Source organism: Cupriavidus sp. CER-90 (assembly GCF_057652055.1).
In genome coordinates, this window is record NZ_JBYGYM010000002.1 from 3,009,807 (window position 1) to 3,679,226 (window position 669,420).

Annotated in this window: 577 protein-coding genes, 8 tRNA genes and 2 pseudogenes (1 of these 587 cut by a window edge); 296 read left to right on the top strand and 291 right to left on the bottom strand. The window is 66.1% G+C overall.

The window, feature by feature from the left end:
• From ispC to AC24R4_RS24375, 10 genes are all read left to right on the top strand, one after another.
• Positions 1-555, top strand: the end of a protein-coding gene (ispC, locus tag AC24R4_RS24330; RefSeq protein ID WP_400393326.1) for a 1-deoxy-D-xylulose-5-phosphate reductoisomerase. It extends 624 nt beyond the left edge of the window; 555 of the gene's 1,179 nt are visible here — the last part of the coding sequence; its start codon lies off the left edge, out of view; its stop codon occupies positions 553-555.
• Positions 556-604: 49 nt separating this feature from the next.
• Positions 605-2,002: an RIP metalloprotease RseP gene (gene rseP, locus AC24R4_RS24335; RefSeq protein WP_487523725.1), complete on the top strand. Its 1,398-nt coding sequence runs from the start codon at positions 605-607 to the stop codon at positions 2,000-2,002.
• Between the two features lie 138 nt (positions 2,003-2,140).
• Positions 2,141-4,471 (top strand): outer membrane protein assembly factor BamA, encoded by a 2,331-nt coding sequence (gene bamA / locus AC24R4_RS24340; RefSeq protein WP_368086169.1) that lies wholly within the window; start codon positions 2,141-2,143, stop codon positions 4,469-4,471.
• 21 nt (positions 4,472-4,492) lie between these two features.
• On the top strand, positions 4,493-5,023 hold the full coding sequence (locus AC24R4_RS24345) for an OmpH/Skp family outer membrane protein (protein WP_092600018.1): 531 nt from the start codon (positions 4,493-4,495) through the stop codon (positions 5,021-5,023).
• Between the two features lie 49 nt (positions 5,024-5,072).
• Positions 5,073-6,179, top strand: a complete 1,107-nt coding sequence (gene lpxD, locus AC24R4_RS24350) for a UDP-3-O-(3-hydroxymyristoyl)glucosamine N-acyltransferase (protein ID WP_400394187.1) — start codon at positions 5,073-5,075, stop codon at positions 6,177-6,179.
• Positions 6,176-6,628 (top strand): 3-hydroxyacyl-ACP dehydratase FabZ, encoded by a 453-nt coding sequence (gene fabZ / locus AC24R4_RS24355; protein ID WP_061958372.1) that lies wholly within the window; start codon positions 6,176-6,178, stop codon positions 6,626-6,628. Before lpxD ends, fabZ begins: the two co-directional genes overlap by 4 nt.
• A gap of 43 nt (positions 6,629-6,671) precedes the next feature.
• The gene (gene lpxA, locus AC24R4_RS24360) at positions 6,672-7,475 is read left to right on the top strand and encodes an acyl-ACP--UDP-N-acetylglucosamine O-acyltransferase (RefSeq protein ID WP_153947785.1); all 804 of its coding nucleotides are present in this window, start codon (positions 6,672-6,674) and stop codon (positions 7,473-7,475) included.
• Positions 7,476-7,503: 28 nt separating this feature from the next.
• Positions 7,504-8,697: a lipid-A-disaccharide synthase gene (gene lpxB, locus AC24R4_RS24365; RefSeq protein ID WP_400394190.1), complete on the top strand. Its 1,194-nt coding sequence runs from the start codon at positions 7,504-7,506 to the stop codon at positions 8,695-8,697.
• Positions 8,697-9,383 carry a ribonuclease HII gene (gene rnhB / locus AC24R4_RS24370; protein ID WP_487523726.1) on the top strand — a complete coding sequence of 229 codons (687 nt, stop codon included), beginning with the start codon at positions 8,697-8,699 and terminating at the stop codon, positions 9,381-9,383. Before lpxB ends, rnhB begins: the two co-directional genes overlap by 1 nt.
• A gap of 12 nt (positions 9,384-9,395) precedes the next feature.
• A complete protein-coding gene (locus tag AC24R4_RS24375; protein WP_487523727.1) occupies positions 9,396-10,178 on the top strand; it encodes a TrmH family RNA methyltransferase in 783 nt (260 codons plus the stop codon).
• A 10-nt stretch (positions 10,179-10,188) separates the two neighbouring features.
• Here AC24R4_RS24375 and AC24R4_RS24380 read toward each other — a convergent pair whose 3' ends face one another.
• Both AC24R4_RS24380 and ppsR read right to left on the bottom strand, forming a co-directional pair.
• On the bottom strand, positions 10,189-10,755 hold the full coding sequence (locus AC24R4_RS24380) for a hypothetical protein (protein WP_487523728.1): 567 nt from the start codon (positions 10,753-10,755) through the stop codon (positions 10,189-10,191).
• A gap of 86 nt (positions 10,756-10,841) precedes the next feature.
• Positions 10,842-11,774, bottom strand: coding sequence for a posphoenolpyruvate synthetase regulatory kinase/phosphorylase PpsR (gene ppsR / locus AC24R4_RS24385; protein WP_400395658.1), 933 nt, complete (start codon positions 11,772-11,774; stop codon positions 10,842-10,844).
• 258 nt (positions 11,775-12,032) lie between these two features.
• Between ppsR and ppsA the strand changes: the two genes are divergently transcribed.
• From ppsA to AC24R4_RS24400, 3 genes are all read left to right on the top strand, one after another.
• Complete coding sequence (ppsA, locus tag AC24R4_RS24390; RefSeq protein ID WP_400395655.1) at positions 12,033-14,417, top strand: phosphoenolpyruvate synthase; 2,385 nt, start codon at positions 12,033-12,035, stop codon at positions 14,415-14,417.
• Between the two features lie 179 nt (positions 14,418-14,596).
• A complete protein-coding gene (locus AC24R4_RS24395; protein WP_153947778.1) occupies positions 14,597-15,022 on the top strand; it encodes an NfeD family protein in 426 nt (141 codons plus the stop codon).
• 51 nt (positions 15,023-15,073) lie between these two features.
• Positions 15,074-16,012: an SPFH domain-containing protein gene (locus AC24R4_RS24400; RefSeq protein ID WP_153947777.1), complete on the top strand. Its 939-nt coding sequence runs from the start codon at positions 15,074-15,076 to the stop codon at positions 16,010-16,012.
• A 62-nt stretch (positions 16,013-16,074) separates the two neighbouring features.
• Here AC24R4_RS24400 and smpB read toward each other — a convergent pair whose 3' ends face one another.
• The gene (smpB, locus tag AC24R4_RS24405; protein WP_092599990.1) at positions 16,075-16,524 is read right to left on the bottom strand and encodes an SsrA-binding protein SmpB; all 450 of its coding nucleotides are present in this window, start codon (positions 16,522-16,524) and stop codon (positions 16,075-16,077) included.
• Between the two features lie 185 nt (positions 16,525-16,709).
• Here smpB and AC24R4_RS24410 point away from each other — a divergent pair, with 185 nt between their 5' ends.
• Together AC24R4_RS24410 and AC24R4_RS24415 are read left to right on the top strand one after the other, a co-directional pair.
• Complete coding sequence (locus AC24R4_RS24410; protein ID WP_066735285.1) at positions 16,710-17,150, top strand: type II toxin-antitoxin system RatA family toxin; 441 nt, start codon at positions 16,710-16,712, stop codon at positions 17,148-17,150.
• Positions 17,134-17,493: an RnfH family protein gene (locus AC24R4_RS24415; RefSeq protein WP_487523729.1), complete on the top strand. Its 360-nt coding sequence runs from the start codon at positions 17,134-17,136 to the stop codon at positions 17,491-17,493. Before AC24R4_RS24410 ends, AC24R4_RS24415 begins: the two co-directional genes overlap by 17 nt.
• 32 nt (positions 17,494-17,525) lie before the next feature.
• Here AC24R4_RS24415 and AC24R4_RS24420 read toward each other — a convergent pair whose 3' ends face one another.
• Both AC24R4_RS24420 and AC24R4_RS24425 read right to left on the bottom strand, forming a co-directional pair.
• The gene (locus AC24R4_RS24420) at positions 17,526-18,068 is read right to left on the bottom strand and encodes a DUF4124 domain-containing protein (protein ID WP_487523730.1); all 543 of its coding nucleotides are present in this window, start codon (positions 18,066-18,068) and stop codon (positions 17,526-17,528) included.
• Positions 18,069-18,160: 92 nt separating this feature from the next.
• On the bottom strand, positions 18,161-19,123 hold the full coding sequence (locus tag AC24R4_RS24425; RefSeq protein ID WP_400395067.1) for a DMT family transporter: 963 nt from the start codon (positions 19,121-19,123) through the stop codon (positions 18,161-18,163).
• 115 nt (positions 19,124-19,238) lie between these two features.
• On the opposite strand from AC24R4_RS24425, the gene guaB reads away from it, so the two are divergent.
• From guaB to guaA, 3 genes are all read left to right on the top strand, one after another.
• Entirely contained in the window at positions 19,239-20,702 is a 1,464-nt protein-coding gene (guaB, locus tag AC24R4_RS24430; protein WP_400395062.1) for an IMP dehydrogenase, read from the top strand.
• A 94-nt stretch (positions 20,703-20,796) separates the two neighbouring features.
• Positions 20,797-21,462: a hypothetical protein gene (locus AC24R4_RS24435; protein WP_400395063.1), complete on the top strand. Its 666-nt coding sequence runs from the start codon at positions 20,797-20,799 to the stop codon at positions 21,460-21,462.
• Complete coding sequence (gene guaA, locus AC24R4_RS24440; RefSeq protein WP_400395065.1) at positions 21,437-23,056, top strand: glutamine-hydrolyzing GMP synthase; 1,620 nt, start codon at positions 21,437-21,439, stop codon at positions 23,054-23,056. The genes AC24R4_RS24435 and guaA overlap by 26 nt, the downstream gene beginning before the upstream one ends.
• A gap of 125 nt (positions 23,057-23,181) precedes the next feature.
• Here the strand turns inward: guaA and AC24R4_RS24445 are convergent, their stop codons facing one another.
• The 3 genes from AC24R4_RS24445 to AC24R4_RS24455 form a co-directional block, all read right to left on the bottom strand.
• Positions 23,182-24,357 (bottom strand): GGDEF domain-containing protein, encoded by a 1,176-nt coding sequence (locus AC24R4_RS24445; RefSeq protein ID WP_487523731.1) that lies wholly within the window; start codon positions 24,355-24,357, stop codon positions 23,182-23,184.
• Between the two features lie 129 nt (positions 24,358-24,486).
• Positions 24,487-25,719, bottom strand: a complete 1,233-nt coding sequence (locus AC24R4_RS24450; protein ID WP_487523732.1) for an amidohydrolase family protein — start codon at positions 25,717-25,719, stop codon at positions 24,487-24,489.
• A gap of 85 nt (positions 25,720-25,804) precedes the next feature.
• On the bottom strand, positions 25,805-27,328 hold the full coding sequence (locus AC24R4_RS24455; protein WP_487523733.1) for an MFS transporter: 1,524 nt from the start codon (positions 27,326-27,328) through the stop codon (positions 25,805-25,807).
• Between the two features lie 210 nt (positions 27,329-27,538).
• Between AC24R4_RS24455 and AC24R4_RS24460 the strand changes: the two genes are divergently transcribed.
• Positions 27,539-28,582, top strand: coding sequence for an endonuclease/exonuclease/phosphatase family protein (locus tag AC24R4_RS24460; RefSeq protein WP_487523734.1), 1,044 nt, complete (start codon positions 27,539-27,541; stop codon positions 28,580-28,582).
• A 134-nt stretch (positions 28,583-28,716) separates the two neighbouring features.
• Positions 28,717-29,226: a DUF1993 domain-containing protein gene (locus tag AC24R4_RS24465; RefSeq protein ID WP_153947767.1), complete on the top strand. Its 510-nt coding sequence runs from the start codon at positions 28,717-28,719 to the stop codon at positions 29,224-29,226.
• A 105-nt stretch (positions 29,227-29,331) separates the two neighbouring features.
• Here AC24R4_RS24465 and AC24R4_RS24470 read toward each other — a convergent pair whose 3' ends face one another.
• Positions 29,332-30,540 (bottom strand): MFS transporter, encoded by a 1,209-nt coding sequence (locus AC24R4_RS24470; protein ID WP_400394353.1) that lies wholly within the window; start codon positions 30,538-30,540, stop codon positions 29,332-29,334.
• A 256-nt stretch (positions 30,541-30,796) separates the two neighbouring features.
• Here AC24R4_RS24470 and queE point away from each other — a divergent pair, with 256 nt between their 5' ends.
• From queE to creD, 9 genes are all read left to right on the top strand, one after another.
• Positions 30,797-31,432 carry a 7-carboxy-7-deazaguanine synthase gene (queE, locus tag AC24R4_RS24475; RefSeq protein WP_400394355.1) on the top strand — a complete coding sequence of 212 codons (636 nt, stop codon included), beginning with the start codon at positions 30,797-30,799 and terminating at the stop codon, positions 31,430-31,432.
• A gap of 3 nt (positions 31,433-31,435) precedes the next feature.
• Positions 31,436-31,912, top strand: a complete 477-nt coding sequence (locus AC24R4_RS24480; protein WP_092599951.1) for a 6-pyruvoyl trahydropterin synthase family protein — start codon at positions 31,436-31,438, stop codon at positions 31,910-31,912.
• Between the two features lie 7 nt (positions 31,913-31,919).
• Positions 31,920-32,516 carry a tRNA adenosine(34) deaminase TadA gene (gene tadA / locus AC24R4_RS24485; protein WP_400394356.1) on the top strand — a complete coding sequence of 199 codons (597 nt, stop codon included), beginning with the start codon at positions 31,920-31,922 and terminating at the stop codon, positions 32,514-32,516.
• A gap of 45 nt (positions 32,517-32,561) precedes the next feature.
• Positions 32,562-33,482, top strand: a complete 921-nt coding sequence (gene ldcA, locus AC24R4_RS24490) for a muramoyltetrapeptide carboxypeptidase (RefSeq protein WP_400394358.1) — start codon at positions 32,562-32,564, stop codon at positions 33,480-33,482.
• A gap of 199 nt (positions 33,483-33,681) precedes the next feature.
• Complete coding sequence (locus AC24R4_RS24495; protein WP_249641082.1) at positions 33,682-35,304, top strand: ABC-F family ATPase; 1,623 nt, start codon at positions 33,682-33,684, stop codon at positions 35,302-35,304.
• A gap of 206 nt (positions 35,305-35,510) precedes the next feature.
• Positions 35,511-35,939 (top strand): hypothetical protein, encoded by a 429-nt coding sequence (locus tag AC24R4_RS24500; RefSeq protein ID WP_487523735.1) that lies wholly within the window; start codon positions 35,511-35,513, stop codon positions 35,937-35,939.
• A 320-nt stretch (positions 35,940-36,259) separates the two neighbouring features.
• Positions 36,260-37,027 carry a two-component system response regulator CreB gene (gene creB, locus AC24R4_RS24505; RefSeq protein WP_487523736.1) on the top strand — a complete coding sequence of 256 codons (768 nt, stop codon included), beginning with the start codon at positions 36,260-36,262 and terminating at the stop codon, positions 37,025-37,027.
• Between the two features lie 13 nt (positions 37,028-37,040).
• Positions 37,041-38,474 (top strand): two-component system sensor histidine kinase CreC, encoded by a 1,434-nt coding sequence (gene creC, locus AC24R4_RS24510; protein WP_487523737.1) that lies wholly within the window; start codon positions 37,041-37,043, stop codon positions 38,472-38,474.
• Between the two features lie 143 nt (positions 38,475-38,617).
• The gene (creD, locus tag AC24R4_RS24515; protein ID WP_487523738.1) at positions 38,618-39,988 is read left to right on the top strand and encodes a cell envelope integrity protein CreD; all 1,371 of its coding nucleotides are present in this window, start codon (positions 38,618-38,620) and stop codon (positions 39,986-39,988) included.
• An 87-nt stretch (positions 39,989-40,075) separates the two neighbouring features.
• On the opposite strand, the gene AC24R4_RS24520 is transcribed toward creD, so the two are convergent.
• On the bottom strand, positions 40,076-40,783 hold the full coding sequence (locus AC24R4_RS24520) for a hypothetical protein (RefSeq protein ID WP_400394511.1): 708 nt from the start codon (positions 40,781-40,783) through the stop codon (positions 40,076-40,078).
• A gap of 203 nt (positions 40,784-40,986) precedes the next feature.
• Here AC24R4_RS24520 and AC24R4_RS24525 point away from each other — a divergent pair, with 203 nt between their 5' ends.
• The 4 genes from AC24R4_RS24525 (at position 40,987) to AC24R4_RS24540 (ending at position 46,512) form a co-directional block, all read left to right on the top strand.
• Complete coding sequence (locus tag AC24R4_RS24525; protein WP_153947758.1) at positions 40,987-42,417, top strand: aldehyde dehydrogenase family protein; 1,431 nt, start codon at positions 40,987-40,989, stop codon at positions 42,415-42,417.
• A gap of 104 nt (positions 42,418-42,521) precedes the next feature.
• Positions 42,522-44,987, top strand: a complete 2,466-nt coding sequence (locus AC24R4_RS24530; protein WP_400394513.1) for a penicillin acylase family protein — start codon at positions 42,522-42,524, stop codon at positions 44,985-44,987.
• 65 nt (positions 44,988-45,052) lie between these two features.
• Positions 45,053-45,772, top strand: coding sequence for a glutamine amidotransferase (locus tag AC24R4_RS24535; RefSeq protein WP_400394515.1), 720 nt, complete (start codon positions 45,053-45,055; stop codon positions 45,770-45,772).
• Positions 45,769-46,512 (top strand): MOSC domain-containing protein, encoded by a 744-nt coding sequence (locus AC24R4_RS24540; RefSeq protein WP_400394516.1) that lies wholly within the window; start codon positions 45,769-45,771, stop codon positions 46,510-46,512. The genes AC24R4_RS24535 and AC24R4_RS24540 overlap by 4 nt, the downstream gene beginning before the upstream one ends.
• A gap of 49 nt (positions 46,513-46,561) precedes the next feature.
• Here AC24R4_RS24540 and AC24R4_RS24545 read toward each other — a convergent pair whose 3' ends face one another.
• The 3 genes from AC24R4_RS24545 to AC24R4_RS24555 form a co-directional block, all read right to left on the bottom strand.
• Positions 46,562-47,539 (bottom strand): hypothetical protein, encoded by a 978-nt coding sequence (locus tag AC24R4_RS24545; protein WP_487523739.1) that lies wholly within the window; start codon positions 47,537-47,539, stop codon positions 46,562-46,564.
• 36 nt (positions 47,540-47,575) lie between these two features.
• A complete protein-coding gene (locus tag AC24R4_RS24550) occupies positions 47,576-48,940 on the bottom strand; it encodes a hypothetical protein (protein WP_487523740.1) in 1,365 nt (454 codons plus the stop codon).
• A gap of 137 nt (positions 48,941-49,077) precedes the next feature.
• Positions 49,078-49,332 carry a DUF1289 domain-containing protein gene (locus tag AC24R4_RS24555; protein WP_487523741.1) on the bottom strand — a complete coding sequence of 85 codons (255 nt, stop codon included), beginning with the start codon at positions 49,330-49,332 and terminating at the stop codon, positions 49,078-49,080.
• A 174-nt stretch (positions 49,333-49,506) separates the two neighbouring features.
• On the opposite strand from AC24R4_RS24555, the gene AC24R4_RS24560 reads away from it, so the two are divergent.
• The gene (locus tag AC24R4_RS24560; RefSeq protein ID WP_487523742.1) at positions 49,507-49,941 is read left to right on the top strand and encodes a PaaI family thioesterase; all 435 of its coding nucleotides are present in this window, start codon (positions 49,507-49,509) and stop codon (positions 49,939-49,941) included.
• A gap of 54 nt (positions 49,942-49,995) precedes the next feature.
• Here the strand turns inward: AC24R4_RS24560 and AC24R4_RS24565 are convergent, their stop codons facing one another.
• The 5 genes from AC24R4_RS24565 to prpB form a co-directional block, all read right to left on the bottom strand.
• Positions 49,996-51,117 carry an asparaginase gene (locus AC24R4_RS24565; protein ID WP_487523743.1) on the bottom strand — a complete coding sequence of 374 codons (1,122 nt, stop codon included), beginning with the start codon at positions 51,115-51,117 and terminating at the stop codon, positions 49,996-49,998.
• 290 nt (positions 51,118-51,407) lie between these two features.
• Positions 51,408-52,601 carry a 2-methylaconitate cis-trans isomerase PrpF gene (gene prpF, locus AC24R4_RS24570; RefSeq protein ID WP_400394703.1) on the bottom strand — a complete coding sequence of 398 codons (1,194 nt, stop codon included), beginning with the start codon at positions 52,599-52,601 and terminating at the stop codon, positions 51,408-51,410.
• A gap of 20 nt (positions 52,602-52,621) precedes the next feature.
• Positions 52,622-55,219 (bottom strand): Fe/S-dependent 2-methylisocitrate dehydratase AcnD, encoded by a 2,598-nt coding sequence (acnD, locus tag AC24R4_RS24575; RefSeq protein WP_400394706.1) that lies wholly within the window; start codon positions 55,217-55,219, stop codon positions 52,622-52,624.
• Positions 55,220-55,300: 81 nt separating this feature from the next.
• Complete coding sequence (prpC, locus tag AC24R4_RS24580; RefSeq protein ID WP_153947750.1) at positions 55,301-56,458, bottom strand: bifunctional 2-methylcitrate synthase/citrate synthase; 1,158 nt, start codon at positions 56,456-56,458, stop codon at positions 55,301-55,303.
• A gap of 114 nt (positions 56,459-56,572) precedes the next feature.
• The gene (gene prpB / locus AC24R4_RS24585; protein WP_092599894.1) at positions 56,573-57,481 is read right to left on the bottom strand and encodes a methylisocitrate lyase; all 909 of its coding nucleotides are present in this window, start codon (positions 57,479-57,481) and stop codon (positions 56,573-56,575) included.
• A gap of 381 nt (positions 57,482-57,862) precedes the next feature.
• Here prpB and prpR point away from each other — a divergent pair, with 381 nt between their 5' ends.
• Both prpR and AC24R4_RS24595 read left to right on the top strand, forming a co-directional pair.
• Positions 57,863-59,803 (top strand): propionate catabolism operon regulatory protein PrpR, encoded by a 1,941-nt coding sequence (gene prpR / locus AC24R4_RS24590; protein ID WP_487523983.1) that lies wholly within the window; start codon positions 57,863-57,865, stop codon positions 59,801-59,803.
• 235 nt (positions 59,804-60,038) lie between these two features.
• Positions 60,039-61,187: a Fic family protein gene (locus tag AC24R4_RS24595; protein ID WP_487523744.1), complete on the top strand. Its 1,149-nt coding sequence runs from the start codon at positions 60,039-60,041 to the stop codon at positions 61,185-61,187.
• 17 nt (positions 61,188-61,204) lie between these two features.
• Here the strand turns inward: AC24R4_RS24595 and egtB are convergent, their stop codons facing one another.
• Both egtB and AC24R4_RS24605 read right to left on the bottom strand, forming a co-directional pair.
• Positions 61,205-62,503, bottom strand: coding sequence for an ergothioneine biosynthesis protein EgtB (gene egtB / locus AC24R4_RS24600; RefSeq protein ID WP_400397132.1), 1,299 nt, complete (start codon positions 62,501-62,503; stop codon positions 61,205-61,207).
• A 298-nt stretch (positions 62,504-62,801) separates the two neighbouring features.
• Complete coding sequence (locus AC24R4_RS24605; RefSeq protein WP_153947746.1) at positions 62,802-63,422, bottom strand: FMN-dependent NADH-azoreductase; 621 nt, start codon at positions 63,420-63,422, stop codon at positions 62,802-62,804.
• A gap of 114 nt (positions 63,423-63,536) precedes the next feature.
• Between AC24R4_RS24605 and AC24R4_RS24610 the strand changes: the two genes are divergently transcribed.
• From AC24R4_RS24610 to AC24R4_RS24645, 8 genes are all read left to right on the top strand, one after another.
• Positions 63,537-64,538, top strand: a complete 1,002-nt coding sequence (locus AC24R4_RS24610) for a LysR substrate-binding domain-containing protein (RefSeq protein WP_400395907.1) — start codon at positions 63,537-63,539, stop codon at positions 64,536-64,538.
• 112 nt (positions 64,539-64,650) lie between these two features.
• Positions 64,651-65,064: a DoxX family protein gene (locus AC24R4_RS24615; RefSeq protein WP_400395905.1), complete on the top strand. Its 414-nt coding sequence runs from the start codon at positions 64,651-64,653 to the stop codon at positions 65,062-65,064.
• 38 nt (positions 65,065-65,102) lie between these two features.
• Positions 65,103-65,705, top strand: coding sequence for a DUF4136 domain-containing protein (locus AC24R4_RS24620; RefSeq protein ID WP_400395903.1), 603 nt, complete (start codon positions 65,103-65,105; stop codon positions 65,703-65,705).
• Between the two features lie 98 nt (positions 65,706-65,803).
• Positions 65,804-69,100 (top strand): FtsK/SpoIIIE family DNA translocase, encoded by a 3,297-nt coding sequence (locus tag AC24R4_RS24625; protein WP_487523745.1) that lies wholly within the window; start codon positions 65,804-65,806, stop codon positions 69,098-69,100.
• A 28-nt stretch (positions 69,101-69,128) separates the two neighbouring features.
• On the top strand, positions 69,129-69,476 hold the full coding sequence (locus tag AC24R4_RS24630) for a cupin domain-containing protein (RefSeq protein ID WP_153947742.1): 348 nt from the start codon (positions 69,129-69,131) through the stop codon (positions 69,474-69,476).
• Positions 69,477-69,577: 101 nt separating this feature from the next.
• Complete coding sequence (locus AC24R4_RS24635; RefSeq protein WP_487523746.1) at positions 69,578-71,104, top strand: glycine betaine ABC transporter substrate-binding protein; 1,527 nt, start codon at positions 69,578-69,580, stop codon at positions 71,102-71,104.
• A gap of 16 nt (positions 71,105-71,120) precedes the next feature.
• Entirely contained in the window at positions 71,121-72,425 is a 1,305-nt protein-coding gene (locus AC24R4_RS24640; RefSeq protein WP_487523747.1) for a c-type cytochrome, read from the top strand.
• Between the two features lie 4 nt (positions 72,426-72,429).
• Positions 72,430-74,286: an NAD(P)-binding protein gene (locus AC24R4_RS24645; RefSeq protein ID WP_487523748.1), complete on the top strand. Its 1,857-nt coding sequence runs from the start codon at positions 72,430-72,432 to the stop codon at positions 74,284-74,286.
• 111 nt (positions 74,287-74,397) lie between these two features.
• Here AC24R4_RS24645 and AC24R4_RS24650 read toward each other — a convergent pair whose 3' ends face one another.
• Positions 74,398-74,838, bottom strand: a complete 441-nt coding sequence (locus AC24R4_RS24650) for a MarR family winged helix-turn-helix transcriptional regulator (protein ID WP_249641081.1) — start codon at positions 74,836-74,838, stop codon at positions 74,398-74,400.
• A gap of 446 nt (positions 74,839-75,284) precedes the next feature.
• Here AC24R4_RS24650 and AC24R4_RS24655 point away from each other — a divergent pair, with 446 nt between their 5' ends.
• The gene (locus tag AC24R4_RS24655; RefSeq protein WP_487523749.1) at positions 75,285-76,121 is read left to right on the top strand and encodes a hypothetical protein; all 837 of its coding nucleotides are present in this window, start codon (positions 75,285-75,287) and stop codon (positions 76,119-76,121) included.
• A complete protein-coding gene (locus tag AC24R4_RS24660) occupies positions 76,118-77,353 on the top strand; it encodes a BamA/TamA family outer membrane protein (RefSeq protein WP_487523750.1) in 1,236 nt (411 codons plus the stop codon). Before AC24R4_RS24655 ends, AC24R4_RS24660 begins: the two co-directional genes overlap by 4 nt.
• A gap of 44 nt (positions 77,354-77,397) precedes the next feature.
• On the opposite strand, the gene AC24R4_RS24665 is transcribed toward AC24R4_RS24660, so the two are convergent.
• A complete protein-coding gene (locus tag AC24R4_RS24665) occupies positions 77,398-77,940 on the bottom strand; it encodes a carboxymuconolactone decarboxylase family protein (RefSeq protein ID WP_400396447.1) in 543 nt (180 codons plus the stop codon).
• Positions 77,941-78,110: 170 nt separating this feature from the next.
• Between AC24R4_RS24665 and AC24R4_RS24670 the strand changes: the two genes are divergently transcribed.
• The 4 genes from AC24R4_RS24670 (at position 78,111) to AC24R4_RS24685 (ending at position 82,768) form a co-directional block, all read left to right on the top strand.
• On the top strand, positions 78,111-79,109 hold the full coding sequence (locus AC24R4_RS24670) for a cupin domain-containing protein (protein ID WP_487523751.1): 999 nt from the start codon (positions 78,111-78,113) through the stop codon (positions 79,107-79,109).
• Between the two features lie 168 nt (positions 79,110-79,277).
• On the top strand, positions 79,278-80,192 hold the full coding sequence (ku, locus tag AC24R4_RS24675; RefSeq protein ID WP_153947737.1) for a non-homologous end joining protein Ku: 915 nt from the start codon (positions 79,278-79,280) through the stop codon (positions 80,190-80,192).
• A 16-nt stretch (positions 80,193-80,208) separates the two neighbouring features.
• Positions 80,209-81,054 carry a tetratricopeptide repeat protein gene (locus tag AC24R4_RS24680; protein ID WP_487523752.1) on the top strand — a complete coding sequence of 282 codons (846 nt, stop codon included), beginning with the start codon at positions 80,209-80,211 and terminating at the stop codon, positions 81,052-81,054.
• Between the two features lie 112 nt (positions 81,055-81,166).
• Positions 81,167-82,768, top strand: coding sequence for an EAL domain-containing protein (locus tag AC24R4_RS24685; protein ID WP_487523753.1), 1,602 nt, complete (start codon positions 81,167-81,169; stop codon positions 82,766-82,768).
• An 18-nt stretch (positions 82,769-82,786) separates the two neighbouring features.
• Here the strand turns inward: AC24R4_RS24685 and AC24R4_RS24690 are convergent, their stop codons facing one another.
• Complete coding sequence (locus tag AC24R4_RS24690) at positions 82,787-84,085, bottom strand: Nramp family divalent metal transporter (protein ID WP_400397247.1); 1,299 nt, start codon at positions 84,083-84,085, stop codon at positions 82,787-82,789.
• Positions 84,086-84,336: 251 nt separating this feature from the next.
• On the opposite strand from AC24R4_RS24690, the gene AC24R4_RS24695 reads away from it, so the two are divergent.
• On the top strand, positions 84,337-84,687 hold the full coding sequence (locus tag AC24R4_RS24695) for a toxin (protein ID WP_487523754.1): 351 nt from the start codon (positions 84,337-84,339) through the stop codon (positions 84,685-84,687).
• A complete protein-coding gene (locus AC24R4_RS24700) occupies positions 84,677-84,991 on the top strand; it encodes a helix-turn-helix domain-containing protein (RefSeq protein WP_487523755.1) in 315 nt (104 codons plus the stop codon). The genes AC24R4_RS24695 and AC24R4_RS24700 overlap by 11 nt, the downstream gene beginning before the upstream one ends.
• 35 nt (positions 84,992-85,026) lie before the next feature.
• On the opposite strand, the gene AC24R4_RS24705 is transcribed toward AC24R4_RS24700, so the two are convergent.
• The gene (locus tag AC24R4_RS24705) at positions 85,027-85,272 is read right to left on the bottom strand and encodes an FmdB family zinc ribbon protein (protein WP_487523756.1); all 246 of its coding nucleotides are present in this window, start codon (positions 85,270-85,272) and stop codon (positions 85,027-85,029) included.
• Between the two features lie 225 nt (positions 85,273-85,497).
• Between AC24R4_RS24705 and AC24R4_RS24710 the strand changes: the two genes are divergently transcribed.
• Positions 85,498-85,941 (top strand): MarR family winged helix-turn-helix transcriptional regulator, encoded by a 444-nt coding sequence (locus AC24R4_RS24710; RefSeq protein WP_153947730.1) that lies wholly within the window; start codon positions 85,498-85,500, stop codon positions 85,939-85,941.
• A gap of 12 nt (positions 85,942-85,953) precedes the next feature.
• Here the strand turns inward: AC24R4_RS24710 and AC24R4_RS24715 are convergent, their stop codons facing one another.
• Both AC24R4_RS24715 and AC24R4_RS24720 read right to left on the bottom strand, forming a co-directional pair.
• Positions 85,954-87,330, bottom strand: a complete 1,377-nt coding sequence (locus tag AC24R4_RS24715) for a sensor histidine kinase (RefSeq protein ID WP_400395686.1) — start codon at positions 87,328-87,330, stop codon at positions 85,954-85,956.
• A complete protein-coding gene (locus AC24R4_RS24720; RefSeq protein ID WP_153947728.1) occupies positions 87,327-88,028 on the bottom strand; it encodes a response regulator in 702 nt (233 codons plus the stop codon). The genes AC24R4_RS24715 and AC24R4_RS24720 overlap by 4 nt, the downstream gene beginning before the upstream one ends.
• Before the next feature lie 202 nt (positions 88,029-88,230).
• Here AC24R4_RS24720 and AC24R4_RS24725 point away from each other — a divergent pair, with 202 nt between their 5' ends.
• The 6 genes from AC24R4_RS24725 to AC24R4_RS24750 all read left to right on the top strand — a co-directional run bounded on the left by AC24R4_RS24725 (position 88,231) and on the right by AC24R4_RS24750 (position 93,102).
• Positions 88,231-89,295 (top strand): porin, encoded by a 1,065-nt coding sequence (locus AC24R4_RS24725; RefSeq protein ID WP_153947727.1) that lies wholly within the window; start codon positions 88,231-88,233, stop codon positions 89,293-89,295.
• Positions 89,296-89,500: 205 nt separating this feature from the next.
• Complete coding sequence (locus AC24R4_RS24730; protein WP_487523757.1) at positions 89,501-90,547, top strand: porin; 1,047 nt, start codon at positions 89,501-89,503, stop codon at positions 90,545-90,547.
• A gap of 189 nt (positions 90,548-90,736) precedes the next feature.
• On the top strand, positions 90,737-91,027 hold the full coding sequence (locus tag AC24R4_RS24735; RefSeq protein WP_487523758.1) for a hypothetical protein: 291 nt from the start codon (positions 90,737-90,739) through the stop codon (positions 91,025-91,027).
• Entirely contained in the window at positions 91,027-91,398 is a 372-nt protein-coding gene (locus AC24R4_RS24740; RefSeq protein ID WP_487523759.1) for an OsmC family protein, read from the top strand. Before AC24R4_RS24735 ends, AC24R4_RS24740 begins: the two co-directional genes overlap by 1 nt.
• A gap of 39 nt (positions 91,399-91,437) precedes the next feature.
• Positions 91,438-92,628: an NAD(P)/FAD-dependent oxidoreductase gene (locus AC24R4_RS24745; RefSeq protein ID WP_487523760.1), complete on the top strand. Its 1,191-nt coding sequence runs from the start codon at positions 91,438-91,440 to the stop codon at positions 92,626-92,628.
• 45 nt (positions 92,629-92,673) lie between these two features.
• A complete protein-coding gene (locus AC24R4_RS24750; RefSeq protein WP_487523761.1) occupies positions 92,674-93,102 on the top strand; it encodes a DUF1641 domain-containing protein in 429 nt (142 codons plus the stop codon).
• Between the two features lie 76 nt (positions 93,103-93,178).
• Here AC24R4_RS24750 and AC24R4_RS24755 read toward each other — a convergent pair whose 3' ends face one another.
• Both AC24R4_RS24755 and AC24R4_RS24760 read right to left on the bottom strand, forming a co-directional pair.
• The gene (locus AC24R4_RS24755; protein WP_400397340.1) at positions 93,179-94,483 is read right to left on the bottom strand and encodes a PQQ-dependent sugar dehydrogenase; all 1,305 of its coding nucleotides are present in this window, start codon (positions 94,481-94,483) and stop codon (positions 93,179-93,181) included.
• Between the two features lie 175 nt (positions 94,484-94,658).
• The gene (locus tag AC24R4_RS24760) at positions 94,659-95,144 is read right to left on the bottom strand and encodes a GFA family protein (RefSeq protein WP_487523762.1); all 486 of its coding nucleotides are present in this window, start codon (positions 95,142-95,144) and stop codon (positions 94,659-94,661) included.
• A gap of 251 nt (positions 95,145-95,395) precedes the next feature.
• Between AC24R4_RS24760 and AC24R4_RS24765 the strand changes: the two genes are divergently transcribed.
• A complete protein-coding gene (locus tag AC24R4_RS24765) occupies positions 95,396-95,743 on the top strand; it encodes a hypothetical protein (RefSeq protein ID WP_153947721.1) in 348 nt (115 codons plus the stop codon).
• A 98-nt stretch (positions 95,744-95,841) separates the two neighbouring features.
• Here the strand turns inward: AC24R4_RS24765 and AC24R4_RS24770 are convergent, their stop codons facing one another.
• The 5 genes from AC24R4_RS24770 to AC24R4_RS24790 are packed head-to-tail and all read right to left on the bottom strand — an operon-like array spanning position 95,842 to position 100,612.
• Entirely contained in the window at positions 95,842-96,780 is a 939-nt protein-coding gene (locus AC24R4_RS24770) for a LysR family transcriptional regulator (protein ID WP_400394416.1), read from the bottom strand.
• A 5-nt stretch (positions 96,781-96,785) separates the two neighbouring features.
• Positions 96,786-97,688 (bottom strand): 2-hydroxy-3-oxopropionate reductase, encoded by a 903-nt coding sequence (locus tag AC24R4_RS24775; RefSeq protein ID WP_400394414.1) that lies wholly within the window; start codon positions 97,686-97,688, stop codon positions 96,786-96,788.
• A 24-nt stretch (positions 97,689-97,712) separates the two neighbouring features.
• Positions 97,713-98,504 (bottom strand): 2-dehydro-3-deoxyglucarate aldolase, encoded by a 792-nt coding sequence (gene garL / locus AC24R4_RS24780; protein WP_400394413.1) that lies wholly within the window; start codon positions 98,502-98,504, stop codon positions 97,713-97,715.
• Positions 98,505-98,519: 15 nt separating this feature from the next.
• Positions 98,520-99,614 (bottom strand): malate/lactate/ureidoglycolate dehydrogenase, encoded by a 1,095-nt coding sequence (locus AC24R4_RS24785; RefSeq protein ID WP_400394411.1) that lies wholly within the window; start codon positions 99,612-99,614, stop codon positions 98,520-98,522.
• Between the two features lie 2 nt (positions 99,615-99,616).
• Positions 99,617-100,612: a Bug family tripartite tricarboxylate transporter substrate binding protein gene (locus AC24R4_RS24790; RefSeq protein WP_400394410.1), complete on the bottom strand. Its 996-nt coding sequence runs from the start codon at positions 100,610-100,612 to the stop codon at positions 99,617-99,619.
• 275 nt (positions 100,613-100,887) lie between these two features.
• Here AC24R4_RS24790 and AC24R4_RS24795 point away from each other — a divergent pair, with 275 nt between their 5' ends.
• Positions 100,888-102,564 (top strand): thiamine pyrophosphate-binding protein, encoded by a 1,677-nt coding sequence (locus tag AC24R4_RS24795; RefSeq protein ID WP_400394408.1) that lies wholly within the window; start codon positions 100,888-100,890, stop codon positions 102,562-102,564.
• 116 nt (positions 102,565-102,680) lie between these two features.
• On the opposite strand, the gene AC24R4_RS24800 is transcribed toward AC24R4_RS24795, so the two are convergent.
• Positions 102,681-103,007, bottom strand: a complete 327-nt coding sequence (locus tag AC24R4_RS24800) for a CppA family protein (RefSeq protein ID WP_487523763.1) — start codon at positions 103,005-103,007, stop codon at positions 102,681-102,683.
• Positions 103,008-103,192: 185 nt separating this feature from the next.
• On the opposite strand from AC24R4_RS24800, the gene AC24R4_RS24805 reads away from it, so the two are divergent.
• The 3 genes from AC24R4_RS24805 to hglS all read left to right on the top strand — a co-directional run bounded on the left by AC24R4_RS24805 (position 103,193) and on the right by hglS (position 106,539).
• Complete coding sequence (locus AC24R4_RS24805) at positions 103,193-104,083, top strand: RNA polymerase sigma-70 factor (protein ID WP_487523764.1); 891 nt, start codon at positions 103,193-103,195, stop codon at positions 104,081-104,083.
• Positions 104,084-104,129: 46 nt separating this feature from the next.
• Positions 104,130-105,041 carry a LysR substrate-binding domain-containing protein gene (locus tag AC24R4_RS24810; protein WP_487523765.1) on the top strand — a complete coding sequence of 304 codons (912 nt, stop codon included), beginning with the start codon at positions 104,130-104,132 and terminating at the stop codon, positions 105,039-105,041.
• A gap of 133 nt (positions 105,042-105,174) precedes the next feature.
• Positions 105,175-106,539 (top strand): 2-oxoadipate dioxygenase/decarboxylase HglS, encoded by a 1,365-nt coding sequence (gene hglS, locus AC24R4_RS24815; RefSeq protein ID WP_400395839.1) that lies wholly within the window; start codon positions 105,175-105,177, stop codon positions 106,537-106,539.
• A 298-nt stretch (positions 106,540-106,837) separates the two neighbouring features.
• Here the strand turns inward: hglS and AC24R4_RS24820 are convergent, their stop codons facing one another.
• A complete protein-coding gene (locus tag AC24R4_RS24820; RefSeq protein WP_400397301.1) occupies positions 106,838-107,944 on the bottom strand; it encodes a porin in 1,107 nt (368 codons plus the stop codon).
• Positions 107,945-108,188: 244 nt separating this feature from the next.
• Here AC24R4_RS24820 and AC24R4_RS24825 point away from each other — a divergent pair, with 244 nt between their 5' ends.
• Positions 108,189-108,548: a hypothetical protein gene (locus AC24R4_RS24825; protein ID WP_487523766.1), complete on the top strand. Its 360-nt coding sequence runs from the start codon at positions 108,189-108,191 to the stop codon at positions 108,546-108,548.
• Positions 108,549-108,584: 36 nt separating this feature from the next.
• Here the strand turns inward: AC24R4_RS24825 and AC24R4_RS24830 are convergent, their stop codons facing one another.
• From AC24R4_RS24830 to AC24R4_RS24855, 6 genes are all read right to left on the bottom strand, one after another.
• Positions 108,585-110,672, bottom strand: a complete 2,088-nt coding sequence (locus tag AC24R4_RS24830) for an acetate--CoA ligase family protein (protein ID WP_487523767.1) — start codon at positions 110,670-110,672, stop codon at positions 108,585-108,587.
• 30 nt (positions 110,673-110,702) lie between these two features.
• Positions 110,703-111,071: a Zn-ribbon domain-containing OB-fold protein gene (locus tag AC24R4_RS24835; RefSeq protein ID WP_400394446.1), complete on the bottom strand. Its 369-nt coding sequence runs from the start codon at positions 111,069-111,071 to the stop codon at positions 110,703-110,705.
• Positions 111,068-112,237: a thiolase family protein gene (locus AC24R4_RS24840; protein ID WP_400394444.1), complete on the bottom strand. Its 1,170-nt coding sequence runs from the start codon at positions 112,235-112,237 to the stop codon at positions 111,068-111,070. Before AC24R4_RS24840 ends, AC24R4_RS24835 begins: the two co-directional genes overlap by 4 nt.
• On the bottom strand, positions 112,234-113,457 hold the full coding sequence (locus tag AC24R4_RS24845; protein ID WP_400394442.1) for an ABC transporter substrate-binding protein: 1,224 nt from the start codon (positions 113,455-113,457) through the stop codon (positions 112,234-112,236). The genes AC24R4_RS24840 and AC24R4_RS24845 overlap by 4 nt, the downstream gene beginning before the upstream one ends.
• Before the next feature lie 179 nt (positions 113,458-113,636).
• On the bottom strand, positions 113,637-114,695 hold the full coding sequence (locus AC24R4_RS24850) for a cyclase family protein (protein ID WP_400394441.1): 1,059 nt from the start codon (positions 114,693-114,695) through the stop codon (positions 113,637-113,639).
• A gap of 3 nt (positions 114,696-114,698) precedes the next feature.
• Positions 114,699-115,484 carry an IclR family transcriptional regulator gene (locus tag AC24R4_RS24855; protein WP_400394439.1) on the bottom strand — a complete coding sequence of 262 codons (786 nt, stop codon included), beginning with the start codon at positions 115,482-115,484 and terminating at the stop codon, positions 114,699-114,701.
• A 303-nt stretch (positions 115,485-115,787) separates the two neighbouring features.
• Between AC24R4_RS24855 and AC24R4_RS24860 the strand changes: the two genes are divergently transcribed.
• Positions 115,788-116,318 carry a riboflavin biosynthesis protein RibA gene (locus AC24R4_RS24860; RefSeq protein ID WP_487523768.1) on the top strand — a complete coding sequence of 177 codons (531 nt, stop codon included), beginning with the start codon at positions 115,788-115,790 and terminating at the stop codon, positions 116,316-116,318.
• A 47-nt stretch (positions 116,319-116,365) separates the two neighbouring features.
• On the opposite strand, the gene AC24R4_RS24865 is transcribed toward AC24R4_RS24860, so the two are convergent.
• The 7 genes from AC24R4_RS24865 to AC24R4_RS24895 all read right to left on the bottom strand — a co-directional run bounded on the left by AC24R4_RS24865 (position 116,366) and on the right by AC24R4_RS24895 (position 124,685).
• Positions 116,366-117,625: an AI-2E family transporter gene (locus AC24R4_RS24865; protein ID WP_487523769.1), complete on the bottom strand. Its 1,260-nt coding sequence runs from the start codon at positions 117,623-117,625 to the stop codon at positions 116,366-116,368.
• Between the two features lie 232 nt (positions 117,626-117,857).
• Positions 117,858-118,010: a hypothetical protein gene (locus tag AC24R4_RS24870; protein WP_194946509.1), complete on the bottom strand. Its 153-nt coding sequence runs from the start codon at positions 118,008-118,010 to the stop codon at positions 117,858-117,860.
• A 211-nt stretch (positions 118,011-118,221) separates the two neighbouring features.
• Positions 118,222-118,659, bottom strand: a complete 438-nt coding sequence (locus tag AC24R4_RS24875) for a hypothetical protein (protein WP_400397530.1) — start codon at positions 118,657-118,659, stop codon at positions 118,222-118,224.
• 419 nt (positions 118,660-119,078) lie between these two features.
• On the bottom strand, positions 119,079-120,716 hold the full coding sequence (locus AC24R4_RS24880; RefSeq protein WP_400395690.1) for an MBL fold metallo-hydrolase: 1,638 nt from the start codon (positions 120,714-120,716) through the stop codon (positions 119,079-119,081).
• Positions 120,717-120,892: 176 nt separating this feature from the next.
• Positions 120,893-123,262 (bottom strand): DNA polymerase II, encoded by a 2,370-nt coding sequence (locus tag AC24R4_RS24885; protein WP_487523770.1) that lies wholly within the window; start codon positions 123,260-123,262, stop codon positions 120,893-120,895.
• 92 nt (positions 123,263-123,354) lie between these two features.
• Positions 123,355-124,101, bottom strand: a complete 747-nt coding sequence (locus tag AC24R4_RS24890) for an anti-sigma factor (RefSeq protein WP_487523771.1) — start codon at positions 124,099-124,101, stop codon at positions 123,355-123,357.
• Positions 124,098-124,685 carry a sigma-70 family RNA polymerase sigma factor gene (locus tag AC24R4_RS24895; RefSeq protein ID WP_487523772.1) on the bottom strand — a complete coding sequence of 196 codons (588 nt, stop codon included), beginning with the start codon at positions 124,683-124,685 and terminating at the stop codon, positions 124,098-124,100. The genes AC24R4_RS24890 and AC24R4_RS24895 overlap by 4 nt, the downstream gene beginning before the upstream one ends.
• A gap of 134 nt (positions 124,686-124,819) precedes the next feature.
• Between AC24R4_RS24895 and AC24R4_RS24900 the strand changes: the two genes are divergently transcribed.
• Positions 124,820-125,452 (top strand): ferritin-like domain-containing protein, encoded by a 633-nt coding sequence (locus tag AC24R4_RS24900; protein WP_487523773.1) that lies wholly within the window; start codon positions 124,820-124,822, stop codon positions 125,450-125,452.
• Positions 125,453-125,570: 118 nt separating this feature from the next.
• Here AC24R4_RS24900 and AC24R4_RS24905 read toward each other — a convergent pair whose 3' ends face one another.
• The 4 genes from AC24R4_RS24905 to AC24R4_RS24920 all read right to left on the bottom strand — a co-directional run bounded on the left by AC24R4_RS24905 (position 125,571) and on the right by AC24R4_RS24920 (position 132,135).
• On the bottom strand, positions 125,571-127,358 hold the full coding sequence (locus AC24R4_RS24905) for an efflux transporter outer membrane subunit (protein ID WP_487523774.1): 1,788 nt from the start codon (positions 127,356-127,358) through the stop codon (positions 125,571-125,573).
• Positions 127,359-127,380: 22 nt separating this feature from the next.
• On the bottom strand, positions 127,381-129,369 hold the full coding sequence (locus AC24R4_RS24910; RefSeq protein ID WP_487523775.1) for a glycosyltransferase: 1,989 nt from the start codon (positions 129,367-129,369) through the stop codon (positions 127,381-127,383).
• A 2-nt stretch (positions 129,370-129,371) separates the two neighbouring features.
• Positions 129,372-130,721: a hypothetical protein gene (locus AC24R4_RS24915; protein ID WP_487523984.1), complete on the bottom strand. Its 1,350-nt coding sequence runs from the start codon at positions 130,719-130,721 to the stop codon at positions 129,372-129,374.
• Between the two features lie 73 nt (positions 130,722-130,794).
• A complete protein-coding gene (locus AC24R4_RS24920; protein ID WP_487523776.1) occupies positions 130,795-132,135 on the bottom strand; it encodes an HlyD family secretion protein in 1,341 nt (446 codons plus the stop codon).
• Between the two features lie 1,164 nt (positions 132,136-133,299).
• Between AC24R4_RS24920 and AC24R4_RS24925 the strand changes: the two genes are divergently transcribed.
• Both AC24R4_RS24925 and AC24R4_RS24930 read left to right on the top strand, forming a co-directional pair.
• On the top strand, positions 133,300-134,532 hold the full coding sequence (locus tag AC24R4_RS24925; RefSeq protein ID WP_400397283.1) for an MFS transporter: 1,233 nt from the start codon (positions 133,300-133,302) through the stop codon (positions 134,530-134,532).
• A 197-nt stretch (positions 134,533-134,729) separates the two neighbouring features.
• Positions 134,730-135,011 carry a hypothetical protein gene (locus AC24R4_RS24930; RefSeq protein ID WP_487523777.1) on the top strand — a complete coding sequence of 94 codons (282 nt, stop codon included), beginning with the start codon at positions 134,730-134,732 and terminating at the stop codon, positions 135,009-135,011.
• On the opposite strand, the gene AC24R4_RS24935 is transcribed toward AC24R4_RS24930, so the two are convergent.
• From AC24R4_RS24935 to AC24R4_RS24990, 12 genes are all read right to left on the bottom strand, one after another.
• Positions 135,001-135,879 (bottom strand): carbohydrate ABC transporter permease, encoded by an 879-nt coding sequence (locus AC24R4_RS24935; RefSeq protein ID WP_400397043.1) that lies wholly within the window; start codon positions 135,877-135,879, stop codon positions 135,001-135,003. The two genes, AC24R4_RS24930 and AC24R4_RS24935, sit on opposite strands and share 11 nt — an antisense overlap.
• On the bottom strand, positions 135,876-136,775 hold the full coding sequence (locus AC24R4_RS24940) for a carbohydrate ABC transporter permease (protein WP_153947834.1): 900 nt from the start codon (positions 136,773-136,775) through the stop codon (positions 135,876-135,878). The genes AC24R4_RS24935 and AC24R4_RS24940 overlap by 4 nt, the downstream gene beginning before the upstream one ends.
• Before the next feature lie 70 nt (positions 136,776-136,845).
• The gene (locus AC24R4_RS24945) at positions 136,846-138,168 is read right to left on the bottom strand and encodes an ABC transporter substrate-binding protein (protein WP_400395247.1); all 1,323 of its coding nucleotides are present in this window, start codon (positions 138,166-138,168) and stop codon (positions 136,846-136,848) included.
• Between the two features lie 34 nt (positions 138,169-138,202).
• Positions 138,203-139,303 (bottom strand): ABC transporter ATP-binding protein, encoded by a 1,101-nt coding sequence (locus AC24R4_RS24950; protein WP_153947695.1) that lies wholly within the window; start codon positions 139,301-139,303, stop codon positions 138,203-138,205.
• A gap of 64 nt (positions 139,304-139,367) precedes the next feature.
• Complete coding sequence (locus AC24R4_RS24955; protein ID WP_400395249.1) at positions 139,368-141,104, bottom strand: IlvD/Edd family dehydratase; 1,737 nt, start codon at positions 141,102-141,104, stop codon at positions 139,368-139,370.
• 219 nt (positions 141,105-141,323) lie between these two features.
• Entirely contained in the window at positions 141,324-142,631 is a 1,308-nt protein-coding gene (locus tag AC24R4_RS24960) for a DUF445 domain-containing protein (protein ID WP_487523778.1), read from the bottom strand.
• A gap of 7 nt (positions 142,632-142,638) precedes the next feature.
• On the bottom strand, positions 142,639-143,481 hold the full coding sequence (gene phaZ, locus AC24R4_RS24965) for a poly(3-hydroxyalkanoate) depolymerase (protein ID WP_487523779.1): 843 nt from the start codon (positions 143,479-143,481) through the stop codon (positions 142,639-142,641).
• 62 nt (positions 143,482-143,543) lie between these two features.
• Positions 143,544-143,993, bottom strand: a complete 450-nt coding sequence (phaP, locus tag AC24R4_RS24970) for a TIGR01841 family phasin (protein WP_487523780.1) — start codon at positions 143,991-143,993, stop codon at positions 143,544-143,546.
• A gap of 61 nt (positions 143,994-144,054) precedes the next feature.
• Positions 144,055-145,776, bottom strand: coding sequence for an alpha/beta fold hydrolase (locus AC24R4_RS24975; protein ID WP_487523781.1), 1,722 nt, complete (start codon positions 145,774-145,776; stop codon positions 144,055-144,057).
• Positions 145,777-145,793: 17 nt separating this feature from the next.
• Entirely contained in the window at positions 145,794-146,264 is a 471-nt protein-coding gene (locus tag AC24R4_RS24980; protein WP_487523782.1) for a MaoC family dehydratase, read from the bottom strand.
• Positions 146,265-146,577: 313 nt separating this feature from the next.
• Positions 146,578-149,226, bottom strand: a complete 2,649-nt coding sequence (locus AC24R4_RS24985) for a winged helix-turn-helix domain-containing protein (protein ID WP_487523783.1) — start codon at positions 149,224-149,226, stop codon at positions 146,578-146,580.
• 598 nt (positions 149,227-149,824) lie between these two features.
• Positions 149,825-150,814 carry a zinc-dependent alcohol dehydrogenase family protein gene (locus AC24R4_RS24990; RefSeq protein ID WP_487523784.1) on the bottom strand — a complete coding sequence of 330 codons (990 nt, stop codon included), beginning with the start codon at positions 150,812-150,814 and terminating at the stop codon, positions 149,825-149,827.
• Positions 150,815-150,920: 106 nt separating this feature from the next.
• On the opposite strand from AC24R4_RS24990, the gene AC24R4_RS24995 reads away from it, so the two are divergent.
• The 4 genes from AC24R4_RS24995 to AC24R4_RS25010 all read left to right on the top strand — a co-directional run bounded on the left by AC24R4_RS24995 (position 150,921) and on the right by AC24R4_RS25010 (position 155,064).
• Positions 150,921-151,820 carry a LysR family transcriptional regulator gene (locus tag AC24R4_RS24995; RefSeq protein ID WP_487523785.1) on the top strand — a complete coding sequence of 300 codons (900 nt, stop codon included), beginning with the start codon at positions 150,921-150,923 and terminating at the stop codon, positions 151,818-151,820.
• Between the two features lie 210 nt (positions 151,821-152,030).
• Entirely contained in the window at positions 152,031-153,524 is a 1,494-nt protein-coding gene (locus AC24R4_RS25000; protein ID WP_487523786.1) for an alpha/beta hydrolase, read from the top strand.
• Positions 153,525-153,740: 216 nt separating this feature from the next.
• The gene (locus AC24R4_RS25005) at positions 153,741-154,418 is read left to right on the top strand and encodes a VIT1/CCC1 transporter family protein (RefSeq protein WP_487523787.1); all 678 of its coding nucleotides are present in this window, start codon (positions 153,741-153,743) and stop codon (positions 154,416-154,418) included.
• Positions 154,419-154,560: 142 nt separating this feature from the next.
• Positions 154,561-155,064, top strand: coding sequence for a hypothetical protein (locus tag AC24R4_RS25010; protein WP_487523788.1), 504 nt, complete (start codon positions 154,561-154,563; stop codon positions 155,062-155,064).
• A gap of 86 nt (positions 155,065-155,150) precedes the next feature.
• Here the strand turns inward: AC24R4_RS25010 and AC24R4_RS25015 are convergent, their stop codons facing one another.
• The gene (locus AC24R4_RS25015; RefSeq protein ID WP_487523789.1) at positions 155,151-155,633 is read right to left on the bottom strand and encodes an aminoacyl-tRNA deacylase; all 483 of its coding nucleotides are present in this window, start codon (positions 155,631-155,633) and stop codon (positions 155,151-155,153) included.
• Between the two features lie 273 nt (positions 155,634-155,906).
• Here AC24R4_RS25015 and katG point away from each other — a divergent pair, with 273 nt between their 5' ends.
• Complete coding sequence (gene katG / locus AC24R4_RS25020) at positions 155,907-158,162, top strand: catalase/peroxidase HPI (RefSeq protein WP_487523790.1); 2,256 nt, start codon at positions 155,907-155,909, stop codon at positions 158,160-158,162.
• Positions 158,163-158,234: 72 nt separating this feature from the next.
• Here katG and AC24R4_RS25025 read toward each other — a convergent pair whose 3' ends face one another.
• The 4 genes from AC24R4_RS25025 to AC24R4_RS25040 all read right to left on the bottom strand — a co-directional run bounded on the left by AC24R4_RS25025 (position 158,235) and on the right by AC24R4_RS25040 (position 161,629).
• Positions 158,235-158,933, bottom strand: a complete 699-nt coding sequence (locus AC24R4_RS25025) for a TetR/AcrR family transcriptional regulator (protein ID WP_400396196.1) — start codon at positions 158,931-158,933, stop codon at positions 158,235-158,237.
• 61 nt (positions 158,934-158,994) lie between these two features.
• Positions 158,995-159,585, bottom strand: coding sequence for a septation protein IspZ (locus AC24R4_RS25030; protein WP_400396195.1), 591 nt, complete (start codon positions 159,583-159,585; stop codon positions 158,995-158,997).
• Entirely contained in the window at positions 159,582-161,048 is a 1,467-nt protein-coding gene (locus AC24R4_RS25035; protein WP_487523791.1) for a carotenoid oxygenase family protein, read from the bottom strand. Before AC24R4_RS25035 ends, AC24R4_RS25030 begins: the two co-directional genes overlap by 4 nt.
• Positions 161,049-161,194: 146 nt before the next feature.
• Positions 161,195-161,629, bottom strand: a complete 435-nt coding sequence (locus AC24R4_RS25040; protein ID WP_487523792.1) for a universal stress protein — start codon at positions 161,627-161,629, stop codon at positions 161,195-161,197.
• 176 nt (positions 161,630-161,805) lie between these two features.
• Between AC24R4_RS25040 and AC24R4_RS25045 the strand changes: the two genes are divergently transcribed.
• Positions 161,806-162,381 (top strand): N-acetyltransferase family protein, encoded by a 576-nt coding sequence (locus tag AC24R4_RS25045; RefSeq protein WP_487523793.1) that lies wholly within the window; start codon positions 161,806-161,808, stop codon positions 162,379-162,381.
• A gap of 59 nt (positions 162,382-162,440) precedes the next feature.
• On the opposite strand, the gene AC24R4_RS25050 is transcribed toward AC24R4_RS25045, so the two are convergent.
• Positions 162,441-162,875 (bottom strand): nuclear transport factor 2 family protein, encoded by a 435-nt coding sequence (locus tag AC24R4_RS25050; protein ID WP_487523794.1) that lies wholly within the window; start codon positions 162,873-162,875, stop codon positions 162,441-162,443.
• A gap of 317 nt (positions 162,876-163,192) precedes the next feature.
• Positions 163,193-164,419 carry a class C beta-lactamase gene (gene ampC / locus AC24R4_RS25055; RefSeq protein WP_487523795.1) on the bottom strand — a complete coding sequence of 409 codons (1,227 nt, stop codon included), beginning with the start codon at positions 164,417-164,419 and terminating at the stop codon, positions 163,193-163,195.
• Between the two features lie 188 nt (positions 164,420-164,607).
• On the opposite strand from ampC, the gene AC24R4_RS25060 reads away from it, so the two are divergent.
• A complete protein-coding gene (locus AC24R4_RS25060; protein WP_400396724.1) occupies positions 164,608-165,030 on the top strand; it encodes a VOC family protein in 423 nt (140 codons plus the stop codon).
• A gap of 6 nt (positions 165,031-165,036) precedes the next feature.
• Here the strand turns inward: AC24R4_RS25060 and AC24R4_RS25065 are convergent, their stop codons facing one another.
• On the bottom strand, positions 165,037-165,399 hold the full coding sequence (locus tag AC24R4_RS25065; protein ID WP_487523796.1) for a glyoxalase superfamily protein: 363 nt from the start codon (positions 165,397-165,399) through the stop codon (positions 165,037-165,039).
• A 163-nt stretch (positions 165,400-165,562) separates the two neighbouring features.
• Here AC24R4_RS25065 and AC24R4_RS25070 point away from each other — a divergent pair, with 163 nt between their 5' ends.
• The 8 genes from AC24R4_RS25070 (at position 165,563) to AC24R4_RS25105 (ending at position 173,986) form a co-directional block, all read left to right on the top strand.
• On the top strand, positions 165,563-166,726 hold the full coding sequence (locus AC24R4_RS25070; protein WP_487523797.1) for an ATP-binding protein: 1,164 nt from the start codon (positions 165,563-165,565) through the stop codon (positions 166,724-166,726).
• A 144-nt stretch (positions 166,727-166,870) separates the two neighbouring features.
• Positions 166,871-167,329 (top strand): carboxymuconolactone decarboxylase family protein, encoded by a 459-nt coding sequence (locus AC24R4_RS25075; RefSeq protein WP_487523798.1) that lies wholly within the window; start codon positions 166,871-166,873, stop codon positions 167,327-167,329.
• Positions 167,330-167,463: 134 nt separating this feature from the next.
• On the top strand, positions 167,464-168,159 hold the full coding sequence (locus AC24R4_RS25080; RefSeq protein WP_400394309.1) for a FadR/GntR family transcriptional regulator: 696 nt from the start codon (positions 167,464-167,466) through the stop codon (positions 168,157-168,159).
• A gap of 28 nt (positions 168,160-168,187) precedes the next feature.
• A complete protein-coding gene (locus AC24R4_RS25085; RefSeq protein ID WP_400394307.1) occupies positions 168,188-169,600 on the top strand; it encodes an FAD-binding oxidoreductase in 1,413 nt (470 codons plus the stop codon).
• A gap of 97 nt (positions 169,601-169,697) precedes the next feature.
• Positions 169,698-170,906, top strand: a complete 1,209-nt coding sequence (locus tag AC24R4_RS25090; RefSeq protein ID WP_400394306.1) for an efflux RND transporter periplasmic adaptor subunit — start codon at positions 169,698-169,700, stop codon at positions 170,904-170,906.
• A gap of 3 nt (positions 170,907-170,909) precedes the next feature.
• Complete coding sequence (locus tag AC24R4_RS25095; RefSeq protein WP_400394304.1) at positions 170,910-171,638, top strand: ABC transporter ATP-binding protein; 729 nt, start codon at positions 170,910-170,912, stop codon at positions 171,636-171,638.
• A gap of 11 nt (positions 171,639-171,649) precedes the next feature.
• Positions 171,650-172,804, top strand: coding sequence for an ABC transporter permease (locus AC24R4_RS25100; RefSeq protein WP_400394302.1), 1,155 nt, complete (start codon positions 171,650-171,652; stop codon positions 172,802-172,804).
• Between the two features lie 15 nt (positions 172,805-172,819).
• Complete coding sequence (locus AC24R4_RS25105) at positions 172,820-173,986, top strand: ABC transporter permease (protein ID WP_400394300.1); 1,167 nt, start codon at positions 172,820-172,822, stop codon at positions 173,984-173,986.
• Between the two features lie 38 nt (positions 173,987-174,024).
• Here the strand turns inward: AC24R4_RS25105 and AC24R4_RS25110 are convergent, their stop codons facing one another.
• Both AC24R4_RS25110 and AC24R4_RS25115 read right to left on the bottom strand, forming a co-directional pair.
• Positions 174,025-174,969 carry a YihY/virulence factor BrkB family protein gene (locus AC24R4_RS25110; protein ID WP_487523799.1) on the bottom strand — a complete coding sequence of 315 codons (945 nt, stop codon included), beginning with the start codon at positions 174,967-174,969 and terminating at the stop codon, positions 174,025-174,027.
• Between the two features lie 79 nt (positions 174,970-175,048).
• Entirely contained in the window at positions 175,049-175,939 is an 891-nt protein-coding gene (locus AC24R4_RS25115; RefSeq protein WP_400396397.1) for a LysR family transcriptional regulator, read from the bottom strand.
• A 124-nt stretch (positions 175,940-176,063) separates the two neighbouring features.
• Here AC24R4_RS25115 and AC24R4_RS25120 point away from each other — a divergent pair, with 124 nt between their 5' ends.
• Together AC24R4_RS25120 and AC24R4_RS25125 are read left to right on the top strand one after the other, a co-directional pair.
• Positions 176,064-177,974, top strand: coding sequence for an FUSC family protein (locus AC24R4_RS25120; RefSeq protein ID WP_487523800.1), 1,911 nt, complete (start codon positions 176,064-176,066; stop codon positions 177,972-177,974).
• 158 nt (positions 177,975-178,132) lie between these two features.
• Positions 178,133-178,435 (top strand): hypothetical protein, encoded by a 303-nt coding sequence (locus tag AC24R4_RS25125; protein WP_487523801.1) that lies wholly within the window; start codon positions 178,133-178,135, stop codon positions 178,433-178,435.
• Between the two features lie 86 nt (positions 178,436-178,521).
• Here the strand turns inward: AC24R4_RS25125 and AC24R4_RS25130 are convergent, their stop codons facing one another.
• A complete protein-coding gene (locus AC24R4_RS25130; protein ID WP_487523802.1) occupies positions 178,522-179,103 on the bottom strand; it encodes a J domain-containing protein in 582 nt (193 codons plus the stop codon).
• A gap of 410 nt (positions 179,104-179,513) precedes the next feature.
• Here AC24R4_RS25130 and gdhA point away from each other — a divergent pair, with 410 nt between their 5' ends.
• Positions 179,514-180,857, top strand: coding sequence for an NADP-specific glutamate dehydrogenase (gdhA, locus tag AC24R4_RS25135; RefSeq protein ID WP_487523803.1), 1,344 nt, complete (start codon positions 179,514-179,516; stop codon positions 180,855-180,857).
• A 200-nt stretch (positions 180,858-181,057) separates the two neighbouring features.
• Positions 181,058-181,873 carry a hypothetical protein gene (locus tag AC24R4_RS25140; protein WP_487523804.1) on the top strand — a complete coding sequence of 272 codons (816 nt, stop codon included), beginning with the start codon at positions 181,058-181,060 and terminating at the stop codon, positions 181,871-181,873.
• A 68-nt stretch (positions 181,874-181,941) separates the two neighbouring features.
• On the opposite strand, the gene AC24R4_RS25145 is transcribed toward AC24R4_RS25140, so the two are convergent.
• From AC24R4_RS25145 to AC24R4_RS25155, 3 genes are all read right to left on the bottom strand, one after another.
• Positions 181,942-183,957, bottom strand: coding sequence for an alkaline phosphatase D family protein (locus AC24R4_RS25145; protein ID WP_487523805.1), 2,016 nt, complete (start codon positions 183,955-183,957; stop codon positions 181,942-181,944).
• A gap of 241 nt (positions 183,958-184,198) precedes the next feature.
• Positions 184,199-185,827, bottom strand: a complete 1,629-nt coding sequence (locus AC24R4_RS25150; protein WP_487523806.1) for a hypothetical protein — start codon at positions 185,825-185,827, stop codon at positions 184,199-184,201.
• Positions 185,811-186,515, bottom strand: a complete 705-nt coding sequence (locus AC24R4_RS25155) for a glycoside hydrolase family 25 protein (protein WP_487523807.1) — start codon at positions 186,513-186,515, stop codon at positions 185,811-185,813. The genes AC24R4_RS25150 and AC24R4_RS25155 overlap by 17 nt, the downstream gene beginning before the upstream one ends.
• A 503-nt stretch (positions 186,516-187,018) precedes the next feature.
• Here AC24R4_RS25155 and hpnI point away from each other — a divergent pair.
• The 4 genes from hpnI to AC24R4_RS25175 are packed head-to-tail and all read left to right on the top strand — an operon-like array spanning position 187,019 to position 191,451.
• Positions 187,019-188,224 carry a bacteriohopanetetrol glucosamine biosynthesis glycosyltransferase HpnI gene (hpnI, locus tag AC24R4_RS25160; RefSeq protein ID WP_487523808.1) on the top strand — a complete coding sequence of 402 codons (1,206 nt, stop codon included), beginning with the start codon at positions 187,019-187,021 and terminating at the stop codon, positions 188,222-188,224.
• A complete protein-coding gene (hpnJ, locus tag AC24R4_RS25165) occupies positions 188,221-189,642 on the top strand; it encodes a hopanoid biosynthesis associated radical SAM protein HpnJ (protein ID WP_487523809.1) in 1,422 nt (473 codons plus the stop codon). Before hpnI ends, hpnJ begins: the two co-directional genes overlap by 4 nt.
• Positions 189,643-189,646: 4 nt before the next feature.
• A complete protein-coding gene (gene hpnK, locus AC24R4_RS25170) occupies positions 189,647-190,468 on the top strand; it encodes a hopanoid biosynthesis-associated protein HpnK (protein WP_487523810.1) in 822 nt (273 codons plus the stop codon).
• Positions 190,465-191,451 carry a lysylphosphatidylglycerol synthase domain-containing protein gene (locus AC24R4_RS25175; RefSeq protein ID WP_487523811.1) on the top strand — a complete coding sequence of 329 codons (987 nt, stop codon included), beginning with the start codon at positions 190,465-190,467 and terminating at the stop codon, positions 191,449-191,451. Before hpnK ends, AC24R4_RS25175 begins: the two co-directional genes overlap by 4 nt.
• A 64-nt stretch (positions 191,452-191,515) precedes the next feature.
• Here AC24R4_RS25175 and AC24R4_RS25180 read toward each other — a convergent pair whose 3' ends face one another.
• Positions 191,516-192,490, bottom strand: coding sequence for an SRPBCC domain-containing protein (locus AC24R4_RS25180; RefSeq protein ID WP_487523812.1), 975 nt, complete (start codon positions 192,488-192,490; stop codon positions 191,516-191,518).
• The gene (locus AC24R4_RS25185; protein WP_092595571.1) at positions 192,456-192,830 is read right to left on the bottom strand and encodes an ArsR/SmtB family transcription factor; all 375 of its coding nucleotides are present in this window, start codon (positions 192,828-192,830) and stop codon (positions 192,456-192,458) included. The genes AC24R4_RS25180 and AC24R4_RS25185 overlap by 35 nt, the downstream gene beginning before the upstream one ends.
• 232 nt (positions 192,831-193,062) lie before the next feature.
• Here AC24R4_RS25185 and AC24R4_RS25190 point away from each other — a divergent pair, with 232 nt between their 5' ends.
• Genes AC24R4_RS25190 through AC24R4_RS25220 form a run of 7 tightly spaced genes read left to right on the top strand, consistent with a single transcriptional unit; the run spans position 193,063 to position 200,432 of the window.
• The gene (locus tag AC24R4_RS25190) at positions 193,063-193,743 is read left to right on the top strand and encodes a CDP-alcohol phosphatidyltransferase family protein (protein ID WP_400393375.1); all 681 of its coding nucleotides are present in this window, start codon (positions 193,063-193,065) and stop codon (positions 193,741-193,743) included.
• Between the two features lie 8 nt (positions 193,744-193,751).
• Positions 193,752-194,573, top strand: coding sequence for a HalD/BesD family halogenase (locus AC24R4_RS25195; protein ID WP_400393377.1), 822 nt, complete (start codon positions 193,752-193,754; stop codon positions 194,571-194,573).
• Between the two features lie 8 nt (positions 194,574-194,581).
• Positions 194,582-195,652 (top strand): lysylphosphatidylglycerol synthase domain-containing protein, encoded by a 1,071-nt coding sequence (locus AC24R4_RS25200; protein WP_400393379.1) that lies wholly within the window; start codon positions 194,582-194,584, stop codon positions 195,650-195,652.
• A gap of 34 nt (positions 195,653-195,686) precedes the next feature.
• Positions 195,687-196,442, top strand: coding sequence for a phosphocholine cytidylyltransferase family protein (locus AC24R4_RS25205; RefSeq protein ID WP_153950137.1), 756 nt, complete (start codon positions 195,687-195,689; stop codon positions 196,440-196,442).
• Entirely contained in the window at positions 196,439-198,145 is a 1,707-nt protein-coding gene (aepX, locus tag AC24R4_RS25210; RefSeq protein WP_400393381.1) for a phosphoenolpyruvate mutase, read from the top strand. Before AC24R4_RS25205 ends, aepX begins: the two co-directional genes overlap by 4 nt.
• A complete protein-coding gene (gene aepY, locus AC24R4_RS25215; RefSeq protein ID WP_400393383.1) occupies positions 198,142-199,329 on the top strand; it encodes a phosphonopyruvate decarboxylase in 1,188 nt (395 codons plus the stop codon). Before aepX ends, aepY begins: the two co-directional genes overlap by 4 nt.
• 35 nt (positions 199,330-199,364) lie before the next feature.
• Positions 199,365-200,432, top strand: coding sequence for a 2-aminoethylphosphonate aminotransferase (locus tag AC24R4_RS25220; RefSeq protein WP_400393384.1), 1,068 nt, complete (start codon positions 199,365-199,367; stop codon positions 200,430-200,432).
• Positions 200,433-200,547: 115 nt separating this feature from the next.
• Here the strand turns inward: AC24R4_RS25220 and AC24R4_RS25225 are convergent, their stop codons facing one another.
• The gene (locus AC24R4_RS25225; RefSeq protein WP_400393386.1) at positions 200,548-202,131 is read right to left on the bottom strand and encodes a phospholipase D family protein; all 1,584 of its coding nucleotides are present in this window, start codon (positions 202,129-202,131) and stop codon (positions 200,548-200,550) included.
• A 129-nt stretch (positions 202,132-202,260) separates the two neighbouring features.
• On the opposite strand from AC24R4_RS25225, the gene AC24R4_RS25230 reads away from it, so the two are divergent.
• A complete protein-coding gene (locus AC24R4_RS25230) occupies positions 202,261-203,349 on the top strand; it encodes an alkene reductase (RefSeq protein WP_487523813.1) in 1,089 nt (362 codons plus the stop codon).
• A 79-nt stretch (positions 203,350-203,428) separates the two neighbouring features.
• Here the strand turns inward: AC24R4_RS25230 and AC24R4_RS25235 are convergent, their stop codons facing one another.
• Positions 203,429-204,580 carry a Rieske 2Fe-2S domain-containing protein gene (locus tag AC24R4_RS25235; protein ID WP_400397432.1) on the bottom strand — a complete coding sequence of 384 codons (1,152 nt, stop codon included), beginning with the start codon at positions 204,578-204,580 and terminating at the stop codon, positions 203,429-203,431.
• Between the two features lie 323 nt (positions 204,581-204,903).
• Here AC24R4_RS25235 and AC24R4_RS25240 point away from each other — a divergent pair, with 323 nt between their 5' ends.
• A complete protein-coding gene (locus tag AC24R4_RS25240; RefSeq protein WP_400396822.1) occupies positions 204,904-206,808 on the top strand; it encodes a PAS domain-containing hybrid sensor histidine kinase/response regulator in 1,905 nt (634 codons plus the stop codon).
• Positions 206,809-207,011: 203 nt separating this feature from the next.
• Here the strand turns inward: AC24R4_RS25240 and pdeM are convergent, their stop codons facing one another.
• Genes pdeM through AC24R4_RS25265 form a run of 5 tightly spaced genes read right to left on the bottom strand, consistent with a single transcriptional unit; the run spans position 207,012 to position 213,470 of the window.
• Entirely contained in the window at positions 207,012-207,704 is a 693-nt protein-coding gene (gene pdeM / locus AC24R4_RS25245; RefSeq protein ID WP_400394611.1) for a ligase-associated DNA damage response endonuclease PdeM, read from the bottom strand.
• Positions 207,701-210,400: a ligase-associated DNA damage response DEXH box helicase gene (locus tag AC24R4_RS25250; protein WP_400394609.1), complete on the bottom strand. Its 2,700-nt coding sequence runs from the start codon at positions 210,398-210,400 to the stop codon at positions 207,701-207,703. The genes pdeM and AC24R4_RS25250 overlap by 4 nt, the downstream gene beginning before the upstream one ends.
• Positions 210,397-212,088, bottom strand: a complete 1,692-nt coding sequence (locus tag AC24R4_RS25255; protein ID WP_400394607.1) for an ATP-dependent DNA ligase — start codon at positions 212,086-212,088, stop codon at positions 210,397-210,399. The genes AC24R4_RS25250 and AC24R4_RS25255 overlap by 4 nt, the downstream gene beginning before the upstream one ends.
• A complete protein-coding gene (locus AC24R4_RS25260) occupies positions 212,085-213,179 on the bottom strand; it encodes a ligase-associated DNA damage response exonuclease (RefSeq protein ID WP_400394606.1) in 1,095 nt (364 codons plus the stop codon). The genes AC24R4_RS25255 and AC24R4_RS25260 overlap by 4 nt, the downstream gene beginning before the upstream one ends.
• Before the next feature lie 18 nt (positions 213,180-213,197).
• Positions 213,198-213,470 carry a hypothetical protein gene (locus AC24R4_RS25265; protein WP_400394604.1) on the bottom strand — a complete coding sequence of 91 codons (273 nt, stop codon included), beginning with the start codon at positions 213,468-213,470 and terminating at the stop codon, positions 213,198-213,200.
• 281 nt (positions 213,471-213,751) lie between these two features.
• Between AC24R4_RS25265 and AC24R4_RS25270 the strand changes: the two genes are divergently transcribed.
• The 6 genes from AC24R4_RS25270 to AC24R4_RS25295 are packed head-to-tail and all read left to right on the top strand — an operon-like array spanning position 213,752 to position 219,379.
• Positions 213,752-214,603 carry an STAS domain-containing protein gene (locus AC24R4_RS25270; protein ID WP_487523814.1) on the top strand — a complete coding sequence of 284 codons (852 nt, stop codon included), beginning with the start codon at positions 213,752-213,754 and terminating at the stop codon, positions 214,601-214,603.
• 14 nt (positions 214,604-214,617) lie between these two features.
• A complete protein-coding gene (locus AC24R4_RS25275; protein ID WP_153948243.1) occupies positions 214,618-214,977 on the top strand; it encodes an STAS domain-containing protein in 360 nt (119 codons plus the stop codon).
• Position 214,978: 1 nt separating this feature from the next.
• Positions 214,979-215,389, top strand: a complete 411-nt coding sequence (locus AC24R4_RS25280; RefSeq protein ID WP_400394975.1) for an anti-sigma regulatory factor — start codon at positions 214,979-214,981, stop codon at positions 215,387-215,389.
• A 28-nt stretch (positions 215,390-215,417) separates the two neighbouring features.
• Positions 215,418-216,410 carry an ATP-binding protein gene (locus tag AC24R4_RS25285; RefSeq protein ID WP_400394977.1) on the top strand — a complete coding sequence of 331 codons (993 nt, stop codon included), beginning with the start codon at positions 215,418-215,420 and terminating at the stop codon, positions 216,408-216,410.
• Position 216,411: 1 nt separating this feature from the next.
• A complete protein-coding gene (locus tag AC24R4_RS25290; RefSeq protein WP_400394979.1) occupies positions 216,412-217,419 on the top strand; it encodes a sensor histidine kinase in 1,008 nt (335 codons plus the stop codon).
• Positions 217,409-219,379: a hybrid sensor histidine kinase/response regulator gene (locus AC24R4_RS25295; RefSeq protein ID WP_400394982.1), complete on the top strand. Its 1,971-nt coding sequence runs from the start codon at positions 217,409-217,411 to the stop codon at positions 219,377-219,379. Before AC24R4_RS25290 ends, AC24R4_RS25295 begins: the two co-directional genes overlap by 11 nt.
• A gap of 43 nt (positions 219,380-219,422) precedes the next feature.
• Here the strand turns inward: AC24R4_RS25295 and AC24R4_RS25300 are convergent, their stop codons facing one another.
• The gene (locus AC24R4_RS25300; RefSeq protein ID WP_487523815.1) at positions 219,423-219,650 is read right to left on the bottom strand and encodes a hypothetical protein; all 228 of its coding nucleotides are present in this window, start codon (positions 219,648-219,650) and stop codon (positions 219,423-219,425) included.
• A 613-nt stretch (positions 219,651-220,263) separates the two neighbouring features.
• Here AC24R4_RS25300 and AC24R4_RS25305 point away from each other — a divergent pair.
• The 5 genes from AC24R4_RS25305 to AC24R4_RS25325 all read left to right on the top strand — a co-directional run bounded on the left by AC24R4_RS25305 (position 220,264) and on the right by AC24R4_RS25325 (position 225,010).
• Complete coding sequence (locus AC24R4_RS25305) at positions 220,264-221,178, top strand: dihydrodipicolinate synthase family protein (protein ID WP_400395630.1); 915 nt, start codon at positions 220,264-220,266, stop codon at positions 221,176-221,178.
• Between the two features lie 98 nt (positions 221,179-221,276).
• Positions 221,277-221,921: a TRAP transporter small permease gene (locus AC24R4_RS25310; RefSeq protein WP_400395632.1), complete on the top strand. Its 645-nt coding sequence runs from the start codon at positions 221,277-221,279 to the stop codon at positions 221,919-221,921.
• A 4-nt stretch (positions 221,922-221,925) separates the two neighbouring features.
• The gene (locus tag AC24R4_RS25315) at positions 221,926-223,191 is read left to right on the top strand and encodes a TRAP transporter large permease (RefSeq protein WP_400395633.1); all 1,266 of its coding nucleotides are present in this window, start codon (positions 221,926-221,928) and stop codon (positions 223,189-223,191) included.
• Between the two features lie 55 nt (positions 223,192-223,246).
• Entirely contained in the window at positions 223,247-224,248 is a 1,002-nt protein-coding gene (locus AC24R4_RS25320; RefSeq protein ID WP_487523816.1) for a TRAP transporter substrate-binding protein, read from the top strand.
• 75 nt (positions 224,249-224,323) lie between these two features.
• Positions 224,324-225,010, top strand: coding sequence for a GntR family transcriptional regulator (locus AC24R4_RS25325; RefSeq protein WP_487523817.1), 687 nt, complete (start codon positions 224,324-224,326; stop codon positions 225,008-225,010).
• 28 nt (positions 225,011-225,038) lie between these two features.
• Here AC24R4_RS25325 and AC24R4_RS25330 read toward each other — a convergent pair whose 3' ends face one another.
• Genes AC24R4_RS25330 through AC24R4_RS25340 form a run of 3 tightly spaced genes read right to left on the bottom strand, consistent with a single transcriptional unit; the run spans position 225,039 to position 228,471 of the window.
• Entirely contained in the window at positions 225,039-226,286 is a 1,248-nt protein-coding gene (locus AC24R4_RS25330; RefSeq protein ID WP_487523818.1) for a CaiB/BaiF CoA transferase family protein, read from the bottom strand.
• Positions 226,287-226,288: 2 nt separating this feature from the next.
• Positions 226,289-227,278, bottom strand: a complete 990-nt coding sequence (locus AC24R4_RS25335) for a Bug family tripartite tricarboxylate transporter substrate binding protein (protein WP_400395177.1) — start codon at positions 227,276-227,278, stop codon at positions 226,289-226,291.
• 35 nt (positions 227,279-227,313) lie between these two features.
• Positions 227,314-228,471 (bottom strand): acyl-CoA dehydrogenase family protein, encoded by a 1,158-nt coding sequence (locus AC24R4_RS25340; protein WP_400395180.1) that lies wholly within the window; start codon positions 228,469-228,471, stop codon positions 227,314-227,316.
• A gap of 136 nt (positions 228,472-228,607) precedes the next feature.
• On the opposite strand from AC24R4_RS25340, the gene AC24R4_RS25345 reads away from it, so the two are divergent.
• The 4 genes from AC24R4_RS25345 to purT all read left to right on the top strand — a co-directional run bounded on the left by AC24R4_RS25345 (position 228,608) and on the right by purT (position 233,857).
• On the top strand, positions 228,608-229,393 hold the full coding sequence (locus tag AC24R4_RS25345; protein ID WP_400395182.1) for an IclR family transcriptional regulator: 786 nt from the start codon (positions 228,608-228,610) through the stop codon (positions 229,391-229,393).
• Complete coding sequence (locus AC24R4_RS25350) at positions 229,390-230,214, top strand: IclR family transcriptional regulator (protein WP_487523819.1); 825 nt, start codon at positions 229,390-229,392, stop codon at positions 230,212-230,214. Before AC24R4_RS25345 ends, AC24R4_RS25350 begins: the two co-directional genes overlap by 4 nt.
• 218 nt (positions 230,215-230,432) lie before the next feature.
• Positions 230,433-232,613: a TonB-dependent siderophore receptor gene (locus tag AC24R4_RS25355; protein ID WP_487523820.1), complete on the top strand. Its 2,181-nt coding sequence runs from the start codon at positions 230,433-230,435 to the stop codon at positions 232,611-232,613.
• A gap of 41 nt (positions 232,614-232,654) precedes the next feature.
• Complete coding sequence (gene purT / locus AC24R4_RS25360; RefSeq protein WP_400395221.1) at positions 232,655-233,857, top strand: formate-dependent phosphoribosylglycinamide formyltransferase; 1,203 nt, start codon at positions 232,655-232,657, stop codon at positions 233,855-233,857.
• Positions 233,858-233,892: 35 nt separating this feature from the next.
• Here purT and AC24R4_RS25365 read toward each other — a convergent pair whose 3' ends face one another.
• Positions 233,893-235,230, bottom strand: coding sequence for a mechanosensitive ion channel family protein (locus AC24R4_RS25365; protein ID WP_153948226.1), 1,338 nt, complete (start codon positions 235,228-235,230; stop codon positions 233,893-233,895).
• A gap of 104 nt (positions 235,231-235,334) precedes the next feature.
• Positions 235,335-235,652, bottom strand: coding sequence for a DMT family transporter (locus AC24R4_RS25370; RefSeq protein WP_153948225.1), 318 nt, complete (start codon positions 235,650-235,652; stop codon positions 235,335-235,337).
• A gap of 108 nt (positions 235,653-235,760) precedes the next feature.
• On the opposite strand from AC24R4_RS25370, the gene AC24R4_RS25375 reads away from it, so the two are divergent.
• Positions 235,761-236,654 carry a LysR family transcriptional regulator gene (locus AC24R4_RS25375; RefSeq protein WP_487523821.1) on the top strand — a complete coding sequence of 298 codons (894 nt, stop codon included), beginning with the start codon at positions 235,761-235,763 and terminating at the stop codon, positions 236,652-236,654.
• A gap of 18 nt (positions 236,655-236,672) precedes the next feature.
• Here the strand turns inward: AC24R4_RS25375 and AC24R4_RS25380 are convergent, their stop codons facing one another.
• Entirely contained in the window at positions 236,673-237,863 is a 1,191-nt protein-coding gene (locus AC24R4_RS25380) for an HD-GYP domain-containing protein (protein ID WP_400396608.1), read from the bottom strand.
• A 429-nt stretch (positions 237,864-238,292) separates the two neighbouring features.
• Between AC24R4_RS25380 and AC24R4_RS25385 the strand changes: the two genes are divergently transcribed.
• Complete coding sequence (locus AC24R4_RS25385) at positions 238,293-239,369, top strand: J domain-containing protein (RefSeq protein WP_487523985.1); 1,077 nt, start codon at positions 238,293-238,295, stop codon at positions 239,367-239,369.
• Positions 239,370-239,421: 52 nt separating this feature from the next.
• Here AC24R4_RS25385 and AC24R4_RS25390 read toward each other — a convergent pair whose 3' ends face one another.
• The 7 genes from AC24R4_RS25390 to mltG form a co-directional block, all read right to left on the bottom strand.
• The gene (locus AC24R4_RS25390) at positions 239,422-240,165 is read right to left on the bottom strand and encodes an ankyrin repeat domain-containing protein (protein WP_400394234.1); all 744 of its coding nucleotides are present in this window, start codon (positions 240,163-240,165) and stop codon (positions 239,422-239,424) included.
• On the bottom strand, positions 240,158-240,955 hold the full coding sequence (locus AC24R4_RS25395) for a TatD family hydrolase (protein WP_153948220.1): 798 nt from the start codon (positions 240,953-240,955) through the stop codon (positions 240,158-240,160). The genes AC24R4_RS25390 and AC24R4_RS25395 overlap by 8 nt, the downstream gene beginning before the upstream one ends.
• 18 nt (positions 240,956-240,973) lie before the next feature.
• The gene (locus AC24R4_RS25400) at positions 240,974-241,483 is read right to left on the bottom strand and encodes a GNAT family N-acetyltransferase (RefSeq protein WP_400394231.1); all 510 of its coding nucleotides are present in this window, start codon (positions 241,481-241,483) and stop codon (positions 240,974-240,976) included.
• A gap of 44 nt (positions 241,484-241,527) precedes the next feature.
• Positions 241,528-241,929 (bottom strand): PilZ domain-containing protein, encoded by a 402-nt coding sequence (locus tag AC24R4_RS25405; protein WP_400394236.1) that lies wholly within the window; start codon positions 241,927-241,929, stop codon positions 241,528-241,530.
• A 146-nt stretch (positions 241,930-242,075) separates the two neighbouring features.
• Positions 242,076-243,095 (bottom strand): DNA polymerase III subunit delta', encoded by a 1,020-nt coding sequence (locus AC24R4_RS25410; RefSeq protein ID WP_400394229.1) that lies wholly within the window; start codon positions 243,093-243,095, stop codon positions 242,076-242,078.
• 86 nt (positions 243,096-243,181) lie between these two features.
• Positions 243,182-243,784: a dTMP kinase gene (gene tmk / locus AC24R4_RS25415; RefSeq protein ID WP_400394227.1), complete on the bottom strand. Its 603-nt coding sequence runs from the start codon at positions 243,782-243,784 to the stop codon at positions 243,182-243,184.
• Positions 243,785-243,788: 4 nt separating this feature from the next.
• A complete protein-coding gene (gene mltG / locus AC24R4_RS25420; RefSeq protein ID WP_400394226.1) occupies positions 243,789-244,787 on the bottom strand; it encodes an endolytic transglycosylase MltG in 999 nt (332 codons plus the stop codon).
• 267 nt (positions 244,788-245,054) lie between these two features.
• On the opposite strand from mltG, the gene ygfZ reads away from it, so the two are divergent.
• Genes ygfZ through AC24R4_RS25435 form a run of 3 tightly spaced genes read left to right on the top strand, consistent with a single transcriptional unit; the run spans position 245,055 to position 247,266 of the window.
• A complete protein-coding gene (gene ygfZ / locus AC24R4_RS25425; protein ID WP_400394224.1) occupies positions 245,055-246,065 on the top strand; it encodes a CAF17-like 4Fe-4S cluster assembly/insertion protein YgfZ in 1,011 nt (336 codons plus the stop codon).
• 19 nt (positions 246,066-246,084) lie between these two features.
• On the top strand, positions 246,085-246,375 hold the full coding sequence (locus AC24R4_RS25430; protein ID WP_092595675.1) for a DUF4936 family protein: 291 nt from the start codon (positions 246,085-246,087) through the stop codon (positions 246,373-246,375).
• 33 nt (positions 246,376-246,408) lie between these two features.
• Positions 246,409-247,266, top strand: coding sequence for an NRDE family protein (locus tag AC24R4_RS25435; RefSeq protein WP_400394222.1), 858 nt, complete (start codon positions 246,409-246,411; stop codon positions 247,264-247,266).
• Between the two features lie 105 nt (positions 247,267-247,371).
• On the opposite strand, the gene AC24R4_RS25440 is transcribed toward AC24R4_RS25435, so the two are convergent.
• Together AC24R4_RS25440 and AC24R4_RS25445 are read right to left on the bottom strand one after the other, a co-directional pair.
• Complete coding sequence (locus tag AC24R4_RS25440; protein WP_487523822.1) at positions 247,372-247,842, bottom strand: DUF3597 domain-containing protein; 471 nt, start codon at positions 247,840-247,842, stop codon at positions 247,372-247,374.
• Positions 247,843-247,935: 93 nt separating this feature from the next.
• Positions 247,936-248,592 (bottom strand): GntR family transcriptional regulator, encoded by a 657-nt coding sequence (locus tag AC24R4_RS25445; protein WP_487523823.1) that lies wholly within the window; start codon positions 248,590-248,592, stop codon positions 247,936-247,938.
• A gap of 78 nt (positions 248,593-248,670) precedes the next feature.
• Between AC24R4_RS25445 and AC24R4_RS25450 the strand changes: the two genes are divergently transcribed.
• From AC24R4_RS25450 to AC24R4_RS25460, 3 genes are all read left to right on the top strand, one after another.
• A complete protein-coding gene (locus AC24R4_RS25450; RefSeq protein ID WP_487523824.1) occupies positions 248,671-249,432 on the top strand; it encodes an enoyl-CoA hydratase/isomerase family protein in 762 nt (253 codons plus the stop codon).
• Positions 249,433-249,496: 64 nt separating this feature from the next.
• Complete coding sequence (locus tag AC24R4_RS25455; protein ID WP_487523825.1) at positions 249,497-250,501, top strand: Bug family tripartite tricarboxylate transporter substrate binding protein; 1,005 nt, start codon at positions 249,497-249,499, stop codon at positions 250,499-250,501.
• Between the two features lie 35 nt (positions 250,502-250,536).
• Positions 250,537-251,691, top strand: a complete 1,155-nt coding sequence (locus AC24R4_RS25460) for a CaiB/BaiF CoA transferase family protein (RefSeq protein WP_487523826.1) — start codon at positions 250,537-250,539, stop codon at positions 251,689-251,691.
• A gap of 24 nt (positions 251,692-251,715) precedes the next feature.
• Here AC24R4_RS25460 and AC24R4_RS25465 read toward each other — a convergent pair whose 3' ends face one another.
• Positions 251,716-252,150, bottom strand: a complete 435-nt coding sequence (locus tag AC24R4_RS25465; RefSeq protein WP_400395459.1) for a GNAT family N-acetyltransferase — start codon at positions 252,148-252,150, stop codon at positions 251,716-251,718.
• A 187-nt stretch (positions 252,151-252,337) separates the two neighbouring features.
• Between AC24R4_RS25465 and AC24R4_RS25470 the strand changes: the two genes are divergently transcribed.
• The 7 genes from AC24R4_RS25470 to denD all read left to right on the top strand — a co-directional run bounded on the left by AC24R4_RS25470 (position 252,338) and on the right by denD (position 259,322).
• Positions 252,338-253,081, top strand: coding sequence for a FadR/GntR family transcriptional regulator (locus AC24R4_RS25470; RefSeq protein ID WP_400395460.1), 744 nt, complete (start codon positions 252,338-252,340; stop codon positions 253,079-253,081).
• Positions 253,082-253,102: 21 nt separating this feature from the next.
• Positions 253,103-254,002 (top strand): L-threonate dehydrogenase, encoded by a 900-nt coding sequence (gene ltnD, locus AC24R4_RS25475; RefSeq protein ID WP_400395458.1) that lies wholly within the window; start codon positions 253,103-253,105, stop codon positions 254,000-254,002.
• Between the two features lie 4 nt (positions 254,003-254,006).
• Positions 254,007-255,308: a 3-oxo-tetronate kinase gene (gene otnK / locus AC24R4_RS25480; RefSeq protein WP_400395456.1), complete on the top strand. Its 1,302-nt coding sequence runs from the start codon at positions 254,007-254,009 to the stop codon at positions 255,306-255,308.
• Positions 255,309-255,316: 8 nt separating this feature from the next.
• Complete coding sequence (gene otnC, locus AC24R4_RS25485) at positions 255,317-255,958, top strand: 3-oxo-tetronate 4-phosphate decarboxylase (RefSeq protein ID WP_400395454.1); 642 nt, start codon at positions 255,317-255,319, stop codon at positions 255,956-255,958.
• A gap of 191 nt (positions 255,959-256,149) precedes the next feature.
• A complete protein-coding gene (locus AC24R4_RS25490) occupies positions 256,150-257,508 on the top strand; it encodes an MFS transporter (protein WP_487523827.1) in 1,359 nt (452 codons plus the stop codon).
• A gap of 28 nt (positions 257,509-257,536) precedes the next feature.
• Positions 257,537-258,319, top strand: a complete 783-nt coding sequence (gene otnI / locus AC24R4_RS25495; protein ID WP_400396946.1) for a 2-oxo-tetronate isomerase — start codon at positions 257,537-257,539, stop codon at positions 258,317-258,319.
• A 31-nt stretch (positions 258,320-258,350) separates the two neighbouring features.
• Positions 258,351-259,322: a D-erythronate dehydrogenase gene (denD, locus tag AC24R4_RS25500; RefSeq protein ID WP_487523828.1), complete on the top strand. Its 972-nt coding sequence runs from the start codon at positions 258,351-258,353 to the stop codon at positions 259,320-259,322.
• A 297-nt stretch (positions 259,323-259,619) separates the two neighbouring features.
• On the opposite strand, the gene AC24R4_RS25505 is transcribed toward denD, so the two are convergent.
• From AC24R4_RS25505 to AC24R4_RS25520, 4 genes are all read right to left on the bottom strand, one after another.
• Positions 259,620-260,788 (bottom strand): IS3 family transposase gene (locus AC24R4_RS25505; RefSeq protein WP_487523469.1). Its coding sequence is split into 2 segments (ribosomal slippage): positions 259,620-260,521 and positions 260,521-260,788, totalling 1,170 coding nucleotides; the frame shifts between segments, so codons are not numbered across the junction.
• Positions 260,789-260,922: 134 nt separating this feature from the next.
• Positions 260,923-261,360 carry a YbgC/FadM family acyl-CoA thioesterase gene (locus tag AC24R4_RS25510; protein ID WP_400391918.1) on the bottom strand — a complete coding sequence of 146 codons (438 nt, stop codon included), beginning with the start codon at positions 261,358-261,360 and terminating at the stop codon, positions 260,923-260,925.
• 61 nt (positions 261,361-261,421) lie between these two features.
• Positions 261,422-262,405: a tripartite tricarboxylate transporter substrate binding protein gene (locus AC24R4_RS25515; RefSeq protein WP_400391915.1), complete on the bottom strand. Its 984-nt coding sequence runs from the start codon at positions 262,403-262,405 to the stop codon at positions 261,422-261,424.
• A 117-nt stretch (positions 262,406-262,522) separates the two neighbouring features.
• Positions 262,523-263,521: an alpha/beta hydrolase gene (locus AC24R4_RS25520; protein ID WP_400391912.1), complete on the bottom strand. Its 999-nt coding sequence runs from the start codon at positions 263,519-263,521 to the stop codon at positions 262,523-262,525.
• A gap of 286 nt (positions 263,522-263,807) precedes the next feature.
• On the opposite strand from AC24R4_RS25520, the gene AC24R4_RS25525 reads away from it, so the two are divergent.
• A complete protein-coding gene (locus AC24R4_RS25525) occupies positions 263,808-264,329 on the top strand; it encodes an O-acetyl-ADP-ribose deacetylase (protein ID WP_153948195.1) in 522 nt (173 codons plus the stop codon).
• Positions 264,330-264,393: 64 nt separating this feature from the next.
• Here AC24R4_RS25525 and AC24R4_RS25530 read toward each other — a convergent pair whose 3' ends face one another.
• From AC24R4_RS25530 to AC24R4_RS25580, 11 genes are all read right to left on the bottom strand, one after another.
• Positions 264,394-265,314, bottom strand: coding sequence for an alpha/beta fold hydrolase (locus tag AC24R4_RS25530; RefSeq protein ID WP_400391909.1), 921 nt, complete (start codon positions 265,312-265,314; stop codon positions 264,394-264,396).
• 65 nt (positions 265,315-265,379) lie between these two features.
• Entirely contained in the window at positions 265,380-266,282 is a 903-nt protein-coding gene (locus AC24R4_RS25535; protein WP_400391906.1) for an SDR family oxidoreductase, read from the bottom strand.
• 118 nt (positions 266,283-266,400) lie between these two features.
• On the bottom strand, positions 266,401-267,336 hold the full coding sequence (locus AC24R4_RS25540) for a glutathione S-transferase family protein (protein ID WP_400391903.1): 936 nt from the start codon (positions 267,334-267,336) through the stop codon (positions 266,401-266,403).
• Between the two features lie 44 nt (positions 267,337-267,380).
• Complete coding sequence (locus AC24R4_RS25545; protein WP_400391900.1) at positions 267,381-268,223, bottom strand: class II aldolase/adducin family protein; 843 nt, start codon at positions 268,221-268,223, stop codon at positions 267,381-267,383.
• A gap of 33 nt (positions 268,224-268,256) precedes the next feature.
• The gene (locus AC24R4_RS25550; RefSeq protein ID WP_400391897.1) at positions 268,257-269,270 is read right to left on the bottom strand and encodes an NADP-dependent oxidoreductase; all 1,014 of its coding nucleotides are present in this window, start codon (positions 269,268-269,270) and stop codon (positions 268,257-268,259) included.
• An 85-nt stretch (positions 269,271-269,355) separates the two neighbouring features.
• On the bottom strand, positions 269,356-269,787 hold the full coding sequence (locus AC24R4_RS25555; protein WP_153948189.1) for a PaaI family thioesterase: 432 nt from the start codon (positions 269,785-269,787) through the stop codon (positions 269,356-269,358).
• Positions 269,788-269,920: 133 nt separating this feature from the next.
• Positions 269,921-270,703 (bottom strand): SDR family oxidoreductase, encoded by a 783-nt coding sequence (locus AC24R4_RS25560; RefSeq protein WP_153948188.1) that lies wholly within the window; start codon positions 270,701-270,703, stop codon positions 269,921-269,923.
• A 39-nt stretch (positions 270,704-270,742) separates the two neighbouring features.
• On the bottom strand, positions 270,743-272,602 hold the full coding sequence (locus AC24R4_RS25565) for an acyl-CoA dehydrogenase (protein ID WP_400391892.1): 1,860 nt from the start codon (positions 272,600-272,602) through the stop codon (positions 270,743-270,745).
• 183 nt (positions 272,603-272,785) lie between these two features.
• The gene (locus AC24R4_RS25570) at positions 272,786-273,964 is read right to left on the bottom strand and encodes an acetyl-CoA C-acyltransferase (RefSeq protein ID WP_313837770.1); all 1,179 of its coding nucleotides are present in this window, start codon (positions 273,962-273,964) and stop codon (positions 272,786-272,788) included.
• A gap of 80 nt (positions 273,965-274,044) precedes the next feature.
• Entirely contained in the window at positions 274,045-274,710 is a 666-nt protein-coding gene (gene pncA / locus AC24R4_RS25575; RefSeq protein WP_400391889.1) for a bifunctional nicotinamidase/pyrazinamidase, read from the bottom strand.
• 52 nt (positions 274,711-274,762) lie between these two features.
• Complete coding sequence (locus AC24R4_RS25580; protein ID WP_400391886.1) at positions 274,763-276,844, bottom strand: 3-hydroxyacyl-CoA dehydrogenase NAD-binding domain-containing protein; 2,082 nt, start codon at positions 276,842-276,844, stop codon at positions 274,763-274,765.
• A 556-nt stretch (positions 276,845-277,400) separates the two neighbouring features.
• On the opposite strand from AC24R4_RS25580, the gene AC24R4_RS25585 reads away from it, so the two are divergent.
• The 3 genes from AC24R4_RS25585 to AC24R4_RS25595 are packed head-to-tail and all read left to right on the top strand — an operon-like array spanning position 277,401 to position 280,960.
• Positions 277,401-278,045: a 4Fe-4S dicluster domain-containing protein gene (locus tag AC24R4_RS25585; protein WP_487523829.1), complete on the top strand. Its 645-nt coding sequence runs from the start codon at positions 277,401-277,403 to the stop codon at positions 278,043-278,045.
• Positions 278,046-278,057: 12 nt separating this feature from the next.
• Positions 278,058-279,707 carry an FAD-binding protein gene (locus AC24R4_RS25590; RefSeq protein ID WP_487523830.1) on the top strand — a complete coding sequence of 550 codons (1,650 nt, stop codon included), beginning with the start codon at positions 278,058-278,060 and terminating at the stop codon, positions 279,705-279,707.
• A gap of 8 nt (positions 279,708-279,715) precedes the next feature.
• The gene (locus AC24R4_RS25595; protein ID WP_487523986.1) at positions 279,716-280,960 is read left to right on the top strand and encodes a complex I 51 kDa subunit family protein; all 1,245 of its coding nucleotides are present in this window, start codon (positions 279,716-279,718) and stop codon (positions 280,958-280,960) included.
• A 43-nt stretch (positions 280,961-281,003) separates the two neighbouring features.
• Here AC24R4_RS25595 and AC24R4_RS25600 read toward each other — a convergent pair whose 3' ends face one another.
• On the bottom strand, positions 281,004-282,509 hold the full coding sequence (locus AC24R4_RS25600) for a DASS family sodium-coupled anion symporter (RefSeq protein WP_153948181.1): 1,506 nt from the start codon (positions 282,507-282,509) through the stop codon (positions 281,004-281,006).
• A 373-nt stretch (positions 282,510-282,882) separates the two neighbouring features.
• On the opposite strand from AC24R4_RS25600, the gene AC24R4_RS25605 reads away from it, so the two are divergent.
• Positions 282,883-284,232 (top strand): dicarboxylate/amino acid:cation symporter, encoded by a 1,350-nt coding sequence (locus tag AC24R4_RS25605; protein ID WP_487523831.1) that lies wholly within the window; start codon positions 282,883-282,885, stop codon positions 284,230-284,232.
• Between the two features lie 43 nt (positions 284,233-284,275).
• Here the strand turns inward: AC24R4_RS25605 and AC24R4_RS25610 are convergent, their stop codons facing one another.
• The 6 genes from AC24R4_RS25610 to AC24R4_RS25635 form a co-directional block, all read right to left on the bottom strand.
• On the bottom strand, positions 284,276-284,989 hold the full coding sequence (locus AC24R4_RS25610; protein WP_153948179.1) for an ABC transporter ATP-binding protein: 714 nt from the start codon (positions 284,987-284,989) through the stop codon (positions 284,276-284,278).
• Positions 284,986-285,762, bottom strand: a complete 777-nt coding sequence (locus tag AC24R4_RS25615) for an ABC transporter ATP-binding protein (protein WP_153948178.1) — start codon at positions 285,760-285,762, stop codon at positions 284,986-284,988. The genes AC24R4_RS25610 and AC24R4_RS25615 overlap by 4 nt, the downstream gene beginning before the upstream one ends.
• Positions 285,759-287,072, bottom strand: coding sequence for a branched-chain amino acid ABC transporter permease (locus AC24R4_RS25620; protein ID WP_400394351.1), 1,314 nt, complete (start codon positions 287,070-287,072; stop codon positions 285,759-285,761). Before AC24R4_RS25620 ends, AC24R4_RS25615 begins: the two co-directional genes overlap by 4 nt.
• A 3-nt stretch (positions 287,073-287,075) precedes the next feature.
• Positions 287,076-288,023 carry a branched-chain amino acid ABC transporter permease gene (locus AC24R4_RS25625; RefSeq protein WP_400394349.1) on the bottom strand — a complete coding sequence of 316 codons (948 nt, stop codon included), beginning with the start codon at positions 288,021-288,023 and terminating at the stop codon, positions 287,076-287,078.
• Between the two features lie 105 nt (positions 288,024-288,128).
• On the bottom strand, positions 288,129-289,388 hold the full coding sequence (locus AC24R4_RS25630; protein WP_400394347.1) for a branched-chain amino acid ABC transporter substrate-binding protein: 1,260 nt from the start codon (positions 289,386-289,388) through the stop codon (positions 288,129-288,131).
• A 162-nt stretch (positions 289,389-289,550) separates the two neighbouring features.
• On the bottom strand, positions 289,551-291,176 hold the full coding sequence (locus tag AC24R4_RS25635) for a 3-(methylthio)propionyl-CoA ligase (protein WP_400394345.1): 1,626 nt from the start codon (positions 291,174-291,176) through the stop codon (positions 289,551-289,553).
• A 324-nt stretch (positions 291,177-291,500) separates the two neighbouring features.
• Between AC24R4_RS25635 and AC24R4_RS25640 the strand changes: the two genes are divergently transcribed.
• The 8 genes from AC24R4_RS25640 (at position 291,501) to AC24R4_RS25675 (ending at position 296,640) form a co-directional block, all read left to right on the top strand.
• A complete protein-coding gene (locus AC24R4_RS25640; RefSeq protein WP_487523832.1) occupies positions 291,501-293,051 on the top strand; it encodes a protein adenylyltransferase SelO in 1,551 nt (516 codons plus the stop codon).
• Between the two features lie 38 nt (positions 293,052-293,089).
• A complete protein-coding gene (gene msrB, locus AC24R4_RS25645) occupies positions 293,090-293,497 on the top strand; it encodes a peptide-methionine (R)-S-oxide reductase MsrB (RefSeq protein WP_153948173.1) in 408 nt (135 codons plus the stop codon).
• 94 nt (positions 293,498-293,591) lie between these two features.
• Entirely contained in the window at positions 293,592-294,146 is a 555-nt protein-coding gene (locus AC24R4_RS25650; RefSeq protein ID WP_153948172.1) for a septation protein A, read from the top strand.
• A gap of 47 nt (positions 294,147-294,193) precedes the next feature.
• Entirely contained in the window at positions 294,194-294,478 is a 285-nt protein-coding gene (locus AC24R4_RS25655) for a BolA family protein (RefSeq protein WP_092595714.1), read from the top strand.
• A gap of 35 nt (positions 294,479-294,513) precedes the next feature.
• On the top strand, positions 294,514-295,308 hold the full coding sequence (locus tag AC24R4_RS25660; protein ID WP_092595716.1) for a peptidylprolyl isomerase: 795 nt from the start codon (positions 294,514-294,516) through the stop codon (positions 295,306-295,308).
• Between the two features lie 200 nt (positions 295,309-295,508).
• Positions 295,509-295,850, top strand: coding sequence for a hypothetical protein (locus AC24R4_RS25665; protein WP_487523833.1), 342 nt, complete (start codon positions 295,509-295,511; stop codon positions 295,848-295,850).
• Positions 295,851-296,013: 163 nt separating this feature from the next.
• Positions 296,014-296,457, top strand: coding sequence for a hypothetical protein (locus tag AC24R4_RS25670; protein WP_487523834.1), 444 nt, complete (start codon positions 296,014-296,016; stop codon positions 296,455-296,457).
• A 42-nt stretch (positions 296,458-296,499) separates the two neighbouring features.
• Complete coding sequence (locus tag AC24R4_RS25675) at positions 296,500-296,640, top strand: hypothetical protein (RefSeq protein WP_487523835.1); 141 nt, start codon at positions 296,500-296,502, stop codon at positions 296,638-296,640.
• Between the two features lie 65 nt (positions 296,641-296,705).
• On the opposite strand, the gene purL is transcribed toward AC24R4_RS25675, so the two are convergent.
• Both purL and AC24R4_RS25685 read right to left on the bottom strand, forming a co-directional pair.
• Positions 296,706-300,752, bottom strand: a complete 4,047-nt coding sequence (purL, locus tag AC24R4_RS25680) for a phosphoribosylformylglycinamidine synthase (protein ID WP_400393641.1) — start codon at positions 300,750-300,752, stop codon at positions 296,706-296,708.
• A 299-nt stretch (positions 300,753-301,051) separates the two neighbouring features.
• Positions 301,052-301,648, bottom strand: coding sequence for a winged helix DNA-binding protein (locus tag AC24R4_RS25685; protein ID WP_400393639.1), 597 nt, complete (start codon positions 301,646-301,648; stop codon positions 301,052-301,054).
• A gap of 204 nt (positions 301,649-301,852) precedes the next feature.
• Between AC24R4_RS25685 and AC24R4_RS25690 the strand changes: the two genes are divergently transcribed.
• The 7 genes from AC24R4_RS25690 to pgi all read left to right on the top strand — a co-directional run bounded on the left by AC24R4_RS25690 (position 301,853) and on the right by pgi (position 310,872).
• Complete coding sequence (locus tag AC24R4_RS25690) at positions 301,853-303,223, top strand: amidase (protein ID WP_400393637.1); 1,371 nt, start codon at positions 301,853-301,855, stop codon at positions 303,221-303,223.
• A 133-nt stretch (positions 303,224-303,356) separates the two neighbouring features.
• The gene (locus tag AC24R4_RS25695; protein ID WP_153948165.1) at positions 303,357-304,328 is read left to right on the top strand and encodes a TRAP transporter substrate-binding protein; all 972 of its coding nucleotides are present in this window, start codon (positions 303,357-303,359) and stop codon (positions 304,326-304,328) included.
• 125 nt (positions 304,329-304,453) lie between these two features.
• Positions 304,454-305,005, top strand: coding sequence for a TRAP transporter small permease subunit (locus AC24R4_RS25700; protein ID WP_400393636.1), 552 nt, complete (start codon positions 304,454-304,456; stop codon positions 305,003-305,005).
• The gene (locus AC24R4_RS25705; RefSeq protein ID WP_400393634.1) at positions 305,005-306,315 is read left to right on the top strand and encodes a TRAP transporter large permease; all 1,311 of its coding nucleotides are present in this window, start codon (positions 305,005-305,007) and stop codon (positions 306,313-306,315) included. Before AC24R4_RS25700 ends, AC24R4_RS25705 begins: the two co-directional genes overlap by 1 nt.
• Positions 306,316-306,370: 55 nt before the next feature.
• Positions 306,371-308,002, top strand: a complete 1,632-nt coding sequence (locus AC24R4_RS25710; RefSeq protein ID WP_487523836.1) for an NAD(P)H-hydrate dehydratase — start codon at positions 306,371-306,373, stop codon at positions 308,000-308,002.
• Positions 307,999-308,946, top strand: a complete 948-nt coding sequence (locus tag AC24R4_RS25715; protein WP_400396313.1) for a DMT family transporter — start codon at positions 307,999-308,001, stop codon at positions 308,944-308,946. The genes AC24R4_RS25710 and AC24R4_RS25715 overlap by 4 nt, the downstream gene beginning before the upstream one ends.
• Before the next feature lie 297 nt (positions 308,947-309,243).
• Positions 309,244-310,872, top strand: coding sequence for a glucose-6-phosphate isomerase (gene pgi, locus AC24R4_RS25720; protein ID WP_400396188.1), 1,629 nt, complete (start codon positions 309,244-309,246; stop codon positions 310,870-310,872).
• 51 nt (positions 310,873-310,923) lie between these two features.
• Here the strand turns inward: pgi and AC24R4_RS25725 are convergent, their stop codons facing one another.
• On the bottom strand, positions 310,924-311,622 hold the full coding sequence (locus AC24R4_RS25725) for an ABC transporter ATP-binding protein (protein WP_153948159.1): 699 nt from the start codon (positions 311,620-311,622) through the stop codon (positions 310,924-310,926).
• A 10-nt stretch (positions 311,623-311,632) separates the two neighbouring features.
• Here AC24R4_RS25725 and AC24R4_RS25730 point away from each other — a divergent pair, with 10 nt between their 5' ends.
• Positions 311,633-312,316, top strand: coding sequence for an arylesterase (locus tag AC24R4_RS25730; protein ID WP_487523837.1), 684 nt, complete (start codon positions 311,633-311,635; stop codon positions 312,314-312,316).
• Positions 312,317-312,405: 89 nt separating this feature from the next.
• Here the strand turns inward: AC24R4_RS25730 and AC24R4_RS25735 are convergent, their stop codons facing one another.
• The 8 genes from AC24R4_RS25735 to mnmC all read right to left on the bottom strand — a co-directional run bounded on the left by AC24R4_RS25735 (position 312,406) and on the right by mnmC (position 323,495).
• Positions 312,406-314,352 carry a SurA N-terminal domain-containing protein gene (locus AC24R4_RS25735; RefSeq protein WP_487523838.1) on the bottom strand — a complete coding sequence of 649 codons (1,947 nt, stop codon included), beginning with the start codon at positions 314,350-314,352 and terminating at the stop codon, positions 312,406-312,408.
• Between the two features lie 215 nt (positions 314,353-314,567).
• Positions 314,568-314,644 (bottom strand) — tRNA-Asp (locus AC24R4_RS25740).
• A 43-nt stretch (positions 314,645-314,687) separates the two neighbouring features.
• A tRNA-Val gene (locus AC24R4_RS25745) sits at positions 314,688-314,763 on the bottom strand.
• A 225-nt stretch (positions 314,764-314,988) separates the two neighbouring features.
• Positions 314,989-317,400 carry an endopeptidase La gene (gene lon / locus AC24R4_RS25750; protein WP_400394315.1) on the bottom strand — a complete coding sequence of 804 codons (2,412 nt, stop codon included), beginning with the start codon at positions 317,398-317,400 and terminating at the stop codon, positions 314,989-314,991.
• Between the two features lie 267 nt (positions 317,401-317,667).
• A complete protein-coding gene (gene clpX / locus AC24R4_RS25755) occupies positions 317,668-318,945 on the bottom strand; it encodes an ATP-dependent Clp protease ATP-binding subunit ClpX (protein WP_066738113.1) in 1,278 nt (425 codons plus the stop codon).
• A 276-nt stretch (positions 318,946-319,221) separates the two neighbouring features.
• Positions 319,222-319,872 carry an ATP-dependent Clp endopeptidase proteolytic subunit ClpP gene (clpP, locus tag AC24R4_RS25760; protein WP_008651661.1) on the bottom strand — a complete coding sequence of 217 codons (651 nt, stop codon included), beginning with the start codon at positions 319,870-319,872 and terminating at the stop codon, positions 319,222-319,224.
• A 105-nt stretch (positions 319,873-319,977) separates the two neighbouring features.
• Positions 319,978-321,327 (bottom strand): trigger factor, encoded by a 1,350-nt coding sequence (gene tig, locus AC24R4_RS25765; RefSeq protein ID WP_400394313.1) that lies wholly within the window; start codon positions 321,325-321,327, stop codon positions 319,978-319,980.
• 158 nt (positions 321,328-321,485) lie between these two features.
• Positions 321,486-323,495, bottom strand: a complete 2,010-nt coding sequence (mnmC, locus tag AC24R4_RS25770) for a bifunctional tRNA (5-methylaminomethyl-2-thiouridine)(34)-methyltransferase MnmC2/FAD-dependent 5-carboxymethylaminomethyl-2-thiouridine(34) oxidoreductase MnmC1 (RefSeq protein ID WP_487523839.1) — start codon at positions 323,493-323,495, stop codon at positions 321,486-321,488.
• A gap of 138 nt (positions 323,496-323,633) precedes the next feature.
• Between mnmC and AC24R4_RS25775 the strand changes: the two genes are divergently transcribed.
• From AC24R4_RS25775 to AC24R4_RS25790, 4 genes are all read left to right on the top strand, one after another.
• Entirely contained in the window at positions 323,634-324,491 is an 858-nt protein-coding gene (locus AC24R4_RS25775) for a 23S rRNA (adenine(2030)-N(6))-methyltransferase RlmJ (protein WP_487523840.1), read from the top strand.
• Positions 324,492-324,607: 116 nt separating this feature from the next.
• Complete coding sequence (locus AC24R4_RS25780; RefSeq protein ID WP_487523841.1) at positions 324,608-324,970, top strand: VanZ family protein; 363 nt, start codon at positions 324,608-324,610, stop codon at positions 324,968-324,970.
• 2 nt (positions 324,971-324,972) lie between these two features.
• Entirely contained in the window at positions 324,973-325,185 is a 213-nt protein-coding gene (locus AC24R4_RS25785; protein ID WP_487523842.1) for a hypothetical protein, read from the top strand.
• A 91-nt stretch (positions 325,186-325,276) separates the two neighbouring features.
• Positions 325,277-326,500 (top strand): glycosyltransferase family 87 protein, encoded by a 1,224-nt coding sequence (locus AC24R4_RS25790; RefSeq protein ID WP_487523843.1) that lies wholly within the window; start codon positions 325,277-325,279, stop codon positions 326,498-326,500.
• A 109-nt stretch (positions 326,501-326,609) separates the two neighbouring features.
• Here the strand turns inward: AC24R4_RS25790 and AC24R4_RS25795 are convergent, their stop codons facing one another.
• A complete protein-coding gene (locus AC24R4_RS25795) occupies positions 326,610-327,353 on the bottom strand; it encodes a phosphatase PAP2 family protein (RefSeq protein WP_487523844.1) in 744 nt (247 codons plus the stop codon).
• Positions 327,354-327,825: 472 nt separating this feature from the next.
• On the opposite strand from AC24R4_RS25795, the gene AC24R4_RS25800 reads away from it, so the two are divergent.
• The 3 genes from AC24R4_RS25800 (at position 327,826) to AC24R4_RS25810 (ending at position 331,680) form a co-directional block, all read left to right on the top strand.
• Positions 327,826-329,796, top strand: coding sequence for an alkyl/aryl-sulfatase (locus AC24R4_RS25800; protein WP_487523845.1), 1,971 nt, complete (start codon positions 327,826-327,828; stop codon positions 329,794-329,796).
• A complete protein-coding gene (locus AC24R4_RS25805) occupies positions 329,793-330,386 on the top strand; it encodes a hypothetical protein (protein ID WP_487523846.1) in 594 nt (197 codons plus the stop codon). The genes AC24R4_RS25800 and AC24R4_RS25805 overlap by 4 nt, the downstream gene beginning before the upstream one ends.
• 838 nt (positions 330,387-331,224) lie before the next feature.
• The gene (locus AC24R4_RS25810; protein WP_487523847.1) at positions 331,225-331,680 is read left to right on the top strand and encodes a WapI family immunity protein; all 456 of its coding nucleotides are present in this window, start codon (positions 331,225-331,227) and stop codon (positions 331,678-331,680) included.
• Between the two features lie 203 nt (positions 331,681-331,883).
• Here the strand turns inward: AC24R4_RS25810 and AC24R4_RS25815 are convergent, their stop codons facing one another.
• The gene (locus AC24R4_RS25815) at positions 331,884-332,234 is read right to left on the bottom strand and encodes an SMI1/KNR4 family protein (RefSeq protein WP_487523848.1); all 351 of its coding nucleotides are present in this window, start codon (positions 332,232-332,234) and stop codon (positions 331,884-331,886) included.
• Between the two features lie 447 nt (positions 332,235-332,681).
• Here AC24R4_RS25815 and AC24R4_RS25820 point away from each other — a divergent pair, with 447 nt between their 5' ends.
• Both AC24R4_RS25820 and AC24R4_RS25825 read left to right on the top strand, forming a co-directional pair.
• Entirely contained in the window at positions 332,682-332,879 is a 198-nt protein-coding gene (locus tag AC24R4_RS25820) for a Com family DNA-binding transcriptional regulator (protein WP_487523849.1), read from the top strand.
• Entirely contained in the window at positions 332,833-333,681 is an 849-nt protein-coding gene (locus AC24R4_RS25825; protein ID WP_487523850.1) for a DNA-methyltransferase, read from the top strand. The genes AC24R4_RS25820 and AC24R4_RS25825 overlap by 47 nt, the downstream gene beginning before the upstream one ends.
• Positions 333,682-334,167: 486 nt before the next feature.
• Here the strand turns inward: AC24R4_RS25825 and AC24R4_RS25830 are convergent.
• From AC24R4_RS25830 to AC24R4_RS25850, 5 genes are all read right to left on the bottom strand, one after another.
• Positions 334,168-334,254, bottom strand: a tRNA-Leu gene (locus AC24R4_RS25830).
• A 219-nt stretch (positions 334,255-334,473) separates the two neighbouring features.
• The gene (locus AC24R4_RS25835) at positions 334,474-335,799 is read right to left on the bottom strand and encodes an MFS transporter (protein ID WP_400392660.1); all 1,326 of its coding nucleotides are present in this window, start codon (positions 335,797-335,799) and stop codon (positions 334,474-334,476) included.
• A gap of 124 nt (positions 335,800-335,923) precedes the next feature.
• A complete protein-coding gene (locus tag AC24R4_RS25840; RefSeq protein WP_400392662.1) occupies positions 335,924-337,246 on the bottom strand; it encodes an amidase in 1,323 nt (440 codons plus the stop codon).
• Positions 337,247-337,254: 8 nt separating this feature from the next.
• Positions 337,255-337,932 carry a DUF2848 domain-containing protein gene (locus AC24R4_RS25845; RefSeq protein WP_400392664.1) on the bottom strand — a complete coding sequence of 226 codons (678 nt, stop codon included), beginning with the start codon at positions 337,930-337,932 and terminating at the stop codon, positions 337,255-337,257.
• A 34-nt stretch (positions 337,933-337,966) separates the two neighbouring features.
• Positions 337,967-338,665, bottom strand: a complete 699-nt coding sequence (locus AC24R4_RS25850) for a GntR family transcriptional regulator (RefSeq protein WP_249640877.1) — start codon at positions 338,663-338,665, stop codon at positions 337,967-337,969.
• Between the two features lie 245 nt (positions 338,666-338,910).
• Here AC24R4_RS25850 and AC24R4_RS25855 point away from each other — a divergent pair, with 245 nt between their 5' ends.
• Complete coding sequence (locus AC24R4_RS25855; protein ID WP_400392666.1) at positions 338,911-339,696, top strand: IclR family transcriptional regulator; 786 nt, start codon at positions 338,911-338,913, stop codon at positions 339,694-339,696.
• Positions 339,697-339,722: 26 nt separating this feature from the next.
• Here the strand turns inward: AC24R4_RS25855 and AC24R4_RS25860 are convergent, their stop codons facing one another.
• Positions 339,723-340,970, bottom strand: a complete 1,248-nt coding sequence (locus tag AC24R4_RS25860; RefSeq protein WP_400392668.1) for a Zn-dependent hydrolase — start codon at positions 340,968-340,970, stop codon at positions 339,723-339,725.
• Positions 340,971-341,234: 264 nt separating this feature from the next.
• On the opposite strand from AC24R4_RS25860, the gene AC24R4_RS25865 reads away from it, so the two are divergent.
• From AC24R4_RS25865 to AC24R4_RS25900, 8 genes are all read left to right on the top strand, one after another.
• Positions 341,235-342,812, top strand: a complete 1,578-nt coding sequence (locus tag AC24R4_RS25865) for an ABC transporter substrate-binding protein (protein WP_400392679.1) — start codon at positions 341,235-341,237, stop codon at positions 342,810-342,812.
• 101 nt (positions 342,813-342,913) lie between these two features.
• Positions 342,914-343,864, top strand: coding sequence for an ABC transporter permease (locus AC24R4_RS25870; RefSeq protein ID WP_153948146.1), 951 nt, complete (start codon positions 342,914-342,916; stop codon positions 343,862-343,864).
• A gap of 10 nt (positions 343,865-343,874) precedes the next feature.
• On the top strand, positions 343,875-344,762 hold the full coding sequence (locus AC24R4_RS25875) for an ABC transporter permease (protein ID WP_400392671.1): 888 nt from the start codon (positions 343,875-343,877) through the stop codon (positions 344,760-344,762).
• Positions 344,763-344,773: 11 nt separating this feature from the next.
• Positions 344,774-345,856 (top strand): ABC transporter ATP-binding protein, encoded by a 1,083-nt coding sequence (locus tag AC24R4_RS25880; protein ID WP_400392681.1) that lies wholly within the window; start codon positions 344,774-344,776, stop codon positions 345,854-345,856.
• 17 nt (positions 345,857-345,873) lie between these two features.
• Complete coding sequence (locus tag AC24R4_RS25885) at positions 345,874-346,926, top strand: ABC transporter ATP-binding protein (protein ID WP_400392673.1); 1,053 nt, start codon at positions 345,874-345,876, stop codon at positions 346,924-346,926.
• A gap of 50 nt (positions 346,927-346,976) precedes the next feature.
• Positions 346,977-348,167, top strand: a complete 1,191-nt coding sequence (locus tag AC24R4_RS25890; protein ID WP_400392675.1) for an amidase — start codon at positions 346,977-346,979, stop codon at positions 348,165-348,167.
• Positions 348,168-348,243: 76 nt separating this feature from the next.
• Positions 348,244-348,657 (top strand): DUF3830 family protein, encoded by a 414-nt coding sequence (locus AC24R4_RS25895; protein WP_400392677.1) that lies wholly within the window; start codon positions 348,244-348,246, stop codon positions 348,655-348,657.
• A gap of 68 nt (positions 348,658-348,725) precedes the next feature.
• Positions 348,726-348,962 (top strand): hypothetical protein, encoded by a 237-nt coding sequence (locus AC24R4_RS25900; RefSeq protein ID WP_153948141.1) that lies wholly within the window; start codon positions 348,726-348,728, stop codon positions 348,960-348,962.
• A 21-nt stretch (positions 348,963-348,983) separates the two neighbouring features.
• Here AC24R4_RS25900 and AC24R4_RS25905 read toward each other — a convergent pair whose 3' ends face one another.
• Both AC24R4_RS25905 and AC24R4_RS25910 read right to left on the bottom strand, forming a co-directional pair.
• On the bottom strand, positions 348,984-352,094 hold the full coding sequence (locus AC24R4_RS25905; protein WP_400395700.1) for an efflux RND transporter permease subunit: 3,111 nt from the start codon (positions 352,092-352,094) through the stop codon (positions 348,984-348,986).
• Between the two features lie 9 nt (positions 352,095-352,103).
• Positions 352,104-353,348 carry an efflux RND transporter periplasmic adaptor subunit gene (locus AC24R4_RS25910; RefSeq protein ID WP_487523851.1) on the bottom strand — a complete coding sequence of 415 codons (1,245 nt, stop codon included), beginning with the start codon at positions 353,346-353,348 and terminating at the stop codon, positions 352,104-352,106.
• 407 nt (positions 353,349-353,755) lie between these two features.
• Between AC24R4_RS25910 and hpnD the strand changes: the two genes are divergently transcribed.
• Both hpnD and AC24R4_RS25920 read left to right on the top strand, forming a co-directional pair.
• Positions 353,756-354,586 carry a presqualene diphosphate synthase HpnD gene (gene hpnD / locus AC24R4_RS25915; protein ID WP_400394498.1) on the top strand — a complete coding sequence of 277 codons (831 nt, stop codon included), beginning with the start codon at positions 353,756-353,758 and terminating at the stop codon, positions 354,584-354,586.
• Positions 354,587-354,702: 116 nt separating this feature from the next.
• Positions 354,703-355,965 carry a Zn-dependent hydrolase gene (locus AC24R4_RS25920; protein WP_400394496.1) on the top strand — a complete coding sequence of 421 codons (1,263 nt, stop codon included), beginning with the start codon at positions 354,703-354,705 and terminating at the stop codon, positions 355,963-355,965.
• Here the strand turns inward: AC24R4_RS25920 and AC24R4_RS25925 are convergent, their stop codons facing one another.
• Positions 355,966-356,280, bottom strand: a complete 315-nt coding sequence (locus AC24R4_RS25925; RefSeq protein WP_487523852.1) for a hypothetical protein — start codon at positions 356,278-356,280, stop codon at positions 355,966-355,968.
• Between the two features lie 339 nt (positions 356,281-356,619).
• Between AC24R4_RS25925 and ompR the strand changes: the two genes are divergently transcribed.
• The 6 genes from ompR to AC24R4_RS25955 all read left to right on the top strand — a co-directional run bounded on the left by ompR (position 356,620) and on the right by AC24R4_RS25955 (position 362,614).
• On the top strand, positions 356,620-357,342 hold the full coding sequence (gene ompR / locus AC24R4_RS25930) for an osmolarity response regulator transcription factor OmpR (RefSeq protein WP_010810107.1): 723 nt from the start codon (positions 356,620-356,622) through the stop codon (positions 357,340-357,342).
• Between the two features lie 23 nt (positions 357,343-357,365).
• The gene (locus AC24R4_RS25935; RefSeq protein WP_249640879.1) at positions 357,366-358,715 is read left to right on the top strand and encodes an ATP-binding protein; all 1,350 of its coding nucleotides are present in this window, start codon (positions 357,366-357,368) and stop codon (positions 358,713-358,715) included.
• 273 nt (positions 358,716-358,988) lie between these two features.
• Positions 358,989-360,281, top strand: coding sequence for an MFS transporter (gene tcuC, locus AC24R4_RS25940; protein ID WP_400394492.1), 1,293 nt, complete (start codon positions 358,989-358,991; stop codon positions 360,279-360,281).
• 320 nt (positions 360,282-360,601) lie between these two features.
• Complete coding sequence (locus tag AC24R4_RS25945) at positions 360,602-361,150, top strand: peroxiredoxin (RefSeq protein WP_153948133.1); 549 nt, start codon at positions 360,602-360,604, stop codon at positions 361,148-361,150.
• A gap of 121 nt (positions 361,151-361,271) precedes the next feature.
• Positions 361,272-361,793, top strand: a complete 522-nt coding sequence (locus AC24R4_RS25950; protein WP_400397382.1) for a carboxymuconolactone decarboxylase family protein — start codon at positions 361,272-361,274, stop codon at positions 361,791-361,793.
• A 239-nt stretch (positions 361,794-362,032) separates the two neighbouring features.
• Positions 362,033-362,614 carry a GNAT family N-acetyltransferase gene (locus AC24R4_RS25955; protein ID WP_400393110.1) on the top strand — a complete coding sequence of 194 codons (582 nt, stop codon included), beginning with the start codon at positions 362,033-362,035 and terminating at the stop codon, positions 362,612-362,614.
• Positions 362,615-362,627: 13 nt separating this feature from the next.
• On the opposite strand, the gene ispF is transcribed toward AC24R4_RS25955, so the two are convergent.
• Together ispF and ispD are read right to left on the bottom strand one after the other, a co-directional pair.
• On the bottom strand, positions 362,628-363,134 hold the full coding sequence (gene ispF / locus AC24R4_RS25960) for a 2-C-methyl-D-erythritol 2,4-cyclodiphosphate synthase (RefSeq protein WP_029050619.1): 507 nt from the start codon (positions 363,132-363,134) through the stop codon (positions 362,628-362,630).
• A 22-nt stretch (positions 363,135-363,156) separates the two neighbouring features.
• Positions 363,157-363,891, bottom strand: coding sequence for a 2-C-methyl-D-erythritol 4-phosphate cytidylyltransferase (gene ispD / locus AC24R4_RS25965; protein ID WP_400393094.1), 735 nt, complete (start codon positions 363,889-363,891; stop codon positions 363,157-363,159).
• Positions 363,892-364,079: 188 nt separating this feature from the next.
• Between ispD and mfd the strand changes: the two genes are divergently transcribed.
• From mfd to AC24R4_RS25995, 6 genes are all read left to right on the top strand, one after another.
• Positions 364,080-367,532: a transcription-repair coupling factor gene (mfd, locus tag AC24R4_RS25970; RefSeq protein WP_400393096.1), complete on the top strand. Its 3,453-nt coding sequence runs from the start codon at positions 364,080-364,082 to the stop codon at positions 367,530-367,532.
• 55 nt (positions 367,533-367,587) lie between these two features.
• A complete protein-coding gene (argE, locus tag AC24R4_RS25975; RefSeq protein WP_400393098.1) occupies positions 367,588-368,799 on the top strand; it encodes an acetylornithine deacetylase in 1,212 nt (403 codons plus the stop codon).
• A 96-nt stretch (positions 368,800-368,895) separates the two neighbouring features.
• Positions 368,896-369,750, top strand: a complete 855-nt coding sequence (gene serB / locus AC24R4_RS25980; RefSeq protein ID WP_400393100.1) for a phosphoserine phosphatase SerB — start codon at positions 368,896-368,898, stop codon at positions 369,748-369,750.
• Positions 369,751-370,028: 278 nt separating this feature from the next.
• Positions 370,029-370,289, top strand: coding sequence for a hypothetical protein (locus AC24R4_RS25985; protein WP_400393102.1), 261 nt, complete (start codon positions 370,029-370,031; stop codon positions 370,287-370,289).
• Positions 370,286-370,585: a hypothetical protein gene (locus AC24R4_RS25990; RefSeq protein WP_400393104.1), complete on the top strand. Its 300-nt coding sequence runs from the start codon at positions 370,286-370,288 to the stop codon at positions 370,583-370,585. Before AC24R4_RS25985 ends, AC24R4_RS25990 begins: the two co-directional genes overlap by 4 nt.
• 22 nt (positions 370,586-370,607) lie before the next feature.
• Positions 370,608-372,239: a PepSY-associated TM helix domain-containing protein gene (locus tag AC24R4_RS25995; protein ID WP_400393106.1), complete on the top strand. Its 1,632-nt coding sequence runs from the start codon at positions 370,608-370,610 to the stop codon at positions 372,237-372,239.
• Positions 372,240-372,306: 67 nt separating this feature from the next.
• On the opposite strand, the gene AC24R4_RS26000 is transcribed toward AC24R4_RS25995, so the two are convergent.
• From AC24R4_RS26000 to phaC, 9 genes are all read right to left on the bottom strand, one after another.
• Positions 372,307-373,521 (bottom strand): cystathionine beta-lyase, encoded by a 1,215-nt coding sequence (locus AC24R4_RS26000; protein WP_400393108.1) that lies wholly within the window; start codon positions 373,519-373,521, stop codon positions 372,307-372,309.
• Positions 373,522-373,603: 82 nt separating this feature from the next.
• Positions 373,604-374,149: a hypothetical protein gene (locus tag AC24R4_RS26005; protein WP_487523987.1), complete on the bottom strand. Its 546-nt coding sequence runs from the start codon at positions 374,147-374,149 to the stop codon at positions 373,604-373,606.
• A gap of 109 nt (positions 374,150-374,258) precedes the next feature.
• Positions 374,259-375,443, bottom strand: coding sequence for a beta-ketothiolase BktB (bktB, locus tag AC24R4_RS26010; RefSeq protein ID WP_153948123.1), 1,185 nt, complete (start codon positions 375,441-375,443; stop codon positions 374,259-374,261).
• Between the two features lie 136 nt (positions 375,444-375,579).
• Complete coding sequence (rimO, locus tag AC24R4_RS26015) at positions 375,580-376,953, bottom strand: 30S ribosomal protein S12 methylthiotransferase RimO (protein WP_400396068.1); 1,374 nt, start codon at positions 376,951-376,953, stop codon at positions 375,580-375,582.
• 174 nt (positions 376,954-377,127) lie between these two features.
• Positions 377,128-377,901, bottom strand: a complete 774-nt coding sequence (locus AC24R4_RS26020; RefSeq protein WP_487523853.1) for a hypothetical protein — start codon at positions 377,899-377,901, stop codon at positions 377,128-377,130.
• A gap of 272 nt (positions 377,902-378,173) precedes the next feature.
• Positions 378,174-378,725: a polyhydroxyalkanoate synthesis repressor PhaR gene (gene phaR, locus AC24R4_RS26025; RefSeq protein ID WP_153948120.1), complete on the bottom strand. Its 552-nt coding sequence runs from the start codon at positions 378,723-378,725 to the stop codon at positions 378,174-378,176.
• A 426-nt stretch (positions 378,726-379,151) separates the two neighbouring features.
• A complete protein-coding gene (locus AC24R4_RS26030) occupies positions 379,152-379,892 on the bottom strand; it encodes a 3-ketoacyl-ACP reductase (RefSeq protein ID WP_400394856.1) in 741 nt (246 codons plus the stop codon).
• A 108-nt stretch (positions 379,893-380,000) separates the two neighbouring features.
• Positions 380,001-381,179: an acetyl-CoA C-acetyltransferase gene (locus AC24R4_RS26035; protein ID WP_153948118.1), complete on the bottom strand. Its 1,179-nt coding sequence runs from the start codon at positions 381,177-381,179 to the stop codon at positions 380,001-380,003.
• Between the two features lie 75 nt (positions 381,180-381,254).
• A complete protein-coding gene (phaC, locus tag AC24R4_RS26040; protein WP_400394854.1) occupies positions 381,255-383,135 on the bottom strand; it encodes a class I poly(R)-hydroxyalkanoic acid synthase in 1,881 nt (626 codons plus the stop codon).
• A gap of 321 nt (positions 383,136-383,456) precedes the next feature.
• Between phaC and AC24R4_RS26045 the strand changes: the two genes are divergently transcribed.
• Positions 383,457-383,699 carry a hypothetical protein gene (locus AC24R4_RS26045; protein WP_400394852.1) on the top strand — a complete coding sequence of 81 codons (243 nt, stop codon included), beginning with the start codon at positions 383,457-383,459 and terminating at the stop codon, positions 383,697-383,699.
• Here AC24R4_RS26045 and pgeF read toward each other — a convergent pair.
• Together pgeF and AC24R4_RS26055 are read right to left on the bottom strand one after the other, a co-directional pair.
• Positions 383,696-384,523 carry a peptidoglycan editing factor PgeF gene (gene pgeF, locus AC24R4_RS26050; protein ID WP_487523854.1) on the bottom strand — a complete coding sequence of 276 codons (828 nt, stop codon included), beginning with the start codon at positions 384,521-384,523 and terminating at the stop codon, positions 383,696-383,698. The two genes, AC24R4_RS26045 and pgeF, sit on opposite strands and share 4 nt — an antisense overlap.
• Positions 384,507-385,730, bottom strand: a complete 1,224-nt coding sequence (locus AC24R4_RS26055) for an RluA family pseudouridine synthase (RefSeq protein ID WP_400396501.1) — start codon at positions 385,728-385,730, stop codon at positions 384,507-384,509. The genes pgeF and AC24R4_RS26055 overlap by 17 nt, the downstream gene beginning before the upstream one ends.
• A gap of 16 nt (positions 385,731-385,746) precedes the next feature.
• Here AC24R4_RS26055 and AC24R4_RS26060 point away from each other — a divergent pair, with 16 nt between their 5' ends.
• Positions 385,747-386,577, top strand: coding sequence for an outer membrane protein assembly factor BamD (locus AC24R4_RS26060; RefSeq protein WP_029050638.1), 831 nt, complete (start codon positions 385,747-385,749; stop codon positions 386,575-386,577).
• A gap of 123 nt (positions 386,578-386,700) precedes the next feature.
• Here the strand turns inward: AC24R4_RS26060 and yoaA are convergent, their stop codons facing one another.
• The 3 genes from yoaA to AC24R4_RS26075 form a co-directional block, all read right to left on the bottom strand.
• Positions 386,701-388,803, bottom strand: a complete 2,103-nt coding sequence (gene yoaA / locus AC24R4_RS26065) for a DNA repair helicase YoaA (RefSeq protein WP_487523988.1) — start codon at positions 388,801-388,803, stop codon at positions 386,701-386,703.
• A 251-nt stretch (positions 388,804-389,054) separates the two neighbouring features.
• The gene (locus tag AC24R4_RS26070; protein WP_029050639.1) at positions 389,055-389,258 is read right to left on the bottom strand and encodes a DUF465 domain-containing protein; all 204 of its coding nucleotides are present in this window, start codon (positions 389,256-389,258) and stop codon (positions 389,055-389,057) included.
• A gap of 58 nt (positions 389,259-389,316) precedes the next feature.
• A complete protein-coding gene (locus tag AC24R4_RS26075) occupies positions 389,317-390,123 on the bottom strand; it encodes a hypothetical protein (protein WP_153948113.1) in 807 nt (268 codons plus the stop codon).
• Positions 390,124-390,300: 177 nt separating this feature from the next.
• Between AC24R4_RS26075 and AC24R4_RS26080 the strand changes: the two genes are divergently transcribed.
• Positions 390,301-392,664: a Tex family protein gene (locus tag AC24R4_RS26080; protein WP_400392953.1), complete on the top strand. Its 2,364-nt coding sequence runs from the start codon at positions 390,301-390,303 to the stop codon at positions 392,662-392,664.
• Positions 392,665-392,761: 97 nt separating this feature from the next.
• Here the strand turns inward: AC24R4_RS26080 and AC24R4_RS26085 are convergent, their stop codons facing one another.
• From AC24R4_RS26085 to AC24R4_RS26120, 8 genes are all read right to left on the bottom strand, one after another.
• The gene (locus AC24R4_RS26085) at positions 392,762-394,663 is read right to left on the bottom strand and encodes a potassium transporter Kup (protein WP_400392952.1); all 1,902 of its coding nucleotides are present in this window, start codon (positions 394,661-394,663) and stop codon (positions 392,762-392,764) included.
• Between the two features lie 375 nt (positions 394,664-395,038).
• On the bottom strand, positions 395,039-395,755 hold the full coding sequence (locus AC24R4_RS26090; protein WP_400392950.1) for an ABC transporter ATP-binding protein: 717 nt from the start codon (positions 395,753-395,755) through the stop codon (positions 395,039-395,041).
• Positions 395,752-396,543 carry an ABC transporter ATP-binding protein gene (locus AC24R4_RS26095; protein WP_400392948.1) on the bottom strand — a complete coding sequence of 264 codons (792 nt, stop codon included), beginning with the start codon at positions 396,541-396,543 and terminating at the stop codon, positions 395,752-395,754. Before AC24R4_RS26095 ends, AC24R4_RS26090 begins: the two co-directional genes overlap by 4 nt.
• Positions 396,540-397,604, bottom strand: a complete 1,065-nt coding sequence (locus AC24R4_RS26100; RefSeq protein ID WP_400392946.1) for a branched-chain amino acid ABC transporter permease — start codon at positions 397,602-397,604, stop codon at positions 396,540-396,542. The genes AC24R4_RS26095 and AC24R4_RS26100 overlap by 4 nt, the downstream gene beginning before the upstream one ends.
• Before the next feature lie 13 nt (positions 397,605-397,617).
• Entirely contained in the window at positions 397,618-398,484 is an 867-nt protein-coding gene (locus AC24R4_RS26105) for a branched-chain amino acid ABC transporter permease (protein ID WP_400392944.1), read from the bottom strand.
• A gap of 77 nt (positions 398,485-398,561) precedes the next feature.
• Entirely contained in the window at positions 398,562-399,779 is a 1,218-nt protein-coding gene (locus AC24R4_RS26110) for an ABC transporter substrate-binding protein (protein WP_400392942.1), read from the bottom strand.
• Positions 399,780-399,855: 76 nt separating this feature from the next.
• Positions 399,856-400,671, bottom strand: coding sequence for an alpha/beta fold hydrolase (locus AC24R4_RS26115; RefSeq protein ID WP_400392940.1), 816 nt, complete (start codon positions 400,669-400,671; stop codon positions 399,856-399,858).
• A gap of 80 nt (positions 400,672-400,751) precedes the next feature.
• The gene (locus tag AC24R4_RS26120; RefSeq protein WP_487523855.1) at positions 400,752-402,464 is read right to left on the bottom strand and encodes a benzoate-CoA ligase family protein; all 1,713 of its coding nucleotides are present in this window, start codon (positions 402,462-402,464) and stop codon (positions 400,752-400,754) included.
• Between the two features lie 248 nt (positions 402,465-402,712).
• On the opposite strand from AC24R4_RS26120, the gene AC24R4_RS26125 reads away from it, so the two are divergent.
• The 9 genes from AC24R4_RS26125 to aat all read left to right on the top strand — a co-directional run bounded on the left by AC24R4_RS26125 (position 402,713) and on the right by aat (position 411,236).
• Positions 402,713-403,669, top strand: a complete 957-nt coding sequence (locus AC24R4_RS26125) for a helix-turn-helix transcriptional regulator (RefSeq protein ID WP_400393991.1) — start codon at positions 402,713-402,715, stop codon at positions 403,667-403,669.
• 134 nt (positions 403,670-403,803) lie between these two features.
• A complete protein-coding gene (gene boxC / locus AC24R4_RS26130; RefSeq protein WP_400393992.1) occupies positions 403,804-405,483 on the top strand; it encodes a 2,3-epoxybenzoyl-CoA dihydrolase in 1,680 nt (559 codons plus the stop codon).
• Between the two features lie 41 nt (positions 405,484-405,524).
• Positions 405,525-406,949, top strand: a complete 1,425-nt coding sequence (gene boxB / locus AC24R4_RS26135) for a benzoyl-CoA 2,3-epoxidase subunit BoxB (protein WP_400393994.1) — start codon at positions 405,525-405,527, stop codon at positions 406,947-406,949.
• 22 nt (positions 406,950-406,971) lie between these two features.
• Positions 406,972-408,231: a benzoyl-CoA 2,3-epoxidase subunit BoxA gene (gene boxA, locus AC24R4_RS26140; protein WP_400393996.1), complete on the top strand. Its 1,260-nt coding sequence runs from the start codon at positions 406,972-406,974 to the stop codon at positions 408,229-408,231.
• A gap of 90 nt (positions 408,232-408,321) precedes the next feature.
• A complete protein-coding gene (locus AC24R4_RS26145) occupies positions 408,322-408,711 on the top strand; it encodes an MbcA/ParS/Xre antitoxin family protein (protein WP_153948099.1) in 390 nt (129 codons plus the stop codon).
• Positions 408,671-409,432 carry an RES family NAD+ phosphorylase gene (locus AC24R4_RS26150; RefSeq protein ID WP_400393998.1) on the top strand — a complete coding sequence of 254 codons (762 nt, stop codon included), beginning with the start codon at positions 408,671-408,673 and terminating at the stop codon, positions 409,430-409,432. The genes AC24R4_RS26145 and AC24R4_RS26150 overlap by 41 nt, the downstream gene beginning before the upstream one ends.
• 138 nt (positions 409,433-409,570) lie before the next feature.
• Positions 409,571-409,647: transfer RNA gene (locus tag AC24R4_RS26155), tRNA-Met, on the top strand.
• A gap of 217 nt (positions 409,648-409,864) precedes the next feature.
• On the top strand, positions 409,865-410,449 hold the full coding sequence (locus tag AC24R4_RS26160) for an NUDIX hydrolase (RefSeq protein WP_153948097.1): 585 nt from the start codon (positions 409,865-409,867) through the stop codon (positions 410,447-410,449).
• A 34-nt stretch (positions 410,450-410,483) separates the two neighbouring features.
• Positions 410,484-411,236, top strand: a complete 753-nt coding sequence (gene aat, locus AC24R4_RS26165; protein ID WP_487523856.1) for a leucyl/phenylalanyl-tRNA--protein transferase — start codon at positions 410,484-410,486, stop codon at positions 411,234-411,236.
• Between the two features lie 4 nt (positions 411,237-411,240).
• Here the strand turns inward: aat and AC24R4_RS26170 are convergent, their stop codons facing one another.
• Positions 411,241-411,675 (bottom strand): hypothetical protein, encoded by a 435-nt coding sequence (locus AC24R4_RS26170; RefSeq protein WP_487523857.1) that lies wholly within the window; start codon positions 411,673-411,675, stop codon positions 411,241-411,243.
• 185 nt (positions 411,676-411,860) lie between these two features.
• Here AC24R4_RS26170 and AC24R4_RS26175 point away from each other — a divergent pair, with 185 nt between their 5' ends.
• From AC24R4_RS26175 to AC24R4_RS26195, 5 genes are all read left to right on the top strand, one after another.
• Positions 411,861-412,658: an arginyltransferase gene (locus tag AC24R4_RS26175; protein ID WP_153948094.1), complete on the top strand. Its 798-nt coding sequence runs from the start codon at positions 411,861-411,863 to the stop codon at positions 412,656-412,658.
• Positions 412,659-412,754: 96 nt separating this feature from the next.
• A complete protein-coding gene (locus AC24R4_RS26180; RefSeq protein ID WP_400393229.1) occupies positions 412,755-413,789 on the top strand; it encodes a quinone-dependent dihydroorotate dehydrogenase in 1,035 nt (344 codons plus the stop codon).
• 376 nt (positions 413,790-414,165) lie between these two features.
• The gene (locus AC24R4_RS26185) at positions 414,166-415,146 is read left to right on the top strand and encodes an ABC transporter substrate-binding protein (protein ID WP_153948092.1); all 981 of its coding nucleotides are present in this window, start codon (positions 414,166-414,168) and stop codon (positions 415,144-415,146) included.
• A gap of 100 nt (positions 415,147-415,246) precedes the next feature.
• On the top strand, positions 415,247-416,143 hold the full coding sequence (locus AC24R4_RS26190; protein ID WP_400393227.1) for an ABC transporter permease: 897 nt from the start codon (positions 415,247-415,249) through the stop codon (positions 416,141-416,143).
• 1 nt (position 416,144) lies between these two features.
• Entirely contained in the window at positions 416,145-416,939 is a 795-nt protein-coding gene (locus AC24R4_RS26195) for an ABC transporter ATP-binding protein (protein ID WP_400393225.1), read from the top strand.
• Positions 416,940-416,989: 50 nt separating this feature from the next.
• On the opposite strand, the gene AC24R4_RS26200 is transcribed toward AC24R4_RS26195, so the two are convergent.
• Genes AC24R4_RS26200 through AC24R4_RS26210 form a run of 3 tightly spaced genes read right to left on the bottom strand, consistent with a single transcriptional unit; the run spans position 416,990 to position 419,427 of the window.
• On the bottom strand, positions 416,990-417,256 hold the full coding sequence (locus tag AC24R4_RS26200; RefSeq protein ID WP_029051250.1) for a hypothetical protein: 267 nt from the start codon (positions 417,254-417,256) through the stop codon (positions 416,990-416,992).
• Positions 417,253-418,665, bottom strand: coding sequence for a LutB/LldF family L-lactate oxidation iron-sulfur protein (locus tag AC24R4_RS26205; protein ID WP_400393223.1), 1,413 nt, complete (start codon positions 418,663-418,665; stop codon positions 417,253-417,255). Before AC24R4_RS26205 ends, AC24R4_RS26200 begins: the two co-directional genes overlap by 4 nt.
• A gap of 36 nt (positions 418,666-418,701) precedes the next feature.
• Positions 418,702-419,427, bottom strand: coding sequence for a (Fe-S)-binding protein (locus tag AC24R4_RS26210; protein WP_400393221.1), 726 nt, complete (start codon positions 419,425-419,427; stop codon positions 418,702-418,704).
• Positions 419,428-419,666: 239 nt separating this feature from the next.
• Here AC24R4_RS26210 and AC24R4_RS26215 point away from each other — a divergent pair, with 239 nt between their 5' ends.
• On the top strand, positions 419,667-420,452 hold the full coding sequence (locus AC24R4_RS26215; RefSeq protein WP_153948087.1) for an IclR family transcriptional regulator: 786 nt from the start codon (positions 419,667-419,669) through the stop codon (positions 420,450-420,452).
• Positions 420,453-420,540: 88 nt separating this feature from the next.
• On the opposite strand, the gene pbpG is transcribed toward AC24R4_RS26215, so the two are convergent.
• The 4 genes from pbpG to AC24R4_RS26235 form a co-directional block, all read right to left on the bottom strand.
• Positions 420,541-421,725 (bottom strand): D-alanyl-D-alanine endopeptidase, encoded by a 1,185-nt coding sequence (gene pbpG / locus AC24R4_RS26220; RefSeq protein ID WP_400393219.1) that lies wholly within the window; start codon positions 421,723-421,725, stop codon positions 420,541-420,543.
• Between the two features lie 295 nt (positions 421,726-422,020).
• Positions 422,021-422,716 (bottom strand): nitroreductase, encoded by a 696-nt coding sequence (locus AC24R4_RS26225; RefSeq protein WP_400393217.1) that lies wholly within the window; start codon positions 422,714-422,716, stop codon positions 422,021-422,023.
• Between the two features lie 25 nt (positions 422,717-422,741).
• Positions 422,742-423,185 (bottom strand): acyl-CoA thioesterase, encoded by a 444-nt coding sequence (locus AC24R4_RS26230; RefSeq protein WP_400393215.1) that lies wholly within the window; start codon positions 423,183-423,185, stop codon positions 422,742-422,744.
• A gap of 123 nt (positions 423,186-423,308) precedes the next feature.
• A complete protein-coding gene (locus AC24R4_RS26235) occupies positions 423,309-424,256 on the bottom strand; it encodes a histone deacetylase family protein (protein ID WP_487523858.1) in 948 nt (315 codons plus the stop codon).
• Positions 424,257-424,722: 466 nt separating this feature from the next.
• Between AC24R4_RS26235 and phaP1 the strand changes: the two genes are divergently transcribed.
• Positions 424,723-425,301 carry a TIGR01841 family phasin PhaP1 gene (phaP1, locus tag AC24R4_RS26240; protein ID WP_400392899.1) on the top strand — a complete coding sequence of 193 codons (579 nt, stop codon included), beginning with the start codon at positions 424,723-424,725 and terminating at the stop codon, positions 425,299-425,301.
• A 317-nt stretch (positions 425,302-425,618) separates the two neighbouring features.
• Here phaP1 and lpdA read toward each other — a convergent pair whose 3' ends face one another.
• The 4 genes from lpdA to aceE form a co-directional block, all read right to left on the bottom strand.
• Positions 425,619-427,403, bottom strand: a complete 1,785-nt coding sequence (gene lpdA, locus AC24R4_RS26245; RefSeq protein WP_400392901.1) for a dihydrolipoyl dehydrogenase — start codon at positions 427,401-427,403, stop codon at positions 425,619-425,621.
• Between the two features lie 39 nt (positions 427,404-427,442).
• Positions 427,443-428,075, bottom strand: coding sequence for an Ntn hydrolase family protein (locus AC24R4_RS26250; RefSeq protein ID WP_400392903.1), 633 nt, complete (start codon positions 428,073-428,075; stop codon positions 427,443-427,445).
• 63 nt (positions 428,076-428,138) lie between these two features.
• On the bottom strand, positions 428,139-429,806 hold the full coding sequence (gene aceF / locus AC24R4_RS26255; protein WP_487523859.1) for a dihydrolipoyllysine-residue acetyltransferase: 1,668 nt from the start codon (positions 429,804-429,806) through the stop codon (positions 428,139-428,141).
• A 202-nt stretch (positions 429,807-430,008) separates the two neighbouring features.
• Entirely contained in the window at positions 430,009-432,696 is a 2,688-nt protein-coding gene (gene aceE, locus AC24R4_RS26260; RefSeq protein ID WP_153948442.1) for a pyruvate dehydrogenase (acetyl-transferring), homodimeric type, read from the bottom strand.
• A 433-nt stretch (positions 432,697-433,129) separates the two neighbouring features.
• Between aceE and AC24R4_RS26265 the strand changes: the two genes are divergently transcribed.
• Positions 433,130-435,763, top strand: a complete 2,634-nt coding sequence (locus AC24R4_RS26265) for a PAS domain S-box protein (RefSeq protein WP_400392907.1) — start codon at positions 433,130-433,132, stop codon at positions 435,761-435,763.
• A gap of 141 nt (positions 435,764-435,904) precedes the next feature.
• Complete coding sequence (locus AC24R4_RS26270) at positions 435,905-436,537, top strand: response regulator transcription factor (protein WP_101682117.1); 633 nt, start codon at positions 435,905-435,907, stop codon at positions 436,535-436,537.
• A gap of 91 nt (positions 436,538-436,628) precedes the next feature.
• On the opposite strand, the gene AC24R4_RS26275 is transcribed toward AC24R4_RS26270, so the two are convergent.
• A complete protein-coding gene (locus tag AC24R4_RS26275) occupies positions 436,629-437,327 on the bottom strand; it encodes a hypothetical protein (RefSeq protein WP_487523860.1) in 699 nt (232 codons plus the stop codon).
• A 154-nt stretch (positions 437,328-437,481) separates the two neighbouring features.
• Between AC24R4_RS26275 and folD the strand changes: the two genes are divergently transcribed.
• The 5 genes from folD to AC24R4_RS26300 all read left to right on the top strand — a co-directional run bounded on the left by folD (position 437,482) and on the right by AC24R4_RS26300 (position 443,742).
• Positions 437,482-438,339 carry a bifunctional methylenetetrahydrofolate dehydrogenase/methenyltetrahydrofolate cyclohydrolase FolD gene (folD, locus tag AC24R4_RS26280; protein WP_066738480.1) on the top strand — a complete coding sequence of 286 codons (858 nt, stop codon included), beginning with the start codon at positions 437,482-437,484 and terminating at the stop codon, positions 438,337-438,339.
• A 164-nt stretch (positions 438,340-438,503) separates the two neighbouring features.
• Entirely contained in the window at positions 438,504-440,606 is a 2,103-nt protein-coding gene (locus tag AC24R4_RS26285; protein ID WP_400395979.1) for a M3 family metallopeptidase, read from the top strand.
• Between the two features lie 30 nt (positions 440,607-440,636).
• Positions 440,637-441,074: a hypothetical protein gene (locus AC24R4_RS26290; protein WP_487523861.1), complete on the top strand. Its 438-nt coding sequence runs from the start codon at positions 440,637-440,639 to the stop codon at positions 441,072-441,074.
• A 6-nt stretch (positions 441,075-441,080) separates the two neighbouring features.
• Complete coding sequence (gene xth / locus AC24R4_RS26295; protein WP_153948436.1) at positions 441,081-441,878, top strand: exodeoxyribonuclease III; 798 nt, start codon at positions 441,081-441,083, stop codon at positions 441,876-441,878.
• A 4-nt stretch (positions 441,879-441,882) separates the two neighbouring features.
• Entirely contained in the window at positions 441,883-443,742 is a 1,860-nt protein-coding gene (locus tag AC24R4_RS26300; protein WP_400395922.1) for a SulP family inorganic anion transporter, read from the top strand.
• Between the two features lie 148 nt (positions 443,743-443,890).
• Here AC24R4_RS26300 and AC24R4_RS26305 read toward each other — a convergent pair whose 3' ends face one another.
• Entirely contained in the window at positions 443,891-444,154 is a 264-nt protein-coding gene (locus tag AC24R4_RS26305; protein WP_066738920.1) for a DUF1488 family protein, read from the bottom strand.
• Positions 444,155-444,502: 348 nt separating this feature from the next.
• Between AC24R4_RS26305 and AC24R4_RS26310 the strand changes: the two genes are divergently transcribed.
• Positions 444,503-444,578: transfer RNA gene (locus AC24R4_RS26310), tRNA-Lys, on the top strand.
• A gap of 130 nt (positions 444,579-444,708) precedes the next feature.
• On the opposite strand, the gene AC24R4_RS26315 is transcribed toward AC24R4_RS26310, so the two are convergent.
• Both AC24R4_RS26315 and AC24R4_RS26320 read right to left on the bottom strand, forming a co-directional pair.
• Positions 444,709-446,091 carry an 8-oxoguanine deaminase gene (locus AC24R4_RS26315; protein ID WP_400396985.1) on the bottom strand — a complete coding sequence of 461 codons (1,383 nt, stop codon included), beginning with the start codon at positions 446,089-446,091 and terminating at the stop codon, positions 444,709-444,711.
• A 118-nt stretch (positions 446,092-446,209) separates the two neighbouring features.
• Entirely contained in the window at positions 446,210-447,109 is a 900-nt protein-coding gene (locus AC24R4_RS26320; protein ID WP_487523862.1) for a LysR family transcriptional regulator, read from the bottom strand.
• Positions 447,110-447,233: 124 nt separating this feature from the next.
• On the opposite strand from AC24R4_RS26320, the gene AC24R4_RS26325 reads away from it, so the two are divergent.
• From AC24R4_RS26325 to AC24R4_RS26345, 5 genes are all read left to right on the top strand, one after another.
• Positions 447,234-447,309, top strand: a tRNA-Lys gene (locus tag AC24R4_RS26325).
• 275 nt (positions 447,310-447,584) lie between these two features.
• The gene (locus AC24R4_RS26330) at positions 447,585-448,562 is read left to right on the top strand and encodes a tripartite tricarboxylate transporter substrate binding protein BugE (protein ID WP_400395974.1); all 978 of its coding nucleotides are present in this window, start codon (positions 447,585-447,587) and stop codon (positions 448,560-448,562) included.
• A gap of 177 nt (positions 448,563-448,739) precedes the next feature.
• Complete coding sequence (locus tag AC24R4_RS26335; RefSeq protein ID WP_153948466.1) at positions 448,740-449,114, top strand: hypothetical protein; 375 nt, start codon at positions 448,740-448,742, stop codon at positions 449,112-449,114.
• Positions 449,115-449,484: 370 nt separating this feature from the next.
• Complete coding sequence (locus tag AC24R4_RS26340) at positions 449,485-450,006, top strand: MarR family transcriptional regulator (protein WP_487523863.1); 522 nt, start codon at positions 449,485-449,487, stop codon at positions 450,004-450,006.
• A gap of 150 nt (positions 450,007-450,156) precedes the next feature.
• Positions 450,157-455,046 carry an NAD-glutamate dehydrogenase gene (locus tag AC24R4_RS26345; protein WP_400394921.1) on the top strand — a complete coding sequence of 1,630 codons (4,890 nt, stop codon included), beginning with the start codon at positions 450,157-450,159 and terminating at the stop codon, positions 455,044-455,046.
• Between the two features lie 122 nt (positions 455,047-455,168).
• On the opposite strand, the gene AC24R4_RS26350 is transcribed toward AC24R4_RS26345, so the two are convergent.
• Together AC24R4_RS26350 and AC24R4_RS26355 are read right to left on the bottom strand one after the other, a co-directional pair.
• On the bottom strand, positions 455,169-455,558 hold the full coding sequence (locus AC24R4_RS26350; protein WP_400394923.1) for a hypothetical protein: 390 nt from the start codon (positions 455,556-455,558) through the stop codon (positions 455,169-455,171).
• 423 nt (positions 455,559-455,981) lie between these two features.
• The gene (locus AC24R4_RS26355) at positions 455,982-456,299 is read right to left on the bottom strand and encodes a hypothetical protein (RefSeq protein WP_487523864.1); all 318 of its coding nucleotides are present in this window, start codon (positions 456,297-456,299) and stop codon (positions 455,982-455,984) included.
• A 380-nt stretch (positions 456,300-456,679) separates the two neighbouring features.
• Between AC24R4_RS26355 and AC24R4_RS26360 the strand changes: the two genes are divergently transcribed.
• Both AC24R4_RS26360 and AC24R4_RS26365 read left to right on the top strand, forming a co-directional pair.
• Positions 456,680-456,940, top strand: a complete 261-nt coding sequence (locus tag AC24R4_RS26360) for a hypothetical protein (RefSeq protein WP_101682162.1) — start codon at positions 456,680-456,682, stop codon at positions 456,938-456,940.
• 29 nt (positions 456,941-456,969) lie between these two features.
• On the top strand, positions 456,970-457,338 hold the full coding sequence (locus AC24R4_RS26365; protein ID WP_487523865.1) for a LysR substrate-binding domain-containing protein: 369 nt from the start codon (positions 456,970-456,972) through the stop codon (positions 457,336-457,338).
• Positions 457,339-457,390: 52 nt separating this feature from the next.
• On the opposite strand, the gene AC24R4_RS26370 is transcribed toward AC24R4_RS26365, so the two are convergent.
• Together AC24R4_RS26370 and AC24R4_RS26375 are read right to left on the bottom strand one after the other, a co-directional pair.
• Positions 457,391-458,842 (bottom strand): sensor histidine kinase, encoded by a 1,452-nt coding sequence (locus tag AC24R4_RS26370; RefSeq protein ID WP_400395930.1) that lies wholly within the window; start codon positions 458,840-458,842, stop codon positions 457,391-457,393.
• Positions 458,839-459,582, bottom strand: a complete 744-nt coding sequence (locus AC24R4_RS26375) for a response regulator transcription factor (protein WP_400395928.1) — start codon at positions 459,580-459,582, stop codon at positions 458,839-458,841. Before AC24R4_RS26375 ends, AC24R4_RS26370 begins: the two co-directional genes overlap by 4 nt.
• A 187-nt stretch (positions 459,583-459,769) precedes the next feature.
• Here AC24R4_RS26375 and msrB (AC24R4_RS26380) point away from each other — a divergent pair, with 187 nt between their 5' ends.
• The 4 genes from msrB (AC24R4_RS26380) (at position 459,770) to AC24R4_RS26395 (ending at position 480,117) form a co-directional block, all read left to right on the top strand.
• Entirely contained in the window at positions 459,770-460,288 is a 519-nt protein-coding gene (gene msrB / locus AC24R4_RS26380; protein ID WP_400395927.1) for a peptide-methionine (R)-S-oxide reductase MsrB, read from the top strand.
• Between the two features lie 45 nt (positions 460,289-460,333).
• Entirely contained in the window at positions 460,334-462,193 is a 1,860-nt protein-coding gene (locus tag AC24R4_RS26385; RefSeq protein ID WP_487523866.1) for a cytochrome c biogenesis protein DipZ, read from the top strand.
• Between the two features lie 26 nt (positions 462,194-462,219).
• A complete protein-coding gene (gene msrA / locus AC24R4_RS26390; protein ID WP_487523867.1) occupies positions 462,220-462,951 on the top strand; it encodes a peptide-methionine (S)-S-oxide reductase MsrA in 732 nt (243 codons plus the stop codon).
• A gap of 720 nt (positions 462,952-463,671) precedes the next feature.
• A complete protein-coding gene (locus tag AC24R4_RS26395) occupies positions 463,672-480,117 on the top strand; it encodes an autotransporter-associated beta strand repeat-containing protein (RefSeq protein ID WP_487523868.1) in 16,446 nt (5,481 codons plus the stop codon).
• A gap of 211 nt (positions 480,118-480,328) precedes the next feature.
• Here the strand turns inward: AC24R4_RS26395 and AC24R4_RS26400 are convergent.
• The 13 genes from AC24R4_RS26400 to AC24R4_RS26460 form a co-directional block, all read right to left on the bottom strand.
• A tRNA-Pro gene (locus AC24R4_RS26400) sits at positions 480,329-480,405 on the bottom strand.
• Positions 480,406-480,461: 56 nt separating this feature from the next.
• A complete protein-coding gene (locus AC24R4_RS26405; RefSeq protein ID WP_400392802.1) occupies positions 480,462-480,899 on the bottom strand; it encodes a MerR family transcriptional regulator in 438 nt (145 codons plus the stop codon).
• A 196-nt stretch (positions 480,900-481,095) separates the two neighbouring features.
• A complete protein-coding gene (locus AC24R4_RS26410; RefSeq protein WP_400392803.1) occupies positions 481,096-481,512 on the bottom strand; it encodes an integration host factor subunit alpha in 417 nt (138 codons plus the stop codon).
• Positions 481,513-481,587: 75 nt separating this feature from the next.
• Complete coding sequence (gene pheT / locus AC24R4_RS26415; RefSeq protein WP_400392805.1) at positions 481,588-484,035, bottom strand: phenylalanine--tRNA ligase subunit beta; 2,448 nt, start codon at positions 484,033-484,035, stop codon at positions 481,588-481,590.
• A gap of 66 nt (positions 484,036-484,101) precedes the next feature.
• Positions 484,102-485,127, bottom strand: coding sequence for a phenylalanine--tRNA ligase subunit alpha (gene pheS / locus AC24R4_RS26420; protein ID WP_194946536.1), 1,026 nt, complete (start codon positions 485,125-485,127; stop codon positions 484,102-484,104).
• Between the two features lie 255 nt (positions 485,128-485,382).
• Positions 485,383-485,739 carry a 50S ribosomal protein L20 gene (rplT, locus tag AC24R4_RS26425; RefSeq protein WP_092595867.1) on the bottom strand — a complete coding sequence of 119 codons (357 nt, stop codon included), beginning with the start codon at positions 485,737-485,739 and terminating at the stop codon, positions 485,383-485,385.
• Between the two features lie 28 nt (positions 485,740-485,767).
• Positions 485,768-485,965: a 50S ribosomal protein L35 gene (rpmI, locus tag AC24R4_RS26430; protein WP_006575466.1), complete on the bottom strand. Its 198-nt coding sequence runs from the start codon at positions 485,963-485,965 to the stop codon at positions 485,768-485,770.
• Positions 485,966-486,145: 180 nt separating this feature from the next.
• Positions 486,146-486,667, bottom strand: a complete 522-nt coding sequence (gene infC / locus AC24R4_RS26435) for a translation initiation factor IF-3 (protein WP_092595869.1) — start codon at positions 486,665-486,667, stop codon at positions 486,146-486,148.
• A gap of 47 nt (positions 486,668-486,714) precedes the next feature.
• Complete coding sequence (gene thrS / locus AC24R4_RS26440) at positions 486,715-488,622, bottom strand: threonine--tRNA ligase (RefSeq protein ID WP_400392807.1); 1,908 nt, start codon at positions 488,620-488,622, stop codon at positions 486,715-486,717.
• 351 nt (positions 488,623-488,973) lie between these two features.
• Positions 488,974-489,050: transfer RNA gene (locus AC24R4_RS26445), tRNA-Val, on the bottom strand.
• A 21-nt stretch (positions 489,051-489,071) separates the two neighbouring features.
• Entirely contained in the window at positions 489,072-491,303 is a 2,232-nt protein-coding gene (locus tag AC24R4_RS26450; RefSeq protein WP_400392808.1) for a RelA/SpoT family protein, read from the bottom strand.
• 15 nt (positions 491,304-491,318) lie between these two features.
• A complete protein-coding gene (locus AC24R4_RS26455) occupies positions 491,319-491,681 on the bottom strand; it encodes a RidA family protein (RefSeq protein WP_153948356.1) in 363 nt (120 codons plus the stop codon).
• A gap of 27 nt (positions 491,682-491,708) precedes the next feature.
• Complete coding sequence (locus AC24R4_RS26460; RefSeq protein ID WP_400392811.1) at positions 491,709-492,590, bottom strand: alpha/beta fold hydrolase; 882 nt, start codon at positions 492,588-492,590, stop codon at positions 491,709-491,711.
• A 180-nt stretch (positions 492,591-492,770) separates the two neighbouring features.
• Between AC24R4_RS26460 and AC24R4_RS26465 the strand changes: the two genes are divergently transcribed.
• Together AC24R4_RS26465 and AC24R4_RS26470 are read left to right on the top strand one after the other, a co-directional pair.
• A complete protein-coding gene (locus AC24R4_RS26465; protein ID WP_400392812.1) occupies positions 492,771-493,547 on the top strand; it encodes a 3-hydroxybutyrate dehydrogenase in 777 nt (258 codons plus the stop codon).
• Between the two features lie 10 nt (positions 493,548-493,557).
• Complete coding sequence (locus tag AC24R4_RS26470; RefSeq protein WP_487523869.1) at positions 493,558-494,040, top strand: DUF411 domain-containing protein; 483 nt, start codon at positions 493,558-493,560, stop codon at positions 494,038-494,040.
• 119 nt (positions 494,041-494,159) lie between these two features.
• Here AC24R4_RS26470 and AC24R4_RS26475 read toward each other — a convergent pair whose 3' ends face one another.
• Both AC24R4_RS26475 and AC24R4_RS26480 read right to left on the bottom strand, forming a co-directional pair.
• Positions 494,160-494,798 carry a CoA transferase subunit B gene (locus AC24R4_RS26475; RefSeq protein ID WP_153948352.1) on the bottom strand — a complete coding sequence of 213 codons (639 nt, stop codon included), beginning with the start codon at positions 494,796-494,798 and terminating at the stop codon, positions 494,160-494,162.
• A gap of 11 nt (positions 494,799-494,809) precedes the next feature.
• Positions 494,810-495,508 carry a CoA transferase subunit A gene (locus tag AC24R4_RS26480; RefSeq protein WP_400396605.1) on the bottom strand — a complete coding sequence of 233 codons (699 nt, stop codon included), beginning with the start codon at positions 495,506-495,508 and terminating at the stop codon, positions 494,810-494,812.
• Positions 495,509-495,665: 157 nt separating this feature from the next.
• On the opposite strand from AC24R4_RS26480, the gene AC24R4_RS26485 reads away from it, so the two are divergent.
• Positions 495,666-496,211 (top strand): PAS and helix-turn-helix domain-containing protein, encoded by a 546-nt coding sequence (locus AC24R4_RS26485; RefSeq protein ID WP_153948350.1) that lies wholly within the window; start codon positions 495,666-495,668, stop codon positions 496,209-496,211.
• A gap of 239 nt (positions 496,212-496,450) precedes the next feature.
• On the opposite strand, the gene AC24R4_RS26490 is transcribed toward AC24R4_RS26485, so the two are convergent.
• From AC24R4_RS26490 to AC24R4_RS26510, 5 genes are all read right to left on the bottom strand, one after another.
• On the bottom strand, positions 496,451-496,852 hold the full coding sequence (locus AC24R4_RS26490) for an acyl-CoA thioesterase (RefSeq protein ID WP_400394620.1): 402 nt from the start codon (positions 496,850-496,852) through the stop codon (positions 496,451-496,453).
• A complete protein-coding gene (locus AC24R4_RS26495; protein ID WP_400394618.1) occupies positions 496,852-497,880 on the bottom strand; it encodes a DctP family TRAP transporter solute-binding subunit in 1,029 nt (342 codons plus the stop codon). Before AC24R4_RS26495 ends, AC24R4_RS26490 begins: the two co-directional genes overlap by 1 nt.
• Before the next feature lie 40 nt (positions 497,881-497,920).
• On the bottom strand, positions 497,921-499,225 hold the full coding sequence (locus AC24R4_RS26500) for a TRAP transporter large permease (protein WP_194946531.1): 1,305 nt from the start codon (positions 499,223-499,225) through the stop codon (positions 497,921-497,923).
• Positions 499,222-499,821, bottom strand: coding sequence for a TRAP transporter small permease (locus tag AC24R4_RS26505; protein ID WP_400394616.1), 600 nt, complete (start codon positions 499,819-499,821; stop codon positions 499,222-499,224). The genes AC24R4_RS26500 and AC24R4_RS26505 overlap by 4 nt, the downstream gene beginning before the upstream one ends.
• 108 nt (positions 499,822-499,929) lie before the next feature.
• Positions 499,930-500,715: an SDR family oxidoreductase gene (locus AC24R4_RS26510; protein ID WP_153948346.1), complete on the bottom strand. Its 786-nt coding sequence runs from the start codon at positions 500,713-500,715 to the stop codon at positions 499,930-499,932.
• Positions 500,716-501,148: 433 nt separating this feature from the next.
• Here AC24R4_RS26510 and AC24R4_RS26515 point away from each other — a divergent pair, with 433 nt between their 5' ends.
• Positions 501,149-502,828 (top strand): electron transfer flavoprotein-ubiquinone oxidoreductase, encoded by a 1,680-nt coding sequence (locus AC24R4_RS26515; protein WP_400394613.1) that lies wholly within the window; start codon positions 501,149-501,151, stop codon positions 502,826-502,828.
• Positions 502,829-502,924: 96 nt separating this feature from the next.
• Here the strand turns inward: AC24R4_RS26515 and torA are convergent, their stop codons facing one another.
• The 4 genes from torA to AC24R4_RS26535 all read right to left on the bottom strand — a co-directional run bounded on the left by torA (position 502,925) and on the right by AC24R4_RS26535 (position 508,853).
• On the bottom strand, positions 502,925-505,408 hold the full coding sequence (gene torA, locus AC24R4_RS26520) for a trimethylamine-N-oxide reductase TorA (RefSeq protein WP_487523870.1): 2,484 nt from the start codon (positions 505,406-505,408) through the stop codon (positions 502,925-502,927).
• Positions 505,398-506,048: a TorD/DmsD family molecular chaperone gene (locus AC24R4_RS26525; protein ID WP_487523871.1), complete on the bottom strand. Its 651-nt coding sequence runs from the start codon at positions 506,046-506,048 to the stop codon at positions 505,398-505,400. The genes torA and AC24R4_RS26525 overlap by 11 nt, the downstream gene beginning before the upstream one ends.
• Positions 506,045-507,652 carry a c-type cytochrome gene (locus tag AC24R4_RS26530; protein WP_487523989.1) on the bottom strand — a complete coding sequence of 536 codons (1,608 nt, stop codon included), beginning with the start codon at positions 507,650-507,652 and terminating at the stop codon, positions 506,045-506,047. The genes AC24R4_RS26525 and AC24R4_RS26530 overlap by 4 nt, the downstream gene beginning before the upstream one ends.
• 235 nt (positions 507,653-507,887) lie before the next feature.
• A complete protein-coding gene (locus tag AC24R4_RS26535; RefSeq protein ID WP_487523872.1) occupies positions 507,888-508,853 on the bottom strand; it encodes a flagellar brake protein in 966 nt (321 codons plus the stop codon).
• Between the two features lie 301 nt (positions 508,854-509,154).
• Here AC24R4_RS26535 and AC24R4_RS26540 point away from each other — a divergent pair, with 301 nt between their 5' ends.
• A complete protein-coding gene (locus AC24R4_RS26540) occupies positions 509,155-509,856 on the top strand; it encodes a FadR/GntR family transcriptional regulator (protein WP_487523873.1) in 702 nt (233 codons plus the stop codon).
• On the top strand, positions 509,831-511,003 hold the full coding sequence (locus AC24R4_RS26545) for an NAD(P)/FAD-dependent oxidoreductase (RefSeq protein ID WP_400395608.1): 1,173 nt from the start codon (positions 509,831-509,833) through the stop codon (positions 511,001-511,003). The genes AC24R4_RS26540 and AC24R4_RS26545 overlap by 26 nt, the downstream gene beginning before the upstream one ends.
• Here the strand turns inward: AC24R4_RS26545 and AC24R4_RS26550 are convergent.
• The 5 genes from AC24R4_RS26550 to AC24R4_RS26570 all read right to left on the bottom strand — a co-directional run bounded on the left by AC24R4_RS26550 (position 511,000) and on the right by AC24R4_RS26570 (position 516,734).
• The gene (locus AC24R4_RS26550; RefSeq protein ID WP_400395604.1) at positions 511,000-512,265 is read right to left on the bottom strand and encodes an MFS transporter; all 1,266 of its coding nucleotides are present in this window, start codon (positions 512,263-512,265) and stop codon (positions 511,000-511,002) included. The two genes, AC24R4_RS26545 and AC24R4_RS26550, sit on opposite strands and share 4 nt — an antisense overlap.
• Positions 512,211-513,314: a chorismate synthase gene (gene aroC / locus AC24R4_RS26555; protein ID WP_400395602.1), complete on the bottom strand. Its 1,104-nt coding sequence runs from the start codon at positions 513,312-513,314 to the stop codon at positions 512,211-512,213. Before aroC ends, AC24R4_RS26550 begins: the two co-directional genes overlap by 55 nt.
• A 119-nt stretch (positions 513,315-513,433) precedes the next feature.
• Positions 513,434-514,210: a glutathione S-transferase family protein gene (locus tag AC24R4_RS26560; protein ID WP_487523874.1), complete on the bottom strand. Its 777-nt coding sequence runs from the start codon at positions 514,208-514,210 to the stop codon at positions 513,434-513,436.
• A gap of 2 nt (positions 514,211-514,212) precedes the next feature.
• Positions 514,213-516,117, bottom strand: coding sequence for an MFS transporter (locus tag AC24R4_RS26565; RefSeq protein ID WP_400394875.1), 1,905 nt, complete (start codon positions 516,115-516,117; stop codon positions 514,213-514,215).
• Positions 516,118-516,278: 161 nt separating this feature from the next.
• On the bottom strand, positions 516,279-516,734 hold the full coding sequence (locus tag AC24R4_RS26570) for a CBS domain-containing protein (RefSeq protein WP_092595912.1): 456 nt from the start codon (positions 516,732-516,734) through the stop codon (positions 516,279-516,281).
• 233 nt (positions 516,735-516,967) lie between these two features.
• Here AC24R4_RS26570 and AC24R4_RS26575 point away from each other — a divergent pair, with 233 nt between their 5' ends.
• The 3 genes from AC24R4_RS26575 to AC24R4_RS26585 are packed head-to-tail and all read left to right on the top strand — an operon-like array spanning position 516,968 to position 519,447.
• Complete coding sequence (locus tag AC24R4_RS26575; protein WP_400394878.1) at positions 516,968-518,278, top strand: O-acetylhomoserine aminocarboxypropyltransferase; 1,311 nt, start codon at positions 516,968-516,970, stop codon at positions 518,276-518,278.
• Positions 518,278-519,093 carry an alpha/beta fold hydrolase gene (locus AC24R4_RS26580; RefSeq protein ID WP_400394880.1) on the top strand — a complete coding sequence of 272 codons (816 nt, stop codon included), beginning with the start codon at positions 518,278-518,280 and terminating at the stop codon, positions 519,091-519,093. Before AC24R4_RS26575 ends, AC24R4_RS26580 begins: the two co-directional genes overlap by 1 nt.
• Positions 519,094-519,129: 36 nt before the next feature.
• Complete coding sequence (locus tag AC24R4_RS26585; RefSeq protein WP_487523875.1) at positions 519,130-519,447, top strand: Mpo1-like protein; 318 nt, start codon at positions 519,130-519,132, stop codon at positions 519,445-519,447.
• Positions 519,448-519,481: 34 nt separating this feature from the next.
• Here the strand turns inward: AC24R4_RS26585 and AC24R4_RS26590 are convergent, their stop codons facing one another.
• Positions 519,482-520,813 (bottom strand): YihY family inner membrane protein, encoded by a 1,332-nt coding sequence (locus AC24R4_RS26590; protein ID WP_153948333.1) that lies wholly within the window; start codon positions 520,811-520,813, stop codon positions 519,482-519,484.
• 282 nt (positions 520,814-521,095) lie between these two features.
• Between AC24R4_RS26590 and wrbA the strand changes: the two genes are divergently transcribed.
• From wrbA to AC24R4_RS26605, 3 genes are read left to right on the top strand one after another with little or no spacing between them, the layout of a single operon-like run.
• Complete coding sequence (gene wrbA / locus AC24R4_RS26595; RefSeq protein ID WP_400395495.1) at positions 521,096-521,692, top strand: NAD(P)H:quinone oxidoreductase; 597 nt, start codon at positions 521,096-521,098, stop codon at positions 521,690-521,692.
• On the top strand, positions 521,689-522,087 hold the full coding sequence (locus AC24R4_RS26600; protein ID WP_400395496.1) for a DUF2069 domain-containing protein: 399 nt from the start codon (positions 521,689-521,691) through the stop codon (positions 522,085-522,087). The genes wrbA and AC24R4_RS26600 overlap by 4 nt, the downstream gene beginning before the upstream one ends.
• A gap of 14 nt (positions 522,088-522,101) precedes the next feature.
• Positions 522,102-523,526: an FAD-binding oxidoreductase gene (locus tag AC24R4_RS26605; protein WP_400395502.1), complete on the top strand. Its 1,425-nt coding sequence runs from the start codon at positions 522,102-522,104 to the stop codon at positions 523,524-523,526.
• Between the two features lie 30 nt (positions 523,527-523,556).
• Here the strand turns inward: AC24R4_RS26605 and AC24R4_RS26610 are convergent, their stop codons facing one another.
• The 4 genes from AC24R4_RS26610 to AC24R4_RS26625 are packed head-to-tail and all read right to left on the bottom strand — an operon-like array spanning position 523,557 to position 528,533.
• Positions 523,557-523,883, bottom strand: coding sequence for an ArsR family transcriptional regulator (locus AC24R4_RS26610; protein ID WP_400395499.1), 327 nt, complete (start codon positions 523,881-523,883; stop codon positions 523,557-523,559).
• Positions 523,880-525,316 (bottom strand): aminotransferase-like domain-containing protein, encoded by a 1,437-nt coding sequence (locus AC24R4_RS26615; RefSeq protein WP_400395501.1) that lies wholly within the window; start codon positions 525,314-525,316, stop codon positions 523,880-523,882. Before AC24R4_RS26615 ends, AC24R4_RS26610 begins: the two co-directional genes overlap by 4 nt.
• A gap of 51 nt (positions 525,317-525,367) precedes the next feature.
• Positions 525,368-526,198 carry a formate dehydrogenase accessory sulfurtransferase FdhD gene (gene fdhD, locus AC24R4_RS26620; protein WP_487523876.1) on the bottom strand — a complete coding sequence of 277 codons (831 nt, stop codon included), beginning with the start codon at positions 526,196-526,198 and terminating at the stop codon, positions 525,368-525,370.
• A gap of 22 nt (positions 526,199-526,220) precedes the next feature.
• A complete protein-coding gene (locus AC24R4_RS26625) occupies positions 526,221-528,533 on the bottom strand; it encodes an FdhF/YdeP family oxidoreductase (protein ID WP_400396113.1) in 2,313 nt (770 codons plus the stop codon).
• A gap of 352 nt (positions 528,534-528,885) precedes the next feature.
• Between AC24R4_RS26625 and AC24R4_RS26630 the strand changes: the two genes are divergently transcribed.
• The 3 genes from AC24R4_RS26630 to AC24R4_RS26640 are packed head-to-tail and all read left to right on the top strand — an operon-like array spanning position 528,886 to position 530,264.
• Positions 528,886-529,179, top strand: a complete 294-nt coding sequence (locus tag AC24R4_RS26630) for a helix-turn-helix domain-containing protein (protein WP_487523877.1) — start codon at positions 528,886-528,888, stop codon at positions 529,177-529,179.
• Complete coding sequence (locus AC24R4_RS26635; RefSeq protein WP_487523878.1) at positions 529,169-529,432, top strand: hypothetical protein; 264 nt, start codon at positions 529,169-529,171, stop codon at positions 529,430-529,432. Before AC24R4_RS26630 ends, AC24R4_RS26635 begins: the two co-directional genes overlap by 11 nt.
• Positions 529,356-530,264 carry a type II toxin-antitoxin system HipA family toxin gene (locus AC24R4_RS26640; RefSeq protein WP_487523879.1) on the top strand — a complete coding sequence of 303 codons (909 nt, stop codon included), beginning with the start codon at positions 529,356-529,358 and terminating at the stop codon, positions 530,262-530,264. Before AC24R4_RS26635 ends, AC24R4_RS26640 begins: the two co-directional genes overlap by 77 nt.
• A 12-nt stretch (positions 530,265-530,276) precedes the next feature.
• Here AC24R4_RS26640 and AC24R4_RS26645 read toward each other — a convergent pair whose 3' ends face one another.
• Both AC24R4_RS26645 and AC24R4_RS26650 read right to left on the bottom strand, forming a co-directional pair.
• Positions 530,277-531,191 carry an amino acid ABC transporter substrate-binding protein gene (locus AC24R4_RS26645; protein WP_400393920.1) on the bottom strand — a complete coding sequence of 305 codons (915 nt, stop codon included), beginning with the start codon at positions 531,189-531,191 and terminating at the stop codon, positions 530,277-530,279.
• Positions 531,192-531,195: 4 nt separating this feature from the next.
• Positions 531,196-532,497: a dicarboxylate/amino acid:cation symporter gene (locus AC24R4_RS26650; RefSeq protein ID WP_400393922.1), complete on the bottom strand. Its 1,302-nt coding sequence runs from the start codon at positions 532,495-532,497 to the stop codon at positions 531,196-531,198.
• Positions 532,498-532,905: 408 nt separating this feature from the next.
• On the opposite strand from AC24R4_RS26650, the gene AC24R4_RS26655 reads away from it, so the two are divergent.
• Entirely contained in the window at positions 532,906-536,034 is a 3,129-nt protein-coding gene (locus AC24R4_RS26655; protein ID WP_400393924.1) for an efflux RND transporter permease subunit, read from the top strand.
• Between the two features lie 36 nt (positions 536,035-536,070).
• Here AC24R4_RS26655 and AC24R4_RS26660 read toward each other — a convergent pair whose 3' ends face one another.
• A complete protein-coding gene (locus AC24R4_RS26660) occupies positions 536,071-536,988 on the bottom strand; it encodes a LysR family transcriptional regulator (protein ID WP_400393926.1) in 918 nt (305 codons plus the stop codon).
• 163 nt (positions 536,989-537,151) lie between these two features.
• On the opposite strand from AC24R4_RS26660, the gene AC24R4_RS26665 reads away from it, so the two are divergent.
• Both AC24R4_RS26665 and AC24R4_RS26670 read left to right on the top strand, forming a co-directional pair.
• Positions 537,152-538,438: an MFS transporter gene (locus tag AC24R4_RS26665; protein ID WP_400393927.1), complete on the top strand. Its 1,287-nt coding sequence runs from the start codon at positions 537,152-537,154 to the stop codon at positions 538,436-538,438.
• A 57-nt stretch (positions 538,439-538,495) separates the two neighbouring features.
• Positions 538,496-539,245, top strand: coding sequence for a creatininase family protein (locus tag AC24R4_RS26670; protein ID WP_153948321.1), 750 nt, complete (start codon positions 538,496-538,498; stop codon positions 539,243-539,245).
• Between the two features lie 36 nt (positions 539,246-539,281).
• On the opposite strand, the gene AC24R4_RS26675 is transcribed toward AC24R4_RS26670, so the two are convergent.
• From AC24R4_RS26675 to AC24R4_RS26695, 5 genes are all read right to left on the bottom strand, one after another.
• Complete coding sequence (locus AC24R4_RS26675) at positions 539,282-539,833, bottom strand: cytochrome b (protein WP_400397078.1); 552 nt, start codon at positions 539,831-539,833, stop codon at positions 539,282-539,284.
• Positions 539,834-539,845: 12 nt separating this feature from the next.
• Entirely contained in the window at positions 539,846-540,928 is a 1,083-nt protein-coding gene (locus AC24R4_RS26680) for a catalase family peroxidase (RefSeq protein WP_400397075.1), read from the bottom strand.
• A 118-nt stretch (positions 540,929-541,046) separates the two neighbouring features.
• Entirely contained in the window at positions 541,047-541,802 is a 756-nt protein-coding gene (gene ydfG, locus AC24R4_RS26685) for a bifunctional NADP-dependent 3-hydroxy acid dehydrogenase/3-hydroxypropionate dehydrogenase YdfG (protein WP_153948318.1), read from the bottom strand.
• Between the two features lie 127 nt (positions 541,803-541,929).
• The gene (locus AC24R4_RS26690) at positions 541,930-542,667 is read right to left on the bottom strand and encodes a CbtA family protein (protein WP_400396504.1); all 738 of its coding nucleotides are present in this window, start codon (positions 542,665-542,667) and stop codon (positions 541,930-541,932) included.
• A 12-nt stretch (positions 542,668-542,679) separates the two neighbouring features.
• On the bottom strand, positions 542,680-542,916 hold the full coding sequence (locus AC24R4_RS26695; protein WP_400396507.1) for a CbtB domain-containing protein: 237 nt from the start codon (positions 542,914-542,916) through the stop codon (positions 542,680-542,682).
• Between the two features lie 252 nt (positions 542,917-543,168).
• On the opposite strand from AC24R4_RS26695, the gene AC24R4_RS26700 reads away from it, so the two are divergent.
• Positions 543,169-543,756, top strand: a complete 588-nt coding sequence (locus AC24R4_RS26700) for a histidine phosphatase family protein (protein WP_487523880.1) — start codon at positions 543,169-543,171, stop codon at positions 543,754-543,756.
• Here the strand turns inward: AC24R4_RS26700 and AC24R4_RS26705 are convergent.
• Positions 543,750-544,127, bottom strand: coding sequence for a hypothetical protein (locus tag AC24R4_RS26705; RefSeq protein ID WP_487523881.1), 378 nt, complete (start codon positions 544,125-544,127; stop codon positions 543,750-543,752). The genes AC24R4_RS26700 and AC24R4_RS26705 overlap by 7 nt on opposite strands.
• Before the next feature lie 260 nt (positions 544,128-544,387).
• Here AC24R4_RS26705 and AC24R4_RS26710 point away from each other — a divergent pair, with 260 nt between their 5' ends.
• Complete coding sequence (locus AC24R4_RS26710) at positions 544,388-545,122, top strand: ABC transporter substrate-binding protein (RefSeq protein ID WP_487523882.1); 735 nt, start codon at positions 544,388-544,390, stop codon at positions 545,120-545,122.
• A 64-nt stretch (positions 545,123-545,186) separates the two neighbouring features.
• Here the strand turns inward: AC24R4_RS26710 and AC24R4_RS26715 are convergent, their stop codons facing one another.
• From AC24R4_RS26715 to AC24R4_RS26730, 4 genes are all read right to left on the bottom strand, one after another.
• Positions 545,187-546,014 (bottom strand): CsgG/HfaB family protein, encoded by an 828-nt coding sequence (locus tag AC24R4_RS26715; RefSeq protein WP_487523883.1) that lies wholly within the window; start codon positions 546,012-546,014, stop codon positions 545,187-545,189.
• A gap of 66 nt (positions 546,015-546,080) precedes the next feature.
• Positions 546,081-546,674, bottom strand: a complete 594-nt coding sequence (locus AC24R4_RS26720; protein ID WP_487523884.1) for a tetratricopeptide repeat protein — start codon at positions 546,672-546,674, stop codon at positions 546,081-546,083.
• Positions 546,675-547,051: 377 nt separating this feature from the next.
• Positions 547,052-547,213: a hypothetical protein gene (locus AC24R4_RS26725; protein WP_487523995.1), complete on the bottom strand. Its 162-nt coding sequence runs from the start codon at positions 547,211-547,213 to the stop codon at positions 547,052-547,054.
• A 28-nt stretch (positions 547,214-547,241) separates the two neighbouring features.
• The gene (locus tag AC24R4_RS26730) at positions 547,242-548,453 is read right to left on the bottom strand and encodes a DUF4382 domain-containing protein (RefSeq protein ID WP_487523885.1); all 1,212 of its coding nucleotides are present in this window, start codon (positions 548,451-548,453) and stop codon (positions 547,242-547,244) included.
• A gap of 240 nt (positions 548,454-548,693) precedes the next feature.
• Here AC24R4_RS26730 and AC24R4_RS26735 point away from each other — a divergent pair, with 240 nt between their 5' ends.
• Positions 548,694-550,256, top strand: a complete 1,563-nt coding sequence (locus AC24R4_RS26735) for a serine hydrolase (protein WP_487523886.1) — start codon at positions 548,694-548,696, stop codon at positions 550,254-550,256.
• A 101-nt stretch (positions 550,257-550,357) separates the two neighbouring features.
• Here the strand turns inward: AC24R4_RS26735 and AC24R4_RS26740 are convergent, their stop codons facing one another.
• From AC24R4_RS26740 to AC24R4_RS26770, 7 genes are all read right to left on the bottom strand, one after another.
• Positions 550,358-551,362, bottom strand: a complete 1,005-nt coding sequence (locus tag AC24R4_RS26740) for a Bug family tripartite tricarboxylate transporter substrate binding protein (protein WP_487523887.1) — start codon at positions 551,360-551,362, stop codon at positions 550,358-550,360.
• 31 nt (positions 551,363-551,393) lie between these two features.
• Positions 551,394-552,251 (bottom strand): amidohydrolase family protein, encoded by an 858-nt coding sequence (locus AC24R4_RS26745; RefSeq protein ID WP_487523888.1) that lies wholly within the window; start codon positions 552,249-552,251, stop codon positions 551,394-551,396.
• A complete protein-coding gene (locus tag AC24R4_RS26750) occupies positions 552,248-553,171 on the bottom strand; it encodes an SMP-30/gluconolactonase/LRE family protein (RefSeq protein ID WP_487523889.1) in 924 nt (307 codons plus the stop codon). Before AC24R4_RS26750 ends, AC24R4_RS26745 begins: the two co-directional genes overlap by 4 nt.
• Positions 553,172-553,180: 9 nt before the next feature.
• The gene (locus AC24R4_RS26755; RefSeq protein WP_487523890.1) at positions 553,181-554,185 is read right to left on the bottom strand and encodes a Bug family tripartite tricarboxylate transporter substrate binding protein; all 1,005 of its coding nucleotides are present in this window, start codon (positions 554,183-554,185) and stop codon (positions 553,181-553,183) included.
• A gap of 126 nt (positions 554,186-554,311) precedes the next feature.
• Complete coding sequence (locus AC24R4_RS26760; RefSeq protein WP_487523990.1) at positions 554,312-555,250, bottom strand: hydroxyacid dehydrogenase; 939 nt, start codon at positions 555,248-555,250, stop codon at positions 554,312-554,314.
• Positions 555,251-555,252: 2 nt separating this feature from the next.
• Positions 555,253-555,951, bottom strand: coding sequence for an RraA family protein (locus AC24R4_RS26765; RefSeq protein WP_487523891.1), 699 nt, complete (start codon positions 555,949-555,951; stop codon positions 555,253-555,255).
• A gap of 48 nt (positions 555,952-555,999) precedes the next feature.
• Complete coding sequence (locus AC24R4_RS26770) at positions 556,000-556,923, bottom strand: tripartite tricarboxylate transporter substrate binding protein (protein WP_487523892.1); 924 nt, start codon at positions 556,921-556,923, stop codon at positions 556,000-556,002.
• 224 nt (positions 556,924-557,147) lie between these two features.
• Between AC24R4_RS26770 and AC24R4_RS26775 the strand changes: the two genes are divergently transcribed.
• The 5 genes from AC24R4_RS26775 to AC24R4_RS26795 all read left to right on the top strand — a co-directional run bounded on the left by AC24R4_RS26775 (position 557,148) and on the right by AC24R4_RS26795 (position 562,818).
• Positions 557,148-557,876 (top strand): IclR family transcriptional regulator, encoded by a 729-nt coding sequence (locus AC24R4_RS26775; RefSeq protein WP_487523893.1) that lies wholly within the window; start codon positions 557,148-557,150, stop codon positions 557,874-557,876.
• 184 nt (positions 557,877-558,060) lie between these two features.
• Complete coding sequence (locus AC24R4_RS26780; RefSeq protein WP_487523894.1) at positions 558,061-558,759, top strand: DUF3348 domain-containing protein; 699 nt, start codon at positions 558,061-558,063, stop codon at positions 558,757-558,759.
• A 6-nt stretch (positions 558,760-558,765) separates the two neighbouring features.
• Positions 558,766-561,381, top strand: coding sequence for a DUF802 domain-containing protein (locus AC24R4_RS26785; RefSeq protein ID WP_487523895.1), 2,616 nt, complete (start codon positions 558,766-558,768; stop codon positions 561,379-561,381).
• Positions 561,378-562,043, top strand: a complete 666-nt coding sequence (locus tag AC24R4_RS26790; protein WP_400397037.1) for an OmpA family protein — start codon at positions 561,378-561,380, stop codon at positions 562,041-562,043. Before AC24R4_RS26785 ends, AC24R4_RS26790 begins: the two co-directional genes overlap by 4 nt.
• Positions 562,036-562,818 carry a DUF2894 domain-containing protein gene (locus tag AC24R4_RS26795; protein ID WP_487523896.1) on the top strand — a complete coding sequence of 261 codons (783 nt, stop codon included), beginning with the start codon at positions 562,036-562,038 and terminating at the stop codon, positions 562,816-562,818. Before AC24R4_RS26790 ends, AC24R4_RS26795 begins: the two co-directional genes overlap by 8 nt.
• 43 nt (positions 562,819-562,861) lie before the next feature.
• On the opposite strand, the gene AC24R4_RS26800 is transcribed toward AC24R4_RS26795, so the two are convergent.
• Entirely contained in the window at positions 562,862-564,166 is a 1,305-nt protein-coding gene (locus tag AC24R4_RS26800; protein WP_487523897.1) for an MFS transporter, read from the bottom strand.
• A 253-nt stretch (positions 564,167-564,419) separates the two neighbouring features.
• Between AC24R4_RS26800 and AC24R4_RS26805 the strand changes: the two genes are divergently transcribed.
• The 4 genes from AC24R4_RS26805 to AC24R4_RS26820 all read left to right on the top strand — a co-directional run bounded on the left by AC24R4_RS26805 (position 564,420) and on the right by AC24R4_RS26820 (position 568,848).
• On the top strand, positions 564,420-565,250 hold the full coding sequence (locus AC24R4_RS26805; protein WP_153948297.1) for an alpha/beta fold hydrolase: 831 nt from the start codon (positions 564,420-564,422) through the stop codon (positions 565,248-565,250).
• Between the two features lie 151 nt (positions 565,251-565,401).
• Positions 565,402-566,637, top strand: a complete 1,236-nt coding sequence (locus AC24R4_RS26810; protein ID WP_487523898.1) for an NADH:flavin oxidoreductase/NADH oxidase family protein — start codon at positions 565,402-565,404, stop codon at positions 566,635-566,637.
• A gap of 145 nt (positions 566,638-566,782) precedes the next feature.
• The gene (locus tag AC24R4_RS26815) at positions 566,783-567,691 is read left to right on the top strand and encodes a DUF2950 domain-containing protein (RefSeq protein ID WP_487523899.1); all 909 of its coding nucleotides are present in this window, start codon (positions 566,783-566,785) and stop codon (positions 567,689-567,691) included.
• A 5-nt stretch (positions 567,692-567,696) separates the two neighbouring features.
• Positions 567,697-568,848 (top strand): DUF3300 domain-containing protein, encoded by a 1,152-nt coding sequence (locus tag AC24R4_RS26820; protein ID WP_487523991.1) that lies wholly within the window; start codon positions 567,697-567,699, stop codon positions 568,846-568,848.
• 95 nt (positions 568,849-568,943) lie between these two features.
• Here AC24R4_RS26820 and AC24R4_RS26825 read toward each other — a convergent pair whose 3' ends face one another.
• The 3 genes from AC24R4_RS26825 to AC24R4_RS26835 form a co-directional block, all read right to left on the bottom strand.
• Positions 568,944-570,389, bottom strand: a complete 1,446-nt coding sequence (locus AC24R4_RS26825; protein WP_487523900.1) for a DUF1254 domain-containing protein — start codon at positions 570,387-570,389, stop codon at positions 568,944-568,946.
• A gap of 159 nt (positions 570,390-570,548) precedes the next feature.
• The gene (locus tag AC24R4_RS26830; protein WP_487523901.1) at positions 570,549-571,244 is read right to left on the bottom strand and encodes an HD-GYP domain-containing protein; all 696 of its coding nucleotides are present in this window, start codon (positions 571,242-571,244) and stop codon (positions 570,549-570,551) included.
• Between the two features lie 63 nt (positions 571,245-571,307).
• Positions 571,308-574,598 (bottom strand): autotransporter outer membrane beta-barrel domain-containing protein, encoded by a 3,291-nt coding sequence (locus AC24R4_RS26835; RefSeq protein ID WP_487523902.1) that lies wholly within the window; start codon positions 574,596-574,598, stop codon positions 571,308-571,310.
• Between the two features lie 61 nt (positions 574,599-574,659).
• Here AC24R4_RS26835 and AC24R4_RS26840 point away from each other — a divergent pair, with 61 nt between their 5' ends.
• Positions 574,660-574,869: a hypothetical protein gene (locus AC24R4_RS26840; protein WP_487523903.1), complete on the top strand. Its 210-nt coding sequence runs from the start codon at positions 574,660-574,662 to the stop codon at positions 574,867-574,869.
• A 286-nt stretch (positions 574,870-575,155) separates the two neighbouring features.
• Here the strand turns inward: AC24R4_RS26840 and AC24R4_RS26845 are convergent, their stop codons facing one another.
• Both AC24R4_RS26845 and AC24R4_RS26850 read right to left on the bottom strand, forming a co-directional pair.
• Positions 575,156-577,450 carry an FdhF/YdeP family oxidoreductase gene (locus AC24R4_RS26845; protein WP_487523904.1) on the bottom strand — a complete coding sequence of 765 codons (2,295 nt, stop codon included), beginning with the start codon at positions 577,448-577,450 and terminating at the stop codon, positions 575,156-575,158.
• On the bottom strand, positions 577,437-577,796 hold the full coding sequence (locus AC24R4_RS26850; protein ID WP_487523905.1) for a hypothetical protein: 360 nt from the start codon (positions 577,794-577,796) through the stop codon (positions 577,437-577,439). Before AC24R4_RS26850 ends, AC24R4_RS26845 begins: the two co-directional genes overlap by 14 nt.
• A gap of 188 nt (positions 577,797-577,984) precedes the next feature.
• Between AC24R4_RS26850 and AC24R4_RS26855 the strand changes: the two genes are divergently transcribed.
• Entirely contained in the window at positions 577,985-579,154 is a 1,170-nt protein-coding gene (locus tag AC24R4_RS26855) for a zinc-dependent alcohol dehydrogenase (RefSeq protein ID WP_487523906.1), read from the top strand.
• A gap of 150 nt (positions 579,155-579,304) precedes the next feature.
• Positions 579,305-579,541 (top strand): hypothetical protein, encoded by a 237-nt coding sequence (locus AC24R4_RS26860; protein WP_487523907.1) that lies wholly within the window; start codon positions 579,305-579,307, stop codon positions 579,539-579,541.
• Positions 579,542-579,585: 44 nt separating this feature from the next.
• Here the strand turns inward: AC24R4_RS26860 and AC24R4_RS26865 are convergent, their stop codons facing one another.
• The 4 genes from AC24R4_RS26865 to AC24R4_RS26880 form a co-directional block, all read right to left on the bottom strand.
• On the bottom strand, positions 579,586-579,867 hold the full coding sequence (locus tag AC24R4_RS26865; protein ID WP_487523908.1) for a hypothetical protein: 282 nt from the start codon (positions 579,865-579,867) through the stop codon (positions 579,586-579,588).
• Between the two features lies 1 nt (position 579,868).
• Positions 579,869-580,069, bottom strand: a complete 201-nt coding sequence (locus AC24R4_RS26870; protein ID WP_487523909.1) for a hypothetical protein — start codon at positions 580,067-580,069, stop codon at positions 579,869-579,871.
• A gap of 342 nt (positions 580,070-580,411) precedes the next feature.
• The gene (locus tag AC24R4_RS26875) at positions 580,412-580,846 is read right to left on the bottom strand and encodes a BON domain-containing protein (protein WP_487523910.1); all 435 of its coding nucleotides are present in this window, start codon (positions 580,844-580,846) and stop codon (positions 580,412-580,414) included.
• Positions 580,847-581,034: 188 nt separating this feature from the next.
• Positions 581,035-582,720, bottom strand: coding sequence for a RecQ family ATP-dependent DNA helicase (locus AC24R4_RS26880; protein ID WP_487523911.1), 1,686 nt, complete (start codon positions 582,718-582,720; stop codon positions 581,035-581,037).
• 398 nt (positions 582,721-583,118) lie between these two features.
• Here AC24R4_RS26880 and AC24R4_RS26885 point away from each other — a divergent pair, with 398 nt between their 5' ends.
• The 4 genes from AC24R4_RS26885 (at position 583,119) to AC24R4_RS26900 (ending at position 586,153) form a co-directional block, all read left to right on the top strand.
• Positions 583,119-584,435: an Nramp family divalent metal transporter gene (locus AC24R4_RS26885; protein WP_487523912.1), complete on the top strand. Its 1,317-nt coding sequence runs from the start codon at positions 583,119-583,121 to the stop codon at positions 584,433-584,435.
• A gap of 360 nt (positions 584,436-584,795) precedes the next feature.
• A complete protein-coding gene (locus tag AC24R4_RS26890; RefSeq protein ID WP_487523913.1) occupies positions 584,796-585,260 on the top strand; it encodes a hemerythrin domain-containing protein in 465 nt (154 codons plus the stop codon).
• Between the two features lie 58 nt (positions 585,261-585,318).
• The gene (locus tag AC24R4_RS26895; RefSeq protein ID WP_153948283.1) at positions 585,319-585,504 is read left to right on the top strand and encodes a hypothetical protein; all 186 of its coding nucleotides are present in this window, start codon (positions 585,319-585,321) and stop codon (positions 585,502-585,504) included.
• 100 nt (positions 585,505-585,604) lie between these two features.
• The gene (locus tag AC24R4_RS26900) at positions 585,605-586,153 is read left to right on the top strand and encodes a DUF4142 domain-containing protein (protein WP_487523914.1); all 549 of its coding nucleotides are present in this window, start codon (positions 585,605-585,607) and stop codon (positions 586,151-586,153) included.
• A gap of 227 nt (positions 586,154-586,380) precedes the next feature.
• Here AC24R4_RS26900 and AC24R4_RS26905 read toward each other — a convergent pair whose 3' ends face one another.
• Both AC24R4_RS26905 and AC24R4_RS26910 read right to left on the bottom strand, forming a co-directional pair.
• Positions 586,381-587,298, bottom strand: a complete 918-nt coding sequence (locus AC24R4_RS26905) for a manganese catalase family protein (protein ID WP_487523915.1) — start codon at positions 587,296-587,298, stop codon at positions 586,381-586,383.
• A gap of 288 nt (positions 587,299-587,586) precedes the next feature.
• Positions 587,587-588,456 carry a DUF72 domain-containing protein gene (locus AC24R4_RS26910; RefSeq protein ID WP_487523916.1) on the bottom strand — a complete coding sequence of 290 codons (870 nt, stop codon included), beginning with the start codon at positions 588,454-588,456 and terminating at the stop codon, positions 587,587-587,589.
• A gap of 245 nt (positions 588,457-588,701) precedes the next feature.
• On the opposite strand from AC24R4_RS26910, the gene AC24R4_RS26915 reads away from it, so the two are divergent.
• From AC24R4_RS26915 to AC24R4_RS26955, 9 genes are all read left to right on the top strand, one after another.
• On the top strand, positions 588,702-588,923 hold the full coding sequence (locus AC24R4_RS26915) for a hypothetical protein (RefSeq protein ID WP_487523917.1): 222 nt from the start codon (positions 588,702-588,704) through the stop codon (positions 588,921-588,923).
• Between the two features lie 47 nt (positions 588,924-588,970).
• Positions 588,971-591,646, top strand: a complete 2,676-nt coding sequence (locus tag AC24R4_RS26920; protein WP_487523918.1) for an excinuclease ABC subunit UvrA — start codon at positions 588,971-588,973, stop codon at positions 591,644-591,646.
• Positions 591,647-592,032: 386 nt separating this feature from the next.
• Entirely contained in the window at positions 592,033-592,536 is a 504-nt protein-coding gene (locus tag AC24R4_RS26925) for a GNAT family N-acetyltransferase (protein WP_487523919.1), read from the top strand.
• A gap of 233 nt (positions 592,537-592,769) precedes the next feature.
• A complete protein-coding gene (locus tag AC24R4_RS26930; RefSeq protein ID WP_487523920.1) occupies positions 592,770-593,273 on the top strand; it encodes a hypothetical protein in 504 nt (167 codons plus the stop codon).
• 208 nt (positions 593,274-593,481) lie between these two features.
• The gene (locus AC24R4_RS26935; RefSeq protein ID WP_487523921.1) at positions 593,482-594,021 is read left to right on the top strand and encodes a MarR family winged helix-turn-helix transcriptional regulator; all 540 of its coding nucleotides are present in this window, start codon (positions 593,482-593,484) and stop codon (positions 594,019-594,021) included.
• 255 nt (positions 594,022-594,276) lie between these two features.
• Positions 594,277-595,053, top strand: a complete 777-nt coding sequence (locus tag AC24R4_RS26940; RefSeq protein ID WP_487523992.1) for a GntR family transcriptional regulator — start codon at positions 594,277-594,279, stop codon at positions 595,051-595,053.
• A 78-nt stretch (positions 595,054-595,131) separates the two neighbouring features.
• The gene (locus tag AC24R4_RS26945; protein ID WP_487523922.1) at positions 595,132-596,196 is read left to right on the top strand and encodes a Rieske 2Fe-2S domain-containing protein; all 1,065 of its coding nucleotides are present in this window, start codon (positions 595,132-595,134) and stop codon (positions 596,194-596,196) included.
• Positions 596,196-597,134 carry a PDR/VanB family oxidoreductase gene (locus AC24R4_RS26950; RefSeq protein ID WP_487523993.1) on the top strand — a complete coding sequence of 313 codons (939 nt, stop codon included), beginning with the start codon at positions 596,196-596,198 and terminating at the stop codon, positions 597,132-597,134. Before AC24R4_RS26945 ends, AC24R4_RS26950 begins: the two co-directional genes overlap by 1 nt.
• Before the next feature lie 80 nt (positions 597,135-597,214).
• The gene (locus AC24R4_RS26955; RefSeq protein ID WP_487523923.1) at positions 597,215-598,552 is read left to right on the top strand and encodes an MFS transporter; all 1,338 of its coding nucleotides are present in this window, start codon (positions 597,215-597,217) and stop codon (positions 598,550-598,552) included.
• Between the two features lie 149 nt (positions 598,553-598,701).
• On the opposite strand, the gene AC24R4_RS26960 is transcribed toward AC24R4_RS26955, so the two are convergent.
• The 6 genes from AC24R4_RS26960 to AC24R4_RS26985 all read right to left on the bottom strand — a co-directional run bounded on the left by AC24R4_RS26960 (position 598,702) and on the right by AC24R4_RS26985 (position 606,131).
• The gene (locus AC24R4_RS26960) at positions 598,702-599,562 is read right to left on the bottom strand and encodes an amidohydrolase family protein (protein WP_487523924.1); all 861 of its coding nucleotides are present in this window, start codon (positions 599,560-599,562) and stop codon (positions 598,702-598,704) included.
• A 19-nt stretch (positions 599,563-599,581) separates the two neighbouring features.
• On the bottom strand, positions 599,582-600,571 hold the full coding sequence (locus AC24R4_RS26965) for a Bug family tripartite tricarboxylate transporter substrate binding protein (protein ID WP_487523925.1): 990 nt from the start codon (positions 600,569-600,571) through the stop codon (positions 599,582-599,584).
• An 89-nt stretch (positions 600,572-600,660) separates the two neighbouring features.
• On the bottom strand, positions 600,661-601,764 hold the full coding sequence (locus AC24R4_RS26970; protein WP_487523926.1) for a porin: 1,104 nt from the start codon (positions 601,762-601,764) through the stop codon (positions 600,661-600,663).
• Between the two features lie 47 nt (positions 601,765-601,811).
• Positions 601,812-603,722, bottom strand: coding sequence for a feruloyl-CoA synthase (locus tag AC24R4_RS26975; protein ID WP_487523927.1), 1,911 nt, complete (start codon positions 603,720-603,722; stop codon positions 601,812-601,814).
• Positions 603,723-603,784: 62 nt separating this feature from the next.
• The gene (locus AC24R4_RS26980) at positions 603,785-605,236 is read right to left on the bottom strand and encodes an aldehyde dehydrogenase (protein ID WP_487523928.1); all 1,452 of its coding nucleotides are present in this window, start codon (positions 605,234-605,236) and stop codon (positions 603,785-603,787) included.
• 61 nt (positions 605,237-605,297) lie between these two features.
• Entirely contained in the window at positions 605,298-606,131 is an 834-nt protein-coding gene (locus AC24R4_RS26985; RefSeq protein WP_153948269.1) for a p-hydroxycinnamoyl CoA hydratase/lyase, read from the bottom strand.
• A gap of 387 nt (positions 606,132-606,518) precedes the next feature.
• On the opposite strand from AC24R4_RS26985, the gene AC24R4_RS26990 reads away from it, so the two are divergent.
• The 4 genes from AC24R4_RS26990 (at position 606,519) to AC24R4_RS27005 (ending at position 611,560) form a co-directional block, all read left to right on the top strand.
• Positions 606,519-607,421, top strand: coding sequence for an amidohydrolase family protein (locus tag AC24R4_RS26990; RefSeq protein WP_400392719.1), 903 nt, complete (start codon positions 606,519-606,521; stop codon positions 607,419-607,421).
• Between the two features lie 40 nt (positions 607,422-607,461).
• A complete protein-coding gene (locus AC24R4_RS26995) occupies positions 607,462-608,385 on the top strand; it encodes an amidohydrolase family protein (RefSeq protein ID WP_400392717.1) in 924 nt (307 codons plus the stop codon).
• A 125-nt stretch (positions 608,386-608,510) separates the two neighbouring features.
• Positions 608,511-609,953, top strand: coding sequence for a UbiD family decarboxylase (locus tag AC24R4_RS27000; RefSeq protein WP_400392715.1), 1,443 nt, complete (start codon positions 608,511-608,513; stop codon positions 609,951-609,953).
• Positions 609,954-610,171: 218 nt separating this feature from the next.
• A complete protein-coding gene (locus AC24R4_RS27005; protein WP_400392713.1) occupies positions 610,172-611,560 on the top strand; it encodes a nucleobase:cation symporter-2 family protein in 1,389 nt (462 codons plus the stop codon).
• A gap of 78 nt (positions 611,561-611,638) precedes the next feature.
• Here AC24R4_RS27005 and AC24R4_RS27010 read toward each other — a convergent pair whose 3' ends face one another.
• Positions 611,639-612,550, bottom strand: coding sequence for a LysR family transcriptional regulator (locus tag AC24R4_RS27010; protein ID WP_487523929.1), 912 nt, complete (start codon positions 612,548-612,550; stop codon positions 611,639-611,641).
• A gap of 179 nt (positions 612,551-612,729) precedes the next feature.
• Between AC24R4_RS27010 and AC24R4_RS27015 the strand changes: the two genes are divergently transcribed.
• From AC24R4_RS27015 to AC24R4_RS27035, 5 genes are read left to right on the top strand one after another with little or no spacing between them, the layout of a single operon-like run.
• Positions 612,730-613,590, top strand: a complete 861-nt coding sequence (locus AC24R4_RS27015; protein ID WP_400392711.1) for an FAD binding domain-containing protein — start codon at positions 612,730-612,732, stop codon at positions 613,588-613,590.
• Positions 613,590-614,105, top strand: a complete 516-nt coding sequence (locus tag AC24R4_RS27020) for a (2Fe-2S)-binding protein (RefSeq protein ID WP_400392710.1) — start codon at positions 613,590-613,592, stop codon at positions 614,103-614,105. Before AC24R4_RS27015 ends, AC24R4_RS27020 begins: the two co-directional genes overlap by 1 nt.
• Positions 614,102-616,387 (top strand): xanthine dehydrogenase family protein molybdopterin-binding subunit, encoded by a 2,286-nt coding sequence (locus AC24R4_RS27025; protein ID WP_400392708.1) that lies wholly within the window; start codon positions 614,102-614,104, stop codon positions 616,385-616,387. Before AC24R4_RS27020 ends, AC24R4_RS27025 begins: the two co-directional genes overlap by 4 nt.
• Positions 616,384-617,010, top strand: coding sequence for a UbiX family flavin prenyltransferase (locus tag AC24R4_RS27030; RefSeq protein WP_400392706.1), 627 nt, complete (start codon positions 616,384-616,386; stop codon positions 617,008-617,010). Before AC24R4_RS27025 ends, AC24R4_RS27030 begins: the two co-directional genes overlap by 4 nt.
• Positions 617,007-618,080 carry a CobW family GTP-binding protein gene (locus AC24R4_RS27035; protein ID WP_400392704.1) on the top strand — a complete coding sequence of 358 codons (1,074 nt, stop codon included), beginning with the start codon at positions 617,007-617,009 and terminating at the stop codon, positions 618,078-618,080. Before AC24R4_RS27030 ends, AC24R4_RS27035 begins: the two co-directional genes overlap by 4 nt.
• Positions 618,081-618,177: 97 nt before the next feature.
• On the opposite strand, the gene AC24R4_RS27040 is transcribed toward AC24R4_RS27035, so the two are convergent.
• Entirely contained in the window at positions 618,178-619,131 is a 954-nt protein-coding gene (locus AC24R4_RS27040; RefSeq protein ID WP_400392702.1) for an AraC family transcriptional regulator, read from the bottom strand.
• Between the two features lie 211 nt (positions 619,132-619,342).
• Here AC24R4_RS27040 and AC24R4_RS27045 point away from each other — a divergent pair, with 211 nt between their 5' ends.
• From AC24R4_RS27045 to AC24R4_RS27060, 4 genes are all read left to right on the top strand, one after another.
• Entirely contained in the window at positions 619,343-620,704 is a 1,362-nt protein-coding gene (locus AC24R4_RS27045; RefSeq protein WP_487523930.1) for a nucleobase:cation symporter-2 family protein, read from the top strand.
• Positions 620,705-620,707: 3 nt separating this feature from the next.
• Positions 620,708-622,087 carry an amidohydrolase family protein gene (locus AC24R4_RS27050; protein WP_487523931.1) on the top strand — a complete coding sequence of 460 codons (1,380 nt, stop codon included), beginning with the start codon at positions 620,708-620,710 and terminating at the stop codon, positions 622,085-622,087.
• Between the two features lie 146 nt (positions 622,088-622,233).
• The gene (locus AC24R4_RS27055) at positions 622,234-623,364 is read left to right on the top strand and encodes an FAD-dependent monooxygenase (protein ID WP_487523932.1); all 1,131 of its coding nucleotides are present in this window, start codon (positions 622,234-622,236) and stop codon (positions 623,362-623,364) included.
• 29 nt (positions 623,365-623,393) lie between these two features.
• Positions 623,394-624,233, top strand: a complete 840-nt coding sequence (locus AC24R4_RS27060; protein WP_400395917.1) for an IclR family transcriptional regulator — start codon at positions 623,394-623,396, stop codon at positions 624,231-624,233.
• A 64-nt stretch (positions 624,234-624,297) separates the two neighbouring features.
• Here the strand turns inward: AC24R4_RS27060 and AC24R4_RS27065 are convergent.
• From AC24R4_RS27065 to AC24R4_RS27155, 19 genes and pseudogenes are all read right to left on the bottom strand, one after another.
• Positions 624,298-625,938 (bottom strand): annotated as a pseudogene (locus tag AC24R4_RS27065) (xanthine dehydrogenase family protein molybdopterin-binding subunit); the annotation flags it as partial.
• Between the two features lie 9 nt (positions 625,939-625,947).
• Positions 625,948-627,108, bottom strand: coding sequence for an IS30 family transposase (locus tag AC24R4_RS27070; protein ID WP_487523458.1), 1,161 nt, complete (start codon positions 627,106-627,108; stop codon positions 625,948-625,950).
• On the bottom strand, positions 627,035-627,694 hold the full coding sequence (locus tag AC24R4_RS27075; RefSeq protein ID WP_487523933.1) for a molybdopterin cofactor-binding domain-containing protein: 660 nt from the start codon (positions 627,692-627,694) through the stop codon (positions 627,035-627,037). Before AC24R4_RS27075 ends, AC24R4_RS27070 begins: the two co-directional genes overlap by 74 nt.
• A 1-nt stretch (position 627,695) precedes the next feature.
• Positions 627,696-628,136 carry a (2Fe-2S)-binding protein gene (locus AC24R4_RS27080; protein ID WP_400391963.1) on the bottom strand — a complete coding sequence of 147 codons (441 nt, stop codon included), beginning with the start codon at positions 628,134-628,136 and terminating at the stop codon, positions 627,696-627,698.
• Between the two features lie 133 nt (positions 628,137-628,269).
• Positions 628,270-629,280, bottom strand: a complete 1,011-nt coding sequence (locus AC24R4_RS27085; protein WP_400391966.1) for a tripartite tricarboxylate transporter substrate binding protein — start codon at positions 629,278-629,280, stop codon at positions 628,270-628,272.
• 49 nt (positions 629,281-629,329) lie between these two features.
• Complete coding sequence (locus AC24R4_RS27090) at positions 629,330-630,151, bottom strand: IclR family transcriptional regulator (protein WP_400391969.1); 822 nt, start codon at positions 630,149-630,151, stop codon at positions 629,330-629,332.
• 335 nt (positions 630,152-630,486) lie between these two features.
• Positions 630,487-631,794 carry an MFS transporter gene (locus AC24R4_RS27095; protein ID WP_400392010.1) on the bottom strand — a complete coding sequence of 436 codons (1,308 nt, stop codon included), beginning with the start codon at positions 631,792-631,794 and terminating at the stop codon, positions 630,487-630,489.
• Between the two features lie 284 nt (positions 631,795-632,078).
• Positions 632,079-633,035: a PDR/VanB family oxidoreductase gene (locus AC24R4_RS27100; protein WP_400391972.1), complete on the bottom strand. Its 957-nt coding sequence runs from the start codon at positions 633,033-633,035 to the stop codon at positions 632,079-632,081.
• A gap of 34 nt (positions 633,036-633,069) precedes the next feature.
• On the bottom strand, positions 633,070-634,035 hold the full coding sequence (locus tag AC24R4_RS27105) for a VOC family protein (protein WP_400391975.1): 966 nt from the start codon (positions 634,033-634,035) through the stop codon (positions 633,070-633,072).
• A 42-nt stretch (positions 634,036-634,077) separates the two neighbouring features.
• Entirely contained in the window at positions 634,078-635,553 is a 1,476-nt protein-coding gene (locus AC24R4_RS27110; RefSeq protein ID WP_400391978.1) for an aldehyde dehydrogenase, read from the bottom strand.
• Positions 635,554-635,568: 15 nt separating this feature from the next.
• Positions 635,569-636,375, bottom strand: a complete 807-nt coding sequence (locus tag AC24R4_RS27115; RefSeq protein WP_400392013.1) for an aspartate dehydrogenase — start codon at positions 636,373-636,375, stop codon at positions 635,569-635,571.
• Positions 636,376-636,387: 12 nt separating this feature from the next.
• Entirely contained in the window at positions 636,388-638,085 is a 1,698-nt protein-coding gene (locus tag AC24R4_RS27120; protein ID WP_400391981.1) for a thiamine pyrophosphate-binding protein, read from the bottom strand.
• Positions 638,078-638,881, bottom strand: coding sequence for an SDR family oxidoreductase (locus AC24R4_RS27125; protein ID WP_400391984.1), 804 nt, complete (start codon positions 638,879-638,881; stop codon positions 638,078-638,080). Before AC24R4_RS27125 ends, AC24R4_RS27120 begins: the two co-directional genes overlap by 8 nt.
• 16 nt (positions 638,882-638,897) lie before the next feature.
• Positions 638,898-639,758 (bottom strand): IclR family transcriptional regulator, encoded by an 861-nt coding sequence (locus AC24R4_RS27130; RefSeq protein ID WP_400391987.1) that lies wholly within the window; start codon positions 639,756-639,758, stop codon positions 638,898-638,900.
• Positions 639,759-639,777: 19 nt separating this feature from the next.
• Positions 639,778-640,314 (bottom strand): cupin domain-containing protein, encoded by a 537-nt coding sequence (locus AC24R4_RS27135; protein ID WP_400391990.1) that lies wholly within the window; start codon positions 640,312-640,314, stop codon positions 639,778-639,780.
• 24 nt (positions 640,315-640,338) lie between these two features.
• Positions 640,339-641,109: an SDR family oxidoreductase gene (locus AC24R4_RS27140; protein WP_400391993.1), complete on the bottom strand. Its 771-nt coding sequence runs from the start codon at positions 641,107-641,109 to the stop codon at positions 640,339-640,341.
• A complete protein-coding gene (locus AC24R4_RS27145) occupies positions 641,102-642,157 on the bottom strand; it encodes an aromatic ring-hydroxylating dioxygenase subunit alpha (protein ID WP_400391996.1) in 1,056 nt (351 codons plus the stop codon). Before AC24R4_RS27145 ends, AC24R4_RS27140 begins: the two co-directional genes overlap by 8 nt.
• Before the next feature lie 33 nt (positions 642,158-642,190).
• Positions 642,191-642,496, bottom strand: coding sequence for a recombinase-like helix-turn-helix domain-containing protein (locus AC24R4_RS27150; protein WP_400391999.1), 306 nt, complete (start codon positions 642,494-642,496; stop codon positions 642,191-642,193).
• A 219-nt stretch (positions 642,497-642,715) separates the two neighbouring features.
• Complete coding sequence (locus AC24R4_RS27155) at positions 642,716-643,597, bottom strand: alpha/beta fold hydrolase (RefSeq protein WP_400392001.1); 882 nt, start codon at positions 643,595-643,597, stop codon at positions 642,716-642,718.
• Between the two features lie 471 nt (positions 643,598-644,068).
• Here AC24R4_RS27155 and AC24R4_RS27160 point away from each other — a divergent pair, with 471 nt between their 5' ends.
• The 8 genes from AC24R4_RS27160 (at position 644,069) to AC24R4_RS27195 (ending at position 650,983) form a co-directional block, all read left to right on the top strand.
• Positions 644,069-645,163, top strand: a complete 1,095-nt coding sequence (locus AC24R4_RS27160; protein WP_400392004.1) for a porin — start codon at positions 644,069-644,071, stop codon at positions 645,161-645,163.
• A 10-nt stretch (positions 645,164-645,173) separates the two neighbouring features.
• Positions 645,174-646,175, top strand: a complete 1,002-nt coding sequence (locus AC24R4_RS27165; RefSeq protein ID WP_400392007.1) for a Bug family tripartite tricarboxylate transporter substrate binding protein — start codon at positions 645,174-645,176, stop codon at positions 646,173-646,175.
• 309 nt (positions 646,176-646,484) lie between these two features.
• Positions 646,485-647,267, top strand: coding sequence for a GntR family transcriptional regulator (locus AC24R4_RS27170; protein ID WP_487523934.1), 783 nt, complete (start codon positions 646,485-646,487; stop codon positions 647,265-647,267).
• A 56-nt stretch (positions 647,268-647,323) separates the two neighbouring features.
• Positions 647,324-648,085: a transporter substrate-binding domain-containing protein gene (locus AC24R4_RS27175; RefSeq protein WP_400396033.1), complete on the top strand. Its 762-nt coding sequence runs from the start codon at positions 647,324-647,326 to the stop codon at positions 648,083-648,085.
• Positions 648,086-648,107: 22 nt separating this feature from the next.
• Complete coding sequence (locus tag AC24R4_RS27180; RefSeq protein WP_400396028.1) at positions 648,108-648,776, top strand: amino acid ABC transporter permease; 669 nt, start codon at positions 648,108-648,110, stop codon at positions 648,774-648,776.
• Complete coding sequence (locus AC24R4_RS27185; protein ID WP_400396029.1) at positions 648,773-649,429, top strand: amino acid ABC transporter permease; 657 nt, start codon at positions 648,773-648,775, stop codon at positions 649,427-649,429. Before AC24R4_RS27180 ends, AC24R4_RS27185 begins: the two co-directional genes overlap by 4 nt.
• Positions 649,410-650,141 carry an amino acid ABC transporter ATP-binding protein gene (locus tag AC24R4_RS27190; protein WP_400396031.1) on the top strand — a complete coding sequence of 244 codons (732 nt, stop codon included), beginning with the start codon at positions 649,410-649,412 and terminating at the stop codon, positions 650,139-650,141. The genes AC24R4_RS27185 and AC24R4_RS27190 overlap by 20 nt, the downstream gene beginning before the upstream one ends.
• Before the next feature lie 347 nt (positions 650,142-650,488).
• Positions 650,489-650,983: a hypothetical protein gene (locus AC24R4_RS27195; protein WP_487523935.1), complete on the top strand. Its 495-nt coding sequence runs from the start codon at positions 650,489-650,491 to the stop codon at positions 650,981-650,983.
• On the opposite strand, the gene AC24R4_RS27200 is transcribed toward AC24R4_RS27195, so the two are convergent.
• Positions 650,980-651,303, bottom strand: coding sequence for a helix-turn-helix domain-containing protein (locus AC24R4_RS27200; RefSeq protein ID WP_487523936.1), 324 nt, complete (start codon positions 651,301-651,303; stop codon positions 650,980-650,982). The genes AC24R4_RS27195 and AC24R4_RS27200 overlap by 4 nt on opposite strands.
• Positions 651,304-651,652: 349 nt before the next feature.
• Here AC24R4_RS27200 and AC24R4_RS27205 point away from each other — a divergent pair, with 349 nt between their 5' ends.
• The 3 genes from AC24R4_RS27205 to AC24R4_RS27215 all read left to right on the top strand — a co-directional run bounded on the left by AC24R4_RS27205 (position 651,653) and on the right by AC24R4_RS27215 (position 654,396).
• Positions 651,653-652,732, top strand: a complete 1,080-nt coding sequence (locus AC24R4_RS27205) for a hypothetical protein (protein WP_487523937.1) — start codon at positions 651,653-651,655, stop codon at positions 652,730-652,732.
• A 13-nt stretch (positions 652,733-652,745) separates the two neighbouring features.
• The gene (locus AC24R4_RS27210; RefSeq protein ID WP_487523938.1) at positions 652,746-653,693 is read left to right on the top strand and encodes a hypothetical protein; all 948 of its coding nucleotides are present in this window, start codon (positions 652,746-652,748) and stop codon (positions 653,691-653,693) included.
• A 205-nt stretch (positions 653,694-653,898) separates the two neighbouring features.
• Positions 653,899-654,396: a hypothetical protein gene (locus AC24R4_RS27215; protein WP_487523939.1), complete on the top strand. Its 498-nt coding sequence runs from the start codon at positions 653,899-653,901 to the stop codon at positions 654,394-654,396.
• Between the two features lie 216 nt (positions 654,397-654,612).
• Here AC24R4_RS27215 and AC24R4_RS27220 read toward each other — a convergent pair.
• The 3 genes and pseudogenes from AC24R4_RS27220 to AC24R4_RS27230 all read right to left on the bottom strand — a co-directional run.
• Positions 654,613-655,509: pseudogene (locus AC24R4_RS27220) on the bottom strand (pyridoxal phosphate-dependent aminotransferase); the annotation flags it as partial.
• Positions 655,510-656,480: 971 nt separating this feature from the next.
• Positions 656,481-657,095 carry an HNH endonuclease gene (locus AC24R4_RS27225; protein ID WP_487523940.1) on the bottom strand — a complete coding sequence of 205 codons (615 nt, stop codon included), beginning with the start codon at positions 657,093-657,095 and terminating at the stop codon, positions 656,481-656,483.
• Between the two features lie 215 nt (positions 657,096-657,310).
• On the bottom strand, positions 657,311-657,631 hold the full coding sequence (locus tag AC24R4_RS27230) for an H-NS histone family protein (RefSeq protein WP_487523941.1): 321 nt from the start codon (positions 657,629-657,631) through the stop codon (positions 657,311-657,313).
• 203 nt (positions 657,632-657,834) lie between these two features.
• Here AC24R4_RS27230 and AC24R4_RS27235 point away from each other — a divergent pair, with 203 nt between their 5' ends.
• Positions 657,835-660,990, top strand: coding sequence for a DEAD/DEAH box helicase (locus tag AC24R4_RS27235; RefSeq protein WP_487523942.1), 3,156 nt, complete (start codon positions 657,835-657,837; stop codon positions 660,988-660,990).
• A gap of 306 nt (positions 660,991-661,296) precedes the next feature.
• On the top strand, positions 661,297-665,091 hold the full coding sequence (locus AC24R4_RS27240; protein WP_487523943.1) for an NACHT domain-containing protein: 3,795 nt from the start codon (positions 661,297-661,299) through the stop codon (positions 665,089-665,091).
• Positions 665,092-665,767: 676 nt separating this feature from the next.
• On the opposite strand, the gene AC24R4_RS27245 is transcribed toward AC24R4_RS27240, so the two are convergent.
• Together AC24R4_RS27245 and AC24R4_RS27250 are read right to left on the bottom strand one after the other, a co-directional pair.
• The gene (locus tag AC24R4_RS27245) at positions 665,768-666,232 is read right to left on the bottom strand and encodes a hypothetical protein (RefSeq protein ID WP_487523944.1); all 465 of its coding nucleotides are present in this window, start codon (positions 666,230-666,232) and stop codon (positions 665,768-665,770) included.
• A 662-nt stretch (positions 666,233-666,894) separates the two neighbouring features.
• Entirely contained in the window at positions 666,895-667,545 is a 651-nt protein-coding gene (locus AC24R4_RS27250; RefSeq protein WP_487523945.1) for a hypothetical protein, read from the bottom strand.
• A gap of 493 nt (positions 667,546-668,038) precedes the next feature.
• Between AC24R4_RS27250 and AC24R4_RS27255 the strand changes: the two genes are divergently transcribed.
• Positions 668,039-668,227 carry a hypothetical protein gene (locus AC24R4_RS27255; protein WP_487523946.1) on the top strand — a complete coding sequence of 63 codons (189 nt, stop codon included), beginning with the start codon at positions 668,039-668,041 and terminating at the stop codon, positions 668,225-668,227.
• Between the two features lie 161 nt (positions 668,228-668,388).
• Positions 668,389-669,195, top strand: coding sequence for an RAD23 family protein (locus AC24R4_RS27260; protein ID WP_487523947.1), 807 nt, complete (start codon positions 668,389-668,391; stop codon positions 669,193-669,195).
• The last annotated feature ends 225 nt before the right edge of the window (positions 669,196-669,420 follow it).

Genomic DNA, 669,420 nt, shown 5'->3' on the forward strand with positions numbered 1-669,420 from the left:
CGCAAGATTTCGGTGGATTCGGCCACGATGATGAACAAGGGGCTCGAGGTCATCGAAGCCCACTGGCTGTTTGGCGCGCCGGCCGACAAAATCGAGGTGCTGATTCACCCGCAGAGCATTGTCCATTCGATGGTGGCCTATGCCGACGGTTCGGTGCTGGCGCAGCTTGGCAACCCCGACATGCGTACGCCGATTGCCTACGGCATGGCCTATCCGGAACGGATCGACTCGGGCGTGACCCCGCTGGACTTGACCGTGGCTGGCGGGCTTCATTTCGAGACGCCGGACCTGGAGCGCTTTCCGTGCCTGGGCCTGGCTTTTGACGCACTGCGCGCCGGTGATGTGGCCCCGGCCGTGCTCAATGCCGCAAATGAGGTGGCCGTGGAGGCGTTCCTGGCCGGCGGCATCCGGTTCACGGACATCGCGCGGGTCGTGGCCGGTGTGCTGGAGCAGCCCGCCGAAGGTGAAGCCGGGTCGCTCGACGGTGTGCTGGCCGCCGATGCCGCGGCACGCAAGGCCGCCCTGGCGCTGCTGAAACAACTGGCCGGCCGCTGATCGTCATCACGATCGCGGCGAGGCCCGGATCTGGAAAGAGGTGATTGCCATGCAAACCGTTATCGCGTTCGTTGTCGCCCTCTGCATCCTGATCTTCGTTCACGAGATGGGGCATTACCTGGCCGCGCGTGCATGCGGGGTCAAGGTTTTGCGGTTCTCGATCGGTTTCGGCCGTCCGCTGGCCCGCTGGGTCAGCAAGGGGCGTGACCGCACGGAATGGACGCTGGCCGCCATCCCGCTGGGCGGCTACGTCAAGATGCTTGACGAGCGGGAGCGCGACCCGGACGCGGATCCGGCCATCGATGCGGCCGACTTGCCGCGTGCATTCAACCGCCAGCCGGTGGGCAAGCGGTTTGTCATCGTGGCGGCTGGCCCGCTGGCGAATTTCGCGCTGGCCATCGCCCTCTATCTGGTGCTGTTTGCCGGCGGCATGCGCGAGCCGGCCCCCGTGCTGGCGGCACCGGCGGCCAGTACGGCGGCGGCGCAGGCCGGCGTCCGGGACGGCGACCGCGTTCTGTCGCTGAGCGCGAATGGGCAGACCGAGCCTGTCCGGTCCTGGAACGATCTGCGCATGGCCGTGTTTGCCCAGGGTTTTGGCGAGACGCGTGCCGTCATGCACGTCCGTGGTGCCGATGGCGCCGAGCGTGACGTCGCACTGGGCCGGCTGCCCGATACCGGCGGGAACCCCGATCAGGACCCGCTGGCCACGCTGGGCCTGGCCCTGAAGGGCGGCCCGGTCACCATTACCGAGATCGTCGCCGAATCGGCGGCGCAACGGGCGGGTCTGCGCGCCGGAGACAAGGTGGTGACCTGGCAGGGCCAACCGCTGACCCAGGCCGGCGAACTGATTCGCGGGGTTCGGGCGCGCCCGGGCCAGGACGTCACGCTGGGGATCGAGCGCGCCGGCCAGCGCATCGACGTGACCGTCAAGCTCGATGCCGCACCGGGCGGCAAGGCTGGTGCCGGTGGCGAGCCCGCGCCGCTGGTCGGCAAGCTGGGCGCGGCGCTGAACCAGGCCGTGCAGACCGAAATCGTGCGCTACCCGTTTACCCAGGCCCTGGCCCGTGCGGCCGATCAGGTCTGGAACACCAGCACGCTGTCCCTGAAGCTGCTTGGCAAGATGCTCGTCGGCCAGGCATCGCTGCAGAATCTGAGCGGTCCGCTGACCGTGGCCGACTATGCCGGCCGGGCCGCCAACATGGGCTGGCAGCCGTTCGTGAGCTTCCTCGCGTTGGTCAGTGTCAGCCTCGGTGTACTGAATTTGTTACCTATTCCGGTGCTGGATGGGGGGCATTTGCTGTATTATTGCGTGGAATTTTTGACTGGCAGGCCTGTACCAGACCACTGGCAAGCGATGCTGCAGAAGGTCGGCATCGCATGCATCTTGCTCCTGACCTCACTCGCTTTGTTCAATGACGTCAGCCGACTGTTTCTTGCGCGCGGCTAGTTTCGCGCAGCCGGAAGCGCCAGTCGGACGGGGGCGGTCGTATCCCGGGGGGATTTTCTCCGTCGGGAAGGATCGGTCGTGCCGGTATTGTCAGGCTCAGCGGCAATCGGCGCTGGAGCCACACCCTGCATGAAATCGATGAGGAAGAGGGGATCGACTTTGATCAGAAATAAGCGCATCTCGCTGGGCTTGCTGACGAGTGCCATTATTGCGGCCTGGAGCCCGGCGGGCTGGGCCGCAGATCCGTTTGTGGTCAAGGATATTCGCGTGGAAGGCCTGCAGCGTGTGGAGCCGGGTACCGTCTTCGGTTACCTGCCCGTGCGTGTCGGTGAAACCTTCACCGATGACAAGGGCGCCGACGCCATCCGTGCGCTCTACAATACCGGGTTTTTCAAGGACGTGCAGATCCGCGCCGAAGACGGCGTGCTGGTGGTGCAGGTCGAGGAACGCCCGGCGATTTCCCAGCTTGAATTCGTCGGCATCAAGGAATTCGACAAGGACACGCTGCGCCGGTCCCTGCGGGCCGTGGGCGTGGCCGAAGCGCGTTACTACGACAAGGCGCTGATCGACAAGGCAGAGCAGGAGCTGAAGCGCCAGTACGTGGCCCGCGGCTACTACGCCGCCGAAGTCCAGACCACCGTGACGCCGGTGGACCGCAATCGCGTGTCCGTGGTGTTCAACGTGGAGGAAGGCCCGGTCGCGAAGATTCGCCAGATCAATATCGTCGGCAACAAGGCGTTCAAGGAAAGCACGCTGCGCGACGAAATGCAGCTGTCCACGCCCAACTGGCTGTCGTGGTACACCAAGAACGACCTGTATTCGAAGCAGAAGCTCACGGCCGACCTGGAAGCGCTGCGCTCGTTCTACCTGAATCGCGGCTATCTGGAATTCCAGATCGAGTCGACGCAGGTATCGATCACGCCTGACAAGAAGGATATCTACCTGACGCTGAATATCGCCGAAGGCGAGCAGTTCAAGGTGTCGGATATCCACCTGGCCGGCGAACTGCTGGGCAAGCAGGAAGAAATGCAGAAGCTGCTGCAGCTGAAGAAGGGCGATATTTTCTCGTCCGAAAAGCTGACGGCCAGCACCAAGGCCATCACCGATCTGCTCGGTACGTACGGCTATGCATTCACCACGATCAACCCGCAACCGCAGATCGACAAGGAAAAGCGCGAAGTGGCGCTGACCCTGATGGTCGATCCGGGTCGCCGCGTCTATGTGCGTCGCGTGAATGTGGTGGGCAACAGCAAGACGCGCGACGAAGTGGTGCGCCGCGAAATGCGCCAGATGGAAAGCTCGTGGTTCGATAGCGAGAAGCTCCAGCAGTCGCAGGCGCGTATCAACCGTACCGGCTATTTCACGGATACGAACATCACCACCGAGGACGTGCCGGGCGCGCCCGACCAGGTGGATGTGAACGTAAATGTGACGGAAAAGCCTACCGGCCAGATCAGCCTGGGTCTCGGCTTCTCGTCGACCGACAAGCTCGTGCTGCAGGCCGGCCTGCGCCAGGACAACGTGTTCGGCTCCGGTACCAGCCTGGGCCTCGATGTGAACACCGCCAAGTCGTTCCGTACGATCGCGCTGACGCAGTACGATCCGTACTTCACGGTGGACGGCATCAGCCGCTCGACCGATATCTACTACCGTACGTCCCGCCCGCTGTACTACACGGGTGACCAGGACTACAAGATCGTGTCGGCCGGTGGTGGCTTCAAGTTCGGCGTGCCGTTCTCCGAGAACGACACGGTGTTCTTCGGCATTGGCTACGAGCGTACGCAGGTCTATACCTCGGTCAACACGCCGAGCCAGTACACGGCCTGGCTGCAGAAGATCGGCAAGGCCAGCGGCGACCCGATCAACAACTTCCCGTTCACGGTCGGCTGGGCGCGTGACCGCCGGGATAGTGCGCTGATCCCGACCAAGGGTCCGTACACCCAGGCCAACCTGGAAATCGGTGTGCCGGGCGGCGATACGCAGTACTATCGCGCCAGCTTCCAGCAGCAGTACTTCTATCCGATTTCGAAGGCCTTCACGCTGGCCTTCAACGGTGAAGTGGCCTACGGCCACGGCTACGGCAATACGCCGTTCCCGGTGTTCAAGTACTTCTACGCCGGTGGTATCGGTTCGGTCCGCGGCTACCAGACCAGCACGCTGGGTCCGAAGGACCAGAACGGCAACCCGGTGGGCGGTGCCTCGAAGATGATCGGTAACGTGGAATTCGTGTTCCCGCTGCCGGGTTCGGGTGTCGACCGTACGCTGCGTCTGTTTACGTTCTTCGACTTCGGTAACGTCTATCAGGAAGGCGCGCCGATCACGGTTAGCGACCTGAAGTACTCGACCGGCTTCGGTATGTCGTGGCTGTCGCCGATCGGCCCGCTGAAGGTCAGCATGGGCTTCCCGCTGAAGAAGGACGAGAACGACAAGGTTCAGCGGTTCCAGTTCCAGATTGGTACCGCGTTCTGATCCCCCAAAAGGATTTGTTTGATGAAACTCCACACTCCACTGATCAAATCCCTGAGCGCGGCCGCGCTGGCCGCTGCGGCCCTTTGCGCGGCGGCCCCGGCGATGGCTCAGGAGGCGCGCATTGCCGCGGTGAACTCGGAGCGTATCCTGCGTGACTCGCAGCCCGCCAAGGCCGCCCAGGTCAAGCTCGAGCAGGAATTCTCCAAGCGCGACCGCGAACTGCAGGACATGGCCCAGAAGATCAAGGCCATGGCCGACAAGCTCGACAAGGACACCGCCGTGCTGGCCGACGCCGACCGCCAGCGCCGTCAGCGCGAAGTGGCCGACCTCGATCGTGAGTTCCAGCGCAAGCAGCGCGAATTCCGCGAAGACCTGAACCAGCGTCGTAACGAAGAACTGGCCCAGGTGCTGGAGCGCGCCAACCGCGTGATCCGTCAGCTGGCCGAGCAGCGCAAGTACGACCTGATCGTGCAGGAAGCGGTCTACGTCAATCCGCGCATCGACATCACGGACGACGTGATGAAGGCGCTGAACGCCAGCTCCGGCAAGTAAGCGGCGGGCGCTCGCGCGCCGCTTTACGATTTTTCAAGGAAGTACCGCCATGCAGACACCCACACTGGGTCAGCTCGCCACCGAGAACGGCGCGCAGGTTGTGGGTGATCCCGACCTGGCCGTGGGCGGTCTGGCACCGCTCGACCAGGCCGGTCCCGGCGATCTGTCGTTTCTTTCCAATCCGCTCTACCTGACGCAGGCGCTGGCTTCGAAGGCCGGTGCCGTGATCGTGTCGCCGGCGGATCTGGAGCGCATTCGCGCGGATGGGCAGGCTGACGGCCGCAACTGGTTGGTGGCGCGCAATCCGTACGTCTGCTTTGCGCGCGTGGCCCAGCGTTTCGATCGCGTCGCCAATGCCGATCCGCGTACGGGCATCGACCCGCGTGCAACGGTAGCGCCCGACGCGGTCGTGCCGGCGTCGTGCTTTATCGGTCCGAACGTGGTGATCGAGGCCGGCGCGCGGCTGGGCGAGCGGGTCCGCGTCCTGGCAAATGCCTTTATCGGCGCAGGCGCGCAGATCGGCGAAGATACGCTCATCTACGCCAATGTTTCTGTCTATCATCGTTGCGTGGTGGGCGCGCGCAACATCCTGCACAGCGGTGCGGTGATTGGTGCCGATGGCTTTGGCTTTGCGCCCGATATCGGGCCGGGCGGGGTCGAGTACGTCAAGATTCCCCAGGTGGGGCGAGCCGTGCTGGGCAACGATGTGGAGATTGGCGCCAATACCTGCGTGGACCGCGGCGCGATGGCCGATACCGTCATCGAGGACGGCTGCAAGATCGACAACCAGGTGCAGATCGCCCACAACGTCCATGTGGGCGCGCATACCGTGATTGCCGGTACGGCCGCGATTTCGGGCAGTACGAAGATCGGCAGGTTCTGCGTGATCGGCGGCGCGGCCAATTTTTCCGGACATTTGAATATCGCCGACCGGACCACAGTGTCCGGCGGTACCTCGATTACCAAATCGATTACAAAACCCGGTGGGCATTTCACCAGCGTGTTCCCGTTCACGTCGCATGGCGAGTGGGAACGCAACGCGGCCATCGTGCGCGGCCTGTCGAAGCTGCGCGAGCGTGTGGTGCAACTGGAGCGCCGGCTGCGCGGCACGTCCGCCGGGGTTAATAGCAAACAAGACGAAGAGAAATCATCATGACAGCCTCCGATATCGACATCCGCAAGATCCTGAAGCTGCTGCCGCATCGGTATCCGATCCTGCTGGTCGACCGCGTGCTCGAGTTTGAACCGCAGAAGCGGATCAAGACCCTGAAGAACGTGACGATCAACGAGCCGTACTTCATGGGCCACTTTCCGGAACAACCCGTGATGCCGGGTGTCATGATTCTGGAGGCGCTGGCGCAATCGGCCGGCCTGCTGACCTTTGGCGCCGACATGGAGCGCAAGGAAGGCGCGCTGTACTACTTCGTCGGCATCGACGGCGCCCGCTTCAAGCGCGTGGTGTATCCCGGCGATCAGTTGCACCTGAACGTGACCGTGGAACGCTACATTCGCGGCATCTGGAAGTTCAAGGCCAGCGCCACCGTGGATGGCGAGGTCGCCTGCGAAGCCGAGCTGATGTGCACGGTCAAGCAGGCCGAGGCCTGATCTTCCCGATACCGAGCAGAACTGATAGCACAGGACAGTACGTATGACGCAAATCCATCCCACCGCACTGATCGACCCGAAGGCTGAACTCGCCGCCGATGTGGAAGTCGGCCCGTTCTCGATCGTCGGTCCGAATGTGCGGATCGGCAGCGGCACGCGGATCGGCTCGCATACCACGGTCGAGGGGCATACCACGATCGGCGAGGGGAACCGCATCGGGCCATATGCCTCGGTGGGCGGAGTGCCGCAGGACATGAAGTATGCCAACGAGCCCACCCGGCTCGAGATTGGCGATCGCAACACGATTCGCGAATTCACGACGATCCACACGGGCACCGTGCAGGATCGCGGCCTGACCCGCATCGGCAGCGATAACTGGATCATGGCGTACGTGCATATCGCGCACGACTGCAGCGTGGGCAACCACACGGTGTTTTCGAGCAATGCGCAGATTGCCGGCCACGTGGAAGTGGGCGACTGGGCGATTCTTGGCGGCATGAGCGGCGTGCATCAGTACGTGCGTATTGGCGCGCATGCCATGCTGGGAGGGGCTTCGGCACTGGTCCAGGACGTGCCGCCGTTCGTGATTGCCGCGAGCGACAAGAGTGGCAACAAGGCCACGCCGCATGGCATCAACGTCGAGGGGCTGCGTCGGCGCGGCTTCGATGCGGCCCAGATCGCGGCGCTGCGTCAGGCTTACAAGCTGCTGTACAAGTCGGACCTCAGCTTCGACGATGCCCGCAACGAGATTTCGACCATGCTGGGCCAGTCGGATGCCACCACGGCGGCGCCGCTAAAGGCCTTCGTCGAGTTCCTCGCCGCGACCCAACGCGGCATCGTGCGCTAGACGTCAGCCGGACATGGTCGAGGCAGCCATGCAGGCCGTGCTTCCCGCTGACGCGGAAGCTCATGTAAACAAGCGTGGCACGATTGCCATGGTTGCTGGCGAGGCATCCGGCGATCTGCTGGCTTCGCTATTGCTGGAAGGATTGCACGCCCGGCTGGGCGAGTCGGTTGACTATGCCGGGATCGGTGGCCGCCGCATGATGGCGCAAGGGTTTGTCTCGCATTGGCCGATGGAAACACTTTCCGTCAACGGCTATGTGGAAGTCCTGGGGTCGCTGCGCGAGATTCTGGCCACGCGTCGGGCCATTCGCGACCAACTGCTGGCCCAGCCGCCACTGTGCTTTATTGGTGTCGACGCTCCGGATTTCAACTTCGGTCTCGAAGTTCCGCTGCGGCGCGCCGGCATACCCGTCGTCCATTTCGTCAGTCCGTCGATCTGGGCCTGGCGAGGCGGTCGCATTCGTACCATCGCGCGTGCGGTAGACCATATCCTCTGTCTGTTTCCGTTCGAGCCGGAGATCTACGCCAAGGCGGGTATCCCGGCGACATACGTCGGTCATCCCCTGGCCGATGTGATTCCGATGGTGCCCGATGTGGCCGGCGCCCGCGCCAAGCTGGGCCTCCCGGAAAACAAGCGCATCGTGGCCGTGCTGCCGGGCAGCCGACAGTCCGAAGTCCGGAATCTCGGCGCCACTTTCTTCGAGGCCATGGCGCGCATGCACCGTATGGACGGGAATCTGGCATTCGTGTTGCCCGCCGCCTCGCCGGCCCTCCATGCCATTGTGGAAGGTCTGCACGCGCAGCATCCCGAGATCGATCTGACAATTGTGGATGGACAGTCACATCTGGCGATGGAGTCTGCCGATGTGATCCTGTTGGCGAGCGGCACGGCGACGCTGGAGGCTGCGCTGTACAAAAAGCCGATGGTGATCTCGTACAAGGTGCCCTGGCTGACTGCACAAATCATGAAACGACAGGGCTATCTGCCGTACGTCGGACTGCCTAATATTCTGTCGGGACGCTTTGTCGTGCCCGAACTGTTGCAGGACGATGCCACGCCAGAGGCGCTGGCGCGCGAAACGCTGTTGCAGCTCAATGACGAAGGCAATATTGCATTCCTGCGTGAACATTTCACGACCATGCATGAAACACTAAAGCGCGATACGTCGAGGCTGGCGGCCGGTGTGGTGGCGGATCTGCTCCACACTCGGGGGGCTGTGTGATGCCGCGCATCAAGGCAGTCAATGTTGGCCAGATGGGGCTTGCACTGACGCAGACGGTCGCCGTGGTCCAGCGCCTTTGTGGCGTGGACGAAGCGGGCCGTGGCCCGCTGGCAGGGCCCGTGTACGCGGCGGCTGTCGTGCTGAATCCGGACCGCCAGATCCGCGGGCTCGCCGATTCGAAGATACTGACTGCGGAAAAGCGGGAGGTCTTGTTCGACAGGATCTGCGAGCGGGCGTTGGGCTGGCACATCGCCTTTGCAACGGTCGAGGAAATCGATTCGATCAATATCCTCCATGCCTCGATGCTGGCCATGCAGCGCGCCGTTCAAGGGCTTGCCGCCAATGGCGTAATTCCCGATCTGGTCCAGGTGGACGGCAATCGTTGCCCGCAAGTGGCTTTTCCTGTGGAAGCGATCGTCAAGGGCGACGCCAAGGTGCGTGCCATTTCGGCCGCGTCGATCCTGGCAAAGGTTGCGCGTGACCGCAATCTCCGGGAATTGCACGCGCAGTATCCCGATTACGGCTTCGATTCGCATTTTGGCTATCCGACGCCTCAACATTTTGCTGCGCTGGATCGGCATGGTCCCACACCGCATCATCGGCGGTCGTTCGCGCCGGTCCGCCTGGCGCTGGAACGCGTCAACGGCATGACCCAGGCCCAGGCCCAGGAAGCGCCGCCTTTCTAAGACATCACCCCCTTGAAGCACGTCACTTCGCGCGATAACGCGCTGTTCAAGCACCTGAAGGCCCTGATCGGGTCTACGCATCAACGTCGCAAGGCCGGGCAATCGGTGCTGGACGGCGTGCATCTCGCGCAGGCCTACGTTGCCGCATTGGGTCAGCCAGTCTCTTGCGTCGTAGGCGAACGTCATGTTGACCATGCCGAAGTGCGGCACCTGCTCGACCAGGTCGAGCCGGAACGCGTCGTCGTGCTGGCCGACGCGTTGTTCAGCCAGATCAGCAATGTGGCGAACGGCATCGACCTGCTGTTCGTGATCGAGACGCCGGCGGGTCATCTGCCAGCGCAGATTGCGACAGACTGCATCATCCTCGATGGCGTCCAGGATGCGGGCAACGTCGGCTCGATCCTGCGCAGTGCCGCGGCGGCTGGCATTCCTCACGCGTTCCTGACCACCGGCTGTGCATTCGCCTGGTCGGTCAAGACACTGCGTGCCGGCATGGGTGCGAATTTCCATCTCAATATCGTCGAGCATTGCACACTCGACATGCTCGCGTCCCGGCTGGCCGTGCCGCTGCTTGCGACGTCCTCGCATGCCGACGCCACCGTGTTCGATACCGACCTGCGCCAGCCAGTAGGCTGGGTCGTCGGCAACGAGGGCGCGGGCGTGAGCCAGGAGTGGATGGCACGCGTCTCGCGCAAGGTCGGCATTCCGCAACCCGGTGGCCTGGAATCGCTGAACGTCGCCGCAGCGACCGCCATCTGCCTGTTTGAAGCGGTACGCCAGCGGCGGACAGGCTGAGCGAGCGCTGTTAGCGAGGGCGGCTGCCCAGTTTTTGGCCGGCTTCCGTGGCGCCTGAACTGGCCTTCTGTTCGACCAGGAGTTGCAGGACGTCCGCGATCTGACTGATCTTCCCGTCGATCTGGGCGAATTTCCGGTCTATCTGGTCGAACTTCCTGCCGAGCCCGACTTCGAGGTTGTTGAAGCGTTCGTCCATCTTGTCGAAGCGTTCGTCCATCTTGTCGAGTCGCCGGTCGACCTTGGCGAAGCCCTCGTCAACCTTCACTTCAAGCCTGTCGATCCGGCGGTCGATGCCATCCAATCGCTTGTCGGTTGCCTGGGATTGGCGGTCCATCACGCCGAGCCGCTCATCCACCATATCGAAGCGGTAATAGATGTTGTCGGTCGTCTTGTCGGATTGGCGTCCGGAGTAATCGAGGATGGCGAAGATCCCGCCGAGGGCGACGAAGACGGCAGTGAAGATGGTGGCGGCCATGCGCCAGTCGTGGCGCGGCGGGTAGCGGTGCTGGCGAGCGCGGGTGGGATCGGCCGCGTCGGGGAGGCTGGAAAGCGGATCAGCTGACATGGTGATGGACATGGTTCATGAAAGAAAACGTTCGATGACGTCATCTTTCACCTCCAGCCATCACCCGCCAAGAAGACGATTCTCAAAAATCGCGCGTTTCAATAGTTATCGCGGTCGACCTTGATTTCCTGCAGGATCGTCGTCGCGATTTCCTCGATCGACTTGTGGGTCGACGACAGCCACTTGATCCCTTCGCGGCGCATCATCGCCTCGGCTTCGTTGACCTCGTAGCGACAATTCTCAACCGCCGCGTACTTGCTGCCCGGCCGGCGCTCGTTGCGGATCTCGGTCAGCCGCTGCGGGTCGATCGACAGCCCGAAGATCTTGGGCTTGAACGCGTAGAGCGCCGAAGGCAGACGTCCACGCTCGAAATCGTCGGGGATCAGCGGATAATTGGCGGCCTTGAGGCCGTACTGCATGGCCAGATACAGGCTGGTTGGCGTCTTGCCGCTGCGCGACACGCCCACCAGGATCACATCGGCGTCCTCGAGGTTCTTGTGTGACTGACCGTCATCATGCGCCAGCGAGAAGTTGATCGCCTCGATCCGGTTCTTGTAGGCCTCGGTATCGGCGTTCTGGTGAAACCGGCCGATCGCATGCGTGGACTTCAGTCCCAGCTCTTTTTCCAGCGGTTCGATGAACGTCTGGAACATGTCCAGAATCATGCCCTTGGCGCGGCGCATCGCCTTGTTGGACTCGGCGTTGACCAGCGTGGTGAAGACGATGGGCGGCACGCCCTCGTTGTAGAACGCCTCGTTGATCTTGCTGACGGCCACATGCGCCTTCTCGGGCGTGTCGACGAACGGCATGCGCACCTTGCGGAAGCGCATCTCGAACTGGGCCAGGATCGAATGGCTGAACGTCTCCGCCGTGATGCCTGTGCCATCCGACACAATGAAAACCGTACGCACGGCAGGGCGATCCGCAGGTGCCGTCGCAGCCGCAGGCTGGGCGCCGGCAGCGGATGAAGAAGACTGGGAAGTCAGGGCTGGCGCGGGTTGCGACGCGTCAGGCGCTTCGGGCAGGGACATGTCTGAACAATTATTTTGGAGCAGCCGCCGAGCGAAAGTGCGGTGCGGCACGGTAGAATAGCGGCGATCTTTTGGCTAAGCAATTCCGCCAATCCCAGCCAGGCAACGATTTGGCGCCGAATTGTCGACAATGTGCATTGCAGCATCGGAAGCGTCCGATGTCACACGGAATTGCTCAGCCAAGCGATCCGCCGGGGCCAGAACTCCAACAACATACCGGTCGGTGCAAAAGATTTCTTACTTTGTTTTGAGGCTTTTATGACCAACCAGGTAAATAATGGCGCCTATGTGCTGCCGTTCGAAGAATTGCGCATGCAGGACGTGGAGACCGTCGGCGGCAAGAATTCGTCGCTTGGCGAGATGATCTCGCAGCTGGCCGGCGCCGGTGTGCGCGTTCCCGGCGGTTTTGCCACCACCGCACTGGCATTCCGCGACTTCCTCGAACACAACAACCTGACCGCCCGCATTTCGGAACGCCTGAAGACGCTCGACGTCGATGACGTGAAGGCCCTGGCCGAAGCCGGTGCCGAGATCCGCAACTGGGTGGCCTCGGCGCCGTTCCAGCCGCGCCTCGAGGCCGAAATCCGCGAGCACTATGCACGCGCGTCGGCGCGCGAAGGCGCCGAGGCATCGTTCGCCGTGCGTTCGTCGGCCACCGCCGAAGATCTGCCCGACGCTTCGTTCGCCGGCCAGCAGGAGTCGTACCTCAACGTCAGCGGTATCGACGACGTGCTCGATAAGATCAAGCACGTGTTCGCGTCGCTGTACAACGACCGCGCCATTTCCTACCGCGTGCACAAGGGCTTCGCCCACGACGTGGTGGCCCTGTCGGCCGGCGTCCAGCGCATGGTCCGTTCGGACCTGGCTGCCTCGGGCGTGATGTTCACGATCGATACCGAGTCGGGCTTCCCGGACGTGGTGTTCATCACGTCGAGCTATGGTCTTGGCGAAACGGTGGTGCAGGGTGCCGTGAACCCGGACGAGTTCTACGTCTTCAAGCCGACGCTGCAAGCCGGCAAGTACCCCATCATCCGCCGTTCGATCGGCTCGAAGCTGATCAAGATGGAATTCACCAAGCCGGGCGAAGCCGGCCGCGTGAAGACCGTGGACGTGCCGCCCGAGCTGCGCAACCGTTATTCGATCAGCGATGACGATGTGAACGAGCTGGCCCGCTACGCGATGATCATCGAGAAGCACTATGGCCGCCCGATGGACATCGAATGGGGCAAGGACGGCAAGGACGGCAAGATCTATATCCTCCAGGCGCGTCCGGAAACCGTGAAGAGCCAGTCGGCGGGCAAGGCCGAGCAGCGATTCAAGCTGAAGGGCACGTCCGCGGTGCTGACCAGCGGCCGTGCAATCGGCCAGAAGATCGGCACGGGCCCGGTCCGCGTGATCAACGATCCGTCCGAGATGGAACGTGTGCAGCCTGGCGACGTGCTGGTGGCCGACATGACCGACCCAAATTGGGAGCCGGTGATGAAGCGTGCCGCGGCGATCGTCACGAACCGTGGCGGCCGTACCTGCCACGCCGCGATCATCGCGCGTGAACTGGGTGTGCCGGCCGTGGTCGGCTGCGGCGATGCCACCGATGTGCTGAAAGACGGCACGCTGGTGACGGTGTCGTGTGCCGAGGGCGACGAAGGTCGCATCTACGACGGTCTGCTCGAAACCGAGGTCACCGAGGTCATGCGCGGCGAAATGCCGGAGATCGAGACCAAGATCATGATGAACGTCGGCAATCCGCAGCTGGCGTTTGATTTTGCGCAGATCCCGAACCACGGTGTTGGCCTGGCTCGCCTGGAATTCATCATCAACAACAACATCGGCGTCCACCCGAAGGCAATTCTCGACTATCCGCAGGTCGATGCCGACCTGAAGAAGGCCGTGGAATCGGTGGCCCGTGGCCACGCCAGCCCGCGTGCCTTCTACGTGGACAAGCTGGCCGAAGGGATGGCCACGATCGGTGCCGCGTTCTATCCGAAGCCTGTGATCGTGCGCCTGTCGGACTTCAAGTCGAACGAGTACAAGAAGCTGATCGGCGGTTCGCGCTACGAGCCGGACGAGGAAAACCCGATGCTGGGCTTCCGTGGTGCTTCGCGCTACATCGCCGACGACTTCGCCGAAGCGTTCGAGATGGAATGCAAGGCCATGAAGCGCGTGCGCGACGAGATGGGCCTGACCAACGTCGAGATCATGGTGCCGTTCGTGCGGACGCTGGGCCAGGCCGAGCGCGTGATCGAACTGCTGGCCAAGCACGGCCTGAAGCGCGGCGAGAATGGTCTGCGCATCATCATGATGTGCGAGGTGCCGTCGAACGCCATTCTGGCCGAAGAGTTCCTGCAATTCTTCGACGGTTTCTCGATCGGCTCGAACGATCTGACCCAGCTGACGCTGGGCCTGGACCGCGATTCGGGCATGGAACTGCTGGCCAAGGACTTCGACGAGCGCGATCCGGCGGTGCGTTTCATGCTGCAGCGCGCCATTTCCACGGCGCTGCGCCTGGACAAGTATGTCGGCATTTGCGGCCAGGGCCCTTCGGACCATCCGGACTTTGCAGCCTGGCTGGCCAAGGAAGGCATCAAGTCGATCTCGCTGAATCCTGATTCGGTCGTGGAAACCTGGCAGCAACTGGCTTCCTGAGGCATTTCGCGTCACAATAGCGACGTACCCGAACTAGCGGCGTCCGGCCTGATGGGCCGGCGCGCCGTGTGGCACCGGCCCTGCGGTCAGGTGTTCCAACTGCCCCCGCAGACGCCGCAGGCGTTTGGCGGGGGCTTTGTTTTTTCGGGCTGGTGTCTGGCTGGCTGGAAAGGAACGGGATGACGTCGTACTACTTTTGGTTTGCCGCGTCCGTGGTGCTGTTGATCGCGGAAATGGCCACCGGCACGTTTTATCTGTTGATGGTCGCCTGCGGTGTGACAGCCGGCGGCATTGCCGCGCTGCTGGGTGCCGAGGTACCCGTGCAGACCGTTACCGCGGCAGTGGTTGCCATCGTGGCCATCGTGGCGATGCGGCGCACACGCTTCGGCCGGCTGCGCCGTAGCGATGCCGCGACCAACCCCGACGTGAACCTCGATATCGGACAGGAAGTCGAAGTCTCCGCCTGGGATGCCTTCCGTCGCGCCCGCGTGCCCTATCGCGGCGCCGACTGGACCGTGGAGCTGGCTCCCGGGACCGACCCCTCCCCGGGGCGCTACACAATCATCGAAGTTCGCGGCGCCACGCTTATCGTGTCGCCGCGCTAGCCTGGCGCTTGCCTCTGCCTTGCAGTTTTTTCTCTTTGACGGGAGTCGTACATGCTTGCCTATCAGCTCGGTCTGTTTCCGCTGATTCTGCTCATTGCCGCCATCGTACTGATTGCGAAGTCCATCAAGATCGTGCCACAGCAGCACGCCTGGGTACTGGAGCGGCTGGGGCGCTACCACGCGACGCTGACGCCGGGCCTGTCGATTGTCGTGCCGTTTATCGACCGCGTGGCCTACAAGCACATCCTCAAGGAAATCCCGCTCGATGTGCCGAGCCAGGTCTGTATCACCAAGGACAACACGCAGTTGCAGGTCGATGGGGTGCTGTACTTCCAGGTGACGGACCCGATGAAGGCCTCGTACGGATCGAGCAATTTCGTGGTGGCTATCACCCAGTTGTCGCAGACCACGCTGCGGTCGGTCATCGGCAAGCTCGAACTGGACAAGACGTTCGAGGAGCGCGAATTCATCAACCACAGCGTGGTCAACGCCCTGGACGAGGCGGCGGCCAACTGGGGTGTGAAGGTGCTGCGCTACGAGATCAAGGACCTTACGCCGCCGAAGGAAATCCTGCACGCGATGCAGGCGCAGATCACGGCGGAGCGCGAGAAGCGGGCGCTGATCGCCGCGTCCGAGGGCAAGCGCCAGGAGCAGATCAACCTGGCCTCGGGCGCGCGTGAAGCCGCCATCCAGAAGTCCGAAGGGGAAAGGCAGGCGGCCATCAACAAGGCGCAGGGCGAGGCCGCAGCCATTCTGGCCGTGGCGGAAGCCAATGCGCAGGCCATCGAGAAAATCGGCCACGCCATTCGCGGGGAGGGCGGTACGGAGGCGGTCAACCTGAAGGTGGCCGAGGAATACGTCGCGGCCTTTGGCAACCTGGCCAAGCAGGGCAATACCCTGATCGTGCCGGGCAATCTCGGCGAGATGAGCTCGATGATTGCTTCTGCGCTGCAGATCGTGAAGGGCCAGAAGGTAGAAAAGGTGCTCTGACGCCATCTGGCATCGCTGAAAAACGAAAACGAAACGAAAACGGAGGCCGAGGCCTCCGTTCTTCATTCCTTCTCGCTTTTCATCAGGCGCGCCTTCTCGCGCTGCCAGTCGCGGTTCTTTTCGGTCTCCCGCTTGTCGAACTGCTTCTTGCCCTTGCCCAGGCCGATTTCGCACTTGATGCGGCCGCGCGTGTAGTGCAGGTTCAGCGGCACCAGCGTATAGCCGCGCTGCTCCACCTTGCCGATCAGTTTCCTGATCTCGTCGGCCTTGAGTAGCAGCTTCCGGGTGCGTACCGGATCGGGAGTGACGTGCGTGGAGGCGCTTTGCAGCGGGCTGATGTGGGCGCCGATCAGGAACATTTCGGCGTTGCGCACCACAACATAACCTTCCTTGATCTGCACGCGGTTCGCCCGGATCGCCTTGACTTCCCAGCCTTCCAGCACGATTCCGGCTTCATAGCGTTCTTCGATGAAGTAGTCGAAAAAGGCCTTCTTGTTGTCAGCGATCGTCATGCGGGAGGTGATTTCCTAAATTTGACCGGCGCGGCCTGGCAGGGCGGCGGCAGTGAGGGTGCGCAGCAACATGACTGCGGCCGAGCGCGACAGGGCGTGCCGTGTTCGCGGCTGTCGGCTAAAATCCTGATTTTAGCAAACCGCTCCGGCCCGGCCCAGTCCCGAGGTGCCCGCAACCCGAATACATGGCAGACGTCCATAAATCCGTCCTGCTCGGCTTTTCGGCCGAACAGATGTACGACCTGGTCACGCGCGTGGAGGACTATCCCAAGTTCCTCCCATGGTGCGGTGGCGTGGAGGTCTTCGAGCAAACCGACACGCTGCTCGATGCGAAGATCCATATCCATTTCAGCGGCATCAAGCAGTATTTCCACACGCGCAATACCCAGGAGCGTCCAACTCGTATCGATATGACGTTCGCGGACGGTCCTTTCAAGACCTTCAACGGTTCCTGGCGGTTCACGCCGTTGCGCGCCGACGCCTGCAAGATCGAATTTCACCTGCATTACGAATTTTCGAGCGTCATTCTCGAAAAAATCATCGGTCCGGCGTTCAGCGTGATCGCCAACACGTTTGTGGATGCCTTTGTCAAACGGGCCGAGGTGGTCTATGCCAAGCAAGGATGAAGCATCGGCGACCGTCCGCGTTTCGGTCTGCTATGCCCGTCCGGATGCCGTATTCCTGAAGGAAGTTGCCGTGCCGGAGGGCACGACCATCGTCGGCGCCATTCAATCCAGCGGGCTGACCGAGGCCCACCCGGAAGTGGATCCCACGACAATGCGCGTGGGCATCTACGGCAAGCTGAAAACGCTGGATACCGTGGTGCGCCAGGGTGATCGGGTGGAAATCTACCGTGTCCTGACGGCGGATCCCAAGACCGCCCGGCGCAAGCGCGTGCAGAAAACCCGGGCATCCGGGATGCGCGAGGGCCAGAAATGGCTGCGCGGCGGAGGCGGGCAGGGCGCCTGAACAGGGGCTCCCGCCTTCAAGGCATCAGTCCGTCAGCCGCTGCACTGCTGGTTGATCGAATCGTTGGTGCGCGCCAGTTCGGCCGTGCGCTCGTCGTCGTTGAGGCGCATCGGGGCGCCGTCAGCACCGGATCGGGACACCCGCACGCCGGCGCTCAGGCCGGTGGCGTAGTTGCGCAGCTGCTGGCACCGTTCCTCGCGCGCCAGTTGGGTGCGTTCCTTGGCGGCAGCTTCCAGATCGGCCTTGATGCGGGCATCGCGGCGCTCGCGGAATGCCTCGTCGGCATCGACGGGCTTGTCGGTCTTGGCCTTGGCGCTGACCTGCTGCATGCGGGCGCTGCCCGTCGACGTCGGGTTGCCGTCAGCCTTGGCGGTTTCCGTTTCCAGCGGGCGATAGGCGCCGGCTACCCGGCCCGGCGCGGCCAGGATGGCCCGTTCAGGCACCGATGGCGACGGCGGAACATCGCTGTAGACCGTGCGGCCGTTGGCGTCCTTCCATTGCCACTGGGAGAAGGCGGTGCCGGGAATGGCCAGGCTTGCGGCAATCAGCAGGTACAGCGCGGACGATCGTTTCATGGCGAAATCGTGAGCGGGTCGAGCGGGTTGTGTTGGCATCAGTCGCCAGTGGGGTTGACTTTCGTGTGACCCACCCGGCATTGGTCGCTAGTCTACTGAGACTTGTCCGTCGCATGCAAGCGGACCGACCAAGCCACGCCGGCCATCAGCAACACAATGGCGGCGATTTCCAGCGGCCGCGGCCAGCGGTGATCGAACACGAACCCGTATGCCAGCGCGAACAGCGTCTCGAAGACGATCATCTGACCGGACAGCGTAAGCGGCAACCTGCGGCTCGAAATGTTCCAGAGATTGTTGCCAATTAGCGACGCTCCCAGCGCAACGGCGGCATTGACGGTCCAGAACCACTGCCAGTCCCGGGCGCTGCCTGGGGCCGTCAGCGTGTCGCTGAACGCGAACCAGCCGGCGATTGCCAGGATCAGCGACACCAGCCCGGTGGCCAGCCCATAGAGCGCCGACCACTCGTTGCCGCTGAAGTGCGGGTGCCGCTGCAGGTAGCGCGCGTTGTCCACGGCGTAGAGCGTCCAGCAGGCCAGCGCCCCAGCCGCACAGAGCACACCGGCGATTTTCTGCCACACGGGGCGGATCGTTGCGTCCGCCACGGCCGCGCCGTGTGCGCCGCCACCGCCGCCGAACAGGTCGACGTTGATGCAGGCGATGCCGGCCGCCACGACCAGCAGCGGCAGTGTCAGGCGGCGCAGCGGCACGGCACCATGGTCGCGCCGGCCCATCAGCGTGACCGAGATCGGCAGGATGCCGATGATCAGCGACGTGGGGCCGACGCCCGCCAGTTGCACGCCGAACGCCAGCAGCACGTAGTAAAGCAGGTTGCCGGTAAAGGCCTGCCGCAACAGGGCCACGCAGTCGGGGCGTGTCAGCTTGCGGGCAATGCGGCGCATCAGCGGCAGGGCGGCGACCAGGGCCACCAGGCCGTACGCCAGATAGCGGCCGATCGCCAGTTCCCAGGGGGAAAATGCCGGCAGCAGCTTGGGGGCGATGAATACCATTCCCCATAACGCGCCGGCCAGCAGCCCGCACAGTACGCCGATTCCCATGGTCGCCCGATGCCTTGTTTGAAAAAGGTGGCCGAGAATAGCAAACGGCTTGCAACAACGCATCAGCAAATCCTGCATTCCTGTATAATCTGCTTTTGCGCCTAGAGGATTCGCTATGCGTCTTGTCCAGAAAGCACTCACATTCGATGACGTGCTGCTCGTCCCGGCCTATTCGGCCGTCCTGCCCCGGGATGTTTCCCTCCGCACCCGACTGACCCGTTCGATCGAACTCAATATTCCGCTGCTGTCCGCCGCCATGGATACGGTGACGGAAGCGCGCCTGGCCATTGCCATGGCGCAGGCCGGCGGTATCGGTATCGTTCACAAGAACCTGAAGCCCGCCGACCAGGCCCGTGAAGTGGCGCGTGTGAAACGCTACGAATCGGGTGTGCTGCGTGATCCGATCACCATTTCGCCGGACATGAAGGTTCGCGATGTGATTGCGCTGTCGCAACAGCACGGCATTTCGGGTTTCCCGGTGCTCGAGGGCAAGACCGTCGTCGGCATCATCACGAACCGCGACCTGCGTTTCGAAGAAGAACTGGACGCACCCGTGCGTGCCAAGATGACCCCGCGCGACAAGCTCGTGACGGTGGCCGAAGGCGCGCCGCTGGAAGAAGCCAAGCGCCTGATGAACCGCCACCGCCTTGAGCGCGTGCTGGTGGTCAACGCGGCGTTCGAGCTTCGCGGCCTGATCACGGTAAAGGACATCCAGAAGGCCGTGGACAATCCGCTGGCCAGCAAGGATGCGCACGGCCAGCTGCGCGTAGGCGCCGCAGTGGGCGTGGGCCCGGACAACGATGAACGCGTGGAACTGCTGGTCAAGGCCGGCGTCGACGTGATCGTAGTGGATACCGCCCACGGCCACAGCCAGGGCGTGCTGGACCGCGTGCGCTGGGTCAAGCAGAACTTCCCGCAGGTGCAGGTGGTGGGGGGCAATATCGCCACCGGCGCCGCCGCGCTGGCGCTGGTCGAGCATGGCGCCGATGGCGTCAAGGTCGGTATCGGCCCTGGCTCGATCTGCACCACACGTATCGTGGCCGGTGTCGGTGTGCCGCAGATCACGGCCGTGTCGAACGTGGCCGAGGCGCTCAAGGGCACGGGCGTGCCGCTGATCGCCGATGGCGGCGTGCGCTATTCGGGCGACGTGGCCAAGGCCCTGGCGGCCGGTGCCCACACCGTGATGATGGGCGGCATGTTCTCGGGTACCGAGGAAGCCCCGGGCGAGGTGTTCCTGTTCCAGGGCCGCTCGTTCAAGAGCTACCGCGGCATGGGTTCGGTTGGCGCGATGAAGGACGGCGCGGCTGACCGCTACTTCCAGGAAGACAACACCGCCAACGTCGACAAGCTGGTGCCGGAAGGCATCGAAGGCCGGGTCGCGTACAAGGGGCCGGTGCAGGCAATCATCCACCAGCTGACTGGCGGCATCCGCGCGTCGATGGGTTACTGCGGCGCCAGCTCGATTCCGCAGTGGCACGAATCGGCCGAGTTCGTGCAGATCACGGCGGCGGGCATGCGCGAATCGCATGTCCATGACGTGCAGATCACCAAGGAAGCGCCGAACTACCATATCGATTGATGTCGATCTGGCCTGCCCTGACGGGCACCACGGCCGCGCCGGTTCTGTCGAGGGTGACGGGGCCTGCGCGGCCGCGCCGCAATAAGGAGCGACCATGAAGGTATTGCTGCGAGCCGTGCTGTTTTTCGATGCGGTGCTCGACTTGCTGCTTGGCCTGCTGCTGCTGATGTCGCCGTTCACCACGCTGTACGCCGCGCTGCAACTGCCGGTGCCGGAGCCGGCCCTGTTCGGGCAGCTGCTGGGCGTGGCCACGCTCGGCATGTCATGGCTGCTGTTCACGGCCACATTCAATGGACATATGACGGTGCCCGTGGCGCGCGTCGCCGGGTTGATCAACCTGGCCAGCGCGATACTGGTGGCCGCCTGGACGCTGTTCCTGGACATGCCCGTCCAGCCAGCCGGCAAGGTCTGGCTGCTGACGATGGCGGCCATGCTGCTGTTCTTCGGCATCGTGCAGATTCCGTCGGCCAAGAAGGTGCGGCTGCGCGAACGCGCGCTGGCCGACCAGGCCAAGGCTGACCGCGACGCGCGTGCCGCCGGCGTTCCCTATCCGACCGACGTTACCGACGTGACCGATGTCGCCGACAGCGGCATTGGCCGTCCGGCGCGCCCGGCGACGTCCCCCGCATCCCCCGAATACCGGCGCGAGCCGGTCATCACGCCACCGCCCGGCTATGGCCCGGGCACCGAAGTCATGACCGAACCCGATCCGGATGCACTGCCCACTGCCAATCATGCACGACAAAATCCTCATTCTTGATTTCGGTTCGCAAGTCACGCAGCTGATCGCCCGCCGCGTTCGCGAAGCGCACGTCTACTGCGAAATCCATCCGAACGACGTGACCGATGAATTCGTCCGCGAGTTCGCGCCAAAGGGCGTGATCCTGTCGGGCAGCCACGCCAGCACCTACGAAGACCACCAGCTGCGCGCGCCGCAGGCCGTGTGGGATCTGGGCGTGCCGGTACTGGGCATCTGCTACGGCATGCAGACCATGGCCGTGCAGCTGGGCGGCAAGGTCGAATGGAGCGATTCGCGCGAGTTTGGCTACGCGGAAGTCCGCGCCCATGGCCATACGAACCTGCTCAAGGGCATCGAGGATTTCAGCACGCCCGAAGGCCACGGCATGCTGAAGGTCTGGATGAGCCACGGCGACAAGGTGACCGCGCTGCCCGACGGCTTCAAGCTGATGGCATCGACGCCGAGCTGCCCGATTGCCGGCATGGCCGACGAGGCCCGCGGTTACTACGCCGTGCAGTTCCACCCGGAAGTCACGCATACGTCCAAGGGCCGCGAGATGCTCGATCGTTTCGTGCTGCAGATCTGCGGCGCGAACCCGGATTGGGTGATGGGTGACCACATCGCCGAGGCCGTGGCCAAGATCCGCGAGCAGGTGGGCGACGAAGAGGTGATCCTGGGCCTGTCCGGCGGCGTCGATTCGTCGGTGGCGGCTGCGCTGATCCATCGCGCCATCGGCGACCAATTGACCTGCGTGTTCGTCGATCACGGCCTGCTGCGCCTGGACGAAGGCAAGATGGTGATGGACATGTTCGCCGGCCGCCTGCACGCCAAGGTCATCCATGTCGACGCATCGGACCAGTTCCTGGGCCACCTGGCCGGCGTGACCGATCCGGAGCAAAAGCGCAAGATCATTGGCCGCGAGTTCGTGGAAGTGTTCCAGGCCGAAGCAAAGAAGCTGACCAACGCCAAGTGGCTGGCGCAGGGCACGATCTACCCGGATGTGGTGGAATCGGGCGGCACCAAGACCAAGAAGGCGACCACGATCAAGAGTCACCACAACGTGGGCGGCCTGCCCGAAACGCTGGGGCTGAAGCTGCTGGAACCGCTGCGCGACCTGTTCAAGGACGAAGTGCGCGAACTGGGCGTGGCGCTGGGCCTGCCGCCGGAAATGGTCTACCGCCATCCGTTCCCGGGTCCGGGCCTCGGTGTGCGCATCCTGGGCGAGGTCAAGCGCGAGTACGCCGATCTGCTGCGCCGCGCCGACGCGATCTTCATCGAGGAACTGCGCAAGACCCTCGCCACCGAGCAGGATGCCGCCGCCGGCCTGTGCGAGCCGCACCAGGTGGGCAAGAGCTGGTACGACCTGACCAGCCAGGCATTCGCCGTATTCCTTCCGGTGAAGTCGGTTGGCGTGATGGGCGATGGCCGCACGTACGACTACGTGGTAGCGCTGCGCGCCGTGCAGACCACGGACTTCATGACCGCGCACTGGGCGCACCTGCCGTACGCGCTGCTGGGCCGCTGCTCGAACCGCATCATCAACGAGGTGCGCGGGCTGAATCGCGTGGTGTACGACGTTTCGGGCAAGCCGCCTGCAACGATCGAGTGGGAATAATCCCCCGGCCTTAGGCCATCCGGCGCCTGGCAGGGCCGGATGCGCCCGTGCCGATCCCGGATCGGGCGGATGCCAGCAGGTATCCGCCTGCCGGACCCCGCCTCACATGGCCTTCCCCGGCCGCCTCACACCGTCGCCGACTGCTCCTCGGTTTGCGCGATTTCAAGACGATTCCCACCCAGCGCCTTGGCCCGGTACAACGCCTGGTCAGCGGCGACCAGTGCGTCACTCAGCACTGGCGTTTCCCGCTCGAATTGCGCCAGCCCGATGCTGACTGTTGCCGGAATGCCGACGCCCCCGATACGGCCGGCGATATTCTCGGCGAACTGCGCCGCCACGGTCGCGCCGAGGGTGCCAGCGCGCTGCGCGTCTGCGCCATATAGCAATGCAGCGAATTCCTCGCCGCCGATGCGTGCGAACAGGATGTCCGGGCCCATCACGCCCCGGGCGATCTCCGCGAACGATTTCAGCACTTCGTCGCCGGCCTGATGGCCGTAGCGGTCGTTGATGGCCTTGAACTGATCGAGGTCGAAAGCCAGGACGGCGACCGGTCGGCGGCGGTCTTCTGCCGCCAGAATGCGTTGGCCCTGTTCGAAAAACCACCGGCGGTTGCCCAGGCGGGTCAGATAGTCAGTCTGGGACTCTTTGAGCAACTGGGTGTGGCTGTCTTCGCGGATCAGCTTCAGGATCGTCATCGGCAGGATCACCGAATACAGGACGCCCTCGTACATGGTGATCTTGCTCGCGATGCCCTGCATGGCAGGCCCGTACGCCGACACGAGCCACGGCAGCCCAAAGGCACGCCCGGCGTAGAGCAGGGCGTGGATGCCCGCCACGGCCACGACGATGTGTCGCGCGAAAAACGGCTTCAGCGCCTCACACCGCAGCATTTCGCGTGCGGTCATGGCGCTGATGAGGGCAATGGGGAAGGCGCTGATGTAGTTCCAGGTGATGTCTACCCCGCGTGTGCCGGATACTGCCCAAACGGCTGCCATGCCACACAGCACGACGCCGACGGTGATGCGGTAGCGCCGGCTACTGAGCGCCGCAACGCCATTGAGGATCAGCAGGTAGCCGCACAGCATTACCAGGTTGGCGAGTGCCGATCCCAGCACACCGGGCACGGCGCGGCGGAAGAGCACCGTCACGCAGCCGACGGCAAGCGTCGCAAATCCGGCGGACAGAATGCGCAGGGCCTTGCTGTGCCGGGGATTGGCCAGGTGTTCCCAGAACATCATGCCCGCACTGGCGAGCAGCGTTCCGATTGCCAGAAGGTAAAGGGTAAGGAGATCGACGTACATCCAGATGACATGACATTGCGCCGGGGCTGTGCGCCGGCTGTCGAATTCTACGTTGGAATGACGGCATGTCGTGGATGCTTCCGAAGATCTCCGGCGGGTGTTTCGACGATTCTCGCGCTGTGGGCGCTTTCAGCCCGGCAGGTCGAGATCGCCAAATCGGTAAATGCGTCCGCCGCGCATGACAAAGTCCACCTGTGCGGTGGCCGCGATGTCGGCCAGCGGATCGCCTGGCATTGCCACGATGTCGGCCTGGCGTCCGACTTCGAGTACGCCGATGTCCGTGCGCTGCAGCAGGGCCGCGGCCACGCTGGTGCCCGCGCGCAGCGCCCGGGCCGGCGACAGGCCGGCCGCCACCATCGCCTGGAATTCGAGAATGCCGCGTGAGAACGGGAACATGCCGCAGTCGGTGCCCAGCGCGATGTGGGCGCGGCTGGCGGCCATGCGCCGCTGGGCCCGCTCGATCTCGGGCAGGTCGCGCGAAAACTTCCAGACCGCCTGCGGCGGCAACGTGTTGGCCGCCAGCATGTCCTTGTCTTCCAGCGTCATCTGCATGGTCGGCACCAGGAAGGCGCCCGACGCCTCGGCCAGCGCAATGCCCTCGTCGTCGATCAGGTAGCAATGTTCCAGGCTGCGCGCGCCCGCGCGCAGGGCCTGCTTGCAGCCTTCGGCGGCGCCCGTGTGCACGGAAACCGGCAGGCCCAGCTGATGGGCGGCGGCGGCTGCGGCCTCCATTTCTTCGTCGAACCACGTCACGCGGGCCGGGTCGTCGCCAAAGCTCATATAGCCGCCGGTGTTCATGGTCTTGATCCAGTCGGCGCCATGCGCGGCCTGGCAGCGCACCTGCTTGCGGATATCGGTGGGCGAGTCGGCCGTTTTCGACAGCCCCAGATGGCAGCGGCACGGCAGCGCGCCCTGCATGTCGCCATGGCCGCCCGATCCGCTGATCATATGCGGCGCCACGAACAGGCGGGGCCCGGTCAGGCGGCCCGCGTTGATCGCGTTGCGCAGCTCCAGCCCCGGCCAGTCATCGTCGAACGTGCCAAGGTCGCGCAGGGTGGTGAAGCCATAGCGCATGTACTGGCGGGCCAGGCTCAGGCCAGCCAGCGCCTTGCCGGCGCTGGACTGCAGGATCTGCTGCTTCAGGTTCATCCCGTCCAGGAACAGGTGAACGTGCGTGTCGATAAAGCCCGGCGCGATCGTGCGATGGGACAGGTCGATCACGCGGGCATTGCGCGGCCGTGCCACCGACGGCCCGATGGCGGCAATGGTGTCGTGTTCGATCAGGATTTCGGTGGGCCCCTGCAGGGCTTCGCCGAGACCGTCGAACAGGTTGCCGCAGATAAGAACGATGGATGCAGACATGGAACAGGCCTCCTTGATGAGGACATCAATACGGAAGACATAAAAGGCGCAGTTGCAGGCGTCACCGTGCGCGGATGCCGGCCCATCACCGGGCAGGCACACCGGGTTTGGCGCGCGGGATGGTTGCCATGATCGAAATGGCCGCCACGACGACCATGCAGAGGTTGAATGCCAGCGCCAGGATGGCCGCCGTACGCACGGCCACCTGGTCCTGGGCGCCCTGGAAGTCGATCAGGCCGTCGAGCATCTGCGCGCCTTCGGCATGGGTGCGCACGGCCGTGAAGATCGTGGCCGAGATGGCCACGCCGAACGCGCCGCCCAGCGACGACGCCATCTTGTAGATGCCGGCGCCGGAGCCCGCCTGGTCCGGCGGCAGCGCGGACAGCGCGGCATCGGTGGACGGGGTGGCATAGAACGCCAGGCCGATGCCCTGCAGGGCAAAGCCGATGGTGGCGACGATCTTGTAGTCGGCCAGCGTCAGCTGCGTCATCGCCAGGCAGATCACCGACGCGGCCGTCAGCGCGCAGCCCCACAGCATCGGCTTGCGGGCGCCAAACCGCTGCAACAGCTTTTCGCCGACGCGGATAAACGCAATGATCGTGATGGCAAAGCCGATGGTCAGCACGCCGGCCTGCTGGGCGGTCATGTTGCCGCCCAGCTGCGCCAGCTGCATGACCACGATCAGCGTGCCGGCCACGCCGTTGAGCATGAAGTTGGAGATCGTCGCGCCGGTGTAGGTGCTGCTGCGGAACAGGCGGAAGTCGATGAACGGGTCCGCGGCGCGGGCCTCGTGGCGCAGGAACACGAAGCCGAAGACCACCACGGCTGCCACCAGCAACAGCGTGCTGACGCTGGTCCAGCCGAACCGGGCGCCCTGCGTGACCACCACCTGCAGTGCGATCATCGCCACCATGAAGGTGAAGATACCCTTGCGGTCGATCTTCGCGTCGTGCCGGTCCTCGGCCCGGCTTTCGGGCGTGCCCCGGATCATCAGCAGGCCGGCCACGGCCGCCGCGATCGACAGGAAGAAGATCGAGCGCCAGCCGAACTGGGCCGCGATGGTGCCGCCAAAGATCGCGCACACGCCCGAGCCGCCCCACGATCCGATCGACCAGATGCTGATGGCGCGCTGGCGTGCCTTGCCGGGCCAGTACGTCTTGATCAGCGCCAGGCTCGACGGCATGATGCACGCCGCCGACAGGCCTTGCAGCGCGCGGCCCGCCAGCAGGCACGGTATGGCCAGCGGGCCGGCCGGTGCGATCGCCACCAGCAGCGAGCCCGCGATGCTCAGGCAAAAGCCGAGCTGCAGGATGCGGTAGCGCCCCACACGGTCGGCGATGCCGCCCATGAAGACGATGAAGATGCCGGAGAACAACGCGGTGATGGCCACGGCGATGTTCATCGTGGTGGGCGACAGGCCCAGCGTGGCGCCCATGTCCGGCGCAATGTTCAGCGTGGTCTGCGCGAACAGCCAGAACGTGAGCACACCCAGCACAATGCCGAACAGCACCCGGTCGTTCCCGGCGAAGTTCGGCGGCTGCGCGCGCTCGGATGCTGGCGAAAGGCCAGCTTCAGGATTCCCTGCGGTGGTACCTGTAGCGTGATTCATGGCGTCTATCCCTTGATGGCCGTTGTGTCGTCAACGATGCGAGCCATCGTATTTCCGGGGGGAGTCGGGGGCGTTGACGCGGATCATGGGTGGCGGCGCGGCATCGTAGTCCGCTGGAATCGGCGTTATCCAGCCGCGCGCTTGATGCAGACCAATGCAGCCGCCAAGGGCGGCCCTGACGATGGCCGGCTTTCAACGTGGCGCCCGCCAATGACCCACTACGACTTCCTTGCCGATATCGCCGACGCGCATGCGCGTGCCCGCACCATCGAAGGCCTGACACGCTTGCGCCAGGCACTGGCCAGCCAGATCCCGGCGCGCACGGCCACCGATACGCTGCTGCTGGCCACATGGAATATCCGCGAGTTCGACAGCGGCAAGTACGGCTACCGTTCGGAAGAGTCCTACCTTTACATCGCCGAGGTGCTGAGCCGCTTCGACCTGATCGCCATCCAGGAAGTCAGGGATGGCCTGTACCCGTTGCAGCGGCTGCAGCGCATGCTCGGGCCGTGGTGGGGCTATCTGGTGACCGATGTCACGCTGGGCACGTCCGGCAATGCCGAGCGCATGGCCTATCTGTACGACCGCCGCAAGGTGCGCTTTACCGGGCTGGCTGCGGAACTGGTACTGCCAAGGGCGGGCAGGGCGGGGCCGGCCCCCGTGCAGCTGGCGCGCTCGCCATACCTGGCCGGCTTCCAGGCCGGATGGGCGTACCTGACGCTGGCCACGGTCCATATCTACTACGGCACCGGCAAGCCCGACGACGCGCGGCGGCTGGCGGAGATCACCGCCTTCAGCAAAACCGTCGCCAAGGCGGCCGGCAAGCTGTCGGCCGCGCCGCAGCCGGCGCCCGGCGTGAAGGGCGACCCGGGCAACCTGATCCTGCTGGGCGATTTCAATATCTTCAACCGGCGCGACGTGACGATGGAGGCGATCACCCGGGCGGGGTTCGTCGTCCCCGAGCCGCTTCAATCCTTGCCTGGCTCGAATGTGGACAAGAACCGGCACTACGACCAGATTGCCTACTTCCGGCGGCTGTCGCGCATGGCGCCGACCGGCCGCGCCGGCGTGTTCGACGTGTACGAGCACGTCTACCGCCTGGCCGACGCCGATGCCTACGCGTCCGAACGCCAGACCCGGCCGGGGCGAAGCTTCAAGGACTGGCGTACCTATCGCATCAGCGATCATCTGCCGATGTGGATCGAATTCGGCATCGACGATGCGGATGCATGGCTGGCCGGACTTGGCGGCTAGCCAGCAGCTCCGGCGGTTCCGGTCTATGCTATGGCCTGCGACACCGGCAGGCGTCAGCCCGCGGCACACCGCGCGCCACGCGCCGCCGGACCACGCGTTGTCACGACATCCCACGACCCATGCAAGGAGCCCCCATGGCCCTCTCGATGTACGACGTATCGATCCCGGTGTTTGTCCGGGCCCTGACGAACCTGTCCGCCATCCTTGAAAAAGGCGCGGCCCACGCGCAGGCGCAGGGCATGGACGCCGCCGAGCTGCTTCAGACGCGTCTGATTGCCGACATGGACGCGCTGCCCGCCCAGGTGCAGCGGGCCAGCGACTCGGCGAAGGGCTGCGCGGCACGGCTGGCCGGGATCGACATCCCGTCGTATCCGGACAACGAGACCACGTTCCCCGAACTGCAGGAGCGGATCGCCCGGACGGTGGGCTTCCTGAAGTCGATCCGCCCCGAACAGCTTGAGGGCAGCGAAACGCGCGTGGTGGAGCTGAAGTTGCGCAACGGCCCGGTGACGTTCGATGGCAAGAGCTACACGCTCGGGTTTGCGCTGCCGAACTTCTACTTCCATGTGACCACGGCCTACGACCTCCTGCGTCACAAGGGCGTGCAGATCGGCAAGATGGATTTCCTGGGCGCGCCGCGCTAAACGGCAATGCGATCAGAAAACGGGCCTGCGAGGCCCGTTTTGCTGTGGATGCGCAGGCTGCCGCGCTCGATGGTGGAGATCGAGGGTGGGGATCGATGCTGGCGGTCAGTGCTGCAGGGCCCCGGCCGGCATGCCACCGGCGCGCACGTCGATGCCTGCCGCGCGGTCGAGCCGGCCGCTCAGCTCGGTCAGGGCCCATGCCACCAGCACCACCAGCGCGCCGATCCATGGCGTATGCATCAGGCCAAAGTGCTCCACGACCAGTCCGCCCGCCCATGCCGCGCCGGCAATGCCCAGGTTGAAGGCGGCGATATTGAGCCCCGACGCCACATCCACGGCCTGCGGCGTGTGGTGCTCCGCCTGCTTGACCACATAGACCTGCAGTCCCGGCACGTTGCCGAAGGCCACCGCGCCCCAGGCCAGTACCGTGGCCAGCACCAGCCACCGATGCGGGGCGGTGAAGGTCAGCACGAACAGCACGGCAGCCAATAGTAGAAATACGATGCGCAGCGCGGCGATCGGGCCATGGCGGTCGGCCAGGCGGCCGCCCCAGATATTGCCGATGGCGACCGAGACGCCATACACCAGCATCACCAGCCCCACGGCGCCGGCGCTGAAGCCCGACACATCCTGCAGGATCGACGCCAGGAACGTGAAGGGGATAAACGATCCGCCATAGCCGATGGCTGTCTTGGCATAGACCAGCAACAGGCGCGGCTCGGCCAGCACGCGTGCCTGTTGCAGCAGCGAGGCTGGCGCGGCATGGCGGATCGTTGATGGCACGAACAACAGGCTGCCGACAAACGCGATCACACCGAGCGCGGAGACCGCCAGGAACGTCTCGCGCCATCCGAAGTGCTGCCCGATGAACGTACCCAGCGGCACGCCGGTGACCAGCGCGACCGTCAGGCCCGTAAACATGATGGCGATGGCGCTGGCTGCCTTTTCGCGCGGCACCAGGCTGGTGGCGATGGTCGATCCGATCGAAAAGAATACGCCGTGCGCCAGGCCGGTCAGCACGCGCGCGGCCACCAGCGACTCGTAACTTGGCGCCTGCCAGGCCAGCAGGTTGCCGGCGGTGAACAGCGCCATCAGCGACAGCAGCAGCGCCTTGCGCGGCAGGCGGCCGGTCAGCGCGGTCAGCACCGGGGCGCCCACGGCCACGCCCAGCGCATAAAGGCTGACCAGCAGTCCCGCCGATGGCACGCTGATGTGCAGGTCGGCGGCGATGGTCGGGATCAGGCCGACAATCACGAATTCGGTGGTTCCGATGGCAAAGGCACTGAGTGTCAGCGCCAGCAAGGCAACGGGCATGGCAAGCTCCGGTATTCAAGGTTGGAGCGCAGTGTGCCAGCGCCTTTGTTGCTGAAAAAGCCGTCGATATGCAGAAGATATTTGATCTGAAATCAAGAAAGGCGGCGACTGCCCGGAAGGCAGGCGCTGAACCGGCCGATTTCGATGGACTTAGCAGAAACCCTAGGTTCTTGATACAATCGCCGGTTGCTCGCGCCTCGGCTTTTGCCTAATTTTTGAGCAGGAACTCCCCACGCACCCCAACCGTCGCATACGCATGACATACGCCGTCAAGGAAATCTTCTATACGCTGCAGGGCGAGGGCGCCAATTCCGGCCGTGCGGCGGTGTTTTGCCGCTTCTCGGGTTGCAACCTGTGGACCGGCCGCGAGGAAGATCGTGCCCGTGCCGTATGCCAGTTCTGCGATACCGATTTCGTGGGCACCGACGGCACGCGTGGCGGCAAGTACAAGACGGCCGAGGAACTGGCGGCCGTGGTGGCATCGGAATGGCCGCAGGGCGCCGGCGGCACGCCGCTGGTGGTCTGCACGGGCGGCGAGCCGCTGCTGCAGCTTGATGCGCCGCTGATCGACGCACTGCATGCGCAGGGCTTCGAGATCGCCATCGAGACCAATGGCACGATCGAAGTGCCCGATGGCATCGACTGGGTTTGCGTGAGCCCCAAGATGGGATCGGAACTGGTCGTGAAGAAGGGCGACGAACTGAAGGTGGTGATGCCGCAGGCGGGTCAGGACTTCGCGGCATACGAGCAACTGGATTTCCGCTATTTCCTGGTGCAGGCCATGGATGGTCCGCTGGCCCGGCAGAATACGGCCGCCGCGGTCGACTTCTGCCAGCGTCATCCACGCTGGCGCCTGTCGCTGCAGACCCACAAGCTGCTGGGCATTCGCTGACACATGAGCAAACAAGTTTCCATCACACGCCGGCTCGAATTCGATGCCGGCCACCGCATCCCGAGCCACGGCGGCCAGTGCCGCAATATCCACGGCCATCGCTATCGGCTGGACCTGACGCTGTCCGGCGAGGTGCTGCGCCAGGAAGGCGCGTCGGACGACGGAATGATCCTGGATTTCGGCGATATCAAGACGCTGGCCAACGAGCACCTGGTGTCGAAGTGGGACCATGCGTTCCTGATCTATCGCGGCGACACCGCGCTGCTGAACTTCCTGCAGTCGATGGACAACCACAAGACCGTGGTCATCGACAGCATCCCGACCGTCGAGAACCTGGCGCAGGAAGCGTTCGACATCCTGGCGCCCGTGTTCAAGGACTGCTTTGGCCACCATCTGCAGCTGACGAAGCTGGTGCTGTTCGAAACGCCGAACTGCTGGGCCGAAGTCAGCGCGCCGTTCGCGCTGCCGGCGCAGGACTGATCTGCCCATGTCCGGCGCGCCCCAGTTCCAGGACGACACCACGCGGGACCGTTTCTATATGACGGCCGCGCTGGAAGAGGCGCGCCTGGCCGAGGCGGCCGGCGAGGTGCCGGTGGGCGCCGTGGTGGTGTGGAACGACCAGATCATCGCGCGTGGCCATAACCTGCCGATCCGTTCGGTCGATCCGTCCGCCCATGCCGAAATGCAGGCGCTGCGCGCGGCGGCCAAGGTGCTGGGCAACTACCGCATGCCCGAGTGCGAGCTGTACGTGACGCTGGAGCCCTGCGCGATGTGCAGTGGCGCCATCCTCCATGCGCGGCTCAGGCACGTGGTGTTTGGCGCCACCGATCCCAAGACCGGTGCGGCGGGCAGTGTCGTCGACCTGTTCGCACAGGCCACGCTGAACCACCAGACCACGCTGGCGCGCGGCGTGATGGCCGATGAATGTGGCCAGATGCTGCGCGATTTCTTTGGCGCACGGCGCCGGGCGCAGAAGGCAGCCCAACAGGCAGCCCAGCAGGCAGCCCGGGCCGCCGGGGAGCCGCCGCTTGCCGATGGGCCGGCCGCGCCACCCTCGCCACCCTCGCCAGCAGCAGCCGATTAGGCGAGAATTCCTGCTTCCGAGCGTCGTACCCTCAACATCCGAAGCATGCGCCAACCCATCGAAGTCCGACTGATCGCCTCATCCGGCTACCCGCACAACGTGGCCATTGCCGCGCGCGGCTGCGCCTGGCTCAAGCAACACGGGTACCACGTCAACAATCCCGATATCCTCGCGCGCCGCTACCTGCGCTTTGGCGGCACGGACGCCGAACGGCTGGCCGACCTGCACGCCATCGGCACCGGCGGCCGCGGTGAACTGACGCTGGCGGTCCGGGGCGGCTACGGCCTGGCGCGGCTGCTGGACAAGATCGATTTTGCGCGCATTGCCGAGCAGGCCCGCGTCAGCGGCACGCCGATCGTCGGCCATAGCGATTTCACGGCTTTCCAGCTGGCCTACCTGGCGGCCACTGGCGGCGTCACGTTTGCCGGGCCGATGCTGCTGGCCGATTTTGGCGAGGAACACGTCGATCCGTTCATGTGGCGGCACTTCGAGGCCATCCTGCGCGACCCGGCCTGCAAGATCGAAGTGGCCGCGCCGCAGGTGGTAGCGGCAGGGACGGCGGAGGGCACGCTGTGGGGCGGCAACCTGGCGATGCTGTGCAGCCTGCTGGGCACCCCTTACATGCCGAAGGTGCCTGGCGGCATCCTGTTCCTGGAGGACATCAACGAGCCGCCGTACCGCGTGGAGCGCATGCTGCTGCAACTGCTGCAGGCTGGCGTACTGGCGGGGCAGCAGGCCATCGTGCTGGGGGATTTCTCGAACTACCGCACCACCGATTACGACAACGGCTACAACATGGATGCCGTATTCGACTATCTGCGCGAACAGCTCGATATCCCGGTGCTGACCGGCCTGCCGTTCGGCCACTGCCCGCGCAAGCTGACGCTGCCGGTGGGCGCCCAGGCGCGGCTGGAAGCCCGTGGCGATGGCTTCAGCCTGGCCCTGACCGGGTACCCGACGCTGTAACAAACATCGGCCAGCCCACGGCCGGTCGATGCCGGGACCGTGGCCATGGCTGACGAATGCCCCCCGTAAGTGGTAAAATCACGGGTTATTTCCTCATTTTCGCTGCGCCGGGCACGCCAATCGGGTGCGTGCCGCCACAATCCGGCTGCCAGCAGGTGGCGCCCACAGGGCACACCCATATTCCAGACAAGGTTCAGACGTGCTTTCTACCGCAAACATCACCATGCAGTTCGGCCCCAAGCCGTTGTTCGAGAACATCTCGGTCAAGTTCGGCGAGGGCAACCGCTACGGCCTGATTGGCGCGAACGGTTGCGGCAAGTCCACCTTCATGAAGATCCTCGGCGGCGACCTCGAGCCATCGGCGGGCACCGTCATGCTGGAACCGGGCATCCGCCTGGGCAAGCTGCGCCAGGACCAGTTCGCGTATGAAGACAACCGCGTGCTCGACGTGGTGATGATGGGCCACGTGGAAATGTGGGCCGCCGCCAGCGAGCGCGACGCCATCTACGCCAACCCCGAGGCCACCGACGAAGACTACATGCGCGCCGCCGAACTGGAGGCCAAGTACGCCGAGTACGACGGCTATACGGCCGAGGCGCGCGCCGGCGAACTGCTGCTGGGCGTGGGCATCCCGACCGACCAGCACCAGGGCCCGATGAGCGACATCGCCCCGGGCTGGAAGCTGCGCGTGCTGCTGGCCCAGGCGCTGTTCTCGAACCCCGATGTCCTGCTGCTGGACGAACCGACCAACAACCTGGACATCAACACGATCCGCTGGCTGGAAGACGTGCTCAACGAGCGCAACTCCACCATGATCATTATTTCGCACGATCGCCACTTCCTGAACTCGGTGTGCACGCACATGGCCGACATGGACTACGGCACGCTGAAGGTCTATCCGGGCAACTACGACGACTACATGCAGGCGTCGATGCAGGCCCGCGAGCGCCAGGTGGCCGCCAATGCGCGCGCCAAGGAACGCATCACCGAACTGCAGGATTTCGTGCGCCGCTTCTCGGCCAACAAGTCGAAGGCCCGCCAGGCCACGTCGCGCGCGAAGCAGATCGAAAAGATCAAGGTCGAGGACATCAAGCCGTCGTCGCGCCAGAATCCGTTCGTGCGCTTCGAGTTCGAGAAGAAGCTGCACAACCTGGCCGTGGAAGTCGAGGACATCACCAAGACGTACGACCGCAAGATCATCAACAACCTGTCGATGGCCGTCCAGGCCGGCGAGCGCGTGGCCATCATCGGCGAAAACGGCGCGGGCAAGACCACGCTGCTGCGCAGCCTGCTGAACAACGTCGTGCAAACCGGCGTGCAGCGCGGCGTGGAAGTGGATCGCGGCACGGTCAAGTGGGCCGAGAACGCCAACGTGGGCTACATGCCGCAGGACACGTACGAGGAATTCCCGAACGACGTGACCGTGATGGACTGGATGAGCCAGTGGACGCAAGCCGGCGACGACGACCAGTCGCTGCGCGGCACGCTGGGCCGCCTGCTGTTTTCGGCCGACGACATCAAGAAGAACGTCAAGGTGCTGTCCGGTGGCGAGAAAGGCCGCATGATCTGGGGCAAGCTGATGCTGGGCCGCCACAACGTGCTGGCCATGGACGAGCCGACCAACCACATGGACATGGAGTCGATCGAATCGCTGCAGATCGCGCTGGACAAGTTCGCGGGCACGCTGATCTTCGTGTCGCACGACCGCGAACTGATCAACGGCCTGGCCACGCGCGTGATCGAGGTGCGCCCCGACGGCACGATCACCGACTACCTGGGTACGTACGACGAGTACCTGCAGTCGCAAGGCATCGAGGCCTAGTTTCGGCGGCATCGCCGCATCGTCATTTCGCCAGAAAAGCCGGCCCGCCATCAGGCGCGCCGGCTTTTTTCATCGCGACGTCTTGCCGGCTCGCTGACGGACACTGTATATTTATACAGTTGTCGCCGCCTTCCGGAGACGCTGCGTTCCGCAGTCAAGCCGGTGCGGCGCCCGCGTTTTCCATCCCTCCACCTCGAAAGGCCATCATGTTCGTGGATCGCACCGAAATCATCAACGCCGCCAAGGCACTGCGCGCCAGTCAGGAAGAATCCCGGTACAGCAAGCTCGTCGCGCTCGCGAACAAGCAGCTCAAGGCCATGCACACGGCGATCCAGAAGGGCAAGGAAGAATTCGAGACCACACTGGTGCTCGACATCAATGATGAGAATCCGCAGGCGGCGCTGGAACCGCGCGCGCAGCGGCTGGCCGACGACCTCAGGGCGCAGGGCTACACCGCGACCGTGACCACGTTTGCCGAGGTCAGCACCGACCGCCAGAACTGGACACCGAATATCACGGTCGCCATCGGTCTGGGCGACATCCCTTCCGAAGCCGACAGCGCGATGGCGAAAAGCACCGTGGCCGACGCGCCGGACGTCGCACTGGCCGGCGAAGCGGCTTGTGAAATGGCCTGACATGGCCTGACACATAGGCACCCGTCGGAGGCACGCGTCGAAGGCACGCGTCGAGCTTGCCGGCGGCGCGAGTGGGGTGGTGAAGCGCGTCGGCGATCGCGTCGGGCGACCGCTTCACGCCGGCCTCACCGTCCCTTCACCGTTCGCCACGACACTGGCTGCTCCATTTTCTTCCGGAGCCAGTCATGCATCGCCGCCGCCCGATCGACATTCCCGCTTTTCTCGGCCGACTTCGCCAGTTGCTGGGCGTGCCGGAGCCATCGACAACCGTCCAGCGCGATGGCGGATAATACACACCGTCCATCCTGCCGCGCCCGCCCATGAAACAACCGTCAATCCTGGTGGTGGAAGACGAATCCGCCATCGCCGATACCATCCTGTACGCGCTGCGGACGGACGGCATGCTGGCCGAGCATTGCACGCTGGGTGGCGACGCGCTGGCCCGGTTGCGCGCGGATCGGCCCGATCTGGTCGTGCTCGACATCGGCCTGCCGGACATCAACGGCTTCGAGGTCTGCCGCACGCTGCGGACGTTTTCCGATGTGCCGGTGATCTTCCTGACCGCGCGCCATGAGGAAATCGACCGCATCGTGGGGCTGGAGATTGGCGCCGATGACTATGTGGTCAAGCCGTTCTCGCCCCGGGAACTGGCGGCGAGGGTGCGCGTGATTCTGCGTCGCGCCCGGCCTCGGGGCGATTCGGCAGCCCCGGCAGCCCCTGTGGCTCAGGCGGCCCCGGTGGTGACCATCCCGATGCCGGACACAGCCGGGCGGCCCAGCGGCTTCCGGCACGACGCGGAAGGCGCGCGGGTGTCCTACCAAGGCCAGTGGCTCGATCTCACGCGATACGAATACCGGCTGCTTGCGCTGCTGGTGCAGCATCCTGGGCGCATCTATGCGCGTTCCCAGTTGATGGACCTGGTCTGGCACGACGCCCTCGACACGGTCGATCGCACCGTCGATACCCATATCAAGACGCTGCGCGCCAAATTGCGCGACGTGGACCCGGCAGGCGACCCGATCCGCACCCATCGCGGCATGGGCTATTCGCTCGAAGCGCCGGACGTGCGCCAGGCGCCCGACGTCTGAAACGCCCCCGTCCATGCACATCGGCCTGCGGATATTCTTCGGCTTTTTCCTGGTGGTCGGCCTGGCGACGTTCCTGACGCTGCGGGTGTTCGTCCAGGAGGTCAAGCCAGGGGTGCGCCAGGCGATGGAGGACACGCTGGTCGATACCGCCCATGTGCTGGCCGTGCTGGCGGCCGACGACCTGAAAGCCGGCCAGATGGCCGATGGGGCGTTCGCCCGGCGTCTGGCGCAACTGCGCCAGCAGCCCGTGGATGCCAGCGTCTGGGGCATGCACAAGGACGCGGTGGGCTACCGCATCTACATCACCGACGACCGTGGCATCGTGCGCTTCGATACGGCGGACCAGGCGGTGGGCGCCGACTATTCACGCTGGAACGACGTCTACCTGACCCTGCAAGGCAAGTACGGCGCGCGCAGTACCCGCTCGGACCCTGCCGATGAAAGCAGTTCGGTGATGTATGTGGCGGCGCCCATCCGCGATGGCACGCGCATTATCGGCGTGCTGACCGTGGCCAAGCCAAACCAGGCCGTGGCACCGTTTATCGCGCGCAGCCAGGGCGTGATCCTGACCTATGGCCTGCTGCTGATTGGCGGCGCGGCCGCGATTGGCGTGCTGTGTACGCTCTGGCTGGTGTTCGGCCTGCGCAAGCTGCAGCGCTATGCCCGCGCGGTGGCCGCCGGCGAGCGTGCCGAGATGCCGCTGCGCGGCGCCAGTGAGCTTGCCGAACTGGGCCGCGCCGTGGAGACCATGCGCCTGCGGCTGGAAGACAAGCAGTATGTGGAGCACTACATCCACACGCTGACCCACGAAATGAAGAGTCCGCTGGCGGCCATCGGCGGCGCGGCCGAGCTGTTGCAGGAGGACATGCCGGCCGCCGACCGTCAGCGTTTTGTCAGCAATATCCGAGGCCAGGCACAGCGGCTGGACCTGCTGATCCGCAAGCTGCTGACGCTGGCCGAAGTGGAGCAGCGCCAGCATCTGGAAAAGCCCGAGCCGGTGATGCTGGGGCTGGAAATCGGGCAGATCGTGCAATCGCTGGAGCCCAGGGCACGGCAACGGGCCGTGCAGTTGCGATGGCAGCCGCCCGACGCCGTGCCGGCGATCACTGGCGATGTGTTCCTGCTGCGCCAGGCCATCGTCAATCTGCTGGAAAACGCGCTCGATTTCGCGCCGGCAGGTTCCGCCATCGACATATCGCTGGCCCGCGGGCCCGGGCAGATCGTGCTCAGGATAGACGATCGCGGGCCGGGCATTCCCGACTATGCCATGCCACGGCTGTTCGAACGCTTCTATTCGCTGCCGCGTCCCGATGGCCGCGAGCGCGGTACCGGTCTGGGCTTGTGCCTGGTGCGGGAGGTGGCCCTGCTGCACCGGGGAACGGTTGCCGTGAGCAACCGCGAGGGCGGCGGGGCGCGTGCCGAACTGGCGCTGCCGGCGGCGGTCTGAGTTGCCAGCCGGCCCTGCCAGATCCCCCCCGATACCGGGGGACTTCACACGCTTCGGCTCACTTCACGCCGGCTACCCACCGGCCCCATCCTGCGCCCACATGCGCTGGCTAGTCTTGCGACATCTCCACTCGCAAGACTCCCATGAACAAGGCCCTGTTTTACCGAATCGCGATCATCACTGGCGTCATCCTGCTGTTGTGGTTCGCGCTGCAGATGGCGCTTGGCATCGTGCGCGAACGCAGTCAGTACCGCGACGCCGCCGAGCAAAGCATCTGGCAGAGCTATGCCGGCCCCCAGACCCTGACGGGCCCCATTATCGTCGTCCCTTACAAGGAGGTGGTGGCCGTGGCGGTGGCCGGCAATGCGCCGGAGCAGAATCGTGAGGAAAGCCGGCGGCTGCTGGTGTTTCCCAAGACGCTGCAGGTGCGTGCCGACGTGACGCCGGGCGAGCGATATCGCGGCATCCACAAGACGATCGTCCATGAGACGGCCACGCAATGGCAGGGCACGATCGCATTGCCGGACCTGACATCGGACGAAGACCTGGTGAAATCCGTCGGCCATGTCCGCTTCGAGATGGGCCAGCCCTATGTGGTGCTGGGGGTTGGCGACATGCGCGGCCTGGTGTCGCAGCCTGTGCTGCAACTCGACGGCAAGCCCGTTCCGCTGCAGCAGGGCGCGCGGCTCGAAAGCCTGCCGCAGGGTCTGCACGCGAGGATCGGCGTGGATGGCGCCGCCGGCAAGTCGCTCGAAGCCCGCACCGTGCCGTTCAGCCTGACGCTGGCCGTGCTTGGCGCGCGGTCGATGGCGCTGGTGCCGGTGGCCGACCACAACCAGTTCACGATGCGCTCCGCGTGGCCGCATCCCAGCTTCGACGGCGATTTCCTGCCACGCCAGCGTACGGTGACGGACGACGGCTTCACCGCCGAATGGTCCGTCACGGCTTTCAATACCCATGTGCGCGACCAGCTGGCCGGCAATCCCGGGGCGGGCAGCCGGATGTCGCTGGAGGCGGCCTCGGTCACGCTGATGGAGCCCGTGAACATCTACGTCAAGGCCGAGCGGGCCGTGAAATACGGGCTGCTGTTCGTGCTGCTGACCTTTGCCGGCCTGTACCTGTTCGAGCTGGTCAAGACGCTCCGCATCCACCCGATCCAGTACCTGCTGGCCGGGCTGGCCCTGGCGATGTTCTTCCTGCTGCTGGTCAGCCTGTCGGAGCACGCGCCGTTCCTGGTGGCCTATCTGGCGGCAAGCACAGCCTGCATCGGCCTGCTGGGCTTTTATCTCACCTTCGTGCTGCGCAGCTGGCAACGCGGCGCGGGCTTCGCGGGGCTGCTGACGGCGCTGTACGGGGCGCTGTATGGGCTGCTGGTGTCCGAGGACAACGCGCTGGTGCTGGGCTCGCTGCTGCTGTTCGTGATACTGGCCGGCATCATGGCAATCACGCGCAAGGTGGATTGGTACTCGGTGGGCAGCCCGGCGCAGGCATCGAGCCAGGAGGGCGGCGCGTAGCCGGGACACTGCCGCGCCGAGTGGGGCCCGATCAACCGGGGCCAGATTGATCGGCGCCGGATCGACCGGTCCAGCGATATTGCCCGGTCAGCGGGATCGTCTTGCCGCCGCCGGTGCCACGCCCATTTCCGCCAGCAGATCGTCGAGCTGGTCGATGATCGCGTGCGCGGTGATCTCGCCCTTGGACTTTTGCAGCGCCGTGCCCAGCGTGTCGCGCAGCGCCGCCAGTTCCACCACGGTGGACGCCTTTTCCACCTTCACCTGCAGCACGTAGCCGCGCAGTCCCAGGTGGTTGCCGATCACGTCGGTATAGAAATGGTAAAGGCGCTGGTAGCCACTGGCGCCGGCCGGGGTGCCGGCGGCGACGGGCGCCAGCGCGGGCGCGATCGTGGTGTCGGCCAGCACGTCACGCTCTTCCACGCGGTCGTCGATCCCCTTGCCGCCCGCCGAGTTGAAGCCCGAATAGGCGGCGAACAGATTGGTGTCGGCGGGTTTGCGGGCGCCGGCTTGCCTGCCGGACCGCGCGCCAGCCGCCCCTGACGCCCCCGATGCTCCGGACGAAGGCGATGCCTGGCCGGCGGGGTCGGACATTGGCGCGATCAGCCCCAGCGCCAGCAGGGTGTCGAATGCCTCCTCGGCCACCCCCATGCCGGCAACTTGCGCCATCAGCGCCGATTTGCTGCGTTCTCCGTTCACGATCAGCAACAGCGCCCGCAGTTTCTGGTCCAGCTTGCGGGCGCGGGTGCGGATTTCCTCCTGACCAGCCTCCGTCTTTTGATAGATCGGGTCGACCATGTCTCGCTCCTTTTGTTCTGGATCGGCCGCCCGCGGCGAGAGCCCTCGGATCGAGTGTCTGCACGGCCGATTATCGCCATCTTGTTGTCCGGACCAGCCCGCGTGGATAAAAATCCGAATCCGCAAACCGGCCTACAATGTGGTGCTCCATAAAAGTAACAAAAATTTTGCAATTGCCGATCCACCTGATGAGGGCTGTGGCCATGCAACAACGAGACAAACTGTTTATCAACGGCAAGTGGGTGGCACCCCACGGCACTGGCAGCATTGAAGTGATCCATTCCGCCACCGAGGCGGTGATGGGCAAGATCCCCGAGGGCCACGCGCGTGACGCCGAGGACGCCATCGCGGCCGCACGGGCCGCATTCGATGGCTGGGCCGCCACGCCGCCGGCCGAGCGCGCGCGGTATATCCGCAAGATTGCCGAAGGCCTGAAAGACCGCACCGAAGAACTGGCCCAGCTGATCGCGGGCGAAGTGGGCATGCCGATCAAGCTGGCGCGCGCCATCCAGGTGGGCGGCCCGGTCTATAACTGGGGCCAGGCCGCCACGCTGCTGGAAGGCTTTACCTTCGAGGAGCAGGTGGGCAATTCGCTGGTGGTGCGCGAGCCCGTCGGTGTGGTCGCGGCCATTACCCCGTGGAACTACCCATTGAACCAGATCACGCTGAAGGTGGCGCCGGCGCTGGCGGCGGGCTGCACCGTGGTGCTCAAGCCGTCGGAAGTGGCACCGCTCAATGCCTTCGTGCTGGCCGAGGTGATCGAGGCGGCCGGGCTGCCGCCGGGCGTGTTCAACCTGGTGACCGGCTACGGGCCGGTGGTGGGCGAGGTGCTGGCCAGCCATCCGGAGGTGGACATGGTGTCGTTTACCGGCTCCACCCGGGCCGGCAAGCGGGTGTCCGAACTGGCCGCGCACACCGTCAAGCGCGTGGCGCTGGAACTGGGCGGCAAGTCGGCATCGGTGATCCTGGACGACGCGGACCTGCCGGCGGCCGTCAAGGGCACCATCAGCGCCTGTTTCCTGAATTCGGGCCAGACCTGCTCGGCGCATACCCGCATGCTGGTCCCGCGCAGCCGCTATGACGAGGTCAAGGCCATCGCCGCCAAGGTGGTGGAAGGCTTTACCGTGGGCGACCCGCTGGCCGATACCACGCGCCTGGGACCGCTGATTTCCGCGGTGCAGAAGGAACGTGTGACCGGCTATATCCGTCGCGGGCTGGAAGAGGGCGCCGAACTGGTGGCGGGCGGCCCCGAAACCCCGGCCGGCTTCGAGCGCGGCTTCTTCGTCAAGCCCACCGTGCTGGGCAATGTCGATCCGAAGGCGACCGTCGCCCAGGAAGAGATTTTCGGGCCGGTGCTGTCGGTGATCTGCTATGACACCGAGGAAGATGCGATCCGCATCGCCAACGACAGCGTCTATGGGCTGGGCGGCGGTGTCTGGTCCGGCGACGAGGCGCGGGCCATCAAGGTGGCGCGCCGCATCCGTACCGGCCAGGTGGATATCAACGGCGGCCCGTTCAATATGAACGCGCCGTTCGGGGGCTTCAAGCAGTCGGGCAATGGCCGCGAAGGCGGCAAGTTCGGGCTGGAGGAATTCCTCGAATACAAATCGCTGCAACTGAAGAAGCCCGCCTGACGGGGGCCTTCGAACGACGCCACCGCAATGCCCGGCAAGTCCGGGCATTCTTGTCTGCGCGGAAATCTGCGATGCTTGCGTCTTTCCACGGGGAGATACCTCGAATGCGCTGGTTCAAACGGGTGGGCTGGATACTGGCGGGCGTGCTGCTGATCGGGCTGACGGGCGCCATCGGCGGCTATATCTGGTATCGCCAGGCCTCGCAGCCCGATACCGCCGGCACGATGCACCTGCCCGCACTGCGCGACCGCGTGGTGGTGGTGCGCGACCGCAACGCCGTGCCCCATATCCAGGCCGCCAACGCGCTGGACGCCTACTACGCCCTGGGCTACGTCCATGCGCAGGACCGGCTCTGGCAGATGCAGATGAACAAGCGCATCGTGGCCGGCCGGCTGGCCGAGATCCTGGGCCCGAGCGCGCTCGATACCGACCGCTTCCTGCGCACCATGGGCGTGCGCCGCAACGCCGAAGCCGTGCTGGCCCAGACCCCGCCGGAAACCCGCGCGGTGCTGCAGGCCTATGCCGATGGCGTCAATGCCTATATCGATACCCGCAAGGCGGCGCTGCCACCCGAATTCCTGATTCTCGGCACGAAGCCCGAGCACTGGGAGCCGGCCGACACGCTGGGCTGGCAGACCATGATGGCCTGGGACCTGGGCGGCAACTGGCGGCAGGAGGTGCTGCGCATGGGCCTGGCCCAGCAACTGCCCACGTCGCGTATCGCCGAGATCCTGGCGCCGTACCCCGGCGACAAGCCGCTGCGGACGATGGACTACGCCAGCTTCTATCGCAAGCTGGCCCCCGTGGCCACGGCCATGGCGCAACTGTCCGAGCGCGCGCCGGCCGGCTATGTCGATGGCATGGGATCGAACAACTGGGTGGTGTCGGGCGCGCACACGCGCAGCGGCAAGCCGTTGCTGGCCAACGATCCGCACCTGGGGCTGCAGGCGCCCGGGCTCTGGTACTTCGCGCACCTGCAGGCCCCGGGGCTGGATCTGACCGGCGCCACGCTGCCTGGCGCGCCGCTGGTGGTGCTGGGCCATAACCGACGCATCGCCTGGGGGTTCACCAATACCGCGCCCGATGTGCAGGACCTGTATATCGAGCGGATCGACCCCGCGAACCCGCATCGCTACCAGACGCCCGATGGCTGGGCCGAGTTCGAGACGCGCCAGGAAGTCATCCGGATCAAGGGGCAGCCCGACCTGACGCTCAATGTCCGGACAACGCGACATGGCCCGGTGATGTCGGACGTGGCCGAGCCGATCAGCACGGCGGCCAGGCCGCTGGGCGCGCAGTATGTGGTGGCGTTCCAGTGGACGGCGCTGCGGCCGGACGACAAGACCTTCCAGGCCAGCCTGAAGATGGGCCTGGCCACCGACTGGAAGAGCTTTGTCGGCGCGCTGCGTGAGTTCCATTCGCCGCAGCAGAACATCGTGTACGCCGATGTGGACGGCAATATCGGCTATATCGCGCCGGGACTGGTGCCGATCCGCCGGGCCGACAACGACCTGATGGGGTTGGCGCCCGCACCGGGCTGGGACGCGCGCTACGACTGGCAGGGCTTCATTCCGTTCGACCAGCTGCCGCGGCGCTTCAATCCGCCGTCGGGGACGATCGTGACGGCCAACCAGAAGATCGTCGACAACGACTATCCGTTCTACATCACCAGCGAATGGAGCGTGCCGTACCGCGCCCAGCGCATCCAGACGCTGCTGGACGCCGAGCCGCACCATACGCCGGAGACCTTCGGCACGATCCAGAAGGACGTGGTGTCGCTGGCTGTACGCGACGCCTTGCCGCTGCTGCTGGCCGCACCCGTGGCCAGCGATGCCGCCCGTCCGGAACGCGAGCGCCGGCTGTTCGATGCGTTGCGCAAGTGGGATGGCACGATGGCCGCCGATCGCGCCGAGCCGCTGGTGGTGACGGCCTGGCTGCGCGAACTGTCGCGCCTGCTGTTCGAGGACAAGGTCGGCGATCCGATGTTCAACAGCCTCTGGGACCAGCGCAACGTACAGTTGCCGATGCTCAATGCCATGCGCGATCCGAAGGGGCTCGGCGCATTCTGGTGCGACAACGCGCGCACCACGGCGCGCGAGACGTGCGCGGTCACCATTGGCCTGGCCTGGCAACGCGCCATGGCCGACCTGGATCAACGTTATGGCGACGACCCGGCCAAATGGCGCTGGGGCAAGGCCCATGCGGCCCGATCGGAGCACAAGCCGTTCGGCAAGGTGCCGTACCTGGCCAACCTGTTCAATATCCGCGTCCGCACCGGCGGCGACACCTATACCGTGGATGTGGGCCGGCACAACCTGCGCGACGAAGCGGCGCCGTTCGAGAATACCCATGCGGCCAGCCTGCGCGCGATCTACGACCTTGCCGACCTGTCCGACTCGCGTTTCATGTCATCGACCGGGCAATCGGGCAATGCGCTGTCGCCGCACTATCGCGACTGGACCGATAAATGGGCGGCGGTGCAGTTCATCACGATTGGCGGGCACCGGCGCAACCCGGGTGGTGACAGCTTCGACACACTCGTGTTGCAACCTGTGAAAGACAAGCCATGATGCGGTGCGGTATCGTATGGGGCCGCATGTAAATCCGAGCCATTTTCCAGCAGGAGTGTCAGTCGATGAGCGAATCCAGGCGCCAGTTGCGTACCGATGTCATCCAGCATGTTGCCTTCGAGCATGCGGGCGTGATTGCCGAGGTGGCGCGTGATCGCGGCCATGACATCCGTATCTACCAGGCGGGCGTGGACGACCTGACGCTGGTGCAGACCGACCCCGCCGATCTGCTGGTTGTGCTTGGGGGCCCGATCGGCGTTTACGAGACCGAAGCCTACCCGTGGCTGGAGGCCGAGATCGGCGTGATCCGCCAGCGCCTGGCAGACGAACTGCCGATGATCGGTGCCTGCCTGGGCGCGCAGCTGATTGCCGCCGCATCGGGCGCACGCGTCTATCCGGGTACGCGAGAAATCGGCTGGGGCCAGATCCGGCCGACCGACGCCGGGCGCCGTTCGCCGCTGGCGGTGCTGGCCAACGCCGACTGGGAAGTCCTGCACTGGCACGGCGATACCTTCGACCTGCCGGAAGGCGCCGAACGGCTGGCGTCCACGGCAGCCACGCCGAACCAGGCCTACGCCATCGGCAAGCATGTGCTGGCGCTGCAGTTCCACCCCGAGGTGAAGCCCGGCGATATCGAGACCTGGCTGATTGGCCATACCGTTGAACTGGCCAGGGCCGGCATCGATCCGCGCACGATCCGCCGCCGTACGGCCGAGATCGGTGCCACGGTGGCCAGTGCCGGCGAACTGATGTTTGCACGGTGGATGGAGGAAGCGGGGCTGTGAGCCGAGGGCGTACCCACGATATCGACGTGCGGATCGACGTGCGGATCGACGTGCGGATCGATGCGCTGCTGGCAGGCCGCGTCCGTCCGTTCGGACCCAAGGGCGTGCCGAGCGGCATCGACAAGACGGCAATCGACGGGCCGGTACGTGTGACCACCCTCGGGCTGGATATCGACGAACAGGGCGATCCGAAACACCATGGCGGGCCCGAAAAGGCGATCCACCACTATCCGCGCGACCACTATGCTGGCTGGCGCGGCGAACTGGCCGGGCATGGTGGCAATGTCGACGTACTCGAACACGCCGGCGCATTTGGCGAAAATCTGAGTACAACGGGTTTGACGGAGGCTGATGTCTGCATCGGCGACCGCTTCCGGCTGGGCACGGCACTGGTCGAGGTCTCGCAGGCCCGCCAGCCATGCTGGAAGCTCAATCATCGCTTCGGGTTTGCGGGCATGTCGCGCGCCGTGCAGGGCAGCGGCCGCACGGGCTGGTATTACCGTGTGATCGAGGCGGGCGAGCTGGCCGCCGGCGATCGCCTGGTACTGGTGGCGCGGCCCTGTCCGGACTGGAGCCTGCAGCGCCTGCTGCACGTGCTCTACATCGACCGGCTCAATATCGCGGCGCTGGCCGAGATGGCGGAACTGCCAGTCCTGGCAGAAAGCTGGCGCAAGCTGGCCCGCCAGCGCGTGGCGAACCACGCGGTCGAGGATATGGAGAAACGGCTGGCGGGTGGGTAAGGCCGGCTGGCATTGCCTGCCGCCAGCCGACCTAAGTCACGGTCGCGGCCTAGCGGCGGCGCCTCCTTCTGTCATCGTCCGAGCCGGCGCTGTCGTCCATGGGCTCGATCAGCCTGAACCCCGCGCGTTGCTTGACCAGCGCCGACGGTGTCGTGATGGCCGTCGTGAAGACATCGGTCACCCCCCGGTCTCTCAGATAGGTCAGGTACGCCTGCAATCCAAAGCTTGCAGCGCCGCGTATGCCGTGCTGGCGATAGAGAACATTCTGCGGCAAGCTGACGACGGTGCCGACATCCGCCTGGGTGGGATCGTCCTCGTCGATGCTGCCCAGCAGGATCGAGGCGGGGGAGCCCCCATATAGCACCAGTACATAGATGGCAGGTTCCCCTTCCCTTATGGCGAGGTCCATGCTGGCCGCCATCCTGCGCCCGGTATGCGCAAGGGAAACCTGGCCGGGCGACAGGGCATTGTCCCTGGCGAAACGGCGATAGTCATCGCGCCAGCGTTGCAGCACGCCCGACAAGAGTTGCCTGTTTGGGCCATCGTTCGAGGTGAAAATCTGGAAGGTGAACGGGTGCCGTGCGTCCTCTTCCCAGCGCCCGTTTCTCTGGAGCCGCGGCAAGACGGTTTGCGGCTGGAAGTTTCGCAAATCGATCTGATACCGGCCCAGCGGTGCGGTCTGCGCCTCGGCCACCGTCGCCGGCGCCGTATTGGACTGCACGAGTCGGCCGTTGCCCGCGGCGTGCATGCGGGCCGCTGCCACCTCCATGTCCATCGAGCCAACGCGAGACACCTGGAAGACCTGGTCGGCAGCGTGGTACGCAGCCATCGCGGTCTCGCGGCGATTGTCGCGCATTGTCGCGCGATCCCGCTCCCGAACCGCCGCGATCAGTTCATTCTCAAGCGCAGGGTTCCAGGATGCATAGCCAGTGGTGCCGTAGTTCAGAATGCTGGTGATGACCTGTTCGAATGTGTCCGAATCCCACTGGGGGCCGAACAGCGCCTGGAACAGCGCGATGATCGTCATCGTCCGGCTGACGCAATCGGCGGCGTCCGCGCCGCGTCACATGCGCGGTGTCGCGATATGCTCCACCTCCGTGCGGCAGACGCGCGAGGCCGCATAGATCGCCATGGGGTTGCGCCCCATGGCCGTATAGGACACCAGCCTGGTTTCGGGCACTGCGGTGCTGGGCTTGGCCGGTATCACCGCGTTGAAACCCGTGTAGGCCGGAGCCCCTGCCGAGTAACGGACCGCGTTCGGGTCCTGCGCGGCCTTGCCCGTGGACGGGGCGCTGCACTGACCGAGGAAGAACGTGGTGACGGCGAGCATCTCGTTGTGCCAGCACGCGGTCGGCGGCTGCAGCCGCGCTTCCGGCTTGACCTGTGCGAATGACAGCCCGGCAATCCGGACCGCCTCGCTGCTGTCGTTGTTGAGGGCCAGTGTGGTGCCGAGCGGAGCGGCCGGGCGCTGCACGGTGGCGATTGGCGATGTCCGCAGCACTTTCCGCATCCGGTCGGACGACACGAGCTGGACATCGATGTGCGTGGGGTCGTCGTAGGCCAGGGCGATGGAAACGAATGCCGCCTCGGCATCGAGGTCGAACGTGGCGACGGTGCGAAACGTATACGCGTCCTCGATGTCGGCAGTCTTCCCGGTGAACTTGATACGCAGGGCGTTGCCAATGTAGACCTGAAAGTACTGCCGCGAGCTGGTCTCGACGGTCATTACCACCTGACTCAACGGGTAATGCTTGCCGTCCGGGGTGTTGCCGACGATATCGGCAAGGTTGTAGCCCTCCGAAAAGCCAACGGGACAGTCAACGCTGCAATTCAACCGCGTTCTGACGACCTGGAGCGACCGCGTCTTGTCGTTGAACGCGTTGAAGAAGTTGACGCCGTAACGCCGGACGTAAGACTCGCCTTTTCCCAATTGTTCAGAGAACGCGTAGAAGGCGAGGTTATTCGCGATCAGCAACGACGACGCATTCCTGTCGACACTGTCGGATAGCGTCCACTCCAGCCCACCCGGGGCAAAGCAATTCTCCCGGCCCTGGAACCGGGCATGCTGGTAGACGCACGCCCGGGGCACCGCAAGGAAGCTGCTGAAGGTCATGGCGGAAGCGTCCGCCGTCCGGGCATAGTCCCCGGTGAAGCGCCGCAGCTGGCCATTGAACTTTGGACCGGATGAGACGACGAGCTCGGTATCCCAATCGAGCTTGACCGACTTGAAGGCCAGGCCATCTGGCACATCGACCTGCGTGTCGATGCTGAAACAGCGTTTGTCGCCCTGGTAATCCGCCTCTGTATAGACGCACGCCTGGCCGGCCAGGGCTTGCCCGCTGGCAGCCACCGACAGCCAGAGCAGTAACGATGCGACGCGAGACCACCCGGTGCGCCACGGTCGGCGCTGCAATGCACGTGTTGCCATGCTCAATCTCCCGATGCCGCGGAACGTTCCGCCCGCGCATTCTGGGGAGATCAAAAATGGCCGACCTTGGCCCGTGTCAATCCATCAACACTATCGTGAAAGTGCGACAGGAAACGTACAAATCGCGTTCACCCGGCCTATTCCTGGCGGAATCGCCATGCCGTGGCTTCGCGCGTGATCCGCTCCCAGATCCCTTGCTTTTCCTCTTCGCTATAGAACACCCAGTTGCTGACTTCGGCGGCGGTGCGGCCGCAGCCCTGGCATACCTCGTCGAACAATGTCGAGCAGATGCCGATGCAGGGGCTGTCCGGGCGGTCGCTCAGGCGCGTCTGGGCCTCGTCCTGGTCGGAAGTGGCGGGCGAATGGAGCGGATCGGGGGTATTGGCGGACATGAAGCGGGGCGCTGCGGAAAAAGGCCGTATGGCGGCCGGCCGCACATTATAAACGCCCGGCCCCGGCGCTTTCGGCACTTGGGAATTACCCCCGAAGTCATTGTGGACCGCTTGACGGCCATCTACCCTTGACGAGTCATGATTCCAGTCCAGTTGATGCCAGGGAGGCCGTCCATGTCCGCAAAGTCTGTCGAACCCCGCAATGCCGCCATGCTCGAATCGGTGCTGGGCGGATCGCCCGTGGCGCGCGCGCTCGGGATTCGCTTCGATGTGGTGGCGCCCGATCATGTGGAGCTGCTGTTGCCATTCAGCATGCAAAACATCACCGTGGGCGACATGGTCCACGGCGGCGTCATCGCCACGCTGATCGATGTGGCCGGCGCGGCGGCGGCGTTTACTGCGGTGGATCTGGAGGTCGTGAAGGGCGGGGCGACCGGATCGCTGTCGATCCAGTATCTGGCACCGGCAAGGTCCGCGACGCTGCGTGCCGTGGCGGACGTGGTACGCCGGGGCAAGCGCCAGGTGGTGACCGAGGTATCGGTGTTTGCCGAGAGCGATGCAGAAGCCGTGCTCGCCGCCAAGGCGCTGATGAGCACGGCACTGCTGTAGGCAATCAGGCGGCCCCGGCGGGGCCGGGGCCTTGCTGGTCAGCCGAGCCGGCGATCAGTACTTCCAGAAGATCTGCTGCAGGGCCTTCGGGTCGTTGGTCTTGGTCAGTGCCAGCGCCATCAGGATGCGCGCCTTCTGCGGCAGCTGGTCGTCGGTGACGATCCAGTTGTACTTGTCGTCCGGCTGCTCGGCGTTGCGCACGACGATGCCGCTGCCCGTGCGCGACGCCCGCACCACCTGCACGCCCTTGGCCTGCGCGGCCTTGAGCGGCTCCACCATGTAGTCGCCCACGCTGCCGTTGCCGGTCGCGGCATAGACGATGGCCTTGGCGCCGTTCTTCACGGCCGCGTCGATGCTGGCCGGATTCACGTTGCCGTAGGCGTAGACCACGGCCACTTCAGGCAGCTTGTCGATCTTGTCGATATCGAACTCGGTCTGCAGCGTGTGCGGGCGGGCCAGGGTGCGGTAGTACAGCGTGCGGCCTTCCACCACGTAGCCCAGCGGGCCGAACGGCGAGCGGAACGTCTCGGTCTTGAACGTGTTGGTCTTGGTCACGTCGCGGCCGGTGTGAATCTCGTCGTTGAGTACCACCAGCGCGCCCTTGCCCTTCGAGGCCGGGCTCGAAGCCACCAGCACGGCATCGTAGAGGTTCAGCGCGCCGTCGGCGCCCAGCGCCGTGCCCGGACGCATCGAGCCAACCACCACCACGGGCTTGTCGCTCTTGAGTGTCAGGTTCAGGAAGTACGCGGTTTCCTCGATCGTGTCGGTGCCGTGCGTGATGACGATGCCGTCCACGTCAGGCTGCTTGAGCAGTTCCGACACGCGCTTGCCCAGCTTCAGCAGGCGCTCGTTGTTGAAGCTCTCGGAGCCGATCTGGAAAATCTGCTCGCCCTTGACGTTGGCGACCTTCGAGATTTCGGGGACCGAGGCGATGATCTTGTCCACGGGCACCACGGCGGACTGGTACGCCGCGGTGTTGGTGGCCGATGCACCCGCGCCGGCGATGGTGCCGCCGGTGCCGATGATGACGATGTTGGCCTTGCGCGCTTCGGCCGTGGTGCCGGCGGGCGCGGAGGCGCCGGCCGACGGGGCCAGTTGCGCGTGCGCGGTGCCGGTCAGCAGCGCGGCGGACAGCAGCAGGGTGGCAAGGGTGGTGAGCTTGGCAGGTCGTTGCATGATTCTCCTCTTTCCCGGCCTGGTGCGTGATTCTTGTGGAAACAGCAGGGGCCGCTTTTGATTGGTTCGTTGAACCGCCGCAAGCCGCAATGGTTCGCGAACGGAGCCAGAACTATAACCACGCCACGGCGTTGCGTCGACAACTTCAACAGAATCCTTGCCCCCGCGCAAAACGTATGCTGGATAAGACAAAGCGGCATTCTCCGGTCAGGAAGAATGCCGCCCGGTGACGACAATTTCAGAAAAGTCCGAGAGCCACGTCAGACCTATCGCATGAAAGGAGGGATCGGCTAGAACGCGTCTCCCGGCACGCGCACCCAGCCCTCCATCAGCACGCGTGCGCTGCGGCTCATGATGGCCTTCTGCACGGTCCACTGGCCGTCGACCAGCGCGGCCTGCGCGCCCACGCGCAGCGTGCCCGACGGATGGCCGAAGCGCACGGCCTCGCGCTCGCCGCCGCCGGCCGCCAGGTTCACCAGCGTGCCCGGCACGGCAGCCGCCGTGCCGATCGCCACGGCCGCGGTGCCCATCATCGCGTGGTGCAGCTTGCCCATCGACAGCGCGCGCACCAGCAGGTCCACGCTGCCGGCTTCCACCGTCTTGCCGCTCGATGCGGTATAGGTGGCCGGCCGGGCCACGAACGCCACCTTGGGCGTGTGCTGGCGCTTCTTCGCTTCGTCGATATCCTGGATCAGGCCCATGCGCCTGGCGCCGTAGGCCCGGATCGTCTCGAACATCGCCAGCGCCTTCGGGTCGCCGTTGATGGCGTCCTGCAACTCGGTGCCGGTGTAGCCGATGGCTTCCGCCTCGACGAAGATCGTCGGGATGCCGGCGTTGATCATCGTGGCCCGGAGCGTGCCCACGCCGGGCACTTCGAGGTCGTCGATCAGGTTGCCGGTCGGAAACATCGCACCGCCACCGTCGTCGCCTTCCTCGGCGGCCGGGTGCATGAATTCGAGCTGGACTTCGGCGGCGGGGAAGGTCACGCCATCGAGCTCGAAATCGCCGGTTTCCTGCACCGCGCCGTGGGTGATCGGCACATGCGCGATGATCGTCTTGCCGATATTGGCCTGCCAGATCCTCACGGTCACGGTGCCATTTTCAGGAATCCGCGATGCCTCGATAAATCCGTTGCTGACCGCGAACGGCCCCACGGCCGCCGACAGGTTGCCGCAGTTGCCGCTCCAGTCCACGAACGGCTGGTCGATCGACACCTGGCCGAACAGGTAGTCCACGTCGTGGTCCGGACGCGCACTCTTGGCGATGATCACCGTCTTGCTGGTGCTCGACGTGGCGGCGCCCATGCCGTCGATCTGCTTGCCGTACGGATCGGGGCTGCCGATCACGCGCATCAGCAGGCGGTCGCGCGCTTCGCCCGGCTTCTGCGCCGATTCGGGCAGGTCCTGCAGCCGGAAAAACACACCCTTGCTGGTGCCGCCACGCAGGTACGTGGCGGGAATCCTGATTTGAGGTACGTGAGCCATCGTAGTTTTCCTAATACCGGTCAGGCTGCGGCGCGCGACGATTCCAGGAAATCCTGGGCAAATCGCTGCAGCACGCCGCCGGCTTCATAGATCGACACTTCCTCGTCGCTGTCCAGCCGGCACAGCACCGGCACTTCCACCTTTTCGCCGTTTCTGCGATGGATCACCAGCGTCAGATCGGCGCGCGGGCGGCGTGCGCCGACCACGTCGAACGTCTCGGTGCCGTCGATCCCCAGCGTCAGGCGGTTGGTGCCGGGCAGGAATTCCACGGGCAGCACGCCCATGCCGATCAGGTTGGTACGGTGGATGCGCTCGAAGCCTTCGGCCACGATGGCTTCCACGCCGGCCAGCCGCACGCCCTTGGCAGCCCAGTCGCGCGACGAGCCCTGGCCATAGTCGGCCCCGGCCACCACGATCAGCGGCTGCTTGCGATCCATATAGGTCTCGATGGCTTCCCACATGCGCACGACCTTGCCTTCGGGCTCGATGCGGGCCAGCGATCCCTTCTTGACCGCGCCATCGACCACGGCCATCTCGTTGATCAGCGTCGGGTTGGCGAACGTGGCGCGCTGGGCGGTCAGGTGGTCGCCGCGGTGCGTGGCGTACGAGTTGAAGTCTTCTTCCGGCAGGCCCATCTTTGCCAGGTACTCGCCGGCCGCGCTGTTGCGCAGGATGGCGTTGGACGGCGACAGGTGGTCGGTGGTGATGTTGTCGCCCAGCACCGCCAGCGCGCGCATGCCGCGCAGCGTGCGCTCGCCGGCCAGCGCGCCTTCCCAGTACGGCGGGCGGCGGATGTACGTGCTTTGCGGGCGCCAGTCGTACAGCGGATCGATCGACGTGTCGTTCTCGGCGTGCAGCGCGAACATCGGCTCGTAGACCTTGCGGAACTGCTCGGGCTTCACGCTCTGCTTCACGATCGCGTCGATTTCCTCGTCGCTCGGCCAGATGTCCTTCAGGTAGACCGGCTTGCCGCTTGCGTCGGTGCCCAGGGCATCCTGCTCGATATCGAAGCGGATCGTGCCGGCGATGGCGTAGGCCACCACCAGCGGCGGCGACGCCAGGAACGCCTGCCTGGCGTACGGGTGGATACGGCCGTCGAAGTTGCGGTTGCCGGACAGCACGGCCGTGGCGTACAGGTCGCGGTCGATGATCTCCTGCTGGATCTTCGGGTCGAGCGCGCCCGACATGCCGTTGCAGGTCGTGCAGGCAAACGCCACGATGCCGAAGCCGAGCTTTTCCAGGTCGGGCAGCAGGTTGGCTTCCTGCAGGTACAGCTCCACCGCCTTCGAGCCGGGCGCCAGCGACGACTTGACCCACGGCTTGCGCGTCAGGCCGCGCGCGTTGGCGTTGCGGGCCAGCAGCGCGGCGGCGATCACGTTGCGCGGGTTGCTGGTGTTGGTGCAGCTGGTGATGGCGGCGATGATGACCGCGCCGTCGGGCATCTGGCCCGGCGTTTCCTCCCACTTGCCGGCAATGCCGCGCGCGGCCAGGTCGGACGTCGGCAGGCGCTTGTGCGGGTTCGACGGGCCGGCCATGTTGCGGACCACGGTGGACAGGTCGAAATGCAGAACGCGCTCGTATTCGGCCGTCTTCAGCGCATCGGCCCACAGGCCGGTGGTCTTGGCGTACGTTTCCACCAGCTGCACCTGGGCTTCGTCGCGGCCGGTCAGGCGCAGGTATTCGGTGGTCTGCCCGTCGATGAAGAACATCGCGGCGGTGGCGCCGTACTCGGGCGCCATGTTCGAGATCGTGGCGCGGTCGCCCAGCGTCAGGCTCGACGCACCTTCGCCACGGAATTCCAGATAGGCGCCGACAACCTTTTCCTTGCGCAGGAATTCGGTCAGCGCCAGCACGATGTCGGTGGCGGTGATGCCGGGCTGGCGGCGGCCGCTCAGCTCCACGCCGACGATGTCGGGCAGGCGCATCCACGACGCGCGGCCCAGCATCACGTTCTCGGCCTCCAGGCCGCCCACGCCGATGGCGATCACGCCCAGCGCGTCAACGTGCGGCGTGTGGCTGTCGGTGCCCACGCAGGTGTCGGGGTAGGCCACGCCGTGGTCGGCATGGATCACGGGCGACATTTTCTCCAGATTGATCTGGTGCATGATGCCGTTGCCGGGCGGGATCACGTCGACGTTGCGGAACGCCTTCTTGGTCCAGTTGATGAAATCGAAGCGGTCTTCGTTGCGGCGATCCTCGATGGCGCGGTTCTTGGCGAACGCGTCGGGATCAAAGCCGCCACATTCCACGGCCAGCGAGTGATCGACGATCAGCTGCACCGGCACCACCGGGTTGACCTTGGCCGGGTCGCCGCCCTGGTCGGCGATGGCATCGCGCAGGCCGGCCAGGTCCACCAGCGCGGTCTGGCCCAGGATGTCGTGGCAGACCACGCGGGCCGGGAACCACGGGAAATCGAGGTCACGCTTGCGCTCGACAAGCTGCCTGAGCGAATCGGTCAGCGTGGCCGGGTCGCAGCGGCGCACCAGGTTTTCGGCCAGCACGCGCGACGTGTACGGCAGTTTGTCCCAGGCGCCCGGGGAGATGTCATTGACGGCGGCCCGGGCGTCGAAATAATCGAGGCGGGTCCCGGGCAGCGGCTTGCGGTAGGCAGTGTTCATGGCGACGTGAGGACTGTGCGTGCCTGCCACCGCCCGGCGGGTGGCCGGGCCGGGTGGCGGCACTGTTGTTGTGGCAATGGATCAGGCGCGCTTTTCGATCGGCACGAACTTCAGGTCTTCCGGGCCGGTGTAGTTGGCCGTCGGACGGATGATCTTGTTGTCGATCCGTTGCTCGATCACGTGCGCGGCCCAGCCCGACGTCCGGGCGATCACGAACAGCGGGGTGAACATCGCGGTGGGCACGCCCATCATGTGGTAGCTCACGGCGCTGAACCAGTCCAGGTTCGGGAACATCTTCTTGGCGTCGGCCATGACCGTTTCCAGGCGCTCGGCGATGTTGAACATCTTCATCGAACCGGCGTCCTTCGACAGCTTGCGTGCCACTTCCTTGATCACGACGTTGCGCGGATCGGCGATCGTATACACCGGGTGGCCGAAACCGATCACCACTTCCTTGTTTTCCACGCGGCGGCGGATGTCGGCCTCGGCCTCGTCCGGGGTGTCGTAGCGCTTCTGGATCTCGAACGCCACTTCGTTGGCACCGCCGTGCTTGGGGCCGCGCAGCGCGCCGATGCCGCCGCAGATGGCCGAATACATGTCGGAGCCGGTGCCGGCCACCACGCGGCAGGCAAACGTCGAGGCGTTGAACTCGTGCTCCGCGTACAGGATCAGCGACGTCTGCATCGCGCGCTCCCACAGCTTGCTGGGGGGCTCGCCGTGCAGCAGGTGCAGGAAGTGCGCGGCAATCGATTCGTCGTCGGTTTCCACCTCGATACGGCGGCCGTTGTGGCTGTAGTGGTACCAGTACAGCAGCATCGATCCCAGGCTGGCCATCAGGCGGTCGGCGATGTCGCGCGCGCCCGGCGTGTTGTGGTCGTCCTTTTCCGGCAGCACGGTGCCCAGCACCGACACGCCGGTGCGCATCACGTCCATCGGGTGGGCGCTGGCCGGCACCCATTCCAGGGCGGCCTTCACGTTGGCGGGCAGGCCGCGCAGGGCCTTCAGCTTGGTCTTGTAGGCGGCCAGTTCGGCCTTGTTCGGCAGCTTGCCATGCACCAGCAGATGGGCGATTTCCTCGAATTCGCACGTGTCGGCGATGTCGAGGATGTCGTAGCCGCGGTAGTGGAGATCGTTCCCGCTACGGCCAACGGTGCACAGGGCGGTGTTGCCGGCGGCAACGCCCGACAGGGCAACGGATTTCTTGGGCTTCGGCGTGGCCAGCGGTTGGGCTTCGGACATCTGGGTCTCCTTGATTCGATTTCGAGTGTTTGGGGTGCGAGCGGTCATGGTGGGGTGTCCTATTGCAGCGCAACAGACCGCATCGCAAGAATAACGCGTACGTGTGCGGGGGCGTTACCGGGCCTTGCCTTGCGCGAACAGTGCGTCGAGCTTCTGCTCGTAGGCATGGTAGTCGATCCGCTCGTAGAGTTCGGCGCGCGTTTGCATGGTGTCCACGACGTTTTTCTGCGTGCCGTCGCGGCGGATGGCCGCAAAGACGTTTTCGGCGGCCTTGTTGGCGGCGCGGAACGCCGACAGCGGGTACAGCGCCATGGCCACGCCCACGCCGCGCAGATCGTCGAGCGTGAAATACGGGGTGGCGCCGAACTCGGTCAGATTGGCCAGCACGGGCACCTTCACGGCGTCCACGAACCTGGCGTACATCGCCAGGTCGGTCATGGCTTCCGGGAAGATGGCGTCGGCGCCGGCTTCGGCGCAGGCCACGGCGCGCTCGATGGCGGCGTCCAGGCCTTCGACGGCCAGCGCGTCGGTGCGGGCCATGATGACGAAGTTCTCATCGGTACGGGCATCCACGGCGGCCTTGATGCGATCCACCATTTCGTCCTTGCCGACGATCTCCTTGTTCGGGCGATGGCCGCAGCGTTTGGCGCCGACCTGGTCTTCGATATGCATGGCCGCGGCGCCAAACTTGATCAGCGACCGCGTGGTGCGCGCCACGTTGAAGGCCGACGAGCCGAAGCCGGTGTCAACATCCACCAGCAGCGGCGTGTCGCAGACATCGGTGATGCGGCGGATATCGGTCAGCACATCATCGAGATTGGAGATGCCCAGGTCCGGCAGGCCCAGCGAGCCCGCGGCCACGCCGCCGCCCGACAGGTAGATCGCGCGATACCCGGCGCGCTTGGCCAGCAGCGCATGGTTGGCGTTGATCGTGCCCGGAATCTGCAGCGGGGTCTCGTCGATCAGGGCCTGGCGGAAGCGGGCACCCGCGGAGCGGGCAAGTTCGTTGGCGGAAAAAGTCATGACTTGGATCTCTGGGTTGGTTCAATCCTGCTTCGGAGGCAGGGCGGCTCTGTAGCGCAAGGGGTGTGCCAGCCCGCTGACACGCGAGGCCGGCGTCGCCCGGGCGGCATTCCGATAGGCAGAAACCCTTATACGTCAGAGGCTTAGGCGATGTTGGCGCCATATCGTGGCCTAGATGAAAGGCTGCTTGCGTCACAATGATGCGCCGATGGATTGCAGACATGCAATCTTTGGATTTCAAAGTTGAAATGCTTCGGGATGGCGCGCACAATCGCCAAAACGAATCCCTTGAGTCCTGCCGCCATGTCGTCGCTGCCTGCCCCGATCCCGCTGAACCCGGCTTCCCCGGCCGTTCCCGGTGCGCGCCCGCGCATCTGGGCGATGGGGATCAGCCGCCTGTCGCGCGCCTTCGCCGACCTGATTCCGGCGTACGCCGCCCGCGCGGAATTCCGCATCGTCGGGCGGGCGTTCGAGTCGGCGGCCAGCGCCATCAACCGCGAGGCGCGCGAGAACCGCGTCGATGTGGTGGTGGCCGGGGGCTCCAACGGCGCCTACCTGCGCCAGCACGTGGACGTGCCCGTGGTGCTGGTCAAGGTCACCGGCTTCGACGTCATGAGCGCGCTGGCCACGGCGCGCCGCATTTCGCCCAAGGTGGCCCTGGTCACGCATGCGTCCACGTACGCCGAAGTGGACGACTTCGTGGGGGCGTTCGGTCTCGATATTCCCCGCTATACCTATCTGACCGAAGACGATGCCACGGCGCGCGTGCGGGCGCTGAAGGAAGAAGGCATCCGCGTGGTGGTGGGGCCCGGCATGGTGACCGACCTGGCCGACAAGTACGGGCTGATGGGCGTGTTCCTGTATTCCGGCAACGCCGTGCGGCTGGCGCTGGAGGATGCGATCGAGGCCGCGCGGCTGCGGCGTATCGAATCCACGCGGCGCGATTACGTCAATGCCATCCTGGCCCACCTGAACGAAGGCGTGGCGGCCGTGGACGCCGAAGGGCGCGTGCAGGCGTTCAATCCGGCGATGGAACGATTCCTGGGCACGCCGGCCGGCGCGGCCGTGGGGCGCAAGCTGTCCACGCTGGCACCGGGCCTGTCGCTCGATGGCGTGATGCAGAGCGGCGCGCGCGAGCTGGAGGCGATCCATCGGCTGGGCGACCGGATGGTGGTGGTCAACCGCATTCCGATCGTCGGCGAGTCTGGCGCTTCGGGGGCGGTGCTGACGATCCAGGACGCCAATGCGATCCATCGCGCCGACCGCAACCTGCGCTCGCGCACACGGGCCCGCGCGGCGGGCGTGCGCTACAGCCTCGATGACCTGGCCGGCGATTCCCCGGCCATGAGCGACCTGCGGGCGCTGGCGCGGCGCTACGCGGTGGTCGATTCGACCGTGCTGGTCAGCGGGGAAAGTGGCACCGGCAAGGAGGTGCTGGCGCAGGGCATGCACGATGCCAGCCCGCGCCGCGTGTTTCCGTTCGTTGCCGTCAACTGCGCGGCATTTCCGGAGGCGCTGCTCGAATCCGAACTGTTCGGCTACGAGGAAGGGGCGTTTACGGGCGCCCGGCGCGGCGGCAAGGCTGGCCTGTTCGAATCGGCCCACAACGGCACGCTGTTCCTGGACGAAGTGGGCGACATGCCGCCAGCCTTGCAAACGCGGCTGCTGCGCGTGCTGCAGGAAAAGCAGGTGCTGCCCATCGGCGGTCTGGAAGCCGTGCCGGTCAACGTCCGCGTGATCGCCGCCACCCACCGCGACCTGGCCGCGCTGGTGCGCGAAGGGACGTTCCGCCAGGATCTTTATTATCGGCTCAATATCCTGCGGATCGAAATGCCGCCGCTGCGCGAACGCGCGGCCGACCTGCCGGCGCTGGCGGCGCTGCTGTACCGGCGTGCCCAGGAGCGCCTTGGCATCGACACGCCCGAGCCGCTGCCCGACGTAGTGCGCGAGCGGCTGGCCCGCTATATCTGGCCGGGCAACATCCGCGAACTCGAAAACGTGACGGAACGCATCGCCGTGCTGGTCGCCGGGGCGGACCTGGCGCCGGCCGCGCTGCAGCGCGAACTGCAGGCGGCTGTCCCGGAACTGTTTTCGGGGCACGACATGGCCGTCCCGCAGCCGCCGGCCACGGACATGCCCGAACCGGGCGGAGCAGGGCTGGCGGGTGCTGCCGGGACCCAGTCGCTGGCCGGCGTCGCCAAGGCAAGCCAGGCCGAACACATCCGCCGCGTGCTGGCCGAATGCGGCGGCAACCGGGCCGCCGCCTGCGCCCAGCTAGGCATCAGCGCCACCACGCTGTGGCGGAGGCTGCGGGAGGGGTGAAGGGAATCGGGTGGGCTTGGTCTATAAACGCAATTAACGGCCAAGGTGGGTCGCAATGCTCGAAGGCCGTTCCGGCCCCGTGCGTTCAGATTCAGGGGAGCGGACTTGGAAGCGGAATATCGTGGGCGGTCAAATTGCAACGAAAAAAGCACATGCGGCGATTGCAGTGCCTAATCACCGCAAATTCTGCGGTGATTAACTTGTCCTTGCGGAGAATAGCCACCATAATCTCCGCATGAATCGCGGTGAATACACCTACATCTGGCAGGCACCCGACTGGCCCCACTGGCGATATGACGCCGGTGCGCTGGCGATGCCGATGGCCGAAGCCAGCCACGCGCAGGGGCTGCTGCTGGGACGGCTGTCCGATCTCGGCATGGGTCTGCGCGACCAGGCCTGTCTTGCCGCACTGACCGATGACGTGGTCAAGACGAGTGAAATCGAGGGCGAGCATCTCAGCGTGCATTCCGTTCGCTCGTCGATCGCGCGCAGACTCGGCGTCGACATCGGCGCGCTGGCGCCGGTAGACCGCCACGTCGAGGGTGTGGTCGAACTGGTGCTCGATGCCACGGCCAACTGCCGGACCCCGGTCAGCCAGGCGCGTTTGTTTGGCTGGCACGCGGCGCTTTTTCCCACCGGCTACTCCGGCCTGTCCTCGATCAACGTCGCCCAATGGCGCGACGATGCGGCGGGCCCGATGCAAGTGGTCTCGGGACCGCTGCACCGGCAGCGCGTCCATTTCGAAGCGCCGCCGGCCGGCCGTCTGGCGGCGGAGACCGGGCGATTCCTGGATTGGGTCAATGGCCCGCCTGTCGAGCCGCCGCTGGTCCGGGCCGGCCTGGCCCATCTGTGGTTTGTGACGCTGCACCCGTTCGACGATGGCAATGGGCGTATCGCGCGCGCCATTGGCGACTTGATGCTGGCCCGCGCCGATGGCAGTTCGCAGCGGTTCTACAGCCTGTCAGCGCAGATCCAGCGTGAGCGCAATGCGTACTACGACATCCTGGAGCGGACGCAGAAGGATTCGATGGATGTCACGCCGTGGCTCGCCTGGTTCTTCGAAACGTTGCTGCGTGCCGTGCAGCAGGCCCACGCCACGCTCGACGACGTATTGGCCAAGGCGCGATTCTGGCGTCATTGGGGCATGCAGGCGCTCAACGCCCGGCAGGTCAAGGTGCTGAACCGGCTGCTGGACGGCTTCGAGGGCAAGCTCACCAGCAGCAAGTGGGCGGCCATTGCCAAATGCTCGGCCGATACGGCGCTGCGCGACATCAACGATCTGGTGGCGCGCGGGGCGCTGCGCAAGGCGGCTGGCGGCGGACGCAGCACGAGCTACGCGTTGAACGACACGCCGCCGGACGCCCATGGCCACGCAGGCCATTGAGCGCGTGGCGTCAGCCCTCAAACATCGTCCGCCAGCCGCACCCCCGTGAATTGCCAACGCTGGTGCGGGTAGAAGAAGTTGCGATAGGTGGCGCGGATATGGGATTCGGGGGTGACGCACGACCCGCCGCGCAGCACCATCTGGCTGCTCATGAACTTGCCGTTGTATTCGCCTACCGCGCCGGCACTGGGCCGGAAACCCGGGTAGGGCAAGAAGGCGCTGGCCGTCCATTCCCAGACATCGCCGAACATCTGCCGCAGCACGCCCGATGTGTTCTGCCGGTCCGGCAGCGGCCGCAGCGAGCGGCCTTCGATGAAATTGCCGGTCGCCGGCAGGTTGCGGGCCGCGTGTTCCCATTCGGCTTCGGTCGGCAGGCGGCGTTCGGCCCAGCGCGCGAAGGCATCGGCCTCGAAGAAGCTCACGTGGGTGACCGGACTTTCCGGGTCCACCGGCTGCATGCCGCGCAGCGTCATGTGCCACCACGTGCCGTCGCGGTCTTCCCAGTACAGCGGCGCCTCGATGCGGTTGTCGCAGACCCAGCGCCAGCCATCGGACAACCACAGCCCGGCGGTCTGGTAGCCGCCATCCTCGATGAACTCGAACCACTGGCGGTTGCTCACCGGGTGCGAGCACAGCGCATACGGCTGCAGCAGCACCTGGTGGCGCGGCGTTTCACAGTCGAACGCAAAGTCGTCGTCGCCATGGCCCACCGTGACGATGCCGCCGGGCAGCGTGATCCAGTCGGGCGCGGGGCGGGGGTCGGCCACCACCGGCACCGCCAAGGCCGGCGCGTACGCCGGGCGCAGCGGATTCTGCGCAAACAGATGAAGGATGTCGGTCAGCAGCAGTTCCTGATGCTGCTGCTCGTGATGCAGGCCCAGCGTGATCAGCGCGGCTTCGTCGTCGGTCTGGGCGGACATCAGCAGCGTGAACATGCTGTCGTCCACGGCCTCGCGGTAGGCCAGCACCTCGTCCAGCGACGGTCGGGTCAGCAGCCCGCGCTGTGGCCGGGGATGGCGCGCGCCGACCGCTTCGTAATAGGAATTGAACAGGTAGCGATACTGCGGGTCCACCGGCTCGTAGTCGGGAATGCGTGCGCCAAGCACGAACTCCTCGAAGAACCACGTGGTATGGGCCAGGTGCCATTTGGCGGGGCTGGCGTCGTCCATCGACTGCACGGTGGCGTCGGCATCGGACAGGTCAGCCACCAGCGCCTCGGTGGCGGCGCGGACGTGGCGATACTGGCTCAGCAGGGCGGGTTCGTGCGGCGGATGACTGGCGGTGGCAGGCAGCAGGGCTGAGGCGGCGGCGGTCATGCAGACTCCCGGATGACGGCGGATGCAGGGCTGTCTGGCAGGTTGTCCAGACAGTCGAACCATCATAGACCCATCTGCGCCGGGGGGCGAGCCGGGTGACTTCCGCGATCCCTGTAGGTCGATGCCTACAGCGGCCCGCACGCGGCGCACAGGCAAAAAAGACAGGTACCCCCTTGACGGAGATACCTGTCTCGGACAGCGGCCGGCGCCACGGGGATCAGCGCCGGTACTTCACGGAGGCGGGGTGACGGCTCCAGTGGACAACCGGCTGGAACCAGGCTGGAACCAGTCAGGCAGTTCAGGCGGCGGCGCGCAGCGCGTCGTTCAGGGCGGCGATTTCGGTCTTGGCCGTGCTCAGGCCAGCCTCGCGGGCTTCCGGACCCATGGCCAGGCCGTGGGCGCGGACGAACGAGATATCGGTAATGCCCAGGAAGCGCAGCACCACGTCGACGGTCACTTCATGCAGGTCCAGCGCGGCGCCGTCCTGGCGCACGCCGCCGCGCGACGACACCACGATGGCCTTCTTGCCCTTGGCCAGGCCTTCCGGACCATTCTCGGTGTAGCGGAACGTCCGGCCGGCTTGCGCGATGCGGTCGATCCAGGCCTTGAGCTGGCTCGGGATACCGAAGTTGTATTGCGGTGCGCCAATCACGAGCACGTCGGCGGCCAGGAATTCGGCCAGGTATGCCTCGGTGATGTCCAGTTCGGCCTGCTGGGCGGCATTCAGGCCGTCCTTCGGGCCGCCCAGCACGGGCAGCAGGTGGTTGCCGAGGTGGGCCGGCGCTTCACGGTCCAGGTCGCGCACGGTGACCTTGGCGCTGGGGTTCTGGGCCACGAGGTCGGCCACGATGCTGGCGGTCAGGTTGCGCGAGACGGAGTTGTCGCCCAGTACGCTCGAATCGATCTGCAGGATGTTCATTGTCTGGCTCCACTAAGTTCGGTTGGGATGGCTGAAAGATATAGGCTGGCCATTGATGCCGGTAGTGAGGCAAAATGCAAATGATTGTTCTATCGATGCAACGGAGCGCGCACCATGCAGGATCTCAACGATTTGTCGCTGTTTGCCCAGGTGGTGCAGCACGGCAGCTTTTCCGCCGCCAGTCGCGCCACGGGGGTGCCGAAATCGCGCCTGTCCCGCCGGATCGCCCAGCTGGAGCGAGATCTGGGCGTCCAGCTGCTGCGCCGGACCACGCGTCAGGTGCGCGTAACGCCGCTTGGCGAGTCCTACTACGCCCATTGCCGGGACATGCTGCAGGCCGCCGAAGCGGCGCGTGAAGTGATCGACCAGGCGCGCGAGCAGCCGGGCGGGCATCTGCGGATCAGTTGTCCCGTGGCGATCGTCCAGATCCTGCTGGCGCCCAATATCGGCCACTTCATGCGCGCCAATCCTGGCGTCCAGCTGGAGATCGATGCCACCAATCGCCGGGTGGACGTGATCGGCGAGGGCTATGACCTGGCCCTGCGCGTGCGCAATGTGCTGGACGATTCCAGCCTGGCCGTACGCACCTTTGGCAGAAGCGACATGAAGCTGGTGGCCAGCCCCGCGCTGCTGGACAGCATTGGCCGCCCCCGCACGCCGCAGGCGCTGGAAGGCATGCCCGGGGTGGCACAGAAACCGCACGAAGGGCGCCATGTCTGGACGTTGTTCGACAAGGCCGGCGAGCCCGTCAATATTGGCTACGACCCGCGTCTGGTGTCTGACGAATTCGCGATCCTGCGCGAGGCGGCCATCGCCGGCGTGGGCGTCGCCATGCTCCCGCGCATGTACTGCCGCGACGATGTCGAGCGCGGCGACCTCGAAGTGGTGCTACCCCAGTGGGACCTGCCGATGGGCGTGCTGCACGCGGTGTTTCCGTCCCGGCAGGGCGTTACGCCGGCACTGCGCCGGTTCCTCGATTTCCTGGCCGAAGTGCTGCCGGAACACGCGCGCAAGGTCGGCATGATGACGACGACGACCGGCGTGCCGATGCATGCGGCGCCGCCCACCGCGCCGCCGCCCGCGCGATCGGGTGCCCAGAAGGCGGACGCGGACTGAGTCCAGGCCGGCGCCTCCCGGTTGGCGCTGCGCCTTTACCTTCACGCTGGCACGATCTAAGGTAGTTGTGCAGGTCACATGCGCCTGCATCAAACCGCAAGGAGCCATCGCGATGAGTCGCACGCAAGGAACGCAAGACCTGGGCAAGGCCATTCTCCGTATCGTGCTGGGCGCGCTGATCCTGTTGCACGGCATTTCGAAGCTGATGTCCGGGCCTGGCTTTGTCACGCAGGTGGTGACGCAGGCAGGCCTGCCCGCTGCGCTGGCCTACGGCGTCTATATCGGCGAGATCATTGCCCCCATCCTGCTGATCATCGGGCTCTGGACGCGCCTGGCCGGCCTGATCGTGGCCGTCAACATGCTGTTCGCGTTCGCCCTTGTCCATGCGAAGCAGCTTGGCGAGATGGCGCCCACCGGGGGCTGGGCGCTGGAACTGCAGGCGATGTACCTGGCCGCGGCGCTGGCGGTGGCCCTGCTTGGGGCGGGGCGGTTCAGCGTGGGCGGTATCGACGGCAAGTGGAATTAGCCAGCGGGATCTGGTAACCCGGAAATAGGGAGACTGCCATGTCAGGCCTGATGATGTCTCGCGTACCGGCCGCCCTCGGCACGGTGCTGGCCGCCGCGCTGGCAGGCTGCGCCACAGGCCCCGACATCCGTACCGACTACAACCACAGCACCGACTTTTCCCAATACCGCACCTTCGCCTTCCTGCCGCGCCTGGGCACCGACCGGCAGGGCTACGAAACCCTGACGACGCAATATCTGAAGGACGCGGTGCACAAGGAGATGACGGCGCGCGGCTATGAATATGCGCCGCGCCAGCCCGACCTGCTGGTCAACTTCAACATGCAGTTCCAGCAGAAGATCGTCAGCAACCCGGCGCCGATGCCGCCGCCCGGCTACATGGGCTATTACGCCTACCGGGGCGGGCTCTACGCGCCGTGGCCCGGCTACGGCTTCTATAGCGATACCTACACCTATACCGAGGGCACGCTGAACATCGACCTGGTCGATGCCAGACGGAACCAGCTCGTCTGGGAAGGCGTGGCCCAGGGCGATGCCAGCCAGCCGGAGCGCCAGACCAGCCAGCTGATGATCGAGCAGGTGGTGGGGCAGATCTTCGCCAAGTATCCGTTCCGCGCGGGCATCGGGGCGCCGGGTCAATAAGGCGTGGCAAAGTCGTAAGTTTTTCCGCGCCGGGCCCGTCCCGCACAGCCAGACCCGCTACAATCGCTGCCCGTGGTATTGAACGTGTCATATCAAAAATGGGTCTGGGCTGGTTCGGATTGTCGACCTTCTGGCTGTTGCCGCTTGTCTGGCGAACGGTGGGGCGCGTGCTCGCCGGCGATCGCCGCCTGTTCGGCCGTGGCTCGCTGCGTATATGGATGGGTACGGTGCTGGTGCTGGGCGCCAGTGCCACGCTGGAGGCGTTGACCGGCGGCGAGGGCGAAGGCGCTACCGCCGGCGGTGCCGTCGGGCATGCGCTGGCCGGCACGGTGTCCGGCATGCTGGGCTGGACCGGCGCGCTGCTGATGATGCTGGCCGTGCTGGGCCTGGCCGCGCCGATGGTGTTCGGCGAAACCTGGCGCAGCCTGTTCCTGCTGCGCCGCCCGCGCGTGGATGCCGACGAGGCACCGGCTGCGGGGCCCGCGCGCCACGAATCCCGCCACGAAGCGCGCGCCGATCTGCGCGTCGATTCGCGCTCCAACTTCCGTACGGATTTGCGCACCGATCCGCGCACCGAGGCCGCGCCCGCGCCGGCCGCGCCGCGCGAATCCGGCGAACGCTGGGAAACGACGTCGATGCCCGGTCAGAGCCGGCCGGCGCCGCGTCACAAGGGTATCGAAGCCGTATCCGCACGCCGCCAGCCAGCCTGGCAACCGCCGCCGCGCACGCGCCAGTCGCCCCCGCAGCCGGGCGAGATCTGGCTGCATCAGGCCGGCGCCCCGGGCGCCGTGAAGGCCGAGCCGGTGGCCGCACCGGCCCGCGCGGCATCGAGGCCCGACGTGGCCACGCCGCCGTCGCCGCAGTCCAGAGCGCAACCGAAGCCGCAACCGAAGCCGCAACCGCAAGCCCGGCCCGACGCCAGACCCGCCGCACCACAGGCTACCGTGGTCAGCAGCCCGTTCCGCAATCCGCAACTCGGCCTGCGTTCGGCCATCACGACGCTGCCGGAAGCCATGGCAAAGCCCGCGGCGGTGGCGGCAAGCCCCGCAGCGGCCGTGGCGGCACCGTCTGAATCGGACGTGGCCGTCGCCGAAGCGCCGCCCGTGGCCGACACGCAGGCGGCCGCGCAAGCCGATACCCCCGTCGCGCGCGCCACCGAGATCGCGGCCGATATCGCGATGATCGCGGCGGCCACCGACTTGGCAGAGGCTGTCGCACCGGCGCAGGCCGACGAACCCGTCACGCTGGCGTCCCTTCGCGATGAAGCGATGACGCTGCTGGCCGAATTGCGCGCGCTGGCCGGCAAGCCAATCGAAGCGCCCGCCGTCGAAGTGCCGGCCGAGGCCATGCCGCTGGAAGCGGTGGCAGACCCGGCGCCGGTCCAGGCGGCTGTCGAGCCGTTGGCGGCCGAGGCGGCTGTCGCGTTCGACCCGGCCGTTGAAGCCGAAGCCGAGCCGGTTGCTGGGGAGTGGATCGAGCCGGTCGCGCCGCCATCCGAGGCGCTGGAATCCCAGGTGCCGACGGCCCCCGCGCAAACGGCATCGGAAGCCATCGACGCCGCCGTTGCCGCATCGATCTCGGAAGCCGAGGCCGAACCGGCCCCCGGAGCCGAGGCGGATGCGGCCCTCGATGCAGCGGCCGACCCGCAAGTCGCCACCGTCGCGACGGCACCCCTCGACGTCGCGGAAGCGTTGCAGCCGGCCGATACCGTGCCGGCGGCGGAGCCCGCGCCGGTAGAGGATGCCAACGCCTTCGTCCAGCCCACGCCAAAGCCGCGCATCGTGCTGCCGGCCGTGGTGGGCAATACGGTGGCGCTGACCCCGGCCCAGCCCGCTACGGCCCAGACGTCGTTCACGGTGGCGCCTGCGCCACTTCCGGTGCCTGTAGCCCCCCGCGTGCCGGTTGACTACCGGCTGCCCGGCACCGACCTGCTGGAACCCGCCGCCGAGACCGGCGAGAGCGCGGAACAGATTTCCGAGGAACGGCTGCAGCAGACCGGCGAACTGATCGCGCAGCGACTGGCCGAGTTCAAGGTGCCGGTGTCGGTGGTGGGCGCCAGCGCCGGTCCGGTCATCACGCGTTTCGAGGTCGATCCGGCTGTCGGCGTGCGCGGCGCGCAGGTGGTGGGCCTGATGAAGGACCTGGCGCGCGCGCTGGGCGTGACGTCGATCCGCGTGGTCGAGACGATTCCGGGCAAGACCTGCATGGGGCTGGAACTGCCCAATGCGAAGCGCCAGATGATCCGCCTGTCCGAGATCGTCAGCGGCAGCGCGTTCGATGCCCATGCGTCGAAGCTGGTGCTGGCGATGGGCAAGGACATCACGGGCAACCCCGTGGTGACGGACCTGGCCCGTGCGCCGCACCTGCTGGTGGCCGGCACGACCGGTTCGGGCAAGTCGGTGGCGGTGAACGCCATGATCCTGTCGATGCTCTACAAGGCCACGCCGGAAGACGTGCGCCTGATCATGATCGACCCCAAGATGCTGGAATTGTCGGTCTACGAGGGCATCCCGCACCTGCTGGCGCCCGTGGTGACCGACATGAAGCAGGCCGCGCACGCGCTGAACTGGTGCGTGGGCGAGATGGAAAAACGCTACCGGCTGATGTCGGCGCTGGGCGTGCGCAACCTGGCCGGCTACAACCAGAAGATCCGCGCGGCCGAAGCGGCCGGGCAGAAGGTGCCGAATCCGTTCTCGCTGACCCCCGACGCGCCGGAGCCGCTATCGACGCTGCCGCTGATCGTGGTGGTGATCGACGAACTGGCCGACCTGATGATGGTGGCGGGCAAGAAGATCGAGGAACTGATCGCCCGGCTGGCGCAGAAAGCGCGCGCGGCGGGCATCCACCTGATCCTGGCCACGCAGCGGCCGTCGGTGGACGTGATCACCGGCCTGATCAAGGCCAATATCCCGACGCGCGTGGCGTTCCAGGTGTCGTCGAAGATCGACTCGCGGACCATCCTGGACCAGATGGGCGCCGAAAGCCTGCTGGGGCAGGGCGACATGCTGTTCCTGCCGCCGGGCACCGGCTATCCGCAGCGCGTGCATGGCGCCTTCGTGGCCGACGAGGAAGTGCACCGCGTGGTGGAGCACTGGAAGCAGTTCGGCGAGCCGGACTATGACGAAGCCATCCTGGCCGGCGATGTGCCCGAAGGCGCTGCCGATCTGTTTGGCGAAGGCGGCGGCGATGGCGAGGCCGACCCGCTCTACGACGAGGCCGCGCAATTCGTGCTGACGTCACGCCGGGCGTCGATCTCGGCCGTGCAGCGGCAACTGCGCATCGGCTACAACCGCGCGGCGCGCCTGATCGAACAGATGGAAGCCGCCGGACTGGTGTCGCCGATGGGCCGCAACGGCACGCGCGAGGTCATCGCGCCCGGCGGCCCGGGCGACTGACCGGCACGCACCGGAACAGGCCATCGCCATGCGCGCCATCCAGGGCAACCTGCTGCACGACATCCCGGTCCATACCGATGGCGAGGTCTTTACGGACCTGCTGTCGTGGCAGGCCACGGGCCGGGTCCGGATCGAGCGGATCGTCTCGAACGGCCAGGCCAGTCCGCCGGACTTCTGGTACGACAGCGCCGACGACGAGTGGGTGCTGGTGATCAGCGGCAGCGCCAGCGTGGAAATCGACGATGGCACCCGCCACAGGCTCGGCGCCGGCGACTGGCTGCAGCTGCCCGCCCATTGCCGCCACCGGGTGGCCTGGACCGACGCGGCGCAGCCCACGGTCTGGCTGGCCGTCCATGTGAGCCCGGAAGCAAAGTAACCGCCGGGGGCTGCCTGCGGGAATGGGGCGCACGCCGGGATTGCTTGTATGGCCCTCGTATGGCCTTATGATGGCGGGACAACTCACCCGGAGACTCCGGCTTGTCCCCCACGCCCCGGCTGCTCGTCGTCTGGTTCTCGCTTGCCTGTCTGTTCGGCCCGGCCGCCGTCCACGCTGCCCAGCCCGACACCCTGCGCATTGGCTCCAAGCGGTTCACCGAGTCGTACATCCTTGGCGAAATCCTGTCGCAGGCCGCGGCGCCCCATGTCGGCACGCGGCACCTGCAGGGCCTTGGCAACACGGCCATCGTGTTCGAGGCGCTCAAGGCCGGCAATATCGATGCTTACCCCGACTACACCGGCACGCTGGCCAGCGAGGTGCTGAAGCTGCCCGGCCGCGCCACGCTGGAGCAGATCAACGCCGAGCTGGCGCCGATGGGGCTGGGCGCGGCCATTCCGCTGGGATTCGAGAATACCTACGCCATCGCGGTTGCCGATGCCCGTGCGGGCAGCCTGCATACGCTGGCAGACCTGGCGCGCCAACCCAGCATGCGACTGGGCCTGTCGCATGAATTCCTGGGGCGGGCCGACGGCTGGCCGGCGCTGGTACGGGCCTACGGCCTGCCGCAGAAGCCGGTCGGCATCGACCATGGCATTGCCTACGAGGCGCTGCGCAATGGCCAGATCGACGGCACCGACATCTACTCGACCGACGCCAAGATCCATCGATTCCACCTGCGCGTGCTGGAAGACAACCTGCACGTATTTCCCGGCTACGAGGCCGTGGTCGTGTACCGGCTGGACGTGCCACAGCGATTCCCGGCCGCCTGGCAGGCGTTGCGGCAGCTGGCCGGGCGTATCACCGTGACCGACATGATCGACATGAACGCAGCGGCGGAGATCGGCGGCGAATCGTTCGCGGCCATTGCGCGGCGATTTCTGTCGGGCCGGCCGGGCGCCGCGGGCAGCGGCGGGGAAGGCCGGGCCGGTGGCCATCGCCTGCTCCCGGTGCTGGTGAGTGCCGATACCTGGCGGCTGACGCTGCGCCACCTGGCGCTGGTAGGCGGCGCGGTGGGCGCGGCCACGCTGGTGGGGTTGCCGCTGGGCATCGTGGCGGCGCGCCGGCGCCGGCTGGGGCAGGTGCTGCTGGCGCTGGTGGGCATGCTGCAGACGGTGCCGTCGCTGGCGCTGCTGGCCATGCTGATTCCGTTGCTCGGGCAGATCGGCGTCTGGCCGGCGATGATCGCGCTCTTCCTCTATGCGCTGCTGCCCATCGTGCGCAATGCGTGCACGGGCCTGCAGGAGATTTCCCATGGCATGCGCGACGCGGCGCGGGCGCTTGGGTTCCGGCCGCTGCAGGTACTGCGCTACGTGGAAATCCCGTTGGCCATGCCGGTGGTGCTGGCCGGGGTCAAGACCGCCGCCATCATCAGCGTCGGCACGGCCACCATCGCCGCCTTCGTGGGGGCTGGCGGCTACGGCGAGCGCATCGTCACCGGCCTGGCGCTCAATGATTCGACGCTGCTGCTGGCGGGCGCCATCCCGGCCGCGCTGCTGGCGCTGCTGGTGCAGGGCGCGTTCGGCGGCGTCGAATGGTGGATACGCCGCCGGCGTGTGTCCCGACGCTAACCCATCCGTGATGCCCATGCGTGGATTCAAGATATTCCGATACTGGTGGCTGGCGATGGCCCTGATACCGATGGCCGGCGCCGCGCTTGGCGCCGGGCCAGCGCCGGCTGCCGCCGCCGATCAGGTCGCACGCGGGCGCTACCTGGCCCGCATCGCCAACTGCGTGGCCTGCCACACGGCCGCAGGCGGCGCGCCCATGGCGGGCGGCCTGCCGTTGCAGACCGGCGTCGGCACCGTGTATTCGACTAATATCACGCCCGACGCCGAGACCGGGCTCGGGCGCTATTCGCTCGACGATTTCGATCGCGCGGTGCGTCACGGCCAGGCGCGCGATGGCAAACGGCTGTACCCGGCCATGCCCTATACGTCCTACGCGAAGATGACGCGCGACGACGTGGCCGCGCTCTATGCCTGGATGCGCAGCGAGGTAAAGCCGGTGCGACAGGCCAATCGCGAGACAACATTGCAGTGGCCGTACAACATGCGCTGGCTGCTGGTGCCCTGGAACTGGCTGAATCTGCGCGGCGATCCGGTGCGGGCCGATGCGAAGCAGGGCCAGGCCTGGCAACGCGGCGCCTATATCGTGCAGGCCGTGGCCCACTGCGGCGCGTGCCACACGCCGCGCGGCATGCTGTATGGCGAGAAGGGCATCGACGAACGGAGCCGCCACTTCCTGTCCGGCGCCACCGTCGAGGGGTGGTCGGCCACCAATCTCACCGGCGATGTCCTGACCGGGCTGGGGGCTTGGTCGAAAGCGGATCTGGTGGAGTACCTGCACACGGGCCGCAACGCCCACGCCACGTCGTTCGGGCCGATGTCCACGGTGATTGCCGCGTCCACGCAGTATATGAGCGCCGCCGATCTCGATGCGGTGGCCACGTACCTGAAATCCATTGCCGGCGCCCGGGGCGAGACGCAGCCATTCCGCTACGACGCGACCGCGCAGCAACAGCTCGACCAGGGCCGCTTCGACACGCCCGGCGCGCGCCAGTACGCCACCTTCTGCATGCCTTGCCATCAGAGCAGCGGCAAGGGCTTTGCGCGGGTGTTTCCGCCGCTGGCCGGCAATCCGACCGTGGTCGATCCGAATCCGGCATCGCTGGTCAACCTGCTGCTCGACGGCGCTGTGACGGCACGCGTGGACACGGCCCCCACCGACTACCACATGCCTGGCTACGGCTGGACGCTGGACGACCAGGCGCTGGCCAATCTGCTGACCTTCATCCGGGGCAGCTGGGGCAATCGCGCCGCGCCCGTGACCCCGGAAGCCGTGGCCGAGCGCCGCCGCGCGATGGGCGTGCGCGCCCCCGAGACCCCATGACGCCATGACGATCACCCGCAGAGACTTTCTGAACGGCACCGCCATGACCGTGGCGGCGGGCCTGGCCCCGGCGCCATTGCTGGCGGCCACCGGGCCGGCCCCGGGCATCTATCCGCCCGCGTTGACGGGCCTGCGCGGCAACCATGCCGGCACCTACACGCTGGCGCACAGCCTGGCCCGCGAAGGCGCCACGTATCCCGGCGTGCTGGCCAGGGAGGCCTACGATCTGGTGGTGGTGGGCGGCGGCATCAGCGGCCTGGCGGCGGCGTGGTTCTATCAGCGTCGGTTCGGCGCCCGGCGGCGCATCCTGATTCTCGACAATCACGACGATTTCGGCGGCCATGCCAAGCGCAACGAGTTCACGGTGCGTGGCCGCACGCTGGTCACGTACGGCGGCAGCGCCGAGATGCCGCCGTCGGCCAACGACAATGCCGCCGTGCGCGCGCTGCTGGCGGGGCTGGGGCTGGCGCCCACCGCGCAGGCGCGGGCCTTGCCCGGCGAAGACTATGAACGCCGCGGCCTCGGGCGTGCCGTGTTCTTCGATGCCGGGCATTTTGGTCGGGACCAGTGGCTGGCCGGCGATCCGTATGCCGGCATTGTCGATGCGCGCCTGCGTGGCGCCGCGGTATCGACCGATGCCATCGACAAGCTGGGCGGTTTTCTGGAGAAAGCGCCATTGCCCGCAGCGGATCGCGCGGCGCTGCTGCGGCTGGCGCAGGGTGCCACCGATTTTCTGGCGGGGATGCCGGCCGAGACCCGGCGCGCCTATGTGCAATCCACGCGTTACGCCACATTCTTGCGCGACAAGGCCGGGCTGGGGCTGGGCGCGTTGCGTTTCCTGCGCAGCCGCAGCCAGGACGCCTACGCGCTGGATGCCGACGGGATTTCCGTGGCACAAGCCATCGCCATCGGGTTGCCTGCCGGCGCCGGCATGCCCGACCCGGTTGTGGATGCCCGGCTGGGCAAGTCACCGGCGTCGCGCCAGTGGTTTGCGGATGGCAACGCCACGCTCGCCCGGGCGCTGGTGGCACAACTGGTGCCCGACGTGCTGCCAGCCGGCAGTCTGGCGGCCGGCGTTGCCGGCACCTCCCGCATCGACTACGGCAAGCTCGACCAGGACGGCAGCGCCGTGCGCATCCGGCTGAACAGCACGGCGATCGCGGTCGAGCCCGATGTGCGCATCACGCGCGTGACCTACGGCTGGCAGGGCAATCTGCAACGTGTCGAGGCACAGCACGTGATTGTGGCCGGCTACGGCATGATGGTCCCATTCATCGTGCCGACCCTGCCGGCGCCGGCCAAGGCCGCGCTGCGCGCGGAGGTCAAGGCGCCGCTTGTCTACGCGAAGGTGGCACTCGACAACTGGCGCGCCTTTGACGCGCTGAAGGCGTGGCGCGTCCATGCGCCGGCCATGGCCTATTCCGATCTCTGGCTGGAGCCTACGGCTGGCGGGCGGGATGATCCGGTGGTGCTGCACATGCTGTATGTGCCGACCGTGCCCGACAGCGGCATGCAGGCACGCGAACGCTTCCGCGCGGGGCGGGCGTTCCTGCTGGGCACGCCCTTCGATGTGCTGGAGCGCGATATCCGCGCGCAGCTGGACCGCATGCTGGCCGCCGGCGGCTTCCAGTCGGCCCGCGATATTCGCGCCATCACCGTGAACCGCTGGGCGCATGGCTACAGCTATATGCCTTCCACGCTGGTGCCTGACGACGCAGGCCTGCAAGGCGCGCTGGATCAGGCGGGCCTGGGCGTCGGCAATGTCCGTATTGCCGGGGCCGATGTGGCCGGAAGTCCTTCGGTCACCGCAGCCATCGACCAGGCGCAGCGCGCGGTGTCGTCGTTGCGGGCAGACAGTTGAGAAAGGGTGTCGGGCGGTGTCTCCCGGCAGGATGGCACCGGGTTGGAGATGCCCGGCCGGACTCAGGGTGGCCGCGCGGTGTTCCCCCGCACGTACCGCGCATAACCGGATTCAACCGCCATTCACGAATTTGTACAGCAGCCGGCGAAATTCCTCGAATTCCTCAACAGTAAATCCCTGCAATCGCTGATTCAATACTTCCGGCGCAATAGTCGGGATTTCGGAGGCGATACTCCGGCCTTTCGGTGTCAGGGTCAAATTAACCACGCGCCGGTCGTCAATGCTGCGGCTGCGTTCGAGCAGGCCTTTTTCCTCGAGCTTGTCGAGCATACGGGTCATCAGGCCGCTGTCGATGCCAAGGAGCTTGCTGATCTCGAACGGGGTGCTGGCCATTCCCCGGGTGAGGGCAAGCAGAATACCCATTTGTTGGCCGTTGATGTCCAGTGGGCGCAGCGCCGAGTCCATTTCCATCAGAAGGCTGTTGCGGGCCTTGTTCAGGTGAAAGCCAATGCTTTGCGTCAGCTGGAAATTGTCAGGTGTGTAGTGCTTCACGACGGTTTCCTTTTGCGTTGCACTGATCGAAAGTTGATCGGTCAGTAACCGATCCACGCCCCGAACGAACGCTGTGTTGCGGGCATTCGTCGGACCGTAGTCTGGCAAAACCGCTGAGAAATGGGAATTCAATTTTATTGTGTCTCGAATTAGATGAAATGAAATGCGCGAAACTGTGTCGATGAGATTTTCTGCGGCGCAATTGAAGGCAATTGGATAATCCCCCGTACGGGTTATTGAATGACTCGACATTATGTCAATGTGTGACGCCAGTAATGCTTTCGCCTGCAATATCACGGAGGCGCGATGCGAAACTGCTTAAGGCGGGGTGCGAGAAAGTTCATCACGGCGCGGCGTCCATCTGGCGGGGCACTCCGGTACATTGCCCGGCAGGGGCTGGATATGCCACACAGGCCCATGTCGATCATTGCTCTGGAGTTCACCCGATGCGAGTGCCAGCTGGAGGAAAATCCGCACGTAAATCGCTACGCAAATCCGTAGTGCAGGTGGCGGTCAGTCTCTGCATTGCCGCCGGCGCGTTTCCGGGTGGCGCCGGGGCGCAATCTAGCGCCGAACTGGCCAACAAGAGCAACAACCCGCTGAACCTGGCGCCGTCATTCAATATTCAGAATTTCTATTCGCCGCGACTGTATGGCAGCAATGCCCATACCAACGACCTGCTATTGCGCCCGACCCTCCCGGTGGCGCCGGGCAGCCTGATCGGCGTGCCCCAGATATTCCGTGGCACGGTGCCCATCAGTACCCGGCCCAAGGTCGACGGCTCGTACGAAACCGGCCTGGGCGACATCAACCTGTTCGATATCTTCCTGTTGCGCAGTGAAGGCATGCAGATCGGCGCCGGCCCGTTGCTGACGATGCCGACCGCCACCGATCCCAGCCTGGGCACCGGCAAGTGGCAGGCCGGCGTGGCCGCCGTGGTGGTGGACCCCACGCCCGCGCGGCTGCTGGGCATGCTGGTGCAGTGGCAGCACTCGTTCGCCGGGCAAAGCAGCCGGCCCGACGTGCAGTCGCTGACGGCCCAGCCGTTCATGATCTTCAACCTGCCGCATGGGTGGTACGTGCGGTCCACGGGGACGTGGACCTTCGACCTGCAGCATGGCACCTACTACGTGCCGATTGGCCTGGGCGCGGGCAAGGCGTGGAAAGAGGGGCACACCATCTTCAACGCGTTTGTCGAGCCGCAGTATTCCGTGCTGCATGACGGCAGCGGCGTTCCGCAATGGACGATATTTGCCGGCCTCAACATGACCTTTGGCAAATGAAGCGTACCTGGGCAGTGTTCGCGGTGATGGCATCGGCGTGGCTGGCCAGCGCGCCGGCGCCGGTGCGCGCCGAGCCCGATCTGCCGGACGGTGCGGCCGCCGCGTTGCCGGTGTCGTCAGCCGCGCCATCCGAAGCCCCGTCGGCGGGGGGCAATGCGCCGGCACCCAAGCCGAAGCTGTCGCTGTTCGACCCCGAGGACGGGATGTTCGACATGAGCGACTTCCTGCTTCACCACAAGGGCGCACTGCCGGTGCCGACGATCATCACCGAGCCGGCCGTGGGCTATGGCTTCGGGCTGGCGCTGGCGTTCTTCTCGGAATCGATGGCCGATGCCGCGGCAGAGGCCCGGGCATCGGGCAAGGGGCCGGCGCCGCCCAATATCACGGCCGTGGGCGGGGCCTATACGGAAAACGGCACCTGGGCGGCCGGCGCCGCGCATTTCCATACCTGGGGCGGCGACCGCATCCGCTATCTGGGTGCCATCGGCAAGGTCAACGCCAACCTGGAGTACTTCGGCGTGCAGAACCAGCCGCGCGCCTATTCGCTCGATGGCTTCGCGCTGGTGCAGCAGCTGCTGTTCCGCGTGGCCGATTCCCATTGGTATGTCGGGCCGCGCTACGTCTATGCGGACACCACGGCGAGCTTCAAGTTTGGCGCTTCGGCCAATGAACTGGGACCGATCGACAAAAGCCAGCGCATCGGCAAGGGGGGCCTGGTGGTCGACTACGATTCGCGCGACAACATCTTCTTCCCGAACAAGGGCAGCTACGCGGAATTCGAGGCCCAGTTTGCCCGCGGCGGCCTGGGCAGCACGCAAGACTTCAATATGTTCAACGCGCGTGGCTTTACCTGGCTGCCGCTGGCGCGCACGTGGATCCTGGGCCTGCGGGCCGATACCAGATTCTCGTCCGGCGACGTGCCGTTCTACGCGCAGCCGTATGTGGACCTGCGCGGCGTGCAGAAGGGCCGCTACCAGGACCGCAACGCGCTGGTGGCCGAGGCCGAGCTGCGCTGGGACGTGACGCCGCGCTGGTCGGTGCTGGCGTTTTCTGGCATGGGCAGGGCCTACGGCCGCTGGAACGACTTTTCGGACGCCTCCAACGTCGTCAGTGTCGGGGGCGGCTTCCGCTACATGATCGCGCGCAAGCTGGGGCTGTCGATGGGCATCGACGTGGCCCACAGCAAGAACCAGAACGCGTTCTACCTGCAGGTGGGCAGCGCCTGGCACTAGGCATCAGGCACCAGGTGCTGCCGCTGCCTCCGCGCCGTGCCGCGTCAGACCACGGCCGGGAAGTCCAGTGTGGTGTCGTTGACGCGATTGATCATGTTGGTGAACAGGATCGCGCTGATGGCCTGGATGGCTTCCACGATCTGCGCATCGCTGTAGCCGGCGTCGCGCACCGCCTCGACGCTGGCGGCCGGCACGGTGCCGCGAGTGCCCACCAGTTCCACGGCGAAACGCGTCAGCGCATCGATCTTCGCGTCTTCGGGGAAAGAACCCCGGCGCAACTGCTGCGTCTGTTCCACGCTGAAGCCGGCAATCTTTGTCGCAGTCAGCGTATGGGCAGCCAGACAGTAATCACAACCGCTGTGCTCGCTGACGGACAGGTTGATCGCTTCCAGTTCCCGGGCAGACAGGCTGCCTTGCTTGAGCACGGCGTTGGTCTGCAGCGCCTGGGCCAGCACGGCCGGCGCGTTGCTGCCGATGGTGGCGTAGGCGTTCGGCACCTTGCCGACGGCCTTGCGGATGGCGCCGAACAGTTCGGCGGTCTGGCCCGTGGCGTCCTGGGCGGCGATGGTGTGCAGGCGGGTGGTCATGGTGTAGCTCCTTTAGATCGGGTGGGTGATCGGCTTGCGTGTCAGGGTTCGGGTGCCGCATCCGGCTGGGTAGCAGCACTGCCTTGGACTCAATGGTAGGTGCGATGGCGATCCGGATGGACTAGAATCCACTCAACTTTTTGCTGGATCGTCTCACCGCGAACGTAGCCATGGACAGCCTGAGTGAACTGGTGCGCCTGCTGGCGCCCTCCGGAACCGTCGATCTGCATTGCCGGGTGGCGGGTGCCTGGTCTGCCCACAACGCGCAGGCAGCGCCCGGGCACGTGCCGTACCACGCCATCCTCCACGGCCACGCCGATATATCGATGGGCAGCGAGCCGCTGCGCGTGGCGGCAGGCGATGTGCTGCTGTTCCCGCACGGGGCGGCGCATACGTTGTCGGGCGTGCATGGCGGGACGACACGCCAGGCCGATTCCTTGCCGGAATCGCGCCATTTCAACGGCGTGGTCACCGAGGTGACAGTGCCGGGGGCGGCGGAGCCGCTGGACATCCTTTGCGGCACCTTCGTGCTGGGCAGTTCGGCGGGCGTGCTGCTGCGCGCGCTGCCCGAGATGCTGTGTGTCAAGACCGGCGCCGAGGGTGACGCCGGCCTGGGCTGGCTGCGCGGCCTGATCGGCATGATGCATGGGGAAGCCGACGCGCCGGGGCCCGGCAGCGCGGCGATCATTGCCGATCTGTCCACCGCGCTGTTCACGGTGCTGCTGCGCACGCTGATCGCGCAGGGGGCGGTGTCGCATGGCGTAATGGCGCTGATGGCCGATGCGCGCCTGGCGCGGGCCGTCGATGCCGTGGTACGACATCCCGAACGGCCGTGGACGGTCGACAGCCTCGCGCAAGTCTGCAGCATGTCGCGGGCCACGCTGGCCCGGCGCTTTGCACAGCTTGGCATCACGCCGCTGGAACTGGTGACCACGCTGCGCATGGAACGGGCCGCGCGGTTGCTGCGGCGGGACGGACTGTCCGCGGCGGCAGTGGCCGAACAGTGCGGCTACGCCTCGCAGGCCGCCTTCGGCCGGGTATTCACCCAGCATTTCGGTCTGGGGCCGGGCGCGTACCGCCGCCAGCATCGCGAGCTTCGCCATGTACGCGGCAGCGCGACGGCACCACAGGAACGTCCAGCCGGCCAGGCGACAACTGCCCCGCGCTGACCGGATGGATCACGGCAATGGCCGGCCGGCCATTGTCCCGCCCGCGACACGCCGGCACGTAGGACGCGTCTGACACTGCACACCGCCGGCGCGCACTGGCAGGCCCCGTGTCTCGCGGACTAGACTGGCTGGACGATGACCTGTTCCTTCTTGCGGGAGGATGTCGCCATGGCCGCACGTTCCATCGCTTCGCTGTCGATCAGCTTCGGGCTGGTTTCCATTCCGGTGAAGGTCTATTCGGCCACCGAAAGCAAGTCGGCCATCAGCTTCAATCTGCTGCACAAGGGGTGCGGGTCGCGGCTGCGCCAGCAATACATCTGCCTGAAGGAAGACGTGGTCGTGGAGCGCGCCGACATGGTCAAGGGCTACGAATTCGAGAAGGACCGTTATGTGACCTTTACGCCAGAAGAGCTGAAGGCACTGGAGGATGCGGCCGAGCAGACCATCGACATCGTGTCTTTCATGCCGCTGGGCGCCATCGACCCGATCTACTACGACAAGGCCTATTACCTGGGCCCCGACAAGCGCGGCGGCAAGCCCTACAACCTGCTGGCCGAGGCCATGCGGGAAACCGGCACCTGCGCGCTGGCCAAGTGGGCCTGGAAGGGCAAGCAGTACATGGTGCAGATCCGCGTGGGCCAGGACGGCCTGATCCTGCAGCAACTGCTTTATGCCGACGAGGTACGCGACATGTCCGACCTGCATGTGGAGCGTATCGACGTGGCGCCCGCCGAACTGAAGCTGGCGCAGCAGCTGATCGAGCAGAATGCGGTGGACGGCTACGACGCCAGCGCCTATGTGGACGAGGAAAAACAGCGCATCCTGGAACAGATCGACAAGAAGATCGCCGGCAAGAAGATCACGGTGGCCGCCGAGACGCCGGCGCCGGCCGGTGGCGAGGTGATCGACCTGATGGAGGCGCTGCGCAAGAGCATCGGCAACAACAAGCGCCAGCCGGCAGCCAAGACGGCCGGCAAGGCCGCCGCCGTCAAGGCGGCCGCGCCCGAAGCCCCGGCGCGCAAGACCGCCCGCCGGGCCACCGCGGCCCCGGCCGAAGCGCCAAAGCGCGCGGCGCGCAAGTAGGGCGCCTGGGGCGGCAATGCAAGCCTATTCGATGCGCGACGTGCAGGGGCTGCTGGGCATCTCGCGCAGCGTCATCACGGCGTTGATGACGGCCGGCGTGATCTCGCCCAGACGCGGGGCGCGTCAGGAATACCGCTTCACCTTCCAGGATGTGGTGCTGCTGCGCACGGCGCAATCGCTGCGCGAGGCGGGCGTGCCCACGCGCCATGTCACCCGGTCGCTACGGCACTTGCAGGGACTTGGCGAGGACGGCCGTCCGCCCACCGGCCTGCGCGTGACGGCCGTGGGCGGCGATGTGGCCGTGCAGGACCGACGGGGGCGCTGGCATGTGGATTCGGGGCAGTTCGTGCTGGACCTGGACGATGCCGATCACCGGCGGGCCGGCGCCGAAGTCGTCGAAATGCGACGTCGCGCCACGCGGCAGGCATCGGGCCCGATGCAGGACGAAATGGGCCCATCGGACTGGTTCGAACGCGGCGTGTCACTCGAACATGTGGCGCCACGTGATGCCGAAGCCGCGTACCGGCGTGCCCTGGCCCAGGCTCCCGACTATCTCGATGCCTGGCTCAACCTCGGCTGTCTGCTGTGCGACCAGGACCGGTTTGCCGACGCCGCCGCCGAATACCGCAAGGCCCTAAGTTATCTGCCATATCAACCGTTAATCCATTTCAATCTTGGCGTCGCCCTCGAGGATGCCGGTGCGAAGCGTGAGGCACTGGAAAGCTATCACGCGTGCATCGAACTGGCGCCCGACTTTGCCGACGCCCATTACAACGCCGCGCGACTGCACGAGGCGCTCGGCGACCCGCATCGGGCCATCCGCCATTACAACCAGTATCGCAAGCTGGAGCCGGTGGTATAGCCGGCAACATGCCGTGGTCACATCCCCCGTGTAGGCGCGCCGCCGACAGCATTGACACGCCCATCCGCTCCACAATCGGCGGAACCGGGCACAAGACGACAACAAGGGGACCTTGGCTTTGAATTTCTGGCAGGAGCGATTTGGCGGCTGGCATGTGTCACCGCTGGCGCTGCTGGGGTGGCTGGGTACGTGCCTGTGCTTTGTTGCGGTGGCGGTCTGGCTTGGCCGGCAGCGTGCCGATCATCTCGTCACGCAGCGCGAGGCCAGCATCGGCGCCGAGATCGTGGCAGCCCTGGAGCGCGTGGCGCAGACCGTCGATACGCTGGGCCGCCAGCACGTGGCGCCGCTGGCCGGCAAACCGTGCGCGCAAGCCGACCGTGCGCTGGCCACCGCACACAGCTTCATTCCTTATATCCGCACCGCCGCGCTGGTCGAACGCGGCGTCATCTATTGTTCGGGCACACGCGGGCCGGTCAATGTGCCGCTGACCTACTACTTTGCCGAGCCGCAACCGGGCGTGTCGCACCGGCTGATGCTGGTGCAGGGCACGCCGTTCCGCGAGTACGCGCCGGCGCTGGCGATGTTCCTGCCGCAGCCGGGCCAGCCCGACCGGGGCAGCTTCCTGCTGATCGAGGGGCGCTATGTCACCGATGCGCTGTCGCAAGGGCTGGGCTTTGGCGCATCGGAGATCGTACTGACCGTAGGCCAGGCGTCGATCTATCACGATGGGACCTATCTGCCCGCCCCGGCCAAGACGGCGGACGGCGTGACCACGCTGTCGAAGGCATGGCCGATGCAGGTCAAGGTGCTGGCGTCCTTCGAATACGTCAACGCGATGCACCGCAAGTACGACCTGCTGTATGGCGCCATTGGCCTGCTGGCCGGGCTGCTGGTGGTGGCACTGTTCCTGCTCGTGGCCGCACCGCGCCGCCTGTTGCTGCAGGCGGTGCGACAGGCACTGAAGCGCAGCGAGTTTCATCTGGTGTACCAGCCCATCGTCGAGGTGCACTCGCGGCAATGGATCGGTGCCGAGGCCCTGCTGCGCTGGCAGCATCCGCGCTGGGGCAGTATTCCGCCAGGGTCGTATATCGAGACAGTCGAGTCGACGCCGCTGATCGACGACATCACGCATTTCGTGCTGCGCCGGGTGGTGGAGGACATCAACCGTTACGGCCCGCCCGCGCCGCTGCACGTGGCGGTCAACGCGGCGCCGCTCAGCCTGCGGCGGCGCACGTTCCTGGGGGACCTGGCTGCCTTGCAGCGGGCCATGCCGGACGGGTCGGGGCTGGTGCTGGAAATCACCGAGCGTCATCTGCTGGCGGACACCGGCGCCACCCGCGAGGCATTCGACCGGCTGCACCAGGCCGGCATCCGCCTGGCCGTGGACGACTTCGGCACCCGCAACAGCAACCTGGACCTGATCAAGAGCTTTCCGTTCGACTACCTGAAGATCGACCGCCAGTTCACGCAGGACGTGGACGCCAATGCGCAGGCGCTGCTGCGCAGCATCGTCAACATGGCGCATCACTTTCATCTGGTGGTGATCGCCGAGGGGATCGAAACCGAAGCCCAGCATGCACTGATCGTCGAAGCCGGGGTGGACTGGGCGCAGGGCTACCTGTACCAGCGGCCCGCCGCGCCGGCCAGCATCCTGGGGCGGCGCGGTATCTGGGTCAAGGAACGGGACGACATTGGCGAAACAGCGATGGTGTAGGAAGTCGCAGAGCCGCGCCTACGCCAGTGCCGCCTGCCACAGCAGCGCCACGTTGAGCAGAATGATGATCACCGCCGAGGCGCCCGCCAGCGCCAGCGGCACGCCACGCACGCGCCAGGCCCCCATCAGGTGGCGGTCGGCGCCAAACAGGATCAGCGGCACCACGGCCAGCGGCAGTGTCAGGCTGAGCACGACCTGGCTGGCCACCAGCAGGCTGGCGGAGCCGTGTTCGCCGAACACCCAGACGGCGGCCAGCGCCGGCACGATGGCCACGGCACGGGTCAGCAGCGCGCGGCGCATGCGCGACATGCGCAGGTCGAGAAAGCCTTCCATGACGGCCTGTCCCGCCAGCGTGCCGGTCAGCGTCGAATTCAGGCCGCATGCCAGCAGTGCCACAGCAAACAGCAGGCTGGCCAGATCGGAGTGCAGCAGCGGTGCCAGCAGGCGATGGGCGTCGGCCAGGTCTTCCACATCGGTCAGCCCATTGGCGTGGAACACCGAGGCCGCCAGGATCAGCAGCGCCGCGTTGATCAGGAAGGCAAAGCCGAGCGAGCCGAACGTATCGAGGCTCATGCCGCGCAGGATTTCGGCAAAGGACCGGCGCCGTGCCACGCGACTGCCCGGCGGCGGTGTGAAGCGGCGCACCAGCGAGGAATGCAGATAGAGGTTGTGCGGCATCACCGTGGCACCGACGATGCCGGCCGCCAGCCACAGCATGCCCGCATCGCGCACCAGATCGGCGGACGGCGCCATGCCGCCCAGCACGTCGGCCCACTCGGGCTGGGCCATCGCCAGTTGGGCCACGAAGCAAAGGGCCACCAGCAGGATCAGCCCGGCGACCATGGCTTCCATGGTGCGCTGGCCATAGCGTTGCACGGCCAGCATGGCCAGCGTCACAACGGCCGCAATCAGCACGCCGACCCAGAGCTTGACGTGGAACAGCAACTGAAGCGCCACCGCGCTGCCGACCACTTCAGCCACATCGCAGGCAATGATCGCGATTTCGCTGGCCACCCACAGGCCAATGGTCACGCGGCGCGGAAATTGCTCGCGGCACAGCTGGGCGAGATCGCGCCCGGTGACCACGCCCACCCGGGCGGCAATCCACTGCAGCAGCATCGCCACCAGGCTCGACAGCGCAATCACGATCAGCAGGCTGTAGCCGTACCTGGCGCCGCCCGCGATGGCCGTGGCCCAGTTGCCAGGGTCCATGTAGCCCACGGCCACGAGCGCGCCGGCGCCCAGGAAAGCCAGGCGCGACCGCTGCGGCGGCTGTGCGGCGGGCAAGGTGGCGGAGTCAATGGGCGGCGGCGGCATGGTGTGGTGGGTCGGTCATGTGGAGTCGGCTGACCCCATGGTGCATTCTAGGACGTTGTTGAGAATAATTCCCAATTGGCTTTGCCTAATCGGGGGATTGCTTTCGCATTCGCCCGGCGGACACAACGTTTAACGTTTTCGGCACAACCGGACACGTTCTCGGATGCCCGGCGCGCCTACAGTTTGGCTTCCCGGGTTTTGCCTTCCATGCCCGTTCCCTCTTTCCAAACTATACGTAAATAACGTACACTATGTACGCAACCTTTGTTGAGCTTCCGCCATTCGAGCGGTGCCGGGCCGATTACCTGGACGATGACGCATTCCGCCGCCTGCAGGCGCTGCTGCTGACCAATCCCCATGCAGGCGACGTGATCCCCGGGACGGGAGGCTTGCGCAAAGTGCGCTTTGTCGACGGGTGGCGACAGAAAGGGAAGCGCGGTGGTTTGCGAGTGATCTACTACTACTGGCTCGGCGGTGCCCAGTTCTGGCTATTTACGGTCTACAACAAGGACACCGCCGACGATATGACGCATCGACAGCGACAACAGCTTGCTGCGTTGCTGGAAAGGGAACGGAATGTCAGGAACCGATATGACGCGTGACATCTTCGCTGAACTGATGGAGGGATTCGATGCCCTCGCTGCCGAACGGCAGGGAAAGGCTACGCTGCGTTCGCACAAGGTGCGAATCGACGAGTTGCAGGCGATTGCCGCCGAAGAACTGGTCGAACTTCGCGAACGGTTGAATATGTCGCGCCCGGTGTTCGCGATGTATCTGAGAATCAACCCCCGCACCCTGGAGAACTGGGAGCAGGGGCGCGCCAAGCCGAACGCCCAGGCGACGCTGCTTATCCGGCTCGTGCAAAAGTACCCCGAGACAATCCAGCGATTGGCATCGCTGGGCTAAGCGTCAAGTCTTTGCCCGCGCGGATCGAAGGGGTGTCAGCGGCTCCAGCCGCCGCCGCTGGCTCGTCCCGCGAGCTTGACCGGACCGCAGCAGGCGCAGGATGCGCCGTGGCTGGGGCCGGCGCCTTCCGTGCTGCCGCCGGCAAGGCCCGGGGCGGCCACCAGCGCGCGCGTGGCAGCTTCGCCGCAGTCGGGACAGATGGCGGGATCGTCGCGGCGGGCCATGGGCCGGATTTCAGAAAAGTCGCCGCAGATAGGGCATCGGTAGTCGTAGGTCGGCATTGCCGCTCCAGGGACGGGGCCAGTTTCAAGGCTGGCCAGGGCCAGCAAGTGTCGGATTGGCGACCAGCTTAGCGTAATCCATGGCGGCGTGTGCAAGGTTGTCGTCGTCGGCAAGCTGCACGCAGACCAGACTCGCGCCCGAAGCCGGGGATCCACCGGGGCAAAGCGTGCCATTCAGGGTTTTCGACACCAAACCGAATCGTTCGACTCCCTATAATCCCGCGCATGGAAAAGAATCTTGAAAAGCGCTTCGGCTTTCTGGTGTCGGACGTGGGCCGCTTGTCCGGCAAGCGGTTCGACGACCTGTCGCGCTCCACACTGGACCTCACGCGTGCCCAGTTCCGGGCGCTGGCCTACCTGTCGTATCACGGCGAAATGAACCAGGCCGGGCTGGCCGACCTGATGGAAGTGGCGCCGATTTCGGCCGGCCGGCTGCTCGATCGCATGGAAGAGGGCGGCTGGATCGCGCGTCGTCCCAACCCGGAAGACCGCCGCGAGCGCATGGTGCGCATGACCGACAAAGCCGATCAGGCTCTGGACGCCGCGCAGCATGTGGGTGACGTAGTGACCGCCCAGGCCCTGGATGGCTTTTCCGAAGCCGAGGCCGACCAGTTCGTCGAATTCCTGCGGCGCGCCCGCGCCAATCTGTCCCGGCCCCAGCAGGGGTAACGCGCACCGGGTCTACCCCGGAAAGTCCACCACCACCGTCAACCCGCCGCCCGGTGTATCGGCCAGTGCGACGGTGGCGCCATGCAGCCGCGCGATTTCGCGCACGATGGACAGGCCCAGGCCGCTGCCTTCGCGGCTGGCACTGGCCTCGCCGCGATAAAAGCGTTTGAACACCGATTCGCGCTCGAACGGCGCCACGCCGGGGCCGTTGTCCTCCACCAGCAGCCTGCGCCCGGCCACCCGCACCGTGACCATGGCGCCCGGGCCCGCGTAACGCACGGCGTTGTCGATCAGGTTGCCGATCAGTTCCTGCAGCAGTTCCGGCTGGCCGCTGATATCCGCGTGGGTCTCCGCATCGCCGTCGAACCCCAGATCCACCCCTTGCTGGCGGGCCGTGGGTGCCCAGTCCAGCGCCACCTGTTGCGCCAGCGGCCCCAGCCCCAGCAGCCGCAGCGTCGGGGCGTAGCCGCTGTCGGTTTCGAGCCGCGACAGCGATAGCAATTGCGCCACTTCCTTTGCCGCCTGCCGGACCGATCCATTGAGCCTGGCCACGTGACCGCGCACGCCGGCCAGGTCAGTTTCGCGCAGCGCCAGTTCCGATTCGGCCTGGATGACCGCCAGCGGTGTCTTCAACTGGTGGGCGGCATCGGCAAAGAAACGCTTGCGCCCCTGCACCATGCGGTGCAGCCGCGCCACGTACTGGTTCACGGCGGTGACCAGCGGCCGGATTTCGACCGGCAGCGTGGTGTCGCCGATGGGCGCGAGGTCATCGGGCCCGCGCGCGGCCACGGTGTCCGACAGGCGCTGAAGCGGCCGCAGCCCGCGCCGTACGCCGAACCAGACGATGACCAGCGCCAGGCTCACCAGCATCAGTTCCTGCAGCAGCGACCCGATCAGGATTTCGTTGGCCAGCCGCTCGCGCGGCTCGGTGGATTCGGCCACCAGCACCCAGACCATCTGCGTGCGCGCGGAACGCACATCGTGCAGCGGCAGCGCCATGGCGGCCATGCGGACGGGCGTGCCGCGGAAGTCGGCGTCGTAGAACTGCGTCCGATACAGCGAGCGCACCGGACCGGGCGGCATCGGCAGATCGTCGTAGCCGGTGATCGTGGCGCCGTGCTCGTCGCGGATCTTGTAGTAGACGCGCGAACCCGCCTCGGCATCGAACACCTCCAGCGCCAGATAGGGCACCTCCACCTCCACGCGGCCATCGCGCAGCTTGATGCCTTCGCGCATGGCTTTCAGCGACGCGGCCAGGGTGCGGTCGAACGCCTGGTCGGCGGCGGCCATGGCGCGGCGGTCGGTCAGCCACGCGTCCAGCGCCAGCAATACCAGCAGGGGCAGCAGCAGCCAGAGTGTCAGTTGCAGCCGCAGGCTGCCGGCCTTCATGCGCGCGGGCCCGCGCCGGCGGCCGCAGCGGTGTCCTGCGCTTCGAGCAGATAGCCCAGGCCGCGCAGCGTGACGATGCTGACGCCGGAGCCTTCCAGCTTCTTGCGCAGCCGGTACACGTAGATTTCGATGGCGTCGGCGTTGACCGACTCGTCGATGCCGAAAATCTTCTCGGACAGGGCGGCCTTGTTGACCGCGCGGCCGTCGCGCAATAGCAGAATCTCCAGCACGGCCCGTTCGCGGCCGGTCAGTTGCAGCAGTTCGCCGTTGAGCGTGAACGCGCGGCTCACGCTGTCGTAGTGCAGCGGGCCGCAGGCCAGTTCGGTGCGGTCATGGCCATGGCTGCGCCGGATCAGCGCGCGGGCGCGGGCTTCGAGTTCGGTCAGCGCGAACGGCTTGGCCAGGTAGTCGTCGGCACCCAGGTTGAGGCCGCGTACGCGGTCGTCCACCGATCCGTGGGCGGTCAGGATCAGCACCGGCAGCGGATTGCGGCGCGCGCGCAGGCGGCGCAGCACTTCCAGGCCGTCCAGGCGCGGCATGCCGATGTCTAGGATGGCCAGCGCGTAGTCTTGCGTCGTCAACAGGTGATCGGCACTGGCCCCGTCATGCATGCAGTCGACCGTGAAGCCGCTCTGGCTCAGCGATTCCGTCAGGGAGGCGGCCAGTTTCAGGTTGTCTTCGGCAAGCAGGATACGCATGGGGCTACGGCAAACGGGGGTCTACGGGGAATCGCGCTGGAGTGATACCCGTTACCGGCGCCGGCGCCTAGCTGGGGAAAGTCCCAATCGTGGTGCATCCCCCACGGCCAAAATCGCAGGCGTATCGAAAGCGAACTGAAAGTGAGGCCCCCATACCATCCGCTCCGTTCACGACAGACCAGAACAACAAAGGAGACTGAGGATGAAACGGAAGGCAGTGGCCCTGGCCGCGTTGGGTTGCGTGGTATCGGGCGGCGCGGCGGCGCAATCGAGTGTGACGCTGTATGGCCTGGTGGATTCGGGTATCGAATACGTGAACCATGCCAGCGCCAACGGCAATTCCCTGGTGAAAATGACCTCGGGCGGCAAGAACACGTCGCGCTGGGGCCTGCGCGGCACCGAAGATCTGGGCGGCGGCCTGAAGGCGATCTTCACGCTGGAATCGGGCATCGCCGTCGATACCGGCAAGCTGGACACCGACAACACGCTGTTCGACCGCCGCGCGTGGGTGGGCCTGCAGGACAAGAACCTCGGCAGCATCCGCCTGGGCCGTGACTTCACCACGACCTATGACTTCATGCTGCCGTTCGACCCGATGGGCTACGCGCCGAACTATTCGTGGGCCACGTCGTCGACGGCCACGGGCGGCCGCAAGGACGGCATGTTCTCGCGTTCGACCAACATCGTGCGCTATGACGGCCAGTTCGGGCCGTTCAAGGTGGGCGGCACGATGGCGTTCGGCGAAGTGCCGGGCAGCTACAAGAGTTCGTCGAAATACGATCTCGGCCTGGGCTACAACGCGGGCAACTTTGCCGCGGCCGTGACGTGGGATCGCCAGATGGGCGCGGGCGCCAGCACCACGCCGGCCGATGCCACCGACTACATCCAGGGCATCCACGCCGGCGCCAGCTACGACTTCGGCCCGCTGTCGGTGTACGCCGGTTATCGCAATTACCGCAAGACGTTCACCACCACGGCCGCCAAGCAGCTGAGCGACATGTACTGGGTGGGCGCGGCTTACGACTTCACGCCGGCCTTCACGCTGTACGGCGCGGTGTACAAGCAGAACATCAAGGGCGACACGGATGGGGATCCGATCATGATCTCGATGCGCGCCCAATACAATCTTTCCAAACGCACCTCAGCGTACCTGTCCGCAGCGTATGCCAAGGCGCGCAACGGCCAGAACGTGAGTGTCTCGCGCGATTTCGTTGGCTATGCCAACAATCAGGTCGGTGTGACGGCGGGCCTGCAGCACCGCTTCTGATCGTTGTTTTCAGGCTGCCGTGGTGGGCAGCCTTCCGGCGGTGCGAGGGGCTCGCGCCGCCGGTTTTTCATTTCTGGCCCCCGCTTTGCGGCCTTGCGGTGAAGCACGCCTGCCGTGGATCAAAAGGACTTGCAAAAGCGCGGCCTTGTGCCGGCACCGGACCTCACGCCGTACGTCCAAACAGGAACGTGCAAGGAGGTCTGACATGAAACGCAAGGCAGTGGTACTGGCCGCAACCGGCCTGGTCTCGACAGCAGCAGACGCGCAGTCCGGCATCACGCTTTATGGGCTGCTTGACGTCGGCGTCGAGTACCTCAGCAACGCCGGTCCCGATGGCAAATCGACAGTGGGGATGGTCTCGGGCGGCAAGAACATTTCCCGCTGGGGCCTGCGCGGCGCCGAGCCGCTCGGCGGCGGCATGACCGCCATTTTCAGGCTGGAATCGGGCGTCCAGGCCGATACCGGCAAGTTCTATGGCGACCGCGGGCTGTTCAACCGGCGCGCGTGGGTGGGCCTGGAGCACGAAACGCTGGGCAGCATCCGGATGGGCGCCGACTATTCCACGACGTTCGACTACATGGCGCCGTTCGAGCCCATGGACTACGCGCAAAACTATTCCTGGGCCATGGCCTCGACAGGCTCCGGAGACCGGCAGGACAGCATGTTCGTGCGATCGTCGAACGTGGTGCGCTATGACGGGCAGTTCGGTCCCGTGAAGGTGGGCGGGACGCTGGGCTTCGGCGAAACGCCCGGCAGCTTCAAATCATCGTCGAAATACGATCTGGCGGTTGGCTACACGGCAGGCGGTTTTTCGGCGATGCTCACGTGGGACCGCGTCAATGGGGCCGCCGGCGACCCGACAGACTATGCCCAGGGCATCCATGCCGGTGCCAGATACGACGTTGGCGCGCTGAAGCTCTTTGCCGGCTATCGCAATTACCGCAAGACCTTCACCACGGCGGCCCCCAACCAGCTGAGCGACATGTACTGGCTGGGCGCGGCGTACGACTTCACGCCCGCCTTCGCGCTCTACGGCGCGGTCTACAAGCAGAACATCAAGGGCGACACCAACGCCGATCCGATCATGGTCTCGCTGCGCGCCCAGTACAGCTTCTCCAAACGCACCCTGGCCTACGTGTCCGCAGCCTATGCCAAGGCGCGCAATGGCCAGCCTGTGAGTGTCTCGCGCGATTTCGCTGGCTATGCGGACAACCAGGTCGGTGTGCTGGCGGGCCTGCAGCACCGCTTCTGATCGTTGCTCCGGGCTGCCAGGCCTGCTTTCCGGCGGTGCGAGGGGATCGCACCGCCGGTTTTCATTCTGGCGGCCGTTCCGCCGCACATGTCACCCGTTCGCGTGAGAAGCGCGGACTTGTCATTTAAACCGTGCCAGTACTGACATAAAGATTCTTCAGTAGCGTCGCGACATCGAATGCATATGCTAATGAGCATTCCCGATGCCCCCGGCATCGCGCCATGGAGCGCCAACCATGCGATTGATGTCGATGAACGTGAGCGAGGGCCGGCCGGATGCGCGCTGGGATCCCATGCTGTATCTGCAGTTTTCCGATTGGCGTCGGGCCTGCGCGCCGTGACCGATCATCTCGACGACAGCGAGCGCGGCCGCTTTCTGGCGCAGTACGTGCCACGGCTGCGCAAGCTCTATCCAAATGGCGCCGATGGCCGCACGCTGTTTCCGTTTCGACGGCTGTTCGTGGTGGCGCAGGTCCACTGATGACGCCGCTGCAGGTTTCCGCGTCGCGCCAGGGCCCGTCGTACGCCGTGACGATCCGCAGCGGGCATCACGTGGTGCTTGCCGATGCGGCCGCCGACGGCCTGCGCGGCGGAACGCGGCCGCATGAACTACTGGCGGGCGCCTTGGCAGCCTGCGTCTGCATCACCATCGACATGGCCCACCGCGACGCGCAACTGCCGCCGTACCGCGTGGATGTCCGCCTGGACCGCCAGGGCGACATCACCGCCTTCGAGATCGACGTATTTTTCCTGGACGCCATATCGGCCGACCTGCATGCGCGCGTGCTGAAGACGGCGCGTGAGTGCCCGGTCTGCCAGACACTTTCCCGCCCCGTGCGGATTCGCGTCTGAGCGGCATGTTCTCTCGATGATCCTGACCAGGTGGGGACGATGAAACAACGCATACTGATCGTAGGGGGCGGCGTGGGGGGCACGATGCTGGCCAACCAGCTGGCCGGCAAGCTGTTCCGCGAGATCGTCGACGGCGACGTCGCCGTGACCGTGCTGTCCGATACGGACGATCACTTCTACAAGCCGGCGTTCATGTATGTGGCGTTCGGCGCGTTCTTCCGCGAGGAACTGGTACGGCGCGAGCGGTCGCTGCTGCGGCCGGAGATCGATTTCGTGGTGGATGCGGCCGAGCAGTTCCATCTGGGCCGCCGGGAGGTGCAGGCCCGCAGCGGCAGGCGCTATGGCTACGACTATCTTGTGATCGCCACCGGTTGCGTGCCGGCCCCGGAGCGCATCGAGGGGCTGGGCGAGGCGGGCGACCATTTCTACCAGTACGCGCCGGCCCGTCAGCTGGCCGAAAAGCTCGCGCGCATCCAGCGTGGCCGCATCTTCGTCACGGTGTCGTTCCCGAAGACGCACAACGTGCCACATCAGTGCGGCATCGCGCCGCTGGAAACCACGTTGATGCTCGACGACTACCTGCGCCGGCGCGGGGTGCGCGAGCGGGTGGAGATCGTCTACACCTACCCGACCGTCTCGCAGTTGCTGCGCAATTGCCTGTTCCTGCAGAAGCCTACCTGCGATGTCGTGCCGGCCCTGTTCGAGCAGCGCGGCATCCGCTATCAGCGCGGCTTTACCCTGGCACGCGTGGACCCCGGCCGGCGGGTGGCGTATTCGGAAGAGGGCGCCGAGCAGCCGTTCGACATCCTGATGGCCACGCCGCCCATCCGCGCCGTCGATGTGGTGCGCCAGAGCGGCCTGTCCGAAGCCGCCGACGACGAGGGCTGGCTGCCCACTGACCATGAGACCTTGCAGGTGCGCGGGCATGAGCGGGTTTACGTGATTGGCGATACCGTGGATCTGCCGGTCAGCAAGGCCGGCGGCTCGTGCCACAACCAGGCGCCGGTGATCGCCGACAACATCGCGGCATCGATACGCCTGGGGCGTCCGGTCGCGGCCTACGACGGCAAGGTCCAGGCCGTTGCCCAGCTTGGGCTATCGGCGGGCATGCCGCTCTGGTACGACTACCAGCGGGACGTGCAACCGATGCCGCCCACCAGGCTGGGTGGCCTGCTGCGCCAAGGCTTCAATCGCGGCGCCTACTGGGCGGTTGCCCGGGGCATGCTCTGACCGCCGCGCCTGCCATCACCCGATGTGAGTCACTGTGGAGTCCCCATGGCATCCATACCCGAGGCTTCCGAGCCAGGCCTTGCGCCGCACCTTGCCCACCATCTGGCCGACAGCCAGCCGGTTGACCCGGCGCCGGCGGCCTGGGCAGAACTGTCTCCAAGGCTGGCCCCGCTGCTGCTCGGCGCGCGGCTGGACAACCTGGTCGACATACTGGCGCTGATGGCCGATCTTGTCGATTTTCTCGATCCGGCGATGATCGAGAAAGTCAGCAGCGTGTTCGAGGAAGGCGTGGCGGCCCATGGCGCGTTAAGCGGCGCGCTGCGGCTGGCCGCAGCCCAGACCCGGCGGGACACCGAGCCGCCAGGTACGCGGGCCCTGTGGGCGCTGGCGCGCGATGCCGATACGCGGCGCGGTCTGGCGTTATTGCTACGGACGCTGCAGATCGTCGGACGCGCGCAGCGCCCGTTGGCATGACGGCGCAGGCGCCAAACGCGGGCAGCATGCCTGGGAGCGACTTCGCGGCACCACTTCGCGGCACGACTTCGCGCCATTACTTCGCCGCGCTCACGCGCCAGACCACGTTGCCCACGTCATCGGCCACCAGCAGCCCGCCGGTCTTGTCGATCACGACGCCTACCGGGCGTCCCTGCGCCTTGCCGTCCTGATCCAGGAAGCCGGTCAGCACGTCGAACGGCGCGCCGCGCGGCTTGCCCTGGTCGAACGGGACGAAGATGACCTTGTAGCCCGAACGCGGCTTGCGGTTCCATGAGCCGTGCTGGCTCACGAACATGCCGTCGTGGAACTGGGGCAGCAGGCTGTTGCCCGATGCGCCGGTCATGCCCAGCGACGCCGTGTGCGCGCCCACCGCGTAGTCGGGCACGATGGCCTTGGCCACCATGTCGGGCGCGGGCGGCTTCACGCGGTCGTCCACGTGCTGGCCGTAATAGCTGTACGGCCATCCGTAGAAGCCGCCGTCGCGCACGGAGGTGATGTAGTCGGGCACCAGGTCGCTGCCGATTTCGTCGCGCTCATTGACCGATGTCCATAGCACCTTGGTGGTCGGCTCCCAGACCATGCCGTTCGGATTGCGCAAGCCGCTGGCGAAAATACGATGCTGGCCGGTCTGTCGATCGACTTCCCAGATGGCGGCGCGGCCGGCTTCCTTGTCGATGCCGTTCTCGCCCGCGTTGCTGTTCGATCCCACCGTGACATACAGCTTGCTGCCGTCGGGGCTGGCGATGATGTTCTTGGTCCAGTGGTGGTTGATCGAGCCAGCGGGCAGGTCCACCAGTTTCTGGCCCGGCGCCGAGATGCTGGTCTGGCCCGGCGTGTACGGGAAGCGCAGCACGGCATCGGTATCGGCGACGTAGAAATCACTGCCGACCAGCACCATGCCGAACGGCGAGTGCAGGTTTTGAAGAAAAACCGATCTCTGGTCGGCCACCCCGTCGCCATTGGTGTCGCGCAGCAGCGTGATGCGGTTGGCGCTGGGTGTGCCGGCGCCGGCGCGCTCCTGCGTCTTCTTCATGATCCAGCCCCGGGTGCCCTTATGGTCGTCAGGCTTGGGCGGCGCGTTGGTTTCCGCCACCAGCACGTCGCCGTTCGGCAGCACGTACAGCCAGCGCGGATGGTCCAGCTTGTCGGCATAGGCCGCCACCCGCATGCCGTCGGCCGCCACGGGCATCTTGCCGTCTTTCCAGCCCTCGGCTGGGGCGATATGGATGGTCGGAAGCACCGTCTTGTGCGGCGCCGGCAATTGCGGGTTCGGACCGATGCCCGCCGTATCGGGCAACTTGGCCGATTCGCCGCAGCCGACCAGCAGCGTGACCGCCACGATCGCAAACAGCGATGCCATCGGATAAATCAGATATTGGCGATAGTCGCGCATGGCGGGCTCCCAGATGCCGTGTCTGATTCGAGCATAGGAGCGCACTTGCGCGATGTATGTCAGCGCCGGTGCAAGACCCTGTCAGGAGCCGTCCGACCCCGTGGCAAGGCCGTTCCGGGCCGCATCGGCGCTGGTCTGGCGTCTACTTCAGCAGGTCATGCCGCGCGTGCCATTCGCGCAACGATTCGTGGGGCCAGGTGCCCACATGGCGATGGCCCTTGCCGCGCGGCACATCGACCCACGGCGCGACGTAATCGAGACCGGCCTCCACCACATCGGGCGGCCTGGGCAGCGGCGTGTCGATGGCGCCCGCATACGGATGGACCAGGTCCGGCCAGCGCGGGTCCCACATCCAGAGCGGGCTGCCGCACAGCCTGCAGAAGTGGCGGTACCCCTTGGACCGCACCGGCCGCTTGCCGGGCTCGCGGATCACGGCGTGGAAATGCGCCACATGCTGCTGGCCGGCCACGCGCAGCGTATGCGCATCGCCGCCCAGATTGATGCCATAGCCGCCGCTGCCGCCGGTCTTGCGGCAGATCGAGCAATGGCAATGCAGGTAGGGGTAGGGCGAATCGGACTCAAGGCTGAACTGCACCGCGCCGCACTGGCACGATCCGTCGAGATGCATGGCAACTCCCCTGGAATCGATGGTCGATGCGGTTCAGTGTGGGCCACGCGCCTGCCTCGATCAAGCGGAAAACATCGCAAAAATCGTCAGAAACTGTGGCGTTGTCGGGCGTTGTCTGTCAGTGCGGGCGAGGTTTTGTAAGGAGATGTGTGAATGCGGCACACGGGGCACCGTGTGGCTTCTAAACTGGGCACGCGGTGGGAAACAACGCACCCGTCGTTTTCGATAACAACCACCTGAGAGGTCTCAACATGTCCAAGCAACGAACCATTCGCACCACGTCCCTGATTGGCGCCCTGGCAGCCGGCATGATCTCTGTCACCGCCTTCGCACAGACCACGCAGGCGCCGGCCGCCCCGGCCGACATCACGACTGCGGCCCCGCCGGTCACGACCCAGGTCCAGCCGCCGAAGGACCCGCTCGTGGAACGCCGCGAGGCCCGCAAGGCCGCCAATGACCAGTACAAGGCCGAGAAGAAGGCGGCCAAGGGCGAGTACAAGCAGGATGTGAACGCGGCCAAGTCCGAGCGCAAGGACGCCAAGAAGGCCGCCGACGAGACGGCCAAGGCCGAACTGCAGAACGGTACGACGAAGCAGTAAGGCTTGATGGCCGCGATGTCTGTTTCCCCCTCTTCCATGCCTGGGAGAGGGGGAGCCAAACCACCGGACATCGGCGGCCTATACCCGCTTATACCCGCCTATACCAGCCGCGCCCCCGGCCAGGCGCCCGACATCACGATATTGCGCACGGACTGGCGCACCGTCTGCATGATGTCCCACAACTCCGGCACCACCGGCCGGTTGCGCGCCGTGGCCATCGCCACCTGACGCGTCACCACCGGGTCCACCAGCCGCGCCGAATGCAGCCGGCCCTGGGCCACGCGATCGGCCACGGCCGCGAACGGCAGCAGCGTGGCGCCGCAGCCGTCTTCCACCAGCCGCATGGCCACCGTGTTCGAGGCATCGCACTCCATTGCCATGTTCAGCGAGGTGCCGACGCGCGCCGCCAGCGATTCGGCCAGCACGCGCAGCCCGTGCGACGTGCTGGGCAGGATCAGCGGCACTTCGCCCAGGCGCCGCACCTGGAACGTGGGGCCGAGGTGGCTCCATGACGTGGGCGTGACCAGCGTCAGGTCTTCTTCCAGCAGCACGTCCACCTTGAGCGCACCCTGCTGTTCGGGCAGGTAGAGCAGGGCCACATCGATATCGCCGGCCGCCAGCCACGCCAGCACCGGGTTGGCCAGACCTTCCACAAAGCGGATCTTCGTCGCCGGAAAGCGCGCCTTCAGCGCCGTGCCGATGGCCGCGAACGCGGTATTGGCGATGGTCGGCTGCGCCGCGATGACCAGCTGCGCCGGCCCTTGTGCGGTGGAGGCCCGGACCGCCGCGCGCGCCTCGGCCAGCGTGGCGGCCACCTGTCGCGCGTACCCCAGCAGCGTGGTACCGGCCTCGGTCAGCACCACGCCCCGGCCGCTGCGATGAAACAGCCGGGTGTCGAGCGCGGCCTCCAGCCGTGCAATCTGGCGGCTGACCGTTGACTGGTCGGCGCCAAGTTCCAGCGCGGCGCGCGAAATGCTCTGCGTGTTGGCCACGCAGACAAAGCACGCCAGATCGTCGGAATTCAGCGCGGCGGACATGGTTGTCATCCGGCCGATTCTGGCGTGTCGCCGATGGCGAACGACGACAGGTGCTCGATGGCCTTGACCAGCCCCGAGTGATCCCAGCCCGCGCCGCCCTGGGCCACGCACACATTGAACAACTGCTGCGTCGAGGCCGTGTTCGGCATGCCCAGCCCCAGCTGCTTCGCCGTGGACAACGCCAGGTTCAGATCCTTCTGATGCAGTTCGATGCGGAAACCCGGATGGAACGTGCGCTTGATCATCCGGTCGCCGTGGACTTCAAGAATTTTCGAACTGGCAAAGCCGCCCATCAATGCCTGGCGCACGCGCGCCGGGTCGGCGCCGGCCTTGGCAGCCAGCACCAGCGCCTCGCTGACGGCCTCGATGGTCAGCGCCACGATCACCTGATTGGCCACCTTGGCCACCTGGCCGTCACCGACATTACCCACCAGCGTGATGTTCTTGCCCATCAATTGCAGCAGCGGCAGCACCTTGTCGAAGACATCGGGCTTGCCACCGGCCATGATCGACAGCGTGGCCGTCTTGGCGCCCACTTCGCCGCCCGACACCGGCGCATCCACATAGTCGCAGCCGAGCTTCTCGACCCTGGCGGCGAACTCGCGCGTGTCGATCGGCGAGATCGAGCTCATGTCCACCACGATCTTGCCCGGGGTCAGCCCGGCCGCCACGCCGTCGTCACCGAACAGCACGCGCGCCACGTCGGGCGTATCGGGCAGCATCAGGAAGATGATGTCGGCCTGTCTGGCCACCTCGGTGGCGTTGGCGCACGGCTGCACGCCGCGGTCGAGCAGGTCCTGCGGCACGCCGCTGCGCGTGTGCGCATAGACGGTATGGCCGCCGGCCTGCAGGTGTTCCGCCATGGGCCTGCCCATGACGCCCAATCCGATAAATCCGAGCTTGCTCATGATTCCTTCCAGTTCAAAATGGCTTCAGGACGCAAAGCGGTCGCGCAGCGCGCGGGCCGCATCGCGCAGCAATACGTGGTCGATGCCCACCGCCACGAAGTGCGCGCCCATCTCCAGGTAGCGCCGCGCGTCGGCTTCGACCGGCGTCAGCGTGCCGATGGCCTTGCCGGCCTGGTTGGCGGCATCGTAGATCTGTTTCACCGCCGCCTGGACGTCGGGGTGGTTCGGGTTGCCCAGATGCCCGTAGGCCGCGGCCAGGTCGTTCGGGCCGATGAAAATGCCGTCCACACCGGGTTCCGCGCAGATCTCGGCGGCTGCTTCCACACCCTTGCGGCTTTCGATCTGCACCAGCACGCAGATGTTGTCGTTGATGGTCTTGAAGAAGTCCGGCAGCGTGCCATAGCGGTTCTGCCGCTGGGCACCGGACACGCCCCGGATGCCGTCGGGCGGATACCGCGTGGCGCGCACCGCGCGGCGGGCTTCCTCGGCCGATTCCACGAACGGAATCAGGAAGTTGTAGAAGCCGATATCGAGCAGGCGCTTGAGCATCACCGGATCGTTCCACGGCGGCCTTACAACGGCGGCGCTGACGCTGTCCTTGAGCGCCATCAACTGGGGCGCGAAGGTCAGCACGTCGTTGGGCGAATGCTCGCCATCGAGCAGCATCCAGTCAAAGCCGGCCAGGCCGACAATCTCGCTGGTCACGGGCTGGCCGAGCGAACTCCACAGGCCAATCAGCCGCTTGCGCGCCAGCACGTCGGCCCGGAACCTGTTGGGCAGCGGGTGGATCTGGGGCAGGTGAGGGGTGTTGGACATCGTCGATCTCCTGGATCAGTCGGCGGCCAGCGCGGAAAGCGGGCCCGGCGATTGGCCACGGGCCTGCAGCACGCGGGCGGCGGCATCGTCAAGCTGGGCCAGCGTGCTGCTGTCCACGGGGATGTATTCGGCGCGGGCGCGGCGCCAGGCGCGTTCGGGGTCGCCCGGCAGGCGGATGGCGTCGTTGCCCGGTTGCAGGCGCGACGCCTTCATCCATTCCACGAACGACTCCACCTCGTGGCCGAACGTGGTGCTGCTGCCCAGCCGCGCCGGATCGAAGATGACCGCCAGCATGTTGTTCCATACCGCGTGCTCGTGCGTGAGCGTTTCGGGGCGGATCGTATGGCCGCCGGCCACGGCCGCGCCCAGCAGTTCGCACATCACGGCCAGCACGTAGCCCTTGTGCTCGCCGAACGTGCGCAGCGCGCCCTGTGGCGTGCCGGGGTGCGGGAACATCACGGCGGGGTCGTCGGTGGGGTGGCCCTGCGGGTCTATCAGGCAGCCCGGCGGCACTGGCACGCCCTTGTTGTGGGCCACGCGCACCTTGCCCAGCGCGATGGCGCTGGTGGCGAAGTCCAGCACCAGCGGCGGCTGGCCGGCCACCGGCACGCCAATCGTGAACGGATTGGTACCAAAGCGCGGATCGTAGCCGCCATGCGGCGCCACGATCGGCTTGGATAGCACATTGACGAAGTGGATCGAGATCATGCCGGCCGCCGTGGCCTGTTCGGCCCAGTGGCCCACACGGCCCAGATGGTGCGACCGGCGCAGGCCCAGCACGCACACGCCATGTTCCTTCGCGCGTTCGATGCCCAGGCCCATGGCCTGTTCGGTCACGGCCTGGCCCATGCCACGGTTGCCGTCCAGGCTCAGGATGCCGCCCGATTCATGCACCACGCTGACCTGCTGGTTCAGCTGGAGCTGGTCGGCCTGCCAAGACATCACGTATTTGGGAATCATGCCCACGCCATGCGAATCGTGGCCGGACAGGTTGGCGCCCACCAGATGATCGGCGGTCAGCCGGGCCTCGCGGGCGTCTGAGCCCGCCGCCAGCCAGAGGTCTGCCACCCATTGGTGCAGGCCGGCAGTCGGGATACGGTGATCACTCATGCTTACTCCAGGTGAATATTGGCCACCTTGATCAGGTTTGCCCATTTGGCGACTTCGCTCTTCTGGAAATTGCCCAGTTCGGTGGGGCCGGCGCCCGACGGCTCCACGCCCATCGATGCCAGCCTGGCGCGCACGTCCGGCTGGCGGATGATCTTGCCGATCTCGGTCGACAGCTTGTCGACGATGGGCCTGGGCGTGCCGGCCGGCGCGAAGATGGCCTGCCACGACACGATCTCGTAGCCGTTCAGGCCCGACTCCGCCATGGTCGGCACGTCGGGCAGTTCGGCCGCGCGCTTGGCGCCGGTAGTGGCCAGCGCACGAAACTTGCCCGACTGGATCATCGGCATGGCCGCCACGCTGTTCTCGAACACCAGGTCCACCTGGTTGCCCAGCAGCGCCTGCACCGCCTGGCTGCTGCCCTTGTAAGGCACGTGGGTCATGCGCAGCCCGGCCATGTTGGCAAACAGTTCGGCAGCCAGGTGCTGCGACGTGCCATTGCCCGACGAACCGAAATTGACCGTACCCGGCTTGGCCTTGGCGGCGGCGATCACGTCCTGCACGCTCTTCCACGGGCTGTTGGCATTGACCACCAGCACGTTCGGCAACGTGCCAATCAGCGCGATGGGCTGGAAGTTCTTGACCGGGTCATACGGCATCTTCGGGTACAGGCTCACGTTGATGGCGTGCGAGCTGATCGTGCCGCCCAGCAGCGTGTAGCCGTCGGCGGGGGCCTTGGCCACGTAGTCGGAACCGATATTGCCGCCCGCGCCGGCACGGTTTTCCACCACCACCGATTGCCCCAGCACCTGCGACAGCCGCTGGCCGATCAGCCGGCCCAGCAGGTCGGTGGTGCCTCCGGCGGCAAACGGCACCACGTAGGTGATGGGCTTGCTCGGGTAGTGATCGGCACCCTGGGCGCCGGCCTGCGTGGCGACCGCCATGCATCCGGTACAAAGCACGGCCAGCATCGGCCGCATCAGGCGATGGGGAAAATTCATATGATGTCTCCTGTAGCGCGAACGTTCGTGTGCGGCAGTCCCGGTCCGGGCTGCCGTTCTGCCTGACGGTTTCCGCAACGGAAACATGGGTCGGGCGGGGCGTCTTGTGCTGCGCCTCGTCCGCAAATCTACACGGGCGGGGGCGGTGGCGACTTGCAGAATTCGCATAACAGAAATGCACGATAGGCCGCGCGGCGGCGCACGTCAAACGGAACAATTGCAGACATTGCGATCCTGCCGCCGATTTTCACGTCGATAACGCGACCCCATCCGACATGACCTCCAACGCTACCCAGACGGCCCGCACCGGCGGCCGCGTCCTTGTAGACCAACTGCGGCTCCATGGCACCGAACGCATTTTCTGCGTGCCGGGCGAGAGCTTTCTCGACGTGCTGGACGCGCTGCACGACCAGCCGGCCATCGACCTTGTGGTCTGCAAGCACGAAGGCGCCGCGGCCAACATGGCCGAGGCGGACGGCAAGCTGACGGGCCGTCCCGGCATCTGCTTCGTGACGCGCGGCCCCGGTGCCACGCATGGCAGCATCGGCGTGCATATCGCGCAGCAGGACTCCACGCCGATGATCCTGTTCGTCGGCCAGATCGCCCGCGAGCACAAGGGGCGCGAGGCATTCCAGGAGGTGGACTACGCGGCCGTGTTCGGGTCGATGTGCAAGTGGGCGGCCGAGATCGACGATCCGGCACGCATCCCGGAGATGGTGGCGCGCGCGTTCCAGGTGGCCACGTCGGGCCGCCCGGGCCCGGTGGTGCTGGCGCTGCCCGAGGACGTGCTCGATGGTCGGGTGGAAGTGGCCGACGCCGCGCCGTACCGCGCCGTGGCCGCCGCACCGCGCCCCGAGGACGCCCAGGCGCTGGCGGCCGCGCTGGCCGCTGCCCAGCGTCCGCTGGTGATTGCCGGCGGCGCCAACTGGACCGGCCAGACCGTGCGCGATTTTGCCGCGTTCGTCAACGCCTGGGATCTGCCCGTGGCCTGCGCCTTCCGCCGCCAGGACGTGATCGACAACCGCGACCCGCACTACGTGGGCCACCTGAGCCTGGGCGTCAGCCCCAAGCTGGCCGAACGCGTGAAGACGGCCGATCTGATCGTGGCCTTCGGCACGCGGCTTGGCGATATCGCCACCGATAGCTATTCGCTGCTGGAAGTCCCGCAGCCCAAGCAGAAGCTCGTGCATATCCATGCCGACAGCTTCGAGCTGGGCCGCGTCTACCAGGCCACGCTGCCGATCCACGCCGGCGTCGAGCCGGGCGCCGCCATGCTGGCATCGCTGGCCGCGCCCGCTTCGGTGGCCTGGAAGGACTGGACCGCCGGCGCCCGCGCCGACCATGAAGCCTTTGTCACGCCGCCAAAACCTCACGCCGAACTGACCGGCGTGGACATGGGCGCCGCCATGGCGCACCTGAACCGGGTGCTGCCCGAGGACGCCATGCTGTCCAACGGCGCTGGCAACTACACGGTCTGGCTGCACCGCTTCTATGCCTACAAGCGTCCGCGCACCCAACTGGCCCCGACGTGCGGCGCGATGGGCTACGGCCTGCCGGCTGCCATTGCCGCCAAGCTGCGCTTTCCGGAAAAAACCGTGGTGTGCTTTGCCGGCGACGGCTGCTATCTGATGTATCCGCAGGAAATCGCCACGGCCGCCGCCCACGGCGTGAACCTGATCGTGATCGTGGTGAACAACCGCATGTACGGCACGATCCGGATGCACCAGGAGCGCCGCTATCCGGGCCGCCAGAGCGGCACGCGCATCGTCAATCCCGATTTTGTGCAGATGGCGAAGGCTTGCGGCGCCTGGGCCGAACGCGTCGAGCGGACCGAGGACTTCGCCGCCGCCTTCGAACGGGCGCAGCGGGCCGGCAAGCCGGCCGTGCTGGAACTGGTGACCGATCCGCTGCAGATCACGCCGGCGATGCGCGTGACCGATCTGCCGCAATGAGCAGGGCGCTGAAACGGTCCGGAAAAAGTGATCGAAAAGCGGCTCTGCCAGCGGTTTAGTCCGAATTATAGGATTTCAATAATTCGGACTAAACCTCGGCGGCGTCTGAAGGGCGCCTAGAAGAGGGAACCCTGCGGCCGGGCCTCATGCCCGGCCGTTTCGCGTTGTGCATGCGGGGCAGCAGGCTTGGCCAGAATCTGGCGGATCTGCGCCAGATAACGTTCACCCACCGCCCGGTGGGTCTTGCGGGCCTCATCGGCAAAGCTGCGGCGCGACGGCGGCCGGATGTTCAGCAGGCGGCAAATCGTTGAGAGATAAGGCTTTTTCCCGTCCGCGGCGGTGCGGCGCGCGGCCGACACCAAGGCGGCGTCGCCAATCCGTCCACGCAGCCAGACCAGTACCTGGCGGTCATATTCATTCTGCACACGGATCAGGTGTTCCATTTCAGGGCTCCGAAGGTTCCGACACTGTTTAATCCATCTCACGACGTCTGGTACTGTCTATCCATACAGTACACTGTAAATATATACAGTAGTTCGGAAATTTCAAGGGCGCAGTCAGACACAACGCGAGACGGCGAGAGGGCGCCAATGCCACAATGGCAGCCCACCGCAAGGACACTTGTGCCATGGCCGCACCTGCCCCCGATCCCAGCCAGACCTTTGACCAGCTTCGCCCGCGCCTGCAGGGCATCGCGTACCGCATGCTGGGTGCCGTGGCCGAGGCCGAGGATGTGGTGCAGGACGCCTGGCTGCGCTGGCACGGCACCGATCGCGACGCCATCGACAACCCCGAGGCGTGGCTGGTATCGGTGACCACGCGGCTGTCCATCGATCATCTGCGCGCGGCCAAGCTGCAGCGCGAGCACTACGCCGGTATCTGGCTGCCTGAGCCGCTGATATCCGAAGGCGCCGATACGCCCGAGGCCCTCTACGAGCGTGCCGACGACGTGTCGGTGGCGTTCCTGTTCCTGCTGGAACGCCTGACGCCCGAAGCGCGCGCGGCCTTTCTGCTGCGTGAAGTGTTCGACGCCGACTACAGCCAGGTGGCAGAGGTCATCGGCAAGAGCGAGGCGGCCTGCCGCCAGCTGGTGAGCCGCGCCAAGACCCAGTTGCGCGATGCCCGGCCGCAACCACCGGTACGCAAGGACGCGCACCTGAACCTGGTGCGGCGCTTTGCCCAGGCGCTGGAGCAGGGCACGTTCGACGCGATCCGGGACCTGCTGGCCGACGAAGCCACGCTGATTGGCGACGGTGGCGGCAAGGTGTCGAGCTTTCCGAAGCCGCTGGTCGGCGGCGGCAAGATCGCGCAGGTCCTCTTCGCGGCGCAGCGGCGGGGCCTGGCGGTGCATGTGCAAATGGTGGTGCTCAACGGCCAGTGGGCGCTGCTGCGCTTTGTCGATGGCCAGCTCGAATCGGCCCAGAGCATCGAGACCGATGGCGAGCGCATTGTCAGCATCCACGCGCAACGCAACCCCGACAAGCTGAAGCGCATCCTGTCAGCCATCGCGCGCCCCTGAATGCCGTATCCGCCTTGTTTTTTCCTCATCGCCAGCCCCCTGAACCATGCGCCTGCCCAGCCTGATCGCACTCCAGATGCTTGAGTGCGCTGCCCGACTTGGCAGCTTCACGCGCGCCGCGGCCGAACTGAACGTCACCGAAAGCGCGATTTCCCGGCAAATCCAGGCCATGGAGGAACGGCTAGGCGTGCGTTTCTTCGAACGGGTGCGCCAGCGCGTGGTGCTGACGGCCGACGGCGACCGCTATGTGCGCGACATCCGCGCCGAACTGAAGGCCATCGAGCGCGCCACCAAGGATCTGGCGTCGCGCGCTGGCGGCATGGAGGTGCTGGAACTCGCCGTCGTGCCCACTTTCGCCACGCAATGGCTGATTCCGCGCCTGGCCGGCTTCCGGGCCGAGCATCCACGGATCGTCGTCAATATCCACGCGCGGCCCGATCCGTTCCACTTTGCCGATTCGCTGTTCGATGCGGCCATCTATTTTGGCAACGACGCCTGGGACGGGCATCCGTCGGCCACGCTGCTGGAAGAGGGGCCGTCGATCCCGGTGTGCAGCCCGCAACTGCTGCAGGGCGCGGCCCTGCGCCAACGCGAAGACCTGCTGAACCTGCCGCTGCTGCATCTGGCCAGCCGCCCCGATGCGTGGCCCGACTGGTTCGGCGGCGACGACGAGGCGATCCGGCGCCGCGCGCGCCTGGGGCCGCGCTACGACCTGTTCACGATGGTCACGGGCGCTGCGATCTGCGGGCTGGGCATCGCCGTTTTGCCAGAAATGATGGTGCGCACGGAGATCGAAAGCGGCCAGCTGGCGGCGCTGCCGTTCTCCGGGGCGCCGGCGTCCGGCCGGCATGGCGCCTATTTCCTGACCTACCGGCAGGCCAAACCCGGCGACGGCACGGATCGGGACAAGGCGGCGCTGTTTGCCGACTGGCTGCTGCGCCAGTGCGAGGTCGCCTGAAGACCGATCACCGGCTGGGCATCAAGTTAATGCGTAAAGCGCATCAAGTTGCGCGGAAATATCGCTTGCCGCCCGAAAGCCGCGCGACCACACTTGGCGGCTCTTTTTGTCATCTCGTCGTCCCCGGAACCACATGTCTGCCGCTTTCACGTCCCCCAGCCAGATCCGCGCCCAGTTCTCGCGCGCCATGTCCGATATGTACCGTGCCGAGGTGCCGCAGTACGGCACGCTGATGGCGCTGGTCGCCGATGTCAATGCCGAAGTGCTGGCCAGCGTGGGTGCCGTGGCCGCCGGTGCGGCCGGCCAGGCATCGCGCATCGAGGTGGAACGCCACGGTGCCATCCGCGTGGGTACCCCTGAGGAATTGGCCACGATCCGTCGCCTGTTCGCCGTGATGGGCATGTTCCCGGTGGGTTACTACGATCTGTCCGTGGCCGGCGTGCCGGTCCACTCCACGGCGTTCCGGCCGAAGGACACCGCCGGCCTGGCCGAGAACCCGTTCCGCGTATTTACGTCGCTACTGCGTCTGGACCTGATCCAGGACGCCGCGCTGCGCGACGCCGCCGCGGCAGTGCTGGCCACGCGGTCGATTTTCACGCCGGGCTGCCTGGCACTGATCGAGCGCGCCGAGCAGCAGGGCGGCCTGGCTGCCGACGACGCCGCCCGTTTCGTGGCCGAGGCGCTGGAGACATTCCGCTGGCACGGCAAGTCCACCGTCGAAGCCGACCTGTACTGGAAGCTGCGCAAGACCCATCCGCTGATCGCGGACATCGTGTGCTTCCCCGGCCCGCATATCAACCACCTGACGCCGCGCACGCTGGACATCGATATCGTCCAGACGCAGATGCCGGCACGCGGCATCAGCCCGAAGGCCGTGGTGGAAGGCCCGCCGACGCGCCGCTGCCCGATCCTGCTGCGCCAGACCAGTTTCCTGGCCCTGAGCGAGCCGGTCACCTTCCGCGATGGCGGCGAAGCCGGCACCCATACGGCGCGCTTTGGCGAGATCGAGCAACGCGGCGTGGCGCTGACCGCCAAGGGCCGCAAGCTCTACGACGAACTGCTGAACGAAGTGCGCAAGGTCATCACCCCGTCTGGCGACGGTTCGAATGCCGACGCCTATCGCAAGACGCTGGGCGACATCTTCCAGGCGTTCCCGGACGACCACGCGTCGCTGCGCCAGCAGGGCCTGGCCTATTACCGCTATGCGGTGGGCAATGCGGCGGCCGATGGCGACGATGTGGAAGCACTGATTGCCGCCGGCGCGCTGGTGGCCGAGCCGATCACCTACGAAGACTTCCTGCCGGTCAGCGCCGCCGGCATTTTCCAGTCGAACCTGGGCGATGAGAACCGCGACGACCTGCAGGCATCGCCCAACCGCGCGGCCTTCGAGCAGGCGCTGGGCGCGACGGTCAGCGATGAACTGGCGCTGTACGCCGCCGAGCAACAGGCGTCGCTGGACGCGGCGCTGAAGACGCTGGGGTTGGCCGCACGCGTTTAATGCACCCTCGGTTGGCTCCCCTCTCCCATGAAATGGGAGAGGGGCTGGGGGAGAGGGCGGGCAGTTCGATCTACGAGCCGTCGCAATTTGAACCTCAATGCCCTCTCCCCCGACCCCTCTCCCGCCTGCGGGAGAGGGGAGCAAACCAGACCGCCAGCCGCCACAAAAGAAAGAGGCCCGCCAGGCAGCTGCCTGTGCGGGCCCATAGAAAGACGAAGGGAAAGTCTTCGCCGTGGAGTCTGGACGCTTTACGATCCGATGAAGCTCGATCGTGGATCGGACGTGGATCGGACGTGGATCAGAAGCGGTGGCGCACGCCGATGATGGCGCCGAACTGGCTCTGGCCGGCACGCACCTGCTCGCTGGTGGCGGTCAGCGTGGTGGCGCTGCCGTTCAGCGACGGGCCAAAGCCCGACAGGCCCATCGACGAACCGTTGCGGTTCTGCGCGTAGGCGGTGATCGCGTAGAGGTCGGTGCGCTTGGACAGCGCATAGGTACCCGACAGCACGAAGCTGTACGGATCGCCGTTGCTGTTGCGCACGTCGGTGTAGTAGGCGGCGCCGGTCAGGGCGATGGCCGGGGTCACCTGGTAGGTGGCGCCGACCCAGTACAGGTTGGTGCGCAGCGAACTGCTGGCGAAGTCGCCGTAGTACCAGCGATAGCCGGCAAACGCGCGGCCACGGCCAAAGTTGTAGCTGGCGCCGATGGTGGCGCGGCGCTCGCGGTTGTCGTCGGTGGCGACGGTGCTGCCACGCACTTCGTCATACACCACGCGTGCCGACACCGGACCGGCATCGTAGCCGCCGGCCACCGACCAGTTGCGGCCGGCCTTGTAGTCGCCCGGCACTTCGCCGCCGGCGCTGCTGTCGTAGCCGGTGCTGTAGAACAGGCCGTAGTAGAACGCGCCGGTCTGGCCGGTGAACTTCAGCGAATTGTCCGCACGGCCCGACATCCACTTGTCGTGCATCAGCACCGAATAGCGCGTGGCGATGGCCATCGGGTCATAGGCCAGCGAGAAGTCGTACAGCACCGTCTGGTGACGACCCAGCGACAGCGTGCCGTACGGATTCTGCAGACCCACGAAGGCCTGCCGGCCGAACAGGCGGCCGCCCTGGTTCAGGCTGCCGGTATCCAGATCAAAACCACTCTCCAGCGTGAAGACCGCCTTCAGGCCACCGCCCAGGTCTTCGGCGCCACGTAGGCCCCAACGCGACGTCGACAGGTTGCCGGCCGACATCCGCACCAGATTGTTGCTGCCGCCGGTGGCGGAGTTCGGGGCGTGGGTCAGGAACTCCACGCCGGCATCCACCACGCCATACAGCGTGATGCTCGATTGAGCCTGCGCCGTGGCGGGCAGGGCAGGCAGGACGGCCATGGCGGCCAGGCAGGCGAGACGGGTCTTCATGCTTATCCTTGTAGTGAGACGCGCGCACGCACGCCTCCGTAAGGGCTCAGGCGCGATGCGGCGCCTGAAATGTAACGATTAGCGACAAAGCAAAGAAGATCGAATCGTCTGACAGTTTGTCTTGAGATGTGAACAATCGGGGCGGCGGTTCGATGCAGTGCCCGGTTTCAGCGTTCGGCGATTGCGTGCCCGCCGGGGCCTATCAAGAATGGGCGCCATTCGCGCAATTACCCGAAGGGATGGCATGGCGGTGCATCTGGCAACTGGTAAGCGATTGGCGGTGGCGCTGCTGTCGGCGTTGGTCGTGTGGGGCTTTCTGATGACGTTCGGTGGATACCGGCTTCTCGACTGGAAAACATATACGGCCGTGAGACCGGTAAAGCTCTACGTCGACATGGTAGACGTTCGTCCCAGTAGCACCGACAAGCACCCCGAGCGTTTTCCGGTACTGGCGGTTCTCCCGCCAGGCACGAAATGCAGCGTGGTCCAACAAGCCGCCAAAGACTTCCCCACATGGCGCATGCGATGCGACAACGGCTTAAATGGTTGGATCAATCAGCCTGGGCATTTTTCTCCGATGGTGCCTGACGAAGCCCTTTGGTAGTTACCCTTTGGTAGCTGGGAGCCATATCCGGACCGGCTACGCCACCTCCATCAACCCATCCACCACCAGCGTCCCCTCTGCCCCCAGCATGACCGGGTTCAGATCCACCGAGCGGATCTGGCCGTGCGCCTGGTGCACGAGGTTGCCGACCCTGCTGGCCACGTCGCACAGGGCGGCGACATCGAGGGCGGCCTCGCCGCGGACGCCGTCGAGCAGCGGGGCCATGCGCAGGCTGCGTATCGCGCGTTGGATGGCGGCTGGGCTGGCGGGGGCCAGCAGTACCGCCGTGTCGCGCACCACTTCCACGTACTTGCCGCCGTCGCCCACCAGCAGCACTGCGCCGAAGACCGGGTCCCAGTGGGCGCCGACCATGCATTCGCGCTGGCCGCGCGCCATGCGCGCGACGATCACGCCTTCGCATGGGGCGTGCATGGCGTCGAGTGTCTGCGTTTGCTTGTGGAAGGCGTCGACAATTGCATCGCGGCTGTTGCAGTTCAGGGCCACCAGGCCGTGTTCGCTCTTGTGCGGCACGGCCGGGGAACTGGCCTTGACCGCGACCGGTGCGCCAATCCGCTGCCACGCCGCCACGGCGTCGTCGGCGCTCTGGCACAGGTAGTGCTCGACCACCGGCACGCCGGCTTCGGCCAGCCGGGCCAGGGTGGCGGCCTCGCTGAGCGTGCGGGAAGGCGTGGCGACGTGGGACGGAACGATCGGCGGCATGGCGGGCTCGCCGGCCACGTCGCGCAGCAGCTGCTGGTGCGCGGTCAGCTGATGGAAGGCGGCCAGCGCGTCGGCGGCATGCACGAACGTCGGCACGTTGGCCGCGCGGAACTGGCTGACCACCGCGTCCTGCCACGCGGCCACGGCGATCGGCTTGCCAGCCTGGTCGGCAAACCTTGCGGCATCGCGGGCAAAGCGGGGGACGTCGTAGCCCATGCCGGCCACCGGAATGTCGAGCAGGACCAGGTCGGCCGAGGGGTCGGCGCCGACCACCGGCAGGACGTCGCCGAACAGGCCGCTGTTGGTCAGCAGTGCGGCCGTGACGTCCACCGGATTGGCCGTGGCCGCAAAGCCGGGCAGGCGTTCGGCCAGCGCGGATTGCGTGGCGGCGGACAGCGGTGCCATCGACATGCCGAGGGTATCGGCGGTATCGGTGGCCATCACGCAGCTGGCGCCCGAGTTGCTGACGACGACCAGCCGGCGGCCGGCCGGCTGCCAGCCGCGCAGGTAGAGCGCGGCGCAGCGTGCCAGCGCGTGGGCGTCTTCGACGCGCCAGATGCCATGGCGGGCCAGGAAGGCATCGACGGCGCGGTCTTCGTTGGCCATGGCGCCGGTGTGCGATGCGGCGGCGCGGGCACCCGCCTGCGAGCGGCCCGATTTGACGGCGACCACGGGGATGCCGCGCGCGCGGGCCACGGCAGCGGCTTCGGCCAGCCTCTCCGGGTCGGTCAGCGTTTCCAGATACAACAAGAGCAGGCGCACATCGGGGTCCTGCACGACGCCCAGCGCGATTTCGCTGACGGTCACATCGGCCTGGTTGCCGGTGGCATGCACATGCCGTACGCCGATCCCCTGGTTGCGCAACAGGCCATAGACCAGCGCCGCCGTGCCGCCACTCTGGCTGACCACGGCCACCGGGCCATCCTGCGGCGGGATCTCGATAAACATCGTCGAAAAACTGGCGATCGTGCCATTGCCAAAATTGGCCAGCCCCTGGCTGTTGGGGCCGACGATGCGCAGGCCGCCTTCCCGCGCGATGCGTACCATGTCGTCCTGCTGGCGCTTGCCTGCCTCGCCCGCCTCGCCGAAGCCCGACGCGATCACGATGGCGGCGCCCACGCCCAGCCGCGCGCAGTCGGCCACAGCCTGCACGGCCGCGCCACCGGCGACCACGATCACCGCCAGTTCGGGCGCCTCGGGTAGCGCATCGAGCGACGGGTACGCGGGCAGCCCCTGCAGCGATGCGCGCTGCGGGTTGACCGGATAGATGGCGCCGGTATAGCCCATGGTCCGCATGTAGTGGATCGGGCGGCCGCCAATCTTGTGGATGTTGTCGGACGCGCCAACGATGGCGACCGAACGGGGCGAGAGCAGGGCGGAGAGGGTGGAGAGCGTGGAGGGCATTGTTTTGAGGGCCGCTGAGGGCTGTTCAGGTCAAATCCGGGAAAACCGCAGTAGCGGCTGCCCGGCGTGGTGGAACACCCCGGCGCGCACCCGGTCGCCGATGGCGATGCCCGGGTCGGCGTGGCCCATCACACGCGGGCCTTCATCGAGGGTAGCCAGCACCAGCGTGTAAGGCGCCAGCGCCTGGAAGGCTTCGGTGGGGGCCCGGAACACCTCGGTCACCGCGTAGACGGTGGCCTGGCCGTTGCCATCGCGCCAGGCCAGTTGCCGGCTGCCGCAGGTGCGGCAGGCATGGCGCTGCAGCGGCTGCCAGGCGCCGCAGATCTCGCAGGTCTGGTAGCGCACCACGCCAGCGGCCAGGCCTTCGGTGTAGGGGGATTGGGATGGCGGTTCGCTCATGCGGTCTCCAGGATCAGGCTCACATGCGACGACAGCACGCCGCCATCGGCATGAAACAAGGCGCGCTTCCGAGGCTGCGGCAATTGCCGGGCGCCGGCCCGGCCGGCCAGCTGGCGCGCCGCTTCGGCAAGGTGCATCAATCCGCCCGCTACGCCCGAATGGCCAAACGCCAGCAGTCCTCCATGCGTGTTGAGCGGCAACGCGCCATCGGTGTCGAAATCGCCGGCACGCAGCCGGGCGACGGCCTGGCCGCGTGGGGCGATGCCGATTTCCTCCAGCAGCATGACCAGCGTGATCGTGAACGAGTCGTAGATCGCCAGGTAGTCGATATCGGCCAGCGCGCAGTCGGCTTCGGCCAGGGCGCGCCCGGCGGCATCGGATGCACCGCTGTGCATCACGTCGCCGAGCGCGCCAAGGTGCTGGTGCCGGTGCGCCTGGCCGGCGCCGGCGATGCGTACTGGCGTGCCGGTGCCCGGTTCGGCCGATACCACCAGCGCGACGGCGCCGTCCGAGATCGGGCAGCAGTCCGACAGCCGCAGCGGCGACGCGATCGGCCGTGCCTGGCGGGCGGCCTGCACCGACAGCGGATCGCGCAGGTGCGCGTCGGGGTGCCCGGCGGCATGGCGCCGCATCAGCACCGCGAAGTCGGACAGCGCATCGGCATCCAGGCCCACCTCGTGCAGGTAGCGCGAGGCCAGCAGCGCGTAGTAGGCCGGCACCGATGCGCCGTTCGGCACTTCGATCTCGGGCTCGCCGACCTGCGCCAGCGTCTGTACTGACTGATCGCGGCTCTGGCCGCTGAGGCGGTTCTCGCCGGCCACCACCAGCACGTTGCGGCAACGGCCAGCGCGCACCAGATCATGCGCCAGCATCGCCATCAGCCCGCCCGTGGCGCCGCCGCCGGCCATGCCTTGGGCATAGGCCGGCTGCAGCGACGCAAATTCGCAGAAACGGTCGGCCAGCATCAGGTGCGGCAGCGTGGTGGCGTAGCCGCACAACACGCCGTCCACCTCGGCGCGCGCCAGCCGCGCGGCATCGAGCGCGGCATCGGCGGCCTGTGCCATCAGCGTCAGCGGGGAGCTGCCGGGCAGGCGCCCGAAGCGGGTGTTGCCCACCCCGCGTACGTAGCTCGGTATCGCCAATGCAGCCGTCGCGGCAGCCGTCATTTCTTGAGCAGCGGGCACTGCGACCTGGCTACCGGCATGAACGCCTGGTCGCCGGGCACCGTGGCCAGCAGCTTGTAGTAGTCCCACGGGTACTTTGATTCTTCAGGCTTCTTGACCTCGAACAGGTACATGTCGTGGATCATGCGGCCGTCCTCGCGGATGCGGCCGTTTTTGGCGAAAAAGTCATGGATCGGCAGTGCCTTCATCTGCTTCATCACGGCGGCGGTCTCGTCGGTGCCGGCGGCCTGCACGGCTTTCAGGTAGTGCGTGACCGACGAATAGACGCCGGCCTGGCTCATGTTCGGCATCTTCCTGACCTTGTCGAAGTACTTGCGCGACCAGGCCCGCGTGGCGTCGTTCATGTCCCAGTAGAACGCCTCGGTCAGTACCAGCCCCTGCGCCGTCTTCAGGCCGATGGCGTGGATATCGTTGATATAGAGCAGCAGGCCGGCCATCTTCTGGGTGCCGTTCTTCGTCAGCCCGAATTCCGACGCGGCCTTGATGGCATTGACGGTGTCGCCGCCCGCGTTGGCCAGGCCCACCACCTGCGCCTTGCTGGCCTGGGCCTGCAGCAGGTACGAGGCAAAGTCGCTGGTGTTGATCGGATGCCGGGCCGCGCCCAGCACCTGGCCGCCCGCCTCTTGCACCACGGTCGTGGCCGATTGCTGCAGCGTGTGGCCAAACGCGTAGTCGGCCGTCAGGAAGAACCAGGTCTTGCCGCCGCGCTGCACCATCGCGCGGGCCGTGGTGTTGGCCAGCGCGTAGGTGTCATAGGCATAGTGGACCGAAACCGGCGTACAGAGATCATTGGTAATGCGCTCGGTGCCCGGGCCAGAGAACACCACGATCCTGTTCTTCTGCCGGGCCACGTCCAGCACGGCCAGCGCCGGCGCCGACGCGGCCACGTCCAGGATGGCATCGACCTTGTCCTGGTCGAACCATTCGCGCGCCTTGTTGGCGGCGATGTCGGCCTTGTTCTGGTGATCCACCACCACCAGTTCCACCTTCTTGCCCAGCACCTTGCCGCCGTAGTCGTCGATGGCCATCTGGGCCGCCGTGGCGCTGCCCCGGCCCGTGACATCGGCATAGAGCCCGCTCATGTCCAGCAGCAGGCCAATCTTGACGATATCGTCGGAAATGCCGGCCCTGGGCTGGGCGTGGGCGGCTAGCGATACCACGGCCAGCGCGGCGGTGGCGATCCGTTTCAAGGTGGATGTCATAGTCTCCTCCGTCTTGTTTTGTCATCTGTTTTCTCTCCTCTCCCACAATGTGGGAGAGGAGGCGGGGGAGAGGGCGCGGCGCTTCACTTGACGACATGTCGGCAAGCAGGGGCTCAATGCCCTCTCCCCCAACCCCTCTCCCATTGCATGGGAGAGGGGAGCCATATATACGCCCCGTGCTATACCGTTGCTATCGGCGTGGTCGGCGACCCCACCGCGCCGGGCAGCCGCAGGGGCGGCGCGGTCAGCATGAAGCGGGTACGCCGATGGGCCCGCAGCCAGTCGGCCAGTTCGCGCAGGTACCAGAGTTCGCCCAGCGGCAGCCCGAGCTTGAACAGGCAGTGGTGGTGCAGCGGCAGCAGCGGATGGGCCCGGGTGTCGTCGGGCGGGGGCAACGCCGGGAAGCGTTCGACGGCGTAGTTGTCGGCGATCAAGGCGGCAATGCCCGCGTCGGTAATCCAGTTCAGCAGCCGGTTGTCGCGGCCGTTCAGGGCGGCGCAGCTGTGGTGCAGTACGGCTTCGTCGGGATTGCGCTGCATCGACAGCACCACCTCGGCAAAGCCGGTGCGCAACAGCAGCATGTCGCCGCGCTCCACTTCCACGCGGTGGGCCTCCATGGCGCGCATCAGGTCGTCATAGCCGACATTGCGGAAGTCCGTGCCGAAGACATCGGCCAGGTCCACCAGCACGCCCCGGCCCTGCATGCCCTTGACGGCGAAGTTCTCGATACCGAGCGCGTCGGCGTGGCTGGCGTGGCCGTGGCCGCAGTCGTGCGCCGCGAAGTGGTCATCGTCGGCGTAGTCCACCGGGCCCACGATATCGGCGTTGGCGCGGTAGCCGTTGTAGTAGACGCGTTCGGGCCGGCCGTCGCCGTCGGCATCGAACAGCGCACCCACGTGCGCCAGCGAATCCCATTGCGTCGAATACTGCAGGCACAGCAGTACCTGGTCGTCGCTGATCACGTCGGTGGCGGCCGGGTTGACCTTGGCCAGCGGAAAATTCAGGTACGGGATGTCGTCGCGGAAGGTGGGCCGTAGCTGCGGCGGATGGCGGCGGGGGTTGAGCTTGTTGCCGCCGGGATAGTCCAGCGGCATCGACAGGCAGAAGCTGATACCGGCCTGGATCTCGCGGGCGCCCTTGACCACCTGTTCCGGGCCGATCAGGTTGACGCGGCCCAGTTGATCGTCGGGCCCGAAATCGCCCCAGTTTGAGCCTTCTGGACGTTGCTTCCAGCGCATGCTTCATGCCTCCTTCGGTTGTGCCTGTGGTTGGCGGGTGGGATGGCGCCAGGCGGCGGCGATGGCGTCGGCCTCGCGGCGCAGCGCGCGGGCCAGGGCGGCCTCGCGTTCGGTAATGCGTTCGTTGAGGGCGGCAATGCTGATGGCCCCCAGCGGATAGCCGTCGGGGCCGGGCAGGGCGATGCCGATGCCGCCCATGCGCTCGACCACGACATCGAGCAGCACGGCATAGCCGCGCGCGCGCGTGGTTTCCACGTGGCGGCGCAGCATGTCGGCGTCGATCCGGGGATAGCGTTTCAGCGATGGGGCGATGCACGCCAGCACCGCGTCGATCTCGTCGTCGGGCAGCGCGGCCAGCAGCGCCAGGCTGCCCGCCCCCACGCCGAGCGGGCGGCGGCTGCCGACATCGAGGTAATTGGCACGGATCGGGAATGTGCCCAGGCGCAAATCCAGGCACACGGATTCCCAGCCGCCAGGCACCGAGAGAATCGCCGAATCTTCAAATGTATGGGCCAGCCGGATCAGGGCCGGGCGCGCCAGCGGGCGCATGTCGAGCCGGCGCTGCGCGGCCGCCTGCAGGGTCAGCCATTCGCGCCCCGGCGAAAACGCCTTGGTGGCCGGGTCGCGCTCGACCATGCCTTCGGCCATCAGCGTATCGAGCAGCCGCAGGGCCGACGCCTTGTCGACCTGCGCGGCGGCAGCCAGGTCGGTCAGCCGGGCATTGCGGGTGTCCGACAGCGCGCGCAGCAGCCGGCAGGCCTTCTGCAGCGATGTGCTCTGGACGGTCACGGATGCGTCTCCTCCGGGTCGAGTTTTGTGTGATGAAACCTCGGTACGCGCGACAGCCGTTGATTTATAGGCGACGGAAGCGGGCGCGTCATTCTGCGATGCATCAAAATTTTGCCGGCCGAAACTCGGACGTCGGCCAGTTTCGGCGTCGTCCTACAGGCCCGTGCGGCCGCATGCCGACGTGGCGCAAGCGGCGCGAACGCTACGATGGATCGGGGAACGCAGAAGAAACATGAGAAATCTGGAAGGGAGGGCCATCCAGGAACCGTCCGGTCGATGCGTCCGGCACAAAGGAGCCCACACATGACAGGCAATCTGATTTCCGGCGAGGCGGCCAATACCCGTATCGCCGCACTCTACGACACCGAGGCCGACGCCACGCAGGCGGTCGATCTGGTCTGCAACACCGCCGGACTGAGCGCGAAACAGGTCAAGCTGGTCCACCCGCACGAAGCGCACTTTGGCCGCAAGCTGGAACCCGACGAACAGGGGATCGCGCGCACGGCGGTCCGGTCGCACCTGACGCTGGGCGCCTGCGGGCTGATCCTGGGGTTGCTGGTGGTGGCCGTGCTGTATCTGCAGCACGTTGCGTGGGTCACGCAGAATCCGTGGCCATCGGCGGCCGCAGGCACATTTATCGGCGCCATGCTGGGCATGATGGGCGGCGGCCTGATCACGGCCCGGCCCGATCATCAGGCCGTGATCACCCCGGTGCGCGAGGCGGTGAAGCACGGTCGCTGGGCGGTGCTGGTCAATCCCGAGTCGCCGCAGCAATGCGACGATGCCATGCGCACGCTGCGCGGCACCCATGCCGAAGTGATGCGGTCGGTATGATGCCCGTGGCCCGGGGCGGCCCTTGATGGGCTCAGGCGCCTGGTCGCTTATTCGCCAAGAAATTCGGCAATGACTTCGAGGCCCTCGACGTGATCGGCCACCACCTTGGCGATGACGGCCAGCGGTATCGCCAGCAGCATGCCCCAGGTGCCCCAGAGCCACGTGAACAGCAGTAGCGACACGAAGACGGCGACCGGATTCATGCGCGCCAGGCGGCCTGTCATCCACGTGGTCATGCCGTTGCCGATCAGCGTGGCAATCACCATCGAACCGCCCGCCGCCGCAGCCGCCACGGCCAGGGTGCCGGATTGCATGAACCCGGCCACGCCCAGGCAAACGGCCACCACCAGCGAGCCGAAGTAGGGCACCAGGTGCAGCACGGCCGCCACCAGCGCCCAGGTGCCGGCATTGTCGATCGACAGATACTTCAGCAGCAGATAAATGCAGAAGCCGAGCGACGCGTTGGTGACCAGCAGCATGATCATGTAGCGCTGCACCTGCCGGTTGATCTCGTCCAGCATATGCACGTTGATCTTCTTCTGGCTCAATGTCTTGCCGGCCATCTTGATGAACTTGCGCTTGAACATGTCGCCCGTCAGCAACAGGAACCACGTCAGGAACAGCACCACCACCGACTGGGCCATCAGCGCAAAGGCACTGACCCAGCCTGCCCACACCATGTTGCTGAAGTTGTCGGCGGTGCGCTCCACCACCACCGGGGCGCCCTTGGGAGCGGGAAGCTGCCCGGTGCCGCTGAGAATGGTGGCGGCGCGGCGCACCTTCTGCACCACGGAGTCGTCGCCGCTCATCAGTGCCCCCACCGAACGCGACAGCTTGCTGGCGATCTCCGGCAGGCGGTCGACGATCGACGACACCTGGCCCTGCAGCAGATAGGCACAGCTCAGCGCCAGCGCCATCAGGCTCAGCAGCACCAGCGTGGCGCCGATGGCACGAGGAATGTGACGGCGCTGAAGCAGGTCCACGAGGGGATCGAGCAGATAGGCAAGGATGATGGCCAGCACCACCGGAACGATGAATGCCGTGGCGACATGCAGCGCGTACAGCGACGCCAGCGTGGCCAGCACGATCAGCGCCGAACTGGCGCGCCCCAGTGACTGGGTCCAGCTGGGGGGTGTGTAATCGGAAGTGGTGACGGGTGCCGCCGCGGCCCCCGGCATCGGCCCCGTCAGGGCGGCGTCCGGCATGGCGCTAACCGTGTCGCCGGCATGGTCGCCGTCAGGCGTCAGCGCGCTGGCCTCTGGCGGCCGCGCGGACCGCAGGGCGGGAGAAGGCGGGACGGTCGACATGGGGGCACGGTATGGTGGTCGTTATTCTCGTAGGATAGCCCCGGGCCGCATCGCGGGGTGTCGGCGCGCGGCGGGTCGCGATGTAGGACGGATACACGTAACGGTTGCAGCACCGGGGCGGCCTCAAATCAAAACGCCGGTCTTGTGGACCGGCGTTTCGGGGAAAGCAATGATTCGATGGATTGCCCGGGGGTATTTTTGTGGGCTTGCGTGGGCTTGCGTCTGTGTTTGCCTAGCGCGGTGAATCGTCGCGGGGGCCGGAAGAGGCATCCAGGAACGGTTGCTGCTTGAGCAGGGGATCGTTCTTGACCATCCAGCGGACACCGAAAGCCAGTGCAACGATGCAGGCCAGCATATACGCAACGATCGCAGTGAGAGTCAGCATGTTTCTGTCACAGGAGGAGGTTGCGACCGCAGTTGCCACGTCGGTGATCCGGGACGATGCAGGGACAGCGCGTGGCGGGCCGGATGGGAACGGATTGTATGTGACAGCAGACGTGATTCCGGCCCCATTTCGCCTGAAATTTTCTGTATGCCGATCTAAGCGCAACTAATATCGGCAGGTTCTGCTATGTCCGAACATCCGACCCATACGGTCAGAAATAGCACCCCATGCTGTACTGCTCGGTGCGCAGTGCCTGGGCGGCGTGGCGATAGCGGTCCGCGTAGCTCCAGTATTCGGTGTGCTGCATGGCGCGTTCGGCGGCGCGCGCCTGGTACTCCAGTGCCCGGCACTGGTTCCAGAACGCGTTCTGGCTGCGCCAATCGGCCTCGTCCTCGCGCGCGTCCCAGTTCTGGATCTGCGCGGACATGCGGGCGCGGTTCTGCAGGTAGGCCTGTTCGTCCTGGCGGATCTTGGCCGTCTTGGTGACGGTGGTCACGTTGCCGCGCATCGATCCGGTGACGTTCTGGTAGCCGGCCGGACATGACCCGTTCGTGTAGAGCGTGTCACGCGGGCTCTCGCACTTGGTCACGGCCTGCGCCGCGCCCGAGGCGGCCAGGGACAGCAGGAAGGCGCATAGGAGTCTGGACATGGCGCGGCTCGCGGCGGGTTTCGATCCGATCACTGTAGGCAGTGCGCGTCCGGCCCGCCAAGGCCGTCAAGGTATCCAGATATTTCACAGGGTGTCGATTGCCCTTGCGGAGTTTGCTGCGGGGAGGGGGCGCGGCGGCAAGCTGGAACGCTGGCCCTCTCCCCCGGCCCCTCTCCCGCAAAGCGGGAGAGGGGAGAAAACCAGGGGCATGTAGTGGTGCGCGGCGGCAAGCTGGGATGCTGGCCCTCTCCCCCGGCCCCTCTCCCGCAAGGCGGGAGAGGGGAGAAAACCAGGGGCATGTAGTTGTGCGCGGCGGCAAGCTGGGAGGCTGGCCCTCTCCCCCGGCCCCTCTCCCGCAAGGCGGGAGAGGGGAGAAAACCGCGGGCATAACAAGTACCGGCGGGTGCAGTCTTCCAGTCCTACAGCAGCTTCCAGACGCCCTCGGCCTCGCTGGCGACGCCATCGGCTTCCAGCTTGCGCAGGTGGGCCATCAGCGAGCGCAGCGCGATCGGATGCTTGGTGACAGGAACGTCGTCGTAGACGCTGGCCACCAGCGTGCCGGCGTCGGCCGGCGCCAGCGCCCGCAGGGCGTTCATCACCTTGGCTTCGCGCTGCATGCGGTGGCGGATCAGCAGCCGGATGGCGTCGTGCGGGCGCGGCATCAGGAAGCCGTGCCCTGGGGCGATCCAGTCGATCTCCTCGTCCAGCAACGCGTGCAGCGATGCCAGGTAGGCGCGCATGTCGCCATCGGGTGGGTTGATGACCACCGTGGACCCCTGCATCACGTGGTCGCCCGTGAACAGCGTCTTTTCCTCTTCCAGCAGGAAACACAGGTGGTTCGACGCATGCCCCGGCGTGTGGATCACGCGCAGCGTGGTCTGCGGACCCAGGGCGATGCGGTCGCCGTGCGTGGGCTGATGGTCAGGCCGAAAGGTCTGGTCCTGGCGATCCACCACGTCGGTGGTGCGGCCCCAGACCGGCGCGGCGGTCGCCTCGCGCAGGCGCACCGACCCCGGCGAGTGGTCCAGGTGGGTATGCGTGACCAGAATCCATTTCACGGGCCCGGGCGCGGCGGCCATCACGGCGTCGAAGTGGGCGGCGTCATCGGGGCCGGGGTCGATCACGGCCCACTGGTTGTCGGCGCCGGCCACGAAGTAGGTGTTGGTGCCAGGCCCGGTCATCACGTTGCCGTTGCTGGCCGTCACGCGCCAGACCCGTTCCGACAGCTTGACCGCGAGGCCCGGTTCCAGCGTGTAGCGTCCATGGCCTGCGCCATCCGGGTCGATGCGGGCGATTTCCGCGTAGCTGGGTTCCTCCGGCATCACGGGGCGATGGCCCTTGGGGCCATGGGCCAGGCGCGGCATCACCAGCGCGATATTGCGCTGCTGCCGCGCGTAGTCGAAACACGCCTGTGCCGTCCCGAAATGCGCGATGGACTGCAGGATCTTGCGCGTGGCATTGACCAGCGTGAGGTTGTTGGCCGGGTCCACCACGTCGGCCGGCCGCATCCAGCGGTGCTCCACGGCCTCCACGCCATCGTGGATCGCGGTCTGCCCGGCGGGCAGCACGGCCATGAAGAAGCGCGTGTCGAACCGCTTGGGCAGGCCCGGCGGCGTCAGCCAGTAGGCGCAATAGGCCAGCTGGTCGACCGCCAGCCGCAGCCCCAGCATGTCGCAGACATGGGCCAGGCCCTTGCCGCCGTAGCTGGCCGCCTCGCGCAACTGCTGGTGGACGTCGGGGCCCAGGTCGTCCAGCCGCACGATTTGCCCGCTGGCGTCGTAGGCAAACAGCAGGTTGGCTTCCTCGAACGCCTCGCGCACGGCGCACAGGTAGTAGTCCAGCCCGTTGGCCGGCACCTGCAGCCGCGCGCTGGCCGCCGCGTCGTCCAGGCCGGCGCACAACGGATGCAGCGTGGCATCCTGGGCATCGAGCACGCCACCCGGGAATACGAAGGCGCCGGCACTGCGGTCGTCGTCGCGCTGCGGGCGGCGCATCATCAGGATTTCCATGCCTTGGGGCCCGTCGCGCAGCACGAGCATGCTGGCGGCGAAGCGCATGGCCTTGGCGTGGCGGGCGTCGGCGGATGGGGCGGAGGGCGTCTGGGCGGGGGAGGTCGGGGCGGCGGACATGTGCGGCGGGCGAAGTCTCTTCGGATTCTCTTATCGGCAGATTCGGCCCATTCTAGCGGGTCGGGCGGTGCCGCGACGCCAGCAATTGTCCCGCCCGTGCGCAACTACTGGGGAAACAGGGCCATCTGGCCGGTCAGCAATGTCTCGAAATCGTCGTCCAGGAACGGCAGGATGGCGTCGGCGATCGGCTGCAGCTGGCGCGTGACATAGTGGTCATAGTCGATCGGGGCGGCACGCGTTTCCAGCGGCTCGGGGCCGGCCATGGTCATCAGGTAGCTGATCCAGCCGCCGTTCTGGTACTGCCTGGGGCGCCCGTGGCGTTCGTTGTAGTCGTCCGCGATACGCGCGGCGCGGACGTGCGGCGGCACGTTGCGCTGGTATTCGTCGAGCTGCCGGCGCAGGCGCTTGCGGTAGACGAGCTGGTCGTCGAGTTCGCCGGCCAGCGTGCGCCGTACCGTATCGCGCACGTAGTCCTGGTACGGCTCGCGGTTGAAGATCTTCTCGTACAGCGTCTGCTGGAACTGCTGGGCCAGCGGCGACCAGTCGGTGCGCACCGTTTCCAGGCCCTTGTACACCATCTCGGGCCGGCCGTCGGCCCGCACCACCTGGCCCGCGTAGCGCTTCTTGCTGCCCTGGTCCGTGCCGCGGATGGTCGGCATCAGAAAGCGCCGGAAGTGCGTTTCAAATTGCAGTTCGAGCGCGCTTTCCAGCCCGTAGGTCTGCCAGAGATGGTCGCGCCACCAGTCGTTGACGTACGCCACCAGGCTGCGGCCGATCTGCGCCGCGTCGTCCTCGGTGCGGGCGCGGCGCAGCCACACGAAGGTGGAGTCGGTGTCGCCGTAGATCACCTCGTAGCCGCGCGCTTCGACCAGTTCCCGGGTCTGGCGCATGATCTCGTGCCCGCGCATGGTGATCGACGACGCCAGCCGCGGGTCGAAGAACCGGCAGCCGCTGGACCCCAGCACGCCGTAGAACGCGTTCATGATGATCTTCAGCGCCTGCGACAACGGCTTGTTCCTGTCGCGCTTGGCGGCCTCGCGGCCCTGCCACACGCGGGCGACGATGGCCGGCAGGCAGTGCTTCGTGCGCGAGAACCGCGCGCCCCGGAAGCCGGGCACGGAATCGGCATCGTCGGGGTGCGCCAGGCCTTCCACCAGCCCGATCGGGTCGATCAGGAAGGTGCGGATGATCGACGGATACAGGCTCTTGTAGTCGAGCACCAGCACCGATTCGTAGAGTCCCGGCCGCGAATCCATCACAAAGCCGCCGGGGCTGGCCTCGGGCGCCTTGTCGCCCAGGTTAGGCGCGACATAGCCCTGCCGGTGCATCAGCGGCATGTACAGGTGCGTGAACGCCGCCACCGACCCGCCGCTGCGGTCGGCGGGCAGGCCCGTGACCGTGGCGCGCTCCAGCAGGAAGTGCAGCAGTTCGGTAGCCTCGAAGATCCGCGTCACCAGTTCGCAGTCGCGCAGGTTGTAGCGCGCCAGCGCCGGCTTGTCTTCGGCGAACATCCGGTCGATCTCGTCCATGCGGTCGTACGGATTGTCGATGGCCTTGCCTTCGCCCAGCAGCGTGCGCGCCACCGCTTCGAGGCTGAACGACGGAAAGCTCCACGTGGCCGAGCGCAGCGCCTCGATGCCGTCGATCACCAGCCGGCCGGCCGCGCCCGCAAAGTAGTGCTGCTGCCGGTTGTGCTCGCGCCATTCCATCTCGGCGCCGCCCCGGCCCAGCCGCAGCGGGATCTGGTACTGCTTCGCATGTTCGCGCAGCACGCGCAGGTCGAACTGCACCAGGTTCCAGCCGATGATGGCGTCGGGATCATGGCGGGCCAGCCAGTCGTTGAGCCGTTCGATCAGCTGCTGGCGCGTGGCGCAGTATTCGAGCGCAAAGTCGATGTCTGCGGCGGCGTTCGGCGGGGCGGGCCCGAGCATGTACACCTGCCGCTGGCCGCAACCTTCCAGGGCAATCGAATACAGGTCGCCGAACGCGTTGGTCTCGATGTCGAGCGAAACCAGGCGCAGCGTGGGCCGATAGTCGGCGGCCGGCTTCATCTGCGCGTTGCGCAGCACACCGTCGGCGCCGGCATCGCCGTCGAACCAGACCGGTGCGGTGATGAACCGCTCCATCAGGTAGCGTTCGGGCGGCCGGACATCGGCTTCGTAGACGTCCACGCCAGCGTCGCGCAGCGACCGCTCCAGCTGCATCAGCTGCCGGTGCTGCGGGCAGTAGAGCCCCAGCACCGGGCGGCGCTGGAAGTCCTGCAGGGCCAGCGGGCGCAGTGACACATCGCGCTCACCCTGCAGCAGGGCTTCGGCGACGGCACGCTGTTCCTCGGGGATAAAGGCCGTGGAGGGCTGCCACGGCAGGCGCAGCCGGCGCGGCCCGTCGTCCGTGGCAAGCCAGAACTCGACCTCGGTGCCGGCCGGGGTGTCGCGCCAGTGTCGGGTCAGGATAAAACCCTGCTGAAGAGCCACGCTGCAAAACCTTGGGGATTGTTTCTGGCGTGGATTTTAGCGGAGTCGGGCCCGGGGGGCGGAGCCACTTCGCCGGGCGGCGCCGCCGCGTGTCAGGCAGGCGCCTTGATCAGCGGACCCTGGAATACCACCGGCCCGCTGGGTGCGTCGCGCTGGGGCGATCCGCCGGGCGGCTCCACGCTGACCGCCAGCGCGGCGATATTGGCGGGTAGCGCGTCGAGCGGCAGGCGGACTTCGCGCGCATGGCCGAGCACGCCCAGCGATACCGGCTTGCCGCCCTGAGGCACCGCCCAGAGCTGCAGTGCCTGCTGGGACGTCAGCGGCAGATCGTCCAGCCGGCGCACCACCAGCGCGCGGCCAGCGGCATCCCAGCTCACCAGCATGGCCGGTTGCGATTGCTGCGACTGCAGCACGGCCACGACCACCCCGGGCGACAACGGTGTTGCCTGCCAGCGCACGAGGCTGCCGACCGCCACCACCACGGCCACCGTGGCAAGCATCAGCGCACTGGCGCGCCAGAACGCCACGCCGTGCCAGCGGTGCCACCATGCCCTGGGCGCCTCGGTGTCGTTCGGACGTGCCGGCGCATCCGCGGCGTCTTCGGCTTTCCAGCCCAGGCGGCGTTCGATCCCGCACCAGACCGCTTCGATGGGCGCGGTCGGGGCCTGCAGTTCGGCCACGCCGGCCAGCCGCCGCTGCCAGTGCGCGATGGCGGCATGGACCGCTGGCTCCTGCCGCGCCAGGTGCTCCATGCGGCGGCGCGCGCCGCCACGCAGCACGCCCAGCGCGTATTGGGCGGCCATGCGGTCGAGCAGGTCGGGATTGCGGGCCAGGTTCATGGCGCGGACTCCAGGCAGGCGCGCAGGCGTTCGAGCCCGCGCCGGATCCACGACTTGATGGTGCCGAGCGGCGTGTGCAGCTGTTCGGCCAGTTCCGAATGACTCATGTCCTGCAGATAGGCCAGCACGATTGCCTGGCGCTGGCCTGGCTCCAGCCGCTGCAGGCAACGGTTCAGCGCACGGGCCTGCTGGCTGGCCTGGGCCAGTTCGGCCGGGCCGGCGGCGGCGTCGGCCAGGTCGGCCTCGGGCGCGTCATCGAGCGGCGTGGCGCTGGCCAGGCGCGCGGTGGCCGTCCGCCGCAAGGCGTCGAGCGCGCGGTTGCGGACGATGGTGGTCATCCAAGTCATGGGCGCGGCCAGTTGCGGCCGATAGTCGCCGGCGTGGTGCCAGATGCTGACAAAACTCTCCTGCACCACGTCCTCCGCCAGATCCCGCTTGCCTGTTATACGCAGGGCCAGCCCGAACAGTTTCGCGGCCGACAGTTCGTAGACCGCACGCAGCGCCTGGCGGTCGCCAATGGCCACGCGCCCGAGCAGAGTTTCGAGCGGGTCTGGATCGTCGGGCAGCGGTGAGGGCAGGGCCACACAGGACTCCGTGCTTGGCGAGAATTTCCGATTATAGGCAGCGCCCCTGCATCCGGAAGGCGGACGGCCGCGTATAAGCCGGTAACGCGGCTGGGATGGCCGCGTCGACCATCGTCCGATCCTAGGAGGTTCCCATGGAAACCAAAACGACAATGCGCGTGCCGCCGGCTGACGCCCCCGATGCTGCCCTGGCCGATGTCCGGCGGGCGCCGAACCTGATGCGCCGGGGCTGGCTGATGGCGCCGGGCGCCTTTGCGCTGGGCACGCTGGCCGCGGTGGCGCTTGGCGAGGCGATGCCGGCGTGGGGGCAGACGCAATCGGGCAGCACCCGCGACGACATCCATATCCTGAACACCGCCCTGGGCCTCGAATACCAGGCCATCGCCGCCTATCAGGTGGGGGCCGAAAGCGGCCTGCTGCAAAAGCCGGTGCTCGACACGGCGGTCAAGTTCCAGGCCCACCACAAGGCGCACGCGCAGGTCCTGGCGGGCACCGTGGAAAAGCTCGGCGGCACGCCGGTGAAGGCACGGGCGACGCGGGAGTACAGCTTTCCGACCGAGACCCTGAAGAGCCAGGCCGATGTGTTGCGCTTTGCGGCCGGCCTGGAAAAAGGGGCCACGGCCGCCTATCTGGGCGTGCTGCCCAGCTTCCACAACCGCGAACTGAGCAAGGCCGCAGGCAGCATCCTGGGGGACGAGGCCATGCACTGGGCCGTGCTGTTGCACGCGCTCGGTGACGATCCGGTGCCGGGGGCCTTTGTGGGGTAGGGGACGGAAGAAGGGGACGGGAACACGGGGGCGGGGAATGGGCGGGGAGCAACCGTGAGAGGCTGGTTTGCCTGTGGTTGTCTCCCCTCTCCCATTGATGAGAGGGTCGCCTGCCTGGTTACGATCCCGAACCTGCCACCGCGGCCGCCGGCCCCGGTGTGGCCGGCTTCGCGGTAACGTCGGGCGCCGACCTCAAATCCGCCGGGATCGCCGGATCTGGCGTCTTGCGTAGCGGCTGTGGCTGTGGCTGTGGCTGCGGCTGCGGCTGCGGGGCTGGCGCGGCCTGCGCGAGCGGGACGGGCGCCGGCTGGGGCGCACGGGTCTGTGCAACTGGCGCGGCCGGTGCTGGCGCCGGCGCCGGAGCCGGGGCGGAAACGGGCACTGGCGCGGCCGCCTGTGGCGCAACGGCCCGCGCGGGCGCCGGCTTGCCCGCCACCGGCGGCTGGGTGTTGACGGTCTGCTGCGACCATCCGCCGCCCAGCGCCTTGTACAGCTGCGCGCGGCTGGTCAGCCGTGCGAGCTGGATCGTCACCAGCTTCTTTTGCGCCTCGTACTGCTGGCGCTGGGCGTCGAAGACCGGGAAATAGTCGTCCACGCCGTTCTTGAAGCGCATCTCGGCCAGCCGACGCGTCTCGGCCACTTCCTTCTCCAGCGACTGTTGCGCGGCGGTCTGCCGGTCGTACGTGCCACGGGCGGCCAGGCCGTCGGCCACCTCGCGGAAGGCGCCCTGGATGGTGCGCTCGTACTGCGCCACGTTGATGTCCTTGCGGACCTTCGACGCGTCCAGGTTGGCCTGGTTGGCGCCGGCATTGAAGATCGGCAGCGTGATCTGCGGCGCAACCGCCCACGCCGCGCCGCCTGTGAACAGCCCCGCCAGCGTGGTGCTGGCCAGGCCGACTCCCGCGGTCAGCGAAATCCGTGGGAAGAACGCCGCCCGCGCGGCCCCGATATTGGCATTGGCCGCCTTCAGCCGGTGCTCGGCGGCCATGATGTCCGGCCGCTGCTCCAGCAACTGCGAGGGCAGGCCGGCGGGCAGCTCGGCCACGAACGAGTTGTCGCCGAATGGCTGCGGCGGCGGCAGGTCGGCCGGGATCGGGCCGCCGATCAGCAGCGACAGTGCGTTTTCGTCCTGCGCCACCTGGCGCGTGAACTGTTCCACGTCCACGCGGGCCGTTTCCACCTGGGTCTGGGTGCGGTGCTGGTCGATGGCGGCCATGCCGCCGGCCGCCTTGCTCTTGCGGACCATTTCCGACGCATCTTCCTGGATCTTGAGCGTGTCTTGCGACAGCTTCAGCAGCCGCTGGTCGGCCTGCCAGGTCAGATAGGCGTTGGCAATTTCGCCAACCAGGCTGATTTGCGTGCTGCGCCGCACTTCTTCGATGGACAGGTACTGCTCCAGGGCTTCGTGCTTGAGGCTGCGGATGCGGCCGAACACGTCAAGCTCGAACGACGAGAAGCCCACGCCGGCGCCCCAGGCGTTGATCACCGGGTCCTGGCCCGGTGGGCGCAAGTCGCCGGTCAGACGCGTGCTGCTGAAGCCCAGGCTGGCATCGACGGCCGGGAACTGCGCCGCGCGCCGGATGCGGTAGTACGCGCGGGCCTCGTCGATCGACAGCGTGGCCACGCGCAGGTCGCGGTTGTTGGCCAGGCCGAGTTCGATCAGCCGGCGCAGCCGCGCATCGGTGAAGAAATCCTGCCAGCCCAGGTTGGCGGCCTGCACCTGCGACTGCGGCGCACCGTTGGCGCCCTGCGTGGTCTGGTAGGCCGGGCCGTCGGGGTAGGCGTTGGGCACGGGCGAATCCGGGCGTTCGTACTTCGGTTCGAGCGTGCAGGCGGCCAGTGCCAGCGGCAGCAGGATGCCGGCGCTCCAGCGCAGAGACGGCAGGCGTGCGGGGGAAAGGCGCATTGTTATCGTCTTCATATGTGAATCAACCTGTGAACGCGCGGCGCAGCAATTGCACGATGGCCGTGCCAGGCAGGCCGCGATGCGCGATGTTGTGAGGGGGCTCGCTGAACAGCAGGCGGATCAGCCGGTGCCGCGCCGCCATGTCGGGAACCAGCGCGATGCCGATCAGCTGGCCGTCGGTGCGTGCCACGCGACATGGCACCCAGCCCAGCGGCGCGAGCCAGAAGGCCCCTACGGCACCGGGTTCCACCCGTGTGCCGCTATGCGATTCGAGCGCCACGCCATTGCAGGACAGGTCGCGCGTGACGCCCTCGACCTCGCGAGAAATACCGTCGGCGCCGTAGAACTGCAGCCGCCCGGCCGCGCGGAACGGGAACCGCTCCTCCTTGCGCGGGCGCGGCAGTTCGAAGCAGACCAGCATCGACGCCAGGTAGAGCATCATCGACACCAGGGTCCAGACGACGTTGAACACGGTGCCGGGCGCGTTGCCGTCGGCGGCCACGGCGCGCGCCAGGCCCATCGCCGACAGGAAGAACAGGCTGCCATAGAGCAGCGCGAACTTGCCGTGCACCGTCAGCCTGGAGCGGTCCAGCCCCTTGTTCGTCACCTTGAACGGGCGGCCGAACGGCTTGAACATGGCGCTGGCCAGCGTGGCCGTGACCGCCATCGCCGCCACGATCTGCGTGACCTCGGTGAAGATCGGCATCGCGCGCGACCCGGTGATCCAGATGCTGTACGCCCAGTACAGCAGCAGCGCCGGCACGCCGTAGGCCAGGAACTGCATCGGGTCGCCATAAAGCGTGGGCACGTTGAAGAACCAGTAGAGCAGCGGTCCGAGCAGCAGCATGATCGTGAACGGACGGCTGACCCAGTGCAGCAGGCCGTGCACATAGTGCAGGCGCTGGCGCAGCGTGAAGCCGCGGCCGCGCATGGGCCCATCGGCGGTCAGGGCCACCTGGATCGTGCCCAGCCCCCAGCGGCTGCGCTGGCTGATGTACTCGGGCAGGCCTTCGGCGGACAGGCCCACGCTGAGGCGTTCGTTGAGCCAGCGCGTGACATAGCCGAACGGCATCAGCTTGTAGGTCAGGTGGATGTCCTCGGTCACCGTGCCGGTGGGAAAGCCGCCGATATGGGCCAGCGCCTCGCGCCGCACCACGAACGACGTGCCGATGCAGAACGCGGTGTCCCAGGCGTCCTTGGCCGGCTGCATCACATCGAAGAACGCGCGCTGTTCGTCCACCCAGCATTCGGTGGAGCGCAGGTTGTACTGGATCGGGTCGGCGTTGTAATAGAACTGGGGCGTCTGCACCACGCCGACGCGCGGGTCGTCGAACAGGCCGATGATGCGCAGCAGGATGTTGCGGTTGGGCGCGAAGTCGGCGTCGAGCACCATGATGTAGGGCGCGCCGCCATCGCCCTGGGCGCTGTGGTACAGCCCGTTGTTCAGGTTGCCGGCCTTGGCGTGGGTGTTGTCGGGCCGGGTCACGTAGTTCACGCCGACCGTGCGGCAGAATTCCCGGAGCCAGTCGCGGCGGGTGTCGTCGAGCACCCAGACGCGGAAGTTCGGGTAGTCGATGGCCTTGGCCGCGACGATGGTCTTTTCCAGGACGTCCAGGCCTTCGTTGTAGGTGGCGATGAAGATGTCCACGGCCGGCGCATCGCGGTCGCCGCGCAGGCGGGCCTCGCTGGCATCGGCCTCGGCCGAGTGGTCGGTGGTGCGTGTGAGCGTGACGATCGAGATCAACGTGTAGAGGATCGTCAGCGTTTCGAAACCCAGGAATACATGGGCCCAGATGCTCGGGAACTCCATGCGCCATTCCGGCAGCGTCTCGGTGACGCGCCAGATGTAATACACGATCAGCAGGACCGCCGCCGCCAGGCCGAAAAGCCAACGGTCCGCGGCGCGTTGCCGGTTGCCGCGCAGACACAGCACGGCCACCAGCAGCGCGCCCGCATTGATCTGCACGAGCATGCTGCTATCGAGAAAACTTGCAAAACTCGCGGCGAGCATCGTTACTCCTTGGGTGGATTGTCGGGGGGTGCCGCGGCCTGGTTGGCCGTGGCACAGCTCGCGCCCCGGCAGCCGCCTGGCTGGAATGGATTCCAGCCGGTGGCGGCAAGCACGGCCCAGGCCGTGGCGCCCAGGTGGGGCAGGTGAAAGTAATAGAAGTCGTCGGTCTTCGAGTCGGGGCCGATCTGCAGCCCCGTGCGCACGCGCGGCTCGGGCGTGGCGAACAGGTAGCCGGACGGCGCGCGCTGCGACACCAGCAGCGGCCAGAGCGGCGCGGCCTCGCTGTCGCGCCCCGTGGCGCGCAGCACCAGCGCGGCCTGCCCGGTGCCTTCGGTCCAGACGCCGTCCGGGTTGGCATTGAAGCCGTAGCCGCCCTTGACGCCGTGCTTGGCCCGCGCCCAGCCGAGCGCCCGCTGCCAGGTGCCGGCGGCATCGGGAATGGCGATCAGCGGCCAGAGCGAGGCATCGAGCGCCGAAGGGCCGCCGTTGAGCGAGCGGCCATCGTCACGCGTGCCAATCGCAAAGCGGCCTTCGCCGGGCTGCCACATGGTCTCGACGAACTTGCGCGAGCGATCGGCGCCGGTTTTCCAGCGCGGGTCGCTGTCATAACGCGACAGCCAGCGGAACACCGCGTAGGTGTCGACGTTGTGCTCGGTGGACTTCCAGCCCTGACGCTGCGGCGATGGTTCGTGGCCAAAGTACCCGCCGATGAAGGCGGCCGGCGCGTCGGCGTTGTACGTCTCCTTGTCGACCCAGCCCATCATCGTTTTGGCCGTGTCGAGATAGCGCGTCGAGCGCGTGGCGTCGTAGGCGGCCAGCAGCAACAGCGCGGCCCAGGCCACGTTGCCGGTGGCGGTGCCCACCTGGTAGCGGTCCTCGAACCACTTGTTGGCCTTGGCGTCCCACCAGCCGGGCATCGGCACGGCGCCGTCGGCGGGCATCGCGCCGGCACGATAGGCGTTACGGATGCGGCCGTCGTGATAATGACGATCGCGCGTGACGCCGGCCACGACCCCATCGGCAATACGGCGCGCGGCATCCTTCTGGCCGCACGCGATCAGCGCGATGCCAGCCAGCGCGTTGTCATAGACAAAGGCCGACTCCTTGAGCGGGCCGGGCAGCGGATCGCCGCCCGGCGCGGCTTCGTAGCTGGCCAGCATGACCGGACCGTTGCCCGGGATGGCAGCCACGCGTTGCGTCAGCGTCTGGCAACCTGCGTCGCGCATTTGGTCGCGCATCGGGTCGCGCGCGGCATCGCCCGGGGCGGGCGCCGCCGACAGGGCCAGCGGGGTGGTGAGCACGGCTGTCATCAGTGCTTCGGTCAGCCGCTTGCGGGCGGCCCGGTATGGCATTCCTGCGGTCGTACGCTGCACGGTAGTCTCCTTCCTGCGGGCGTTGGGTGTATGACTGTGCGATCGGCTCCGATCAGATCAGCCGGCGAAACCACGGACGGTCAAGGCTGACCTTGGCCCAGTGGCCGAGCGCGCAGCGGTCCGTCTTGCCTGCGCCGGGCAGGTCAGGCAGCGGCTTGTTCAGCTTCGCGATCAGGTACAGCTCGTTTTTCTCGATGGGCGGGAAGGGCACGAAGTAGCGCGCCTGGTCGCCATCCGGCGCCCGCGGCAGGATTTCGGCCACCTTGCCGGGCAGCGGCGTGGCCACGCCATCGACCATCACCGTGACCGGGGCGCCTGGCAACAGGTCCTTGCTCAGGCTGCGCGGAAACACGGCCACCACGCTCGGTGTGGTGCAGTTGGTGGCGCGCATCAGCGTGGCGCCCGCCGCCACATGCGTGCCCGGCGGCGCCAGCACGTCTTCGACGATGCCGCCGGCATAGGCCTTGATGTCGAGGTTGGATATGCGGTCCAGGCGCTGCTGCTCGGTGTTGACCAGCTTGTCGACTTCGGCGCCGTATTCCTGCAGTTGCTTGATCTCGGCCTGCAACTGGGCGTTTTCGGCCTTCAGCTCGTCGGACCGCTGCGAGAGCGCGCCCGCGGCGCCGTCGGTGTTTGAGGCGTAGACGCGGTTGCGCGTGGCGGCACTGGCGCTGCGCGCACCGTTGAGTTCCGCCTCGATGGCATCCTTCTGGCCGCCCAGCACGGCAAGCTGGTTGCGCGATGCCTCGGTGAACGCCTGGCTGACGGCGCCTGCCTGCTGCATGGCTTCATTGCGCGTGACGACATTGACCTGCGCTTCCATCTGCTGCTGGGCGGCGGCCAGGCGGGCCTCGATGCCGCGGATGCGAGCGTCGTTCTGCTGCTGCGCCACCGATACATAGCGTTTGACGTCGCCGTTGGTGGCGGCCAGGCGGGCCTGGTTGACTTCCAGTTTCGATCTGGCCGCTTCCAGCCGTTTGTCGTTATCGAGCTTCTTGCCGGTCAGTTCCATCAGCAACGCGCGGTCCATGTTCGGATTCTGCAGCGTCATCAAGGACTGGCCGGCGGTGAAGGCGGTGCCCACCGGCACCAGCTGCTTGGTGACCACACCTTCCACGGGGGTGGTGATCAGGCTGACCGGGCTGTTGACGATCGCGCGTTCCGACGAGCGCACGAAGACATACGGGAACATCACGGAGAGGATGATCCAGATGATGAACCCCACCATCCCGTAACTGGCCAGGCGCGGAATGGCCTGCCATACCGGCCGCAGGCTCAGCGGGCTGCCTTGCTTCGCGACGGCGTCGCGCGGCGGGGTCTGTTGCGGCCGATGCGGCGGCGAGGGCGGTAGCCGCGTTGGCACGGTCGGCTTTTGGTCTGAATTGTTGTCCATGCGAGCTCCCGGATAAAAAAAGGTGGCCACCCACGATCGCCAACGTCGATCGCGGTTGTTAAATTCGCAGACAAGCACTATCCCGCCGCACGAGCGCATGCCCGTTCGGTTGGTGCGGTGCTGTACGTCCCCCAACAATTGTTATGCGCCGTTTGCCCCGGGCCGTTGCTACGCCGCCGGGACAGGCGAGTGGACCGTGTGTGCCGATCCATTGAACTGTCCGCACACGCCCAGGACGGGCCATATGCAGACAGGCACTACGAGACGCGACGCGCCATGGAAGCCCACAGCACAGCATCGCCGATTGATGCGATGCAACGCTGGAGCGATTCAAAGTTAGTCAGTTTGGCCTTGGCTTGCTGTAAGAATGTGTAAGGGCTGTATATCGGACCACTTACATCTGTCGATCGTAGATCCACGAAACCGCCTGCATGCAGGAAACCGCTGATGCAGGCACCGCGCCGGTTAACGCGACGTTAAGGCAACGGCGCAGCGGGCAGGTAGATCTTGCAAGCATTCGCCCGGCGCGGAAGTTTTTGCCTGGCGAGAAGTACAAAGCATGATGGCGTGGGCGCATCGCTGCAATGCAACGAAGCAGGGATCGACGACTGTGTATCAGAGTGTGACGGCGGCCCGTCGCGCGGGGTCGGAGGCCAGCCGCGCCCGCAATCGAGCCGCTGAGCGTACCGATAAATTGCATCACGGCGTGATGCAATAAGGTCCGTGCGTGGGCCGTGAGAAGCAAGCATGGCGAAGCGGGGTCGGGCGTCCGCGTCGGCTTGGGTCCGATTTCCTGGCTACCGGTTTGATAATCACGTCAATCCATTGCGATAAGAAAACTTATCGCAATGACACCATGAAACCTCCGGAAATACGGCGCTTGAAACTCCTGAAAGTGGGAGTTCGGAGCAGGGAAGGGCATGCCGCTGGCTGGAAGGCCTGGGCAATTCGTTGCAGCGCAACTTCGCCCCACACCGCCCCCTTGCCCCTTGCCCGGCCGCCAAAGTGACCCATCCGGGCTACCGTCCGCGCCGGCGGCACTTCCATCTTCTGCAGGGCAGTGCCTTATCAGTATTCCCGAGCATACAAAATCCTTGACGATTCAACGAAAATGGCGGGAGCGGTGGCGCCTCCGGCATGCCGCCTGATAACAAGAGCCCACGCATGTCTCGCCTATCCTCGCCGCGCCCCGTCATGCCGATCCTGATCGGTGCCTCCGTCATGCTGTCGCTGGCCATGGGCTTGCGGCAGAGCCTGGGCATCTTCGTGCCGCCGCTGACCCGCGATATCGGGATTTCCGTGGGCGATTTCACGATTGCCGTGGCGGTGCAGAACCTGACCTGGGGGCTGTTGCAGCCTTTTGCCGGGGCCCTGGCGGTGCGGAGCGGATTCCGGCCGCTGATGGTGGGCGGCGCGCTGCTGTACCTGGTCGGGCTGGTCCTGCTGGCCACGGCCCACGGCATGTGGGCGGTGGTGCTCGGTGGCGGGCTGCTGATCGGCATGGCGATGGCCAGTACCGGCACGGCGATGGCCATGGCGGCGGCGTCGAACGCGGTCAGTACGCAGGTGCGCAGTCTCGTGCTGGGCTGCGTCTCGGCGTCCGGCTCGCTCGGGGCGATGATCGCGGCGCCGCTTGGCCAGAGCATCGCGGGCGAATGGGGCTGGCGCATGGGCCTGGCGTCGTTCGTGATCCTGGCGCTGATCATGCTGCCGGCCGCGTGGTTCGGTGGCCGGGTCGACCAGGTGCGGCAGATCCCCACCCACGCGCAGGCAGAGCAGAGCGGCCGGCAGGCGCTGATGACCGCGTTGCGGCATCCGCCGTTCGTGGTCATGGCGCTGGCTTATACCGTGTGTGGCATGCAGCTGGTGTTCCTGACCACGCATCTGCCAGCCTATCTCGATATCTGCGGCATGAACCCGATGCTGTCGGCCAAGGCTCTGGGCCTGATTGGCGGATTCAACGTGCTGGGCAGCCTGTTTTTCGGGTGGGCCGGCGGGCGGGTCAACAAACTGCTGCTGCTCGGCGGTATCTATATTTGCCGGTCGATGGGCTTCATCTGGTTCTTTCATGTCTCGCCGACCCCGGAAACCACGATGGTGTTTTCGGCGGTCATGGGCTTTCTGTGGCTAGGCGTCTCGCCGCTGGTGCAGGGCTGGATTGCCCAGACCTTCGGGCTGCGCTGGCAGGCCATGATTGCCGGCGTGGCGTTTTTCAGTCACCAGATCGGCAGCTTTATCGGTGCCTTTGGCGGTGGCTGGCTCTATGACCTGATGCACGACTATGCGCTGGCCTGGAAGATTGGCGCCACGCTAGGCCTTGCCGTCGGGCTGATCCAGATCGCGTTCGCCTTCCTGGGCAAGACGCAAACGCCGCGGCTGGTGCCGCAGGCGGAATAGGGTCCTTGTCCGGACCTGTCACATCGTGATGATTGGTGACGGAAATGTCCGAAATGTGCGGATTACGTGCAGTGCCGTGCGATTCATCGACGGGCATAATCGGCCGTTAATGCGAAATCGCTTCGAAACCCGCAGCGATTTCACATGCGGGCAACGGCTTCCCGCACGTTGCCCGCATCTTTCTGACCGCAGGATTCATGGCACTGTCCCCACAACAAAAGCGCCTCGTCCAGTTATTGAACGACGGTTATACGCTGCGTATCGTCCGCTCCTTGATTAATCGTTCGCCAGTGCACGCGGAACTGTTTTGCCCTGAAAACTTCTGCGTCGAAACGGTGCAATGGTGGCGGATCGCCAAGATGCTGAAGACGCGCTGCGTCAGGCTCGATACCGGAAATATTGCCGACGCCACGCAAATCGTGGCCGCCGCGCCTGCCGCGCCGGATCGGCCCGGGCAGGCCAGCGCGGTTATTCCTTGACCGCCCCGGTCATGCCTGAGACGTAATACTCGACGAAGAACGAATAGACCACGGCCACCGGCAGCGAGCCGAGCAGGGCGCCTGCCATCAGTGCGCCCCAGTGGTAGACGTCGCCTTCCACCAGTTCGGTAACGATACCCACGGGCACGGTTTTGACTTCCGACGACGAGATAAACGTCAGCGCGTAGATAAACTCGTTCCACGACAGCGTGAACGCGAAAATGCCTGCCGAAATCAGCCCCGGCACCGCCAGCGGCAAGATAATCTTGACCAGGATTTCCCAGCGGGTGGCGCCGTCGATCAACGCGCATTCTTCCAGTTCGTACGGAATCGAGCGGAAATACCCCATCAGCAGCCAGGTGCAAAACGGAATCAGGAAGGTCGGGTAGGTCAGGATCAGGGCCCAGCGCGTATCGAACAAGCCGAGCTGGAAAACAATCGACGCCAGTGGAATAAACAGGATCGAAGGCGGAATCAGGTAGGCCAGGAAAATCGCCAGTCCCACCTGTTTGGCGCCCTGGAACCGCAACCGCTCGATGGCATAGGCGGCCAGCACGCTTGCCGCCAGCGACGCGAACGTGGACACCGTCGAGACGATGACCGTGTTGAGCAGCCAGGCCGGGTAGGGCGTGTTGAATAGTAGTTTCTTGAAATGGGCCAGTGTGGGCGCCATCACGAAGAACGGGTTGGCGCTTTGCATCAGCAGTTCGCCATCGGGCTTGAAGGCCGTGATGCCCATCCAGTAGAACGGGAACAGCAGCACGAACAGGAACACGCCGATCGGGATATACAGCGTCACCCAGCGGCGCGGCACGGATTGCAGGTACTCCATGCCTTGCGATTCGTTCTCCACCGGCTTCGCTTTCATTTGTCGCCCCCCTGTTGCCATGCGCGCCGTTGCAGGCCGAAATACGAGAACAGGATGGCGGCCAGCAGGAACGGCACCATCATCGTGGCCAGCGCCGCGCCTTCGCCCAGCGATCCGCCCGGAATCGCGCGCTGGAACGACAGGGTGGCCATCAGGTGCGTGGCATTGAGCGGCCCGCCGCGCGTCAGCACGTAGATCAACTGGAAATCGGTGAAGGTGAACAGCACCGAGAACGTCATCACCACGGCTATGATCGGCGTGAGCAGCGGCAGGGTCACGTAGCGGAACTGCTGCCAGGGCGTGACGCCGTCGATGGACGCCGCCTCGTACAGCGTGGGGGAGATGGTCTGCAGCCCGGCCAGCAGCGAGATGGCCACGAACGGGATGCCGCGCCAGACGTTGGCTGCGATGGTCGAAAACCGCGCCAGCCACGGGTCGCCCAGGAAGTCGATATAGCGGTCGATCAGCCCCAGCTTGACCAGCGTCCAGCTGATGACCGAAAACTGCGCATCGTAGATCCACCAGAACGCGAGTGCCGACAACGCCGTCGGAACGATCCACGGCAGCAGCACCACCGCCCGGAAGAACGACTTGAACGGCAGGTTGCGGTTCAGCAGCAGCGCCAGCCACAGCCCCAGCGCAAACTTCAGCACGCTGGCGATCAGCGTGTAGAAGATCGTGTTGAAGAGCGCCAGCTGCGTGACCGAATCGCTGGCCAGGTAGCTGAAGTTGTCCAGCCCGATCCACGCGCCGGGCCGTCCGATCTTGGTGTCGGTAAAGCCCAGCCAGACGCCCAGGCCCAGCGGGTAGGTCAGGAAGAGCAGCAGCAGCACGGCCGTGGGCAGCATGAACAGCAGCCCCAGCGCATGGCGGTTGTCGGACAGCCGGGACAGCATCGAGCGCGGAGCCGGCTGGGCAGGGGGCCGCTGCGAGGCAGGCGGCGTCGCAGCGGTATTCTGCATCGCGTCAAGCCTTGTAGTAACGTTCGGCGCGCTGTGCCGCGCGGGCCGCGGCTTCCTTGGGCGTCTTCGCCCCGCTGGCCGCCTCGGCCACCATGTCGAGCACGATGTAGTCGGCCATGGCCGCCGCCGATGCCGTGCCCAGCGGGCCGGCATGGCCGTTATCGAGCATCAGCGATGCGGCGTCGCGGTACACCGTGTGCTTCGGGTCGGCCGTCCAGATCGGGTTCGCCTCGTATTCCTTGAGCGGCTGGCTCACATAGCCGATGGCGGCCTCCATCCACGGGTTGTACTGCTCGGGCTCCATCATGAACTGCAGGAAGGCCTTGGCCGCGTTGGGATACTTGCAGTACTTGAAGATCATCATCTGCGTGATCTGCATCAGCTCGGTCGGCTTGCCGCTCTTGCCGATGGGGAAGTGCGCGTGCTGGATATCCTTCGCCATCTCCTGCAGCTTGGGCTCCTTCGAGTTCTTGGCCGCGTAGTAGACCGAAATACCGTTGGCCGTCAGGCTGACCTGCCCATCCAGGAACGCCTTGTTGTTCGACGGGTCCTGCCAGGACAGCGTGCCCGGCACGAAGGTGGGATAGAGCTGCTTGGCGTACTCCAGCGCGGCCCAGGTTTCGGGCGAATTCACCACCACCTTGCCCTTGGTATCGACCAGCATGCCGCCGTGCGACCACAGCAGCCAGTGCGCCCAGTTGTTGCCGTCGCCCACGGCCTTGCCCAGCGCGAAGCCGGGCGGCGTGCCCTTGGCCTTCAGCGCCTGGCACAGTTTCAGGAAGCCGGCCGTGTCCTTGGGGATGCTGTCGAAGCCGGCGGCCTTGACGTGGCTTTCGCGGTAGACCAGCGCGTTGCCCACCACGCCCAGCGGCACCGCGATCCACTTGCCGTTGTGCATGCCGTACTTCTTGCAGACGTCGTACCAGCCGCCATGCTTGTTGCCCAGGTAGGTGGCCACGTCGGTCACATCGACGAGCTTGTCGGGGTACTGCTGCGGATCGTCGAACCAGCCCAGCACGATGTCCGGCCCCGTCCCCACGCTGGCCGCCACCGCCGCCTTGGGCCGCACGTCTTCCCAGCCCTCGTTGTCGATGCGCACTTCCACCCCGGTCAGCTCGCTGAACTTCTTCGCGTTGGCATTCCACAGGTCTTCATCGCCCTGCACGAAGCGCTTCCAGCGCAGCACCCGGAGCTTGGCGCCGGCCTCGGGCTTGTACTGCAGCTGGGTGGCGGCGTTTGCATGGGGGGTGCCCAGTGCCGTGGTGGCAGCCACGGCCGCCGTCGATACCAGGAAATCGCGCCTTGTGAAGTTTCCGGAATGGCTCATTGCTGTGTCTCCTCCATGGTCATGCCAAGGGTGGTTATTGCCGTGCGGCCTGGCGGGGCAGCGCCTGGCCCGATTCGGCGTCGAACAGGTGCGTGTGGTGATGGTCGGGCACCAGATGCAGCGCCTGGCCAGCAGCAAAGTCGTGGCGTTCGCGGAACACGGAAATGAAATCGGTCTCACCGAAGCGCGAGTACACCTCGGTATTGGCGCCGGTCGGTTCCACCACCGACACCGTGGTCGGAAAGCCCTGGCCCGGCGCGCCGTAGGCCAGATGCTCGGGCCGCACGCCGTAGATCACGCGCTGGCCGTCGGCGCCGGCGCCGTTTTCCAGGCGCGCGGGGGCGGGCAGCAGCGTGCCGTCCGGGAATTCGACCCGCGCTTCGCCGTTCTGCCGGCGCAGCACGCCGGGCACGAAGTTCATCGCCGGCGATCCGATAAAGCCGGCGACGAACAGGTTGTCGGGATGGTCGTAGAGCGCCAGCGGGCGCCCGCGCTGTTCCACGCGGCCATCGCGCATCACCACGATCTGGTCGGCCATGGTCATGGCCTCGATCTGGTCGTGCGTGACATAGACCGATGTGGTGCGCAGCCGCTGGTGCAGTTCCTTGATCTCGGCGCGCATCTGCACGCGCAGCTTGGCATCGAGGTTGGACAGCGGCTCGTCGAACAGGAACACCTGCGGATCGCGCACGATGGCGCGCCCCATGGCCACGCGCTGCCGCTGGCCGCCGGACAGCTGGCGCGGGTAGCGGTCCAGCAGCTGGCCCAGGCCCAGGATGCCCGACGCCTTGTCCACCTTGTCCTTGATGGTCTGCCTGGCCACGCCCGCCAGCTTCAGCGAGAACGCCATGTTGTCGTAGACCGACATGTGCGGGTAGAGCGCGTAATTCTGGAACACCATGGCGATGTCGCGCTCCTTGGGCGGCAGACGGTTCACCACGCGGTCGCCGATGGCAATCTCGCCGCCCGAGATTTCCTCCAGGCCGGCCAGCATGCGCAGCAGCGTGGACTTGCCGCAGCCGGACGGCCCCACCAGCACCGTGAACTCGCCGTCGGGGATGTCGATGCTGACGCCCCGTATGACCTGCGTCCCGCCAAAGGACTTCTGCACATCGCGGATCTGAACCGATGCCATGCGTTGCGTCTCCTTGTCCGGGGCCGCGCCGCCCTGTGATGGCGGCCGCGCCCGGGGTGGTGCGTCAGTGGTTGTCCTTCGGCACGGCCGCGCCGCTCTTGCCAACCAGGAAGTCCATGTCGGCGCCCAGATTGGCCTGCTGCACGTGCTCGAAGTACAGCCGTGTCCAGCCGCGCTCCATGGGCGGCGCGGGCGGCTGCCAGGCCGCGCGCCGTCTTGCCAGTTCCTCGTCCGATACATGCAGGTGCAGCTTGCGGGCTTCCACGTCCAGCTCCACCATGTCGCCGTTCCGCACCAGCGCCAGCGGTCCGCCGGCGGCGGCCTCGGGCGTGACGTGCAGCACCACGGTGCCGTAGGCGGTGCCGCTCATGCGGGCGTCCGAGATCCGCACCATGTCGGTGATGCCGCGCCGCAATAACTTGGGCGGCAGCGGCATGTTGCCGGCCTCGGCCATGCCCGGATAGCCGCGCGGGCCGCAGTTCTTCAGCACCAGCACGCAGTGCTCATCGACGTCCAGCGATTCGTCGTCGAGCCGGCGGTGCATGTCCTCGCTGTCCTCGAACACCACCGCGCGGCCCGTGTGCTTGAGCAATGCCGGTGTGGCCGCAGACGGCTTGATGACCGCGCCATCGGGGCTCAGGTTGCCGCGCAGCACCGCAATGCCGGCGTGGGGCTTGAAGGGGGCGTCGAAGGCGTGGATGACCTCGCGGTTCCAGTTCGGCGCGTCCTTGCAGTTGTCCCAGAGCGTGTTGCCGTTGACGGTCAGCGCGTCGCGGTTCAGTAGCGGGCCCAGTTCGCGGATCACGGCCGGCAGGCCCCCGGCGTAGTAGAAATCCTCCATCAGGTGCCGGCCCGATGGCTGGAGGTCGACCAGGCAGGGCAGGGCGTGGCCCAGCGCATCCCAGTCGTCCAGGTTCAGCTTCACGCCGATGCGCCCGGCAATGGCCAGCAAATGGATCACCGCGTTGGTGGACCCGCCAATGGCGGCGTTGACCTTGATGGCATTTTCGAAGGCCTGGCGTGTCAGCACCTTCGACATGACCAGGTTGTCCTTGACCATCTGCACGATGCGCCGGCCCGAGGCGCGCGCCAGGATGTTGCGGCGTCCGTCCACGGCCGGAATCGCCGCGTTGCCCGGCAGGGCCATGCCCAGCGATTCGACCATGCAGGCCATCGTCGATGCCGTGCCCATCGTCATGCAGTGACCGTGAGACCGGTGCATGCAGCCTTCGGCCTCGAAGAAATCCTCCTGCGACATATGGCCCGCGCGCACTTCCTCGGACATTTTCCACACGTCGGTGCCCGAACCCAGCTCCTGTCCGCGAAACTTGCCGCTGAGCATCGGGCCGCCCGAAATGCCGATGGTGGGCAGGTCAACGGAGGCCGCACCCATCATCAGCGCCGGCGTGGTCTTGTCGCACCCCATCAGCAGCACCACGCCATCGATCGGGTTGCCGCGGATCGACTCCTCCACGTCCATGCTGGCCAGGTTGCGGAACAGCATGGCGGTGGGGCGCAGCATGGTTTCCCCCAGCGACATCACGGGGAATTCGAGCGGAAAGCCGCCGGCTTCCCACACCCCGGTCTTGACCTGGTCGGCCAGCGTCCGGAAATGCGAGTTGCAGGGTGTGAGTTCGGAATAGGTATTGCAGATGCCGATGACCGGCCGGCCATCGAACTGGTCATGGGGAATGCCACGGTTCTTCAGCCAGGACCGATAGATGAAACCATCGCGATCCAGTCGGCCGAACCAGGCCTGGCTGCGCCTTTTGGGCGGCCCCGGCGGCTTGTCGTCGTTCACTCGGGTCTCCTGCGTTCTGCTTCTTGTAGGGGGTGCAGATCCGGATGCCCGCGACCCAATCCCGCGCCGCACGCATGCCGAGTTGAACGGAGTCTAGGTCAGGGTATTGGACAGGTAAAGTGGTATTACCAATATGCGGTATGGGGCTTTCCCGGATGCCGGCGGGCCGCCGGTCATGACGCGCCGCAACAGCCCGGGGCCTTCGCCGGGCCGGCTGGATCAACCGGAGACCAGCCGCATTGCCGCGTGCAGCAGCACCCCGACCATGCCGCCGACGAAGGTGCCGTTGATGCGGATGTATTGCAGGTCGCTGCCGATTTCGGACTCGATCTTGCGGCTGATCTCGGCGGCGTCCCAGCCCTTGACCACCTCCGTGATGAGCATCGGCGCCAGATGCCGGTAACGGCTCACCGTCAGCTGGACGCAATGCAGCCACCAGCCGTTCATCCTGGCCTGCAAGGCCGGGTCATCGCGCACGCTGGCGCCGAGCGAAGACACCAGATCGGCCAGCATGGCGCGCGCCAGCGAATCCTGGCGCGCGGCGTCGGCGCTGATCCAGTCGCGCAGTTGTTGCCAAAGCGCGTGGTAGCTGTTCTCGCGCGCCAGGTGACGCAGCAGATCGCGCATCCATAGGTGGCCGATGCGCCGGTAGCGGTCCGACGTGCGTAGCCTGTCGATCATCGCCTGCACCGCTTCATCGAATTGCTGGCGCAGCGGATGGCCGGGCTCGGTGCGCACCTCATGCAGCAGCGCGATCACGCCTTCGACGAACTTGTTGACGATGTAGGCATCGAGCCGCACCGGCGTGTAGCGCGACGCCTCGCTGAACTTGGCCTGGAGCAGCCCGGCGTTGTCGGCCAGCCATGCCTCCAGCGCCGTCAGGGCGCGTTCCAGCAGCGGCTGGTGACGCTGGGTGTCGGTCAGGATCTGCAGCAGATGGCCGGCGATGCCCGAGACATCGAGCGTACGCAGGCCGGGCAGCGCGCCGCGCTGGATCAGGCGGGCCACCTCGTCGTCGTCAAAGACGCGCAGCAGGGCAGGCAGCGTGTCCACGGCCTGGTCCGCCAGCGCGCGGCTATTGCCGGGCGCCGCCAGCCACGTGGCCACCGCCTGCGCGGTGTTGTGCGCGCGCAGCCGGCCGACGATGACTTCGGGCGCCAGGAAATTGCGCTCCACGAAGATGCCCAGGTTTTCGGCAATGCGTTGCTGGTTGCGCGGGATCACCGCGGTGTGGGGCACGGGCAGCCCGAACGGATGCCGGAACAGCGCCACCACCGCGTACCAGTCGGCCACGGCGCCCACCGTGCCGGCCTCGGCAAAGGCACGTACCCAGGCCAGCCACGGATAGTGGGGCTGGCCCAGCACGCTGGCCACCAGCAGCGCCAGCATCGCCACCAGGATGCCGGTGGCGATCGCGCGCATGCGGCGCAAGTCGCGGTCGCCGCGGGCGACAGACTGGCCGGCATCGGCAGGCGGGGCGCCGGACGTCTCCGACCTTGTGGGGGGAAGTCCGGCGCGGTCGCTCATACGCGGCTCACTGCAGGTCCTGCCGCAGGAACCTGCGGATCACGGGCGCTACCTCCGCCGCCCGCGACACCAGGAACAGGTGACCATCGTCGATCACATGCAGCGTTGCGTGACGGATGCGCGCGACCAGGATCTTGGCGTTGGCCAGCGGCACGATCGGGTCGTCGTTGCCATGCATGACCAGTGTGGGCTGGCGCAGGCCGCCAAGCCACGGCAGGCTGCTCCAGCCCCACGCGGCCAGCAGCTGATAGAGATAGCCGCGTCCGCGCGGCGGCTCGATATGGCGGCTGTGCTCGCGCAACAGCCCAAGGTCATGGCGATAGGCGCCGCCGTACAGATCCCCGCCGATCTTTTCCAGATAGGCGGGATCGGTATAGCGGCGCGGCCCCATCATCCTGGCCAGCACCGACGGCCGGGCCGGCACCATGATCACGCCGGGCGATGTCGCGGCCAGGATCAGCCGCCGGCAACGCCGGGGATAAAGGTGCGCGAACTCCTGGGCAAGCGCGCCGCCCCAGGACACGCCCAGCACGTCCACCTGTCCGGTATAGCCCAGGTGGGTCAGCAGCTTGTCGGCCAGCAGGCTCAAGGTGGAGAAGCGATACGGCATGACCGGCGTGGGCGAACCGCCTACGCCGGGAATGTCGAAGATGACGACTTCCACGTCGCCAAGCGCCGCGATCAGCGGCTCCACCAGCTCCAGATTGGCGCCGATGCCGTTGAACAGCAGCAGGGGCGGGCTGCCGGTGGTGCCGCGGCGGATGCCGACGCGCAGCGTCCGCCCGTCCACGTCAATGGTGCGAATGTCCAGTTTGCCGCCGGTCTTGGCCTGGCACGCTGCCTGATTCATCGGGTTGTCCTTGTCGCGGGCGCCCCGCAAGCCGCCCGCCGGCATTTCATGAGGATCCGCGATCACTGCGCGGGCTTGAACAGCGCCTTCAGTTCCTCCACATTCTCGGCGATTCGCTTGCTGGCTGCCGACACGCTGTCGGCCTGCGTCTTCTGGGCGATGTCGGCCAGGTCGCGCAGGTTGGCCAGCGTCTTCTGCAGCGCGCCCTGCGTCAGTTCCACCGCGCCCGTGGCGGCGGCGCCATTGCCGGCGACGCTCGACTGCAGCAGGCGGTCCTGCAGGCCGGACAGCGTGCCGCGCACGACTTCCGCCTGCTTCTGGCTGAACGCCTGCACGCCGTCAAGCAGTGCGAGGTGGATGGCGGCCAGCGCGGCCAGGTCCTTGCGGCGCGCTTCGGCGATGGCGCTCACGTCGAGGCCGGGCAGGCCCAGGCGCTGGAGCACGCCGGTGTAGGCGGAGAACAGGGCGGCGGCGGGGTGCGCCGACGCGGATTTCGATGCAGTAGTTTCCATGGTCTTCATGCTAGTGGTGCGGTTTAGAAAAAAAACGCTTGGCTACGCCAGTCGCGCACGGTCACGCGCCGGCGACGTAGGTGCCCGGTGCGTCGCACAGGGCGGGGTGGCTGGCACTGCCCACCTGGGCCGGTGCATCGCGCCGGTCGCCGGATCGCTCGGCCAGCCACGTGCGCCAGTTGTCCCACCACGAATCGGGTTGCGCGGTGGCGCCGCCCAGCCAGGCCTCCGGATCTTCCGGCAGGGCCGCATCGGCATTGACGAAGAACCTGGCCTTTGGATTGCCCGGCGGGTTGATCAGGCTCTGGATGTGGCCGCTGGAACTCAGGACGAAGCGCGTATTGCCGCCGAACATGCGCGCCGTGTTGTAGACGCCCTTCCACGGGGTGATGTGGTCGGTGATGCCGCCCACCACGTACGTGTCGCAGGCCACCTTGGACAGATCCACCGGCGTGCCCAGCACGGTCAGTGCGCCGGGCCGGGCAAACACGTTGCCGGCGAAGATGTCGAGCAGCTGGCCATGGAACTTGCCCGGCAGGCGGGTGGTGTCGTTGTTCCAGTACAGGATGTCAAACACGGGCGGCGCATTGCCCAGCAGATAATTGTTGATCCAGTAGTTCCACACCAGGTCGTTCGGCCGCATCCATGCGAACACGCGACCCATCTCGTTGCCTTCCAGCACGCCCTTCATGATGCTGTTCTGCTTGGCCGCGGAGATGCTCTCGGGCGTGGCAAACAGGCCGATCTGCGATTCCTCGCTGCTGTCCAGCACGGCCACCATCAGCGTGGCCGCATTGACCAGGCGTTCGCCGCGCGCTTCCAGATGGCCCATCAGCGCCGACATGGTCATGGCCCCGGAACAGGCGCCGTGCAGGTTCACATCGTCGCTGCCGGTGATCTCGCGCACCGCGTGGATGGCTTCGATCAGCGCCGACACGTAGGTGTCCATGTCCCAGTCGCGATGCTCGATGGTCGGGTTGCGCCAGCTCACCGCAAACACCTGGAATTCGCTCTGCAGCAGGTAGTCGACGATGCTCTTGCCCTTCGACAGGTCGAACACGTAGTACTTGTTGATCTGCGGCGGCACGATCAGCTGCGGGCGCCCGTGCACCTTCGCCGTCGCCGGCTTGTACTGGATCAGTTCCAGCACCGCGTTGCGGAACACCACGGCACCGGGCGACGTGGCCAGGTTCTTGCCCACCTGGAAGGCCGACGTATCGACCTGCGACGGCATGCCCTGGTTGCGCACGGCGTCCATGATGGCGTTCTTGATGCCGGAGACCAGGCTGGTGCCGCCCGATTCGACGATCTTGCGCAGCGCGGCCGGATTCCCCAGCAGCGTGTTGGTCGGCGCCAGCGCGTCGGTCATCAGCTGCAGGACGAACTGCGCGCGTTCCTTGCTGCGGTCGTCCAGCGCGGACCGATCGACAAAGCCGCCCAGCGCGTTGCACCAAGCCAGATAGCTCTGCATTGCCACGCGATAGAACGGGTTGCTCTGCCAGGCGCTGTCGACAAATCGCTTGTCGCCTTTCTGCGGCGCGGGGCCGCCCTTGCCGGCCAGCGCCGCCACCAGCTCGCGCGTCAGCGCGGCGCCTTGTTCGACCAGCAGCCCGGGCTGGCGCACGGTCTGCGCGCCCACCTGGCGCACGGTGTCCAGCACGTCGCACGGGCGCAGCCCGATGAACGGGTTCAGCTTGGGCCGGTTCGTGCCGGCGTGGCCTGCCTCTTTCAGGCCTTCCGGCGCGGCCACGGCGCGCACGGGGGATTCCACATTGGCTTGCATATTGTCTTCGGCTCCTGTCAGCGCGCGGCCATCAGCATGGCCAGCGATTCCGCCAGCAGCGCCGGCCTGGTTTCGCCTTCGATTTCCAGCGTATTGATCAGCCGGGCGATCACCCGGCCGTCACCCTTGTCTTCCACCGCCGCCAGCGTCACGCGGTTGCGCACCCGTGCGCCGGCCTTGACTGGCGACAGAAAGCGCACCTTGTCGAGCCCGTAGTTCAGGCCCGCGCTGGCATCGTGGGGCACCACGCCCACTTCCATCGACAGCGACGCCAGCAGCGACAGGCTCAGGTAGCCGTGCGCGATGGTCCCGCCGAACGGGCTCTCGCGCTGTGCGCGGTCCACGTCCACGTGGATCCACTGGCGGTCGCCCGTGCAGTCGGCAAAGGCATCGACGCGGGCCTGATCGACGATCAGCCAGCCCGATACGCCAAGCTCGCGTCCGACGAAGTCGCCCAGGGTGTTCATGCTGTAGCCAGCAATGGTCATGGTGTTGTCTCCTCGCACGCATCACTCGTGCATTCGTTCATTTGTTTGGTCGCGCAGGCTCGGCTTCCTGTTCGGCTTCAGGGCCACTTCGGACACGCTGCGAAGCCTGTGGTGCGCCGGAGCCGTCACCCCAGGCGGGATTCCGGCGGCGCGATGCATGGATGCCATGTTGGCCGTGCGGCCGGATCGCCCGTATCCCCCAAAGAGGGGACCGGAAAGGGGAGCCCGGGGAGGGGAGACCGGGGAGGGGAGACCGGGGAGGGGAGACCGGGGAGGGGAGACAGGGGAGGGCGGTGAGGGCGCCAGCGCGGGGTCAGTGCCCGGTCACCAGCCCCAGCGATTGCGCGCGTGCGACGGCGTGCGCCCGTTTTTCCACTGACAGCTTGACGAAGATGCTCTTGATATGAGTCTTGACGGTCTCGGGCGCGATGCCCAGCGTCCGCGCGATTTCCTTGTTCGACTGGCCCGCGGCGATCAGCGCCAGGATGCTGCCTTCGCGCGCGCTCAGCGCCTCGCGCACCGACGCCGACGACGCCTTTTGCCGCATCTGGTAGCGTTCGTTGCAACGTTCGCGCAGTTCGTCGATGCAGGCCAGCCGTTGCGCGCCGCCGCTGGCGGCGACGGTAGCCTGTCTGGCCAGTTCCAGTAGGGCCCCGACGCCCGGCCCCTGGTCCAGGATGATCCGGTACGCACGCGCGGATTCGATGGACGCCAGCACCCGGCTGCATTCCTCGACGGCCCGTTCCGCCGCGCCACTGGCCTGGCAGGCCAGGGCCAGCAAGGTGCGGGCGCGTAGCGCGAGATAGTTGGGGTGCCGCTGCGGAAGGCGCCGGAGCAGGGCGTCCAGCAGACGCACGGCGTCATCCGGCCGTGCCCTGGCCATGGCGAGGCTGGCGGCACCCAGCGTCCGATAGCGGTCCAGTTCGCTGGCGCAGGCCTCGCAATCGGGCGCATCGACGGTATTCACCAGTCTGTCGATCTGTTCGACGCACGCGGCGGCCTCCCGGGCGCGGCCCTCGGCAAGCAGCAGCCGGACACGCTCCAGCAGGATGGCAGCCACCAGCCGGTGCCACGCGCGTTGATGGCCAATCGTCAACGCCTGTTCGATCCACGCGTGGGCCTGATCCAGGTGCCCGCGCGCCGCCGCAATGCGGACCAGCAAGGTATAGGCCACCAGCACGCTGTCCAGCAGGACCGCCGCGTCGATGACCGGCATGCGTTCCACCAGCAGCGTTTCGGCGTCTTCGAGCCGGTCCTGCTCGTAGCGCAACTGGGCCAGCGCCGGCGCGCACAGCGCGGCGGCGGTCGAGGCCGGGCCGGCGTTGTCTTCGGCCAACCGCATCGCCTGCAGAAAGTACCGCTCGGCCACGTCGAAACGCATCTGCTGCAGTTCCGCAAGGCCCAGCAGGCAAAGCCGATAGACCGACGAGAGCGGGTAGCGCCGGTTTTCGTCCGGCGAGTAGGGTATCCATGGCGTGGCATACAGCCGTTCCAGATCGCCGGACTTCCAGTGCGCGAACCGCACGACGTTGCCGAGCACGTTGATCATCCACGGGTCGTCCGACAGCGGGCGGCTCAGGCAGTCTTCCGCCAGCCGCAGCGCGCCTTGGGCATCGTCGCGCAAGGCGGCAAGCAAGGCGCGTATCGCCCGGCATTCCCACAGGTGGCGTTCGCGATCGGCCTCGGGCCCTCGTGCGGCATCCTGCCCGATGGCTTCCACCATCGCGGACGCCTCTTCGAAACGCATGGCCAGCGCCATGCCACGTGCCAGCGCCAGGCGCACGTCAACCTGGCCACGCATGATGTCCGGCGGCAAATGCCGCTGCCAGCCAAGTAGCGTCTTCAGATCACCCTGGCGGACCAGCGACATCGCACATTGGCCAATCAGCGCAACGGCATCGGCGGCATCGCCGGCTTCCAGCGCATGCCAGACGGCGTCGGTCCACAGTGCCTGCGCGGCATACCAGCGCGACGCGCGCCGATGCAGGTCGGCAATGTCGATGTCGGCGGCAGTCTCCAGCCGCTGGCGCAGGTAGTCGCGCAGCAACTGGTGGTAGCGAAACCAGCGGCCCTCGACGTCCAGCGGATCGAGCAACAACTGGCGCGTGGCCAGCGCCTGGAGCATGTTCTGGCTGTCCGCCGCGCCGGTAACAGCCATGCAGAGCGGCGCGGAAAGCCGGTCCAGGATGGCGGTGCGCACCATGAAATCGACCAGTTCCGGGGTCTGGCAGGCCAGCATCTCTTCCAGATAGGCCGCGATAGGCCGCGCCGTGCCCGATGGCGCCACCCAGGTGCCCGACTGGCTGCGCGCCAGCATCGGGGTGGACAGGCGCAACGCGGCTGCCCAGCCTTCGGTCGAGGCGTGCAAGGCGTCTACCGAGGCCTGCGGCAGGCCTCCCGCGCATTCGCGCTGCACGAACCGCCCGGTTTCGTCGGCACTGAAGCGCAACATCGCGGCGTCGATCTCAAGCAGCGCATTGCCGGCCCGCAACCGTGCCAGCGGCAAGGGCGGGTCCGCACGCGTGCCCAGCACCAGATGGAAGTTCGACGGCGCGTGAGCCAGTAGCAGCGCCACGGCTTCATGAATCGATTCGGTGCCGATCAGGTGATAGTCGTCCACGAACAGGAACAGCTCGTCGTCGATCTCGGCCAGCGCGTTGACCAGCGTGGCAATGACCGCGCGCGGCACAAGCAGCGAAACCTCACCGGCAAGCCCCGGGGGCGCGCCTTCAGCGACACAGGCACCGTACAGCGATTGCGCCAGATGACTCAGAAAATGTGCAGGCTCGTCATCTTCCTGATCCACCGACAACCAGGCGACCCGAGCGCCATCTGCGCGCAACCGGTGAAGCCACGCAATGCAAAGCGATGTCTTGCCGAAACCCGCCGGCGCCTTGATAACGGTGAGCCGCTTGTCCCGACCCTGGCCAAGCACGTCCAGCAGGCGTGGACGTTCGATCAATCCGGCCGGCAAACGCGGCGCAAGGATCTTGGTCGCCAGCAGAAACGGAACGGACGGCGCGGACGAGGCCGCAGGAACAGACGCGGATGCTTCCGCGACGCGCCGACCGGAAGCACGATTGCGGCCCGCCGGCTTTTTCCCAGGCGGCGCCGATGGAAAGAGTTGGCCTTCGCGCATGAAGTTGATTCTAGCCGCGCCAACCCTCGATTCAAGCAGGGCCAGCGCATGCGGAAGAGGCAGTTGGGAGGTGCTTTGCTGGCCGAGGTGTTCTTGAATGGGTGCGCATGTTATTTAACATAAGATAGATTATTGATAGAACGCATGTCAGGGCCAATTAGACTTGTCGTACTTAGGCCAAATAGAAATGTCGTACCCCCTTGCCAGGACTGGCATGATGGGGCCGCTTTAACGGGGACCGTGATCCTGGATACAGAAACAGGAACCGAATACCGTGCATTCGGTGTCCTGGGCATTTAGGACCGACGCGCAGACGGCGCGCAATGTCGATCCTGACAAGCCATTGTTGCGTGCTGGCCAGGCCTGACCGGGCGTTTTGGCCCCGATGGTCGCCGAATTCGCATCAACGTGCCGCAGCACATCAAACCGTCACCACGATCTTGCCGAACTGTTCATTCGACTCGAGAAAGCGGTGCGCATCGACGATCTGGTCAAAGGCGAAGGTTCTCGCAATCACCGGCCGAAACGCCCCCGCTTCCAGTCCGTCGATGATGAATGCCTTGGCCGCCTCAAGCCTCGCCGGGTCGCCGGTGATCTCGTGCACGAGGTAACCGCGCAGCGTCAGGGTCTTGCTCAGTACGTCAAACAAGGGAAAAGGCGTCGGCTCCGTACTGAGGCCGCCATATTCGATGAGAATTCCGCCGCGCGACATCGCTGCCGTCAGCGGCTGGAAGATGGGGCCGCCGATTGCGTCCAGCACGACCCGCACGCCAGCCGGGCCTGTTATCTCCTGCAACCGGGCGGCGAGATCGACGTTGGCGGTGGCAACCACGTGGGCGGCGCCTGCGGTCAGCAGGTCGCGCGCCTTGGCTGAGGTCCGTGTGATCGCGATGGGCGTCGCACCTACCCGATTCGCGATCTGGATCGCGGCCAACCCGACGCTGCTGGACGCCGCCGTCACGGCCACAAAGTCTCCCGGGCCCAGCTTGGCGATGTCGATCAGCGCACCATAGGCCGTGAGATACGGCATCCACACTGCGGCGGCCTCCTCCCAACCCAGCGTTCGCGGATGTCTGACGACAAGTGGGGCGGGAAACGTCACCAACTCCCCATACGCGGGCCAGCGAACCATCGACTGCGGCGGCACAACGCTGACGGCATCGCCCGGCGCAATCGCCGTGACACCGGTGCCCACCGCCTCGACAACGCCCGCGGCCTCAAGCCCGAGCCCGGACGGAAACGTCGGCCGCTCGATATACGTCCCGGCACGCAGCAGCGCCTCGGCACGATTGAGCCCCAGCGCCTTGACTCGAATCTGTACCTCGCCCGGGCCCGGCGGCGGAACATCGACGTGCTCGATGCGCAGGACCTCGGGTCCCCCATGCTGATAGAAACGGACAACGCGTGCCATGAACTCCCTCCAGTCGAAACTTGTTGAAGTGAATCCACTGTAGTCGCCCGCGTTTTGCCGATAAATGGCGGATAATCGACGACAGTCGAAACCATTCGTTTTTAATATGGACCGTCTGACCAGCATGGCCGTATTTGTAAAAGCCGTCGATTTAGGCTCGTTTGCGGCCGCCGCTGATGTGCTGGGCCTATCCGCCCCCATGGTCGGCAAACATGTTCACGCATTGGAAACCCGCCTTGGCGTGCGCTTGCTGATTCGCACCACGAGACGCCAGAGCCTGACTGACTTCGGGCAGGCCTACTACGATCGCTGCAAGGTCGTGCTGGCGGAGGCGGAGGCCGCGGATGCGCTTGCGGCCGATCAGTTCGGCGAACCGCGCGGGAGGTTGCGTGTCACCATGCCCGTGCACTTTGGCCGGCTTTGCGTGGCCCCGGTGCTACTGCGATTTGCGCAGACGTATCCGGCGCTGGAGCTGGATCTCTCATTCAATGACCGTTTCGTCGATCTGGGCGAAGGCGACTTCGACATCGCCATCCGTACCGGCGATCTGGACGACAAGGCCGGCGTGATCGCGCGTCGTGTCGCACGCCAACCGATGATCGTCTGCGCTTCGCCCGCCTATCTCAAGGCGCACGGCCAGCCCGCGACCGTCGACGCGCTCGAGCGGCACCAAGCCATCGTGTACAGACGGTCAGGCCGGGTCAGCCCGTGGCTTTTTCCCAGGGACGGGCTTCCGCCGGAAGAGATGATTCCACTCAACCGCATCCGGATGGATGATCTCGACGCCATTGCCGAAGCCGCGACACTTGGCATGGGACTCGCCTGGCTTCCCTATTGGCTTGTCCGCGATCGCATCCAGGCGGGGGCGCTGGTCGCCCTATTGCCGGACCGGCGTGCATTTCTCTACGACGCCTACGCGTTGTGGCTGCAGGCGCCTCACTTGCCGCGCAAAGTCCGCATGGCCGTCGACGCGCTCGTTGAGGCATTGCCCGCGCTGATGACGTAAGTGGCAGGGTTGGAAAGACGTCCCCCGCATGTTGCGGCGCGCAACGCCCCACTCGGACACCCGTTTGAACATTGGCGTGACGTATCGCCGCGGTTACATTGGCCGGGCGTTGCGTCACGCGGGGGAAGCATGTCGTGAAAGCATGATGGCGGTCGAGGACGCGTGCCGACGCACTCCCACACACACGATAAAGAAGACAGAGGAGACATCATGCATCGCGTATTCCAGAGCACTGCCCTGGCGTTGGCGGCCGGCTTCCTGCTGTACGGCTGTGGTGGCGGCGACGACAACGGTTCGGCCACCACCGCATCCACACCCGCTCCCACAGCGCCGACGGTTCAGCCCGAAGAGGTGCGTCCGCAAGACAGCCGGACCTTTACCGTCGATACCAACGCGCTGGCGGCCAAACTGGTGCCGCTGGCCGGCGCGCCAGCGTCCGACCGCTGGTCCGGTCAGCTTGGCAATGCCGGCTATGTCGTGGAAGTGCCCGCCGCCTGGAACGGCAAGCTCGTGATGTATGCCCTCGGCTACGCCGGGATGGGTTCCGCGCTGTCCGTCACCATTCCGGGCATCCGCCGGCATCTGCTGGAGGCCGGCTACGCGTGGGCCGCATCCACCTATTCCACCAACTATTACGACGTCCGCGCCGGCCTGGAGGACACCAACGCGCTGGCGCTGGCGTTCACCGATATTGCGAAGAAGAATGGCCGCACGCTGGCCGCGCCCACCCGCACGTATATCGTGGGCCATTCGATGGGCGGGCATGTGGCGGCTGCCGCCGTGGATGCCGAGAACGTCCAGACCGCCGTACACAAGGTGTCGTACAACGGCGCGGTGCCGATGTGCGCCGTGCTGGGCGACACCGAACTGTTCAATTACTTCGGTGGCTATCAGACCGCCGCGCAGCAGTTGGCCGGCATGCCAGCCACATCGTGGCCGGTCACGAACTGGGCGCAGATCGTGGCGCCGCTGATGTCGGCGTTGTTCACCACCTACCCCTCGGCGACGACCGCCGCGGGCGACAAGCTCAAGGCCGTGGTCAAGAACCTGACCGGCGGCGAGCGCCCGCTGTTCGAACTCGGCTTCGGCCAAAGCCCCGCGTCGAAGGCTTACCAGGACGCGGTGTGGAGCACGTTCGGCTCCGACGGCACGGTCAACGGCATCCTGACGCAGAACGTGGTGGACACCACTGCCCTGCTCTACCAGTTCGACAACGACCCGGCCCAGTCCGCCGAGGAACAGGCGTTCAATGCGGCGATTTTCCGGGTGCGCCCGGTCGCCGATGCCAATCGGCTGCGCCGCGACGGCCTGCGCTGGATTCCGCAGAACGCCGCGAAAATCAGCGTGCCGGTGCTCACGCTGCATACGCTGGGCGACATGTACGTGCCATTCAGCATGGAGCAGATCTACAAGCGCCGCGCCGACGCCAACGGCACGGCGTCCTGGCTGGTGCAGCGCGCGATCCGCGGTATCGCGCACTGCGATTTCACGGTGGCGGAGCAGACCAGGGCCTTCGACGACATGGTGACGTGGGAGCAGACCCACACGCGGCCCGGCGGCGACGATGTGCTGACGGCGTCCGTGGTGGCCAATGCCAAATATGGCTGCACGTTCACCGACAATACCGTGGGTGCCGACGACGACCCCGTGACAAAGAACCTGCGACTGGTGATCGCAGCGACGCCCGGCACCAGCTGCCAGTAGCCAGGCAGGCCGCCGCTCGGCGGCATCCGTCACGCGCGGGCGGATGCCGCCGTCCGCCCGGTCTTCCAGCGCCGGGCAATCCCCACCGTTGCCGACTTCCCCATTGCCCAACGGGCGCCGCCCGCGCAGCCCGCTAGGACGTTGGTCCAATGGCAGCACTGCCCGGATCGGTCTACCGTGTCCTGACCCGTTGCTGGCACATGGGGAGGAACCAGCATGTCGGCTATCAATCCGTCACAGAGCGACAGCGTCGAGGATCGGGCTCCGGCCCTCGACGTGGTGGATCGCGTATCCGAAATGTGTTTCGGGCTGTACATGGCGCTGACGTTCGTGGGCGCCGTGTCGTCCGCCACGGCCGGGCCCGATGCCGCCCAGACCATGCTGCGTGCCGCCCTGGGCTGCAATCTCGCCTGGGGGCTGGTGGACGCGATCATGTATCTGGTGCGCACGCTGGCCGGGCGCGGCATGCTGCAGAAGCTTGCCCTGACGGCCAAGCATGGCGACGCGCCCTCGGGCATCGCGGCGATCCGCGACGCGCTGCCGCCCGCCATGAATCCACACATTGCCAACGAGGATCTCGAACCGGTACGGCTACGGCTGGTGTCCGGCGCCACCGTGCCGGACCGTCCGACGCTGCATGGCGGCGACTTTCTTGCCGCGATCCGCATCTTCTTTATCGTCGTGCTGTCCACGTTCCCGGTCGCCCTGCCCTTCGTGGTGCTGCACGACCTGTCCACGGCGCTGCTGGTGTCCCGGGTGCTGACGCTGATCATGCTGTTCGTGGGCGGCGCGGCGCTGGGCCACTACGGCGGAATCAACCCGTGGCGGGCCGGGTTCTGGATGATGGCGCTGGGCGTGGCCGTCACCATGGCCGTCATCGCGCTGGGGGGATAAGATGCGCGCGCCCCTGGTGGCAGTTGCGATCTGGCTCGCGGCAAATGGCGTGCAGGCCCAGGAGGTTGCCGTTACCCCGCCGGCGCCCGCTGCGGATACCCCGCCGCCCGCTTGGAGTTTCCTGGCGACCGGGTTCTGGAACATGCCGCGACACGAAGACAGCTACGCTTCGGGCATTTTCGGGGCCGATCATGGCCAGCTGCATCTCGAAGCGCGCGTCAACTACGAGGCGATGCATGCCCAATCGGGTTTCGTCGGCTGGTCGTTCTCTGGCGGGGAAACGTTCCAGTACAAGGTCACGCCCATCGTGGGCGTCGTGGTGGGCAGCGCGCACGGGCCCATTGCCGGCGTGGAGGCCAGCCTCGCGGTCAGCAAGTTCGATTACTACATCGAAGCCGAATATCTGCCCGGCACGGGCTCCACCACTCCCTATACCTATGCGTGGAGCGAACTGGGATTCCGCCCGGTCCAGTGGCTGCGTGTGGGTCTGGTCGCCCAGCGCACGCGGATCTACGGCGGCGATCGCGAATTCCAGCGCGGCGGCCTGGTACAGCTCACGTTCGGCAAGGTCACCGGCAGCGTCTACTGGTTCAATCCGGCCTCCCACGATCAGGTGGTCATCGCCGCCATGACGCTCGCGTTCTAGCGCATGCGCCGCCCTGCCGGAACCAGCCGGCGACCGGCAGGGGGGCAGATCGTCACGTATGCCGTGGGAGCGGTCGCGCGCCGTGCCTACATGACCCGATGCGCAAAATGGCCGCGCCGCGCTTCGGACATCAGCTGCGCGAAATCGTCCACGTTCATATGGACCAGCGCCTCGCGGTCGCCGGCCTCGAAGTAGACGTCGTCGTGGGTCAGCAGGCTGTCGTCGATCCAGGTCAGCGTGCCATAGGCCATGCCGACCGGCGGCAATGCCTGCCGATCGCAGTCGCGGAACACCTCGCGCACGCCTTCGGCATGGGCGTAGGCCACCTTGCGCCCGGTCTGCTCGCGCAGTTCGGCCAGCTTCAGGTGATGGCTGGCGGGAATCACGGCGGCCAGGTAGCCCTTGTCGTCCTCCAGCAGCACCGTGCGGGCCAGCCGGTCGGCCGGGATGCTTGGGGCCGCGTCGTCGCCGGGGTGGGCCAACTGTCCGGGCCGCCCGGGGCGACGCACGGTCTCGAACCGGGCCTCGGTCCTGCTCAGGCATCGCGCCAGCTTCGTCGCCATGGTCATGATTGCCGCCTCCCGGCGTCACGCGCCGCAGTGGTCTGGTGTACCGGAACTATAGGTCAGGCGCCGCCCCGAATGGTCGGTGCTAACCCGAATCGTCATGGCGCCACCCCATAGCAATGCCCTATCGCGCCGATTGCAAACCTCTCATGTTGTTGGCATGCGCTCTCGCCTATATTTCTCGTGCGACAGGGTCTGCCCAGGCAGAACCTCGTGGAAGTGTTGACGCGTGAAGACAGACAAGAACTACCGTTCGGATCCCCCAAAGGAGAGAGCATGTCTAACGAAAAGTGTCCCTTCAACCATGCCGCCGGCGGCGGGACCACCAATGCGGACTGGTGGCCGAAACAGCTGCGGCTCGACCTGCTGGCCCAGCATTCGGACAAGAGCAACCCGCTGGGCGAGGCATTCGACTACGCCGCGGCCTTCAAGAGTCTCGACTACGCCGCGCTGAAGCAGGACCTGGCCCACCTGATGACCGATTCGCAAGACTGGTGGCCTGCCGACTTTGGCCACTACGGTCCGCTGTTCATCCGCATGGCCTGGCACAGCGCCGGCACGTACCGCATCGGTGACGGCCGTGGGGGTGGCGGACGCGGCCAGCAACGGTTTGCGCCGCTCAACAGCTGGCCCGACAACGTCAGCCTGGACAAGGCCCGCCGGCTGCTATGGCCCGTCAAGCAGAAATACGGCCAGAAGATTTCCTGGGCCGACCTGATGATCCTGGCCGGCAACGTCGCACTGGAAACCATGGGCTTCAAGACCTTCGGCTTTGGCGCCGGCCGCGAAGACACCTGGGAACCGGACCAGGACGTCTACTGGGGCGATGAAAAGACCTGGCTCGGCGGCGATATCCGCTACGGCAAGGGCGCGGCTGGCAGGCAGGACGATGGCGGCGTGCTGGTGGCCGATGTGGAAAAACACGGCGAGGAAGTCAGCCGCACCGACCCGGGCCGCAATCTGGAAAATCCGCTCGGCGCGGTGCAGATGGGCCTGATCTACGTGAACCCGGAAGGCCCGGACGGCAATCCCGACCCCCTTGCCGCGGCCTACGACATCCGCGACACGTTCGGCCGCATGGCCATGGACGACGAGGAAACCGTGGCGCTGATTGCGGGCGGCCATACCTTCGGCAAGACGCACGGCGCGGGCCCGGCCAGCAACGTCGGGCCGGAACCCGAGGCGGCCGCGCTGGAACTCCAGGGGCTGGGCTGGCAGAACAAGTACGGCACCGGCAAGGGCGCGGACACCATCACCAGCGGTCTGGAAGTGACGTGGAGCAGCACGCCGACCCAATGGGGCCAGGGCTTCTGGGAAAACCTGTTCAATTTCGAGTACGAGTTGACCAAGAGCCCGGCCGGCGCCAACCAGTGGGTGGCCAAGGATGCACCCGAGACGGTGCCGCACGCGCACGATCCGTCGAGGAAGCTCAAGCCGACCATGTTGACCACCGACCTGTCGCTGCGCTTCGACCCGGTCTACGAGAAGATCTCGCGCCGCTTCAAGGACGATCCGAAGGCCTTTGCCGATGCCTTCGCCCGTGCCTGGTTCAAGCTGACCCACCGCGACATGGGCCCGGTGGCGCGCTACCTGGGCCCCGAAGTGCCCACCGAGGAACTGCTCTGGCAAGACCCGATCCCGAAGGTGGACCACCCGCTGGTGGACGACAAGGACATCGCCGCGCTCAAGCAGCAGGTGCTGGCGTCGGGGCTGTCGATTGCGGAGCTGGTCAAGACGGCGTGGGCGTCGGCCTCGACCTTCCGTGGCTCCGACAAGCGCGGCGGCGCCAACGGTGCCCGCATCCGCCTGGCCCCGCAGAAGGACTGGGCGATCAACGAGCCCGACCAGCTTGGCAAGGTACTGTCCAGGCTCGAAGCCATCCAGAAGGACTTCAACGGCGCGGCGTCGGGCGGCAAGAAGGTCTCGCTGGCTGACCTGATCGTCCTGGCGGGCAATGCGGCCATCGAGAAGGCAGCGGAAAAGGCCGGCAAGACGCTGACCGTGCCGTTCTCGCCGGGCCGTATGGATGCGTCGCAGGACCAGACCGACGTGAAGTCGATGAACGCCATGGAGCAGACCGCCGACGCGTTCCGCAACTACATCAACCCGCGCGTGCGCGTGCCGGCCGAGCACATGATGATCGACAAGGCACAGTTGCTGACGCTGACCGCGCCAGAGATGACGGTACTGATCGGCGGCCTGCGCGTGCTGAACGTCCATCATGGCAAGGATGCGCACGGGGTGCTGACGGACCGGCCCGAGACGCTGACCAACGACTTTTTCCGCAACCTGCTCGACATGAGTCTGGAGTGGACGCCGCTGTCGCGCGACGTGTTCGAGGGCGCCGATCGCAAGACCGGCGCGGTCAAGTGGACCGGCTCGCGGGTCGACCTGGTGTTCGGCTCGCACGCGCAGTTGCGGGCGCTGTCCGAGGTGTACGCCAGTGCCGACGGCGCCGACAGGTTCTACACGGACTTTGTCGCCGCCTGGGCCAAGGTGATGGACCTCGACCGCTTCGACCTGCGCCAGTGATGTCGCCCGGTGGCATGCGGGGCGCCGATCGGTATCGGCGCCCTTTTTCTTTGGCTTTTGGCGCCGGGGCGCTCAGGCGGTGCACGCCCTCAATGCCTGCAGGCAAAATTCCGCCACCACACCGGCCATCTGGTCGATGTCGAGCGGTTCGGCCGATACCGCCGATAGCGCCGACAGGCGCGCGTTGCTGGCGGTAGCCGTGGCCAGGCCGTGGGCGGCGATCCAGACGGCGAAGGCCAGTTGTTCTTCGGTCAGCTGGGCAGGCGCCTTGCCGTCCAGGCACGCGGCCACGGCCTCGCGCACGCGCGAGAACGAATCGCCGGCGGCCTGCGTCAGTTCCGGGTAGTCACTGCGGCGCGCGACGCCGGGGCCGAACATCAGGTGAAAGCGCGCCGGATAGGTGTGGGCGAATTCCGCATAGCCCACCAGCAGGCCGCGCAGGCGGTCGGCCGGGGTGGCATTGGGCAGCCGGGCGGCGCGTTCGCTCTTGAAATGCTTGAGTTCGCGGAACGCCTGCGCGGCAATGGCTGCCAGCAGGCCGTTGCGGTCCTGGAAGTGGTGCGATGGCGCGCCGGCCGACACGCCGGCAAGCCGGGCGGCGGTGCGCATGCTCATGGCGGCCACGCCTTCGGTATCGATCAGGTGCAGGCCCCAGGCGATCAGCGACGCGCGCAGATCGCCGTGGTGCCACTGCCCTTCCGGCTTGGTGGCCGCCCCCGTGGGCGTCTTGCGGGGCCGGGGCGCGCGGGCGGCCTTGGATGGCTGGGTCATGCCGGGTTGCTGCCTGGTGTCGCGGGGTTCCATGCTACCGCGGCCGTCGCGGATCTGGCGGTTACAGGGCCGCCTGGCTGTCCAGCGCGGCCGCGGCGTCGGCGGCCGGGGCCGGGCGCCGGCGCAGCGCGGCTTTCACCACGCCGTACTGCACGCAGAACAGCACGCCCTTGGACACCGCCGGATAGATCGCGATAAAGGCCGGCCACGACGCCGGGTGCCAGATCGCCACCGCTGCGTTCAGCGCGGCGGACACCAGCATCAGCACCGCCCAGGCGTAGCCGAAAAACGTCATCTCGGGCTGCACGCGCGGCGCGATGGCGGGCGGCACATAGCGGTTCATCCAGCCGCCGCGCAGCATGACCACGCCGATCACCAGGAACAGGATGCTCGGTTTGGCCATCACGAAGCGCGGATCGGACGTGACCCAGGTGGCGATCGACGACACCACGACCGACGCCAGGCTGATCCACTGCAGCACTGCCACGCGGCGCCGGTGGACGATTTCCCGGCCGACCACGGCCAGTGCCACGACCAGCCCCGCCAGCGTGGCGATGCGGACATCCACGTTCAGCGCCATCAGCACGGCAAACACCAGCACGCCCAGCGTGTCGAGCATGACGGGCCACGCCACCCGCAGGAGCCGGCTCATGTGCTGGCTCCTTCCACCCAGTTGCCGTGGAAGCCGAACGGCACGCGCTGCGGCAGTTCCACCGTGGCCACCGGCCCGGCCTCGATGTCCAGCGCATCGAGCACCAGCAGTTCACTGGTATTCGATGCGGCACGCCACACCACGGCCAACAGCCAGCCGTCGCCCTCGGCGCGGCCACGCGGCGCGAACACCGGCTCGGAGGTCGCGTCGCCGGGCGGCAGCCACAGCGTGGCCTGGGCGCCGGTCACGGCGTCGAGATGCACGATGCCCTGCCGTTCCCCCTCGTCCGATGGCCCCTGGCTCACGGCTTCCCCGGGCACCGACGCGGCGAACCAGCCATGCCGGTGCCGGCGACCGGCAAGCCGGTCGTCGATGCGCGGAAATTCGCCCGGGATGTCGCACAGGCGCTGGCTGGTGAAGGTGTCGCGGCCATCGGCCAGATCGAAGGTCCAGCGGGTCAGGTAGGCCAGCTGGCGCGACCGGTCGCCCGGCGACCCGTCCGGGCGCGGAAACAGGGGCGCCTCGTCGTAGACCATGACGTCGGCGTGTATCGTGTCGCCCGCTTCCCACGCATTCATCGCGTGGAACACATAGCACGGCGGGCCCTGGAACCAGCGCGGCACGCCGGACGGTGCATCGCGCCGCATGATGCCGATCATCGACGGCCGGTCTGCCTCGAACGCATACGGCGGCAGGCCTTTCTCCAGCCGCTCGCGGCTGCCTGTCAGCGGCAGGACCGGAAACAGCAGATGCCGCGTGGTCATCATGAAGTCGTGGACCATGCTGCAGTACGGCGTGTCGAACTTGAGATGGCGGGTCAGCCGCGCATCGGGGCCAATGGTGCCGGTGGTGATGGCGGCGGTCAGCGGGCCATCGGCGTTGTATCCGAAGAAGAACATTTCGCCGGTCAGCGGATCGATCTTCGGATGGGCCGTGAACGGGCCCTGCAGCGGGCCATAGTCGGCGTAGCCCAGCGTTTCGAGCGTGCCGGGCGTCATGCGCGTGGGCCGGTGCGCCTCTTCCAGTGCCAGCAGCCGCTGGCCGTGCCACACGATATGGGTGTTGGCCACGCCCCGGTCGTCGCCCGCCCATTCAGGCGCGTCGGGCAGCTTGCCGGCAAACGCGCGGAACAGCGCGCGGCCGGCCCGGTCTTCGTCGCGCCATTTCGGCGTGCGGACCCAGCGGTTGCGATAGCTCGCCGCGCCATCGGCCAGCGCAATGGCGTGGATCATGCCGTCCCCGCCGAACCAGTGCGTGGCCGCCGTCGGAAAACGCGGATTCGGACCATTCCGATACAAGGTGCCGGCCAGTTCCCGGGGCAGCTCGCCCCGCACCTTGAGCCCGGCGGCGTCGATTTCCCGGGTCACCGGCGCAAAGTTGCCCTTCGACCAGATGCCGTCCGGCGCTTGCTGGGCTGCCTTGCCATGCGCCTCTTCCTGCACGCGTTGCTGCGCTGTTTCCACGCTGTCTCCCCCGATCCGAACTGATCACTGTTCAGTTTGCGTATTCAAGGCGGCGTCCAGGGCGAAGTCAAGGACATCTGGCTTGGGGATTTCGCCAATACGGGTGGAAGGACTGCGGGGGTCGGGTCGATGCGCGGGTCGCGGTGCTATGCCGCGCCCGGGTCCGGCGAATTGATGACCACCGTCGGCACGGCCGACTGCGCCACCACCTTGGACACCACCGATCCGGTCAGGGCCGCCTTGAGCGGGCCGACGCCCTTGGCGCCCACCACCAGCAGGTCGGCACCGTGCTCGGCGGCAAAGCCCATGATCGACGCGACGGCGTCGCCGCGCAGCCAGTGCTCATGGACGCCATCGGCATGGTCATCCAGAATGCGGCGCGCGGCTTCGAACGCCTGGCGTGCCTGCTCGCGGTTTTCCTGCTCGAAGTCGACCGTGCCAAACCCGGTGCGCCCCAGCACCGGCGAGACATGCACCAGATGCACGATGCGCGGCGCGGCCAGCGCGGCGGTGGAGGCCACCCAGTGGGTGGCAGCGCGGCTGTGGGCAGACCCATCGATCGCCAGCACGACTACGGTCATCGGATGCTCCTTTGCAGAAGGGGTCGGACAGTCGCGAGCATACTGCAAGAACCGGCGGCCATGCGCCCACGCGGCCACGCCGGCGGGGGCCGGCGCCCTTGGCGGCTTCACGCCCGGTTGCCTACCATGACATCACCGTCCCTCCGTCCCTCCGTTCCATCCGCCCGGGCCCTGCCATGCCGACCGACGCCAATCCGACAACAGCCGCCCTGCCCCCACCGCCCCAACTGCCCCTGCACGCCAACCTGCGCAATGGCCAGCCGGTGGTGGTGCGCAAGATCCGCGAAGACGACAAGGCGGGCATTGTCGAAGCGTTCTCGCTGCTGTCCGACGATTCCCGCTACACACGCTTCATGGCCGCCATGCACGATCTGCCCGAGGCGCTGCTCGACGACGTGGTTCACCCGGTGCCCGGGCAAGACTGCACGCTGGCCGCCGTGGCGGGCACCGCCGAGAGCGGGCATCTGGTGGGCGGGGCGCGCTACGTGGCGCTGCCGGGCCGCGATGCGTGCGAGTTTGCCGTGACCGTGCTCGACGGCTGGCAATCCTCGGGCCTCGGCAGCCTGCTGATGCAGACGCTGATCGCACTGGCGCGGGCGGCCGGGTTCGGCACGATGGAGGGCTACGTGCTGTCGGCCAAACGCGGCATGCGGGGGCTGGCGCACCGGCTTGGCTTCGCGGATACGGTCTGCCCCGACGACGCCACGCTGCGCGTGGTCACGCTCGACCTCCGCGATCCGCCATCTTCCTGACCTACGGCGCGGCCTGGCGGAAGGTGGCGGGTTGAGGGCTCAGGGCCGAGGGCTGAAGACTACTCCGCGCCGGCCAGCACGGCCTTCTGGGCGGCCAGCCGGGCGCCCATGGCTTCGGCCAGCGCATGCAGGCCGGACATCGGCCGCACCATGACCTCGAACTCCTCGATCTTGCCGGCCTCGTCAAACCGCAGCATGTCGATGCCTTTCAGCGCCTTGCCATCGACCTCGGCACTGAATTCCAGCACGGCGCTCTTGCCATCGTCCGTGGCAAACATGCGGTGGTAGGTGAAGTTGTGGAAGACCGTGTTCACCGTCTTCAACACCAGCTTGATCGCAGCACGTCCCGGATATGGCGTATGCGCCACAGGCGAGCGAAATACGATGCGGTCCGACAGCAGCGGGTCCAGCTCTTCCATGGCATTGCGCGCCAGCAACGCGTGCCAGGCAGCCAGCGTCTGTTGCGCGGCGGGGGTCAGGCCTTGAACGTCCATGCAGGTCTCCTTGGGTGGCAAAGAAGGGAATTTATGCAACTGGTTGCATAGAAACGCATCGTAGCGTGTGGCCCGCCAAATTGCCAGCGCGATACCGCAATGCCCGGGGAAGCCATGCACAGCCTGCATTCCGGGCCCGAACACGGGGCCAAACTGCCAGAAATGCAAAATCAGACAAACGCCTACAGCTTGTGCATGTGCCTCACTCTAAGCTTCATCGCAGGACCTGACCCGTCCTGTTTAACCTCCCCCTGCAAGCCCGCCTGATTCGCGTCAGGCGGGTTCTTTTTTTGCTAGCGCCAGCGACGAGCCCTGCCTTAGCGGCCCGGCGGCGCCGACCCGATCCCAGCCGCTCCGGCTCCGTCCAGCGCCTGCAGGATCGCGTAGGCGGCCTGCACGCGCGCGGGGATCGGCAGATTGCGGTTGGCCAGCATTACCACGCCAATCCGCCGCCCCGGCACGAATGCCACATAGGCGCCAAAGCCATTGGTCGAGCCAGTCTTGTTGATCAGTGCGTCGGCCGGCGCCGGTTGCGGCGGATCGATGCGCTGCACGGCCTGGGCGTCCCGCACCATGCGGGCGTCGTTGCCGGCCTGCAGCACATCCAGCGATACCGGCCAGCCATAGCGTTCCCAGCCTAGCCCCTGCGTCATCCCGCCCACCCGGAAGTAGCCCGCATGGGTGGCGGCCAGCGCCTGGCGCAGGGCGGCGTCCGAGACAGCCTGCCCATCGATGTTCAGCTCCACGTAGCGGATCATGTCGGCGGCGGTGGTCTTGATGCCGTAGGCCTGCCCATCGAACACGCCGGCCGACGCGCGCACGGGCTTGTCGTCGCGGTAGCCCCATGCGTAGTGGACCCTCTGCGCGCGGGGCACCTGCACCCACGAATGGGTCAGGCCGAGCTTCGGAATCAGTTGCCGCGCCATCGCGCTGTCGAAGGAGGTGTCCAGCGCCTGGGCGGCCGCAAGGCCGAACAGGCCGAGGCTGACGTTCGAATAGCGCCGCTGCGTGCCCGGTGCGGCGTCGGGCTGCCAGCGGCGCAGCCATTCGATCATCTGCGGCATGGTGTTGACGGCGTCCGGCACCTGCAGCGGCAGCCCGCCCGCCGTGTAGGTGCCCAGTTCCAGCAGGCTGATACGGTCGAACGCGCTGCCGGCAAGCCTTGGCAGGTAGCGGGTGGCCTTGTCATCGAGCGAGAGCACGCCGCGCGCTTGCGCCCAGGCCGCCAGCGTGGCCGTAAAGGTCTTGCTGACCGATCCGATCTCGAAAAGCGTGTCGTCGGTAACGGGCCGGTTGCCCTGCCGCGAGGCCACGCCATAGTTGAAAATCCGGTGCTGTCCGCCGGCGGTAATCGCCACAGCCATGCCCGGCACCTGGTACTGGGCCATGACCGGCTGCACCGCGGCATCGACAGCCCGGTGGATGGCATCGGCATCGGCCGCCTGTGCCGCCTGTGCCGACCCGGCAATCGCCAGCGCGAACAGTCCGGCCCACAACGGAGGACGGATGGCAAGACAACGGAAAGCGCGGGCGGCTGGAGGCATGGGCGGACACAAGGGGGCTGGGGCGAGGACGCATTGTAGCCGTGGCGATGGCGCGCACCGATGGCCGGCGCCACCGCCGATGCAGGCTGGCGGCCCCGCTTCGCCCCCCCTTCGGCCAGGCGCGGCGTGGCCGGCAGATTCGGCCGATCGCGGCCTACAATCACGGGCGCCAATATCAAGGAGACCCCATGAAACCCCGTATCTCGGTGCTGACGCTGGGCGTGGCCGACCTCGAACGCGCGGTGGGCTTCTATCGCGATGGCCTTGGCCTGGCCACGCCGGGCATTGTCGGCAAGGAATTCGAACACGGCGCGGTGGCCTTTTTCGACTTGCAGGCCGGGCTGAAGCTGGCGCTCTGGGCCCGCGACAATCTGGCCTGGGATACCGGGCTGCCCCCCAGCGCGCCCTGCCCCACAGGCTTCTCGATCGGCCACAACGTGACCAGCAAGGGCGAGGTGGACCAGGTGATGGCGCAGGTGGCCCGCGCGGGCGGGACCCTCGTCAAGCCGGCCCAGGATACGTTCTATGGCGGCTACGCCGGCTACTTCCAGGACCCCGACGGCAATCTCTGGGAGGTCGTGTGGAATCCGTCGATCCTGCCGGCCGATTGATGCCCGCTACGCCGTCTGCTGGCAGAAGCAGAGCCGGTTGCCGAACGGGTCCTTGACCTGCAGCTGGCGGCCCCAACCGGCGTCTTCCACGCCGGGCCTGGCATAGCGGTACTGCCGCGCGGTCAGTTCCTGGTGGAGCGCATCCACGTCGTCGATCGGCACGAAGATGGCGGACCCCGGCGTGGCGTCGCCGTAGTGCTCGCTGAGATGCAGCCTCAGCCCGGACCGCGAGACCTGGGCATAGAGCGGGAAGTCGTCGCCAAACCGGTGCTCCCAGTCCAGCGTGAAGCCAAGGAAGTCGAGATAGAACTCTTTCGCCTTGTCGACCGAGAAGATGCGCAGGATCGGGATAGCGGGTGAAAGTTGCATGGGAGGTCCCCCAGATCTCGGCAAAATGCCATTCTGCCACCGGATGCAGCCCCGCAAATGGCTTTTTGTTCACTTAAAACGCGCAAATCCCGGCCCGAGGCTTTTACTTCGATTTATTCAAATCCTATAATTATCGACATCCAATAATTCAGGATAACCCGCCATGCGCTACGTATTCAACCGTCCAGAGCTTGCCCGCCAGATGGCGCGGCAGTTGCTGCATCCGAGCGTGCTGGACGAAGGGCTACGTTCCGGACTGTTCCTGTCGGGCCTGCGGCGCATCGGCAAGACCACGTTCCTGGTCAACGACCTGATACCGGCGCTGGAAGACCTGGGCGCCATCGTGATCTACGTCGATCTGTGGAGCGATACCCAGCGCAGCCCGGCCACCCTGATCCGCGACGCCATCCGCGAAAAGCTGTCCGAACTGGAATCGCTGCCCGCCGCCGCCGTGCGCAAGCTACGGCGGCTGGCCGGCGCCGATATCGGGGCGCTCGGCTTCAAGTTCGGGTTCAAGCTGGACACGCTGGGCGAGCCCGGCGGTGCCACGCTGGCCCAGGCGCTGAAAGAGGTGGTGGACCAGGGCCAAACCGACGTGGTGCTGATCGTCGATGAAGTGCAGCACGCCATCACGTCCGAGGAAGGCAACCAGATGCTGCTGGCGCTGAAAGCCGCCCGTGACGCCATCAATCCCCGGCCGAACACGTCCGGTCACTTCCTGTTCGTCGGCACGGGGTCGCACCGCGCGCTGGTCGGGGAGCTGACGGCGCGCCGCAACCAGGCGTTTACGGGCGCCACGTCGGTGGCCTATCCGGTGCTGGACAAGGAATACGTGGCCTACCTGCTGGAACGGCTGTCCGCCGAGGGCTTTACCGCCCAGCCTTCATTGGAGGTGGCCGTCAAGGCGTTCCAGACGCTGGGCAACCGGCCCGAGGAAATGATCAAGGCGCTGCGCCAGCTGCATTTCCACCTGCCGCCCGGCAGCGATCCCGACGAGCACCTGCCCGTGATTGCCAACACGCTGCGCTCGACCGCCGCCGATATCGAACTGATGAAGCTGGAACAACTGGGCGGCCTGGCCACGGCCATCTTCGACCGGATTGCCTCGGCCGACGGCGATGCGCGCGGGCTGTTCTCGGCCGATGCCGCCGCGGCCTACTCGAAGGCCATCGGCCGGGAGGTCAAGGTGGAAGAGGCGCAGCCGGTGGTCAATGAACTGATGGCCACCAACCTGATCATGCGCAAGGGCCACGGGCTGTATGGCATCACCGACCCGTTCGTGCAGGAGATGTGGCGCGAGCGCAAGGCCATCGAAGGCAAGCTCTGACCGCCGGCCGACGCGCCGGCACGAGAAAGATTTTCGGAAAACCTGTCACAACTGCGTTTTGCCGTTCGTCTTATGGACAAACGGATGCGAATGGCCGCGTCCGTCTTCCTGAATCCGACAAATTCTGACGAATTGGAGAAACGCATGTCTGCACGCCTCAACTTCTTCCCCCTTGCCCAGGCCAGCCAGAAGGCTTTGATCGCACTGTCGCAATCGTGCAAGAAAAGTTCGCTTGGCGAACGTCTGGTCGAAATGGTCCAGTTGCGCGTATCGCAACTGAACGGCTGCGGCCTCTGCATCGATATGCACTGGCGCGACCTGATCAAGCAAGGCGTTGACCCCCGCCACCTGAACGCCATCGCCGGCTGGCGCGAGGCGCCGTTCTTCGACGCCCGCGAGCGCGCCGCGCTGGGCTGGGCCGAGGCCATGAACGCCCTGCCCCATCGCGACGATACGGACGCCGCCTATCCGGCGCTGCGCGAACACTTCAGCGAGGAGGAAATCGCCCAGCTGTGCTATACCGTGGCCGCCATCCGCGCCTGGAACGTGATGAACCTGAGCCTGCGCAACCAGATTCCGCTGAACCCGCCGCCGGGGATGTAAATCCCGGAGGTTGTCTCTCGCTCTCCCGGTCTGCACATGCCCATGCGGGAGCGCGGAGAAAGACAACAGGACGCGACCGAATAAGGGTTAATACCTGGTTTTCATATAACCAGAAAAGCGTAAGGTGCTGGCCTATGCAGACACGGCCCATCACCCTGACCGAGCGCGTCATCCAGCAGTTGCGCGGCGAGATCGCCGACGGGACATTTCCCGTCGGGGCGCGGCTGCCCACGGGCAAGCAGCTATCGGAACGTTATGGCGTCAGCGCCGCCGTGATCCGCGAGGTCACCGAACACCTGCGTTCGCAAGGGATGATCGAGAGCCGCCAGGGGCTGGGCAGCACCGTGCGATCGCGTGTCAGCGACAGCGGATTCCGCCTGGCCGGCAGTGCCGACGCCACCGACCTGGCCGCGATTTTTGAGTTGCGGATCGACCTGGAAAGCGCGGCGGCGGCCATGGCCGCCCGGCATCGCACCGAGGCGGACGTGACGCGGATGGGCGCCCTGCTCCAGACCATCGCCGCGCATATCGACGATCCCGACCATGGCGTGGAACCGGACATCCAGTTCCATATCGCCATCGCCACCGCCACGCACAACCCGTATTACCTTCAATTGCTGCAGTACATGAACCTGCAGCTTCACCACGCCGTGCGCGCCGCCCGCGTCAACTCCAGCCGCCAGCCAGGCCTGCCGGGGCAGGTGCACGGCGAACACGTGGCGATCTTCGACGCCATCCGCGCGCGCGATGCCGAACTGGCCCGACAGCGCGCCACCGAACACCTGCGCAATGCCGCGGGCCGCCTGGGCCTGCCGCTGCGCCAATCGTAATTTCTCCATTTCGCTTCCATTGCCGATCATGTTCGATACCGCATTCGCCCAACGCCTGACCGAAGCCCTTGGCCCAGAGGTGGTTGCCACCGCGCCCGATGACGTGGCGCCCTGGCTGTCCGATTGGCGCGGCCTTTACAAGGGCCACGCACAGGCCGTGGTGCGGCCGCGCACGACCGAACAGGTGGCGCAGGCGGTGGCGCTGTGCCAGCAGTCGGGCGTGCCGGTGGTGCCGCGCGGTGGTAACACCGGCCTGTGCGGCGGCGCGGCGCCGGGCAACAGTCCCGCCAACGTGGTGATCAGCCTGGACCGCATGGACAAGATCCGCTCGATCGACACCATCGCCAACACCATGGTGGCCGAAGCGGGCTGCATCCTGGGCAACCTGCGCCGGGCCGCCGAGGAAAACGACCGCCTGTTCCCGCTCTCGCTGGCGGCCGAGGATTCGTGCCAGATCGGCGGCAACCTGGCCACCAACGCCGGCGGCGTCAACGTGGTGCGCTATGGCATGACGCGCGAACTGGTGCTGGGCGTGGAAGCGGTGCTGCCCAGCGGCGAGGTCTTTCACGGCCTGCGCACCTTGCGCAAGGACAACACCGGCTACGACCTCAAGCAGTTGCTGATTGGATCGGAGGGCACGCTCGGCATCATCACGGCCGCCGCGCTGCGTCTGTCGCCGCGCGCCGATTCGCGCGCCGTGGTGCTGGCCGCCGTGGAATCGTCGCAACAGGCGCTGGAACTGTATGCGCTGCTGTTCGCCCGCTGCGGCGCCCGGCTGCAGGCCTACGAGTTCTTCACCGGCGCCTGCCTGGACCTGGTGCTGACCCACGCCGAAAACGTCCAGGCGCCGTTCGCCGAGCGCCATCCGGCCTATGTGCTGCTGGAGATTGCCGATACGGCGTCCGAGGACGTGCTGAACGCGCTACTGGAGTCCGTCATTGGCGATGCGCTGGAACAGGGCCTGTGCCGGGATGCGGCCGTGTCCGCGTCGTTGGCCCAGCTGCAGGGCCTGTGGCGCCTGCGCGAGGAAATCTCCGAGGCGCAGCGCGCCGACGGCCTGCACCTGAAGCACGACGTATCGCTGCCGATCGAAAGCATCCCGGCCTTCATGGCGTCGATGGAAGCCCGCCTGCTGGCCCGGTATCCGGGCATCCGGCCGTTCATCTTTGGGCATTTCGGGGACGGCAACCTGCACTACAACCTGTCGCGCCCGCTTGGCGCGGACCCGAAATGGGCGCTTGGCGACGGCAAGGCCGTCAGCGACGAGGTGATGGAGGAAGTGGCACGCTACAACGGCAGCATCAGCGCCGAGCACGGTATCGGCCAGCTCAAGCGCGACGCATTCCTGGCCCTCAAAGATCCGCTGGAACTGCAGCTGATGCGCGCCATCAAGCAGGTGTTCGACCCCAGCGGCATCATGAATCCGGGCAAGCTGCTGTAACGGCGTCCGGTGGACGTTCTTTCAGGCGCTTTACCGCCTTGCACAATCGCTATACTGGGAGCCTTTTTCTGCATACCGCAACCAAACGGTTCCCAAATTGGCTGATCAAGACCTGAGCAAGCTGAAAATCGACCGCAGTGCCATGGCGCCCGCGCCACGCCGGCGCCGCCGCTGGGTGCGCTACGCGATCCTCGCGGCGATCCTGCTGGTGGTGATTGGCGTGGGCGCCCGGCTGGCGGGCCCGCAGCCCGTGGAAACCACCACGATCACGGCGGCCTACCCTTCCCAGAACTACACGCTGCTGAACGCCACGGGTTACGTCGTGCCCCAGCGCAAGGCCGCCGTGGCCTCCAAGGCCCAGGGCCGGCTGGAATGGCTGGGCGTGCTGGAAGGCTCGCGCGTCAAGAAAGACGAGATCATCGCCCGCGTGGAAAGCCGCGACGTGGCGGCTTCGGCCGCCCAGGCGCGCGCGCAGGTGCAGGTGGCCGAAGCCAACCTGCAGTTGCAGCAGGCCGAACTGCGCGATGCCGAGGTCAACCTGAAGCGGTCGGAGATGCTGCTGGAGCCGAAGGCCATCTCGAAGCAGCAGTACGACGCCGACCTGGCCCGCTACAACAAGGCGCGCGCCTCGATCAGCAATGCCCAGGCATCGATCACGTCGGCCAGGGCCAACGCCCGCGCGGCCGAGGTCTCGGTCGAGCAGACCGTGATCCGCGCCCCGTTCGACGGGGTGGTGCTGATCAAGCACGCCAACGTCGGCGACAACATCACGCCGTTCTCGGCCGCCGCCGACACCAAGGGCGCGATCGTGACCATCGCCGACATGGACACGCTCGAAGTGGAAGCCGACGTCGCAGAATCGAACATTGCAAAGATCACGGGGGAGCAGCCCTGCGAGATCCTGCTCGATGCGCTGCCCAACCTGCGCATGGCCGGGCGCGTGTCGCGCATCGTGCCGACCGTGGACCGGTCCAAGGCCACCGTGCTGGTCAAGATCCGCTTTGTCGACCGCGACCAGCGCGTGCTGCCCGACATGAGCGCCAAGATCGCCTTCCTGTCCAAACCGGTGCCGCCCGAGGACAGCAAGCCGCTGACCGCCGTGCAGCCATCGGCCGTGGTGGAGCGCGACGGCAAGGCCGTGGTGTTCGTGGTGGCCGACGGCAAGGTCAGACAGGTGCCGGTGACCCGGGGCGCCAAGATTGGCGAACTGCAGGCCGTCCAGGGCGTGAAGGCTGGCGAGACCGTGGTGCTGGCGCCGGCCGACAAGCTGGCGGACGGCGCCCGCGTCACCGTCACAAAGAAGTAAGCCATGGCCACGCCGCTCGCCCCTTCCGCCCCGGCCACTGCCGGCGTCCCGCTGGTGTCGATCCGCCACCTGGCCAAGTCGTACCAGCGTGGCGCGCAGACCGTGCCGGTGCTATCGGACATCTCGCTGGACATCGCGGCCGGCGACTTTATCGCGCTGATGGGCCCGTCCGGGTCCGGCAAGAGCACGTTGCTGAACCTGATTGCCGGCATCGACCGGCCCGACAGCGGCGAACTGCTGGTGGGCGGGGTCGATATTTCGGGGCTGCCCGAGGCCTCGCTGGCCGACTGGCGCGCCGCGCACGTGGGTTTCATCTTCCAGTTCTACAACCTCATGCCGGTACTGACCGCTTTCGAGAACGTGGAACTGCCGCTGATGCTGACGCGGCTGGGCCGCGCCGAGCGGCGCGAACGCGTGGAAATGGTGCTGGGCATGGTGGGCCTGGCCGACCGCATGGACCACTACCCCACCGAACTGTCTGGCGGGCAGCAGCAGCGCGTGGCCATCGCCCGGGCGCTGATTACCGATCCGACGCTGATCGTGGCCGACGAGCCCACGGGCGACCTGGATCGTAGTTCGGCCACCGATATCCTGGCCATGCTGCAGCGGCTCAATAGCGACCTGGGCAAGACCATCATCATGGTCACGCACGACGCCCATGCGGCCGAGGCCGCCCGGTCGCTGGTCCATCTGGAAAAAGGCGAACTGCTCCAGAGCGAGCGGCGCGCCTGAGGCATCGGCCCATGTTCCTGCCCAAGCTGATCGCCCGCAACGCCATGCGCCACAAGCTGCGCACGGCGCTGACCGTGCTGGGCCTGGTGATCGCGGTGCTGGCCTACGGCCTGCTGCAGACCGTGGTCGATGCCTGGTATGCGGGGGCGTCGGCGGCCTCCAACGCACGGCTGGTGACCCGCAACGCCATCTCGCTGACGTTTGCGCTGCCCCTCAACTACGAGTACCGGATCAAGGGCGTCGATGGCGTGACCCAGGTCGCGCGCTCGAACTGGTTCGGCGGGGTCTACCGCGACCCCAAGAACTTCTTTGCCCAGTTTGCCGTCTCGGACAACTACCTGGACCTGTACCCCGAGTTCATCGTCCCGCCCGCACAGCGCGCCGACTACCAGCGCGACCGCCGCGGGGCGCTGGTGGGCCGGCAGCTGGCCGACCTGTACGGCTTCAAGATTGGCGACGTCATCCCGATCAAGGGCACGATCTACGCCGGCACGTGGGATTTCGTCGTGCGCGGCATCATGGACGGCCGCGACGACAGCACGATCACGCGCCAGATGGTGTTCCACTGGGACTACCTGAACGAAACCGTGCGCAAGAAAAACCCCAGGCAGGCCGACCAGGTGGGCGTCTTTATCCTGGGCGTCGATAACCCGGACAATGCCGCCGCGATCTCGCGCAACGTCGACAACGTGTTCAGGAATTCGCTGGCCGAGACGCTGACCGAGACCGAGCAGGCCTTCCAGCTTGGCTTTGTGGCGATGTCGAACCAGATCATCGCGGCGATCCGCGTGGTGTCCTACGTGGTGATCGTCATCGTGATGGCCGTGATGGCCAATGCCATGGCCATGAGCGCACGCGAGCGCATCACCGAGTACGCCACGCTGAAGGCGCTGGGCTTCGGGCCGGGCTTTCTGTCGCTGCTGGTTTTTGGCGAATCGATGATCATCAGCGCGTTTGGCGGGGCGCTGGGGATGCTATTGACGCCGCCCGCGGCCCGCTTCTTCAAGCAGGCGGTGGGCGGGGTGTTCCCGGTTTTCACCGTGTCGCACGAGACCATGGCGATGCAGGCCGGCTGCGCGCTGGTGGTGGGGGTGGCCGCCGCCATCGTGCCGGCGGTGCAGGCGGCGCGGGTGCGCATTGTCGAGGGCCTGCGGGCCATCGGCTGACGGGATAGCGCGCCGATGGTCATCCCGCTCCATTACATCGCCCGCAATGTCTGGGCCCGGCGCCTGACCACGGCGCTGACGGCCGGCGGCCTGGCGCTGGTGGTCTTTGTATTCGCGACGATGCTGATGCTCGATGCCGGACTCAAGCAGACGCTGGTGACCACGGGCGAGCGCGACAACGTGGTGGTGATCCGCAAGGGCGCCGAGACCGAGATCCAGAGCGCGATCACGCGCGACCAGGCCGCCGCGCTGGAGATGTATCCGTCCATCGCCATGACGCCCGAAGGCCGCCCGATGGCCTCGCGCGAAGCCGTGGTGCTGATTTCGCTGACCAAGACCGGCTACACCACGCCGTCGAACGTGGTGATCCGGGGCGTCTCGCCGCTGGGCGTGCCGCTGCGGCCGCAGGTGCGGCTGACCGAGGGGCGCGTGTTCAAGCCGGGGTCGTCAGAGATCATCGTCGGCAGCAGCATCGCCAAGGGCTACGGCAACGTGCGCATTGGCGATCACTTGCGCTTTGCCCAGCGCGACTGGACCGTGGTGGGACATTTCGATGCCGGCGGCAGCGGTTTCGATTCCGAGATCTGGGGCGATGTGGACCAGCTCATGCAGTCGTTCCGCCGCGCCAGCTATTCGTCGATGGTGCTGCGGCTGGCCAACACCGACGCCTTCGACAAGTTCCGCGCCGACATCGACGTCGACCCGCGCCTGGCCAACGAGGCCAAGCGCGAGCAGCAGTTCTACAGCGACCAGTCCAAGGCGCTGTCGGCGTTCATCAATATCCTGGGGCTCACGCTGACGACCATCTTCTCGGTGGCGGCCATGATCGGCGCCATGATCACGATGTACGCATCGGTGGCCAACCGCGTGGGCGAGATCGGCACGCTGCGCGCGCTGGGCTTCCAGCGCGCCAACGTGCTGATGGCCTTCCTGATCGAGGCGGTGCTGCTGGGGCTGGTGGGCGGCATCGCCGGGCTGCTCTGCGCGTCGCTGATGCAGTTCGCATCGTTTTCCACCACCAACTTCCAGACCTTTGCCGACCTGTCGTTCCGCTTTGTGCTGACGCCGGCCATCATTGTCAAGACGCTGCTGTTCTCGATGGCGATGGGCCTGATTGGCGGATTCCTGCCGGCGCTGCGGGCGTCGCGGCTCAATATCGTGGATGCGCTGCGGGCCCGGTAAGCCGCGCGGCCAACCAGAAAGCCCCCTTCCGAAGCGATTCAGGGCGGCGCCTCGCCGTGCCGCCTGGGGGCCTGACGCTCGCGCGACTCGGGTTGGGCGCGCAGCGACCCGAAGCGGTTGGCATAGAGCCACGTGAATTCCGCCCCCAGCAGGAAGATTTGCGCGGAGTAGTACACCCAGACCAGCACCACCACCAGCGACCCGGCCGCGCCGTAGCCGGTGGCCACGCCCGTCTTGCCGATATACAGGCCGATCAGCAGCTTGCCCACCGTGAACAGCACCGACGTGACGACGGCACCCAGCCAGACATCGGGCCATTTCACGGCCGCGTGCGGCATGATCTTGTAGATCATCGCGAAGACCACGGTCACCAGCACAAAACTCAGGCTCATGTCGAGCAGGTGCCCCAGCAGCTCGCCCTCGCCCAGCATCGGCGTCCAGTACCGGCCGATGGCCGCCAGCGCCGCGCTGGCCACCAGCGAGACGATCAGCAGAAAGCCGATGCCCAGGATCATGCCGAACGACAGCACCCGCGCGCGCAGCAGTTCCCAGATGCCCGAAGGCTTCTTGCGCTCGGGCACGCGCCAGATACGGTCCAGGGCATCCTGCAGTTCGGCAAAGACCGTGGTGGCGCCGACCAACAGCGTGACGGTACTGAGGACCGCCGTGAGCGATCCCTTGGCGGGCGAACTGAGCGAGATCAGCATGCTCTCGATGGCCTTGGCGCCCTCCACGCCCACCAGGCCGCCAATCTGCTCGACCACCGCGCCGCGCGCCGCCTCGTCGCCATATACCAGCCCGGCGATGGCAATCACGATCAGCAGCAGCGGCGCCACGGAAAAGACCGTGTAGTACGCGAGCGCCGCGCCCATGCTGGGCGCATAGTCGTCCAGCCATGCCGAGACGGTATCGCGCAGCAATCGCGCGAAGCTCCGGACCGATCGTCTTTCCGCCACCCTCTGCTGCATCGTCAGGACTCCCATGCGGCTCCTGACTGAAGCCTAGAGGCTGGGCGGCACGCCAGGTATCGGTCGGGGTCTGACAGAAACCGCCGCCAGCGGCCTACCCCATCACCTCCTCGCAGACCTGCAGCCACGCCCGGGCCGCGTGCGACAGGTAGCGCCCCGGCGACCAGATATGGGCCAGGGCCCAGTCCATGGTGGGTTCGGTCAGGCGGGCCACGGCGAGTTTGTCGCGGGTCTCCAGCCGCTTGAGCAGCGGCTCGGGCAGGAAGGTCGTGCCCAGGCCGGCGGCGGCCATCGATGCCAGGAAGTCCCAGTGGCCGCTTTGCGCCACCACTTGCGGCGCGATCCGGGCTTCCAGAAACGCCTGCCGCAGCTTGCGCGTCAGCGAGAACTCGTCGGTCAGCATCACCAGCGGTTCGTCGCGCAGCGCCTCCAGCGTCACCGTCCGGCTGCTGGCCCAGGCGGCGCGATGCGGGCCGACCGCCCAAATTGGATATTTTGCGAACTGGCGCGTCTCCAGCGCCAGGCCGGTATCGCCGGGCAGGACCGTGGCGCCCACTTCAAGTTCACCATTCGCCACTTGCTGTTCGACAATCTGGCCCCCGTGCTCGGACAGGGTCAGTTGCAGGTTGGGATACCGCTTGCGAAACGCACTGACGGCTGGCGAGAAGAACAGGTTGACCATCGGCGGGATGCCCACGGTCAGCTGACCGCGCCCCAGTGATGACAGATCCGCCACTTCGAGCGTGAGCCGATGCACCACCCCCAGCGCCTCCTGGCCCCGGTCGTACACCACCCGGCCGACGTCGGTCAGCCGCACCGACTTGCCTTCCCGAATCAGCAGCGGCTGGCCAACCTCGTCCTCCAGTTGCTTGACCATCTTGCTGATGGTGGATTGCGTGACGTAGAGCGACGATGCCGCCTGGGTGAAGCTTCTCAGGCGCGCGGTCTCCACGAAATAACGCAGCGCGCGGATGTCGATGGGCATGTCAGGCCTTTCATGAATATTCCGACTGAAGCCGCGAATTTTAAATCATGGATGGAATCCTTGCGAGCCGACTACACTGCCGGTCCTACGCCCCCAATTGCCGGCCCCCCGGCGCATCCCCATCATGGCTAGCTGGCCGCATGCCCGACAGTGGCTGTTTTCGCTGAAGGCATTCGCTGCCGCGATGCTGGCGCTCTACATCGCCCTGTCGTTCGGCCTGCCCCGCCCGTACTGGGCCATGGCCACGGTCTATTTCGTCTCGAACCCGCTCACGGGCGCCACGCGCTCCAAGGCCGCCTATCGCGTGGCCGGCACGATACTCGGCGCGATGGCGGCCGTGATCACCGTGCCGCAACTGGTGAGCATGCCGATCGTGCTGATGGGCGCCATCGCGCTATGGATCATGGTGCTGGTCTACCTGTCGCTGCTGCAGCGCACGCCGCGCAGCTATGTGTTCCTGCTGGCGGCCTATACCTTGCCGATCGTCGCGCTGCCGGCCGTCATGCAGCCGGCCGACATCTTCGATATCGCCGTGGCGCGCATCGAGGAGATCGTGATCGGCATCGTTTGCGCGAGCCTGGTCGGCGCCATCGTGTTTCCGGCCAAGGTGGCGCCCGCGCTGCGCGAACGGGCGCGCATCTGGCTGGACGATGCCGCCGCCTGGGCCAGCGATATCGTGGCCGCCAACCCGCGCGCCGCCGCCAGCCGGCACCGCCTGGCGGCCGATATGCTGGCGCTGGACCAGCTGATCGTCCATCTGTCGTTCGATATCGAGAGCCGGCAGGCCGTGGATCACGCACGCGCGCTGCGCGGCCGTATGTCGCGGCTGATGCCGGTATTGTCCAGCCTGGAAAGCGTGCTGCAGGCGCTGCGCGAAACGCCGGATGCCCGGGCGCCCCGGCTGCCGCGCGCGGCGCTGGAGCAGGCGGCCGCCCTGCTGCATACCCGCCACGCGGTGCTGATGCGCGTCTGCGCCGACCTGCGGCAGCGCATCGTGGACCGGCCCGACACGCCGCCGGGCCATTCATCGGGCACCGGTACGGCCGGCGGAGACGCCGCGCGCGAACCCGAACCCGAAGGCGACACGCTCCACCACGACCACGCCATGCTGGTCTTCGGCGCGGTATCGGCCGGGCTGGCCGTGTTCTGCGCCGGCCTGCTGTGGATCTTCTCCGGCTGGGAAGATGGCGGCGGGCCGGTGGCGGTGTCGGCCATTGCCTGCTGCTTTTTCGCCACCATCGACGAGCCGCGCCCCGTGGCGCGATCGTTCCTCCGCTGGGCCGCGATCTGCCTGCTGATCTCGTCGTTCTACCTGTTCCTGGTGGTGCCGCATGCGCAGACGTTCGAGACACTGGCCGGCATGCTGTCGGTGCCGTACCTGGGCATTGGGCTGCTGATCCAGCGCCCCGGCTTCAACCTGATCGCCATGCTGCTGTCGGTCAATACCGCATCGTTTGCCAACGTGCAGGCCGTCTATGACGCCAACTTCATCGGCCTGTTCAATACCAACCTGGCCAATGCCGGCGCGATGCTGTTCGCGCCGCTGTGGGCCATGCTCGCGCGGCCGTTCGGTGCGCACGTGGCGGCGCAGCGGCTGATCCGCGCAAGCTGGCAGGATCTGGCGCGGGCGGCCACGTGGCGCGGCGCCGATGCCCACACGCGCGTGGGCGCGCGGATGCTGGACCGTCTGGGGCAACTGATGCCACGGCTCGGCGCGGGCGGTGGCCGCCTGGCTTCGGATGGCTTTACCGAACTGCAGATCGGCTACTGCACGGTGACGCTGCAGCGCGCGCTGCCGTCGCTGCCCGGCGCGGCCCGCAAGCCGGTGCGTCGCGTGCTGGGTATCGTGGCGCGCCATTTCCGCGCGCAGATCCGGTCCGGCCACGGCGTTGCCGTGCCAACTACCCTGCATCCGTGGATCGAAGCGTCGCTCGGGCCGCTGGCCGCGCTGCACGATCGCGCCCTGGCCGCCGACGTTCAGTGCGCGCTCGTGGTGCTTGGCGTCACGTTGCGCACACATGAAAAAACCGACTGATTCATGATTTTTTAAATCATCACAGGAATGCACGGGGCGACCTACACTTCGTCCCGTGCCGCACCACTCCGATGCGACATCGCTCACAAGGCGTTCCGGACGGCGCGTCCTCCCCACCCCCGCCGCCGCACCGTCCCCCAATCAGTTGAAGACAAGAGATGCACAACAACACGATCAAATCCCTGCTTGCCACCACGATGCTCTGCGCCTGCACGCTGGCTGCCGCGCAATCGGGCCACGGCATGCAAGACCGCGGCGTCGATGCCGACCGCTACGGCTACACGATGCACAACGGCCCCCGCGACGTCTTTACCGAAGGCGCCAATGTCCTGAAAAAGCGCGATGTCTACAGCCAGGGTGCCTATGGCACGCGCAAGCCCGACCCGTACACCGACGGCGCCCGCACCCTCGCCGGACTCGACCGCACCGGCGTGTCGGCGCCGCCGGCCCACAGCGTCTGATCGGCCTGCGCCCTGCTTCTTTTCTGTTTTGTTCTCAGCGAGATGAGACTTTGTACCGCGTCCTTCGGGACGCGGTTTTTTTATGTTCAGCGGAACCTGAACAGGCCTTCCCAGAACGATTCGAAGGCGCTCGCGGGCTTGTGCGCCCGGGCGGTATCGGCCGACGGTTGCGGGGTGGACTCGGTGGCCGGGGTGTCGTCGGGCTCGACGGCCGCCTTGCGCGACTCGTGCAGGGCCCAGACGCTGTCGGCGATGCGGCCGGCGAGGTCCGGCTCGCAGTCCCGGCCCAGCAGCACGCCAAACAGCACGTCGCGGCCGTGGCCGTCGTCGGCAAAGCGCATGGCGATGGCGACCATCTTCTCGTAGTGTTCCTGCGCGATGCGCCTGGCGGCTTCCTGGGCTTCTTGCTCCTGGGCCGCCTGCTCGGCGTGCTCGGCCTCCCAGCGGCGCATTTCCCGTTCGAAGACCTCGTCGTAGACCTGCCGCTGCTCGGCATCGGACAGGATCGAATAGGCGTCGCGAATCTGCTGGAACGCGGCATGGGCTTCCGCCTCGCGACCCGGATTGCGGTCCGGATGCCACTTCATGGCGGCGCGGCGATAGGCGCGCTTGATCTCTTCGAGGGTGGCGTCGGACTCGACGCCAAGCGTCGCGTAGAGCGTAGTCATGGGGATGGGGCGGGTATGGAGCGGGGTATGGCGGCGGCGGCAAACGCGGTCATGCTAGCACGGCGTCGGAACGCGAATTTTCGCCAGCGTTCGCCTGTGTCGGACCGTCCACTTTTCGGCGCCGGCAACGGCCGCCAGCGTCTATCGACATGACGGCGGCATCATGTTCCAGATGAATTCCGCCCCATTCTGGTGCTAAGCTTCGTGCCTGTTCGAGACATCCAGCCATAAGCCTCAATGTTCGGACATTGACGGCATCTGTCGATCCCCGCGCCCTTCCGGCCGGGTTTCCCACCAGGACGCTTGCCACGGCGCCAACCCGACGCGCCATTCCAGGACGGCCCGGCTTTCCCGCCACTGCGGCCAGGATGCCGGCGCCACAACAGCCCAGAAGACAAGACTGAGACATCGTGACTTTCCAATCCATCGATTCCTTCCTGGCCGGCGTTGCCCGGCGTGACCCCAACCAGCCGGAGTTCTTCCAGGCCGTGAAGGAGGTCATGATGACCTTGTGGCCGTTCGTCGAGCGCAACACGCGCTACCGCGATCAGGCGCTGCTGGAGCGATTGGTGGAGCCCGAGCGTGTGATCCAGTTTCGCGTGGCTTGGACCGACGACCGCAATCAGGTACAGGTGAATCGGGCGTTCCGGGTTCAGCACAGCTCGGCGATCGGCCCGTACAAGGGCGGCATGCGTTTCCACCCGACCGTGAACCTGTCGGTGCTGAAGTTCCTGGGCTTCGAACAGACCTTCAAGAACGCGCTGACCACGCTGCCCATGGGCGGCGGCAAGGGCGGCTCGGACTTCGACCCCAAGGGCAAGTCCGACGCCGAAGTGATGCGCTTCTGCCAGGCGCTGATCGCGGAATTGCACCGCCACCTGGGGCCCGATACCGACGTCCCGGCCGGAGACATCGGCGTTGGCGCGCGCGAAGTCGGCTTTATGGCCGGCATGATGAAAAAGCTGTCGAACCAGTCCGCCTGCGTCTTCACGGGCAAGGGCCTGGCCTTTGGCGGCAGCCTGATGCGCCCCGAAGCCACTGGCTACGGCACCGTGTACTTCGCGCAGGAAATGCTGCATCGGCGTGGCCGCGACTTCAACGGCCTGCGCGTGCTGCTGTCCGGTTCGGGCAACGTGGCGCAGTATGCGGCCGAGAAGGCCATCGAACTGGGCGCCAAGGTGCTGACGGTGTCGGACTCCGGCGGCGTGCTGCACTTTCCGCAAGGCATGGACAGCGAACAGCTTGCGGCGCTGATGACGTTCAAGAACGAGACACGCGGCCGCCTGGCCGACTTCGCCGCGCAGCACGACCTGCGCTTCGAGGCCGGCAAGACGCCGTGGCATGTGCCTGCCGACGTGGCGCTGCCGTGCGCCACCCAGAACGAACTGGACGGCCACGACGCCGAACGGCTGCTGTCGAACGGCGTATTTTGCGTGGCCGAGGGCGCCAACATGCCATCGACACTCGACGCCGTGGACCGCTTCGTGGCCGCGCGCATCCTGTACGCCCCGGGCAAGGCCAGCAATGCCGGCGGCGTGGCCACGTCGGGCCTGGAAATGTCGCAGAATGCCATGCGCATGGCCTGGCATCACGCCGACATCGACGAAAAGCTGCACGCGATCATGAAAGACATCCACGGCAACTGCATCCACTACGGCCAGAAAGACGATGGCTACATCCATTACGTGGAAGGCGCCAACATCGCCGGCTTCGTCAAGGTGGCCGACGCCATGCTGGCGCAGGGCGTGATTTGACGGGCAAGCCGGCGGCCGGGCGCGGATCGGCCCGTTGGCTACACAACACTGAACAAATTGCGACGAGGATGGCCTCGTCGCTTTTTTTTTTCGCACCGTGACATGGCGCAACAAGTACTCCCCTCTTTCTTGGGGTCTGGATTCGATCCTGCACGGCCGTTAACCGACCGGTATCTATCCCACCATAAGGAGAGAGCTTCATGGGTCGTCGTTATCTGGTCGCGCTGGTACTGGGCGCGAGTGTTCTGGCAGGCTGCGCCACGGTGCAAAAGCCGATTCCCGCCACGCGCGCCTTGTTCGACAACAAGGCGCGCGTGGTGGCCGTCGCCATCGAGAAAATGCCCGAGCCGGGTCAGGTCATGCTGGGCAACCAGGGCTTGCTGGACATCGCGATCAACCGCGCCAACGCCAAGGCCATCGTCGATCGCCTGCAGAAGCAGGACTTCACGATGGTGAGCGGCCTGCCGGAAGCGTTCCGCAAGGGCCTGGAATCGCGCCAGATCCCGGTTGTCATGATCGCGGAGCCGATCGATACGGCAACCATCCCGAAATTTACCGAAGGGTCCGGCGAGGGCATGGCCCTGCGCGACTATCGCCCGCTGGCGAAAAAATACAAGGCCGACAAGCTGCTGCTCGTGACGGCGCGCTCGCTGGGCACCGTCCGGTCCTACTACGCCTTCATGCCGCAGGGCGCGCCGGAGGGCTACGTCGCCTTGACCGGACAGCTGATCGACCTGTCGACCAATCGTCTCGAATGGTATGAGCGCGTGGAAACCTATGCGAGTGCCAAGGGCGACTGGGACCAGGCCCCCGAGTACGACAACCTGATGCGCGCGGTGGATGAAAGCACGCGCGCGGCGGCGGCCAAGCTGCGCGGCGCGTTCTTCATGGAACGGATCACCCCGACAGCCCCCGTGGCGCCGGCCGCCCCGGTCGCAACGGCCGCGCCCGCCGCCCCCACGGCGTCCGCCGTGCCGCCGGTGGCCGGTTCGGCGGCCAACGCTGCGGCCCAGTAACACCGCCCAGCGCGGGGCGAAGGCAGGTCAGCCTGCCCCGTCCCGCCAGCCAGCCAGCCACCCAGACGCTAGCGCACGGTTACGTCGGCCGTATTCGCCGCAACCTCCAGCACCGTGGTGCTTGCCGTCGCCGGCGACGGTGCCGTGCCCCCCGAAAGCCGCTGCATGACGTGGAATGTGCAACTGAGCTTGTCGGGCGTCAGGGTCACGACTGCGTACCCCTCCGCATTGGTGTTCACATGCCGCAGCCACGGGTTGAACGTGCGCAGCGTGCTGTCCAGCGTGTCGGTCACCGTGCCGCCCACATTGCTATAGATCAAATCGCGCAGGGCCGCGAACGCCTGGTCGTTATCGACGAGCTTGCGCACTGAATTGAGCAGCGTGTTGCTCGACAGCCCGGCAGTGACCAGATCGACCATGACGGGCGCAGGGCTGGCGGCGTCGTAGTCGTCCATCACCTGGCCGGCAAAGAACGCGTGGATGTCGCCGCTCAGCGTCACGACGTTGCGCACGTTGTGGGTTTTCAGGAACGCCATCAGGTTCTTGCGCTCGGCATTGAAGCCGTCCCACTGGTCGGCATTGAAAATCATCTTGCCCAGCAGCGAAACGGGCGGCAGGCGCGATTCGACGAATGGCTTGACGTTCGCATCGAAGGTGGCCGTGTTGATGCCCGCCTGCGACAGGACGTTGCGCAGCGCCGTATAGGCCAGGCCCGCATAGGTGCCGGCCGTTCGCGCCGCCGCAAGGTCGCCGGCCAGCGCTGTGGCCAGCGCGTTTTCGACCGAGGCCAGCGCGCCGTTGGACGATACCAGCGCCCGAGCGATCAGGGTCGATATGGCTTGCGTGATATCCACCTGCATCCGCAGCATCGCCAGCTCGTTGCCCCAGAGCTTCCAGGTGGTGTTGGCGCCGCCGACCCGGTCCTGCCACCAGGCGCGCTGGGTGTCGCCCAGCATCGACACGGGTGTCAGTGCCCCGCCAGCGGCCGAGATCTTCGCGGCTTCGGCCGAGGCCAGCTTGTCGGCCGCCACCAGGTACCGGCTGCCGACCGCACTGCCCACCGATTCCTCGGTAATGACATGGTCCGCACGGTACAGGCGTTCGTCCGTCATCATCAGCGTGGCCAGATTGCCAAACGTGAACGAGCGGTAGATCTGGATGTCCTGGAACGACGGATTGGCCGGATCGAAGCTGACATCGGCCGGCATGTATTCGAACCAGGCCTGATTGGCGGCACGCCGGCGCGCGGTACGCGGTGTGAGGTCGTCGTCGGCGGCGTAGGTCTGGCGGTCCTGCCAGCAGTTGTCGGAAAACTCGTGGTCATCCCAGATCGCGATCATCGGCGCCGCCGCGTGCAATGCCTGCAGGCGGGAATCGTTCCGATAGCTGCGGTACAGGTAGCGATAGTCGTCGAGCGTGGTGGCATAGACACTGCCATCGGGCAGGACCGTGCCGTTGGGCAACTTCAGCGCGGTGTGCCGGTTCTCGACGTTGCCGGCGCGCGAGCCGCCGGGCACCGCTTCGTAGACGTAGTCGCCCACGTGGACGATGAAGTCCAGGTCCTGCTGCGCCAGCTCTTCCATGCCGGCCCAGTGGTTGACGTTCCAGTCCTGGCAGCTCACGAAGGCAAAGTGCAGCTGCGCCAGCGCGGTGCCGGCCGGCGCCGCCGTGCGGGTGCGGCCAACGGTGCTGGCCCGGTTGCCGAGCAGGAAGCGGTAGTAGTACCGCGTACCGGCGGTCAGCCCCGTGACCTTGTTGCGGATCGTATAGTCCCATTCGGGGCGAGCCATCAGCGGCTGGTTCACAAGCAGGCTCTGCGGCGGAAAATCCGCCTGCGTGGACACCTGCAGCCGCACCACCACGGGCCGTTTGCCATTGCTGCCCTCGACGCGTGTCCACACGATCACGCTGTCTGGTCGCGGATCGCCCGAGGCCACGCCGTGGGCGAAGTTGAAGTTTTCGGGATTGCCGGTATCGGGCGGTTGTTCGTCCCCGCCTCCGCCACCGCCGCAGGCGGCAAGCCCGCCAGCGGCAACGGAAACGGTAAGAAAACCTCCCAGCTTGAGAAAATGACGACGGTCCATGACGGGTTCCTGTATGTGGGGACATGGACAGCCAGGGACGGGATGCCACGCAAGTCGCATCGGGGCTGTCTCGCGTGGCAGGTCGCATCTGGATACTAGTGCGGGGGCGTGCGATGCGCCGTCAGCAAATCGCGGACAACGGTATCGGTGAAAAGATGACTTGGGGCACGCATGGCCCAGGTAAGCCGATGCTTAAGTCCGGCCCCGGCGGCGCCCGACGCGTGCGCGCCGGGCCAGGGCATCACGGATGCGTCGACACGTCGCCGTAAAGCTGCCGCATGAATGCCCGGAACACCGGGTTCATCACGTCGTCGTGGTTTCGGATCACATCGCCGTCCACCTGGATATTCCAGACCATCGTATTGGCCCGCATGGCCCCGCCGCCCTCGGCCATCGCCAGGTAGCTGCCGCCACAGAACGTGCGCGCCCAGTCGGGCTTCAGCAGATGGTCTGGCCCCAGGTTCCGCTGGAAGAATGCGGCGGCGTTCTGCGCTTCGAGTGTCTTGTTCAGGCGCACCGCCTGGCCCAGCGCATCGCCATGCAGCGCCTTCAGTTCGGCCTCGGACTTCCATCCCGGGCACGCGTCGTCCGCCCCAGCCGGGGCGCCGGCTTGCCCGGCCCCTTCCGCCGCCGGCACCGGGCCCGGCGCGTGGGCGCGGAGCTGGTGGGTCAGGTACTGGCCGATATGGCCGGGGGTCTTCTTCATGGCCGTGCCCTGCTCCGGCGTGGTCTCGCGCTCGAACAGCGTATTGACGGAACGCCCGATCGGAAACGCGATGCCCGTCGCCCAGTCCTTGGTCGACGTCACCGACACCAGCAGCGGCGGCTGGAAGGTGGGCGGCGCGTAGCGCCTGGAAACATGGTCCAGCGCTTCGTAGCGCGACGCCTCGAAGGCGGGATTGATCAGCACGATCATGTCCGCCGGCCGCTCCGGCGGCGCCGGCTTGACGCCCGGGCGGGCCAGGTCGCGCTGGGCACTGAGCGATTCGATCAGCGGTCCCGACATGGCCGCATAGAGAATCAGCCCGCCGAAGCTATGGCCGATCATCAATGTGCGGATACGCGGACGCCGGGCGCCCTGCTCGGACGCTGCGCCGGTCTGTTCGGCCACAGGCGCCCTGACTGCCGCCGCCGCAGGCGCGGGGGGCGCCGGGGACGCGTCCGGGTCTTCGTCCGGCGGCAGCTGGTTGTAGTACGTCCGCAGCGAGCGCAGCCGGGCGAACAGTTCGCGCGCCGATCCGATCGACACGCGCCGCGCGGCCTCCTTGCGCGCCCAGAACGTCAGGCTCAGCACGGGGTCCGGTATCGCCCAGGACTTGCCGCGCCATGCCACATAGACGCCCACCACCGTTCTCGGATTGCCGCCGGGCCCCGCGCGGTCGCGCTCTTCGGCACCGGCCGCTTCCAGCAAGGCACGGAATTCCTGCACATTGGCGTCGTCGGCCTGCGCGTTGTGCTTCCAGCCGTGCACGAACACCACGATGCTCAAGTCCTTGCGCTGCGCCAGCAGCGACCGCAGCCGCGCCATCAGATGCTCGATCTGGTCCGATGGCGCGAGCGAGAGCGCGTCACCAACCGGCGGCGTCGGCGCCGCATCGGGAAACAGCCAGCCCTGGTCGTCGAACTCGACGAAATGCAGTTCGTACAGGCCCTCCACCGCTTCGGGCGAAACCTGGGCGCATAGCTCGGGCATGGGCGGCGGGGCGCCGGCCGTGCCGATGCCGGGGCGCTCGCAGCGCCGGTCCTGGCCCGGATCCACCAGATGGGTGCGATAAGCGCGGTTGGGCGCGCAGGCGCAGAGCGCCAGCAGCGCCAGGCCGCAGGCGATCCGGGCCGGCCGGGCGCCGCGCCGGCTATCCGTTCTGGTCATTCGCGCCGGGTGCCGTCTTGAAATATTCGGCAAACGGCCATGCATTCTTCAGCGTGGATTCGGTCCCGAGGTAGCAGTCGCGGTCGGTCGCGGCCATTCCGGCAAACGCATGCGGCGCCGGCCCGAGCCTGCCGTCGGTGTATTGCCAGAGCGTGAAGTGCGGCCAGGTGTCCGTAGGAATTCCGATCGGCTCGCTTCTGTACCGCGCGTACCAGAGCGGACAGTTCTTGAGGATGGGGTCGGCGCCATGGGCCTGCACGGCGTCGCGCAGCATGTTGCCGCCGTAGATCATTGGCCAGCGGCCGGTCTTGTCCCGCACCCGGGCCACGAAGTCCTGGGCCTGCGCCAGCGTCATGTCCGGCCCGCTCGAACTGGGTTCGAAATCGAGGCAGAACAACGTGGCGCTATTGTCCACGTCGGGATCGCCCGCCTGCGTGATGTCGAGAAAGTTCTTCGCCTGATCGGCTGCCGGGCGGGCGCTGGAAAAGTGGTAGGCGCCCCACAGCAGTCCGGCGGCCAGTGCTTGCTGGCGACGCTCCCGGTAGAACGGGTCCTGGAACGTAGCGCCCTCGCTTGCCTTGTGGATCACCGCCCTGACCCCTGCATTCCTGAGCTTGACGGCATCGAAGTGGTTGTCATGGTGGATATCGATGATCACATCGATCGATCCTGGCAGGGTCTCTGGCATTGCAAGCTCCCGATTCGGTGCAGTCAAGCTACGGCGCAGCCGGTGGCCCGCCACCTGGCCGGCCGTACGCGCCCGCGCACACCCGGGCCGTACGAGGCCGCGCCGACGGACGTTTGGCAAACACGCCTCGCTTGCCCGTTGGGAAGCATAGGCAACGGGTCGGGCAAACCTTCTCAGCCAGGTGGATGACTTCGTGCTGCCGATTTTTGAAGGCTGAGTTACACGCGATTTTTCTCGGGGCCCGACAACATGCCACGCCAGTGCATCGGCATGCGCCGGCGCCACTTTCGGAACGCAGTCGACAATGATTTGCATTGCCCGACGAAGGTTCGGCCGGCCACACACGAATTTGCGAGGGCTTAATGTCCTCTTAACGGTCTGGTGACACAGTGGCCTCCACAAGGCGAGGCAGGTTTATGCCAACCGCATGACGGGCAGCAGCATGTCATGGGCCCTCGCGGCAGGAACGGGTCGAGATCATCTCGCATGCGAGGGGGCAAGCCATGAGCGCCGTCTGGACAGATACCGTGGGCCGGTTGCTGGTCGAGTCCGCCACGGTGTATGCGATCGTCGCGGCAAGCCTCGGCCGGCGTCACCCCGATCCCAGCGCCCTGCCCCGGCACTACGCGCCGGTCTCGGTGCTCAAGCCGCTGTGCGGCACCGAGCCACGCCTGTACGAAAACCTGGCCGGGCTCTGCCGTCAGCAGCATCCATGTTTCCAGCTGGTCTTTGGGGTCGGTGCCGCCGACGATCCCGCCATTGGCGTCGTGCATCGGCTACAGGCCGAGTTTCGCGATTGCGATATCGCGTTGGTCGTCGATTCGCGCATCCATGGCCGGAATCCGAAGGTCAGCAACCTGATCAACCTGTACCGGGCCGCCCGCCACGATCACCTGGTGATCGCCGACAGCGACATCGCGGTGCCACCCGACTATCTGCAGCGCCTGGCCGGCCCGCTGGGCGATCCGCACGTCGGCGTGGTGACATGCCTGTATCGGGGCCGGCCCGTGCACAACCTGTGGTCGCGGCTGGGGGCCGCGTTCATTGACGACTGGTTTGCGCCATCGGTGCGCGTGGCCCATGCCGGCGGCTCGCGGCGCTTCGGATTTGGCGCGACCATCGCCTTGCGGCGCGACACGCTCAATGCCATCGGCGGCTTCCACGCCCTGGCCAACCGCCTGGCCGACGACTTCTGGCTGGCCGAGCTCACGCGCCAGTCGGGATGGCAGACCGTGCTGTCCGAAGTGGTGGTGCAGACCGACGTGGTCGAAACCAGCCTGTCCGCGCTGTGGCGCCACGAACTGCGCTGGCTGCGCACGATCCGGTCGCTGAGTGCCCCGGGCTTCTACTTCATGTTCCTGACGTTCACCTGGCCGATGCTGCTGCTGGGCTGCCTGCTGGCCCCGCTGCCGATGGTGCTGATCATCGCCATGGCCGGTGCGCTGGCCCGTTGCGCCGCGGCGGGCAGCCCCGGCAAGGCGCTGATGGCCCCGCTGCGCGACGCCCTGCTGCTGGGCGAATGGGTGGCCGCGCTGGGCCACGGGCACGTGCATTGGCGCGGCCACGTGATGGCCACCGAAGACAGCCCCGGCCTGCCCGGTACCGCCCCGGACAGCCGTCCCGGCATCGCACCCGCGGCGATACCGCATGCCCTGGGCGGCGGTCTGGCGGCGTCCGCTCATCCCCATCCACAGGATAAAACCCGATGAAAACGCTGTTCCTGCAGGCGCCCTCCTACGATGGGTTCGACGGCGGCGCCGGGTCGCGCTACCAGGCCAAGCGCGAGATCAAGTCGTTCTGGTACCCCACGTGGCTCGCGCAGCCGGCGGCGCTGGTGCCGAACAGCCGCGTGCTCGATGCCCCGGCCGACGGGCTGGGCGTGGAGCAGACGCTGAACATCGCCGTCGACTATGACCTGGTCATCATCCATACCAGCACGCCGTCGTTCCCCACCGACGCCAGGTTTGCCGAGCAGCTCAAGGCGCGGCGCCCCGGGCTGATGATCGGCATGGTCGGCGCGAAGGCCGCCGTGGACCCCGGCGGCACGCTGTCGGCCACCCCGGCCATCGACTTCGTATGCCGAGAGGAATTCGACTACACCTGCCAGGACGTGGCGGCCGGCAAGCCGCTGCACGACATCGCCGGCCTCAGCTACCGCTTGCCGGACGGATCGATCGAGCACAATGCGCCACGTCCGATGATCGAGAATATGGACGAACTGCCATTCGTTGCGCCGATCTACAAGCGTGACCTGAAGATCCGGAACTACTTTATCGGCTATCTGCTGCATCCCTATGTGTCGATCTACACCGGGCGCGGCTGCCGGTCGCGCTGTACGTTCTGCCTCTGGCCGCAGACGGTGGGCGGGCATCGGTACCGTACCCGGTCCGCGCAAAGCGTGATCGAGGAAGTCAGGTGGATCAAGGAGAACATGCCCGAGGTGCGCGAGATCATGTTCGATGACGACACGTTCACCGACTTCAGGCCGCGCGTGGAAGAGATTGCCCGGGGGCTGGGCCAGATCGGGCTGCCGTGGTCGTGCAACGCCAAGGCCAACGTGCCTTACGGCACGCTCAAGATCATGAAGGACAACGGCCTGCGGCTGCTGCTGGTGGGCTACGAGTCCGGTGACGATCAGATTCTTCTGAATATAAAGAAAGGGCTACGCACCGACATCGCACGGCGCTTTACGGACGACTGCCGCAAGCTCGGCATCCAGATCCACGGCACGTTCATCCTCGGGTTGCCCGGCGAGACGCGCGAGACCATCGAGAAGACCATCGCCTACGCCAAGGAGATCAATCCGCATACGATCCAGGTGTCGCTGGCGGCCCCGTATCCGGGCACGGCCCTGTACCGGCAGGCCGTGGACAACGGCTGGCTCGAAGACAACAAGGTGATCCATCTGGTCAACAACCAGGGCGTGCAGCTGGCCGCCATCAGCTACCCGCACCTGAGCCGCGAGGAGATCTATCACGGCGTGGAAACGTTCTACCGGCGCTTCTATTTCCGGCCGGGCAAGATCTGGGAAATCGTCAGGGAGATGATGGGCAGCTGGAGCATGACGCGGCGGCGCCTGCGCGAAGGCGTGGAGTTTTTCCGATTCCTGCATTCGCACGAGGCCTGAGGCCATGGCGCACCGCCGGATGCTGATCGTGACCGCCGACGACTTCGGCCTGCACGGGGATGTCAACGAGGCCGTGGAACGCGCGCATTGCGAGGGCATCCTCAATGCCGCAAGCCTGATGGTCGGGGCCCCGGCCACCGCCGATGCCGTGTCGCGCGCGCACCGGCTGCCCGGGCTGCGCGTGGGCCTGCACCTGGTGCTGGCCGATGGCTGGTCGACGCTGCCCTGGGAGTCGATTCCGGACCTGGTCGATATCGACGGGCGCTTTGGCGATGCCATGGTGCGCGATGGCGTGCGCTTCGCGCTGTATCCCACGTTGCGCGCGCAGCTGGCCGCCGAGATCCGCGCCCAGTTCGACGCGTTCGCGCGTACCGGCCTGCCGCTCGACCACGTGAACGCGCACAAGCACTTCCACCTGCATCCCACCGTGCTGGGGCTGATCCTGCGCATCGGGCGCGACTATGGCCTGCGCGCCATGCGGCTGCCACGCGAGGCCCGTGGCCCGCTGTTCCTGCGCCCTTGGCTGGCGTTGCTGCACCGGCGGATGGACCGCGCCGGCATTGCCCACAACGATTTCGTGCTCGGGCTGTCGTCCAGCGGGGCGATGGACGAAGCCGCGCTGCTTGCCGCGCTCGATCGGCTGCCGGACGGCGTGGTGGAGATCTATTGCCATCCGGCTGTCAGCTCGGGCGCGCGGATTGGCGCGTCGATGACCGGCTATCGGCATGCCGACGAACTGGCGGCGCTGCTGTCGCCCCGGGTGCGCGCGGCGGCAGAACGCGTGGCCCCGCGGCGCGGCGGCTTTGCCGACCTGATTGCCGCATGAGGCGCAAACGCCTGGCGCTGGCGGGCGCGCTGGCGGGCTTGCTGATCCTCACCGCCGTGGTCACCCAGGCGGGCCTGGCCGAAGTGGGCGACATCCTGCGGCGCGCCGGCTGGCCATTGCTGTGGCTCGTGCCCATCCACCTGGCCGCGTTATGGCTCGATGCGCGTGGATGGCGCACACTGCTGGCACCGGCCGATCCCGCGGCCCGGGCCGATACCAGCTTCCTGCTGTGGGTTGCCACCGTGCGCGAGGCCGTCACGCGGCTGCTGCCAAGCGCCGGCATCGGCGGCGAAATCGTCGGTATCCGCCTGGCGTGGCGCCGCGTGCCCGACGGCAGTGCCGTCACGGCCAGCGTGGTGATCGAAGTCATGGTGACGATGTTCGCGCAATACCTGTTCGCGCTGGCAGGCGTGCTGCTGCTGGTCTCGACCAACCCGCTGACCGGCCACGGCATGCTGATCGCGATCGGGCTGCTGCTGTCGCTGCCGGTCCCGGCGCTGTTCGCCTGGGCGCTGCGGCACGGCGCATGGTTCACGCGGCTGGAACGGGCGGCGCGCCGCATCCTGGGCCACGAGCACTGGCTGGCATCGCACATCGATGGCAAGCGGCTGGACGCGCAGATTCGCGCACTATGCCGGCGCGCACGCGCGCTGTTCAGCACGCTGGCATGGCAGCTGGCCGGGCTGTCCGTGGGCACGCTGGAAGTCTGGTGGGGCCTGTCACTGCTGGGCCATCCCGTGACCTTTGGCGCCGCGCTGGCCATCGAAGCCCTGACCCTGGCGGCCCGCCAGGTGGTCTTTTTCATTCCCGCCGGCCTGGGCGTGCAGGAGGCCGTGCTGGTGGTACTGGGCACCGGCCTGGGCATCGCGCCGCAGACCTCGCTGGCCCTCGCCCTGGTCAAGCGCGCACGGGAACTGGCGTTCGGCGTGCCCGCGCTGCTGTCGTGGCAGTGGGCCGAATGGCGCAGCCTGCGCAAGGCCTAGCGTTGCGCCCTGCTGCCCCATCCCGCCCCTTGCGGTTTGTCGATTGACCGGGCGTGCCGGCGTTTCAGCGCGCCGCCTGTTCCACCCATTCACCGATGGCATCGAGCAGCAGCCGCGATCCGTGCTCGCGCGAGCCCGCATCGTCATAGCCGTCCAGGAATGCGCCATGCTCGGTCAGCGTCAGTTGCGTGCCCTGCCCCACGGCCTTCAGCTCGAACACGGCCAGCGACACCGAGATCTTGCGGTCGCCCATGTGCATCTCGTAGCTGTAGACCAGCCGCTCGTCCGGAATCACGTCGAAATAGACCGCGTCGAACGTGGACACCAGGCCGTTTTCCCATTTGCCCTGCAGATGCTCGCGGCCGCCGGGCCGCACGTCCATGGCGCGCGACACGGTCTGGTAGCCCTGCCCGCCGCGGAACCACTCGGCCTTGGCCCCCGGATCGGTGAGCGCGCGGAACACGAGCGCCGGCGGGGCATCGAACGTGCGCGAAATCGAGAAGGTGCCGTGGGCCACCGAGCGCGGCGGCGCTTCGGCGACGATACGGGCCACTTCCTGCTCCAGACGGTCCAGCGTCTGCTTCCAGCCGGCCTCGGCGCCACGGGTGAAGTCGCCGGCCGACGGATCGAGCAAGGTGTAGTCCTGCGTCACGCTCATCTCGGTGCCGCCGCAGACGGTGTCGAATCCGACTGTCGTCAGGGCATTGAACAGCGGCTTGCCATCGACGGTGACCACGGTCATGTCGATCACCAGCCGCGCGTGCGGCATGACCTCGACAAAGCGGCCCCGGATCCAGTGCTCGAATTCGCCGCCCTGCGAGCGCATGCATAGGTCGAACTTGCCGCCCGGATGGAACTCGACCTCGCAGGCCGGCACGGTGAAGCCCTGGGGGCAAAACCAGTGCTTCAGGTGATCGGCCGTGCTCCAGGCCTTGAAAACAAGGTCGCGCGGGGCGTTGAAGGCGCGCGATACGGTCAGCCGGTGCTGGGCGTGCTGCGGCGTATCAGTCTTCGTTGCGGTTGCGGTCGCGGGTGCCATCGGATGCTGCCTCCTTTTTCATGGTTTCCAGGTATTCGCCCAGGCGGTCGAAATGGCCTTCCCATTCGGCGCGGCGGGCGCTGATCCACTGCTCTGCCTCGCTCAGCGCATTGGGCGCCATGCGGCAGGTGCGTACCCGACCGACCTTCTCGGTACTGACCAGCCCGGCCTGTTCCAGCACCGAAAGGTGCTGCATCACCGCCGGCAACGACATCGCCAGCGGCTTGGCCAGGTCCGAGACCGACAGCGGTCCGCGTGCCAGTTGCACGAGCATCGTGCGCCGCGTGGTGTCGGCCAGGGCCTGGAACGTGGCGTCGAGAGGATCGGAATAGTTAAGCATGTCCTTTAGTATAGAGACTTCCGATAGTTAAGCAAGGACTTTAGTGATCGGTTTCACGCGGGCGGCGGTGCGCCCGGTGCGGGTCATGGCGCCACCTTGACCGCCCCTGCTGCACGGGTGCGGGAAAGGGCGTATTCTCGTGAACTTGTCTTTCGGGCGTCGTAGGCGTAGTGTTCCGCATCGCCTGGCGCGCCGAAGTGCCGGAGCCGCCCCTCCAGATCAGTTTTGACGGATGAACCAGAAATCCCCTAAATACCCGGATGAACCGCCCTTGCCGTCCACCTGGGATGCCCGCCTTGCCCGCCATTTGGTGCGGCCCCTCAAGAACACCCGTGTCTCCCCGAACCACCTGACCACGCTGCGGCTGCTGATCGGCGTCGCCGGCATCGCCTGCATTGCGCAGGGTGGCTACGCGTGGAGCAACTGGGGCGCGCTGCTTGTCGTCATTTCCAACTTCGTCGATCACACCGACGGCGAGTTGGCCCGGATTAGCGGCAAATCGAGCAAGATCGGTCACTTTTACGACCTGGCCAGCGATGCGCTGATTACAGTGCTGCTGTTTGTCAGCTTTGGCATGGCCGTGGCCAATACGACCGCGCCCGGCGGCACGTCCGAAGTTTTCGGGCCGGTGCTGCGCGGCACGATCGCGGGCCTTGCCGTGGCGCTGATCTTCTTCCTGCGCATGCGTATAGAATCGCGGGTTGGCAAAAGTGGCACCCGGCAGGCATCGGCGGGCGGATTCGAGACCGAAGACGTGCTGTACCTGCTGCCGCTGGTGACGCTGACGGATGGTATCGGTCCCTTCCTGACCGCCGCCTCGATCGGCGCCCCGCTTTTTGCCCTGTTGGTCATCATCGATTACTGGCGAGTCATGCGGCGCCCCCAGCCAGTCGCAACCTCCACCGAACACTGAGGCAGCCCATGCCAGAGCAAGTTACCGGCGACATCGCCATCGCCCCGCAGTTGGCGCGCGAAGCCGAACCCGTGGCCGGACGTCCGGCCACGCGCCGCCCGGACGCCGCCGTGGCCGGCGTGGTGTCGCAACTGGACACCCCCGCCCTGCGCCAGGACTTCGACCGCCAGGGCGCGTTCCTGTACCTGGACAAGTTCCTGGGCCCGGACGAGACCGCCCAGCTGGTGGCGCTGGCCCGCGCGCTGCAGTCCGGCCTGAACCGCAACTACCTGCCCGGCCACAAGCAGGGCGGCAGCGTCAGCCGCCACACCATCGACGAAAAGGCCCCGTTCATTGCCGAGCTGTATCGTTCGAAGGCGCTGATCGGCTGGCTGGAAGCCGTGACCGGCGACAAGCTCCAGGTCTGCCCGGAAACCGATCCGCACGCCTACGCGCTCTATTACTACACGCGCCAGGGCGACCACATCGGCTGGCACTACGACACGTCCTATTACGACGGCCGCCGCTACACGCTGCTGATCGGCGTGCTGGACGAATCGACCTGCCGGCTCGACTACGAACTGCACACGCGCAACCCCGACATCGCGGACGAACCGGGCTCGGTGCAGATTCCGCCGGGCGGCATCGTGCTGTTCGACGGCGACAAACTGCGCCATCGCATCACGCCGGCCGGCCCGAACGAGATCCGCGTGTCGCTGACCTTCGAATATGTGACCGATCCGGGCATGCGCCCGTGGCTGCGCTTCATCTCGAACATGAAGGACGCCGTGGCGTACTTCGGGTTCCGCCAGGTGTTCCGGCGCCTGCTGGGCGGGAAGTCAGCGAGGTAGTTGGCAGCGTGAATCGTGCAGCTTTCATTTTTCTGTCGGTAGGCGCGGCGCTGTTCGTGGGGCTGCTGGCCTGGCAGGGCTTTGGCGCGGTGACCACCACGCTGATGTCGGCCGGCTGGGGCCTGGCCGTGGTGGCGGCGTTCCATCTGGTGCCGCTGGCGCTCGATGCCGGCGCCATTGCCGTGCTGATGGACCGCAAGACCCGCCACGGGTCGTTCTGCAGCGCGCTCAAGGCGCGCTGGACCGGCGAATCGGTCAACAGCCTGTTGCCGGCCGGCCAGATCGGCGGGCCGGTGCTGATGGTGCGCTACCTGTCGCAGCGCGGCGCGCGCATGCGCGACGCGGCGGCCGCCATCACCGTCAGCACCACGACCCAGGCGCTGTCGCAGATGCTGTTCGCGCTGCTGGGCATTGCCGTGTTCGGCGCCAACGGCGACATGTCCGAGTACCGGACCCCGATCATCGCCGTGACCGTGGTGCTGGGCGCCTGCGTGCTGGCGTTCTGCGTGCTGCAGCGGCGCGGGATGTTCGGCCGCATGATGCGCATCGGGCAGAAACTGTTCGGCAAGCGCGCCGATGCGACGCAAGCCGCAGCCAACGACGGCAGCGACGGGGGCGACGGCAGCGACGCCAGGCCGGGCCGCTGGGCCGGGCTGGCCCTGCGTGCCGACGCCGTGGACAGTGCGATTCGGGAACTGTATCGCGACCGCAAGAAGGTTGCGGCCAGCTTCGGGCTTAACCTGCTGGGCTGGATCGCCGGTACCGGCGAGGTCTGGCTGATTCTTTATTTCCTGGGGCATCCGGTGGACTGGCACGAGGCGTTGCTGCTCGAAAGCGTGGGCCAGGCCATCCGGGGTGCCGCGTTTGCCATTCCGGGGTCGCTCGGTGCGCAGGAAGGCGGCTACCTGCTGCTGGCGCCGCTGGTGGGCCTGCCGCCCGACGCCGCGCTGGCGCTGTCGCTGGCCAAGCGCGTGCGCGAGCTGGTGCTCGGCATTCCCGGACTGGTGTACCTGCATTTCAGCGAACGGAAGTTCCAGCGCCGTCGCGCCGCGCACGCCCTGGCGGCGGATCGGGGCTAGCGCGGCCACATTCATTTCTCATGAGAACAACGTGATGCGAGCAATCATTCTTGCCGCGGGCCTTGGCCTGCGACTTCAGCAACAGCCGGGCAAGCAGTTCCCGAAATGCCTGTTGCGCTTTGACGGGCTCACGCTGCTCGAACGTCACCTGCGCCTGCTCGACGCGGCCGGCGTGACCGAAGTGGTGCTGGCGCTCGGCTTCGAGCCGGACCAGGTCAAGGAAGAGCTGGCCCGTATCGGCCGCGACCTCGAAATCGTGATCAACACGCGCTACGACCTGGGCAGCGTGCTGACCGTGCATACCGTGGCCGACGCCATGACGCGCGGCGGCGACGTGCTGCTGATGGACGCCGACGTGCTTTACGACGAGCGCATCATGGCCAAGCTGGTGGCCGGCGACACCGTGAACCGCCTGCTGATCGACCGCGACTTCGAAGCCGGCGACGAACCCGTGAAGCTGTGCCTGAAGGACGGCGTGCCCGTGGAACTGCGCAAGCAGCTCATGGCCGACCTGCAGTACGACACCATCGGCGAGTCGGTGGGCTTCTTCCGCTTCAAGGAAGACTGCGCACGCCGCCTGGCCGAGATCGTCAAGGGTTATGTCGACTCGGGCCGCGCCAACATGCCGCACGAGGAAGCCGTGCGCGACCTGCTGCTAGAACAGTCCCACGTATTCGACACTGCCGACGTGACCGGCGCCCCGTGGATCGAAATCGATTTTCCCGGCGACGTCTCGCGCGCAGCCGTTGAAGTCCTGCCCCAACTTCTGCCTGTAGGAATCGCCCAATGAACGCCATCGACCCGAACCTGCTCGCCAACTCCGGTACTTCGGTGCCCGTGTCGCGCGCCGCGCGACTGCGCCAGATGCTGCTCTCGAACGAGCTCGAATTCATCATGGAAGCCCATAACGGCCTGTCCGCACGCATCGTGCGCGAGGCCGGCTTCAAGGGCATCTGGGCGTCCGGCCTGGCCATTTCGGCCCAGTTCGGCGTGCGCGACAACAACGAGGCCAGCTGGACCCAGGTGGTGGACAACCTGGAGTTCATGGCCGACGCCAGCGACCTGCCCATCCTGCTGGATGGCGACACCGGCTACGGCAACTTCAACAATGTGCGCCGCCTGGTACGCAAGCTGGAGCAGCGCGGCATTGCCGGCGTCTGCATCGAGGACAAGATCTTCCCGAAGACCAACAGCTTCATCGGCGGCGAGCAGCAGCCGCTGGCCGATATCGACGAGTTCTGCGGCAAGATCAAGGCCGGCAAGGATTCGCAGGCCGACGACAACTTCTCGATCGTGGCCCGCGTGGAAGCCCTGATCGCGGGCTGGGGCATGGAGGAGGCGCTGCGCCGCGCCGAGGCCTACCGCCAGGCTGGCGCGGACGCCATCCTGATCCACAGCAAGCTGTCGAAGGCCGACGAGATCGTGACGTTCGCCCGCGAATGGGGCAACCGCGCCCCGCTGGTGATCGTGCCGACCAAGTACTACAGCACGCCGACCGACGTGTTCCGCAAGGCTGGCATCAGCCTGATCATCTGGGCCAACCACCTGATCCGCGTGGCCGCATCGGGCATGCAGGCCGTGGCGAAGGACATCTACGAGAACCAGACGCTGGTCAATGTGGAAGACCGCATCGCCACCGTCAACGAGATCTTCCGTCTGCAGGATGCCGACGAATACTCGGCCGCCGAGAAGATCTACCTGACCGGCGGCCAGGTCCCGGGCTCGGCCGTGGTGCTGGCCGCAGGCCGTGGCAAGGGCCTGGAGGCGCTGACCGAGGACAAGCCCAAGGTCATGCTGCCGGTGGCCGGCAAGCCGCTGCTGCGCTGGCTGGTGGACGGCTTCAAGAACCAGGGCATCAACGACATCACGGTGGTGGGCGGCTACAAGGCCGAGGCCATCGACGCGGCCGGCATCAACCTGGTGCGCAACGACCGCTATGCCGAAACCGGCGAGCTGGCGTCGCTGGCGGCCGCCGCCGACACGCTGCAGAACGACACCGTGATCGCCTACGGCGACCTGCTGTTCCGCAGCTACATCCTGCGCGACCTGGTGGACACCGATGCGCCGTTCAGCGTGGTGATCGATTCGTCGGAATCGGCGCCGTCCAACCAGAGCGTGCGTGACTTTGCCTGGTGCTCGGCATCGGACGACCGCGACCTGTTCGGCCAGAAGGTGCTGCTCAAGAAGATCTCGGACGACGTGCCGGCCGGCGACGCCCCGCACGGCCGCTGGATCGGCCTGATGAACGTGCGTGGCGAAGGCCGCGCGCGCCTGCAGACGCTGCTGGGCGAACTGCGCCAGCGCCCGGACTTCGACAAGCTCGACCTGCCCGACCTGCTCAACGCGCTGGTCGCCGCCGGCGAACAGGTGGAGGTCAAGTACGTGCACGGCCACTGGCGTGGCGTGAACGACCTGGAAGACTTCCGCCGCGCCGGCGATTTCGCGCACGGCCAGACGCCGTTCGCGGTGGGCAACGGCGAGGCCGCTCAATGATCGAGGCGGTCCAGTTCGTGGAAGCCGCGCGCGAGCGCGGCTTCGCATGGTATGCGGGCGTGCCCTGCTCGTACCTGACGCCGTTCATCAACTACGTGGTGCAGGACCCGTCGCTGCACTACGTGTCGGCCGCCAACGAGGGCGATGCCGTGGCATTTATCGCTGGGGTGACGCAGGGGGCGCGCGATGGCGTGCGCGGCATCACGATGATGCAGAACTCGGGCCTCGGCAACGCGGTGAGCCCTCTGACGTCGCTGACCTGGACGTTCCGGCTGCCGCAGCTGCTGATCGTCACGTGGCGCGGCCAGCCCGGCGGCGCGGCGGACGAACCGCAGCACGCGCTGATGGGTCCGGTAACGCCGCAGATGCTCGATACGATGGACATCCCATGGGAGCTGTTCCCCACCGAGCCGCAGGCCGTGGGCCCGGCGCTGGATCGGGCCATCGCCCATATGGACGCCACGGGCCGCCCGTACGCGCTGATCATGCAGAAGGGCAGCGTCGCGCCCTACCCGCTCAAGTCGCAGAAGGGGCCGATCGCACGTGACAGGGCGCTGCCGGAAGTGTCCCGCACCGGCGGGGCCACGCTGCCGAGCCGCACGGATGCGCTGCAGCGTGTGATTGCCCATACGCCGGTCGATTCGACCGTGGTACTGGCATCGACCGGCTTTTGCGGCCGCGAGCTTTACGCGCTGGACGACCGGCCGAACCAGCTCTACATGGTGGGATCGATGGGCTGCCTGACGCCGTTCGCGCTCGGCCTGGCCCTCGCACGCCCGGACCTGAAGGTGGTGGCGGTCGATGGCGACGGCGCCGCGCTGATGCGCATGGGCGTGTTTGCCACGCTGGGCGCCTATGGCCCGGCCAACCTGACGCACGTGCTGCTGGACAACAACGCCCACGATTCCACGGGCGGACAGGCCACGGTGTCGCACAACGTGTCGTTTGCCGGCGTGGCGGCGGCGTGTGGCTACGCGTCGGCCATCGAGGGCGACAACCTGGCCATGCTGGACGCCGTGCTGGCCCGTGCGGCCACGGCCACGGCGGGCCCGAACTTCGTGTGCCTGCAGACGCGCCCCGGCTCGCCGGACGACCTGCCGCGCCCGTCGGTGACGCCCGTGCAGGTGTCCACGCGCCTGGGCCGCCAGATTGGCGCCGACCAGGGCAACACCAGCCACGCCTGATCCCACGCCTGACTCCAACCCGCTTGAGAGAACACATGCTGCTTCTGAATCCCGGCCCGGTCACGCTGTCCGAACGCGTCCGCAAGAGCCTGCTGCAAACAGACCTGTGCCACCGTGAAAGCGAGTTCTTCGACCTGCAGGACGAAGCGCGCCGACGGCTGCTGGACATCTACGGGCTCGACCCGGCCACCTGGACGGCGGTGCTGATGACCGGTTCCGGCACGGCGGCGCTCGAAAGCATGATCGCCGGGCTGGTCCCCGCGCAAGGCAAGCTGCTGATCGTGCAGAACGGCGTCTATGGCGAGCGCATCGCGCAGATCGCCACGCAGTACCAGATCCCGCACATGGTGGTGAAGCACGAGTGGATGGAAGCCCCGGACCTGGCCCGCATCGACGCGGCGCTGGCGGCTGACAAGGCCATCACCCACCTGGCCGTGATCCATCATGAGACCACCACCGGCCGCCTGAACGACCTGCCGGCCATCGACGCGCTGTGCCAGGCGCGCGGGGTGCGCCTGCTGGGCGATACGGTGAGCAGCTTCGGCGCCGAGCCGATCGACTTCAGCGGCAATATCGACGCCGTGGCAGCCACCGCCAACAAGTGCCTGCACGGCGTGCCCGGCGCGGCCTTCGTGATCGTGCGACGCGCGGCGCTGGCCCATGCGGTGAGCCGCACCTACTACCTCGATATCGCCCGGTACGCGAAGCAGCAGGACCAGCGCAACACGCCGTTCACGCCGTCCGTCCATGCGTTCTATGCGCTGGTGGAGGCCCTGCGCGAGCACGGCGACGAAGGCGGCTGGCAAGCGCGCCACCAACGCTACGCCGCGCTGGCCGAGGAAGTGCGCAGCGGGCTGGCGGCGCTGGGCATCGAGGCCTTGTGGCCGGCAGCGCAGTCGTCGGTGGTGCTGCGCGCGTACAAGCTGCCGCAAGGCGTCACGTACGAGCAACTGCACGACGGCCTCAAGGCGCGCGGCTTCGTCATCTATGCCGGCCAGGGCGGCCTGTCTTCGCAACTGTTCCGGATCTCGACCATGGGCGCGCTGACGGCGGCCGACATGCACCGGCTGATCGCCGGCTTCCGCGAACTGCTGCATCGTTGATGCCGATGGGCGCCATCGGCGCGCGGGCTGAATAGCCGCTATCGCGGCTTGACCGGCTTGCTCTCCGCCCGCCCGCTCCCCTGCATGGGAGCGGGGCGACCACCGCGTCAAACGTTCAAAGCTGCTCTTCCACCGGCAGCAGCCGCAGCACGCCCTGCTTGAACTTGTCCCACCCGTTCATATCCGGTTCGCTGGTGTAGGTGCGCACCACCCCGCCCTCGCGCGTCACCCACTGCAGCGATTCTCCGTCGTCGCTCAGCACGACCTGGTACGCCGCGTCCAGCAGCGCATCGTCAACGCCCTGGGCCAGCATGTCGCACAGTTCCTTGCTGTCGACGACGATGCCCATCTCCGTGTTCAGCCGGGCCGAGCGCGGGTCCAGGTTCAGCGAGCCGATAAACAGTTCGTGGCGGTCGACCATATAGGTCTTGGCGTGCAGACTGGCGCGGCTGCTTCCGCCCGGGCCCCGGTGACGCTTCTGCCTGGCCATTTCGGCATAGGCGGTCGGTTTCAGCTCGTACAGGATGACGCCGGCCTTGAGCAGCGCCTTGCGCCTGGGCGCATAGCCGGCATGGACCGCGGACACATCGGTGGCGCCGTAGGAATTGGTCAGGATGCGCACCTGCACGCCGCGCTTCTGCATGTCGGTCAGCCAGGTCATGGCCGCGTCCGGCGGCACGAAGTACGGCGAGATCAGCGTCAGGTCGTGCTGCGCGCCTTCCAGGAATTTCACCAGCTTCGGAATCGCGTGGGTCGAGTCGTCCTCGGGCGGCAGCAGCACCTTGGCCGCGCGGTCGGCAATCACGGTGGCCTGGCCCCAGTACTCGGGCAGCTTGTTGTCGCGCAGCAGCTGCACGATGCCGGTTTCCAGCAGAGACTGCCCGTAGGGTGTGGCCCGCATGTTCACGGCGTGCTCGTCCAGATAGGTGCGCAGCTTCTGCTGCTGGGTGGCCGCCTCGTCGCCGCTGGGCGGCGTGGCCATCGCCGATAGCGGATACACGGCCTCGCTGTTCCAGAAGTCGTCGAACACGGCCGACACCTCGGGCACCACCGGCCCGGCGGCCAGCAGGTCGAGATCGGTGAAATCGGTGTCGGCCGCGCCATAGTACTGGTCGCCGATATTGCGCCCGCCCACGATGGTCAGCTGGTTGTCGGCCGTCAGCGACTTGTTGTGCATGCGGCGGTTGATGCGCCGGAAGTCGGTCACATACTCGAACAGCCGCACATTGCGGCTGGCGAACGGGTTGAATACCCGCACTTCGACGTTGGGATGGGCATCCACGGCCGACAGCGCGTGGTCCTGCCGGGCCAGGTGGATATCGTCCAGCAGCACCCGCACCCGCACGCCCCGGTCGGCGGCGGCCATGATCTCGGCCAGCAGCGTCAGGCCGGTGTTGTCGGCATCGAAAATGTAGTACTGGACGTCGAGGCTGCGCTGCGCGGTGCGCGCCAGGGCGATCCGCATCGCCAGGGCATCGGTGCCGGACAGCAGCGGATAGAAGGCCGACTGGCCCGGATGCTGAGCCAGCCTGGGGGCCATGCCGCGCGCCAGCATGGTGTCGCTGGTGTCCTGCAGTGCCATCTCGGGTGCCAGCGGCGGTCGTTGCGGCAACCCGGCGCAGGCGCCCATCAGTAGCGCCAGCATCACCATCAGCGGCCGGCTCACCTGCCTGAGCGCCGCGTGCGTGACATGCATCATGCCCCCTCCCGTGATTGTTCCAGCGTGAACAACGGACATGTACGGAAACAACGATAGCGATCTTACCGCGCGCTGCTATGCTTTCGATACTTTCATTTTGAAAGCCTTATAGCCCAGCCGCATAAGCTTATGACTACCCTTTTCGATCCGCTCCAGATTGGTGACCTGCACCTGCCCAACCGTATCGTGATGGCGCCGCTGACGCGTCTGCGCGCCGCCGACCCGGTACATGTTCCCAACGCGCTGATGGCCGAGTACTACGCCCAGCGCGCCAGCGCCGGCCTGCTGATTTCCGAAGGCGTGCCCGTGTCGCCCGATGGCGTGGGCTACCCGAACGTGCCGGGCCTGTGGTCCGACGAGCAGGTTGCCGGCTGGAAACAGGTGACCGATGCCGTACACCGTGCCGGCGGCCGCATCGTGGCCCAGCTGTGGCACGTCGGCCGCATTTCGGACCCGAGCCTGCTCGATGGCCGCACGCCGGTGGCGCCCAGCGCCATCGCGGCCGGCGGCAACGTCAGCCTGTTGCGTCCGCAGCGTCCGTTCGTGGTGCCGCGCGCGCTGACCGTGGCGGAGATCGCCGATGTCGTGGCCGATTTCGGGCGGGCCGCGGCCAATGCCAAGGCGGCCGGCTTTGACGGCGTGACGATCCATGCCGCCAACGGCTACCTGCTGGACCAGTTCCTGCAAGACGGCAGCAATGTCCGCACCGATGCCTATGGCGGATCGGTCGAAAACCGCGCCCGCATCCTGCTGGAAGTGGCGGACGCCGTGACGGCGGTCTGGAGCCCCAGCCGCGTGGGCGTGCACCTGGCCCCGCGTTCGCCGAGCCATTCGATGAGCGAGACCCAGCCGGCGCAAACGTTCGGCTACGTGGCCCAGGCGCTGGGCCAGCGTGGGCTGGGCTTCCTGTTCGTGCGCGAAACGCAGGGGGAAGGTGCGCTGCTGCCGCAGATCAAACGGGCGTTTGGCGGCGCGATCATCGCCAATGACGGGTTCGACCACGATGCCGCCCAGGCGGTGCTGGCAAGCGGCGACGCCGACGCGGTGGCATTTGGCCGCGCCTATATCGCCAACCCGGATCTGGTGGATCGGCTGAAGCAACGTGCCGCGCTGAACGCGGTGGACCCCGCCACGCTGTATGGCAGCGCGGGCGAGCCGGCCCAGGGCTACACCGACTATCCGACGCTATCCCAGGACGTCCAGGCCGTCCAGGCCTGAATTTGGCCGGGTGTCCCGGACGCCCGGGGCATGCCGGCCGGCCCGGGGCATCCCGGGCGCCCGGAACACGCGGCTCGGCTCAGCCCGGCCCGGCCGGTACGGGGTGGATGGGGATCACCGTGCGCGCGCCGCACTGGCGCAGCAGATCGCGCAGTTCCTTGATGACCGGGAACACCTCGTGGTTCCAGTCCTCGCCCTGGCGGTCATGGGCCGCCTGCTCCATCTCCACGATCTCGCGGTCTTCCTTGAAGATCCGCTCGGTGAACCACACCAGCAGCGGCCACGCGGCATCCAGCAGCAGCGGAATACCGGGCCGGCGGATCGACAGCATGCCGAACGTGCGATTGGTGCGCTGCGCGGCGTCCAGCGGCACGTAGACGATCCACAGGTCCATGACCAGCGTGCCGGACCCCGAACGGATCTGCAGCGTCTGATACGGATAGCCGGTGCGCACCGTCATCACGTCCTTGTTGTTCTGGCCGCCGTCCTTGCCGAAGACCAGCGCCTCGCCCACGGGCTGCTTGCCGCCCTCGCGCTCGAACACATAGTCCACCTCGACAAAGTCGTCGCCACGGCGCCGGCCCAGCGAGCGCGCCCGCATCATGCCCATCTGCTTGCGGTGCAGGAACTGATGGTTCATGTCCATCAGGTTCTCGTGCATAAACGAATAGTGGCAGTTGACCGCGCGGCCCAGGCGGCGCGTCTTGTACTTGGGGTCCGACACCGACGCGAACTCCGGCAGCGGTTTCTGCTCGGCCAGCCCCGGATCGCCCGGAAACACGAAGATCAGCCCGGCCCGCTCCTGGCACGGGTACGCGCGCACGCCGTTGGGCAGGCGTTCCTTGCCCAGGTACGGCACGTCGATGCAGCGGCCGGTGCAGTCGTAGGTCCAGCCGTGGTAGCAGCAGCGGATCGACTCGCCGTCCACCACGCCGGCATGCAGCGGCACCTGACGGTGCGCGCAGCGGTCTTCCAGCGCGAACACCTTGCCGGTGGCCGTGCGCACCAGCACGATGGGGTCGCCGGCGAATGTCACGCCATGGGCGCGGCCCGCCTTGACCTCGCGCGACCAGGCCAGCGGATACCAGAAATCGGGATGGATGGGGACACGGCGCAGGTCGCGCGGCGGCGCTTCGGGCAACGCGGGGGGGACGGCCGACGCGGCGCCGGCTGCGGCCGGGTCGGAGCCGTGATCGGGGGTACGGCGGTCTAGCGCAGACTCTGCATACATGCGGGACGTCTCCTTGGGTCCAGGCACTCGATCTCCGGCGCCTGCCATGGCGCGGCGGGAGACATCGGGGCAGGAATTTTTCGAGTCTAACCCAACGGCGGCGTCCGGTCTGTCAGCTTTTATCCGACTGGCGGCCCACGCGCGCCAGCCGTTCGACGGCCCGGTCGGCACCGGCGCGCGTCCCCCGTCTGGAGGGTGAGAAGCATTCGGTCCACGCTCCAGACGGCTGATTTGCAACACATTTGCGGCGTCTTCGAGCGAACGGCCTGTCTCGGGTTATCCTTTCAGACGATCAAACCAGAGACATGCAAGACCCCAAGATCATGTCCCGTTCTGCCCCCGATCCGGCGCCGCCCCGCGACACCGGCGACGACGCCTCCTACCGCCTGCTGGTCGAGTCGATCTACGACTACGCCATCTTCCGGCTCGACGCCACCGGACACGTCATGAGCTGGAATGCCGGCGCCGCCCGCATCAAGGGCTATAGCCGCGACGAAATCATCGGCCAGCATTTTTCGCGCTTCTATACCGAAGAGGCCAAGGCGCGCCACTGGCCGGACACGGAGCTGGAAGCCGCCGCACGGCTGGGCCGCTTCGAGGACGAAGGCTGGCGCGTGCGCAAGGACGGCACGCAGTTCTGGGCCAACGTGATCATCACCGCCCTGTACGACGATCACGGCAAGCTGACCGGCTTCGGCAAGGTCACGCGCGACATGACCGCGCAGCGCGCCACCGCCGAGGCGCTGCGCCAGAGCGAGGAAACCCTCCGGCTGCTGGTCGACAGCGTCAAGGACTACGCGATCTTCATGCTTGACCCTTCCGGGCATGTCATCAGCTGGAACGCCGGTGCGTCGTACATCAAGGGCTATCGCCGCGACGAAATCCTCGGCAAGCACTTCTCGGTGTTCTACCCGCACGACGACGTGGCCGAGGACAAGCCCGGCCGCGAACTGCGCATCGCCCGCGAGAAGGGCCGCGTGGAGGATGAAGGCTGGCGCGTGCGCAAGGACGGCTCGCTGTTCTGGGCCAGCGTGACCATCACGGCGGTCTACGACGATACGCGCGCCCTGCGCGGCTTTGCCAAGGTCACGCGCGACATGAGCGAGCGCAAGCGGCTTGAGGAACTGGAGCAATCGGAACGACGCATGAACGAATTCCTGGCGACACTTTCCCATGAACTGCGCAACCCGCTGGCACCCATCCGCAACGCACTGACCGTCATGCAGATGCGCCCCGAGGACCCGCAGGCCATGCAGAAGAGCGTGGGCCTGGTCGAGCGTCAGATGTCGCACCTGACGCGGCTGGTGGACGACCTGCTCGACGTGGGCCGCATCGCCGCCGGCAAGATCGACCTGCGGCTGGAGCCCGTGGACGCCCGGGACATCATCGCCCTGGGTATCGAGGCCGCCGATCCGGCCCTGGCGGCCAAGGCGCAGACCGTGACCGTGACCGCCGACACCGTGCCGCTGCCGCTGTACGCCGACCGTACCCGGCTGAGCCAGGTCATGCAGAACCTGCTGCTCAATGCATCGAAATTCTCGTCGCCGGGCGCGCAGATCGCCATCTCGGCGTCGGTGCGCCACCGCACGCTGGTGATCCAGGTCATCGACCACGGCCGGGGCATTGCGCGCGAATCGCTGGAATCGATCTTCAACCTGTTCGCGCAGGAAGACCGGCCCGGCAGCAGCGCGCAGGGCGGGCTGGGCATCGGCCTGTCACTGTGCCGCTCGCTGGTGGAAATGCATGGCGGATCGATTGCCGCCACCAGCGAAGGCCCCGGGCTGGGCGCCACGTTCACCGTGCAGCTGCCGCTGGCGCCTGCGGCCGAAACGCCCCAAAGCGGCGACGGCCCGGGCCATGGCGGCGGCCACGGGCGCCGCGTGCTGCTGGTGGACGACAACCGCGACGCGGCCGACAGCATGTCGATCCTGCTGGAAATGTCGGGCCACCATGTGACGATCGCCTACGACGGCATGGAAGCCATCCACGCCGCCGCGCGGGTGCGGCCCGACGTGGCGCTGATCGACCTGGCCATGCCCGGCATGGACGGTTTCGCGGTCATCCACGCGCTGCGCGGCATGCCGGCGCTGTCCGGCACGCGCTACGTGGCATTGACCGGCTTCGGCCAGGCGTCGGACCGGGATCAGACCGCCGCCGCGGGCTTCGATGTGCATCTGGTCAAGCCGGTGGAACTCGACGTGCTGCTGAAGGTGATTGCGGGAGACTGACGCGCCGCGTGCTCCCGGGGGGCGAGGCGGTTCAGATCGGGGCAGTCGCGGGTTGAGCTGCTTGCCCTCTCCCCCGCCCCTCTCCCGCCGTGCGGGAGAGGGGCGCACACCGTTGGAGACTGCCATGCCTGCTGGTTGTCTCCCCTCTCCCATGTATGGGAGAGGGGCCGGGGGAGAGGGCACGGCGCATCCGGCGCGAGGCGTCATCCGCCGGGCAGCGCCCATACCCGCCCGTCGCCGACCGGATAGAGCCGTTCGCCCTGCCCCGCCCGCACCGTGGCGTGGCCGGTAAACGCACCGAACGCCGGCAAGATCATTCCCCGCTCCCCCACCACGAAGCACGGCAGCCGCAGCGCGTCGGCGCCCGTGCCGCGCAGCACGCAGGCTGGATGCAGGTGCCCGGCCAGCGCGTAACCTTCGGCACGCGCGCCCGGTTCGTGGCACAGGGCGAATGGCGGTGCCACCAGCGGTTCCGTGGCCACGGCAAAGCCCAGTTCGGGTGGCGGATCGCCCGCGTGCGTGTCGTGATTGCCCCGCACGAGCGTGCAGCGCACGCGCGACGGCATGGCGCGCCGCCAATCGTGCAGCGCCACCAGCACCGCCGCCGTGCGCGCGGCCCGGGCATGCAAAAAATCGCCCAGGAACACCAGCTCCCGCGCCGGATAGCGCCGCGCCAGGCTCAGCAGCCGGGCGAGGTTGTCGGCCGTGGTGCCATGGGGCACGGGCTGGCCCAGCGCGCGGAATGCGGCCGCCTTGCCGATATGGACATCCGCCACCATCAGCATGGACGCCGATGGCCACCAGACCGCGTGCTCGGGCAGCAGCCAGACGGTCTCGCCGGCCAGCGTCACGGCCTGGGCCCCGGCCTCGTCCGGTGTCATGGCAGCCAGATTCATAACAGCGGCAGCGGCTTCGACGGCTTGCGTGGCCGCCGGGCCTTGCGCGGGCCGGCCGGCCCTGCGTGATCGGCCATGCCGAAGCGCGCCAGTTCGGCCACGCGCCCGGCGTCCACGGCGGGTGGGTTGTCGTGCATCGGTCCGCGGTAGGCACTGCCCTTGCCGCTGGGTTCGTCCTCTGGCTGCGCGGCCGCCTGCTCCAGTTCGGCCAGCATTCGCGCGATGCGGTCGGCCAGCTTCTCGGTGCTGAGCTTTTCGCGCAGGAACTCCACGATCAGGGGAAAGGCCAGCGGCGACGGCCGTTGCAGCACGCGCAGGTCGAGCCGCCGCGTCGCCATGCGCTGTAGCGTGTCGGCCAGCCGGTGCGCGTCCAGTTCCTGCATCAGCACCTCGCGCTCGGCCTGGCCCAGCAGCAGGTTGCCCGGGTCGTGCTTGCGGAACACCTCGTAGAACAGGCTCGACGATGCCTGCAGCTGCCGCGCGCTGTGATGCGCGCCGGGGTAGCCCTGGAAAATCAGGCCGGCCACGCGCGCGATCTCGCGAAAGCGCCGCAGCGACAGTTCCCCGGCGTTAAGGCTGCCCAGCACGTCGGCGGCCAGGTCACGCTGGCGCTCTTCGGCCAGCACCCGTGGCAGCCAGTGTGCCCAGTCCACCGGCGCCGACGCCAGCAGTTCCAGCCCGTAGTCGTTCACCGCCACCGAGAACGTGGCGGGCACCTTCTGGCCCAGCCGCCACGCCAGCAGGCTGCCCAGCCCCAGATGCACCGAGCGCCCCGCGAACGGATACAGGAACAGGTGCCAGCCTTCGCGCGAATGCAGGCTTTCGGCCAGCAGCGTCTGCGGCGTCGGCAGCGCCGACCAGCGCGCCTGCAACGCCACGATCGGCGCGATCAGCGGCAGTTCGGGCGTGGCGGCCGGGTCCAGCCGGCCCGCTTGCACGGCGTCAAGCGTGGTCACCACGGCGTCGGCCAGTTCGGTCGACAGCGGCATCTTGCCGCCGTTCCAGCGCGGCACCGACGGCCGCTTGCCCGTGGCACGCCGCACGTAGGCCGTCATCTCCTGCACGCGCACCAGTTCCAGCAGCCGGCCGCCGAACAGGAAGCAGTCGCCCGGTGCCAGGCGCGCGATAAACCCCTCCTCCACGGTGCCCAGCGATGCCCCACCGCTGCCCGCGCGCGTCCAGAAGCGGACCTGCATCGAGGCGTCGCTGACGATGGTCCCCACGCTCATGCGATGGCGCCGCGCCAGCCGGGCATCGGGCACGCGCCAGACGCCCGCGTCGTCCGGCATGGCGCGCCGGTAGTCCGGATACGCGGACAGCGTGGGGCCGCCCTGGCGCACGAATTCCAGGCACCAGCGCCATTCGTCGTCGGTCAGGTTGCGATAGGCCCACGCCTGGCGCACCTCGGCCAGCAGCGCGTCGGCCCGGAAGCCGCCGCCCAGCGCCACGGTCACCAGATGCTGCGCCAGCACGTCGAGCGGCTTGTCGGGCGATTCGCGGGCCTCGATGCGGCCGGCCTCGATCGCCAGGCGCGCCGCCACCGATTCCACCAGTTCCAGGCTATGCGTGGGCACCACGGTCACGCGCGATGCGCGCCCCGGCGCATGCCCCGACCGCCCGGCCCGTTGCAGCAGCCGCGCCACGCCCTTGGGCGAGCCGATCTGCAGCACGCGTTCGACAGGCAGGAAATCCACGCCCAGGTCCAGGCTCGACGTGCAGACCACGGCACGCAGCGCGCCATTCTTGAGGTTCACTTCCACCCATTCGCGCACGGCACGGTCCAGCGAGCCGTGATGCAGCGCGATCTGCCCGGCCCAGTCCGGCCGCGCATCGAGCATGGCCTGATACCAGATTTCGGCCTGCGAGCGCGTATTCAGGAAGACCAGCGACGTGCTGCTGGACTCCAGTTCGCGCAGCACATGCGGCAGCATCGACAGGCCCAGATGGCCGGCCCACGGAAAACGCCCGGCGGCATCGGGCAGCAGCGTGTCGACGATCAGCGTCTTGGGCGTATGGCCGTGCACCAGTACACGGCGGCGCTCGGGCACGCCGGCCAGCAGCACGTCGCGCGCATGGTCAAGGTTGCCCAGCGTGGCCGACAGGCCCCAGACGCACAGATCCGGCTGCCATCCATGCAGCCGTGCCAGTGCCAGTTGCACCTGGACGCCGCGCTTGCTGCCGATCAGCTCGTGCCATTCGTCGACCACCACCAGCCGCACGCGGCCCAGCGCATCGCGGGCATCGGCCCGGGTCAGCAGCAGCGACAGGCTTTCGGGCGTGGTGACCAGCGCCGTCGGCAGGCGCCTGGCCTGGGCCGCGCGTTCGCTGCTGCCGGTGTCGCCGGTGCGCAGCGCGACGGTCCAGTCCAGCCCCAGTTCCGCCAGCGGGGCCTGCAGCGCCCGCGTGGTATCGGCGGCCAGCGCCCGCATCGGCGTCAGCCACAGCACGGTCAGCGGCGGCGGCGGCGCGCCCGCCCGCGCCGGCGGCACCGCGTAGGCCAGCAACGCGCCCAGCCACGCCGCATAGGTCTTGCCGGTGCCCGTGGTGGCGTGCAGCAGCCCGCTCTTGCCTTCGCCGATGGCCTGCCAGACGGCGCGCTGGAAATCGAACGGCTGCCAGTGCCGTGCCGCGAACAGCGCCGGCAGCGATTCCGCCACCGGCGGGGCCTGGACGAACGGGGCGTCACCGGCGCTCATGCGGCGTCCTTCGCCACGGCCGCCGGCAACATCGCTTCCAGCGTCTGGAGCGTGTCGGCTTCTTCCACCGGCTTGTCGGTGCGCCAGCGCAGCATGCGCGGAAATCGCACCGCGATGCCGCTCTTGTGGCGGCCGCTGCGCCCGATACCCTCGAAGCCCAGTTCGAACACCTGGCTCGGCGTGACGCTGCGCACCGGGCCGAACTGTTCCACGGTGGTCCGCCGCACGATGGCATCCACGGCGCGCATTTCGGCATCGGTCAGCCCCGAATAGGCTTTGGCGAACGGCACCAGCGCGCGGTCGGGCGTGCCGGGCGGCGCGTTCCAGACCGCGAACGTGAAATCGGTATAGAGGCTGGCGCGGCGCCCATGGCCGCGCTGCGCGTAGACCAGCACGGCGTCCACGGTGTAGGGGTCGATCTTCCACTTCCACCAGAGGCCCACGTCGCGCGTGCGGCCGGCCCCGTAGGCGGCGTCGGCCCCCTTGAGCATGAAGCCCTCCACGCCGAGGTCGCGCGATGTGTCGCGCAGCCGGGCAAAGTGCGGCCAGTCGTCGGCCTCGACCAGCGGGCTCAGTTCCAGCGCCGGGTGGATGTGGTCGGCCACCACCCGGGCCAGTTGCGCGCGGCGTTCGGCCTGCGGCCGGGCGCGCCAGTCCTGCCCCTGCCATTCCAGCAGGTCGTACGCCATCAGGATGGCCGGCGCGTCGCGCAGCAGCCTGGCGCCCACGGTCTTGCGGCCGATGCGCTGCTGCAGCAGCGCGAACGGCTGCACGCGGCCATCGATCCATACGATGATCTCGCCGTCGAGCACGGTGCCGTCCGGCAACCGCTGCGCCGCGTCGGTCAGCTCCGGAAACCGCTCGGTGATCAGCTCTTCGCCGCGCGACCACAGCCACGTCTGGCCCGCGCGGCGCACCAGCTGGGCGCGAATGCCGTCCCACTTCCACTCCACCTGCCAGCGCGACGGGGCGCCGAGCAAAACGTCGAATTCCTCGACCGGCGCCTGCAGCGGATGGGCCAGAAAGAACGGGTACGGCTGGCCGCCGCGCACCGGATTCGCGCCGCCCGCTTCGCCCTCGGCCGGCTCCGGCGCGATCAGGGCCAGGAACCGCTCTGGCGTGGGTAGCGTGCGGATATCCGTGTAGCCGACCAGGCGCTCGGCCACGCGTTTCGGATCGATACCGGCCACCTCGCCCAGCGCCCGGGTGACCAGCAGCTTCGACACCCCCACGCGGAAGCTGCCCGTGATGAGCTTGAACAGCACCAGCCGGCCGCGCGCATCGAGCGGCCGCCACAGCGCGTCCAGCGCATCGTCGAGCACCTCGGGCGGCTGGCCGCGCGCCAGCGCGCGCAGCGGCAGCACGCGTTGCTCGACCCATTCGGCCAGCCCGGCCGTGTCGACATGATCGGCATCGGGCAGCAGCAGGGCGATGGTCTCGGCCAGGTCGCCCACGGCCTGGTAGCTTTCCTCGAACAGCCATTCGGGCAGCCCGGCCGCCCGCTGCGCCAGCGCGCGCAGCGCGGCCACCGGCACGATCTGGCGCGGCTTGCCGCCCGACAGGAAGTAGACCGCCCAGGCGGCGTCGGCCGGCGCGGCGCTGCCGAAGTAGCGCGCCAGCGCCGCGAGCTTGGCCTTGCTCGACGTGGTGCCGTCGAGTTCGCTGTAGAGGTCGGCAAACGCCTTCATGCGGCGCCCTCCCCGGCCGGTGCGTCCGCCGTGGCGGCGTCGGAAGCCGGCTCCGCGGCGGCGCCCGTGGCATCGTCGTCATCGCCGAACTCGGTGCGGAAGCCCTGCGCGTCAAGGCCCTGCTCGCAGAGGTAGCGCACCATCACGGCCACGTTGCCATGGGTGACGATCACGCGCGCGGCGCCCGTGGCGGCAATGGCCGACAGCAGTCCTGGCCAGTCCGCGTGGTCGGACAGCGCAAAGCCGCGGTCCACGCCGCGCCGCCGGCGCGTGCCGCGCAATTGCATCCAGCCGCTGGCAAACGCGTCGGACGCCTCGCCAAAGCGCCGCAGCCAGGTGGATCGCTGCGCCGATGGGGGCGCCAGCACCAGCGCCCGGCGCAGTGCCGGGCTGCGCGCGGGCAGATCGGCGGTGGCCATGGTCGGCGGCAAGGCCACGCCGGCTTCCGCGTAAGCGTGATTCAGCGCGGCCATCGCGCCATGCACGACGATCGGCCCCGGCATCGCCAGCGCCGCGCCGGCATGGCGCATCAGCCCGTTCAGGATGCGCTGGGCCTTGCCGAATGCGTAGCAGTACAGCACGCTGGCCCGGCCCGCCGCCGCGTTGTCCTGCCACCAGCCGAAGATCTCGGCCATCAGCGCGGCCTCGCGCGGCCAGCGGTAGATCGGCAGGCCAAACGTGCTTTCGGTGATGAACGTGTCACAGCGCACCGGCTCGAACGGCGCGCAGGTGCCTTCGGGCTCCACCTTGTAGTCGCCCGAGGCCACCCAGACCTGGCCGCCGTGTTCCAGCCGCACCTGGGCCGACCCCAGCACGTGCCCGGCCGGATGCAGGCTCAGCGTCACGCCGTGGTGCGTGATGCGCTGGCCGTATGGCAGCGTATCGAGCGATATCCCCGGCAGGCGTGCCAGCAGCACGCCCCGGCCCGGTTCGGCGCACAGGTAATGGCCGTTGCCGGGACGGGCATGGTCCGCATGGGCGTGGGTAATGACGGCCCGCGCCACCGGCCGCCAGGGGTCGATATGGAAGTCGCCGGCCGGGCAGTACAGCCCTTGCGGCGTTGCCACGATCAGGTCCGATGTCCTGTCCATCCCGATATCCATCCTGATTCAGCCGGGGGCGCCCTCCTGGCCGGACTTGCCGGCATGCTGGGCGCGGTCGGCCTTGGCCTGGCCGCGGATATTGAGCACGGCCAGCGCGAACTGCAGCAACACCAGCGCCCAGGCGCCGGTATGCCATCCCCAGCCGACCCACATCGCGTTGCTGACCAGGAAGCCCCAGAAACCCGCCTTGCGGCGGCCTGCCGATTCGCTGCCCACCAGCCAGGTAGCCAGCACGGTCACAGCCATGGCGGGCCATTGCAGCGCATCAAGCCAGTCCACAGTCACCCCTCCTTAGTCCGATGCTACAGACTAGACAGGGGCGCGTGGCGCCGTCAGCCGGGGCGGTCCCGTTCCCGTGTCGGCGCATTCTCACAAGGGCGGCGATGTTACCGATAAGGCGTCTGCTCCGCACCGCGGCCCGTAACGCCGATTTCGGTTGTGCCGTCAATCAGCCGGACGCCGATAGTGTGAGCTATCAATCTCTCCTAGAATGGTTTGGGTTCACCATTCCGCCGCCACAGTCCTGCGGCCGGCCACCCCAACCCCATCATAGCCACGCCATGCGGACCCAAAACCTGCGACTTACCGACCTCCTGCGCACCGAACACGAAGACATCCTGCGCGGCTGGACGGCGGAATACCATAACTATGCCGAGGGCCGCGGCCTGACGCACAACGTGGCGGCCGAACAGACAGCCATCCTGCAGGGCCTGGAAGCGGGCCTGCGCGCCGACGGCGACGCCAGCAACTTCAACGCCGGTCCGTGGGGCACGCTGCGCGACGCCCTGGCGCACTTGTCCCGCAACCGCGCCGCCCAGGGCGAGACGGCCGACGTGACCAGCGGCTTCGTGCTGGCGCTGAAACGCCCGATCTTCGATGCGCTGCAGCGCCAGACCGGCGGCGTGGACGGCCAGATCGAAGTGATCTGGACCACCTCGGCCATCGTCGACCGCATGGCGCAGTGGACCGTTTCCGCGTACCAGAAGACGCGCGAGGACATCATCGTGCGCCAGCAGCACGAACTGATGGAGCTGTCCACGCCGGTCATCAAGCTGTGGGACGGCGTGCTGGCCGTGCCCGTGATCGGCACGCTGGACAGCAGCCGCGCGCAGATGGTCATGGAATCGCTGCTCGAACGGCTGGTGGAAACCGGGTCCCCACTGGCCATCATCGACATCACCGGGGTGCCCACGGTGGATACGCTGGTCGCGCAGCACCTGATGAAGACCGTGACCGCCATCCGCCTGATGGGCGCCGAAAGCATCATCAGCGGCATCCGGCCGCAGATTGCGCAGACCATCGTGCATCTGGGTATCGACCTGCAGGGCATCATCACCAAGTCGACGCTGGCCGACGCGCTGGCCACGGCCATGCGCATGACGGGGCACACGGTGACCCGCGACGCCAACTGAACCGCGAGCCAGCCATGGAACGAATTCCAATCCTGCGGATGGGCAAGCACCTGCTCGTCACCATCCAGATCGACATGCAGGACCAGACCGCCCTGCTGCTGCAGGAAGACCTGGCCACGATGGTCGAGAAAACCGGCGCGCACGGCGTGCTGATCGATGTGTCGGCGCTGGAAATGGTCGATTCCTTTATCGGCCGCATGCTGGTCAGCATCTCCGACATCAGCCGCATCCTGGGCGCCATGACCGTGGTGGTGGGTATCCGCCCGGCCGTGGCCATCACGCTGGTGGAACTGGGGCTGTCGCTGGGCGGCGTGAAGACCGCGCTCAACGTGGAACGCGGCATGGCGATGCTCGACGCCGCCCGGGTGCTCTGACGTGACGACCGAACTTGCCCCGGCGGGCAGCGCCCCCCTGCGCGACGAGCGCGACATCGTGCACGCACGCGCCGTGGTGCGCACACTGACGGCCCAGCTGAAGTTTTCGCTGGTGGAGCAGACTAAGATGATTACGGCGGCCAGCGAGCTGGCACGCAACACGATGGTGTACGGCGGCGGCGGCGAGATGCGCTGGGAAATCCTGTCCGAAGGCATCCGGCGCGGGCTGCGCCTGCATTTCGAGGACCACGGGCCCGGCATTCCCGATGTCGAGCAGGCGCTGGTCGACGGCTGGACCACCGGCAACGGCCTGGGCATGGGCCTGTCGGGCACGCGCCGGCTGGTGAACGAGTTCGAAATCCGCACGCAAGTTGGCGAGGGAACCTGTGTCAGCATCACTCGGTGGAAGTAAGGGCCACGGCCCGCATCACGCGGTGCCGATGAGCGACCCCAGCCGCGTGGGCGAAGCCCGGCGCCACGTCGCCGAGATGTCCGCACGGCTGGGGTTCGACGCCATCCAGTGCGGCCGCCTGGCGGTGGCCGTCAACGAACTGGGCAACAACCTTGTGCGCCACGCACAGGGTGGCCGGCTGCTGCTGGCCGCGTGCGAAGTGGACGGCAGCCTGGCCATCGAACTGATGTCGATCGACGACGGGCCCGGCATGGCCAACCTGCCGGCCTGCATGCAGGACGGCTACTCCACGGCCGGCAGCGCCGGCCAGGGCCTGGGCGCTGTCAGCCGGCTGGCCGACGATTTCGATGTGCATACCCAGCCCGGCGCGGGCAGCCTGATCCTGGCGCGCTTCTATCGCGACCGCGACGCGGCCGGCAAGCCGCGCCGGCTGGACGGTGGCTTCGCCGTGGGCGCGATCTGCCTGGCCGCCCCCGGCGAGCAGGTCAGCGGCGATGGCTGGGGCGTGGCCGTACACGATCGTCGCGCCGACGTGGTGCTGGTGGACGGGCTGGGCCACGGGCCCGATGCCGCCGCCGCCGCCACGGCGGCGCTGACGGTGTTCGACCCGCAGCGCGGCGGCAGCCCGGGACAATACATCGAGCGTGCCCATGCCGCGCTGCGCGGCACGCGTGGCGCCGCCATCGGGGCCTACCGCATCGACGGCGGCACCCAGCGCATCCGCTTTGCCGGGGCGGGCAACATCCTGGGCCGCGTGATTTCCGGCATCGCCGACCGCACGCTGGTCAGCCAGAACGGCACGGCCGGCATCCAGATGCGCTCGGTGCAGGAACAGGAGCTGGACTGGCCTGACCATGCGCTGGTGATCCTGCATTCCGACGGCATCCAGTCGCGCTGGCAGCTCGACGACGCCACGGTGCTGCAGCGCGACCCGGCCATCGTGGCCGCCTTCGTACTCTGGAAATTCGCCCGCGGGCGGGACGACGCCACCGTGGTGGTGATCCGCCGCGCGGAGTGTTGAGATGACTGCCCAGGACGCGATCCCGGACGACGCCATGCCCAATCCATCCGAGCCATCCCCCGCCGCCACCTCCGATGCGCCCGACGACGTGGCCGCGTTGCGCGCCGCGCTGCAAGCCCGCGCGCAGGAGGTGGAAGCCCTGCGCGCCGAAATCGAGGAAACCAATCGCGGCGTGGTGGCGCTCTATTCCGAACTGGACATCCAGGCCGAACAGTTGCGCCACGCCACCGAGCTCAAGAGCCGCTTCCTGGCCTATATGAGCCACGAGTTCCGCACGCCGATCGTGGCCATCCAGAGCATCACGCGGCTGCTGATGGACCGTGTGGACGGCCCGCTCACGCCCGAGCAGGAAAAGCAGGTCGGCTTCGTGCGCGACACGGCCGCGGAGTTTTCAGAGATGGTCAATGACCTGCTGGACCTGGCCCGGCTGGAGGCCGGCCGTGTCGAGGTGTCGCCAGCCTGGTTCGACATGGTGGCGCTGTTCGACGCCCTGCGCGGCATGTTCAAGCCCGTGCTGACCAACCCCGACGTGTCGCTGATCTTCGAGGAACCGCACGGTGTATCGAAGCTGTTCAGCGACAACCGCAAGGTGTCGCAGATCCTGCGCAACTACATCTCGAACGCGCTGAAGTTCACGCCCAGCGGCGAGGTGCGCGTGTCGGCCACCTGCGACACGCCGGACACGATCACGTTTTCGGTGCGCGATACCGGCATCGGCATCCCGCCCGCATCGCACGGCGAGGTGTTCCAGGATTTCGTGCAGATCGATTCGCCGCTGCAACGCCGCTATCGGGGCTCGGGCCTGGGGTTGGCACTCTCGAAGCGGCTGGCCGAACTGCTGGGCGGCCACGTGGGCTTCGAGAGCGAGGTCGGCGTCGGTTCGCGGTTCTACGTGACGCTGCCCACGACCTACCCCACCCCGGGCACCGCGCCCAATGCCAGTCGCCCTGCAGCCCCTGCAGCCCCTGCAGACCAGACAACCGGCTCCGGAGACGACCATGCCGGATGAAACCCGCAATGCACGCCTGCCCGGCGCTTCGGACTCGCTGGTGCTGGTGGTCGACGACAACCCGGTGACGCGCTACGCCACGGTACGCGTGCTGACCGCGGCAGGCTACCGGACGATCGAGGCCGAAAGCGGGCAGGAAGCCCTGCAACTGGCCGACACCAGCGTGTCGGCCGTGGTGCTGGACGTCAACCTGCCCGACATCGACGGCTTCCAGGTCTGCCGCATGCTGCGCGACCGGCCCCAGACCGCGACCGTGCCCGTGGTGCACCTGTCCGCCACCTACGTGGCCGACTACGACAAGGTGCGCGGCCTCGATGCCGGCGCCAGCGCCTACCTGGTCCACCCGGCCGAGCCTGGCGTGCTGGTGGCCACCATTGCGTCGCTGCTGCGTGCCAGCGCCGCCGAGCGGTCGATGCGCGAGAGCGAGGCACGCTTCCGCGCGATCTATCACCAGGCCATCGGCGGCATCTGCACGCTGGACCTGGCCGGGCGCTTTGTCGACGTGAACCCGGCCATGCTGACGATGCTCAAGCGCACCGACGCCGAACTGGTGGGCCAGCCCGTGGCGGCCTTCGCCCCGGCGGCGTACCGCGACAAGATTGCGGAGGCCACCGGCCACGCGCGGGTGGACGGCTGGCAGGGCACGTTCCCGCTGGAGGACGCGCTTGGCGAGACCATGCACCTGGAGTGGAGCATCTCGCCGGTGCTGGAAACGGGGGTCAAGGTGGCCGTGGTGTCGAACATCACCGACCACATCAACCTGGAACGACAGCGCGAGCAGCTGATCGAGCGCGAGCAGGCCGCGCGGGCCGCCGTGGAGCGGCTGAACCGCATGAAGGACGACTTCATCGCCATCCTGTCGCACGAACTGCGCAACCCGCTCAACGTGATTTCGGTGTGGACCCACGTGCTGGCGCGCCATATCGATACCGAGGAAGGCCGGCGCGGGCTGGCCGCCGTGGAGCGCAACGTGGCCATCCAGCGCCGGCTGGTGGCCGACCTGGTCGACGTGTCGATGCTCAATGTCGGCAAGATGAAGCTCGAACGCGAGCGCGCCAACGTGGCCGAGGTGGTGCGCGGCGCGCTGGACACCATGCAGGCGCAGGCCGCCGAACGGCAGATCAAGCTGGAATTGCATCTGGCCCCGGCCACGGCGGAATCGGCCTGGCTGGACGCCGCCCGCTTCCAGCAGATCCTGTGGAACCTGGTGTCCAACGCGATCAAGTTCTCGCCCGAGGACGGCACGGTGCGGATCGACGTGTCGTCCGACACCGACTACCTGCACGTGCGCGTGATCGACAACGGCCGCGGCATCCCGGCCGACTTCCTGCCGCTGCTGTTCGACCGTTTTACCCAGAGCGAGGACACCAACCGCCGCAAGCACGGCGGGCTGGGGCTGGGCCTGGCCATCGTCAAGCACCTGTCTGAAATGCACGGCGGCACGGTGCGGGCGTTCAGCGCCGGGGCGGGCCTGGGCGCGACCTTCGAGGTGACCATTCCGCTCGCCGATGCCGGCGCGCCGGAAGTGCCCGCCGCCACCGAAGCGGTGCCGGCGCTGCAGCAATCGGTGCCGCTGACGGCGCTGGACGTGCTCGTGGTGGAGGATGATGCCGACGCGGCGGCGGCGCTGTCCGCGATCCTGACGGAGTACGGCGCCCGGGTGCGTACGGCGCGCGATTGCGAAGAGGCGCTGGACGAAGTGGCGCGCGTCACGCCGGATCTGGTCATCAGCGATATCGGCCTGCCCGGCCGCGACGGCAATGACCTGATCCGCGAGATCCGCGTACGCGAGGCCGTGGAGGCGCTGCAGCGCGTGCCCGCCGTCGCCCTGACCGCGTTCACGCGGCAGCAGGACCGCCGCGCCGCCATCGAATCGGGCTTCGACGCCGTGTGCGGCAAGCCGCTGCGGCTTCAGGAACTGATGGATGCCATCGAGACGGCGATGGCCCCGGCGCCATAGCGATCGGCGCCGCGGCGCATCGCCCGTCGCACCTTGCCGCGACTCAGACCAGCGCGAGCGCCGGCCTTGGCCGGGCCCTGAGCTGGTCGAACTGGCGCGCCAATGCCTCGGCGGCGCCCTCCAGATTCTCCAGGACGACCTGGTCTTCGTGCGGGTCCAGCCCGCATTCCCTGAGCTGCGCGACAACAGCTTGCTGCTTGGCGACCCGGGTCTGCAGATACTTGACGTACTGCTCCAGCATCGCCGCGTCGCGTAAGGCATTGCGTACCATCGCGATCTCCTGATCTGTGACATGGCTCACATCACGGTGTGAGCTATCCCCTCTGACGCGTCAAAGATACCGGACCTGCGCCGATTTTGCATGTCCAAAAAGATACCTATACGGACATAATCGGTCGCCCGTTCGTTCCGCTAGATTGTCTGCGCGCCCGGACATATCCCGGTTGCGGGTGCTTGACGGCCGCGCCGCCCTGGGCGCGGCATTTTTTTGGGCGCGATCACCTGGAGGCCCCGCTCGCCAGATCCTCCTCGATGAACCGCAGCAACGCTTCGGTGAGGGCTTCGCGCGAGCCGTCTCGGTGCATGTCCCCGCCTGCGGTGCATGACGGCGTGCATGCGTGCCCCGCGATGTCCCATCCCGCCCCTTTCCAGCCCCTGCCCTGCCCGCCCTGACCCGCGCCTGAGCGGGCGTGTCCCGCGCCAATCCGCCGCCTGACGCCGTTTTCCGGCCCGCCGCCTATCCGGGTTTCCACTGGCATGGATCGTGCTGGATTATTTTGCAAAGATATCCTTAATATATTTAGAAGATATTTTCACGCGGCGCACCGGGGCGTTCGACAGACCGCCGGGTGCGCAGCCTCACCTTCCCAACCGAGGAGTTCCTCATGAGCAATCCGCGCTGGACCGGCATCTTCCCGGCCGTCACGACCAAGTTCCACGCCGACGAGCGCATCGATGCCGAAGGCACCATCCGCCATATCGACTTCCAGATCCGCAACGGCATCCACGGCCTGGTCACGTGCGGATCGCTGGGCGAGGCCAGCACGCTGTCGCTGGAAGAAAAGCTCGACGTGGCGCGCATTGCGCTGGAGGCCGCCGACGGCCGCATTCCCGTGCTGGCCAATGTGTCCGAGACCAGCACGCGCGACGCGCTGCGCTACATCGACGGCGCCAACAAGCTCGGCGTGGCCGGCTTCATGGTCATGCCGTCGGTGATCTACGTGGCCGACGCCCGCGAGGCCATGCAGAACGTGCGCGCCATGGCCGAGGCGGCCCAGAAGCCGGTGATGGTCTACAACAACCCGGTGGCCTACCGGGTGGATCTCAAGCCCGAGCACATGGCCGAGCTGGCCGACTGCAAGTGGATCGCGGCCGTCAAGGAAAGCACCGGCGACATCCGCCGCGTGACCGACCTGCGCAACACCGTGGGCGACCGCTACCAGATCTTCATGGGCGTGGACGACCTGGCCTACGAAGGGCTGGCGCTCGGCTGCGACGGCCTGCTGGCCGGCGTGGGCTGCGCCTTCCCGCGCGAGACCGTGGCGCTGTTCGACCTCATGCGCGCCGGCAATTTCGCCGAGGCACTGAAGCTCTACCGCTGGATGACGCCGATGCTCCATCTCGACGTGTCGAACAAGCTCGTGCAGAACCTGAAGCTGATCGACGCCATCGTCGGCGTGGGCACCGAACACATGCGCCGCCCGCGCCTGCCGCTGATCGGCGAGGAACGCGCCTTCGTCGAACGGGTCGTGCGCCAGGCGCTGGCCACGCGGCCGGCCCAGTACCAGTCGGTGGCCTGACGCGCGCGATGCCGGCCGGCGCGGGGCAGCGCGCCGACTGGCATCCAACTTGCACGATCCGGCCCGCACCGATATCCACGCACAGGAGCATTACAGCCATGCCCGACCTCTCCTCGATCACGGCGGACGCAGCGCCCGCCAGCCCACCCGTGGCGCGCCCGGTGCGCTGGGTGCTGCGCGCCTCCGACGCCGTGCTGGCCGTGGAGCGCCTGGCGCTTGGCGGGCTGATGACCCTGCTGGTGCTGCTGATCCTGCTGAACGTGGCCACGCGCTACGCCGGCCTGCCGCTGTACTGGGTGGACGAGGCATCGGTCTACGCGGTGGTGTGGCTGACCTTCGTCGGCGCATCGGTCATGACGCGCCTGCGCCTGGATTTCGCGGTGGGGCTGCTGACCGAGCAGCTGCCGCCCCGGCTGCAGAAGGCCGCCAAGGTCATCGCCACGGGCGGCGTGCTGGTGTTCGGCGTGGCCATGATCGCCATGTGCTGGCTGTGGATGGACCCGGTCGGCATCGCCAATTTCCACTTCGACGCCCGGGAATACGCGGCCCAGTCGTTCAACTTCCTCTACACGGAGCACACGCAGACGCTGGAATGGCCGATGTGGGTGCTGCAGCTGATCATGCCGTTGTTCGCCTTGACGCTGAGCCTGCATGCGCTGGCCAACCTGCTCGAAGACCTGGACCTGGCGCCGCGCCGGGCGTACCCCGAGTTCCACGTCGGCGATGCCGAATCGGTGAACTGAAGCCATGACCACCACCTTCTTCTTCTGCGCCGTGATGCTGGCCGGCGTGCCCATCGGCATCTGCCTGTGCCTGTCCGGGCTGGCCTTCATCTTCAGCACCGGCGACACCGTGCTGCTGCAGTCGTTTCCCACGCAGATGTTCGCCGGCGTGGACAGCTATGGCCTGATCGCCATCCCGCTGTTCATCCTGATCGGCGAAATCATGAACAGCGGCGGCATCACGCGCCGGCTGGTGGACCTGTCGATGGCCTTCGTCGGCTCGGTCAAGGGCGGCCTGGCCTACGTGAACATCCTGGCCAACATGCTGGTGTCGTCGATCATCGGCTCGGCCACCGCGCAGGTGGCCATCATGGCGCAGGTCATGGTGCCCGAGATGGAAAAACAGGGCTACGACAAGACCTTCGCGGCGGGCCTGACCGTCTACGGCGGCATGCTCGGCCCCATCATTCCGCCGTCGGTGATGTTCGTGGTCTACAGCGTGCTGGCCCAGGTGGCGGTGGGCGACATGCTGATCGCCGGCATCCTGCCCGGCGTGCTGCTGACACTGCTGTTCTTCGTGATCATCGCCATCATGGGGATGTTCTACAACTACCCGCGCAGCGCCCACCAGACGCTGCGCGAGCGCGCGACCACCGTGCTGCAGGCCAGCCCGACGCTGCTGATCCCGATCGTCATCGTCGGCTCGATCCTGGCCGGCCTGGCCAATCCCACCGAGGCCGCCGCCGTGGGCGCGCTGGCCGCGGCGCTGGTAGGGCGCTATGTGACGAAGGAATTCGACATGCGCACACTGCCGGCCATCCTGCTGCGCTCGGCCATCTACTCGGCCATCGTGCTGTTCCTGGTGGCGGCGGCGGCCGTGTTCTCGTGGCTGCTGATCTACGGGAAGATCCCGCAGATGGTGGCCACCTGGATCCAGACCGTGGCGCACAGCCCGATTGCCTTCCTGCTGCTGGCCAACGTCATCCTGCTGATCATCGGCACCGTCATCGACGGCATTCCGGGCCTGATCATGACCGTGCCGATCCTGCTGCCCGTGGCGACCGAGGTCTATCACATCGACCCGCGCCACTTTGGCGTGGTCATCGTGATCAACCTGGTGCTGGGGCTGATGTCGCCGCCCGTGGGGCTCAGCTTCTTCGTGGCGTCGGCCGTCACCGGCGCCAAGCCCGGCAAGATGTTCATGATCACCCTGCCCTTCTTCCTGATCAGCTGCGTTGGACTGGTGCTGCTGTCGCTGTTCCCGAGCCTGTCCATCGGGCTGCTGAAGTAGCCGTTTCCCCTTCCCACCCCCCCTCGACATCCCCCGAAACGTACAGGAGCCTGCCATGTCCCACTTCACCCGCCGCCGCTTTCTGAAGACCACCGCGCTGGCCACCGCCGCCGCGCCGCTGGTGATCACGTCAGCCACGCGCGCCGCTACCACCAGGGAATTCCGCCTGGGCCTGATCACGCCGGCCGGGCATTCCTGGAACCGCGCCGCCGTGGCATTCGGCGAATCGCTGAAGAAGGAAACCGACGGCCGGCTCAGCGTCACGGTGTTCCACTCGGGCCAGCTTGGCAACGAATCGGCCATGATGCAGCAGCTGCAGTCGGGCGCGCTCGACATGGGCTGGATCCAGGCCGCCGAACTGGGCTCGCGGGTATCGAGCGTGGCCGCCATCAACGCGCCCTATCTGGTGCGCTCCACGGCCAGCGTGGCCAGGCTGGTGCGCACGCCGGCCGCGCTGAAGCTGCTCGATGCGCTGCCGCGCGAGACCGGCACCATCGGCCTGGGCTGGGGCATCACGGGCATGCGCGTGGTGTTCGCCACCAGGGACATCGGCTCGCCCGACGACCTCAAGGGCATGAAGCTGCGGATCAACCCCACGCCGGTCTACCGCGACTTCTATTCGATGCTGGGGGCCGCGCCCACGCCGATCCCCACCCCGGCCGTGTTCGACGCCATGACCAACGGCCAGGTGGACGGACTGGAAGCCGACATCGAACTGTCCTGGAACCAGCGGTACGACAAGATCTCGAAGGCGCTGCTGCCGATGAACGCGCTGTTCATGCCGTTCGCGCCGCTGGTGTCGGGCCGCATCTGGGCCGGGCTCGATGCCCGGGACCGCGACCTGGTGCGGCAACTGGTCAACCAGGCGCTGACGGCGCAGATCAACGACATCGTGACCACCGAAGCCGGCCTGGTGGACAAGCTCAAGCAGTCGTCGGTGGCATTCAAGAGCGCATCGAGCTACGACCCGCAGCCGGTCGTGAAGAAGTTCGATGAACTCTGGGTGGCCAAGGCCCCGGCCATCCCCGAGTTGCGCAAGATCGGCGCCACGCTCTGACGCACCGCCCGCCTGCGGCATAATGACGGCCACCGCCAGCCCCGCCGGCTGGCGGGCCCCGCTCCTTCGTTTGAGATGCCTAACGCTTCCAGTTCCCTGGGTACGACCGCACACGCGCCGGAAACCGGCAAGCGCCGCGCCGCCGATATCGCCTATGACCGGATCGAGACCATGATCTCGAAGCTGGAGATCGCGCCCGGCAGCCCCGTGGTGGAGGCCGAACTGGCCGAGATGACCGAACTGGGCCGCACGCCGGTGCGCGAGGCGCTGATGCGCATGGTGTCGATGGGCCTGATCGTGCAGCAGCCGCGGCGCGGCCTGATGGTGTCGACCATCGACGTGATGGACCACCTGGACGTGATTGCCACCCGGCGCGTGCTGGAACGGCTGATCGCCGCCAGCGCCGCGCGGCGCGCCACCGACGCCCAGCGCAAGGCGCTGCTGGCCAGCGCCCAGAAGATGGTCAAGGCGGCCCAGCGCGGCAACCTGGACGAATACATGGCCGCCGACCAGGCGCTGGACCACGTCAACCATGCCGCCTGCCGCAACCGGTCGGCTGTGAAGGCCGTGATCCCGCTGATCGTGCAGTGCCGCCGCTTCTGGTACGCCTACCAGCACGAAGGCGAAATTGCCGAGGGCGCCCAGGCGCACCAGGCGATGGCCAGCGCCATCGCGAGCGGCAACGAGGCCGAAGCCGCGCGCGGCGCCGACCTGCTGATGGACTATCTGGAACGGTTCGCGCGGCGGGTGATCGACGCCTGACCGCCGCTCTTCCCCCCGGCAGCCTGCCTCAGACCACCCCGTCGCGCTTCAGCCCGTCGATATCGTCGGCGGTCAGCCCCAGCGCGCCATACACCTCGCCATTGTGTTCGCCGACGCCCGGCCCGCTGCGCGCCGGGGCCGGCGCATGCCCGGAAAACCTTGGCACCACGCAGGGCGCCGGAATCGTGCCCAGATCCGGATCGGGCAGCCGCACGATGGCCTGGCGCGCCTGGAAGTGCGGATCGTCGACGATATCGGCAATCGAGAAGATCTTGCTGAACGGAATCTCGTGCGCGGCCAGCGCCTGCGCCACGTCCGTGTAGGCATGCGCCGCGAACCAGGCCTGGATGGCGGCGTCCAGCGCGTCCAGATGCCGCACGCGCGACGGATTGGTGGCAAAGCGCGCATCGTCGGCCATGGCCGGCTGGCCGATGGCCTGGCACAGCCGCCGGAAGATCGGTCCCGACGAGGCCACCAGCGACACCCACTGGCCGTCAGCCGTCGCGTACATGTTCGACGGCGCCGTGTACGTGGCCCGGTTGCCGGCGCGCTCGCGCACCTGGCCCAGTTGCTCGTATTCGACGGCCAGCGGTTCCAGCACGCGGAACAGCGCCTCGGTGGCCGCCAGGTCGATCTCCTGGCCCGGCATGGACGCGTTGCCCGCGCGGCGGCGCTCGGCCATGGCGCTGGCAATGGCAAACGCGCCAAACAGGCCGGCCACCATGTCGCCCATCGGATAGTTCATGTGCAGCGGCGCGCCGCCGGGTTCGCCGGTCAGGTTCGTGAACCCGCTCATTGCCTCGAAGATCCGCGCAAACCCGGCGCGCTGCGCGTAGGGGCCGGTCTGGCCGAAGCCGGTCAGGCGCAGCACCGTCAGCCGGGGATTGGCCTGATGCAGCGTGGCCAGGTCCAGGCCCCAGCGGTCGAGCGTGCCGGTGCGGAAGTTCTCGACCAGCACGTCGAAGTCGGGCAGCAGCTTCAGGAACAATGCACGGCCGGCCGGCTTGCGCACATCGAGCGTGATGCCGCGCTTGCCCCGATTCGTGACCTTCCAGTACAGCGCCAGATCACCCTTGACCGGCGCCAGGCCGCGCAGCGGGTCGCTGCCGTCGGGCAGTTCCAGCTTGACCACCTCGGCGCCCATGTCGGCGCACAGCGTGCTGGAAAACGGCGCGGCCAGCACCGTGGCCATGTCGAGGATGCGGATGCCGGCCAGCGGGCCCTGGCCGGCGTGCGGGGATGCGTGCGGGGATGTATGGGTGGAGGCGTGCGTCATCGTCAGTCCAGCGTGGTACCGGTGGATTTCACCAGGGCCGCCCACCAGGCGGTATCGGTCCGGATCTGCTGCGCGAACTGCTCGGGCGAATTGCCTACCGGCTCGGCACCCTGTTCGATCAGCCGCTTGCGGATCTCGGGCCGCGCCAGTACCTTGACCATGGCCTGGTTCAGGCGATCGACGATCGGGCGCGGCGTAGGGGCCGGCACCATCAGCCCCTTCCACGCCGTCACCACGTAGCCCTTGAGCCCGGCTTCCTCGGCGGTGGGCACGTCTGGCGCACCCGAGGCGCGCTTCTCGCTGGTCACCGCCAGTGCCCGCAGCTTGCCCGATTGCACGTGCGGCCAGATGGCCGGCATGTTGTCGATCATCAGCGTGATATGGCCGGCGATCAGGTCGGCCACGGCCGGGCCGCTCCCCTTGTACGGCACATGCTGCATCTTCAGGCCGGCGGTCTGGTTCAGCAGTTCGCCCGCCAGTTGCGCCGGGCTGCCGTTGCCGGGCGAGCCGAAGGTGATCCGGTTCGGATGCGCGCGGGCATAGGCGACGAACTCCTTGACGTTCCTGACCGGCAGCGACGCGTTGACCGCCATCATGTTGTGGTCGCGGGCAATCATCGTGACGGCCGCCAGGTCGCGCGCGGGGTCGTAGCTCATCTTCGCGTACAGGCTCGGGTTGATGGCGATCTGCCCGGCGGCGGCCATCAGCAGCGTGTAGCCGTCCGGCGCGGCCTTGGCCACGATATCGCCGCCGATATTGCCGCCCGCGCCGGGCCGGTTCTCGACGATCACGGTCTGGCCCAGTTCCTCGCGCAACGGCTCGGCAATCAGCCGCGCGACGATGTCGGTGGACCCGCCCGGCGCGAACGGCACCACCAGGCGGATGACCTTGCTGGGATATTTCGCATCGGCGTCGGCCGCGTGGGCCGGCATCATCGGCATCAGGGCCATGCCGCACGCCAGGCCGGCGGCAATCAGGATGGGCTTGAACATGGTGTCTCCGTCTTGATCCGTGGTACGGCTGCCGCTCAGCGGTTGCCGGCCTGCGCGAACGTGCGTTTGGCAATATTGAGCTGGTGGATCTGGCTGGTGCCCTCGTACAGCCGGAACAGTCGCACGTCGCGGTAGAAACGCTCGATGCCGTAGTCGGCGATATAGCCATAGCCGCCAAACAGCTGCACGCAGCGGTCGGCCACGCGGCCGCACATCTCCGACGCAAAATACTTGCAGATCGACGCCTCCATCGTCACGTCCTGCCCGTCGTCGCGCTTGCGCGCCGTGTCCAGGATCAGCGCGCGGGCCGCGTGGATATCGGTCTGGCAGTCGGCGATCATGGCCTGCACCAGCTGGAAGTCGGCCAGCACCTGCCCAAACTGCTTGCGCTCGGTGACGAACCGCACCGCATCGTCGAGCATGCGGATGGCCGGTCCGGTACACAGCGCGGCCAGGTGGATGCGCTGCTTGTTCAGCACCTTCATCGCCGTCCTGAAACCCTGGCCTTCCTCGCCGCCGATCAGGTTGGCGGCCGGCACACGGCAATCGTTGAAATAGACTTCGGACACCGGCGATCCGGCCTGCCCCATCTTCTGGTACGGCTGCCCGGTGCCGAGCCCCGGCGTGCCGCGCGGCACGATAAACGCCGAGATGCCGCCCGCGCCGGCCTTGTCCGGATCGGTGCGCGCCATCACCGTGAAGAGCCCGGCAATGGGCGCATTGGTGATGAAGCACTTGGTGCCGTTCAGGATGTAGTGATCGCCATCGCGCACGGCCGTCGTCTTGAGCGCCGTGGCGTCGGAGCCCGCGTCGGGCTCGGTCAGCGCGAAAGACCCGGTCAGCTCGCCGCTGGCCAGCAGCGGCAGGTAGCGCGCCTTCTGCTCGGGCGTGCCGTCGGCCACCAGGGCCTCGGAGCCGATCCCGGTATTGGTGCCCACACGGGCCCGGAAGGCTACCGAACACTGGGACAGCTCCATCGCGGCCAGCACCAGTTCCTCGGTGGTCATGCCCGCGCCGCCGTATTCCTCCGGAATCGAGTAGCCGAACATGCCCTGCGCGGCCATGGCGTCCACCACGTCCTCGGGCACCAGGTCGCGCGCGGCCACCTCGGCTTCGCGCGGCACCAGCCGCTCGCGCACGAAACGGCGCAGCGACTGCAGGAACGGCTGGAATACGTCCGGATCACGAATCATCGTCTCGCTCCCTCGATCTCTTGTCTTGTGATGGACCCAAGCGTACCGCCCGCTTCGATATGCCGGCATCATTGTTTCGCTATCTTGAACGCCAGACGATCCGGCGCCATACTGGCTTCGGTAGGATGACAACCCGATGCCCGCACCCAAATCCCCCCGCCACCATCCCGATCCGGCCTTCGCCACCACGCTGGCGCACGGTCTGGCCCTGCTGCAGTGCTTCCGCGTGGGCGAAACGGTGCTCAGCAACAAGGAGCTGGCCGAGCGCACGGGGCTGTCCAAGGCCACCATCAGCCGGCTGACCTACACGCTGGCCGTGCGCGGGCTGCTGCTCCATGACGACCGGCTGCGCCGCTACCGGCTGGGATCGACGGCGCTGTCGCTGGGGTATCCGCTGCTGGCCAGCCTGCGCGTGCGCCAGGTGGCCCGCCCCCTGATGAAGACGCTGGCCGACCGCATGGGCGGGTCGGTGTCGCTGGGCCTGCGCGACCGCCTGCGCATGGTCTATGTGGAAACCAGCCGGGGCCACGACGCCATCGCGTTCCGGCCCGATATTGGCGCGTCGCTGCCGATGCTGGCGTCGGCCATCGGCCGCGCCTGGCTGGCCCAGGCCCCGGCCGACCTGCGCGCCACCGTGCTGGCGGGCCTGCGCGAGGCCGAGCCGGACGACTGGCAGCGCCATGCGGATGCCGTCCCGGCTGCCATCGACGATCTGGCGACGCTCGGCTTCACGCGCTCGGCCGGCGACTGGCTGCCCGATGTCCACGCCGTCGCCGTGCCCATGCGGCAGCCGATCGATGGCGAAACGCTGGTGTTCAATTGCGGCGTGCCCGCCACGCGCATGAGGCCAGGCAAGCTGGAACGCGAGATGGGACCGCGCCTGATCGAACTGGTGGCAGACGTGGAGGCGCTGCTGGCATGACACGCGACATCCTCCCCGGCAACCCCGCCCCACCGTTGCCAGCCACGGACGACGACCCGGCCGACCGCCAGTTCGCCCGCACGCTGGCCAACGGCATCGACATCCTGCTGGCCTACCGGCCCGGCGAAGCGCTGCTGGGCAACCGCGATTTCGTGCAGCGCACCGGGCTGTCGAAATCCACGGTGGCGCGGCTTACCCACACGCTGGCCGTGCTGGGCTACCTGCGCCATGAGGCGGCGCTGGGCAAGTACCGCCTGGGGGCGCCGGTGCTGGCGCCCGGCTACCCGCTGCTGGCCAGCATGCAGATCCGCCAGGTGGCGCGCCCGCTGATGAAGGCGCTGGCCGATGAAATAGGCGGCGCCGTGTCGCTGGGCATCCGCGACCGCACCCAGATGATCTACGTGGAGACGGCGCGCTCGACCGACAACCTGGTGATGCCGCCCGATATCGGCGCGGCGCTGCCCATGCTGACCACCGCCATCGGCAAGGCATGGCTGTGGCGCGTGCCGGCCGCATTGCGCGATCCGGTATTGAACCGCCTGCGGCTGGCGTCGCCCGACGCATGGCGCCGCGCCGAACCGGCCCTGGCCCAGGCGCGGCAGGACCTGGACGTGCTCGGCTATTGCGCGAACCGGGCCGAATGGCGACACGACGTGTTCGGCTTCGCCGTGCCGCTGTGCAGGCCGGTCGATTCCCAATGGTTCGTGGTCAATGGCGGCGTCCCGGCGCGGCCGGGCACGTTCGACACCGTGCAGCGGCGCGTCGGGCCACGCCTGGTCGCCCTGGCGCGCACGCTGGAAGACCTGCTCGGACTGCGCTGACCGCCGGCCGGCCCCCCGGCCGTCAGCGGACCGGCTCGCCTGTCTTGTCCGGATTGCATGCCGCCTGCGACGTGTTGGAAATATGACGAAGCCCCTGGGCAAGCCACGGCTTTCCCTTGACCGTGCAACGGCTCAATGGGCATCATTCGCCCCTCGATACCGTAATACGAGTCGTTCGTATTACGGTTTACGTTTTCATTGACGAGCCAACCCGCACCATGACGTCCTGTCCGTCGCCGGCACCCCGCCGCCAGCACGCGCCCTCGCGCATCCGCCCCCTCGCCGCCTTCGCCCGCATGGCGGTCCTGGCCGGCTTTCCGCTTTGCGGAACGGCCATGGCCCAGACCGCGCCGGCCGAACAGGCCCTGCCGTCGGTGACCGTGAGCGCCACCCAGGACATGGATCTGGGTCCGCAGCTTCAGAAAAAGGCTTCCGGCGGTGCGCTGGGCAGCCGTTCGCAGCTGGACACGCCGTTTTCCACCACGGTCGTCAGCGGCGAAGACCTGGCTGACCGCCAGGTGACCAAGGTCGGCGACGTGTTCTTCAACGACGCCTCGGTATCGGACAACAGCAACGGCAACAACGCCTGGGCGTCGTACGCAACCGTGCGCGGCCTGCAGCTGGACTGGCGCAACGCGTTCAAGATCAACGGCATGCCGTTCATTGCCTACGGCATTACGCTGCCCTACGAACAGCTGGAACAGGTGGAACTGCTCAAGGGCGCGTCCGGCTTCATGTACGGCTTTGGCAACCCGGGCGGCACGGTCAACTACGTGACGAAGAAGCCGACCGACCAGTTCACGGCCAGCGTGGAACTGGGCTACCGGTCGTCGCATGTCTGGACCGAACACGTGGACGTGGGCGGCCGGGCCGGCCCGGACAACATGTTTGGCTATCGCCTGAACGTGACGCACGAGGAAGGCAAGCCGGCCAATGCCGTCGGCATCAACCGCAATGCGGTGTCGCTGGGCCTGGACGCCCGCCTCACGCGAGACCTGACCTGGACGTTCGACAGCATCTACCAGGACCGCAATACCTGGGGCGCCACGCCGTCGTTCTACTTTGGCGGCCTCGCCGGCAACCAGCTGCCCGGCGTGATCAGCGGCCGCGGCGGTCTCTACGCCGGTCCGGACACGCATTTCTACTCCAACCTCCAGGTCTACCAGACCGGCCTGCGCTACACCCTGAACCCCGACTGGACGGTCAGCACGACCTACAGTTTCAGCAAGCAGGCGCGCAGCCGTAACGAAAGCACGTTCTTCGTGTCGGACGCTGCCGGCAACTACACCAGCTCGCGCTACGACGGGGCCGAGAACCAGCAGTTCAGCAACTGGACGACGATGCTCGAGGGCAAGTTCCGCACCGGCCAGTTCCGCCACGAGCTGGTGGCCGGCGTGAGCTGGCAGCAGCAGATCGACCGCTATACGAGCAACTTCTTCAACGACCCGTTGCTGGCATCCGGCAACCTGTATGGTCCGTACACGGGCGTGCACTACAGCAATACGGCGTTCCAGAAGTACCGCGCCGGCGATACCACCCAGAAGGCCGCCTTTGTCAGCGACACGATGCACCTGACCGACAAGTGGTCGGTGCTGGCCGGCCTGCGCGTGACCAACTACGAGCAGAACAGCTTTACCGTCACGGGCTCGGGTGACACCAGCTTCACCCGGAACGGCCTGCTGACGCCCACCGCGGCGATCATGTTCAAGCCGATGCCAAGCACCACGCTGTACGCCAGCTACGTGGAGTCGTTCGACGGTGGCGGCGTGGTGGCCAGCAACTACGCGAACGCCGGCCAGGGCCTGACGCCGGCCAGGAGCCGCCAGTACGAGCTGGGCGCCAAGACCGACCAGGGCATCTGGACGGGTACCGCGGCACTGTTCCGCATCGAGCGCCGCAGCGAATTCGCGCGCGACAACGGCGCGGGTGCGCTGCCGACCTTCGTGCAGGATGGCCAGTCGGTCTATCAGGGCCTGGAGCTGGCCGGCGCGTCGCGGATCGGCTCGCAGTGGGAAGTGGGCGGCAGCGCGATGTTTCTGCACACCGAGTACACCGAAGGCGATAGCAACATCGGCAACCGCGTGGCGGGCGCCCCGAACTTCATGCTGACCGGGCGCGTGGCTTACCGCATCCCGTTCGTGCCGGGCCTGAAGGTAGGTGTGGACGGCAAGTACACCGGCCGGATGAAGGCCGACGCCGCCAACAACCTGAACCTGGGTGGCTACACGGTGTTCAATCTCGGCGCCACATACAACACGCGCGTGTCCGGCAAGGAGCTGACGCTGCGCGCGGCGCTGACCAACCTGACCAACAAGCGCTACTGGGGCTTCCAGTACGAAAACTACGCCCAGCCGGCCGACCCGCGCGCCCTCAGCCTGAGCGCGAAGATCGCGTACTAGGATATACAATCGCGGTTTTTCCTTCCCGCCGAGCCCCCGTCATGACCACCCTTGGAACCCCCCTCTCCCCGTCCGCCACCAAAGTCATGCTGCTGGGCTCAGGCGAGCTTGGCAAGGAAGTGCTGATCGCGCTGCAGCGGCTGGGCGTGGAGACCATTGCCGTGGACCGCTACGAGAACGCGCCGGGCCAGCAGGTGGCACACCACGCGCGCACCATCACGATGAGCGATGGCGACCAGCTCAAGGCGCTGATCGAGGCCGAGCGCCCAGACCTGGTGGTGCCCGAGATCGAAGCCATCGCCACGCCGATGCTCGAAGCCCTGGAAGCCGCCGGCGTGGTCCGCGTGATCCCCACCGCCCGCGCCGCGCGCCTGACGATGGACCGCGAGGGCATCCGCCGCCTGGCCGCCGAAACGCTGGGCCTGCCCACCAGCCCGTACAAGTTCTGCGATTCGCTCGAAGAACTGCAGGCCGCCATCGACGGCGGCATTGGCTACCCGTGCGTGGTCAAGCCGGTCATGAGCAGCTCTGGCAAGGGCCAGAGCAAGATCGACGGCCCCGAGGGTGTCAAGGCGGCGTGGGACTACGCCATGGCCGGCGGCCGCGTCAGCCACGGCCGCGTCATCGTGGAAGGCTTCATCGATTTCGACTATGAAATCACGCTGCTGACCGTGCGCGCGGTAGGTGCCGACGGCCAGGTGGAAACGCAATTCTGCGAGCCGATCGGCCACGTGCAGGTGGCGGGCGACTACGTGGAAAGCTGGCAGCCGCACCCGATGCACCCGAAGGCGCTGGAAACGGCCCGGCATATCGCCCGCGCGGTGACGGCGGACCTGGGCGGCCAGGGCCTGTTCGGCGTGGAATTGTTCGTCAAGGGCGAGCAGGTCTGGTTCAGCGAAGTCAGCCCGCGTCCGCATGACACCGGCATGGTGACGATGATCTCGCAGTGGCAGAACGAATTCGAGCTGCACGCCCGCGCCATCCTGGGCCTGCCGGTGGACACCAGCCTGCGCGCCCCGGGTGCCAGCGCGGTGATCTACGGCGGCGTCGACGCCGAAGGCATCGTGTTCGACGGCGTGGACGAGGCCCTGCGCGTGCCGCAGACCGAGCTGCGCCTGTTCGGCAAGCCCGAGTCGTTCACCAAGCGCCGCATGGGCGTGGCGCTGGCCTACGCCGCCGATGTCGAAACCGCCCGCGATCGCGCCAAGGAAGCCGCCGGCAAGGTCAAGCCGCGCAAGGCCTGAGCCCGGCCTGAGCCCGGCCTGAGGGTTTTCTCCCCTCACATCACCCGGTCTGCCCGATCCGTCGGCGCGGCCATCGGCTCGCGCGCGCCCGGGTCGGCCGCCGCCGCGGCCAGCGCCGCATGCGCGCCGCGCGGGGAATCGCGCAGGCCGCTCAGGTCTGCGCCCGACGGCGACTGGTACAGGCGTAGCCCCAGCTCCGGCAGGATCGCGAACAGGTGGTCGAAGATGTCGCCCTGGATGCGCTCGTAGTCCATCCAGCCCGTACGCGTGCTGAAGCAGTAGACCTCGATCGGAATCCCCTGCGAGTCCGGTTCCATCATGCGCAGGTTCAGCAGCAGGTCGTGATGGATATCGGGATGCGCGCGCAGGAACGCGATGCCATAGGCGCGGAACGTGCCCAGGTTGGTCAGCCGGCGCCGGTTCACCGGGTCGGCGTCCGGGCCCTGCAGCGCCCGGTTGGTCTGCTCCACCTCCTGCTGCTTGACCTCCAGGTAGTCGTGCAGCAGCCGGAAGCGCATCAGCGCGCGCACTTCGGCATCGTCCAGAAAGCGTACCGACGTGGCGTCGATGCGCAGCGTACGCTTGATGCGCCGCGCGCCGGACTCGAACATGTGCCGGTAGTTGCGGTAGCTCTCCGAGAACAGCTTGTAGGTCGGCACCGTGGTCACGGTGTTGTCCCAGTTCTTCACCTTGACCGTGTGTAGCGCGATGTCCATGACGAAGCCGTCGGCATTGGACTGCGGCATCTCGATCCAGTCGCCGATGCGCAGCATGTCGTTCGATGTCAGCTGCGTACTGGCCACCAGCGACAGCAGCGTGTCCTTGAACACCAGCAGCAGCACCGCCGAGATCGCGCCGATGCCGGACAGCATCCACAGCGGCGAGCGGTCGATCAGGATCGACAGCACCAGCACGCCGCACACCAGCCACAGCGCCAGCTGGGCAATCTGCACGTACCCCTTGATCGAGCGCGTCTGCGCGCGGCGGCTGTTGGCAAACACGGTCTGCCAGGCCCCGAGCACGCCCGACAGCATCAGGAACACGCTGACCCACGTGCCGGCATGCGCCAGCCGCTCGATCAGGATCGAAAACTTGCCCAGGTCGGGCACCTGGCTGATGCCAACCGTGATCACGGCCAGGAACACCGCGTAGCCCAGCCGGCGGTAGGTGCGGTGGCGCATCAGCGCGGCCGCCCAGTCGCGGTTGCCCGACAGGCTCAGCACGCGATACACCACACGGCCCACCACACGGGCCACCAGCCACTGCGCGATGGCGGCAATCACCAGCAGCGCCAGTACATACAGCGAGATCTGCGCCCACGGATGGGCGGGAATACGTTGCTGGAACAGGTCCAGCAGGGCATCAAATGTCATCAAGGCAATGCAAAGGCAATCGGTTCGGAACAGGCGACAAGTCTACTAGCCATGCGCCCGGGCGCCACACTTTGCATGCCTGATCCGGCAAATTCGGACTTGTCTCACGCCGGAAGCAGCTTCAGGCCGCCGATCCCGACAAAGATCAGCGCGATCAGCGCCAGCCGGGCCGGCGACGCGCTTTCGCCAAGAAACAGGATGCCCACCAGCGTCACGCCGATGGCCCCGATGCCGGTCCAGATCGCATAGGCGGTGCCCACCGGCAGCTGCCGCAACGCCGCGCTGAGCAGGTAGATGCTGGCCAGCGCCGCGCCAATGCCCAGCAGCGTCGGCCCGGGCCGCGTCCAGCCATCGGTGTGCTTCAGCGCCAGCGCCATCACGATCTCGATCAGTCCCGCTACGACCAGCAGCGTCCACGCCATGGTGTTCTCCTCAAATCGGGCAACCCCGGTTGCCCTTCCTTCCGCCACACTGTAGGCTCTGCAAATCGGCATAACAATTCGCGTAAATCGCGGAAAGGCAATGCAAAAATGCAGGAGGCAGACTGGGACGACCTGCGCGTCTTTCTGGCCGTAAGCCGGCACGGGTCGCTGGCGGCGGCGGCGCGGGCGCTGCGGGTCAATCATTCGACCGTGCTGCGCCGGCTGAACCGTCTGGAGGAAGACCTGGGCACGCGGCTGTTCTCGCGAGACCTGGGCGGCTATGTGATGACGCCGGCCGGCGAAACGCTGGCCGGGCAGCTTGACGGCGTGGGCGAACAGATCGACGCCGCCCAGCGCGTGCTGGCGGGGCGCGACACCGAACTGGGCGGCCCGCTGCGCGTGACCACCACCGATACGCTCGCCTATGGGCTGCTGATGCCGATCCTGGCCGATTTCCGGGCCCGGCATCCGCGTATCGAACTGCAGGTGGTGATCCACAACAACTTCCTGAACCTGACCCGCCGCGAGGCCGACGTGGCCGTGCGGCCGGCCTCGGCGCCGCCCGAGCACCTGCTGGGCCGGCACGTGGGGCGCCTGCAGACCGCGCCCTATGCGTCGCGCGATTATCTGGACCGGATGGAAGCGCCCGCCCAGGCGCACTGGCCGGGCCACTGGTGGGTGGTGCCGGACGACAGCCTCGCGCATCTGGCGCAGGCCCGCTGGGCGCTGGCCAACGTGCCCCCGGACCGCTGCGCCGTGCGCGCGGACAGCCTGGTGGCCATGGCGCAGGCCGTCCGGCTTGGCATGGGCGCCGGCATGCTGCTATGCATGCTGGGCGATGCCGACGCGTCGCTGGTGCGTCTGGCCGAGCCCGACCCCGCGCTGGACACCCCGCTGTGGCTGCTGACCCATCCGGACCTGCGCCACAGCGCGCGCGTGCGTGCCTTCAACGACTTCGTCACCGACGCGCTGCGGCTGTCGCCCTGGGTGCTGCAGGACTGACCCGCCCTGCGCGCCGCCCTACTTGGCGTGCGGTGCGTACATCGCCATGAGCTGCTCGTCGCTGAAGCCCCACTGGCGGGCGTCCTCGAACGCGATCACGGTGTCGTCGGCCTGGGTCAGGTCCAGCACCTCGGGCGGCAACGGCCTGGCGTCGGTTACCGAGTAGAACACCATCACACGCGGGCGCAGCGGCTCGCCTTCGTTCTGGCCGCAGACTACCGCCAGCCGGCCCGAACGCAGCCGCAGCACGGTGCCCAGCGGGTAGATGCCGATGGTGCGCGTAAACGCCTTGAACACGCGGCGGTCGAACAGCGTGTCCACGCGCACCGCGATGTACTCCATGGCGCGCGCCGGCGACCACGCCGGGTGGCTCGGGCGCGGCGAAGTCAGCGAATCGTAGGTGTCGCAGATGGCCGCGATCTTGGCGTGGACGCTGATCTCGTGCTCCAGCAGCCCGAACGGGTAGCCGCGCCCGTCCACCCGTTCATGGTGATGCACGCAGACATCGAGCGGAATGTTGGTGTAGAGCCGCGCTTCGTTCAGGATGCGGTAGCCGGCCGACGGATGGCGGCGCATCTGCTCCTCTTCCGACGGCGACAGGTCGCCGCCCTTCATCAGCAGGGATTCGGGCAGCGTCAGCTTGCCGATATCGTGCACCAGCCCGGCCAGGCCCAGTTCGCGCACCTCGCCGTCGGGCAGCTTGAGATTGCGGCCCACGGCAATCATCAGCGCGCAGACCGAGAACGAATGCAGGTACGTGTAGTCGTCCTTGACCTTGAGGCGGGCCATGGCCAGCAGCGCCTGCGAATGGCGCGACAGCGATGTCGACGCCGAATCCACCAGCAGCAGCGCGCCGTGGGTTTCGAGCGCGCGGCCCATGCGGACGTCGTTGAACAGGTTGCCGACCAGCACGCGGCCGGTCTTGATCATTTCGCGCGCACGCTCCAGTTCGTCCTCGAAGCTCGCCTCGGGATCGTCGCTGGCGTCGTCGGCCTCCATCATTTCCGGGGCTGCCGGTGTCGGCAGGTTCCGGCCCTTGAGGATGTCGATCCAGACGTCCTGCACGTTGGCGGACTGGATCTGCTCCACCTGCTCGTCGCTCGTCACCAGAAAACGCGACCGCCAGAACGGGTGGTTGATCCACGGCCCGCCCAGCCTTGCCACGAACATGCCAATCTGCAGCTGTTCCGCCTTGATTCTTCTCAGCATGCAATCGCCCCTATCAAATGGCCCGCGAAGCCCATGCCCCGCGTACCCGGTCAGGCGGGGCTCTGGTCCGGCCGGCCCCTCGCGCTGATTCTTATCATTGGCCGCCATTATCGGCAGGCGGCCGGATTTCTTTAGTCTTGGTGTTTGCGTGGCACGCCGATCCTGCGGCGTCCGCATCCCGCAGCATGCCAAAGCCACGCTCATTCAGACCATATTGCCGCCAAAAAACAACACCACCGGCCACCACGCAGACCGGCACATCGGGCGCCGCGCCCGGGCCCGGCGGGGCTTTGTTCGCCACCCCGCAGACCCCATCTTCCGGTTGCGCGAGACTTGTCGGCGCCAGGCCCGGCCCGCGCGTTCCGCTTGATATTCGCGGCGACTTGCCGTTATCTGTTGTCGACCACCGCCATTGCGTCTTCCTGCTTGATGCACACCCACTACGACAACCTCAAGGTTTCACGCGACGCCCCGACCGAAGTGATTCGGGCCGCCTACAAGTCCTTGAGCCAGAAATATCATCCTGACCGGCACGCCGACAGCGAGGAGGCGAACCGCATCATGCGGCTGCTGAACGCCGCCTATGAAGTGCTGCGCGACCCGGAGCGCCGCGCCGAGCACGACCAGTGGATCCTTGCCGAGGAAAAACGCGAGGCCGAGCGGATGCAGCGCCAGGCGCAGGCCCAGCGGGCGGCGGCGGCCCAGGCCCAGCGCCAGGCCGCGCAACGCCAGCAGGCCGCGCGACAGGCGGCCTCCCGCCCCGCGCAGCAGGCGCGTGCCGCCGATCCGGAGCCCACCGATGCGCCGCCCTTCCGTTCACGCAAGGCGCGTCCGGACCGTCAGGAGCGCACCCGGCGCGCCGCCCGCGAGCGTGCCCCCGATGGACCCGCCGTACCGCTGCCAAAGTACGGATCGGCCGCACTCTACGCGGCCATCGGCGCCATCATCGTGATCATGCTGGGGGACTGGTCGGGCTCCGGCGACGCCACGGCGGGCAGCCACGACGCGCGGGCCGTGCCGGCCAGCGCCCCCCCGGCCTTGGTCAGATCGGTGTTACCGGGCGTGCAGCGGGTTGCCGGCGACCATGGCTATACCCGGCCGTCGCTGACGCCGCGCGGCATGCCCTGGCCCGATCATTCGGGCTATCTGCCGGGCTATCCGGTACTCAACGGAAATGGGTTGTCCACGCTGACGGTCGACAACTCCGGTAGCGCGTCCGACGTGATCCTGAAACTGGTGGCCGTCGACGGCAATGCGCCGCTGCCGGTGCGCACCAGCTTCGTGCGCAGCGGATCGTCGTTCACGATGGAAAATATCTCACCCGGCGCCTATGACCTGCGCTACCAGAGCCTCGACACCGGCGAGATCTTCCGCTCGGAGCGCTTCGATCTGTCGGAAATCCGCGAGGCGGCCGGCACCAGCGCCAATCGCAATGTCTTCAAGCTGTACGCGGTACCGGGCGGCACATCGCGTTCGGTGACCATCTCCGAGCGCGAGTTTCCCTGAGCCGGCGACGGGACGCCGGCCCCCGCAGGCGCGGGAATGCGATCAGCAGGGATCAATAGGCCTTGGGCTGCGGCTGGCCGTTGGGTGCCACGTAGGGCTTCGGCTTGGGTGCCGATGTCGGCACATTCCCGTAGAGCTTCTGCCAGCGCGACTTCAGGCCGTCGGCGATTTCCTTCTGGTTGTACTGCTCGGCGAAGTCGATCACCGTCATGCCCTGCTGGTTCTTCAGGCGCATGTCGGCGCCTTCGTCCAGCAGCAGCTTGACCGTCTCGATGTGCCCGCCGCGCGCCGCCATCATCAGGGGCGTGGTGCCGTTCGGACTTTCGGCGTCCAGATAGGCGGCATGGTCCACCAGGTACTTGACCACGTCGTTGTGCCCGTTCGTCGCGGCGTAGTGCAGCGGCGCCCAGCCCTTCTTGTTGACCTCGGCCTCCTCGCCATCGACCATCAGCTTGATCATGTCCAGATCGCCGTTGAGCGCCGCCATCATCAGCGCGTTCTCGCCGGCCGGGTTGGTCTTGTCGAAGTCGATGTTCTTGGCCTTGATCAGCGCCGTGGCCGCCTTCTTCGACTTTTCGCGCAGCGCCACCACCAGCATCGGGTTGCCGCGGTTGTCCACCAGGTTCGGGTCCACGCCCTTGGCCAGCAGCTTCTGCACGGTGTTGCCGTCGTCGAATTCCACGGCCTTGCGCATGTCGTCGGCCGGTGCGGCCTGCACCAGCGCGCAGCCCGACATCGCGGTCAGGCCCACCAGGGCCATGGCCGATGCCAGGCGTCGAATCTTGATGTCAAGCATGAGCATTCCTGTCTATGTGCTTGAAAAGACGGAAGAAGTTTTCCGTCGTCTGTTCCGCCACCGCCTCCACGGGCACATCGCGCAGGCGGGCGATGAATTCGCCCACATGGCGTACCCAGGCGGGTTCGTTGGTCTTGCCACGATACGGCACCGGCGCCAGGTACGGCGAATCGGTCTCGATCAGCATGCGGTCCAGCGGCACCTTCTTCGCGGTTTCCTGCAGGTCGGCCGCGCTCTTGAACGTGACGATGCCCGAGAACGAGATATGGAAGCCTTCGTCGAGCGCCTGCTTCGCGATGTCCCAGGTCTCGGTAAAGCAGTGCATGACGCCGCCGGCCTCGCGCGCATTTTCCTCGCGCATGAGCCGGATCGTGTCGTCGGCCGACGACCGTGTATGGATGATCAGCGGCTTGCCGGTCTGGCGGGCCGCGCGGATATGGGTGCGGAAGCGCTCGCGCTGCCATTCCATGTCATCGACGCTGCGGCCATTGAGCCGGTAGTAGTCCAGGCCGGTCTCGCCGGTGCCCACCACGCGCGGATGGGCGGACAGCGTCACCAGCCGCTCCAGCGTCGGCTCCTCGGCATCTTCCTCGTAGTCGGGGTGCACCCCCACCGACGCGTAGAGGTTGGGATGCTGCTCGGCCAGCGCCAGCACGCGCGGAAAATCCTCCAGCGTCACGGAGATGCACAGCGCATGCGTGACCTGGTTGGCCTTCATGTTTTCCAGCAGCTGGGGCAGGCGCTGCGCCAGTTCCGGAAAATCAATATGGCAATGGGAATCGACAAACATGGTGTATTTCCTTCGCGCTCAGCCGAGGCGGCGGCCCAGGATCACGAGGTCGCGCTCGACGCCATCGAGCACGGCCACGCGCGGCAGGTCGCCCCAGCGCGAGAAGCCATGGCGCTCGAACAGGGCCAGGCTCGGCGCGTTATGGCCAAAGATAAAGCCCAGCAGCGTGTTGACGCCCACCCGGGGCGCATGCGCAATGGCCTGCTCCAGCAGGAAGCGGCCCAGACCCTGGCCCCGGAAGTCCTCGTGCAGGTAGATCGAGACTTCGGCCGTGGCGCCGTATGCAGGACGGCCGTAGAAGTCGGAAAAGCTGACCCAGCCGGCCATGCGGCCATCGGCGGCTTCGCACACCCAGAGCGGGCGGCGTTCGGGCAGGTGCGCCGCGAACCAGGCCTCGCGCGAGGCCACGGATACCGGCTCCGTATCGGCAGTCACCATGCGCGACGCCACCGTGCTGTTGTAGATCTCGACGATGCCAGCCAGGTCGTCACGCGTCGCCAGACGCACTGAAAAACCGCTATGACTCATAAAAAACAAATACTTGCGAAGCAGGCTTCGCATTTCACATGAAGTTACAGGGTCTGCGTGGGCCGGCCCGATTCGATGGTCTTGCCCAGCAGCTCTTCCACCGCACGCCTGAGCATGCGGCCATTGTCATCGTCCGGCAGATGCACGCCCACGCCGGGCGTCTTCATCGGCGTGCCGGCCGGGGTAATCCAGGCCACGGTGCCCTGCACCTGATATTTCTGCGGCCGGTCCAGCAATGAAAGCACCAGGTAGACCTGCTCGCCCAGCCGAAACGGCCGGTTCGACGGTACAAAAATCCCGCCGCGCGCCAGGAACGGCATGTAGGCCGCGTAGAGCCCCGCCTGATCCTTGATCGACAGCGACAGCACATTCGGCCGCTGCGGCGCGCCGCCCGTGACAGGCCCCGCCGGATTGACGGGCGCAGCCGTCGCCGGACGCGGCGGCATCGTGACTGGTGCATTCATGTTTGACCCCTGCTGTGATTTGCCCGCTTAGGCGGGCTATGGAATATGGGAACTGCGTGGCTCGACTTTTACCACGTGTGCCCATCGATGCCTATGCTTTTGGCCGCTTCGGTCCGTTTTTGTCGCTTTCAGCGAAACAACTGCCGGTAATCGAGAAAAACCGACTCCAGGACCAGCCGCGCCGCCAGCGGATGGTTCTCGCTACGCCGATGATTGACCAGCCGGGCGGCAAACCCCTGCAGCCGATGGGCATCGGTGGCACCGGCGCAGCGCCCCAGCGCGGCCTGCTCCTTCGGGAAATAGCGCACGGCGCCGGTGCCCAGGCACAGCGCCAGCAGATCGTACGTCCAGCGTTGCAGCACGCCCAGCACGGCCGGCACGGGCAGCTTCTGCAATTGCTCGGCCGCCGCCAGCGGATCGAACGCGGCGCCGGCACCGAGCTGCCCCACCAGCAAGCGCTGCAGCGGCTGCTCCTCGGCCTCCGCCGCATGCAGGGCCGTCAGCGGCGCCCCGCCCGACAGCGCCAGTTGGGCCTCGACATCGGCCACGCCCTGGCTGCGCAACCATTCCAGCGCGGCGGCGTGGGTGGGACGGGCCACCGAAAACTGCCGGCAGCGCGACAGGATCGTCGGCAGCACGCGGTCGATCCGGTCGGTCACCAGCAGGAACACGGTGGACGGCGGCGGCTCTTCCAGCGTCTTGAGCAGCGCATTGGCGCCCTCGGTCTGCAGCGCGTCAAGCGGGTAGATCACCACCACGCGCAGGCCCGCGCGATGGGTGCCCACGCCCACGGCCTCGATCAGCCCTCGCACCTGCTCCATGCGGATGATCTTGCTGGGCGCCTTCTTCTTGCTGCTACCGCCGCCTTCGCCGTCCCCATCGGCATCGCCCGTGCCGGCTTCCAGCGCCTCGGGGCGTACCACGGTGAAATCGGGGTGATTGCCCTGGCTGAACCAGTGGCAGGCGCCGCAGGTGTTGCAGGGCTGGCCATCGGCCACGGGGGATTCGCACAGCAGGCCCTGGGCGAAATGCAGCGCCAGGTCGCGCTTGCCGATGCCCTGCTGCCCATGCAGCAGCAGCGCGTGCGGCAGCCGGTCGCGTAGCGCGGCCAGCCGTTGCCAGTCTTCTCGTTGCCAGGGATAAAGCATGCCGGATCAGTCAGTTAGCGCGATCGTCTCATGTATTGTCCGAGCCGTGCCCGTCCACATCAGCGTGCGCATATATATCCAATAAGTCAGAGACTTGAGATGATATCTTCAAGCGTCACGCGAATATCGTCGATCGAGCGCGTGGCGTCGATCACGCGGAACCGCCCCGGCGCTTCGGCCGCGCGGCGCAGGTATTCGGCCCGGGTGCGTTCGAAGAACGCGCGCGATTCGGCCTCGAACTTGTCCGGCTCGCGGGCACTGGCCAGGCGCTGGGCCGCCGTCTCCAGCGGCACGTCGAACAGCAGCGTCAGGTCGGGCTGCAGATCGCCCTGCACCCACTGCTCCAGCACTTCCAGCCGCGCGCGCGGCAGGCCACGGCCGCCGCCCTGGTAGGCAAAGGTGGCGTCGGTGAAGCGGTCGGAGATGACCCATTCGCCGCGCGCCAGCGCCGGTTCGATGACCTCGGCAATATGCTCGCGGCGTGCCGCGAACATCAGCAGCGCCTCGGTCTCCAGGTCCATCTTCCGGTGCAGCAGCAGGCCGCGCAGGTCTTCGCCCAGCGGCGTGCCGCCCGGCTCGCGGGTGGTGACAACGGTTGCGCGTTCGCGCAGGCGACCGGCGACCCATTCGATATGGGTGCTCTTGCCGGCGCCGTCGATGCCTTCAAAGGTGATGAATCTGCCGCGCATGAATTCAGGGCTTTCCGCGCTGGTACTTGTCGACCGCGCGATTATGTTCGGGGAGTGAGCTGGAAAAATGGCTGCTGCCGTCGCCTCGGGCCACGAAGTACAGCGCATCGGACGGCGCCGGCGTGGTGGCTGCGGCCAGCGAGGCCAGGCCTGGCAGCGCGATCGGGGTCGGCGGCAGGCCGGTCCGGGTGTACGTATTGTACGGGGTGTCGGTCTGCAGATCCTTCTTGCGCAGGTTGCCGTCGAAGGCGGGGCCAATGCCGTAGATCACGGTCGGGTCGGTCTGCAGCATCATGTTCTTGCGCAGCCGGTTCACGAACACGGCGGCAATCAGCGGCCGCTCGGCCGCCTGGCCCGTTTCCTTTTCGACGATCGATGCCATGACCAGCGCCTCGTACGGCGTCTTGTACGGCAGGTCGGGCGAGCGCGCGTTCCAGGCATCGTTCAGGCGCTTCTGCATGGCCCGGTAGGCGTGCTTGTAGAGTTCCACGTCGCTGCTGCCGCGTGCAAACAGGTAGGTATCGGGAAAGAACATGCCTTCCGGCGATGTCTCGGCCGCGCCGATGGCCTTCATCAGGTCGGCATCGGACAGGTTCTGCGTGTCGTGCTTCAGGGCCGGATTGGCATCCACGGCCGCGCGCATCTTGCGGAATTCCCAGCCCTCGATCACGGTGACCACATAGTGCGTAACCTCGCCCTTGGCCAGCTTTTCGATCACATCGAGCGGCGTCACGCCGGTTTCGAACTGGTATCCGCCCGCCTTGAGTTCGGCGGCATGCCCGGTCACGCGGGCCAGCAACTGGAACAGGCGCGGGTCCATGCCCACGCCGCCGCGCTGGATCTGGCGGCCCACGCTGGCCACGCCGGAATTCGGCTTGATGATGACTTCGACGGGGGATGCGGACAGGGCCAGCGGCTGGCGGGCCCACCAGGCAAAGCCGCCGGCGGCGGCCATGGCAAAGACCAGCAATACCCCGACCAGGCGCAGGAACAGACGTTTCATGGCGTAAGAATAAACACCGGCCGCCATGTCCCCGCCGGCGGGTCGGGATCATTGGGGGCGGCCGGTCGGAATGGCGACAGGCCCATATAATACCGGGAGCCTTGTGGCCAATGTGTCACCGAGCGTTACCTGGCGGGCGTCACCTGAAGGCCCGCAGTGATCCGTAGCGCCGATGGCGTGCCGCCGGACGCGCCGGCGTCGCCGTACGTTGTGTTCCGCACTTGCGCCCCCAATTTACCCATCCATCCGATTTTCAGGACCGTCCGCATGTCCGCCACTGAATTCCCGACCCTCGCCGACAGCTTCGCCGCCCTGCCCGCCGCCGGTATCGTGACCGCGCCCGCCGGCCTCGGCCTGATCCGCGTGGCCGGCGACGACGCCGCTGCCTTCCTGCACACCCAGCTGACCAATGCCGTGGAAGACCTGCCCGCCGATGCGGCGCGGCTGGCCGGCTACTGCTCGCCCAAGGGGCGCCTGATGGCCAGCTTCCTGATGTGGCGCGATGCCGAAGGCGTCGTGCTGCAGTTGTCGGCCGACATCCAGCCCGCCATCCAGAAGCGCCTGACCATGTTCGTGCTGCGCGCCAAGGCCAAATTGTCGGACCTGTCCGCCACGCAACGCGTACTGGGCGTGGCCGGCGCCGGTGCCGAGGCCGCGCTGCGCCAGGCCGGGCTGCCCGCGCCGCAGGGCCCGCTGGCCGTGGCCCACGCCGATGGCGTCACGGTGATCCGCCTCGCCGATGCCGAAGGCGAGGCGCGCTGGCAGCTGGTTGCCGCCGCCGACCGCGCCGATGCCCTGCAGCAGACGCTGGGTACCACGCTGGCGGCTGCCGACCCGGCATTCTGGGACTGGCTCGACGTTGGCGCCGGCATCCCGCGCATCGCGGCCCCGACGCAAGAGCAGTTCGTGCCGCAGATGATCAACTTCGAGCTGGTGGGCGGCGTGAATTTCCGCAAGGGCTGCTATCCCGGCCAGGAAGTGGTGGCGCGCAGCCAGTATCGCGGCACGCTCAAGCGGCGCATGTGGCGCGTACAGGGCGAAGGACCCGTGCCGGCCGCCGCCGCCGAGATCTTCCGTCCGGAAGACCCCGAGCAGCCGTGCGGCATGGTCGTCAACGCCGCCGCGTCGCCGCTGGGCGGCTGGGACGGCCTGGCCGAACTGAAGATCGACGCCGCGGCCGGTGCGCTGCACCTGGGCGCCGCCAACGGACCGGCACTGTCCACGCGTGCGCTGCCGTACGAAGTGCCGCTGCCGAACGAGGCCGAATCGGCCAGCTGAACGCCCCGGGAACGCCGCCATGAGCGATCATCTCTACGTCTATTTCAAGATACCCGATGCGCACGCGGCTGACGCGCTGCCGCACTGGCACCGCTGGATGGAAACGGTCGCCGAGGCGACCGGAATTGGTGGTACGCTGATGCGCAGGCCCGAGACCCGAGCGGGCCTGCAGACGTGGATGGAGAGTTACGCCGATGTGCCGCCCGCGTTCGATGCCACGCTCGACGGGCTGTGGCGCCAGAGCGGGCTGGCGCAGTGGATCAGCGGCGACCGGATGACCGAGCGGTTCATCGATCTGGACGTGCTCTGACCGCGCGAGAGACGCCGTAGAAAGGAAGCCCCCATGTGTCTGATACTGGTGGCCTGGCAATCGCACCCGGACTATGCCCTGGTGGTAGCTGGCAACCGCGACGAATTCTATGCCCGCCCGGCGGCGGCCGCGCACTGGTGGCAGGATGCCCACGAAGTGCTGGGCGGCCGCGACCTGGCGGAGGTAATTGGCGATGCCGGTACGTGGATGGGCGTCGCCAACGCCGAATCGCCCGAATGGCCCGATGATTCGCGCGCCCGCTTTGCGGCGCTGACCAATTACCGCGCCCCTTCCGAAAAACGTACCGATGCCCGCTCGCGCGGGGAACTGGTGTCGCATTTCCTGCGCGGCAACCAGACCGCCGACGAGTATCTGCACGACCTGGCCCGCGCGCCCGGCGCGTACAACGGCTTCAACCTGCTGGCCAGCGACCTGCACGATCTCTGGTGGTACAGCAACCGGTCCAAGTCGCGCCAGCCGCAGAAGCTCAAGCCCGGCCTGTATGGCCTGTCCAACGCCCTGCTCGATACGCCCTGGCCCAAGGTGCGCAGCCGCGTGGGTGCCATGTGCGAGGTACTGGCCGCCGACCGCGGACAGTCCGGATCGGACCCCGAGCCCTACCTGCAGCTGCTGGCCGATGAAAAGCAGGCGCCCGACTGGGAACTGCCGAGTACCGGCGTGGCCCCCGAATGGGAAAAGCTGCTGTCGTCGGCCTTTATCCGTTCGCCCAGCTATGGCACGCGCGCCAGCACCGTGCTGCGCGTGCGGCACGACGGCCGCTTCGATTTTGTCGAACGCAGCTTCGACGCCGATGGCAAGACCGGCGAGGTGTCGTACCAGGGCCGCCTGAAGGTGGCACGCGATACCGGGACCGTCCCGGCACCCCGGTAATCGTCATCGCAGCCGGGCCGCCCCGGGCCCGGGCTCGCGCCGCCGTTTGCAAAGCTGGCGTGCAAACTTTCACGGCGCGAGCAGAACCGCCAGTCCATCCTTCGGTCAGTCGGTCAGGTCCTTCGGCAGCTTGCCGCCATTGGCGGCCAGTTCCTGCATGACGCGCTTGTGCAGCCACAGGTTCATCGCCGCGGAATCGTTCATGTCGCCCGTGTAGTTCAGCTCCTTGGCCAGCGCCTTGCGATGTTCGAGGCTGCTGTCGATGCCCAGCGCCTTCAGCGTGTCGACGATCGATGTGCGCCAGTTGAGCGGTTGGCCAGCCTCGCTGGCCGCCTTGTCCATAACCGCTTCCACATCGACCTGTGACAACGACGGCTGCGCCTGTGCGGCGGACGGCGCGGGCGCGCTGCCCGGCGGTGGAACGGCGCCCGGCGACGGCGCGTTCGGGCTGGCCGATGGCGACGTGGTGCCGGTCGTGGCGCTCGGCGTCGTGCCCGGCGTGGCGCTGGCGGTTGCGGACCCGCCAGACTGGCTGCGGTGCAGCAGCTTGTTAAGGATGTCCTTGAAGATGCTCATGATGGCCTCCGGATTCAGGTAGACGGCCACGCCATCCCGCAAAATCCGTTCCTCCGCAGCCCCCTGCGGCCAGATCCCGCTGATTGGCGAACGCTATGCCGACGCCGCGTCGGCCAGCAGCACCAGGTCCGCCAGCGCCTTGCCGCCCGCCGAGATATGCGTGCGCATGGCCTCGGCCGCAGCATCGGCCTGCCCGCTCAGAATGGCCTCGACCACCTGGCCGTGCTCGCGGTACGACGTCGCCACGCGCGCCTCGTTGATCAGGTCCTTGCGCTGCCAGTAGATCGCCAGGCGGCGGCGCAACTGCACGATCTGCTCCGACAGAAATGGATTGGCCGCCGCCTGGTACAGCACCTCGTGGAAGACCCGGTTCGCGTCGGCGTACGCCAGCGCATCGCGTTGGCGCGCCGGGACGCCGGCGGCCGCGTGCGAATCGGCCAGCGCACGGCGCCCTTCGGCCGAAATACGCCGGGTGGCCAGGCGGGCCACCACCCCTTCCATCTCGGCCAGCGTCTCGAACATCGCCACCAGCTCTGCCGCGCTGGGCTTGTGGACGAACATGCCCGCGCGCGGCGCGATCGACACCAGCCCCTGGGCGGCCAGCATCAGCAGCGCCTCGCGCACCGGCGTGCGTGAACTGTCGAACTGCTCGGCCAGCATCTTCTCGTCAATCTGGGCGCCGGGCCGCAGATCGCCCGCCTGGATGGCGGCGATCACGCTTTCGCGAATCCGATCTTGTAGCGATTGCATGGGTTTACCCTCTACCTTCCGTATAAAAATATCTGTAGCCTTTTTTGATATATCAAATCGGCTATGAGATATAACGAGATGGATAATACCTCACCCTCCCTGGCCATCGAAGGCCGCGTTGCCACCATCACGCTGCGCCGCCCCCATGTGGCCAACCGGCTCAGCCCGGCCGACCTGATTGCCCTGCGCGACCACGTTGCCGCCGTCAATGCCATGCCCGACGTGCTGGTGCTGTGCTTCGCCGCCGCGGGCAAGTACTTCTGCAGCGGCTACGACATCGGATCGCTGGGCGGCAAGCCCGAGGAAGGCGCGGCCAGTTTCGGCGACGTGATCGACGCCATCGAGGCCGCGCGGCCCGTCACGATTGCCGCCATCCAGGGGGGCGTCTATGGCGGCGCCACCGACCTGTGCCTGGCGTGCGATTTCCGGATCGGCGTGCCGGGATGCGACATGTTCATGCCGGCCGCCCGGCTGGGCCTGCACTTCTATCGCGGCGGCATGGAACGCTATGTCTCGCGCCTGGGCCTGAACGCCGCCAAGCGGCTGTTCCTGACCGCCGACCGCATCGAGGCCGACGAGATGCTGCGCATCGGCTTCCTGACCGAGATGGTCAGCGCCGATGCGCTGGCCGCGCGCGTGGCGGCATTGAGCACCCAGCTGGCCGGCATGGCGCCGATCGCACTGACTGGCATGAAGCGCCACCTCAACGACATCGCCTGCGGCCGGCTTGACGCCGACGCGCTGCAACGCGACATCCTCCGCTCCGAAACCTCGGAAGACCTGCGCGAGGGCGCGGCGGCATGGAAGGAGAAACGAACCCCTGCGTTCCGCGGCCGATAGCCACGCCAGGCACAGCCGCGTCCATTCACTCAAGTGGCGAAACAGCTACGGAGGAGACATCGTCATGACGACCACCCTGCCCCCCCTGACCACCCTGCCCCATCGCGCCGCGCTGGCCATCTTCGGCACGCTGTTCGCGGCGCTGCCCGTTGCCGCATCGGCGCAAGCGCCCTACCCCAACAAGCCGATCCGGCTCGTGATCGGATTTCCGGCCGGCGGCGGCGCGGACAACACGGCGCGGCTCTATGGCGATGCGCTGAGCCGCGAGCTTGGGCAGCCGGTGGTGGTCGACAACCGGCCCGGCGCCGGCACCACGATTGCCGCCGAGTACGTCGCCAAGTCGGCGCCCGATGGCTACACGCTCTACATCGCCACGGCCAGCCTGATGGGCGGCGACAAGGTGCTGTACAAGAACATCCGCTACGAACCGTCCGACTTCGCGCCGATCACCAAACTGTCGGCCGCACCGCTGATCCTGGCGGTCAACAAGGACAGCGGCATCCGGAACGTGCAGGACCTGATCGCCCAGGCCAAGGCGCACCCGGGCGCCATCAACTATTCGTCGTCGGGCAATGGCGTGATCACGCACCTGGCTGGCGTCTATTTCACCAAGCTGGCCGGCGTGCGCATGACGCACGTGCCGTACAAGGGTGGCGCGCCGTCGGCGCAGGCCGTGGCCGCCGGCGACGTGCAGGTGACGTTCGGCACGGCGCCATCGGTCAAGCCGATGATCGACACCCACAAGGTCGTGCCGATCGCGGTCACATCGGCCCAACGCTCGAACGCCAACCCGCAGTTGCCGACCATCGCCGAAAGCGGGCTCAAGGGCTACGACCTGTCGGCCTGGTACGGGCTGTTCGCACCCGCGAAAACGCCGCCCGAGATCATCGACAAGTTGTTCGCAGCCACCGCCCGCGTCATGGCCGACCCCGAACTGCGCAAGCGATTCCTGGCGCAGGGCGACGAGGTGTCGGTGTCGGCATCGGTGGCCGAATTCCGCGAATTTGCGGCCCGCGAAGGCAAGATCGGCGTGGACCTGGCGCAGTCCAGCGGCGCGAAGATCGACTGATGCCGGCCCGCGCACCGAACCTGAAGGAGTCAAGCATGACAACGCCAAACGGCCCCCTGCACGGCATCACGGTCGTCGACCTGACGCGCGTGCTGGCCGGCCCGTACTGCACGATGATGCTGGCCGACCTGGGCGCCCGCGTCATCAAGATCGAGAATCCTGGCCGGGGCGACGATTCGCGCCAGGTGGGGCCGTTCGTCGACGGCGAGTCGGCCTATTTTGCGTCGGTGAACCGCAACAAGTCGTCGATCGCGCTCGACCTCAAGGACGCGTCGGACCGCGCGGTGCTGGAACGGATGCTGGAAGGCGCCGACGTGCTGGTGGAAAACTTCCGCGCCGGCGTGATGGACAAGCTCGGCTACACATGGGAGATGCTGCGCGCCCGCTATCCGCGCCTGGTGTATGCGTCGATCTCGGGCTTCGGCCAGACCGGCCCCTACCGCAACCGGCCCGCCTACGACATGGTGGTGCAGGCCATGGGCGGCCTGATGAGCGTGACCGGCGAGCCCGGCGGCAATCCGGCGCGCGTGGGCGTGTCGATTGGCGATATCGGCGCGGGCCTGTATGCCACCATCGGCATCCAGGCCGCGCTGCTGCGGCGCGCCGCGACCGGGCTGGGCGAACGGGTCGATATCTCGATGCTCGATTGCCAGGTGGCGCTGCTGGAAAACCCCATCGCCCGTTTTTCTGCCACCGGCAACGTGCCGAAGCCGCTGGGCACGCGGCACCCGTCGATCACACCGTTCGACATGTTTGCCACGCAGGACGGCTTTATCGTGATTGCCGTGGGCAACGACGCCTTGTTCGAACGGCTCTGCGGCGCGCTGGCGCGGCCGGAATGGGCCGACGACCCCCGGTTCGCGTCGGTCCCGGCCCGTAACGAGCACCATGCGGACCTGAAGCAATGCCTGGAAACGCGCCTGCGCGCGGCACCGACCGCCGAATGGGAGGCCATCCTGGAGGCCGCCGGCGTGCCGCATGGTCCATTGAACGGGGTGCCGCAGATCATGGAGAACGCCCACGTCGAGGCCCGGCAGATGCTGCTCGACGTTGGCATCGGCGCCGACAAGTCGCTGCGCGTGGCGGGCAATCCGATCAAGATCGGCGACGCGTGGCAGACCGGCGCGGTGCGGCCGGCGCCCCGGCTCGACGAGGACCGCGAGGCGCTGCTGCGTGAGTTCGGCGCGTAGCCGAAAACCGAGGAACCGGCAGCCTCAGCCGATGCGCTTGCGCATCTCGACGTGCGGAATGCCGGCTTCCTCGAATTCCTCACCCACCTGCTCGAAGCCCACGCGCGCGTAGAACGGCGCGGCGTGGGTCTGGGCATTGAGGATCAGTGCCGGGTAGCCCAGTTCGGCGGCCTTGGCCATCAGCGCGTCCAGCACCTTGGCGCCCACGCCGGTGCCGCGCGCCGCCTTGAGCACGGCCATGCGGCCGATATGGCCATCCTGCAGCAGCCGGCCCGTGGCCACCGGCGTGCCATCGGCGGCAAACGCCAGCGCGTGCCAGCTGGCCGCGTCCATGTCATCCCACTCCAGTTCCACCGGCACGCCCTGCTCCTCCACAAACACGCTGTAGCGGATGGCGCGCGCACGTTCGCGGGCTTCCTCCCAGGGGCAGACCAGTACGGAATCGGCGGAAACGGACATGATGTTCGAGGGCGGGGAAGTCTGGAAAGACGCCATCATACGCCGGCAGGCCCGTGACGGCGGTCAAGGTGGCGCGGCAGACGCGTGCGATTATCGGCCAGACAACGCACCATCCTAGGGATTACCCCCTCTGCCAACCCTCGATGAAATTTGTATGATGACCTGACTACCCGATGACGTGACGACGATGTTCCAGAAGATTCCCGCCCGTGCGCTGACCGACAGCGTGGCCGAACAGCTACTCGAAAAGATCGAAGGCGGCGCTTTTCCGCGTGGCGCCAAGCTGCCCACCGAGGCCGTGCTGTCCGAGGAATTCGGCGTCAGCCGCACCGTGATCCGCGAGGCCATTGCACGACTGAAATACGAAGGGCTGGTGGAATCGCGCCAGGGCAGCGGCGTGTTCGTCACGGAGCAGGCCGGCATCCGGCCGCTGCGCATCGACTACACCGACGTCGGCACGCTTGAATCGGTGCTGCAAATCGTCGAACTGCGACGTTCCATCGAAGCCGAGGTGGCCGCGCAGGCCGCCCGCCGCCGCACCGATGCCGCCATGGCCGGCATCGACGCCGCGCTGGCCCGTTTGGATGCCGAGGTGGCTGCCGGCGGCGACGGCGTGGACGCCGACGTGGGCTTTCACCGCGCCATCGCCGAAGCCACCGGCAACCCCTACTTTCTCAAGACGCTGGCGTTCCTGAGCCAGTACCTGGAAACCGCCACCCGCGTGACCCGTACCAACGAGGCGCGCCGCGAGGATTTCTCGCGGCAGGTGCGCGAGGAACACCAGGCCATCGTCGCCGCCATTCGTGCCGGCGACCCCGACGCCGCGCGCAATGCCGCGCAGAACCACATGTACAACGCGGCGCGCCGCCTGTCGCAACTGGGCGACGACGATGCTGCCGCCGGCGACCTGCCGCAAGGCCCGTCGCATTAATCCCGCTTTCAGGAGATTTCCATGTCCAGGAATATTGGTGTCATCGGCTTGGGCGCGATGGGCTATGGCGTGGCGCAGTCGCTGCTGCGCGCCGGCTTCCAGGTCCATGCGTTCGATCTGCGCGAAGACGTGCTGCGCCGCTTTGCCGACGCCGGCGGCGTGCCTTGCGCCAGCCCGGCCGAACTGGGCGAACGCTGCGACGTGGTGATCACGCTGGTGGTCAACGCCGCGCAGACCGAAGCGGTGCTGTTCGGCGAACAGGGTGCCGTGCCGGCCATGGCCGCCGGCAAGCTCGTGATCGCCAGCGCCACCGTGCCCCCCGGTTTTGCCGAGACGCTGGGCAAGCGCCTGGCCGAAAAGGGCCTGCTGCTGATCGATGCGCCGGTCTCGGGCGGCGCGGCCCGCGCGGCCACTGGCGAAATGACGATGATGACGTCGGGACCGGCCGAAGCCTACGCGCTGGCCGAAGACGTGCTGGGCGCCATCGCCGGCAAGGTCTATCGCCTGGGCGACGCCCATGGTGCGGGCTCGAAGGTCAAGATCATCAACCAGCTGCTGGCTGGCGTGCATATCGCCGCCGCGGCCGAAGCCATGGCGCTGGGCCTGCGCGAAGGCGTGGACCCGGACGCGCTCTACGACGTGATCACGCACAGCGCTGGCAATTCGTGGATGTTCGAAAACCGCGTGCCGCACATCCTGGCCGGCGACTATACGCCGCTGTCCGCCGTCGATATCTTCGTCAAGGACCTGGGCATGGTGCTCGATACCGCGCGCACCAGCAAATTCCCGCTGCCGCTGTCGGCCGCCGCGCACCAGATGTTCATGATGGCGTCCACCGCCGGCCACGGCGGCGAGGACGATTCGGCCGTCATCAAGATCTTCCCGGGCATCGAACTGCCGGCCGGCAAGACCAGGGAGTAAGGCGATGACGACCGATCGCCAGAACCGTCCGAATGGCCCGAATGGCCCGCTGCTGGGCTGCATCGCCGACGACTTCACCGGCGCCACCGACCTGGCCAACACGCTCGTGCGCAACGGCATGCGCACCGTACAGACCATTGGCGTGCCCACGTCGGCCGTGGAAGCCGACGCCATCGTCGTCGCGCTGAAGTCGCGCACGATTCCGGCCGCAGACGCCGTGGCGCAATCGCTGGCGGCGCTGGCCTGGCTGCGCGAACAGGGCTGCCGCCAGTTCGTGTTCAAGTATTGTTCGACGTTCGATTCGACCGACACCGGCAATATCGGCCCGGTGGCCGAGGCCCTGCTCGACGCGCTGGGCAGCGATTTCACGATCGCCTGCCCGGCCTTCCCCGAAAACGGCCGCACGATCTTCCGTGGCCACCTGTTCGTGGGCGATGCCCTGCTCAACGAATCGGGCATGGAGCACCATCCGCTCACGCCGATGACCGATGCCAACCTGGTGCGCGTGCTGCAGCGCCAGAGCCGGGCCAAGGCGGGCCTGCTGCGCTATGACACCGTCGCCAAGGGGCCCGAGGCCGTGCGCGCCCGCATCGACGCACTGCGCGCCGAAGGCGTGAAGCTGGCCATTGCCGATGCGATCTCCGACGCCGACCTGTTCACGCTGGGCGAAGGCTGCGCGGCGCTGCCGCTGATCACGGGCGGATCGGGCATCGCGCTGGGCCTGCCGCAGAACTTTCGCCGTGCCGGGCTGCTGCCCGCGCGCACCGACGCCGCCGATGTGCCGGCCGTCAATGGCCACGGCGTGGTGCTGGCGGGCAGCGCATCGCGCGCCACGAACGGCCAGGTGGCGCACTGGATCGCCCAGAAGCGCCCCGCCCTGCGGATCGATCCGCTGCGCCTGGCGCGTGGCGAGGCCGTGGCCGACGAGGCCCTGGCCTTTGCCCGCGATCATGACGAGCCGGTGCTGATCTACGCCACCGCGCAACCCGAGCAGGTCAAGGCCGTGCAGGCCGAACTGGGCGTGGCGCGCGCGGGCGAACTGGTCGAGCACGCGCTGGCCTGCATTGCGGCCACGCTCAAGGCGCGCGGCACGCGCCGCTTCGTGGTGGCTGGCGGCGAAACGTCGGGCGCGGTGGTGCAGGCGCTGGGCGTGCAGTCGCTGCGCATCGGCCGCCAGATTGCCCCCGGCGTGCCGGCCACGGTCACGCTCGATGCCGAACCGCTGGCGCTGGCCCTGAAATCGGGCAACTTCGGCGGCGAGAACTTCTTCGACGAAGCCTTGCTCGCGCTGGGAGCCGCGCGATGAGCCCGACCATGAGCCAGAACGAAAGCGCGCTGCGCGAAGAGATCTGCCGCGTCGGCGCCAGCCTGTTCCAGCGCGGCTACACGGTCGGCACGGCCGGCAACATCAGCGCCCGCCTGGAAGACGGCTGGCTGATCACGCCCACCGATGCCTGCCTGGGCACGCTCGACCCGGCGAGGGTGGCCAAGGTGGCCACCGACGGCACCTGGGTATCGGGCGACAAGCCGTCGAAGACGCTGACGCTGCACCGCTGCGTCTACGACAACAACCCGAACGCCCACGGCGTGGTGCATACCCATTCGACCCACCTGGTGGCCCTGACGCTGGCCGGCGTCTGGCAGCCCGACGACGTGCTGCCGCCGATCACACCGTACTACGTGATGAAGGTCGGCCATATCCCGCTGATTCCGTACCATCGCCCCGGCGACCCCGCCGTGGCCGCCCGCGTGGCGCAGCTGGCCCGCGAGGTACGCGGCGTGCTGCTGGCGCGCCTGGGACCGGTGGTGTGGGAAGACAGCGTGTCGCGCGCGGCCTGGGCGCTGGAGGAGCTGGAAGAAACCGCCAGGCTCTGGATGATGCTGCGGGACAAGCCCGCCCCGCTCGATGAAGACGCGCTGGCGGAACTGCGCGACACGTTCAAGGCGAGGTGGTGAACCTGTAATACCGACCGACTGATTGTTTCTCCCCTCTCCCGCCTGGCGGGAGAGGGGCCGGGGGAGAGGGCCAGCGCATCCCCCAGGCGACGCCATAAAACAAACGCCCCTGCCCTCTCCCCAATCCTCTCCCGCCCTGCGGGAGAGGGAGCAAACCGGCTGAATTTTCAATACACGTGGAGACCTTCCAGATGACCGCTTCCAACCCCGCGGTGGGGACCCCTGCCGCCGACGCACGGCTCGACGCCGACGCCGCCACCGAAAAGACCGCCTACACCAAGGTGTTCTGGCGCATCATGCCGTTCCTGATGCTGTGCTACGTGATCGCCTATCTCGATCGCGTCAACGTGGGCTTCGCCAAGCTGCAGATGGCGCAGGACCTGCAGTTCTCGGAGACCGTGTTCGGCCTGGGCGCCGGCCTGTTCTTTATCGGCTACTTCCTGTTCGAGGTGCCCAGCAACCTGCTGATGCACCGCATCGGCGCGCGCGTCTGGATCGCGCGGATCATGATCACGTGGGGCATCATCTCGGCCGCGTTCGTGTTCGTGCAGACGCCCACGCAGTTCTACGTCATGCGCTTCCTGCTGGGCCTGGCGGAGGCGGGCTTCTATCCGGGCGTGATCCTGTACCTGACGTACTGGTATCCCTCGCATCGCCGCGCCAAGATGATCGCGCTGTTCATGTCGGGCATTCCGGTGGCCGGCATGTTCGGCAACCCGCTGTCGGGCTGGATCATGGACGCGTTCCACGACACCCACGGCTGGGCCGGCTGGCAATGGATGTTCTTTATCGAGGCGCTGCCCGCGTTTGCCATCGGCATCGTGACGATCTTCGTGCTGCGCGACGGCATCGACAAGGCGCCGTGGCTCAGCCATGACGAAAAGCGCGTGCTCAAGCGCAATATCGAGGAAGACGAGCGCGCCGCATCGGCCGCCGCCGCGGCCAATGGCCAGCGCGACATGCATTCGCTGGGCGCCGTGTTCAGCGACCGCCGCGTCTGGTGGATGTGCCTGATCTACTTCTGCTTCGTGACCGGCCAGTATGCGCTGACGTTCTGGATGCCGACCCTGGTCAAGGCCAGCGGCGTGACGGGCAACCTCAACATCGGCCTGCTGTCCGCCATCCCGTTCATCTGCGCGATCGTCGTCATGAACATCCTGGGCCACAGCGCCGATGCCCGCCGCGAACGCCGCTGGCACCTGATCGTGCCGGCGCTGATGGGTGCCACGGGCTTTGCGATTGCGGCGTCCTTCACCCACAATACTCCGGTGGCCATTGCGGCGCTGTCGCTGGCCGCAGCCGGCGTGCTGACCTGCGCGCCGCTGTTCTGGTCGCTGCCGACCGCGTTCCTGAGCGGCATTGCCGCCGCGTCGGGCATCGCCGTGGTCAACTCGGTGGGCAACCTGGCAGGCTTTGTGTCGCCGTACATGGTGGGCGCGCTCAAGGACCTGACGCAGAGCACGCAATTGCCGATGTATGTGCTGTCGGCCATCCTGATCGTGGGCGCCGTGCTGGTGTGGCTGACCCCGGCCCGGCTGGTCAACCGCTGATCGAACCTGACGTTCAAGGAGACCTGACATGCCGCGCTTTGCCGCGAACCTCTCGATGATGTACACGGAACACGACTTCCTGGACCGCTTTGCCGCCGCGGCAAAGGACGGCTTCCAGGCCGTGGAGTACCTGTTCCCGTACGACCATCCGGCCGCCGAGATCCGCCAGCGGCTGGACGCGCACGGCCTGACCCAGGCCCTGTTCAACGCGCCGCCGGGCGACTGGGCCGCTGGCGAGCGCGGCATCGCCGCCCTGCCCGGACGCGAGACCGAGTTCCGCAACGCGTTTGCCAAGGCGCTGGAATACGCGGCGGTGATCGGCAACGACCGCGTGCACGTGATGGCCGGCCTGGTGCCGGCCGACGCCGACCGCGCCCGCTGCCGCGCCGTCTATCTGGAAAACCTGGCCTACGCCGCCGCGTCGGCCGCCGCGCACGGCATCACGGTGCTGATCGAGCCGATCAACACGCGCGACATGCCGGGCTACTTCCTGAACCGCCAGGACGACGGCCAGGCCATCTGCCAGCAGGTGGGCGCCGCCAACCTGAAGGTGCAGTTCGACTGCTACCACTGCCAGATCGTGGAAGGCGACATCGCCAAGAAGCTGGAACGCGATATTGCCGGCATCGGCCATATCCAGATTGCCGGCGTGCCGGAGCGGCACGAGCCGGACATCGGCGAACTGAACTACCCGTACCTGTTTGACGTGATCGACCGGCTCGGCTACACGGGCTGGATTGGCTGCGAGTACCGCCCGCGTGCCGGCACGTCCGAGGGCCTGGGCTGGCTCAAGCCGTACCTGAAGCGTTGATCCTTCGCAAACCCACCGGATGGTTGCAACCATGAACGTACTGATTACCGGCGGTGCCGGATTCCTGGGCCTGCAACTGGCCCGCCTGCTGCTCAAGCGCGGCACGCTGAGCCTGGACGGCCGCGCCGTCACGATCGACAGGCTCACGCTGCTGGACGTGGTGGCGCCCCAGATCGACGATGCCCGCGTGCGCGTCGTGACAGGCGACCTGTCCGACCCGGCCGTGCTGGCGCAGGCCATCGACCGGGATACCGGCGCGATCTTCCACCTGGCCGCCGTGGTCAGCGGCCAGGCCGAGGCCGATTTCGACCTGGGCATGCGCGTGAACCTGGACGCCTCGCGGGCACTGCTGGAAACGTGCCGCCAGGTCGGCCACGTGCCGCGCGTGGTGTTCACGAGTTCGGTGGCCGTCTATGGCGGCAAGCTGCCGGCCGTGGTCCAGGACGATACCGCGCTGAACCCGCAGTCTTCGTACGGCGCGCAGAAGGCCATCGGCGAGCTGCTGCTGTCCGACTACAGCCGCAAGGGCTTTGTCGATGGCCGCGTGCTGCGCCTGCCCACGATCAGCGTGCGGCCCGGCAAGCCCAACGCCGCCGCGTCGTCGTTTGCCAGCGGCATCATCCGCGAACCGCTGTCGGGCGTGGCGGCCAACTGCCCGGTACACCCGGACACCGCGCTGTGGCTGCTGTCGCCGCGCGGCGCGATCCAGGCGCTGGTCAATGGCATCGAACTGGACGGCGCGCGCTTTGGCAACCGCCGCGTGGTGAACCTGCCGGGGCTGTCGGTGACGGCGGCGCAGATGGTGGACGCCCTGCGCCGCGTGGCCGGCGATGCGGTGGCCGACCGCGTGACCTGGCAGCGCGAGGAGCGCATCGAGAAGATCGTGGGTACCTGGCCGGCGGCTTGGGACCCTTCCCGCGCGCTGGAACTGGGCTTTGTCAGCGACGCCAGCTTCGATGACGTGATCCGCGCCTATGCGGAGGATGCGGGGATCTCGCTTTGAGTGAGCCGTATCGCTATTGAGCCGCTGGCCCTCTCTCCCGCCCCTGTCCCGCAGCGTGGGAGAGGGGCGAAAACAAGGGGCACGGCAACCGCTGTTGTGCTCCCCTCTCCCGCAAGGCGGGAGAGAGGCCGGGGGAGAGGGCCAGCATCCCAGCTTGCCGCCGCGCCCCCCTCCATGCCCGCGGTTTTCTCCCCTCTCCCGCAAGGCGGGAGAGGGGCCGGGGGAGAGGGCCAGCATCCCAGCTTACCGCCGCGCCCCCTCCATGCCCGCGGTTTTCTCTGTAGTGGTCAAGTTTTTTCAGACAGGTGTTAGGGTGGTCTGTTGGAACTTGTCCTCGTAGTCTGTTGGCGACGCGTAGCCCAGTGTCGAATGCAAGCGCACCGGGTTGTAGAAGTCCACGATGTACTGTGTGATGTCGCGCCGGGCTTCGGCCCGGTCGGTGTACCGCCTCTGCCAGACCCGCTCCATCTTCAGGTTTAGGAAGAAGCGTTCGGCTACGGCGTTATCCCAGCAATCGCCCGACCGGCTCATGCTACAAACCAGGCCGTGGCGCGCCAGCAATCCCTGGTACTCCTCGCTTGCATACTGGCTGCCCCGGTCCGAATGCACGATCAGTCCGGGCGCCGGATTGCGCTGCACGATGGCCATCCTCAAGGCCGACGCCACCAGCGCGGCGGGCATGGCCGCTGCGCTGGCCCAGCCCACTACCTTGCGCGAATACAGGTCCAACACCACCGCCAGATACAACCAGCCTTCCCCCGTGCGCACATACGTGATGTCCGACACCCAGGCCCGGTTGGGCTGTGCGGGCCTGAACTGCCTGCTCAGCACGTTCGGCGCCATCGGTTTGCCATGCCGACTGTCAGTCGTCGCCACGAACTTGCGCTTCCACACCGGGCGCAGATTCTCCTGGCGCATCAGCGTGCGGGCTCGATAGCGCCCGATCTTCATCCCCTGTTTGTCCAGATCCTGCGCCACGCGCCGGCTGCCGTAGGTACGTCCGCTGGCCTCGAACGCCGCCCGTACATACACCGCCTGCCGCAAGGCCTTCTCCTTGGCGGCAGGCGCGCGCCCGGCCGCGTAATAACCCGCCCGGCTCACGCCCAGCACCCGGCATGCCCGACTGATTGAGATCGCCTCCTTCTGCAATCCGCTAACCACTCGATAGATCACTTGAGTTCGCGGGCGAAGAAGGCCGATGCCTTTTTTAGGATCAGATTGTCCTCCTTCAGGCGGCGGTTTTCCTCTTCGAGCTGGCGAATGCGCTGCTGCTCAGGCGTCAGCGGCTTGCCCACTCCCTTGCCGCCAGCCACTTCAAGGTCGTACTGGACCAGCCACCGGCGTAAGGCGGTCTCCCCAATCGCCATCGTGTGGCAAACCTCGGCGACCGATAGGCCCTGATTCCGGACCATCCGGACTACCTCCAGCTTGAAGGTAGCGTCAAACTTGCGGCGTTGCTTTGTCATGTCGTCTTTCCTCGTCGATCGTGATTTTCCACCTATCGACCTGTCTGAGGAAATTGGACCACTACACTCCCCTCTCCCGCAAGGCGGGAGAGGGGCCGGGGGAGAGGGCCGGCGCCTCAACCCCTGCCCACGCTTCACGCAGCAGGCTTCGTTACCTCCCACGCCTCGATCTGCTCCCTCACCTGCGCCGGAATCGGCGCCGACTTCTGGGTGTTCGGGTCCGCGCACACGTAGACGATCTCGCCGGTGATCAGGTGCTCGTCGCCACGGTACATCTCCACGCGGAACAGCAGGCTCGACCGGCCCAGCCGCGACATGCGGCCGTGGATATCGAGCATGTCGTCGAAGCGCGCCGAGGCGTGGTATTCGAGTGTGGACTTGACCACGAAGATGTCCACGCCATGCGCGTGCAGCACGTCGTCGGGGTAGCGGATGCCCACCGCGCGCCAGTATTCGGTCACGCAGATATCGCAGTAGGTCAGGTAGTGCGCGTTGAAGACGATCGACTGCGGATCGACTTCGGCCCAGCGCACGCGCAGCGGCATGCTGTGGCGGAAATCCTCTTTGGCCATCTGGCACAGGCTCCCAATGAAAAACGGGGCGCTCCGTGGAACGCCCCGTCCGATGACAGGCTTATTGCGGCTTGTTCAGCCCGAGCTTCTCGATGATCGCGCGCTCGCGCTTGACCGTGTCTGCCGCAAATGCCGCGTACTGGGTGGAGCTCATGTAGTACGGCTCCATGTCGAACTTGGCCAGCGATTCGCGGTAGTTCGGCATTTCCATGGCCTGCTTGAACGCGTCATGCAGCTTCTTGACGATGGCCGGATCGGTGCCCTTGGGCGCCACCAGGCCAAACGGCGAGGTCTGCACGATGCCCATGCCCAGTTCCTTCAGCGTCGGCACGTTCGGGAAGCGTGCCGAACGCTTGTCGCCCCACGTGGACAGCAGGCGCAGCTTGCCCGATTCCACGTACTGGGCCCAGGCCGGCGTATCGGCCACCGACATCACATGGCCGCCCAGCAGCGCCTGCATCGACTCCGAGTTGCCCTTGTACGGAATGTGCGAGAACTGCACGCCCTGGCGCATGGCCAGGTCTTCCATGGTCAGGTGCAGCGTGGTCATCGACCCCGGCGAACCGTAGGTCAGCTTGCCCGGATTGGCCTTGGCGTAGGCGATGTAGTCCTGCATCGTCTTGATCGGCGAATCGGCCGGCACCACCAGGCCGAATGAATAGCCGGCCAGGTTGATGATGTAGCTCAGGTCCTTGACCGGGTCCCAGTTGATCTTGGTGGTGTACGGCAGGCGGTACACGGGCATGGCCACCTGCGCCAGCGTGTAGCCGTCCGGGGCCGTGGACTGCATCATTTGCGCGGGCAGCACGCCGCCGGCGCCGGGCTTGTTCTCGACGATCACGGGCTGGCCCAGGATCTTCGAGGCGTTTTCCGCCAGCACGCGGAACGGGATGTCGGTGGAACCGCCGGCCGTGTAGCCGATGATCAGGCGAATCGGGCGATTCGGGAATTTGTCCGCCTGGGCGTGTGCCGGCATGGCGGCCAGTCCAACTGCGGCCGAAGCGGCGATCAGGCCCACCTGGGCCATAAAGTGGCGGCGTTGCATGAGTGTTGTCTCCTTCTGCTGCAAAAATGCACTGTTGCGACTTCGATAAACCGTGAAACAGATGCAGGCCCGCCCCGGTTGTTATGGGCAGGGGTCGGGCCAAAATTCGTTGATTGACTATGTCTGGAACGCCTCCCGCAGCGCAGCGATGGCGTCGGCATGGGCGCCTGCCACGGCATGGATAAAGCGTCCCATCTTGAAGAAATCGTGAATCATCGTCGGGTAGTCGGCCAGCGTGGCGGCCACACCGGCCCCTTGCAGCTTGGCGGCGTAGGCCACGCCTTCGTCGTGCAGCGGGTCGTAGCCGGCCACGGCGATCCACGCCGGGCATACGCCCCGGACGTCGGCCCCCTGCCCGCCACCGTCGAGCGGCGCAAAGCGCCAGTCGTCGCGGCTGGCATCCTGATCCAGATACTGGCCAAAGAACCACTGGATCATGTCGGCCGTGAGCAGGTAGCCATCGGCCAGCGCGTGGTGCGACGGGGTGTCCTGGCGCGCGCTGGTGCCGGGATAGATCAGCATCTGCAGCACCGGCTTCAGACCGGTATCGCGCGCCTCGACGGCACAGGCCGCCGCCAGCGTACCGCCCGCGCTGTCGCCGCCGATGGCGATCCGGGCGGGGTCGGCGCCGAGCCGGGCCGCTTCGTCGAACACCCAATGCAGCACGTCGAAGGCGTCGTTGGCGGCGGTCGGGAATTTCCACGCCGGACCGAGCCGGTAGTCCACGGACAGCACCAGGCAATCGGCGCCATTGCAGAACACGCGGCACAGCGCGTCATGCGAATGAATGCTGCCGACCGTGAATCCGCCGCCGTGGAAGTAGACCAGCAGCGGCAGCGGGTCGGCCCAGCTGGCTTCGCGCGGCGCATAGAGCCGCACCGGAATGGCGTACCCATCGCGGGCCGTGACCTCGAAATCCTCGACGCTGTGTACCGCTGCCGGCGACAGGTCCAGAATCGGCGCGCTCTTTTCGTAGCCGATCTTGGCGTCCGCCGGGTCCATCGTATGGATCGCCGGACGCTTGGCCCGCGCGATCAGTTCCAGCAGCTGCGCGACCTGGGGGTCGAGCGGCTGAGCAGGCAGGCCGGGAACGGACGGAGAAAGCTGAGCGGACATAGGAACAGTCGAAATCGGACAATCGGCCATGTTAGACCGATACCGACCGGGGGCACACCAGGATCACAAGTTCAACAACAATTCGAATTGTGAACGGTCGTTCGATTTCCGTATCATGCCAGCCTTTCCGGCCTGCAGCATTACGAAATAACCCTCAAGACAACGCCTGAAGCACCTTTTGCGCGATCACCGGCCATGCTTGCGATGCTGCCGGGCGCACGTTCCGCGCCTATGCTTGTAGGGGCGTGCAACGCCAGCACGGCACCCCGACTACACAGGAGACACCATGACAGGCGAACACTTGCAGGTTGTGCATGGGGATATCACGAGAATGGAGGTCGATGCCATCGTCAACGCGGCCAATAGCGGGCTGCTGGGCGGAGGCGGCGTGGACGGCGCCATTCACGGCGCGGGCGGGCCGGCCATCGGGGCCGCCTGCCGGGCGATTCGCGATGCCCAGGGCGGGTGTCCGACTGGCGAGGCGGTGATCACCACGGGCGGGCTGCTGCCGGCCCCCTATGTCATCCACGCCGTGGGGCCTGTGTGGAAAGGCGGCAGCGAGAACGAAGATGCCCTGCTGGCCAGCGCCTATCGCAACAGCATCCGGCTGGCAGGCGAACATAATCTGCGCACGGTCGCATTTCCGAACATCAGCACGGGCATCTATGGCTTCCCGCGCGAGCGCGCCGTCGATATCGCCATTGCGGCGGTGCGTGACGCGCTGGGCCGCGCCCCGTCGATCGAGCAGGTGACCTTTGTCTGCTTCGACGACGAGAACTACAAGCTGTATCGCGAGCGGCTCAAATAGCCGGCAGCGCGCTGGCGGCTCCGGTTCAAGCCGCCAGGGCGCGCCCTGCCTTCGGCGCGTGCCACTACGGCAGCGCGCTGCGGATCAGCAGATTGATCCGCTCGGGCTGCTCGTGGATGACCCAGTGCGTGCCTTCGGGAATGCGTTCCAGGCGCAGGTCCGGCACGAAATCTTCGAGCCCGTCCACCAGCGACTTTGGCAGCGCGCGGTCGTTTTCGCCCCAGATCACCAGGGTCGGCACCCGGATCACGAACATCGCGGGGTCCAGCCGCGAGATATCCGGCGCGGTCTCGCCCGGCGCCGGCGGGTGCATCGGCGTGGCCCGGTAGTAGTTGACGCCGCCGGTCAGCGGGTGCGAATCGTCGTCGCCGGGCGCCGACCATGCCGCGTGATACTTCGCGCGGGTCTCGCCCGTGAACCAGGCCGGCACGGCGCCCGCCTCGCCCGTCAGCATCTTTTCCAGCAAGGCAAAGTCGTTGGCCGCCAGCGCCTGCTCCGAACCGGGCTTGCGCAGCCAGTTCATGTAGGCCGACGCCTGCTGCTGCGCCGGATCGGCCGACAGCGCCCGGGCGAACAGGTATGGGTGGGGCGAGTTGATGATGACAAAGCGTTCGACCGGCTCCGGAAACTGCGCCACCAGATTCCAGCAGACGGCCCCGCCCCAGTCGTGCGCCACGATCGTGCATCGCTCGTAGCCCAGCACCCGGATGAACTGCACCAGGTCTTCGACCAGCAGCTTCGGCTTGTAGGCGTCTGGCGACGCCGGTTTGCTCGACAGGTTGAAGCCGCGCAGGTCGGGCGCCACCGCGAAGTGGGTCTGGCCGAATTCCGCCAGTTGCCGCTCCCACGCGTACCAGAACTCGGGAAAGCCATGCACGAACAGGATCAGCGGCTTGCCCTGCTCGCCCGCACTGCCGTAATGCAGCCGCGTGCCATTGGGCAGGTTGGCGAACTGCAAATGATGAATCACGGCGGGTGCGGTCATCGTTGTCTCCCTGGCTATGTCTGCCATCACTGGTTCCCGATCGACGATGCAAGAAAGTGGCCAGGTCAGCCGCGCAGCGCGGCAATCAGGCCGGCGCGGACTTCGGGCTTGTCGCCGAACGGATCGCCAGGATTACGCTGGTTGACGATGTCCTCCATGCGGTTGCGCACCGTGGCCAGGGCCTGCGGGTGGGAATAAATATAGAAGCTTTCGTCGCGGATGGCATCGAACGTCATCTGCGCGACGTCCGCCGCGGTGACCTTGCCCGAGTTGACTGCCTTGTCCGACAGCGCCTGCGACACCATCTGCGAGCGCGTCGGCGGCGCGTCGTTGGCCAGGCCGGCAGGCCGGTTGCGCTGCGACTGGCTGATGCCGGTCGGCACGAAGTATGGGCACAGTACCGAGCAGCGCACCTGTTCGGTGACCAGGCTCAGGTCCTGGTAGAGCGTTTCGGTCAGCGACACCACCGCATGCTTGGACACGTTATAGACGCCCATCGCCGGCGGGTTCAGCAGGCCGGCCATCGACGCCGTATTGACGATGTGGCCCTGGAAGCCGGGGTCCTTCTTCGCGGCCTCCAGCATCAGCGGCGTGAAGATGCGCACGCCGTGGATCACCCCGTACAGGTTGACGCCGAGCACCCATTCCCAGTCCTTCTCGGAGTTTTCCCACAGCAGGCCGCCCGCACCGACGCCGGCGTTGTTGAAAACCAGGTTGACCTCGCCGAAGGCCGTCATGGCCGCATCGGCCAGCGCCTGAACCTGTTCGGCGTTCGAGACATCCGTGCGCAGCCCGATCACCTGGGCGCCCTGCGCCTTGAACTCGGCCACCGCGGCGTCGAGCGCGTCTTCCTGGACATCGGCCAGCACAAGCTTCATGCCCGACTGGGCGCCAATCCGCGCGAACTCCTTGCCGAATCCCGATGCGCCGCCGGTAATGACGGCGACCTTGCCTTCGAACTGCTTCATGGGTGTCTCCTCCGTTTTCGGATATGTCCGGATAGGTTCGGATATGTCTTGTGTTGATCGTCCTGGCTCCCCCCTGCCGCAAGGGGCAGAAGGGGGAAACCCTGCACCACTGCGTGCCTTAGCCCGCCGCCTGCACGTGATAGCCCTGACGCGGGAAATGCACGTTGACCACACCTGCGCGCGGGTCCTGCCGGCGAATCGTGACCACGTGCTCGGTCAGCGTCAGCAGTACGCCGGCCACCGGGTCCTTCGCGTAGTCGGTGGGCGTGACCGTGACCGCGTCACCGGCCGCGAAGCCGGCGCCGGGCAGGATGGTCGTGTCGTGCGGCAGCGGGTCGTGATCGTAGGCATCGGCAATGGCGGATTCGGCGGGAATCACGCGCAGCTTGCCGTGGCCATACGCCTGCATGCGTGCGAACCATGTCTTGACCAGCGGATACCCGTCAAGCAATGCCGCCAGCGCCTGGGCCCGCCGGATAAACCAGATGCAGTGAAACAGCGAGAAATCGGCAATCGACAGCTCCGGCCCGGCCACATGCTGCAGGCCGGTGGACAACTGCTCCTGCAGCCGCGCGAAGGTCTCGTGCAGCATCGCCGCCGCCTCCGGCAACGGCATGCGCAGCGCGTTGGAGTCGCCGCGCATGGCCTTGCGGTCCGCCATGAAGGCCTGGATCTGCCCCGGCGACAGGTGCGACAGCATCGCCTGCACGCCGGCCGGCTGCATCGCGTAGGTCACGGTGGCCGTAAACAGCGCGCTGTCGATCCAGGCCGCCATGATGCGCGACTGCGCGGCCTGCGCCACCGGATACAGCGGCGGATTGGGCGCCATGCGGTCCAGCACCGCGCAGATCAGCGCCGTATCGCAATAGATATCGGCGCCGATCTGCATGACCGGCGTGCGGCGGTAGCCGCCGGTCAGCGCCGTGACATCGGGCTTGGGCAGGATCGGCGGAATTTCCACCGCGCACCAGGACAAGCCCTTGGCGCCCAGCACGAGCCGTACTTTCTCGGAAAACGGCGATGTTGCGTATTGATGAAGGATGATGTCGGGCATCTTGGCCTTTCAGGAGGAGAGAGATCGCGGAGATCGACTCCTGCTTAATCGAGCAGATCCGGCTGTTCTTTAACGATACGTGCATATAACGGCTGGAACTGGAACCAGCCGGCCTGCGCCGTACCGACGATCGCATAGGCCTGGCTGGCCGCCGCATCGCTGATCACCTTCGGTGCCTGGCCCGTCCGGGCGGCCGCCGATTCGGCCAGGATCTGCACCTGGCACGACCGTTCCATCGTAATGAACCACCAGGCGGCCTCGTCCACGGTCTTGCCCACCGTCAGCAGGCCATGGTTCTGCAGGATGGCCGCCTTGTTCGGGCCCAGCGCGTTGGCGATACGCTGGCCTTCGTCCAGTTCGACCACCACGCCGCCGAAGTCGTCGTACAACGCATGGTCGTTGTAGAACGCGCAGACGTCCTGGGTCAGCGGATCGAGCTTGCGCCCCAGCGTGGACCACGCCCGGCCGTACGTGCTGTGCGAATGGGCCGCGGCCACGGCGTCTTCACGCGTCTGGTGCACGCGCGAGTGAATGGCAAAGGCCGCCGCGTTCACCGGATAGTCGCCCTCCACCACGTTGCCGTGGTGGTCGCAGCGGATCAGGTTCGACACCTTGACGTGGCTGAAATGCACGCCGAACGGGTTGACCCAGAACGTGTCGGTGAACTCGGGGTCGCGCGCCGTGATATGGCCGGCCACGCCTTCGTCGAACCCGAATTTGGAGAACAGCCGGAACGCCGCCGCCAGCCGCTGCTTGCGGTGCAGCCGCTCCTGGGCCGGCGTGTCGAACTTCGGCGGGCGCGGCAGGTTGCGGTAGCGGGCCTTGACCTCCTCGGACAGGCCAGCGGCCATGTCATCCTTGTCATTGGCGGTTTGCTGGGCGTTCATGGCTGTCTCCTTTTTTGTGGGGTGGGGTGCCGCTCAGACCATCTTCACCAGCTGCTTGCCGAAGTTCTTGCCCTTGAGCAGGCCGATAAAGGCCTCCGGCGCGCTGGCCAGGCCTTCGGCGATGCTCTCGCGGAACTTGATCTTGCCTTGCGCCACATAGCCGCCCAGTTCCTTGAGCGCCTGCGGCCAGACGTCCATGTGCTCGGACACGATAAAGCCCTCGATCTTGCAGCGCGACACCAGGATGGCGCGCGGGTTGCGGATCGGCATGTCCTGGCCGTCGTAGCCGGCGATCAGGCCGCACACGGCGATGCGCGCGAACGGGTTCAGGCGGGCCAGCACCACGTCGAGGATGTCGCCGCCGACGTTCTCGAAGTAGCCATCGACACCCTTGGGCGTCACGGCCTTGACCATCGCGTACAACTCCTTGGCGTCCTTGGCCGCCTTGTAGTCCACGCAGGCGTCGAAGCCCAGTTCATTGGTCACGTAGTCGCACTTGTCCTTGCCGCCGGCCACGCCCACCACGTAGCAGCCGGCCAGCTTGGCCAGCTGGCCAACCACGCTGCCCACGGCGCCCGAGGCCGCACTGACCACGATGGTCTCGCCGGCCTTGGGGGCGATGATCTTGTTCAGGCCATACCAGGCGGTCACGCCGGGCATGCCGACCGAGCCCAGGTAGGCCGACAGCGGGATATGCGTGGTGTCCACCTTCTGCATGCCGCCGCCGTCGGTCACACCGATTTCCTGCCAGCCGAACATGCCGACGACCTTGTCGCCGACGTTCCACCTGGGGTTCTTGCTGGCGATGACCTCTCCCACGGTGCCGCCGATCATCACTTCGCCCAGCGGCTGCGGATCGGCGTACGACTTGCTGTCGCTCATGCGGCCGCGCATGTACGGGTCCAGCGACAGGAAATGATTGCGCACCATGACCTGGCCGTCGGCCAGATCCGGCACGGCCACCTCTTCCAGGCGGAAATTCTCGGGCGTGACGGCTGCGGCCGGACGCGAGGCCAGAACGATGCGCTTGTAGGTTTGCTTCGACATGTGTGGATTCCTTCGCTCGGTTGGCGCGTGGCTTGCGCGGTGTTTGGCTGTTTTTTGGGATGGAAGCACTGCTGGCGCGACGGGATCAGCCGTCGGCACCCGAATCCGCCGCCCCGGTTTCCCGCTTGGGCGGCATGCGCTTGATGTACTTGAACGTGCCGGAAGCCTTCGACACGATCTTGCCGTCGGCGTCGACGATCTCGCCTTCGCAGAACACCATCGTCGACGTACGATGCACGGTCTGCCCGCGCGCGGTCAACTTGCCCCGCCCGGGCGCCATGAAGCTGGTCTTCATCTCGATGGTCACCACGCCCCGCCCTTCGGCGTCGGACGAGCGGCCGGCGATGGCCATCGCCACGTCGAGCAGGGTCATGATCACGCCGCCGTGCGCCATGTCCCAGCTGTTCTGGTGGCGCGTCTGCAGATCCAGCTCGATCTCGCTGCGGCCGCCTTCCATGGTGTTGCACAGCACGCCGAGATCGGCAAGGAACGGGATATTGAGTTGGCGCTGGGTCATGTTTGGGGGGCAATGGAAAAAACCTTCGGCCTGAATGATGCGCCGGCTTCGCGCCCCGCGCCCGTGTTCCGGAGAGGGGTTGGGAGCGCGGGCACGGCACCTACACGGCACCTACACGGAACTTGCACGGCACTTACACCGCGCTGACCCCGCCATCGACCGCCAGGATCTGCCCCGTGATGTGCTTGCCGGCGTCCGACGCAAACAGCAGCGCGGCGCCCTTCAGGTCTTCGTCGTCGCCCAGCCGGTGCAGCGGCACACCTTCGCACATCTTGTCGACGCCCAGGCGGTCCAGCGACCCCTTGGTCATCTTCGACGGGAAGAAGCCCGGGGCCAGCGCGTTGACCGTGATGTTGTGCTCGCCCCATTCGCCAGCCAGCGTGCGCGTGAAATTGATCACCGCGCCCTTCGACGTGTTATAGGCAATGGTCTCCATCGAGCCCGGCGGATTGCCGCCCAGGCCGGCAATCGATGCCACATTGATGATGCGGCCATGGCGGCGCGGGATCATCGACAGCTTGCCGATTTTCTGCGACAGCAGAAACAGACCGCGGATGTTCAGGTTCATCACCTTGTCCCAGGCTTCGATCGGGTGATCCTCGGCCGGGGCGCCCCAGGTGGCCCCCGCGTTGTTGACCAGAATGTCGACGTGGCCCAGCCTGGCCAGCGCCTCGTCCGCCAGGCGTGCGATCTCGTCGTCGCGCGAGCCATCGGCCGCGATCCAGTCGGCCTCGATGCCGCGCGCCTTCAGGTGGGCCTGCGCCGACTGCAGTTCGTCGGCCTTGCGCGCCGACAGCACCAGACGCGCGCCCTGCTCGCCCAGCGCCTCGGCAATCTGCAGGCCCAGCCCGCGCGAGCCGCCCGTGATCAGTGCGGTGCGCCCCTTCAGGTCGAACAGTTGCTGGATGGTTCTCATGTTGTCTCCGTTTCCTTATGGTGCATGGTTGCTTGCGATCTAGAACCAGGCGTCCTGCATGTCGAGCGTGGTGCGGTCCAGCGAGGCCAGCAGGTCGAACTGCGGATACACCTTGGGCAGCTCGAACCGGAAGAAGTACGCCGCCGCCGCAAGCTTGCCGCGATAAAAATCGGCATCCTCGCCCTTCGCGCCAGCCAGCGCCGCCTGTGCCACCAGCGCCTGCTCCAGCCACATCCACGCCACCACGACGTGGCCGAAAGCCTCCAGATAGACCGATGCGTTGGCCAGCGTCACGTTCGGATCGCCGGCCGACCACAGCGTCTGCGTGACCTCGGCCAGCCGCGCGGCCGCCGCGCCCAGCGCACGCGCCTGTTCGCCCAGCCCCTTGTCGCCGCTGGCCGCGGCGCGCTGGCAGGTTGCCTGTACGCGCTGGCCCAGCAACTGGAAGGCCGCCCCGTCCTGCATGACCACCTTGCGGCCCAGCAGATCCAGACCCTGGATGCCGTGCGTGCCTTCATGGATCGGGTTCAGGCGGTTGTCGCGATAGAACTGCTCGACGTTGTATTCGCGCGTGTAGCCGTAGCCGCCATGCACCTGGATGGCCAGGCTGTTGGCTTCCAGGCACCACTGCGACGGCCAGCTCTTGGCGATCGGCGTGAGGATATCGAGCAGCAGCGACAGCTCGCGGTGCCGTGCCGTCTCGCCGGCCGCCTTTGCGGCGTGCTCGTCGTCCACCAGCCGCGCGCAGTACAGGTTCAGTGCCAGGCCGCCTTCGGCATAGCTCTTCTGCGCCAGCAGCATGCGGCGCACGTCGGCGTGTTCGACCAGCTTGACCTGCGGGCTGGCCGGGTCCTTGCCCTGCGGCCCGACCGGCCGGCCCTGCGGACGGTTGCGGGCGTAGTCGAGCGCGTGCAGGTAGCCCGTATAGCCCAGCGCCACCGCGCCCAGGCCCACGCCGATACGCGCCTCGTTCATCATGTGGAACATGCAGGCCAGGCCCTTGTGCGGCTCGCCCACCAGATACCCGATGGCGCCGGCCTTGCCGCCCGGCTTGTACTTCATGCCCTCGCCGAAGTTCAGCAGGCAGTTGGTGGTGCCCCGGTATCCCATCTTGTGGTTCAGGCCGGCCAGCACGACGTCGTTGTGCTCGCCCAGCGAGCCATCCGCGTTGACCAGGTACTTCGGCACGATAAACAGCGAAATGCCCTTCACGCCCGGAATCAGCTTGCCATCCGGGCCCGGAATCTTCGCCAGCACCAGGTGCACGATGTTGTCGGACAGCTCATGCTCGCCGGCCGAGATCCACATCTTGTTGCCGCGCAGCCGGTATTGCTGGCCCAGCGGCGATTCGCCTTCGTATTCGGCCCGCGTGGTGACGTCCGACAGCGACGACCCGGCCTGGGGTTCCGACAGGCACATCGTGCCGAAAAAGCGCCCTTCAAGCGCCGGCCGCACGAAGGTGTCGATCTGCGCCGGCGTGCCATGGGTCAGCAGCAGGTTGGCATTGCCGATGGTCAGAAACGGGTACGAACTGGTGCCGACATTGGCCGCCTTGAAATATGCGAACGCGGCCTTCTCCAGCGTGACCGGCAATTGCATGCCGCCGTACGCGTAGTCCTGCCCGGCGGCCATCAGGCCGGCTTCGCAGAACGCCTTCAGCGCGGTCTTGACTTCGGGGATGATCGTGACAGTCTCGCCGTCGAAATGCGGTTCCTGGGCGTCGCTCTTCTTGTTATGCGGCGCGAACAGGTCCGTGGCGATCTTTTCGCAGGTATCGAGCGCGGCGTCGAAGGTTTCGCGCGAATGGTCTGCAAAACGGGGAATCTGGGTCAGTGACTCGGCATCGAGCCATTCGTACAGGACGAAATTGAGATCACGACGGGAGAGAATCAGCGACATGGAAAGCGAGGCTCCGGGCTGAAATAAGGGGAGGAAAAGCGCTCCTCTCCCGCATGCGGGGGAGGAGTTGGGGGAGAGGGGAATCGCGTTTCAACGCGCGATATCGCAGATTGATACACCCGCCCTCTCCCCCGCCCCTCTCCACGACATCGGAGAGGGACGACAACATGCAACCGAGACGCCTTACAGCACCTCGAACAGGCCGGCGGCACCCTGGCCGCCGCCGATGCACATCGTCACCACGACGTACTTGACGCCGCGGCGCTTGCCTTCGATCAGCGCATGGCCAACCAGGCGGGCGCCGGACACACCGTACGGATGGCCCACGGCGATGGCACCGCCGTTCACGTTCAGGCGATCCATCGGGATGCCCAGCTTGTCGGCGCAGTACAGCACCTGCACCGCGAACGCCTCGTTCAGCTCCCACAGGCCGATGTCCTCGACCTTCAGGCCCGTCTTCTTCAGCAGCTTCGGCACCGCGAACACCGGGCCGATACCCATTTCATCGGGCTCGCAGCCGGCCACGGCAAAGCCGCGGAACACGCCCAGCGGCTGCAGGCCCTTGGCGGCCGCCACGCGGGCGTTCATCACCACCGCAGCCGAAGCGCCGTCCGAGAACTGCGACGCGTTGCCGGCCGTGATCACGCCGCCGGGCATGGCCGTGCGGATCTTCGACACGCCTTCCAGCGTGGTGTCGGCGCGGATGCCTTCGTCGGCGTCGATGGTGACTTCCCTGGTCATCAGCTGACCCGTGGCCTTGTCGGCCACGCCGGCGAGCACCGTCATCGGCACGATCTCGTCCTTGAACTTGCCGGCTTCCAGGGCGGCGGCGGCACGCAGCTGGCTCTGCACGCCATACTCGTCCTGGCGCTCCTTCGAGATGTTGTAGCGCTTGGCCACGTTCTCGGCGGTCTGCAGCATGCTCCAGTAGATTTCCGGCTTGTTCTTGTTCAGCCAGCTTTCCTGGATCATGTGGCGGTTCATCTCCTGCTGCACGCACGAGATCGATTCCACGCCGCCGGCGACGAAGATATCGCCTTCGTCGGCGATCACGCGCTGCGCGGCCATGGCGATGGTCTGCAGGCCCGACGAGCAGAAGCGGTTCACGGTGGCGCCGGGCACGGTCACCGGGCAGCCGGCGCGCAGGGCGATCTGGCGGGCGATGTTGGCGCCGGTGGCGCCTTCGGGGTTGGCACAACCCATCAGCACGTCTTCCACTTCACCGGCCTCGATCTTGGCCCGCGCAATAGCGTGCTGGACGGCGTGGCCGCCCAGGGTGGCGCCGTGGGTCATGTTGAAAGCGCCCTTCCAGCTCTTGGCCAGCCCGGTACGGGCGGTGGATACGATGACTGCCTCGTTCATGTGTTGCTCCTCGGTATCTTGGTGTCTCTGGCTATCTCTAGCCAACTTGCGACGAATATTCGGTAGGTCGACGTGAATCGTCAGGACTCGGGAAGCCAGGGGTTGTGGTTCGCACTGCCGGCCAGCAACGCCGCGGACGTCGTACGCTGGACGCCGGCCGCGGCCAGCTCCTGCCAGGCGCGGGCCAGCGATCCGTCCAGGTCGATCGCCCGGCAGGCATCTTCCACGACCACCGCCTCGAAGCCCGCCGCGCGCGCATCGAGCGCGCTCCACGCCACGCAGTAGTCGGTCGCCAGCCCGACGCAGACCACGCGCCGGACGCCCTGCTCGCGCAGATAGCCGCCCAGGCCGGTCCTTGTCGTGCGATCCGCTTCCAGGAAGGCGCTGTAGCTGTCCACGCCGGCATGGTGACCCTTGCGGATCAGCAGCCGCGCATGCGGAACACGCAGGTCCGCATGCAGCGCGGCGCCCGGGGTGTCCTGCACGCAGTGGTCCGGCCACAGCACCTGCTCGCCGTACGGCAGCGTGGCGGTCTGGAACGGCGCGCGCCCTGCATGGCTGGTGGCAAACGACGCATGCCCGGCCGGATGCCAGTCCTGCGTCAGGACCACATGCTCGAATGCCGGCGCCAGCCGGTTGATCACGGCCACGACTTCGTCGCCCTGCGGCACGGCCAGCGCGCCACCGGGCATGAAGTCGTTCTGCACGTCGATCACCAGCAGGCAGTCCTGCGCGCCGTAGGCCATGGTTCCGTGTCCCCTGTTTCCCTGTTCCTGTCGCGATTCAGGCCGTCGTGTCTCAGCCGTTGAAGCCCTTGCCCTCGTCGGCCAGCTTCTGCAGCAGCGGGGCCACCTTCCAGGCTTCGCCGTGGTAGCCCTTGGCGTAACGCTTCATCGACTGGGCCACATTGAACAGGCCAACCTGGTCGGCGTAGAGCATCGGGCCGCCGCGGAACAGCGGGAAGCCGTAGCCGGTCAGGTACACCATGTCGATGTCCGACGCCTTCGACGCAATACCCTCTTCCAGGATCTTGGCGCCTTCGTTCACCAGTGCGAACACCAGGCGTTCGACGATTTCCTCGTCGGAAATCTTGCGGCGCGTGATACCGAGTTCCTTCGAATGCTCGACGATCATCTCGTTGACCTGCGCGTTCGGGTACGGCTTGCGGTCGCCCGCCTTGTAGTCGTACCAGCCGGCGCCGGTCTTCTGACCGAAGCGGCCCATTTCGCAAAGCTTGTCGGCGGTCTTTGAATACTGGATGTCCGGCTTGTCCACGGCGCGGCGCTTGCGGATGGCCCAGCCGATGTCGTTGCCGGCCAGGTCGCCCATGCGGAACGGGCCCATGGCGAAGCCGAACTTCTCGATCGCGCGGTCCACCTGCTCCGGCAGCGCGCCTTCATCCAGCAGATAACCCGCCTGGCGGCTGTACTGCTCGATCATGCGGTTGCCGATAAAGCCGTCGCAGACGCCCGAGACCACGGCCGTCTTCTTGATCTTCTTGGCGATCTGCATGACGGTGGCCAGCACGTCCTTGCCGGTCTTCTCGCCGCGCACCACCTCCAGCAGCTTCATGACGTTGGCCGGGCTGAAGAAGTGCATGCCGACCACGTCCTGCGGCCGCCTGGTGAACGAGGCAATCCTGTTCACGTCGAGCGTGGACGTGTTGGAGGCCAGGATCGCGCCGGCCTTCATCACTTCGTCCAGCTTCTTGAAGACGATTTCCTTGACGCCCATTTCCTCGAACACGGCCTCGATGACCATGTCGGCGTCCTTGATGTCGTCATAGGACAGCGTGGTGGTCAGCAGGCCCATGCGCTGCTCGACCTTTTCCTGCGTGAGCTTGCCCTTCTTGGCGCTGTTCTCGTAGTTCTTGCGGATCGTGCCCACGCCGCGGTCCAGCGCCTCCTGCTTGGTCTCGAGCATCGTCACTGGGATGCCGGCATTCAGGAAGTTCATCGTGATGCCGCCGCCCATGGTGCCGGCGCCGATCACGGCAACGCGCTCGATCTTGCGGACCGGGGTATCGCTGGGCACATCGGGGATCTTGCTGGCGGCACGCTCGCCGAAGAAGGCATGGCGCAGCGCGCGCGATTCCGGCGTACCAACCAGGTACATGAAGCCTTCGCGCTCTTCCTTCAGGCCGGCTTCGAACGGCTTGAGCGACGCGGCCACGGCATCCACGCACTTCGACGGCGCCGGGAAGTTCTTGGCCACGGCCGCCACGGTGTTCCTGGCAAAAGCCAGGAAGCCTTCGGCGTTTTCGTGACGCACCTTCAGGTCGCGCACCTTCGGGTACGGGCCGGGGGCGGCGGCCACGTTCTGGGCGAACTTGACGGCGGCGGGCAGCACGTCGCCATCGACGAGTTCATCGAACAGTTTCGAGCCGGCGAATTTTTCCGAAGGGATGGCCGTGCCGGACACGATCATGTTCAGCGCGTGCTCCAGGCCGATCAGGCGCGGCAGGCGCTGCGTGCCGCCCGCGCCCGGCAGCAGGCCGAGCTTGACTTCAGGCAGCGCGATCTGCGCGCCCTTGGCGGCCACGCGGTAGTTGCAGCCCAGGGCCAGTTCCAGGCCGCCGCCCATGGCGACGGAGTGGATGGCGGCCACGACCGGCTTGGTCGACGCTTCCAGCGCACGGATCACCGAATGCAGCGTCGGCTCCTGCGTGGCCTTGGGGGTATTGAATTCACGGATGTCGGCGCCGCCCGAGAACGCCTTGCCAGCGCCGGTAATGACGACAGCCTTGACGGCGGCATCGTCCAGCGCACGGGTCAAGCCTTCGACGATGCCCAGGCGGGTGCTGTGACCGAGGCCGTTGACCGGGGGATTGTCGAGCGTGATAACGGCTACGCCGTCCTGTACCTGATACTGCGCTGTCATACGCGTTCCTTTGGTATTTGCGAGCCCTTCGTCTTCCTAGGGGCTCATGGGTTGTCTCGGGATTCGAATTCTCGAATGCAGTCTTGCTCTGATCCTGCCGGAACTTCGGGCCGGCTGCGCGATGGCCCGCAATCCCTTGTGCCACAAGCCATTCGGCTCGAAAGCGGGACAAGCATACACAAAATAGCACGGTCGTTCAATTTCAATTTTCGGCCGCGGAAAGACCGTCATGCGCGCCTTTCATGGCAGCTTTTTCCGGCGTTCATGTTGAGCCTGCCGAGCGGTTCAAACCCTCAGGGGGAACCCGTAGGACGCGCGGTGGAATCGGGCTATTTATGCCCCATGAATCACCCATCGACAGGCAGGCGACAGCAGCCCGCAAATTTTTGACAGAGTCCTCCAATCCGAAAAAAACTGTCGCCACTGCAGACCGGCCGATGCCGCCGGCCACACGCGATCCGTTGGGCAATAACCTTCCCTGTGCTATGGTTTATACGGCCGATTGGAAGGCAATACAGGGTCCGGCCACCACCGCAAAACAGGAGGCGCGGGAAGCATGGCACGTCTGAACATAGAAGGACGGGAAATCGCGGCGCCGGCCGGCTGTTCGATCCTGCAGGCGTTCATCCACGCGGGCGAGACGCTCGTGGAAGGTGTCGGCTGCATGGGCCAGGGGGTGTGCGGCTCCTGCCGCGTCATGGTCCGGCGCGAGGGCGAGCCGGAGGTCAAGACGGCGTTGGCCTGCGAGACGATGGTCGAGGACGGCATGCAGGTGGCCTTCCTTGACTACTTCACCTCGTCATCGCGCCATGTCTATCGGATCGAGGATATCGGCGACAGCTGGCGGATCCTGGGCACGATTGCCGAGACCTTTCCGGAGGCGGCCCACTGCCGGCACTGCAGCGGCTGTGACCGTGCCTGCCCCAAGCAGCTCGATGTCCAGCGCGGCGTCAATCTTGCCGTGGCGGGCGAACTGGCGGCGTCGGCGCAGGTCTTCGACGAATGTGTCATGTGCAACCTCTGCACGCTGGCCTGCCCGGAATTGATCCAGCCCAACCATCTTGGCCTGTTCGTGCGGCGCATGATCGCTTCGCTGTCGCTGCGGCCGGCGAACCTGATGCAGCGGTTGCAGCAGATCGAGCGTGGCGAGATGACGATCGATCTGGACGCGCCGGGCGCGCATCCTTCACACCAGGGTTGAGAGCCGACACCCATGCCAGCCAGCATCCCCTACCAGGAGGCCTGTCAACGCTACAAGCGTGGCGTGACGCCCGCCATGCGCGACGACACGACGTCTGTCGAGGCGCTCCTCAAGGCCTATCACCCCGATCATGGGCCGAACGCCAGAGTCGCCCTGTCCGTCGGGCCGAACCGTGGCGACCCCTGCCAGCCGGACCTGGCGCGCAGCCTTCAGGCCAACGCGCTGATCGACGACGTCGATATCGCCGGCGCGCAACTGGTCACGACCGATGTCCTGGTCATTGGCGGCGGCGGCGGCGGTTGCGCGGCGGCACTGACCGCTGCGGCACAGGGCGCCCAGGTCGTCCTTGCCACCAAACTACGCCTGGGCGACAGCAACACCGTGATGGCCGAAGGGGGCATCCAGGCAGCCATCGGCGAGGACGATAGCCTGCAACTGCATTTCGAGGACACCCTGCGCGCCGGTCATTACTGCGCAGACCGTGAACTGGTCGCGCAGATGGTCTCGGACGGTCCCGACGTGATCCGGTGGCTGATCCGGCTGGGCATGATGTTCGACCAGACCGAAGATCGGCCAGTCGGTGGCAACCTGCTGCGCAAGAAGCCAGGCGGGGCCTCCGCTGCGCGCATCCTGTCCTATCGCGACTACACCGGCCTGGAAATGATGCGCGTGCTGCGCGAGGCGGTGGACCTTGATCCGGGTGTTGCCGCCTGGAACCGCTGCCCGGTGGTCGAACTGCTGTCCGACGAGCGCGGACGCTGCGCCGGGGCCGTGATCTACAACCTCGAATGGGGGGCCTTCGTACTGGTGCGCGCCCGTGCGGTCATCCTCGCCACGGGCGGCGCCGGCCGGCTGCATCTGAATGCATTCCCGACGTCCAACCACTATGGCGCCACCGCCGACGGCCTGGTGCTGGCCTATCGCATGGGGGCGCGGCTGCGGGAACTCGACTCGTTCCAGTACCACCCCACGGGCATTGCCTATCCACCCCACCTGGCAGGCGGCCTGATCTCGGAGGCCGCGCGCTCGGCCGGGGCGAAGCTGATCAATGGCGAAGGGGAGCGATTCGTGGACGAACTCAAGCCGCGCGACGTCGTGGCCTCGGCCATCCTGCGGGAATGCGCGGAAGGCCGCGGCATCAGCCGTGACGGACAGGTTGGCGTGTTTCTGGACACGCCCACGCTGGAGCTGGAAAATCCTGGCATCCTGGCCAAACGCCTGGTCACCCTGACCCATCTGGCGCACAAATGCGGGCACGACGCGGCGCAGGTGCCCTTCCTGGTCTACCCGACGCTGCACTACCAGAACGGCGGCATGGCCATCGACAAGGACGGCGCGACCAACGTGCCGGGCCTGTTCGGCGTGGGCGAGGTCACCGGCGGCATCCACGGACGCAACCGGCTGATGGGCAATGCCCTGCTGGACATCCTGAGCATGGGACGCCGGGCCGGCGCAAAGGCGGCGGAATCGATGCGCGGTGCGCTGCCCAGCCGCGCCGGGATCGGCCACGTACACGCATGGCAGCGCGAACTGACGCTGGCCGGCCTGCCGTTGCACATTCAGGCGCCCCAGCTTTTTCCAGGCTACGCGCATTTCGATCTGCGTGTCGATGCCGGGCTGCGTGCCGGTGCGCGAGGCCGTACGGTGGGGAGCCTGCGATGAGCCACGCCATGGAACGCCCGAACAAGGTCCTGCTCAATGACGACATCCAGGTCGGCGCCGACCTGGCCGCGTGGCTGGCACACGGCGGCGGCGAAGGGCTGGCCAGGGCCCTCGACGATCCGGCCGCGATCATCGGCGAAATCGAACGGGCGGAACTGCGTGGCATGGGCGGTGCCGGGTTTCTGACACATCGAAAATGGGCACCGGTCGCGGCAGCGCCTGCCGGGGACAAGTACGTCGTCTGCAATGGCAACGAAGACGAACCGGGCACCTTCAAGGATCGCTTCCTGCTGGAGCACACGCCACACCAGGTGATCGAGGGCGCGCTGATCGCGGCGGCGGCCACGCGGGCCAACCACGTCGTCCTGTACGTCAATCCGCATCAGTTGCAATCGCTTGCGGTCACGCGGCTGGCTGTGCAGCAGTGGCAGACCCATCCACTGTTCGAACGGCTGGCGGCCGTGGTTGGCGGCGCCGTCTCGCTGCAAGTCATGCCGAGTTCGGGCCTGTATATCGGCGGGGAGGAGACGGCGGTGATTGCCAGCGTCGAAGGCGGGTTTCCGTTCCCGCGCCGCAAGCCGCCCTACCCGGCCGAGCACGGCGTCCATGGCGCGCCGACCATCGTCAACAACACCGAGACGCTGGCCCACGTGCCGGGCATCCTTCGACATGGCGCACAGTGGTATCGCGATCTCGGTCTCGGCAAGGCGGTGGGCACGAAGCTCTATTCGCTGTCAGGCGACGTACTGCGCCCGGGCCTGTATGAACTGCCGATGGGGACCAGCCTGGAATCGCTGGTGTTCGGGCACGGCGGCGGCATGCTGCAGGGCAAGGAGTTCAAGGCGGTCTTTACGGGAGGCCCTTCCAACACCCTGCTGACCAAGCGCGACCTGGACGTCGCGCTCGATTTCGATTCGGTGCGTGAGCGGCATTCCAGCCTGGGCACCGGCGCCATGATCGTCGTCTCGGAAGGCACCAGCATCGTCCGCAAGGTTGCCGAGTACGTGAGCTTCTTTGCCCAGGGGTCGTGCGGCCAGTGCCCGTCGTGCAAGGGCGGCACCTTTCAGCTGATGCGGCTGCTCAACCGGATCGACACCGGCCGTGGGGTGCGGGCAGACCTCGATGCGCTGGAAAACCTCTGCAGCATCCTGCCGGGCAGCGGCCGCTGCGGACTGATCGACGGCGCGGTGACGGTAGTGGAAAGCTCCATGCACCAGTTTCGCGAGGAATACGAAACCCTGCTGATGACATGAGGGCGCCGGGCGGCCACGCAAGCCGCCCGAAGACCGGCCGGCTTCACCAGAAGCCCAGCACCTTCCACCAGAGGCCGCCGACCACGGCGAAGACCACCAGTTCGAACACGCACATCACCGCGCCGGTCCGCCACCACTGGCCCAGCGTGACGTAGCCGCTGCCAAAGATGATCGGCGACGTGCCGGTCGCGTAGTGGGTCAGCGTCATCATGATCGCCGACCCGGCGGTCATCATCAGCATGAACGGGGGGATGTACTCCGGCGGAATCAGATGCGCGCCGACCGTCAAGAATGCCAGCATCATGGCGCTGATATGGGCCGTGGTACTGGCGAACAGGTAGTGCGAGAACACGAACGCCAGCACCAGCACGGCGGCAATCCCCTTCCATTCCATGCCACTGGCGGAGATGGCGTCGCGCATGTCGGCCGAGAACCAGGCGATCACGCCCAGCTTGTTGAGTTGCTCGGCCAGCATCACCAGGGCACCGAACCAGACCAGCGTGTCCCAGGCGCTCTTTTCGGACAGCACATCGTCCCAGTCGATCGTCCCGGTGATGATCAGCGCAAAGAGGCCAAGAAAGGCCACGACGGTCGGGTCAAGCGTGTAGGCGGACCCGAAGATCATGGCGGGCAGATTGGCCCACAGGATCAGCATCATCGCGAACACGCCCATCATGACGCGTTCCTTGCCGCTCAGCGGCCCCATGCGCGCAAGCTCGCCGCGGGCGTAGTCGACCGCATTGGGCGTGACCTTCAGTTCCGGCGGCGATAGCAGGTAGATGATCAGCGGCATGACAAGCAGGCAGAGCAAGCCCGGCAGCAGCATGCACAGCGCCCAGGTGGTCCAGGTCAGGTGCAGCGCCTGGCCGCTGGCCTTGGCCACGTAGTCCACCACCAGCGGGTTCGGCGCGGTAGCGGTCAGGAACATGGCCGAGGTAATCGGGTTGGCGTGGTAGTTCACCAGCGCCAGGTATGTGCCGACCTTGCCCTGCGTGCCCTTGGCCGGGTCGGAGTCGAAGGCGCCGGCGATCGATCGCATGATCGGATGGACGATGCCGCCTCCGCGCGCCGTATTGCTGGGGGTGAACGGCGCCAGCACCAGTTCGCAGATGGTGAGTCCGTATCCGATGCCAACCGTGCGCTTGCCCAGCAGGGCAATGAACATCAGGCCGATCCGGTTGCCGAGCCCTGTCTTCTTCAGTCCGCGCGAGATCAGGATCGCCACGACGATCAGCCAGATCAGGGGATTCGAGAAACTGCTCAGTGCGTCGGCAATGGCGCCTTTCGACGTCGGCGATGTCACCTGCGCGAGCGACACGATCACGATCGCCATCATGGCCATCACGCCAATGGGCATGACCTTGAGAATGATGGCAACAATGGTGGTCAGGAAGATCGCCACCAAATGCCAGGCCTCGGGTTTCAGCCCTTCGGGCGCCGGCAGCAACAGCAGCGTGACCAGAACAGCCGTGGCGATGATGGCGGGCGTCAGCCGAAACGGCACGACTGACATGAAGTAGCGATACATCGCTATCACCTTGGACAGCATTGCTTTGGACCTCCCTGCGTGAAATGCGGCAAATATCAGTGTCTCGATGGCCGATTACCGGCCTGTGCGCTCTCCAATATGTGGCGTCCACGGGCTTCCCACAATGGACTTTGGTCCACATCACGCCTTGGAGTTGACGCAAGTCATCAACTGATGGCGCGCCAAGTGTCTTTTTATACACACGCGTAGATCGGCGGGCCGGATTCGGTCCCGGGGCCCAGTCGCGGACCTAGGTCTTTCGGTCCATACCCAAGCCCAACTGCGCGGCACTAAGCTCGCCTTAGCGTGTTTCCGGAATACGGCCCGAGCGAGATGGCCAAGACGACGCGGTCGATGTCCGGCTTCCGACACAGAACCAGCAATGGAGACGATCATGGAAAAAGCCGAACATTCAAAGCCGCTCTACAAGTCTCTCTACTTTCAGGTCATTACCGCCATTATTCTTGGCGTCATTCTTGGACACTTCTTTCCCCAGACCGGCGAGGCCATGAAGCCGCTGGGCGACGGCTTCATCAAGCTGATCAAGATGATCATCGCGCCGATCATCTTCTGCACGGTCGTGGTGGGCATCGCCGGCATGGAGGACATGAAGAAGGTCGGCAAGACCGGCGGCCTGGCGCTGCTCTATTTCGAGGTGGTCAGCAGCATTGCGCTGCTGGTCGGCCTGTTGATCATCAATATCGTCAAGCCCGGCGCAGGCATGAACGTCGACCCTGCCACCCTCGACACCAAGGGCATCGCCGCCTATACCGGCCCTGGCAAGATGCAGGGCACGGTGGAGTTCCTGATGAACGTCATCCCAAATACGGTGGTGGATGCGTTCGCCAAGGGAGAAATCCTTCAGGTGCTGCTATTTGCCGTGATGTTCGGCTTTGCGCTGCACAGGTTCGGCGGGCGCGGCACGCTGGTTTTCGACTTCATCGAAAAATTCTCGCACGTGCTGTTTGCCATCGTCGGGTACATCATGAAGGTCGCGCCGATCGGGGCGTTCGGCGCCATGGCATTCACCATCGGCAAATACGGCGTGAGTTCGCTGCTGCAGCTCGGCCAGCTGATGGCTACGTTCTACGCCACCTGCCTGCTTTTCATCTTCGTCGTGCTCGGGTCCATCGCGCGCTTCCATGGGTTCTCGATCTGGAAGTTCATCAAGTACATCAAGGAAGAGCTGCTGATCGTGCTCGGCACGTCGTCCTCGGAATCGGTGTTGCCCCGGATGATGGCCAAGCTTGAAAACCTGGGCGCCCGCAAGTCGGTGGTCGGCCTGGTGATCCCGACTGGCTATTCCTTCAATCTGGATGGCACCTCGATCTACCTGACCATGGCGGCGGTCTTCATCGCCCAGGCCACCAATACCGACATGACCTTCACCCAGCAGATCACCTTGCTGTTGGTGCTGCTCCTGACCTCGAAGGGCGCCGCCGGCGTGACCGGCAGCGGCTTCATCGTGCTGGCGGCCACGCTTTCCGCGGTGGGACATGTGCCGGTCGCGGGGCTTGCCCTGATTCTCGGCATCGACCGGTTCATGTCCGAGGCACGCGCGCTGACCAACCTGATCGGCAACGGCGTCGCCACGGTCGTCGTGGCAAAGTGGACCGGCGACCTGGACGTCGAGCGGATGCACAGCCGGCTTGACGGCGAGACCGATATCGAAGCGGATGAGCCGGAAGTCGTACTCGATCAGGTCGCGGCGCGCGTGCCGGCCGCCGACACCCGGCACAGATAGGCCAGGCGGCAGCGAGGGCACCCGATATCTTGCGTGGAACGGTTCACACTTCCAGCCATTCCTTCCGGATCTGGGCATTGGCCTTCAGTGCCGCGGGCGTGCCCTCGAACACGATATGCCCGTGGCCCATCACGTAGACGCGCTGCGAGATGTCCAGCGCAATGGCCAGTTTCTGCTCGATCAGCAGCACCGACACGCCGCGCTCCTTGAGCGTCTTGAGGAAGTCGCCCACCAGCGTGACGATCATCGGCGCCAGGCCCTCGGTGGGCTCGTCGATCAGGATCAGGTCGGGGTCGCCCATCAGCGTGCGGCATAGCGTCAGCATCTGCTGCTCGCCGCCGGACAGCACGCCCGCCGACGTGTTCTCGCGCTCCTTGAGCCGCGGGAACATGCGGTACATATCCTCCACGCTCCAGCGCGGCTTCTGCTGGCGCGGATTGCGCTTCTCGCCCAGCAGCAGGTTCTGCCGCACGGTCAGCGTCGGGAAGATGTCGCGGTTCTCGGGCACGTAGCCGATGCCGGCATGGGCGATCTCGAATGTACGTCGCCCCAGGATCTCGTCGCCACGAAAGCGCACGGACCCTTCCGCCTTGACCATGCCCAGGATGGCCTTGGCCATGGTCGAGCGTCCCACGCCGTTGCGGCCCAGCAGCGCCACGATCTCGCCTTCGTCGACACGGGCATCCACGCCGTGCAGGATATGGCTCTTGCCGTAATAGGCGTGCAGCCCGGTGACTTCCAGCATGGGCTTGCTCATTCGTGGGCTCCTGCCAGCGCGGGTTCGTCGAGCGAGGTGCCCAGATAGGCTTCCTTGACGCGGCGGTTGTTGCGGATGGCCTCCGGCGTATCGGTAGCGATGACTTCGCCGTACACCAGCACCGAAATGCGGTCGGCCAGGCCGAACACCACGCTCATGTCGTGCTCCACCATGACCAGGGTCTTGCCGACCGTCACCTTGCGGATCAGCTCCACGGCATGGTCCGATTCGGAGCGACTCATGCCGGCGGTGGGCTCGTCCAGCAGGATGACCTCGGCGCCGCCGGCGATGGTGATGCCGATCTCCAGCGCCCGCTGCTCCGCATAGGTCAGCAGACCGGCCTGCGTATTGCGGCGGTGCTGCATGCCGATCAGTTCCAGCACCTCGTCGGCGCGCGCCTTGGCATCGCGCAGCGCCGACAGCCGGTGCCAGAACGAATACTTGTAGCCGAGCGACCACAGCACCGCGCAGCGCAGGTTTTCGAACACCGACAGCCGGTGGAAGATGTTCGTGATCTGGAAGCTGCGCGACAGCCCCATGCGATTGATCTCGAATGGCCGCAGTCCGGCAATGCTCTGGCCGTTCAGCTTCACCGCCCCGGACGTGGGCGCGAACCGGCCCGAGATCAGGTTGAAGGTTGTGGACTTGCCGGCCCCGTTCGGGCCAATCAGCGCATGCCGCTCGCCCTTGCCGATGGTCAGCGTCACCCCCCGGATAATCTCGGTCTGCCCGAACCGCTTGCGGACGTCCGAAAGTTCGAGTGCGGCGTTCATGCCAGACCTCCCGTTTCCGCCTGGATGGCGTCCAGTTCGGCGCGCACCTTCGCCGTCGCCCAGCGCCAGGCCGCGTAGCCCAGCGCCCACAGCGCCGCCGCCACGATCCATGGCGGCAGCGTGCCGGCATCGAACCCGATGCCCAGCAACGACATCGCCGTGCCATTGGCACTGTCGACCTGCACCTTGTAGACCATTTCCACGGTCAGGATCACGGCCGCCAGCAGCACCAGTCCGGCCACGCCGGCCCGTGCGTATGACGGCAGCATGCGGCCAAACTGCTTCTTCGCCAGCAGCGGCATCTGCATCAGCAGCAGGCTGGCGATGCCGCCCGGCACGAACATCACCATCGTCACGAAGAACAGGCCCAGGTACAGCAGCCAGGCCTTGGTCAGGTCCGACAGTGCCACCGCGAACAGCGTGAAGACGATGGCGCCGATGACCGGGCCGAAGAACACGCCCGCGCCGCCGATAAACGCGGCCAGCAACACGCCGCCGGAACGCACCGCGCTGACGTTTTCCGCCGACACGATCTCGAAATTGATGGCCGACAGCGCCCCGGCAATGCCCGCGAAGAACGCCGACAGGATCAGCACCAGGTAGCGCACGCGCTGGGTGTTGTAGCCGATGAATTCCACCCGCTCGGGGTTGTCCCGTACCGCGTTGGCGATGCGGCCCAGCGGCGTCTGGGTCCAGGCGTACATGGCCACCATCGACAGGAAGCACCAGACCGCGATCAGGTAGTAGACCTGCCGGCCCGGACCGAAGGTGATGCCCAGGAAGGGATCGCCGACCACGCGGTTGGTGGAGATCCCGCCTTCGCCGCCGAAGAAATCGGGGAACATCAGCGAACTGGCAAAGACCATCTCGCCGATACCCATCGTGATCATGGCGAACGTGGTGCCGGACTTCTTCGTCGTCACGTAGCCGAACAGCACGCCGAAGAACGCGCCGGCCAGCCCGCCCACCAGCGGCAGCATCGACACTGGCAGCCAGACCTTGCCCGCGCCGATCATGTTCAGCACGTGCACCGCGATGAACGCGCCCAGGCCCGAGTACACGGCATGCCCGAACGACAGCATGCCGGTCTGGCCCAGCAGCATGTTGTACGACAGCGCGAAGATGATCATGATGCCCATCTGGGACATCAGCGTCACCGCGAACCCGCCCGTGAAGGCCAGCGGCGCCACCAGCATCAGCAGCGCCGTGGTGGTCCAGATGACCCAGCGCGCCAGGTTCAGCGGGCGGTAACGCAGGGTGCGGCCGGTCACTACCGGGTTGGAGCTAGGTTGCATCGTCGTCGACTCCATCGCTCAGCTCTCCCGGGTGCCCATCAGCCCGCGCGGGCGGAATATCAGCATGACCACCAGCAGCAGGTACGGCAGCACCGGCGCCACCTGCGCCACGGTGAGCTTCCAGACCGAACTGAGCGGCGTGGCATCGCTGACGGCCATGCCGAAGCTGCCGAACAAGCCGGCCAGCGATGCATCGATGGTCACGGCGAACGTCTGCAACACGCCGATCAGGATCGATGCGATAAACGCCCCGACCAGCGAGCCCATGCCCCCCACCACCGCCACGACGAAGACGATCGACCCGACGGCCGCCGCCATCGACGGCTCGGTGACAAACGCATTGCCGCCGATCACGCCGGCCAGGCCAGCCAGTGCCGCACCGCCGCCGAACACCAACATGAATACGCGCGGCACGTTATGGCCCAATGCCTCGACCATCTCCGGATGGGTCAGCGCCGCCTGGATGACCAGGCCAATGCGGGTGCGCGTCAGTACCAGGTAGATCGCCACCAGCATGCCCAGCGACACCAGCATCATGAATGCCCGGTATTTGGGGAACGACGAGGTAAAGACCGTGAACAGCGGCCCATCGAGCTCGGCCGGGATGCGGTATGGCACGGCGGCCAGGCCCCAGACCAGCTTGACGCCTTCCTCGATCAGGTAGGCCAGGCCGAAGGTAAATAGCAGTTCGGCCACATGCCCGTACTTGTGGACGGTGCGCAGCCCGAACCGCTCCACCAGCGCCCCGGCGCCGGCCACCAGCAGCGGCGCCAGGATCAGCGCCGGCCAGAAGCCGACCTTGGTGGCGATGGTGTAGGCAAAGTAGGCGCCCAGCATGTAGAAGCTGGCATGGGCGAAGTTGAGCACGCCCATCATGCTGAAGATCAGCGTCAGCCCCGATGACAGCATGAACAGCAGCAAGCCGTAGCTGACGCCGTTCAGTAGCGAGATGATGAAGAATTCCACGGCAAGTCCTCAGGGCCTGCTCCCGGAGCCGGAGCCTGACCCGACAAAAGCCATATTGTCAGGGGTTCCCGCGTGGCGGGGAACCCCTTCCCACCCGTCGCGGTGTCAGCTACCGCTGCCCGGCCGCTTCATCTGGCACGAGGTGGGCTGCGCCGCCACGAACTGGTCAAGCGTCGCATTGGTCTTCCAGCCATAGCCGGTGTTTTCCTGGTCGTACTTGATGTCCTTGCCGTTGACCTTGGTCCAGGTGGCCACCACCAGCGGCTGCTGAGCCTGGTGGTCGCTGGCACGCATCTCCACCGTGCCGTTCATGCTTTCCACCTTTAGGCCCTCCATCGCCTTGGCCACCTTGACCGGATCGGTGGATCCGGTGTCCTTGATGGCCTTGGCCAGCATGGCGACGCCTGTGTACGACGCCATCACGTAGAAGTCGTCGTTGTACTTCTTCTTGTAGCCCTCGACGATGTCTCCACCCCGGAAGGTGGCGTTGTTCGGGTTGTAGTAGCCCACGTACTTGACGTGCTCGGCGCCGGCCGCACCCATGGCGGTGGGCACGCCGGTCGTGGCGGCGTAGTACGTGTAGTAGTTGACCGGCAGGCCGGCATCCTTGCCCGCCTTGATCAGCAGGGCCAGGTCGCTGCCCCAGTTGCCCGTGATCACCGTATCGGCACCCGATGCCTTGATCTTGGCCGCGTACGGCGCGAAGTCCTTGACCTGCGCCAGCGGGTGCAGGTCTTCGCCAACGATCTGGATGTCAGGCCGCTTGCGCTTCAGGTAGTCCTTGGCCGCCCGTGCCACCTGATGGCCGAACGAGTAGTTCTGGTTGATCAGATAGACCTTCTTGACGCTGGGGTCCTTGGCCAGGTAGGTGGTCAGGGCCTCCATCTTCATGTCGGAATTGGCATCGAGCCGGAAATGCCAGTAACTGCATTTGCTGTTGGTCATGTCCGGGTCTACCGCGGCGTAGTTCAGGTAGACGATTTCCTTGCCCGGGTTGCGCTCGTTGTGCTTGGCCACCGCGTCTTCCAGCGCCAGGCCCACCGACGAGCCGTTGCCCTGCACGATGTAGCGGATATTCTGGTCCACCACCTGCTTGAGGATGGTCAGGCTTTCCTGCGGGCTCAGCTTGTTGTCGAAGCCCACCACCTCGAACTTGTGCGCCCCGCCCCAGCCCTTCTGGTTGGCCACGTCGGCCACGTACTGCCAGCTCTTGAGCTGGTTCTGCCCCACCGGGGCCATCAGCCCCGACAACGGATCGATGAAGGCGATCTTCACCGTATCGGCCGCCGCGGCGCCCGATGCCAGCACGGAACCCAGCGCAACAACTGCAGCCACACCTCGTACCAGCGGACGCAACCTTGTCATACCTGTCTCCTTCACTTGTTGTCATTGGCGATGGGCGGCGGCCCGTGCCCTCCTCGCGCCAGGCCGCCGCGTCTGCGCTGTGACCGCCATCCGACTGCCATGGCGGGACACCGCAAATGCCTGTTGCTGCCCTGCCGGTCCGGAAATGCCGGGGTCCGGCCTTCAGACGCCGGGCAGCCTGTATTCCTTGAACTGCTCGCGCAGCCGGAGCTTCTGCATCTTGCCGGTGGCCGTCAGCGGAATCTCGGTCACGAATGCCACGTCATCGGGAATCCACCACTTGGCGACCTTGCCTTCGAAGAAGCCCAGCAGTTCCTCGCGGGTGACGTCCATGCCAGGGCGCTTGACCACCACCAGCAGCGGCCGTTCGTCCCACTTGGGGTGGTACGCGGAGATGCAGGCGGCCATATGCACGGCCGGGTGCGCCGCCGCCACGTTTTCGACGTCGATCGACGAAATCCACTCGCCGCCGGACTTGATCACGTCCTTGCTGCGGTCCGTGATCTGCATGTAGCCGTCTTCGTCGATGGTGGCCACGTCGCCGGTCGGGAACCAGCCATCCACCAGCGGGTTGTTGTCGTTGCGGAAGTAATGGTCGATCACCCACGGGCCGCGCACCAGCAGGTCGCCGAAGGCCTTGCCGTCCCACGGCAGTTCCAGGCCTTCGCCATCCACGATCTTCATGTCCACGCCGTAGATCACCCGGCCCTGCTTTTCCAGGATCTTGTGCCGGGCGTCCTCGGGCAGGTCCTTGTGGCGCGCCAGCAGCTTGCAGGACGTGCCCAGCGGCGACATCTCGGTCATGCCCCAGGCGTGGATGACCTCCACGTCGAAGGCCTCGAGCGTGCGGATCATGGCGGGCGGCGCGGCCGAGCCGCCGATCACCGTGCGGCGGAAGGTGGAGAACTTCAGCTTGTTGGCCTGCACGTATTGCAGCAGGCCCAGCCAGACGGTCGGCACGCCCGCGGAGAACGTCACGCCCTCCTGCTCGAACAACTCATAGAGCGATGCGCCGTCGAGCTTGGCGCCCGGAAACACGAGCTTGGCGCCCACCAGCGGCACCGAATACGGCAGGCCCCAGGCGTTGACGTGGAACATCGGCACCACCGGCAGGATCACGTCCTTGGCCGAGCAGCCCAGGGCATCGGGCAGTGCCGACGCATAGGAATGCAGCACAGTCGAGCGGTGCGAGTACAGCGCCCCCTTCGGATTGCCGGTCGTGCCCGACGTGTAGCACAGGCTCGACGCCAGGTTTTCGTCGAATTCCGGCCATTCATAGGCGCCGTCGTGGGCGTCGATCAGGTCTTCATAGCACAGCAGGTCGACCTTCGATTCCGCCGGCATATGCGCGCGGTCCGTCATCATGACCCAGCCCTTCACGTTCGGGCAGTGCGGCGCCACGCCTTCCACCAGCGGCAGGAACGTGGCATCGAAGAAGATGAACTGGTCGTCGGCGTGATTGACGATGTAGGCAATCTGCTCCGGGAACAGGCGCGGATTGATCGTGTGGCAGACGGCGCCCATGCCCGACACGCCGTAGTAGATCTCCAGGTGCCGGTATCCGTTCCAGGCCAGCGTACCCACACGCTCGCCCTGCGCCACGCCCAACGCCGCCAGCGCCTGGGCCAACTTGCGGGCACGCAGTTCGCAGTCGCGGTAGGTATATCGGTGAAGGTCGCCTTCGGTTCGCCGCGAGACGATTTCGGTGCTGCCGTAGTAGCGCGCAGCGTGCTTGATGATGGAGGAAATGAGCAGCGGCGCGCTCATCATTTGACCCATCAATGCCATGAAACGGTCTCCTTGGTTCGGAAAAAACGAACAACCGTTCTTATTTTTGGCCGACTATCCCACACCCTGCAAAAGCATCGACAAAAAATGAAGAAACTTGTTGGTGTTGTTGGTGGACTGACACGTAGTGGGCGCGCGCTCCTGGCACCCATACGCAGACCCTGCCATGCACCGGATTGATGTCCGATATTTGCGTCGCTTTTTGAATGGTCTGCGAGCAGCGGACAACCCTTGGCCGGCAGGAGAAAACCGGTGCAAGTACAATACTGCGAGCCCCGAAGCGCCTCAATATGTCGTTTTCCCCTAGCGTCATGCACGCCGTCTATGCCTACTGAATCCAACGACGCCCTGCCGCGTATTTCATTGCCCGTGCCGTTCAAGACCGCACCCGGCATGGCGGCACTCGGCGAGCGGTTTTTTACGCGGCTGGCGCCGACCGCCCTGCCTTCGCCTTATGTAGTCAGCGTAGCCCCCGCGGCTGCGGCCCTGCTCGGATGGGATGAAGCCGGCTTGCGCGCCGCCACGCAGGACCCGAAGTTCGTCGATACCTTCACCGGCAACGCCGTGCCGGACTGGGCGGACCCGCTGGCCACGGTCTACTCCGGCCATCAGTTCGGCGTCTGGGCCGGCCAGCTTGGCGATGGCCGCGCCATCCGGCTGGCCGAGGCCGCGATGCCCGACGGTCCGTGGGAGATCCAGCTCAAGGGCGCCGGCCTGACCCCCTACTCGCGCATGGCAGATGGCCGCGCGGTGCTGCGCTCGTCGATCCGTGAATACCTCTGCTCCGAAGCCATGCATACACTGGACGTGCCCACCACGCGGGCACTGGCGATCATGGGCTCCGACGCACCGGTCCGGCGCGAAACCATCGAGACATCGGCCGTGGTCACGCGGCTGGCGCCGAGCTTCATCCGCTTTGGTCATTTCGAGCATTTCGCCGCCCGCGAGGACCACGCCTCGCTCAAGCAGCTTGCCGATTTCGTGATCGACCGCTTCTATCCGGCCTGCCGCGACGCGGCCAGCCCGTACCAGGCGCTGCTGCGCGAGGTATCGCTGCGCACGGCGGACATGGTGGCGCACTGGCAGGCCGTGGGCTTCTGTCATGGCGTGATGAACACCGACAACATGTCGATCCTGGGCCTGACCATCGACTATGGCCCGTTCGGGTTCCTCGATGCCTTCGACGCGAACCACATCTGCAACCATTCCGACCAGCAGGGCCGCTACGCGTACAGCCAGCAGCCGCAGATCGCGTTCTGGAACCTGCATTGCCTGGCGCAGGCGCTGCTGCCGCTGTGGCGCGACGCGGATGCCAGCGATGCCGAAGCGGCCAAGAACGAAGCGGTGGAAGCCGCTCGCGAGGCGCTCGACCCGTTCCGGGACCGCTATGCCGAGGCCTTCTTCCGCCATTACCGCGCCAAGCTTGGCCTGCGCACCGCGCATGACCAGGACGAGACGCTGTTGACGAACCTGTTCCGTGTGATGCATGCCAACCGCGTGGACTACACGCTGTTCTGGCGCAACCTGGCCCAGGTGGGGTCGCAGGACGGATCGCGCGATGCGCCCGTGCGCGACCTGTTCCTGGACCGCGCGGCCTGGGACGCGTGGGCCGCCGAGTACCGCGCCCGCCTGCAGGCGGAACAGTCCGACGATGCCGCCCGCGGGGTTGCAATGCGGCAAGTCAACCCGAAATACGTGCTCCGGAATCATTTGGCCGAAACCGCGATCCGTGCCGCGCGCGACAAGGACTTCTCGGAGGTGGACCGCCTGCTGGCTGTGCTGTCGCGGCCCTTCGACGAGCAGCCCGATGCGGAACACTATGCCGCCCTGCCACCCGACTGGGCGTCGGGGCTCGAAGTCAGCTGTTCGTCGTAAGCCTGGCAGCCTGCCCGGGATCGCAACAAGGAAACGAGATGACCACCACCAAGACCGACGCCGAATGGCGTGACCAGCTGTCCGACATCGAGTACCGCGTGACGCGCGAGGCCGCCACCGAGCGTCCGTTCACGGGCCGCTACTGGGACCACTGGGACCAGGGCATCTACCACTGCGTAGGCTGCGGCACGCCGCTGTTCGAGTCGGCCACCAAGTTCGACGCCGGCTGCGGCTGGCCCAGCTATTTCCGGCCGATCAACGGCGAGGTGATTGCCGAGCACGTGGACCACAGCCACGGCATGACGCGGGTGGAGGTCCGTTGCAAGGAATGTGGCAGCCATCTGGGCCATGTCTTCGAGGATGGCCCGGCCCCGACCGGGCTGCGCTATTGCATCAACTCGGCTGCGCTAAAATTCGACGATCGCGATCCGGCTGATCGCGGGTGACGCCACCCGCACATCGGACGCCACGTCCGATCCGCCTGGCGGATTCCCAGCGGGCCCGGCCGCATGCCGGGCTCGCCAACCTGATTTGGTCCGCATGAAATTCCTGTTCGACCTGTTCCCGGTCATCCTGTTTTTTGTCGCCTTCAAGCTGTTCGGCATCTATCCGGCCACCGCGGTGGCCATCGTGGCCACGGTGCTGCAGATCGCGTGGGTGCGCATCCGTCATGGCAAGGTGGAGCCGATGCAATGGGTCAGCCTGCTGATCATCGGCGTTTTCGGCGGCGCGACGATCGTTCTGCACAACGAAACCTTCATCAAGTGGAAGCCCACGGTGCTCTACTGGCTGTTCGCGGTCACGCTGATCGGCTCGGTCATCGGCTGGCGCAAGAACCTGATCCGCGCCATGATGGAAAAGCAGGTCACGATGCCGGACGCGATGTGGGGCCGGCTCAACGTTGCATGGGCCGCGTTCTTCGCCGTGATGGGCGTGCTGAACCTCTACGTGGCGTATCAGTTTTCCACCGATACCTGGGTCAATTTCAAGCTGTTCGGCAGCATGGGCCTGATGGTCGTCTTCATCGTCGCGCAGAGCATCTGGCTGTCGCGCCACATCGAGGAAACCCCGTCGCGGGAAGGCCGCTCCGAATAAGCGCAGCCGCCCTGCCGCACCCGATGACACTCCCGAAGGACTCACTGATGGCCGCCGATCCCGCCACCATCGACGCGCTGCTGCGTGCGGCGCTCGAACCCTCCCACCTGCACGTCCACGACGACAGCGCGGCCCATGCGGGCCATGCCGGCGCGGCCTCGGGTGGGGGTCATTACAACGTTCTGATCGTCAGCAACCGGTTCGCTGGCCATTCGCGCGTGACCCGCCACCGTATGGTGTATGATGCGCTGCGCGAACTATTCCCCGCGCAGATCCATGCGCTGGCCGTCAGCGCGTACACCGACCAAGAATATCAATCCCGCGAAGCATGACGCGACGCGCTCTCGCTACTCTCAGACCTGACTCCATGAAGACCACCGTCCTCTCGTTCAGCCTGGCGGCTGTGCTCGCTGCTGGCAGCCTGCCCGTGTTCGCCCAGAACGCCGCCGTTGTGAATGGCAAGCCCATCCCGTCGGCCAAGGTGGACAAGCTGATCGCCGGCACCGGCCAGCCCGCCTCGCCCGAACTGCGCGACCGTGCCCGCACCATGCTGATCGACCGGGAACTGCTGGTGCAGGAAGCCTCCAAGCGCGGCATCCTGCAACGCGACGACGTTCAGGACCAGCTCGAACAGGCCCGCCTGAACGTGCTGGCCGGTGCGGTGTTCGAGGACTACGTCAAGACCCATGGCGCCAGCGACGACGAACTGCGCAAGCAATACGAGAAGATCAAGGGCCAGTTCGGCAATGGCAAGGAATACCACGCCCGCCACATCCTGGTGGAAAAGGAAGCGGACGCCAAGGCACTGATCGCCAAGATCAAGGGCGGCGCCAAGTTCGAAGACGTCGCCAAGGCATCGTCGAAGGACACCGGCTCGGCAGCCAATGGCGGCGACCTGGACTGGGCCAACAGCGGCAGCTACGTGCCTGAATTCTCGGCGGCCATGACTGGCCTGAAGAAGGGCCAGATGACCGATACGCCGGTCAAGACCCAGTTCGGCTGGCACATCATTGAACTCGTGGACGTGCGCGACCAGAAGATCCCGACGTTCGAGGAAGTGAAGCCTCAGCTCCAGCAGATGCTGATGGGCGACCAGGCCTGGCAGCGCGAGCAGTTCCAGGCGATGATGAAGTCGCTCAAGGACAAGGCCAAGATCCAGTAATCCATGGCTTGCTGCATGCAAAAACCGGCGCCTGTGCGCCGGTTTTTGTTTTTTGGGGCGCACCTCGGCGCGCTCGGTAACATTCTAGTGCAGTTTGCGGGTTCCCTCGCTCCTCCGGCCCCAGTAATATCGGAGGGCTCGACGAAGCCGGACACCCGTCCCGCCAAGGTATCGAGCGCCAGGATCGAGGGCATATTGCTATGGGCATGATGAGCGGCTACTGGTACATGTGGCATCTCTATTCCAGCGGCATGGTCTACTGCGCGCTAGGCATGCCCCATATCGAATGCACCGGCCGCCGATGGCGCGACCTGCATCCTCACCTGCCGACGCGTGACCGCTACGCCCAGTCAAAGCTGCTGCAAGCGACCGTCGCGTTCATGGAAGTCCGTGGCGAAATCCCCGTACCGCCCGGCGCAGACCGTATGCGCCTGCTCTATTCCCGCTACCTGCCATGGAGCGAACGCCTGCGCGCGCAGCAAGCCCAGCCGTCGCAAACTGGCGAACACCCCGTCGACCTCCCCGCTCCTGTCACAGTCTGAGACCTTTCTCATGACCTGAAGCAAGCGCCGGTTTTCTGGACACACAAGTTCACAAAACCCCTCTTGGCGCACCCATTTTCCAAGCCTAGGATCACTGCGTTGCGAACGTGAAGGCATGCATTGCCCCACACGCAGCCTTGTCCAATGGCTTTCAGGGAGTGGTATGACAGGCGTATCCGAACTGTTCGGCTGGTTTGTTTTCAACGTGGCGATCCCGCTGCTGGCGCCGTTCGCCCTGCTGCCCTTTGCGAAGGTGGCAGTGTTCTCACGCTCACGCGGCCAGGGGATTGTGCGGCGGGCGGTTCAGGATGGGCAGTTGCTGTGGGCGGCAATTCCGCTGAGCGCCAGCGCCTGTTATGGGGTTGCCGGGTGGATCGATCAGACCGACGGCCCCCATCTGGGCGCCTGGATGTTCTTGTGCCTGCACGTCCTGCTGATCGTCGCCGGCTCCCTGCTGGTGCTGCTGGGCGCGATGGATGCCTACCCCAGGAGTCGCAGCAAGCGCGCTGAAATCAATCTCGTTCTACGCCTTTCGGTCTTGCTGAGCCTTCTTGGTGCCGCGGCGTCTACATCGGCCCGTCTAGCACTGACTTCGACTGCCAGTTGACCTTCGTCAAGAGGTTTCCGCAAATCGTACGAGGAGAAAATCATGAGCAAGTTTCTGACCCGGTTTTTCGAAGATGACGAGTTTCAGTTCAAGGTCTTGAAGCGCGCCGAGTGGGGCATCATCGCCTACGCGACGTTCACCTTTATCTTCTTTTTCGCATGGCTCTATCTGGTCAGGCGATGACGCTGCTCCGACGCCATAAAAAACGCCCGCTTGCGCGGGCGTTTCGTTCGAAGCAGCAGGTTCTATCAGCCGACCCACTTGCGCGCATTGCGGAACATGCGCATCCAGGGGCTGCCACCGTCGGGGATGTCCTTCCAGGCGTCAGGTGCCCAGCTCATGGTCGCGGTTCGGAACACGCGCTCCGGGTGTGGCATCAGCGCGGTGAAGCGGCCGTCCACCGTCGTCACCGAGGTAATGCCCTGCGGCGAGCCGTTCGGGTTCAGCGGATAGGTCTGCGTCACGACACCGCGGTTGTCGACGAAGCGTAGCGCCACGTCCACCTTCGCGATATCGCCCTGCTGCGAGAAATCGGCGAAACCTTCTCCGTGCGCCACGGCGATGGGGATGCGGCTACCTTCCATGCCGGCGAAGAAGATCGACGGCGACTGCTGCACTTCCACCGTAACGAAGCGTGCTTCGTACTGCTCGGACTGATTGCGCGTGAACTTCGGCCATGCACCGGCGCCCGGGATGATCGGGGCCAGGTTGCTCAGCATCTGGCAGCCATTGCAAACACCCAGCGCGAAAGTGTCCTGGCGGTTGAAGAACGCCGCAAACTGCTCCGCCATCTGGCCGTTGAACAGGATCGTCTTGGCCCAGCCTTCGCCCGCGCCAAGCACGTCGCCGTAGCTGAAGCCGCCGCAAGCCACGAAACCCTTGAAATCGGCCAATGTGGCGCGACCGGCGATCAGGTCGCTCATATGGACGTCGACCGTATCGAAACCGGCCAGGTCCATGCTGTAGGCCATCTCGATCTGCGAATTGACGCCCTGCTCGCGCAGGATCGCCACACGCGGACGGTTACCCGTGGCGATGAACGGCGCAGCAATGTCTTGCGCCGGATCGAAGGTCAGCACGGGGCTGATGCCAGGATCGGCGGCGTCCAGAACGCGGTCGTACTCGCTGTCGGCGCAGGCCGGGTTGTCGCGCAGCCGCGCGATACGCCAGCTCACTTCGGTCCAGGTGCGCTGCAGATCGGCACGGGCAGCGCCGTAGACCTTCTTCGCGTCGCGATAGATCTCGATCTGGTCGTTCGTGTTCGGCTTGCCGATCACGTGGCTGCACGCCGACAGGCCGGCCTCGCGCAGCACCGCGAATACGGCATCGCGCTCTTCGGCACGCACCTGGATCACCGCGCCCAGTTCTTCGGAGAACAGCGCCCGCAGCGTCTGGTCGTTGCGGCGTTCGGCAACCTGCTGCGCCCAGTTCTTGGCGTCGCCGTAGTCCTGTTCCTGGTTCGGGTCCAGCGTCAGCATGTCCACGTTGAGCGACACGCCCGTACGGCCGGCGAAGGCCATTTCCGCGACGGTGGCCATGAAGCCGCCGTCGGAGCGGTCGTGATAGGCCAGCAGCTTGCCTTCGCGGTTCAGACGCTGAATCACGTTGAAGAAGTTCTTCAGGTCTTCCGGGCTGTCCACGTCCGGCGCGCGGTCGCCCACCTGCTGGGTCACCTGCGCCAGGATGCTGCCGCCCATGCGATTCTTGGCACGGCCCAGGTCGATGGCGATCAGCGTGGTATCGCCCAGGTCGGTACGCAGCTGCGGCGTCAGCGTCCGGTTGGTGTCATCCACTGCGGCAAACGCCGAGATGATCAGCGAAACCGGCGCCACCACTTCCTTGTCGCCATCGGCATCGGACCACTTCGTGCGCATCGACAGCGAATCCTTGCCCACCGGGATGCTGATGCCCAGCGCCGGGCACAGCTCCATGCCCACGGCATGCACCGTGTCGTACAGCTTCGCGTCCTCGCCGGCAACGCCGCACGCGGCCATCCAGTTGGCCGACAGCTTGACCTTGTTCAGATCCTTGACCGGGGCGGCCGCCAGGTTCGTCAGCGCCTCGCCGATGGCCATGCGGCCCGAGGCCGGGGCGTCGATCACGGCCAGCGGCGTGCGCTCGCCCATCGTCATGGCTTCGCCAGCGCGGCCCTTGTAGTCAAGCGTGGTCACCGCCACGTCCGCCACCGGCACCTGCCACGGACCCACCATCTGGTCACGTGCGTTCATGCCACCCACGGTACGGTCGCCAATGGTGATCAGGAACGACTTGCTGGCCACGGTCGGGTGGCGCAGCACGTCGCTCACGGCCTGTTCCAGTGCGATGCCGGTCACGTCCACCGGCGGCAGTTCGCGCGCCACGCGCTGCACGTCGCGGTGCATGCGCGGCGGCTTGCCCAGCAGCACGTCCATCGGCATGTCGACCGTGAAGTGCTCCTTCAGCGCGGCGTCCACATTGGCGTCCACCAGCTGCAGCTGCTTTTCCTCGGTGGCGATACCCACCACGGCGAACGGCGACCGTTCGCGTTCGCACATGGCCTGGAAGCGCGGCAGGTCGTTCGGCGCGATGGCCAGCACATAGCGTTCTTGCGACTCGTTGCACCAGATTTCGGCGGGCGACAGACCAGACTCTTCAAGGTGCACCTGGCGCAATTCGAAGCGTGCGCCACGACCAGCACCGTCGACCAGTTCCGGGAAGGCGTTCGAAATGCCGCCCGCGCCAACGTCGTGGATCGACAGGATCGGGTTGTCTTCGCCCAGTTGCCAGCAGGCGTTGATCACTTCCTGGGCACGGCGCTCCATTTCAGGGTTGCCACGCTGCACCGAATCGAAGTCGAGGTCGGCCGTGTTGGTGCCCGTCGCCATCGAGCTGGCGGCACCGCCGCCCATGCCGATGCGCATGCCCGGGCCGCCCAGCTGGATCAGCAGCGTGCCGGCCGGCAGCGGGTCCTTGTGTGTGTGGCCGGCGTCGATATTGCCGATGCCGCCCGCAATCATGATCGGCTTGTGGTAGCCGCGCACCGTGCCGCCCACATTTTGCTCGTAGACACGGAAGTAGCCGCCCAGGTTGGCACGGCCGAATTCATTGTTGAACGCGGCGCCGCCCAGCGGGCCGTCGATCATGATCTGCAGCGGCGATGCGATGCGGTCCGGCTTGCCGGTCACGCCGGGCTTGTCGTCCGGGTTGCGATGGGCCACCGGCTGGGCGGCGTCGCGGGCATTTTCCCAGCGCTCGACGGCATCGGGCAGCATCAGGTTCGACACCGTGAAGCCGGTCAGGCCGGCCTTGGGCTTGGCACCACGGCCAGTGGCGCCTTCGTCGCGGATTTCGCCGCCGGCGCCGGTCGAGGCGCCCGCGAACGGCGAGATCGCGGTCGGGTGGTTGTGCGTTTCCACCTTCATCAGGGTGTGGGTCAGCGCCTCGTGCCGGCCATACTTCTGGTCCGCGCCGCGCGGGAACCAGCGTTCGGCCACGTCGCCTTCCATCACGGCCGAGTTGTCCGAATAGGCAACGATCGAGCCCTGCGGATTCAGCTGGTGCGTGTTGCGGATCATCGCGAACAGCGACTTGTCCTGCGTCACGCCATCGATCGTCCAGGTGGCGTTGAAGATCTTGTGGCGGCAGTGTTCGCTGTTGGCCTGGGCGAACATCATCAGCTCGACGTCAGTCGGGTTGCGGCCGAGCTTGCCGTAGTTTTCCAGCAGATAGTCGATTTCGTCGTCCGAAAGCGCCAGGCCCATGGCCGTATTGGCGTCAACCAGGGCGCTGCGCCCTGCCGAAATGTCGATGAACTGCAGCGGCTTGGCGGGCAGTTCCTGGAACAGGCCGGCCGCTTCCTCGCGCGAGGCGATCACGGTTTCGGTCATGCGGTCGAACAGGTGCGCAGCCACGGCGGCACGGGTGCCGGCGTCCAGCGTCTTGCGCCCGCGCAGCAGGCCTTTCTTGCAGACCACGGTGATCTCGATGCCGCGCTCGATGCGGTGCACATGCGTCAGGCCGCAATTGTGGGCGATATCGGTGGCCTTGCTGGCCCACGGCGAAATGGTCCCGAAACGCGGAATCACCACGAAACGGTCGCCCTCGGGCTGGGCCGTGAACGGCGCGCCATAGGTCAGCATCGCGCCGATGCGCGTCTGGTCCTCGGCGGACAGCGGCGTGTCCGAATCGACAAAATGCACGAACTGGCCATGCACGGACTCAATATCGGCGTCGACTTGTTGCAGGGCGGCAAGCAGGCGTTGCTGACGGAAAGCGGAAAGCGCCAAAGCGCCGGGGAAGCACGAGAAATGCGCCATGATCGGTACGGTCAGGAGGCGGAGGAAGGTGAGGCTAAACGGCGGCTGGCACTGCTGAATGGAATGCCGGCATGCGGGAAACCGCTATTGTACCTTGTTGGCGGCCGCTTTTTGCATTGCGCAATGCGGCTCGGACGGACAGCCCGGGGAAAGTCTGGCTCTGGACCCCAATTCGGGCTGGCTCGTGGCGCATCCGGCGCCTCCGACGCCGGCGTCAATCCAACCTGCCCCCGGTCTCCGCGAAACACGAAAACGGCCGATTTCACGCGAAAACTGCGCAAAATCGCCCGAAAGTGCCGTCAGAGAGAGGTGGCGGAGCGCGCAGCCTGCTCGTAGAGACCGGTCAGCACGCGGAGCAGCCGCGCCAGTTCGCCGATCTCGACGTTTTCATCACTGCCCTCCGTGAAATTGCTGGTCAGGCACTGCTCGCGGATTTCCCGATACCGGGAGCAGGCCTCGGTACCGGCCTGCGTGGTGGCGTAGGTGGCCTCCTTGCCCACCCGCTCGCCGGCCACCAGCCCCAGCCCCACTAGCTTTTTTAGCGAATATGTCACCAGGTGGGTGTCCTCGACGTTAAGGACGAAGCAGATGTCGGCCAGCCGCTTGGCCCGGCCGCGATGGTTCACATGGTGCAGCACCAGCACATCCAGGAAGGTCAGATCGCGCACGCCGGCCGCGCCCATGCAGCGGACCACCCAGCGGCTATAGGCGTTGTACGCCGTATTCAGGCCAAACTCGAACTCGGACAGCTCCGGGCTGCGTACCGACACCAGGTGCGACGACGACACAATGTTGACGCCTGCGGCCCGGGCCAGTGGCGCGGTCCGCGCCGCGGCGTCCAGGGTCGCGCCCTCAGCGGCATCGGCGTGGCGTTCCGGGGCGGGCTTGCGGGCCATGAATGGGTCTCCCAGTAAGGTCGGCGGGTGCAGCGGGTGATGGCCAAGGTGGCCACGGTGGCGATAGGTGAAAGCCCGAAGCGGGTTCGGGCAATTTCAGCTTGACAGTTTATCGGCGAATTCTCAGCATGAATACCTTAATTCACAGAGGCAATGCGTGGATGCGGTCTGGTTCCGCAACGCCTTTCATCGTCACGCCGCCGCATGCTGCCTCATCCTGTTCCGCTCGAATCGCTTGAATCGATCCACGCCAGCCTGCGCGCCGGCCAGACGTCCCGCGCGGACCTGATCGCCGACGCGGCCGCCCGGGCCGCCAGCCCCGCCGGCAAGGCCGTCTACCTTCACACCACCTTCGATGCCGCCCGGCAGGTGGCGCACGCCGCCGACGCCGCCGCGCGCGCCGGCAAGCCGCTGCATCCGCTGGCCGGCCTGCCCGTATCGGTCAAGGATCTGTACGACGTGGCCGGCGAGGTCACGCGCGCCGCGTCGGTCGCCCGTGAGGATGCGCCACCCGCCACGGCCGATGCCGCCGTGGTAGCCCGGCTGCGCGCGGTCGGGGCGGCCCTGGTTGGGCGCACCAACATGACCGAATTCGCGTTCTCGGGCGTCGGCATCAATCCCCATTTCGGCACGCCGGTCAACCCGTGCGACGACACGACCGCACGCATTCCGGGCGGTTCTTCGTCGGGCGCAGCGGTTTCCGTCGCGCTGGGCACGGCCGTGGCGGCACTGGGCAGCGACACAGGCGGATCGATCCGGATTCCGGCCGCCCTGTGCGGCATCACCGGCTACAAGCCCACCGCGCGCCGAGTGCCGCTGACCGGCGCGTTTCCGCTCTCCTCCACGCTCGACACGGCCTGCGCCATGGCGCGCACGCTGTCCGACTGCATTGCCGTGGACAGCGTCATCGCCGATGCCCCGGTCATTCCGGTCGTCAACGCGCCCACGGCCCTGCGGCTGGCCATTCCGCGCCAGCTGGTGCTCGACGACATGGACGACGCCGTGGCGCGCGCCTTCGACCGCGCCATGGGCCGGCTGTCGGCGGCGGGGGTACGCGTGGAACCCGTGGACATGCCCGAGCTGGCCGAACTGGCCGGCCTCAACGCGGCCGGGGGTTTCTCGGCGCCCGAGGCCTTTTCCTATCACCGCGCCCTGCTGGCCACCCATCGCGACCGCTACGACCCGCGCGTGCTGAGCCGTATCGAGCGCGGCGCCGCGATGAGCGCGGCCGACTACATCGCGCTGCACCGCGCCCGGCTGGACTGGATTGCCCGCATGGAAGCGCGCCTGGCACCGTTCGATGCCGTGGTCTGCCCGACCGTGCCGATGGTGGCCCCGCCGATCGCCCCGCTGGTGGCCGACGACGCCCTGTTCTTCCGCACCAACGCCCTGCTGCTGCGCAATACGTCGGCCTTCAATTTCCTGGACGGCTGCTCGGTGTCGCTGCCATGCCAGGCGCCGGACGAACTGCCCGTGGGCCTGATGCTGTCGCACGGCCCGATGCGCGACGCGCACCTGCTAGGCACGGCCCTTGCATTGGAATCGATCGTTCGACCGTCACAGCACGCAGGCTGAGCCAGGCCCGCGCCGTGACCGCAGTACCGCGCTTATGTCTCAGACATTGAGGCCCAGTGCGGCGGCAGTTCCAGGTAGTTCCAAACCCGCGCAGCCGGGCAGGCGCCCGAGCGCAACACCAGGAGAGATCGAGATGCGAGTCAAGGCAATGGCAGTCGCGGCGGCAGCACTGCTGCTGGCCGCCACGGCGGCACGGGCGGATACCAAGTGGGACCTGCCAACCGGATACCCGGCCACCAACCTGCACACCGAAAACCTGCAGCAGATGGCCAACGACGTGGAAAAGGCCACGGGCGGCAAGCTCAAGATCGTCATCCATCCGAACGGCTCGCTGCTCAAGGCCAACGAGATCAAGCGCGGGGTGCAGACGGGCCAGGTGCAGATGGGCGAGATCCTGATGTCGCTGCTGGCCAACGAAAATCCCGTGTTCGGCGTCGATGCGGTGCCATTCCTGGCCACCAGCTACGCCGATTCGTACCGGCTCTGGCAGGCCTCGAAGCCGGTCACCGACAAGGTGCTCGACCGCCAGGGCATGAAGCTGCTCTACGCGGTGGCCTGGCCGCCGCAGGGCATCTACGCGAACAAGCCGATCAACAGCGCCGCCGACATGAAGGGCCTGAAATGGCGCGCCTACAACCCGGCCACCTCCAAGATCGCCGAACTCGTCAGCGCCCAGCCCGTGACGATCCAGGCCGCCGACCTGGCCCAGGCGCTGGCCACGGGCACGGTCAACTCGTTCATGTCGTCGGGCGCCACCGGCGTGGACACCAAGGTCTGGGAATCGGTCAAGTACTTCTACACCGTCGATGCCTGGCTGCCCAAGAACATGCTGGTGGTCAGCAAGAAGGCGTTCAACGCGCTGGACAAGCCCACCCAGGACGCCCTGCTCAAGGCCGTGGCCGACGCCGAGAAGCGCGGCTGGCAGGTCTCGGAACAGAAGACCAAGGAATACCTGGGCACACTGTCGAAGAACGGCATGACCGTGGCCCCGCCGTCGCCCCAGCTCAAGGCCGACATGCAGAAGGTGGGCGAAGTCATGGTGGGCGAATGGGCCAAAAGCGCCGGCGACGACGGCAAGGCCATCCTCGACGCCTATCGCAAATAAGGCAGCCGACCACCGCTTGAACGCCCGCCACGCGTTTTGTTCCACCGGCACGGCGCGCATGCCCCAGGGCATCGCGCCGGGCTTGTTCCATGCTGTCCGCAGTATTACCGGTAGCCTGTTATCTCATGGAAGCCCCCCACATCAAGAAGCGATGGCTCGACCATCTGCTTGACGCGTTTGCCGTCCTCGGCGCGCTTTGCATCCTTGCGGTCTGCATCATGATGATCGCGATGTCGATCTCGCGCGAGACCCTGTTCGTGCTCAAGGGCGGCGACGACATCGTCGCCTGGCTGTGCGCGGCCTCCGCCTTTCTGATCCTTGGCCAGACCTTCCAGCACGGCGGCATCGTGCGCGTGGAGATGCTGCTCGATGCGGTCGGCCCCCGCCGCCGCTGGCCGCTGGAGGTGGTATCGCTCACGATCTGCCTGGTGTTCGCCGGCTATGCCGCGTGGGCACTTGGCACGTTCGCCTGGCAAAGCTGGGACATCAACGATGTCTCGCAAGGCCAGATCGTGATCCCGCTCTGGATTCCGCAGAGCTTTGCCGTGCTCGGCGCCATCGGCTTCCTGCTGGCCGTGGCCGACGAATGGCAGCGCGTGGTGCGCCGGCAGAAGCCGCGCTATCAGCTGGCGCAGGAAGCCAAGCTGGCCGCCGGCGATTTCGGGGAGACCGTCTGATGAGCACCGTACTCGTTGCACTGGTCCTGTTGCTGGTCATGATGGTCTTCCTGGCCATTGGCGCCTGGATCCCCGTCGCCATCGCCGTCACGTCATGGGTGGGTCTGGTGATCTTCTCCGACCACGACGCGCTGGTGAACCTGGCCAACGCGTGGTGGTCGTCCAGCGCCTCGTATACGCTGGCGTCGCTGCCGCTGTTCGTGTGGATGGGCGAAATCCTGTTCCGCACCAAGCTGTCCGAGCAGATGTTCAACGGCCTGTCGCCGTGGCTGAACTGGCTGCCGGGGCGTCTCATGCACGTCAACATCCTGGGCTGCGGCATCTTCGGGTCGGTCTCGGGCTCGTCGGCCGCCACCTGCGCCACGATCGCCAAGTCCGCCCTGCCCGAACTGACCCGGCGCGGCTACGACGAACGCGTCACGCTGGGGTCGCTGTCGTGCGCGGGCACGCTGGGCATTCTGATACCCCCGTCGATCACGATGGTCGTGTATGCGGTATCGGCCGATGTGTCGATCATCCGCGTGTTCCTGGCGGGCTTCCTGCCCGGGCTGCTGCTGATGCTGCTGTTCTCGGGCTATATCGTGGTCTGGGCGCTGATGAATCCAAACCGGACCCCGCCGGCCGAGACCTTCGGCTGGGGCGCCCGCCTGGCCTCGATCCGGCAACTGATGCCCTGCATCATCCTGATCGCGTTCATCACCTGGATCATGATGGCCGGCTACTCCACCGCCACCGAGGCGGCCGCGTACGGCGTGGTGGCATCGCTGGGCCTGGCCTGGGCGGGCGGATCGCTGACGCGCAAGGCATTCTGGGAAAGCCTGATGTCGGCCACCCGCCTGACCGCGATGATCATGTTCGTACTGGGCGCCACGTCGTTCCTGTCGGTCACCATGAGCTTCACGGGCATTCCGCGCGCACTGGCCGAATGGGTAGCCGCACTGCACCTGTCGCCGTGGGCGCTGATCGCGGTGCTGACCGTGATCTACATCCTGCTGGGTACGGCGCTGGACGGCATCTCGATGATCGCGCTGACCACGGCCACGGTGCTGCCGATGGTGCAGGCGGCCGGGTTCGATCTGGTATGGTTTGGCATCTTCATCGTGCTGCTGGTGGAAATCGCCGAGGTGACGCCGCCCGTGGGCTTCAACCTCTTCGTGCTCCAGAGCATGACCGGCAAGGACAGCAACTATATCGCGCGCGTGTCGCTGCCGTTCTTCATGATGATGGTCGTTGCCATCGGCATCATCACGGTGTGGCCCACCGTGGTCACCTGGCTGCCCGACGTGGTGATGGCGAAGGAGCTCAAGTAAGCTCCGGAAACCCGCAGTCGTCCACAGGAACCCCACCCGGATGCGTGAGCCCGACATGAATACCGACGTCACCGCTTCCTCCCTGTCCGCCACCCAGCCGGGCACGCCGGCCGAGACCGCCGCCGCGCCCGCCTGGATGCCGCTCGACGCGGCCGGGGACGATCCGACCCCGCTCTACGACGTGGCGGCGATCCGCCGGGTCGAACAGGCGGGGCTGGACGCCACGGCGCCCTTCACGCTGATGTCGCGCGCCGGCGCCGCCGCGGCAGACTGGATCCACCACCATGTGCCCAGTGGCCGCATCCTGTTCCTGGCCGGCCGCGGCAATAACGGCGGCGATGCGCTGGCGGCCGCCACGCGCCTGCATCAGGCCGGGCGCCTGGTCGAAGCGTGGCTGATCGCCGAAGCAGATCAGTTGCCGGCCGATGCCGCGCGCGCCTGGTTCGACGCCCGCGCCGCCGGCGTGCCGCTGCTGGCCACGCATCCCGACCCCGATGCGGCCTTGCCGCCCTGGCCGACGGGCTGCGTCGCGGTCGTCGACGGCTTGCTTGGCATCGGTCTGAACCGTGCCGCCGATGGCGATATGGCACGCTGGATTGCGCATCTGAATGCGTCGCACCTGCCGGTGTATGCGCTCGACATCCCGAGCGGGCTCTTTGCCGATACGGGCGCCGGGCAGCCGGCCGTGCGGGCGCGCCGCACGCTGACGTTCCTGGCCGCCAAACCGGGCCTGCTGACGCTGGATGGCCGCGACTGCGCAGGCGCCATCGACATCGCCCCGCTGGGTCTGGACTATCCGCCCGCCGAGCGGCCGGTTGCCATCGTCAACCAGCCCGGCGCGTTCCTGCATGCCCTGCCGCGCCGCGACCACGCCGCGAACAAGGGCCGCTTCGGCAGCCTGGCCGTGATCGGCGGCAACCATGGCATGACCGGCGCACCGCTGCTGGGCGCGCGCGCCGCGCTGCATCTTGGAGCGGGCCGCGTGCACGTGGGCTTCCTGGCCCAGCCGGCACCGGCCATCGATCCGGTTCACCCGGAACTGATGCTGCATCAGGTGAGCGAACTGTCGCTCGACGCGATGTCGGCTTTCGTGGTCGGCCCCGGCATGGGCAGTGGCACCGCAGCGCGCAAGCAACTGGTCAAGCTGATCGACTTCTGTGCCAATGCGGAGCCGCCGCTGCCGCTGGTGCTCGACGCCGATGCCCTGAACCTGCTGGCGGCTGACGAAGCCCTGAAGCAGTCGCTGATCGACAGCGGGCTGGACTACGTGATGACGCCGCACCCGCTCGAAGCCGCGCGCCTGCTGGGCAGCCATGTGGCCGACGTGCAGCGCGACCGCCTGGCTGCGGCGCACGCACTGGCCACCCGCTGGCAAGCCACGGTCGTACTGAAGGGGTCCGGCACGGTCATCGCAACGGCCGAGAGCGCGCCCGCCACCATCAATCCCACCGGCAATGCCGGGTTGTCCACGGCCGGCACCGGCGATGTGCTGGCCGGCATGATCGGCGCGTTGCTGGCGCAAGGCGTACCGATGCTGGCCGCCGCACGTGCCGGGGTATGGATTCACGGGCGCGCCGCCGATCGGCTGGTGGACGCCGGCACGGGTCCCGCCGGCCTGACCGCGAGCGAGCTCTACCTGCCCGCACGGGCCATCTTCAACGCGTTGCTGCAAGGCGGCGCGGCATGACCCAGGTTGGCACACTGGCCGGCGGCGAAAATGGCGATGGCGTGCGGCGGCGCCTGCTGACCGGCATCGCCCTGCTCGTTATCGGGCAATGGATCCTCAGCCTGCTCGACGCCACGGGCAAGACGCTGACACAGCAGGGCCTGCCCGTGGTGGCCGTGGCGTGGGTCCGGTATCTGGGCCACGTCGTGGCGATCTTCCTGCTGATCGGGCCGGCGCGCTGGCAACGGCAGTCGCGCCCTGCCGCGCCGCGCCTCCAGTGGCTGCGCGGCGCGCTGATGCTGGCCTCGACGCTGGTGTTCTTCAGCGTGCTGAAGCTGATGCCGCTGGCCACCGCCACCGCGCTGAACTTCTGTGCGCCGCTGATCGTCGTGGCGTTGTCGCCGTGGCTGCTGGGCGAGCGCCCGGGCGTCCATGCGCGGTGGACGCGCTGGATCGGCGTCGGCATCGGCTTCGCCGGCATGCTGGTGGTGGTGCGCCCCGGCGGCGAACTCGATGCCGTGGGCGTGGGGCTGGGCCTGCTGTCGGCCCTGCTGTTTGCGCTGCTGCAGATGCTGACGCGCCGCATCGCCGCGCATGACGCGCCCATGACAACGCTGATCCAGAGCGGCGTGACGGGTGCCGCGCTGACCACGCTGCTGGTGCCGTTCTTCTGGTTCGCGTCCGTGCCGACGCTGACGCAAGCGGCGCTCCTGCTGTCGGCCGGCCTCACCGGGTCGCTTGGACACTACTTTGTGATCCGCGCATTCCAGTATGCCGACGCGTCGTTCCTGAGCCCGTTCCTGTATCTGCAGATCTTTTCCGCCACCGTGGTCGGATACTTCGCATTCGGCCACCTGCCGGACTGGACCACCGCCCTGGGCATCGCCGTGATCTGCGCCGGGGGCCTGTGCGTGGCAGGCGGCGAACCCGTGCTGCGCCGGGTGGCCGCGCGGCTGCGCCGCTAGTCGCCCCGTCGCCCCGTCGCCCAGTGGCCCCAGCCTGCCGCCGACGGCGGCGAACGCGCGCTGGCGCACATACCCCCGTTACGGCCCACCACCACTGGGCAGCCCCGCGCACAAAGCCGGCCCCACGTCGGACAACGCCCGATACGGCCGGAGCGCCTCGACTGTTAAGGTTTTGCCGATGCCGCAAGTGGCGTTACGTTTTGCTGCTACTTTCGGCTTTTGACATCACATCGGAGCGATATACTTGCGCTCAGGCCCGTTACGGCGGGCCAATGCCCGAGAATTCCAGAACACCCCATGCCGACTGAACTCCACGCCTGGACTGCCCTGCGCCACCACTACGATGCCATCCGCCACACGCCGATGCAGCAGTGGTTCGCCGAGGCCGAAGCCGCCCGCCGCGTCGAGGACTTCTCGCTGGAAGCCGCCGGCCTGTACCTCGACTTCTCGAAGAACCGCATCACGTTCGAGACCTTTGCCCTGCTCATGAAGCTGGCCGAGGAAGCGGGCGTGGCCCAGCGCCGCGACGCCATGTTCGCCGGCGAGCATATCAATACGACGGAAGACCGCGCCGCGCTGCACGTGGCGTTGCGCGCCTTGCCCGACGCCCCGTTCAAGGTGGACGGGTCATCGGTCATGCCCGGCATCAACGACGTGCTGGGCCGCATGCGCGATTTCGCCGCCCGCGTGCGCACCGGCGGCTGGACCGGATTCAACGGCCAGACCATCACCGACATCGTCAACATCGGCATCGGCGGTTCGGACCTCGGGCCGCGCATGGTGTGCCGTGCCCTGGCCCACCTGGCGGACCCGCAAGGGCCCCGCATGCATTTCGTGTCCAATGTCGACGGAACCGAACTGGCCGAGACGCTGGTACGGCTGGACCCGGCACGCACGCTCGTCATCGTGTGCTCGAAGACGTTCACCACGCTGGAAACCATGGCCAACGCGTGCAGCATGCGCGACTGGTTCCTGCGCCACGGCGTGGCCGAGAACCAGTTGGCACGCCATTTCGTTGCCGTGTCCACCAACCGCGAAGCCGTGGTCAAGTTCGGGATCGACCCGGCCAACATGTTCGAATTCTGGGACTGGATCGGCGGCCGTTTCTCGCTCTGGTCGTCGGTTGGCCTGTCGATTGCACTGGCCGTGGGCTTCGACGCATTCGAAGACCTGCTGCTCGGTGGCCGGGCCATGGACGATCATTTCCGCACGGCGCCGCTGGCCCGCAACATGCCCGTGGTCATGGGCATGCTGGGCATCTGGTATCGCAATTTCTTTGGAATGCCGACCAGCTGCATGGCGCCGTATTCCACGTCGCTCGAACTGTTTCCTGCCTTCCTGCAGCAACTGGAGATGGAGAGCAACGGCAAGTCGGTGCAACTGAACGGCGACCCGGTCCACGCGGAAACATCGCCAGTCGTATGGGGTACGGCGGGTACCAACGGCCAGCATGCCTACTTCCAGATGATCCACCAGGGCTCGCAGATCGTGCCCGTGGACTTCGTGGCGCCGCTGGTGCCGCCGCGCGACTTGCCCGGCCATCACGCCAAGCTGCTGGCCAACTGCTTTGCCCAGGCCGAGGCGTTGATGCGCGGCCGTGGCGCCGATGAACTGCGCGCCGCCGGTGTCACCGACGAGGCGCGCATCCCGCATATGGTCTTCGAGGGCAACCGCCCCAGCAATACGCTGCTGATGGAAGACCTGACGCCCCACGTGCTGGGCGCACTGATCGCCCTCTACGAGCACCGCACCTTCGTGCAGGGCGTGGTGTGGAACATCAATTCGTTCGACCAGTGGGGCGTGGAACTGGGCAAGATCCTGGCGCGGCCGATCGAGCAGGAGCTGACGGGGCAAGGCACGGCCACGCATGATGCGTCGACCGCTGCGCTGATCGCCCGCGCACGCGGCGTGCTCGGGCGCGGCTGAGGCGGGCGGCGGGATCGCTGCCTTCGCAGCCCTTTCCTCGCCGGTACCCGCCTAGATTTCCGTACCCATCAGCTCGTCGCTGGCCACCCGGCCGGCATCGATCGTCAGGACGCGCCCGCAACGCGCGGCCACCGAGCGGTCGTGCGTCACCAGTACCAGCGTGGATCCGGCATCGCGATTGAGTTCGAACATCAGCGCGATCACGGCTTCGCCGGTGGCGGTGTCCAGGCTGCCGGTGGGCTCGTCGGCAAACAGGATGTCCGGACGTGCCACGAAGGCCCGGGCCAGCGCCACGCGCTGCTGCTCGCCACCCGACAGCGTGCGCGGATAGTGCGTCAGGCGCTTGCCCAATCCCACACGCTCGAGCATTTCCGTGGCACGCTCGCGTACGCGCGCGGTTTCTCCGCGCAGCTCCAGCGGCAGCATCACGTTTTCCAGCGCGGTAAGGTGCCCGACAAGCTGGAACGACTGGAACACAAAGCCGACATGGCGCCCGCGCAGCGCGGCGCGCTGGTCTTCGTCGAGCTGGAAGATATCCTGCCCGTGCAGGCGAACCGATCCGTTGCTGGGCAGGTCAAGCCCGGCCAGCAGGCCGAGCAGCGTGGATTTGCCCGACCCCGAAGCGCCGACGATGGCCAGCGTTTCGCCGGCCGTGACGGAAAACGAGACGTCGTGCAGAATCGTCAGCGAACCCGTCGTGTCGGCTACGGTCTTTCCGAGTGACTCGACAGCAAGAATGGAAGAGGACATGCGCGAGAGGATGGCAAACGTTGGTCGCCGGCGGATGCTGGCAGGTTGTAGTGCGACAGCGGTCGCCCTGTTCGGTTCACTGCTGACGCCGCCCGCCATGGCGCAGGGCTCGGCCACTGCATCGGCCGGGCCCGCGCTGCTGGTGCTGGGAGACAGCCTGTCGGCCGAATATGGCATTGCACGCGGCACGGGCTGGGCAAACCTGCTGCAGGAACGCCTGCGCCGCGAGCGGTTCGATTATAGCGTCGTGAATGCCAGCATCAGCGGCGAGACCACGGTCGGCGGCAAGACCCGGCTTCCGGACCTGCTCAAGCGGCACAAGCCCGCCATCGTGATCGTGGAACTGGGCGCCAACGACGCACTGCGCGGCCTGTCGCTGCCATCGACCGAAGCCAACCTGCGCAGCATCATCGGCGATGCCCAGAAGGCCGGCGCGCAGGTGGTGCTGGTGGGCATGCGTATCCCCCCGAACTACGGGGCCGACTACACCGAACGGTTCTTCGGACTCTTTCCGAAGCTTGCCGGGGAATACCGGACCCAGCTGGTACCGTTCCTACTCGACAAGGTGTTGACACGCCCGGAGTGGTTTCAGGAGGACCGGATTCATCCGACATCGGCCGCCCAGCCCGCGTTGCTCGACACGGTCTGGCCCGCGCTGAAGCCGCTGCTGAAGGCGCCTGCCAAACGCCGCTGAGCCTGCGCCGGGCGACCCCGGCAGAAAAGAAAAAGCCCCTGCGGTGTGACCTGCAGGGGCTTTTTGCCATCCGGCGTCCCGACACCGTATCAGTGCGCGGCGGCTTCGCTGGCCGGGGCCAGGTCCTCGGACTTCACCGGATGCAGAATCTTGACCTTCGCCTTGGCCTTCAGGGCGTCATAGTAGGCCGCCAGTTCGGTCTGGCCAGCGAGCTGGCTCAGCTGCTGCGCATCGGCCTGGCGCTGCGCGGCATTGGCTTCGGTCGGCGTGCTGACCTTGCTGATGCGATAGATCGCATAGCCGTCCGCACCCAGATCCACACCGACCACCGACGGCAGCTTGGTGGCGTCGGCACGCATGATGGCATCGACGGCCTTCGGCGACAGGTTGTCGGCCTTGGCGCGCGACACCGTAACCGTCGGACCGAACCCGCTGGCGCTGTCGGCCTTCTGCAGCGCCTCGAGCTTGGCCTCGCCGTCCTTGCGGGCCAGTTCGGCGGCCTGCTGCGCAACATATGCCTGGCGCACCTGGGCTTCCACGTCCTCGAACTTGCGCGCGGTCGCCGGGCGGTAGTCGACGATACGCGCCGCCACCAGCGTCGTCGGGCCCACCTGGATGGCCTCGGTATTGCGCTTGTTCTTGATCGTGTCGTCGCTGAACAGGGCCTTCAGAACCTTGTCGTTGTTGAGCGGACTGTCCTTGCCCAGGGCCGGATTCGGCTGACGCGTGACATTGTCGGCGGTCTGGATCGTCAGCTTGAACTTGTCGGCCGCCGGCTTCAGGCTGTCGGACTGCTCGTAGACCGTGTTGCCGAAGGCGTCCGCCTGCTCGGTGTACTTCTTGCTGGCCAACTGCTTCTTCAGCTCGGCCTCGAGTTCCGGACGCACTTCGTCCAGGGGCTGGGTTGCAGCAGGCTTGATGCCGGTCAGCTTGATAATGTGGTAGCCGTAGTCGGTCTCCACGAGATCGCTGATCTGCCCGTCCTTGAGCGCGTACATCGCGTCCTCGAACGGCTTGACCAGTGCACCGCGCCCCATGAACCCGAGGTCGCCGCCCTTCTCTGCCGAGCCCGGGTCCTGCGAGTTCTTCTTCGCCACGTCCGCGAACGTTTCAGGGTGCTTGCGCACGTCGTCCAGCAGCTTCTGGGCCTTGTCCTTGGCAGCCTTGCGATCCGCGTCCTTGGCGTCCTTCGGAACCGTGATCAGGATATGGCTGGCGCGACGCTGCTCTTCCGTGCGGAAACGCTGGGCATTGCTGTCGTAGTAGGACTTCAGCTCTTCCGGCGTCACGGCCTGGCTGGCTGCCATGGCATCGCCGGACAGCACCACGTACTCCACCTTGGCCTGCTCGGGCGTGGTGTAGGCCGACAGATGCGACTCGTAATAGGCCTTCAGCGCGGCGGCATCGGGCGTCACCTTCGCAGTGAAATCAGCGGGCTTGATCAGCAGGGCCTGCACGTCGCGCTGCTGGTCGCGGATGGCGATCAGTCGATCGAGCAGCGACTTCGGCACGAAAGCGGTGGTGCCCACCGCGCCGCCCAGTTGCTGCGTCGCCATTTCGAAGCGCATGCGGGCGTCGAGCTGTTCAGGCGTCATGCCCTGCTGGGCCAGCAGCTGGATATAGGCTTTTTCGTCGAGCTTGCCGTCCGGACTGCGCAGCTGCGCGATCGCCGGAATGGATTCGATGGCCTGGCGCAGTTGCTCGTTCGACACCGTCAGATTCTTCTTGGCCGTGGCGTCGGCCACCACGCGCTGCAAAATCAACTGGTCCAGCACCGACTGGCGTGCCGCGGCGCTCTCGAACATGCGCGGGTCGTAGTTGCTGCCAAGCATCTGGCGCATGCGCTCGGTCTGGTCACGCACCACGTTGTCGACTTCCTGCACGGTGATGGTACGGCCATCGACCTTGGCGGCGTCATGCGAGCTGTCCATGAAGCGCGAGTAGCTCTCGACACCGAAGAACACGAACGACGGGAAGACAAGCACCAGCAGCAGCAAAAGCATCAGGCGCCGGTTGTTGCGTACGAAATCAAGCATGCTTTTCGGGTGAAAGGGTTGGGGCCTTTGGGCCGACAGTCAAACTTCGCGATTCTATCAGGAGCGGGACGCCAGACCTGCGGAATATGTGGCGCGGAGTGCGTTTGCGTCAGGATGCCTGCACGTTCGCGCCCACGAACTGGAACGCCCGCTGCGCGAATCACGCGGATCAGAATATGCAAAAACAAAAAGCCCGCGGATGCGGGCTTTTATGTTGGCGGAGTGGACGGGACTCGAACCCGCGACCCCCGGCGTGACAGGCCGGTATTCTAACCGACTGAACTACCACTCCTTGCGTCGGTGCTCCTGCAAGACCTGTGCGCTGCGATCCAGTGTGGTGGGTGCTGAGGGGTTCGAACCCCCGACCTACGCCTTGTAAGGGCGCCGCTCTACCAGCTGAGCTAAGCACCCACATGGACCACGCAAGCCAGTTGCCTGCAAGGTAACTCTCGCTGCGCACGATTCGGCGGTTGCTGCTTCGTTGCCGCTGTTTGCGTTGCGAGGCCGCGATTGTAATACGAGACTTTTCCATTTGCCAAGCGTTGATTGCACGATTCTCATGCATCACGCCGGCCACGCAAACAAAAAGCCGCGGGCGCAAACCCGCGGCTTTTGGCGTTTCAACGATGGCGTCGATCAGTGATGAATGCGCTCGACCTTGGCCTCGCCCTTGTCCGCCACTTCGGAAGGCTTGGCATCTTCCTCGGGCAGCGCCTCGGGCTTGCGCTCGAGTGCCATCTCCAGCACCTTGTCGATCCAGCGCACGGGCACGATCTCGATGGCGTTCTTGACGTTGTCGGGGATGTCCGCCAGGTCCTTCACGTTTTCCTCGGGGATCAGCGCCAGCTTGATACCGCCACGGTGGGCAGCCAGCAGCTTTTCCTTGAGGCCACCGATCGGCAGCACTTCGCCGCGCAGCGTGATCTCGCCGGTCATCGCCACATCGGCACGCACGGGAATCCCCGTCAGCACCGACACCAGCACGGTGGTCATCGCGATACCTGCCGACGGACCATCCTTGGGCGTGGCGCCTTCGGGCACGTGGATGTGGATGTCGCGCTTCTCGAACATCTCATCGGCAATACCCAGGCGACGTGCCCGCGAACGCACCACCGACCGCGCGGCCTCGACCGACTCCTTCATCACGTCGCCCAGCGAGCCGGTACGCGAGATGTTGCCCTTGCCCGGCATGATCGCGGCTTCGATGGTCAGCAGATCGCCGCCCACTTCCGTCCACGCCAGACCGGTCACCTGGCCCACCTGGTTTTCCTTGTTGGCCAGGCCGAAGTCGTACTTGCGCACCCCGAGGAATTTGTCGAGGTTCTCGGAATCCACCTTGACCGCGTTCGACTCCTTCTTCAGCAGCAGCAGCTTGACCACCTTGCGGGCAATCTTCGACACCTCGCGTTCCAGCGAACGGACGCCCGCTTCACGCGTGTAGTAGCGAATGATGTCGCGGATGGCCGCTTCGGTGACGTCGATCTCGCCCTGCTTCAGACCGTTGTTGCGGATCTGTTTCGGCAGCAGGTAGCGCGTGGCGATATTCACCTTCTCGTCCTCGGTGTAACCCGAGAGACGGATGACTTCCATCCGGTCCAGCAGCGGCGGCGGAATGTTCAGCGAGTTCGACGTCGCCACGAACATCACGTCCGACAGGTCGAAGTCCACTTCGATGTAGTGGTCCTGGAACGTGTGGTTCTGTTCCGGATCCAGCACTTCGAGCAGGGCCGACGACGGGTCGCCACGGAAGTCCATGCCCATCTTGTCGATCTCGTCGAGCAGGAAGAGCGGATTGCGCACGCCAACCTTCGACAGGCTCTGCAGGATCTTGCCCGGCATCGACCCGATGTAGGTACGGCGGTGACCGCGAATCTCGGCCTCGTCACGCACGCCACCCAGCGCCATGCGCACGAACTTGCGGTTCGTGGCGCGTGCCACCGACTGGCCCAGCGACGTCTTGCCCACGCCGGGAGGCCCGACCAGGCACAGGATCGGCGCCTTGACCTTGTCCACGCGCTGTTGCACGGCAAGATACTCAAGGATGCGTTCCTTGACCTTCTCGAGACCGTAGTGGTCTTCGTCCAGCACGCGCTCGGCGTTGGCCAGGTCGTTATTGACCTTGCTCTTCTTGCGCCACGGCAGGTTGACCAGCGTGTCGATGTAGTTGCGCACGACGGTCGCCTCGGCCGACATCGGCGACATCAGCTTGAGCTTCTTGAACTCGGCGTCGGCCTTCTTCTTGGCCTCCTTGGGCATGCGTGCGGCCTTGATGCGCTTGTCCAGCTCTTCAAGGTCTGCACCTTCCTCGCCCTCGCCCAGTTCCTTCTGGATGGCCTTGACCTGCTCGTTCAGGTAGTACTCGCGCTGAGACTTTTCCATCTGGCGCTTGACGCGGCCACGGATGCGCTTTTCCACCTGCAGGATGTCGATCTCGCCCTCGAGCTGCGACAGCAGGCTCTCCAGGCGTTCCGTCACCTTCACCATTTCCAGGATCTTCTGCTTCTGCTCGAGCTTGATCGGCAGATGCGCGGCAATGGTGTCGGCCAGGCGGCCGGCCTCGTCGATGCCCGACAGCGACGTCAGGATCTCCGGCGGGATCTTCTTGTTGAGCTTTACGTACTGGTCGAACTGCGACACGATCGCGCGGCGCAGGGCCTCGGTCTCGGCCGATTCAGCCGGTGCGGGCGGCACAGGCACGGCTTCGCACATGAAGTGCGAATCGTCCTCGCTCACCTCGGTGATGTTTGCACGTTGCGTACCCTCGACCAGCACCTTTACGGTACCGTCGGGCAGCTTCAGCATTTGCAGGATATTGGCGATGCAGCCAACCTCGTAGAGGTCTTCGGCTGTCGGTTCGTCTTTGGCGGCCGTCTTCTGTGCCACGAGCATGATGCTCTTGCCCGACTCCATCGCAGTCTCGAGCGCCTTGATGGACTTCGGGCGTCCCACGAACAGTGGGATCACCATGTGCGGAAACACCACCACGTCGCGCAGCGGCAACAGTGGCAGGCGAATCGGCTCAGCCGGGAGGAGTTGTGTTCCGGACATCATTTTCCCCAGTCAGTCATTTAAGGCGTAAATAGGGTCTCGGGATTCGATTGCAAGATACCCATCATCAATTCCCGGCACTTAAAAAACGTGCCGCAAACTGCACCCGGGACCCACTCTGAAACAGCATACCCGCGTTTGCTCCCGTTAGTTTGTGGAATTGAAGAAAAAAAGCCGTTCGCTTTCCAGCGAACGGCAGCTTGAAAGTGTCGCCAGTATGGTTGGGACCACGCGGGTCCGGCACGTTCGGCGTCAGTTGGACCTCGCTCAGTTCGATCCTGCCACCTTGGGCTGCTGCTCTTCGTACATCAGCAGCGGCGGAGCGTCGCCAGTGATCGTGCTTTCGTCGATCACCACCTTCTGCACACCCTTGTAGTTGGGCAGGTCGTACATGACGTCCATCAGCGATTGTTCGAGAATCGAACGCAGGCCACGGGCACCCGTCTTGCGGCGGATGGCCTTGCGCGCAATCGCGGTCAGCGCAGCCGGGCGAATCTCCAGCTCCACGCCTTCCATGGCCAGCAGCTTCTGATACTGCTTGACCAGCGCGTTCTTCGGCTCGACCAGGATCTGCATCAGCGCGGCCTCGTCCAGCTTGGCCAGCGTTGCCACCACCGGCAGACGCCCGATGAGTTCCGGAATCAGACCGAACTTGATCAGATCCTCGGGCTCGGTCTGCGGAAGCACCTCGCTGACCTCGCGCTCTTCCTTGCTCTGCACCTGCGCGTCAAAACCGATGCCGGTCTTGTCCGAACGCTGCATGATGACCTTTTCCAGGCCGTCGAATGCGCCGCCGCAGATGAACAGGATGTTCGTCGTGTCCACCTGCAGGAAGTCCTGGTTCGGATGCTTGCGGCCGCCTTGCGGCGGCACCGAGGCCATGGTGCCTTCGATCAGCTTCAGCAGCGCCTGCTGCACGCCCTCGCCCGACACGTCGCGCGTGATCGACGGGTTGTCGGACTTGCGCGAGATCTTGTCGATTTCGTCGATGTAGACGATGCCGCGCTGGGCCTTCTCGACCTCGTAATTGCAGTTCTGCAGCAGCTTCTGAATGATGTTCTCGACGTCTTCGCCCACGTAACCGGCTTCGGTCAGCGTGGTGGCGTCGGCGATCACGAACGGCACGTTCAGCAGGCGCGCCAGCGTCTGGGCAAGCAGCGTCTTGCCCGAGCCGGTGGGCCCGATCAGCAGGATGTTGCTCTTCGACAGCTCGACGTCGTCCTTCTTGCCGAGGTGCTTCAGACGCTTGTAGTGGTTGTAGACCGCCACGGCCAGAATCTTCTTGGCCTGTTCCTGACCAATCACGTACTGGTCAAGGCTTTCGCGGATTTCGTGGGGCGTGGGCAGATCCGAGCGCGTGACAGCGGCGGCGTCCTTGTCGGTCGCGGCGGCCTCGTCACGGATAATCTCGTTGCACAGGTCGATGCATTCGTCGCAAATGAACACCGACGGGCCCGCGATCAGCTTCTTTACCTCGTGCTGGCTCTTGCCGCAGAACGAGCAGTAGAGAAGTTTCTCGCTGGATGAACCTTTTTTGTCCGCCATAGGAATCAGTCACATTAGCAGTGTGGATCTCGCCAGAAACGTCCCGGCGGGAAACGCATTAAACGCATCATACGCCAAAACAATTGGCACAGTCGGCGGCATCCCCTGCGTGTGGGGCAAAACGCAAAAACGAGGCGCACAGCCTCGTTCCGGTGTAGCCTTCGTCATTTGGCGCACGACGCAGGCCAATACGGCAGATGTCCGGCGGGCCGGTCATCGCCCGGATGCTTCCGACAGGATGCCTCCGGGCCCATGTGCCGGCACACCGGCCAGATTTCAGCTGCGGCGGGTGATCACCTTGTCGATCAGACCGTAGTCCACCGCCTGGTCGCCGCTCATGAAGTTGTCGCGATCGGTATCGCGGGCAATCTTCTCGACCGGCTGCCCGGTGACTTCCGACAGGATGCTGTTCAGCCGCTCGCGCAGGTACAGGATCTCGCGCGCCTGGATCTCGATGTCCGAGGCCTGGCCACGAGCACCACCCAGCGGCTGGTGGATCATGATGCGCGAGTTCGGCAGCGCGCTGCGCTTGCCCTTGGCACCCGCAGCAAGCAGGAACGCGCCCATGCTCGCCGCCATGCCCATGCACAGGGTCTGCACGTCGGGCTTGATGAACTGCATCGTGTCATAGATCGCCAGGCCAGCCGAAACCGAACCGCCGGGCGAATTGATGTACAGCGACACGTCCTTGTCCGGGTTTTCGCTTTCCAGGAACAGCAGCTGGGCCACCACCAGGTTGGCGGTCTGGTCGTTGACCTCGCCAACCATGAAGACGACGCGTTCCTTGAGCAGGCGCGAGTAGATATCGTACGCGCGCTCGCCCCGGCCGGACTGCTCGACAACCATCGGCACCAGTCCCAGACCCTGGGTCTCCAGGGCAGAAGCCTGCGTGGTGGCGAGACGATCAAGCAAATCATTGCGGGTCATGCAGGTTCTCCAGATATTCAGGAATGGTGTCAACCGGCCAGCGCGCGAGGCCGGTTGACACGGACCGTCGCCGCGTCAACGCGCGGCATCCGGCCTTGCCCGACCTCAGGCTTGTGCGGGCGCGGCGGTGAGTTCCTCGAACGACACCGACTTGTCCGTAACCTTGGCCTTGTCGCACACGAAATTTACCACGTTGTTTTCGAGCACGTAGGCTTCCATCTCGGCCAGGCGCTGCTGGTCACCGTAGTACCAGCGCATGACTTCCTTCGGGTCTTCGTAGCTCTTCGCGAAGTCCTCGATCTCGGCCTTGACCTGTTCCGGCTTGGCTTCCAGGCCGTTGGCCTTGACGATCTCGGCCAGGATCAGGCCCAGTTTCACGCGGCGCTCGGCCTGCTGGGCGAACATCTCGGCCGGAATCGGCATGTCCTTGGCATTCGGCATGCCACGCTGCTCGAGGTCGCGGCGCGCCATTTCCACCAGGCGTTCCTGGTCCTGTTCGATCAGGGCCTTGGGCACGTCCAGCTCGCTCACCTTCAGCAGGGCTTCCATGACTTCGTCCTTCAGCATGGAATGCGTGCGGCGCTTGACTTCGCGCTCCAGATTTTCACGGATGTCGGCGCGCATCTTTTCGACGCTGCCGTCGGCGATGCCGAGCGACTTGGCGAACGCATCGTCCACTTCCGGCATATGCGCCCACTCGACCTTCTTCAGCGTGATCGTGAACTCGGCGGTCTTGCCGGCCACTTCCTTGCCGTGGTAGTCCTCGGGGAAGGTCAGCGGGAACGTCTTGCTCTCGCCTTCCTTCAGGCCCAGCGTGGCCTGTTCGAACTCGGGCAGCATGCGGCCTTCGCCCAGCACGTACACGAAGTCCTCGGCCTTGCCGCCGGCGAATTCCACGCCGTCGATCTTGCCGACGAAGTCGATCGTCACGCGATCGCCGTTCTTGGCATCCACTTCGCCGCCGCCGTCGCCATGGGCGCCGGCTTCACCGCGGTGGTGGTAGTGCACGCGCTGCTTGCGCAGGATGTCGACGGTCTTGTCGATCTCGGCGTCGCCGATCACGGTCTTCGTGCGGGTCACTTCGGCCGAGGCCAGGTCGCCGATCTTGACTTCCGGATACACCTCGAAGGTGGCTTCGAAAGCCAGTTCGTCGTCGGCAACGCCTTCGGTCTTGATGTCGAACTTCGGCTGACCGGCCACCTTCACGTCCTGGGCCTGGGTGATGTCGAAGAACTTGCGGGCGGCCTTGTCGAAGCGCACTTCGAATTCCACCTGCTGGCCGTATTGCTTCTCGACCATCTTCATCGGCACCTTGCCCGGACGGAAACCGGACATTTTCACGGTCTTCGACAGACGTACCAGGCGTTCCTGCGTTTCCTTCTGCACTTCGGCCTTGGGAATAGCCAGGGTCACCTTGCGGTCCAGCTTGCCGAGGTTTTCAATGACGTTCGACATGGTCGTTAATCCAATTCAGAAATAGTTGTTGTCAGCGCATCCGCCTGCGCACCTTGCCGCCTGGCCGCGGCCAGTGCTCGCGAGCGGAGGTCTCCGCGCAAACGGAAAACGCGGATTATCGCACGGTTTTCATTCGCTTCCGGCAGTTTTTACCCTAGTCAGTCTGGATCCGGCTCCGGACCCTGGCCTGAGGGGTCTGCCGCCTGCCCATGACGCAGGGCCCGCAGCAGCAGACGGGCCGGATCGACGGCATCGGCGAGATCCGCCTCCAGTGGCAGCGGTTCACCCTCGACCTGGCAGGCGATCAGTTCGGCGCCCAGTGCGGCCCATGTGAGGCCGCGCGACGCGTATGCAAGAGCCGCGTAGAGACCGGGCAGACGAGGCAGGTCGCGCAAGTGCGCGCCGCGGAGCGCACCGGCATGTGCCAGCGCCTGCGCCTCGTCGGCCAGGCGTCCGATCAGCGGCAAGCGGTTGTGCGTGACGGTGCGCACGCCGACATAACCCGTTAGTGTCCCAGGGTCGATCCGGGCCAGCGCGGCCGCCCGGTCGGGCAGCAGCGACGCCACACGCGCCAGGTTGGCGGCATGCACCGCGGCGCTTTCGGCCAGCGGGCCCGCATCGGGTTCATAGCTGGACCCCACCCGGGCCCCGCCCTGCTCGCCACGCGGCAACAGATAGCCGCTGCCGGTCACCACGCAGTCGGGCCACCCGCCCAGCGCCTCGACCTGGGCCGGGGTCAGGTCGGTCAGTTGCCCGCGTACGCGGCGCAGCGCCAGAAAGCGGGCCGGCACCAGCCGTTCGGCCTCGTGCGCATTGGCCAACACCAGTACGGACGCGCTGGCCAGTACCGCGCCCGACGCATCGCGAGCGAGCCACTTTCCATCGACATGCTCGATGCCCGCCACCCGACATCCGAAGCGGGCATCGAGCCGATCGCCGGCGGCGGCCAGCTGGGCGCGGCAAATATCGGGCGGCGCCACCCACCCGCCCTGCGGAAACCAGAGCCCGCCACGGCTCACCGTGGCGCCGTGGGACGCCGCAGCCTCGCCGGGCGCCATCCATCGCACGAACGATTTGGGAAAGCCCAGTGCATCGAGTGCGGCATGTTGCGCCGCATTTTCGGTGTCGTTCTCGCCGGTCTGCAGCACGCCGCAGCCGTGCCACCCCACCGGATGACCGGCATCGGCCAGCGACTGCCACGCGCGCAGGGCATGCAGGTTGCCGGCGCGCGACAGCCGCGACAGCAGGCTGTCGTCGGCCGAAACGTGCGCGTGCATGGCCGCCGCGCGATGCCCGGAGGTCTGGCGCGCCGGTCCGTCGTGGGCATCGAACAGCGTGACGCGCCAGCCACGCGCGGCCAGCCGCTCGGTGACGGCGCATCCGGCCAGTCCCGCGCCGATGACGATGGCATGCCGCGCGGCCCAGCGAGCGGCGTCCGGCGGCGCGTGGCGGCGGTTCTTCCAGACGGGCGCAAAGCGTGCGACCGTCATGTCACGTTTGCCGCCAAACCCCGGCGCCTTGCTGACCTCGAAACCGGCCGCTTGCAGGCCCCGGCGCACGAATCCGGCCGCCGTGTAGGTGGCCAGCGTCGCCCCCATCCGTGCCAGGCGGGCCAGCCCGCGAAACACGGTGTCCGACCACATATCGGCGTTGCGCGACGGCGAGAAGCCGTCGAGGTAGAACGCGTCGGCGCCAGCCACGAGCTTCGGCAGCATCGCCTGCACGTCGCCGAACGCCAGCGTCAGCGTCACCGCCCCGCCCTCGAACGTCAGGCGATGCAGGCCCGGCAGCGCGTCGGGCCACTGCTGCTGGAGTTGCGTGGCCAGCGGCAGCAGGTCGCCCAACCCGGCATGCAGCTGCGCCAGCCCTTCCCGCGTGAACGGGTGCTTTTCGACGGAAACAAAGTGCAGTCGCGCGCAGGGCTGCGGCGCGTTGCGCCATGCCTGCCACGTGGCCAGGAAGTTCAGCCCCTGCCCGAAACCGGTCTCGACGATGACGAATTGCTCGCGCCCCGCCCAGTTGCCCGGCAATCCGTTGCCGCCCAGGAAGACGTGCCGGGCCTGTGCCAGGCCGCCTGCGGTGCTGTGATAGACATCGTCGTAACGCGGCGAATACGGGATGCCGTCATCGGACAGGATGGGCTCGGCGGCCTCGAGGGTACGCGGCATGGAAGGACGGAAAAAAAGAGGAAAAACGACAGCAAAACGGTTGGAAATGGCGGCGGATGGTAGCATAGCGCCCTTCGCGCCAACCGCCCGCCTGCCCCTGTCTGACTGGAGTTTTGCGCGCCGTCATCCCGCCTTGCCATGCTCAGTTATCGTCACGCCTTTCACGCCGGCAATCACGCCGATGTCCTCAAGCACGCCGTTGTCGTCCAGTTGCTGGACTATCTGACGCAGAAGGACAAACCGTTCTGGTACGTCGACACGCATGCCGGGGCCGGCCTGTACGCGCTGGATCACGCCTACGCACAGAAAAAGTCGGAATTCGAAACCGGTGTGGGGCCGCTCTGGCGCGCCGCGGCCGGCGGCCAGGCCCTGCCCGAATTGCTCGAAGCTTATCTTGAGCAGGTTCGCGCGCTGAACCAGGATGGCAATCTCAAGCACTACCCCGGGTCGCCCTGGCTGGCCTGGCAGATGCTGCGCGATGCCGACCGTTTGCGGCTGTTCGAGCTCCATAGCACCGAGATCCAGGTGCTCCGCGACAACTTCCGCGGCGCCGGCCGCAAGGTCATGCTGTATGACGGCGACGGCTTCAACGGCATCAAGGCCATCCTGCCGCCGCCCCCGCGCCGCGCGCTGGTGCTGATCGATCCGTCGTACGAAGACAAGCAGGACTATGCGCGCACGGTCGACACGCTCAAGGCCGGCCTGGAACGGTTCGCCAATGGCGTTTATGCGATCTGGTATCCCGAAGTGCAGCGCCGCGAGTCTGTCCAGTTGCCAGCGCAACTGAAGCGGCTACCGCTCAAAAGCTGGCTGCATGTGACGCTGACCGTCAAGCATCCGGTGGAAGGCGGCCTGGGGCTGCATGGCAGCGGCATGTTCGTCGTCAATCCGCCCTGGACACTGAAGGCCGCACTGCAGGAAGCGATGCCAAAACTCGTGGAATTGCTAGGGCAGGACGCCGGCGCGGGCTTCACCCTGGAATCACTGGACAGCTAACGGCGGGGGCGCGGCCTTCTGTGCCGCAGCAGACAGACGAACGCGATCGGGCGCGCGATGCTGACGGATTCCCGCAGAAGGAATTCCCGCAGATGCCCGGACCACGGAGATTTGCCGTGACACGCCTGACACCGACCCACTATCGGTGGCTTTTCTCGATCTGCGCACTGGCGGTGCTGGTGCTCTCGCTGCTGCCGCCGGATACGGCGCAACCGACCACGGGCTGGGACAAGACCAATCACCTGCTGGCGTTCGGCACGCTGGCCGCACTGGGCCTGCGCGCCTGGCCGGGGCGGATCTGGCAACTGGTCCTGGCCCTGACGGCTTACGGCGCGGCGATCGAAGTCCTTCAGTCGTTGACGGCCTATCGCACGTCGTCCTGGGCTGACCTGCTGGCCGACGTGCTGGGCATCGCCCTCGGGATGGCCCTCAGTTTTCGCGCGATCCGCGCTGGACGACCGACATCGGGCGGCACCTGACCATGGCCAGGCCAGGATTCTGCAGGCTGGGCGGCAATCAGACACAGACCCTTGATTTTCAGGCCGATGACAAGGTGCGCTCGCTGACGTCGACGGGACCGACCGGCACGGTAAAGCTCAGCGTCGATACCAGCAACCCGACGATTTTCGGCACCCCGGCGCAACAGGCCAAGGCTGTCAGCCAGCGTCGCCGGTTTCCGTCCCAGGCCCGGTGATGGTGAGGGAAAACACTCCCCCCTACTGGGCGGTGTGTGCGCAGAGTTCGGGGAAGTAGACTCGGCAAACGAGCCATCCCGCAGGGAGCCTATGCCGTCGACGAATAACGAGCGCCCGGCCACGCGCCGCGTGACGGTCTACGCCTTGGCGGCGCTCGCCATCCAGATCCTTGTACTGGGGATATGGATCTTCCGGTTCTACATCCTGGAAGACCATTCGTCTCCGATGGTCGGTATCGACTTCGCGATTTTCTGGTCAGCGGCAAGGGTGGCCGTGGCGCATGGGGCCGCCTACGTCTTTTCGCCGCAGTGGATGCAGCCAATGGAACTGGCGCTGGGGCTGGACAACTATTCCCCCTGGCCCTATCCGCCGACATTTCTGCTGGCAGTCTTGCCGTTCGGACGGTTGCCGTTTGGTATTGCCCTGACCATTTACTCCATGCTCGGATTGCTGGCCTATGGGGCCGTGCTCGCGCGCCTGTGCCGCGGGATCGACCGCGCATATCTGCCGCTGCTGCTGGCATTCCCCGGCGTCGCCATTGCGATCGGGCTGGGGCAGAACTCCCTGTTCACGGTTGCCGCCGCCGGCGCTGCACTGGCCATGATCGAGGTCGAAACCGCTCTTGCGGGAGCGTGCATCGCCATACTTGCCATCAAACCGCAGTTTGGCGTCTTGTTTCCCTTGGCCCTGATCTGCGGCAGGCAATGGAAGACGTTTGGCGTCTCCGCACTTTGCACCCTCGCAATCGTCGGGGCTAGCCTTGTGGCGTTCGGCGTGGATGCCTGGCTGGCATTTGCGGAATTCCTGCCGCAATTCAGCACGCTGGCGGTAGAGCAAGGTGGCGTCATGATGTGGCCGGGTATGCCAACCGCCTTCGCGCTTGGCCGCAGTGCCGGCTTGTCCGTCAACGCTTCTTATCTGTTGCACGGCGTTGTCGCGGCACCTGCAGTTCTTGCGATGGCTTACCTGTGGATGCGGCGGGCCAGGTTCGAACTTCGCGCGGCCTCGCTCATTATCGCCACGTTGCTGGTACAGCCCTACATCATGTTCTATGACCTGGTGTGGCTGATCTTGCCGCTCGTCCTTCTCGTTCGTGACCACCGGGCTGTGGCGCCGGGACGCATGGAATGGATTGTCATCGGAGCAGCCTGGCTGGCGCCAGCACAAGCAGTCCTCTCGGCGTACCTTCACCAATACCTGAACATTCTGCCTGCCGTGATGATTGCCCTCGTCATCATCGTGGTGCGGCGGCATGCGGCGACGGCACCCGAATTCACCCACACCTCGGGTGAGCCATCGCGGCGCACTTGTTGATGTGCTTACGGCCTTTTGGGGCGGCTGCGGCCGTCGGCGTGATCGACAAGGGCCACGACAAGGCGGCGTTTCCGGCGCATTGCGTTTTCAAGGCATCGATCCGCGCTGGCTAAAACCGAGCGCTGGCTGAGGAGGCCGGTGGCCGTTCGTGGTCGCTGCGGAGGGTCTTGAGGACGCCCGACCCGATCATCAGCGCTTCGTCGAAATGTGTCGCAAGCCCGAAGCTGAGCAGAAACATACACACGTAGAACGTGGCTTCGAATCGTCGGGACAAGGTCAGGAATGGCTCCGCGAGGAGCCGGCGACAGAAGGTGCGCGTCAGTACCAGGCAAACGACAATGCCGATGATCGCGCCGCCCAATACGTCGGTCGGATGGTGCAGGCCCACGTACACCCGCGACAGGCAGATGAATACCAGCGTGTAGAGCAGTGCCGCAATGCCGAGCCGCTTCGAAGCCACCCAGATGCCCGTGGCAATGGCGAACCAAAGCATGGCGTGGTCGCTGGGAAAGGCGCTCCACGTACGGATCCGGTCCTCGGACGACATAGGGAAGTGCAGGCCGAGCTGCGGATTGGCGAACGGCCGGAGGCGGAACGGCACCCAATGGGCGAGGAGACGGCCGATCAGCAATGCGCACAGCCCGGCCAATACGGTCGCAATGATGATCTCCCGGTTCCTGTCGCGCCGGGCGGGGTCCGACTCATGGAACCAGAGCCACCAGAGGATAGCGATAAGCGGCACGCCGCGCAGCAGGTAGAACTGCGTGGTCGCCATGGCCAGCCGATCGAACAGTTCCCAGCGGAACGCAAAGTGGTTTAGCGCGTGCAACAGGCTGGCGTCAAATGGATTCATGGCGGCTTTCGACTGCGCTTGGGATGGTCAGCTCTATGGGGCCGAAGTATAGGGTCGCCACGGCCCCTCGGATGCCTGGCCCGCCGGGCGCATGTGGGTATCCCCACACTGGTTAATCAGCGGTTAATCTTCGAGTGATTTGAGCAGGGAAGCATGGCTGGCGCTCGCACTACGTCGGGACGGCACTGCTCTAGTGGCTAGGGCTCCTTGAGTATTTTTGGGGGGGGATACTATATATTCATACAGTATCTCCGGTGGCCCACGGCCGACATTTCGCGAGAGAAGTGACACGGGTGTTCCGAGCGTGTTCGCGTTCGATTCGCGCGCTGTGCGCGTGGTTAGCGCGCAGCGCGGTTCCAGGGCTGTCCAACCCCCGAAGAAAAACTTCACACAAACAAGAAAATATTCACTTCTGCAGCGTCATGCGGTGGGAGACCATCCGCTCACTCGGAGGACTTCTTAGGGGGGAGCAATGAAGGCCGCATTCGTTTTGACTGGCGCGCTTGCCATGGCGTGGACATCATTGGGCTGGGCGCAAACTCCGCCAATTGGAGGCAAGCCGGCAACGGCGGCCACAAAGGCGGCAAACGCGGCAGTCCTCAACGAACTGCCCTTCAATGACAAGGCGGATTTCGAAGACGCGCAGCGTGGTCTGGTTGCTAAACCGGACAAGCTGACGATACGCAATGCCAAGGGCGACGTCGTTTGGGATCTTGAGGCGTACAAGCAGTACATCAGCATCGACAAGCCCGCCCCTGACACAGTAAATCCGAGCCTGTGGCGCAACGCGCAACTCACCATGCAGAACGGTCTGTTCAAGGTGTCGGATCGCATTTACCAGGTTCGCGGTTTCGATCTGTCCAACGTGACGTTTGTGCAGGGCAATACGGGCTGGATTGTTCTCGACCCGCTCATCTCTGAAGAAACAGCCAAGGCTGCGTATGACTTTGTGACGCAGCATCTCGGCTCGAAACCAGTGGTGGCTGTTGTATATAGCCATTCACACATCGATCACTACGGTGGCGTGCGTGGTGTAGTGAACGAGGCCGATGTGAAATCGGGCAAGGTGAAGATCTTTGCGCCAGAGGGCTTTACCGAGCATGCGGTGAGTGAGAACGTCATTGCCGGTAATGCCATGGGGCGCCGCGCCGTGTATATGTATGGCGCGCTTTTGCCTCGGAACGATCGTGGCGGTGTGAATGGCGGCCTCGGACAAACGGTTTCCACTGGTACGGCAGGGCTGATCGTTCCCACGGACATCATCAGCAAGACCGGGACCGAAGTGACCGTGGACGGCGTGAAAATGGTGTTCCAGATGACTCCTGGCACCGAGGCGCCCGCCGAGATGAATACGTACTTCCCGCAATTCAAAGGCATGTGGATGGCCGAAAACACGACCAACACCATGCACAACATCCTGACCCTGCGTGGAGCACAGGTACGCGACGCACTGAAGTGGTCCAGCTACCTCAACGAAACCATCGATACGTACGGCAAGGACGTCGATTTCAAATTCCAGGCTCACCATTGGCCGATGTGGGGCAATGCCAAGATCATTGACTATTGGAAGAAGCAGCGGGATCTCTACAAGTACACCCACGACCAGTCGGTCAACCTGATGAACAAGGGCTACACGGGGGAAGAGATTTCGGAAATGATCAAGCTGCCGCCCGAGCTCGACAAGTTCTGGCCGAACCGGGGCTACTACGGCACGCTGCGCCACAATTCACGCGCGGTGTATCAGCGGTACATGGGTTGGTATGACGGCAATCCGTCGGACCTGAATAATCTGCCACCCGAAATGGCCGCGAAGAAGTACGTCGAGTACATGGGCGGTGAAGCGGCCATCCTGAAGCGTGCCAAGGCGGATTTCGACAAGGGCGACTATCGCTGGACCGCGGAGGCGCTCAAGCAGGTGGTATTTGCCAATCCGAACAGCAAGGCAGGCAAGGACTTGCTGGCCGACTCCCTGGAGCAGCTCGGCTACCAGGCGGAAAGCGGGCCGTGGCGCTCCGTGTACCTGATGGGCGCATACGAGTTGCGTAATGGCGTGCCAAAGGCCGGTGGCACCGATGTGGCCAGTCCGGACACCATCAAGGCCATGCCGCCTGAAATGCTGTTCGACTACCTCTCGGTGCGTCTGAATGGGCCGAAGGCCGCAGGCAAGAAGATCGCTCTGAACCTCGATTTCACAGACCTCAAGAAGCAATATGGTCTGGCCGTCGAGAATGCCGTCCTGAACTACGGCAAGCCCTTGCCGCAGGCAGACGCCAAGATCACCTTGTCCAAGGCGACGCTCGATTCCATCCAGCTCAAGGAGACGACAATCGAGAACGCCATCGCAAAGGGAGACATGAAAGTGGAGGGCCGCCGCGAGGCACTGGGAGAATTCCTCGGCCTGCTCGATTCGTTCCCGTTCTGGTTCAACATCGTGACGCCATGAAGGCTAAGCTGACTGCGCTGGCCGCTGTGCTCGTCGCGGGTACGCTGGCCCTGGCCCCGACCCGGGGAGCGGCGTGCGGGTCCGACTTCGTCCTCGGCGACGAAGTTGGCGCCGCTCATCCCGCGTCTATTGGCGTCGCCTTTGCGATGAACGACGCGCTCTCCGCAGGCGCGCTGCCATCCGCGGACAATCTGACGGGAACGGAAGCCCGCTTGCGAGCGGACAATGCGGCCCATCGGCTTGAGCAGCGTCTGACTTCAGTCAAATCAAAGCTGCCGCCCACGTCCCTGCTGCTGGTGGAAACGCGACTTTGGACGCGATATGCCCCAGTCGGGAAACGCCAGGCTGACGTTCATGCCGATCACGATGCGGGCCCTGCCGAGGGGGACGTTGTTGTGGTCACGGGAGAGCTGGTGCTCCGAGGCTTGCTGGAAGGACGTATGTCCTGGCAGCAGGCAGTGGATAGCGGATTGGTCGTCGTGACGGGTGATGCGGCGAACCGGATGCGGGTGGCTTCGCTACTTGCAGGCCGATTTGCGCAGCCACCCGGCGCCGCGCTCGCCAGCCACCAGCAGTATGTTGGACGCTAGCCAGAAGCAGTGGCAACTCGGTGCCGCGTCATATAGCTGCCGATCAACTCTTCATCACTGAAAGACAGATGCTTGCCGAACTCACCCGTCAGGCGGCTCTCACGCATTTCTTCCCGTAGGCGCGGGACTTCTAGCACTGTCACGTTTTGTACGCGCGCCCAGTGTCCATATCACGCGAGCCAGCGGCGACACCCACAGCTTCGCGGTGGCGGATCGGGACAACTACAACGGCGTGAAGGCGTACTACCAGGACGCACGGCGGGCGGAGAAAGGGGAAGTTGTGGTGGACGCTTCGAACGGGACCAAAGCTGCAGCCAGTTCACCTTCCCCTGGGGAACCTACGGCCGCCGACGTCCTGGTGAACTCAGATCCCGATAACGTTAAAGTCCTGCGGCATACCTATGCCACCAAGTCCAACGCCGAACGCGCTGCGCGGGCGGAATGGCAAAGGATCCAACGTGGGGTCGCTTCGTTCCAGATAACGCTGGCGCGGGGGCGGCCGGAAGTGTTTCCGGAGCTGCCGGCAACCGTGACGGGGTGGAAGCCGGAGATTGATGGGACGGGGTGGGTAGTCGCAAAAGTTACACACACGTACTCCGGAAACGGATATACGTCGGCGTTGGAGATGGAAATAGCCACTCGTGGTAAGGAAGTTGCCGACGAGTTCTGAAGGTCGCCTAACGACCCAGAGCGGACGGCCACGCTTCCCCGTTGCGGACATTCAATGCCAAGAACACTATGATTCACGAACCATCGCAAACCGGACCGTCGCGCCTGCACATTGCCGTGTACGATACTCATCCCGCGTGTCGTGAAGATTTTTCACTTGCGGTTTTCAATGAGCCCGACAATCGATCAATACTTGGCCTGCATCGCCATGCTCCAATTCAGCAATCGCGACGACCTCTTTGAATTATCAGTGTTGGACCATGAGGAACCCAGTGGCCAAAGCTACGGTGGTACTCACTTGCGCATTTCTGTGTCTTCGCGCGGGTTTCGCGGAAGCTGCAGCGCTTGGGTTTATGCAGAGGATATGAAGAAATTCTTCGAGTCCCTTGTCGAGCTTCAAAATACTTCTATTGCAGTAGCAAAGCTCGAATCGACGTCACCGAAGGAAATCGAACTGAGTATTTCGGCGGCCAATTCGAGAGGGTATCTGTGTGTTTCTGGTGCGATTGGAAAGCACGTATTCACAGAAAACGGAAACTATTGGCACTCTGTATCGTTCGGCATCGAGTTTGAGCCAGCCCAGCTTGATATTGCACTTTCTTCTCTGAAGCCGTATGTGGCTTAGCAAAGCCGGGACTGCGGAGCGTCCACAAACCGGATGATACGATGCCCGGACCACAAGTTCGCGACGGACCGCTTATGGCCGGTCTCTGCCCTCGGCTCACCGGCTCACCCTAACCGGGCCTTTCCGAGGTTCAGGGGCAAACGGACGATCTGTAGCTACCTCTCGACTTCGTAGTATTGGACGACCGTTTTTAGGTTGAACCTTCAGGAGCGGTCCAGTTCTGCCTTCATCCATTCCTCGAAGTTGCGATATGAGTAACTTCGCCCCGAGTCATCAAGTACAAGCATCAAGACGGCCGGTTCGCCTGTGCAGTCGTTGCCGTCAAAACAAGCAACATCCCCACGGCCGTCGTCAACCTTAGCGAACGGAACCAGGTTCCGGCCGTCGTGGCCGCGAATTGAATAGGCAAGTCTCCCAGCCTTGGAATTTGCGTCGATGAACCACCAATATCCGGAGGGCACATGCTGCTTGCCCGCTGCTATGTCCGTGAGGCCCTTTGGATAGCGGAAGCCGTCTGGCAGCATCGCGGGAGGATATAGATCAAAGCCTGGCATCTGTGCATTCGTTCAAGCAAGCTGCAAGACCACCGGATGCGGCACTGTCTCTGTAACGGCTTCCGGCAGGGGGGGGGGGACGGGGGCCCTGCAATCGGGCACGTCGATAGTACCCGAGAACTGAATGCCCGCTTCGGGGGTACGTTCGCAAGTGGCTGCTCCTGGCCGAACTCGGCCGTCAGCCGGCTCTCACGCATTTCTTCCCAGACGCGCCAGACTTCATCAGCACTTCACGTGTTGTACGCACGTGAGCAACTACACGCACCATGTGCGTTCCCCGCCCGCGCACGTGACAATCTTTCGTCACCAGAAAGAAAGACGCGGCGACGTGATCGGTGTTGGAGCACCGCTCACGCCCCGTTCCAGCAGAACCAGCCTGCCAGTCCGGCCAGGGCCGCGCCACCTCGCGAGGCGCAGGCATCCTAGCACACGCTGGGAGTGCAAATCATGCAGGAAATCCGCTGCGGTATCTGTAACCGCAAGCTCGGCATGGGCGACTACGTTTGCCTTGCCATCAAGTGCCCGCGCTGCGGCACGATGAACCAGTTGAGGGCCGAGCGCCCCGGACCCGAGAGCCCGCGAGCTTCGTGTACCGGAGATGTCCGCCATGGAGCTCGACCGCCTCTACCAAAGCAACGCCCTTGACATGCTGCGCGGCTTGCCCGACAAGTCCGTGGATCTGTTTTTCACCGACCCGCCCTACTCGTCCGGCGGCCTGCACGCCAGCACACGTGCTCAGACGCCGGGCCAGAAGTACATCGGCTCCGACGTGAAGACCGTCTATCCCGAGTTCAGCCACGACAACAAGGATCAGCGGTCCTGGACCTACTGGTGCATGAGCTGGCTGAGCGAGGCGTTCCGTGCAGCGAAGGATGGTGGCCACCTGGTCTGTTTCATCGACTGGCGGCAGTTGCCCAGCCTGACCGACGCCATCCAAGGGGCGGGATTCATCTGGCGTAGCGTGGCCGTCTGGGACAAGACCGCCGGCGGCGCCCGGCCGCGCCTGGGCGGGTTTTCGCAGCAGGCAGAGTTCATGGTGTGGGCGACGAAGGGCGCGGTGCGTACCGACCACAAGGTGCATCTGCCCGGCGTCTTCGCCGAACGCCTGCCCCGCCCCAAGTCTCACATGACGCAGAAGCCCGCCGGCCTGGCGCGCGAAGTCGTGCGCCTGGTGCCGGCGGGCAGTGTTGTCTGCGATCCCTTTGCCGGCTCAGGCACGTTCCTGGCTGCGGCTAAGGAGCATGGGCATCGGTGGGTGGGGTGTGAGATTGAGCCGGCTTACCATGCCAGTGCTTCTGCACGACTGGCCGTGGAGCGCCAGCAGGCCATCGGCGCGGACCACCCGCTCGTGCAGGACTTCTGGGAACTGTACGACCACCTCGAATCCGCCGCCGACGACCAGGCCGCGCGTCACGCCAGGCGGCGATGTGGGCGGGCCGCAGGTTGACCAGAAGGATGTCGCGGAAGGGGCTGCCCTCGATCTCCTTGCAGCCGATGAGGTCCAGGCGGAGCTTTTCCCACCGGGCGCCACGCTTGGTCGGGCTGATCTTGCGTTGATAGTCGTCGAGGACGTCGCCGATGGTGTGGGTTTTGCTGCCCTGGCGGTTGTCGATGGAGCGAAGATCGGCCTCGCGGTGGGCCGCCCACTCGGTGGCCAGCAACTTGTTCGGAAAAATTCGGCTATCGCGCTGACCCTTGATCGCAATCTGCACTCGCCAGCCCTTCGCCACTTTCTGAAAGGATGCCATGGGGAATCCGTGGGGAAAAAATGGGGAGCGCGGGGTGATTTTATAGTGTCGGGAAGTGGCGCGCCTCGGCCGAGGTCAAGCACGCAAATCACCCGCCAACCTTTGCTGGGCTTGGCTTTCCGGCGTTTAGTGCCACCGAATGGCGCAGAGTGCAAAAGTTGCGATTACGCAACAAAAAGGTAGGTTGGTGCGAGGGAGGGGACTCGAACCCCTACACCATTGCTGGCGTCAGGACCTAAACCTGGTGCGTCTACCAATTTCGCCACCCTCGCAGTCCTGGAACCGGGCATTCACAAAGCAAAAAAGGCGGCTGGACTGCCCGCCTTTTCCTGCTTGTGGCTTGCTGTGGCGCGTTGCGCGCCGGGATCCGGTTCGTGCCGCCGGCGTAACTTCAGCCTGCGGCGCAATAAGGATGCGGATTGTATCGCAAGGCGCCGGGGGAATCCAGTCCCCTGCCCGCCCGGCCGATACTGCCGCTCCACTTTTCCGCTTTACTGGCGGGCGCGGATGAAGGCGATCACCAGGACCGTGGCGCAGGCCTCCAGGGCGGCCACGAAGTACAGGCCCGAAGCCAGCTGGCCGGTCGTGGTCTTGAACCAGCCGATCATGTACGGCGCCACAAAGCCGGCCAGGTTGCCGATCGAGTTGATCAGCGCGATGCCGCCGGCGGCGGCGGTGCCGGCCAGGAAGGCCGAGGGCAGCGACCAGAACACCGGGAATGCGGCCAGGATGCCGACCGACGCCAGGGTCAGCGCGATCAGGGCCAGCACGGCGCTGTGCAGCCAGAAGCCCGTCAGCGTGAGGCCCACGGCGGCCAGCAGCGTAGCCAGCGCGCAGTGCATGCGGCGCTCGCCGGTGCGGTCCGAGTGGATGCCGTTGAGCACCATCGCAATGGTGCCTGCCACGAACGGGATGGCCGAGACCAGGCCGATCCGCAGGTTGCCCTGCACGCCCAGTTCCTTGATGATCGACGGCGACCAGAACGCGATGGTGGCATTGCCGCTCACCACGCAGAAATAGATCGCCGCGCAGATCCAGACGCGCGAGTTCGCAAAGGCGCCCTTCAGCGACGAATGCTTGGCGGGGTCGCGTGCTTCCTGTTCGATGTCGCGCGTCACGATGGCCTGCTCCTGCTGCGACAGCCACCTGGCGTTGACGGGCTTTTCCGGCAGGTACATCAGCACGGCGATACCGGCCAGCACCGACGGAATGCCTTCGATCACGAACAGCCATTGCCAGTTGGCCAGGCCGTCCACGCCGTCCATCGCGCTCATGATGAAGCCGGCCAGCGGGCCGCCGACCACGCCTGCGATCGCAAACGACGTCATGAACAGGCCGTTGATGCGGGCGCGCCGCGCGGCCGGGAACCAGTAGGTCAGGTACAGCACCACGCCCGGGAAGAAGCCGGCCTCGAAGATGCCCAGCATGAAGCGCAGCGTGTAGAACTGCATTGGCGTCTTCACGAAGATCATCGCCATCGACGCCAGGCCCCACAGGATCGTAATGCGCGCCAGCGTCTTGCGTGCGCCGATCTTTTCCAGCAACAGGTTGCTCGGCACCTCGAACAGAAAGTAGCCGATAAAGAAGATTCCCGCGCCCAGCCCGTACACGGCTTCGCTGAACTGCAGGTCCTGGAGCATCTGCAGCTTGGCGAACCCCACGTTGACGCGGTCGATCCAGGCCAGGATGAACAGGAATACGAGGAACGGGATCAGGCGCACGGTGATCTTGCGGTACGCCTCGTTGCGTTGCTGCGCCAGTTGCGCGGGCGGCAGGTTCTCCAGGGCGCCGGGGGCGCCGCTCATCACGGAAGACATCGGTGACTACTCCTTGGGTGTGGTTGGCGGGGCGCCGCTACGTTGGCGGCGCCCTCTCGCATTGCGCTGTGCTGGCGCTTGTTGCGGCGGCCGTGGGAATCCGGCCGGTGCTACGTGTAATGCGTCAGGACAGGATTGGCTCGATGGCCGCAGCCACCTGCAGCACGCGGGCATCGTTGCCATGCAGGCCGCAGACGCCCAGCCCGATCCCCTCGCCTATCGGCAGCGACGCCGCGCAGCCATCGAGGAAATTGATCACGCTCGGGTTGCGCAGCACCAGGCCGTTGGTCGCGAAAAAGTCCTCGTCGCGCTGCAGCGCGTCCAGGCGCGGCGGACGCACGGCCACGCTCGGCATCAGCCAGGCATCGGCATCGCGCAGCAGTTCGGCGGCGCGCCGCTGCATGGCGCGGCGTTCTGCCAGCAGGACGATGTAGTCGGTGGCAGACAGCGTCTCGCCGCGGCGGATGCGCTGGGCCACACGCGGGTCGTACTGGTCGCCCTTCGTTTGCAGCAGTTCGCGATGCCAGGTCCACGCTTCGGCCGCGGTCAGGCCGCCGGCCGCGTTGATCTCGGGCAGGCGGCGCAGTTCGGGGAAAGCGAATTCCACGATCTGCGCGCCTTGCGCCGAAAGCTTCGCCAGCGCGGCCTCAAACGCCTGGGCCACCTCGGCATCCAGGCCGTCAGCCACGAAGTCGCGGGTCACGTAGAAGCGCAGGCCGCGCAGGTTGGCGGCGCGCGTGTCCAGCGTTTGGCCGCTGAGCACCGCATCCATCGCCACGCAGCACGCCACCGAGCGGGCCAGCGGGCCGGCCGAGTCGAGCGACGTGGACAGCGGCACGGCACCGTCCAGCGGCACGCGGCGCGCGGTGGGCTTGAAGCCGGTCAGGCCGCAGAACGCCGACGGAATGCGGATCGAGCCGCCGGTATCGGTACCCAGCGCGGCCACGGCCATCTGCTCTGCCACGCTGACGGCGCCGCCCGACGTCGAGCCGCCACTGATGCGATCGGCGTCGAACGGCGTGCGCGGCGTGCCGTAGTGCGGGTTCAGGCCAAGGCCCGAGAACGCGAACTCGCTCATGTTGGTGCGGCCGATCAGCACGGCGCCAGCGGCGCGCAGCCGCGCCACGGCCGGGGCGTCGGCCTGGGCCGGCGCGCTGCCGTCCAGTGCCTTCGAGCCGGCACGCGTCACCTGGCCGCGCACATCGAACAGATCCTTGATGGAGACTGGCAGCCCGGCCAGCGGCGATGCCACGTAGCCGGCCGCGCGGGCCTGGTCGGCCGCATGGGCCTGTGCCAGCGCGCCCTTGGCGTCGACGCTCATGAACGCCGCGCCGCCCGCCTGCCTATGACGGTCGATCCTGGCCAGCGCGTCTTCGGTCAGGGCCACGCTGGTGGTCCGGCCGGCTGCCAGCGCCGCGGCCAGTGCTGCAATGGTCGGTGCAGTCATGGCCACGCTCACTCGGCAACGGCCAGCGTCTGCACGCGATAGGCGTGGCGCAGGCTGCGGTTGCGCACGGGGTCGTGCAGTTCCACTTCGAACGACTCGCCGTGGCCCATCTCGCCGATCACAGCCTGGGTGCCGCAGAACATCGCGGTGCCGGGCGGCAACCGCGATTCGCCGCTCAGGCGTTCGATCAGGTCGCGCGGGTCCAGCAGGCGCGTTACCTTGCCTTCCTGGTACAGCGCGCGCTGGCCGTCGCGCACGCGCCAGCAGCGCATTTCCAGGGCGTCCCAGTGATCGGCCACCTCGTCGAAGCGCCACACTTCGCGGCCCATCGGCTTGGCGCACATCTGCTTGGACACCGTCACGTCATACGCCTCGACCTTGCGGTCGGTGTGGTCCGATCCGATGCCGATATAGAGCGCATCGGCGCCCTGCAGCAGCACGAATTCGGTCTCGCCCGACGAGTCGTCGCGCGGCACTTCCAGCACGTCGTCGGTGGTCAGCAGCTGGGCAGCCAGCGGATAGAACGTGGGCACGGTGGCCGGCGGCTTCACGCCAATGGCCTTCAGTTCGTCGATATGGTGCTGGACGGCTTCCATGTCGCGGCCAGTCCAGCCGGCGATGATCAGTCGTTCGATGTCGAGGGCGAGCGCGCCCCCGCCGGCTACCTGGAGATGCAGTGTCGGCATTGCGTACTACCTTGTTACGAGGGAAAAGTGCGGGTCAGAGTGTCCGGATGATGTTCTTCCGGAATTCGTCAATGTGTTCGCGGATGGCCTCGCGCACGGCCGGCACGTCGCGCCGCTCCAGGGCGTCGACGATCTCCAGATGCTCCTGGTAGACGTTCTCCAAGTGCTGCGGATCGGACAGCGAGAGGAACCAGAAGCGCGCCTGTTTCTCGTGCAGGCCGCGCAGCAGATCGGCCAGCACGCGGTTGCGCGAGGCGGCCGACATGGCCGTGTGGAACTTCAGATCCAGGGCGGCCAGCGCCGGGATGTCGCGCCGGGCGACCAGTTCGGGCGAGCGGTCGACGATGTCGCGCATCGCCTTGAAATCGCTGTCGTGGCCGCGCTCGCAGGCCAGCGTGGCGCACAGCACCTCGTTGGTGGCGCGCACTTCGATCATGTCCAGCACTTCATTGAGCGACAGCGGCGTCACCAGCACGCCCTTGCGCGGCAGGATCGACACCAGCCCTTCCACTTCGAGCCGATGCAGCGCCTGGTGGACGGGCGTACGGCCCAGGCCCAGCAGCGCGGCCACCTGGGCCTCGTTCAGCGGTTCGCCCGGACGGAATTCGCACGCGATGATGCGGCGCTTGATTTCGGTATAGGCCTGCTCGCGCATTGCCGCGCCGCTCTGGGCGGCGGTGGGCGCTGCGGGCGCGGGGTCGGCGGCGCCAACCAGTCGAATCGGATTCACCACGGCAGGTAACGGTCTGTTCGTTTGAAGTTGCTGTGATACTAGTGTGATATTTCACTGGACACAACCCGGAATTTCCTAGGGGTAAACACCATGCATGGCCCGACAGCGCGCCATGTGACGGCCGTTGCGCCTATCATGAGCGGTCCGCCATGAATCGATAATCGATACATCAATATCTTGGTGCAATATGCAGCCATCGTGGTGCAGCGGATCACGACGATGGTGCCGAATCCGGATCTACCCCCATGGCCATCACCGACGGCGACCGTCCCGACCCGCTCTTCAACCAGTCGCTGGAAAAAGGGCTTGAAGTCCTGCGCGTGTTCAGCGCCGTGCATCGCACGCTGACCCTGGTGGAAATCGCCACCCTCACCGGCATGACCAAGAGTTCGGCCCAGCGCACCATCCATACGCTGGAGCGGCTCGGCTACGTCGACAAGCACCCGCAGACGCGGCGCTTCCGGCTGACGCCCAGGGTGATGGAGATCGGCTACAACTACCTGGCGGCCGATGCGCTGATCCCGATTGCCAGCCCCTATCTGTCGCAACTGGCCAATGCCAGCGGCGAGACGGCCAACCTGACCGAGCCCGTGGGGCTCGACATGGTCTACGTCGCGCAACTCATGACCGCCAAGCACATGCCGGTACTGACGCCGGTGGGGATGCGGATTCCGATGTATTGCACGAGTTCCGGCCGGGCCTACCTGAGCCAGCTGCCCGACGACCAGGTGCGCGCGATGCTCGAAGCCTCCACGCGGCAGGCGCGTACGCCGGCCACGCTGACCGATGTGGCGGCGATCTTCGAGCAGGTGGTGGCATGCCGCACCCTGGGCTATGCGTGCAATGAGGAGGAACTGTTCCTCGGTGACATGGGCGTGGGGGCGCCCATCGTGAACAGCCGTGGCGAGGCCGTTGGCGCGGTGCATGTGTCCCCGCCGGCCAGCCGCTGGACCATGGCCGACGCGCAGAAGAAGCTCGGGCCGCTGGTGATCGAATGCGCGTGGGCGATCTCGCGGTCGATCGCCCACTGACCTCCGGCGTTCCGCTGCCGGCAGGCTTACCGCGCGTGCTCCAGCATCGCCTGCAGCAGCACATTGGCGCCGGCTTCGATATGCTCGGGCAGCGCGTCTTCCAGCTCGTTATGGCTGATGCCGTCCTTGCACGGCACGAAGATCATGCCCGTGGGCGCGCGTTGGGCCACGTAGACGGCATCGTGCCCGGCCCCGCTCACCACATCCATATGCGGCAGCCCCAGTGACGCGGCCGCGCGCCGCACGCTGTCCACGCACGCGGGCGCGAAGATGCAGGGCTCGAACTTGACCACCTGACGCACGGCCACCGTGACGGCGGCGGCGTCCGCGATGCCGGCAAACGCGGCGCGCATCGCCGCGTCCATGCGGTCGAGCCCGGCCTGCGACAGGTTGCGGAAGTCCACCGAGAAATCGACGCGCCCCGGAATCACGTTGCGCGAATTCGGCTTGACCTCGACAAAACCCACGGTGCCGCGCCCATGCGGCGCCTCGTCGCGCGCAATGCGGTTGACGGCCTCCATCATGCGCGCCGATGCCAGCAGCGCGTCGTGGCGCAGCGCCAGCGGCGTGGGGCCCGCATGGGCGTCCTGGCCCGTCACGGTCACGTCGTACCACTGCTGGCCCAGTGCGCCGCTGACCACGCCAATCGGCAGGCCGGCGGCTTCCAGCACGGGCCCCTGCTCGATATGGGCCTCGAAATAGGCCGCGTACATGCCGCCCGGCACCTGGCCGGCGGGCTGGGCGCCCAGGTAGCCGATGGCTTCGAGCGCATCGCCCACGCTCACCCCGTCGCGGTCCTGCTGCGCGCGTGCGAATGCCCCGTCGAATACCCCGGCGAACACCCCGGACCCCATCATCACCGGGGTGAAGCGCGTGCCTTCCTCGTTGGTCCAGAACGCCACTTCCAGCGGGGCGCGCGTGGCAATGCCCAGGTCATTGAGCGTGCGCATGACCTCCAGCCCGGCCAGCACGCCGAAGTTGCCGTCGAACTTGCCGCCCGATGGCTGGGTGTCGATGTGGCTGCCCGTGGCCACCGCCGGCGCGTTGGGGTCGGTGCCGGCGCGGCGCGCAAAGACGTTGCCGATCTCGTCCACGCGCACGTCGAGTCCGGCCTCGCGGCACCACTGCACCACCAGATCGCGACCCTTGCGGTCTTCGTCGGTCAGGGCGATGCGGCACACGCCGCCCAGGGGCGTGGCGCCGATCGCGCCCAGGTCCATCAGCGATTGCCACAGGCGGGCGCCATTGATGCGGGGAGTGAATTGCGAATCCATGTCTGTGTTGTCTGCAGTGAGTGAACATCGAGCGTCGAACCAGCAAGAAGCAGACCACCGGAGCCGGTGATCCATCGATGGTGCATGGGCACTGGCACATCACTTGCTAGTTCGAGACCGAACACAAGCGTTCAACCCATCCCCCAATCAGGAGCCCTGCCTGTGACCCTCTCCACGTATCCCCGCGCCAAAGGTTTCTCCGCTGTCGTCCGTTCGGCCTCGGCTGCCGTCGCCCTGTCCCTGCTGGCCCTGCCGGGCGCGGCCATGGCCGACAAGGTACTGCGCATCGGCATGACCGCCGCCGATATCCCGCGCACGCTGGGCCAGCCCGACCAGGGTTTCGAAGGCAACCGCTTCACCGGCATTCCGATGTACGACGCGCTGACCGCCTGGGACCTGTCCCGGAGCAACGGCCCGAGCCTGCTGGTGCCGGGCCTGGCCACCGAGTGGAAGGTCGACGACAAGGACAAGACCCGGTGGACATTCAAGCTGCGGCCGGGGGTGAAGTTCCACGACGGCTCGCCGTTCAACGCCGACGCCGTGGTCTGGAACGTCAACAAGGTGCTCGACAAGACCGCCAAACAGTTCGATCCGAGCCAGGTCGGGGTCACGGCATCGCGCATGCCCACGCTGCGCAGCGCGAAGAAGATCGACGACCTGACCGTGGAACTGGTGACGTCCGAGCCCGATTCGTTCGTGCCCTATAACGTCTCGAACCTGTTCATGGCGTCGCCCGCGCAGTGGGAGAAGAAGCTGGCCGCCGTGCCGGCGTCGGTGACCGACCCGGCCGAGCGCAGCAAGCAGGCATGGGTGGCGTTTGCCGCCGACGCATCGGGCACGGGCCCCTTCAGGATGACGCGCTTCGTGCCGCGCGAGCGCCTGGAACTGGCAAGGAACGCCAGCTACTGGGACCCGAAGCGCACGCCGAAGATCGACAAGGTGGTGATGGTGCCGATGCCCGAGGCCAATGCGCGCACGGCCGCCCTGCTGTCCGGCCAGGTGGACTGGATCGAGGCCCCCGCGCCGGACGCCATCGCGCAGATCAAGAGCCGTGGCTTCGAGGTCTACGCCAACGCCCAGCCGCACATGTGGCCGTGGCAACTGTCGTTCGCGCCCAATTCGCCGTGGCTGGACAAGCGCGTGCGCCAGGCCGCCAACCTGTGCGTGAACCGCGCCGGCCTGAAAACGCTGCTGGGCGGCTACATGGCCGAGGCCAAGGGCATCGTCGAGGCCGGCAACCCGTGGTGGGGCAATCCGAAGTTCGACATCAAGTACGACCCTGCAGCAGCCCGCAAGCTGATGAGCGAGGCGGGTTACTCGGCCGCCAAGCCGGTCAAGGTCAAGGTGCAGGTGTCGGCATCGGGCTCCGGCCAGATGCAGCCGCTGCCGATGAACGAATACGTGCAGCAGAACCTCAAGGAATGCTTCTTCGACGTGGACTTCGACGTGGTCGAGTGGAACACGCTGTTCACCAACTGGCGCATCGGCGCCAAGGACCCGAGCGCGCACGGCACCAACGCCATCAACGTCAGCTTTGCGGCGATGGACCCGTTCTTCGCCATGGTCCGCTTCGTCAGCACGAAAACCCAGCCGCCGGTTTCGAACAACTGGGGCTACTTCGGCAATGCCGAGTTCGACAAGCTGATCGAAACCGCGCGTACGTCGTTCGGCGAGAAGGACCGTGACGCCGCGCTGGCCAAGCTGCATGCCCGCATCGTCGAGGAAGCGCCGTTCGTGCTGATCGCCCACGACGTGGGCCCGCGCGCGATCTCGAAGAAGGTCAAGGGCGTGGTGCAGCCGCAAAGCTGGTTTATCGACATAGCGACGATGTCGATGGATTGAGCCGACAAGCAAATGCTGCCGGTTGCTCCCCTCTCCCATGTCAATGGGAGAGGGTGCCATATAGAAATGTCCTCGCCACCCCCACAAGCCGGCCACAGACCATGACTTACCTGCTCCGCCGCATCGTGTATGCGCTGCCGATCCTGCTTGGGGTCGCCCTGCTCTGCTTCTCGCTGGTTCATATCGCGCCCGGCGATCCGCTCGTGTCGGTACTGCCGCCCGATGCGTCCGAAGACCTGCGCCGCCAGCTGACCGCGCTGTACGGCTTCGACAAGCCGTTCCTGGAGCAATTCCTCCACTGGCTCGCGCGCGCGCTGCATGGCGACCTGGGGACGTCGATCGCGACGAACCGGCCCGTGATGGCCGAAGTGTCGAACGCGGTCATCAACTCGATCCGGCTGGCCGCCGTGGCCACGCTGATCGGCTTCACGTTCGGCAGCCTGTTCGGCTTCGTGGCCGGCTACCTGCGCGATTCGGTGCCCGACCGCGTGGCGTCGTTCCTGTCGGTGCTGGGCGTCAGCATCCCCCACTACTGGCTGGGGATGGTGCTGGTCATCGCGTTCTCGGTGCTGCTGGGCTGGCTGCCGGCCACCGGCGCCGGCCCCGACGGATCGGGCTCCTGGCGGTGGGACTGGGAACACATCCAGTACATGCTGCTGCCGGCCGTGACGATGTCGGTGATCCCGATGGGCATCGTCGCCCGCACGATCCGGGCGCTGGTGGCCGAAATCCTGTCCAACGAGTTCATCGTCGGGCTGCGCGCGCGCGGGCTGTCGGAGTTCGCCGTGTTCCGGCACGTGGTCAAGAACGTGGCGCCCACCGCGCTGTCGGTCATGGGCCTGCAGCTCGGCTACCTGCTGGGCGGCTCGATCCTGATCGAGACGGTCTTCTCGTGGCCCGGCACCGGGTTCCTGCTGAACTCGGCGATCTTCCAGCGCGATTTTCCGCTGCTGCAGGGCACGATCCTGGTCCTGGCCGTGTTCTTCGTGCTGCTGAACCTGCTGGTCGACGCGCTGCAGACGCTGTTCGACCCGCGCATCCAACGGAACTGAGGAGCCTGCCATGGAAATGACGCTGAACAAGACCGTGGCGCCGCTGCCGGTGGAACGCTCCCCCGGCTACTGGACCACCGTGGGCCGGCGCCTGCTGCGCAACAGGCTGGCGATGCTGGCCGCGCTGATCCTGCTGGCACTGATCGCGATGGCCCTCTTTGCCCCGGCGCTGATGCCGGCCGACCCGTACGCATCGTCGATTCTCAAGCGTCTCAAGCCGATCGGCTTCGCGGGCTATCCGCTCGGCACCGACGAGCTGGGCCGCGACATGCTGTCGCGCCTGATGCTCGGCGCGCGGCTGTCGCTGTTCATGGGCATCACGCCGGTGCTGCTGGCGTTCGTGATCGGCAGCGCCATCGGCATCGTGGCCGGCTATGCCGGCGGCTGGACCAACACGATCATCATGCGGCTCACCGACATCCTCTACGCGTTCCCGTCGGTGCTGCTGGCCATCGCGCTGTCCGGCACGCTGGGCGCCGGCGTGGGCAACGCGCTGCTGTCGCTGACCATCGTGTTCGTGCCGCAGATCGTGCGTGTGGCCGAAAGCGTGACCACCCAGGTGCGCAACCGCGAGTTTGTCGATGCGGCGCGCGCCTCGGGCGCCTCGTCGCTGACCATCGTCCGGGCGCACGTGCTCAACAACGTGCTGGGACCGATCTTCGTCTACGCCACCAGCCTGATCTCGGTGTCGATGATCCTGGCGTCCGGCCTGTCGTTCCTGGGGCTGGGCGTGAAGCCGCCCGAGCCCGAATGGGGCCTGATGCTCAACACGCTGCGCACGGCCATCTACACGCAGCCGTGGGTGGCGGCGCTGCCCGGCGCGATGATCTTCCTGACCTCGATCTCGTTCAACCTGCTGGCCGACGGCATCCGCTCGGCCATGGAAATCAAGGAGTGAGCATGGCCGAGATGCTGGCAACCCCCCATCCCGCCGTACCGGGCGCCGCCGCCGATGTCGGCGGCCCGGCCCAGCCACTGGTGATCGCTCGCGACCTCGTCAAGCATTTCCCGCTGAAATCGGCGGTGCCGTTCCGCGCCGGGGGCGTGGTGCGGGCCGTCGATGGCGTCAGCTTCGACGTGCTCAAGGGCGAAACGCTGGGCGTGGTGGGCGAATCCGGATGCGGAAAGTCCACCACGGCGCGGCTGCTGATGCAGCTGACGCCCCACGACAGCGGCGAACTGATCTTCGACGCCCAGGGCGTGGGCTCGCCGCAGTTGCCGATGAAGGCCTTCCGCAGCCAGGTGCAGATGGTGTTCCAGGACAGCTATTCGTCGCTGAACCCGCGTCTGACCATCGAGGAATCGGTCGCCTTCACGCCGCGCGTGCACGGCGTGCCGTCCCGCGAAGCCACCGAGCGGGCGCGCTATCTGCTGGAACGCGTGGGCCTGGACCCGAAGCGATTTGCCGGCCGCTATCCGCACGAACTGTCGGGCGGCCAGCGGCAGCGCGTGAATATCGCGCGTGCGCTGGCCCTGCGGCCGCGCCTGGTGATCCTGGACGAAGCGGTGTCCGCGCTGGACAAATCCGTCGAAGCCCAGGTGCTGAACCTGCTGCTGGACCTCAAGGCCGAGTTCGACCTGACCTACGTCTTTATCAGCCACGACCTCAACGTGATCCGCTACCTGTGCGACCGCGTGATGGTCATGTACCTGGGCAAGGTCGTGGAGATCGGCGACACCGAATCGGTCTATGCCAACCCCGCGCACCCGTACACGCGCGCGTTGCTGGCGTCGATGCCGTCGATGGACCCCGACCACCGCACCCAGGCCGCGCCGCTGGCCGGCGACCCGCCCAACCCGATCAACCCGCCGTCCGGCTGCAGCTTCCATCCGCGCTGCGCCCGCGCCGAGCCCGTTTGCGAACGGCGCGCGCCAATGCTGTCCGATGCGCTGGCCGGCCATCCGGTGTCGTGCCTGATGGCGATGCCCGACGGCGGCCATTCGCTGCCGCTGCGCCGCATGACGCCCGGCCTGCACGCCGCCACGCCCTGATTCGCCGGAGATTTTCGATGTCCACAGACTCCACCAGTTCCTCCTCCAGCCCCGCCGCCTCCGTCACCCCGGCCGCGCCGGCCGTCTCGGTGCGTGACCTGCGGGTGACGTTCTCGGGCGGCGGCAAGACCATCCGAGCCGTGAATGGCGTGTCGCTCGACGTCGCGCCGGGCGAAGCGGTTGCCCTGATCGGCGAATCGGGCTCGGGCAAGAGCGTGACGCTGCGCGCCCTGATGCGCCTGCATCCGCCCCGCCGCACGACGATGCAGGGCGATATCCGCGTCGCCGGGCAGGACGTCCTCAAGCTCGACAAGCGCGCGCTGGCCCGCCTGCGCGGCGGCATCGTCGCCATGGTGTTCCAGGAGCCGCTGCTGGCGCTCGACCCGGTCTACACCGTGGGCCAGCAGATCGTCGAATGCATCCGCACCCATCGCAAGGTATCGCGGGCCGAAGCCCAGGCGCTGGCGCTCAAGGCGCTGGAATCGGTGCGGATTCCGAGCCCGGCGCGCCGCCTGGCCGCCTATCCGCACGAGATGTCGGGCGGCATGCGGCAGCGCGCGATGATTGCGCTGGCGCTGTCCGCGCAGCCGAAGATCCTGCTGGCCGACGAACCGACCACGGCGCTCGATGCCACGGTGCAGATCCAGGTGCTGATCCTGCTGCGCGAACTGCAGCGCGAACTGGGCCTGTCGATTGTCTTCGTCACCCATGACATCGGCGCGGCCGTGGAGATTGCCGACCGCGTGGCCGTGATGTACGGCGGCCGTATCGTCGAGGAAGGCCCGATCCGCACGTTGATGCGCGAGGCGCGCCATCCCTACACCATCGCGCTGCTGCAAAGCCGCCAGCATGGCATGGACCGCGGCCAGCGCCTGCAGACGATCGGCGGCGCACCGCCCGACCTGGCCAACCTGCCGCCGGGCTGCACGTTCGCGCCGCGCTGCGCGCAGGCGTGGCCCGAGTGCCGGGCAGCCGTGCCGCCGGCGGTATCGCTGGGCGGCGGCCACCGCGTGAGCTGCGTGCTGGTATCCGAACCCGCCTCCAGCGCCTCCAGCGAATGCGCGGCATGACCCCTTAGCGGCATGACCCCTTACCGTCTCGACCAAGGAAACCGAACACCATGAGCCTGGCCACCCATCCCGCCCGCGCCTTCCTGCCCTACCCCGATGCCGCCGTGCCGAACGCGGGCACCGGCCCGCTGCGTGGCCTGACCTTCGCGGTCAAGGACCTGTTCGATGTGGCCGGCTACCCCACCGGCGGCGGCAATCCGCATGTGCTGGCGCGCTCGGGCATCAAGACCGCCACGGCGCCCACCGTGCAGAAGCTGCTCGACGCCGGTGCCAAGTTTGTCGGCAAGGTCCACACCGACGAGCTGGCCTTCTCGATGAACGGCCAGAACTACCACTACGGCGGCCCGTACAACGGCGCGGCGCCCGACCGCATCACCGGCGGGTCGTCGTCGGGATCGGCGTCGGCCGTGTCACACCAGCTCTGCGACTTCGCGCTGGGCACCGACACGGGCGGATCGGTACGCGCGCCGGCCAGCCATTGCGGACTGTTCGGCATCCGGCCCTCGCATGGCCGCATTTCGCTGCAGGACTGCATGCCCCTTTGCGAATCGCTCGATACCTGCGGCTTCTTTGCCCGCGATATCGCCACGTTCGCCCGGGTGGCGGATGTCCTGTGCGGCGCCGATGGCGATCCGCTGCCGGCCCGGCCCCGGCTGCTGCTGGCGTCCGACCTGTTCGTCCTGCCCACCCCGGCCGCGCGCGCCGCGCTGACGCCGACCGTGGCCCGCATCGAAGCCATCCTGGGCAAGGCCACGCCGGTGGAGGTGGCGGACCGTCCGCTGTCAGACCTGTACTGGGCGTTCCGCTACGTGCAAGGCTGGGAAGCCTGGCAGGCCGACGGCGCGCTGATCGAAAACTACGGGTTGCAGCTGGGGCCCGATGTCGCCGGCCGCTTTGCCTTCAGCAAGGGCGTGACGCAGGCCCAGTTCGAACAGTCGAGCGCCGTGCGCCGCGAGTTCACCGCGCACTTGGGCCGGCTGCTGGGCCATGACGGCATCCTGGTGCTGCCGACCATGCCCGACATCGCCCCGCTGCGCGCCACGCCGATGGAAGCACTGGAGGACTACCGCACGGCGGCCGCCCACACGCTGTGCCTGACGCCGCTGTCGGGTTTTCCGCAACTGAGCCTGCCGCTGTCGGGCCGGGACGGGGCGCCGCTGGGCATCTCGCTGCTGGGGCCCAAGGGCAGCGACCGCAGCCTGATCGCCGTGGCGCAGACGCTGATGACGGCACTGGTCTGACGGGCCGGCATAGGCTACGCTCCACTGGACCCCGCCGCCCCGTGCCGGCGGGGACCGACACGCAACAGGAAAACTCATGACCCGACTCCGCATCACCGCCGCCGGCCACACATTCATCGCCGAGACGCACCCGGACGCCCCCGACACCGTGGCCGCCTTCATGAAGCTGCTGCCCTACCGGCAGAAGCTGATTCACGTGCGCTGGAGCGGCGAAGGCTGCTGGATTCCGCTGGGCGAATTCAAGCTCGGCGTGGGCTTCGAAAACCACACGAGCCATCCGTCGGTGGGCGATATCCTGTTCTATCCGGGCGGCTACAGCGAGACCGAGATCATCCTGGCCTATGGCAGCTGCTGCTTCGCCAGCAAGATGGGCCAGCTGGCCGGCAACCATTTCCTGACCATCGTCGAAGGCAAGGAAAACCTGCGCGCGCTGGGCACCAAGGTGCTGTGGGAAGGCGCGCAGGACGTGGTGTTCGAGCTGGCCGAGTAGCCGTCCAAATAACGGACAGCTTGCGACGGGCGGCCGGCTCGGCCGCGACGCCGCACCGGAGACATCCCATGTACATGATCTACTGGACCGAGGCCACTGCCCAGGGCATGGCCCCGCACGCCCAATCGTTCCCGGGCGACGCGCTCCGGGACGCGCTGCAGTTCGCCGAGGCGCTGCGCCGGCGGCAGTTCGCGGGCGAGCCGGTGAGCTTTGTCACGCTCTGTTCGGAAAACCCGAACTCGGTGGGCAAGCCCGGCGCGGCAGACCCGGCGCCGGACTACGAATGGAAGAAGCGCCGGCCGTAAGGCCAGCGCCCGCGACCCCGATCAGCCCGCCATCACCCCGCGCTCGTCCTCGGGCGGCTTGATGCGGAACCACGTGGCATAAAGCGCCGGCAGGAACAGCAGCGTCAGCACGGTGGCCACCACCAGCCCGCCCATGATGGCCACGGCCATCGGCCCCCAGAACGTGGACCGGGACAGCGGGATCATGGCCAGCACCGCCGCCGCGGCCGTCAGGATGATCGGCCGGAAGCGGCGCACGGCCGATTCCACGATGGCGTTCCACGGCGGCAGCCCGGACTGGATGTCCTGCTCGATCTGGTCCACCAGGATCACCGAGTTGCGGATGATCATGCCCAGCAGCGCCGTGATGCCCAACTGCGCGACAAACCCCATTGGCGAATGCAGCAGCAGCAGCGTGGCGGCGGCGCCGATCAGGCCCAGCGGGCCGGTCAGGAACACCATCACCGCGCGCGAGAAGCTGTGCAACTGCAGCATCAGCAGCGTGAAGATCAGGAAGATGCACAGCGGCAGCTGGGCCGCGATCGACGCGCCGGCCTTGCCGCTTTCCTCCTGGGCACCCGCGATCGTGATCCGGTAGCCGGCCGGCAGCGCGGCCCGGATCGGGTCCAGCTTGGGATTGATCTGCGCGGTGACGGTCGGGCCCTGGATGCCATCGACGATATCGGACTGCACGGTGATGCCGAAATCGCGGTTCTCGCGCCAGATCACGCCGGGCTCAGACTTCAGCGTGACGCGCGCAACCTGCGTCAGCGGCACGGCGCGCCCGGTGCTGGTGGGCACCAGCACGTTGTTCAGGTCCGACATCGTGTCGCGCTCGCTGCGCGGCGTGCGCATGATGATGTCGATCAGCTTGTCGGCGTCGCGATACTGGCCCACCGGCACGCCCGTCAGCACGGCCTGCGTGGCCCGCGCGATGGCGTTGGTCGTCACGCCCAGCGCCCGCGCCTTGTCCTGGTCCAGCTCCAGGCGCAGCATCTTGACGTTCTCGTTCCAGTTGTCATTGACGCCCACCGTGTTGGGGTTGGCCGTCATGATCGCACGCACCTGGTCGGCCACCTTGCGCACCCCGCCGGCGTCGGGCCCGATCACGCGGAACTGCACCGGATACTGCACCGGCGGCCCGTTCGGCAGCAGCTTCACGCGGCCGCGCAACTGCGGAAATTCCGTGACCAGCACGCGCTCGATGCGCTTGCGCAGCGCATCGCGCGCTTCCACCGTGACCGGCATCACGATGGCCTGGGCCACGTTCGACTGCGGAAAGATCTGGTCCAGCGGCAGGTAGAAACGCGGCGCGCCGGTGCCCACGAACGACGTCACGCTTTGCACGCCCTTGTCGCGGCGCATGGCGGCCTCGAAGCGTTTGGTCATGGCCTCGGTCTCGGCAATGGCGGTGCCCTCGGGCATCCACAGCTCCACCATCAGCTCCGGGCGGCTCGAATCGGGGAAGAACTGCTTTTCGACGTACTTGAACGCCAGCAGACCCAGCGCGAACGCCACCAGCGTGATCGCGATCACCGTCTTGCGCCACGTGACGCACCAGTTCACCAGTTGCCGGAAGCGCGCGTAGAACGGCGTGTCGAACACCTCGTGATGGCCGCCGTCCTGCGTGCGCGTCTTGAGGATCAGGTAGCCCAGATACGGCGTGAAATAGACAGCCGCCAGCCACGACAGCACCAGCGCCAGCGACGTCACCGCAAAGATCGCGAACGTGTACTCGCCAACCGTGGAGCGCGCCAGCCCCACCGGCAGGAATCCGGCCGCCGTGATCAGCGTGCCGGTCAGCATCGGCATGGCCGTCGAGGTGTAGGCAAAGGTGGCCGCCTCCATCTTCGAGAAGCCTTCCTCGAGCTTGCGGACCATCATCTCCACGGCAATGATGGCGTCATCGACCAGCAGCCCGAGCGCGATGATCAGCGCCCCCAGCGATATCTTGTGCAGGCCGATGCCGAAGATGTTCATGAACAGGAACGTCACCGCCAGCACCAGCGGGATGGTCAGCGCCACCACCAGGCCGGGCCGCACGTCCAGGCGCAGCGGCCGGGTATGCAGGCCCAGCGCCACGAAGCTCACGCCCAGCACGATCACCACGGCCTCGATCAGCACGTGCACGAATTCGCCCACGCTGCGCTTGACGGCCTGCGGCTGGTCCTGCACCTGGTCCATCTCGATGCCCACCGGCAACTGCCCGCGCAGGCCATCGGTCACGCGGCGCAGTTCCTGGCCCAGCGCGATGATGTCGCCGCCCTTTTCCATCGAGATGCCCAGGCCGATCACGTCCTTGCCGTTGAAGCGCATCTTGCTGACGGGCGGGTCCACATAGGCACGGTACACGTGCGCGATGTCGCCCAGGCGGATATTGGCGATGCCGTTGGGCCCGCGCAGCACCAGGTTCTGCAGGTCTTCCACGTCGCCCAGCTGGCCCGTGACGCGCACCTGCAGGTTGTCGGTGGGCGTCACCAGCACGCCGCTGCCGGTGGGATTGTTCTGCTCCGAGATCTGGTTGGCGATGGCGTTGATGTCCAGCCCCAGCTGGGCAAATCGCGCCTGGTTGAACTCGATGAAGATCTTCTCGTCCTGCAGCCCCAGCAGCGTGACCTTGGCGACGGCCGGAATACGCAGCAGTTCCTGCCGCACCAGGTCGGCGTATTCGCGCAGTTCCTTGTAGCTGAAGCCGTCGGCGGACAGCGCGTAGATCGAGCCGTAAACGTCGCCAAACTCGTCGTTGAAGAACGGCCCGCGCACGCCCTGCGGCAGGGTCTGCTGGATATCGCCGATCTTCTTGCGCACCGTGTACCAGATCTGCGCGGTGTCCTTGGCCGGCGAATTGTCGGCCAGCTGGAAAATCACCGTGGTTTCGCCCGGCTTGGAGAAACTACGAATCTTGTCGGCATATGGCACTTCCTGCAGTTGCCGTTCGATCTTGTCGGTGACCTGCACGGCAATCTGCTCGGCCGTGGCGCCAGGCCAGAAGGCCTGCACCACCATCACGCGGAACGTGAACGGCGGATCTTCGTCCTGGCCAAGCTGGAAGAACGCCAGCAGGCCGCCCAGCAGCAGCACGACCAGCAGGTAACGCGTGAGCGGCTGGTGTTCGAGCGCCCAGCGCGACAGGTTGAAACGGGAATGTTCCATGCGCCGCCCTCAGCCCAGGCGGCGGTCAAGGGCGCTCAGCTGCGCGCCGGGGTTCGAGGCCGGCTGGGCCGGCGCCACGCTCTGCATCGGCTTGACCTTCTGCCCGGGCTTGAGCAGATGGACGCCGGCCGTGACGATGGTCTGGCCCGGCGTCAGACCCTGCCGCACCTCGATCAGGTTGCCCTGCGCGTCGCCCAGCGTCACCGGCACCGGCTTGACCGTGCCGCTGCCGCCCTGGCCGGGCTGATAGATCCACACCTGGTTGGCGCCCTTGTCCTGCAGCAGCGCGGTCAGCGGCACGCGGATCGTGGCCGCATCGCCGGTCCGGGTGAACGACACCACGGCCGTCATGCCGATGCGCAGGTCAGCCGGCGGGTTGGGAATGCTGACGCGGGTGGGATAGGTTCGCGTGACCGGATCGGCGGCCGCCGAAATCTCGCGCACGCGGCCCGGCAACGTGCGGTGCGGGTCCGACCACGTATGGATCGACACCTCGGTGATGCCACGCAGCATGTCGACCTGATCCTCGGGCAGGCCGATGGCCACTTCCTTTTCGGCGGTCTGCGCCACACGGATGACCGGCTGGCCCGGCGTGACCACCTGGCCCACCTCGGTATCGATGGCGGTCACCACGCCGTCGGCGTCGGCCGTCAGCACCGCGTAGCCGGTCTGGTTCGACTGGTTGCGCAGGCTGGCCTGCGCCTGTTCCAGCCGCGATGCGGCCGAATCGAAGGTCGCCTGGCGGCGGTTCAGCTCGGCCGCGCTGATGAAGTTCTTGGCCGCCAGTTCCTTGTAGCGTTTCAGGTCGGCGGCGGCCAGGTCGCGGTCGGTTTTGGCCGCATCGTACTGGGCCCGCGCGCCGGACTCGGCCAATGCCAGGTCGGTCGGATCGAGCCGGGCCAGCGGCTGCCCCTTGCGTACGCTGGCCCCGACATCGACCAGACGGGCCGCGATCTTGCCGCCCACCCGGAATCCCAGCCGCGACTCGATGCGCGGGCGCACTTCGCCCGAAAACTCGTACTCGGTCTTGCCGGCCGCCGGGCTCAGTTGCATCAGCCGCACCGGCCGCACGTCCTCCACAGGCTCGGCCTGCTTGCCGCATCCGCCCAGTGCCAGCAGCCCGGCCATCGCCAGCAGCCCAACAGCCGCACGGGCCCGCCCCGGCCGCACCGGGCGGCGTACGGCCAGGCGCGACTTGGGAACGAGATCAACTTCAGCGGCCGCAACTTCCGGCCTGGCAACGGGCACTGGCATGGACAAGCGTCTTTGAGTCGGTGGAAAAGGATGAAGCTGGGTGCAGCAAAAACCGGCTGAAACTCGGGCTGATTCCGGCAGCGGTACTGCGCGGCCTTGCGGCCGGATGGTGTCTCGCTGGCGCCTCGGGTCGGGCGCGTTGCCGCCGTTCCGGTCGATTCCCGCAACTTCGGAAATCGGCCATGGGGAGTTAATAACTTTGCGGTCAGTAATATAGCGAGCGGCCATGAGTGCGTCAAACGCCGGATGACGAACGGCTGTATTCCGCGACAAAACGCCACGTTCCCGGCGCGGCACGCAATAAGGGCCTTTTTCATCACGCAATCGCCGGGGCCGCGCCAGGTGGCCAATGTTACAATTCGCCGCTTTGGCGCCGCCCCCCGCCGCCCCACCAGAAAGAGATTGGCGTGACGCCCGATCAGTATTGCCAGGACAAGGCCGCGAAAAGCGGCTCCAGCTTCCATTACAGCAGCCTGCTCCTGCCCCCCGAACGCCGCCGCGCGCTGACGGCCCTGCAAGCCTGGCGCCTGGAGCTCGATGCCATCGTTCACGAGAACCATGATGCCGGCGTGGCCCTGCAGCGGCTGGACTGGTGGCGCGCCGAACTGCGCCGCCTGTACGAAGGCAGCCCGAATCATCCCGTCAGCCACGCGCTGTTGCCCTACCTGGCCAGCCTGCCCCAGGCAGAGATGACCCAGGTGCTCGACGGCACCGAGATGGACCTTGCCCAGTCGCGCTATTTCGACGAGGCGGCGCTTGGCCGGTACTGCAGGCTGGTGGGCGGTACGCTCGGCAAGCTGTCGGCACGGCTGCTGGGCTTTACCGATGACCGTACGCTGGAGTCGGCCGAAAAGCTCGGGCTGTCGCAGATGCGCATCCGCATCGTGCGCGAGGTGGGCCACGACGCCCGCCAGGGCCGCGTCTATATTCCCGTGGATACCTTGCAGCGATTCGAGGTGCCGGTGGCCGACATCATGCAGTCGCGCCATTCCGCGCAGTTTGTGACCCTGATGCGCGAACAGGCCGCGCTGGCCCGCACGCTGTACCAGGAAGCGCTGGCGCTGCTGCCCCGCGCCGACCGCCGGGCCCAGCGCGCGGCGCTGGCGCTGGCGGCCATCCACCATGCCTTGCTTGACGAGATCGAAGCCAGCGATTTCCAGGTGCTGACCCAGCGCATTGCGCTGACGCCCATGCGCAAGCTGTGGCTGGCGTGGAAGACCTGGCTCAGGAATGGCTGAGCGCGGGTGCCTTGCCGCATCGGCCCCTTCGGCTGCCTTTTTTTCACCCCTTCTGCCGCCTTCGCCGTCCCCTGCCGTCAGTTCCTGGCGGCCAGTCGTTTCAGAGTATTGATGCCATGACCACTGCCACGCCCTCTCTTGGCCAGCTGATTCTTGATCGCGCCGACGCCCTGGCCCGGCACTCCGATATGGAAGGCGGCCTGACCTGCGCCTACCTGACGCCCGCCCATACCCAGGCGCAGGCGCTGCTGGCGCGCTGGATGGAAGATGCCGGCATGGCCGTGCGCATCGACGCCATCGGCAACGTGATCGGCCGCTATGCCGCCGACCCGGCCGAGCGGCACCCCAAGGTGCTGATGACCGGGTCGCACTTCGACACGGTGCGCAACGGCGGACGCTACGACGGGCGGCTGGGCATCCTGCTGCCCATCGCCGTGGTGGGCGCGCTGCGCGACGCGGGCATCCGCCTGCCCTACCACTTCGAGGTGGTGGCTTTTGCCGAAGAAGAAGGTCTGCGCTTCAAGACCAGCTTCCTGGCCAGCAGCGTGCTGGCGAACCGCTTCGATCCGGCGTTGCTGGACCGCGTAGACACCGATGGCGTGTCGATGCGCGATGCCTTGGCGCAGGCGGGCTTCCCGGGCGCGGGCAGCCTGGACGCGCTGCGCGCCGCGGCGGTCGATCCCGCCACGCTGGCCGGCTTTGTCGAGGTCCATATCGAACAGGGTCCGGTGCTGCTGAATCGCGGCCTGCCCCTGGGCATCGTGACGCAGATCGCCGGCAGCAGCCGCTTCCAGGTGCGTGTGGAGGGGCTGGCCAGCCATGCCGGCACCACGCCAATGGATATGCGGCGCGACGCGGCCGCCGGCGCAGCGGAAATGATCTTGCTGGTGGAGCAGCGCTGCGGCCAGGTGCCGACGCTCGTCGGCACGGTGGGCCAGCTGCAGGTGCCCAACGGATCGAGCAACGTGATTCCGGCCGCATGCGTATTTTCGATGGACATCCGCGCGGGCGAGGACGGCATCCGCGAAGCGGCCATCGCCGATATCGTGGCAGGTATCGAGACCATTGCCGCCCGGCGATCGCTCCAGGTCGCCGTGGAACGGGTCACGCCGGTCAACAACGCCCCGTGCGCGCGCTGGCTGATGGACCAGTTCGCGGCGGTGTTGAAAAAGCGTGGGCTGGAGCCGTTCGAGCTGCCTTCAGGGGCCGGGCACGACGCGATGATGATGCAGCGGATCACCGATGTGGCAATGCTGTTCGTGCGCTGCGGCAATGGCGGGATCAGCCACAATCCGGCGGAAACGATCACGGTGGAAGACGCCCAGCAGGCCGCCGAGGTATTCGTGGACTTCCTGCGGCACTTCCGGACGGCGGGCTGATCAGCCGCCCTGGTACATTTCCTTGCCGATGTCGTAAAGATTCTTGCGCAGCGTCTTGCGTTCGTCGGGCGACAGGCGCTGGCTGCCGCCGCGCTGCCCCTGACGCGCGGCACGCTCGGCCATGTCGCGCTCGGTCTCGGCACGATCATTGCGGCGGGGTTGCTGACGGTTGCGTTCGGGTGCCGACGGGCTGCTGCCCGGGCCCCCAGGCGGCTGGCCCTTGGGATGAAGCAAATGCGCCATGCCCGCCGACTGGGCGAATGCCGGGGCAGGCGCCGCGGCGATCAGCAGGGTCAGGCCGGCCAGACAGACCACTCGCGCGCAAATTGTGCGACGCAGGGTTTGCCCGTGCCGGTTATGCTTCACTTTCATTGGATAATGGCGGTTTCGACCGTGGCTTCCGGATCGATCTTCAGGATCCCCGGGGGCAGCGCACCGGCATCGCCCCGACGACAGCAGGCGAATGCCAGTGTCACGGCCGGAACAGTACGATGCCCGTGGTGACCGTTCAGTTCCCAGGCGAAAAGCGTCCCTGGGAAAACGGTTTGCGGAGTGTAAATGCACAAAAGGTGCATGCCGCCATACCACGGGGTAAAGTATGTAACGTTTTGTTAAGCCATTTTGAGCGAAAGCGATAGTCGCTAAGATACCGCCATGGAAAATACCAGCCACAAGATTCTCGTCGTGGATGACGACCCGCGCCTGCGCGACCTGCTGCGCCGCTACCTTGGCGAACAGGGCTTCACGGTTCTCGTGGCGGAAAACGCCACGGCCATGAACAAGCTCTGGCTGCGCGAGCGTTTCGATCTGCTGGTGCTGGACCTGATGATGCCCGGCGAAGACGGGCTTTCCATCTGCCGCCGCCTGCGCGGCGCGAACGACCAGACCCCGATCATCATGCTCACCGCCAAGGGCGAGGACGTCGACCGCATCGTCGGCCTGGAAATGGGTGCCGACGATTATCTGCCCAAGCCTTTCAATCCGCGCGAGCTGATTGCGCGGATTCACGCCGTACTGCGTCGCAAGGGGCCCGCCGAAGTACCGGGCGCGCCGTCCGAAACGCCTGAAACGTTTGCGTTCGGCGATTTCGTGCTGAACCTGGCCACGCGTACGCTGACCAAGAACGACGAGGAAATCACGCTCACCACGGGCGAATTCTCGGTGCTCAAGGTTTTTGCCCGCCACCCGCGCCAGCCGCTGTCCCGCGAAAAGCTGATGGAAATGGCGCGCGGCCGCGAATACGAGGTGTTCGACCGCAGCCTGGACGTGCAGATTTCGCGTCTGCGCAAGCTCATCGAACCTGACCCGAGCAACCCGCGCTTCATCCAGACGGTCTGGGGCCTGGGTTACGTCTTCATCCCCGATGGCGTGAAGTAAGTCCGGTCGACCGCAGCCTCATCGTGGCGACCGCCCTCGGCCGTACCGCAACGCGGTTCTTTGGTTCGCTATTCTGGCGAACCTTCATGCTGATCGCCCTTTTGCTGGCGATCTCGCTGGGTATCTGGTTCCAGAGCTATCGGCTCTTCGAACGCGCGCCGCGCGCCCAGCAGATCGCCATGCAGGTGGTCAGCGTGGTCAAGCTTACCCGCGCAGCCCTGCTCTACTCGGACCCGGCCCGGCGCCGGTTCCTGCTGCTCGACCTCGTCCAGAACGAGGGCATCAAGGTCTATCCGCGCGAAAAGGACGACGACTTTGCCGCGCCCAAGGCCAACCCGTTCCTGACCCAGCTCGTCCAGCAGGAAATCCGCAGCCGCCTGGGCGAAGACACCGTGCTGGCCACCACGGTCAACGATATTCCGGGCGTGTGGGTCAGCTTCGAGATCGAAGGCGACGACTACTGGGTGGCGATCAGTCCCGAGCGTTTCGAACGCGTGCCCGGCATCCAGTGGCTCTGGTGGAGTATTGCCGCGCTGCTGCTGTCGATCATCGGTGCCGCCTTCATCACGGCGCGCGTGAACTACCCGCTCAAGCGCCTGGCCAATGCCGCGCGACTGATCGGCTCCGGGGGCGAAGCGCCGCCGCTGCGCGAACAGGGCGCCAGCGAAGTGGCGCAGGCCAACCGCAGTTTCAACCAGATGGTGCGCGACCTGCGCCAGCTCGACGACGACCGCGTGGTCATGCTGGCCGGTATCTCGCACGATCTGCGTACCCCGCTCACCCGTCTGCGGCTGGAAACCGAGATGTCGCCCGTGGACACCACCACGCGCGACGCCATGATTGCCGACATCGAACAGATGGATGCCATCATCGGCCAGTTCCTGAACTACGCCCGGCCGGGCCAGGAAGTGGTGGAGCCGGTGGACCTCTCCACGCTGGTGCAGGAATCCGTTGGCGTCTATGCCGCGCACGACGACGTGCGCGTGCATGTGCGGGCGAATGGCCCGGTCATGGCCGTGGCCAACCGCATGGAGATCCAGCGCATCCTGGACAACCTTGTCGAGAACGCGCGCCGCTATGCCAAGGACGAGGAATCTGGCATGGCCGAGGTGGAAATCTCCACGCGCGTGGAGGACAAGGAAGCCGTGCTGGTGGTGGCCGACAGCGGGCCCGGCGTCCCGAACGAGCAGCTGTCGCTGCTGACCCGGCCGTTCTACCGGCTCGACAGCGCGCGCAGCGAGGCCAAGGGCGCCGGGCTGGGCATGTCCATCGTCAACCGCATCCTGCAGCGCAACGGCGGCCGCCTGATCCTGGCCAACCGCCCCGCCCCGAAAACCGGGCTCGTGGTCAGCGCGCGATTCCGGCGCGCCTGACCCGCCGTTTTCCCCCTCCGCGCCCCACCTGCGTGCCCGCATGTCCCGCATGCGGCGCATTGACAGGTTTTCTTCAGCAATTGATATGGTTTTGAAAGGTTGCTGACAGGGGAATGACAGCGACATTGCGCACACTTCAGGCCATCGACAGGCCGATGCATACAACGGCATCCGAAGTCATGGCGCCGCCTGCCGCAGCACCCCTTTTCCGCCATGGCTGACAACACCGACAACATGCCGCACGACCCCACGTACGGCGACCGAGAGACAGCCATGTCAAGCTCCAGCTCCACCCCCCAGCACGGTTTCCGGACCGTGTTCCGCGTCGTCAGCGGAAACTTCCTCGAAATGTACGACTTCATGGTGTACGGCTTCTACGCCGCCGCCATCGCGCGTACGTTCTTCCCTGCCGGCGATGAGTTTGCATCGCTGATGCTGTCGCTGGCCACGTTCGGCGCCGGCTTCCTGATGCGACCGCTTGGCGCGATCGTGCTGGGTGCCTACATCGACCATCACGGCCGCCGCAAGGGCCTGATCATCACGCTGGCGCTGATGGCGCTGGGCACGCTGCTGATCGCGCTGGTGCCGGGCTATGCATCGATCGGCGTGGCCGCCCCGCTGCTGGTGTTGTTCGGGCGCCTGCTGCAGGGTTTCTCGGCCGGCGTGGAACTGGGCGGCGTGTCGGTGTACCTGTCCGAGATCGCCAAGCCCGGCCAGAAGGGCTTCTACGTGGCCTGGCAGTCGGCCAGCCAGCAGGTGGCCGTGATCTTCGCCGGCCTGCTCGGCGTGATCCTGCACGCCACGCTGGCGCCCGCGCAGATGGACAGCTGGGGCTGGCGCGTGCCGTTCCTGATCGGCTGCCTGATCGTGCCGTTCCTGTTCCTGATCCGCCGCTCGCTGGAAGAAACCGAGGAATTCCGCACGCGCAAGCATCGTCCGTCGATCAACGAGATCTACCGTTCGATGCTCGACAACTGGCGCATCATCGTCGCCGGCTGCCTGATGGTGGTGATGACCACGGTGTCGTTCTACATGATCACCGCGTACACGCCGACGTTCGGCAAGACCGTGCTCAAGCTCGACGACGTGGACAACCTGATCGTCACGATGTGCGTGGGCCTGTCGAACTTCATCTGGCTGCCGCTGATGGGCGCCCTGTCCGACCGTATCGGCCGCAAGCCGCTGCTGGTGTTCTTCACGATCGCCACGCTGGTCACCGCCTACCCCGCGGTGTCGTGGCTGGTGGCGGCGCCGTCGTTCGAGCGCCTGCTGTTGGTGGAACTGTGGCTGTCGTTCCTGTATGGCAGCTATAACGGCGCCATGGTCGTCACCTTGACCGAGGTCATGCCGCCCGCCGTGCGTACCGCCGGCTTCTCGCTGGCCTACAGCCTGGCCACGGCGCTGTTCGGCGGCTTCACGCCGGCGATCTCGACGTACCTGATCCACAGCACCGGCAACAAGGCAGCCCCCGGCCTGTGGCTGATGTTTGCCGCAGCTTGCGGCCTGGTGGCCACGCTGGTCATCTTCCGCGCCCGGCGCGAGCACGCGGCGCTGCACGCCGCCTGAGCCTCCGCCCGGCCTGCCGCACGCGTGGGGCCCGCGCCGCCTTCATGTGCCTGACACGTTCGCGTGGCAGGTATGTGATGGCGGCGCGCTTGCTTTCCGGACAGCCGTCACCATTTGGCACTCATGGCATACTTGTGGCGCATTTTGCGCAGCGCGAGACGCTGCCTATCGGCCTGTTTAAGAAAACCAATTGGCCTTGGTGCGCCCGAATGCGCATACTCGGAGCTTTCGTGCAAATACGATTGACATCCCCGGCTGCCGCGGGAACCGAATCGTAGATTGCAAGCCTCAATCTGTTCAACCGTATCTAGGAGAAGTCAATGAAGACCGTTGGTGACAAGCTCGAAGCCTTCAGCATCGTTGGTGTCAAGCCGGGTTTCAACAACCACGAAGAGAATGGCCAGTCGGCTTTCGAAGACATCACCGAAAAGTCGTTCGAAGGCAAGTGGAAGGTCATTTACTTCTACCCGAAGGACTTCACGTTCGTGTGCCCGACCGAAATCGTGGCATTTGCCAAGCTGAACAACGACTTCGCCGATCGTGACGCGATCGTGCTGGGCGGCTCGACCGACAACGAATTCGTGAAGCTGGCATGGCGCCGCGAACACAAGGATCTGAACAAGCTGAACCAGTGGCAATTCGCCGATGTGACCGGCTCGCTGGTCGACCAGCTGGGCGTGCGTGACAAGGCCGCCGGCGTGGCCCTGCGCGCGACGTTCATCGTCGATCCGGACAATGTGATCCAGCACGTTTCGGTGAACAACCTCAACGTCGGCCGCAACCCGGAAGAAGTCCTGCGTATTCTGGACGGTCTGCAAACGGACGAACTGTGCCCGTGCAACCGCGCTGTCGGCGGCGCCACGCTGTAATTGGCCCTGCCCGCCAGGCACCTTGCGTGACCCGGCACATCGCATGGAAGGGCCTGGCGCCCTTTCATGTCGAAACCCGCTATGTGCGGGTTTTTTGAGCCCTTGTCGATAGGAGAAATAAATGGAATTCCTCAGCACGATTAAGAATGCAATCCCCGATTACGCCAAGGACATCCGCCTGAATGTGGATGGCACCATCGCGCGTTCGTCGCTGGAAGGCAACGATGCAGTCGGGGTGGCGCTGGCGGCGGCCTTCGCGGCCAAGAGCAAGCTGATTGTCGACGTGATTCGCAACGCCAACGTGCTGTCTCCCGAGGAAGTCAACGCCGCGCAGACCGCCGCCGCGCTGATGGGCATGAACAACATCTGGTATCCGTACGTCGAGATGGCCGAAGATCCGGACCTGGCCAGCCAGCCTGCCGGCCTGCGCATGAACGCCTACGCTACCCATGGTGGTGTGGACAAGCGCCGCTTCGAGATGTACGCACTGGCCGCCTCGATCATCGGCAAGTGCCACTTCTGCGTGAAGTCGCACTACCAGTTGCTGAAGACCGAACAGGGCATGAGCGCCCAGCAATTGCGTGACGTCGGCCGCATCGCCGCCGTGATCGGCGCCGCCGCCAATGTGATCGTCGCGGAATAAGACGCCAGATCGCGACCGAAGCGCGCCAATCGGGCGTTCATCGCGGGCCGCGTCGCCCCCGACGTAACGCCAGGCACCCACGCGGGCGGGCACTGAAAGGTGTCCGCCCGTGTGCATGGATGCGCTTGCGCAATCGTCAATCGGGATATTGTCCGACATCGCTTACAGCCAATCGAACCGGTGCATTTGTGCATGGCGCGGCCTACAATCGACGAAAGGTCACGAACTTCGCTGTTGCCATGAGCACCTTGCCTTCACCCAATTCGCCACGCTTCCGCTTCCGGCTGGCCGCGGTCCATGACTGGGGCGATATCGCCGCGGTCACGCAGCAGGCCTACGGGCAATATGAGCTCGAAATCATGGAAGATTGCCGCGCGTCGTTCCAGCGCGGCATGAAGGCCGTGATGGCCGCCAAGGACAATCCCGACATGGAATGGTGGGTCGCCGAGACCGACCACGGCATCAGCGGTGCGGTGCTGTTCTGCCATCCGGGCGCCACGCTGACGGCGCTGGACGACTCCACGATCACGCTGACGCAGCCCGAAGCGCGGCTGCTGTCGGTCAGCCCGCAGGCGCGCGGGCTCGGGCTGGGCAAGCGGCTGATGCAGATCTGCATCCAGCGCGCCCGCGACATTGGCGCCCAGGCGCTGATCTGCCGCACCATGCCCGAAATGGATTCGGCCATCAAACTGTGCGAGCAGATGGGCTTCCAGAAGCGGACGGAAGCCGGATCGCGCCATGGGGCCATGGCGCGGCTGATCGATTACGTATATCCGATCACGGCCGAGGAACCGGCCGCGCCGTCGCCGCCCGCCCCCTGAGCCGGTCGCGCAATCAGTCCTGCACGTCGGCCGTGCGGCGGTAGATCAGCACCGCCGCCTGCGCGACGATGCCCTCTTCCTTGCCTTCGAAGCCGAGCTTCTCGTTGGTCTTGGCCTTCACGTTGCAATGCGTGACGGGCAGGCCCAGGTCTTCGGCCAGGTTGGCCACCATGCCGGCGATATGTGGCGCCAGCTTGGGCTTCTGCGCGATGACCGTGGCATCGACGTTGCCGATCTCGAACCCGGCGGCTCGCACGCGGCGCGCGGCCTCGCGCAACAGCACGCGGCTGTCGGCGCCCTTGAAGTCCGGATCGGTGTCCGGGAAATGGCGGCCGATGTCGCCCAGCGCAGCCGCGCCAAACAGCGCGTCGGTCACGGCGTGCAGCAGCGCATCGGCATCGGAGTGGCCCAGCAGGCCACGGTCGTGCGGAATATCGACGCCACCGAGAATCAGCTTGCGGCCCGGCACCAGGGCGTGCACGTCATAGCCCTGCCCTACGCGAAAATCGAACGGATTCAAAACGACTCCTTGCAAAAATGGGTCACGACGCCGGCTGGCCCGTGCGCAGCAGCACGTCGGCCAGCGCAAAGTCCTCGGGGTAGGTCACCTTGAAATTGCGCAGCGAACCGTTGACCAGCCGCGGATGCAGGCCCAGGCGCTCGATGGCGCTGGCTTCATCGGTGACCACGGCACCGGCGGCCATGGCGTCTTCCAGCGCATGGCGCAGTACGCCGATGCGGAACATCTGTGGTGTTTGCGCCTGCCACAGGCCCTCGCGTGGCACGGTGCCGCCGATGCGCGCGCCGGCATCGGCACGCTTCAGGGTGTCGGGCACCGGCACGGCCAGGATGCCGCCGATCGGCTCGCTGGCCGAATCGTCGGATTCCACCGCCCGCACCAGCGTATCGATCATCGCACTGGTCAGCCCGGGGCGCGCGGCGTCGTGGACCAGCACCCAGTCGGTATCGGTTGCACCCAGCGTGGCCAGGTGATGCAGGCCGGCCAGCACCGACGCATGGCGCGAATCGCCGCCCACGAATGCGGTGTCGAAGCGCAGCCCCGCAAAGGCCTGCGCGCCGAACCGTGACTCCAGCGGCATGTCGTCGGGCGCCAGCACCAGCGCCGTGGCGCTGATGGCTTCGCTGGCGGAAAACGCCGCCAGGGCGTACCAGAGCATCGGCCGGCCGGCCACGGTCTGGTATTGCTTCTGCACGGCGCCGCCGGCACGGCTGCCGGTACCGGCACAGGGAATCAGGGCGAATCGACGATCGGACACAGGTTTCTGAGGGCCTTGGAATATTTGGCACGGCCAGCGGGCCGGCCGGAGCGCATTCTATAATACGGCCCTCGCCCGCCGCCATGAATCCTGGCATGGTCCGGCTGGCATGACAGACAACCCCTGCCCGTGGCATGCCTTTCGCATGTGCCGGCGGGGTGTCGCCGTTTTTGCGCCCGATGCTGCCAATGCCTGACAACGCTACCGCATTTCCTTTCGCCACCCTGCCGCTGGTCAAGGCTGGCATGCGCCATACCCTGACCGGCCTGACCGGGTCCGCCGACGCCCTGGCAGTGGCCGCCTATGCACGCCAGCACCGCGCCAGCGTGCCGATGGTGGCCGTGGTCTGCGCCAATGCCATGGACGCGCAGCGGCTGGCCGAGGAAATCCCATGGTTCGCCCCCGAACTGCGCGTGCGGCTGCTGCCCGACTGGGAAACGCTGCCCTACGACAGCTTCTCGCCCCACCAGGACCTGGTGTCGGAACGCCTGGCCACGCTGCACGACATCCAGGGCGGCCAGTGCGACGTGATGATCGTCCCCGCATCGACCGCGCTCTACCGGCTGGCGCCGCCCTCGTTCCTGGCCGCCTACACATTCTTCTTCAAGCAGGGCGAAAAGCTCGACGAAGCCGCGCTCAAGGCGCAGTTCACGCTGGCCGGCTACGAGCACGTCAGTGCGGTCATGCGACCGGGCGAATACAGCGTGCGCGGCGGGCTGATCGACCTGTACCCGATGGGCTCGGCCCTGCCGTACCGGATCGACCTGTTCGGCGACGAGATCGAGACCATCCGCGCGTTCGATCCCGATTCGCAGCGCAGCCTGTATCCGGTCAAGGAAGTGCGCCTGCTGCCGGGCCGCGAGTTTCCGCTGGACGACGCCGCCCGCACCGCCTTCCGCGGCCGCTGGCGCGAGGTGTTCGAGGGCGATCCGACCAAATCCCCGATCTACAAGGACATCGGCAACGGCGTGCCGTCCGCGGGTATCGAGTACTACCTGCCGCTGTTCTTCGAGCAAAGCGCCACGCTGTTCGACTACCTGCCCGCCGGCACGCAACTGGCCTTCGCGGGCCAGGTCGATGAAGCCATCCGCCGCTTCTGGGCCGACACCACGCAGCGTTACACCTTCATGCGCCACGACCGCGAGCGCCCGCTGCTGCCGCCCGCGGACCTGTTCCTGTCCGAAGAGCAGTTCTTCATCGGGGCCAAGCCGCTGGCCCGGCTGGTACTGCAGCGCGAGGCCGTGGCAGCCGACGTGCCGGCGTTCTCGGCCAGCCTGCCCGATGTGTCGGTCAACCGCCGCGCCGAAGATCCGCTGGTCAACCTGGAAGCCCTGCTGCTGAACAAGGCCACGCGCGTGCTGATGTGCGCCGACTCGGCGGGACGCCGCGAAACGCTGATGCAGCTGTTTGCCGAAAGCGGCCTGCGTCCGATGGTGGTCGAGGACTTTGCGGCCTTCCTGGCCGGCGATTCGCATTTCTCGATCGTGGTGGCGCCCCTGCAGAGCGGCTTTGCCCTGCCCGCCGCGCCCTTCGCGTTCGTCACCGAGAACGAACTGTATGCCGGCACCGCGCGCCGCACGGGGCGCCGCAAGCAGGAGCAGGCCAGCACCGTCGATTCGATGGTGCGCGACCTGGCCGAGCTCAAGATCGGCGACCCGGTGGTGCACAGCGAGCACGGCATCGGCCGCTATCAGGGACTGGTCACGCTGGACATGGGCCAGGGCGACGAGGAATTCCTGCATCTGGACTACGACAAGGCCAGCAAGCTGTACGTGCCCGTGCACCAGTTGCACGTGATCTCGCGCTATTCGGGCGCCGATCCGGACACCGCCCCGCTGCACTCGCTGGGCACCGGCCAGTGGGACAAGGCCAAGCGCCGCGCCGCGCAGCAGATCCGCGACACGGCCGCCGAACTGCTGAACCTGTACGCACGCCGTGCGCTGCGCCAGGGCTTTGCCTTCCCGCTGCAGCCCAAGGACTACGAGGCCTTCGCCGAGAGCTTCGGCTTCGAGGAAACGCCCGACCAGGCCGCCGCCATTTCGGCCGTGATCGCCGACATGACGTCGGGCAAGCCGATGGACCGCCTGGTCTGCGGCGACGTGGGCTTCGGCAAGACCGAGGTGGCGCTGCGGGCCGCGTTCGTGGCCGTGCTGGGCGGCAAGCAGGTGGCCATGCTGGCGCCGACCACGCTGCTGGCCGAGCAGCACTTCCAGACCCTGTCCGACCGCTTTGCCGAGTGGCCGGTGCGCATCGTGGAGCTGTCGCGCTTCAAGACCAAAAAGGAAGTGGACGCCGCGATCAAGCAGATCAACGACGGCACGGTCGACATCGTCATCGGCACCCACAAGCTGCTGTCCGACGAGGTGAAGTTCCAGCGCCTGGGGCTGGTCATCATCGACGAGGAACACCGCTTTGGCGTGCGCCAGAAGGAGGCGCTGAAGACGCTGCGCGCCGAGGTGGACGTGCTGACGCTGACCGCCACGCCGATCCCGCGTACGCTGGGCATGGCGCTGGAAGGCCTGCGCGACTTCTCGGTCATCGCCACCGCGCCGCAGAAGCGGCTGGCCATCAAGACTTTCGTGCGCCGCGAGGAAGACGGCGTGATCCGCGAAGCCATCCTGCGCGAGCTCAAACGCGGCGGCCAAGTCTACTTCCTGCACAACGAAGTCGAGACGATCGAGAACAAGCGCGCGAGGCTGGCCGAACTGGTGCCCGAGGCCCGCATCGCCGTGGCGCACGGGCAGATGCACGAGCGCGAGCTGGAACGCGTGATGCGCGATTTTGTGGCCCGCCGCGACAATATCCTGCTCTGCACGACGATCATCGAAACCGGCATCGACGTGCCCACGGCCAACACGATCCTGATCCATCGCGCCGACCGCTTTGGCCTGGCCCAGTTGCACCAGCTGCGCGGCCGCGTGGGCCGCAGCCACCACCAGGCCTATGCCTACCTGCTGGTGCATGACGTGGACGGGCTGACCAAGCAGGCGCAGCGCCGGCTGGAAGCCATCCAGCAGATGGAGGAACTGGGCGCGGGCTTCTACCTGGCCATGCACGACCTGGAAATCCGCGGCGCCGGCGAAGTGCTTGGCGACAAGCAGTCGGGCGAGATCCACGAAATCGGCTTCCAGCTTTACACCGACATGCTCAACGCGGCCGTGAAGTCGCTCAAGGCCGGCAAGGAGCCCGACCTGATGGCGCCGCTGGCGGCCACCACCGAGATCAACCTCGGCACGCCTGCGCTGCTGCCGAACGACTACTGTGCCGACGTGCACGAGCGCCTGTCGCTCTACAAGCGGCTGGCCAACTGTGAAACCGGCGAGCGCGTGGACGACATCCAGGAAGAGCTGATCGACCGCTTCGGCCGCCTGCCCGCCCAGGCGCAGGCACTGATCGAAACGCACCGGCTGCGCATTGCCGCCGCGCCGCTGGGCGTGCGCAAGATCGACGCCGGCGAGGCCACGGTGAGCATGCAGTTCGTGCCGAATCCCCCGATCGACGCCATCCGGATCATCGACCTCGTGCAAAAGAACAAGCACATCAAGCTGGCCGGGCAGGACAAGCTGCGCATCGAGGCCAAGATGCCCGACGTGGGCGCTCGGGCGCAGACCATCAAGCACACCCTGCGCCAACTGGCCTGACCGCGCCGACAGGTGTAGGATCACATCCTTGACGAATCAACTGTTTGACCATCCCATGCAAGCTGCCGCCGACACCCGCAATGCCCACGCCGAAGCCCCGCCACGCGGCAGCGCGCTGGACTGGACCCAGCGCCTGGTGTCGTTCGACACCACGTCGCGCCATTCGAACCTGGGGCTGATCGAATCCGTGCGCGACCACTTCCTGGCAAAGGGACTGCGTCCGCATCTGAGCTACAACCCGCAGGGCGACAAGGCCAACCTGTTCGTGACGATTCCGGCCGCGAACGGCGCCACCGACGGCGGCATCGTGCTGTCCGGCCACACCGACGTGGTCCCCGTGGACGGCCAGAGCTGGACCACCGACCCGTTCAAGCCGGTGATTCGCGACGGCAAGCTCTACGGCCGGGGCACGTGCGACATGAAGGGCTTCATCGGCACCAGCCTGGCGCTGCTGCCCACCATCCTCGACGCCAGGCTGCGCGAGCCGGTGCATTACGCGCTGTCGTTCGACGAGGAAATCGGCTGCATGGGCGCGCCATACCTGCTGGCCGAACTGCGCGACCGCGGCGTGACGCCGGCGGGCTGCATCGTCGGCGAGCCGACCAGCATGCGCGTGATCGTGGCGCACAAGGGCATCAACGCCTATCGCTGCTGCGTGAAGGGCCAGGCGGCCCATTCGTCGCTGACGCCCAAGGGCGTCAACGCCATCGAATACGCGGCGCGCCTGATCTGCTACATCCGCGACATAGCCGACGAGTTCAAGGCCAACGGCCCGTACGACCAGGCCTTCGACGTCCCATTCACCACGGCGTCCACCGGCACCATCCACGGCGGCATCGCGCTGAACACGATCCCGGCCGAATGCGAGTTCGTGTTCGAGTTCCGCAACCTGCCGGGCGTGGACCCGGAAGCGATCCTGGCGCGCATCCAGCAGTACGTGAACGACGTGCTGGTGCCGAAGATGCGCGCCGAGCACGTGGACGCGGGCATGGCCATCAGCAAGATCGCCGCGGCCCCGTCGCTGGACGCCGCCGAATCCGATGCGATCACGCAACTTGTGCGTGCACTGACCGCCGACCGCGACACGAACAAGGTGGCCTACGGCACCGAGGCCGGCCTGTTCCAGCGTGCCGGCATTCCGGCCGTCGTGTGCGGCCCCGGCGATATCCAGCAAGCCCACAAGCCCGACGAATTCGTGGCGCTGGACCAACTGGCCGCCTGCGAGGCGTTCCTGCACAAGGTGGTGGACAGCCTGCGCGTGGCCTGATCGGGACCGCCCAAGGCGCGATCGGGGAGCGGGAGCGCAGTACAATACGGCCCTTCTTCCTGTCGCCCTCCCGCATCGCCCGGATTTCCTGCCGTCATGCCCCTGATTCTCCAAAGCCTGTCCCCGCTGTCCGCCGCTGACCTCGACGCCGTGCGCACGGTGGCCAATGCCTCCGATCTCGCGCTGCGCGCCGACAACGTGGCCGCCGCCGACCACTGCAATCCGCTGACCCCGGCGCTGCGCGATGCCCTGGACGACGTGTGCGGCGAACGTGCCATCGACTGGGCCGTGGTGCCGGCGGGCCGCAAGCTGTCGGATTTCCGGCTGGTGGCGATGGACATGGACTCCACGCTGATCACGATCGAGTGCATCGACGAGATCGCCGACTTCTGCGGACTCAAGGCCGAGGTATCGGCCATCACCGAGGCCGCCATGCGCGGCGAAATCACCGATTTCAACGAAAGCCTGCGCCGCCGCGTGGCCCTGCTGAAGGGCCTGGACGCCAGCGTGCTCGACCGCGTGTACGCCGAACGCCTGCGGCTGTCGCCGGGCGCCGAGCGCATGCTGCAGACGATCCAGGCGCTCGGCATGAAGACACTGCTGGTGTCGGGCGGATTCGTGCACTTCACCGACCAGCTCAAGCCGCGCCTGAAGCTAGATTTCACGCGCGCCAATACCCTGGAAATCGTCGACGGCAAGCTGACCGGCAATGTGGTGGGCGAAATCGTCAATGCCGACGTCAAGGCACGCACGGTGCGGGAAGTCTGCGAGCAGATCGGCGCCGATCCGTCGCAGGCCATCGTCATGGGCGACGGGTCCAACGACCTCAAGATGATGGCCGTAGCGGGCCTGTCGGTGGCCTTCCGGGCCAAACCCGTGGTGCGGGCGCAAGCCAGCGTCGCGTTCAATCATGTCGGCCTGGACGGCTTGCTGAACCTGTTCCCGCACTAAGCGATTCGCCTCCAGGCACCCGTTCGTGGTGCCTGATGCTGCCCTCGGAATCCCGGGGGCGTCTTGCGCACATTTTCGTGCGACTGTCACATTACATTTGCGTTATTCGCTTTTCGGCCACAGCTGTACCGAGGGGTCCGCAAACGCCGTGATTGCCTTGTGAAATCAAATGCGAATCATTATTATTATTCCTTTCCCGTAACACCGTCCCCTCGGTCGCCCGACGCATGCAAGCGTTAGCCGTTTTCCTATCCTTGGCCGCCGCCGCGTGCCTCTATTTGTCCGCGCCCAATCAGGTGCTGTGCGTGGACGCCGACAACAACGGCCGCGCGCCGCTACCGCCCCGGCTGCTGCGCTGGCTGGGCGTCGCGCTTGTCATCGGCGGCGCCTGGGTCATGAGCATTCCCGAAGGCTGGCCCGTGGCGATTGCCGCGACGCTGGTCACGCTGACCTGCGCCCTGTCCGCATGGCCCTTCATCGGCACCTGGATTCACCACAAACGCTACGACGACATGCCCGGCGAAGGGAGTGCGCCATGATGGGAACCAAGTGGCTCGCCGGAACCCTGCTGGGCCTGCCGTTGGCCGTCGCGCTGTGCACACTTGGCGTGCTGTGGCTGCCGGGCGGCTGGGAAAGCGGCATCGTGCTGGCCATCACGCTGAGCTTCGTGCTGTGGGTGACCATCATCAGCCTGAGCCTGCTGTTCCAGACCAGCCGCGCCGCCTGGCTGTGGCTGCTTGGCGGCAACCTGGTGTGCTACGGCATCCTGTGGGCGGTCCGCCTGATGCACGCGATGCCGCCGGCATCGACACTGTCTGCCCTGTCTGGGCACTGATCCGGGCCATCGAGGCATTCGCATGAAACCCAATACCCTGCGCGTTTTCAATACGCTCCACACCTGGGTCGGCCTGATGGCCGGCTGGGCGCTGTTCATCGCCTTCTTCGCGGGCGCGATCACCGTCTTCCACCACGAATTGCACGTCTGGCAGAACCCGGCGCGCCTGGAGGGCCATCACGGCACCGAAGTCCAGGTGGACGGGCCTGCCATCGACGCCTTCGTGCAGAAGCTGGTGGCGGTGCATCCGGACGCGGCCAACAGCGTCTACGTCGGCCTGCCCAGCAAGGAAGAACCGGACTTCAATGCGTACTGGCAGGACAAGGCCGGTGAATGGCACACGATGAACGGCGAGCGCCTGAACGGCGACAAGACGGCGCAGCACAACACGTCGCTCGACCACGTGACGGGCGAGCTGTCGGCGTTCTTGAACGCGCTGCACTATTCGCTCGGGCTGGGCATCAATGGCATGTACTTCATGGGGATCGTCTCCGTGCTGTACGGTCTGGCGCTCGTTTCGGGCGTGATCCTGCACCTGCCCCGCCTGAAGAAAGACCTGTTCGCGGTGCGGCCGGGGCGTAATCTGAAGCGATTCTGGATGGACACGCACAATGTGCTGGGCCTGTTCAGCCTGCCCTTCCACCTGATCTTTGCCATCACCGGCGCGTTTTTCTGCCTGTCGCTGATCATGGTCATGGTCTTCAACACGCTGACGTTCGACGGCAAGCTGTTCGAAGCAGTGCCGCGCGTCACGGGTGCGGCCCCCGAAGTCACGGCCTCGGGCCGCGCATCCCCGACGATGAGTTCGGCCCAGCTGCTGGCCATTGCCCGCGAACACGGCGGCGAGCGATTCACGCCCAATGCTATCCGCTTCCAGCGTTATGGCGATGCCAACGCCGTGGCCGAAGTACGAGGCGACAGCACGCGCGCGCTCGGCAACGGCGGCGCGGTAGGCATCCACGCGGCGGCCAATGAGCCGAATGCGGGCCAGTTGATTGCCAACCAGACGGCTGGCGCCCGCGACACGAACCACATGATCTACAGCGCCATGTTTGCGCTCCACTACGGCACATATGGCGACCTGGCCGTGCGGCTGGTTTATCTCGTCGCCGGGCTGGCCGGCGCGTTTCTGTTCTATTCCGGCAACCTGCTGTGGATCGAGACACGCCGCAAGTCCCGGCAGACCGAACAGCCTCGTGTCCACAAGCTGCTGGCCCAGGCCACCGTTGGCGTCTGCATCGGCACCTGCATCGGGGTGGCGCTGTGCTTCCCCGCTGCCCTGCTGTGGCCGGACCGCACCGTGAGCTATGTATTCTGGCCCGTGTTCGCGCTGGCTGCGGCGTGGGCGCTGGCCAGGCCGCCCATTCGCGCCGCCGTGGAACTACTGTGCGTGGCCGCGCTGGCAACCCTCGCCGTGCCGCTGTCGAGCTGGATCCTGACCGGGGATCACCTGTTTGCCGCCGCGCTCCATGGCCGCTGGGTCATCGCCGGCTTCGATATTGGCGCCATTGCCATGGCCGCCGGATACCTCGCACTGGCCCGTGTGACCTGGCGCCGCGCGCAGAACGGCCCCGCCGAATCGGTGTGGGCAACACGCGGCACTGCGGCCCAGCCGGCGCCGCAAGCCACGATGCGCAAGGCCGACGCCTCCTGATTGACTGGCCAGCAAACAGAAAGCCCCGCTTCGGCGGGGCATTTTTACTGCTACGGGGCGCCGGCGGCTAGCGCAGGCAGCTTTCCATCGCCTGCTTCAGATCGCCAATCAGGTCGCGCGTGTCTTCCAGGCCAATGTACAGGCGTACAAGCTCCCCGGCGTTCGTCCAGCCTTCCGGCGGCCAGGTGCCCGCCGGCCGCATCGTGTCGATGTGGTACGGCACCGCCAGGCTATGCGCGCCGCCCCAGGACCAACCGATCGCATAGAGCTTCAGGGCCTCGACGAACGCATCCACCTGCTCGCGCGAAAAGCGGTCATGCAGGATGATCGAAAACAGTCCGCTGGCCCCGGAAAAATCTCGCAACCATTCCGCATGGCCAGGGCAATCGGGCAAGGCCGGATGCAATACGCGGGTTACCTCCGGACGCTGCTTGAGCCATTCGGCAACTTCACGTGCCGCACGGTCGTGCGCCGCCAGGCGTACCGGCATGCTGGCCAGCCCGCGCAGGACCAGGAAGCAATCGTCCGCCGACACGCCCCAGCCCATGATCATGCGGGTACGCTTGAGGCGGTCATGCACCTTGTCGTCCTGCGTGATGACGGCACCCATCAGGACATCACTGCCCCCGGACTGGTATTTCGTCAGCGCCTGCACCGAGATATCGATGCCCTTTTCGAAGGGCTTGAAATAGACGCCGGCCGACCACGTATTGTCGATGGCGGTCAGCACGCCACGCGCCCGCGCGACCGAGGCAATGGCGTCGGTGTCGGGCACCTCCATCGTCACGGAGCCCGGTGCTTCCATCCAGATCAGCCGCGTATTGGGCTGGATCAGCGAAGCGATGCCGGCGCCAATCGACGGATGGTAGTAGCGCACCGTCACGCCGAATTCGCGGGCCAGCCACTCGCCGTGGTCGCGGTTCGGGCCATAGACGTTGTCGGGCACGAGCACATCGTCGCCGGTCCGCAGCAAGGCAAAATACACCAGCGAGATGGCGCCCATGCCCGAGGGCAGCAGCAATGTGTGCCGGCCACCTTCAATCTGCGCCAGTTGCTGGCACAGTGCCTCGCTGGTGGGCGTGGCATGCAGGCCGTAGCGCCAGTACGTCTTGCTGCGATCGCCATAGGCGCGCAGTTCGGCAAGATTGCGGAAGACGATCGTCGAGCCGCGGTACGTTGGCGTGGAAAAGGAATCGAAACCTGGCGCGATATCCAGTTCAGGCTGGACCGCGGTGGTCTGGATATAGCGGGGGGCGTTGCGGGAAGAGTCAGATGCAGACACGGCGTATTCCCTGGAATTTCGGATCAGGCGTCCGAGCTTACCAGCAAATGCCGCGCTCGCCACGTGATGTGGCGCCGACCCGTTAGCGGGACTTGCCGGTCGAGATCGTTGACTTGGGGGCCGGCGGCGCATAGGTGACGCCACTGCCCGGATTCGTGTCAAACGGCGGAATCACCAGATATCCGCAAAACGGGCGAATAAAAAAAGGCAAGACGATCGCCGGATTGTAGGCATCGGTCCATGTGCCACGCACCGCGCCGTTCCGGTCGATCTGACCCTCCCAGTTGCCGGACACACGCGTGCCGTCGTCCGACTCCTCCATCAGGAATGCGCCGTTGTCCCATTCTCCGGACAGCAATCGCACGCCCTTCCCATCGCCAATCTGGTACTCGCCCTGCAGGCTGTCTCGTGTGTCGGTCTTCGGCGCGATCCGCATGCGCACTGGCTTGTCGCCCACCGTGCCGACGTAAGTCGGATAGTGCGCGTACTCCTGGCGGGGCGACAGCATGCGAACCGTTCCGGTTGACAACGACGCCCCGCGGGCGGCTTCCCCAGCGCGGATGGCGTCGTTGATGCCGAAGCCGCCGCCCTGCCCGGTTCCCGTCGACAACTCGTCAGCGGCAGCCATGGCCGTTGCCGGCAGCGACAGCGTCGCGGCAACGATTATCGAATGCAGCAGACCGGACAGAACGGTACGGGACAAGACGGCTTCCTCGGCAATCGCACGCAAAGTGACGTTAAATGCGCTCGAAGATCGCGGCAATGCCCTGTCCGCCGCCGATGCACATGGTCACCAGCGCGTAGCGACCCTGCACGCGTTGCAGTTCATGCACTGCCTTCACGGTAATCAGGGCGCCCGTGGCACCAATCGGATGGCCCAGCGAAATGCCCGACCCGTTCGGATTGACCTTGGCCGGATCCAGCCCCAACGCCTTGGTCACGGCGCAGGCCTGCGCGGCGAACGCTTCATTGGCCTCGATCACGTCCAGATCCTTGACCGACAGGCCGGCACGTTCGAGCGCAATTTTGGTAGCCGGCACGGGGCCGATCCCCATCGTCTTGGGATCGACGCCGGCATGGCCGTAGGAGACCAGACGCGCCAGCGGCTTCAGCCCGCGGCGCTCCGCTTCCGCCCGCTCCATCAGCACCACTGCCGCGGCGGCGTCATTGAGACCCGAGGCATTGCCAGCCGTCACCGTGCCGTTCTCCTTGACGAAAACCGGCTTCAGCTTCGTCATGTCTTCCATGGTGGCTTCGTGGCGCACATGCTCGTCGGTATCGAAAACGACATCGCCCTTGCGCGACTTCAACGTAACCGGAACGATCTGGTCCTTGAAGTGGCCAGCCTTGATGGCGGCCGACGCCCGGCGGTGCGATTCCAGCGCGGCTTCGTCCTGCTGCTGGCGGGAAATGTCGTATTCCTTGGCGACATTCTCGGCCGTCACACCCATGTGAATCGTGTGGAACGGGTCGTGCAGCGCGCCCAGCATCATATCGACGAGCTTGGCGTCGCCCATGCGCGCGCCCCAGCGGGCCATCGGCGCCAGATACGGGGCGCGGCTCATGCTTTCGGCACCGCCGCCAATGGCCACATCGGCGTCGCCCAGCAGGATCGTCTGGGCGGCGCTGACAATCGCCTGCAGGCCCGAACCGCACAGGCGGTTCACGGTCAGCGCGGGCGCGTTGATGGAAACACCACCGTTCACGGCCGCCACGCGTCCCAGGTACATGTCTTTCGGTTCAGTCTGGATCACATTGCCGAATACGACGTGACCCACGTCGTCGCCTGACACATTGGCGCGGGCCAGCGCCTCGCGCACCACCAGCGCACCCAGTTCGGTCGGGGCCAGGTCCTTCAGGCTGCCGCCAAAGGTACCAATTGCGGTGCGCACACCGCTGACAACCACCACTTCACGCGTCATGTCTTGTCTCCATGCGTTATGTTGCGGTGCACAGTATAGTCGCCGCCACGCAAAAGCGAACGACCGTACTTTTACCTAATTGTCTGGACAGGCACACTTTGGTCTGCCAGTCCGGTCCCCAAAAGCCAATACCGGGTCAGGCGATTTCACCCCAGAGATCATGACCATCGGCACCGGTGATCTTGACGTTCACAAAGTCTCCGGTCTTGAAACGCTGCGACGGCTTGGCGGCCGGGTCGATATAGACCAGACCGTCGATTTCCGGCGCATCGGCGGACGACCGGCCAATGCCGCCGTCCTGGTTCACTTCGTCGACGAGTACCCGCAGCGTCTGTCCCACCTTGCGCTGGAGCCTGCGTGCCGACACGGCCTCGGCAACTTCCATGAACCGCGCACGGCGCTCTTCCCGCACCTCGTCGGGCAGCGCGCCCGGCAGGTCGTTGGCGGTTGCACCTTCGACCGGCGAATAGGCGAAGCAACCCACGCGGTCCAGCTCGGCTTCGGCAATGAAGTCGAGCAGCGTCTGGAATTCGGCCTCCGTTTCGCCCGGAAAACCGGCGATAAACGTGCTGCGGATCGTCAGCTCGGGGCAGATTTCGCGCCATGCACGGATGCGGTCCAGGGTCTTTTCGGCGTTGGCCGGACGCTTCATGCGCTTGAGCACATCCGGATGCGCGTGCTGAAGCGGCACATCGAGGTACGGCAGCACATTGCCCAGGTTCATCAGCGGAATGATTTCGTCCACATGCGGATACGGATAGACATAGTGCAGCCGCACCCAGGCGCCATACTGGCTGGCCAGTTCGCCCAGGGCCGCCACCAGTTCGGTCATGCGCGTCTTCAATGGCCGGCCCGCCCAGAAGCCCGTGCGGTACTTGACGTCCACGCCGTAGGCGCTGGTGTCCTGCGAGATCACCAGCAGCTCCTTGACGCCGGCCTTGAACAGGTTTTCGGCTTCCAGCATCACTTCGGCCACCGGGCGCGAAACCAGGTCGCCCCGCATCGACGGGATGATGCAGAACGAGCACCGATGGTTGCAGCCTTCCGAAATCTTCAGATAGGCATAGTGCTTGGGGGTCAGCTTGATGCCCGCGGCCGGCACCAGATCTGTAAACGGATCGTGCGGCTTCGGCAGATGCGTATGCACGGCCTGCATCACTTCGCCCAGCGCATGCGGCCCCGTGACCGCCAGCACCTTCGGGTGCACCGACGACACGATATCGTGTCCCGCCGCGTCCTTCTTGGCGCCCAGGCAGCCGGTCACGATGACCTTGCCGTTTTCGGTCAGCGCCTCGCCAATGGCGTCCAGGCTTTCCTGCACGGCCTCGTCGATGAATCCGCAGGTGTTGACCACCACCAGATCGGCACCGTCGTAGGTGCCGCTGATGGCATAGCCTTCGGCGCGCAGTTGCGTAATGATCTGCTCGGAGTCGACCAGGGCCTTGGGGCAGCCAAGTGAAACAAAGCCGACTTTCGGCGCAGGGTTGGACAGATTGGTATCAGACGACATGGGGCACCGCGAATGTGGGGATCTGGGCGCGCCCTACCGTCCCCGGTGGTGCGCCGCGCTGGTCTAGTGGCACCCGGCGAGCCTGCCGGGCGCCGTCATTGCCATGAAAGGCCGAGATTTTACCCCGAGCGGGCGGGATTGGCGCACGGGGGGACCAAATGGGCGGAAAGCACGCTACGACAGGCCCGCCAGACCTCCGACGCGTTCGATGATCGGCTTCCAGCCCACTGCCAGGCCCAGCACGATGCCGCCGCCTGAGGCCACCCAGAAGACCTTGTTGAGACGGTCTTTCAGGGCGGAGATCTTCTCGTTACCGGCCTGGATGCGATCTCCAAGGTTGACTTCCAGCTTGTCCACCCGTGCATCAGATTTGTCGAACCTGTCGTCCATCCTGTCGAACCGGGCATCCATCCTGTCGAACCGTTCGTCCATCTTGTCCATCCGGCCGTCCATCTTGTCCATCCGGGCATCCATCTGGTCGAACCGCGCGTCCATCTGGTCGAATCTGGCGTCGATGGCATCGAACTTGGCGTCTACGATTTCGAATTTCGCGTCGATGGCGTCAAACCTGGCGTCCATCCGGCTGAAGCGTGCTTCGGAACGGGCGTCGATTTCCTGCAGCACCCTGGCGATCAGCGACTCGCCCCTTTTCTCCGACGCCGCCAGAGCCTGGGTCATGCGGGCTTCCGATTCGCGAATCCGGTCCGTCAGGCGCGCCTCGGCTTCAACGATCTGTCCGCCGAGACGGGTTTCGGTGGCGCCGACCAGGGCCTGCGTCGCATCGATTCGCTCCTCGATCCGCGGCTGGGCCGCCGACAGCGCGCCAACCTCGTGCTGAATGTGGGCCATCTGGCCGTACAGACCGAGTGCAAACTCCAGGACATTCGTGAATTGCGGCGCTTCGACAGGATCGGGCTCAAGGCCCCAGGTAGCGGCTTGGCTGGACATGGACGTGCCTCCAGTTCGGGCCCGATGGCGGCGCGCCCCGTGTGCGTTGGCGCGCGGGATGCCATCGTGCAGCGAAAGAAATTGGGATCAGCGGGTACCCGTTGCTCAGGGTTCGACCGATTGCACCACAGAAGACCTGCCGTGGACATCGCCCTCCGGGGAGTGCAACACCAATGTGGCAATTCGCCAGACATTCGCAACATCTCGTCGCCGCCGCACAACGAAAAAGGCCCTGCACATGCAGGGCCTGATCGGCGCGGGCGGAAGGCCGCTTACTTCTTGTCAGACTGGTTGAACGGGAACGTGCCGAACATGCTCTTGGCCTGGTTCTGCATCTGTTCCTGCATCTGTACGAACAGGTTCTTGCTCTGCTCGATATAGTTGCTCATCATCCCCTGCATCATCGGGCCTTGCAGGTTCATGAACTGCGACCACATGTCCGGGCTGAACGCCTCGCCCGAATACAGGCCCTTCGAGTTCTCGGCAAGCTTGTTCTGGATGTCGATGAAGGCCTGGATGTTCTTTTCCAGGTAGGTGCCCATCATGCCCTGCATGGCATGGCCGTAGAAACGAATGATCTGCGACAGCATGGCGCTCGAAAACATCGGCACGCCGCCCGTTTCTTCTTCCAGGATGATCTGCAGCAGGATACTGCGCGTGAGTTCCTCGCCCGTCTTTGCGTCGACGACCTTGAATTCCTCGGTATCCATGACCAGCTGCTTGACGTCCGCGAGCGTGATGTAGGTGCTGGTCTGCGTATCGTAGAGCCGGCGATTGGGATATTTCTTGATCAGTCGCTCTGCGCCTTTCTTGGTCGTGGCCATCGGTGCTCTATCCTTTTGTCGTCGCTGATGCCGGCGGTTGGCATCCGCTGCTGCGCCTGGTCGCACGCTGCTGCACCGCATGCGGTGCAGTGCGCAATGGACGCGTCGTCCCGGGCGGGATCGACGCCGCAGGCGCGCAAGATACAACCGGACCAGACCCGTGAGAAACGCTCTTCTTTGGTGCCGGTTGCGCCATTGCCCTGATTCTATGCTCAAGAAAGCACTATGGAAAGTCGGCAGTGTTTAAGGAAAACCCGCAGCAAACCCCCGCCGTATACCCAAAAGGCCTGAAAAAAAGGCCGCCCGCGCGCCGGATGGCATGCGGGCGGCCTGTTCCCGGAGCCGATCGGTTGGCCCGGAATATCCGCTTGTGCAGTGCGCTGGATGCGCCGCATCAACGCGACGCTCCAACGCAGGCCGCTGGCGTCAGCCCATGTGCAGGCCGCCGTTCAGCGAGAAGTCGGCACCGGTCGAAAAACCGGACTCTTCCGATGCCAGCCAGGCACAGATCGAAGCAATCTCAGCCGGCTCGCCCAGGCGCTTGACCGGGATCGTGCCGACGATCTTGTCCAGCACGTCCTGACGGATGGACTTGACCATGTCGGTGGCGATATAGCCCGGCGACACCGTGTTCACCGTCACGCCCTTGGTGGCCATTTCCTGCGCCAGCGCCATCGTGAAGCCGTGCAGGCCTGCCTTCGCCGTCGAGTAGTTCGTCTGGCCGAACTGGCCTTTCTGGCCGTTCACCGACGAAATATTGATGATCCGGCCCCAGCCACGGTCGGCCATGCCGTCGATCACCTGCTTGGTCACGTTGAACAGCGACGTCAGGTTGGTGTCGATCACGGCGTCCCAGTCGGCCCGCGTCATCTTCCGGAAGACCACGTCGCGCGTGATGCCGGCGTTGTTGACCAGCACATCCACTTCGCCCACTTCTGCCTTGACCTTGTCGAAGGCCGTCTTGGTCGAGTCCCAGTCGGCCACGTTGCCTTCGGACGCCACGAACTCGTAGCCGAGCGCGCGCTGTTGTTCGAGCCATTTCTCGCGGCGCGGCGAGTTCGGGCCGCAGCCCGCCACCACCTTGAATCCGTCCTTGGCCAGACGCTGGCAAATCGCGGTTCCGATGCCACCCATGCCGCCGGTCACATATGCAATGCGCTGAGTCATATCCACTCCTAGTTGGCTCGCTCGATCGTTGTTATCGATGCTCAGGTCTGTATCGATGCCGGCGGGTAGACGTTCCTCGGCACGCGCCGCCGGCATGCCCTCCTGCAATCAGCGCTCGACTGCCAGCGCCACGCCCATGCCGCCGCCGATGCACAGCGAGGCCAGGCCCTTCTTCGCGTCACGACGCTTCATTTCGTGCAGCAGGGTCACCAGAATGCGGCAGCCCGATGCACCGATCGGATGGCCGATGGCGATGGCGCCACCGTTCACGTTGATCTTCGACTGGTCCCAGCCCATTTCCTTGTGCACGGCCAGGGCCTGGGCGGCGAAGGCTTCATTGATTTCCATGAGATCCAGGTCCTTGACGCCCCAGCCCGCGCGCGACAGGCAGCGTTTGCTGGCCGGCACCGGACCCATGCCCATCACGGCCGGATCCACGCCGGCGTTGGCGTAGGCCTTGATCGTGGCCAGCGGCGTCAGGCCCAGTTCCTTGGCCTTGGCCGCCGACATCACCACCACGGCGGCGGCGCCGTCGTTCAGGCCCGATGCATTGGCGGCGGTCACCGTGCCGGCCTTGTCGAAGGCGGGCTTCAGGCCGGCCATGCTGTCCAGCGTGGCGCCCTGGCGCACGAACTCGTCGGTCTTGAAGGCCACCGGGTCGCCCTTGCGCTGCGGAATCAGCACCGGCACGATTTCCTCGTCGAACTTGCCGGCCTTCTGGGCGGCTTCGGCCTTGTTCTGCGATCCCACGGCGAACTCGTCCTGGGCTTCGCGCGTGATGCCGTATTCCTTGGCCACGTTTTCGGCCGTGATGCCCATGTGGTACTGGTTGTAGACGTCCCACAGGCCGTCGACAATCATCGAGTCCACCAGCTTGGTATCGCCCATGCGGAAGCCGTCGCGCGAGCCCGGCAGCACGTGCGGTGCGGCGCTCATGTTCTCCATGCCGCCAGCCACCACGATTTCGGCTTCGCCGGCGATGATGGCGTTGGCGGCCAGCATCACCGCCTTCAGGCCGGAGCCGCACACCTTGTTGATGGTCATGGCCGGCACCATGTCCGGCAGGCCGGCCTTGCGCGATGCCTGGCGCGCCGGGTTCTGGCCCGAAGCGGCCGTCAGCACCTGGCCCATGATCACTTCGCTCACCTGGTCCGGCTTCACGCCGGCGCGCTCGAGCGCGGCCTTGATCACGATGGCGCCCAGTTCAGGCGCCGGGATCTTCGCCAGGGAGCCACCGAACTTGCCTACTGCGGTACGGGCTGCGGAAACAATGACGATGTCGGTCATTTCAGGTCCTTTCGAGAAAGCGAATCGCGGATCGGTTCGAAACCGGGCCGGCCGTCATGGCCAGCCCGCGTGAAATCAGGCGCGCTGTCGGACGTAGCGGCCGGGCGCCGGCTCCACCGGCGGGTAATGTTCGTTGCCCAGCGCGTCGGGTGCGGCGCGCTTCGGGCCTGCCTGCTTGCCCAGCCAGGCCATCCAGTCGGGCCACCAGCTGCCCGGGTGCTCCTGGGCGCCGGCCAGCCATTCCTGGGCCGATTCGGGCAGCGCATCGTTGGTCCAGTGGCTGCGCTTCTTCTTCGCCGGGGGATTGATCACGCCGGCGATATGGCCAGAGGCGCCCAGCACGAAGCGGAGCTTGTTCTTCAGCAGCGCGGTCGATGCATAGGCAGCCATCCACGGCACGATATGATCTTCCCGTGACCCGTAGATATAAGTCGGCACGTCGATCTTGCCCAGGTCCACCGGGGCGTTGCAGACGGTCAGCTTGCCAGGCACCTTGAGTTCATCCTGCAGGTAGGTGTGGCGCAGGTACCAGCAATACCAGGGGCCTGGCAGATTGGTGGCGTCGCCGTTCCAGAACAGCAGGTCGAACGGCACCGGCGTATTGCCCTTCAGGTAGTTGTCCACCACGTAGTTCCACACCAGGTCGTTAGGTCGCAGGAACGAGAACGTGTTGGCCAGCTCCACGCCGCGCAGCAGGCCGCAAGGCGCACCCGAGGCGCCACCCAGCGTGGCTTCGCGCAATTGCACGTGGGCTTCGTCGACGAATACGTCGAGGATGCCGGTATCGGAGAAATCGAGCAGTGTGGTCAGCAGCGTCAGGCTGGCTGCCGGCCGTTCGCCACGGGCGGCCAGCACGGACAGCGCGGTCGAGACGATGGTGCCGCCCACGCAGAAGCCCAGCACGTTGATCTGGTCCTGCCCGCTGATATCGCGCGTCACCTCGATCGCGCGGATGGCCGCGTGCTCGATGTAGTCGTCCCACGTGCGCTCGGCCATCGAGGCATCGGGGTTGCGCCACGACACCAGGAAGACCGTGTGGCCATTTTCCACGGCATGCCGCACCAGCGAGCTTTCGGGCTGCAGGTCGAGGATGTAGTACTTGTTGATGCACGGTGGCACCAGCAGCAGCGGCCGGGCGTAGACCTTGTCGGTCAGCGGCTTGTACTGCAGCAGCTGGAAGTATTCGTTCTCGTAGACCACGGCGCCTTCGGTCACCGCCACGTTGCGGCCCACTTCGAAGGCCTTCTCATCGGTCTGCGAGATCTTGCCGCGTTGCAGGTCTTCCAGCATGTTGCGCACGCCGTTGCGCAGCGATTCGCCGCCCGACTCGATCAGGCGCTGCTGGGCATCGGGATTGGTGGCCAGGAAGTTGGCCGGCGACATGGCGTCGACCCATTGCGACACCGCGAAGCGGATGCGCTGGCGCACCTTCGGGTCGGCTTCCACGGCATCGGCCAGTTCGGTCATGGCGCGCGCCGTCAGCAGGTAGAACGCAGCGGTATACCGGTATGGCGCGTTGTTGCGCCAGGCAGGACTGGCGAAGCGGCGATCGGACAAGCGTTCGCTGGCACCGGCATTGCCGTTGCCGCCGGGATGGCCGTTGGCGACCATGGCGCCCTCGCCCATTTCGCGCCAGAGCTCGGCAAAGTCCTTCAGGTAGCGTTGCTGGATGCCGGCCAGCTGGTCCGGCGAAATTTTCACAGGACCGCCGTTCGCACCGCCAGTCGGAAACGCCTGTTGGAACGCCTTGGCGAAGGCATCGCCCGCGGGAAAGCCACCGGGGAATGCACCGGCCAGACCCGCCGGGAAACCGGCCGGCATCTCGCCGTTGGTTTCAGGGGCCCACTGACGGGACCATTCCAGCCATGCAGCTGGATCGAATGGCCCCGGCGCAAATTGAAACGGTTGGGACTTGTCTTCCTTTCCGGAAGCTGCCGCACCTTTGCCGGTCGCCATGATGTGATCGTCTCTCTGCCTGTCGTAGTGGATGACGGGCTCGGGGTAACTGTCTCCCGACCCGCCCCGTATCCCGGGATGCGTCCGCAAGCTGCCCAGGGCGGCTTGGCTCTTACGCTATGCTTGCCGGCGAAACCCTGGAATCGTTCCTCGGTTCCGATACATTTCGAGGCATTGTTGCCTTGCAATGGAGAGACTGTCAATGCGGAAATCCGCATTGCGATGCGGGGGGCGAATAAGTGAAGCCCGACCTACCGGACGGTAACGCTGGCGCGGGTTGCCGGGCCGGTCCAACCCCTATTCGAGAAAGATGAAAGCCTGATGTATATCGTGGCAATTGGCTGGCTTTACGTCGCCCTGATGATGGCCATCACCGAGACCAGCGTCGTCGCCGGTGTGGCCACGTTCCTGCTGTACGGACTGGCACCGGTGTCGATCGTGATGTACATCATGGGGACGCCGGGCCGGCGTCGCAGGCGCCGTGCGCAGGAGGCCCGTGACGCCGCGCAAGCCGCCTCGGCACAGGCCGCGCGGCTTCCGGACGATGGCGCTGCCGGGTCCTAGTCGGCCAGCCAGACCAGCGTGGCCATGCGGCCCGTGGTGCGGTCGCGGCGGTAGGAATAGAAGCGGTCCGCGTCGCGGACCGTGCAGGCATTGCCGCCGAACACCTGCGTGCAGCCAGCGCGCGCCAGGCGAATGCGTGCGAGTGCATACAGATCGGCCAGGAATTTGCCGGGTTCGCCCGCGATGAATGCCGCCGCCACTGCCGCGCGCTCGCCGGGCAAGGCCTGCTGCAGGAACGCTTCGCGTACCTCGGGCCCCACCTCGAAGGCATCGGGGCCGATCGCCGGCCCGAGCCAGGCCAGCCACTGCGCCTGGGCGCCCGCTCGTGCTGCCATGCGTGCCAAGGTGGCCTCGATCACGCCATCGCACAGCCCGCGCCAGCCGGCGTGAGCGGCGCCCACCACCGTGCCTTCCGTATTGCACAGCAACACGGGCAGGCAATCGGCCGTCATGATCGCGCAGACGTGTCCGGGCGTGGCGCTCACGCTGGCATCGGCGCGCGGCACGTCGTCGCCTTGGCCCGCGTCATCGGCTGTCGCCACGCCGCATCCATGCACCTGCTCCAGCCAGCGAGGCATGGCCGGCAAGTGGCTGGCCAGCCGGGCGCGGTTGGCGGCCACGGCAGCCGGATCGTCACCGACGTGCGTCCCCAGGTTAAGCCCCCCCGCGCTACCGTCTGCCAGGCCGTACGGACCCGCGCTGACACCCCCCTTTCGCGTGGTGGAGAGCGCGCGCACCCGGGCCGGCGCCGGCCAGTCCGGGACGATCCAGGCCGCGTCACCGGCCATCGGGTCAACCGTCGCCCGGTCAGTCGTCATCGTCATCGGCCTCTCCTTCGTACCACTCGGGCTCGCCCTCGTCCTCGTCGTCATCCTCGGCATACCGCTCGAAGTCGAGCGCATCGATCAGCGCCTGCAGGTCTTCGGGCGGCTCGGCCTCCCATGATTTCTTGCGGCCCGTCACCGGATGCATCAGCCCCAGCCGGTATGCGTGCAGCGCCTGGCGGGTGAACGGCACCGGCAGCGGAACGCGCACGGCCGGGCGCTGGCCGCGCTGCGTCGCCTTGTGATAGACCGGATCCCCCACAAGCGGATGGCCAATGGACTCGAAATGCACGCGGATCTGGTGCGTGCGCCCGGTTTCCAGCTGGCACATCACCATCGACACCTTCGAGCGGCCCAGCGGCACCGTGCCAAGCGTTTCGAAATGGGTGCGCGACGGCTTGCCGCTGTTGGTATGCACGATGGCCATCCGCGTGCGCTCGCGCGGATCGCGCCCGATCGGCGCATCGATCGTGCCCTCGTCGGGCGTCTCGCCCCAGACCAGGGCGATATACGTGCGCTTGACCGTGCGGGCCTGCAGCTGCCGTACCAGGTCGGTCTGCGCGGTCAGCGTGCGTGCCACCACCATCAGGCCCGACGTTTCCTTGTCCAGCCGATGCACGATGCCCGCGCGCGGCAGGCGCGCCGCGTGCGGATCGCGATGCAGCAGGCCATTGAGGACCGTGCCGCTCCAGTTGCCTGCGGCGGGATGCACCACCAGCCCGGCCGGCTTGTTGATGACCAGCAGCGCATCGTCCTCGTACAGCACGTCCAGCGGCACGTCCTCCGCCGTAAACGCCATCGATTCCGGCGCGGCCTGGGGCTGGATCTCGATCTGCTGGCCCATCTGGACGGATGCCTTGGCGCGGCTGGGCTCGCCGTCCACGCGGACCGCGCCATCCTCGATCCACTGCTGGATGCGGCTGCGCGAAAATTCGTTGAAATGCCGCGCGAGCAGCTTGTCGAGCCGCTCGCCGTGCGCCGCGCTATCGACTTCCAGGTACAGTGGCATCAGGTCAGGCGCGGCAGGCGCCGTGGCAGGCACCTCGTCATTGAATTCGTCCGTCGTCCCCCCTTCGTCGCCCTCGTCAAAATGGTCGTCGAAGTCTTCGGATTCCTCGTGGGTCACGTCGGCTTTTGCGGTGTGGCGTTTCAGACCGGTTTCGGTCTTGGGGCTTCGGCTATAATGCTTGGCGCTATTTTTTTTCATCCGGAACAGGTTGCCCATGCAATTGCAGAGCATCAAACGCGCGAACTGGCGCGCGAAAATTGGAGCGGTTTTGCTCGCAGGCGGATGCGTCATGCTATCGGCATGCGGCCTGCTGGGAGACCAGCCTGACGAAACCGCCGGCTGGTCGGCCAACAAATTATATTCGGAAGCCAAGGATGCCCTCGATGGCGGCGACTACACGCGCGCCGTGAAGCTGTACGAAAAGCTCGAGGGCCGCTATCCGTTTGGCCGCTATGCACAGCAGGCCCAGATCGATACCGCCTACGCCAACTACAAGGATGGCGAGACCGCTGCCGCGCTGGCTGCCGTGGACCGCTTCATCCAGCTGCACCCGAGCCACCCGAACATCGATTACGCCTACTACCTCAAGGGCCTGATCAACTTCAACGACAACCTCGGCTGGCTTGGCCGCTTCTCGGGCCAGGATCTCAGCGAACGCGACCCCAAGGCAGCCCGCGCCGCCTATGACGCGTTCCAGACCCTGATCACGCGCTATCCGGACAGCAAGTACACGCCGGACGCCACGCTGCGCATGCAGTACATCGTCAACGCGCTGGCCCAGCACGAAGTCCACGCCGCGCGCTACTACTACCGCCGCGGCGCCTACCTGGCGGCCGTGAACCGCGCGCAGCAGGCGCTCAAGGACTACGATGGCGCGCCGGCCAACGAAGAGGCGCTGTACATCATGGTGCGGTCGTACGATGCGCTGGGCATGAAAGACCTGCGCGACGACGCGGCACGCGTGATGGAACGCAACTACCCGAACAGCGATTTCATCAAGTACGGACAACGCCGCAAGGACAAGTCCTGGTGGGAAGTGTTCTGACGACGCCCGGCCTGGCCGGAGCATAAGAAAAGCCCGACGCAAGGTCGGGCTTTTTCGTTTTCTGGCGATGGCGTTGAGTGTTTGCTGGCGCTTTTGCCGCCACGGCCGCCACGTCTATAGCGCCTATACCTGGCCGCGCTCCCCTTCACCATCCGCCTCGCCGCCAGGCGTGGCGTCCGTGCCTGGCTCGCCGGCCGGCTGGCGCAGGCTTTCCAGGAACCGCACCACCGTTTCGGCCTCGCGCGTACGCGTGAACGGCGGCAAGCTCTGCCAGATCTGTCGGCCGTATGGCTTTTCTACGAGTCGGGTGTCGCAGATGGCCAGCACGCCGCGATCCGATTCCGAACGGATCAGGCGCCCCGCGCCCTGCTTCAGCGTAATCACCGCGTGCGGCAGCTGGTGTACGGCAAACGGGCTCAGGCCCTTTTTCTGCAGCACCTCCATGCGGGCGGCCAGCACCGGGTCGTCGGGCGGCGCGAACGGCAGCTTGTCGATGATCACCAGAGAAAGCGCCTCACCGCGCACATCCACACCTTCCCAGAAGCTCTGGCTGCCCACCAGCACCGCGTTACCGAGTTGACGGAAGCGTTCCAGCAGTTCGGTGCGGCTGGCCTGCCCCTGTACCAGCAGCGGCAGGTTGATGCCGCGCGCGGCGAACAGGTCGTAGAGCATGTCCGACGCCTTCTGCACCGCGCGCAGCGTGGTACAGAGCAGGAACGTCCGGCCGCCAGCCGCCTCGATCAGCGGCAGCGCCCTTTCGACCACGGCTTCGGTGAACTGGGGCGAATTCGGCGGTGGCATGTCGCGCGGCACGTAGAGCAGGCCCTGCTTCGCGTAGTCGAACGGGCTGGGCAGCGTCAGCGATTGATCCTTGTTCAGCCCGAGCTGCGCCGCGTAGTGGGCGAAATTGCCCTTCACCGACAGCGTCGCCGAGGTAAAGATCCAGGCGCGGGGATGGCCCTCACGCTGGCGCGTGAAGATCGGCGCGATCGACAACGGGGTGCGGTGCAGCTGGACGGTGTGCGAGAACACTTCGACCCAGCGCACGGTATCGGGGCCGAACTGGGCAGGCGCGGGCGGCGGCGGGGTCTCGGCGTCGCCCCCGGCGGCCTCTGCCGCCGTCTCGCCGGACGACGCGGGGGCTGGGGCCGGCGGCGCGGCAGCGCGATCGTCCCGCCAGACTTCCAGCTTGTTGGCCAGCTCCACGGCCCGGCGGTGGCATTGTTCCAGCGTTTCGGCGCGCTCGGCCTGCGATTCCAGCGCCTCGACAAACCCCGACAGCGCCTCTTCCAGCGCGTCCAGCGTTTCGTAGAACGGCTCGGCGGTGCGCGGATCGGCATCGATCTGCCCCATCGCCATGCGCACGTTGTCGCGGCCGAACGCCAGCCGCAAGTCGCGCGCGGCACGCTCCAGCGGCGCACCCAGCGCGACCCAGTCCACGGCGTCGCGGGCGTGTGACAGCCCTTCGGCCACGGTGTCGCGTGCCAGTTCGAGCAGCTGGCTGGTGGACAGCGTTTCGCCGAAGAACAGCGTCGCCGTTTCCGGCAGCTGGTGGGCTTCGTCGAAGATCACGGTGTTGGCGGCGGGCAGCAGTTCGGCCATGCCGGTATCGCGCAGCACCACGTCCGCAAAGAACAGGTGATGGTTCACCACCACCACATCGGCCTGCTGCGCTTCCTTGCGGGCGCGCATTACAAAGCATTCCTTGTAGTTCGGGCATTCGCTGCCCAGGCAGTTGTCGCGCGTGGACGTCACCATCTGCCAGACGGGCGCGTTCTCGGGCACGGCCGCCAGTTCGGCCTTGTCGCCGGTCGCCGTGGTCTTGGCGAATTTCCCGATATCGCGCAGCCACGCGGCATCCTGCTTCGACGCAAGCCGACCGTTGGCCTGCGCGCGCTCCAGATGGTAGTGGCACACGTAATTGGCGCGCCCCTTGAGCAGCGACACCGACACCGGCACGTTCAGCGCATGGCGCACCGTCGGAATATCGCGCAGGAACAGCTGGTCCTGCAGGTTCTTGGTCCCGGTGGACAGGATGACCTTGCCGCCCCAGAGCATGGCCGGCACCAGGTAGGCAAAGGTCTTGCCGGTGCCGGTGCCGGCCTCGACGATGACCGTGTCGTTCTGGCCGATGGCATTGGCCACGGCCTGGGCCATCTTCAACTGCGACGCGCGCGGCCGGTAGCCCGGGATGGCCGTGGCCAGCGTGCCCGTGTCGGCGAACATCGTCGACAGTTGGGCGGCTTGCGAGGCGGCCTGGCTGGCCGATGCCGCGGCCACGGCGTCGCCTGGCGATTCGGCGGGTTCGTGGGCATCGGGCGCCTCGGCGGCATCGGACAGAAGGTCGTCAGTGGGATCTGGCAAGGTGGGGCTTTCTTCGATACCCGTGGCCGGTGGGCCTGCCACGGGAGATGTGTGGTGCGTGTGCCGCGCTGGGGTTGGCCGGATCGTCCGGCCAGCGCGCCGCTGCGGGGGCGTCAGGCCGGAACATCGGGTTCCAGGTGCAGCTGCAGCAAGGTGATCGCGTCCTTGAGCTTGAGGCGGCGCTTTTTCAAGCGGCGCAGCTGCAGTTCATCGTGGGCGGGATCGGCGGACAGCCGGTCGATCAGGAAATCGAGGTCGCGGTGTTCGATCTGCAACTCGATGATCTGCCGCGCCAGCGTGTTGAGATTTTCATCCATGGTGCGCCTTCGTACTCCAGGGCGGCGGCCAGCGGCCCCGCCCGACCCTGCCAACGAATCAGAAACCGAACGGGCTCGGCCCGGAATTCTGGCCGCCCTGCTTCTGCTTCTCCTCGGCACGTGCGCGCCGCTCGTCCAGGTCTTTCTGGCGCTGCACGGCGTCTGCCTGCTTCTGCTCGTAAGTCTTGACGTTTTCCTGACGCTGGCGCGCGCTTTCGGCGCCCTTCTGCTGGGCTTCCTTCATGCGCGCGTTGTAATCGTCCTGCTTCTTCTGGTACGCCTCGGCATTGGCCGCGCGCTGGGGCGCCTGCCCCGTGGCCTGTGCATCGCGCAGCGCCTGTTCCTGCTGCTTGCGTTCGAAGGCTTCCCGGCTGGCCTGCTCGTTGGCCGCCCGGCCCGGCTGGCCGGCCTCGTATTCGGCGCGGCGCAGGGCCTGCTCGCGATCGCGCGTTGCCGCCTTGTAGGCCCGCTCGGCATCGCCAACTTCCAGATCCCGGGCGCGCAGCACGTGCAGTTCCTCGCGCTGGACGTCCTTGGCCTTCTCGATGCAGTGGGTCACCAGGAACTTGCTGTAGCACGCGCGCTCGGCCACCGCGAAGCGGTAATTGGTCCATGCGCGCGAATCATTGATGGCCTTGCGCTCGGCCTCGAAGTCGCGCGGCTTGCCCGGGTCCGGCGGGATGGGCGCCGCAGTGGGCGCCGACGGTGGCGCAAACGAAGGGGCGGCAGCGGGCGCCGACGCCTGCGCGTGCGCGGTGCCCAGCGGCGCCGCCAGCAGCAGCGCGGCCAGCGCCAGCGTGGCAATCGGGAAAGCGGAAATGGAAACCGGGCGAGCCATGACGGCCGGAAGGGGCTTGACGATCATGCCGCGATTCTAGCATCCGGGGCCCCCTCGGACCGCACCGCGAACCGGCCGCCGGGTGCCGTGCGGGCACCACCCGCGCCAGCCGCGGAAAAGACAGTGTAAAAGGTGTCTTCCCGTCACCGGAAGCGCGCCGCGCTTGTGGCACAATGCCCCGCTTTCGACTGACTCGTTTTCTCGATGTCCAATCTGCCTGCTTCCGTCCTGCAAAAGATTGTGTCGCTGATCGCGGCCGAACTGTCCGTGCAACCGCGCCAGGTGGCGGCTGCCGTGGACCTCCTGGACGAAGGTGCCACGGTGCCGTTTATCGCCCGCTACCGCAAGGAAGTGACGGGCAACCTCGACGATACGCAGCTGCGTAATCTCGAAGAACGCCTGCTGTACCTGCGCGACATGGAAGACCGCCGCGCCACGATCCTGGCGTCGATCGAGGAACAGGGCAAGCTGACCGACGCGCTGCGCGCCGCCATCGAGGCCGCCGAGACCAAGCAGACGCTGGAAGACCTCTACCTGCCCTACAAGCCAAAGCGCCGCACGCGCGCCCAGATCGCCCGCGAATGCGGCCTGGAGCCGCTGGCGCAGGCGCTGCTGGCCGACCCCACACTGGACCCGCAAGCCGAGGCCGCCAAATACGTCAATGGCAACCCCACCGCCGAAGGCGGCGTGCCTGACACCAAGGCCGCGCTGGACGGCGCCCGCGACATCCTGTCCGAGCAGTTTGGCGAAACGGCCGAGCTGCTGGGCAAGCTGCGCGACCACCTGTGGAACAACGGCGTGGTGTCGTCCACGGTCATGGAAGGCAAGGAAAGCGCCGAGGAAGAGAAATTCCGCGACTACTATCAGTACAGCGAGACCCTCCGTACCGTGCCGTCGCACCGTGCACTGGCGCTGTTCCGCGGCCGCAACGCAGGCGTGCTGCTGGTCAAGCTTGGCCTGGGCGAGGAACAGGACGCCATGGTGCCGCACCCGTGCGAAGGCATGATTGCGCGCCATGTCGGCATCGAGAACCGCAACCGTCCGGCCGACAAATGGCTGGCCGACGTGTGCCGCTGGTGCTGGCGCGTCAAGGTGCAGCCGCACCTGGAAACCGAGCTGCTGACCCAGCTGCGCGAGGCCGCCGAGGCCGAGGCCATCAAGGTGTTCGGCCGCAACCTGCACGAACTGCTGCTGGCCGCGCCGGCGGGCCCGAAGTCCGTGATGGGTATCGACCCGGGCATCCGCACGGGCTGCAAGATCGCCGTGGTGGACAGCACCGGCAAGCTGCTTGAGACCGCCACGATCTACCCGCACGAGCCGCGCCGTGACTGGAACGGTTCGCTGGCCACGCTGGCCCGGCTGGCCAGGCAGCACAATGTGGCGCTCTGCTCGATCGGCAACGGCACGGCCAGCCGCGAGACCGACAAGCTCGTGCAGGACCTGATAAAGGGCGCCCCGGAACTGAAGCTGACCAAGATCGTGGTCAGCGAAGCCGGCGCGTCGGTGTACTCGGCATCGGAACTGGCCGCCAAGGAATTCCCGGACCTGGACGTATCGCTGCGCGGCGCGGTGTCGATTGCCCGCCGCCTGCAGGACCCGCTGGCCGAACTCGTCAAGATCGATCCCAAGTCGATCGGCGTGGGCCAGTACCAGCACGACGTGAACCAGCGCGAGCTGGCCCGTGCGCTGGACGCCGTGGTGGAAGACTGCGTGAACGCGGTGGGCGTGGACGTGAACACCGCATCCGCCCCGCTGCTGGCGCGCGTGTCGGGCCTGAACTCGGTGCTGGCGCGCAATATCGTCGAATTCCGAGACGCCAACGGTGCGTTCAGCAATCGCGAATCGTTGAAAAAGGTGCCGCGCCTGGGCGACAAGACGTTCGAGCAGGCCGCCGGCTTCCTGCGCATCAACAATGGCGACAACCCGCTGGACCGTTCGTCGGTGCACCCGGAAGCCTACCCGGTGGTGCAGAAGATCCTGGACCATATCAAGAAGGGCCTGCCCGACGTGATGGGCAACCGCGAGAGCCTGCGCGGCCTGTCGCCGCAGCAGTTTGCCGACGACAAGTTCGGCCTGCCGACCGTGCGCGACATCCTGACCGAACTGGAAAAGCCGGGCCGCGACCCGCGCCCCGAGTTCAAGACCGCCACCTTCCAGGAAGGCGTGGAAGACGTGAAGGACCTGCAGCCGGGCATGATCCTGGAAGGCGTGGTCACGAACGTGGCAGCCTTTGGTGCGTTCGTCGACATCGGCGTGCATCAGGACGGACTGGTCCATATCTCGGCGCTGTCCACCAAGTTCGTCAAGGACGCGCACGAAGTGGTCAAGGCCGGTCAGATCGTCAAGGTCAAGGTCATGGAAGTGGACGTCAAGCGAAACCGTATCGGCCTGACCATGCGCCTGGACGACGAACCTGGCCAGCAAGCCGCCCGAGCGGGCGGCGGCGACCGCCCGGCCGATCGGGGCCAGCGCAGCAACGGTGGCAACCGTGGCGCCGGCGGCAACGCACGCCGCGAGCCCGAAACGCAAGGCGCCATGGCCGCGGCCTTTGCCAAGCTGAAGCGCTAAGCCACCGGCAAGCCGGCAAACCCCGGCAACGCACGGCAGAACGAAAAACGCCCCGCTCGATGCGGGGCGTTTTTTGTGGCTCAGTCAGCAAGCCGGCTCAGATTTCTACCTTGGTACCCAGTTCCACCACCCGGTTGGCCGGAATCGAGAAGAAGTCGGACGGCTTGGCGCCGTTCTGATGCATCCAGGCAAAGAGCCGCTCGCGCCACATCGACATGCCGGGCAGCTTGGACGGAATCACCGTCTCGCGCGCGATGAAGAACGAGGTCTCCATCAGTTCGAAGTGCATGTCGAGCTTGCGCTGCGCCAGGTCGAGCACCCGGTTCACGTCTGGCGTTTCCTTGAAGCCGTACTCCGACGCCAGGATGAATACGCCGCCGCCCAGGTCCTTGCAGGTCAGGCGGTGGTCGTCGTCCACGTACGGAATGTCACGCGTGACAAAGCTCAGGAATACCACGCGCTCGTGCAGCACGCGGTTGTGTTTCAGGTTGTGCAGCAGCGACACCGGCACCGATTCGGTACTGCCGGTCAGGAACACCGCCGTGCCTTCCACGCGATGCGGCGGATGGGCCAGCAGGCCGGCGATGAACGGCTCCAGCGGAATGCCGTCTTCGAGGCTGCGCGCGCGCAGCAGCTTGCGGCCGCTGTGCCAGGTCATCAGCAGGAAGAACGCCGTGCTGCCCATCAGCAGCGGGAACCAGCCGCCTTCGGCCACCTTGAGCAGGTTGGCCGCGAAAAACGACAGGTCGACGATCAGGAACGATGCGCCAAGCAGCGTCACCAGCACCCGGTTCCACTTCCAGAACCGGCGCATGACGATGACCGCCAGGAACGTCGTGATCAGCATCGTCGTGGTCACCGCAATGCCGTAGGCGGCAGCCAGGTTCTCTGACTTGCGGAACGACAGCACCACCGCGATCACCAGCACCAGCAGCGCCCAGTTGATCACGGGCAGGTAGATCTGGCCGATTTCCGCCGCCGACGTGTACAGGATGCGCATGCGCGGCAGGAAGCCCAGCTGGATGGCCTGGCTGGTCAGCGAGAACGCGCCCGAGATGACCGCCTGCGACGCGATCACCGTGGCCGCCGTGGCCAGCAGCACCATCGGCAGCTGCAGCATTTCAGGCACCATCAGGTAGAACGGATTCTCGATGGCTTGCGGATTGCCCAGCAGCAGCGCGCCCTGGCCGAAGTAGTTCAGCATCAGGCAGGGCATCACCAGGGCGAACCAGCCATAGCGGATGGGCTTGGCGCCGAAGTGGCCCATGTCGATGTACAGGGCCTCGGCGCCCGTCAGCACCAGGAACACGCTGCCCAGCACGATGAACGCCAGCAGCGAGTGCTCGATCAGGAACGAAATACCGTACCAGGGGTTGATGGCCTTGAGGATGTCCGGCGCCTGCACCAGATGCAGGATACCCAGCCCGCCCAGCGCCAGGAACCACACCACCATGATCGGCCCGAACAGCTTGCCCACGGCGCTGGTGCCGTGGCGCTGGATAAAGAACAGCACGCACAGGATGGACAGCGTGATCGGGATCACGAAGTGCGACAGCGCCGGCGCGGCAATCTCCAGCCCTTCCACGGCCGACAGCACCGAGATGGCCGGCGTGATCACCGCATCGCCATAGAACATGCAGGCGCCGAAAATGGCAGACATCATGATCAGCCGGGCCATGCGCGACCTTGGGGCCGCCGTTCGCAGCGCCAGCGCCATCAGCGCCAGCACGCCGCCCTCGCCGTTGTTGTCGGCGCGCATCACAAAGAGCACGTACTTTATCGACACGACGACGATCATCGCCCAGAACAGCAGCGAAATGATGCCCAGCACCGCTTCGGGGCTGAACGGAATGCCGTGGTCCTTGCTGAAACACTCCTTGAGCGAATACAGGGGGCTGGTACCGATGTCGCCAAAGACGACGCCGATCGCGCCGATCACGAGCGCACGGGTGCTCTGGCTTTCGACGAAATAATGGCTGGTGGTTGCGGATTGGGTCATGGAATTGGGTCAGGTGAACCGGCTCGCGCCTCCCGTGCCTGCCTTTGGCTGCCCTGGCATGGCGCCAGACGGACAGTCCCTCCAAAGTGCTTCATCAGGCACGATTTTCTTTCACGCTAGCGGCTCCGGTCCCCGATGGGGCGTGTTGGCCTTCTCAGTTTCTATTGCGATGCACAAACGCGCGCATTCTAGATGAAGTGTCGTGCGGCGACCACTATGGAAATGCCGACGTCACGGGCCACGACCGATCAAGCATGGGAAAGAAGCCGGGCATGGTCAAGCCCCGCCGATGCCGGCACCGTGGGGTCACCCACCGTCGGCACGTTGCGAAGGCACGACACCAAATGTCTGATACGTTACTTTTTCAAACAGGCGTCAGACGCCCAGGTAGCGGTCCAGCGCCGCCGGCGTGGCGGCCAGGCTGGCGGCGGGCCCCGCCATCACTACCTGCCCTTTTTCGAGGACGACCACGCGGTCGGCGTGCGACAGCACCGCGCGGTAGTTGCGATCGACCACGATCGACGCGATGCCGGTCCCCCGCACCGTGGCAATCACGTGCCAGATCTCGTGGACGATGCGCGGCGCCAGCCCCTCGGTGGCCTCATCCAGGATCAGGCAGTCGGGGTTGGTCATCAGCGCGCGGCCGATCGACAGCATCTGCTGCTCGCCGCCGGACAGCTGCTGGCCGCCATGGGATAGCCGTTCCTTGAGTCGCGGAAACAGGTCGAGCACGCGTGCCTCGTCCCAGTCCTTGCGGCCGCCGCAGCCGGCCCGCGCCGCCATCACCAGGTTCTCGCGCACGCTCAGATTCGGAAAAATGCCACGCCCTTCGGGCACGTAGGCGATGCCAAGCCGGGCCACCTCGTGCGGCCGGGCGCGCGACATCTCGCGGCCAGCCACGCGGATCGTACCGGCGCGTTCACGGACATGGCCCAGCAGCGTACGCAGCAGCGTGCTCTTGCCCATGCCGTTGCGGCCCAGCAGCCCGACGGTCTCGCCCGCGTTGACATGGAAGTCGATGCCACGCAGCACATGGCTCGATCCATACCAGGCGTTGACGCCGCTGGCGTCGATGATGGCGTTGGTGCTCATGCGCCGGCCTCCTGCCGCTGGCCCGTCTCGTCCTCTTCGCCCAGGTAGGCCAGCTGTACCTCACGATTGGCGCGGATGCTGGCCCGGTCGCCCGATGCGATGACCGTGCCGTTGACCATGACCGTGATGCGGTCGGCCACGGCGAACACGGCCTCCATGTCGTGTTCGACCAGCAGGATCGCGTGCCCTTCGCGCAGGCCGCGCAGCAGGTCGAGCATGCGGGCCGATTCCTCGGCGCCCATGCCGGCCAGCGGTTCGTCCAGCAGCAGCGCCACGGGCTCGGTGGCCAGGCACATCGCCACTTCCAGCTGCCGCTTCTGGCCGTGGGCCAGTTCGCTGGCCACGCGGCCCGCGTGCGGCGCCAGGCCGGCGCGCTCCAGCGCCTCGTCGGCCAGCGCCCGGCTGGTGCGGCAGCCTTGCGCGGATTCCCACAGCCGCCACGCACGCTGGGCGCGCGACTGGGCGGCCAGCCGGCAGTTCTCGCGCACGGTCAGCGGCAGAAAGATATTGTTGCGCTGGTAGCTGCGCCCCACCCCGTGGCGCGCCAGCCTTGGCTGCGCCCAGCCGGTGACCTCGTGCCCCTGCAGATACAGCCGGCCTTCGGACGGCGGCAGCTCGCCAGACAGCAGGTTGATCAGCGTCGACTTGCCAGCGCCGTTCGTACCGATCACGGCGTGGATTTCATTGAGGTGCAGCGACAGGTCCACCTGGTTGACCGCCGTCAGACCGCCAAAGCGGCGCGACAGCATCTCGGCCTGCATCACCGGCGCCGATGTGGAATGGTTCATACGGCCTCCCGGCTCTGCGCGTTCGGGTCCGCGGCGCCGGCATGGCGGCGCGCGCGGCGCGGCCCACGCTGCCGCAGCACCGCCGGCACGCTCACCAGCCCGCGCGGCAGCAGCGCCACCGCGACGATGATGAAGCCGCCCATCAGCAGCTGCCAGTGCCGGGTCAGCGTGCCGAACCACTCGGCCAGCAGCACGAACGAGAACGCTCCCAGCACGGCCCCGGCCAGGCTGCCCACGCCGCCCAGGATCACCATCAGCATGGCATTGCCCGACTGGTGCCACGACGCAATCTCGGGGTTCACGAAGCCGAACTGGATCGCATACAGGAATCCCGCCAGCCCGGCCAGCATGCCGCCGGCCACGAAGGCGCCCAGCTGGTAGCGATAGGTGCCAAAGCCTGCCGCGCGCATGCGCTGCTCGTTATGGCGGATGCCCACCAGCGCGTGGCCGAAACGCGAGCGCAGCAGCAACGCCAGCAGCGCCACGGTCAGCACCAGCGCGGCCAGCACCAGCCAGTAGAAGCGCACCGGATCGTTCACCGTGAGCGGCAGTTCCGAGAACAGGCCGAATTCGGGCCGGAAGTAGATATAGGTGCCATCGCTGCCCCCGGCGATCTTGGTGTCGTGGAACACGAAATACACCATCTGCGCGAAGGCCAGCGTGACCATGATGAAGTAGATGCCGCGCGTGCGCAGCACCAGCGCACCCACCACCAGTGCCAGCGCGCCGGCGGCGCCCACCGCGCCCAGCAACAGCAGCCAGCCGTTGCCCGCGCCGCTCTGGGGCGCCAGCATGGCGGTGGCGTAGGCCGCCATGGCGAAATACGCCGCGTGCCCCAGGCTCACCAGCCCGGTGTAGCCGATCAGCAGCTGCAGCGACAGCGCGAAGATCGCCATGATCATCACCTTGCTGAGCAGCTCGATATAGTACTTGTGGCTGTCGGCGGTCAGCACCAGCGGCGCGGCGCACAGCACGGCCAGCGCAAGGGTCCAGCCCAGCGCGGCCAGCCACGCGGGGCGCCGCACTGGCTGGGGCGCGGTTGTCGAGATATCGGTTTGCATGTTCCCTTCCTGCTCAACCCGCGCGGAACAGCCCTTGCGGCTTCCACAGCAAAATCACGGCCATCAGCAGGTACACCAGCACGCCGGCGGCGTCCTGCCAGAACACCTTGCCGAACGTGTCGACAAAGCCGATCAGCAGCGAGGCTACCAGCGCCCCCTTGACCGACCCGATGCCGCCAATCACCACCACCACGAAGCAGATGATCAGCACCTGCCCGCCCATGCCCGGGTACACCGACGACACCGGCGACGCGATCATCCCCGCCAGCACGGCCAGCGCCACGCCCAGCGCGAACACGAAGCGGTACAGCACCGTCACGTTGATGCCGAGCGACTGCACCATCTCGCGGTTGGTGGCGCCGGCGCGAATCATCATGCCCACCCGCGTGCGCCGGATCACGTAGTACATCGCGCCCGCCACCAGCAGGCAGACCGCCGAAATGAACAGCCGGTACACCGGATAGGTCATGTCGTTGCCGATCGGCAGCGACCCGTCCAGCAGCGCGGGCACGGGGACGCCATGGACGTCGTCGCCCACCAGGAGGCTGCGCAGTTCTTCGAAGACCAGGATCAGCCCGTACGTCATCAGTACCTGCTGCAGGTGGTCACGCTGGTACAGGTAGCTGAAGAACGCCCATTCGAGCAGGTAGCCGAACAGCACGGCCAGCACGATGCCCAGCGGCAGCGCGACAAACAGGTTGCCGGTCAGGCTGGCCAGCGTGAACGCCAGGTAGGCCCCCAGCATGTAGAAGCTGCCATGGGCCAGGTTGATCACGCCCATGATGCCGAAGATCAGCGTCAGCCCGCTGGCCACCAGGAACAGCAGCAGGCCGTACTGCACGCTGTTCAGGCACTGGATGAGGAAGGAAACGATGTCCATCGTGAAACCGGCCGTGCCGTGTGGTGGGTCGTGGGTGCCGTGGGGGGGCTGGGCGGAGCGCCTGTGGCCGCGCCGGATCAGAGGCGGCAGCCGCGCGCGGGATCGGCCAGCGCCTTCACCGCCACGGCGCTCACCTTGTTCTCGCGGCCATCCACGCGGCGCAGGTAGAAATCCTGTACCGGGTTGTGAGCCTTCGACAACGTGAACGCGCCGCGCGGGCTGTCCACCCTGGCCGCTTCCATGGCCTTGATGATGTCCGACTTGCGCGTCATGTCGCCCTTCACCGCGTTGGCGCCGGCGGCCAGCAGCTGTGCGGCGTCGTAGCCCTGCACGGCGTAGACGTCCGGCTGCAGCTTGTAGGTCTTGGCGTAGTCCAGGCGGAAGGCCTTGTCGCGCGCGTTGTTCAGGCCATCGGCGTAGTGCAGCGTGGTCTCCAGCCCCTGGGCGGCGGCGCCCTGCGCCTCCAGCGTGCCATCGGTCAGGAAGCCCGAACCATAGAGCGGGATCTTGTCCTTCAGCCCGGCTGCCTGCCAGTCCTTCACGAACTTGACCGCACCGCCGCCGGCAAAGAACACGAACACGGCGTCCGGCTTGAGCGATGCCACTTCGGTGATCAGCGCCTGGAACTCGACGTTCGGGAACGGCAGGCTCAGTTCCTTGACCACCTTGCCGCCCTTGGCCTCGAAGGCCTCCTTGAAGCCCTTGACCGACTGCTCGCCGGCCGCGTACTTCCAGGTCAGCGTGACCACCTTCTTCATGCCGCGATCGGCCAGCACGTGGCCCATGGCATAGCCGGGCTGCCAGTTCGAGAACGACGACCGGAAGATATTGGGGCCGCACAGCGGGCCCGTGGCTTCGTCCACGCCCGCATTGGGGATGATCAGCAGCGTGTTGTTTTCCTTGGCCACCTTGACGATGCCCATCTGCACGCCCGAATGCACGGTGCCGACCACCACATCGACCTGATCGCGCCGGATCAGCTTGGTGGCGTTTTCCGGTGCCTTGGCCGGATCGGATTCATCGTCCACCTTGAAGTACTCCACGTCGCGCCCGCCCAGCTTGCCGCCCTGCTGCTGCACATACATCCGGAAGCCGTTCTCGATGGCCGTGCCCAGCGCCGCATAGGTGCCCGTGTACGGCAGCATGAAGCCGACCTTGACCTTGCCACCGGCCGGGGCGGCCGGCGCGGTCTGGGCCAGCGCGGCGCCGCCGGTGGCCAGCAGCGCGCTGGCGGCCAAGGTGACGACAGACAGACGACGCGCGTGCAGCAGCGTGCGCAATGCATTGCGATGCATGGAATCTCCTCCTGTTGGTCTGAAGCCGGTGGCGCCGCGCGCACCGGACCGGTGCCGGCCCGGCTGTCGCCGCCAATTATTTTAGGATTGAAGTATTTGCCGTTATAAACGCCGCGGTCGCCGCCGTCAATGCGCCCGCCTGGTCGCGGTGCGGCGAATGCCCACAGCGCGCGAGTTTAAGCAGTACCGTTTGCGGGGCATATCGCTGGATACCCTCGATCTGGGCCATGGTGCCGTACTCGTCGTCCTCGCCCTGCACGGCCAGCACCGGGCAGCGGATGCCGTCCAGCAGCGGGCGCAGGTCGAAATGGCGAAAATCCGGGTTGAGCCAGATATCGTTCCAGCCCCAGAACGCCGAATCGACGTCGGCATGGTGGCGCGCCAGGCGGGCGCGCAGATCGGTGTGCCGGTAGGTATCGCGCGTGGTGGCGATGCTGCGCACCGACAGGTCCTCGACGAAGATATGGGGCGCCAGCACGGTCAGGCCGTCCACGCCATCGGGAAAGCTTGCCGCGTAGATCAGCGCGATCGACCCGCCGTCGCTGTGCCCCAGCATCCACGGCCTGCCATGCTGGCGGCCGGGGCCGATGCCCAGCGCATCGAACAGCGCCGGCAACGCCTCGCGGGCCTGGCGATGCATGAAATCGACACCCCATTTTTCGTCATGCGGCCGCGCGGTGGAACGCCCGTAGCCGTAGCGGGAGAACACCAGGCCCCGGAAATCGCCGGCGTCGCAGAACTGGCGCGGAAAGTCGCGCCACATGCTGATCGAGCCCAGTCCCTCGTGCAGGAACACCACCAGCGGCCGCCGCGTGCGTGCCGGCCTCAGCCATTGGTACTCGACGTCGATCTGCCGCCCGTCGAACGGAATCCGAACCAGTTCGCTACCCATGTCACTACCCCTTCACCACGCCTGCCCGCGCCCGACTGCCCGACTGCCCGACTGCCCGGCGCCACGCCGTCAACGATACCTCACGACTGCCGCGCGGCTTCCTCGCGCTGGCGCAAGCGGAATCGCTGAATCTTGCCGGTGGCCGTCTTCGGCAACTCCTCCACGCATTCGATCTGCCGCGGATACTTGTACGGCGCCAGCTTCGCCTTGACGAAAGCCTGCAGTTCGGCGGCCATGCCGTCGTGCCATTGCTGGCCCGGGCGCAGCACCACGAAGGCCTTCGGCTTGATCAGGTCGTCGCCATCGGGCACGCCGATCACGGCCGCCTCCAGTACCGCCGGATGCTGGGCCAGCACGGCCTCCACCTCGAACGGCGACACATAGATGCCGCCGACCTTAAGCATGTCGTCGCTGCGGCCCGCGTAGGTGTAATAGCCGTTGGCATCGCAGACATACTTGTCGCCACTGCGCGTCCAGGCCCCCACGAAGGTATCGCGGCTCTTGTCGCGATTGCACCAGTACATCAGCGCGGCCGACGGCCCCTTGATAAACAGGTCGCCAATTTCGCCCGGCGCGCACGGCTCGCCCTGCTCGTCGAGCAGCTTCAGTTCATACCCCGGCACCGGGCGACCCGTCGTCCCGTAGCGCACTTCGCCCGGCCGGTTCGACAGGAAGATGTGCAGCATCTCGGTGGAGCCGATGCCGTCGAGGATGTCGCAGCCGAAATGCCCCAGGAAACGGTCGCCGATATCGCGCGGCAGCGCCTCGCCCGCCGATGTGCAGACCCGCATCGCCACATCGGCGCGCGGCGGCAGGTCGGGGGCGGCCAGCATGCCCGCGAACAGCGTCGGCACCCCGCAGAAGACGGTCGGCCGATGCTTGACAAGGCGCTGGAACACCGCCTGGGGCGTCGGCCGTTCGGCCATCAGCACCGTGGTGGCCCCCACCGACAGCGGAAACGTCAGCGCATTGCCCAGCCCATAGGCAAAGAACAGCTTGGCGGCCGAGAACACCACGTCGTCTTCGCGGATGCCCAGCACCCGGCGCCCGTACAGATCGGCCGTGTGGAACAGGTTGCCGTGGGTGTGGACCGTGCCCTTGGGACGGCCCGTCGAGCCCGACGAATATAGCCAGAACGCCATGTCGTCGGGACCCGTGGCGGCTACGGTGGGCGCGGGATCGGCACCGGCCACCATGCCGGCGACGGTGGGGCCCGGTGCGTCGGCCGTTGGTGCCGTCCCGGGCGCGGCCACGATCACGTCGGGCGCAAGCCCGGCCTTGTCGATGGCGGCCTGCATCGTGCCCAGCAGCGGCGCCGACACCACCACGGCCCGGGCCCCGCTGTGCGCCAGCATGTACGCGTAGTCGTCGACCGTCAGCAGGGTGTTGACGGCCACCGGCACCACGCCAGCCAGCAGGCAGCCCAGAAATACCGTGGGAAAGTCGATCGTATCGAGCGCGCACAGCAAGACGCGCTCCTCGCGGCGGAACCCGGCCCGGTGCAGCGCGCCGGCAAAGCGGCGGCAGCGATCGTCCAGTTCGGCAAAGGTCAGCGTCGTGGTGTCGTCGATATAGGCCAGCTTGCCGCCCCGCCCGGCCTGCCGGTGGCGCGCGAGCAGGTCGTCGGCAGCGTTGTAGCGGGCGGGCAGCGCGGTCACGGCGAAGGCGGCCGTGTCGGTTGCCAAGCCGGGCGCCTCGCCAGCCGACACGGAAGACGATGCAAGGGATGCAGCCGAGGACACCGCCTGCGCTGCCGTGCCGGCAGCCGCGGTGCTAGGGATCGGGGGCGTCATGTCTCCACTCCTCTGACCACCCGGATCGTCGCCAGCCACAGCACGCGGTCCGGTATGGCTTCCAGCAGTTTGTCTTCTTGTACCGACAGCTACGCGCAGCGCCGCCGTGATGTCGATGCATTTTATTTCATATCGGCTATTATGCAAGCAAGGGTATGCACTATATAGCCGCAACAACCATGCACTCGCACGCATGCCGTGTCCGTATAATGCGTCGCCCGATCCAACGGACCCATTTCGATACCAGCATGCGTCGCGACCCCGACACGCTCCCGCCTCCTGACGACCGCGCCGACCCGCGCGCGGAGTCCCGCGCCACGGGCGAGCGCGACCCCTATCTGACGCAGCTTGGCGAACGCATCCGCTCGCTGCGTGCGGCGCGCGGGATGTCGCGCAAGGACCTGGCACGCGGCGCCGATGTCTCGGAACGCTACCTGGCCAATCTGGAAACCGGCACCGGCAATGCATCGGTGCTGTTGCTGCGCCAGGTTGCTCGCGCGCTGGACGTGCCGCTGCCCGTGGTACTGGCCGAGGTGGACGGCCACGCCACCGGGCACGGCGACCCCGCGGCCGCCGAATTCTCGCAACTGGTGCAGTGGCTGGCCCAACTGCCCGCCAGCGATCTGGCACGCGTGCGCGAGGCGGCGCAGCATGCGCTATCGCCAGCGGAATCGCGCGACGCGCGGCATCGCCGCATTGCGCTGATCGGGCTGCGCGGCGCCGGCAAATCAACGATCGGGCGCGCGCTGGCGGCCGCCGAAGGCATGCCGTTCGTCGAACTGAACGTGGCGATCGAGCAGGAGGCCGGCGCCAGCCTGTCCGAGATCCATTCGCTCTATGGCCAGGCGGCCTACCGGCGCTACGAAATGCGCGCGCTCGAACGTGTGCTGCGCGAGCACGACACGATGGTGCTGGCTACGCCGGGCAGCCTGGTATCGGAGCCCGCCACCTTCAACCTGCTGCTGTCGCGGTGCCTGACGGTCTGGGTACGGACGTCGCCCGAGGAACATATGGCCCGTGTGGTCGCCCAGGGCGACATGCGCCCCATGGAGGGCAACCGCGAAGCCATGACCGACCTGCGCCGCATCCTGCAGGCGCGCACCCCGCTCTATTCGCGCGCGGACGTGTCGATCGACACCAGCGGCCAGGACGCCGCCTCGTCGCTGCAGGCGCTCCAGACGCAACTGCGCCAGCTTCCGCACTAGACCGGCCTGCCGCCCCGGACAGTCCGGCGCCAACGAGAAGCTTCCAGCGCGTGCGGGGCTTGCATCGTCCGCGACGATGCACTATATTTCATCGCATACGATACGGAACTATAGTGCATCAAGGAGACGCCCCCATGTCGACGGATACCGCCACGCCCGCAACTGCCGCCCCGGTGACCTTCGAGCGCCATCCCGACCACTACCGCCACTGGAAGCTGACGTTCGATGGCCCGATTGCGACGCTGGCCATGGACGTCGACGAGGAAGGCGGCCTGCGGCCCGGGTACACGCTGAAACTCAATTCCTACGACCTGGGCGTGGATATTGAACTGCACGACGCGCTGCAGCGCATCCGCTTCGAACACCCCGAAGTCCGCACCGTGGTGCTCACCAGCGCGAAGGACCGCATCTTCTGCTCGGGTGCCAATATCTTCATGCTGGGCAAGTCCAGCCATGCCTGGAAGGTGAATTTCTGCAAGTTCACCAACGAAACGCGCAACGGCATCGAGGATGCCAGCCGCCACTCCGGCATCCGGTTTATCGCGGCCTGCAACGGCACCACCGCCGGCGGCGGCTATGAACTGGCACTGGCCTGCGACGAAATCGTGCTGATCGACGACCGGTCGTCGGCCGTGAGCCTGCCCGAGGTGCCGCTGCTGGGCGTGTTGCCCGGCACCGGCGGGCTGACACGCGTGACCGACAAGCGCCGCGTGCGCCGCGACCACGCCGACATCTTCTGCCTGACCACCGAAGGCGTGCGCGGCCAGCGCGCCAAGGACTGGCGCCTGGTGGACGATGTGGTCAAGCCCGCCCGTTTCACCGAACACGTGCGCGAACGCGCGCAGGCACTGGCCGCGCAAAGCGACCGGCCCGCCGGCGAGGCCGGCGTGGCGCTGACGCCGCTGGCGCGCCAGACCCGCGACACCGGCTATCGCTATGACACCGTGCGCGTCGACATCGACCGCGACGCACGCCACGCCACGATCACCGTCAGCGCCCCCACCGGCGAGGCGCCCACGGACGTGGCGGGCATCGTCGCTGCCGGCGCGCAGTGGTGGCCGCTGAAGATGGCCCGCGAACTCGACGACGCCATCCTGACCCTGCGCGCCAACCACCTCGACATCGGCATGTGGATTCTGAAGACCACGGGCGACGCCGCGCAGGTGCTGGCCGCCGATGCCCTGATGGATGCCCACGCCAGCCACTGGTTCGTGCGCGAGACCATCGGCATGCTGCGTCGGACGCTGGCACGGCTCGATGTGTCCTCGCGCAGCCTGTTCGCGCTGGTGGAACCGGGTTCGTGCTTTGCCGGCACGCTGCTCGAACTGGCGCTGGCCGCCGACCGCACCTACATGCTGCATATGCCGGATGCCCCCGGCGAGGCCCCGCACCTGCATGCCGATGCGGCCAATTTTGGCCGATATCCGATGCCGAACGGGCTGACGCGCATCGCCGCACGGTTCTATGAAGCATCCGACGCGCTGGCCGCCGTGCGCGCGCAGGCGGGCAAGCCGCTCGACGGCCCTGCGGCCGAGGCGCTGGGGCTGGTCACGGCCGCGCTGGACGATATCGACTGGGAAGACGAGATCCGCATCGCCATCGAGGAACGCGCGAGCCTGTCGCCCGATGCGCTGACCGGCCTGGAGGCCAATCTGCGCTTCGGGGGCCACGAGACCATGGAAACGCGGATCTTCGGCCGGCTCACGGCCTGGCAGAACTGGATCTTCAACCGCCCCAACGCCGTGGGCGAGCACGGGGCGCTCAAGGTCTTCGGCACCGGCAACAAGGCACGCTTCGACTGGGACCGGGTCTGACCGCCGCCCGCCACCCCCGACAACGATAAATGGAGACCGCGATGAGCATCGACTACAGCCAGAAGATTCCGAACAACGTGAACCTTTCGGAAGACCGCACGCTGCAGCGCGCACTGGAACACTGGCAGCCGGCCTTCCTGGACTGGTGGCGCGACATGGGTCCGGACGGCTCGCATAATTTCGATGTCTATCTGCGCACGGCGGTGTCGGTGGACCCATCGGGCTGGGCGCACTTCGACCATGTGAAGATGCCGGACTACCGCTGGGGCATCTTCCTGCAACCGGCAGATGCCGAGCGCAAGATCCACTTCGGAGAGCACAAGGGCGAGGCGGCCTGGCAGGAAGTGCCCGGCGAGCACCGCGCCAACCTGCGGCGCATCATCGTCACGCAGGGCGACACCGAGCCCGCGTCGGTGGAGCAACAGCGCCACCTGGGCCTGACCGCGCCATCGCTCTATGACCTGCGCAACCTGTTCCAGGTCAATGTGGAGGAAGGGCGCCACCTGTGGGCCATGGTGTACCTGCTGCACCGCCACTTCGGCCGCGACGGCCGCGAGGAAGCCGAGGCGCTGCTGGGCCGACGCTCCGGCGACGAGGACAACCCGCGCATTCTGGGCGCCTTCAACGAACGCACGCCCGACTGGCTGTCGTTCTTCATGTTCACGTACTTCACCGACCGCGACGGCAAGTTCCAGCTCTGCGCGCTGGCCGAATCGGGCTTCGATCCGCTGGCGCGCACCACGCGCTTCATGCTGACCGAGGAAGCCCACCACATGTTCGTGGGGGAATCGGGCGTGTCGCGCGTGATCCAGCGCACCTGCGAGGTCATGCGCGAGCGCGACATCCAGGACCCGGCCGACGTGCGCGCCGCCGGCGTGATCGACCTCGAAACCATCCAGCGTTACCTGAACTTCCACTACAGCGTGACGATCGACCTGTTCGGCGCCGACCAGTCGTCCAACGCCGCTACCTTCTACAGCGCCGGCCTCAAGGGCCGCTTCGAGGAAGGCAAGCGCGCCGACGATCACGTGCTCAAGGGGGACGTGTACCGTATCCTGGAAGTCCGGGACGGCAAGCTGGCCGAGCGTGAGGTGCCGATGCTCAACGCGCTGAACGAGGTGCTGCGGGACGACTACATCAAGGATTCCGTGGGCGGGGTGGCGCGCTGGAACAAGGTGATCGAGAAAGCCGGCATCCCGTTCCGGCTGACGGTGCCGCACAAGGCGTTCAACCGCAAGATCGGCACGTTCGCGAACCTGCATGTGTCGCCCACCGGCGATGTGATCGGCGAAGCCGAGTGGCAGGCCAACAAGGACAAGTGGCTGGCCACCGAGGCGGACCGCAGGTACGTGGCGTCGCTGATGGGCCGGGTCGTCGAGCCGGGCAAGTTCGCCAACTGGATCGCGCCGCCCGCCATCGGCATCAACCGCCAGCCGGTGGACTTCGAATACGTCCGCTTCAACTGAATTGGCGAAGGAACCGACGATCATGGGCGCCGCCGACATCATCAAGCAACATCTGATCGATCCGGAAATCTGCATTCGCTGCAACACCTGCGAAGACACCTGCCCGATCGATGCCATCACCCACGACGACCGCAACTACGTGGTCAAGGCCGACGTCTGCAACGGCTGCGGCGCGTGCCTGTCGCCCTGCCCCACGGGCGCCATCGACAACTGGCGCACCATGTTCAAGGGGCAGGCCTACACGATCGAGGCGCAACTGGGCTGGGACGAACTGCCCGCCGAGGTGCCGCTGACCGATGCGGTGATCGACGCCGCCATCGGCGCCGCGGCAGCCGCCGACGAGGCCATTGGCGAGGCCGTGGCATCGAGCAAGCCGGTGCCGATGCAGGCGGTGGAAACCAGCCGCCATACCTCGCCCAAGGCGCCGTGGTCGGCGGCACACCCGTACGTCAACCTGCATGGCTTGCGCGAGCCCTTGACCGCCACGGTAGCCGGCAACTACCGGCTGACCGAGGCCGATGCGTCGAGCGATATCCACCATATCGTGCTGGACTTCGGCAACCAGTTCTTTCCGGTGCTGGAAGGCCAGGCCATCGGCATCATCCCGCCTGGCACCGATGCGTCAGGCAAGCCGCATTACATCCGCATGTATTCGGTGGCCAGCCCGCGCGACGGCGAGCGCCCGGGCTACAACAACCTGGCGCTGACCGTGAAGCGCGTAGACACCGACCACGACGGCAATCCGGTCAGCGGCGTGGCCTCGAATTTCTTGTGTGACCTGTGCAAGGGCGACACAGTGCAGGTCGTCGGTCCGTTCGGCAACACGTTCCTGATGCCGAACCACCGCGAGGCCAGCGTCATGATGATCTGCACCGGGACGGGATCGGCCCCGATGCGCGCCATGACCGAGCGGATGCGGCGCAACATGAGCCACTTCACCGGCCGCCGCCTGCTGTTCTTCGGCGCCCGCAACCGGCGCGAACTGCCGTACTTCGGCCCGCTGCTGAAGCTGCCCAAGGATTTCCTGGACATCCACTTCGCGTTGTCGCGCGACCCCGAGGTGCCGCGCCGCTATGTGCAGGATGCGATACGCGACGCCGGCCCCAATGTCGCCGCGCTGCTTGGCGACCCGCATGGCTACGTCTACATCTGCGGGCTCAAGGGCATGGAGGAAGGCGTGCTCGAGGCATTTTCCGAGGTATGCGCGACGGCTGGGCTGTCGTGGGCCGAGGTCGAGACCCGCCTGCGCGCCGAAGGCCGGCTGCACATCGAAACCTATTGATGGCGCGTGTCCGGAACGGGCTCGATTTGCGACTTCCCAACTGAAACCTGCCGCCTATAATGTTTCTCAAGAAACAGGAGACGATAGGCGATGCAATCGAGGCAGATCCCCGAGACTGCGCCCGCCGGCAGCCCTGACGCCGGCGTGACGCTGACCAAGGCAGTGATGCGCGCGGCTGGCTTCCTGGGCATCAGCCAGGCCATCGTCGCCAGCGTGCTCGGCATCAGCACCGCGTCGGTATCGCGCATGGCCTCCGGCGGCTATGTGCTCGACACGCATCGCAAGGAATGGGAATTCGCCGTCCTGTTCGTCCGCCTGTTCCGGTCGCTGGACGCCATCCTCGGCCATGAGGAACAGGCACGGCTCTGGCTGACCCACGACAACATCGCGCTCGGCGGCAAGCCGCTGGAGCTGATTCGCACCACCGAGGGCCTCGTTCGTGTCGTTCACTACCTGGACGCCACCCGCGGTCGCATCTGAGCGCAAGCTGTTCGCGCTCACGCTCTGGCGGGCCGTTGAAGCCCAGCATGTTGTCTCGACCATGCCCCTGGTCGACACCCTCGAAGAGCAGGCCGTTCTGGAAGCCGTGATCGATGCCGGCAAACCCGTCGTCCCACCCGACGCGCGCGCCCTGCACTACCTGATCTTCACGCCATTCCGCTATCCGACCACCGAATGGGGCTCGCGCTTCCGGGGTGGCCAGGACCCCGGCGTGTTCTACGGCGCGGAATCGATCCGTACGGCCTGCGCCGAACTGGGCTACTGGCGCTGGCGCTTCCTGATGGACTGCCCCGCCCTGCCCCGCATCGATGCGCGCGCACAGACGCTGTTCCAGGTGGGTGTCCGCAGCGATGGGGTGGCACTGGACGTCCTGCCCTTCGCGCAGGACGCCGCGCAGTGGACGCACCCGGACGAATACGGCCCCTGCCAGGCCTTCGCGCGCATCGCCCGGGAAGCCGGCGTCGGCCTGATCCGCTACACGTCGGTGCGCGATTCCGAGCCAGGCATCGGCGTGGCCGTGCTGACGCCGCGCGCGTTCGACCCGCCACAACCGCTGGCCACCACCACGTGGATGCTCACGGTGCGCCACGACCGCGTGATCTGGCAACGCGATGACCTGCGACAGCGCGACAGCTTCGAATTCGAAAGTACCCGCTGGCCGCCGCCGCATCGCACAAGCGAAAATCCCCCACCGGCCTGAACGCCCCGCCGCGAAAACGCTCCAATAGATCAGGCAGGTCAGGCGCAGCTTGCAGGCGCCTGATGGCTGCCATCGCAGAACTTTTAAGTTTCTGTTGCAATGCGAAAACAGGTCACCTATAATCACAGCTTCGACGGACGCGGGGTGGAGCAGTCTGGCAGCTCGTCGGGCTCATAACCCGAAGGTCGCAGGTTCAAATCCTGCCCCCGCAACCAACCGATCATCATCGATCGGAACCGTCAAGCAGTCACACAGCAAACCCGCCAAACCGGCGGGTTTTTTGTTTTGCATCCCGGCCCCGCCATGCCGCATGTCAGGCGCGGCGCACCATCGGCGCGCCATTAGCGCGTTGGGGGCGGGACATCACGCAGCCGCCAAAGCGAGTCTCCGGCGCGGTGATACACTTGCCCCCATTCTTCCCGGACGCCTCCCATGAAATTCTGCTCGAACTGTGGTCATGCGGTCGTGCTGCGCGTGCCCGAAGGCGACAACCGCCCGCGCAGCATGTGCGATAACTGCGGCACCATCCACTACGTCAATCCGCGCAACGTCGTGGGCACGATTCCGGTCTGGGAAGACAAGATCCTGATCTGCAAGCGCGCCATCGAGCCGCGCTACGGATTCTGGACCTTGCCCGCTGGCTTTATGGAAATTGGCGAAACGACGGCCCAGGCTGCGTCTCGCGAGACGCTCGAAGAAGCCGGCGCACGCGTGGAAGTGGGCGAGCTGTTTTCGATGCTCAACGTGCCGCATGTGCATCAGGTGCATCTGTTCTACCTGGCCAAACTGAACGACCTGGACATCGCCCCGGGCGAAGAAAGCCTGGAGGTCAAGCTCGTCGATGAAGCGGACGTGCCCTGGGACGACCTGGCCTTCCCGACTGTGATCCATACGCTGCGCTGCTTCTTTGCCGACCGCGCCGCAGGCAGGATCGCCGCCGGCGACTTCCGTCTGCACACGCTCGACATCGACAAGCCGATGCGGCCGCTGACCAGCCGCGCCACCGTCACACCGTAACCGAGGCCCAGGCGGCCCCGCCCATCTTCCCGGCATGATTACCTGGCTCGACCCGCAGGATCCGTTTCCGCCGGTCGAGCGCGCGCTCGGCCCGGCCAGCGACGCGCCCGGACTGCTCGCGGCCAGCCGCGACCTGACCCCGCAACGCCTGCTGCTGGCGTATCGCCAGGGCATCTTCCCGTGGTACTCCGAAGGCCAGCCGGTGTTGTGGTGGAGCACCGATCCGCGCATGGTACTGGTGCCGGCCGCGCTCAAGGTTTCGCCTTCGTTCCGCAAGACCCTCCGGCGCGTGCTGCGCGATCCCGACTGGGAAATCCGCGCCGACGACAACTTCACGGCGGTCATGCGCGCCTGCGCCATGACGCCGCGCGACGGCCAGCTCGGCACATGGATCACGAACGAGATCATCGCCGCGTACGCCGCCCTGCACCGGCTGGACCTGGCCCATTCCGTCGAGGCCTGGTACCAGGGCGAGCGCGTGGGCGGCCTGTATGGCGTGGCGCTGGGACGCATGTTCTACGGGGAATCGATGTTCGCGCATCGGACCGATGCCTCGAAGATTGCGCTGGCGGCACTCTGTGCCTTCCTGGAACGCCACGGCGTGGCCATGATCGATTGCCAGCAGGAAACCGACCACCTTGCATCGCTTGGCGCGGCGCCGATCCCGCGCGCCGACTTTATCGCGCATGTGCGGGCCGCGGCAGCCTCTGCCACGATCGAGCCATGGCATTTCGACAAGGGCGAACTGCGCCGCTGGACCGGCGCGACCGGTAACGGCGCCGCATGAGCCGTCACTTGCCGGCCTTTCCTTCCAGCCGGCCCAGACGGACGTTGATGCCGCCGACGTCCTTTTCCAGCCCGGCCAGGCGCTGATTGGTTTCATCGAGGCGCCGGTTCGTGGCGTCGATCTTGTCGCCGAGCCGGGCTTCCAAGCTCGTTATGTCCCCGCTGAGCTTCTTGTCCAACGCCACGATTTCGCCACTGAGCCGCTTGTCCATTTGCGACATCGTCGACACGACGGCCCGAATCTCGGTTTTCAACATGTCGCCGTAGACCGTGCGCTGGTAATCGAGGATGCCGAACAATGCGGCGAGCAACCCGAGACCGACGCCAGCCACGGCCGCCATGTCCGCGTAGCGCGTCCACCGCCCAACCGGGTGGCCAGCGACGAGCGTCGCGCCGGACTGCGTCCTTGCCGAGCCTTCCTCGAAGGGCATGGATGCCATGATGTGCTCCTGAAGTATCAGAGAGCCCATCGTAGAAAGCCGCCGCGCCGAAAACAATGCGAGGAATCTCAAAATGCTGGACGCCCTGCCAATTCCGCTTGCAGACGTGCCCCAATGGGCTCTGATAGACTGCCACTCAGACCGGCAATGCCGGCGTCCGACGCGCCGCCCCCTCATTCGACGTCATGAGCAAGCTGAAGGAACTACCGCTCTCCGCGCTGCAGTTTTATGCGACGGCGCCGTACGCTTGCAGCTACCTGGAAGGCCGCATGGCCCGCTCGCAGGTGGCGACCCCCGCCCACCTGATCAACGCCGATGTCTACTCGCGGCTGGTGCGTGCCGGGTTTCGCCGCAGCGGCATCTTCACATACCGTCCCTACTGCGACGAATGCCGGGCCTGCACGCCGTGCCGGGTGCTGGTGGACCAGTTCGAGCCCGACCGCAGCCAGCGTCGCGCGTGGAAGCAGCACCAGGGCCTGCAGGCGCTGGTGGCGCCGCTGACCTACGTGGAAGAGCACTACGCGCTGTACCTGCTCTACCAGTCGATGCGCCATGCGGGCGGCGGCATGGACCAGGACAGCCGCGACCAGTACGAGCAGTTCCTGCTGCAAAGCCGTGTCAATTCCCGGCTGGTGGAGTTCCGCGAGCCGGCTGGCTCGCCCGAGGCGGGCAAGCTGCGCATGGTGAGCATGATCGATGTGCTCGACGATGGACTGTCGTCGGTCTACACGTTCTACGACCCGCTGGTGACCGGCACCAGCTATGGCACCTACAACATCCTCTGGCAGATCAATGAGACCCGCGAACTGGGCCTGCCGCATCTGTACCTGGGATACTGGATTGCGGACAGCCGCAAGATGGCCTACAAGGCGCGCTTCCAGCCGCTGCAGGTCCTGACCGGCAACCAGTGGCACGCGTTCGCGGGCACGCCCGCCTCGCCCGAGCCGCCATCGCCGGCCAATCCCGGCCCGGCACAGGAATAAGCGCCCGGGTCCGCCGGAATTGGCAGCAAATGCGGCCTGAACGGCTACAATGCCGCCCTGATTCCGACTCCTCTCCGGCTCCGGCCGCGCCCATCCGTGCTCAACGCGCTCTATCCCCTGTTTCGCCCCGCCCTGTTCTCCATGGACGCGGAGGATGCCCACCATTTCACGCTGAACAACCTGATGCGCGCCAGGCGCATGGGCCTGGCCGGCTGCATCGGCAACAGCATCGCCGACGATCCGCGCACCGTGATGGGCGTGCGCTTTCCTAACCCGGTGGGCCTGGCCGCCGGGCTGGACAAGGACGGGGCCTATATCGACGGGCTGGCCGCGTTCGGCTTTGGCTTTATCGAAGTGGGCACCGTCACGCCGCGCGCCCAGGCCGGCAATCCGCGTCCGCGCATGTTCCGCCTGCCCCAGGCCGATGCGCTGATCAACCGCATGGGCTTCAACAATGGCGGCGTCGATGCGTTCATCCGCAACGTGCAGGCGTCCCGCTGGAAGGCCGAAGGCGGCGTGCTGGGCCTGAACATCGGCAAGAACGCGGATACGCCGATCGAACGCGCGGCCGACGACTACCTGTACTGCCTGGAGCGCGTCTATCCGCACGCCAGCTACGTGACGGTGAACATTTCGTCGCCCAATACCAAGAACCTGCGCCAGCTGCAGGGCGCCAGCGAGCTGGACGGCCTGCTGTCCACGCTCAAGGCGGCCCAGCAGCGCCTGGCCGACCAGCACAAGCGGTACGTGCCGGTGGCGCTGAAGATCGCGCCCGATCTCGATGACGACCAGATCCGCAATATCGGCGATGCCCTGGTCCGCCACGGTATCGACGGCGTGATCGCCACCAACACCACCATCTCGCGCGACGCCGTCCAGGGCCTGCCCCATGCCGACGAAGCCGGTGGCCTGTCCGGCCGTCCCGTCTTCGAGGCATCGACGCGCGTGGTACGTGAACTGCGCCGCGTCGTTGGCAATGATCTGCCAATTATTGGCGTGGGCGGCATCTTCGACGGCGCCGGCGCGCGCGCCAAAATCGATGCCGGCGCGCAGCTGGTACAGGTCTACAGCGGCCTGATTTATCGCGGCCCGACGCTGGTCCGGGACTGCGCCGCCGCCCTGCGCCGGTAGGCTGCGGACGGTATCGCCGGGGCGCCCGCCCCGTGTCGGTCATCGGGCGCATTCACGCGAAAAATGGCAATCTCGCGCAATATCTTGCGGCACACCCTTCTTTGGAAGGTGTTTTTCGGCAGGATATGGCGCGATGCAGCACCAAAAGCGAACCCAGCAGGGGCCGAAAATGGTATGCTCGCAGGCTTCGCGCCGTCGTATCCAATGGGATCACGCGCGTGCCCGTACCTGCCGCCGGGCACGCCGCGTCCGCATATGGACCGCCGGGCCGCCCCGCAGATGCCCTTTCGGCCTGCCGGCGCCCGTCAGGACGGCTGTCGTACCGTTTGCGGCTGACTGACTGAAAAGCACCGAACCCTCGGGGGAGAACAATTACATGCTGCGTTTCAAGGCATCCACCACCCAGTCCATCCTCGGCAGCGCAGTGGCGCTGGCCCTGCTCTACGGCGGCGCCGTGCAGGCCCAGACGGCCACCGTGAAGGTCCTGTCGATCGTGGACCATCCCGCGCTCGACGCCATCCGCGATGGCGTGCGCGACGAGCTGAAGACGGCCGGCTACGACGCCGACAAGAACCTGAAGTGGGAATACCAGAGCGCCCAGGGCAACACGGGCACCGCCGCCCAGATCGCCCGCAAGTTCGTGGGCGATCAGCCGAGCGCGATCGTGGCCATCGCCACGCCGTCGGCCCAGGCCGTGGTGGCCGCCACCAAGACCGTGCCCGTGGTGTACTCGGGCGTGACCGATCCGGTGGCCGCGCAACTGGTGAAGAGCTGGGGCGCGACGGGCACCAACGTGACCGGCGTGTCGGACAAGCTGCCGCTGGACAAGCAGGTGTCGCTGATCAAGCGCGTGGTGCCCAAGGCCAAGACCGTCGGCATGGTCTACAACCCCGGTGAAGCCAACTCGGTGGTGGTGGTCAAGGAACTGAAGGATCTGCTGGCCAAGCAGGGCATGTCGCTGAAGGAAGCCGCCGCGCCGCGCACGGTGGATATCGGCCCGGCCGCCAAGAGCCTGATCGGCAAGGTCGACGTGATCTATACGAACACCGACAACAACGTGGTGTCGGCCTACGAATCGCTGGTCAAGGTGGCCAACGAATCGAAGATTCCGCTGGTGGCTTCCGATACCGATAGCGTCAAGCGTGGCGCCATCGCCGCGCTGGGTATCAACTACGGCGACCTCGGTCACCAGACCGGCAAGGTCGTGGTACGCATCCTGAAGGGCGAGAAGCCGGGCGCGATTGCCTCGCAGACGTCGGACAACCTCGAGCTGTTCGTGAACACGGGCGCCGCCGAAAAGCAAGGCGTCACGCTGTCGCCGGACCTGGTCAAGGAAGCCAAGACCGTCATCAAGTAATACCGCCGATGCCGCGCGCCCTACCCTGTGGCGCGCGGCGCGAAGCGCCCCCTATGGCCCTATCCGGGCCAGCCGGACGGCCTGCAAAGGATTTCCCCCCATGTCCCTCTTTTCCCTGCTGGGCGCCCTGGAGATCGGCCTGATCTTCAGCCTCGTGGCGCTCGGGGTGCTGATCTCGTTCCGCATCCTCAATTTTCCCGATCTGACCGTTGACGGCAGCTTTCCGCTCGGTGGCGCCGTCGCGGCCACGCTGATCTCCGCCGGACAGGATCCGTTCATTGCCACGGTGGTCGCCATCGTGGCCGGCGCCATGGCCGGCTGGATCACCGGCTGGCTCAACGTGCGCCTGAAGATCATGGATCTGCTGGCCAGTATCCTGATGATGATCGCGCTGTACTCGGTCAACCTGCGCATCATGGGCCGCCCCAATGTGCCGCTGATCACCGAGCCGACGATCTTCACGATCCTGCAGCCCGAATGGATGCCCGACTACGTGCTTCGCCCGCTGGTGCTGTTCGTGGTGGTGGTCGTCGCCAAGCTCGCGCTGGACTGGTTCTTCTCGTCGCAGCTTGGCCTGGCCATGCGTGCCACCGGCGCCAATCCGCGCATGGCGCGCGCCCAGGGCGTGCCCACCGGCCGCGCCACGCTGGCCGGCATGGCGCTGTCGAATGCGCTGGTGGCCCTGGCAGGTGCCTTGTTCGCCCAGACGCAGGGCGGATCGGACATCTCGATGGGTATCGGCACGATCGTGATCGGCCTGGCCGCCGTGATCATCGGCGAAACCATCATCCCGGCGCGACGCCTGGTCTACGTGACGCTGGCCGTGGTGGTGGGCGCCATCCTGTACCGCTTCTTCATCGCGCTGGCGCTGAATTCCGAGTTCATCGGCCTCAAGGCACAGGATCTGAACCTGGTGACCGCTGCGCTGGTGACGCTGGCGCTGGTGCTGCCGGCCACGCGCAAGAAGCTGTTCGCCCGCAAGAACGGAGGTGCCTGAGATGCTGCGCGCTGAAAACCTGAAGCTCACCTTCAACCCGGGCACGCCGATCGAAAACCGCGCCCTGCGCGGCCTGAGCCTGGAAATCCCGGCCGGCCAGTTCGTGGCCGTGATCGGGTCCAATGGTGCCGGCAAGTCGACCTTCCTGAACGCCGTCAGCGGCGACACGATGGTCGATAGCGGCCGCATCATGATCGACGACACCGACGTCACGCGCCAGCCCGCCTGGGATCGCGCGCACCTGGTGGCCCGCGTGTTCCAGGACCCGATGGCCGGTACCTGCGAGGCGCTGACGATCGAGGAAAACATGGCGCTGGCCATGGCACGTGGCTCGCGCCGCGGTTTCCGTCCGGCACTGAACAAGGCGTCGCGCGAACAGTTTCGCGACAAGCTGCGCCTGCTGAACCTGGGCCTGGAAAACCGCCTGACCGACCGCATCGGACTGCTGTCGGGCGGCCAGCGCCAGGCGGTGAGCCTGCTGATGGCATCGCTGCAGCCCTCGCGCATCCTGCTGCTCGACGAGCACACGGCGGCGCTGGACCCCAAGACGGCCGCGTTCGTGCTGGAACTGACCGCGCGCATCGTCGAGGAAAGCAGGCTGACGACGATGATGGTCACCCACTCGATGCGCCAGGCACTGGACTACGGCCAGCGCACCGTGATGCTGCACCAGGGCCAGGTGGTGCTCGATGTGTCGGGCGACCAGCGCAAGGGCCTGGACGTGCCCGACCTGCTCAAGATGTTCGAGCAGACGCGGCATGAGCAACTCGACGACGACGCGCTGCTGCTGGGGTGAGTCAGTCTCCCCTCTCCCGCTTGCGAGAGAGGGGACGTGCACTCAGGCATTCAAGCCGTCGCGGCCTTGTCCAGCCAGCGTTGGAGCTGATCGGTCACCGCCGTGCTCGAAAACGAGCAGCTGTCCTGCGCGAAGACCGCCGCCATCTCCATGCGACGTAGCAATTCCTCCATGGCTTGCCCGAACACGGGCGGCAGCGTCAGCGACGGCGCCGCAGCGCGCCACCGGGCGATCAGCTCACCGGCCGGCAGCGTGCCGGCCAGATGGGCCTCCAGAGCCTGGCGCATCACGGCCAGCGTTTCCTGATTGGCGCTCATGAACGCGCCCTCCTTTCCTTGTATAGCTCGCGGAACGTGCGGCCGCTCGGGGCTGGCATGTCGCGTGTTTCGGTCCAGCCCTTGCCTGCCATTGGCAGACTGGCAATCAGCTTGCTGCGGCCGCCCATGCGTGACAGCATACGCGCCCCCATGCGGGTGACAAAGGCGTACAGGTCCGGGCGCCGGGCCACGTAGCCCCAGACCTGCAGCGCCACGCGCTCCTGCCACGGGCGTAGGTGGCGCTCCATCTGCTTCTCGCGCAGCTTGCGCAGCAGGTCGGACAGCGGAATCGATGCCGGGCACACCCGGTTGCATTCGCCACACAGCGTGGCCGCCTGCGGCAAGTCCACCGCGTTGGCCAGGCCCACATAGCTCGGCGTCAGCACGCTGCCCATCGGGCCGGGATAGACCCAGCCGTACGCATGGCCACCGATCTTCTGGTACACGGGGCAGTGGTTCATGCAGGCGCCGCAACGGATGCAGCGCAGCATCTCCTGGAATTCGCCGCCGATCAGCCCGCTACGGCCGCCATCCACCAGCACGAAGTACATGTGCTCGGGACCATCGCGCTCGCCCTCGGCACGCGGCCCCGTCAGCAGCGAAAAGTAGTTCGAGATCGCCTGGCCCGTGGCCGAGCGCGGCAGCAGCCGCATCACGGTGGCCAGGTCTTCCAGCGTTGGCAATACTTTCTCGATACCCGTCACGGCCACGTGCACGCGCGGCATGATGGTGCACATGCCCTCGTTGCCTTCGTTCGTGACCACGGCCACCGAGCCTGTCTCGGCGATGATGAAATTGCCGCCCGTCACGCCCATGTCGGCGGACAGGAACTCGGGCCGCAGCACTTCGCGCGCCTCGCGCGTCATCTCGGGAATGTCGGTCAGGCGGGGCTTGTTGTGGACCTTGGCGAACAGGTCGGCAATTTCGTCCTTGTCCTTGTGGATCACCGGCGCAATGATGTGCGACGGCGGCTCGGCATCGTTGATCTGCAGGATGTACTCGCCCAGATCGGTCTCGATGCTTTGCACGCCCATCTCGCCCAGCACCTGGTTCAGGCGCATTTCCTCGGTCACCATCGACTTGCTCTTGATGACCTTCTTCACGCCGTGCTTCTGGGCAATTTCGGCGACCAGCCTGGCGGCGTCGGCCGTGGTCTCGGCAAACAGCACCGTGGCGCCACGTTTAGTCGCATTTTCTTCAAAAGTAGCGAGCCAGACGTCGAGATTTTCCAGTGCGCGGTTGCGGCGCTCTTTCAGCGCGGCCCGGGTGGCATCGAAGTCGATGTCGCGGATGGCGTCGGCACGGGCCGTCACGAACTTTGTCGACAGCTTCTTGAGGTTCTGCTGCAGGCGCTGATCGGCCAGCTTCTGCCCGGCGCGCGCCTTGAATTCCATGCTGTGCACTTGCATCGTGGGGGCTCTCCTGAAAGTTCGCGCTGCCAGGCGTCAGGCGTCGCCAGCCAGCACTTGCGCGATATGGAGCACGCGCGTCTGTGCATCGCCCGAGCGGCGCAGCCGGCCTTCGATATTGAGCATGCAGCCCAGGTCGCCCAGCACCACCGCGTCGGCGCCGCTGGCCTTGATGTTGGCGCATTTCTCGTCGACGATCGCCGTGGAGATATTGCCGTACTTGACCGAGAAGGTACCGCCAAACCCGCAGCAGGCCTCGCAGTCCTTCATCTCGGTCAGCTGCACGTTCGGCAGCTTGCCCAGCAAGGCGCGCGGCTGCTGCTTGACGCCCAGTTCGCGCAGGCCCGAGCACGAATCGTGATAGGTAATATGGCCGGCAAAGGCGGAATCGAGCTTGTCGAGCTTTGCCACGTTGACCAGAAAGTCGGTCAGTTCGAACACGCGTTCGCGCAGGCGCTCGTAGCGGCCGTTCAGCTCGGGATCGTCGCGCAGCAGGTCGTGGTAGTGGTGGCGGATCATGCCGCCGCAAGAGCCGGATGGCACCACCACGTAGTCGAACATCTCGAATTCACGCAGGAATTTCTCGGCCAGATCGCGCGACACGGCGCGCTCGCCCGAGTTGTACGCGGGCTGGCCGCAGCAGGTCTGCGCCTCGGGCACCATCACCTCGTAGCCGGCCGATTCCAGCAGCTTCAGCACCGAAAACCCGATTTCCGGGCGCATGAGGTCCACCAGACAGGTGGCGAACAGTCCGATTCGCATGGTTTTTTCTTTATCCAGACCCGGAAACCCCGTGATTATGCCCCTTTGCCCCGCCGCTGCGGGCATCCGGCGCCGCAATCCTGTTCATCCGGCGGTGCAAAGCGGCTCATCACACCCCGGGCGCCGGGCCGCATCAATCGAGGGAAATCTCGAAAATCACGTTTCACCTGTTGAAATTTTCACGATGCGAGATAGAATCAGGCAAACGCTTAATTTGCCGCACGGCAACATTTTTCCACATGGCAGAAGCAGACAAGTCACCCGGCAAGACCTCGATCCAGGTGATCGAGCGCATGATGACGCTGCTGGACGCGCTCGCCCAGCACGCGGATCCCGTCAGCCTGAAAGAGCTGTCGCTGGCCACCGGCCTGCACCCGTCCACCGCGCACCGCATCCTGAACGACATGGTGGCGTGCCGCTTTGTCGACCGGTCCGATCCCGGTAGCTACCGGCTTGGCATGCGGTTGCTGGAACTGGGCAACCTGGTCAAGGCACGGCTTTCGGTACGTGACGCGGCGCTGGCGCCGATGCGCGCGCTGCACCGCGTGACGGGGCAGACCGTGAACCTGTCGGTGCGCCAGGGCGACGAGATCGTCTACATCGAACGCGCCTACAGCGAACGCTCGGGCATGCAGGTCGTGCGCGCGATTGGCGGCCGCGCCCCGCTGCACCTGACATCGGTAGGCAAGCTGTTCCTGGCCGCCGACGAAGCCACGCGCGTGCGCACCTATGCCACGCGCACCGGCCTGGCCGGCCATACGCGCACCTCGATCACGGAGCTGGCCAAGCTCGAACGCGAACTGAGCTGGGTGCGCTCGAACGGCTATGCACGGGACAACGAGGAACTGGAACTGGGCGTGCGCTGCATTGCCGCGGGCATCTATGACGATTCCCGCCGGCTCGTCGCGGGCCTGTCGCTGTCGGCCCCGGCCGATCGGCTGCAGGACAGCTGGCTGCAGAATCTCAAGGAGACCGCGCTGCAGATTTCGCGCGGCATGGGCTACGTGCCCGAGCCCGCCGCCTGACCTGTACGGCCATCGTCGGCCTGGCAAAAAAGAACGCGCCGGGGGTCTGAACCCCACGGCGCGTTTTCCATGGCGCAATGGCTACCGTTCAGGTGCCATGCGACTGCTGCGATACCAGGACCGCCGCAGGGGATCTAGGACCCTGCGTAAGATTGGGCGTTGACGGGAAAGGGCGCGGCTGGCCCCCTGCCGACGGAGGTTGGTGCTCGAGCCAGTTGCGCACGCGCGTGGCGTCGGCAAAGCGCGACAGCTTGCCCACCGAATCCAGGAACACCATCACCACATTGCGATCGTTCACACGGGTCTGCATGACCAGGCACTGGCCGGCTTCGGAGATATAACCGGTCTTCTGCAGGCCGATATCCCAGCTGCCGCCACGCACGAGACGGTTGGTGCTGACATAGTGCATCGTACGGCCCGACACGCTGACCTCGTGCTCAGGCTGCGTCGAGAATTCGCGGATGGTCGGGTTGCGGTACGCGGCGTTGACCAGGCGGGCCAGGTCCATCGCGCTCGACACATTGCTGCTCGACAGGCCGCTCGAATCGACGAAGTGGCTGTCGTTCATGCCCAGTTCGCGCGCCTTCTTGTTCATCGCCCCGACGAAGGCCGGCAGGCCGCCCGGGTAGCTGCGGCCCAGCACCGACGCGGCGCGGTTTTCCGACGACATCAGCGCCAGCAGCAGCATCTCGTGGCGCGTCAGCGTCGTGCCGAAGCGGAGGCGCGAGCTGCTGTGCTTCTCGTTGTCGCGGTCGTCCTCGGTCACCGTCAGCATTTCATCCATCGGCAGGTGCGAATCCATCACCACCAGCGCGGTCATCAGCTTGGTGATCGAGGCAATCGGCAGCACCGCGGTCGGATTTTTCTGGAACAGCACCTCGTTGGTGTTCTGATCCATGACCAGCGCCACCGACGAACGCAGCGACAGCGCGTCCTCGGTATCGCGCAGGCCCATCGCCTCGCCCAGCGACGGTTTGGCTGGCACGAACGCGGCGCGCACCGGCGCCGCACGGCTGGCGACCACGGTGCGCTTGCCGTTCCTGACGACAATCACCTTTCGGGGAGACGCCTCCGCCTTCGCAGAAGCCACCTTTTTGATGGGTTTTGCGGACTTTTCGGTCTTTTTGGAGGAAGTTTTCGTCGCAGTCGACTTCGTCGATGCGTACGCTGCCGGCGCGGCCAGCAGGGCAACGGACACCAGCGCCGAAGTGGCGATAGCGGTCAGTTGGGGAAGGCCAAAGAGTCGGGACATGAAGGAATCGGTCCGGAACATGATCTGTTCAGCGCGAATACGGAATGGCGCTAGTGTAGGAAATTAAGAAATTCTTAGCAAGATTAATGACTTACAGCGGCTCTTTAAAGTTTCATTCGCAAACATTTCCGCATTGCGGTAAAAGAGCCAGATAAATCACATCGTTGCTAACGCAAATACAACAGTTTTTGACTTGCCGAGCCTCAGGCGTCACGCCGTCGTCGTCGGCCACGGGGCGCGTCAAGACGACTTGTATCGTGCCGGCTCCTGTCGATAACGGTCTGCATGGCGGAATCCTGATATCTGTCAGGGCAATTCAGGACAGGAAACGCACGAACCCACTTACCGGTTCACGTTCGGTTGTCAATTGATTGGCTGTCGCGCCCGGGTCTGCAAAGCCGAGCGACATGCCGCACACCACCATTTCCTCCTCGGTCAGCAACAGGTGCTGCTTGATGATGGCGTGGAACTGCGTGAACGCCGCTTGCGGGCAGGTATCGAGCCCGCGTGCGCGCGCAGCCACCATGATGCTTTGCAGGAACATGCCGTAGTCGAGCCAGCTGCCCTGCTCCATGATCCGGTCGATCGTGAAGATCAGGCCGACCGGCGCATCGAAGAAGCGGAAGTTGCGGGCGTGCTGTTCGTGCATGCGCGCCTTGTCCTCGCGCTTGATCTCCAGCAGGCTGTACAGATCCCAGCCCACCTTGCGGCGGCGCGACAGGTACGGGTCGACCCACTCGCGCGGATAGTATGGATATTCCTCGCGGTACTTGGCGTCGCGCTCGGGATCGTCGTAGGCGGCCAGCACGTCTGCGCAGAAGCGCGCCTTGGCATCGCCCGCCAGTACGTAGACCTTCCAGGGCTGCGTGTTCGTGCCCGACGGCGCGCGGCTGGCGACCGCAAGAATTTCCTCGATGGTCTGGCGCGGCACCGGTGTATCCAGGAACGCGCGAACCGAACGGCGTGTCGTGATGGCGCGATCCACAATCGCGGCGTCATCTGCGTGCGACATGCTCTGGGGTCTCCTCAAGTCTTGTTCATGCTGGCTGGCCAACGGCCAGCGCCTGCAATGCCTGGCGCAGCGCCGGCGGCAATGCCACCGGCCTGCGCGTTTCGCGATCCACGTACACGTGCACGAAATGCCCCTGTGCCGCCGCCACATCCTCATCGTTGCGGAACAGCCCCACTTCGTAGCGCACGCTGGAATTGCCCAGCTTCGCCACGCGTAGGCCCGCCACAACCGTGTCGGGAAAGCTCAGCGACGAGAAGTAGTTGCACTGCGTTTCGATGACGAGGCCAATCGTGGCACCGGCTTCGATGTCGAGCACGCCTTCCCGGATCAGGTACGCATTCACGACGGTATCAAAGTAACTGTAGTAGACAACGTTGTTCACGTGGCCATACACATCGTTATCCATCCAACGCGTCGTGATGGGTTGGAAGTGCGCGTACGCACGACGGCGATCGGGTTCAGGCTTCATCGGAATCGGTTCTGGACGACATCGAGCGAAACGGGATCAGCGCCGTAACAGCCACATGCAAGGACCGTATGAGCGCACGGTATGTCACAAGGTTCCAAATTTTTTACGATGTATCGAAGCGCGTCATGCGGCCGCTGCCGGCATGGGCGACGCAACCCCGGCATCCCCTGCGCCGTAACGGGTGTGACAGGCCGCTGCCAGCGCGACGGTTTGCGTGTGTACAGCCACGGTGTTTTCTATCTGGTTGCCATAGCCGCCCGCCATCGCCACGGCGATCGGCAGGCGCTGCGACAAGGCAAAGTCGAACACCATGCGGTCGCGCCGGGCCAGGCCAGCCATCGTCAGCCGCAGGCGTCCCAGCCGGTCGTCTTCATGCGGATCGGCACCGGCCAGGTAGATCAGCAGATCGGGAGCAAAGCGCGACCGCAGCGTTTCGAGCGCACCGGCCAGCGCGGCGGCATAGGTGTCGTCGTCGCAGCCATCGGGCAGCCCGACATCGAGATCGCTGGCTTCCTTTCGGAACGGGTAGTTCTTCTCGCCGTGGAGCGACAGCGTGAACACCGTCGGGTCGTCGCGCAGGATCGACGCCGTGCCGTTGCCCTGGTGGACATCGAGATCGATCACGGCCACCCGCCGCACCTGGCCATCGCGCTGCAACTGGCGCGCGGCGATGGCCGCGTCGTTGAACACGCAGAAGCCACCCCCCTTGTCGGCGTAGGCGTGGTGCGTGCCGCCAGCCAGGTTGACCGCGATGCCTTGCGTCAGCGCGGTGCGGCACGCCGCAATCGTGGCGCCGGCGGACCGGCGCGAACGCTCCACCATGTCGTGCGACCAGGGGAAGCCAATTTCGCGCTGGCGCGCCGGGTCCAGCCGCCCTGCCGACACATCGGCGATGTAGTCGGCCGAATGGGCCAGCGCCAAGGCATCGTCATCCGCGCGCGGTGCCTCATGCAGTTCAAGCCCCGGCACCTGGCGCACCACGGCATCGCGCAGCATGCTGTACTTGCGCATGGGAAAGCGATGCCCAGGGGGCAGCGGCAGGACAAAGTGGTCGGCGTAGAAGGCGAACATCTGGGCGCTTGGAGTCGGGGCGCTGGCGGCATGGTCGGCAAGTGACGCGTTGGCGTCATTTCCCGACCGGACAGTCAGCGATGGTAGCACCGTCTCCAGCGTCCGGCCCGCGGCGATGACGCGGGTGTGTGAAACGCCCGTTTTTCTCGCATCGCACCACCTCCGCGACGCCCCGCCGGATCAGGAAAAACCCTTATCCATGGCGGGATAGTGGCCCGCGATGCCCTTCCCTGACGCAATCCGCCAGTATTTTTGGTGCGCCGCACAAAAACCGCTTGACACCCAATCTGTCTTGCTTAGAATTGGAATTGTTGCGGCGCATCAAAGACCGAAAGAATCTCGGAAAACGCCGACAGACATACGAAGGTACGCTCGGGCTGGCCAGACACTGAAGTCATGGCTCTGACATCTGGGCGGCTTAATTTTACTTTTGCTTGACCTTGAAGTTCACCACTGGAGACCAGCAATGATCCTGACCCCGGAACAAGTTGCAGCTGCACAAAAAGCCAACCTCGAGACCCTGTTCGGTCTGACCTCGAAGGCCTTCGAAGGCGTCGAGAAGCTCGTTGAGCTGAACCTGCAAGTGGTCAAGGCCACGTTCGCCGAGAACGTCGACAACGCCAAGAAGGCCCTTGGCGCCAAGGATGCACAGGAACTGCTGGCCATCCAGGCTTCGCTGGTGCAGCCGGTTGCCGAAAAGACCCTGGCCTACACCCGTCACCTGTACGAAATCGCTTCGGAAACCCAAAGCGAGTTCACGAAGGTTGCCGAAGCCCAGCTGGCCGAAGGCACGAAGAACGTGCAAACCCTGGTCGACAACTTCGCCAAGAACGCCCCGGCCGGTTCGGAATCGACCGTTGCCATCGTGAAGTCGGCCATCTCGGCTGCCAACAACGCCTACGAGTCGGTCCAGAAGGCCACCAAGCAGGCTGTTGAAATGGCCGAAAGCAACTTCCAGGCTGCTGCCACCGCCGCGACCAAGGCTGCCCAGCAAGCCAGCGCCACGGCCCGCACCGCCGCCAAGAAGCCCACGGCTGCTGCCTAAGCACCGTAGCTCCAGCGTACCGGCTTCGGCCGGTCCGTTGGCAAAGCATCCTCGCCCTGCGCCTGCAGCATGGGTGCTTTGCCAACGGCAAGCGTAGACAAGACGCGGCGCCATCGCCCCCGCGCCGTCTATCGCCCTGTACCGATGTCTCCTCGGTACCGATTCCAAAAGGTATCGTTCGGCCCGGCCCTGCAAGCAGGTAGCCGGGCGTTTTTTTGCCCGCTCGCTGCCGCAGGGGTCGCTTGGCGGTTAATTGAATAATCAGGCAAAAAAGAAACCCGCCGGTGGGCGGGTTTCTGCGTTGTGGCGGAGGCCGATCAACGCTTGCGCGGCGGCGGCACGTCCGTGCAGACGCCTTCGTAGATTTCGGCGGCCATGCCGATCGATTCGCCCAACGTCGGGTGCGGGTGGATCGTCTTGCCGATATCCACGGCATCGGCGCCCATCTCGATGGCCAGGCACACTTCGCTGATCAGGTCGCCCGCATGGGTGCCGACGATACCGCCACCGATGATGCGATGGGTTTCCTCGTCGAAAATCAGCTTGGTGAAGCCCTCGTCACGCCCATTGGCGATGGCACGGCCCGACGCGGCCCACGGGAACACGCCCTTGCCGTACTTGATGCCCTGCGCCTTGCACTGGTCTTCGGTCAGGCCGGCCCAGGCCACTTCCGGATCGGTATAGGCCACCGACGGAATCTGCTTGACGTCGAAGTATGCCTTCTCGCCATGGGCCGCCTCGGCAGCCACGTGCGCCTCGTGCACGGCCTTGTGCGCCAGCATCGGCTGGCCAACGATGTCGCCAATCGCGAAGATGTGCGGCACATTGGTACGCAGCTGCTTGTCGACGTCGATGAAGCCACGGTCGGTCACGGCCACGCCGGCCTTCTCGGCGCCAATCTTCTTGCCGTTCGGCGTACGGCCCACCGACACCAGCACGGCGTCGTAGCGCACCGGTTCGGCCGGGGCACCCTCGCCTTCGAACTTGACGTAGATGCCGTCCGGCCTGGCTTCCACGCCCACCGTCTTGGTCTTCAGCATCACGTTGTCGAAGCGATGCTTGTTCATCTTGTCCCAGACCTTGACCAGGTCGCGGTCGGCGCCCTGCATCAGGCCGTCGAGCATTTCGACCACGTCGATGCGCGCGCCCAGCGTGCTGTAGACGGTGGCCATTTCCAGGCCAATGATACCGCCGCCGATCACGAGCATCTTGTTCGGGATGTCGCGCAGTTCCAGCGCGCCAGTCGAATCGAAGATACGCGGGTCTTCGGGGATGAACGGCAGCTTCACGGCCTGGCTGCCGGCCGCGATGATGGCCTTCTCGAAGCGGATCACGGTCTTCTTGCCCGTGGTGGCCTTGGCGTCACCTTCGGTTTCCTGCACTTCGAGGTGATGCGGGTCCAGGAACGTGCCGATACCGCGCACCACCTGCACCTTGCGCGCCTTGGCCATGCCGGCCAGCCCGCCGGTCAGCTTGCTGACCACCGATTCCTTGTAGTGGCGCAGGCCGTCCAGGTCGATCTTGGCTTCGCCGAACAGGATGCCGTGCGCGGCCAGGGCCTTGGCCTCGTCGATCACGGCCGCGTTGTGCAGCAGTGCCTTCGACGGGATGCAGCCAACGTTCAGGCAGACGCCGCCCAGCGAGCCGTAGCGCTCGACCAGCACCGTGTTCATGCCCAGATCGGCCGAACGGAACGCGGCCGAGTAGCCGCCGGGGCCGGCGCCCAGCACCAGCATGTCGCACTGGATGTCGGCGCTGCCGCTGTGTTTGGCAGCCGTGGGGGCTGCCGTCGGCGCAGCGGCCGGGGCCGGGGCGGCCGCCGGCGCAGGTGCCGCGGCGGGTGCCGGCGCCGGGGCGGCGGCCGCGCCGCCTTCCACCGTGCAGATCACCGTGCCCTTGGCCACCTTGTCGCCCACCTTCACCTTGACGTCCACCACCTTGCCGGCGGCCGACGACGGCACTTCCATGCTGGCCTTGTCGCTTTCCAGCACGATCAGCGACTGCTCTTCCTCGACCGTGTCGCCGGCCTTGACCAGCACCTCGATCACTTCCACCGCGTCGAAATCGCCGATATCCGGCACCTTGACTTCGATCACACTCATGCTTTTCCTCCTGGGATGCGCGCCCTGCCCGCTCCGGGCTCAGGCCGCGTCGTCTTTGTTGGTTGCCGCGCCGCCGGGCTGCTGGGGCGTCTCATGGGGTGCCGCAAGAATTTTCACCGTGTGCACGTCGATCGGGCCAGCCGAGCTCTTGTCGAATTCGATACCCGCGTCGACCCCGATCCGCGCAATATCGCCGGCGCCCATTTCGGGCCGGTCGTACACCGCGTGCATGGCCCCGAGCGCATAGTTGCGGCCCGAGCCGATGCCCCAGAAACGGTCGAACGAAAACACCTCGCGGTAGGAATACACGCCAAAGATGCCGCCCGGATTTGCGATCAGGCAAACGATCTGCGATGACTCGTAAGGGTCGTCCTCGTCTTCCTTGGTGTTGATGAAGTACTCGTTCTTGAGCTTTTCATGCACCTTGAGGAAGGTCCGGAACACGTCGTCGCGGGTCATCAGGCGACATTCGTCGCCCATGCCCGTCAACAGTGCGCGCATGACCGGGAAATGCGCGGTGGTGCCCGCCAGCGCGACGAAACTCTCGCCCACGGGAATCACCTTCTGGTTGCGCTCGTAGGCACGCGACAGCCGCGTATCGCCGAACGTCACCAGCGCATCGGCCGCGATCGCCACCTCGTCACCCTTGCGTACGACAACGCAGGTAGTCATGGCTCGCCCCTTTGAATCTGTGCGGACAATCCCGCCGGACCCGCCGGCGGGTTGCTTCGGTACTTAGAGAAGGATCCGGCGGAAATCCGCCAGCAGCGCCGCAAAGTACGTATTGAAGCGCGCGGCCTCGGCGCCGTCGATCACGCGGTGATCCCACGACAGCGACAGCGGCAGCGTCAGGCGCGGCGCGAACTGCTTGCCGTCCCAGACCGGCTTCATGTACGACTTGCACACGCCCATGATGGCCACTTCCGGCGCATTGATGATCGGCGTGAAGTAGGTGCCGCCAATGCCACCCAGCGACGAGATCGAGAAGCAGCCGCCCTGCATCTGGTCCGGCTTGAGCTTGCCGTCGCGCGCCAGCTTGGCCAGCTCGCCCATTTCCTGGCTGATCTCGATCACGCCCTTCTTGTCGGCGTCCTTGATCACCGGCACGACCAGGCCGTTCGGCGTGTCGGCGGCGAAACCGATGTTGAAGTACTTCTTCAGCACCAGGTTGTCGCCGTCCAGCGATGCGTTGAAGTTCGGGAACTTCTTCAGCGCCGCCACGGTGGCCTTGATCATGAACGCGAGCATCGTGACCTTGATGCCGGCCTTCTCGTTTTCCTTGTTCAGCTGCACGCGGAACGCTTCCAGGTCCGTGATATCCGCCTCGTCGCAGTTCGTGACGTGGGGGATCATCACCCAGTTGCGGTGCAGATTGGCGCCCGAGATCTTCTTGATGCGCGACAGCGGCTTCGATTCCACTTCGCCGAAGCGGGTGAAATCGACCTTCGGCCACGGCAGCAGGTCCAGGCCGACGCCCGAGCCGCCGCCGGCCGCCGCCGCCGGAGCAGCGGTCTGGCCCGACATCACGCCCTTGACGAAGGTCTGCACGTCCTGCTGGGTGATACGGCCCTTCGGACCGGTGCCCGGTACGCGTGCCACGTCCACGCCCAGTTCACGTGCGAACTTGCGCACGGACGGGCTGGCGTGGGCGGCCTTGCCGGTCACGCCCTGGGCCTGCGCAGCGGCCGGGGCCGGAGCCGGGGCGGCGGCAGCCGGCGCGGGTGCCGGTGCGGGTGCCGGTGCAGCGGCAGCCGGGGCCGGGGCGGCAGCGGGTGCTGCTGCCGGCGCCGGGGCTGCGGCGGCGCCGCCAGCGGCTTCCAGGATCAGGATCAGCGTGCCTTCGGACACGTTGTCGCCGACCTTGACCTTGACTTCCTTGACGGTGCCACCCTGCGGGGCCGGCACGTCCATCGTGGCCTTGTCGGACTCCAGCGTCACCAGTGCGTCTTCGGCGTTGATCTGGTCGCCCGGCTTCACGTGCACTTCGATGACGGGAACGGCGTCGTAGTCGCCGATGTCCGGCACCTTGACCTCGACCGTGCCACCGCCAGCCGGCGCGGCTGCGGGCGCAGGCGCCGGTGCGGCGGGCGCCGGCGCCGGCGCCGCGGCGGCAGGCGCCGGGGCGGCGGCCGGAGCCGGGGCAGGCGCGGCTGCGGCGGCGCCGGCAGGCTCCAGCATGACCAGGACGGTGCCCTCGGCCACGTTGTCGCCCACCTTGATCTTGACTTCCTTGACCGTGCCGGCCTGCGGCGACGGTACGTCCATCGTGGCCTTGTCCGATTCCAGCGTGACCAGCGCGTCTTCCGCGTTGATCTGGTCGCCCGGCTTCACGTGCACTTCGATGACGGGAACGGCGTCGTAGTCGCCGATGTCCGGCACCTTGATTTCAATCGCTTGACTCATTCAGTGTCTCTCCTGGGCAGCCGGCACCCTGGTTCGTTACGGTCAACACGACAAACGCAATCGGCGAGGTTACTCTCGCCGCACGCATCTGTCACGCTGCCGCGCATCACCTGCGCCGCGGGGCACCGCCGGGCCAGCCGGGGGCGCCCGCGGCGCGGCGGGTGGCCGCGCTGCGGGGGTTCAGTCGTGCAAGTCCGGGGAATCAGACCGACATCGGGTTCGGCTTGTTCGGGTCGAGGTTGTACTTCTTGATGGCTTCCGCCACCTTTTCGCGACCGATCGCACCTTCGTCAGCCAGCGCCTTCAGCGCGGCCACGGTCACCCAGTTGCGGTCCACTTCGAAGAAGTGACGCAGCTTCTCGCGGGTATCCGAGCGGCCGAAGCCGTCGGTGCCCAGCACCACGTAGCGGCGCGGCACGAACGGACGAATCTGCTCGGCGAACGCGCGGATGTAGTCGGTCGATGCGATGACCGGGCCACGCACGCCCTTCAGCTTCTGGGCCACGAACGACTCGCGCGGCGCTTCCGTCGGGTGCAGCAGGTTGTGGCGCTCCACGGCCTGGCCTTCGCGGGCCAGTTCGGTGAAGCTCGGGCAGCTCCAGATGTCCGATTCCACGCCCCAGTCCTTCTTGAGCATGTCCGCGGCGGCGATCACCTCGCGGAAGATCGTGCCCGAACCCAGCAGCTGCACGCGCGGCGCATTGCTGTTTTCCACGCCCTTGCGGAACTGGTACATGCCCTTGACGATGTCCTTTTCCACGCCAGCCGGCATTTCCGGATGTTCGTAGTTCTCGTTCATCACCGTCAGGTAGTAATACACGTCTTCCTGTTCGGCATACATGCGGCGCAGGCCGTCCTGCATGATCACGGCCAGCTCGTACTGGAACGTCGGGTCGTACGAGATGCAGTTCGGGATCACGGCGTGGAACACATGCGAGTGGCCGTCCTCGTGCTGCAGGCCTTCGCCGTTCAGCGTGGTCCGGCCCGACGTGCCGCCCAGCAGGAAACCGCGCGAGCGCATGTCGGCCGCGGCCCAGCACAGGTCGCCGATACGCTGGATGCCGAACATCGAGTAGTAGATGTAGAACGGGATCATCTGCACGCCGTGCGTCGAATACGACGTGGCGGCGGCGATCCAGTCGCACATGGCGCCGGCTTCGTTGATGCCTTCCTGCAGCACCTGACCCGTCTGCGATTCCTTGTAGAACATCAGCTGGTCATGGTCTTCCGGCACGTACTTCTGGCCTTCCTGGTTCCAGATACCAACCTGGCGGAACAGGCCTTCCATGCCGAACGTGCGCGATTCGTCCGGCACGATGGGCACCACATGCTTGCCGATCTGCTTGTCCTTGAGCAGCGTGTTCAGGATCCGCACGAAGGCCATCGTGGTGGACACTTCGCGGCCTTCGCCGGTGGCCTTCAGCAGCGCGTCGAACGCCGACAGTTCGGGCACCTTCAGCGCTTCGGCCTTCTGGCGGCGGGCCGGCAGGTAGCCGCCCAGGTTCATGCGCGCCTGGCGCATGTATTCCAGTTCCTTCGAGCCTTCCTCGAAGGTCAGGTACGGGACTTCCTCCAGCTTGTCGTCCGGCACCGGGATGTTGAACTGGTCGCGGAACGCGCGGATGGCGTCCACCGGCATCTTCTTCTGCTGGTGGGCCACGTTCATGGCCTGGCCGGCATCGCCCATGCCATAGCCCTTGATGGTCTTGGCCAGGATCAGCGTCGGCTGGCCCTTGTGCTCGCTGGCCGCCTTGTAGGCCGCATACACCTTGTGCGGATCATGGCCGCCACGGTTCAGGCGCCAGATGTCGTCGTCGGACCAGTCGGCCACCATGGCCTTCAGTTCCGGCGTGTTGAAGAAGTGCTCGCGCACGTAGGCGCCGTCCTTGGCCTTGAAGGTCTGGTACTCGCCGTCCACGCAGTCCATCATGCGCTTCATCAGCAGGCCCTTGGTGTCGCGCTGCAGCAGCTGGTCCCAGCGGCTGCCCCACACCACCTTGATCACGTTCCAGCCCGAACCGCGGAATTCCGATTCCAGTTCCTGGATGATCTTGCCGTTGCCGCGCACCGGGCCGTCCAGGCGTTGCAGGTTGCAGTTGATCACGAAGACCAGGTTGTCCAGCTTTTCACGGCCGGCCATGCCGATCGCGCCCAGCGATTCCGGCTCGTCGGTCTCGCCGTCGCCCAGGAAGGCCCAGACCTTGCGGCCTTCGGTGTTCACCAGACCACGGCTGCCCAGGTACTTCATGAAGCGGGCCTGGTAGATGGCCATGATCGGGCCGAGGCCCATGGACACGGTCGGGAATTGCCAGAAATCCGGCATCAGCCACGGGTGCGGGTACGACGAGATGCCCTTGCCGTCCACTTCCTGGCGGAAGTTGTCGAGCTGTTCGACCGTCAGGCGGCCCAGCAGGAAGGCGCGCGAATACACGCCCGGCGCCGAGTGGCCCTGCACGAAGACCAGGTCGCCGCCGCTCTGTTCCGACGGGGCGCGCCAGAAGTGGTTGTAGCCCACGTCATAGAGCGTCGCCGCCGAGGCGAACGACGAGATATGGCCGCCGACGTTGGTGTTCTTGTTGGCGCGCAGCACCATGGCCATCGCGTTCCAGCGCGTGTACGAGCGGATGCGGTGCTCGATGTCCTGGTCGCCCGGAATGCGTGCCTGCTGCTCCACCGGAATGGTGTTGATATACGGCGTTTCGGCGTGGAACGGTTGCGTCACGCCGTTCACGCGTGCGTATTCGATCTGCTTGTCGATCAGGAAGGCGGCGCGGTCGGAGCCTTCCGCGTTCAGGACGCCCTGCAGGGCGTCAAGCCATTCATGCGTTTCCTGGGGATCTGCGTCGTTGGCGCTGCTGGCGCCGAGGATCTGCTCTGGTACAGCGGACATGACTGTCTCCTGGGTAAATTCCTGCCCCGGCGCCCGCCCGGTATGGCGGATCTCGGTTGGCCGGTCTGACGGTGTTGACGTCGCAGCGGAGCCCTTGCCGCGTGGCCCTGGCATCGGTTCACTGGCCAGGACCGGGATCTTTCGCATCGGGTCGCGTCGCCCGGATCCTCATCGGCTCAAGCACATGGCTCCGCCCGCATTGTTCGGTCGAAGCGATTCTATGGAAGCACAGCAACGGCTGACAAGCTAAATTTTCAGATTACGAAGTCATTTCTTATAATGTGAAATATTGCCGCAGTGCACCAGAAACCGCATGCCCGCGCCGTCAAACGGCCTGGCGGATTTGCGAATTTGCCTGTGCCGGATAGGCGCTTTCCCCAAGCGACGCACCGCAATAAAGCCGATACACTGGTTGGCTGACCGTCAATCCCCTATGCAGTTCTTCGACCGAATCCTCTCTGGCCTGCGAACGGCCATCCTGCCACCGAATTCCGCCGGTACCGTCAGCGATTCCGCCCAGGGCGTTGCGCCCGGCGTGGCGGCGCGCGCGGGCCATGGCGATCCGCATGGCGGTCACGACGACCATCCCGAACACGCCGAACACGCCGATCATGCCGATCACGCCGACGTCATGGAGCCGCTGGCCGCACCGCCGCGCCGCCTGTGGATCATGCGCTGGCGCAATCTGGTGGCGACCAGCTGGTTCATGTTCATTCCGCTGGTGGCCATCGTGCTGTTCACCGTGGCCATGGGCGTCATCCTGTGGTCGCTGCACGAGACCGAGCGCCAGCAGCAGCGCGACTCGCTGTACCGCGACGCCGCCTGGGCCCAGCAGCGCGTGCGGCTATCCCTGCTGAGCAACCAGGACCAGATGGCCTCGCTGGCGCGCGACATCGCCGCCGCGCAGCTGGACCAGGGCGCCTACCGCACCGCCGCCCAGGAAATCCTGCGCGAAAACCCCGAAATCGTCTTCATCAACTGGCTCGACGCCACCAAGCGCGGCCGCTGGTCGCTGCCGTCGACATCCGAATTCGCTGGACGGCTACGTGAAACTGTCGACCAGCCGCTGGAACCGGAGGTACTGGACACCTTCGACGCGGCGCGCGAGACCCAGCGCGTGGTCTATTCCCGCCCGCTGACCAACGACCGCGGCGACAGCTTCATGCTGATGGAAGTGCCGATCGTGCGCGACAACGAGTTCCTGGGCACGCTCGGGGCGCTCTATTCGATCAACGGCATCCTGACCCACCTGCTGCCACCCGAGCTGACCGAGCGGTACCGCTTTTCGCTGATCGACAAGAACAACCAGACGCGCGCCAGCACGTCGGTGCGGCCGGTGCCGGGCAATGCGCTGTCCTACGAGGTGCTGCTCGACCCGCCGGGCCATTCGCTGTCGCTGCGCGCCGACGCCTATCCGCCGCCATCGAACCTGCCCAACAACATGCTGCTGTGGCTGGTGGTGGGGCTGTCATGCTTCCTGCTCTGGAGTCTCTGGAGCATGTGGCGGCACACCAGCCGGCGCTCCGAGGCGCAGCGCGCGCTGCTGGCCGAGACATCGTTCCGGCGCGCGATGGAAAACTCGATGCTGATCGGACTGCGGGCGCTTGACCTGAACGGCCGCATCACCTACGTGAATCCGGCGTTCTGCCGCATGACTGGCTGGACCGAGCCCGAACTGGTGGGCCGCATCCCGCCCTTCCCCTACTGGCCGCCCAACGACCAGCAGGAAATGCAGAAGCAGATCGACCTGACGCTGCAGGGCAAGTCGCCGGCCACCGGCTACGAAATGCGGGTGATGCGCCGCGACGGCAGCAGCTTCTTCGCGCGGATGTACGTGTCGCCGCTGGTGGATAGCCGCGGCCGTCATACGGGCTGGATGAGCTCGATGACGGACATCACCGAGCCCAAGCGCGCCCGCGAGGAACTGGCGGCCGCGCACGACCGCTTCACGACGGTGCTGGAAAGCCTGGACGCCGCGGTGTCGGTGCTCGCCACCGACAAGGCCGAACTGCTGTTCGCCAACCGCTATTACCGCCAGCTGTTCGGCTGGGAGGCAGAGGGGCACCTGAAACTGGCCGGCGACGACTTCGACAAGGAACAGATGTCGAGTGACAACACCGACTTCGTCGACGCCTACGCCGGCCTGCCCGCCTCGGAGCTGATGCCGTACGCGTCCGACGCCCGGGAAGTGTTCGTGCCGGACATGCAGAAATGGTTCGAAGTGCGCCGCCGCTATATCCAGTGGGTGGACGGCCACCTGGCGCAGATGCAGATCGCCACCGACATCACGGTCCGCAAGGCCGCCGAGGAAATGGCGCGCCAGCACGAGGAACGCCTGCAGTTCACGAGCCGCCTGACCACCATGGGCGAGATGGCGTCGTCGCTGGCGCACGAGCTGAACCAGCCGCTGGCCGCCATCAATAACTACTGCATGGGCGCCGTGGCGCGCCTGCATTCGGGCCGCAGCACGCCGGAAGACCTGATCCCGGTGCTGGAAAAGACGTCGGCGCAGGCCGTGCGGGCCGGCACCATCATCAGCCGCATCCGCGGCTTCGTGAAGCGCAGCCAGCCCCAGCGGCGCGAGGCCGCCCTGCACGACATCGTGGCCGACGCCGTGGGCCTGGCCGACCTGGAAGCCACGCGCCGCCGCGTGACCATCCTGACGCGCCTGCCCGCCCCGCCGACGATGCTGTATGTGGACCCGGTGCTGATCGAGCAGGTGCTGGTGAACCTGCTCAAGAACGCCGTGGAAGCCATGGCCGGCCTGCCCGCGATGCGCGCGGCCGGCGTGGTCCGGCTCCACGCACGCATCGAGAACGTCGAGTTCGGCCAATCGGTCTGCATCGACGTGATCGACCAGGGCCCGGGCGTGGACGAAGCCACCAAGGAGCGCCTGTTCGAGCCGTTCTTCAGCACCAAATCGGACGGCATGGGCATGGGCCTGAACATCTGCCGGTCGATCATTGAATCCCACCAGGGCCGCCTCTGGGTGGAAAACAATGTGGACGGCATCGGTTGTACGTTTAAAATCACCTTGCCGCTGCAGCCCGCGCTACCCGAGCAATAAGCTCCGGAGCGCCCCCGGGCATGCCGGACGACCCTCTGCCGCGGGGCATCGGGAGGCCGTCCGGACGATTTGCCTGGGGGTGTTGCGCGCCGCCGCATGCAGTTACACTTCGTTGCAAACGACTTTGCCCCAGGAGACTTCATGACCGCAACGCCCAGCCCAACGCCGCATCGTGGCGAGACCGTCTTCATCGTCGACGACGATGAAGCGATGCGCGACTCGCTGACCTGGCTGCTAGAGGGCAACGGCTACCAGGTGCGCAGCTTCAACAGCGCCGAGCAGTTCCTGTCCGCCTACGACACCAGTTCGGTGGCCTGCCTGATCCTGGACGTGCGCATGCCCGGCATGAGCGGCCCGGAGCTGCAGGAACGCATGATCGCCGAGAACATCGACATCCCCATCGTCTTCATCACCGGCCATGGCGACGTGCCGATGGCGGTGTCGACGATGAAGCGCGGCGCGATCGATTTCATCGAAAAGCCGTTCGACGAGTCCGAACTGCGTGCGCTGGTGGAACGGATGCTGCAGAAGGCCCGCACCGACCATTCCGCCGCCCGCGAGCAGCGCGCCGCCAAGGATCTGCTGTCCAAGCTGACCACGCGCGAGCAGCAGGTGCTGGAGCGCATCGTGGCCGGCCGCCTGAACAAGCAGATCGCCGACGACCTGGGGATTTCCATCAAGACCGTGGAGGCGCACCGCGCCAACATCATGGAAAAGCTCAACGTCAACACGGTGGCCGACCTGCTGCGCCTGGCACTGTCGCGCAACAGCTGACCGGGCTCATTCCCGAGGCGCCGGCTGCCCGTGCATCGCCACGGCGCGGCCGGCGCCGGGCCTGCCGCGCTCGGCCCAGCCCGGCGCTCCCCTACTTTCCGTCCAGATATTCGGCGTCGGCGAACGTCACCACCCATTGCGGGCGGTAGATGACGAAGATGGCCACCAGCATGCCGGTCAGGAAGGCCTCGCCGAAGGCGATGATCACCACGCCGGTCAGCCAGTCGCCCACGGTCAGCCCGGCCTCGCCCGCCTGCCCGGCCAGCATGAGCCAGGCCAGCCGCAGCACCCCCGCCACAATGGCCGCCACCAGCGCGGCAAAATAGCCGTGGCCCAGGATGAAGATGAACAGGTGCCGCGGCAGCCAGTGCCGCAAGGTGGCCTGCAGGCCGGCCGTGACCAGCCCGGGCACCGCCGCCATCCAGATAAAGCGCGGCGCCAGCGAAATCCAGTGGATGTCCTGCCACGCCTGCCCGGCCAGGTAGGCAAGCCCGATCAGCGAGATCACGTTGGCGATGGCCAGCGTCACCAGCGCCATCGGCAGGCCGAACATCGTCACGGCCAGGGTCGCCCCCATCAGCTGGATCACCACCCCGCCGCCCAGCGTGGCGCGTGCCGTCCAGAGCAGCGCCAGGAACACCAGCGTGCCCAGCCAGGCATGCTGGATCGGCTCCCGGCGCAGCACCAGCCACGGCCGTTGCGAGATCGCCCAGGCCAGCACCGCCACGGCCAGGGTCGGCAGCGGCCAGGTCGCCAGCAGTTCCGGAATTGAAGATTCGTCGATGTCCATCGGCGGATGCTAGCAGTCGCCAGCCTGTCTCCGCTTGCATCCAGTCAAGGCGGCGCCGAATCGTGCCAAGCCTTTATAATCCGGGTTTTGCGCGCGCCCGCCCTTCCGCGCGGCGCGCGGCCCTTCCTCTCAGCCTTTCCAGTCACGTACGCCCATGTCCGCCCAATTGATCGACGGTAACGCCCTTGCCAAACAAATCCGTGCCGAAGCCGCCCAGCGCGCTGCCCGCCTGACCGCCGCCGGTCACCAGCCCGGGCTCGCCGTGGTGCTGGTGGGCGAGGACCCCGCCAGCCAGGTCTATGTGCGCAACAAGGTCAAGGCCTGCGAGGACAACGGTTTCTACTCGTCGCTGGACCGCTATCCGGCCGACCTGTCCGAAGCCGACCTGCTGGCCCGCATCGACGCGCTGAACAACGACCCGAAGATCCACGGCATCCTGGTGCAGCTGCCGCTGCCCAAGCATATCGACAGCCACAAGGTGCTCGAAGCCATCGCCCCCGAAAAGGACGTGGACGGCTTTCACGTGGCCAATGCCGGCGCGCTGATGACCGGCGCCCCGCTGTTCCGCCCCTGCACCCCGTACGGCTGCATGAAGATGCTGGAATCGATCCAGTACCCGCTGCGCGGCGCCCGTGCCGTGGTGGTGGGCGCCTCGAACATCGTGGGCAAGCCGATGGCGATGCTGCTGCTCCAGGCTGGCGCGACCGTGACGATCTGCAACAGCAAGACACGCGACCTGGCCGCCCACACCCGTGACGCCGACGTCATCGTGGCGGCCGTGGGCCGTCGCAACATCATTACCGCCAACATGGTCAAGCCCGGCGCCGTGGTCATCGACGTGGGCATGAACCGCGACGATGCCGGCAAGCTGTGCGGCGACGTGGACTTTGCCGGCGTGCGCGAGGTAGCCGGCCACATCACGCCGGTGCCGGGCGGCGTCGGCCCGATGACGATCACGATGCTGCTGATCAACACGCTGGAAGCGGCCGAGCGCCGGGCCGGCCTGGCCTGAGACAGGATCCGGATGGGTCCCGATGGCGCGCCCGCCGCGCCTCAATCATCCTGATAGCCAAGTCGTACTGGATATTTGGCCCGAAAGGCCTCATCTTGCACAGGTAATCGTGCCGCCATGCCCGCATGGCCTTTTCGACGGCGGCACGCCAACCGGGAATTGTCATGACTGATACCACCGACCGCGCCGCCAATCCGCTGCTGGACTTCACCGACCTGCCGCGCTTTGCCGACATCCGCCCCGAGCACATCGGCCCCGCGCTGGACGTGCTGCTGGCCCAGGCGCAGGCCGCCGTCGCCCGCGCCGAAGCCCCGGAGACGCCGGCTTCGTGGAAGACCGCCGTCGAGGCACTGGAAGCCGCCACCGAACCGCTGGGCCGTGCCTGGGGCGTGGTGGGCCACCTGAGCGCCGTGGCCGATACGCCCGAGTTGCGCAAGGCTCACGCCGACAACCTGCCGCGCATGACCGAATTCTGGTCGTCGCTGGGCCAGAGCCTGGCCCTGTACGAGAAATACAAGGCCGTGGCGGCCGGCCCGGAATTCGCCGGCCTGTCGCCGGCCCGCAAGCAACTGCTCGAAAACGAGCTGCGCGGCTTCCGCCTGGGCGGCGCCGAGCTGCCCGAGGACAAGAAGCCGCGTTTTGCCGAGATCCAGGAGCAGCAGGCCCAGCTGTCGAAGGCGTTTTCCGATCATGTGCTCGACGCGACGAACGCCTATGCGCTCTACATCGACGACGAGAAGCGCCTGGCCGGCATCCCGGCCGACGCGCAGGAAGCCGCACGGCTGGCCGCCGAAAAGGACGGCAAGGCCGGCTGCAAGTTCACGCTGCACTTCCCGTCGTACTTCCCGGTGCTCCAGTACGCCGATGACCGCGCGCTGCGCCAGACCATGTACCAGGCCAGCGTCACGCGCGCGTCGGAACTGGGCCCGCAGTACAACAACGGCCAGCCCGACTGGGACAACACGGCGAACATGCGCGAGCAGCTGACGCTGCGCCGGGAAGAGGCCCAGATGCTCGGCTACAACAACTACGGCGAAGTCTCGCTGGTGCCAAAAATGGCCGAAACGCCAGCCGACGTGCTCAAGTTCCTGGACGAACTGGCCGTCCGCGCGCGCCGCTTCGCCGAAGCCGACTGGAAGGAACTGCGCGAATTCGCGGCCGCCGAACTGGGCCTGGAGACGATCGAGCCGTGGGACGTGGCCTATGCGTCGGAAAAGCTGCGCCAGAAGCGCTATGCGTTCTCCGACGACGAGGTCAAGCAGTACTTCCAGGAGCCGCAGGTGCTCAAAGGCCTGTTCGGCGTGGTCGAAAAGCTGTTCTCGGTGAAGATCGAGCCGGACAACGCCCAGACCTGGCACAAGGATGTGCGCTTCTTCCGCGTGGTGTCGCCGCAGGGCGCGCTGCTGGCGCAGTTCTACATCGACCTCTACGCGCGCGAAGGCAAGCGCGGCGGCGCCTGGATGGACGACGCCCGCGGCCGCAAGGAGCGCGACAACGGCACCGTGCAGACGCCGGTGGCCTACCTGACCTGCAACTTCACGGCGCCGGTGGGCGGCAAGCCGGCACAGTTCACGCATGACGAGGTCATCACGCTGTTCCACGAGTTCGGCCACGGCCTGCACCATATGCTCACGCAGGTGGGCGACCTGGGCGTCTCGGGCATCAACGGCGTGGAATGGGATGCCGTGGAACTGCCGTCGCAGTTCATGGAGAACTTCTGCTGGGAATACGAGGTGCTGTCGACGATGACGGCCCACGTGGATACCGGCGCCCCGCTGCCCCGCGCGCTGTTCGACCGCATGCTGGCGGCGAAGAACTTCCAGAACGGCATGATGACGCTGCGCCAGATCGTGTTCTCGTCGTTCGACATGCACCTGCATACCGACTACGACCCGCAGGGCCCCGTGTCGGTGCTGGAGCTGTCGCGCCAGATCAATGACGCGAAGCACGTGGTGCCGCAATCGCCGCTGTCGCGCTGGCCGAACACGTTCAGCCATATCTTCGCGGGCGGCTACGCGGCCGGCTACTACAGCTACAAGTGGGCCGAAGTGCTCTCGGCCGACGTGTATGCGGCGTTCGAGGAAGCCGCCAGGCTGTCGGGCAGCGTGCTGGATGCGGCAACCGGCGAGCGTTACCGGCAGGAGATCCTGTCGGTGGGCGGCAGCCGCCCGGCCATGGAATCGTTTGTCGCCTTCCGCGGCCGCACCCCGCAGATCGACGCGCTGCTGCGGCACGGCGGCATGGCCGAAACGGCGGCGGCAGCCTGATCGCGTCACCCCGGCCAGGCGACCCGGCTCATGGACATGCCTTTCCCGATCCGCAAGGAATGTCCGCCGGGCGCCTGCGTCTGCAACCGCGAGGCGCTGCTGGAAAACCCGCACGCCGACCGGCGCATCCTGCAACTCACGCAGCAGGAAGAAAAGAAACTCGTAGAACGACTAGAGAACATCGCCACGCTGGCCGAGCTGAACCGCATGCAGGAACGGATGCACGCGCTGCTGGGCATCACGATCAAGATCACGCCCAGTGACAACGTGGTGCGCACCACGCGCGGCTTCCGCATCGAACTGGCAGACCAGCCGGGCCTGTGCCGCAAGACCCGGCAGGCGATTCCCGCCGCCATCCGGCGCAGCATGGAAACCCATCCCGACATCGCGTTCGAAATTCTCGACCAGCGCGATCTGCTGGGCGGCAGCCGCAACCTTTTTGGCGAAAATGCCAACCCCGAAGAATAACGACATATGAGAATCGCCAGCTGGAACGTCAACTCCCTGAAGGTCCGCCTGCCCCAGGTGCTGCAATGGCTGGCGGCGCAGGACGCCGCGGGCACCCCCATCGACGCGCTGTGCCTGCAGGAACTGAAGCTGCCCGACGACAAATATCCGCTGGCCGAGCTGGAGGCCGCCGGCTTCCACAGCATCTTCACGGGCCAGAAGACGTACAACGGGGTGGCGATCGTGGCGCGCGACGGCGCCATGCCGGCGCCGACCGACGTGGTGCGCAACATCCCCGGCTATGAAGATGCACAGCAGCGCGTGGTGGCCGGCACCTACGGCGACGTGCGGCTGATCAGCGCGTACTTCCCGAACGGCCAGGCGCTGGATTCCGACAAGTTCGTCTACAAGCTCGACTGGCTGCGCGCCATGACCGACTGGCTGCGCGCCGAAATGATCAAGTATCCGAAGCTGGCGCTGCTGGGCGATTTCAATATCGCCCCGGAAGACCGGGACGTGCACGACCCGGCCAAGTGGGAAGGCCAGAACCTGGTGTCCCCGCAGGAACGCGATGCGTTCAAGGCGCTGATCGCAATGGGGCTGGTCGATTCGTTCCGCATGTTCGAGCAGCCCGACAAGATGTTCTCGTGGTGGGACTACCGCATGATGGGCTTCCGCCGCAACGCGGGCCTGCGCATCGACCACATCCTGCTGTCGCCCGGCCTGGCGCCGCACTGCACGACCTGCCTGATCGACAAGGAACCGCGCCGCTGGGACCAGCCGTCGGACCACACGCCGGTCGTGGCCTCGCTCAAGCTCGACTGAGCCAATGAGCGCCACCGCCCGCGCCAACACCCCGCCGCTGCAACGCTGGTTCCCCTGGCTGCGACGCGTCACCCCGCTCACGCTGCGCGCGGACGTCATTGCCGGCCTGCTCGGCGCGGTGCTGGTCTTGCCGCAGGGCGTGGCCTTTGCCACGCTGGCCGGGCTGCCGCCGCAATACGGCATCTACACGGCCGTGATTCCGTGCATCGTGGCCGCGCTGTTCGGGTCGAGCTGGCATGTGATGTCCGGGCCGACCAATGCCAATTCGCTGGCGCTGTTCGCCATGCTCAGCCCGGTGGCCTTCGCGGGCAGTCCGGCCTATATTGCGCTGGCCCTTGCCGTGACGATACTGGTGGGGCTGCTGCAACTGGCGGTCGGGGCGCTGCGGCTGGGCTCGCTGGCCAACTTCATCTCGCCGTCGGTATTGCTCGGCTTCACCTGCGGTGCGGCCACGCTGATCGGCCTTTACGCGCTCAAGGACCTGTTCGGCCTGGCCGTGCCCACGGGCACCAGCGCGTTCGGCGTGGTGCGCTTCCTGTTCGAGAACCTCGACACCGTCAATGGCAGCGCGCTGATCGTCGGTGCGGTGACGCTGGTGGTCACCATCGCCCTCAAGCGGGTGTCGCGGCGGCTGCCGTTCATGCTGCTGGGCCTGCTGGCCGGCTACAGCGTGGCGATGATGCTGAACCACAGCGGCTGGGGCGGCGCCCGGCAGGTGAACGTGGTGGGACCGATTCCGTCGGCCATTCCACCGTTCCATGTGCCCGACATCAACTGGCGCACGGTGCCCGACCTGCTCGGCATCGCCGCCGCGCTGACCATTGTGGCGCTGGGCCAGTCGATCTCGATCGCCAAGGCCGTGGCGCTGCGGTCGGGGCAGCACATCGACGCCAACCGCGAATTCATTGGCCAGGGTCTGTCGAACATCGCTGGCGGGCTGTTTTCGGGCTATATCTCGTGCGGATCGCTGAACCGTTCGATGCCGAACTTCGAGGCCGGGGCCCAGACGCCGCTGGCCAGCGTTTTTGCGGCCCTGCTGCTCGTGGTGCTGGTCACCGTCAGCGCCCCGCTGCTGGCCCAGATTCCGCTGGCCGCCATCGCCGCCATGCTGATGCTGGTGGCCTGGGGCCTGTTCGATTTCCAGCGGATGCGCCGCATCGCACAGCTTTCGCGGACGGAATTCGCCATCGCGGTGGGCACGTTCGCCGCCACGCTGGTGATCCGGCTGGAAATGGCCGTATTGCTAGGTACGATGCTGTCGCTGGTGGCCTATCTCTATCGCACGTCGCGCCCCGCCGTACGTAGCCTGGTGCCTGATGCCGACGACCCGGACCGGCGCTTCACGCCGCTGGACGAACTGCGACGCCCGCAGCCCGAATGCCCGCAGCTGAAGCTGCTGCGCATGGAAGGCGCGATCTACTTCGGCGCGGTGCAATACGTGACCGATCGCCTGCACTGGCTGCGTACCGTCGATGCCGACCAGAAGCATCTGCTGGCGATGACGAAGAGCATGAATTTCATCGACCTGGCTGGCGCCGAGATGTGGGAAGCCGAACTGAGCGAACGGCGCGCGGCCGGTGGCGACCTCTACTTCCATCGCCCGCGTACGCAGGTGCTGGAGACGTGGAAGCAGACCGGATTCACCGCCAAGCTGGGCAGCGACCATATCTTCCCGACCAAGCGGCAGGCACTTCACACGATCATCGCGCGGCTATCGCCCGAAATCTGCGCGCAATGCCAGGCGCGCATCTTCGAGGAATGCGCACAGCGGCCGGGTGGCCCGGCAAGCCCGCAGGAACAGGACACCACCGTTCAGGCCGCGCCACGGCATGGCGCAACACTGGACACGACGGATCCTGCCTGAATGGCAATGCAGACAACCACACTTTGAAAAAACTGCTGAGAACTTCTCGAAAGGCGCCCTGAACCTTCTGGCGTCTGGCGCGCCGGCCGGCCTGCGGTGAAGCAGGGCCGAAGCCGGCGGGCGGAGGGTTGCTACCGTCGGCCGGCTTTCAGACCGGCGCCACGTGTGCCCGCTTGACCACGACCGGCTGGGGGACACCCTGCTCGATCAGTACCACGGCCGCGCGTTCGATCGTGTCACGACCGGCGCGGAACGCCTCTTCCAGCGACAGCACCTGGTCGGCGCTGAAGCCTTCCCAGAGTGCTTCGCGTGTTACCACGCATGTCACTTGCTCACCATCGACAAGCGCGTGGAACAGCAAACCCTCGTTGTTGATGTCGTAGCGGTCTTGCTCCTGGAATTTGATTTCCATCATCACAGCCCTCCATATGCAAGTGGAAAAGAATCCTAACATGGCTTTGCGGAAATCGTCTTCGATCCCCTGCACGCCAGCAGCAGAATAGGATTCGCCCCAATGACCGGCGGCGGGTACGGCAAGTTCCGTCACTTGTCGACTGTTTCGCCTCGTGACGCCGCCACCGCGACCGCGCAAGCATGCCATGCGTGTGTGTCAGTGCGATGTGCCGACCGGTCAGCCGATCGGTCCGGTCACGCGGCAGCTTGCAGCGCGCATGCTTGGGGGCCGCCGGACCGATTTTCTCGCGGCACGCATTTAGCGTTTGACAAAGCTGAAAATGCTGCTAGAATCTCGGTCTTCGTCGGGGCGTTAGCTCAGTTGGTAGAGCAGCGGACTCTTAATCCGTAGGTCGAGTGTTCGAGTCACTCACGCCCCACCAGACACAAGAAAGGCCGGAAGCAGCAATGCTTCCGGCCTTTTGCTTTCTGGCGATGCGCTTTCTGGCGATGCCGCCGCGCAGAGCCGGACCGCTCATGCGGTCCGCTCATCAAAGCGCCCACCCTGCCCCGTCAGACCCTTGCACTCTCGAACAGGGCGCGCGCCAGCCGGCGATGATCGGCCAGCACGCCTGGCAGATCCACCGTGCGCAACTGGCCGTCGCGCACCACCACGCGGCCGTTGATGATGCTGGTCGACACATTGGCCGGCGTACAGAACACCAGCGCCGCCACCGGGTCGTGGCCGCCGCCGGCAAAGCCCACGGCGGACATGTCGAACGACACGATGTCGGCCGACATGCCCGGCACCAGCGCGCCGATATCGTCGCGATTCAGCACCCGGGCACCGCCGAGCGTGGCAATCTCCAGCGCCTCGCGCGCACTCATCGCCGCGGGGCCAAACCCCACGCGCTGCAGCAACATGGCCTGGCGCGCCTCGCCCAGCATGTGCGCGCCGTCGTTCGACGCGCTGCCATCGACCCCCAGCCCCACCGGCACGCCCGCATCGCGCATGCGGCGAATGGGCGCGATGCCCGACGCCAGCCGCATGTTCGAGCACGGGCAATGCGCCACGCCCGTGCCGGTGCGCGCAAACAGCGCCACGCCCTCGTCATCGAGCTTTACGCAGTGCGCGTGCCAGACATCGCGCCCCACCCAGCCCAGGTCCTCGGCGTATTGCGCCGGCGTCATGCCGAACTTCTCGCGCGAGTAGGCGATGTCGTTGTCGTTCTCGGCCAGGTGTGTGTGCAGCGACACGCCATAGTGGCGCGCCATCGTCGCCGATTCGCGCATCAGGTCGCGCGACACCGAGAACGGCGAGCACGGCGCCAGCACCACGCGCAGCATCGCGTGGCGCGCGGCATCGTGGTACTGCTCCACCAGCCGCTGGCTGTCGCGCAGGATGTCGGCCTCGCGCTCGACCACCACGTCGGGCGGCAGGCCACCCTGGCTGCGGCCCACGCTCATCGAGCCGCGCGCCGCGTGAAAGCGCATGCCGATCTGCCGCGCCGCGTCGATCGAATCGTCGAGCTTCGCGCCGTTCGGATACAGGTACAGGTGGTCGCTCGTGGTCGTGCAACCGGACAGCATCAGCTCGGCCATCGCCGTCTGCGTCGACACCCGGATCATCTCGGGCGTCAGGTGCGACCAGATCATGTACAGGTTGGTCAGCCAGCCAAACAGCTCGGCGTCCTGCGCCGCCGGCACGGCGCGCGTCAGGCTCTGGTACATGTGATGGTGCGTGTTGACCAGACCGGGCATCACCACATGGCCGCGCATGTTCACCACTTCGGCACTGCCTTCGTCGATGCTGTGACGATAGGTCTCGGGCAGATCGGCGGTGGCGCCCACCCATTCGATGGCGGGGCCGTTGGCCACCAGGGCGCCGTCCGCGATCTCGCGGCGCTGGGCGTCCATGGTGACCAGTACGTCGGCGTGCTGGAGGATCAGGGTCATGGCAGTGGTGTATCCGGATTGGCAATGCCCGGAGTCTACGCATCGCCGGCACGCCACCCCAAGCACAGAATTTCGCGCGGGGTGTCCACAATTTGTGGACAGACGGCTATCCGGCGGATTATCGGAACAGGCCTGCCAGTGTTTCGGCCATGGCATCGGCCATCAAACCCGCAGCGGCCGACAGCGGACTGCGGCCACGCGCCACGAGCCGCAGCGTCTGGCGCTGCAGGCCGTTGTCGCGCAGCGGCACGAACACCACCGCGCCGCGCGCCCGCTCCTCCATCACATCGAGCGGATTCAGCAGCGCCACCCCGGCGCCTGTTGCCACCAGGCGCTGGATCAGCACCACCGAGGTGGATTCCACGACCGGCATCAGTTCGATCGACTGGCGGGCGAAGGCATCGTCCACCAACGCGCGGATGGACAGCGACGGCGCCGGCAGAATCAGCGGGTACCCGGCGCATTCGGCCAGCGTGGCCGAAGTCTGGGCTGCCAGCGGATGGCCGGGCGCCACCACGGCGCCGATCGACCAGTCGCGACTGGCCACCACGCGAAACGCCGCCACTTCCGGCAGGTCGTAACCAAGCCCCAGGTCGGCATCGCCCTGCTCCACCGCCGTGACGATGCCGCTGACCGGCAGGTCGGCCACGCGCACGACGATGCCCGGCTGATGCTGTCGGAAGTCATGCACCAGCGACGGCATCAACGCGCCCGCCAGCCCCGATGTGGTGGCAACGGTCACCATGCCGCGCCGCGCGCCCTTGATCTCCGCCACGCGCGCCTGCAGCGCCTCGTGTTCGCGCAGCGTCTGCCTGACATGCGCCAGCACCGCCTCACCCAGCGGCGTCAGGTGCAGTCGCTTGTGGATGCGGTCGAACAGCGGCGCGCCAAGCTCGGCTTCGAGTTCAAGGATCTGGCGATTGATCGCCGTGGGTGCCACGTGCAGGGTTTCCGCCGCGCGCCGGATCGAACCACGGCGAACAACCTCGTCGAGATAGCGGAGAACGCGTGCGTGCATGGGCGAAGGACGGATCAGGTCGGCTCAGGAATCCGCGCATTGTAAGGCGCAGCAATTTCTTCAAAAAACTCTTGAAAGGGGCTTGCGCGATACAAAACCCCTTGCTACAATCTTTTTCTTCGTTGGGGCGTTAGCTCAGTTGGTAGAGCAGCGGACTCTTAATCCGTAGGTCGAGTGTTCGAGTCACTCACGCCCCACCAGCGAATTCCAGAAAAGCCCGAAGCGGTCCGCTTCGGGCTTTTTGCTTTTCCAGCCCCCGCTTTTCCGGCCGCCGCCTCCCAGCCAAAGCTGCACACGTTCCGCCCCGTCCCACATTACGGCGCCGGTGGTCTGATCTCCACGGGTTCCCCCCTATATCCCACGCCTCGCCTTTCGCGGTTGAATGCTCTTCGCCGCATATCACGGAACGCAGTTCCGTATTGCGGAACCCGAGTCCGTACCCGGGCAATACAAGCAATATGTTGGGAGGCATCTCTTGAAAGCTGTTCTGAAAGTGGGCGCTGCGGGCGCCCTCGCCGCATTGGGTCTGGTCGCCACCGCCGCGCAGGCGCAGTCGTATCCGACCAAGCCGATTCGCCTGATCGTACCGTTCGCGGCAGGCGGCACCACCGATATCGTTGGCCGCGCCGTGTCCGACGCGCTGGGCCGCGAACTGGGTCAGCCGGTGGTGGTGGAGAACCGTGGCGGCGGCGGCGGCGCGATTGGTGCCGACGCGCTGGCCAAGTCCGCACCGGACGGCTACACGCTGGGCATTGCCACCGTCAGCACGATGGCCACCAACCCGGCCACGAACGCCAAGAACCCCTACGATCCGATCAAGGATTTCGCGCCGATCACGAACCTCGTGAACGTGCCGAACGTGCTAACGGTGAACCCCAAGGTGCCGGCGAAGAACCTCAAGGAATTCGTCGCCCTGCTCAAGTCGAATCCGGGCAAGTACAGCTATGCGTCGGCCGGCAAGGGCAGCATCTCGCATCTGGACGGCGAACTGTTCAAGTACATCACCAAGACCGACATGGTCCACATCCCCTATCGTGGATCGGGCCCGGCATTGAATGACACGCTGGCCGGCCAGGTGAATGCGCAGTTCGACAACCTGCCGTCGTCGATGCCGTTCATCCAGAGCGACAAGCTGCGTGCGCTGGCCGTGGCCGCGCCCAAGCGCGTGGAAGGCCTGCCCAACGTGCCGACCTTCGCCGAGGAGGGCATGAAGGACATGAACAACATGGCCTGGTATGGCCTCGTGGCACCGGCAGGCACGCCGCCCGCGATCCTGACCAAGGTGCACGATGCCGCGGTCAAGGCCCTGCAGGACCCGAACGTGAAGAAGCGCCTGCACGACGCCGGCGCCTATCCGGACGGCAATACGCAGCAGCAATATGCCGCGCAGATCAAGCGCGAACTGGAACTGCGCAAGAAGATTGCGACCGACCAGAACATCACGCTCGAGTGACAGCGGCATGACGGCTTGACAGCCACGTGACGTGCCCGTCGCCCGAGGGTCGGTACTACGACTCTGGCGGCAGGCCGTCACAAATAGCGGTACAGTGTCATTATCGATACAGGCATTTTCTACAAATTTCTGTTTTTGGCCGGCCGCACCGACCGGCCCTCACTCGAGAGGATAATGATGCTGAAGAAGACCGTACCGACGCTGATCGTTGCCGCCCTGACTGCCCTGGGCGCCGTGCAGCTGGCCCACGCCCAGAAGAACTACACGGATGGCGGCGATCTCTACAGCGGCAGCCACACCAAGAACAAGGCGAATCCGAACCAGAATCCGGCCAAGTCCGGCAAGTTCGATCCGTACACCGACGGCGCCAAGAAATCGACGCGCGCCGACCTGGCCCCGAACAAGAAGGCCGACCCGTACACCGATGGCGCCAAGTCCGGCAAGCCGGACCCGTACCTGGACGGTGCGAAGAGCGGCAAGCCCGATCCGTACCTGGACGGCGCAAAATCCGGCAAGGCCGATCCGTACACCGACGGCGCCAAGAAGCCGTAACACGTAAGCAAGATGTTCGGCGGCGAGCGGACATCCCGCTGCCACCGCCTCAAGGCCCCTGCCATTCGCGCAGGGGCTTTTTCATTGGCACGGCATCGCACGCCCCTGCCGGCACATCAGACGTCAGACACCCGCTCTGCCCTGCAGCGTCAGGCGGCAACGAAGCCGCCTCAGCCAAAAGACTGACTAGGACATACCCGAGCTGTCACGCAAATGTCCCAACATTGCTGATAGTGTTCCTCCCTACCGATTTTCAATGAAGCGCGACCGGCCCGAACGAGAGGCAGGCGCCAGCCGTCCGGGCCGGCCAAGCACCGGCCCAAGAAGTGTCCAGGCGGCAAGAAAACCCTGTTATGGGAGACCTGAGCAAATGCAGCCCAAAGCACTCGAAGTACACGAGCCTGTCGTGCTCTCGCTTGTCGACGCCGTCACCGCGTGGCAAAGCGCCCTGGAACAGACGCTGAGCGTCTCGGGGCTTTCCTATCCCAAATGGTTGCTGCTGCGCGCCATCCGCGCCGGCGAATTTACCCGCGGCCAACCGTGTCAGGGCGCGATCTTCCTTGACGTGCCCCAGACCGAGCGGCTGTTGCGCGAACTCCATGCCGATGGCTGGCTTGAGTTTCCGAGTGATGGCACGCCGCAGATCGCATTCGAAGCCTGTTCGCGCCTGGAGCGCGCGGCGCTGGCCGTGCGTGCGCTGCATTCGGTCTCGATCTCGCATCTGGCGCCGGCGGAACGCACCGCGTTGACCAGTCTGCTGCATCGCATGACCGCCACGCTGGACCATCACGCCGAACGCCATAGCCGACAGACCGCCCGCAACACCGCCGAGTTATCGCTGGTGGTCGCCGAGCACGCCAGCCGCGCCGCACAACACGCGCTGGCCGCCTGACCCGCGCCGGGGCTTCGGCCCTGCGCCCACCGGTCACGATCCTGACGCCCCGCCCTGCGGGGCGTCGTCGTTTTGTCGCCCCGGCCTCGTAAATCTTTCCTACAGTGTGAGCATGCACCGGCACACCACCGAGAACAGCGAGGAGAGGCCATGCCCCCCGAGAACGAAGAAAAGGTTGCGCAACTGCTCGATGACCTGGTTGCATTCGCGCGGGAACGCCTGCCCGCCGCCACGTTTGCCATCGTCGAGCCATTGTTCCGGCATTACTACGACCTGGCCGATGCCGAAGACCTGCTGGCGCGCGACGTGGCGGATCTGTACGGCGCCGTGATGGCGCACTGGCAGACGGCCCAGAAATTCGTCCCGGGTGCCGCGCGGCTGCGCGTGTACAACCCCAACCTGGAAGAACACGGCTGGCATTCCGACCATACGATCATCGAGATCGTGAACGACGACATGCCGTTCCTGGTGGACTCGGTGACGATGGAGATCAACCGTCACGGCCTGACCCTGCATTCGGCCATCCACCCGGTATTCCGCGTCTGCCGCGACGCACGCGGCGCGATCGAGAGCATCGGCCTGGGCGGCACCGAAGCCAGCACCGATCGCTGCCGGCTTGAATCGTTCATCCACTTCGAAGTGGACCGGACCGGCGAGGCCACCCGGCTCGACGCGCTGCGCGTGGGCATCGGCGCCGCGCTGGGCGATGTGCGCGCGGCCGTGGAAGACTGGCCGCGCATGCGCCAGATCGCCCAGGAGACCGTGGCCGGCATGGCCCACGCGGCCGATGCCGGCACGCCGGAGTCGGCCGAGGCGCGGGCGTTCCTGGAATGGATGCTCGACGACCATTTCACGTTCCTGGGCCAGCGCGACTATGAGCTGGTGTCGCGCGACGGCCAGTACTTCCTGCGCGGCGTGGCGGGCTCGGGCGCGGGAATCCTGCGCGAGGCGCTGCGCGACCCGGGCGCGGACGATGTCACCCCCCTGCCGCCCGCCGCGCGCGCCATCATCGAAGGCGCATCGCCGATCTTCATCACCAAGGCCAACTCGCGGTCCACCGTGCATCGGCCCGGTTATCTCGACTACGTGGGCGTGAAGCTGCTCGACGCCCATGGCAACCTGTTCGGCGAGCGCCGCTACGTGGGCCTGTACACGTCCACGGCCTACATGGTCAGCACCAGCGAGATTCCGCTGGTGCGCCGCAAGTGCGCCAATATCCTGCAGCGGGCGGGCTTCCTGACCAAGGGCCACCTGTACAAGTCGCTGGTGACGATCCTGGAGCAGTATCCGCGCGACGAACTGTTCCAGGCCGACGAGGACGAACTGTTCGACATCACGCTGGGCATCCTGCGCCTGCAGGAACACCAGCGCACGCGGCTGTTCGTGCGGCGCGACCGCTTCGACCGCTTTATCTCGTGCCTGGTCTTCGTGCCGCGCGACAAGTACAACACCGACCTGCGCCAGCGCATCCAGAAGCTGCTGGTGCAGTCGTTCAACGGCACCAGCTGCGAGTTCACGCCGCAGTTGTCGGAATCGCCGCTGGCGCGCATCCAGCTGACGGTGCGCGGCCAACCGGGGACGATGCCCGAGGTGGACACGCGCGAGCTGGAAGACAAGATCGTGCAGGCCACGCGCCGCTGGCAGGACGATCTGGCGCAGGCGCTGCACGACAGCCGCGGCGAGGAACAGGGCAACCGGCTGCTGCGCCGCTACGGCGACTCGTTCCCGGCCGGCTTTCGCGAGGACTACGCCGCCCGCACGGCCGTGCGCGATATCGAGCTGATGGAACATGCGCGCCAGCATCCCAGCAAGCTGGCGATGAACCTGTACCGGCCGATCGAGGCCCCATCGGGCGTGTTCCGCTTCAAGGTGTACCGCGCCGGCGAACCCATCGCGCTGTCGCTGAGCCTGCCGATGCTGGAACACCTGGGCGTGCGCGTGGACGAAGAGCGCCCCTACCTGATCGAGCCCGACGGCTGCGAGCCGGTGTGGATTCACGACTTCGGACTGGAAATCGTGGCCGACCCCGACGGCAAGCCGCTGGACATCGATATCGAAAAGATCAAGCCGCTGTTCGAGGATGCCTTCGCGCGCGCCTGGAATGGCGAGATCGAGAACGACGACTTCAACCGGCTGGTGCTGCGCGCGGGCCTGGCCGCGCGCGACGTGACCATCCTGCGCGCCTACACCAAGTACCTGCGCCAGGTGGGCTCCACGTTCAGCAATGCGTATATCGAACGGGCGCTGACGGCCAATCCCAACATCGCGTCGATGCTGGTGTCGCTGTTCCTGGCGCGCTTCGACCCGGCCACGGCGGCGGCGCCCGCCCCCGATCATGCCGAAACGGCCGACGACCCGCGCACCCGCAAGTGGCTGGCCGACATCGATGCCGCGCTCGACCAGGTGCCCAACCTGGACGAGGACCGCATCCTGCGGCTGTTCCTGAACCTGATCGACGCCACGGTGCGCACCAACTATTTCCATCGCGGCACGGACGGGCAGCCGCGCCCGTACGTGTCGTTCAAGTTCAATCCGGCGCTGGTGCAGGGCCTGCCCGAGCCGCGCCCGATGTTCGAGATCTGGGTCTACTCGCCGCGCGTCGAAGGCGTGCACCTGCGCGGCGGGCGGGTGGCACGCGGCGGCCTGCGCTGGTCGGACCGCCGCGAGGACTTCCGTACCGAGGTGCTGGGCCTGATGAAGGCCCAGATGGTCAAGAACACCGTGATCGTGCCGGTGGGCTCCAAGGGCGGCTTCGTGGTCAAGCGCCCGCCGCCGGCCACCGATCGCGATGCCTTCCTGGCCGAAGGCGTGGCCTGCTACCAGACCTTCCTGCGCGGCCTGCTGGACCTGACCGACAACCTGGTATCGGGTCAGCTGGTGCCGCCGCCCGACGTGGTGCGCCACGACGAGAACGACCCCTACCTGGTGGTGGCGGCCGACAAGGGCACGGCCACGTTCTCGGACTATGCCAACGCCATTTCGGCCGAATACGGCTTCTGGCTCGACGACGCCTTCGCGTCGGGCGGCTCGGTGGGCTATGACCACAAGAAGATGGGCATCACGGCACGCGGCGCGTGGGAAAGCGTCAAGCGGCACTTCCGCGAAATGGGCGTCGATATCCAGAGCACGCCGTTCACCGTGGTGGGCGTGGGCGATATGTCCGGCGACGTGTTCGGCAACGGCATGCTGCTGTCGCCCCATATCAAGCTGCTGGCCGCGTTCGACCATCGGCATATCTTCCTGGACCCGGACCCCGATTGCGCGAAGGCCCTGGCCGAGCGCCAGCGCCTGTTCGACCTGCCCCGCTCCAGCTGGGCCGACTACGACACGGGGCTGATATCGGCCGGCGGCGGCGTGTTCCCGCGCACGGCCAAGACGATTGCGCTGTCGCCGCAGGTGCAGGCCGCGCTGGGCATCCAGGCGTCGGCGCTGTCGCCGAACGAACTGATGCACGCGATCCTGACCGCGCCGGTAGACCTGCTCTACAACGGCGGCATCGGCACCTACGTCAAGGCCAGCACCGAGACGCACCTGCAGGCCGGCGACCGGTCCAACGACGCGATCCGCGTGAACGGCAACGAGCTGCGCTGCAAGGTGGTGGGCGAAGGCGGCAACCTGGGCTTCACGCAACTGGGCCGCATCGAGTTCGCGCGCAATGGCGGCCGCATCAATACCGATGCCATCGACAACTCGGCCGGCGTCGACTGCTCCGACCACGAGGTCAACATCAAGATCCTGCTCGGCCTGGTGGTGGCCGATGGCGAGATGACCGGCAAGCAGCGCAACAAGCTGCTGGCCGAGATGACCGACGAGGTGGGCCGGCTGGTGCTGGAGGACAACTACTACCAGACCCAGGCGCTGTCGGTGGCGGGTCGCGAGGCGCCGACGCTGGTCGATGCCGAGGGCCGGCTGATCCGCTGGCTGGAGCGCGCGGGCCGCCTCAACCGTCCGCTCGAATTCCTGCCGTCCGACACCGACATCGCCGAACGCAAGTCGCTGGGCCAGGGCCTGACGTCGCCCGAGCGCGCGGTGCTGCTGGCCTACAGCAAGATGTGGCTCTACGACGAACTGCTGGTGTCCGATCTGCCCGAAGACCCACTGGTGGCGGGCCTGCTGATCGACTACTTCCCGAAGCCGCTGCAACAGCAGCATGCGGCGGCCATGCAGCGGCACCCGCTGCGGCGCGAGATCCTGGCCACGCACCTGACCAACATGCTGGTGAACCGCATCGGCGCCACCTTTGTCCATCGGCTGATGGAAGAAACGGACGCCCGGCCCGCCGACATCGTGCGCGCCTGCCTGCTGGCGCGCGACGTATTCGGGCTGACCGCGCTGTGGCAGCGCATCGACGCCCTGGACAACCGCGTGGACGATGCCATCCAGGCGCGCATGTTCGGCGCGCTGGGCCGGCTGCTGGAACGCGCGACGCTATGGTTCGTGCGCTACCTGCGGGGCGGTGGCACCGTCGAGCCGGGGGCAACCCGTTTCGTGGAGGCCGCGCAGTGGCTGACGCCGCAACTGGCCGTGCTGCTGCCGCCCGAGACGTCGCAGGCCATGGCCGATGCGGCGCTGTCGCTGACCGAGGCGGGTGTCGATGACGACCTGGCCCTGCGCGTGGCGGCCAGCGACAACGCTGCCGCCGCGCTGGACATCGCCGAGGTGGCCGGGGCGTGCCAACGCAGCCTGGGCGCGGTGGCGGCGGTCTACTTCGCGCTCGACACCGAACTCAATTTCGGCTGGCTGCGCGAACGCGCGCTGTCGCTGCCGGCCGATACGCACTGGGACCTGCTCGCGCGCACGACCACGCTGGAAGACCTGGGCCGGCTCAAGCGCGCGCTGACCACCAGCGTGCTGGCGCAGGCCCGGGACAGCGACGATGCGGCGGCAACGATCCACAGCTGGCGCGCCAGCCGCCAGGTGGCGCTGGACCGCTACGCGCAGATGCTGACCGACCAGCGCGCGTCGGGTGTGTCGGGCGCGGCGGCGCTGTCGATGCTGTCGGTGGCGGTCAGGGAGATCGGCCTGCTGGAACGTGCCTGACGCGGGCGCACGCGTTGACCGCACCGCAAATGGAAACGGCCCGCACTGGGCGGGCCGGAAGATGGGGCGGTCAAACAGTCGTATGAACCGTCGTATGAAGGGAAGGGTCCGGTGCGGCGGCGTCAGTCGTCGTCGATCACGTCGTCGTCGTCCATGTCGCGCAGTGGCGGCGCGTCGTCGCCATCATCGGTCAGATCATCGTCCGCCCCGTCGCCACGCGCACGGAATTCAAGCCCCAGGCGCAGGAACAGGTCGAACGCATCGGCCAGCATATGCTTCTGACGCGGCAGCAGGCTCGCATACGGCATGTCGTAGATCGACTGATGCGTGCCGCGCGCCCCCTTGAGGCCGCGGTCTCGTGCGATGTCAGACAGCAGCGCGGCAAAGCCCGAGAGATCCTGCGCGGCCAGCGCGGTGTTCAGCACTCTGGCAATGACCTGGGGGGATGCACCCGCCCATCCAATGATTTCGGCATTGGAGGCGGCATCGTGAGAGATATCGCTAATGTCCATGGGTGTCTTAACGGTACGAGACCGCGCCGCCTTGAGGAGGCATCGCTATCGCGATGGACGGTGCCCCGCCTGGGCGGCGCAATCAGTGCCGTTTTCCACGGTGAGGCGCCGGCCTGGACGGACGCTCCGGCGCCGCGGCGGCGGGAGCGCGAGGCACCTGGCGGTATCCTGGCGCGCCGTCCGGCCCTCGACGGGCCTCCAGGTGATTGCGCGCGCCACATAGCGGGCAGCGAAACAGCGGGCCCTGCCCTTCGTTCCGGATCTCCACCTCGTCGGGCGACCACTGCGCGCCGCAAGGCTGGTTCTGGCAGACAAACATCATGAACTCCAAATGAAGCGAGTCATCGTATCACGCAGGCATCGCGCGTCCCACCGCGTATCCGCATGATTCACGCCCCACGTCGGCGGGATGGCGTGTCTGTCCTAGCCATTGTTCTGCACCCAGTGGCGTGCCCATGCCCCGGCAGCCAGCCGCGCTTCCGCCGCGGTCAGGAACGTGGCCGGCGGACCGCCCGCTTCCTGCACCACCGCCCCGGCTTCCCAGATATCGCACCACGCGCGATAACGCTCCGGCGCCAGGGCCTGCCAGAACAGATGCACGACAAACCCACGGTACTCGAACATGTCGGACCCACCGTCGGTCTGGTGCGAGGCGGCCACCGAAGGTACCGGCCCGGCAACGGTACCGGCCGGCGCCTGGGCATCACCGGCATCGGCCGGGCCCGGCGTTCCGCCTGGCAACCTGTCGTGTCGCGCGCGCTGAACGCCCAGCCATGCACATATGCCCGCCGTGATGGCCCCCGTCAGCAATCCCGCAGCAAACCAGCACGTCCTGCTTTCCCTTTCCAACATCCGCAGCCTCCCGCTTCGAGACGTTTCTCCGATGTCGAGAGACGCCGGAAGATCGGAGGTTCCTGCACTTCAGGTTATACCAATCTGGCGATGGGGCAGGATCGCGGCCGTCGATGTCCGCCCGGCGCGCGCGGTGTCGCCTGAGCAAGACTTTTCCGAATCCGGGACCGGCCGCGAAAATTGAGAATCAGGCACGTGCAGCCGGGCGGCAAGGCCGCTATACTACTGTATGTTTATACAGTATCCGATCCGCCGCACCGACGACCATCATGCCCGCCTACCAAGCCGCCTCGATCCTGCTGGAAGCCCATTACTTCGGCGACGACGCCGAGTTGCTGCGCCTGCCTTGTGACAGCGTCACCGTGCAGGGCGGCGCCATTGTTGTCGATGGCCTGGAAACTCGTTTCCTGCGCGGCCTGCGCTGGACGCCCGACTACCTGTCGTTCGAGGCCGGCGGCGACCATCATCGGTATCCGGTCAGCCGGCCGGCGGTGGTGGGGCCGCAGGCCGCCCGCTTCGCGCTGCTATAGGTGGCCGGGCCAGGCAGATCGCCACGGGCGTGCGGATCACCCACGATTTCACGTCGAGCGCATGGGATCAATGGGAAGCCAAGACCGGCAAGCGTATCGCGCCCCGTGGCGGGCTCACGTTCCCGCACACCCATCTGTGCATCCAGGCGGCGCTGGCGGGGCTGGGCGTGGCGCTGGTGGAGCAGCGGCTGATTCGCGGCGAACTGGATGCGGGCGCGCTGGTGGCGCCGCATGGCTTCACAGCGTTCGACGGCGGGCTGATGGCAGTGCCGGCCGAGCGTCAGATCCGCGCTGGCATTCACGCCGATATCGCGGCATTCGTCGGCTGGCTACGGGAACGCCTGGGCGGCCAGATCGTGGAGGGGCCGGATGGCGGTCACAGGCTGCCCCTTCCATGACGAAGGAAAGGCCCGCCAAGGGCTGCCGGACATCCCATGCCAGCCATGACCGCTAGCGCGCCGCCGCCCGCAGCGCAAACGTCAGCGTCGTACCGCCCTGCCGGTCCACCAGCTTCACCTGGCTGCCATTCAACTGCAGCATGCGCTGCACGATCAGCAAGCCCAGGCCGCCGCCCCGATGCGCGCCGCCCGACGGAAACGGCCGCTGGAAGATCGACTCGCGCAGCGCCGGCGGAATGCCCGGCCCCGTATCGCTGACCGTAACCGCCACCCTGCCGTCCTGGCTGGCCAGGTCGATCTCCACCGTACCGCCGGCCGGCGTGTGCCGGATCGCGTTGTCCAGCAGGTTGGTCAGCACACGCTCGATCATGCCCAGGTCGGCCGACACGGCCGGCAGCGCGGGGGGCACCCCGGCGCGCAGTTGCAGGTGCTTGGCCTCGGCGGGCAAGGCAAATTTTTCGAGCACGTCCTGCGTCAGGTCAACCATCGAGAAATCCTCGGGTACGGCCTGCACCATGCCATGCTCCAGCCGCGCCAGCTCGAACAACGCCTGCGCCAGGCCGCCGACCTTGGCGCTCTGCGCCAGCGCAATCGCCAGATAGCGCTGGCGTTCGTCCGCGCTCAGGCTGTCGGCCTTGACCGACAACGTTTCCAGATAGCCGTGCAATGACGTCAGCGGCGTGCGCAAGTCGTGCGAGATATTGGCCACCATCTCGCGCCGCTCCTGATCCTGCTGCTTGAGCGCGCGCCACTGGCTGTCGATGCGGTCCGACATCTGGCGAAACGCCGATTCCAGCGCCGCCATCTCGTTGCGCGGCACGGGCTCTGCCGGCGTCGCCTGCGGGTTGCCGGCGGTGTAGGCATCGCCGGAATCGAACTGCCGGATTTCGTTGGTCAGCCGGCGCAGCGGCCGCGTGATCAACGCAAACGCCACCAAGCCGGCGATCAGGCCCAGCGAGGCCACCAGCGCCATCGACCACAGTGTGGTGCGCATGACCGAATCCTGCGACGCCCGCGCGGCCAGCCGGTCGTGGGTCTCGCCCATCAGCACCACATAGATATAGCCGCCCTGTCGCAACGGCGCGGCGCTGAACACCTTGCGCCCGGAGGCGCTGCGCGGGTCGTCGCCCAGGATCGGCAGCGCGCCGCCGTCGATCAGCTTCCTTACCGGCGCCAGATCGACCCGATCGCGGATCAGGTGGCCGCTGGGCGCATCGTGGCCGCGAATATGGCCCTGGTCGTCCAGCAGATACACCTCGACGCTCGGGTTGACCACCATCAGCTGACCGAACAGCTGGCGTAGCGCCTGCGGCGCGATGGCACTCTGGTCCTCCAGCAAGGCGTTGCGCGCGATGTAGGCGGCCAGGCCGCGCGAAAGGCTCTGGATCACCTCTTTCTCGTGCATCGCGTTGGCGCGCACCTGCAGCCAGGCCGACGCCCCGCAGCAGGCCAGCAGCAGCGCCGCGAACACGGCGGACAGGCGCTGGGTCAGCGACAGCTTCACGATGGCTCCCCTTCTTCCCCCAATGGCGCGGCTGCCGGGTCGGCCACGAAACGGTAGCCCCGGCGCCAGACCGTCAGGATGCGCATCGGCCGCGCCGGATCGGCCTCGATCTTGGTGCGCAGGCGGTTGATATGGGTGTTCACGGTGTGTTCGTAGCCTTCGTGCTGATAGCCCCAGACCGCGTTGAGCAGGTCCATGCGCGAGAACACCTTGTCGGGATGGCGCGCGAAGAAGTACAGCAGGTCGAACTCGCGCGGCGTGAGATCGAGCCGCCGGCCGTCCACCGAGGCCTGGCGCGCCAGCGGGTCGATGGCCAGGCCCGCCAGTTCGAGGCTGCCGGCATCGGCGCGCACATCGCGGGCCATCGCCTCCACCCGCCGCAGCAGTGCCTTGACGCGTGCCACCAGTTCCAGCAGCGAGAACGGCTTGGCCAGATAGTCGTCGGCGCCCAGTTCCAGGCCCAGGATGCGGTGCACCTCGCTGGACCGCGCGCTGGTGATGATGATCGGCGTGTAGCGCGTCATCGCGCGCGCCCGCCGGCAGATTTCCAGCCCGTCCACGCCGGGCAGCATCAGGTCCAGCACCAGCGCGTCCCAGCCGCCCTGCTCCAGCAGGCGCAGGCCTTCGGCCCCGTCGGCACTGTGTACGACCTCGTAGCGTTCGTCGCGCAGATGCATGGCCAGCACGTTGGCAATGCCGGCATCGTCTTCGACCAGCAGGATCCGTTTCGGGTGTTCCATGTTGTACCGGGTGGGCAGGGGCTGCGGGAAAGATCGGGGGATCAGGAATCGGGAAATCGGGAATGTGTCGCTATTGTGCAGAAATCCGCCCGAGGCAGTTATCACGAATTGTTTAAGGTTCGGCGAGGACTCCGATACGCCCCGTTGCCTACCATCCGATCACCCCTTCCCGAGCACGGAGTCCACCATGCGCATCACCCGACGCTTTCTGCTGTCCGGCGGCACCCTGACCGCCGCGGTGGCCGCCTTTGGCGGCTGGCGGCTGCTGGCTGGCCCGGCCAGCGCCGGCACTGGCCCGCAGGCCCCCGAGACATTCGAAGTGACCATGAGCGACGCCGACTGGCGCAAGAAGCTGACCGCCGCCCAGTACAACGTGCTGCGGCAGGAAGGCACGGAACGGCCGTTCAGCAGCCCGCTCAACGACGAGCACCGCAAGGGCGTGTTTGCCTGCGCGGGATGCCAGCTCGACCTGTTTTCGTCGCATACCAAGTTCGACAGCGGCACCGGCTGGCCCAGCTTCTGGGCCCCGTTGGCCAATGCGGTGGGCACCACCCAGGACGTGACGTTCGGGATGATTCGCACCGCCGTGCATTGCCGCCGCTGCGGCGGTCACCTGGGCCATGTCTTCGATGACGGCCCCAAGCCCACCGGCCTGCGCTACTGCATGAACGGCGTGGCGATGACCTTCCGGCCGGCGGCCGCCTGACCTGACCGGCCGGCACCCCTGGCCACTGACTACGAGCACCACGCCATGCTGCTGCTGATACTTGCCTACCTGGGCGGGGTCCTGACGATCCTGAGCCCCTGCATCCTGCCCGTCCTGCCCTTCGTCTTCGCGCGGGCCGACCAGCCGTTCGTGCGCAGCGGGCTGCCCCTGCTGGCCGGCATGGGCATCACGTTCGCCGGCGTGGCCACGCTGGCCGCCGTGGGCGGCGGCTGGGTGGCGCAGGCCAATGAACTTGGCCGCTGGCTGGCCGTCGCGATGCTGGCCGTGTTCGGCGTGACGCTGCTGCTGCCAAGCCTGGCCGAACGGCTGACCCAGCCGCTGGTGCGTGCCGGCAGCCATTTGACAAACTTCGCCCAGGCCGACGGACGCCCGGCCAGCCCGGCGTCGTCGTTCCTGCTCGGCATCGCCACCGGCCTGCTCTGGGCGCCCTGCGCGGGCCCGATCCTGGGCCTGGTGCTGACAGGCGCCGCCCTGCAGGGGGCCAGCATCGGCACCACCCTGCTGCTGCTCGCCTATGCCGCCGGGGCCGCCACCTCGCTGGCCGTGGCGCTGCTGGTAGGTGGCCGCGTGTTTGCCGCCATGAAGCGGTCGCTCGGCGCGGGCGAATGGATCCGGTGCGGCATCGGCGCCGCCATGCTCGTGGGCGTGGGCGCCATCGCGCTCGGGCTCGATACCGGCATCCTCACGCGCATTTCCACGGTGGCCACCGGCGGGCTGGAACAGCGGCTGATCGATGCCTTCGCGGGCCGCAAGGACGCCGGCAACGGCGGTGGCGGTGGCGGTGGCGGCGCGATGATGATGCAGGCCAGGCCCCAGGCGATGGCGCAGAACACCATGGCGATGTCGGCCACGCCCGAGGCATCCGGCGGGTCGATGATGATGCGCGCGGCGGCCGGCCCCGCATCGGATCTGCCGGTCGAAGGCAAGTTTCCGGGTGTCGATGGCGCGGTGGCGTGGCTGAATTCGCCGCCTCTGACGGCAGAGGCCCTGCGTGGCAAGGTCGTGCTGGTCGACTTCTGGACGTATTCGTGCATCAACTGCCTGCGCTCGCTGCCGTACGTGAAGGCGTGGGCGGAGAAGTATCGCGACCAGGGGCTGGTGGTGATCGGCGTGCATGCGCCCGAGTTCGCGTTCGAGCGCAATGTCGACAACGTCCGCAAGGCCGCAAAGGACCTGGGCGTGACCTACCCGGTCGCGATCGACAACAACTACGCCATCTGGCGCGCCTTCCAGAACAACTACTGGCCGGCGCACTACTTCATCGACGCCCAGGGACGCGTGCGCTTCCACCATTTCGGCGAAGGTGAATACGACAAGTCAGAAGCCGTGATCCGGCAGCTGCTGGCCGAAGCCGGCCACACGGACGTGACAAAGGTCGCGACGACCGGCGGCACCGCCATGCAGGGTGTGGAGATGCCCGCCGACAACGACGCGATGCGCTCGCCGGAAACCTACGTCGGCTATGCGCGCGCCGAGCACTTCGCGTCACCCGGTGGCGCGCAGCAGGACCAGACCAGGGACTACACCACCCCGGCCAGTCTCTCGCTCAACGAATGGGGTCTGGCCGGCGGCTGGAAGGTTGGGCAGGAACAGGCATCGCTGGAACGTGCCAACGGGCGCATCGTCTACCGCTTCCATGCGCGCGACCTGCATCTTGTGCTCGGCCCCGGTACGGACGGCAAACCTGTGCGCTTTCGCGTGACGATCGATGGCCAGGCCCCAGGCGCCTCCCACGGCACCGACGTGGCAGCCGATGGCAGCGGCACGGTCACCGGCCAGCGGCTGTACCAGCTTGTGCGGCAGCGCGGCGACATCCGCGATCGCACGTTCACCATCGAATTCCTTGACGCCGGCGTGCAGGCCTACGCCTTCACGTTCGGCTGATCCATCCCTTTCGGAGAAGGCAGATCATGAAACCCACCGCCATCCTGCAACACTGGACCCGCCCCACCACACTCAAGCTCACCGGCCTGGCCTTCCTGGCAGCCGTGACGGTAACGTGGAAGCTGCCTGCCCTCTCGGCGGAAGCCGCGGTGAAGATCCCCGCCCCAACGGTCGACGAGAAACCGGGCACCAGCCACAGCGAAACCGCGGTGTTCGCCGGCGGCTGCTTCTGGGGTGTGCAAGGCGTGTTTCAGCATGTTCGCGGCGTGACACGGGTGGTGTCCGGCTACAGCGGCGGCGCCGCGGGCACTGCGCAATATGAGAAGGTCGGCACCGGGATGACGGGTCATGCGGAATCCGTCGAGATCCGTTACGACCCGACACAAATCAGCTATGGCAAGCTGCTGCAGGTCTTCTTCTCCGTCGCCCACGATCCGACACAACTGAATCGTCAGGGACCGGACTACGGCACACAGTACCGTTCGGCGATCTTCCCGCTCTCGCCCGAGCAACGCTCCATTGCGTCGTCCTACATCACCCAGCTCGGCGCGGCCAAGTCATTCAAGGCGCCGATCGTGACGCGCGTCGAAGACTACAAGGGGTTCTATCCCGCCGAGTCCTACCATCAGGACTATCTGGTCAACAACCCGAACTATCCATACATCGTCATCAATGACCTGCCAAAGATCGGCAACCTGAAGACGATGTTTCCGGACGTGTACCGGAATGAACCGATGCTGGTGTCCAAGGGGAAATAGCGGATGCCACTCAGCCCATCACCTTGACCACCGACGTCAGAAACCAGCCTGCCGCCAGGCAGGCTCCCACCCATCCAGAGCCGATCAGAAGTATGTCTCGCCAGGTCATTCGTCGATGTTTCGCCAGTACAAGCTGTCGCATTGACACAATGAGCACAGGCTAGACCATCACAGGACCAAGACACATGTCTGAAATGTAAGGAAGCGTTGCAGCAATTCACCTCGGCACGCTGCAAGCGCTCTCCGCTCCACTCTTCACGCTCCACGCTCTCCTCCCTCCTCTCCCGGCCAGTTCCGCCTTACGGGTTCCCCATTCGGGTGGCTTCAGATTTCCACAGGGTCAGTATTCAAATCCGGAAAATCGCCTGATTTTCCTGATTCTCCAGATTTTCCCATTTTCCAGATTTTCAGTAGCGGCCGCCCTTGCACTCACTGCATCGCCGGCGTCCTGCTACTGACCTATATATAGTCGGTCGCAACCCAAATATCAAATGCCTCTCACAACGAGGATTTCTGATCATCACGATAATCCATCCCCATATACAGACAACGAACTGGATTTATTATTATCATCATATACACTCTCCATGACCGATCCGTCGCATCGGCCCTGAATACCCTCCAAAGGGGACAGAATTTGCAACACACGGAAATCCATATCCTTATTCTCGGAAAGCAGCCAATCAGACCACGTCATAATAACCAGGGTTGATAAAAACCATGACACTGACTGACTCCGCAAAAACAGTTGCCGGTCAACAGCGCAATTGCAGGGGAAGTGCTGCCGCGAGAATGAGGAACGGCAAAAAATCTGCCTCGCAGATCACCCCGAGGCACAATAATCTCGCTCTCGCCATGCTGATCGGGCAATTTTTCAATCCGGCACTGTCTTCTTCCGCAGAAGCACAGACTTCCATACCTGTTGCCACAGATATCGGTACCTATCTGAATGGCAGCACTTCGGGCACCCCCAACTGGTCGGAGGCCACCAATTCCTTCCAGCTCAATTCGGGGGCAACCTGGAATAACTCGGTATCCGTGAATACCGTGGGGCACTCGGTCCTTTCGATTGAAGGGAACGGGAATACCGTCACGCGTGCCGCGAATAATGTTTTCAATTATAATTCCTCGAGCATCAACAACAACTCCGTCACGCTATCAAACCTGACATTCGGACAAACGACCAATGATAACCAGGCAATATTCTATAATACGGGCGGCACACGGACCTCCAATATATTCCTGAATAACGTCACATTCAACGGATTAACCGGCGCATTCGGTAACGTATTTTATCTGGATGGCACGACCGGCAGCTCCGTCGTCAATGTTACCGCCGGCACCGGCGACAACAAGGTGACTTTCAGAAACAACGCCTCCAACGGGGACGGCGCCGGTGTCCTTTCCATGCGCGCCGGCACCATGGTTTTCAATGGCGAATATGTATTTGATTCCAACTCGACCGAGAATTATGGCGGCGCGATCGCCATGTACCAGAACAACGGAGAGCTGACTTTCAATGGACAAACGACATTCAACAACAACTACGCCACCCGGTATTTCGGGGGCGCCGTCGATTTATGGGGTGGCGCCTCGACGCTCACCTTCAATGAAAGCGCCACGTTTACGAGGAATCATGTCGAGACAGCTTCCACCGGCTCTGGAAATCCTCGCGGCGGTGCCATCAACGTCGGCTACAATAGCCCGGGGTCCGGCGCAACGGTCGTCAGGTTCAATGGACCGGTCACGTTCGACGGCAACTACGTGGCGTCCACGGGCTCGGGGGGGTCCGCATATGGCGGCGCAATCAGCGCATATGGGAATGGGAATTCCTATAATTACCGGTATATTTTTGGCGGCCCCGCAATATTCCAGAACAACGTCGTCGCGAAAACCGGATCGGGAAGCGGGTCGGCATATGGCGGCGCGATTTACTATGACGCTTCCGGCGCACTGCTTAGCCTGTCATCCGGCACCCAGTTTCTCAATAATTCGGCTACGGGATTCGGCGGGGCCATTTACCTGCAGTCCGGAACCATTTCACTGACCGCAGCCACCGACAATATCCTGTTCCAGGGTAACCGGCACGGTGTCCAGGTGGATGGGGCCTACGTCCCCATCGCGGGAACCGGGATGCCCAATGGCATTTATCTCGGGTCGTCGGGCACATTGAATCTGAGTGCCAGTGCCGGTTATCAAATCCAGCTTCACGATCCGATCGCTTCCGTTTCCGGTTCCACCGTGACGGTCAACAAGACCGGCGCCGGCGATGTGGTCTTTTATGGAGACAACGGCGCCTCGTCCAATTACGACGCCAATATCACGGCCAATACCACGGTGCAGGACGGCAATTTCATCCTGGCCGATGGCGTGAAATACGGCAACACCACGGCAGGAACATTTACGGTTGCGGGTGGCGCGCTCCAGGGTAACGACAATACCACCCTCAGGGCCTTGAACCTGACAGTCCAGAATGGGGGGCAGGTCCAGGTCAATAATGGTCTTTTCACGCTCGATGCCACAAACATCAACTTCCAGGGCGGCGCGCAATTTTCCGGCAGCGGCACACTGGCTTCATCTGGCAACATCAATCTCGCCGGCACGGTTCTCGCCAATATCGCTTCCGGCTCCGCACTGAACGTGACCGGCCGGCTGGCCGGCACTGGCGGCCTCAATGTCCAGGGCGGTGGCACACTGCAGCTGTCATCATCGGCGAACAGTTATACCGGAACGACCAATATCAACACGGGCTCCACCCTCGCGGGAACCGTGGCCAATGCATTTGCAAGCAGCGGGAATGTCGTGGTGGATGGCACCCTCGACATGAGCGCAAATAATCTCAACCAGACTGCGCAGAATCTTTCCGGCGCGGGTTCCATCCTCCTTGGTTCGGGAACACTGACCGCCAGCGGCAGCACCAACACGACCTATTCAGGGGGCATCACCGGCGCCGGCTCGCTGACCAAGTCTGGCACGGGTACCTTGACGCTGTCCGGCACGTCCAACAGTTATGGCGGCGGCACCATGATTTCGGCCGGCACACTCCGCGCCACCAACAGCGGCGCGCTCGGCACGGGTGCGCTCACGAATAACGGCACCCTGCAATTCGATTTTGCCGATGCCAATTCGCTGGCCAACCGGATCTCCGGCACCGGCACCCTGCTGAAGACCGGCGCGGGCACCGCGACCCTGACCTCGGTGGATTCTGCCGCGGGGACCGTCAACGTCAACGGCGGCACCCTGCATTTCGACCAGGAGGGTATTTTTGCCGTGGCGAACAATATGACCACGGCCAGCGATGCAACCACGACGCTGGGCGCCAACGCACAGCTGCAGATTGGTCAGACATTCACCCAGGCAGCCGGGTCCACGCTGAATGTGGATGTCGGCTCGGCGAACTCGCCACTGATCACGGCAAGGTCCGCCTCGGTCAGTGGGTCGCTGCATGTTGCGGGCTTCAGCGGCACGCCGCCAGATTCCGCGAGCGAGCTGGACAACTCGCAGTACACGATCCTCCACACCACCAATGGCATCACCGGAACGTTCTCCGCCATCGACCTCAGTGGGGCGTCCGGCACGAGGGACTATCTGGTCCTCTCCGCCCACAAGAGCACCGACAACCTCGACTACAACCTCGGATTCGGCCTTGCCTGGTACGCCGGCACCTCGCTTGGCAACGGAACGTTCACACTGACTGCGGCATCCGATACGTTCAATGTCGATACCGCGCTGTCCGATCAGGCGGCGTCAACGACCGGCTGGAACGGCAAGAATCTGATCAAGGCGGGCGCCGGCACACTGACCCTGTCGGCCAAGAATACCTATACGGGTCAGACAGCCGTCAACGCGGGGACGCTGAGCGCCGGCATCGCCGACGCGTTCGCCACGAGCAGCGCGGTCTCCGTCGCCAGCGGCGCCACCCTCGCGCTAAACAACTTCAGCCAGACGGCCAAAAACCTGTCAGGCGCCGGCACGATCAATCTGGGAACACTTGACACGACAACGCTGACGGCCAATAACACTGGTGACACGGCGTTCTCCGGCGTCATCGGCGGCGTCGGCAAGCTCACCAAGACCGGAACGGGTGCGCTGACACTTTCCGGCACCAATACCTACAGTGGCGGCACCACCGTCTCGGGCGGCAGGCTGGTGGCCACGGGCGGCAACAGCCTGGGTACCGGCGCCATCGCCAACAACGCCACCCTGCAGCTCGACTTCTCCAGCGACAGCACCTTGGCCAACGCCCTGTCGGGCACCGGTAGCCTCACAAAGACCGGTACCGGTACGGCCACCGTGAGTACCCCGGGTAGCCAGGGTGCTGTCTCTGTCGAAGCCGGCACATTGCGTTTCGGCCAGACTGGCGCGTTCAACGCCGCCAGCTTCGTTACCGCCAGCGGCGGCACCACGGCCATCGACAACAAGGCGCAGCTCAGCGTGGCGAATGCCTTCACGCAGGCATCCGGTTCCAGCCTCGACGTTGCGGTCGGCACCGGCAACAACCCTGCCGTCACCGCAGGGTCCGCCACACTGGCCGGCACCCTGACCGTCAGCGGATACACCACCGCGGCACCTGCCACGGCCAGTGCGCTGGCCAACACCCTGTTCAGGGTGATCCATACCACCGGTGGCATCACCGGCGACTTCACTGCCGTCGATCTCGGCGACACGACCAGTGCCGTCGACTATCTGACCTTCGCCGGACGCAAGAGCGCCGACAACCTCGACTACAACGTCGGTTACGGGCTCACGTGGCAGGCCGGCACGACGCTCGGCAATGGGCTCTTCACACTGACCAATACCGCCGACCGGTTCAACGCCGATGTCGTGCTCGCCGACCAGACCGCGTCGGCCACGGGATGGAACGGCCACGATCTGACCAAGGCCGGCGACGGCACGCTGACCCTGTCGGCCAAGAACACCTATACGGGACTCACCACCGTCAGCGCCGGCACGCTGGCGGCCGGCATCGCCGATGCCTTCGCCAGCAGCAGCGCGGTCTCCGTGGACAGTGGCGCCACGCTCGCGCTGAACAATTTCAGCCAGACCGCCAACAATCTGTCAGGCGCCGGCACGATCACTCTGGGCTCTCTCGCCGCTACCGTGCTGACCGCCAACAATGCCAGCGACACGGAGTTCTCCGGGATCATCGGCGGGGCCGGCAAGCTCACCAAGACGGGGACGGGTGCGCTGACGCTCTCGGGCACCAATACCTATACCGGCGGCACCACCCTGTCCGACGGCACGCTGATTGCCACCAGCGGCAGTGCCATGGGCACCGGTTCGGTGACCAACAACGCCGCCCTGCAACTCGACTTCGCCAGCGACGGCACCGTGGCCAACGCACTGTCCGGCACCGGCAGCCTCACCAAGACCGGCACGGGCACCACCACCCTGACCGGTGGCGGCACGCAGGGTACCGTCGCGGTCGATGGCGGTACGCTGCGCTTCGCGCAGACCGGGATATTCAATGCCGACAGCGTCACCACCGCCAGCGGCGCCACCACCACCCTCGACAACAGGGCACAGCTCAGCGTGGCGAATGCCTTCACGCAGGCATCCGGTTCCATCCTCAACGTTGCGGTCGGCCCCGGCAACAACCCTGCCGTCACCGCAGGGTCGGCCGCGCTGGCCGGCACCCTGAACATCACCGGATACACCACCCCGGCCCCAACCTCGGCCAGCGCGCTGGCCGACATCCGGTACACCGTGCTCCACACCACCGATGGCATCACCGGCGACTTCAGTGCCGTGGACCTCGGCGGCGCGGCTAGCACGGTCGACTACCTGACGCTGTCCGGACGCAAGAGCGCCGACAACCTCGACTACAACGTCGGCTTCGGCCTCACCTGGCAGGCTGGCACCACGCGCGGCAACGGCGTCTTCACGCTGACCAATACCACCGACAATTTCAACGTCGATGTCGTGCTTGCCGACCAGGCCGCGTCGGCCACGGGATGGAATGGCAAGAATCTGACCAAAGCCGGCGACGGTACGCTGACCCTGTCGGCCAAGAACACCTATACCGGGCTGACTACCGTCAGCGCCGGCACGCTGGCGGCCGGCATCGCCGATGCCTTCGCCAGCAGCGGCGCGGTCTCTGTCGCCAGTGGCGCCACCCTCGCGCTCAATGACTTCAGCCAGACCGCCAGGAACCTGTCCGGCGCCGGCACGATCAGCCTGGGATCCCTCGACACCACTGTGCTGACCGCCAACAACACCAGCAACACGGCCGTCTCCGGGATCATCGGCGGGGCCGGCAAGCTGGCCAAGACCGGCACGGGCACGCTGACGCTGTCTGGCGCCAACACGTATACCGGCGGCACCACGGTCTCCGATGGCAGACTGGTGGCCACCAATGCCAGCGCCATGGGCACCGGCGCCGTGACCAACAATGCGGCACTGCAACTCGATTTCGCCAGCGACGGCACCCTGGCCAACACCCTGTCCGGCACCGGAAGCCTCATCAAGACGGGCACCGGTGCGGCCACCGTGGGCGCGGTGGGTACCCAGGGCGCCATTGCCGTTAACGCCGGCACCTTGCGTTTCGGCCAGACCGGCACCTTCACCGCCGGCAGTGTCACCACTGCCAGCGGCGCCACCACGGCCATCGACAACAAGGCACAGCTCAACGTGTCGAATGCCTTCACGCAAGCCTCCGATTCCACGCTCAGTGTCGCCCTTGGGGCCAGCAACGAGCCCGCTGTCACCGCAGGCTCGGCCACCCTGGCCGGCACGCTGAACGTCAGCGGATACACGGTCGCGGCCCCCGTCTCGGCCAGTGCGCTGGCAGGCACGCACTTCACGATACTTCACACCACCGACGGCATTACGGGCGACTTCGCCACCGTCAACCTCGGGGACGCCGCCAGTGCCGTGGACTACCTGACCATTGCCGCCAACAAGAGCGCCGACAACCTCGACTACAGCGTCGGATATGGCCTGACCTGGCTGGCCGGGAAAACGCTCGGCAACGGCGTCTTCACGCTGGCCGATGCCACCGACGCCTTCAACGTCGACGTCGTACTCGCCGATCAGGCCGCATCGGCCACCAAATGGAACGGCAAGGATCTGACCAAGGCCGGGGACGGTACGCTGACGCTGTCGGCCAAGAACACCTATACGGGACTGACCGCCGTCAACGCCGGCACGCTGGCCGCCGGCATCGCCGATGCCTTCGCCACGAGCAGCGCGGTCTCCATCGCCAGCGGCGCCACGCTGGCCATGAACGACTTCAGCCAGACCGCCAGGAACCTGTCCGGCGCCGGCACCATCAGCACCGGCACGCTCGACACCACCGTGCTGACGGCCAACAACACCAGCGACACCGCCTTCTCCGGCATCATCGGCGGCGCCGGCAAGCTCACCAAGACGGGCACGGGCGCGCTCACGCTGGGCGGTGCCAATACCTACACCGGCGGCACCACCATCTCGGGCGGCACGCTGGTCGCCACCAGCGGCAGTGCCATGGGGACCGGCGCCGTGGCCAACAACGCCGCCCTGCAGCTCGCCTTCGCCAGCGACAGCACCCTGGCCAACACCATCTCCGGCACCGGCAGCGTCTCCAAGACCGATGACGGCACCGCCACACTCACTGGTACTAATACGTACAGCGGCGGCACCACCATCTCGGGCGGCACGCTGATTGCCACCAGCGGCAGCGCCATGGGAACCGGCGCCGTGGCCAACAACGCCGCTCTGCAGCTCGCCTTCGCCAGCGACAGCACCCTGGCCAACGCCCTGTCCGGCACCGGCAGCCTCACCAAGACCGGTGCCGGCACCGCCACGCTGACCGGCGGCGGCACGCAGGGTACGGTCGCGGTCAATGCCGGCACCCTACGCTTCGGGCATACCGGGATATTCAATGCCGACGGCCTCACCACCGCCAGTGGCGCCACCACCACCATCGACGGCAACGCGCAGCTCAACGTGACCAACGCCCTCACGCAGGCGACTGGCTCCACGCTCAGTGTCGCCCTGGGTGCGAACAACGACCCCGCCATCACCGCGGCCAGCGCCGCGCTGGCCGGTACGCTGAACATCAGCGGATACACCACCGCGGCACCGGCCACCGCCAGCGCACTGGCCGATACCCTGTTCAGGGTCATCCACACCTCCGGCGGCATCACCGGCGACTTCACCACCGTCAACCTCGGGGGCGCCGCCAGCGCCGTCGACTACCTGACGCTGGCCGGACGCAAGAGCGCCGACAACCTCGACTACAACGTCGGCTTCGGCCTCACCTGGCAGGCCGGCACGACGCTCGGCAATGGACTCTTCACGCTGACCAATACCGCCGATGCCTTCAATGTCGATGTCGTACTCGCCGATCAGGCCGCATCGGCAACGGAATGGAACGGCAAGGACCTGACCAAGGCCGGCGCCGGTACGCTGACCCTGTCGGCCAAGAACACCTATACGGGACTGACCACCGTCAGCGCCGGCACGCTGGCCACCGGCATCGCCGATGCGTTTGCCACGAGCAGCGCAGTCTCTGTCGCCAGCGGCGCCACCCTCGCGCTCAATGACTTCAGCCAGACCGCCAGGAATCTGTCCGGCGCCGGCACAGTCAGCCTGGGGTCCCTCGACACAACAGTGCTGACGGCCAATAACGCCAGCGACACCACCTTCTCCGGCGTGATCGGCGGCGCCGGCCAGCTCACCAAGATCGGGGCGGGTGCGCTCACGCTCTCGGGCATCAACACCTACACCGGCGGCACCACCGTCTCTGATGGCAGACTGATTGCCACCAGCGGCAGCGCCATGGGAACCGGCGCCGTGGCCAACAACGCCGCCCTGCAGCTCGACTTCGCCAGCGACAGCACTCTGGCCAACGCCCTGTCCGGCACCGGCAGCCTCACCAAGACCGGCACCGGCACCGCCACGCTGACCGGCGGCGGCACGCAGGGTACGGTCGCGGTCAATGCCGGTACGCTGCGCTTCGGGCAAGATGGCGTCTTCACCGCCAACAGCCTCACCACCGCCAAGGACGCCACCACGGCCATCGATGCCACCGCGCAGCTCAACGTGGCCGATGCCTTCACGCAGGCCTCCGGCTCCACGCTGAGCGTCGCGATCGATGCCGGCAACGACGCCGCCACCGCCGAACGCAACGCGCTGCTCGCCAGCAGCCAGCCGGTCATTACCGCCAAGAGCGCGGCCCTGGCCGGCACCTTGAGCCTCAGCGGATACACCACAGCAGCCCCGACCACGGCCAGCGCACTGACCGGCACGCATTTCACGGTACTCCACACCACCGACGGCATCACGGGCGACTTCAGTGCCGTGGACCTCGGCGGCGCCACCAGCGCCGTCGACTACCTGACGCTGGCCGGACGCAAGAGCGCCGACAACCTCGACTACAACGTCGGCTTCGGCCTCACCTGGCAAGCTGGCCCGACGATGGGGAACGGCGCTTTCACGCTCACCGGCCCACCCGATGCCTTCAACGTCGATGTCGTACTCGCCGATCAGGCCGCGTCGGCTACAGGATGGAACGGCAAGGACCTGACCAAGGCCGGCGCCGGCACACTGACCCTGTCGGCCAAGAACACCTATACGGGACTCACCACCGTCAGCGCCGGCACGCTGGCCACTGGCATCGCCGATGCCTTCGCCAGCAGCAGCGCGGTCTCCATCGCCAGTGGCGCCACCTTGGCGCTCAATGACTTCAGCCAGACTGCCAGGAACCTGTCCGGCGCCGGCACAGTCAACCTGGGATCCCTCGACACCACCGCGCTGACGGCCAACAACACCAGCGACACCACCTTCTCCGGCGTGATCGCCGGCGCCGGCACGCTCACCAAGACCGGAACCGGTGCCCTCACGCTCTCGGGCTCCAACACCTACACCGGCGGCACCACCCTGTCCGACGGCACGCTGATTGCCACCAACGGCAGCGCCATGGGAACCGGCGCCGTGGCCAACAACGCCGCCCTGCAACTTGCCTTCGCCGACGACAGTACCCTGGCCAACGCCTTGTCCGGCACCGGCGCCCTCACCAAGACCGGCACCGGCACCGCCACGCTGACCGGCGGCGGCACGCAGGGTACCGTCGCGGTCAATGCCGGCACCCTACGCTTCGGGCAGACCGGCATATTCAATGCCGACAGCCTCTCCACCGCCAGCGGCGCCACCACCACCATCGACGGCAATGCGCAGCTCAACGTCGCCAACGCCCTTACGCAGGCGACTGGCTCCACGCTCGGGGTCGCCCTGGGTGCGAACAACGACCCTGCCATCACCGCGGCCAGCGCCGCGCTGGCCGGCACGCTGAACATCACCGGCTTCTCCGCCAGTGCCCCCAACACCGCCAGCGCATTGACCAGCACCTTGTTCAGGGTCATTCACACCACCGACGGCATCACCGGCGACTTCACCACCGTCAACCTCGGCGGCGCCGCCAGTGCCGTCGACTACCTGACGCTGGCCGGACGCAAGAGCGCCGACAACCTCGACTACAACGTCGGCTTCGGCCTCACCTGGCAGGCCGGCACGACGCTCGGTAATGGGCTCTTCACGCTGACCAATACCGCTGACGCCTTCAACGTCGATGTCGTACTCGCCGATCAGGCCGCATCGGCCACCGGATGGAACGGCAAGGACCTCACCAAGGCCGGCGCCGGCACACTGACCCTGTCGGCCAAGAACACCTATACGGGACTGACCACCGTCAGCGCTGGCACGCTGGCGGCCGGCATCGCCGATGCCTTCGCCACGAGCGGCGGGGTCTCCATCGCCAGTGGCGCCACGCTGGCCATGAACGACTTCAGCCAGACTGCCAACAATCTGTCGGGCGCCGGCACCATCGCCACCGGCACGCTCGACACCACGGTGCTGACGGCCAATAACACCAGCGACACGGAGTTCTCGGGGATCATCGGCGGCGCCGGCACACTCACCAAGACGGGGACCGGCGCGCTTACGCTCTCGGGCTCCAACACCTACACCGGCGGCACCACCCTGTCCGACGGCACGCTGATTGCCACCAGCGGCAGCGCCATGGGAACCGGCGCCGTGGCCAACAACGCCGCCCTGCAACTTGCCTTCGCCGACGACAGTACCCTGGCCAACGCCCTGTCCGGCACCGGCAGCCTCACCAAGTCCGGCACCGGCACCGCCACGCTGACCGGCGGCGGCACGCAAGGTACCGTCGCGGTCAATGCCGGCATCCTACGCTTCGGGCAGACCGGCATATTCAATGCCGACAACCTCACCACCGCCAGCGGCGCCACCACCGCCATCGACGGCAACGCGCAGCTCAATGTGACCAACGCCTTCACGCAGGACGAAGGTTCCACGCTCGGTGTCGCCCTGGGTGCGAACAATGACCCTGCCATCACCGCGGCCAGCGCCACCCTGGCCGGCACGCTGAACATCACCGGCTTCTCCGCCAGTGCGCCCAACACCGCCAGCGCACTAACCGGCACCTTGTTCAGGGTCATCCACACCACCGACGGCATCACCGGTGACTTCACCACCGTCAACCTGGGGGGCGCCGCCAGTGCTGTCGACTACCTGACGCTGGCCGGACGCAAGAGCGCCGACAACCTCGACTACAACGTCGGCTTCGGGCTCACGTGGCAGGCCGGCACGACGCTCGGTAATGGGCTCTTCACGCTGGCCAATACCGCCGACGCCTTCAACGTCGACGTCGTACTCGCCGATCAGGCCGCATCGGCTACCGGATGGAACGGCCACGATCTGACCAAGGCCGGTGACGGCACGCTGACGCTGTCGGCCAAGAACACCTATACCGGGCTGACCACCGTCAACGCCGGCACGCTGGCCGCCGGCATCGCCGATGCGTTTGCCACGAGCGGCGCGGTATCCATCGCCAGTGGCGCCACGCTGGCCATGAACGACTTCAGCCAGACTGCCAACAATCTGTCGGGCGCCGGCACCATCGCCACCGGCACGCTCGACACCACGGTGCTGACGGCCAATAACACCAGCGACACGGAGTTCTCGGGGATCATCGGCGGCGCCGGCACACTCACCAAGACGGGGACCGGCGCGCTTACGCTCTCGGGCACCAACACGTACACCGGCGGCACCACCCTGTCCGACGGCACGCTGATTGCCACCAGCGGCAGCGCCATGGGAACCGGCGCCGTGGCCAACAACGCCGCCCTGCAACTTGCCTTCGCCGACGACAGTACCCTGGCCAACGCCCTGTCCGGCACCGGCAGCCTCACCAAGTCCGGCACCGGCACCGCCACGCTGACCGGCGGCGGCACGCAAGGTACCGTCGCGGTCAATGCCGGCATCCTACGCTTCGGGCAGACCGGCATATTCAATGCCGACAACCTCACCACCGCCAGCGGCGCCACCACCGCCATCGACGGCAACGCGCAGCTCAATGTGACCAACGCCTTCACGCAGGACGAAGGTTCCACGCTCGGTGTCGCCCTGGGTGCGAACAACGACCCTGCTGTCACTGCAAGCTCCGCCACGCTGGCCGGCACGCTGAACATCACCGGCTTCTCCGCCAGTGCGCCCAACACCGCCAGCGCATTGACCAGCACCTTGTTCAGGGTCATCCACACCACCGACGGCATCACCGGCGATTTCAGTGCGGTGGACCTCGGCGGCGCCGCCAGTGCCGTCGACTACCTGACGCTGGCCGGACGCAAGAGCGCCGACAACCTCGACTACAACGTCGGCTTCGGGCTCACCTGGCAAGCTGGCGCCACGCTCGGTAATGGGCTCTTCACGCTGACCAATACCGCTGACGCCTTCAACGTCGATGTCGTACTCGCCGATCAGGCCGCATCGGCCACCGGATGGAACGGCAAGGACCTCACCAAGGCCGGCGCCGGCACACTGACCCTGTCGGCCAAGAACACCTATACGGGACTGACCACCGTCAGCGCTGGCACGCTGGCGGCCGGCATCGCCGATGCCTTCGCCACGAGCGGCGGGGTCTCCATCGCCAGTGGCGCCACCCTCGCGCTCAATGACTTCAGCCAGACCGCCAGAAACCTGTCCGGCGCCGGCACAGTCAGCCTGGGGTCCCTCGACACAACAGTGCTGACGGCCAACAACACCAGCGACACCACCTTCTCCGGCGTGATCGGCGGCGCCGGCAAGCTCACGAAGACGGGGACGGGTGCGCTCGCGCTCTCGGGCTCCAACACATACACCGGCGGCACCACCGTCTCTGATGGCAGACTGATTGCCACCAGCGGCAGCGCCATGGGAACCGGCGCCGTGGCCAACAACGCCGCCCTGCAGCTGGACTTCGCCAGCGACAGCACCCTGGCCAACGCCCTGTCCGGCACCGGCAGCCTCACCAAGACCGGCACCGGCACCGCCACGCTGACCGGCGGCGGCACGCAGGGTACCGTCGCGGTCAATGCCGGTACGCTGCGCTTCGGGCAGACCGGGATATTCACCGCCGACAGCCTCACCACCGCCAGCGGCGCCACCACGGCCATCGACGGCAATGCGCAGCTCAACGTCGCCAACGCCCTTACGCAGGCGACTGGCTCCACGCTCGGTGTCGCCCTGGGTGCGAACAACGACCCCGCCATCACCGCCGCTAGTGCCACGCTGGCCGGTACGCTGAACATCACCGGCTTCTCCGCCAGTGCGCCCAACACCGCCAGCGCATTGACCAGCACCTTGTTCAGGGTCATCCACACCACCGGCGGCATCACCGGTGACTTCACCACCGTCAACCTCGGCGGCGCTGCCAGCGCCGTCGACTACCTGACGCTGGCCGGACGCAAGAGCGCCGACAACCTCGACTACAACGTCGGCTTCGGCCTCACCTGGCAGGCTGGCGCCACCCTGGGCAATGGCGTATTCACGCTGGCCGCGGCAACCGATACCTTCAATGCCGACGTCGTACTCGCCGATCAGGCCGCGTCGGCTACCGGATGGAACGGCCACGATCTGACCAAGGCCGGCGCCGGTACGCTGACCCTGTCGGCCAAGAACACCTATACGGGACTGACCACCGTCAGCGCCGGCACGCTGGCGGCCGGCATCGCCGATGCGTTTGCCACGAGCGGCGCGGTCACGGTCAACGCGGGCGCCACGCTGGCCATGAACGACTTCAGCCAGACTGCCAACAATCTGTCGGGCGCCGGCACCATCGCCACCGGCACGCTCGACACCACCGTGCTGACGGCCAACAACGCCAGCGACACCACCTTCTCCGGCGTGATCGGCGGCGCCGGCACACTCACCAAGACCGGAACCGGTGCCCTCACGCTCTCGGGCTCCAACACCTACACCGGCGGCACCACCGTCTCTGATGGCAGACTGGTGGCCACCAGCGGCAGCGCCATGGGCACGGGTTCGGTGGCCAACAACGCCGCCCTGCAGCTCGACTTCGCCAGCGACAGCACCCTGGCCAACGCCCTGTCCGGCACCGGCAGCCTCACCAAGACCGGGACAGGCACCGCCACCCTGACCGGCGGCGGCACGCAAGGTACCGTCGCGGTCAATGCCGGTTCCCTGCACTTCAGTCAGAACGGCATCTTCACCGCGGACAGCCTCACCACCGCCAGCGGCGCCACCACCGCCATCGACGGCAACGCGCAGATCAACGTGGCCAACGCACTCACGCAGGCGACTGGCTCGCAGCTCAAAATGACCCTCGGCGCCAACAACAGCCCCGCCATCACCGCGGGCTCGGCGACGCTTGGGGGCGTTCTGGCCATTGCCGGGTTCTCCGCATCCGCGCCCAACACCGCCAGCGCGCTAACCGATCTCCGGTTCACGGTTCTCCGCACCACCGGCGGCATCACCGGTGACTTCTCCAGCATCAATCTCGGCAGCGCGTCGAGCCCGGTGGATTATCTGGTCGTCGGCGGACGCAAGAGCGCCGACAACCTCGAGTACAACGTCGGCTTTGGCCTCGCCTGGCGAGCCGGCCCCCGGCTAGGCAACGGCGCCTTCACGCTGGCCACGGCAACCGATACCTTCAATGCCGACGTTGTGCTTGCCGATCAGGTTGCCTCCGACACGGGGTGGAACGGCAAGGACCTCACCAAGAACGGCAACGGCACGCTCACCCTGTCGGCCAAGAACACCTACACCGGCAAGACAGGGATCAACGCCGGCACGCTGGCCACCGGCATCGCCGATGCGTTTGCCACGAGCAGCGCAGTCACGGTCAACCCGGGCGCCACCCTGGCCCTGAACGACTTCAGCCAGACCGCCAACAATCTGTCGGGGGCCGGTACCATCAGCCTGGGCAAGGCCGCCGCCACCACGCTGACGGCCAATAACACCATCGACGCGGTCTTCTCCGGGGTCATCGGCGGTGCCGGCCAGTTCGCCAAGACTGGCGCCGGCACGCTCTCGCTCTTAGGCAACAACACCTACAGTGGCGGCACCACCATTTCGACCGGATCGCTGGTTGGCACCGCCACCAGCTTCGGTACCGGCGCCATCCTGAATAACGCGGCGCTGATTATCGATCAACCCACCAATGCCACACTGGCCAACGCCATCAACGGCACCGGCACCTTCACCAAGTCCGGCGGAGGCAGCCTTACGCTGACCGGCGACAGCAAGCTCTCCGGCGCGACTTCCGTGGAAGGCGGAGACCTTGTCGTCAATGGCTTCCTGGGCAATTCCGCCGTGACCATGCAGCGCGGCACCGCACTCCGTGGCAATGGGTCTGTCGGACAGACCAGCATTGTCTCCGGTGCCAAGATCGCGCCGGGAAATTCCATCGGCACCCTGACCGTCAATGGCGCCTATTCGCAGGCTGGAGGCTCCACGTATCAGGCGCAGGTCGACCCGGCCAGTACCCGGTCTGACCGAATCCAGGTCAATGGCGCAGCCACACTGGCACCGGGCGCGATCCTGGAAGTCGCCAAGCTCGCCCCGGGCGAGTATTCGGTGGACTCCAACTACACGGTGCTGTCCGCGACCCATGGCGTGACTGGCACCTACACGCTGGCCGGCGACACAGGTGGCGCGTTCTATCTCCTGAAGGATGTCTATGACGCCAACAACGTCTATCTGAGAGCCACCCGGGTACGCAGCTTTATCGACGCGGCCGGAACGCGCAACGAGATGGCCACGGCCGGCGCGCTGGACAGCATGCCGGACAGCAACGTCATCAAGTCCGTGGTCACCGGACTGGAGACTGACGACGAGGCCAGGCTTGCCTTCAATCAACTGTCCGGCGAGATTCATGCATCGATCAAGAACGCACTGCTGGGCGATAGCCGCCAGATCCGCGAGACCGCCATCGATCGTATTCGACAACGATTCTGCGGGCCAGGCTTCGACAATGGCATCGCGGCATCGGATATGGTGGGGGCCAGCCCAGATGTGCCGGACACGCCGGAAGACGGTGGATGCTATCGCCGGACCACCCGGCCCGCAGGATGGGCCCGCGTTTTTGGTTCGTGGGGAAAGACTGCTGGCGATGGCAATGCGGCGCGCCTGAGTCAGGACGTCGCCGGCATCCTGATGGGTACGGACACCACGATTGGCGAACAATGGAACGTCGGTGCGTTACTCGGCTACACCCACAATGGCATGAACGCCGACGCCAGGAATTCCTCGGCCAGCAGCGACAACTATCACGCGGGGATTTACGGTGGCACGCAGCTGGGCCCCCTGGGCATCCGCACGGGTGCAGCATTTTCCTGGCACACCATCGAGACCCATCGATCACCGGTCTTCACGGGCTACTCAGACAACCTGAAGGCCAACTACAACGGCCGCACGATGCAGATTTTCGGGGACATGGGGTACCAGCTCGCCATGCGGCGCATGAACCTGGAACCGTTCGTCAACGTCGCCTTCGCCAACACGCGCACCAACAGCTTCAAGGAGAACGGCGGCGCCGCGGCGCTGGCCGGCGACGGCAACAGCATCAGCTCAACGTACACGACACTGGGCCTGCGCGGTTCGACCACCATCGACATGCCCAAGGGTGCAAAACTGACCGCGCGCGGCATGCTTGGCTGGCAGCATACGTTCGGCACTTCCGTGCCCGTTGCGAACCTGTCGTTTGCCGACAGCAATCCTTTCACCGTTGCCGGCGTACCCCAGGGACGCAATTCGATGGTCATCGAGGCCGGGCTGGACTTCCAGTTCACCCGCAGGGCGTCACTCGGCGTGGTGTTCAGCAGCCGGTTTGGTGGAGGGACCACTACCCAGGCTGTGCAGGGCAGGCTCGCCATCCAGTTCTAGCCCCTTCGTGCTGTCCGTGCTCCGCCGGGCATGGCCGCCAGCGTGCGTCAGCCCTGTGGCCGCCACGATAGCGATTGACGGGCCAGCCCGGATCTCCGAGACATCCTCGGCCAACCGGGGGCCGCCTGTGACATTTATTGCCGCATCGACGTTGAAACGGCGCGCCAGAAATGAAAAACCCGCACAGCCAATGACTGTGCGGGTTTTATTCTGGTCGGGGCGAGAGGATTTGAACCTCCGACCACCTGCACCCCATGCAGGTACGCTACCAGGCTGCGCTACGCCCCGAAGAAGAACGAGATTATATCAGAGCCGACAGTAATGGCTAGTGGTTTGCAGTGAATTTATTCGGGCTTCGCGATTTGCTTCAGTTGCGCCAGCAGATGCTGGATTTCCACCAGGTCGCCGCGCAGCGTGTTCAGGTCGACCGACAGCACCGGCGGTTGCACTGCGGCGTCCGGTTGCGCCGCGACGGCTTCGTCCGGCATGGCTGCTCCGACGCCATGATGACGCCCTTCGTCCAGCCGGTTGCGCGCACCGTTGATCGTGAAGCCCTGCTCGTAGAGCAGTTCGCGAATCCGCCGGATCAGCAGGACTTCATGGTGCTGGTAGTAGCGGCGATTGCCGCGGCGCTTCACGGGCTTGAGCTGCGTGAACTCCTGCTCCCAGTAGCGCAGGACGTGCGGCTTGACGGCGCAAAGCTCGCTGACTTCACCAATCGTGAAATAGCGTTTTGCGGGAATCGGCGGCAGCGAGACGCGCTCGCTGGATTTTTCCGTCATGCGATGGAGAAGCTGATGTCAGCCCCCTCGGGGGCCAGACGCGGTTGGCGCGACGCGCGCGCGGCATTGCAGGATACAGACAGCCATCGCCCCGGGCAATCCAACCGATGTGGCAAATTGATACAGGTGTCTGTGCGCCGCGACGGTCATCGTTCGGCAGGCGACTGACGCACGGGGCGTCAGTCCTGCTGCGTCGTCAGCCCGGAAGCGCCACGTCGGCGCGTTCTTCGACCAGGCTCTTGAGCTTCTGGCTGGCGTGGAACGTCACCACACGGCGCGCCGTGATCGGAATGATCTCGCCCGTCTTGGGATTGCGGCCGGGACGTTGCGCCTTGTCGCGCAACTGGAAGTTGCCGAAGCCGGACAGCTTCACGCTGTCGCCCTTCTCCAGGGCTTCGCGAATCACGTCGAAGAAAGCTTCGACCATATCCTTCGATTCGCGCTTGTTCAGGCCAACCTGCTCGAACAGCATTTCTGCGAGTTCGGCCTTGGTCAGGGTAGGCACCTCGGCAGCGCGGGCTTCCGGCGATGCATCGTCGAAGGAGGCAGCATGCCGGTCGCTTGCCTCACCCAGGTCTGCAGCATTCATGGAAATCGCGTCTCGATCGTTCATCCTTGATCGCTCTCTTGCATCTGTCTGGCGATCCGCCCGGGAGCTGTGCCCGGGCGCTCCAACTGCGATGGTGGCTTAGCCGCGCAGGCGGGCATCGAAGCCCGCTGTCAGCGCGTCGACCATGCAACGCACCGCGCTGTCGACTGTCTCGTCCTGGAGGGTCGCCCCAGTATCTTGCAACGTTACCCGGAAGGCAAGACTTTTCTCGTCGGCGCCAATTGACGCCGACGCCGCCTTGGGACGGAACTCGTCAAACAGCACCAGGCTCTGGACAAAGTGGCCCGAGCCGGCCTTGTCCAGCGCCGCGCGCATGGCATCGATCATGTCTTGCACGCGCACCTGCTGCTTGACCACCACGGCCAGGTCACGCACGGCGGCCGGGAACTTGGAGATTTCCGTGTAGACCGGCAGGCCCACGTCCCGCAGCGCGTCAAGTTCCAGCTCGAACACCACGGGCGCATTGGTCAGCTCGTATTCCTGCAGCCAGCGCGGGTGAATTTCACCCACCACGCCCACGGACTTGCCGTCGACGATCACGCGCGCGGCGCGGCCCGGATGCAGCGCGGGATGCGCCACTGGCTCGAAGCGCGGCGTGCGCGGATGGAACAGCGCCTCCACGTCGCCCTTGATATCGAAGAAGTCCACCGGGCGCGTTGCCACACCCCATTGCTCCTCGAATGCCGGGCCGTAGGCGATGCCCGCTGCCATCATCGGCTGGCGATAGCCGGCCACGGTCAGGCCGCCATCGGCCACGCTGGGGTCGCGATGGAACACACGGCCCACCTCGAACAGGCGCACGCGCGCCGCCTTGCGGTTAAGGTTGTAGCGCACCTTGTCGACCAGGCCACCGATCAGCGTCGAACGCATCACGGCCAGCTGGCTCGCGATCGGGTTCAGCAGGCGGATCGGATTGTCATTGGCGGCAAAGTCGCGCTCCCACTGCTCTTCCACGAAGGCGAAGTTGATCACTTCGTTGAAGTCGCGCGCGGCCAGCGCGTGGCGCACCACGTGCTGCGAACGGCGGCCTTCGTTGGTCGGGCGCATTTCGCTTTCGGCGATCGGCGGACGGGCCACGATACGCTCGAAGCCGTAGATCCGCGCCACTTCCTCGATGAGGTCTTCCTCGATCTCGATGTCGAAGCGATAGCTCGGCGGCGTAACCTCGAACACCTCGCCGTCGGCGCCCTGCGAACGCGTGAACGGCAGGTTCAGGCGCTGGAACACATCGGCAATTTCCGCCGACGACAGTTCGATACCCAGCACGCGCTCGGCGCGCGCCACGCGCAGGGCCACCGGCTTGCGCTGCGGCAGGTTGACGATCTGGTCGTCCACGGGGCCGGCCTGGCCGCCGCAGATATCAAGAATCAGCGCGCTGATGCGTTCGATGTGCTCGACCGTGGTGGCGTAGTCCACGCCACGCTCGAACCGATGGGCGGCATCGGTCGAAAAGTTGTAGCGGCGCGCGCGGCCCTGGATGGCATTGGGCCACCAGAACGCGGCTTCCAGATAGATGTTCGTGGTGTCCAGCGACACTGCAGTGCTGTCGCCCCCCATGATGCCCGCCAGGCTTTCGATTTCCTTGTCGTCGGAGATCACACCAACCCGCTCGTCCACCTCGACGGTATTGCCGTTCAGCAGCTTGAGCTGTTCCCCCTTGCGGCCCCAGCGCACGTCCAGCCCGCCGTGGATCTTGTCCAGATCGAACACGTGCGACGGACGGCCCAGTTCGAGCATCACGTAATTGGAGATATCGACCAGTGCCGAGATGCTGCGCTGGCCCGAACGCTCCAGGCGCTGGACCATCCAGGCCGGCGTGGCCGCATGGGCGTTCACCCCGCGGATGATACGGCCCGAGAAACGGCCGCACAGGTCGGGCGCCGAGATCTTGACCGGCAGCTTGTCCTGCAGCGTCACGGCCACCGGCGACATGTCCGGCAGCGTCAGCGTGGCGCCGGTCAAGGCCGACACCTCGCGCGCCACGCCGTGGATCGACAGGCAGTCCGCCTTGTTCGGCGTCAGCTTGATCGTGAAGACCTGGTCGTCCAGGTCCAGGTACTGGCGGATGTCCTGGCCCACCGGCGCGTCGTCCGGCAGGACCAGCAGGCCGCCGTGGTCTTCCGACAGCTTCAGTTCGCGGGCCGAGCACAGCATGCCGAAGCTGTCCACGCCACGGAGCTTGCCCACCTTGATCTCGAACGGCTTGCCGCCCTCTTCGGCCGGCGGCAGCACGGCGCCCACCAGCGCGCACGGCACCTTGATGCCCGGCTTCACGTTGGGCGCGCCGCAAACGATCTGCAGCGTCTCGCCGGTGCCGGCGTCCACCTGGCAAACGTTCAGGCGGTCGGCATTGGGATGGCGTTCGGTCGCCAGCACGCTGGCCACCACGATCTTGTTGAACGGCGGCGCAACCGGGCCAACCTCTTCCACTTCGAGGCCGGCCATGGTCAGGCTGTGCGACAGCGCGTCGGTCGAGATCTTTTCAGGATTGGCGAATGTGCGAAGCCAGGATTCCGAGAATTGCATGGCGCTTCTGATCCGGTAGGTATTCTGTGATGTCTTTGACGATATGCTGGCAGCGGCCTGCGACGATCAGGCGAACTGGCGCAGGAAGCGCACGTCGCCCTCGAAGAACAGGCGCAGGTCGTTGATGCCGTACCGCAGCATCGTCAGGCGCTCCAGGCCGGAGCCGAACGCGAAGCCGATATAACGCTCGGGGTCCAGGCCCATGTTGCGCAGCACGTTCGGGTGAACCTGGCCCGAGCCGGAAATCTCCAGCCACTTGCCATTGCCGAAGGCCATGTCGATTTCGGCCGACGGCTCGGTAAACGGGAAGTACGAGGGGCGGAAGCGCACCTGGATATCGTCGCGCTCGAAGAACTTGCGCAGGAAATCGGTATAGACACCCTTCAGGTCGGCAAAGCTGACATCCTCGCCAATCCACAGGCCTTCCACCTGGTTGAACATTGGCGAGTGCGTGGCGTCGCTGTCCACGCGATAGGTGCGGCCCGGGCAGATCACCTTGATCGGCGGCATTGGCTTGCCGGCGTACTTCTGCACGTGCATGCGGGCGTAGCGCACCTGCATCGGGCTGGTGTGGGTACGCAGCAGCAGGAGCTTGTCGTCGCTGTCGCGGCCGTCCACATAGAACGTGTCCTGCATCGACCGTGCCGGATGGTTGTCCGGGTTGTTCAGCGCGGTGAAGTTCATCCAGTCGGTTTCGATCTCGGGGCCGTCGGCCACATCGAAGCCGATCGAACCGAAGATCTGCTCGACACGCTCCCACGTACGCATCACCGGGTGCACGCTGCCGCGCGCCACGGCGCGGCCGGGCAGCGTCACGTCGATGGCCTCTGCGGCCAGGCGTGCGTTCATCAGCGCATCGGCCAGCGCCTGGCGGCGCGCCTGCAGCGCACCCTCCACCTGCTGCTTGACCTGGTTGATACGGGCGCCCTCGGTCTTGCGGGCTTCCGGGTCCAGCTTGCCGAGGCCCTTGAGCAGTTCGGTCAGCGCGCCGGTCTTGCCCAGGAAGCGGGCCTTCTCGTTTTCCAGCGTGGCGTTGTCGTTGGCGGCGGCGAAGGCGGCCTGTGCGTCGGCGACGATTTGATCCAGATCCAGGGACATGACGGCTATACGTGGACGGTACGTGGATGGTGCATAGGAAGGATAGGCACTGCCGCCGGGCGCGATACGCGATACACGGTAGGTCGCACGCGGCGATGCATTGTCATTTCGGATGCCGCCCCGGCCCGGGGAAGCCCCGCTTCGGCATGGCATTCGAAATGAAAACGGGGCTCGGTAAGGAGCCCCGTTTCAGCAGACCTTGCGGTCGGTGCTTGCCCGGAAGCGCGTTACGCGCTTCCCGAACGGCCATCAGGCAACGGAGGCTTTCACCTGGTTGACGATGGCGGCAAAGGCAGGCTTGTCATGGATGGCCATGTCCGACAGCACCTTGCGGTCCAGTTCAATCGAAGCCTTCTTCAGGCCGTTCATGAACACGCTGTAGGTCATGCCATGCTCACGCGTCGCGGCATTGATACGTGCAATCCACAGCGCGCGGAACACGCGCTTCTTGTTGCGACGATCGCGGTACGCGTACTGGCCAGCACGCATGACCGCCTGCTTGGCGATACGGTAGACATTATTGCGACGGCCGCGGTAACCCTTGGCAGCGTCGATAACCTTCTTGTGACGGGCCCGTGCAGTGACCCCACGCTTTACTCGAGGCATGTAATACTCCTTTCGTTATCGGTTGGGGTTATGCGTAAGGCATCATCGCGCGAACGGACTTCAGGTTCGTCTCATGGACGTCCTGGGTGCCGCGCAGTTGACGCTTGTTCTTGGTGGTCTTCTTCGTCAGGATGTGACGCTTGAAGGCCTGGCCGCGCTTGAACGAACCGTTCGGGCGTGCCGTAAAGCGCTTGGAGGCGCTTTTCTTGGTCTTCATCTTAGGCATGAATAACTCCAGCTCTATGACATGCATGCAGGTGGATGACTGACGCCATCACTTGCAAAACCCGCATCCACTTGTTTTTGTACGCAGCGCCGGGGCGTAAACCCCGTGCACCACGCACGGTTTCCGCGCAGGGCGACGCCGGGATACCCCCGGCATCCCGGCCGCCGCCCCGCACAGGAATTACTTCTTCTTCTTGGGAGCCAGCACCATCACCATCTGGCGACCTTCCATCTTCGGCATCTGCTCGACCTGACCCAGTTCTTCCAGGTCAGCCTTCAGACGCTCGAGCATGCGCGCGCCAATTTCCTGGTGGGCCATCTCACGACCGCGGAAACGCAGCGTGATCTTGGTCTTATCCCCATCCTCCAGGAAGCGTCGCAGATTGCGCAGCTTGACGTTGTAGTCGCCATCATCCGTGCCAGGGCGGAATTTCACTTCCTTGACCTGGATGATCTTCTGCTTGAGCTTGGCCTCATGGGCGCGCTTGGCTTCCTCGTACTTGAACTTGCCGTAGTCCATGATGCGGGCCACGGGAGGAGCCGCGTTAGGCGCGATCTCCACCAGATCCAAGTCCTTGTCCTCGGCCATGCGCAGAGCGTCCATGAACTTGACGATGCCGAGCTGCTCGTTATCAACCCCTACCAGGCGCAGCTCAGGCGCGCTGATTTCCCGGTTGATACGGTGACCTTTGTCTGTAGCGATGTTCCGTTACCTCAAGAAGACAAAAAAACAAGCCGTGCTTCACACCCTCAGGCTTTGCTGGCAACGTCGTTCTGAAGACGTTCCACAAACGCGGAAACGGGCATGACACCCAGATCCACGTTGCCACGGGCACGCACGGCCACTTGATTGGCGTCCCGCTCCTTGTCGCCCACCACTAGCAGGTAGGGAATCTTCTGGAGCGAGTGCTCGCGGATTTTATACGTAATTTTCTCGTTACGCAAATCCGCCTTGGCCCTAAACCCTTGTTTTTGCAAGAGTTGCACGACGTTTTCGGCATATTCCGACTGCGATTCGGCGATATTCATGACGACCACCTGCTCCGGAGCCAGCCAGGCGGGCAGCGCACCCGCATGGTTTTCCAGCAGGATGCCGAGGAATCGTTCGAACGAACCCAGGATGGCCCGATGCAGCATAACCGGACGCTTCCGGCCGTTGTCATCGGCCACGTATTCGGCGCCCAGGCGTTCCGGCAGCACGAGGTCGAGCTGCAGCGTACCGCACTGCCACGAACGGCCGATCGCGTCCTTGATGTGGTATTCCACCTTCGGACCATAGAAGGCACCCTCACCCGGCAGTTCCTCCCACTCCACGCCGCAGGCGCGCAGCGCCAGGCGCAAGCCGTCTTCGGCGTGATCCCACACGGCATCCGAGCCGGCGCGCTTTTCCGGGCGCAGCGACAGCTTGACCTTGACGTCCTTGAAGCCGAAATCGTCATACACCGAGAATGCCAGCTCGTTGAACGCCTTCGCTTCCTCGACGATCTGTTCTTCCGCGCAGAAGATATGCGCATCATCCTGCACAAAACCACGGACGCGCATCAGGCCATGCAGCGCACCCGACGGCTCGTTGCGGTGGCACGAGCCGAACTCGGCAAAACGCAGCGGCAGGTCGCGGTACGAGCGCAGGCCGTGATTGAAGATCTGGACATGTCCCGGGCAGTTCATCGGCTTGATCGCGTAGTCGCGCTTTTCCGACTCCGTGACGAACATGTTTTCCTTGTAGTTCTCCCAGTGGCCCGACTTCTCCCAGAGAGAACGATCCATCACTTGCGGCGTCCGGACTTCCTGATAGCCGGCTTCCGTCAGGCGGCCGCGCATGTACTGCTCGACGGCCTGCCAGACGCTCCAGCCCTTCGGATGCCAGAACACCATGCCCGGCGCTTCCTCTTGCAGGTGAAACAGGTCCAGCGTCTTGCCCAGCCGGCGGTGGTCGCGCTTCTCGGCTTCCTCCAGCATCGTTAGGTACGCTTCCTGGTCTTCCTTCCTGGCCCAGGCTGTGCCGTAGATGCGCTGAAGCATCTCGTTGTTCGAGTCACCGCGCCAATAGGCGCCGGCCACCTTCATCAGCTTGAAGACCTTGAGCTTGCCCGTCGACGGCACGTGCGGCCCACGGCACAGATCGACGAAGTTGCCTTCGCGATACAGACCGATTTCCTGGTCGGCCGGAATGGAAGCGATGATCTCGGCCTTGTACTTCTCGCCCATCGACTCGAACAGCGCCACCGCCTCGTCGCGGTTCCACACTTCGCGCGTGACTTTCTCGTCCTTGCGGGCCAGTTCCGTCATCTTCTTCTCGATGGCGGCCAGATCCTCGGGCGTGAAAGGACGCTTGTAGGAAAAGTCGTAGTAGAAACCGTTCTCGATGACCGGACCGATCGTCACCTGCGCATCGGGGAACAGTTCCTTGACGGCGTAGGCCAGCAAGTGGGCCGTCGAATGGCGGATCACGTCGACGCCGTCGGCGTCCTTGTCCGTGACGATGGCCAGCGAGGCATCGCGGTCGATCGTGAAGCTCGTATCGACCATGCGACCATCGACCTTGCCGGCAAGCGCGGCCTTGGCCAGGCCCGAGCCGATGCTCTGCGCCACTTCAGCCACCGTGACGGGGCCGGGGTACTCGCGACGGGAACCGTCCGGCAGCGTGATTGCGATCATCATTGCACCTCTTGTGGATGCCGCCGCGCCGGCATCTGGGCACCTGGCGGGCGGACAAAGCAACTTTTGTGGCGCCGGGCCGCCCGATGCGGCGCACGCGCGCATCGGACAACACCGGCAACGGAAATCCCTCGGGCTGACCCGCGCCCAACTTCGGGCGACGCGGCAGCTTAGCAGCACGCTGGCAAACGACAGACGAAAAAAAAAAAACGCGGCCAAGGCCGCGTTTTTCTGTGTTTCCCCGCATCCTGCACGGGTCGAAGGCGCACCTCGACTACTGTCGCTAACCAGCGGTAGTAGTTCGAGTTGTCATGTTCATGGCGCGCTTCCGGCGTTGTACTGCATGTTCGTTGGTAGGCTCGATTGGACTCGAACCAACGACCCCCACCATGTCAAGGTGGTGCTCTAACCAGCTGAGCTACGAGCCTAGCGAAGCGCAGAGTATAACCTTATTTTCGCCTGGCGTGCAACACCCCCTGCACTTCCTCGATCAGTTGCAGCGCCCGTTGCAACTGCGTGGCCTCGGACACTTCCGCCGTAAACTGCATGCGCGCCACGCCCTTGCTCGACAGCGTCTTCACACCGGTCACGTTGATTTTCTCCCGTGACAGCACTTCGGAGATATCGCGCAGCAGGCCCTGACGATCCACCGCTTCCACCTGGATATCCACCGGATACACCGCGTCGCTGCGCTTGCCCCATGCCGTCTGGATCACGCGCTCCGGCGCCCGCGCCGACAGTTGCAGGAATGTGCTGCAGTTGCGGCGATGGATCGACACCCCGCGGCCGCGCGTGACAAATCCGACGATTTCGTCGGGCGGCGCCGGCTTGCAGCAACGCGACATCTGCGTCATCAGCGAATCCACGCCCACCACCAGAACGCCACTCTTGGCGCCGCGCGCCACGCTGGTGGCGCGACTCTTCTTGGTGACGGCCTCTTCCTCGTTGAACTGCGGCTGCGCCTCGCCCTCCGGGTGACGTAGCGCATGCTCCACATGCCGCAGGCTGAACTCCTCCTTGGCCACGGCCGCGTAGAGATCGTCGGTCGATTTGAAGTTGAGCCGGGTGGCCAGGTCGTCCAGATTGACAGCCGTCTTGCCCTCGCGCTGCAGCGTCTTTTCGATCAGCGCCCGGCCCTGCGCCAGCGTTTCCTGCGAATCGAGCGCGTTGAACCAGGCCCGCACCTTCGACCGCGCGCGATTGCTTGCCAGGTAGCCAAGCTCGGGGTTCAGCCAGTCGCGCGACGGGCCGCCCTGCTTGACCGCCACGATCTCCACGGTCTGCCCGTTCTTGAGCGGCGTGTTCAGCGGCACCATCGATCCGTCCACGCGCGCCCCGCGGCACCGATGGCCCAGATCGCTGTGCAGGTAATAGGCAAAGTCCACCGGCGTCGCGCCCTGGGGCAGTGCCACCACGCGCGCCTGTGGCGTCAGCACATAGATATGGTCGTCGATGGCGGCATGCTTGAGCTGCTCCCACGGCGAATCCTCGTGCGCGACGGTGTGGTCGGCCTCGTCCTTCCAGGCCAGCAGCTGCCGCAGCCAGGCAATCTTCTCGTCGTAGGTATTGTCGGCCGCAAACTGCCCGCTGTAGCCCTTGCCGCCGGCCTCCTTGTAGCGCCAGTGCGCGGCCACGCCGTATTCGGCAAAGTGGTGCATCTCCTGCGTGCGGATCTGCACTTCGAACGCGCGCCCGTCGTCACCGATCACCACGGTATGCAGCGACTTGTAGCCGTTCGCCTTCGGCCGCGAAATATAGTCGTCGAATTCGCGGGGAATTGGCTGCCAGATATGGTGGACGATCCCCAGGACGGTGTAGCAGTCCTTGATGTCGTCGACGATCACGCGGAACGCGCGTACATCGTACAGATCGGCAAAATCGAGTTCCTTGCCGCGCATCTTCTTCCAGATGCTGGAGATGTGCTTCGGCCGGCCCGTCACCTCCGCGCGGATGCCGGCCGAGGCCAGTTCCGACTGCAGGCGCGCGATGGCCTGCGCGATATAGCCTTCGCGCTCGATGCGCTTCTCGTCCAGCAGCTTCGCAATGCGCTTGTAGGTATCGGGCTGCTCGAAGCGGAACGCCAGGTCTTCGAGCTCCCACTTCACCTGCCAGATGCCCAGCCGGTTGGCCAGCGGCGCGTAGATGTCCAGCGTCTCGCGGGCCACGCCGGACAGCGGCGGCGTCTTGGTCTGCGCCAGCCAGCGCAGGGTCTGCAGGCGCGACGCCAGCCGCACCAGCACCACGCGGATATCCTGGGCAAATGCCAGCAGCATCTTGCGCAGCGCCTCGACCTGCTCGTGGCGCGCGGCCACCTGCGATTTCGACGCCTCCGACACGTCGGCCTGCGTCACCGCGATGGCGCCGATGCGCAGCAGCTGGCGCACGCCCTTCACCAGGCGCACCACCTCCTCGCCAAATCTGGGTTCGATCTGGGCCTCGGCGTCGGGCACGAAGGCCGCCGCCGCGAACAGGCAGGCCGCCGCGCGCGCGGCATCGTCCACCCGCAGGCCGTCGAGGATGCGCAGCATCCCTTCGGCGTGCGACAGCACGCTCTCGCCGGTCGGCAACAGCACGGGGTTATCGCCGTCCGCCACGTCGCGCACAAAGGCCAGGGCGCGTTCGACGAGCCCGGCATCCGGAATGCCTGCGGTCTGGCCCGTCAGCTCCGTTGACGTCACCATGTCACAACGCCTGCATCAATTGAGGGCGGCCGTCACCACCACTTCGATCAGATAGTCGGGATTGGCCAGCCTGGCTTCCACGGTTGCACGCGGGGGCGTGTTGCCCTGGGGCACCCATTCGTCCCACACCTCGTTCATCTCGCCAATGCGGGTGACGTCGGTCAGAAAGATCTGGCACATCAGGATGCGCGTCTTGTCGCTGCCGGCCTCGGCCAGCAGGCGGTCGATATGACCGAGCACCTCGCGGGTCTGGCCGCGCAGGTCGGCCTTGGGGTCGACCTCGGGCACCTGGCCGGCCAGGTAGACCACGCCGTTGTAGACCGCGTATTCGGACAGACGCTTGCCCACGTGGGCGCGCTTCAGGGGGTTGGTGCTCATATCAGATTCTTCTCAGCAAAAAATTCGTTACGTACCCAGGAAGAATGCCCGGGCAATGGCAATCTGGGCCGGATCGATAAACGTGGGCGCGTGCCCCACATCGGGGATTTCGACGGTCGATACCTGCTTGCCGCGCGCCACCATCTCCGCCACCGTCTCGCGCAGCAGCAGGTCCGACTGGGCGCCGCGTACGATCAGCGTCGGCCCCGGCGCCGCCTCGAACATGTGCCACAGCACCTGCTCGCCGGCCTGCACCGCTTCCGGGGGCGTCTCCTTGAACGGCACGGCCAGCGCGGGATCGTAGTGCAGCCCCCACTCCAGCCCCTCGGCGCCCTGCACCGGCTTGAGGATGGCGCCGTTCAGCTCGCGCCATTGCTCGGGCGTATGCCGGCCGAACGACGTACTGATCGTCTGCAGGTACGCCAGCCCTTCCTCGAAGGTCTTGAACCGCACCGGCAGGCCCAGGTAGGCGCCAATGCGCTCCAGCGCCTGCGCGGTGACACGCGGCCCCACATCGTTGAGCAGCAGCTTGCGCACCGGCGACTTCGGCAGGCCAGCCAGGCCCATGCCGATCAGCCCGCCCATCGACGTGCCGAACCAGTCCACCTGTTCGACGTTGAGCCGGGCGATCAGCGTGACCATGTCCGACACATACTGCGGCACCACGTAGTGATGCGGGTCGGCCAGCCATTCCGAGCGTCCGCGGCCCACCACGTCCGGGCACACGACGCGATACTCGTCGGACATCGCCCGCGCCAGCGCGTCGAAGTCGCGGCCGGTGCGCGTCAGGCCGTGCACGCACATCAGCACACGCGGATTCAGGGGATCGCCCCATTCGTGATAGGCCATGCGATGCAGGCCCGCCGGGCTGATGCACTGAACGAACCCGAGGCGCGGACTGGAAGACATCTGGGACTCCCCTGCTGGTGCCACCGCATCCCCTGCGGCGTGCGAGTTTTTTCGGAATTTCTCGCCCACGATGAAACACCGGGCAGAACGCGACGAAATACGGCGCCAGGCCAAAGCCGGATTGTACGCCCTGCGAGTACAATGCCACAGCACATCCTGACACTCCCGACGGAGGCTTACATGCTCAAAGGCAAGACGGCACTGGTCACGGGCTCGACCAGCGGTATCGGACTCGGCATCGCGCAGGCGCTGGCTGCGCAGGGCGCGAACATCATTGTCAACGGATTCGGTGATGCCGACGGCGCAAAGGCGGAAATCGCCCGTGCCGGCAGCGGCATCCAGGTGGGCTACCACGGCGCGGACATGAGCAAGTCCGCCGAGATCGAGGACATGATGCGCTATGCCGAGAAAGACTTCGGCGGCGTGGACATCCTGGTCAACAACGCGGGCATCCAGTTCGTGGCCAAGATCGAGGAATTCCCGGTCGACAAGTGGGATGCAATCATCGCCATCAACCTGACCTCCGCCTTTCATACCACCCGTCTCGCCCTGCCGTCGATGAAGGCCAAGAACTGGGGCCGCATCATCAACGTGGCGTCCACCCACGGCCTGGTGGCCTCGGCCGAGAAGTCGGCCTACGTGGCGGCCAAGCATGGCATTGTCGGCTTCACCAAGGTGACCGCGCTGGAAACCGCACAGACCGGCGTCACGGCCAATGCAATCTGCCCGGGCTGGGTGCTGACCCCGCTGGTGCAGAAACAGGTGGAAGCCCGCGCGCAGAAGGAAGGCATCCCGGTGGAACAGGCCAAGCGCGAGCTGGTCCTCGAAAAACAGCCGTCGGGCCAGTTCGTCACGCCCGAGGAACTGGGCGCGCTGGCCGTGTTCCTGTCCAGCGAAGCGGCCAGGCAGGTGCGTGGCGCGATCTGGAACATGGATGGCGGCTGGGTGGCGCAATAAGGAGGCAACGATGCAGCGTAGTCAATCGCGACGCCATGCCCTGCGCACCCTTGGCGCAGGCGCCCTGCTGCTGTCGCCGCTGATGGCGGTGGCCCAGGCGCCGAAGGCGCTGGCGATCGACGTCTACAAGAGCCCGACCTGCGGCTGTTGCGAGGACTGGGTCAAGCACCTGCGCGACAACGGCTTCACCGTGGCCACGCACGATGTGGAAGATACTGGCGTGTATCGCCAGAAATACGGCATTCCCGAGCGATTCGGCTCGTGTCACACCGGTGTCATCCAGGGGTACGGCGTCGAGGGCCACGTCCCTGCCGCCGATATCAAGAAGCTGCTGGCAGCCAGGCCGAAGGCCGCCGGGCTGGCCGTCCCGGGCATGCCGGTCGGCTCGCCGGGCATGGAGTACGGTCCGCGCAAGGATCCGTTCGACGTGCTGCTGGTGAAATCCGATGGCGCAGCGTCGGTCTTTTCCAGCTACAACAAGCCGAAGACCTGAGCCATGGGCGCCTGAGCCGGCGATCAGCCGGCACCTCGGGGCCGTCCGAAGCAAAAACCCCCGCCGGTTCGCGCCGGCGGGGGTTTTTGTTTGAGGCTGCGTGCTTGAGGCTGCGGCGCTCAGATCAGTTCGGCTTCCGTCTTCGCCTGAACTTCCTCGCGCGACACACCCGGCGCCGTTTCCACAAGCTTCAGGCCTTGCGGTGTCACGTCGATCACGGCCAGGTCGGTGATGATGCGGTTCACCACGCCCAGGCCGGTCAGCGGCAGGTTGCATTCCTTGAGGATCTTGACGTCCTCGGTGCCGTCCTTCTTCTTGGCCGTATGCTCCATCAGCACCACCACGCGGCCCACGCCGGCCACCAGGTCCATGGCGCCGCCCATGCCCTTGACCATCTTGCCCGGGATCATCCAGTTGGCCAGGTCGCCGCGCTGGCTGACCTGCATCGCACCCAGGATCGCCAGGTTGATCTTGCCGCCGCGGATCATCGCGAACGAATCGGCCGACGAGAAGATCGACGAGCCCGGCAGCGTGGTGACGGTCTGCTTGCCGGCATTGATCATGTCGGCATCCACTTCGTCCTCGGTCGGGAATGGGCCGATGCCCAGCAGGCCGTTTTCCGACTGGAGCCACACTTCCATGCCTTGCGGCACATGGTTGGCCACCAGGGTCGGCAGGCCGATGCCCAGGTTGACATAGAAGCCATCCTGCAGCTCGGCGGCCGCGCGTGCGGCCATTTCATCACGTGTCCATGCCATGATCTGTCTCCTTACTTGGCACGCACGGTGCGCTGTTCGATGCGTTTTTCGGGGCTGGTGTTCAGCACGATGCGGTGCACAAAAATGCCGGGCAGGTGAACATCATCCGGGTCGATGTCGCCGGTTTCGACGATCTCTTCCACTTCGGCGATCGTGATCTTGCCGGACATGGCGCACACCGGGTTGAAGTTGCGCGCGGTACGGCGGAACACCAGGTTGCCGGCCTTGTCGGCCTTCTGGGCCTTGACGATGGCCACGTCGGACACCAGCGACTGCTCCATCACGTAGGTATCGCCGTTGAATTCGCGGGTTTCCTTGCCTTCCGCGACGATCGTGCCCACGCCGGTCTTGGTAAAGAATGCCGGAATGCCCGAGCCACCGGCACGCAGCTTTTCGGCCAGCGTGCCCTGCGGCGTGAATTCGAGCTCGAGTTCGCCGGCCAGGTACTGGCGCTCGAACTCCTTGTTCTCGCCGACGTACGACGAGATCATCTTCTTGATCTGGCGGGTGGCCAGCAGCTGGCCCAGGCCGAACCCGTCCACGCCGGCGTTGTTCGAGATGCAGGTGAGCTGCTTGACGCCGCTGTCGCGCAGTGCGGCGATCAGTGCCTCGGGGATGCCGCACAGACCGAAACCGCCCACGGCGATCGTCTGGCCGTCGCGTACGACGCCCGCGAGCGCCTCGGCGGCGCTGGCGTAGACCTTGTTCATGTTCGCTCCTTCCTCGGTAGTCCCGCTCTTGCGCGGCCGGTTGGCCACACGCGGAAATTGTAACGGTACAATCGGCGGTCAGGCGCCGCCGTTGACGACCCAAAGGATACGTCAACGGATGCCGCGAACGCCATTACGTAAAAGTACATAAGGGATAATGCCGGCCATCGACTACCAGACCGCATTCCAGCTGGCTCCGGTCGGCCTGGTGCTCTCGCGCGCCCGGATGATCGAGGATTGCAACAGCGAGGTCTGCCGGATCTTCGGCACCACGCGCGAAGCCCTGATGGGGCAGTCGTTCCAGGTGCTCTACCCCACCGCCGACGAATTCGAGCGCACCGGCGCGCGCATCGTGCCGGTCATGAACACCAAGGGGCTGTATTCCGACGAACGGATCATGAAGCGCGCCAGCGGCGAGCTGTTCTGGTGCCATGTCACGGGCCGCGCGCTGGACCGCAACGATCCGCTCGGTGCCGGCATCTGGACGTTCGAGGACCTGTCGCAGAAGCGGCCGGTCACGGCCGAGCTGACCGCCCGGGAACGCGACATCGCCGCGCAGCTGGTGGAAGGCAAGACCAGCAAGCAGATCGGCAAGCTGCTGGCCATCAGCCCGCGCACCGTGGATATCTACCGGGCGCGGCTGATGAAGAAGTATGGGGCGCATACCGCCGTCGATCTGGTGCAGCGGCTGGTGAACCACTGAGGGTGTGCTCCCCTCTCCCGCGAGCGGGAGAGGGGGCGGGGGAGAGGGCAGGCGTATCAGATGCTGCCGTGCTGGAACACACCGACAGCTTCGCTCGATGTGGCTCCCTGCTGTACCACCCCTCTCTCCCACTCTCTCCCCATGAGGGGAGAGAGCCAGGACACTACCCTCTGACGCCACTTGGGCGTGACTCGCGGCGTTGGCTGTCAAACAACCGGCAGCCTTGCTTGCGCCTGTCGTTACTCGGCAATCAGCATCCGTATCTCCGCCGGCACCGGCACGCTCTTCTCCGCCGCGTAGTCGCACCACACCACCTTGGCGCCGCCTTCCGCCCAGACCACATCGGGCAGGTCGGTCCGGCGGATCTCGATCTTCGTCTCGAAGCTTGACCGCCCCAGCTGGCCCGCGTACACCCGGCATTCGATATCGCCGGGGTAACGCAGCTGCTTCAGGAACGTCATGTGGGCGTTGATCAGCACGGGCCCGTGGCCGTTGCCGTCCCGGCCATTGCGGCCGATCGACGCGAACCACTCGATGCGCGCCTGCTCCAGGTAGCGGAAGTACACGGTGTTGTTGACATGGCCCATGGCGTCCATGTCACCCCACCGGATCGGCATCACGCAGGTGAAGACGTGCTTCATCAACGCTTGGCGATCGACGCTTCGGCCTTGGTCACCAGGTCGGCGCCAATCTGCTTCTTCCACTTGTCGTAGACCTTGGCCGTGGCCTTCTTGAACGCGTCGTGCTCGGCCGGGGTCAGCGAGACCACCTTCACGCCGTGCTGCTCCATGTCCTTCCAGGCCGGCGCGCCGGGCTCCACCAGACCCTTGCGGGCCAGCGCGATTTCCTGCTTGCCGGCGTCGATGGCGGCCTGCTTCACGATCTCGCGGTCAGCCGGGGTCCAGCTTTCCCAGATCTGCTTGTTGACGACGAAGATCAGCGGATCGGCGACGTAGCCCCAGGTCGTCACGTATTTCTGGCCGACCGTGTAGAGCTTGGCGGCGGCGAACACGCTCTGCGGGTTCTCCTGGCCGTCCACCGCGCCCGACGCCATGGCCGGCTGCGCATCGGCCCAGCTCATCTGCGTCGGGTTGGCACCCAGCGCGTTGAAGGTCTCGATGTACAGCGGCGAACCCACCACGCGCAGCTTCAGGCCCTTGAGGTCCTCCGGCTTGCGGATCTCGTGTTTCGAATTCGACACTTCGCGGAAGCCGTTCTCGCCCCAGGCCAGCGGCACCACGCCTGCCTTTTCCAGCGTGCCGAAGATCGACTTGCCAACTTCGCCCTGCGTCAGCGCATCCAGCGCCTTGTAGTCGGGCATCAGGAACGGCAGCGAGAACAGGTTCAGCTCCTTGACCTGGGGCGACCAGTTGATGGTCGAGCCCACGGCCATGTCGATCACGCCCTGGCGGATGGCCGAAAACTCGCGCGTCTGGTCGCCGGCCACCAGCGACGTACCCGGATACAGCTTGATATTGATGCGGCCGCTGGTGCGCTGGCGCACCAGGTCTGCCCAGATCTCGCCGCCCTTGCCCCACGGGAACGCGGGGCCCAGCACCAGCGACATCTTGTATTCAGGCTTGTAGGTCTGGGCCATGGCGGCCGGCGCGGCAAAGGCGGCAGCGGCGATCGAGGCGGCAACGGACAGCATCAGGGCACGGCGTTTCATGCGGGAATCTCCTCGTTTCATCTTCGTCTTGTCGTTCAAATCAGTAGCCCAGGTAGTCGGGCAGCCAGGTGGCCAGCGGCGGATAAGCCAGCACCATCAGCATGGCGATGAACATCGCCAGCAGCATCCAGATCACCCAGGGCACGGTTTCTTCCATGCGCACGCGGGCGATACGGCACGACACCATCAGGTTCACGGCCAGCGGCGGCGTGAACTGGCCCAGCGCCACTTTCAGCGTCAGCACCACGCCAAACCATACCGGGTTCCAGTGGAAGGCATTGGCGATGGGCAGCAGCAGCGGCACGAAGATCAGGAAGATCGAGATGCCGTCCAGGAACATGCCCACCGTCATCAGCAGCAGCACGATCAGCGCCAGCACGCCGTATTCACCCAGGCCCGAATGCGCAATGGCGTTGGCCAGCGGGTCGATCACACCCAGCGTGGACAGCGCGTAGGCAAAGATGCCAGCCAGAGCCACCACCAGCAGGATCACGGCCGACGTTTCGGCCGCCTCCTGGAAGATGGTGAACAGGTCGCGCATGCCAATGCTGCGGTAGATCACCATGCCGACGAACAGGCCGTACACCACCGCCACCACGGCGGCCTCGGTCGGCGTGAACCAGCCCGCGCGCATGCCGCCGAGGATCAGGAACGGCGCCACTAGCCCCCACGCGGCCTCGCGCAGGCTCTTCCAGAACGGCGGGCGCGGCAGCGCAGCCTCGATATGCCCCATGTTGTGCTTGCGCGCCAGCCACACGGCCGGCACGATCAGCGCCACGCCGGCCAGGATGCCCGGGACCATGCCGGCCGCGAACAGCGCCGGCACCGACGCGCCCGGCACCAGCACGCTATAGATGATGAAGGCCACCGAAGGCGGAATCAGGATGTCCGTGGCCGCCGCCGCGCCCACCACCGCCGCGCTGTACGACCCCGGATACCCGGCGCGCGACATCGCCGCGATCATCACGCCGCCCACGGCCGCCGCATTGGCGGGGCCCGAGCCGGAAATCCCGCCCAGGAACATCGCCACCAGGATGGCCACCAGGGGCAGCATGCCCGGCCCGCGCCCGACGATGGCGATGGCAAAGGTCACCAGCCGCTGCGCCACGCCGGAGCGGTCGAAAATCGACCCCACCAGCACGAACATCGGAATCGCCAGCAGCGGATACTTGGCCAGCCCGGCATAAAAGTTCTGCGGCACGGCCAGCAGGCCGAACATCTGCGTGTCCAGGTTCGACAGGCCGATGGCCACCAGGCCGCCCAGCCCCAGCGACACGCCGATCGGCACGCCCAGCAGCATCAGGCCGATGAACACCACGAAGAGAATGATGGCAACCAGCGTCATTGCGGCTGGCCTCCATCCTTGTTCGCTGCATGGAGAGCCTTCAGCGCGCGCGCATTGCGCAGGGCCAGCGCCAGCGCCCGCAGCGCGATGGCGCCGGACAGCACGGGCAGCCAGATCGAATACCACCAGCTTGGCACGCCGATGCCTGGCGAGGTCTCGCCGAACGCGTATTCATCCCAGGTAATCCGCGCGCCCAGCACCGCCAGCGCCAGGAACATCACCGCCACGGCCAGGGCCGACAGGATGGCCAGCCGCTTCTGGCGCGCCGCGCTGCCCCGCTCGAAGAAATACTCGATACGGATATTGCGGTCGCGCGCCACGGCGGCGCTGCCGGCCACCAGCGCCAGCACGATCATCAGGAAGACCGAGAATTCCTCGGTCCACGCGAACGATTCGTCGGTGAAATAGCGGACCACCACGTTGGCAAACGTGATGGCCACCAGCAACACCATCACCATGACGCCAACCCAGTCCTCGATACGCGGTGAAATGCGGAATTCGCTGTCGCGCGCCTCGTCGGCGGCTTCGGGAACGATCACCGAATCGACGACGTGCTGCGGCCCGGCGTCGCGCCGTGCCTGTTCTTCTTGAGCCATCAAAACCCGGCCTCCGGTTCCGGGCCGCCTCTGGCCAGCTGGCCGTCCGAGACGTTTCTCCTGTTGCTTATTCTTCTAGGCCCGCCCCCGCCCCCAAGGGGTCAGCGGTCAGACCATGCCATCGTCGGCAGTGACCACCGCGCCATTGATAAAGCGCGATGCATCGGACGCCAGCAGCAGCAAGAGGCCATCGAGGTCTTCGGGTTGGCCCAGGCGCTTGCGCGGCAGCATCTGGATCAGCTTCTGCCCCGCGTCGGTATCCCAGTGGTGGTGGTTGATTTCGGTGTCGATATAGCCGGGGCAAATCGCGTTCACGTTGATACCGTGACGCGCCCACTCCAGAGCCATGGCCTTGGTCATGTGGACCACGGCGGCCTTGCTCATGCAGTAGACACCAATTTGCGACAGTACCTTGAGACCGGCCACCGACGCAATATTGACAATACGTGCCTGGGGCAGCGGATTGCCCGTCTTCTCGGCGCCCTTGGCCCGCGCGATCATGCGCTTGGCCACTTCCTGGGCCACGAAGAACGCGCCGCGCGTGTTGGTATCAAAGACGAAATCGAAGTCGTCGGCCGTGACATCGGTGAGCTTCTGCGTGGTAGACACGCCCGAGTTGTTCACCAGGATATCGATGGAGCCGGCCTCCGTTTCAGCGTGCGCCACGGCGGCGCGGATGCTGTCGGGGTCCGTCACGTCCAGCCGCACCACGTGCGCGCTGCCGCCATCGGCCTCGATCGCTGCCCGCAACTCCTTGAGCCGCTCCACGCGGCGCGAGGCCAGGATGACCTTGGCACCGGCCGCAGCCAGAACATGGGAAAACCGCGTACCCAGTCCGCTCGACGCCCCGGTCACCAGCGCGACCTTGCCTTCCAGATTGATCGACAAACCCATAGTTACCTCGGTGTGGGAGCAGCCGCGCCGGCCCGGCACGGCCCGCTGTTCCGCATCGCGGGCGCCTGGCGAGGCACCTGCCGATATACGGCCGCAGCTTATCAAAAAAAAGAACGGTCGTTCAAAAAAATGTCTTGCCTGAGGGTGTCGAGTCCCGGACAATGCCGGAGATTCTAAGAACTTGGTCCCCAAAGGGAAAGAGGAAAAACGCCTAGATCCGGCCCGGTCACCCGCCGATAGCCAGGTCAGCGCGCATGCCGCGCCGCGCCCGCACCGGGCAGGCGCGTGCCGCCATACGTCGAACCCGCCTCGCACCCCCGGACGGCCCAGGTTCCGCAGAGCCACGATTACCGCATCCCACAATCCGCACGCCTGGAGAGGGCTGCACCATGCGGCAGTATTGCCGCCCAGAAGAAACTGAGGGTAAGAGACAATGGATCAGCAACAGCTCGTCGAGCAGTTCGGCCCGCGCGAAGCCATGGAATATGACGTGGTCATCGTCGGCGGCGGTCCCGCCGGCCTGGCCACCGCCATCCGCCTGAAGCAGCTTGCCGCGGAAAAAGGCGGCGACGTCAATGTGTGCGTGCTGGAAAAGGGCTCCGAGCCCGGCGCGCATATCCTGTCGGGCGCCATCATGGACCCGATCGCGCTGAACGAGCTGATCCCGAACTGGAAGGAACTGGGCGCCCCGCTGAACCAACCCGTCACCGAGGACAAGTTCCTGTTCCTGGACGCATCCGGCTCCAAGGCTGCCCCGCTGCTGCCCGAGTGCTTCCACAACGAAGGCAACTACATCGTCAGCCTGTCGAACTTCGTGCGCTGGCTGGGCCAGCAGGCCGAATCGCTGGGCGTGGAGATCTTCCCGGGCTTTCCGGCAGCCGAGGTGCTCTACAACGACGACGGTTCGGTCAAGGGCGTGGCCACCGGCAACATGGGCATCAACAAGGAAGGCGAGCCTACTGAGAACTTCCAGCTCGGCATGGAACTGCATGCCAAGTACACGATCTTCGCCGAAGGCGCGCGCGGCCACCTGGGCAAGCAGCTCATCGCGAAGTACCAGCTCGACGCCGGCCGCGATCCGCAGAGCTACGGCATCGGCCTGAAGGAACTGTGGGAAATCGACCCGGCCAAGCACAAGCCGGGCCTGGTGGTGCACACGGCCGGCTGGCCGCTCGATCCGGCCACGTACGGCGGTTCGTTCCTCTATCACATGGAAGATGGCAAGGTCGCCGTGGGCTTCGTGGTGGGTCTGGACTACACCAACCCGTGGCTGTCGCCGTTCGAGGAATTCCAGCGATTCAAGACCCATCCGGAAATCCGCCAGTATTTCGAAGGCGGCAAGCGCATCGGCTATGGCGCCCGTGCCATCACGGCTGGCGGCCTGCTGTCGCTGCCCAAGACCGTGTTCCCGGGCGGCGCGCTGGTCGGCTGCGATGCCGGCTATCTGAATGCATCGCGCATCAAGGGCAGCCACGCCGCGATCAAGACCGGCATGATGGCCGCCGAAGCCGCCTATGACGCGCTGCAAGCCGGCCGCCAGCACGACGAACTGACGGCCTATCCGGCGGCTTTCGAGCAGAGCTGGCTGCACAAGGAACTGCTGCAGGCCAAGAACTTCAAGCAATGGTTCAAGAAGGGCCGCACCACGGCCACGCTGATGACCGGCATCGAGCAGTGGCTGCTGCCCAAGCTCGGCATCCGCAACCCGCCCTGGACCATCCACCGGACCAAGCCGGACCACGTGTACCTGAAGCCGGCCGCCGAGTGCCAGAAGATCGAGTACCCGAAGCCGGACGGCAAGCTCACGTTCGACCGCCTGTCGTCGGTGTTCATCAGCAACACCAACCACGAAGAAAACCAGCCCGCTCACCTGACGCTCAAGGACGCCAGCGTGCCGGTGAACGTCAACTGGGACAAGTTTGCCGGCCCCGAGTCGCGCTACTGCCCGGCCGGCGTGTACGAATTCGTGCAGAACGACGATGGCAAGGAACGCCTGCAGATCAACGCGCAGAACTGCGTGCACTGCAAGACCTGCGACATCAAGGACCCGACGCAGAACATCGTCTGGGTGACGCCGGAAGGCGGCGGCGGCCCGAACTACGTGGGCATGTAAGCCGCTGCGCCCCCCCCTGCGCAGTCACGGAGAACGCCGGCCACTGGCCGGCGTTCTCCGTTTGATCACGCGATCCAGGCAATACGCGCAGTCAGGTCATGCATCCGCGCCGCGCGGTGCCCGGAACACGTCCACGTCCGGCGCCTTGCCCCGGAATTTCTCGACCTGCGCCATCCCTGTATGGCCGCAGTTGCCTTGCGCCAGCTTGGACGTGCCGATACCGGTAGTCAGGTTGTTCACATCGCCATAGCGGCACAGCGAACCGGGCTTTCCACCCTCGACCGGGTCGTACCAGGCGCCCTCGCAAACGCGAATGGCCCCGGGGCGGATATCGGCGGTCAGCCTCACACCCACCAGAATCTGCCCACGATCGTTGAATACGCGGACGATATCGCCGTCGGCGATGCCGCGCGCCTTCGCGTCGTCCGGGTGCATCAGGCATGGTTCCCGTCCCTGGATCGCATAGGTTTTGCGCAATATCGTCCCGCATAGCTGGGAATGGAGCCGGTCCTTGGGATGGCTGCTCACGATATGCAGCGGGAATTTTTGTGTCCCTGGGCCGCCCAATCGCTCGATGGGTTCCATCCAGGTCGGATGCGGCGGGCAATCGTCGTACTTCATCCGCGCGATATTGGCCGAGTAGATCTCGATGCGCCCGGACGCAGTACCCAGCGCGTTGAGCAATGGATCGTCGCGAAATGCCTTGTGCCGGATAAACCCCTTGGCCTCGGCACTGATCGGAAAGGCCAGCGGCTTGTTGCTGTTCCAGAACACATCGAACACCGGCATCTCCATGCGCTTGCCGCGCGCCTGCACACGCCCGGCCTCGTAGAAGGATCGAATCCACCCCATCTCGTCGCGCCCTTCGGTGAAGGCCTTGCCGGTACCCATCCGCTCGCATATGTCGGCGAAGATATCGTAGTCATTACGCGCTTCGAAGACGGGTTCCACCACCTTGCGCATGGCCAGGATATGGCTCATCGAATAATCGCCAATTCCTTCAATATCGTTACGTTCGTAGCTGGTCGTGCATGGCAGGACGATGTCGGCGTGCCGCGCGGTCGCTGTCCACTGGAAGTCGTGCACGATAAAGGTGTCCAGCTTCTGCCATGCCTTCAGCATCCTGTTGCGATCCTGGTGGTGCATGAACGGATTGCCGCCGACCCAGTAGGCCAGCTTGATATCGGGATACTTCGATCGCCTGCCGTTGAAGTCGTATGGCTGGCCCGGGTTCTCGAGCATGTCGACGATGCGCGACACCGGAATCGATTCCGTTCCGCCCGCCTCCAGCCATTCGGACCCCGCCGGCGGCTTCGCCCCGCCAATAATCCCGGGCAGCACCGGTCCGGTTGCCGTTGGGCTGCCGCCGTTGGCGTAGTGATAGGTAAAGCCATAGCCTCCGCCGGGCAGGCCGATCTGGCCGAGCATGGACGCCAGCGTGACAAGCATCCAGTGCGACTGCTCGCCGTGATGCTGGCGCTGGATCGACCATCCCGCCGCCAGCATTGTCCGATTCGCCGCAAAACGGCGGGCGAGCCCGCGGATCGTGTCGGCCGGAATGCCGCAGATGGCCGCCGCCCATGCTGCATCCTTCGGCACGCCGTCTGACTTGCCCGTGAGGTAGGGTACGAAGCGATCAAAGCCTGTGGTGTAGCGCGCCAGAAACTTCGCGTCATGGAGATTTTCCACGTACAGCGTATGTGCAATGCCGAGCATCAGCGCCACATCGGTATGCGGTCGCGGCGCAATCCATTCCGCATCGAAGTACTGGCACGTTTCCGTACGGACCGGATCGATGCAGATCACCTTGACGCCCTTCTTCTTGAGCGCCTCCATGCCCGGATACGCGCCGTGGTCAGGTACCTGCCAACCGATCTGGTTGGTCACCATCGGGTCGGCCGCCCAGAACACCATCAACTCGGTGTGGGCTTCCAGCACGGGCCAGACAGTCGGCTGCTCGTACACGTCGATCGAGCCCACCACATAAGGCAGGATGACCTGTGCCGCGCCCGTGGAATAGTCGCCGCTGCGGCTGACAAAGCCACCATTGACCGTCATCGCGCGCGCCAGCAGCGTCTGGCAGTTGTGCAGTTTGCCCGGGCTTTTCCAGCCATATGACCCGGCGAAAATGGACGTCGGGCCATGTTTGCGGCGCACCCGCTCCAGTTCCTTCGCCACCAGGTCCAGCGCCTGCTCCCAGCTTACGCGCACGAAGTCGCCCTTGCCCCGGCCGGCGCGGTCGGCGCCTGGGCCCTTCTCCAGCCAGGCGCGCCGCACCATCGGGTAGCGAATGCGCGTCGGTGAATAGATCGAGTCGATAACACCTGGCAACTGGTGAGATGGCCTGGGGTCCTTTTCCCATGGGCGGACACCTGTGATGCGCCCCTTCTCCACACGCGCATAGAACGCGCCCCAGTGCGAGCCCGTCAGCACCTCGGAAGCGCCGGCTGGTGCCGCCGGGCTGGCCGCACCGGCGGCCAGCAGCGAAGGGCTGGAAGCGAGGGCGCCTGTGGCCAGTACCCCTTTGATGAATTGACGACGCGACGTGCTCAATTGCAGGTTCTTGCATTCATTCGGCATGATGACTCCATTCTTGTGGTGCGGGGTCCGGGGTGTGCTCGAGCAGCACGCCAAGCAGACTGGCGCTTGCGCCATAGAAACCGCCGGGATCGTTCTGGCAGCATCGCGCGATCAGTGCTGGAACCCAGGCGTAGAGCCGTTCACGCATCAGCGCGATGCCGTCCCTGTCGCCGCGGCGCAGCAGATGCGCGTAGAGGGCAAGTTCCACGGCGACGTGGTCCGATGGTTCGCCCGGGTGCACCAGTGACATGTCAAAGCGCGCCAGCAGATCGTTCATTTCGTCTACCGCCTTGCCATGCGTGCGTGCGCTGGGCGCCGCGGGGTCGTTCGCATAGGCGCTTTCATAGGCTGACACTGCCGGGGTGCCCATCACGCCCTCGAAGAGGCGTGTCCAGGACACCGCAATGTCATGGGCGACCGTGGCCGGCGATGCGCCGGCCAACGACAGGCAGAGCGCCCGCGCCTCCGCCTTGCATTCGAATTCCTCGGCAAGCGCGTCCAGCATTGCCTGCCCGCTGGCGGATTGAAGCTGTGCGACGACATGTTCGTCTGGAGGCGCCGCCAGCCAGCCCGCCACGCGGTCGATGGCGAGCCCCCTTAGCTCGCACTGTGCATAGTCCACGACTTGTGCAATGGTCATTCGGCAACACCGTGCGATTTGCCGTGTGCGCCAGCGCCCACGTCCTTGGAGTGGTTCTGCAACCAGGACAGCATCAGCCGGTATTCGGCATCGTCAAGCGACGTGTAGCGCTTCATCGCCCCGAGCGTGCCAATCCATTGGTTTGCCAGGTATTCGTCGGTGTGCGGCAAGGCGTGGCAACTGGCGCACGATTGCCGATAGGTTTCGTCGCCGTGTTTCCAGAGCTGCGCCAGATCGGCAGAAAGGCCGGTAGCAGGAATCCAGACTGTCAGGTGAGCCTCGTGCCAATCCTGCCCGGTCTCTTCGTCGCGCTCCGTCTTGACGCGTTGCACCGTGGCAATCGCCTCGGGAGACAGCACGGCCTGCATGATGCGCTGCCCCTTGAGCGCGTACATTGCGCTGTCGGAGCCATCCTGCTGCCAGCCTTCCACGCGCACCTGCAAGCGTCCGGCCTCGCGCTTCAGCACCGCCAGCCGCGTGGCGCCAAGCAGCTTGCCATCTTCGCCGGTGCCACCCGCTTCCAGCGTGAAGGGGGTCGGCGACACCACGTACAACTGATCCTTGCCGGCAATCACGTCGGGCGGCGCCGCCAGCGAGGCCAGCCGCGAAGGCCCGGCATGCCCCTGATCCGCGGGCAGCACCACCACTTCCTCGGTCCGGTTCGGCCGTGGGGCGCCGGCATTGGGCGCTTCCACGCCGGGCAGCGATTTCAGGTAGACGGCCATGGCCAGCCGATCGGCCTCCGACAGGCGCGCGGTATTCGCGACGACTTCCTTCATGTCACCACCTGCCTTGATGCCGATGGGATTGACGCCTTCTGCCAGATAGCGCGCAATGTCATTGACCGACCAGTACCCGATGCCGGTCTCGTCCTGCGTGATGTTGGGGATATGGCCGGTGCCCTCCGGATTCGGCCCGCCAGAGAACCGCCGGGCGAACGGGATGGCGCCCATCACGTTGCGTGGCGAGTGGCATTCCACGCAGTGGGCCGAGCTTTCCACCAGGTAGCGCCCACGGTTCCACTGCTCGCCTTTGGACAGATCGTCACGCAAGGGCTCGCCGTCCAGGAAGGCCAGCCGCCATAACCCCACGCCACGGCGCACGGAGAACGGGAACTTCAGGTCGTGATCGGCCACCTTGCCGCCCACCGGTGGAAGGGTCTGGATATACGCGAACAGGTCGCGCAGGTCATTGGCCGTCATGCGCTGGTACGACGTGTACGGGAAGGCCGGATATGCGTTGCCCTTGCCGGGGATCACGCCCTCGCGCATGGCCATGATGAACTGCTCGATCGTCCAGCCGCCGATGCCATCGTTCGGGTGGGACGAGATGTTGGGCATGTGGAACACACCGAACGCGGTGTCGAGCGACCGCCCGCCACCCAGCAGGGTTTCATCCCCCTTGCCGACCGACGCGTGGCACGTGGCGCAGTCGCCAGCAATGAACTGCGTGCGGCCGTTGACCAGGTCGGGCGTCGATGCGTCCGGCAAGTCGCGGGACGCGTGCAGCAGGCGCCAGGCACTGGGCGCCGTGAGCAGCAGGAAAGCGGCGACAGCAACCAGCGCCACGATGGCGCCGATCTTCAGGGACCTTCTTTTTATCATTGTCATACGGTGACCTCATTGAGCAATCCGCGGAATGCCGTAACCGTATGCCTGATAGGGCTAACAATGATTGATGCGAAGCAACTGCCACATCACCTGGAGCAATTTGGTACAAAGAGGCGCGCGTCAGTGCGCGAGCGATCGCGTTCCTGGCACCGAAGATGCCATGGCACGTGAGCGCATCGCCGCGCTGCCGGCTATCGGGGCAGCTGAAAAGGCGGAGGCAGATGCCGGATCAGACCGGCATGCAGGTCGTGGCCAGCAACTGCTCGTAGATAAAGCACTGCAGCAGCGTCAGCTCGCGCTCGCCCAGCGCGTCGAACGCCACGCCGAACGCGGGGAACTCCTCGTCTTCCTGCCCCGGCGCACTGCGCACCGTGGCATCGATCAGGACTTCGGCGTCCAGCGCGCCGGTGCGCAACTGGAAGCGCAGCCGCACCTTCTGCCCCACGGCCGGGGCGGGGGACGATGTCTGCACCAGCGCGCCGCCGGTGCTGAGGTCGGACAGCAATCCCAGCCGTGCCAGGCCCTCGCCCATGCGCTGGTCGACGGACAGATCGGGGACGGTCTGGCCGGGGGCGTTGTCGATACCGTTGCCACCGTCGCCGCCGCTGTCACCTTCGTCCGCCCCGGCACCCGCCTCATCGGCATCGACCAGATAGGCCGCCAGCCGCGTGGGCACGCGCGCGGCGCGGCGCACCGGCAACTGCTCCGTCTGGGCCGGTGCCGACAGCACCAGGTATCGGAACGGGCTGCGGCATACCGCCGTGACCGTCGACGTAAAACTGTGGATGGCGTGCCCGGAGAATCCGCGCAGCAGCAGGTCTTCGCCGGCACGCACGGCCAGTTCGCGCCCGCCCAGCGTCGGCCAGGTGACAAACAGCCCCTGTTCGATAAAGCCGATCAGGCGGCTTGCGGCGGCCCGAGACTGCTCTCCCGGGGTCTTCACGTGCAGCAGCGTACCCACCTGCAGGCCCAGCGGGCCTGCGTTCAGGCGCGTGCCGGCCAGGGCGTCGGGCTCGTTGCCGGCTTCGGGCATGTCGTCAGGCCGGCAAACCGTGCCGTGCCGGAACATCAGCGCCAGATCGCGGGCATCGGGGATGATGCTGCCGCTGCCCAGCATCAGGTTGCCCTGTCCGTCCAGCAAGGACCAGGGAAGCGGCTGCCCGACGGGCAGGTCTTGCGGCGTAAGCGGAATCATGGCGTAGCGGACTCTCCATGAAACGCGCCGGCACACGGTGCGCCGGCGCGAGGAAATCGTGACGGACCGTTGCCTGCCATCACCTGTGACGGACACACCGATCCTGATGCGTCAGCTATCGACCAATGTGACAGAACCTTGACCCCCACCTTGGTGGCGTTCGCTTTTGGAACCGTTCATGTGCCGCCACCGTCATTCCGCCACCGGGAGATCAATCGGCGCTTGACGGCCGTCATTCGACCTAGCAGAATCAGCGTTCGACGAAAAGCTGTCAGACAGCCTGACAGCATCCCGGATCAATATGGATCGCCTGCCTCGCCCCGCTTCGCTTGCCAGCCGCATCGCCCAGACCTTGCGCGACGACATTGCCGCCGGACGCTTTGCCGCCGGAGCGCGCCTGCCAGCCGAGGCGGCGCTGGCCGATGCATTCGATGTCAGCCGGCCCATCGTGCGCGAGGCCATTGCCCTGCTCAAGGCAGACGGCGTGCTGATCACGCGCAAGGGCTCCGGCGCCTATGTGTCCGAGACGCCCGGCGGCCAGGTCTGGCGCGTGGCCAGCACGCCGGACGGCGGCCCCACCCTGGCGCAACTGTTCGAACTGCGGCGGGTCGTGGAAACGGCCTGCGCCGAAATGGCGGCGCTGCGCCGGACCGAAGCCGATTTGCAGCGGATCCGCGACGCCCTGGCCAGCATGCAGCGCCACGGCGCCGATTTCCCCAGCGCGGCAGCAGCCGACATCGCGTTCCATCACGCCATCGCGCAGGCCGCCCATAACCCGTGTTTCACGGGCCTGACCGACTTCGTCAGCCAGCAGCTGCTGGTGGCGCGCCAGCACGCATGGGAAAACAGCGCCCGGCTCCACGCGGCCCAGGGGGCGCCGCGTGCCGCCGACGCCGAACATGCGGTGCTGGTCGATGCCATCGCCGCCAGCAACCCCGCAGCCGCGCGCGCCGCCGCATCCGCCCACCTGAGCGCCGCTGCGCAACGGATGGGCCTCGACTGAACACCAGACATCGGAAAAGACCGAACAAGACAGGAGCAGACAGATGGAAAACGTGGAATGCGTCGTGATTGGCGCCGGTGTGGTGGGCCTAGCCGTGGCACGCGCGCTCGCGCAGCAGGGCCGCGAGGTCATCATCCTCGAAGCCGAAAACGCGTTTGGCACGATTACCAGCGCCCGCAACAGCGAAGTCATCCATGCCGGCATCTACTATCCCGCCGGCTCGCTCAAGGCCGAGCTGTGCGTGCGCGGCAAGGCCATGCTGTATGACTATTGCGCCAGCCACCACGTGACGCACCAGCGTTGCGGCAAGCTGATCGTCGCCACCAGCGAGGCCCAGGTGGCCACGCTGGCCGGCATCCGTGCCAAGGCCGAGGCCAATGGCGTGCATGACCTGCGGCTGCTGACGCGCGACGAAGCGCGCGCCCTGGAGCCCCATCTTGCATGCCATGCCGCCCTGCTGTCGCCATCGACCGGCATCATCGACAGCCACGGCCTGATGACCGCCCTGCTGGGCGATGCCGAACAGGCCGGCGCGATGCTGGCCGTGCAGTCGCCCGTGGTATCGGGCGCCGTCACGCCCGATGGCATTCGGCTGGAAGTGGCCGGGGAAGATGGCGAAACGACGCTGCTGGCCCGCACGGTGGTCAACTCGGCGGGTCTGACCGCGCCCGAACTGGCGCGCCGCATCGACGGCATCCCGCCCGAGCACATTCCTGGCCAGTTCTACGCCAAGGGCTGCTATTTCACGCTGGCTGGCCGGGCGCCGTTCTCGCGCCTGATCTACCCGGTGCCCGAAGCCGCCGGCCTGGGTGTACACCTGACGCTGGACCTGGGCGGCCAGGCGCGCTTCGGCCCCAATGTGCGCTGGATCGACGAGATCGAATACAGCGTGCCACCGCACGACGCCGACAGCTTCTATGACGAGGTGCGCCGCTACTGGCCGGGACTGGCCGATGGCGCCCTGCAGCCGGGCTACGCCGGTATCCGCCCGAAGATCAGCGGCCCGGGCGAGACCGCCGCCGATTTCCGCATCGACGGCCCGCAGGTGCATGGCGTACCGGGACTGGTCAATCTGTTCGGGATCGAATCGCCGGGGCTGACGTCGTCGCTGGCGATTGCCGAGAAGGTCGCCGGATTGCTGGCCTAGGCCTGCGTCGCGGCTTCCGGGTGGGCCTCCGGGCGTTCATCCCGGAAGCTCATCGCGGCGCAGCCGGCCCCAAGGGCCGCGGCCAACGCCGCCAGACCGAACGTGTGCATCGGCGCCAGCGTCTTCCACGTCCACCCCATGACCAGGCCGCCGAGCGTGCCGCCCAGACCGTAGGAAATGCCTGTATAGAGCGCCTGCCCGCGCCCTTGCAGCGGCCCGGCGAACCAACGCTGCAGCCTCTTGAGGCTGGCGCTGTGGTGCGCGGCAAACGTGGCCGCATGCAGGACCTGCACGGCCGCCATCAGCCAGGCGGACTGCGCGAAGTATCCGGTCACCCCGAAACGCAATGCCGCCAGCACGAAGGTGCCCGCCAGGATCGTGCGCAGTGCCAGCGCGCCAAACAGCCGCCCCTGATAGAAAAAGAACACGATCTCGGCCACCACACCGATGGTCCACATCACGCCAATGGCGATCTTGCTATAGCCCAGTTGCTCCAGGTACAGCGAATAGAACACGTAGAGCGCCGCGTGGGCAAACATCATCAGGAAGGCCGACGCCAGGAACCAGGCCACGTCGGGCCGGCGCAGCAGCGGCAACGCCGGGGGCGGCTTCACGCGCGGCCCTTCGTCTTCGGCATCGCGCAGCCCGAAGACCACCACGGCGAACAGCGCCAGCATCGCACTGGCCAGCCATGGGAAAGCCGGCATGCCGAAGTGTTCGAACAGCGCGCCGCCCAGCAGCACGGCCGCGATAAACCCCACCGAGCCGAACATGCGCACGCGGCCATAGCGGTGGTCGAACGCGCCGTGGCGCCGCAGCGTGGAAATCGTCAGCGCATCGCCCAATGGCGACATGGCACTGGTAATCAGGTTGAGCCCGATCATCATCGCCATCATGCCGCCATAACTGTGGACGCCGGGCACGGCCAGAAACGCCAGCAGCGACGCGACGGCCGCCAGCCGCAGCAGCTTCACGCGCGTATGGGTAACGTCCGACAGCCAGCCCCACAGATACGGCCCGACGATGCGGCTTAGCTGAAAGCAGGCCATCAGCACGCCGATCTGCACCGGCGAGAAGCCGCGATCGGCGAAGAACAGGCTGACATACGGCGAGATGACGCCAACGTAGCCGTAGTAGCCGAGGTAGAAAAGTCCGAAACGGAGATAGGTGGCCGGGTCGATTGACCCCGGCCGGTATGAGGCGGGACTCAGGATTTGGCCTGCGCCGCGATGCGCGGGGTCTCGACGCGCACGTCGCCGCACTGGGCGCGGTGGCGCAGCGCGTGATCCATCAGCACCAGCGCCAGCATCGCTTCGGCAATCGGCGTGGCACGGATGCCCACGCACGGGTCGTGGCGGCCGAACGTCTCGACGCTGGCCGACTGGCCCGCCTTGTCGATCGATTCCCGCGCGGTGCGGATACTCGACGTCGGCTTGATCGCCAGCGACACGGTCACGTCCTGCCCGGTGGAGATGCCACCCAGCACGCCGCCGGCGTTGTTGGTGCGGAAGCCCTCTGGCGTCAGTTCGTCGCCATGCACGGTGCCGCGCTGCGCCACGCTGGCGAAGCCGGCGCCAATCTCCACGCCCTTGACCGCGTTGATGCCCATCATCGCGTGCGCGATATCGGCGTCGAGCTTGTCGAACAGCGGCTCGCCCAGGCCCACCGGCACGCCGCTGGCTACGACCTCGATGCGCGCGCCGACGGAATCGCCATCGCGGCGCAAGGCATCCATATAGGTTTCCAGCTCGGGCACGATGTCGGCATTCGGCGCGAAGAACGGGTTCTCCGGCACATGCTTCCAGTCGGTGAAGGGCACCTCGATTTCGCCTAGCTGCGACATGTAGCCCCGGATCTCGGTGCCGTACTGCTCGCGCAGCCACTTCCTGGCAATGGCCGCCGCGGCCACCACCGGCGCCGTCAGGCGCGCCGACGAACGGCCGCCGCCGCGATAATCGCGGATGCCGTACTTGTGCCAGTAGGTGTAGTCGGCGTGGCCCGGGCGGAACGTCTCGACGATATTGCCGTAGTCCTTGCTGCGCTGATCGGTATTGCGGATCAGCAGGCAGATCGGCGTGCCCGTGGTCTTGCCTTCGAACACCCCCGACAGGATTTCCACCTGGTCCGGCTCCTGGCGTTGCGTCACATGGCGCGACGTGCCGGGCTTGCGGCGGTCCAGATCGATCTGGATGTCGGCTTCGGTCAGCGACATGCCCGGCGGGCAGCCATCCACAACCGCGCCAATGGCCGGTCCGTGCGATTCGCCGAACGTGGTGACTGTGAAAAGCAGGCCGAGGGTATTGCCAGACATGGTTGAAATGCGCAGGAATTGGGGGACGGGCTACATTGTACGGCCATTAGCGTCCGGACAGACGCCTCGGCGGCCGCATGCCGCGCCGGACGCCGGCCAGACGCCGGCCCAACGCCAACTCACGCGCCTGCGGCGGCGGTGGCCCCAATGCCGGCCGCCGGCTGGCCGAAATCCGGTGCGAACACGCCGCTGCCCACGAAATCGGGATAAAACTGCGCCCGCATGCGTGCCAGGTAGGCCTGCAGGTTGGCGTGAGATTGCGCGGCGGTCCGGATCGGCGTCTCGAACACCGGCGACTGGAGGCTGGCCGCAAACGCGAACAGGGTGGCGTCGGCGCCGCATGGCTGGTCGCCCATCAGGTACGGCTTGTCGCCCAGGATGTCCACCACGGCCTGCACGCCCTGCACCGCGATCGCGGTCATGTCGTCCACGCTATGGCGCCCCAGGCCCTGCGACCACAGCATCTGGCGCACGCGGCGCTTGACCAGCGCCTTGACCATGCCGCGCAGCGGCCCGGGCACCACGTTGAAGAACTGCGCCGGCCCGCGTTCGAAGTTGTCGCCTTCCAGCCAGCGCACGCGCGCCACGGCCCAGTAGAGGTTGTCTTCGAGCAGCTTTTCCACCGCCCAGGCCGCGCCGCGCTCGGCCGGCGTCAGCCCCTCGTCGAAATCCACGTGGTAGGTCTTCTCGAGATGCCAGCGGATCAGCGTCGAATCGGCCACCTGCCGCCCCATGTCGTCCAGGTACGGCAGCTTGCCCTTGGGCGCCCGGCGCACGTTGCCGCGCTGTGTCCGGTAGGGCAGACCGGCCAGCTTCAGCAGCATCTCGGCCTTGATGACGAACGGGCTGGCGTCGGGCAACCCAAACGCGGGACCAAAGGTGAACAGGGTGATCATCGTTATTTCCAGTCGCCACGCAGGGCAAGCACCATCCGTTGCAGGCTTTCGGGGGTGGCTGACTCCGGCGGCACCGGCTCGCCTACCACCAGTTCGAGCTTGCTCAGCAGGCCGCGCCGGAACGGCCGGGTCATGGCCGGCGCGCCCTTGCGCGAAAAGAAGCTGCCCCACAGCCCGCGCAGCGCCATCGGCACCACCGGCACCGGCGTGCGCTGGATGATCTGCGTGACCCCGGTCTTGAACGGGTTGATCTCGCCGGTGGCCGTGATCTTGCCCTCCGGGAAGATGCAGACCAGTTCGCCGTCTTCCAGCGCGGCGGCCACGGCGTCGTAGGCGCGGGCCAGCAGTGCGGGGTTCTCGCGCGCCGGCGCAATCGGAATGGCCTTGGCCTGGCGGAAAAACCACGACAGGCCCGGTACTTTGAAGATATTGTGATCCATCACGAAGCGCACCGGACGCGGACTGGCCGCCATCAGCACCACGGCATCGGCAAAGCTCACGTGATTGCAGACCAGTACGGCGGCGCCCGCTTCCGGAATCCGCTCGGCATTCACGCGGCGCAGCCGGTAGATCGTATGCACGAGCAGCCAGGCGATGAAGCGCAGCAGGAACTCGGGCACCAGCGTATAGATATAGATGGCCACCACGGCATTGAGCAGTCCCACCACCAGGAACAGCTGCGGGATCGAATAGCCGGCCTGCGTCATGAACACGCCCAGCAGCGACGCGGCGATCATGAAGAAGCTGTTCAGGATGTTGTTGGCGGCGATGATGCGTGCCCGGTGCGTCGGCGCCGAGCGGCTCTGGATCAACGCATAGAGCGGCACGCTGTAGAAACCGCCGAACATCGCCACGCAGAACAGGTCCATCAGTACCCGCCAGTGGCCCGGCTGCGCCAGGAAGCCACCCACGCCGCTGAGCGTGCCGCTCGTGGCATGGCCATGCGTGGCGAAATAGAGATCCACCGCGAACACCGTCATGCCGATCGACCCGAACGGCACAAGGCCGATTTCCACATGGCGCCCCGACAGCCGCTCGCACAGCAGCGACCCGACGCCGATGCCGACCGAGAACACGGCCAGCAGCAGCGTGACCACGTTCTGGTCGCCGCCCAGTACATCCTTGGCGAAGCTGAAGAACGACGTCAGGAAGGTGGCGCCCAGGAACCAGAGCCAGGAAATGCCCAGCAGGCTCTGGAACACCACGCGGCTCTGGCGCGCCAGGATCAGGTTGCGCCACGTCTCGGTGAACGGGTTCCAGTTGATGCGCAGGTCCGGCTGCGGCGCGGGAGACAGCGGCACGCCCTGCGATACGGCGCGCCCGGCCAGCGCGATGACCACGCAGACCATGCCCACATAGAGCGGCCCGACCACCTTGCCGTCGGCGCCGGTCAGGCCCGCCAGTTCGCCCCCCAGCAGCGTGCCCAGCAGGATGGCGACGAAGGTGCCCATTTCCACCAGCCCGTTGCCGCCCACCAGTTCGGTCTGGTCCAGATGCTGGGGCAGATAGGCGAACTTGACGGGCCCGAACAGCGTCGAGTGCAGCCCCATCAGGAACGTGCCCATGTAGAGCAGCGTGGCGCTGTGCAGGTAGAAGCCGGCCAGCCCCAGCAGCATGATGCCGATCTCCAGCGACTTCACCAGCCGGATCAGCCGCGATTTCTCGATCTTGTCGGCGATCTGCCCGCTGGTGGCCGAAAACAGCACGAACGGCGCGATGAAGATGGCGGAAATCAGAAAGGCGGCGCTATGAGGATCGACGCCATCGAACAGCGCGGCGTGATAGGTGACCAGCGAGGTGAAGGCGACCTTGAAGACGTTGTCGTTCATGGCCCCCAGGAACTGCGTCCAGAAAAACGGGGCGAAACGGCGCACGCCAAGCAGGCGAAACTGGCTTTGTTGGCTCATCAATGGCAAACAGGAGTTGACCCCGGTGACCCGCCGGGGCATCAGTTCGCCGCCATCATGCCAGCAGCGGGCAGGATCGGCTATGGGGAGACGCTTAAATCAGACAAGTCTCACGCCGAAGAAAGTCCGATGCCAGGGCGGCACCGGACGGGGGCATGGACTCAGCGCGCGGGCTGTTCCTTTTCTTCCGGCCAGTCGCGGATGTACGCCTTGAGCATCTTGTTCTCGAAGCTCTGCTCTTCGACCACGGCCTTGGCCACGTCGTAGAACGAGATCACGCCCATCAGCGTGCGTTTTTCGAGTACCGGCAGGTAGCGGGTGTGGCGCTCGAGCATCATGCGGCGCACCTCGTTCACGTCGGTTTCGGGCGTGCAGGTCAGCGGTGCGTCGTCCATGACCTTGCGGATGCCCACGGGGCCCAGCGTGCCGTTGTTGGCGGCCAGCACCTCGATGATTTCGCGGAAGGTCAGCATGCCGACGAGGTCGCCGTACTCCATGACCACCAGCGAGCCGATGTCGTGCTCGGCCATGGTCTGGATCGCCTGCTGCAGCGGCGTATCCGGCGTGACGGTAAAGAGCGTGTTGCCCTTGATCTGCAGGATGTCGCTGACTTTCATGATGGTGTCTCCGGGGCTGCCTTGTGTTGCAGGGTCTGTGGCGCAGGTTTGATGGCCGATGCTAGCCCAAACCGCCGTCTCAAGTAAAGCGAGCGTGGCCTCCAGAGGCCTGCCAGGCGGGCCCGTGGCCGCCGGGCGGCGGGAAAAACCCGGGCTGCCCCGTGTGGCGCATGGTGCTAGGATGCCGGTCGGAGACAACCACCCGCGGTCCGGCCAACCGGGCCCTTCCCGCCATGTCCACATCGTCTGGCAGCCGCTTCGACACGCTGGCCCTGCACGCCGGCGCCGCGCCCGACCCCGCCACCGGGGCCCGCGCCACACCGATCCACCTGACCACGTCGTTCGTGTTCCGCGACAGCGAGCACGCGGCGTCGCTGTTCAACATGGAACGCGCCGGTCACGTCTATTCGCGCATCAGCAACCCCACCGTCGCCGTGTTCGAGGAACGAGTGGCGGCGCTGGAAAACGGCGCCGGGGCCATCGGCACGGCGTCTGGCCAGGCCGCGCTGCACCTGGCCGTGGCCACGCTGATGGGGGCCGGCTCGCATATCGTGGCGTCCACCGCGCTGTATGGCGGCTCGCACAATCTGTTGCACTACACGCTGCGCCGTTTCGGCATCGAGACCACCTTCGTCAATCCGCGCGATATCGACGCCTGGCGCGCCGCCATCCGGCCGCAGACGAAGCTGCTGTTCGGCGAGACGCTGGGCAATCCCGGCCTGGACGTGCTCGATATCGCCACCGTGGCCCAGATCGGCCAGGACCACCGCATTCCGTTGCTGGTGGATTCCACGTTCACCACGCCCTACCTGCTGCGCCCGTTCGACCACGGCGCCGGCCTGCTCTACCACTCGGCCACCAAGTTTCTGGGCGGCCACGGCACCACCATCGGCGGCGTGCTGGCCGAAGGCGGCACGTTCGATTTCGAGGCCTCGGGCAAATTCCCGGAACTGTCCGAGCCGTACGAGGGCTTCCACAACATGGTGTTCACCGAGGAAAGCACGGTGGCGCCGTTCCTGCTGCGCGCCCGCCGCGAAGGGCTGCGCGACTTTGGCGCGTGCATGAATCCGATGGCCGCCTGGCAACTGCTGCAGGGCATCGAGACGCTGCCGCTGCGCATGAGCCGCCACGTCGACAACACGCGCCGCGTGGTGCAGTTCCTGGCCGGACACCCGATGATCGAATCGGTGGCCTACCCCGAACTGGAATCGCACCCCGACCATGAATTGGCGAAACGGCTACTGCCACGCGGCTGCGGCGCGGTCTTCAGCTTCAACCTGAAGGCCGACCGCAAGGCCGGGCAACGCTTTATCGAGAGCCTGGCGTTGTTCTCGCACCTGGCCAACGTGGGCGATGCCCGCTCGCTGGTGATCCATCCGGCATCGACCACGCACTTCCGCATGGACGCCGCCGCGCTGAAAGCCGCCGGCATTGGCGAAGGGTCGATCCGGCTGTCGATCGGCCTGGAAGATCCGGACGACCTGATCGACGATCTGAAACGCGGTCTCAAGGCCGCCGAAAAGGCCATGGGGGGCAAGGCGTGATGAAACTGACCGTCTCCGGCCACCTGGCCTATGCCTACACGGGCGGCAAGCCGTTCGACCCTGCCCTGCCCTGCGCCATCTTCGTCCACGGCGCCCAGAACGATCACAGCGTCTGGGGGCTGCAGACGCGCTGGTTCGCCAATCACGGTTTCTCCGTGCTGGCCGTGGACCTGCCCGGCCACAACCGCAGCGCGGGCGCGCCGCTGACCACCGTCGAAGACATGGCCGACTGGGTCATGGCGCTGGCCGGCGCGGCCGGCGTCAAGGCCCCGGCGCTGGTGTTCGGCCACAGCATGGGGTCGCTGATCGCGCTCGAATGCGCGGCCCGCCATCCACAGGCCGTGCGCGGCATCGGGCTGCTGGCCACCGCGTATCCGATGAAGGTATCCGACGCCCTGCTCGACGCCGCGCTGCACCGCGAAGGCGATGCCATTGCGATGGTCAACCAGTGGTCCATTTCCAGCCTGGCCAGCAAGCCGTCGTCGCCGGGGCCCGGCGCGTGGATGCATGGCGGCAGCCAGCGGCTGATGGAGCGCGTCAGCGCCCGCAACCCCGGCGCCCATGTGTTCCACACCGATTTCTCGGCCTGCAACGGGTATGCCCACGGCGACGAAGCGGCCGCGGCCGTGACCTGCGCGGCGCTGTTCATCGTCGGCAGCAAGGACATGATGACGTCGCCGAAGGCGGCCCAGGCGCTGGCCGGCAAGATGCCCAAGGCCCGCGTCGTGACGGTGCCGAGCGGCCACGCGATGATGGGCGAGAGACCGGACGAGGTGCTCGACGCGCTGGCCGCGTTTGCAAGGTCTACACTGTAGAAAGATCGGAAAAAGACCAAAAATCAGGAGACTGCGATGGCTCAGGTCCATGCCAAGGAATTCGCCAGCTTTGCCGATTTCTATCCGTACTACCTGAGCGAGCACCGCGACCGCACCTGCCGGCGGCTGCATTTCGCGGGCTCCACGCTGGCGCTGGCCTGCCTGGTCACGCTGGGGGTCACCGGCAACGCCTGGTGGCTGCTGGCGGCGCTGGTCTCGGGCTATGCCTTTGCCTGGGTCGGGCATTTCGGCTTCGAGAAGAACCGCCCGGCCACCTTCCGGCACCCGTTCTACAGCCTGATGGGCGACTGGGTGATGGTCGCCGATATCCTGCGCGGCAAGATCCCGTTCTGAATCCGGGCCGGCACGCGGGGCGTCGGCGGCGCGCTCAGCCCTGCCCGTGCCGGCCGGGCGGCACCGCCTGGATTGCCGGTCCGGCCGCCTCGTTGGCGGCCGCATTGGCGGTCTGCTGGCGAAACACGGCTTCCAGCGGCTGGTCCAGCTGCGGGTTGTCCAGGATGCCGCGCAGCACTTCCACGCCCTGCATCTGCTGCGCCAGCGCCGTGCGCGGCAGGCGCGCCATGTTCAGCACCAGCCGGTCGTGCAGCGTGCGCAGCGTGACCTGCGACGGATCGCACAGCAGCGCCCAGTGGGCCTGGCCATGGTCCTGCTGCAGCTTGCCCACCAGGTGCAGCGCCTTGAGCTTGGCCAGCAGCCCGGCCAGGTAGTCGGCCTCCACCCGCAGCTTGCGCCCCATGTCCAGTTCGCCCACGCTGCGCGGCACTTCCTCGCGGGCGCGGTACAGCACGTAGAGCACGCCCAGCGCGTCGAAGAACTCGCTGCCCGCGAACGTGCGGCGGCGCCAGTGGCCTTCGCGGATCACCGGCAGGTTCGCCGCGATGGTTGCGCCCAGCAGCGTCACCAGCCAGCTCACATACATCCACAGCAGGAACAGCGGCAGCACGGCAAAGGTGCCGTAGACGGCCGTGTAGGTCGGAATATGGGTAATGAAATAGCCAAAGGCGCGCTTGGCCACTTCGAAGGCCACGGCGGCCACGATGCCGGCGAAGATCGCGTCGCGCCAGTCCACATAGGCATACGGCACCGCCATGTAGAGGAAGGCAAAGGCCAGCGCGGTCAGGCCGATCGGTATCAGCCCGACCACCAGGCTCATGCCGAACGGCAGGTTGCCGACGTAGCCCATCGAGACCGAAATCAGGTACGAACTGACCGACAGGCTGCCGCCGATCAGCACCGGCCCCAGCGTCAGCACCGCCCAGAACACCAGTACCCGCTGCGCCAGCGGGCGGCGCCGCTTGACGCGCCAGATGGCGTTGAGCGCGTCTTCCACGGTCAGCATGGTCAGCACCGACGTCACCATCAGGCCGCCCAGGCCTAGGGCGGTGAGCCCGCGCGCGCTCTTGGAAAACTGCCCAAGGTAGCGCGACACCGAATCGCTGATATTGCCGCCCGGGATCAGGTTCTGGAACAGGAAGCCCTCGATCTGGCCGCGAAACTCGCGAAACACCGGGAACGCGGCCAGCAGCGCGAATGCCACGGTCAGCACGGGCACCACGGACAGGAACGTTGTAAATGTCAGGCTGGCGGCCACCTGGGGCAGCCGGTTTTCGCCGGCGCGGCGCAGCGCGTAGCGGGCCAGTGCGCGCACCTTCTGCAGGTTCCATTCCCTGCGCAGGCGGGCAATGCGGACGGCGGACATGCGGGGGCTTTCTCCGTGGATTTCAAATAAGGATGCGACGCCGGTCCATCACTTGCGCGCCGGGCCGGGGGCGCCGGCATGGCCGGCACGGCATCGGGGGCGTCACTTCCGGCGGCGCCCCAACTATAATACGCGGATCGTCCCGCGGCGCCGATTCCGCCGATTCACGACGATTCCGCTGATTCACGCCGATTCACGCTGATTCCGCCGCTTGCGCCGTTCTCCACCCTTATCCATGGCGCCGGCCCCTGCCGGTCCCTGCCCGGCGCGCCTGTCCCGCTCATGACCGACATCCTCGTCCTTTACTACAGCCGCCACGGCGCCACCCGCAGACTCGCCGAACTGATCGCCACCGGCATCGAGAGCGTCCCCGGCGCGCAGGCCCGCCTGCGTACCGTGCCGCCCGTATCCACCGTCTGTGAAGCCACCGCGCCCGACATTCCGCCCGAAGGCGCGCCCTATGCGGAACTGCACGACCTGGAGGAATGCGCCGGCCTGGCGCTGGGCAGCCCCACCCGCTTCGGCAACATGGCCGCGCCGATGAAGTATTTCCTCGACGGCACGGTCGCCCAGTGGCTGTCGGGCGCGCTGGCGGGCAAGCCGGCCTGCGTGTTCACGTCGACCGGCAGCCTGCATGGCGGCCAGGAAACCACGCTGCTGTCGATGATGCTGCCGTTGCTGCACCATGGCATGGTGATCGTCGGCCTGCCCTATTCCGAGCCCGGCCTGATGACCACCACGGCCGGCGGCACGCCCTACGGTCCCAGCCATCACGCGCACGTCGACAACCACGGCCCGGTCACCGACCAGGAAGCCGCGCTGGCCACGGCCATGGGCCGCCGGCTGGCACAGACGGCCCTGAAGCTGGCCGCGCGATGAAGACGCCCGACGATCGCGCGCTGCACAGCCCGCCGCTCTGGCGCCTGAGCCTGGCCAGCCTGATCGCACTGATCGCGCTGTGCATTGCCTGGGAATGGTTCCTGGCGCCCCTGCGCCCGGGCGGATCGTGGCTGGTCCTGAAATGCGTGCTGCTGCTGCCGGTGCTGCGCGGCGTCTGGACACGCAACCGCTACACCATGCAGTGGTCGTCGATGCTGATCCTGCTGTACTTCACCGAGGGCATCGTGCGCGCCACCAGCGACCGCGCCCCGTCGTCGTGGCTGGCCTGGGGCGAGGTGGCCCTGACGCTGGTGTTCTTTGTCGCCACGATCCTGTACCTGCGGCCCTACAAGCGCCGCGCCAAGGCCATCGCCAAAACGTCCCAACCCTCCTGACTGCCATGACCGCCGTGCATTCCGACTCGTTCCTCGATCTCTGCCGCGCCGCCATCGGTCCGCAAAACGTGCTGACCGATGCGGCCGACAAGGCGCCATACCTGACCGACTGGCGCCGCCGCTATACCGGCGACGCGCTGGCCGTGCTGCGCCCCGGGACCACCGAGGAAGTGGCCGCCGTGATGCACGCCTGCCACGCGCACCGGCTGGCCGTGGTGCCGCAGGGGGGCAATACGGGCCTGTGCGGCGGCGCCACGCCCGGGGCTGGCGAATCCGCCGCGCGGGGCGTGGTAGTGCTGTCGCTGCAGCGCATGAACCGCGTGCGCCAGGTGGACCCGCTCAACAACACGATCACCGTGGAAGCCGGCGTGATCCTGCAGCAGCTGCAGGACGTGGCGCGCGAGCATGGGCGGCTGTTTCCGCTGTCGCTGGCGGCCGAGGGCAGCTGCACCATCGGCGGCAACCTGTCGACCAACGCTGGCGGCACGGCCGTGCTGCGCTATGGCAATACGCGCGAACTGTGCCTGGGGCTGGAGGTGGTCAATGTGCGCGGCGAGGTCTGGGACGGCCTGCGCGGGCTGCGCAAGGACAATACCGGCTACGACCTGCGCGACCTGTTCATCGGCGCCGAAGGCACGCTGGGCGTCATCACCGCCGCCGTGATGAAGCTGTTCCCGGCGCCGCGCGCCCGCGTGACGGCGCTGGCCGCGGTCAAGAGCCCGCGCGCCGCGCTGGCCCTGCTGGCCATCGCCCAGTCGCACGCCAGCGCCATGCTTACCGGCTTCGAACTGATGTCGGCCCTGTGCATCGACCTGGTGACCCGGCACTTTCCGCAGCTGCGCTATCCGTTCAGCGAGCACCATCCGCAACTGGTGCTGCTGGAACTGTCCGACAGCGAGAGCGAAGACCACGCCCGGCACATCTTCGAGACCATGATGGAAGCGGCCTTCGACGCCGGCGTGGTGACCGACGCGGTGGTGGCGGAATCGGTGCAGCAGTCGCGCGATTTCTGGAATCTGCGCGAGCATATTCCGCTGGCCCAGGTGGAGGAAGGCAAGAACGTCAAGCACGACATCGCCGTGCCGATCTCGCGCGTGGCCGATTTCATCGAGACCACCGACGCGCTGCTGCAGGACGCCTTCCCCGGGTCGCGCATGGTCACGTTCGGGCACCTGGGCGACGGCAACCTGCACTACAACGTGTCGCCGCCGGCCGGTGTGGACAACGACCAGTTCCTCAAGCATCAGGACGCCATCAACCTGATCGTCCACAACAGCGTCCACGCCCACAACGGCTCGATCTCGGCCGAACATGGCCTGGGCCAGCTGAAGCTGGAGGAAAACCGCCGCTACAAGAGCGATGTCGAACTGGCCATGATGCGCGCGATCAAGCAGGCGCTGGACCCGCAGGGACTGATGAATCCCGGCAAGGTGATGTGAGGGGAGATCGAGGGGAAGACATCGCCGGCTTCAATGCAGCACCGGCGCCGCGTCGCCCCCCTCCGGCTCGCCAAACAGCTGCGCGCACACCGCCTGGCCTTCGTCGGTCAGCCGTGCCGTGCCGCGCCCGTCTTCCTCGATGACCGTGTCGACCAGCTCGGCGTCGCCCAGCTGGGTCAGCACGCGCCGCAGTACGCTCATCTGCACGCTGGCGCGCTTGCTCAGCCGGGCCAGGGACAGATCCTTGTCCGCCCCGCGCTGGCCGTGGTCCCACAGCGTCTTGAGGATCGCCCCCACCACGGGGTCCAGGGCATCGTCCTCGCCTTCCGGCATGTCGTCCGCTGCATCGTTGGTCATGTCGTCTCCCTGTCTTGTAATGTCGCCACGAGCTTGCCCAGCGTGATCACGGCGGATTCCATGTCCTCCGACCACGCGCCGCTGTAGTTCAGGCGGATGCAGTTGGTGTAGGTGGGCACGGGCGAGAAGATATGCCCCGGCGCGACCGTGATGCGCCGCTCCAGCGCGGCGTGGTACAGCGCCATGGCGTCCACCTCTTCGGGCAGTTCCACCCACAGCACATAGCCGCCGGCCGGGCGCGACACGCGCGTGCCCGCCGGGAAAAAGCGCCGCACGGCGGCCGCCATGATGTTGGCCTGCTGGACGTAGGCCTTGCGCACGCGGCGCAGGTGATAGTCGTAGCCATCGCGGCGCAGGAACTCGGCGATGGCCAGCTGCGGAATCGTCGAGGTGGTCAGCGTGTTCAGGAACTTGAGCCGCTCCACCTTCTCCCTGTAACGCCCGGGCAGGGCCCAGCCGATGCGGTAGGCGTTGGTCAGCGTCTTCGAGAACGACGAGCAGTGCAGCACGATGCCGGCCGTGTCATAGGATTTCAGCGAAGTTGGATGGGCGTCGCCGTAGTACAGCTCGCCATAGACGTCGTTCTCGATGACCGGGATGTCGCGCTCGGTGAGCAGGGCCACCAGCGCCTGCTTGCGCGCGTCGGACATCTGGAAGCCCAGCGGATTCTGGAAGTTCGGCATGACCATGCAGGCGGCCACGGGCCGCTCGTCGATCAGCCGGGCCAGCGCCTGCACGTCGATGCCTTCCACGGGATCGGTGGCCACCTCCACGGCGCGCATGCCCAGCCGTTCGATGGCGTGCAGCATCGCGTAGTAGGTGGGCGACTCCACGGCGATCGTGTCGCCCGGCCTGGCCACGGCCTGCAGGCACAGGTTGATGGCCTCGGTCGCGCCAATCGTCACGACAACCTCGTTCGGATCGACCGTGTAGCCGTTTTCCAGGTAGCGGCGCGTGATCTGCCGGATCAGCTCGGGCGACCCCGGCGGCAGGTCATCGAGCACGCTCCAGGTGTCATAGCGTTTGCCGATGGCGTTGGCGTACTGGATGATGCGCTGCCACGGATACAGCTTCGGATCTGGGTATGGCGAGCCCAGCGGCACGGCGTCGTCGGCGCGGATCGAGCGCAGCGTGGACAGCACCAGCGCGCTGACATCGACCGCCGACGGCCGCGCGGCCGGGCGCGAGGGCTGCAGGTCGATGGCCGGCTCGCCGGGCCGGGCGCGCACAAAGTAGCCCGATTGGGGCCGGCTTTCCAGGATGCCGCGCGATTCCAGCAGCAGATAGGCGCGGATGACCGTGGTGATGCTCAGCCGGTGGTGCTGGGCCGCCTGGCGCACTGACGGGATCTTTTCGCCGGGCAGCAGCACGCCCTGCTGCACCAGGGCCTCGATATCGGCCGCGAGCTTTTCGTACAGGGTTGCGGTTGCCAACGGGTCTTCGCCTTTACTGGAGGGTCCGGGGGACGCCGGACAACCCAGGCGTCAGCCTGCGGTCACCGGCGAATCGGATGCTAATACGGATTCAGGCGAAGTGTATTCGACGAAGCCATCCTGGCGGCAAAAGCTCAGCAGCCGCACGCCGGCCTGTTCCGCGATGCGGATGGCCAGCGAGGTCGGCGCCGAGATCGTCGCCAGCATCGGAATCTGCATGCGGGCGGCCTTGCGCACCAGTTCGTAGCTGGCCCGGCTGGACAGGAACACGAACCCGTCGCCGAAGGTTTCGTGCGCCCGGGCCAGATGGCCGATCAGCTTGTCCAGCGCGTTGTGGCGCCCCACGTCCTCGAACACGGCACGCAACTGGCCATCGGGCGCGCACCACGCCGCGGCGTGAACGCCGCCGGTGGCCGCCATCAGCTGCTGGCGGGCACGCAGCGCATCGGCCGCGTGCCGGATCATGGCCGCCGTCGGCGCGATGGTGCGCACTGCCGCCAGCGGCTCGGGCACCAGGTCGAGCAAGGCCAGGCTCTCGATGCCGCAGACGCCGCAGCCGGTACGGCCGGCCAGCGTGCGGCGCCGTGCCTTCATGGCCATGAAGGCGCGCTGGCTGATCCGCAGGCGGACCTCGATGCCATCGCAGCCGGGCTGCACCTCGACGTCGTAGATCTCGCGCACGCTGTCGACGATGCCCTCGGTCAGCGAGAAGCCGACCGCGAACGCCTCCAGGTCCAGCGGCGTGGCCATCATCACCGCGTGCGAGATGTCGTTGTAGACCAGCGCGACCGGCACTTCCTCGGCCACGTTGTCGATCTCCAGCGCGACGGCATCGCCCTGGTGGCGGCGGATCTCGCGCGCGATGTAGCCGCGTTCGGCCATGTACTTCCCCCTGCGGTGAACTTCAGCCCTGGCCGGCGCGCTGCAGCAGCACCGGAATCGACTTCGACGTCGGCGTACCCGACCGGTCGCCGATGCTTTCCAGCGGCACCAGCGGATTCGTCTCCGGATAGTAGGCGCCCAGGCAGCCGGCCGGAATGTCGTAGTCGACGAGCAGGAAGTCTTGCACGTGGCGCGTCACGTCGTCTTCCCAGACACTGGTGATATTGACGCGTTCGCCCTCTGCAAACCCCAGCCGCTCGCGATCGGCCCGGTTGATGAACACCACGCGGCGCAGGCCGAACACGCCGCGATAGCGGTCGTCCAGGCCATAGATCGTGGTGTTGTACTGGTCGTGCGAGCGCGTGGTCATCATGACCAGCAAGTCGTCGCCGTACCTGGCCCGGGCACGCTTGATCGGCGTGTCGCGGTCGATCGCGTGCACCAGGAATTCGGCCTTGCCCGAGGCCGTGCGCCACACGCGGTTGCGCGAGGCCGGCGTCAGGTGGAAGCCGCCCGGCTGCGCCACACGCTCGTTGTAACGCTCGAAGCCCGGAATCACCTTTTCGATGGCGTCGCGGATGCGTGCGTAATCCTGCGCGAACCACAGCCAGTCCACCTTGTTCGACCCCAGCGTGGCGTCGGCCATCTTCGCCACGATCATGGTTTCCGACAGCAGGTGCGGCGACGCCGGCTTGTTCATGCCATACGAGATATGCACCATGCAGACCGAGTCTTCCACGGTCACGCCCTGCGGCACGCCGCCCTGCTCGTCCACCTCGGTGCGGCCCAGCGTCGGCAGCAGCAGCGCATCGCGCCCGATCACCAGGTGGCTGCGATTCAGCTTGGTGGCGATATTGACGGTCAGGTCGCACTGGCGCAGCGCCTGCCAGGTACGCGGGGTGTCCGGGGTGGCGATCGAGAAATTGCCGCCCAGGCCCACGAACACCTTGACCTTGCCTTCGAGCATCGCGTTGATGGCGGCCACCACATCCTGGCCATGGTGGCGCGGCGGCTCGAAGCCGAACGTGGCGCCCAGGCGGTCCAGGAAGGCGTCGTCGGGCTGTTCCTCGATGCCCATCGTGCGGTCGCCCTGCACGTTCGAATGGCCGCGCACCGGCATCAGGCCCGCCCCGGGCCGGCCGATATTGCCGCGCAGCATCATCACGTTGGACAGCAGCTGGATCGTGCGCACGCTTTCCTTGTGCTGCGTGAGGCCCATGCCCCAGCACATGATGGTGCGCTCGCTGTTGACGTAGACGTCGGCCAGCGCGTCGATATCCTCGCGCGTCACGCCCGATTCGGCCACGATGTCGGCCCAGCTTTCGGCGCGCAGGTCGGCGGCGAATGCCTCGTAGCCGGCCGTATGTTCGTTGACGAAGGCGATATCGACCACGCGCTTGCCGCCCGTGGCCACGGCCGCGTCGTCAAGCTCGATCACGCGCTTGCCGATGCCCTTGAGCAGCGCGAAGTCGCCGGCCAGCCTGGGCCGCACGAACATCGACGCGATCTGCGTGCCGCTGCCGCCGAGCATTTCCGTCACATGCTGCGGGCTGACAAAACGCTCCAGGCCACGCTCCTTGAGCGGGTTGATCGACACGATCTTCGCGCCGCGCCGGGACGCATCGCGCAGTTCGTTGAGCATGCGCGGATGGTTGGTGGCCGGGTTCTGGCCCCACACCATGATCGTGTCGGCCAGCTGGAAGTCGTCGAGCAGCACCGTGGCCTTGCCCACGCCCACCGTCACCGGCAGGCCCCGGCTGGTGGCCTCGTGGCACATGTTCGAGCAGTCCGGGAAGTTGTTGGTGCCGTACATGCGCACGAACAGCTGGAACAGGAACGCGGCTTCGTTGCTGGCGCGGCCCGAGGTGTAGAACGTGGCGGCGTCGGGGGTGTCCAGGCGGCGCAGGTGATCGGCGATCAGGCGGAACGCGTCATCCCACGCCACCGGCACGTACTTGTCGGTGGCGGCGTCGTAGCGCACCGGATGGGTCAGGCGGCCGTGCTGTTCCAGCTCGTAGTCCGACTGCTGCATCAGTTCGGTGACCGTGTACTGCGCGAAAAACGCGTTGGTCACGCGCTTGCTGGTCGCCTCGGCGGCCACGGCCTTGACGCCGTTCTCGCAAAACTCGAACGTGGACGCGTGCTGGCGGTCAGGCCAGGCGCAGCCCGGGCAGTCGAACCCGTCCGGCTGGTTCTGCTTGAACAGCGTCCGGTATTTGCCGCCGGCAACTTTTTCCTTGACCAGATTGATGGCGACCTGCTTGAGCGCACCCCAGCCGGCGGCCGGGTGCGTATAGGGGGCGATATGCCCCTTTTCGGGCGTGGGAGTACTCATGGGGGCGACTTCCAGAACAATGGCCCGAGTGCCCGGCCCGGTTTTCCGTGTGATGTCCGGGCGCTCGCTGCGATGCTTGCAGACTAGGCCCGGAATGTGACGCGAGGGACGTACAGAACAGGTACCGCCGGAAGAGTACAGTTTGCGACATCGCAGTGCACAAACGCGGAACTGTGCTTATCGGTTTTGCATGGATGGGGGGCATCCACGCCGGATTCTCATCAGTTGTGCCGCACAGGACATGTGCGTTATCAACTACATCCTAGGGATATGCTTGTTATAGCAAGCGTTATGGCCAATACTGCTGCTTATGCCACGCTCATCCTCCGCTCCGCTGCCGCCGGAACTCGAAATGCGGCTCGCATCGCTCGGCGCCCGCATCCGGGATGCCCGGCTGCGCCGCAAATTCCGTCAGATCGACCTCGCGGCGCGCACCCAGCTGTCGCGGTCCACCATCGAGGCCATCGAACGCGGCAACCCCGACACGACGATTGGCGCGTATGCGCGGGCACTGTGGGTAATGGGACTCGACGGAGAGATCGACCTGCTGGCGGACAGCGTTGTGGACCGGGAAGGTGCCACGCTCGAATACCGCCCGGGCGAACGTCGGGTGCGCCTGAGACGGGAGCTCGACAATGACTTCTGACATCTGGGTCTGGAGCTGGCTTCCAGGGGATACCTCACCCACACTGTCTGGCCGCTTCCGCCACACCAGGCTGCCCGGGGGCGGTGCCACGCCGCGCTATCTGGGCGAGTTTGTCTATGGCAAGTCCTACCTGAACAACCCCGACGCGCTCGCGCTCGATCCCATCCAGCTTCGCCTTGCAGACCGCCAGTACGAAACCAGCGCGCTGGAAGGGTTCTTCGGCCCGCTGCGCGACGCAATGCCCGACGACTGAGCCCGCGCGTGCCGTGCTGCACGGTCTCTCCGGCCGTCGCCCGGTTGATCCACTGCTGCAGGGCCTGCTGCGTCCGAATACAAACCTCGGTGGCGCCCGTCCCAAGATCACCATTGCCGACGCCGGCCGGCAATGGATCGCCAAATTCCCGGCCCAGGCAGATCGTGGCGCGCCCATCGCCCGCATCGAACGCGCCATGCTGGTCCTGGCCAGCCGGTGCGGGATTCGTTCGGCCAATGCCGAAGTCATGGCCGGTGACGTGTTGCTGGTCGAGCGATTCGATCGCGCACGCAGCGCCGACGGCACCGGTTGGCGGCGGGACGCATTTCTGAGCGCCCAGACCGTGTTCCACGCCAACGTCGCGGTGCAGGCGTTCAGCTTCTCGGGCAGCTACACGCGCCTGGCGCGTGAGGCAACCCGGATCTGCGAAGACCCGTCCGCCGATCAACTGGAGCTGTTTCGACGGATGGTGTTCAACTGCTGCATCTCGAACACGGACGACCACGAACGCAACCATGGTTTCCTCGCTGCCGACACACCAGGCCTTTACGCGCTGTCCCCGGCCTACGACATGGTGCCGAGACAACATGCCACGCACCGGAAAGAGCATGCGCTCGCGATCGGCCAGCATGGCTTCGTGGGCACGCGCGAGAACATCGTTAGCGATTGCGCGGTGTTCGGGCTGAGCCATGCACAGGCGCGGCAGATCGTGGCCGACATCGAGTCCACGGTGCAGTCGCAGTGGAAACAGGTGCTGCGCGACGAAGGGCTGTCCGAACGGGATCTCGACGAATGGGCCGGCTGCTTCGCCCCCCTGCCAGACGCCCTCTAACGCCCACTACCCCTACTCCGGCTGCTGCGGCGTGGCGTCGATGATGTCCTCGAGCTGGGCGCTCATCGGGATGCCCAGGCGCTCGCCGGTGGGTAGCCGGTTCAGGAACCACTGCTTGTAGAGGCGGCCCAGCTCGCCCGACGTAATCAGGTCGCGCACGGCCTTGTCGACCACGGCGGCGAACTGCGGGTCGCCCCGGCGCAGCATGATGCCGTAGGGGTCGTAGGACAGGAATTCGCTGGTCACGATGAACTGCTTGCCGGCGTTGTAGTGGGCCAGGAAGCCGTACAGCAGCACATCGTCGCCGGCGTAGGCGTCGGCGCCGCCGTGGCGCATCACCTCGAAGGCATCGGCGTGGTCGCGGGCGCGGATCAGCTTGATGCCCAGGTTAAAGCGCGTGGACAGATCCTCGATGGCGCTGGCGTTGGTGGTGCCGGCCGTGGCCACCACGGTCTTGCCCTTGAGGTCGCGGAACGTCTTCACCGGGGAATTGCGCGGCACCATCAGCTTGGTGCCAGCCACGAAGATGACCGGCGAGAACGCCACCGTGCGCATGCGTTCGGCATTGCGCGTGGTCGATCCGCACTCCAGGTCGGCCTTGCCCGACGTGATGGCATCGAAGCGATTTTCGGACGTCACCGGCACCCATTGCACGGTCAGGTTGCGGCTGATCTCGGCGGCGGCGGCCTCGACAATGGCCTGGCAGATATCGATCGAATAGCCGATCGGCCGCTTTGCCTGATTCAGATACGAGAACGGCAGCGACGATTCCCGGTAGCCGATGGTCAGCACGCCGGTGTCCCTGGCCTTCTTCAGCGTGCCGGACAGCGCCACGGCATCCTGCGCGTGGGCGGCCATCGCGCCGCAGCCCAGCAGCACCAGGGCGGCGAGGCTGCTTACCGCCACCTTCCAGACAGGGGCGCGCATGGTGTCAGGCCTCCGCCGTGCCGGGCGTGCGGGGCTCCTCTCCCGGTATGTCCTTTTCGGTCTCGGGCACCGGCCCGCTGGCCAGTTGCCCTTCCCACTTGGCCACCACGGCCGCCGCAATCGAATTGCCCACGGCGTTGGTGGCCGAGCGGCCCATGTCCAGGAACTGGTCCACGCCCATGATCAGCAGCAGCCCGGCCTCGGGGATGCCGAACTGGTTCAGCGTCGCCGCGATCACCACCAGGGACGCGCGCGGCACGCCGGCCATGCCCTTCGAGGTCAGCATCAGCAACAGCAGCATGGTGATCTGCGTGCCCATCGGCAGGTGGATGTCATAGGCCTGGGCAATGAACAGCACCGCGAACGTGCAGTACATCATCGAGCCGTCCAGATTGAACGAATAGCCCAGCGGCAGCACAAAACTGGAGATTTTGCGATTCACGCCGAACCGGTCGAGCGAGTCGAGCAGCTTCGGATAGGCGGCCTCGGAACTGGCCGTCGAGAACGACAGCAGGAACGGCTCGCGGATCAGCCGCACCAGTTCGAATACGCGCCTGCCCAGGAACACAAAGCCGGCCAGCGTCAGCAGCCCCCAGAGCACGAACAGCGCCAGGTAGAAGCTGCCCATGAACTTGGCAAACGTGATCAGGATGCCAAGCCCCTGCGTGGTGACCGTTGATGCGATCGCCGCGAACACCGCGACCGGGGCCAGCCACATCACCGCGCCGGTGATCTTCAGCATGATCTGCGCCAGATCCTCGATCACGGCGGCCATGCGCGCACCGCGCTCGCCCAGCGTGGCAATCGCCGTGCCGAAGAAGATCGAAAACACCACGATCTGCAGGATCTCGTTGTTGGCCATGGCCTCGGCCACCGATTTGGGCACCAGGTGGGCCACGAAATCCTTGAGCGTGAACGCGTTGGTTTTCAGGTTGGTGGCGGCACCCACGTCCGGCAGCGGCAGGCCGATGTTCACGCCCGGATGCAGCAGCGTGGCCATGATCAGGCCCAGCGTCAGCGATACCAGCGACGCGGTGATGAACCACCCCAGCGCCTTGACCCCGACGCGCCCCACGGTGCTGGCATCGCCCATGTGCGCGATACCGATCACCAGCGTGGAAAAGACCAGTGGCGCGATGATCATCTTGATCAGCCGCAGGAAGACGTCGGTGATGATCGAGATATACCCGGCGATATCCTTGGCCACCTTCGGATCGGGGAACGCCGTGTTGCAGGCATAGCCAACCACTGCGCCCAGGATCATCGCAATCAGGATCCAGGTCGTGATATTTGACTTCTTGCTCATGACGTCTCCTTGGGGGCGGCCGTATGGAAGTCCTGCGCCGAGGTCTGCACCTGTAACGATAGGTCGCGGGTGTGCCATGGGCAAATCCAGAAACAGCCCATGCCGCCGCCTGCCTGCGCATCGCATTTCCTTTGATTGCACCAACACAGGGCGATGTTTATAATTCGCCACACTCGCCACCGGCCCGATGCGGCCGGAGCGTCATACCCAAAAGCGCGCGCTGCGCCGCCCGACCTGAGCCATCGGGCCGCGCTGACCGTGCCCCCGGGCCTCACCGGCCCACCGACCGCCCGGCCCCCATCCGCCCAGCGGCGGCAGATATTGCGATACCACCCAACCCCCGCCGAGTCTCGGCGCGCCGCCGCATGGCCGGGCGCGATGCACGGTGTTAGCAGTCGTTCGTCATCTATGGCGCATTTCTTCCTCCGCCGCCCCGCGTTCGCGTGGGTGCTGGCCATCCTGACCATGGTCGCGGGCCTGGTCGCGCTGAACCGCATCCCGGTGGCGCAATACCCGGCGGTGGCCCCGCCCATGGTGATCCTGTACGCCGACTACCCCGGTGCCACCGCGCGCACCGTGGAAGACCGCGTGACGGCCGTGCTGGAGCAGCAGATGCACGGCATTCCGGGGCTGCTCTACATCGACTCGAACAGCGAGGCCGGCACGGCCACGGTCACCATCGGGTTCAAACAGGGCACCGATCCGCAACTGGCGCAGGTCAACGTGCGCAACCGGGTGGCGCAGGCCGAGCCGCTGCTGCCCGAGGTGGTGCGCCGCAGCGGCGTCTACGTCGACCAGGCCAGCGCCAGCCCGTTCATGTACGTGTCGCTGATCTCGAAGACCGGCACGATGTCGGAAACCGCGCTGGCCGACTATGCGGCGGGCACGGTGCTGCCCATGCTGCGTCGCCTGCCCGGCATCGGCAAGGTGGAACCGTACAGCGCCGAATACGCGCTGCGTGTCTGGTTCAATCCCGACCAGCTGCACGCCTACGGCTTGACCACGGCCGATGTCGAGACCGCCATCCGCGCCCGTAACGGCAGCGTCACGCCCGGCCAGCTTGGCGGCGCGCCCGCCGCGCCCGGGCAACCGTTCCAGGCCATCGTGCGCCCCCCCGCGCCGCTGGCCAACGCGGAATCGTTCGAACGCATCGTGCTGCGGCCAGCCAGGGACGGCTCGGCGGTGCTGCTGCGCGACGTGGCGCGCGTGGAAATGGCCGCCGCCGACTTCCGCTACACCTCGTCGCTCAATGGCCGCGAGGCCGCATCGATGGGCCTCAAACTGGCCGACGGCGCCAACGTGCTGGCCACCTCGCGCACCGTGCGCGCGGCGCTGGACGAGGCCGCGCGGGGCTTTCCGGCCGGCGTGGCGTACGACATCTCCTATGACACCGCCCACTTCGTGCAGAACTCGATCACGCGCGTGCTGGTGACGCTGGGCGAGGCCACGGTGCTGGTGTTCCTGATCCTGTGGCTGTTCCTGGGCAACCTGCGCGCCACGCTGATCCCGTGCGTCGTGGTGCCGGTGTCGCTGCTGGGCACGGTGGCCTGCCTGCAGGCGTTCGGGCTGTCGCTGAACGTGATCACGCTGTTTGGCGTGGTGCTGGCCATCGGCATCCTGGTGGATGACGCCATCGTGGTCGTGGAAAACGTCGAGCGCATCATGCGCGAGGACGGCGTGGATGCCTTCACGGCCGCGTCGCGCTCGATGCGCGAGGTCTCGGGCGCGCTGCTGGCCGTCACGCTGGTGCTGTGCGCCGTGTTCGTGCCGATGACGTTCATGGACAGCGCCGTGGGCGTGATCTATCGCCATTTCGCCATGACGCTGGCCATCTCGATCGCGTTCTCGCTGTTCTTTGCGCTGACGCTGGCGCCCGCCATGTGCGCCACGCTGCTGCGCCACGGCGCCGCCCCCGCGCGCGGCCCGCTGGCCTGGTTCGAGGCCCGCTTCGCCGCCTTCACCACGCGCTATGCCGGCTGGATCCACCGGCTGCAGCAACGGCGCCTGCGCTGGCTGGCGGTCTACCTGGCCATGACGGCGGCCTGCGCGCTGCTGCTCTGGCAGCTGCCGGGCGGCTTCCTGCCCGAGGAAGACACCGGCGAGCTGGTGATCGACGTGGAACTGCCGCCGGGCAGCACCCAGGCCCAGACGCGCGAGACCATCGCGCGGCTGGAACAGTGGATGACACAGCAGAAATTCCCGATCAAGACCACGTTCTCGCTGCTGGGCTGGAACAACGGCGGCTCCGGCGAACAGCGCGCGAGCGTGTTCCTGTCGCTCGACGACTGGCAGCAGCGTGGCCGCGCCAATGCGGCCGACGTGGTGCTGGCGCGCCTGAGCAAGGGCCTGGAAGCATGGCCCGGCCGGGGCGAAGCCCAGCTCTATCCGTACAACGGCACCGCCCTGCCCGAACTGGGCAGCACCAGCGGCCTCGACATGCGCCTGGTGACGCGCCGCGAAGGCGGCCGGCAGGACCTTTACGCCGCCCGCGACAAGCTGATCGCGCGCGCCAAGACCGATCCGCTGTTTGCCGAGGTGCGCGCCACCGCCGGCCAGCCCACGCCGGCGCTGGACCTGGCCATCGACTATCGCAAGGCCGAGAGCTTCGGCGTGGACGCCGAGGCGATCCACCACGCGCTGTCGGCCACGATCGGCTCGCGCTATATCGACGAACTGGCCCGCGAGGGCCGCGTACGCCGGGTGATCCTGCAGGCCGATGCGCCATTCCGCATGCAGGCGTCCCACCTGGCGCGCGTGCACGTGCGCAACGCCAGCGGCCAGATGGTGTCGCTGGGCGCCTTCGCCACGCTGGAATGGGGCAACAGCGAATCGACGCTGGAACGCTACAACGGCCTGACATCGGTGCGGATCAACGCCGATACGGCACCCGGCGTCAGCACCGGCGCGGCGATGGCCAGACTCGAAACCATGGTCCGGGAACTGGGCGCCGACTACGAGGTACGCTGGAACGGCCGCGCGTTCGAGCAGCAGCAAAGCGGCACGCAGGCGCCGTGGCTGTTCGCGCTGTCGCTGCTGTTCATCTTCCTGTGCCTGGTGGCGCTCTATGAAAGCTGGACGCTGCCGCTGGCCGTGCTGGCCATCGTGCCCACCGGCCTGATGGGCGCGGCCGCCGCCGTCTGGCTGCGCGGGCTGCCCAACGACGTCTACTTCAAGGTGGGCGTGGTCGTCATCATGGGGCTGGCGGCCAAGAACGCGATCCTGGTGGTGGAGTACGCCGAGCAGTTGCGGCGCGGCGGCATGGAGCGCGTGCAGGCCGCGACCCAGGCGGCCCGTCAGCGGCTGCGGCCCGTGGTCATGACGTCGCTGGCGTTTATCCTGGGCGTGGTGCCGCTGGCCATCAGCACCGGGCCTGGCGCCGGCGCGCAGCGCGCGGTCGGCACCGGCGTGCTGGGCGGCATGCTGGGCGCCACGCTGCTGGGCACGCTGGTGATTCCGCTGCTCTATGCGTGGATTGCGCGATGGTCGGCGGCCAGAAAGGCGACGGCCGCGCCGACGTCGGACACCGCCGGCGCCTGACGCCCCGCGGGCTGGCCAGCGTTTCGGCGGCCCCGTTCAGCTCCCCGCGGCGAAGATGCCCATGCGCTGCTGGATATAGGCCAGCACCTCCAGCGCCGCCGCCGGCAACGGGCGCCCGGCCTTGACCAGCAACCGGGCCTGCGTGCCCCGGAACAGCGGATGGTCGATCGGCACGGTGGCCAGGCTGCCGGCGGCCACCTCGCGGTAGGCGGCGAACTGGCCGATCAGCGTCACGAAATCGTCGCAGGCCACGAACTGCTTGAGCGCCGACAGCGAATTGGTGACCAGCGTGGGCCGGATGCGGATGTTCTCGGCGAATTCCAGCATCCTGGCCGCGTGCCCGATGCCGTAGGACTCGGGCATCAGCGCCAGCGGATAGTCCATCACGTCGTGGATGGTAACCGGCCCGCCCCGCAGTGCCAGCGGGTGGTCGTGACGCGTCAGCAGCACGATGGGCTGCGCCGAGCTGGCCCGGTATTCGATGCGCGGGTGCAGCGGCGGGTTGTAGGCCAGGCCGATATGGGCGCGGCTTTCGGCCACCTCGTTGAGCACGTCGTCCACGGGCAGGATCTCCATGCGGATATCGACCATCGGGTACTGCGCGCAGAACGGCGCCACCACCTCGTTGACCAGCGCATCGACATAGCCCTCGCTCAGCACGATCTGCACCATGCCCTGCTGCAGCCCCATCAGCGCATGGAGCTGGTCCTCAAGCTTTTCCTGGTGCGAGCGGTAGCCGCGCCAGAACTCCAGCAGATGCGCGGCCGCCTCGGTGGGCCGCACGCCGCGCGCCTGCCGCTCGAATAGCGTGGTGCCCAGTTCCTCTTCCAGCAGCCGGATCTGGCGCGTGATGACCGACGGCGACGTATTGAGGCTCTCGGCCGCGCCCCGGATCGTGCCGTGCGCCAGCACTTCCCGGAAATAACGCAGCCGCTGCTGATTGATTTCGCGCATCGCTTGCCTTTTGTTATCCAAACGCCACTTTCAGTGCGCGAAGCGCCCCTGCGTTGCCTTCAGAAGAACGAAGTGTGAACTTTGTTGCTGTTGGTGTCAGTCTACGCGGCTGCCACTATCGAAGCCAATCCCACAACCATCACAACGCTCTGGAGACTGGCAAATGTTAGTGATGTCGAACCCCGCCGCCGTAGACGGCACCGCCGCGCTGTACCAGAAGATCAACCTGCGGCTGCTGCCGTTCCTGCTGGTCTGCTACCTGTTTGCGTATCTGGACCGCGTCAACGTCGGCTTTGCCAAGCTCCAGATGCAGGGCGACCTGGGCTTTTCCGATGCCGCCTACGGCGTGGGCGCCGGCATCTTCTTCATCGGCTACGTGCTGTTCGAGATCCCGAGCAACCTGATGCTGCCGCGCATCGGCGCGCGCAAGACGTTCAGCCGCATCCTGGTGCTCTGGGGCATCACGTCGGCCTGCCTGCTATTCGTGCGCGACGTGCCCACGTTCTACGCCATGCGCTTCCTGCTTGGCGTGTTCGAAGCGGGCTTCGCGCCGGGCATGATCTATTACCTGTCGTGCTGGTACGGCCCGCAGCGCATGGCACGCGCCATCGCCATCGTGTTCCTGGCCGGTCCGATCGGCGGCATCGTCGGCGGTCCGCTGTCGGCATGGCTGATGACCGCGCTGGCTGGCCATGCCGGGCTGGCCGGCTGGCAATGGATGTTCCTGGTCGAGGGCCTGCCCTGCCTGGTGCTGGGCGTGCTGGCCTGGAAGCTGGTGCCCGATCGGCCCGCCGACGCGAACTGGCTCACCGCCGACGAAAAGCGCCTGCTCGAACAGGAACTGGCCGTGCCCGCCGCGCACAAGCACGCGTTTGGCGCCGTGGCGCGCGACCCCCGGGTCTATGTGCTGGCGTTCGCGTACTTCTGCGTGATCGCCGCCATCTATGCGCTGAGCTTCTGGCTGCCGACGCTGATCAAGGCACAGGGCGTCAACGACACCGTGCGGCTGGGCTGGTACACGGCCCTGCCCTATGTGGGCGGTGCCATCGGCATGCTCTACATGGGGCGCCGCTCGGACCGCAAGCGCGAGCGCCGCTACCACGCCGCCGTGCCGGCGCTGGCCGGCGCCGCGCTGCTGGCCGGCTCGACCCTGGCCGACGGCAACCTGGCGGCCACCATCGCACTGCTGACGCTGGGCACCACCACGCTGTGGATGACCTACACGGTGTTCTGGGCCATGCCGTCCGAATACATCAAGGGGCCGGCGGCGGCCGGCGGCATCGCGCTGATCAACACCATCGGGCTGTCCGGCGGCTTCTGGGGCCCCGCCATCATCGGCTGGGCCAAGTCGGCCAGCGGCAGCCTGCATCCGGGCGTGCTGATCATCGCCGCCATGCCGCTCGCCGCGGCGCTGATCATCCTGGCCAACCGGCTGCCCGCACGGCACTGAGCCCCATCCAATCCGAACCCATCCCCGCCACACCCCACGTACGACAAGGAGTCAATCATGCTGCTGTACCTGTCCACCTGGTCTGAAATCGAGCAATACCTGAAGCGCAGCCGGACCATCGTCATCCCGATCGGCTCCAACGAGCAGCACGGACCCACCGGCCTGCTGGGCACCGACTGGATGTGCCCGGAGATCATCTGCCGCGCGGCCGAGCAGCAGGCCGATATCCTGGTGGCGCCCACCTTCAACATCGGCATGGCCCAGCATCATCTGGGCTTTGCCGGCACCATCTCGCTGCGCCCGACGACGTTCATTGCGGCCATCGTGGACTGGACCCGCTCGCTGGCCCGCCACGGCTTCGAGAAAATCCTGTTCCTGAACGGCCATGGCGGCAATATCGCGTCGGTGGAAGCCGCGTTTTCCGAGATCTATGCCGAGTCCAGCTTCGCCGGGCGCCGTGCCGGCTTTGCGATGAAGCTCACCAACTGGTGGGACCTGGAAGGCGTGAACGAACTGGCCAGGCAGATGTTCCCGACCGGCCACGGCGCGCACGCGACGCCGTCGGAGATCGCCGTCACGCAGTACGCGTACGCGCATGCGATCAAGCACGCCGACTACTCGCCGCGCATCGCGCCGTCCGGGCCGATCCGCGAGGCGCTGGACTTCCGCGCCCGCTTCCCTGACGGCCGCATGGGTTCGGACCCGAACCAGGCCACGCCGGAAAAAGGCCGCGCCCTGGTGGCGCTGGCCGCCAGCAGCCTGGTCAAGGAGCTGGCGGCGTTCGGGGACGAAGCCGTGCCGGGTTGATGGGATCACCGGCGGCGTTGGAAGCCGACAGCCCGATCATCGATACTGCCGGCGTCCGCCCGGCGCCATGGCCTGGAACACGCCGTCGCGCAGCACCAGCGCATGCAGCAGCGCGGCGGCCAGGTGCAGCAGCACCACCGCGAACAGCGTCAGCCCCAGCCACGTGTGCAAGGTCCGCAGCCACGCGAACAGCGTCACGTTGGCCGGCAGGATCGGCGGCAGGTGGAAGCCGCCGGCCATCGTCACCGGATAGCCGCCGGCCGACAGCATGGCCCAGCCGATCAGCGGCATGGCCAGCATCAGCGCGTAGAGCACGTAGTGCGATGCCTTGGCGATGACGCGCTGCGCGGCGGGAATGCTGTCCGGCAGCGGCGGCGCGCCACGCCGCAGGCGCACCGCCAGGCGGACGATCACCAGCAGCAGCAAGGCGATGCCCAGCGGCCGGTGCAGCGCCACCAGCGTGTCGTGCGCGCGCGAAACGGTAAAGACCATCCCGACCCCGACAAACAGCATCGACAGGATCAGCACGGCCATCAGCCAGTGCAACAGCTTCTGCAAGCCGCTGAATTGTGTATGCGTAGCCTTCATGCCTGGTTCCTTTTATCGGGATGCCTGCTGTCCGTGCGCGTCGAGGGCTTCCTCGCGGGTGCGGCGCTGGTAGGACACCGCATAGGCCGCCGAGCGCGCCGCCAGCAGCGGGTCGTTCGACGCGGCGATGCCCGACGGCAGCACGGTGGGATCGAAATTGACGTCGCGGCAAACGCCGCCATCGGCCTGCGAACTGGCGCGCTCGATCACGAGCGTGCCGGCGTCCACCTGCCGGCGGTCATCGGGCCAGGCCTGTGTGGCGTCGTCGGTCGGGTCGCCGGGCGCGCCCAGCGTCAGCATCAGGCGCCAGCGCAGCGGGCCGGCGGCCAGTTTCTGCGTGAGGTCGGCGGCCAGGAACGATGCCTCGCCCTTCGCGGCGTCGGCGACCGGTGCATAAGGCAGCTCGGGCTGCACCGACCAGCGCACGGCCTGCCGCTTGCCGGCCGCATCGACCAGATAGAACGCGTTGACGCTGTAGTAGGCGCCATTGGCGAAGCTCGACGACGGCGGATGGCGCTTGACCCAGCCCTGGAACGCGCCCAGTGCCGGATTGGCTTCGGCAAAGGCCTTGATGCGGGCGGGATCGGGCTTGTGCGTGGCCGGATCGGGCTGGCTGGCCTGCAGCAGCCCATAGAACTGCTCCGGCGTATGCACCGGGAACAGCGGCACCGAATTCATGCCGGTACGCCACTGCTGGCCGTCCGCCTGCTTGAACATCAGCGCGAAGCTGCGGATCGGCACGCTGCCGTCGGGCGCCTGCGGATTGCCGCCCGGAATGGCCAGGCGCCCGACCACGGGCGTGCGGCCCTGGGCAAACACGCCGGCCTTAGACAACTGCGCGGCCGCGCCCGTGCTCTCGAAATAGCCTTCGACGCACACGCCCTTGGCGTGATTGCGCCGAAACCCTTCGTGCACGCCGTCGTTGCGCTGGAACTGGTTGACGATGGCCTGGGAGGACAGCCGGTGCGGCGCGATCCACCCGCCGGTATAGGCGAAGCCGCCGGCCAGGACGAGCACCACGGCGCCGATGGCGCCGAGGCGGCAAGGCACGCAGATGCGCGTGCGCGATGGTGATGGGGGGGTGTTGTCGGTCAATGCGTACTCCCGATGTGTGAGAACTCATCCGGTATACGCGCAACACCAGGCGGCTATTCCCCCCGCCCGAAAAAAAATCGCCCGGCAGCCTGACAAAGCCGGGCGAATCCGAAACCGCTTACGGTTTCTCGCGGGTAATCGACAGGGCGCTGAACGACTGTGTCACCGGCATCACTTCGAGGTAGTTGATATTGACGCGCGCCGGCAGCGTGGCGGCCCAGAACACGGTCTCGGCGATATCCTCGGGGGTCAGCGCGTCGGCGCCTTCGTAGACCTTGTCCACGCGCGACTGGTCGCCGCTGAAGCGCACATTCGAGAATTCCGTGCCGCCGACCAGCCCCGGGGCCACATCGGTCACACGCACGCGGGTGCCGGTCAGGTCGGCACGCAGGTTCAGCGAGAACTGGTGCACGAAGGCCTTGGTGGCGCCGTAGACATTGCCGCCCGGGTACGAATAGGCACCGGCCACCGAGCCGATATTGATCACGTGGCCACGGTTGCGCTCGACCATGCCCGGCAGCACCGCGCGGGTCATGGTCACCAGGCCCGTGACGTTGGTGTCGATCATCGTTTCCCACTGGTCCAGGTCGGCCCGGTGCGCGGGCTCCAGGCCCAGGGCCAGGCCGGCGTTGTTCACCAGCAGGTCGATCTGGGCATAGTCGGCCGGCAGGCCTGCCACGGCGGCGAATACGGCATCACGGTCGCGCACGTCCAGCACCAGCGGCAGCACGTTGTCGCGACCCAGTTCGTCGACAAGGGCCTGCAGCCGGTCTTCACGGCGGCCGGCGGCGACGACGCGATGGCCGGCGTTGACGAAGCGGCGGGCGATGGCGGCGCCGAATCCGGCAGTGGCTCCGGTGACGAATACGATCATGTTGGCTCTCCAGCTTGAATCAGGTTGGGCCCCGGATACTACACCGTTGGCCGCAAACCCGCGTGTCAGCGGATGCAGATCGATATTACGCGGCGCGCGGCAGGATGACCGGGGGGCGGGGCCGACCTTACGCGCGCGACGCGCGGCGGCCCGGCGCCATGACCGGATCGGCCAGACGGGCGAACAACAGCCCCAGCGCCGCCCACAGCACCGCCTGGATGCCGAACGCCGCCACGCGGTACTGCCAGAGCAGCGTGGCCGGGAAATGCGCAGGCACCTCGTCGATGCCCGGCAGCAGCGCATGCGCCAGCGTGGCCAGGACCACGAAGATCGCGCCGGCCGCAACGCTCACCGTCCAGCCGTCGCGATGCGCGCCCAGCCGGCGTGCCGCCACCACCGACACCACCATGGCCGCCAACGACACGCCGATCATCGTGAAGAACAGCGCCGTGCGCAGGCCGATGGTGGACGGATCGCCGATGGCCGGCGGATTCGGCGGGTACTTGAAGAATGGCACCAGCACGATTGCGATATAGCCCAGCAGCGCCAGCAGGCCCGACGTGGCCCGCACGCCCAGGGCGCCCAGACGACCGTGGACAAACGCGAAGACCAGCGCGAACAGGCCGCCCAGCGCGGCGCCGAACACGCCCAGCCCGACAAACAGGCCGATGCCCGACTGCGTGTCGCGGCTGACCAGTTCCGGCATCTCGTGCGCATGGCTGCCCCCCATCGCGTGGGTCGCCTGTTCCTCGAAAGCGATGGCCGCCTCAACCTGCGGCTCACCCACCACGCGCGCGAACGCAAAGGCCAGCAGGCTGGCCAGAAAGCCCGCGACCATGCCGCGGACCAGCAGACGTCTCACCATGAGGGGGCCTTGTCAGTGGCAGGGAAAGCCAAGCAGATGGCGGCCGTCGTGCACGAACTCATGCACGTACATGGTGTTGAAGATGGCGGCGGCGCCCTCTTCCACGCCCACGAAATAGATGGCCAGGAGCAGCAGCATGCCGCCGAAGATGGCCCAGGGCAGCAGTTCGCGAACAGGGATCGTGACCGGCGCGATGGTCGGCGCGAGGGTCGGCGCGATGGCCGGCGCAAGAGTGGCGCTTGCGTGCATGAGGATTCTCCTTGAGGATGACGCGTCCCGAGACGGATGGTTGTGCCCGAGGAGAAGGTCTGACTTGCCGGCACCCCCGCGATCAAACGCGGCAGCCCGGGATACAGTGGCGCGACCGTGCCGGCATCTCACCGGCTTCCTCTCTTCGGAATCCGTGCATTCTAGTCGAGGGGCTGCCGATCCACCTAATCACCGTCGCCCTTGCGCATCAGCCGTCAGCCATCCGCATCAGCCAGTCCTTTGCCAGCCAACATGACCCGCCGCCTCACCCTGCTCTGCGTACCCGCCACGGCCGCCCTGCGCGCCGGACGCTTTCCGGCCGACGACGCGCTGGAGGAAGGCGCCGCCGTGCCGATCGCCCGCTGGGCAGGCAAGCTGGGGGCGCCTGACCACGTGCTGTGCAGCCCGATGGCCTGTGCCCGCGACACGGTGCGGGCCCTGGGCCTGGCCGTGACGGCGGAAGACGCGCTGCGGGAAGTGGACTACGGCCGCTGGCGCGGCCAGCCGCTCAAGGCTATCGGCGCCGCCGAGCCCGAGGCGCTGGCGGCGTGGCTATCCGATCCGGACATGCACGCGCACGGTGGCGAATCGCTGGCCGGTGTCTACGAACGTGCCGGCCTGTGGCTGTCGCGCCGCGCCCCTGGCCATACGCTGGCCGTGACCCACGCCAGCGTGATCCGGGCCGTCGTCGCGCAGGCACTGGGCGCGCCGGCGCGGGCCGCCATGCAGATCGATATCGCGCCGCTGACGCTCACGACGCTGTCAGGCCATGGCGTGGCGTGGCGCCTGACGTCGGTCGCCGTGCCGGTCGTGGCCCAGCCCGACGTGCCGCGTTACTGAGTCGGCGGACAGTTCGCCGCCCCGCCCTGGTCGGTATTGCGGAAGGTCACCACCAGCCGGCTGTCCTTGGCCATCATCAGCGTGTTGCCGTAGGTCACGGTCGGCATGAACGCGATATCGGGCGCCACGGCCACCGGCGGTTGCCGCTCGGCATCGACGGTCAGCACCAGTTCGACGGTATAGCTATCGATCGCGGCGCCCTGTGGCGATTGCGCGAACTTCTGGCGGAACGCGCACATGTCGCGCGTAATGTTGTCGAGCGCCGCCTGCACGGATACCGACTTGCCGGGTGGAATCGGCGCGGTATTGCACGCCGCCAGCAGCACGGGAGCCAGACACGCCGGAATGGTGAAGCGCAAGGGCCGGATCATCGATATCTCCCGCACGTTGGGCGCCTTTGATGCGATGCACTCTACTGCCCACCCGGGCGGCACTCCATTGGCCTGAAGGCCAACCTTCATTGCGTTTTTATCAAGGGCTATGCAATATCGCGCGATGCATACGACGTCCCCCGCTTCCGAAGGCCGGTTTTGCGCCTATAACATCACTTATCGGTATATCCACCCGGGCCACGTGCCGACGCACGACACCACGGACGCATCCGGCGAAAGCGACGACCGAGAGGAACGACATGACTGCTGACAAGGCCATTCTCGATGCCTTCGCGCCGACCGGCGTGCTGCGCGCATCGATCAATCTGGGCAACCCTGTGCTGGCGCATCGCAAGGATGGCAACAGCGCCGGCGGCGTCTCCGTGGACCTGGCCACGGCGCTGGCCGAACGGCTTGGCGTGAAGCTGGAACTGGTGGTGGTGGAAACGGCCGGCAAGTCCGTGGACGTGGTGTCGAACCAGGAAGCCGACATCGGCTTTTTCGCCATCGACCCCAAGCGCGGCGCGACCATTGCATTCACGGCGCCGTATGTGCTGATCGAAGGCTACTACATGGTGCGCGACGATTCGCCGGTACGCGCCAACGCCGACGTGGACCGTGCCGGTACGCGCGTGGTGGTTGGCAAGGGCAGCGCCTATGACCTTTACCTGACCCGCGAACTGCAACACGCCGAAATCGTGCGCGCCCCGTCGTCGCAGGCCGTCGTCAAGACCTTCCTGGAAGACCGGCTCGATGTGGCCGCCGGCGTGAAGCAGCAGTTGGAGGCCGACACCGCCGGCATGACGGGCCTGCGCCTGCTGGAGGAGCGGTTCATGGTGATCCGCCAGGCGATGGGCGTGCACAAGTCGCGCGGCGAGGCCGCTGCGGCCTATCTGGCGACATTCGTCGAGGAGATGAAGGCGTCTGGCCAGGTGGCCGCCGCCTTGCAGACGCACAACATCCACGGTGCCAACGTGGCCCCGGCGGAAGGCTGAAACCGCCGCCAGGAGCGGGATGCGGAAAGCTGGGCCGTGGCCCTGGCTTTCCGCGCCGGCAGGATTACGAGCCGACCTTCAGCTGGCCGCCGCGACCCAGGCCGCCCTTGACTTCCTGTGCCTTGTAGTTGCGCAGCGACACCACCATGTTGTTGTAGGCGTCCATGAACGCGGCCACGGTGGCCTTGCCTTCCGGCGTGCGCGAGAAACCGCCCAGGCCGCCGGCCGCACCGCCGCCGAACGCGCCCATCGCCGCGCCGAAGTTCGTCGCCGTGGCATTGCCTTCCGAGATCGACAGCTGCACGCCCGAGCGGATATCGAACATGGTCAGCGTCACGACCGAAGCCTTGCTGGCCATGGCGCCGCCCACCAGCGCGCCAACGCCGCCGAACAGGCTGCCCACGCCGGCGGCAAGCTGGCCCGTGGCGTCGTTGTCGATGATGATGGCCGGCTCCATGAAGTAGTCGGCGGCCACGCGCTGACCCTTCTGCTGCTTCGAGCCGGCGCGGAATTCACCCGAGTTGCGCTGCTTGTCGGTGATGTTCGACAGCTTGCTTTCCGTGCGGTTGTTGCCCACCGACGTGATCACGAAGCAGTTCGACTGCTGCACGGCCAGGCGGATCAGCGGCTCGATGGTCGTGATCTTCGTGGCGGCGCCAAAGCTGGCATACCATTCCTTGCCACGGCCATCGTCAACGGCCAGCGTGCCCAGCGGCGTGTCGCAACGCTCCAGCGTCGGGTTGGCGTTCACGCTGGTTGCGCCGCCTGCTGCGCCGGTGGCTGCCGTAGGCGCCGTGCCGGTGCTGATCGAGCCACCACCCATGTTGGCGCAGCCGGCCAGCACCATCGACGCTGCCAGTGCGGCCGCGCGCAGAGAAATTGTCTTGGACATGAAATCGCGTTCCTGTTGACGGAAGTAAAAGGAAAAATCGGGAAGGGAAGAAATGGCGACCGGCGCTTAACGCTGGTACCAGCCGGAGGGGCCCCAGACCCAGTAATACGGATAGCCGCTGTACCACGCGTACCAAGACGTGCGATAGGCTTCGCGCACCCGGTACAGGGCCTGTTCATCCTTCTTGGCGGCCTGGGCCTGCGGAATCAGCGCCGCGGCTTCCTTGTTGCCCTTGGAGGCGGCACGGGTCAGCCACGCCTCGGCTTCGGCCGGGTCGGCGCCCATTTCCTCGAAGCCCATCAGATAGAGGCGGCCCAGCGCCAGTTGCGCCTGCACGTGGCCGTTGTCGCCGGCCTTGCGCATCCATTCCAGCGCCTGGTAGGTGTTGCGCTCGACGCCGTCGCCGCGCAGCAGGCGCAGTCCCAGGTCGTAGGCGGCGTTCGGATTGCCTTCCGCCTTTTCCGCCAGCGCCTGCATGCGCCGGTCCGATTCGGTGGGGCCTGCCGGGGTGAAAGTGGCGACACGGCGGTCCTGCTCGGCGCAGGCGTTGCCGTTGCACAGGCGGACGGTGGGCGACCGCGACAGCTGCGATTCCGGCGTCTGGGCACAGGCGGCCAGGCCGACAATTGCCGTAAATACCAAAGGAGTAAAGAAACGCATGAAACGACCACCCCGAAGATTTGTTTAGTTTTTATTCGTTTTGCTACAACAGCACATTGTAAGCAAACGTTTAGATTGTAACCATAGTACATGTAGCGATTGCAATACTTTGTACCAATCGCGGTCCCGGGGCGGCCGGGGCGTGCCCAATACGCAACAGTAATCATTCGCTTTTGCGTCCACAGGGAACACGTAGCCAGGCCGTCTACCCACCATGCGGGTAACGCTCCGGCGCGCGCGCCCTGCCGGGTCGAGCGGCGCTTACGTATGGTTGCACTGCGACCGCCGCTTCTCGTTTGCACTACGCTGCTGCGCGGCACAACAAAAAGGGCCAGTCAGGTGACCGGCCCACCGTTGCATCCGGGACTTGCCGCGGATCAGCAGTTGCCTTTCTTCGCCTGGCCCGGCGGACAGAATCCGTTGCCGGGGCCCCCTTGCGGACGGGCCGCCGGCCCGCTGTCGGGCACGTAGTAGGCGCAGCCACCGAGTAGTGTGGCGCTGGTGACAAGCATGACGAGGATGGTTTTCATGGTTTGCATGGGCGACTGAGCCTGTCAGTCACCGGGTTTAAAAATTGAAGTTGACGCCGGACTGGCTGCCGTTGAACACGTTGACAGGACTGGTCTGCGTTGCCCCGCCCGAGCTGGTGGCCTGCACCGAGTACTGGCCGGCGGCCGACGACACGGCCGACAGCGCAATCGGCAGCGTCGCGCTGTAGGTGCCGGCGAGCGGCGCCGCCGCCGGCAAGGCCAGCGAGTACGCACCGGTATCGAGGTTGGCGTTGGTCGATGCTATCTCGTAGGACGCCGAGCCAATGGACTGCAGCGCGCGCACGTCGGCCTGCGCCGAAGCCGTGGCCTTGCCGGCCACCGTGTTGGTCGTCGAAGCCGGCAGCGTGATCGGCGACCCGGCCGTGGCGACCGACGTCGTGGCACTGGCCGTCACCGGCACCGCGCCGATAATGCCGGTGGCATGGCCGGACGGCAGCCTGTTGTCGACGATGACCACGTCATAGTTGCCGCCCGTGCTGCTCTGCACCAGCGGCGTCAGCACGAACTTTCCGCTGGCATCGGCCACGGTTCCGCGAACGATCTTGCCGTTCTGCTCCGCGTAGACGGTGGCGCCTGCCTGCCCGGGCGCCACAAAGCCGGTAATCGACCCGCTGACGGTCATCGGCGTGGCCGTGACCACAGGCTTCAGGCTGTATCCGCCATTGCCCTGCTGGACGATCGACTTGCAGGCGTTGAAGTCCAGGATCAGGTCGACCAGCGTGTTGGCCGGCACCGTGAACGGCTGGATGATCTTGTACCCGCTCTGCGTGGCGCTGGGCGTGCCCAGCGGCAGTTCGGCCGTCGTGCCGGACACCACCACCGCATTGGCCAACGCATTGCCCTGGTTCGCGCTCAGCACCAGCCGCACCTGCTGGTACTGCCCGGCGGGCAGCGGCGCCCGCCCAAGGTCGAACAGCACGCCGTTTCTCAGGGACAGCAGATCGACCCGCTGCGGCGTGGCAAGGGCGATATCCGTCCAGCCGCTGTCGTTGTCGCCGGCCGCATTGCTGGCGTTGACCCGCACCTTGCTGACCGTGACAAAGACGTGGTCGAAGCCGCAGGCCGGGGCGTCGGTCATCGCCACATGCAACGTGCCGTTGGTGGACGTCGTGTTGTCGCTGCCGCCGTCGCCGCCGCCGCACGCGGCGACCAGGAACGGCGTCGGCAATATGGCCAGGGTACGGGCCAGGAATTTGGGCAGATCGAGCTGCTGGCTTCTGATTGTCATGACAGGCCTCTCCTCAGGGCGCGGTGGTGCCCAAAGCATAGGATCGCCGCACCCCGGGCGCGGGCCTGCTTTTGCAACGATTCGTAACGAAAATGAAACAGATTGGCCTCGCCCGCAGGCCCTAAGTGGGCCACAGCACATTCGCCACCGACCGGCTCGCCTACAGTGATGCGTATCCACGTGCGCGAGCCGCGCCCCCACTTTGCAGCGTTTTCAGCATGTCCAGCCAGGAGAACCGCCGTGGGCACACTGCGAGATCGTCGCCGCTTTCTAGGTGCCGCGCTGGGCGGCGTTCTGGTCCCCGCCCTGCCCGCCTGCGGCGGCAGCGATTCCGCCCCGGCACCCGCGCCAGCGCCAGCGCCATCTCCCGTCCCCGATGCGCAGATCACGCGGGCCATCGCCCAGGTCGATACGCTGGCGACCAACCTGATGGCCAGTTCCGGCGTACCCGGCATGGCCGTCGCCGTGGTGCGCGGCGGCCAGACGGTGTATGCCAGGGGGTTCGGCCGGCGGCTGGTGACCGACCTTGCGCCCGTCGATGCCGATACCGTGTTCCAGCTGGCATCGGTCTCCAAGCCGATCGGCGCCACGGTGGTGGCGCGGCAGGTGGGGCGCGGCAGCATCCATTGGGACACGCCCGTCATCGCGCAATTGCCGTGGTTTGCGCTGTCCGATGCCGATTCCACCCAGGCCGTGACCGTCGGCGACTGCTACGCGCATCGGTCGGGCCTGCCCGACCATGCCGGCGACCGGCTCGAAGACATGGGCTACGACCGCCGCCAGGTACTGACACGCCTGCGCTTCCTGCCCGTCCACCCACTGCGCACGGCCTACGCGTACACCAACTTCGGCATGACGGCCGGGGCGGAAGCCGTGGCCACCGCCGCCGGCATCGACTGGGCCACGCTGTCGGAACAGGCCATCTACCAGCCGCTGGGCATGACGCGCACCAGTTCGCGCTACGCCGACTTTGCCGCCCGCGACAACCGCGCGCTGGGCCACGTCAAGGTGAACGGCGCCTGGGTGCAGGGGCTGGGAACCATGCCCGATGCCCAATCGCCGGCCGGCGGCGTCAGTTCGTCGGTCAACGACCTGGCGAAATGGCTGATCATGCTGCTGGCCAGGGGCGAGTTCGGCGGCCAGCGCGTCGTCGATGCCGCGGCGCTGGCGCCCGCGCTGGACCAGCAGATGCAAAGCGGCCCGCCCATCAACGGCCGGCCGGCAAGCTGGTACGGCTATGGTTTCAATGTGGGCACCACCGAGCTGGGCCTGACGTCCTACAGCCATTCGGGCGCGTTCGCGGTGGGCGCGGCCACCGCCTTTACGGCCGTGCCGTCGCTGAACCTGGCCATCGTCACGCTGACCAACGGCTATCCCATCGGCATCCCCGAGACACTGAACGCGCAGTTCTTCGACCTGGTGCAATACGGCGCCTTCCGCCGCGACTGGGGCGCCATCTTCGCCGATGCCCTGGCGCCGCTGCTGCTGCCCGAGGGCCGTCTGGTTGGCCAGTCGCCGCCAGCCAGCCCGCTGCCGGCACGGGCCCTGTCAACCTACACCGGCACCTATCGCAACGACTATTACGGGCCGCTGCAGGTCACCGAGCAAGGCGGCGCACTGGTGATGACGCTTGGCGCCCGGCCGCTGACGCTGCCGCTCACGCACTGGGACGGCGACCACTTCACGTTCACGCTCCACAACGAAAACGCCACACCCGGCACGATCTCGCAAGCCGTCTTTGGCAGCGACCGGGTGTGGCTGGAGTACTACGATCACGAGGGGCTGGGCGTGTTTTCGCGGTGAGCGGAAGACACGCCGCCAGGCCCTGCAGCGCCAGCCCATCGCCACTGCGGCGTACCACGCCTTCTCCGGTTGTCCCGCAAACGGGTACGGCGCGCGCGGCGTTATTCGAGCGTGATGTTGGCGGCCTTGCCCACGCGGCTCCATTTGGCGATATCGGCCTTCTGAATCTCGGCCAGCCGCTCGGGCGCGCCGCCCACCACCTTGATCCCCAATCTGGCCAGTTGCGCCTTGACGTCCGGGTCCTGCAGCGCGCGGTTGATCTCGGCGTTGAGCCGCTGGACGACGGCGGGCGGCGTGCCGGCCGGCGCGAAAATGCCCTGCCATTGCTCGGCCTCGAAGTTCGCCACGCCGGCTTCGGCCATCGTCGGCACGGCTGGCAGGCTTGGCACCCGCGCCGCGGTGGCCACGGCCAGCGCGCGCAGCTTGCCGGCCTGCACGTGCGGCAGGATCGGCGCCGTGGGCGCGAACATGAAATCGACGTGGCCGGCCATCACGTCCTGGATCGCCGGGACGTCGCCCTTGTACGGCACGTGGTTCATGCGCACGTTTTCCTGCTGCTGCAGCAGTTCCGCGGACATCTGCAGGATCGTGCCGTTGCCGCCCGACGCATAGCTCACGGTGCCGGGCCTGGCCTTGGCGGCTGCCACCAGGTCCTTGACGCTCTTGTACGGGCTGTTCGGTCCGACGATCAGCACGCTGGGGATGGTGCCCAGCAGCGCCACCGGCGTGAACGACTTCACCGCGTCATACGGCAGCTTGGGATTGAGCGCCGGGTTGATCGCGTGCGAGGCCGTCGATGCCCCCAGCAGCGTGTAGCCGTCCGGCGCGGCGCGGGCCACGAAGGCCGAGCCGATGGCGCCGGTGGCACCGGGCCGGTTCTCGACCACGATCGTGGTGTGCAGCGCCTGGCCCACCTTCTGCGCGACCAGGCGCGCCAGGATGTCTGTGGTGCCACCGGCCGGGTACGGCACGATGTAGTTGATGACCTTGCCGGCAGGCCAGTCGGTCTGCGCGTGGACCGCGCCAGCGGCGAACGATGCGGCGGTCAGGCAGACCGACAGGCCCAGCTTGCGCATGCGGGCCGACAGGCAAAGCGATGTGAACATCATGTCTCCAGTTCTTTTTTTGCGGGTCGACTCAGGCCGGGGCAACGTCTCCGAACCCGTACAGCGATTGCGGATTGCGAACCAGCACCTGCTGCGCCGTCTCGGCCGATCCACACCTCTCCAGGAACGTGCGCAGCACGGCGGCATCGTCGATCGGACGACTGCCTCTGGCCTGCGCCGTGGGGTGCGGCCAGTCCGACCCCCACAGCATGCGCTCCGGCGCCAGCGTCAGGAAGCGCGCCGCCAGCGGCTGCATGTCGCTGTAGTGCGGCGCCCCTTCCCGCGATTCGATATAGGGCCCCGATAGCTTCACCCAGGCCTTGCCGGCAGCCACCAGGCCGGCGATCACACGGAAGGCCGGCTCCGCGTCCGGCTTGCCAGGAGGCAAGTGGCCGTAGTGATCGAACACCATCGGCACCGGCAGCGCCGCCAGCATGCCGGCCGCGTCGGGCAGCCACTGGGGTGGCAGGTTGAGCTGGACATGCCATCCGAATGCGGCAATCCGCGCGGCCAGCGTGGGCAAATCGTCGAGCGATACCGGCGCGGCCAGCGTCAGGTTCAGCCGGATGCCGCGAATGCCTGCCCGGTGCAGCCGCGCCAGTTCGTCGTCGGCGACATCGGCGGCCACCACCGCCACGCCACGTGCGCATGGGCCCAGTGCCGCGATGGCGTCCGTCGTGCTGGCGTTGTCGGTGCCGTAGGTCGAAGGCGTCACCACGATCGCGCGCTGCGTGCCCAGCCGGCGCTGAACCTGGCGATAGTCGTCGGCCGACGCATCGGGCGGCCGCAATGTCGCGCCCGGCGCCACCGGATAGCGGCTGTCATAGACGTGCACATGGCAGTCGCAGGCGCCTGCGAATGCGGCGGCCGGGCTCGCGCCGGTGCTCATGCCAGACGCCCGCCATGCACCGGGGCACCGCCTTCCGGCATCGGCGCGCACAGGATCGAGCCGGTGGTGCTTTCGGTCATCAAGAGCGTCTTGCCGTCGGCCCCGCCGAAGCACAGGTTGGTCAGCGACGCCCCGATCGGCGTGCGAATCACCTCGACCGGCTCGGCGCGGTGGTTGAGCACCCAGACATAGCCCAGCCCCGGATTGGCCACCAGCAGGCAGCCATCGGCGCGCATGGCCAGCCCGTCGGGGCCGCTCGGCCCGTACGACGTGAAGAACTGGCCGACCTTGCTGACCGATCCATCGGCCTGCAGCGGCACGCGCCACACGCAGTTGCCGCGCGTCATGGCCACGTACAGCACCTTCTCGTCCAGCGACAGGACCAGGCCGTTGGGGCTGGGCGCGTTGGCCAGCAGCACATCGAGCCTGCCATCGGGCGCCAGCCGATACACGCGCCCCGTGGGGTCGTGCATGCCGGTCTGGCCCTGGTCCGTGAAATACAGGTTGCCGGCCGAATCGAAGGTCAGATCGTTGACGCCCCGGAATCGCTCGGAATTGCGCCGCTCCAGGAACGGCGTGACGGTGCCGGTACGGGCATCCAGGCGCATCAGGCCATTGCGGTAGTCGGTTATCAGGAAATCGCCGCCAGCCAGACGTTTCATGCCGTTGGGCTCGCCGTCGTACTCGGCAACCTGTTCCCAGTCGCCCTGCAGCGATACGCGAAAAATCCGGCCGTAGGGAATGTCTGTCACCCAGAGATGGCCGTCCGACCAGACGGGCCCTTCCAGGAACGAATCGGTGACCGCGCCGCCGCGATTGGCCAGCGACCAGGCGTTGTCCCGATTCTGCCGGCGAAACGCGTCGGGCAGGCGGGTGAGCACCGCGGCGTCACGGACGGTGGGAGGCTGAAACAGCAGCATCGTGACCCCTTATTGCTTTTCGATATTGGCCTTCTGCGCAACGGTGGCCCATTGTGCAGTTTCCCGCTGGATCAGCTGCGCAAACGCGGGGCTGTCCAGATTGCCCGGCTGCGAACCCATCCTGGCCAGGAAATCCTTCATGTCGGGCGCCTGCAGCGCCTTGTGGATTTCGGCCTGCAGGCGGTCGACGACTTCCTTCGGCGTGCCCTTCGGCGCGGCCAGCCCCGACCAGTTGAACAGGCTGAAGGCCGGCAGGCCGGCCTCGGCAAACGTCGGCACATTCGGGAACACATCGACACGGCTCTTGCCGCTGATGGCCAGCAGGCGCATCTGGTTGCCCTTGACCGGCGCCAGCGCGGTGGGCGTGGACACCACCAGCAGGTCGACGCTGCCGCCCAGCAGGCCCACCATGGCCTCGCCGGCACCCTTGTACGGCACGTGCATCAGCTTGATGCCGGCGGCCTGCTGGAACGCCTCGGCGGCAAAATGCGGGGAACTGCCGGGGCCGCCCGAGCCGAACGTCACTTCGCCCGGATGCGCCTTGGCGTAGCTGACCAGCGATTGCAGGTCCTTGAAGCGCGAATCGGCCTTCACGCCCACCACCACCGGCGAGAACGCAAACGGTGCGATGGGCACCAGCGCGGTCTGGTGGTCCCAGTTGAGCTTCCTGAAGACGTAGGGCAGCGTGGTGTACGAATTGTCGTTGGCCAGCAGCGTGTAGCCGTCTGCCGGCGCGTTCACCACCTGCGAGGTGCCAATCGTGCCCGAGGCACCCGGCTTGTTCTCGACCACGAAGCTCTGGCCCGTCTGCTGGGTCAGCTTCTGTGCCACCTTGCGGGTCACCACATCGACGGCGCCGCCCGGGGGGTTCGGCACGACGATCCGCACGGGCTTGTCGGGATACGCCGCCAGCGCGGGCAAGCCCAGGCCGGCCAGTGTCGCGGCGGCAGCCAGCGGCGCCGCCAGACGGACACACGAGCGGAAGAATGAGGGGAAAAATGCGCGATGCAACATCGTTGTCTCCTGGCAACTGTGGCGGGTCGGGCTGACGCCAAACCCGCCGTGATGCCTGTTTCTGTCTGTGGAAGCCGGGGCTTCCCTTACACCGTGACACCCTTACACGGTTACACCGTTACGCCGTCATACCGCCGTGGCGGCGTCCCGCAGCACGGCCAGCACGTTCTTCGCCGCGCCCACGCCCATGTTCACATAGGCCGCGTCGCTGACCCCGCCGATATGCGGCGACAGGATCAGGTTCTCGATCTGCTGGAACGGATGCGGCACGGTCATCGGCTCCACCGCGAAGCTGTCCAGGCCGGCCGCATAGAGCTTGCCGCTGGCCAGCGCCTCGGCCAGCGCCGGTTCGTCGATCAGGCCGCCGCGCGCCGTGTTGACCAGGATCGCGCCGTCCTTGAACTGGGCCAGCGTCTCGCGGTTCAGCATGCCGCGGTTGTCGTCGGTCAGCGGGCAATGCAGCGACACCACATCGGCCTCGCGATACAGCTGCGGCAGGTTGTCCACCTGCGTCACGCCCGGGGGCACCGTCTTTGCATAGGGATCGAACGCCATCACGCGCATGCCCAGCGCCACGCCGGTCACGGCGGCGCGACGGCCGATCTCGCCCAGGCCCACGATGCCCAGCGTGCGGCCGTTCAGCTCGATGCTCTTGTGGATCGACTTGTCCCAATGCCCGGCGCGCATGCGCGCGTTCAGGTGCGGCACGGCCTTGGCGCAGGCCAGGATCAGCGCCCATGCGTGCTCGGCCACCGCGGCGGCATTGGCGCCCACCGCCGCCTTCACGGCGATGCCGCGCTGCGCGGCGGCGTTCTGGTCGATCACGTCGATGCCGCTGCCGTGCTTGGAGATCACCTTCAGCGACGGCGCGGCATCCATGACCGTCGCGCCCACCTTGCCGTAGCGCACGATGATGGCCACGGGGTCCTTTTCCCGGGCCAGCGCCAGTACGGTTTCCTCGCTGCATTGCTTGCCGGCGAAGACCACCTCGAAATCCTCGAGCAGTTCCAGCGCCTGCGGCGCCAGGTCGTTGCCCGTGACCAGCAGTACGGGTTTCTTCACGATGCTCACAGCGATTCCCCTTCGGCCAGCACGCCGGCGGCGCGCAGTTCCTTGTCGAGCCAGCCCGGACGCAGGTCGCCGGCCTTGATGGCGGCAATGCGCTTTGCTTCGGCATCCACCTTCTTCTGCGCCAGTTCCAGGATGGCCGGCACGTCTTCGCGCGGGATGACGACCACGCCGTCGGCGTCGCCCACGATCAGGTCGCCCGGATTGACGGCCACGCCCGCCACCGAAGCGGGCCAGTTCACCAGGCCGCCAATGGCCTTGGTGGGGCCGCACGGATTGGTGCCGGCCGAGAAGATCGGAAACTTGCCATGGGCCAGTTCGTGCGAATCCCGCACGGCGGCATCGATCACGAAGCCGGCCAGGCCCGAGGCCTGCGCCTGCGTGGCCATGATCTCGCCGCACAGCGCGGCGGTCTGGTCGCCCTTGCCGTCCACCACGATCACATCGCCGGGCTTGCCCAGCGCCAGCGCCACGTGGAACATCAGGTTGTCGCCGGGACGCACTTCGACGGTCAGTGCCGGGCCGCACACCTTCATGGCCGGCGACAGGCCCTGCACGCGGGCATTCAGCGTGCCGCGACGGCCCACCACATCGGCCAGGATGGCGGCCTGGAACTTCGACGCGCGCGCCACCAGTTCGGGCGACACGCGCTCGAAATCACGGCGAATGGCGGGGGGGGCTTTGGCTTGGGTGCTCATGTACGACTCCAGATATGACGGACAAACAAGGGGGTCCAACTCGGGGGATTACTTTGTGGAAGCGAGCTTCCACAGGCTTTCGAACTTGCCGCGCTGCGTGGCCATGTGCTGGGTCCACGCCGTGCCGGACAGGTAGGAGATGCCGCGCGCCTCGTTGACGGCGCGGGCCAGGAATTCGGGGTCTTTCGTCGTGGCCTCGATGGCGTCCTGCAGGCGCCTGGCGATCTCGGGCGGCAGGCCGCGCGGTGCCGCGAAGCCACGCTCGGACGAGATCGTGATGTCGAGCTTCTGCTCGCGGGCCGTCGGCACATCGGCCAGCAGGCCGGGGCGGCGCTCGGTGCCCAGTTGCGCCAGCACCTTCACGTCCTTCGACGCCCGGTCGGCCTCGGTGAATTCGGTCGTGCTCATGGCCATCACGTCGATGTGGTGGCCCAGCAGGCTCGTCTTGGTCTGCGACGTGCCGGCGAACGGAATGTGATTGACGCGGACGCCCGTCGCCTGCTGCAAGGCCAGCGCGGCCATATGGCCATTGGTGCCGATGCCGTTGCTGCCCATCGACAAGCCTTCGGGGTTGCCCTTGAGCTGCTTCACCAGATCGGCCAGCGACCCCAGCTTGCTGTCGCCCGCCACCACGAACATGGCCGGATCGTCGACCACGCGGGCCAGTGGCACGATGCCGGCCGGGTCGTACTTGGGCTTGCGCTGGATCGGAATCGTCAGCAGCGAAGGCGTCGATACGATGCCGATCGTGTAGCCATCGGCCGCCGCCCGCGCCAGCGCCGAGTAGGCAATCTCGCCCGAGGCGCCCGGCTTGTTCACCACCACGATGCGGGCCTTGCCGCCCAGATGCTTCTGCAGGTACGGCGCCATGGCGCGCGCCAGCAGGTCCGTGCCGCCCCCGGCGGCAAAGCCGACGTAGACCTCGATGGGCCGGTCGTCGGGCCAGGCCGCGTGCGCGGACATGGCCGTCATTGCAATTGCCGCGACGAAAAGCGATCGCAAGGATCGGGGGGACCGGACTTGACGCATGGGTTGTCTCCGTTTCTTGTTGCGTTGTACGGTGTACAACAGCGTTTCATAAATGTGAGACAACTATAGTCCGTAACAGCCGCGACTCCACTTGGCGTATACCCGTGTACGGTACAAAACGGCGTTGTACACAGTACAATGACCAAAATTACGTACCGGAACCAACCATGAGTAACCACGGGGTAGCCGCCGTCGAAAAGGCGCTTGGTTTGCTGGACTGCTTCCGCCTTGGCGCGGAGGTCCAGTCGCTGGCGCAGCTGTCCAGCAACTCCGGCATGCACAAGACGACGGTGTTCCGTCTGCTGAATTCGCTGGAGCGGATGAGCTATGTGGTGCGCACGGCCGACGGGCGCTATGCGCTGGGGCCGCGTGTGCTTTACCTGGGCAAGCTGTACGAGCAATCTTTCCAGCTGGGCTCGCTGATCGAACCCGTGTTGCAGGAACTGGCGCTGGCCACCCGCGAAAGCGCGTCGTACTACGTGCTGCACGGCGACGAGCATCGCATGTGCCCGTATCGCGCCGAGCCAAGCGAGGGCCTGCGCGAGACACGCCTGCCGGGCACCATCCTCCCGCTCGACGACACGGCAATCGCGTCGGTGCTCAAGTACTGGGGCAAGGCAGACGAATCGGCCCGGCGCGACGAGCCGCTGCCGTGGTTCACCGCCGGGGTGCGCGACATCTACACCGCGGCCTTCGCCACGCCGCTGTTCGGCGCCGGCGACAAGTTCATCGCCGCGCTTGCGCTTTCCGGCCCGGCCTCGCGCCTGGAGGCGGCGGACCGCACCGAGATCAGCCGCCTGCAGCTGGTGGCGGCCACCAAACTGTCAAGGCTGCTGGGCGCGAGTCCGGCATGGTGCGAGAAGATCTACGGCACGGGGAACGCCTCGCACGACTGAGGCCCGTGCCGTCACATCGCCCCCTGCCCTCGCCCGGCATTGGCGCCCCGGCGATGGGGGCCTTCTGCAATGGCGAGAGGTGGCGTGTCCGCCAGACCAGCCGGCGATCTTCATCGTCTTCCCTGATTTGCCGGCGCTACCGGCCCCCGACCGTGTAAACTCCCCGTTTTTTCATCCTGGCGACATGATGCAAGTGCCACAGCGCACGGGTCTCAGCGGCCCGAAACTGCTACGCCTGCTGGCTCGCCTGACGGATGCCGGTGCCGCTGGCGCCGCGCCCTCGTTGTCCGCGGTGATGAGCCGGTGGCTGGGCTGGACCGACGCCATCGCGCTATCGGCCGCGCTCAACGGCAATCCGCCGGAAGTGCCGTCCGGCGCACCGGCGCGGGCGGGCAGTGGCAGGCCTGCCTCGATCGGTGACGCCGCCGGCGCCCATGTGCGTGCCCTGCTGACCGCGGCGATCACGGGCCAAGCCTCGTCGGCCGATACCCGCCGCCGCATGCCGTCGCGCGCCGCCGCGCCCGATCCGGCCGAAGCCGACTTCGCCGTGCATCGCCAACGCTACGTGGCGCTGCAACAGCAAATGGAACACGAGATCGCCGGACTGCGTGCGCGGCTGCGTACGGCCCTGGCGGCGCGGACGGCGCCGGCGGGACGGCTGGCCATGCTGGATGCTGTCATGGAGCAGGTGCTCGGCCCGCGCGAACAGGCTGTGCTGGCGGCCGTGCCGGGGATGCTGGAACCGCATTTCACACGGCTGCGCGGCGCTGAGGGCGCGTGGCTCAACGAATTTCGCAGGGACATGCAGAGTGTGCTGCTGGCCGAGCTGGAGATCCGCTTCCAGCCGGTGGATGCGCTGCTCGCGGCCCTGCGCGAAAGCTGAATCGACATGAAGAAACCTTTCACAACCGTGGCCGCACCCCTGGCGGTCTTTCTTGCGGGCCTGGCCGTCGTCGGCTGGGTCGGCGCCGGCTACGCAGGCACGAATGCGCTGGCGCTGGCCGTCACGTTGATCATCGGCGGCTTCTATGTGGGCGGCGCACTCGAACTGCGCCGCTACCGCGAGGCCACGCCCACGCTGACCGCCGCGCTGGCCGACCTGGCCACGCCGCCGGCCAGCCTTGCCGCGTGGCTGGACCGCCTGCATCCGAGCCTGCGCAACGCGGTGCGCCTGCGCGTGGAAGGCGAGCGCGTGGCCCTGCCCGGCCCGGCCATGACGCCGTATCTGGTGGGCCTGCTGGTGTTGCTGGGCATGCTCGGCACCTTCCTCGGCATGGTCGGCACGCTGCGCACCACCGGCGTGGCGCTCGAAGGCGCCGCGGACCTGCAGGCCATCCGCGCGTCGCTGGCGGCCCCGGTCAAGGGCCTGGGCTTCGCGTTCGGGACGTCGGTGGCCGGCGTGGCCACGTCCGCCATGCTCGGACTGCTTTCCGCGCTGGTCCGCCGCGAGCGGGTGCAGGCGGCGCAACTGCTCGACGCACGCATCGCCACCACGCTGCGCGTGCATTCGCGCCATCACCAGCACGACGCCGTGTATGCGCTGCTGCAGCGGCAGGCCGAGCTGATGCCCGTGCTCGTGGACCGGCTGGAAACCATGACCACCGCGATGGCCCGCCAGAACGAAGCCCTTGGCGAGCGCCTGTCGGCCAACCAGGACGCCTTTCACGCGCGCACCGACGCCGCCTATGCGCGGCTGGCCGACACCGTGGGGCAGTCGCTGAAGGAAGGCATCGCCGACAGCGCGCGTGCCGCCAGCGCAGCCATCCAGCCCGCCGTGGACACCACGATGGCCGGTCTTGCCCACGAAGCCGCCACCGTGCGCGACACCGTCACGCAGACCGTGCAGCAGCATCTGGACAGCCTGTCCGCACGCTTCGCGGCCACGACGGCCGCCGTGACCGATACCTGGCGGCAGGCCCTGGCGCAGCACCAGCAGGCGAACACGGCGCTGACGTCGGACCTGCGGACATCGCTTGACGGTTTCGGGGAAGCGTTCACGGCACGCTCGACGGCAATGGTCGACGCAGTGGGCGCGCGTCTCGACGCCGCCAACGCCGGCGCGGCCCGTACGTGGGACGCGGCGCTGTCTCGCCTGGAGCAGTCGGGTGCCGCACTCACCGGCGCCGGCCGCCAGGCCATGGCCGACGCCTCGGCCGCCTTTGCCCAACACGCCGCCGGCATCGCCGCCACGGTCGGCCAGTCACACGCCGACCTGCAAGCGCAACTGGCCGCGCAGGAGACAGCGCGCCAGTCGGCACTGGCCGCCAGCGACGAAGCCCGCCTGACCGCCTGGCGCGATACGCTGGCCGCCATGGCCGCCACCATGCGCGACGAATGGCAGCAGGCCAGCGCCACGGCGGCGGCCCGCCAGCAGGACGTCCACGACGCCCTGTCGCAAAGCGCCCGCGACATCGCCACGCACGCCCAGGCCCACGCCGCCGGCACCGTGGCCGAGATCGACCGCCTGCTGCAGGCCGCCTCCGCGCTGCAGGCCGAACTGGCATCGCGCGACGAAGCCCGCCTGACCGCGTGGCGCGACACGCTGGCCACCATGGCCGCGACCATGCGCGACGAATGGCAGACAGCCAGCGCCACGGCGGCGGCCCGCCAGCAGGACGTCCACGATGCGCTATCGCACAGCGCCCGCGACATCGCCACGCACGCCCAGGCCCACGCCGCCGGCACCGTGGCCGAGATCGACCGCCTGCTGCAGGCCGCCTCCGCGCTGCAGACCGAACTGGCATCGCGCGACGAAGCCCGCCTGTCCGCCTGGCGCGACACGCTGGCCGCCATGGCCACGACCATGCGCGACGCATGGCAGCAGGCCAGCACGCAATCGGCCGATCATCAGCGCGAGATTCGCGACGCGCTGTCGCAGACCGCCCGCGACATCGCCACGCACACGCAGCAGCAAGCCAGCGAGACCATCGCCGAGGTGGCGCGTCTGGCCCAGGTGGCAACCGAGGCGCCCAAGGCGGCTGCCGACGTCATCGCCGAACTGCGCCAGAAGCTGACCGACGGCATGGCGCGCGACAACGCGATGCTGGAGGAACGTGGCCGCCTGCTGGAGACACTGGGCACGCTGCTCGACGCCGTGAACCACGCTTCCACCGAACAGCGCACGGCGGTGGATGGCCTGGTCACGACCACGGCCGACCTGCTAGAACGCGTGGGCACGCGCTTCACCGAGCAGGTGGCGCAGGAGACCGGCAAGCTGGACGGCATCGCCGCGCAGATCACGAGCAGCGCCGTCGAGGTGGCGAGCCTGGGCGAAGCGTTCGGCGCGGCGGTGCAGCTGTTCGGCGCCTCGAACGACAAGCTGGCCGAGCACCTGGCCCGCATCGAGGCCGCGCTCGACAAGTCGATGTCCCGTAGCGACGAGCAACTGGCCTACTACGTGGCGCAGGCGCGCGAAGTGGTCGACCTCAGCATGCTGTCGCAGAAGCAGATCCTGGAGAACCTGCAGCAGTTTTCCGCGCAACAGTCTGGGGTCGAGGCGGCATGACGGACGATATCGACGCCGGCGTGGAGCCGACCGTCCCGGCCTGGGCGGTGTTCGGCGACCTGATGTCGGTGATGCTGGGCGCCTTCGTGCTGGTGCTGCTGGGCGTCATCGGCGTGCAGATGGAGCTGTCGGCACGGCTGGAGAACGAGGTCAAGCAGCGGCAGGCGGAGCTCAAGCGCCGCCAGACGCTGGAACAGGCGCTGGCCGGGCCGCTGGCGGCCGGCCGCGTCACGCTCAAGGATGGCCGCATCGGCATCAGCGGCAACGTGCTGTTCGCGCTGAACTCCGACCAGCTGCAGCCCGAGGGCCGCACCCTGCTCAAGAGCCTGGCGGCGCCGCTGTCGGCCTATCTGGGCGCGCGCGACGAGATCCTGATGGTGAGCGGCTTCACCGACGACCAGCAGGTCAGGGAAGGTAACCGGCGCTTCGCCGACAACCTGGAACTGTCGGCCCAGCGGGCGCTGACCGTGACCCGCGCGCTGATCGAGTCGGGCGTGCCGCCTGCGTCGGTGTTCTCGGCGGCGTTTGGATCGCAGCAGCCGGTTGCGCCCAATGCCACGGAAGACAGCCGGGCGAAGAACCGCCGCGTGGAAATTGCGCCGGTGCCGCGCATCTCGGCCGGTGCCGGCGCCACGGCAGCCCAGTCCAAACCCGATGCATAGCGACGAACTGCGCGACGCCCCAACCGCCGACCCGCGCGAGGAGCGCCGCGACGCCCGCGCCCGGATCGACGGCTGGCGCGACAGCGGCGCCGACCGCGCCGACCCGGTGCGCTTCCGCTTTATCGACGCCCTGGCCCGGCGCGCATCCGCCTACGATGGCGAGGCGCGGCGGCGGCTGGAGCAGCGGCTGGCAGCGCTGGTGGCCGATTTTGGCGATCGGTTGTCGCGCGCCCGGATCGAGGCGCCTGCGTCCGGCACGTCGCTGCAGCGGGCCGACACCCACTCCGGCCTGGCCGCCCTCACGGCGCGGCTTGGCCGGGGCGCCCATCCGGAGGACGCACTTCCGGACCCGCATCGGGCGGCAGAGCCGGCCGCCCCACCGGGCACCCGCCCCGCGTCCCAGGTAGCGGGCGCATCCGGCACGCCGGCTGCCGTCAACGCGCATCGCGCCCGCCACGCCGAGCCGGCGCTGGCCGACTATTTCCGCGATACCTGGGCGCGCGTCAGCGTCGATCGACAGTTGCGCGATTCGCAGGCCGGTGTGCCGGAAAACGCCGGGCCGCTGAACACGAACCACCTGGTGCATCGCTCGCTGTCGCTGATGCGCGAGGTGTCGCCCGGCTATCTGGAGCAGTTCCTGTCGTACGTCGATGCGCTGTCGTGGCTGGAGGGCATGCACGCCATCTCGCTGGTGCCCGACCGCGAGGCGCCACGCGCCCCTGCCCCGCGCAAGGCGCGGGCCAGGTCGTCCCGGTCCGGAAACGGCACGGCCTGAGCCGACGGCGCCCGTACCGCCCTCAGCCGGCGGGTGACGCCGGTCAGGCAGGCTCCCGGCTAGGCGGCGACGCGGGCGCAGGGTCATCCGCGACGGACTCGCCATCGCGCGTCGCAATCAACGCCTTGGGCGTGAGCGGGATCAAGGCCAGGATCAGCGCGTACACGGCTGTGGTGGCGATGACGCAGTACACGAATCCGTGCGACGGCGCGCTGTTGTAGATCCACGACCCGAGCAGGTCGCCGGCACGCCCGGACAGCGCGAGCACGCCATCCACCAGCATCATCAGCGTGCCCTGCAGGCCGGGCGGACACGATCGCATCGCCAGATCCAGGTAGGCGGCGGTGGCAATGCCGCCCATCAGCCCGGTCGGCGCCGCCAGCACCAGCGCCAGATCGGCCGACTGGATGAACGCCAGCGGAATCATCTGCGGCACGGCGATGATCGTGCCCCACCACAGCAGCTTGCCCAGCGCGACCCGCTTGCACAGGTAGCCGTAGATCAGGAAGGTCGGCACGAAGGCGGCGGCGAAGATGCCGTTGTAGTACGAGTACACGCTGTCCGACGCATGCAGCTCGTTGGTCAGGTAGAACTGCAACGGCGTGGCCGAACCCGGGGCGAAGTTCCACAGGAAGCAGATCAGCACCGCCGGATAGACGGCCTTGTGCCGGACCAGCCGTTTGATGTTCCCCACGAAGTCGGTGGCGCGGGCCTGCCTTTGGTCATAGAGCTGCCCGAACACCGACGGCGGCTTCCACAGCGCCAACACCACGATCATCAGGTTGAAGATGGCCACGAGGTAGATGGCCTGCCTGGCGGCCAGGTGGTCGGACACGTAGCCCGAAGCGAAGGCGCCTGCCACCACCGGCACGGCGCTGATCACGTTCCACAGCGCGCTGAGCCGGCCGGACATCAGCTTTTCCTGGCCGACCAGGGCGATCAGCCCCTGGCAGGCCGCCGCCACGAAGCGGAATGCCAGCATGGCCATCAGCGTGCCCACCAGCAGGCCCGGATAAGAAAAGCCCGAATGGGCCATCCAGACGCAGGCCAGCGCCGTCAGCGGCGCAAAGACCAGGAAATAGCCGCGATCGCGCATGCCGAACGGGCTCCACTGGTCGCGTGCCAGCCCGAACACGAACGCCACATAGACGGGGATGCCCGTCACCAGCCGGAACGTGGAAATCTGCGTGGCCGTTGCGTGCAGCTCGTTCTTGAGCATGTACGACGTCTGGATGTCGACCAGGGCGCCGGCCGGCGTCGCCAGGTAGACGAACAACGTCAGCCATCCGAAATACACCAGCGTTCGGTCGCTGCCCGTGTCGTCCCCACGACCAGAATCGGCCCGCATCGTCGCACCTGCCTGAGGCTGCCCGGAGTAAGTGTAGGAAAAAATCGGGGCACCGGTCCGGCGATTCCCGATTCTCGTCAGCTGAAAAAGCTTGACCCTGAGGTGGACTTCAATCCTACAGTGATCTCTGGCCCGAACGATGCGCCGGACAATTCCCGGCACGGCGGGCCGCGCCCGGCCGCGGCGTACCAGCGCCGCCCGCCGGATTCCCGCATCGAGGCTTGATGGCTGCACCACTCAGGAGAAGCGAATCATGGGATACGTCACAACCAGCGACGGCGTCGATATCTTCTACAAGGACTGGGGACCACGCGACGCACAGGTGATCTTCTTTCATCACGGCTGGCCGCTGAGCGCCGATGACTGGGACGCCCAGATGCTGTTCTTCCTGGCGCAGGGCTACCGGGTCGTGGCCCATGACCGCCGCGGCCATGGCCGGTCCAGCCAGGTCTGGGACGGACACGACATGGACCACTACGCCGACGATGTGGCGGCCGTGGTGAAACACCTGGGCGTGCAGAAGGCCGTCCATATTGGCCACTCCACGGGCGGCGGCGAGGTCATCCACTACGTTGCCCGCCATGGCGAGGACCGCGTCGCCAAGGCCGTGCTCGTCAGCGCGGTGCCGCCGTTGATGGTCAAGACCGAAAGCAACCCGGGCGGCCTGCCCAAGGACGTCTTCGACGGTTTCCAGGCGCAGGTCGCGGCCAATCGCGCGCAGTTCTACCTCGACATTCCCACCGGACCGTTCTACGGCTACAACCGGCCCAACGCCAAGCCGTCCGAAGGGGTGATCCGCAACTGGTGGCGCCAGGGCATGATGGGCAGCGCGAAGGCCCACTACGATGGCATCGTGGCGTTTTCGCAGACCGATTTCACCGAGGACCTGAAGCGTGCCACGATCCCCGTCCTGGTCATGCACGGCGACGACGACCAGATCGTGCCCTATGCCGACTCGGCGCCGCTGTCGGCCAAGCTGCTGAAGAACGGCACGCTGAAGACCTATCCGGGATTTCCGCACGGCATGCCCACGACCAACGCCGACACGATCAATGCCGACCTGCTGGCGTTTGTGCGTAGCTAAGCACCTCTAACATCGATCCCTCCAGCAGGCCCGCCCCGATTTCCGGGGCGGGCCTTTTGCATGGCGCGGCCGGACCGGGCGCACAAAAAAGCCTTGACCTTAACGTTGACTTCAATCTTAGAGTCGAGCCTCGATCCAACGAGGTGACTTCATGAACGTGTTCGACAAGCTCGTCCTTCGCAACGGTTCCAGCATTCCGAACCGCATCGCCAAAGCCGCGATGGAAGAGAACATGGCTGATGCCGACCATGCGCCATCCGACGCGCTGATCCGCCTGTACCGGGCGTGGGCAAACGGCGGCGCCGGCCTGCTGCTGACCGGCAACGTGATGGTGGACGGCCGCGCCATGACGGGGCCGGGCGGCGTTGTGCTGGAAGACGCCACGCACCTCGACAGATTCCGGCGCTGGGCCAGCGCCGGGCGCGCCAACGGGGCGCAGTTCTGGCTGCAGATCAACCACCCCGGCCGCCAGATGCCCGCCAGCCTGCGGCAGCCCACCTGGGCGCCCTCCGCCGTGCCGATGGCGCTGGGCAACATGTCCAGGCACTTCAGCCCGCCGAAGGCGATGACCGAGGACGTCATCGAGGATGTGATCCGGCGCTTTGCCCGCACCGCGCAACTGGGCGAGCAGGCCGGCTTCACGGGTGTCCAGATTCACGCCGCGCACGGCTATCTGCTGAGCCAGTTCCTGTCGCCGCTGACCAACCTGCGCCACGACGCCTGGGGCGGCCCGCTGGAGCACCGCGCCCGCCTGCTGGTCGAGATCGTCAAGGCGGTACGGGCGGCGGTCTCGCCGGGGTTCGCCGTCGCGGTCAAGCTCAATTCCGCGGACTTCCAGCGCGGCGGCTTCAGCGTCGAGGACGCCCGCGAGGTCGTGAAGATGCTCGACAACCTGGGCGTCGACCTGGTGGAACTGTCGGGCGGCAGCTACGAGGCGCCAGCCATGCAGGGTCAGGCGCGCGACGGCCGCACGCTGGCCCGGGAAGCGTACTTTGTCGAGTTCGCGCGGGACATCCGCGCCGTGGCGACGATGCCCGTGATGGTCACGGGCGGCATCCGCCGCCAGCCGGTGGCCGAGCAGGTGGTCCGCAGCGGCGTGGACATGGTGGGCATCGGCACCGCCCTGGCCATCAACCCCAACCTGCCGCGCGACTGGCTGGCCGGCAAGGACAGCGCACCGGCGCTGCCGCCGATCACGTGGAACAACAAGGCGCTGGCGTCGCTGGCCAACATGGCGGCGGTCAAGTTCCAGCTGCGCAACCTGAGCCGGGGCAAGGCCACCCACCCCGGGGTATCGCCGTTGCGCGCGCTGATCCTGCAACAGGTGTCCGATGCCTGCCGCGTGCGCAAGTATCGGCGCTGGGCGGCGCAGCGCGTCAGGGCCTGAGTGCCCCGGGGACCCGCACGGGTTAGCCCAAAGTGCCATTGCGCCCCGTCCGCCCGCCCATAAAATGAAGTAGCGGGCGGGCCGCCGGGAACGCCGCCGCCCGCGCCAGCCGATGTCCGGCACCACGCGCAAAGGAAGCCATGACATGACCATGCGGCCGGGACCGTTCCGGATGCGCCTGGGTTCGCCACGATCGTGGGGCCTGGCGACGGTGTTATCCCTGCTGGCCCAGGTGGCGCTGGCCCAGCAGCTTTTCGGCACAGCCCAGGACGGCATGCTGGCGTTCGGCCGTGCCGTGCTGGCCGATGACCAGCCCGCGCTCACGCAAATGCTCGGCGATGACTTCCGGGCCATCGTCCCGCCCGTCGGCGACGCGGCCCGCGAGACATTCGTGCGCGCGTGGAACGTGTCCCACACCGTTCGAACGGCCGATGGCCATGCATTCATCGTCGTGGGCGACGACGGCTGGACCCTGCCCGTCCCGCTGGTGAAACGCCCGGCGGGCTGGCAATTCGACACCCGGGCCGGCCTGCAGGAAATGCGCGTGCGCCGGATTGGCCGCAACGAACTTGCCGCGATACAAACCCTGCTGGCCATCCGGGACGCGCAGGACGACTACGCCGAGACCACGCACGACGGCGAAAAGCTCCACCTCTACGCGAGCAAGCTGGCGAGTTCGCCGGGCAGGCACGACGGCCTGTACTGGCCGACCGGGCCCAACGAGCCGCCGAGCCCGCTTGGCGAGGCCTTCAGCCATGCCAGCCGGCCGAACCAGAGCGAGGACGGCTACAACGGATACCGCTTCAAGCTGCTCACGGCACAGGGCAAGCATGCCCAGTCCGGCGCGATGGACTACATGGTGGACGGCAAGCTCTTCGGGGGCTTTGCGGTGATCGCCTGGCCCGTGCGCTATGGCGACACCGGCGTGATGACGTTCATGGTGAATCACCTCGGCATCGTCTATGAACGCAATCTCGGCCCGCAGACCGACATGAAGGCATCCGCCACCCAGATCTTCGATCCAGCCCCGGGCTGGAGGCGGGTATCCCCATGAAGCGCATGGCCATCGCGACGGGCTGCGTCGCGCTGATGCTGGCGGGGTGCCAGACGCACCCGCCAACCACGGGCGCCCCGGACAGCGCCGCGCCATCGCAGGCGTCTGCGCAGGCCCAACTGGACCAGGCCCGCCTGGCCGCCGTGCAGAAACCGGCCGGTGCCGCGTACAAGCCCGAGGAGATCGAGGCGCTGGTGGCGCCCATCGCCCTGTATCCGGACAGCCTGCTGTCCCAGGTGCTGATGGCATCCACCTACCCGATGGAAATCGTCCTGGCCGCCCGCTGGCTGAAAGCCCATCCGGACCTGAAAGGCGACGCCGCCATCCAGGCCGCGCAAAACGAGCCGTGGGACGCCAGCGTCAAGTCGATGCTGGCCTTTCCGCAGGTGCTGGAGCCGATGAACGACAAGATCGACTGGACGCAGAATCTGGGCGATGCCTTTCTGGCGCAGCAGAAGGATGTCTTCGATGCCGTCCAGCGGCTGCGCGCCAAGGCCCGGCAGGCCGGCAACCTGCAATCGAACGCCCAGCAGACGGTCACCACCCAGACCACCGCGGCGGGCCAGAGCGTCGTGATCATCGAGCCCGCCAACCCGCAGACCATCTACGTGCCGGCGTACGACCCCGGCGTCGTGTACGGCCCGTGGGCCTATCCCGCCTACCCGTACTACTACTGGCCGCCCTACCCCGCCTACTATCCCGGCTACGGCTCGGGCATCGCGTTCGGCGTGGGGCTGATCACGGCAGCGGCGATCTTCGGCAACTGCGACTGGAACAACAACAACGTCCATGTCGAACATCACAAGGCCCGCAATATCGATCGCAACTTCGATGCCAGCAAGCTGAGCGGAGACCGCTGGCAGCATGACGCCCGCCATCGCCAGGGCGTAGCCTACCGCGATACCGCGTCGCGCGAGCGGTTCGGACGCAGTTCGCCCGGCGCGGAAGCCCGCAATGGGTTCCGGGGTCGCGACGGCACCGCGGGCCGTGACAGCGGGTTCAATGGGGTCGGCAATGGCCGTGGCGAGATGCAACGCGACATGAACCGCGGCAATTCGAGCCTGGGCTCGGGCTCGAATCGTGGAAATGCCGGCGGCTTCCGTGGCGGCGGCGGTGGCGGACGTGGATTCGGCGGCGGCCGGGGTGGCCGGCGCTAGGCGAGGCCCCTGCGGCCGCTGGCGTCATTGCCGGCGTCATTGCCGGCATCGCCGCGCCCCGTCCGCTCATATCGGCTCTGCAGGCAGCGACCGTCTCACTTCACCGGCTCGAAGTCGCCCGGCTTCCAGCTCTTGTCGAATGCCGCCGCCTCCGGGCCGTAGATGCGGATGTAGGCAAACCATCCCTTGCCCGGCGTGGTCTTGATCCAGCGGCCTTCCTTGCCGGCCGGCGCGGTCGGGCCCACATAGAGGTCCAGCGGGGCGTCGGTCGGCACATCCTTGAGTTCGAACAAGGAGCGCAGGGCTGCCTTGTCCTGGTCGGTCTGCACCTGCGAGCGGGTTTCGGCATCGTAGATGGTGACCGACCAGAACAGCTTGCCGGGCACCGGCTGGGGCAAGGTCACCTTGTATTGCTTGCCGCCATCGAGGAATGCCCCGCTGCCGTCGCGCACGGCCATCCAGTACAGCGAACCGGCGCCGGCGCTGCGCCGGAACATGGCGGGCGATGTGACGATGGCCTGGGCAAACCAGCGATCGCGCGATTCCAGATCCATGCCTGCCGGCGTCTCGAACTGCGCGCTGCCGGGCGTCAGGCCGACCCATTCCCACTTCCGGTCAGGCCAGTTCACCCGGTCGGGGCGGGCGCTGTCGAAGGCCGACACCAGCATCTGGTCGCGCCCGGCCCTGGCCGCGCGCTCCAGGATGTCCTTCATGCGCGCATCGGGTTGGAATGGTTTGCCTTTCTCGATACCCAGTTCGGCCAGCAAGCCGTACATGGGCAGGAATTGCGGCACGATCCGTTCCTCGTCGATGATCTTCTGCAACACCTGCCAGAACTGGAGATTGCCTTCCCAGCGCAGCGACGAGCTGTCCATGCGCTGCTCGGTCGTATCGACCAGCTTCAGCGGCACCGGACTGGCCGCCGACGACAGCGGGTAGATCCGGATCGCCCGCAGGGCATTGAGCGCACGGGGCAGGTCGCCGCCGACCGGCAGCGCGCGCACCGCGAACAGGTTCTTTACGGACGGCGACGTGCCAACGTGGTAACCCTTGGGGATCTTTCCCTTGTAGCCGGCCGGCACCACCAGGTGCTTGCCGCCCTTGCCGGCATCCGGCCCCGGAATGCCCACGTCCTGCACCCAACCCTGGTTGTGATCGTTTACCAGGCCGATATACGGGCCGGGCGGAAGCTCGATGACGACCGGCCCCTGACTCAGGTCGATCACGGCCGATGCATAGGGCGTGTCGGAATTCAGCGTGAAGCCGACCTGCCGCGGTCCGGCCGCCGCCATGCCCCACGACTCTCCATCCTTGATCCCGAGTTCGCGGTTGCCGTTGAAGATGCCTTCCACCGAGACCGTCGGATACCAGAACCGATACGCCGTCATGGCGCGCTGGAAATCCGCATCGTTGCGTGCGGCCTGTGTGGTCTGCGCAGTCGGATAGCCGCGCTCGAATACATACCCGGTGGCGCCTTGGGCAAAGCTGCTGGTCGATGCCGCCACCAGTAGCGTGAACAGCATCATCCTGGAACGTGTCATGCGGATTCTCCGTGGAAGTTGGCATGCCCCGCCATGTGGATCATGGCAGGCATGGCAATCGCCGGACGAGCATATCGCAAGGCGCGGCTGCCCCATGACGGGCCGATATTGAATGTTTTGATGGAGAGATTTAAGAGAAATGGACAGGTGCCAGGGCAATCATCGCCGGCCGGCGGCCAACGGGTCCGGCCGAAACGGCGGCGTTGCCAGTGCGGCGGCAAACACGTCGACCAGAGCCGGGTCATACAGACTGCCCGCCCCGGCGCAAATGGCCGCCATGGCCCGTTCGTGAGGCATGCCCGGCTTATAGACCCGCGCGCTCACCATCGCATCGTAGGAATCGGCGAGCGCCACGATGCGGGCCGAGAGCGGGATGTCCCGCCCGCGAAGGCCGGCGGGATACCCCGAACCGTCCCAACGCTCGTGATGGTAGTGCGCGACTTCCTCCACGGATTGCAGTTGCGCGGCCAGCGTGGCGCAATCGCGCCGCGTCGCCTCGGCGATATCGCTGCCCATCGTCGTGTGGCGCTTCATGGCACCGAATTCGGCCTGGCTCAATTTCCCGGGCTTATGCAGGACTTCCGGCGGCACCCCGATCTTCCCGATGTCGTGATGCCGGGCGCCCACCACGAACAAGCTGGCTTGTTCGGCGGTGATGACATACCCGTCCAGGTTCCACGTCCGCAATACCTTCAGCATGACGCGGACAACCTGGGAAGTCCTGTAGCCATGGCGCGCGATCTCCACGTCGTCCAGATGCAGGCGGGTGTCGCGATGGAAGGGACCGATCGGACGCCCAATCCGCCGCGCATAGGACAGCGCATGCCTGATCAGCATTTCATTTGCAGTCGTCATTGAGATCCCCCGGATCATTCAATATCCCTGCACCCGACACGCGTGATCGGGCCCCGGCGACGGCTACCACGCGTACTTCACACCGACCCTGAGGGCATACTGGTAGAAGCTCTGCGGCCCCCACGCGCCCGACACATTGCTCCATGCCGCCCAGCGTTTGCCCAGATCGGCATTCACGCCAAGCTTCACCTCGTAACGGTTGCTCGGATACATGCTGCCCAGCGGCAGGTCGTTGAACGATATGCTGCTCGATACGCTGGTGTGCCACCAGTTGAGCGTCAGATACGGCTGGATCTTGCGATCCTCCGGACGCACGAAGGTCCGGTGGAAGCGCGCACCGAGGCGCGTGATCCAGCCGTGGGCGTTGGCGCCCCGGACACTGGTGCCGTTCGGCTCGGTGACGTCCGAGTCGTTGTAGCCCACATAGATCAGTTGCCCCTGCGGCTCGATCACCCAGTCATTGCGAAGCGGCAGCACATAGCCGGTCTCGCCCGACGCGGCCCAGCCCTGGGCGTTGTAACGGACCGATGGCAGGTATTGCCCGTCGACATGGTTGGTGAACCAGCCGTACTGGAACCACGTGTCCACGTAGGCCCCGAGCTTGTGCTCGTCGTTCTGGTACCAGGTGCCATACCCGCCGACGCTCCACCCTTCGACCGTGCCCTTTGCGGAGAATGGGTTCCCTTGCGCCGACGCGTTGGTATTGGCGTAGCCGTAGGCGCCCATCAGACCCAGGTGACCACGATCCGCCCCGTCACTGAATACCTTCCACTGGGCAAGTTCGGCGCCGCCATGCAACAGGAAGGAATTGGTGCGCGCGGTGAAGATGCCGTTGGCGCTCTTGCTGCCCTGCCAGTTGCCCACCGCCCGCAGCCAGCCGGCGCGCGGCTTGTCCTGCTCGGGGTTGAAGCCCTGGCCCTCGACGTACTGCGGCTCTCCCTGTCGGTCGTGCAGGCTATGCACGAACATCTCGCCCACCAGCCGCTGGTTGGCGAGGTACGCGGCGATCTCCGGACGATAGAAGGGATGTGGCGCTGGCCCTGGCGCTGGCGCGCCCCCCTCCGACCGCAGATACCACGCATCGGCGTTGGATCCATCCACACTGCCACGAAACAGCCGATACTCGTAGGCGCCAGCGACGGCGCGGCCATCGAGCGCAAAGGCATCCGCGGCAGTGGTGCCGCCCTGGATGGCGTCCACGACCTGGATACCGTTGGCGACGGTCAGCGCCCCGGCGCCGCCGGCGTTTGCGACCCGCAGGCCGGTCGTGCCGGTGGCCGTGCCGCCATGGATCACCAGCTTGTCCGATGCGGAGCCATCCGCGCCCAGCACCGTGTTCAGGGCGATGACGCCACCCGTGCCGCTGTAGTGCTGTGCGGTCAGCGTCTTGAATCCTCCCGTTGCCGGCGGCGTGAACGCAATCAGGCTGGCATTGTTGGCAAGGTTCGTCAGCGTGGAGTTCGCCGTGACATGCCAGGTGCTGGCATTTGCCAGATTGAGTGTCGATGTGCTGGCGGCATCGGTGAGCGCGGCGCCAGTCAAGGTGGAAGCGTCCGCGTTGACGACGGCCACGCCGGGGCCGGCCGCACCGGCCGAGACAGTCAGCAGCGCCGTGGCGCCGGAGACCGTGGAGCGCGTCAGGTTGACGGTGGCGTCCGGTCCGATGACAGCGATGGCGGCCCCCTGATCGGACTTCAGCACGGTATCCGTCAGGTTGGCCGTTTCCACGGACAGCGGCGTGGTGGCCTTCGGCAGCAGCGATGGCGCGATCACCGACGCGGGCGCCAGCAGCAGCACGGATTCACCGCCATTGGCATCGGCCGCGCCGTCCCTTGCGCCGGTCAGGATCGTGCCAAGGCCGACCGATCCGGTGCCGCCAATCATTGTCAGTCCATTGGCCCCAGTCCCCGACGCATGAAGCGTGGCCCCCGTCGCGGTGAAGGTTCCCCCGCTACCGACACGCACGACGTCGGCATTGGCGCCCGAGGTGGCAAGCGAAGCATTGCCGCCTGAGGCGGCAGGCTGGACGATGGCGGTGGCGGCGGTATCCACCACGAGACCATAGGCGCCATCGCCGCTGGTGGTGATCGTCGTCCCATTGAGGGTCAGCAGGCCGCTCTGCTCCGCATAGGCCCCGTGGCCGTCCAGCCCTGTGGTGGTCACGCTGCCGCCATTCGCCTGCAACTGGCTGTTCACGCCGGTCGCAGCCAGGCCAATACCGTGCTGGTTCGATGTCGTGACCGGAACGGTGTCGAGCGATATCGCACCGCCGCCCCGGGCCACGGCCCCGTGCGCCCAGGCACCGCTGGTCGCAATGCTGCCACCCGTCGCGGTCACACGCGATGGGCTGTTGCCCGCCGCGTTGGTGCCGGAGGCCAGCAACCCGGCGGCGCTCGTGCCGTGCGTCTGAAACCGTGTGTCGTTCACCGTGATATTGCCGCCGATGGATGCCGACGCCCCGGTGCCGTTTGTACCGAACGTTTCCACGGTTGTGGCGCTTGCGTTGATCGACGACGACTCCGAGGCCCGCAGGCCGACACCGGTCGTGCCATAGGTCTTGATCGAGCTGGCAGTGAGCGTGCCGCTGGACCCTTCCTGCATGTTGAAGCCATAGGAACCGATGTTTCCGGCGGCGACCTCGCCCGAGGTGCTGAGTGTCACGTGATCGGCCTGCACGGTCCCGCCAAGCCGCGCGTTGATGGCGCCGCCGATCTGGCCTGTGGTCGTGATCGTCGTGCCCGAGACGATGCCGCTCGATCCTGCATCCTTGACGAAGACGCCGTAGGCGCCCGTGATGCCCGCAAACGCGCCCGATGTGGCGATACTGCCGCCATTGACCGTGACAGCCGCACCGCCGGACGCCACGACGCCGTAGGCACCGTTCTCGGTGCCCGATAGGAATGTGCTGCCCGCCGTCGTGATATCGACGTTGGTGACGGATGCCCTGCTGCCGGCGCCCGCCACGTAGACGCCAAACCCGCCCGGGCCGGTCGTCGAGACGGTCGAGTTCGATATCGATCCGCTGGCGCCGCCGTTCACCATCATGCCGAATGCCAGCGTCGACGCGCCGCTGGCCCCGCCCGTCGCGATGCGTGCATTGCTTACCGTGGCATTGGCGCCGGTACCGTACACCCAAAGGCCGTTCGCGCCGCTCCCGTCCGTCGTGATCGACACACCGTCTGCATTCAAGGTGCCGCCGGCTGCGCCAGCGGTCTGGACGAGGATGCCCGTGGCACTGGTGCCGGTTCCGCTGGTCGTGATCGATACCCCGCCCGTCCCAGGGCGGATAACACCGGTTCCGCCATACACATACAGGCCATAGCCGGTGGTATTGAGGACGATCGGGCCCGGCAACGTCCCGAAAGTCGGGTCCAGCGTAGCCGTCCGGCCGCTATTGACTCTGACACCGTTGCCCGTGACCGCTATCGTCGTCGACCCGGCGACCGTCCCGTCGGCGGTGCTGACAATGATTGGCGTGGTGATCGTCCCCGGGCCGTACGTGGCGGCCAGCGCGGATCTGACAACACCGGGCGCCATGCACATGGCGACGATGAGGAATGGGTATCGGGCGCAGGACCGGCATCTGACCATGCTTGCAAACCTTTCGCTGGAACGATTGCAGTGAATGGCGAGCCGGGCACGCATGCTGCGCCCGATACTGGCCGGCGGCATCACGCGCCTGAACGGGCATGCTTCCCCATGCAGGGAACCAGCACGGCTGGCCGGAATCGCGATGGGTTCAGAATACAATCCGCGTCCCGGCAACCTATATGAAATATTTCAAAAAACGTATTAAGAGGAACCTTTAACCGCTATTACCGTTTCTGACGTTTTCTGCATTGTCAGAATCGGCGCGCGCGGCGGGCGTGCGCCCAAGGACGGGATTCAGGCGGGATGGCGGGATGGCGCTGTCAGGCGGCCGTCACAGGGCGCACCCGGACGGGAATGGACTTGGCAGCGGGAACGTGGCTTTCCTCGGCATGGTGCCAAAGCGGCAGGAGTGGATTGCACTCGGGAAAATAGCCCGCCACGCATCCGGCCGGGATATCGAAAGGCACCACTTCGAAGCCGTCCACCCGCCGGGCCACGCCGTCCGTCGTCACGGCTTCCAGGCTGACACGCTGCCCCGCCGAGAGCCCAAGGCGCGCGATGTCGTCGTCGTTCATCAGTACCACCATTCGCGTGCCCTTGATCCCCCGGAACCGGTCATCGAGCGAATAGATCGTGGTATTGAACTGGTTGTCGCTGCGCAGCGTGAACAGCCGCAGCGTGTCTGCGCCGGTCTCGGGCGCGTCCGGATCTTCGATCAGGGACGCGGGCGTAAAGAACTCGGCCTTGCCGCTTTTTGTCTTCCATTGCCGCTGGGCCACGGGCATCGGCCGGTGAAAGCCGCCGGGCTCCCACATGCGTTCATTGAGCCCGCGGAAAATGTCGGGATAGGTCTGCTCGATGGCGTCACGCACCAGCGCGTAATCATTGGCCCAGGCGTTCCAGTCGACACGACCGCCCGCACCAAGCACCGACCGGGCGATGCCCGCGACGATCTGCTGCTCGGACAGCAGGTCCGGGCTGGCCGGTTCGGCCACCCCTCGGGAACCGTGGAAACACCCCGTGCTGTCTTCCATCGATACCGCCTGGGCGCCTTGCGCGCGCTGGTCGATCTCGATGCGGCTCAGACATGGCAGCACATAGGAAATCGCGCCATGAACGAGGTGGCTCCGGTTCAGCTTCGTGGTGATGCCCACCGTGAGCCGAAGCTTGCGCCAGGCGGGCTCGATCACGTAGCGGTCGGGCACCGAGCGCACCAGATTGCCGCCCAGCTGCACCACGGCCTGCACGCTGCCATCGATGATGCCCCGACACGCGCCAACGGTATCCAGCCCCTTTTCGCGCGGCGGCTCGAAGCCGAACTGCGCCGCAAGTTGGTCGAGCGGCGCCAGCTCAGGCTTCTCGGTAATGCCTACGGTGCGCTGGCCCTGCACGTTCGAGTGCCCCCGGATCGGCGATGCACCGGCCCCCGGCTTGCCCAGGTTCCCGCGCAGCATCAGCAGGTTGGCGACCATTCGCACGTTCTGTACGCCATGCCGATGCTGCGTCAGCCCCATCCCGAAATGCGCGATGACAGCCTTGGCATTGCCATACGCCGCTGCCGCCTCCGTCAGGGCTGCGCGGTTCAATCCGCTCACGCGCGTGATGTCTTCCCACGCCGTCGCTTGCACGCAGTCACTGAACGCGTCAAATCCCACGGTGTGCTGCGCAATGAAATCGCGGTCCAGCAGGCCGGTGCCGCCCTGCAGGATAGCGTCGGCATCGGCCTCCAGCAGTGCCTTGCAGATGCCCATGATGGCGGCCGCATCGCCGCCGGCCTTCACCTGGTGGTACTGCGTGCTGATCTGCGTGGCACCCGGCGTCAGCATCTCGGCCGGCGATTGCGGGTTGACGAAGCTCACCAGGCCCGGTTCGCGAATCGGATTGAAGGTGATGATCGGCACACCGCGCTTGCGTGCGTCCTGCAACGGGTGGAGCATGCGGGGGCTGTTCGTTCCCACGTTCTGCCCGAAGAAGAACATCAGGTCGGTTTTTTCGAAGTCATCCAGCGTGATGGTGCCCACGCCCACCCCGATGGACGCCGTCAGCCCGACCGACGTGCTTTCATGGCACATGTTCGAACTGTCCGGCATATTGTTGGTGCCATACATGCGCGCAAACAGCTGGTACATGTACGCCGTCTCCAGCGATGCCCGCCCGGAGGTATAGAACACCACGGACTTCGGGTCCATCGCGCGGAGTTCCCGCCCGATTTCATCGAAGGCCTGCGCCCACGTTACCTGGACGTATTTGTCGGTGCTGGCGTCCCAGCGCAGCGGCACGGCCACGCGGCCAGCATCCTCCAGATCGTGGTCATGCCATTGCTCCAGTTCCGCAACGGTGTGCCGCTGGAAAAAATCGGCGGCGATGCTGCGGGCCGTCAAATCCCAGGCCGTCGCTTTGGCACCGTTCTCGCAGAACTCGAAGGTGTGGGGGTCCCTCGGCTTCGCCCAGGAACAGCTGACGCACATGAAGCCGTCCGGTTTGTTCTGGTGCGCCAGCGCCTGGCTCGCACGGACCGGCACATGCTCGTGCACGAGAATCTTCGCCACGGCCTTGAGCGATCCCCACCCGCCGGCGGACCCGGTCGGATTGGCATCTGTCTTACCGTGTTTCATGGGGCACTCCTTCGCGTGCATCCCCATCGGCGAATTCGCCGATAAAGACGGCGCTGTGCCCCGACAGCAGCGCCTTCACGGCATCCAGTTGCGTGACCGGCACATCGGACACGATCAGGCGTGCCGCGTATCCATCCGGGTGCTCGGCGCCGTCGGCGCTCTGCACCCCTACGATTTCGACCATCAGGCTCCGAAGGTCGGCCAGAAGGCCTTCGCCACCCGCCTCCCTTTCATTCTCGGCAGCCAGCCGCAAGGCCACGTTGAGCCCCGGGTACGTCTCGACAAGCGCCTGAGACGCAGCCCCGGCCGTGGCGCTCTCGGCAAATCCGGCAACGATGGTTGGCATGGACATCTCCGTCAGTCGGCAAATGATCCCCCGGTAGCGCGCAAATTGCGTGCCCGGCGGATCTCCATTTGCATCCCGCGTGCCGGTGGGCCGCCGGACCCGCCGGGCACATTCGATGCGTGCGGCGACCGCATCCGGGGCCGGTCATGACGGCCGGCCCTGCCGACCCCCACCGCCTGGAGCCAAACATGAAAGCCCTTTGCTGGCATGGAAAACACGACATCCGCTGTGACACCGTCCCCGACCCGAGCATCGAGCATCCGCGCGACGCCATCATCAAGGTCAGCAGTTGCGCCATCTGCGGCTCGGACCTTCACCTGTTCGACGGCTTCGTGCCCGGCATGGAAAAGGGCGACATCATGGGCCACGAGTTCATGGGCGAGGTCGTCGAGGTCGGCGCGGAGAACCGGCGTTTGACAGTGGGAGACCGCGTGGTCGTTCCCTTCACCATTATTTGCGGCGAATGCGATCAGTGCCGCCGGGGCAATTTCTCGGTCTGCGAACGGACCAACCGCAACAAGGCCACTGCCGACAAGGTGTTCGGACACGCCACGGCCGGCCTGTTTGGCTACAGCCATCTGACGGGCGGCTACGCGGGCGGCCAGGCCGAATTCGTACGCGTGCCGTATGCCGACGTTGCGCCGGTCAAGATACCCCAGGGCATCAGCGACGAATCGGTGCTGTTTCTCGGCGATATCCTGCCCACCGGCTGGCAGGCGGCTGCCGCCTGCGACATCCAGCCAGACGACGTCGTTGCCGTATGGGGCGCGGGCCCCGTGGGCCAGTTCGCGATTCTGAGCGCAAAGATCATGGGCGCGCAACGGATTCTCGCCATCGACAACGTGGTGGAGCGTCTGGCCATGGCCCAGCAGCTGGGCGCCTCGCCGCTGAATTTCGATGCGGTCAATGTCGTGGAGGCGCTGAATGAACTGACCAACGGCAAGGGGCCGGACAAGTGCATCGACGCGGTCGGCCTGGAAGCGCACGCCACGGCGTCGCTCGATTCCGTCTACGACCGCATCAAGCAGGCGGTCATGCTGGAATCCGATCGGCCGCATGTGCTGCGCGAAATGATCTACGTGTGCCGGCCGGCGGGCATTCTTTCAATTCCTGGCGTTTATGGCGGCCTGGTCGACAAAATCCCCATGGGCGCCCTGATGAACAAGGGGCTCACGATCCGCACGGGACAGACCCATGTGAATCGCTGGACCGACGACCTGCTGCAGCGCATCCTCGACGGCCAGATCGACCCCTCGTTCATCATCACGCACCGCGTGGCACTGGAAAGCGGCCCCGACATGTACAAGACGTTCCGCGACAAGCAGGACGGGTGCGTCAAGGTCGTCATGACCATGTAGCGCGCCACCGCGGCGATGGAATGCGTCTTGCAACACCCGGCTGGGCGGCCCGCCACCCAGCCACCCCGGTTGCCACGCGACCGGGCAGGATGACGCGCGGTCAGCGCGGTCAGCCTGCTCGACCGCCCAACGTTTTCCTGGAGACCCGCCATGAAGCACGAAGAAACCAGCAGCCGCCACCCGGCGCGCAAGCCCACAAACGCCGAACGGCAGAAGCCATCGACGGATGCCGATGCCATTCCGAGGCGCAATCCCCAGACGAAGGGGCCCGGCGCGTCGCAAGGCGGCAAGCAGCCGACGCCCAACGAGATCATGAACGAGCAAGTGTCGCCGCGAGACGAGCAAGGCAATCGCGACCAGTCCGACAAGCCCCACGTGAGTGGCTGATCCGGTCCCCCGATCGCCTCATCCCGGCAGGCCCCGCGTTGGGCCTACGGCTTGGGCGCAGGGTCGATGGCGGCCTGCTCCATCAGGTAGAAGCCGTGGATGAGCAGGTCGTACATGACCGCTGGCGCCGAAATGCCGATCATCGAGGTGGTTTCGGTAAATTCCGCTTTTTCCGTCGATTGAATCTCGCCGAGCCACTTCAGGACATGGGTCGGCAGATTTTCCAGTTCGAGGCCCGAGCGCACCAGCAGCGCGCGGCGCGCCCCTCGATACAGCGTCACGTCCAGCACCACATCACTGAGAAACCGCGGGCGATCGGCAAACATTTCAGCGCCCTCCGGGAATACTGAGCGCGCGGAAACGCAGCGCCGCCAGGGAGCCGCGCAGCGCTGCCAGTTGGCGCTCGGCGTCCACATCCGGCAAGCCGGCCTGCTGGCTCGCCCGGATACGGCGCTCCTGCGCCGAAATCTGGCCTTCCAGTTCGCCGATGTAGCGGTGGATAAGCAAGGCGCTTTTGAAGTTTTTCATGATCTGTCCGGAACGATGGCAATTCGCTCTTTTCCTTTTGAAAATTACGCCATCGGCACGGCGCCTGCGCGTTAGGGAAGGCAAGCATTCCGGACAGTCGGACCGGGCCGGCAACAAAAAGCCCGCGCGAACGCGGGCGAAAGGAGAGGAGACGATAAGGACGGCACCGGGGCGCCGTCGGAGTCCATCTCGCATGGAATGTACCCGGCTCCAACCCCTATCGGTGCGGCGCCGACACAGGTCCGGCGTGCGGCATGCGCGGTGCGGGCGCGACGAACCTTGCAACTCGCGACGGGAGACGTTGTAGATTCGCGCGGCTCCCTGACGCGTCACCACTACGGTTCATGTCACGGACTTCATGGGGTTGGTCGTGCCGCCATACGGATCACGCCCCTTCGGAAATTCGTTCGAATCGCCCCGCTCGACGCCGCCGCCATAACTGCTTGCGGCAGAGCCGGTGGCGGGGCTGGAATGGCTGATGCCGCTGACATGCCCGTCCGCGCTTGCGCTGGCAGGCTGTTCCGCGATCCGTATACGGTTCAACACATCGCGCACGCCAGGCACTTGCGCAGCAAGTTCCTCGATCCACCGCTTCTGGCGCCGGTCCTGGACCGATCCGCTCAGTTCCACGACGCCGCAATCGACGCCGACCTCGACATCGCGCACATCGACGGACTCGCTGTATGCCAGCCGCCGGCAAAGATCCTCCCGAATGCTCTCGTCAGGGCGCGTATAGCCCTTGGGGGCTGCCCTCGTAGGCTGTAGGTACTCGTTCATGGCGACAATCTCCTTCCTGTGGCAGATTCCTTCGGCGCGGCTGGAATGGCACCGAAACCTCGGAGCGACGCAAGAACCGTGACTGGGGCAGCAACGTCGATGCAGCGTACCGTGCGGCTACCGAAGTGTCCTGAAATTCACCCATGGCTCGACCGCCCACCGGCCTTGCCTGCCGACCGCATCGGCTGCTATTCGCGCGGTTCCGGGACGCCCTGCATGGGCATGCTGCTGGCATTCGGTGCTGCACGCCTGCGTGGGCGCCGCAAGAATTGCGGCAGGAAGCGCCGCACGCTGTCGTCCGGAAACCGGACGTCGACCCATTCCTCCGATATGTCGACGACGACGCCATCCCCGAACCGGCGCGCCCGCACGGCGTCTCCCTTCGCGAATGGCAGCGCCGGCAACGCTGCCGGCGCACGCGCGGTGTGGCTGGCCGGATGCGACGCCACCTCGGCCAGGCGCTGGCAGCTATCGCAAATGCCGCAGCGTTCCGGCCCATCCGTCTCGCCGTAGTACGCCAGCAACGTCGCCCACCGGCAGCTTCCGCTCCGCGCGTAATCGAGCATGGCCTGAAGCGTTGCGTGGTCCTCCCGACTGCGCGCCGCGTAGCAATCGGCGATCTTGTCGACACCCGCTTCATCGCGATCGCGCAACGAAAACCGGCCGCGGCCGTCGCGCTGCACAATGCCAAATTCGCGCAGCATGCGCATGCCCACCTGCAGGCGCCGTATGCCGATATCGTCCAGTGCCGCACGCAGCGACAACATGTCCATTGGCGTCTCGCGGACCCTCGTCGCCATCCGGCGCAGATCCGCTGCGGACGGATATCGGCCCGCCAGGAAGAACTGGTGAATCCGCTTGTCCTGTTCATCGAATACCAGCGTGCAGCGCGCAAGATTGCCATCGCGCCCTGCCCTGCCGGATTCCTGATAGTAGGCATCGAGGCTGCCCGGCGACTGGGCGTGCACGATGAACCGCACGTCGGGCTTGTCGATGCCCATGCCGAACGCGTTGGTGGCCACCATCACATCCGCCTCGCCGGACATGAAGGCGTCCTGCGCATCGCGCCTTTGCGCCGCCGCGAGGCGCCCGTGATAGAGCGCCACGCGACTGCCGGTCTGCTGCAAGGCGCTATGCAACCGTTCGGCCACGGCGACCGTCGCCGTATAGACGATACCCGCGCCCGGTTGCGCGGACACGAGGCGCCTTACGGCGTCAAGCCGGGCCGCGTCCCCGGACACATGCTCCACCGCGTAGGCCAGGTTCGGCCGGAACAGCGGTGCGCGCACGACGCGGGGGTCCCGCATGCCGAGTTCCCGGACGATGTCGTCAATGACCGCTTCCGTGGCCGTGGCGGTCAACGCCAGCAGCGGGGGCCGGGACAACGCGGCGGCGGCGTCACGCAACCCCAGGTAGGCGGGCCGGAAGTCATAGCCCCACTGGGAAATGCAGTGCGCTTCGTCCACGACGAACAGGGCGATCCGATTGCGGCGCAGGGCATCCAGGACTTCGGCGTTCTCCAGTTGTTCGGGCGTCGTCAGCAGGATGCGCTCGTGGCGCTGGGCCAGATCGTCGAGTGCCGCATCGCCTACCGCGCTATTGAGCACGGCGGGCGCAAGATCGAGCGCACCCAGCTTCGTGGCCTGGTCCTGCATCAACGCAATCAGTGGCGACACCACCACGGTCAGGCCGTCGCGCATCAGCGCCGGAAGCTGAAAGCACAGTGACTTGCCGCTGCCGGTCGGCATGACGGCGATGGTGTCCCGCCCCTTCAGCACGCTGGCCAGCACCTCCGCCTGGCCAGGGCGCAAGTGCGTGACACCAAAACGGCGCCGGAGCACCCGCATCAAAGCGGGCGGGAGCGTCGGGGACATCTCTGGTCGGGGGCGGAACTTGCCGCCGCGCACGGCCCGGGCGATTCGGTAGCGATATCCATGAAGTCTCCGCACAACCTCCTGAAGCGGGGCGCGACGCGTGGGTACCATGCCGCAGGCATTGGCTTCGTTCAGACCGCTGTACGCGTCCGATCCCGCACCCCACGCAACTTGCGTTCCACGCACGACTGGCGCGTCCGGGATGTCGATGCCTGCCCATGCGTCATCGGGCAGTCCCTCAGCAAATCAAGAGTCGCCGCAGTCCGGCATCGGCTTCAGCGTCCGTCCGACATCGGCATGCCACGCAACCACGTATCCCTTGGTCGGGAACAGTCCCCGCCTTGCGTGCATGTCGTTCCGATCCTGGCACCGGGGGCAGACCGTACAGGGAGATACCCATGCAAGCGCACACGCCCGAGGACGTCCGTGATCCAGCCGCCAGCGATCCGAAAGGCCAGGAGGGCGACCCATGGTACAAACTGATGGGGCCGGGTCTCGTAACCGGGGCGGCCGATGACGATCCCAGCGGCATCGTCACCTATGCGCAAGCCGGCGCCCAGTTCGGTAACGGGTTGCTGTGGAGCCTGCTGTTTTCATTGCCGCTGATGATTGCGATCCAGCTGGTCTGTGCACGGCTGGGCCGGATCTCTGGCAGCGGCATCGTTGCGAACGTCCGCCGGCACAAGTCACAAAAGCTGGCCTACGCGTTCGTGGTGCTGCTGGTCCTGGCCAACACGTTGAACATCGGCGCCGATCTGGCTGCGATGGGCGACGCGCTGGCGCTTGTCGCAGGCGGACATCGCTGGATCTACACGCTGGCGTTTTCCGGTGTCTCCCTCCTGCTCCAGCTCTTTGTGCCTTATCGACGCTATGCCGGTTATCTGCGCTGGCTGAGCCTGTCGCTGCTGGTCTACGTTGTCGCCATGTTCCTGCTCAAGGTGAACTGGCGCGACGCCCTGGTTTCCCTCGTCCTGCCGCACGTCCACTTATCAAACGGCTATCTGCTGGTGCTGGTCGCGGTCTTCGGCACCACCATCAGCCCGTACCTCTTTGTCTGGCAGGCGGCATCGGAGGTCGAGGAACTCGAAGCGGACCGCACGGCCCATCCTTTACGCGAGGCGCCGGAGCAGGCCAGGCAGGAACTTCGCCGCATCAACATCGACACGATGACCGGCATGGTCGTGTCGGCGGTGATTGCGCTCTGCATCATGCTGACCGCCTCTTACGCCCTGCACGCGCACGGTGTGCTCGACATCGCGTCGTCGGTCGACGCCGCCAAGGCGCTGGAGCCCGTTGCCGGAAAGTGGGGCGTACTGCTGTTCGCACTCGGCATCATTGGCACGGGCCTGCTTGCCGTGCCGGTGCTGGCCGGGTCGGTCGGCTACGCGGCGGCCGAGGCAATGCGCTGGCGACGCAGCCTCGAAGAAAAGCCGCTGTCGGCCAGGCACTTCTATGCGGTCATCGCGGTCTCGATGATCGTCGGCGCAGCGCTCTGCTTCGCGCCGATCGAGCCGGCCAGGCTGCTGGTATGGAGCGCCGTCCTCAACGGAATCGCCGCCGCGCCCGCGATGGTCATGCTGCAATTGATGTCCCGCGACTCGCGGATCGTGGGGCCATTCGCGCCGTCGCCGTGGGTACATCGCCTGGCGTGGTGCGCCACGGGCGTGATGTGGCTGACGGTGCTCGTTCTCTGCGTGACAGCCGTTTCGGGTTGACAAAAAAGAAGCCCGCCACTGGAGATGGATCGGGCCCAAGCTTCACGACTGCATGGCGGCACATTAGCGTGCCGGCGTTGCGTTCCCTGTCGGTGACTGTCTGATTTTTTGCACCGCACCATCGGACGGCTCCGCCGTCTTACGCGACATGTCCGGGACTCGGGCCGACTGGCATTCTTTCAATTCGTGGCGTTTATGGCGGCGCAGCCGACAAATCCCAGGCGGCCCGTCACCGTATGGCGGCAACCATGCGCCCCCTGGCGTCACGTTGCAGAGCTGGAATACGTCTTGCAGGGGCCTTGCGGGACGGCCCTCGGTTTCGCCGTCTCACCATCAAACCACCCCACAGCACGAGACATCATGGACAAATCCAAACTACCCGTCGAACAGCGCGCCGCACTCTCCCTGCTGGTGGACGATCACCGCAGCGTCAAGAAACTCTTCAAGGCCTTTCAGGATGCCAAGGACGACGCCGAGAAGCAGTCGATCGCGGCCGAGACCTGCCAGCAATTGACCGTCCATGCGCAGATCGAGGAAGAGATCTTCTACCCTGCCCTGCGCGGCGCCAGCGACAAGATCGACGACATGCTCGACGAGGCCAAGGTCGAGCACGCTGTGGCGAAGGACCTGATCGCCAAGATCCAGGCGGGCAACAGCGAGATGCTGGAGGCGCACTACACCGTATTGTCGGAGTACGTGGGCCACCACGTCGAGGAAGAAGAGAATGAACTCTTCCAGGCCGTGATCCGCGCCAAGGTCGATCTCAAGGAAGTGGCGCAACAGCTCGAAGCGCGCAAGGCCGAACTCACCGGCCAACCGGCTTGATTCCCCACCCGTCGCCCGCGCTTCGGAGCGATCCGTACCGCAACAGGAGTCATCGATCATGACCAAGACTGCATCACCGTCCAACCGCTCGGAGCAGGACGCCCGGGCAGAAGACAAGTCGGGCAAAGCCGCGACGACACCGAGCAAGAAACCCGCTAGCGGCCACCATGCCGCAAGCCACGTGAAGGCGGGCAAGACGCACGGTGCGGGCGGCGGCGCCAAACAACGCCACGGTCCGAAGTAAATCCGGGGCCGAGGACACTGAAACGGAGGCTCTTATGCAAAGTCACTTCTGGCGTCCGCTGGTCGCCATTGCCAGCGTACTCGTCTGGTCGTCGGCGGCCGTGGCGCAAGGCTCCAGCCTGTCGCCGGCCTCGGGCACCACCGGCAATGTCACGCCGGACAACACGAAAGGCACCACGGCGGGCGTCTCGCCCGGCGCATCGCGACCGGCTCACAGCGACAGCAAATTCATCGAAGACGCCGCGCACTCGGGCCACGCCGAAATCGAGGCAAGCAAGCTCGCGCAGCAAAAAAGCCAGAACGCGGATGTCAAATCGTTCGCCGACAGGATGATCCAGGACCATGGCAAGGTGGGGGATGAACTGGATGCCTTGGCTGCCAAGAAAGGCGTCAAGACACCAAAGGAACCCTCCGCCGCGCAGAAGGGCGAGATCAAGGCCTTGAGCGCGCTCAGCGGTACCAAATTCGACAAGATGTACGCAAGCCGCATCGGCGTCGCCGCGCACGAAAGCGCAGTGAAGACATTCCGCGAGGCATCGAACACCGCGAAGGACGCCGACGTCAAGGCGTTTGCCGCCAAGCATCTGCCCGACCTCGAAGGCCATCTGCAGATGGCGCGCGATCTGAAGAAGAAGGTCGGCGACGACTGACCGCCATAGCACCGCAACGGCACACTCGCCCGGCGTAGCGCAAATGCCCCTGTCGCCCCTGTCACCGCGCAGCGGCGACAGGGGTGGCTTGCCAGCGATCGCGCCAGCTACACCAGGCCCGCAGCGGCAATCATCCCGGCCAAGGTGATCGCGATACCCGTCAGCATCCGGACGGGGTGCCGGCGCCAATGGAAAGCGGCGGAATGTGCGAGGGACATGATGGCTTCCTAGCGTGCCGGCGCGTCGTCGGCTGCGGCGTCTCCGACGCCATCCACATCGCCGTCCGCCTTGCCCAGATCCGCGCCGGTGACAGGATCACTATTGACATCCGACTGGCCTCGCATCGCGAATGCTTCCAGCGTCGATTGCTGGTCTGCCGGGAGGGCCACGCTGGCCGAGCCATCTCCGCCATCGACGGCGGGCGTAGGCGTCTCCACAAAGGAGAACGTGCTATCCGCGTTCCAGGGTCCGCGAACCACCTCGCCGCCTTGCGACATCTTGAAATACACGCTGGCAAACTTGGGATCGGCAGGCATCTTTCCCGGCGGGAAGCTTGGCGTAATCGAGTACAACGCCTTCTCGAACGACTTCTGGTGCGACACCTCCCGAGTCATCAGAAACCCCAGGGCTTCCTGCACGCTCGGGTCATCGGTGACATTGATCAGCCGCTCGTAGATCAGCTTCGCCCGCGCCTCGGCCGCGATGTTCGACCGCAGATCGGCGGTCGGCTCACCGATTGTGTCGATATACGCCGCGGTCCACGGCACGCCGGCCGAGTTCACCAGGGCGGGACCACCGCCATACAGGATCTGCGTCACGTGGCTGTCGTTGCCCGCACCTTGCAGAGAGCGATAGAGTTCCGCCTCCTGTTGCACGCCTTCCGCCAGTTCTCCCTTCGCGCCCCGGTTCAGCATGGCGATCAGCGAGCCGATGATCTCCAGATGGCTGAGTTCCTCTGTCGCGATGTCGAACAGCATGTCCTTGCGGCCGGGGTCTTCCTCCGCCAGCGCCTGGGTAAAGTACCGGCACGCAGCCGCCAGCTCGCCCTGCGGACCGCCAAATTGCTCCAGCAGCAGATTCGCCACGCCCGGATCGGGACGTGAAACGCGCACGGTGTACTGCAATCGCTTGTTGTGGATAAACATGACGAATCCTCCCGGTAGATCACCAATGATGGCAAACGCGCCTACCGCCGTTCGCAACGGTTGTGCCACCTTCACGACCGAGGCGCCCGGCAAGAAAAGGCCCGCGCGCACGCGGGCCAAAGGAGAGGAGACGATAGGAACGGCTCCGCCGGGAGCCGTCGTGAGGCGTTCCGCATGGAACGTACCTGCGCGACATCCGCCGGACCCCGCAACGGCGCGGGACGTAGCACCGCCTGCGCCATCCCGGACGGCGCGCGAATTGCAAGTCGCGTGTGGAGACGTTGTAGATCAGGGGATGACGCGCTCGCGCAGCCGCTTGGCGTCGAAAGGCGCGTTCACCTTCTTGTCGTTATCGAAATAGCAGTACACGTCGCGCCGGGTAGCCCGTCGCGGTGGCTGTGGGGCGATGCGGACCGCGTCGGCAGGCTCCCGGCCATGGGCCCAGGCGTAGATGCGGGCCGCCCAGCGGTCCAGCGATGCTTCCGGATAGGCGCCGCTGTAGAGCGCGTCGGCGCCGTGCAGGCGCATGTAGATGAAATCGCTGGTCACGTCTTCCGCGTAGGGCCAGTCAGCAATGGCGTGCGACACCACCAATGCCACCCGATGCTCGCGGAGCAGCGCGGGAAACTCCGCGGTGCAGAAGCTGTCGTGTCGCACCTCCACCGCGTGCCGAAGGCGGCTGTTTCCCTTGGTGCCATACCACGGCGACCTGACACGGGTATCGTGCTGGGCCGCCAGCGCCCGCGCTTCGCGCGAAGATTTTGGCAAGAGCGACAAGAATCTGTCGAACCGCTCGGCATCGAAGCGGAAGTTGGGCGGAAACTGCCAAAGGAAGGGTCCCAGCTTGCGACGCAGCGCAAGCACCCCGGACGCATAGAAGTTGGCCATCGCCGGCACGGCCTTCTCGTCGCGGAAACGCAGCAGGTGCGTCAAATATCGCGGACCCTTTACCGCGAACACAAAATCGTCGGGCACCGCATCGTGCCAGGCCTGCCAGCTCTCTATCGACTGTAGCGAATAGTGGGAGCCGTTGATTTCGATGGTGTCCACCTGGCGCGACGCATACTCCAGCTCACGGCGCTGGGGAAGCTTGGGCGGGTAGAACACGCCCCGCCACCCCGCATAGCGCCAACCCGATATGCCGATGCGGACTGTCATGGCGTGCGCGATTGACTCGAATTCGAACTACCCTGGAAAGCGATCATGTGAGCGGTCGTGTCCACCTGGATCTCTCGTCCGTTCGCAATCTTCATTCCCGGATCATGTCCCCGACGGCGCATGCCGCCAAGGCCGTATTGGACAGTACCGCAACGGCCACGCGCCAGCAACGGGATGGTCCGTGCGTGGCATGCTTCCTGCTACCCTTTTGGATCGCTGCTGGACATCGTTCAAAGGACCCTGCGATGAAAAACCCCTGGCTCAAGAAGAACCCGTTGCTCAGCATGTGGCTCAGCGGCGCCAACGGCGTGATCGGCGCGGCGCGCGGACGCGCGCTGTCCGAGGGCAGGCGCCAGACGGCCACGGCCGCCGCGGCCGTCACGAAGGCGGCAACGGATGCGTGGCTTGCCGCGCTGACGCCGCCCAAGCCCGCGCGCAAGCGCACCACTCAGCGGCGGCGCAAGTAGCCGGACGTACCGGGGTTCGAGCGGAAATTTTGCAAGCGAAGGTGCGCATGACCGACGATATCCGGCCCGTTCGGCTTTCGGACACCGATGCCCCGGCGACGGCGCCCGCGTCACTCGCCGGGGACAATTTCGTCCGCGTGCGCGGCGCGCGCGAGCACAACCTCAAGAACGTGGATGTCGATATCCCGCGCAATGCGCTGGTGGTGTTCACCGGGGTGTCCGGTTCCGGCAAATCATCGCTTGCGTTCGGCACGCTCTACGCCGAGGCGCAGCGGCGCTATTTCGAATCCGTCGCGCCGTATGCAAGGCGGCTGATCGACCAGGTGGGCGTGCCCGAAGTCGACAGCATCGAAGGCCTGCCGCCCGCCGTGGCGTTGCAGCAGCAGCGCGGCGCGCCGAACGCACGATCTACCGTGGGCAGCGTGACCACGCTGTCGAGTCTGGTACGGATGCTGTACTCGCGCGCCGGCACCTATCCGGCGCGCCAGCCGATGCTCTACGCCGAGGACTTCTCGCCGAACACCGTGGAGGGCGCCTGCCCGGCATGCCACGGGCTCGGACGCATCTACGATGTCACCGAGCGGTCGATGGTGCCCGACGATTCCCTGACCATCCGCGAACGCGCCGTGGCCGCCTGGCCGCCGGCCTGGCATGGGCAGAACCTGCGCGACATCCTCGTCACGCTTGGCTACGACGTCGATACGCCCTGGCGCGACCTGCCGAACAAGGACCGCGACTGGATCCTCTTTACGGAGGACCAGCCCACCGTGCCGGTCTATGCCGGCTTCACGCCGCGTGAGGTGCGCGCGGCACTCAAGCGCAAGCTGGAGCCGAGCTATCAGGGGACGTTCACCGGCGCACGGCGCTATGTGCTGCAGACCTTCGCCACCACGCAGAGCCCATTGATGAAGAAGCGCGTGGCCCAATACATGATCGGGCGCGATTGCCCGGCATGCCACGGCAAGCGACTGAAGAAGGCGGCGCTGTCGGTCACGTTCGCCGGCCTGGACATTGGCGAATTCGCGCACCTGCCCCTGGCCCGCGTGGCCGAGATCATGCGTCCGGTCGCACAAGGCGAATCGCCCGGCCCGGCGGGGGCCGCCGCGGTACTGAGCCGCAAGGCGGCGCGCGCGGATACGGCGCGGCGCGTGGCGGCGGGCGGTTCGGCGCACAAGGCCGCCCCCGACGTGCGGCGCACGCCCAATCTGTCCGACGAGAAGCGTCTGGCCTCGCAACGCATCGCCGAGGAACTGATGGAACGGTTGGCCACGCTGATCGATCTGGGCCTGGGCTATCTGTCGCTCGACCGCAGCACGCCCACGCTGTCCTCGGGCGAGCTGCAGCGGTTGCGACTGGCCACGCAGATCTCGTCGCAACTGTTCGGCGTGGTGTACGTGCTCGACGAACCGTCGGCCGGACTGCATCCCGCCGATGGCGAGGCGCTGCTCGTGGCATTGCGCCGCCTGAAGGCCGCCGGCAACTCGCTGTTTGTCGTCGAACACGATACGCAGACCATGCGCCAGGCGGACTGGATCGTCGATGTCGGGCCAGCCGCCGGCGAGCATGGCGGGCACGTGCTCTACAGCGGGCCGCCCGGCGGCCTGGCGGCGATCACGGCGTCGCGCACCGCGGCCTACCTGTTCGACGCACCGGCGCGGCAGCATCGTGCGCCGCGCGAACCGGCCGGGTGGCTCAAGCTCGCCCATGTCTCGCGCAACAACCTGCGCCGCGTGGATGCGGAAATCCCGCTTGGCCGCTTCACGGCGGTGACCGGGGTTTCGGGCTCCGGCAAGTCCAGCCTGATCAGTCAGGCGCTGCCCGAACTCGTGAACCGGCATCTGGGACGCACCGACGACAGCGATGCCGACGAAGACCGCGACCCGCTGTTCGCCGTCACCGACACGCCGACCGAGGGCCGTATCGCTGGCGGCATGGAGGGGGTGCGCCGGCTCGTGCGCGTGGACCAGAAGCCGATCGGACGCACGCCTCGCTCGAACCTGGCCACTTACACCGGCCTGTTCGACCACGTGCGCAAGCTGTTCGCCGCGACGCCCGACGCGCGCAAGCGGCGCTACAAGGCCGGCCGCTTCTCGTTCAATGTGGCCCAGGGCCGCTGCCCGACCTGCGAAGGCGAAGGCTTTGTCAGCGTGGAGCTGCTGTTCCTGCCAAGCGTCTACGCGCCGTGCTCGGCGTGCCACGGCACGCGCTACCGACCACAAACGCTGGAAATCACCTGGCAGGGGCGGAACATCGCCGAAGTGCTGGACCTGACCGTCGACGATGCCTGCGAATTCTTCGCCAAGGAAGCCCCCGCAATGCGCGCGCTAACGGCTTTGCGCGACATCGGGCTCGGTTACCTCCGACTCGGACAGCCGGCCACGGAACTGTCGGGCGGCGAGGCGCAACGTATCAAGCTGGCCACCGAACTCCAGCGCGCACAGCGCGGCGACACGCTGTACGTGCTCGACGAACCCACCAATGGCCTGCATCCCGCCGATGTGGACCGTCTGCTCGTACAGTTGCAGGCGCTGGTGGACGCTGGCAACACCGTGGTTGTGGTCGAACACGACATGCGGGTGGTGGCGCAGGCCGACTGGGTCATCGACATCGGCCCCGGCGCCGGCGACGAAGGGGGACGCATCGTGGCAAGCGGCCGTCCCGAGGTCGTCGCCACCTCCCGCGCCAGCGTGACCGCGGCTTACCTTTCGAACGAACTGGGCTAAGCCGTTCGCGCTATCAGCTCGATAATCGTGAGGGGTATGTTGTCGGGCGCAGTGATAATCGTTTGTATTTTGCTGTCCTGATTGCGCCCTTTCCTGACATGAATAGCCCGGGGTTTTCGAAACGCATGTCTGCGGACGGCTGTTTTTGCTGTGGTTTATCCCGCCATTCCCGATAAAAACGCTAGGCTTTTGCGCGGCAATCACCGCAAAATAACCCTAAACTGTTGTCACTCGGGCTCTTCCCGTCACAAAATCTCTCCACATTTGAGGGATACCAACTGACCCATTTCGCGTATTTGTGTTAACCATAATTCAGCCACGATGTAAGCGTACGCTACATTGATATCGCGACGTCGAACACGCATGAGATGCTCCAAAGAGAGCACTTGAATTCACGTGGTTTCAGTTTCCGCGCGGATAACGCCTCTTTTTGCGAAATCGAGATGTTGAGAGAAATCAGGTTTGGAGCGGCCCGCGCTGCGGATATGCATGCCGTGGCGGAATTCTGTACCGCCTGGGAAATCGAGGCACAGACAGACGCGGCGGATGAAACACGGCTTCACCATGTGGGCCGCCTGCAGGGAAAAATCGTCGCGTGGGCATTCGGTGAATGCCTTGACGAGACGTTTGTGGTGCGTGCGGTGTTCGTCCTGCCCGAACTTCGACAGCAAGGCATTGCAACGCTTCTGGTGGGCGCTTTGCTGATGCGCGCCCGCACCCACCGTTGCACGACAGCAATATTACTCACCACGGATCATCCCACCTTTTTTTCCCGTCATGGTTTTTCGCTGACATCGCTGGATGCCGTGTCGAGAAAACTAAAACTGTCGCGTGAATTCCAAAGACGGTTTGGGGCGCGAATGCTATGCATGTGCCGGCGGCTGGATTGAACGGTCCAGGCTCCAGCGGTACGGCTGCGGTAATTTCCATACGTCAATACTGCATGCCGACGAAACTTCTGCGGTCGCCGCCATCGGCGTCGTGAGCGGACAAAAACCGAAAAGGACTGGGGCCGCCGCACGCTGACGCTGCCACGCAACCATCGGGCCCTTTCCAGACCTGCACCGCCGATCAGGCGTGCTTGTTGCATCTGCCTTCGGATTTACGTATCGACGGAGGCCCCATGAAGATCCCGGTGCGCATCTTCACGGTTATCCATGGTCTGATGGCCCTGCTCTTCACCTGCGCAACGCTGATGTTGATTGCGATTGCGGCTCGCATCGGCTCGACCGTGTTTGTGAGTCAGTGGGACCAGGCCAGCGCGCAAGCCGTCATTGAAGCCATTGGATTGCTGGCGGGAGCCGTTGTCGCATTGCAGATCGCCGAGACGATCGTGGAGGAAGAGGTCATACGGGAGGCAGACGTGAGTGCCCCGACACGGGTACGACGCTTCCTGTCGCGATTCCTGGTGGTCGTCGTGGTCGCGCTGGCCATCGAAGGGCTCGTGGCGACCTTCAAGGCGCTGCACCAGGATCCGTCGCAGCTCGGCTATGCGGCCGGACTGATTGCCTCGACAGCCTTGCTCCTGGCCGCCTGGGGTCTGTTTGTCTACCTGAATCGGTCGGCCGAAGAGCTGGAACCAGAGGCCATGGAAGAGGCCAAACGCGAAGACAAGAAATTGCAGTAGTGCCGCGCGTGCCCTGCCGCGGATTCGCGCCGGCATCGGTGCAACACCTGCGCCGCTTACGTACCGCCTGAACCCGCCCAAAAAACAAATCCCCGAACGACCCGAATCGACATCAACCCGGTGTCAGGCCACCTGCCATTGGCATATCATCCACACTTGGGAACCCCGACGCGATTGCCTTGACTGGCCCCTTTGAATCGGAGAAGGAATGACCTTCCCGCCCAAGACAGGACAAACGACAAGAATGACACGCCGGACCACGAAGGCATCTTCGGCACAAACGACCGAGCAGACAAAAGAAGGCGCGCTGTCGGCGGCGCAGGCCCCGACGGCACTGCCTAGTCGGTTGCCTTACCTGATCGGGCGCACCGACCGGATCGTCAAGCGCCGCCTGGGCGAGGTGCTGGCCCCGCACGGGCTGACCCTGCCGCAGTTCACGGCCCTTTCCGTGTTGCATGCGCGAGGCCCGACTTCCAACGCGCAATTGGCCGAACGCTCGCTGATCTCGCCGCAGTCAGCCAACGAGGTGGTCAAGACGATGGAAGCGCGCGGCTGGATTGTGCGCCAGCCCGACCCATTGCACGGGCGCATCGTATTGCTAAGCCTGACCGAGAGCGCGCGGCATTTGCTTCGGCAATGCGATGACACGGTCGCAGCGATGGAGCGCGACATGCTGGAGGGCATCGATGCCGCGCACGCAGCCATGCTGCAAGAACTGCTGAAAACGTGCGCGCGTAACCTGCGCTGAAAGCACGTACCGCTCGCGCAGTCGAGGGACGGCGCTGGCCAGCAGCGGGTAGTGCCTTCGCAATCGCCCGCTGTATCCAGCCTTCTGGCCATCGCCGCTTTGCCGCCTGAAATTCCCGCAAAACTCTCCACGTTTACCCTCGATTTTCCGGGTCTTCTCTTGTCATTCCAGGGCGGACTGAATACAGTCTGTATACAGCAAAACAATGAAACGCCGCCTGGTCCTGCGCGGCTCGCCCCCACGGAGACAACCCTGATGGATACGGACAATCACACCCTCGGCGACAGCAAGGCGGGCGCCAGCACGTCCCAGGCCGTGCGCGCTCTGCTCGGTCTTCGCGAACTGGTTCTGGGCGGCGAGCTGCCGCCCGGTGCACGCATTTCGGAAGTATGGGTTTCGGAGCGCCTGGGCGTATCGCGCACGCCCATCCGCGCGGCGCTGATCCGGCTGCAGGAGGAAGGGCTTGTCGAGCCGATCCCGTCCGGCGGCTTCGCCGTGCGCTCGTTCGACGAGAGCGAAATCAGCGACGCGATCGAACTGCGCGGCACGATGGAGGGCCTGGCCGCGCGCCTGGCCGCCGAGCGTGGCGTTAGCACGCGCCTTCTTCACGCCATGCGCGATGTCATCGCGCAGATCGACAGCGCGCTGACCGGCGAACTGACCGCCGTGAAATTCTCGCAGTACGTCGACCTCAACGCCCGGTTTCACCAATTGCTGGCCGAGGCCTGCGGCAGCGGGCTCGTCGCGCGCCAGATCGACAAGGTGACGAGCCTGCCGTTCGCTTCCGCGAGCGCCTTCGTCATGGTGCAGTCGATCGACGAAAGCGCGCGCGAGATGCTGCTGCTGGCGCAGTCTCAGCACTGCGCGGTGGTCGAGGCCATCGAACAGCGCGAAGGCGCGCGTGCCGAGGCGCTGATGCGCGAGCACAGCCGCATCGCCAACCGAAACCTGAAGTTCGCGTTGCAGAACCAGCAGGCAATGTCACAGGTACTTGGCGGCAGCCTGATCCGGCGCGCCCGCCGTACCACCTGACCCGCACCGCGGGTTCCTTCACCACTCTCTTCGTCAACCAACGTATCCTGGCGCCGCGCGCGCCGGGAGGGGAAAGTCATGTTCCTGAAAAACACCTGGTATGTCGCCTGCACACCCGATGAACTCGATGGCAAGCCGCTCGGCCGCACCATCTGCAACGAAAAGATGGTGCTGTACCGGGATGGCACCGACAGCGTCGCCGCGCTGGAGGACTTCTGTCCGCATCGCGGGGCACCCCTGTCCCTGGGTTTCGTGCGCGAGGGGCAACTGGTCTGCGGCTATCACGGGCTGACAATGGGCCGCGATGGCAAATGCAAGGCCATGGCCGGTCAGCGCGTGGGCGGTTTTCCGTCGATCCGCAACTACCCCGCCGTGGAGCGATACGGCTTTGTCTGGGTCTGGCCCGGCGATGCCGCGCTGGCCGATGACGCGCTGATCCCCCATCTCGAATGGGCGGTGAGCCCCGAGTGGGCGCATGGCGGCGGGCTATACCACATCGGCTGCGACTATCGCCTGATGATCGACAACCTGATGGACCTGACGCACGAGACCTACGTGCACGCGTCGAGCATCGGCCAGGCCGAGATCGAGGAATCCGCACCGGCAACGCGCGTGGAGGGTGACTCGGTCATCACCAGTCGCCATATGGAAGGCATACTGCCACCGCCATTCTGGGCCGCCGCATTGCGCGGCAACGGTCTTGCCGACGACGTGCCGTGCGACCGCTGGCAGATCTGCCGCTTCACACCGCCCAGCCACGTGATGATCGAGGTCGGCGTGGCCCACGCAGGCAAGGGCGGCTACGATGCGCCCGCCGAGCACAAGGCTTCGAGCATCGTCGTAGACTTCATCACCCCGGAGACGGAGACCTCGGTTTGGTATTTCTGGGGCATGGCGCGCAACTTCAAGCCGGACGACGCGGCGCTCACCGCGACCATCCGCGAAGGCCAGGGCAAGATCTTTGGCGAGGATCTGGAGATGCTGGAGGCGCAGCAGCGCAACCTGCTGGCCAATCCCGCGCGAACACTGCTGAAGCTGAACATCGACGCCGGCGGCGTGCAGGCCCGCCGCATTCTGGACCGGCTGCTCGCGCAGGAACAGACGCAGGCCGCGCAAGCGGTTGCACAGGCGGGAGCGGCATGATGCAGGTCCGGATTGCAAGCAAGACGGCGGCCGCGGACGGCATCGCCCTGTTCGAACTGGTGGCCGCCGATGGCGGCGCGCTGCCGCCCTTTACCGCTGGCGCGCATGTCGATGTGCATCTCCGCGACGGGCTGGTACGCCAGTATTCGCTGTGCAACGACCCGGCCGAGACGCACCGCTACCAGCTTGGCGTGCTGCGCGATGCCGCATCGCGCGGCGGCTCGGTCGCGATGCACGCGCTCGCGGCCGGAAGCATCCTCGAGATCAGCGCGCCGAAGAATCACTTCCCTTTGCATGCGGACGCCAGGCATTCGGTGCTGATCGCTGGAGGCATTGGCGTCACGCCGATCCTGGCGATGGCACAGAGCCTTGCGCGCAGCGGCGCATCGTTCGAGTTCCACTACTGCACGCGCAGCGCCGCCAGCACGGCATTCCAGGACCGGATCGCCGGCGACGACTTGCGCGAACGCACGTTCCTGTACCACGACGACCGGCAATGCGCCGACCTGCAGCGTCTCCTCGCCGCGCCCCGTGCCGATACGCATCTCTACGTCTGCGGGCCAGGCGGCTTCATGACGGCCGTACTGGACACGGCGCGCGCCGCCGGCTGGATGGAGTCGAACCTGCACCGCGAGTACTTCGCGGCGCCGGAAACGCCATCCGATCCAGGCGGCGCCTTCCAGGTAACCGTGCAGAGCACGGGCCGCGTCATCGATATCGCCGCGGACGAGACCGTGGTGCAGGCGCTGGCCGCGCACGGTGTGGAGATCCAGACCTCTTGCGAGCAAGGTGTCTGCGGCACCTGCCTCACGCGCGTGCTGTCTGGCACGCCCGATCATCGCGACGCCTACCTCACCGATGAGGAGCGCGCCGCCAATGATCAGTTCCTGCCCTGCTGCTCCCGCGCCAGGACCGGGATGCTCGTCCTGGACCTGTAGCCACGCTGTATTGCAAGACGCCGTCCCCCAAAAACCGCCCGTCCGTGGCGGTACTTCAACAAACACAAGGAGGTAGACAAATGCAGCCAGATATCCGGGAAACCATCAATCGCGGCACGATGAGCCCCGCCCAGGTCATGGCGATTGCCATCTGCATCGTCCTCAACATGCTCGACGGGTTCGATGTGCTTGCGATGGCCTTCACGGCATCGCACATTTCCAACGATTGGCACCTGACCGGCAAGGAGGTCGGCGTACTGCTCTCCGCGGGCCTGTTCGGCATGGCCGCCGGTTCGCTGTTCCTCGCGCCGTGGGCGGACCGTATCGGCCGCCGACCGCTGATCCTGATTTGCCTGGGCACGATCTCGGCCGGCATGCTGTGCTCGGCGCTTGCGCAAAACGTGCCGCAGCTTGCGGCGCTGCGCGCCGTGACCGGGCTCGGCATCGGCGGGATGCTCGCCAGCATCAACGTGATCACGGGCGAGTACGCGTCCGACAAGTGGCGCAGCACGGCGATCGTGCTGCAGGCGACGGGCTATCCGGTGGGCGCGACGATCGGCGGTGCCATCGCCGGCATACTGCTCGCCCATTACGGCTGGCGCAGCGTGTTCGTGTTTGGCGGCCTGATCACACTGGCGATGGTCCCGGTGGTGCTTGCGCGGCTGCCGGAATCGCTCGACTTCCTGATCGCGCGGCGCCCCGAGGGTGCGCTCGACAAGCTCAACCGTCTGCTCGCGCGCATGGGGCGCCCCACTGTCGCCGCGTTACCGGCGCACGAGGCGACGCAAGCACGCGAAGCCGGCGACGTGCGCAGCCTCTTCCGAGGCAGCCTGGCCATGCAGACGCTGATGATCTGGATGTCGTTCTTCCTCGTGATGTTCACGTTCTACTTCGTGCTCTCATGGACGCCGAAGCTGCTGGTGGCTGCAGGGATGTCGGCGCAGCAAGGCATCACGGGCGGGGTGCTGCTCAACGTGGGCGGCATCGTCGGCGGCACAGCGTTCGCGTTCCTCTCCGCGCGCATCGGACTGCGCCCGCTGCTGTGGAGCTGCTTTATCCTGACCGCGTTGATGATGGTCGCCTTTGGCCTGTACGCAAGCACGCTGGCGGCGGCACTGGCGCTGGCGGTCCTGATTGGCGCCGGCATCTTTGGCTGCATGGTCGGTCTCTATGCCTACGCGCCGATCCTGTACCCGGCGCAAACGCGCACCACGGGCATGGGTTGGTCGATTGGCATGGGGCGGTTCGGCGCGGTGCTTGCGCCGCTCGTGGCGGGGTCGCTGCTCGATGCGGGCTGGCCTTCGGCCCATCTGTACTATGTGTTTGCGATCCCGCTGCTGGTGGCGATTGCCAGCGTAGGCCTGCTCGGGCGCCTGTCGGCCGCCGTTGGGCAACCCGTGCGGGTCGGTGCGCACTGATCCGCGCACTGATTCGCGCATTGACCCGATGCCGGCCCCGTGCCGGCTATTTCAACGACAGCGGCACGCAGGCCGGTTCAGCCCTGCGTGCCGCATGCTAGTACGCGAGAGAAGTACGTATCAGGACATCTTCGCCATGCGCCGTGCTGTCAAAGCCCCAGCAACCGGACGGCGTTGTCCTTCAGAATGCCAGGCATCACCTCTGGCCGGAACCCGGCCTGCTTGAAGTCGTCCATCCACCGCTCCGGGGTGATCAGCGGGAAATCGCTGCCGAACAGCACCCGGTCCTTCAGCAGCGTGTTGGCGTAGCGCACGAGCTGCGGCGGAAAGTATTTCGGACTCCAGCCGGACAGGTCGATCCATACGTTGGGCTTGTGCATCGCCACGCTGATCGCCTCGTCCTGCCACGGGAAGCTCGGGTGCGCCATCACGATCTGCATGTCGGGAAAGGCAATCGCCACGTCGTCCAGGTGCATCGGATTGCTGTACTCGAGCCGCAGCCCGCCACCGCAACGCATGCCTGAACCAATGCCGCTGTGTCCCGTATGAAAGATCGCGGGCAGGCCGTGCCCGTTGATGACCTCATAGATCGGCCACGCCATCCTGTCGTTCGGATGGAAGCCCTGCACGGTCGGATGGAACTTGAAGCCCTTCACACCGTGTTCCTCGATCAGCCTGCGCGCTTCGCGGGCACCGAACTTTCCCTTGTGGGGATCGATGCTGGCGAAGGCCATCATGATGTCGTCGTTGGCCTTCGCCGCCGCAGCGATTTCTTCGTTCGGAATCCGGCGCCGGCCGAGGTTCGACTCGCTGTCTACCGTGAACATGACCAGGCCGATCTTTCGCTCGCGGTAATAGGCGACAGTTTCTTCGATCGTCGGCCGGCGCTTGTTGCCGAAGTATTTGTCGGCGGCGGCATCGTACTCTTCGCCGTAGTTGTCGAACGGGTTCCAGCAACTGACTTCCGCATGCGTATGGAAGTCGATCGCCACAAGGTTCTGGTGATCCATCATGGGCTCCGGGACGCTATCAGGATTCGGCCGTGAAGCCGACCTTCTTCACGAGCACGCCCCACTTGCGGTACTCGGCGTCCATCGCGCGTTTCATGTCGTCGGCGGACGAGCCTTTCGCCACGAGGCCAATCGAGAGGAAGCCATCGACGATGGCCGGGTCCTTGAGCGCCTGGTTGATCGCGGTGCCAGCCGCGGAAAGAACGGCTGGCGGCGTTCTGGCCGGTGCCAGAAAACCGAACCACTCGTCGGCCACCACTTCCGGAAAGCCCAGTTCCGCGAAGGTCGGCACTTCGGGCAGGTACGGGGCACGCGTGGCCCCCGAGGTGGCCAGGACGCGCAGCTTGCCGCTCTTGACGAATGGCAGGTAATCGCCAGTCAGCGTGAAACTCGAGGCGATCTGCCCGGCCACCACGTCGTTGACCGCGGGCAGCGAACCACGATAGGGCACGTGGCGCAAGTCCAGGCCTGCATTGAGGCCGAACAGCGCCCCGACGAAATGGGGTGTCGATCCCGCGCCCGGCGAGCCGTAGTTGGCGTCCGCAGGGTGAGCCTTCGCCCACGCGATGTAGTCCTTCACCGTCCGCACATTGGCCGGCACCGCCGGTCCGACGGCGAGCGCAAACGTCATGTATGCGGCCGTGGAGATCGGCGCGAAATCCGCCGCCGAATAGCTGAGCTTCGTATAGACGTGCGGATACGTCGACAGCGCCGATGCCTGCGAGAGCGCCAGCACGCTGCCGTCGGCCGGGGACGCTTTCAGCAGTTCGAGCGCGATGCGCCCGCCCGCGCCGGGGCGGTTGTCCACCACCGCGCCGCTGCGCGAGAACGCCGTGTTGGCAAATTTCTCGCCGACGCGCCGGGCAACCTGGTCTCCCACGCTACCGGCCGGGAAACCATAGAGTATCTTTGCCTGCTGGACCGCCTGAGCCAGCGCGGCCAGGGGCGACAGCGCACCGCATGCGGATGCGGCCATCAACGCCTGAAGAAGATCGCGGCGTGTTGTCATGACTTGTCTCCTCGTTGTCGTGTGTCGGGCGCCCTGGCGTATCTCGTCGCCGCCTCGTGGCGCCCCGGTCTGCCTCCTGCAGGCGGAGGTCAGAAAATATGCTTGATGCCGGTCATCACGCCGAACTGCTGGCCGCCCGGGCCGGTATTGGAACCCGTGGCGCCGCCACTGACCGAAAGGGTCAGCTGGCCGCTGTTATTGATGTAGCCGGCTGTCGCGTAGACGGACGTGCGCTTCGAGAACGCGTAGGTGCCGCGTAGCGCGTAAAGCATCGCCTTGTTATCGCTGTTGTGGAACTTGTAGTAATAGACTTGTCCGGCGACATTGAAAGCCGGGGTCACGTCGTGGGAGACGCCGCCGTAGATCATGTCGCTGCGCGGCGTGGGGCTGCCATCGTTGTCGCGGCGAATCCAGCCGAGGCCGACCTTGGTCCGGGAAAAGATCGCGTAGCCGCCAACAAACAGCCGGTCGTCCGTGAAGCTGCTGCTTGTGAGGCCCCCGAACGCGCCGGGCCCACCCCGCAACGAGTCGTAGGCGGCGGACAGGCCGATCGTCGGACCGAGCCCCTTGAATTCGTACAGCAGCATGGCCGACCATTCGCGGCACGCCCGCTTGTCCGCCGGGTTCTCGCCGGCACAGTTCTGGCCCGTCGGGCTCGGTCCGGCATTGACCGTGTCGCGGCCGAAGCTGTAGGTGGCCCCCACCGTCAGGCCGTTGAACGTGCCCTTGTATGTGATCGCGTTGTCGGCGCGGGCATTCGGCAGATAGCTGTCGAGCGATCCGGAGGCATAGACGTTCGGGCCAAGAATGTCGGCGTCCAGCGTTGCCCAGAACAGCATCGTGTACTGGCGGCCGAACCCCACCTGGCCCCAGGGCCCGGAGAGCCCGACCAGTGCCTGCCGGCCGAACAGACGCCCGCCCTGGCCCGACGCGCCGGCGTCGGGCGTGAACCCGGACTCGAGCACGAACACGCCCTTCAGGCCACCGCCGAGATCCTCGCTGCCGCGCAGCCCCCAGCGCGACGGCACCGTGCCGGTCAGCGTTGGCATGCGCACCACACTGTTCTTCGCGGTGCCGATGTTGTTGACGTACTCGACGCCGGTATCGACGACGCCATAGAGCGTCACCGATTGCGCGCCCGCGATGGCCGGCGCTGCCGCCAGCGCTGCCAGACCTGCCCGTCCAAATTTCATCTGCTGTCTCCTCTTGTCATGGCCGATCGTTGTCGGCGCTGCTGTTGTCATGCTTGCCGGCTCTGTGGCGCGGCTTCGTGCAAACGGATCACGCGGCCATCGCTGCCGGCGTCGTCGTAGAGCGCGTCGACCAGCGCGGCGCGGCGCGTCAGTACGGCACGCTGGTTGATCGAGCCCTTGTCGGTCAGTTCGCCGTCATCGAGCGACGGCGCCGCTTCGAGCAACAGCAGCCGCCTGACGCGCGTGGCGCTGCCCGTGGCAGTGAGGTCGAGCTTGCGCAGCATCGCCGAGAACGCTTCGCGCACCGGCGCGGACGCCAGCACTTCGCGCGTGGCCGCGTTCGCCGGCAGGCCGGCCAGGCGGCGGCATTCCGCCAGCTGCGGGAAGACGAGCAGACCGATCTCGTCCCGGTCCGCGCCCGCGATCACCACGTCCTGGACGTAAGGGGCGCCGGCGCCGATCACGCGCGCGCGCAGCGGCCCGACACTCACGAACGTGCCGGTACTGAGCTTGAAGTCCTCGGCAATCCGCCCGTCGAACAGGAAACCAAGCTCCGGCCGCTCGGGATCGACAAAGCGCAGCGCATCGCCAGTGCAGTAGTAGCCTTCCTCGTCGAATACCTGCCGGTCGGGGTCCGCCTCCGCGCGCCAGTAACCCGGCATCACGTGCGGCCCGCGAAAACGGGCCTCGTACTTGCCGTTGGCCGGCACCAGCTTCAGCTCGCAGCCCGCGGCCGGCAGGCCGACATAGCCCGAGCGGGCCACCGGGCCTGTCGTGAACATGCTCGACGGTGCGGTTTCCGTCATACCGAGGCCGGACATGATATGGATGCGCTGTCCGCAATGCGCCTCGGTAACGCGCTCCAGGCGGTCCCACGCTTCCTGCGAGAGGCCGGCGGCGGCAAAGAAATAAAGATTGACGCGCGAGAAGAACGTCTCGCGCAGCCGGGCATCCTGTTCCAGCGCCCTGCCGAGCTCCTCCCAACCCTTCGGCACGTTGAAGTAGATCGTGGGCGCAATCTCGCGCAGGTTGCGCAGCGTTTCATCGAAGCCGCCCGGCAACGGACGTCCGCCGTCGATGTAGAGCGTACCGCCGTTGTAGAGCACGATGCCCACGTTGTGGCTGCCGCCGAACGTATGGTTCCAGGGCAGCCAGTCCACCAGGACCGGCGGCACACGGCCGAGCTCCGGCATCGCCTGGCGCAGCATCTGCTGATTGCTGCACAGCATCCGGTGCGTGGTCGTTACCGCCTTGGGCTGCCGCGTGGAGCCCGAGGTGAAGAGGAACTTGGCGATCGTATCGGGACCCACCGCCGCATTGGCAGCGTCAACGCTGCCGGGACGCGTCTGTGCCAGCCCGTCGAAGGACGTCGCGGCGCGGCCGGGTAGATGACCGTCCCGGGCCACGACCTCGACGCCGGCAGGGACCACGGCTTCGATAGCGCGCGCGAACGCGGGGCCATCGGCGGCGTAGACCAGGCCAGGCGTCAGCAGATCAAACACGTGCCGCAGCTTGCCGAAGTCGCCGGAGACCAGCGAATACTGCGGTGATACGGCTGAGAACGGCACGCCCGCCCAGAGCGCGCCGAGCGCCAGTTGCAGATGCTCGAGATCGTTGCCGGACAGAATCAGCAGCGGCCGCTCGGCGCTCAGCGATCGGTCCAGCAGCGCCTGCCCGATCGACCGCGCACGCGCCAGCATCTCGGCATAGGTGATATTGATCCAGTTGCCGTCGGGGCCGCGCTGCGCCGCAAGCACGCGCGCTGGGTGACGGGCGGCGCCGGTGGCAAGGCAATCCGACATCCGTTCCGGGTAGTCCTGCAGCGCTTCCCGCGAACGCACGCGCCAGATCTCGCCATCGCGGCGGAACTCGGCCTCCGTGCGCCCGATGGCGACGTCGCGGTAGGACACGGCAGCGCCCCCGCGGCCGGGGGGGCCTTGCGTCGAGACGTTTTTCACGTCCTGTCTCCTCACTGTGGTGTTACCTCCCTCTGCGGGGAGTATGTGGATCGGCCGCCGGTTCAGACCGGATAGTGGCGCGGGGCGTTCTGGATCGTGATCCAGCGCAGTTCGGTGAATTCGGCTACGGCCGCCTGGCCGCCAAAGCGGCCATAGCCGCTCGACTTGACGCCGCCAAACGGCATCTGGGCCTCGTCATGCACGGTGGGGCCGTTGATGTGGCAGATACCCGATTCGATCCGTTGGGCAACCGACATCGCGCGCGACACGTCGCGGCTGAATACCGACGCGGAGAGGCCGTATTCGCTGTCGTTGGCCATGCGCACCGCCTCGTCGTCGCCATCCACGCGCGCGACCGTCACGACCGGACCGAACGATTCCTCGCGGTAGAGCTTCATGCCCGGTGCGATGCCGTCGACGATGACCGGCTGCAGGATCGCGCCGTCTGCGTGCAAGCCCACGGGCAGGCTTGCGCCCTGCGCGCGCGCATCCTCCACCAAGGCGGCGATACGCCGCGCGGCATCCTTGCTGATCAGCGCACCCAGCACGCTGGCCGGATCGGCGGGATCGCCAGCCCGCAGCGTCTTCGCCTTCGCGGCCAGCTTCTCGACGAAGCGGTCGGCGATCTTGCGGTCGGCGATTACGCGCTCCGTCGACATGCAGATCTGCCCCTGGTTGAAGAAGGCACCGAAGGCCACCGCATCGACTGCCGCATCGAGGTCCGCATCGTCGAGCACCAGCAACGGCGCCTTGCCGCCCAGCTCCAGCAGCGCCGGCTTCAGGTTCCGGGCCGCGTGCTCGGCAACGATGCGGCCCACGTGCGTGGAGCCGGTGAAGTTGACGCGGCGCACGGCGGGATGCGCGATCAGCCGCTCGACCACCTGCGCCGCATCCTCGGGCGCATTGGTGACCACGTTGACGACACCGTCGCCCAGCCCCGCCTCCTGCAGGACCGTCCCGATCAGACGATGCACGCCGGGGCACGCCTCGGATGCCTTGAGCACGACCGTGTTGCCGCACGCGAGCGGCATCGCCAGGGCGCGGGTGCCGAGGATCACCGGCGCGTTCCACGGCGCGATGCCAAGCACCACGCCGCACGGCTGGCGCACGGCCAGGGCCAGACTGCCCGGCACGTCCGAAGGAATCACGCTGCCCTCGATACGCGTCGTCATCGCGGCGGCCTCGCGCAGCATGTTGGCTGCCAGCATCACGTTGAAGCCGTACCAGTTCGGCATGGCGCCGGTCTCGGCCACGCCGATGCGGATGAAGTCCTGCGTACGCTGGTCCATCAGGTCGGCCGCCTTCAGCAGCCGGCGGCGGCGCTCGCCCGGCAGCAGTGCGGCCCACGCCGGGAAGGCCGCCGAGGCGGCATTGACGGCGGCATCGGCATCCGCGAGCGTGGCGGCCGGGGCGCGCGACACCACGGCATCGTTCAGCGGATTGCGGCGCGCGAAGGTGGCGCCATTGGCGGCGGGCCGATCCTGCCCGCCAATCAGCATGGTCAGTTCGTTCATCAGCGTTGTCTCCTGGCGGCGGCTCTTTGGGCCGCCGTCTCGATCGGGGGTTGACGGCCGCTCAGGCGCGCTTGTAAGCCTGCAGGCCCGGCTTGATCGACTTGTCGTCGAGGAATTGCTTCAGGCCCTGCTCGCGGCCGTGCTCGGGATCGCGCAGCTGCGCCTGGTCGAGCTTTGCGTACAGGTAGTCCTCGTTCTGCTCCCACGTCAGTTCGCGGCTGCGCTTGAAGCCGATCTTGGCCGCCCGCAGCACCACCGGGTTCTTCTCGAGCAGCTTTGCGGCCAGCGCAATCGTGTGCTCGCGCAGTTGAGCGCGCGGCACGCTCTCGTTGACCAGGCCCATCGCGGCGGCTTCGCTGCCGGTGAAGGTGTCGCCCGTCATGATGTAGTGCAGCGCCTTGCGGTGACCAACCGTATCGGCCATGGCCTTGCTGACCAGGTTGCCGGGCGGGATGCCCCAGTTGATCTCCGACAGGCCGAAGGTGGCCTCGTCCGCGGCGATGGCCAGATCGCAGGCCACCAGCGGCGAGAAGCCGCCGCCAAAGCACCAGCCGTTGACCATCGCGATGGTCGGCTTGCTGTACATGCGCAGGAGCCGCCATTGCCACTGCGACGCATCGCGGCGGATCTTCTCCTGCAGGATCTCCGGACCGGCATCCACTTCACGGAAGTACTCCTTCAGATCCATGCCCGCCGTCCAGGCGTCACCCGCGCCGGTCAGCACCAGCACCTTGGCGTCGGCATCCAGTTCCAGCGCTTCGAGCACCTGAACCATCTCGGCGTTCAGCGTCGGGTTCATCGCATTGCGCTTCTCGGGACGGTTGAACGTCACCCACGCAATGCCCGCTTCCACACTGACTTTCACAGCCTTCCAGCGCCCTTCGTAATCAGCCATCTCTGCTTCTCCTCGGTAATCCGGTTTCGCGATGTTTGTCAGTGTATTATCAACCTACCTGATATCTCAAGCGGAATTTCCGTTCTGCGCGTAAACCCCGATGCGGCCATCAAGAGCGCACGGAGACGGCGCCGCCGATGGCCAGGATGGCGCCTGCGCGCTTCGTGCATCGCACCACACGTCGCGCTTGACGTGCGTCGGCGGCACGCTATATAACGAACGCGTGGGTAGAAGCGGTCGATCGAACAGCAGCGGCGCAATGCCGCGAGGTTCATCTGGAGATTGCTCACTGACGGAGTTCCCGTCAGTGGCGCCATGACCCGACCGGTCCCACCGCCCCTGGCAGGACTCCAAGCCTTTCACCAGAGTCTTCGTTAGGGAATCTCAATGATCATCGACACCAGCTGTTATCCGACCAATCTGGTCGACCTGGCCTGGCGCCATGACGGCGACCCGTTCACGGGCGAACGTCTGATCCAGATGATGGATGGCCCGTTCACGATCAACGGCAAGCCGCGTCGCATCGACAAGGCGTTCATCCAGCCGCCGCAAGGCAACACGATCTACACCTATACCGATGGCGTGAAGTCGGGCGGCGAATCCATCGACGCCTACATGGCCTACACGCGCGAGATGGTGGCCAGGTATCCGGACCGCTTCATCGGCTGCTTTGTCTACAACCCGCGGTGCGGCGTGGAAAATGGCGTCAATGCCATCGAGCACTATGTGAGCAAGCTCGGTTTCAAGATGGTGCAGTTCCAGGCCAACATGCACGCCTACCGGCCGGATCGCGCGCTGGACTGGCTGCGCCCCGCCCTGCGGAAATGCGCGGAACTGGGCGTGCTGGTGAAGCTGCACACTGGAGATGGCCCCTACAGCATTCCCACCGAATGGGTGCCGATGATGAAGGAGTTTCCGACCGTCAACTTCATCATGGCCCATTTTGGCGTGCAGACCGGCGGCGTGTATTGCTTCGAACCGTTCCAGATGGCCATGGACATGCCTAACGTCTATTGCGAATCCGGCTGGTGCCTGCAATCGCGCATCGTCGAATTCGCGAAGGTGCTGCCAAGGCACAAGATCCTGTTCGGCTCGGACACGCCGCCGAACGAACCCGGCATGTGGCTGCGCCTGCTGGAGGTGCTGTGCTTCGAACCGCCCCAAGGACTCAATCTCGATGAGGACACGCTCGAGGACTACCTCGGCAACAACGTCGCCCGCATGATCGGCCTGGCGCCGACGCCGGTGCCGCGTTCGCTGGAAGAAGCCAAAGCGCGCCTGGCCGCATGAACGCGGACACACCCAAGAGATTCCGACGGAGCATACGAACATGATCATCGACACCCACCTGCACCCGACCAACCTTGTCGACGAGGCCTGGCGACACACGGGCGAGCCGTTCACCGGCGAACGCCTGCTCAAGATGATGGACGGCCCCTACATCATCAACGGCAAGCCGCGCCGCATCGACATGGGATTCATCCAGCCGCCGCCGGGCAACACTGGCTATCGCGATGGCAACCGCCGCGGCCGCGAGGGCATTCGCGACTACATGGCCTATGTGGCCAGCCTGTGCCAGAAGTACCCCGACCGCTTTATCGGCAACTTCACGTTCAACCCGCGCTGGGGCCCGGAAGAAGGCGCGCAGGAGCTGGAATTCCACGTCAAGGAATATGGCTTCAAGATGCTCAAGCTGCATGCCAACATGCACGGCTACCGCCCGGACCGCGCACTGGACTGGCTGCGTCCGGCCATGAAGGTCTGCGCCAAATACAACATCGTGGTGCTGATCCATACCGGCGACGGACCCTACACCATTCCGACGATGTTCTATCCGGTCATCCGCGAGTTTCCGATGGTCAATTTCATCATCGGACACTTCGGCATCCAGACCGGCGGCAACTATTCGTTCGAGGCGTTCTGGATGGCCATGGACACGCCGAACGTGTATTGCGAATCGGGCTGGTGCTTCCAGTCGCGCATTGTCGAGTTCGCACGCCAGTTGCCGCGCGACAAGATCGTGTTCGGCACCGACACGCCGCCAAACGAACCCGGCATGTGGCTGCGCGAGCTGGAAATGCTATGCGGCCCCGCGCCGCAAGGCATGGATCTCGATGAGGACGGCCTGGAGGACTACATGGGCAACAACATTGCCCGCCTGGTCGGCATCGAGACCACGCCGCCGCCGAAAACCCCGGAAGACGCTCAGGCACGCCTGAAAGACACCTACGCCAGCAAGCACATCTACGCCTGACCGGCACGCAGCAACTGACGTTTTTCCTTCCCGTCTGGTCACACACGGGCGCGTCGTCAACCGCGACGACCGCGCCCGTGCGCGGCAACGGTGTCCCGTTGAAGCATCCCAAGCGGAGCCATGCCATGACTGCCTCAACTTCCCTGCCAGGTATCGACCGACATCCAGGCCAGGGGTCCGGCCCGGTGTTCGAAGACACCTCGCAGGACTTTCACACCTTCCTGGCCGCCTATTGCGCGGCATTTCCCGACGATGTCCTGACCGTGCGCGAGCCGGTCACCGCCAATCAGGACCCCACCGCGCTGGTATGGGCGCTGGCCGCGCAACAGCGTCATCCCGTCGTGAAGTTCGACGACGTGGCCGGGTTGGGCACGCCGCTGGTGACCAACCTGTTCGCATCGCGCGAACGCGTGGGCCGCATGCTCGGCGGCGTCTCGCCCACCGGCATCCATGCCGAGTACCAGGCGCGCGCGCGACGCCTGCTGTTGCCTCGCGTGCTCGATGCGGGCGCGGTAACCGGCATCGTGCAGGAACAGGTGGACCTGACCACCTTGCCTGCCATCCGGCATTTCGCCACCGATCGCGGGCCGTATATCACCAACGCCATCCTGATCGCCGAAGACCGGGAGCTGGGCATCGGCAACGCCAGCTACCACCGTTCGATGCTGCATTCCCCGACCGAGATCGCCACGAGCCTGCATTCGCGCGGTCACTTGTGGCGCATGTACCAGCGTGCGGCCGAACTGGGCAAGCCGCTGCCCGTAGCGATGGTGATCGGCGCGCATCCGTTGTTCATGCTGGCCGGCGCCGCACGTCTGCCCTATGGCGTGGATGAGCGGCAGGTGGCGGGCGGGCTGTTCGGTGCACCGCTCGAAGTCGTGCGCACGCCGCGATACGGCATCGAGGTCCCGGCGCATGCGGAAATCGTGCTCGAAGGGGTGCTCGATCCCCGCGCGCGCGTGGACGAAGGGCCGTTTGGCGAGTTCACCGGCTACTCGTCCGATCGCTCCACCAACAACCTGCTGCGCGTGGAGACCGTGATGCGGCGCAACGACGCGTGGCTGGTCGACGTGGTCGGCGGCAATTCGTCCGAGCACCTGAACCTGGGGCGCATTCCGCGCGAATCCGAGATGGTGGAAAAGCTCAAGGATCGTTTCCCCTCGGTCACCGCCGTGCACTATCCCAGCTCGGGCACGCATTTTCATGCGTACGTGGCGCTGCGGCAGTCGCGCCCGGGCGAGGCCCGCCAGGTCATGCTGGGCCTCCTTGGCTGGGACCCGTACCTGAAAACCGTGGTTGCCGTGGATCACGACGTCGACATCACGAACGACGAGCAGGTGCTCTGGGCCCTGGCCACGCATCTGCAGCCGCATCTTGACGTGGTGATCGTGGACGGCTTGCCCGGCAGCGCGCTGGACCCGTCGGCTTCGGGTGTCGGCACGACGTCGCGCATGGGACTCGATGCCACGCGCGGGCCGCACTTCGACGGCGTCCGCGCGCGGATCGATGACGATGCGATGGCGCGTGCCGCCGCGCTGCTCGCGCGCATGGATTCGGGAAAACACTGACTCACGCAGCACTTGATCGAAGGCGCGCGACATTGATCGGATAACCCGATCCATTCATCCGAACGCCCCATTTACCGAATATCCGGACGCTGGCATGCTGCCCTGACAATGACACGCAGGTGGCGGGAACACGTGGCGCAGACCATGGGGATACAGCTGCTGTCCCCTTCCGAACCAACCGCGCGGGCAATACCGGCCTGGAAGACGAAGGAGACAGCATGACCCACCACCCCACCCCCCATGGGTTCGGCCCGGCGCACCCGGTCGATGAAGTCTTGCCCCCGCTCAGGCTGGCCGCGCTTGGCCTGCAACACGTGCTCGTGATGTACGCGGGCGCGATTGCGGTGCCGCTGATCATCGGCGGTGCGCTGCATCTGCCCAAGGACCAGATCGCGTTCCTAATCGCGGCGGACCTGTTCTGCTGCGGCCTGGTCACGATGATCCAGAGCATCGGCATCGGGAAGATCGGCATCCGCCTGCCTGTGATGATGGGCGTCACGTTCACGGCCATCGCGCCGATCATCGCCACCGGCTCGAACCCGTCACTGGGGCTGCCGGCCGTCTTTGGCGCAGTGATGGTGGCCGGCGTGTTCACGTTCCTGGCCGCACCGTACGTAAGCCGGCTCATCCGCTGGTTTCCGCCCGTGGTGACGGGCACCGTGGTACTGGTGATCGGCATTTCGCTGATGCGTGTCGGCGTGAACTGGGCCGCCGGCGGCAACCCCACGCTGAACACGGCCGCAGGCCCCGTGCCGAATCCCGCCTACGGCCTGCCCTTGCATATCGGCATCGCGGCCGTGGTGTTGCTGACGGTGCTCTGCATGATCGCGTTCTTCAAGGGCTTCCTCTGCAATATCGCCGTGCTGATCGGCATCACGGTGGGATTCGCGATCGCCGTGGCGCTGGGCAAGGTCACGTTTGCCGGCGTGCATGCGGCCGACTGGGTGGCACTGATCACGCCGTTCCACTTCGGATGGCCCACCTTCGACCCCATGACATCGATCACGCTGTGCGTTGTCATGGTGGTGATCATGATCGAAGGCGTGGGCCAGTTCCTGGCGCTGGGCGAAATCGTGGAACGTCCGGTCACGCCCGATGACCTCGCGCGCGGCCTGCGCGCCGACGGAGTGGGCGCGCTGGTGGGCGCGGTGTTCAACACGTTCACCTACACGTCGTATGCGCAGAACGTGGGGCTGGTGCAGGTGACCGGCGTGCGCAGCCGCTGGGTGTGCGCCACGGCCGGCGGCATCCTGATCGTGCTGGGCTGCCTGCCCAAGCTCGCGTTCTTCGCCGCGTCGATTCCGCAATACGTGCTGGGCGGCGCCGCACTGGTGATGTTCGGCATGGTGGCGGCCACGGGCGTGCGCATACTCGGGCACGTGGATTTCGTGGAAAACAAGAAGAACGCGTACATCGTTGCCGTGAGCGTGGCGCTGGGGATGATCCCGCTGGTGGCCGACAGGTTCTTCGCGCAGCTTCCCGAACTACTGGCCAGGTTCTGCCAGAACGGCATCCTGCTCGGCACCCTGTGCGCGGTGCTGCTGAACCTGCTGTTCAACGTCCGCGCCGAGCGTGCCCCCCAATTGCTGGCGAAGAACGTGGCGTAGCGGCGCGTGGCCTTCGCGCTTGCCGCGCGCACGTGAGAGGGGCCGGAAGCCAGGGCGCGGCGGCTGCACGCGTCCTTGCTATTTCCCCTGGTCGCTGCGATGTCGCATCAACAGATCGCGGAACGTCTGCGCGGGTGGGGACAGGGATCGGTCCGCATGCACAAGCAGGCTGATCTCGCGCGAGATGACGGGGTCTTGCGGCATGACTGTCACCAGGCCCAGCGCCGACGTCAGCCGCGTGACGGCCGTGCTCATCACCGCGATGCCCAACCCGGCATCGACCATACCGACCATCGTGAGCGGCAGGAACACCTCGTGCACGCGCGTCAGCGAAATACCGCGCATGGCCAGTGCGGCGTCCAGGCAGTCGCGAATGGGATTGCCACGGTGCGGCCCGATCACCGGCAGCTTCGCCACGTCTTCCCACGTCAGCGCACGCCGGCGTGCCAGCGGATGGCTGGGCGGCATCACGATCACGAACGCGTCGGACGATAGCCGGTGCGCGCTGAGATCGGGCTGACCTTCAGGAATCGTGCCGATACCGAAGTCAACCTCGCCCGCGCTGACCATGCGGGGCACTTCATCTTCGGCGACGTCATGCAGTTCCACTTTCACGCCCGGATGGCCCACGCAGAACTCGCGAATGAAACGCGGCAGCATCAGTGCCGCCTGGATCGATGACGCCGCAATCGACACACGTCCGCGCCCCAGCGACCGCAACTCGGCCGAACTGTCGATCACGCTGTCGATGTCGGCCACGGCCTTCCTGACCATTGGCAGCAGTTCCGCGCCGGCCTGCGTGATTTGCATCAGGCGCGTATGGCGGTCGAACAGCTTGATGCCCAGGTTGCCTTCCAGCTCGTGGATCAGCGCGCTGACCGATGACTGCGAAAGGTTCAGCTTCTCCGCCGCGCGTGTGAAATGCAGCTCCTCGGCAACGGCCACGAAGGCGCGCAGTTGCCGCAGCGAAACGCTCATATTGACCGGCATGTCCCCCCCTGCTCTGTGGTGCGCCTCAACGGTGTCGCGGGCAGTGATTCAGAGGGTAACACGATCAATAAATCCCGTTATGGGTATTTACCGATGATGGGCCGCGAACCATGATGCAAGCACGGCCAGCGGCAAACGCCCGCGCTGCCCGGGCCGCCAGCACCCCCAAAGGAGCGAAGATGAGAGCGTTTGAATATCTCGAACCCGCCACGCTTGCAGAGGCCTCGGCGCTGCTGCATCGCTGTGGCGGCCGTGCCAGCGTGCTGGCCGGGGGCACCGACCTGCTCGTGCAGATCAAGGAATCGCACCGCCAGCCCTCGCACGTCATCAACATCAAGAAGATTCCCGGCATGGACGTGCTGGCCTTCCATCCGGCCGATGGCCTGCGCATCGGGGCGCTGGTCACCACGCGCGAGGTGGAAACCTCGTACGCGGTGCGGCGCCACTACGCCAGCCTGGCCAAGGCCGTCACGGACTTCGCATCGATCCAGGTACGCAACCGCGCCACGGTGGTGGGCAATGTCTGCCGCGCATCGCCGTCCGCCGATTCGCTCGCGCCACTGATGGCCGACCACGCGTCGGTGCATCTGTACGGCCTGCAAGGCTCGCGTTCGATGCCCGTGGAGGACTTTGTGACTGGCGCCGGCAAGACCGCGCTGGCACCCGATGAACTGGTGTCGTCTATCACCATTCCCGCGCCGGCCCCGCACACCGGCAAGGTCTACATCAAGCACGGACGGCGCGTGCAGATGGAACTGGCCACCGTCGGCGTGGCCGTGTCGATCACGGTGGATCGCGGGCATTGCACCGACGTTGGCATCGTGCTGGCCGCAGTCGGTCCCACGCCGATTCGCGCCCGACATGCCGAAGCGCTGCTACGCCATCGCCCCGTCACCGACGCGCTGGTCCTGCAGGCCGCGCATGCCGCCATGGAAGATGCGCGGCCCATCAGCGACGTGCGCGCAAGCGCCGAATATCGGCGCGATATGGTGGGGGTGCTGACGCGCCGCGCCATCGCCCAAGCCCTGGAGGTCCTGTGATGCGCAAGCTGATCGAAGTCGATATCAACGGCGAAGCCCGCGAGCTTGCCGTGGAACCCAACAGTACCCTGCTGGACGCCCTGCGCGACGACGCCGGACTGACCGGCACCAAGAAGGGCTGCGATGTAGGCGAATGCGGCTCGTGCACGATCCTGGTCGACGGCGCGCCGATGAACAGTTGCCTGATGCTGGCCCCGGAAGCCCATGGCCGCAAGATCGTCACCATCGAAGGCATCCAGCCCGCCGCCGACCGGGTGCATCCGATACAGGAACAGTTCATGCGCTGCGGCGCCGCCCAATGCGGCTTCTGCACACCCGGCTTCATCGTCGCCATCAAGGCGCTGCTCGACGCCAACCCGCAGCCCACGCGGCAGGAAATCCGCTTTGCCATCGCGGGCAACATCTGTCGCTGCACCGGCTACACCCGGATCATCGAAGCGGTGGAACGGACCGCCGAGGCCATGCGCCATCCGGATGGCGATGCCGCTCGCGCACTGACGGAGAACGCACGATGACCCACGCCGTGATAGGACACAGCGTCAAGCGCACCGACCTGCTGGACAAGGTCACCGGCAACGCCAAGTACGTATCGGACATGCCGATGGCTGGCCTGCTGCATGCCAGGCTCAAGCGATGCAATGTGGCGCACGCGCGCATCGTCGGCATCGACACGTCGGCCGCGCTGGCGCTGCCGGGTGTCAAGGCGATCCTCACGCACCAGGACGTGCCGCGCGTGCTGCATGCGGGATCGTCGCATCCGCGCTCGGCGTCGGTCACGTGCGACCAGTACATCCTGGACGACAAGGTGCGCTACTGGGGCGAAGGTGTCGCGGCCGTCGCGGCCACCAGCGAGGACATCGCGGCGCGCGCCATCGAACTGATCCAGGTCGAGTACGAAGCACTGCCGGCGTATTTCACCGTGGAAGACGCCGCCGCGCCGGGCGCCACGCCGATCCATGACCGCGAACCGGGCGGCAACCTGGTGCTGCCGCCGGTCAGAATCGAGCGCGGCGACGTAGACAAGGGCTTTGCCGAAGCGGACTTCATCCTCGAAGGCGTGTACGAAGGCGGCCGTCCCACGCCGGCCTACATGGAACCGAACGTGCTGACCTGCAAGTGGGACGGCAACGGCAACCTGACGGTGTGGATCTCGACGCAGACCGCGTTCATGGTGCGCGGCATCATGGCCGAGGTGCTGGGCCTGCCGCTGCACAAGGTGCGGGTGCTGGTGGACCACATGGGCGGGGGGTTCGGCGCCAAGCAGGATCTTTTCCAGGCCGAGTTCCTGTGCGCGCTGCTGGCGCGCCAGACGCATCGTCCGGTACGGATGGAATACACCCGCGAAGAGACCTTCCTGGGCGGGCGCACCCGCCATCCGGCCAAGGTCTGGCTGCGGCAGGGCTTTCGCAACGACGGCACCATCACCGCGCGCGAAGCGAAGGTGGTCTTCAATTCCGGCGCGTACGGTTCGCACGGGCCCGGCGTGACCAATGTCGGCACGGCGGCCATGGTGTCGCTGTATCGATGCGAGAACGTCAGGCTGGAAGGCCGCTGCGTCTACACCAACAGCCCCATTGCCGGCGCATTCCGTGGCTATGGCGTGGTGCAGACGTACTACGCGCTCGACATCCAGATGGACGAGGCCGCCGAACGACTGGGCGTCGATCCGGCCGAACTGAAGCTGCGCAACGCGGTGCGTGACGGCGATATCGCGCCGTCCAATCACCCGCTCATCGGCCATGGTCTCGAAGCCTGCATCCGCAAGGGCATGGACGTGGTGAACTGGAACGCTCGCCGTGCCGAAACGCGCCAGCAGCGCGGCGTGCTCCGGCGCGGCTGGGGCATAGGCTGTGAGATGCACGGCAGCAGCGCGTATCCGGGCATCAAGGAACAGGCCAATGCGATTGTCAAGATGAACGAGGACGGCACCGTGGTGCTGCTGACCGGCGCCGCCGGCCTGGGCACGGGCGCGCATACGGCGCTGGCGCAGATCGTGGCCGAAGAACTGGCCATCCCGTTCGAATCGGTCAGCGTGGTACACGGCGACACCGACGTCGTACCGTGGGACATCGGCGCATTCGCCAGCCACACCACCTACATGGTGGGACGCGCCGCGCAGATGGCGGCCGGCGACATCAAGACGCAGCTGCTGGCGCGCGCGGCGAAACAGATGGAAGCCGAAGCGGCCGACCTCGATATCGCGAACGGCGTGATCTCCGTGCGCGGCCGCCAGGGCCCGACGATGACCGTGCGCGAAGCGGTGATGCCGCGCAAGGGCCTGCCCGCCGCGCAACTGGTGGGCACCGCCACCTATCACCCCACCAAGTCGTACTCGTTTGCCGCCCATTTCGTCGAAGTGGAAGTCGATACCGAAACCGGCTTCATCACCGTGAAGCAGGTTGTGCCCGTGCACGACATCGGCAAGGTGATTCATCCGATTGCCGCCGCGGGCCAGATCGAGGGCGGCATCCAGCAGGGCATTGGTCACACGCTCTACGAGGACTACCAGATCGACATGAAGACGGGCAGGTCATTGAACGCCAATTTCGTCGACTACAAGATGCCGCTGGCCATGGACATGCCGGAGATTCACACCGTGCTGCTGGAAGCCGCGCCCGACCCGGGCGGCCCGTTCGGTGCCAAGGGCGTGGGGGAAGATCCGATCGTCGCCATCGGGCCGGCCATCGCCAATGCCGTGTTCGACGCCATCGGCGTACGCTTCCGCCACTATCCGATCAAGCCCGAACAGGTATTGCAGGCACTGGCGGCAAAGCGCGCGACGGAGGCCCACCCATGAACACGACGCGCAGGCTGGTTGTAGCCATCACGGGCGCCAGCGGCGCAGCGTACGGTGTGCGGCTGCTGCAGGCGCTCGGGATGATCGACGGCTGGGAAACGCACCTGGTTTGCTCGCCGTCCGGCCTGCTCACCGTGCATCACGAACTGGGCCTGCAACGCCCCCAGGTGGAAGGGCTGGCGGACGTCGTGCACAACGTGCGCGATATCGGCGCCAGCGTGGCCAGCGGGTCTTTCCGCTGCGACGGCATGGTGGTGGCGCCCTGCTCGATGCGCACACTGGCCGCCGTGGCCACCGGGCTGGCCGACAACCTGATCACGCGCGCGGCCGACGTCATGCTCAAGGAACGCCGCCGGCTGGTCTTGCTGGCGCGGGAAACGCCGCTGCACCTGGTGCATCTGCGCAACATGACCACGGTCACCGAAATGGGGGCCATCGTCATGCCGCCGATGCCAGCCTTCTATACCCATCCGCAGCACGTCGACGACATCGTCAACCACACCGTGGGCCGCGTGCTGGACCTGTTCGACATGCCGCATGAAGGCCTGCTCTCGCGCTGGGCCGGCATGCGCGCCTCACTTGCCGCCGTCAACGCCGACGTCATCACCCCGGAGACACCATGAACGAATGCCATCGCCACACCCAGCCGCCGGTGCCCGTCACCATCCTGACCGGCTTTCTGGGGTCGGGAAAAACCACGCTGCTGAACCACATCCTGACGCAGAAGCACGGGCACCGCATCGCGGTGATCGAAAACGAGTTTGGCGAAGTCGATGTCGATTCCGACCTGGTCATGACGTCCGACGAAGAGATCTACACAATGACAAACGGCTGCATCTGCTGCGTGGTCGACGTACGGACCGATCTGGTGGCCATCCTGCAGAAACTGCTGGCACGTCCCGAGCGCTTCGACCATATCCTGGTGGAAACCAGTGGTCTGGCCGACCCGACACCGGTGGCCGCCACGTTCTTCATGGATAACGACGTGGCCAGGCAAGTCACGCTGGACGGCATCCTGACGCTGGTCGATGCGGTGCACATCGAAGACCATCTCGACGATCCGCAACTGTCCGGCTTCGACAACCAGGCCCTCGACCAGATCGTAGCCGCCGACCGCATCATCCTGAACAAGTCCGACCTCGTGAGCGCCGAGCGGCTGGACGCGCTGGCGCACCGGCTACATCACCTGAACGAAGGCGCACAGATCCTGCCGTCCAACTACGCGCAGGTGGATCTGTCGCGCATTCTCGGCATTGGCGGTTTCACGACCGGTGCCGCACGCCTGCCCGACGACGACCACGCCCATCATCACGACGCCAACCATGTCTGCGACGAACGTTGCGACCACGGCCAGGACGACAACGACCCCGCCCATCGCCATGACCCGTCGGTCACGTCGGTTTCGCTGGTGTTCGACACGCCATTCGACCGCCAGCGGCTGGAACACGGGCTGCGCGCATTGCTGGCCGCGCAAGGCGACGACGTCTTCCGCATGAAAGGCATCGTGGCCGTGCACGACGACGACCAGCGGTACGTGCTCCAGGCCGTGCACCGGCTGATGGACTTCCATCCGGCGGACGCATGGGGTGAACTGCCTCGCGAAAGCAAGTTCGTCTTTATCGGGCGCAATCTCGACCGGGCGCGGCTGCAGACGCTGCTGGGCGTGTGTCAGCCCACGCCACTACCGGCATAGCACGCCGCCGCCAACGCGGCCAGACCCGCTCTGGGACCCCGCCACGATACTGGCGGGTGGTTGATGGCGCAGCCGTCTCACGTCGGCTGCGTCTTTTTTACCCCGCGCGACGCAGCGTGGCCGACGGCGATTCCCCGAATTCGCGCCGGTATTCGCGCGCGAACAGGCTCAGGTGCGTAAACCCGTGCCGCAAGGCGATGGTCGACACCACGCCCGGCCCCGGTATCGCGCGTTGCAGGTCGGCGTGCGCCCCCTGCAGGCGCAGCACACGCAGGTATTCCATCGGCGTGGTGTTCTTGCTCTTGCGGAAGCCCAGCTGCAACGTGCGTTCGCACACGCCGCAATGGGCGGCAAGTTCCTGCATCATCACCGGCTTGTCCAGATTGGCGCGCAGGTACCGGATGGCGCGACGCACATAGGCCGGCAACGATGGCAGATAGCCGAGCGGCAGCAGGCTGCCGTCCTCGCCGAAATGGTCCACCAGCAAGGTGTTCAGGCAAAGCTGTTCGATGGCCGCATCGACGGCGGGCAGTCCCTGGCGACCCTCGCGCATCGCGGCTTCGGTGCGCATCCACGTCATCAACGCGCGCCAGCGCCCAGCGCGTTGCGCGTCGGGCAACGGCTGCAATGCAAACAGCATGGGGCTGGGGGAATCGAAGTGGAAGCACGCACGAAACGCGTCCTCCAGCGCATGGCGGCGCACCACAACGCTGAAGCGTTCGCATCCGGCTTCCAGCCGCAGCCGCACGGACAGCGATGGCGAGAACACCCACGTGCTACCAGGCTCCATCGTGACCGCCGCGCCTTCGACCTCCACGCTGCACTGGCCCGAGATCACGGTCTGGATCACGTACTCGTCCTTGCCGGGCACGGGCTCCACCATCATGTCGCGCGCATATCGCGTGGTGGCCAGGGTCAGGTGGCCGATCTGGCAGCTTTGCAGCGCCACTTCAGGGTCGGCATCGTCCGTGTGCAGCCGCGTGGGACCGAACACGCGCGCCGACAGCGCCTGCACGTGATCCAGTGCACGCGCGTGGCTCGCAGTGTTCATTCTTGGTGCAGCATGATGGCCCATGGTGCAGACGGAGGGACGAACGGCAGGGAATGTGTGCATGCTAGGGAGCCATGCACGTTTCATGCAAGCTAAGGAAAACCCGCTGTATTTCGCTTCCGTGCGCGCGCCTTCGCAATGTTGCTACGCACGCGGTTGCGGGCTCGCTACCTTGGGTGCACATCCCACACGTCCAAGGCAGGAGAGAGCCATGTCCACCCCCGTCCATCCCGTCGACCAGATCCTGCCCGCGCGGGCCATGGTCTCGCTAGGCTTCCAGCATATGCTGGTGAGTTATCTTGGCGCGATCGCCGTGCCGATGATCGTGGCGGGCGCGCTGAAGATGACGCCGGCGCAAACCACGCTGCTGATCAGTACCGCGCTGTTCACGTCCGGCATTGCCACGCTGCTGCAAACGGTGGGCGTCTGGAAGTTCGGCGTGCGCCTGCCGCTGATGCAGGGCGTGGCGTTCGGATCGGTCGGACCGGTGATCGCCATCGGCACCGATCCGTCGCTGGGCTTTACCGGCGTCTGCGGCGCGGTGATCGGCGCGGGCGTGGTGACGATGTTCCTCGCGCCCGTGATCGGGCGGCTCAAGCGGTTCTTTCCGCCAGTGGTCAGCGGCTGCATCATCACTTCGGTGGGCCTGTCGCTGTTTCCGGTCGCCTACCAATGGACTGGCGGCGGCCATGGCGCGAAGGAATTCGGCTCGCCGCTGTTCTTTATCGTGGCCTTCGGCACGGTGGCGCTGATCCTGTTCACCAACAGCCACGGTGGCCGCCTGGTGCGCAGCCTGGCCGTCCTGATTGGCCTGATGCTGGGCGGCGCGGCCGCCTGGCTCATGGGCATGGGCAACTTCGACGAAGTGGCCCGCGCGCCCTGGTTCACCATGGTCACGCCGTTCGCGTTCGGCATGCCCACGTTCCATGCCAGCGCCATCGTGACGATGGTGATCGTGATGGTCGTGCAGATGGTGGAATCGATGGGCCTGTTCGTCGCCATCGGCGACATCGTCAAGCGGCCCGTCACCGAACAGGAAGCCACGGCGGGCCTGCGCGCGAACGGGCTCGCCAGCGCCATCGGTGGCATGTTCGCCGCCTTCCCGTTCATCGCGTTCATGGAAAACGTCGGGCTGGTCATCGTCACCGGCGTGCGTAGCCGCTGGGTGGTGGCCGTGTGCGGCGTCATGCTGTGCGCCGTGGCCCTCGTGCCGAAGATCGGCGCACTGTTCTCGTCGATTCCGGCCGCCGCACTGGGCGGCGCCACCATCGTCATGTTCGGCGTGGTGGTAGCCGCCGGCATACGCACGCTTGGCCAGGTGGACTACGAACGCGAACCCGCCAACCTGAGCGTGGTGGCCATCACGCTGGCCTGCTCGCTGATGCCCGTGATCATGCCGAACCTGCTGGAGAAACTGCCCGCCGCGCTGCAGCCGTTCCTGCATAGCAGCGTGATCATCTCGTGCGTGGTGTCGGTGCTGCTGAATCTCGTCCTCAACGGCATTCCGGCGCGCGACGACAACGTCGAGCCGGCCCAGCACGCCGTGGTGCCCGAACACTTTCCGGAGGTCTGAATCATGACGACGACAAGTCCGATGCTGATCCGCGGCGCCGCCGCCGTCATGACCGGCCGCGCCGGTGCCAACGCCCGGGCCGGTGCCGTGGATATCCGCATCCGCGACGGCCGCGTGGCCGAACTGGCCCCCAACCTGACGCCGCAGCCCGATGAAGCCGTGATCGACGCCACCGGCTGCGTGATCTATCCCGGCTGGGTCAACACGCACCATCACCTCTTCCAGAACCTGCTCAAGGCCGTGCCCGCGGGCATGAACGCCGATCTGCAGGAATGGCTGGCCAGCGTGCCGTATCCGCGGCTGGACCGCTTCACGCCGGACAGCTTCCGCACCGCCGTCCGGCTGGGCATGGCGGAACTGCTGCTATCGGGCACCACCACCTGCGCCGACCACCACTACCTGTATCACCACGGCCATGGCGCCGAAACGGGCGATGTGCTGTTCGACGTGGCCGAAGAGTTCGGCATGCGCCTGGTGCTGTGTCGCGGTGGCGCCGTGCAATCGAAGGCCAATCATCCTGGCATGCGCGCCACGGCGCTGGTGCCCGAAACGTTCGACGAAATGCTGGGCGACATAGAACGCCTCAAGTCGCGCTATCACGATGCCAGCCCCGACGCGCTGCGGCGCGTGGTGGTGGCGCCCACCACACCCACGTTCTCGATGCCCCCCGCGATGCTGCGCGAAGTGGCGGCGTTCGCGCGCGGCATGCAGTTGCGGCTGCATACGCACCTGTCGGAAACCGACAACTACGTGCGCTTCTGCGCCGAAAAATTCCACTGCACGCCCGTACAGTTCGTGGCCGATCACGACTGGCTGGGCCCCGACGTGTGGTTCGCCCACCTGGTCACCGTGACACCCGACGAGATCCGCATGCTCGGGCAGACGGCCACCGGCGTGGCGCACTGCCCGGTCAGCAACGCGCGGCTGGGCAGCGGCATCGCGCCGATACGTGCCATGGCAGACGCCGGCGTGCCGGTGTCGATCGGGGTCGATGGCGTCGCGTCGAACGAATCGGGCAGCATGGTCCACGAAGCCAATTTCGCCTGGCTGATCCATCGTGCGCTGGGCGGGGCATCGCAGACACGCGTCGAAGAGGTGATCCACTGGGGTACGGCCGGTGGCGCGCAGGTGCTCGGGCTGCCAGGCATCGGCACGCTGCAGCCGGGCCAGTCCGCCGACCTGGCCATCTACGACGTCAGCGGCTTGCGCTTTGCCGGCTTCCACGACATTGCCACGGCGCCCGTTGCGGCCGGCGAGCCAACGCCGGTGCGCGACGTGTTCGTGCGCGGCCGGCACGTGGTGCGGGACGGTGCCGTGGTCGGGCTCGACATCGAACGCCTGCGGCGCGACGCCCAGGCGGCCTTGCAAACCTTGCTGCCATAGCGCCATGGCGCCCCGGGGCCGGCCGAGCCCCGGGGTTCGGGAAGCCGGAACGGCTGGTGTGTCCCCCGCACCGCTTGACGGCCTCACGCAAACATGCGACTGTTTTATGAACATTACGTTCATTTTTGAACATACAGGAGCATCCCATGGTTCACGGAAGGATCGGCATCAATGGCGCCGGCATTGGCGGGCTGGCCGCGGCCATTGCCCTGCGCAAGCTCGGCATGGACGTCGTCGTGTATGAGCAGGCGCCCCGCTTTGCGCGTGTCGGCGCGGACATCAACCTGACGCCCAATGCGGTGCGCGCACTGGACGGGCTCGGCATCGGCGATGCGCTCCGCGAGACGGCCGCTCGTCCTACGCATCGCATCAGCCGGATCTGGGACAGCGGCGAAGAAACATCGCGCCTGGCCATGTCCGATGAAGCCGAGCGCCGCTATGGCGCCCCCCAGCTGACGATGCACCGGGGCGACCTCATGTCGGCACTCGAAGCGGCAGTCCCCGCGGCCAATGTGAAGCTGGGCGCGAAGGCCATTGCGATCGTCCCACGCGAGCGCGGTGCCACGGTGCAATTTGCCGACGGGTCCAGCGACGACGTGGACGTGTTGATCGGCGCCGACGGCATCCATTCCGTCGTGCGCCGGGCGATCCTCGGCGACGAGCATCCCACGTTCACCGGTGTCGTCGCCTACCGGGCGGTGGTGCCTGCCGAGCGCCTTGCGGGCGTTCCGAACATCGGCGCGTTCACGAAATGGTGGGGACCCGAAGCGACCAGCCAGATCGTGACGTTCCCGCTGAACCGCGGCCGCGAGATCTTTGTGTTTGCCACCGTCGCACAGGAGAGCTGGCGCAATGAGTCATGGACCACGCCGGGCCGCGTGGAAGACCTGCGTGCCGCCTATGCAGGTTTCCACCCCGATGCACGGGCGCTGCTCGACGCCTGCGACGACGTGCTCATCTCCGCGCTCTACGTGCGCGACCCACTGCCCGCATGGTCCGCGGGGCACATCACCCTGATGGGCGACGCCTGCCATCCGATGATGCCATTCATGGCGCAAGGGGCCGGCATGGCCATCGAGGACGGCGTGGTCCTGGCGCGTTGCCTCGCCGACGCCAGCCCTGCCGACGTTCCCGCTGCCCTGGCGCGCTACCAGTCAGCCCGTCACGCACGTACCAGCCGCATCCAGATCGGATCGCGCGGCAACGAGTGGCTCAAGGCCGGCGGCAATGCCGACTGGGTGTACGATTACGACGCCTGGAACACGCCGCTGCACTGAGGCCGTTCCCCGTCATCGCCCGATCATCCATGCCCACGTCCGCCTCCTTGCGCAACCGCCCTTCCGAATCCGACGCCGACGCCGCCGATACAGCCGGCGCATCGCCGCAACTGGTGACACCGGTCATGCGCGGCCTGCGCTTGCTGCGCTTCATCGCGGAAGGCGGTTCCACCGCCAACCTCAGCGAAGTGGGCCGGCGCATCGACGTCAACCGGGTGACCGTCATGCGGCTGCTCGACACGCTGGAGCACGAGGGCATGGTCGAGCGCCTTCCGCAGGGCGGCCACACGGTTGGCTTCGCATTCCTGAAGATGGCCTCGCGCGTGTTGGCTGCCAACGACCTGACGACCTTCGCGCGGCGCATACTCGCGCAACTGAGCAGCTCGCTCAAGCTGTCGGCCTATCTCGCGGTGCCGGATGGCGGAGACGTGCTTTACCTGTTGCGCGACATGCCTGACACCGGGCTGGTGAGCAACATCCAGGTGGGAAGCCGCGTGCCGGCGCACCTGACCACCCCCGGCCGCATGCTGCTCGCCCATCTTTCCGCCGAAGCACTGCGGGCACGGCTTGGCGACGATCCCCTGCCGACGGTCACGCGGCAGAGCCCGGCCACCCATGCGCGGCTCGCCGACATTCTCGCGGCCGACCGCGAACGCGGTTGCGCATGGAGCTTCTCGGCCTTCGAACCTGGCATTGATTCGTGCGCGGCACCCGTTTGCGATGCCGGCGGCAATGTCATCGCGGCGATCAGCGTGGCGGGTCCGCAGCAGCGTTTCGAGGCCGATGGCACGTTGCGCGAACGCGCCGAGAAAGAGGTCAAAGCCGCGGCCAGGGATCTGTCGGCGCTGCTGGGGTATCGCAAGCCCTAGGCAGAGGGCCACGAGATAACGGGCGGCGCATCACGCTGCGCCGCCCGGCTTCAGGCTTCAGGCTTCAGGCTTCCATCTTCATCGGCATCGACCGATGTCGCAACCGGGTTGCCTTGTACAGCGCATGGGCCACGGCTGGGGCCACTGGCCCGAGCGAAACCTCCCCGCAGCCCTGCGGCGGACGATCGCTGTCGACGATGACGACTTCGATCTTCGGCATGTCCGACAGCCGTAGCAACGGATAGTCGTGGAAGTTGCTCTGTTGCACCACGCCGGCCTTGAAGGTGATCTCGCTATTGAGCGTATTCGTCAACGCAAAGCCGATCCCGCCCTCGATGTTGCCCCGGATCAGGTTGGGATTGATGGCCCTGCCGCACTCCACCGCGCACACCACCCGCTTTACTGCGAATGACTTGCCCGCACGCTCTAGCTCCAGCGCCATGGCCACGTAGGTCTGGAATGCCTCGCCACGGCCGGTGTAGAGATTGAACGTGAAGGCGCGTGTGACATTGGCCGCGGGCTTGCGCTCCCAGTTGGCGGCCTTTGCCGCCGCGTCGAGCGTACGCAGTGCCAACGGGTTGTGGGCCAGCAGCGCCCGCCGGTAGCGATACGGATCGATGCCGGCGGCATCCGCCATCTCGTTGACAAAGCTCTCCAGCATGAAGACGCTGGACGTCGAGCCAACGCTGCGCATGAAACTCACGGGAACCGGTTGCTTCACGTCGATCATGTCGACCTTGAGATTCGGCACGCGATAGACGCAATCGTAGATGGCCTCGAGCATCGTCTCGTCCCAGCCACCTTGCCTGGCCATGCGCTCGGCCTTGATCACGCCATAGAGCGACTGGCCGGACATGCGCGCGTGCATGGCGACCGGCATGCCCTTGTCGTCGAGCACCGCGCGAAAACGTCCGGAGACACCCGGGCGGTAGAAGCCGTGCCGGATATCGTCCTCGCGCGAGCGGATCACCTTGACCGGCTTTCCGACCGCGGCAGAAGCCCGCGCGGCATGGATCACGAAGTCCGGCAGGAACTTGCGGCCGAAGCTTCCGCCCAGGAACGTCGTGTGCACGATCACCGTCTCGGGCTTGCGGCTGTACAGCTTGCCCAGCGCGTTTCGCACGAAATCCTGTCCCTGGATCGGCCCCCAGACCTCGATCGCGTCTTCGCGCACATGCACGGTGGCATTCACCGACTCCATCGTCGCGTGAACAATGTATGGCGTGTGATAGTCGGCCTCGACGGTCCGGCCCCCCGCCGACAGTACCGCGTCGGGGTCGCCGAGCCGGGTGGCGACAACCGCTTCGGGTGCGCCCAGCGCAGCCTGGCGTGCGGCCATGATGTTGTCGCTGTCCAGGTCCTTTGCGGCGCCCGGATCCACATCGATCTCCAGCGCGTCAGCGCCTTTCTTCGCGAGCCAGTAGCTTGTCGCCACGACGATCGCCGCATCGGGCGCCTGCACCACGGCCTGGATTCCCGGCATCGCCTTCACCGCATCGGCATTACGGATGCCTGTGACCTTGCCGGTGACCGTGGGTGGCATCTTGAGGGCGCCGTACAGCATGTCCGGCACCTGCACGTCGATGCCGAACCGGGCCGAGCCATCGACCTTGGCCGGGGTATCGATGCGCGGCAGATCCTTGCCGATCAGCTTGTGCGCGGCCTCGTTCTTCAGGCGCGGCGTCGGATTGAGCGGCAGCTTGGCGGTGCGGATTCAACCGGTCAACGCAACAGCTTGATGGAATCGTTCAGCCGGTGTATCGAAGTTTAGTGTCTTGCGCGGACGTTCATTGAGCCGCCTGGCAATGGCGTTGAGCTTGGCTTGCGAATAGACCGAGAGATCGGTGCCTTTCGGTAAGTACTGTCTCAAGAGGCCATTCGTGTTCTCGTTGGAGCCGCGTTGCCACGGATGCTGGGGATCGCAGAAGTAGACCTGGATGTCCGTGGCCACAGTGAAACGCTTGTGACCAGCCATCTCCGTGCCACGATCCCAAGTTAGCGACTTGTACAGTTCCTGCGGCAGCTTGCCGGCGTGCTTGATCAGCGCGTTGACTACAACCTCGGAGTCCTTGCTAGCAAGCTTCACAAGCATCACGAACCGGGTCTGGCGTTCGACGAGTGTTGCAATCTGGCTGTTGGCGCTGCCGAACAGCAAGTCACCTTCCCAGTGCCCGGGTATCGCGCGATCCTCTGCCGTGGCAGGGCGTTCACTGATCGATACGGCATCCCGGATGTTCGTACGGTCGTCGCTCTTCAGTGTGTGTTGGCGCGACCGACGCATCGCTCGAGTACGCCGTAGGTGTTCCAGCAGCTCTCTTTTAAGCGCACCACGGGCCTGGATGTAGAGGCTCCGATAGATTGTCTCGTGCGACACCTGATAGTCCTTGTTGACCGCATACACGTGCTTAAGCCAACCCGCGATCTGCTCTGGCGACCACTGCAATCGAAGCTTGCTTGCCACCACCTGGGCGAGTGTCGGATTCCTGACGAGCTTACATGTCTTTGGGCGCCGTGCTCGCTCCCAGGCGAGCTGGTCAGCCTGGTTTGCCAGATAGCCCTGTCTGCCACCATTGCGCCGGACCTCGCGGCTGATAGTAGATGGAGCACGCCCTAGCCGGTCTGCTACGGATCGGATGGAGTGGCCTACGACCACTGCGCGAGATATCTCCTCTCGTTCGGCCAGTGTCAAGGCTAGCCTGGAGCGGTGTCGTTGCGCTGGCTGTATTCCGCCAGTCCTCGCGAGAACCCCTTGTATCGATGAGTGGTAGCGATCGAACAGTCGGGCGATCTGCGCAAGCGTGTCACCTTTGCGCCACCGCTCCCACATTAATGCCTTTTGAGTCTCGGTGTAGTAGATCCGCCGTCTTTGTTTCATTTGCAGCACCCCTCAGGCTCGCAAAGCCTTCAGTGTGTTGCATCGACCGGTTGAATCCGCAGGCCTCTTCGGCCAGTTCGCCGTAGGCCAGCGATCGGCCCGTGGCGCCATGGTAGACGCGCCCCTTGTCGGTGTGGCACTGGCCGGGGCGCACCTGCAGCCGCCTTGCCGCCGCGATCATCAGCACTTCGCGCGCCTGTGCGCCGGCAATCCGGAGGCGCTGGTAGAACAGCGTGGCGGACATCGACGCCCCAACGAACTGCTGCGGCTCCTCATACGCCGCCCCGGTACGGTAGGCATCGCGCCCGGTGACGAACGTCACCGCGATGTTCTGCCAGTCCGCATCGAGTTCGTCGGCAAGGACCTGCGGCATGCCCGTGTAGACACCCTGCCCGCATTCGCATTGGGACAAGCCAAGCGTGATCCGGCCATTGGGCTCGATCCAGATCCAGTCGGTGATCTCGTTCGTACCATGCGGGCCGCTGTCCACGGTGCGGCTGGCCAGGACCGGCAGCGGAATGCACAGTGCGCCCGCAACCGCGATACTGCCCTTGAGGAAGCCGCGCCGCGTGGCACGCATCGGCATGTCATTTTGCTGCGGCATGGATCGCCTCCCGGATGCGGTGATACGTGGCGCAGCGGCACAGGTTGCTCACGGCCGCGTCGATGTCCTTGTCGGTGGGGTGCGGGTTCTGCTTGAGCAGCGCGCTGACCGCCATGACCATCCCGGACTGGCAGTACCCGCACTGCGGCACATCCTTGGCGATCCACGCCTGCTGTACCTTTGACGAACGATCCGGGGACAACCCTTCGATCGTCGTCACGTTGCGCCCCGCCACGGCGGACACAGGTGTCACGCATGACCGCTGCGCGTGGCCGTCGACATGGACCGTGCATGCCCCGCATGCACCGATGCCGCAGCCATACTTCGTGCCGGTGAGCCCGGCATCGTCGCGTATCACCCAGAGCAGCGGCGTATCGCCGTCGCCGCCGAAGTGCGTCGCCTTCCCGTTCAACACAAAATCCATGGTTGCCTCGCTTGGTCCTCGACAGTGCAAGAAAAGACGGCCGCATGCCACCGCGCACTGCGCGCGGTGCGGCCGGATACGACTCAAAAAAGGATGGGGATGGCGCCGGCTGGGCGCCCTGGAACGATTTCCGCTAGTCCGCCGTAATGTGGTACGTGCGAATCAGGGTGGCCCACGACGCGGTTTCACTGCGAATCCGTGCCGCGAGGGCATCTGGCGTGCTCGCCACGGGCTCCAGGCCCTGGCGCTGCAGATCGGCGCGAATCGCCGGCGTGGCAAACAAGGTCTGTACGTCAACGGCAAGCGCATCGGCCAGCGGCTTGGGCGTCGCCGAGGGCAGGAGCAGCGCATACCAGGAACTCACGTCGATGCCGGGCATGCCCTGCTCTGCCAGAGATGGCACATCGGGCGCAGCCGCCGACCGCTTCGATTGCGTCACGGCAATTGCGCGCAGCGCCCCGGACTGGATGAACGGCGCAAGCGTCGGCCACGTGCCGAACAGCACCGGCACCTGCCCGCCCACGACGTCGTTGACGGCCTGCGTGGTGCCCTTGTACGGCACATGCAGCATGTTCGCGCCTGCCTTGTGGTGGAACAGTTCGCCCGCCAGATGCAGGCCGCTGCCGACCCCGGGGCTGGCATAGCCCAGCGGCGTCCCGGCCTGGTCCGCCTGTTTTGCCAGCGCAATGAGTTCCGGGACCGTGTGCGCCTTGACCGAAGGATGCACGGCCAGCACGTTGGGCGAACTGGCCAGCAGCGATACCGGCCGGAAGTCGCGGGCGACGTGATAGGAAAGCTTCGGAAACAGCGTTGGATTGATCGTCAGGTTGCCGGCCGGCACGACCAGCCAGGTGCAGCCGTCCCCCGCCGCACGCCGCACCGCATCGATGCCGATGTTGCCGTTGGCACCGGGCTTGTTGTCCACGATGAGCGGCGTGCCCCTGCGCTGCTGCAGCCCCACGGACAGCGTGCGGGCAAGCTGGTCGGCCGCCCCACCGGCCGGAAACGGCACCACGATCCGCACGCTCGCGCAGGGATCGGCCTGCGCGGCGCCAGCAGTGGCGAAGGCCGCCGTGGCTGCCACCGCGCCCAGCCACCGCCGGGTCCATTGGGTTGCCTTTGCGTTGTGGCTGCGGTGCTGCATGCTGTTCCTGCCTGTCCCTTCGATCGTTACGATCGCTAGCGTCGCGTTGTCATTGGCCGGCCACCGTGCTGTCGGGCATTGGCCGGTAATCCAGCAGGCGCGACAACTCCGCTGCCGCCTCCCGCACTCTTTCCACCATCGGTTCGAGCTGGGCAGGATCGATCCGTGCTGCCGGAATCGTCGCGCCCAGTGCCGCCACCACGCGCCGGGTGCGATCGCGTACCGGCGCGGCAATGGTCGAGATACTTGCCTCGAAGAATCCCTCGTGCAGGACGTAGCCGCGCTGGCGGTCACGCTGCACCATCTCGTACAACTCCTCCACCGTGCGCGGTGTGCTTTCCGAGAACACTTCCAGCCGCGTCTCGGGATACAGCTCCCGCAGCTCCGGCAGCGTCAGGTCCTCCAGCAGCACGCGGCCCAGCACCGTGGCGTGCGCAGGCAGGCGCGTACCCACGTTCACCGTGCTCGTGAACGGCCGGGCCGCCACGGATTTCGCCACGTACACGATCGACCGGCCATCGCGCACCACGAGATTGCACGGATAGTGAATCTCGTCGCGCAGCCGGTCCAGCAACGGCCGGCCCAGCTCGGTCAGTTCCAGCGACGCCAGGTAATCGAACCCCAGCCTCAACACCGCCATGCCCAGCCGGAACTCGCGCCCGCCGTCCGTGCGCTCCACGAATCCCATCATTTCCAGCGTGGCGAGTAACCGGAACACGGTCGAACGCGGCACCTGCAGTCGCCTCGCCAGCTCCGCCGCCGACAGCGTGCGGTCCTTGCTGCTGAATTCGCCCAGCAGCCTGAGCCCGCGCTCAAGCCCCGGCACGATGTACTTGTCCTGCGTCTCCTCCGTGGGAGCGGTTGTATTCATGGTCTCTCTCTGCTTGACGTTCGGTTTGCCGATGATCAGCAAGGCATGTCGATATAACATGCTTCGCCCGTGGCCCGATGCGCGGGCACTCGGCGCTCTTCCGAACACTAGCAGATTTGTTCCATATATAAAACCAAGATCCACAACAGGAACGATTTCACTGTAAACGTCTTTGTTGATTTATCAACTTAAGGAAAACCCTGATCTTTGGCTCTTGGATCTTTGTGCCTCGCCTCCCGCGCACCGCTCGCCTAACCACAACGCCCCGCAGGCCGGGGCTGTCGGCAGCGGGGCGCAATGACAAGCGGAGGCTCACCGTTCAACGCGGAGCGGCGTCACACCTCCAGTTCTTCCAGAACCTGGCCCTTGGTTTCGATGCCGAGGAAAAACACGGTGACCGCGGCGAGCAGGGGCACGACCGCCAGCCCGAAGAACGCGGTGCTCAGATTGCCGGTGCCGATGGTCGAGGCGATGATGCCCGGCGCGAAGATCGCCGATACCTTCAGCCACGCCCCGCCCAGGCCACAGCCCATGGCCCGCACGCTGGTCGGGTAAAGCTCGGGGGTATAGACGTAGGCCGTGATAAAGCCGCAGGCCAGGAAGCCCATCGCCAGCGCACAGAAGGTGGCGACCACATAAACCGATGACGCGTGGAACACGCCTGCCAGAATCAGCGACGCCGCACACAGCACGAACGACACGTTTATCACCGGCTTGCGCCCCACCTTGTCCACCACCAGCGCGCAGATCAGCGATCCCACCACGCCCAGCACGGAGGCCCCTGCCGCCAGGTTCAGTGCCAACTGCAGCGGTGCGTGGTAGATGGTTTGGTAGACCGTCGGCAGCCAGGTCGATAGCCCATACTGGATAAACCCGCAGGTGGCCCACAACATCCACACGGCAAGCGTTCGTCCCAAATAGGCCTTGCTCACCAGATCGCGCACGCGGCGGCGCGGTCGGTCGCCCATCGCATCAAACCTCGACGTATCGCCGATGGGCGCCAATAGCTGCGTGGCCCGCGCCTCGAACTGGCGCAGCGCATCGTCGGCTGCCGCCATGCGGCCTTTTTCCGCGAGCCAGCGCGGCGACTCGGGAATCAGCCGGCGCAGCACGAAGAACAGCACCAGCGGCACGCCGCCGAGGAAGTACATCACCTCCCAGCCGTAGCGCGGCACCAGCACCGCGCCCAGCGCGTTCGACACCATCAATCCGATCGGGAACACGATCTCGTACAGGAGCACGAACTTGCCACGGCCGTGCGCGCGCGTGACCTCGTTGATATAGGTGGCCGCCACAGGCAATTCGCCGCCCAGGCCCAGCCCCTGCACGATGCGCAGCAGCAGGAAGATCTCGAAAGACGGGGCGAAGCCACACGCCAGGCTCATCAGGCCGATGATGCCGGCGCTCCAGCCAATCGAACGCAAGCGGCCGAACCGTTCGGCCAATGCGGGGAACAACAGCGCCCCAACCAGCTGCCCCACCGACGGCGCGGCGATCAGCACGCCGATCTGGCCAGGCGAAAGCGACCATTTCGCGATCAGCAGCGGCAGCGTTGCCGCAATGACGATCACGTCGAAGCCATCGAAGAACGTCGCCAGCCCGATCAGCAGCCGCGCACGCACATGCATCATGTTGCCGGGCATGCGCTCGATGCGCGCGACGATCTGGCCACGCGTCACCTTGGCGGCCGAGGGCGTCTGGGATGTGGCGGCGCTCTCGCCGGTTGCTGCGCCGCCGCAGGCCACAACGCCCGCCTGTGCACCCTGCAGCGAAGGTGCGGCGTCTTGTCTCTGAATCAACACGGGTATCTATTCCTGAAACGTGTAGGGCAGTTACCCGCGTGGCCGCTTCGTCCCTGAACGTGCGGCTCTGCCTTGCCGGCGGGCAGTCTTCGTCGCCGCACCGGTCTTGGCGCGGCGTGGGTCGGTCAAAGGTCCAGCACCAGGCGCTGGCCCTTGCAACCGGACACGCAAACCATCATGGTCTTGTTCGATGCACGCTCGCCGCTACTGAGCACGCTGTCGCGGTGGTCCGGACAACCATCGAGCACAGCCGTCTCGCACGATCCGCACACACCTTCGCGGCAGCTGTATTCCACAGCCACGCCAGACTCCAGCAGGGCGTCCAGCAGCGACTTGCCGGACGGCACGCGCACGTTCTTGCCCGACCGCTGTAGCTGGACGCTGTATTCCCCCTCCTGCACCGCTTCCGTCGCCGGATCGGCGGCAAACCGCTCGATATGCACGTTCGCGTAACCGTGCATCTCGCAGGCCGACTCGAACGCCGTCAGCATCGGCCCCGGACCGCAGCAATAGAAGTGCGTGCCGGCGTCCTGTCCCGCCAGCATGGCGTTCAGGTCCGGGGGCACGCCCACTTCGTCGTCGAAGTGGAAGCGCACCGCATCGCCGTAGGCCGACAGCGGCTCGATAAACGCCGCCTCGGCACGCGAACGCGCGCAATACAGCAGGGTGAACGCCCGGCCGCGTTCGGCCAGGCGCCGCGCCATGCATACGATCGGCGTCACACCGATGCCGCCGGCCACCAGCACCGTATGCGCGGCATCCTCGTTCAGCGCGAAATGATTGCGCGGCGCCGCCACCGTCAGCGTGGCGCCGACCCGCAACTGCTCGTGGACAAAGCGTGAGCCGCCGCGGCTGTTGCGGTCGTTCAGCACGCCCACCGTATAGCGGTCGCGCTGTTCGGGGGCACCACACAGCGAGTAGCTGCGCACCAGGCCGTTGGCCAGGTGCAGGTCGATATGGGCGCCAGGCGCGAATTCGGGCAACGGCGCACCGTCGGGGTCACGCAGCTCCACGCTGACGACGCCACGCGACTCGTAGCGCATGGCCTGCACGCGCAGGGTTAAAGATGGGCTCGCACTCATGGGGCTTCCTTCTACTTCAAGACTTTCCGGATGCTTAACGCTTTTCCGTCAGGAACTTGCCTTCCGGACCGCCGGCATTCTTCTGACGACGGGTATTGCCATCGATGCCCCCTTCGATCGCCCATTCGGCGAACATGGTGGGGCCGGGCTCGAATGCCCGCGGTTCCCAATGGGCATCGAGCTGGTCTTCATCGGCGTAGTACTCGATCAGCCCGCCCGCCGGATTCCTGAAGTACCAGAAGTACGCCGACGAGATGGGATGGCGACCCGGTCCGAGCTGCGTATCCCAGCCCTTGCGGGACATATTCATGCCCCCGCCAAATACCTCGTGGATATCGCGCACCGTGAACGCCACGTGATTGAGGCCAGCCCTGCCGTGCGGCAGCTGCAGCAGGAACAGATCGTGGTGACCCCCTTCGGCGGTGCAGCGCAGGAACGCGCCACGGTCGGGGTAGTTGTCGGATTGCACGAAGCCGAACCGATCGATGTAGAACTGCTCGGTGGCCTTCACGTCCTTCACGAAGAACACCACGTGGCCCACCTCGATGGGAATGGCGCGCTCGTAGATCGGGCTGCGCTGGTTCATGCGCGGCTTGTCGTTCCACGTGTTCATCACCGCACAGTCCACCTGGACGTCATGCTTGCGCGTGACCTGGAAGCGCACGGCCAGGCCATTCGGGTCGGTGCACCCGATACGGGCGCCGTTCTCCAGCGACACGAAGGTCGGCTCACTGCCAATGCGGTCGCGCAGCGCCGCCAACGATGCTTCGTTGTCGACGCCCCATACCACTTCACGTAGCGTGGGGCCATCCTCGATGGCCGGCGGCAGCGCCGGGTCGCCGGCCTTGCGTACCAGCACGCGGCAACCATTCAGGGTTTCGAAGTCCAGACCCTGCGCGTCGTCGCGCCTGATCGTCAGACCCCAATCTCCAAAGAAGCCGCGACATGCATCGAAGTCGTCGGCGCCGTAGACGATCTCGTCAATTCCCACTACCTTCATTTCCAGTCTCCGTCCTGCCGGTTGCAATGATGTGCGATGGCCTCAGTTGGCCCACGGCAGCGGTTGTTCGTTCAAGCCCCAGTACACGCTCTTCTGCTCCATGTACTGCAGGATGCCAAGCCGCCCTTTCTCGCGGCCGAGGCCGCTGTCCCGCCAGCCGCCGAACGGCGTGGCAATCGAGAACTGCTTGTACGTGTTGATCCAGACATTGCCGGCTTGCACGGATCGTGCCACCCGCCATGCACGCTTGTAGTCGCGCGTCCAGATGCCTGCCGCCAGCGCGTAGACGCTGTCATTCGCCTGCGCGATCAGGTCGTCTTCGTCATCGAACGGCATCGCCACCAGCACTGGCCCGAAGATCTCTTCCTGGCAAATCCGTGCGCGATTGTCGAGCCCCTCGATGATCGTCGGCGTATAGAAATAGCCATTGGGCAGGCCCGCCACGTCGGGGCGGATGCCGCCGGTGCGCAATTGGCCGCCGTCTTCCACACCCACCGCCACATACGATTCGATGCTGTCGCGGTGGCGGTCCGTGATCAGCGGCCCCATCTGGGTGCGCTCGTCGGCGGGGTCGCCCACGCGCAGCTTTGCCGCGCCAGCCGCCAGCCGTTCGATGAACGGCTCATACTGCGAGCGCGCCACGAACAGGCGCGAGCCGGCAATACACGATTCGCCCGACGAACTGAATACGCCATACAGCACGCCGTTCACTGCATGGTCCAGGTCGGCATCGTCGAACACCATGGTCGGCGACTTGCCGCCCAGTTCCAGCGACACCGGCATCATCTTTTCCGCCGCGATATGCGCGATGTGCTTGCCGGTGGTGGTGCCGCCGGTGAACGACACGCGGCGCACCAGCGGATGCTTCGTGATAGCGTCGCCGATCACGGAGCCCTTGCCCGGCAGTACGCTGATCAGCCCCTTGGGGACGCCGGCTTCCTCGCAGATGGCAGCCAGTTCCAGTGCCATCAGTGGCGTGACTTCGGCAGGCTTGACGATGACGGCATTGCCCGCGGCCAGTGCCGGCGCCATCTTCTGCGCCTCGCTGGCAATCGGCGAATTCCAGGGCGTAATGGCTGCGACCACGCCCATTGGCTCGTGGACGCTCATCGTCAGGCAGTCTCCGCGTTGCGGCGTGATGTGCTCTTCGAGCGTTTCGAGCGCGGCGGCAAAGAACTGGAACGTACCGGCGGCGCTGGCGACCAGGGCCCGCGTTTCACTGATCGGCTTGCCGTTGTCAAGCCGCTGGCGCTGGGCCAGCCCTTCGGCTTTCGCGCGGATCAATTCGGCCACGCGGTACAGCACGGCAGCACGCTCGTGCGGCTTGCGCCGGGCCCAGCCACTCTGGCGGAAGGCCCGATCGGCGCCTTGGATGGCTTCGTCGACGTCAGCCAGGCTGGCCGCGTTCAGTTCTGCCACCACTTCACCCGTCGCCGGATAGCGCGTCGCGTAGCGGTCGCCGCCGCCCAGGCGCCATTCGCCGGCAATCAGGATGGGAAGGACTTGTTGCGTCGTCATGTGGGATTACTCGCTTCAGATCGACACCGCGTGGGCGCGGTTGCCGAGCGCACGCACCACGCTGAACACGGTCAGCGCGGACGTCTTGGGGTTGGCAGCCAGCGGCTTGCCGCGCATGGTCAGCTCGAAGCCGCCGAAGGCGCCTCGCGCTTGCACGTGGTGGACGTTTTCCACCGCCGACGGGTCGGCCAGCAGCTTTACCGCGGTGCGGTCCAGCCCCAGCCCGGCCAGCGACACCGTGGCCGCCACGTTGGCATTCTTCGGATAGAGCCGTGCCGCATCGCGCGCCGTACCTTCGAAGATCACGGTCGGTTCCGTCAGCGCGTTCAGATCAAACAACTGCTCCGCCGGCGTGCCGGTCCAGGCGCGCGCAGGCTTGCGGCCCGTGTAGACCACTTCATCGAGGCCGCCGACGCGGGCCGCCGCAAGGGCGTCGATGGCGCCAATGGCACCGGAGAGCAGTTGTACCTGGGTATTGCCGCAACGTGCGGCCGCTTCCAGACGCTCGGCCATGCCGGGCTCGGACAGCGCGCCCACCGACACCACCAGGCACGGAATGCCGCGCTCCAATGCCGGCACGACGTGTTCCTCCAGCGCCTGGTGGCCCGCGCATTCGACGAGCAGATCCGGCCGCCGGTCACCGTCGGCCAGCCGGGTCGCCACGCGTACGTTCGGCGCCAGCGTCGACAGCGCACCGCGCGCCGCGGCCATCCCGCCTTCCGGCACGATCACCATGTCGAACGCGACATCGGGGTCGGACTTCAGCAGCTCCAGCACGCCACGGCCAATCGCACCGCAGCCCACCATCGACACATGCAGCATGGACATCCCCCTTCAGGCCGCTGCCGCCGCCGTATTGGCGATCGGGGCCTGCTTGTTGACCGGCGGGCCGGCAAACACCGTCTTGAAGCTGCCAATCGACAGCATGTCGATTTCCAGCAGGAACGGGCCCGGCTCCATCGTCGCCTGCTTCAGCGCGGCGCCAATATCGGCCAGATTGCTCACGCGACGGTGGCGCAGCGCCAGCGACTGGCACAGCTGGGCGTAGTCGGGCGTGTGCAGGTCGACATAGTGGCGACGGCCGCCGTACTGCGCGTCCTGGATATTCTTGATGACACCGTAGCCCTTGTCGTTCATCAGCACGATGACCATGTCGGCACGTTCCTGCACGGCGGTGGCCAGCTCGCCCAGGTTCAGGATGAAGCCGCCGTCGCCTGCCAGCGTGAAGGTCTTCTTGCCCGACGCCGTGGCGGCCGCGCCGACGGCGGCCCCAATCCCCATGGCCAAGCCCTGGCCAATGCCGCCGCCCAGCGCATGCACGCCGGCACGCGAATCGAACAGTTGCAGGTGGCGATTGCCCCAGGTGCTGTTCGAAACGGTCACGTCGCGCACCCAGTTGAAGTTGCGGCCCACGGCCTGCTGCAGCGCCTGCACCAGTGCGCTGTAAGGCCCCAGGCCCTCGACCAGCGCGCCCGCGGCGGCTTCATGGGCGCGGCGCAGGTCGGCCGCGAAGCCGCCATCGATCTGCATGCGGCCTGCCAGGCGGTCGGCCAGGCCGTCCAGCGCCAGTGCGGCGTCGCCGCTGACGAAATAGTCGCTCTGGTAGCAGCGTCCTTCCGATGCCGGGTCGGCGTCGATGCGCAGCAGCGGGCGCGGCAGTTTCAGTTCATATTTGAGCGTTTCGTTGCCACGCAGGCGCGAGCCGACCACGACCATCGCGTCGCAGGTCTGATAGAACGTCTCGACGGGCTTGTGGAGGTTGTAGGCGCCCAGCGAACGGGGGTCGTCCTCGGGGACGATGCCACGGCCCTGGGTGGAGGTGACCACGCCGAAGCCCATGTCCATCAGGCGCTTGACCTGCTGGCTGGCGTGGCGCGCGCCGCCGCCCAGCCACAGCATCGGACGCCTGGCCTTCAGCAGGCGCTCGGCCAGCGCATCGAGCGCGTGGGCCGACGGCTGGTGCTGCGGCACCGGCAGCGGCTTCAGGTCGTTCGGCATCGGAATCAGCGCCGCCTGGATGTCGATGGGGATCTCCACGCTGACCGGGCCGGTCGGTGCCGTCAACGCGGTCTGCACGGCAAGCTTGATCGTCGAGATCGCCGTATCGGCGCTGCGGATGCGGAAGGCCGCCTTCGACACCGCCTTGAGCATCGTGAGCTGGTCGGGCGCTTCGTGGATATAGGCGAGGCTCTGGTCCAGGTAAGGCGTTTCGATCTGGCCCGTGATGTGCAGCAGCGGGGTGCCGGCGGTCAGCGCCTCCACCATGGCGCCGGCGGCGTTGCCGGCGGCGGTGCCGGTGCTGGTCAGGCACACGCCGAGGCTGCCGGTGGTCCGGGCATAGGCGTCGGCCATGTTCGTGCCACCTGCTTCGCCGCGCGCCGGGACGAAGCGGATCTTGCCGCGCTCGCCCATCGCGTCGAGGATGGGCATGTTGTGGATCGAGATCACACCGAATGCAGCCTTGACGCCGCACTGTTCGAGGAAGGCTGCAATGGCGCAGCCCACGGTGACTTGTTGTTGCTCGTTACGCATGACGGGAGAGTCCTCCGGAAATATCGATATGGCTGCCCGTGGTGTACGAAGACAACGGCGAGGCAAGGAACAGGATGGCGCGCGCGGCTTCCTGCGGCAGGCCAAGACGGCCCAGTTGAATGTGCTTCTGTTTGGCCAGACGCGCGGTCCACGCGGTCCAGTCCAGATGACGGTCTTCCTCGGGGCGCGCGTCGAAGCGCCGACGCCATTGGCCCGATTCCACCAGGCCGATCAGGATGCCGTTGACGCGCACGCCGCGGGGCGCGAATTCGGTGGCAAGCGAGCGCACGAGGTTATGCACGCCGGCACGGGCGGCCGACGTGGCCACCATGTGGGGCTCCGGCTGCGTGGCCAGCAGCGAGTTCACACAAACGATTGCGCCCTGCTTCGATTGCGCCAGTTGCGGCAGGAACGCACGCGTCGGATGAATCACCGAGAAGAACTTCAGCTGCAGCTCCTCCATCCAGGCAGCGTCCTCGGTCGTGGCAAACGTCGACACCCGGCCCTGGCCGGCGTTGTTGACCAGCATGTCGGCCGGACCCAGTTCGCGCGCAACGTCTGCGGCGAATGCACTGACCTGTTCGGGCTGCAAGACATCGCACGTGGCGGCGTACAGCCGGCACCCGGCGAAACGGTCGCGCAGCAAGGCTTCGGCGCTGCGCAGGCGCGCGGCGTCGCGGCCGCACATGGCAACGGCGGCACCCGCCTCCAGCAGCAATTCGACCGTGGCCAGGCCGATGCCGGAGGACCCGCCGGTCACGACGGCGACCTTGCCGTCGAGTTCAATCATGGACATCGAATCCCCTCTCCCCTCATTCGCGATAGATGGCTACCGCCTGGCCCGGCACACGCCTGGCATGCCGATGCGGCCGGTATCCGAGCAGGCGCGACAGTTCGCCTGCGGTTTCCCTGACTTTCCCGACCATGCGGTCGAGTTCTTCCTGTTGCAGGCGCGACGCCGGAATCGTGGCCCCCAGCGCGGCGGCAACCTTGCCCGTACGGTCGCGCACCGGCGCGGCAATCGTGGAAATGCTGGCTTCGAAGAAACCTTCCTGCAGCAGGTAGCCGCGCTGCTGCACTTGCTGCACCAGCGTGTGCAGGGCTTCCACCGTACGGGGCGTGCTGTCGGAATAGACCTGCAACTGGGCTTCGGGATACAACGTTCGCAGCTGCTCCAGATCCAGGTCCTCCAGCAGCACGTGGCCCAGCACCGTGGCATGCGCGGGCAGCCGTGCGCCGACGTTGACGTTGCTGGCAAACGGCCGTGAGGCCGCGGCCTTGGCCACGTAGACCACCGAGCGCCCATCGCGCACCACGATGTTGCAGGGATACTCGATATCGTCGCGCAGCCGGTTCAGCAGCGGACCGCCCAGCTCCGTCAGTTCCAGCGACGCCAGGTAGTCGAAACCGAGCCGCAGCACCGCCAGTCCGAGCCGGTATTCCCGCCCGCCGTCGGCACGTTCCACATAGCCCGTGGACTCCAGTGTGGCCAGCAGGCGAAACACCGTGGAGCGCGGCACATCGAGCCGGCGCGACAGGTCCGCCGCACTCAACACGCGGTCGCGGGCGCTGAACTCGGCCAGCAGGCGAAGTCCGCGCTCCAGGCCCGGCACGATGTACTTGTCCAGGCCTTCGCCATTCAATGCGGCTGCGGTTTCAGGGTTGGCGCTCATCGCTCGGCTCGCTCGCGGCTTATCGCTTGACCTTGGTCAGCGGGTGCTCGGGCGGGTACGTCGGGGTGATCGGCTTCTTGGCGCCGAGCATCACGCACATCAGCGCGTCTTCCTCGCCGATGTTGATTTCCTCGCGGTACACGCCCGGCGGCACCGACACCAGGTCGCGGTCGGTCAGGATGGTTTCGTAGCGTTCGCCGTCCTTCTCCAGGATCAGCTTGATCTTGCCGCGCAGGATGAAGAACACCTCTTCCACGTCGGTATGCAGGTGCGAAGGACCTTCGTGGCCAGCGGGGATGATCATCGTGGAGAACGTGAAGTGCTCCGACGGCACCGTATTGGTGTCGGCCGAGACGCCGGTGCCACCCGTGCCCAGGTAACGCATCTGCGCGCGACGGTACTTCGGGTCGTAGTCCGCCTGGAACTTCAGCGCGTCCCAGTCGTAGCGGCGGGTGCTGAAGCGCGCCACGCGCGATTCCATCCACTTGTCGAACGACGCACCTTCAGGTTGTTCCCAGCTGCGCTTGATGTTTTCCTGTTGCGACAGATCGCTCATTTCCATTTCCTCTGGAGTGTTTGGTTAATGCATGACAAAGCCGCCGTTGACCGCCAGCGTCTGGCCGGTCACGAAACGGGCGAGGTCGGACAGCGCGAACAGCACGGCGCCGCAGACGTCATCGGGAACCTGCTCGCGCTGGATGGCGCGCTGGTCGCGGTAAAGGTCGTGCCGGTGCTGCGGCACGTATTCGGTGGCTTCCACCAGCGTCAGGCCCGGCGCGACGGCGTTGACCGTGACGTTGGCATCGCCCAGTTCCCGGGCCAGCGAGCGGGTCATGCCGATGATGGCGCTCTTGCTGGCCACGTAGGCCAGCAGGTTCGGCGCACCCCACAGCGGCGTGTCCGAAGCGAGGTTGATGACCGCGCCCCGGCCACTGGCGCGCAGCGCCGGCGTGCAGGCGGCGGTCATCAGCCAGGTGCCGCGCACATTGACGTTCATCACGCGGTCCCACGTGGCGATGTCCAGCTCGGTCAGGTTGCGCCCCCCCGAGTCGGTGACCGCGCCGTTGTTGACCAGGCCGTCCAGGCCGCCGAGCGCCTCCGCGGCGGCGCTGGCACAGGCCTGCACCGATGCCGGATCGTTCAGGTCGAGCTGCAGCGGCACCACGTGGAAACCGCGCGCCTTCAGCGCGGCGGCCGATTCCTCGACACGGTCGGCCAGGATGTCGGCCATGGCCACGCTGGCGCCGGCTTCGGCGATGGCCGTGGCAAAGGCCAGGCCCAGGCCGCGCGCGGCGCCGGTGACCAGCACCTTGCGGCCGGCCAGCAGGTTGGCGTACTGACGATCAGGCATGGCCGTGGGCTCCGGCCACCGGTTGCAGCATCGCCACAGGCTCATCGGCGACCTCTGCTTCGGCGCGGCGCTTCAGCAGGCGGCGTACCCGCGTGATGCCGGCATCGTGGGCGTAGAGCATCTCGTGATCGCGCGCGGCCGGCGCCATCGATTCCAGCACCACGCGGTCCTGTTCCAGCACGTCCCAGTGCAGGCCTTCCAGGCGATTGCGATACAGGAAGCGCCAGACGTCCCGCTCCCAGCCTTGCACATGGCGGGTACGCCAGAAGAACACCATGCAATGCTCTTCATCGACCGGCGTGGCTATGCCAACGATGCCGAACGGCCCGCCGGGACCGACCTTGTCGCGATATGGGATGGACAGGCGCAGCCACAGCGTGCCGGTCTCGCCGAATTCCACCCAGTCGAAGTTCACACCGCGCTGGCCGGTCTTCTCGAAGACCAGGCCGTGGTCGGTTTCCACGACCTGCATCACGGCGGACTTTTCGCCGCTGGCCATCGAGTGCGACACCGCATGCAGGTATGCGCCATGCATCGGGTCCATCACGTTGTCGATGGCATAGCGGTAATTGCAATCCCAATGCGCCACGCACAGGAAGTTGCTGTGTTCCGCGCTGACCAGTTCCTCGGGCAGCCGCAACGCGTCGGCGTCGGTGGGCGCGCGATCGCCAAACCACAGGAAGATGGCACCGGCCTGTTCTTCCACCGGATAGCTGCGCACACACGTGCGGCCTTCCAGCGGGCAGTTCTCGACGGCCGGCACGCTCTTCACCTGCCCGTCGCCGCCCACTTCCACGCCGTGGTACCAGCAGGCCACGCGGTCGCCCAGGTTCCAGCCCATCGACAGACGCGCGCCACGGTGCGGGCAGCGGTCTTCCAGTGCGTTCAGCTTGCCGGCGTTGTCACGCCACACCACGATGTTCTGGCCCAGCCGCGTGATGCCGATGGGGGCATGCGTGACCTGCCACGACGCCGCCACCGGATACCAGTAGTTGCGCAGGCCGGTATTCAGGCGCGCTTCGGCGCGTGCTTGCTTGTTCGATTCCATGTCTGTCTTCTCGCTTGTCGTCTCGGCCGGCGCTCAGGCGCCCAGGCGGCGCATTTCGGAGAGGAAGCGTTCCTCGGTCCACGACTGGCCGTCGGCCGCCAGGAATCCGGCGTGATGGAACGCACGCACGACGTCTTCCGGGGATTTGGCGCCGCCCGCGAACGCAGCTTCCAGTGCGTCGCCGAGCGCGTTCTCGTAGGCGGTGGGCACGGCGGCGCGCGTCTGCCAGACGATGTTGGTGACGTGGCCCGGCTTTTCGATATGACCCTTGCCCGCAACGTTGTTGGGCGCGGGACGCTCCCAGGGAACCAGGTTCGGGTTGTACGCGACGCTTTCCATTGCGCTTTGCTCCATGGCTTGCTTGGTGGGGGACGGCTGGCTCAATCCACTGTCGCGATCCTCAGGTAGACGCTGATCGTTTTACCTATGAAACACGAGTTTAAATATTGAACACAGGTACGACTATAGACAACGACGGTTTAAAGATTGATCGGGGTTAACCCGCGCCGGGGGCGGGGCGCTGGCCGATAGCCGGCCAGGCGGGCGCGGGCGGAACGCTCAGGATCGAGACAGCGTGCTGCGAATCAGGCGCGCCACGGCTTGTGGCTGCTCGATGTAGCACGCGTGACCGGCGTCGGGGATGGCATGGAACGGCAGGCCGAAGCGGTCGGCCAGCGCAGCGGACGCCTCGGGCGTGGTGACCACGTCCTGCGCGCCGCAACCCACGTCCACAGGTCGTCCCTGCGCTGCGAGATACCGGCCGATATCGTCGCCACACAGCAGCGCCACGGCCTGGCGGTAGCCCTCCGGATGGAGCCGCTGCATATTCCAGCGCACCCATGCCTGGGCATCGGGCGTGGCAGCCGGGCTGAGCAGCCTGGCCGGGCCGCGCTGCGCCAGGCCCTCCACGCCCATCGATTCCAGCGACGCCATGCGCTGCCCCGCCACTTCGCGCGCTTTGTCTTCCTTGCCTGGCGCCCCGTAGCCCAAGGCCGGACTAAGCAGCAGAAACCTGTCCGGCTGGAGCGCCGCGGGCGCGTTCGCCGCAAAGCCGGCCGCCATCAGCGCGCCGAGCGAGTGCCCGACGATCAGATCGGGCCGCACCTGCAGCGCCGTCAGCATGGCGCCGAGTCGCAGCGCGTAGTCGCGCGCCGTCGGCGCCGGCGTCGGCAATGGCGACGACTGGCCGTAGCCCGGCGCATCCCAGGCGATCACGCACGCATGCGCCGCCAGCAGGCTGGCGCATGGCAACCACGACGCCGCCCCAGAACTGATGCCGTGCAACAGCACGACGACCGGGCCACGTGTGCCGCCAACCCGGCAGGCCACCCGGGCGCCGTCGGGACCCGTCATCACCAGACGTTCGGCGAAATGGCTATCTAGCGCGGCCAGCAGGTCGACGCCTGGAGCGGGTGCAGAATGGGTCGCACGTTGTTCCATATATGAAATGTAGGTTTGCAAATAAAACCTCTCGACTATAGGCGCATATCTTTGTGGCGGGCGATCAGGGTAAACAGGGAGAAGAATCGCAGGGTTTTCGGGATGCCCGAAAGCGGTGCGAGACACATCCAATCCGCCTCGGTGGCGGGCTGTAGCGGCGGCAGGCAAAAAACCGCGCCGGGCTTGGGTCGCCCGACCGAGGTGCCGCAACTCGGCCCATCGCCTTGCGCCGTGGCGGTGCGGCGCGCACCACATCGGCCGCGGTATCCGGACGACGCCGCCTTGTCACACCGCAGCCTCACTAGGGTTCGCCCCTATCTACGGCCTGGCGCCCGCTGCCTATATTTCGCTCATCGTTTCCTATGTAGTTCATTGTTTTACTAATGAAACACAGCAAATGCGGCAGCCACCATACCGTTGCCGACGGAAACGTCCATGACAAGCCCACAAGACAAGAGAAGGAAACGGTAGATGAAGATCGCAAAGTACGCGGCGGGCCTGCTCGCAGCCGCGCCCCTGCTGGCCTGCGCCCAGTCCGTCACCATGTATGGCGTGGTGGACACGGGCGTGGAATTCGTCAACAACGTCGGCGCGGCCGGGAACAGCGTGGTCCGCATGAACACGCTGACCGGGACCGTACCGTCGCGGTGGGGCCTGCGCGGCACGGAAGATCTCGGCAATGGGCTGAAGAGCGTGTTTGTGCTCGAAGGCGGATTCGCCCCCGATTCCGGGAATGCCAACCAGGGCGGCCGCCTGTTCGGCCGCCAGGCGCTGGTGGGCCTGCAATCGAACCAGTGGGGCCAGATCTCGTTTGGCCGCCAGTACACGATGCTGTTCTGGGCCACGCTCGACACCGACATCCTGGGGCCGAATGCATTCGGCTCGGGGTCACTGGACAGCTATCTGCCGAACACCCGTGCCGACAACGCCATCGCCTACAAGGGCACCTTTGGCGGGCTGACCCTGGGCGCCACGTACAGCTTTGGCCGCGATACGGCCAACGCGGGCCCCAGCCCTTCCGGCACCAACTGCGCCGGCGAAAACCCAGCCAACAAGAGTCAGTGCCGCGAATGGTCGGCCATGATCGGCTGGGACCAGAAGTGGTGGGGCATCACGGCCGCGTATGACTCCCAGCGCGGCGGCCCGGGCGCCTTCGGCGGCCTGACCAGCAGCAGCCTGCGCGACGACCGCGCGTCGATTGCCGGCTACGTGCTGCTGGATCGCACAAAGATTGGCGCCGGCGTGATCCGCCGCGAAAACCAGGGCAGCCCGACGCCGCTCTCGGAGCTTTACTACATCGGGGCGGCCTACGACATCACCCCGGCCTTCACGCTGGCAGGCCAGGTCTACTACCTGAACTATCAGAACAGCGACAACAAGGCGATGCTGTACGCCGTGCGCGGCATGTACAACTTCAGCAAGCGCACGGCGGTGTACGCGACGGCGGGCTATATCAACAACGACGGCACGCTGGCGATGTCCGTGAGCGGCGCGCAGGCTGGCGCAAACCCGAAACCGGGCGGCCAGCAGTTTGGCGCCATGGTCGGCATCAAGCACATTTTCTAAGGAGGCCGACATGCAACCCAACGTTATCCGCCGCGTCGTCATGGGCGCGATTGGCGCGGCCATCGGCACGGCCGCGCTGCTTGCCACGGCCCCGTCGATGGCCCAGGGCAACTACCCGAGCAAGCCCATCACCATCGTTGTGGCCTACCCCGCCGGCGGCGACACCGACGTGCTGGCCCGGCTGATGGCCGAAAAGCTCGCCGCGCGCCTCAAGCAGTCAGTGGTCGTGGAAAACCGCACGGGTGCGGCGGGCACGATCGGAAGTGCCTACGTGGCACGCGCGGCCGCCGACGGCTACACGCTGCTGCTGGCGCCCAACACGGTGTCGATCGCACCGCTCGTGCTGAAGGCCGGCACCGGCGCCAGCTACGACGTGCTCAACGATCTCACCCCCATCGCCGAGCTTGGCACGCAATCCCTTTTCGTGGTGGTGAACAAGAACAGCGGCATCGCGAAGATGGGCGACCTGGTGGCGCGCGCAAAGGCCGGCAAACTGGAAACCTATGCCACGCCGGGCAACGGATCGCCGATGCACATCATGGGTGAACTCTTCAACAAGTCCGCCGGCGTGAAGATCTCGCAGGTGCCTTACCGTGGCACCGCACCCGCCATCGTGGACGTGCTGGGCGGCCAGGTGCCGATGACCTATGTCACCTACGGCGCGGTGGCGCAGTACGTGGGCAACGGCACCCTGGTACCGCTGGCCGTGGCCGACCCGAAGCGGTCCCCCTTTGCACCGAACGTGCCGACACTGGGCGAACTGGGTTACAAGGACGTCGAGATCGGCGCCTGGCAAGCCCTGCTTGGGCCCAAGAACCTGCCGCCTGACATCGTTCGCTTGCTGAACAGCCACGTCAACGACATCCTGAAGCAGCCCGATGTGGTGGCGCGCATGGCCACGATCGCCGTGACGCCTGTGGGCGGCGAGCCGGCCGTGCTGCAAAAGCTGATTGCCGCCGACTACGCGCGCTATACCCGCTTGGTCAAGGAGTTTGGCATCCAGGCCGACTAAGCCGGACGCGTCCGCGCTTCCCTTCGAAGAGACCGCAGCACTGACGCCCCGCCGATGCGGGGCATTTTCGTTCGCAGTGGCAGTGCGCCACGGCATATCCAGCTTTGGGAGCCAGTATCGGACCCCGTTGCCGGTCCGATTCTGGGGCATCCGCCCCGGGCCCCGCAACGTGCCGCACCGTCTTGGCGCGCAGCGCCCCGCGCTGGGGATACACGGACGTCCGCCCCGCCCCCGAATGGCCGCATAGGCCGCACTCTGGCGACAAATCTTGCATACAAGCATGGCATACCACTTGCTCAAGTGGTATCCGTGAACGCAACGACAGAAAACTCTCCCGCCGATATTGCCAATCGCATCACCGAGGCGATGCTTGGCCAGAAGCTGCTGCCCGGCTCGCGCCTGGGCGAACAGGAGCTCGCCACGCTGTTCGGTGTAAGCCGCACGCTGGTGCGCGAGGCGCTGTCGCGCCTGGCGGCGCGCGGCATGGTGACCGTCAGCGCCCGGCGCGGCTGGTTCCTGGTGGAACCGGGTGCCGACGACATTCGCGCGGCGTTCGACGCGCGCCGCATTATCGAAACCGGCTTGCTGCGCGAAATCGGGCCGGAGCGCCCGCCCGGCGCCCAGGCCATCCACACGCTCAAGGTGCATATCGCACGCGAGAAGGCTGCGCTCCAGGGCGACGACGCCAGCATGCGCAGCTTTCTGCTGGGCGATTTCCACGTTTGTCTATGCGCCTCGCTGGGCTATGGCCTGCTCGTCGACACGCTGCGTGACCTGACGGCACGCACGACGCTGGTGGCCAGCCGCAATCAGTCCGCCGCCGATGCTGACCGCTCCTGCAGCCAGCACGAAGACATCGTCAATGCGTTGGCCGATGGCAATGGCGCGCTGGCCGCGCGGCTGATGGCCGAGCATCTTGGCGAAGTGCATACGAGCCTCGATGCCGTGGGGCCCGCTGACCCGCTTGCGCACCTGCGGCAGGCGCTGGCCCCGGTCGATCCCACGCGCACGCCTCAGGCCACAACGTCCGCCGCGGAAGTTTCCGCGGCACACCCGATGCCCTCCCCATCCCCATCCCCATCCCGAAACTGAGGAAACACGCGATGTTCCAAGCCCTGTCCCAATCCAAGTCTTCCCGTCGTGGCGTGATGTGCGCATTGCTGGCCGCCCTCTGCGTGGCCGCGCTGCCCGCGCAGGCCGATACGCTTGCCGACATTACCAAGGCCGGCGTGCTGCGCGTGGCCGTGCCACAGGATTTCCCGCCGTTCGGCTCGGTGGGGGCCGATATGACGCCGCAGGGTCTCGATATCGACGTAGCCGCGCTGATGGCCAGGAAGATGGGCGTCAAGCTCCAACTGGTTCCGGTCACCAGCACCAACCGCGTGCCGTATCTGCAGACGCGCAAGGTGGATCTTGTGATCTCGAGCATGGGCAAGAACCCCGAGCGCGAAAAAGTGCTCGATTTCTCGGAGGCCTACGCGCCCTTCTTCAACGGCGTGTTCGGACCGGCGGACCTTCCCGTGAAAAGTGCGGCTGACCTGGCGGGCAAGACCGTTGGCGTCACGCGTGGCGCGGTCGAGGACCTGGAATTGAGCAAGATCGCGCCGGCCAGCGCGAACATCAAGCGTTACGAAGACAACAACGCCACGATTTCGGCCTTTCTGTCCGGACAGGTGCAGCTGATTGCCACCGGCAACGTGGTGGCTTCGTCGCTGATCGCCAAGCACCCGCCCAAGGCGCCGGAGACCAAGTTCCTGATCAAGAATTCGCCGTGCTTCATCGGCATGAACAAGGGCGAAAAGCCCTTGCAGGACAAGGTCAACGCCATCCTCGCCGAAGCCAAGAAGGACGGCTCGCTCAATACGCTGTCGATCAAGTGGCTGCTGCGCCCGCTGCCGGCCCAGCTCTGACACGCGCCGCCCAGGGAATAGCATGGCTTACGCGTTCGATTTCGTTTCGGTGCTGGATTACACCGACGTGCTGGTGAAAGGCATCGCCGTCACGGCGCAGCTGACGCTCACCGGCGGGGTGCTTGGCGTGGCCGTCGCCGTGGCGGGCGCCTGGGCCAAGACCCAGGGCCCGGCCTGGCTGCGCGCAGTCGTCGGCACCTATGTGGAGCTGATCCGGAACACGCCGTTTCTGATCCAGCTGTTCTTTATCTTCTTCGGGCTGCCCAGCCTCGGTGTGCATCTGCCGGAAATGGTGGCGGCGTCGCTGGCCATGGTCATCAATCTGGGCGCCTATGGAACCGAGATCGTGCGCGCCGGCCTGGCAGCGACGCCGCGCGGACAGTTCGAGGCGGGTGCCAGTCTTGCCATGTCACCGTTCCAGGTGTTCCGCCATGTGGTGCTGCGCCCGGCCTTGCAGAAGATCTGGCCCGCGCTCTCCAGCCAGGTGGTGATCGTGATGCTGGGGTCCGCGGTGTGTTCGCAGATTGCCGCCCAAGACCTGACGTACGCGGCCAATTTCATACAGGGCCGCAACTTCCGCGCGTTCGAGGTGTATCTGGTCAGCACCGGCATTTACCTGCTGCTTGTGATTGCCCTGCGGCAGTTGCTGCGTGGCATCGGCCGGCAGCTGTTTGTCCGGAGGGTGGGATGATCGAGTTTTCGTTGTGGGATATCGTCCGTAACCTGCTGCTGGCGGCGCGCTGGACCGTGTTGCTGTCGTTGGTCGCCTTCGTGGGCGGCGGCATCGTGGGCCTGCTCGTGCTGTTGCTGCGCACAGGCAAGCGGCCGTGGGCCAGGCGGCTGACACAGGGCTATATCGAGCTGTTCCAGGGCACGCCGCTGCTGATGCAGCTGTTCCTGGCGTTCTTCGGACTTGCGCTGTTCGGCATCGAAGTGCCGGCCTGGCTGGCTGCGGGGCTGGCGTTGACGCTGTGGACCTCGGCCTTCCTGGCCGAGATCTGGCGCGGCTGTGTGGAAGCCATCCCGCGCGGCCAGTGGGAGGCCTCTGGCAGCCTGGCCATGAGTTACGTGCAGCAGATGCGCCACGTGATCCTGCCGCAGGCGCTTCGGATAGCCGTGGCCCCCACCGTTGGCTTCGGGGTCCAGGTCATCAAGGGAACGGCCCTTGCATCCATCATCGGTTTTACCGAGCTTTCCAAGGCGGGCACGATGATCGTGAACGCCACGTTCCAACCGTTTACCGTCTATGCAGCCGTCGCGCTGATGTATTTCGCGCTGTGCTGGCCGCTTTCGCAATACAGCAAGATGCTGGAGAGGAAATTTCATGCCGCTCATCGCCATTGATCAGGTCCGCAAGTCGTTTGGCAGCAACGAGGTCCTGAAAGGTGTCTCGCTTTCCGTGGAACCCGGCGAGGTCATTGCCATCATCGGCAAGAGCGGTTCGGGCAAGAGCACCCTTCTGCGTTGCATCAACGGGCTCGAGCGCATCGATGCCGGGGCCATCACCGTCGCAGGCGCTCATCTGGCCGACAGCGAACTGCAGCTGCGCGCGCTACGGCTGAAGGTCGGCATGATCTTCCAGCAGTTCAATCTGTTTCCGCACCTGAGCGCCGGGCGCAACGTGATGCTGTCGCCAATGATCGTCAAGGGCGTGCCAGAGGCCAAGGCCCGGGAACTGGCCGAACTGAACCTGGCGCGGGTGGGACTGTCCGCCAAATTCGACGCCTACCCTGACCAGCTGTCCGGCGGGCAGCAGCAACGGGTTGCCATCGCCCGCGCGTTGGCCATGCAACCCACCGCGCTGCTATGCGACGAAATCACGTCCGCGCTGGACCCCGAACTCGTCAACGAGGTGCTGCAGGTGGTGCGCGGATTGGCCGCCGACGGCATGACCTTGCTGATGGTGACGCACGAGATGCGCTTCGCGCGCGAGGTATGCGACCGCGTGGTGTTCATGCACCAGGGCAAGGTCCACGAAATCGGTGCCCCGGAGGAGGTCTTTAACCGTCCCCAAACGTCGGAACTCCAGCAGTTCCTGGGGATGGTGGAGGCCTGACACGCCAGTACCGCGTCTCGCAGGCCCAAGCTCGAAAACCCGGCCCAGAAAAAACAAAACCCCGGAAGACCGCGATCTTCCGGGGTTCGCCGCCAATACTGATGTAGTGGCGGAGACGGAGGGAGTCTCCGCAGACTCGCTGCGTCTCCCCGCGTGCTCCGACTTCCCACAAAATCAAGCGCTTAGCAACACCCCCGCCACGCACACTGGTACGGTCCACAGCGTACGAGTGGTACGGGCGGCCGAGCCCTCGGCCACCGCCCTTTCAGCATAGCGCAGCGGGCGCCGGCGCGCGCGCCGTGACCTATGATGGAGACGCTAGCCAGGCGGCCGCCCCGGAGGCCCCTATGTCCCGCGCGCGTCCTGCCGCCCGCCCCGCCGCTCAGCCTGCCACGCCCCCCGCTTCGAGCCCCCGCGAGGCCCTCCGTGCGCCGCTGCACGCGCTGTGGGACCGCTACCAGGCGGTGCCGGTGTCGCCCGTGTCTGGCTGGCCGTCCGCACAGCCTGCACGGCCCGGTGCTCCAGCGGCCGCAGCGCCGGCCACCGCTGCGCCCCCCGTCCGAGCCGCGGCCCCGCCGCGGCCGCCTGCCGCCCCCGACGCGGGCCCCCACGCCGCCACCCATGCCGCCACCCACGCGGCCCTGCACGCGTGCCTGTGCAAGTTCCTCGACGAGGCGGACGATCTGACTTTGCGCGCCGCGCGACTGGCGCTGTTGCGCACGGTGCTGGGACCGGATGCCGACCGTCTCGTCGCGCCCGCCGACGGCGAAGCCGTCGCCGACAACCCCGACCGCGCGGCGGGCGTGCCAGCGCCGCGAGCGCTGCCGGATCTGCCCCACTAGTGATGCGTGGCGGCGTGCGCGCCGGCGGCGCGCTGACGCGCCGTGACCGTGCGCGGGGTGCCCGCCGCCAACCCCGCCGCCAACCCCGCCGGCAGCGCCACGCCGGCCAGCGCCAGCCAGTCGTCGCGTTGCAGCGCCCCCAGCAGCAGGACCAGGGTGCGTAGTGTGGCGACCCCGCGCTCCAGGTTCTTCAGACTGTGCACCGACACGCCGGCCCGGGCGGCCAGCGCGGCCTGCGTGATATTGGCAGCGAGTCGCAACGCGCGCAGATCATGGCCCAGGCGCCTGGCGCCCGCAGGAATCGGATCGGAACGTTTCATGCTGGTCTCCTGGCACGCGACGCGCGCGCCTGCAAAATTATATGTTTTCGTATAATCATTGCACGCCGGTATCGCCACGGGTGGGGACAGACCGCCCATGGATGTGATGCCGGCGTTTTAGCGTGACTTCCGTATGTCCCGTCTCATACTTTCCCTGCTGTCCCGCCGGCGTGCCCACCAGAGGACCTGCATGGGTTCCTTCGGCTGCCCTGGCTAGCGCAACGGGCGCACGCCGTGAGGACAGCGCTGTACCCCCGCCTCACCCTTGCCCGGCCCGGTGCACCCCCGGCCCCCGGGACCGCGAGGCGGGGCCGCCGGACTCGCGGTGCGGTGGACTTGGGGAAACGCGATGCGCAAGAATCGCCTGGCCATGCTGCAAACCTTTGGCATGCCCGACCCATGGCGATGGGAACTACAACTACCGCACCATCCTGCAATGCAGCGCGTGCTCGCGCGCACGCCGTGGACGCTCGTGGCAAATCCCACGTGGACCCTGGTCATGCTCGAATGGACCCGCCTGCGGCTGCGCCGAGGCCTGGTGCTGGACGGGGAGCTGCGCGCGACGCTGTGTCAGCGGTTCCGCACGGTGTTGGCGGGACAGGCCTGGGAAGCGGTGTTTCCCCTGCCCTGGACCCGGCCGGTGCCGGCGCAAACGCCGTCCCGGCGCCTGCCGCCCAGCGTGACCCGCGTGGCGGACACCGAGCGGACCACCTTGCAGGCCACCACGAGCGCGCCCGCAGGGCTCGCCCTTCCGGACGTCGAGGAGCAGACCCGGTTCCGGCATCCCGCGCTGCTGGTCTCGCCGCTGAAGCCACTGGATTCGCGAGCGGCGCTGCGGCTCGCGCCACCGGCCGACGCCGTCGCGCAAGCGCTTGCGTATTTCTGTGCCCTGTCCGGCGACGCCCCGGCGCTGCCCGCGTGGCTCGCCGATGGCCTCTTGGCACGCCTCGAAGCGGTCCTCGCCGGTGAGGACTGGGAAGCCGCCTTTCCCCTCCCCGGGCGCGCTGCCGCGCCACGCGGCGGGGTCCGGGCCGCCTTGCCGACCCTGCTGCTTGGCCTTGAGCGCTGGGTGCTGCAACAGGGGACGCGGCATTCGCCGGCGCTGCCGCCGGGCGAGGCCCTGGCCCGGCTGGCGGACTACCGCCTGACCACCCGCGCCACCGTGTCCGCGGCCTTCACCGCCGTGCAGAAGCTCGCGCACGACCGGGTCGGGCCGGCAGACGCGCGCGTGCCGTGCTGGCCGTTCCGCGCGACCCTGTATCCCATCGCCCGGGTGACGGCCGTCGCCATCTGCCGCGGCGTCCCGCACGGGCTGTCGCACGCCCACCGGCGCGCCCGGATGCTGGCCGGTCTGCCACGGCGCGCGTGGCGCGACCCTGGTGCCACGGCTGCCCGCCCCGCTGCCACGCGGGCCGGCCCGGTGGGCTGAACGGCGAAGCCCCATGCCGCCCCCCCCGATCACGCTGACCGATCTGGCCTTGTGGTGGGAGGTCATGCGCGAGCCGGCCGCGGCCACGGCGCACCAGATGCGCCGGGTCGTGCATGACCTGGGGGCGCTCAGTCACGTGAGCGATGCGCGCGCGCTGACCGCCGGCCACCTGCAGCAGTTCAAACGCGATCTGCTGGCCCATTGCTCACGGGGCGCCGCGCAAAAGCGGCTCGCCCTCGCCCATGCCCTGTTGCAGTTCGGGTGCCGCGAAGCCTTTCTGGAGACCAATCCCGCCAGGGGGATGACCATGACCCCACACCCCGCTACCGTGCAGCCGTGTTGTCCGTTCGCGCCCAGCGATCTGACGCGCATCTTCAGTCATCGGGTGTTCACGGCGCACGTGCTCCCGGCGCAACGCAACGCGGGCGGCAGCGCCGCGTACTGGCTGCCGCTCATCCTGCTGTGCACGGGCGCGCGCCTCGGCGAGGCGGCCGCCCTGCGCACCACCGACCTCCGGTACAGCGACGACATCCCAGCCATTCCCTCCTGGCGCTTTGAACGGCCGGCCAAGACTGCAGCGGCGACTTGCCCGCGACCGGTCCATCCGATCCTGTGCCGGCTGGGGCTGCTTGACTATGTCGGCAGCCGCCCCCCTGGCAGCGACCTGTTTCCACTGCTCCTGCCCGACCTCGAGGGATGCCGGACCGCCGGATTTTCCAGCTACTTTCACCGCTGGTTGCGCCAGGAGCTCGGCATCGTCGCGCCGTGCAAAAGGACCCACAGCTTCCGGCTCACCTTTGCGCGCGCGTGCCGGGCGGCGGCGCTGCCCCTGGACGTGGCGTATGCGCTGCAGGGGCGCCCGGTGGCGGGCCGGCTCGACGGGCCTGTGGACACCGGGATCCCGCTGGCCACCCTGCAGCAGGCGATGGCGCGCCTGACCTTCCCGGGCTTTCCGCTGTGACGCCCGCCCGATGCGTGTCGGCGCCTCGTCGGGTATGTCGCCACGGCACGCGTCGGCCCGCGCTCGCCGCAGAGTGCGAACGCCGCCGCGAACGCCCGGGCACCGCACCGGCCGGTGCGGGCCGGCCTCCACGCCGTGCGCCAGGCGGCTCACGCCCATGCGGATCTCCACGCCCACGCGATCGTCTCTCCACCTGGAAACCGTCATGCAAGCCTTGAGTCTGCGACAGCTCTCGCCCGACATGTCCCACCGCTTTTTCCGGTTGGGACACGTCGATCAGCCTTCGGGGGCGTTGCTCGTGCAATTTGCCGGGCAGTATCGCGACGGCGGTGCCGGCAATCGCGACGCCGACTCTATGGCCGGCACCCTCCTGCAAGGATGTACCTGCTGGCACCCTTGCAACGTGATCGTCGATTTGAGCCACGTCAGGTATCAGTGGGGGGATCAAATCACAGACGCCTTGTCCCTGGGGCACGCGACGGATTCGATGGCCGTCGTCATCGGCCCCGGCTGCGCTGCGGCGCTCGCGACCCTATGGTTCGGCGACACCACCACCCGGCCGGCCACCGACCACGAGGGTGTCTTTGCATCCGTCAAGGACGCGCGCCGATACCTGTGCCAGGACCCGTGGACGGCACGGCCTTTCGCGGCGCGGCCCTATTTCGTTTGCCCATGTGTGCGTGAGGAGGCCACATCGATCTAGGCCATGCGGCGCCCATATGCTCGCGGACTGAGGACCTCCCGGTTGGCGCCTGCTGGTTACATCCTGCGCATCAGAAGGAACTCCTCACTACGCGCCCTATATTCGCCTTCGCTGTTTCACCCGGAAATTGAAGAACGGGCTTTCGTGTGACCTGGCTCCATGTAGAAACGGAGCCGTCACATTCCAATCCTCACGAGACGGGGACTCCGATGCTGCTCAGTGGCCCTTCACGGAGAGGCAGAAATGACGTATGGCCTCACAGGCCTTACGCAACGATTCGTTGTCCAGCGCGTACGCAATTCGAATGTACGGAGCCAATCCGAAAGCGGACCCGTGGACGACAGCTACGCTGGCCTCCTCCAGTAAAGCCATAGCCACGTCCTCGTCTGTGTTGAGCACAGTGCCGGCCGGCGTGCACTTTCCAAGCAGTCCTTCGCACGAGGCAAAAGCATAGAAGGCACCCCCTGGCACTTGGCAATGCAATCCTGGTGTGCGATTCAGCAACCCCACCATCATGTCTCGCCAGCCTTGGAAGACTTCCTTCGACTCACGAATGAAATCCTGAGGGCCGGTCAGGGCTGCAATAGCTGCATGCTGCGAAATGGACGATGCACCGGAGGTCTGTTGGCCTTGCAGCTTCTCCATCGCTTCAAGAAGCCATGCGGGGCCGGTACCAAACCCAATGCGCCAGCCGGTCATCGCGTAGGCCTTCGAGACCCCGTTCATGGTCAGCGTGCGCTCCTTGAGCCGAGGCTCAACTTGGGCAATGGTATGGAACTTCTCGCCGTCGAAGGTCAAATGCTCATAGATGTCATCGGAAAGCACCAGAATTTGAGGGTTCTCCAGCACCACCTGAGCGAGCGCTGCCAGCTCATTGCGCGTGTAGACGGCGCCTGTCGGATTTGATGGCGAGTTTAGGATAATCCAACGGGTGCGAGACGTAATGGCCTGGGCGAGCGCAGCGGGCGTGAGTTTGAAACCGACCTCTGGGCCGCATTGCACCACCACAGACGTGGCCCCGCAGAGCTGCACCATTTCCGGATAGCTCACCCAGTACGGAGCCGGAACGATAACCTCGTCCCCGGGGTTCAGGGTGGCGGCCAAGGCGTTGTGTCAGCTAAACCATTTCCCTGGACAGAAATAAACCTTTTCGTTGAGGTTTTCTGAGGGCGTGGGTGGCTATCTCTTCGCCGACGTAAAGCATAATGTTGGATTTCTTGTACAAAATAAACCAGTTCGTTGGATTTTTCGCACCTGGAAAAATCCGGCGCCTTATTGCCCACAAATCAGCACGACCAAACGTCCCCGCAAACCGAAAATCCATCCACACTCCGCCACGCCTTAAAGCCTGACACTGACCTTAATGGTATAGCATGAAATAAGCATTTTTCCTAAAAATGCCTCGTCACCTACATGCATTATCCAAACCCTGGCGAGAAATCCGGAATAACTCCCCTACCCCGACATCCCCGTCACCGCCAACGCCGCCAACGCCGCCTTTCTCTCGCCTTCCACACCGACTAGAATTGCAGTGTGCCTCCCGGCGCGCCACTGGCTGCCCCTAGAAGTAGAACTACGCCTCGGCAGCAAATCTCCAACCCAGCTTTGAGCGGCCTTTTCCCTTGGCATCGGCTCGGCCCCTTATCGGCCCCGCCGCGTGTCAACGGGCTCTTGCTCGCACGAGCTTTGGAGCGCGACATGGAACACCAGAAGGACGTCCCCAAAGACTTCCCCCATCGATACTTTCCAGCGGTACTCCCTGGAACACAGCCAAAGTTATGCGTGCGTAAGCTTCCTGACGGAACGTTTGACACCGGGGAGACGGGCGAAGAACGCTATGAGCGGTGGCAAACCTGCGAGGCACTACTCGCCCATCTCCTAACCATCACCGCGAGCAGAGAATTAGGCGAGGCTCCCACGCCTGCAGCGATGCTCGAACGAGTGCGCGCTGCCGTGCCTTATAAGATGTGGCTCACACCCGATGAGCTGGCCTGGGTGGAGCGTCGTTTAGTCACATCTGGGGAATCGAGCGCTCACACTTAGTACAAGGCACCTATGCTCGAATCAGGACCGCATCGGCACGGTCAGCCGTAATGTTGCTCTCGATGGCAGTTCGGGCAGACGGCTATCGCGTTCGAGACGGTGTCGTCGCCTCCTTTGGCCAAAGGCACAACATGGTGAACTTCGAGATAAGGTTCACCTGTCGACCTCCGGCTGAAAGGAGCCTTGGAATTGCAGGATTCGCACGTACCGGCAGCTCGGTAGAGTACTTCGGCAATTTCGTCAGGATTGCGGTCAAACACTCGCGTTAGAACGAACTTCTCCGCCGCCTTCGGCTCAGCTTTCTCCAGACGAGCACGGCGACGCGAAGCGTCGTCCTGAAGTGCTCTACTGACCAGGCCGTCTAGTACGGCATAGAATCCAACCGCCTCATCAATTTCCAGTGCTTCCACGTCCGGCTTACACGTCCCGCACGGCGAGATGCCAACGCGAATCCCCTTGGTCTCCTCAAGAAACTGGTGAGAAATCTGGTCGTATCGGTGCGAACAGAGTTTGGTGTATTGGCCGGACGTATACGGCGCGTTCTTCGTACTCGTTATTGTTCCGCACGTAGCGCGATGCAACTTTGGCGTGAACTGATGCGCAGGATGTCGAATGTTGAGCACGAGTCCATCTGGATTGCCGGCCAGCCAATTCATGTACCCGCGCTCGTCATTTCTGAAGTGCAAAACTTTTGTCATTGAAGTCTGGCAGCATTGGCTCGACCATCCATGGTCCAGCCTCGAGAAGCGGCAGCCGGCGTTGCTGCCACTGAACAGTGGCATCCCGTGTCGCGGCACGGGAAACATATAATTGGCGCGGCAGTCCCAAGGCTGAGACTTCACAAGTCGTTATGTAGATGTCTCGACCGCAATTATTCTTCAGCGATGAGGAATCGGTTCGGATTTTTGCCGAGCCAGGCGGGAGCCCGGCCACGACCAGACCAGGTCTTGCCGGTCTTCGGGTCACGATATTTCGGCGGCAACGGCTCCTTCGCCTCAGCAGCCTTTCCGGACGTGCTGCCAGCGGGCCGACCACGACGCCGCTTTCCTTGAATATCCTCAAGGGAAAGGTTGTACTCAACCATCAGGTTGCGAATTTGCTCGATGACACCTGCCACTTCATTTGCACGTACCTCTGCAAGCTGGGCTTCGAGGGCTTCTTTCTGCGCAATCAGTTGCTTGTAAGTTGCCATGTTTCTCCTTGGGCGATATCTCTGGAACAACAGCTAGATGGTTATACGCCGCTCAGACCGAAATTGGCAAGCAAACAGCCACATCAACTAATGTCGTTCTATTACCCGCCCGCAGGGTCAATACCCCTCCTTAGGAAAATAGACGGCCCGGGCCTGTATATTGCAGAATTCTGAATCTGTCGAAATTCAACAAGATTGTCGAAATGTCCGAGTCGCTCCAACAGACATCCGTCCTGAAGTATTGGCGGGCCGTCGAACTGTTCTCCCCTCAGACCATCCCTGCGGCGGAGCCTAACGACAAGACCTTTCCGTCGTTTGATATTACTCAGGAAGACGGCACGCTTCCCTGGGAACCCACGCACCGGCTACGCGGCCGCAAGCTTGGCTACAACAAAGTGTGGCGGCATCGGCTCTTTGTCAGTGTCTACCCTCTCGATACGGTTAGAACGATTCTCGAAGCAGCCTGCGGCAAAGACCCGGAGGCGGTAGATGAGCGCTCAGATGGTGAAACGGCAATGTTCTCCATCTCTGTAGCCGATGACGGCCGCCCACTCTTCGACACGCTGGTGTTGTCAAATTGCGCGTGGGCGTTGGGACGAACCGTGACAGTCGGTCCGGAAGCAAAGGACTGGCTCGAAGGTGTTTCGCGATTTCAGTCGAAATTTGAGCAACATACCCGAAAGCAACTTGGAATCTTGCCGGCCGACCCGGCGAGAGGGACTTTCGGGGAACGTGAAGAGGAAGTTGGCCGCCCCGTAGATGCAGACGACCTATTCGCCCTAGCCCAGTGGGTGACGGATTCGTTGGGGCTCCAAGCCGTTATCCCTCAGCAGACCGTAATTCGAACTCAAAGCTATCAGCTTGCGTCGAAAAAGGCACACGAATCCGACGATGCTGACTTCCTGAACAGCTTTTTTGTCGACGACCTTGACCGCGTTGCTGACGCGTTGAAATCCGGCGACCGTGGAATGGCGCTACGCGACTACCTAACCACCGACGAATCCGAGAAGTGCATCCCCAGGACCGATATTCGGCAGAATCTTGGTGACGTATTCGAAACGCTCGCTCCGGACAGATTTCCCACCGGACGCTGGCCTGGCGAGGGGCATCATCCCCTTGTGTATAGTCAGCAATTCGCTGTCAATTCCATCTGGAAATCGCTGTTTCCCAAAGGCGGATTGTTTGGGGTGAATGGCCCGCCGGGCACAGGCAAGACGACGATGCTGCGCGACATCGTCGCTGGTGTTGTTGTCGCTCGGGCCAAAGCTCTGGCAAATCTGTCTTCGCCGTCGGAGGGGTTCGGTGGTCGCACTGGGTGGAAGAGCGGAAAGTGGAACCGCTCAATCTCCGTTCCATCGAGCACGTTGACGGGCTTCGAAATCGTCGCGGCTTCGTCGAACAACGGCGCGGTAGAGAACATTACGCTCGAAATTCCGGGGGCAAAGGCGGTGGACGCAAGCTGGCTTGACCAGGTCGACTACTTCCCTCGCTTTGGAACCCAAACTATCCAACAACCTGCATGGGGCTTACTTGCCGCGAAGCTCGGCAACAAGAGCAACAGGGGCGAGTTTCTCTCAAACTTTTGGCACGGCCAAGAACTACCTTTCGAAGCCGCAATTCCGCCCGAGAACGACCTCAAGGTGAAGAAGACGGGATTCCAAGCGTGGCTAACTGCAGCAACGGCAACGCCCGTCGATTGGCGCGCGGCTGTTAAAGAGTTCGAACAGACTCTGGCGCAGGAAAAAGCAGAGCGCTCGAAGCTCGCGCAGGTGTTTCGCCACATCAAATCGCTTCGTTCAGAGCGTGCCGAAATCGGTCGTATCGACAGTGAATCCGTCGCCCTGATGGACAGCCTTCCCTCTTACGGTCGGCGCCATCAGGCGGCCCTGTCCGCAGCTGAAGCTCAAGCGCTTCAAACTGAAGGCCACCGAGCTTCGTACAAGTTGCATCATGCAAACCGCCCAGGCATATGGGAAATTGTCAGCTCCCTAGGCAAAGCCTACCGAGCATGGCGCGCTATGGAACGTGGTCTCCAAAAGGTTGCCGCCGACTCCGAGAACCGCCTTCTTCAAGCACAGAACGAAGCGGCAGCAACGAAGCTTGAAGAGGTTGAAGCTCGCAGACTGCTCCAAACACTGGCCCAAGAGCGCAAAGACAGGGAAGCAGTCGTCGGACGCCTGACGGCGGACATTCAGCAAGATAGAGCCGCCCTTGAGCAGCACTTCCCTGACGATGACCTATGGGCTACCGAAGAAGAAGCAAGAGAACTTTCTGCGCCCTGGGCCACTGAGGCCTGGAATCACGCGCGCGCCAAGGTCTTCCTTGCTGCCCTGAACTTGCACAAAGCCTTCATCACAGCGAACGCTGACACTGTTCGGAAAAATCTCCATGGCCTAGCTGACATCCTGGACGGCAGCGCACCACAGACGGCTCCCAAGGAAGCAACTTTGGCCGCCTGGCAGACGCTGTTCTTGGTAGTGCCGGTTGTCTCCAGCACTTTTGCGTCGTTCGCGCGCTTGTTTTCGCACCTCGGTAAAGAGAGCATCGGCTGGCTGCTCATCGACGAAGCCGGCCAAGCGGTCCCACAGGCCGCTGCGGGCGCAATCTGGCGTTCCCGGCGGGTCGTCGTCGTCGGAGACCCGCTGCAACTGGAACCTGTTGTCTCAATCCCGTACACGGCTCAGCACGCTTTGCGCTTGCACTATGGCGTGTCGGAAACCTGGCTGCCCGGAAGCACGTCCGCCCAAAAACTTGCCGACCGCGCGACGCCATTCGGTACCACCGTGGCCCAAGCGAATGAGCAGCTCTGGGTCGGTTCACCGCTCCGCGTCCATCGGCGCTGCGAGCGAGAGATGTTCGATGTCGCTAACCGGATTGCATATGACGGATTGATGGTGTTCGGTACTCAGGCGCGAAAGGACGTCGGCTTGCCCCCAACGTCGTGGCACGACATCGTATCGCATGACGCAGACAAGCACTGGATACCGTTAGAAGGGGAAGCAGTACTGTCTCTCGTGCACGGCATTAGAAGTGGTGGCCACGATGCGGATATCTTTTTGATTTCACCCTTCCGAACTGTTGTCGACGGATTACGCCAACTGGTACGGAGGCATTCACTGGAGGGCATCAAGGTTGGAACGATTCACACCGTCCAAGGAAAGGAAGCAGATGTTGTGGTCCTTGTCCTTGGCGGGAATCCAAAGAGACCTGGCGCTAAGGCCTGGGCCGCAGAAAAGCCAAACCTACTGAACGTCGCTGCGACCCGTGCCAAGCGACGACTATATGTTGTGGGAAATAGGACAGAGTGGGCGCAACAGAAGTACTTCGACTATTGTGCAGCTCGAATCTCCAACAACTAATCGGCCTCCCGTCGACAGCCAATGACAATTTTGAGCTACCTACCCCGGCACGGGACCAAGACTCTGGCGAATGGTGCACGAGACACCAGGCTATTGGCAGACTGGGCGGAAGTAGACGCCTACGTGCTTCTTGGCGAGCCGGGCTCCGGAAAATCGACTGCGTTTCTACGCGAAGCGGAAAGTGCCGATGACTGCCATTTCGTCACAGCCAGAAATTTGATTGCTGTTGGGCCGCCCGATGGATGGGCTGGCGGGACCCTGTTTATCGACGCATTGGACGAGGGTCAAGTGTCCTCGGGCAGTTTCTTGGCAACATTCGACGCCATACGGAAGAAGCTGGCCGAGCTCGGTCGCCCACGGTTTCGGCTTTCGTGCCGGGAGGCGGAGTGGTTTTCTGGAGGTGCTGCAGACCTAAAGTTTGTGTCCCCTAACAAGGAGGTCGTAGAGCTGCAACTAGAACCTCTATCCGATGCTGAAGTCCGAGAGCTCGTCGAATCGTGGGTGCCCTCTCGTTTGCCGGAAGCGGATAAATTTCTTGCCAAGTCGGAGCAACTTGGAGTTGCACCCCTCTTTGGGAACCCTCTGCTGCTTGACCTGGTTGTCAGGGCGGTTGGAAGCGACAGGTGGCCCGAAAGCAAAGAAGAAACGTACGAGCTTGCCTGTCGACAACTGGCTCAAGAACACAATCCAGTGCATCAACGGGGCCAGAGGGGCAAAAACTTCGCCTTGGAGGAAACCTTACATCAAGCAGGTCTACTTTCTGCATTGCTCGTAATTTCCAGCGCGCCGAGCATTGCCATCGACGATGCATTGCCGGGGGAGTCATCAGTCTCCGTTCCACCAGTTGTCGCGGCCTTAGGGCTAAGCACTGATGAAATCCACGCCACCCTGTCTACTCCCCTATTTGGAGCTGCAGGGTTCAATCGAGTTCCGCGCCATCGAACAGTGGCGGAGTACTTGGGAGCGAAGGCCATTTCTCGACTTGTACAACGTGACGGCTTGCCGATTTCACGCGTGCTGTCGCTTGTTTGCGGGAACGATGGGAGGGTTGTCGATGCTATGAGGGGGCTCTACGCCTGGCTTTGCGTTCACTGCAGGACCGAGCGTCTACTCCTTGTTGAGCGCGACCCTCTTGGACTCATCCTCTACGGTGATGTCCGGCCATTCTCTGTCACCGAAAAGATGGCGCTTTTGGACGCGCTTCATAAAGAAGCAACGCAGTATCGCTGGTTCAGGAACGAAAACTGGTCTGCTCAACCGTTCGGCGCGCTCGGGACGCCAGATATGGTCCAAGTATTTGCGGACCGATTGCGGGATGCTTCGCGTGACCCTGCACATCAGGCCGTGCTCGATTGCATTCTCGACGCGATTAGGTATGGAAGCCCGATGTCCGTACTAACACCTGCACTAGTGGATATCGTTAGGGACCCGACGTACTGGCCTCGCATCCGGAAGGCGGCATTAGATGCGTTGCTTGTCAATGACGACTCAGAAGGAAATGCCGCAAGGCAGCTCCTGAACGAAGTTGACAGCGGTCACGTAGAGGACGACGAAGATGAACTGATTGGGGCGCTGCTAACTCACCTGTATCCCACGCTGCTGCCCCCCCACCAGGTGATGGCATATCTTCGAAAGCCCAAGTCGGACTCCCTCTTCGGCGACTTCAAGTATTTCTGGAAGGTTAAGTTCGTTAGCGCAACGCCCAGGTTCGCTTTGCCCGCGCTTGCGGAGCGCTTCGCGTCATCAATCAAGACCTTAGAGGCTGCAGCAGATGGTCAGCGAGATGATGACCTGGAGGACGTGAGAGAAATCGCAGCACGACTCCTCGCGCGCGCACTCCTCGAGTGCGGCGATGACTCTACACCGGAGCAGATTTATTCTTGGCTCAGAGTAACTGTCGATGAGTATGGATTTCATCGCGGCCACGGAGGCAGCGAAGACGAAATTCGGGCGTGGCTTTCCGCAAGGCCTTCACTTATGAAGGCCATTTTGGCTTTCGGCTACTCGCAAGTTCAGCCGGATGAACAAGGGAAGCTGAGTTTTTGGGTAGCTGAGCAACGGCTAGGGAGAGTCGATTTACCGAAGGACTGGTACAAATGGATGCTCTCATTGGCTAGCATCACACCGAGCACTGAACTGGCACAGTACTGCTTTAGGCAGGCTGCCATGTACGCAATCTCGCCACCTACACATTTTGATATCACTATCGATGATATTGCGGAATGGGTCTCTGCAAATACTCCGCGATGGTCGGATGCCGAACAGTGGCAATCTGACGCCTGCTCGTGGTCACTTGACACCCATTACAAGACTGACTTCGCGAGAAAGCTGGAGGCGACCCAAAAACGCCTTGAACAACGAGAGGAACGCCAACGGTCGCTTGCTCCTCACCTAGAAGATGTCTACGCCGGCAAGGCACCGCCCTCTCTCTTCCACCGTTTGATTTTGGCTTACCAGAATCGTTACAGCAACATCAACGGTAGAAGTCCCGTTGAACGCCTCCAGGACTATCTAGTAGTCGATGAGACCCACGTACAGCGTGCCATCGGTGGAATCAGAAGAATTCTCACCAGAGGGGACTTGCCAACCGCGGACGAGATTTTCTCGCTCTACATCAACGAGAAGAAAAACTTCTACCTGCAGAATCCTTGCCTGCTAGCTGCAGAGCTTGAGAGTCAGTCCAACCCGCATGCCTGGCAACACTGGGACCATGGTCTGATTCGAACGCTGGTAGCATTCATGCTCGTAGCGTCAACAGAAGAATCGCCAACGTGGTACCTGGCTGTGGCTAACGCGCTCCCAGAGCTTGTCGCTCCGCTCGTTCTTCGCCATGCGGCGGCCCATCTTAGCAACGTAGAGGGGCCGCAGTTTGCCGCGTTGCGGGACCTACGCGAGCCTACAGGCCCAGTCAATCTGGCGCGATTACTGTTACCGGAGCTCTTCTCGCTTCTTCCACGCCAAGCTTCGCCTGGGCAGATTCGTTTTCTAAACTCTGTGCTCCTCCCAGCGGCGGGAATCCATCATACGGAGACCTTGTCGAGCGTGGCGTCTGCGAATGTGGCGAATGATGGAATTGACGAACACCAACGGCTCGCCTTTCTGGTTGCCGGCCTCCGAGCATTTCCTGACGTTTTCGGGCCTCACTTGGATGAGCTCTTTTTGAGTTCATCCGTGGACGTAGCTGCGCTCACTGACGCCATCGTCCAACAATACACTACGACGGATGAAAGCCAGCGTTTCACGCCCAGGGTGCTCGCGAGATTGGTTGAGATTCTTGCTCCCAGTGCAGTAGTGAATCGATTTGAAATAGACCGAATCCACACCCACGAGCACGAGAGAGGAGATATCGTCCACCGACTGACGAAATGGCTTTCCGAAGACCCTTCGCCGCAGGCGGGAACACAGCTTCGGCGCCTAAAGGCACTACCGTCGTTGGAAGGATGGCGTGTCCATCTAGATGGTTGCTACTACGACCAGCAGCGCTTTGCTCGAAAGGCATTTTTCAAACCGACAGACGCGCTCGCAGCGGCGAATACCCTGGCAAATCGGGCACCGGCAAACGCGCAAGACTTGGCAGCGCTAATGGTCGACCAGTTGACCATGTGCGCAGAACATATTCGTCACGACGACACGAACCTGTTGCGGCTTTTTTGGACCGTCGACGAGCGGGGAAACGAGAAACCGAAGTCGGAGAATGAATGCCGAGACGTACTCTTGACCCTCCTGCGGGGACGCTTAGCGCCTAAGAACGTTGAAGCATCAAAAGAAGCGCAAGCTGCCAATGAGCGGCGCGCTGACATGCAAGGCGTTCTCTTCGCCAAGAGTTCGCGCATCATGGTCCCTGTGGAAATCAAGAAGGAGAATCATGAGGCGGTTTGGACAGCGTGGCGAGAGCAGCTTGAACGCTACTACTCCGTCCACCCGGATGCAGGCGGTGTGGGAATCTACATCGTCCTGTGGTTTGGACACTCTCCGCGAGCGACACCTGAGCGCGTGAAGCCTCGGGACGCCCAACATTTTGCGACGTTGATGAGCGACCGGATACCATTAGAGGAGTGGCCACATATCCATGGCATCGTCATCGATTTGTCGCGCGCCTAAAGCATATAGATGCTTGCCCTAACACGGAGGCAATCGTTAAAGCAGTGCCAAATTCGGTGTTGGCAGAATCCTCACCCGCAGCCCTAATGGCGAGGTAGGCTCCGAACGTGAGCCTATCGCCGGGGCACGGTAAGTGCTTGTGTAATCCACGGCGAGTTCCCCAGCGCATTGCCGAATAGCGCATCTTGGAAATGCCAATGGACCAAACCCGAATCGTTGTTTGCACCTGCGGGGCGACTGTCAGGATTCGCGAACTTCGCTTTGACTTAGAGGACGCCCAAGTGCGGGATTGGGCGCCCTGCCCCTGGTGCTACCGGAAGGTGTATGAGATGGATGTCGAGGGCGTCGTGGTCGTCGAGTCGGTCACGGAAGCCGACTGGGAGTAAGCTCGTTGCAAACGGCACCTCCGGCCGGGTGGACCCGAGATGGCAATGAGCACGAGACGTTTTCAGGAAGGCGACAAAAGCAAAGCTATCTGCTCGCATTGCGGAAAGCTCGTGGGCACGACCTTTGTTCGCAGAGATGTTTCATTCGATGACGGCAGCAAACGTGTCGCGAAGAAATCCTTGTTGCGGTATGCGACGTCTGTGGCGATGTCGTCGCAGTCCCTCCTGAATCCACGGCCGCTATACGCCAAGCGAACCGCGACGTCTAGTCGCAGTTCGCGACCATGAGGTTACGCCTGGCCGGAGAGCTTATTCGCTGCGACTGCTGCACCGCCGGATACGCTCGCACCAGCAGCTGCGCCGGCTGCCGTTACGACCGCGGTACCACCGGCCATCCCCATGCCGCCCGCCGCGAGGCTGCCTCCACCCAGCGCCGCGAGCCCCGCCGAACTGGCAGCTGCGCCGGAGAGCGTTCCGCCCGCGACGCCGAGGCCTGCGGCGCTAGCTGCAGCCCCGATAGCCGGAGCGAATGCGAGGGCTGCACCGCCGGTGGCCACCGCGCCCAGCACGACTGCGGCAGTGGTGCCGGGATTCTCGGAAACGACGTCAGCAACAGCGCCGACGCCATCGGCCACCAAATCCACCGCCCCACTAGCAACGTCGGACGCCACGTCCACTACAGAGCTTGCGGTTTCCACAACGGTGTCGACCACCGAGGATGCCGCGTCAATGATGGTGTCAAAAAGACCAAACATATCCTTCTCCTTCTCGCGGCTCGTTCAGCCGCAGCGCAATGTCGGTTACCCCCTTGAGCGGGAACACCTCCGAGTATGTGATGCAGGAGGCAGCCAAGACCATTTTGCCTATGTATTTTTTTACACAAAGTGCTTTATGCAATGCCCCTTACGTTCGCTCGGGAATTACGGCAGCTTCCTCGCACCGCAAATACTGTATGGATATACAGTATTTGCGGTGCGAGGACATCCGAATCAAGGAGACCCAGGATGGCTTTCGACGCTCTTTGGTAGCCTCCTGCCAGGAGCGTCACCACGACGTTCTAGCGTCAAGATGAGAAGGAACAGCATTATGGGAAACAATCGCCGGGCAGTGAACTGCCAACGGGATACTCGGGCGCATCCAGGGTCAGTATGTTGCGGAAGCGACGCGACTACTGCCCTCGCCTGGCACGGCCGCCGATGACCATGTGGAAATCGAGCTTGACGCCGGCAAGGCTGGCCGTGTGCGCTTCTTCGCGGAAAGGAAGCAGGCCAGGCACCATCGGCACTCCCATTTCTTCTGGTCGGTGTACCGGGCAAAGCCGGCTGGCAGCGAGGACTCGCTCTGACGCAACCCTGGGTTGCCAAGTGGCGAGCGCCACAGACGACGCCCGTTTTGAAAACGCTAAGCCGCTACCACATCAGATAAGCTGCTCCCCCTTCTGGTCGAGGCCGAGTACCGGCTCGCCATAGGGAGGAAGGTCATCCAACCAGAAAGTCCACCTGAACGGAAAGACCACCATGCCGCTCTCGCCTGCATGGGCAAAGCACCGGCGAAGCTCCATGTGATATTCATAGAACTTGTCTTCACCCACCGCCTTGACAGCCTCCTCCCACGCCTCGAAGTCAGCGACCAGCTTCGCGCAGACCACCGGACCGAACGTCGCGCCGGAAATGCCGTAGCGGAACAGCTCCCAAAATGGACCGCGTCCGCCAGACTCCGGATCCTTCTCGTCATCCTCGACCAAAGCGGCCACCGCTTGGAACCACTCGCCAGGAGTCCTGCGACCTTGAAGCGGCTTCCCTGGAGAAATCAGAACCGTGAGCTTTCGGCAATAGTTGTAGAACCACGGATTATTGATGTCGTCGTAGCAGAACATCTCCCGGCTGCTCGGCTCAAATTCGTAGGCCGCATCAGGAAGCAAACCCTCTGCCAGCTGCGGATACGAACTCGGCGCGACCACTGCCACGGTGGAACACTGCTCTGCCAACAACGCCTTGTTGAAGCGAAGCGGGTCGGGGGTTCTGGCCAGGTTTGAAATGGCAATGAAACAGCAATAGCGCACACCCATGGGAAAACTCCAGGGAAGCTAGCGTTGGAAGTTGGCATGTCGAAACTGAAGCCTGCTTCCGCAGCGATGCTATTGAGCAGGTCTTTGACCTCGGTTCTTGCCTGCCGACAGAGCGGCTTGCGAGAGGTATATCGCGAAACTTCTCAATGACGACGCGCTGAAGGATGGGTCCGGCGGAAATCACCGCTTATTCGCAGGTGAAAATTTCTTTTGTAACAGCGGCCATGAGCGAGCGTGTACACCAACGCGTCATCCCAGACATGCGGAAAGCCTGGCCTCATTTCGCCGCGATCGAGGTCGAGCCTCTAGCGTCCGGCCAGCCTCCTTCTGCATACACAGAGTCCTCGTCGCGAGTAGCTGCACCCACAGCCGGGCTTCGCGAGTACGATGCCGCGCATGTTGACCGACGCCAAGCGTCACTCCCTGGTTGCCCTCCTCATCCATGGATTTCCGACGTGGCCGATGCTGAAATCCCCGACGACAAGGAGACCCTATGGAACTCACCAGAATCGTTGTGTGCGAGTGTGGAGTGCCGGCGCGAGTCCGCGAGATTCCCTACGACTTGGGCGCAACAGCCCTGCGCGACTGGGCACCATGTCCCTGGTGCTACCGGAAGCTGTACGAGATGGAGATTGAGGGCGTCGTACTGGTCGAGCTAGTGACTGCAGAGGAATGGGAGTGAGTGGCTGGCAAGCCTCCTTGAAATCCGGGAACCGGCCGCCCATGGCCGTCAAGCAGCCGGACCTACTCCTTCGGTGGGGGAAGCGCCCTAGCCATTCGTCCGTAAACTATCGCTGGCATAAAACGACTAAATATGCCTAATTAGTCACACAAAAACGCACCATGCTCAGGGTCATTCTTCGTTTCGCCATCTCTATAGGGATGGCGCTTTCGATCGTTCAGCCATCTCTCGCCTCGGACATTGCCTGTGAGACGAATTTCCAGTCGACCTCAGCTCAATGCCCTGATGCCGCGTCAAGCGGTTCCGGCTGCCAGACAAACGGTGGCGCCAAATCGAAGGGCGAGCGCCTCATTTGCGACTACGCAATGTTGGCCAACGGTTACGACCGCATCTACGAAGACCAGCAAAAACTCCTGCGCCAGGGAAGGATCTCTGACTCCGAGGTCGCAGCATGGCGTGCAAAGCGCGACGCCTGTGATTCGGTGACCTGCCTGGACGGCCTTTTCGCTGAATGGGGTCAGCGCGCAGAACGTCGAACCATCGTTCCCGTTGCGCCAGCGACAATCTCTGGCACGCCATCTGCCGCGCAAAAGGCACCGGAAGCGGAATCGTTTCCTGTCCGGCAGTACGAGGCGTCGCCGGCCGGACAATTGCCTGCCGGCCAAGCACTACAGCCCGAGGAGGCCCCACTGAGCGCGGAGATTCCGCCTGCTCCCGAGCCAAGCAGCACGGAAGCCGCAACTACTATCGAACCGGCAGTTGCACCTTCGTCCAAGAGCGATTCGAGCCCGCTGGCAAATCTCATTTGGCTGGGCATTGTCGGCATTGCCATCGCCCAGGCCATCACGCCCAAACGCGATCGAAGATTCACGACTGGATACAAGAACAACCGGACTGTGCCCACCGCAGTCCCGATTCTTTACGGCCTCTCGGTAGTAGCGCTTCTAGTTGGCTTCGTCGTCAAATAGCAAGCACCTCGCTTCGACCCGCAGACATGTTGAACTCGAATCAAGGTAGATATCATGACTGACCAAATCTCATTCGGCACCGACAGCTTTGCAGACAACCCGGAACCGCGTTGCCCCTGCCTCTTGCTGTTGGACGTCTCGGGTTCCATGTCCGGCCAGCCCATCAGCGAGTTGAACGGAGGACTGACGACGTTCAAGGACGAGCTGGCAGCTGACTCGCTGGCG

Excerpts from the sequence above, each read along its gene's own strand:
- AC24R4_RS26375 (WP_400395928.1), bottom strand. The coding sequence starts at position 459,582 with ATGGAACACCCGAAACGGATCCTGCTGGTCGAAGACGATGCCGGCATT.
- AC24R4_RS25710 (WP_487523836.1), top strand. The coding sequence starts at position 306,371 with ATGAATACCGACGTCACCGCTTCCTCCCTGTCCGCCACCCAGCCGGGC.
- ygfZ (WP_400394224.1), top strand. The coding sequence starts at position 245,055 with ATGTCCGCCACTGAATTCCCGACCCTCGCCGACAGCTTCGCCGCCCTG.
- AC24R4_RS26670 (WP_153948321.1), top strand. The coding sequence starts at position 538,496 with ATGCTGCTGTACCTGTCCACCTGGTCTGAAATCGAGCAATACCTGAAG.
- ompR (WP_010810107.1), top strand. The coding sequence starts at position 356,620 with ATGGAAAATACCAGCCACAAGATTCTCGTCGTGGATGACGACCCGCGC.
- AC24R4_RS26935 (WP_487523921.1), top strand. The coding sequence starts at position 593,482 with ATGACCTTCCCGCCCAAGACAGGACAAACGACAAGAATGACACGCCGG.
- AC24R4_RS26905 (WP_487523915.1), bottom strand. The coding sequence starts at position 587,298 with ATGTTTATCCACAACAAGCGATTGCAGTACACCGTGCGCGTTTCACGT.
- AC24R4_RS25555 (WP_153948189.1), bottom strand. The coding sequence starts at position 269,787 with ATGACCCAGCGCCAACTCAATATCCCGTTCCTTGCCGATCTCGGCGTG.
- AC24R4_RS24705 (WP_487523756.1), bottom strand. The coding sequence starts at position 85,272 with ATGCCGACCTACGACTACCGATGCCCTATCTGCGGCGACTTTTCTGAA.
- AC24R4_RS24380 (WP_487523728.1), bottom strand. The coding sequence starts at position 10,755 with ATGTCCATCACCATGTCAGCTGATCCGCTTTCCAGCCTCCCCGACGCG.
- AC24R4_RS25610 (WP_153948179.1), bottom strand. The coding sequence starts at position 284,989 with ATGAGCAAGCCCATGCTGGAAGTCACCGGGCTGCACGCCTATTACGGC.
- creD (WP_487523738.1), top strand. The coding sequence starts at position 38,618 with ATGAACAAGGCCCTGTTTTACCGAATCGCGATCATCACTGGCGTCATC.
- AC24R4_RS27050 (WP_487523931.1), top strand. The coding sequence starts at position 620,708 with ATGACGACGACAAGTCCGATGCTGATCCGCGGCGCCGCCGCCGTCATG.
- AC24R4_RS25110 (WP_487523799.1), bottom strand. The coding sequence starts at position 174,969 with ATGGGAGTCCTGACGATGCAGCAGAGGGTGGCGGAAAGACGATCGGTC.
- AC24R4_RS24880 (WP_400395690.1), bottom strand. The coding sequence starts at position 120,716 with ATGCGCTTCGCCGCCAGCATGCTCGTGCTGCGCGACGGGCCCCAAGGC.
- AC24R4_RS27005 (WP_400392713.1), top strand. The coding sequence starts at position 610,172 with ATGACCCACCACCCCACCCCCCATGGGTTCGGCCCGGCGCACCCGGTC.
- AC24R4_RS24980 (WP_487523782.1), bottom strand. The coding sequence starts at position 146,264 with ATGACCATTGCTGGCTACAGCATGAACACCCTGGGCGACTTCGTCGGA.
- AC24R4_RS27115 (WP_400392013.1), bottom strand. The coding sequence starts at position 636,375 with ATGCTGCATGTGTCGATGGTGGGCTGCGGTGCGATTGGCCGTGGCGTG.
- AC24R4_RS27025 (WP_400392708.1), top strand. The coding sequence starts at position 614,102 with ATGACCCACGCCGTGATAGGACACAGCGTCAAGCGCACCGACCTGCTG.
- AC24R4_RS27210 (WP_487523938.1), top strand. The coding sequence starts at position 652,746 with ATGCCGCCCCCCCCGATCACGCTGACCGATCTGGCCTTGTGGTGGGAG.
- AC24R4_RS26885 (WP_487523912.1), top strand. The coding sequence starts at position 583,119 with ATGCAAGCGCACACGCCCGAGGACGTCCGTGATCCAGCCGCCAGCGAT.
- AC24R4_RS26660 (WP_400393926.1), bottom strand. The coding sequence starts at position 536,988 with ATGCGCGAAATCAATCAGCAGCGGCTGCGTTATTTCCGGGAAGTGCTG.
- AC24R4_RS27215 (WP_487523939.1), top strand. The coding sequence starts at position 653,899 with ATGCAAGCCTTGAGTCTGCGACAGCTCTCGCCCGACATGTCCCACCGC.
- AC24R4_RS25305 (WP_400395630.1), top strand. The coding sequence starts at position 220,264 with ATGAGCAATCCGCGCTGGACCGGCATCTTCCCGGCCGTCACGACCAAG.
- AC24R4_RS26085 (WP_400392952.1), bottom strand. The coding sequence starts at position 394,663 with ATGACCCAATCCGCAACCACCAGCCATTATTTCGTCGAAAGCCAGAGC.
- AC24R4_RS25775 (WP_487523840.1), top strand. The coding sequence starts at position 323,634 with ATGCTCAGTTATCGTCACGCCTTTCACGCCGGCAATCACGCCGATGTC.
- yoaA (WP_487523988.1), bottom strand. The coding sequence starts at position 388,803 with ATGTTCGCCGACACGGGCACGCTGGCCACGGCCATCCCGGGCTACCGG.
- AC24R4_RS27080 (WP_400391963.1), bottom strand. The coding sequence starts at position 628,136 with ATGGATTTTGTGTTGAACGGGAAGGCGACGCACTTCGGCGGCGACGGC.
- AC24R4_RS24920 (WP_487523776.1), bottom strand. The coding sequence starts at position 132,135 with ATGGACAACAATTCAGACCAAAAGCCGACCGTGCCAACGCGGCTACCG.
- AC24R4_RS26530 (WP_487523989.1), bottom strand. The coding sequence starts at position 507,652 with ATGATAAAAAGAAGGTCCCTGAAGATCGGCGCCATCGTGGCGCTGGTT.
- AC24R4_RS25100 (WP_400394302.1), top strand. The coding sequence starts at position 171,650 with ATGTTCCTGCCCAAGCTGATCGCCCGCAACGCCATGCGCCACAAGCTG.
- AC24R4_RS26200 (WP_029051250.1), bottom strand. The coding sequence starts at position 417,256 with ATGAGCGCCAATCAGGAAACGCTGGCCGTGATGCGCCAGGCTCTGGAG.
- AC24R4_RS24975 (WP_487523781.1), bottom strand. The coding sequence starts at position 145,776 with ATGCAAGCCAATGTGGAATCCCCCGTGCGCGCCGTGGCCGCGCCGGAA.
- prpB (WP_092599894.1), bottom strand. The coding sequence starts at position 57,481 with ATGACTTTTTCCGCCAACGAACTTGCCCGCTCCGCGGGTGCCCGCTTC.
- phaP (WP_487523780.1), bottom strand. The coding sequence starts at position 143,993 with ATGGAAACTACTGCATCGAAATCCGCGTCGGCGCACCCCGCCGCCGCC.
- AC24R4_RS25695 (WP_153948165.1), top strand. The coding sequence starts at position 303,357 with ATGCGAGTCAAGGCAATGGCAGTCGCGGCGGCAGCACTGCTGCTGGCC.
- AC24R4_RS25885 (WP_400392673.1), top strand. The coding sequence starts at position 345,874 with ATGTCCACAGACTCCACCAGTTCCTCCTCCAGCCCCGCCGCCTCCGTC.
- AC24R4_RS25140 (WP_487523804.1), top strand. The coding sequence starts at position 181,058 with ATGGGTCGTCGTTATCTGGTCGCGCTGGTACTGGGCGCGAGTGTTCTG.
- AC24R4_RS24795 (WP_400394408.1), top strand. The coding sequence starts at position 100,888 with ATGACCTCCAACGCTACCCAGACGGCCCGCACCGGCGGCCGCGTCCTT.
- AC24R4_RS26405 (WP_400392802.1), bottom strand. The coding sequence starts at position 480,899 with ATGACGGAAAAATCCAGCGAGCGCGTCTCGCTGCCGCCGATTCCCGCA.
- AC24R4_RS26845 (WP_487523904.1), bottom strand. The coding sequence starts at position 577,450 with ATGAAACACGGTAAGACAGATGCCAATCCGACCGGGTCCGCCGGCGGG.
- AC24R4_RS26870 (WP_487523909.1), bottom strand. The coding sequence starts at position 580,069 with ATGAAAAACTTCAAAAGCGCCTTGCTTATCCACCGCTACATCGGCGAA.
- aceF (WP_487523859.1), bottom strand. The coding sequence starts at position 429,806 with ATGAGTCAAGCGATTGAAATCAAGGTGCCGGACATCGGCGACTACGAC.
- AC24R4_RS25705 (WP_400393634.1), top strand. The coding sequence starts at position 305,005 with ATGAGCACCGTACTCGTTGCACTGGTCCTGTTGCTGGTCATGATGGTC.
- AC24R4_RS26965 (WP_487523925.1), bottom strand. The coding sequence starts at position 600,571 with ATGACAACACGCCGCGATCTTCTTCAGGCGTTGATGGCCGCATCCGCA.
- AC24R4_RS26755 (WP_487523890.1), bottom strand. The coding sequence starts at position 554,185 with ATGTTGCATCGCGCATTTTTCCCCTCATTCTTCCGCTCGTGTGTCCGT.
- AC24R4_RS25435 (WP_400394222.1), top strand. The coding sequence starts at position 246,409 with ATGTGTCTGATACTGGTGGCCTGGCAATCGCACCCGGACTATGCCCTG.
- AC24R4_RS26895 (WP_153948283.1), top strand. The coding sequence starts at position 585,319 with ATGACCAAGACTGCATCACCGTCCAACCGCTCGGAGCAGGACGCCCGG.
- AC24R4_RS25730 (WP_487523837.1), top strand. The coding sequence starts at position 311,633 with ATGGCAAACGTTGGTCGCCGGCGGATGCTGGCAGGTTGTAGTGCGACA.
- AC24R4_RS24445 (WP_487523731.1), bottom strand. The coding sequence starts at position 24,357 with ATGTACGTCGATCTCCTTACCCTTTACCTTCTGGCAATCGGAACGCTG.
- AC24R4_RS27100 (WP_400391972.1), bottom strand. The coding sequence starts at position 633,035 with ATGAGTGCGAGCCCATCTTTAACCCTGCGCGTGCAGGCCATGCGCTAC.
- AC24R4_RS26250 (WP_400392903.1), bottom strand. The coding sequence starts at position 428,075 with ATGACTACCTGCGTTGTCGTACGCAAGGGTGACGAGGTGGCGATCGCG.
- AC24R4_RS26100 (WP_400392946.1), bottom strand. The coding sequence starts at position 397,604 with ATGCAAACCGATATCTCGACAACCGCGCCCCAGCCAGTGCGGCGCCCC.
- AC24R4_RS27175 (WP_400396033.1), top strand. The coding sequence starts at position 647,324 with ATGTGCGCATTGCTGGCCGCCCTCTGCGTGGCCGCGCTGCCCGCGCAG.
- AC24R4_RS25660 (WP_092595716.1), top strand. The coding sequence starts at position 294,514 with ATGAAGACCACCGTCCTCTCGTTCAGCCTGGCGGCTGTGCTCGCTGCT.
- pncA (WP_400391889.1), bottom strand. The coding sequence starts at position 274,710 with ATGGCCTACGGCGCGCAGGACTGCCTGCTGGTGATCGACGTGCAGAAC.
- AC24R4_RS24995 (WP_487523785.1), top strand. The coding sequence starts at position 150,921 with ATGGACCGTCTGACCAGCATGGCCGTATTTGTAAAAGCCGTCGATTTA.
- AC24R4_RS25735 (WP_487523838.1), bottom strand. The coding sequence starts at position 314,352 with ATGCTTGATTTCGTACGCAACAACCGGCGCCTGATGCTTTTGCTGCTG.
- AC24R4_RS26995 (WP_400392717.1), top strand. The coding sequence starts at position 607,462 with ATGATCATCGACACCCACCTGCACCCGACCAACCTTGTCGACGAGGCC.
- AC24R4_RS27120 (WP_400391981.1), bottom strand. The coding sequence starts at position 638,085 with ATGCGTAACGAGCAACAACAAGTCACCGTGGGCTGCGCCATTGCAGCC.
- AC24R4_RS26120 (WP_487523855.1), bottom strand. The coding sequence starts at position 402,464 with ATGACGCCCCCGATCCCTAGCACCGCGGCTGCCGGCACGGCAGCGCAG.
- AC24R4_RS26235 (WP_487523858.1), bottom strand. The coding sequence starts at position 424,256 with ATGTTCGCCTTCTACGCCGACCACTTTGTCCTGCCGCTGCCCCCTGGG.
- AC24R4_RS24870 (WP_194946509.1), bottom strand. The coding sequence starts at position 118,010 with ATGCTGACTCTCACTGCGATCGTTGCGTATATGCTGGCCTGCATCGTT.
- AC24R4_RS25810 (WP_487523847.1), top strand. The coding sequence starts at position 331,225 with ATGAGCCCGACAATCGATCAATACTTGGCCTGCATCGCCATGCTCCAA.
- AC24R4_RS26855 (WP_487523906.1), top strand. The coding sequence starts at position 577,985 with ATGAAAGCCCTTTGCTGGCATGGAAAACACGACATCCGCTGTGACACC.
- ampC (WP_487523795.1), bottom strand. The coding sequence starts at position 164,419 with ATGCCTCCAGCCGCCCGCGCTTTCCGTTGTCTTGCCATCCGTCCTCCG.
- AC24R4_RS25275 (WP_153948243.1), top strand. The coding sequence starts at position 214,618 with ATGGAACGAATTCCAATCCTGCGGATGGGCAAGCACCTGCTCGTCACC.
- AC24R4_RS26590 (WP_153948333.1), bottom strand. The coding sequence starts at position 520,813 with ATGTCCGCCGTCCGCATTGCCCGCCTGCGCAGGGAATGGAACCTGCAG.
- guaB (WP_400395062.1), top strand. The coding sequence starts at position 19,239 with ATGCGTCTTGTCCAGAAAGCACTCACATTCGATGACGTGCTGCTCGTC.
- AC24R4_RS26475 (WP_153948352.1), bottom strand. The coding sequence starts at position 494,798 with ATGGCATGGACACGTGATGAAATGGCCGCACGCGCGGCCGCCGAGCTG.
- AC24R4_RS26055 (WP_400396501.1), bottom strand. The coding sequence starts at position 385,730 with ATGAAAAAAAATAGCGCCAAGCATTATAGCCGAAGCCCCAAGACCGAA.
- AC24R4_RS25050 (WP_487523794.1), bottom strand. The coding sequence starts at position 162,875 with ATGGACGTTCAAGGCCTGACCCCCGCCGCGCAACAGACGCTGGCTGCC.
- AC24R4_RS26865 (WP_487523908.1), bottom strand. The coding sequence starts at position 579,867 with ATGTTTGCCGATCGCCCGCGGTTTCTCAGTGATGTGGTGCTGGACGTG.
- phaR (WP_153948120.1), bottom strand. The coding sequence starts at position 378,725 with ATGGCCACGACCAAGAAAGGCGCAGAGCGACTGATCAAGAAATATCCC.
- otnK (WP_400395456.1), top strand. The coding sequence starts at position 254,007 with ATGACGACCGATCGCCAGAACCGTCCGAATGGCCCGAATGGCCCGCTG.
- AC24R4_RS26980 (WP_487523928.1), bottom strand. The coding sequence starts at position 605,236 with ATGAACGAACTGACCATGCTGATTGGCGGGCAGGATCGGCCCGCCGCC.
- AC24R4_RS24565 (WP_487523743.1), bottom strand. The coding sequence starts at position 51,117 with ATGCAACGACCTGCCAAGCTCACCACCCTTGCCACCCTGCTGCTGTCC.
- AC24R4_RS26625 (WP_400396113.1), bottom strand. The coding sequence starts at position 528,533 with ATGAGTACTCCCACGCCCGAAAAGGGGCATATCGCCCCCTATACGCAC.
- AC24R4_RS24535 (WP_400394515.1), top strand. The coding sequence starts at position 45,053 with ATGAGCGAATCCAGGCGCCAGTTGCGTACCGATGTCATCCAGCATGTT.
- AC24R4_RS24655 (WP_487523749.1), top strand. The coding sequence starts at position 75,285 with ATGCGAGTGCCAGCTGGAGGAAAATCCGCACGTAAATCGCTACGCAAA.
- AC24R4_RS25380 (WP_400396608.1), bottom strand. The coding sequence starts at position 237,863 with ATGCTGAGAAGAATCAAGGCGGAACAGCTGCAGATTGGCATGTTCGTG.
- AC24R4_RS25105 (WP_400394300.1), top strand. The coding sequence starts at position 172,820 with ATGGTCATCCCGCTCCATTACATCGCCCGCAATGTCTGGGCCCGGCGC.
- AC24R4_RS26070 (WP_029050639.1), bottom strand. The coding sequence starts at position 389,258 with ATGGATGAAAATCTCAACACGCTGGCGCGGCAGATCATCGAGTTGCAG.
- AC24R4_RS25355 (WP_487523820.1), top strand. The coding sequence starts at position 230,433 with ATGACGTCCTGTCCGTCGCCGGCACCCCGCCGCCAGCACGCGCCCTCG.
- AC24R4_RS24415 (WP_487523729.1), top strand. The coding sequence starts at position 17,134 with ATGCCAAGCAAGGATGAAGCATCGGCGACCGTCCGCGTTTCGGTCTGC.
- AC24R4_RS25120 (WP_487523800.1), top strand. The coding sequence starts at position 176,064 with ATGGCTAGCTGGCCGCATGCCCGACAGTGGCTGTTTTCGCTGAAGGCA.
- AC24R4_RS26110 (WP_400392942.1), bottom strand. The coding sequence starts at position 399,779 with ATGCATCGCAATGCATTGCGCACGCTGCTGCACGCGCGTCGTCTGTCT.
- AC24R4_RS26005 (WP_487523987.1), bottom strand. The coding sequence starts at position 374,149 with ATGGCTGCCGCTGACGAGTTGTCGACGGGAACCGGGCAGGGCGGCGGC.
- AC24R4_RS25445 (WP_487523823.1), bottom strand. The coding sequence starts at position 248,592 with ATGCAATCGCTACAAGATCGGATTCGCGAAAGCGTGATCGCCGCCATC.
- AC24R4_RS24695 (WP_487523754.1), top strand. The coding sequence starts at position 84,337 with ATGTACGCAACCTTTGTTGAGCTTCCGCCATTCGAGCGGTGCCGGGCC.
- AC24R4_RS24595 (WP_487523744.1), top strand. The coding sequence starts at position 60,039 with ATGAATCGCGGTGAATACACCTACATCTGGCAGGCACCCGACTGGCCC.
- purT (WP_400395221.1), top strand. The coding sequence starts at position 232,655 with ATGACCACCCTTGGAACCCCCCTCTCCCCGTCCGCCACCAAAGTCATG.
- prpR (WP_487523983.1), top strand. The coding sequence starts at position 57,863 with ATGGGGATCAGCCGCCTGTCGCGCGCCTTCGCCGACCTGATTCCGGCG.
- tig (WP_400394313.1), bottom strand. The coding sequence starts at position 321,327 with ATGTCGAACGTCATTGAAAACCTCGGCAAGCTGGACCGCAAGGTGACC.
- AC24R4_RS26190 (WP_400393227.1), top strand. The coding sequence starts at position 415,247 with ATGTCCCTCTTTTCCCTGCTGGGCGCCCTGGAGATCGGCCTGATCTTC.
- AC24R4_RS26485 (WP_153948350.1), top strand. The coding sequence starts at position 495,666 with ATGCCGGCCATCGACTACCAGACCGCATTCCAGCTGGCTCCGGTCGGC.
- AC24R4_RS25690 (WP_400393637.1), top strand. The coding sequence starts at position 301,853 with ATGCTGCCTCATCCTGTTCCGCTCGAATCGCTTGAATCGATCCACGCC.
- AC24R4_RS24850 (WP_400394441.1), bottom strand. The coding sequence starts at position 114,695 with ATGCGCTGGAAGCAACGTCCAGAAGGCTCAAACTGGGGCGATTTCGGG.
- AC24R4_RS26525 (WP_487523871.1), bottom strand. The coding sequence starts at position 506,048 with ATGACCATTGCACAAGTCGTGGACTATGCACAGTGCGAGCTAAGGGGG.
- aepY (WP_400393383.1), top strand. The coding sequence starts at position 198,142 with ATGATCGAGGCGGTCCAGTTCGTGGAAGCCGCGCGCGAGCGCGGCTTC.
- AC24R4_RS26275 (WP_487523860.1), bottom strand. The coding sequence starts at position 437,327 with ATGGACATCGACGAATCTTCAATTCCGGAACTGCTGGCGACCTGGCCG.
- AC24R4_RS26205 (WP_400393223.1), bottom strand. The coding sequence starts at position 418,665 with ATGCAAGTGCACAGCATGGAATTCAAGGCGCGCGCCGGGCAGAAGCTG.
- AC24R4_RS27125 (WP_400391984.1), bottom strand. The coding sequence starts at position 638,881 with ATGTCCATGATTGAACTCGACGGCAAGGTCGCCGTCGTGACCGGCGGG.
- hpnI (WP_487523808.1), top strand. The coding sequence starts at position 187,019 with ATGAGCGCCGTCTGGACAGATACCGTGGGCCGGTTGCTGGTCGAGTCC.
- AC24R4_RS25310 (WP_400395632.1), top strand. The coding sequence starts at position 221,277 with ATGCCCGACCTCTCCTCGATCACGGCGGACGCAGCGCCCGCCAGCCCA.
- AC24R4_RS27010 (WP_487523929.1), bottom strand. The coding sequence starts at position 612,550 with ATGCCGGTCAATATGAGCGTTTCGCTGCGGCAACTGCGCGCCTTCGTG.
- rpmI (WP_006575466.1), bottom strand. The coding sequence starts at position 485,965 with ATGCCTAAGATGAAGACCAAGAAAAGCGCCTCCAAGCGCTTTACGGCA.
- lon (WP_400394315.1), bottom strand. The coding sequence starts at position 317,400 with ATGTCCGGAACACAACTCCTCCCGGCTGAGCCGATTCGCCTGCCACTG.
- AC24R4_RS25460 (WP_487523826.1), top strand. The coding sequence starts at position 250,537 with ATGACAACGCCAAACGGCCCCCTGCACGGCATCACGGTCGTCGACCTG.
- AC24R4_RS26970 (WP_487523926.1), bottom strand. The coding sequence starts at position 601,764 with ATGAAATTTGGACGGGCAGGTCTGGCAGCGCTGGCGGCAGCGCCGGCC.
- AC24R4_RS25860 (WP_400392668.1), bottom strand. The coding sequence starts at position 340,970 with ATGGATTCGCAATTCACTCCCCGCATCAATGGCGCCCGCCTGTGGCAA.
- AC24R4_RS25585 (WP_487523829.1), top strand. The coding sequence starts at position 277,401 with ATGGCACGTCTGAACATAGAAGGACGGGAAATCGCGGCGCCGGCCGGC.
- AC24R4_RS24755 (WP_400397340.1), bottom strand. The coding sequence starts at position 94,483 with ATGGCATCGCTGTTTGCGATCGTGGCGGTCACGCTGCTGGTCGGCTGC.
- AC24R4_RS25605 (WP_487523831.1), top strand. The coding sequence starts at position 282,883 with ATGGAAAAAGCCGAACATTCAAAGCCGCTCTACAAGTCTCTCTACTTT.
- AC24R4_RS25560 (WP_153948188.1), bottom strand. The coding sequence starts at position 270,703 with ATGAGAACCATCCAGCAACTGTTCGACCTGAAGGGGCGCACCGCACTG.
- ydfG (WP_153948318.1), bottom strand. The coding sequence starts at position 541,802 with ATGATCGTATTCGTCACCGGAGCCACTGCCGGATTCGGCGCCGCCATC.
- AC24R4_RS25995 (WP_400393106.1), top strand. The coding sequence starts at position 370,608 with ATGAAACCCAATACCCTGCGCGTTTTCAATACGCTCCACACCTGGGTC.
- AC24R4_RS26805 (WP_153948297.1), top strand. The coding sequence starts at position 564,420 with ATGGGATACGTCACAACCAGCGACGGCGTCGATATCTTCTACAAGGAC.
- AC24R4_RS25525 (WP_153948195.1), top strand. The coding sequence starts at position 263,808 with ATGACAGGCGAACACTTGCAGGTTGTGCATGGGGATATCACGAGAATG.
- AC24R4_RS26170 (WP_487523857.1), bottom strand. The coding sequence starts at position 411,675 with ATGGCATCCATGCCCTTCGAGGAAGGCTCGGCAAGGACGCAGTCCGGC.
- AC24R4_RS24525 (WP_153947758.1), top strand. The coding sequence starts at position 40,987 with ATGCAACAACGAGACAAACTGTTTATCAACGGCAAGTGGGTGGCACCC.
- queE (WP_400394355.1), top strand. The coding sequence starts at position 30,797 with ATGACATACGCCGTCAAGGAAATCTTCTATACGCTGCAGGGCGAGGGC.
- AC24R4_RS25385 (WP_487523985.1), top strand. The coding sequence starts at position 238,293 with ATGCACACCCACTACGACAACCTCAAGGTTTCACGCGACGCCCCGACC.
- AC24R4_RS26790 (WP_400397037.1), top strand. The coding sequence starts at position 561,378 with ATGACGGACGATATCGACGCCGGCGTGGAGCCGACCGTCCCGGCCTGG.
- AC24R4_RS26610 (WP_400395499.1), bottom strand. The coding sequence starts at position 523,883 with ATGACCAACGATGCAGCGGACGACATGCCGGAAGGCGAGGACGATGCC.
- AC24R4_RS24480 (WP_092599951.1), top strand. The coding sequence starts at position 31,436 with ATGAGCAAACAAGTTTCCATCACACGCCGGCTCGAATTCGATGCCGGC.
- rnhB (WP_487523726.1), top strand. The coding sequence starts at position 8,697 with ATGCCGCGCATCAAGGCAGTCAATGTTGGCCAGATGGGGCTTGCACTG.
- lpxD (WP_400394187.1), top strand. The coding sequence starts at position 5,073 with ATGCAGACACCCACACTGGGTCAGCTCGCCACCGAGAACGGCGCGCAG.
- AC24R4_RS26780 (WP_487523894.1), top strand. The coding sequence starts at position 558,061 with ATGATGCAAGTGCCACAGCGCACGGGTCTCAGCGGCCCGAAACTGCTA.
- AC24R4_RS25335 (WP_400395177.1), bottom strand. The coding sequence starts at position 227,278 with ATGTTCAAGCCCATCCTGATTGCCGCCGGCCTGGCGTGCGGCATGGCC.
- AC24R4_RS24400 (WP_153947777.1), top strand. The coding sequence starts at position 15,074 with ATGCTTGCCTATCAGCTCGGTCTGTTTCCGCTGATTCTGCTCATTGCC.
- AC24R4_RS25815 (WP_487523848.1), bottom strand. The coding sequence starts at position 332,234 with ATGCCAGGCTTTGATCTATATCCTCCCGCGATGCTGCCAGACGGCTTC.
- msrB (WP_400395927.1), top strand. The coding sequence starts at position 459,770 with ATGCGCATCACCCGACGCTTTCTGCTGTCCGGCGGCACCCTGACCGCC.
- AC24R4_RS25340 (WP_400395180.1), bottom strand. The coding sequence starts at position 228,471 with ATGATTCGTGATCCGGACGTATTCCAGCCGTTCCTGCAGTCGCTGCGC.
- AC24R4_RS24950 (WP_153947695.1), bottom strand. The coding sequence starts at position 139,303 with ATGGCATCGGTTCAGATCCGCGATGTGCAGAAGTCCTTTGGCGGGACG.
- AC24R4_RS25545 (WP_400391900.1), bottom strand. The coding sequence starts at position 268,223 with ATGAACGCCCAGCAAACCGCCAATGACAAGGATGACATGGCCGCTGGC.
- tmk (WP_400394227.1), bottom strand. The coding sequence starts at position 243,784 with ATGCGCGGCAGATTCATCACCTTTGAAGGCATCGACGGCGCCGGCAAG.
- bktB (WP_153948123.1), bottom strand. The coding sequence starts at position 375,443 with ATGACGCGTGAAGTGGTGGTTGTCAGCGGTGTGCGCACCGCAATTGGT.
- wrbA (WP_400395495.1), top strand. The coding sequence starts at position 521,096 with ATGACCGACATCCTCGTCCTTTACTACAGCCGCCACGGCGCCACCCGC.
- AC24R4_RS26395 (WP_487523868.1), top strand. The coding sequence starts at position 463,672 with ATGACACTGACTGACTCCGCAAAAACAGTTGCCGGTCAACAGCGCAAT.
- AC24R4_RS26385 (WP_487523866.1), top strand. The coding sequence starts at position 460,334 with ATGCTGCTGCTGATACTTGCCTACCTGGGCGGGGTCCTGACGATCCTG.
- AC24R4_RS25205 (WP_153950137.1), top strand. The coding sequence starts at position 195,687 with ATGCGAGCAATCATTCTTGCCGCGGGCCTTGGCCTGCGACTTCAGCAA.
- AC24R4_RS24425 (WP_400395067.1), bottom strand. The coding sequence starts at position 19,123 with ATGGGAATCGGCGTACTGTGCGGGCTGCTGGCCGGCGCGTTATGGGGA.
- AC24R4_RS24560 (WP_487523742.1), top strand. The coding sequence starts at position 49,507 with ATGTCCGCAAAGTCTGTCGAACCCCGCAATGCCGCCATGCTCGAATCG.
- AC24R4_RS26710 (WP_487523882.1), top strand. The coding sequence starts at position 544,388 with ATGACTGCTGACAAGGCCATTCTCGATGCCTTCGCGCCGACCGGCGTG.
- AC24R4_RS26290 (WP_487523861.1), top strand. The coding sequence starts at position 440,637 with ATGGACATGCCTTTCCCGATCCGCAAGGAATGTCCGCCGGGCGCCTGC.
- AC24R4_RS26345 (WP_400394921.1), top strand. The coding sequence starts at position 450,157 with ATGCCCCCCGAGAACGAAGAAAAGGTTGCGCAACTGCTCGATGACCTG.
- AC24R4_RS26565 (WP_400394875.1), bottom strand. The coding sequence starts at position 516,117 with ATGAGCCAACAAAGCCAGTTTCGCCTGCTTGGCGTGCGCCGTTTCGCC.
- AC24R4_RS24710 (WP_153947730.1), top strand. The coding sequence starts at position 85,498 with ATGGAAAAGAATCTTGAAAAGCGCTTCGGCTTTCTGGTGTCGGACGTG.
- AC24R4_RS24465 (WP_153947767.1), top strand. The coding sequence starts at position 28,717 with ATGGCCCTCTCGATGTACGACGTATCGATCCCGGTGTTTGTCCGGGCC.
- aroC (WP_400395602.1), bottom strand. The coding sequence starts at position 513,314 with ATGTCTGGCAATACCCTCGGCCTGCTTTTCACAGTCACCACGTTCGGC.
- prpC (WP_153947750.1), bottom strand. The coding sequence starts at position 56,458 with ATGTCCGAAGCCCAACCGCTGGCCACGCCGAAGCCCAAGAAATCCGTT.
- AC24R4_RS24990 (WP_487523784.1), bottom strand. The coding sequence starts at position 150,814 with ATGGCACGCGTTGTCCGTTTCTATCAGCATGGGGGACCCGAGGTCCTG.
- AC24R4_RS25175 (WP_487523811.1), top strand. The coding sequence starts at position 190,465 with ATGAGGCGCAAACGCCTGGCGCTGGCGGGCGCGCTGGCGGGCTTGCTG.
- AC24R4_RS26090 (WP_400392950.1), bottom strand. The coding sequence starts at position 395,755 with ATGAGCACCAACGCCATCATCGACGCCAGCGGCGTCAACGCCTGGTAT.
- AC24R4_RS25095 (WP_400394304.1), top strand. The coding sequence starts at position 170,910 with ATGGCCACGCCGCTCGCCCCTTCCGCCCCGGCCACTGCCGGCGTCCCG.
- AC24R4_RS27230 (WP_487523941.1), bottom strand. The coding sequence starts at position 657,631 with ATGGCAACTTACAAGCAACTGATTGCGCAGAAAGAAGCCCTCGAAGCC.
- AC24R4_RS24765 (WP_153947721.1), top strand. The coding sequence starts at position 95,396 with ATGTCCAAGCAACGAACCATTCGCACCACGTCCCTGATTGGCGCCCTG.
- AC24R4_RS26955 (WP_487523923.1), top strand. The coding sequence starts at position 597,215 with ATGCAGCCAGATATCCGGGAAACCATCAATCGCGGCACGATGAGCCCC.
- AC24R4_RS24615 (WP_400395905.1), top strand. The coding sequence starts at position 64,651 with ATGAGTCGCACGCAAGGAACGCAAGACCTGGGCAAGGCCATTCTCCGT.
- AC24R4_RS25875 (WP_400392671.1), top strand. The coding sequence starts at position 343,875 with ATGGAAATGACGCTGAACAAGACCGTGGCGCCGCTGCCGGTGGAACGC.
- AC24R4_RS25470 (WP_400395460.1), top strand. The coding sequence starts at position 252,338 with ATGTTCCAGAAGATTCCCGCCCGTGCGCTGACCGACAGCGTGGCCGAA.
- AC24R4_RS27235 (WP_487523942.1), top strand. The coding sequence starts at position 657,835 with ATGTCCGAGTCGCTCCAACAGACATCCGTCCTGAAGTATTGGCGGGCC.
- AC24R4_RS24905 (WP_487523774.1), bottom strand. The coding sequence starts at position 127,358 with ATGCGCCTTTCCCCCGCACGCCTGCCGTCTCTGCGCTGGAGCGCCGGC.
- creB (WP_487523736.1), top strand. The coding sequence starts at position 36,260 with ATGAAACAACCGTCAATCCTGGTGGTGGAAGACGAATCCGCCATCGCC.
- egtB (WP_400397132.1), bottom strand. The coding sequence starts at position 62,503 with ATGACCGCCGCCGCCTCAGCCCTGCTGCCTGCCACCGCCAGTCATCCG.
- AC24R4_RS27000 (WP_400392715.1), top strand. The coding sequence starts at position 608,511 with ATGACTGCCTCAACTTCCCTGCCAGGTATCGACCGACATCCAGGCCAG.
- rseP (WP_487523725.1), top strand. The coding sequence starts at position 605 with ATGCAAACCGTTATCGCGTTCGTTGTCGCCCTCTGCATCCTGATCTTC.
- AC24R4_RS24700 (WP_487523755.1), top strand. The coding sequence starts at position 84,677 with ATGACGCGTGACATCTTCGCTGAACTGATGGAGGGATTCGATGCCCTC.
- AC24R4_RS27250 (WP_487523945.1), bottom strand. The coding sequence starts at position 667,545 with ATGGGTGTGCGCTATTGCTGTTTCATTGCCATTTCAAACCTGGCCAGA.
- AC24R4_RS27260 (WP_487523947.1), top strand. The coding sequence starts at position 668,389 with ATGCTCAGGGTCATTCTTCGTTTCGCCATCTCTATAGGGATGGCGCTT.
- AC24R4_RS24630 (WP_153947742.1), top strand. The coding sequence starts at position 69,129 with ATGCGCGCCATCCAGGGCAACCTGCTGCACGACATCCCGGTCCATACC.
- torA (WP_487523870.1), bottom strand. The coding sequence starts at position 505,408 with ATGCCGAATGAATGCAAGAACCTGCAATTGAGCACGTCGCGTCGTCAA.
- AC24R4_RS25075 (WP_487523798.1), top strand. The coding sequence starts at position 166,871 with ATGTCTGCACGCCTCAACTTCTTCCCCCTTGCCCAGGCCAGCCAGAAG.
- rimO (WP_400396068.1), bottom strand. The coding sequence starts at position 376,953 with ATGTCGTCTGATACCAATCTGTCCAACCCTGCGCCGAAAGTCGGCTTT.
- AC24R4_RS24875 (WP_400397530.1), bottom strand. The coding sequence starts at position 118,659 with ATGTCCAGACTCCTATGCGCCTTCCTGCTGTCCCTGGCCGCCTCGGGC.
- AC24R4_RS25655 (WP_092595714.1), top strand. The coding sequence starts at position 294,194 with ATGGCCGCCGATCCCGCCACCATCGACGCGCTGCTGCGTGCGGCGCTC.
- rplT (WP_092595867.1), bottom strand. The coding sequence starts at position 485,739 with ATGCCTCGAGTAAAGCGTGGGGTCACTGCACGGGCCCGTCACAAGAAG.
- AC24R4_RS27040 (WP_400392702.1), bottom strand. The coding sequence starts at position 619,131 with ATGAACACTGCGAGCCACGCGCGTGCACTGGATCACGTGCAGGCGCTG.
- AC24R4_RS25315 (WP_400395633.1), top strand. The coding sequence starts at position 221,926 with ATGACCACCACCTTCTTCTTCTGCGCCGTGATGCTGGCCGGCGTGCCC.
- AC24R4_RS25255 (WP_400394607.1), bottom strand. The coding sequence starts at position 212,088 with ATGAAGGCGTTTGCCGACCTCTACAGCGAACTCGACGGCACCACGTCG.
- AC24R4_RS25685 (WP_400393639.1), bottom strand. The coding sequence starts at position 301,648 with ATGGCCCGCAAGCCCGCCCCGGAACGCCACGCCGATGCCGCTGAGGGC.
- AC24R4_RS25195 (WP_400393377.1), top strand. The coding sequence starts at position 193,752 with ATGCCAGAGCAAGTTACCGGCGACATCGCCATCGCCCCGCAGTTGGCG.
- AC24R4_RS27165 (WP_400392007.1), top strand. The coding sequence starts at position 645,174 with ATGCAACCCAACGTTATCCGCCGCGTCGTCATGGGCGCGATTGGCGCG.
- AC24R4_RS25580 (WP_400391886.1), bottom strand. The coding sequence starts at position 276,844 with ATGACAGCGCAGTATCAGGTACAGGACGGCGTAGCCGTTATCACGCTC.
- AC24R4_RS27190 (WP_400396031.1), top strand. The coding sequence starts at position 649,410 with ATGCCGCTCATCGCCATTGATCAGGTCCGCAAGTCGTTTGGCAGCAAC.
- AC24R4_RS25015 (WP_487523789.1), bottom strand. The coding sequence starts at position 155,633 with ATGACCATGGCGACGAAGCTGGCGCGATGCCTGAGCAGGACCGAGGCC.
- AC24R4_RS26495 (WP_400394618.1), bottom strand. The coding sequence starts at position 497,880 with ATGAAACGCCGTGCCCTGATGCTGTCCGTTGCCGCCTCGATCGCCGCT.
- AC24R4_RS25595 (WP_487523986.1), top strand. The coding sequence starts at position 279,716 with ATGGAACGCCCGAACAAGGTCCTGCTCAATGACGACATCCAGGTCGGC.
- AC24R4_RS26570 (WP_092595912.1), bottom strand. The coding sequence starts at position 516,734 with ATGAAAGTCAGCGACATCCTGCAGATCAAGGGCAACACGCTCTTTACC.
- katG (WP_487523790.1), top strand. The coding sequence starts at position 155,907 with ATGTCTAACGAAAAGTGTCCCTTCAACCATGCCGCCGGCGGCGGGACC.
- AC24R4_RS27030 (WP_400392706.1), top strand. The coding sequence starts at position 616,384 with ATGAACACGACGCGCAGGCTGGTTGTAGCCATCACGGGCGCCAGCGGC.
- AC24R4_RS25520 (WP_400391912.1), bottom strand. The coding sequence starts at position 263,521 with ATGTCCGCTCAGCTTTCTCCGTCCGTTCCCGGCCTGCCTGCTCAGCCG.
- AC24R4_RS26160 (WP_153948097.1), top strand. The coding sequence starts at position 409,865 with ATGAAATTCTGCTCGAACTGTGGTCATGCGGTCGTGCTGCGCGTGCCC.
- AC24R4_RS26560 (WP_487523874.1), bottom strand. The coding sequence starts at position 514,210 with ATGATCACCCTGTTCACCTTTGGTCCCGCGTTTGGGTTGCCCGACGCC.
- AC24R4_RS24825 (WP_487523766.1), top strand. The coding sequence starts at position 108,189 with ATGGCGGTGCATCTGGCAACTGGTAAGCGATTGGCGGTGGCGCTGCTG.
- AC24R4_RS26175 (WP_153948094.1), top strand. The coding sequence starts at position 411,861 with ATGAGCAAGCTGAAGGAACTACCGCTCTCCGCGCTGCAGTTTTATGCG.
- hglS (WP_400395839.1), top strand. The coding sequence starts at position 105,175 with ATGTCTGCCGCTTTCACGTCCCCCAGCCAGATCCGCGCCCAGTTCTCG.
- AC24R4_RS24665 (WP_400396447.1), bottom strand. The coding sequence starts at position 77,940 with ATGACCACCCGCCTGCACACCATCGCCGCCCAGGACGCCACGGGCCAG.
- AC24R4_RS25375 (WP_487523821.1), top strand. The coding sequence starts at position 235,761 with ATGCAGGAGGCAGACTGGGACGACCTGCGCGTCTTTCTGGCCGTAAGC.
- AC24R4_RS24610 (WP_400395907.1), top strand. The coding sequence starts at position 63,537 with ATGCAGGATCTCAACGATTTGTCGCTGTTTGCCCAGGTGGTGCAGCAC.
- AC24R4_RS24800 (WP_487523763.1), bottom strand. The coding sequence starts at position 103,007 with ATGGAACACCTGATCCGTGTGCAGAATGAATATGACCGCCAGGTACTG.
- mnmC (WP_487523839.1), bottom strand. The coding sequence starts at position 323,495 with ATGCCGCGTACCCTCGAGGCCGCCGAGCCCATCCTGTCCGATGACGGC.
- AC24R4_RS24810 (WP_487523765.1), top strand. The coding sequence starts at position 104,130 with ATGCGCCTGCCCAGCCTGATCGCACTCCAGATGCTTGAGTGCGCTGCC.
- AC24R4_RS25990 (WP_400393104.1), top strand. The coding sequence starts at position 370,286 with ATGATGGGAACCAAGTGGCTCGCCGGAACCCTGCTGGGCCTGCCGTTG.
- AC24R4_RS26810 (WP_487523898.1), top strand. The coding sequence starts at position 565,402 with ATGAACGTGTTCGACAAGCTCGTCCTTCGCAACGGTTCCAGCATTCCG.
- AC24R4_RS26145 (WP_153948099.1), top strand. The coding sequence starts at position 408,322 with ATGCAATCGAGGCAGATCCCCGAGACTGCGCCCGCCGGCAGCCCTGAC.
- hpnK (WP_487523810.1), top strand. The coding sequence starts at position 189,647 with ATGGCGCACCGCCGGATGCTGATCGTGACCGCCGACGACTTCGGCCTG.
- AC24R4_RS25910 (WP_487523851.1), bottom strand. The coding sequence starts at position 353,348 with ATGCCAGTGCCCGTTGCCAGGCCGGAAGTTGCGGCCGCTGAAGTTGAT.
- pgi (WP_400396188.1), top strand. The coding sequence starts at position 309,244 with ATGCCGACTGAACTCCACGCCTGGACTGCCCTGCGCCACCACTACGAT.
- AC24R4_RS25865 (WP_400392679.1), top strand. The coding sequence starts at position 341,235 with ATGGCCGACAAGGTACTGCGCATCGGCATGACCGCCGCCGATATCCCG.
- AC24R4_RS25125 (WP_487523801.1), top strand. The coding sequence starts at position 178,133 with ATGCACAACAACACGATCAAATCCCTGCTTGCCACCACGATGCTCTGC.
- ltnD (WP_400395458.1), top strand. The coding sequence starts at position 253,103 with ATGTCCAGGAATATTGGTGTCATCGGCTTGGGCGCGATGGGCTATGGC.
- AC24R4_RS25145 (WP_487523805.1), bottom strand. The coding sequence starts at position 183,957 with ATGGACCGTCGTCATTTTCTCAAGCTGGGAGGTTTTCTTACCGTTTCC.
- AC24R4_RS26990 (WP_400392719.1), top strand. The coding sequence starts at position 606,519 with ATGATCATCGACACCAGCTGTTATCCGACCAATCTGGTCGACCTGGCC.
- AC24R4_RS25825 (WP_487523850.1), top strand. The coding sequence starts at position 332,833 with ATGTCCGCCATGGAGCTCGACCGCCTCTACCAAAGCAACGCCCTTGAC.
- AC24R4_RS26850 (WP_487523905.1), bottom strand. The coding sequence starts at position 577,796 with ATGCCAACCATCGTTGCCGGATTTGCCGAGAGCGCCACGGCCGGGGCT.
- AC24R4_RS25040 (WP_487523792.1), bottom strand. The coding sequence starts at position 161,629 with ATGACCGTAGTCGTGCTGGCGATCGATGGGTCTGCCCACAGCCGCGCT.
- AC24R4_RS25570 (WP_313837770.1), bottom strand. The coding sequence starts at position 273,964 with ATGAACGAGGCAGTCATCGTATCCACCGCCCGTACCGGGCTGGCCAAG.
- AC24R4_RS24690 (WP_400397247.1), bottom strand. The coding sequence starts at position 84,085 with ATGCCGCCGCCGCCCATTGACTCCGCCACCTTGCCCGCCGCACAGCCG.
- AC24R4_RS26535 (WP_487523872.1), bottom strand. The coding sequence starts at position 508,853 with ATGATTCCGCTTACGCCGCAAGACCTGCCCGTCGGGCAGCCGCTTCCC.
- AC24R4_RS27255 (WP_487523946.1), top strand. The coding sequence starts at position 668,039 with ATGGAACTCACCAGAATCGTTGTGTGCGAGTGTGGAGTGCCGGCGCGA.
- AC24R4_RS26510 (WP_153948346.1), bottom strand. The coding sequence starts at position 500,715 with ATGGGTTTGTCGATCAATCTGGAAGGCAAGGTCGCGCTGGTGACCGGG.
- AC24R4_RS25890 (WP_400392675.1), top strand. The coding sequence starts at position 346,977 with ATGAGCCTGGCCACCCATCCCGCCCGCGCCTTCCTGCCCTACCCCGAT.
- AC24R4_RS24345 (WP_092600018.1), top strand. The coding sequence starts at position 4,493 with ATGAAACTCCACACTCCACTGATCAAATCCCTGAGCGCGGCCGCGCTG.
- AC24R4_RS24805 (WP_487523764.1), top strand. The coding sequence starts at position 103,193 with ATGGCCGCACCTGCCCCCGATCCCAGCCAGACCTTTGACCAGCTTCGC.
- msrA (WP_487523867.1), top strand. The coding sequence starts at position 462,220 with ATGAAACCCACCGCCATCCTGCAACACTGGACCCGCCCCACCACACTC.
- ppsA (WP_400395655.1), top strand. The coding sequence starts at position 12,033 with ATGACCAACCAGGTAAATAATGGCGCCTATGTGCTGCCGTTCGAAGAA.
- AC24R4_RS24735 (WP_487523758.1), top strand. The coding sequence starts at position 90,737 with ATGAGCATTCCCGATGCCCCCGGCATCGCGCCATGGAGCGCCAACCAT.
- AC24R4_RS25345 (WP_400395182.1), top strand. The coding sequence starts at position 228,608 with ATGCCCGCACCCAAATCCCCCCGCCACCATCCCGATCCGGCCTTCGCC.
- folD (WP_066738480.1), top strand. The coding sequence starts at position 437,482 with ATGTCCGCCCAATTGATCGACGGTAACGCCCTTGCCAAACAAATCCGT.
- AC24R4_RS27075 (WP_487523933.1), bottom strand. The coding sequence starts at position 627,694 with ATGCCGATGCGTGCCACGCGGCGCGGCTTCCTCAAGGGCAGTATCGCG.
- AC24R4_RS24555 (WP_487523741.1), bottom strand. The coding sequence starts at position 49,332 with ATGTCCGCCAATACCCCCGATCCGCTCCATTCGCCCGCCACTTCCGAC.
- AC24R4_RS26210 (WP_400393221.1), bottom strand. The coding sequence starts at position 419,427 with ATGCGAATCGGACTGTTCGCCACCTGTCTGGTGGACCTCATGCGCCCG.
- AC24R4_RS25085 (WP_400394307.1), top strand. The coding sequence starts at position 168,188 with ATGTTCGATACCGCATTCGCCCAACGCCTGACCGAAGCCCTTGGCCCA.
- AC24R4_RS25060 (WP_400396724.1), top strand. The coding sequence starts at position 164,608 with ATGAAACCCCGTATCTCGGTGCTGACGCTGGGCGTGGCCGACCTCGAA.
- AC24R4_RS25325 (WP_487523817.1), top strand. The coding sequence starts at position 224,324 with ATGCCTAACGCTTCCAGTTCCCTGGGTACGACCGCACACGCGCCGGAA.
- AC24R4_RS25630 (WP_400394347.1), bottom strand. The coding sequence starts at position 289,388 with ATGACAAGGTTGCGTCCGCTGGTACGAGGTGTGGCTGCAGTTGTTGCG.
- AC24R4_RS25320 (WP_487523816.1), top strand. The coding sequence starts at position 223,247 with ATGTCCCACTTCACCCGCCGCCGCTTTCTGAAGACCACCGCGCTGGCC.
- AC24R4_RS26765 (WP_487523891.1), bottom strand. The coding sequence starts at position 555,951 with ATGAGCACCCAAGCCAAAGCCCCCCCCGCCATTCGCCGTGATTTCGAG.
- AC24R4_RS25785 (WP_487523842.1), top strand. The coding sequence starts at position 324,973 with ATGGCCAGGCCAGGATTCTGCAGGCTGGGCGGCAATCAGACACAGACC.
- AC24R4_RS25070 (WP_487523797.1), top strand. The coding sequence starts at position 165,563 with ATGCGCTACGTATTCAACCGTCCAGAGCTTGCCCGCCAGATGGCGCGG.
- AC24R4_RS24450 (WP_487523732.1), bottom strand. The coding sequence starts at position 25,719 with ATGTCTGCATCCATCGTTCTTATCTGCGGCAACCTGTTCGACGGTCTC.
- AC24R4_RS25795 (WP_487523844.1), bottom strand. The coding sequence starts at position 327,353 with ATGAATCCATTTGACGCCAGCCTGTTGCACGCGCTAAACCACTTTGCG.
- AC24R4_RS26060 (WP_029050638.1), top strand. The coding sequence starts at position 385,747 with ATGCAATTGCAGAGCATCAAACGCGCGAACTGGCGCGCGAAAATTGGA.
- AC24R4_RS25155 (WP_487523807.1), bottom strand. The coding sequence starts at position 186,515 with ATGCCAGAGACCCTGCCAGGATCGATCGATGTGATCATCGATATCCAC.
- AC24R4_RS26030 (WP_400394856.1), bottom strand. The coding sequence starts at position 379,892 with ATGACTCAGCGCATTGCATATGTGACCGGCGGCATGGGTGGCATCGGA.
- AC24R4_RS24520 (WP_400394511.1), bottom strand. The coding sequence starts at position 40,783 with ATGGTCGACCCGATCTATCAAAAGACGGAGGCTGGTCAGGAGGAAATC.
- AC24R4_RS25230 (WP_487523813.1), top strand. The coding sequence starts at position 202,261 with ATGACTACCCTTTTCGATCCGCTCCAGATTGGTGACCTGCACCTGCCC.
- AC24R4_RS24740 (WP_487523759.1), top strand. The coding sequence starts at position 91,027 with ATGACGCCGCTGCAGGTTTCCGCGTCGCGCCAGGGCCCGTCGTACGCC.
- AC24R4_RS26800 (WP_487523897.1), bottom strand. The coding sequence starts at position 564,166 with ATGCGGGCCGATTCTGGTCGTGGGGACGACACGGGCAGCGACCGAACG.
- AC24R4_RS24435 (WP_400395063.1), top strand. The coding sequence starts at position 20,797 with ATGAAGGTATTGCTGCGAGCCGTGCTGTTTTTCGATGCGGTGCTCGAC.
- pbpG (WP_400393219.1), bottom strand. The coding sequence starts at position 421,725 with ATGTTCCGGACCGATTCCTTCATGTCCCGACTCTTTGGCCTTCCCCAA.
- AC24R4_RS26785 (WP_487523895.1), top strand. The coding sequence starts at position 558,766 with ATGAAGAAACCTTTCACAACCGTGGCCGCACCCCTGGCGGTCTTTCTT.
- creC (WP_487523737.1), top strand. The coding sequence starts at position 37,041 with ATGCACATCGGCCTGCGGATATTCTTCGGCTTTTTCCTGGTGGTCGGC.
- clpX (WP_066738113.1), bottom strand. The coding sequence starts at position 318,945 with ATGGCGGACAAAAAAGGTTCATCCAGCGAGAAACTTCTCTACTGCTCG.
- AC24R4_RS26645 (WP_400393920.1), bottom strand. The coding sequence starts at position 531,191 with ATGCGCGCCCCTGTCTGGAAGGTGGCGGTAAGCAGCCTCGCCGCCCTG.
- AC24R4_RS26285 (WP_400395979.1), top strand. The coding sequence starts at position 438,504 with ATGACTGATACCACCGACCGCGCCGCCAATCCGCTGCTGGACTTCACC.
- acnD (WP_400394706.1), bottom strand. The coding sequence starts at position 55,219 with ATGAACACTGCCTACCGCAAGCCGCTGCCCGGGACCCGCCTCGATTAT.
- AC24R4_RS27090 (WP_400391969.1), bottom strand. The coding sequence starts at position 630,151 with ATGAATACAACCGCTCCCACGGAGGAGACGCAGGACAAGTACATCGTG.
- AC24R4_RS27105 (WP_400391975.1), bottom strand. The coding sequence starts at position 634,035 with ATGAAGGTAGTGGGAATTGACGAGATCGTCTACGGCGCCGACGACTTC.
- AC24R4_RS26075 (WP_153948113.1), bottom strand. The coding sequence starts at position 390,123 with ATGATCGTCAAGCCCCTTCCGGCCGTCATGGCTCGCCCGGTTTCCATT.
- fdhD (WP_487523876.1), bottom strand. The coding sequence starts at position 526,198 with ATGGCCGAACGCGGCTACATCGCGCGCGAGATCCGCCGCCACCAGGGC.
- AC24R4_RS25800 (WP_487523845.1), top strand. The coding sequence starts at position 327,826 with ATGAAGGCCGCATTCGTTTTGACTGGCGCGCTTGCCATGGCGTGGACA.
- AC24R4_RS26720 (WP_487523884.1), bottom strand. The coding sequence starts at position 546,674 with ATGCGTTTCTTTACTCCTTTGGTATTTACGGCAATTGTCGGCCTGGCC.
- AC24R4_RS25840 (WP_400392662.1), bottom strand. The coding sequence starts at position 337,246 with ATGACTGCACCGACCATTGCAGCACTGGCCGCGGCGCTGGCAGCCGGC.
- prpF (WP_400394703.1), bottom strand. The coding sequence starts at position 52,601 with ATGGCTCACGTACCTCAAATCAGGATTCCCGCCACGTACCTGCGTGGC.
- AC24R4_RS26695 (WP_400396507.1), bottom strand. The coding sequence starts at position 542,916 with ATGCACGCAAGCGCCACTCTTGCGCCGGCCATCGCGCCGACCCTCGCG.
- AC24R4_RS24945 (WP_400395247.1), bottom strand. The coding sequence starts at position 138,168 with ATGAGCCATTCCGGAAACTTCACAAGGCGCGATTTCCTGGTATCGACG.
- fabZ (WP_061958372.1), top strand. The coding sequence starts at position 6,176 with ATGACAGCCTCCGATATCGACATCCGCAAGATCCTGAAGCTGCTGCCG.
- AC24R4_RS25190 (WP_400393375.1), top strand. The coding sequence starts at position 193,063 with ATGAACCAGAAATCCCCTAAATACCCGGATGAACCGCCCTTGCCGTCC.
- AC24R4_RS26185 (WP_153948092.1), top strand. The coding sequence starts at position 414,166 with ATGCTGCGTTTCAAGGCATCCACCACCCAGTCCATCCTCGGCAGCGCA.
- AC24R4_RS24760 (WP_487523762.1), bottom strand. The coding sequence starts at position 95,144 with ATGCATCTCGACGGATCGTGCCAGTGCGGCGCGGTGCAGTTCAGCCTT.
- AC24R4_RS25250 (WP_400394609.1), bottom strand. The coding sequence starts at position 210,400 with ATGAGCGCCGGTGACGCCCCGTTCGTCCAGGCCCCGCCGGTGGCGGAA.
- pdeM (WP_400394611.1), bottom strand. The coding sequence starts at position 207,704 with ATGAATCTGGCTGCCATGACACCGGACGAGGCCGGGGCCCAGGCCGTG.
- AC24R4_RS26505 (WP_400394616.1), bottom strand. The coding sequence starts at position 499,821 with ATGGCTCAAGAAGAACAGGCACGGCGCGACGCCGGGCCGCAGCACGTC.
- hpnJ (WP_487523809.1), top strand. The coding sequence starts at position 188,221 with ATGAAAACGCTGTTCCTGCAGGCGCCCTCCTACGATGGGTTCGACGGC.
- AC24R4_RS27130 (WP_400391987.1), bottom strand. The coding sequence starts at position 639,758 with ATGAGCGCCAACCCTGAAACCGCAGCCGCATTGAATGGCGAAGGCCTG.
- AC24R4_RS27020 (WP_400392710.1), top strand. The coding sequence starts at position 613,590 with ATGCGCAAGCTGATCGAAGTCGATATCAACGGCGAAGCCCGCGAGCTT.
- AC24R4_RS24960 (WP_487523778.1), bottom strand. The coding sequence starts at position 142,631 with ATGAGCGACCGCGCCGGACTTCCCCCCACAAGGTCGGAGACGTCCGGC.
- AC24R4_RS24420 (WP_487523730.1), bottom strand. The coding sequence starts at position 18,068 with ATGAAACGATCGTCCGCGCTGTACCTGCTGATTGCCGCAAGCCTGGCC.
- AC24R4_RS27195 (WP_487523935.1), top strand. The coding sequence starts at position 650,489 with ATGTCCCGCGCGCGTCCTGCCGCCCGCCCCGCCGCTCAGCCTGCCACG.
- AC24R4_RS24915 (WP_487523984.1), bottom strand. The coding sequence starts at position 130,721 with ATGCCATACCGGGCCGCCCGCAAGCGGCTGACCGAAGCACTGATGACA.
- smpB (WP_092599990.1), bottom strand. The coding sequence starts at position 16,524 with ATGACGATCGCTGACAACAAGAAGGCCTTTTTCGACTACTTCATCGAA.
- AC24R4_RS25030 (WP_400396195.1), bottom strand. The coding sequence starts at position 159,585 with ATGAGCCGGCTCCTGCGGGTGGCGTGGCCCGTCATGCTCGACACGCTG.
- AC24R4_RS24745 (WP_487523760.1), top strand. The coding sequence starts at position 91,438 with ATGAAACAACGCATACTGATCGTAGGGGGCGGCGTGGGGGGCACGATG.
- AC24R4_RS25510 (WP_400391918.1), bottom strand. The coding sequence starts at position 261,360 with ATGGCCAAAGAGGATTTCCGCCACAGCATGCCGCTGCGCGTGCGCTGG.
- AC24R4_RS26890 (WP_487523913.1), top strand. The coding sequence starts at position 584,796 with ATGGACAAATCCAAACTACCCGTCGAACAGCGCGCCGCACTCTCCCTG.
- AC24R4_RS26730 (WP_487523885.1), bottom strand. The coding sequence starts at position 548,453 with ATGACAATCAGAAGCCAGCAGCTCGATCTGCCCAAATTCCTGGCCCGT.
- AC24R4_RS24500 (WP_487523735.1), top strand. The coding sequence starts at position 35,511 with ATGTTCGTGGATCGCACCGAAATCATCAACGCCGCCAAGGCACTGCGC.
- AC24R4_RS26125 (WP_400393991.1), top strand. The coding sequence starts at position 402,713 with ATGCGTCGCGACCCCGACACGCTCCCGCCTCCTGACGACCGCGCCGAC.
- AC24R4_RS25550 (WP_400391897.1), bottom strand. The coding sequence starts at position 269,270 with ATGTCGAAGCAAACCTACAAGCGCATCGTTCTGGCCTCGCGTCCGGCC.
- AC24R4_RS26195 (WP_400393225.1), top strand. The coding sequence starts at position 416,145 with ATGCTGCGCGCTGAAAACCTGAAGCTCACCTTCAACCCGGGCACGCCG.
- AC24R4_RS27035 (WP_400392704.1), top strand. The coding sequence starts at position 617,007 with ATGAACGAATGCCATCGCCACACCCAGCCGCCGGTGCCCGTCACCATC.
- AC24R4_RS27180 (WP_400396028.1), top strand. The coding sequence starts at position 648,108 with ATGGCTTACGCGTTCGATTTCGTTTCGGTGCTGGATTACACCGACGTG.
- AC24R4_RS25950 (WP_400397382.1), top strand. The coding sequence starts at position 361,272 with ATGGAATTCCTCAGCACGATTAAGAATGCAATCCCCGATTACGCCAAG.
- AC24R4_RS26470 (WP_487523869.1), top strand. The coding sequence starts at position 493,558 with ATGCAGCGTAGTCAATCGCGACGCCATGCCCTGCGCACCCTTGGCGCA.
- AC24R4_RS24840 (WP_400394444.1), bottom strand. The coding sequence starts at position 112,237 with ATGACGGCTGCCGCGACGGCTGCATTGGCGATACCGAGCTACGTACGC.
- AC24R4_RS24910 (WP_487523775.1), bottom strand. The coding sequence starts at position 129,369 with ATGCTCGCCGCGAGTTTTGCAAGTTTTCTCGATAGCAGCATGCTCGTG.
- mltG (WP_400394226.1), bottom strand. The coding sequence starts at position 244,787 with ATGAAACGTCTGTTCCTGCGCCTGGTCGGGGTATTGCTGGTCTTTGCC.
- AC24R4_RS26270 (WP_101682117.1), top strand. The coding sequence starts at position 435,905 with ATGACCGCAACGCCCAGCCCAACGCCGCATCGTGGCGAGACCGTCTTC.
- AC24R4_RS24930 (WP_487523777.1), top strand. The coding sequence starts at position 134,730 with ATGGCACTGTCCCCACAACAAAAGCGCCTCGTCCAGTTATTGAACGAC.
- aat (WP_487523856.1), top strand. The coding sequence starts at position 410,484 with ATGATTACCTGGCTCGACCCGCAGGATCCGTTTCCGCCGGTCGAGCGC.
- AC24R4_RS27200 (WP_487523936.1), bottom strand. The coding sequence starts at position 651,303 with ATGAAACGTTCCGATCCGATTCCTGCGGGCGCCAGGCGCCTGGGCCAT.
- AC24R4_RS24830 (WP_487523767.1), bottom strand. The coding sequence starts at position 110,672 with ATGCCCTCCACGCTCTCCACCCTCTCCGCCCTGCTCTCGCCCCGTTCG.
- AC24R4_RS27155 (WP_400392001.1), bottom strand. The coding sequence starts at position 643,597 with ATGGAACAACGTGCGACCCATTCTGCACCCGCTCCAGGCGTCGACCTG.
- AC24R4_RS26650 (WP_400393922.1), bottom strand. The coding sequence starts at position 532,497 with ATGAGCAAGAAGTCAAATATCACGACCTGGATCCTGATTGCGATGATC.
- AC24R4_RS27045 (WP_487523930.1), top strand. The coding sequence starts at position 619,343 with ATGTCCACCCCCGTCCATCCCGTCGACCAGATCCTGCCCGCGCGGGCC.
- lpdA (WP_400392901.1), bottom strand. The coding sequence starts at position 427,403 with ATGAGTGTGATCGAAGTCAAGGTGCCGGATATCGGCGATTTCGACGCG.
- AC24R4_RS25535 (WP_400391906.1), bottom strand. The coding sequence starts at position 266,282 with ATGAAGCAGTTCGAAGGCAAGGTCGCCGTCATTACCGGCGGCGCATCG.
- AC24R4_RS24770 (WP_400394416.1), bottom strand. The coding sequence starts at position 96,780 with ATGTCCGCCGCGCTGAATTCCGACGATCTGGCGTGCTTTGTCTGCGTG.
- AC24R4_RS24545 (WP_487523739.1), bottom strand. The coding sequence starts at position 47,539 with ATGACGATCATCGCGCTGTTCCAGGCGCTGTTCGGCCCCCAGTGGGAT.
- AC24R4_RS27110 (WP_400391978.1), bottom strand. The coding sequence starts at position 635,553 with ATGACGACGCAACAAGTCCTTCCCATCCTGATTGCCGGCGAATGGCGC.
- AC24R4_RS25080 (WP_400394309.1), top strand. The coding sequence starts at position 167,464 with ATGCAGACACGGCCCATCACCCTGACCGAGCGCGTCATCCAGCAGTTG.
- AC24R4_RS25430 (WP_092595675.1), top strand. The coding sequence starts at position 246,085 with ATGAGCGATCATCTCTACGTCTATTTCAAGATACCCGATGCGCACGCG.
- AC24R4_RS25820 (WP_487523849.1), top strand. The coding sequence starts at position 332,682 with ATGCAGGAAATCCGCTGCGGTATCTGTAACCGCAAGCTCGGCATGGGC.
- AC24R4_RS24775 (WP_400394414.1), bottom strand. The coding sequence starts at position 97,688 with ATGAGCAAGCTCGGATTTATCGGATTGGGCGTCATGGGCAGGCCCATG.
- AC24R4_RS25350 (WP_487523819.1), top strand. The coding sequence starts at position 229,390 with ATGACACGCGACATCCTCCCCGGCAACCCCGCCCCACCGTTGCCAGCC.
- AC24R4_RS26665 (WP_400393927.1), top strand. The coding sequence starts at position 537,152 with ATGTTAGTGATGTCGAACCCCGCCGCCGTAGACGGCACCGCCGCGCTG.
- AC24R4_RS25240 (WP_400396822.1), top strand. The coding sequence starts at position 204,904 with ATGTCCCGTTCTGCCCCCGATCCGGCGCCGCCCCGCGACACCGGCGAC.
- AC24R4_RS24670 (WP_487523751.1), top strand. The coding sequence starts at position 78,111 with ATGGACAGCCTGAGTGAACTGGTGCGCCTGCTGGCGCCCTCCGGAACC.
- AC24R4_RS24640 (WP_487523747.1), top strand. The coding sequence starts at position 71,121 with ATGCGTGGATTCAAGATATTCCGATACTGGTGGCTGGCGATGGCCCTG.
- AC24R4_RS25805 (WP_487523846.1), top strand. The coding sequence starts at position 329,793 with ATGAAGGCTAAGCTGACTGCGCTGGCCGCTGTGCTCGTCGCGGGTACG.
- AC24R4_RS25130 (WP_487523802.1), bottom strand. The coding sequence starts at position 179,103 with ATGACTACGCTCTACGCGACGCTTGGCGTCGAGTCCGACGCCACCCTC.
- purL (WP_400393641.1), bottom strand. The coding sequence starts at position 300,752 with ATGGCGCATTTCTCGTGCTTCCCCGGCGCTTTGGCGCTTTCCGCTTTC.
- AC24R4_RS24680 (WP_487523752.1), top strand. The coding sequence starts at position 80,209 with ATGCAAGCCTATTCGATGCGCGACGTGCAGGGGCTGCTGGGCATCTCG.
- AC24R4_RS25150 (WP_487523806.1), bottom strand. The coding sequence starts at position 185,827 with ATGACCAGAACGGATAGCCGGCGCGGCGCCCGGCCGGCCCGGATCGCC.
- AC24R4_RS25530 (WP_400391909.1), bottom strand. The coding sequence starts at position 265,314 with ATGACCGCACCCGCCGTGATTCATCATTTGCAGTTCGCCAACCTGCCC.
- tcuC (WP_400394492.1), top strand. The coding sequence starts at position 358,989 with ATGTCAAGCTCCAGCTCCACCCCCCAGCACGGTTTCCGGACCGTGTTC.
- AC24R4_RS24410 (WP_066735285.1), top strand. The coding sequence starts at position 16,710 with ATGGCAGACGTCCATAAATCCGTCCTGCTCGGCTTTTCGGCCGAACAG.
- AC24R4_RS26750 (WP_487523889.1), bottom strand. The coding sequence starts at position 553,171 with ATGCTGCTGTTTCAGCCTCCCACCGTCCGTGACGCCGCGGTGCTCACC.
- AC24R4_RS25410 (WP_400394229.1), bottom strand. The coding sequence starts at position 243,095 with ATGCTTTATCCCTGGCAACGAGAAGACTGGCAACGGCTGGCCGCGCTA.
- AC24R4_RS25565 (WP_400391892.1), bottom strand. The coding sequence starts at position 272,602 with ATGTCGCTGATTCTCTCCCGTCGTGATCTCAATTTCGTCCTGTACGAA.
- AC24R4_RS25295 (WP_400394982.1), top strand. The coding sequence starts at position 217,409 with ATGCCGGATGAAACCCGCAATGCACGCCTGCCCGGCGCTTCGGACTCG.
- AC24R4_RS25670 (WP_487523834.1), top strand. The coding sequence starts at position 296,014 with ATGACAGGCGTATCCGAACTGTTCGGCTGGTTTGTTTTCAACGTGGCG.
- AC24R4_RS27140 (WP_400391993.1), bottom strand. The coding sequence starts at position 641,109 with ATGCCTGATCGTCAGTACGCCAACCTGCTGGCCGGCCGCAAGGTGCTG.
- phaC (WP_400394854.1), bottom strand. The coding sequence starts at position 383,135 with ATGGCGACCGGCAAAGGTGCGGCAGCTTCCGGAAAGGAAGACAAGTCC.
- boxA (WP_400393996.1), top strand. The coding sequence starts at position 406,972 with ATGGGCGCCGCCGACATCATCAAGCAACATCTGATCGATCCGGAAATC.
- AC24R4_RS25540 (WP_400391903.1), bottom strand. The coding sequence starts at position 267,336 with ATGCCCGACATCATCCTTCATCAATACGCAACATCGCCGTTTTCCGAG.
- guaA (WP_400395065.1), top strand. The coding sequence starts at position 21,437 with ATGCACGACAAAATCCTCATTCTTGATTTCGGTTCGCAAGTCACGCAG.
- AC24R4_RS24935 (WP_400397043.1), bottom strand. The coding sequence starts at position 135,879 with ATGAAAGCGAAGCCGGTGGAGAACGAATCGCAAGGCATGGAGTACCTG.
- AC24R4_RS27245 (WP_487523944.1), bottom strand. The coding sequence starts at position 666,232 with ATGTTTGGTCTTTTTGACACCATCATTGACGCGGCATCCTCGGTGGTC.
- AC24R4_RS26540 (WP_487523873.1), top strand. The coding sequence starts at position 509,155 with ATGGATCGCCTGCCTCGCCCCGCTTCGCTTGCCAGCCGCATCGCCCAG.
- otnI (WP_400396946.1), top strand. The coding sequence starts at position 257,537 with ATGCCGCGCTTTGCCGCGAACCTCTCGATGATGTACACGGAACACGAC.
- AC24R4_RS25330 (WP_487523818.1), bottom strand. The coding sequence starts at position 226,286 with ATGACGCACGCCTCCACCCATACATCCCCGCACGCATCCCCGCACGCC.
- tadA (WP_400394356.1), top strand. The coding sequence starts at position 31,920 with ATGTCCGGCGCGCCCCAGTTCCAGGACGACACCACGCGGGACCGTTTC.
- AC24R4_RS25615 (WP_153948178.1), bottom strand. The coding sequence starts at position 285,762 with ATGAACGCCGCACTCGAACTTTCGGACGTCCGCAAGCGGTTCGGGCAG.
- AC24R4_RS26230 (WP_400393215.1), bottom strand. The coding sequence starts at position 423,185 with ATGAAGCCTGAACCCGATCGCCGTCGTGCGTACGCGCACTTCCAACCC.
- pheT (WP_400392805.1), bottom strand. The coding sequence starts at position 484,035 with ATGCAATTCTCGGAATCCTGGCTTCGCACATTCGCCAATCCTGAAAAG.
- AC24R4_RS26820 (WP_487523991.1), top strand. The coding sequence starts at position 567,697 with ATGGCCATCGCGACGGGCTGCGTCGCGCTGATGCTGGCGGGGTGCCAG.
- AC24R4_RS25225 (WP_400393386.1), bottom strand. The coding sequence starts at position 202,131 with ATGATGCATGTCACGCACGCGGCGCTCAGGCAGGTGAGCCGGCCGCTG.
- AC24R4_RS26350 (WP_400394923.1), bottom strand. The coding sequence starts at position 455,558 with ATGGACATTAGCGATATCTCTCACGATGCCGCCTCCAATGCCGAAATC.
- AC24R4_RS24890 (WP_487523771.1), bottom strand. The coding sequence starts at position 124,101 with ATGAACCTGGCCCGCAATCCCGACCTGCTCGACCGCATGGCCGCCCAA.
- AC24R4_RS26480 (WP_400396605.1), bottom strand. The coding sequence starts at position 495,508 with ATGAACAAGGTCTACGCCAGCGCCGCCGAGGCGCTCGCGGGCGTCGTA.
- AC24R4_RS27160 (WP_400392004.1), top strand. The coding sequence starts at position 644,069 with ATGAAGATCGCAAAGTACGCGGCGGGCCTGCTCGCAGCCGCGCCCCTG.
- serB (WP_400393100.1), top strand. The coding sequence starts at position 368,896 with ATGCCCCTGATTCTCCAAAGCCTGTCCCCGCTGTCCGCCGCTGACCTC.
- AC24R4_RS25870 (WP_153948146.1), top strand. The coding sequence starts at position 342,914 with ATGACTTACCTGCTCCGCCGCATCGTGTATGCGCTGCCGATCCTGCTT.
- AC24R4_RS25620 (WP_400394351.1), bottom strand. The coding sequence starts at position 287,072 with ATGGAGTCGACGACGATGCAACCTAGCTCCAACCCGGTAGTGACCGGC.
- AC24R4_RS26700 (WP_487523880.1), top strand. The coding sequence starts at position 543,169 with ATGACCCGCCGCCTCACCCTGCTCTGCGTACCCGCCACGGCCGCCCTG.
- AC24R4_RS24865 (WP_487523769.1), bottom strand. The coding sequence starts at position 117,625 with ATGTCGACCGTCCCGCCTTCTCCCGCCCTGCGGTCCGCGCGGCCGCCA.
- boxB (WP_400393994.1), top strand. The coding sequence starts at position 405,525 with ATGAGCATCGACTACAGCCAGAAGATTCCGAACAACGTGAACCTTTCG.
- AC24R4_RS26460 (WP_400392811.1), bottom strand. The coding sequence starts at position 492,590 with ATGTCTTCCAGTCCGCGCCTCGGGTTCGTTCAGTGCATCAGCCCGGCG.
- denD (WP_487523828.1), top strand. The coding sequence starts at position 258,351 with ATGAACGTACTGATTACCGGCGGTGCCGGATTCCTGGGCCTGCAACTG.
- AC24R4_RS26830 (WP_487523901.1), bottom strand. The coding sequence starts at position 571,244 with ATGACGACTGCAAATGAAATGCTGATCAGGCATGCGCTGTCCTATGCG.
- pgeF (WP_487523854.1), bottom strand. The coding sequence starts at position 384,523 with ATGACGATGACGACTGACCGGGCGACGGTTGACCCGATGGCCGGTGAC.
- otnC (WP_400395454.1), top strand. The coding sequence starts at position 255,317 with ATGAGCCAGAACGAAAGCGCGCTGCGCGAAGAGATCTGCCGCGTCGGC.
- AC24R4_RS26115 (WP_400392940.1), bottom strand. The coding sequence starts at position 400,671 with ATGGGTAGCGAACTGGTTCGGATTCCGTTCGACGGGCGGCAGATCGAC.
- AC24R4_RS24750 (WP_487523761.1), top strand. The coding sequence starts at position 92,674 with ATGGCATCCATACCCGAGGCTTCCGAGCCAGGCCTTGCGCCGCACCTT.
- AC24R4_RS25260 (WP_400394606.1), bottom strand. The coding sequence starts at position 213,179 with ATGGACAGGACATCGGACCTGATCGTGGCAACGCCGCAAGGGCTGTAC.
- AC24R4_RS26515 (WP_400394613.1), top strand. The coding sequence starts at position 501,149 with ATGGATCAGCAACAGCTCGTCGAGCAGTTCGGCCCGCGCGAAGCCATG.
- AC24R4_RS24660 (WP_487523750.1), top strand. The coding sequence starts at position 76,118 with ATGAAGCGTACCTGGGCAGTGTTCGCGGTGATGGCATCGGCGTGGCTG.
- AC24R4_RS25370 (WP_153948225.1), bottom strand. The coding sequence starts at position 235,652 with ATGGCGTGGACGCTGCTGGTCGTAGCGGGACTGATCGAGATCGTGATG.
- AC24R4_RS26585 (WP_487523875.1), top strand. The coding sequence starts at position 519,130 with ATGGCTCAGGTCCATGCCAAGGAATTCGCCAGCTTTGCCGATTTCTAT.
- msrB (WP_153948173.1), top strand. The coding sequence starts at position 293,090 with ATGACCACCACCAAGACCGACGCCGAATGGCGTGACCAGCTGTCCGAC.
- AC24R4_RS26630 (WP_487523877.1), top strand. The coding sequence starts at position 528,886 with ATGCGGCTCGCATCGCTCGGCGCCCGCATCCGGGATGCCCGGCTGCGC.
- AC24R4_RS26675 (WP_400397078.1), bottom strand. The coding sequence starts at position 539,833 with ATGAAGGCTACGCATACACAATTCAGCGGCTTGCAGAAGCTGTTGCAC.
- AC24R4_RS26880 (WP_487523911.1), bottom strand. The coding sequence starts at position 582,720 with ATGTCCCCGACGCTCCCGCCCGCTTTGATGCGGGTGCTCCGGCGCCGT.
- AC24R4_RS24940 (WP_153947834.1), bottom strand. The coding sequence starts at position 136,775 with ATGCTGTCCCGGCTGTCCGACAACCGCCATGCGCTGGGGCTGCTGTTC.
- AC24R4_RS24730 (WP_487523757.1), top strand. The coding sequence starts at position 89,501 with ATGAAACGCAAGGCAGTGGTACTGGCCGCAACCGGCCTGGTCTCGACA.
- AC24R4_RS25835 (WP_400392660.1), bottom strand. The coding sequence starts at position 335,799 with ATGTCTTCCGTGATGAGCGGCGCCCCCGGCGCCCTGGAGAACCTGCCG.
- AC24R4_RS25390 (WP_400394234.1), bottom strand. The coding sequence starts at position 240,165 with ATGCTTGACATCAAGATTCGACGCCTGGCATCGGCCATGGCCCTGGTG.
- AC24R4_RS25665 (WP_487523833.1), top strand. The coding sequence starts at position 295,509 with ATGGGCATGATGAGCGGCTACTGGTACATGTGGCATCTCTATTCCAGC.
- AC24R4_RS27135 (WP_400391990.1), bottom strand. The coding sequence starts at position 640,314 with ATGAGCGATCTGTCGCAACAGGAAAACATCAAGCGCAGCTGGGAACAA.
- AC24R4_RS24785 (WP_400394411.1), bottom strand. The coding sequence starts at position 99,614 with ATGAGTGATCACCGTATCCCGACTGCCGGCCTGCACCAATGGGTGGCA.
- AC24R4_RS25650 (WP_153948172.1), top strand. The coding sequence starts at position 293,592 with ATGAAATTCCTGTTCGACCTGTTCCCGGTCATCCTGTTTTTTGTCGCC.
- AC24R4_RS26340 (WP_487523863.1), top strand. The coding sequence starts at position 449,485 with ATGCAGCCCAAAGCACTCGAAGTACACGAGCCTGTCGTGCTCTCGCTT.
- AC24R4_RS27070 (WP_487523458.1), bottom strand. The coding sequence starts at position 627,108 with ATGAAACAAAGACGGCGGATCTACTACACCGAGACTCAAAAGGCATTA.
- AC24R4_RS24645 (WP_487523748.1), top strand. The coding sequence starts at position 72,430 with ATGACGATCACCCGCAGAGACTTTCTGAACGGCACCGCCATGACCGTG.
- AC24R4_RS26315 (WP_400396985.1), bottom strand. The coding sequence starts at position 446,091 with ATGACCCTGATCCTCCAGCACGCCGACGTACTGGTCACCATGGACGCC.
- AC24R4_RS26020 (WP_487523853.1), bottom strand. The coding sequence starts at position 377,901 with ATGTCCAGCCAAGCCGCTACCTGGGGCCTTGAGCCCGATCCTGTCGAA.
- AC24R4_RS25855 (WP_400392666.1), top strand. The coding sequence starts at position 338,911 with ATGGCCATCACCGACGGCGACCGTCCCGACCCGCTCTTCAACCAGTCG.
- AC24R4_RS26940 (WP_487523992.1), top strand. The coding sequence starts at position 594,277 with ATGGATACGGACAATCACACCCTCGGCGACAGCAAGGCGGGCGCCAGC.
- AC24R4_RS26910 (WP_487523916.1), bottom strand. The coding sequence starts at position 588,456 with ATGACAGTCCGCATCGGCATATCGGGTTGGCGCTATGCGGGGTGGCGG.
- AC24R4_RS27185 (WP_400396029.1), top strand. The coding sequence starts at position 648,773 with ATGATCGAGTTTTCGTTGTGGGATATCGTCCGTAACCTGCTGCTGGCG.
- lpxA (WP_153947785.1), top strand. The coding sequence starts at position 6,672 with ATGACGCAAATCCATCCCACCGCACTGATCGACCCGAAGGCTGAACTC.
- AC24R4_RS26915 (WP_487523917.1), top strand. The coding sequence starts at position 588,702 with ATGAAAAACCCCTGGCTCAAGAAGAACCCGTTGCTCAGCATGTGGCTC.
- AC24R4_RS25450 (WP_487523824.1), top strand. The coding sequence starts at position 248,671 with ATGGATAATACCTCACCCTCCCTGGCCATCGAAGGCCGCGTTGCCACC.
- AC24R4_RS25455 (WP_487523825.1), top strand. The coding sequence starts at position 249,497 with ATGACGACCACCCTGCCCCCCCTGACCACCCTGCCCCATCGCGCCGCG.
- AC24R4_RS25725 (WP_153948159.1), bottom strand. The coding sequence starts at position 311,622 with ATGTCCTCTTCCATTCTTGCTGTCGAGTCACTCGGAAAGACCGTAGCC.
- AC24R4_RS26725 (WP_487523995.1), bottom strand. The coding sequence starts at position 547,213 with ATGCAAACCATGAAAACCATCCTCGTCATGCTTGTCACCAGCGCCACA.
- AC24R4_RS27055 (WP_487523932.1), top strand. The coding sequence starts at position 622,234 with ATGGTTCACGGAAGGATCGGCATCAATGGCGCCGGCATTGGCGGGCTG.
- AC24R4_RS27085 (WP_400391966.1), bottom strand. The coding sequence starts at position 629,280 with ATGCAGCACCGCAGCCACAACGCAAAGGCAACCCAATGGACCCGGCGG.
- AC24R4_RS27225 (WP_487523940.1), bottom strand. The coding sequence starts at position 657,095 with ATGAATTGGCTGGCCGGCAATCCAGATGGACTCGTGCTCAACATTCGA.
- lpxB (WP_400394190.1), top strand. The coding sequence starts at position 7,504 with ATGCAGGCCGTGCTTCCCGCTGACGCGGAAGCTCATGTAAACAAGCGT.
- AC24R4_RS26580 (WP_400394880.1), top strand. The coding sequence starts at position 518,278 with ATGAAACTGACCGTCTCCGGCCACCTGGCCTATGCCTACACGGGCGGC.
- AC24R4_RS26305 (WP_066738920.1), bottom strand. The coding sequence starts at position 444,154 with ATGGAAATCAAATTCCAGGAGCAAGACCGCTACGACATCAACAACGAG.
- aceE (WP_153948442.1), bottom strand. The coding sequence starts at position 432,696 with ATGTCCGCTGTACCAGAGCAGATCCTCGGCGCCAGCAGCGCCAACGAC.
- AC24R4_RS26795 (WP_487523896.1), top strand. The coding sequence starts at position 562,036 with ATGCATAGCGACGAACTGCGCGACGCCCCAACCGCCGACCCGCGCGAG.
- AC24R4_RS26860 (WP_487523907.1), top strand. The coding sequence starts at position 579,305 with ATGAAGCACGAAGAAACCAGCAGCCGCCACCCGGCGCGCAAGCCCACA.
- AC24R4_RS26045 (WP_400394852.1), top strand. The coding sequence starts at position 383,457 with ATGTATATCGTGGCAATTGGCTGGCTTTACGTCGCCCTGATGATGGCC.
- AC24R4_RS25590 (WP_487523830.1), top strand. The coding sequence starts at position 278,058 with ATGCCAGCCAGCATCCCCTACCAGGAGGCCTGTCAACGCTACAAGCGT.
- AC24R4_RS26770 (WP_487523892.1), bottom strand. The coding sequence starts at position 556,923 with ATGACGGCCATGTCCGCGCACGCGGCCTGGCCCGACGACCGGCCCATC.
- AC24R4_RS26945 (WP_487523922.1), top strand. The coding sequence starts at position 595,132 with ATGTTCCTGAAAAACACCTGGTATGTCGCCTGCACACCCGATGAACTC.
- AC24R4_RS25920 (WP_400394496.1), top strand. The coding sequence starts at position 354,703 with ATGACCACTGCCACGCCCTCTCTTGGCCAGCTGATTCTTGATCGCGCC.
- AC24R4_RS26300 (WP_400395922.1), top strand. The coding sequence starts at position 441,883 with ATGAGCGCCACCGCCCGCGCCAACACCCCGCCGCTGCAACGCTGGTTC.
- AC24R4_RS25845 (WP_400392664.1), bottom strand. The coding sequence starts at position 337,932 with ATGCCGACACTGCATCTCCAGGTAGCCGGCGGGGGCGCGCTCGCCCTC.
- aepX (WP_400393381.1), top strand. The coding sequence starts at position 196,439 with ATGAACGCCATCGACCCGAACCTGCTCGCCAACTCCGGTACTTCGGTG.
- AC24R4_RS26450 (WP_400392808.1), bottom strand. The coding sequence starts at position 491,303 with ATGGTGACGTCAACGGAGCTGACGGGCCAGACCGCAGGCATTCCGGAT.
- AC24R4_RS26410 (WP_400392803.1), bottom strand. The coding sequence starts at position 481,512 with ATGAACGATCGAGACGCGATTTCCATGAATGCTGCAGACCTGGGTGAG.
- ku (WP_153947737.1), top strand. The coding sequence starts at position 79,278 with ATGGCCGCACGTTCCATCGCTTCGCTGTCGATCAGCTTCGGGCTGGTT.
- bamA (WP_368086169.1), top strand. The coding sequence starts at position 2,141 with ATGAGGAAGAGGGGATCGACTTTGATCAGAAATAAGCGCATCTCGCTG.
- AC24R4_RS24845 (WP_400394442.1), bottom strand. The coding sequence starts at position 113,457 with ATGACATCCACCTTGAAACGGATCGCCACCGCCGCGCTGGCCGTGGTA.
- AC24R4_RS26455 (WP_153948356.1), bottom strand. The coding sequence starts at position 491,681 with ATGAGCACCAACCCCCTGAAGCGCGCCCACGTGGGCAAGCGTCTGTCC.
- AC24R4_RS25300 (WP_487523815.1), bottom strand. The coding sequence starts at position 219,650 with ATGGTACGCAATGCCTTACGCGACGCGGCGATGCTGGAGCAGTACGTC.
- AC24R4_RS25790 (WP_487523843.1), top strand. The coding sequence starts at position 325,277 with ATGCCGTCGACGAATAACGAGCGCCCGGCCACGCGCCGCGTGACGGTC.
- AC24R4_RS24715 (WP_400395686.1), bottom strand. The coding sequence starts at position 87,330 with ATGAAGGCCGGCAGCCTGCGGCTGCAACTGACACTCTGGCTGCTGCTG.
- AC24R4_RS26815 (WP_487523899.1), top strand. The coding sequence starts at position 566,783 with ATGACCATGCGGCCGGGACCGTTCCGGATGCGCCTGGGTTCGCCACGA.
- AC24R4_RS24790 (WP_400394410.1), bottom strand. The coding sequence starts at position 100,612 with ATGAATTTTCCCCATCGCCTGATGCGGCCGATGCTGGCCGTGCTTTGT.
- AC24R4_RS25065 (WP_487523796.1), bottom strand. The coding sequence starts at position 165,399 with ATGCAACTTTCACCCGCTATCCCGATCCTGCGCATCTTCTCGGTCGAC.
- AC24R4_RS25640 (WP_487523832.1), top strand. The coding sequence starts at position 291,501 with ATGCCTACTGAATCCAACGACGCCCTGCCGCGTATTTCATTGCCCGTG.
- AC24R4_RS26655 (WP_400393924.1), top strand. The coding sequence starts at position 532,906 with ATGGCGCATTTCTTCCTCCGCCGCCCCGCGTTCGCGTGGGTGCTGGCC.
- AC24R4_RS27145 (WP_400391996.1), bottom strand. The coding sequence starts at position 642,157 with ATGGAATCGAACAAGCAAGCACGCGCCGAAGCGCGCCTGAATACCGGC.
- AC24R4_RS26635 (WP_487523878.1), top strand. The coding sequence starts at position 529,169 with ATGACTTCTGACATCTGGGTCTGGAGCTGGCTTCCAGGGGATACCTCA.
- AC24R4_RS25220 (WP_400393384.1), top strand. The coding sequence starts at position 199,365 with ATGCTGCTTCTGAATCCCGGCCCGGTCACGCTGTCCGAACGCGTCCGC.
- AC24R4_RS25400 (WP_400394231.1), bottom strand. The coding sequence starts at position 241,483 with ATGAGTCATAGCGGTTTTTCAGTGCGTCTGGCGACGCGTGACGACCTG.
- AC24R4_RS25235 (WP_400397432.1), bottom strand. The coding sequence starts at position 204,580 with ATGTATGCAGAGTCTGCGCTAGACCGCCGTACCCCCGATCACGGCTCC.
- AC24R4_RS24820 (WP_400397301.1), bottom strand. The coding sequence starts at position 107,944 with ATGAAGACCCGTCTCGCCTGCCTGGCCGCCATGGCCGTCCTGCCTGCC.
- AC24R4_RS26215 (WP_153948087.1), top strand. The coding sequence starts at position 419,667 with ATGGCAGAAGCAGACAAGTCACCCGGCAAGACCTCGATCCAGGTGATC.
- AC24R4_RS24455 (WP_487523733.1), bottom strand. The coding sequence starts at position 27,328 with ATGAATCACGCTACAGGTACCACCGCAGGGAATCCTGAAGCTGGCCTT.
- AC24R4_RS26715 (WP_487523883.1), bottom strand. The coding sequence starts at position 546,014 with ATGTCCAAGACAATTTCTCTGCGCGCGGCCGCACTGGCAGCGTCGATG.
- AC24R4_RS24860 (WP_487523768.1), top strand. The coding sequence starts at position 115,788 with ATGACAGGCAATCTGATTTCCGGCGAGGCGGCCAATACCCGTATCGCC.
- AC24R4_RS25180 (WP_487523812.1), bottom strand. The coding sequence starts at position 192,490 with ATGGCACCCGCGACCGCAACCGCAACGAAGACTGATACGCCGCAGCAC.
- AC24R4_RS26575 (WP_400394878.1), top strand. The coding sequence starts at position 516,968 with ATGTCCACATCGTCTGGCAGCCGCTTCGACACGCTGGCCCTGCACGCC.
- AC24R4_RS25905 (WP_400395700.1), bottom strand. The coding sequence starts at position 352,094 with ATGGAACATTCCCGTTTCAACCTGTCGCGCTGGGCGCTCGAACACCAG.
- AC24R4_RS27060 (WP_400395917.1), top strand. The coding sequence starts at position 623,394 with ATGCCCACGTCCGCCTCCTTGCGCAACCGCCCTTCCGAATCCGACGCC.
- AC24R4_RS25515 (WP_400391915.1), bottom strand. The coding sequence starts at position 262,405 with ATGCAACGCCGCCACTTTATGGCCCAGGTGGGCCTGATCGCCGCTTCG.
- AC24R4_RS26985 (WP_153948269.1), bottom strand. The coding sequence starts at position 606,131 with ATGGCTGATTACGAAGGGCGCTGGAAGGCTGTGAAAGTCAGTGTGGAA.
- AC24R4_RS25285 (WP_400394977.1), top strand. The coding sequence starts at position 215,418 with ATGAGCGACCCCAGCCGCGTGGGCGAAGCCCGGCGCCACGTCGCCGAG.
- phaZ (WP_487523779.1), bottom strand. The coding sequence starts at position 143,481 with ATGAATCAGGCAGCGTGCCAGGCCAAGACCGGCGGCAAACTGGACATT.
- AC24R4_RS24470 (WP_400394353.1), bottom strand. The coding sequence starts at position 30,540 with ATGCCCGTTGCCTTGCTGGCGCTGACACTCAGTGCCTTTGCCATCGGA.
- AC24R4_RS24605 (WP_153947746.1), bottom strand. The coding sequence starts at position 63,422 with ATGAACATCCTGCAGATCGATTCGAGCGTACTGGGCGACAACTCCGTC.
- AC24R4_RS24835 (WP_400394446.1), bottom strand. The coding sequence starts at position 111,071 with ATGAGCGAACCGCCATCCCAATCCCCCTACACCGAAGGCCTGGCCGCT.
- AC24R4_RS25185 (WP_092595571.1), bottom strand. The coding sequence starts at position 192,830 with ATGCTTAACTATTCCGATCCTCTCGACGCCACGTTCCAGGCCCTGGCC.
- AC24R4_RS24530 (WP_400394513.1), top strand. The coding sequence starts at position 42,522 with ATGCGCTGGTTCAAACGGGTGGGCTGGATACTGGCGGGCGTGCTGCTG.
- AC24R4_RS24625 (WP_487523745.1), top strand. The coding sequence starts at position 65,804 with ATGGGTCTGGGCTGGTTCGGATTGTCGACCTTCTGGCTGTTGCCGCTT.
- AC24R4_RS26465 (WP_400392812.1), top strand. The coding sequence starts at position 492,771 with ATGCTCAAAGGCAAGACGGCACTGGTCACGGGCTCGACCAGCGGTATC.
- AC24R4_RS25465 (WP_400395459.1), bottom strand. The coding sequence starts at position 252,150 with ATGTCCGTTTCCGCCGATTCCGTACTGGTCTGCCCCTGGGAGGAAGCC.
- AC24R4_RS25945 (WP_153948133.1), top strand. The coding sequence starts at position 360,602 with ATGAAGACCGTTGGTGACAAGCTCGAAGCCTTCAGCATCGTTGGTGTC.
- AC24R4_RS25600 (WP_153948181.1), bottom strand. The coding sequence starts at position 282,509 with ATGCTGTCCAAGGTGATAGCGATGTATCGCTACTTCATGTCAGTCGTG.
- AC24R4_RS25045 (WP_487523793.1), top strand. The coding sequence starts at position 161,806 with ATGCCGACCGACGCCAATCCGACAACAGCCGCCCTGCCCCCACCGCCC.
- AC24R4_RS24395 (WP_153947778.1), top strand. The coding sequence starts at position 14,597 with ATGACGTCGTACTACTTTTGGTTTGCCGCGTCCGTGGTGCTGTTGATC.
- AC24R4_RS25635 (WP_400394345.1), bottom strand. The coding sequence starts at position 291,176 with ATGGCATTGATGGGTCAAATGATGAGCGCGCCGCTGCTCATTTCCTCC.
- AC24R4_RS25025 (WP_400396196.1), bottom strand. The coding sequence starts at position 158,933 with ATGACCCAGCCATCCAAGGCCGCCCGCGCGCCCCGGCCCCGCAAGACG.
- AC24R4_RS26875 (WP_487523910.1), bottom strand. The coding sequence starts at position 580,846 with ATGAACGAGTACCTACAGCCTACGAGGGCAGCCCCCAAGGGCTATACG.
- thrS (WP_400392807.1), bottom strand. The coding sequence starts at position 488,622 with ATGATCGCAATCACGCTGCCGGACGGTTCCCGTCGCGAGTACCCCGGC.
- AC24R4_RS26745 (WP_487523888.1), bottom strand. The coding sequence starts at position 552,251 with ATGAGCACCGGCGCGAGCCCGGCCGCCGCATTCGCAGGCGCCTGCGAC.
- AC24R4_RS26825 (WP_487523900.1), bottom strand. The coding sequence starts at position 570,389 with ATGACACGTTCCAGGATGATGCTGTTCACGCTACTGGTGGCGGCATCG.
- AC24R4_RS25290 (WP_400394979.1), top strand. The coding sequence starts at position 216,412 with ATGACTGCCCAGGACGCGATCCCGGACGACGCCATGCCCAATCCATCC.
- AC24R4_RS26960 (WP_487523924.1), bottom strand. The coding sequence starts at position 599,562 with ATGGATCACCAGAACCTTGTGGCGATCGACTTCCATACGCATGCGGAA.
- AC24R4_RS26500 (WP_194946531.1), bottom strand. The coding sequence starts at position 499,225 with ATGACGCTGGTTGCCATCATTCTCTTCGTGGTGTTCATCGGCCTGATG.
- AC24R4_RS26950 (WP_487523993.1), top strand. The coding sequence starts at position 596,196 with ATGCAGGTCCGGATTGCAAGCAAGACGGCGGCCGCGGACGGCATCGCC.
- AC24R4_RS26705 (WP_487523881.1), bottom strand. The coding sequence starts at position 544,127 with ATGATCCGGCCCTTGCGCTTCACCATTCCGGCGTGTCTGGCTCCCGTG.
- boxC (WP_400393992.1), top strand. The coding sequence starts at position 403,804 with ATGTCGACGGATACCGCCACGCCCGCAACTGCCGCCCCGGTGACCTTC.
- AC24R4_RS24550 (WP_487523740.1), bottom strand. The coding sequence starts at position 48,940 with ATGGCAACACGTGCATTGCAGCGCCGACCGTGGCGCACCGGGTGGTCT.
- AC24R4_RS25005 (WP_487523787.1), top strand. The coding sequence starts at position 153,741 with ATGTCGGCTATCAATCCGTCACAGAGCGACAGCGTCGAGGATCGGGCT.
- AC24R4_RS26930 (WP_487523920.1), top strand. The coding sequence starts at position 592,770 with ATGAAGATCCCGGTGCGCATCTTCACGGTTATCCATGGTCTGATGGCC.
- AC24R4_RS26225 (WP_400393217.1), bottom strand. The coding sequence starts at position 422,716 with ATGTCGCACGCAGATGACGCCGCGATTGTGGATCGCGCCATCACGACA.
- AC24R4_RS24725 (WP_153947727.1), top strand. The coding sequence starts at position 88,231 with ATGAAACGGAAGGCAGTGGCCCTGGCCGCGTTGGGTTGCGTGGTATCG.
- ppsR (WP_400395658.1), bottom strand. The coding sequence starts at position 11,774 with ATGTCCCTGCCCGAAGCGCCTGACGCGTCGCAACCCGCGCCAGCCCTG.
- AC24R4_RS25405 (WP_400394236.1), bottom strand. The coding sequence starts at position 241,929 with ATGCCGCCGCGTCCGGCGACGGCTGCGCCCGTCAATCCGGCGGGGCCT.
- AC24R4_RS26490 (WP_400394620.1), bottom strand. The coding sequence starts at position 496,852 with ATGAAGCACGTCTTCACCTGCGTGATGCCGATCCGGTGGGGTGACATG.
- AC24R4_RS24720 (WP_153947728.1), bottom strand. The coding sequence starts at position 88,028 with ATGCGTATCCTGCTTGCCGAAGACAACCTGAAACTGGCCGCCTCCCTG.
- AC24R4_RS24460 (WP_487523734.1), top strand. The coding sequence starts at position 27,539 with ATGACCCACTACGACTTCCTTGCCGATATCGCCGACGCGCATGCGCGT.
- AC24R4_RS25365 (WP_153948226.1), bottom strand. The coding sequence starts at position 235,230 with ATGACATTTGATGCCCTGCTGGACCTGTTCCAGCAACGTATTCCCGCC.
- AC24R4_RS25395 (WP_153948220.1), bottom strand. The coding sequence starts at position 240,955 with ATGTTTGTCGATTCCCATTGCCATATTGATTTTCCGGAACTGGCGCAG.
- AC24R4_RS24620 (WP_400395903.1), top strand. The coding sequence starts at position 65,103 with ATGTCAGGCCTGATGATGTCTCGCGTACCGGCCGCCCTCGGCACGGTG.
- AC24R4_RS25700 (WP_400393636.1), top strand. The coding sequence starts at position 304,454 with ATGGAAGCCCCCCACATCAAGAAGCGATGGCTCGACCATCTGCTTGAC.
- AC24R4_RS25880 (WP_400392681.1), top strand. The coding sequence starts at position 344,774 with ATGCTGGCAACCCCCCATCCCGCCGTACCGGGCGCCGCCGCCGATGTC.
- AC24R4_RS25675 (WP_487523835.1), top strand. The coding sequence starts at position 296,500 with ATGAGCAAGTTTCTGACCCGGTTTTTCGAAGATGACGAGTTTCAGTTC.
- AC24R4_RS27205 (WP_487523937.1), top strand. The coding sequence starts at position 651,653 with ATGCGCAAGAATCGCCTGGCCATGCTGCAAACCTTTGGCATGCCCGAC.
- AC24R4_RS26740 (WP_487523887.1), bottom strand. The coding sequence starts at position 551,362 with ATGTTCACATCGCTTTGCCTGTCGGCCCGCATGCGCAAGCTGGGCCTG.
- garL (WP_400394413.1), bottom strand. The coding sequence starts at position 98,504 with ATGTCCAACACCCCTCACCTGCCCCAGATCCACCCGCTGCCCAACAGG.
- AC24R4_RS26600 (WP_400395496.1), top strand. The coding sequence starts at position 521,689 with ATGAAGACGCCCGACGATCGCGCGCTGCACAGCCCGCCGCTCTGGCGC.
- AC24R4_RS26775 (WP_487523893.1), top strand. The coding sequence starts at position 557,148 with ATGAGTAACCACGGGGTAGCCGCCGTCGAAAAGGCGCTTGGTTTGCTG.
- AC24R4_RS26920 (WP_487523918.1), top strand. The coding sequence starts at position 588,971 with ATGACCGACGATATCCGGCCCGTTCGGCTTTCGGACACCGATGCCCCG.
- AC24R4_RS25440 (WP_487523822.1), bottom strand. The coding sequence starts at position 247,842 with ATGAGCATCTTCAAGGACATCCTTAACAAGCTGCTGCACCGCAGCCAG.
- AC24R4_RS26360 (WP_101682162.1), top strand. The coding sequence starts at position 456,680 with ATGCCCGCCTACCAAGCCGCCTCGATCCTGCTGGAAGCCCATTACTTC.
- xth (WP_153948436.1), top strand. The coding sequence starts at position 441,081 with ATGAGAATCGCCAGCTGGAACGTCAACTCCCTGAAGGTCCGCCTGCCC.
- AC24R4_RS26320 (WP_487523862.1), bottom strand. The coding sequence starts at position 447,109 with ATGCACGCACGCGTTCTCCGCTATCTCGACGAGGTTGTTCGCCGTGGT.
- mfd (WP_400393096.1), top strand. The coding sequence starts at position 364,080 with ATGCCTGACAACGCTACCGCATTTCCTTTCGCCACCCTGCCGCTGGTC.
- AC24R4_RS25900 (WP_153948141.1), top strand. The coding sequence starts at position 348,726 with ATGTACATGATCTACTGGACCGAGGCCACTGCCCAGGGCATGGCCCCG.
- AC24R4_RS25270 (WP_487523814.1), top strand. The coding sequence starts at position 213,752 with ATGCGGACCCAAAACCTGCGACTTACCGACCTCCTGCGCACCGAACAC.
- AC24R4_RS25715 (WP_400396313.1), top strand. The coding sequence starts at position 307,999 with ATGACCCAGGTTGGCACACTGGCCGGCGGCGAAAATGGCGATGGCGTG.
- AC24R4_RS25955 (WP_400393110.1), top strand. The coding sequence starts at position 362,033 with ATGAGCACCTTGCCTTCACCCAATTCGCCACGCTTCCGCTTCCGGCTG.
- AC24R4_RS26105 (WP_400392944.1), bottom strand. The coding sequence starts at position 398,484 with ATGGACATCGTTTCCTTCCTCATCCAGTGCCTGAACAGCGTGCAGTAC.
- AC24R4_RS25895 (WP_400392677.1), top strand. The coding sequence starts at position 348,244 with ATGACCCGACTCCGCATCACCGCCGCCGGCCACACATTCATCGCCGAG.
- AC24R4_RS26265 (WP_400392907.1), top strand. The coding sequence starts at position 433,130 with ATGCAGTTCTTCGACCGAATCCTCTCTGGCCTGCGAACGGCCATCCTG.
- AC24R4_RS25000 (WP_487523786.1), top strand. The coding sequence starts at position 152,031 with ATGCATCGCGTATTCCAGAGCACTGCCCTGGCGTTGGCGGCCGGCTTC.
- AC24R4_RS26080 (WP_400392953.1), top strand. The coding sequence starts at position 390,301 with ATGTCCAATCTGCCTGCTTCCGTCCTGCAAAAGATTGTGTCGCTGATC.
- AC24R4_RS27150 (WP_400391999.1), bottom strand. The coding sequence starts at position 642,496 with ATGGAAAGCGTCGCGTACAACCCGAACCTGGTTCCCTGGGAGCGTCCC.
- AC24R4_RS25115 (WP_400396397.1), bottom strand. The coding sequence starts at position 175,939 with ATGCCCATCGACATCCGCGCGCTGCGTTATTTCGTGGAGACCGCGCGC.
- AC24R4_RS27095 (WP_400392010.1), bottom strand. The coding sequence starts at position 631,794 with ATGCCCGGCAACATGATGCATGTGCGTGCGCGGCTGCTGATCGGGCTG.
- argE (WP_400393098.1), top strand. The coding sequence starts at position 367,588 with ATGCAAGCTGCCGCCGACACCCGCAATGCCCACGCCGAAGCCCCGCCA.
- ldcA (WP_400394358.1), top strand. The coding sequence starts at position 32,562 with ATGCGCCAACCCATCGAAGTCCGACTGATCGCCTCATCCGGCTACCCG.
- AC24R4_RS25490 (WP_487523827.1), top strand. The coding sequence starts at position 256,150 with ATGACCGCTTCCAACCCCGCGGTGGGGACCCCTGCCGCCGACGCACGG.
- AC24R4_RS27015 (WP_400392711.1), top strand. The coding sequence starts at position 612,730 with ATGAGAGCGTTTGAATATCTCGAACCCGCCACGCTTGCAGAGGCCTCG.
- AC24R4_RS26035 (WP_153948118.1), bottom strand. The coding sequence starts at position 381,179 with ATGACCGACATCGTCATTGTTTCCGCAGCCCGTACCGCAGTAGGCAAG.
- clpP (WP_008651661.1), bottom strand. The coding sequence starts at position 319,872 with ATGACCCGCAATGATTTGCTTGATCGTCTCGCCACCACGCAGGCTTCT.
- AC24R4_RS26335 (WP_153948466.1), top strand. The coding sequence starts at position 448,740 with ATGCTGAAGAAGACCGTACCGACGCTGATCGTTGCCGCCCTGACTGCC.
- AC24R4_RS24925 (WP_400397283.1), top strand. The coding sequence starts at position 133,300 with ATGTCTCGCCTATCCTCGCCGCGCCCCGTCATGCCGATCCTGATCGGT.
- AC24R4_RS24900 (WP_487523773.1), top strand. The coding sequence starts at position 124,820 with ATGGAAACCAAAACGACAATGCGCGTGCCGCCGGCTGACGCCCCCGAT.
- phaP1 (WP_400392899.1), top strand. The coding sequence starts at position 424,723 with ATGATCCTGACCCCGGAACAAGTTGCAGCTGCACAAAAAGCCAACCTC.
- AC24R4_RS25010 (WP_487523788.1), top strand. The coding sequence starts at position 154,561 with ATGCCGCGACACGAAGACAGCTACGCTTCGGGCATTTTCGGGGCCGAT.
- AC24R4_RS26690 (WP_400396504.1), bottom strand. The coding sequence starts at position 542,667 with ATGGTGAGACGTCTGCTGGTCCGCGGCATGGTCGCGGGCTTTCTGGCC.
- AC24R4_RS26095 (WP_400392948.1), bottom strand. The coding sequence starts at position 396,543 with ATGAACCATTCCACATCGGCGCCGGTGATGCAGGCCGAGATGCTGTCG.